Origin of the sequence: Cupriavidus cauae (genome assembly GCF_026210475.1) — a bacterium.
Lineage (GTDB): Bacteria > Pseudomonadota > Gammaproteobacteria > Burkholderiales > Burkholderiaceae > Cupriavidus > Cupriavidus cauae.
Genome location: NZ_CP080294.1, coordinates 1,145,376 through 2,056,800, shown reverse-complemented (window position 1 = coordinate 2,056,800; position 911,425 = coordinate 1,145,376). Strand labels below are relative to the sequence as shown.

Genomic DNA, 911,425 nt, shown 5'->3' with positions numbered 1-911,425 from the left:
CGACTGGCAGCTGCGCTACGAGCGGACGCTGCAGGCCAATGGCGTGGCAAGCGTCGAGTTCGATGCCGTCACCGGCGTCGCGTGGTGGGGAGAATCGGCCGAAGCCGTACTCGGCGCCGAGGCGGCGCAGCTGCGCAATATCCGCGACTGGCTCGACCGCGTCGACGATGCCGACCGGCCACTGGCGCAGGCGGGCTGGGAAGCCGTGTCAGCCGGCCATCGCGACATGAGCACCGATGCGTATGACATCCGGCTCGGCGGACGCGATCTGCATGTGCAGGCGCGCCTTGCACCGGTGAGGGGGCCGGATGGCGCCGTCGAGCGCGTGGCATGCCTGCTGCGCCTGGTCACGCCCGTGGGCGCGGAACGCCATGCGTGAGCCCGGCGTCTTCCTGATCCACGGTCTGGGCGGTACTCAGTACGACCTGGGCTCGATGCACAAGCGGCTCAAGAACGCGGGATTCGTCACGCATTCGCTGACCTTGCCGGGTCACGGCACGAAGCCGGAGGACCTCGTCGACGTGCGCGCGGAGGACTGGCTCGAAGCGGTGCGGGCGAAGTACCACGAAATCATCGGCCAGCATGACGTGCTGCATCTGATGGGCATGTGCATGGGATCGCTGCTGGCGGTGGAAACCGCCAAGCGGGAACGCCATGCCACGGGGAAGCTCGTGGTGCTGGCGCCGCCCGTCTACATCGACGGCTGGGCCACGCCTTGGTATCGCGGTGCGCGCAGCCTGCTCTATCGCGTACCGGGCGTGCCGGCGCGGATGAAGGTCATGGAAGAAGACCCGTACGGCATCAAGAACGAGCAACTGCGCGCCATCGTCAAGGCCAAGTTCGAACGCGGCGAGAATTTCCACTATGGATGGGTGCCGCTCGCCTGCATCCGCGAAGTCGACCGGCTGCGAGGCTTCGTCATGACGGGCCTGGACCGGATCGCCTGCCCGACGCTGGTTGTCCATGCGCGCGAGGACGAGCTGACCAGCCTGCGCTCGGCCACTTACCTCGTCGAACACATCGGCGGCAGGAAGCGCGCCGGCCTGGCCCGCATGGTGGTGCTCGAGGACAGCTACCACATGGTCTGCGTCGACAATGACCGCGAAATCGTCGCCCGCAACGTGCTGGAATTCTTCGATGTCACGGCCGCGGCCTCGCTCGGCATGGGACCGGTGGACGCGGCCATGACGCCCGCCGAGGTGCTGGCGCTGCTCGAAACCGCCCGGCGCCTGCTCGAATCCGGAGACTTCGCGGGCCTCTACGCCGCCGGCATTCCGGACTTTGCGTGGCTGCAACCGGGTGCGAACCGCGCGACGGGCGTCTATCGTGGCGGCAAAGGCCTCGCCCGGCTCAAGGGCTGGGCGATGGGCGAGCCGCCGTTGCACTTCGGCGCCTCCGGCATGCCGAGCCTGAACGCCGGCGTGGCGGTGTTGCCGGCCACGCTGATGGCCGGCGAGGCGCTTGCATCGCCCGGCGTGCTGGCGCTTGCAATGCGCGCCGGCAAGCTGCTGGAGGCGCGCTGGTTTCCCGACGATGTCACGCTGGAAGACCGCTTCTTCGGCGGCGAGCCGGTTCCCGAGGGCCCGAGCCCGCAGGAAAAGGCGTTCTCGGAAGCGGCGGCACTGTCAAAGACGCTGCGCCAGGCGCCGGACAACGACACGCTGCTGGCCCTCTACGCGCTCTACAAGCAAGGCAGCATCGGTGACGTGGTGGGCGAGCGCCCCGGCGTCATGGATGTCGTGGGCCGCGCCAAATACGATGCCTGGGCCGCGCGCAAGGGCATGACGACGCAGGCGGCCATGCAGGCCTACGTCAGCCTCGTGCAGGAGCTGCGGGCCAGGGAGGAGGCGGCGGTGTCGTAGCGGATATCCGTGCATCGAGTTGAACCCGCCTCTCGACAGATTCAATCCTTCAGCTCCTCTCTCAACTTCGGCGCGCCGGTGCGAGGATCCGTCACGGTGACATTCTCCAGCGCCTTGATTCGCCAATCGCCCTCCTGTCGCGTCAGCACCGCAAGGATCACTGTATCCACAGCATGCGGGCCCGCTGGATGAGCCGTTCCAGCCGTCAGTCGACTCCAAAAATGCATCACCACCGCTTCGGGGCCGATGGTCACCACGTGTATCAGTTCGTTTTCGAGCGTGGAATCACTGTAGATCGTTGCGTGAATCGGAGCGTGCATCTCGACAATCGCCTCGACGCCGCGCACGTAGCGCCCAAACCGGTTCACGAATGTCGCATCCTCATGGAACAATGCTGCGAAGGATTCCATATCGTGCCGATTCCACGCGTTCTGAAACGCTCGCAACGCTTCTTCTGGGTGTTTCATATCGCTGGTATCGCGGAACGTTGTAGCGGTTTTTTCTGGCCATTTCATGATAGCAGTCAGCGAAAATCCACGTCGTGATTACGCAACCTGCCTCCGCACCCCGCGCAACCGCCGAACAAGGAACGGAGCAATCAACATCGTCCCCGACGCCAGCAGCAGCCCCGCCGAAATCGGGCTCGACCACAACACCGCCACGTCGCCATTCGAGATGGACAAGGCGCGGCGCAGATTCTGTTCCAGCATTTCGCCCAGCACGAAACCGAGGATCAGCGCGGACATCGGGAAATCCATCTTGCGCAGGATATAGCCGAACACGCCTAGCACCGTCATCAGCACCAGGTCGAAGGTGGTCGCATGCACGGCATAGACGCCGATGGCACTGATCGCCGCGATGGCTGGCACCAGCATCCACATCGGTGTGGACAATGCACGCGCGAACAGATTGACCAGCGGGATATTCAGCACCAGCAGCATCACGTTGCCGATGAACAGCGAGGCGATCAGGCCCCAGACGATATCCGGCTGCTGGGTAAACAGCATTGGACCGGGCGTGATGTTGTAGAGGGTCAGCGCGCCCATCATCACCGCTGTCGTACCCGAGCCGGGCACGCCGAGGGTCAGCATCGGCACGAAGGAGCCGGTCGCCGAGGCGTTGTTGGCCGCCTCGGGCGCCGCCACGCCGCGAATATCGCCGTGGCCGAAGGTTCCGTTGCTGCCGTAGATGCGCTTCTCGGTCATATAGGTGATCGCGCTGGCAATGGTGGCCCCCGCTCCCGGCAGCACGCCGACAAAGAAACCGATCACCGACGAACGAACCGTGCACCACCACGTCTGCGCGGCCTCCCGCGCATTGAACATCATGCGGCCGGTGTTCTTGACCAGTTGCTGCCCTGTCTCGGTATGCTGCTCCAACATCAGCATCAGCTCGCTGACCGAGAAAAAGCCGATCACCACCACGATGAACTGGATGCCCTCGGACAGGTGCACGTTGTCGAAGGTGAAGCGGTACACGCCGCTATTGGCGTCGACACCGACGGTGGCCAGCGTCAGGCCGATCAATGCCGCCAGCAATGTGCGGACCGGCTTGTCGCCAACCATGCCAGCCAGGCACGCGATGGCAAAGATCATCAGCGCGCAGTATTCGGCGGGACCGAAGGCCACCGCCCAGTCGGCAAGCACCGGTGCGAAGATCACCAGGCCGAGGGTGGCAATCACCGATCCGACAAACGAACTCCACGCGGAGATGGACAGCGCCACGCCGGCCAGTCCCTTGCGCGCCATCGGGTAGCCGTCGATCGCCGTCATGATGGCACCGGCGTCGCCCGGCACATTGAGCAGAATCGACGAGATGCGGCCGCCGTACTCGCATCCCATATAGACGGCGGCCAGCAGAATCAGAGCGGTCTCCGGCGGCAGCTTCATCGCATAAGCCAGCGGCAGCAGAATGGCGACGCCGTTGATCGGACCCAGCCCCGGCAGCATGCCGACCAGCGTTCCGATAAAGGCCCCGATCGCGGCCACCAGCAGGTTCGACCATTGCGACGCAATGCCGAAACCATGCAGCAGATGTTCGAACGCGCTCATAGCAGGCCCTCGATCAGGGTGCCGATCGGCAGCGTGACTTCCAGCCAGCGATCGAACAGGAAAAACAGGCTGATGCCCATCAGCGCGCCGGTCGCCACGCAGGCCATCCACCCGCCGCCGAACAGCCGGCCCAGCACGATCGTCAGCAAGGCGGTGGCAATGGCAAAGCCGAGCCACTGGAACACCAGTGCATACGCCAGCAGTGCAGCCACCATGATGGCCAGCCGGAAGGCGCCGCCGCGCTGGGGCCAGGCGACCTTGGGCCCCGGAAAGACAAGCAACCAGATACTGCACAGTGCCATCAGCACGCACAGCAGCAGCGGGAAGGCCCGCGGCCCCACCGGCTCGTAGCTGAACTCGGCGGTAAATCCCGTGGCCACCCACGCGGCGGCGGCGCTCAGCAGCAGCCACGCGATGGCGAAAACGCGATCACTATTCATCGATGTCTCAGGGTGTTTGGGGTGGCCGCGAGCGCGGCCCAAGGGAGATGCCGGGCGTCCCGGCGGCCCGCCTTACTTCATCAGGCCAAACTCGCGCGCCAGCGTCTGGTAGCGGGCGACTTCGGCCTTCACATAGCTGTCCAGTTCCGGGCCGGTCTTGGCAAACGGAAAGAGGCCCCTGGCGTCGAGCGCTTCGCCAAACTGGCGCGAGGCCAGCAAGTTCCGGAACGCAGTGCTCCACCATTGGAACTCGGCATCGGGCACCTTCGGCCCCATATAGAAGCCGCGCACGATGGGCCATTGGACATCGAAGCCCTGCTCCTTCGCGGTCGGAATCGCCGCCAGCTTGCCGGGCAGGCGCTTGTCGGCCAGCACCGCGAGCACGCGGATCTTGCCGGCCTCGAGCATGCCCGCGACCTCGCCGATGTCCCCGGGCACGACCTGCACATGGTTGCCGAGCAAGGCCGTGATGGCCTCTCCGCCGCCCTCGAATGCGACGTAGCGCATCGTGCGATGCTCGACGCCGGCCTGCTTGGCAACGAGCGCCGCCTTCATCCAGTCCTGGCTGCCGACCGAACCGCCCGCGCCAAACACCACCTTCTGCGGATCGGCCTTCATCGCGGCCATCAGGTCCTTCAGCGTCTTGTACGGCGAGTTGGCGGCGACCGCGACCATGCCGTAGTCGGTACCGATGGCGGCCAGCCACTTGACGTCGTCCGGCCCGTATTTGCCGAACTTGCCGTGGGCCAGGTTCAGCAACGAGCCGCTGGAGAACGCGACGATGGCCTGGCCATCGGCCGGCCGCTGTGCCACGACGGCGTTATAGGCGACCGCGCCGATGCCGCCCGGCATATAGGTCACGCGCATCGGGCTCTTCAACTGGCCCCCGTCCTGCAGCGCGGTTTGTGCCAGCTTGCAGGTCAGGTCAAAACCGCCCCCCGGCTTGGCCGGCGCAATGCATTCGGGGCGCGATGGCTGGGCCTGGGCGTTCGTGGACAGCATCGCCCCGGCGGCGAGCATGGCGACGACGAGCTTGGGAATGGCGGTCATGGGGTCTCCTGGTCCGGTCGTTGTTATGGCGCGCGAACACGAATTGACTTCGGCGCGATTGGCCGTATCGTAGAGCCCGATGCTGTCGCGAGCCTGTCATCGCGACTGTCACGGCCTAGCGTTTACCCTATTCCAGCGTTTATTGCTGATCGAGGATCATCAGGAGCTTGCTGCCTGGATGGTCAAATCCTTGCGGGCGGACGGATTCGACATGGATCATGTCCCCGATGGAGAAACTGCCCTGACGATGCTGCAGGAGCAGCCTTACGGTGTGATCCTGCTCGACCTGTCATTGCCCGGCATCGATGGCCTGGAAGTCCTGCGCATTGCCAGGGCCCGCGGCGTCGGCGCGCCTATCCTGATCCTGACCGCGCGCACCGAAGTTGCCGACCGCATCAAGGGCCTGGACCTGGGCGCCGACGACTATATCGCCAAGCCCTTCGACCTTGGAGAATTGAGCGCGCGCATCAAGGCCCAGTTGCGGCGCACCCATGGTGGCCAGCCGGTGACGCGCTTCGGCGATCTCGCCTTCGACTCGGTCGAGCGCATCTTCCTGCTGCGCGATGCACCGCTGATGCTGTCGCGGCGCGAGCATGCGGTTCTGGAAGCGCTGTTTATCCGCGCCGGCCGCGTGGTAACCCGCGAAAGCCTGCTCGGTCGGGTGTTCTCGCTGGATGACGAAGTCAATCCCGAGGCCATCGAGCTCTACGTATCCCGCGTACGCAAGAAGCTGCGCGACAGCAAAACGACCATCACCGCCGTCCGGGGCATTGGCTACCTGCTCGAATCGAATCATGACAGCGACTGAGCGTCGGCACAGCCTGCGCCGGCGTCTGCTTTGGCGCTTGACCATCCCGCTGGTCGCGGTCGGCATCTTTACCGCTTTCACCTCGTATCGCACCGCGTTGTCCGAAGCCAATCAGGCCCATGACCGCACGCTGCTGGCTTCCGCGCGCGCCATCGCGGAGCGGCTCGACTATCGCAATCACCAGTTGGTGGTGGACGTTCCCTATGTCGCACTGGACACCTTCCAGGTCGATATCCGGGGCCGCATTTTTTATCGGGTCCGCGATCCGGCGGGGCGTTTTGTTTCCGGTGACCGGGATTTGCCGCCGATGCCCAAGGACGTGCCGCGCAGCGACCACTACCCTGCCCTCGTGCATTTCTACAATACCGATTACCTCGGCACGCCGCTGCGCGTCGCGGCATTATGGCAACCGGTCGCGGGCGCCGGCGATGGCGGCATCGCCCTGGTCGAAGTCGGCGAAACGCTGGAAATACGCGACGACATGGCGATGCGGCTGCTGGCCACCACGCTGTGGCAGCAGGCGCTGTTGATCGCTGCCTCGCTTGCGCTGATCGCACTGGCCGTGCATGTCGCACTGCGGCCGCTGAAGAATATCGAGGCCACGCTACGGGCCCGCGACACCGCCAGCCTGGATCCCATCGACGTTCCCGAACTGCCGCGGGAAATCCATCCCCTTCTCGCCTCGTTGAACAGCTATCTGGACAGTCTGCGCGGCATGGTCTCGCGGCAATCGCAGTTCCTCGACGATGCCTCGCATCAGTTGCGCACCGCGCTCGCGCTGGTCAGAACGCAGGCAGACCATGCCGTGCGGACCTATCAGGCCAAGCCGGAATGGCGCGAGATCCGGGACGCCATTGACCGCACCATCCGGCTGACCAACCAGCTGCTGGCGTTGGCGCGTACCGATGCCCAACCGCCGCATGCCGCGCAAGGCGCCGCGCTGCAGCGGCTGGACCTGACGGCGCTGTGCCGGGCGGTGTCGGCCGAGTGGTATCTCGCGGCGCGCGACCGGCAGCTGGACTTCGGCCTGAGCGCCTGCGACCAGGTGCACGCCTACGTCAACGGCGACGAAGGCATGCTGCGCGAAATGCTGGCCAATGTTCTCGACAATGCCGTGCAATACACGCCCGCGGGCGGACGGGTGGAAGTAACCGTGATGGCGGGGGCCACCACGCATCGGGTGCTGGTGGACGACAGTGGCCCCGGCATTGCGCCGGCGATGCGGACCAAGGCATTCGAACGATTCGCGCGCCTCGGCGGCTCGCGTTCTCCGGGCAGTGGACTGGGTCTGGCAATCGTGCGGCAGATCTGCGAAGCGCACGGCGGACGCGTGCTGCTGGAAGACGGGCCGGATGGACGAGGACTTCGGGTCCGTATCGAATTGCCTGCCGCCAGCGCGCCCGGCCGTGTCAGCGGATCGCTACCGGATTCACGTTGACCTGCGTCGAGCCGACATAGCGTGGCTGGCCCAGCACGAACAGGAATTCCCACGCCTTGTCACGCACCAGTGCGCGGCTGTCGATCAGTTCGAGGTTATAGATGCCACGCTTGGCCAGCATGAACTGATTGACCGGAAACTCTTCGCCGCTCGGATTCGGGTACACCTCGGACGCCCAGGTGTCGCCGCCGAACGCCACGATGCCCTGGTCGGCGAGCCATCGCGCCGCTTCCATGCCGATGCCCGGCTCCACGTCGAGGAACTGCTTGTTGTCCTTGCCGATCAGATCGAGCCATCCGGTGTGGAACAGCACGACATCGCCCTTGCGCAACGCGACGCCCTGGCGCTTGAGCACGGTCTGGATATCGGCAACCTTGAATTCCGTTCCGCCCGGCACGATGGCCTTGCCATAGTGAGCGGTCATGTCCAGCACCACGCCCCGCGTGACGATCGGCGGTACCTTTTCCACGCCCAGCTTCTTCACGCCCTCCACCGTGACGATGTCCGCGGCGCGATTGCCGTTGTAGTAGACGTTGTCGATACCGATATGCCCGATGCCATTGAGCTGGGTGCCGACGCCGGTCCACGCCACGGCGAGCTCATCGTTGAACGTAAAGCGGTTCGGCCCCAGAGTCTGGCCGGCCTGCTCCCCGGGCTGGATGTTGTACAGCTTGAAGCTGCGATGCCGGAATGCCGGCAGATCCTTGCTGACCGGAACGCCGAGCGCATAGGTCTTGCCGGTCTTGACCAGCCCGGCGGCCTGCCGGACGACGTCGGGCGTCAACAGGTTGGCCGCGCCGATTTCATCGTCCGGCCCAAACTGCGAGGGATACCAGTCGGCCGCCGATGCGCCGTGAGCCGTTGCCGCCAATATCACCGCCATCGCAATTCCGTGCTTCGCTTTCATCGTGTTCTCCGCTCTCTGACGATCGAATCACGATTCTGCTGTGGCGCTCGACTGCGAAAAACCGGCCCGGCTGCGAAAGACCTTTGAATCGTACGCAAGGGTCGATGGATCGGTCAGCTCGGCAACCGGCTAGTTCGACCGCGGCAGGATCTCCATCGATTCACACTCGCTCCCGCGGCACCAGGCAATGATCTGGACCTGGCCGATGTCCCATTCCAGAGTGAATGCGCCAAAATCAAAGGAGCTATAGCGGCATCGGTCCCCAAGGACTTCCTTGAGGCGGTCCACCGGCTGCCCAGCGTAGCGACTCACGTCGACGAGCGCGGTGAGGATGCGCGCCTCCTCCTCAGCCTTGGCGCGCGCATGCCGGGCTCCCGCTCGCCGGGACCAGGAGACGAGCCAGAGTCCGAGCATTGTCAAGGCAAACAGCAACAGTGCGGAGGCGGTGGAGAGCATGCGCAGCCGGGGAGTTCTGGACGGCAATACGGTCCGAATGGGTCTTGACTCGAAAAGTCGATCTCGAATTGTACCGACCATCCGGCCAGAGCGACGCGCCGGCAACCAGCGTTGGAATCGGAATTGGCACGCGCAAGGCGCCCCGCATGGGCCCAGATCGCATTCAATGCGCCGCGACACCCCTCCCCCGCTGTATTCGCCTCTGCAGACTGTGCGCAATGAACGCCGCCATCGTCCCCAGCGTGGCCGCCGAGGCCAGCATCGTGAACGCGGCCACCGATGGCGGCTGGTGCGACGCAAAGTAGGCGACCAGACCGAGGAAGAAGCCCAGCAGGTTGTTCAACGCGGGTGCCTTTGCCAGCGACAACGCGATGCCGGTGATTGCAAACACGACCGCAGTGAGCGTGTATTGCCCCAGCAGCGGCGTCAGTGCCGCCATGGCAAGCGCCGTGCCGATACCGAGCGCCACGCCGATCAGCACGCAGCCCAGATTGATCGCGCCCTGCTTCAGGTTCATACCGCGTGTGAAGAATGAAATCCAGCCAACGAACATGGCCCATACCGGCACGTCCAGCGCGGTCACGCTCAGCGTGGCGGCCGACGAGGCAACGATCGACTCGGCGATGACCACCTTCAAATGCGTGGGAAAGGAGCGATCAGCCATGGCTCATCTCCGCTGACTGAGCGGCGAGGAGAGGCGACAACAGGTCCGCCAGCCCGATGCGCCGCAGGAAATCGGCACGGATCCGGTCGGCGACTGCATTGACCACCTCGCAGCCATCGTCCGAGGGATCGACATGGACGCGGAAGGGCCGCTTGCTGCAGGGACGCCCGACGATGTCGACAATGGCCTGGGCCACCGCCGAAACGTCGGCATCGGGCGGTTCGCACGCGGCCAGACTCTGGAGAACCTCCTGCTCGAAGCCGGCATAGGCGCCGGTGGCATATTCCTGCTCGCGGGCGGTATCGGCCGGGCGGCCGCTGTGCGCGAAGTGATTGGTGCCCTTGGTGAACGCCCCGGGTACGATGATCGACGTCTCGATGCCCCAGCGGGCAAGCTCTCCGGCATAGCTGACCGCGACGGCATCCATTGCCGCCTTGGCGGCGAAGTACGGCGCCAGGTAAGGCGGCGTGCCGCCACGGTGGCTGCTGCTCCCGACCCACAGGACCAAGCCCTGCCCCTGCTTGCGCATTTGCGGCAAGACTGCGCGGTTCACGCGCTGGGTCCCCAGTACGTTCACGTCGTACAGATGCGCAAATTGCTCCGGCGTGAAGGCTTCGGCGGGACCGAATGCCATGTGGCCGGCGTTGTGAATCAGTACATCGATCCGCCCCTGTTCCGCGACGACGCGATCCACTGCGGATTGCGCGGAACTCTCGGACTGCACGTCCAGTTCGACGGCATGCAGGTTCACCTTGTTGTCGGCGGCATATGCCAGCAGCGCGTCGACCTGGGGCGCATTGCGTCCCTGCGTGTCGCGCATTCCCGCATAGACGGTGTGGCCCGCCGACGCGAGCGCTCTGGCGCTCAGGGCACCGAAGCCGCTGGAGGCGCCGGTAATCAGGATGGTCAGACTCATGGTTTGCTCCTCGCTCGTAGATGGCACTTCGCTGAGGCATTGCGTTGCGTTGCGTTGGGGAGAGCATCGTCTGCCCCGGTACTGGCGTCGTGCGCCGTGATGAACGCGATCGCTTTGCCGAAGGGACGCTCGGATTGGATTGCGCGTCCCATGGCGACCATCTTGGCGGTTGGCGAGGATGGGATAAAGGTGGCCGGCTTGGCGGGTCAATTCAACGCGGCATAACAATGCGGTGGAATCGAATCTGCCGCAGCAGCGAAAACGGCGACGGGTGCACCCGCCGCCGCGTCCTCCTTGTCCCCGGTCCGCAGTCTTCCAAGCCCAGAGCAACAGGAGGAGTTATCCGGCTTTGTCCGGATCTCCACACGCCGGCAGGCCGCCGGCGCAGCGTGCTCACTTCCTTGCTGCCGACGGAACGGCCTCTCCTCGTTCCGCGCCATAGGTCTTCACCAGGTAATCGACGATAACGGGTATGTCCTCGTCCTTCAGCGGTGCGCCGAAAGGTGTCTTCATCTTCTTGACGGTTGCCTCCCAGTACTTGCGGGGCGAGGAAGCCGGCTGCGTCGAGACGTACTGCGCGGAATGGCAGGTCATGCAATTCTGCAAGGCAAGCGCGTATCCCGGCAGGCTGCTCGGCTTGTACATTGCCGTCTCTTGAGGGAGCTTGATTTCAAGCGCCATCGCACTGGATGTCGCCGCGAAAGCAACGACGGCAGCAAGGGCGGATCGCATCTGGTTTTTTCTTTTCATGGCGCCCTCACCTGACGATCACGCGCGTGGATTCCACCACGTTGCGCATGTATCCAGCCGGATTCCAGTTCGCGGTCAGCGGCTGCGTCTCGCCCGAGCGGCTTTTCGCCCGAACGCGCAGGTCGTAATTGCCCTTCCTGGCCGGACGGAACGCAATGCTCCATTCCCGGAACGAGTACCGGCCCAGGTCCTTGCCGAGAGATGCCGTACGCCAGCTGGTGCCGCCATCGTCGGAAAATGCCACCTCCTGGATACCGTGTCCGCCGTCGAAGGCAATGCCCTTGACGACGACCTGCTGCCCCATCGGCACGATACTGTCCTGCATGTGGCTCGTGATAAAGGACCGCACATTGAATCGGCCAATGGGAACGGTGCTGGTGGGCGCGGTACCTGGAGAGACGCAGGCGCAGTCATTGGCCGGAATCCGATAGGCTGAGTTCATCCAGAATCCGTCGAACGGTTTGTCCAGCACCTGAATGTGGGACAGATGCTTGACCCAATACGTCCCGTAGTGCCCGGGCACGACCAAACGCAAGGGATAGCCGTTCAGGAATGGCAAGTCCTTGCCGTTCATCGCCCAGGCCAGCATGACCTCGCCGTCCATGGCGTGATCCAGTGTCAGCGCCTTGACGAAATCGGGTCCTGTTTCGAGCGGCGAACGATCCAGTCCATCGAAACTGACCTGGACCGCCCCGGCCCTGACACCGACCCTTTCCAGCAATGCGCGCAACGGAATACCGGTCCAGCGGGCATTGCCCATGGCGCCATTGCCGAGCTGCCCGCCATTGACGCGCGGGTCGAAAAACCCTCGGCTATTGCCGGAGCATTGATTGACGGCAACGAGATCGACGGGCTCGGCAATCTTGCGCAGTTCCCGCAATGACAGCTCCATGGCGTTGGCGACATGGCCATCGATCTTGAGCCGATACTTGGCAGCATCAATGTCCGTGGGAATGCCGCTCCAGTGATAACGCACGAAAAAGGCGTCATTGGGGGTGATTGCGCCCTCGCGAAACACTTCAAAAGGCGTCTCGAGCTGCGGCGGGCGGCTGGTCAGCAGAATCAGCGGCCGCTTCTGCGGAAATGCCACCAGTTCGCGCTGGCCGTTCTCGAATGGCATTTCGATGGTCCGGCTTGCGGCCAGCACCGCCGGTGCCGCCAGTCCGAGTGTTCCCTGAAGGGCGATGGCCGCGCCGCCCTTCAAGATGCTGCGACGGCCGTAATCGGCGCCGTCGGACTTATGCCGTCCCGCCATTCCTGTCTCCTGGTCTTTTGATTAATTGATGGCGAGCAGCGTAAAAGAACGACGCTTATAAGTAAAACCGGTAATTTTGGTATCCCTTACCGGGAAATTGAATTCCCCCCGACGCGCCGCCCTGGCACGCCAAAATCCGGCATCGCTACATCAGCAAGCCCCTGCAAAGTACCGACAAGCCGCTGAGACAGAGGAAGAGCAATAAATATCGACGCACGGCATTGGGCGATATCCGCCGACGCAGTCGCGAACCGATCGCCAGCCCAATGAGTCCGAACGGCAATGCAAATGCCGCGCTGCGCAGCAATTCGGTCTGCTGCAGCAATCCGCTGCCGGCAAACGCGGCCAGCCGTGCCAACGCGCTGACGAGTATCACGGCGGCAATCGTCGAACGAAATTCGTCGATCTGCGGAAGCCGCCTGGACAGGTACATCGTATAGATTGGCCCGCCCGTTCCAAACAGCGCACTGAATACGCCGCCCACCACGCCGGCCGGCACCGACCACCCCTTGGCCGCGTTCTCTGCCGGTCCCGACGACGCCATCAGCGCCCGGCCCGTCATCACGAGCACGAACAGGCCGAGCGCGACCAGCAGCCAGCGGGACTCGACCTTGGCCAGCACGGTCGTGCCGAGCGCCACGCCGACCATCATGAACGGGATCAGGCGCAGCAACTCCGGGCGGGAAACCGAGCTGCGGTTGCGCAGGCCGACCAGCGCTGTTGTCACGAGGTCGAGCAGAAGCAGCATCGGAACAACGAACTGCAGCGGGACGAACTGCACGAGGATCGGTACCGCGACCATCGCGGCGCCGAAGCCCGTCAGTCCGAATACCGTATAGGCCGCCGCGATCGTCGCGCCCAGCACGGCGTAGTGTTCAGTTCCCATCAGGCGCTCGCCGAAGAAAGGCCTTCTCCACCGCTAGTTCGCCGATATCTTGCGCTTCGCCACAAGCGGCTTCCAGCGGCCGAATTCCTGGGCGATTTCCTCGCGCAGCGGCCCCTTTGGCGTCAGCGTCCGGGTCATGCCTTGCGTGGCGAGATAGCGTTGCATGCCTGGTTCCGCCGTTGCATTCTCGAGGTCCGCGTACATTTTCGCCGTCAATTCCTTCGGCGTACCGGCCGGCGCCATCAGCGCAAACCAGCCATGGAAGGAGAAGCCCTGGAGACCCGCTTCAGAGGCCGTCGGCACGTCGGGAAGCAGCGGGGATCGCTCCTTTCCGGTCACCGCAAGGGCACGCAGGCGGCCGCCTTTCAGCAGGGGAGAGATCGCATTGATATTGCCCACTGTCATGTCGACCGTGCCGGCCATCAGGTCCGAGTATGCCGGCCCTTCCCCCTTGTACGGTATGTGCACGACGTCGATGCCAGCCGCTTCGGCAAAGGCTTCGCTGGCGATATGGACCTGGCTGCCATTGCCCGCGGAGGCGAAGGTCAGCTTTCCCGGATTGCCCTTGGCGTAGGCAATCAGTTCCGTCATCGTCTTGGCCGGAACCTTCGTGTTGATGGTGACCACCATGGGACCGCTGGCGACCTTGCCGATCATCTCGAAACTCTGTTCCGAGTAGGGCAGCTTCTGATAGATCAGCGGGTTGACGGTGAACATGCTGCCGGAGGCGAGCAACAGCGTATAGCCGTCCGGCGCCGACTTGGCCACGACTTCGGCGCCCACCGCCCCGCCGGCGCCGGGCCGATTGTCCACCACGACGGGCTGATTCCACTGCTTGCCGAGCTCGAGCGCCACGGCGCGTGCCAGCAAATCGGTCGCGCCGCCCGAGGCGAATGGGACCACCAGCCGGATCGGCTTGCGGGGCCACTCCTCGGCATGCGCCGGCGCCACGGACAGCGGTGCGACAGCAAGCGCGAGCATCGCCACGGCGGTCGAAGCGCGGGCGCGCGGTGCTGGCACATTGCCGCGCGGCTGGATCGCAATCGGATGGGATTGCGGCGCGCGCAACCGTTGGAGTCCTTGGAACCGTTGGAACCGATGCAGCCATTGCTGTCCTGCGGCGATCCAGCCGTGAATGCGCCGTTGCGTGCCATGTGAGTTCATCGTTGTCTCCTGCCTGGATTTCGTTTATCGGAACGATCTTGCAGTTGCTTGTCATCGATTCGGATGGTGAGCATTGCTTTCCCGGCAACAAAATATGGAGCGCTCACATCGATCGATTTAGTGAGTTATGTTTTTTAAGAACGAACGCCCTCCTCCCGGTCATCAACGGGTGAATCCATTTCCCGGCGATAGAAAAAGCCGCGCTGCTATCCGGATCGATATGGGCGGAAGAATTCCGGCATCGATGCGAAAATCGGTCAGCCTTTGCGCGCCAGCTTCGGACGGCCTTCGCTCGGCGTGCTGGCCGGTGTCGTCACGGCGGTCAACGCATCGAGCAGCAAGCGCGAAAGATGCGCGCGCGGATTGTCACGGGGGACCAGAATCCCGAGGCGACGCATCAGCGGGGGCGAGCCGAACGGAATAGTCCGGATCGTCGGCGGAAACTCGTTTTCGACGCCGCGTCCCGGCACCACCGACGACCCCAGGCCATTGGCCACCATCGCGATCACGCCTTCGAGCGTGTCGATCTCCATCGTCGAGCGCACCGCAATCTGGCGCCGGATCATTTCTTCCTGGACCAGCAGGCCAACCCGGGCCGTGCGGTTGAATCGCACATAGGGCGTGGTTTCCAGCACGCCCTTGTCCGAGTCCCCTCGCGTCGTGACGTGCGTGATGACGACGAACTCTTCGTTGAAGAACGGCAGGAACTCGAGATCGATCCGCGGCACCTCGGGCTCCGTGACCACGGCGACATCGAGTTGCCGGCGATACACCGCCCGCTCGAGGTCGTGCGTCAGGCCCGTGGTCAGGTGGATGTCGATGCGGTGCCCCTGCTGCTGGAGCCGCTTCAGGGCCAGCGGCAATACGCCCGAGACGCAGGTGTGGACCGATCCCAGCTTGAGCACGCCACCGGCGGCTTCCCGCCTGAGGGCCGCGCTCATGCTTTCCCAATGGGTCAGCAGGTCGCGCGCGCGATTGGTAAAGGCGAGTCCCGCGTCGGTCAGCACGGGCGGCCTGCGGCTGCGATCGAAGATCGTCATGCCGAGTTCTTCCTCCAGCGCGCGCATTTGCATGCTGACTGCCGATAGCGACAGTCCGATCGCATTGCCCGCTTCGGCAAAGCTTCCGCGATCGGCGATGGCTACCAGTGTGTAGAGCGTCTTGACGTCCATGTCTGACAGTTCGGTTTGCGGTTTGCGGTTTGTGGTTCCACCCGCCAGCGTGCGTGCCATCGTTCCGCCGAATGGACGCGCGCGTCGCGCTAGAGGCCGAGCAGGCGACGGGCATTGCCGCCCATCACCCTTTCCATGTTCTCCGGACGAATCGGCAGCGTCTCGAACCACCGCTTGTAGTCCTTCACCGGGCAGAACGGGAACGAACTCGCGTACAGCATCCGATCGGCCAGGAAGGAATCGGCCGCCTTCACATACTCCTCGGATCCCGGCATTCTAGAGAAATACATGTCCGGCGACAGATACAGGTTGGGGCGGCGGAAGGCGATATGCAGGATCTCGGTGACCCATGGCCAGCCGCCGTGGACGACGACCACCTTCAGCCTTGGAAAGTCGGTCAGCACGCGATCGGTTCGCACGGGATCGGAGTAGCTCAGGTCCGGGCCCGCGGTGCCGCCCACCATCAGGATCACGGGCACGTCCAGGTCTTCGCAGTGCGCGTAGATTGGATACAAGCAGCGGTCGTCCGCGTACATGGGAATCGGGTAGGAGCCCGGCTCGATATTGATCGCCTTGAAGCCGTTGGCCACCGCCTCCGAAATGGTCTTGCACGCAGCCACGCGGTTGGTCGGATCGATCGACGCGGCCCCGATGAAGCGGCCCGGGTAGTCCTGCACGATGCGGGCGACGTCCGCGTTGGACACGCTGCCGAGCGTTCCTGCCAGCCGTCCCACTACCACGCCCTGGTCGACGCCAGCCTCGTCCATCTCCTGCAGCAGCAAATCCATCGATTGCCGCTGCGCGGCCGCCGAGGGTTCGAAACCGACGGTCCGGGTAAATCCGTCGCGGCGCTCCCCCGCCGAATACATCAGCGTATCGAGAAATCCGCCGAGCGGCGGGCGCAGTCTGAAATCGATGATCATGTCGCGTTCCTGGCTGTGGTTCCTGGCTGGTTGCTGCGGTATTGCCGATTGCCCTACATCACCTCGTTCTTGCGGTCGTCGGTCTCGCCGTACCGGTGCAGTGCCGGCGGCTTGAGGCCGGCATAGAGTTTCTCGATGCCGGCATTGATGACCTCGGCATGCTGCGCAAACAGCGAATTACCCTCCAGGTCGCTCTCGACGATGAACGGGCCGAACTTCTCGACCTCGAACATCCACATCGCCTGCGCGATCCCCAGTTCGTCGAGCCAGAACACGTCCTTGACGCGCTTGATGCCTCGGCCGAGCAGCGCACCGGTGCCATAGCCGACAGTCGTCAGGTAGATCGCCCCAGCGGGCGCCAGCACGCGCTTGTAGTCGTCCGCCGGCATGCCGCCCTTGCCGATGAAGATCCGGCATCCCGTCTTCTCCAGCCACTTCGGGATCCATTTGGAGAACCGGAAGCTTGCGGTCGCGGTCACCGCGCCCACGTTGTAGCTGCCGTCCTCATTCGGCGCCGCGGCCGGCGAGCAGTGGAAGTTGACGTTGCTGAGGCCGTGCAGCGCGATCGGCAGCTCGACACCGTCATCGAGCACCTTCTTGTAGACGCCCTCCCGCGCGGTATAGACCACGCCCGTCAGATAGACGGCCGCGCCCAGTTCGAGCCTGGCGATGTCTTCCGTCGAGGCCGGCAGGTTGAGATGGCAGACCTTCAGCTCATCGTCTTGCGGATTTACCATTCGACCGTCTCCCTGCGCAGATAAGGGGTGAACCACTGAGGGTCCGTTCGATATTCGATGTTGCCGTCCGCGTGAAGGCGCGCGGTGGCGCGCCGCGACGACAGGCAGAAGGTATGCAGGCTGATCGGCATCCCACCGGTGTGGGTGTGGCCGACCTCGATATGGCAGTCGACCACCATCGAGGACCCGACAAAGCCCATGGCACCCATGCCGATGGAATTGCCCAGCTTCATCAGTTCGAGCTCGAGCTCGGCAATCTTCGGGTCGGGATTGCGATCGCCGACGACACGCAGACACGCCGCCTGCTTGCCAAGCTGCATGCAGGTGTCCTTCGACCCGCCCAGGCCGATTCCGACGATCGCCGGCTGGCATGCCAGCCCGCGCTTGCCGAATGCGATCAGCGTATCGAGGACGAATCGCTTGATCCCGTCGATGCCATCGCCGGGAAACAGCATCCGGTAGTCGGTGCCGAACAGCCCACCCTTGTGCACCGTGGTGATGTCGACCCAATCGGCGTCCGGCTCGAACGACCATTCGATCTCTGGCGCATTGATGCCGACGTTGTTGTTGTTGTCGGTCCGCCAGAGCGGATGCACGCGATTCGGACGCAGCGGAATCGCCTGCGTCGCGTCCGCGGTCGCCTTGCGCAGCGCACGCTCGACCGCGACGAATCCGCGCTGCACCGAGGCGTCGTTGCCGACCTTGACGTAGTACCGCGGCAGACCGGTATCGGCGCACATTGGCCGGCGGTCCTGGTCGGCGGCTTCCCAGTTTTCCTGCATCGCGTGGATGACGAAACGCGGCAGTTTGCCGGTCTCGGTCTTCTGCAATGCCTGGATGCCTTGCCTGTAGTCGTGGGGGATCTCGATCGCGGCGCGCTTCATGATTTCGAATGCGGCTTCCTCGACCCGATCGATGGAGATGGTCATCGTAGCGTCCTTTATGCGGCGACTTTCGGGGGTTGGCCGGCCTCGCCGGTAATCAGCGACTGGCCGGGCTCGACGATGTCGAACTTCACCGGGACCATGTCGAGGCGGATAGCGTCGCCGTCGGCACTCACGCGGGTGTATCGGCTGCCGTGCAGATCGCCGGGCTCCGGGAAGTCTTCGCGGAAATGCGCACCGCGGCTGTTTTCCCGCGCCAGCGCGGAAACGGTGATTACGCGGGAGATATCGACCAGGCTCTGCAGATTGAGCCAGTCGTGCCAGGTCACGTTGTAGCGGCGGTCGCCATCGGACACGCCCATCGCCATCAATGCGTGCCGGTGCGAACCGATGGCATCGAGCCCGCGGCGCATCGCCTGTTCGTTGCGCAGCACGCCCACGTCATCCCACATCGTCTGCGACAGCGCATCCCGCAGCGCATGAATGGCGCCCGGCGGCTTCGAGAAGGGATATTCGGCCCGCTCGATGCCGGCGTGGATGACCCGTTTGTCGGGCTCCTTCCATTGCCGCACGCCCGAGACATAGGCGGCCATCGAATCGCCGGCGATACCGCCAAACACCGTGGAGTTGGCCACACCGTTGCCCCCGAGGCGGTTGGCACCGTGGACGCCGCCGCAGTCTTCGCCCGCCGCAAACAAGCCCGGCGAAGCGGTGCTGCAGTCGACATCGAATTCCACGCCGCCCATCAGGTAGTGGGCGGTCGGTACCACCTCCACACGGCCGCCGGCGAGGTCGAAGCCGCAGTCCTTGCAACGGTTGACCATGCCGGGGAAGGTCTTTGCGACCTTTTCGGGCCCGAGGTGGCTCATCTGGATATAGATGCCGCCCATCGGGCCGGTACGGCCGGCACGCATCTCGGCATAGATGCCGCGACTGACCACGTCGCGCGTCGCACGCTCGCCGCGCGCGTCGTAGTTGGTCATGAAGCGCTCGCCGTCGCCGTTGATGAGCCAGCCGCCGGCGCCCCGCAGGCCCTCTTCCAGCACGGTACCGGTCATGCGGGTATCCGGGCCGCCGAGCAGCCCCGTCGGGTGAAACTGCACCATCTCCATGTCGCGCAGGCTCAGGCCATAGCGCATGGCCATCGCCAGGCCGTCGCAGGTCTTGTCGCCCGAGGGCGTGTGGTAGCGGTACATGGTCGGGCCGGCGCCGGTGGCCAGCAGCACGGCTTTCGCCTGCACGAAGCGATAGGTGCCGCGGCGCATGTCGATGAACAGAACGCCGGCGATACCCGATCCGTCCACGGCCGGGATCAGCTCGATGGCGCGATGCTCCTCCATTTCCTCGACGTCGAGCGCCCGCACCTGTTCCATCAGCCGGTTGATGATCTCGATGCCGGTCAAGTCGGCCTTGTGAACGGTACGATCGAAGCTCTGCCCTGCAAAGGCCTTCTGGTGCAGCGTGCCGTCCGGATTGCGGTCGAAGAAGCAGCCGATCTCGTTCTCGAGCTCGCGCACGCGTTCGACCGCCCCCTGCACCAGCCGCCACGCCAGGTCCTGCCGCGGCAGCCATTTGCCGCCCTCGATCGTGTCCATGAAATGGCGCTCGACGGAATCGCCCGCGGACAGTGCCACGTTATAGCCGCCCTGGACCATGCGGGTGCAGCCGCATTTTCCGAGCAGGCCCTTGACGGCCACCGATACCTTGAGCGCCGGATTCGCCTTCTTCGCATGCAGCGCGGCGAACAGCCCGGCGCCGCCGGTGCCAAGAATCAGGATGTCCGTTTTATGGTTCTCGACTTGCATTTCAGATGACCCCCAGGGCAAAGATCACGCCGACGAACAGGGACAGCGCACCACCCCAGCTGATCCACGACAGGCGCGCGTCGCGGGCGGAGCTCCATGGCAGCAGTTCAAGCGCCAGCAATCGCAGGCCGAAGCACATGTGAATGGACAGCAGCAGCACCAGGCCCCATTCGCCGAACTTGACGGCGCCCATGTCGGCGAATTTCAGGAAGGCGTCCATGCGCGCGCGTTGATCGAGCGCGAGGCCGAGCACATAGAAATGCGCCGGCAAGAAGATGCCCAGTGCGAGCCCGGACAGGCGATGGCCGAGAAAGGCCCAGTACGCGCGATGGTTGCGGGGAGACTTCATGACATGAAACCTCCGACCGCCGCGACGGCGCGCAATCCCATCCACATCAGCAACAGCCCGAACAGCAGGCACAACACCGAAGACGCGCCACGGCTCAGGCGGGCCCATTCGATCAGGATGTTGCGCAGGCCGATGGGCACGTGGACCGCGACGCTGACCACGAACAGCGAATAGAACGGAATCCACAGCCAGCTTCCCTGCGTGCGGGACAGGATTTCGGCGGCGGTCAGGCCGCCGCGTACCGCATACAGAATGACCGCGAGATGGACCAGCACGAATGGCGCCATGACCATCGCGCTCAAGCGCTGGAGCGCGAACAGACGCTGCTCCATGGTCAGCCCCCTCCCTTCAGGAACTGCAGCAGCGCGTTCTTCTTCAGCCCCGCAATGCTGCCGGTCGGGCTCAAGCTCACCGGGCAGTGCGTCATGCAGTTGCCCTGCGTATGGCAGGCGTTGCAGCCGCTGCCGGACGTCGCCTTCTTCAGCACGTCCTTCGGGTCCGCATGGCGTTCGTCGTTGAAGAGCGTCCAGGCGCGATTGAGCGCAGCGGGGCCGAGATAGTCCTTGTCCCACGACACCACGTCGCAGGCGGCATAGCAGACGCCGCAATTGATGCATTCGATCGCGGCATCGGCCATCTTTCGCTTCTTGCTCGTCGGCGAGACCGCCGCGGGCGGATCGTGACGCGTCGCCGTGCCGACAAACGTATTGCCGGCCTTCTTCCATTTATCGAAGAACTCGGACATGTCCACCACCAGGTCCTTGATGAGCGGCATATTGCGCAGCGGCTCGATGACGATCACGCCATCCTCCTGCACGCGGCTGACGTGGGTGCGGCATGTCCAGCGGGGCTTGCCATTGACGGTCATCGCGCAGGACCCGCATACGCCGACCCGGCATGCGAAGCGATAGGACAACGTGGAATCGATGCGGCGCTGCACTTCGGTCACCACGTCGAGCACCGTCTGGTTCTCGCGCCATGGCACTTCATAGGTCGCGAAGTTGCCTTCCTCGGTGCCGCGAGAAATGCGTACCGTCAAGGTGCGCTGCGCGGTCTCTGTCGCCTCCATCGCTGTCTCCGGTGTCTTTTGCGCTTGGGATGGAAACGAGTTTAAGTAATCGGTATTTCTGAATCAATAATATATAACTTGATATTTTTTGAATTTAAGGCGGAAATATAGCGGATAAGACGCTTGTTAAATACGGATGCCGGTTAGGCGAACCCCAGCGGCAGAGCACGGCCACCCAAGTTTTTGGTTGACATGCAAACAATCTCCGCGTCAGAATAGTTTGCATGCCACCCATCCCGCCCTCCCGGGCATCGCATTCCATCCCTGTCGAACCCTCCCCTGCGCGTCTCGGCCGCCTGATCGGCGCGGTCTATCGCCGATGGCGAAGAGCCGTCGACCAGAGTTTTCGCGAGCTGGGCCTGACCGATGCGTCCCGCGCGCCGTTGGTGGCGCTCTATGAATCCCCGGCGCCGAGCATGCGCCAGGGCGAGCTCGCCGACCTGCTGGCGCTCGACAAGTCGTCGTTGGTCAGGGTGCTGTCGCAGTTGCGCGAGATGGGCCTGGTCGAATGGGAAGCCGACGAGGCCGATCGGCGCGCCAAGAGCATTCGGCTGACGGCGTCAGGCCGCGCCATGGCCAGGCGCATGCTGAGAAAAAGCTTGGAAATCGAGGCGCAGATCCTCGAAGCGCTCTCCCCCGAAGAATTGCAGACCACCCGCTCCGCCCTAGAGAAAATCGCACGCCGCCTGACCGAAGTCTGAGGCGGGCCCCCATCATGCAGTCCTCCCAACAAGCGATTTACCCTTCCGTCCGCGCTCCGATGTGGTTGCTGGTGCTGGTGACGCTCAGCGGCACCATGGCGATGCACATCTTCGTGCCGGCGCTGCCGTTGGCCGGCACGGACCTGCAGGCCAGTGCCGCCGGCATGCAGCAGACCATCACCTACTACGTATTGGGACTGGCCTTCGGCCAACTGATCTACGGGCCGGTATCGGACACGATCGGGCGACGCCCCACGCTGCTGATCGGGCTGGGCCTGTACCTGGTCGCCAGCATCCTCGCCCTGTTTGCGACGTCGCTGACCTGGCTGCTGTTTGCGCGGCTGGCGCAGGCGCTCGGTGGCGCGGCGGGCATCACGCTGGGCCGGTCGATCGTGCGCGATACCGCCGCACCCGGGCGCGTCACCAGCGATCTGGCGCTGCTGAACCTGCTGACGCTGGTGGGCCCCGGCCTGTCGCCGGTCGTGGGATCGTTTCTGGCCGATCAGTTCGGCTGGCGCGCGATCTATGTCTTTCTGGTGGGTATCGCCGGCGTGATGGTGTATTGCGCCTGGCGCCTGCTGCCGGAAACGAATCCCGAGCGCCGATCGCTGGAGGTGTTCACGATCGCGCGGGACTATGGCCGCCTGCTGCGCCACCGGCGCTATCTCGGCTTCATGCTGGGCGGATCCTGTTCGACCACCGCGCTCTACCCGTATCTGGCGACCTCGCCGTACATCGTCCATGAGCAACTGGGCCTGCCGGTCTGGCAGATCGGCTGGTTTGCCACGGTGACGATCGTCGGTGCCAGTGTTGGAACGATGATCACGAAGCGATTGGCGGGCCAGGTTCGGCCGGAGGTCTTCCTGAATGCCGGCGCGGGCCTGAGCCTGTCGATGGCGTCGGCACTGTTGCTGGTGCAGATCGGCGGCTGGCTGACCGCGCCGCTGCTGATCGCAATCACCTTCATGCTCACGGTCGGCGCGGGCCTGGCCAGCCCGGCGGCATTGTCGCGTTCGATCTCGGCCGTTCCCGGCCTGACCGGCGCGGCGGCCGGCCTGTACGGCTGCGGACAAATGGCAATCGGCGCGCTGGGCACCAAGCTGGTCGGATACGGTTCAACGCCCGCGACGGCGTGCGCCGTGGTGCAGATCCTGATCACCGGCACGGCGTTGGGCGCGTATCGGGTCGCGGCGCGAGCAAAGAGCGTCTGATCGCGCATCGCACTGGCTGCGGCCGGCAGTCCGGCGCCATTCGGCCGAACTCCAAAGCCGGTCAGACGTTGCCCGATACCACAAGTCTCGCATTCCGCGTACAAGGAATGGCGCGCGCCAAATCGCGCAACCAACCTTGTGGAGGGCCTCTTGCAATGGATTGCAGACCACAGCCAGTTGATCTCCGCGCTCACGGGTGTCGGCACCCTGCTGGTATGGGTCATCTACCTGCAGGTATTCGTCAGTAGTTACCGGCGGCAGCTTCGTGCCACGCTGCTGATCACGCGCGGCCCCGGAGACGGGCTCGCCGCGCGCTGTTTCGTGACGAACATGAGCTCCGGCCCGGTTTATGTGCAGAGCGTGATCGTCGCACTGGAAACGCCCGGCGGAATGGTGGTGATGCCTGCGACCGAGACGCAGGACGCCGAACAGCAGGCCTACTCGCGGCCATTGGAGAGAACGCGGCAAGGACCGCTGCAGCCGGCGGCGATTCGGGACATCGGCTCGTTCGAGCATCTGATGTCGCCCGCATTGCAGGAGGCCCGGCCCGAGACGGTCCAGGCCGTGACAATCGTCGTCCTTGGGGTCTATGGCACCGAGGACTTGCCGATCGGCGCGCGGCGCCGCTTCGTCGTGACGCCATCGGGCGCCCGGCTTCGCCTGCACGGCGCGACGCTCGACACGGAACAGATCAGGAAGAAGAGCGAACGCCGAAAGTTGCTGGCCGATCTGCAGCGCGATCAGTAGATGACTACTCCGCCGCGATCTTCATCGTCTTGATATCCCGTTCCCAGCGCATCAGCTCGTCGTTGATGCGCGCGCGGAATGCCGCGGGCGTGCTGCTCTCCGGTTCGACGCCCTGCTGCGCCAGCGCCGCCACCACGTCGGGCCTGGCCAGCGCCTTGGCCGTTTCGCGCGCCAATTGCTCGATGATGGCCGGGTCGGTGCCGCCGGTGGTGAACAGCCCGTACCAGCTGGAGAAGTCGTAGCCCGGCACACCGGCTTCGGCCATGGTCGGCACATTCGGCAGCGAGGGAATGCGCTTCTTCGTGGTGACCGCCAGGATCTTCGCCTTGCCGGTCTTCAGTGCGGCCATGGCGACCGGGACCGAGCCGAACACCATGTCGACGTTGCCCGCGTACAGGTCGTTCATCGCCGGGCCGTTGCCCTTGTACGGGATGTGCAGCAGGTCGATGCCGCCGAGCTTTTCCATCAGCGCGCCGGATACATGCAGCGTGGTGCCATTGCCCGACGAGCCGTAGGTATAGGCGCCCGGTTTCTGCTTCGCGCCGGCGAGCAGCTCCTTGACGTTGTTGAACGGCAGGCCGGTCCTGACCATCAGCACGTTGGCCGCCTCGGCGACCAGCGACACCGGCGCCAGGCCGGTGCGCGGGTCGTAGGGCATCTTGCGGGTCAGGGCCGGCATGATGGTCTGCGCGCCGGCGCTGCCGAGCAGCAGCGTGTAGCCGTCCGGTGTCGCCTTGGCGACCATGTCGGAGCCGATCAGGCCGCCGGCGCCGCCGCGGTTCTCGACCACGACGGACTGGCCCATGCTCTGCTGCAGTTCCTTGGCCAGGATGCGGGCGATGGTGTCGTTCGCCCCGCCCGCCGCAAAGGCCACCACCATGCGAATCGGCTTGGACGGGTATTTGTCCGCGGCGACAGTCAGCGAAGGCATGGCGCACAACGCGGCGAGGGCGAACAAGGTACGACGGCGAACGGTATGGCGGACGGCGGGCATGACGGGTTTCTCCTCCTGATGGTCGCCCGATGTTAATGGGCCGCTCAAATAAAGAAAATTAAGACTTTATTTGCCGGATCAAAAGAAAAACTTAAGGCCGCCGTCCGCGGCGATACCCGCATCCCTCGACGCACTATGTTGGTGAACGTTGTCCCTTTGGCGGTGCCTCGGCGGCGTTCGTCCTCTGTTCCGTGCCCTCGCTAGACCATCCTCCGCCCAGCGCGCGAAACAGCGACGCCAGCGCGCTCTGCCGCTGTGCGGCCACCTCGATCAACGCGGTCTGCGCGGCATAGTGGCTGCGCTGCGCCTCCAGGTAACGCAGATGGTCGTCCACGCCGGCGCGGTAGCGCGCCTCCGACAGCCGCAGCGTCTGTTCGCTGGTCTGCGCGACGGCACGGCGGGCGATCTCCTCGCGGCGGAGCGTATCGGTGGCCGCGAGCGCGTCCGAGACTTCGCGGAACGCGGTCTGGATCGTCTTCTCGTAGTTCGCCACGGCGATGTCCTTGCGCACGTGGGCGAGATCCAGGTTGGCGAGGTTGCGCCCGCCGGAGAAGATCGGCAGCGTCAGCTGCGGGGCGAACGACCATACCGTCTGGCCCGCGCCGAACAGGTTGGACAGCTCGCCGCTGGCGCTGCCGAACATGCCGGTCAAGGTGATGCGCGGGAAGAACGCCGCGCGCGCCGCGCCGATGTCGGCATGGCGCCCGCGCAGCCGCTGCTCCGCGGCCAGGATGTCGGGTCGGTGGATCAGCAGTTCGGACGGCGTGCCGGGCGCCAGCGTCTGCACCAGCAGCACGTCGTCGCGCGGCGCCTGCGGCAACTGCGCGGCAATGTCCGGCACGCCGACCAGCAGCGCGAGGGCATTGGTAGCTTGGCGGAACTCCCGGTCGGTGCGTTCGAGGTCGGCGCGCGCCTGGTCGGTCAGCCCGCTCGCCTCATAGAAGTCCAGCGCGGTAGCCGTGCCGGCCTGGCGGCGCTGCGCGATCAGCCGCAGCGACGATTCGCGCGTCTGCAGCGTCTGCATGGTCAGCAGATGGCGCCGCTGCGCGCTGTCCCGCGCCAGATACGCCTGGATGACCTCGGCGACCAGGCTGATGCGTGCGCTGCGCGCGGCCGCCTCGGTCGCGAAGTACTCCTGCAGCGCCGCTTCGGAGAGATTGCGCACGCGCCCGAACAGGTCCAGCTCGAATGCCGGCACGGCAACACCAGCCTGCACGGTTTGCTGGACCGAGCCCATGCCCGGCTGACGCAGGTCTTCCGCGACCCGCTGCCTGCTGCCGCCCGCCTCTGCCTGCAGCCCCGGCACTCGGTCGGCGCGTTGCACGCGATACATCGCCCGCGCCGCGTCGATATTGAGCACCGCCTGCCGCAGATCGCGGTTGTTCTCGAGCGCGAGCGCCACCAGCTCGCGCAGCTTGTCGTCCACGATGAAGCTGTCCCACTGCAGCACGGCCGCCGATGACGGCGCGGCCTGCGTATCGTCGGCCGCCATCCCGCTCGCCTGTCCGGACGTCCATTGCGTGGGAACCGGCGCCGCCGGCCGCTCATAGACCGGCGCCAGCGAGCAGCCGGCGAGGACGGCGCCCACGCCCAGCAGCAGGCACGGCAGCGTCATCCGGGATCGAATCGATTTCATTGCGCGCCCTCCGTCGGCGTCGTTGCAGTCGTCGTGGTCGCAGTCGGCGTGTTGGTACGTGCGCTGTCCCGGTAGCGCTTGAAGCGCGACAGCACCCAGACGAAGAAGACCGGGGCGAACACCACGCCCAGCGTGGTCGCCGTCAGCATGCCGCCGATCACGCCGGTGCCGATGGCACGCTGGCTGGCCGCGCCCGCGCCGGTGGCGATGGCCAGCGGCACGACGCCGAGGATGAAGGCCATCGAAGTCATCACGATCGGGCGGAAACGCAGCCGCGACGCCTCGAGGGCCGCGTCGATCAGCGGCATCCCCTGCTCGCGCAGCGACTTGGCAAATTCGACGATCAGGATCGCGTTCTTGGCCGCCAGACCGATGATCGTGATCAGCCCCACCTTGAAATAGACGTCGTTCGGCATGCCGACGGCATTGACGGCCAGTACCGAGCCCAGCGCACCGATCGGCACGATCAGCATCACGGCCCCGGCGATCGCCCAGCTCTCGTACAGCGCCACCAGCAGCAGGAAGACCACCAGGAAGGACAGCCCCAGCAACAGCGGTGCCTGCGCGCCGGCCTGCCGCTCCTGATACGACAGCCCGGTCCATTCGTAGCCGATGCCCGCCGGCAGCGTGGCGGCGATCCGTTCGATCTCGGCCATGGCCTCGCCGGTACTGAAACCGGGCGCGGCGTCGCCGATGATCTTGATCGTCGGATAGCCGTTGTAGCGCGACACCTGCACCGGGCCGATCTCCCACTCCGGCGTGGCGAACGCGCTCAGCGGCACCTGCTCGCCGCGCACGTTGGGCACGTTCAGCGACAGCAGCGCTTCGGGCGTCATGCGGTCGCGCACGTCGGCCTGCACCACCACCCGCTGCAGGCGGCCGACGTTGGCGAAGTCGGCCACGGTCGCGGAACCATAGGCGCTGGAGAGCGCGGTGTTGATCGCCTCGAAGCCGACGCCCAGCGCCTCGGCCTTGTCGCGGTCGATATCGAGCCGCAGCTGCGGCGCGTCCTCCAGGCCTTCCATCATCGCGTACGCCAGCACCGGCGACGTGTTGGCCTGCTTCAGCAGCGCATCGCGCGCCGCCACCAGCGCGGCGCGCCCGAGGCCGCCGCGATCCTGCAGACGCAGCGCAAAGCCGCTGGCATTGCCCAGCCCTTCGATCGGCGGCGGATCGACCGCCATCACGCGCGCCTCCTTCAGTCCCGCGAACTGCGCGTTGAAGGCCGCGACCTCGTCGCTGGCATGCTGGCCGCTGCCGCGCTCGGACCAGTCGGTCAGCGTCGGAAAGCCCAGCGCCGCGTTCTGGCCGCTTCCCGAGAAGCTGAAGCCCAGCACCATCGTGGTCGATTCCATCGCCTTGCGGCCGAGCAGCCAGCTCTCCAGCTCCTTGACGACGGCCTCGGTGCGCTGGTTGGTCGCGCCCGGCGGCAGCTGCACGTCGACGACGAAGTAGCCCTGGTCCTCGATCGGCACGAACGATTCCGGCAGCCTCGTGTACAGCAGCGCCAGCAGCGCGACCACCATGCCGTAGACGATCATGCAGCGGCCGGCCCGGCGCAGCAGCTTCGCGTTCAGCGCGGTGAACCGCTCGGTCAGCCGGCCAAACCTGCGGTTGAACCAGCCGAAGAAGCCGCGCTTCTCTTCATGGTGACCTTGCGGGATCGGCTTGAGCAGCGTCGCGCAGAGCGCGGGCGTCAGCGTCAGTGCGAGGAAGCCGGAGAACAGGATCGACACGGCGAGCGACAGCGAGAACTGCCGGTAGATCACGCCGACCGATCCGGACATGAAGGCCAGCGGGAAGAACACCGCGGCCAGCACCAGCGTGATGCCGACGATGGCGCCCGACACTTGGCTCATCGCCTTGGCGGTCGCCTCCACGGGCCCCAACCCTTCCTCGGCCATGATCCGCTCGACGTTCTCCACCACCACGATGGCGTCGTCGACCAGGATGCCGATCGCCAGCACCATGCCGAACATCGTCATCATGTTGACCGAGAAGCCGATCGCGTACATCACGGCAAGCGTGCCGGCCAGGCACACCGGCACGACGATGGTTGGAATCAGCGTGTAGCGCAGGTTCTGCAGGAACAGCAGCATCACCAGGAACACCAGCACCACCGCTTCCACCAGCGTATGGATGACCTTCTCGATCGCGACTTCGACGAAGCGCGAGGTGTCGTACGGCACCGAGTATTCGATGTCGTCGGGGAAGGACTTGGACAGCTCTTCCAGCTTGGCGCGCACCGCGCGGGCGGTTTCGAGCGCGTTCGCGCCCGGGCGCAGCTGCACCGCGGCACCGACCGCGCGCTTGCCGCTGGTCAGCATGTCGAAGTTGTAGTCCTGCTGGCCGACCTCGAGCCGCGCGACGTCGGCGAGCGTCACCTTGGAACCGTCGGGATTGGCGCGCAGCACGATGGCGCCGAACTCGTCGGTGGTCGTCAGCATGCCCTTGACCGCGATGGTCGCGCTCAACTCCTGGTCCGCGCTGCCGGGCGGGCTGCCGAAGCTGCCTGCCGGCACCTGCACGTTCTGCGCGGCGATGGCCTCGTTGACGTCGGCCACCGACAGCCCGTAGCCGAGCAGCTTCTGCGGATCGATCCACACGCGCATCGCCGCTTCGGCGCCGAAGAACTGGACCTTGCCCACGCCCGGCACACGCCGGATCTCGTTGTTGATCCGGCGCGCCGCATAGTCGGCAAGCGTGACCATGTCCTTGCCCGCGTCGTCTCCCTTGAAGTTGATCGAATAGACCATCAGGAAGCCGGCGCTGACCTGCTCGGTACGCAGGCCCTGGCGCGTGACGGCAGCCGGCAGGCGCGCTTCGGCCTGCTTGATGCGGTTCTGCACGTCGACCTGCGCCAGGTCGGGATCGACGCCGGGCGCGAACGTTACGGTGATTTCCGCGATGCCGGCGGAGCTGCTGGACGAGTCGTAGTACAGCATCCCCTTGGCGCCGTTGAGCTCCTCCTCGATGACGCTGGTCACCGAATCGACCAGCGTGGTGGCGGACGCGCCCGGGTACATCGCCGAAATTGCGATCTGCGGCGGCGCGACGGTCGGATATTGCGAGACCGGCAGGGACGGCATGGCGAGCAGTCCCGCCAGCACGATGAAGATCGCCAGTACCCAGGCGAAGTTGGGCCGATGAATGAAGAATCTTGGCAGCATGATTTGTTATTCAGTGGCGCGGCGCCTGCGCGCCTAGCCTCGTTCCGCCGGAGGACTGTTCGAGGGCGCGGCCTCGCGCTCATGCCCGGCCTGGCCGCCCTGGCCGGCTTGCCCGGCCGCCTGCCTGGCCGGCGCCGCCGGGGCGATGGTGACCTTCTGCCCGGGGCTTGCGTCGCCGCCGACCACAATGCGCTCGCCCGGCTTCACGCCCTCGAGGATTTGCCACTCGGCGCCCTGCATGGGGCCGGTACGAACCTGCCGGGTCTCGGCCACGTCGCCCTTGCCCACCACCAGCAGCTGCGCCTTGCCATCGGGATTGCGCCGCACCGCCCGCTGCGGCACCAGCATCGCCGCGGGATCGATCGCGTGCGTGACATGCACGCGCACATACATGCCGGGCAGCAGCAGGCTGTCGGCGTTGGGCAATTGGCCGCGCAGCGACACCTGCCCGGTGCCGCGGTCGACGGAAATGTCCGAGAACAGCAGCCGCCCTTCGCGCTTCTTGTCGGTGCCTTCGATGGTCGCCACGATCGGAACGCCGCCTTCCGGCGCCTGCTGCAAGCGGCCCTGCTCCAGCGCCTCGCGCATGCGAAGGACGTCGGCGGCCGGCTGCTTGAAGTCGACATAGACCGGGTCGAGCTGCTGGATGGTCGCCATCGGCGTCGCCTCGCCCTGCCCGACCAGCGCCCCTTCCGTGACCAGCGCGCGGCCGATCCGGCCGGAAATCGGCGCCCGCACCGTCGCGTATTCCAGGTTCAGGCGCGCGGTCTTCACTTCCGCGGCTGCGCTGCGGCGCGCGGCCTGCGCGCTCTTCAGCGTGGCCTGCGCCGCATCGAAATCCTGCCGGCTGACCGCCTCGATCTCGACCAGCGGGGCATAGCGGCGCACCACCGCATCGGCGTCGGCCAGCACGGCTTCCGCGCGCGCAAGCTCGCCCTCGGCGCGCGACAGCGCCGCCTGCAACGGCGCGGGATCGATCTGGAACAGCGCATCGCCCGCCTTGACGTCGCTGCCTTCCTTGAAGTTGCGCTTGAGCACGATGCCGGCGACCCGCGCCCGCACCTCGGCGACACGAACCGGTTCGATGCGGCCGGGCAGCTCGCTGCTGACCGCCATCGGCCTGGGCTGCAACGTCAGCACCTCGACCGAGGGAGCCGCCGGCGCGGCCGGCTGTTCCGCATTGCCGCATGCCGCCGTGACGATGACCGCCGCCGCCATGGTCAGCGCGCGCCACCCCCGCTTTGGAAAGTGCTTCATGTCTACCTTCTCGAATGTTCGGCAAAGGAGCGCATGGTACGCGCATTAATCATATGAATCAATAAAGATTCATATGGTGTGATGGAAGTCGTTTTTGCCGGATAATCCGGGTCGCAGGCGCAACGCGTTACCCCGCAAAAGCCACATAAAGTGCTTCTTGAGATACAAAACATGGATTTCACCCCGTCATGACGGCTGTCACTGCATCGAATGAAGACCACAGCCGCCTTCTCGCCGCCCTGGCACTGGCGCTCGTCGACCAGCCTCGCGGCACCCTGCAGGACCTGGCCAAGGCCGTCGGCATCAGCAAGGCGACGCTGTACCGGTTCTGCCGGACACGGGACGAACTGATTTCCCGCCTGATCGACCACTGTGTCCGCGTGCTGGCCAACGTCATCCAGTCCGCCGGATTGGACGATCCCTCTCCCCTTGACGCACTGCGGCGCCTGAATGCGAACATGGTCGAACAACGAGAGGTGGCGGCGTTCCTGATCTATTACTGGCGCGAGGTCGTTTCCGGCGTCTCGTCGGATTGGCAGACCGACTGGGAGGGCAAGCTGGACGCCTTCTTTCTGCGCGGCCAGCAGCAGGGCGTCTTTCGCATCGACATCACTGCGCAGGCGCTGACGGAAATCTGGGCGTCGGTGCTGATCGGCCTGCTCGACGGAGAACGGCGCGGACGCATCGCGCGAGCCGGCCTGGCGGGGCTGGCGGAGCGCGCCTTCCTGCAGGGAGCGGGGGCGAGGCCCGCCTGATGGCGCAAGGCCGTTGGGGCAAGCGGGTTGCTCCAACGGCCGGTTTCAGCGCCCGGCATGGCGTCGATCGAGCTACGTAGCTCCAGCGGCTACGCGCCGCAGAATCCCGGCAGTCCGATCTGCGATCCTGCCAGCGCGCCGTTCAGCACCAGCATCAGCCTGGCCGACGCGTAGAGGCCAAGGCCAAATACGCCGTGCGTGACGACGCTGCGCAAGCGCGCGACGCCGGGCTTTGGCGTACGGCGGGCCGCAATGCCGGCGCCCATGCCGGGCTGCATCAGCAGGAAGGGAAACACCACACTGGCGAGACCCACGATCAGCGCGGGGCCGATGGTCGGACGGCAGGCCCACTGCGGCCCCCATACCGCCAGCAGCACGGCGGCGAACACGATGCCGGTCACGTAGTGCGCGGTCCAGCCGATCAGGCGTTCGGCCGGAATCGCCGGCGCCTGTTCGATGGCCTCGTGGCGGAAGCGGCCGCGTGGCATGTGGCCGAGCCAGCGGCCGACCATGCCGTAATCCAGCGGCTTCATGCCGAGCCAGTGCTTTTGCGCGAGGCCCCAGAGATCCATCGCCAGCGTTGCGCCGGCGCCGATGGCCACGGCCAGCAGCAGCAAACGGGCAGCGTCATGCATGGGCACCCTCCTCATTCATCGTCGGCTCCTCGCAGTTGCATTCCAGGTCCATGGAAGCCATCATGGCACTTCAAGTCAACTTGAAGTCAAGGGCCGCGGAGATGGACATTGCCGAAGTGGCGCAACGATCTGGCGTTCCCGCCTCCACGCTGCGCTTCTATGAGGAAAAGGGACTGATCGTGTCGGTCGGCAGGCGCGGATTGCGGCGCGTGTTCGAGCCGGCCGTGCTGGACCGGCTGGCGCTGATCGCGCTCGGGCAGGCGGCGGGCTTTTCGCTGGACGAGATCGGGTTGATGTTTGCCAGCGACGGCCGGCCGCGCATCGACCGCGCGCGGCTTTCCGCCAAGGCCGACGAACTGGACCGGACGATCCGCCGGCTGACGGCGATGCGGGACGGGCTCCGGCATGCCGCGGTCTGCCCGGCGCGGAGCCATCTGGAGTGCCCGACGTTCCGGCGCATGCTGCGCGCCGCGGCGGCGGGCGCGCTGGGAAGCGGCACGGCGACAGGCCCGGCGCGCGCGAGGCCCGTCGCTATCCGTTCAGGGTCCGGCAAATCGCGGACAGATAATGCGCGTACTGCTGGCGCGCGTACTGCTGGCCCGCGTACTGATCAGCCGCGCACAGCCAAGGCACGTCCAGATAAGGCTCGCACAGACACGGGCCGCACAAGCGGGCGCCGGAACGATCGCTGAGCCGATTCAATGCGCCCGCCTGGCGAGCACCTCGTCGCGCGGCCCGGCATCGACGACCTTGCCACTCTCCATCACCACGATCGAATCGAACCGCGCAAGCAGGCTGGGCCGATGGACCGACGCGACGATGCAGGCGGATGGAAAGGCGGCATCCATGCGATCGAATACCCTGGCCTCGGCCTGCGGGTCGAGCGCGCTGGTCGGCTCGTCGAGCAGCAGCAGCGAGCTTCCCTGCGCCGCGAGCGCGCCGCGGGCCAGTGCCAGCCGCTGCCGTTGACCGCCCGACAGGTTCCCGCCGCGCTCGTTGATGGCGCTGGCGAGGCCGTCGGGAAGGCGGTGCAATACCTCGTCAAATCCGCCCGTATGCACGGCGCCGGTCAGCGCCGCCGGGTCCACCGGCAAGCCGAAGGTCAGGTTCTCTTCGACGCTGGCCTCGAAGACCTCGGCCTCCTGCGGAATCAGCGTGGCCAGCGTACGCAGCTCGGTCCAGCCCACCGCCGCGCCATCGCGCCGCAGTTCGCCGTGCTGCGGGTGATAGAGCCCGGCGAGCGTCCGCAGCAGCGTGCTCTTGCCACCGCCGCTCGGGCCGATCAACGCCACGCGCGCGCCACGGCGCAGCACCAGGTCGATGCCATGCAGGCCGCCGCGCGCCCCATCGGCGTAGTGCACCGTGGCGCCGCGCAGCTCCAGCGTCTGCCACGGGGCATCGGGCACCACGGCCGGCACGGCGGCGTCCGGATCGCCGGGCGCCTCCCAGATCGGCTCGGCACTGCCGTAGTCGGTATGCATCCGCGCGAAGCTCTGGAAGTTCGCCGCCATCGAGCCCACCACGGACGCGGCCTGCTGTGCGTACTGGTAGATCATGAAGACGGTACCCAGCGGCACCGCCTGCCCCGGCGAGCGCTCCTGCAGCACGTACATCACCACCAGGATCCAGGTCAGCCCCATGCCGAGCAGGTCCACCGCGAACCATTTGCCCTCGTTGACCATCACCGCGCGGCGCAACGGCGCCATCACCGCCGCCATCCGGCGGCCGAGCAGCGTGCGCGACGCGGCCTGCAGGCGCAGCCCGATCACGGTGCCGGCGTTGCCGACAAAGTCGAGCAGCGCGGCGGCATAACGGCGCTCGGCGTCGTTTTCCGCGCGGGCCAGCTGCATCAGCGTGCGGTCGAAGCGCAGGATGATCAGGGCGATCACCACGTAGCCGGTGACCGCGATCAGGCCGCTGGTGCGCGAAAGCATCGTCAGCGCGACCAGCGGGCCGACGAAATTGAAGGCGTTCTGCAGGTAGACGAACTGGTTCTGCGCGAAGTCCGACAGCGCGCGGCTGGACTGCACCACGCGGTGCTGCAGCTCGCCCGAATGCCGGCCATCGCGCCAGGCCAGCGGTGCCGCGGCGATGCGCGCATAGAGCTGGTCGCCCAGCCGCTCGCGCACGCGCACACCCACGTTGCGCTCGAGCACGCGGCCCGGACCGTGCAGCAGCCACGACAGCAGGTAGATGCCGACCAGATAGACGATCCAGCGGCCCGCCTCGGCGATGTTGTCACGCTGCAGCGCGTTGATCGCCTGCGCGGCGAGCCATGGCATGGTCAGCCGCAGCAGCTGCGCGGCAGCCAGCAGGCCCGAAGCCCCGACCAGCTGAACCCGCACGCCGCGGGCGTGATGCCATAGCGCCCGATAGAGATCGCGCGCCGCGCCGGCAAGGCCGATCGCTGGTTTACGGGGGGTGGAATTCGACTCCGTCATCAAGCCCTCATCGTTTTTTGTTCGGTGCCCTCAGGCGTGAACCGTCCTGGATCGACGGCCCGGACGAAGGATACCGCCCCTGTATCGCCAGGCCAGGCATGACCCTTGACCCTCGCGCAAGAATCATTTGCCCGTGACCGGGTGTTTCCACACGCATGCGTTCCCCACAATGGCTGCATCGCACATCGGCATGGCCCGCCGCCACGCCGGTCCGCAACCGAAACCGAGAGGAACCCATGCTGTTTACGCCCTATCGCCTTGGCAACCTGACCACCGAGAACCGCATCGTGATGCCGCCGATGACCCGCTCGCGCGCGGGCGATGGCGGCGTGGCGACCGACCTGATGGCCGAGTACTACCGGCAGCGCGCTTCGGCCGGCCTGATCATTTCCGAAGGCACGCAGATCAGCCAGCAGGGCCAGGGCTACGCATGGACGCCGGGGATCTACACGCGGGAGCAGGTTGCCGGCTGGCGCAAGGTCACCGACGCGGTGCACGGCGCCGGCGGCATCATGTTTGCCGAGCTCTGGCACGTCGGCCGTGTATCCCACACCTCGCTGCAGCCGGGCAATGCGGCCCCGGTGTCGTCGTCCGCGCTGGTGGCCGAAGGGGTCAAGGTCTTTATCGATGTGGAAGGCAAGGGTCCGGCCGGCGGCGCCGGCGAGATGGTCCAGCACTCGGCGCCGCGCGCGCTGACGATTCCGGAGATCCACGGCATCGTCGCCGACTACGCGCAGGCCGCACGCAACGCGCTCGACGCGGGCTTCGACGGCGTCGAGCTGCATGGCGCCAACGGCTACCTGATCAACCAGTTCATCGATTCGCAGGCCAACGCGCGCACTGACAAATACGGCGGCTCGCTGCACAATCGCCTGCGCTTTCTGAAGGAGGTGGCGCAGGCCGTGACCGACGTGGTCGGCAAGGATCGCATCGGCGTGCGCCTGGCCCCGCTGACCACGCTGCAGGGCGCGGTCGACGACACGCCGGAAGCCACCTACCTCGCCGCCGCGCACGCGCTGGGCAAGATCGGCGTCGCCTATATCCACATCGCCGAGGCCGACTGGGAAGACGCGCCGGTGATGCCGCCCGCCTTCAAGGAGGCGCTGCGCGAGGTCTATCCCGGCACGCTGATCTATTCGGGCAACTACAACAAGGCGCGCGCCGAGGAAGCGCTGGCGAAGGGCTGGGCCGACCTGATCGGGTTTGGCCGCAGCTTTATCGGCAATCCTGACCTGCCCTACCGGCTGCGTCACGACCTGCCGCTGAATCCGGGCAATCGTGCCAACTATTTCGGCGGCGGCGCCGCGGGCTATACCGACTACCCCGAGTACGCGGCAACCGCGGCTAGTGCTGCCGCCTGACGCGGCCCGTCATCGGCTCAGCATCAGAGGCAGGCCCGCGCGCCTGCCTGGAGAATCTGTCATGTCATCGGCATTGGAAACATTGACTTCGGGCGGCTTCAGCATCGGCGTGGAGCTGCCGCTCGACAACGACTGGTCGCCCGCGGGCCAGGCCGCGCGCCAGCGCGACGGGCGCCTGCCGGGCGAGCCCGATCTGTCGGCGCATCGCGCGCTGGCGCAACTGGCGGACCGCGCGGGCTTTCGCGCGCTGTGGGTACGCGACGTGCCTTTGTACGATCCGCACTTCGGCGACGCTGCACAGGTCTTCGAGGCCTTTTCCTACCTCGGCTATCTGGCCGGCATCACCGAGCGCATCCTGCTCGGCACGGCGGCCATCGTGCTGCCGCTGCGCGATCCCTATCTGACGCTGAAGTCCGCCACGACCATCGACCAGCTCAGCAACGGCCGGCTGCTGCTCGGCGTGGCCAGCGGCGACCGGCCGGTGGAATACCCGATCTTCGGCCGTGACTTCGACAACCGCGGACAGAATTTCCGCGAGCAGGTGGCGCTGCTGCGCAACGGCGGCGCCGACCTGCCGAGCGGGATCGCGCTGTTGCCGCGCCCCACGGGTCCGCTGCCCCTGCTGGTGGCCGGGCTGGCGCAGCAGACGCCGAGCTGGGTCGGGCAGCATATGGACGGCTGGCTGGCCTATCCCGGAACCCCGCAGGACCATGTCCGCCGCAGCGCGCTATGGCGCGAGGTCGCCGGCGACAAGCCCTACATCAGCTTCATCCATCTGGACCTGCTGGCGGACCCGGATGCGCCCATGCAACGGCACCGCTTCGGCGGCGCGGTCGGGCGCCACGGCCTGATCGAGGAACTGCACGCGATGCGCGAGGCCGGCGTGCGCCATGTCGGCCTGCATTTCCGCCGCAGCCAACGGCCGGTGAGCGACGCGATGGAGGAAATCGCGGCCTACGTGCTGCCGCATTTCCATGCGGAGGCCGATCGGCAACGGCCCGGCGCCATGGCGGCATGACGGCATGGCGCCATGACCAGCATCGGGCTATGGATGCACCGGCCCCAATCGAACCAGTTCCGGCGCAGGCAGCGGATTGCTGACCCGCGTATTGGTGACCGATCGGAACAGATTCAACAGCTGCCCGCGCAGGCGGATGTCCTGCGACGATGCACCGACCAGGATGTCGAACGCACCGGGCTCCGTCACCCACGCATTGCGCGCGGCATCGTAGTACGCCAGCGAGCGCTGGTCCAGGTAGACCGTCACGCGCTGCGTCTCGCCCGGCTGCAGGAAGACCTTGGCAAAGCCCTTCAGCTCCTTGACGGGGCGCGGCACGGCAGAGCCGGATTGCGCGACGTAGACCTGCGCCGCCTCCGCGCCAGCGACCTCGCCGGAATTGGTGATATCGAACGACACCGCGACGCGCCCGCTGCCGGCGGCAATGCCGGGCGACACGCTCAACGCGCCGTAGTTGAAGCGGGTATAGGACAGCCCGAAGCCGAACGGGAACAACGGCCTTCTACCGCTGCGCTCGAAGCCGCGATAGCCGACGAAGATGTCCTCGGTGTAGGTCATCGCGCTGAAGTTCAGGTCGTTCGATGCCTGCGGATAATTCGCGTAGGTTGGGTTGTCCGTGATCGACCGCTCGATCGTGATCGGCAGCTTGCCGGAGGGATTGACATCGCCGAACAGGATCTCGGCCAGGGCCTGGCCGCCGTTCTGTCCCGGATACCAGGCGTGCAGCGCCGCGCCGACCCCATCGATCCAGCCTTGCATGTCGAAGCCGGTGCCACCGTGCAGCACCGCGATCGTGCGGGGATTGGCGCGTGACAGATTGGCGATCAGCTCGTCCTGGAACTCCGGCAATGTGAACGGATGATCGAAGCCCTCGCCCTCGTATTCGGCGCTGTGGCCGGCCGCGACCACGACGGCATCGAAGCCGGACAGGTTCGGCGGCGCCTGCAGCGACGCCCAGCTGAGCTGCGCGCCCAGGAAACCACCGAACACGGCGATATATCCGGGCCTTGCCGAGTAGTCGAATTGCACGTTGTAGGTCTGGCCCGCCTGCAGCATCACCCGCGCATTGACGGGAATGGTCGGCGGGATGACATTGCCGGGCAGCGGATTGCCGTCGCCGTTGTCCATCACCAATTGCCCATTGATGTAGAGGCGGACGGCCCCGTTCGCACGCGCCTTGAATACGTGCGCACCGCTGACGGTGGGCCGGATGGTGGCGGTCCAGCGCACCGACGCCGGCTGCGCCGTGCCGCCACCGCCATAGACGTCCAGCGCCGCCCGTTCGGCAAACGGCGGATGCGATTCGCCGGTTGCCGCCGGCACGCCGCCAATGAAGCCATAGGCGACCAGACGGCCGAGAATGCGGCGCACCTTGTCGTCCAGCGTCGCCTGGCTCAGCTGTTCGTTCGCCAGCAGCGCACCCAGCGCGCCCGGCGAGAAGATGTTGGCGGACGGCCGCTCGATATCGACGCCGGCCACTGCCGCGGGCAGCGTGTGCTTGAGCGCGGCATAGTCCGATTCCACGAAGCCCTTGAAGCCCCACTCGTTCTTCAGCGTCTGTTGAATCGCCGCATGGCTTTCGCAAACCGGATTTGCACCATTGAGGCCCTGGAATCCACACATCACGACGGCAACGTTGGCGTTCTTTACCGCCGACTCGAACGGCACCATGTAAATCTCGCGCAGTGCCCGCTCGCTGACCGTTTCCATCAGGTTGAAGCGATTGACCTCCTGCTCGTTCGCGATGTAATGCTTGGCGTCGGCCCAGACGTTCTGCGACTGGATGCCGTTGATCTGCGCGGCACCGAGCACGGCGCCAAGGAAGGGATCCTCACCCGCCAGATACTCGAAGGCGCGCCCCGAGAACGGCGTGCGATACATGTTCAGCCCGGGGCCGGCGATTTGCTGGAAGCCGCTCAGACGCGTTTCGAGGCCGAGGCCCACGCCCATCTGCTTGGCGCGATCGGCATTGAAGGTCGATGCCAATGCCGGGCCCGCGGGATAGGCAACGCCCACAGGATTGCTGAGCCGCACGCCCAATCCTGCATCGCTTGCCTTGATTTGCGGCAGCCCGAGACGCGGCAACGGTTTGATGTCCCACGCGCCCGTGCCGCTGACGTATTCGAGCTTCTCGGCCAGCGTCATCTGCGCAAGGATCGATTGCACGATCGCATTGATCTGCGCGTCGGTGGAAGGCGCTTGCGCAGGCACCGAATGCGCAGCGAGGACGCCCGCGCCGATCAGCGCGGTCATGAGGAAACGAGCACGCATGATGCCTCCCTTGCGCAGCGATGCCGCGGCATTGAAGGGCGCCGAGAAACGGCGCTTAGGGAGACGGTAGTGCGCGCTGCGCGAAAGAGAAGATGCGTAACGTTCCGTTACAGAATTGAACTTTTACCGCGCGGGCTTTGTTGCAAGACTGGATTGGCGCGCGTCGATGCCGTCCTTCTTCGCGTCGATCTATCAGGCAACGAAGCGTGCAGTCCGCAAACACGTACGCCAATTCGTACGCCAACACGTACGCAGGCACGTACGCAGGGACGTACGCAAGTTTGATTCGCCTTATCGAGCCGCAAGCCGACACCGCGGCGCACGCAGTGCGAACATGATGCGAGCAGCGTGCGAACGCTGCTCGGAAGCATCCTCGATGCCATATCGCAGGAGGTAGAGATGGCTCTGCATCGCAGGCGCAGAATCCGCACGGTATGTCGTGCCCTGGTGCGGAAAGGCAGTATCGCGGCGCTCGCCTTCGGTCTGTCGTTCGGTCTTGCCGCATGCGGCGGCAGCGATTCCGGCGATTCGTCGGTGGGCCTGAACCAGGCCCCGGCCGCGACCGGCAGCAGCGACGGCGGGACCGCAGGCATTGGCGCCAACCCCGCCGTCGATCCCTCGCAACTGGTATCGCCCGTCAGCCAGGCTCCGGTGGGCCAGCAGACGGTGCGGCCGACGGAAACGCCGCCGGGACAGGATCGCAATCCGCCAAGGCATTGAGGCATTGAGGCATTGAGGCATTGAGGCATTGAGGCATCGATGCATCGAGGGCATTGAGGCACCGCCTTCAGTCTTCGGCTCCCGCCATCGCAGCGCCGATGCGTTTCACTCGATGCGTGCCAGCGGTGCGCCCGCGGCCAGGAACGTACCGGCCGGAGCCTGCCAAGTCAGCCGGCCCGTGCGATGCGCGTGGACCTGCATCTCCATTTTCATCGCCTCCATCACGGCGATCAGATCGCCTTCCTTGACCTCGTCGCCGATCGCGACTTTCCACGCCTGCACAGTGCCGGCGATGGGCGACGGCAGTTCGGCTGCGTCGGTGGCGTCGGTGGCGTCGGCCGCATTGGCGGCATTGATGAGGCCCGCCTGCGCGGCATCCATAGCGCCGTCGCCGGCCGGCGCATTGGCCAATCCGCGAAGCAGCTGAGCCGGCAAGCCCAGCACCATGCGGCGCCCGTCGATCTCGATGGCCGTGCGCAGCAGGCTGCCGTCGGGCTGGGGCTCGGCACGCGCGGCCGCGGCCAGCGGCTCGGCGAAGTCCGATTCGATCCAGCGCGTATGGACCTTGAAACCGTCCGTGCCGACGAAATCCGCGTGATCGATCACGGCACGATGGAACGGCAGCACCGACGCCACGCCCTCGATCCGGAATTCGCGCAGCGCACGACGCGCGCGCGCCAAGGCCTGTTCTCGCGTCGCGCCGGTGACGATCAGCTTGGCCATCAGCGAGTCGAAGGTACCGGGCACGACCGAACCGGACTGCACGCCGGAATCGACCCGCACGCCCGGGCCTGAGGGCGCATCGAAGCGCTGCACCGGTCCGGGCGTGGGCAGGAAACCGCGGCCAACGTCCTCGGCATTGATGCGAAACTCGATCGCATGTCCCAGCGGCGCCGGGGTGTCGGTGATCGACAGCGGCAGGCCATCGGCCACGCGCAATTGCTCGACGACCAGATCGACGCCGGTGGTCTGCTCGGTCACGGGGTGCTCGACCTGCAGCCGCGTGTTGACCTCGAGGAACGAGATCGCGCCGCTGGCGCTGAGCAGGAATTCGACCGTGCCGGCGCTGGTGTATTCGGCCGCCGCGCAGATGTCGCGGGCCGCGGCGTGGATGCGCGCGCGCTGCTCCTCGCTGAGGAACGGCGCGGGGGCCTCTTCGACCAGTTTCTGGTTCCGGCGTTGCAGCGAGCAGTCGCGCGTGCCGACCACGACCACGTTGCCGTGCCGGTCTGCCAGGACCTGCGCCTCGATATGGCGCGGCCTGTCGAGGAACTGCTCGACGAAACATTCGCCGCGGCCAAACGCGGTGACCGCCTCGCGCACCGCCGAGGCATAGAGCTCCTCGACCTCGTCCATGCGCCAAGCGATCTTCATGCCGCGGCCACCGCCGCCGAATGCGGCCTTGATGATGATCGGCAGGCCGTGCCGTTCGGCGAAGGCCAGCACCTCGCTGGCGTCGACGACCGGCTCGGGCGTGCCGGCCACGAGCGGAGCCCCGACCCGCAGCGCGATCTTGCGCGCTTCCACCTTGTCGCCGAGCCGCGCGATCGTCGCCGGCGACGGGCCGATCCACGTCAGCCCCGCGTCGATCACCGCCCGCGCAAAGGCCTCGCTTTCCGACAGGAAGCCGTAGCCCGGATGCACGGCATCGGCGCCGCTGCGGCGAGCGATGTCGAGCAGCTTGGGGATGTTCAGATAGGTGTCGGCTGGACGGTCGCCGTCCAGGCCGTAGGCCTCGTCGGCCAGGCGCGCATGCATCGCGTCGATATCGGCGTTGGCATAGACGGCCACGGAGCCGACGCCATAGTCCGCGCAGGCGCGAACGATGCGAACGGCGATCTCGCCGCGGTTGGCAATCAGGACTTTCTTCATCGCGAATCTCGGTGCGGGTCTCGGTGCGGGTCTCGGTGCGGGTCTCGGTAAAAGAGCGCCCGCTCAGCCGGCGGACGGTTGCAGTTCTTCGAAGGGGCCGATCGGATTGAATCGCAGCCACGCCCCGACCGGAATCTGGCCGGCGCGATCCAGATGGTGAGGCGCCACGGCGCCGATCACCGGATAGCCGCCGGTCAGCGGATGGTCGGCGAGGAACAGGATCGGCTGGCCGCTGGGCGGCACCTGCAGCGCCCCCAGCGCGGTGCCTTCGCTGGGCAGCTCGCCGGTGATGGCGCGTTCCAGCGGCGCCTCGCCCGCCAGCCGCAGGCCCACGCGGTTGGACTGCGGCGTGACCTGCCAGCGCTGCGCGGCCAGCCGCGCAACCGACTCGGGAGTGAACCAGTCGGTGCGCGGGCCCAGCACCACGTCGAGCACGACGTCTTGCTCGATCGTGGGCAGACCGGTGGCGGGCTGCTCGGGCATGCCCACCACTGCGCCGGCCGGCGCAGGCAAGACGCCAAGCACGTCGCCCACCGACAACGGCGCGGGCCCGATGCCGGCCAGCGTGTCGGTCGCGCAGCTGCCCAGTACCGGCGCCACGGCAAAGCCGCCGCGTGCCGCCACATAGCAGCGGGCGCCGGCGACCGGTTGGCCGATGCTCAGCGTGTCGCCATCGGCCAAGGCCACCGCCTGATGCGTCGGCACGCGCCATTGGCGGCCATCGGCGGTGCGCACGGCCAGCGGTGCGTCGGCCCCGGTGACGGCGAGCACGGTATTGCCCTGGCTCTGCAGTTGCAGGCCGCCGCCGACGGTTTCGAGCGCGGCGCTGTCGCTGCGATTGCCAACGAGGCGGTTCGCCAACCGCAGCGCCGCCTGGTCCAGCGCGCCAGAGGCCGATACGCCCTGCCCGGCCTGGCCGTGCCGGCCGAGGTCCTGCAATACGGTCTGCAATCCGGTGCCCTTGACCTTCAGTGCCGCGGCGCAGGCCGCACTGCCCGGCTCCTTGCGCAGCGCAGCCGCAGTCCCGGCGTCGGGCACAGGCGCGTCCACGCGCGCCGTCGCCATGTACGCCGCCATGTACGCCGCTGTGTCCGCCGCTGTGTCCGCCGCTCTGTCCGCCGCATCTTCCAGCGTCGCCATATCGACGAAGCGCACGCGAAATCCGGGCTGCAGCAGCGCCGGAGGCTCGCGGCCGAGATCCCACATCGCCACCGGCGTCGTGCCGATGATCTGCCAGCCGCCGGGGCTTGCCTTCGGATACACGCCGCTGAAGGTGCCGGCCAGACCCACCGCGCCGGCGGGAATGCGCGTGCGCGGCGTACGGCGGCGCGGCACGTCCAGCGACGGATGGCCGCCGCTGAGGTAGGCAAAGCCGGGCGCGAAGCCGGTGAAGGCCACCGTGTATTCGCTGCCGGTGTGGCGGCGCACGACTTCGTCGGGCGTGATGCCGAGCAGCTCGGCGACCTCGGCCAGGTCCTCGCCGTCATAGCGAACCGGAATCTCGATCAGCGTATGGCTGCGTTCGACCCGCTGCGACAGGTCGCGCGCGGCGATGGCGCGGACAAGCGCGCCTGCGCTGGTCGCCCACGGGCGGTAGTGCACGAGAATCGTGCGCGCGGCGGGCACCAGCTCCGCCACGCCGTGAAGCGGGTCGCGCTGCAGCGAGGCCAGCAGGGCCAGCGTCTGGCCCAGGTCGGCCAGCTCGACCAGCAGCGCATTCGAGGAAACGGGCAGGAAACGCAAAACAAGCTCCAGATCGGGCCTTCTGACTCAGGCGAACGCAGACACCTTGACGCCGTCGCGCTCGAGCGCGTCGCGCACGGCGCGCGCCATCTCCAGCGCGCCCGCGCTGTCCCCATGCACGCAGATCGATTGCGCTTCGACGCGCGCCACGCTGCCATCGATGGCGACCACCGTGCCTTCCCGCACGAGCCGCAACATCCGTTGTGCGATCTCGTCGGCGTCGTGCAGCACCGCGCCCGGTTCGCGGCGCGATACCAGCGTGCCCTGCGGCGTGTAGGCGCGATCGGCGAAGGCCTCGGCAATGACACGCAGGCCCGCATCCCGCGCCCAGCCCACCAGCGGCGAGCCGGCCAGCGCAACCAGCGCCAGTTCGGGATTGAACTTGCAGATCGCGGTGATCACGTCGCGCGCCTGGCGCTCGTCGCTGGCGATGGTGTTGTACAGCGCGCCATGCGGCTTGACGTAGCGCACCGCGGTGCCGACCGTCGCCGCCATCCCCGCCAGCGCGCTGATCTGGTAAAGGACGTCGGCGATCAGGTCCTCGCTGGCGACATCCATGTTGCGGCGGCCGAAGCCCTGCAGGTCCGGATACGAAACGTGGGCCCCCACCGCGACGCCGCGCGCCTTCGCGGCCTTCAGCGTCCGCAGGATGCCAGCCGGATCGCCGGCGTGGAAGCCGCAGGCCACGTTGGCGCTGCTGACGATGTCCAGCATGGCGGCATCGTTGCCCATGCGCCAGGCGCCAAAGCTCTCGCCCAGATCGCTGTTCAGATCGATTTGCATGGCGTCGGACCTCAATGCGCGGGCTCGGCTTCGCCCAGCAGTTCGCGTCCGCGCGTTTCCGGCAGCAGCAGGCACGCGACGACGACCAGCCCATAGGCGCCGGCGGCGAGATAACCGATGGCGACGCCCAGCGACATCGTCGCGCCCATATGCCCGATCATCGCCGGGAATACCGAACCGACGGCGCGCCCGAAGTTGTAGCAGAAGCCTTGTCCCGAGCCGCGGATATGGCTCGGATACAGCTCGGTCAGGTAAGCGCCCATGCCGGAGAAGATGCCCGACAGGAAGAAGCCCAGCGGGAAACCGAGCACCAGCATCGCGGCGTCGGTGATGGGCAGCTGCGTGTAGCAGATCACCAGGATCGCCGCGCTGACCGCGAACAGCATGAAGCAGCGCCGGCGACCCAGGTGGTCGGACAGCCAGGCGCTGGTCAGGTAACCGGCGAACGAGCCGGCGATCAGCACCATCAGGTACCCGCTGGTGTTCAGCACCGACAGGTTGCGCTCCATCTTCAGGTAGGTCGGCAGCCAGGTCGTCACCGAGTAGTAGGCGCCTTGCATGCCGGTTGCCAGCAGGCTCGCCAGCACGGTCACGCGCAGCACCCCCGGCTTGAAGATCAGCATGAAGTTGTTGCTCTGCCCGGTGACGGCGAGCTTGGCCTGGGTCTCCCGATACACCTTGGGCTCGCTGATGTTGCGGCGGATATAGAGGATGAAGACCGCCGGCAGCACGCCGATCCAGAACAGCACGCGCCACGCGTATTGCTGCTCGAACACCGCGTAGACCGCCCAGAAGGCAATGGCCGACAGGCCCCAGCCCACCGCCCAGCTGCTCTGTACCAGTCCGACGGCCTTGCCGCGATGGCGGGCGCGGATCATTTCGGCGATCAGCACGGAGCCGACCGACCATTCGCCGCCAAAGCCGAGCCCCTGCAGCATGCGCGTCACGAACAGCTGCTCGGGCGACTGCGTGAAGCCGCTGAGGAACGTGAAGAAGCTGAACCACAGCACGGTCAGCTGCAGCACGCGCACGCGGCCGTACTTGTCGGCCAGGATGCCGGCCAGCCAGCCGCCGATCGCGGAGCTGATCAGCGCGCCCGTCGCGATATAGCCGGCCTCGGCCTTGGTCATGCCCCATACCAGGATGAACGTGGGGATCATGAAGGTGTAGATCATGTAGTCGAAGGCATCGACCCCATAGCCGACGAAGGCGGCAAAGAGCGTCTTGCGCTCTTCCTGCGATGTTTCTTTAAGCCACATGGTTGCGCTCACTCGGGATAACGGCAAAACGTGGGGATGCTCGTCGCGCGGTTTGATGACGCCGCGGCGACGACGTCGAGGCAGTGAGCGAGACCGCCAGACAGCCGCCCCTCCACCGCAGCGCTGTTTGGCAAGGCACGTGCCATGTTGATGTATATGCACGCATTGACTCAACCACCGTGGATGGATTGTTCAACAATCATTCGTTCGGATCGATTCTGGTATACACCTAGGCCTGCATGGCCGAGCCAAGTCGCACCAATCTGGCGCAGGTTGTTGAACAAAGCTGGGGTAACATCCCGCGATACGGGACACGGCTGATACCGGGCCGACCGATGCCGGGCCGAAGTCCCGTTCCCCTTGCAGCCGACATGACAACCAGTTCCGACGTAAGAAACCTGGCCGAACGGGTCACCGAACAGATCCGCCAGCGCATCCTGCATGGCGACTTCGCGCCCGGGCAGCGCCTGTCCGAAGCCGCGCTCAGCGAAAGCCTGCAGATCTCGCGCAATACGCTGCGCGAGACCTTCCGCGTGCTGACCAAGGAGGGTCTGCTCAAGCACGAGCCCAACCGCGGCGTGGCGGTGGCCATTCCGAGCATCGCGGCGATCATCGACATCTACCGGGTCCGCCGCCTGATCGAATGCCAGGCGATCGCGCAGGCCTACCCCAGCCATCCGGCGAGAAAGCACATGCGGCAGGCGGTGGAAGCGGGATTGCGTTGCCGCGACAGCGGCAATTGGCAGGGCGCGGGCACCGCCAACATGGAGTTCCACATGGCGATCGTGGAACTGGCCGACAGCGAGCGGCTGAACGTGATGTTCTCCCACCTGCTGGCGGAACTGCGGCTGGCGTTTGGCATGCTGCAGGACCCCGAATTCCTGCACGGGCCCTATGTCGAGATGAACCAGCACATCCTCCAGCTGTTCGAGTCGGGCAAGCTGGCCGAGTGTGCCGCGGCGCTGAACGACTATCTGGTGCAGTCCGAGCGCATCGTGCTGTCGGCCTGCGCCAGGCACCCGGTCTTCAAGGGGCGCTGAGCGCGGGCCCGCGAAGGTGCCACCGCGGCGGCAACCTCAGAAATCGATCGTCGTCGAGACCAGGAAGGTGCGCGGAGTGGCGAGCGTCAGGCCATTGGCCGAGGCGGAGGCCCAATAGGACTTGTCGAACAGGTTTTCCACCGCGGCGCGCACGGTCACGCGCTTGCCGGCTGCCTTCAGCGTATAGCGGGCGCCGATGTCGGTCCGCGTCCAGGCCGGTATCCGCTGCCGGTTCGCGGCGTCGAGATACTGCGACGTCGAGCGCAGTACGCGCGCCGACAGCGTCAGCCCCGCCAGGAAGGGCGTGTCCCACTCCACGCCCGCGTTCAGGTTGTAGCGCGGCGTGCCCGGGGCGACGTTGCCGTTGTTGGCCGGTTCCGCCGTTTCCCTGAGCCGGCCGTTCAGATACATCGCGCCGGCCAGCACCCGCACGCCCTGCACCGGTTCGCCGAACACATTCCACTCCAGGCCGGTATTGCGTTGCTTCCCGGCGACCGAAAAGACATTGGTGGCCGGGTCCGTCAAGCCGGTGGGCTGCTCGATGCGGAACGCACTGAGCGTGGTCGCGATGCTGCCGAAATCCACCTTGACGCCCGCCTCCAGTTGCCTGGACTTGATCGGCGCAAACATCTGTTCGGCGTTGGCCGCGGTACTGGGCGCCGTGGGCCCCTGGCTCAGGCCCTCGATGTAGTTGCCGTAGAACGAGACCTGCTTCCAGGGCCGGACCACCAGCGCCACCGCCGGCGTGACGGCACGTTCGTCATAGTGGCTGGTGACCTGCCCGGTGGCGCCGAACGAATCGGACTGGACGCGCTGCAGGCGCGCGCCCAGCGTCAGCTGGACCCGCTCGTCCAGCGCGGAAATCGTGTCGGCCAGCGCCAGGCTGGAAAGCTCGGTCTCTTCCGCCTTGGGTACATCCGAACTCAGGCCCGCGAAGGACGGCCGCGGCGCCACGACCGGGTTGTACAGGTTCGAGCGGATCGTGCCGAAGTTCTGCCGCAGATTGCCGGCCTCGAGATGAAACACCGAGGCGCTCACGTTCAGCTGGTGGCGCAGCGGTCCGGTGGCGAAGCGCGCGCGGGCACCGATCTCGCTGGTGTACGCGTCTTCCTCGCGCAGGAAACGGAACGGCGCGCTGGCAAAGTTGCCGGCGGCGTCGCGCGCGGCGACCGCCATGCGCAGGAACTCGTAGCGCCCGCGGCGGGCACCGAAGGCGCCATACACCTCGAGGTCGTCGCTCACGTCGTACTCGCCGCGCAGCGCCACGTAGCTGTCGCGCGTGTCGGCGAAGGTCCAGGGCTGGGCATAGTTGCGGTGAATGCGCGAGGCATCGGGAAGCGGCACGCCCGCCGCCGCGGTCACCCGCTCCTGCGGCGCGTCGCCATTCTGCTGCTGATAGGCGAAATCGGCCGACAGGCGCAGCCGCGTGCCACGGTAGTCCAGCCCGAGCGTTGCCAGGCTGCGCTCCAGCGACTGCGGATCGACCGAGGTGTCGCCGTTCTTGTACGCGGCGTTGAAGCGCACGCCGAACTCCTGCCGCTCGCCAAAGCGGCGCGCCACGTCGGCATGTCCGCCGAAGGTCGAGTCCGATGCGTACCCCAGCGTGAACTGATTCACCGCCTCTGCCGGCGCGCGCTTGGACACCACGTTGATGGCGCCGCCCACCGCGCCGCTGGGGGCCATGCCGTTGAGCAAGGCGCTCGGTCCCTTCAGGATCTCGATGCGCTCGGCCGCTTCCACCGCCACCGCATAGGTGGGCAGCACGCCATAGAGGCCGTTGAGCGCGATGTCGCTGTTCAGCACCGGGAAGCCGCGGATCGAGAACTGGTCGAAGCGCCCGGCGCGCGGGTTCACGTTGCGCACCGAGGCATCGTTGTTGACGACATCGGCGATGCTGCTGGCCTGCTGCGCCTGGATCAGCTCCTGCGTGTACGCCGTCAGGCTGAACGGCGTGTCCATGATGTCGCGATTGCCCAGCAGGCCCAGGCCGCCGCCCGTCGCGACCTGGCCGCCCGGGTAAGCGGGCGCAACGCGCTCCGCCGTGGCGGAGGCGGTGACCGTGACGGGCTGGAGCTCGACCTCCGCCGCCGGCGCTGCCTGGCGCCGGCGCAGCGTGTACGCCCCGCTGCCGGTCGCGGCCAGCTCGAGGCCCGTTCCCTGCAGCAGGCGCGCGAAACCCGCCTGGACGTCATAGGTGCCGTTCAGGCCTTCGCTGCGCAGCCCTGCCACCAGCCCCGACGGGAACGACAGCGGGACGCCGGCCTCGATGGAGAAGCGCGCCAGCGTATCGCCAAGCGGTCCGGGCGGAATCGCGTAGCTGCGCGCGGAAGACGCGCCGCCCGGGGCAGCGGCCTGGGCCAGCGCGGCGTCCGGCACGGCCAGCGTGGCGCACAGGCTCAATGCGGTGCCGGACAGGGCACGCGACAGCGCCCGCGTCAGCACGCCTTGCTTGGGAGAAAACCGGGAATTGCAGGGGATTGCCACGAACATGTTCCTTTCCGACACCAGTGACCAGTCGACGATCGGACCGGTGCCCGCTGGGGCGGGACCGGCCTACAACAGGTACACCGTGCGAGAGGAAAAAAGGGGCCACGTGCGGCGAGCGCAATTGGGGGCCGGGAACGCATGAAGCGGGCTGGCGGCGCATGAGCCGTGCCCGCGGCGCATGAGCCGTGCCCGCGGCGCATGAGCCGTGCCTGCGGCGCATGAGCCGGGCTGGCGGCGCATGAAGGCGGGCCGGCTGGCTCGCCCCGGGCCTGTGTACTATCGCGAGGCGCCGGCGTCGCCGGGCTCGAGCATGACCCAGTAGCGGGTCCGCCGGCGCACCCGGATGCCCAGCGTCTCGGCCAGCAGGTCCAGGCTGCGGTCCGTGTCCCGCAAGGGGAAGGCCCCGGTCACGCGCAGGTCGGCGATGGTCGGATCGCAGCGCACGATGCCGGGACGATAGCGCGCCAGTTCCTCGGCCAGCGCCTCCAGCCGCAGATTGCGCGCGGCCAGCATGCCGTGCGCCCACGCCGCACCCATGCCGTCGAGCGCGGCGCCGGATGCCGTCTCCCCGGCGCCGAAGCGCAGCCATTGCCCGCTGCCCACCCGCAGCGGCGCGCCGTCGCGGCGCAGCCGAACCTCCACCGCTCCCTGGTAGACCTCCACGTGGCTGGCGTCGGACTGCCGGCGAACGACGAAGCGCGTCCCGAGCGCGCGCAGCACGCCGTCCGGCGTCTCGACGACGAAGGGCCGGGGCACGGCGGCCGGGTCCGGCTCGGTGTCGATCAGGATGCGGCCCGCCCGCAGCTTGATCAGGCGCGTGCTGTCGGAATAGGACACGTCGATCGCGCTGTCCGTGTCCAGCGTGACCCGCGTGCCATCGGCCAGCCGTACCTCGCGGGTTTCGCCGACTGCCGTACGGATGCCGGCGGTCATCGCCTCCCACGGGGCGAAGCGCCAGGCCAGGCAGGCGGCCGGGGCGCCCACCAGCATCAGGGCGAGCTTGCGGGTGGCCCGGCGCCGCTGTTCGCGCGCGAGTCCCGCCAACGCCGTGCGCCGCAACGCGGCCGGCACGCTGTCGAACGTGCCGAGCACCTGCTGCGCCTGGTGCCAGGCCCGGGCATGCGCGGGACTGCGCGCGCACCAGGCGTGCAGTTCGGCCAGTTGCGCGGCGTCGTGCGGATCCGACTGAATGCGTACCATCCAGTCGGCCGCCTCGGCCAGGATGCTGGCGGGCACCGTCCCCGCCCCACGGTCGCGGCTCATATCGCCGACAGGCAGGCGAGAAAGGCGTCGCGCATCTGCCGCTTCACGGTTCGCAGCGAGATGCCTTGCCGCGCCGCGATCTCCGCGTAGGTCAGGCCGTCCAGCTGCGACAACAGGAAGATCTCGCGCGCTCGCACGGGCATGGCGCACAGCATCGCGTCGATCCGGTGCAGGGCCTCGAGCACCAGTGCCCGCGTCTCGGGCGAAGGCGCCAGCGCTTCAGGCAGCTGGGCGAGGCTGTCCAGGTAGGCCTTCTCCACCGCGCGTCGACGGTAGAGATCGACCACCAGCCCCTTGGCCACGTGGGTCAGAAAGGCACGCGGCTCGGACAGATGGTCGAGTGCGCGTGGGCCGGCATAGACTCGGAGGAAGGTGTCGTGCGCCACATCGGCCGCCTCGCAGTCGTTGCCGAGGCGCTTGCGCAGCCAGCCATGGAGCCAGCCGTGATGATCGCAATAGAGTGCGTGCAGTGTCGTGCTTCGGCTCGGAGCGGGCATGGGCGGAACAGGATGGGAACGGCCAGAAAACCGCGCAGATGATAATACATCTCATTTCCCAGCAGACGATTTCTTGCGCCCTGCCCTACATCACCCGTCCGAACCACCACAGCGACAGCAGCGCCGCACCCGCCGCCAGCACCGCGCCAAGCGCGGCGAACAGTGCGGTGATTTCCGCCTGCTCGGTCTTGCCTAGCGTCAGCTTGGCGTTGATCGCGCGATACACCTGCTTGAGCCTGGCGGCGTCCTCCAGCCGGAAGTATTCGGCGCCGGTGGTATTGGCCACTTCCTTCAGCACGGCCTCGTCGAGCTTGACGCGCGCCGACCAGCCGTCCGCCGACAGCACGACGCCCTGGGGCGTGCCCACGCCGACGGTATAGACGCGCACCCCATAGGAGGCCGCCAGTTCGGCCGCCTGCACCGCGGTCGGACCGGCGTTGCTTTCGCCGTCGGAGAACACGACGATCGCGCCGGCGGCATAGGAGCCCGGGGCGGCGGCGCCCTCTTGGTCGGCAGAGTTTTGTCCTCCTCCCTGGCCCGCGCCCGGGCTCGCTCCCTGCCCCAATCCCGCGGCGCCGAACAGGTTGCCGAGCGCGCCGCGTTTCTTCAGCGGCGAGGCATCGCCATCCATCAGGCGTCCGGCGTCCTCGGTCGCTTCCGGCCGCAACGCCGTCAGCGCGATCAGCAGGCCGTTGCCCAGCGCGGTGCCGCCCTGTGGCTGCAGGCGGTCGATGGCCGTGGCCACGTCCTGCTTCGTGCGGCTCGGCGCCTGCGCGACGGCCGATGTTCCCGCCATCGCGACCAGGCCGACGCTGACGCCCGCGGGCTTCGCCTCGAGCAGCCCCTTGGCGGCCTGTTGCGCGGCGCGCAGCCGGTTCGGTTGCACGTCCTTCGCGCGCATGCTGCCGGACAGGTCGATGACCAGCATCACGGTCTCGATGCGCGAGGGCAGCACCAGCAGCGCATGCGGCCGCGAGATCGCGACGATCAATGCGGTCAACGCGAGCAGGATCAGCACCGGGGACACATGCCGGCGCCAGCCTGCGACGCCGCGGTTGGCGAAGCCGACGGTCTTCAGGGCGGGATAGTGAACCGCCGCGCGCCGGCGCCGTGCGTCCAGCCACAGGTAGGCGAGAGCCAGCACGGGGACCAGCGCCAGCAGCCACAGCATCCTGGGCCACAGGAAGCTGATGGCGGGCAGCCGGGTGATCGCCTCGCTCACGCCGTCCATGCGGCCCCCTTCTTCGCTTCCTTGCTTGCCCCTGCATTCGCGCCCGCAATTGCGCCCGCATTGCCCCCCGCGCTGGGGCCCGCGTTGCCGGCTTTCGGCGCCGTGCCCTTTGCCGTGCCCTTCGCCGTGCCTTGCCGATGACGACGCTGCCGCGAGAACTCCAGCAGGGCCAGGTCCAGCCGGGCATCGGTCGACAGCGTCAGGCAATCCACGCCGGCCCGGGCAAAGCCCAGCCGCAGTTCTTCCTCGCGCACCTGCGCGGCCGCCACGAAGCGCTTGCGAAAGGCCGGATCGTGCGTGTCGACGAACATCTGCTCGCCGGTCTCGGCGTCCTGCAGCACCAGCAAACCCAGATCGGGTAGCGCCTGCTCCAGGGGATCGACCAGCCGCACGGCGACCACCTCATGACGCCTGGCCAGCATCGCGAGCGAGGCCTGCCAGCCTGGGTCGCTGATAAAGTCCGACACCACGAACACCACCGATCGCCGCCTGGCGACCGCCCGTGCATGGTCGAGCAGGCCGCGCAACCGAGTGTGGCCCGGCGAGGCGGCCGGCGTGGCGTGCATGCGGTCGAGCAGGTGCAGCAATTGCCGGCGCCCGGCACGCGCGGGCACCACCGACGCGGTCATGTCGGCCGCCCCGTTGTAGAGCACGGCGCCGACGCGGTTGCCATAGCGCGTCAGCAGCAGCGCCATCACGGTGGTGAAATCGCTCAGCAGGTCGCGCTTGCGGACCTCGCCCGAGCCGAACTCGACGGAGCCGCTCAGGTCGAGCAGGAACCAGGCCGCGATCTCCCGATCCTCCTGGAACATCCGCACATACGGCGTCTGCAGCCGGGCGGTCACGTTCCAGTCGATGTGCCGGACGTCGTCGCCGGCCTGGTATTCGCGCAGGTCGGCCAGGTCCAGCCCGAAGCCGCGAAACAGCGTGCGGTAGTCGCCCTGCAGCATGCCGTCGAGGCGGCGCACCACGGTCCATTCCATGCGGCGCAGCAAGGCATCGGTGCGGCCGGCGCCGACACCGCGCGGCGCGCCGGGCGCGGCCTTGTCCGAAGCGGCGTCCGGGCCGGACCGGCGCCTACCGCGCAGCCGCCCGAACATGGGATTCCAGCGGACGTTCGGGAACCGGCATGGCCTGCACGATGCGGCCGATCAAGGCATCTGGGGTGATGCCGTCGGACATCGCCTCGTAGGACAGCGACAGCCGATGGCGCAACACGTCGGGCACCAGATCGATCACGTCTTCCGGCACCGCATAGTGGCGGCCGCGCAGCAGCGCCAGCGCGCGCGCGCCTTCGATCAGGCCGATGGTGGCGCGCGGACTGGCGCCGAAGGTCACGTAACGGTCCAGATCGTCGAGCCCGTAGCTGGCCGGCCGGCGCGTGGCCGAGACCACGCGCACCGCGTACTGGATCAGGCCGGGATCGACGTACACCGCGCGGCATTCCTCCTGCAGCGCGGTCAGCTGCTCGGGCGTGGCGATCGGGCTCACGTCGATCCGCGGACCGGTGACGCGGTTGACGATCACGACCTCTTCGTCCTCGCTCGGATAACCCACCAGCACCTTCATCATGAAGCGGTCGACCTGCGCCTCCGGCAGCGGATAGGTGCCTTCGGTCTCGATCGGGTTCTGCGTGGCCATGACCAGGAAGGGCATCGGCACCCGATGGGTTTCGCCAGCGATGGTGACCTGCTTTTCCTGCATCACCTCGAGCAACGCGCTCTGCACCTTGGCCGGCGCGCGGTTGATCTCGTCGGCCAGCAGCAGATTGGCGAAGACCGGCCCGCGCACCGTGGAAAACTCGCCGGTCCCCTGGTGGTACATGCGCGTGCCGACCAGGTCGGCCGGCAGCAGGTCCGGCGTGAACTGGATGCGCTTGAAGGTCCCGCGCATCGTTCTGGCCAGCGTATTGACGGTCAGCGTCTTGGCCAGCCCCGGCACGCCTTCCACCAGCAGATGCCCGCCGGCAAGGATCGCCACCAGCACCCGCTCGAGAAAATGGTCCTGGCCTACGACCACGCGTTTGACCTCGTACAGCAGGCGCTCCATCAGGTTGGCGGTTTCGATGGCGTCCCGGGCTTGGTCGTTCATGGGCCTCTCGCTGTGGTGTGGAATTCTGTAGGGAAGGCTAGAAGGGCGAAGCGCCGACGGAGCCGCCCGCGCTTTCGATGGTGATGGCAAACCCGATGCCAAGGAAATTGCCGCTCTGGTTGGGATTGAGGATGGCGGTGACGATTCCCACCACCTCGCCCTTCATGTTGACCAGCGGCCCGCCCGAGTTGCCCGGATTGGCGGCGGCATCGAACTGGATCAGCTTGTCCAGCTGCTGCTTCTCGTCGGGGGACACGAACTGCCGGTCGAGCCCGGACACCACGCCGGCCGTCACCGACGGGCCGATGCCGAACGGAAAGCCGACCGCGACCACCTCGCTGCCCGGCGCCAGTTCGCGGCTGGAACCGAGCGTCGCGGGCGGCAGGTCGTCGGGAATCGATCTGGGCTGCAGGATGGCGAGGTCCTTCTCCGGCACGGCCTGCAGCACGGTGGCCTCGGCGGTATGCCCGTCGTGGAAGCGGACCTCGACGCGGCGGGCGCCGGCGACGACGTGGTAGTTGGTCAGGATCACGCCGCTCTCGGTGACGACCACGCCGGTGCCAATGTGCCGGCCGTCGGGCAAGGCGTCGGGCGCGACCTTGTCGCTGGGGGCCTTGTCGCCGGGGGCCTTGCCCTTTGCGGTCTCGTCGCGCGGCGTGCGTTTGGAAGGGGCGGAGGATTCGGGCGGCCTGGCGGGGCGATCGCGTCCGGCCTTGTCGGCGCGCGGCTTCTCCGCGGCGGTATCGGCGGCCGGATAGCTGCGGACCTCGACCACCGACTGGCGGATCGCCTCGGCAGCGCGGGCGGCGCGCGAAGGCAGGTCCTTGTTGTTCAGCGTGTGGAGCACGGCCGAATCGATGTCCGACTGCGTCAAGACGCGCTGTTTCGGCTGCAACAGCCAGGCGGAGCCGATGCCGGCGGCGAAGACGAGTGCGATCGCCGCCAAGGCTGTTCCGTAGATCGTCACCCGTTTCATCGCCGCCCCGAGTTCACGCGTCGGAAACTACAGTACCATCGATCTTAACCACGCGCCAAGGAGCAGGGCATGCAGTTTCTCTGGCCTCAAATGCTCTGGCTGCTGCTCGTGCTTCCCGTGCTGGCAGCGGCTTACTTCTACGTGCTCGCCCGGCGCAGGAAGGCGGCTCTGCTCTACGCCAACCTCACCCTGCCGCGCGCGGCGCTCGGTCCCCGGCAATGGCTCCGGCGCCACCTCCCTCCCCTGCTCTTCTGGCTGTCGCTCGGCACCGCGCTGCTCGCCTGCGCGCGGCCCAGTGCGACGATCACGCTGCCGGCCGACACCATCACGCTGGTGCTTGCGATGGACGTCTCGCGCAGCATGGAAGCGACCGATGTCGCCCCGACCCGCCTCGCCGCCGCACAGCAGGCCGCCATGAATCTCGTCATCGGGCTGCCGGCCAAGGTGCGGCTGGGCATCGTGTCGTTCGCCGGGACCGCGTCGGTGGTGCTCAGTCCAACCGACAACCGGCAGGACATGCTCGAGGCGATCGAGCGCTTCCAGCTTCAGCGAGGCACCGCGACGGGCAGTGGCCTGATCGAAGCGCTGGCGGTCCTGTTCCCGAACGATGGCATCGACCTGGAGGCGGTGCTGTTCGGCGACGCTTCGGAGCCGCCGGAGAATCAGGGCAGGCCGCTGGACGAATCGGCCGCGGCCGACGCTCTCCGCCAGAAACGCGCCAGACGCGAGGAACGGCCTGCGGCCGAACCCGGCTCCTATCGGCACGGCGCCGTGATCCTGCTCAGCGACGGCCGCCGCACCACCGGCCCCGACCCCGTCATCGCCGCCCGCATGGCCGCCGAACGGGGCGTGCGCGTCTATACCGTCGGCTTTGGCTCCCGCGACAGCACGACGGCCGGCGGTTCGGGTTCCGTCATGTCTTACTACATGCAGCTCGATGAACCCGCGTTGCGCGCGGTCGCCAAGATCACCGGCGGCGAATATTTCCACGCGGGCTCGGAAGCCGATCTCAGCCAGGTCTATCGCCAGTTGAACACGCGCTTCGCGCTGGAGCGCCGGGAAACCGAGGTCGGGGCGTTGTTCGCGGCGGTGGCGGTGCTGCTGCTGATGGCGGCGAGCGGGCTGTCGATCCTCTGGTTCCGGCGCTGAGGTTTGGCGATGTAGAGGAAACGGTAAGTCGCGGCGCTCCCAGTAGATGAATTGGCAAGAACCGGCGCGCTCAGTAGATGAATTGGTAAAGCGCGACCTCCCGAGTGGATGAATTGGCAAGTTCAGTAGAAGGATTGGTAAGCCGTCATTGGTAAGCCATCGCCGCCTCCCGCTGCGCCCCCGCTAAGCCGCCAACCGATATTCGAAGAACGGCCGCTCCCGGTCGTCCAGGATCGCGTGCAGGGCGGCCAGATTGCCGGGGTCTGGATTGAGCCAGGCGTCCACGTGCTCTGGCTTGATCGGAATGACGCAACGGTCATGGCCGGCCGCGGCGACTTCCGGGGGCGGCTCGTCGGTGATCGCGGCAAACGAATACAGATCCGGCTCGCCGGCCTCGCCTTTGTGATGCGACCAGAGGCAGGCGATCAATAGATCCTGCGGCGGCTCGGGACGGAACTCCAGCACGACGCTCTGCTCCTTTTCGTCCGGGCCGAGCTCGCGGCGCTCCAGCCGGTGCCGGGCCACGTGTTCATGAAAGGCGCGGATCGGCAGGATGCCGTGGCGATAGCCAAACAGCTGGCGCCACGCCGTCTCGAGATTGTCGCGGCGCGCGTTGTAGGTGCCGGGCTTCTTTCTTTCCATGGCGACGTCCCAGCCGGGCAGCCGGCAGCGGTAGCGCATCGGTACGATCACGCGCTGGCCGTCCATCATGATCATCACGGGCGCGTAATAACCCGGGAAGATCATCGCGTCCTCCGGCACCGGCACCGCACGCTGCAGGTCGGCCAGGTTCTGCTGCAGGCGGGCGATCTTGTCGGCGGCGATGCGCTGCTCGTTCTCGGCCTTGCGGGTAAGCCGGCCGGCAAGCGCGCGCTCCGCTTGCGCAAGGCGGGTCTTCTGGCGAAACAGCTCGGCCTCCAGCGCATTGGCCTGTTCGCGGTCGCCCGCGGCGATCAGCGCCGCGAGCTCGCGCTCCTCGTCGGAGCTGGAACCGGCCTGCGCGAAGGCCATGCGCATCGCCTTGGGCACCTTTTGCCATTCCTGGTCCTTGCGCTTCTGCCAGAACAATTCGAAGAACTGGCGAAGGCTCATCACCGCGCCGTATTCGCGCGTGAATTTCCTGAAATCGGCCTTGATCTGCGCGGCGTAGCACATCGGCCTCTCCCCTTGACGGCCACGATGGCGCCATCCTCGCAGGCTTCGGTGGCGGCGGACATCGGTATTGAGCCGGGGCTCCCGCCGCACGAGGTCAAGGCTTGAGGCCGGGCGGCATGGCGCCGGCCAACCTTGCCGCCTTGTCCCGCGGGAAATCGGCCTCGCAAACGCGATAGCGCCTATAATACTGTATATCCATACAGTATCACCACCCGATGGAACTGCTCACCAAGCTGGAAATCCTGGCCGACGCCGCCAAGTACGACGCCTCGTGCGCCAGCAGCGGCGCGCCGAAACGGGATTCGCTCGGCAAAAGGGGACTGGGCGCCAGTACCGGCGCGGGCATCTGCCACAGCTTCACGCCCGACGGGCGCTGCGTCTCGCTGCTGAAGATCCTGCTGACCAACTTCTGCCAGTACGACTGCCAGTACTGCGTCAACCGCCGCTCCAGCAACGTGCCGCGGGCGCGCTTCTCGCCGCGCGAGGTGGTCGACCTGACGCTGGACTTCTACCGGCGCAACTATATCGACGGGCTCTTTCTCAGTTCCGGCATCATCCGCAGCGCCGACTACACCATGGAGCAGCTGGTCCAGGTCGCGCGTTCGCTGCGCGACGAACACCAGTTCCGCGGCTATATCCATCTGAAGACGATTCCGGACGCCGATCCCTGGCTGATCTCGCAGGCCGGGCAGTATGCCGACCGGCTCAGCGTCAATATCGAGCTGCCCACCGACGACGGGCTGCAACGGCTGGCGCCGGAGAAGAACGCGCATACGATCAAGCGTGCCATGGGCTCGATCCGCCTCGCGCAGGAAGAGGCGGAGAGCGACAGGCAGGCGCCGGGCCGCGCGCCGGCCGGGCAAAGCACGCAGATGATCGTGGGCGCGGACGACGCCGACGACCGCACCATCCTGCAGACCGCGCAGACGCTGTACGGCGCGTACAAGCTCAAGCGGGTCTATTACTCGGCGTTCAGCCCGATTCCCGACAGCCCGTCCGGCCTGCCCGCGCAGGCGCCGCCGTTGCTGCGCGAGCATCGGCTGTATCAGGCCGACTTCCTGATGCGCGGCTACGGCTTCCAGGCCGAGGAGCTGTTCCAGGCCGGCGGCGACCTGCCGCTGGACATCGATCCGAAGCTGGCCTGGGCGTTGGCGCATCGCGAGTCGTTTCCGGTCGACCTGAACCGCGCGCCGCAGGCCCTGATCGCCCGGGTGCCCGGCATCGGCATGCGCAACGCGAAGCGGCTGGTGGAGCTGCGCCGTTCGCGCGCGATCCGCTATCAGGACCTGGCGCGGCTGCGCTGCCCGATGGACAAGGTCAAACCCTTCGTCGTGGTGCAGGACTACCGGCCGGCGCTGGCGGATTCACCGTCCGAACAGTTGCGGCGGGCGCTGTCGCCGGCGCCCGTGCAGCTGGCCTTGCTATGAGCGGCGCAGGACCGCGCACGCTGGTGGTCGAGTGCGGCGTTGAGTGCAGCGTCGATGGCGGCGTCGATGGCGGCTACGCAAGCTGGCGCGCGCAGGCCTTGCGGGCGCTGGCGGCGGGCTGGCCGCCGGAGACGGTCACATGGACGGAGCGCGGCTCGGCGGCAAGCGGGGGAACCGAACAGCTGATGCTGCTCGGTCCCGGCGCCGCACCGGTCTCGGGAGACGACGCACCGGTCCCAGGCGACAACGCGCCGGTCTCGGGCGACAACGCACGGGTCGCGGGAGACAACGCGCCGGTCTCGGGAGACGACGCGGTGCCGGCAGCCCGCCCGGACACCACGGGCGCCGCCCCGGACGTGCGCGTGTCCAAGGCATTGGCCGCCCTGCTGCAGGACGCCGCGCGTTACCGTTCGCCGCAACGCTGGGCGTTTCTTTACCGGGTGCTGTGGCGATGGTGCCAAGGCGATCGCGCCGTAGCTTCCGCCGCCGATGAAGACGGCGCGCGGCTGCATGCGATGGCCAAGGCCGTGCGGCGTGCCCACCACGACATGATTGCCTACGTGCGCTTTCATCGGCGCGGCGGCGACGGCATGCCGGAGTACCTGGCCTGGTATGAGCCCGAGCACGACGTGCTGGCCGACGCCGCCGACCACTTCGCGCGCCGCATGGGCGGCGCGTCGTGGTGGATCGGCACGCCGCAAGGCGCGGCGCTGTGGGACGGGCATGCGTTGCAGTTCTCCGGGACACCGGCCGATGCGTTGGCCACCGCCGATATCGCCGCGCTCCGGGCGGGCGCGGCCGCCGACGACATCGAGCCGTTGTGGCTCGCCTATTACCGCAGCATCTTCAATCCGGCCCGCCTGAACGAAGCCGCACTGGAGCAGCACATGCCGGTGCGCTTCTGGAAGGGGCTGCCCGAGGGACGGCTGATTCCGGCGATGATCGCCGACGCCCGCAACGGCGCCCGCCGCGTCGCGCAGGCGGGCGCCGTCGGCACCATGAAGGGCAAGCCGGTTGCGGTCGATGCGCAGGACGCGCAGCCGCTGCGTCCGGCGCCCTCGTCGCTGGATCAATGCCGCCGCTGCGAACTCTGGCGCCATGCTACCCAGGCCGTGCCGGGCCACGGTCCCGAAACGGCCCGCATCATGCTGGTCGGCGAACAGCCCGGCGATCAGGAAGACCTTGCCGGCCGCGCCTTCGTGGGGCCGGCGGGCAAGGTGCTGGACGAGGCGATGCGCCGCGCCGGCGTGCCACCCGACTCGGTATACGTCACCAACGCGGTCAAGCACTTCAAGTGGATCCCGCGCGGCAAGCGGCGCCTGCACAAGACGCCGGGCCAGCGCGAGGTCGAGGCCTGCGCCCATTGGCTCGACGAGGAACGGGCGCGGGTGCGGCCGGCGGTCATCGTCACGTTGGGCGCGACGGCGCTGGCGGCGATCCTGGGCCAGAAAGCCAGCCTGCGGGACTACCTGAACCGGCCGGTGCGGCTCGGCCACGCCTGGGTCGTTGCCACCTGGCACCCGTCCTATGCGTTGCGCGTCGATGACGCCGGCAAGCGCGAGGACATCGTCGCGGCCATCGGCCAGGCCATCGCGCAGGGCCGGGAACTGGCCGCGGCGCCTGCCCCACCTGCCCGGCCTCCCTCGCCTCCCTCGCCTCCCTCGCCTCCCTCGCCTATCCCGCCATCGCCGCCGCCTTCTGCTGCAGAAAGGCAATGAGCGTCGTCACGGCGCGCGTCTGGTAGCGCGCCGGCATATACAGCAGATACATCGTGGTGCGCAGGAAGGCCAGGTCACGCGGCGGCAGCGGCAGGCGAACCAGGGTCCCGGCCGCCAGATCGGACGCCACCATGTACTGCGGCACCAGGCCCACGCCGATGCCTTGAAGGATGGCGTCGCGCAGGAAGAAGAAGTTGGCCGACATCAGCCGCGGGCGGATCTGCGCCCGGCCGGCGGCCGTTCCCGCCAGCCCGGCCAGCTGCAGCCGCTCGCCGGTCAGCTCCGAGGTGATCAGCGGCAGGTCGCGGAACTGCTCCAGCGAACTCGGCATGCCGACCTCGCGGGCCAGTTCCGGCGTGGCGCAGGCAACGTATTCGATGTCCCCGAGGCTGCGCGCCACGGCATTGGTCGGCGTCTCGCCCATCACGCGGATGGAAAAGTCCACCGCGCCCTTGATCAGGTCCTCGATGTCGTTGTCGAAGATCACGTTGAGCGTGATGGCCGGATACATCCGCATGAACTCGATGAACCAGGCCGACATCGTGTGCTGGCCGAAGCCGCTCGGGACGCTCAGGCGCACCGTGCCGCTCAGGCGCTTGCCCAGGTTCTGCACGGACTCGCGCGCCGCCATCAGTTCCTGCCGGATGGCGCGGCCGTGTTCGTAGAGTTGCCGGCCCAGTTCGGTCGGCTCGAGCTGGCGGGTGCTGCGCCGGAGCAGTTCCGCGCCCAATTGCCGCTCGAAATGGTTCAGGCGCTTGCTGACGTTGGCGCGGCTCATGCCCAGCTGCCGGGCCGCCCGGCTCAGGTTGCCGGCGTCGATGATGTCCACCAGCAACGACAGCGCGCTCAAATCCATTGTCAACTCCGAGTTGTCATCTATGTTGATTCCCGGTTGCAATTGTCAAACTTTATCAACATATAGACAATCTGCGCTGACCAAATTAACCGGACCGTTCCCGGCAGGGGACGTTGCTCAATGCATCAGGAAAACAAAGGCGCATCGCTGCCGCTGGCCGGCGTGCGGGTACTGGACCTGTCGCGCGTGCTGGCCGGGCCGATGTGCGCGATGGCACTGGCCGACCTCGGCGCGGACGTCATCAAGGTGGAACACCCGGCCCGCGGCGACGACACCCGCGACTGGGGCCTGCGGATCGGCACGCGCAACACCTCGTACTTCAACAGCGCCAACCGCAACAAGCGCTCGATCACGCTGGACCTGCAAAGCGAGGCGGGTTTGAAATTGGCGCGCGAACTCGCAGCGCGCAGCGACGTGGTGATCCAGAACTTCAAGGTCGGCGGCGCGGAAAAGCTCGGCCTGGGCTACGAGCAGCTGTCCGAGCTCAATCCCGGCCTGGTGTACTGCTCGATATCCGGCTATGCGCGCTTCACGCCCGAGGCCGAGCGGCCCGGTTACGACCTCGTCGTGCAGGGCGAGGCCGGCGTGATGGCCACCAATGGCGAGGCAGGCCAGGGCCCGCTCAAATTCGGCGTGGCGGCGGTCGACATGTTTACCGGCATGTATTCGGCGCAGGCGATCCTCGCCGCGCTGTACGCGCGCCAGTCGACCGGCCGCGGGCGCCACGTGCAGATGGCCCTGTACGACTGCGGCCTGATGATTACCTCCTACTACGGCATGGAAGCACTGCTGCAGGGCGGCGACCCGGCCAAGTTCGGCAATGCGCATCCGTCCATCGTGCCCTACGGCGTGTTCGAGGCCGCCGATGGTCCGCTGGTGATCACCGTCGGCAACAACGGGCAATTCCAGCGATTCTGTCGCGACGTGATCGATCGGCCAGAGTGGGCCGAGGATGCGCGCTTCGCCACCAACACCGCGCGCTCGCAGCATCGCGACACGCTGCTGCCGCAGCTGCGCGAGGCCCTGCGCCGATTCACGCGCGCCGAGCTGCTGCAGCGCCTGACCGCCGCGCAGATTCCCTGCGGCGAGGTGCTCGGCATGTTCGAGGCGCTGCAGTCCGAGCGCACCGCGCAGGCCGGCCTGCTGCATCGCTACGAGGACAGCGAGGCGGGCGCCCAGTCGGTGCTGGCGCCGCCGTACGCCATCGACGGCCAGCGGATGCCGGTGCGCATGCCGCCGCCGCATATGGGCGAGCACACGCAGCAGGTGTTCAAGGAACTGCTGCAGCTGGGCGACGACGAGATCGCCGATCTGCGATCCCGCGGCGTCATCTGAGCATCGAATTTCCCAATTCCCGATTCCCAATTCCCGATTCCCAATTCCCGATTCCCAATTCCCGATTCCCGATTCCCGATTCCCGATTCCCAATCCCAATAGCCGCTCTCAATGGACGGAGACAAGACAATGACCAAGCTGATCCTCAGCCGCCGCCAGATACTGAAGGCCGGTGCCGCCGCATCGATGGCCGCGATGATGCCCGCCGCGCTCGCACGCAGCGGCTGGCCCGACAAGATCATCAAGATGGTGGTGGCCTTCCCCGCCGGCGGCCCGACGGACACCGCCGCGCGCATCGTCGCGCAGAAGCTCTCCGAACGCCTGGGGCAGCAGGTCATCATCGAGAACAAGCCCGGCGCGTCGGGCTCGATCGGCACCGCCAGCTTCATCAAGAGCGCGCCCGACGGCTACAACCTGTCGATGTTCGGCATGCCGGCGCTGCTGGCCCCGCTGATGTACAACAACAGCGCGTATGACGTGAAGAAGGACTTCCAGTCCGTCGCCACCGTCTACGTGCTGCCGATGGCCATCGTCATCAACCCGAACGTGGTGCCGGGCGTGGAAACGCTGGCGGACCTGATCCGCTTCGCCAAGGCCAGCAAGACGCCGCTGAACTACACCAGCTCGGGCACCGGCAGCTTCGGCCATCTGGCGATGGAGCAGCTCAAGGACCTGGGCGGCTTCGACATGATGCACGTGCCCTACCGCGGCAGCGCGCCCGCGGTCGCCGATCTGCTCGGCGGCCAGGTCGGCACCATGTTCGCCGATGTGGTGGCGGCATTGCCGCATATCCGCGCCGGCAAGCTCAAGGCGATCGCGCTGAGCTCGCCCAATGCCAAGGTGCTGCTGCCGGGCGTGAAGACGGTCTCGGAGCAAGGCTTCCGCGGCTTCGACTTCGATTCGTGGGGCGGCCTGATCGCGCCGCTCAATACCCCGCAGCCGATCGTCGACCGCATCGCCAGGGAAACGCGCGACATCCTGTCCAACGACAAGGAACTGCAGCAGAAGCTGGTGACGGCCGGCGCGATCGCCTCGTTCCAGGACGGCAAGCAGATGCAGGCGCGCCTGAACAAGGACTACGACCGCTGGAGCGCCATCGTCAAGGCGAAGGGCATCAGCGCGACGTAATCGCGGTCGCACCGCGGTCTCTCATACCGCGGGCTCATGGCGCAGGCCAATGACGCGGCCTGATGGCGCGGCCTGATGGCGCGCCGTCACCCCGCTGCCCTCTCCTTCACGGCGTCGGCAGCGGAAACGCCAGCTCCAGCACCGTCAGCCCCTGCCGGCTTGACACGGTCGCGCGGCCGTCGTGCAGCCGCATGATGGAATCGACGATGGCCAGGCCCAGGCCCGTCGAGTGCGCCGAGTTGCTGCGCGCGGGATCGCCGCGGTAGAAGCGTCCGAAGATATGCGCCAGCCGCTCGGGCGGGATGCCGGCGCCGCCATTGGCGACGCGAATACGGGTCGCTTCGCGCTCCGCGCTGACGATCACCGAGACCCGGCTGCCCTGCGGCGCATGGCGCAGCGCGTTGTCGAGCAGATTGGTCAGCGCGCGGCGCAGCAGGGTCTGGTCCGCGCGCACCGGCGCATGTCCCTGCAGCGACAGCGAGATCGCGCGCTCCGCCGCCACCGCCTCGAAGTACTCCGCCACCGCTTCCACCTCGGCGCGCGCGTCCAGCGTGCGCGGCGCCAGCGCGACCTGCGCGTGGTCGGCGCGGGCGAGAAACAGCATGTTCTCGATCATGCGGGACAGGCGGTCGTATTCTTCCAGGTTCGATTCCAGCAGGGCCTCGTATTCCGCGACATTGCGCGCCTGGGCCAGCGTGACCTCGGTCTGTCCGATCAGATTGCTCAGCGGCGTGCGGAAGTCGTGCGCCAGGTCGGCGGAGAACTCCGACAGCCGAGAAAAGCTGTCCTGCAGGCGCGCCAGCATGCCGTTGAAGGCGTCGGCCAGCTCCCGCAATTCGCTGGGCGCGGTGCCGGCATCGAGCCTGGTCGCCAGACGGCTGGTCGTGACGGCCGACGCCTCCTCCGCCATCCTGCGCAGGCCGCGCAGCCCACGGCGCGCCAGCAGATAGCCGAGCGCCGCGGCGGCGACGGTCGCGCACAGCGTCGCCCAGAAGACATGGAACTGGTAATCGCGCATCAGCACCGCGCGGTAACCGGCGTCGCGCAGCACGACGATCTCCACGGCCTCGTCGGTGTCGCCGAGCCGGCCCAGCGCGGCGATCGCGCGCGAGGGCACGCCATTGCGCGGATACCAGGTCTGCAGCATCGACGGTTCGGGATGGACGTCGGCGGGCAGCGCTTTCAGCGGCGGCACCGCCTCGTGGCGCGGGTTCAGCGTCACCAGCGGCTCGCCGTGCCGGCTGCGCACCAGCAGGATCAGCCCTTCGTGACCGAGCGCGATATCGGCAAACCGGTGCATGCCCTCGCGCACGGCGGTTTCCGAATCCACCTCGGACAACAGATGCCGGACCAGGACCACCTCGCCGACCAGCTCGGCCTCGTCGCGCTCCTGCAGCTGGGTCGACAGCGCGCACGCGAGATAGGTGCCCATCGCGGCCATGATGGCCGCTGCCACCGCGCCGAAGGCCAGCGCCATGCGGGCCGTCAGCGATTGAGGAAGCAGGCGCGCGGCCAGCGCCTTCGAGATGGCGAGCATGGCCGCTACCGCGCGATATCGTCCAGCACGTAACCCATGCCGCGGCGCGTGTGGATCAGCTTGGCCGGGAACGGGTCGTCGACCTTGGCGCGCAGGCGCCGGATCGATACGTCGACGACGTTCGTGTTGCTGTCGAAGTTCATGTCCCAGACCTGCGACGCGATCAGCGAGCGCGACAGCACCTCGCCGCGCCGGCGCGCCAGCAGATGCAGCAGCGCAAACTCCTTGGACGTCAGCTCGATCTTCTGTCCCGAACGCGTGACCCGCCGGCGCACCGCGTCGATGCGCAGGTCCGCCACCTCGATCCACTCGTTCTCGCGCACCGGTCCGCGGCGCAGGATGGTGCGGATCCGCGCGACCAGCTCGGCAAAGGCGAATGGCTTGATGATGTAGTCGTCGGCCCCGAGCTCGAGGCCCTTGAGGCGATCGGCCAGATCGTCGCGAGCGGTCAGGAACAGCACCGGCGTGTCCTGGTCGCGCCGCAGTTCTCGCAGCATCTGCCAGCCATCCATGCCGGGCAGCATCACATCGAGCACGATCAGGTCGTAGGGCTGCGCGCGGGCGTGCGACAGGCCATCGACGCCGTCGCGGGCCAGATCCACGATAAAGCCGGATTCGGTCAGGCCCTTGTGCAGGTAGGCGCCGGCCTTGGGTTCATCCTCGACAATCAGTACACGCATCGACATTCAACGAATCGCCGGACCGCCGGCAAGACGGTAACGGTACCGCAATCCCGGCGCCGGCGGCCGATCATGACAAATTTGTCATGTCGTCGTCAGATTGCGGCGGCGTGGCGCAACGTCGCGCGACGCATGTCGCGCTGGCGCCGCGACGGCGCGGGGATGGTCGTGGCGATGGCGGCGTTCGGCCAAATGACAGCATTGTCATGGGGTCGTCATGCTCCTGTGGCGGGCGTCTTCGTAGACTGCCTTCACCGGTCGCTACCGATCATTACCGGCCATCCTTTCGGAGAACACTGACGATGAAGCTGCTCAAGCACGCCCTGCTCACCACCACCCTGGCCTTGGCCGCCCTGCCCGCCCTGGCGGGCGCGAGTGCCATCGACGCCGGCAGTCTCGGTGCACGCAATGTCTACGCGGATGGCGCCCATCAGGGCCACGTCGATCCCTTCACCGACGGCGCACGCGGGGGAACGCGCGATGTGTTCAGCGACGGCGCTGCCACGGGCGGCCGCGACGTCCATGCCGACGGCGCCTGAGACAGGCGTTCAGCGCGGGGCATTGACGCCGCGCGCGCCTGGACCGCCGCGCCAGGCCATGAAGCGTGCGCGGATGCGGCAGGCCTCGCAGGTCCTCATCGGTCGCCGCAAGCCCTAATAACTTCTTAAACCCACCTCGGCACGATTCGAACCGTGGACGACGGCCATCGCCGGCCGCCACAGCAAACAGCAAGGTTCCTCGTGCCAATCCCCATGCTCCCTCCGCGCGCTACCCTGCGTGCGCCCGCGACGTCGGATGGCGGCCCTGCGGCCGCCATGGACGGTCGATGCCTTTGTCTGCGTTGCCGGACCCTTGCCGCGGCACGCCGGAACCAGGCGCCGCCCATCGGCGGCCGCCCTGCTGACTTTCCGATCGACTCTTGCCCGACGAAACCCGAATGAACGCAACAAGACCCGGTCGCCATGCGGCCTCCTTTCGAACCCCGGCCGCCGCGGCGGCCATCGCGTTGCTGGCCAGCCTGTGGACGCCACAGGGATGGGCCCAGGGCGGCGACGCCGCGCTCGATCCCGCCGAACCGCAATGGGGACTCGGCGTCGGCGCGGCTGCCCGCCGCAAGCCCTATCGCGACGTCGGCACGGATTACCGGGCGATTCCCGTGCTGTCGTACCAAAACCGCTGGCTGCACGTGTCCGGCCTGACCGCGGACCTGAAGCTGCCTTCGCTCGGCCCGGTTTCGTTCCGGCTGCGCACCCGCTACGGCCTGAGCGACGGCTATGAGGCCTCCGACTCCGCCGCGCTCGAAGGCATGGCCGATCGCAACGCCCGCCTCTGGTTCGGTGGGGCGGCGATCTGGCACAACCCCATTGCCGATGTCTCGGCCGAATGGCTCGGATCGGCCGACGGGAACAAGGCCACCCTCCAGGTCAGCCGCGGCTTCCAGTACGGCAATTTCCGGCTGACGCCCCACGTAGCGGCGCAATGGCTCAGCACCGACAACGTGGACTACTACTACGGCGTCAGGGCATCCGAGGCGCGCATCGGCAGGCCGCAATACCAGGGCGATTCGACGGTGAACCTGACCGCGGGCTTGCGGGTGGATTACCGGCTTGCGCGGCATCACCAGCTGTTTCTCGATGTCAGCGCGACGCGACTGGGCTCGGCGATCAAGGACAGCCCGATCGTCGATCGCTCGAACATGACCAGCGTGGCGGTGGGCTACCTGTACCGGTTCTGATCGCCAGTTCTGATCGCCGGTTCTGACCGGCCGCCCCGTCAGGCCACCGGCGCGGCCTGCGCGAAGACGACGCGTACGCGAAAGCCGCGCCCATCCAGGCCGCGGCCCGTCTCGATGGTGGCCCCATGCGATTGCGCAATGGTGGCCACCAGCGAGAGTCCGATGCCGCTGCCGCGCACCCGATTGCCGCTGGCACGGTGGAATCGCCGGAAGATCGCCTGATGCTCGGCTTGCGGCACGCCCGGCCCGTCGTCCGCGACTTCCAGATAGACCGCATCGCCGGCACCCGCGGTGCCGCAGGCAATCCTGATCCGCCCACCCGGCGCCGTATACCGCAGCGCGTTGTCGACCAGGTTGCGCAGCAGGATGCCGATCTCGTCGATATTGCAGGCGATGCGGCCGCCGCCCGTTTCCACCGACAGCCGGCGCGCCTGCAGTTCGGCCTGCACCTCGAACTCGCTGGCGACATGCTGCACCAGGTTGCCGAGGTCCGCCGGTTCGTGCGGCGCCTGGCCGCAGGCATTCAGCCGGGCAAGGTCGAGCAGTTGTTCGGCGAGCCGCGTCGTCCGTTTGGCGGTGGCCAGCAGCTTTTCCAGCGCCGTGTCCTTGTCCTTGCCGCTCGGCGCGCGCAGCGCGATCTCGACCTGCGCCTGCAGCGCGGACAATGGCGTGCGCAATTCGTGGGCCGCATCGCCGATGAAACGCCGTTCGCTCTCCACCGCCTGATCGAGCTGCGCCAGCACGCGGTTGAACGACTGCACCAGCGGCTGCAGTTCGGTCGGCAGCGACGTCGATGGCAGCGGTGTCAGGTCGAAGGTCTTGCGATCGCGCACCAGCCGTTCGAGGGCGGCCACGGGCTTCAGCGACCGGCGCATGGTGTGCCACAACAGCACGCCGACCAGCGCGAGCAGCACGCTGGTGGCCAGCAGCGCCTGCATCGCGGCCTCGCGCACCTCGGCGTTGATGACCTCGTGCGGGATGCCAACCTGCGCCTGCATGGTTCCGGTGCTGTCGGAGACGGCATAGACGCGCCAGCGCTCGCCATCGATGACACGCGTGGCAAATCCATCCACGAAGTCCGGCTTCAGCGCGGCCACCGGCGTATTGGCCTGCACGCGGGGACGCGGGCTCTGCACGGTCAGCAGCCTGCGCTGCGACCAGATCTGGATCACCAGGTCGAATTCGCTGGCGCGGTCGTCGTCGCGCACCTCCCGGCCGGGCCCGACCAGATTGAACGACTGCTTGTTCGCCGGCAGCGCGCGCACGATGCGGGTGGCGAAGGCCTGCAGCTTGTCGTCCCAGATACTGGAGCGGCTGTGCTGCAGATAGACCATCAGCGCGGCCAGCGACACCACCCAGCACAGCACGATGACACCGACCATCACCGCGAGCAGCCGTCCCTGCAGCGACTTCATGCGCCGGACTCCCCGATCATGTAGCCGTGGCCATGGACCGTGGTGATCAGGCCCTCGCCCAGCTTGCGGCGCAGCTGATGGATGAACACCGCGATGGTATTGCTCTCGATCGTGCTGGCGTTGCCGTATACCACGCGCTCCAGGTGTTCCCGCGTAACGACGCGGCCCGGGCGTTCGAGCAAGGCCAGCAGCGTGCGGTACTCCTGGGCGCTCAGCGGCACCCGGGCACCGGCGCGCGTGACCACGCGGCGGCTGCGGTCGAGCTCGATTTCGCCCCAGCTGAACACGGGCACCACCCTGCCCTGGCTGCGACGGATCACGGCGCGCACCCGGGCCCACAGTTCGTCGACCTGGAACGGCTTGACCAGATAGTCGTCGGCGCCGGCGTCCAGCCCTTCGATCCGCTCGCTCAGCTGGCCGCGTGCGGTCAGCATCAGCACGGGCGTGACGTCGTAGCCGGCGCGCATGGCGCGCAGCACGGTCAGGCCGGACTCGCCCGGCAGGCCGATATCCAGCAGCACCGCCGAATACGCATGGTCGACCAGCGCGGCGCGGGCCGCGGCGGCGCAATCGGCATGATCGATATGCCAGCCGTTCTGCCGGGCGCCATCGCAGATGACCTCGGCCAGCATGGGATCGTCTTCGACCAGCAGCAGGTCCATGGCGCTTGTCATGGGAAACGGTAGGGAAAGTCGCTGGGCGCGCGATGATGACAGGGCGACATTAAGCGTTGATTAAGAACGGGAAGATCATTGCATCCGGCGCAACGTTCATTGCGGCGGCAGCGCCGAGCCTCAGATCAGCGGGAAGGCCTTGACCACATGCCGCAGCAGGCTGTCGGCCACCGGTGACAGCGGCCTGCCGGCCCGGGTAATGACGTGGATCCGGCTGTTGTTGAGGATCGGGCTGGCCAGCGGCAGCGACACCAGCTGCTTGAACTGCGGCCCCTTCAGCGGCACCGGACGCGGCGTCAGGATGTAGCCGAGCCCCATCGCCGCGAATTCCCACAGCACCTTGAACGAGTTGGTCACCAGCATCGGCTTGAGCGTGATGTGTTCCTCCAGCTCGGCCGCCTGCACGTGCTTGCGCACGCCGAACGATTCGGCAAGCGCGGCGCCCTGGTGCGGCGCGAGGTCGGCCAGCGTCAGCGCGCGGCGCCGGCGCGCGAGCGGATGGTCCTTGCGGACATGCGCGCGGATCGGCGACACCCGTGAATAGTGCGAGCGCAGCCGGACATCGTTGGGCGGCTGGAAGGCAAAGCCGATATGCGCCAGGTCTTCGAGGATATGCCGCACCGTTTCGTCGGTGCCGGCCACCTGGATGCTGTAGGTCACGTCGGGGTGCGTGCGCAGGAAGCCCTGCAGCACCGGCTCGAGCACCAGGTCGACGAAGCCCTCGCCGAAGACCAGCTCCACGTGCCCGCGCTGCGCGTTCTTCAGATTGTTGATCTCGGCCAGAAAGGTATCGCTCAGGTCCTGCTGGCGCCGGGCGAACAGCGCCAGCAGCCGCCCGGCATCGGTCGCCACGACGCCGCGCCCTCGCCGCTCCAGCAGCGTCACGCCGAGATCCTGCTCCAGCTTGGCCACGGCCCGGCTCACCACCGAGGGATCGAGCTCCAGCACCTCGGCGGCGCCGCGCACCGTGCCGGTTTCGATGATCTGCAGCAAACACAGCGCCCGCTTGCGGTCCAGCACATGCTCCATGACGCCTCTCCCCTTGTCGACGCGGCGGGCCGTCCGAAGCACCGGCGCGAGTTTTTTAATGTTGCTATTTATACAACGATTTAGGTTCATCATTGTCATGGATGCGGGACGGTCCATGGAAGCAGAATGGTGCGCACCATTCGCTCGCTGACCGCCATGCATACTTCCCACCTTGCCGACCTCCGGCAATCCATCGCCACGCTGTCGGCCGAATTCGTCGAGATCCGCCGGCGCATCCACGCCCATCCCGAGCTGGCGTTCGAGGAACGCCAGACCAGCGAGCTGGTCGCGCAGCGGCTCGCGGCCTGGGGCTACGAGGTGCATCGGGGGCTGGGCACCACCGGCGTGGTCGGGCAACTGACCAAGGGGCGCGGGCAGAAGACGCTCGGCATCCGCGCGGACATGGACGCGCTGCCGATCCAGGAAAAGACCGGCCTGCCCTATGCCAGCACGGTCGCAGGCAAGATGCACGCCTGCGGCCATGACGGCCACACCGCCATCCTGCTGTGCGCGGCCCGGTATCTGGCCGAGTCGGTGGATTTCAACGGCACGCTGAACCTGATCTTCCAGCCCGCCGAGGAGAACGAAGGCGGCGCGCTGCGCATGGTCGAGGAAGGACTGTTCGACCGGTTTCCCTGCGACGAAATCTATGCACTGCACAACTCGCCCGGCCTGCCGGTCGGGCAGATCGGGTTCATTACCGGACCGGCCATGGCCTCATTCGACCGCGCCACCGTCACGCTGCGCGGCCGCGGTGCGCACGGGGCCATGCCGCATCACGGCATCGACCCGATGCAATGCGCCGCCAGCATCGTGCTCGGGCTGCAATCGATCGTCGGCCGGGAAATCGATGCGCTGAAGTCGGCCGTCATCACCGTCGGCTCCATCCAGGCCGGCAGCACGTACAACGTCGTGCCGGAAACCGCGACGATCAAGATCGGCGTACGCACGCTCGACCCGAAGGTGCGCGACCTCGTCGAGGAACGCATCCGCGGCTTCGTGGCGGCGCAGGCCGAGAGCTTCCGTCTGCAAAGCGAAGTGGTCTACGAGCGCAAGTATCCGGTGCTGGTCAACCATGCCGCGCAGACCGAATTTGCGCGGCAGGCCGCGATCCGGCTGCTGGGCGCCGACAACGTGGTCGAGCGACCGCCGGTGATGGGCAGCGAGGATTTCGCCTACATGCTGGAGCACCGGCCCGGCGCCTATGTCCGGCTCGGCAACGGCCTGGGCGAGGACGGCGGCTGCATGGTCCACAACCCGCTGTACGACTTCAACGACAAGGCTCTGCCGGTCGGCGCCGCGTTCTGGGCGCACCTGGCACAAAGCTATCTGGTTTGACAACCGATCCCCGGGGACATCGATGCCATCTCTGAATCGCCGCCGTTTCCTGCAATATGCCGGCTCTGTCGCCGGGACCTCGCTGCTCGGCGCGCTGCCCGCGCGCGCGGACGGCTTTCCCGTCAAGCCGCTGGCCCTGGTGGTGCCCTACCCGGCCGGCGGTGCCAGCGACACGTCCGCCCGCATCTTCGGGGAATCGATCAGCAAGACGGTCAAGCAGCAGGTCGTCGTCGAAAACTACGGCGGCGGTACCGGCCTGATCGGCGCCAACAAGGTGCTGAGCGCGCCCGCCGACGGCTACACCTTCTTCCACGGCTCGATCAACGAGGTCTTTCTGGCGCCGATGCTCAATCCGGCCGCGCGCTACAAGCCGCAGGACTTCATGCTGGCCGCGCCGATCAGCGACGCCACCATCGTGCTGATGGTGCGCAGCGGGCTGTCGGCGGAGACCTTCGACCGGTTTCTCGAACAGGCCAGACAGGGCAAGGACAAGCCGCTGACCTATGCCACGGTCGGCATCGATTCGATCTACCACCTGATGGGCGACGCGCTGGCAGCCAGGCTGGGCACCACCTTCCTGCATGTGCCATATAAGGGCGGCGCGCCGGCGCTGCAGGGCCTCGCGGGCGGCGAGGTGGACTTCGCCATCCTGCCCTACCAGTCCAGCTTCGACGCCATGCAGCAGCAGGGGCGGCTGCGCATCCTGACCAGCTTCTCGAAGGCCCTGCCCCCGGCGCTCAAGCACATTCCCTTGATCTCGCAGAGCCGCCTGGTGCCCGACTTCGAGTACACGATCAGCGGCGGGTATTTCGTCAAGGCCGGCACGCCCGAGAACCGGGTGGCGGTACTGCGCAAGGCGATCGGCGAAGCGCTGGCCAAGCCCGACATCCGCGCCCGGCTCGAGGCCGAGGGCCGCACCGTCGCGCAGCCGATCGACACCCAGGCCCAGGCCAATCAGGTCTTCGACCGCTACATGACGCGGGTCACGCAGCTGGTTCGCAGCGTGGGGCGCAAGACCAACGGCGGCTAAGGCACGGCGAGCGCTGCCCCCAAAGGTATTCGTGCAGTGCCGCAGCCGTGCCGGCGCCGATGCGGTGATTGCCTTTGCCGCGTCTTGCTGCGTCTCGCTGCGTCTCGCTGCGTCTTGCCGCGCTTGGACCCGCATGTCTGCATTGTTCTTCGTGGCGACCCGCATTGACATTTCGGATCCATGCGCGCCGCTTTTCGGGGCGCGCATCGCTTGCGTTGCACGGTCTGCCACCTGTTGGCCCGTTCCTTGCATTTTGCTAAAAAACGTCATAGCTTTCGTCATGCTTGTCGACCGAACAGTCCTTGTTCGCCGATGGCACGAGGGGTCGAGAATCAGCCTGACAAAGCGCGGACAACGAACTCGCGCAGCGGGCTGATTCGATAAATCGAACTGGGAGGAATCGATTTGTTCGGCGGCGTCGGCATGTTGCGCGGCGCCGCCTCGGTGTTTCGTCGGCGGCCATCCGATCGGCTTGCCGAACCCGAATACGACCGGCTCTTGGGCGCCCCCTCGATGATCCATTTGCCCCCACGTGTGCAAAGCCTGACGATCCGCATGAGAACGGTCGCGCTGTCCGCGGCCTTCATGCTGGTGGTCTTCGTATTGGTGACCTGGGCGGTCTCGTACCAGATGGTCAGCCATTCGCGGCAGGATCGTCAGCAGGTGCAGGCCGTCTACGTGGCCAGCAAGGAAAAGGAGCTGCGCCACTACGTCGAGCTCGGGCATGCCACGCTGGTGCGCATCGCCCACGGCAGCGGCGAGGAGGCGGACCTGCAGCAGCAGGCGCTCGCCGCCCTGTCGCGCATGCACTTCGGCAATGACGGCTACTTCTTCGTCTACGACCGCCTCGGCAATGTGCTGCTGAACCCGGGCAGCATGGGAATCGAGGGCGTCGATTTCTGCGATCCGGCCGATGCCGGCAGCGACCAGGCCATGTTGCTGATCAACAAGGCCCGTTCCGGCGGCGGTATTGTTCGATACAACTGGATCAAGCCCTCTTCCCGTACCGAAGCGCCCAAGATGTCCTATGTGCGGGCCGCCGACCAATGGGGCTGGATTCTGGGCGCCGGTCTCTACATGGACGACATCGAGCGGGAGCTGGCCGCCTTCGATGCCAATGCCGCCCGCACGCTGCGCGAGACGCAGATCCGGATCAGCGCCTTCGCGCTCGGATCGATCATGCTGATCAGCCTGGGCGGCCTCGCCTTGAACCTGCACAACTCCCGCATATCGGGCGAGAAGCTGCGCCGGCTGGCTCGGCGCGTGGTCAGCTCGCAGGAAGAGGAACGTGCCCGCGTCGCGCGCGAGCTGCATGACGGCGTGGTGCAGGTGCTGGTGTCGTCCAAGTACCTGCTGGAAACGGCGCAGGTCCATCTGGAACAGGAACAGGAAAAAGGACCCGTACAGGACCGAAACGACGCCCCGCCGCCGGCGCGGCGCCACGCCCCGCAGGAACTGCTGGCGCAGGGGCTGGGCCGCCTGCAGGAGGCGCTGATCGAGATCCGCCGCGTCTCGCATGGGCTGCATCCGGCCCTGCTGAGCGACCTGGGCCTGGCCGCCGCGCTGCGCATGCTGGTCGAACAGTTGCGGCCGCAGTGCCCCGTCGATCTGCGCTTCACCGAGCAGGGCGCGATACCGGCGCTGTCCGAGGCGCAGGCCACGGCGCTGTTTCGCGTCGCGCAGGAAGCGCTGAACAACGCCCTCTCCCACGCCCACGCCGGCTGGGTCCAGATCGCGCTGACCGGCACCGACCGCCATCTCGTGCTGACGATCGAGGACAACGGCCGCGGCTTCGATCTGAAGAAGGTGCGGGCCGACCGCAAGGGCGGCATCGGCCTGCGCAATATGCGCGAACGCATCGAAAGCCTGGAGGGCAGCGACTTCGCCATCCATACCGGAGCGGACGGCACGCGCGTCGAGGTACGGCTGGCGCTGCGCGCGCCCGAGCCCGAGTCCGACAGCCGCGCTGACTTCCGCGCCGACTTCCGCGCGGAGATCCGCGCCGACGGCCGCCCCGGCATCCAGCCCGACATTCCGGCCACCGTTCCCCTGCAAGGAGCCCTGCTGCATGACCTCGAACCTGCGAGTGCTGCTCGTCGATGACCATCCCTTCGTGCTGGACGGTGTCCGCCTGCGCCTGGAGGCCACCGGCGAAATGACGGTGGTCGGCGAGGCGTCCAATGTGGAGGACGCCGTCGTACTGGCCGAGCAGCGCCGTCCCGACCTGGTTGTCTCGGACATTCACATGCCCGATGCCAACGGCCTGCAGCTGGCGACACGGTTCGCCGAGCGGTTTCCGTCGATACGGGTGGTCGCTTTGTCGATGCACAAGGACCCGGAGTACGTGCGCCGCGCCTTCGCGCTCGGCGTCGCGGCCTATGTCCTCAAGGAAGCGCCCGCGCATGAGCTGGTGACAGCGATCCGTACGGTCGCCGCGGGCGGCACCTATCTGAATACCGAATTGCAGGCCTTCCTGCAGACCGACGAACCGCCTCCCTCCTCGCGCCGGACGCTGACGCCCAAGGAGGCCACCGTGCTGAAGCTGGTGGCCGAGGGCTACTCCAACAAGGAGATCGCCGAGCGGCTCGGCACCTCGGTACGCACCGTCGAGACGCATCGTCTGCACGTCCGCCGCAAGCTGCAGGTCGGCGGGCGCGCCGAGCTCGTCAAATACGCGGTGCATTTCTCCGATCTGCATGCGATCGGATTGGCCGACGAGGCATTAGCGGCAGACTGCTGACGATCTTTCCTGTTGCGGTGCCATCCCCTTGATGGTGCCTGATGGTGCCGTTTGCACTGCGCAAGACCGCTTGCGCATCGCCCTTGTGCATGCCCGGAAAACCCGCTCTCGGTATTACTGCGTAGGGGAAAGTCGTCCTGATGCAGGAACCGTAGTTTGCGTAGACTTTTTTTGGACAGGCGCCATGCGTTCGAACACGCGGACGCGCCGATGCGCCGATCGCTGGACGAAAACGGGAGAGCACCATGGACGAGTTGAAGCAAACGCTGAGACGGGCTGTCGCGACGCAACCGCAGGTGGACGACTTGTCGACGTGGACGCCCAAGCGGCGCGAATTCCTGCGCATGCTGGCCTACGGCGCCGGCTCGCTAGCCCTGGGGCCGCTGATCGGCGCCTGCTCCGACGACGCGTCGGCGCAGGCCTCGGACCTGCGCTCGCGGCTGACGCAGGACGAAGCCTTCTGGGCGCAGGTGCAGGGCATGTTCGTGCTCAAGCCCGAGAAGGTCTACATGAACATCGGCACCGGCGGCTCGATGCCGCAGGTCGTGCTCGATACCTTCCAGCAGGAGAACTTCGCCAAGGCAGCCGACTCGGCCAGCGGCTATGGCAACCTCGCCGACCTGCGCGAGGCCGTGGCCAAGGGCTTCGGCGTCGATCGCGACGAACTGGCCTTCTCGGCCAACACCTCGTCGGGCATGTGCCATGCGATCCTGGGCATCAAGTGGGAGCCGGGCGATGTCGTGGTGACCACCAACCATGAGCACGGCGGCGGGCTGACGCCGCTCAATATCGCGGTGGACCGCTACGGCATCGAGGTGTCGATGATCCCGCTGCCGACCGGCAACCGCCAGAGCGCCAGCACCTATGTCCAGTTGTTCGACGAGCGCATCCGTGCGTTGAAGGGCCAGGGCAAGCGGGTGCGCGCGATGATGTGGTCCTCGCCCACCTACAAGACCGGCACCATGCTGCCGATCGCCGATCTGATGGAGGTGGTCAAGGCCCACGGCCTGATCAGCATCGTCGACGGGGCACACCTGCCCGGCATGATGGCGTACGACTACGGCGCTCTCGGCATGGACTTCATGTCCGGCGCCGGACACAAGTGGCAGTGCGGCCCGGGCTCGACCGGCATCCTGGTCATCCGCAACAAGATGCGCGCATCGAACCCGCTGCCGCTGCCCGACTGGTTCCCGATCCATACCAGTTCCTACGCGAGGCAGCAGCCGCGCGGCTCCTATGACATCGCGGCCACGGTGACGTCCTGCGGCAGCCTGCACGTGCCGATGTTCAAGTCGCTCGCCCGCGCCTGCGAGATGTGGGACTCGATCGGCCGGAAGAAGATCGAGACCTACGACCTGACGCTGTCGGCCTATCTGAAGGAAAAGATCGTCGAGCGCTGGGGCATCGATTCGCTGTACTCGCCGAAGGACGATCCGAAGCTGGTCTCGGCGCTGACCTGCTTCAACCCGTTCCGCAACCGCGACGATGCGATGAACCAGCAGAAGGCAACGACGTTCGTCAACCGCATGCTGAGCGACTTCTCGCCGGGCTTCGTGATCCGCTCGGTCAATTTCGAAGTCATCGGCGCGCCCGCCCAGCACTACGGCATCCGCATCTCGACGCACCTGTGGCACGACGCCAACGACATCGACCGGCTGGTGGACTCGATGTGGAATCTGTCCGGCGCCATGGCGTAACCGACCCCAATCCAATTCCAACAAGAGTCAGCCCATGAAACGATCGATCGCATTGATTGCCGCCGCGGCTTGCGGGGTGGCATCGCTGTCCGCCTGTGCCCAGCATGGCGGCGCCATGCAAGGTGGTGCACTGCGTGCCGTCTCGTCGCCCGATGCGCCCAAGGCCATCGGACCCTATTCGCAGGCGGTCCGTGCCGGCAATGTGCTGTACCTGGCGGGGCAGATCCCGATTCACCCGAAGACCGGGGAGTTGCTGAAGGACGCGCCGATCGAGGCGCAGACCCGGCTGGTGCTCGACAACCTGAAGGCGGTGCTGGCCGCCGACGGGATGACGATGGCCAACGTGGTTTCCACCACGGTCTACATGAAGGACCTGAACGACTTCGCCAAGATGAACGAGGTCTACGGGACCTACTTCACCGGCGTCACGCCGGCGCGCGCGACGGTGCAGGTAGCCAGGCTGCCGCGCGATGTGGCCGTGGAGATCGGGGCGATTGCAGTGAAGCCCTGAGCGGGCTGCATTGCGGTAGGGATGCCCTTTCGGCGGGGCGGGCGGGGCGCGGCGCGAGTCGCGCCCCGCCGCGTCGTTGTTCGCCTCATTCCGGGCAGCGGATCGCGTCGATCACCAGCCTCAGCGCCCGGGAGGCATGGCGCCGGTTCGGATAGTAGGCAAACAGTCCCGGAAACTTCGGGCAGAAATTGTCCATGACCCTGCGCAGACGCCCGTCGCGCAGATAGGGTTCGGCCAGGTCCTCCGTCACGAAGGCCAGGCCGCCGCCGCTGGCCGCGGCACGCACCATCTGATAGGCGGTGTTGAAGGTCAGCTGCCCGCTGACGCGAACCTGGACCGCGCGCCGCTTGTGGCGGAGCTCCCAGGCATACAGGCCGCCGCCGCTGAGCCGCAGCGTGATGCAGTTGTGCCTGAGCAGGTCTTCGAGAGAGCGTGGTTCGCCGTGCGCCGCGAAATAGTCCGGCGCGCCGACGATCATCATCTGTACATCCGGCGTCAGCCGCACCGCGATCATGTCCTTGGCGATCTGGTCGCCCCAGCGCACGCCGATATCGTATTGCTCGGCCGCGATATCGACCATCCGGTAGTCCGAATTCATTTCGACGCGCAATTCGGGATAGGCCGCCAGCAGGCTCGACAGCCGCGGCATCAGGATATTGTCGATGACATGATCGATCGCCGTGATGCGCACGGTGCCGATCGGCTTGTCGCCCATTTCCCTGACCGCGGAAATTTCGGCCTCGACGTCTTCCAGCCTGGGCGCCACGGTCTGGATCAACCGTTCACCGGCCTCGGTCGGCGATACGCTGCGCGTGGTGCGGGTCAGCAGCCGCACGCCCAGCCGCGTCTCCAGCGCGCGGATGGTATGGCTGAGCGCGGATTGCGAGACGCCGAGCCTGGCGGCCGCGCGCGTGAAGCTGCGTTCCCGGGCGACGGCCAGAAAGGCGAGAATGTCGTTGATGTTATCGCGTGCCATGCGAGCTGCGGTTGGGGTTTGCGGTTGCAATTGCCGTTGCGGTGACTGCCCGCATTCCATACGGATAGCGGGATGGCGGGATAGCGGAATATCGTCTTCGTCGTCCCCTGCAGGGGAAAACATTGATGAATACAATACATGAGTGCTTGCCGATTGGCGTAATGATCCATTCCGAATAACCGAATATCATTGCGCTGACGCGCAGCCCGGCTGCAGGCTCGCCGCCGAATAAAAAACCGACCCCCCATTCCATTACTCCCCTATTGCACCATGGCACGCCTCCAATTGAACGGTCAGATCAAGGAAGTCGACGTCCCGGGCGACACCCCACTGCTGTGGGTGTTGCGCGATAAGCTGGGCATGACCGGCACCAAGTTCGGCTGCGGCATGGCACTGTGCGGCGCCTGCACGGTGCATATGGACGGCTCGCCGATTCGCGCCTGCATCACCGCGGTCTCCGCGGCGGACGGGCACGCCATCACGACGATCGAGGGCGTGGAAGCCGATCGCGTCGGCCGCGCGGTGCAGAAGGCCTGGGTAGAGAACAACGTCGCGCAGTGCGGTTACTGCCAGGCCGGGCAGATCATGTCCGCGGTCAGCCTGCTGAAGGCCACGCCGGCCCCCAGCGAGCGCCAGATCGACGAGGCGATGAGCGGCAATATCTGCCGCTGCGGCACCTATCCGCGAATCCGCGCCGCCATCAAGCAGGCGGCCGGCGCCCTGGCCAAGGGAGGCAAGTGATGCGCGACAACGACTCGATCCAGGCACCGGACCTGTCCCGCCGGGGCTTCCTGCAGGGAACGCTGCTCGGCACGCTGTCGCTGGCGGTCGGCGCCAATGGCGTCATTGGCGTCATTGGCCTGGCGCACGCGGACGACGACGCGCCGAAGAAATACGGCGCCGACTCGATGCCCGGCGGCACGGTGTCCGACCCGCTGGTGTTCGTCTCGATCGGCGCGGACGGCACGGTGACCATCGTCGCGCACCGCGCCGAGATGGGCACCGGCGTGCGAACCAGCCTGCCGATGGTCGTCGCCGACGAGATGGAGGCGAACTGGGACCGCGTCAAGGTGGTGCAGGCCGAGGCCAACGAGACCCGCTACGGCAACCAGAACGTCGACGGGTCCCGCAGCGTGCGGCACTTCCTGATGCCGATGCGGCGCGTCGGTGCGGCGGCACGGCAGATGCTGGAAGCAGCGGCCGCCGCGCGTTGGGCCGTGCCGGTCGGCGAGGTCCGCGCGCAACGGCATGAAGTGGTGCACCTGCCGACGGGCCGGCGCCTGCCTTATGGCGAGCTCGCCGCCGACGCCGCGAAGCAGCCGGTCCCTGCCGAGGGCACGCTCAAGCTGAAGACGCCAGACCAGTTCCGCTACATCGGCAAGGACCGCGTGCGGATGGTCGATCTGGAAGCGATCGGCAAGGGCCAGGCCACCTACGGCATGGACGTGCGCCTGCCGAATATGGTCTATGCCGTGGTGGCGCGGCCGCCGGTGGTTGGCGGCAAGGCGCGGGCCGTCCGCGCCGAGAAGGCGCTGGCCGTACCGGGCGTGCTGAAGGTCGTCGAAATCCCGCCGTTCAGCGGCGCGCCGGCCTTCCAGCCGCTGGGCGGCGTCGCCGTGGTGGCGCGCAATACCTGGGCCGCGATGCAGGGCCGTGCCGCGCTCGAGATCGACTGGGACGATGGGCCCAACGCCGGCTACGATTCCGCCGCGTATCGCCGCACGCTCGAGGCCGCCGCGCGGCAACCGGGCAAGGTGGTGCGCAACGAAGGCGATGCGCCGGCCGCCTGGAACAACAGCGCCGAAGCCGAGCGCTACGCCGCCGAATACTACGTCCCCCATCTGGCCCACGCCTCGATGGAGCCTCCGGTTGCCACCGTGCGCGTCAGCGGCAAGTCCGCCGAGGTATGGACGTCGATCCAGAATCCGGTTGCCGCGCAGACCGCCGTGGCCAAGCGGCTCAAGCTCGAGCCCAAGGACGTGCGCGTCAACGTGCTGCTGCTGGGCGGCGGCTTCGGCCGCAAGTCCAAGCCGGATTTCGTCGACGAGGCCGCGATCGTCGCGCAGGCCATGCCGGGTACGCCGGTCAAGCTGGTATGGACGCGCGAGGACGACATCCATCACGACTACCTGCACACGGTGTCGGTGGAGCGGATCGAAGCCGTGGTCGGCAAGGACGGCAGGCCGCAGACGTGGCTGCACCGCAGCGCGGCGCCGACCATCGGCTCGCTGTTTACGCAGGGCGCCAAGGGCCAGCAGCTGTTCGAGTCGGGCATGTCGGCCATCAACATGCCGTACCGGATTCCGAACGTCCGGGTCGAGACCGCCGAGGTCGAAGCCCACGCCCGCATCGGCTGGTTCCGCTCGGTCGCCAATATCCCGCATGCCTTTGCCGCGCAGTGCTTCATTGCCGAACTGGCGCATCGCGCCGGCAAGGACCACAAGCAGTTCGCGCTGGACCTGATCGGCCCGGCACGCAAGATCGATCCGCGCACCATGGCGGACACCTGGAACTACACCGAGTCGCCGGAGCGCTATCCCTACGACACCGGCCGGCTGCGCGACGTGATCGAGGCCGCCGCCCGCGGCGCGCGCTGGGGCCGCAAGCTGCCGCGCGGGCATGGCCTGGGCCTGGCCTTCTGCTACAGCTTCATGAGCTACACGGCCACGGTGGTCGAGGTCGCCGTGAACGACAAGGGCGAGGTGCAGGTCGTCGCCGTCGACATGGCGATGGACTGCGGGCCGCAGATCAACCCGGAGCGCATCCGCGCGCAGATGGAAGGCGGCGCCATCATGGGCCTGAGCCTGGCGCTGACCAGCGAGATCAGCTTCGAGAAAGGACGCGTGAAGCAGAGCAATTTCCACGACTACGAGGTGCTGCGCCACCACGCCTCGCCGCGCGTGATCCGCACCCACCTGGTCAACGGCAGCCACGACACGCCGCCCGGCGGCGTCGGCGAGCCCCCGGTGCCGCCCGTGGCGCCCGCGCTGTGCAACGCGATCTTCGCAGCCACCGGTAAACGCATCCGCAGCCTGCCCGTCCGCACGGTCGCGTAAGCGCCGCGCTTTCCGCCCCGATCGCCCCTCGCGCAGGTCACGCTGACCTGCGCGGGGCCCCCTTTTACTCCGACGTGCCCTCCGACGTGCCCGCCATTGCGCCGAACGGCCGCAAGGGCTCGTCACGCCTTCGTGGATTGATATTCAGACGTCGATGCGCTTCGATACCGTGACAAATTCCGCAGCCCTGCCCCTTGCCTCATCGCGCCGCGAGCGCTGGAGCGCCATCGGCACGATGACCATGTGCGTGGCCATGCTGATCGCCTCCGAGTTCATGCCGATCAGCCTGCTGACGCCGATCGCCGCCGACCTGCATGCCACCGAAGGGATGGCGGGACAAGCCATCTCGATTTCCGGCCTGTTCGCCGTCATCGCCAGCCTGTTCATCGCCACGGTCGCCGGCCGCTTCGACCGCCGCCGCGTGCTGATGGCGCTGACCGGCGTCATGCTGGCCTCGCTGGTGCTGATCGCAATCGCGCCGAACTTCGCGGTGCTGATGGTGGCGCGCGGGCTGCTGGGCATCACCATCGGCGGCTTCTGGGCCCTGGCGACCGCGACCATCATGCGGCTGGTGCCACCCGCCGATGTACCCAAGGCGCTCGGCATCATGTACACCGGCAATGGGCTGGCCACGGCGTTTGCCGCACCGATCGGCAGCTACCTGGGCGGCATCATCGGCTGGCGCGGCGTGTTCTGGGTACTGGTGCCGTTCGTGCTCGCCAATCTGCTCTGGCAATGGTTCAGCCTGCCGTCGATGCCGCCGCGGGCCACCAATCCGGTCGGCAAGGTCTTCCGGCTGCTGGGGCGCCCGCATGTTGCCATCGCGATGGTCGCCGTGATGCTGACGTTCGGCGGGGCCTTTGCGGCCTTCACCTACTTCCGGCCGTTCCTGGAGCGCTACACGCAGGTCACCGTGCCAGAGCTGTCGCTGCTGTTGCTGGGGCTCGGCGTCGCGGGCTTTATCGGGACGTACTTCGCCTCGGCGTGGGTGGGCCGCTCGCTGTATCGGCTGCTGATGGGGCTGCCCTTGGCGCTGGCGGCCGCGACCGTCGCCATGCTGGCGTTCGGGCACAGCTTCTGGGCGGTTGCTGTCGCGATGGTGGCATGGGGCGCGCTGAATGCCGCGATCCCGGTCTGCTGGTCGACCTGGCTGTCCCGCGGCATCGAGGACGAGCCCGAGAGCGGCGGCGGCCTGATGGTGGCGGCGATCCAGCTGGCGATCATGCTGGGCGCCGCGTTCGGTGGCATGCTGCTGGACCGCATCTCCATCGCTGCGACCTTGATCGGCGGCGCGGTGCTGCTGGTGTTGGCGGCGCTGACGGTGGGCAGCGGCCGACGGCTGATGGGGCGCAGTTGAGCGGCCTGCTTCGCCGCTGTCTGGCCGGCTACATCGTCACCACGTCCCACTAACTCGCCGCCGCCTTCGCCAGTATCCGCTCTTGCCCCTTGGACAGCGAGTGCGGCGGGGTGTACCCGGTCGCGCCGCCCGGCATCAGGCCTGGGCCCGGGCGCCGTCGAGGTAGGGATTGAAGCCGCGCGCGCCTTCGCTGAAGGCATCGAAGCCGCGGGCGCCGTCCGTGTACGCATCGGCGGCCCGACCGGGCGTGGCCGAGACGCCCACGCGATCCAGGCCGGCAACCTTGCGCGCGCCGCCGACATAGGGGTCGGCCTTGCGGGCGCCCTGCGTGTACGGGTCAAAGCCGCGGGCGCCATCGCTATGCACGTCGAAGGTGCGGGCACCATCGGTGAACGTCTGCGGCGTGCGGAACTCGTAGCCGTACTTGTCGGCGGGGACCGTCGCGGCCTGCGCGATGCCGGCACCGGCGAGCGACAGCAGCAGAGCGGAGGCGATCTTCAGGGTGGCGTTCTTGGGCATGGCTTTCTCCTTTATTAGTCAGCAGATTTGAATCGATCCGGACGCTGCCGCGCTTGGGTTTGTTGCGCCGTCGCGTTGTGCATGTGCTGAACTATAGAGGTCCGCCGAGCCTGAAGAAGTACGGCGGTTTGGCCTTGTTATTCAAATATTTTGATAATTTCCTTGGTGGCGCTATTCGGGACCTTGGAGGATACGGAGATCATCGATGTACCGAGCGCGCGCTGGCCGGGCGGAGAAGACGAGCGAGTCCCCGTCAGGTTGACACCGCCATGGCGGGTACCAATACTGCCGCTTGGCAGTCGCTTTGGTTCGCATCACGCCTGCGCCCACGTCGTCCTCGCCCACAACGCCCGGAGGAAGCCATGCCACAAGCGCGCCCCCTTCTGCTCGCCGCCCTGCTGACGTTGCTCGGTGCATGCGCCACCGCGCCTACAGGCCCGACCGCCCCCACCGCGACGTCCGCCTCCACACCGGCCCTCCTGCCGTCCACCGCGGGCCAGACGGCCGCCGGCAAAACCGAGGTCCTGTGGCTCGGCCAGGCCGCCACGCGCATCACGACGCCCGGCGGCAAGGTCATCGTGATCGATCCCTGGCTGACGGGGAACCCCAAGACACCCGCCCCATTCAAGCAGCTGCAGACGCTCGGCAAGGTCGATCTGATCCTGGTCACGCATGCCCATGGGGACCACCTGGGCGATGCGCCGGCGCTGGCGAAGATGCATAACGCGCCGATCTACAACGGTGGCGGCATGGGGCAGACGCTCGTCAGTCTCGGCATGGTGCCGGCGAACCTGTCGCAGCGCTTCGGCAAGAGCGGTACGGTCGCGCCCTTCGGTGCCAACGGTCCGAAGATCACCGCCGTGCATGCCGAGCACTCTTCCGAGCTGGTCTGGAAGAACCCGAGCTCGGGCAAGGACGAGGTCCACTACGGCGGCGAGCCGGTGGGCTACATCATCGAGATGGAGAACGGCTTTCGCATCTGGCACATGGGCGATACCGGCCTGTTCGCCGACATGCGGCTGGTGGCGGAGCTCTACAAACCGGACCTGGTGCTGATCCCCATTGGCGGGCATTTCACCATGGGGCCGCGCGAGGCGGCGATCGCCGTGCGCGAGATGATCCGCCCCCGGTATGCGATCCCGATCCACTATCTGACCAGCCCCATGCTGCGCGGCACGCCGGCGGAGTTCACCGCGGCGCTGGGCGCCACGGATGCGACCCGCGTCATCGTGCCGGAGCCGGGGCAGAAGGTGGATTTCTGAATCTTTGCCGACGCGGCCGAGGCTGAAGGAAGGGCATCGCCCTGCGGCCAGTCTCGGCCCTACGCGTTCTCGCGGCTCATTTGCGCGGTTCAGGCGCGAAATACGTCATCCAGGCACGCCGCCTCCAAGGCCCGGTCCTGCCAGGCGTCCAGCTGATCCGTTTAGGACGCGCGGCGAAGCCCTGCATGCGCCGGGCGCTTCGGGCGATTGCGGCTGCCCGTTCCCTACCCCCTTCAGCGCCCGCGATAGGCCTCCCTTAGACCCCTCCATCTCCCTCCCACCGCCGTTAGTGGTAACCTCCGCTATTTTTAAAACGCATATCTGGTCTCTGAAAATATGACTTCGCCCGCTCCACTCCCGCCCTCTAGACTTGCTCCAGCCCAGCGGGACCGGCGCCATCCGGCCGCGACAAGCCAGCAACACGACTGGTTCGGGACATTCCAAACAAGGAGACAGACGATGAAGAAGGCGTTGCTCGCCCTTCTGGCGGCCTGCGGCATGGCCGCCATCGCCCCGGTGCAGGCCGACACGGCCTGGCCTGCCAAGCCGATCCGACTGGTGATTCCGTTTCCTCCGGGCGGCGGCACCGATATCCTCTCCCGCCTCGTCGCCAATCAGCTGACCCAGAGCGCCAAATGGACCGTGGTGCCGGACAATCGCCCGGGCGCCGGCGGCACCATCGGCATTGCCGAGGTCGTGCGCGCGGCGCCGACGGGCTACGAGCTGGTGATGGGCCAGAAGGACAACCTCGTCGTGGCCCCGTGGCTGTACAAGACGGTCAAGTACGACCCGAGCAAGGACCTGGTCGCGGTGACGCATGTCGCCTACACACCGATCATGATCGTCGCGCCGGCCAATTCGCCGTTCAAGAACATTGCCGACGTAGTGGCCGCCGCCAAGCGCGCGCCCGGCTCGATCAAGTACGGCTCGCCCGGCAATGGCACGACCATTCATCTGGCAGCGGAGATCTTCAGCCAGGCCGCGGGCATCAAGCTGCTGCACGTGCCGTACAAGGGCTCGAACGCCGCGATGATGGACGCCATCGCCGGCAACGTGGACCTGATGGTGGCCTCGGTGCCGTCGGCCATGGCGCAGATCAAGGCGGGCAAGCTGCGCGCGCTGGCCGTGACCTCGGCCACGCGCAGCACCTCGCTGCCGGATGTGCCCACGCTGGCCGAAAGCGGCTACAAGCAGGTCGACGTCAGCACGTGGTACGGCATCTTCGCGCCGGCGAAAACACCGCGCGAGGTGGTCGACAAGCTGGCTGCCGAAGTGAACAAGCAGCTCGCCACGCCGGCGATGATCCAGGCGATTCACGAGCAGGGCGCCGAGCCGAAGCTGATGTCGCAGAAGCAGTTCGCCGATCTGGTCCAGTCCGACTACAAGAAGTGGAAGACCATCGTGCAGGAGTCCGGCGCAACGGTGGAATAAGCCGCAGCGCAGCTTCGCCGGGCGTCTCGCCGACGCCTGCATGATCCCGGTGCCGCCGCCCCGCCGGCGGCACCGGCGCCCCATCTCTCCGCCTCCCCATTCCCCGCCTCCCCGTTCCCCGCCTCCCCGTTCCCCGCCTCCCCGTTCCCCGTTCCCCGTTCCCCGTTCCCCGTTCCCCGTTCCCCGTTCCTGCGGTGGTTCAATTTCCTCAGACAGGTCGATAAGTGGAAAATCACGATCGACGAGGAAAAAGACCGAACCATGAAGCAACGCCGCAAATTTGACCCTGCCTTCAAGCTGGAGGTGGTCCGGATGATCCGGGATCAAGGCCTGTCGGTGGCCGAGGTGTGCCACTCGATGGCCATTGGCGAGACGGCCGTACGGCGCTGGCTGGCCCAGTACGACGCCGAGCTCAAGGGCGAGAAGGGGATTGGTAGGCCGCTGACGCCGGAGCAGCAACGCATCCGTCAGCTGGAGGAAGAGAACCGGCGCCTGAAGGAGGACAACCTGATCCTAAAAAAGGCATCGGCCTTCTTCGCCCGCGAACTGAAGTGATGTATCACGCAGTCAGTGGTTTGCAGAAGGAGGCCATTCCCCTGAGCCGCGCCTGCCTGGCGCTGGGTGTCAGCCGCGCTGGCTATTATGCGTTCTTGCGCCGCCCCGGTGGCGACGCCAAGCGGACCAGACAGATGGTGTACGTGCGCGCCGCATTCGAGGCCAGCGGGCGCACCTATGGCAGCCGGCGGGTGGCGCGGGATGTGAGCCGGCAAGGGGTCAAGATCGGCCGGTATCGCGCTCGCACGCTGATGCGTCAGGCCCATCTGCGTCCGGTGTGGAAACGCAAATTTGTGGCAACGACCAACAGCCGGCACGACCGGCCGGTCGCGCGCAACGTGCTGGATCGACAGTTCAGACCCGCGGCGCCCAACCAGGCGTGGGTGTCGGATATCACGTATATCCGCACGCTAGAGGGCTGGCTGTACCTGGCGGTGGTGCTGGACCTGTACTCCCGCAAGGTCGTGGGCTGGTCCATGGCCGCGGCCATGCCGTCCACCCTGGTGGTAAGCGCGTTGCAGATGGCCATTGCGCACCGCAAGCCGGGGCCGGGTCTGATCGTGCATTCGGATCGTGGCAGCCAGTACGCCAGCGACGAGTACCAGAGCTTGCTGGCGCGTCACGGGATGGTCTGCAGCATGAGCCGCCTGGGCGACTGCTGGGACAACGCGGTGGCCGAACGCTTCTTCCTGAACTTGAAAATGGAGCGCGTGTGGCAGCGCCGCTACGCCGACCGGGCCGAAGCCCGGCGCGACATCATGCAGTACATCGTTGGCTTCTATAACCCCATGCGTCTGCATTCGACACTGGGGTATGAGTCGCCGCAGGATTACGAGGACAAGTTCAACCAGACCACCTTAACGACTGTCTGATAAAACTTGACCACCGCATCCCCGTTCCCCGTTCCCCGTTCCCCGTTCTCCGTTCTCCGTTCTCCGTTCCCCGTTCTCCGTTGCCCGCCTCCCCTCCCCGCTCCGCGCCTCCCCGCACCCGCGCCTTCCCTGCACTGCCGCCGTTCCCCGCACTGCCACCTTCCCCGCACCGCCGCTCTCGCCCGCCATCCCGAGGCAAAAATCACTGACTTTGCCGGCCCCGCCGGCATCCCCCGCCCGCTCACCTATATTCCAGTGAATCGGTACACGCGAAACCGAGACGCCGCGTACCGCCCGCTCCACCGCGGTACGCGAGTGCGGTCCGGGACGCAAGGCAAGGAGGGAAACCATGGCCACGCCCAACTGGAACATCGAGGGTCAGTATTACGAGACCTGCAACTGCGACTTCATCTGCCCGTGCCTGCCCGGACAGCTGGCGGCGCCCCCCACCAAGGGGCACTGCATCTTCGCCATGGGCTTCCAGATCGAGCAGGGCCGATATGGCGAGGTGTCGCTCGATGGGCTCGGCTTTATCGTGCTGGGCTCGACGCCGGAGGAAATGGGCAAGGGCAACTGGTCCGTCGGCGTGATCGTCGACGAACGCGCCGATGCCTCACAGCGTGATGCGATCACCGCGATTGCCAGCGGAGCCGCGGGCGGGCCGATGGCGGCGCTCTCCCCGCTGGTCGGCTCGTTCGCCGGGGTGGAATCGGCGCAGATCCGCTTCGACCGCAACAGCCGCAGTTGGTCGGTCACCGCGCCGAACCTGGTCGACATGGCGGCCGAAGGCGTGATGGGCATCAATCCGAATGCGACCGAGCCGATCCATCTGGATAACACCGGTCACCCGGCCGCAGACCGCGTCGCGCTGGCGCGCCCCGCACGCAGCCACGTCCATGCGCTGGGCATGGTCTGGGACGACGACAGCGGCCGCAACAATGGCCAATATGCGCCATTCTCCTGGCAGGGAGCCTGAGCCCGCCGGCGCGGTGCCGCTACCGGCCGGCGTTCGGGACAACGATCGGGACAACGATCGGGACGGCGGTAGAGACGGCGGTCGGGACGCCGCCCGGTACGGCGCATTGCAGCGGCGCGACCGGCTGTTCGGCTGGGCCTGCATGCTCGCCATAGCGGCGCTTGCGTGGGGCTATCTGATCCATCTGGACCGGTCGGTGCCCCCCACTGCGGATCACGACGCCATGATGGCCGGCATGGGCATGGGCAAGGACATGCCGATGCCCTGGACGGCCGCGGACCTGCTCTACACCTTCGCAATGTGGGTCGTCATGATGATCGGCATGATGGCGCCGGCCGCCGCGCCGGTGGTGCTGATCTACGCCGGACTGCAACGCCGGCGGGAGAACCGCAGGCTGCCGGCGACGGTGGTCTGCTTCGGGCTTGGCTATCTGGCCGTCTGGACCGCTTTCAGCGCGGCCATGACGCTCGTGCAATGGGCCCTGCACGAGGCCCTGCTGCTGTCGCCCGCGATGGCGATGTCGAGCCGCGTGGCCGCGGGCGCGATCCTTTGCGTGGCGGGCCTCTATCAGCTGACGCCGTGGAAGCGGGTCTGCCTGACCCACTGCCGCAGCCCGCTCGGCTTCCTGATGACGAACTGGCGCGACGGCAAGCGTGGTGCGCTGACGATGGGCATGCGGCATGGCGCGTTCTGCCTGGGCTGCTGCTGGGCGCTGATGGGCGTACTGTTCGTGACCGGCGTGATGGCGCTGGCCTGGGTCGCCGCGCTGGCCCTCCTCGTGCTGCTGGAGAAAGTGGGGCCCGAGGGCTTGCAGGTGGCGCGCCTGTCCGGAATCGTGCTGATCGCAGCAGGGGCGCTGCTGATCTGGCTTGGCGCGGCGCCGATGGCGGCCTGATCCTGGGGCCTGCCGCGGCTGTGTCAGCTGTCGCCATGGGGGGCCGCTGGGGCCGCTGGGGCCGCTGTTGCGGCTGTGGCGGCCGTCGAGGCTGTGGGGGGCGTTCGCCACCGGTACACTGCGGTATTCCCCCTCGGAGACCGCATCCATGCCCTCGCTGCGCACGCTCTATCCCGAAATCGAACCCTACGAGACCGGCACGCTCGATGTCGGCGATGGCCACGTCATCTACTACGAGCGTGCCGGCACGCCGGGCGCCAAGCCGGCGGTGTTCCTGCACGGCGGGCCGGGCGGCGGCATCTCGCCCGACCATCGGCGCCTGTTCGATCCGTCACGCTATGACGTATTGCTGTTCGACCAGCGCGGCTGCGGCCGCTCGACACCGCATGCCGGGCTAGAAGCCAATACGACCTGGCATCTGGTCGACGACATCGAACGGCTGCGCGCGCTGGCCGGTGTCGAACGCTGGCTGGTGTTCGGCGGCTCGTGGGGTTCGACGCTGGCGCTGGCCTATGCGCAGAAGCATCCCGAGCGCGTCAGCGAGCTGGTGCTGCGCGGCATCTACACGGTCTCGCAGGCGGAGCTCGACTGGTACTACCAATATGGCGTGTCGGAGATGTTCCCCGACAAGTGGGCACGTTTCCAGGCGCCAGTGCCCGAGGCCGAGCGCGGCAACATGATGGCGGCCTACCGCAAGCTGCTGACCGGCGAGGACAAGGCCAAACAGATCGAAGCCGCGCGCGCATGGAGCGTGTGGGAAGCCGAGACGATTACGCTGCTGCCCGATCCCGCGATCGCCGCCAGGCACGACGACGGCCATTTCGCGCTGGCGTTTGCGCGGCTGGAAAACCACTACTTCACGCACCGCTGCTGGCTGGAAGAAGGTCAGCTGCTGCGCGACGCGCACAAGCTGGCCGGCATTCCCGGCGTCATCGTGCATGGCCGCTATGACATGCCATGCCCCGCGCGCTATGCCTATGCGTTGCACCAGGCCTGGCCGCAGGCCGATTTCCATCTGATCGAGGGCGCCGGCCATGCGTGGACGGAGCCGGGCATCCTCGATCAGCTGATCGCCGCGACCGATCGCTTCGCCGACGCGCAAGCCCTCACTGCACGCGAATCTTCGCGGTCTTGACGATCTCGCTGTACTTCTTCAGGTCGTTCTGGATCTCGCTGGCGAAGGCCTCCGAAGTATTGCCCGACGGCACGATCCCCAGCGTCGCCAGCCGCTCGCGGGTATCGGGCATATTGACGACCGCATTGAGCTCGCGCGCCAGCTTGTCGACGATCTCCTTCGGCGTATTGGCAGGCGCCAGCAGCCCTACCCATGAGTCGCTGACGAAGCCGGGCACGCCCGACTCCGCCAGCGTCGGCACGTCCGGCAGCGACGGCACGCGCTTCGCAGCGGACACGGCGATCGCGGTGGCCTTGCCGTTCTTCACGTATTGCTGCGCGCCGGCCACCGCGGTAAACAGCACCGGCAGCGTGCCCCCGACCAGATCGCCCATGGCCTGTCCGCCGCCCTTGTAGGGCACGTGGACCATGTTCAGCCCGGTGCGCGCCTTCAGCAGTTCGCCGGCCAGATGCGGCGTGCTGCCGGTGCCGGCGCTGCCATAGGACAGGCCCGCCGAGGTGGTCCGCGAGTACGCCACCAGCTCGCTCAGGTTCTTCGCCGGCACCGACGGATGGGTGATCAGGATCAGCGCGGCGTCGCCGATCTTGCTGATCGGCACGAAATCCTTGACCGTATCGAACGGGACCTTGGCGAACACATGCGGGTTGATCACCATGGTGCCGTCGAAGCCGAGCAACAGCGTATAGCCATCGGGCGCCGCCTGCGCGGCCATCGCGGTGCCGATATTGCCCGACGCCCCTGGACGGTTGTCGACCACGACCTGCTGGCCGAGCCGCTGGCCCAGTTTGTCGGCGATCACGCGCGCGCTGGTGTCCGAGACCCCGCCGGGAGCGAACGGCACGATCAGCCGGATCGGCCGCGCCGGATAGTCCTGGGCCAGGGCGTTGGAGCCCGGCCCCGCGGCGAGCGCCAGCACGGCGGCCCCCAGCGCCTGAATCAGTTTGCGGCGTTGCATCTTGTCTCCTCCTGCTCGTTATATCGCGGGTCGTTGCGTCCGCGCTGCGCTACTCGGGGCGAATGCCGCCGCGGCGTGCCACTTCGGCCCACTTCTGCGTCTCGCTGCCGATCAACGCGCGGAACGCGTCCGGCGGGGTCAGCACGATGGCGGCGCCCTGGTCCCGCATCTGCTTGGCGACCGCGGGGTCGGCCGTGACCTCGCGCAGGTCGCGGTGGATCTGTTCGACCGTGGCCGCGGGCATGCCGGCGGGCCCGAACAGGCCATACCAGTTCAGCGACTGCACGCCATCCAGGCCGGCTTCCTTGAACGTCATCGCGTCGGGGAAGATCGGCATGCGCTCGTCCGCGGCAACGCCGATCACGCGCAGGTCGCCGCCGTTGACGTGCGGCAAGGCGGTCAGCACGCTGGTAAAGCCCGAGGCGAGATGGCCGCCGATGATGTCGACCATGATCTGCGCCCCGCCCTTGTACGACACCGGGATCGTCTGCAGCTTGCCGACCTGGCGCAGCAGCTCGCCGGTCAGGCGGGTCTGCCCCTCCGAATAACCCACGCCGAGCGGTTGCTTGCGCGCGGCCTCGACCAGATCGTTCAGCGTCTTGTACGGGCTCGACTTGGCGACCACCAGCACCATCGGCGACACCGCCAGCCGCGTGATCGGCGTGAAGCCCTTGGCGGTGTCATACGGCAGGCTCTTCATCAGCACCGGATTGATCGCGTGCGAGCCGACCACCATCAGCAAGGTGTGGCCATCCGGCGCCGACTTGGCGACGTGGCCGGTGCCGATCACGCCGTTGGCGCCGGGGCGGTTCTCGACCACCACCGACTGGCCCCAGCGCTCCGACAGCTTCTGCGCCACCAGCCGGCTGACGATATCGGTGCCACCGCCGGGGGCATAGGGCACGATCAGCGTGACGGGTTTGTCGGGCCATTTCGCGGCGGCGTGGCTCCAAGGCGCGGCGGTGGCCAGGCAGGCCACGATCATCATGGCCGCGCGCATCCAGCGATGGTTCAGCATCGGTTGTCTCCTGTTGTGTTCGTTGTGTGTTGTGCTTGTTGTGCTTGTTTTGCTTGTCGGGGCTTGCTGGGGCTGTGGCGTGAATCCGGACGGCCGACTCACGTCACCGGTTCAGCCCCGTACCGGCGCCGCAGCCATGCGCTGGATCGCCCGCCCAACGGACGTCCCAGCAGCGACTCCGCATAACCGACGGCATCGAGCAGGCCCTCCAGCGCGATACCCGTGGCAAAGCCGCTCTGCTCCGCCATCAACACCAGGTCCTCGGTCGCCAGATTGCCGGCCGCGCCTGGGGCGAAGGGGCAGCCGCCGATGCCGCCGACGCTGGCGTCGAAGCGCCGCACGCCTGCTTCCAGCGCGGCCCACGCATTGGCGGCACCGAGGCCGCGCGTATCGTGCAGATGAACCGCGAGCCGGTCGATCTCGATGGTGTCGGCCAGTGCGGCAATGCGCGCCTTGACTCCGGCCGGTGCGGCGGCGCCGATGGTGTCCGCAATCACGATCTCCTGCGCACCGGCCTCGCGCATGCGCTGCGCCAGCCGGACCACGGTGGAGAGCGGCACCTCGCCCTCGAACGGACAGACAAAGGCGACTGCGACATAGGCGCGCGTGCGCAGGCCGAGCTCGCGTGCGTGGGCAAGCGTCTCCTCGCTGACCGCGGTGGCCTGCGCCAGATCCATATTGATGTTGCGCAAGTTCATGGTCTCGGTCGCGGACAGCACCACGGCGATCTCCGGCGCGCCAGCGGCATGCGCGCGCTCCAGTCCCTTGCGGTTCGGCACCAGCGTCGACAGGCGCAGATCGGGCAGCTCCCCGCGCAAGCGGGCCACCACGTCGGCCGCATCGGCCATCTGCGGTACCGCGCGGGGCGAGACGAAGCTGGTCGCCTCGACGCTGCGCACACCGGCCGCGGCAAGGCGGCGGACCAGCTCCAGTTTTCCCTCGGTCGAAATCGCCACGGCCTGGTTCTGCAGGCCATCGCGTGGCGCGACATCGGTGATGACGATCGTTTCCTGTTCCATCGTCGTTGCCTCCGTCATGCGACCGCGCCGGCGGCGCGCAACCGGTCCAGCCGATCGGCGTCGTAGCCGAGCAGATCGCGCAGCACGGCCTCCGTGTGCTCGCCGACCGCGGGCGGACAGCTGTACGCCGGCGCGGCCGCGCGCGACAGCTTGACGGGATTGCCGGGCATGCGCACCGTCTCGCCAGTCTTGAGCTCGACCTCGACCACCATGTCGCGGCCGAGCACCTGCGGTTCGCGCAGCGCGTGGGCGAAGTCATTGACCGGGCCGCACGGAATGCGGGCCTGGCGCAGCCGGTCGAGCCAATATGCCGACGATTCGCCGCGCAGCACATCGCCGATGATCGCGTCGATGCGGTCCTTGTCGGCGTAGCGGCCCGGCTGGCGCAGATATTCCGGGCGGCGCAACTCCGGATGGTCGATCACGCTCAGGAAGCGCTCGAAGAACGCATCGCCGATGCAGGCGATGATGATGTGGCCGTCGCGGGTGGGATACGTGTTGTACGGCACGTGCACGAAATGGCTGTTGCCGATCCGCTCCGGCACGATGCCCGACATCAGATGCATCGTCGCCATGTAGTTCAGCAGCGAGATCTGCGCATCCAGCATCGAGATATCGACGTGCTGTCCCACGCCGCTGCGCTCGCGCTCGGCCAGCGCCGCCAGCACGCCAATCGCGCCGAACACGCCGCCGCCCAGATCGCCGATCGGAATGCCGCTGCGCACTGGCGGTCCATCGGCCATGCCGGTGATCGACATGCCGCCGCCCATCGCCTGCACGACCTGGTCGAAGGCTGGCTGCTGCCGGTCCGGGCCGGTCTGGCCGAAGCCCGTCACCGAGCAGGTGACGATGCGCGGATTGACCTGCGACAGCGCGGCATGATCGATACCCAGCCGCTCGGTGACGCCGGCGCTGAAGTTGTCGAACACCACATCGGCATGGCGCACCAGATCGAGAAACACCGCGCGGCCGGCGTCGGACTTCAGGTCGATGCAGACGCTTTCCTTGTTGCGGTTCAGCGTCAGGAAGTAGGCGCCCATGCCGTCGCGCGCATAGTCCTCGCTCTCGGCCAGCAGCCGCCGCGTCCCCTCTCCGGCGCCGGGCGGCTCGACCTTGATGGTGCGCGCGCCGAGATCGGCCAGCAGCATCGTGCCGTACGGGCCCGACAGCATGTGGGTCAAATCCAGCACGGTGATATGGCTGAGCGCCTGCATTCTTTCCTCCGTCGGTAGCATGCGGCTTGTTCCGCAAGCCCCATGCCACCTTTGCGGCGCGAGACAAGCCATTGATTATTTTGGACAATTCATTCTGCTACTCGCGTTTCACCGTTTCATGAAACACTGGCGAGACATCGATGAAACACGGCGAACGCGCGCGGCCTGAGCTTCGAGGCGGGACGAAGCGCGCAGACCGCCGGCGAGGAGACCATGCGCAACACCCCGAACGACCGCGGCACCCGGCCGCGGCTCTGCTTCATCAGCTACAAGCACCTGAGCCGGTTCGCGATGACCGTGCTGGACGAATACGCGGACCGGGCCGAGATCGAGGTGGTCAACGCCTCGTTCGAGGCGGCCCTCGACGCCGCGCGCGAGCGCATCCGCGACGGATCGACCGACGCGCTGATCAGCGCCGGCGCCAACGCCACCATCCTGCGCAACGCGGTGGTGGCGCCGGTCGCCACCATCAAGCTGTCCGGCTTCGACATCCTGCTGGCGCTGCTCAACGCGCGGCGCATCTCGTCCAAGGTCGGCGTGGTGATGTACGGCGCGTGCATCCCGGAGCTCGATGCGGTGCGCGACCTGCTGAAGATCAAGGTGGCGCAGTACGCCTACCGCACGCCCGACGAGGCCCGGCAGTGTTTCGAACTGCTGGCCCGCGACGGCTACGAAGTGGTGGTCGGCTCGAGCATCGTGGTGGAGCTGGCCGAGCAGTATGGCTTGCAGGGCCGCCTCGCCTACTCGCTCGGCGCGGTGCGCCAGGGCATCGAGGACGCGATCGAGCTGGCGCGTGTCGCCCGGCTCGAGGCGGGCCGCTACGAGCAGCTGAACGGCGTGCTGCACAACCTGCAGGAAGCCGTGCTGGCGGTCGATCGCGACGATCGCCTGATCGCGGTCAATCCGCCGATGGAGAAGCTGCTGGGACGCGTGCGCGCCCGCTTGCTCGGCCAGCATCTGGACGACATCGAGCCGGCGCTGTCGCTGCGGACCACGCTGGACAGCGGGCTGCAGGAGCGCGGCAGCGTGCTGCGCTACGCCCAGCGCGACTGGATCGCCAATCGCACGCCGATTCGCGAGCACGGCGATACGGTCGGTGCCGCCCTGACGCTGTACGACGCGCGCAATATCCAGGACGCCGACGCCAGCCTGCGCAGCCAGCAGCGCCGCCATCAGCCGACCGCGCGCCATCGTTTCGACAATCTGATCGGAAGCAGTCCGTCCTTTCTACGGGCCTGCGCAACCGCCAGGCGCTTCGCGCGGACCGACCTGACCGTGCTGATCTCCGGCGAAAGCGGCGTCGGCAAGGAGCTGTTCGCGCAGGCCATCCATAACGACAGCAAGCGCGCCGGCAAGCCGTTCGTCGCCGTCAATTGCGCGGCCTTTCCGGAGGCGCTGCTCGAGAGCGAACTGTTCGGCTACGAAGAAGGCGCGTTCACCGGCTCGCGCCGCGGCGGCAAGCGCGGCCTGTTCGAAGCGGCTCACACCGGCACGCTGTTCCTCGACGAGATCGGCGACATGCCGGTCTCGTTGCAGACGCGGCTGCTGCGCGTGCTGCAGGAGCGCGAGATCGTGCGGCTGGGCGGCGGCGTACCGATTCCCGTCGACGTGCGCATCATCGCGGCGACCCACCAGCCCTTGCCGCAGCGGATCGCGGCGAAGCAATTCCGGCAGGACCTCTACTATCGGATCAACACGCTGCAATTGCGCATCCCGCCGCTGCGGGAGCGGACGGAGGACATCGAGGCGCTGGCCACCGTGCTGCTGCGGCGAAGCCTGGACAGGCTCGACAGCGACCTGGACGCGACGGCCTTGCTCGCGCCCTTGCGCGAGCGGCTGCGAGCCTACCGCTGGCCGGGCAATGTGCGGGAGCTCGAGAACCTGTGCGAACGGATGGCGGTGTTCTTCTCGCAGTGGCAGCACGTCGACGCGATCGCGTTCGACGAATTGCGCCACGACTGTCCCGAGCTTTATGGGTTGGATAGCGGGGGCTCGGATATTCGCTCGGACATTCGCTCGGACATTCGCTCGGACATTCGCTCGGACGTTGGCTCAGGCCCCGGCGCCAACGCCGCGTCTCGCGCGCGGGTGCTGGAGGTGCTGGCGGCCTGCGGCGGCAACCGCCAGCAGGCCGCGCAGCGGCTGGGCATCAGCCGCGCGACGTTATGGCGATGGGTGAAGGAAGCGAACGGGCAAGCCGCGCCGCCCATCGCACCCGACGACTAACTTGACGCCTCGCCCGACGACTCCCCCGACGACTCGCCCGACGACTCGCCTGACGACTCGCGTGGCGACTCGCCTCATGACTGACCCGCCTCCGTCAGACCTCGCCCATCGCGGGGTCACTGACCGTATGCCGCCCGGTTTCCACCCGGCCGGCAAAGCGGCGATAGAAGGCCGGATCGCTGCTGCACGTCACCGCGAAGTCGTACCACTGGCCGCTGTCGGCCAGCGACCAGTGCCGCGAGGCCGTGCCGCCCGCGGCGACGTCGACCTGCCAGGGGCCGTCGGTGCGATAGGCCAGCGGCGCGATGGCGAACTGGCACGCGGCGGCGCCCGGATTGAGCAGATCCACGTAGACGTCTCCGTTGGCAATGTCGTAGCAGACACGGATCTCCGGCGCGGCCTGCGCAGCGCCGAGCCGGTTCAGGTCGCCCTTGAAATGCCGGTGGTAGCCGTTGGGGCCGAGCACCCACAGATCGTAGCGGCCGAAATTGTCGGACCCGGCGTTCCAGGTATCGGACAGCGTCTTGCCGGCCTCGACCATATAGCGGCGCGGGATGCGGTCCAGCTTGTGGCCGTCGTAGACGTGGAACACGGCGGCCTGCGTACCGGTATTCGAGAACAGCAGCTCGACCTGGCCCGACCCCTGGCCCGATGCATGGCAGCGCGCGCTGGTATGCAGTTCGTAGGGCAGCGCGCGCGAAGGACGCGTGCCCGGTGCCTGCAGCGGCAGCGCCATGTCGCGCGGCACCGGCACGGCCGGCAGCCGCTGCTGCGCGGCGCGCAGCGCGTCGGCCGCATCCCGCGTGGTGCGGCCCGCCAGTGTCGGCAACGCCTCGGTATTCGGCGTCTTGAAATTGAAGGCGCTGGTCAGGTCGCCGCAGACGGCGCGCCGGAACGGGCTGATGTTCGGCTCCTGCACGCCAAAGCGGGCCTCGAGGAAGCGCAGCACCGACGTGTGGTCGAACACCTGCGAATTGACCCAGCCGCCGCGGCTCCACGGCGAGATCACGTAAAGCGGAACGCGCGGTCCCGGCCCGTAGACGCGGCCGTCCGGCGCCGGCTGGCTGGTGCTGCCCTGCGGCGGCGGCTGCGTGAAATACTCCGGTGCCAACTCTGCCTCGCTGAGCGTGGTCTTGCCGGCGTACGTGTTGTCGGGATTGCGCGACGGCGCCGACGGCGACGGCACGTGATCGAAATAGCCGTCGTTCTCGTCGAAATTGACGATCAGGACCGTCCTGCTCCAGACCTCCGGATTGGCGGTCAGCGCATCGAGGACCTCCTGCAGGAACCACGAGCCCTGTACCGGACTCGAGGGCCCGGGATGCTCGCAGTAGATCGACGGCGCATTGATCCACGATACCTGCGGCAGCTTGCCTTCTCGCACGTCGCGCCTGAAGGCGTCGAGATACTGGTCCGGCTGGCTGCCCGGCAGCGTGTTGGCGACGCCCTTGTAGAGCGGATTGCCGGCGTTGTCGGTCGCCGCATCGTAGGCGTGATACGGCAGCGGCTGGCCCGTATCGTTGTACGGCGCGCCGGGCGCACCGCCGCTCGACACCGGAAAGCCGGACGCCAGATTGGCGCGGCGGAAGGTCTGGAAGGCGCCGAGCATGTTGTCGCCCCACTCGTCCGGCATGTTCTGGTAGCTGATCCAGCTGATGCCGGCCTCTTCCAGCCGCTCGGCATAGGTCTTCCACGTGTAGCCGACGTTCGCGTCCGACGGGATGCCGTTGATCGCATCCCACTCGTTGTTGACGAAGGCCACGTTCTGCGGCACCGGCCCGTTGGTGCCGGTCAGATGGAAGGCCCGGTTCGCGTCCGTGCCGGTGTGCATCGAGCAGTGGTAGGCGTCGCAGATCGTGAACGCATTGGCGAGCGCGAACTGGAACGGGATCTCCTGCTCCTTGTAATAGCCCATCGACGTGTCGGTCTTGGCGACGGGCCAACGCGACATGCGGCCGTGATCCCAGGCCTCCTGGCTGTCCTTCCACGAGTGCGGCGTGCCGGCGACGCGCTGCGCGTTGTTGGCGGTGCCGTCCAGATGGTAGGGCGTGATGACCGTGCCGTTCGCGCGCTCCTGCTGCCAGACCTTGCGGCCGTTCGGCATCGGGATCGTGAGGCGGTCACCGAATCCGCGCACGCCGCTCAGCGTGCCGAAGTAGTGGTCGAACGAGCGGTTCTCCTGCATCAGGATCACCACGTGCTGCACGTCCATGATGGTGCCGGTGGCATTGTGGGCCGGAATGGCCAGCGCGCGGCGAATGCTGGGAGGAAAGGCGGCGAGCGCCGCGGCCGAAAAGCCCGCGGCCGCGCTCGCCTGCAGGAATCTGCGGCGGGAGGTCATTTCTGTTTGTTGTTGTGGGCGGAGTCGGAGGGCCGGGTGCGGATCGCGCTCAGGGAGCGCAGCGCAGTTCCGGCTTGGGCGTCTCGGGGGGCTTCGGCGTTTCGCCCGGCTTGTCGTCGTCGCCGCCGCAGGCGGTCAGCACGGCGGTGGTCAGAAGAACGGCCAACAGCGCTCTCGTCATTCTCAGGGCTTGCATTGGAACCCTCGCTGGCGTGGAAAGAAGGGGGAGAGATTTTTCCGGCTTCGGAAAATCCCGCCAGCCTAGTGCGCCTGCATGACGGCACTGTGACCCGACGCCGAACTCCCGCACTGTTGCGGAGTGGTCCTTGTCATCGCCGCGTCATGCCGCTGACATCGCCGTTCGGTACGGTGCCGGCTTCGGCTGTCCGGCGCCCCGCTGCCTCGGGCGCCGGCGCCAATGGTTTCCCGATCGCCGCCCTGCCGGTACCATCCCGCCATCCCAGCCGCCTTTCGCCATGCCATCGAACAGCCGTCGTCAATTCCTGAAGATCGCCAGCACCGGCGCCGCCGCTGCCGCCACGCTCGCCGCGTTCCCGCCTGCGATCCGCCGCGCCCTTGCCATCCCCGCCAATAACGCCACCGGCACCATCCGCGATGTCGAGCACGTCGTGATCCTGATGCAGGAGAACCGCTCGTTCGACAACTATTTCGGAACGATGAAGGGCGTGCGCGGCTTCGGCGACCGCTTTCCGATTCCGCTTGCCGGCGGGCGCAACGTCTTCGAGCAGACCTATACCGAGAATGGCGTCAGCCGCATCGTGCTGCCCTACCACCTGGACAGCAGCGCCGGCAACGCGCAGCGCGTCAGCGGCACGCCGCACAGCTATCCCGATGCGCAGGACGCCTGGGACCTGGGTCGCATGAACCAGTGGCCGACGTACAAGGAGCCGCATTCGATGGGCTTCTATACCGAAGCCGAACTCGATTTCCAGTACGCGCTGGCCAACGCCTTCACGATCTGCGACGCGTACTTCTGCTCGTTCCATGGCGGCACGAACCCGAACCGCCTGTTCCACTGGACCGGCACCAACGATCCGACCGGCGCGATGGGTGGCCCGGTGATCGACAACCGCGGCGATTCGCTCGATGCGACCAGCATCAGCTACCGCTGGACCACGTATCCGGAGCGGTTGCAGGCCGCCGGTGTCAGCTGGAAGGTCTACCAGAACCTGCCGGACAACTTCACCGACAATCCGCTGGCGGGCTTCAAGCAATATCGCGAAGCCAACGCGGCGCGCGGCAACCTGCCCAACGGCAGCCCGTATCCGCCCTACACGCCGGCAGACGAATCGATCAGCCCGCTGATCAAGGGCATCGGCAACACGATGCCGGATGGCGGCTTTCTGCAGGCACTGAAGGACGATATCGCGGCGGGAACGCTGCCGCAGGTGTCGTGGATCGTGGCACCGGCCACCTACTCCGAGCATCCCGGGCCGTCGAGCCCGGTGCAGGGTGCCTGGTATACGCAAGAGGTGCTCAACGCGCTGACGGCCAATCCGGAGGTCTGGAGCCGCACCGTGCTGCTGATCAACTTCGACGAGAACGACGGCTTCTTCGACCACGTACCGCCGCCCTGCGCGCCCGCGTTCGACAACGGCACGCTGGCCGGCGCCTCGACGGTGGCGACCGACGGCGAGTATCACACCGACGGCAAGCCCTATGGTCCCGGCCCCCGCGTGCCGATGTATGTGGTATCGCCCTGGAGCCGCGGCGGCTGGGTCAATTCGCAGGTGTTCGACCACACGTCGGTGCTGCGCTTCCTCGAAGCCCGTTTCGGCGTGAGGGAGCCGAATATCAGCGCGTACCGCCGCGCGATCGCCGGCGATCTGCTCTCGGCGTTCAACTTCGTCAATCCGAATACCGAGACGCTGCCGACGCTGCCAACGCGGGACAAGACCAGCGCCGATGCGATCCGCACCGCGCAGGGCCAGTTGCCCCAGGTACCGCTGCCGCCGACGACCGCGCAGCAGATGCCGGCGCAGGCGGCCGGCACGCGCCCCTCGCGCGCGCTGCCGTATGAACTGCACGTCAGCGGCCGGGAAGACCCCAGCGGCCGCGCGATGTGGCTGCTGTTCAGCAATACCGGAACGGCCGCGGCCGTGTTCCATGTTTACGACCGGCTGCACCTGGACCGCGTGCCGCGCCGCTACACCGTCGAACCGGGCAAGCAGCTCGACGGCCGCTATGAGGTCTTTGCTGGCGACGAAGGCCGCTACGACCTGTTCGTGCTGGGACCCAATGGCTTTCATCGCAGCTTCCGCGGCGACGTCAGCACGCTGGGCACCGCGGGTGCCAGCGCGCCGGAGATCCGCGTCTGCTACGACATCGCCAACGCGGCGGTCTACCTGACGATGATCAATGCCGGCGCCAGCGCCTGCACCTTCACCGTGGTGCCGAACGCCTACCGCAACGACGGCCCCTGGACCTTCGAAGTCCCCGCCGGCAAGCAGCTGGACCAGCACTGGCCGGTGGGCTCGCAGGGCAACTGGTACGACTTCACGGTGACTACCCAGCAAGGCAGCTTCCGCCGCCGTTTTGCCGGGCGCATCGAGACGGGCAAGGACCTCGTGTCGGACCCGGCGATGGGCGAACGCGACTGACGGGTCCGTCGGCGGGGCTTGGCTTGGCGGCCGGGCTTAGCGGCCGGGTTAGCGGCGGGCTTGTTGGTGAGGTTGGGGCTGAGTTTGGTGCGACCTTGGTAACGTGACTCAGTTGCTGCGGCGCTCCCGCTCTGCCCGCAGCTTTTCGTAGTACGCCCGCTTGGCCGCATACATGCGCGCGTCGGCCTGCTTGACCGCATCGGTCAGGCGCTCGCCGACCGCACAGGTGGCCGCGCCGATCGCGAAGTTCAGCGCCGCGCCCGGATAGAACTGGTTGTTCAGTTCGACGACCTGCTCGATCTGCGCGACGATCGAGGCCGTGGCATGTTCGTCGCGGTCCGGCAGCAGCACCATGAACTCGTCGCCGCCGACACGGGCGATGCAGAAGCCGTCGCCGACCGCCTTCTTCAGGGCCTCTCCCGCACGGCGCAGCAGCGCATCGCCATCGCCGTGGCCAAGGTTGTCGTTGATCTGCTTGAGTCCGTTCAGATCCACGGCGATCACGCTGACCGGCCACGGCCCCTTGCGGCCGAGACGCGCCAGCTCGTCCTCGTAATAGGCGCGGTTGTACAGCTTGGTCAGCACGTCGTGCTTGCCGAGGAATTCGACGTAGGCCTCGGCCTTCTTGCGCGCGGTGATGTCGGTCAGCGACACCAGCACCTGATCCCATTCGGCCTCGTGCCCGGGGAATACCGACCATTGCATGTACACATGGACCTGGCGGCCGTCCAGCGCATAGTTGACGACCTCGCGCTGCTGCCACAGCTTCTCGTTCCACAGATCGACCAGCTGCTCGGCAAAGTGCCCCTGCATGTCATCGCGGAACACGTCCCCAAGGCGCGACAGCAGCACCGGCTTGGATGGCGCGCTGAACATCAGCAAGGTCTGCTGGTTGACGTCGATCACGCGGATTTCCTGCATGCAGCGCGCGATGAAATCGGGATGGACGTTCAGGAAGGTCCGGAAATCGGTAATGCCGGCGGCGCGCACCTCGTCGAGCAACACCTTGACCGCGCTGAAGTCCTCGACCCACAGCGACACCGGCGAATGCTCGAACAGCCCGAGCGCGTATTGCTGGCTATTGCGCAGCTCCCGCTCGGCGCGCTGGCGCTGCGTGATGTCGTCGATCGACAGCAGCACGCGGTCCCAATGCTGCTCGTGGCCCGGCAGCACGCGGCCTGACAGCTGGATATCGAGACGCTGGCCATCGAGCGTGTAATTGACCGATTGGCCGCCGAAGACGCCGCGGCCGTCCCACAGGTCCACCAGTTCCTCGACGTGCTGCTCGAACATGTCGTCGCGGAACACCTTGTCCAGATTTCCGACCAGATCGGCGAGATCCCGGGCGCCGTAGAGCTCCAGCGTGCGGCGGTTGACATTGACGATGCGCATCAGCGACGAACAACGGGCAACCTCGTCGGGATGGCCATGCAGGTAGGCGCGCAGATCGGTGATGCCCGCGGCCCGCAGGCCATCGAGATGCCGTTTCAGGTCACTATAGTCTTCCAGCCACAACGAGACTGGCGCGAGATCGAACAGGTTCTGGTAGTCGTCGACGGTGGACGCGCTGCTTTCGGCCTTCAAGGCGGATTCCTCTGATTCCAGGCTGGCGTGGCGATCGCAACCGGGCCGGATGGCCGGGTTGCGCTGTGCTTGCTCTGCCTTGGCAAGCCACGCAAAGCCCGTAGCATAGGGCACCACGCCCCGGATGGGAAACCCGCCATCGTGGAGGGGCTCAGGTTCCGTCGATCTTGAAGCCGATGTCCTTGATGAACTTGCCCCACCGGGCATGATCGGTCTTGATCTGCGTGGCAAAGGCCTCCGGCGTGACGGCCTGCGGCGGCAATACGCCGACGCCCGCCAGCCGCTTGTGATAGGCCGGGTCGGCCAGCACCTTGCGCACGGCTGCCGATACCGCCTCGACGGTGTCCTTCGGCATGGCCTTGGGACCGAACAGCGCGAAATAGCCGCTCAACTGCTCCATCTCGGCAAATCCCAGTTCCCGGAACGTCGGCGCACCGGGCGCGAGATCGGAACGTTCCGGAATCGTGGTCGCCAGCACCTTGGTCTTGCCCGCCTGATAGAGCGGCACCCCCGTGGTCAGCCCGTCGATCATCAACGGCACCACGCCGCCGACCAGGTCCTGCGTGGCCGGCGCCGAGCCCTTGTACAGCACGGGCTCGATATGGGTGCCGGACAGCCGGTTGAACAGCAGCGGCCCGAAGTGCGACGAGGTTCCTGGCCCGTACGACGCGGAATGCAGCGGCTTGCCGGGATTGGCCTTGGACCAGGCAATCAGTTCCTTCAGCGAGGAGAACGGCGCGTCCTTGTTCGCCACCATCACGACCGGCGCCTTGCCCAGTTCCGCCAATGCGGTCAGATCGGTCAGCGGGTCGTAGGGCACGCGGTTGATATGGGCGCCGGAGGTCGCCGACGAGCCGAGCGTGACCAGCAAGGTGTGGCCGTCGTTCTTCGCGCGGATCACGTCCTGCGTGGCGGGGATCGTCGCCCCGCCCGGCTTGTTTTCCACGACGACCGACTGGCCGATGACCTTCGTGAAGTAATCGGCGAACAGCCGCGCCACCACGTCGGTGCCGCCCCCCGGCGGATAGGCGACCACCAGCCGAATCGGCCGGCTCGGCCAATCCGCCGCCCATGCGCTTGGCGCCAGGCCGGTTGCCGCGAGCGTCGCGGTGGCGCAGGCCGCCGCGCCGAGGAACTGTCGTCGATCCATGCTGATGTCTCCGGCTGTTGTTTTGGGTCAGCTGATTTTGGGGTCCGCTGCTGCCGGTTCATCTTAGTGGCTGTTCCAGCCCGCGACACGTTGGGGTTTTCCGCCATTTTCCGCATGGCAGAACGGGCGCGATGCAGGCCCGGTCGCGCCGGCTCAGGTTCCGCTTTCCTGATCGGGGACCAGCTTGATGGTCAGCGGCGCGAGCGCGGGGCCCGACAACACGCTGCCGTCCGGCGCGAAACGGCTGCCGTGGCAGGGACAGTCCCAGCTCATCTCGACAGCATTCCAATGCACGATGCATTTCATGTGCGTGCAGACGGGCGATACCGCGAACAGGCGCCCCGCGGCATCGCGATAGGCCGCGACGCGTTCGCCTTCCAGTTCCGCGATCGCGGCGCTTCCCGGTGCGAGGCTCTGCAGTTGCTCGTGCTGGCGACGCGTCAGATAGTCCTGGATCAGGGCCTTCCCCATGCTGACCACTTCCTCGGCGGTCCCCTTCGCCGATTTCACCGCGGTCAGCCGCGTCGCCTTGTAGAGCTCGCTCCAGCGGTTGTCGACGCCGAGAATCTGGTCCGCGAGGATGGCCGCGGCCAGCGTGCCGTAGGTCAGGCCATCGGTGGCGAACCCGGTCGCAATGTAGCTGCCGAAGGCGTCCTTGCCGATATAGGGCAAGCCGTCCGGCGACGGGAAGTTCTGCGCCGACCAGCGATAGGCAATCTGCCGAATGCCGAGGCGCTGCCTTGCCGATTCCTCCAGCTTTGCCATGGCCGCTGCCGCGTCATGCTGACCGGTCTTTGCTGTCTGGCCGACGCAGACCAGGTAGTTGCCCTGCGTGGTATCGAGCCCGCGCACCGACAGGCGCTCGCTGCCCTCGGCGTAGAAGATCCCCACCGGAAACGAATCGCCGTCCAATGGCGCCGCCAATCCGTACTCGCGATGCGGCACCATGCCGGCTTGCATCAGATGGAAGCCGCTCGGCGAATGCGTGGCGAGCACGATGTGCTGCGCCTGGACGCTGCCCCGCTCCGTTCGCAGCAGTTGCTGCGCGCGGTCGATTTCGACCACCGGCGAGCGCTCGAAGATGCGGCAGCCATTGTCGGCCGCATGCCGGGCCAGCGCCAGCACGTAGGCAAGCGGATGAAATTGCGCCTGCTGCTCGAGCACCAGCGCATCGCCGTGCGCATGCGGCAACCCTGGCGGCAAGGCCCCTTCCCTGCGGATCGCAAGACCGGCGGCCAGCGAGGCCTCGAATTCCGCCTCGATCCCGTCGCGCGCATTCGCCGACGCCGGATAGCGCACCAGGGGGCAGCGCCGGAAGGCGCAATCGATGCCGAGGCGATGGACATGCTCCTCGATCCAATCGACCGCTTCCGCGCGAGACTGCGTGACCTGCCGCACGACCTCGTCGCCCCACTTCTGCCGAAGCGCATGCAGGCCACTGCTGACCGTTGCGTAGAGATTGCCGGTGGAATTGCCGGTATCCCCGACGCCCAACCCATTCGCCTCCAGCAGCACCACGCTGCGGCCAGCTTGCACGAGGCGCCAGGCGAGACTGACCCCGGTAATGCCGCCACCGACGATCGCGATATCGGTCTGGATGTCCTCGACCAGCAAGGGCCAGCCGGTCGGATTTGTGGTGCCACGCCAGAGTGAAATTGTCATGTGGGGTCTCCTTGCGGCGATGTCGATTCCGCCCCTCCGCTCAAGCCTTGCCTGCGTTCTCGCGGTCCAGGCGCGCCATCACGCCTTGCACGATCCGGTCGCAGCGCACGCCGCCGAATTCGTACAGATCGCGACCGGCGAGATCGATCTCGCGAGCGAGCGCTTCCCGCAGCAGGCTGCGTGCACGGAAATGCCGGCTGCGGACCGTTGCCTCCGGAATATCGAGACACTGCGCGGTCTCCTCCACGCTCATTTCCTCGACTTCGCGCATCACGAAAACGAGACGGAACGTCTTGGGCAACCGGTCCAGCTGGCGCTCGATCAGTCCGCGCAATTCGGTACGCGCGAATGCCCTGTCCGGTGCATCGTCGTCGGGTGCGGGATAGTCGTGCTCCATAGCGTCATCCCCGGATGAAGCCACCATCGGAATCACCTTCTCGCGGCGTGCGTGGCGTCGCAATCGACCGAGGCATTGATTCAGTACCAGCCGCGACAGCCAGGTCGCCAGCGCCGCGTCGCCGCGGAACTCGCCGATCGCGCGATAGGCCGACAGATAGGCCTCCTGCAGCGCGTCTTCCGCCTCCGCATCGTCACGCAGCGCCGCGCGCGCCAGACGGTACAGACGCCGGTTGTTCCGCCGGATCAGCAATTCGAACGCGGAACGATCGCCCGCCGCGATACGCCGGGCCAGCTCCTGGTCTTCGCCATGAGGCTGGCCGGTAGCGGGCGTCGTTGCACTGGAAGGGATCATCGCTTGCGAATATCCAGAACCGCCTGCATGGTCGGATGGAGCGTGCAGACGTAGGGCACCGATCCATCGCCCTGCACCACGTGCTCCCATGACGCACCGGGTGCGATATGGCCGGAATCGAAGGTCCTGCCGTCCGCCGACGTCGCGGTATGCGGCACGATATCCTGATTGACCCAGACGACGCGATCGCCGCGGTGCACCATCAATGTCGAAGGACGAAATTCCATTCCCTCGATGGTGACAATATAGGTCGCCGCACCGACCTCCGTGCCGCCAAGGACCGCCGCCATCACCAGCGGTCCCAGAATGGTCCCCCGGCTCCAATTCATGGCTTCTTGTTCGTCTTCGCGTTCTTGGTCTTCGGCAGCGAGGCTTGCAGGTGCTTCGCATGCTCCAGATGCGCGACGAACGCCGGCCGCACCTTGACCAGCAGAGCCTTCAACTCGGCATTGCTGGCGCTCGGCACCAGGGTCTTGTCCAGGGCGTTCAGTACGGCCTGGTGGTAGTCGACCTCCTGATCGACATAGGCCTTATCGAAGGCCTCCCCCTTGAGCCCCTTCAGTCTGGCGATGTTTGCTTCCCCGCCGCGCTTCAGGGTCTGCGCCGTGGGGTTGTCTTCGGGCTTGAGATCGAGCTTCTTCGCCAGGTCCATTGCGGACTTGTTGACGCTGGAGTGGTCGGTGACCATCAGGTCCGCGAACTCCTTCACCTCCTTGGACTTCGCCTTCGTCCGCGCCAGCTCGCCGGCGTCGATGTCGACTTGATTCGCTGTGACCACGATGGCCGCAATCTGGGCGTCGTTCGGGGATTGGGCCCACGCGATTGCCGCGGCGCAGCATAGGGATAGGGCCGTCAGGATGTGTTTCATTTCATCGCTCCTCCATGAAGTGGACTCGGTTGCCGCGGCGCCGGGGGGCGTGGGCGAGCGGGTTCTTTCATGGGGATGGATGTCATGAGGGGCGGCGGCGTTCCCACGGAGTTGAAGTATCGCGCAGCGGAAATGCCCGCTCACCCCGCCGCCCCCGCCTCCGCCCCCAACCTCTCCCTCACAAACCCCAGAAACGCCCTCACCCCCTCCGGCAGCGTCCGCCCCGCCAGCGTCTGTAGTTCGATCGCCCTGCCCTTCATCCCCCGCTCCCGGATCACCGCGGCGTGCAGTTCTCCGCGGCGCAAGCGGTCGCCTACGGTCACCGCACCGGAAATCGACAACCCTCCCCCGTGCAGCACGAAACTGGTCAGCGTCTCGAAATGATTGGTGACCAACACCGGCTCGAACACGATGCCGCGTTCGCCGGCGGCGATATCGAACAGCTGGCGCACCGTGTTGTCGGCCTCCGGCAATGCCAGCGGATACGGCTGCATCTGCGCCAGCGTCACGCTGCGAAAGCGCGCCAGCGGATGGTCGGGGCGCATGATGGCGATCACGGGCGCGGGCTGCCGGTGTTCGACGCGGATCCCCTGCTCGCCAGCGCGGCTATAGGTGATGCCGATATCGGCGTCGCCGTGCAGCACGATGCCGGTCACGTCCGCGGGCGACGCCACGCGGACATGGAAATGCAGTCCGGGATAGCGCTCGCGGAATTCGGCGATGCAGCGCGGCAGGAATTCGATGGCGAAGCCCGCGGAGCTGGCGATGCGAACACGGCCGCGCCGCAAGCCCTGCAGGGCGGCGATTTCCGAGACGACGCGGTCCGCTTCCAGCGCGCCTCGCAAGGCATAGGCCGCCAGCACTTCCCCGGCGGCGCTGGCGACCATGCCGCGCGGGCGGCGGTCGAACAGTGGCACGCCCAGCAGCGTTTCCAGCGCGGCCACCTGGCGGCTGACCGCCGATACGGTGACGTTGAGCCGCTGCGCCGCCTCGGTCAGCGAGCCGCTGCGTACCACTTCGAGGAAATAGCGCAGGGCTGTGTCCTGCAGGCGGTGCGACAGCATCGATCCGGCTCCCTGGCGCAAAGGCCCGTTCTGGTTTGCGTTTTACGCAAGGATATTTGAAATAATCGTCGATTGTGCGAAACCCGGCCCGACCCGTATGCTTTTCCGGAACAACGAAGGAGACACCACCACCATGGCGCCCGACCAGACCGCTTCCAGCCAGTCCACGAATCAGCCCGCCAATTGGCCGACCGCCCAGCCCACCGACCCGATCGTCGAACTCGATGCCGTCGCGCTGTCCCGCGCCATCCATGCGCGGGAGGTCTCGTGCGTCGAGGTGCTCGACGCCTTTTTCGACCAGATCGACCGCCACAATCCGCGCGTCAACGCCATCGTCGCCCCGCTCGACCGCGATCCGCTCCGTGCCCAGGCGGCCGAGCGCGATGCCGAACTCGCCAAGGGGCAAAGCCGTGGTCCCCTGCATGGCTTCCCGCAGGCCCCGAAGGACATCAGCCCGGCCGCGGGCATGGTCACGACCAAGGGCTCGCCAATCTTCGCCGGACAGGTCACGCAGACCGATGCCGCGATCTTCGCGCGCATGCGCAAGGCTGGCGCGCTGTTCGTCGGGCGCACCAATTCCCCCGAGTTCGGCCTCGGCGGCCATACCTACAACCCCGTCTATGGCACCACGCGCAACGCCTTCGACCCCTCGCGCTCCGCGGGCGGCAGCAGCGGCGGAGCGGCGGTCGCCGTCGCACTGCGCATGCTGCCGGTGGCGGATGGCTCGGACATGATGGGATCGCTGCGCACGCCGGCGGCGTTCAACCACGTGTACGGGCTGCGCACGTCGTTCGGGCTGGTGCCGCACGGCCCGACCGACGAGGTTTTCTTCCAGCAGTTCAGCGTGGCCGGCCCGATGGCGCGCAACGTGCCGGACCTGGCGATGCTGCTGTCGGTGCAGGCTGGTTTCGATGCGCGCCTGCCGCTGACGCGCCGCAGCGAGCCGCCGGGCAGTTTCGCGCTGCCGCCGGAGCGCGACTGGACCGGCGTACGGATCGGCTGGCTGGGCGACCTGGGCGGCCAATTGCCGACCGAGCCGGGCCTGCTCGATACCTGCGCCCGCGCGCTGGACCACTTCCGCACGCTGGGCTGCACCGTCGAGCCCGCGCTGCCCGCATTCGATCTGGAAAAGCTGTGGCACGCATGGATCGATCTGCGCAGCTTCTCGGTGGCCGGCGCCAATGCCGCGCTATGGCACGACCCCGCCAAGCGCGCGATGCTCAAGCCCGAGGCCGCATGGGAGATCGAGCGCGGCATGGCGCTGCCCAGCACGCGCGTGTACGAAGCGATGTGCGTGCGCAGCGCCTGGTATCAGGCGCTGGTCCAGCTGTTCGCACACTACGACTATCTGGTGCTGCCCGCCGCGCAGGTGTTTCCGTTCGACGCCGAATGGGACTGGCCGCACGCCATCGACGGCCGCGACATGGACACCTATCACCGCTGGATGCAGACCGTGGTGCCGGCGACGATGGCCGGTCTCCCGGCACTCGCCGCGCCGGCCGGCTTCGGGCCGCAGGGCCTGCCCGCCGGCATTCAGATCATCGGGCCAGCGCAGACCGATGCCGCCGTGCTGCAGCTGGGCCATGCCTACGACCAGGCGGGCGGATTCTCGCGGGTCCGCAGTCCCTGGCTTGGCTGAGCCACACCACATACGGCAATAACGCAGCCTCTCGATCGATATCGAAATCCACCACTGCTGGCAGGAGTGCCCTTGATGACCGTAATGCCCCCGAAGCGATTCTTCCTTGCATGCACCGGCCTGGCCGCCGCATTTGCCATGGCGACGGCGCCAGCCGCGGCGCAGACGTATCCCGATCGCCCGATCCGTCTGGTGGTGCCCTTTGCCGCGGGCGGCGCGACCGACGTGCTCGGGCGTCTGCTGGCCGTGGGCCTCGGCGAGAAGCTCGGCCAGACCGTGGTCGTGGAAAACAAGCCCGGCGCCAGCACGGTGATCGGCGCCACGCAGGTCGCCAAGGCCGCGCCCGATGGCTATACGCTGCTGCTGGCGGCCAGCACCACGCTGACGCTGAACCCGGCAATTCGCCCCAACCTCGCCTATGACCCGATCAAGAGCTTCACGCCGCTGGGCCTGGTCGCCGATATGAGCCTGGTGCTGGTCGCCAATCCCGACACGTCGCTGCATTCGCTCAAGGACCTCGTCACGCAGGCAAAGGCCGATCCGGACAAGTTCTCCTACGGCTCGTTCGGCACCGGTTCGTCGGTGCATTTCGGGGGGGAGATGCTGAAGTCGGCCGCCGGCATCCGCATGGTGCATGTGCCCTTCAACGGCAGCGCGCCCAATCTGACGGCGCTCGCCGGCGGCCAGGTCCAGGTCGCGGTCGACACCGTGGTGGCGGGTCTGCCGCTGATCAAGGCCGGCAGGATTCGTCCGCTGGCCGTGCTGTCGCCGCAGCGCCTGCCGGCCTTGCCGCAGGTGCCGACGGTCGCCGAGAGCGGCTATCCGGGCTTCCAGATGGGAACGTGGTTCGCGCTGATCGCACCGGCCGGGCTGCCGGCGCCGGTCCAGCAGAAGCTGGAGAAGGCCTTGGCGGACGTCGTCAACGCCCCGGCCACGCGCGCCCGACTGGTGGAACTGGCGCTGACGCCCGCCTATGGCAATGGCGCCGCGGTCAAGGCCAGGGTCGAGAAGGAGTTGCCGGAGATGCGAGCCGTCGCGGCGCGGGCGAATATCCGGGCGGAATAAGGGCGGAATAAGGGCGGAATAAGGGCGAAGTGCGGGCGGAGTGCGGGCGGAGTGAGGCAGCGCCGCTGCGTACCCTGCGCGTTCAGCCGCGGCAATCCACAACGGCGCACCGGCATTATTTGACTGATCGGTACAAAACAAATTATGCTCGTCGGCACGCGCTCAGCCGCCTGAGCGCAGCTCCTCTTCGAGCAACGATGCAACGGGTCTGACGCACCCGTTGTTTTTTGCCCATTTCTGTACCGATCGATAAATTTTTTAGCCGCCAAGAATACCGATGAGCCATCCCGTCAGCACCGACATTCGTCAGATTCCAACCGCCACCGGCATGGTGGCCATCCCGGCCGAGCTTGAGGACGATGTCGCGCAGTTCCACTATGCCCCTGCCCGCCGCGTCGGCGACTTCGTCTATCTCTCCGGCGTGGTCGCCTGCAACAGGCGCACCGAGCCGATGGACGAGCCGGCGTTCTGCGACGAATTGCGTGGGGTCTTCCGCCAGATCGAACGCTTGCTGCTCGCCTGCGATGCGCGGCTGGACGATGTCGTCGAACTGCAGATGTTCCATGTCTTCGGCAGCCAACGGCTCGCCCTGGACAAGGCCGGCCAGCTGGCGGCCATCGGCCGGGTTCGGGACGAGTTCTTTGCCGCGCCGTATCCGGTCGCGGTGGAATTGGGCGTGGCGGACCTGAACCCCGACGGCGGCCTGGTCGAAATCAAGGCCACGGCGTTTGCACCACGGGACCGTGCCGGCAAACAGCCGCGCCAGGAGGCCAGGCGGCTGTCGAGGCCCTGAGACGCGCTCAAGCGTGCGGATACGCCTCGAAGGCCGGCAGGCGCTCCGCCGCCGCCGTCAGCGAGGCGATGGCCGGATGCTTTGCCGGATCCACCGCGCCCGGCAGCATGGCCTGCGTAAAAGTCCACACCACCGCGGTGGTCAGTTGCGCCTGCGACAGCGCGCTCTCCTGTACCGGCACCGCCAGGCGCGCGACCTCTTCCTCCAGCAAGGCAAAGGCGCTGGTGCGCTGGCCGTCGACGCGCTCCACCCACGGCTGGTGCTGCTTCTCGGCCGGCCGCAGCTGGTGCTCGTAGACGTTCTGCACGGCCTTCTCGCACGCGGCCAGCGCCAGCCCGATGACGCGCAGATCGCGCTGGCGCACCGCCAGGTCCGCCGGCATCAGGCTGCGTCCGGCCAGCGCCTCGACGTAGTCGATGATCAGCGTCGAGTCCATCAGCACCACGCCGTTGTCGCAGACCAGCGACGGCGCCTTGACGACCGGATTGATGGCGCGGAACTGCTCGAAGGTGCGGAACACCGAAACCGGTTCATGGTGGAAGGACAGCCCCAGCAGGCGCATCGTGATCGCGGCGCGGCGCACATAGGGGGAATCGAGCATGCCGATCAGTCTCATCGTTTTACTCCAGGGGTCGGTTGACGGGGATGGCGCCTATCTTCCTTTGTCCACCGCCCGCTTGCCAAGCCCCATCGCGTCGAATCCCCGCGCCGCCCCGGCTCAGTCGCGCTTGTCCCGGGACGGTTTCCGCGATTGCAACGGCAGGCGCCACAGGTCATAACGCTCCTCGCCGGCCTTGACCACCCCCGCGAAATGCCCGTTCAGATGGCTGGCGGTGAACACCAGGTCGCCGTTGGGCAGCAGCGCGGGCGTATCGGGCCAGAGCACGCCCTCGTCGGCCGCGAGCAGCGACATCGCGCCGGTGGCCGGGTCGTACTTGACGATGCCGTTGCGCGTCACGTCCGTGATGTACAGCTTGCCCTTCGCGTCGGTGACGATGCCATCGGTATTGCCGCCGACGTCGCCGAGATCGCGCACCGCCGCGGACAACGTCTGCGCACTGGCGCCCTTGTCGCGCAGCAGCCGCGTCGGCACGGCATAGGCGTGCGTGCCCGTGGTAACGGCCCAGTACAGCGTGCCGGCATCAGGCGACAGCGCGATGCCGTTGATGCCGAGTTTCAACGGGTTGCCCGGCCACACCTCGGCGCCATGCGAGACCACCTTCGCGCCGGGCTCCGGCAACAGGCTCGCATGCCGGTCCAGCACGCGCCGCGCCTTGCCTGCGGCAAAGTCCACCACGATCAGCCCCGCCTGATTGTCCGGCGCGCTGCGCAGGCCGCTGTCGGAGACATAGGCGATCCGGCGCCGCTCGTCGACGACGATATCGTTCAGGAAGCTGCCCTTGCGGTCCGCCACGCCATCGAGCGCGATACGCCGCACCGTGCGGCCGGTACGCAGGTCGTAGACCATCACCTTCTGCGCGCCCACCGGGGCCTCGGCCTGGCCCGCGACGAAGCCCATGTCGAGCGCCCACAGCCAGCCGTTGCGGCGGTCGATATGAAAGCCGAGCACGTTGCGCAGATGCGTGTCCGGGGCGGCATCGACCGCATTGCCGTCCACCGACGGAAAGGCCGACAGCCGGGCCGGCCCGCTCCGCGCGCTGGTATCGAGCAGGCTCAGCGTCGCCGGCGCGTCGGCGGAGACCAGCCGGGGCGTGCTGACGAAGGCGCGGCCCCGCGCATCGAAATGAATGCCGGCGATCGGCGCGTTGACCGAGCCGGCGAAGGGCGCCGGGTCCGCGCCCTGCCGGGACGGCTCCCAGCTGACGCCCTTATAGCTGCGCCAGCGTTCGAGGGGGATCTGGGCGGCGGTATCGGCGAATGCCGGGACGGCGGTGAATGCGGTGAATGCGGTGAACGTCAGCGCGGCGAGACGGGACGGGTTAAGCAGCATGGTGATGTCCGGAAGTTTGGGCCGACAGGCGCTGACGGCGCGTGGCCGTGCCTGTCGGCGATGAATGGTCGGCAAAGTCGCGGTCGGTGATGGGAGGTCCGTGGTGGGCGACCGGTCAGCGATGAACGATGAGCGGTCAGCGATGAACGATGAGCGGTCAGCGATGAGCGATGAGCGATGAACGATGAGCGGTCAGCGATGAACGATGAGCGGTCAGCGATGAGCGATGAGCGATGAGCGATGAACGATGAGCGGTCGGCGATGAGCGGTCGGCGATCGCCGATCAAAGAATCGAACGGAACGACCCGCCCTCGACACGAACGGCGGCCCCATTGGACGCCGCGCCGAGCGGACTGGCGAGCAGCGCCACCATCGCCGCGATCTCGTCGGCCTCGATCATGCGGGCGATCAGCGAGCTGGGCCGGTACGTCTCGAAGAAGTGCGCCTCGATCTCGGCATCGCTCATGCCCGGGCGCGGCGCGGTCTGGCGCAGGTATTCGACGATGCCGTCCGAGCGCGTCGCCGCCGGCAGCACGCTGTTGACCGTGACGCCGGTCCCCTTGGTCAGCTCCGCCATGCCGCGCGACACCGCCAGCTGCGCCGACTTGCTGACGCCGTAATGCACCATGTCCGGCGGCGTGAAGGCGCCGACCTCGCTGGAGATGAAGATCACCCGGCCCCAGTTCCTTTCCAGCATGCGCGGAAAGTAATGGCGCGACAGCCGCACGCCGGACATCACGTTGATGTCGAGCATGCGCAGCCAGTCCTCGTCCGTGATTTCCGCGAAGGGCCGGGCTTCGTAGTAGCCCAGGTTGTTGATCAGGATGTCGGTGTCCGGCACGGCCTCGGCCAGCGCGGCCGCACCGCGCGCGCTGCCGAGGTCGGCGACGAAACACGACACGCTGGCGGAGGGCGCGGCCGCGGCGATCTCCGCGACGGCGGCATCGAGCTTGTCGCGATGACGGCCCGTGATGGTCACCGCGGCGCCCTCGCGCGCCAGGGTGCGGGCGATGGCCAGGCCAATGCCGGCCGTGGCGCCGGTGACGATGGCAGTCTTGCCTTGCAGTTGAAGGTCCATGGGGTTCCTCGTTGTCGGGTGGTGATGTCGGGTGGTGATGCCGGACTTTATTACCCGCACGAACGGAGATAAACTCGCCCGTCAGGAATTCATCTGTTCTTCGGAGGACATAATGGCGCGCCGCTTCGACCATCTTGGGGACGTGGAAGCCTTTCTGGCGGTGGTCGAGCACGGGTCGTTCACGGCGGGCGCGGTGGCGTTGTCGACCACGCCCTCGGTGCTGAGCCGGGCCATCGCCCGGCTCGAGGCCCGGCTCGGCAGCCAATTGCTGCGCCGGACCACGCGCCGCATCGGGTTGACCGACGCGGGACGGCAGTACGTCGAGCAGGCGCGCGCCGCCTTCACGCTGCTCGACGACGCCGAGCGCGAAATACAAGGACAGGAAGGGGAACTGTCGGGAAGGGTCCGGCTCAGCGTGCCGACGACCTATGGCCACTACCGGCTGCCGCCGCTGCTGGCGCGCTTTACGCGGCAATATCCGCGCGTGCAGGTGGAGCTGAACATCACCAACCGCAATGTCGACCTGGTGGCGGAAGGCTTTGATCTGGCCATCCGCCTCGGCGACCTGCCCGACAGCGGGCTGGTGGCGCGCAAGCTCGAGGACGCGGCGCTATGCCTGGTCGCGGCGCCCGACTATCTGCGCCGCGCGGGCACGCCGCGGACGCTGGACGATCTGCATCGCCACGTCTGCCTGCCCTTCGTGCTGCCAAGGACGGGCCGCATCGCGCCGTGGGTATTCCGCGACGGCGATCGGGACATCGACTGGCAGACCGCCTCGCCCATCGCGATTTCGGACGATGTGCTCGGCGTGGTCTCGCTGGCCGAGCACGGCGCCGGCATCTGCCAGAGCTACGACTTTATCGTGCGCGATCGCATCGAAAGGGGAAGACTGGTCGAATTGCTGCCGCATCTGCGCGGCCGCTCGCGGCCGTTCTCGCTGATCTATGCGCCGCACCGCCGCCAGTCGGCGGCGGCACGGGCGATGATCGATCTGCTGACCGCGGGTTGAGCGGCAGCGGCTGCCCAGCTGCCTCAATCGAGATAGTCCGGCTCCAGCCGCGCCAGCTGCCGGTGGATGCTGGCCAGATGCAGGCGCGCGCTGTCGGGATCGCCCTCGCGCATCTGCCGCGCGCACAGCGCGGCGACGTCCGGCGGCACCGGCAGCAGCGGGCGGCCAGTACCGTGCGCGCGCACCTGGACTTCGGCGGCGCGCTCGAGGTAGTACAGATCGTCCCAGGCCTGGGCGATATTGGGCGCGGTCACCATCACGCCGTGATTGCGCAGGAAGGCGATGTCCGCCTCCCCCATCGCATCCGCAATGCGATCGCCCTCCAGTTCATCCAGCGCCAAGCCGTTGAAGGGTACCGTGGCGACCCGGCCGTAGAACTTCAGCGCGGTCTGCCCGGCCCAGACCAACGGTTCGCCGTCGACCATCGCCAGCGCGGTCGCGTTCGGCATATGCGTATGGAAGGCCGCCACCGCCGCCGGTTTGCGCATATGCAGCCGTGCGTGGATGAAGAAGGCCGTGGCCTCGGGTTCGCCTTCGCCATCGATCACGCGCCCGTCGACATGGCAGACCAGCAGGCGCGAGGCCGTGACCTCGCAGAAGGCAAGCCCCAGCGGATTGACAAGGAACAGCCCGGGGTGTCCCGGCAGGGTCGCCGAGAAATGGTTGCAGATCCCCTCCGCCATCCCGAGCCGTGCCGCCATGCGCAGGCACGCCGCCAGATCGGTGCGAGCCTGCAGGACAGCGGGATCGCTGCGCAATGCCGCCGCCATGCCGGCATCTCCCGCCGCCTTGCTGGAAAGTTGATGCGCCATGGATCGCTCCTTCAGGGTTGCACCCACCCGAGCGTAGCAAATAACTGGCGCAGGCCGGCCAGATCGGGCAACACGGCGTCCGGCCGATAGTCGGGCAAGGGCTTGCGGGCCGTGCCGCGATCGATCCAGACGCAGCGGAACCCCATGTCCCGCGCGGCGGCGAGATCCAGGTGCGGACTGGCGCAGATATGCAGCAGCCGGTCCTGCGACACGCCGATCGCCTCATGGGCATGCTGGAACAGCCGCGGCGACGGCTTGTAGGCCCGGGCCTGCTGCGCCGTCACAATACGGTCGATCTGGCCCCCGAGCTGCGCGACATTGCCCGCGATGATGGCGTCGTCGGTATTCGACACGATGCACAGCTTGAAGCCCTGTGCCTTCAGCCATGCCAGCGTCGGCACGACCTCGGGAAACGGCGGCATTGCGGCGATATGGCGGGTCAGCGCGTCGGCGTCGCTGGCCTCGAACGGCAGCCCGAACGCCTCCAGTGCGGCGCGCAGCGAGTGGGCCGAGACTTCGGCGAAGGAGCGATGCGGCGGCGTCTGCTCCAGCCGGTGCTCGTGCTCGTCATAGACCCGGATGAACTCGTGCGGATCGACGCCGCGCCATCCCTTGCGGGACAGCAGGCGATCGACGTAGGCCAACAAGCCTTCGTCCCACTGGATCAGCGTGCCGTAGCAGTCGAAGGTCAGCCATTCGGGCCGATGGGAAGGTTGCATGGTCGGTCTCCAGCTCTCACGTTGCGAATGGCCGCATGCTAAGCTGGGACCGCTGAATTCGAAAATTCGATTTTCAGCGCAACTTCATCGAATTATCAAATCATGCTCGATCTCGAACTGCTCAAGACCTTTGTCAGCGTCGTCGACGCGGGCGGCTTCACGCGCGCCGGCGAGCGGGTCCACCGCACGCAGTCGACCGTCAGCCAGCAGATCCGCAAGCTTGAGGACCAACTGGCGCAGCCGCTGCTGCTGCGCCAGCGCGCCGGCAAGTCCGTTGCGCTGACGGAGGCCGGCGAACGGCTGCTGGGCTACGCGCGCCGGCTGGTCGATCTGGCGAAAGAGGCCGAGACGATGATGCAGACGCGGGGCAATGCCGGAGTGATCCGGCTCGGCGTGCCCGACGATTTCGATGTCAAGCGGCTGATTCCGCTGCTGTCCGGCTTCGCCAAACGCCATCCGGCGATCCGGCTCGATACCGTCAACGGGCTCAGCGTCGAACTTGGCAACCGGATCGCGCGGCAGGAGCTGGACCTGGCGCTGCTCAAGCGCGACGCCGATGGCGCGCCCGTACTGCTGCGCCGCCCGGAAACGCTGAAATGGGTCGTGGGCCGGGACTTCGCGATGGACGCCGCCCCGCTGCCGCTGGTGGTGTTCGGCCATGGCTGCCTGTACCGGGATCGGGCGATCCACGCGCTCGAATCGTCAGGCCGCAGCTGGCGCATCGCCTTCACCAGCCAGAGCCTGGTCAGCATCCAGGCTGCGGTCGCGGCGAATCTCGGCCTGAGCCTGCTGCCGGCCACCGCGGTGCAGGACGATCATGTGGTGCTCGGCGCCAGGGCCGGATTGCCGGCCCCGCCGCCGACCGAGCTGGCGCTGGTCTGCAGCGCGCGGCTGCTGACGCCCGCGCAGCAGGCGCTGGTGGACTATCTCGATGAGAAGCTGCCCGGACGCCGCCTACGCCCGCGACGCTGAGTTTTCGTTCGACCCGCGCCCCTTGCGCCGTACCGCCCTGACCTTCCCGCTGGGGCCGCCGCCGCAGAAGAACCGATCCGCGCCATCGGATTCGAGCCCGGACACGCCCATGCCCGCCGGCATCTCGATGCGCTCGATCACTTCGCCGGTAGCGGGATCGACATGGCGCAGATCGCTGGCCTCGCCCTCCCAGGTGCCGTGCCACAGTTCGCCGTCGACCCAGGTGACGCCGGTGACGAAGCGGTCGGACGTCAGCGTGCGCAGGATCGCGCCAGTCTCGGGATCGACCTGGTGGATCTTGCGCTCGCGATGCTGGCCGACCCACAGCGAGCCTTCAGCCCAGGCCAGGCCCGAATTGCCGTCCTTGGTGGGCGCGGGAATCGACGACACCACCTCGCCGGTCTGCGGGTCGATCTTGTCGATGCGGCCGTCCGCGATCTGGTACAGGTAGCGGCCGTCGAACGCGGTGCCGGCGTTGGCCGTGACATCGAGGGTGCGAAGCATCTGGCCGCTGGACGGGTCCATGGCCTTGAGCTTGTCGCCGGTGGCGACCCAGACATGCTGGCCGTCGTACGAAACGCCATGCACGGCGTCGACGCCCGGGAACGGGCCGTATTCGTGAAGGACTTCTGCGGGGGCGGTTTTCATGGGGGCATCCTGGTGGGAAGTTGACGACAGGCGCGTCACCGCGTTCGCACAATCTGCGCGGTCACGCTTCGATGCTGCCATGCTAGTCCAGGGTCGATATTGCCGGGAGTAACAAGGTCGTCGTGATTTCCGGCACGGGCGTCGTCATCCAGCGGCGCGCGCGGCCGTGGCCGATCGCCAGTACCTTCCCCGCCTCCGCCAGCGCATCGAGCGCGCGCTGCACGGTGCGCTGGCTGGCGCCGAGCGCCAGCGCCAGCCCCGAGCTGGACCACGACTCGCCGTCGGCCAGCAGCGCCAGTACCGAGCCGTGCCGCTCCTCGACCGGGCGCGCCAGCACCACGACCTGCTGCGTCGCGCGCGGCACCAGGGCATACCCGCGTGGGGTCGCGGCAATCTCCGCCAGCGACGCAATCGCGCCGCGCAGCCGGCCCATTTCGACGCGCAGCCGAGCGCGGTGCGTCGCATCGGCGTGTTTCATGCGGAAGGCCAGCGCGATCAGGCTGTCGCGCGGCAGATCGTGCGGCCACGCCTCGCCCAGGGCCCGCGCCAGCGCGAACAGCACCGGCCGCGTGGCCAGCGAAATCACCGTCCCGCCGTGACGGACGGCATGCCGGCAGGCGTCCACCACCAGCGTGTCCGATCCCAGCAGCGCTTCCACCTCGTCGAGCCGCAACGGCCGCGATCGGCCGCGATCGATCAGGCGGGCGGCGGGGATGTCGAGCATCGCGGTGGCGCGCTCGACCTCCGCGGCAAGCGCCGGAATGCCGGCCATACGCGCGGCGTGGCGAGCGCGTTGCAGCGCAGCGCGCGCGGCCACGGCATGCACGCGCCGCATGGCGATGCCCGCGATGATCAGTTCGTGCGCCGTCCTCATCGCGGGCGGCAGCTGCGCCGGATCGGCGCCGGCCAGCATGTGCTCGGCCTCGTCCAGCCGCCCGATCAACAGCAGCCGCCGGCTCGCCAGATAGCGCGCATGCGCGGCGTTGGCGCGGTCGCCGTGCGCTTCCAGCGTCAAGCGGGCGGCATCGAGGGCCTTGGCCGGCCAGCCGAGGTCGCGCACGGCCAGGGCGATCTCGGCCTCGGCGACGACGCATCTTGCCCGCGCGATCGGCGCGCGGCTGCCGAAGGCACGGGCGGCGCTGCGCACCAGCGCCTTGGCTCGGGCGAGGTCGCCGAGCTGCGCCATCGCGATGCCGCGCAGCGCGAGCGCCGGGGCGTCCTCACGCAGGGCGACGCAATTGAGCGCCCCGAGCGGGTCACCGACCGCCAGCGCGCGGGCCGCTGCCGAGATCGTCGGGTCCATTCGAATCACGCCACACTTGTCACTCCCTCCCTGTCGAAGCCGGCGCCTAATCTAGCACGAGGATCAACCGACCCGGCGTGCCGCCGCCGCGCTGCACGACAGCTTGGCGGACCACGCCACGTCCACATGGAGGAAGCACGATGACAACCCACCCCACCGCCACCCGGGAACAATGGCTGGCCGCCCGCCTGGAACTGCTCGAGGCCGAGAAGGCCCTGACGCGACGCAGCGACGAGATCGCGCGCCAGCGCCAGGCGCTGCCCTGGCTGCGGATCGACAAGACCTACCGCTTCGACACCGACGACGGTCCCGCGACGCTGGCCGACCTGTTTCGCGGCCGCTCGCAGCTGTTGGTCTACCACTTCATGTTCGGGCCCGATTACAAGGCCGGCTGCCCGTCGTGCTCCGCGATCGCCGACGGCTTCAACGGCTTTGCGGTCCACCTCGCCAACCACGACGTCGCGCTGACCGCCGTGTCCCGCGCGCCCCTTGTCAAGCTGCAGGCCTACAAGCACCGCATGGGATGGACCTTCCCGTGGGTGTCGTCGGACGACAGCGACTTCAACGCCGACTTCCACGTCTCCTTCACGACCGCGCAGCAGCGCGATGGCGACATCGAATACAACTACCGCCGCGAGCCCGCGGTGCGGGGATGGCGCCGCAACATGGAAGGCGGCGGCCAGGCGGCGGAAGACCAGGTGGCCGCGATGTGCGGCACCGACACGGCGACCTTCCACCGCGACCGGCCGGGCCTGAGCGCCTTCGTGATGGAGGACGGCGTGGTCTATCACACCTACTCGGCGTATGCGCGCGGGCTGGACGGGCTGTGGGGCATGTACCAGTGGCTGGACCGCGCGCCGAAGGGTCGCAACGAGACGGGTGTCTGGTGGCGCCGCCATGACGAGTACGGCGAGCGCTGAGCGGGGGCGTTGCTGCGCGGGCCCCGGGCCGGCGCGCAGGGACGGGAGCCGGCGGGTTTTCTTCGGCGTCTGCGCGGCGCTGTTCGGGCTCGGCACGGCGGCCACGGTGTCACTGCATGGCGCGCTGCATGGCGCGATGCCGTCGATGGCGGCCACGCCGATGCCTGGCGGCTGGACGCTGTCGATGGCGTGGACGCCGATGTGCGGGCAGACCTGGGCCGGCGCCGCGGCGGCCTTCGTCGGCATGTGGGCCGTGATGATGGTCGCGATGATGCTGCCATCGGTGGCGCCTGCGCTGTGGCGCTATCGGGTGGCCGCCGAAGCAACCGGGCGTGCGACGTGGCTGACGCTGGTGGCAGCGGCGGCCTACTTCGTCGTGTGGACCGCGCTGGGATTGGCGGTCTTCATCCTCGGTGCCACGCTGGTCGCGCTCGCGCTGCAGTGGCCGACGCTGGCGCGGGCCATGCCGGCCCTCGCCGGCCTGGTGGTGCTCACGGCCGGCGCCCTGCAATTCACCCCGTGGAAGGCTCGCTTGCTGGATGGCTGCCGGCACGCGTCCGTGCGAGCGCCTGCGCAGAACGCGGGGGCCGCATGGCGGCATGGCCTCGGCCTCGGCCTGCACTGCATTCAGTGCTGCGCCGGCGCGACGGCGAGCCTGGCCGCCGTGGGCGTGATGGACCTGGGCGTCATGGCGCTGGCCACCGCGGCAATCAGCGCCGAACGCCTGGCGCCGGCCGGTGCGGGGATTGCCAGGGCAATCGGAACCGCCGGCATCGGCACGGGCGCATGGCTGGCAATGCGAGGGGCCGGCCTGCTCTAGCGCGGGAGCGGCCGCCAGCGCGCCGGCGCGCCTCTAGCGCGCGGGAAAGGCCGCCATCACGGCACCCACCAATACCGCGTGATATGGAAGAACACCGGCGCGGCAAACACCACCGAGTCGAGCCGGTCCAGCATGCCGCCGTGGCCCTGGATCATATGGCCCCAGTCCTTGATGCCGCGGTCGCGCTTGATCGCCGACATCACCAGCCCGCCGAGAAATCCCATCAGCGCGATGACCAGCGCGATCGCGCCAGCCTGCCATGGCGCAAACGGCGTGATCCACCACAGCGCGGCACCGAGCGCCGTCGCGCTGGCCACGCCGCCGACGAAGCCCTCCACCGTCTTGGACGGCGACAGCAGCGGCGCGATCTTGCGCTTGCCGCACAGCTTGCCCCAGACGTACTGCAGCACATCGCTGCCCTGCACCACGATCACCAGGAAGGCGATCAGCAGCAGATTGCGGCCTTCAAAACCGGGGATCGGCAGCGTCAGCAGCGCCGGCACATGCGAGATGCAGAACACGCAGATCATCACCGCCCATTGCACGCCCGCGCAGCGTTCGAGAAAACGCGTGGTCTCGGCCGACAGCGCGGCCAGGATCGGCAGCAGCAGGAAAGCGTAGACCGGAATCAGGATCGAGAACATGCCGTACCAGTCCACATAGACCAGCACGTACTGCAGCGGCAGGAACAGGAAGAAGGCCGCCACGATCGCACGATGGTCGCCGCGCCGGGTGGTCGTGATGGTGACGAACTCGCGCAACGCGAAGAACGACAGCAGGTAGAACAGCACGATCACCGCGGTGCGGCCGAGCGCGAAGGCCACGCCCATCACGCCGATCATCCACCACCATGCCCAGACGCGCTGCGCGAGGTTGTCGATCACCGGGTGGGAGCCACCGCCGGCGAGGCGCCAGCGCAGCAGCAGCGTCACGGTCGAGGCGAGCAGCAGCACGGCAAACAGGCCGCCGAACAGCAGCCAGGTCTCGTGGTTCCAATGCAGGGTGGGCATGGCGGGTCAGTCCAGGGTCAATCCAGCGTCAATCCAGTACGGGAGCGAGCGCGAGCAGGCCGTCGCGGCATCGGGCGAGGAAGCGTTCCTTGTCGTCGTCCGGCGCCAGTAACACCGGCTGGCCGAACGTGACCGTGCACAGCAGCGGCACCGGCACGAATTCGCCCTTGGGCATCACGCGGTTCAGGTTGTCGATCCAGACCGGCACGAACTCCACCGACGGGCAGGCGCGCGCCAGATGGAAGATCCCGCTCTTGAACGGCAGCAGCCGCGCGTCGGTAGTGTTGCGCGTGCCCTCGGGAAACAGGATCAGCGAATCGCCGCCTTCGAGCGCGCCGCGCATCAGCGCGACCGGATCGCTGCCCGGATCGCTGCGGGTGCGGTCGATCAGCAGCGCGCGAAAGACATCGCGCCCGATGAAGCGTCGCAGCGGCGAGCGGTCCCAGTAGTCGGCGCCGGCCACCGGACGCGTGCGCGGCCGCAGCTCCGGCGGCAGGCAGCCCCAGATCAGCACGAAATCGCCGTGGCTGCTGTGGTTGGCGAAGTAGACGCGCTGCACCGCCGCCGGCACGCAGCCCTGCCAGTTGGCCCGCATGCCGGTCAGCAGGCGGGCGAAGACGATGATGGCGCGCGCGGTCACGCGGGCAATCCACATGGTGTTATCCCAGGATCGAAATGAGAAAGGTCAGTACAAGCTGGATCGCGGCCAGCGCGCCGCAGATTCGCACCAGGCGCAGCGCACCGCGGGCGCGGTCGGCCATCGTCCGGCCCTGCCGGCTCGGAGCAATCCAGCCCAGCTGCAACAGCGCGGTGTCCAGGCCCGCCAGATCGGCAGCCCCGTGGCGATTTGCGCTCGTTGCCAGCGCCACGAACAGACGGCGGTCGATGGCGACGCGCAGCAGCAGCCAGAACTGGGCCAGCGCCAGCAGCAGCGGCACGGCCGTCAGCCAGCGCGGCAGCGTGACGGTCGCCAGCAGCCAGACGGTGGCGAGACCGAAGGCCAGGCCGGTCCCTGCCATCCAGATGGCGCCCGACAATGCGCCGGCGACGGCATGGGCGGTCCAGGCATCGGTGTTGCGGGCAGAGTCTTCCCGCATCGCATCAGGATGCATGGGAGCGCTCCGGTATGCGGCCCTGCGCGACCCATCGCCGCAACGCGTCGGCATGGGCGTCGCCGAGCACGACCGCGGGACGGTGCGTGCGCAAATGCGCCAGCGCGGCTTCGACAGCCGCCGCGGCATCGGCCCCGCCTTGACGCCTCGCGAGCCACGCGGCGACCACCATCGCGCTGCGCGAATAGCCGAGCGCGCAGCTGACCAGCACGCGCCTTCCGGCCGCCTGCCAGGCGTCGAGCTGGGCCACCGCCTGATCGAGCTGCGCCGCGGTGGGCACCGTCAGATCCAGCATCGGCACGCAACGATAGGCGAGCGAATCGCCGCGAACCGCGCGCGGCAGTTCGGCGCTCAGGTCGAGCACGGCATCGGCACCGGATGCGCGAAGATCGGCTTGCGTGGGAAAGCGTCCGACCCAGACACCGTCCGCGATGGCGCTCGCCTGCGGCGCCCGCCGCGTCCACCAGCGCGAATTGAGGAAGGCGCCCAGCAGATAGGGCGCCAGCACCCAGCGCGCGGCCATCGCCATGGTGCCGCCGCTGTCCTTCTGGAACCAGGCGGGCGCCGCCAGCGCATAGATCCGCGCGACGCAGGCCAGCGCCAACGCGCCCCACAGCAGCAACAGCGCGAGCGTGACCGAGGCGCCCAGCGCCAGCAGCGCGCACAGCAGCGTCGCCACGGCGCCCAGCGCGTAGCGGCGCGCGAGCCGGCGCGTGGCCGCGTCGGGCGCGCTGGCCGCGATCGCGGGCAGCCGCAGCGGAAATAGATAGACGCACAGCCAGCCGACCAGCGCGCCGGTCGGCACGTCGATCAGATGGTGCTGCCAGGTCGTCAGCACCGATACGCCGATCAGCGCGAACCAGCCATGCAGCAGCCAATGCCAGCGCCTGGGCAGATGCGCCGCGAACGCGATCCACAGGACGATCAGCAGGCTGATATGCAGCGACGGAGCCTGGTTGAACGGCAGGTCGAAGCCCCCGAGCAACGTGAACAGCTGCCCCGGCAGGCCGTCCGCCGCGGGGCGCGTGAAGGCGAAGCGCAGCGGGAACGCGATGAAGCAGGCGACCGAGATCAATTGCGCCGCAACGAGGCGCTTGACGTGCGTCAGCAGCGCGGCGCGCGTGCGCCACAGGAAGAACGAGATGCCGTACAGCAGGTCGATCGACCAGTACGGCACGATGGTCCACGGCACGAAAGGGATGCCGCGTTCCCAACCGAAGTAGAACGACGGCACGTCCGCGCGCTGGCTGGCCAGCCAGTTGGCAAAGCCGTAGCTCGAGAAGAACAGCGCGCCGGCCAGCGCGAGCAGCACGCAGGCCAGGCCCCAGGGGCGGGGCTCGTCCGCGGCGGGCTGCGGCGCGTCGGGGTGCATGCCGTGTTGCGTCGTGGGCTGCGTGCCCGGTCGCGTACCGGGTTGCGTATCGGGTTGCGAGCCGGGTTGCATGCCGGGCTGCGTGGGAGCAGGCAAGGCGCTCATGCCTCGCGCCTGCGCGCCAGGCTGACGGTGAAGATGCCCCAGCGGTCGATCCGCTGCGTCACCTTGTCGAAGCCGGCGCTGCGCACCAGTTCGTCCATCTCGGCCTGCGAGCGGCGCCGCATCACCCAGGCCGCACCGGCGCGGTGGCTGGTCAGCGCGCGGGCGATGAACTCCAGCTGCGGGTGCCACGGCTGGCCCGTGTAGACCAGATAGCCGCCCGGCGGCACCGCGCGCGCCAGGCCGTCGAGCGAGCGGCGGATCATCGCGTTGTCGGGGAACAGCTCGTACAGGCCGGAGACGACCGCCAAGGTCGGCGCCGGCGACAGCGCGGCCAGATCGTCGCCATCGAAGGCGTCGCCCTGCTCGAAGCGGGCCATGCCGCCCAGGCCCTTGGCCGCGATCAGCGCCCTGCCCTGCTCGACGTTCAGCGCGCTGTAGTCGCGCAGCAGGATCGATTCGACCGCGGCACGGTCCAGCTTCTCCAGCGCCTCGAGCACGTAGCGGCCGTGGCCGGCCGCGATATCGACGATCCGTACCGGCATGCCGGCCGCCTGCAGCCGGCGCACGGCCTCGGCAATCAGTTCCTCGGCGTGGACCTTGCGCTGGCGGATGCCGCGCCAGCCGATCGCATCGAGGTATTGGCGGTCGGCCATCCGGCCCAGGGCGCCGCGGCCCGATGGCGTGTTGCGATAGACGTAGTCGAGCGTCGAGCCCGAATCGAAGCCGGTTTCATGGCCGAGGCGCACGCCGTCGGACAGCAGGCCGCCGAGCCTCAGGTTGGCGCGTGCCGCGCGCCAGTACCACGCCGCAAGACCGGTCGGTGCCGAGGCGAGCCGGTCCGATTCCTCGCGGAACGGCCCGATCTGGTCGGCATCGAGCAGCGAGCGCGGCGCCGACGGCGTGTCGAACTCGCGCAGGATGAAGCGTCGCGCCGCATCGACCGCGCGCTGGCGATCGCGCTCGCCCAGCGTGTCGTGATAGAAGCCATCGAGCACGATGCGCTCCTTGACCCGGCTGCCCAGCCGCTCGTAGAAGCGGTCCTGCGGCCCGCGATGGACCACCCAGTCGGCGCCGGAAATCAGCAGTTGCGTCGGCACGGTAATCGCGGCCGCGTCGGCGACGATCCGCTCGGCGGTGTCGTACAGATCGAGCAGGATATTGACCGCGATCGGCCGCGTGATCAGCGGATCCGTGTCATAGCTGGCGATGCGCTCGGGATCGTGCGTCAGGAACTTCGCCTTGACATAGCTGTTGACGAAGAACTTGCCCCGCAGCCGGTGCATCAGCTTCAGGCCCGGGCGCGCGAATGGCACGTACAGCTTGACCTTGAACGCCGGCGAGGCCAGCACCAGCGCGCGGATCGGCGGCGCGTAGTCGTGGACCCAGGTCGCGGCCAGCACTGCGCCGACGCTCTGCGCCACCACCGCCATCCGCTCCAGCGCGATGCCGTGGTTGGCGGCGATGTGGCCGGTGAAGGTCTGGATATCGCGCACGGAATCGGCCAGGCTCGGGCTGTAGCCGCGCTCGCCCGGCGAGCGGCCATGGCCGCGGGCGTCCCACGCAAAGATGTCGTAGGCCGGCAGGTTCAGTTCGTCGGCAAGGTGGGCGACACGGCCGGAATGCTCGTGCCCGCGATGGAACAGCACCACCGCGCCGCGCGGCTGTCCCTCGAGCGCCGGCCAATGCCGATAGAACAGCGTCTGCCCGTCGTGGGTCTCGAACTGCCGCTCCAGCGGCTGGCGCATCGACAGTCGGTCCATGCCTTACTCCGCGGTCTGGCTCGGCGCTTGAGCCCGCGCCTGGGCCTGCGCTTCGGCGACGCCGCGACGGACCCGGTTGACGATGGTCAATACGGACAGCAGTGACAGCAGCAGCCACAGCCACGGCCCGAGCGTGCCGAACCCCAGCCCGACGCCGGCCCACAGCGCAATCGCGCCGACCACCAGAGCGCGATCGCTCTTGCCGAAGGGCCCGTCGTAGCGGCGGCTTGCGCCGGCCAGCGGACCGATCAGCCCTGCGGCCTCGACGATCACCGCCAGCAGCGCAAAGGGTCCGACCTGGGCCAGGTTGAAGTCGGGCAGCGCGGCCAGCGGCAGGATCAGCGCGACATCGGAGACGATGTCGCCCAGCTCGTTCAGATAGGCGCCCAGCGCGCTCTTCTGGCCGTGCTCGCGCGCCAGCATGCCGTCGATCGCATTGAGCGCCATCCGCGCAAACAGCCACAGCGGGAACAGCAGGAACAGCACGGAGGTTTCAGCCACCAGCGCGCCGATCGCCGCCAGCGCCCCGACGGCCAGCGAGCCGGCCGCGGCCACCAGCGTCACCTGATTGGCGGTGGCACCGCGCTCGGCCAGATCCTGGACCAGCGGGCGCAGCCACGCCTGGAATCTGGGCTTGAGTTCGTAGAGCGTCATTGGCCGGCCTCCCGCAGAGCTTGCGCCGGAAGCGGCATGGCGATGCGCCAGGCTGAACCGATCCCCGGCGCGCTGTGCGGCCGATGGACCGGGACCCCCCTTCCGGATTTATTGGTATTGGTATTGGTATCTGGTCTTGGCTCGACGCCGCGCCAGCCTTGGGTTGACGGGGCGTCAAGGCCGAGACATTACCAGAACTGCAGTCGGCGGTGAATTCGACGATGTTTAATTCACCCGCCTCGCCGACATCGCCGCCGGCCTCCCGACCGGATCCTGCCACGGACAATGCTGCCGCCGGCGATATCTACCGATGGGAGATCGGGGCTGGGCGCGATGCTGCGAATCATTGCGAGGCCGCGGCAGGTTCATTGCGGGCGGGATTCCGCAATGTCTTGCAGACAAAGCCATCGGTGCTTGCGCTTCGCCCAATGCAGCAATTGCGGCGCCGGAAAATCCCTGTCCTCGAGGCAACCGGCCGATACGGAAATAGCTGCATTCAATGCTTCGGCTCGCATCAGCACCACGGATCCGCACCTCGCGCAAAATTCCTGCTCCAGCCATTGTCCCGATGTCCCGGTGCGCCGCCACGTCCTGGTTTCGCCTTTTCGGCTGACGATGGCCGATTCGGCATAGATCGCGCGGTAAGAGAACGCGGAACCGGTGCAGCGCTGGCATTCGAGGCAGCTGCAGGCGTAGACGCGGTGCGGCTCGCCGGCCAGAACGAGTTCGACGCCGCGGCAGGAACATGCCGCGGTGCGCGTGCGGACGTCAGCTTGCATGGGCCAGCTCCGCCGTGCCATGCCGGTAAAGGGAATGGCGCCGGTTCATTAAAATGCGGAAGACGGGCGAGCCCAGCCACCCCGCGCTGCGGAGGGGAAAATACGATGTCATGGAAAGTTCTCCGGCGATCGAATCCTGTCGTATCGACCGCGCCAGTTTTTCGAGATGGGCCCGATTCGATGATATCGATTCGTCCCGACACCGGGAAGAACGCACTTCGAAGTAAGTATCCGGTCTGGTGATATCCGGTCCATTGATGACTGGCATGCGGCGATCGCGCACGCCCGAACGCTTCCGGGCGCCGATCCGCAGCTGGAGGCGGTGCGACGGATCGTCGTGGCGGATCAGGTCAGCTTCCTGCGTACGCAGCTGGATAGGCACGGCACGTCAGGCACGGCCTGAGGAGCAAAGGCAAGCACGGTTCGCCCAAACGTGGGCAGCGGCATACTGCCCGGCACATCCCTCGACGCGCAGCGCAATTACCCTCGACTTTCATTGCCGCAGCTTCTACTGTCCAGCAAGACAGGAACGCTGCGTAGCGGCGCATCGGCCTGCCCGAATAACACGAGGGGAATTCGCCATGACGACCTTGCATTCGCGCCGCACGTTTCTCGTCGCCACGCTGGGATCGGCGCTCGCCGCCTGCGGTGGCGACGACGACGATCCCCCGCCCTCCCCGCCATCTCCTCCCGTGCCGGAAGCCCGGATCGCGCAGGCCATCGCCAGCGTCGACAAGCTCGTCACCGACCAGATGTCCCGCACCGGTGTGCCGGGGGTAGCGACGGCGGTGGTCCGCGGCAATCAAGTCGTCTATGCCAAGGGATTCGGCAAGCGCGCCGTCGACGAGGGCGCGGCGGTCGACGCCGATACCGTGTTCCAGCTCGCCTCGATGTCGAAATCGCTCGGCGCCATGGTGGTCGCGCATCAGGTCGGCATCGGACGCGTCCGGTGGGACACCCCCGTGCAATCGCAATTGCCCTGGTTCGCCCTGTCCGATCCCGAGGTCAATCCGGTGCTGACGGTGGCGGACCTGTATTCGCACCGCTCGGGCCTGCCGGACCATGCGGGCGATCGGCTCGAGGACATGGGCTATGACCGTCGCCAGGTACTGGAGCGATTGCGCTTCCTGCCGCTGCATCCGTTTCGCGCCTCGTACCAGTACACCAATTTCGGCCTGACCGCCGCCGCCGAAGCGGTCGCCACCGCGGCGGCGATGGACTGGGCCACGCTGTCGGAGCAGACCCTCTATCGTCCGCTCGGCATGGCGCGCACCAGTTCGCGCCACGCCGACTATCTGGCCCGCGACAATCGCGCGGTCGGCCATGTGCGCGAGAACGGCGCGTGGATACGCGGTCCGGTACGCGATCCCGATGCGCAATCGCCGGCCGGCGGGGTCAGCGCTTCGGTCAACGACGTGGCGCGCTGGCTCGTCATGATGCTCGGCGAAGGCATGTTCGAAGGCAGGCGCATCGTCGACGCCAGTGCGCTGAAGGAAGCGATCGCGCCGCACAACCAGTCCACGCCGCCGGCCGACGGGCGTCCGGCGGGCTTCTACGGCTATGGCTTCAACGTCGGCACGAATCCTGCCGGCCGCGCGATGTACAACCACTCCGGCGCGTTCGCGCTCGGTGCCGCGACGGCTTTCCTCGCGGTGCCCTCGCTGAATCTGGCGATCGTCACGCTGACCAACGGCTTTCCGATCGGCGTGCCGGAGACGATCAACAACCAGTTCTTCGATCTGGTGGATTACGGCGCGATCCAGCGCGACTGGGCGACCATCATCGAGGAGGCGCTGGCGCCCGTGCTGGCGCCGGAAGGCGGGCTGGTGGGCGCCACGCCGCCGGCCTCGCCGCTGCCGCCGCGCGCGCTGTCGGTCTATGCCGGCGACTATGCCAACAATTACTACGGGCCGATCACGGTACGCGAATCCGCGGGTGCACTGGTGCTGACGATCGGCCCCGCGCCGCTGGTGCTGCCGCTGTCGCACTGGGACGGCGACGTCTACACGTTCCGGCTGCGCAACGAGAACGCGACGCCGGGCACGATCTCGCGCGTCTGGTTCGGCAGCGACCGGCTGACGCTGGAGTACTACGACCAGGAGGGGCTGGGGACCTTCATGCGGACGAGCTGAAGCGCGGTCCTGCCCCGGGGCGGGACCGCGCTTCGTTCAGCGGACGACTTCAGGGAACGACTTCACGAGCCGGCTTGGGGACCGACTCGGGAGCCGACTCAGGAGACGGCTTCCGGCACGCCTCAAACCTGTCCGACCTGCCCCATCGCCGGATCGCTGAACAGGTCCTTGCCCGTTTCCATCCGCCCGGCAAAGCGGCGGCGGAACGCCGGACTCGCGTCGCAGGTCACGACGAAGTCGTACCAGCAGCCGGCGTCCGCGATCGCCCATTCGAACTCGACGACCTTGCCAGGCGGGACCATGCGCGTCCACGGGCCGTCGCTGCGATACGCCAGTGCTTCGGCCGTGAAGCGGATCGGCCGGCGGCCGTTGTTATGCAGCTTGACCTGCACCGTGGGGCGATCGCACGGGTTGTAGCAGACCTGGATCTCCGGCATGGCCTCGCCCTGCTCCGCCGCATCGCCGACGAAGCTGCGGTGAAAGCCGTTCGGGCCCAGCACCCACAGGTCGTACTTGCCGCCGTCCGCGCCGATATCCCAGACGTCGTCGAGCGTCTTGCCGGCCTCGACGACGATGCGGCGCGGAATGCGGTCCAGATGCAGGCGGTCGTAGACGTGGAAGACAGCGCCGACGCTGCGCGCGCTGGCGTTGGCAAACAGCAGTTGCAGCCGGTTGTTGCGGGCATCAACGCGCGCGCTGGTGTGCAGTTCGTACGGCAGCGCCCGCGAGGGACGCGTGCCCGGGTCCTGCACCGGCAGCGCCGGCGTGGCCGGCACCGGGATCTTCGGCATGGCCTGTTGCGCGGCCGTCAGGCTGGTGGCCTCGGCGCGCGTGGTGCGGCCCGCCAGCTCCGGCAGCGGGTTGGCGTTCGGCGTGGCGAAATTGAACGCGCTGGTCAGGTCCCCGCAGACCGCGCGGCGGTACGGGCTGATCTGCGGCTCCATCACGCCGAAGCGCGCCTCGAGGAAGCGGATCACCGAGGTATGGTCGAACACCTCGGAATTGACCCAGCCGCCGCGGCTCCACGGCGAGACGATCCACATCGGCACGCGCGGACCCGGTCCGTAAGGCCGGCCGTCGCGGGCCGGCTGCTTGGGCGTCGCCGGCTGATAGTCGTGGTATTCGAAGGCCATCTGCGCATCCGACAGCGTCGATTTGCCGGCGACGGTGCCATCCGGATTGCGCGACGGCGCGGTCGGCGGCGGCAGGTGGTCGAAGAAACCGTCGTTCTCGTCGTAGTTGATGATCAGCGCGGTCTTGCTCCATACCTCGGGATCGGAGGTCAGCGCATCGAGAATCGCCTGCACATACCAGCCGCCCTTGGCCGGGCTCGACGGCCCGGGGTGCTCGCTGAATTCGGCCGGCGGGATGATCCACGACACTTCTGGCAGGCGTCCGTTCTGCACGTCGTCGCGCAGCGCCTGCAGGAAGCCGCCGTCGGCCATCGTGTTGCAGAAGCCCTTGGCAAAGGGGCTGTAGCGATCGTCGATCGCCGGATCGTACGGCGGATTGAAGCCCGGCGCGTTGGTGTTCGACACCTGCCGTCCGGCCGGCATCTTCTCCATCTCGGCGCGCCAATGACGGAAGCTCATCATCTGGTTGCAGCCGAAGTTGTCGGGGATGTTCTGGTAGACCTTCCAGCTGACGCCGGCGGCCTGCAGACGGTCCGCATAGGTGTCCCAGGTCCAGCCTTCCGTCGAAGGACCCACGTCGGCGCCGCCGTTGAACTCGTTGACCGTCACCGCGACGTTGTCGCCGGTAGGGCCGTTGGAGCCGGTCCAGTAAAACAGGCGGTTGGCGATGGTGCCGGTATGGATGCCGCAATGGTAGGCATCGCACAGCGTGAAGGCATCGGCCAGCGCGCGCTGGAACGTCACCTCGGCCTCGTCGTAGTAGCCCATCGACAGCGGCTGCTTGGCCACCGGCCAGCGGTCCATGCGGCCATGGTCCCACGCCGCCTGCGAGTCGGCCCAGTTGTGCGGCGTGCCGCCGGCGCGCTGCGCGTTGCCGATCGATTCGTCGAGGTGATAAGGCGTCAGGATGTTGCCGTTGGCATCGGTCTGGTACAGCGCGGTACGGCCGTTGCGCAATGGAATCGGGAAGCGATCACCGTAGCCGCGCACGCCCTTGAACGTGCCGAAATAGCTGTCGAACGAACGGTTCTCGAGCATCACCATCACGACGTGCTTGACGTCCTTGATGGTGCCCGTCGCATTGTGGGCCTCGATCGCCAGCGCGCGCCGGATGCTCGGCGGGAAGCTCGCCAGCACGGCGGCCGCGGCGCCGGTGCCCAGCGATGCCTTCAGGAATTGTCGCTTCGACGGATTGAATGTCATGGCGGATTCTTTTTCGTTGGGGGCGGAGGAGAGTCAGGGCGCGCAGCGGCTCGAGCAGCTGCCGGGCTTGCCGGGCAGCTTGCCGTTCGGGTTGGTGGTGTCGGGTGCGGCCGATGGCGACAGGGTCGCGCCATCGCCGCCGCCGCCGCAGCCGGCCAGCAGCAGCGCGGCCAGGATGGCAGAGGCCGCGAGCGGCAGCGTGGGGCCGCGCCGCCAAAGGGAAGCGAAGGAAGGGAGCATGGCTGGAGTTCCGTGGTGGGGAAAAGGGACAGCGTGATCGTTGGCCTGCATTGTTGGTAGCCCAAATGTCAGTTCCTTGACACATGAGCACAACTACGAATCCTCGTTGCCGATTCCGCTGCCGGCCTCGCGCGACCCTCCGCCTGGCCCGCCGCTTCGCTCCGCGCTTGCCGCGGCGCCACCCTTGCCCTGCCGTCATCGCTCTGTCATCACCTCCCCCCAGAATGCGCTCGTCATTCCAGCAAGGGAGTCGACATGACCCATGCAATTGAAGTGCGCGGCCTGAGCAAGTCGTTCCGAGCCGACCGCAAGGCCCTGGACGACGTCACGCTGCAGGTGGCGCCCGGTGAAATGGTGGCCCTGCTGGGCGCATCTGGCTCAGGCAAGTCCACGCTGCTGCGTCACGTGGCAGGCTTCGTCGCCGCCGACAGCGGCGAGATCGTGGTGCATGGCCGCACCGTGCAGCGCGATGGCCGGCTGGCAGCGGAGGTCCGCAAGGCGCGCGCCGAGATCGGCTTCGTTTTTCAGCAGTTCAATCTGGTCGGGCGGCTGCCGGTGATCACCAACGTGATGATCGGCATGCTGAGCCGCATCCCGAAATGGCGCGGCCTGCTTCGCTATTTCAAGGCCGATGAACTGCGCGCCGGGCTCGATGCGCTTGCGCAAGTTGGTATAGACGACTATGCCTTTCAACGTGCTTCGACGCTGTCGGGCGGCCAGCAGCAGCGCGCGGCCATCGCACGGACGCTGGTGCAGAACGCCCGCGTGATCCTCGCCGACGAGCCGATCGCCTCGCTCGATCCGGAATCGTCGCGCCGCGTGATGTCGCTGCTCACGCAGATCAATCGCACGCACAAGGTCGCCGTGGTGGTGTCGCTGCATCAGGTCGACATCGCCATGCGCTACTGCCCGCGCGTGGTGGCGTTGCGCCATGGCAAGGTCGTCTACGACGGTCCGTCGCATGCGCTGACGCAGCGCATGCTGCGCGATCTCTACGGTACCGAGGCAGACGAGCTGCTGCATGACCTGCTGCCCGACCGGATCGCGATGCCGATCGACGGCTCGCCCGTGCCTGCCACCGTCACGATGGATCTTGCGGCCGCCTGATTGCGGGCTGCCATTCGCGGCCATTGGTAGTCATTCCGGCCCCTTCCGGCTCCTTCCGTCCCTTTCCGCTCCTACTTTCGCATCGGAGTCACTCATGCTTCGCAGAACCTTCCTTGCCCTGATTACCTCCGCGATTGCCGCCGCCCCTGCCCTGGCGCAGGACGCCAGGCCGCTGAGCATCGGCTTCATCTCGACCGAGTCGTCGACCAACCTGAAGACCGCATGGCAGCCGCTGATCGACGACCTGAGCAAGGCGCTCGGCGTACCGGTCAAGCCCTTCTTCGCGTCGGACTATGCCGGCATCATCGAAGGCATGCGCTTCAACAAGGTGCAGATCGCCTGGTTCGGCAACAAGTCGGCGATGGAGGCGGTCGATCGCGCCCACGGCGAGGTGTTTGCCTCGGTGATCGACAAGGACGGCAATCCCGGCTACTGGTCGCTGCTGATCGTCAGCAAGGACAGCGACCTGAAGTCGGTCGAGGACGTGATCAAGCGCGGCAAGGAGCTGTCCTACGGCGCCGGCGATCCGAATTCGACCTCCGGCACGCTGGTCCCCGGCTACTACCTGTGGGCCGCCAACAAGGTGGAACCGAAGACGCTGTTCAAGGCCGTGCGCATCGGCAACCACGAGGCGAACCTGCTGTCGGTGCTGAACAAGCAGGTCGATGTCGCGGTGAACAATACCGAAAACCTCGGGCGCTATCGCGTCAACACCGGCAAGAATCCCTATGACCAGCTGCGCGTGCTGTGGAAATCGCCGCTGATCCCAGCCGACCCGATGGTGTATCGCAAGGACCTGCCGGCCGACATGAAGCAGAAGATCCAGACCTTCTTCGTCAACTACGGCAAGGGCGCCGACGCCGCGCGCGAGAAGCAGGTGCTCGCCACGCTGACCTACCAGGGCTTCCGCCCCTCCAGCGATGCGCAGCTGGTGCCGATCCGCCAGATCGAGCTGGCCAAGGAGAAGGCTCGCATCGAGTCGGACGGCACGCTGGCCGCGGCCGACAAGGAGAAGCGCCTGGCCGATGTGTCGCGCCGCCTGGCCGAGCTCGACAAGGCCGTCGGCACGCAGTGATTGTGCAGTGACCGTGCAGTGATGGTTCGGTGATTGCGCGGTGACCGTGCAGCAAGCGCGCAATCATCGGGCAATCGTCGCGCAGTCATTGCCGATCGTCGGATATACCGCAGGGCTTGCGACGTGCACGGCCCTGCCCCTTGCCTTCTACGGATTCCCCTCATGACCGCCACCGCCAAGCCCGGCCTGCCGTCACCGCAAGCGAGCGGCCGGCCGCCGCGCACCTCCCTTTACGCGATGCTCGTCTGGGCCATCGTGCTCGCCATGCTGGCCCTGTCCTGGCAAGGCGCCGACATGCGCCCGCTGGATCTGCTGCGCGATTCCGGCAATATGGCCCAGTTCGCCGCCGACTTCTTCCCGCCCGACTTCCGCGACTGGCGCCACTATCTCGACGAGATGCTCGTCACCGTGCAGATCGCCGTCTGGGGCACCGCGCTGGCGGTCGCGGTGGCGGTGCCGCTGGGCCTGCTGTGTTCGGCCAATATCGTGCCGGCCTGGGTCTACCAGCCGGCGCGGCGCCTGATGGACGCCTCGCGCGCCATCAACGAGATGGTGTTCGCGATGCTGTTTATCGTGGCTGTCGGCCTCGGTCCGTTCGCCGGCGTGCTGGCCATCTGGATCCACACCACGGGCGTGCTGGCCAAGCTGTTCGCCGAGGCGGTCGAGGCCATCGATCCGCGTCCGGTCGAGGGCGTGCGCGCCACCGGTGCGGGCCGGCTGGAAGAGATCGTCTATGGCGTGATCCCGCAGGTGCTGCCGCTGTGGCTGTCGTTTGCGCTCTACCGCTTCGAGTCCAATGTCCGCTCGGCCTCGGTGGTCGGCATCGTCGGCGCCGGCGGCATCGGCACCGTGCTGTGGGAGATCATCCGCAGCTTCCAGTACGCACAGACCTGCGCGGTGATGCTGCTGATCATCGCCTTCGTGACGGTGATCGACGTGCTGTCCGCGCAGATCCGCAAGGTGCTGGTCTGAGGACGAGTCGCCAAGCCGGCGATCAGGCGCGTCGCAAGGCGGGTACTCAAGCGAGTCGCCCGGCGGGGCGTCAGGTGAGTTCGCCAGCCCGACTGGTGGCCGGCGTCATGCCGATCGACCTTGCCAACGCCTCGACGGCGGCTTGCAGCGCCCCGCTGTTGTCGATCTCGACAAGCCGGCAACCGGCCGGCACATCGAACGCAGCGGTGGCACGCGCCAGACGCCGTGCGATCGCCTCCTCCGACTCCCGGCCGCGCTGACGCAAGCGTGCGGCCAGCGCGGCCGGCGACACGCGCACATGGAGCGCGCACAGCTTCGGATAGCGCGCCACCGCCTGCGGCAGGTACTCGCGCGAGCCGTTGACCACGACCTTGATGCCGCGCTGGAGCCATTGCTCGATCTCGATGCCGATGCCGTAGTGCAGGCCATGGCTGTGCCAGTGCATCGCCATGCAACCCAGCGCGACGCGGCGCTGGAACTCCTCCGTCGTCAGCGCGACGGAGGCCTCGTTGGCATCCGCGGGACGCGTGATATAGCGGTGCGCCACGACGAGCCGGTCGTCGCCGCCCAGGCACCCGCGCAGCGCGCGCAGCAGCGAATCCTTGCCGCTGCCAGAAGGCCCCATCAGATAGAACAGGCCAGTGCCGTCCAGGCGATGCGGCGCGCTCATGCCGGCAGGTACGCCGCGCCGGCGCCATCGCGGGTTCGTCCATCGAAGCCATAGTGGCGCGCCGCCACGAAATCGGCCCCGGGCTCGGGCTGCACGAACACGCTGACGCTGTCCACCCGCAGCGGCGTGTCGAGCAGCGTGCCGGCCGCCGACGACAGTTGGGCCAACGCCGCGGCCTGCCGCTCGGCGTCCAGCATGCCGGTCAGCGTGATATGGAAGGTGAAGGCGTCGAACAGATAGGGATAGCCCCAGTCGCGCAGCATCTGCCGCTCCAGCGGGGACAACCGCTCCGGCTTGCGCCGCGCGATCTCGTCCGGCGTGGGCGGCGCGCGGAATCGGTCCATGTCCCGCACGCTGGCGTCGGCCAGCTGATGCACGGCGCGTATGGCTTCCGGCTCGTCGGCAAGGCACCACGCCAGGAAGCCGCGCAGCGCGCGCAGCGTCAGCGGAACGTCGAACGGAGTACGAGTGCCGGCAAACTCGCGCATGGCGTCGTCCAGCATCGCGGGCCCGGTCCCTTCGGCGAGGCGGAACGGCGGCTTCAGCGTGGCGTGCAGGCCGTAATGGGCCGGCGCCTCGACCCACTCGGCGGGACGCGCGGCCATCTCGCGCGGCGGCGGCGACGGCTCGCCGGTGTCGGCGTCGCGGCCCAGCCAGTGCTGGCCGAAGGTCCGGAACGGCTCGTTGGGAGCCAGGTAAATGGCGTATCGATGCGCCGGCATGTTGGTGTCAGTCGGTCGGTAGGTCGAAGCGGCAGGCTAGCGCGGCAAGGTGACAGGCGGATGTCTAGACCAATCGACAAGCCAGGCCGTCCCCCGCGCCGCGGATCAGTCGTTATCCGATACGGTCAGCTGAACCCAGTCGCCGGCGAACCGCGTGATGCTGTACTGCACCGGCGCGCCGTCGATATCGACGTTCAGCGCCTCGACCTGCAGCACGGGCCTGGTTTTCGGCTGGTTCAGCAGCCGCGCGACCGGCGCGCTGGGCAGCGCCGCCGTGATGCGCGACCACTTGCGAGTGTAGTCGGCGATGCCGCATTGCGCGAGGGCGCGCGAGATCGAGCGCTGGTCGCGCAGTTGATCCTCCAGCTCCGGGAAGCGCTGGTAATCGAAGTAGTGTTCGGCCACGTCGATGGGGCGGCCTTCGGCCTTGCCGACCATCTGCACATGCAGCACCGGCGCCGTGCGCGCGATCCCCAGATGCCGGGCGACCTCGGGCAGGCGGCTGACATGGCTGCCGACGAATTCGACATGGCCGCGTATGCCTTGCGCGGCGAGATTCTGCGAGAAACGGGTACGCCGCGCGATCGCGTAGTCGATCGCATGCTCCTGCACGAAGGTGCCGCGGCCCTGCTCGATCCGCACCAGGCCGCTTTGCTCGAGTTCGCTCATGGCCCGCCGCACGGTATGGCGATTGACGGCGAAGCGCATCGCCAGCTCGGACTCCGGCGGCAGCTGCTCGCCGGGCCCGTACAGCTTCTTGCGGATGTCATCGGCCAGCGCCTCCCCGATCTGGCGCCATACCGCGACGCCCGAGCCCCGTTCGACTTCTCGTTCCGACATCGTCGTGATTCCTCTTGTTTTTGCGCGCTGTCATTGCGCGCTGTCATTCAGCGGCCATCGCATCGTGCGATTGTGCCCGAGCCGCATGCCATCGTGCGAGGTGCCCGCTCACGATTCGGGCTCGTCATCAAACAGTCATGCCGCCGTGGTCTAGTAGCGCCGTGTTGTTGCAGCTGACATCTACACGTATAGACGTATAGGGATGACGATGAAAGGCAAGATCGGCGAACACGGCGAGCGCGGCGAACACGGCCAGAGAGGCGGCCAAATCGGTGAAGTCGGCCAAACCGGCGACATCGGCGACATCGGCGACAGCGCCGACGCGTCACGGGCCGCATGGCTGCGGATCCTGGCGCTGGCAGATACCGAAACCCTCGATGGCGCCTACCGGCGGCTGGGCCAGCAGGGACCGCTGCCCGCCTACCGCCTGCTGCGCAAGCCCGAGTCCGGCATGGCGATGGTGCGCGGGCGTACCGGCGGCACCGGGGCGCAGTTCAACCTCGGCGAGATGACCGTGACGCGCTGCGCAGTGGTGCTGGACCCGGGCCCGGCGCCCACCGAAGAGGCGGCGATCGCGGGCGTGGCCTACGTCATGGGCCGCTGTCCCCGCCATGTCGAACAGGCGGCCGTGCTGGACGCGCTGCTGCAGCGGCCGGAATGGCACGCTCGCGTCCAGCAGATCGTGCTGGAACCGCTGGCGCGCACGCTGGCCGAACGCGACGCGGCACAGGCGGCCGCCGCCGCGCAGACCCGCGTCGAATTCTTCACGATGGCCCGCGGAGAGGACTGAGATGCCGACCCTGCATTCCCTGCCGAGCCAATCCACCGCGTCGCTGCTGCCCGGCTTCGATCATCCAGTCGACGACGCGCAGGTGGTGTTTCGCGCGACGCTGCAGGCGTTCGCCCATCCGGGCCGCATCGAAGCGCTGACGGCCGATTGCGGTGTGCCAGACGGTCTGACTCCCGCGATGACCGCCCTGCTGCTGACGCTCGCCGATCCCGATACGCCGGTCTGGTTGCCGGCCGACATGGCCGCGTCGGCCGGCGCGTTCCTGCGCTTTCACTGCGGCTGCCCGCTGGTCGACGATGTCGCCACCGCGCAGTTCGTCTGCGTGCCGGCCGGCCATGCCATGCCGGCGCTGCGGGGCTGCGCGCAGGGCGATCCTGCCTTTCCCGACCGCTCGGCCACGCTGATCGTCGAGGTCGCTTCGCTCGACGAAGGCAGCATGCTGACGCTGCGCGGCCCCGGCATCGAGACCACGCGCACGCTGCGTGTAGCGGGCCTACCCGAAGACTTCCGCCGGCAATGGCAGGCCAACCATGCCGGCTTTCCGTTGGGCGTGGACCTGCTGCTGACCGCCGGCGAACGGATCTGCGCGTTGCCGCGCACCACACTGGTGGAGGACTGACATGTACGTCGCAGTCAAGGGCGGAGAACGCGCCATCCTGAATTCGTACCGCATGGTCGACGCGTATCGCCGCGGCGATCCTGCGGTGCCGGAGCTGACGCTGGCCCAGATCCGCGAGCAGATGCCGCTCGCCATCTCCCGCGTGATGGCCGAGGGCTCGCTGTACGATCCGCATCTCGCCGCGCTGGCATTGAAGCAGGCCGCCGGCGACCAGACCGAGGCGGTGTTCCTGCTGCGCGCGTATCGCACCACGCTGGCGCGCTTCGGCTACACGCTGCCGCTCGATACCGGCGCGATGCGGCTGCGCCGGAGAATCTCGTCGACCTTCAAGGACGTGCCGGGCGGACAGGTCCTCGGGCCGACCTACGACTATACGCAGCGCCTGCTGGACTTCTCGCTCGAAGCCGATAGCGCTCCGCAGGCGTGCATCGCCCCGCCGATCACGGACACGGCAGAGGAAGTTCAAACGATGCCGCGCGTAACCGACCTGCTGCAAGCAGACGGCCTGGTCGAGGCCGAGCCCATTCCGCCGGGCGATCCCGCTCCGGCCGACCTGACCCGCGAGCCGCTGACCTTCCCGGCCAGCCGCGCGGCGCGTCTGCAGAACCTGGCGCGGGCCGACGAAGGCTTCCTGCTGTCGATGGGCTATTCGACGCAACGCGGATACGGCAATTCGCATCCGTTTGCCGCCGAGATTCGCTATGGCACCGCGGAGGTCGAGCTGTTCGTCGAGGAACTGGGCCTTGCCGTGACCATCGGCGAGATCGAACTGACCGAATGCCAGATGATCAACGACTTCGCCGGCAACGCCAAGGAAGCGCCCTGCTTTACCCGCGGCTATGGCCTGGTATTCGGCTACAACGAGCGCAAGGCGATGTCGATGGCGCTGGTCGATCGGGCGATGCGCGCCGCGGACCTCGGCGAGGCCGCCGACAACCCCGCCAACGACATCGAATTCATGCTGTACCACAGCGACAACGTCGAGGCCTCGGGCTTCGTCCAGCATCTGAAGCTGCCGCACTACGTGGACTTCCAGACCAATCTCGAACTGCTGCGCCGGCTGCGCGCGCAGCGGCAAGCGGCCGAACCGGCCGCCGATACACGAACGGCAGCCCCTTCCGCCCGCGCCACCGGCCGCGACGACACCGCACCGCAGTGCCAGCCCCAGGAGGAGAGCGTCGCATGACCGCCGCCATCGCCCCGCTCTCCGCGGAAGTCACCACGCGCGACGCGCACTACAACTTCGGCTACCTCGACGAATCGACCAAGCGCATGCTGCGCCGCGCCCTGCTGAAGGCGGTGGCGATTCCCGGCTACCAGGTCCCGTTCGGCAGCCGCGAGATGCCGCTGCCCTATGGCTGGGGCACCGGCGGCATCCAGGTCACCGCCGCCATCATCGGCCGGCAGGATGTGCTCAAGGTCATCGACCAGGGCTCGGACGACACCACCAATGCCATCAACATCCGCCGCTTCTTCGGCCGGGTGACCGGCGTACGCACCACGGAGCGCACCGCTGAGGCCAGCATCATCCAGACCCGCCATCGCGTTCCGGAAACGCCGCTGCGCGAAGGGCAGACCATGGTGTTCCAGGTGCCGATCCCCGAGCCGCTGCGCTGGCTGGAGCCGAGCGAGACCGAGACGCGCACGATGCATGCGCTGGCGGAATACGGTGCCATGCACGTCAAGCTCTACGAAGACATCGCCCGTCACGGCCATATCGCCACGACCTACGACTATCCGGTCATCGTCAACCAGCGCTACATGATGCGGCCCTCGCCGATCCCCAAGTTCGACAACCCCAAGCTGGACCGCAACCCGGCGCTGATGTTGTTCGGTGCCGGCCGCGAGAAGCGCGTGTACGCGGTGCCGCCCTACACCTCGGTCAAGAGCCTGGACTTTGCCGACCATCCCTTCACGGTCGAGAAGTGGTCGAGCTGCTGCGCGCAGTGCGGCGCCACCGACAGCTACCTGGACGAGATCATCACCGACGACGCCGGTACGCGCATGTTCGTCTGCTCGGACACCGAGTACTGCGCCGATCGCCAGGCACAACAGACCATCAAGGCAGCCGAAGCCACCGAGGCCGCCGAGGCCGCCGATCCGGCCGCGGGAGGTGTGCGATGAGCGCGACGCCATTGCTGTCGGTGCGCGGGCTGACGCGCACCTGGGACGGCGTCCATGGCTGTCATGACGTCAGCTTCGATCTGTATCCCGGCGAAGTGCTGTGCATCGTCGGGGAATCCGGCTCGGGCAAGAGCACGCTGCTGCAGGCCCTCTCGATGCAGGCGCCGGCGCAGCGCGGCACCGTCAGCTACGACATGCGCGAGTCCGGCCTGACGGATCTCGCCACGCTGTCGAGCGCACGCCTGCGCCTGCTGGCGCGTACCGACTGGGGCTTCGTGCACCAGCATGCCCGCGACGGCCTGCGCATGCAGGTCAGCGCCGGCGCCAATATCGCCGAGCGGCTGATGGCGGTCGGACAACGCCACTACGGCGAGCTGCGCGAGATCGCGGGCGCCTGGCTTGAAAAGATGGAGATCGATCTGGCGCGGCTGGACGACACGCCCCATGCCTTCTCCGGCGGCATGCAGCAGCGCCTGCAGATCGCGCGCAATCTGGTCACGCATCCGCGCCTGGTCTTCATGGACGAGCCCACGGCCTCGCTCGACGTCTCGGTACAGGCGCGCTTGCTCGACCTGCTGCGCCGGCTGGTATCGGACCTGGACCTCGCCGCCATCCTGGTGACACACGACCTCGCCGTCGCGCGGCTGCTGGCCCACCGCACGCTGGTGATGCAGGGCGGGCGCGTGGTCGAGCAAGGGCTGACCGACCAGATCCTCGACGACCCGCAGCATCCGTATACGCAGCTGCTGGTCTCTTCCATTCTGCAGGGTTGAACCATGAGTCAAGCACAGCAGGCAGAGCATGCACAGACGCTGATCGAGGTCCGCGGCCTCGGCAAGATGTTCACCTTGCACAACCAGGGCGGCATCCGGCTGCCGGTGCTGCAGTCGGTCGATTTCGAGGCGGCGCGCGGCGAATGCCTGGTGCTGTCCGGACGGTCCGGCACCGGCAAGAGCACCTTGCTGCGATGCCTGTACGGCAACTACCTGGCCACCGAAGGCAGTATCCGGTTGCGTGATACCAGCGCGGAAGGCGCACCCTGGGTCGAGCTGACCAACGCGCCGGAGCAACGCGTGCTGAGGCTGCGCCGCGACGTGATCGGCTACGTCAGCCAGTTCCTGCGCGCGATTCCGCGTGTCGGCGCGCTCGACGTCGTGGCCGAGCCGCTGCAGCAGCGCGGCGTCGACCGCAACGTGGCCCGCGCGCGCGCCGCGGCGCTGCTGGAACGCCTGAACCTGCCGCGCCGGTTGTGGGAGCTTCCGCCGGCGACCTTCTCCGGCGGCGAACAGCAGCGCGTCAATATCGCGCGCGGCCTGATCGGCGGCCACCCGATCCTGCTGCTCGACGAGCCCACCGCCTCCCTTGATGCCGACAACCGCGCCGTCGTCATCGCGCTGATCCGCGAGGCGCTTGCCGAGGGCCGCTGCCTGATCGGCATCTTCCACGACGAAGCGGTCCGCGATGCGGTCGCCACGCGCCTGCTGACGTTGCAGCCGGCCGCCGCGATCGCGTGATTCGCGGCCACCACCCTATCCGCACCCTAGCCGAACCAACACGGAGCCGGACATGTCCGCCACTTACCTGACGCACGTCACCCTGGTGCTGCCCGACCGCGTGCTGCAAGACAGCGCGCTGCTGATCGAGGATGGGCGTATCGCCGCCATCGAACCCGACCCGGCCACGGTGCCGGCGCTGGCCAACGTGATGGCGCTGCCCGGACACACGGTGATGCCCGGCCTGATCGACGTCCATTGCGACGCGATCGAGAAGGAAGTGGAACCGCGCGCCAACGTGCTGTTCCCGATGGACTTCGCGGTGGCGCAGGTCGACCGGCGCAATGCGGCGGCCGGCATCACCACGCCCTACCATGCGCTGTCCTTCGCCAACAACCAGTTCGGCGTGCGCAACAACGACACGGCCGCCGCGCTGGTGCGCACGGTGGCGGCGTATCGAGACCACAGCCTGGTCGACAACCGCATCCACTGCCGCTACGAAGTCACCGATTCGGCCGCGGTGCCGGTGCTCGAGATGCTGATGCTGGAGGGCGTCGTCGACCTGCTGTCGGTGATGGACCATTCGCCGGGACAGGGCCAGTTCAAGACCCTCGACGCGTACCTGGCCTACATGGTCGGCAACCATGGCATGAGCCGCGAGGAAGCGGCGGACGCCGCCGCGAAGAAGGCCGAGCAGCGCGACGGCGCACATGAACGGGTGCGCCGGCTGCTGTCCCGCGCGCATGAACTCGGCGTGCCGACGGCCAGCCACGACGACGATTCGCCACAGCGGATCGCGGCGATGCAGGCCCTCGGCGTGCGGATGAGCGAGTTTCCGATCAACCTCGACACCGCACAGGCGGCCGCTGCGCAAGCCTTGCCGACGATCTTCGGCGCGCCTAACGTGCTGCGCGGCCGCAGCCAGAGCGGCTCGATGCGCGCCATCGATGCGATCCAGGCCGGCGTCGGCCATATCCTGTGTTCCGACTACCAGCCGTCGACGCTGATCGCCGCCGCGTTTGCCGCGGCTCGCCTGGCCGAGTTGCCGCTGAACGAGGCGGCTGCGCTGGTCACCGCCAATCCCGCGGACGCGTGCCTGTTGCACGATCGGGGCCGCCTGGCGCCGGGCTTGCGTGCGGACGTGACTGCAGTGGCCCATGTAGCCGGGCAGCCGATGATCACGCATACGTGGTCGGCAGGCCGGCTGGTGTTCGCGGCGGGGTATCGGGCATTGCCCGGCAGCGCCGGGCGGCCAGCGATGCGGGAGAAGGTGTTCGAGGCGGTGTGATTGGAGGCCGCGCCCGCACGCTGGCTCGCGGCTGACGGTGGCTGGCTGCCGGCTGCTGGCTGCTGGCGGTCGGCGGTCGGCGGTCGGCAGTCGGCAGTCGGCGGTCGGCGGTCGGCGGTCGGCGGTCGGCAGTCGGCAGTCGGCAGTCGGCGGCGACGTCAGTGTGCGGGGCAGTCCGTCACCGCACGAATGAAGTCCACCACCGTGGCGTGTCCGGACGCCAGGCAGGCCGCGCCAACCACCGGCTCCCAGAACGCCTCGGAGCCGTGGGCCATCCGCCATTGATGCAGTCGCCGGCTCAGCAGCTGCAGATCGTATTCCTCGGTGATGCCGATCGCGCCGTGCAAGGCGTGCGCGGTGGCGGCGATGCTCGCGGCGGCCTCGCTGGTGCGAGCCTTCGCCACGGCCGCGGCAACGCGGTCGGGCTGGTCGCCATTGCCGGCAAAGGCGATCTGCGCGGCGATATGGCTGGCAGCCACCAGTTCGGCCATCACGCTGAGCTGGTGCTGCACCGCCTGGAACTTGCCGATCGCGCGGCCGAACTGCGTGCGGTCATTGCAGTATTGCAGCGTGAGGTCGAACACCCGACGCGCGGCGCCGGCGATCAGCGCGGCATGCAGCGCGGCGCCCCATGCCCCGACGTCGGCACCGGAGGCCGGCACGGGCTCGGGCACCGACTGCGGCGGCCAGCGCAGCGTCGCGGCCTGGTCGCGGTGCACGCCGGTAACAATACGGCTTGCCGCGCCGGCATCGAGCAGCAACAGCCCGTCGTCGAGGCCCAGCACCACGTGGTCGGCGATCGCACCGTACGGCGTGATCGGGCACACCACCCCGCCATCGGCTTCGCGTGCGCCGGCCTGTGCCAGCGTGATCATTCCCGGCGGAACGGCGAGCCCGGCGCGGCGCAGCAACGCCCGCGCGACCACCGACTGCGCCAGCGGCACCGGCAGCGGATGGCGCCCGATGGCAATCAGCACGGCCGCGAGCTCGGACAGTGCCAGGCCGGCGCCGCCGTCCTGCTCGGGCACGAGCAGCTCCACGAATCCGGCATCCGCGATGGCGTCCCACAGCCCCCGCGGGCTGCCACCGTCCTCGATGGCCCGCACCGCGGCGCTCGTGCAGGCATCCTGCAGAATCGATTCGATCGCTTCGACGAACATGGTGGTCTCTCCTCGCGCCTGACGTCCTCGCGCCCTGACGCTTCAATGCCCTAGCGCTCTAACGCCCTAACGCCCTAACGCCCTAGCGTAGTCCCAGGCTGCGGGCAATCATCCCGCGCAGGATTTCCCGCGTGCCGCCGCGCAGCGAGAACGTCGGCGAGATCTGGCTCAGATAGCTCACGGTGCGATACAACTCCGCGTCGGCAAGGGTGCGCGGATCGCCGGCGATGACGGCCTCGAACGCGGCCGGAATCTGCTGCTCCAGCGTCGTGCCCAGGTCCTTGACCAACGCGGCCTCCGCCACCGGGCTTTCGCCGGCCGCCAGCCGCGCGGTCACCGCGATCGACATCTGCCGCAGCGTGGCCAGCTGCGCGCAGAAGCGGCCCAGCAGCGCCTGCTGTTCCGGCGTGGCGCCATCGCGGCGAAGGCGCGCCGCCCACAGGTCCAGCAGCACCACGCTCGAGTAGATCCGTTCCGGACCGCTGCGCTCGAAGGCGAGTTCGGCATTGACCTGTTCCCAGCCGCTGCCCTCGTTGCCGATCAGCGCATAGTCGTCTAGCGGCACGTTGTCGAATACGACCTCGGCGAAATGCGCGTCGCCGGTCAGGTCCTCGATCGGCCGCACGGTGACGCCGGGCAACGACAGGTCGACGATGAACTGCGACAGCCCTTTCTGCTTGTCCTCCGGCACGCCGGAGGTGCGCACCAGCGCGATCATGTACTGGCAGTGCGGGGCATTGGTGGTCCAGATCTTCTGGCCGTTCAGCGTCCAGCCCCCGGCCGTGCGGGTCGCGCGGCTGCGCACGCTGGCCAGATCGGAGCCCGAGTTGGGCTCGCTCATGCCGATGCAGAAGAAGCTCTCCCCGCGACAGATCGCCGGCAGATGGCGGCGCTTCTGCGCCTCGGTGCCGTAGCGAAGAATCAGCGGACCGCTCTGGCGATCGGCGATCCAGTGGGCCGCGACCGGGGCGCCGGCGGCCAGCAACTCCTCCACCAGCACGAAACGGCGAAACGGATCGAGTCCCGCGCCGCCGTACTCCGGCGGCAGCGTGATGCCGACCCAGCCGCGTGCCGCCAGCCGGCGACTGAAGGCTGCGTCGAACCCCATCCACGACCGCGCGCGACGATCGGCGGGCGCATCGGGCAGCTGTTCGGCGAGAAAGCGTTTGACTTCGGTGCGGAAGGCCTCCGCCTCGGGCGGCAGGCTCGCACGAACGAAGTTATCGAGAAGGCTGGACACTGCGTCTGGCTCCGATGCGTTCCATGTTTGGCAGCTTCATGGTGGTTTCCAGGCCTCACACGTCCGATGCCGTGAGGGGCGTGATGGGCGTGAGGGGCGTGAGGGGCGTGAGGGGCGTGAGGGGCGTGATTGGCGTGATTGGCGTGATCGGCTTCACTGGCCTCGATGGCGTCAATATCGCATCTGGATCAGCCAGGTCGCCACCATCGCCGGCCGCTCCGCGCCCTCGACCTGCAGCTCGACCTGCCAGAAACACCGCACCTCCCCCGGCCGCACGTCCTCGATCCGCTGCAGCGCGAAGGTGCCACGCAGCCGCGAGCCGGCCGGCACCGCGCCGGTGAAGCGGACGCGGTCGAAGCCGTAGTTCAGCGACAGCTTGCGATTGGGGAAGCGGTAGCACTGCCCGAATGCGGCGGTGACCATCGACAGCGTCAGCAGCCCGTGGGCGATCGTGCAGCCATACGGCGATTCGGCCGCCGCGCGCACAGGGTCGACGTGGATCCACTGCCGGTCGTGCGTCAGTTCGGCGAACGTATCGATGGTGCGCTGATCGAGCGTGAAATAGCCGCTGACCGCGGCCGGCGCGCCGACCGCCGCGCGCAGTTCGTCCAGCGATCCGATGGTCTGCATGACGTCAGTCCGCCTTCAGGTCCATGGGTCAGATCACGCCCTTGGCGCGCAGCGAGTCGAGTCGCGCGTCGTCGAAGCCGAGCTTGTCGCGCAGCACCGCCTCGGTATGCTCGCCCAGCGTCGGCGCGGCGCGTTCGTACTGGATCGGCGTGGCCGACAGCCGGATCGGATTGGCCAGCCCCGGGGCCTGCACGCCTGCGCCATGGGGCAGCGACAGCTGCATGCCGCGATGCCGCACCTGCTCGTCTTCGAACACCTGCTGCATGTTGTAGATCGGCCCGCACGGCACGTTGGCCGCCTCCATGCGTTCCACCCACTCGGTCATCGTGCGCGTCAGCATCGCTTCGGCGATCTGCGGAATCAGCGCGTCGCGGTTGCGGTTGCGTTGGCCGGCGGAGGTGAAGCGCGGGTCCGTGGCCAGTTCCGGCCGGCCGATCACCTCGCACAGCGCGCGGTATTGCGCATCGTTGCCGACCGCGACGATGACGTCGCCCTCGCGGCAGCGGAACACCTGGTACGGCACCATGTTCGAATGCGCGTTGCCCATCCGCTGCGGGATCTTGCCGGACAGGAAGTAGTTGATCGCCTGGTAGGAGTTGATGGTCACCACGCAGTCGAGCAGCGCCATGTCGATGTACTGCCCTTCGCCGCTGACATTGCGATGCTCCAGCGCCGCGAGGATCGCGGTGCTCGCATACATGCCCGTCAGCAGGTCCGTGATGGCGATGCCCGATTTGATGGGGCCGCCGCCGGGCTCGCCGTCCGGCAGGCCGGTGATGCTCATCAGCCCGCCCATGCCCTGGAACACGAAGTCGTAGCCGGGCAGCGCGGCATAGGGGCCGGACTGGCCGAAGCCGGTGATCGAGCAGTAGACCAGGCGCGGATTGAGCGCGCGCAGGTCGTCGTAGCCCAGGCCGTAGCGCGCCAGCGTGCCGACCTTGTAGTTCTCCACCACCACATCGGCCTCGCGCGCCAGCTCGCGGATGATCTGCTGGCCCTCGGGCGCGGCCAGATCGACGGTAATGGACTTCTTGCCGCGATTGGCGCTGAGGAAGTACGACGAATCGGCGGTTTCCCGACCCTCCGCGTCCTTCAGGAACGGCGGGCCCCAGGCACGCGTATCGTCGCCGACGCGCGGACGCTCGACCTTGATGACTTCGGCGCCCATGTCGGCGAGGTTCTGCGTCGCCCAGGGGCCGGCCAGAATGCGGGTCAGGTCCAGAACCTTGATATGTGCCAGTGCGCCTTTCACCGGTGGTCTCCTGTGGCTGCGATTGCGCTGCGATCGGGCGGCGATCGGGCTGCGATCGGGGATGCGATCGGGGATGCGAATGCGGCAAGCGTAGTGAAGGCGTACGCGCGGCGTCCAATATCGAATCGCCATCGATTGATAGCGATCGTTTATCGCAGTGGGCCCGGTAGGAGCGCCGGGATGGGCGACGCAGCGATAAGTTTTGTATATCGCCTCGCGCCGAATTCATATTGGACACGCCGCGGAAGTGTCTCTTAGCCTTGCGCTCGAGCCTCGCAGCCATGACGGGGCGCCGACTGGAGAGAGACATGCTGATGACCCGCCCGGGCCGGCTGCTGGCCGCCGCCCTCTGCCTCGCGGCGCTTTCGCTGAGCGTTGCCGCGCCGGCGCGAGCCGACTACCCGAACCGGCCGATCCGTCTCGTCGTGTCGTTTCCGCCGGGCAGCGGCACCGATTCCACCGCCCGCTACGTGGCCCGCAAGCTCGAGGAAAAGACCGGCCAGTCGGTGGTGGTCGAGAACCGGCCCGGCGGCAACAGCTTCATCGCGGTGCAGACGGTGACCCGCGCCGAGCCTGACGGCTACACGCTGCTGCTGGCCAGCAATTCGCCGGTGGCGACCAATGTCGCGATGTTCCGCCAGCTGCCCTACGATCCGGTCGCGGAACTGGCGCCGATCGCACGGCTCGGCGTGGGCGCGATGGCGCTGGTGGTCAATCCGGCCTCACGGTTCCATACGGTGGCCGAACTGGTCGCGCATGCCCGCCAGCAGCCGGGCAAGCTCAATTACGGCGCCGGCAGCGCGTCCTATCAGATCGCGACGGAACTGTTCCTGACGCAGGGGCAAATCAAGGCCAACCACGTCCCCTACAAGGGCGCGGCGCCGGCGCTGACCGACGTCGCCGCGGGCCAGGTCGATTTCGCCTTCGCCGACTACGGCGCGGTGCTGCCGCTGCTGCAGGCGGGCAAGCTGCGGCTGCTGGCGGTGACCAGCGAAAAACGGCTGGCCACGCAGCCGAATACGCCTACGCTGCAGGAGAGCGGTTTCCCCGGCTATTTCATGGTCAACTGGACCGCGGCCTTCGCGCCGGCGAAGACGCCGCGCCCGGTGGTCGAGAAGCTGGAGAAGCTGCTGCTGGAAATCAACGCCGCGCCGGAGACCGCCGAGTTCTTCGCCCGCACCAACTGGGATGTCTTCACCGGCAACGCCGCCGAGCTGCGGCGCTTCCAGCTGGCGGAGATCCGCAAATGGTCGGACGCGGCGACGCGGGCCGGCATTCCGAAGCAATAGCGCGGACCGACAACGACACCGACACCGACGACGACAACCACGGCGACGGCGACCGCCGTCGGCAACCCACCCAACGAGGACCACCATGAGCCAGTTCCTGGACTATGCGCAGCAGGGTCATATCGTGACCCTTACCCTGAACGAGCCCGCGCGCCGCAATCCGCTGACCGGCAACACCGCGGTGGCCGAACTGGTGGCAGCGGTGGACCGCATCGATGGCGACGACTCGGTGCGCGCGGTGATCCTGACCGGCGCCGGCACCGTGTTCTCGACCGGCGGCGACATCCGCGACATGGAGCGCCAGGCGTCGGGCACGGTGCCCGGCATGGAGATCCGGCGCGACTATCGCCGCGGCATCCAGCGGCTGCCGCTGGCGCTGTTCAATCTGGAGGTGCCGGTGATCGCCGCGGTCAACGGCCCGGCCATGGGCGCCGGACTGGACCTGGCCTGCATGTGCGATCTGCGCATTGCATCCGAGACCGCGCAATTCGCCGAGAGCTTCGTGCGGCTGGGCATCATTCCCGGCGATGGCGGCGCCTGGCTGCTGCCGCGCATCGTCGGCCTGTCGCGCGCCGCCGAAATGATCTTCACCGGCCTGCCGATCGATGCCGCGCGGGCGCTGGATTGGAACCTGGTATCCCAGGTGGTGCCGGCCGACCAGTTGCTGCCGACCGCGATGCGGCTGGCCGAGGCGATTGCCGCCAATCCGCCGCAAGCGGTGCGCCTGGCCAAACGGCTGCTGCGCGAGGGGATGCACACGCGGCTCGACACGCTGCTGGAAATGTCCGCGACCTTCCAGGCGATGTGCCACCAGACCGAGGAGCACCGGCAGGCGGTGACGGCCTTCCTCGAGAAACGGAAACCGGCGTCCCGAAGCTGAGCGGCGGGCGCGGCAGCGGCGATCGGTAAGATGTGGGCTTCGCCACTGCCCGCGCGCCGCCCTGCCCCATGGATTTCCGACGCATCCGGCATTTCGTCGTTCTCGCGGAAACGCTGAACTTTCGCCGCGCCGCCGAACGGCTGCATATCGCGCAGCCCGCGCTGACCGTTTCGATCCAGAAACTGGAACAGGAGCTGGAAACGCAATTGTTCGTGCGCGAGACGCGCGGTGTCACGCTGACGCCGAGCGGCCACGCAGCGCTTGGCGAGGCGCGGCGCATCCTGTTCCATGCCGGCCATTTCCGCGAGGCGGCGCACGCCGCGGCCAGCGGCATGGGCGGAACACTGCGTATCGGTTTCGTCGGCTCCACCACCTATCACCTGCTGCCGCAACTGGTGTCGCACTTTCGTGCCGAGTATCCCGCGGTGGAACTGACGCTGAAGGAGGCCACCTCGGCATCGATCGTCAAGCAGCTCGAGGACGAGGCGCTGGACGTCGGCCTGGTGCGCATCCCGCTGCTGCAGGCCGGCAGGATCACGCTGGCTCCGCTGGAGCACGACCGCTTCGTCGCCGCGCTGCCGCGCCATCATCCGCTGGCCGGGCACCGATCGCTGACGTTGTCCGAGCTGGCCGGCGAGCGCTTCGTGATGTACGCCCGCGAGGAAGCCTCGGGGCTGCACGCCGCCGCGATGACCGCCTGCCAGCTGGGCGGCTTCCAGCCCCGCATCGCGCAGATCGCGACGCAGATCCAGACCGTGATGGCGCTGGTGGAGAGCGGGCTTGGCATCGCACTGGTGCCGTCGATCATGCATCGCTTCGCCAACGAGCGGCTGGTGTGTATTCCGGTGGACGACATGCCCGGTGCCGCAGCCATCGGGCTGGCACTGGCCTATTGCGACGAAACCGAGACCCCGGCGGGACGGCACTTCCGCCAGGTCGCGCAGTCCGCCTTTCCCGTCGGAGGGGCGGCCGAGGCGCCATCGTCGCGCTGACGTCCGCGCGGCACGGCACGCCGGAGACGGCGTGCTACATTGCCCTCGTATCGAGGGCCGGAACCCATACCGGCATAAATTCCCGCACAGATACCCGCACAGATACCCGCACAGATACCCGCACAGATGCCCGCATACATACCCGTACACAAGCACCGATGAAGACGCTGCTGATCGTCTACCACACGATGACCGGAGGCACGCAGCAGATGGCCGAAGCCGCGGCCAACGCCGCGCGGACGCAGCCGGACGTCGAGGTCAGGCTGCTGCGCGCCACCGAGGCGCAACCCGACGATGTGCTCAAGGCCGACGGCTATCTGTTCGCGACGCCGGAGAACCTGGCCGCGATGTCAGGGTTGATGAAGGACTTCTTCGACCGCTGCTATTACCCGGTGCTCGACCGCGTCAATGGCCGCCCCTATGCCGCGATGATCTGCGCCGGCAGCGACGGCCAGAACGCGCTGCGCCAGCTCGACCGCATCGCCACCGGCTGGCGCCTGCGCTCCGTGGCGCCCGGGCTGATCGTCTGCACGCATGCGCAGACGCCGGAGCGCATCCTCGCACCGAAGCAGATCGGGGCCGACGACCTCGCGCGCTGCGCGGAACTCGGCGAAGGCCTCGCCGGCGGGCTGGCGCTGGGGGTGTTCTGAAGAACGACTCCGGCTCGGGTTTCAGAGGAGATCGGCTTTCACGCGGCGTACTTGCGTTGCGATCTGAGCCATGCGCCGCGCCTGCGCTTGCACAAATTCCGCAATGCGCCGCACGAGTTCACGCTCCTGCCCAACATAGGTATCCGATTCCGCGAGCCTCGGCGCAAGATTGGTCGCCGCCTGGGCCATCCGGGTCATTTCCCGCTGCAACAGGGACGCCTTGACGCCGATGCGGCTGCCGAAGTCCGCCATCGCGAACGGCGTCAGCGCTTCCAGCTGGAATTCGTCGCCATACGCCATGGCCAGCTCCTGCTCCACCGCATCGCCATAGACACCCACAGACACCAGGTCGTACAGCGGTGCCGGGCTGATGCCCTTCGCGCTGACAAAAAACGAGATGTTCTTGCCGTGCGCGTCGCAGTTGCCAAGCAGGACATTGAGCAGTGCCCAGCGCAACATGAACGCGCGCGCCATGGCCGGCACGGCGAAAAAACGGTTCAGGGCAAACAGCTTCTCGAAACTGGCTCCATCCCGGACATGCATAACGTCCTTCGTGCTGCCGAAGTTGCGCTCGTATTTGTAGCCCACGGGCAGGTCCATCGCCTGGCACCCGTCGATGACGTGCAACCGTCGCACATCCCGTACCGTCTCTCCGTCGGCGGCATCCCATGTCACGACGCGATCGAAACGCTGTATCAGCAGTATCGGCGCAGGAATCCGCCATATCTGCACGGGTGCAACGGGCAGGCCCATCTCGGCGGCGAGCCTCATGCAATAGTGTTCGTTCGCGACCAGGCTCTCCCACTTCGCATTGATGGACTCCGGCTTCAGGATATGGGTAGAACTGAGTCGGCCGTCCGCCAGCGCAATGCGGTCCCCTTCCACCAGCACCTGCAATTTGTCCTGGAATCCGGCGACCGAGAGCCTGACCCTGCCATCCCAGACAGGAAAGGGCACATCGCGATTGCGATCGGCGATGCGCTGATTCAGTTCTTCCCGCGAGATCTGGCGTTTTTCCGGCATGAACGCGGTGTGCTGCTCTGCCGGGTCCGGGGAGGGCTCGTCCTCCGGCACGAAGCTCAACGCGCCAACCGGCTCCTTGCCGAGCAAGCGGATCAGGGCGAAGGTATTCGACTTCGCGATGTGATGATGCGCAGCGGCGACCTCCAGCGCCCTGCCCTCGGGCAGCAGATTGGCGAGAAAACGCGCGACCGTATCGGGATCGCTGGGCTCCCCACGCAGGGGCAGGTGCGGGGAAAGCGGAAATCGATCGTTGCGGCGAAGCCAGCCTGGGTCGTACGCGAACGCGTAACGGCCAGCCAGGCCTTGGCGGGGCTCGTAAGTCAGGCGGCCCACGGTCGCCTGCTGCGAAACCACGCGGAGTGAGTAAGTCATGCGCTGCCTTTGTCAGTGGAATTTGCGGCGCGCTCGGCCAGCTGCTCCTCGACCAGCAAGGCGTCGCCCTTGGGAACGACAAGCATCTTCAGGCCCAAACCGTCCAGCACCTTCATCAGGCTGTCCAGGCTGACGGACCTGCCGTTCTCCAGACGGGACAGCAGGTCCTTCGACACCCCCAGCAAATCGGCCGCATCGTCGATTCGCAACTGGCCCCGTGCGCGCTGGCTACGCACCAGCGAACCGAGCGAGTCAAGAGTTTCCACGACCGGGCTTAGGGACTCGTCGGGCAGAGGTAGTTTTCTCACCATGATTAACGTTCCGTTGCCGTGCAGACCACACATAGGCGCGCCGTCACCATTTCATAGTTCCGACATTCACGGAACAATATGGTCCGATGTGTAAAATGTAGCACATTGTTCCACAATCACAAGGAATAATGAGCCAGATGATCTCGGATATTTCTTAGTTCCTGATTTTACGGAAGTAAGGCGACAGGACCGGAACTCGCACCCATTGTTCCTGATCCATCGGAACAATAAAGCGACATTGGGGAGCCATCAGACCGATCGGTACCAACCGCGCACTTCTGCGGTCACGGCAATACGCGCTGCTTTTCAACCCGGCGATGACTTGCGCTCCAGCACCCCCCGCACGGCCGCCGCCACCCGATGCGGATTGCCCTTTCGCCAAACGAGATGCAGTTCGACATCGAGCCCGACCTGGTCGTCGATCGGGCGGAAGCGCACGCCGGCATAACCAAGCCGCCATGCCGACTGGGGCACCAGCGCGACCCCCATGCCGGCGTCGACCAGCGACAGGATCGAATGCGTATGGCTGAGCGTCTGCACCGTGTCGGGCGCCACGCCCTCGGCGCGCAGCCGGCCGGCGACGATCTCGTACAGATAGCGCGATTCGGAGCGGCAGAACTCGATGAAGGGCTGGCCTTCGAGCGCGGACAGGGGCAGGCGTTCGGCCTGCAGCAGCGGATGCCCGACCGGCGCGGCCAGCACGAAGGGCTCGCGCAGCAGCGGCGCCGATTCGACGAAGCTGCGCGGCGCAAACGGGCGCACCAGGCCCAGTTCGATGCGGTCGGCGGCGATTGCCTCGAGCTGCGCGTCGGTCTGCATTTCGCGCAGCGACACGTGGACCTCCGGCAGGCTCGCGCGGATCGCGCCCAGCAATTGCGGCAGCAGCGCGAAGCTTGCTGCCGGGATGAACCCCATCGATACGCTGCCGGCATCTGCGCGCATCGCCCGGCGCGCGGCCAGCTTGGCCGCCTGGCTGCGCCGCAGGATGTCCTCGGCCTCGCGCAGGAAGATCGCACCCGCCGGCGTCAGGCGAACCCCGCCGCCCGAGCGGTCCAGCAATTGCACCCCGACCTCATGTTCGAGCAGCTGGATATGCCGCGTCAGCGGCGGCTGCGTCATGTTCAGCAAGGCCGCGGCCCGGCCGAAATGCAATTCGGTCGCGACGGCCACGAAGCTGCGCAGATGGGATAGCTGGAACACGATTCAAATCTTGAATTGGGTAATCGCCAGTTTGGATTGGACGGCAGCAGCGGGGGCTTTCTACAGTAGCGCCTCTCATGTCCATTCCATCAGGAGTTCAAGTGGCGACTTTCGAAGGTTCCGCGCTGCGCGAGGCGCTCAATGGCATTTCCGGAATCCTGGTCACGCCGTTCGACGCGAATGATACCGTCTCGCCCGGTCCGCTTTCGGCCGTGGTCGACCGGGCCGTCGGCGCCGGCGTGCATGTGCTGGTCGCCAATGGCAATACCAGCGAGTTCTACGGCCTGCGGGAGCAGGAGGCGGTGCGCATGGTCCATGTCGCCGCCGAATACGTGGCCGGCCGGGTGCCGCTGCTGGCCGGCGTCGGACGCAGCGTCCACGAAGCCTGCGCGCTGGCCCGCGCCTCCCGCGAAGCCGGCGCCGACGCGCTGATGGTCCATCAGCCGCCCGATCCCTTTGTCGCGCCGCGCGGCGTGGTCGCCTATGTGCAGAAGATCGCCGAGGCCGGCCAGGGCCTGCCGCTGGTGCTCTATCTGCGCAACGACAACATCGGCCTGGCCGCCATCGAAGCGCTGTGCCGCATTCCCGAAGTCATCGGCGTCAAGTGGGCCTCGCCAACGCCGATGATGCTGGCCGAAGCGATCCGCCGCACCGCCGACCGCGGGCTGGCCTGGGTCGGCGGACTGGCCGAGGTCTGGGCGCCGCCCTTCTATGCGGTCGGCGCACGCGGCTTTACCTCCGGCCTGATCAACGTGATGCCCGAGCGTTCGGTGGCGATCCACCGCGCGCTGGAAGACGGCAACCATGCGCTGGCGATGCGCCTGATCGGCGAGATGCTGCCCTTCGAGGATCTGCGCGCCCAGGAAAACAACGGCACCAACGTCACGGTCGTCAAGGCCGCGCTGCAACTGATGGGCAACGACTGCGGCGCCGCACGGCCGCCCTCGGCGTGGCCGCTGACCGAGGCCCAGCAGCGCCGCCTGCACGAGCTGATGTCCGGCTGGGGGCTCGCACGCTGATTTCATCGCGGGCGACTGCCCGCTGCGCAGTGAGGGGACGTGCCGCGTCCCACTACAAGAAACTTCATTGGAGACTATCGATGCCATTTCGTCGCACCCTGCTTGCCTTCTGCGCCTTTGCCTCGCTGACCGGCGGCGCGCTCGCGGAAACCTATCCCGCCCGTCCCATCACGATCGTCATCGGCTCCAGCCCCGGCAGCGCCACCGACGGCCTGGCCCGCGCCCTGGGCAACGAGGTGACCCGGCTGACCGGACAGGCCGTGGTGATCGAGAACCGCGCCGGCGCGATGGGCGGCATCGCGGCCCAGACCGTGGCGCGTGCCAAGCCCGACGGCTATACGCTGTTCATCACGACCAACACCACGCAGGCCGCCAATCCGCATCTGCTGAAGAAGCTGCCCTACGACCCGATCAAGGATTTCACGCCCGTCTCGATGCTGACCAAGGGCTACCAGCTGCTGGTCGTCAATCAGAACGTCAAGGCCAACAGCGTCGCCGAGCTGATCGCCCTGGCGAAGAAGGAGCCGGGCAAGCTGACCTACGGTTCGGGCAGTTCGTCGGCACGCGTCGCCGCCGAACTGTTCCAGCAGATGAGCGGCACCGAGATGACCCACGTCCCGTACAAGGCCAATCCGCCTGCGGTGGTGGACCTGGTCGCGGGCCAGACCGACCTGATGATCGTCGACCTGCCGGCCAGCCTGCCGCAGGTGCGCTCCGGCAAGCTGCGGGTGCTGGGCTTCAGCGGTCCCAAGCGCTCGGCACTGGTGCCCAATGTGCCGACCATCGCCGACACGCTGCCCGGCTATGAGGCCGGCTACTGGAACGCGCTCTATGCGCCCGCCAATACCCCGCAGCCGGTGGTGCAACGCCTGAGCGAACTGGTCCATCGCGCGCTGGCCACGCCGAGCGTGCGGCAGGTCGTCGAGCAGAGCGGCCAGGAAATCGCGCTGTCGAGCGCCGAGGAGCTGGGCCGCTTCCAGCTCGCCGAACTCGACCGCTGGGGCCGCATCATCCGCACCGCCGGCATCGAGAAGGAGTGATCGCCGGCGTTCCCGCGCCGGCGGGAATCCAGCGTCTGCGCAAGCCGCTGGGTTCCCGTCTTCGCCGGGGCGACGTCGATGCCGCAGCGCCGATCCGTTGAACAAGGAAGCTACCGTGAAATCGCACTACATCGCCGGCGAATGGGTCGCCGGCAACGACAGCAGCGCCAACGTCAATCCGTCCGATGTGTCGGACATCATCGACCACTACGCGCAGGGCGATGCCGCCCTAGTCGACCAGGCGGTCCGCGCCGCGCGGCAGGCCTTCGGCAAGTGGTCGCTGTCGACGCCGCAGCAGCGCTTCGATGTGCTCGATTTCGTCGGTAACGAGCTGCTGCAGCGCCGCGCCGAGCTGGGCGACCTGCTGGCGCGCGAGGAAGGCAAGACGCTGCCCGAGGCGACCGGCGAGGTGGTGCGCGCCGCGCAGATCTTCAAGTTCTTCGCTGGCGAGGCGCTGCGTACCGCGGGCGAGGTGCTGCCGTCCGTGCGCCCCGGCATCGGTGTCGAGATCACGCGCGAGCCGATCGGCGTGGTCGCGCTGATCGCGCCGTGGAACTTCCCGATCGCGATTCCCGCGTGGAAGATCGCCCCGGCGCTGGCCTACGGCAATTGCGTGGTGTTCAAGCCCGCGGAGCTGGTGCCGGGTTCGAGCTGGGCGCTGGCGGAGATCCTGAGCCGCTCGGGCCTGCCGGCCGGGGCGTTCAATCTGGTGCTCGGCCGCGGACGCGATGTCGGCCAGCGGATGGTCGAACATCCGCAGGTCGACGCGGTCAGCTTCACGGGCTCGGTGACCACCGGGCGCAGCATCGCTGCGCAGGCCTGCCACCGCATGGCGAAGTTCCAGCTGGAGATGGGCGGCAAGAATCCGCTGGTGGTCACCGACGATGCCGACCTCGAGCTTGCGGTCGAAGTCGCGCTGCAGGGCTCGTTCTATTCGACCGGCCAGCGTTGCACCGCGTCGAGCCGCATCATCGTCACACAGGGCATCCACGACCGCTTCGTTGCCCGGCTCGCCGAGCGGACCGCGGCACTGGTGGTCGGCGACGCCCGCGATGCGCGCACGCAGATCGGCCCGGTGGTCGACGCGCGCCAGCTCGAACAGGACGAGCGCTACATCGCCATCGGCAAGGCCGAAGGCGCGCGGCTGCTGTGCGGCGGCGAACGGCTGTCGCTCGGCAAGGACGGCTTCTACCTGAGCCCGGCGCTGTTCGTCGAGTGCAGCAACGACATGCGGATCGCGCGCGAGGAGATCTTCGGGCCGGTGGCCGCGGTGATCGCGGCCCGCGACTACGAGGAAGCGCTGGCGCTCGCCAACGATACCGAATTCGGGTTGTCCGCCGGCATCTGCACCACCTCGCTGAAGCTGGCGACGCATTTCAAGCGCCACGCGCAGGCCGGCATGGTGATGGTCAACGCGCCGACCGCCGGCGTGGATTTCCACGTGCCGTTCGGCGGACGCAAGGGATCGAGTTATGGTCCGCGCGAACAGGGGCGGTATGCGCAGGAGTTCTACACGACGGTGAAGACGGCGTATACGGCGGCTTGATGGCTACCCCATGGCGGCTTGACGCACCGGCCGCCCCGCTTGGAATGCGGCCATTCCACCATCAAGCGGGGCATGGCCAATGGAGTCGGTCATCGGGTTCGTGGCGCGGTTCGCGATGTACGTGCTGTTCCAGTTCGTCCTCTACTGGCCGGGCTGGCTCGTACTGAAGATCGTCACGCTGGGGCGATATCCTGCCTCGCCACTGCGGCGCGAAGCGTGGTACGAGTTCGAGTTCGTTGCGGTCGTGGGCATGCTTGCCGTCGCGGGGATCGTGATGGCCATCGCGGCGCTGGCGTAGCGGGCAATCGGCAGCCTAGAGAAAAGGATTCCGTATCGTCAGGCCGTCCTCGACGATCAGCCCGTCGTGCATGTCCTCTGTGTACAGGATCTGACATCCGCTCATGGAAGCGGTAGCGACGATGCAGGCATCGTAGAACGCGAAGCCATGCCGTTCAGCCAGTCGCCGTGCAGAGTCGTGGATATCGACTGTGAGTGGGACCACAGTGCAAAAACTTTTCACCGCGTCCACCAGGTCCGCGATCTCGTGCCAAGCCATATCCAGCTTTCGGACGCATACGCTGGTCACCTCGTTCAGCACTTGAACGCTGATCGTCGGCCGCGTCCTCAGCAAGGCTTCAGAACGGTTTGCTTTCCTGGCGTCCTCCGACAGCAAATAAAGAACGACGTTGCTATCAATGAACGCGCTGCCTTTAGGTTCTCTCATTCGCCTCATCCCGACTGAACTTGAAGTCAGCTGGCAGCCTTCCACGCAGCTGTCTTACCCGCTCCAGCAACACATCGGCACCGGGCTTTTTTCGGACAGCGAAGGTCCGCGGGTCGTCGACCACAATCTCGATGTCGTCACCTTCACGCAATTCGAGCGCCTCCACGACGCTGGACGGCAGACGCACAGCCAAGCTGTTACCCCACTTCGCTACCTGCATGGCTTTCTCCTTGGATATACATTGGAAATTGTATATCCAGAGCAAACCGAATGCTAATGCCTTCTTAGGCACACCAGCATGCGCATTGCCGCTCCCGAATTACGCATCGACCCGCCACCATCTCGGCAACAACTCCCGCACCGACCGCTGCGCAAACCGGTCGTCGATCAGATACACCACGCCGCGGTCCTCGCTGGTGCGGATCACCCTGCCCGCCGCCTGCACGACCTTGCGCAGGCCTGGATACAGGTACGCGTAGGCATAGCCGTCGCCGAACGTGTCCTCCAGCCGGCTGCGCAGCTGCTCGTTGACCGGATTGAACTGGGGTAGGCCAAGCGTGGCGACGAAGGCGCCGATCAGGCGGTCGCCGGGGAGATCGACGCCCTCGGCAAAAGGCCCGCCCAATACGGCAAAACCCACGCCGCGGCCGCCCGGCTGGAAGGCGGCGAGGAATTCGGCCTGCTCGCCCTCGTCCATGCCGCGCGCCTGCGACCAGATCGGGATATCGGCATGCCGCTGCGCGAACAGGGCCAGCGCATCGCCCAGGTAGTCGTGGCTGCTGAAGAACGCGAGATAGTTGCCCGGACTGTCGCGATACTGCGCGGCGATCAGTTCGACGATATCGGGCAGCGAGCGCTGCCGATGCGCGAAGCGGGTCGAAATATGCGACGCGACGCGAACGCGCAGCTGCTCCGGCTGGAATGGCGACGGCACCTCGTGCCAGACCCATCGCTCCGGCAGGCCCAGCATATCCGCATAGTAGGACGCCGGCGCCAGCGTGGCGGAGAACAGCGAGACGGAATGCGCCGCCGCCAGCCGCGGCCGCAGGAAATGCGCCGGCACCAGGTTGCGTACCCCCAGACGGACATTGCCGTGCGCGCCGCGCGCCGGCATGCGCGTCATGTCGAACACGGAATGCGGACCGATCTGTTCGGCGAGCCGGCAGAATTGCAGCACATCGAAATAGAAGCGCTGCAGCGCCGGGTCCTGCTCGGTGGGCCGCTCCGTGAACCGCTCCAGCAACGCAGCGCACAGCCCTTCGAAGGCATCGAGCAACGGCGCCGGGACTTTCGCCTCGGCCCGATAGTCGCCGGCCAACATCTTCGCCGCGGCATTCCATTGGCGGCCGACGCGATCGAACGCGCGGCGCAGCTCCACCGGCGCCTGCCGCCGCAGCGCGCGGAATTCGGCCTGATCGAGCGTGGCGCTGTACATGTCGCGCGCCCGCTCCGGCAATTGATGGGCCTCGTCCACCAGCACGCTGACGCGCCAGCCGTCGTGCAGCGCAAAGGCATGCAGCAGCGCGGTGCGGTCGAAGTAGTAGTTGTAGTCGGCCACCACCACATCGCTCCAGCGCGCCATTTCCTGGCTCAGGTAGTACGGGCAGATGTCGTGGGCCAGCGCGATCTCGCGGATGTGGCCGCGGTCCAGCATCGTCCGCCGCGCCGCCTGCGCACGCGCCGCCGGCAGGCGGTCATGGAAGCCGCGCGCCAGCGGACACGCTTCGCCGTGGCAGGCACGCCCCGGATATTCGCAGGCCTTGTCGCGGGCCACCATCTCCAGCACGCGCAGCGGCATCGCTTCCCGCTGCGCGGCCAGCCCGCGTGCGGCTTCCAGCGCCAGCGCCCGGCCGGTCGAGCGCGCAGACAACACGAACAGCTTGTCGATCTTCTGCTTCGGCATCGCCTTCAGCGCGGGGAAGATTGTGCCGACCGTCTTGCCGATGCCGGTGGGCGCCTGCGCGAGCAGGCAGCGGCCGGAGAGGTTCGCGCGATAGACCGATTCGGCGAGTTCGCGCTGGCCGGCCCGGAATCCGGCATGCGGAAAGGCAAGCGCCTCCAGCGACAGATCGCGCTCGGCGCGATGCGCCAGCTCCTGCTCGGCCCAGCCGATGAAGGCACGGCATTGCGCCTCGAAGCAGTCGCGCAGCGCCACCGCGGTAAAGCGCTGCGCCTCGGTTCGCTCGCGCCCGCTGACGATATCGAAATAGACCACCGCGATCTCGATGTCTTCGAGATCTTCGCGCTGGCACATCAGCCAGCCGTAGGCCTTGGCCTGCGCCCAATGCAGATGCCGATGATGGGCCGGCACCTCGGCCGCATCGCCCCGCACGGTCTTGATTTCCTCGAGCCGCCGCAGCGCGGGATCGTAGCCGTCGGCACGGCCGCGCACGCGCAGCGGACCGAAGTCACCGCTCAGCGCGATTTCGGTCCGATAGCCGGCAGGCCGGCGGGACGTCACGGTGGCATGGCCCGCCATGCCCTCCTGCGCGGTCGGCGAAGGGGTGAACCGCAGGTCCAGATCGCCGGCGCGGGCGGTGAATTCGCAAAGCGTGCGGACCGCGACGATGTAGCGTGGTTCGCCGTCGGCCGCCACCACTGGCCCGGCTTGCCCGCACGGCGAAGCGGCGGGCCGGTCCTTGGCGGTGGCGGGAGAATCGGGCGGAATAGCGGCGGCGGACATCGGTAACGGCTGGGGATCGCGCCATTTCGTTGGGGCCGTTCGTTAGCGTCGTTGGCCGAAATGGACTGTATAAATATACAGGTACGCGACCGGCGTGTCGATGTCCCGGCGTCATCACCGCATTGGCGCGATCAATCCACCGTGATATTCGCGCTGCGCGCCACCTTGCCGAACTTCTCGTATTCCGCCTGCGTCAGTGCTTGCAGCTCGGCGGCGCTCGACGACTTCGGGTTGAAGCCGGCCTGCACCAGCTTGTCGCGCACCGGCGCACTGCCCAGCGCCTCGACAAACGCCGCATTGAGCTTCTGCACGATGTCGGCCGGCATGCCGGCGGGCCCGTACACGCCGAACCACGGCTCGACCGAATAGCCGGCCAGTCCCGCCTCGGCCAGCGTCGGCACATTGGGCAATGCCGGCGAGCGCGTGCTGCCCGCCACCGCCAGCGCGCGCAGCTTGCCGGTCTGGATATGCGGCAGCGAGGCCGGCAGGTTGTCGAACATCACGGGGATATGTCCGCCCAGCATGTCGTTGATTGCCGGGCTGCTGCCCTTGTACGGCACGTGCGTCAGGCTGGTGCCCGTCATCTGCGCAAACATCGCGCCGGCCAGATGCATCGAGGTGCCGGTGCCCGCGGTCGCATAGGTCAGGCCGGGATTGCGCTTGGCCCACGCCACCAGCTCGGCGACGGTCTTGACCGGCAGCTGATTGCCGACCTCGAGCACGATGGTAGATGTACCGAGCAAGCTCACCGCGGTGAAATCGCGGCGCGGATCGAAGGGCATCGCCTTGTAGATATGCGGGTTCAGCGCATTGGTGGAGATCGCGCCGAAGCCGATCGTATAGCCGTCCGGCGCCGCCTTTGCCACGGCCTCCATGCCGATATTGCCGCCGGCGCCCGGCCGGTTCTCGATCACCACGGGCTGGCCCAGCTTTTCGCCGACACGCTGGCCGACGGTGCGTGCGACCAGATCGGTGGTGCCGCCCGCGGCGTAGGGCACGATGAAGCGGATCGGCTTGGTCGGATAGTCGGCGGCGCTGGCGGGTTTCGGCAGTCCGAGCATGGCGGTGGCGAGGCCGGCGAGCGCGATGCCGCGAACGGTGCGGCGGGGAAGATGGCGGATGCGAGGCGTCATGGGCGTTATTGGCGTCATGAGGCGGTCTCCTTTCGTGTGGTGATGATTTGCGTTCGTTGTTGTCGTTGTTGCGGCTCGCAGGCCGATGCCGATGCCGAAGCCGATGCCGAAGCCGATGCCGAAGCCGAAGCCGATGCCGATGCCGAAGCCGATGCCGAAGCCGAAGCCGAAGCCGAAGCCGAAGCCGAAGCCGAAGCCGAAGCCGAAGCCGATGCAAGCCGGCGGGCGCCATCATATCCAATCCGCACCGTGCGCGTGGGACCGTTCGAGACGGCAGACCACCGTCACACGCTGCCACCCCCGCCCGCTTCGCGCAAGGCATCGAGCGCGGCCACCACCGCGCCGCGGCGGAAGCTGTCCTCGCGCCAATACATCGACACCGAGCCGAAGCCCGACAGCCGCAACGGCACGATGCGCAGCGCGCCCAGATCCTCAAGACGGCGCGCGGTGCGGTGCGAGGCGACGCCGATCATGTTCGTATGGTTCAGCAGCGTCAGGTTCAGGATGGTCGAATTGGACTCGACGCAGCGCGCGGGCAACGGGCGCCCGGCCGCCGCCAACGCGGATTCGAGCGCATTGCGGATCGGCGTGCCGCGCGGCCAGATCACCCATTGGAACGATTCGAGCGCGTTCCAGTCGAGCGCCGCCATCGCCAGCAGTGGATGCTTGGGGCGCGCGACGAAGTGGATCGGCTCCATGTACAGCGCTTCGGTACGCAGGCGCGCGTCCTGCAACTCGGGCGCGGAGCGCCCGACCACGATATCGAGCTCGCCGCGCGCGAGCCGGCTCATCAGCTCGTCCATCGTGCTCTCGACCAGGCGGATCTGCGCGCCGGGCATCGCCTTGAGCAGCCGCACCACCGCCAGCGGCACGGTATCGGCCGCCGATGCGCCGGAGGTGCCGATCACCACGAGGCCGCTGCCGCCATCGCGCAGCGCCTGCAGATCGTCGCGCGCGCTATCGAGCTGCGCTTCGATGCGGCGCGCATGTTCGATCAGCGATTCGCCGTAAGGCGTCGGCCGCAGGCCGCGCGCGTGCCGCTCGAACAGCGGCAGGCCGATGTCCTCCTCCAGTTCGCGCAGCCACTTCGACAGGCCGGGCTGCGTGGTATTGAGCGCCGCCGCGGTCTGGCTCATGTTGCCGGTCTCGGCCAGGCTCAACAGCATTTGCAGATTGCGAAGCCGCAGCCTGTGTGTCCAATCCATCAGGGAAAACCCTCCCAGTCATATCCATATTCGTATGGATCAGATCAACAATTCATTTTTCGAAATATACCTGCACGGCTACAGTCCCAACCAACGAATAACGACGAATGACGCGGACAAGCCCCCCTGCCTCTCATCCGCAGACGGGAGATGGGGGCCTCCGCCGGTGCCTTCTCGATTGGAGACCTCGATGTCGAACAGCAAGCGGGATATCGCCCGCGCGGCCTATTACGAGCAGATCGGACGCAGCCATATGGCGCCGCTGTGGGAATCGCTGCACGCGCTGGTGCCGCCGCAACCGCAGCCGAAAGCGCAGCCGGCGATCTGGAAATACGAGCAGATCCGTCCGCTGGTGATGCAGGCGGGTTCGGTAATCAGCGCCGAGGAAGCGGTACGCCGCGTGCTGGTGCTCGAAAACCCCGGCCTGCGCGGCAAATCGAGCATTACGTCGACGCTGTACGCGGGCCTGCAACTGATCCTGCCCGGCGAAATCGCGCCCAGCCATCGCCATACGCAGTCCGCGCTGCGCTTCATCGTCGAGGGCCAGGGCGCGTGGACCGCGGTCGACGGCGAACGCACGACGATGCATCCCGGCGATTTCATCATCACGCCGTCGTGGACCTGGCATGACCACGGCAATCCAATCGAGTCCGACGGTGGCGAACCGGTGGTCTGGCTCGACGGACTCGATATCCCGCTGCTGCTGCAGCTCGATGCCGGCTTTGCCGAGAGCTATCCCGAAGCCGTGCAGCCGGTCACGCGGCCCGAGGGCAACAGCTTCGCGCGCTTCGGCAACAACATGGTGCCGGTGCGCCACCAGCCAACCGGCGGCAGTTCGCCGATCTTCAGCTATCCGTACGCGAGGACGCGCGAGGCGCTGGACCAGCTCTATCGCCATGGCGAGCTCGACCCGTGGGACGGCGTCAAGCTGCGCTACGTCAATCCCGCCACCGGCGGCTGGCCGATGCCGACCATGGCCACCTTCATGCAACTGCTGCCGGCGGGCTTCCAGGGCCGCACCTATCGCAGCACCGACGCAACGGTCTACAGCGTCGTCGAGGGCCGCGGCACCGCGCGCATCGGCGAGATGCAGTTCCAGTTCGAGCCGCGCGACATCTTCGTCGCGCCGTCGTGGCAGCCGGTGCAGCTGGCGTGCGTCGAGGACGCGGTGCTGTTCAGCTATTCGGACCGCCCGGTGCTCAGCGCCTTGAATCTGCTGCGCGAAGAACGGCTCTGACCGCCCGCACATCGGAACAGTGGCGCGCCCCGGCGCACGGGCCGCGCGCGCCATCCCCGCATTCATTCCCGAACGATACGATCCTGCAAGGACTTTCCATGCCTTTTGTTTTCGATCCGGCTCCCACCGTCGCCATTCCGGTCGCCGGCAGCGGCGATGACCGCTTCCCCGTCCGTCGCGTCTACTGCGTCGGCCGCAACTACGCCGCGCATGCCCGTGAAATGGGCTTCGATCCGGACCGCGAGCCGCCGTTCTTCTTCTGCAAGCCGGCCGACGCGGTGATTCCGGTGGCCTACGGCGACACGCTGTCGCTGCCCTACCCCTCGCAGACGCAGAACTATCACTACGAAGCGGAACTGGTGGCCGCGATCGGCCGTGGCGGCAGCGATATTCCGGTCGAGCAGGCGCTCGACCACGTCTGGGGCTATGCGGTGGGTCTCGACATGACCCGGCGCGACCTGCAGATGAAGATGCGCGAGATGGGCCGCCCCTGGGAAATCGGCAAGGCCTTCGATGCATCGGCACCGATCGGCCCGCTGCATCGCGCCGGCAACGTCGGCCACCCCGAGCAGGCCGAGCTGTGGCTGACCGTCGATGGCGAGACGCGCCAGCGCAGCAATGTCTCGCATTTGATCTGGTCGGTCGCGGAAACGGTGGCCTGCCTGTCGCAGTACTTCCGCCTGCAAGCGGGCGACCTGATCTTTACCGGCACGCCGGAAGGCGTCGGCGCGGTGAAGCCGGGACAGCAAATGGTGGCCGGCGTGCAGGGACTCGGCGAACTGTCGGTGCGCATCGTCTGAGCGGAAGCCGATCATGCAGCTGCACAGCTTCTTCAACAGCTCGACGTCCTACCGCGTGCGCATCGCGCTCGCGCTGAAGGGCCTGCCCTACGACTACGTGCCGGTCAATATCCGCAACGGCGCGCATCGCGACGCCAGCTATGTCGAGCGGATCAACCCCTCGGCCAGCGTGCCGGCGCTGGCCGACGGCGACCTGCACCTGGGGCAATCGCTGGCGATCATCGACTACCTCGATGCGCGCCATCCGGAACCGCGGCTGATCCCCGCCGACCCCGAAGCGCGGGCGCGCGTGCTGGAGCTGTCGTATGCGATCGCCTGCGACATCCATCCGGTCAACAACCTGCGCGTGCTGCGCTATCTGCAGGACACGCTGGGCGTATCGCCGGAGCAGAGGGATGCGTGGTACCGGCACTGGGTCGACGAGGGCCTGGCCATGGTCGAACGGCTGCTGGCCAAGCGCGCGGCCGGCCCGTGGTGCTTCGGCGACCAGCCAACGCTGGCGGACTGCTGCCTGGTGCCCCAGATCGCCAACGCGCAGCGCATGGGCTGCGACACCGAGCGCTTTCCGCTGACGATGGCGGTCTACCGCCATGCGGCCGAGCATCCGGCCTTCCGCGCCGCCGAGCCGCGCCGGCAGCCGGACTATCAAGGCTGAGCGCCATGCTGCCCGAGGAGCGGGACAGGAGACATCGATGAACACAACACAACAGGACCGCAAGGTCATCGTGGTCGGCGGCGGCATCGGCGGCCTGGCCGCGGCGCTGGCCCTCGCGCGGCAGGGCATCCGCATCGAATTGCTGGAACAGGCCGAACAGATCGGCGAGATCGGCGCGGGCATCCAGCTCGCGGCCAATGCCTTCGCCGCGCTGGACGCGCTCGGGGTCGGCGAGGCAGCGCGCAACCGCTCGGTATTCACCGACCATTTGATGCTGATGGACGCGGTCGATGCCAGCGAGGTCGCGGTGGTCGACGTCGGCGCGCGCTATCGCCAGCGATTCGGCAACCCCTATGCCGTGATCCATCGCGCCGACATCCATCTGTCGATCCTCGAAGCGGTGCAGGACCATCCGCTGATCCGCTTCCGCACGGCCACGCGGGTCGAGGGCCTCGAGCAGGACGACAACGGCGTCACCGTGATCGACCAGCGCGGCGAGCGGCACCGCGCGGACGCCGTGATCGGCTGCGACGGCGTCAAATCGGCCGTGCGCCAGGTGCTGCTGGGCGACGAGCCACGCGTCACCGGCCACGTGGTCTATCGCGCGGTCGTCGAACTGGAGGACATGCCGCAGGACCTGCGCATCAATGCGCCGGTGGTCTGGGCGGGTCCCCATTGCCATCTGGTCCACTACCCGCTGCGCGGCGGCCAGCAGTACAACCTGGTGGTGACGTTCCATAGCCGCGAGCAGGAGGTGTGGGGCGTGCGCGAGGGCAGCAAGGAGGAAGTGCTGTCCTACTTCGAAGGCATCCATCCGCGCCCGCATCAGATGCTGCATCGTCCGACCTCGTGGAAACGCTGGGCGACGGCCGACCGCGATCCGGTCGAGCGCTGGAGCTTCGGCCGCGCCACGCTGCTGGGCGACGCCGCCCATCCGATGACGCAATACCTCGCGCAGGGCGCCTGCCAGGCGCTGGAGGACGCGGTGACGCTCGGCGCCGCTGTCGAGCACTGCGACGGCGACTTCGAGGCCGCATTCGCGCTGTACGACAAGGTCCGGATTCCGCGCACGGCGCGCGTGCTGTATTCCGCCCGCGAAATGGGCCGGATCTACCACGCCAAGGGCGTCGAACGGCTGGTGCGCAATTCGTTGTGGGTCGACCGCACGCAGGAGCAGTTCTACGACGCGCTGGCCTGGCTGCATGGATGGCGCGCGCAGGATTGCCTGAAGGCTCCGGGCCAGCGCCCGGGCTAGCCCGGCTCGATATTTCGTCGCTCGACGTTTCGTTGAAGCTCTTGCTGGACCACGTAGTCCCGCCGCCTCCCCACGGAGACGGCGGCGCCCCAGCTCATCCATTCAAAACCAGAATCCGGAGACAACCATGCCGCGCCCCGCCGCCATCGACGTAACGCGCTTCATCGACGAAGCGCCGTTATCGCCGTTCCAGATCCTGATCGTCGTACTGTGCTTCCTCGTCGTCGCCATCGACGGCTTCGATACCGCCGCGATCGGCTTCATCGCGCCCGCCATCCGCAGCGAATGGCAGTTGAGCCCGGCACAACTTGGGCCGCTGTTCGGCGCAGGCCTGGCCGGCCTGATGGGTGGCGCCTTCCTGTTCGGCCCGCTGTCGGACCGCTACGGCCGCAAGACGGTGCTGGTCTTCAGCGTGCTGTTCTTCGGCGTGGCCAGCCTGGTATCGGCCTGGTCGAACTCGCTGTGGGAGCTGATCGCGCTGCGCTTCATCACCGGCCTTGGGCTGGGCGGCGCGATGCCCAACGCGATCACGCTGACCTCGGAATACTGTCCCGACAAACGCCGCTCGTTCCTGGTGACGACGATGTTCTGCGGCTTCACGATCGGCTCGGCGCTCGGCGGGCTGGCCTCCGCGGGCCTGATCGAATCGTATGGCTGGCGCTCCGTGCTGGTGGTCGGCGGCGTGCTGCCGCTGCTGCTGGTGCCGGTACTGCTGGTGCTGCTGCCCGAGTCGGTCCGTTATCTGGTGACCGTGGGCAAGAAGCTCGATCGCGTCGCCGCGACGCTGCAGCGGATCGACCGCAACGCGGACCTGCGCGACGCCGGCTTCATGGTGCCGCCGCGCGCGCAGGCCGGCTCGCCGGTCTGGCATCTGTTCCGTCCCGATCTGCTGCGCGGCACCTTGCTGCTGTGGTTCGCCTTCTTCATGAGCCTGCTGGTGATCTACCTGCTGTCGAGCTGGCTGCCGACCGTGCTGCGCGGCACCGGCATCTCGCTGAAGCACGCGGCGCTGGTGACCGCGATGTTCCAGGTCGGCGGCACCGTGGGCGCCATCGTGCTGGGCTGGCTGATGGACCGGCTGAACGCGCACTACGTGCTGGCAGCAAGCTACACGCTGGCCGGCGTTTTCACCGCCCTGATCGGCAACGTGACCGCGAGCCCGGTGCTGGCCGCCGTCGCCGTGTTCTGGGCCGGCTTCTGCGTGTCCGGCTCCCAGGTCGGCGCCAACGCGCTGTCGGCGGCCTACTATCCGACCGATTGCCGCGCGACCGGTGTCAGTTGGGCCAACGGCGTGGGGCGCATCGGCTCGGTGGTCGGCTCCGTCGGCGGCGGCGCGATGCTGTCGCTGGGTCTGGGCATGCCGGCGCTGTTCGTGCTGGTCGGCATTCCGGCTGTACTGGCCGGCCTGACGATGCTGGTGCTCGGCCGCGGGCATCCGGGCGGCCGAGCGGCGATACCCGCGGTGCAGGGCTAGGCGCGCTTCAAGCGCTCATATTTCGCTTCGCCGAGAAAGGCGCCCTGCTTGACCAGCAAGGCCTGCAGTTCCGCCACGTCGATGTCGTGCGGCGAACGGCCGTCGCGCACCGCCAGCGCGGCCGCGGTGCCGGCCGCCTGGCCCATCACGAAGCAGGCGCCGGACACGCGCGCGGCCGATTGCCCGTCATGCGTCATCGACGCGCAGCGGCCCGCCACCAGCAGGTTGTCGACGCCACCCGCGCTGGCGCGGCGAGGCAGCAGCATCCGGTATGGCAGCTGGTTGTAGCCGCGCGAATCCGGAATCGGCGGCCAGACCCATTGCACGTCGCCGGCCACATGCTTTTCCAGCGGCCAGCCGTTGACGCCGATCGCATCGGGGAAATCCGCGCAGTTAAGCACATCGTCGGCGCTCAGCATGGTTTCGCCGATCAGGCGGCGCGTTTCGCGGATGCCGAGCTGCGGCGCGATGTCGAGCGCGTAGGCGTTCTCGAAGCCCGGCACCCTGGTGCGCAGGAAGCGCAGGTACTCGACGATCTGGCGGCGGCCCTCGATCTCTCCTTCGCTCAGCGACTGCGCATCGGTGCCGTCGGTTGCCGAGCCGTCGAGCTTGCGCAGCTGGGTCACGTTGACGCGCCACTCGTAAGGATGCTTCTGCGGGCGGACCACCGCGCCGCGCCGCGGGAAGCGGAATTCCCCGGCGGCCTCGGCCTCGTCCATCAACGCCGGGATCGTCTTCCAGGCCTCACCCGCGCGCTGCGCATCGACATTGCCGACGCGGAACATCAGCGTGGGGTACAGCATATGTCCGTGGCCGTCGCCCTTCTCGGTCGGCACGCCGGCCCAGTGCGCGATGTCGGCGTCGCCGGAGCAATCGATGAAACAGCGCGCGCGCACCGCGACGCGGCCGGACTTGGTCTCGAGCAGCAGCGCATCGAGCGTGCCGTCGGCATGCCGCGCGACGCCGGCGGCCAGTGCATGGAACAGCAGATGAACGCCGTGGTCGGCCAGCAGCGCATCCGCGGCGCACTTGAACGCCGACATGTCGTAGGCCTGCGCGTGGATCTTGCCGAGCACGAGATGCGGTTCGTTCAGACCGTCGAGCCGGCGCATCCGCATCAGCAGATCGTCGGCGACGCCGTGCACCACCTGGCGGATCTCGCCGAAGACGTTGGCATGCAGCCCGCAGAAGTTGGTCACGCCGGCCGCGGTGCCCATGCCGCCGAGGAAACCGTAGCGCTCGGCCAGCAGCACGCGCGCCCCGTTGCAGGCCGCCGCCGCGGCCGCGCTGATGCCGGCGGGGCCGCCGCCCAGCACGACCACATCGAAGGGGCCGAGCACGGGGACATCGCGCGCCGCCTCGGTCAGCGTGTCCCCGCGAGAGAGCCCAGAGCGAGCAGAGAGACCTTCCATTGTCGTTGCCATGCTAGTCCAGCCGAATCCTGTGTTTTTCGATGACCGGCTTCCAGCGTGCGACGTCCTCCGCCATCACGCGGCGGAACGCATCGGGCGTGTTGCCGACCGGGTCCATGAATTGGAGGCGCAGCTTCTCGCGCAGCGCCGGTTCCGCCAGCACCGCGACGATCTCGTCGTGCAGCCGCTTGACGATTGGCGCCGGCGTGCCGGCCGGCACCACATAGCCGATCCAGGCGTCCGCCTGCACGTCGGCGATGCCGGCCTCCGCGAGCGTCGGCAGGTCCGGCAGCGAGGGCGAACGCTTCGCGCTGGCCACCGCCAGCGCCTTGATGCGCCCATTCCTGACATGCGGCATCACTGTGGCCGCCGGCAGGATTGCCATGTCGACGTCGCCGGCGATCACGGCGGTGACCGCCGCGCCGGAGCCGGGGTACGGCACATGGACCGGATCGGCCTCGCTGCGCGCGGCCAGCGCCGCCACTGCCAGATGCGAGATCGTGCCGGCGCCCATCGATGAATAGCTCAATGCCTTCGGTTGCTTCTTCAGCAGCGCCAGCAGTTCGGCGGCGTTGCGCGCCGGGACGCGATTGGCTACGACCAGCACCGCCGGCTGGCTGGTCGCGATGGTCACCGGCTGCAGGTCGCGCGCCGGGTCATAGGGCATCTTGCCGTACAGCAGCGAATTGACCGCCAGCGGACCGGCGATGCTGAGCCCGATCGTTTGTCCATCGGGTTTTGCCTTGGCGATGGCATCGGTGCCGATATTGCCGGCGGCGCCCGTCTTGTTCTCCACCACCATCGGCTGCCCCAGCCGTGCCGTCAGCCGTTCGCCGATCAGCCGCGCGGTGATATCGGGCGTCGAGCCGGCCGCGAACGGCACGATCACGCGCACCGGTCCGCTTGGCCAGTCCTGCCCATGGGAAAGCGTCGATACCGCGGCCGTCGCGGCCAGCGCGGTACAAGCGAGCCATCTCCCCAGCTTGCCTGTTTGCATTCAATGTCTCCAAGGATGTCTTGTTTGTATGCCGGCGCGCTATCCGGTGGCGCCTTGCGGCAAGATTAGGGCAATGGCACTATGGCGTCCATGCAATGGCTGACATAGGCGCAAGCGGGATTCTTAATAATGGATACGAAGCTGCTGGCGATCTTCGACGAGGTGTACAAGACGCGAAGCGTGTCGCGTGCGGGCGAACATCTTGGCCTGCCGCAGACCTCGGTCAGCCTGGCGCTTGGCCGCCTGCGCAAGCAGTTCGGCGATCCGCTGTTCGTCAGGACCGCCGAAGGCATGCTGCCGACCCCGCATGCGGAGACGCTGATCCAGCCGTTCCGCCAGGCGCTGGCGATCCTGCGCACCGCCACGCAGCAGCAGGTGGTGTTCGACCCGCCGCGATCGGAACGCACCTTCCGCATCAGCATGACCGACATCAGCCATCTGCAGTTTCTGCCGGGCCTGATGAACCGACTGCATGCGCTGGCGCCGGGCATTCGCGTGGAAGTGATGCGCATCTCCACGGACACGCCGAAGCAGCTCGAAAGCGGCGAGGCCGATCTGGCGGTCGGCTTCATGCCGGAGCTGGAGGCGGGCTTCTACCAGCAACGGCTGTTTCACCAGGGCTTCGCCTGCGTGGTGCGACAGGACCATCCCCGCGTGGATCGGCGCATGACGGTGTCGCTGTTCAAGCGCGAGAAGCACGTTGCCATCACCGCGGCCGGCACCGGGCACGATCTGCTCGAGCGCGAGCTGGAGCGGCGGCGCGTCACGCGCAACGTCGCGCTGTCGCTGCCGACACTGCCGGGCCTCGGGAATCTGCTGGCCAATACGGACCTGGTTGCCACGGTGCCGGAGCGAGTGGCGCAGATGCTGATGGGCATCGCCAACGTCAAGGCGCTGGCCCCGCCCTTCCCGCTGCCGACGTTTTCGATCAAGCAGCATTGGCACGAGCGCTACCACCAGGACCCGGCCAATCGCTGGCTGCGTTCGGTGATCGCGGACCTGTTTCTCGATTAGGCCGTCGTGCCGCCGCGGATCGCCCGTATCATGCCGGCGATCCACACCACTCCTTACCCACACCGGCAGCGCCGGACGCTGACCCGCGATGGACTAGCTGTCAGCCTGTTCTGGGCATCGCGCGTGCGGCGGTGACCGGCGCGCGGCGACGATGCCGCAAGTGAAATCCGCGGCGGCTGTTGCCTGTCAGGCGGAAACCGCAGGCAGATCGCCGCGATGGACCACCTGGACCTTGTTGCCGTCCGGATCGCGCAGATTGCAGGCGGGCTTGGGAGTTGGGCGAAAATACTGGCGGTTAATTGCACTTATTCAGTGGAAGGCCGCCGCCGCAGTAGTCCTCATTCGGCGCGATGCAGCGCCTTTGTCCGGTACAGCATGTAGAGCGCCACCGGCGCGCCGACCAGGCCGATCACTGCGTTGAGGTGAAACACATGCCGGCTCCAAGGCAGATGCACCACCAGGTCGGCGGCAAGGCCGAGGACCGCGCCGACCAGCGCCGCACCGGGCAGCAGCACGCGATGGTCGGCGCAGCGCCACAGCGCGCGGGCCACCTGCGCGGAAACCAGTCCCAGGAAGGCCACCGGTCCGCAGAAGGCCGTCACCAGTCCCGTCAGCCATGCGGTGGCCAGCAACGCGGCCCGCTTGACCCGCGCCACCGGAATCCCCATCGATTCGGCATAGCGCTCCCCGAGCAGCAGGCCGTTGAGCGGCTTGACCAGCAACAGGCTGCCGAGCAGGCCGATCGTTACCCCGGGCACCAGCAGTTCGAGCTGCCGGCGCGTGGCACCGGCAAAGCTGGCGTCGTCCCAGGCCTTGAACGCGCGCGCCTGCGTTTCGTCGATGAAGTGCATCGAGGCGCTGATCAGCCCGACCGCCAGATAGCCGAGCATCAGTCCGGTGATCAGCAGCGTCACCGTGCCGACCCGGCGCGACAGCACCGCAAGCAAGGCCAGCACGGCGGTGGAGCCGGCGATCGATGCCAGTGCCATGCCGAGGTCGCCGACCAGTCCGTAGCGCAGCAGAAAGGCATTGCCCGCGACGCCGGCGATGGTGACCAGCAGTGCCGTGCCCAGCCGCGCGCCGTGCACGATGCCGAGAACGAAGGGATCGGCCAGCGGATTGCGGAACAGCGTCTGCAGCAGCAGGCCCGACACGCCCAGGGCGGCCCCGCTGACCATCGCGTTGATCGCCCGCGGCAGGCGAAAGCCCAGCACGATCTCGCGCCAGACCTCGGCCTCGACCGGCTGCGCGGTCAATGCCTGCAGCACGGCCGGCAGCGGCACGGCCACCGCGCCCAGCGTGAGTTCGGTCAGCAGCAACACCACGATGGCCAGCACCAGGCCGGCGAAGATCAGCGGAGCACGCCGCATGGAGGTCCGCGGCATCGGCGCCGTGGCAGAAGTCAGGGTCGTCACGGTAGTTTCCGCAGGAATCGAGAGGGGGGATCGGAGGTCGGCGTGGCGGCTTGCGCGGCTGAGACGACCTCGGCCGCTTCGGATGCCAGTTCGGGATGCAGCGCCGCGATGGCCTCGGCAAGCTGGATATGCGGCCGCGTCATGCTCTGGTCCTGGTAGGGATACGCCCAGGCCCCGGCATAGCCGCGGTCCCATGCATGAACATTGCGGCCGGCCGCCGCGGCAAAGCGCCCGTGCAGCGGACTGGCGGCAAGCCATGCTTCGAGATCGGCCCGCCCTCCCACCGTGCCGAGCCAGGCCGGCGCATCGACGCCGCGCGCATAGACGCGCTCGAACGGCAGATAGAGCAGGCTGCCGGTGCCGCCGCCGTCCAGCACATAGTGTCCGCCCGCGTCCGCAATCAGCCGCGCGCGCTGGTTGTCCGCGCCGAAGGTCTCGAAGCTCTGTCGTCCCGCGGCAAAGCCGGACATCACCGCGGGGCGGGTCGGCGCACGCGCCGCCAGCGCGGCCAGCCGGCGATATGCCGCCTCGATCGACGCGAACTGCGCGTTGGCACGCTCTTCGCGGTTCGACAGCAGCGCCAGCAGCTTGAGCCATTCCGCGCGCCCGAGCGGATGCGGCTCGTGATGGTCCGCCTGCGCGATCGCACGCACGCCCAGCTCCCACAGGCGCGGATGCATATTGCCCTGCGGATAGGCCGAATAGAAGCTGAGATAGACATCGGCCTGCACCGACATCGCCTGCTCGATCGAGGCATGGCCGTAGCCCCACATATCATGGACCTTGCCCTGCTCGATCCGCGCCCGCACCGATGGCACGGTCACGCTGCGCACGTTTTCCGTGCCGAACAGGCGTTCCACCAGGCCCAGTTCGTCAAGCGCGCCGAGCATGGCCGCGTTGCCGGTGACCAGGCGCTGGATCGGCACCATGATCACCGGTACGTCGTCGCGATGCGGCGGCACCGGCGTACCGCACTGGACCAGCAGGTATTCGAGCCGTTCGCCGGTGCCCACGCTCGGCGTGAAGCGCACGCGCTTGTAGTGCGGGCCGTATTCGACCTCGAGCTGGGACGCATGCGAGAACGTCGTCTTGTGCGGGAAATAATCGACTCCGGGCCGATAGTCGGCGACGCAAGCGGCATCGAGATTCGCGGTGGGCCCGGCAGCGCCGACGGCCTGCTTCGGCCACGTGGCGCGCGGCGGCGCTTCGATCCGCGTGCAGCCGCACAGCAGCACGGCCAGCGCGATGGCGGACGCGCTGGCCCACGCGATCGCCGATGCGGTCGCCGACGCGGTGGCCGTCGCGGTCGCCGACGCGATGGCGGACCCGGTTGCGGCCGCGGTCCCGCGCCGGTTCACCGCGGCTCCCGTGCGAACGCTGCCGCGCTCGACGGCGTTCGCAGCGCCTCGACCAGCGCGCCGAGCGTCGGATAGCACGTCGCCGCGCCGCCTTCGCCGGCGACGGTATATCCCGCGGCATCGGCGCGCAGCGTCAGCGCAGCATCGGGATCGCGCACATACCCTGCCCGCTCGAGCGCCCGTGCGGCCCAGCTGGCGCGCAGCCCTCCGCCTTCCAGCCGGATCGCGCGGGTTCCCGCCGGTCCCACGCGCAGCTCCGCGCGTTCGAGATCGAAGGTCAGTCCGTCGGCGGCGAAGCTCGCCCCCAGCACGCCGTCGATGGCCAGGTCCTCCGGTGCGCCGACATGCAAGCGCCGCTGGCCGTCGATCAACCACAGCTCGTCGGCGTAGCGCAGCGCCAGTTCCAGGTCGTGCGTGGACAGCAGTACCGCCAGGCCATGCCGGTGTGCGAGGTCCAGCAGCAGCTGCATCGTGCCGACGCGACGCGGCAGGTCGAGGAAGGCGGTCGCTTCGTCGAGCACCAGCAGGCGCGGCTGCTGAGCCAGGGCGCGCGCGATCATGATCTTCTGCCGCTCGCCGTCGGACATCTCGGCAACCAACCGCTCCGCCAGCGACAGCGCGCCGGCGCTCGCCAGCGCCTCGTGCACGATGCGATGGTCTTCCGGGCTCAACCGGCCGGCCCAGCCCAGATAGGGATAGCGGCCCATGCTGGCCAGCTCGTAGCCGCGCATCAGCGTACCGTCGACCCGCTCGGTCAACACCACGGCAAGACGCCGCGCGCGTTGCGCGGCGGGCATCGCGTGGATCGGCTCGCTGTCGAGATGCACCTGCCCCGCCACCGGCGCCTGCATCGCGCACAGCGTGCGAATCAGCGTCGATTTCCCCGCGCCGTTCGCGCCCAGCAGGCAGACGAACCGCCCGCTCGGGATGGACACGTCGAGCGGCCCGAGCAGCGGACGCCCGCCATGGCCGGCGAACAGTCCCGTGGTTCCCAACACCGTCACAGCGTCGCTCCGAAGCTGGCGAACACGGTGCGCGGCGCGCCCGGATAGGTCGGCACGAAGGCGCCGCCGGAATCGTAATAGCGGCGATCGCCCAGGTTCTGTACCGTCAGCTGCAGCTTGTAGCGCCGCGCCTTGCCGAAGCGGTAGGCGATATTGGCGTCCCAGCGCGTGTACGAAGGCAGGGCGAAGGCGTTCTCGGTATTGGCCTGCCGTTCACCGACATAGGTCGCGCCGATGCCGACGCTCAGTCCCGACGCGGCTCCGGCGAAATCGTAGGTGGTCCAGATACTGGCGGTGCGACGCGGCGCATTGGCCAGCAGCTTGCCGACCAGCGCGGGATTGCTGTCGGCGGCGATCTCGGCCCTGTATTGCGTGTAGCTCGCCAGCACGCGCCAGCGCGGCGTAATGCTGAACGGCACGTCGATCTCCCAGCCGCGGCTGCGCTGCTCGCCGACCTGGATCACATAGTTGAAATCCTCCGGATCGGAGACCACGCCGTTGCTGCGGCGGATGTCGAACAGTGCGACGGTCGGCTCCAGCCGGCCGTCCAGCAGGCTGAACTTGGCGCCAATCTCGGTCTGCTTGCCGCGCGACGGCGCGGGCAGCGTGCCGGCGCGCAGCATGCCGCCGGACGGCTCGGTCAGGAAGGATCGCGCCCAGCTGGCGTAGAGCGACACGGGCTCGACCGGCGTCCACGTCAGCCCCACGCGCGGCGACAGCGCATCGTCATGCCGCACCAGCGTGTCCGCCGCCTGCAGGTACTGGGCGCGCGCGCTGGTCCGCGAGCGGTCGTAGCGCAGGCCGAGCAGCAATCGCCAATGCGGTCCGAACTGCAGCTCGTCCTGCGCGTACAGGCCGAGGTTGCGGCTGGCGTAGCGCGAGCCGTCGTACGGCAGCAGCGCGCCGGCGTTGGCGCCATGCACCGGGTGGTAGAGATCGATCGGCAGGTTCACCGGGAAGCCGCCCGGCCCCAGATTCGCCTGCGCGCTGAAGTCCCACTCGTCCCAGTTGTAATCGGCACCGATCAATACGCGGTGGCCGATGCCGCCGGTATCGAAGCGGCGCGAGACCTCGGCCATCAGCGTGGTATCGGTCTGCCGGTCGATGTTGCGCTGCTTGCGGCGATTGACCTGCGGGTCGGGCCCATCGGCGCCGCTGAGCGCGGGAAACCCATACGGGTACCAGACCGCATCGGTGCGCGCATGGGAGCGCAGCGCGCCGGCGCGCAATGCCCAGCCATTGTCGAAGCGATGATCGAGCACCAGCGAGCCCAGCGCGCTGTCGTTGTCCAGCCGCGCGTCCCGCTCGCCATAGTTGTAGTGGATCGGCACGTTGAGGAACAGCGGGCTGTTGCCGAAGCCGCGGTCGAAGGCGCCGCGCCGGCGGCCGAACTCGAACTCCGCGGTCAGGCGGGTCTGCGGTGCCAGCTTCCACTGCAGCACCGGCGAGACGAACAGCGTCTGCGCGTCGACGAAGTCGCGGAAGCTGCGATTGTCCTGCCACGAGCCGGTGATCCGGTAGCTCAGCGTGTCGCTGATCGGCCCGGTGCTGTCCACCGTCGCGCGCCGGAAATCATGGCTGCCGCCGGTCAATTCCACGCTGTGCCGCGGCTTGTCCAACGGCTTGCGGGTCACGATATTGACCACGCCGCCTGGCTCGAAGCGGCCATAGAGCGCGGACGCCGGGCCCTTGAGCACCTCGATCTGCTCGATGTTGGCCATCTCGTCGACCGGGGCGAAGACGCTGCGGCGAAAGCCGTTCTTCAGGTTCGCCGAGGTCGCGAAGCCGCGCAGGCGGAAGCGGTCGTTGCTGCCGCCCCAGCCGACTTGCGCCGTCACACCGGGGACCGTGCGGATGGCCTCCCCCAGCGTGAACACGCCACGGTCCTCGATCAGCTCGCGCGTCACGGTCTGGATCGAGAACGGCGTTTCCTTCAGCGCGGTATCGCTCTTGTTGGCGGTGGGTGCGACCACCGCGCGATAGGCCCGCTCGCGCGTGCCGGTAACGGTCACCGCCTCCAGCTCGGCGGCCGGCCCGCCCTCCCCCTCCTGCGCCGCGCAGATGCCCGGCGCCGTCGCCAGCAATGCCACGGCGGCGCGCCGGTGCCATCGGATCGTGTTGGGTCGTGGATGCGGAGCGGCGGGCAAGATATCGTCCTGGTGTCGATCGGACGATAATGATATTGCATTATCATTAAAAATCAAATGGGCCTGCGTCCCCTGCCCTGTGGCACAGGCGGACCCGGAAGAGGCCGCTTCGGTCGGCATCCTGCCCACGCACTGCCCGGACCTCGTCCCGGGTAATGCCCGGTCAGGCCACCTTCTTCAGTTGCTTCCTATAGTCGGCGCCGCGCTTCACGTAATCGGCGGCGTTGGCGCGCAGATTGCGCACTTCCTCGTCGCTCAACTCGCGCACGGCCTTGGCCGGCGAGCCGAGGATCAGCGAGCGCGGCGGGAAGGACTTGCCTTCGGTGACCAGCGCCCCCGCCGCGACCAGGGATTCGCTTCCGATGGTCGCGTTGTTCAGGATCACGGCCTGGATGCCGATCAGCGCGCCATCGCCGATGGTGCAGCCGTGCAGCATGGCCTGATGCCCGATGGTGACGTCGGTACCGATGCGCAGCGGGCAGCCCGGATCGGTATGGAGCACCGCGCCTTCCTGCACGTTGCTGCGGGCGCCGATCGCGATCGGTTCGTTGTCGGCGCGGATCACCGCGCCGGGCCAGACGGTGACCTGCTCGCCGAGCTGTGCGTTGCCGATGAGGGTGGCCTGATCCGCGATGAAGGCGGTGTCGGAGATGGACGGCGTCAGGTCGCCGAGCTGGTAAAGAGCCATGTTTCGATGATGCGTTGGTGGGGAGAAGGAAGGCCCGCGAGCCGCGTGTCGCGTACCGAGTGCCGCGTGCCGCGTGCGACTATTCGACCGACACGTTGGCCTTCTTGACCAGCGTGGCATAGCGCGCCGCCTCGCTGGCGAAGAACTTTGCCGCCTGCGCCGGCGTGGTCGGCCGCGTGGCGGTCGCCTGCTTCTTCAGGGCCTCGACCACCTCGGGGCTGGTGAAGGCCTTGGTGAAGGCGTCGTGCAGGCGCTGGACTTCGGCGGGCGGCAGGTTGGCCGGACCGACCAGGGCGAACCAGCCCTCGATGTCGTAGGCCGGCAAGCCTTGTTCGGCGATGGTGGGGATATCGGGCGCCGCCTGCGAACGGCTCGCGCCGCACAGGCCGATCGCGCGCAGCGTGCCGGCCTTCAGATGCGGCAGCACGGCGTTCAGCGCGACCACGCCCATCTGCACCTGCCCCGACAGCAAATCGGTGACCATCGGCCCGGTGCCCTTGTATGGGATATGGCGCGCCTTGACGCCGGCCTCCTCCAGGAACATCTGGCCGGCCAGATGAATCACGGTGCCGTTGCCCGACGAGGCGTAGTTGTATTCGTCCGGTTTGGCCTTCAGCAGGGCGACCAGCTCCTTGACGTTGCGCGCCGGCACCTTCGGGTTGACCACCAGCACCAGCGAGGTCGCGCCCAGCACGCTGATCGGCGTGATGTCCTTGATCGCATCGAACGGCATCGACTTGAACACGCTCGGATTGATCGCGTGGTTGTTCGACACCATGCCGAGCGTGGTGCCGTCCGGCGCCGCCTTGACGACCGCGGCCGTGCCCGTGATGCCGCCCGCGCCGGGCATGTTCTCGATCACGACCGGCTGGCCGAGCGCCTTGCCCAGCGCCGGCGCGGCCGCCCGCACAATGGCATCGACGCCGGAACCGGCGCTGATCGGCAAGATCAATCGGATCGGCTTGCCGGAGCCCGGCTGCGCCTGCGCGGACCGAGAGGGATACAGCGCCGGCACGCCCAGCATGCCGAGCGTGACGGCCGCCGCGGCCAGTTTGATCACATTGCGACGGATCGGAAGCGAGGGCGCGATGGCGCGCGAGCGGGGTGAATGCATGATGTTGTCTCCGGATGGGTATGTCCGGCCGCTGTGCCGCGGCCTGTTCGGGCCTGGCCGGCGCAGATCGCGCGCCGGCCGCCCCGGTGCTGTCAGCGCGCGCCCTTGCCCAGGCGCGCCAGAATTTCGTCGTTGTGCTCGCCGGCCTTCGGCAAGGGATGGCGCACGCCGGGGCGGCGGCCGCCCATCAGCAGCGGCAGCAGCACGGCCGGCGCCGTCGAGCCGTCGTCGGCCTGCATCGGCACCAGTCCCCCGCTTGCCTTCAGATGCACGTCGTCGAGCAGCTGATCGGGGCGCACGATCGGCGCGTACGGAATGCCGGCCGCCTCGAGCTTGGGCGCCAGCTCGGCGACGCGGTGATGCCGCAGGATGCCGCCGAGCTGCTCCAGCAGTTGCGGACGCACCGCGACGCGCGAGGCATTGCTGGCGTACTCGGGCACGCCGAGCAGGTCCGGCCGCTCCAGCACCCTGCACAGCGTGACGAACTGCTTGTCGCTGACCGCGCCGATGAACAGCTGCTCGTCGTCGGCCAGCGTGAAGACGTCGTAGACGCTCCAGGCCGATACGCGCGAGGGCATCGGCGGCGGCGCCTCGCCCGTCATCGCGTACTGCTGCATATGCTGCGAGGCCAGGAACACGCAGTTCTCGAACAGCGCGCTCTGGATCTCCTGGCCGCGGCCGGTGCGATCGCGCTCGCGCAGCGCGGCCAGCACGCCGATCGCGCCGAACATGCCGCCCATGATGTCGTTGACCGAGGTGCCGGCGCGCAAGGGCCGCCCCTTTGGCCCGGTCATGTACGACAGGCCGCCCATCATCTGCACCACCTCGTCGAGCGCCAGCCGGTTCTCGTACGGCCCCGGCAGGAAGCCCTTGTGCGAGACATAGATCAGCCGCGGACAGGACTTCGACAGCGTGTCGTAGTCCAGGCCGAGCTTGCGCATCAGGCCGGGACGGAAGTTCTCCAGCAGCACGTCGCACTGCCCGGCCAGTTCCGCCGCGGTGGCACGGCCCTCGTCGGTGGTGATGTCGAGCACCACGCTCTTCTTGTTGCGGTTGAAGGCGCGGAAAAAGCCGATGCCCAGGCCGGGCAGGTTGCGCGTCTTGTCGCCGCCGGGCGGTTCGACCTTGATGACCTCGGCACCGAGATCGGCCAGGATCATGCCGCAGGTCGGGCCCATGACCATATGGGTGAACTCGACCACGCGGATGCCCGCGAGCGGGAGGGATTCGTTGCTTTGCATCATGATATGACCCACTCGGTGGCGATCAGGCTGGGAAAGTCTGGATGGGCGCCGGGGACGGTGCCGTGCCACAGCGGCTCGGCGCGGCAAGGCCGGCATCGTCGTCAGCGCCGACACCGGGGAATGTCTTCGGCAAGCCGGCGCGCCACAGCATGCCGTGCAGGGTCTCGCCGGCGAGCCAGCCCGCCACCCGCTCGCGCAGGCGCAGCAGCGCGCCGATATCGAGGCCGGTGTCGATGCCCATGCTGCCCAGCATATAGGCCAGGTCTTCGGTGGCGACATTGCCGCTCGCGCCCGGCGCATGCGGGCAGCCGCCGATGCCGCCGAGGCAGGCGTCGAAGCGGTTCACGCCGGTCTGCATCGCGGCGTAGACGTTGGCCAGCCCCAGTCCGCGGGTATCGTGGAAATGGCCGCACCAGAACCTGTCGCCGGCGAGCGCGACGGCGCGCTCGAACAGCGCGGCCACCTGCGCGGGATCGGCATAGCCCACCGTATCGGCAAGGCTGACGCGGTCCGCCCCGGCATCGAGCAGCGCCTGCATCAGGCGCAATACTTCGTCGGCATCGACATGGCCCTGGATCGTGCAGCCGAACGCCGTGCCCACGCCGCCCTCGATCAGCGTGCTCGCCCCGGCGGCGTCGCGGGCCGCGCGCATGCGGGCCACCTCGGCCACCACTTCGTCGGGGGTCTTGCGCAGGTTCGCCAGGCTGTGCGCATGGCTGGCCGACAGCGGCACCAGCATCAGGTCGGCACCGTGGGCAAGCGCCAGCTCGGCGCCGCGCAGATTCGGCACCAGCACCGAGCAGAACAAGCCCGGCAGCGTCCTGGCGAAGGCCAGCAGCTCGGCCGTATCGGCCAATTGCGGCAGCAGCCGCGCCGGCACGAAGGAGCCGATCTCGATTTCGCGCTGGCCGGCGTCGTAGGCGGCGCGGATCCATTCGCGCTTGTGTTCGGTCGGCACGATGGTCTGCACGCTCTGCAGGCCGTCGCGCAGGCCGACCTCGCGGACCACGGCACGGCTGGGCAGGGAAGGAAGTGGGCTGGCTTTCATGGCTCTGGCTGGCTCTCGCGGGGATGCGGACCGGGAGATCGGCGATCTCGTGCGGCAGGGTGGGAGCAATGTATGCCATTCCCGAATCGAGCTACAGCGATGATTCGTGCACGTTTCGATTCCATATCGGAAAGCCTTGGCGAGCGACCCATCGCGGGGCCGTCCCCGCCGGAACGTCATGCGCGGCGGGTGCTACGGCCGGCGTACCATACGGCAGTTCGGCAATTCGACCGGCGGCGCGACCGCCCGGCAAGGGGAGACAGGCTGTGGATGCAGGCATGGTGAAATCGGCGAACCGGGTCTTCGATCTGCTCGAGCTGTTCGAGCGCGAGCGGCGGCCGCTGCGGGTCGGCGAAATCGTCGAGAAGCTGGGGATACCGCAATCGAGCGCGTCGATGCTGGTGCGCACGCTGGTAGGCCGGGGCTATATGGAATTCGATGCGCAGGCGCGCACCTTCTGCCCTTCCGTGCGGGTGTCCTTCCTTTGCGACTGGACCACGCGCAAGCATGGCACCAGCGCGACCGTCCACGATGCCATGCGGCGGCTGTCGGCGGACACCGGCGAGACCGTGCTGCTGGGACGCCAGAACGGCATCATGCTGCAGTACCTGTCGGTCATCGAATCGCCCCACGCGCTGCGCCTGACCGCCGTATCCGGCGCGATGCGCCCGATGCATCTGACCGCGATCGGCATCATGCTGATGAGCCGGATGAACGACGACGAGGTGGGCCGCCTGCTGCGCCGCTATAACGCCGAGCACAAGAGCGCATGGCCGCCGGCGCGGCTGGCCGATACCATGCGCGCCGTCCGGCAGGCGCGCGAGCAGGGTTACTACGAATCGGCCAATCTCGCCACGCCCGGCGCCGGCGTCCTGGCCACGCTGCTGGCAACACCGATCCGTGGACAATGGCTGGGCATCGGTACCGGCGGGCCCGTGGCCCGGCTGCATGCGCGCCGCAAGCAGTTGCTGCCCGCGGTGCTGGCCGTCGCGCGAAACTGCTAGACCTTCGCCGCATTCGCAGCGTTCGGAGAGTTCGGAGCGTTCGCAGCAGTCGCAGTCGCAGCCGCCCCGCCCCGCCGCTGCTCCGCCTGCACGATTGCGCGGTGGCGAGCCAGCAGCCGCAGCGCCTGTTCCAGATGCAGCCGCTCGACCATCCTGCCATCGAGATTGATCACCCCTGCGTCTGCGTTCTCGTTCGCCGCGAAGGCGGCGGCAATCCGCTCGGCTTCCGCGACCTGCTGTGCCGACGGCGCGAATGCCGCGTTGGCGGCGTCGATCTGCGACGGGTGGATCAGCGTCTTGCCATCGAATGCCATCCGCACCGATTGGGTCAGTTCCGCGGCATAGCCGGCCTGGTCGCCGAAGTCGTTCCAGACGCCATCGAGAATGTCGACCCCGTAGCGTTTCGCCGCCAGCACGGCCTGCATCAGCCAGGGCATCAGATAGCGGCGCTCCTCGCCGGCAAATACACCGGTGTCCTTGGCCAGATCGTTGGTGCCGATCACCAGGCAATCGAGGCGCGGTGTCGCCGCACGCCCGGCCGCGACGATCGCATCGAGCCGATGGATCGCCTGCGGCGTCTCCACCATCGCCCATAGCGCCGGCGGCTTGTCCCATGCCAGCGCCGCGCAGGCGCGGGCGAATGCCACGACATCGCTGTCGTCGCCGACCTTCGGCAGCAACACCGCGTCGACGCGCGCGCTGGCGGCGAGCATCAGGTCCTGCGCGAACTCGGCGGTGCCCAATGCATTGACGCGCAGCACGATCTCCTGGCCGGCAGACCGCCGCCCCGACAGCGCTTGCCCAAGCTGCGCGCGCGCGGCGCTCTTCATCGCGGGCGACACCGCATCTTCCAAGTCGAACACGATCGCATCGCATGGCAGCGCGGCCGACTTGTCGATGGCGCGGGCGTTGGCCGCGGGAACATAGAGCACCGAGCGGCGCAGGCGGAGGGAATCGTCGGTCATGGTCTCGATCTCGAAGTGGTTGGCGGACAGGCGGTGCGGGACCGCGCGACATGCAGTCTGCCTCTCCGCCCGGCGCCCCGCCATCACATCCATGATGATTTGCTGCCGTCGTCATCCATCACATATGTGATGCCCGCCGATGCCGCGCGGGCCGATACTGCCTCCACCCGCAACAACCGTCGCCCGCCAAACCGGGCGCATCGAACAGGTGGACATGGAACGATCCGAGCAGGCGGCACCCGGCTATACCGGCGCGATGGCGCAGTGGATCAGCACGGTCGACGACACGGCGATCGGGCCGGCGGCCCTGATGTGGGCGCGCCACGCGCTGCTGGACTGGCTGGCGGTGGCGATCGCCGCCAACGGCGAGCCGCTGGTCACGATGCTGACTGCCGAACATGGCGGCGACTCGACCGCGCCCTGCACCCTGCTGGGCGGCACCCGCGCGCACGTGGCCGACGCTGCGCTGATCAATGGCGCGGCCGGCCACGCGCTCGACTTCGACGACGTCGCTTCCGCGATGCGCGGCCACCCCACCGTACCGGTCGCTCCGGCCGCGCTGGCGGTGGCCGAGCTGCAGCGCGCCGGCGGCATCGATCTGCTGCGCGCGCTGGTGATCGGCCATGAGGTGGAATCGCGCATCGGCGAGCGGATTGGCGACGCGCAATACCGCTTCGGCCTGCATCCGACCGGCACCACCGGCGCGATCGGCGCGGCGGCGGCGTGCGCCCGGCTGATGCGGCTGGACCCGGATCGCAGCGCGCACGCGCTCGGCCTGGCGGCCACGCAGGCGGCCGGCCTCAAATGCATGTTCGGCACGATGGCCAAGCCGCTGCATGCCGGCAAGGCCGCGATGCATGGCGTGATGGCGGCCCGGTTGGCGGCGCGCGGCTTCACCGCCAACACCGCGGCGCTCGAATGCGCACAGGGATTTGCAGCCACGCAGGCGCCGGACGGCGATCCGCTGCCCGCGCGGTTCGAGCCGCGAAACACCATGGCGATCGAGAAGACGCTGTTCAAGTACCACGCCTCCTGCTACCTGACCCACTCCACGCTCGAGGCCGTGGCACAGGCGCGCCGCAAGCACGGCATCGGCCTGGACGACATGGAGACGATGGCCATTCTCGTGTCCGGTCCCCATCGCGGCGTGTGCGACATCGCGCAGCCGCGCACCGGCCTGGAGATCAAGTTCTCGATCCAGCATCTTGCGGTGATGGCCCTCGATGGTGTGTCCACCGCCTCGCTCGACAACTACACCGACCGGCAGGCCACCGATCCGCGCCTCGCGCGCGCCCGCCAACGCGTCGCGCTGCACACCGACCAGGGGGGCGACCGCAACGCCGCCGTGGTCGAGATTCGCACCCGCGATGGCCGCACGCTGCGCGAAAGCGCCAATGTCGCGGTGCCGGCCGCCGATCTCGATCGGCAATGGCAGCAATTGCTGGCCAAGGCCGAGGCCATCGTCACGCCGGTGCTGGGCGGTGCGCGCTTTGGCCGCCTGGTCGATGCGGTGCAAGCGCTAGACCGGCTCCCTTCCCTTGACCCCCTGTTCGAGGCAATCCGATGACATCCCAGGACACCGCTTCCGTGGACCCCACCGTAGCCCGGCTCAAGGCCGAGGCGACGCTGCGCGTACGCGGCAATCGCTACGAGGACTTCGAGCCCGGCCGCGCCTTCACCCATCACTGGGGCCGCACCGTCAGCGAGGCCGACAACACGCTGTTCTCGGTGCTGACGCTGCACTACAACCCGCAATACACCAATGCGGCAATGGCGGAGGCCGCCGGCCATCCGCGCATTCCGGTCAATCCGCTGCTGGTGTTCAACACCGTCTTCGGCCTGTCGGTCGAGGACCTGTCGGAAGGCGGCGGTCCGTTTCTCGGCGTCGACGAGCTCAGCTTCGTGGAGCACGTCTATCCCGGCGACACGCTGTACGCCAGCTCCGAGGTGGTGTCGCGCCGGCTCGCCAGCAATCGCCCCGGCTACGGCATCGTGACCTGGCACACGCGCGGCACCAACCAGCGCGGCGAAGCGGTGATCGCGTTCAAACGTTCGAATCTTGTGAGGACCAGGGCATGACCATATCGGCAGACGGCAAGGGCTACATGACGGAAGAGCGCCAGATGATCCGCGAGGCGGCGCGCGAGTTCACCATGAAGGAGGTGCTGCCCGTCGCCAATGCCCTCGACGGCCCCGACGCCGAGATCCCGATGGATCTGCGCGACAAGATGGCCGAGATGGGGTATTTCGGCATCACGATTCCCGAGCAGTACGGCGGCCTGGGCCTCGGCATCTTCGAGTACTGCCTGATTTGCGAACAGCTGTCGCGCGGCTGGATGTCGGTCGCCTCGATCGTCGCGCGCGCGCAGGGCGGCTGGATCATGAAGGCGATGCCCGAGGACATGCGGCAGGCCTATCTGCCGCGCGTGGTGCGCGGCGAATTCCTGAACGCCAGCGCGCTGTCGGAGCCCGACACCGGCTCGGACCTGGCCTCGATCTCGTGCCGCGCCGAGCGCGACGGCGACGAATGGGTGCTGACCGGCAACAAGTACTGGTGCACGTTCGCCGATGGAGCCGACTACCTGATCCTGTTCGCGCGCACCTCGCCGCCGCCGAGTCCCGACAAGCGCTGGGAAGGGATTTCCTGCTTCATGATCGAGAAGGAACGCGGCAGCTTTCCGCCGGGCATGACCGGCTCGCCGATTCCCAAGATCGGCTATTTCGGCTGGAAGACCTTCGAGCTGGCACTCGATGGCGTGCGCGTCCCCGCCCGCAACCTGATGGGCGGCGAAGGCAAGGCCTTCCTGCTGATGGCCAAGGGCCTGGAAGGCGCCCGCGCGCATACCGCGGCCCGTGCGATCGGACTGGCCCAGGGCGCGCTCGAGGACGCGATCGCCTACTCGCTGGAGCGCCGCCAGTTCGGCATGCCGATCGCCGAATATCAGGCGATCCGCTTCAAGATCGCCACGATGGCCACTGAAATCGAGGCCGCGCGCCAGCTGCTGTACTACGTCTGCAACGAGATCGACAGCGGCCGCCGTTGCGACAAGGAGGCGTCGATGGTCAAGTACTTCGCCTCGGAGATGGCCGAACGCGTGACCTCGACCGCGCTGCAGATCTTCGGCGGCGCAGGCTATACCAAGCTGTTCCCGGTCGAGCGCTACTGGCGCGACGCGCGGCTGACCAAGATCTTCGAGGGCACCTCGGAAATCCAGCAGCGCATCATCGCCAACAGCCTGCTGGGACGTTCGGAGGTCGAAGCGATGATCGCCAGCCGCGCCTTCGATCAGCGCCAGGGCGCCGGGAGGGCAACGGCATGAAGACGCATGCGCTGACCAGCCACGACGGCTACTTCGAGGATTTCTCGCCCGGCATGCTGATCCGCCATGCGCGCGGCAAGACGGTGACCGAGATGGACAACGTGCTGCTGACCAATATGGTGATGAACACCGCCGAGGGCCATTTCAACGAGGACGCCATGCGGCGCGCGGCAAACGGCATCTTTTCGCAGCGGGTGGTGTTCGGCGGCATCAATCTGTCGATGGTGCTGGGCCTTGCCGCGCAGGACACCGCGGAGCAATGCCTGCGCGAAATCGGCCTGGACAAGATCCGGCTGTCGCATCCGGTCTTCCATGGCGACACGCTGTACGCCTACTCCGAGGTGCTGGCGGTAGAAGACGCGCCCGACCGGGCGGACGCCGGCCTCGTCCGCTTCCGCCACTACGGCATCAACCAGGACGACAGGCTGTGCGTGCAGGCCGAACGCACGGTGCTGCTCAAGCGCAAGAGCCATTGGGGTGACCGATGACCAGGGGCGAGCGATGAGCGGCGACGAGCGCCCCGTCGGCGCGCTCGACGGCCTGGTCGTGCTCGACCTGACGCAGATGCTGGCCGGGCCGTATGCGTCGATGATGCTGGCCGACCAGGGCGCGCGGGTCATCAAGATCGAGCCGCCGGGCGGCGACCTGACGCGGCGCAACGGTCCGCATCTGGATGGCGCGCTGCGCCTGGAGCAGCGCGGATACGGCGCCTACTTCGGCTCGATCAACCGCAACAAGGAATCGGTGGAGCTGGACCTGAAGCGGCCCGCCGGGCGCGAGGCGCTGCTGCGGCTGGCACGCCAGGCCGACGTGCTGGTCGAGAACTACCGCGTCGGCGTGATGGACCGCCTCGGGCTGGGCTACGAGACGCTGGCCGCCGCGAACCCGCGGCTCGTCTACGCCACGCTGCGGGGCTTCGGCGATCCGCGCAGCGGCGCCAGCCCCTACGCCGACTGGCCGGCCTATGACCCGGTCGCGCAGGCCATGGGCGGCATCATGGGCATCACCGGCGCCCGCCGCGGCGGCCCGCCCACCAAGATCGGCCCGGGCGTCGGCGATATCGTGCCGGCGATGTTCCTGGCGTACGGCATCGCGGCGGCCTGCTGGCGCGCACAGCGTACCGGCCAGGGGCAGTTCGTCGACGTGGCGATGGTCGACGCGGTGCTCGCGGTCTGCGAGCGGCTGGTGTTCCAGTACGGCGTGACGGGCAACGCGCCGGGGCCGGAAGGCAACGGCCACCCGCTGCTGTGCCCGTTCGGACTGTTTCCCGCCGCCGACGGCTACGTCAGCCTGGGCGTGCCGAACGACCGCTTCTGGGCCCTGCTGGTCGCGCGCATGCAGCGGCCCGAGCTGCAGCACGATCCCCGCTTTGCCAGCAACGACGCCCGTGTCGCGCATCGCGAAGAGGTGGACGAGCTCGTCTCCGCCTGGACCCGGCGCTTCACGAAGCAGGAACTGGCGCGCGAACTCGGCGGCGAGATCCCGTTCGGTCCGGTGTTCGATGCCCGCGACATCTTCGCCGACCCGCATTTCCGCGTGCGCGACATGCTGGTCGAGGTCGAGCAGCCGGGCGCGGCCCGGCCGTTGACGGTCGCCGGCACGCCGGTGCGAATGAGCGCGACGCCGGGCGCGGTGCGCCGCCGCGCCCCGATGGTCGGCGAGCACACCGAACGGACGCTGGCCGACTTCGGCTTCACCGCGACCGAGATTGCCGCGCTGCGGCCGTGACAAACCGGATCGCCATGGTTCGCCTGGCGACAGCGCATACCACCAAGGAGCAAACACAGCGATGCAAAGGGATGCACAACAACGACCGCGGCGGCTGCGCCGCTGCCAGCTTTCGGTGCCGGGCTCGAGCGAGAAGATGATGAGCAAGGCCGCCGCGATGGACGTCGACTTCGTCTTTCTCGATCTCGAGGATGCCGTCGCGCCGGCCGAGAAGCGCCCCGCGCGGGCAAGGATCGTCGATGCGCTGAACGGGCTCGACTGGGGCAGGACCACCCGCTGCGTGCGCGTCAACGACCTGACCACCGAATACGCCTACGAGGACATCATCGAAGTGGTCGAGGGCGCGGGTGCCAACCTCGACGTGATCATGCTGCCCAAGGCGATGAGCGCCGCCGACGTGCAGTTCGTCGACAAGCTGCTGACGATGATGGAGATCAAGCTCAAGCTGCCGCACCGGATCGGCATCGACGTGCTGATCGAAGAGGTCGAGGCCATGATGAACGTGGAAGCGATCGCCGCCTCCACGCCCCGGCTCGAATGCCTGATCTTCGGCATGGGCGACTACTCGGCCAGCCAGGGCGTCTCCGTGCGGGACATCGGCGGCAGCGGCGGCTATCCGGGCGATATCTGGCACTACCAGCGGCACCGGCTGACGATCGCCGCGCGCGCCAACCGGCTCGACGCGGTCGACGGCCCCTTCGCCGATTTCCGCGACCCGGACGTCTATCTGCAGGAAGCGCGGCGCGCGATGATCCTCGGCATGGTCGGCAAGTGGGCGATCCACCCGTCGCAGGTCGAACTTGCGCAGCAGGTGTTCTCGCCCTCGCCCGACGATGTCGCCCGCGCGCGCGACATGATGCGCGCCTACGACGCCGCGCTCGCACAGGGCTTGGGCGCCGTCCAGTACGACGGCAAGATGATCGACATCGCGTCGATCCGCATCGTGCGCAATCTGGTGGAGCGGGCCGCGTTGATCGGCATGTAGGCAACCACGCAGCGATCCATGTAGCGACCCATGCAGCGCTCGCAGGCAACGCGCACATGCGCCGCTGCGCGGCGCGTACGGCGGCGGCAAGCCGCCGGGCAGTGATAACAACGACACGGAGACGAAATGAAGGCTGACATTCCATCCACATGGCTGGTAGACGGCCGGCGCCGTCGCTTGTTGCGCGCCGGCGCGGCGCTCGCGGTGCTGCCGTGGCCGTTCGCGTCCGCGCGCGCCGCCAACTGGCCGGCCCGGCCGATCCGCATCATCGCGGCGCAGGCCCCCGGTTCCTCGAACGACAGTACCGCCCGTGCCTTCGCCGAGTATTTCACCAGCGTGCTGAAGGTGCCCGTGGTCGTCGAGAACAAGCCCGGCGGCGTCGGCATGATCGCCGCCGAAACGGTCGCACGCAGCGAGCCCGACGGCTACACGCTGCTGTTCACGCTGCACAGCCAGCTCGCGCAGGCGCCGGTGCTGCTGCGCAAGCCGCCGATCGATCCGTCGCGCGACCTGGTGCCGATCGCCGCGGTCAGCACCGGCGTGGGCGTGATGGTGGCCAACAAGAACCTGCCCGCCAACAACTTCAAGGAAGTGCTGGCGCTGTCGCGCAAGCGGCCGGTCTCGGTCGGCAACTACGGCGTAGGCTCGGGCTGGCAGCTGATGGTGGCCCAGTTGAAGAAGGAGACCGGCGCCCAGCTCGACATCATCAACTACAAGGGCACCGGCGCGATGATGGGCGACCTGCTGGCCGGCCATATCGACGTCGGCGCGGGCTCGCTGCTCGGCATGTCGGGCGGCCTGCAGTCCGGTGGCCTGAAGCCGATCCTGATCATCTCCGGCCCGCGCAGCGACCGGCTGCCCGGCATTCCGACCTGGGCCGACGAGGGCTTCAACAGCCCGGTGTTCCGCAACCTGACCGAATGCAACATGCTGCTGGGACCGGCCGGGCTGCCACCGGAGATCGGCGCGCGGCTGGCCGAGCTGGTGACGAAATCGATCACCGAGTCCGAGCAGGTCAAGATCGTCCGGCAACAACTCGGCAGCCAGGACACGCCGTTGACCGGCGATGCCCTGCGCCAGTTCATCGGCCGTGTGTGGCCGACCTACCAGGCCGCGACCAAGGCGATCGGGCTGACGCTGCAATGACGCAGGGAGCGGCGTGCCTGTTGGGGTAAGGCACGCCCGTATGCCGTATCGCAGACCGTCCGGCACCATGGCACGGCCTTGGCTCAGGTCGGCCAGGCCGATCCCAGGATGATGCTGCAGAAGTTCAGGCGCTGGTAGTTCGGATCCTTGAGCGCCAGCACGTCGGCCTTGACGTTGCCGAAGGTCGTCAGCGGCTTGCGGCGCGTGCCCTCGGCGAAATGGTCGATGATGCTTTCCTTGAAGTTGTGCTCGCGCGGGTGATGCCGGCAGACGTGGTCGCGCTGCTCGCCGGTGAAGTCGTGATAGCACAGTCCCAGCACGTCCATCTCGACGCCCGCCGTGACCAGCGCCACCGTCGGGCGCATATGTTCGGGAACGCCCGGCGTCGTATGCAGCGCGATCGCGGCCCAGACATCGTCGATATCCCGCTCGGCAATGCCATAGCCCTTCAGGAAGTCGCGCGCCGCGTTGGCGCCGTCCACCTCGAAGCGCAGATTGTCGCTGGCATAGCGCTGCGTCAACCCCATATCGTGGAACATCGCGCCGATATAGAGCAGCTCGGGGTCGTAGGGCAGCGCCTTGCGCTCGCCGGTCAGCGCGCCCCAGAAGAACACGCGGCGGCTGTGGTGGTACAGCAGGTCGTCCTCGGTGTCGCGCACCAGCTGGGTCGCGGCGCGTGCCATCGCGCTGTCGGGTACGCGAATGCCGGCAATGATTTCGGCCATCTTGATTGCTCCTGAAGGATCGGCATGGCGGTCATCGGCAAGGCGCACGATGCGGTCGCCATCGCAAGAGTGAGAAGGGAACTGCCAGCCGGGGCCGCCGCCGTCCTGGGTCGCCCTTGGTCGCCTTCGGTCGCCACAGCGGTCCCGGTCTCGCGCTTTCATTCTGGCCTGCGCCATGTTTGACTACAATGACGCCATTCCGTCAGATCCGGACATCGTGACGGCGCTTGAGGACAGCCGCAGGAAACCCATCCCATGAGCGTGACCACCGTAGCCATCTTGATGCTCGACGGCGTGCAGGCGCTGGACGTCGCCGGGCCGGTCGACGTCTTCGCCGAGGCCAATGCCTTTATCGGCCGCAAGGACCGCTATGAAACGGTGCTGGTGGGCAGGACGCGCAAGCCGCTGCGCGCGTCGAACAGCATGCAGCTGATACCGGACCTGTCGCTGGGCGACGAAGCACCCCGCTTCGATATCGTGCTGGTGGCCGGGGGACCCGGGCTGCCGACCGCGCCGGCGGATGCCGCGGTGTCGAAGTGGCTGCGTACCGCGGCGTCGCGCGCGCGGCTGCATGGGTCGGTCTGTACCGGCGCCTTTGTGCTGGGTCATGCCGGCCTGCTGAACGGCCGCACGGTGACGACCCATTGGCAGAATGCCGCCCACCTCGCGGAGCGCTTTCCCGCCGCCACGGTCGAGTACGACCGCATCTATCTGCGCGACGGCAAGCTGGTCACCTCGGCGGGCGTCACCGCCGGAATCGACCTGGCGTTGGCCATGGTGCGGGAAGACCATGGCGCCGCGGTGGCGCTGGCGGTGGCCAAGCGGCTGGTGGTGGTGGCGCAGCGCCAGGGCGGCCAGTCGCAGTTCAGCCCGTATCTGGCCGCGACGCCAAGCCGGGCCGATTCGCCGGTGGCGCGGGTGCAGGCCTATGTGATGGCCAATATCGGCGCCAGGCTGACGCTCGACGCACTGGCTGCCGAAGTCGGCATGAGCGGACGCAATCTGGTCCGCCTGTTCGTCGCGGATACCGGCATGACGCCGCATGCGTTCATCGAGCGGGCGCGCATCGATATCGCGCGTAATCTGCTGGAAGGCAGCACCCTGCCGCTGAAATCGATCGCCTACAAGTGCGGCTTCGTGACGGTCGACCGCATGCGCGTACTGTTCCAGCAGCGGCTGGGGATCTCGCCGGCGCAGTATCGTGCGAGCTTCCGCTAGCGCCGGCGAGATCGCCGCGCATCAGATCACGCCGCCGTTCGCGCGCAGCGTCTGCCCGTTGATCCAGGCGCCATCGGGACCGGCGAGGAAGGCCACCGCATTGGCGATGTCCTCGGGCTGGCCAAGCCGCTCCAGCGGCGCCAGCCTGGCGAGCCGCTCGATGACCTCCTCCGGCTTGCCGTCGAGGAACAGCGCGGTCGCGGTCGGACCGGGCGCCACCGTGTTGACGGTGATATTGCGGCCGCGCAATTCCTTGGTCAGCACGTGCGTCATCGCCTCGACGCCGGCCTTGGTGGCCGCATAGATGCCGTAGGTGGGCTGATACAGGCCGACCACGCTCGACGACAGATTGATGATCCGCCCGCCGTTGCGCAGCCGCCGCGACGCCTCGCGCAGCGTGTTGAAGATGCCCTTCAGGTTGATGGCGACCTGGCTGTCGAACAGGGCGTCGTCGCTGTCGGCCAGCGTGGCCAGCCGCATGATGCCGGCGTTATTGACCAGCACATCGACGCCGCCGAAGGCGGTCTCCGCCGCGTCGAACATGCGCCGGACCGCGGCGCTGTCGCTGACGTCGGCCTGCGCGGTGATGGCGCGCCCGCCGGCCTGCTCGATCTGCCCCGCCAGCGCCTCCGCCTCGCGCGCGCTGCCGGCATAGTTGATGACGACGGTGAAGCCGTCGCGGGCCAGGCGCTGCGCGATCGCGGCGCCGATGCCGCGCGAGGCGCCGGTCACGATGGCGACCCGGCTTGCGGCGCGGTCGTTGGCGCTGTCGTTGGTACTGTCGTTGGTGCTGTCGTTGGTACCTTCGTTGGTGCGGTCGTTGGTGCTCATGTCAGTTCTCCGTTGGAAGGTCGCGGAAAGAAGGGAATGCTTGCGACATGGGAGAACTATGCGCGGCGGCGCCGAAAAGATCATCGCCCCGGCATTGGCAGGACTGTTGGCCGGTCTTGAACAATGGTGCCGCCTTCGCAATGGGGCTGGCGCGTCGATTCGGCTGACCCGCTATGCAGCGCCAAGCAGCACCGCGACCAGATTGTCCGCCGCCGCGCGCAAGCGCTTCTCGTCCTGATAGACCCGTTCGACCACCACCAGCCCCCGCGTGAAGGTGACGATCAGCCGGGCCGCCTGCCGCGGCGGCAGCGCGAGCTGCGACGGTTCGCCTTCTCGTGACAAGCGCTCGAACAGCACCTGCTCGATATCGTCCAGCAAGGCCTTCAGGGCCGTGCGCAGCGGCCCGTCCAGATCTTCGGTGCCCACCGCGGTCTTGGTGCTGAGGCAGCCGCGGGTCGGCATCCCGCTGCCCATCGAAGTGGTCATCGAAACAATCACACAGCCGAAGAAGCTGCGCAGCGCGTCGCGCAGCCTGGGCTTGTCCAGCGCCTCGCGCATCTGGCTAACGAAGCGCTCGCGATAGACGTCGAACACGCGCAGGAACAGCGTCTCCTTGTCGCCGTAGGCGTTGTACAGGGAGCCGCGCTGCACCCCGGTGGCCTCAGCCAGCTCCTGCATCGAGGTCGCCGCATAGCCCTTCTGCCAGAACAGCGCCAGCGCCTTGTCCAGCGCGAGGCTTTCATCGAATTGGCGAACGCCAGCCATCTGTTTCTCCGAATGCCGGGGCGTCAAATGCCCCTGGAAGACATGCAGCCATTTAAGCGCATGATTGACACATCCGTCAATCTTGACTATGTTGTCAAACATGACATTGGTGTCAAACATGACACGTCCACCGCGTTGTCGGTGGACGTTGGCCTCCCTCCGCCCTTCCTCAACAACCGAACGAATGACCAAGCCATCCCCCACCTTCACGCCGGCACAGCTGGACCGCGCGCTGGTCTGGCGCTATATCTTTGCCGGCCTGTGCGCCAGCCTCGACAGCATCGGACTGGCGCGTTTCGCCTTCACCCCGCTGATTCCCGAACTGATCCAGGCGCACTGGTTCCCGGCCTCCAGCGTGATCTATCTGGGCGCGGCCAACCTGGCCGGCTATGTCTGCGGCGCGTTGATCGGCCGCGCCGTCGGCGCACGCCTGGGCAACGAACGCACGCTGCGGCTGATGATGGTGTGGATCACCGCCGCCTTCCTCGCCTGCGCCGTGCCGCTGTCGTTCGGCTGGTATTTCTCGTGGCGCTTCATGTCCGGCATGGCGGGCGGTGTGGTCATGGTGCTGGTAGCCGGCACCATCCTGCCGCACGTACCGCCGGCGCGCAAAGGCGCCGCGGGCGGGGCGATCTTTCTCGGGCTGGGGCTTGGCATTGCGGGATCGGGCACGCTGATTCCGCTGCTGCTGGAACTGGGCCTGGCCCAGACCTGGATCGGCCTGGGCATTCTGTCGGCGCTGCTGACCGCCGCCAGCTGGTTTGCCTGGCCGCCGCGGCAACTGGATCATCCCCACCCGGCGGCGGCCAAAGCCCCGCCATCCGCGAAGGCGCATTTCGGCGGCGCCGTCTGGATGCTGTACCTGCAGTACGCGCTGATGGCCACGGCGGCCGTGGCGCCGATGGTGTTTCTGGTGGACTTCATCGCCCGCGGCCTGGGCGCGGGAACGCATCTGGGCTCGGTGTTCTGGGCGATCTACGGACTGGGCGCCATCGCCGGGCCGCCGCTGTACGGCTTTCTCGCCGATCGCCTCGGCGCCAGCCCGAGCATCCGGCTGGTCTCGCTGGTGCTGGCGATCGTGCTGGCAGCGGTCTACATCACCGACAATCTGCTGGTGCTGGGCGCCCTGACCGTTGTCATCGGCACCTTCGCGCCCGGCATGGTGCCGTTGGCGCTGGCACGCGTGCACGAGCTCGTGCCCGAGCATGCGCCACGGCAGAACATCGCGTGGAGCCGCGCCAGCATCCTGTCGGCGGCGGCGATGGCGGTCGCGGGTTATGCCTATTCCGCGCTGTTCAACGCGAGCGGCGGCTCGCACCGGCTGCTGTTCCTGACCGCGGCGGCGCTGCTCGTGGTGGCGTTGCTGGCGGACCTCTGCTTTCCGGCCAGGGCGAGGGATGCGCGGATGGCCCGCTCCTGAGCGCCGCTTACGCGGTCGCCTCGATCATCGCCAGCACGGCCGCCGTCAGCTCGCTCTGGGCATCGCCCAGCGGCTCCAGCGCGTCGAAATGGTGGCCGTGCGGCTGCACGACGATGCTGACGGGCACGCCGCGTTCCCGGAGCAGCGCGGCGTATTCGGCCTGCTGGCGGTGATACTCCGCCGATTCGTCGCCACCGACGGTCAGGATCATCGGCAGCGTGGTGGTGGGCGGATGGTGCATCGGGCTGTAGGCGGCGACGTCCCCCTCCGTCAGCCCCACCACCTTGTTGAGATAGCACAGCCGGATCGGCTCCAGGTCGTAGAGCCCGCTGATCGAGCATCCGCCCTTCAGCACGTCCGCCGGCAGGCCGAAGTCCTCCCATCGCGTGCCAGCCAGCATGCCGACCAGCTGGCCTCCCGCCGAATGGCCGGAGACGAAGATGCGATTGGCATCGCAGCCCAGCACGCGCGCGTTCCGGTGCAACCACACCACGGCACTGCGGTTGTCGCGCACGATCTCGGCCATCGTCGCGTCCGGTGCGAGCCGGTAGTTCAGCATCGCCACGTCGATGCCGCGCGCGAGATACGGGGCGGCCAGATGGCTCGAATCGGACTTGTCCAGGGCCTGCCAATAGCCGCCGTGAATGAAGATCAGCAGCGGCCGGCCCGGTCCCCCGGCGGGGAAATAGTCCAGCGTCTGCTTCGGATCGCTGCCATAGGCGAGGTTTTCCTCGACCGCATGCGCCTGCCGGAAGGCCGCGGCATCCGCCGCCCACCGCGCCAGGATGGCCGGGTGCTCCGGCACTGCGGCCCGGTTGTTGTACTGCTTGTCCAGCGATTCCTGATCCAGGTTGCGAAACACGGGCATGGAGCGAAACCTCCGTATTGTTGTTCCAGTCACGGTTTCGCTTTCCGAACCGCGGACAAGGCATCAGCGACAAGCGCGACGACGCCGGACCAGTCGGTGTCGCCCACCTCCTGCCGAAAGAGCCTGACGGCGCCCGGATACCAGATCGATGTCGGTCCTTCGCACGTCCAGCGCCAATCGGTTGCAACGTTGGCAAGCAATATCCAGGTGGGCTTGCCAAGCGCTGCGGCCAGATGCACCACGGCCGTATCGACTCCCACGACCAGATCCAGCCGGGAAATGATACCGGCCATGTCGGCAAAGTCGGCCGCCCGATTTCCCAGGTTCAGGATGAAGCGGTCACCGATCTCCGACCGCAGCTGGTCTCCGTCAGCCTCCTTCTGCAGGCTGACGAAGGTGACACCGCCGATTCCCCATAGTGGCTCGAGCGTCCTCAGGCTCGGCAGAGACCTGACATGATCGTTCTCGTTCCTGGGATTCCCTCTCCATACCAGTCCCACACGAAGGCGCCTCTTTGGAAAGAAGCGCTCCCATTTCGATGCGGCCGTCGCGGGCGCGAACAGATATGGCAACTTCGATGGAATCGACCCGGGCCCGCTTTTCAGATTGAGCGGGATGCTCCAGATATAGGTCCAGAAATCATGTCGGGGGCAGGCGGACGGATTGAATCGTTCGCGCGGAACCAGTGCGTCGACTTCGGGCATCGAAGAGAACAATGCCAGGGTCGCGGCATCGCACACCAGCGTAACGTGCCTGGCACCGGATTCCTTGATCTTCCTGACATAGCGCACCAGCTGAATCTGATCGCCGTAGCCTTGCTCGGGCCAGATCAGCAGCGATGCCCCCGCCAGCGACTCGCCTCGCCACTGCGGAAACGGTAGCCCGGGCGAGCTGGAGAATGCTCCCTGCAAACCTGCCTCGCAACGAGCCTCGAATAGCGGAAGCCCTTCTGGCCAATTGTTCCGGTAAAGCAGCAGGTTGCCAAGGTTGAGCCGGTACGAGGCATTGTGCGGATCCAGTGCCAGTGCCCGCCGATGCGCGACGTCTGCTTCGTCGAAGCGGCGTAGATCCTTCAGCACCAGTCCAAGGACATTCCAGGCCTGATGGTTGTCGGGCGCCATCTCGATCGCTTGCGATATCGCGTGCCGGGCCTCGTCGAGGCGCCTGGCCGATCGCAGCTGCAGGCCAAGATTGAGCAGTGCCTGCCCATGACCCGGTGCCGTGGCGACAGCGCGCCGGAACCACCGCTCTGCCTCGCCTTGCAGTCCCATCTTGCGATACAGCACGCCGAGATTGTTGCTGATATCAGCGGACTCGGGCGCCGCCTGGCTACCACGGCGCAGCGCCGCCTCGGCGGCCTTGTCATCGCCAAGCGCCATGTAGCAAACGCCCGCCAGGTTCAGCAGTTCGGCGTGATCGGGATGCCGGTCCAGAAGCGATTGCGCGGCTTGAAGCGCGTCGGCAAATCGTCCCGACAGGTAGCAGTCCCTGACAGCCGCAATGTCGCCACTTCCGCCGCCATTCACGGTATCCGTATTCGAGTCGATTCGCTCCATGGGCGATGCGTGCATCAAACAGGCTCCCCGACGATCCGGCGCACCAGATCACAGACCGTCGGCACCAAGGCCTCCAGCCGCGCCGGCCCTGCTCCCTCGATGCGCTCGAGCACCAGTTCGTGCACCGCGCCGACCAGGGCCAGTGCGCTCTCGTAGGGCAGGCGCTGCCGGCGCCGCTGGTCCGTGCCGACGGTGCGCTGGATGAATTCGGCCAGTTCGCGGTGGATCTGCCGGCGTACCGCCAGGCCGGGGCCGCCGAGGCTCAGGATCTCGATGAACAGCGTGCGCAGCAGCGCGGGGTTGCCCGCCATATAGCCGAGGTAGGCGCGCATCGCGCCTTCGACCTGTGCGGTCCACGGCTGGCGCGGGTCGATCGCGTCGCGCAGCACCTGCAGCGCATGCCGGCTGGCGCTGACGTACAACGCCATCAGGCAATCGGCCTTGGAATCGAAATGCTCGTAGAAGGTCCGGCGCGAGACGTTGGCCTCGGCGACGATATCGGCGATGGTGACCTCCCCATAGCCTTTGCGCGCGACGGCGCCGGCCATGCCTTCGAGCAGGCGGCGTCGGTGTTCGCTGCGGTCCGGCGCGGTGCCGGCGGTCAGGATCGCGGGTGCGTGCATGGGCGGCTCGTGGTGGGTCGCTCGTGGTGGATCGCTCGTCGTGGATCCCTCATCGTGGATCGCCCGTGGTAGATCGCCCGTGGTAGATCGCCCGTGGTAGGTCGCTCGTGTTGGGTCGCTCGTGGCGGGTCGCGCATTATCCGCCGCCATGGTACTTGACAGTACCGATCCACGCCATCATGATCGGTACTCCGCCGTACCACCCACCCGCACCCGGGAGACCACCGTGACGCACCTCGTCGTTCGCCGCCTGCTCGTCGATATGGAAGCGCCGATCCCGCGGCATTGGTGCGCGGGCGATCCGTTCCGCACGGCGTTCCTCAATGCGCTGTCGATGAGCTTTCCGGTCGGCGAGCAATTCTTTATCGATGCGGTGCGCAATGGCCTGAAGGCCCTGCCGCCCGAGCGGCAGGACCGGTTCCGCGCCGAGGTGCAGGGTTTCGTCGGCCAGGAGGCCACGCATCGCCGCCTGCACGGCCTCTACAACGAGCATCTGCGCAGGCAGGGGCTGGTCAATGCCTGGGAGGTTCGTTCGAAGGAACGGCTGAAGCAGCTGGAAGGGGTGGACCCGCGCCACCCGCTGGCGATCACGGCGGCGTTCGAACACTTCACCGCGATCTTCGCCGACTGGATGCTGCGCAACGCAGACATGCTCGGCGAGCAGGATCCGCGCCTGGCGACGCTATGGCTGTGGCACAGCGCCGAGGAAACCGAGCATCGCAACACCGCCTTCGACCTGTACCAGGTGCTGGGCGGCTCCCACGCATGGCGCATTACCTGGTTCCGCCGCATCAGCATCACCTTCCTCGGCGATGCGCTGCGCCAGACCATCGACAATCTGCGCCGCGACGGCACGCTGTGGCAATGGCGGACCTGGGCCGGTGCGGCGCGATTCCTGTTCGGCAAGCGCGGCCTGATCCGCCAGACGTTCGGCGCGTGGCGCGACTACTTCCGCCGCGATTTCCATCCGACCGACCACGACGCCAGCGCTTCGGCGCAATGGCTGGAGGCCCACCGGGACAAGTACGTGCCGGTCGGCGCCTGAAGGCGGCACGAGCAGACCGCGCGCCGACGGCCGCCCTTCCCGATTCTTACCCGATTACCAGTACGACAACACCAGCAGCCCGATCAGCACGATCGCGATAAACACCCACAGCATCGGGCGTGCGATCAGGTGGCGGCCACGCGTCGATGCGCGGGCGGCCTCGGCGTTGGTACCGTACTCATCTTTTCTGGGCATGGCGGTGACTCGAAGGGCTTGATGTAACCGGGGTGACGCACGGATCGTGCCGAGTGCGACAGCCTCGCCCGGTGCAGCGCGCCATGCCCCGGGCGCGTGCAATTTTGACAACGGCATGGCCGCCTTGACCTGCGTGCCCGCCGCCCGCCCGCGGCACGCCCCGTCGCACGCCCCGCGGCACGCCCCGTCGCACGCCCCGCCGCAAGCGCCGTCGCCCGCCCCCTTCGCACCCGCGATCCGTGCGATCACCGTGCACGCCTTCCCCATCCCGCCGCCCGCTCGGCTATGCTTCGGTGGCCGGATTCCGCTGAGCCAGCCTCCGGCACGCGCTCCACCAAGACCAACAAAGCAAGGAGACCCGATGCGCATCGTCCGCCGGCGGCCCGCCGCCACCCTGCTCCGCCACATCGCCCTCGTCGCCGCTGCCCTGCCCGTGCTGGCCAGCACCGCGTCCGCAGCGCCGCCCACCGACCGTTATGCCGCTCCCGGCCTGGAGAAACCGGCCAGCATCCTGATCGACCGCTGGGGCGTGCCGCATATCTACGCCGGCACGCTGTACGACGCCTTCTACGCGCAAGGCTTCATCGCCGCGCGCGATCGGCTCTGGCAGATCGACCTGTGGCGCAAGCGCGGGCTCGGCGAGATGGCCAGGGACTTCGGTCCGGCCTATGTCGACGGCGACCGCATGGCGCGGGCGGTGCTGTACCGCGGCGACATGTATCGCGAATGGCTGGCCTACGGCTCGGACGCCAAGCGCGTAGCCGAGGCCTTCGTCGCCGGCGTCAACGCCTACGTGGCACTGACCGAAGCGCAGCCCGAACTGCTGCCGCGCGAGTTCAAGCAGCTTGGCTACAAGCCCTCGCGCTGGCGCGCCGAGGACATCGTCCGCATCCGCCACCACGGCCTGACCCTGAATTTCACCGGCGAGGTCGACCGCGCCACGCTGTACTGCCAGGCCAAGGAGCAGGCGGTGCGCGCGGACTGGCTGCGGCGCGAGCTCGATCCGCCGATCACGCCGACGCTGCCCGAGGGACTGGATCCCTGCGCCGTGCCCGCCGCCGCGTTGAAGAAGGCCTATACGCTGGCCACCGCCGCGGCGAATTTCCCCAAGGAAGCCTGGCAGAAGGCGAGCGCCGATGCGGTGCCGGTGGACCAGCTCTACGCCGCCGTCGACGCGAACAGCGACACCGGCCGCAGCCTGGGATCGAACAACTGGGTGATCGCCGGCAGCCGCACGTCCACGGGCCGCCCCATCCTCGCCAACGACCCGCACCGGGCGCACGGCGCGCCCAGCCTGCGTTATGTCTCGCATCTGAACGCGCCCGGCCTGTCGGTGATCGGCGCCGGCGAGCCCTTCCTGCCCGGCATCTCGATCGGCCACAACGGCACCATCGCCTTCGGCCTGACGCGCTTCTACATGGACCAGGAAGACCTGTACGTCTACGAGACCGATCCCGCGCAGCCCAAGTCCTACCGCTATCGCGGACGCTGGGAGCCGATGGAGACCATCACCGAGAAGATCACGGTCCGCGGCGAGGCCGAGCCGCGCACGGTGACCATCGACTTCACGCGCCACGGTCCGGTGCTGCATGCCGACGGCGCGAGCCATCGCGCCTGGGCGCTGCGCGCGGCCTGGCTCGATACCGGCATGGCGCCCTACTTCGGCTCGATGGACTACATGCGGGCAACCAACTGGGACCAGTTCCGCGCGGCGATGAACCGCTGGGGCGCGCCCGGTGAAAACCAGGTCTATGCCGACCGCAACGGCAATATCGGCTGGATTCCGGGCGGCCTGACGGTGATCCGCCCGAATTGGGACGGCCTGTTCCCGGTACCGGGCGACGGCCGCTACGAGTGGGCCGGCTACCGCAACATGGACGAGCTGCCGTGGGCCTACAACCCATCCACCGGCCATATCGTCACGGCCAACGAGAACAATATTCCGCCGGATCATCCGGCCGCGAAGCTCGGCGTCGGCTACGAATGGAGCGACAGCTCGCGCGCGCGCCGGCTCAAGAGCCTGGTCGCCGCCGCGCCGGTCAGCTCGCTGCGCGATTCGATCGCCTGGCAGAACGACACCGTGTCGCTGCCCGCGCAGCGGACGCTGGCCGTGATGCGCACCGTCGGCAATGCCGGTGCCGCGGCATCGCTGCTGCAGGACCCGCAGGTGCAGCGCGCGGTCGCGCTGCTGCGCGGCTGGGACGGCAATGTGCGCGCCGACAGCGTGCCGGCCGCGCTGTTCGAGATCTGGTTCAGCAACCATCTGCGGCAGGCGGTGGTGCGCGCCGCGCTGCCCGAGGACGCGGCCAAGCTGGTCGGCGCCGGCGATGCGGCGCGCGTGCTGGCGGTGCTGGAACAGCCGGACACGTGGATGCCGACGGCGCGGCGCGACGAAGTCATGCTGACCTCGCTGAAGGCCGCGATGGCCGAGCTCGAGCGGCGTTCACCCTCGCCGGAAAAACTGGCGACCTGGGGCACGCTGCATCGCGCGATCTTCCGCCATCCGCTCACCAACATCGTCGACGACGCGACGCGCGCCCAGTACAACGTCGATGCGGGCGGCATCGGCGGGTCCGCCTTCACGCCGATGAACACCAGCTACCGCAACAGCGACTATCACCTGACCGCGGGCGCGTCGTTCCGCATGGTGCTGGACGTCGGCAACTGGGATCAGGGGCGCGTCGTCAATACCCCGGGCCAATCGGGCGACCCGGCCAATCCGCACTATCGCGATCTCGCACCGATCTGGGCAAAGGGGCAGACGTTCCCGCTGGTGTATTCGCGCAAGGCGGTCGAACGTGCCGCGGAGAAGCGGATCGAGCTGACGCCGCGGTAAGGCGTCGTCACCGCATCGGTTGGCGTCGAAGATGCGGCAAGCGGGCGTGCCTTGTGCACGCCCGCTTTTTTAGCCCACCGCCTGCAGCGACCGTGGCGCGATGGCCTCCTGCGAGGGCGACAGCGACAGCGACGGCGACTCCGCAGGCGCAGGCGCGGGCGCTGGCGAGACATGTACCCCAAACCCCGTGCGCCCCGGCGCGAGGTCATCCCGCAAGGTCAGCTGCGGAATCGCATAGTCCCCGCCGTTCTGCCGGCGAAATGGAATCGGCGGCGTCGTGTCCAGCCGATCCAGCCGCTGGCCGAGTTCCTCCCGGATGGTGGCAAAGCGCGCCGCATCGACGCGGCCGGTCCGGTAGACCACGTAGGGCGGCAACACGTCGAAGCCGGGGTAATGCAGGATGCCGTGCTGGATCGGGAACAGGATGTCGTCGATCGGCCCGTTGATGCCGCGCGGGCTGTAATGCGATTCCCATCCGCCGGCGGTGACGACCAGCATCGCCCGCTTGCCGGCCAGCGTGCCCTCGCCATAGCGATCGCCCCAGCGCGCATCCGAGTGTTCGCCCACGCCATAGGCAAACCCGTAGGCATAGACGCGTTCCACCCAGCCCTTCAAGATCGCCGGCATCGAGAACCACCACAGCGGAAACTGCAGGATTACCGCATCGGCCCACAGCAGCTTGCGCTGCTCGGTGGCGATGTCCTCGCTTTGCCTGCCATGCTCGAACGCGTGTTTGGAGTCCAGCGACGCATCGAAGCGCTCGCCGGCCCGATGGTCGAGGTTGTCCGCGGCGTCGAGCGTGGCCTTCCACTGCATCGCGTAGAGATTGGATACCTGCACCGTATGGCCGGCCGCGTTCAGCCGCTCGACGGCAAAGTCGCGGATCGCCCCGTTCAGCGAGCGCGGTTCGGGATGCGCATAGACCAGAAGAACGTTCATCGTGAGCCTCCATTGCCCGTTGCAAGAGGAGGCCAGCTTAGGGTCGCGTCCGGTATATTGGAAATGAATTTCTGAAATTCCAGGTATTGCCATGAACAATTTCGGACGGCTGGATCTGAACCTGCTGATCACGCTCGACGCCCTGCTCGCGGAGCGCAATGTCACGCGTGCGGCCGAGCGGCTGCATCTGTCGCAGCCCTCGGTCAGCGTGCAGCTGGCCAAGCTGCGCGAGACGCTGGGCGACCCGCTGCTGCTGCCGGGCCCGCGCGGCATGCGGCCAACCGCCCGTGCCGAGGCGCTGCGCGAACCCTTGCGCGAAGCCCTCGAGGCGCTGCAGCGGGCGGTATCTCCGCAGGGTCCGTTCGATCCGGCGCTGGCGACCGACACCTGGCGCATCGCCGCTTTCGACTACGCGGAGTCGACGATCGTGCTGCCGCTGCTGCACGGCCTGCGCGCGATGGCCCCCGGCACCCGCCTCGCGGTCGTGCAGGCGGTGCCGTCGCTGCTGGCGCGGCAGGCGGAACAGGGCGAGATCGATCTGGCCTTCCATACGACCGAGGGCGCGCCGCCGGGCCTGCATCGCCGGCCGCTGTTTACCGAGCGCTATGTGCTGGTCGGCCGCGCCGGCCACCCGGGCCTGAAGCGCAAGCCGACGCCGGCGCAGTTCTGCAGGCTCGAACACGTGATCGTGTCGCCCGATGGCGGCGGCTTTCACGGGCCGACCGACCAGGCATTGGCCGCGCGCAGTCTGTCGCGCCGGGTCGTGCTGTCGGTGCCGCATTTCCTGTTCGTGCTGTCCGTGCTGGCCAGCACCGATCTGGTCGCGATGCTGCCGTCGCGGCTGGTGCGCGACGCCGCCGGCCTGAAGGTGGTCGAAGCCCCGATCGAGATACCGGGCTACGAGATGTCGATGCTGTGGCACGAGCGCGCCCATCGCGACCCGGCGCATCGCTGGCTGCGCGACACCATCGTGGCATCGGTGTAGTCCCGGGCCCGGGCAGCGCTGCACGGGCAGCCCTGCACAAAACAGCTTGCGCGGGCAGCCTTACACCGGCTGCATACCGGGCAGCAAGGGGATGCGCTCGGCAAGGAAGTCCATCAACACGCGCACGCGGGCCGGCTGATAGCGGCGGCTCGGATAGACGAGGAAGGCTTCCTGCGCGCTGCCATGCCAGCGTGGCAGCACGCGCACCAGCGTGCCGTCGTCCAGCAGATCCTGCACCAGCCAGGCCGGCGTCAGTCCGAAGCCGGCGCCGTCGACAAAGCCCTCGCGCATCGCCAGCGAGTTGTTGACGCGATAACGGCAGAGCGCCTCGATCGTGGCCGGGCCGTTCGGCCCTTCCATCACGATCGCGTCGCCACCGGCCAGCCACGTGAAACGCAGCATGGGCACCGACGCCAGGTCCGCGGGATGGCGGACGCGCTTGTGCCGCGCCATCAGCGTGGGGCTCGCGACCAGCATGCGTGGCGACACGGCGATGCGCCGCGCGACCACATTGGGCGGCAGTTGCGCCCCGAGCCGCAGCGCCAGATCGACGCCCTCGGCCACCAGGTCGACATAGCGGTCGTCGAACAGCAGTTCGACCTCCACCTCGGCATAGCGCTGCTGGAACGCCAGCACCAGCGCGTTCAGGCGCAGCACGCCGAAGCTGACCGGCGCGCTCAGGCGGACCAGTCCGGACGGACGCTCGGCCTGCCCCTGCGCATCGCCGACGGCCTCGCCGAATTCCTCCAGCACGCGCCGCGCACGCTCGTAGAAACGGCGCCCGGCCTCGGTCGGGGACAGGCTGGTGGTGCTGCGCTCGAGCAGCCGTACGCCGAGCTGCTTCTCCAGAGCTGCCACCACCTTGCTGATGGTGGGCTGCGACGCCTGCTGTTCGCGCGCGACGGCCGACAGGCTGCCCAGTTCGACGGTCCGGACGAAGGTCTGCATTGCGCGAATGGTGTCCATGAAGGAGTTCCTGACAGGGTTGAGCCGCAACGCGCGTAGCGGGTAGCGGGTAGCGGATCGTGGGTCTCATTCCAATATCGAATGACCGACATGCCATTCTGCCATCTTCTGCAAGATGTCGGCATACCGTAGCTTGGCGCCTGTACCGGCCTGCGGCCGGGCTTCCACAGGACGATTCGAACCATGCCGACCTCTTTTGCTCATGCCCTTCCCCGTGCCTTTCCCCGTGCCCTCCGCCAACGCTGGCTGCGCACCTGCGCCGCCATCGCGCTGGGCACCGCGGCGCTTGCCGCGTTCGCCACCGAAACGCCCACGGCCCACTGGCTGCCGACCTGGACCGCCAGCGAGCAGCCGGTCTGGCAGGCCGGCGAACTGCCGCTGCCGACCGGCGTGCCGGCACGGCTCGACAACCAGACGCTGCGCCAGATTGCAAGGATCAGCGTCGGCGGCGCGCGTGCACGCTTGGTGCTGTCGAACCGATACGGACGCGAGCCGGTGACGATCGGCGCGGCGCGGATTGCGCTCGCCGCCGGGCGCGGCGGCATCGATGCCAGAACCGATCGCGCGGCGACCTTCGGCGGCAGTCCGTCGATCACGATCCCGGCCGGTGCCACCGTGACGAGCGACGCCATCGAGCTTGCACTGCCGCCGCTGAGCGAACTCGCGGTCAGCCTGCATCTGCCGAAGCCCATCCGGCCCGGCGGTTTTCATTGGGATGGCCGGCAGACCGCCTGGCTGGCACCGGGCGACGCCACGCGCGATGCCACGCTGCAGGATGCAACGTCCTTCAGCGGCAGGCTGCTCCTCGCCGCCATCGAGGTAGAGGCGAGTCACGGCGCGGGGGCCGTGGTCGCGATCGGCGATTCGATCACCGAAGGCAATGGCTCGACGGTCGACGCCAATCGCCGCTGGCCCGACGGCCTCGCCGCACGGCTCGCGCCGCAGGGCCTGGCGGTGCTCAATGCCGGCATCTCGGGCGGCCAGCTGTTGCGTGACGGCATGGGCGAGTCCGCGCTGGCGCGCTTCGAGCGCGACGTTCTCGGCCAGACGGGCGTGCGCGCGGTCATCGTCGCCATCGGCATCAACGACATCGGCTGGCCAGGCTCGACCTTCGCCGCGCGGACGCCGCTACCGGACCCCGCCGCGATGATCGAGGGCTATCGCGCGCTGATCCGGCGATCGCACGAACGGGGCATTCGCGCGATCGGCGCCACCATCACGCCGTTCGCCGGCGCGCTGGCCGGCACGCCGATCCGCGGCTACGACGCGCCGCCGCGGAAAGAAGCGCTGCGGCAAGCCATCAATGCGTGGATACGCGACAGCGGCGAATTCGATGCCGTCGCGGATTTCGATGCGGCGCTGCGCGACCCGGCACGCCCGGAGGCAATGCTGCCGCGCTACGACAGCGGCGACCATCTGCATCCGGGCGATGCGGGCTATCGACGAATGGCGGAAGTCGCCGCAGCTGCGGTCGCCGGGGTCGCCGGGGTCGCCGGGGTCGCCGGGGTCGCCGGGGTCGCCGAGGTTGCCGAGGTTGCCGAGGTTGCCGAGGTCGCCGGGGTCGCCGGGGTCGCCGGGGTCGCCGTGGGCGCAGCGGTCGCACCAAGCGCCGCGACCGACTGAACGGCGTTGCCGGCGCCGCGCAATCTATCGGCGATCGTCGGTCAACCTCGCCACCGCCGCCTGCAGGATCTCGTCGGACAGCGCCGGCTCGTCGACCGCGCGCGACAGCATCAGCGCGCCGACGATCTGCGACAGCACGGCCAGCGCCTCGGGCCGCGACATCTCCACGCCCGCCTGCCGCTTCATCTCGGTCAGCAGGCCGGCATAGTCCTCGACCGCCTTCGAGAACACGGCCCGCACCGGTTGCGCGCGATGGCGCGTATGGCCGCTGCACGCGGCGAGCAGGCAGCCGCGGTCCGCCGCATCACGGTGCGTCGCCGACAGATAGCGCTCGACGAAGGCGGCGAAGGCCTGCTCGCCGCCCTGCTCGCGCATCCGCTGCCAGAACGCCAGGTTTTCCTCCAGCGCCTGCTCGCTGGCCTCGCGCGCGAGCTCCTCCTTCGAGGTGAACTGCTTGTAGAAGCCGCCCTGCGTCAGGCCCGCCGCCTTCATCAGGTCGGCAATGCCGATGCCGTCGAAACCATGCTCGCGAAACAGCCGGCTCGATGTCTCGACGACCCGCCGGCGGTTCTCCTCGGCCTGTGCGCGACTGACCCGCATCTTGCTCTCCTGTCATATGGCGCGGTCGCCGCTTCGGCGCTCCGCCCAAAAATAGATGTTGATCTAAATCTAAAACGCATTTAGATTGCGATCACCATCATAACCACTTGCCGACGCCGCTGACCAGCGTGCCGGGAGAAACAGGATGCAGAACATGCCAGCCGACGCGGGCGCCAACGCCATCACCGCTGCCAACGCCGCCGCGACCGCCGCCAGCCCCGCCACTCCTACCGCTCCCACCACCCGCACGCTGACCGGCAGCACGCTGGCGATGCTCGGCGGCCTCGCCGCGCTGGGCGCGCTGGCCACCAACATCATCCTGCCGGCCTTCCCCGCGATGGGCGCCAGCCTCGGCGTGCCGGTGGCCGAACTGGGGGCCGCGCTCAGCAGCTTCTTCCTGGCCTTCGCGATCGGCCAGCTGGTCGCCGGTCCGCTGTCCGACCGCTGGGGACGCCAGCCCCTGGTGCTCGGCGGCCTGGCCGTCTTTATCGCCGGCAGCCTGATCTGTGCCGCCGCCGATACGCTGGGCATGCTGATCGCCGGCCGCGTGGTGCAGGCCTTCGGCGTCTGCGCGGCCTCGGTCCTGTCCCGGGCGATCGCGCGCGACCTGTTCGATGGCGCCGCGCTGGCGCGCGCGCTCGCCTTGACGATGGTGGCGATGGCCGCCGCGCCGGGCTTCTCGCCCTTGATCGGCAGCGCGCTCGACAGCTGGCTCGGCTGGCGCTCGGCCTTTGTCGCGCTGGCAGTGGCGGGCGCGGCATTGGCGCTCCACTACCGGCTTTCGACCGGCGAGACCCACGCACCCGATCGCCGCCAGGCGGTGTCGATGGGCAAGGTCCTGCGTGGCTATCTCGCGCTGCTGGCCGACCGCCGCTTCATCCTGTCGGCGGGCGCGGTGGGCCTGATGACCGGCAACACCTTCACCTTCTTCGCCGCCGCGCCGCGCGTGCTGATGGGCAAGCTCGGCTTGTCTTCGCTGGCGCTGGGGCTGTTCTTCGCCATCACGGTGTTCGTCGTGTTTGCGGCCGGCTTTCTGGCGCCGCGGCTCGCCAAGGCCCGTGGCCTGCGGGCGGTCGCCTTGTCCGGCATCGTGATCGCGGCCGCCGGCGGCGCCGCGCTGATGGCCGTGCCGGGGACATCGCTGGCGGGCTTCGTCGGCGGGATCGCGGTATTCCTGTTCGGCATGGGGCTGGTCAATCCGCTGGCCACCGCGATGACGCTGCAGCCCTTCGGCCGCGAAGCCGGTGCCGCCTCGGCGTTGCTGGGTTTCCTGCAGATGTTCTGCGCCGCGCTGGGTACCGCGCTGGCGTCCTTGCCCTCCGACGCCCCGGCACGCCTGCTCGGCATGGTCATTGCAACGGCCTCGGTCCTCGGTCTGCTGCTGTTCCTGCAAACCCGCAGCCCGGTGAAAGCCGGGCAATAGCACCGCCTGAGGCCTTTCTCAGCCATTTTCCGCCAGGCTCAGCCGGTCTCAGCCAGTCCCATCCTTGCCCGAGCGGGCCGGAACTTCACGCCGGCGCACCGACTCACACCGGCATACCTGTCCCGCAGGATCGGCCGCTTCCGTTTCGGCGGCCTCACCGTCAAGAGGTGCGCAGATGAGACTGCAAGGCAAGACTGTGCTGGTGACCGGCGCCGCCTCCGGCATCGGCCGCGGCATCGCGCTGCGGCTGGCAAGCGAAGGCGCCAACGTGGTGGTCGCGGTGCATCGGCTCGACGAACGCTCCGAACAGGTGTGCAAGCAGATCCGCGAGGCCGGCGTGCAGGCATGGCCGGTGCAAGGCGATGTCGCCGGCGTGGACGAGGTCGAGCGCCTGTTCCGCGAGGCCACCGCTGCCGCCGGTTCGATCGACGCGCTGATCAACAACGCCGGCATCGAGATCCGTGCCACGTTCGGCGAGGTCACCGAGGAAGACTACGACCGCGTGCTGAACGTCAACCTGAAGGGCCCGTTCTTCCTGTCGCAGCAATTCGTGCAGCATTGCCGCCAGCAGGGCCGCGGCGGCAAGATCGTCAATATCAGCTCGGTGCACGAGGACCTGCCCTTCCCCAACTTCACCAGCTACTGCGTCAGCAAGGGCGGACTGCGCATGCTGATGCGCAACCTCGCGATCGAGCTGGCGCCGCTCGGCATCACCGTCAACAACATCGCGCCGGGGGCGATCCAGACCCCGATCAACAAGGGCTTGCAGCAACGCCCCGACCAGCTGCGCGCGCTGCTGGCCAATATTCCGCTGGGCCGGCTGGGCGAGCCGGGCGACGTGGCGGGGCTGGCCGCCTTCCTCTGCAGCGCCGACGCGGACTACATCACGGGGGCCACGCTGGTGATCGACGGCGGGCTGCTGTGGAACTATGCGGAGCAATAGAGACGCGATCCGCGCGGCGCAGGACAGTCCCTCCGGCACGGCGCATGCCGTCCCGCCCGTCACGCCGGCCGCGCCGGACGGGCCCAATGCGCAGGCTGTCGCCGAGGGCGTCCATCCCGCCGCGGAAGCCGCCACCCGCGAGCCGGCGGTCACCCGGCTGCCCTGCCCGCCGCCGCACCGGCTCGAGGGATGCGCGCATGCCGATGCGCTGTCCCCGGCCGAGCGCTATGGCGAGTTGTTCGTCCGCGTGCAGGCCAGCGGCATCTTCGCCGACAGCAAGACCTTTCCCGATTGCCTGCCCCTCGCCCCGCCCGAAGAGATCCTGTCCCGGTACCAACGGCAGCGCGATCTTCCCGGCTTTTCGCTGGAGGCCTTCGTCGCCGAGCATTTCGCGCGCAGCACCGTGCCGGACAGCCACTACGTCTCCAACCCCGACCAATCCCTGCGCGAACATATCGACAGCCTGTGGCCAGTGCTGACGCGCGATCCGATCGACCATCCGCCGTGGTGCTCGCTGCTGCCGCTGCCTCACCCCTATGTCGTACCCGGCGGCCGCTTCGGCGAGCTGTATTACTGGGATTCGTATTTCACGATGCTGGGCCTCGAGGCCAGCGGCCGCCACGATCTGGTGCGGGCGATGGCGGACAACTTCGCCTATCTGCTCGACAGCTACGGGCTGGTGCCCAACGGCACGCGCAGCTACTACCTGAGCCGCTCGCAGCCGCCGGTGTTTACGCTGATGACGGAACTGTTCGAGGCGCAGGGCGTGGAACCACCGCATGCGTACCTGCCGCATCTGCGCACCGAACACGCGTTCTGGATGGACGGCGCCGAACGATTGTGCCCCGGCACCGCGCATCGGCGCGCGGTGCGGCTGCCGGACGGCAGCCTGCTGAACCGCTACTGGGACGACCATGCCCGCCCGCGCGAGGAATCGTTTCTCGAGGACGTCGTCACCGCGCACCGCGGCGACCGGCCGGCCCACCTTGTCTTTCGCGATCTGCGCGCCGCCGCGGAATCGGGCTGGGACTTCAGCTCGCGCTGGCTCGACGAGTCGGCCCCCGGCACGCCGGCATCGCTGTCGACGATCCGCACCACCGCGATCCTGCCGATCGACCTCAACGCGCTGCTGTGGCATGCCGAGACGCGCCTGGCGACGCTGTGCGAACGCGCCGGCGATGCCGCTGGCGCGACCCGCTATGCCGCGATGGCGCACGCACGGCGCGAAGCCATCGAGCGGCATCTGTGGCATCCGGAACTGGGCGCCTTCGTCGACTACGACTGGCATCGCGGCGCCCGCAGGCAGTGCCTGACCGCGGCCACCGTGATGCCGCTGTTCGTCGGGCTGGCATCGGATGAACAGGCGGCCGCCATCGGCGCCACGCTGCGGGCGCGACTGCTCGCCGAAGGGGGACTGGCCACGACCTGCGTGCGATCGGGGGAGCAGTGGGACCAGCCGAACGGCTGGGCACCGCTGCAGTGGCTGGCGATCCAGGGCCTGCGCCGCCATGGCGACGAGGCGCTGGCGCACGAGATCGCCGACCGTTGGCTGTCCACCGTCGCCGGCCTCTATCGGCGCGAATACAAGCTGGTCGAGAAATACCGGCTGCGCCGCAAGGGCCGCCATGCGCTTGGCGGCGGCGGCGGCGAATATCCGCTGCAGGACGGCTTCGGCTGGACCAACGGCGTGGTGGCAATGCTGCTGCAGCACTATCCGGAGCATCCGGCGGCGGGGACGCGGGCCGGGGTTGGCGCGAACGGCAACTAAGAAGCGGCAAGCAAGGAACGGCGGCCAGGGGCAGCGTTCACTGGCATCCGCGCTGCATCGACCGGTGCTCGGGGTGTCATGCGCAACTCGTCACACCGAATCATTGCATAGGCAATTCCATACAGGAGCCAGGGTGAAGTTTGGCCAATCCCCGCCGTTAGCCATCGCGTCTGCTACCGCAGGCCTCGTCAACCGGCCGGCGCCATCGATGGCGGCCCCCTTCCTGGAATTTGCTTCGTATGTTCTCCTCCATCCGCGCGCGCATCGTCGCGCTGTGCGTGGGCATTGTCGTGGCCGCGCTCGCGGTCAATGCCGCCGTCAATTACGTGGTCGCCGACTCCTACAACGACACCGCGATCGACAGTTCGCTGAGCGCGCTGCAGGCCGGCCATGCCGGCGCGATCGCGGACTGGGTCGACGGTCATGGCCGGATGATTGCCTCGCTGCGCGACGCGGTGCTGCAGGCCGATCCGTCGGCCGCGTTGAAGCAGGTCGCGGACGCCGGCGGCTTCGTCAACGTCTATGTCGGCTATGACGACAAGCGCGCGATGTTCTCCAATCCGACCGGGATTCCGCCGGACTACGATCCGACCGGCCGTCCGTGGTATCGGCAGGCCGCCGCGGCCGGCAAGCCGGTGGTGACGCCGCCCTATGTCGATGCCGGCAGCGGCAAGCTGGTGGTGGCCTTCGCCGCGCCCGTCCTCGCCGATGGCGGCGTCAAGGCGGTGGTGTCGGGCGACGTGGCGATGGACCGCGTGATCGCCAACGTCAAGGCGATCCACCCGACGCCGTCCAGCTTCGGCATGCTGGTCACGCAAGGTGGGCTGATCGTCGCGCATCCCGACGACAAGCTGACGCTCAAGCCCGTCGCCGATCTGGTGCCGGGTCTCGACGCCGCGCAGCTCGCCGCGCTGCTGACGGCCGCCGCGCCGACCGAAGTGCAGGTCGGCGGTGCCGCCAAGCTGCTGCGCGCCCGGGCGATTCCGAATACCGACTGGATCGCGGTGATCGCGCTGGACAAGACCGAAGCGACCGCGGGCATGCATTCGGTGCTGATGGCCTCCGCACTGACGCTGATCGTGATCGCGCTGGTCGCCGCCGCGCTGGCCGGCATGGCGACGGCGGCCTCGTTCCGCCGCCTGTCGCAGGTGCGCGACGTGATGGACGCGATCGGCTCGGCCGATGGCGACCTGACGCGCCGCCTGCCGGCCGACGGCAAGGACGAGGTCGCGCAGATCGCGCGGGCGTTCAATACCTTCGTCGACAAGCTGTGCACGGTGATGCGCCAGATCCGCGATGCCAGCGAATCGGTGCGCCACGCGGCCGACGAGATCGCCGCCGGCAACCTGGATCTGTCGCAGCGCACCGAGTCGGCCGCGGCCAGCCTGCAGCAGACCGCTGCGTCGATGGAGCAGATCACCGCCACCGTCGCGCAGTCGGCGACGTCCGCCAGGCAGGCCGACGATTCCGCGGTCGCCGCTTCGCAGATCGCCTCCGAAGGCGGCGTGGTGATCGGCGAGGTCATCGGCACGATGGACAAGATCGAGCACGCGTCGGCCAAGGTGTCCGACATCATCGGCGTGATCGAGGGCATCGCCTTCCAGACCAATATCCTGGCGCTGAACGCGGCCGTGGAAGCGGCCCGCGCGGGCGATCAGGGCCGCGGTTTCGCGGTGGTCGCCGGCGAGGTGCGCGGGCTGGCCCAGCGCAGCGCGCAGGCCGCCAAGGAGATCAAGACGCTGATCGAATCGACCGTCGGCGAGGTGGCCTCGGGCTCGAGCCAGGTACGCAAGGCCGGCGAGACGATGACGGCGATCGTCGGCAATGTCTCGCAGGTCAGCACCGTGATCTCCGAGATTTCCAATGCAGCGATCGAGCAGACGCGCGGCATTCAGGAGGTCAACCAGGCGGTCGGCCAGCTCGACGAGATGGTGCAGCAGAACGCCGCGCTGGTGGAGCAGTCGTCGGCGGCCGCGTCGGCGCTGCAGGCGCAGGCCAACAAGCTGGCGGGGGCGGTGGGATTGTTCCGGCTGGCTTGAAGCGGATCACGACGTCCCCCGCGCAGGCAGGAACCCCGCGTCTTGCGACGCCCCGGGGTTTCCCGCTTTGGCGGGGGACGGATCGGTTGGCCGGCGTTGCCGGCGCGCCTTATTCCAGCCCGGCCTTGTCCAGGCCGAACGCCTTGTCCGCCGACCCCGGCACCGTGCGGAACGCGACGTTGGCGCGATTCCAGCCGTTGATGCCCATCACCGCGAAGGTCAGGTCGGACAGCTCCTTCTCCGACAGCTGGGCCCGCACGCGCTCGTAGACGTCGTCCGGCACGCCGTGCGGCGGCAGCTGCGTCAGCGTTTCGGTCCATTCCAGCACCGCACGCTCGCGCGGCGAGAACAGCGTCGACTCGCGCCAGATGGCGACATGGTAGACCCGCAGCTCGCGCTCGCCGTGCAGCTTGGCCTCCTTGACATGCATGTCGAGACAGAACGCGCAGCCGTTCAGTTGCGAGGCGCGGATCGATACCAGATCGAGCAGCGATCGCTCGATCGCGCCGCCATCGATCGCGTTGCTGAAATTCAGATAGGCCTTGAACAGCTCGGGCGATTGCTGGATGTAGTTCAGGCGTTGGGTCATGGCTTTCTCTTGGTCGAAATGGCTGCGCACCGTTCGGGGCGCAAGGGTTATCACGGCGGCGGCCAGCGGCCGCCCGCCTCAAAAAACGTGGGCTCGCTCAGCAGGCGCCGCGGGCCAGCGCGATGCGCAGCAGCTTGTCCGGATTGCGCTGCGCGTGGATGCGGACGATGCGCTCGCCGTCGGTCTCGTAGCACTGCGCCGATTCCAGCTGTCCGTCGATGAAGCGCAGCACGGCCCAGTCGCCATTGAGCAGCGCCAGTTCGGCGCGTACTGTCTGCCCGTGGCGCTGCGGCCCGACCGCGAACACCTTGGCGATGCGCCAGCCGCCGACCAGCGGCTTGGGGAAGCTCGGCACCTTGCCGCCGCCGTCGCCGATCAGCTCGGCGTCCTCCGCCAGCATCGACTGCAACGCTGCCATGTCGCCGCGCTCCATCGCCTGGGCAAAGCCCTGCAGCAGGCGCAGATGCGTCTCGCGGGGGACGGCAAAGCGCGGCCGCTCGTCGCGCAGCTGCACCCTGGCGCGGCTGACCAGCTGACGGCACGCGGCTTCGCTCTTGCCGATCGCGCGGGCGACGTCGGCGTAGTCGGCGTCGAACACCTCGCGCAGCAGGAAGGCAGCGCGCGCCTCCGGGGTCAGCCGTTCGAGCAGCAGCAGGAATGCCACCGACAGGTCGTCCGCCCGCTCGGTCAGTTGCTCGGGGGTGGCGGGCGATTCGGTCAGTTCGGGTTCGGGCAGCCAGATGCCGGCGTAGTGCTCCCGCTGGGTCTTGGCCATGCGCAGCCGGTCGATCGCCAGCCGCGTGGTCACGGTGACCAGCCAGGCCTCGGCGTTGTCGATGCTGCCGCGGTCGGCCTCATGCCAACGCAGCCAGGCGTCCTGCACCACATCCTCGGCTTCCGCGACCGTGCCCAGCATCCGGTAGGCGATGCCGTGCAGGCGAGGCCGCAGCCGGGCGAAGGTCAGCGTGGCGGGGTCGGCGGGGTCGGCGGGGGCGGCCGTTGCAGCCGTGGCAGCCGTGGCAGCCGTAGCCGCCGTAGCTGCGGTGGTGCCCGTAGCTGCCGTGGTGGCCGTGGTGGCCGTGGTGGCCGGGTCCGGCCGATCGCGGGTATCGGGTGGGCGGGTCATCGCGTTCGATATCGTCAAGGGTCAATGCCATGGCACAACCGTGGCGCCGCCACGGTGCCGGCGTGGCACTGTAGCAGTCAGTTCAAACCCAAGACGTCTGGCGCGGGCCGTTTGTGACAGCGCTGCCGAGCCGCGTCGGAGAAAGCCCGTACCGCCTGCCGCCCCGCGGTCAGGCGCCGCTCTCCGCCAGCGCCCGTGCCGCCGGCATCCGGTCCCAATATGGGGGATAGCTGATCACCAGACCGGCGGCGTCGACCACCAGCTCGGCCGTGAATGCGGAGTCCTGGCCGTGATAGCCGCTCAGGCCGGTGCCGGACGCCTGCCGTTCTGCCGCCGGCCCGAGCGTCTCGTAGCGGAAGCGGCGGCGGCCGTCCGCTTCCGTGGCCAGCAAGGTGTAGCGCTGCCGGACCGGCTCGACCGTCAGCTCGGGCAGGCGGACATAGGCCATCGTGAAGACCTGGCTGGCGCCCGGCTGCCAGCTGGCGTGGCACACCGGCAGCGTGTTGGTGATCGGCGTGGCCATGATGTCGATGTAGGCGGCGTCGGCGAGGTCATCGCGCGGACCGTGCCCATCGGTCCACTGCCCGCCGTCCCACGCGAGCTGCAGGGTCCGCGTGTCGCGCTGGTACACGGTGCGGGCATCGAGCCGGACAAAGCGCCAGTCCGCTTCGCATTCGAGCCGATAGGCCAGCTCCAGCGGACCGTCGTCCCACTGCGCCTGCATCCGCCCTTCGACCCGTACGCGATCCGGGGCGTGGATCACCGCGGCGACATCCAGGCCGGTCCGCGTCTGCCAGGACCACGCCACCAGTTGAAGGTCGGCGGATGGCACATTGCCGGCCTGGGATGTCGATGGATTCATGATCGTCCTCCTTTTGCGCAGACAGGCTTGGGCGCGATGGCGCCTCGTGCAAGGCGCCGGCCCTCGCCATAGAGACCGTCAATCTACCGCGATACCGGCAGGCCGGCGATGCGCAATCGGCATCGATCGCCGGTATTCATTGGATCCGGGCGGTGGCAATACATAATGATCAGGAATAACCGGACAAAATAATCCGAAGCCAAGCCGTCCCGCCATTTATTAATCCGCCAATATTCCGTATAGCGGCGTCACGTATTGCACAAGATTGTCATGCAATACGCGTCGTCCGCCATTTTATTGGTGCGCCTTTTTTGTTTTTCATAATCATTCGATAACCACCTGAAGCGGCGCAGCATAGTGATTTCGGGAATGAATCCCTGCTGGTGAAAACCCTGCCATCCCTTTCACTTGACTTAATTGATATATCACATACCTTGTAACCCATCGCCACACCCAATGCGAGCGGGGCGATGACCGTGATGGCAACCGGCACCCCAACAGAGAGACACCAACGGCAAGGAGGAACGCATGGAAAACGATTCGACCGGGTCGTCCATCGCCGCCAGATCAGTTTAAGCAAGCCCGCTTCGCCCCATCCTTCAGTTCCGATCGCGCCTGCCGCCCCCGGCAGCGCAATAGCGTAGGGTTTTTTGTTTCAGGAGCGGATGTGTAACGGACATAGAAGCCAACGATACAGGAGACATTGAAATGCTAGCGACGATATCCGAGCCGAGGTGCGGCACCGCACATTCGGACAGGAAGAATCAAACGATTGAAGGAGTGCGCCATGAATAATTCGTCGACGGCGGCATTCCGCCCCAATCCCGAGGTCTCCGAAAAGACGCGCTGGATACAGCTTCTCGTTGGCGTCATCTGCATGATCGCCACCGCCAACGTCCAATACGCCTGGACGCTGTTCGTTCCGGAAATCCAGGAAACCTTCGGCTGGTCGCGCGCCAATATCCAGATCGCCTTCACCGTGTTCGTGCTGGTGCAGACCTGGCTGGCGCCCATCGAAGGCTATTTCATCGACAAGTTCGGTCCGCGCATGATGGTGGCATTCGGCGCGGTGCTGATGGGTGGGGCGTGGATCATCAATTCGCAGGCCACCACGCTGATGGGCTTCTATATCGGCGCCGCGGTCGGCGGCCTGGGTGTCGGTTCGATCTACGCGACCTGCATCAACAACGCGATCAAGTGGTTCCCCGATCGCCGCGGCCTCGCGGTGGGCCTGACGGCCGGCGGCTACGGCGCCGGTTCGGCCGCCACGATCCTGCCGATCGCCGCGATGATCGAGTCGTCCGGCTTCCAGCACACCTTCCTGTTCTTCGGCGTGCTGCAAGGCTCGCTGGCGTTCGCCGCCGCATGGTTCCTGCGCTCGCCGAGGGCCCACGAGGTCAAGGCGTCCCAGAAGCTGGTGCAGGCCACGCGCGACTACACGCTGAAGGAAGCGATGTGCACCAAGCTGTTCTGGCTGATGCTGGTGATGTTCGTGCTGGTGGTCACCGGCGGCATGATGGCCGTGGCGCAGCTCGGCGTCATCGCCAAGGACCTCGGCGTCAAGGACTTCCAGGTCGACCTGCACTTCTTCGTGATGGCCGCGCTGCCGCTGGCGCTGATGCTCGACCGGATCATGAACGGTGTCTCCCGGCCGCTGTTCGGCTGGATCTCCGACCATATCGGCCGCGAGAAGACCATGGTGATCGCGTTCTCGCTGGAAGGGATGGGCATCATCGCGCTGGGGTATTTCGGCCACAACCCGTACGCCTTCCTGATCCTGTCGGGCGTGGTGTTCCTGGCCTGGGGCGAGGTCTACTCGCTGTTCTCGGCCCTGGCCGGCGATGCCTTCGGCACCAAGCACATCGGCAAGATCTACGGCGTGCTCTACACCGCCAAGGGCATCGGCGCGCTGTTCGTGCCGATCGGCAACCTGATCATGGAGGCGACCGGCACCTGGTCCACCGTGCTCTACACCGTGGCGACGATGGACCTGATCGCGGCGTTCCTGGCCTTCATGGTGCTGCGGCCGGTGCTGGCCGGACACGTGGCGGCGTCCAGGAGCCTGTTCTCGAAGGAGGCAGCGGCAGCCGGCACACAGGTCCCGGCCTGACCGGACCCTCACCCGCCGGGAAGCGCCAGGCACACGCCAGGCACGCCGGCACCCTGCACGGGCTTCTTCGGAAGCCCGTTTTTCCTTGCAGCAGTCTTGTTCAATACAGCGCCAGGAGATGGGTTGCCGCCTGCGCCATCATTCAATCCGGAGCGCAACGATGGCGACTTTTGCACTGAGCTTGCTGCAGTCTTACTTGTCGCCGTAGTGAAGACGGCAGGCAATGATGGCCAGCTCGTCATCGTTGGCGTAGTACACAAGCCGGTTCGTATCGTCGATACGCCGTGACCGATAACCGGATAGTGTGCCCTTGAGCTGCTCTGGCTTGCCCAGGCCTTCGAAGGGATTCCGCTGCGCGTCCTGGATCAGGGCATTGATCCGTTTCAGCGTTTTTTTATCCTGCCCCTGCCAGTAGATGTAGTCCTCCCAGGCGGCGGGCATGAAGGTGAGGTGGCGCGTCATTCAGCATCCGGATCGATCAGATCATGCTTCACGCCTTTGCCGCTCCGGTGCTGATCAATTGACTGCATCAGCCGCTTTGCGTTGGCCGGATTGCTCAGCAGGTACATGGTTTCCATCCAGCTGTCGTATTGCTCTTGCGACATGATCACTGCGTTGGGTGCGTCGCGTCGCGTGATGAGGATCGCGTCGTGATCGGCAATGGCTTGATCGATGACCGCCTTCAGATTGTTGCGGGCATCGGAGAAGTGGATTGTTCGCATGGCCTTCTCCATAGAGTTGTCCAACTAATTGAACAAGTATAGCAGAGAGGCATGCGACCTTGCTCGGCGGTACATCCGAGTGTACTGGCCAGAAGTGCAGCAACCTATGCCCCGCATTCTCATTCCTTGCACCTGCCCGGCGAACTGCCAGTAGAGCCCCGCGGCCTGAGCGCAACGCGGCCCGGTCGCGTTCCCTATCGCGCAGCGGCCTCGCCGAACTCCGCCCGCACCCACTCCCGCACCAGCCGCGTCGCCGGCCGCTCGGCGGCGCGCGGGCTGTAGACCAGGTCGTAGCGAAAGCTCTCGAGCGACAGCTCGAACGGTTGCACCAGCACGCCCGAGGCGAGTTCTTCGGCCACCAGCGTCAGGCTCAGCAGGCCGACGCCCTGCCCCGCGACCGTGGCCTGGATCGCGTGGATCTCGTCGGTGAAGGACAGCCCGGCGGACACCTCGATGTCGCCGGCGCCGGCGCCTTCCAGCCAATGCCCCCACACCGCGGCGCGCGGGTCCTGCCGTACGCCGGCGCCCCACTCGAAATGGATCAGCGGTGCGTGCCGCAAGTCCTTCAGCGACGACAGCCGCAGATGCGGGCTGCAGACCGGCGCAAAACGGTCCTGGAACAGCGGCTCGACCGTCAGCCCCGGATAGTGGCCGCCGCCATAGCGGATCGCCACGTCGGCATCGCTGTCGAGATCCACCACGGCATTGGAGGCGTCGAGCCGCAGCGTCCATTCCGGATGCGCGGCGCGAAACGACCCCGCGCGCGGCGCCAGCCGCTTGGCGACGAACGCGACGGTGGACGACAGCGTGGCGATATTGGCCGCGCGCTGGCGCTGCACCAGTTGCACCGCGCGTTCGAAGCCGTCGAGCCCGTCCCGGATCGCCGGAAACAGCAGCCGCCCGCTCGCGGTCAGATCGACCTTGCGCGTCTCGCGCTCGAACAGCCGAACACCGAGCCATTCCTCCAGCAGCCGGATCTGGTGGCTGATCGCGGTCGCGGTCACGTTCAACTCGTCGGCCGCGCGCTTGAAGCTCAGGCGCCTTGCCGCCGCTTCGAAGGCGCGCAGCGCGCTCAGTGGGGGAAGGCGCCTCATGACGACTCCATGAATGAGTTGAACTCATCCATAACGTGAGATTTGACCATTTGTCCGGCCTGCCTGGGATCACGATACTGCGAACATTCTCCGCTGCGGTCATGAAGGCGGCCGCCTGACGGATGAAATTCCCTCAACTTTACCCCGGAGTTTCCCATGCTGCTCGAACAAGTCCGCACCAACCCCGATCCGTACGCGCCGTTCCTGCTGTCGCAGGGCATCCGCGTCGGCAATCTGGTCTTCATCTCGGGACAGGCCGCCATCGGCGACGACGGCAACATCGTCGGCCGCGGCGACTTCGACAAGCAGGCCGAGCAGGCCTTCCGCAATCTGCGGCGCGCGCTCGAGGCCGCGGGCTCGAGCCTGGACCGCGTGGCCAAGGTCACGATCTTCCTGAAGTCGATGGACAACTTCGGCAAGATCGTCGAACTGCGCCGCAAGTGGTTCTCGGCGCCGTACCCCGCCGACACCATCGTCGAAATCTCCAGCCTGTATTCGCCCGAGGCGCTGATCGAGATCGAGGCCATCGCCGTGGCCGAAGGAGCGCCGGCATGAACGCCCCTGCACGGCCGGCGCTGTTCGATCCGCTGGACCTCAACGGCCTCGCCTTGCCGAACCGGCTCGTCGTCGCGCCGATGACGCGCATCAGCGCGACGCCCGAGGGCGTGCCCACGCCGACCATGGTGGACTACTACGCGGGCTTTGCGCGCGGCGGCTTCGGGCTGATCGTCACCGAGGGCAGCTACACCGACCGCGCGTATGCGCAGGGCTATGCCGGGCAGCCGGGCCTGACCGACATGGAGCAGGCGCGCGCCTGGCGCGCGGTCACCGACGCGGTGCACGCGGCGGGGGGCCGCATCTTCGTGCAGCTGATGCATGCGGGCGCGCTGTCGCAGGCCAACCGCTTCCGCGACGAGACGGTCGGCCCATCGGCCATCGCGCCGAAGGGCATGCAGATGGGCGTCTATCGCGGCAAGGGGCCCTATCGCACGCCGCGCGCCATCGCGCCGCACGAGATCGACGCGGCGATCGCCGGATTTGCCGAAGCGGCGCGGCTCGCCCGCGATGTCGCCGGTTTCGATGGCATCGAGGTTCACGGCGCCAACGGCTATCTGCTCGATGAGTTCCTGACCGACTACACCAACCGGCGCGACGATGCCTGGGGCGGGCCGATCGGCAACCGCATCCGGCTCGCCGAGCAAACCGCACGCGCCGTGCGGTGCGCGGTCGGCGACGGCTTTCCGGTCGGCGTGCGCATTTCGCAGGGCAAGGTCAACGACTTCACGCATAAATGGGCCGAAGGGGCCGAGGGCGCGGCGATCGTGTTCGGCCGACTGGCCGAGACGGGCATCGACTTCCTGCACGTGACGGAGTTCGAGGCGTGGCAGCCGGCCTTCCCCGGCGACGCGCGCTCGCTGGTCCGGCATGCGCGGCTTGCCGCGCCGCATCTGACCGTGATCGCCAACGGCGGCCTGCACGAGCCGGCGCGCGCGCAGGACGCGCTGGCCGATGGCGCGGACCTGGTCGCGCTGGGCCGCGGCGCGCTGGCCAATCCCGACTGGCCAAGGCGCGTGGCACAAGGCATCGCACCGCGTCCCTTCGATCCCGCGCTGCTGTCGCCGTTCGGCGAGATCAAGCCCGCCGAGCTGCGCATGCGGGAAGCGTTGCAGCGAGTGGCCTGAACGGCGAGCGCTGCCGCCCTAGCTGGCGAACGTGCGCTCGCGCCGTTCCTGGCACGGCGCGCAGCGCGTCGCGGTCGGATTGGCCAGCAGGCGCGCGTACGGAATCTCCTGCTCGCAGTCCTGGCAGACGCCGTACTCGCCGGCATCGATGCGCTCGCGCGCCTGCGCGATATCGTTCAGTTCGCCGCGGTAGTGCTGCTGCAGCGCCGCGCGGTCCAGCTCCTCGTTGACGCCCTCGGCGGTGTCGACGAGGTCCTGCGGCTCCCTGGCCGGGTTGCTGGACGGACGATCGCGTCCCTGCTGATAGAGCGGCTGCAGTTCGCGCTCGCGCGCATCCAGCCGCCCGCGCAGCGCGGCAAGTTGTTCCTGGTTCAGAAGCGACATGTCGCCCTCCATCTGGTGTCATCTCGGCTGCCGCCGAGCCGTGCCATACGTGATCGACATCCCGGCTCTCCCGCCGTTCCCGACATGGCGCCGGCAGGGTTTTCCCGCTTGACTGATCAAGCTCGACGGCCTACATTGGCCGGGCAGATTCAGATAAGAGACCATCTGTAGGATGGTCTCTTAGCGCGTGCAGTTTGCTGCGGCCTCTTATAGAACAATTCAAGGAGACCGCCGTGCAAGCGCCTGCCATCCGCCTTCGTGGCATCGACGATGTCATCGCCTATATCGATTCCTGTCCGGGTATACGGGGCAGAGCCGGCCTGATCTGGTGGCTCGCACTCGGCGGACTGTTTCTCGACGCCTTTTCCAATTCCGCATTGAGCGCCGGCCTCGGGCCGATGACGCGCGATCTCGCGCTCGCGCCGGCACAGGTCGCGCTGTTGACCTCGTTCGCCTCGTGGGTCGCGATCGCCTTCAATCCGATCGGCGGCTGGATGGCCGATCGCTGGGGCCGCGTGCGTCCGCTGATCCTGGCCAAGGTGCTGGCCGTGGTCGGCGCCGTGCTGGTCGTCTTCGCGCCCACGTTTGAAGTGATCCTGGTCGGCCGTTTCTTCGTCGGCGCGGCCTACGGCATCGACTTCGCCATCGCGATGGCCGTGCTGGCCGAGTTCACCCCGGTCAAGCTCAAGAGCCGCCTCAATACCTGGCAGGGCATGTGGTACACGGCGGTCTGCACCAACCTGCTGCTGGCGCTGCTGTTCCACTCCTGGCAGGTCGGCGATGCGATCTGGCGCTATTCGGTCGCGGCCACTGCGATCTTCGGCGTGGCGATCCTGGTGCTGCAACTGCTGTTCCTGGTCGAGAGCCCGACGTGGCTGGCCCGCAAGGAACGGCTCGAGGCCGCCGCGCTCGCCATGACGCGCATCTACGGCCGCCCCTTCACCGCGGCACCGCCGGCCGAACGCATTCCGGTGTTGAACCAGGCGCGGCGGGGGCTGGCCAATGTGCTGCTGATCTTCCGCGGCATCTATCTGCCGCGCACCATCCTGGCGGCGACCGTGCAGATCGGCCAGTCGATCCAGTACTTCGCCATCGGCTGGTACCTGCCGCTGATCAGTGCGGCGCTGTTCGGCAAGGACTTCGTCTACGCCACCATCGGCGCGCTGGTCTTCAACGTCTGCGGCATCGTCGGCGGCTTCCTGTCGCCGGTCATCGGCCGCAGGCTGGGCCTGCGCCGCGCCTCCGCCTTCGGCTTTGCCGCGGTGTTCGCGATGCTGCTGGTGCTGGGCCTGTTCAACGGCAAGATGCCGCTGTGGGTCGCGGTGGTGGTGCCTTCGCTGTTCATCCTGTTCCATTCCGGCGGCCCGGGCGCCAACGGCAAGAGCCTGTCGTCGCTGTCCTTCCGCAGCGAGTTGCGCGCCGGCGCCAACGGCGTGATCGGCGCGCTGGGCGCGATCGGTGCCGCGCTCGGCCTGCTGGTGTTTCCGCTGTTCCGCGCGGAATACGGGCTGGAGAAGACCTTCCTGATCCTGTCGGTGGTGCCGCTGGTCGCCAGCCTGATCTGCTTCGCGATCCGCTGGGATCCGACCCGCACGGCCGTCCATCCGGACAACGAGGCCGATGCCCCGCAGTTCCGCGGCGACACCGAGGCGCCCTCGCCTTTCCTCAATCCCGCCATCGAGAAGTCCCGGCCATGACCCGCCCCACCGACGTCATTCTCGCCATCGACGAAGGCACGTCCGGCACCCGCGCCGCGCTGGTCGGCGCCGACGGCCATGTCTCGTGCCTGGAATACACGACGCTGACCGTCGATTCGCCGCGCCCCGGCGTGGTCGAACAGGACGCCAATGTCCTGCTCGACAAGACCCTGGCCGTCTGCCGCGCGACGCTGGCCAATGCGGACCGTGAAGGACGGCGCGTGGTGGCGCTGGCCATCGCCACGCAGCGCGCCACCGCGGTGCTGTGGGATACCGCCACCGGCCGCGCGCTGGTGCCGGCAATGGTGTGGCAGGACACGCGCTACGCCGCCGAGCTGGAACGCCTCGCCGCGGCGTGGGATGCGAAGCTGCGGCCGAGCGTCGGCCGCCCGGCCGGCGTGCGCTCGCCCTACCTGTGGGCCGCGCGGCATCTGCGCGAGACGCCGGCCGTCGCCGACGCGTGGCGCGCGCGGCGGCTCGCCTTCGGCACCATCGACAGCTGGCTGCTGTGGCACCTGTCGAGCGAACGCGCCGTCGTGACCACGCCGACCAACGCCACCTCGTGCAGCGCCTACGTGCTGGCCGAGCACCGCTATCGGCTCGACTGGCTCGATGCGCTGGGCTTTCCCGCCGAGCTGCTGCCCACGCTGCGGCAGGACGCCGACGACTTCGGCCGCACGCGGCCCGACGTGCTGGGGATCGACGTGCCGATCCTCGCCTGCGCCGGCGACCAGCTGGCCGGTGCGGTGGGCCTGGGTTGCCTGGACGCCGGCCAGTCGATGTGCCTGCACGGTACCGGCAGCTTCGTCGACCTGATCGTCGGCCCGACGCTGCCGCCGGCGATGGGCCGCTCCGACAGCACGCTGACGATGACCGCGCGCCGCCACGGCGGCCAGTCGCACTTCTCGGTCGAAACCTTCGTCGCCACCACCGGCTCGGCGCTGAACTGGATCTGCGACAAGCTGCACTGGTTCGACGACGCCCGGCAGATCAGCGCGCTGGCCGCCGGCGTGTCGTCCTCCGGCGGCGTGACCTTCATCCCCGCGCTGACCGGCCTGCGCGTGCCGCGCATGGAGCCGGCCGCGCGCGCGGCGCTGAACGGCATCTCGATGGCGACCACGCAGGCCGAGATCGCCTACGCCATCCTCGACGGCATCGCGCATTCGGTCAGCTCCTGCATCGAAGCCAACCGCGACATGGCTGGCGTCGCGGTATCGAGCCTGCTGGTCGGCGGCGGACTGTCCGGCAGCGACGCGCTGCTGCAGATGCAGGCCGACCTGACCGGCCTGCCGATCCTGCGCATGAAGGAGACCGACCGCGCCAGCCTGCGCGGCATCGCGTTCCTCGCCGGCTCGTCGGGGCTGCTGTGGGACGACCTGCGGCAGGCCCGCGCCACCACGGCCGCCGACGCGGTGTTCGAGCCGGCGATCGGCGCGGACCAGCGGGAGGCGCGCCGCGCGCTGTGGCATGCGCGCATCGCATCGGAACTCGGGAACGTCGATGCCATTGCCAATGCCCACTCGCGGGCCCTTTCACAAGCCCACTCGCAAGCCCCCTCGCAGGCCGGCGTGCATGCCGATGCCCCGGCGGCCCAATAACAAGGAGAAGCAATCAACATGATGGTTCTGCCATCCCGAAGCGCCAGCCGCGCGCGCGCCGCCATGGCCAGCACCGAGCCCTTGCGGCTGGATCGCACGGAGCAGCTGGACCGGCTGCAAGGCGAGCGGTTCGACGTGCTGGTGGTCGGCGGCGGCGTCACGGGCGCGTACACCGCGCTCGATGCCGCGCTGCGCGGCTATCGCGTCGCGCTGGTCGAGAAGAGCGACTTCGCCTCGGGCACCTCGTCCAAGTCCTCGAAGATGGTGCACGGCGGCCTGCGCTATATCGAGCACGGCAATCTCCGCCTGGTCCGCCATTCGCTGATCGAGCGCCAGCGCCTGCGCCGCAATGCGCGGCATCTGGTGCAGCGGCTGCCCTTCCTGTTTCCGGTGATGGAACGCGACGGCGTGTTCGACAAGCGCCTGGCCAAGGCCTTCGACAGCCTGCTGTGGACCTACGACCTCGCCGGCGGCTGGCGCGAAGGCATCCTGCACCAGAAGCTGACCAAGGCCGAGGTGCTGTCGCACTGCCCGACCTTCAACGAGCAATACCTGACCGGCGGCTTCATGTACTTCGACGCCCGCGTCGACGACGCCCGCCTGACGCTCAATATCGCGCGCACCGCGGCCTTCCATGGCGCCGCCGTGGTCAACCATGCCCGCGTGGCCGAGATCACGCGCGACGGCCACGGCAAGGTCGATGGCGCCATCGTCCAGGCCGGCGAGCGCGAGATCCGCGTGCGCGCCGGCGTGGTGGTGATGGCGACCGGCGTCTGGCTGCGCGACTGGACCGGCCGCAAGGCCGGCGAAGCGAAGACCCTGCATATCCGCCCGGCCAAGGGCGTGCATGTCGCAATCCCCTGGCTGAAGATCCGCAACGACTGCACGGTGACGATCCCGGTGCCCGGCCGCAACCGCCGCGCCACCATCACGCGCTGGGGCAATGTCTCCTACCTCGGCACCACCGACGAGGATTACGAGGGCGATCTCGACAACGTGCTGTGCACGCGCCGAGAGCTGGATTTCCTGCTCGAGGGCGCGCGCTCGGCGTTGAAGACCGACCTGCAGCCCGAGGACGTGGTCGGCAGCATCGCCGGCTGCCGGCCGCTGGTGGCGCCGCCCGGCGGCAAGACACTGGAAATCCCCCGCGATCACGACATCCGCATCGCCGACGACGGCCTGGTGACCGTGGTCGGCGGCAAGCTGACGACCTCGCGCCATATGGCCGAGCAGACCATCGACGCGGCGCAGAAGGTCATCGGCAAGCGCGCGGCGTGCCGCACGAAATCGGCCTGGCTGCTGGGCGCGGCCGGCTACGACGCGCAGGCCATCGTCGCCTCGGGTGGCCTGTCCGCCCACCTGGGCGAGCGCTACGGCACCGAGGCCCGCTTCGTCAGCGACATCCTGCAGGCCGATCCGCACCTCGCGCGGCCGATCGTCGAGGGCCTGCCCTACACCGAGGCCGAGGTCGTCTACGCGGCCCGCCACGAACTCGCGGCCAATGTCGACGACGTGCTGTCGCGCCGCATGCGCGCCCGCCTGATGGCGCGCGACGCCTCCGCCCGCGCCGCCGCGCGCGTGGGTCAACTTCTTCAGGCCGAGCTCGGATTGTCCGAGGCGGCCGTGGCACGGCAGGTCGGCGACTACCTGGACGCCGTTGCCCTCGAAAAATCCGTACTCATGGGAGATGCAGCATGATCAGCAAGGAAGCCATCAAGCGCGGCTACAACCGCGGCAACTACGTGGTCGGCGCGCACACGCCGCCGGGCTACGCCGCCACCATCGCGCGGACGCCCGACGTGCCGGGGCTGCAGCGCGATGCCGTGACGGTCGACGCCGCCACGCTCGCGGCGCTGCGGCAAGCCGCCGACGAGGTGCTGACCGATACCGGCAGCGTGGTCGCGTGGACGCGCGACTGGTGGGCCGGATCGATGATGACCGAGACCGCCGGCAAGCCGGCCACGCCCCGCGGGGCCATCGTGCGCGTTTCCACCGTGGAGCAGGTGCAGGCGGTGATGCGCATCGCCAGCGAGCGCGCCGTCCCGGTCACCGTGTCCGCCGGCCGCAGCAATGTCACCGGCGCCGCGCTGCCGGTGCGCGGCGGCATCGTGCTGGACGTGTGCGCCATGAACCGGCTGATCGGCTTCGATCGCGATAGCCAGATCGTCGAGGTCGAGGCCGGCATGTTCGGCGACATCTTCGAGCAGACCATCCAGCGCGAGTACGGCATGACGATGGGCCACTGGCCGTCGTCGTATGCCATCAGCACCGTCGGCGGCTGGGTCGCGTGCCGCGGCGCCGGCCAGCTGTCGACGCGCTACGGCAAGATCGAGGACATGGTGTTCGGCATGGACGTGGTGCTGGCCGACGGGCGGCTCGTCACCGTCGGCGGCTATTCGCGCGCGGCGCTCGGGCCGGACCTGCAGCAGCTGTTCATCGGCTCGGAAGGCACGCTCGGCGTGATCGTGCGCGTACGACTGAAGCTGCATCGGCTGCCGGACCATGGCCGCGCCATCGCCTATGGCTTCAAGACTTTCGCGATCGGCCTGGAGGCCTGCCGGCAGATCCTGCAGCAAGGCGGCAATCCGGCTGCGCTGCGGCTCTACGACGAACTCGAGAGCGGCGTGCAGTTCGGCCTGCCCGACACCAATGTGCTGCTGGTCGCCGACGAAGGCGCGCCGGAGATCGTCGAGGCGGTGATGACGATCAGCGAACGCGTGTGCCGCGAGCTGGGCGAGCCGCTGGACGGCGATGCGATCTTCGAGCGCTGGCTCGATACGCGCTACCTGACCGGCAAGAGCGCCGAGGGCTTCAAGCGCAGCCCTGGCTTCGTCGCCGATACGCTGGAGATGTGCGGGCCGTGGAGCGCGCTGGCCGATATCTATCGAGACGTGGTCGCCGCGATCAACGCGGTGCCCGGCACGCTGGCCGGCTCCGCGCACCAGTCGCACGCCTATGTCGACGGCGCCTGCCTGTATTTCTCGCTGCGCGGCGAGGTCGCGGTCGAGGACCGGCAACGGTGGTATCGCGCCGCCTGGGATGCGGCCAACGCGGTGCTGATTCAATACAATGCCGCGCTGAGCCACCATCACGGCATCGGCCTGCTGCGCGCGCCCTATATGGCGCCGTCGCTGGGCAGCGCCTTCCCGCTGCTGGCCACCGTGAAGCGCGCGCTCGATCCGCACAACATCCTGAACCCCGGGAAGCTCGGCCTGACCGACGTTCTCTCCCACGAAGCCCGATAAACGCCATGGACAAGTCCCTCGGTGCACGCCTGATGCGGCATCCCGTCATTGCGACGCTGTACGGGGTCGAACAGGTCGACGCCTTCGTCGACAGCGCCGCCGAGGTGTCGATCGTCGCCAACGTCGAGCTGCGCAAGCTGCAGCCGGTGGTCGCCACGCTGACCCAGGCCGGCAAGTACGTCATCGTCAATATCGACAGCTGCGAAGGCCTGTCGCAGGACAAGGGCGGCGTCGACTACCTGGCCGACATCGGCGTGGCGAGCCTGGTCTCGACTCGCGTGGCGACCATCCAGCGCGCCAACCGCGCCGGCATGGTGACGATGCAGAAGGTCTTCGTGACCGACCGCTCGACCTGGCCGCGCAGCGTCAAGGCGCTGGAGCAGAGCGATCCGAACCTCGTGCAGATCATGCCGGCGCCGATGCTGGCGCATCTTCCCGAGGCGGACCGCAAGGGGCTGCCGCCGATCGTCACCTCGGGCTTCGTCTGCAACCAGGACGACATCCGCAGCGCGCTGGCCCACGGCGCGGTCGCGGTGTCGACCAGCGACCGCAAGCTGTGGCACCTCGAGCCGAAGGCGCTGAAGGGATAAGTGGATGAAGGGCTGAAGAGTTCAAGGGCGCGCGCACAGTCGATGCCAACGCATCGGCCGTGCCGCGCCGCCCTCCACGCTACTGCATGCCCGACGGCAGTTGCGGCGCGTGCACCGATACCCAGCTCCCGTTCTCGTACTTCTTCCAGTTGTCGCCGGCGTCGCGGGCGTAGAGTCCGTCTTCCAGCATCACCAGCCGCGTCGGATGCGGGGCGACCGGCGGCGTGCCGGCCGATTCGGGCGCCTCGCCCTCGATCACGCCTTCGGCGGCCGCGGTCGCCAACGGGTCCGCGGCGGCGGCCGATGCCGTGTCCGGCGGTGCGGCAGCAGGCGCCTCGCTCAGCGCGCGCTGCGCCGCGTCGCTGAGCCGCGCGCCATCGTCCGGCGAGCCGCCGCCGCACGCAGCCAGCAGCAGTAGCGACGGCAGTAATGGCAGTAATGGCAGCAATGGCAGTAGCCCCTTCCGCGGCGCCGCGGCCGGCCGCCTGCCTTGCAATACAGCGATCCTTTGCATCGCAACCTCCCTCAGTCGAACAGCCGGCGCAGCAGGTCGCCGATCAGCACGCCGCGCAGGCTGAACAGGGCCTCGCGATTGGCGGGAATGTCGCCATAGCCGCCGAGCCCATTGACGCCATAGCTGCGATCGACCGCCGTGTTCGCGCCCTGGATGTCGATGCGCACCGTCGGCGCGAGCGAACCGCCGCGCCGCGCGCCGATGGCATCGATAAAGGACTCGACCAGCCCGCCCGGCATCACGTAGTGCGAATACGACTGGAAGGTGCGCGGATTCTGCGTCGGATCGAGCGCGAAAGGCTCGCCGCGCGGCCGGTTCATGTCGGTCGGATTCCCCAGCACCAGCCCGCTGCCATTGTTCAACGGCTGGTAGTCGCTGCGCACGCCGTTGCCGACGAATCCGTAGACGCCGTCCGGACCATCGACGCCTGCGGCATAGGTCGAACGATGGCTGATGGTGAACAGGTAGTACTTGCCGTCCTTGATATAGATCTGCGGCCGCTCGGTCTGGTCGTTGACGCAATTGGCCGACAGGATCGGCGGCAGGAACACCCAGCGGCTCAGCTGCCTGTTGATCGCCACCGCCAGCCCCACGTTGGCCTTCTGGAAGACCGCGCCGGAGTCCATCACCGCGTTCAGGTCCTCGCGCTGCGGATCGTTCGGCGCGTAGCCCAGGTCCTGCTCGGTGCAGGTGCGCGCGCCGCGCGGACCGGCGGTGTTGCCCTCGAACACCATGAAGGTGACGCCGGGATTCGCCGGGTCCTCGAAGGTGAAGGGATCGCGGAACGAGAAGAACTCGTTCTGCTGCCCGGTCTGGTACCACGTGCCGTCCGGCTCCAGCAGCTTCATATGCTCGTTGAAGCCGGTCAGCCGCACGCCGTTGTGGTCGGCCTCCACGCGTCCTTCCGCCTTCGCAATGATGGCGATCGGCGGCGTGATATTGCCGCCCGACGGGCTCGATCGGTTGAACGACGTCGCGGTATAGAACACCACGATGCGGCCATCCGGCATGATGCGCGTCGAGCCGGACCACTCGGCGTTGTGGGTCATCGGCGCGCCGCCGAAGATCTGCACGCTGGCACCGTCCGGGAACAGATGCCCGCCATAGATCCAGCCGCCGTTCGCGGGCCGCCGGGAGGCCGGAATGCCGGCGCGGCGATAGAAGTAGCCGATGCGCGCATGGATATGCCGGTCGTCGAACGTATAGCCCGCATTGCGATCGGCGGTCAGCGAGAAGATGATCTCCCAGCCCTTGTAGCTGTACTGGTTGGCCCTGGCATCGGTCAGCGGCCACGTGTCCCAGACCCACACCCGATCGTTGGTCTGCGGGAAATTGGCCGGTATATCGGGCATCGTCAGATGCTGCGGCAGCGAGTTCTGCCCGGGGGTCACGTTGGGCGAGGACATCGCCATGATCTGGCGCGCATCGGCGCGCGTCCATCGCGCGGTGAAGTTGCTGGTCGGGTCCTTGGCTTCCTGCGTATGGGGCGTGGGCGCGGGCGCAGGGGGCGCGGTCTGGCCACGGGCCGGCGCGACCGCCAGCAGCAATGGCACCGATGCGGTGCCGACGGCCAGCAGGCACCTGCCGATGCCTTCCGGGATGCGAAGAGAAACATTATTCATGATTACCTCGGCGTCGAAGAGACGAGCGTCTCCGATGCCGTCGCGACGACGGACATGGGAGCGCCAACAGGATCACGACGCTGGGCGAATTCGGACGGATGCGGGAAGGGGCGGCCTGTCGGGCGCACACGTGACAGCGTGACAGCGCGTGCCACCGCGTGAAGCCACGTCGATCCGCGTGGAGCGCGTCAATCCGCGCGGGCCGCGCGGGCCCACGAAGCCGCGCAATGCGGACACGGGCGCGCCTCTCGGTTGCAGGTCATCCGAAGCCAGCGTCTTGCCGGGGAAGTCCCCACGCGACCACAAGGACAGGTCGCGGACAAAGGCGGCATCGGCATGCTGCGCCATGCGCGCTCGTGAAGGATGACGCGGAACCAGGACGGCCCCGCTCATCGTTCGAGTCTGTGTTGGCCAGCGCGGATCATTCCTGCCGGGCATGGCCACATGAGGATTGCGAAGTGGACTGAGTCGAGCCAGGGCAAGCGCCCTGCGCGTGCGCCTGCGACCGCGCCGTTACGGCCGGGGTAAACCCGGTTCACCGCAACGTAGAACGAGGTTAGTACACCGGTTGGCCGAATGCCAAGCCTTCGATCGGGGCCGGCATGCAAGCGGTCCACAAGCGGTCCACATGCGGTGTGCACACGATGTGCGCACGGTGTGCACGCGATGTGCACACGGTGTGCCCGCGTTGCTCAGGCCTGCCGCCGCCAGACCGGCGAAGCACTCACCACCACCTTGCGCGGAATGATCTGCTGCGCGTGGAAGGCATCGGCAATGCGCTGCTGCTCGTCCAGCGCCGGCGCGTCGACCGCCTGCAGCCGGTAGCTGCGGCGGCGGTTGGCGATCTCGACGGTGGCCGCGTCCAGGCCGATCAGCGGCGCGTGCCATTCCGCCGCGGCGGCGGGATTGGCCTTGACCCACTCCCCCGCCTGGGCGAGCGCATCGAACACGGTGGCGAGCACGTCGGCGCGGCGGCGCGCGAAGTCGCTTGCCGCCAGATAGAAGCGGCGATAACTGGCCAGGCCGGTGCCGTCGGCCAGCACGCGCGCCTGCGCCTGCCGCTGCGCGGCCGCGAGGAACGGGTCCCAGATGACCCACGCCGCCACGTTGCCGCGCTCGAATGCGGCGCGCGCATCGGCCGGCGTCAGATACGCCGGCTCGATATCGCGCATCGACAGGCCGTTGCGCGCCAGCGCCTCCAGCAGCAGGTAATGCGCGCCGGCGCCCTTGGCGAAGGCGACCCGGTGGCCCTTCAATTGCGCGATCGAGGTCAAGGGCGAATCGCGCGGGACGACGATCGCCTGCGCGGTCGGCGACGGCGTCTCGATCGCGTAGTAGGTCAGCTTCGCTCCGGCGGCGAGCGCGAACGGAGGCACCGCGTCGGCGACATCGGCGCTGAGGTCCAGCCCGCCGACATTGAGCGCCTCGAGCAGCGGCAGGCCCGAAGTGAACTCGTGCCACGACACCGAGACGCCCTGCGGTGCGAGGGCCTTCTCCAGCGTGCCGCGCGACTTCAGCAGGATCATCAGCGTCGACGACTTCTGATATCCGATCCGCACGGTTTCCGGTTTGCCGCCCGCTTGCGCGCGCGCCGCGCCGCCCAGCGTCCATGCCGCGATGCCGGCTCCCGCCAGCAGCAGCTGCCGTCGCTTCCCCTGCATGTTGCGCCCCCCTTCTTTCATAGCGTGGCGATCGACACTTCGGTCGACTTGACCAGCGCGATCACCTCCTTGCCGACCGCAAGTTCCAGCTCCTTGACCGAGCGGGTCGTGATGACCGAGGTCACCACCAGTCCGCCGGCGGTCTCGACGTCGATCTCGGACACGACCGGTCCCTCGATGATTTCGCGGATCTTGCCGCGGAACTGGTTGCGTACGTTGATGGCATGAATCGTCATGACAGGTTCCTGGTTGAAATTGCTCGGTAATGGCGCGCTCAGACGGACCAGCGGACGCGCTCGGCCGGCCATGTCTCGCTGTTTGCCCGCGCGGACGCCGCCCGTGCCAGCTCGGCCTCGCGCTCCCGCAGTTCGCGCGCGCGGGCCGCGACGCGCTGCACCGAGCGGTCGAGCCGTTCGACGATGTCGGCCGCCGCGCTGTAGCCGCCCTCCGGCCGCGACGGCAGCTGCTGGTCGGTCGCGTAGATGCCATCGAGGATGTCGCGAGCCCCGAGCGCCGACAGCACCGGCTTGAGCGCATAGTCCAGCGCCAGCAGATGCGCGGGACTGCCGCCGGTGGCCAGCGGCAGCACGGTCTTGTCGCGCAGCCCGTCCTGCGGCAGCAGATCGAGGAAGGCCTTCAGCACGCCGCTGTACGAGGCCTTGTAGATCGGTGTGGCGACGATCACCAGCTGCGATTCGCCGACCGCGCGCACCGCGTCCTGCAGGCGGGCGTCGCCGAAATCGGCCTGCGTCAGCGCTTGCGCGGGCAGGTCGCGCGGCCGGATCGATCGGTAGGAGGACGTGATGGCGTCCAGCCGCGAGAGCGCGAGCTCCAGCAGATAGGCCGAACGCGAAGGCGTGGAGGGACTGCCGAGAATGCCGACGATATTCATCAGAGAGGTGCCAATGCGCGGGTCTGCGCGTCGTTGTCAGGGGATGCGATGGCGGGCTGGCGCAGCACGCGCCGCAGCACGCGTTCCTCGATCGCGGCGAATGCCGGCGCGCCGTGGCTGCGCGGGCGCAGCAGCGGCACGCGCTCGTCGAGGGCGATGCGGTGGTCTTCGATCAGCACCACGCGGTCGGCCAGCGCGACGGCCTCGGCGACATCGTGCGTGACCAGCAGCGCGGTGAAGCCATGCGCCAGCCAAAGGCCCTCGATCAATTGCTGCATCTCGATGCGGGTCAGCGCATCGAGCGCGCCCAGCGGCTCGTCGAGCAGCAGCAGGCGCGGCCGATGCACCAGCGCGCGGGCCAGCGCGACGCGCTGGCGCTGCCCGCCGGACAGCACCGCCGGCCAGTCGTTGGCGCGCTCGGCCAGCCCGACCTGCGCCAGCGCCTCGCGCGCGCGTTCGCGCCCTTCCCGGCCCGGCAGGCCCAGCGCGATGTTGTCGAGCACGCGCTTCCACGGCAGCAGCCGCGCGTCCTGGAACATGATGCGGGTGCCGTCGTCATGGCCGTCCCGCGGCCGGCCGTCGAGCGCGATCCGCCCCGCGCCGGGGCTTTCGAGCCCGGCGACCAGCCGCAACAGCGTGCTCTTGCCGCAGCCGCTGCGGCCGACGATGGCGACGAATTCGCCCGGCGCGATGCGCAGGTCGATGTGCTGCAGCACGGTGCGGCCGCCATAGGCCTTGTGCAGGCCGCTGACCGCGACCTCGGTGCCGCGGGGGCGGCCGGTGGCGTGGGTGGCATGGGGGCCGTCGGTATTGCGCTCGGCGCTGCGCGCCCCGGCCCGCGCGGTCAGATCGGTGGGCTCGCCGGGCTCGACGGGTTCCCTGCCCGCGCGCCGCAGCGGCAGATGTTGTTGCATGGCATGCATTGGATGAACTCCGGTAGGGGTCGATCGCGATCAGGTCGATTTGACGGGCCGATGGGGTCTGGCCGATGGGGTCAGGCCGATGGGGTCAGGCCGAGGGATCAGCCTTTCGCCGCGCTCTGATAGCCCGGATGCCACCGCAGCCACCACCGCTCCAGCCCCTTGGCCAGCAGGTCGGCCAGCTTGCCCAGCAGCGCATAGAGCAGGATGCCGACCAGCACCACGTCGGTCTGCAGGAACTCTCGCGCGTTCATCGTCAGGTAGCCGATGCCGGCCTGCGCGGAGATCGTTTCCGCGACGATCAGCAGCACCCACATCAGCCCGAGCGAGAAGCGCAGCCCCACCAGGATCGACGGCAGCGCGCCGGGCAGGATCACCTGCCAGTACAGCGCCCAGCCCGACAGCCCGTAGCTGCGCGCCATCTCGATCAGTCCCTTGTCGACCGAGCGGATGCCGTGGAAGGTGTTCAGGTAGATCGGAAAGAACACGCCGACCGCGACCAGGAACAGCTTGGCCGCCTCGTCGATGCCGAACCACAGGATCACCAGCGGAATCAGCGCCAGCGCGGGGATATTGCGCACCATCTGCAGGCTCGAATCGAGCAGCGTCTCGGCCGCGCGGAACGTGCCGTTCAGCAGCCCCAGCAACAGCCCGAGTCCGCCGCCGATCGCCAGGCCCGCCAGTGCGCGCCACGCGCTGACCGCGGTGTGCTGCCACAGCTCGCCGGACAGCGCCAGCGTGCGGAACGCGGCGACCACGGCCAGCGGCTCGGGCAGCACGCGGCTCGACAGCCAGCCGCTGCGCGAGGCCAGCTCCCACAGCAGCAGGATCAGGGCCGGCACCAGCCACGGCAGGCCGCGCCGCAGCACGGAAGTCGCCCAGCCCTGGGGCAGCAGCGCGCGCGCCGGCGCGGCCGCGGGAAAATCGGCCGCCAGCGCGGCACCGCTTTTCGAGGGATTCGACATGGCGTTCAACTCGCGGACAGATTGGCGCCTGGCGTGGCCGCCGAAGGCACGAAGGTATTGGCGACGATCTCGCCGAACGGTCCGGTCAGCACGCGCTGGGCGGCCTCGCGCCGCGCCAGCGGCAGCAGCGGAAACACCAGTTCGGCGAAGCGGTGCGCCTCTTCCAGATGCGGGTAGCCGGACAGGATGAAATATTCGAGCCCCAGGTCCGCGTATTCCCGGATGCGCGCCGCCACCTGCTCGGGGTTGCCGACCAGCGCGGTACCGGCGCCGCCTCGCACCAGCCCCACGCCGGCCCACAGGTTCGGCGCGATCTCCAGGCTCTGGCGGACATCGTCCCGGTTGAAGCGGCCGCCGTGCAATTCCGCCATCCGGCGCTGCCCCACCGAATCCATCGCGGCAAACTTGCGCTGGGCCGCGGCGACGATGTCCTCGTCCAGATGCGACACCAGTTCGCTGGCCGCGCGCCACGCTTCCTCCTCGGTCTCTCGCACGATCACGTGCAGGCGGATGCCGAAACGCAGCGTGCGGCCGACCGCGGCGGCGCGTGCGCGCACGTCGGCGATCTTCTGCGCCACCGCCGCCGGCGGCTCGCCCCAGGTCAGATAGGTATCGACCTGCTCGGCGGCAAGGTCGTGGGCCTCGGGCGACGAGCCGCCGAAGAACAGCGGTGGATAGGGCCGGCTGATCGGTGGATACAGCGCCTTCGCGCCCTCCACGCGCAGATGTTCGCCGGCGAAGTCGAACGCCCCGCCATCGTGGCTGCGCGCCAGGATCTCGCGCCAGATCGTCAGGAATTCGCGCGACAGCGCATAGCGGTCGCGATGCGACAGGAACAGGCCATCGCCCTGCAGCTCTTCCGGATCACCGCCGGTGACGAGGTTGACCAGCAGGCGCCCGCCCGACAGCCGGTCCAGCGTCGCCGCCATGCGCGCGGTCTGCGACGGCTGCATCAGCCCGGGGCGCAACGCCACCAGGAACTTGAGCCGCCGCGTGGCATCGATCAGGCTCGAGGCAAGGATCCACGAGTCCTCGCAGGAGCGGCCCGTCGGCAGCAGCACGCCCTCGTAGCCCAGGCTGTCGGCCGCGATCGCGACCTGCTTGAAGTAGTCGAAGGTCGCGGCGCGCGCGCCCCTGGCGGTGCCCAGGTAGCGCGAATCGCCATGCGTGGGCAGGAACCACAGGACTTTCATCGGGCATCTCCGGCCTGGAGCGCGCCGCGCTGTGCGACGGCGTCCCGTTTTTCCGATTTGTCCCGCTCGGCAGGCAACGCATCGGCAATGCGGATCGGCTTCGGAATCAGCTTCAGTGCGTGGAAGGTATCGGCGATCTGCTGCTGTTGCGCGGCGACGGCCGGCGTCAGCGGCGCGACGCCGAACTCGCTGCGATTGAGCGTGCGTTCGACGACGTCGGCATCCAGCCCCTGCTGCGGGGCGATCGACGCCGCGGCGGCACGCGTATCGGCCTTCAGGCGCCGGCCCTGCTGCAACAGTTCATCGAACAGCGCCTCGACGATCTGTGGCTTCTGCGTGGCAAAGCGCCGCGCGGCAAGGTAGTAGGCGTAGTTGTTGACGAGCCCGCGGCCATCGGCCAGCACGCGCGCGCCGACCTGCTTTTCCGCGGCGGCGAGGAAGGGATCCCAGATGACCCACGCATCGACGGCACCGCGTTCGAAGGCCGCGCGCGCATCGGCCGGCGCGAGATAGACCGGCTGGATATCGGTGATCTTCAGCCCGGCCTTCTCCAGTGCCTTGACCAGCAGGTAATGGACGTTCGAGCCCTTGTTCAGCGCGACCTTGCGGCCCTTCAGATCGGCCACCGTGCGCACCGGCGAGTCCCGGCGCACCACGATGGCTTCGGCTTGCGGCGCGGCGGGATCGAAACCGATGTAGACGAAGTCGGCCCCGGCGGCCTGCGCGAAGATCGGCGGCGCCTCGCCGACGAAGCCGACATCGACGGCGCCGACGTTCAGGCCCTCCAGCAATTGCGGACCGGCAGGAAATTCCACCCACTTGACCGCGGTGCCCAGCGGCGCGAGCCGGCGCTCGAGCGACTGCTGCGATTTGATCAGCACCAGCAGGCTGGCGGACTTCTGGTAGCCGATGCGCAAGGTATCGGCGGCGGTTTGGGCCAGCGCGGCGCCGGATGCGGCCACGGCGGCGCAGGCGATGGCGAGCGCGGCCAGCCCGCGCAGGCCGCGGAGGCCGCGAAGCGCGTGATTCGGGATCGAAAGCGTCATGGCTTGATGGATCGGGGATCGGAGTAGCCCCGACGATAGCCCGGCGGGCCGCCATGACAAACGAAGCGTTTCGGATTTCGATACGCGGTCAGCGCATGTGGGATGCGCGCGCATCAAGGGCAACGACGCGACGGTCTGCCCCGGCGCCAGCACCACGACGTTGGCCATCATGCCGCCATCCCCGTGCCCCACGATATGGCAGTGGAAGGCGACATGACGGCGACGCGCCACGTCGGCGACGCGCTACCCCGCGCGGGACTTCCGTCGCGGCGCGGGGCGCTCCGGGCCGCCCCTGCCCTCCTTCAGCGCGGCGACGAAGGCCTGCACCGCCGGCGGCGACGCATCGGCCCGCGTCACCGCCACCACGGTCGCGCGGGTGCCGAGGTCCGCGATCGGCACGAAGGCGACATCGGGCCGGTTCGCCTCGGCGACCGAGGCGCCCACCAGCGTGAAGCCGAGTCCGGCGGCCACCAGCCCCAGCGCGGTATGGATCTCGATCGCCTCGTGGCCCGGCAGCGGGTCCGCGCCCGCCTCGCGCAGCGCCGCCAGCATCAGGTCGGCAAAGCCGCTCTGCGGGTCCTTCGGATACCGGATCAGCGCCATCGCGCCGAGATCGGCCGCGCGCAGCGACTTGCGCCGCGCGAGTGCCGACGTCGCCGGCAGCGCCGCGACGAAGGGCTCCTCGAACAGCACCGTATGCACGAGATCGGCAGGGCGCTCGAACTCGCCGATATAGCGCGAGATGCCCACATCGATGCGCCCGCGCCGCAGCAGCGCGGGCTGATGCTCGGACAGTTGCTCGACCAGATCGAGATGGACATCGGGAAAGCGCTTGCGGAAGCGGCGCACCGCCGTGGGCAGGATCGAGAAGATCGCCGAGCGCGTGAAGCCGATGCCGAGCCAGCCGAGATTGCCGGCGGCGACCGCGCGCGCCTCCTCGTCGAGCCGCCGCATCTGCGACAGCAGGTCCTTGGCGCGCGGATACAGGAAGCGCCCCGTGGCGGTCAGCGACATGGGCCGGGTCGAACGATCGAAGACGGGCGCGCCGAGCTGGCCCTCGAGCTGCGCGATCTGCATGCTGATCGCCGTCGGCGCGACGAACAGCCGGCTGGCGGCCTCGACGGCGCTGCCCGCGTCGACCACGGCGCAGAAATAGCTGAGCTGTCGCAAGTTCATTTTTTCTGAATCCGAGTCCAATAATCGATGTTTGATCCGGCTCGCACTTTACTTGAAACTGCGCCTCAAGCTTACGAGGACATCGACATGCAAGCCATGCAACACGGAGACGGGCACGCGGAGGGACATGCAGAGGGGCACGAAGACGGGCACGGAGACAAGCGGGAAGACGGCTGGCTGCAGGCCGTGCGCGAGCTCTCCACCGCCGAGGTGTCCGACGCCCTGGACTATTTCCGCCTGCCCGGCAGCGCGCTGGGCATCCAGCCGATTGCCGGCGCGCCGGCGCTGTTCGGCCCGGCCTTCACCATCAGCTTCGTGCCGGTGGACGTGGCATCCCCCGGCACCGTCGGCGATTTTCTCGACGACATCCCGGCCGGCGCGGTGGCCGTGCTCGACAACGGCGGCCGGCTGGACTGCACCGTCTGGGGCGGCATCATGAGCCGGCTGGCGGCGCATCGCGGCATCGCCGGCACCGTGATCCACGGCGTGTGCCGGGACACCGCGGAAGCCGATGCCGCCGGCTATCCGCTCTTTGCGCGCGGACGGTTCATGCGTACCGGCAAGGATCGCGTGCAGGTCTCGGCCGTCGGGCAGCCGGTCAGCCTCGGCGACGTGCGCGTGGTCGCGGGCGACTACATGCTGGCCGATGCCGACGGCGTGGTCGTCATTCCGCGATTGCAGGCGCCGCGCGTGATCGAGCGCGCGCTGCGGACGCGCGATGTCGAGCAGCGGATCCTCGACGCGGCGCTGGCCGGCATGGCGCTGCGCGAGGCCCGCCGCCAGTTCGGGTACCACGTGCTGCAGCGCGCCGGCCATTAGCGGACACCGAAGGTCATTGACGAGCATCGACGGTCCTCGACGGCCTCTGGCGGTCCAACGCCGCCGGCATTGAACCCTTGCCCACAGACGACGAAACACGTCGCACCGAATTGCATCAGGAGACAGCATGAACATCGAACCTGGCCACGCTCGCCGCCTTTCTTCGCGCCGCCCTTCGCGCCGGCACGCCGTGCTGCTCGCCGCCGCCGCGATGGCGGGCCTCGGCCTTGCCGCCCCGAACGCCCGCGCCGCCACGCCCGAGCCCTATCCGTGCGCGACCCTGCGGATCGTGTCGCCCTACCCGCCCGGCGGCACCACCGACATCCTCGCGCGCATCGTCTCACCCGGGCTGTCGAAGCAGCTCGGCGTGCCCGTGATCGTCGACAACCGCGGCGGCGCCAGCAGCAATATCGGCACGGAGTTCGTCGCGCGCGCCAAGGGTGACGGCTGCACCGCGCTGCTGGGCAACAACACCGGCATCGTGATCAACCGCAACCTCTACCAGCTCAAGCTCGATCCCACCCGCGCGCTGGCGCCGGTCGGCGAGGTCGCGTCGGTGCCGCTGGTGCTGTACGTCAACAGCGCGCTGCCGGTGAATTCGGTGGCGCAGCTGGTCGCGCTGGCCAAGGCCGCGCCCGGCAAATACAGCTACGCTTCGGGCGGCAGCGGCAGCCCGCAGCATCTGGCCGGCGAGATGCTCAAGCTCGAACGCCAGCTCGACATCGTCCATATCCCCTATCGCGGACAGGGGCCGGCGCTCGGCGACGTGATTGCCGGCCAGGTGCCGATCGCCTTCGAGACCACCACCGCGATCGCCCCGCAACTGAAATCCGGACGGCTGCGTCCGCTCGCTACCACCGGTGCCAGACGCGCCCGCACGCTGCCCGATCTGCCGACGATGCAGGAGGCCGGCTTCCCCGGCTTCGTGATCGAGAACTGGTATGGCCTGTTCGTGCCGGCCGATACGCCGGCGCCGCTGGTGCAGCGGCTGAACGCCGCGCTGAACGCGGTGCTGGGCCAGTCGGACATCGCCGGCAAGCTGTCGGACATGGGTTCGGCGGACGTGCGCGGCACCACCGCGCAGTTCCGCGCCTTCATTGCCAGGGAAATGCCGTACAGGGAATCGCTGGTCAAGCGCTCCGGCGCCACGGTGGACTGAATCGCATCTTGGCCCCATCGCCGCCCGGCATCCCCGCTCGCATCCCAGCCTTCACCCCTTTCCTGATCCGGACTTCCCGCTAGCCATGACGCAAGCCGACATCACTACCGCGCAGCTCGACCGCCTGAAGCGGCTCGGCACGGCCACCATCCACGAGGCACAGGGCCAGCAGGGCGCGGTCGATCCGCGCATCGCCGCGCTCCATCCCGGCATGCGGCTGGCCGGACCCGCGCTGACCGTGGATGTCCGTCCCGGCGACAATCTGATGATCCACTACGCGCTGACCAAGGCGCGGCCCGGCGACGTGCTGGTGGTGGACGCCAAGGGCTTCGCCGAGGCCGGCCCGTGGGGCGACGTGCTGACCTTCGCGGCGCAGACGATCGGTCTGGCCGGGCTCGTCATCGACGGCGCGGTGCGCGACGCGGCCAGCATCGTCGAGATGGGATTCCCGGTGTTCTGCCGCGGCGTCTGCATCCGCGGCACCAACAAGCAGCAGCCGGGCAAGCTGGGCGTGCCGCTGATCGTCGGCGGCGCCGCGATCCGCCCCGGCGACATCGTGGTTGGCGATCGCGACGGCCTGGTCGTGGTGGCGCGCGAGCAGGTGGCGCAGGTCATCGAGGCCAGCGAGGCGCGCGAACGCAAGGAGCAGCAGATGCGCGAGCGGCTGGCCGGCGGCGCCACCATGGTCGAACTGCTGGAACTGCAGGACACCCTGGCGCGCTACGGCCTGCATTGAGCCAGGCCAGCGGAAGCCGCCGCCGGCGCGCGCTGCATGCGCAGGCTAGTGACCAGCGCCGCCAGCGTCAGCGCACCGGCGATCAGCAGCGTCGCATGCAGCCCCGCCGCGTCGACCGCGATGCCGCCGAAGAACGAGCCCAGCGCGATCCCGAGGTTGAAGACCGACACCAGCAGCGCGGTCGCGGCCTCGATGCCGTCGAGGCCGTCGGCGGCGCGCAGCATCCAGCTCTGCACCGAGACCGACACCGCGCCGTACGACAGTCCCCAGCACAGCAGCAGCACCGCGCCACCGGCCATGGTGCCGCCCAGCGCCGCGAACAGCAGCAGCGTCGCACTCAACGCCAGCGCGACGGCCAGCAGCGCGCGTCCCGGATGCCGTCCGGCCAGCGGCCCCGCGGCGAAGTTGGCGATCATGCCGGCCACGCCGTAGCCGAACAGCAGCACGCCGATCCACCCCGCGCCGAAGCCCGAGACCTGCTGCAGCAAGGGCCGCACGAAGGTGTAGGCCATGAAGTGGCCGGCCACCAGCAAAAACGTCACCGTCAGGCCGAGCCGCACCCCGCGGTTGCCGAATTGCGCGCGCAGTCCTTGCCGCGAGCCGCGGGCGGCGGCCGGCAGCGGCGGCAGCGTGGCCACGTTCAGCACGAAGATCAGGCCGCTGCAGATCGCCATCGCGCCGAAGGCCGCGCGCCAGCCGACCAGTTCGCCCAACCACGCCCCCAGCGGCACGCCGACCACCGAGGCCACCGATACCCCGCCGAAGATGATGGCCGTGGCCCAGCCGACCGACGGCGCCGCCACCAGCCGCGGTGCCAGCCCGCCCGCCACCGCCCAGATGCCGCCGATGCAGAAGCCCACCACCACGCGCGCGGCCAGCAGCCAGGGCAGCGTCGGCGCCAGCGCGCACAGCACGTTGGCGCCGGCCAGTGCCAGCAGCAAGGCGGCCAGCAGGTGCCGGCGATCGATCGAGCCCGCGCCGACCACGATCAGCGGGGCGAACAATGCCGCCAGCAGCGCGGGCGCGGACAGCATCAGGCCCGCGCTGCCGGCCGATACCTGCAGGCCCTGCGCGATCGGCGTCAGCAGGCCGACCGGCAGCATCTCGGTGGTGACGACGCCGAAGGTCGCCAGGCCGACCGCGGCCACCGCGGGCCAGCGGTTGTCCCTCGGCGCATGGGAAGCTGTTTGCGCCTGCGCGGCGCGGGAATCATCGTGTCGTGATGTGTCGGCTTGGGTCATCGGCAATCGCTCCGTTATTGGCCCGTTCGTTGGCCTCGGCCATTGGCCCGGTCATTGTCCCGGTCATCGGCCCGGCCATCGGCTTCGTCATTGGCTTGTTCAATCGCGGCGGGGGGCCCGATTCGCCGGGCTGCCCGCGTGTCCGGCAAGCGTAATCGGTGCCAAGGCGGTGATAAAGTAGCCAACTTTCGCAACACTGGGGACGAATCGTGCCTAATGGGGAAGGCATCGCGCTCGATCACCTGGGCGATGTGCGCGCCTTCGTGCAGGTCGCGCAGGCGCACAGCTTCACGCTGGCGGCGCAGCGGCTGGGGATCTCGCGCTCGGCGGTCGGCAAATGCATCGGCCGGCTGGAAACGGGGCTCGCCGCCCGCCTGCTGCAGCGGACCACGCGCAGCGTCAGCCTGACCGACGAGGGCCGCCTGTTCTACGAGCATGCGGTGCGCATCCTCGCCGAGGTCGACGAAGCGCAGGCCGCGCTGGCCTGGCGCAACGAGGTGCCGCGCGGCCGCTTGCGCATCGACCTCCCGGTCACGCTCGGGCGCCTGCATATCGTGCCGATCCTGCGCCGCTATCTGGCGCAGTGGCCCGAACTGCGGGCCGAGGTGTCCTTCTCCGACGAATACAGCGATCTGGTGCGCGACGGCATCGACCTCGCGATCCGCGTCGGCGGCGAGCACGACAGCGGGCTGATCCGCCGCGTGCTGGCGCCGCACCGGCTGGTGACCTGCGCCACGCCGAGCTATCTGGCGGCGCACGGCACGCCCAGGACGCTGGACGATATCGCGCGCCACGACACCATCGTCTATACCCACGCCGGCATGGCCCCGCCGTGGCGCTTCACGGTCGACGGCCGCCCTTGCACGCTGGCGATCGAGGGACGCTGGCGCATGAACAATACGGAGGCGATGCGCGACCTGGCGCTGGCGGATGCCGGGCTGGTGCAGATCGCGGCCTTCCTGGTCGGCGGCGATCTGCGCGCGGGCACGCTGGTGCCGGTGCTGGAGGCGTTCACCGGTCCGGGGGCGCCGGTCTGCGCGGTCTATCCGAACCGGCGCCATCTGTCGCCGAAGGTGCGGCGGCTGATCGACGAGATCGATCGGGCATGGGCCGACGGGGCGCCCTGGAATTGAACAGGGGCGTCGGCCCCGTCCTGGCGCGGAGACTTCAGCCCTCGCCCAGCAGCCCCTGCGCATCCAGAATCGCGTAGGCGATCTCGGGATGGCGTTCGAGACAGCGGCGGATCGCCGCGGGAATGGTCTGCCGGGTCTTCTTGCACAAACCGAGCTGGTCGGCCAGTTCGATGTTGAAGCCGCGCACGGTGCGCACGCCGTGAATGCTCGGCTCGATCGTCACCGTGATGCCAAGCAGCGCATGCATTTTCTCCTGCATGCGGCGCAGGTCGTCGAGCGTCTGCACGTCTTCCAGCCGCGCGATCAGCCGCTTCTCTTCCTCCTTGGTCAGCCGCAGCACGCGGATGTCCGCCTGCGGATCGTCGAGCAGCTGCTCGCGGCCGCAGACGCAGGCCCCGGGCGGGCACTCCTTGCGGATCGGAAAGGGGGCGTTCATGTCGACGCGGATCGAGGCGGGTGTGGCGCGATGGTGCTGGCTGGTGCTGGCTGGTGCTGGCGTTGCGGGATGGCGGCGCGGAACGGCTCAAGGCACGGCTCAAGGCAAGGGCCAAACCACGGGCCTGGGCACAGCCCAGGCACAGGCGATGCAAAGGCCGCATGGCGGCGGCGCGCCCGTAGCCGGGGCATTATAGCGGCCTCGGCGATCGCCCGCGCCGGCGGCCGGGGCAGTACAATGCCGTCCGTTTCCACCGCTTACCGCCGTTCGGCGCCGCCCGCCGGCGCGGCACGGACGCTCTCCCTCATGTCAAATCTGATCGTGCATGGCGGCACGCCGCTGCGTGGCCGCATCGTACCCTCCGCCAACAAGAACGCCGTGCTGCCGGTGCTGTGCGCCACCTTGCTGACCGACCAGCCGGTCCGGCTGCACGGCGTGCCCGACATCACCGACGTGCGCAAGATCCTCGATATCTTCCGCACGCTCGGCAGCGATGTCCGCATGGACCATGACAGCGGCACGCTGGACCTGCATCACCGCGATACCGTCTTCGATCCCGCCCGCCACCATCTGCCCGAGGAAATGCGTTCCTCGATCATGCTGGTGCCGCCGCTGCTGAGCCGCTTCGGCGTCGCGCGGCTCGAGGACAACGTCAAGGGCTGCACGCTGGGCGTGCGCGAGATCGATCCGCACGTCGAGATCTTCCGCCGCTTCGGCGGCGAGGTCGAACGCGCCGAGGGCTCGCTGCTGCTGCACAGCGAGGGCCCGCTGCGGCCGATCGACCATTGGCTCGACTACGCGTCGGTCACCACCACCGAGAACTTCGTGATGTGCGCGGCCGCGGCCGGCGGCACTTCGACGCTGACCAACGCCGCGTCCGAGCCGCACGTGCAGGAGTTCTGCCGCTTCATGACGATGATGGGCGCGCGCATCGAGGGCATCGGCACCTCGCGCGTGACCGTGCATGGCGGCGAGAAGCTCGGCGGAGGCGAGTTCACCTTCGACGAGGACTTCCACGAGATCACGACCTTTCTCGCGCTCGGTGCGATCACCAATGGCGACGTGGTGGTGCGCAACGGCGCGCCGGCGAATTTCCCGCTGATCGATCGGACCTTCGAGAAGTTCGGCGTGCGCATCGTGCACGAGGACGGCTGGTCGCGCGCCGAGCGCTCCGGCCCGCTGCAGGTGCAGACGCCCTTCACCAGCAATGTGCTGACCAAGGTCGAGGCCGCGCCGTGGCCCTACTTCCCGGTCGACCTGCTGCCGATCTTCATCGCGCTGGGCGTGCGGGCGCAGGGCAATGCGATGTTCTGGAACAAGGTCTACGACAGCGCGCTCGGCTGGACCAGCGAGCTGTCGAAGTTCGGCGCGCATGTGTTCTCGTCGGACCCGCACCGCTTGATCACCTTCGGCGGCAACACGCTGGCGCCGGCCGTGGTGGAAAGCCCCTACATCATCCGCGTCGCCATCGCGCTGTTCATGGTGGCCGCCAGCATCGACGGCCGCTCGGAGATCCGCAACGCGGCGCCAATCCGGCGCGCGCATCCGCGCTTCGTCGAGAACCTGCGCAGCCTCGGCGTGCAGGTGGAGTGGACCGACGGCGAGTAGGACCGCCGACGAACCGGCCGACGAGACGGTCACCAAAACGACAAGCGAGAGGGCAAATCAGCCGTCCGCCTTCGCAATGCAATGTGGCGGCCCGCAAGGCCGCCACATTGCCATCTCCTGCCGCTATTTGCCGCTGTTTGCGGCCCTGTGCTGCGCTGTTCCGCTATTTCGCCCAGCGCAGCACCAGCGGATCGAGCCGCCGCGCGATCGCGATCAGTTCCCTGCGCGTTGCCGGATGCATCGGTGGCAGCGGGTGGCGCGGCGCCTCGCAGGCGATCACGCCGCCCTCCTTCATCAGCGCCTTGGCCGCGAGGATGCCCGCCTGCCGGTTCTCGTGGTTGATCAGCGGCAGCCAGCGCTGGTACAGCGCGAAGGCCAGGTCGGCATCGCCCTGGCGGTGCGCCTCGATGATCGGCCGGATGCCGTCCGGAAAGCCGCCACCGGTCATCGCGCCGGTGGCACCGGCCTCCAGGTCGGCCAGCAGCGTGATCGCTTCCTCGCCGTCCCACGGCCCTTCCACCGCGTCGCCGCCCAGCCGGATCAGCTCGCGCAGCTTGTTGGCCGCACCCGGCGTCTCGATCTTGAAGTAGGCCACCTGCTCGATCTCGCGGGCCATGCGTGCGAGCAACGGCGCCGACAGCACGGTGCCGCTGGCCGGCGCGTCCTGGATCATGATCGGGATACGGATCGCGTCCGACAGCCGCGCGTAGAACTCGTGGATCTGCGCCTCCGGCACGCGGAACGTCGCGCCATGGTAGGGCGGCATCACCATCACCATTGCGGCGCCCATCTGCTGCGCGCGCCGGCTGCGCGCGATGCAGACCTCCGTACTGTAGTGCGTGGTGGTGACGATCACCGGCACCCTGCCCCGCACATGCTCGAGCACGGTGCGCGTCAGCAACTCGCGCTCGTCGTCCGACAGCGCGAACTGCTCGGAGAAATTGGCCAGGATGCACAGGCCGTCCGCGCCGGCGTCGATCATGAAGTCGACCGCGCGCTTCTGGCTGGGCAGATCGAGCTCGCCGGTTTCGGTGAAGGTGGTCGGCACCACCGGGAAAATGCCGCGGTAGCGCGGCGAGGTGCGGGTGTAAGACATATGCAGGGCTTGCCGTATCAGCGCGGCGTGCGCGGCTCGAGCGCGGCGCGTACCACGAAGGTCATGAGCACCGCGAACACCAGCATCGCGGCGAGGAAATAGAGGCCGGCGGCGAGGCTTCCGGTCGCGTCCTTGATCAGGCCGATGCCGTAGGGGCCGAGATAGCCGCCCAGATTGGCCAGCGAATTGATGGTGGCGATGCCGACCGCGGCGCTGGCGCCGGTCAGGAACTGCCCCGGCAGCGCCCACACCACTGCCTGGATCGAATAGATCGAGAACGCCGTCAGGCAGATGAACAGGAACTGCAGCGCGGGGGTCTGGACCCAGGCGCTCGCCGCCATCGTCAGCGCGGCTGCGCTCGACACGACCACGATGTGCCAGTAGCGCTCGCCCTTGCGGTCCGAATGGCGCGGCACCAGATACAGGCCGACCACCGCGAACAGATACGGCACCGCCGACAGCAGGCCGGTACTCGCATCGGTGACGCCGAACTGCTTGATGATCGTCGGCAGCCACAGCGACAGGCCGTAGATGCTCAGCGGAAACGGCAGGAACAGCAGCGACAGCAGCAGCACGCGCTTGTCCTTCAGCGCCTTCAGCGGGTTGCCGTGCGACTTGAGCGCGAAGGTCTTCTGGTCCGCGGCGAGTTCGCGCTCGATCCAGGCACGGTCGCGCGCCGACAGCCATTTGGCGTCAGCCGGGGACTCCGGCACCAGCCGCAGCGTCGGCAGGCACAGCAGCACCGCGGGCAGGCCGCTGACGACGAACAGCGTCTGCCAGTTCGACATGCCCAACAGCCCCGGCGTCGACAGCACCCAGCCGGCGATCGGGCCGGTGACGATCAGCGCGATCGGCTGCGCCAGCACCAGCAGGCCGATGATGCGGGCGCGATGCCGCATCGGGAACCACTTGGTCAGGAAATACAGGATGCCGGGATAGAGCCCCGCTTCGGCCGCGCCCAGCAGAAAGCGCAGCGCGTAGAAGGTGGTGGCGTTGTGGATCAGCGCCATCGCCATCGTGATCAGGCCCCAGGTCAGCAGGATGCGCGCGAACCAGCGGCGCGCGCCGAAGCGCTCCAGCGCCAGATTGCTCGGCACCTCGCACAGGAAATAGCCGATGAAGAACAGCCCGGCGCCGAGACCGTACGCGGCATCGCTGATGCCGACCGCGGCGTTCATATGCAACTTGGCGAAGCCGACCACCGAGCGGTCGATGTAGGCGACCACGTAGATCAGCGCGAGGAACGGGATCAGCTTGCGGGTCAGCATGCCGATGATGCGGGACTCTTCGGCTGGGGCGGTGTCGGCGCTGTCGTGGGGCAGCGGCACGGGCTGCGGCATGGACTGCGGCACGGGCTGATCCAGCCCGGCCGTGGAATGGCTGTTCATATCGGTCTCCTCACATTGTTCTGCATGTTGTGAATATCGGGATGGGCCTCGATGCGCAGGGGTCAGGCCGGCGTGGCCACCGCCTCCACCTTGCCGCCGACGCGGCGCCGCAGCCCGAGCGGATTGCCGTCGCGCAAGGCGTCGGGCAGCAGCGCATCGGGCAGGTTCTGATAGCAGACAGGACGCAGGAAGCGTTCGATCGCGGCGGTGCCGACCGAGGTGCTGCGCCCGTCCGATGTCGCCGGAAACGGCCCGCCATGGACCATCGCATCGCAAACTTCGACGCCGGTCGGAAAGCCGTTCGCCAGGATGCGGCCGGCCTTGCGCTCCAGCACCGGCAACAACGCGCGGGCGGCGTCGTGGTCCGCGTCGTCCAGATGCAGCGTCGCGGTCAGCTGCCCTTCGCCCTGCTCCAGCACCCGGCGCAGCTGGTCGGCGTCCTCGCATTCGACCAGCACGCTGCACGGGCCGAAGCATTCCTCGGCGAGCCGCGCGTCCGCCAGCAGATCAGCGGCGTGCACGCGGAACAGGCTCGCGGTGGCGCGGCCCGAGGCCTTGGCACCTTGCGCCACCGTGGTGACCGCCGGATGCGAGGCCAGGCGTTCGACGCCTTCGGCATAGGCGCGCGCAATACCGGCGGTCAGCATCACGCCGGCGGGCACGGCGGCGATCGCGCTGGCCGCCGCGGCGACGAAGCGCTCGAACGCTTCGCCGCCGCCCGCCAGCACGAGGCCCGGATTGGTGCAGAACTGACCGCAGCCCAGCGTCACCGAGGCGACGAAGTCGCGCGCCAGCGCTTGGCCGCGCCGTGCCAGTGCGGCGGGCAGCAGGATATTCGGATTGACGCTGCTCATCTCGGCATACACGGGAATGGGTGCGGGCCGTGCGGCGGCGATCGCCATCAGCGCGAGGCCGCCGCTGCGCGAGCCGGTGAAGCCGACCGCCTGGATGGCCGGATGCGCGACCAGTGCCGCGCCGACCGCGTGGCCGGCATCGAACAGCAGCGAGAACACGCCTTCGGGCAGACCCGCCGCGGCCACCGCCTGCTGCACCGCAAGGCCGACCAGTTCGGAGGTGCCTGGGTGAGCGGGATGGGCCTTGACCACCACGGGACAGCCCGCCGCCAGCGCCGACGCGGTATCGCCGCCGGCGACCGAGAATGCCAGCGGGAAATTGCTGGCGCCGAACACGGCCACGGGACCGATGCCGATGCGCCGCAGCCGCAGATCGGTGCGCGGCGGCTGGCGCTGCGGCAGGGCCGGTTCGATGCGGGCATCCCAAGCGTCGCCGCTGCGCACGAGCGCCGCGAACATGCGCAATTGGCCGGTGGTGCGGGCGCGCTCGCCCTCGAGCCGGGCGCGCGGCAGGCCGGTTTCGTCCATCGCGCGCAGGATCAGCGCATCGCCGATCGCTTCGATGCGCGCGGCAATATCGTCGAGGAACGCGGCGCGGGCTTCGTCGGGCAGCGCACGGTAGGTATCGAACGCCCGCGCGGCCAGCGTGCAGGCCTCGTCTACGTCGGCAAGCGAGGCGCCGTGAAAAGCGGGATCGGCGATGATCTCGCCGCTGGCCGCATGCACCGCGTGGAAGGCCTCGCCGCTGCCGCGCCGCGCGCTGGCGCCGATCAGTTGATGGCCGGTCAATGGCATGGCGTGTGCTCCTGGTTGCCGTTCATGGGTTGCCGTTCATGGGTTGCCGTGCATGGGTTGCCGTGCATGGGTTGCCGTGCATGCGTTGCCGTGCCATGCGCGCTCAATGCGAGTGGCGTGGCACATCGGCACCACGGCAGCCCACCAGGAAATCGAGATCGCAACCCTGGTCCGCCTGCAGCACGTGGTCGACATAGAGCCGTTGATAGCCCCCCTCGCCCGCGCGGCCCTCGGGCTTCGGCGGCCGGAACATCTCCATGCGGTCCGCCAGTTCCTCGGTCGGGATGTCCAGATGCAGCGTGCCCGCCTCGCAGTCGAGTTCGATCCAGTCGCCGTCCCGCACCGCCGCCAGCGGACCGCCCGCCGCGGCCTCCGGCGCGACATGCAGCACCACGGTGCCGTAGGCCGTGCCGCTCATGCGCGCATCGGAGATCCGCACCATGTCCTTGACGCCCTGCCGCAGCAGCTTCGGCGGCAGGCCCATGTTGCCGACCTCGGCCATGCCGGGATAACCCTTGGGCCCGCAGTTCTTCATCACCAGCACCGAGCTGGCGTCGACCTCGAGCGATTCGTCGACGATGCGGGCCTTGTAGTGCTCCAGGTTCTCGAACACCACCGCGCGGCCGCGGTGCTTCAGCAGCGAAGGCGTGGCCGCCGAGGGCTTGAGGACCGCGCCGCGCGGGGCCAGGTTGCCGCGCAGCACGCGGATGCTGCCGTCGGCGATCAGCGGCCGATCGAGCGGGCGGATCACCTCGTCGTTGAAGTTCGGCGCGTCCTTGACGTTGTCCCACAGCGTCCTGCCGTTGACGGTCAGCGCGCCCGGATGCGGCAGCAGGCCGCCCTCGCCGAGCCGGCGCAGCACCGCGGGCAGGCCGCCGGCGTAGTAGAACTCCTCCATCAGGAAGCGCCCCGACGGCATCAGGTCGACGATGGTCGGGGTATCGCGGCCGATGCGGGTCCAGTCCTCCAGTTCCAGCGGCACGCCGATGCGGCCGGCGATCGCCTTCAGGTGGATCACGGCGTTGGTGGAACCGCCGATCGCGGCATTGGTGCGGATCGCGTTCTCGAAGGCCTCGCGCGTCAGGATCTTCGACAGGCACAGCCCTTCCCGGGCCATCTCGACGATGCGGATGCCGGACATGTGGGCCAGCACGTAGCGGCGCGCATCGACTGCGGGAATCGCCGCGTTGTGCGGCAGCGTGGTGCCGAGCGCCTCGGCCATGCAGGCCATCGTCGAGGCGGTGCCCATCGTGTTGCAGGTGCCGGCCGAGCGCGACATGCCGGCCTCGGCCGACAGGAAATGGTGCAGGTCGATCTCGCCCGCCTTCAGCGATTCGTGCAGCTGCCACACCGCGGTGCCGGAGCCGATGTCCTTGCCGTCGAGCTTGCCGTTGAGCATCGGCCCGCCGCTGACGACGATCGCGGGCACATCGCAGCTGGCCGCGCCCATCAGCAGCGCCGGCGTGGTCTTGTCGCAGCCGGCCAGCAGCACGACGGCATCGACAGGATTGCCGCGAATCGCTTCCTCGACGTCCATCGCGGCCAGATTGCGCGTCAGCATCGCGGTCGGCCGCAGATTCGATTCGCCATTCGAGAACACCGGGAATTCGACCGGAAAGCCGCCGGCTTCAAAGACGCCGCGCTTGACGTGCTCGGCCAGCTTGCGGAAATGCGCATTGCACGGCGTCAATTCCGACCAGGTATTGCAAATGCCGATGATGGGCCGGCCATCGAATTCATGATTGGGAATGCCCTGGTTTTTCATCCAGCTGCGGTACATGAAGCCGTTCTTGTCGGCGGTGCCGAACCATTGGGCGGAGCGGAGCTTGGGTTTTGAATCCGGCATGGAAATTCCTGAATGCGGCGGGACGAACGCCGGCCCGCGGCAATGGCCGCGCGGCGGGGGACGTCATCGGGATTTGGGGGCAGCTGAGGGTGTCTCCTGGCTGCGTCGCGCCTTGGGCGATCGGTTTTGTTTTCGACAGGCGGCAGTGTACAAACCGATCGGATATCCTTCTAATGAAAATTCACGCCATTGCGATATCGAATCAGATATCCGTGTTAACCCGATGCCGACTTCCCCGCCCTGGTATATCCGCGCCCGCCTGAAAACCCGCCAATTGCTGCTGCTGGTGGCATTGGCCGAGGAAGGCAATATTCATCGCGCCGCGGCGGTCCTGAACATGACGCAGCCCGCCGCATCGAAGCTGCTGCGCGAACTCGAGGAAATGCTCGGCGTGCCGCTGTTCGAACGGCTGCCGCGCGGCATGCGGCCAACGTTGTATGGCGACGCGATGATCCGCCACGCACGGGCCGTGGTCGGCAGCCTCGATCAGGCGCAGCAGGAAGTGATGGGCCTGCGCGCGGGCCGCCTCGGCCATGTCGCGGTCGGCGCGATCACCTCGCCCGCGGTCAAGCTGCTGCCGCCCGCGGTGGCCGAGCTCAAGCGCGACAACCCCGGGCTGCGCGTCTCGCTGGAGATCGAGAACAGCAACGTGCTGCTGGAGCGCCTGGCGCAGGACAAGCTCGATCTGGTGGTGGCCCGGCTGTTCGCCGAGCACGACAAGCTGCAACTGCGCTACGAACCGCTGGCCGGCGAGCCGGTCTGCGTGGTGGCGCGCTGCGGCCATCCGCTGCTGGACGCGCCGGCACTGTCGCTGGCCGATCTGGAACCGGCGACGTGGATCGTTCCGCCGGCCGGCAGCGTGCTGCGCCATCGCTTCGACCTGATGTTCCAGCGCGCCAGCCTGGTGCCGCCGACCAATGTGGTCGAGACCGCCGCGCTGCTGTTCGTCACGCAGATGATCGAGCAGAGCGACATGCTGGCGGTACTGGCCGCCGATGTCGCCGAGTACTATGCGCGCCACGGCATGGTGGCCATCCTGCCGCTGGACGTTCCCTGCCATATGGACGACTTCGGCATCATCACGCGCACCGACCGGCTGCTGTCGCCGGCCGCCACGCTGATGGTGGAGGCGCTGCGGGCCGCTGGCCGCGTGGTCTATGCCGATGCGAATGCCAATGTCAATCCCAATGTCAATGCCAATGCCAATGGCCACGCCGCCCGCGACCGGCATTGAGCCCTGATCCATTTCGACGCGCGAACACATGGCACGACACCGTCACGCAATGGAGCTGCCCTCCATCGGCAAGCTGGACCGGTCCGCCGGACAGCTCGGCAGACAGCTGTCGCGGCTGCTGCGCGAGGCGATCCGGCGAGGGGAACTGAAACCGGGCGAGCTGCTGCCATCGACGCGCCATCTGGCAAGCTCGCTGGGCGTGTCGCGCGGGACCGTGCTGGAGGCGTTCGAGCAGCTGATTGCCGAGGGCTATCTCGAGGCCCAGGCCGGCGCCGGCACCAGGGTTGCGACGGCGTTATCCGATGCGCCGCAGCGCCGTACGCCGGCCCGCCATGTCGATGCGCCGGCGGCTCCGGTGCGATTGAGCACGCGGGCCGCGGCCTTCGCCGACGTCGCGCGGCAATTCGCGCCGCTGCCGCCCGTGCCCTTTGCGGTTTCGGTGCCGGTGGGCCCCACCGCGCCCGACGACGCATGGCGCCGGCTGGGCAATCGCACGCGGGCGCTGCGTGCGGCCGCACCCTCCGGCTACGACGACCCCCAAGGCGTGCCGGCGCTGCGCTCCGCGATCGCCGACTACGTGCGCCGCTCCCGCTCGGTCCATTGCACGCCGGAGCAGGTGATCGTCACCTCCGGCACGCAGCAGGGCCTCTACCTGTCGTGCCAGGTACTGCTCGACGCCGACGACCTCGCGTGGGTCGAAGACCCCGCCTATCGCGGCATCACCGGCATCCTGGAGAGCACGGGACACCGGCGCGGCATGGTCCGCGTGCCGGTCGACGAGGCCGGCATGGACATCGAAGCGGGCCGCGCGATGGCCGAGCGCGCGCGCGTGGCCTTCGTCACACCCTCGCATCAATATCCGCTGGGCATGCCGCTGACGATGGCGAGAAGAAACGCGCTGCTGGCCTGGGCGCGCGCCAATGGGTCCTGGATCGTCGAGGACGACTACGACAGCGAATTGCGCTACGTCGGCCATCCCTTTCCCTCGCTGCAGGGACTCGCGCCCGACCGCGTGGTCTATCTGGGCACCTTCAGCAAGATCCTCTTCCCTTCGCTGCGGCTCGGCTATGCCATCGTTCCGCAGGCGCTGGTGCCGGCGTTTTGCGGCGCCCGTGTCCTGATCGACCGGCATTCGCCCAGCGCCGACCAGCATGTGCTGGCGGCATTCATCGACGAAGGACACCTCGACCGGCATATCCGCCGAGTCCGGCTGGTCTATGCGGACCGGCGCCAGCATCTGATCGCGGCAATCGCGCGCTGGATACCGTCCGAGCTGGCCTGGCTCCAGCCCGGGGACCAGGGCATGCACCTGGTGCTGTGGCTCGGCGAGGGGTGGGACGACCAGTGGATTGCCTCGCTCGCGATGGAAGCGGGCGTGGCGGTCAGGCCGGTGTCGCCGATGTACTCGAGCGGAAACGCACGCCCGGGCCTGGTGCTCGGACTCGGCGGCTACACCGACGAGCAGATCGACGCGGCGGTCAAGAATCTGGCGAAGGTGCTCGGGTCCGCTGCCCGGACCAGGGGCGTATTCCCGGCCGGGTGAAAAAACACGGAACGCCCGGCGCGGCCCCGGCGGACTGCCTCAAATCGGCGATTACCCCGAATACTGGTCCATTCGAATACATCGAAAATGGCTCTTCCTTCCGGCCGGACACGGACCGATCATCGAGCACGGTGGAGGTCCGCCGGTGAGATCTGCCGCGAGGTCCACCCGTGAGTTCCGCCCACGAGTTCCGCCCGCGAGTTCCGCCCGTCACCACGCCAATCCCTTTCGCCATTCGAGACCCGTTCGAGACCATGTACATCCCCTCCCATTTCGAAGTGCAGGACGTCGACGCGCTGCATCGCCTGATGCGTCAGCATCCATTCGCGATGCTGGTCACGCATGGCCCGAATGGCCTGGACGCCAACCATCTCCCGTTCGAGCTGGACCTGTCCGCCGGCCGGAACGGCACGCTGCGCGCCCATGTCGCCAGGGCGAATCCGGTGTGGCAGGACGTGCGGAACGGCGACGAGGTGATGGTCGTGTTCCGCGCCGAGGATGGCTACATCACGCCGACGTGGTTCCCGAGCAAGCACGAGACCCACAAGCAGGAGCCGACGTGGAACTACCGGGTGGTCCATGCCCATGGCAGGATCACGATCCGCGATGAGGAACGGTACGTCCGGGGCGTGGTGGCGCGCCTGACCCGCGCGCACGAGGCCTCGCGGCCGCAGCCGTGGAAGATGACGGACGCGCCGGCGGACTACATCGATACGATGCTGAAGGCGATCGTCGGCATCGAGATCGACATCACGCGGCTGGTCGGCAAGTTCAAGCTGAGCCAGAATCGCGAACTGCGCGACAAGCTCGGCGCGGCCGAGGCGCTGAAGCAGCAAGGCGACGTCGCGCTCGGCCAGGCGATGCTCGATGCCATCGCGGAGCCACGGGACCGCGACACCCCATAACCGCCATGGAGCCAGGCGGATCCCGGCTGGCGCGGCGAACTCGACGGAGAAACGGCATGGATCCGGTCACCGGGCCGCGCAACGACGCGGCGCACACATCGGCCCACATATCCACGCACACATCGAACAACATCGGCCCCCTCGACTACCGCAAATTCCGCGCGCTGGACCTGAACCTGCTGGTCGCCTTCGATGCGCTGGCGAGCCAGCGCTCGGTCAGCGGCGCGGCCCGGCAACTGTTCCTCGGGCAGCCCGCGGTCAGTCATATGCTGGCCCGGCTGCGGCGGCTGTTCGACGATCCGCTGTTCGTGCGCGGCGCCAGGGGCATGGAGCCGACCGCCAAGGCCATGGCGCTGGTCGAACCGGTACGCGCGCTGCTGAACGAGGCCTATGGCCTGGTACGCCCGGCCGGCGAGTTCGATCCCTCGTCGGCGCAGGCGTGCCTGCGCATCGCGCTGCCGGAACCGCTGGAGGCGATGCTGCTGCCGGTGCTGTGTGCCGCGCTGGCGCGCGAAGCGCCGTCGATCCGGCTGGTGTCGCGCGCGATGCCGGCCGCCCGCATGCCGGACGCCCTCGACGCCCGCGAGATCGATTTGGCGGTCACCGGCGTGCCGCTCCCGACGAAGGACTGGCATCGCAGCGCGGACCTGCATCGTTGCGATCTGGTCTGCGCTCACGCGCCCGCGCAACTGCCGTTGCCGGCCAGCGTCGGCGCGGACGAACTGCGCACGCTGCAGGCCATCGGCCTGTCGCATGCGATCGCGCTCGGCTCGGCCGGCAACGCCTTTCTCGGCCAGTTGCAGCACACCGGCGCGATGCCCACCGAAGTCGAGAGCCTGCTGACGCTGAGCCGGCTGCTGCAGGCCGCCCCGGTGGTCGCGGTGTTGCCCGCCGTGGTCGCGCCGCTGATCGTGCGGCAAGGCGCGCTGGCCTGCGTGCCGGTGCGCGGCACCGAGGACACCGTCGCGATCCGGCTGCACTGGCACGGCGGTGCCGAGTGCGATCCGGTGCATCGCTACGTGCGCCAGCACCTCGTCGACGCCTTCACCGCGATGCTCGCGCCGCCGGAAGACTGACGGTGCCGGACGCCCGCCGCGGCGGGCACGTCCCCATCGAAACGCCGCATGGGGGCCATCGAATCGTTCGATTTCCCCTGCGTGACGGCCCTGCCTATAGTCGTGCCACTTCCACCACGAGGCGGCATGCAACAATGCCGGGCCCACGATGACGTTTCGGTTCTACCCCAGTTCGATCGCGCTGGCGATCGCGGCGGCCGCACTGTCCGGCTGCGCCACCAGGCAAGGCGACGGCGGCGGCGACGCTGCCACCGCCACCACGTCCACACCGGCGCCCGCGCCGATCGGCATGAGCCTGAGCGATATCAATCACCGGCATCCGATGCTCGAAGAGGATTCGCCACCCCGACGCGGCGTCCGCCTGAACGACGCCTTCGTCGATCGCTAGCGGCGCGGAGCAAATCGCATGGCGACCCAGGCAAAGGTCCCGGGCCCTTCCCGACGGCCATCGTGGCGCTTGGCGCAACGCCCATCGCGGCGAACGATGCTGGTCTCGCTGTCGATCGCCGGCGCGCTGCTGGCCGGCTACGGCGGCTATCGCTGGTGGCAGCACCGCCAGCACACGGTGACCAGCGACAACGCCTATGTCCGCGCCGACGTCACGGCGGTGGCGCCGCGCGTGGCCGGCTATGTGCGCGCTGTCGCGGTCGACGACAATCAGCCAGTGCGCGCGGGCGACGTGCTGTTCCGCATCGACGACGCCGATTATCTGGCGCGCGTCGGCCAGGCGGAAGCCGATGTGCGCGCGCGCCGCGCGGCGCTGGCCACGCTGGAGCGCCAGCATCGGCTGCAGCAGGCGCAGATCCGGCAGGCGCAGGCAGCGCTGCGCATCCGCCAGTCGGCCACGCACCGCGCGGCGCTCGATCATCGGCGCCACGCGCAGCTGCTGGAGGTGCACGCCAGCAGCCGCCAAGCCTATGAGCTGGCGCGCGCCGAGGCTGAACAGGCGGCGGCCGCCGAGCAAGGCGCGCTGGCCCACCTCGATGCCGAGCGCCGCCGTCTGGACGTGATCGCCGCGCAGGTCGACGAGGCCAGGGCCGCCGAAGCGTCCGCACTGGCACGGCTGCAGCTGGCGCGCATCGATCTGGGCAATACCGTGGTGCGTGCGCCGGTCGACGGCGTCGTCGGCAATCGGCAGATTCGCGTCGGGCGCTACGTGCAGCCCGGCACCACGGCCCTCGCGCTGGTGCCGGTCGAGGCGTCCTGGGTCGTCGCCAACCTGAAGGAGACCGAGCTCCATCGCGTCCGCGTCGGCAGCCCGGTACGGATCGAGCTCGACAGCTATCCCGGCGTGCCGATCGACGGCACGGTCGTCAGCGTGTCGCCGGGCAGCGGCGCGCAGTTCGCGCTGCTGCCGCCGGACAACGCCACCGGCAACTTCACGAAGATCGTGCAGCACGTGCCGGTCAAGATCGTGCCGGCGCGCGGCGGTCCGCTGCACGGGAAGCTGGTGCCGGGGCTGTCGGCGGTGGTGTCGATCGATACGCGATCCGACGCGGCGGCCCGGGCGGCCCCTGCTGCCCCGGCGGCGCCGGTCGCACGGCAAGCCGCGCAGCGCCTCCCGCAGCAACTCGCGCAGGCCCGATGATGGACCGCCGCTTTGCCGCGCTGCTGGCGGCGGTGACGCTGCTCGCCCTGACCGACGCCATCAACGGCACGCTGATGATGGTCAATCGGGCGCATTTCGCCGGCGGGCTGCATGCGACGCTGGACGAGGCGGCGTGGCTCAACATCCTGTACTTCGCGGCGAAGCTGGCGGCGTTCGTGATCGCGGCCGCGGTGGCGCGCCGCTTCGGCGAGGCAGCGGTGCTGCGGTGGTCCGGCGTCCTGCTGGTGGCGTCGACCGCGGCCGCATCGCTGCCGCTCGATCTGGCGATGCTGGGCGCCTGCCGCTTCGTGCAGGGCGCTACCGCCGCGCTGATGCTCGCCACCGCGCAGGCGCTGCTGTTTCGCGATGCGCCGCCGCGCTGGGTGCCGCTGAGCCAGGCGGTGTTCGCGCTGGCGACCGTGATGGCGCCGACCACGCTGGCACCGCTGGCGCAGGGATGGGTCACCGATCATGGGTCCTGGCGCCTGGTGTTCCTGGCGGGTGTGCCATTCGGGCTGGCGGGGATCGGGCTGGCGCTGTTGGTCCTCCCTCGCGAGGCCACCGACCAGCGTATCGACGTGGGAAGCACGGCGCTGCCGCACGCGCTCGATCCGATCGGTATCGCGCTGCTGACCGTCGCGTCGATCGCCACGGTATTCGTGCTGCAGGAAGGCAATCGTCACGACTGGCTGCACTCGCCACGGATCGTGCAGGCCGGACTGCTGGCCGGGGCGGCCTTGGTGCTGGCGGCATGGCGCCAGCGCCGGCGCGATGGCGCGCGCCAGCGCCGGTGCGATAGCCCACGCTGGCTGCAGGCGCGGCTGTTCCGCGATCCGCATTTCGCCTTCGGCTTCTGCGTCAGCTTCGTGGCCGGCTTCGCGCTGTTCGGCAGCGCCTTCCTGCTGCCCGCCTTCGCGCTCAACGTGCTGCGGCTGAGCCCAACCCATGCGGGCGATCTGCTGGTATCGAGCGCCGCCACCGCGTCGCTGGGCCTGCTGCTGGGCGGCGCGCTGGCGCAATACACGCGCGTGGCGCCGTTCAAGCTGATCCCGCTCGGCATCGTGCTGTTCATGCTGGCGATGGGCATGCTGTCGTATGCCACCGCGTACAGCGGCCTGCCCGACATGACCCCGCCGCTGCTGGTCCGCGGCTTCGGCCTCGGGCTGATGTTCGTCTCGCTGACGCTGGTCACGCTGGGCGGACTGCCTGCGGCGCTGGCCTGCCAGGGCGCCGCGCTGTTCAACTTCGGGCGGCAATTCGGCGGACTGATCGGCATCGCCTTCCTGCAGACGTATCTTCACCATTGCCATGGCGCCGCGCGGACTGCGCTGGTGCAGACGCTGCCGGTCGGCATGGACGCGCCGCTGGCCACGGGATCGATGGAAACGCCGCTGCGCCAGGCACTGTCGCACGCCGATCCCGCCGTGGCGATCGCCGCGACGCTGGAACCGCTGCTGGAGCGGCAGGCGGGCGCCCTCGCCTTCAACGCCGGCTTCCTGTCGCTGGCGCTGCTGTTTGTCGTGGCGATCCCCGTGCTGCTGGCGATCAAGGTGGCGCTGGGCCGCTACGCCAGCCACGACGCCGGGCTCACCGCCGCGCATTGAACGCGCCGGGGCTCGGGTTTCAGGGCGGCGGGCGCTGCCGCTACGTCCGCTCCGCGACGCCCGGCACATCGTGCGCCGGCGCGATTGCACGCTGCCATCGCACGGTCGCCAGCAGCGAGGCCAGCACGATCAGGCCGCCGCCGATCCAGCCGGACAGCGCGATCCGCTCGCCCAGCCACAGCCATGCGAACAGCGCGCCGAACGCGGGTTCGCTGCCCATCAGCAAGGCCACGCGCGTGGGGCTGCTGCGCTTGATCGCATAGTTCTGCGCAAAGAACGCGAACAGCGTGCAGGCGCCGACCAGGTACAGCAGGCACAGCCAGAAGGCGCCCTGCGCGCCGAAGCCGGGCAACGGCGGCAGCGGCCAGGTGGCGGCCCCACCGGCCCATGCCATTGCCATAGCCACCGCCACGCTGCCGGCCGACACCACGCCGGCCTGCAGCGCGGTGACCGCCAGCGCGGGCGGGGGCTGCCGGCCCATGCTGTGCTTCATCGCGCAAACATAGATGGCCCGCAGCAGCGCGGCCAGCAGGATCAGCGCATCGCCGGGATGGAACGACAGCGACCCGGCACCGTCCGCGGCCAATATCCACGCGCCGCACAGCGACAGCAGCACCGCCGCCCATTCCAGACGGGTCGGCCGGCGCGACAGCAGCAGCCACTCGATGAGCGGGGTCAGCACCACGCACAGGCTGATCAGGAACGCCGCATTGGCCGCGCGCGTCAGCAACAGGCCGAATGTCTCGCACAGGAAGATGCCGAGCAGCAGCACACCCGCGCCCGCTACGCGCGCCAGCGACGCCGCCGGTATGCCGCGCAGCCCGGCCAGCGTCGGCGACAGCAGCACGAAGGTCAGCCCGAAGCGCAGCGCGAGCAGGCCGAGCACCGGGTAGTGCTGCAGCGCCTGCTTGGCGACGCCGTAGCTGGTGCCCCATACCACGGCGACCCCGAGCAGCATCAGGTCGGACAACATCAGCAGGCGGGCTTGTTGGGCGGTCATGGCTTCGGGGATTCGGGAATTCGGGAATTCGGGGATTCGGGAATTCGGGGATTCGGGGATTCGGGGATTCGCGAAATCGGGAAATCGGGGAATCGGCGGATGCGCGGACAAGGAGATGGCGTTTCACGCATTGTCCGGTATTGCATCCACGGTGATAATCTGCTCCATCCGCAAATCTTTGATGTCGCCGATTCATCAATCGCTGCGCCCGCCACGATGCATCAGAACACCTTGATCGCCCTGCTCCCCGACCTGGCCGTCTTCGCCCGCGTCGTCGACACCGGCAACTTCTCGCTGGCGGCCCGCCAGCTCGGCAGCACGCCATCGACCGTCAGCCGGCAGATCAAGCGGCTCGAGGAAGCGCTGGCCACGCGGCTGCTGGAACGCTCGACGCGCAAGGTCCGGGTAACAGAGGCCGGCGAACAGGTGGCGCGGTTCTGCCGCGACATGGTGGGCGCCGCGGCGGGCGCCGTCGATGCGGCCGGCCAGCTTGGCGGGCTGCCGCAGGGCCGCGTCACGCTGAGCGCGCCGGTGGCCTACGCCAAGACCGTGATCCACCCGCTGATCCCCGCGTTCCTGCGCCAGTACGAGCAGATCGACGTGCATCTGCGTTTTTCCGACCAGAGCGTCGACCCGCTGGCCGACGAGGTCGATCTGGTGATCCGGCTGACCGACGATCCGCCGCCGGGGCTGGCGGGACGCCGGCTAGGCGCGGTGCGCTGGGTGTTATGCGCGTCGCCGCGCTACCTGCGCAAGCGCGGCGTACCGGCGCAGCCGCGCGAGCTGGCCGAGCACGACTGCCTGTTCCTCGGCGAGGTCGCCGACGACAATCGCTGGCGCTTTCGCCGCGGCACGGAAACGCAGACGGTCACGGTGCGCGGGCGCTATATCGCCAACCATGTCGGCGCGCGGCTCGAAGGTGCGCTGGGCAGCCTGGGGATTGCGGCCTTGCCGGACTTCGCCGCGCAGGCCGCGCTGCAATCTGGCAAGTTGGTGCAGGTGCTGCCGGACTGGGACTTCCGTGCCCGGGCCTACCAGGGCGCGGTGTGGTTGCTGTATCCCCCCAAGCGCGTGATGCCGCCGAAGGTGCGCGTGCTGATCGATTTTCTGGCGATGCGGCTGGGCGGGCAGGATATCGGACCGCACGCGCCGGCTGCGACACGTCCGCGCCCGGCGAGGACTGAGCCCTCCGCTCGTTGACCGCTGCCAGGGGTGATTTCCCCGAGCCAGGGACTGCCGGCTGCCTCGCGCTTGCCGAGTCAATCGCTGGTACCATTCGGCCAACATGGGCCCACACGCGCGCACGTCCCTCCGGCGGCTTTGGCTGGCCGCATTCCTGCTGACCGCATTCCTGACAGTCCAGCTGGCAGCGGCGGCGTACGCTTGCGCGGGCAGCCGGTACGCCGTCAGTACCGACCGGGACATGACGGGCATGACGGGCATAATTGGCATGACCGAGTCGTGTCCCGACATGGCGCAGAAGGCCGTCGAGCCGGATTCGCACGATGGGCTGTGCCTCGAACACTGCCAGCTGGGATCCAAGTCCCTCGACCATGCCAGCCCGCAGCTTCCGGTGTTTCATGCAAGCCTGGTCCATCCCGTGATGCTGGTGCCGGAGCCGCTGCTCGCGCGCCCGAACGCGGCGGCTGCGGGAGCCACGCCACGCGGCCCTCCTCGCCCGCTCTCCATCCTGCACTGCTGTTTCCGAACGTAGCCTCCGCCGCAACGCCACCTATCGCGCCCCGACACGTCGTCTGAGGGCGGTCGTTGCTTTGCGGAGGCTTTATGCATTTGCGTTTCCCCCCATTGTGCGGACGCCGGCTGGCGTTCGCCATCACGCTGCTCGGCGCCAGTCATACGCCATGGGCGCAGCCGGCGAGCCGGCTCTCGTTGCAGGAAGCGGTCGCGCTCGCATCATCCCGGTCGAGCGACGCAGAAACATCCTCGTCCGCGGTGCAGTCGGCCATCGAAATGGCGGTTGCAGGCGGCCAACTGCCGGACCCGGTGCTCAAAGTCGGTGTCAACAACGTCCCGGTCGACGGCCGCGACCGGTTTTCGCTCGGCACCGAAGCCATGACGATGCGGTCGATCAGCGTGATGCAGGAGTTCACCCGAGCGGCGAAGCGCCAGGCTCGCGCGCAACGTTTCGAGGCCGAAGCCACCTCCGCGGAGGCGCAGCGCACGGTGGCGCTGGCCGCCGTGCAGCGCGGCACGGCCAGCGCCTGGCTCGAGCGGCAGTACGCCGAGCGAATGCTCGATGTATTTGCTGAACAGGCGCAGTCCATCCGATTGATGGTGGACGCCGCCGAAGCCACCTACCGCGCCAACCGCGGCACCCGGGCCGAGATTCTGGCCGCTCAGCTCGAACTTCAGCAGCTCCGGAACCGGGAAGACGAGGCGCGCACGGCTGTGGCTGCGTCCCGGGCGATGTTGCGCCGATGGGTTGGCGATGCCGCGGACCTGCCGCTTGCCGAGCCCCCCGCCCTTGAGTTGCCCACCTGGCTGGGCAATTTGGACGCCGATACCGTGATGCGACTGCCGGACGTGGCCGCCGCCCAGGCGCAGGTCGGCGTCGCCGAAGCCGACAGCCGGATCGCAAGCGAGAACAAGGTGCCGGACGTCAGCGTGGAGTTGATGTACAGCCAGCGGGGTCCCGCGTATTCCAATATGGTGTCCGTCAATGTCTCCCTCCCCTTGCCGTGGGACCGGAAGCATCGTCAAGACCGCGAACTGGCGGCGAAGCTGGCGCAAGCCGAGGCGGTGCGGGCACAGGCCGAGTCGATACGCAGAGGCGTGCTCGGCCAGGTCCGCGGCAAGCAGGCGCAATGGCAGCTCAATCAATCCCGCCTGGCGCGCTATGTCGACACGACCCTGCCGCTGGCCAAGGCTCGCATCGATGCAGCACTGACCGCCTATCGTACCGGCGCCGGAACGTTGACCGCGGTGGCGGACGCGAACCGCAAGGCGCTGGACATCTCGTTGGAGCACCTTCAACTGGAGGCCGCCACCGCGCGCCTGTGGACGGAGCTCGCCTTTCTGCTGCCGCTGCCGACCGCCGCGCAGGGGCCGGCGCGTGCAACGGGCCTTCATGGGGGATGGCAATGAACAGGACCGCGATCGGTCGCGCAGCGGCTGGCCTGATCGTCGCCGCCAGCGTAGGCACGGCTTATTACCTGGGCCAACAGCATGGGCGCAACATCACGCCGGCCGCCCCACCGTCCATTGGCGCGTCGGCCGGATCCGAACTGAAGGCCGGGGATATCGACCCGAAGACAGGCAAGCGCATCCTCTATTGGCACGATCCGATGGTGCCGGGCCAGCGCTTCGACAAGCCGGGCAAGTCTCCCTTCATGGACATGCCGTTGTCGCCCGTCCATGAGGATGCGGGCGGCAACGCCGCCGTCACCATCGACAGCCGCGTCTTGCAGAACCTTGGCATTCGCACCACGCAGGTCAAGACGGGACGACTCGAACCCACGCTCGAGGTGCCGGGCAATGTCGCGATCAACGAGCGCGGCATCGAGGTACTGCAAGCGCGTACCACCGGCTTCGTTGAGCGAACCTATGCCAGGACCACGCTCGACCCGGTCAGCAAGGGTCAGGCGCTGGCGTTGATCTACGCGCCTGAATGGGTGGCCGCACAGGAGGATTACCTCGCTATCAGCCGCATGAGCGCCGGCCTGCAGCACGATCTGCGGGAGGCCGCCATCGCGCGCATGCGGCAGGTCGGCATGAGCGAGAGCCACATACGGCTGGTGCAGAAGAGCGGCAAGCTGCAGCCGCGCCTGGCCATCACAAGCTCGATCGATGGCGTTCTGACCGAAATCGGCGCGCGCGATGGCATGACCCTGTCGCCCGGCATGACCCTGTTTCGGATCGCCAGTCTCGCGACCGTTTGGGTGATCGCCGAAGTACCGGAAAGCCAGGCTGCCCCGTTGCGGCCCGGACAATCGGTCACGGCCGTCGCGGCAGCGCTGCCCGGGCAGACACTGGACGGCAAGGTCGATGCCATCCTGCCCGATGTCAGCACGGCAACGCGTACGGCCAGGGTTCGCATCGAGTTGAACAACAAGGGCCGGCAATTGCTGCCCGGCATGTTCGTGTCCGTTCGCTTTGCGCCAGCCCCGGGCCCGGATCGGCTACTGGTACCGAGCGAGGCGTTGATTCGTACGGGCACGCGCACCGTCGTCATGGTACAGACCGAGCAAGGCGGATTCAGCCCCGTCGAGGTGAGGATTGGCGCGACGGCGGGCGGACAGACCGAGGTCATCGAAGGGCTGAAGGCCGGCCAGAACGTCGTCGTGTCCGGGCAGTTCCTGATCGACTCCGAAGCCAGCCTGCGCGGCACCGCACAGCGCATGGCGGCCGCGCCCGGAGCCTCGGCGCCTGCAGCGCCAGCCGCGCCGCGCCCCGAGCATGAAGGCGTCGGACGCATCGAGGCGGTGACCGCCGAAGGTTTGACGATCTCCCACGGTCCGATTCCGTCGGCGCAGTGGGGCGCCATGACGATGGACTTTGCGGCTCCGCCGGCCGGGCTGACGCGAGCGCTCAAGCCCGGCGACCGCATCCGCTTCCGCTTCCACCTCAACAGCGACGGGGTGGCAGTCCTGTCTTCGGTCGAACCGGCGGCAACGGCGCCCGGGGGCAAGCCATGATCGCCCGGCTCATCCTTGCCTCCATCCGGAATCGCTTCCTGGTGTTGCTGGCGACCGTGATGCTGACCGCGTGGGGACTGTGGGCGGTCAAAGGTACGCCGCTCGATGCCTTGCCGGACCTTTCCGATGTGCAAGTGATCATCCGCACGCCGTTCCCCGGCCAGGCGCCGCAGATCGTCGAGAATCAGGTCACCTATCCACTGACCACCACCATGCTGTCGGTGCCGGGCGCAAGGACGGTGCGGGGCTATTCCTTCTTCGGCGATTCCTATGTCTACGTGCTGTTCGAGGATGGCACCGACCTCTACTGGGCGCGCTCGCGGGTGCTCGAATACCTGAACCAGGCGCAATCGCGTCTGCCCGCCGCGGCCAAGCCTGCGCTCGGCCCCGATGCGACCGGCGTGGGCTGGATCTACGAGTATGCGCTGGTCGACAGGACGGGGCAGCACGACCTGAGCCAGCTGCGCGCCTTGCAGGACTGGTTCCTGCGCTTCGAACTCAAGTCGTTGCCCAACGTCGCGGAGGTCGCCTCGCTAGGCGGCATGGTCAAGCAATACCAGGTGGTCCTGATGCCGGATCGGCTGCGCGCTTACGGGCTATCGCAATCGAAGGTGCTGGCGGCGCTCAAGGGGGCCAACCAGGAAACCGGCGGCTCGGTGCTGGAACTGGGCGAGGCCGAATACATGGTGCGCGCGTCGGGCTATCTGAAGACGCTGGAGGACTTCCGGCAGATTCCGCTGGTCACCAGCGACACCGGCATTCCGGTGCGGTTGGGCGACGTCGCCACCATCCAGCTGGGCCCGGAGATGCGGCGCGGCATCGCCGAACTCGACGGCCAGGGCGAAGTCGCGGGCGGCATCATCGTGCTTCGCTCGGGCAAGAACGCGCTCGAGACCATCGACTCGGTCAAGACCAAACTCGCCACGCTGCAACAGAGTCTGCCCGCCGGCGTGGAGGTCGTGACGACTTATGACCGCTCCAGCCTGATCAAGCGCGCGGTCGACAACCTGACCACGAAACTGATCGAGGAGTTTGTCGTGGTCGCGCTGGTGTGCCTGGCATTCCTGTTCCATCTGCGCTCGGCGCTGGTGGCGATCGTATCGCTGCCGCTTGGCGTGCTGGCCGCCTTCCTGGTGATGCGCTACCAGGGCGTGAACGCCAACATCATGTCGCTCGGCGGCATCGCCATCGCGATCGGCGCCATGGTCGATGCGGCGGTCGTCATGATCGAGAACGCGCACAAGCACCTGGAACGCTGGCATGCGGACAATGGCGGGCGGGAACCGTCAGCTGGTGAGCGCTGGCAGATCATTGGGCAATCGGCCGCCGAGGTGGGGCCGGCGCTGTTCTTCTCGCTGCTGATCATCACGCTGTCGTTCGTTCCGGTATTCGCACTGGAGGCGCAGGAAGGACGCCTGTTCTCGCCATTGGCGTTCACCAAGACCTACTCCATGGCGGCGGCGGCGGGACTGTCGGTGACGCTGGTGCCGGTCCTGATGGGCTACATGATCCGCGGCCGGATTCCATCGGAACAGGCCAACCCGCTCAATCGGTGGCTGATCCGCGCCTACCGGCCAGCCTTGACCAGGGTGTTGACCTACCCCAAGACCACGCTGGCCATCGCCGCGACCCTGCTGGTGGCCACCGCCTGGCCGATCATGCGGATCGGCGGCGAATTCATGCCGCCGCTCGACGAAGGGGACCTGCTGTACATGCCGTCCGCCCTGCCGGGGCTGTCCGCCGGCAAGGCGGCCCAACTGTTGCAGCAGACGGACAGGCTGATCAAGACCGTGCCGGAGGTGGCGACCGTGTTCGGCAAGGCGGGCCGGGCCGATACGGCGACGGACCCCGCGCCGATCGAGATGTTCGAGACAACGATCCAGTTCAAGCCGCGGGACCAATGGCGCCCCGGCATGACCACCGAGAAGCTGGTCGAGGAGCTGGATCGGGTCGTCAAGGTGCCCGGCTTGTCGAATATCTGGGTCCCGCCGATTCGCAACCGGATCGACATGCTGGCCACAGGGATCAAGAGCCCGGTCGGCATCAAGGTCGCCGGCACCGACCTGCAGGAGATCGACCGGCTTGCCATGCGCATCGAGGCGGCGGTCAAGACGGTGCCGGGTGTTACGTCCGCGTTGGCCGAGCGGCTGACCGGCGGCCGCTATATCGACGTCGATATCGACCGCGTGGCCGCTGGCCGTTATGGCCTCAATATCGCCGACGTGCAGAGCATCGTGTCCTCGGCCATCGGCGGCGAGAACGTCGGCGAGGTGGTCGATGGCTTGGCGCGCTTCCCCATCAACGTACGGTATCCCCGCGACTATCGCGACTCGATCGAGCAATTGCGCAGCCTGCCGATCGTGACAGACAAGGGTCTGCAGATCACGCTGTCCGACGTTGCACGCATTCAACTGGTGCAGGGCCCGCCCATGCTCCGCAGCGAAAATGCGCGCCTGTCGGGCTGGATTTACGTCGATATCCGGGGACGGGACCTGCGCTCCGCCGTGCAGGCCATGCAATCCGCGGTGGCCGAGGCGGTACCGATGCCTGCGGGCTATTCGGTCAGTTGGTCCGGGCAGTTCGAATACCTCGAGCGCGCCAGCGCCAAGCTGAAGGTGGTGGTGCCGTTCACGCTGCTGATCATCTTCGTGCTGCTGTACGTGGTATTCGGGCGCCTCGACGAAGCGATGCTGATCATGGGAACGCTGCCGCTGGCGCTGATCGGGGGGTTCTGGCTGCTCTACCTGCTGGGCTACAACCTGTCCGTGGCAGGGATTGTCGGCTTCATCGCGCTGGCCGGCGTCGCGGCGGAGTTCGGCGTCATCATGCTGCTCTATCTCAAGCATGCGTGGAACGAGCGGTTGGAAGCGGGCCAGTCCGATGTCCACTCCCTGCTCGACGCCATCCAGCAAGGCGCCGTGCTGCGCGTGCGCCCGAAAGCCATGACGGTCGCGGTCATTCTGGCCGGCCTGATTCCCATCATGTGGTCGCATGGCACCGGCTCCGAGGTGATGCAGCGCATTGCCGCGCCGATGGTCGGCGGCATGGTGACCGCCCCATTGCTGTCGATGTTCGTCGTGCCGGCGGTGTACCTGCTGCTGCGCCGACGCCAGGCCGCACACGCTACCCCTTCCGCCACCCCCTCACTTCTGAAGGAATCGCAATGACATCATCCATCAAGACCCTCGCTGCCGTCCTCGCTCTTGCCGCCGCGCCCATCGCCTTCGCGGCCGGCGCAATGGAGGGCAAGGACATGAAGGCGCCCTCGGCTTCCAGCCAGGCTGCCCGTCCCGTTCCGGCGGAAATCAGGAAGATCGATGCCCAGGCCGGCAAGGTCACGCTCAAGCATGGTCCGATCGAGAACCTCGGCATGCCCGCCATGACGATGGCATTTCCGGTCAAGGACCGCGCGTCCCTGAGCCGCTTCAAGGAGGGCGATGCCGTTTCGGTAACCTTCGGCAAGATCGATGGTTCGCCAGCCGTTCTCGATATGCAGCGCAAGTAGGCGTCGTGGTTCACGGGATCCCTTGTGGCAATCGGTCTCGGTCACGACCTGCCCTGCCGTATGCGATCCTGCTCCGCTTCCCGCCGGCTGGCGCCCAGCCCATCGGCGGCCCACGCGTCGATCATGAAGTCGTCTTCCCGATAACTGGCCGTGCGCGGAAAGCCGGTCTCCTGCCCGAGAATGCGATGCACCTCGGGCGCGGGGCACGCCTGCTCGTCGAAGGGATGGCGCCAGTGGCAGGCCAGCAGCAGCCCGTCGGGCGCCATCGACTCGCGCACCCGTCGCGCGAGCAAGGCGACCTGATCCGGCGCGAGGTAGTAGCAGAACTCGCTGAGCACCACCAGATCGAAGCGCTGCGGCGGCCATTCCGCTGGCACCCTGATCGTTTCCACGCGCACGTGCGGGGCGTGGCCGGCGCGCGCGGCCGCGGCCCGGACCGCGCGCGCGTGCCGGTCGGCCGCCAGCAGCGCTTCGCAGCGCGGCGCCAGCGCGGCCGTCATCTCGCCATTGGCGCAGCCGGGCTCGAAGGCCGAGCGATAGCGCGGCCGATCGAGCATCGCCAGCAGCAGCGCGCGCTTGCGCGCCTCGAACCAGCGCGTACGGTAGTGCCAGGGATCGTCGCCGTTGGCGTAGACGGCGTCGAAGTAGGCGTCGGGGGTCGGCTCGCCGGCGCTCATGCCTGCGCCTCGTACCGGCGGCGCAGTTCGCGCTTGAGCAGCTTGCCGCTGGGGTTCTTCGGCAGCGCATCGGCGAAGATCACGCGCTTGGGCACCTTGAAATGCGCCATGCCGGCCTTGCAGAAGTCGATCACCTGCTGCTCGGACAGCGACTGCCCTTCCTTGAGCACGATCACCGCGGTCACCGCCTCGACCCAGTAGGCATCAGGCAGGCCGATCACCGCGACCTCGGATACCTCGGGGATGCGGAAGATCATTTCCTCGACCTCGCGGCTGGCCACGTTTTCGCCGCCGCTCTTGATCATGTCCTTCTTGCGGTCGACGATCGTGATGTAGCCCTCCTCGTCGCGCACGGCCAGGTCGCCGCTATGGAACCAGCCGCCGCGGAAGGCCTCCGCGGTGCGTTCGGGATCGTTGTAGTAGCCGTCCAGCAGTTGCGGCGAGCGATGGACGATCTCGCCGATCTCGCCGGTCGCGACATCACGCATCTCGTCGTCGACGATGCGCGTCTCGACATTGAGGGCCGGCTTGCCGGCCGAACCGGCCTTGCGCAGCTGGTCGTCGGGATGCAGCACGGTCGCCAGCGGCGCGATCTCGGTCTGGCCGTAGAAGTTCCACAGCCGCACGCCCGGCATGCGGCGCTGCATTTCCTTCAGCACCTCGACCGGCATGATCGACGCCCCGTAGTAGCCCGTGGCCAGCGTTCCGAGGTCGGCGCCCTCGAACAGCGGCGAGCGCAGCAGCGCGATCCAGATCGACGGCGGTGCAAAGAACGCATTGACGCGATGGCGCGCGATCAGCGGCAGGATCACGTCGGGCCGCGGCTGGCCCGTGATGATGTTGGTCGCTCCCAGATACACCGCGGGGCCGAGGAATACATCGAGCTGCGCGCAGTGATACAGCGGCAGCGCGTGCAGCACCACGTCGTCGGCCTGCATATTGCCCTCGACGATGCAGGTGACGTACTCCCACAGCACTGCCTCGTGGCTCAGCATCGCGCCCTTGGGCAGCGACTCGGTGCCGCTGGTGTAGATGATCTGCAGCAGCGCGCGCGGATCGACCGGCGCGATGTCCCGTATTGGTGCGCTGGCCATCAGCAGATCGTCGAAGCGCAGCATGCCTTCGGGCGCGCCGTCGGCCTGGTCCTCCGAGGGCAGCCAGATCTGCAGGCCGATCTGCACGCCATCGGCCGCGCCCTGCTCGACCGCGGCCACGGCCAACGCCTCGAAACCCGCGCCTACCAGCAGCGTGCGCGCGCCCGAGCTGCGCAGGATGTAGGCGACCTCGCCGGCATTGAGCATGAAATTGATCGGCACCAGCACCGCGCCCATGCGGGCCAGCGCGAAGCGCATCGCCGCGAAGGCGTGCGAATTGCGCGACAGGATGGCGACGCGGTCGCCGGCGGCAATGCCCTGCTGCGACAGGGCCGCGACCAGGCGGTCGCAGATCTGGTCGAAATCGCGGTAGCTCCACTGCACGTCGCCGCAGACGATCGCGGTCTTGTCGGGCGTGCGCTGGGCCGAGCGCCGCAGGATGTCTCCCACGCCATGCTGATGCGCGCGGCGGATCGCCGCCTGCTGGTCTAGCGTCATGCTGCTGTCTCCTGTGCCTGTTCTGTGCGCATCCTGTGCGCATCCTGTGCGCATCCTGTGCGCATTCTGTGCTCGTTCCGAGCTCGTTCCATGCATCCTGCTCGCGGCGGACCGCTGCGCGGAACATCGGCCGCCGGCCGCGTCAGGCTAGCAGCATTCGCGCGGCGGCGCATCCCCCCTGGGCACGGTGCGGGCGGTGCTAACATCGCCGGATCGCATGCCACCCCGCCAGTCCCCCATGTCCACGTCAGCCCGTCGTCCGGATCCCTTCGTCGACCATCTGCTCGAACTGATGGCGCCGCTGGCCGCCCGCATCGGCCCGATCACGGCGAAGCGGATGTTCGGCGGGCATGGCCTGTACTACGACGGGCTGATGTTCGGCCTGGTGACCGATGGCCGCTGCTATCTAAAGGCCGACGCGGTCACGCTGCCGCGATTCGAGGCGCAAGGCTGCGAGCCGTTCAGCTATCGCAGCGGCGGCAAGGAGGTGGTGCTGCGCCACTATCTGAGCCTGCCGGCGCAATGCCTGGAGTCGCCGGGCGAGATGGAACCCTGGGCGCGCGAGGCCGTGGAGGCCACGCTGCGGGTCGCGAACGCCGCGCCGCCCAGGCGCAAGGCACGGGGATAGCCGCGTCAGATCTCGTCGATCGCGGTGGACGCCGCAGGCTTGCCCGCCTCCTGCTCCAGCGAGAAACGGTCGCGCGTGGTCACGTAGAAGCTCGCGCCGAAGCGGCCGACCGGAAAATACTCCTGCAGCCTGACGCGCCAGCGTTCGGTGTCGATCAAGCCGTCTCGCGCATGCAGCCGCAGCACGCGGCCGATGAAGATCTGGCGGCTCTCGGTCTCCAGCGTCTCCCACAGCCGGCATTCGAACGCGACCGGCGCCTCGGCGATGCGCGGCGGCGCGATGCGCGTGCTGGGCGCCGCCGTCAGGCCCACGTGCGCCAGCTCGCTGATATCCGGCGGCAGCCGCTCGCCGCAGCGGTGCATCCGCTCTGCCATGGCCTCGTCGCACAGATGCACGACGAATTCGCCGGAGCGCACGATATTGGCCGCGGTGTCTTTCAGCGCGCCGCCGGCCAGCCGGTTGACGCTGATCATCACGATCGGCGGCTCCTCGCCCAGCATATTGAACATCGAGAACGGCGCGGCATTGGCGGTGCCATCCGCCCCCAGCGTCGTCACCAGGGCGATCGGCCGCGGCACGATCAGGCTGGCCATCAGCTTGTAGCGCTGATATTCGGTAATGGCGTCGAAATCGATTTCCATGTTGGCGCGATCGCCTCGTTCAAGTCGTGTCACAGGCCGAGCAGCTGGGCCAGGCTCTTCTCGCCCTGCATGCGCGAGGTCTCGATGCGCTGCTCCAGCTCGCGCAGATGCGCGTCCATCCTGCCGATGGCGCCGGCCGCATCGCGTTTCTCGATGCAATCGACGATCGCCGCATGCTCGTCGTGCTCGCATGGCGCATGGCCGGGCGGCTCGTACAGGCCGACGATCAGCGAGCAGCGCGACACCAGCTCCGTCAGGTAGCGCTGCAGCACCGGATTGCGCGCCAGCGCGGCGATGCGCAGATGGAAGCCGCTCGCCAGCCGTGCCCATGATGGCTGGTCGAAGCGATGCATGGCCTCGTGCTCCTCGGCCAGCTGCCGCCGCAGGTCGCGCAGGTCCGCCGCGGTGGCGCGCGCCACCGCCATCTCGACCAGCACGCGTTCGAGCGCCCGCCTTGCCTCGAAGATCTGGCCGGTTTCTTCCGGCGTCGGCTCGGCGATGACCGCGCCCTTGTTGGGCCGCAGCGCCACGATGCCGTCGTGCGCCAGCTTCTCCAGCACGCGCCGCACCACCGCGCGGCCCACGCCGAACAGCTGGCACAGCTCCGGCTCGGGCAGCTTGGTGCCGGGCGTCAGCCGATGATTGAGCACGCCGTCGAAGATCGCCTGGTAGATGCGCGCGTCGGCGTCGGCCGCCCGGCCTGCGGGCGGCGCGGCTGCGGTCGCCGGCGATGCCGGGGATGCCTTGCCCTTGCTGGCGGCGGACTTGGGGGCCGCCTTGCCGGCGGTTTTTGCGGCGGTTTTTGCGACAGTCCTGGCGGAAGCCTTGGTACCGGATCTCGCCGTCGTCCTGGCGGCGGCTTTGTCGACGTTGGCGGACATGAATTCGGTCAACGAATGAAGGGTCATGATGTTAGCGCGTGCCGTCCATGGTAGCGGTCATGCCACGCGGCGCAATGGGAGCCCCGCCCACCGCATCCTCCACCGCGTCCTCTACCGCGTCCTCCACCGCATCCTCTACCGCGTCCTCCACCGCGTCCTCCATCGCCTCGCAGATCGCCCCGGGTGTCGTCATCCAGATCTCGCCGGTATCGCGGCGCCGGGCGATATGCTCCAGTGCCCTGCGCAGATGGCGCAGCCGGTGCGGCTGCCCGACCAGATAGGAATGCAGCGCGATGCCCATCACCAGTGGCTGCGGGCGCGTGGCGTGGTTGGCCTGCGCCAGCATCTCGTCGAAATGGTCGACGATCATGTCGGCGAACGCGGCGCCATCCATCTGGCGCCCGACGATCATCGGAATGTCGTTCAGTTCCTGCGGATACGGAATCGACCATAGCGGCCCGCCGCGCGTCGCCATTCGCACCGGACGATCGTCGTGGCACCAGTTCAGCGTATAGCGATAGCCGGTCTCGCTCAGCAAGTCCGGCGTCAGCGCGCTCTCCGAGATCCAGGGCGACAGCCAGCCGGCGGGCGGCTTGCCGGCATGCGTGGCAATGCGCTCGCGGCAATGACGCAGCAGCGCGCGCTCGCCGGCCTCGTCCAGATCGCTCTGGCGCACCGCGTTCGTATGCCCATGCCCGATCAGTTCGTCGCCGCGCGCGAGAAAGGCGTCCGGCACCTCGGGACAATGGTCGTACAGCGCGGTATTGAGCAGCACGCCGGTGGGCATGCGCAGCCGGTCGAACAGCTCCAGGCAACGCCAGACGCCGACCCGGTTGCCGTATTCGCGCCAGCTGTAGTTCAGCACGTCGGGCTGCGGCGACGCGGGCCCGATATTCGCGCCCAGTCCCTCGCCGAAGGCGAAGTGCTCGATATTGAAGCCGAGATAGACGGCGAGCCGCGCGCCACCCGGCCAATGGAAATCGTCGACATCGGTGATGGGCCGATAGGGGAAGCGCCCGTGCGTGCGCAGCGGGCCGAATGCGGCAGTGGCAGCGTGGCGGTCGCGTGCGCCCTCCCCTGCCGCCCGTGGTGGAAGCGGAATCGGATTCGGATTCGGATTCGGATTGTGGGTCATTGCCCTGTGCCCTTCGTCGTTTGGCGATCGCGGCATCGGAGCGGCATCGGGCAGATCGGAGCGTGACCGCCGCGTGCCCTGCACCGCCATGGCCCCGTTCCCGCACATCCCGCACCGCGTCCGTGCGGCATGCACCGCCTTCGATCGCATTCATATCGATACCCCAATCGTTCGCAAGATGCAGGCCAGATCGTATGCGATCCGCTGAGCCTTCGTCCGCAAGGCATGGCGGTCCGGTGTCGACGTGTGGCATGGCTCTTGCGAACGGATCGGCGGTCCGTCGATTCCACGACATCTTTCCCTTCCCGTTGCACCGATCCGGAGAACTGCCATGTCCCGCCACCGTCCCCAACCGCGCCGCCGCGCGCTGATGCTTGCCGTCGCCGCTGCCTGCGCGCTGCCCGCCGTGCCGGCACTGGCGGCCGAACCCGTCAAGATCGGCCTGATCACCGCCATGACGGGACAGTCCGCGCGCGCCGGCGAAGCGCTGACGCGCGGCATGACCATCGCGATCGAGGAGATCAATGCCAGGGGCGGCGTGCTGAACGGCCGCAAGCTCGAGCTGGTCCGCCGCGACGACGAAAGCAATCCCGCCAAGGGCGTGCTCGCCGCGCGCGAGCTGATCTACAAGGAGAAGGTCGCGGTGCTGTTCGGCGGCCTCGACACGCCGGTGTCGATGGCGATCGTGCCCATCGCCAACCAGGAAAAGGTCCCGTTCATGGGGCCGTTGGCGGCCGGCACGCCGATCACCCGCAATGGCGCCAATCCGAATTTCGTGTTCCGCGTGTCCGCGGTCGACGAGCTGGTCGACAAGGCGATGCTGCAGTACGCGCAGAAGACCTTTGGCGCGACCAGACCGGGACTGATCCTGGTCAACAACCCGTGGGGCGAATCCAACGAGAAGGGCATCGTCGCCGCGCTGACGGCCAAGGGCATGAAGGCCGCCGGCATCGAGAAGTTCGAGGCGAACGATGTCGACGTGGTGCCGCAGCTTGGCCGCCTGAAGGCCGCGGGCGCCGATGTGCTGCTGATGGTCGGCAACGTCGGCCCTTCGGCCCAGGTCGTCAAATCGCTGGACCGCATGGGCTGGAAGGTACCGGTGGTGTCGCACTGGGGCCCGGCCGGCGGGCGTTTCACGGAGCTGGCCGGCCCGAACGCGCGCAACGTCCATTTCGTGCAGACCTACAGCTTCTTCGGCGCGCCGTCGCCGGTCGGCACGCGCGTCGTCAACGCGCTGAAGGCCAGGTACAGCGACATCAAGGGACCGGACGACATCACGCCGGCGGTCGGCGTGGCCAACGCCTATGACGCCACGCATCTGGCCGCGCTGGCGATCCAGCGCGCCGGCTCGACCAGGGGCGATGCGGTACGCCAGGGCTTCTACGCCATCGACCGCCATGAAGGGCTGATCAAGACCTACGTGAAGCCCTTCTCGCCGCAGGTGCACGACGCACTCACCGAGAACGACTACGTCTGGGCGCAGTTCATCGACAACCGCATCGTGCCGGTCGCCGACAAGCAGGTCGCGTCGAAGTAAGGAACGCCTCATGTTATGGATCTCCGCCCTGATCAGCGGTCTTGGCCTCGGAAGCATGTACGGGCTGATGGCGCTGGGTTTTCATCTGACCTATGTGGTCAGCGCCACCGTCAACTTCGCGCAGGGCAGCTCGATGATGCTCGGCGCCGTGCTGACCTACACCTTCGCGCAGAAGCTCGGTTGGCCGATGGCCCCGTCCGTGCTGCTCGCGCTGGCGCTGTGCGCGCTGTACGGGCTGGCCGTCGAGTTCGTCGCGGTACGCCCGTTCGCCAGCCGCGGCTCCGATGCCTGGCTGATGGCGACGGTGGCACTCGGCATCGTGCTCGATAACGTCGTCACACTGACCTTCGGCACCGAGCCGCGCAGCCTGCCGTCGCCGCTGGCGGCGTCGTCGCTGCAGCTCGCCGACGGGCTGGGCGTCTATCCGCTGCAGTTGCTGATCCCGCTGGTCGGCCTCGCGCTGGCGGGCGTGCTGCACTACGTGCTGCGCCATTCGCGCTGGGGCCTGGCGATGCTGGCGGTGGTGCAGAACCGCGATGCCGCGCGGCTGATGGCCATTCCGATCCGCCGCACCGTCGCCGCCGCGTTTGCGGTATCGACGCTGCTGGCCGGCGTCGCCGGCGTGCTGATCGCCCCGCTGTTCAACGTGCAGTCGGACATGGGCACGGTGTTCGGGCTGAAGGCGTTCGCGGTGGCGATCCTCGGCGGCCTGTCCAGCGCCTGGGGCGTGATGATCGCGGGCCTGATCTTCGGCGTGGTGGAGGCCGCGATCACGGCCGCGCTGGGCTCGAGCTATACGCAGATCATCACGTTCGCGCTGGTGATCGCGCTGCTGGCGCTGCGCCCGGCGGGACTGTTCGGCCGCGCGGAGGTACGCAAGGTATGAGCGCGCGTCCTCCCCTCGTCGCCGGCATCGGCACGCCGCTGCAGATTTCGGCGTTCGCCCTGGCGCTGCTGGGCGCCGCGGCCGCGGCCCTGCTGCTGAACGGCTACTTCGTCTTCGTGATCGCAGGCGTCGCCATGCTCGCGATCTGCGGCGTCGGCCTGAACCTGCTGATCGGCCTGACCGGGCAGATCTCGTTCGGCCATGTCGGCTTCTACGCGATCGGCGCCTACAGTGTCGCGATCCTGACCGGCCAGGCCGGCTGGAGCTTCTGGCCGGCCTGGCTCGCGGGCACCGCCATTGCGGCGTTGGCCGGCGCCCTGCTCGCGCTGCCGGCCCTGCGCGTCAAGGGGCCCGGCCTGGCGATGATCACCATCGCCTTCGGCTTCATCGTCGAGCACGGCGCGGTCGAATGGCGGGCGCTGACCGGCGGCCAGAACGGGCTGATGGGCATCGCCCAGCCGACCCTGCCCGGCGTCGACGGCGGCGAGCGCGCGCTGACGCTGATCGCGCTGGCGGTGCTGGCGGTCTCGCTGGCGGCCTATGCGCGCATTGCGCGCGGCAGCTGGGGCGCGGCGATGCGCGCGGTGCGCGACAGCGAGACCGCGGCCGCGTCGATCGGCATCGAGCCGCTGCTGGTGCGCACGATGGCCTTCGCGGTCTCGGCCGCGCTGGCGGGGCTGGCCGGCGGCCTGTTCGCGCCGATGCAGGGCATGGTCACGCCCGGCATGTTCTCGTTCCTGCAATCGATCCTGTTCGTGCTGGTGGTCATGATCGGCGGTGCGGGCACGGTCGCCGGTCCGGTGATCGGCGCGGTGGTGGTCGGCATGTTGCCGGAGTTGCTGTCGAGCCTGGAGAACCTGCGCCTGCTGTGCTTCGGCATGCTGCTGCTGGTGGTGCTGTGGGTCGCGCCGCAGGGCATCGTCGGCGTGGCGGCGGGACTGCTGCGCGGGCTGCGGCGCCAGCGCGGCGCAGCCGCGCCGGGGGATGAGCCAGCCGAGATCGCGCTGCCGATGCGCGAAGCGGCCACGCGTCGCGCGCTGGTGGCCGACGGCCTGTCGATGGTGTTCGGCGGCGTGCGCGCGGTCGACGGGCTGTCGTTCACGGTGGCCGCCGGCACCGTGACCAGCCTGATCGGCCCGAACGGCGCAGGCAAGTCGACGGTACTCAATATGCTGTCCGGCTATTACCGGCCGCACGCGGGCGGCCGGCGGCTCGGCGACGCGGCGCTGCCCGCGCGCGGCGCCTGCCACAGCGCGCGCCACGGCATCGCGCGGACCTATCAGACCTCGCAGCTGTTCGGCGGCATGAGCGCCGCCGACAATGTCGCGCTCGCGCTGGGCGGTGGGCGCCTCGGCCCGCTGCTCGGCACCGCCGGCTTCACGGCCGCCGCAGTCCGCGAACGGGCTCGTGCGCTGCTGCGGGCCTGCGGCTATCGCGGCGACCCGGATGCCAGTGCCGCCGATCTGGCCCACGTCGACCGCAGGCTGGTCGAGATCGCGCGTGCGCTGGCCACGCAGCCGGCCGTGCTGCTGCTGGACGAGCCGGCTGCCGGCTTGTCGCGCGAGGACAAGGCCAGCCTCGGCCGGCTGCTGCGCCGCATCGCCGACAGCGGCATCGCCGTCGGCCTGGTGGAACACGACATGTCGCTGGTGATGGAGGTATCGGACCGCATCGTGGTGATCGATGCCGGCCAGCGGCTGGCGGTCGGCACGCCGGCCGAGGTGCGGGCCGATCCGGCGGTCCGCCGTGCGTATCTGGGCGATGCGAGCGTCGGCGATGCGGTCGCCGGTGAAGCAGCCGCCGGCGCACCGCCGCGCCAATATCGCGACGTCGCCGGCGCGGAACTGCTGGGCGTCAACGCGCTGCGCGCCGGCTACGGCGCCGCGCCGGTGCTGCACGACGTCGCGCTGCAGGTGCGCGAAGGCGAGATGGTGGCACTGCTCGGCGCCAATGGCGCGGGCAAGTCCACGCTGATGCGGGCTCTGTCCGGCCTGCACCGCCCGGTGCAAGGCGGCATCGCGTTCGACGGCGTGGATCTGGGCGGCATCGATGCGGCCCGCATCGCGGCGATGGGCCTCGTGCTTGTCCCCGAGGGACGGCAGGTGTTTGCCGAACTCTCCGTGCTCGACAACCTGAAGCTCGGTGCCTTTCCGTCCGGGCGCCTGCGCCGCGGCGAGATGCAGCGCCGCATCGAGACGATGTTTGCCCGATTCCCGCGCCTGCGCGAACGCCAGCACCAGCGCGCCGGCCTGCTGTCCGGCGGCGAGCAGCAGATGCTGGCCATTGCCCGCGGCCTGATGTCGCAGCCGCGCATGCTGCTGCTCGACGAACCGTCGCTTGGGCTGGCGCCCAAGGTCATCGACGAGCTGTTCGCCTCGCTGGACCGGCTGCGCGAGGCGTCGATCACGATCCTGCTGGTGGATCAGATGGCGGCACTCGCGCTGGCACTGGCCGACCGCGCCTATGTGCTGGAGGAAGGCCGCGTCGTCGCCAGCGGCCGCGCCGACGTGCTGGCGCGCGATGCGGCGCTGGTGCAGGCCTATCTCGGCGGCGATGGCGGCGATGGCGGAAATGACGGCGATTGCGGCAATGTGGCGAACGGCGGCGACGACGCCAGCCGCGCCACCGGGATGGCCCACGCCGCCCCGCAAGCGGTGCAGGCCTGATGGCAGCCGCCCCGCTTCCTCCCGCAGGCCCCGCACGTTCCCGCACGGGCATGGTCACCAGCCCGCATGCGCTGGCCAGCGAGGCCGGACTCGAAGTGCTGCGCGCCGGCGGCAATGCGATCGAAGCGGCGATCGCAATCGGCGCAGCGCTGTCGGTCACCTGCCCGCACTTCACGGGCCTGGGCGGCGATGCGTTCTGGGTCATTGCCGACGGCGCCGGCGACGTGCGCACGTTGTCCGGCATCGGCCAAGCCGCGGCAGCACCGCCCGCCTTCGATGGGGGCATTCCCACGCGCGGACCCGCCGCCGCGCTGACCACCGCCGCCACGGTCGACACCTGGGATCGCGCCTATCGGATCAGCCGCGACAAGTGGGGCGGCACCACGCCGTGGGAAGCGCTCTTCCAGCGCGCGATCGGGCATGCCGCCGATGGATTCCCCGTCACGCCATCGCAGCGCTTCTGGCAGGAATTCCGTGCCGGACAGTGGAGCGACTGGCCCGGCTTCGCACGCGTGTTTCTGCCCGAGGGCCGCATGCCCGACGTCGGCGAGCGCTTCCGCCAGCCGCAGCTGGCGGGCAGCCTGCGCCGGATCGCCGAGCACGGCGCCCGGGACTTCTACGAGGGAGAACTGGCGTCGCGCATTGCCAACGGGCTGCGCGAGGCCGGATCGCCACTGACGGCGGCCGATCTCGCCGCCACGCGGGCCCGCGAGGAAGCGCCGCTGACGGTGCCCTATCGCGGCGGCGAACTGGTCAGCCTGCGCCCGCCGACGCAGGGCGTCACCACGCTGCAGATCATGGGAATACTCGATCGCTTCGATGTCGCGGCGGTCGCCGAAGGCAGCGCCGACTACTACCATCTGCTGGTCGAAGCGGTGAAGCAGGCCTTCATCGAGCGCGACCGCCACGTCGCCGACCCGGAGTTCGTCGACGTGCCGGCGGAGGCGATGCTGTCCCCCGCGCATCTCGACAGGCTGGCCGCGGCGATCCGGCCCGACCGTGCGCTGCCGTGGCCGCACCGCTTCCGTACCGGCGACACCGTCTACCTCGGCGCGGTCGACAGCCAGGGGCGCTGTGCCAGCGTGCTGCAGACCGTCTACTTCGACTGGGGCAGTGGCGTGATCGCCGGCGACACCGGCATCCTGTGGCACAACCGCGGCGCGGCGTTCAGCATCGAGCCCGGCCACCACAACGCGTTGCGGCCGGGCAAACGCCCCTTCCATACGCTCAATCCCGGCCTCTATCTGCGGGACGGCCGCCCGGCCCTGCTCTACGGTACCCAGGGCGCGGACGGTCAACCCCAGACGCTGGCGGCGGTGCTGACACGGATGATCGACTACGACATGGATCCGCTGGCGGCGCTGTCCCGCCCGCGCTTCCTGCTGGGCCGCACGTTCTCCGACACGCGCGACACGCTCAAGCTCGAGGCCGATGCCGGCGATGCGGTGATGGCGGAGCTGGCCGCGCGCGGCCACGAGATCAGCCCGATCCCGGCGCAGAGCCCGCTCGCCGGCCATCCCGGCGCAATCCGCATCGAGGCCGACGGCACCATCGTCGGCGCGCACGATCCGCGCAGCGACGGCATGGCGATCGGCTGCTGACGCGTACCTGTCGCGTTCAGCGCAGGACCAGCGGCGGCGACAGCCTCTGCTGTACCGCCGCGGGATGCACGGCGACCGCCTCCACCTCGGCCAGCACGCCGTAGTGCAGCGCCGGCACCGGCACCACCGCGCGCGCCGGGCGCGCGTCGCCCAGCACCTCGCGGTAGACCGCGTCGAACGCCGGCCAATGTTCGACGCCGGCCAGGTAGACGGTGACCTTGAGCACGTCCTTCCAGCCGCAGCCGCCCGCAGCCAGCGCGGCCCCGGCATTGCGCAGCGCCAGCGCGGCCTGTTCCGCCAGCGGCAGATCGGCGCGCGGCTCGCCCTGCGCGTTCAGCGGCAACTGGCCCGACACGAAGACGAGGCCCAGGCCCGTGGCGACGTGCGAATAGTGGCCGCGTGGCGTCGCCAGTGCGGGAACGTCGGGATAGGCGACAGGCTGCCCGGCGATCGCGGCGGCGTTCGGCGTCGCGCTCGGGGCCGCATTCGGAGTCGCGCTCGAAGTCGCGCTGGGAGCCGCACTCCGGGTCGCACTCGGGGTAGCGCTCGGCGTAGCGCTCGGCTTCCCCTTCGGATTCGTGCCCGCCATCGCGCTCACCATCCACTGAAGCGCGGCCACTGCGCCTCGACAACGCCGCTGCCCGCCACCACCGTGTAGGCGCCGTGCTGCGCGGCCGTCGCGCAAGCGTGGTTCGGCAGGATGCGCAGCAGCGTGCCGACCGGCAGCATCGGCGTCGCGGCCGGATCGGTGCGATGGCTGACGATGCCGTGCTCCTGATTGGCGTCGACCATCACCAGATCGGCCAGCGGCTTGCCGTCAAGATCGCAGACCAGGCCATAGCCCTGGTCGACTGGCTGCTTCGCGGTTCCGCGATCGCGCGACATCGCCATCCAACCCGCATCGGTAATCAGCCAGCCCTTCTCGCGCTGATGGCCGATGACGGTGCACAACACCGACAGCGCGATGTCCGAGGTATCGCAAACGCCGATGCCGTTCATCACCAGATCGAAGAACACGAACACCCCGGCCCGCACCTCGGTCACGCCATCGAGCGAACGCGCGTAGTGCGCGGTCGGCGTGCTGCCCACACTGACCACCGGCGCCGCATGACCGGCAGGATGCTGGGCCCCTGCTGCAGCGGCGCCGGCGCGCCTTCCGGCAGCGCCAGTCCCACGCGGTTATGCCAGTAGGTGTCGAGCCCCACCGCCGAGGTGCCGAACAGGTCGAAGCCCGAGCCCGCGACGAACAGCGTGTTGGCCGGCTCGGCACCGAGTTCCTGAAGCGCACGCCGATACGGCCGCGGATCGGGCTTGTAGAAGCCGGCGCGTTCCGAGGTCACCACCACGTCCATCGGCACGTTCAGGCGTTCGGCAGCCAGCCGGCCCAGGCGCTCCGAGCAGTTGGTCACCACGCCGAGCCGGTGCGTCGCGCGCAGGTGCTCCAGCACGTGCGCGGCGCCGCTCCACAGCGACAGCTCGGTCCAGCGTTCGTCAAGCGCGTCGGCCATCGTTGCCGGCAGCCCGGTCTCGACCGCGGCCTCGCGCACCAGCGTTTCGTACGGACGATAGGCGCCGCAGGCATAGGTGCGTTTCAGATAGGCGGCGCGCCACGCGCGGCCCGGTGCTTCGCCGCCCGCCACGCTGTTCCACAGCGTCCAGGAATCGAGCAGCGCGGTCAGCAGGTCGAACAGCACGACATCGTATTGGCGCGCGGGGTTGGCCTGGCGTGGTTGGCGTGGTTGGCTTGGTTCGCTTGTCATGGTGCGGCCCCGGTTGGAATCGATGCCACAGTGTAGGTTCGGCCCGCCGGCGGGTGGTTAATGGCATAGAATTTCTTAATTCACCTCCGGGTTAATAATGATGACGCTGAACATCGACGACCTGCGCTTCATCCTGGCGCTGGACCGGCTCGGCAGCCTCGCCGCGCTGGCGCGCGAGGAGAACGTGACGCCGCCGGCCGTGACCAAGCGGCTCAGCCAGCTCGAGGCGCGCCTGGGCATCCGGCTCGCGCTGCGCACCACGCGCCGGCTGCAGCTGACCCACGAGGGCCATCTGCTGGCGCAGCACGCGACCGGCGTGCTCCAGCAGATGCAGGCCATCGAGGAAGCGCTGCGGCAGCGCAGCCAGGCGGTGGCCGGCAAGCTGAAGGTGCATGGACCGTTCGGCTTCGGGCGCCGCTATCTCGGGCCGCTGCTGGCGCAGTTCCAGACCACGCATCCCAATCTCGAGGTGCAGCTGTACCTGTCGGACAACCTGATGCTGCCGCGCCAGCCGGTGCATGGGCGCGATGCCTTCGACGTGCTGGTCAGCATCGGCGCGATACCGGATTCGCGCTGGGTCGCGCACCGCATCGCACCGAACCGCCGCGTGCTGTGCGCCGCGCCCGAGTACCTCGCCAAGGCGCCGCCGCTGCAGCGTCCCGCCGATTTGACGCGGCACGCCTGCCTGGTGCTCAGGGAGAACGACGAGGACGTGACGCTATGGCGCTTTGCCGGGCGCGACGGCGGCAAGGAGGCTGGAAAGGAGCTGCGCAAAGGCAGCGGCAAGAGCGCCGGCGGCACCGATGCACGCGAACACACCGTGCGCGTGCGTCCGATCATGGAGAGCAACGACGGCGACGTCGTCCATCAATGGTGCCTGGCCGGCAAGGGCATCATGGCGCGGTCGGAGTGGGATGTGGCGGACAGCCTCGCCTCGGGGCGGCTGGTCGCGCTGCTGCCCGGCTACCGGCTGCCGGACGCCGACGTGATGGCGCTGGTGCCGCAATCGCGGGTGGCGTCGACGCGCACGCGGCTGTTCGTCGAGATGTTGCGCAAGGCGCTGGGGCCGCGGCCGCCATGGCGCAGCGAGCGGCGCGGCTGAACCACCGCGGCGCCTGCCGTCTCCACAAGGCGTATCACTGCTCCATCGCCGGGCAGTCGCTGCTCGGTCGCCGCTTGGTCGCCGCTCAGTAGCCGCTCAGTAGCCGCTCAGTAGCCGCTCAGTCGGCTCTCAGTCGCCGCTCTGGTGCGCGACCAGATGCAGGCGCATCACGCCGCCTTCGAAGTATTGCCCGTCGAACTGGCGCAACAGGCCCAGCGCCGCCACAAGGTCCATGTCGAAGTCCACCCATGCCCAGGGCTGCTCCGGGTCGCCGTCGCGCATGATTTCCACCGAGCGCACGGGCGCATAGGGTGCGAACTTCTCGCGCAAACGCTGTTCGGTGATCTCGCGGCGCAGGCCGCGAATCAGCACCTGCATGTCGGTCTCCTGGGGGCATGGCGCGGCGGTCCGCATGCCGCCGAGGCGGTGCACGATATTTGCCGGGCCACGAGACCACTATAGATGTTCGCGGCCGTTCCGGCTGGCAACGCCGGCGATCGCCGCCCGCCATCGCGCATCGCCCTTGATCTGGCGCAAGAACCGTAGCCGCTGCGCTCGACAACCGCGACGAGCGGGGCCGATAATCGACGCACTTCGTGCCGGCGGCCCTGCACGGCCGCTGCCGTCATCCAAGGAAATGGCAATGACTGATCCGCGCAGCAACGCGTCGTCCCCGCCTTCCACGCCGGGCGCACCGGCCGCTCCGGCCGGCGCCGCCAGTCCCGCAGCTGCCAGCAAGCGCCCGCCCTGGGGCCTGTTCGTGGCGGTGGTGGTGCTGATCGGCGTGCTGTCGCTGCCGACCCCGGCCGATCTGCCGCTCGCCGGGCACCGGATGCTCGCCATCCTTGCATTCGCGGTAGTCGTCTGGATTAGCGAGGCGGTGTCGTACGAAACCAGCGCGATCATGATCACCTCGCTGATGGCCGCGCTGATCGGCTTCGCGCCCACGGTCGAGGACGCCGGCACGCTGTATGGCACCTCGCGCGCGCTCGGCATGGCGCTGGCGGGCTTCGCCAATACCGCGCTGGCCCTGGTGGCCGCGGCGCTGTTCATCTCCGCGGCGATGACGGTCACCGGACTGGACCGCCGCATCGCCCTGGTCACGCTGTCCGCGATCGGCACCAGCACGCGCCGCATCCTGATCGGCACCATCGCGGTCACCATCGCGCTGTCGCTGGTGGTGCCGAGCGCGACCGCGCGCAGCGCCTGCGTGGTGCCGATCATGATGGGGATCATTGCGGCCTTCGGCGTCGACAAACGTTCCAATATCGCGGCCGGCATCATGATCACGGTGGCACAGGCCACCAGCATCTGGAACGTCGGCATCCAGACCGCCGCCGCACAGAACCTGCTGGCGGTGGGCTTCATGGACAAGCTGCTGGGCGAGCGCGTGACGTGGCTGCAATGGCTGATCGCCGGCGCGCCGTGGGCGCTGATCATGTCGGTGGTGCTGTATCTGCTGGTGCGCCGGCTGCTGCCGCCCGAGACCGAGGCGATTCCCGGCGGCAAGCAGGCCGTGCAGCGCGAACTGGCGGCGCTGGGGCCGATGAGCGGCCCGCAGAAGCGGCTCGCCGCGGTGTCGATCGGCCTGCTGCTGGCGTGGGCCACCGAGGGCAAGCTGCACGGCTTCGATACCGCCACCGTGACTTTCGTCGGCCTCGTGATCCTGATGCTGCCGCGCGTCGGCGTGATGGACTGGAAGACCATGCAGCAACGCACGCCCTGGGGCACGCTGATCGTCTTCGGCGTCGGCATCAGCCTCGGCACCGCGCTGCTGACCACGCAGGCCGGCCAATGGCTCGGCAAGTTCGTGGTGGCGAATTCGGGCCTGGCGACGCAAGGCCCGATCGCGGTGTTCGCCATCCTCGCCGCCTTCCTGATCGTGATCCACCTGGGCTTTGCCAGCGCCACGGCGCTGACGGCCGCGATGCTGCCGATCCTGATCTCGGTGCTGCAGACGCTGCCGGGCGATATCGACAAGGTCGGCATCACGATGCTGCTGGGCTTCACCATGAGCTTCGGTTTCATCCTGCCGATCAACGCGCCGCAGAACATGGTGTGCCTGGGCACCGATACCTTCAACGGTCGCCAGTTTGCGCGCATCGGCATTCCCGTCACGCTGGCGGGCTACGCGATGATGCTGCTGTTCGCCGCGACGTATTGGCGCTGGCTTGGCTGGATCTAGAGCCGCCCCGCCAGGGCCGGAGGTCCGGCACTCCTGCGATCTCAAGATCGCAAGATCGCAACGTCGCAACGCAAGACAACGCAAGGCAACACAAGGAGTCGAGATGAAGATCACCCTGCAGGATGCCCATCGCCTCGCCCGGCAGATCCTGGTGGCGCTCGGCGTGCCGGACGATATCGCCGACGACGTGGCCGAACACCTGGTCGAGTCCGACCGCTGCGGCTATGTCAGCCACGGCCTGTCGATGCTGCCACAGTATCGCGCCTCGGTGGAGGCCGGCAGCGTCAATCCCGAAGGCCGCGCCAGCTGCGCGATGGACCGCGGCACGCTGATGGTGTTCGACGGCAACAGCGGCTTCGGCCAGCACGTCGGCAAGCGCGTGATGCAGGCCGCCATCGAGCGTACGCGCGAGCACGGCCATTGCATCTTCACGCTGCGCCGCTCGCACCATCTCGGCCGCATGGGGTACTACGGCGAGATGGCGGCGCAGGCTCGCATGGTGCTGCTCAGCTTCACCAACGTCATCAACCGGCCGCCCGCGGTGGCGCCCTATGGCGGCAGGGTCGCGCGGCTGACCACCAATCCGCTGTGTTTCGCCGGGCCGATGCCGAATGGCCGCCCGCCGCTGGTGATGGACATCGCCACCAGTGCGATCGCCATCAACAAGGCGCGCGTGCTGGCGGAGAAAGGGGAATCCGCGCCGGAGCGCAGCGTCATCGACGCGAACGGCGAGCCCACCACCGACGCCGGCGCGATCTTCGCCGATCCGCCCGGTGCCCTGCTGCCGTTCGGCGGCCACAAGGGCTATGCGCTCGGCGTGGTCGCCGAACTGCTGGCCGGCGTGCTGTCCGGCGGCGGCACCATTCAGCCCGACAATCCGCGCGGCGGCGTGGCAACCAACAACATGTTCGCGGTGCTGCTCGATCCGCAGCTCGACCTGGGGCTGCAGTGGCAAAGCGCGGAGGTCGAATCGTTCATTCGCTACCTGCAGGAGACGCCGCCCGCGCCGGGATTCGATCGCGTGCAGTATCCCGGCGAGTACGAGGCCGAGCATCGCGCCCGCACCGGCGACACGCTCGACGTCGCTCCCGCGATCTGGCGCCATCTCGCCGCGCTGGCCGGCGATCTGGGCGTGGCGCTGCCGGGCGAGTGAAGCCCGCCACGCGGCAGGCTTCCCTGGCGTACCGGATCAGATCACGCCATCGCCCTTCAGCGCGGCAATCTCGTCGGCGGCAAAACCCCAGTCGCGCAGCACGGCCTCGGTGTCGGCACCGGGCGGCGAGGCGGGCGCCGGTTTGTCCGGCGCCGTGCGCGAGAAGCGCGGCGCCGGCGCGGGATGGGTCACGCCGGCGACGTCGATGAAGGTCTCGCGCGAGCGGTTGTGCGCGTGCGCGGGCGCCTCGTCCCAGTCCAGCACCGGCGCGAAGCAGGCATCGCTGCCTTCCATCAGCGCGCACCACTGGTCGCGCGTGCGCGTGCGGAACACCTCGGCGAGCCGGTACTTCAGTTGCGGCCAGTCGCGCGGATCGCCCTGCGTGGCAAAGGCCGGATCCTCGATGCCGCACAGCTCGATCAGCTTGCGATAGAACTGCGGCTCGAGCGCCCCGATCGCGACGTACTTGCCGTCGGCGCAGGCATAGGTGCCGTAGTACGGCGCGCCGCCGTCGAGCAGGTTCTTGCCGCGCCGGTTGCTCCAGCGGCCGGCCGCCTTGAAGCCGTACATCATGGCCGACAGCAACGCGGCGCCGTCGGTCATCGCGGCATCGACCACCTGCCCCTTGCCGCTGCGCTGGCTCTCCAGCACCGCACAGACCACGCCGAAGGCCAGCATCATCGCGCCGCCGCCGAAGTCGCCGATGTAGTTCAGCGGCACGACCGGCGGTTCGTCCGGCAGGCCGATCGCATGCAGCGCGCCGGTGATCGCGATGTAATTGATATCGTGGCCAGCCGCCTGCGCCAGCGGCCCGTGCTGGCCCCAGCCGGTCATGCGGCCATAGACGAGGCGCGCATTGCGCGCCAGGCAGACGTCCGGTCCCAGGCCCAGCCGCTCCATCACGCCGGGCCGGAAACCCTCGATCAGCACGTCGGCCTGTTCGATCAGGCGCAGCACCGTCTGCGCCGCGCCCGGCTGCTTCAGGTCGATCGCCAGCGAACGCCTCCCGCGCGCGGTCACGTCGAAGCGGACGTCCTCGGGCAACACCCCGGCGCCGCGATTGGGCCGGTCGATGCGAATCACCTCGGCGCCCATATCGGCCAGCATCATCGCGCAGAACGGCCCCGGCCCGAGGCCGACCATCTCCACCACCTTCAGTCCATGCAGCGGACCCGCCATGCCTGTCTCCCGTTGTCGTGGTATCGTCGGACGCCAACTTACCATGCAATGCCGGGCGCCGCGAACGCGCACCCCGAGGGCCCCGGGCGCCGATGGGATCGCCGGCCCCGCGCCAGCCACGCACGAGAGGAGACCATGAACGTCAGCGAAGCCATTGCCACGCGCCGCTCGATCCGCGGCTTTCTCGACAAGCCCGTGCCGCCGCAGCTGATCCGCGAGATCGTCGAGAAGGCCGCGCGCGCCCCGTCCGGTGGCAATCTGCAACCCTGGCATATCCAGGTGGTCGGGGGCGCGCCGCTGGACGAGCTCAAGGCCATCATGCGGCAGCGCGTGGTGGACGAACCGAAGGGCGAGCCCGCCGAATACCACATCTATCCGCCCGAGCTGGTATCGCCCTATCGCGAGCGCCGCTTCCAGGTCGGCGAGGACCTGTACGGCCATCTCGGCATCCCGCGCGAGGACAAGGCCGCGCGGCGCCAGCAGTTCGCCCGCAACTTCCAGTTCTTCGGCGCGCCGCTGGCGCTGTTCTGCACGGTGGACCGCCGCATGGGCCCGCCGCAATGGTCGGACCTGGGCATGTATCTGCAGAACGTGATGCTGCTGCTGTGCGAGGCGGGCCTGGACAGCTGCCCGCAGGAATGCTGGGCGATGTATCCGGAAACGATGCGCCGCTTCCTCGGCACGCCGCCCGAGCGGATGCTGTTTACCGGCATGGCGATCGGCTACGCCGATCCGGACGCTGCGGCCAATCGGCTGGTGGCGCAGCGGGCGCCGGTCGAGGAGTTTGCGCAGTTCATCGGCATCTGAGCCGGGGTCCGAGCGCTCGTCGTTACGCGAACTGCGCCGCCTGCCGCGCCGGCGCGTCGGCATGCTCGCCCGCCTGCTCGCCCGCCAGCATGCGCCATAGCGCGTGCAAGGTCGGATTGGCGCTTTGTGCCGAGCGGTAGGCGCAGATCTGCAGCGGCGAGCACCAGCTGTCGTCACCGGCCGGCACCAGCGTGCCCGCCGCCAGCGCCTGCGCGACGGTGCTGTGCGGCAACCAGGCCACGCCGTGCCCTTCGCTGGCCATCTTCAGCAACAGCATCGCCATATCGGCTTCGTAACAGCGAACCAGCCGGCGATGCGCCTGTTTCTGTTCGAGAATCGACTCGACCACGCGGCCGAGCGTGGTGTTGGCGGTATAGGCGAGGAACGGCGTCGGGCTCGATGCCTTGCCGCTGGCATCGGCCAGCGAAAAGACCGGCGCGCCGCGCGAGGTAGGCACCGATACCGGCATCAGCAGGTCGCTGCCCACCGTCAGACTGCGGAAGCGCTCGCTGTCCAGCGACACCGGCACGCGCGGATGGTTGTAGCCCAGCATCAGATCGCAATGGCCCTCGGACAACGCCACCACGGCGTCCAGCACGTTGGCGGCGACCACGCGCGCATGGAAGGTGCCCGCACGCTGCCGGCACTGCCTTAGCCAGTCCGGCAGGAACGTCAGCGACAAGGTGTGGCCAGCCGCGATCTCGATGCCCTTGTCCGGCATCGTGGCCTCGCGCCGCAGCGCCGCGCGCGCTTCGAGCAGCCGCTCGCACGCGTCGCGCGCCGTCGCGCAGAAGGCCGCGCCCGCCCGCGTCAACGCCAGCGGATAGGTATTGCGGTCGACCAGCTCTGCCCCGGCCCACTGCTCGAGCGAGCGAATGCGGCGCGACAGCGCCGACTGGGTGATATGGCGCAACTCCGCGCCGCGCGAAAAGCTGCGCGTGCGCTCCAGCACGAGCAGGTCCTCGATCCACTTCAACTGCATGGTCGTCTTCCGTCAGATGCGTGCCGGCCTCGTCGCGGGGCACGGCAGTGCGGCCGCTGGCGCCTTATTCCGTTTCCGCATGACGCCATGGCCGATCCGCATCCGCTGACGCACGGACCGTGCCTAGAATCGGCCATTCCCATCAGCGCAGTCCGCGGCCCGGCCGTGGACGCGGCATGACAGGCGCCCGGAGCCGCGCGACAAGCGGACCGCGCCAGATTCGCCATCCCGGCCCCTCCCCGGCAACGCCGCCATGGCGGCACGCCGTTGAGGCAGCCATCACGGAGTCGTCTACATCATGGTCATGCAATTGCTTCACCCCGCGCGCACCGCCACGGCGCATCCGCGCACCATCCTGAACACCGCCCGCCGCCAGGCGCTGCGGCTCGCCGCCGTGGCGGCAGTGGCAATGGCCGCCGCTGCCGGCGCACCCGCAGCGCTTGCCGAGTACCCGGATCGTCCGATCCAGCTGGTGCTGTCATTCCCGCCCGCCGGCGCCACCGATGTGCTGGCGCGCGCGGTCGGCCAACGCCTGTCCCAGCAGTTGCAGCAGCCAGTGGTGGTCGAGAACCGGCCGGGCGCGGGCGGCGCGATCGGCCTGGCCTATGCCGCCAAGGCGGCGCCCGATGGCTACACGCTGTACCTTGCCGCCGTCAGCAATGCGGCGATCGCCGCCGCCACCTATTCGAGCCAGCCCGCCGACCTCGCCAGGGACTTCGTGCCGATCGCCGGCATCGGCAACGTGCCGCACATCCTGGTGGTGCCCGCGACGCTGCCGGTCAGGACCGTGCCGGACCTGGTCAAGTATCTGCAAGGCGCGCCCGGCAAGTACAACTTCGCCTCGCAGGGCAACGGCACGCTGTCGCATCTGGAGTCCGAACTGTTCCGGCTGCGCACGGGCGTCGACGTGGTGCACGTGCCGTACAAGGGAAGTGCATTCGCGCTGCCCGACCTGATGGCGGGCCGCTCGGCCATGATGTTCGACAGCATCCCTTCCGCGCTGCCGCACGTCAGATCCGGCAAGCTGAGGCTGCTGGCGGTGGCCTCCGAGCGCCGCGTCGGCTCGCTGCCGGACGCGCCGACCATGGCGGAGGCAGGCATCCGCGACTTCGGGGTCAACAACCTGTTCGGCCTCGTTGCGCCAAAGGGCACACCGCCCGCCGTGGTGCAGAAGCTGGCCGCCGCCACCAAGGCCGCGCTGACGATGCCCGACCTGGTGCAATCGCTCGAAACGCAGGGCGTGCAGGTGCAATTCACGCCGAGCGACGCCTTCGCTCGGATGATCGGCGAGGAAATGCGGACCTGGAGCAAGGTCGCCCAGGCGGCGAAGGTCAGGATCGACTGACGCCCGAACGCCGCACGCCGCCGCGGGCGCTCGGGCAAATGCCCAGCGCCCGTTCCCCGATCGCTTCCATTGCACATCCGATGACTTCCTTCCTGAACTTCCCCTACCGCTCGCAGCGCGCGCCCGTGCTGGCCGACAACGTGGTGGCCACCTCGCAGCCGCTGGCTGCGGCCGCCGGGCTGCGCATGCTCGCGCGCGGCGGCAACGCCGTCGATGCCGCGCTGGCCACCGCGATCACGCTGACCGTGGTCGAGCCCTGCATGAACGGCATCGGCGGCGACGCCTTTGCGCTGATCTGGGACGGCAACAAGCTGCATGGCCTGAACGCGTCGGGCCGCGCACCGCGGGCGTGGACGCCCGAGTCCTTTTCCCGCTACGACGCGATGCCGTTCAAGGGCTGGGACAGCGTGACGGTGCCCGGCGTGGTGTCCGGCTGGCGCACCGCCTGGGACAAGTTCGGCTCGTTGCCGTTCGAGGATCTGTTCGAGCCGGCGCTCGAATACGCGCGCAACGGCTTCGTGGTCTCGCCTACGGTCCACCGCCAATGGCAGTCCCAGATCCCGGTGCTGGAAAGCCAGCCGGGCTTTGCCGAAGCGTTCGCGCCGCGCGGCCGCGCGCCGCTGCCGGGAGAACGCTTCGTCTGCCCCGGCCAGGCCGACACGCTCGAGCGCATCGCCCGCAGCGGCGGCGAAGACTTCTATCACGGCGAACTGGCCGCGCGCATCGCCGCGCATGCGCGCGCCACCGGCGGCCGCATCGATGAAGCCGATCTCGCCGCGCATCGAACCGACTGGGTCGAGCCGATCCAGATGCGCTACCGCGATCTGACGCTGCACGAGATCGGTCCGAACGGACAGGGCATCGGTGCCTTGATGGCGCTGGGCATGCTCGACCAATGGGACGTGGCGTCTGCCGGCGTCGATTCGGCCCGGACCATGCACCTGCAGATCGAAGCGATGAAACTGGCCTTCGCGGATCTGCACGCCTATGTGGCGGATGCCGACGCGATGCGCACGGTCACCGCGCGCGACCTGCTCGATCCCGGCTATCTGAGCGAGCGCGCCCGCGCCATCGATCCCGCCAGGGCGAGCTATCCGGGCCCCGGCAAGCCGCACAGCGGCGGCACCGTCTATCTGACCGCGGCCGATCAGAGCGGCATGATGGTGTCGTTCATCCAGTCCAACTTCAAGGGCTTCGGCTCCGGCGTGGTGGTACCAGGTACCGGCATCGCGCTGCACAACCGCGGCTGGGGCTTCACGCTGCAGCCCGGACATCCGAACCAGGTCGCACCCGGCAAGCGCCCCTTCCATACGATCATTCCGGGCTTCCTGATGCGCCAGGGCGCGCCGCTGGCTGCGTTCGGCGTAATGGGCGGCTCGATGCAGGCGCAGGGCCACGTGCAGATGACGAGCCGGCTGGCGGACTTCCACCAGAACCCGCAGGTCGCCTGCGACGCGCCGCGCTGGCGGGTGATGGACGACAACGCGGGCGTCGCGGTGGAGGCGCACTGCCCGGCGGAAACGGTGCAGGCCCTGCGTGCGATGGGCCATGCGGTTCAGGTGGCGCCGGCCGACAGCCTCGAATTTGGCGGCGCACAGATGGCGATGCGGCTGCCACAGGGGTATGCCGCGGCGTCGGATCATCGCAAGGACGGTTATCCGCTGGGGTTCTAGCGCGCAGCGCGACGGGCCCGCCCGCCTTGGGTAACGGGTCGGCGTTATGATGGCGGCATTCTCAACCATCGGTTGCCGATCATGGACAAGGCCCGCGTTCTTACCCTGTTTATCGGCGTGGTGCGCGCCGGCAGCTTCCGCCGTGCGGCGGTGGAGGCCGGCGTCACGCCGCAGGCCGTCAGCAAGGCCGTGCGCACGTTGGAGTCCGACCTCGGCGTCCGCCTGCTGCACCGGACCACGCGCAAGCTGAGCCTGACGACCGAAGGCGCGCGGCTGTTCGAGCTGGCGGCGCCGGGCATGCGCCAGCTCGACGAGGCACTCGAGCAGATCCGCAGCAGCAGGAGCGAGAACGACGGCACGATCCGGCTGACCGCGCCGCCATCGCTGGGTAGCCGCGTGCTGGTGCCGCTGATGCACGGCTTTCGGGAACGGTATCCGGGCATCGTGTTCGACGTGGTGCTGACCGACCTCTTCACCGACCTGGTCGAATCCCGCATCGATGTCGGCTTTCGCGTCGGCACCAGCCCGGGCCAGAACCTGGTGGCACGGCGGCTGTGCGATGTGCCGTTGATCATCTGCGCGTCGCCCGAATACCTGGCGCGCCACGGCGAGCCGGCCACGCCCGAGGCGCTGCTGCAACACCGGTGCACCGGCTTTCGTCGCGCCTCGACCGGTCGCATGGTGCCATGGGAGCTGCAGGTGGATGGCAATCTGGTCTACCAGGAAGTGCCGACGGTCGCCAGCTTCAACGACCTGGACACCGAGGTCGAAGCGGTGCGCGCCGGCATCGGCATCGGCCAGCTGCTCGCCTACATGGTCCACGACGATCTGGTCCGTGGCCGTCTCAAGCCGATCCTGACCGACTACACCAGCAGCAACGTCGGCCTGTACATGTATTTTCCCCATCGCACGCAAATGCCGGCGCGCGTCCGCCGATTCATCGATTTCGTGGTCGAGGCGAGCCGCGGCGCTGAGCAGTCGCTATCCAGGCTGGTCGGGCTGGCCTCCTGACGTTTCGCCCCCACTGCCGACTTCTGGTTGCTTCTGAGACGGCATTGGACGCCCTAGTGCCACTGTTGCCGCCCTCCTACATTGGTCTCAACGGCGGCTGCATCGCCCCCCACACCGGGGAACGCGCCGCAGCCACCGCCCAGTGCGAACCGATTCAGACCCGTCATCAGGAGCGACATCATGATTTCCCAGTTCACCCGCATCTTCGTCCCCGCCGCCGTCTCGCTGGTGGTCGGCCTTTCGCTGCAAGGCGCGCACGCCGCGCCGATCGACAGCGCCCCGGTCGGCACCGCGGCGCGCATGCACGACGTGTTCTCGCAAGGGCTGCGCCAGGGCTCGTTCAATCCGTTCACGGAGGGCGCCCGCGGCAACGTTTCCGCCGCCATCGTGAGCGCGCGCACCCATGACGTCTTCAGCGAGGGGCTTCGCAATGGCCGCTTCGACCCCGACTCCGAAGGGGCGCGTGGCGCGGCAGACGGCGCGCTGGTCGCAGGGCTGGACCGCAGCGGCGTCTCCGCCCCGCCCGCACGGCAGTTCGATCCGTACTCGGACGGCGCCCGCACCGTCGACGGCGATCCGCGCGCACGCGGCGCGGCGCTGACGGGCGTGCCGGCCCTGGTGTAACGGCGCCCGCCGGCCCCTCCGGCTCGCCGGCCTCAACGCTACGGCAATCCCTGCCCCTGCCCGGCGCTTTCGCTTGATATTTTCTCAAGCGAAAGCGCCGGAAATATCGTTTGTCGGGTCCGGCGCGGGCGACAACCATTACGCCAAGGCCAACCATCACAGGAGACAACCGTGTCGGACCCGCTCTGGACTACGGAACCCATCCCCCATCTGCTTGCCTCGCGCGAGCGCGCCACCGGCGAATGGATCTTTCCCGCGCTGCCGGACCGCTCGCCGCTCGCCGCCGCCCACGACCCGGTCACCATCGCCGGCACCGGCGTGGTCTACAGCTTCACGATCATCCATCCGGCGCCGAAGACCGGGCTGGCGCCCTATGCGGTCGGCTATGTCGACTTCACCGGTCCGGTGCGGCTGTTCGGAAGGCTGGCCGGCAACGACCGTCCGGCCATCGGCGACCGCTATGTGCCGCGCCGCGATGACGAACTCGGCTACGTCTTCGAGGCCGTCCGGCCCTGACCCGGCCGCGACCGCCACCGCAACCGCAAACGCAAACGCAAACGCAAACGCAACCGAAGAAGGCAAGCAAGATGCAGGACATCTATCTCCATGGCGGCGCGATGACGCCATTCGGCCGCCATGCCGGCGTACTCGCCCCCGAACTGGCGCAACAGGCCATCCTGAAGGCGCTGGCCGACGCCGACGTGCCCGCGGGCCGGATCCAGGCCGTCTACTGCGCCAACGTGCTGGGCGGCATGATCCTCGGCCAATTGATCGTGCGCGATCTCGGCCTCAAGGGCATCCCGGTCTATAACGTCGAGAACGCCTGCGCCAGCGGGGCAACCGGCGTCCATCTGGCGCGGCATGCGCTGCTGGCCGGGCAGTACGACACGGTGCTGGTCGTCGGCATCGAGCAACTGACGGCGCTCGGCGGCGGCACCATTCCGCTGCAGCGCAACGACCACAAGACCGATTTGTACGCACGGGCCGGCATGGTGCTGCCCGCCGTCTATGCGATGCGCGGCACGCGCTTCCTGCACGAGCGCGACGCCTCGCCCGCCGACCTGGCGCAGGTCGCGGTCAAGAACCGCCATCACGGCTCGCTCAATCCGTATGCGCAGCAGCGCAGCACCACGACGGTCGAAGAGGTACTCGGCTCGCGCATGATCGCCGATCCGCTGACGCTGCTGCAGTGCTGCCCCTCGCAGGTCGATGGGGCGGCTGCGCTGGTGCTCGGCACGCGGCGGCCGGCGCAGCCGCGTCCCGTCAAGCTGCTGTCGTCGGTGGTGGTGTCCGGCATGCGCGAGGGCGCCGACGACGACATCCTGGACGCGGAGATCACCGCGCGCGCCGCGCGGCTGGCGTACCAGCAGGCGGGCCTGGGCCCGGAAGACGTCGATGTCGTCGAGCTGCACGACGCCTTTACCATCGCGGAACTGCTCTACTACGAAGCGCTGGGACTGGCCCCCCGTGGCGAGGCCGTGCCGCTGTTGCGCTCCGGCGCCACCCGGCTCGGCGGCCGCGTGCCGGTCAATCCGAGCGGCGGACTGCTGGCCAAGGGCCATCCGCTGGGCGCGACCGGCGTGGCGCAGATGGTCGAGATCCTGTGGCAGCTGCAGGGCCGCGCCGGCGAACGGCAGGTGGCGGACGCCCGCGTCGGCCTGACCCAATGCACCGGCGGCGGCATTGCGGGGGTCGACCACGCCGCCTCCTCCGTGCACTTGCTGGGAGTCTGACATGGCAACCGACACGACCCCTCGCTTCGATCCCGCCCACGTCGCGGTGGTGACCGGCGCCGCGCGCGGCATCGGCCTGGGCATCGCCACGCAACTGGCCCGACAGGGGCTGACCGTGGCGTTGCTCGACCGGGACGCCGCCGCGCTGGATGGCGCGGTCGGCGCGCTGACGGCCGACGGCTTGCGGGTCTTCGGCGCCAGCGCCGACCTGACGGAGTCGGCCGCGGTCAACGACGCCTTTGCACAGGTGCAGGCCCGCGCCGGCCGCGTCGACTATCTGGTCAACAACGCCGGCGCGGTCCGCGACATGCGCTTCCTGAAGATGAGCGATGCCGACTGGGACCTGGTCATCGACACGAACCTGCGCTCGCAGTTCCTGTGCTGCCGCGCGGCGCTGCCCGGCATGGTCGAGCGCGGCCACGGACGTATCGTCAATATCTCGTCGCGCGCCTGGCTCGGCGGCTTCGGGCAAGCGAACTACTCGGCCGCCAAGGGCGGCGTGGTCAGCCTGACGCGCTCGCTGGCCATCGAATTTGCCAGCAAGGGCATCACGGTCAATGCGATCGCCCCGGGCATCGTCGACACGCCGCTGTTTCGCGGCTTCGCGCCCGACGTGCAGGCACGGCTGAAGCAATCGGTGCCGGTGCAGCGGATCGGCACCGCCGAGGACATCGCCAACGCGGTCGGCTTCTTCCTCGATCCGCGCTCGTCCTACGTGACCGGCCAGGTGCTCTATGTCTGCGGCGGACGCAGCCTGTCCTCCCCCAGCGTCTAGGGAGCGCGCGATGACCATACGATTCGATACCCACGGACCCGTGGCGGTGCTGACCATCGACCGGCCCGAAGCGCTGAACGCGCTGGACGTCCCCGCGCTGCGCCAGCTGCGCGCGCACCTGTCAGCGGTGCGCGATCGCGACGACCTGCGCGTGGCGGTGCTGACCGGCGCCGGCACGCGGGCCTTCTGTGCCGGCGCGGACCTGAAGGGCACACGCGCATCGCCGGCCTCCTATCCGGAGGCGCTGTTTCGCGCGCCGGAGCCGGCGGCCGATCTCGGCCTCTACATCCGGCTGATGGACCTGACTGATCTGGGCCTGCACAAGCCGCTGGTCGCGGCCATCAACGGGCACTGCCTCGGTGCCGGGCTCGAGATCGCGCTGCAGTGCGATGTCCGTATCGCGGCGGAGTCGGCGAGCTTCGGCCTGCCGGAGGCCGCGGTCGGCTCGATTCCGGCGGTCTCCGGCCTGCATCGGCTGCTCAAGGCGGTGCCGGCCGCGCATGCCATGCAGATGGTGCTGACCGGCGAGCGCATCGATGCCGCGCAGGCAATGCGCATCGGCCTGGTGACCGAGGCACTGGCACCGGCGGCGCTGCATGACCGCGCGCTGGCCATTGCGGCCCGCATCGCGGCCAATGCGCCGCTGGCGGTGCAGGCCGTCAAGAAGCTGTCGCGGCAGACCAGCCATCTGAGCGAAGCCGATGCGCAGCAGCTGACCGAGCTCTACTGGGGCGCGCTGCGCGATACCGCGGACCGGATCGAGGGCCGCCAGGCCTTTGCCGAGAAGCGCCAACCCCGCTACACCGGCCGCTGACGGGCGCGCCGGGTCCCGATTGCCAACCAATGCGATAACCCACAAACCAATAGATCAACAAATCAACATACCGACAGGAGACGACCATGACAACGAAGACCACCATCGCGCGCCTCGCGCGCACCGCGCTGGCCGGCATGCTGGCGCTCACCGCGCTCGGCGCCGCGGCGCAGGCCCCCTTCCCCACGCAGAAACCCATCACGCTGGTGGTCCCGTTCGCGCCGGGCGGCGGCAACGATATCCTGGCCCGCCTGATCGCACCGAAGATGGGCCAGGCGCTGGGCCAGACCATCGTGATCGAGAACAAGCCCGGCGCGGGCGGCAATCTGGGCGCCGACTACGTCGCCCACGCCGCTCCGGACGGCTATACGCTGGTGATCGCCTCCAGCCAGGTCACGATGAACCCGTTTCTCGGCATCAAGGTGCCGTTCAGGATCGAAGCGGATTTCGAGCCGGTGGGGCGGATCGCCTCGGTGCCGATCATGCTGGTCGCCAACAACCAGCAGCCGTTCCGCACGCTGCAGGATTTCATCGAGTACAGCCGCGCCAATCCGGGCAAGCTCAGCTACAGCAGCCCGGGCAACGGTACCCCGCAGCACCTGGCCGGCGAGGTCTTTGCGAAGCTGAACAAGACCGAACTGCTGCACGTTCCCTATCGCGGCACCGGCCCTTCGATCACCGACCTGATGGGCGGCCAGGTGCAGCTGTCCTTCGCGACCTTCGCCTCGGCCATCGAGTACGTGCGGGCCGGCCGGCTGCGCGCGCTGGGAATCGCGGGAACCAGGCGCACGCCATTGATGCCGGACCTGCCGACCTTCGCCGAGGCGGGCATCAAGGGCTACGACGCCGAGCTGTGGTACAGCCTGCTGGCGCCGGCGAAGACGCCCAGACCGGTGATCGACAGGATCAATGCCGCGATGCTCGCCGCGCTGAAGTCGCCGGAGGTGTCCGCGCAGATGGCAAGGCAGGGCTTCGAGCCGCAGGCCTCTTCGCCGGCGGAACTGAAGGCGCAGCTCGGCAAGGACATGGCGCGCTGGCAGCGGCTGATCCAGGAAAACGGCATCAAGGTGGGGTTGTGAACGACCGCGCCATCACCCCGCCGGCCCCAATGACCCCATTCGCCGCCACGGTGCCGCCGGCGGACAATCCGCTGCTCGACTACCTCGGCATCCGGCTCGCCAGCGTCGGCGACGGCCACTGCGTATTCGAGCTCGATCTGGAGCCGCGCCACCTGAACCGCCAGGGCAGCGTGCAGGGCGGCGTCATCGCGACGATGCTGGACGCCGCCTGTGGCTATGCCGGCCTGCCCGTGGGACCGGACGGCGCGCTCGGGCACGCCGCCACCGCCATGCTGTCGATCAGCTACCTCAGCAAGGCCAGCGCGGGGCGGCTGCGCGCCATGGCCTCGGTGACCCGCGCCGGCAACAGCCTGTACTTCGCCTCGGCGCAATTGACTTCCGATGCCGGCGTGCTGATCGCCACCGCGCAGGGGACGTTCAAACGCGCCCGTCCCCGTCTGGAGAACTGACATGTTGCGCGACGCACTGCACGGCCTGACCGTGATCGACTTCACGCAGATTGGCGCGGGGCCGACCTGCACCATGCTGCTGGCCGACATGGGAGCGCGTGTCATCAAGGTTGAACCGCCGGGCGGCGAACTGGGACGCGGCCTCGGTCCCGGCTGGATCGGCGACGATGCCGCGCTGTTTCACGGCTTCAACCGCAACAAGCTGGGCGTGGCGCTGGACCTGAAGGCGCCGGACGGCATCGCCGTGGCGCGCAGGCTGAGCGCCGGCGCCGACATCGTGGTGGAGAGCATGCGCCCCGGCGTGATGGATCGGCTTGGACTCGGATACGCGGCATTGGCCGAGGCGCATCCGAGCCTGATCTATTGCTCGATCTCGGCCTATGGACAGCACGGACCGTACGCGCACCGGGCCGGGGTCGACGGCATCATGCAGGCCGATTCGGGCTTGATGAGCCTGATCGGCACGCCCGACGGCGAGCCGTGCAAGGTGCAGGCGCCGGTCGTCGACGTGATGACCGGCTACGTCGCCTGCATGGGCATCCTGGCCAAACTGGCCCAACGGTCCCGCGACGGACAGGGCGGCCACCTCGACGTCAGCCTGTTCAACGCGGCGCTGGCGCTGCAACAGTCGTCGCTGACCAGCTTTTGCGCCGACGGCCAGGCGCCCCAACGCGTCGGCAGCGCGGCACCGTATTCGGCGCCGAACCAGGCGTTTCGCACCGCCGACGGCTGGATCATGGTCGCCGCCTACATGCCCGAACGCTGGCGCCGGCTGTGCGAGGTGCTCGGCCTGCAATCGCTGGCCGACGATCCGCGCTTTGCCACCTCGCCACTGCGGGTGGCGAACCGCGCCGCGATGGTCGATGCATTGAACCGGGCGTTCGGCACGCGGCCGACCGACACCTGGCTGGCGCTGCTGCAGCAGGCGGACATCCTGTGCGCGCCCGTCGCGACCTACGACGACGTGATGGCGCACCCTCAGCTGGCGGCCAATGGGATGCTGCAGACCGTGCCCCACCCCACGCTGGGCGGCATCCGCATGCCGGGGTTCCCGATCAACAGCGCACCAGAAAATGCACGTCCGGCCCGGCCGGCGCCCGCATGCGGCGAGCATACCGAGGCGGTGCTGGGCCAGCTCGGCTACAGCGGCGACGACATCGCCAGGCTGCGTGCGAGCGGTGCGATCCACTGCGCCGACGTTGCCGCGCCCGCCGCCACGGCGGCGTGAGTCACGACAATCCTCGCGATATCGCCTCGTCCTACTGCTGCGCCGCGAACTGCGCCAGCAGCCACTGCCGGAACACCGTCATGCTGGGGCTTTCCTTGCGGTCGGCCGGCGTCAGCAGGTAGTAGGTGAAATCGCCCATGTCGACGGCCTGACGGAATGGCGCGACGAGCCGGCCGGCCTCCAGGTCGGCCGCCACCAGAAAGCGCTGCGCGATCGCAAAGCCCTGCCCTTCGATGGCGGCCGCGTAGGCCATCGCCGAACTCTGGTAGGTCATGCCGCCGCGCGCATCGACGTCCCGTTCCGCGCGCACCGAACGCAGCCAGTGCGCCCAGTCGTCGGGCCGCGCGATCGAATGCAGCAAGGTGTGGTGCCGCAGGTCGGCCGGCTTCCTGACCTTCGGCCCGGCGGCGAGCAGCCCGGGACTGCAGACCGGCACCAGGATGTTCGACACCAGCCGGTAGGCGTTCGCCCCGCTCCACTTGCCGTCGCCGAGCCGGATCGCGCCGTCGATGTCCTCCTTGCGGAAGTCGACCGGATCGAGCGACGCGGTCAGCAACACCTCGATGCCGCGGTTTGCCGCATGAAAGCTCGACAACCGCGGGATCAGCCAGCGCATCGCGAAGGTGGTATAGGCACGCACCTTCAGCTGCTTGCGTTTCGCCCGCTTGTTCAGACGAGTGGTGGCCTCGCGCAAGTCGTCCATCGCCCGCGTGACCGCGCGGTAGTAGTCCTCGCCGGCGCTGGTCAGCGAAATCTGCCGATGTCCGCGGTGCAGCAGCTGCACGCCAAGCCCCTCCTCCAGCCCGCGGATCTGGCGGCTGACGGCGCCGGGCGTCACATGCAGCTCCTCCGCGGCCGCCGTGATGCTCAGGTGCCGGCCCGCGGCCTCGAAGGCGCGCAACGCGTTCAGTGGGGGCAGTTTGTCCATGGCGGCGAGTCTGCCATACGGTTGAGCTTTGCTCAATCGAAATGCACCGATCAAACAGACAACCATTGGTTGCTATTGAAGCCCCATTACATCGCATTGTGTCAAGAGAGCGGCGGACCTACATTGGACTGCGTGGCCACGGCCATTTCGAACCTCACCCAACGCAGCATCCTCACAGGAGAATCATCATGTCCGCCACCATCACCACCCGCGCCAGCAACGACAGCAAGGTCTGGTTCATCACCGGCGCGTCTCGCGGCTTCGGCCTGGAGCTGACGCGCGCCGCACTGGCTCGCGGCGACCGCGTCGTCGCCACCGCGCGCCGCCCCGAAACGATCGCTGCCGCGCTGGGCGAGGACGCGAACCTGCTGAGCGTGGCGCTGGACGTCACCAACGAGGCGCAGGCCATCGCCGCCGCCGATGCCGCGGTCGCACGGTTCGGCCGCATCGACGTGCTGGTCAACAACGCGGGCTACGGCCTGCTCGGCGCGGTGGAAGAGGCGTCGGCGAAGGAAGTCGAGCAGCAGTTCGCCACCAATGTGTTCGGCGTGCTCGCCGTGACCCGCGCGGTGCTGCCGCAGATGCGCCGCCAGCGCAGCGGGCACGTGATCAATATCTCGTCGATCGGCGGCTATGCGGCCTATCCTGGCTGGGGTGTGTACGGTGCGACCAAGTTCGCGGTCGAGGGGCTGACCGAGGCGCTCGATGCGGAACTGGCGCCGCTGGGCGTGCGGGCTACCGTGGTCGAGCCCGGCTTCTTCCGTACGGACTTCCTCGACGACAGCTCGCTGGTGCGCGTGCGCTCGGAGATCGCCGCCTATGCCGAGACCGTCGGCGCGATGCGTGGCCACATGGCATCGGCCAATCACCAGCAGCCGGGCGACCCCGTCAAGCTGGCCGCCGCGCTGCTGGCGCTGGCCGACAGCGACTCACCGCCGGTGCGGCTGCCCCTCGGCTCGGACACGGTGGCCCGCATTACGGAGAAGAACCGCAAGGTCGAAGCGGAACTGTCGGCATGGCGGGCGCTGGCGGTGTCGACCGACCATGACGACGTGCGGGTGTGATGGGGCGGCGTGGGCAATGCCACTGGGGTGATGGCACTACCCCTTGCCCTCTCCCCCGGCCCCTCTCCCGCAAGCGGGAGAGGGGAGAAAACCGCCGGCATGCGAAGCGGTCCGGGAAGCAGCGATGGCAACCGTGCTGGCGACACACTGCTCCCTCTCCCGCCTGCGGGAGAGGGCTGGGGAGAGGGCAAGGCGTCCCCCAACCCCCTACCCTTGATCGTCAGGCAACAATCATTTGACGGCACAGGGCTGTTTCTTCCCGTCAATCGGCACCACAATGCGCCGAATCCCCAATCACGCATTCCTGGAGCCCACCATGACGCAAACGATTCCCGCCTTCGGCCTCGGCACGTTCCGCCTGACCGGCCAGACCGTGATCGACTCGGTCAAGAACGCCTTGTCGCTCGGCTATCGGCTGATCGATACCGCGCAGATCTACGGCAACGAGGCCGAGGTCGGCCAGGCCATCGCGCAGAGCGGTGTTGCCCGCAAGGACCTGTTCGTCACGACCAAGATCTGGACCGACAACCTGGCCGGCGACAAGCTGATCCCGAGCCTGAAGGACAGCCTGACCAGGCTGCGCACCGAGCAGGTCGACCTGACGCTGATCCACTGGCCGTCGCCGAACGGCGCGGTACCGCTGCCCGAATACATGGCCGCGCTGGCCGAGGCCAAGGCGCAGGGCCTGACGCGGCTGATCGGGGTGTCGAACTTCACGGTGTCGCTGCTCGACCAGGCCATCGCCGCGGTCGGCGCGCGCGAGATCGCGACCAACCAGGTCGAGATCCATCCCTATCTGCAGAACCGCAAGCTGGTCGAACACGCTCGCGGCCAGGGCATCCACCTGACCTCGTACATGACGCTGGCCTACGGCAAGGTGCTGCAGGACCCGGTCATCCAGGCCATCGCGCAGGCGCACGGCGCCACGCCGGCCCAGATCGCGCTGGCCTGGGCACTGCAGCAGGGCTTTGCGGTGATCCCGTCGTCGACCAAGCGCGAGAACCTCGCCAGCAACCTGCGGGCGCAGCAGCTGCGCCTGACCGACGACGAGATGGCCAAGATCGCCACGCTCGATCGCGGCGACCGGCTGGCCAATCCGGAAGGCATCGCGCCCGCCTGGGATTGACCTGCCCTCCTCGTGGCCCCGTCGTCCCCGCGAAAGCGGGGACCCAGCGGCTTTGAGCCTATGTCGTGCCTAGAGTCACTGGGTCCCCCGTGCGCGGGGACGACGGGGGTCCCTTTTTGCAGGATCACCGGCCTGGCTGCAGGGCCTGATCGCTTCCCTGCGCGTCGCCCTGCGGCAGCGCGTGCGGATCGCTGCGCGGCACGCCGTTGAACAGCAGGTTCAGCAGTACCGACAGCACGCAGGCCAGCAGGATACTGCTGTGCATCAGCGGCTGCAGCCACTTCGGCAGATGGTGGAACAGCGTCGGCGCAAAGGTCGGCAGCAGCGAGATCGCCAGCGTCGCCGCGACGATATAGACGTTGTGCCGCTGCGATTCGAAATCGACCCGCCCCAGCGTGCGCACCCCAGCGGCGGTGACCACGCCGAACATGAACAGCGCCGCGCCGCCGAGCGCGGGCAGCGGCACCGAGGTCACCACGGTCGCCATCTTGGGAAACAGCCCCAGCACGCACAGGATCACGCCGGCCGCCACCACCACCCAGCGGCTCTTGACGCCGGTCACCACCAGCAGCCCGATGTTCTGGCTGTAGATCGTGTACGGAAAGCCGTTCAGCGCGCCGCCGATCACGCTGGCCAGGCCGTTGGCGCGCAGGCCGTCGGTCATCTCGCGCGGCGTCAGGGTCTTGCCGACGACGTCGCCGGTGGCCAGGAACAGGCCCATCGACTCGATCATGATGATCACCATCACCACCACGATGGTGGCGACCGCGAGCGGATCGAACACGGGCCAGCCGAAGTAGAACGGCCGGATCACGTCCACCATCGGCGCCTCGGCGACGCCGGCGAAGTCGACCATGCCGAAAGGGATCGCCACCAGCATGCCGGCCGCCAGCGCCAGCAGCACCGAGACATTGGTCCAGAAGCCCTTGAGCCAGCGGTTGATCGCCAGGATCAGCGCAAAGACGAAGCCGGCCAGCGCCAGGTTGTGCGGCGCGCCGAAGTCCGGCGCGCCCTTGCCGCCGCCGATCCAGTTGACGCCGACCGGGAACAGCGACAGCCCGACCACCATCACGATGGAGCCGCCGACGATCGGCGGGAAGAAGCGCACCAGCCTGCCAAATACCGGCGAAATCAGCATCGTCAGCAGACCGCCCGCCATCACCGCGCCGATCACCGCCGGCAGCCCGAGGCCGGGATTGGTGGCGATCACCAGGATCGGCGGGATCGCGCTGAAGGCCACGCCCTGCATCACCGGCATCCGCACGCCGATGCGCCAGAAGCCAGCCGATTGCAGGATGGTCGCGATGCCGCAGGTGAACAGGTCGGCGTTGATCAGCACGGCCACCGCTTCCTTCGGCAGCTTCAGCGCGGTGGCGATGATCATCGGCACCGCGATCGCGCCGACATACATCACCAGCACATGCTGGAAGCCCAGCATCAGCAGCGGCCCGGTGGCGGGTACCGCATCGACGGGCGCGCGCGCCGGCGGCACGGTGTCACGCACCGCGTTGTGTTGCGCTTTCATGGGGGTGTCTCCTTCCAGTTCTCGCTGTGGTTGTTGTGCTTGTTGTGCTTGTTGTCGTGGTCGTGCCGGCGTGCCGCGGCGGCGCCGGTGCCGGCATAGCGTGGGATGCCGCATGGGGGGGGCGCGCCGGTCCGACGCACGTCAGCGGCGGCCGTCGAAACGACGCCCGCCACCGTGCTCATCGTTCGCGGTTCAGGCGAAGCGGAACGGCGTCGCGCGCAGGCGTTTGCCGGTCGCCGCGAAGATCGCGTTGCCGATCGCCGGGGCCACCGGCGGATTGGACAGTTCGCCGACGCCGCTGGGCGCCCTGCCCGACGGCGGCATCAGCTCGATGTCCAGCCGCGGCGCATCGGTGATGCGCACCACCGGATAGTCGTGGTAATTGCTGATGCGCACGGTGCCGTGGTCGATCGGCACCTCGTTCATCATCGCCGTCGACACGCCCCAGTACAGCCCGCCCGCCAGCTGCTGCCGCACCGAGCTGGGATCGACCGCCAGCCCGCAGTCGACCACGCAACTGAGCCTGTGCACCGTGATCGCGCGCTCCTTGACCTCGACCTCCGCGACCACCGCGATATAGCTCTTGTAGCCCTGATAGGTCGCGATGCCGAGTCCGCGGCCGGGCGCCGAAGCCCGCGGCCAGCCGGCCAGCGCCGCGGCACGGTCGAGCACCGCCAGATGCTCGGGCCGCTCGCGCAGCAGGCGGCGGCGATAGGCGAGCGGATCCTGCCCCGCCGCGTGCGCGGCTTCGTCGATCAGGCTCTCGATCGCGAAGACGTTGGGCACGTAGCTGACCGCGCGCCACCACCAGATCGGCAGCTTCGGCTCGACCCGCACCCACGCCAGGTCGAGCGTGCCGATGTCGTAGTAGAAGTCGTCGCGCATCGCCTCGGTGCAGCTCGGATCGACCGGCACCTTGGCAAGGAACCCGGGGTCGTCGGGTTCCTTGATCGACGGCGTCACCGCGCGCAGGCTGAAGGCGGCGATGCCGCCGTCGCGATCGAGCGCGGCGCGCGCCTTGTGTACGCTGGCGGTCTGGTAGAACAGGCCGCGCATATCGTCCTCGCGGCTGTAGATCAGCTTGACCGGCTTGCCGACGCGGCGCGAGATATAGGTGGCCTCGAGAATCTGGTGCATGCCCTCGCGCGCGCCGAAGCTGCCGCCGGCCTCGGTCAGATGGATCCTGACCTTGTCGGCCGGCACGCCGGCGATGGTCTCGGCTGCCTGCGCGCAGCGCGACGGCACCTGGATGCCGCCCCAATACTCGACGATGCCGTCGTGCACCCAGGCCACCACGCTGAGCGGTTCCATCTGCGCGTGGGCCTTGTAGGGCATCGTGTAGACGCCTTCGACGACCTTGTCGGCGCGCGCGAACGCGGCCGCGGCATCGCCCTTGACCTTGCTCTTGAGGCCGGCATCATCGACATGCCGGGCCAGCTCGCGAAGCGCGCCCTCGGCGCTGAAATCCGCCATGTCGCTGTCGCCCCATCGCACCTTCAACGCCTGGCGCGCGCGCTGCGCGGCCCAGAAGTGGTCGGCGACGATGGCCACGCCGGGCTGGCAGGCGCCGTTGTCCGGCACCGCCGGGCCCATGCCGGGACGGAAATGCGCGATCGCCGCGGGAATCTCGGTCGCGAACACATCGCGCACGCCGGGCATCGCCTTGACCTCGGCCGCATTGAACGACACCACGCTTGCATTGATCACCGGCGGATGGACCACGATCGCGGTCAGCATGCCGGGCAGCTTGATATCGACCGCGTATTGCGCGCGGCCGGTCAGCTTGTCCGCGACGCGATAGCTGCTGCGTTCCTTGCCGATCAGCACGAAATCGGCCGGGCGCTTGAGCGCGACTTCCTTCGGCACGGGCTGCCGTGCCGCGCCTTCGGCGAGATCGCCGTAGCCGAGCCGCCGCGAGCCGGCGGCATCGATCACCATGCCGCTGCTCGTGCGGCAACTGGCCGGATCGACCCGCCAGCGCTGCGCGGCCTCGGCGACCAGCATCGCGCGCGCGGTGGCACCGGCGCGCCGCAGCGTGGTCCATTCGAGCGGCACGCTGGTGCTGCCGCCGGTTGCGTGCATGCCCCACAGCGGATGGATGTAGACCTGCGCCAGCGGATCGTCCGGCTGCACCACGCGCACGCGCGACCAGTCGGCATCGAGCTCCTCGGCCAGCATCAGCCCGAGCGCGTTCTTGACGCCGGTGCCGCTGTCGAACTTGTGCACGACCAGCAGCACCTCGCCCTGCGGCGTGATGCGAACCCAGGCGTTGGGGGCGAAGGCGGCGCCATCGGCGGGGGCGCCCGAGGACGATGCCCCGGCGGCGGCGCCTGCCGCGCGCACGCCGCCGGCGCTCAGCTCCAGCATCAGGCCGCCGGCCAGCGCCGCCCCGCTCTTCAGGAAGTCGCGCCGCTTCATGCCGGCCTCCCGCTGCGCAGTTCGGCCGCGGCGCGATGGATCGCGCGCCGGATCCGGTCATAGGTGCCGCAGCGGCAGATATTGCCCGCCATCGCCGCATCGATATCGCTGTCGCTGGGCTTCGGCTTCCGCGCCAGCAGCGCGGCGGCGGACATCAGCTGCCCCGACTGGCAGTAGCCGCATTGCGGCACGTCCTCGGCCTGCCATGCGCGCTGCAGCACATGCAGCGCATCGGGCTTGCCCAACCCCTCGATGGTCGTCACGCGCTTGCCGGCGACGCTGGACAACGGCGTCTGGCAGGCGCGCACGGCCTGTCCGTCGACATGGACGGTGCACGCGCCGCACAGGCCCATGCCGCAGCCGTACTTGGTGCCGGTCAGGTCCAGCTGGTCGCGCAACACCCACAGCAGCGGCGTATCCGCGGGGGCGTCCACACGCCGGCGGGCGCCATTGACATCGAGCTTGGTGGTCATCGTGGTCTCCTCGGCCGCCCCTCTGGCGTGGACGGATCAGGGAAAGCCTAGGTGTCGCACAACCATATGTGAAATATGATTTCGGAATCCAATCCATACGGATCGCATATGGATCTCCGCCAGCTGCGCTATTTCATCGCGGTCGCCGAGGAAGGCAACTACAGCCGCGCCGCCGAGCGGCTGCATATCTCGCAGCCGCCGCTGAGCCAGCAGATCAAGTCGCTGGAGGGCGCGCTGCGGGTCACGCTGTTCGAACGCGGCCGGCATGGCGCGCGGCTGACGCGCGCCGGCGAGGCGCTGCTGACGCGGGCGCGCCGCATCGTCGACGACTGCGAATCGGTGGAACGGCAGGTGCGGCGCGTGGCGGAAGGACTGGAGGGCTATCTGCGCATCGGCATCATCAACTCGGTGATGTACGGCCCGCTGCCGCTGACGCTGCGCCAGTTCCAGCTGCGCAATCCCGGCGTCGAATGGACGCTGCACGAACTGCTGCCCGACCAGCAGTACGAGGCGCTGGCGCGCGGTCGCATCGACGTGGGGTTTTCGTGCAGCGCGGCGGCGCGCAGCGACCTGCGCTCGATCCTGGTCTATGCGCAGCCGCTGGTGGTGGCGATGGCGGCCGACCATCCGCTGGCGGGCGCGCAGCGCGTCTCGCTGCGGCAGCTGTCCGGCGATGCCTTCGTGCTGCTGAACATGCAAAGCCCGATGATCCGCAATGTGCTGGCTGCCTGCCTGCGCGAGGGCTTCGAGCCGCGCGTGATGCACGAATCGATCGATCCGGAGACGGTGCTGGGGCTGGTGGGCGCGGGCGTCGGCGTCAGCGTGCTGCCGGCCTCGCTGTCGGCCACGCGGCGCGACGACGTCAGCTACGTGCCGCTGGCCGCGCGCGGGCTCGACGCCGACCTGCATGCGACCGTGCGGCGCGAGCATGCGCTGCCCGCGCTGGAGCGGTTTCTCGCGCTGCTGGAGGACGTCACGCGGGGCTGGCACCGCGAGGTGTTCGGCGACGGCGCGGCGCCGGGCGGTAGAGGCTGGCCGGCGGCGGGGGAGCGGGACGCCAGGGGCGGGGTGAAGCGCGACACCGCGCGCGATGTGAAGCGCGATGTGAAGCGCGATGTGAAGCGCGATGTGAAGCGCGACACCGACCGCGACACCAAGCGCAATAGCAAGCGCAAGGTCAGGCCGGCGTCATCACCACCTTGATGCAACCGTCGTGCTTGTCGCGGAAGGTCTCGTACATCGACGGCCCTTCCGCCAGCGTGACGCGATGCGAGATCACGAAGGTCGGATCGATCTGCCCGTCGATGATGCGCTGGAGCAGATCGTCGGTCCAGCGGTTGACGTGGGTCTGGCCGGTACGGATCGTCAGGCCCTTGTTCATCAGCGCGCCCATCGGAATCTTGTCGACCAGTCCGCCGTAGACGCCGGGGATCGACACGATGCCGCCGGGCCGGCAGACATAAATCATCTCGCGCAGCACGTGCGGCCGGTCGGTCTCCAGCATCACGGCCTGCTTGACGCGGTCGTAGATCGAATCGAGCGAGCGCGTCGCATGCGCCTCGAGCCCGACCGCGTCGATGCACTTGTCCGGCCCCTTGCCCTGCGTGATCTCGTTGAGCGCCTCGAGCACGCTCTGGTTCTCGAAATCGATCGGCGTCACGCGGTCGGGGCCGAGCTGCTGCGCCATGCGCAGGCGTTCGGGCACGCGGTCGATCACCACCACCTGCTTGGCCCCCATCAGCAGCGCCGACAGGATGCAGAACTGGCCGACTGGTCCCGCGCCCCATATCGCGACGATGTCGTCGGGCTGGATGTCGCATTGCGCCGCGGCCTGCCAGCCGGTCGGCAGGATGTCGCCAAGAAACAGCACCTGTTCGTCGCTCAGTTCGGCCGGCACCTTGACCGGCGCCACGTCGGCATAGGGCACGCGCACGTATTCGGCCTGCCCGCCCGCATAGCCGCCGGTCAGATGGGTGTAGCCGAACAGCCCGGCGGTGGTGTGGCCGAACATCTTGTCGGCCGCGTCCTTGTTGCGGTTGGTGCGCTCGCACACAGAGAAATTGCCGCGCCGGCATTGATCGCATTCGCCGCAGATAATGGTGAACGGCACCACCACGCGGTCGCCGACACGCAGCCGGCGGTTCTCCGCGCCGACCTCGACCACCTCGCCCATGAACTCGTGGCCCATGATGTCGCCGTGCTCCATGCCGGGCACGAAGCCGTCATACAGGTGCAGGTCCGAGCCGCAGATCGCGCAGCTGCTGACGCGGATGATGGCGTCGCGCGGGTGCTCGATCACGGGATCGGGAACGGTGTCGTAGCGGATATCGTGCTTGCCGTGCCAGCAAAGGGCTTTCATCGCGGGCTCCCCAGGGAAGAGCGGCACGCCAGTCGCGCCGCATGGGGCGGGAATGCAAGCGCTGTTCCACGGGGATGGCAGGCGGTTGGGCGTCGCGAAGTCTCCCTTCGGTGGCACCGGGCGGCGCGAAACTTACATGTGGGGGAAGAAGTTTCACTCAGCCCGGCAGCGCGATCGTAAACGTGGTGCCGCGTCCCGGCGCGCTGTCGACGCCGACATGGCCGCCGTGCCGCTCGACCACCGTCTTGACGAACAGCAGGCCCAGCCCGCTGCCTTCGCGTACCGGGCGGCCCTCTTCCTGCAGCCGGCTGAACGGCTGGAACAGGCGTGCCTGCTCCTCGGGCGCGATGCCGGGCCCCTGGTCGGAGACCGATACCATCAGGCCGCCATCGCTGCCGTCGTCGTGCCGCACGCGGCCGGCGCGCACGGTGACGGTGCCGCCCGGCGGGCTGTACTTGACCGCGTTGTCGATCAGGTTGGAGACGGCGCGCATCAGCAGTGCCGCTTCGCCGTACAGCATCATCTCCTCGTTGCCGGTCTGCACCGCGACGGTCACGCGGCGCGCCTGCGCCAACGCCCACAGCGAATCGGCGGCGTCCATCAGCACCGTGGTCAGGTCGACCTCGGCAAAGCGCAGATGCTGCGACTCGGCCCGCGCGAGCTGGATGAAGTCGTCGGCCAGCGCCAGCGTGCGGCCCGCGTGGTGGCGGATCCGTTCGAGCAGCACCGGCGGTTCGAGCGCGCGCGCCGGGTCGGCCTGCAGCTCGACCAGCGCGAGGATCGACGCCTGCGGCGAGCGCATGTCGTGCGAGATGAAGCGCAGCGTTTCCTCGCGCTGGCGCTCGGCCAGCCGCACCTGCGTGATGTCGATGAAGCTGATGCTGAAGCCGGCGACCTCGCCCGCGTTGCCGCGCAGCGGTGCGCCGCGCAGCAGCATCGCACGCTGGTCGTGGGTCTGCAGCTCGACGCCGGCGCGCTCGCCGCGCGTCGGCGCCGCGCCGTTGTCGGCGGCGCGCCTGAGCCGATCCCAGTAATCGAGCCCGCCTTGAGGCGGCGCGAAGATGTCGGCGACCAGCGTATCGAGCAAGGGCCGCGCCCCGCCCTCGGCATTGAGCGAGGACAGCAGCCGCGGCGACAGCGCCACCGCGCCGGCATTGGCCAGCAGGATGCTGCCGTCGGCATCGCAGATCACGGTGGCATCGGGCAGGTTCTCCAGCCCGTCGGACAGCAGGCGGCGCAGGTCGCGCTGCCGCGTGATCATCCGGTACAGCGCGCTCATGCGCGTGTCCAGCGTACCGCCGGCCAGCGGCGGCGCGCTCTTGCCGCCCGGCAGCGCCGGCTCGCGTTCGAGCCGCGCCACTTCGGCCGACAGGAAGGTCAGCGCCGATTCCTGCCGCCGCCAGCTCCACAGCGGATAGAACACCAGGCAGGCCAGGATCGCCGGCACCGGCGAGAACCACAGCCGCTCGAAATGCATCAGCGCCACGCTGGCGCCGAACAGCCCGACGATCACCGCGGCGCTGACCAGCAGGGCGTCGCGCGGGGACATCAGCAGCGCCGCCAGGCACGCGAGCAGCACCGGCAGCAGCGTCAGCGGCCAGTACCAGGCGCGCGGCAACGGCACGATGCCGTTGTCGTCGAGCAGCGCCTGCGCGGCGTTGGCCAGCAGCTCGACGCCGCTGATGCCGGCGCCGTTCTTCGACAGCGGCGCGGAGAACATGTCGCCAAGACCCGTCGCGCCGGCGCCGACCAGCACCAGCTTGTCGCGGAACAGCTCGGGTGGAATGGCGCCGCTGAGCACGTCGATTGCCGACACCGTGCGGAAGGTGCCGATCGGTCCGGCAAACGGAATGCCCAGGCGATGGCGGCGATGCCATTCGCCGGCAAGCGTCTCGTCGACCGGCACCTGCCGGTAGCTGTCCAGCGGCCGCTGCGGCTGGCCGAACTGCACCAGGCGCACGACGAAATGGTCGAGCATCTGGCCCGGCAGGCCTTCCTGCAGATAGAGATGGCGGGCGAGCCCGTCGACGTCGGTGGCGATATTGATGTGGCCGACATCGGCGCCGAGCGCGGGCAGCGGATAGCTGAGGCGATAGCCGTCGCGCACCGGCTCGGCCAGCGCGGGGATGATCACGTTGCCGGCGCGCGCCATGCTGACCGCCAGCGCCTCGTCGTCCTCGGGATGGCGCCAGTCCGGCTCAACCAGCAGCACGTCGAGCCCGATCACGCGCGCGCCGCCGTCGGCCAGCCGATCGACCAGTCCCGCCAGCAGCGAACGCCGCCACGGCCAGCGGCCCACCGCGGACAGCGACTCATCGTCGATCGAGACGATCAGGATGTCGTCGCGCGGCGCGTGCTGCTGCGCGGCGATGCCGATGTCATAGACGGCCAGGTCCAGCCGCTGGCTCGCGCCGAAATCCGCGCGCACCGCGGCCAGCACCATTACCAGCATCGTCAGCACCAGCCATTCGACCAGCGTGCGCCGATGAAAGCCTGCAATCAGGCCGCTGCCCGCGGCCGAGCGCAACTGGGTGCGCAATTGGGGCAGCCGAAAGCGGCTATCCGCCACGGCGCACACTGCCGCTGGCAGTACCGATCGGAGCCCCCGTGCCGTCGCGCAGATGCTCGTGGACTTCGATGCGTTGCGGGGCCGAGAACGGCGACTCGCTGCCATCGCGCTCGATGCGGGCGATCCGCACGTAATAGACGCCGGCCGGCGGACGCGGCAGCGCCGCGGTGTCCGACTCGATGCGCTCGTCCTGCAGCGGCCGGGCAAAACCCGGCTCGTCGGCCAGCTGCACGCGATAGGCCAGCGGCGCGAAGGCCTCGGGCTGCTGCGCGGCGCCCCAGCGCACGCGCAGCGCGCCGCCGTTGTCCTCGATCACGCTGACGCCCGGCGCCGGCGGCAGCAGCCGGAACGCGACCGGCGCGCTCCACGGGCCCGCCTGCCCCTTGGCATCGACCGAGCGCACGCGCCACCACCAGTCGCCCGGCGCCAGCGTCTGCTGCGTGCCTGCCTCACGGGTGTTGCCCTGCGCGGCCAGCGTGCCGAAACTGGCGTCCGCGGCGATCTCGAAGCGGTACTCGGCGGCGCTGTCCACCGCCGCCCATTGCAGTTCCGCCACGATGCCGTGCACCGTGCTGCGCGGCGCCGGCTCGACCGTATAGGGCGCCGGCGGATTGAGCCGCACCGTCAGCGGCGCGATCGCGGCGTTGCCGGGAATGCGGTTGCGGTCGATGGCGCGCACCTCGAGATAGGCCGGGCCATCGGGCAGTCCGGTCAGCGCCGCGGCCGCCGGCGTGACGGTAGCGGCGTAGACCGCTTCGGTACGCTCGGCGTCGCGCGTCACGCGAACCAGATAGCCGATCGCGCCCTTGACCGGCTGCCAGCCCACTTCGGCATGGCTGGCGTAGATCGGCTCGGCCGGCACCGCGCTCAGCGTCGGCGCCGCCAGCAGCGTGTACACCACCGCGTCGCCCGCGCTGCCGACGGCGACGCCGTGGCCCGCGGTGACCATGCGCTTGGCGCGCCGGGCGCGCACCGCCACGGTGCCCTCGAGCACCGCGCTGCGGTTGGCGCGCCGGCCAGGCTCGTCGGGCTGGCCGGCATCGACCGCGTAGCGGGTGCCGCGCACCCCGGTGACCATCATCGGCGTGCGGATCTCGAAGCGGCCGACCCCGGTCCCGCCCGGCGCGACGCGCGACTCGATGCCGCCACGATCGACCTCCATCACGGTATCGCCCAGGCCCGTGCCGGCAAACACGCGCAGGCGCTTGACCTGCAGCCGCGTGTTCGGCGGCATCGCGACGCGCGTGCCGTCGGGCAGCTCGAAGGTGACGAGGCCATCGGCGCCGGTTTGCAGCCAGGCCGCCTCGTCGACGCGCATGCCGGGCCGCAGCGCCGCGCCGTTGGCGTCGGCCTGGCCGAGCACCGACACCACGCGCGCGCTCGCGACCGTCACCGGAATGCGGGCGAGCGGTATCCGGACCTGAGTGCCGATCGGCAGCCGGTACGGATCGGCGACGCGGTTCAGCGCCTTCAGCTCGCGCCAGACGTCGGCGCGGCCGGTATAGCGCTGGGCGACCCAGAACAGCGTATCGCCGGGCTCGACCTGATGCAGGAAATACTCGCCATCGGCACCGGCCGGGCCTGCTTGCGCCGGCGCGAACGCGACCAGCGCCCATGCGGCAATCGCGGCCCTGACCAACGTGATGGCCGTGGCGGCCACAGTGGCCCCTGTAGCCGCGGTGGCGACGGTGGCCCCTGTGGCCGCGGTGGCGGTCACCACCCCGCCCTTACGCACCATCGGCCGGCCCCGCGCAGCGCTCGAAACGATAGCCGTAGGAATACACCGAGGCCAGCCGCACGCCGTTCTCCGGCCGCAGGCCGAGCTTGATGCGCAGCCGCGACAGATGGGTGTCCAGCGTGCGCGAACTGGCGCCGAGCGAGCGGCCCCATACCGCCTGCTCGACGACGTCGCGCGGCAGCAGCCGATCCATGTTGCGGAACAGGTAGAGCGCGAGATCGAACTCGCGCGGCGCGATATCGACCTCGACGCCGTTCAGGCTGGCGGTGCGCGCCACCGGATCGAGCCGATAGGCGCCCACCACGATGGCCTCGTTGGCCGGGGTGGACGGATAGGTCCGGCGCAGCAGTGCGCCGACGCGGGCCAGCAGCTCGCCGCGCCGCACCGGCTTGATCATGTAGTCGTCGGCGCCGCCGGCCAGGCCCATCACGATGTCCTCTTCCAGCGAGCGGCTGGTCAGGAACAGGATCGGCGGGTACTGCCCCGAATGCAGCCGGACGTGGGTCACCACGTCATAGCCGCTGATGTCGGGCAATTGCCAGTCCATCACCAGCAGATCGTAGGAGCGCTCGCGCATCGCGCGCAGGAAGGCCTTGCCGCCCGAAAAACTGTCGCAGGCATGTCCGGCGCTGGCCAGGATCTGCTGGATCAGTTCGGCCTGGCTGGGATCGTCTTCGACCGATGCGATATTCATGTTCTTCTCAGTGACTGGTCGGTTCGCCGCTTGCCCGGCACGGCGACGCGGGCAGGCGTGATGGGATGAGTTCGGTCAATGCAATGATGTGTCGAATTGTAACTGCGTCGGTCACCATACCGCGCTCCACCGCCTTATCTTCGCCGCCCGATTCGCATTACTGCAACATATAAGTTTCATATTCCAGGCGCTCGAGCCGGCGGTCCAGCAGCACCAGCGCGATCGCCACCACGATCAGCGCGGCGAACGCAAAGCCATAGCCGTACCACGCCGGACCCAGCGCCAGCGTCATCTGCGTCAGCCCGACGTTCAGCGCCACGAAGGCGGCCCCGAGCAGCAGGATTTCGCGGCGCCGGTCCAGATGGAAATAGACGCTGAGCGTGGCGAGCAGCACCACGTAAAGGCCCGCGCCGACCACGTCGACGTGCAGCAGCGGCAGGTACAGGTCGGCCATGCCGAACAGCGCCAGCAGCGGCCGGCCCAGCGCGAACAGCAGCAGCGCGGCGATCGCCAGCAGCTTGACGACTTCGTACAGGCCCAGCCGGACGGCCCGCACCATGGCGTCGCGCGCCGCCTCGATCCGCTGCAGCGAGCCGCCGCCGCGCACCGCGTCGGCGAAGGCATCGTAATGGGCGACGAACTCCCGTTCGATGCGCAGCGCGAACGCCGCCATCGCCGGCACGACGGCCAGCCAGGCCAGAAACACCGGGACGTCGTAGATCGCCGAGGCATGCAGCGGCCCGATGACGCGCTGCCCCGTGCCGGCGTGGTACCAGAACTGCAGCTTGTCGGCCCAGAGGCCCAGCGGGTACAGCAGGCCGATCGCCATCAGGCTCGGATGGCGATGGCGCCGGGCAAACAGCTCGAACGACAGCAGGCATGGGTTGCTGTCGCTGCGGTCGCTGCGGTCGCTGCGGTGATGGCGATGGTAGAGATAGCCGCGATGGATCGGTATCGCCGTGCCGGCGAGCAACACCAGCTCGCCGATCACGAAGGCGCCCAGCAGCCCCTCCAGGCCGAAGCCGCGCAGCGCCAGCGCGGCAAGCGCCGCCACCGCATAGCCGGCCACGAAGGCGCAGGCGATCGCGCGGTACTGCTTCATGCCGGACAGAAAGGTCACCGCGATCCAGACATGGCACATCAGCACGAAGCCCGCCAGCATCAGCGCGCGATACCACGCCGATTGCTGCGGGAACGCCCACAGCGCGCACGCCAGGCCAAGCAGGCCGGCCAGCACGGTGACCACCAGCCCCACCGCATGCACGCCCGGCAGCACCGCCTCTGCGCGATCTTCCCCGAGACGGCCCGCGGCGTAGCGGACCAGATGAAGCTGCAGCGGTCCGGTCAGCATCAGGCTGACCGCGATCAGATGGATCGCCGATACCTGGAACTGCACGGCCTGCGCGTCCGGCAATCCCGTCGGCAGCCGGAGCACGCCGATCAGCAGAACGCCCGCGATCGCCAGCACCCAGGCACCGCAAGCGAGCACGCTGGCGAAGCCGTAGGCCTGCAGCGTGCCGCCAACGCGATTGCGGTCCCGCAAGCCGCGCAGGAAGAAAGTCAGGTCCACCATCATGGCGCTCCCGCGAAGGGGCAACGGCCGGCCGGCAGCCGTTCGCCGGCCGGATTCGACATGGTCGCCGGGGGCAACGCCGGCCGGCCCACGCCGGCACGTCCGCCCGCGTCGGCGTGCGGTTTCGCTGCGAGATGCTGGTACAGCTGCCGGTAGCTGGCCACCATCGCATGCTGGGTGTAATAGCGCTCGGCGCGCACGATCGCCGCGCGCTGTGCGGCACGCCACCGCTCGTCATCGCCGAGCAGCGCGACCGCCTCGCGGGCCAATGCGCCGGGATCGGCAATGCGCACCACTGCGCCCGCCGCGCCCAGTGCCATGTCTTCGTCGCCGACGCCCTCGATCAGCTCGCGGCAGGCGCCGACATCGGTGGCCACGCACGGCACGCCGGCGGCGAACGCCTGCAGCACCGCCGGCGGCAGCGCCTCGCTGATCGAGCTCAGTACCAGCACGCCGACCTGCGGCAGCAGCTCGTCGAGGCGCCGCGGGCCGAGGAAGCGCACGTTGCCGGCCAGTCCCAGGCCTTGCACCAGACCGCGGCATTCGCGCGCGTATTCCGGATCCTCGTCCTCGGCCCCGGCAATCCACCCCTGCGCATCGGGACACTGCCTGACCACGGTCAGCATCGCGCGGATGAAGGTCTTGACGTCCTTGCGCGGCACCACCCGGCCCGCCAGGCACAGTACCTGCGGCACGCGCTCCGGCCGCTGCGCGCGCAGCGGCGCCAGCGCGGGCAGATCGATGCCGTTCGGGATGGTGCGCGTGCGGCTGGCCGGCGCGCCGTCCCGCACCTGCCCGCGGCGGTTGCCTTCATAGAGCGCGACGATCTCGTCCGCCGCCTCGTAGCAGACGCGCCCCAGCGATTCGAAGAAGCGCAGCCACAGCTCGCGGCAATAGTCCGTTTCCGGGACATCGTGCTCGACGGCGTTGCCGCCGCGGCGATGCTGCGGGTCGCGATAGGGGTTGTCGCGCTGCCAGCGCGACTGGAACCAATCGATGCCGTGCTCGCGCGCAGGGATCGCGTGCTGCGACACCAGCAACGGGCGATCATGCCGGTAGCGCAGCATCGCCCCGAGCAAGCCGGCATAGCCGGTCGATGCCGCGTGGTAGACGCGCGCCGGCATCAGCGTCGCCGCGATCCGCGCCAGCCGCCACAGCGGCCGGTGCATCGTGCGTACGCTCCAGAAGTAGTCGGAGAACGAGGTGTCGGTGCAATGGCGGCGGTACTGCTCCACGATCATGTCCCAGGCGGGCCGGCTGTGCAGGAAGGCGTGTTCCGACAGCCGGCCCTCCTTTCCCTCCTTTCCCTCCTTTCCCTCCTCGCCCTCCTCGCCCTGCGCGTCCATCAGCGCGTTGATCAGCTCGCGCATCGCGGCGCTTGCCTGCACGTGTCCGCCGTTCGCGTTGTTGACGCCGCCGGCGCCGTGGCTGCCGCCGACGCCGTTAATACCCTTGCCGCGCTGGCGCAGCAGATCGTGCAGGCGCGCCCCATCGGCGAAGGCCTGTGCCTCCGCCCGCTGTCGCGGCACCGTGGCGGCCGGTTCGTCGTCATGCAGGCAATGCGTCTCCAGATGCAGGACATTGTCCGGCAGCGCGACCGCCATCTCGCCGCAGGCCTCGCGCCGGTCGCCGATCACGACGACCGCGAAGGTGGTCTGCGGGAAGGCCCGGATCATCCGCTCGGCCCATCCCGGCGCGGCTGCCCTCGCGAAGGGATGGCTGCCTTCAAGCAGCAGCGCAATATCGACCTGCGCGGCCCGCGCGCCCCCCGTAACCCCGGCGCGCCCCGCGCGCCTCGCGTCCGGCGCGGCGGCGTGAGCAGTTGGCGCGGGGGCTGCTGCGAAGGGCGCGTTTGGCGTGTTCGGCGCGGTCATGTTCATGATGTCCAGTAGCGCAGCACGGGCTGAAGCTGCGGCAGCGCCGGCAGCGACGCGGCCTGGCGCAGGCCCTGCATCGCGGCCCTGGTCGCCGCGAAATCGCCCTCCAGATAGGCCGCCTCGGCCAGCAGCGGCCAGGCGCGCTCGCGCGGAAAGCCGAGCGCGATGGCACGCTGCAGCGCGGCGCGCGCGGCGGCGGGGTCGCGGCGGGCCAGCGCCAGCCGTCCGCGCAGTTGCCACAGGCCGGCCGCCGGGCTCGCCACGCCGGAACCGTCGGCGGCGCGCACGTACAGCGTCGTCGCGCCCGGCGCCTCCGACAATGCCTGCAGCGCGGCCTCGGCGTGGCGGTCCGCCTGCTCGAGCGTGTGGCCGCGCACGTCGCCCTGCGCGAGGTTCTGGTAGACCAGCTCCCAGTGCAGCTGCGCCAGACGTTCGTGCGCCGCGGCCCGGCCGGCCGGATCGCCGTCCGCCAGGGCGTGCAGGCAGTCCTGCGCCTGGAGGATCTGCCGCGTCAGCCGCTGCTCGGCGGCGTTGAGCATGCCGTAAGCCAGCAGCCTGACGTCCTCGCCGCTGTCCTCGAGCAGCGCGCGCAGCAGCGGACCGGTGCTGCGCGCCGGCATCGCCTCCAGCCCCGCCAGTGCGGCCAGGCGGCGCATATCGGAAGCGGCGGCGTTGGCGGCGCCGGCCCGCAGCAGGCCAGCTGCGCGACCGCGATCGTCGCCGGCGTCCGGCCGATTCGCCGGCCGATCAGGAACGCAGGCCCCCATTGCGCCCGCGAACTCGGGCAGCGCCACGGAAGCCATGCCGCCGATGGCCGGCGTACGATGCCCGAGCCTGGCCAGCGCCATGCCGGGCAGCACGACCAGCAGGCCGCCCAGCGGAACCAGCGCGCCGGCGACGAACAGATACGCCGACGTCGTGCGCGAGGCCACGCGGGAGGCCACGCGGAACGGCATGCGAACGTGCCGGGACAGCAGGCGCTGCAGCGGCATCGCCAGCAGCGCGGCCGCCAGCGCCTGCATGCCCAGATACGCCAGCAGCGCGCCGGTTGCCTCGGTCGCGCCGTTGCCGTGCGGCAGCACCGCCAGCGCGGCCAGTTGCACCGCGCCGCCGGCGACGGCAAGCAGGGCCTCAAGCATCGTCGCTCCCGGACAGCCCCCGCGCGGCGCGGCCCTGGCAGCGCTGCAGCAGGCGGCGCAGCGGTTCGGGATCGCCATCGGCGGGCACCGGCAGAGTATGGATGCCGATCCGTCCCCGTTCGAAATCGATGCCGAACTGCGCCTGCAGCATCCGTTCGATCCGCAGCAGATAGCCGGACGCGGCCTCGCCATCGGCCAGCGGCATCAGCGTCGTCAGCACGCGTTGCGGGCCGCCCTCGCAGGCCCACCCCAGATCGAGCGCGCGGCGGCTGCGCACGGCCTGTTCGAACCAGTCGGCGCTGTGCTCGTCGGCGCCGAAGGCCAGCGCGACGACGGTGCTGGCGATGCCTGCCTCGCGCCGCAGTCGCGCCAGCCGCGCATAGTCCAGCGCGAACTCGTGCGGGCAGTCGGGCAGCACGCGCTCGACCGCGCGCGCCGCCTCGGCATGCTCGACGCCGTCGGCGTAATAGCCAAGCAGCACCAGCAGCAGTTCGAGGTTGTCGTGATGCAGCGCGAGGAACGGCATGCGCTCGATGACCAGCACGCCGAGCAGGCGATCGGGACCGGCCAGTACCGGTGCCACGGCGAGGTAGCGGCTGTGCATGCCATCGCCGCCAGCGCCGCCATCAGCGCTGCGATGCGCCAGCTGACGGGTCTGCAGACAGCGCCGCAGCAGCGGATCGCCGGCATCGAGCCTGCAGCCCGGTCCGACCGTCGCCGCGGCTTTCGGCAACACCCGCTCGCCGTCGCAGGGATACAGCGCCGCGGCCTCGAGCTGACAGGCCTGCGCGGCCAGTTGCATCATCGGTACCGCCGCGGCCAGGGCCCGGGGCGGCAAGCGCTCGCCGCGTACCGCCGCCGCCAATTGCGGCTCGACCCCGGCCTGCTCGGCGGTCGCCGTGCGCAGCCGGGCCAGCGTATCGCGCAGCGTGGTGGGCCGGGCCAGCAGATCGCTTTCGAGCCGAGCATGCGAGATGCGCAGCAGATAGTGCTGCCTGGTCAGCGCCGCCAGGCGTTCGTCGAGATAGCGGTGGATCGAACGCTGGCGCGCCAGCCGGCTGGCGCAAACGTCGCCGAACTGTCCGGCCAACAGCACCAGCAGCGTGCCGCCGATGAAGAACGGTCGCGGAAACGCCCCGGCCTGGGCGCCGATCCGGTGGAACAGGAACCAGCCGCCGAGCAGCATCAGCGCCGCGCCGATGCCGGCCAGCGTGCCGTAGCGCAGCGCCAGTACCAGCGGCAACAGCCAGGCCCAGGGAAAGCCCAGGTCGAGCAGCAAGGGATTGCCGGGCATCGCCGCATAGCACAGCGCCATCGCCGCGGTCATCAGCACGGTCAGTTCCAGCACGGCGCCGCGGGCATTGCCGGCGCCCATGGCGGGCGCCAGCCATGCCGCACGGACATCGTCCGCCCGGTGGATCGGACCGATCGTGCCCGCGGCCGCGCGCCGGTCGCCCATCGCCGTTGCACTCATTCGCTTCTCCGGATCCAACACTTGCATGCTGTCAGCGTGCGCGGCATCAACCGCGCACCCGCCGCGGGTTCTCCCGCGCTTCACGCCATTCGGACCGCACCGGGGCGACCGGGTGACGACGCCCGGCAAGGGCGGCGTGCGCAGGCTTCGGGCACGCGAGGGCGCGATAGAAGGCGACTTCCAGATCGTCGGCGCCGAGCGCGCGCGCCTGCGCCGCGAAGGCAATCAGGTCCGAAGGCGCTGCCGGCATGGCCGCGGCCTGCCGCAGCAGCCTGCGCTGCTCGGACCGATACCGCTGGCGGGCCGGCATGTCGGCCGCGGCGGCATTGGCCCGTTGGCGCGCCACATCGAGCCGTGCACGCAGCATCGGCAGCGCGACCTCATCGGTCACGGAGGAATCGATTCCGGCCAGCAGCGTTTCGGCGTCCTCCAGCCGGCCCTCGCGCGCAAATTGCTCGGCCAGCTCCGCCACCAGCGCGGCATCGGGCGGCGAGACACGCAGCCAGGCCCGCAGATAGTCGAGCGTCGCTCCATCCATCGAGCGGCCCGCATGCAGCCCTTCGCCGAGCAGCCGCTCGCGCAGCGGCTCGCGCGGGAACATCAGCGCGAGACAGATCGTCACCGCGGCCACGATGGCGGTGGCGAACGCCGGAGGCAGCAGGCGTTCGCGCGGCGCATCGGCAGCGGCTGCGGCCGCGCGATCCGCGCGCGCGGCATGCAGGCCGCCCACCGGGGGCGTCCCGGTGGCGCCGGCCCCCGACGTCAACGGCCCCTTGCGTGCCGCGTCTTGCTTCCCCATGGTTTCCCCGTTTTGTTGCCTCGACGACGCGGCGTCGTCGCTCCCCCGGCCCGGATATGAATCTTGTAACTACGAGCCGAATCCTAGCGAACGGTACAAAAAGGGAATGTCAACAATTGTCAAACGTGGCATGCCGCACACGCGCGGTTCGACGCAATCAGTAGAATCACCATCAACAAAAAAGCTACACACAAGCCGTGCCTCGATGCGCGGCCTCGCTGCGGGACCGCGATTGCATCTGGGATCAGGCTGCGCCCATCTGGGCGCCGACAACACAGAGCCATGCCACGGACCGCAGCTTCGGGAATGTCGACGGCGTCATCCGGGTCAAGCTCTCTGACATGAATTCGCGCTGCGCCGGCCATGCCCGCGCGCGCATTGCCTTACACCACTGGCGTCGCGATCCGCTCGCGCGCCGACAGGGAGACGATTGCATGTCGCCGGATTTACCCACTGCCTATCTGACGTTGCTGGTGCTGTTCGCCAGCACGCTGGGCATCTCGATCGGCCTGCGCTATGGCGCCGCGCAAGCGGGCCACCGTGCGCGCTGGACCGACGCCCATGCGCTTGCCTCGCTGGGCGGCATGGCGCTGGCCCTCGGCGCGATCGCGCCGGCGCCGCTGTGGGCCGTACTGGCACAGTCGCTGTGCCTCGGCGCCCAACTGATGCTGGTGCGCGGCCTGGCCGCGAGCGGCATGGCGATGGCCCCGCATCATCTGCGTGCGATGGTGGCCGGCGGCGTCGCCTCGGTGGCGCTGCTCGGGCTGATCGCCACGGTGCAGGATGCCGTGATGGCCGAGCGCGCGATCCGCACGCTGGGCCACGCGATCACCGCGCTGGTGGTCTGGCAGGCGCTGCGCCTGCTCAACCGCGAGCGCCGCTCGCATACGATCGCCCATTCGCTGGTATGGGTCGCCTGCTGCGCGCAACTGGCGGCGCAGGCGCTGTGCCTGGCGCTCGCGCTGGCCGCCGGCGGGGCCGGTGCCTGGAGCGCGCTGCGGCCCGACGAGCCGGGCATGCTGGCCCAGGCGCCGCTGCTGCTGATGCTGATCGCGGTGCTGTCCGGCGTGGTCGGTTTCACGCTGCTGAGCGCGGAGCGTCAGCTGGCCGAGCAGCGTGCGCGCGCCCGCCTCGATTCGCTGACCGGGCTGTTCCATCGCGGCGCGCTTGACGACGCGGCGATGACGCTGGCCGCCGAGGCCGCCCGTACCGGCAAGCCGCTGTCCTGCCTGGTGATCGACGTCGATCGCTTCAAGCAGGTCAACGACCGCGCCGGCCATCAGGCGGGCGACCAGGTGCTGAAGCGGATCGCCGAGACGCTGCGCCGCGCCTGTCGCGCCAGCGACGTGGCGGCGCGCTTCGGCGGCGAGGAGTTCTGCCTGCTGTGCCCGAACACCGGCGAGGAGGAAGCCGTGCTGCTGGCCGAGCGCATCCGGGCACGCATCGCGGCCATCGCACTGCCGGAAGACATCGGCGGGCATGCCAGCGTCAGCATCGGCATCGCGCTGGCGCAGCACGCCGGCGATGCGCGCCGCAGCTGGGAGCGTCTGTTCGCCGAAGCCGACCGCGCGCTCTATCTCGCCAAGCGCGAAGGACGCAACCGGGTGATTCACGCCGCCGCGGGCGCCGGTATTGCGGCCAACGCGGCCAATGTGGCCAACGGCGCGAATGCCGCCAACGCTGCCAACGAGGCCGCCGAACCGGCCGCGTGGAGCGTGGCGTGCGGCGTGTCGGTCAGCGGCTGAGCGCGACCGAGCGCGACCGAGCACGACAGAGCACGACAGAGCACGACAGAGCGCGACTGAGCGCGGCTGAGCGCGGCCGGCGCGCAGCCCGACGCGCGCTACGACGCCCGTTGTCCCTCGCTCCTTCGTCACCGCACCTTCGCTGCGGACCGCTGCCCTGGCAGCGCCGCAGCAACGCGCCGGCGGCGCCCTAGCGCGCCCCGCCCTGCGCGTAGAAATTCGCCAGCGCGCGGGCGTCCGCTTCGCCCAGCCGCTGCGCGATGCCGCGCATCGCGCCATCGTCGTCGTTGTGGCGGCTGCCGGTGCGGAACGCATCGAGCTGCTTGGCCAGATAATCCGCGGGCTGCCCCGTCAGGCGCGGCAACAGGAAGCCCTGTCCCTCGCCTTCCACGCCATGGCAATTGGCGCAGGCCGGCAGCGCGCGCCCGTTGTCGCCGGACGCATGCAGCGTCAGGGCCGCCGATTGGCCATCTTCGGCCAGCGTCAACGACGGTGCAGGCTGGGCCGCGTAGTAGCGGGCCACCGCCGCCACCTCGTCGTCCTTGAGCGCCTTGGCGATCGGCGCCATCACCGGATCGACGCGCCGGCCCTCGCGATAGTCGAACAGCTGCTTGGCCAGATACTCGGCGGGCATGCCGACCAGCGACGGAAACGCGCCGGCCGGCACCGCGGCGCCCGCCGCTCCCGGAGAGCCTCCCGTGGCATGGCACGACACGCAGGCCATCGCCCCGGCGCCATTGCCGCTCGCGGCGATCGTCGCGCCGCGCTTGTCGGCGTTCTTGTCCTCGCTGTTGCCGGCCTCCTTGCCCGCGTCCTTGCTGGCCGCGAGCAACGCCCGCGACCACGCCGGTTCCTTCGGCAGGAAATCGGTCGAGCGCCGCACCGCCGCCTCGCTTGCCGCAGCCGCCGGGCCGGCCGGCGCCGATGCCGCGCCGGGCGCCGAAGCCTGGCCCGTTGCGCCGGGGGACGACGACGCCTGGCGCGGCTGCGGCCTCGGCGCAAACAGATCGGGCCAGACCTGGAACAGCAGCCCATACAGCGGAAAGGCGCCGATGCCGATCACCATGGCGCCCACCCACCACGTCGCGCGGCCGCGCTCCGCTTCCACTTCGTTCGGCGTGTTCATGTGATCAGCTTCCCTGGCGCCTTGACGTAGTCGCGCTTGACCGCGTCAACGATCCAGTACGCGGTGGCGCCGACCGTTCCGGTCGGGTTGTAGTTCGAGTTCTGCGGAAACAGGCAGGCCCCGGTGACGAACACATTGGGCACGTCCCAGCATTGGCCGAAGCGGTTGACCACGCTGTTGGAGGGATCGCTGCCCATCGCCGCGCCGCCGTTCAGGTGCGTCGACTGATAGCTGGTCGCGGTGAATGGCCGCTGGCGCGGCCCGGGCTCGGTGGCGACCACCCCGCGCATCGCCTTGCCGATCTGGTCGCCCTTCGCGGTCAGGAAAGCCGACAGCTTGATGTCATTGTCCGGCAGGTCGTAGGTGATGCGCAGCAGCGGCTGTCCCCAGGCATCGCGATAGGTCGGATCCAGCGACAGATAGCCGCCGCGCGTGGGCATCGCCGAGCCGGTGATGGTGATCGACGCCGAATGGTTGTAGTAGCGGCGCACGGCCTTCTTCCATTCGCTGCCCCAGGCCGGCGTGCCCTTCGGCGTCGGGTGGTAGCCGATCGGCGCGCCGCTGACCACCTGGATCTGGATATAGCCGCCGCCGACGAAACCGAGCGGCCCGTGGTCGAAGTTGTCGGCGCTGAAATCGTCGATCGTCACGGCCGCCGCGCCCGCGCCCATGAAGGGGTTGATATGGGTCCGTTCGTCGAAGAACAGGTTGACGCCCGAGGTGGTCTGGTGCGTGTAGTTGCGGCCCACCACGCCCTGGCCCGTGGCCGGGTCGTAGGGCTTGCCGATGCCCGACAGCAACAACAGCCGCACGTTGTGCACGCTGAACGCGCACAGGAACACCATGTCGGCGGGCTGGAAGAACTCCTGCCCGCTGCCATCGACATAGGTGACGCCGCGCGCGAGCTTGCGGTCCTTGTCGAGCTCGACGCGCAGCACCTGCGCCCCGGTGCGCAGCGCGAAGGTATCGAGCTTCATCGCGGCCGGCAGGATGCAGACCTGCGGGGAGGCCTTGGCGAAATGCTCGCAGCCGAAGTTCGAGCAGAATCCGCAGTAGACGCAGGCGCTCATCGGCAGCCCTTCGGTATTGACATAGGGCCGCGTCGACAGCGCCGATGGCTGGATATAGGGGTGATAGCCCAGCTTTGCGGCCGCCTCGCCGAACAGCGCCGAGGCGTGCGCGACCTTCATCGGCGGATTCGGATACGGCCGCGAGCGCCACGGCTCGAAGGGATTGCCGCCCGGCTGCACCTTGCCCTTCAGGTTGCCGGCATAGCCCGAGGCGCCGATCAGATAGTCGAAGCGGTCGTAGTACGGCTCGAGCTCGTCGTAGCTCAAAGGCCAGTCCTGCGCGGTCAGGTCCGCCGCGAAGATGCCCTTGCCGTAGCGGCGCTCGTAATGGCTGCGCAGCTTGAAGTCGGTCGGATCGAAGCGATAGTAGGCGCCGGACCAGTGATTGCCCGAGCCGCCCAGGTGCGTGCCCGGGTAGGCGAACTGCCAGCGCCGCATCGGCAGGGCGGTCTGGCTGGTGTTGTTGCGGAAGGTGAAGGTTTCGGTGGCGGTGTTCTGATGCAGCGCGTGCCGCCGCGTATAGCGCAGTTCGTCATGCACCGTCGGCGCCTGGAAGTCCGGAGAGGGCCACCGCGGCTCGCCGCGTTCGAGCATCACCACGCGATGTCCGGCGGCGGCCAGTTCCTTGCCGATGACCGAACCCGTCCAGCCGCCGCCGACGATCACGGCATCGACACGATCGAGGGTCTTGCTCATGGCCGCCCTCCCTTCGGTGCCGATGCGCCCTTTGCCGGCGACGATGCGTGCGAGCCGCCATGACCGGCGCCGTGCATGGTCCCATGCCCCGCGGCGCGCGCCATCGCGATCGACATCGGCGGCCGCACATAGGCCACGCCATGGCGCTCGATATCGTTGGAGTAGCTGGCATAGACGCCGGGGAAACCGACCAGCTTCCAGCCCGCCATATTGCGATTGCCGCCATGGATCGGATCGCCGAAGAAGCCCTCCATGGTGCCGTCGAGCAGCATCTGGAAGAAGACCTTGCCGGGCAGCGTGCCCAGTTCGATCTCGCTCTTCTCCAGCGCCGTCAGCAAGGCATCCTGTTCACGCGGCTGCAACTGCGAAAACGGCTTGCCGCCATGCCGCTTCGCGCTGACCTCGTCGATCGCGGCCAAACCCGTACGAAAGGCCTGCGCGGGCGTCAGCGCGAGCTGATAGCCCTGCTCCGGTGTGCCGGCCTGGAAGGGTCCATGACGATAGAAATGGTCCCCGCCGCCCCAGGCCCCAGCCAGCTGCCGATCGAGAAAATCGGTCACGCCCGCCTCTCGTGCGCCCGGCCCCAGTTCGTCGTTCGGAATCAACCGGGAAACGATGGCATCCACGGTAATTCTTTCGCGCGCATTGAAAAAATGGGACACGCCACCCGGATTGGCCGCCGCCGCGCTGGCCGGGCCCGGCGGCGCCGCCAGCGCACTATCGCCGACCAGTCCCGTTGCGGCGGCTCCGGCCGGCAACCCGGCCCCGAGGGCTTTCAAAAGCGTGCGCCGCATGGGCGTGAAGGGTTTCGTCATCGCTGCGCTCCTCGAAAAACCGCAGTCGATGCAAGAAGCGTGGCAAGACCACGCCGGGATCACCTGATATGGCGCATCCGCGCCCCTGGTACGGCCGTTGCCTTCGTCCGATGGGGGATGACTATAGGAGCCATACCATGACGAAGCGAAACTGGATTTCCGTTGCAACCTTGAGCGTCGCCATGCTGGGCGGCCTGGTGGCCGGCTGTAACCGCGGCGGCGACGATGCCGCCACTACCGACAGCAGCGCGGCAAGCGCGCCGATGGGCCCCGTCCCGAGCGACACCACCGGCAGCGCGGGTACCGGCACGGGCACGGGTACCACCGGCACTGGCACTGGCACCACCGGTTCGACCGGCACCAGCGGCACCACGGGCACCACTGGCTCGGCCGACACCACCACCGGCACCACCGGATCGGGCACCACCGGCGCCACCGGCACCACGGGTACCGGCACTGCTGGCTCGACGGGTACGGGCACGGGCACCGGCGCCGCCGCGGGCTCGGGCGGCAGCACCGATACGCGCACCGGCGCAAGCGCACCGCAGTAAGTTCCGCAGCAAGCCCTGAACGCTGGCGGACCCGCCGGCAACCCTTCCCCCTCTCTCCTCGGCCCCTCTCCTGCTCGCGGGAGAGGGGCGTTCGTTCGTGCTCGGGGCGCGTGGGCCGTGCGTTGGTGATCGGTGCGTTGGTGATCGCTGCGTTGGTGATCGCTGCGTTGGTGATCGCTGCGTTGGCGATCGCTGCGTCGTCGACGCGGCCGCACCACGTCACCCCGCATCGCCACGCCGCCTGGGCGTGGGCAGCATGATCGGCCGAGGCCGCAAGCGCCGTCCCTACGCCGCCTGGGCCGCATGATCGGTCGAGGCCGACAGCGCCTTCCATTGCTCGAGCTCGGCGCGCGCGGCATCGAGCTTGCCGCCGATATAGCCGAGCGCATCGGTGCCGGCCGCGAAGCGCAACGGCGCCTGCGGCACGGCGGCCAGCTCGACGATGGCCCGCGCCAGCTTGTCCGGGTCGCCAGGCTGCCGGTGGCTGTAGTCGTCATAGCCGCCGCGCAATGCCGCCGATGCCGACACGTAGTCGGGAATGGCCTCGGCCCCGTAGCGTACCGACGAGCCGTCGAGGAAATCGGTGCGGAAGAAGCCCGGCTGCACGATGGTGACCTGGATGCCGAAGCGCGCCACCTCCAGCGCCAGCGACTCGGAGAAGCCCTCGACCGCGAACTTGGCCGCGCAGTAGATCGACGCGCCTTCGAAGCCGACCATGCCGCCGATCGACGACAGATTGAAGATGCGGCCGGCGCGCTGGCGCCGCATCACGGGCAGCACCGCGCGGGTCACGTGCAGGGTGCCGTGGACGTTGGTGTCGAACTGCTTCAGTACATCGTCGGCGCTGTTCTCCTCGAACATGCCCAGCTGGCCGTAGCCCGCGTTATTGACCAGCACGTCGATGCGGCCGAAGGTCGCCACGGCGCGGTCCACCGCGTCGCGCGCCTGCGCCGGGTCGGTGACGTCGAGGCGCAAGGCCAGCAGACGCTCGCCGTGCCCCGGCAATGCCTGCTCGATGCGCAGCGGATCGCGTCCGGTCGCGACGACGTTGTCGCCGGCATCCAGTGCCGCCCTGGCGATGCACGCGCCGATGCCGCGCGCCGCGCCGGTAATGAACCAGGTCCTGTTCATGCTGAACTCCCGAAGTGTGGATCGATGGACTGTCGGCCTTGCCGGTGTACCGCAATGGCGCACGGCGACGACATGCGGCCATGGTAGGCAGCGTGCGCGGGCGCCCGTTAGACCAAAACTCGGCAGCGCTTGCCTGATTCTCCAGAGCGGTGCGTTGGCGCCGTCCTGCGCTCCCGCGGGCCCTTGTCCGCGCGCTACACTTGCGCGCATACCGGCCTTGCCCCTGTTCCTGGCCTCCAAATGGCGCCTGCGCTAACTGCACAGCACGATGATGCAGCGGGCGTAGAGCGATTCGGCGCCTTCATCCCGCGCCTGCCTGGCCATCGCTTCTGACGACCATGTCCATCCCCTTCGATCCAATGCCAACGTCGCCACGACCACACGAGCCCGAGCATGCCCGCCGCCAGCGTGAAGAACGCATGGCCGCACTGATCGGCCGCCTCGCGCCGGCGGAGGGATATACGATGTCCGCGCTCGACGCGGTCAAGTTCCTGCGTGCCAACGGCCCGCTGCCGCGCACGCCGGTGCTCTACGATCCCTGCATCATCGTGCTGTGCAGCGGGCGCAAGCGGGGGTTCTTCGCGGGGCGCGAGTTCGTCTACGACGCCCAGCATTTCCTGGTGCTGTCGCTGCCGATTCCCTTCGAGTCGCAGACCGAGGCCTCGCCGGAGGACCCGATGCTGGCGATCTCGATCCGCGTGGACCTGGGTGTGCTGGCCGAGCTGGCGTTGTCCGTGCCGGCATCGGCGTTGGCATCATCGGGGTTGGGGACACCCGCAGCGTCAGCGTCGGCGTCGGCATCGGCGTCGGCATCGGTGCCGGCATCGGTGCCGGCATCGGGGTCCGGGTCGGCGTTGGAGTTGGCGTCGCGGTCGGGTGCGGCGCCGGCGCCGGAACCCGAGGACGCGAGACCCGCCGAGGTAGCAGGCATCCAGTCGACGCCGCTCGACGACCGGCTCGGCGACGCCGTGGTACGCCTGCTCGAAGCGCTGACCTCGGACATGGAGGCCGCGGTGCTGGGCCCAGCGATCCTGCGCGAAATCTATTTCCGCGTGCTATGCGGCCCCCAGGGCGCGGCGCTGCGCGCGTCGCTCGCCTACCAGAGCAACTTCGGCCGCATCGGCAAGGCGCTGCGAATGATCCATGCCGGCTACGACCAACCGCTGTCGGTCGACACGCTCGCCAGCGCGGCGGCGATGAGCGTGGCGGCCTTCCACGCGGCCTTCAAGTCGGTCACCGGCACCTCGCCGCTGCAGTACATCAAGGCCACGCGGCTGCACAAGGCCCGCATGCTGATGATCCAGCAGGGCATGAATGCGTCCGTGGCGGCCAGCCGCGTCGGCTATGAAAGCCCGTCGCAGTTCAGCCGGGAATTCAAGCGGTTCTTCGGCCGCAGCCCGATCGACGAGGCCCGCGTGATGAAGGAAGCGATGGCGCTGCGCACGCGCGTGGATTGGGCGCGCGCCGCCTGAGCGCTTGCGCCCGGCGGCTGCGGCGCTCGCAGCGCCGGCAGCGCCTGCGGCGTTCGCGCGCAGCGGAACGGTCGCAATTGAGCGGTCGCAATTGAGCGGTCGCAATTGCACGGTGCCATTGAACGGTGCCATTGAACGGTGCAATTGAACGGTGCAATTGAGCGGTCGCAACTGAAGGCCGCAACTGAACGGCCGCGGCGGAGGGCCCGCACCGCGGATCAAGAGAATCAGGCAAGCCCGCCCGAGTATTCGGCATGGGCTTGCGCGCCCCGCCTTCGTACAGTGATGGCAAGCGATGGCATCGAGCGCCGAGCGGCGTTTTCCCGGGGAAATGCCGCATCGAACGCGCGCCGTCGCGAATCATTCCACCTTCACTGTACGGAGTACCAATCATGACTGCACAGCAAGACCAGCGCGACCTGGAAGGCCGCGTCGCCATCGTGACCGGCGCGGCGGGCGGCGTAGGACGCGCGACCGTCGAACTGCTCCACCGCCGCGGCGCGCGCGTGGTGGCCGAGGACATCAAGGACGCGGTCACCGAACTGGAGATCGACGGCGAGATCGTTGCCCTCACCGGCGACGTGTCGCAGGAAGCCACCGCACGCGCGGCCGTGGACACGGCGATGGCGCGCTTCGGCCGGCTCGACATCCTGGTCAATAACGCGGCCCGCATCATCAACCGCACGGTCGCCGAGATGACCGTCGACGAATGGGACCAGATCCTCGCGATCAACGCGCGCGGCATGTTCGTGCATGCCCGCGAAGCGCTGCGCGCGATGATCCCGGCCCAGCGCGGCGTCATCGTCAACGTCGGCTCCTACGCCAGCGTGGTCGCGCTGCCGACCATCGGGGCCTATGCGGCGTCCAAGGGCGCGGTGGCACAGCTGACACGGGTACTGGCGGCGGAAAACGGCCAGCATGGCATCCGCGTCAATGCGGTGGGTCCGGGCGATATCGTGACCGGCATTCTGGACGACCAGATGCCCAACGGCCGCGAGTTCCTGGCCGAGCACGGCAAGAACAACCTGCTCGGGCGCGCGGCCCAGCCCGAGGAAATCGCCGAGGTGATCGCCTTCCTGGCGTCGGACAAGGCCAGCTTCGTCACCGGGGCGCTGGTGATGGCGGATGGGGGGCATACCGCGGTTTGAGCGAGCCATGCCGGCGGCGCGGCGGTACGGCGCGTCAAACCTGCGAAGGCTCGTGCCGCCGCATCAGGGACTGGACCAGCGGGTGACCCTGGAAATGCTCCAGCAACCTTGTCTTCTGCGGATCCGTCAGCAGCGAATCCTGGATCATGGCTGGCCAGCGAGCCGCCGCTGCCGCAACGGTATGACGGATCGCTGCCGCTGCCGGCTTCTCCGGGATGCCCAGCTCGGCGCAGAATCGCCGGAGAACGGCCGGCCCAATGCCTGGCTTGGCAGCCTTGCCCTGCCGCGCGTCGCTCACCGACATGCGCGGCTTCTCGTTCAGAGCGGGAGGCAGGATGTGCAGCGCATGCCCGGTACGGCGGTTGTACGCGGAATAGCCGACGATGTCGTAGGCCGGCGGCAATTCCGGCGTGCGACCGTCGGGATAGTAGATGCCAATGTTCTTCAAGTGCATGTCGGGATTGCCCAGCATCTCGTTGACGACGATGCGCCGCAGCAGTTCATGCACGGCCGACTCGCCGAGCGACGGGAATTCCATCATCACGCCTGCCACATCGAGATAGCTTGCGCCAAGGTACTTCTGCTCTGGCATGACTTCGAGAATCTGCGCGAAGTCTTCGCAATGAATCCGCCCTTGCGGCGTGCGGTCATAGCGAATCACAGCGAGGAAATTGGTGCGGCTGTCGGCATCGCCAAGATCGTAACCATGCTCCACCGCCAGGGCCTCCAACGGGGCCAGGTGCGCTTCGGTGACATTGACTCCGGCTGCGCCGGCAAGCCGCAGCGACAGTTCCTCCAGCTCGGGCAACAGCGGCTGCCCGACTACCGGCAGCTTGGCGATGATGTGGGTGTCCTGCATCTTGGTCCGGCCCACATATCGCCCGCCCTGCCGGATGACGCCCACCTTCGGCTGCACCCCTGACAGCGAGACGCCGTCGTCCATCGGGTCGGCGGTCACCGACATTTCGACCGAGTCGGCATCCTGCGTGACATAGTGAGCCAGCTCGTCGCGCGTCAGTTCAAGAGGCCGCGCGTGGACGTTGCCCGGCAAATCCTTGCCGCAGGCCGCGAGCATCTCGAAATGGTCCTTCGGGTCGCAACCACGCTGCGCGGCGACATGATCGCGGAAAACGCCTTCGGGCAGCAGGTTCTGGAAGAACGCGGGCAGCAGCCAGCCATTGGAAGGGCTGAAGCGTCCGTTGAATAACGTTGAGCCGACGTCGGCCCACAGCGCCCGCTGCGCTTCGCGTTCGCGGGCCAGCATCGACAGGGAAACCACCGGCGCATCGCGCATGGCGGCAAATGCCTCGTCGGCCACGAAGCGATTGACGACCTGAGCATCGCCGAGCGCGTACTGGAACAGCACGCCTGCCCGAACCTTGCCGATGAAGATACCGACTGCTTTGACGTTCATGAATTGCCTGCCTGGGACTTGTCAGCTTCCGTCTTGCGCGCCGCAAGACGCTCCCGCGCCGCCTGCACGCGAGTCTTGACCGCGGGCGCTGTCGGCGTGAACGCGCCGTCCTGAGCCAGGCCGGCTGCCGCGCCCTTCGGCACGATGGCCAGTTCGTAGCCAAGGCGATCGAGCACAGCGAGCAATGTCGTGACTTTATAGTCACCTTCTCCGCTCAGCATGGAGGTAACCGTGCGGCGCGACAGACCGGTCCGCGCCCCGAGCTCGCTCTGCGTCAGCGAGAGCGCCTTCATGCGGGTTCGGAGCAGCGCGGCGATGTCAGGCAATGATCGCATGGTACTAAAGTAGTATATTTTCGAAAAATCATACTTCATTGCTCACTCGACGTCAAAAAAATGAGCAGTAAAGTAGGATAACTGGGCTTTATCCTACTTTACTGCTCACTCCGGCGAGCGCCTCGGTGTCGCCAGCCAATGGCTGGCCTGGCATCAGAAGCAGGTGCCGCCAGGCACCGCCGTACGAAGCTCGGCCTCACCCGCCGATATGCGGCCGATCCGACTGCATTCGGTCGCCTTGTTCATCCGGCGGCGATACCTGCTCGTTCATCACCTCGTTCGGGGTGGGGGCGGGCTTGTCGGCGGGTTTTGCGCCGGGCTTGCCGCCCTGCTGGCCCTGCTGGCCCTGCTGGCCCTGCTGGCCCTGCTGGCCCTGCTGGCCCTGCTGGCCCTGTTGGCCCTGTTGGCTTTCCTTGCCCTGCCTGCCCTGTTCCGCCTGCTTGGCGCTACCGGCCGGGTTGCTTTCCGACGGCATCGTATCGGCCTCGGCGGCCGGGTTCTGCCCGCGCTCCTGCGACAGCGGGCCCTTCTCCGGCGTCAGCGACTCGACGGACTGCGGGGCCACGGGGTTCGGAATCCCTGAAGATTTGTCCTTCATGCGCATCTCCGTTTGCAATGGGTAGCGGGTCGGGCCTGCAGCACGCCGCGACAGCGTGGCGCTGCGCCCCCTCCCATGGCGGACGCAAGACACATACCCGGACACACGCCCGGACACATACCCGGACACATGCCCGCCCCATGCGTGCGGATTCAGTCCACCGTCACCCCATTGGCCCGGATGATCTCGCCCCATACCTTGATGTCATCGCGGATCGTCGCCGCGAACGCCTCGCTGGTCTTTGCCCGCGGATTGGCCATGTTCATCAGCGCGAAGCGCTCGCGGATCTGCGGGTCGCCCAGCATGCCGTTGATCTCGGCGTTGAGCCGCTTGACGATCGGCGCGGGCGTGCCGGCGGGCGCAAACAGGCCGTACCAGCTGTTGGTATCGAATGGATAGCCCTGCTCGCGCATGGTTGGCACCTCGGGCGATACGGCGCCGCGGCGGCTGCCGCTGATCGCCAGCGCGCGGATCTTGCCGGAGCGGATCAGCGGCAGCGACGACGAGGTATCGACGAAGGCCACCTTGATCATGCCGCCCTGCAGATCGTTCAACACCTGTCCGACCGCCTTGTAAGGGACGTGGCGCATGCGCAGGCCGGCCTGCATCTTCAGCGCCTCCATGGTCAGGTGTCCGCCCGAGCCGATGCCCCAGGAGCCGTAGTCATAGGCATCGGGCCTGGCCTTCACGGCCGCGACGAACTCGCGCAGATTGCGTGCGGGGAAATCCGGCGTGACCACCAGGAAGTTGCCGCCCTCGCCCACCTGGGCCACCGGCGCCAGATCGCGCAGCGCGTCGTAGGGCAGCTTCGGCTGCAGCGTATGGTTGATAACGATCGACGCCGCATAGGTGAACAGCAGCGTATAGCCATCGGGCGCGGCCTTGGCCACGGCATCGACGCCGATGATGCCGGTCGCGCCGGGCTTGTTGTCCACCACCACGGTCTGCCCCAGCCGCTTGCCCAGCCGTTCGGCGATCACGCGCGCGAACAGGTCGGTGCCGCTGCCGGCCGAGGACGCGACCACCAGCCGGATCGGCCGCGACGGCCATGTATCGCTGGCCCATGCGGGCCCGGTGGCGAGCGGCGCGGCCACCAGGGCCATCAGTGCCAGCAGCGTTTGCCGCCGGCGGTCCGGCGACGCGAATGCCCTGGCGCTACCGTTCGCGCTCTTGTCCGCCCTTTTATCCGCCCTTTTATCCGCCCTCTTGTCCGCCCTCTTGTGCGCTCCCTTGTCTCCGCTCTCGTACGCGCTCTCGCAGGCGCTCTTCCTGTCGATCGACATCGTCCATCCTCTCCTTATCGTTGGCTGAACGGGTGGCGCTCACCGCGTTCGATGCTGTCGGCGCACGCCTGATAGAGACTGCGCGATACATAGCTGGCCACCTGGCGCGAGCGCTGGCGCAGCCACCCGGCCTTCAATTCGCGCGCCTGCCGCAGCGTCGGCGCATCGCCCGGCGCGCCGGCAAGCACGTCGATCACGTGCAGGGCCAGCTGGATCTCCCCCTTGTTGGCGAGCCCCTGCGCATGGCGGATCAGCGCGTCGTGATCGCTGACCGCCTCGGCGATCTGCGCGGCGGCCTGCTCCGGCGGCGCCGGATGCAGCGAGGTCGCGTTGCGGTCCCACCAGCCGTTTTCCGCGCGGTAGATATCGCGCGCGATATAGCTGGGATCGCCGTAGCTCGGCCGCATCCAGGGCTTGCCGAACAACTCCTCGGGATAGCGCAGCGCCGCCAGCATCTCGCGCTCGTCCATGCCCTGGTTGATCAGCCGGATCACCTCGTCGTGCAGCCAGTGCAGCGCGCCTGCGGTGTGGCGCAGCACCTCGACCGCCTGCGCGCCGCACAGGTCGGCGCCGAACTCGCGCACCACGCGCTCGGGCTCGAGCGCGGCCAGGTTCTCCAGCGTGCGGGCCCAGCGCGGCGCATCGCGCAGCGTGCGCAGCGGCGTGCCGATGTTCGGGATCGAGTCGATCACGGCCGGGCCGCCGTACAGGATGCGCGATTCGGGCAGCCAGACCGCGACCGCGTCGTCGGTCTCCGACGGCGCCCACAGCAGCTCGGCGCGGCGCGGTCCGGTGCCGATGGTCAGCCCCTGCGCGAAGGTTTCGGTCGGCGCATGCTGGCTCAGCTTGCCGGCCAGGCGTCCACGCGGCTGGCGGAACTGCACCTCGGCCAGCGCCTCCTGCAGCGGCATGGTGGCGCGGTAGCGCGCCTGCCGGGGCAGCACGTTGGCATGGGCGATCACGCGCGGCGCGGGGTCGCCGCGCTCGGCGCAATGCGCCAGCCACAGCGGCAGCCCGCTGTTGTAGCCGAGATGGCCGTGGCTGAAGACGATGGCGGCGATGGGCAACGGGGTCACGCTGCGCAGCGCATCGATCATGCCGCGCGTAATGGCGCCGCCAGGACCGGCATCGACCAGCAGCAGCGCATCGCCATCGGCGGCGCCGGACTGCGTGGCGGTCTGCGTGGTGATCTGCGCGACGAAGGACTGGCCTTGGCCGTGCAGCTTCCAGACACCCGGGGCGACGGCCTCGACCCCGTCGCCGGTGGCCAGCGCGGCGGGGCGCGCTTCGAATTCCTGCATGCGAACGACTCCTGTGACAGAACGAAGGACGAGCGCCGCCCCGCTCCGCCCGGGAGCGTCATCGTGGGCAACGCCAGGGAACAATGACCGGTAGGACGACTAACGCCGGCCGACGCGGGAGCTGACCGGCGCGCTCAGGCTGGCCGCGCAGCAGTCGATCAGTTCGGCCAGCGGGGGCTCGCCGCCGCGGCGGCCCTGGTCGCGATACCAGTGCGCCAGCGAATAGACCACGGTGTCGTTGAACCAGGTCAGCCGCAGGTTCATGACCTCACGGGGTATCCCGGGGCACAGCGCGAACACCAGCTTGCGCACGCGCACCAGCGCGGAGACCGCGTCGCGTTCGACCAGCCCCTTCTTCAGCAGATTGGGACTGAAGGTGGTCTGCGCCAGCACTTGCAGATAGTGGCGGCCCCAGTCGGTATCGCGCACCGTGTCGGCCAGCGGCAGGATGGTGCACTCGACCACCGCGTGCAGATCGTTATCGCGGCCCTCGGCGGCCAGCCGGTCCAGATAACGATGGCGAATTACGTTGATCTGGTGCAGCCGCCGGTTCAGCAGATGGCTGACCAGCGCCTCGCGCGAGCCGTAGTGGTAGTGCAGCGCCGAGCGGTTGCGCTGGCCGCTCTCGATCACGATCTGCCGCAGCGGCACCTGCTCGACGCCATGTTCGGCGAACAGGCGCTCGGCGATCTCCAGCATCCTCGCAGCGGTGCCGGGCACCGCGGCCTCTTCCTCGGCAACCGGCGCCGCCACCTTGCGCCGTCCCGCCGTCTCGGTGTCCTCGCCGATCACCGAGCGAATCTGTTTGAGCTTCATGCGTGCGATCCGCAATGTCCCCGCGACCATCGCGAGGTTCGCTGTCAGCATAGACGCGTCGCGTCGTTCTAATACTAGGGATTAACCCGAGAAATCGGACGTCCTCATGACGCGAACGTGCGCCTCGGGGTAATCCCCAGATTTTCGAATCGCCATGCGGCGCTATGGTGTTCCGGACCCGTGTAATACCACGTATTAAACGCTGCGGGCCACGAAGAACATCGCAAGACACGGAGGAGACAAGGCATGAAGGGATGGTGGATCACGGCGGCGGCCGCCGGCCTGATGGCGCAGGGCGCGCATGGGCAATCGTCGGTGACCTTGTATGGCGTGGTCACCGCCAGCCTGCAGTACGTCAACAACTCGCAGAACGTCAGCGGCGGCGTGCTGGCGCCGGGCAGCGGCTCGCGCACGATGCTCAATTCGTCGGGCATCGCGCAGTCGCGCTTCGGCCTGCGCGGCACCGAGGAACTCGGTGGCGGCGTGCAGGCGCTGTTCGTGCTGGAGAACCAGTTCAACACCGACAACGGGCAGATGGGGCAGAACGCGATCTTCGGCCGGCAGGCCTTCGTCGGCCTGAAGAACGAGCTGGGCCGCATCACCTTCGGCCGGCAGTACACCTCGTCGTTCCTGGCACTGGGCAGCTTCACGCCGGTGGCCTACGCCCCCGAGTTCGAGCCGGTGGTCGGCATGGCCGGGCCGAACTTCCGCGAGAACAACATGGTCCAGTACCACGGCAAGTTCGGACCCTTGTCGCTGCACACGCACTGGTCGTTCGGCGAGCGCACCGGCAGCCTCGCCGCCGGCTCGGCCTACGGCATCGGCGTGTCGTACTACACCAACGGCTTCGGCGTGGCGGCGGCCTACGACGAGGTCAAGACGCTCAATGCCGCGCAGGCGTCCGGCGCCTCCGGCTCCAGCGACTACGGCCGCGACATGCGCGCCTTCATGGCCGGCAGCTACGAGATCGGCGCGTTCAAGTTCGTCGCCGGCTACCGCTGGGGCAACTCGGTGGCGCCCGGCGAGGGCACGCCCACGCTGCTGCCGCACCGCGACGACATGTACTGGGCCGGCGTGCACTGGCAGACCACGCCCGCGCTGCGCCTGAGCCTGGCCTACTACTACGACGACATCAAGCGGGCCGATATCGGCGGCGCCAGCGTCAATCCGGTCAATCCGCAGCAATACCTGGCGCTGGCCGACTATCGGCTGACCAAGCGCACCGATGTGTTTGCCGGCGTGATGTACGCGCGCAATGCCTCGCTGAACTGGGACAACATCGGCTATCTGCCCAACGGCCAGTCGGTCGGCTACGCGCCGGCCACCTCGCAGGTCTATTACAAGCGGCCCGATGCCAAGGGACAACTCGGCATCTCGCTGGGCATCCGCACCATCTTCTAGCAGCCACGATAGCAGCCACGATGCAAGCCATGGAAAACACCACCACCGATCCCGCCCTCGCCGCGCGCCTGCGCGAGGCCTTCATCTATACCTTCCCGGTGCACGATCTCGCGCAGGTGCGCTGGCAGATCACGCAGAACCCGCAGAACCGCAACCGCGTGCCCGTCAACGGCCTGCTGCATTACCGCCGGCTGCTGGACCATCGCGCCCGCACCGTGACGCAGCCCAACAACGACACGCTGTATTCGCTGTCATACCTGGCCTTGCACGGCGGACCGATGCTGCTGCGGCTGCCGGACATGGGCGAGCGCTACTACAGCGTGGCGCTGCTGGACATCTTCACCAACAACTTCGCCTGCATCGGCAATCGCACGACCGGCTCGGAGGCCGCCGAATTCCTGCTGGCGGGGCCCGACTGGTCCGGCGACGCGCCAGCCGGCGCGCGGCTGATCCGCTGTCCCAGCAACGATGTCTGGCTGCTCGCCCGGCTGCTGGTCGATGGCGAGCACGACCTGCCGGCGGTGCATGCGTTGCAGGATGCGATCCGGCTTGAGCCGGTGGGATCGCGAGCTGGATCGCAAGAAGGACCGCAAGACACCGGCGGCAGCGGCCTGCTGGAGACCGTGCCCGACGAGGCCGATCCAGCCTGCTATCTGGACCTGGTCAATGAGGTGCTGGGCCGCAATCCGGTGCCGGACGACGAACGCGAGCTGGTGGCGAGTTTTGCCGAAGTCGGCATCCGCCCCGGGCATCGCCATGCCTACGGCGACCTGCCGACGCCGATCCAGCAGGCCTGGCGCGCGATGCTGCCGGCGCTGCGCAAGGAACTGGCGCGCACGCCGGGCTTCGGCAATGGCAGCGAATCGGGTCCGTGGCAATCGGGCCCGGACCATCTGGGCAATTTCGGCAAGGACTACACCTATCGCGCCCATGTATCGCTGATCGGCCTGGGCGCGCTGGAACGCGCCGAGGCCATCTACGCCACCTGCGTCAACGATGCCGCCGGCGAACGGCTGGACGGCGCGCGGGCCTATCGGCTGCATATCCCGCCGGCGATGCCGGTCGACGCGTTCTGGTCGCTGTCGATGTACGAGTTCGCGTCCGACGGCCGGCGCTTCTTCACCGAGAATCCGATCGGCCGCTATACCATCGGCGACCGCACGCCGGGACTGCTGGTCAATGCCGATGGCAGCATCGACCTGTGGCTGCAACATGCGCGGCCCGAGCCGGCACGCGAGGCCAACTGGCTGCCGGCGCCGGCCGGCCGCTTCTCGCTGACCTTGCGCTATTACCACCCGCGCGAGGCGCTGCTGTCGCGGCGCTTCCAGCAGCCGGCGCCGGAGCCGATCGAGACCTGACCCGCGTCGCGCGCCGGCTGAGCCTGCCGACCGAGACTAGCCTCCGTCCCGCGCGGGCCCTGTCTGACGCGCGTGGCATTGCGCCACGGCTGGCGCCGCCAGATCGGCCAGCCGGCGCAGCGTCTCGACCTCGTCGGCCTGCCACGCCGACCTCGGGCTGAGGTAGTTGAACGTGCCGATGCAGCGACCCCGCTCGCCGATCGGTACATTGACCACTGCCCTCAGCCCGAGCGCGCGGATCGTTGCGATATCGTCGAACACCTCGGCCAGCGCCGCGTCGCCTTCGCCGACGAAGACTTCGGTGCGCTCCAGCAGCTGCCGCGTCCACGGCGTATCGCCCTTGCGCTTGCTGCCGCCGACCGGATAGGCAGCGGGATCGCTGGACCATTGGCGCACCACTTCCCGGGTGTCCGGGCGCCACAGATTGATCGTCAGCAGGCCGGGGCCGAGCAGCGCCAGCGTGGCGTCGCCGACCGCGTCGAAGAGGGCGGCGCCCTGTTCGGCCTGGCCTGGCGCGGCCCGATGCACGGCCTCATGCTCGACTTCAAGCGCGGACTCCAGCGCAGCCGCCTGCTTCGCGGTCAATCGTTGCCGCAGCGCAGCCAGGGCCGCCAGCGCGGCGTCCTGCGGATTGGATGCTTCGCTCACGCTCACTCCGCGCTGATCTTCAGGTCGCGGATCAGCTTGCCGTAGCGGTCGGCATCGCGGCGCAGCACCTGGCCGAACTGCTGCGGCGTCGACGTGGTCGTCTCCACGCCGATCGCGTCCATCTTTGCCTTGACCTCGGGCAGCTGCATCACCTTGTTGATCTCGGCATTCAGGCGCGTCACCAGCGCCGGCGGCATGCCGGCCGGGCCGAAGGCGCCATACCAGACCGCCAGCTCGTAGCCCGGCACGGTCTCGGCGACGGTCGGCACATTGGGCAGCAGCGGCGAGCGCCTGGCCTCGGTGACGGCCAGCAGCTTCAGCTTGTTGGCCTTGACGTGCGGCAGCGTCTGCGTGCCGGCCGAGAACAGCAGCTGGGTCTGGCCCGCGACCGTGTCGACCACCGCAGGCGCCCCGCCCTTGTACGGCACGTGCAGCATCTCCACGCCGGCCATCTTCTCGAACAGCACCGCGCTCAGATGGTTGGTCGAACCTGGACCGGCGCTGGCGTAGGCCAGCTTGCCGGGATTGGCGCGCGCGTAGGCGATCAGTTCCTTGACGTTGCTGGCCGGCACCGACGGGTGGACCACCATCGTGTTGGTGACGTAGGCCAGCAGGCCCAGCGGCGTGAAATCCTCGACGCCGCGGAACGGCATGTTCGGCATCAGCGCCGGGTTCATCGCATGCGTGCTCATCGAGCCGATCAGCAGCGTATAGCCGTCCGGCTTGGCGCGCGCGACCATGGCCGAGCCGATATTGCCCGATGCGCCTGGCTTGTTGTCGACGATGACCGGCTGCCCCAGCGAGCGCGTCAGGCGTTCGGACAGCACCCGCGCCAGGATATCGGTCGAACCGCCCGGCGCCCACGGCACCACCAGCGTGATCGGCTTGGTCGGATAGTCCTGCGCCGCCGCGGCGCCTGCGGCGCAGCACAGCGCCAGCGCGGCCACCCCGCGCAGCCAGCTTCGAATCGTCGTCTTCATGGTCGTTTTCCCCCGTTTGTCATGCCGGACGCACCGCGCGGCCGGTCTGTCGTTCTATCGTTCTGCTGGTCTGCTGGCCTGGCGCTCTGCCGTTCCATCGTGCCGTGACATATCGGCGCCTGCACGGGCCATGCCGCGGCATCCCCGCTCTCAGCGTCCCACCGCATAGCCCTGCATGCCGCGCGGATTCGCACCGGCGCGCAGCACCAGCCGGCCCTTGCCGTCGCGCTCGCGCGAACACGCCGACATCCGTCCCTCCGACCACGGCTCGCCGATGCGCAGCTCGTGGCCGGCATCGCGCAGCGCGTCCAGCGTCGCCTGCGGAAAGCGCGACTCGATGCTGAGCCGGTTCAGCACCGTCTGGCGCGGCCAGAACGAGCCGGGGAAGTGGTCGATGTGCCAGGCCGGCGCGTCGATCGCCTGTTGCAGATTCATGCCGTGCACCGCGTGGCGCATGAAGAAGGCCAGCGACCATTGGTCCTGCTGGTCGCCGCCCGGCGTGCCGAACACCATATAGGGCTCCCCGTCGCGCAAGGCCAGCGACGGCGACAGCGTGGTGCAGGGCCGCTTGCCCGGCGCCAGCGAATTGGGCAGGCCCGGCTCGAGCCAGGTCATCTGCAGGCGCGTATTGAGCGCGAAGCCCAGCGCCGGAATGGTGGGGCTCGACGACAGCCAGCCGCCGGACGGCGTCGCCGCGACCATATTGCCGTCGCGGTCGATCACGTCGAGATGACAGGTGTCGCCGACGAAGATCTCCTTCTCGGCCCATTGCTGCACCGGCGGCAGCGCGGCGAAGGTCGGTTCGCCGACGCCGAAGCGCGTATCGGCGCTGGCCAGCGTGCGCTCGCCCGCGTCGAGATCGGGCAGGCGGGGTGCGCGGCCGTCGATGGTGCCGGCCCGCATCTCGCGCGTTGCCTGCGCGCCGATCAGCTGCGCGCGCGATCGCAGATAGTCGGCATCGAGCAGGCCCTGCGCCGGCACGTCGGCAAAGCGCGGATCGCCGTACCACGCGAGGCGGTCGGCCATCGCCAGCTTGGCCGCCTCGGCGATCCGATGGACGAAGCCCGGCGACGTCGGTTCGTGCGCCTCCAATCCGGTGTGCCGCAGCATGCCGAGCTGCTGCAGGAAGGCGGGGCCCTGGCTCCAGACGCCGCACTTGGCGACCGTATAGCGGCCGAAATCCAGCGTCAGCGGCGCTTCGACCTCGGGCTGCCAGGACGCCATGTCCTCGTAGCGCAGCAGGCCGCGATGGCGCTCGCCGGTGGTGTCTCGCACCTGCTGCGTGCGGCAATAGGTATCGATCTCGCGCGCGACGAAGCCGCGGTACCAGCAGTCGAGCGCGGCATCGATCTGCTTCTCGCGGGTGGCGCCGGCCGCGTGCGCCTCTTCGACGATGCGCTGGTAGGTGCGCGCCAGCGCGGGCGTGGCATGCAGCGAGCCCGGTGACGGCACGCGGCCATCGACCAGCCACACGTCGGCCGAATCGCGCCATTCGCGCTGGAACAGTTCGCGCACCGCCAGGATCGCCTGCGAAATACGCGGCACCAGCGGAAAGCCGTCGCGCGCATAGGCGATCGCGGGCGCCAGCACTTCGGCCAGAGACCACGTGCCGTAGTCGCGCAGCATGGTCAGCCACGCGCCGAATGCGCCGGGCACGGTGGCGGGCAGCAGGCCGATGCCGGGCATCAGTTCCAGTCCCATCGCGCGCATCGCGGCCGGGTCGGCCAGCGCGGGGGCCGGACCCTGGCCGCAGATCGAGCGCACGGCGCGCTCGCGTTCGCTCCACAGCAGGATCGGCGCCTCGCCGCCGGGGCCGTTCAGATGCGGCTCGACCACCTGCAGCACAAACCCGCCGGCCACCGCCGCGTCGAAGGCATTGCCGCCGCGCTCGAGCACGCCCATCGCGGTCTGCGAGGCGAGCCAGTGGGTCGACGAGACGACGCCGAAGGTACCGACGATTTCCGGGCGGGTGGTGAACATGCTGGTTTCCGAAGGCGATCTGGGTGGGTGGGATGGGGCAAGCGATGGGGCAAGTATAGGAAGATCGAATAACCAGAACGCACGATTGCTTTATTCTTCCATTCCGGATTGGTTATACGACTGGCGCGTGACCGGCTGCGTGACCGGCTGCGTGACCGGTTTCTCGACCGGCTGCGCGACTGATCGCGCGACTCCCGGAAACCCGCCCTTCGCCATCCTTCGCCCCCTCCTTCGTCCCTTTGCCATGCCTGCCTTCGCCGACCGCCTGCAGCACAACCTGATATCCCGCCTGCGCCTGAAGCAGCTGTCGTTGCTGCTGGCATTGGAGCGGCATCGCTCGCTGTCGCGCGCGGCCGCCGAGCTGAACCTGAGCCAGCCGGCGGTGACCAAGGCGCTGCGCGAGATCGAGGAGATCTTCCTGACGCCGCTGTTTCATCGGTCACGCGCGGGCCTGGAAGCCACCGAGACCGGTGCCGCCGTGCTCGCGTATGCGCGGCTCGCGCTGGCGGACGCGCGGGCGCTCGGCGACGAACTGGCGGTACTCGATGCGGGACTCGGCGGGCGGCTGCGCATCGGCGTGATTCCGTTCATCGCGCCGGCGGTGCTGGACGCGGCTTGCTCGCATGCCCTGAGCCAGCAGCCGCGCATCGCGGTGCTGGTGCGCGAGGGGACCACCGACGAACTGGTCAGCGCCCTGCGCGCGCACGAGGTCGATTGCGTGATCGCGCGCTCGTTCTATGCCGCGGGGGAAGACATCGTGCAGGTGCCGCTGTATCGCGAGGAGCCGACGCTGGTGGTGCCGACGCGCGCCGCGGCGCGGCTCTCGCGCGGCGCGCTCGACTGGGCGCGGCTGGCCACGCTGGACTGGATCATGCCGCCGCCGCAGACGCCGACCCGCCGCACCATCAATACGATGTTCGCGACCGCGGGCGTGGCGCCGCCGCTGCCGCTGGTGGAAACCTATTCGATCAAGACCATCGCCACGCTGCTGCGCACGCAGCCGCGCGCGATCACGATCGTGCCGCGCGCGGTTGCGGTCGAACTGGCCAATGGCGGGGGCGCGGCCCTGCTGCCCCATGCCTTGCGCTGGGACCTCCCGCCCGTGGAGGCGATGTGGCTGCGCCGCGCGCAGCACAGCGGGCCGCTGATGGCGCTGGTGACGGCGCTGCAGGCGGCGAGCGGTTGAAGCGGTCGCCAACGGTCATCGCCCACTCATCCTTGCCGTCTGTCAGGGCCTGTCGTCCCCGCGAAAGCGGAAGCCCGGCCGCTTTCCGGGACGCTGGAATTCCCGCCCTCGCGGGAACGACATGCTGACGACTACGACTGCTGCGCCGCCTCCGGCTGCATGTAGAACACCTCCCACAGATGGCCATCGAGGTCTTCATAGCCGTGCTGGTACATGAAGCCGTAGTCCTTCGGCTCGTTCGGCGTGCGCGGCGCGCCCGCCGCGACGGCCTTCGACACCATGTCGTCGACCGCGGCGCGGCTGTCCATCGACAGCGCCAGAATGACTTCGGTGCTGCTGCCGGTATCGCAGATCGCCTTGCCGGTGAAGGTCTTGAAGAAGTCCTCGACCAGCAGCATCACGTAGATCTGGTCCGACACGATCATGCAGGTGGCATTGCGGTCGGTGAATTTGGGATCGAAGCGATAGCCGAGCCGCGTAAAAAAATCGACCGAGCGGTCGAGGTCCTTGACGGGCAGGTTGACGAAAATCTGGGTCGCCATCGAGGTGTCTCCTGGTTTTGCAATGGTTCTGAATATGGTGTTGGAAATGGCGCAGAGGGTAATGGCACGGGTTCCGGAACCGGATTCCGGATCCGGAAAACTGGCGGATTCAATCGTCCGCGCCTACGACGTACTGACCCACGGATCATAACTGCCGATCGTCCACAGATGGCCTTCGAGATCGAAGCAGCTGAAATCGCGGCCGCCATAATCCTGGTCCTTCAACTCGAGCACGATCTGCGCGCCCGCCGCCTTGGCGCGCGCGAATACCGCGTCGGGATCGGGCACGACCAGATAAATGCTCTGGGTCTGTCCGCCGCCGACTTCGTCCGGCTGGCGCATCAGCTTGCCATACGGCGAATCGAGCACCGAGCCCAGCATCACCATGCCCTTGCCGTAATTGAGTTGCGCATGCGCGATGGTGCCGTCGTCGTTCTCGACCACCAGATGCCGCGTGAAACCGAAGGTATCGCACAGCCATGCAATTGCGGACGGCGCATCGCGATAACGCAGGCACGGAATGGCGGTACTGCCGGTGCTGCCGGCGGCGCCGGAATGGGTATCGGTCATCTCAATCGCTCCTTGCGCGGCGGCATCGGCGCATCATCGGTTCGAAAATCGTCGGTGCCGAAATCGTCGGTGCCGAAATCGTCGGTGCGAAATCACCGCTTCGACGTCACCGATTTGAAACCGGATCGCCCCGCGCCGCGAACGGCGGGCGCCGCGCGGCAAATCCCCTAGGCAGCATAGACGATCGCATCGCGCGCAAAAGCGCCACACGATGCGACGAGAACGTTTCTTCGTACACGTGTGACCGGTTATACTCCGCGCTCCATAAACCACATTTCGGGTATATAGAACAATGGCCGTTGCCAACAAGAAAAGCGCGCCGCGCGCAGTGAAGTCCGCCAAGCCGGCGGCACCGACCAAGAAGGCCAGCGTGCTGGCACGCGAAGCGCAAGCCGCGAAGAAGCGCCTGCTGAAGCTGCGCGCCGACACGAAGAAGGCGATCGACGCCGCCAAGCGCGAAGTCGCGCAGGCTGTCGCCGCCGCCAAGCTGGCACTGCAGGCCGAGAAGCAGGCCGCGAAGGACAAGCTGGCCGCGCAGAAGGAAAAGGCGAAGGCAGCGAAGGCCGCCAAGTCGGCGAAGAAGCCGGCCGGCGCCAAGACCGCCGCGCCGAAGAAGGCCGCCGCACCGAAGGCCGCCAAGCCCGCCGCCAAGGTCGTCAAGGCACCGAAGAAGGCCGCACCGAAGGCCGCTGCAAAGACGAAGCCGGCTGCCGGCGTCGTCGCCAAGGCTGCCTGAGCGCCGCCGCCCCTGCTGCCATGCCCTCGCTCGAGGGCTGCATCACGGCACCGCGGCGATCGTCCGATCGCGCGGTGCCGACCCTCCCGCCGAGGGGCTACCGATTTGGGGGTAGCCAAGGCCGGCCCGATGTGCCGATAATCTGCTTTCTTCCGGCATCACTTTCTTGCGTTAAATCACTTTGCGTAAATCGCTTGCGCTCATCGCAGTGAGCCTTGGCGGCGCTTTTGCCGCATGCTCGCACGATGTCCCCGTGCAAACGACACCGAATGGGAATGGCAATGAAGGAAGCCCTGCAACGTTGTCCGCTGTGCACAACCATCACGGAAGCATCGGCGCGCCCGCGCTCCTATGGGCAATGGATGCGCTATCAATGCCGCAACGACGATTGCGGCCCGAGTGAAATCAGCACCAAGGCGCGCTCGCATCTGCGCCGCGGCGAACGCCAGGCGGAACTGCGCAGCGTGGCCAAGTCCTGTCGCCATAACGGCGCGCGGCTGCGCATCGGGTACGACGGGCCGACCGGCGAGTTCCAGCTCGAAGTGGTGGAGTAAGCGGAAGGCGAGAACGCGCGAAACGCAGCGCTTACGATTGCGTCACAGTTGCTTCACGGTTTCCCAAGGGTTGGCCCGAGGTTCGCTTAGGGTTCCTTCAAGGTGGCTCAGGGTTCCACCGACGGCTCGCGCTTCATGCAACGCAGCACGAAGGTCGAGCGGCTGTGCCGCAGCCCGGGCAACTTGTACAGCTTGTGGCGCAGGAACTCCTCGTAACCTTCGGTGCCCGCTACTGCCACCTTGATCAGATAGTCATACTCGCCGGTCAGCAGGTACGCCTCCATGACCTCGGGCAGCTGCGCCAACGCGCGGCCGAAGCGATCGAGCATGTCGTCGTCGTGCCGCTCCAGCGTGACCTCGATCAGCACGGTGTCGGGCAGGCCAAGCGCCTTCTGGTTCAGCAAGGCGGTATAGCCCTGGATTACCCCGGCCTCTTCCAGCGCGCGCACGCGGTTCCAGCATGGCGTGGGGGACAGGCCGACCTGCTCGGCCAGCTTCAGATTGGACAGCCGGCCGTCCCGGCGCAGCGCGCGCAGGATGCGGCGGTCGGTTTCGTCGAGCTTCGGGGACAGCCTGGTGGCGGACCGGGAAGCGGGACTCGTCGTGGCAGCCGCCGTAGGAGTGGTCGCGGGGTTCGTCGGATCGGTCATCGGAATCGGTCAAATCGGTCGAAAAAGAAGATTTCTCTACATCATCGACAGATACTAGCCGATTCATTCTGATCTGAGTCAGCACAGCAGAATATTAAGAAGCACATTCTGCGGACCGGCTGGTAAATTCACTACATCTTCACTGCCACCGGTTGCCGTCATGTCCGCCCAAGCCTCGACCCCCGCCCTGCAACTCGCCCTGCTGCTCGACCAGCACGATCTGATCGGCGCCATCGAGTGGACGCTGGCGACGGCGCGCCGCACCGGCCTGGGGCTGGCCGCGATGACGCTGATGCCGAGCGCCCTGCCCGGCGCCGGTCAATGGCTGCGGCTGTCGGTGACGGCGGAGGAGCCGGCGCTGTTCTCGCTGTTGGTCAAGCGCCTGGAAAACGGCGTCGATGTGCGCGAAGTCGCGGTCGTCGAGGAATCCCTGGGACAGCCGGAGCCGACGGCCGCCCGGCGCCGCGATACCGCGAACGCGGCCTCGCCGGCCGCCGCGCCGGTCCACTGACCGGCCTTCAGTCCCCGCTGTCAGGTCCCGCCTCAAGTGCGTCGCCTTGAGTTCGGCGCCTTGAGTTCGGCGCCTTGAGTTGGCCGCCTTCAGGTCCCCGCCTTCAGTCCGCTGCCTTCCGGACCGAGCGCTCAGGCCGGCTCGGCCAGCAAGCCGTGGCCGAGCCGCTGCGACAGATCGGCCGCGGCCGCCTTGATGGCCGCCGCGACCGGCCCGTCGAGCCGGCCGTCAAAGGTGGCCGCATTACCCAGCGCCGTGATCGCCAGCACGATCCGGCCGTCCCGATCGAAGACGGGCGTGCTGACCGAATCGACGCCGGCCAGCAGATCGCCATGGACGCTGCCGATCGTGCTGGCCCGCACCTGCTCGCGCAGCTGCGCCACCTCGGCGGCGTCGCGCGGAAAGCGCGGCGGCTGCAGCGCCGCGCGCGCCTGCAGCTCGGTCTCGAGCAGCGGCGCCGTCACGGCCGGATCGAGGAAGGCGGTGAACACGCGGCCGGTTGCCGACGACAGCAGCGGCATCACCGAACCCGGCCGCACATTGACCGTGACCGGCCGCAGCGAATCGCGCCACTGCACCACGGTGGGCCCGTGGTTGCCCCACACCGCCGCCAGCACCGTTTCGCCGGTCGACGCACACAGATCGTCGAGCACCGGCATCACCAGCCGCAGCGGATCGAGCTGTGCGAGACAGGCCAGTCCCATCCGCAGCGCATTGCGCCCCAGGCTGTAGCGGCCCGCGTCGTCCTGCTCGACATAGCCGCACTTGACGAAGCTGGCCAGGTAGCGGTGCGCCTTGGCCGGATGCATGCCGGCGGCCAGCGCGACGGCTTTCAGCGGCATCGGATGGAGGGAGCCCAGCAGCGCGTCCAGCACCGACAGCCCGGTTTCGAGCGCCTGCACGCCCGCGCCGCCCCGCTCGCCAGTGCCTTCCCCTGTCTCCGCTTCGGTTCGCTGATTGGCCATGTCCGTGGCTCCCGCCTGTGCGCCTGCTGCGTTTGAAATTACGTATGGCGTAATGCTAGCACGCACAGCGTAATTTTCCCTTGACAGCCGTCGGGTCGCCAATTACTTTTGGCATAACCGCATTACGCCTGACGTAATTCCATCGACGCCGTCCGGAGAACGCGGCCACAAGAGGACGGATCACCGTCCCATCACGATTCGGCGGCGCACCGCCCATCCCCGTAGAGGAGACAAACAATGAGAAAGATCTCGTCGATGCTGGCGCTCGCCGGCACGATGCTGACCGCCCTGGCGCTGGCGCCGCAAGCCGCCGCCCAGAGCTTCCCCAGCAAGCCGATCCGCTGGATCGTGCCCTATGCCGCCGGTGGCGGCTCGGACTTCCTGGCCCGCACCATCGGCCAGCAGCTCTCCACCAATATCGGCCAGCCGGTCGTGGTCGAGAACAAACCCGGCGCCAACACCGCGATCGCCGCGGCCGAGACTGCGCGCTCGCCGCATGACGGCTATACCGTGATGTCGGCCGACAACGGCACGCTGGTCTTCAACCCCGCGCTGTACAAGACGCTGAGCTACAACCCGACGCGCGATCTGGCGCCGGTTTCGCTGCTGGGCAAGTTCCCGATGATCCTGGTGGTCGGCGCCAACGCCGAATTCAAGGACGCGCGCGACTTCCTCGCCAAGGTCAAGGCCGCGCCCGGCAAGGTCAGCTACGCCTCGGCCGGCGCCGGCAGCCCGCACCATCTGGCGATGGAGCTGCTGAAGGAACGCGCCGGCCTGCGCATGGTGCATATCGGCTATCGCGGCGCGGCGCCGGCGCTGCTCGACGTGGTCGGCGGCCAGGTGCCCGCGATGATGACCGACCTGGCCGCGGGCGCCGCCTTCCTCAAGGCCGGCAAGCTGCGCCCGCTCGCGGTGGCCAATGCCACGCGTCTGCCGCAGTTGCCCAATGTGCCGACCTTCGCCGAGATCGGCCTGCAGGGCGTCGAGGCCGCCGCGCTGGTCGGCATGGTCGCGCCGGCCGGCACGCCGCCCGACGTGATCGCCAGGCTGCAGACCAGCGTGGCCGCGGCGATCAGGCAGCCCGAGGTCAACCGCAAGCTGGTCGACTTCGGCGTCGAGCCCGTCGGCAGCACGCCCGAGCAGTTCGCCGCGCTGCTGCGCAGCGAGACCGCGCTGTGGCACAAGCTGATCCGCGACCTGAATATCACGCTCGAATGAGCCCGGCGGGCGGGCCGGGTTTGCGGACCCGCCCGCCGCGCCAACCCGTTGCAGAGGATCGATCATGAGCGAACGCACAGAACCGGCTCGCGCGCAGGGATGCCCGTTTCACAGCCAAACGCATGGCCAAACGCATGCCCAGGCGCATGCTGCGGCCCCTGCCGACAGCGGCGCCGCTGCCCAGCCGTTGTTGAGCCCGACCGGCTGCCCCGTCAGCGCGCGCGCCGCGGACTTCGACCCGTTCGAGGACGGCTACCAGCAGGATCCGCCCGACTACGTGCGCTGGGCGCGCGAGCAGGAGCCGGTGTTCTACAGCCCCAGGCTCGGCTATTGGGTCGTCACCCGCTACGACGACATCAAGGCGATCTTTCGCGACAACCTGACCTTCAGCCCGTCGATCGCCCTGGAGAAGATCACGCCGACCGGCGACGAGGCCAACGCGGTGCTGGCCTCCTACGGCTACGCGATGAACCGCACGCTGGTCAACGAGGACGAGCCCGCCCACATGCCGCGCCGCCGCGTGCTGATGGAGCCGTTCACGCCCGAACAGCTGCAGCACCACGAGCCGATGGTGCGCCGGCTGACGCGCGAATACGTCGACCGCTTCATCGACGACGGCAAGGCCGACCTGGTCGACCAGATCCTGTGGGAGGTGCCGCTGACCGTGGCGCTGCATTTCCTCGGCGTGCCCGAGGAGGACATGGACCTGCTGCGCAAGTATTCGATCGCCCATACGGTCAACACCTGGGGTCGCCCAAAACCGGAGGAGCAGGTCGAGGTCGCGCACGCGGTCGGCAACTTCTGGCAGCTCGCCGGGCGCATCCTCGACAAGATGCGGCAGGATCCATCGGGCCCGGGCTGGATGCAGTACGGCATCCGCAAGCAGAAGGAATATCCCGACGTCGTCACCGACTCCTATCTGCATTCGATGATGATGGCCGGCATCGTCGCCGCGCATGAGACCACCGCCAACGCCAGCGCCAATGCGATCAAGCTGCTGCTGCAGCATCCCGACGCCTGGCGCGAGCTGTGCGAGGACCCGAGCCTGATCCCGAACGCGGTCGAGGAATGCCTGCGGCATAACGGCTCGGTCGCGGCATGGCGGCGGCTGGCCACGCGCGACGTGCAGATCGGCGGCGTCGACATCCCGGCCGGCGCCAAGCTGCTGATCGTGACCTCGTCGGCCAACCACGACGAGCGCCACTTCGCCGACGCCGACCTGTTCGATATCCGCCGCGCCAATGCCAGCGACCAGCTGACCTTCGGCTACGGCGCGCACCAGTGCATGGGCAAGAATCTGGCGCGGATGGAGATGCAGATCTTCCTCGAGGAATTCACGCGCCGGCTGCCGCATATGAAGCTGTCGGAGCAGAAGTTCACCTACGTGCCGAACACCTCGTTCCGCGGCCCCGAGCACCTGTGGGTCGAGTGGGACCCGAGCCAGAACCCCGAACGGCGCAACCCCGCGCTGCTGCAGGCGCGCACGCCGGTGCGGATCGGCGAGCCGTCCAGCCATGCGATCAACCGCACCGTGGTGGTCGAACGCGTGACGCGCGTGGCCGACGACATCGTGCGGCTGCGGCTGGTATCACCCGATGGCAAGCCGCTGCCGCGCTGGTCGCCCGGTTCGCATATCGATGTCGAATGCGGCGATACCGGGGTGTCGCGCCAGTATTCGCTGTGCGGCGATCCCGCCGACACGCAGGCCTTCGAGATCGCGGTGCTGCACGAGACCGAGAGCCGCGGCGGCTCGGCGTGGATCCATCGCGAACTGAAGGCCGGCGACCGGCTGCGCATCCGCGGACCGCGCAATCATTTCCGGCTCGACGAAAGCGCGCGCCGGCTGATCCTGATCGCCGGCGGCATCGGCATCACGCCGATCAGCGCGATGGCGCGGCGCGCGAGGGAACTCGGCATCGACTACCAGCTGCACTACTGCGGCCGCGGCCGCGCCTCGATGGCGCTGCTCGACGAGCTGGCGGCGCTGCATGGCGAGCGGCTGCACGTCTACGCCAGGGACGAAGGCGCGCGCGCCGACCTGGGCGCGCTGCTCGGCCAGCCCGATGCCGCGACGCAGATCTACGCCTGCGGCCCGGCGCGCATGCTCGACGCGCTGGCCGCCTGTTGCGCGAGCTGGCCCGAAGACGCGCTGCGCGTCGAGCATTTCACCTCGACGCTGGGCGCGCTCGATCCGAGCAAGGAGCAGGCCTTCGAGGCAGAGCTGAAGGACTCGGGCATCGTCGTCACGGTGCGGGCCGACCAGACCCTGCTCGCCGCGCTGCGTGCCGCCAACATCGACGTGCAGAGCGATTGCGAGGAAGGGCTGTGCGGCTCCTGCGAAGTGCGCGTGCTGGCGGGCGAGATCGACCACCGCGACGTGGTGCTGACGCGCGCCGAGCGGGAAGCGAACGGCAAGATGATGAGCTGCTGTTCGCGGGCAAAGTGCGGGCAGCGGATCGTGCTCGAACTTTGAGGGACCGGGGCGAGGCGGCGGCGTTCAGCAGCCGGTTCAGCAGCCGGTTCAGCAGCCGGTTCAACCGCCGGTTCAACCACCGGTTCAACCACCGGGTCTGCGGCCGGTGCCGCCGCCGGTTCAGCCACCGCGTCAGCCGTCCGTTCGGCTGCGCGTTCAGCCGCTCTCTGCGCCTCGCTTGACGCCTGCCTTGACGCCTCCCTCGACGCCTTCCCTGGCGCCTTCCCTGGCGCCTTCCCTGGCGCCCTCCTTGCCGCCCCGGCCCTGCGCCGCTTCATCGGGCAACAGCTCGATGCCGTCGAGGTCCCGCGCGCAGGTCTCGCGCACGATCGCGACGAAATCCCGCGCGAACGGCCGCTCGGCCAGCGCGGCCGGCATTGCCGCATACAGCTCGCTCCACAGCCCGCCCGTGCCAATGCGCTTGGCCAGCACATAGTCGTGGTCGACGTAGTTCTTGACGCCCCAGTTCGGCAGCGCCGCGACGCCGCGCCGGCTGGCGACCAGCTGCAGGATCGCCACCGTCAGCTCGGCCGTGCGGCGCTGCAGCCGGATGCCGGCCGGCTCCAGCACCTCGCGGATCAGGTCGATGCGCGGCTCCGGCACCGGATAGGTGATCAGCGTCTCGCCCTCCAGATCGGCCGCCTCGATCCGTCGCCGGTTGCGCAGCCGATGCTCGTTGGCGATCACCGCCAGGATCTCGAAGCGGAACAGCGGCACCACGGCCAAGCCCCGGCGCGTCGGCGGCAGCGAGCCGATCACCATGTCGGCCCGCCCCTCGACCAACAGCGCCAGCGGGTCCGCATGAAAGCCCGCCACCAGGTCGACCTCGACCTCGGGCCAGCGCGTGCGGAATTCGTCCATCACCGGCATCAGCCAGTCGAAGCAGGTGTGGCACTCCAGCACGATGCGCAGCTCCCCGCGCGTATCGCCCTTTAGCCGCTCCAGGTCGCGCTCGGCCGCGCTGATCGACGCCAGCACCTCGCGCGACAACGCCAGCAGCCGCTCTCCGGCCGGGGTAAAGCGCAGGCCGCCGCGGGTGCGGTCGAACAGCGACAGGCCGTAATGCGATTCGATCGCCTTGATCTGATGGGACAGCGCGGACTGGCTGACATGGACGCGCTCGGCCGCCGTGGCGAGCTTGCCGGATTCGGCGATGGCGACCAGCGAACGGAAATGGCGGACCTCGATCATGGTGTCGTTCCTGGTTTCGTGCCGGGTTTCGTCCGTACCCGACTGTGGGCGGTCAAGGAAAGGCTCGGGACGCCGGCCCGCCCGCGCCCCGCACGCCAGCCGCTGATATGAAACCAATTCATATTTTGTTTAAAACATATCACTTGATTCATTCTACCCGCCGCCGGACACTGAGCGCCACTTTGTTTTGGAGCGAGAGATGGCACGCACGCATATTCCGGGGTTCCCGCGCATCGGCGCGAAACGCGAACTGAAATTCGCCCAGGAGGCGTTCTGGCGCGGCGAGTCCAGCGAGGCCGCGCTGCGCGAGTGCGCCGCCGGCCTGCGCAAGACGCACTGGCGCCAGCAGGCCGACGCCGGCCTCGACCTGCTCGCCGCGGGCGACTTCGCCTACTACGACCAGATGCTGGGCATGAGCGCCCTGCTCGGTGCGCTGCCGGCACGCTTCGGCTTCGACCCGCGCACGCTGACGCTGGCGCAGTACTTCGAGTTGGCCCGCGGCAATGCGGCGCAGCCGGCGATGGAAATGACCAAGTGGTTCGATACCAACTACCACTACCTGGTGCCGGAACTGGGCCCGGACACGCGCTTCGATGGCGGCGTCGACTGGCTGTTCGACGAGATCGACGAGGCGCTGGCGCTGGGCCATCGCGTCAAGCCGGTGCTGGTGGGACCGGTCACCTGGCTGTGGCTGTCCAAGACCCACGTCGCCGGCTTCGATCGCCTGACGCTGCTGCCGAAACTGGCCGCCGCCTACCGCGACATCCTGCAGCGGCTGCGGGCGCGCGGCATCGAATGGGTCCAGCTCGACGAGCCCGCGCTGTGCCTGGAGCTCGACGACGCCTGGCTGGACGCCTATGACACGGCCTATGCCGCGCTGGCCGACTGCGGCGTCAAGCTGCTGCTGGCGACCTACTTCGATTCGGCGGCCGAGCACGCCGCCCGCGCCGCAGCATTGCCGGTGCACGGCTTCCATCTCGATCTGGTGCGCGCGCCGCAGCAGTGGCAGGCCTGGCGCGAGGTGCTGCCGGCCGGTGCGGTGCTGTCGGCCGGCGTAATCGACGGCCGCAATATCTGGCGCGCCGACCTGCGCGCGATTCTGGCGCAGCTGGCGCCGCTGCACGCCGAACTGGGCGACCGCCTGTGGCTGGCGCCGTCCTGCTCGCTGCTGCATGTGCCGGTGTCGCTCGCGCCGGAGACGCGCCTCGACCCCGAAATCCGCGGCTGGCTGGCGTTCGCCACCGAGAAGCTGGACGAACTGAAGGTGCTGGCGACCGCGTTGAACGACGGCGAGGCCGCGGTGGCCGACGCACTGGCCGCCTCGGATTCCGCCCAGGCCGGCCGCCGGGCGTCTCGCCGCGTGGTCAACGCCCAGGTCCGCCAGCGCGTTGCCGCGGTGACGCCGGAGATGGCCGATCGCCGCAGCCCCTTCGCGCAGCGCATCGCCGATCAGCGCGCCGCGCTGCAGCTGCCGCCGCTGCCGACGACCACCATCGGCTCGTTCCCGCAGACCGCCGAGATCCGCCAGACCCGCGCGGCCTTCAAGCGCGGCGAACTGGGCGCGCTGGCCTACCTGCAACGGATCCGCGCCGAGATCGAGGACGCCGTGCGCCGCCAGGAGGCGCTGGGGCTGGACGTGCTGGTGCATGGCGAGGCCGAGCGCAACGACATGGTCGAGTACTTCGGCGAGCAGCTGTGCGGCTATGCCTTTACCGAATTCGGCTGGGTGCAAAGCTACGGCTCGCGCTGCGTCAAGCCGCCGCTGATCTATGGCGACGTCTACCGTCCCGAGCCGATCACCGTCGATACCGCCCGTTATGCGCAGTCGCTGACTGACCGGCCGATGAAGGGCATGCTGACCGGCCCGATCACGATGCTGCAATGGTCGTTCGTGCGCGACGACCAGCCGCGCGCCGACACCGCGCTGCAGCTGGCGCTGGCGATCCGCGACGAAGTGGCCGATCTCGAACAGGCCGGTATCCGCGTGATCCAGATCGACGAGCCCGCGTTGCGCGAGGGCCTGCCGCTGCGGCGCGCAGACTGGGACGGCTACCTGCAGTGGGCGGTGCGCGCCTTCCGCATTGCCGCCGCGGTGGTCCGCGACGATACGCAGATCCACACCCATATGTGCTACGCCGAGTTCAACGACATCCTGCCAGCGATCGCCGCCCTCGATGCCGACGTGATCACGATCGAGACCTCGCGCTCGGCGATGGAGCTGCTCGACGGCTTTGCCGCGTTCGACTATCCGAACGAGATCGGCCCCGGCGTCTACGACATCCATTCGCCGCGCGTGCCCAGCGTCGAGGCGATCGGCCAGCTGCTGACGCGCGCCTGCCAGGTGATTCCGCCCGAGCGGCTGTGGGTCAATCCCGATTGCGGGCTGAAGACGCGCGGCTGGGCGGAGACCGAGGCGGCGCTGCGGAACATGGTGGCCGCGGCCCGGCAGTTGCGCGAGAGGCTGGCGGCGGAAGGCGCGGCGGGCTTGCGGCGGCAGCCGGTGGCGCTGGAGCGTGCTGCCCATGCGGGCGGGCAGTGCGATTGCGCGGCGCATTGAACGGCGGATTGATCGCGCTTTGATTGCGCTTTGATCGGCGGGGTGTGCGCGATCGAGGCGCGGCATCAGAGGCCGGTTGCCAGGCTGGCAATGAGAAAGGGGGCGGCTCCAGGCCGCCCCCTTTTTTTGCACCGTCAGCGCTCGGTTGGCGCTCGGTTGGCGCTCGGTTGGCGCTCGGTTGGCGCTCGGTTGGCGCTCGGTTGGCGCTCTATCTGCGCTCTATCTGCGCTCGATCTGCGCTCAGTCCGCGCCGACCTTCCGCACCGGCGGCGCACTCCAGTTGCCGTCCAGCGCCGTCGGCTGCGGCCAATACAGCCGTAGCATCAGGTTGAACGGACCGTCGGGAGCCGGCAGCCAGTTGGCGGCCTGTGCCCGCGGCGGCCGCGCATGCTGGACCACGATCTCGACCGAGCCGTCGCGGTTGCGCCGCAGGCGGTCGCGGCTGCCGATGGCATAGCGGTTCAACGGGTTGGCGACGACGTCCTGCGCCTGGTCGTACAGCGACAGCGACCAGAACGCCTTGGCCGGCGGCAGCGCGCCCTTGTCGAAGCGGATCACGTAGCGGTGGGCGCCGTGCAGCGGCTGGCCGGTGGCGTCGGCGTTGGCGCGGAACACCATGGTGTCCTCGCCGAGGCTGGACCCCAGCGCCAGCCACGCCGTGGCGGCGCGGCGGTCGTAGTCGGTGCCATAGCGGCCGGCGTCCTTGCGCGACAGCCAGGCGCCCGACGCCGCCCCTTCGCCGCCGCGCGCCAGCGCGACGATGCGGGCCAGCGCCCGCGTCGCGCCGTCCTGCAGCGCGCGCGCCGTTTCCGGTTCCAGCACGGTGGTCGAATACGGTGCCCCGGGCTCGATGCCCAGCGCCCGTACCTTCTGCATCATGCCCTCGTCCGCCGTGGTCGGCGGGTTGGCCGGCAGCAGCGCGGCAAAGCGGTTGAAGAACGCCTGCGCGTCCATCGCCGCGACCTGCTCGACCGGGGGCGTCTCCAGGTCGACCGCCGCCGGCGGGATCGTCGGCACCGCCGGCAAGGCGCGGCGGCCGTTCGGCCAGGCGGCCAGCGGCGTCAGACGGTAGCCGTTCTGCAGCCGGTGCGCGGCCGGCAGATCGTGCCTGCCGTCAACCTGAATATGGAGCGCCGCCCAGGCCATCGCGGTCGGGGAGCGGATCTCGCGCACGCCGGCCGGCAACGCACCGGTCCAGTCCGGGCCGACGATCGCGTAGTTGCCGCGCTGGGTCCCGGTGGTCCGCTTGCCCAGCGCCGAGAAGACGTTGGACCAGCCGTCGAGCAACTGCATCGTGTAGTAGCGGCCCTGGGTGTCCGGCACGCTCAGCACCACCGGCCCGCGCGACAGATCGAGCCAGGCGATCGAGGTCAGGGTGTCCGCGTCGGGGCTTGCCATGTCCGAGGCGCCGGGACGCGGCGCGCCGCGCTGGTGGACAAAGGTATTGACCGCCGTCTGCCCCGCCGCGCCGGCCGAGGCCCGCGCCGCCATCACCTCGCGCATGACATCGGTCAGCACGAGCGGATAGGCGTAGGTATAGACTTCGACGGCCAGCGCGCGGGCGTCGTCCCGCGTCGGTTGTACTGCCGCCCGTAGCGGCGACTCGTCGGGCGGCACCGCCGCGCACCCGGCCAACAGCGCGGCGACTCCCGCCGCGCCCGCCACTAGGCGTATCCACTGCATCATTTCCCGTTCCTTCTTGTGCGGCTGTCCCCGGGGCGAATGCCGATCCGGGGTGCCTTCTTTTCCGACCAGAATGATGGATAGCCTGGGCCAGGATTGTCAATCGACAGTGTGGCGCCGGGACGCCGCCGCCGGTCGATCTTCGCACCGTGCACCGACGTTCGCCGCCAGCGGCGGGCCAACGGGCCAACGGGGCAACGGGGCAACGTTCAACGGCCAGCGGTCAGCGGTCAGCGGTCAGCAGTCAGCAGTCAGCGGTCAGCGGTCAGCGCTCAGCGCTCAGCGATCAGCGGCCAGCGGTCAGCGGTGATGCAGATGAGGGTGGTAGCGCGGTTCCGTCGCGGCCGGCTTGGCCGGGGCCTTGGCACCGGGCTGACCGGTGCCCGGCGACGCAGGCTTTGCGCCGGCAGGACCGGCGAGACCAGCGGGACCGGCGGGGCCACCGAGGCCGGCCGGCCGGCCGGCCAACGGACCGGCGGGAAGCTCGTGGCCCGCCCTGGTTCCGGCCTGGTCGGCCTGGCCGCCCTCCGCACCCACACCGGCCACGCGCGCCGACCAGTCCTTCTGCATCAGGATGAAGTTGCCCAGCAGCGTCTCCAGCACCGTGCGGTCGATCTTGGCGAGCGGCATGGTCTGATGCAGGATCAGCGTGCCGGACTGCGGCTCCAGCCCCAGCGCGGCACCGTGGTCGCGCAGCGGCTCGACGCCGGTGGCCAGCATCTCCCTGACCATTTCGCGATCGAGCCGCTCCGGCAATTCTTCGGCGATCAATCCGACCAGCACCAGATTATGGTTGTCGTCATCGCGACGGAAGGTGATCGGGTACTCCTCGTCGACGCGGATATGGCAAAGGCCATCCTCGTCGAACGCCATTTCGGGAATCCCGATCGATTCGCCGAACTCCGCCAGCAGGCGGTCAAAGCCATCCAGTCTGTTCATGTCGCGCTCCAGTCGCGTTCGTTCACACCTCGATCCATGGCATCGATCGGCTTCGATGCCGCGCGTCGATGCTGCCGGTCGCCGGCCCTCATTTCCATCTCATCGTTCCATCATTTATTGCTCATTGTCGCTACCTAGACTGGCGCCATCCTGAACCGAGGGCCATCGAGCCAACACCTGGCATCGGACGCAACTCGGATTCCGGCATAGTCTTCGGAGCAACACATGACTATCCAAACGTTGAACGGCCTTGCCGTACTGCCGCGCCTGGTGCAATCCGCACGCCGCCCCATCACCGGTCACCTGTCCGCCACCCGCGTCGTGCTGGTCGACGATCACGCCGTGATGCGAGAGGGCCTGAAATCGCTGCTGACCAAGGCCGACCCGACCGTGGACATCGTCGGCGAAGCGTCGGACGGACACGGTGCCGTCCACGCCTGCCTGCAGTTCCATCCCGATCTGATCCTGATGGACCTGCAATTGCGCTCCCTCGACGGGGTCGACGCCATTGCGACCATTCGCCGCAGATGGCCCAGCATTCGCGTGGTGGTACTGGCCGGCCTGCATTCCGAGAACCGCGCGGCCGCCGCGCTGCGCGCCGGCGCGCACGCCTACGTCCTCAAACGCAGCAACCTGGAAAAACTGATGGCGGCGCTGCACGCCGTCCGCCAGGACATGGCCTATCTCGATCCCGACATCGACCTCGAACAGGTGGACGCGATGCGCCGCACCGAGGGGGACGACGGCGGCCATGTGGCCGCCGCCGGACTGACGCCGCGCGAGCGGCAGATACTGAAGCTGGTCGCCGAAGGACATACCAACCGGCGTGTGGCCGAGCGCCTGTCGATCAGCCTGAAGACCGTCGAGACGCATCGGATGAACCTGATGCGCAAGCTCGACGCCCACAATGTCGCGGACCTGTCCAAATGGGCGCGACGGCTTGGCCTGATCGACGTTTGATCGGGCATCCACGGTCCGGGCCATGCCGACCGGACCCGTCCTTGCCGTAGCGGCCCGCGGCGTCATGGCTGTACCGGCCGCCCTTGCCGTGGGCCGCCCCGCATCCGATACCGAACCTGCACCATGCCCGCGATGTCATGCGGCTCGCATTGCGCGCCCAGCTGGCGATAGACCGACAACAAACGCCGGCCAAGCTGCTGCTCATCGACATCGCTCGCGTGGCCCTCCGTCAACGGCACCAGCCCTTCGACGACCTCGACCTCCGGTACCGATCGCTCGATCGCATGGATCAGCGATACCAGCGTGCGCATCGCCCCGCGGAAGTCGCCTGGGGCGCTCGTGGGATCCGACGAACCCGACGAACCCGACGATCCAGACGATCCAGACGATCCCGAGGAATCCGATACGCCGGACTCGTCGTACGCCGCGATATCGCAGATCAACAGGGTGCCCTGCTCGAAGCGGTAGATCAGCTCGAGCCGGGCAAACCGCACGCGGCGCCCCAGTTCGAATGCCGACTCGCCGAGATAGGCAATGTCGGGCTGCAGGCCGCGAGACAGCAGAAATCCGGTGACCGGATCCGCCGGCACGGCGATCGCGGCCTGCGGCGCTTCGCTGTCGGAATGCTTCGGCGCAGCCACGATCGATTACCGCGGAGCGACCGTGGCCTTGATGGCCGCGATCATTTCCTGTGTCAGCTGACCGGCCTCACGCAGATATTGATCGTGATGCTGATCGGCGTTGTCGCGCGCCTTGCCTGCGTCGCGCGCCGCCGAGTCCGAGACGTTGCGGGCGAGGTCGGCATGAATCTGCGCCTCCTCCGCCTTGCCGCGCGTACCGGCAGTCACGGTCTGGCCAATGGCGTTGCCGATACCGCTGGCCGGCGTGCCAAGATGCGACCCCATTTCCACACCCATGCCGTAGCCCAGGGGAGTCTTCAAGCCGATGATGCCGCCGCCAATGCCGCAGGCCATGCTGAAGCCGCCGGTAACAATCCCGGTCACGCCGGTCGCCACCTCGGCCTTCTTGCGTTGGTCCTTCGCATCGATGGCCCGTTGGTAGGCCAGCTTCTGCAGATCCGCCACGTTCTTCTCGAGCGCCGCGTGGCACTCCACGTAGGTGTTGTACAGCTTCCTCATCAAGGCCTGAAATTCGAGGATCATGGCCTGCGCCGACTTTGTCTCGCTGCTGCGGGCCGACGCTTCCGGCACGGTAATCGGCTGCTGCGTCGCGACGCTGGCCGAATTGCTGATGGTGTTCATCGTTGCTGCTCCTGTGAAATCGCTTCCGCGATGTCGGCGGCGACCTGCCGATGCAGCGCCACCGCCCGCTTCTTGATCGGAACGACTGTTGGCACTCAAACGCCGGCCGTTACGGCCTGCAGTGCCACGTCGCGAATCTCGCCGATTGCGTTGGTGATGTTTTCGGTATTGTCGATATGGTCCTGGGTGACCCGTTCGAGCGCGTTCCTGTTTTCCTTGATCTGTCGGCCGATCAGATCGATCAGAAACTGCAGCATCATCGCGTGGATCATCATCCGTTCGATCTCTTCCTTCTTGTTGGCGCCTTCGACGCGCAGCGCATTGACGGTAATCTGCTGTGCCGCCGGCGCGACGACTCGCGCCGTTGCCGATGCCGCCTCCAGCGCGGCCGTGAAGTTGACCGCCGCGCGCACTGTCGCCAGCGTCAGCTGCTTCTTGACCTGGTCGATGAAGGTCGACTGGATGACCTCGGTCGTCAGGCCGCGCATCTGCTTGGCGGCCTGCCACAGCGACTGCTCGACCAGCTTCTGCACGGCCTCATTGGTGAACGACCTGGCAAATGCCTCCGCCAGCTTCTGGCTGCCGCCCGCAACCCGCAGGGAGTTGCGCAGCTGCACGGCGACGTCGTCGACCATCGTCTGGGCGATGTTCTTGACCAGCTGCGATGCGGCTTCGGCAGCGTCGCCGCCTTTCTCCATCGCATTGACCAGCGTCACGCCAACCGAACTGATTCGCTTGCCGCCCTGCTCCACGCCGGTGGTCAGCAGTTCGCCGGCTGCCGTGCCGAGGATCGCATTGGCCGCCTTGGCGATCCTCGCCACCGAGACCACGCTTGCCAGCCCGGCCACCACGCTCAGGCCCATCTCCCATTTCGCCAGCTCGTCGATATGGTGTCGAAGCTTGCCGGCAAGCTCCGGGTGAGCCATCTCGATGGTCTGCAGCGTGCATTTGGCCAGCCCGACCAGACCAGCCGCAAGGTCGATGGCCCCCTGGGGTTGCCCGGTGGCGATCTTCAGCGCGCCGGTCACGACCTGCGCGGCGGCCATGGCCCAGTTCAGCACCAGCCCCAGTACCTGCCCCTTGCCGGCCTTCTGCTGCATCTGCTTCTGCTTCTCGGCGGCCTCCTGCTCCTTGCGCTGCTTTTCCTCGATGGCCGCCATTTCTTCCTTGCGCAGGGCAAGGGTGTGGTCGAGGTTGGCCTTCATCAATTCGGCCGTGAAGATCCCGCTCTCGACCTGCAGTTCCATCAGGACCGCCTCGGGATTCAGTACGCGCCGATAGAAGGCGTGCATCGATTCGGTCGCGCCGCCCAGGTCGCTCAGCGCCAGCTGAACGGCCTTTTCGTCATGCTTCGAGGCCGCCTTCGCGGCACGAAACGCGCCGGACAACACGTCCATGACGCTGCCCCAGGCGCGCTCGGCGGTGCGCCGGTCGACCTCGCGCAGCGCCGGCGGCGGTGGCTTCAGCAGCGAAGCGGCAAAGGCCGCGGCTCGAGCGACCTGGTCAACCTCCGCGGCCTCCTCGACCTCCAACGCCGAAGCCGGCAACATGGCCGGCATGGCAACGCGCGCTGCCGCGCTGCCACGAACCATGCCGGTCCGGCCGGGTCCGCTTGCCTCCCACTGCGTATCGAGGCGATCCTGCCTCTCCCCGCCGGGAACCAGCCCGACGGGCTGTAGTGCATTGGCACCGATCATTGTTTTCCTCCTTCCATTCGCGCGCTCTCTGCGGCCGGCGGGGTTGCCGGCGGCAGGGCCTGAAACGACTGCAGCGACTGCAGCGATTGTTCGGCGAGACCGCGCAGTCCCTGGTATGTGATCTGCTCCCCGCACCAACCGATCGCGGCCGAATAGGCTTGCGCCGCCTTCTGATACTCGCCGCACAACTGCAGGCTGACCCCGGCCAGGTAGGGTGGCTTCGGTTCCCACATGCGCAATTGCGCGCAGCGCGTGAAGCAATAGATCGCCTCGTCGTGCCGATGCAGCTTCTGCAGGCTCAGCCCCAGCGACAACCAGTAGTCGTAGCCGTGCGGGTCGATCGCCGCCAGCGCAAGGAAGAGCTGCCGCGCACCCTCGTGGTCGTCTGCCTCGTACCGCTGGCAGGCGTACGTGTACAGGACCTCCAGCGCGGCGGCATCGAGCCCGAACAATTCGCGCAGGCTCCCGCCCTCGGCGAAGTAGCGCTCGACGTCCCGCTGCGCCGCGTTATGAGCGATCGGCTCGATCGGCTCCATCGGCTCGATCGGCTCTGCCGGCGCCGGATCGCGATCGCCGTCGGCGCGGCCGGCGCCGGCAAGCGGCGCCGCACCGGATGGACTTGCCTGCTTCAACACGCGTTGCACGGTGCTCTCCCCTGGCTGGCTTGCCCGATCAGACCTTGGACGTGATCTGTTCCTTGATGCGCTTGACCATGTCGATCAGCGACGTCAGCAGTTGCTGGACCACTTGCAGCAGGCTCAGCGCAATATTGGTCTGCTGCATGTACTGGCTGTTCATGTCGGTGTACTCGGTCTTCTTGATGTCCAGGCTCCCAATGGCGGTGCGCAACTGGGCGGCCGAGTACTTCTGACTCGCAAATTCCTCGAAGCTCGCGTATTTGCGGGGGAAAACGCCGTCGATCTGCAGGTTGTTGTCCCACATGTAGCGGGCGACGTCGCTCGGCAGCGTGGTGGTCTTGTTCGGATCGGAACCGATGTCCTTGTCGATGGCGATCTGGGTCGCGTTCTTCAGCCTCTCGATCGCGCGCGCCATTTCGTTGTTCCACTTGTATTCGTCCATGCGCGCGCCGACCTCGAGCCGCTGGTTCTCGATCGCCTGGAACATCAGCGCGAAGCAGGCGGAATCGGTGACCGGCTTGGTATCGTAGTTACGCGGAACGAGCAGCCCGCCGGCCAGCGGCGCGGGCTCGGCGGTCGTCAGAGGCATCTCCTTGACAGGCGCGTCGGTCTGCAGCAGCAGTTCCGGATTGGGTCGCGTTTGTATATGTCCAGCCATTTTTCTACTCCAATTCAATATTCAAGATTCAAAACAGGACGGCCTCGTCATGCAAAACGGCGCACGCGTTTCTTGGGCTTTTCCGCCGTGCTCCCGGCGCGAGGCGGCACCGGAGCGGTTTGTTGTTCCTCCCCGCGCGCACCGAACACCTTTTGCTTGTAGCGCTCGATTTCGCGGCGGTCCTGCGCGGCGCGCAGGTTCATTTCCTTGATCATGGCCTGCAGCTGCTCCATCCGGCCCTGTATGTCGTCGCCGTTGTTTCGGCTCGCATCCAGGAAGGCGGCCAGCGCGGCCAGCTCTTGCGCGGCCTTGGGATCCCTGGTCGCGCGCACCTGCAGATCGTCGATGCGCCGTTCGATCTCGGCCCAGTCGTTCATCTCCTTTTGCAGCGTTGCGCGCAGACGTTCGAGGGTTTCCACGGCCTGCTTCCACAATTGCTCTTCTTCCATCTTGCTTCTCCATTCGAAGCCCGTTGTGATGACTCTACGGATCAAGGCTTCATGAATCTATTGAAAAATCCGGGGTGCTAAAGCATTTGGTTTTCGTTCGGGTATTGCGCCAAGGCGTTTGCGGTCACGGATCATTGCAATGCCATTCGGGCCGCTTCACGCAGCGCTCAAGCGCGCTGCGCCGCCAGCCGGCGCCATACCTTGTCGACCGTGCGCGTGCCCGCCAGACAGAGCTCGCGCATCGCCGTCAATCGGACGAAGGCCTCCGGCGTCTGCGGCGCGCGCAGCTGTGCATCGATGCTTCGGCGCGCGCGCGCCAGTTCGGCGCGCAGCTGCTTGCGCAGCGCGCCGTCGCTGTCCTCGGCCAGGCGGCACTCGATCTCGGTGCCATACAGGGCGGGGGGCGGGGTGTTGGATGAAGTCGGTTCCATCAAAGCTCCAGCGGTAGATGCATCAGCTCGCCCTCGCGCTCGAGGTCGATGCCGTTGCGGTCCAGATGCACGATCACGTGGCCCGCCGGCAGCCGGCTTCCCGTCTTCAGGCGCGTGCCGTTGGCCAGATCGAGAAAGGCCAGCTCGCCGCTGCCGCCGAAGCTGACCACCGGCGCGGGGAAGATGCCGGTCTGGATCGACCGGGTCGGGATGTTCTGGAAGATGACCTTGGGCGCGTCCGGATGCGAGCCCGCGAACGCGTGCGTGACCGCCGACAGGCTGCGCTGTGCGCCTTCATCGAGCACGCCGGTGATCAGGATCAGGTCCTTCTCGCGCGCGACGCTGAGCCGCCCGATCAGGCCCGCGTCGCGCAGCATGCCGATCAGCGTCTTGACACTGGTGCCGACCGGGTCCTCCACCGACCACCGCTGCAATCCCTGCATCGACGACAGCATCGACACCGCGCGGCGCCAGCGCGCGTCGGCATGGAGGGTGCCCTGGATGACCACCGTGCCGACCGCCGGACCGGGCCGCACCCGCGCCTCGCCGAAGCCGTGCAGATTCAGCACGGCCTGCACGTTGCGCACCAGTTCGTCCTGGCACAGGGTGTCGTCGCGATACGGCTTGCCGTGCTCGCGCAGCCTGTCGACCAGTGCGTTGCGCGCATTCGAATCCAGACAGCTGCCGGCCAGCACCATCATCCCGTCCTGACGGGTGGCAACATCGATGCCCTGCTGCCGCGCCCGCTTGCGCCACTCGGCCAGCCACTCGTCGCGATCGACCACCGCGCTGTCCGGCTGCAGCATCCCGTACGCCCAGATCGCCGCGCCCGCGCTGCCGGACATCAGCAGCACCAGGCCGGCGTACGCCAGGACGGTCGCCACCATGCCGCGTCGCCCGTCTCGCCGGGCCGGTACCTTGCGCTCGGGCAGCGGCCGATCGGCATCCCCGACCAGCAGCGCGAGGCCGCCGATGTCGACGACCTTCTCCAGCGGCAACGGGACGTCCGCCGGCTTCGTCGGCACGCCTTCTATCCATACCGGCACCTCAGTGCGCAGCAGCACGCCCTGCCCGGTGCAATCGAGCACGGCGCGCCCGCCGCCCTCCAGCATGGCGTCAAGGTCGGGATCGGCGCCGCCGATGGTGAATTCGCCCTCGGGCAAGCGCAGCCGGCGTCCGGCCAGCGGCCCGCTGAGGATCTTGATCTGGTATCGGTATTTCATGACCACTTCAGTTGAGGGCGTGCGGTTCGGCCTTGATCAGGAACAGCCGCACGACGCTCAGGTTCTCTCGGGTCTCGTTGCGGAACAGGCCGCCGACCAGCGGCAGGTCGCCCAGCAGCGGAATCTTGCGTTGGCCCTGGCGCTGCTTCTCCTCGACGAAGCCGCCCAGCAGCAGGCTCTGACCCGGCCGCAGGATGGCCTGCGTGGCGATGCCGGAGTTGCGCACCTGGGGCAGCTGCTCGATGTTGTTGGCCGGCGGCTCCTGCCGTCCGTCCTGGATGTCGAGCGTCAGCATTACCTCCTGCTCCCCGTGCATGTCGATCAGACGCGGGGTCACGCGCAGCAGCGAGCCGGCCGCGACCGAGGCCAGCTCGGCGACCTTGTTGCCCTGCAGCTTGGTGTAGAAGGTGATGTTGCGGTCGAGCACCGCCTGCACGTTGTTCAGCGTCACCACCGACGGGCGCGACAGCACCTTGGCCCTGGAGTTCTGCTCCAGCGCGTTGATGCGGACGAAGAAGTCGGCGGTGTTGCTCAGCACCGTCGAGAAGGTGCCGTCCGTGGCCGCGGCATTGCCGGCGTTGAAGCTGATGCGCGACTTGCCCAGGCCGACGCTGCCGCCGATATCGAGGCCAAGCTCGCGCATGTCGGCGGCGTCCACGTCGATGATCGCCACCGAGATCTCGATCTGCCGCGGCCGCTGGTCCAGCTGCTTGATCAGCTCCGCGTACAGCGGGATGTTCGCCGCGCGGTCGCGCACGATCACGGCGTTGTTGCGGGCGTCCGCCGAGAACGTCGGCTGCGTGCCGGAGACCGGTACCACCTGCCCGCTTTCCGTCGGCGCCGGAATCGCACGGCTGCGCACCATTTCCCGCAGCTCGGTGACCACGCCGGGAATCACGACCTGCTGGTCGCGGTAGGTGTAGGCGCCATCGACCGCCGAGGCATAGCGCAGCGGGAAGACCTGCACGACCTCCTTGTTCTGGGTCTGGTTCAACGTCTTCTCGTCGAGATCCTTGGCCAGCTTGCCGATCCTCTGCACGCAGACCGGGACGCCGAATACCTCGACCGCATTGAAATTGCTGACCGGCCGCACCGAGCAGGTACCACCCTTGAACACGCCGGCCTCGCGCAGGTACTGCGCCAGCTCGCCGGCATCGAGATAGGACGGCGTCAGGACTTCGGTCCTGACCTCGCCGGCCTTGTAGGCGTACAGCACGCGGCCGTCGAAATACCAGGCGAGGTTGTACAGCTGCGCCAGCTGGTCGAGCAGGCGTTCCGGCTGGCGGCCCTCCAGCGTGCCGACGAAGGTGTCGTTGACGTCCGGGCTGACGATCACCGGCACGCCATAGTTGGCGCCCAGGTCGCGCAGCAGCGCGGCGACCTTCATGCCGCGCGAAGACACGGAGAACTCCGGGCCCGACAGGCCCAGCGGGCCCGATGCCGCCCGCGCCTCGACGGCGAATACCAGCGCCGCGGCGAGAAACGTCAGCTTGCCCAGCTGCAATGCATTCATATCAGTCTTCCAATATCCGAACCCGGTCCGGTCGCGGCAGCGCGCGCGCTTTCCGTCAGCCGCCGGACCAGCGCCAGTTGCAGCGCAAGCCGTTCTTCCAGTTGCTTCGCTTCGATATCGTGGTCGTAGCGGTGCCACAGCAGCCACGCCTTGCCATCGCTGGCCAGCGCGTCATCGGCCGCGGCCGGCGTTGCGGCCAACGACAGCGTCGCGTCGTCGAGCCAGCCTTCGGGCGGCTCGGCGCCGAGCTCGAGCAGCAGGCCGATGCACAGTCCCGCCTCGAGGCACCACGCGCTTGCCGGCACACCGCCGACCTCGATCTGCGCGGTCGGTCCATTGGCGGCGATCACCGCGACGCCTGGACAATCCATCAGCTTGCGCAACCAGGCGCCGGCACCGCGCTGGCCGAAAGTGGACGGTGGGTTCATCGACTCATCATCTGGCAGGGAACGCGACGGCGTGATCCGGTCATGACCTGAAAGCCGTGCGCCGGCGCCGCGCGGCGGCGGCATGCTTGATGGCACCGTCATCAGACCGGTCCCGCGCGTACCGGCTCGGGGGCCGGCAATCGCGTCCAGGTCGACGCCTCGACGGGCGCGTCCGTCGCCATCGCCCGTACCGTGGCAGTGGTCCCGTTTGTTGCCGCGCGCGTCGGCGGCTGCGAGCTGGACGTCAACAGCGCGCCGATCCAGTTCGATACGGTCCGCAGCGTCGCATCGGCCTGCTGGCGTGCCGCGGCGTTGCTGCCGGCCCTCGCCGGACGGCCCGCCTTCGCGCTGCTGCCGTCGTCGGTGCGGCTCGCGATCGTGCCGGCGGCTTGCGCATCGGCCGTGCCGCCGTTGCCGGGGGCATTGGCGCCCGCCGTCGGGGCAGCCGGCAAGGGCATTTGCGCTGTTCCGGGCGTCAGGCCGAGGTGCGCCAGCACCTTGCTGACGTAGCCCTGCGTCTCGGCAAAGGGCGGAATGCGGCGGCCATACCTTTCGACCGCGCCCTCGCCGGCGTTGTAGGCCGCCAGCGCCAGCGTCAGGTCCTCGTCGAAGCGGTTCAGCAGCCAGCGCAGATACTGCGTGCCGGCGCTCAGATTGCTGCGCGGATCGCGCAGATCGGCCGCGCCGAAACGTCGCCCCGTCGCGGGCATTACCTGCATCAGGCCGACCGCGCCTTTCGGCGAGCGCGCCTGCGGCTGGAAATTGGATTCGACCTTGATCACCGCCCTGACAAGATGCGGCGCGACATCGTGCCGGCGCGCGACCTCTTCGATCAGATCGTCGTAGGCCGATGCCAGCCGGGCGTTCGGCGGGGCGAGCGCCAGTTGCGTGTGGCGCGGGCGCGTTGCCCCCCCCGCGGCGGTCACGACTTCGCCCGCCATGCCGCCATCGCGCATCCCCTCGCGCATTCCCTCGCGCATCCCCTCGCGCATTCCCTCGCGCATCGCCTCCCGCATCCCCTCGCGCATTCCCTCGCGCATTCCCTCGCGCATCGCGTCGGGCCGGAAGGCGACGGTGCGCGCGCGCGGTGCCGTGGAAGCCGGCGATCGCGCCTCGGCCGACGCAACCGCGGGGTCGACGGTCGGCGCGATGGCATCGAGACCGAGCACGCGGGCGTTGTCCTGGCCCATGGCGCGTGCCGCATGGCGGGCCAGCGTGCTGAGCGCCAATTGTTCGACACCGGGGCGCCCGTGGCCGGCGCTTCCGTCAGCGGGGCCCCAGTGGCCGGAGCGTCCGTCATCGGCGCGTCCGTCATCAGCGCGCCCGTCAGCGGCGCCACGCGAACCAGCGGAGCCGCGAAGTTGCGCTTGCGGTATTGCGGTCGACGAAGCGGCCCGCTCGCTGTCCACGATGGCCCGGGCCTCCCGCTCTGCGGCGCTCCGCACGCCCCAGATACTGCCGGCCGCGGGGTTCACCGCTTGTGGCACGGGGGGCACCATCGCGGGTGCCGGTGCCGGTGCCGGTGCCGGGGCCGGTGCCGGTGCCGGTGCCGGGGTCGGCGCCGGGGCCAGGGCCGGGGCCGGTGCCATGGCCGGCGCTACGGGCGGTGCCACGGCCTGCGCTGCAGCCTGCGCTGCCGATGGCGCGGCGTCGTCGGCGTGTGCGGCGCCTGCCGCCAGGCCGCCGACCAGGGCGATCACCGGGACCGCCGTTATCGTCCTCATCACGAAACGCTCTCCAATGGGGGACCGTCCCTGGCACCGGCCTAGCCATCGGCCGGGCGGCGGGGATCGGGTCGTGGGTTGCGGCCGGAAGCGCCGCGGGGGTCGACGCCGCCGTCGAGGCCTGGCGTGGAGCTGTCGGTGTCGGTGCAGCTGTCGGTGTCGGTGTCGGTGTCGGTGTCGTTGTCGGTGTCGTTGTCGGTGTCGGGGTCGGTGTCGTTGTCGGGGTCGGGGTCGGGGTCGGCGTCGCCGTGGGTGTCGGTGTCGCTGTGGGTGCCCGCGTCGCTGTCGCCTTCCGTGTCCTCGCCGACGTCCAGGTCGTCGTCCGAATCGTCATTCAGCTCGTCATCCAGGTCGTCATCGCCGATGCCCTCCTCCGCCTGCCTCATCTCGTTGACCAGGCTGAGGATCTCGGCGACCGGCTCGAACAGCTCGGCGGGGATGTAGTCACCAACCTCGGTACGCGCATGGAGCCGGCGCGCGACATAGACCTGCTCGACCATCGGCACGCCCGCCTCCTCGGCGATCGCGATCATTTGCAGCGCACGCGCATCGACGCCCTTCTCGATGACCTGGGGCAGCGGCGTCTCGCCGGCCACGAAGTACAGACAGACCGCGACATGGGTCGGGTTGCGCACAACCGCGGTGGAACGCTTGACGTTGGCCGCCATGCTGCCGCTCTGGATATCGCGATGGATCTCCTTGCGCTTGTGCTTGATATGCGGGTCGCCCTCGGTGTTCTTGAATTCCTTCTGGATCTCGTCGCGGCTCATCATCAGCTGCTTGGTCAGGCTGCGCTTCTGGAACGCCAGATCCGCGATGGCGAACACCACGTAGAACAGCACCAGGATTCCCCACAGCCAGCCGATCAGCACACCGGTGACCCGCAGCCCGCACTCGGCGCCGCACAGCGGCAGGAACTGGAAGGAATAGAGGTAGCGCTTGATCAGCAAATAGAAGGCGATGCTCAGGATCGACACCTTGAGCAGCGACTTGCCGAACTCGAACAGCGAACGCAGCGAGAACAGCTGCTTCGCGTTGGTCAGCGGGTTGATGCGCTCGCCTTTCGGCTTGATGAACTTCGGCGCGAACAGCGGGCCGATCTGCGACATCACCGCGCCCACCGTCGCCAGCACGAGCACGATGGCGACCGGCGCCAGCAGATGCAGCATCAGCGTGCCGGATACCGTCGCCACGCGCCACATCGCCACACGCAACGGCTCGCCGGTGCTGGCGATCGCCACCTCGATGATGTTCTGGAAGGCGTCGACGATGTCCTCGCCGCGCACCCAGAAGTAGCCGAGCAGCACGGCGAGCTGGATGCCGGTGGCGATCTCCACGCTCTTGGCGATCTGGCCTTCCTCGCGCGCATCGCGAATCTTCTTCGGCGTCGGCTGTTCGGTCTTCTCGGTCATCGCATGGTCCCGAGCAGATTGGCCACCACGCCGCCGAACGCATCGAAGCGCTGCTGGAACGCACCCAGCGCGTAGCTCATGCCGATCGCCAGCACGAACAGCGCCAGCGCGCTCTTGATCGGCATCGCGACAAAGAACACGTTCAATTGCTGCGCCGAACGGTTGACCAGGCCCAGCGCGGCATCGATCAGCACCATCACCACCAGCGCGGGCAGCGCGAAGCCGATGCACAGTTCCATCATCAGCTGCCACTGATGCGCGATAAAGCCCGGGAAGCTCGCCGACAGATGCCAGCCGCCGAGCAGCGGCATGCTCTGGTACGAGGCATAGAGCGCGGTCAGCATCGCGTTGAAGCCGCCGCCGACCAGAAACAGCACGGCGAGAACCTGCGTGAACAGCACGCCGAACACCGAGGACTGCTCTTCCAGCATCGGGTTCAGCACCGACGCCATCGAGGTGCCGCGCACGGTGTCGATCACGGTGCTGGCCATGTCGATGGCCCAGAAGGGGATCGTCGCGCAGAAGCCCATCGCCAGCCCGATCACGAACTCCTGCATCACCAGCAGGGCCAGCGCCGGCAGCGACAGCTCGGCAAACTGCGCGGCCTGCGCCAACTGCATCGGCAGCGCGGGCAGCGCCATCACGAGCACCAGCGCATTGCGGATCAGGCCGCCCCCGAGCGCGCGAGCCGAGAACATCGGCATCAGCACCAGCATGCCAAGGGGGCGCAGCATCGTCAGTGCGAGCGTCGGAACGATATGCTGCCAGCCGTCCACCTATTTCCCCATCACGGAAATCTGCTCGAACGCCATGTTCGTATAGCCGATCAGCGTGGCGCCCATCCAGTGATAGGTCATCACCAGCGTGACGCAGACCGCGATCAGCTTCAGCAGGAACTGGATCGTCTGGTCCTGGACCTGCGTGAGCGCCTGCACCAGACTGACCAGCACGCCGACCACCGAGGCCACGACGACGACCGGCAGCGACAGGATCAGCACCAGCCACAGCAGGTTCGACGCCAGCTGCGCAATGATTTCGTTGCTCATAGGTAGGACTGGATCAACTGGCCGAGCAACTTCTCCCAACCGCCGATCAGCACGAACACCAGCAGCTTGATCGGCAGCGAGATTGTCACGGGAGACACCATCATCATCCCCATCGCCAGCAGCACGTTGGAGACGATCAGGTCGATGGCGACGAAGGGCAGGTACAGCAGCAGGCCGATCTTGAAGGCCTCGACCAGCTCGCTGACGGTGAAGGCCGGGATCAGCACCACCAGCGAATCGTCCGGGATGCGATTGCGATAGGGCTCCGGCCACATCTTCTCGCCGATGTCCATGAAGAAGCGGACCTGCTGGGGGCTCGCCTTGCCCTTGATGAACTCGCGGTAAGGCTCGAGCACCCGGGTTTCGACCTGGCCGAACAGATCCGGCGCCTCCATCTTGATCGGATTGGCCTTCAGGTTGTCGCTGATCGCCATGCCCACCGGCGCCATGATGAACAGCGTCAGCACCAGCGACAGCCCGTAGATCGTCATGTTCGGCGGAATCTGCTGGATGCCGAGCGCGTTGCGCAGCGTGGACAGCACGATCGAAATCTTCAGGAAGGCGGTGCCCATCACGATGAAGAGCGGCAGCAACGACAGGGCGAACAGCAGCAGGATCAGCTGCAGAGGATGATCGGCAAGCGACATGGTGTGGTCCGTGGGTGAGCGATCATTCTCGGCATGCCCGGCGAACGCCGGCATCGGGCCCATGCCTGAAATCGCCGGCCTTCACTCGATCCGCATCACCAGCTTGTCGCCCACGCGCAGCAGCGTGCCGTGGGCGATCGCCTGCCCCGACACCGTCAGCGTGACCCGGCCGTGGCTGGCATGGGCCAGCTCCAGCATCTGCCCCGCTTGCAGCTCGCGCAGCGTATCGAGCGACAACGACAGGCGCCCCACTTCGGCCACCGCGGTCAGCACGATGTTGTCGTCGTCGAGCCCGCTGCCGCGCAGCGTGGCCTCGGTCCCTTGTTCCATGCTGGTTTCCTCATTGCATGCGTGTTCGATATGCCAGGTGCCGTGCGCAAGGCACGCCAGCGCCAGCGGGCGTTCCGCGACCAGCCAGGCGTGACCGTGCTCGATGGCGGCCGGCCGCTCGAGCACGACCCCGTCGCCCGGCCGCAGCCCGGCGAGTTGCGCGCGCGTCAGGCGCGCCCATCCGGCCGCGAGCGCGACGGGGATCGGCGGGATCGTCAGCGGCGGCCGGCGGTCCTCCATGGTTCGCGCCAGGGCGGCGATCCACGGCTCGGGCCAGTCCAGCAGACGCAGATCCAGCTCCGCATCGGCGCGGCACAGCGTCAGCGTGGGCGCGATCGCACGCACGCAGCTGCCGGGCTCGGCGGCGCAGAAGTGCGGCAAGCCGAGACCGGCCTGGCGGGCATGGTGCTGCAGCGGTAACAGCGTCCATTGGCCCAGCAGGCCCAGCAGATCCGGCGGGATCTGCTGGAAGCGCTGTACCGCCAGGCGCGGCGCGAGCCATTCGCACCAGGCGTCGGCGTCCGCCCAGGCGCGGGCGCGCTGCCCGTCGATCGACATCGACAGCACCACGCCGTCGCCGCCGCAGGGCTTCAGGTCGAGCACGATCGCGCCGGCTTCGGCTTGCGCTTCGGTATCGCTGGTGTCGCTGGTGTCGCCCATGCCGCCGATGCCGTGGCCCCAGCCGTCGCGGTCTGCTGCGTGAACGTCGGTGTGAGCGCCGGCGTGGGCGTCGGCGTGGACGTCGGCGTGGACGTCGGGAAGCGGATCGCCGCCGAACGCATCGAGCCGCCGGATCGGATCCACCAGCGGATCCACCAGCGGATCCATCAGCGGGTCCATCGGCGGATCGGCAGTGCCGAGACGATCCAGCGCCTGCAACGCGTCCAGTCCCTCGCCGCGGGCGCTGCCGCCCGCGCCAATACGCCGCCCACCGGCTGCGGCACTGGAGCGGCCAGGGCCGATTGCCCGCGCCAGTTCCAGCTCCTGATCGCTCCATTCATCGAGTAGCATCGGCTACCTCCAATCGAATCACTTCACCGGTCTGCCTGGCCACCTCGTCGCTCAACGACGACTTCGCTTCGACCAGGCGCTTGTGCTGCTGCCGGTTCAGCGGCCGCAGCGTGACGACGACCTGCCCCGCATGCAGCGACGCCTGCAGCTCCATGCCGGCCCATGCCCCCTGCGTGAAGCGGACATGCATCGCATTGCCGTTCAGGCGCGTCTGCGTACCCGCCGCAAAGCGGTCGGCTTCGACGTCGCCGGGCGCGGTGGCCTCGGCGCGGCCGGCGTCCTGGCCACCGCAGGCGACCGCTGCAGCCGTAGCCGCCGACTCTGGACGCGCGCCGCCGCGCATCGACCACCATGCCGGCGGCAGGAACGCTGGCGTCCCAGTGGGCTCCGCTTCCTCGGCGCTCCGCTCCCGGGCTCGCCTGCGCTTGCGCATCGCCGCATCGAACTGCGCCGACTGCTCCGGCTCCACCTTGCGGCGCTCGTCGCGATCGCGGCCGCCCTTGGGCGGGACGCCGCCGACGGGAGACACACTCATCGCTGCTCCTCCATCAGCGCAGCCAGCTTCTCCTGGCCGCGCAGGTTCTCCTTCAGTGCCCGCGCGGTCTGCGCCGCCTGGGCCCGGCAATCGGCGATCTGCTCGGCGAGCTTGCGCAGGGCGGCCTGCAGCTGCTGTTCGCGCTGATAGAACTCGGCGAACTGGCGCTTGACCTTGTGGAAGTCCCGCGGGTCGACCGCCTGCTCCGTCTGGTTGGCGGCACGCCACTGGGCGCGCAGATCGGCCTGCTCGGCCTTGTGCGTGTCGGACTGCTGCCGGCACTCGCGCATGTCCGCCTCGATGCGACGGGCGCGATGGCGCAGCACGCCTTCCCGGCAAGTCTTGATGGTGCGCAACTGATCGAGCATCTGCGCGGTGGTGAGCCTGGCCATCACCCCTCCACGACCTGTCGCAGCTGGCGCAGCGTGCCCTGGTAATCGGCGCGTTCGCCGGTGCCCTGGCACAGGAATGCCTCCAGCCCGGCGCGGCGGTCCAACGCATCGTCGGCCTCGGCGTCGTGACCGCGTTCGTATTCGCCGACGCGCACCAGCAGTTCGATTTCCTTGTACTGGGCCAGCAGCCGGCGCGCCTTTCCGGCCCACTGCCGATGTTGCTCGCTGGTGACCTGGTGCATCACGCGACTGATGCTGGCCGGGATATCGATGGCGGGATAGTGGTTCTTTTCCGCCAGCTCGCGGGACAGCACGATATGGCCGTCGAGGATCGAGCGGACCTCGTCGGCGATCGGCTCGGTCATGTCGTCGCCCTCGACCAGCACGGTGTAGATGCCGGTGATGCTGCCGCTGGCGGCGCAGCCCGCCCGCTCCAGCAGGCGCGGCAGGCGCGCGAACACACTGGGCGGGAAGCTGCCGGCGGCCGGCAGTTCGCCGGCGGCCAGCCCGATCTCGCGGCCGGCGCGCGCGAAGCGCGTCAGCGAATCGACCATCAGCAGCACGTTCAAGCCCTGATCGCGGAAGTACTCGGCGATGGTGGTCGCGGTGTAGACCGCCTTCAGGCGTTCGAGCGCCGGCCGGTCCGAGGTGGAGACCACCACCACCGAGCGCTCGCGCGCCTCGGCCGTCAAGGTCTGATCGAGAAACTCGCGGACTTCGCGCCCGCGCTCGCCCACCAGCCCGAGTACCACCACGTCGGCCAGGCTGCCGTCGCAGATCATGCCGAGCAGCGTGCTCTTGCCCCCGCCCGCGGCGGCGAAGATGCCGATCCGCTGGCCGCGGCCGCAGGTCAGCATGCCGTCGATCGCGCGCACGCCAAGCGGCAGCACCTGATCGATCAGCGTGCGCGTCAGCGGATCCGGTACCGCGGCCTCCAGCGCGCGCGTTTCGCACGCCGACGGCACCGGCGGGCCGCTCATCCGGCGGCCCAGGCCGTCGACCACCGAGCCGATCAGATGCGGCCCGACCGGAATGCGATGCTCGGTGCCGAGCGGGCGCACCAGTGCGCCGCAGCTCATGCCGATCGGCTCGGAGAATGGCGACAGCAGCGCGATCTCGCGTTGCAGGCCGACCACCTCGGCCTGCATATCCGCGCCGATCAGGCAGAGTTCGGCCAGCGCGGCGTCGGGCAGGCTGGCCTTGATCAGCGTGGGTCCGATTTCGACCACCCGGCCGAAGCGCTCCACGCCATCGTCCAGCGCGGGCAGCGTCAGGCGGCCCGCCACCTCGGAGACGATCGCGTCGACGTCAGGCATACGCATCGTCGTACTCCCCGATCATGTCGATATTGCCGAGCACGTGCAGTTGCACGTCGTCGCCCAGCTCCTGGTACGACAACACCGGCACGCTGAACAACTCGCGCTCGAGGAACTTGCGCAGGAAGCGGCGCACGTCGATGGCGGTAACGAGCGCACCCTCCATGTCCTCGCGTCCGGCGATGCCGGCCTTGATGCGCGCCACGATGGCCTCGATCTGGTCGCCCTGCAGGGTCGAGTAGGCGCCGGCGGCGGTCTGCCGCACCGAGTCGCGAATCATGTTCTCGATGCCGTCGCCGATCAGCCAGACGTTGATCCGCCCTTCGCCGCGCGTATGCCTTCCGACGATCTGGCGGCGCAGCGCGACGCGGACGTATTCGGTCAGCATCACGGTCTCCTTCTCCTTCGGCGACCACTCGATCAAGGCCTCGAAGATCGTGCGCAGGTCGCGGATCGAGATGCCTTCGGCCACCAGCCGCTGCAATACCTCCGAGACCTTGCTGATCGGCAGCTGGCGCTGCAGCTCCTTGACCAGCTCGCCGTAGCGCGCCTCCATCGCGTCCATCAGGTAGCGGGTTTCCTGCACGCCGATGAATTCGTCGGCGAAGCGGTCCACGGTCAGCGCGGTGGCGTACGACACGACCTGCGATCCGGCGAGCAGCGACAGGCCCGACTGCGCCAGCGAGCCCTGGTGCTCGGGCGCGATCCATTGCAGGGTCAGCCCGCCGAACGGCAGGTTGTCGACGCGCTCGGCGATCGGCATGGCGCCGGTCTGCCGCGCCAGCAGCAACCGCCCTGCCGGCATGGCGACCTTCAGCACCGGCTCGCTGTACAGCAGCACACTGAAGCTGCCGGCCGGCAACCCGGCCTCGGCGACCAGCTCGATCCTGGGCAGCGCGATGCCGAGCCGCTCGAACTTGTGCCAGCGCAGCGCCTCCAGCGCCTCGGCGAGACCCGGCAGCGCCGCCACATCCTTGGCCATCTTCAGCGACAGCGGCTCCGCGCCCGGCGTCATGCGCGTCTCGCCATCGCCGTCGGTGACCGCACCACCCTGATCCGCCGTATTGGCAGCGACCGATCTGGCGCGGCGGCGCGCATAGAACGCGACCAGTCCCAGCAGCACGCCCAGCGGCATGAAGATCAACGCGGGAAAGCCCGGCACCAGCGCGAACAGCAGCAGCACGCCGGCGGCGATCATCAGCGCGTTCGGCTGGCGCGAGAACTGGTTGACCAAGTCCTGCGCCAGGTTCTCGCGCTTCTCGCCGGGCACGCGCGTCACCACGATGCCGGCGGCGATCGAGATGATCAGCGCCGGGATCTGGGCGATCAGGCCGTCGCCAATCGACAACACCGAGTAGACCTCGAGCGCCTTGCCGACGCCCATATCGTGCTGCATCGTGCCGACCGCGATGCCGCCGACGATATTGACCAGGATCACGATGATGCCGGCGATCGCATCGCCCTTGACGAACTTCATCGAGCCGTCCATCGCGCCATACAGCTGGCTCTCCTTCTGCACCAGCTGGCGCTGGCGCTTGGCCTCGTTGGCGTCGATCGTGCCGGCGCGCAGGTCGCCGTCGATGCTCATCTGCTTGCCGGGCATCGCGTCGAGAGAGAAGCGCGCACCGACTTCCGCCACGCGCTCCGCGCCCTTGGTGATCACGATGAACTGCACCACCGTGATGATCGAGAACACGATGATGCCGACCGCCAGATTGCCGCCGACGACGAAATTGCCGAAGGCGGTCACGATTTCACCGGCGTCGTGCTGCAGCAGGATCAGGCGGCTGGTGCTGACCGTCAGCGCGAGGCGGAACAGCGTCGTGATCAGCAGCAGCGACGGCAATGCGGACAGATCGAGCGGGTCACGCACATAGATCGCCGTCATCAGCAGCAGCAGCGCGAGGCCCAGGTTGATGGCGATCAGCAGGTCGACCAGGATGGTCGGCAGCGGCAGGATCATCATGAACACCGCCACCATCAGCATGACGGCCAGCACGACGTCCTGCCGGCCGCCGACGGTGGCGAGCCAGGTACTGAGGCGCTTGATCATGGCCGTGCCCCGCGCTGTGCGCTGCGCCGTGTCCCGCGCCGTGCCCCGCGCCGTGCCCGTACGGCGCGACCGAATAAGTCTCCCAGCGCGGCGGCGGTCCGGCAGCCGACGCCGAAGGCCACCGCGCCGAGCACCAGCGCCAGTGCCAACGCGACGATCGCGGTGCTCCAGAGCAGCGCCAGCGGCAACAACAACGCCGCAAGGACGAACCTCATGCTTCCTCCTTCGTGCAGGCTTCCAGCAACCTGCGTTGTGCCCGGACCGTCCGGTACCACAGTTCCGCGCCGCTGCCGGCGGGCATCGCGCCCGATACGAACAGGCAGTCGTCGACCCGGAACACCCGCAGCGGCACACCGGCCATGCACGCGGGCGACCAGCGCATCAGCAGCGAGCGCAGCGCCGTGTCGGCCACGTAGGGATCGACCGGCCGCATGGTGGACAGCAGCACGCGGCGGTCGCGCACTTCCATGAACACCTGGATCTCGCCGTCGCGTATCTCGACGCGGGGCTCGATCGTGATCGGCTTGACATCCATCAGCCGAAACAGCTTTTCCAGATTGCGCAGCGTTCCAATATCCATCGGTGATCCAGGCACGACCCCGGCGGCGCGAGCCACCGGACGCGCTTGCTGTCCTCATTGCGTGCTATGTCGCCATCGTGCGCGGCAGTCGCGGCACGCGGCATCGGGCGGATACCTGAAGGGGCGTCAGCCCGTGGCGTCGCCCTCGGCAGGGTCCGCGTTCTCGGCACGGTCGTTGAACTCGGCCAGCGCGGCCAGCACCTGCTGCCGGTGGTCGTCGTCGCGAAAACACGGCTCCGGCAACAGCTTGGCCAGCCGGGTCAGGTCGCGGACCAGCTTGAAGCCGCGCTCACGGCCCGGCTGCATGCCGTCGACTTCGCCGCGAATCCAGTCGTGGTAAAGCCAAGGCTGGTCGACCATGCGGATCAGCAGGCGCAAGACCGTATCGGGCTCGATCGGCGGATCGCCCAGTCCTCGCGCGATCCGGCCGCACTGCTCCTCGCATCCGAGGAAGATCAGCAGACGTTTCAGGTCGCGAACCACCGCGGCGAGCTTGATGCCCTCGGCGGCGTCGTCCTCGATGCCGCTCAGTTCGGCCCCGAGCGCACGGATCAGTACCTTGACCTTGCGCCGACGCTCTCCGATGCCGGCCAGCTGGTCCAGGAACGCCGCGATGCCCTGCTGCACGGCGTCCGCGCGCTGATACAGCGACTTCAGTTGCGACATCAGTTCCGGGGTCATCGCACCGAACTCGAGCCAGCCAAGCATGGCGAGCTCCCAGTCCCCGCTGGCGCCGAGCCGCCGCTCCAGCGCCTGCTCCAGACGGGTGCGCTTGCGCCCGGGACGGTGCTGCTCGGCCATCGCGGCGAGCAGCAAGGCCATCGCCGCCGGATGCAATTCGCTGCGTTCGATCGCGGCCAACAGGCTGTCGACGTCGTCGATGTCGCCGAACTGCTGCAGCAACTGTTCGATGCGGGGATCCTTGTTGGCCAGCAGCGACTTGGCCAGCTTGCCGACGAAGGCACGAGCCAGCAGGGCATCGTTGCGGCGATCGCCCCGCAGCAGTGCGTGCAGCTTGGAGGAGTGCACGTTGGTGAGGCCGGCTTCCTGCAGGCGGCGCGACGCGCTCAAGGCGCGCGCCGCGAGGTCCATCGCCGAGCGGGCGGGACTGACCTGCTGAGGCCCGCGGCTCGGTATGCCGCTGCCCTGGCCCGGCAGGATCGCCGGCGCCGGACCGGTCGGAATGACGGTCTTGGGACCTTGTACCTTCGGGCTCATGCTGGCCATCCTGCCGAGTCGGCATCCGGCAGACCAGGATCGCGCCGCGGCGGCGAAAGCCGACCTCTCGCGATGTCGTCCAGATCGGCAATCAGACCGTCCAGATGATTCGCCAGAGCATCCGGGTCCCGGTCGCGGCGGCTGCGGGGGCTGGCTTCGACTGGATCCGGGTCTTGTTCGCGGCGGCTGCGCTGGCTGCCTCCCATCGCATCCGGGTCCTGTTCGTGCTGTTCACGGCGGGTGCCTTCCAGCGCGTCCGGCTTGGCCTCCGACAGGCTCGCCTCGCTTGGCTCGGCGCCAATGGCGGCCAGCAGCACAGCGAGATGACGGTCAAGATCGATGCGAAGGTGCACGTAGGGGCTGTCGATCAGCGCCTGGCCGGAAGCCAGCGCCGGCTCGGCGCTGATGGTGAATCCCGGCTCCGCCGGCAGTCGCGCCGCCACCGCCGCGACGTCGTCAGGGCACAGCCGCAAGGTGAACGCGCCGTGCGAGGACACCTCGCGCCAACGAGCAGCCACGCGCTGCGCGATCAACGCCGCGCGGTCGGCCTCGCCGGCGAAGGAGATGACCGCGTCGGCGATCACGGTCCGGCAACGCCATTCCAGCCGCTCGGCAATGGCCGCCTCGAGCTCGCCCTCCCTCACCAGCCAGTGCAGCACGTCGGCGCAGATCGCGTCGTGGGCCGCCCGCGCCGCTGCCTCGGCGCGCTGCTCGCCTTCGGCACGTGCCTCGTCGAGGACCTGCGCCGCTTCAAGCCGGGCCTGGGCGCGGCAGCGCCGGCTGGCGAGCAGCACGGCCGCCGCCCGCGAGCGATTGCGGCGAAGCACGGCGGCCGCATCGATGTATTCGTCCAGCGTTGCCGCCGGCACGACGCCGCCCACGGGCAGTTCACCGCGGACAGCGGTGATCGTCAGTCCAAAGGGATTCATAGCAGGCGTTCCAGGCGAAACAGCATCGGCAATGCAAGACCCGGCGGCGGTGTCACCAGTAGTCCGCCCGGAGGCGGCAGGCAGATCGACAGCGCCTGCCAGACGGTGCTGCCGGGCAGCGTCTGCTCCAGCCAAAGTCTGCCGAGTTCCCGCAGCCATTCGACGATCTGTTCGGGCGGGCGGCTCAAGGACGGGCGCTTGCCGTCCGGCACCAGCGCGGCGAGCTGGTCGCAACCGTCGTCACCCAGTACCGCCAGCAATTGCCGCCGATAGTCGCCGAGCAGCAGCAGTTCAGGGGCGCGCGCGGCCACCGCTCCCAGCGCGACGAGCAGCACCGGCAGCCTCGGCTCGAGGGACAGCAAGCGGCGTTGCTCGTCCGACAGCGCGGCAGGCAGCGGCATGGCCGGAAATCCGCGGCGCTGCACGATCAGCGCGTCGAGCGCGCGGCGGCTGCCGGGATGGCGGCGATAGTCGTCTCGCCACGCGTCGAGCCCGAGATAGCCCCACCACCCGCGGTGCATCACCTCGCCCGGTCGCCACGCGAGCGCGTGCAAGCGCTGCACCGCCGGGCACAGGCCCTGTTGCGCGCGTGCGCCAGCCTTGGCGGCATCAGACATCGACGCTCCCCTTGCGCCGGGCGATCCAGAGCGACAGTCCCGCCATCGCGCAAAGCGCCAGCACGCCACCGGCCACTGCGGCCGCCGCCTGCGCCGGCTGCGCCTGCAACCACTGCCGCCAACGCGACGGCGGCGCCTCGGCTGCCGGTGCCTGATAGCGATAGTCTGCGGCCTGCATCACCACGCTGATCTGGTCCGACGCGATATCGGGAACGCCATCGCGGATCAGGCTGCGGATCTGCACCTCGTAGTTGGCGAGATTGAACTGCGGCGAATACTTGATGAACACCGCCGCCGACGGCGCGCCCGTCGGCTTGCCGTTCTCATCGACCTTCTGCGCGATCGACACCTTGGCGCCGATGACCCCGTCCATCGCCGAGATCATGCTTTCGAGCTGCTGCTCCTTGAGCAGCTGCATCTTGGCGCGCTCCTGCGTGGGTGATGTCACCAGCTGGTTCGACGGAAACAGGTCTTCCATGCCGAGCCGCTTGTGATGGGGGAAGCCGTTCTGCCGCAGGACCTCCACGGCATTGATGAACTCGCCCTTGTCGACGCGCAGCGTCACCGTGCCGCCCTTCTCCACCACCTTTTCCGCGGGGATATGGCGCAGCATCAGCAGGGCCAGCATCTGGTTCGCCTCGGCCTCGGCGACATTCGAGTACAGCGTCATCTTGCAGCCCGCCATGGTGGCGGCGGCGAGCATGGCCAGGGCGATCGTGCGGAAGCGCTTCATTGCATCGTCGTCAGCTTGTTAATCGATTGCGACAGCGTCCCGGCGATCTTCGCGATCAGGTCGACGCCGTTGCGCATCTCCAGCAGCGCCTGCTGTGTCCGTGTCATGGTGGCCGGATCCAGCGCGGCGTTCGCACCGACGGTCTGCACACGTGCGGAAACCGCGGCCTCCGCCTTGCGCAGAACGTCGGTGGCAATGGCCTCCGGTTTGGGTACGCGGGCGGACATCGCATCCATGAACGCCTGGATGTCGGCTGCCGCAGGCTCCTTGCCCGTGGCGGTGGCCGGCATCTGGCCGGCGACGGTGGTGGGGTCGATAGTCATGATGAAAGTCTTCGATAACTCAGTGGCGCGTCCGGGCCGACGGGGATATCACGCGCGGCGCCGTGGCGGCATCGCGCCTGGCGGCGATCAGCATCGCCAGCAGCAACGCCGGGGAATCGTTGCGCTCGCCCAGGCAGGCACGCGCCTCGACGAGCCGGCCGCTCTGCATGTACAGGTGCGCGCGGCAGATGGCTCGGTCCTGCTCGTCGTCGACCAACAGGTCGAGCGTGTCCAGAAAGACCTCGATCTCCCCGCGCAGGCGCTGATTGGCTGCAGCGAACGCGAGTTCGACCAGCAGGCGCCTGACCTCTCGCGACAAGGGCTGCATGGCTAGATCTTCTGGATGATGCCGGCGATGGTGTCGTGCATCGCCTTGATGATCGAGCTTTGCAGCGCGGTCATGTTGGTAAAGGCGGCCGTCATCTTCTGAGCCTGAATGAAGTCGATGGTCTCGCCCGTGGTCACCGCGCGCTGCAGGGCCTCCGCCATGCTGAAGCTGGCGGAAAAGATCGGCCCGTCCATGCCATCGATCAATGCGTTCAGATTCATGTCGTTCTACTCCTCGTTCGCTGCGTCGTTGATACTCTGGTGGTGCTGCCTGAGCAGCCGGGGACTGGCCTCGTAGCGGCGGCGGAAGCTGACGCTGAAATGCGCGTGGCTGTTGAAGCCGCACTCCTGCGCAATATCGGTGACCTTCATCGAGGTGAGCAGCAGCAGTTCGCGTGCCCGCTGCAGCCGGCGCTCCAGCAGCCAGTTCTTGGCCGACACGCCGAACTTCTCGTAGAACATCACGTTCAGCTTGCGCACCGGGATGCCGAGCGCCTTGGCGTACTGCGTGACCGGCCACGCGCTCATGCTGTTCTCCTCGATGAACTCGAAGAAGTCGCGGCTGCTGTCGATCAGGTGGTGCAGCAGCCTGGAGAAGTACTCCGGCTCGGTTCCCATGCAGTAGACATAGGCGAAGCGGAGCATCGCGCGCGGCTCGGCGGAACCGAGATGCCGAATCACGTTGATCGTTTCCTCCGGCACCGTGATCCGCTTGACGGGTTCGCGCCAGAATTGCGTGCCCCGTCGGTAGCGGCTCGCGAGCTCATGCAGTTCGCGGTAGATATCCTGGAAGTCCCCCGAATGGAAGACATAGGTATCGATGCCGTCGCGCGCCGGAATCGCCGTCGCATTGCCGTTGGTAAAGACCAGGCTGCATGCCGGCACTTCGTGCGTCTCGCCGTTGCACTCGATCCGGCCGGACCGGCTGAAGATCATTAGCTTGACTGCCCCCATCTTTCCCTCGAACACTCGTGCTCAGTGGCTGCATCATTCCATCGCCGGACCCGGCTACCGATCCGGTGATGACCTGAAAGACGTCGCTGTCCGGCGTCGTGAGCGATCGGTTCGATGCGTTCGATTCGATGCGTTGTACGGCGCCGGACAGCGCATCGATATCAAACCATTTATCGAATGAACTTTGAGAATTTGAGGGTCTACTCGAATCGTTTAGAGAAAGTCTTGATCGATTTCTTATAACTTCTTTCTCGCAACCCGAAATGTGAGACGCGTACGGCGGTTTGCGTGCGCGAACGCACGGTCGAAGACCTTGCGATCGCGGGTACGGACAGCGCCAATATGCGATCACGCGCTTTGCGTTTCGACTTGATGTTGGAAAGATGCTGGATACGATGCCGGCAAAAAAAATCCGCCTGTGGCAGGCGGACAAAGCAGAGGCGGGGAGGCCGGGAACGAGTCCGACCGGCGCGAAGTGTCACCCTCCATCGCTGTGGGCACATCAGAAAATCACGCCGTATTTTTGATCTTCGACAGCGCGATCGCACGCCGAGATTCGGCCACGCCACGGCCGACAGCATCGGCGGCACCCCGATGGGGACAAGCGCCACTTCCCTCGCCGATTCCCCGGCGGTATAAGTGAAGCCGCAGCGCGCGACGTTGCGCCGCCGACGTTTCGCCGACGTTGCCCATGCACCGCGGAGCGGCACCGTGTCGATGTCGCTCCTGCTTATCTTTTACATCGCGTATCGAGCGGAAATCATGCGCATTCTCCTGATCGAGGACGACCTGCAGATCGGCACCAGCCTGATGCGCGCGCTGAAGGAAAACATGCAGTGCAGCGTCGACTGGGTGCGCGACGGCGTCGCGGGCCAGCACGCGATCGAGCAAGGCTCCTACGCCATCATCCTGCTCGACCTCGGCCTGCCGCGCATGGGTGGTCTCGATCTGCTGCAGCGGCTGCGGGCGCAGGGCAATCAGACTCCGCTGCTGATCCTGACAGCCCATGACGACCTGGACACGCGCGTGCAGGGGCTCGACGCCGGCGCCGACGATTTCGTTCTGAAGCCCTTCGAGGTTCCCGAGCTGCTGGCGCGCATGCGCGCCGTGCTCCGGCGCAAGGCCGGCTACGCGACCTCCAGCCTCGGCGACGACACCATCCGGCTCAATCTCGATACGCGCAGCCTGACGGTGGACGGCCATACCGAAACGCTGTCGGCACGCGAGTTCGCCTTGATGCTGGCGCTGCTCGAACGGCCGGGCACGATCCTGTCGCGCAGTCAGCTCGAGCAAAAGATTTATGGCTGGGGCCAGGAAGTCGAAAGCAATGCGGTCGACGTGCTGATCTACTCGGTGCGCAAGAAATTCGGCGCATCGGCCATTCGCAACGTGCGTGGACTCGGCTGGACCGTTCTGCTGGGCGGCGACAAGGTCAAGCGGGATGCGGGACCGGCCGCGCCGCAATCCGGCACGCGGGATCACGGCACCGGCAGCGGTCCCGAGATCGATCCCGAGAGTGCTCCCAAGCGCGATCCCGCGAGCGACGCACCGAACGACCTGCCCAACGACCTGCCGAACGGCCCATCGAACGACCCGCCGAACGATCCACCAAGCTGAAACCCGCGGCCGGCAGTCCGGCGCGTACCTGGCCAGATAACCATGCCCGCCCACACCGCCCTGCACCGCAACTCGCCCCCGGCGCCGCACACCGCGCCATCGCGCAACCGTTCGCTGAGCCTGATGCTGAGCCTGGCGCTCAGCGCGGTGATCGCGGTCTTCGCCCTGCTGCATACGACGTGGACCTACGTGCTGGCCACCTCCGAGATCCATGAACTGCTCGACCGCCGCCTGCAGGAAGTCGCGGCACGCGTCAGCGACGACATGACGCGGGCGATCGACCCGCTGTACCTGTATCGCGACGCATCCGATGGCATCGTGATCCAGATCTGGCTCGGCGCGCCGAAGCCGACCCTTCATCCGGACAGCGACCGGATCGCCATCGGCCGCGAGGCCCCGCCGGGACTCTCGACGCAGACGGTCGACCAGGAACGGTGGCGGGTGTACTCGGAGCACGGGCCGAACTGGACCATCAACGTTGCGCAGCGCGAAGCCTCGCGCAAGCGCATTGCGAAAGACGCGGCGATCGCCAGCGCGACGCCGGCGCTGGTGATGATGCCGCTGGCGTGGCTGGCGATCTTCGTGACGGTCAGGCGCGCCCTGCGGCGGGTCGGCGCGCTGGGCGAGCGTGCGGCGCGGCTCGACATCGGCCGCCTGGACGCGCTGCCGACCGACAAGGTGCCGCGCGAGCTGCTGCCGCTGGTCCAGTCGATCAATCTGATGATCACGCGGCTGTCGCAGTCGCTGCGCGTCGAAAAGAAGTTCATCGCCGATGCCGCACACGAGCTGCGCAGTCCGCTGACTTCGCTGCAGATCCAGGCCGACAACCTCGGCCGTACGCTGTCGGACCCGGACAGCCTGCGCGAGTACAACGCGCTGCAGCAGGTGATCGCACGCAGCACGCGCATGGTCTCCCAGCTGCTGCGGCTGGCACGGGCGGACGCCCCGCTCGAGCGCGCCTCGTCGCAGCCGGTGGCCATTCGCGATGTGGTGCCCGACGTCATCGAGATGCACCTGCCCCGCGCGGCCGCGCACGGCATCGACCTCGGCGTCGAGCAACTGGAGGACCTGCAGGTGCGCGCCAACCTCGCCGATGTGCGCACGGCACTGAGCAACCTGGTCGACAACGCCCTCAAGTACACGCCCGACGGCGGCACCGTCGACCTGCGCGCCTATCGCGAGCAAGGGCTGGGCTGCATCGAAGTGCGCGACACCGGCAACGGGGTCGCGCCCGAGGCGTTGCCGCGCGTGTTCGACCGCTTCTTTCGCGCCGACGTCCACGGCACGGAGGGCAGCGGTCTTGGGCTGGCGATCGTCAAGGCGATCGCCGAGCGATACGGCGGCGATGCCAGCATCGACAACCGCGGCGACGCGCCGTCCGGTGTCATCGCGCGCGTGCGGTTTCCGCTGGCGCACCGGTGACGGTGCTGGCGTGCCACCGCGGGGTTAGCGCGGCACGGATATCGCCACAGAGTTATCCCCGCTGAGTTATCGCCGCTTAGTTATCGCCGCTGAGCTTTCGCTGCCGGGTTATCGCTGCACGGATATCGCCGCTGAGCTTTCGCTGCCGGGTTATCGCTGCACGGATATCGCCGCTGGGCTATGGCTTCGTTCGCTCGGCCACACGCGACAGGATCTCGTAACCGATCGTCACCCGCTGATCGACCGGATACGCCTTGTTGGCCAACAGCACAATGCCGATCCGCTTGTCCGGCACGAACGCGACATAGGCCGAGTAGCCGTTGGTCGAGCCGGTCTTGTGCAGATACACCGGCTGCCGCGGTTGCGCCGCGGCGTCGATTGGGTTCGCGGCCTCGGCGCGCAGGATCGCCGCATTGCCGGCCAGCAGCTGCTGCAAGGTCGCGGGATAGCGATACTGTTCCCATATCAGGTCCTGCGTGATGGGCCCCGCGCGAAAGCGCGGCACATGGGTGCGCGCGATCGCCTGGCGCAGCGTATCGTCGATGCGGGCCCCCGGCATATTGGCTTCGACAAAGGCCAGCAGATCGCCGGACGATGAGCGGATGCCATAGGCCGGCTCCCACAGATACCCTTCCTTCATCCGGATCGGCGCATCCGTTGCGGTATAGCCCTGCGCATAGTCAGCCTGCCTGTCGGCGGGCACCCTGAAGTGGCTGTGCTTCATGCCGAGCGGCTCGAACACGATCGTGCGGATCAGCTCGCTGTACGGCCCGCCGAGACGGTTCGCCGCAATCTCGCCGAGCAGGCCGATGCCATTGTTCGAGTAAACGCGATGCGTGCCGACCGGATAAGTCGGGCGCCATGCGGACAGGTATTCGACCATGCCGCGCTCGCTGTCGATCCGCTCCGGCACCGCGAGCGGCAAGCCCGAGGTATGCGTCCCGAGATGGAGCAGCGTGACCTTGTCGAAGATGCCACCTCGCAGTGCGGGCAGATGACGGCTGACCGGATCCTGCAGCGACAGCTTGCCGCTCGCCTCGGCGTAGGCCGCCAGCGTGGCGGCAAAGGTCTTGCTGACCGAGCCGATCTCGAACAGGGTTTCCTTCGTCACCGGCCGGCCGCCCTGCCTTGCGGTCTGCCCATAGTTGAAGAAATAGCGTTTGCCGTCGACGGTCACGCCAACCGCCATGCCCGGAAGCCGATGCTGCTCGATCACCGGCTTGACGGCGGCGTCGACGATCGCTGCCATCCTGGCCGCATCGTCGTCATCGGCGGCGTAGGCGTTGGTCGTGGCGCCAGGCACGGCAAGCAGGCAGACGAGCGGGAAGGCAAGCAGTGAGAACAGAGGCGTCGATGGTTTCATGGCTATGCGGGGCGGGATGCGCGATGCGCGATGCCGGCTGCGCGCTGCGGAATTCGGGTTGCCGGCAGAATGGCATCGCATCAATCGGTATGGCGGCAGTGTAGGGAATGCCGGCAGCACCGTGTCGAGCCGCGCTGTAACGGCTGTCACCTGAGGAGGCCGTCGCAAGGTGAGCGTGCCGGAATCGGCGGTGATGGCGCGGCGATGCATGCGCCATCACCGCAAAGGGCGGGGCAAGGACCGGCTGCAAAGTCGGGCGCAAAGAGGGAGCGCCAAGACCGAGCGCAAAGCGCGGAGGCAAAGAAAAAGGGCTTCCAGTGATGGAAGCCCTTCGTATAGGTGGCGCGGCTGGCAGGATTCGAACCCACGACCCCTTGGTTCGTAGCCAAGTACTCTATCCAACTGAGCTACAGCCGCACGCGAGGGCGCAATTGTATCGCAGTGGCGTGGGAACGCAAGCATTTTTTTGCGGGCCGATGCTTGGGCTCGCCGTCACCACCAGCAATCACCACCAGCAATCACTACCAGCAATCACTACCAGAGTCACCACCAGCGGCCACTGCCGGCAGTCACCACCCGCAGCGACCACCAGCAGCCCCTGCCGGCAGCCACCATCGGCAGTCGCCGCCGGTAGTCACGACCCGCAGTCGTCACCGGGAGGCGGCACCGATCGTCACCACCGATAGCGCGCCCCGATGATGCCGCCCGCATTGCGGCCGGTCTTGACCTTGACCCAGATCTTGACGCCGCCGCGCGTGCTGCCGTGCGCGCCGATATTGAACGAGAACAGGCCGCGCAGCAGATCGGTGTCGATGCGGGTGCCGTTGATGTTGATGGTCTTGCGACTGCTGTCCTGCCACAGGTCGGCCTCGACGAAGGGATAGACGCCGGCCAGGCGGGTCGGCTGCGCGCCGTAGAGCCGCACCGCGAGGCCGGTCGCCCGGTCGTCCGCCGGCATCGCCGCCAGCGCGGGGTTGGGCAGGCCATCGTCACGCGGCTGATAGGCGAGCTGCACGCGGGGCTGGATCGTGACCCCGCTGCGCGGCAACACCGCGTCGAGCGCCAGCGACAGCGTGCGCACGCGCGTATCGACGAAACCGCTGGCGGAGGCGGCATCGTCGGCGTGCAGCAGCCATGCGGGCCGACGCGCGCCATCGCGTGCGTCGGCGGCGAGGGCCGCGCGAATCGCGGCCTCGGATTCCGCTGCCATTTGTGTCAGCGCGGATCGTGGGGTCGAAGACGACGGAGATGCGGCGGCCGACGATGGCGGCAATGCTGAAGGCGACGATGGCGGCGATGCGGAGGCCGAAGATGACGGCGATGCGGAGGCCGACGATGACGGCGATGCGGAGGCCGAAGATGGCGGCGATGCGGAGGCCGAAGATGGCGGCGCTGCGGAGGCCGAAGATGACGGCAGCGAGGCCAACAGTACTGGCGCGGCCGACGGCGTCGATGATTCGGGAAGGGATGGCGGTGGCGCCGATGCGTCCGCGGCCGAGTGCACGGGCTGGAAGGGATCGGACCGTGCCGATGTCGAAGCCGGATCCAGCGCGGCCAACAACGCGGCGGCCTCTTCCTCGCCCAATGGCTGCCATCCGAGTACGGCATCGCTGCCGGGTGGCCCGCTCTCGGCCTGGGCCATTGCGGTCAGGAAGATGGCGACACAGGAGCCGTAGCGCCATCGGTGACAGCGGCAGGTCCTTCGATGGTTGGTGCCCACGCAAGCCCGGCCAGCGGCAACGCCGGTCTTCCTCTCTCTCGACAACAAGACCATGTCCATGGCGACCACCTTCGGGCTGATGTCAGCGTGCCCGATTTGATCTGAGCATAGGTCAAAGGCAACGCAACCGTTAGGGGCGTCAACCCGATGAAGGCCGTCCCGCGCTCGCTCCGGCAGCGGCCGCGCGCGAACACTGAAACGGCGCGCCGCGATATGGAATCAGCGGGAATCAGCGGGAATCAGCAGGGATTGGCGGGACCCGGCAGCGAGACGGCAGGTCATTGCAGAGGGAATGGTGACAGCGCGGCCGGTGGCGTGGCAGGGAAGCGCACGAGGGAACCACACCCTGTAGTCGCGCCGGCAAGACGCGGGACGAATGCGGACAAAACGCGGACGAAAAAAAAGAAGGCCGTTGCAATTTGCAACGGCCTTCTCTTCAGGATTTTGGTGCCCAGGAGAGGACTCGAACCTCCACAGTGTTGCCACCGCTAGGACCTGAACCTAGTGCGTCTACCAATTCCGCCACCTGGGCTTCGTTCGCCGCTTCCGTGTCTTGCGTCACGTTTGCTGCGATGCGAAGACCGCAATTATGCAGATCCGATCGAGGGTCGTCAACACCCTCGCACAAAAAATATTTACCTCGATGCCGCAGACCGCTCCGTGGCCGTGCCGCCCACTCGGAAGTCGACCCGCTCCGGCCTGCCGGGCAGGCGCAGCGCGGCCGTGGCCGGCGGCGTGCTGGCGATGACCTTGCCCGCACGCAGCACCAGCAGCCGGGTCGCGCGCAGGCGCAGCGCCTCGACCGGATCGGCGGCCTGCAGCAGCACCAGGTCGGCGCGGCAACCGGGCGCGATGCCGTAGCCGGTCAAACCCAGGATTCTTGCCGGGGTCTCGGTGACCGCGTCGAAGCAGGCGCGCATCCCCTGCTGCCCGGTCATCTGCGCGACATGCAGGCCCATATGGGCGACCTCGAGCATGTCGCCCGAGCCAAGCCCATACCAGGGGTCCATCACGCAGTCGTGGCCGAACGCCACCGGCACGCCGGCGGCCAGCAGCTCCGGCACGCGCGTCATGCCGCGCCGCTTCGGATAGCTGTCGTGCCGGCCCTGCAGCGTGATGTTGATCAGCGGATTGGCGATCGCGGCCATGCCGGCCTCGCGCATCAGCGGCAGCAGCTTGGACACGTAGTAGTTGTCCATCGAATGCATCGACGTCAGATGCGAGCCGGCCACCCTGCCCTGCAGGCCCAGCCGCACCGTTTCGGCGGCCAGCGTCTCGACGTGGCGCGACATCGGGTCATCGGTCTCGTCGCAATGCATGTCGACCGGCAGTCCGCGCTCGGCGGCCAGCTCGCACAGCAGCCGCACCGACGCCGCGCCGTCTGCCATGGTCCGCTCGAAATGCGGAATGCCGCCGACCACCTGCACGCCCATGTCGAGTGCGCGCTTCAGGTTGTCGAGCGCACCGGGGCTGCGCAGCACGCCGTCCTGCGGAAAGGCCACCAGTTGCAGGTCCAGATAGGGCCTGACTTGCTCGCGCACGTGCAGCAGCGCCTCGACCGCCAGCAACCGCGGGTCGCAGACGTCGACATGCGAGCGGATAGCCAGCAGGCCGCGTGCCACCGCCCAGTCGCAATACGCGAGCGCGCGCTCGACCAGCGCCTGCTGCGTCAGCTGCGGCTTCAGTTCGCCCCACAGTGCGATGCCTTCGAGCAAGGTGCCGGACTGGTTCACGCGCGGCAGCCCGTACGACAGCGTCGAGTCCATATGGAAATGCGCGTCGACGAACGGCGGCGATACCAGCTGGCCTGCCGCATCGATCTGCTCGGCCGCCTGCGCCGGCAGCGCCGGCTCGACGGCAACGATGCGGCCGTCGGCAATACCGATGTCGATGCCGGTGCGGCCATCGGGCAGATTGCAGTCGCGAACGATCAGATCGAGCATGTGGGTCTCCGGGCTGTTGCCGACGTGCTTACGGCTTACGGCTTACGGCAAGGGATCGGCATTGCCCTGGCAGGCGCTGCGCCGCTGCGGGCCTCGTTCGCGGGCAACCGGCGGCGCGCCCGCCGTCGCCGTGCGGCGCGCACGCCGGCCGGCGCGAGCCGGCGCGGGCGGCGTGAGACCGCAGCCGCGCAGCACCAATGCCACCAGATGCTCGGTCGCCCGTTCGTAGTCGCGCCGCTCCAGCCGCTGCACGCCGAGCACGGCGCAGATCTGGGCCTCGAAGTCGGCATAGGTCTGCGTGGCGGCCCAGATCGTGAAGAACAGATGGCTCGGATCGATCTGCGCCATCCGTCCCGCGGCGATCCAGCCGTGGATCACCACCGACTTGCGGCCCACCAGGCTGCGCAGCGCGTCGCGCAGCACGTCGCCGATCTCGGGCGCGCCATGGAGCAACTCGTTGGCGAACACGCGCGAGGCGTCGGGATAGCGCGCCGACAGCCGCATCTTCGCGCGGATGTACTGCTCGAGCGCGGCCTCCGGCGAGCGCCTGGCGCTGATGATGTCGGCCTGCGACAGCCACAGCCGCAGCGTGTTGGCGAGCACCGCGCGATAGAGTGCCTGCTTGGTGCGGAAGTAGTAGTGCAGATTGGACTTCGGCACGCCGGCGCGCGTGGCGATCTCCGCCATGGTGGCGCCCGCGAAGCCGGCCCGCGCGAACACCGCTTCGGCGGCACGCAGGATGCGCGCCTCGTTGCGCTGGCGGATCCGGCCGGCGTTGCCGTCGCGGCCGGCCAGCGCCTGCAGGCGGGTGGCGGGAGCTAGCGCGTCCATGGCGAGGCCGGGCGTGGCGGCGCCAACGCCATCGTCGTCACGGCCGGATTCCTGGCGGGCGCCACGGCGTCAGCGCGTGCCGTAGAGCCGGTCGCCCGCATCGCCAAGTCCGGGCACGATATAGCCGTGCTCGTTCAACTGCTCGTCGATCGCGGCGGTGACGATGGCCACATCGGGATGCGCGGCCTGCAAGGCGCGCAAACCCGGGCGCGAGGCAATCAGGCAGACGTATTTGAGCGCGGTGACGCCCGCCTCCTTGAGCCGGTTCAGCGCGGCGATCGCGGAATTGCCGGTCGCCAGCATCGGGTCCACCACGATCACCTGACGCTCCTGGATATCGTCCGGCATCTTGAAGTAGTACTCGATCGGCTCCAGCGTTTCCGGGTCGCGGTACAGGCCGATATGGCCGACCCGCGCGGCCGGCAGCAGGTCGAGCATGCCATCGAGGAAACCGTTGCCGGCGCGCAGGATAGACACCAGGCACAGCTTCTTGCCAGACAGCATCGGCGACTGCATCGGCGCGATGGGCGTCTTGATCGCCACGGTCTCCATCGCCAGGTCGCGCGTGGCCTCGTAGGTCAGCAGCTGCGCGATCTCGCGCACCAGGCGGCGGAAGTTGTCGGTGGTGGTGTCCTCGCTGCGCACCAGCGTGACCTTGTGCTGGACCAGCGGGTGGTCGACCACCATCACGGAAGCGGCGGCCGGCGCGATGGGCGGCACGCCCGCGGGCAGTCCCGCGGACAGTCCCGTGGGCAGCCCCGTGGACAGCGCCACGGACGGATCGACGGACAGATCGGCAGACAGGGCGGTCATGATGGCACTCCTCGATGCGGCCGTGGCCGGATGCGGCCGGGGCGGAACGACGGCGTGCAGGCGCGCAGCGTTTGCGACAGCCGCGCCCTGCACGGGCTCAGGAACTCAGAACACGGTGCCGTCGCTGTCGATCGCGAACGGCGGCGGACCGCCCGGCCGGCGCTTGGCGGCGATGCGCCGGCCCGCCGCCCAGGTACCGCCCTCCAGCACGCGCGCCAGCGGAAAGGCCTCGGCGGACAGGCCCAGCGCCTGCCGCGTTGCCTCGGCGACCAGATCGAGGCCCGTCACCGTCAGCGCGCGCCATTCGACGATGGCGGGCTCGTCGACCCGGTGCACCGCCTCGGCAAAGCTCGCATCGCGCGGCACCATCAGCTCGAAGTCGTACAGCAGGCCGCCGTTGCGATATTCGGGCAGGCCCGTCAGCGCATCGAGCCCGGTCACCGTCAGGCCGCCGTCCTCCAGCGGCTCGAGCAGCGAGTAGGTCAGCCATTGCGTCAGCTTGTGGAAGGGCACCAGGCCGTCGGGGCTGGCCGGATGGCGCCAGCAATCGCCAAGCGACACGCCTTCGAGCTGCAGCCGCCCCGGCCAGACCGGCCCCAGCGCGACCAGCAGCGTGCGCAGCACGAAGGCCGCGTCGATGCGCCCCTCGCTGGCATGCGCCTTCAGATAGTCGAACAGATTGCCGAGTCTTGCCGGCTCGCCGAACACCGCCGGCGTGGCCTGGGCGACCTTGCCGAGCCGGCGCACCAGACCCGCCCGGCCCTCGAGGCCGACCAGCGGATTGTGCTGCGCGACCTGGAAGGCAGTGGCCAGCGTCGAGGGGTCGATCTGCGCCAGCCGCTCGGCATCGGAGCGCAGCGGCTCGTCCGGCGTCGCGGAGAAACCGCCGCGCGCGAACAGGTCGAAGCTGGCCACGCCCAGCCCTTCGGAGCGGCTCAGGCTCAGGTCGCTGGCCGGGTCGCGGTAGCGCCAGTCGGGCCCGGCGCCCGCGTCGAGCAGCACGCTCGGAATCACCAGGTCGATGCCGATGCGCGCGCGCTCTTCGCGATGATCGTCGCCGGTCAGCGCCGCGCGTTCGCACAGGATGCCCCAGCGGTCGCGCAGCTCGCCCGGTCCGCCGCTCTCGAAATGGCGCCAGCGGCTGTGGTAGGGCACCTGCAGATCGCGGTAGCGCGAGCGGATGGTGGTGGCCACATAGTCGGCGATCGCCGGGACCCGCTCGGGATGCCAGCGGAACCACTGCGAGTCGCCGGCCGCCACCGAGGCCGTCACCGCGGCGCAGCGCGCGCGCACCGCCTGCGCCGTCAACAACGCCGACGCGGGATGATCGGGTTCCACCCAGCTTTGCCAGCCCTCGCGCGAAGCACGGGCCTGCGCGCCGGCTTGTCCCGCCGCGCCCATCGATGCCGCATCGTTTCGTTCTGTCATTCGTCCAGTCCCCTGCCCTTGGCCACCGTCAGTTCGGTGGCGTCCGGAGGCGTGTAACGGGTGAAGTAGCCCGCCGCCACCTTGGCGTCGATCTCCACCCTCGCATCGGCCGGAATCAGCGCATCGGGAATCGGCACCTGCTCGACCACTTCGATTCCCTGCGCGACCAGCGCGCCGTGTTTCATATTGCTCATCGAGGCCCAGCGATCAATGCGACGGATGCCCAGCCAGTGGAAGACATCGGGCATCAGCTCCTGGAAGCGCATGTCCTGCACGCCGGCCACGCATTCGGTCCGCGCGAAATAGGTTTCGGCGCGGTCGCCGCCGACCTGCCGCTTGCGCGCGTTGTAGACCAGGAATTTGGTGACCTCGCCCAGCGCCCGGCCTTCCTTGCGGTTGTAGACCACCAGTCCGACCCCGCCCTGCTGCGCCATCTCGATGCACACCTCGATACCGTGCGCCAGGTACGGGCGGCACGTACAGATGTCGGACCCGAATACGTCCGATCCGTTGCATTCGTCGTGCACGCGGCAGGCGACAGGGGTCTGCGGCTTGCCCAGCTGGCTGACGTCGCCGAAGAAATACAGCGTCATGCCGCCGATCGGCGGCAGGAAGACCTTCAGATCGGGACGGGTCACCAGTTCGGGGAACATGCCGCTGGTCTGCTCGAACAGGCTGCGGCGCAGCGCGCTTTCCTTGATGCCGAAGCGGCGCGCCATGCCGGGCAGATACCAGACGGGATCGACGGCGGCCTTGGTCACCCGCACGTCGCCGTTGGCAAACAGGATCCTGCCGTCGGGAATCAGCCGGCCGGCGGCGATCGCCGCCACCAGTTCCGGCATGTTGATATGGGCGCGGGTGACGGCGATGGTCGGCCGGATGTCGACCCCGGCGGCGATGCGGTCGGCGAAGACGGTGGAGACCAGATGGCCCCACGGGTCCAGCGACACGATCTTGTCGGGATCGCCCCATTGCGGATGCGGTCCGATCGGCTCGGCGGGCGCGGTGTCGGTCAGGTCGGGGCGATGGTCGCGCTGCAGCGTGCCGGAAGCGACGGCCAGCGCGCGATAGACCGCGTAGGCGCCGGCATGCGTCCCGATCACGTTGCGATGCGCCGGATTGGTCAGCGTCGCGATCACGGGTCCGCGCTCGGCCGCGGTCGGCGCCCCCCAGTGGATCGGCTCGGCCGGCTTGTCGCGGCGTGCGTGCGAGGTCAGGACGATGTGATCGGACATGGCAGCCTCGGGGCGTGAATCCTGACCAAACGGTCAGGTTTACCTTGATGGTAGGCAATCGCCATGCCAAGCGCGTATGGGCGTTTTCCCCTTTTGAGTACGCTCCCTCACCAATTGCGGCACAACAACGGTTCATGCGGCGCCCACGTATCGTGCAGCGCCGCCGATGTTGCAGGCAGGCAACGCCTGCTAGCCGGCGAGCCCCGTACGGTTGCGCAACAACAACTTGCCAAGCGACGCGAGGGGGTCGCGCGATTCGACATATCGGTAAAAAAGCGCTCCGGCGGCGTTGCTGACCAGCCACGCCATCGCCATGCCGGCCGCGTTCAGCCACGGCATGCCGGGGGCCAGCTGCGACATCACGCTGTTGACCAGCAGGCAGATCGGGAAGTGCACCAGGAACACCGAGTACGAGATCGCGCCGAACGTGGCGAAGACGCGGCCGCGCGGCCACGCCGACAGCCAGCCGCCGCGCCGTGCGAGCGCCAGCCACAGCGCGACGACGACCGCCAGCGCGATGCGCGAGCGCATATCGACCATCAGCGCAGCGATGCCGACCGCGGCAAGCGCCGCGAGCCACCAGCCGGAACGTCCGGGATTCGAGGCCCAGTAGCCGAGCACGCCGAGCCCGTAGGCGCCGAAGAAATAGATCGCCCACATGTCCCAGTCCACGTCGCGGTTGAACCAGAACAGCGACGCCACGCCGAGCGCCGCCACCAGCGCCACGCCCACGCGGACACGCCAGCCGGTAGGCAGCAGGCGCGCCAGCCATAGCGTCAGCAACAGCAGCCCGAACAGCTGGAAGTCGATCGCGACATACCAGACGCCTGCGGACAACGCGTCGATATCGAGCACGTCGTGCAACAGCAGCAGATGCGCCAGCAGCTGGCCCCATTGCGGGGGCGCCGGAATCGAGGGATGGTCCATGCCCTGCCGCGCGAGCGCTGCCGCGACGATGGCCAGGCCAATCGCCGCGGCGAAGGGCACGGCGAGCTTGCGATAGCGCCGCAGCAGCGCCGCCAGCGGCCGGGACGTGCGCAGCACGCCGTCGGGCGCCAGGCTGCGCGCCGCCAGGAAGCCGCCGATCACCAGGAAGAGCTGGACGGCGATGCGTGCGTAGTCGGCGAGCCAGTCGATCAGGGCGGGGGCGAGGGAATGGGCCGCATCGGACATCGGCCCGTAGAAGGCCAGATGGTGCAGCACGATCAGTTGCGAGCCGATGGCCTTGAGCGCATCGATGCCGGCCAGGCGCGCGGGTTGCGAAGACATGGGTGACAGACGGGAAGCGAACGGGAGCCGAACGGAATTCGCAGCCCAGCCCCGACGCGCCCGTGCGCGACGCGGCACCGGGCGCGTGGCCCGGGATTGTACCCGGGTGCAGGTGCCGGCGCCGCCATGTTGGACCGGTCATTGTGCCCGGGTCATCGCATCGACCTAGGGTATTTACTTATGACGAAGTTGTCCTTCCCCTGACCCATCCCTATCGCTACCCTTTGGTCTTTGCTGTTTTCTATCGCCTCGCCATGCTGTCTTCCCTCCGCGCCTTCCCTCGCTCTTTCGGTCGCTCTCTTCGTTCGTTCCGCCCGGTCCTGCTCGCTGCAACCCTGCTCGGCACCGGCATCGCCCACGCCGCCGGCGCCGAGGCGTTGCACGGTCCGGTCATCGACAAGATCCGCTCCAGCGGCACCATCGTGCTCGGCTACCGCGAGTCCGCGCTGCCGTTCTCGTTCGCCGACGACAAGGGCCAGCCGGCCGGCTACGCGGTCGACCTGTGCCTGCGCGCGGCCGAGGGCGCCCGCCAGGCGCTCGGCCTGAAGGACCTGAAGGTGCGCTGGATGCCGCTGACGCCGCAGAACCGCATCCCCGCCATCGTCAACGGCCTGGTCGACCTCGACTGCGCGCCGAACACCAACACGCTCGAGCGCCAGAAGCAGGTCGCCTTCAGCGTCTCGCACTATGTGTCGACGGTGCGGATGCTGGTGCGTGCCGATGCGGGCATCGACTCGCTCGAGGACCTGCGCGGCAAGACCGTGGTGACCAGCGCCGGCTCGACCGGCGACCGCCACGTGCGCCGGCTCAAGGGCCAGTACGGCTATCGCGACGTCTACGCCAAGGACCACGGCGAATCGTTCCTGCTGCTCGAGTCCGGCCGCGCCCAGGCCTTCGTGATGGACGACGTGCTGCTGGCCGGCCTGCGCGCCCGCGCCAAGGATCCATCGCAATTCGTGATCGTCGGTCCTGCGCTGTCGGTCGAGCAGAACGCGCTGATGCTGTCGAAGTCGGACCCGGCGTGGAAGCGGCTGGTCGACGAGACCCTGGCCGGCGTCTATCGCGGCCCGCAGATCGAGGCGCTGCAGCAGCGCTGGTTCCAGAAGCCGATCGGCGGACGTGGCATCAACCTGGCGCTGGCCCCGTCGGCCGAGGTCCGCGAGGCGTGGAAGCATCCGTCCGACGCGGTCACGGAATAGGCGCATACCGGGGCCGGCGACCCCGGCAATCCTCGCTTTCCATGAGGCCGACGCGCCCGCGACGCCCGGTGTGACTCGCTTGACAGCCGCAAGACAGGTTGGAGACACTGGCGCGGGCGGCGCGTCGGCGCCTGCCCATCGTCAGCCGCCCATCCGATGGACGGCAACTTTCGAGGAGACACCATGAGCAAGTTCGTCGCGACGGCCATCGCGCTGTGCATCGGCACCGCCTCGCTGGCGGTGCACGCCCAGAACACCGGCGGCAAGAAGCAGTTCGACCCGTACTCGCAAGGCGCCAAGGCGGGCGAGAAGTTCGACCCCTACAGCCAGGGGGCGAAAGCCGGCGACAAGTTCGATCCCTACACCCAGGGCACCAACCAGAGCACGCGCGCCGACCTCGCGCCGGGCCAGGACGAAGGCAAGAAGAACGGCCACAAGGCGAAGAAGGCCAAGCCCGCCAAGCCGGCGAACTGACATCGGCCCGACGGGCCAGCCCGGGGGCGGCCCGTCCCGATGGCGAATTCAAGAACCCGCTGCCGGCGGGTTTTTTTGCGTCCGTGCGCCCATCGCGCGCCGCCCGTGCCCGCGCGGGCGGCGGTGCGTCGCCGCTGCCGACCGGGGCGACGAGGCACGAAAAGTGAAATGGACGCCACAGGACATATGTCCCGAGCCGGAAAAGCCCCTCCGGTGCGGTCCCGTGTAGGACATTTTTCGGTATCAGCCGTCATAGCTTTCGCACAAAATGCGAACTTCGCCGTTGCCATAGGCGTCGTATGCACCACACGGAGCGGCAGCGCTCCGTAGCGGGTTGTCAGCAAGCGGCCGAGGCCGCGCAGCACCGTTTCAGGAGTTTCATGCGCCGTTCCCCGACCACGCGCGCCGCCGGCCTGTCCGCGGCGGTGATTGCCCTGGTCGTCCTGTATATCGTCCTGCTCTGGTTCGGGACGCTGGACGCCCGCCATCTGTTGCGCTCCGACGAAGGCCGCTATGCCGAGATCGCCCGCGAGATGTTCGCCAGCGGCGACTGGGTCACGATCCGCTACAACGGCGTCAAGTATTTCGAGAAGCCGCCCTTTCACCTGTGGGTGACGGCGCTGACCTATACCGCCTTCGGGCTCGGCGAGTGGCAGGCGCGGCTGTGCGTGGCGCTGTCCGGCTTCATCGGCCTGCTCGCGTCGATGTGGGCGGCCGGGCGCTGGTTCGGCGCGCGCGCCGGCTGGCTGGCCGGCCTGGCGCTGGCCGCGGCACCGATGTGGAGCGTCGCCGCGCACTTCAATTCGCTGGACATGACGCTGGCCGGCGCGCTCGCCTGCGTGCTGGCCTGCATGCTGCTGGCGCAGCATCCGGACACCACCCCGGCCGCACGCCGCGGCTGGATGCTGGGCTGCTGGGCCGCGATGGGCGTCGCCATCCTGACCAAGGGGCTGATCGGCATCGCGTTGCCCGGGCTGGTGCTGGTGGTCTACACCGCCATCACGCGCGACTTCGGGCTGTGGCGCCGCCTGCATCTGCTGTGGGGCGCCGCGCTGCTGCTGGCGATCACGGTGCCGTGGTTCTGGCTGATCGCCGAGCGCAATCCGGAATTCCTGCGCTTCTTCTTCATCCACGAGCATTGGCAGCGCTATACGACCAGCGTCCATCATCGCCAGGGACCGGTGTGGTACTTCGTGCCCCTGTTGCTGGCCGGCTTCCTGCCGTGGCTGGCGCTGGCGCCGGGCATCTGGCGCGCGGTGCGCCGCGAGCGGACCGAAGCGGCGCAGGCGGCGCAGGCGGGGGAGCCGGCAAATGCCGTCCCGCTGCGCCCAGCCCTGCTGATGCTGGTCTGGGCCGGCGCCATCTTCGTCTTCTTCAGCCTGTCGAACTCCAAGCTGCCCGGCTATATCGTGCCGATCTTCCCGGCGCTGGGGATGCTGGCCGGCGTCGCGCTGGACCGCATCGGCGACACCGGCTGGCGCCGCCTGGTGCTGCTGATGCTGGGCGTTTCGGTGCTCGGGCTGGCCGCCACGCCGGTGGTCGCAACGCTCGATTCCGACAACACGCCCAACGCCTATTACCGGATCTTCGCGCTGTGGATCGGCGCCGCCTTCGTCGTCATGTTCGCCGGCGTGCTGCTCGCCCACTGGCTGGCGCGGCGCAACGGCCGGCTGGCCAGCATCGTGGTCTACGGCCTGGCGATGTACACCAGCTTCACGGTCGCGCTGCTCGGCCATGAGGTGATGGGCCGGCGCACCTCCGGCATCGACCTGGTACCCGCCATTCAGCAGGTGCTGAAGGACGACATGCCGTTCTACGGCGTCGGCATGCTCGACCACACGCTGCCGTTCTACCTGCGCCATCCGCTGACGCTGGTCTGGCATCCCGACGAACTGCAGTTCGGCCTGCAGCAGGAACCGGACAAGTGGATTCCGACGCTGGAGGCGTTCGAACAGACGTGGCGCAACGGCCGGCCCGCGGTCGCCATCATGTCGCCGGAGATGTACACCAGATTGCAGGCTCAGGCGTTGCCCATGTATCGGGTCGCCGAAGACGTGCGCCGCGTCGTGGTCACCAATTTCGCTGCGCCGCCCGCGCCTGCTGCCCCGGCCGCGTCCGCAGCGCCCGCTTCCGCTTCCAATCGATGACGATCACCACCTTCGCTTTCATCCTGACCGGCGTGTTGCTCAACGCCTGCGCGCAACTGCTGCTCAAGGCCGGCGTCAACGCGGTGGGCGCGATCGCGCTGGACCGCGCCACGCTGTTCGATACCGCGCTGCGCGTGCTGGCCCAATGGCCGGTGCTGGCTGGGCTGAGCCTCTACGTCGCCAGCGTCGCGGTGTGGATCGTCGGTCTGTCACGCGTCGATGTATCGATGGCCTACCCGATGCTGTCGCTCGGCTATGTGGTCAACGCGGTGGCCGCATGGTGGCTGTTCGGTGAGATGATCGGACCATTGCGGATGGCCGGCATCCTGCTGATCCTGGCCGGCGTGTTCCTGATCGCGCGTTCGTGACCGGTGTTTCCGACCGCTTTGTTGTCGACCGCGCTTTCTCGACCACGCTTTCTCGATCACGCCTACCCGACCACGCTGCCGACCTTCCGTTGCCGCTGACGTCCTGACGACTTCGCCCGATGCCCGCTACCGCCCAATCCACCCAAGCCGCCGCCCCATCCGCTGCGCCCTTCCTGCCCTTCGTCAGGCCCGACATCGACGCCGACGCGATCGCCGCGGTCGGCGAGGTGCTGGCCTCGGGCTGGATCACCTCCGGCCCGAAGATGCAGGCCTTCGAGGCCGCGCTGTCGGCGCTGTTCGACGGACGGCCGGTGCGCACCTTCGCCAACGGCTCGGCGACGATGGAGATCGCCCTGCGGATCGCCGGCATCGGTCCCGGCGACGAGGTGATCACGACCGCGATCACCTGGGTGGCCACCGCCAACGTGATCGTCGCGGTCGGCGCGCGACCGGTGTTCGTCGACATCGATCCGCGCACGCGCAATCTCGACCTCGACGCGGTCGAGGCCGCGATCACGCCGCGCACCCGCGCGATCCTGCCGGTCTATCTGGCCGGCTTGCCGGTCGACATGGATCGCCTCTACGCCATCGCCAGGAAACACGGCCTGCGCGTGATCGAGGACGCCGCGCAGGCGATCGACTCCCGCTGGCGCGGCCGCCGCATCGGGAGCTTCGGCGACCTGGTCAGCTTCAGCTTCCAGGCCAACAAGAACATCACCACGGTCGAAGGCGGCTGCCTGGTGATGAACGACGAGGACGAGGCGCAGCGCGCCGAGCGCCTGCGCCTGCAGGGCGTGATCCGCAGCGGCCTGGACGGCATGGACGTCGAGGTGCCGGGCGGCAAGTTCAACCTGACCGATGTCAACGCCGCGATCGGGCTGGCACAGCTGCCGCGGCTCGACGCGATCACCGCGCGCCGCGCGGCGCTGGCCGGCGCCTACATGGACGCCGCCGCGCGGCATGGCCTCGCCGAACTGGGCATCGAGCTGCCGGTCGCCGGCGACCCCGCGACAGCGCTGCCGAACTGGCATATGTTTCAAGTGGTACTGCCCGCCGAGCGCCTGCAAGGCGGACGGGCCGCGGTGATGCAGGCCCTGCGCGAGGCCGGCATCGGCACCGGCGTGCACTACCCCGCGCTGCATCTGTTTACGTACTACCGCTCGCTGGGCTGGCGCGAAGGCATGCTGCCGCACGCCGAGCGCATCGGGCGGGGCATTCTCACGCTGCCGCTCTTCCCGGCCATGCAAGAGGCCGATGTCGAGCGCGTCTGCGCCACGCTGAACGAAACATGCAAACGTCTGCTTCCGTAACTTCCGAACTGCTGTCCTGCGCGATGCCGCATCCGCTGCCGGGCCAGCCCACGCGCATTCGTGACGACGCGACCGCGCGCGACGACGAGACCGCGCCGCTGCCGGGCCAGTCGTCGCCGTCGCGCGCCAGGCCGATCGAGGTCTCGGTGGTGATCCCCGTCTACAACGAGGAGGCCGGCCTGCAGGCGCTGTTCGACCGGCTCTATCCCGCGCTCGATGGCCTGGCCACCAGCTACGAGATCGTCTTCGTCAACGACGGCAGCACCGACCGCTCGGCGCAGATCCTGGCGCGGCAGTTCCGCCAGCGGCCCGAGGTCACGCGCGTGGTGATGTTCAACGGCAATTTCGGCCAGCACATGGCGATCCTGGCCGGCTTCGAGCATGCGCGCGGCCGCATGGTGATCACGCTCGACGCGGACCTGCAGAACCCGCCCGAGGAAATCCCGCGGCTGGTCGAGGCGATCCGCGCCGGCCACGACTATGTCGGCACGATTCGCCGCCAGCGCCATGACAGCGCGTTTCGCCGCGTCGCCTCGTTCGCGATGAACCGGCTGCGCGAACGGATCACGCATATCCGGATGACCGACCAGGGCTGCATGCTGCGCGCCTACGACCGCAGCGTGGTCGATACCATCAACGCCTGCCGCGAGGTCAATACCTTCATCCCGGCGCTGGCCTACACCTTCTCGTCGAATCCGGTCGAGATCGTGGTCGGGCACGAAGAGCGGCATGCGGGCGAATCGAAGTACTCGCTGTATCAGCTGGTGCGCCTGAACTTCGACCTGGTCACCGGCTTCTCGATCGTGCCGCTGCAATGGTTCTCGATGATCGGCACGATCCTGTCGCTGCTGTCAGGCGGCCTGTTCGTGGTGCTGCTGGTACGGCGTTTCCTGCTGGGCTCCGAGGTACAGGGCCTGTTCACGCTGTTCGCGTTCAACTTCTTCCTGGTCGGCATCATGCTGTTCGGCATCGGCCTGCTGGGCGAATACGTGGGCCGGATCTATCAGCAGGTACGCGACCGGCCGCGCTATCGGATCAAGGCGATCCTGGACGCGTCTCAGGGCGATGCGCGACGCGGCGACGGCGGACGACGGTCAGGGCTGGAGGAGTTCAGCGAATTCAGCGAGTTCGATGAATCCGGCGACGGCGGCCGGTCCGGTCCCAGCGATCCCCACGACCCCCGCGATCCCCGTCACGACCGGAAGCCCCCATGCGCGCCGTAGTCTTCGCCTACCACAACGTCGGCGACCGCTGCCTGCGCGTGCTGCACGCGCGCGGCGTCGAGGTGGCGCTGGTGGTCACGCATCGCGATCGCCCCGATGAAACGATCTGGTTCCGCCGCGTGGCCGACACCGCCGCGGAACTGGGCTTGCCGCTCGTCCATGGCGACGATCCGAACGACCCGGCGCTGGCCGCCGCGGTCAAGGCCGCGCGGCCCGACATGCTGTTCTCGTTCTACTACCGCGCAATGATTCCGCCGGCCGTGCTCGCACTGGCGCCGCGCGGCGCCTTCAATATGCACGGCTCGCTGCTGCCGAAGTACCGCGGCCGCGTGCCGGTCAACTGGGCCGTGCTGCATGGCGAGACCGAGACCGGCGCAACCCTGCACGCGATGGAGGCCAAACCGGACGCCGGCGATATCGTCGCGCAGACCGCGGTGCCGATCCTGCCCGACGATACCGCGCAGCAGGTGTTCGACAAGGTCACCGTGGCGGCCGAGCAGACGTTGTGGCGGGTCTTGCCGGCGATGCTGGCCGGCAACACGCCGCGCCGTCCTAACGTACTCGCCGAAGGCAGCTATTTCTCCGGCCGCCGTCCCGAGGACGGCCGCATCGACTGGCGGCAGCCGGCCGCCGCGGTCTACAACCTGATCCGCGCGGTCGCGCCGCCCTATCCCGGCGCCTTCACCGAACTGAAGGGCCGCCGCCTGGTGGTCGAACGCGCGCGCCGTCCGTTGCCGGCCGAGATGCCGCCGACGCAGGTGCTGGCCGGCCTCACGCCCGGCCTGCACGTGCTCGACGGCCGCATCGTCGGCCTGTGCGGCGACGGCGGCCTGGTGCTGATCCTCGCGCTCTCCGAAGGCAACGCGCCGCTGTCGCCCGCCGCCCTCGCCGCGCTGCTGCAGTCTTCTCCTCAAGCCTGAAGTCTGGAAGTCCATGAAGAAAGTCCTGATCCTCGGCGTCAACGGTTTCATCGGCCACCACCTGACGCGACGCATCCTCGAAACCACGTCGTGGGAAGTCTATGGCATGGACATGTCGACGGCCCGCCTCGGCGAGCTGGTCAACCATCCGCGCATGCATTTCTTCGAGGGCGACATCACCATCAACAAGGAATGGATCGAGTACAACATCCGCAAGTGCGATGTCGTGCTGCCGCTGGTCGCGATCGCCACGCCGGCGACCTACGTGCGGCAGCCGCTGCGGGTCTTCGAACTGGACTTCGAGGCCAACCTGCCGATCGTCCGCGCGGCGGTCAAGTACCGCAAGCACCTGGTGTTTCCGTCGACCTCGGAGGTCTACGGCATGTGCGGCGACGAGGCCTTCGACCCCGAATCGTCGCCGCTGGTCTACGGGCCGATCAACAAGCCGCGCTGGATCTACGCCTGCTCCAAGCAGCTGATGGACCGCGTGATCCACGCCTACGGCATCGAGCAGGGCCTGAACTACACGCTGTTCCGGCCGTTCAACTGGATCGGGCCGGGGCTGGACTCGATCTTCGAATCGAAGGAAGGCAGCTCGCGCGTGGTCACGCAGTTCCTCGGCCATATCGTGCGCGGCGAACCGATCCGGCTGGTCGACGGGGGCGCGCAGCAACGCGCCTTCGCCGATATCTCGGACGGCATCAGCGCGCTGATGCGGATCATCGAGAATCCCGGCGGCATCGCCAGCGGCAAGATCTTCAATATCGGCAACCCGGGCAACGTCCACTCGGTGCGCGAACTCGCCGAGATGATGCTGCGGATGGCCGCCGACTACCCCGAGTACGCGGAAAGCGCGCGCCATAGCCGCATCCTGGAGACCTCGTCCGGCGAGTTCTACGGCAAGGGCTACCAGGACGTGCAGCACCGCGTGCCGAAGATCGACAACACGATGCAGGAGCTCGGCTGGCAGCCGACGGTGACGATGGCCGAATCGCTGCGGCGGATCTTCGAGGCCTATCGCGAGAAGGTGATCGAGGCCCGCACGCTGGTGGATTCCGGCAACTAGGCCGCGTGTGCCCGACTGCAAGCTCTTCAACAAGCGCTACAGCGAGCGCTACAACAAGCTCCATCACAAGCTCGACGACAACCCATGGCCATGATCGCCCTGAAGGTCGACGTCGACACGCTGCGCGGCACGCGCGAAGGCGTGCCGAAGCTGATCGCCCTGCTGCGCGGCCACGACGCCCGCGCCACCTTCCTGTTCAGCCTCGGTCCGGACCATACCGGCTGGGCGCTGCGGCGCGTGTTCCGGCCGGGCTTTCTGCAAAAGGTGTCGCGCACTTCGGTGGTCTCGCACTACGGCCTGCGCACGCTGATGTATGGCGTGCTGCTGCCGGGCCCGGATATCGGCCTGCGCGCCGCCGACGCGATGCGCGCGGCGCGCGATGCCGGCCATGAATGCGGCATCCATACCTGGGACCACGTCTACTGGCAGGACCATGTGCGCACGCGCGATGCTGCCTGGACGCGCGCGCAGATGCGGCGTGCGTGGCAGCGCTTCGAGGCGGTGTTCGGCACGCCGCCATCGACGCATGGCGCGGCCGGCTGGCAGATGAATGCGGAAGCGTTCCGGCAGCTCGACGATTGGGGCCTGCGCTATGCCTCCGATGGCCGTGGCGCCGAGCCCTATGTACCGTTGCTCGACGGCACGCCCTGCCGCCACGTGCAACTGCCGACCACGCTGCCGACGCTGGACGAACTGATTGGGGCGGATGGCATCGACGAGAACAACGTCCACGAGGCGCTGCTCTCCCGCACCGAAGACGGCCGCGACCATGTCTTCACGCTGCATGCGGAGCTGGAGGGCGGCAAGCTGGCGCCGGTGTTCGAGCGCCTGCTGCAGGGATGGCGCCGGCAGGGGCATCGGCTGGCGCCGCTGGCGGCGCTGTATGAACAGCTCGATCGCACGCGGCTGCCGCATTTGCCGCTGGCCTGGGGCACGGTGCCCGGGCGCAGCGGCGAGCTGATCGTGCAGCGCTGAAGCGCGGGGGCCTCGCCGCCCGCGCCGGCAGCCTGCTTTCCTGTGGGGCCGCGCCGGAAGCGCGGCTTTCCCCGGGGCCCACGCGAGGCGGCGGTTTTCCTGGGCCCCACGCCGAGGCGGCGGTTTTCCCGCGGCCGGAAGCGCCGGCCGGGTGCCGACGCTCAGCGCAGGCGTCCCGCCAGCCGCAGCCCGTTGAATACCACCAGCAGGCTCGCTCCCATATCGGCGAACACGGCCATCCACATCGTGCCCAGCCCTGCCACGGTCAGCGCCAGGAATACCGCCTTGATACCGAGCGCCAACGCGATGTTCTGCGTCAGCACCGTGCCGGTACGGCGCGACAGCCGGATAAAGGCCGGGATCTTGCGCAGGTCGTCGTCCATCAGCGCGACGTCGGCGGTCTCGATCGCGGTGTCGGTGCCGGCCACGCCCATCGCGAAGCCGATGTCGGCGCGCGCCAGCGCGGGCGCATCGTTGATGCCGTCGCCGACCATGCCGACGCGGCCATGCCGGGGGCCCCGCTGTGCTGCCGTCTGCGCGGTCAGCGCCGCGACGGCTTCGGCCTTGTCCTGCGGCAGCTGATTGCCGCGCGCCTCGTCGATGCCGACCTCGGCCGCGATGGCCTGCGCCGTATGCGGGTTGTCGCCGGACAGCATCATGGTGCCGACGCCGAGCGCGTGCAGCTCGGCGATGGCGTCGCGGCTCGTCTGCTTGACGGTGTCGGCGACGGAAAACAGCGCCTGCACGCCGGCATTGCCCACGCGTTCGTTGGCCGCGCCCGCGTTGGCCGCGCCTGCATTGGTCGCGCCTGCATTGGTCGCGCCAGCGTTGACCGCGCCGTCGTTGGCCCCGCCCGCGTTCGCCTCGCCGCCGGCCAGCAGCACCACGGTGCGGCCCTGGCGTTCGATCGCCTCCAGCCGCGCCTCCAGTTCGTCCGAGCACAGCCCCATCTCGTGGATCAGCCGGTGGTTGCCGAGCCAGTACCGCTGGCCATCGACCGTGCCGGTGACACCGAGCCCCGGCAGCGCCTCGAAGTCCTGCACCGCCAGCATCTCGACGCCATCGCGCCGCGCCGCCGCGGCGACCGCACCCGAGACCGGATGGTCCGAACGCGCGGCGAGGCTGGCCGCGATCGCGCGGGCGCCCGTCGGTGCGCCGGGCAGCAGCGCGTAGTCGATCTGCTGCGGGCGGCCGTGCGTGAGGGTGCCGGTCTTGTCCAGCGCCAGCCAGCGCAGCGATTTGCCCTGCTCCAGATAGACGCCACCCTTGATCAGGATGCCGTGGCGCGCGGCCGCGGCCAGCGCGCTGACGATCGTGACCGGCGTGGAAATCACCAGCGCGCAGGGGCAGGCGATCACCAGCAGCACCAGCGCCTTGTAGATCCAGTCGAGCCAGGCGCCGCCGGCCAGCAGCGGCGGCAGCACGGCGACCAGCAGCGCGATGATAAAGATCGTCGGCGTGTAGATGCGCGCGAAGCGGTCGACGAAACGCTGCGTCGGCGCGCGGCTCGCCTGCGCGGCCTCTACCGCATGGATGATGCGCGCCAGCGTCGAATCCGAGGCCGGCGCGGTGACTTCGTATTCGAGCTCGCCGGTCTGGTTGATCGAGCCGGCGAACAGCAGATCGCCGGCCTGCTTGTCGACCGGCACGCTTTCGCCGGTGATCGGGGCCTGGTCCAGCGCCGACTGCCCGCGCAGCACCCGGCCGTCGAGGGCGACCCGCTCGCCCGGGCGCAGCCGCGCGACCGCACCCGGCGACACGCTGCCTGCGGGCACGGCCAGCCAGACGCCGTCGGCCTGCAGCACGGTGGCCTGTTCAGGCGCCATTGCCATCAGGCCGCGGATGGCGTTGCGGGCGCGGTCCAGCGAGGCCGCCTCGATCCGCTCGGCCAGCGCGAACAGCACCATCACCATCGCCGCCTCGGGCCAATGGCCGATCAGCAGCGCGCCGGTCACCGCGATGCTCATCAGCGCATTGATGTTCAGATTGCGGTTGCGCAGCGCGATCCAGCCCTTGCGGTAGGTGCCCAGCCCGGCCACGGCGATCGCGACCAGCGCAAAGGCGGCGGGCAGCCAGGGCGTGGCCAACGAGAACCACTCGGCCAGCTCGGCGCCCAGTGCGGCGACGCCGCCCAGCGCCAGCGGCCACCACGGCGTGGCCGGCGCCGGCGCGGCCTGTGCCGTGGATGGCGAGGCGCCGCCTTCGACCGCCAAGGTCTCGGCCTGCATGCCGACGCTGGCGATCGCCGCGACCAGCGGCTGCTCCGAATCGAGGGTGTGATGCACGGTGAGGATCCGCTGCATCAGATTGAATTGCAGGCCCGCCACGCCCGGCATGCCGCCGAGCTTGCCGCGCAGCAGCGCCTCCTCGGTCGGGCAGTCCATCGCCTCGATGCGAAAGCGCGCGGTGCGGGCGCCGGCCGGCGCCGCGGCTTCGCTCGGCGGGGGCGGCATTGCGACGGCGCCGCAGGCGCTGCCGCAGCAGGAGGAAGCCGGGGTTGGAGGGGTGGCCTGCGCGGCGTGGCAGCAGTCCGCGTGGCGAGGATCGCTGGCGCCGTCATGACCGTGAGCGTGCCCGTGGTCGTCGTCGTGGGCGTGCCCGGGGTCGTGGTTGTGCTCGTGGTCGTCTATGCGCCCGTGATCGTGGCGGTGGCCGTGGTCGTGATCGTGATTGTGGCCGTGATTGTCGCCCCGGGCGTGGCCACGGGCGCCGGCATCCTGCGGCGCGGGCTGGCTGCAACAGTCTGCTTTCGCGTCGCAGCAGGACGAGGAAGGCGTGGAGGATGGGTCTTCCGGCGAGAGTCTGGCCATCGAAGGTTCCGTGGGCTGTGGCATGGGTGGCATTGAATAGCCTGTAGCGGCTACAGGGTCAAGCCACCCTACCTCCGGCACGGTCAATTCCTCAAGTCCGTGCCTTTATGCCGCCGCCCGATGCCGCCCGATGATGCCGCGCCCTGTGGCCATCCCGATGCCGGCCACATCCCGATGCCGCGCCTTGATGCCGCGCCTTGATGCCGCGCCCTGAAGCGGCGTTCCGATGCCGTGCCTTGATGCCGCGCCCTGATGCCACAGCTCCTCGTCCGCATTCCTCCGACGCAATGCCGTTGGCTCAATGCGTGACGTTGACCATCCAGCTCAGCCCGAAGCGGTCCTGCAGCATGCCGAAGCCCTCCGACCAGAAGGTCTTCTGCATCGGCATCATTACGCGGCCGCCCTCGGACAGCGCGTCGAACCACTGGCGCGCCTGGTCCAGCGAGGGCGCGACGATCGACAGGCTGAAGCCGGCGAAGGGCTCGGGCGGCGCGCCCGGCATGCCGTCGGAGGCCATGATCTCGCTCTGCCCGACCGTCACGCTGGCATGCATGATCTTGTCCTCCCAGCCGACCGGCAGCGGCGGCTGGCCGTCGCCGGCTTCGCCTTCCTCGGCCGGCATCTCCTTGAACCGCATCATCATGCTGACCTTGGCGCCGAGCACCTTGCCGTAGAACGCCAGCGCCTCCTCGCAGCGCCCGCCGAAATAGAGATAAGGCTGTATCTGCATGTCCGTCTCCTGGGTCGATCGTGTCGATGAATGGATGGCGGCGCCGGGCCGTCGCGCCGGCGCCGCGGGCCCGCGGCCGTACCGCAAGGCGCAGTCATTATGCGCCGCGGGGGCGCTCCAACCCGCTGCCTTGCAGCTTTGTCATGTTGCCGTCAGGGTCGTGTCCGTGGAGCTGCGGGTACAATGCGGCCTGACCGTCAGCGTGGCCTGCGAGGTGCCTGCTAAGCGTCTGCCACGCACCACCTTCGACACGGTCCTTCCCGTTTTTTCACCTGTCCGCCACTCGCCGATCCGCTCGTGAACCGTCTGCCGCAACGCCTCCTGCTGACTCTCGCCATGCTCGCCCTGCCCCTGCCGGGAATCGCCGGCACGGCGAAGCCGACGTGCGGCGCGGTGCAGGCCACCGCGGCCACGCCGCTGATGAGCCAGCACGCGGCGCTGAAGCTGCAGGCCGAAGCGGAACTGCTGGGGCGCGACCAGGCTGGCTGCATGGGCGCGGACAAGGAGCGGGACACGGAAGACGATGGCGCCAGCGGCCATGCCGCCGACGGCGAAGACCGCCACGCGCGGCATCCCGGCGGCGCGGCCATGTGCCCCATCGCCGCGGTGCTGCCGGGGCTCGAACTGAGCCAGTATCGCCATATGCCGCCGCGCTCGCCGCTGGGCACGCTGGCGGGCGCCACGCCCGACGCGCTGTTTCCGTCGAGCCCGGCACGCTGCTGAGCGGCGCGCGAACGCCGCGATCCCCCGGCCCTCGCAGCCCCTGGCGGAGCTGTCGAAGCGCTAGGCGCTCTCTGACCTCTCGAACCTCCCGGACCCCGGACCTCTCGGGACTCCTCGGACCTCTCGGGACTCCTCGGACCTCTCGGGACTCCTCGGACCTGTCGGGACCCCTCGGGCCTCTCGGACCCTCTCGAATCTCTCCGACCTCCGGGATCCCTCGACCTTGGGGCCCGGTCGGCGCGACGTCCCCGTCCGGCGCGGTATCGATTCAGCTGACGCGATAGAACTCGGGCGTCTGGCCCGCGTTGACGGCGCGCTGCAGCCAGTCGGGCATCTCGCCGGTGCCATCCCAGCACTGACCCAATGCATTGCGATAGAGGACGCCGGCAGCCTGCGGCGGCGCGGATTCGTTCGCGCTGGAAGCCTTGGCCGTGGAGGCCGTGGAGCCCGTGGCGGCTGTGGAAGCCGTGGAGGCCGTGGCGGCTGTGGAAGCCGGGGCAGCCGTGGTGGCTGTGGTGGCTGTGGAGGCGGTAGGAGCCGCGGCAAATGCTGGCGGGCTCGCCGACGTTGGCGGATCGGCGGACGCTGGGCTCGATGCCGTCGCGTCCGCCGCGGCGGCGCGGCCCCGTTTGGCCCGGCTGGCGCCGGAGAAACATCCGGCCGCGACCAGATCGTCCAGCGACAGGCCGTAGCGATCCATCTGCGCGCGCACCCAGGCGGCCGCGGCTAGTCGGGCTTCATCGAACTCGGACATGGCGTTTTCGTGCACGCTGCCGACCCGAGGCGGCCGACAGGCTAGGAGGACAACAGAAGGACCCGGCGGTGCCGGTCGAACATCGCGATTCTACAGGCTCGGCGCCGATACGCCCCCCCGCCGCCGCAAAACCTTGAATTGCGCCACGCCTTCGCGCTAAGGTCGAGCCTCTCTTTCGCCGCAAGCCAGGACCGCTCCGTGTTTTCGCCGTTCCCCTTCCTCCTTCCGCGCCGCTGCCTTGCCGCGCGCGCCAGGAGCGCCCGCCCGTGAATATCATCGTCGACGTACTGATCCTGCTCGGCGCGCTGCTGGCCATCGTCGCGGTGGTGCAGGTCGCCGCGGCGAGGCTGCGGCTGCCCGAATCGACGCTGCTGTCGGCGATCGGCATCGCGATCGGCGCCGGCTACGTGGCCATCGACGCCACGCTGCCCGAGTTCGCCGAACACTTCCTGCATCCGCTGATCGACCCTTCGCTGCCGCCGGAAGCCTATCTGTGGATCTTCCTGCCGCCGCTGCTGTTCCATGCGGCGCTGACCGCTGATGTCCGCAGCATGCTGCCCGACGCCGCGCCGATCCTGCTGCTGGCGGTGGTGGCGGTGGTGGTCGCCACCGGCGTGATCGGCGTGGTCACCGCGGCGGCCAGCGGCATGAACCTGGTGGTCTGCCTGTTGCTCGGCGCGGTGGTGGCGACCACCGACCCCGCCGCGGTGATCGCGATCTTTCGCGATGTCGGCGCGCCGGCCCGGTTGATCCGGCTGGTCGAGGGCGAGAGCCTGCTGAACGACGCCGCCGCGATCGCGCTGGTCGGCGTGCTGATCGCGATGCTGACCGGCCACGGTGCCGAGGCCACGCTTGCTGCCGGCCTGACCGAGCTGGCCTGGTCCTTCGGCGGCGGCATGGTATGCGGGCTGATCGCCGGCCGCCTGCTCGCCGAACTGCTGCCGGCGCTCGCCGGCCTTGCGGTGGCCGAGGCCGCGCTGACGCTGGCGCTGCCCTATCCGCTCTATCTGCTGGCCGAGCAGCTGCTGCATGTGTCCGGCGTGGTCGCGGTGGTCTGCGCCGGGCTGACGCTCGGCGCGCTCGGTCCGACCCGGCTGAACCCGCCGAACTGGCGGCACCTGCGCATGATCTGGGAGCAGTTCGCCGGCATCGCGGGCGCGGTGGTCTTCCTGCTGGCCGCGGTGCGGGTGCCGGCACTGCTGCAGGGCGTCACGCCGCATCACGGCTGGCTGCTGCTGGCGCTGGTCGCGGCCGCGCTGCTGGCGCGGCTGGCGACTCTGTTCGGGCTGCTGCCGGTATTGACCTGGCTGCGCCTGTCCGCTCCGATCGATTCGGCCTACAAGCTGGCGATCGCCTGGGGCGGGCTGCGCGGCGCGGTCACGCTGGTGCTGGCGCTGGGCATCGCCGAGAACCGCGCGCTGCCGCTCGAGACGCGCCATTTCGTCGCGATCCTGGCGACCGGCTTCGTGCTGGTCAGCCTGCTGGTCAACGGCACCACGCTGCGCTGGCTGATCCGCCGGCTCGAACTGGACGCGCTGTCGCCGCAGGAGCTGGCGCTGCAGCGCCAGGCGATCCGGCTGTCGACCGAGGAGGTCGAGAGCGCGCTGGATCGCCTGGCCGACAGCTTCGGCCTGCCGCCGTCGGCCGCGCGCGAGGTCGCCGCGCATTACCGGCGCGATATCGAACTGGGCTCGGCCGATTTCGACTTCGACAGCGCGCTGTCCGAGCGGGCGCGGCTGTCGATCGGCCTGGTCACGCTCGCCACGCGCGAGAGCGAGCTGATTCCCGAGTACGGCAACGGCGTGGTGTCGGTGGCCAATCTCGACGCGATGATGCGCAACACCGCGCAGATGATCGACGCCGCGCGCGAACAGGGCCGCATCGGCTACAACCGCGCCGCCCGCCACATCCTCGACTACCAGAAGAGCTTTCGCATCGCGCTGTTCCTGCACCGGCGCCTGTCGATCGACCGGCCGCTGGCGCGCGTGCTGGCCGACCGCTTCGAGCTGATGATCGTGCGCCAGACCGTGCTGCAGCGGCTGCGGCAATACAACCCCGCGATGCTGTCGCCGGTGTTCGGCGCGCGCATGGCGACCGTGCTCGACGGCGTGCTCGAGGACCGCTTCCACGCCGCCGAGCAGGCGTTGCAGGAGATGCGCGAGGAATTCGGCAGCTACACCGTCGCGCTGGAAAAACGGATGCTGATGCTGTTCGCGCTGCGCAAGGGCCAGCACGAACTGCAGGCGATGCGCGAGGAGAACGTGATCTCGCGCGAGGCCTACAACCAGATCGCGCGGGCGATCCGGCAGGCATGGGAGGCCAACCTGGCGCGGCCGCCGTTGCGCGGCAGCTTCGGCGACGGCGCGCGCACGCGCCCGCCGCCCGCCAAGGTGCCGGCGCCGCGCGCGCCGGGCGAGGTCGCGCCGGCCGATTTCGATGGAGGCGATGCCGGGGCGTCGAGCATGGACGGCCGGTAGGTGCCCCCCGGGGCGGACGAACGCGCCCCGTATACTCATGACCCTGGCGCGCCGCGCATCCCCGGATCCGGCGCTCCACCCCAACGCGCGGCACAGCGCGTCTCACCGATCTTTCCCTTCCACATTCGATAACAACACGGAGTAGCAGTCATGCGTGTCGCATTCCTCGGCCTCGGCGTCATGGGCTTCCATATGGCGGGCCACCTGGCCGCCAAGGGGCATCAGGTCACGGTCTACAACCGCACCGCCAGCAAGGCCCAGGCCTGGGTCGAGCGCTTCGGCGGCAAGTCGGCGGCCACGCCCGCGCTGGCCGCGCGCGATGCCGAGCTGGTCTGCAGCTGCGTCGGCAACGACGACGACCTGCGCGCGGTGCTGACCGGCGCCGACGGCGCCTTCGACGCCGCGCCGGCCGGCTGCATCTTCGTCGACCACACCACCGCCAGCGCCAACGTCGCGCGGGAACTGTACGAGCAGGCCAACGCGCGCGGCCTGCACTTCATCGATGCGCCGGTGTCCGGCGGCGAGTCCGGCGCGCAGAACGGCGTGCTGACGGTGATGTGCGGCGGCGACGAGGCGGTGTTCGCGCGCGCCGAGCCGGTGATCTCGGCCTTCGCCCGCGCGGTCACGCGCATCGGCGGCCCGGGCGCCGGGCAGCTTGCCAAGATGGTCAACCAGATCGCGATCGCCGGCCTGCTCGAAGGGCTGTCCGAGGCGATCGCCTTCGGCCAGCGCGCGGGGCTCGACATGCCGCTGGTGCTGTCGGTGATCAGCAAGGGCGCCGCCGGCTCGTGGCAGCTGGAGAACCGCGGACCGACCATGGTCGAAGGCAAGTTCGACTTCGGTTTCGCGGTCGACTGGATGCGCAAGGACCTCGGCCTGTGCCTGGACGAGGCCCGCCGCAACGGCGCCACGCTGCCGGTCACCGCGCTGGTCGACCAGTTCTATGCCGAGCTGCAGCGCGACGGAGGCGGTCGCGACGATACCTCGTCGCTGATCCGCCGCCTGCGCCGATAAGCCTCGGCCCGGAATCGGCACGCGCCAACGTGTTTCCGAAAACATCGCGCGTCGTCCGATTCCTACATGGCTTTCAGCGCCGGACCGGGTGGGAGGCCGGTGGCGCGGGTCTATCGTTGAAGCAACCGGGAGCGGACCCCTAGGCGGCCGAACGGCACCAAGGGGTGGCACGGTATTCAAGACCAACGAACAAACCCGCCAGGCTAGCCCTCGGCAAAGGAGCCTCCCATGACTCTAGGCACCATTCTCCTGATCGTGCTGATCATCCTGCTGATTGGCGCGCTGCCTTCGTGGCCCTACAGCAGCGGCTGGGGCTACTGGCCCAGCGGCGGGCTTGGCCTGATCCTGCTGATCGTGATCGCGCTGGTCGTCATGGGCAGGTTGTAGCGCGTTGCGGCACAAACCGCAGCGGTACCGGTAGGCCTGCCCGCCGCCTTGTTTGGGGACAGGGGGCGACGGGCAGGTGAAAAGGCGGTCGAGAGACCGCCTTTTCTTTGTTTGCGCCGTCGATGTGGGCCGTATCGAGGGGCATGGGTCGGTCGGCGTGGGTCGGTCGGCGTGGGTCGGCATGGGAGACGCCGTTGCTGCCTCTACTCTGCCCATGCCCTCGCCCGCTCGGGAGAGGAAACACCCGGCGAGAATCGGCCCGCTCAGGCCGCGGGCTTCGTCCCCGCGCTGCCGCGCTCGCCCAGGCGGCGCAGCGCCAGCATCGGCAGCCGCAGCAGGAAGCCGACCACCAGCCGGATATGCATCGAGGTCAGCAGGATGTTGTCGCGCACATAGTGGAAGTGCGACACGCCGCCCTCGTCCTCGCGGAAGTAACGCACGGGGGTATCGATGTTGATCGGCCGCACGCCGCGCCAGCACAGCCGGATCGCGACCTCGGGATCGAAGTCCATGCGCCGCATCCAGCGATTGCCCCGCATCACCGCGCACAGCGGCGCGATCGGATAGACGCGAAAGCCATACAGCGAATCGCCGATGCCGGCCCACAGCGTCTCGAGGTCGGCAAACACATTGCTGAGCCGCCGTCCATAGACCCGTGCGCGCGGGGCGCTCTCGTCGAACACCGGCTTGCCCAGCACCATCGCGTCCGGGTTGCGGCGCGACAGCTCCAGCATCTTGCCGATCATCGCGGCGGGATGCTGGCCATCGGAATCCATCGTCAGCGCGTGCGTGTAGCCCTCGGCGGCGGCCTGTTCCAGCCCGTGCAGCACGGCGGCGCCCTTGCCGCGGTTCTTCGGCAACACCAGCACGCGCAGGCCGGGATCGGCCTCGGCCTGCTGCTGCAGCCATTCGGTGCTGCCGTCGGTACTGCCGTCGACGACGACCCAGACCGGGTTCCATTGGGCTCGCGCCTCGCGCACGACCTCGCGCACCTTGGGGCCGGGGTTGTAGCTCGGGATGATCACCAGATGCGTGGTCGAACGTTCGGTCATGCGGCCGTGCTCCATCAATGTGTTGTCCCTGGCCGGCGCGCCGCGCTTGGCGTCCGCCGGCCCTTGCCTGCGCACTGCTCCCTTCTCCTCGACGTTTGTGCCGTACGGTTGGTTCCTTTGCTTCGTTCCGCTTCGTCGCTTTTCGTCCTCAGCGTCCCTCCGCGTCCCTCCGCGTCCCTTTCGCCTAGCCGGTCGCCATGCCGCCGTTGATCGACAGCACCTGCCCGGTGACATAGCCGGCGGCCTCGGAGACCAGATAGGCCACCATCGCCGCCACCTCGTCCGGCTGGCCGGCCCGGCCCATCGGCACCAGCTCGCGGATCCGCTCGGGCGGGAAGGCCGGCTGTGCCATCGGCGAATCGACGATGCCCGGCGCCACCGCATTGACCGTGACGCCGCGCGAAGCCATCTCGATCGCCAGCGAGCGCGTGGCCGCAATCACGCCCGCCTTGGCTGCAGCATAGTTCACCTGACCGCGATTGCCGATCAGGCCTGCCACCGATGCGATATTGACGATGCGCCCCCAGCGGGTCCGCATCATCGGCATCAGCAGGGGCTGGGTCACGTTGAAGAAGCCGTGCAGCGAGACGTCGATGACACGGCGCCATTGCTCGCGCGTCATGCCCACCATCGGCGCGTCGTCGTGGATGCCGGCGTTGTTGACCAGCACCTGCACGGGGCCCTCGGTGAGGATGCGTTGCAAGGCCTGCTCGGTGGCATCGGCATCGGTCACGTCGAAGGCGATCGCCTCGGCGTCGCCGCCGGCGGCGCGGATGCGCTCGGCCACCTGTTGCGCCTCGTCCAGGCGCCGGTTGGCATGGACCCAGACACGGCAGCCGCCCGCGGCAAGGGTCTGGCAGATGGCCTGTCCGAGCGCGCCGCTGCCGCCGGTGACCAGAGCCTGCTTGTGGGCGGGTGCGGGCGCCGCCCGGGGCGTCCGGCGCGTGGGGGGCATCAGCGGGTACGGTTGGCGGCGGTGTAGGCCGCCAGGCTGCCCAGCGTGGCAAAGATGGTCTTGTTGTCCGGATTGTCCGAGCGCAGCTCGAATCCGTACTTCTTGGAGATCAGGAGTGCAATTTCTAGCACGTCGATCGAATCGAGGCCGAAGCCTTCGCCGTACAGCGGCGTATCGGCCGTGACCTGGTCCAGCGTCAGCTCGGTAATGTCCAGTTCGCCGAGAATCATCCGGGCCAGTTCGATTTCGAGATCGGTCATTGTCGCTAAATGTAAGTTATATCGTCGCGGCGGCCCGCCGGGCGGCGCCCGGGGGTGCGCAAAGCCGTGGGGTATACTGCGGCACCGCCTTCGGGCGCAATGCTACCAAGCCCATCGGGTTCGCTCCATACGGGTGAAATTTGGTAACAACCTCGCCGCCACGGCGAGAAACGGAACCCCCACACTTCGGGTCTTCCAGCCATAGTCCCCAAAGATCGATGACCGGACCGCTTCGCCGCCGGCCCGGGAGTGCAGTCTCCGCCCTCCCCGGAAGCCAAGCCGAAGTCCCGACCGCGCCGCCATGCCAGTGTCCCGCATTCCGCGCCGATCGCGCCCACAGAATTCCAGCGCCCGCCCTGCCGGCGGCGCCGAGGCGAACCCGTCCGCCGGGACTCTGCCGCTGATCGCGCATACCCGCGGCGACCAGATCGTCGCCTACCGGGATGGCGCCCCGGTCACCGTGGCGCGCTTCCTCGCCGACGTCCGCGACCTGGCCTCCCGGCTGCCGGCCGGCCGCCACGTCTTCAATATGTGCGCGGATCGCTACCTCTTCACCGTCGGCCTGTGCGCCAGCCTGCTGGCCGACAAGATCAGCCTGCTGCCGCCGGCGCACACCCCGGAAATGGTCCGGGAGCTGGCGACCTTCGCCCCGGATACCTTCTGCCTGCACGACGGCACCGGCTGCCATTGCAGCGCGGGCGACGCCAGCGGCGCCGGGCTGCCCGGCATGCGGGTGACGCTGCGGGGCACGTACGAAGACACGCACGAAGGCACGCGCGATGACGCACACGCGGATCGGGCCGGCGACGCGGCCGATTTGCCGATCACGATCCCCCGGATCCCGGCGGACCGCACGCTCGCCTACCTGTTCACCTCCGGCTCGACCGGCCTGCCGATGCCGCATCGCAAGAGCTGGGGCGCGATGGTGCGCAATGCGCGTGCCGCCGCGGCCCGGCTGGGCATCGATGCGCTGGCCGGCGCGACGCTGGTCGGCACCGTGCCGGCGCAGCACATGTACGGGCTGGAATGCACCGTGATGCTGGCCCTGCACGGCGGCGTGGCGCTCAGCGCGGCCCATCCCTTCTACCCCTACGACGTCGCCGCCGCGCTGGCCGCGGTGCCGGCGCCGCGCGTGCTGGTGGCCTCGCCGGTGCATCTGCGCACGCTGCAGCTGTCGCCGGTCGAGCTGCCGGCGCTGGCGCGGCTGCTGTCCGCGACCGCGCCGCTGGCGCCGCGGCTGGCGCGCGACATCGAGGCGCGGACCGGTGCGCCGCTGCTGGAGATCTACGGCAGCACCGAGACCGGCCACATCGCCACGCGCCGCACCGCGCACGATGCCGCGTGGCAACTGCTGCCCGGCGTGGCGCTGCGGCTCAAGCGGACGCACGATGCCGAAACCGCGACCGTTCCGACGGGCGACGAAGGCAACGAGGGCCAAGACAGCGACGACGGCCCCGTCTGGCTCGCCAGCGCCGCCCATCTGCCCCAGCCGGTGGCGCTGAACGACGCGATCGAATTGCTCGACGCCCATCGCTTCCTGCTGCATGGCCGCAAGGCGGACCTGATCAAGATCGCCGGCAAGCGCACCTCGCTGGCCTATCTGAACCATCACCTGAACGCGATCCCGGGCGTGATCGACGGCGTCTTCCACATGCCGCGCGGCGAGCCCGCGGGCGGGCTGGGCAAGGAGGCGCGCCTGACCGCGCTGGTGGTCGCGCCGGGCGTGAGCGCCGCCGACATCGTGCATGCGCTGCGCGCGCGCATCGATCCGGTCTTCCTGCCGCGGCGCGTGTTCTTCGTCGACAGCCTGCCGCGCAACGCCACCGGCAAGCTGCCGCGCGACCTGCTCGAGCCGCTGGTGGCGCGGCTGCAGAGCGGCCAGGCCGCTCGCCACGACGATCGTGCGCCCACCACCGTGCTGGGACCGGCATGAACAGCGCGGGGGTCTTCACCATCGAGGCCGGCCATCCGGCGCTGCCGGGACACTTTCCCGGCCGCCCGATCGTGCCGGGCGTCGTGTTGCTCGACCATGCGGTGCTGCGCATCGCCGCGGCGCTCGGCCGCCCGCCACACCCTGCACGCCTCGCCTCGGTCAAATTCCTGGCGACGGTGGTGCCGAACGAGCCGGTCACGGTGCGCTATGCCAGCGTGAGCCAGGACCCGGGTCAGGACCGGGCCGACCATCAAGCCGGCAACCAAGCCGACGACAAAGCGAACGACAGCGCCGACCACAGTGCCGACCACACGGTCCGCTTCGAGCTCGAAGGCCCCGGCCGCACCGTCGCCAGCGGCGTGCTGACGCTGCCGGGCCACGCCGGCCCGACCGACGCGGCGGTATGACGGCACCGGACAAGAGCCACGCGGCGCCGGCGGACGACTGGAGCAGCCAGCCCGAGCGCAGCCATCTACGGCTGCTGCGCGTGATGCGCTGGCTGTCGCTGCGCCTGGGCCGGCGCGCGAGCCGCACGCTGCTGTGGCCGGTGGTGGCGATCTATCTGCTGATCTCGCCGGGCGCGCGCCGCACCTCGCGCCAGTTCCTGTCGCGCGCGCTCGGCCGTCCGGCGGGTCTTGCCGACGTGATGCGGCAGGGCTTCGCCTTCGCGTCGACGATCCATGACCGCGTCTATCTGCTGAACGGCCGGCTGGAGCTGTTCGATATCCGCGTCCATGGCGAGCCGGTCATCCAGCAGGCGATCGCGCGCGGCGACGGTGCCTTCCTGTTCGGCGCCCATCTGGGCAGCTTCGAGGCGGTGCGCGCGGTCGGCCTGCGCTATCCGGCGCTGCGGCTGGCGGTGATGATGTACCAGGACAATGCCAGCCGCCTCAACGACGTGCTGGCGGCGATCAATCCCGCGGTGCGGCAGGACGTGATCCCGCTGGGCCGGCTCGACGCGATGCTGCAGGCACGCGACTACCTGGAGCGCGGCTACCTGCTCGGCCTGCTGGCCGACCGCACGCTGGCCCGGCTCGCCACCGATCCGCCGCGGCAGTGCGAATTCCTCGGCGCGCCGGCGCCCTTCGCCACCGGGCCGCTGCGGATGGCGGCGATGCTGCGCCGGCCGGTGCTGTTCATGACGGGCCTGTATCGCGGCGGCAACCGCTACGACATCCACTTCGACACGATCGCCGACTTCTCGGCGACGCCGGCCGCCGAGCGCGAGGCCGCCATCGACGCCGCGCTGCGCCGCTACGTCGCGCTGCTCGAGCGGCATTGCCGCGCGGCGCCGTACAACTGGTTCAACTTCTACGATTTCTGGCAGGCGCCCACGCGGGCGCCTGCGGACGCATGATGTCGATGACCTGGATCTTCGAAAGCCTTCGCTTGCCTGCCCACGCTCCTTCCCTCGCTTTTGCCCCCGCTCTTGGCCTTCGTTTCGGCGCGGCGTGCTGCCTGGCGCTGGCCTGCCAGTTGCCGCTCGCCCGCGCCGCGACGGCGGCTCCTACGACGGCTCCTACGACGGCTCCTACGACAGCTCCTACAACGGCTTCTACAACGGCTCCTACAACGGCAACTACGGCGGCATCCAGCGCGGTTTCCACGAAGTCGCCTCCGGCCCGGGCCGACGCGGCCTGGAGCGTGGACCGGCTGATGGCGACGCTGGCGCGGCAGCCGGCCGGCAGCGCGCGCTTCGTCGAGAAGAAGTACATGGCGATGCTGGAACGGCCGCTGGAATCGAGCGGCGAGCTGCGCTTCGTCGCGCCGGACCGCCTCGAGAAGCGCACGCTGGCGCCCAAGCCCGAGACGCTGCTGGTACAGGGCGACATGCTGACGGTCGAGCGGGCGGGCCGCAGGACCACCATTCCGCTCGGCAACCATCCCGAGCTCGCGGGCTTTATCGAGAGCCTGCGCGGCACGCTGGCCGGCAACCGGCAGGCGCTGGAGCAGTACTACCGGCTCGCGCTGGAAGGCACCGCCAAGCGTTGGACGCTGACGCTGACGCCGTCCGACAGCCGCATGGCCGCGGCGATTGCCGCCATCCGCATCGACGGCGCCGGCGAGCGGCTCGAGCGCGTCGAGATCCGCCAGGCCGACGGCGATCGCTCGGTGATGACCATCGTGCCGACCGGCGGCCAATGAGCGCGGCCGGCCAACGCCTGCACCGAAGGACGCTGCCGGCACGGCTGGCGGTCGCGATCTGGCTGGCCTTCGTGCTGGCCTGCGCGGCCATCGCGGCGCGCACCACCTTCACCGCCGACCTGTCGGCCTTCCTGCCGCGCGCGCCCAGCGCCGAACAGCAGCTGCTGGTCGATCAGCTGCGCGATGGGCTGGTGTCGCGGCTGCTGCTGATCGGCATCGAAGGCGGCGGCAGGCATGACGGCACGGGCGAAAATACCCAGGACGCCGCGCAGGACAGCGCCCGGCGCGCGGCGCTGTCCAAGGCATTGGCCGGCAAGCTGCGCGGCGATCCACGCTTTGCCGTGATCGACAACGGCGAGCCGGTCAACCGCGAGCGCGACCAGCGCTATCTGTACGCGCACCGCTATCTGCTGAGCCCCGCCGTCACGCCCGAGCGCTTCACCGAGGCGGGCCTGCGCGCCGCCATCGGCGACACCATCGATCTGCTCGGCTCGTCGGCCGGGCTGATGATCAAGCCGCTGCTGCCGCGCGATCCGACCGGCGAGGTGGCGACGCTGCTGGCCGATCTCGATCCGAGCCACGGCGCGGCAATGCGCGACGGCGCCTGGGCCTCGCGCGACGGCCGCCGCGCGGTGCTGCTCGCGCAGACCGCCGCGCCCGGCTCGGACCTGGACGCGCAGGCGCAGGCGATGGCGGCGATCCGCTCGGCCTTTGCCGCGGCGGTGTCCGAGGCCGGCGCCAAGGAAGGCGAATTCCGTCTGGTGATGTCCGGCCCGGGCGCGATCGGCGTGCAGACGCGCGACACCATCCGCGCCGAGGTCGAGCGGCTGTCGACCATCGGCGTGGCGGTGATCGTCGCGCTGCTGTGGTTCGTCTACCGCTCGCCGACCGCGCTGGCGCTCGGGCTGGTGCCGGTGCTGTCCGGCGTGCTGGCCGGCATTGCCGCGGTCAGCCTGGGCTTCGGCATGGTGCACGGCCTGACGCTCGGGTTCGGCACCACGCTGATCGGCGAGTCGGTCGACTATGCGATCTACCTGTTCGCGCAGACCGCGCAGGATCGGGATGACGATGCGCCGGCTGAAGCCGGCACCGCTGCCGCTACCGCTACCGCTGGCGCAGCTCTGGGCGCGGGTGCCGGTGCTACCACTACCGCTATCACTACCGCTGCCGCTCTCGCTACCGCTGCAGCTGGCGCCAGTGCTACGACTACCGCCGCCAGCGCTTGCGCCACCGCCGCGGCCGCGCGCGAACGCTGGACGCGCGCCTTCTGGCCCACGGTGCGCCTGGGTGTGCTGACCTCGATCTGCGGCTTCGCCTCGCTGCTGCTGTCGGGCTTTCCGGGGCTGGCGCAGCTCGGCCTGTTCTCGATCGCGGGCCTGGCCACCGCCGCGCTGGTCACGCGCTTCGTGCTGCCGCAGCTGATTCCGGCGCGCTGGCGCATGCGCGACCTGCGCCCGCTCGGCAACCGGCTGGCCCGCATCGCGGCGCATGCGCCTCGGCTGCGCTGGCCGGCGCTCGCCGTGGTGCTCGGCGCGGTGCTCGTGCTGGTCTGGCTCGTTGCCGTACAGCGCACGCCGTTGTGGAGCCAGGAACTGACCTCGCTGAGCCCGGTGCCGGCCGACGCGCAGGCCCTCGATACCCAATTGCGCGCCGACCTCGGCGCCCCGGACGTGCGCTACCTGGTCACCGTGTCCGCGGCCAGCGAACAGGCGGCGCTGCAGGGCGCCGAGCGGGTCGGCGCGCAATTGGCGCCGCTGGTCGCCCAGGGCGTGATCGGCGGCTTCGACAGCCCGGCACGCTTCCTGCCGAGCGAGGCCACGCAGCGCGCGCGGCAAGCCGCGCTGCCGCCCCGGGACGAACTGGCCGGACGGCTGCAGGCCGCGGTGGCCGAGCTGCCGGTCAAGCCGGCGCTGTTCGCGCCCTTCCTCGACGAGGTCGCGCGCGTACGCGAGATGCCGCCGCTGACGCGGGCCGATCTGCGCGGCACGTCGATGGCGCTGGCGGTCGATGCGCTGCTGACCGAGCACGGCGGCCGCTGGACCGCGACGCTGCCGCTGCGCGCCGCGGCTCAGGCCAATGCCCCCGCCAGTGCCGGCCCCAATGCCGGCCCCAATGCCGTCCCGAATGCCGACGCACGTGCCGACACCAAAGCCGACGCCGGTGCTGGTGCCGGTGCTGGTGCTGGTGCTGGTGCTGGTGCTGGTGCTGGTGCCGGTGCTGGTGCCGGGGCTCATGCCGATGCCAAGGCCGGCGCATCGTCAGCGGCAAGCCAGAGCCCGGCCGCGCTGCCGGTACCCACGGCGATCCGCGCCGCGATCGCCCGGGCGGGCGTTGCCGATGCGCTGTTCGTCGACCTGAAGGGCGAATCGGACCGGCTCTACGCGGGCTATCTGCGCGAGGCGCTGCGGCTGTCGCTGGGCGGGGCCGCCGCCATCGCGATCCTGCTGCTGGTGGCGCTGCGTTCGCCGCGCCGCGTGCTGGCCACGCTGCTGCCGCTGGCCGCCGCCGCGCTGGTCGTGATCGCCGCGCTGGCGCTGGCCGGCAAGACGCTGTCGCTGCTGCATCTGGTCGGCATGCTGCTGCTGGTCGCGGTGGGCTCGAACTACGCGCTCTTCTTCAACGGCGCGGCCGGGACGGCAGGGGCGGACGAACCCGCAGGTAACATGCTCGGCGCGAGCCGGCCCAAAGCGAATGAGGTCCGAACGAACGAGACCCGAGGGAACCAGACCCCAACGAGCGAGACCCTGGCGAACGAAGCTGGAGGGAACGAAGCAGGGACGAACCAGCCCGGAGCGAGCGAACCCGCTGCGATCGCGCCGCGCACCCTGGTCTCGCTGCTGCTGGCCAACCTGACCACGGTGGCGGCCTTCGGTCTGCTAGGCTTATCACATCTGCCGCTGTTGCAGGCCTTCGGCCAGACGGTCGGTCCGGGCGCGGTGCTGGCGCTGCTGTTCTCTGCGGTGTTCGCGCCGGCGGCCATGCTGGGTGCCTCGCCCCGTCCGACCGCGGCCGGTCACGATCAGGAGGCAAGACCATGACGCGCATGCGCAATTCCTATCCCGGGCCGCAATCGAGCGCCGCGCCGGGCACGGTCCGCAGCTGGCGGCCGTCGGCGCTGATCGGCGGCGCGGCCGCCGTCCATCTGGGCGCGGTGGCCGCGGTGCTGGCCCAGCCGGCGACGCTGCCCTGGGCCGCTGGCTCGGTGGTCGCGGCCAATCTGCTGCTGGCCGGAGCCGGGCTGTGGCCGCGCAGCACGCTGCTGGGACCGAACCTGCTGCGGCTGCCGCCGAGCGCCGGCCACAGCATCGCGCTGACCTTCGACGACGGCCCCAATCCAGAGGTCACGCCGGCCGTGCTCGACCTGCTCGATGCGCACGGCGCCCGCGCCACCTTCTTCTGCATCGGCGAGCGCGCGCTGCGCCATCCCGACCTGGTGGCCGACATCGTGCGCCGCGGGCACGCGATCGAGAACCATACCCAGCACCACTGGCTGCACTTCTCCACGTTCGGCCCGGGCCGCATCACGCGCGAGGTCGGCGAAGCGCAGCGTTTGCTGACCGAACTGACCGGGCAGGTGCCGCGCTTCTTCCGCGCGCCCGCCGGCCTGCGCAATCCGCTGCTGGAGCCGGCGCTGTGCCGGCATGGGCTGCGGCTCGCCAGCTGGACGCGGCGCGGCTTCGATACCTTCCGCGGCGGCGACCCCGACAAGGTCGAGGCGCGGCTGCTGAAGGACCTGGCGGCGCGCGACATCCTGCTGATGCATGACGGCAACCCGGGCACCGACCGCGCCGGCACGCCGATGATCCTGGTGGTGCTGCCGCGTGTGCTGCGCGCCATCGACGAGGCGGGGCTGCGCTACGTGACGCTGCGCGAGGCGGTGCCGGCATGACACGGTGGACCGATGCCGCGGGCCTGGCCGGCGAGGCGCTGATCGCGCGGGCCAGCGCCCGCTACCGCGCGGCCGACCCGTTCGCCGTGCACTTCGCCCGCTTCAAGCTGCGCAACGATCCGGTCTTCGCGATCGCGCTGGCACAGGGCCTGATCCCCGACCGCGCACGCATTCTCGATATCGGCTGCGGCCAGGGCCTGCTGGCCAGCTGGCTGCTGGCGGCGCAGCAATGCCATGCCGACAGCTGGCCGCGGGGCTGGCCGGCGCCGCCGGTGCCGCGCTCCTATCTCGGCATCGAGCTGACGCCGGCCGACGCCGAGCGCGCCCGCGCCGCGCTGGCCGAGCCGGGCCCGTGGCCGGCGGAAATCCGCCAGGCCGATGCCCGCGCCGCCGTGGCCGAGGTCGCCGCGGCCTGCGATCTGGTGGTGCTGCTCGACGTGCTGCATTACATCGACCGCCCCGCGCAGGAGGCGCTGCTCCGCGACGCGCTGCGCTGCCTGGCGCCGGGGGGCCGGTTGCTGATGCGCGTCGGCGACGCCAGCGCGGGCTGGCGGGCCCGCTACAGCCGCGCGGTCGATCGCGTGGTGCAGTGGCTGCGCGCCGGCCGCACCAGCCCGCTGACCTGCCGGCCCGCCGACGAATGGCGCGCGCTGCTGCGCGGCATGGGCATGACGCTGCGCGAGGTGCCACTGCCGCGCGATGCGCATGGCGCCAATGTGCTGATGGTCGGCACGCTCGATTCGGTCGATGCGGTCGATGGGGTCGATGCAGTCGATGCGGTCGGTGCGGCCGATGCGCTCGATGCTTCGGACGCGCCCAAGGGGCAGGCCGTGCGGGCCATGCAGGCGGCGCAGGCCGAGCCCGGCGCCGCGTCCCGGGAGGAGGCGGCACGCTCCTCGGCCACGACCTCCGCCGCGGCCTCCACCACCGCCTCCACCGGCGAGCTGGAGCCGCTTTGATACAATCGCGCCGCCCATCGGTGCCCGCCACCGACCGCAACGCCGGCAACCCCGGCCGCCCCCGCAATATCGGCGACGCGCCGCAACGCGCCGCAACGCATCCCGATCGTCCGCTGTCCCCGTCCGTGTCCGCCCTGCAGTTCTCCCATTTCACCGTCACCAGTTGCCTGGGCCATGGCCTGGCCGCGACCTCCGCGGCCTTGCGCGCCCAGCGCAGCGGACTCGCGCCCTGCCGCTTCGGCGACGTGCGGCTGCGCACCCATGTCGGCGAGGTCGCCGGCGTCGACGACGCCCCGCTGCCGGCCGAATTCGCCAGCTTCGACTGCCGCAACAACCGGCTGGCGCGGCTGGCGCTCGAACAGGACGGCTTCGCCGAGCGCGTGCGCGAGGCCATCGCGCGATATGGCGCCCACCGTATCGGCGTGTTTCTCGGCACCAGCACCGGCGGCATCCTCGAGACCGAGCAGGCCTACCGGCGTCGCGATCCCGCGACCGGCGCGCTGCCGCCCGACTTCGACTACGCGCACCGGCACAGCCCGTTCTCGCTGCCGGCCTTCGTGCGCGCGTACCTGGGCCTGACCGGTCCGGCTGCGGCGATCTCGTCGGCCTGCTCGTCGGGCGCCAAGGTGTTCGCCTCGGCGCGCCGGATGATCGGGGCCGGGCTGATCGACGCGGCGCTGGTGGGCGGCGTCGATTCGCTGTGCCACACCACGCTGTACGGCTTTCACTCGCTGGAGCTGGTGTCGGCCGAGCCTTGCCGGCCCTACGATGCGCGGCGCAACGGCATCTCGATCGGCGAAGGCGGCGCGTTCGGGCTGCTGGAACGGTTGCCCGAATCTTTGCCCGAATCTTTGGCCGAATCCCTGCCCGAATCACTGCCAGGCTCCGGCGCGGCGGCGCTGCCCGACGACGCGGTGCTGCTGTGCGGCGTCGGCGAATCCAGCGATGCGCATCACATGTCGAGCCCGCATCCGGACGGACTGGGCGCACGGCTGGCGATGGAGCAGGCGCTGGCCGACGCCGGACTGACGCCGGCCGACATCGACTACATCAATCTGCATGGCACCGCGACGCCGAGCAACGACGCCGCCGAGGGCAAGGCCGTGCTCGCGCTGTTCGGCACGACGCCCTGCAGCTCCACCAAGGGCGCGACCGGCCATACGCTCGGCGCGGCCGGCGCGATCGAGGCGGTGATCAGCGCGCTGGCGCTGCGCGAGGGCTGGCTGCCGGCCGGCATTGCCGATACCGAGCTCGATCCCGCGCTGCCGGTGGGCTATCTGCTGCGCACCGGGACGGCCGATGCCGGCCATCGCCTCCGCTACGCGCTGAGCAATGCCTTCGGCTTCGGCGGCTCCAATTGCAGCCTGCTGTTTGGCCGCGCCGACGCGCATTTGCAAGGCGCACGGTCATGACGGCGCCGGTGTTCGTCGAAGGGATCGGCCTGCTCGGTCCGGGACTCACGGACTGGCAGCAAGGGGCGGCAGTGCTGCGCGCGGAGACTCCCTATTTGCACGCCGCCACCGCGTTGCCCGCGCCGGAAGGGCTGCCGTCGGCCGAGCGCCGGCGCACCGGCCCCGCTGTCAAGCTCGCGCTCGCAGTGGGCCGGCAGGCGATCGCCGCCAGCGGACGCAATGCCGCCACGCTGGCAACCGTGTTCAGCGCCTCGGGCGCGGACGGCCACAACTATCACGCGATCTGCGAATCGCTGGCCGGCGACGATCCCATGATCTCGCCGACCCGCTTCCACAACTCGGTGCACAACGCACCGGCCGGCTACTGGAGCATCGCGACCGGCGCGATGGCGCCGTCCAACGCGATGTGCGCGCACGACGGCAGCTTTGCCGCGGGCCTGCTCGATGCCTACAGCCAGGTGCTGGCGACCGGCGCGCCCTGCGTGCTGATCGCCTACGACACCGACTATCCCGAGCCGCTGCGCAGTGCGCGGCCGATTCCCGATGCGTTCGGCCTCGCGCTGGTGCTGACGGCCGAGCCGGGTGCGGTGACGCTGGCGAGCCTGCGGCCATCGCTGGTCCTCGAAGGCGACGCGCCGACACCGACGCCGATGGCCGATGCCGCGCTGGAAGCGCTGCGCGCCGCCATCCCGGCCGCGCGCGCCCTGCCCTTGCTGCAGGCGCTGGCACGCGGCGACGACACCACGGCGGTGCTCGATTATCTGGACCCGCTGCGGCTGCGCGTCGAGGTCGCGCCATGGCGGTGAACGACGCCCACGACCCGAACGACGCCAACGACGCCCGCGACGTCGGCGCGTCGCCGGCCGCCATGCCGCCCGGCACGCCGGTCCGGCGCGACTGGATCGCCGCGCATATCCCCCATCGCGGCGCGATGTGCCTGCTCGACGAGGTGATCGACTGGGATGCGCAGCGCATCCGCTGCGAGGCAGGCAACCACGCGTCGCCCGAGCATCCGTTGCGTGCCGAAGGAAGGCTGGCCGCGCTGTGCGGCATCGAATATGCGGCGCAGGCGATGGCCGTGCATGGCGCGCTGCTGCGCACCGGCGCCGCGGCCGCGCCGAGCCTTGGCTATCTGGCCAGCGTGCGCAAGGTCGAGATCCTCGTCGAGCGGCTCGATACCGTAGCGGGGGCGCTGACGATCGAGGCAGAACGCATCGGCGGCGACAATCGACAGGTGCTCTACGAATTCTCGCTCTGTGGCGGCGGCGCCGTACTGCTGACGGGCCGCGCGGCGGTGGTGCTGGACGCCACGCCGGCCGCTTAGGTCCGGCACGGCACGGTACGTCCGCCTGGATCCGGCGCGGTACGGTACGGCCGATTGAGCAGGGGTACGGTGCGGCCCGCGCCGGCCCGGTCCCCCGCGCGGCGGTCCGGCCCCGGCTTGGGTGGCCTTGCTTCGGCGGTCCGGGCCGGCTTGCGCGGCGTTGCTGCGCGGCGGTCCGGGCCGGCTTGCGCGGCGTTGCTGCGCGGCGGTCCGGGCCCGGCTCGCGTGGCGTTGCTGCGCAGCAGTCTGGGCCGCGTGGCGTTGCTGCGCGCGGGCGATCAGCCCTCGATCTTCGGTGCCGGCAGCACCTCGCCGCTGACCTCGCCGAAGCCGATGCGATAGCCATCGCCCTGGCACCAGCCGCGCATCACCACTTCATCGCCGTCCTGCAGGAAGCCGCGCTCCACGCCGCCGGCGAGCTTCAGCGGCTCGTTGCCGTTGCGGGTCAGTTCCAGCAGGCTGCCGTACGAATCCGGCGTGGTGCCGCTGATCGTGCCCGAACCCATCAGATCGCCGACACGCACATTGCAGCCCGACACCGTGTGGTGGGCCAGCTGCTGCGCCATCGTCCAGTACATCGCACGGAAGTTGGTGCGGCTGATCGGCTCGGCGCGCTCGGCGCCCTGCGGCCGCAGCGCGACCTCGAGTTCGATGTCGTAGGCGTTGCGCGCCGACTGGCGCAGATACGGCAGCGGCTCGGGCGATTGCTCGGGGTTGTCGCGGCGGAACGGCTCCAGCGCTTCCATCGTGACGACCCACGGCGAGATCGAGGTGCCGAAGGTCTTGGCATTGAACGGCCCCAGCGGCACGTATTCCCACTGCTGGATGTCGCGCGCGCTCCAGTCGTTGAGCAGCACCATGCCGAACAGATAATCGTCGGCCTGGTCGACGCGCACCGGCACGCCCAGGGCCGAGTCCTTGCCGACGATGAAGCCCATCTCCAGTTCGTAGTCGAGCTTGCGGCAGGCGCCGAAGATCGGCCGCGCCTCGTTCGGCAGCTTGATCTGGCCGTTCGGGCGGCGGATCGGCGTGCCGCTGACCACCACCGAACTGGCGCGGCCGTTGTAGCCGATCGGGATTTCCAGCCAGTTCGGCAGCAGCGCGTTGTCCGGGTCGCGGAACATGCGGCCGACGTTGGTCGCGTGCTCCTTCGACGAATAGAAATCGGTGTAGCCGGGGATCTCGACCGGCAGATGCAGGCGGGCGCCGGCCATCGGCACCAGCGCGCGCTCGCGCAGCGCTGCGTCGTCGCGCAGCGTCGGCGTGTCGGCCGACAGCAGCTCGGCGATGCGCTGGCGCGTCTCGCGCCAGACAGGGCGGCCCAGCGCGATGAAGCGGTTCAGCACCGGCGCGGCGAAGGTGCCGCGGGTCGCGGCCGGCAGCAGGCCGGCTTCGTCCAGCACCGACAGGTCGACGATGCGGTCGCCGATGGCGACGCCGACGCGCGGGGCCTGCGAGCCGTGCGAGAACACGCCGTAGGGCAGGTTCTGCAGCGGGAAATGGGTGGCGGCGTCGTTGGCCGATTCGATCCAGCTGCGGGAGGATTGGGCTTGGGTCATGGATGCAATGCGTTGGACGGGTTCTGTGTTCGGAGGTCGCTGCGTTCGCTGCGTGCGATACGTGCAATACCTGCAATACCTGCAATACCTGCAATACCTGCGATACGTGCGATACGTGCGATACGTGCGATAGGTGGTGCGATGCCGGGCCGCGCGATCGTCAGCGCTGATTCGGGTTGAAATGCTTTTTCAGCCCTTGCCAGCAGTGCTGGTAGTCGGATTGCAGCGCGGCCGATTCGGCGGCGTAGCGCGTGGGCCGGATCACCGTCGGCGTCTCGAACATGAAGGCCATCGTGTCGGAGATGCGGTGCGGCCTGGTGGTGTCGGCCTCGGTGGCGCGCGCGAAGGTCTCCGCATCGGGGCCGTGGCCGCTCATGCAGTTGTGCAGGCTCGCGCCGCCCGGGGCAAACCCTTCGGCCTTGGCGTCGTAGACGCCTTCGATCAGGCCCATGAACTCGCTGGCGATATTGCGGTGGAACCAGGGCGGGCGGAACGAGTGCTCCATCGCCAGCCAACGCGGGCCGAAGATCACGAAGTCGATGTTGTCGACGCCCTCGGTATCGGACGGGCTGTGCAGCACCAGGAAGATCGAAGGGTCCGGATGGTCGAAGCTGATCGAGCCGATCGTGTTGAAGCGGCGCAGATCGTATTTGTACGGTGCGTAGTTGCCATGCCAGGCCACCACGTCCAGCGGCGAATGATCGATCTTCGCGCGCCACAGATTGCCCTGGAACTTGGCCACCAGCTCGAAATCGCCCTCGACGTCCTCGTACCAGGCCACCGGGGTCTGGAAGTCGCGCGGATTGGCCAGGCCGTTCGAGCCGATCACGCCAAGGTCGGGCAGCTTCAGCAGCGCGCCGTAGTTTTCGCAGATATAGCCGCGCGCCTCGCCGTCGAGCAGATCGACGCGGAAGCGCACGCCGCGCGGTACCACCACGATCTCCTGCGGCTCGACCTCGAGCACGCCCAGTTCGGTGGCCAGGCGCAGCCGACCCTGCTGCGGCACGATCAGCATCTCGCCGTCGGCGTTGTAGAAGAAGCGGCCCTGCATCGAGCGGTTGGCCAGGTACAGGTGGATGCCGCAGCCGACCATCGCCTCCGGACCGCCGTTGCCGCCCATCGTGACGATGCCGTCGATGAAGTCAGTGGGCGCATCGGGCATCGGCAGCGGGCTCCAGCGCATCTGGTTCGGCGACGGCGCGACGTCGTCGAAGCGGCTGACGATGCGCGATTGCTCGATCCTGACGAAGGACTCGTGCATCGCCGCCGGGCGGATGCGGTACAGCCACGAGCGGCGGTTGTGCGCGCGCGGCGCGGTGAAGGCGGTGCCCGACAGCTGCTCGGCGTACAGGCCGTACGGCGCGCGCTGCGGCGAATTCTGTCCGACCGGCAGCGCGCCCGGCAGGGCCTCGGTGGCGAACTCGTTGGCGAAGCCGGATTGGTAGCGCAGCGCGCCGGCGTCGGTGTCTTGGCGTAGTGCTTGGGTCATGGTGGTCCTGACAGAGGTTCTGAAAAAGTTCTCGGAAAGGTTCTCGGAGAAGGATGGGCTTGGGTGATCGGCTTACGCCGGCACCGGAATCGGCACGGCGGCATCCCCTTGCGGGTCGGGGACCGCGGGCGGCACGGCGGCGCGCGCGAGCGCCATCGCCTGGCGCAGCACCGCGGTGTCGCCGATATGGTTGGCCAGCAGCAGGATCAGCTGCGCGTTGGCGGCCTGGCTTTGCGCATCGCTCAGATCGCGATGCATCTCCAGCAGCGACTCGTAGACGTCGTCCGGCCGCGCGAGATTGGGTTCGGTGACGAGTTGCGCGGCCGGCGGCTCGGGCTCGGCCGGCGCCGCACGCCATTGCACGTCGAGCATGCCGAGCGCGCGGCGCAGCGCGGTCAGCAGCGCGTCGTGCTCGGCCTGGCGCCAGCGTGCGCAGACGTGCTGGTCGGGGCGCAGCAGATAGCAGGTGCCGGGCTGGCCGTCGTAACGGCGCGCGGCCAGTCCGTCGATGTCTTCGAGGATTACCGCGCCGCGCGGCAAAGTCGGCGTTGGCGTCGGCGTTGACGTTGGCATCGGCGTTGACGTTGGCGTCGGCGTCGGCGTTGACGTTGGCGTCGGCGTTGACGTCGGCGTGGCCATGAGCGTTGGCGAGGACGTTGGAGAGCACGTTGGCGTGGGCTGCGTCGATGGCGTCGGCGGCATCACGCAGACCACCTTGACCGGCACCGGCGCGGCGCTCAGTTGTTCCAGCGCCGCGCACGCCGCCGGCGACAGGCCCCGAGCGTCGGCGAACACCAGCGCGGTGAAGTCGCTGCCGAGATGCGGCAGCAGCCAGCCCTCGCCCCGCGCCTCGTTTCCCTGCCTTGCCGTGCCCTGCCCTTCCTCGCCCATGACGCGCACCGGCGCATCGGCGCAGACCGCACCGGGCACCATCGCGCCGCCGAACGGCGCCGTATCGGGCGTGTTCAGCGGCGACGGCGTCAGCACGGTCGGCGTCGACAGCCGGCCGCTGTTGACCAGCTGGCGCGCGAACGGATGCTGGCGCGCGAGCCGCAGCACCGCATCGCGAAACACGCGGCTGGTGGCGCTCTTGGGCGTGATGAAATCGGTCGAGCGCGTCGAATGCAGGATGTTCTCGTCGGCAGCGTATTCGCGCTCGCTGGCATAGGTGTCGAGCAGCGCGTCCGGCGCCAGCCCGGCCAGCACCAGCCGCAGCTTCCACGCCAGGTTTTCCGCGTCCTGCACGCCGCTGTTGGCGCCGCGCGCGCCGAACGGCGAGACGCGATGCGCCGCGTCGCCGGCGAACAGCACGCGGCCGTGGCGGAAGCGCTCCATGCGCTGGCACGAGAAGGTGTAGACGCTGACCCATTCGAGCTCGAACTGCGCGTCCGGCCCGAGCAGCGCGCGCAGGCGCGGCAGCACGCGTTCGGGCTGGCGTTCCTGTTCGGGATCGGCATCCCAGCCCAGCTGGAAATCGATGCGCCAGATATTGTCGGGCTGCCGGTGCAGCAGCACCGACTGGTTGCGGTTGAACGGCGGATCGAACCAGAACCAGCGTTCGGCCGGGAAGCCGGCGGCCATCCGCACGTCGGCGATCAGGAAACGGTCGCGGAAGGTCCGGCCCTGGCTTTGCAGCCCCATCAGCTGGCGCACGGGACTGCGCGCGCCGTCGGCCACCACCACGTAGCGCGCCGCCATCGTGTAGTCGCCCTCGGGCGTCGATACCGTCAGCACGACCCGATCGGCCTCCTGCCGCAGGCCGCTGACGCGATGGCGCCAGCGCAGTTCGAGACCGGGCAGTTCGCCCGCGCGATCGACCAGGTAGCCCTCGACGTAGTACTGCTGAAGATTGATGAAGGCGGGACGATGGTGGCCGCTCTCGGGCAGCAGATCGAAGCTGTAGACCTGCTCCTGGTCGAAGAACACGCGGCCGACGTGCCAGCGCACGCCCTTGTCGACCAGCCGCTCGCCGCAGCCGAGGCGATCGAAGATCTCCAGCGTGCGCTTGGCGAAGCAGATCGCGCGCGAACCGCTGGCCAGCGTGCAATCGTCATCGAGCAGCACTACCGGCACCTGCTGCTGGGCCAGGCCGATGGCGGTGGCGAGGCCGACGGGACCGGCGCCGATCACGACCACGGGCCGCAGCGGCGCTTGCACATCCGCTTGCACCCCGGGTTGCACGCCGGGTTGCATATCCGCTTGCACGCCCCCTTGCAAGCCCCCTTGCACGTCAGCCTGCACGCCCGCCTGCTGTTCCGCGCAGCGACGGTAAGCAAAGGTGCGGGCCGCGTAGTGGGCCGGATCCGCGCCTCGGTCCTTTGCCGGATCGTTCTCGCTTGCCTGAGCTGGGGTTTCCATGTCGTCTCCATCCCGCCGCCGCGCCCGCTGTCCCGCGAACTGCGGCGGCCAGCATGCCGCCGGGGTTCAGTCCTGCAGCGCGGCCCACATTTCCTTGTCGCGCTCCGCGGTCCAGATGCGCGGATGCTTGATGCCGCTGGCCTCGTCATAGGCGCGCGCCACGTCGAACGGCAGGCAGTGCTCGTAGATGAAGACGTGGCCGAACTTCGGGTCCATCGCCGCGCGCGTATGCGCCATCGCGCCCTTCAGGTCGAGCTTCTGCGCCACCGCCTCGCGGCCGCGCTGCAGCAGCGTGCTGACGAAATCGCGCGTGTAGGCGAGGCCCTTGTCGACCTGCTCCGGCGTGGTCAGCGCGGGACCGCGTCCCGGCACCAGCGCCTGCGGCTGCAGCGCGCGCAGCGCGTCCAGCGTGGCCGGCCACTCCTCGAGCTGCGCGTCGCCGCAATAGCAGGCCGCGTCGTACTCGACCAGGTCGCCGGAGAACAGGATCTTCTGCGACGGAATCCACACCACGGTATCGCCCTTCGTGTGGCCGGGGCCGAGATGCAGGATCTTGACCTCCAGATTGCCGAGGAACAGCGTCAGCTCGCGCTCGAACACCAGGTTCGGCCACGTCAGGCCCGGCACGGTCTCGACGCCGGCGAACAGCCGCGGAAAACGCTCGATCTCGGACTTCATGTCCGCCTCGCCGCGCTCGACGATCATCTCGTAGGTGCCGCGGCTGGCGATCACGTTCTGCGCGCCTTCGCTGAAATAGGCCGACGCGCCCAGCACGCGCACCGCGTGGTAGTGCGACAGCACCACGTGCTTGATCGGCTTGTCGGTGACGGTGCGGATGCGCGCGATCAGGTCCTGCGCCATCGCGGGCGTGGCGGTGGTGTCCACGATCAGCACGCTGTCGTCGCCGATCACCACGCCCGAATTCGGATCGCCCTCGGCGGTATAGGCGTAGGCGTTGTCGGACAGCCTGGTGAAGGTGACCTGCTTCGCTTCGAGGTCGGCTTGCGACGCAAAGGCTTTGGACATGGGGCTTGTCTCCGTTCTGCTTGGTGCTGTCTGGGCTGTGGTTCGGCGCCTGCCGACGCGCATTTCCCAGCATAGGCCGCATGGCGCGGCGTCACCCGCGGTCAGCCGATGAATTACGTATTGTGAAACGAATTTACCGAATCGTAATCAGCGATACGAAAGGTGTCAATCCGGATTCGGCCGAAAAGCCGGCAGCGGTGTAGAGGAAGGCGACGGGAACAGACGTGAAGGGCCCGCGGCGGCACGGCGATGTGCGCACGGCGGCTTTTGCCGGAGAACCGGAAGCGCGGGAGAAACGGCGGAGAAGGGGAACGCGGAAGTGCTACCGGACGAAGACGCCTGGACGAACGCGCCCGGTCACGCCGGATGCGGTCGGAGGCCGCGCGGCGCTAAAACCAGCGGCCGGACGAACGCCGGCCGCAAGGGGAAGATGACAGGATCAGACCGGCTTCTGGCCTTCGCCCTGCGGGGTGCCCATGCCACCCGCGCCGGACGTGCCGCCGCCCGAGGAGGCGGACGAAGCCGAGGACGCCGATGCGCCGCCCGCCGGACCGGCCATCGAGGCCGCGGTCACGCCGCCGTTGCGGCTGGCGATGAAGGCGTTGACGTCCTGCGCCAGATGCTGGGGGGCAAGCACCACCTCCAGACCGAGCGCCTCGCAGGCGGCCAGGAAGGTAGACATACGCGGATCGGCCTGGCCCGACTCCGCGCGCAGATACGCCTCCCGGGAGATCCCGGCCTTGCGGGCGACGTCCTCCTGCTTGAGCTTGCGCGCTCGGCGCAATGCCCGCAGTTGCCGGAACGGTTCGCTAGCGCCTCGTGGCACGGCTGTACTGTTCATATCGGTCTCCAGTCACCAAAAAAGAAAGTGCGCGGACGTGCATTCGAGTATAGAGCACACGTCGCGTTCCGTATGTAATCAGGGAAACACTTTTACAGAATTCACGGTTTGTGCCGGTTGGCTTTCCTCCAGCCCTGCCGTCGCGATATCGGGCCCTTTGAAGTGCCCGTGCTTCCACAATAGCGAATAGGGCTCGTTAGCGCCAAGTTCGGTTTGACAGACCGACCGGTCGTGCTATTCTTCCGAGCATGCAAAAAGGCCATCTGACGCGCAGCGCGATCATCGCTCAGGCATTCGATACCGCGACGCGGATCGGATTCGAGCAGCTGTCGCTCGCGGAACTGGCCGCCAGCACGGACATGTCCAAGAGCGGCCTGTACGCGCACTTCAAGTCGAAGGAGGCCTTGCAGCAGGCAGTGCTGGAACTGGCGATCGAGCGCTTCACGGCGATGGTGGTGCAGCCCGCGCTGCGCCAGCCGCGCGGCATACCGCGCCTGCGCGCGCTGTTCGAAGGGCAGCTCGAATGGATCGGCAGCACCGACTCCGGCGGCCGCTGCCTGTTCATGGCGCTGGGCCAGGAGTATCGCGACCGGCCCGGCGTGATCCGCGACATGCTGGTCCGCGCGCTGAAGGACTGGAACGGCATCGTGGTCCGCGTCGCGTCGGACGCCATTCAGGACGGCAGCCTGGGCGCGGACGAGGAACCGCGCCAGATTGCCTTCGAGATGGCCGGCATCGTGATGGCCTTCCAGCAATCGCTGAAGATGCTCGGACGCGCGGATGCGCAGGCGATGGCGCGCCGCGCCTTCCATTCGCTGGTCACGAGAGGCAAACGCGCGGCGGCATAGGCCGCACAAGGACCGCACAGGGCCGCACAGGACGCCCGCAAGCCGGATAGGCCGCACGCGCCGAACGTTTGCGCTGGTCCCCCGAGGCAACGTTTTTCCTCGGCAATGTTTTCGCCGATAAATAGCACGACCGGTCGGTCTTATCGAGGCCCGAGAGCAGCACGAGGGGGCCGCGCAGCGAGGTCGACGGGTTGGGGATGGAACCGCAAACGGAGTGAATATCGTGACACAGGCCCTGTCTCCCCTTCGCCCCGGCCAGGCCGCACCGGGCCAGATCGCCGCGCGGCTGGCGCAGGCCGGCCTGGCATGGCGGCGCCTGCGCTGGCAGACCGCGTCGGCGCTGTTTCCCGAGCAGACCGCGCGCGCCTTCGAACGGGCGTGGTTCGGCGTGCCGGACGCGAACGTCGATGCCGCCGGGCAGGCCTTCCTCGCCGGGGCGCGCGCCGATTGGGCGCTGGTCACTGGCGGCGGCGCGACGCGCCGCGTGCGCGTCTACCGCTGGCACGGCGAAGGCCCGGCGGTGCTGCTGGCGCACGGCTGGGGCGGCAATGCCGCGCACTGGCAGGCGCTGGTGCCCGCGCTGCTCGCCGCCGGTCATCGCGTGGTCGCTTTCGACGCGCTGTCGCACGGCGCCTCCGATGCGGGTGCGCTGGGCCCCGGTCAAAGCTCGCTGATCGAGATGTCGCGCGCGCTGCTGGCGGCCGCCTGGCACGCCGGGCCGATCCATGCGGTGGTCGCGCATTCCTTGGGCTCGGCCGCGGCGGCGCTGGCGCTGCGCGAAGGGCTGCCCGCCGCGGCCGCGGTGCTGATCGGCGCGCCCGCCGACATGCGCCACGCCTCGGCCACGCTGGCCTGGCAGCTCGGCGTCGCGCCCGCGGTACTGGCGCGCGTGCAGCGCAACAGCGAACAGTGGCTCGGCATGCCATGGGGTGCGTTCAACGTGCCCGATATCGGCCGCTGCCGCCCAGTGCCGCCGACGCTGGTCGTCCACGATCGCCACGACAAGGAGGTGCGCTGGGAAGACGGCGCCGCGATCGCCGGTTCGTGGCCCGGCGCCACGCTGCTGACCACCGAGGGCCTGGGCCATCGGCGCATCCTGCGCGATGCGGGCGTGATCGATCAGGTCGTCGCCTTCCTCGCGCAGCGCCTGTTGTCCCGCGGCGCGCCCGCTGCCGCGATACCGCCGCAGCATGCCGAGCGGACGGTACGCTCGGCGGTGCGAACCGAAGACTTTGGCGTGGCCCGCTGATTCCGACCCTTACGGGCCGCCTCTGCGCCATGCCGTTGCGCGTGCGTCGCAGGACCCGCGCCGCGCCAGCCTCGAACTCGAACTCGAACCTGGGGTCGATGGAGTCCGTCGTGTCGATCCCTCAGCCGGCCCGCGCCAGGATTTGCCCGCCCCCATAGCTCGACTGCTCCGGCGGTGTGCCACCCAGCGTCACCCGGATCGCGCAGTACTTGAACTCCGGGATCTTGCCGAACGGATCGAGCGCCGAATTGGTCAGCTTGTTGATCGCCGCCTCGTAATAGCAGAACGGCACGAACACCGCGCCGCGCGGCGTGCCCTCGTCGGCGCGCGCATACAGCGCAACCTCGCCGCGGCGCGACGCCAGCGTGATGACGTCGCCGGGCTTGCCGCCCCACTGCGCCAGATCGAGCGGATGGACCAGCGCGGTCGGGTCGGGCTCGAGCGCATCGAGCACCCCCGCCCTGCGCGTCATGCTGCCGGTGTGCCAGTGTTCGAGCTGGCGCCCGGTGATCAGCACGAACGGATAGTCCTGATCCGGCCGTTCGGCCGCGGGCACGATATCGGCCGGCACGAAGCGCGCGCGCCCCGTCGGCGTGGGGAAGTCGTCGGTGAAGATCACCGGCTCGCCGGCATCGCCTTCGGCGCGGCACGGGTAGGTGACCGCGTGTTCGCGTTGCAGCCGCTCCCAGGTGATGCCTGCGATGCTCGGCATCGCCAGCCGCATTTCGTCGAAAACCTCGGCCACGTCGCCGTAGCGCCAGTCCAGGCCCAACTGCGCGGCCATCTGCTGGATGATCCACAGGTCCTGGCGCGCCTGTCCCGGCGGGTCGATGGCCTGCCGGCCGAGCTGCACGATGCGGTCGGTATTGGTGAAGGTGCCGGTCTTCTCGGGGAAGGCCGAGGCCGGCAGCACCACGTCGGCGAGATAGGCGGTCTCGGTCAGGAAGATGTCCTGCACCACCAGATGATCGAGCGCGGCCAGCGCCTCGCGCGCATGCTGCGCGTCGGGGTCCGACATCGCCGGGTTCTCGCCCATGATGTACATGCCGCGCACCTCGCCGCGTTCGATGGCCTGCATCACCTCGACCACCGTCAAACCCGGCTGGCGATCGAGCGGCGTGCCCCATAGCGCCTCGAATCGCGACGCGGCGTCGGCATCGTCGACGCGCCGGTAGTCCGGATACATCATCGGAATAAGCCCGGCGTCCGAGGCGCCCTGCACATTGTTCTGGCCGCGCAGCGGATGCAGGCCGGTGCCGGGCCGGCCGATCTGGCCGGTCATCAGCGCCAGCGCGATCAGGCAGCGCGCATTGTCGGTGCCATGCACGTGCTGCGACACGCCCATGCCCCACAGGATCATCGCGCTGCCCGCTGTCGCGTAGAGCCGCGCGACATGGCGGATCGTCTCGGCGTCGATGCCGCAGATCGGCGCCATCGCCTCGGGGCTGTAGGCGGCCACATTGCGCTCGAGTTCCTCGTAGCCGATCGTGCGGCTCTCGATGAAGTCGCGATCGACCAGTCCTTCGGTGACGATCACATGCATCATCGCGTTGAGCAGCGCGACGTCGGTATCCGGCTGGAATTGCAGGAAGCGATAGGCGAAGCGCGCCAGGTCCGAGCGCCGCGGATCGGCGACGATCAGCTTGGTGCCGTTGCGCACCGCGTTCTTGATCCAGGTGGCCGCGACCGGATGATTGACGGTCGGATTGGCGCCGATCAGGATCACGACCTCGGCCTTGCCGACATCGATCACCGGGTTGGACACCGCGCCCGAGCCGATCCCCTCGAGCAATGCCGCCACCGACGAGGCGTGGCACAGCCGCGTGCAATGGTCGACGTTGTTGCTGCCGAAGCCGGTCCGCACCAGCTTCTGGAACAGATAGGCCTCCTCGTTGCTGCCCTTGGCCGAGCCGAAACCGGCCAGCGCGCGCTTGCCGTGGGTATCGCGAATGCGCGCGAGGCCGCCGCCGGCAAGCGCCAGCGCTTCCTCCCACGTCGCCTCGCGGAACACCTCCATCACGCGCTCGGGGTCCATCACCGCATCGCCGCGCTTGGGCACGCCCTCTCGGCGCACCAGCGGCACCGTCAGCCGGTGCGGGTGCGCGGCGTAGTCGAAGCCGTAGCGGCCCTTGACGCAGAGCCGCGCGTGATTGGCCGGGCCATCGCGCCCTTCCACGTACTGGATGCGGTTGTCCTTGACGTGATAGGTCAGCTGGCAGCCGACACCGCAATATGGGCAGACCGATTGCACCTGCTTGTCAGGCACCGCCAGCGCGGCGGCGCGCGCCGGCATCAGCGCGCCGGTCGGGCAGGCCTGCACGCATTCGCCGCAGGCGACGCAGGTCGACGTGCCCATCGGATCGTCCATGTCGAACACGATCTTCGCGTCGGCGCCGCGCAGCGCGATGCCGATCACGTCGTTGGCCTGCTCGTCGCGGCAGGCGCGCAGGCAGCGCGTGCACTGGATGCAGGCATCGAGATTGACCGCGATGGCCGGATGCGACAGATCGGGCGCCACGGGTGCGCGCGGCGCAAAGCGCGGCTTGCCGATCTCGAGGCGCGCAGACCACTGGTCCAGTTCGCTGTCGCGCGTGTACGCGGTCTCGGGCATGTCGGACTGCAGCAGCTCGAGCACCATGCTCTGCGCCTTGCGCGCGCGCGGCGAATCGGTCTGCACCTTCATGCCGTTCGCCGGCTGGCGGCAGCACGACGGCGCCAGCACGCGCTCGCCATCGATCTCCACCATGCAGGCGCGGCAGTTGCCGGCCGGCTCCAGGCCGTCCTTGTAGCACAGGTGCGGAATCTCGACGCCCTCGCGCCTGGCCACCTGCAGCAGCGTTTCGCCGGGCGCGGCCACCACCTCGCGGCCGTTCAGCTGGAAGGCGACCGAAGCGGGATCGGAGGCTTGGACGAGGGCGCGTTCGGCGCGGGTCAATGCATTCATGGCGGTCTCTTGGATCTGTCGGATCTGTCGTACGGCGGCTTCTTCGGGCTGCTTGCGGCTTGTTGCGGCTGCTCGCGCTCAGGCCAGCTCGTGCGGGAAATAGCGGATCACGCAGTCGATCGGATTGGGCGCGGCCTGCCCCAGCCCGCAGATCGACGCATCGCGCATCACCGCGGACAGGTCGGCCAGCGCCTCCCGGTCCCACTGCGGCTGCGCGATCAGCTGCACGGCCTTGGCCGTGCCGACGCGGCAGGGCGTGCATTGGCCGCAGGACTCGTGCGCGAAGAAATGCATCAGGTTGCGCGCCACGTCGACCGCGCGATCGTGGTCCGACAGCACCACCACTGCCGCCGAGCCGATGAAGCAGCCATGCGGCTGCAGCGTGTCGAAGTCCAGCGGGATATCGCCCATCGACGCGGGCAGGATGCCGCCCGACGCGCCGCCCGGCAGGTAGCCGTAGAAACGATGGCCATCGAGCATGCCGCCGCAATACTCGTCGATCAGCTCCGTGATGGTGATGCCGGCCGGTGCCAGATGCACGCCCGGCTTGTTGACGCGGCCCGACACCGAGAACGAGCGCAGTCCCTTGCGTCCATGCCGGCCCTGCCCGGCGAACCACTCAGGTCCTCGTTCCAGGATGTCGCGCACCCAGTACAGCGTCTCGAAGTTGTGCTCCAGCGTCGGCCGGCCGAACAGGCCGACCTGCGCCACATAGGGCGGGCGCAGCCGCGGCCAGCCGCGCTTGCCTTCGATCGATTCGATCATCGCGGACTCTTCGCCGCAGATATAGGCGCCGGCGCCCCGCCGCAACTCGATCGGCGGCAGGTCCGCGCATGGCGGGTCCTCGCGCAGCCGCCGCAGTTCCTCGGTCAGCAGCGCGCGGCAGCCGGCGTACTCGTCGCGCAGGTAGATATAGATCGCATCGACCTGCACGACCCGGGCGGCGATCAGCATGCCTTCGAGGAAGCGATGCGGATCGCGCTCCAGATAGAAGCGGTCCTTGAAGGTGCCGGGCTCGCCTTCGTCGATATTGACGGCCATCAGGCGCGGGCCGTCCTCGGCCCGCACGATGCGCCATTTGCGTCCCGCCGGGAAACCGGCACCACCGAGGCCGCGCAGTCCCGCATGCTCCATCGTGGCGATGGCGTCGTCGGCGGACAGCGCGCCTTCGGCCACCGCGCGCAGGGTCCGGTAGCCGCCCTGCTCGCGATACGCCTGGTAGTCGACGTACGGCTCGGGCTCGTGGCGCACCGCGCCCGCGGCCACGCGTTCGACGATCGCCTCCGCGCTGGCCACGTCGACCGGATTCTGTCCGACCAGCGCCGCGGGCGCACGCTCGCAGCGGCCGATGCAGGGCGCGGCGACCACGCGCACGTCGGTGCCGAGCAGCGCAGGCAGTTTGTCGAGCAGCGATTGCGCGCCGGCCATCTCGCAGGCGATGCCCTCGCAAACGCGCACGGTCAGCGCAGGCGGCGGCGCGATCGCGCCATCGGCATCCTCGCGCACGACGTCGAAGTGGTGATAGAAGGTCGCGACCTCGTAGACCTCCGCCTGCGCCATCTTCATCTCGGCGGCCAATGCCGCCAGATGCGGCGCGGCGAGCTGCCCATAGCGATCGTTGATCGCGTGCAGGTGTTCGATCAGCAGATCGCGCCGGCGCGGCGCCTCGCCGAGCAGCGCGCGCACCTCGGCGAGCGCGGCGGGGTCGACTTGCCGCCCCTTGGGCTGGCGGCGCTTGCGCTGCCGGCCGATGCTGTCGACCGGAATGGGGATCACGACCTGATTCATGGTCATCTCTGTTCGTTGTCCTGGATGCCTGTGGGAAGCGGCGTTGGGGGGCGCCGCCGGGTCGATGATAGCGCCATCGGCCGCGGGCCCTGCCGCCGCTGCTGATTCCCGCGCCCACCGGCATCACGGTGGGCGCGCCCGCCCTTGCTGCAGACCCCGCTACGTCAGATCGTCCGGCACCGGCTGCAAGCCCATCGGGTGAACGGCGCTGGCATGCACATGCTTGCGGATATGGGCCTCGCGCATCGGCTTGAGCACGAACACCGCCAGCAAGGCCGAGAACGCCGCCATGCCGGAGGCCAGCATGAAGACCGCATGCCAGTCGCCGGTGGCCGCCGTGATCACGCTGCTGAACGGCACCAGCAAGGCGGCCGTGCCCTTGGCCGTGTACAGCAGGCCGGCATTGGTGGCGGCGAACTTCGGCCCGAAGGTGTCGCCGCAGGTGGCCGGGAACAGGCTGTAGATCTCGCCCCAGGCGAAGAACACCACGCCGGTCAGCACCACGAAGGCGACCGGATGATGGCCATACTTCGACAGCAGCAGGATGCCGACGGCTTCGACCGCGAAGGCGATGAACATGGTGTTCTCGCGGCCGATATTGTCGGAGACCCAGCCGAAGAACGGACGCGTGAGACCATTCAGCACGCGGTCGATCGTCAGCGCGAAGGTCAGCGCCGGCAGCGTCAGCCCGAGGATCGACACCGGCGTGTTGTCGAGACCAAAGTCCTTGGCGATCGGGCCGAGCTGCGCGGTGGCCATCAGCCCGCCGGCGGCCATCATCACGAACATCGCGTACATGATCCAGAAGATCGGCGAGGCCAGCACCTGGCGCGGCGAGGCGTTGTAGGTGGCCGCGGCCTTCAGCGTGCTCTTGACCTCGTCGAGGATCTTCGCCGACGGCGGATACAGCGCCATGCCGAGGAAGAACACCACCAGGCCCTGCCCCAGGCCGAACCACAGGAACGCCGCCTCGTAGCCGCTGTTCTTGATCACGTAGGCGATCGGCACCACGGTCAGCGCAGAGCCGGCGCCAAACCCCGCCGCGGTAATGCCCGCCGCCAGCCCGCGCCGGTTCGGGAACCACTTCAGCGCGTTGCCCACACAAGTGCCGTAGACCGCGCCGGCGCCGACGCCGCCGACCGCCGCGGCGAAATACAGCATCGGCAGCGACTCGGCCATCGAGTTCAGCACCCAGGCCACGCCGCACAACAGCCCGCCGCCGACCACCACCGGCCGCGGCCCGTACTTGTCGACCAGATAGCCCTCGATCGGCACCAGCCAGGTCTCGGTGACCACGAAGATCGTGAACGCAACCTGGATCGCGGTGCGTCCCCATTGGTGCTTCTCGTCGATCGGATTGACGAACAGCGTCCATCCGTACTGCATGTTGGCGATCATCGCCATGCAGATGACGCCGAAGGCCAGCTGTACCCATGGCGAAGCAAAGGGGGAACGCTGCGCGTCTTGCGGTTGTTCCATGGTGTCTCCTTTTCGGCGGTGGGGAACCGCGTCGATTGGGAATGGGAGCCTGATGGCGCCTCTCATGCGGCGGCGGCAAGGACGTCCGCTGCTGCCGTCTAGTGCTATACAGTATGTGGTATATCAGTCGAGTCAAGGGGTTTTTGCCGTGGCTTACCGGGCCTGGCGACCTCGCGTGCTGCCGGTGCGCGGCGGGCCGCGAGGCGACGCGGGAACGCCGCTCGACACACACGTGCCGATTGATGCGAGACGCGCATCAAGCGCGCCGCGGTCCGACTGAACAGCGTCTGGAAATCAGGGAGTTAGCCAAGGCCCCGGCATCAATGGCGTGCCGGCACGGCGAGCGGCGCGTGGTGGCCGCTGCCGGGCGGCATCGGTCCGGCCCCCGCAGACGGCACGGGAGAACCCCTAGCGCACCGCGGCCCGCGCCACACGCAGCAACCGCTGTACCTGGCGGTCCTGCGCATCGGCACGCGTCGCCAGCGCGATGCCGATACGCGCGGCCGGCTTCGGGCTCGACAGATTGAGAAAGCGCACGCGCCGATTGGTATGGCGTGCGGTCACGCCGGGCACCAGTGCCACGCCCAGCCCGCTTTCGACCAGGCTGACGATGGTCTGCACCTGCACCGCCTCCTGCGCGACGCGCGGCACGAAGCCGGCCTCCTGGCACAGCAGCATCGCGACGGCGCGCAGGCTCGGCACCTCGGCGCCGGAAAACATGATGAAGTCCTCGCCGGCGAGGGCCTGCAAGGCAATGGAACGGCCGCGCGCATGCGGGCTGTCGGCCGACACCGCGGCCACGAAGCCATCGTTCTCCAGCGGCGTCAGCACGAAGTCGCCGGTGCTCAGCACGGGGAAGCGCACCAGACCCGCGTCGAGCTGGCGGTTCTCCAGCCGCTGCAGGATCGCGGCCGTCGTCGATTCGTGCAGCACCAGCTCGATGCCGGGATGCGCGGCGCGAAACGCCGGGATCAGCTTCGGCAGCAACGCATAGGTGGCCGAGCCGATGAAGCCCATGCGCAGCGCGCCGCGTTCGCCATTGGCCGCGGCAGCGGCGGCCGCGCGCGCCTGCGCGGCATGGAACAGCGAGCGGCGCGCATCGTGCAGCGCGGCCTCGCCGGCCTGCGTCAGCCGCACGCCGCGGGAGGTGCGCTCGAACAGCGCCGTGCCCATGTCCTCCTCGAGCTTGCGGATCGATATCGACAAGGGCGGCTGCGCCATATGCAGCTGCTCGGCGGCGCGATGGAAGTTGCCGGTCTCGGCCAGCACCACGAACTGCTGCAGTTGACGCAGATCCATCGTGATATCTCCTCGATATCGCTTCTCAAAAAACTAATATTAGACCCGCCGTGCGCCCTGCCCTACCCTGCGGGCAAAACAACGAGACGGAGACAGGGCATGCTGCCTCTCGCAGGCATCCGCGTGGTGGACCTTTCCACCGTGGTGATGGGCCCATACGCCAGCCAGTGGCTGGCGGACCTGGGCGCGGAAGTGATCAAGATCGAGACGCCCGACGGCGATTCCACCCGGCACACCGGACCGGCCGCCGAGGACGGCATGGCCGCGATCTTTCTCGGGGTCAATCGCGGCAAGCGCAGCGTCGTGCTGGACCTGAAGCAGCCGGCGGCGCAGGCCGCGATGGAAAGGCTGCTCGCCACCGCGGACGTGCTGATGCACAGCATGCGGCCGCAGAAGCTGGCGGCGCTGGGCCTGGCGCCGGCGGACGTGATGGCGCGCCATCCGGCCATGGTCTATACCAGCCTGCTCGGTTTTGGCGAGGACGGCCCCTACGGCGGCAAGCCGGCCTACGACGACATCATCCAGGGCCTGGCCGGCAATGCGGCCCTGATGGCGGAGCAGACCGGCGACGCGCGTTATTTCCCGACCATCGCCGCGGACAAGACCTGCGGCCTGATCGCGGCGTTGTCCATCTGCGCCGCGCTGGCGGGACGCGGGCAACGCCGGCAGCGCGAGCAGCGCGGCACGCTCGTCGAGGTGCCGATGTTCGAATCGATGGCCGCCTTCAACCTGGTCGAGCATCTGTACGGCCTGCATTTCGATCCGCCGCGCGGCCCGGCCGGCTATCCGCGCGTGCTCGCGCCGCTGCGCCGGCCCTATCGCACCGCCGACGGCCACGTCTGCATGATGCCGTACACCGACGGGCACTGGCGCGACTTCTTCACGGCAGCGCAAAGGCCGGACCTGGCCGCCGATCCTCGCTTTGCCGGCATCGCCGCGCGCACGACGCATATCGAGGCGCTGTACGACATCACCGGCGAGATCGTGCGGCAGCAAACCACCGCGCACTGGCTCGGCGTCTGCGAAGCGCTGCAGATTCCGGTGGCGAAGGTCAATACCTTGTCCGAGCTGCCCGACGATCCGCATCTGCGGGCCACCGGGTTTTTCGCCTCGCTGCACGATCCCGCGATGGGCACGCTGCGCTTTCCCGGCGCGCCGGTGCGCTTCGACGGAGCGCGCACGCCGATCGGCATGCCGCCGCGGTTGGGCGAGCACACGGCCGCGGTACTGACCAGCGCCGGTGTCACGGCCGCCGAACTCGATGCGATGTTGACAAGCGGCGCGACCCGCTGCATGGCAATCCAGCCCGCCGGCGATGCCGCGGCCAATCCAGGTAACGAGATCCCCCATCAGGAGACGCGATGAACCACGACAACCTGCCCCGCCTCGGCCAGGGCTTCCATTGGCAAGACCTCGAGGAGGGACAGACTTTCCGCACCTTCCGCCGCACGGTCACCGAAACCGACCTCGTCAATTTCATCGGCGTCACCGGCATGCTGGAAGCGATCTTCATCGAGGATGGCTACGACGCCGGCGCGATTCGCGGGCGGCCGGTGCCCGGCGCGCTGACCTATGCGCTGATCGAAGGCTTCATCCTGCAGACGATGATCCAGGGCACTGGCCTGGCGATGCTGGAGCTGACGCAGAAGATCCACGGTCCGGTGGTGGTCGGCGACACGATCTGGGCGACGGTCAAGGTCACAGGCATCCGGCCGACCTCGAAGAGCGGGCGCGCCGTTGTCGATTCGCTGATCGAGGTCTACAACCAGCGCAACGAGAACGTGATGACCTATACCGCCCGGCGCCTGCTGGCCGGACGCTGATCCACCCCCACGAACAAAATCGACGCGGCCGGACGCCGCGCGGAGGAGACCACCATGCATGCCAAGCCCATCGCCGGCGCGCTCGCCGCCATGGCGACGACGATCGCGGCCATCACGTTCAGCGTCATCCCCGCCGCTGCACACGCGGCGGACAATGCGGCCAACCACGCGGCCGGCTTTCCCTCGCGGCCGATCAAGCTGGTGGTGCCGTTCCCGCCGGGCGGCCCGACCGACCTGGTGGCGCGCGTGATCGCCAAACAGATGTCCGACGAGCTCGGCCAGCAGGTACTGGTCGACAACCGCCCCGGCGCCAACGGCAATATCGGCGCGGAGCTGGTCGCCAAGGCGCCGGCCGATGGCTATACGGTGCTCTACAACACCTCGTCGATCGCCCTCAGCGCAACGCTCTACCGCAAGCTGAGCTACGACGGCCGCCGCGATTTCGCGCCGGTGGCGCTGACGGCCGCGGTGCCGCTGGTGATCGAGGTCAACGCGCAGGTGCCGGTCGGAAACCTGCAGGAATTCATCCAGTATGCGAAGGCCCAGCCCGACAAGCTGACCTACGGCTCGGCCGGCAATGGCAATGTCACGCATCTGGCCGCCTTCCTGTTCCTGCAGGCCAACGGCATCCGCGCGGTACACGCGCCCTACAAGGGCAGCGCGCCCGCGCTGACCGATCTGGCGGGCGGGCAGGTGCAGTTCATGGCCGACACCATCAACTCGTCGCTGCCCTTTATCCGCGACAGGAAATTGCGCGCGCTGGCGGTCACGAGCCTGAAGCGCAATGCCCAGCTGCCCGATGTGCCAACGGTGGCCGAGACCGTGATGCCGGGCTTCGAGGTGGCCGCCTGGCAGGGCATGATGGTCCCGGCGAAGACCCCGTCCGAGATCGTGCGCAAGCTCAACGCCGCCACCGTGAAGGCGCTGGCCGCGCCCGAAGTCCGCGCGAGCCTGGCGGCCCAGGGCGCCGAAGCGCGCGGCTCCACGCCGGAAGCCTATGGCAGCTATCTGGCCGCCGAGGTCGAGCGCTGGCGCAAGGTGATCCACGATTCCGGCGTGACGCTGGATTGAAGGGATCCGGCGATCCGGCGCCACGCCTGCGGCCCGCCTACTCGATCTTCGCCCCCGACGCCTTCACCACGCTCTGCCAGCGCGCATATTCCGACTGGATGAAGGCGCCATAGCGTTCCGGCGAGCCGCCGAGCGCATCCACGCCCTGCTCGGCCAGCACCTTGCGCACCGCCGGGTTGGCCAGCACCGCGTTGACCGCCTGGTTCAGCTTGCCGATCACCGCGGCCGGCGTCCTCGCCGGCGCGACCAGGCCCTGCCACGCGGTGGAAGCGTAGTCCGCCGACATCGCCTCGGCCACGGTCGGCACGTCCGGCAGCGTGGCCGTGCGCTGGCGCGAGGTCACGGCCAGCGCCTTGAGCCGGCCGTCGCGGATATACGGCAGCGCGGTATTGAGCGTGGTCATCATGAATTGCGTCTCGCCGGCCAGGAAGTCCACCAGTGCCGGCGCGGTGCCCTTGTACGGGACATGGGTCGCCTTGAGGTGGAACATCGTGTTGAACTGTGCCGACGACAGATGCTCGATCGCGCCGGTCCCTGACGAGCCGTAGTTCAATTGCCCCGGCCGGCTGCGGATCAGCTGCACCAGATCCTTCGGCGTCCTGGCCGGGACCGACGGATTGACCATCAGCACCAGCGGCATCTCGGCAGTCAGCGCCACCGGGGCGAAGTCCTTGACAGGGTCGTAGTTCACGTGCGCATAGACCCATGGCGCGATCGCGATCGACGAGGTGTTGTAGAGCAAGGTGTAGCCATCGGGCTGCGCCTTGGCCACGGCCTCGGCGGCAATGTTTCCGCCGGCACCGGGCCGGTTTTCGACGACGATCGGCTGGCCCAGCCTGTCGCCCAGCGCCTGGCCGATGACGCGCGCGACGATATCGGTCGGGCCGCCGGGCGGAAAGCCGATGATCATGCGGATCGGCCGGTTGGGATAGCCGTCCGCCTGCGTGGTGGACGCCGCGGCGGGCGCGGCGGTGCAGACGCCGGGCAGCAGCGTCGCCGCCAGGGCGAGCGCCGCCACGCCAGCGCGCAAGGCATGCTGGTTCATCGTTTGTCTCCGTGTCGTTGTTGGAAGTCGCCGCGGTTTCCGCGGTTCTTGCTTGTTTGGCGGTTATTGCGTCTTGCGCGCCCGCTACACCGTCACCGCCTACACCGTCGCCACCGGCGTGACCGGCGAACCGACCGCACCGGGCAGGTAGAGCGGCGGCGCCGTCAGCAGGAAGGCGGAGCGTCCGCGCGCCTGCAGCCAGTCGGCCAGCTCCGCGAGCCACCATAGCTCCGCCAGCGGCACGCCGAGCTTGAACAGGCAGTGCTGGTGCAGCGGCAGCGCCGGACGCTGGCCCAGCGTGGTTTCCAGCGCGGGCAGCCCTTCGACCGCATAGTTGTCCGCGCAGATCGCCGCCACGCCGCTGTCCGTGATCCATTGCAGCAGCGCGTCGTCGCGGCCATCCAGCACGCTGGCGGTGCGGTTCAGCACGTCGATATCGGGCTGGCGATTCATGCCGACCAGCACCTCGGTGAAGCCGGTGCGCAGCACCAGCATGTCGCCCGGCGCGATCGCGATGCCGTCGGCATCGAGCACGCGCATCAGGTCGTCGTAGCCGACATGGTGCCGCTCGAGCCCGAAATGCTTCTTCAGGTCGACCAGCACCGCGCGGCCCTGGATCGCCTTGCGCGCCATATTGGCGACGCTCAGCGCATGCGCGCCGTGCGGACCGGGGACATCGACATCGCCCTCGCCATCGCCATCGCCATCGGGCCCGTAGTCGCGCGGGCCGACCACGTGTTCGTTGGCGCGATAGCCGTTGTAGTAGACCTTCTCCCTGACGCCGTTGCCCATCACGTCGAAATACGCGCCCACATGGGCAAACGAGTCCCACTGCGTCGAGTACTGCAGCGCCAGCGTGACCTGGTCATCGCTGAGCACGTCGGTATTGCGCGCGTCCAGGCGCGCAAGCGGAAAGTTCAGGCACGGGCAACCGTCCTGCAGCGTCGGCGACAGCCGCGGCGGATGGCGGCGCGGATTGAGCACGGCGCCGCCCGGAAAATCCAGCGGCATGCTCAGGCAGAACGACAGGCCCTCGCGCACCTCCGCCATGCCCTGCCTGACCTTGTCCGGCGTCAGCAGGTTCAGCCGGCCCAGTTGATCGTCCTCGCCGAAGTCTCCCCATGTCGAGCCCTCGGGCCGGCGTTTCCATCGCGATGCCATCTGCTTGTCCCCCATGTCGTTGTCGTCGCGCGGCTCGCCGCATCGATCAGGCCGGCGCAAAGCGAAACCGCTTCCGAATTCTAGCCGCCGACCTTACAATGTCAACCGGCTGATTCACTATTCAATATACTGAAAGATTGGAGACCACCGTGATTTCACGTCTGCTGCGCATGGCGAGCGAACGCCCCGACGCCCCGTTCCTGTTGTTCGAAGACCAGCGCTGGACGTTCGGCGCCGTCGCGCAAGCGGCGCTGCGCGGCGCCGCCTGGCTCGAGACACTGGCGGTCCAGCCGGGCGACCGCGTCGTGGTGGCGATCGGCAACCGGCCGCTGTTCCTGTTCGCATGGTTCTCGCTGCTGGCGCGCGGAGCGGTGGCGGTACCGGTCAGCCACGAGATGTTCGGCGAGCCGCTGCGCTATATCGTCGGCCAGAGCGAATCCCGCCTGCTGCTGTGCGAGACAAGCGACCAGGCGCGCTTCGCCACCGAAACCGCCTCCTGCGGCATCGCGGTCCACGGCCTTGCCGGCGAAGACGCGTATCTCGCCGCAGTGGGTTCGCATGCGCCCGCGGCGCCGGCCGCAGCGAACGACGACGCGCCCGCCGCCATCCTGTACACCTCCGGCACGACGGGCCAGCCCAAGGGCGTGGTGATTCCCAATCGCTCGTACCTGGCCGCGGGCGAGAAGGTGGCGGAGGCGATCGGCATCACGCAGGACGACCGCATCATGACGTTCCTGCCGCTGCATCACGCCAATCCGCAGATGTATTCGGTGATGTCGGCGTTGACCACCGGCTGCAGCGTGGCGATCGTCGCGCGCTTCTCCGCGTCGAGATTCCTGGAACAGGCCGCGCATTACCGCGCCACCGGCTTCACCTATGTCGGCACGGTGCTCAGCATCCTGGCTCGGGAATGGACCGCACCGGTGCAGACCAGCCTGCGCTGGTGCGTCGGCGGCGGGGCGCCGCGCGCGGTATGGGAGCGCCTGAACGGCCTGCTGCCGGTACAGGTCCATGAGCTCTATGGCATGACGGAAACGGGCGGCCTCGTCACGATCAATGCGCGCTCGCGCTATCGCTTTGGCTCGGTTGGCGCGGCGCGCGACGATTTCGACGTGGTGGTGCTCGGCAACGATGGCCGCACGCTGGCACCGGGCCAGATCGGCGAGATCGCGGTGCGGCCGCGCGAGCCGCACGTGATGATGAGCGGCTATTTCCGCAAGCCGGCGGAGACGCTCGCCGCAATGGAGAATCTCTGGTTCCATACCGGCGACCTCGGCCGCTTCGACGCCGATGGCTTTCTCTACTTCGAGGGCCGCAAGAAGGAACTGATCCGCCGTGGCGGCGAGATGATCTCGCCCGTTGAGATCGAGCTGACCGCGCTCAAGTTCGCGCAGATTGCCGATTGCGCGGCGGTGGGCGTCGCCGACGAGATACTGGAGGAAGAGATCAAGCTGGTCGTGGTGCCGCGCGCCGCCTTCGATGCCGACGCGCTGCTCGCGCACCTGCGCGCCGCGCTGCCCCGCCATATGGTGCCGCGCTATCTCGAATTGGCGAGCGAAATCCCCAAGACGCCGACACAGAAGATCCAGCGCTTCCGCCTGGCCAGGAACTCCGCCGCGACGATCGACCTGAAGACCGCATCACAGGGCCACGGATCGCCTGGCTGAGCGGAACGATCCGCTATCATTCCGTTCAGCCGACTCGGCTCCCCATCCTCCTCGCCTATTCCGAAGCCCATGACCGTACCCGCCGCCGGCCGAACCCTGGACATCATCGAGACCTTCGCGCGCGAGCGCCGGCCGATGTCCGTGTCGATGCTCGCCAAGGCCACCGGCATGCCGCTGTCCAGCTGCCACGGCCTGGTCAAGACGCTGGAAGCGCGCGGCTACCTGATGGAAAGCAAGACCCAGGGCGGCTATTACATGACCCGGCTGCTCGGCCATCTGGCGCGCTCGATCGAGGAATTCGATCCGCTGCCCGACTGGATCGTGCCGGCGCTCGCCGAGATGCGCGACAAGTGCGAGGAAACGGTGGTGCTGGCCAAGCTGGTCGGCGCCACCGCGCAGTATGTCGAGGTCCTCGAGAGCGAGCAGAGCATCCGCTTCATCGTCCGTGTCGGCGATACGCGCCCCCTCTACGCCAGCGCGGTCGGCAAGGCGCTGCTCGGCACGATGCCCGACGACGAGCGCGACGCGATGATCGCCGGCATGCAGTTCGCCCGGCGCAGCAGGAAATCGATCTCCTCGCGCGCCGCGCTGCTCAAGGACCTGGAGGCGAGCCGCGCGCGCGGCTGGTATATGTCGAGCGGCGAGTATTTCGACGATGTCAGCGCGGTGGCCGACGCCATGCGCATCGGCAAGGAGTACTACGCCGTGGCGATTGCCGGCCCGTCGACACGGATCGAGCCGGCGCTGGACCGGCACGTGAAGCTGATCACCGCGTTCGCGCGCAACTGGCGCGCGTCGTTCGAAACGCGTGCCGCCTGAGGCGCGGGGGCCGCGGGCGTCTTTCCGGCCCGCGCCGCCCTCCGCGCAGCCCTCGCGCCACCCTCCGCGCCTCGCCTATTCCGCCGAAGCCGGTACCGCCTCCGGATTGCCCTCCAGATCCCTGCCCCGCGTTTCCGGCAGCATCAGCGCCGCGATCAGCACCAGCACATAGGCGCCCGCGGCAAAGGCGCCGATGGCGGCCGCGAGCCCGATCTTCTGGCTCAGGTGGCCGACCAGCGTCGGGAACAGCGCGCCGACCGCGCGCCCGAAGCTGTAGGCGAACCCCTGCCCGCTGGCGCGCACCGACGCCGGGAACAACTCCGTCAGGAACGCACCCAATCCGCTATAGATGCCCGAGGCGGCGAAGCCGAGCGGGAAGCCCAGCCACAGCATCAGGCTGTTGCTGATGTCGTACTGGCTGTAGAACCAGATCGACAGCCCGGACAGCACGGTGAAGACATAGAGATTGGCGCGCCGTCCCCACCAGTCGGTCAGATAGGCGCCGGCCAGGTAGCCGCAGAACGAGCCGACGATCACCACCATCAGATAGCCGCCGGTATCGAGTACCGATAGCTGGTACTTGGTCCGCAGCAGCGTCGGCAGCCAGATCGTGATCGCGTAGTAGCCGCCCTGCACGCCGGTGCACAGCAGCGAGGTCAGCAGCGTCGTGCGCAGCAGCCCGCGCGAGAAGATCCGATGGAACGGCACGGTCTCTCCGCGCGCGGCCGCGGCGGCGCGCGCGTTGGCCGAAACCTCGGGCTCGGGCACATGCTTGCGGATGTAGAACACCAGCAACGCCGGCAGGATGCCGATCCAGAACAGGATGCGCCACGCCATTTCCTCCGGCACGAAGGAATAGACGAGCGTGTAGGCGATCGCGGCAATGCCCCATCCGACCGCCCATGCGCTTTGCACCGTGCCGACCGCCTTGCCGCGATGCTTGCCGCGCACGATCTCCCCCATCAGCACCGAGCCGACAGCCCACTCGCCGCCGAAGCCGAGCCCCTGCAGCGCGCGCAGCACGAAGGCCTGCTCGAAGTTCTGGGCGAAGCCGAGCAGCAGCGTGCAGACCGAGAACCACAGGATGGTCCACTGCATCACGCGCACACGGCCATAGCGGTCCGCGAGGATGCCGGCCAGCCATCCGCCGACGGCGGACACCAGCAACGTCACCGTGCCGAGCATGCCGGCCTGCGTGCGGTCGATCTGCCAGATCGACATCAACGTGCCCAGCACGAAGGTGAACATCATGAAGTCCACGCCGTCCAGCGCCCAGCCGCCGAATGCCGCCACGAAGGTGCGGCGCTCGTCCTTCCTCAACTCGCGATACCACTTCATCGTTGTCTCCGCTGTCGATCTTCTTGTGCGCGCGCCGACCGGCCGTGCCGGCCGCCACGCTTGCACGGATTCTAGGGCGGGCTTCTATAATGTCAATATAGAGAATCATGTTTCAGCATACTGAAACACATCGACACCCTCATCGACGACGCGAAAGGAGACACAGATGCAGCAGACGGGCGGCAACGACAACAGGAAGACGCTGTGGCAGGACATGGTCGAACCGGACTTTCTCGACGACCTGCGCGCGCTGGTGGCGCAGCACATCGAGCCGAACGCGGCGTCGATCGACGCGCGCGATGTCTATCCGGTGGAGGAGATCCGCGCGCTGGCACGCGCTGGCTACAACAGCATCTTCCTGCCGCCGGCGTACGGCGGACGCGGCAGTTATCTGCATGCGCTGGCCGTGTTCGAGGAAGCCTCGTATGCCAGCGCGGCGGTCGGGATCAGCCTGATCACGATCCTGCAGGCGCAGACGATCCTCCACCTGTTCGGCAATGCGTCGCTGCAGCAGCGCTACCTGCCCCGCTTTGCCCAGGGATTGATTTCCGCCTACGCACTGACCGAGGCCAACCACGGCAGCGATATCCGCTCGCTGGACACCAAGGCGAAGCGGGTCGGCGACGAATGGGTGCTCGACGGCGAGAAGTCGTTCATCACCTCCGGTTCCGCCGCGGAGTTCTTCATCATCCTGGCCGAGACCGAACAGGGCGTCTCGGCGTTTGCCTTGCCCGGCGATACCAGGGGGCTGTCGACCTACGTCGGCGAGAATTCCGCGACCTTCGGCCTGCGCAACGGGCCGCACGTCAATCTGGTGCTGGACGGCTGCCGCCTGCCGCTGGACCACCTGATCGGCATCGAAGGCAAGGGCGTGCGCGCGGCGGTGACCACGCTGAACTACTCCCGGACGATGGCGGCTGGCATCAGCCTGGGCATCGCGCGCGCGGCCTTCGACCGGTCGCTGGCGCACGCCCGCCAGCGCAAGGTGTTCGACAGCACGGTGTTCGACAAGCAAGGCATCCAGTGGTACTTCGCGGACATGGTCGCGCGCATCGATGCGGCGCGGCTGCTGACCTATCGCGCGGCGCAGGCACTCGACACGGGCGGCGACGTGCCACGTCTCTCCAGCGAGGCCAAGCTGGTGGCGAGCGCGCTGGCGACCGAGGTGGCGAGCACGTCGATCCAGATCTGCGGCGCCTATGGCGTCATGGAGAACTCGCCGTACGGCCGCTATCTGCGCGATGCCAAGGCCTACGAGATCGCGGGCGGCGCATCGGAAATCCTGCGCAACACGATCGGCAAGGCGCTGCTCGAGTATTAGCGGCGTCTGACTGCGGCGGCTGACTGCGGCGGCTGACTCCGGGGAGTACGGCGCGAACACGGCGCGAACACGCCGCGATGCCGGGGTGCCGGGGGAGGAAGGAGGCGCGGAAGGGTAACGGAGAAGAACAATGAATTCACTGGCCACGCCGCCCGCTCCGCGATCGGAGCGGCCCGCGTGGCCAGCGAACCGGCTCAGGCATGGGTCAGCACGAATTGGCCGGCGGCCTTGTGCGAGTCCTCGCTGGCGCCATCATCGCGCGGGGCGCTACCGAGGCCGGCGAAGCGGCCGTGCGCCTGGGCGCGCAGCAGCGTCGGCGCGGGCAGGCAGGTGGCGAGCAGCACGGTGGCGGACACGCCGAGGGAAAACAGGCCAAGCGACAGCAGGGTCAACAGGGTGGTTTGCATCAGGACACTCCGATAAGACATCAATCAAGGAATGTCCAGTATATGGTGCAACGCACCAGAAGTAAATATTCTGTATGTGATATATCAAACAGCGCCCCTAGTCTGTCGCTCCTGTGCCACAGGCCGCGGTCAGCCGGTCTTCAGCGCCACATCGGGGCCCTCCTGCTCGGTGATGACGCGCCAGATGGCGGCGGCGTTCGGCTTCAGCGACCGCCCCTTGCGGCGCACCAGCACAACCTGCATGGCGGCATGCGGCCGCAGCGGCAGCAGCACCACGCCGGGCGGGACGCCGGCGGCGCGGGCGCGCGATGGGACGACGCCAAGCCCTTGCCGCCGCGCCACCATGCCCAGCACCGCGCAGAAATGGCCCAGGGGCCGATAGACCCGCGGCCGCACGTGATAGGCGGCCATGGCGCGTTCGATGGCGGCCAGCATGCCCGACTGGCGGTCGAGCCCGAACAGCTGCGCATCGTTCAGGTCGCCCCAGCCCAGCGCCTCGCGCGAGGCCAGCGGATGGCCGGTCGGCAGCACTGCATGGAAGGTCTCCTCGTACAGCGGCTCGAACTGCAGTTCGGCGCAAGGCTCCGGGTCGCTGACCACCGCGAAATCGACCTCGCCGCCGCGCACCGCATGCAGCGCCGCCTCGGGGGCGACATCGCGCAGCACGATATCGATGTCGGGCCACGCGCTCTGGCAGGCCTGCAGCCACGCCGGCGCCAGCATGGATGACAGCATCGGCCCTACCGCCAGCTGCACGCGCCCATGCGCCGGCCGCGCGCTGGAGTGCGTTTCGTGCAAGGTCTGTTCGACCTCGTCGATCAGATGGCAGATGCGTTCGGACAGCAGCGTGCCGGCCTCGGTCAGCTCGACCTGGCGCGTGGTGCGGTCGAACAGGCGCAGGTCGATTTCCTCTTCCAGCTCGCGCACGCTGCGGCTGACGGCGGATTGCGTCAGTCCGAGTTCGGCGGCGGCACGGGTGAAACTGCGATGCCGCGCGACGGCGGCGAAGGCCTTCAACTGCGGAAGCGAGACATTCATCGTGGTCTCCTCGTGCACCGCATGCCTCGTGGGCTTGCGGCCGCTGCCGGTGCCGCCGGCGAGGGGCCGGCGGGGCAGCGCTGTGCTTTTTATGTGCCACGGTCGTTCGGCGGGACTGCGGTACGGCCGGCTGCGCGAGCGCCGATGGGTCCTTCGATGCTAGTGCAAACGACTATCCACGACGCCTTAACTTTTTTATTAAGATCATTGACGACCATCTATGGATGGACGGCGCCGCCGGCACCATACCGCGCGCCACAGACACACGCCCATCCCGCGGCGTGCACCGGTGCAGCGGTGCCGCGATGCCGCGATGCCGCGATGCACTGCAGCGAAAACAATCCCGATCACGCGCCGCAGCAAGCGCCGCAGCGCGCGCAACGCCGACCGAACGAGGCCGCCATGAAAAACGCCACGCTGCGCCAGCTCAAGGTCTTCGAAACGGTGGCACGCCACCTGAGCTTTTCGCGCGCGGCCGAGGAATTGCACCTGACCCAGCCCGCCGTCTCCACGCAGGTCCGCCAGCTCGAGAACCACGTGGGCCTGCCGCTGTTCGAGCAGCTCGGCAAGAAGATCTACCTGACCCCCGCGGGCACCGAGATGCTGCACTACAGCCGCAGCATCATCCAGCAGTTCCGCGAGGCCGAGGACGCGATGGCGCAACTGAGCGGCATCGCGGGCGGCCGGCTCAATATCGCGGTAATCAGCGCGGGCGATTACTTCTTCCCCCGCGTGATCGCCGAATTCATGCGGCGCCATCCCGGCGTGACGCTGAACCTCGCGGTGCACAACCGCGAGGAGCTGCTGCACCAGCTCGCCGGCAACCTGACCGACCTGGCGGTGATGGTGCGGCCGCCGGCGGGCATGGACACCGTCAACGATTCGTTCGCGCCCCACCCCTATGTCATCGTCGCCGCGCCGGATCATCCGCTGGTCGGCAAACGCAACGTGCCGCTGTCCGCGCTGGCGGACGAGGCCTTCATCTGCCGCGAGAAGGGCTCGGACACCTGGAACTCGATGCAGGAAGGCTTCGCGGCGCGGCTGCAGAACCTGCGCATCACGATGGAGATCGAGAGTACCGAAACCATCAAGCAGGCCGTGATCGCCAATATGGGCATCGCCTTCCTGTCCGCCCACACGGTCGCGCTGGAACTGCGCACCGGCCATCTCGCGGTACTCGACGTGGAAGGCTTTCCGGTGATGCTGAACTGGTACGTGGTCCATCGCAAGAACAAGCGGCTGCCGCCGGTCGCGCTCGCGTTCAAGCATTTCCTGCTGAGCGAAGGCGCGGCGCAGATCGATCGCATCACCGCCGTCGACGGCCTGATTCGGGGCAAGGGCGCCGTCCGCTCCTGATCCTGCCCCGGGCTCCCGCGAGGCCCGGTCCGGCCCTGCCCTTGCGCTTGCATCGCCCGACCCATAAACAATGGCTTATGATTTTGCCGATCAACTTCAATTGTTGTTAATCGTTCGCGGCCCCTATGCTGCCTGCATGTCCCACCGCACCGGCAAAGGAGAGCGACCATGGAACAAGCGCAGATCGAACGGCAGAACGAGATTCCCGCCGCGGCCCCGGTACAACAGCAGCACCAGCAGCAGCCGTCGGTGCAGCAGCAGCTGGCCGCCTACAACTCGGCCTTCGTCGAGCTGGGGCTGCGCTTCCGCTGGGATGAGGCGATGTATGGCTGGCTGTGCGGCGTGGTCGAGTGCGAGCGCACCCGCATCGCGCACTACATCGAGACCTACCACGCGCATCTGCTGACGGCGTACGACGCGCCGTTCCTGAGCCAGCTGATCCTGGAAAAGAAGAACGCGTATCTGGAAGCGATGAGCCGGCGCGCGAGCTGAGCGCCGTCACGTCGTCCCCGCGCAGGCGGGAACCCAGCGTCTTCGAAAGCCACTGGGTCCCCCCGCTGCACGGGGACGACATGCTTGCTTTCTCCCCTTACTTCGCTCCCGACGAGCGCGCGCCTCGCACACCGGTCCGCGCGCCGATCGCGATCCCCGCTGCCGCCGCCGCGGCCAGCGCCAATCCCGCCAGCACCACCCACGGACCATGGCCGCCGGACAGCCAGGCGGCCGACATGGCCACGCCCAGGCCGCCGAGACAGCCGGCGTGCAGCGCGAACACGCCGGCGTGGCGGTAGCCGATCAGGCCGGCCAGCATCGACGCACCGGCGAGCAGATAAGCCAGTTCTTCCGGGTCCGTCATGGCAGGCCTCCATCGCGAGCGAGGCCGGCGGCGCGTTGCCGCGCGGGCTAGCCGCCGACCGGATTGATCAGCGCACCGATGCCTTCGATGCGCACTTCGACGACCGCGCCAGCCTTCATCGAGCCCACGCCGACCGAGGTGCCGCAGGCAATCACGTCGCCCGGCATCAGCGTCATGTCGCGCGACAGCCAGCTGACCACCTGCTCGGGCGTGAAGATCATGTCGTCGAGCGGATAGCGCTGGCGCTCGGCCCCATCGAGCCGCGTGACCACGCCGGCATCGCGCCAGTCGAAACCCGTGACGATGGCCGGGCCCAGGCAGCCGAAGGTGTCGAAGCCCTTGGCACGGCACCACTGCGGGAAATTCGGGTCTTCGGCGATCAGGTCGGCCGCGGTGACGTCGTTGACGACCGTATAGCCGAAGATGTGCGCCGACGCGTCGGCCACCGGCACATCGCGGCAGACACGCCCGATCACGATGCCGAGCTCGCCCTCGAACACGATCTTGCCGCCGTAGCCGGCCGGCCGCGCGATGGTGTCGCCGGGGCCCGCCAGCGAGGTGCCGGGCTTGATCAGGAACAGCGGATGCGCGGGCTCGGGCTTGCCCAGCTTCTGGGCCAGCGCGCGGAAGTTGTTCCACAGCGCGACGATCTTGGACGGCTCGCAGGGCGCAAGCAGCCGCACCTCGTTGCGCGGGAACGAAACGCCGGTCGGGTTCGGCGAGGCGTAGCCCGGGCCGTCGTATTCGAATACCCGCTCGCCGTCGAGCCGGCCCATCCGTGGCCGGCCATCGCCGGCGTCGAAGCGAATCCAGGTTTGCATGGGGTCTCCCGTGGCGCGGGTAAATGTTCAGTGCGGGCAGTGTCGGGGGGACGTGCCCTCTCCGCCGGCCCCTCTCCCGCAAGGCGGGAGAGGGGAGAAAACCGCGGGCCTCGGCAACGCTGTCGTCGCCCGCGTACCGAGCGCCCCTCTCTCTCGCGTGCGGCAGAGGGGTCGAGGGAGAGGGCCAGCGGCGCCTCCCAACGCCGCCGCCCTCTCCCTTCTACGCGCTCAGATCTTGCCCGCGCCGCGCGCCCACTTGTACTTCGCGCCGAGCACCGCGACCGGAATCTCGGTCGAGTACGCGTAGGCCGGCACCCCATGCTGGTACAGGTACTCGGCCGCTTCCTCGACCTGCACGTCGCCGGCCAGAGACGCCACGATCGGCTTCTCGATGCCCTTTGCCGCCATCTCCTCCTTGACCTCGACCACCAGCTTGGCGAACACCATCGGCGGCGTGATGATCGTGTGCCAGTAGCCGAGGATGATCGCGTGGATGCGCGGATCCTCCAGGCCCAGCTTGATCGTGTTCCGATAGGTGGTCGGCGGCTCGCCGCCGGTGATGTCGACCGGATTGCCGGCCGCGCCGAACGGCGGGATGAACTTGCGGAAGGCCGCGTCCAGGTCCTCCGGCATCGTCATCAGCGACAGCCCGTTGTCGACGCAGGCATCGGACAGCAGCACGCCCGAGCCGCCCGCGCCGGTGATGATCACCACGTTCTCGCCCTTCGGCGTCGGCAGCTTCGGAATGCCGCGCGCGAACTCGAGCAGGTCGCGCAGCGAGCGGGCGCGAATCACGCCGCATTGCTTGAAGACGTCCTCGTAGATGCGGTCGTCGCCGGCCAGCGCACCGGTATGCGAGCTGGCGGCACGCGCGCCCAGGCTGGTGCGGCCGGCCTTGAGCACCACCACCGGCTTGACCTTCGACACGCGCCGCGCCGCCTCGGCGAACGCGCGCCCGTCCTTCAGGTCCTCGCAATGCTGCGCGATGATCTCGGTCTCGTCGTCCTGCTCGAAGAAGGTCAGCAGATCGTCTTCGTCGATGTCGGACTTGTTGCCCAGGCCAACGATGGCCGATACGCCCATCCTGGCCGAGCGCGAGAAGCCGATGATGGCCATGCCGATGCCGCCCGACTGCGAGGACAGCGCGGCCTTGCCCTTGACGTCATAAGGCGTGCAAAACGTCGCGCACAGATTCTTCGGCGTGTAGTAGAAGCCGTAGATGTTCGGCCCCATCAGCCGGATGTTGTGCTTGCGCGCGATCGCGACGATCTCCTCCTGCCCTTCGACGTTGCCGGTCTCGGCAAACCCCGACGGAATCAGCACGGCGCCGGGAATGCCCTTCCGGCCGACCTCCTCCAGCGCCTGCGCCACCAGCTTGGCGGGGATCGCGAACACCGCCACGTCGATCTCGCCGGGCACGTCGAGCACGCTCTTGTACGCGGTCATGCCCATGATCTCTTCGGCCTTCGGGTGGATCGGATAGATCTTGCCCTGGTAGCCGCCATTGATCAGGTTCTTCATCACCGAGTTGCCGATCTTGCCGTCCTCGGACGAGGCGCCTATCACCGCGACCGTGTCGGGCCGCATGATGCGGTTCATCTGCGCGACGATCTGCTCCTGCGTCGGGCGATAGCGCTGCGGCTGCGGCGCATGGTCCAGCACGATGCGCACGTCGGCCGCGATCGCGCCGTTGGGGCTGGCGAACACCGGGTTCAGGTCCAGCTCGGCGATTTCGGGGAAGTCGGTCACCAGCTGCGACACGCGCTGGATCATGCTGGCCAGCGCCGCGCGATCGACCGGCTCTGCGCCGCGCACGCCCTTGAGCACCTGCGCGGCGGCAATGCCGTCGAGCATGCCGAACGCATCCTGCTCGCTCGCCGGCGCCATGCGGAAGGTGATGTCCTTGAGCACCTCGACCAGCACGCCGCCGAGACCGAAGGCCACCAGCTTGCCGAACGACGGATCGGTGACCGCGCCGATGATGACCTCCTGGCCGCCGCCGATCATCTTCTGCACCTGCACGCCGACGATGTCCGCCTTGGCGTTGTAGCGCTTCGCGTTGTCCAGGATGGTCTGGTAGCCCTGCTCGACCTTGCGCGCGTCGTCCAGGCCGACCAGCACGCCGCCGGCCTCGGTCTTGTGCAGGATGTCGGGGGAGACGATCTTCATCACCACCGGAAAGCCGATGCGGCCGGCGAGCTCAACCGCTTCGGCCGCGGACTTCGCCAGCCCTTCGCCCGGCACGGCAATGCCATAGGCATCGCAGACCAGCTTGCCTTCGGGCGCGGTCAGCGCGGTGCGTCCCTGTTCCTTGGCGGTGGCGAGAATATTGCGCACCGCGTCCTTGTCATACGCCATGTCAGACCTCCATCGGGTCATGGTTGCAGCGGAGTTTGCGAACGAAGGGCGGCGCCGGGCCGCCCGGGGCAAGGCGGCGTCAGACCGCGCCGGCCGCGCGCAGCGCCTCGATCTGCGCGGGCGTGCGGCCCAGCCATTCGAGTATCTCGGTGGTGTGCTCGCCCAGCAGCGGCGAGCGATCGACCTGGACCGGCGATTCCGACAGGTTGATCGGGCAGCCGAGCTGCACGTAGCGGCCGCGCTGCGGATGATCGACCTCGACCAGATAGCCGCGCTCGTACAGCGAGCGGTCCTCGATCAGGTCCTTCATCGACAGGATCGGGCCGCACGGCACATCGACCTCGTTGAGCGCTTCCATGACCTCGAACTTGGTGCGCGTGCGCGTCCATTTCTCGATGATCGAGAAGCATTCGGGCAGGCATTTGAGGCGCGCCTCGGGCGTGGCGAACTGCGGATGCGAGATCAGGTCCTCGCGCCCGCACAGCCGCATCAGCGGTTCCCATCCCTGCGGTTGCACGATCACGTAGACGTAGTCGTTGGCCCCGCCCGGCGCGCAGCGCAGCGCCGCGCCCGGCTGCCCGCCGCCCGAGGCGTTGCCCGCGCGCGGCACGTAGTCGCCGAATTCCTTGTTTGGGTATTCGCGCAGCGCGCCGGCCGCCAGGCGCTGCTGGTCGCGCAGCTTGACGCGGCACAGGTTCAGCACGGCGTCCTGCATCGCCACCTCGACGCGCTGGCCCTTGCCGGTGTGCTCGCGCTGCAGCAGCGCGGCCAGGATGCCGATCACGCAATGCACGCCGGTGCCCGAGTCGCCGATCTGCGCGCCGGTCACCGTCGGCGGCCCTTCCTCGAAGCCGGTGGTCGAGGCGGAGCCGCCCATGCACTGCGCGACGTTCTCGTAGGCCTTGCAGTCGGCGTACGGGCCGGGGCCGAAGCCCTTGATCGAGGCGTAGATCAGGCGCGGATTGAGCGCGCGCAGCCGGTCCCAGTCGAAGCCCGCGCGATCGAGCACGCCCGGGCCGAAGTTCTCGACCAGCACGTCGCAGCGCTCGACCAGGTCCTCCAGCAACGCCTTGCCTTCCGGCGTCTTCATGTTCAGCGTCAGGCTGCGCTTGTTGGAGTTCAGCATCGTGAAATAGAGGCTGTCCGCGTTGGGCACATCGCGCAGCTGGCTGCGCGTGATGTCGCCCCGGCCGGGCAGTTCGACCTTGATCACGTCCGCTCCCAGCCACGCCATCAGCTGCGTGGCCGACGGCCCCGCCTGCACGTGCGTCATGTCCAGGATGCGTACTCCTTCCAATGCCTTGCTCATGGCGTCGTCTCCTCGCCTCTATGGTGTGATCGTGGGTTGCACGGGAGCCGGCCGGCGCGGTCGGTGCACGGGGGCGTGCCACGGCGTGCTGGCGCGCGCGAGGGCGTGCGCCGCCCGCCGGATGCGCGGGCCTTGCAGGGGCCTGCGCATCCGGTGCCGCGCGCCGCGAGCGCGCCGCCGGTCCGCCGGCAGCCGGCTACTTGTACATGGTCTGGTTCTTGGTGCCCGGGGCGTATTCGCGCGGATCGACCCAGATATTGATCACCGCGGACTTGCCGGTGCGCGCGATCGATTCCCGCCCGCGCTGCAGCGCGCCGGCGATCTGCGCGGGATCGCGCACCTCCTCGCCGTAGCCGCCCAGCATCTGCGCGAACTGGCTGAACGGCACGTCGGACAGCAGGTTGCCGACGTTGCCGCGCGACTCGCCGTACTTGGCCAGCTGCCCGTAGCGGATCTGGTTCATCGCCGAGTTGTTGCCGATCACGGCCAGATACGGCACGCCGAAGCGGTTGGCGCTCTCCATGTCGAAGGCCGTCATGCCGAAGGAGCCGTCGCCGTAGTAGCACAGCACCTCCTTGCCCGGATTGGCCAGGCCCGCCGCGATGGCAAAGCCGGTGCCGACGCCGAGCGAGCCGAGCGCGCCCGGGTCCATCCACTGGCCCGGATTGCGCGGCCGCACCGCCTGCGCGGAGATCGTGACCACGTCGCCGCCGTCGCCGATATAGATGGTGTCCTCGCCGAGGAAGGCGTTCAGCTCATGGGCGACGCGATACGGATGGATCGGCGTGCTGTCCGACAGGAACAGCGGCATCAGCTTCTGCGTGGCCACGCCTTCGGCCTCGGTCAGGTCCGCCATCCATTTGCGGCGCGCCTGGCGCTTGTCCTGCTTGATGCGGCCGCTGGCGGCCTGCAGCACCGCGCCGAGAATCGCGCCGGGATCGCCGACCAGGCCCAGGTCGATCTCGCGGTTCTTGCCGACGGTGCGGTAGTCCATGTCGATCTGCACCAGCGTCAGCTCCTTGCTGATGCGCTTGCCGTAGCCCATGCGGAAGTCGAACGGCGTGCCGACGATCACCAGCACGTCTGCATTGGCGAAGGCCTGCGAGCGGGTACGGTCGAAGTGATGCGGATCGCCCGGCGGCAGCAGCCCGCGGCTCGCGCCGTTGAAATAGCCCGGGATATCGAGCCCGCGCAGCAGCGCGATCGCTTCCTCATGACCGCGCGCGGTCCACACCTGCTGGCCGAACAGGATGGCCGGACGCTCGGCATTGACCAGGATGTCGGCGAGCTTCTCGATGTCGCGCGGATCGCCGATCGACTTCGTCGAGGCGCGATAGTGGCCGGGGCGCGGCACCACCGCGCGGGCGACGTCGACCTCGCGATCCAGCACGTCGCGCGGAATCTCCAGATAGGCGGGTCCGGGCGCGCCGTTGAAGCATTCGCGCGCGGCCATCGAGATCATGTCTGCGACGCGCTCGGTGCTCGGCACGGTGGCGGCGAACTTGGTGATCGGCGCCATCATGTCGACGTGCGGCAGGTCCTGCAGCGAGCCCATCTTGTGCTGGGTCAGCGCGCCCTGCCCGCCGATATGCAGCACCGGGCTTTCGGAGCGGAAGGCGGTGGCGATGCCGGTGACGGCGTTGGTGCAGCCCGGACCGGCGGTGGTCACCACGCAGCCGAGCTTGCCGGTCTGGCGCGCATAGCCGTCCGCCGCATGCGCGGCGACCTGTTCGTGACGCACGTCGATGATGCGGATCCCCTCGTCGACGCAGCCATCGTAGATGTCGATGATATGGCCGCCGCAGAGCGTGAAGATGGTATCGACCCCTTCGTTCTTCAGCGCCCGCGCGACCAGATGGCCGCCCGACACGATGCCGGCATCCCGGCTCTTCTGCTTCAGGGTGTCATCGGCCGTCGTCGATTCCGGCCGCAGCGATACGACTGCAGACATGTGTTGGTCTCCTCGTTGGACTCCGGGCGGGCCGTTTGCATGGGCACGCACCGCTTCACCTTCTTCTTTCGGCAGGGCTGCCGGCTTGCGACGCGAATCGATCGTTTCGGGCGATCTTGATGACATACCGTATGTGATATATCAAAGGTCGACAAGGAGAAAATGTGGGAGAGGCGCAGAATTTCGACGACGCATCGCAGCAAAACAGTCGTTTTCATGCCTATAAATTCGGCCAACTCCTATAAACGCTTGCGCTTAGTGGCGGCGCGCATCAATTCCGACGCGATCGTGATCGTGTACCGCTGCCGGCCAATAATTCGCCTTGTTGCGCATTGATATATTACATACCATATCCACGCAGGCTTCCGGCGCAATGCCGCCCCCTCCTGTCAGCCACCACAACGACGTATCCAAACCAGTGAGGAGACAGTGAACATTCACGAATATCAGGCCAAGGAGCTGCTGCGGCGCTACGACGTCGCCGTGCCGCGGGGCGCGGTTGCGTTCACGCCGGACGAGGCAGCCAACGCGGCGCGCACGCTCGGGGGCCCGCTCTGGGTCGTCAAATCGCAGATCCATGCCGGCGGCCGCGGCGCCGGACGCTTCCAGAACGATCCCGGCGGCAAGGGCGGGGTGCGCGTGGCGCGTTCGCTCGAGGCGGTGCGCGAGGAAGCCGGCAAGATGCTCGGCGCGGTGCTGGTCACGAAGCAGACCGGCGCGGCCGGCCGCGAGGTGCGGCGCCTCTATGTCGAGGAAGGCTGCGACATCGCGCGCGAGCTCTATTTCGGCATGCTGATCGACCGCGCAACCTCGCGCATCACGCTGATGGCATCGACCGAAGGCGGCATGGACATCGAGGAGGTGGCCGCGCACACGCCGGAGAAGATCCTGAAGCTGGCGATCGATCCGGCCACCGGCATCCAGTCCTTCCACGCACGGCGCCTGGCCTTCGGGCTCGGCCTGCGCGGCAAGCAGATCGGCGAGGCCACGCGGCTGTTCCTGGCGGCCTATCGCGCCTTCACCGAGCTGGACGCCTCGATCGTCGAGATCAATCCGCTGGTGGTCACGCACAGCGGCCACGTGATGGCGCTGGACGCCAAGTTCAACTTCGACGACAACGCGCTGTTCCGCCATCCCGATATCGAGGCGATGCGCGACGAGGCCGAGGAAGACCCGGCCGAGACCGAGGCCGCGCGCCATGCGCTGAACTACGTCAAGCTCGACGGCAATATCGGCTGCATGGTCAATGGCGCCGGCCTGGCGATGGCGACGATGGACATCATCCAGCTGCATGGCGGCAAGCCGGCCAACTTCCTCGACGTCGGCGGCGGCGCGACGCGCGAGCGCGTGGCGACGGCGTTCCGTCTGATCCTGGCCGACCGCAATGTCGAAGGGATTCTCGTCAATATCTTCGGCGGCATCATGCGCTGCGACGTGATCGCCGAGGGCGTGGTCGCGGCCGCGCGCGAGGTCGACCTGACCGTGCCGCTGGTGGTGCGGCTCGAAGGCACCAACGTCGAACTGGGCAAGGCCATCCTGCGGGATTCGGGATTGCCGATCGTCTCGGCGGACGACCTCGCCGACGCCGCGACCAAGGTCGTCGCGGCCACGAGGAACACCAAGCGGGGAGGACATTGAGATGGCCGTGCTGATCGACAACAACACCAGGGTGCTGTGTCAGGGCCTGACCGGCGCGCAGGGCAGCTTCCATACCGAACAGGCGCTGGCCTACGGCACCAGGATGGTCGGCGGCGTGACGCCCGGCAAAGGCGGCGAGACCCACCTCGGCCTGCCGGTGTTCGACACCGTCGCCGAGGCGGCCGAGCGCACCGGCGCGCAGGCCTCCGTGATCTACGTGCCGCCGCCCTTCGCGGCCGACGCGATCCTCGAAGCGGCCGACGCCGGCCTCGAGCTGGTGGTCTGCATCACCGAGGGCATCCCGGTGCTGGACATGGTGCGCGTCAAGCGCGCGCTGGCCGGCTCGCGCACGCGCCTGGTCGGTCCGAACTGTCCGGGCGTGATCACGCCGGGGCAATGCAAGATCGGCATCATGCCCGGCCATATCCATCGGCCCGGCAGGATCGGCGTGGTGTCGCGCTCCGGCACGCTGACCTATGAAGCGGTGGCGCAGACCAGCGCGGCCGGTCTGGGGCAGTCGACCTGCATCGGCATCGGCGGCGATCCGGTCAACGGCACCAACTTCATCGATTGCCTGCGGCTGTTCCTCGAGGACGACGACACCGAGGGCATCATCATGATCGGCGAGATCGGCGGTTCGGCGGAGGAGGAAGCCGCGCAGTTCCTGCGCGACAGCGGCAGCGACAAGCCGGTGGTCGGCTTTATCGCCGGCACCACCGCGCCGCCGGGCCGGCGCATGGGCCATGCCGGCGCCATCATCTCGGGCGGCAGCGGTACCGCCGATGCCAAGATCGAGGCGATGCGCGCGGCCGGCATCCACGTATCGCGCTCGCCGGCCGAACTGGGGCAGACGATGGCGAAAGCGCTGGGGGTGTAGCACCGTAGCCTGTCGCGCCGCCGCCGTTGCGCGATGCCGCGGCGGCGGCGGCCGTGCTACAGGCCCACCACACTCGCAGGATCGCCGTCGTCAGCCGATGCGGCCGAGCACCGTCGGCAAACCCGATGCCAGCATCATCACGCCGGACACCGTCAGCAGCGTCAGCACGATCGCGCGGAAACGCGTCTCGTCGATGCGGTGATAGACCTTGGCGCCGATCAGCGTGGGAATCAGCATCGCGGGCGCGACCACCGCGAACCGGGGCAGCATCTCGACGGTGACGTTGCCCGCGATCAGGTAGACCGCCATCGTCACGGCCAGGATGGTCAGGTTGAAGTTCTGGATGATCGCGCGCTGCCGGTCCTTCTGATAGCCGCGCAAGGTGCACCACAGCGTCGGCACGGTGCCGCTGAACCCGCCGATCGCGCTCATCACGCCGCCGATCAGGCCGGCGCCGGCATCGCCGCTGCGGCCGCCCCAACGCAGCGGCGGCAGCCGCCGCGCCATCAGCATGGCCGGGCACCATAGCACCAGGAAGGCGCCGATCGCGGTCTTGAACGAGGCCATGTCGAGATACGGCAGCAGCAGCATGCCCAGCGGAATGCCGGCCAGCCCGCCGGCAATGAAAGGCGCCAGCGCCGCGACATCGAAGCCGCGCCGCACGCGCACCGCGGCGATCAATTGCCCGGTCAGCGAGCCGAACACCGTCAGCACCGCGGCCATGCGCGGTTCCAGCGTCCATGCCCACAGCGACATCGCCACCATGCCGAAGGCAAAGCCCGACAGCCCCTGCACGAATCCCGCCAGGGCGGCGCCAAGGGCGATGATCAGATATTCCATCGGGCGGTCGGGAAGGCTGTCGGGAGGGCGGCGTGCAAGGCGGCGGGCAAGGCGATCAAGGACAGGATGACTGGCAAGCCCGAAGCCCCGCGATATTACCGGGGAATGCCGCCGCCCGGGCCCGTCAGACCCTCGCCAACGCGCGCGCGAGGCGCCGTACGCCCTCTTCGATTTCGGCCACCGACGGCGTCGCGAACGACAGCCGCAGCGCCGGTGACGGCTGCCCGGTTGCCACGTGGAAGGCCTTGCCGGGGACGAACAGCACGTTTTCCTCGATCGCCCCGCGCAGCAGTTCGGCGGAATCGACGCCCTCGGGCAGCGAGGCCCAGACGAACATGCCACCGCCAGGCCGCGCATAGTCGACGCGGCCGCCGAGCTCGCGATCGAGCGCCGCTACCATGGCGTCGCGCTTGTCGCGGTAGACCGCGACGATGCGCGCGATCTGTCCGCGCAGATGGCCGGCGTCCAGATAGGCGGCCATCGCGCGCTGGATCCACGGCGGCGTGCACAGGTCCGAGGCCTGCTTGGCCAGCACCGCGCGCCGCACCACGTCGGGATGCGCGGCCATCCAGCCGATCCGCAGGCCGGGGGCCACGGTCTTCGACAGGCTGCCCAGGTAGATGATGCGGTCGCGCAGTGCGGGCTCGCCGTTTGCCATCGACAGCAGCGTCGCGGGCGGCGCGCCGTCGAAGGCGAGGCAGCCGTACGGATCGTCCTCGATCACCAGCAGCTCGTATTGCGCGGCGAGCCGCAGCACCTCCTGACGCCGCCGAAGCGACAACGTCGCGCCGGTCGGATTGGCGAAGGTCGGCACCAGATAGATCAGGCGCGGGCGCTCGGCCGGCGCGCAGTCGCGCAGGCATTGGTCCAGCGCGACGGTATCGATCCCTTCGGCATCGGCCCGCACCGGCACCAGCCGGGCACCGGCCAGGCGCAGCGCCTGGATCGCGGCCGGATAGGTCGGCGCCTCGACGATCACCGGCACGCCGGGCTCGACGAAGGCGCGCACCAGGAAGTCGAAGCCCTGTTGCGAGCCCGAGGTCACCAGGATCCGTTCGGCGGGCGTCGGCGCGCCGGCCTGCCCCATCTGCCGGCTCAGCGCCTCGCGCAGCGCCGGCACGCCTTCGGTGGCGCCGTATTGCAGGCATTCGGCCGGATGGCTGGCCAGCGCCTCGGCCATGCACTGGCCGATCGCCGCGGTATCGAAGGTCGAGGCGGCCGGGTAGCCGCCGGCGAACGAGATCATGCCCGGGCGGGACAGGTAGGGGAACAGCTCGCGGATCGGCGAGCCGACCGGCTGCTGGAAGGCCGAGGCAAAGGGGAACATGGTGGCGTCCGTGCTTGTCATTGGTCCGGTCTGGTCATTCGTCCGGGCCCGTCATTCGCCCTTGCCGAGCCACAGGCGGCTCAGCGTGCGGCGCGGATCGAGCCGCGACTGCATCGCGCCGACATGGCCGAGCACGGCGTCCGCGGTGAAATCGCGATAGAAGCGTTCGTTGTACGGGCCGATGCCGTGTTCCGCGCTGAAGCTGCCGTCGAAACGCTCGACCGTCAGCCGGTACAGCTCGGCACGGACCTCGCTCGCCACCGCCTCGTCGTAGGCCGGCGCGTCCTGCAGCGGCCAGACCATGTTCAGGTGAACGCCGCCGTCGCCGAGATGGCCGAAGTCGTAGATGCGCAGCCACGGATAGCGCGCGGCGATCAGCGCGCGCGCCTCTGCGCGGAACGCCGGGAAGCGCGAGCGCGGCACCGACAGGTCCAGCGCGATGATCTTGCCTTCGTTGCGGATCGACTCGGTGATTGAATGGCGCAGGCGCCAGAGCGCCTCGGGCTTGCCGACCACCGCGTTGCCGATCAGCGTGCCGTAGTGGCGCTCCAGGAAGTCCATCAGCAGCGCCTCGAGATCGAGCCCGCCGGCGCGGCTCGGCATCGTCGACGACAGCTCGACCAGCATCGCGTAGTCGGCCCCTTCCATCTCGGCGAAGGGGTCCTCGACATCGTCCAGGTGGCGCACCACGGCCTGCGCCGCTTCGCGCGAGATGCCCTCGCACGACGACAGGAAATCGCCCAGCTCCGCGTTCAGCGCCAGCAGCAGCGCCTCGAGCTCGGCCACGCCGGTGGGCACCAGCAGCGCGGTGGCGGTCTGCGCCGGCAGCGGATAGACCCGCAGCGTCGCCGCGGTGACCACGCCGAAGGCACCGCCGGTGCCGACGAACAGCTGCTTGAAATCAAAGCCGACATTGTTCTTGCGCAGCGCCCGGTTCAGGTCCAGCAGTTCGCCGGCCGGCTCGGCCAGCACCGCCTCGACCCCCAGCAGGTTCTGCCGGACGTCGCCGTACTTGAGCAGCCGCGCGCCGCCGGTATTGGCGGCGATCATGCCGCCGATGGTCGGGTCGGCGCCCAGGTCCACCGGGAAGAACAGGCCGTCCTGCGCGAGCCGGGTATTGAGCTCGCTGAGCAGCACGCCGGCACCGACGGTCACCGACTGGTTCAGCGGGTCGACCGCGATGGCGCCCTTCAGGCGCGCGGTGCTCAGCACGATCTGCTCGCCGCCCGCATCGGGCGTCGACGCACCGACCAGGCCGGTGTTCGCGCCCTGCACGACCAGCCGCACGCCGAAGCGCTGCGCGGCGGCCACCACGGCCTGCACCTGCTCGCGCGCGGCCGGCCGCACCACCGCCGCGGCGGTGCCGGCGCCGTAGCGCGCGCCGGTCTCGTAGCCGGCGCGGTCGGTCGCATCGGTCAGCACGTCGAGGTCCGGATGGGCCTGCGACAGAAACCCGATCAGCTCCTTGCTGGACGACATCTGCGCGGCCTCAGACCGTGGCCGCGGTCATCTTGAAGATGCCCTGCGCGTTGGAGGCATCGAAGCCCAGGTCCAGCTTGTTCTGGCTGCCGCCATCGGCATAGCGGTCGCGCGTGATGAACTCGTAGAACGAACCCGGCACCTCGCGCATCACGATCTCGCCGGCGGCGCCGACGAACTCGCGCATCACCGGATCGGCGCGGAACGCGGTCTGCTTGACGCGGCCGCTGCCCGACACCTCGACCTTTTCCTTGATCGGCCGGCCGAGCGCGCGCTGCTGGTCGCTCAGCGCGAACACGTCCTCGACGCGGTCGGTCGCGTGGTTGAAGGCATTGCCCTCGGTGGCGATCCACGCCATCTCGGCCGATTCCTGCAGGATGCGCTGGTAGTCCTCCAGCCGCGGCGTGTCGTGATGGCGCTCGAAGCAGGCGGTGAGGTTGCAGATCACGTGGATGGCCTCGTCCTGCGGCAGCGTGCGGTCGCGGTCGAGCTTCCACAGCAGCGCCACCGTGTCCGGACGCAGCGGATCGACCGAGGTCGACACCACGCGGGTCACCGCGGCCTGCAGCTCGGCGCTGAAGCGCTCGGGGTGGAATTCGCTGACGAAGAACTGCGCGATGCCGTCCGGCGCGTCTTCATGCGCATAGGAGCGGCCGGTCATGCCGATGCGGTCGAGCGGATAGGTGCCGTTCAGGCGATAGCCCAGCGGCCGCAGGAAGCGCGTGAAGGCCGCCTCGCCAGGAGGCAGCTGGCCATTGGCCTGCCACGCCACCGTGCGCAGCGCGCCATGGTCGAAGTTGACCTTGCCGCCGGCGGCGGCGACATCCTCGGTGTACTCGCGGCCGGTCGGCACGCGCGTCAGGATGCCGTCGAACAGCACCACGTTCAGCGCGTGCGCGATTTCGGCACGGCTGGGCTGGCCGGCGGCACCGGCGGGCAGGCCCGCGGGCGTTTCGATCAGCGACAGCAGCTTGGCGGCCTTGGTCGCGCCCACGCAGGCGGACACCAGAGAGAGGATGTGGTTGGACATGGAGACTCTGAAGACAATGAAGACGATGGCTTGGGAAAACGGATCGCGGGCGCGGCGGCACCGGCCTGCGAAAAGAACGGCGGCCCGCCATGCAGGCCGCCGCCGACGGAAATCAATCGATGGTCGCGCCGGACTGCCTGACGACCTCGCCCCACTTCTCGCGGTCGCGCTTGACCAGTTCGGCGAACTGGGTGGGCGTGTTGAAGGCCGGTTCGGCGCCGATATTGCGCATGCGGCCGAGGATCTTCGCGTCATTCAGCGCGACCGCCAGGTCCTTGCTGATCTTCTCGGCCACCGCCGGCGACACCCCCTTCGGCGCGAACAGGCCGAACCACGGCGTCGCGTCGAAGCCCGGCACCGGACCGGCTGCGGCCACCGTCGGCACATCCTGCAGCGCCGGCGAGCGCTGCGCCGAGGTCACCGCCAGCGGCTTGAGCTTGCCGGCGCGAATGAATTCGAGCGAGGCGGGCAGGTTGTCGAACATCACGTCGACATTGCCGGCCATCATGTCCGAGATCGCCGGGCTGCTGCCCTTGTAGGGCACGTGGCTCATCTCGGTGTGGGTCATGCGCTGGAACAGCTCGCCGGCCAGATGGGTCGAGGTACCGTTGCCGGCCGAGGCCATGTTGACCTTCTTCGGATTGGCCTTCACATAGGCGACGAAATCGGGCAGCGACATCACCCTGGAGCGCTCGGCGAACGCGGGCGACATCACCAGCACGTTCGGCACGCGGGCGACCAGCGACACCGGTGCGAAATCGGCGACGTCGTAGGCCAGCTTGCGGTACAGCGTCGGATTGATGGCGAACTCGCCGACCGAGCCCATCAGCAGCGTATAGCCGTCGGACGGCGCCTTCGCCGCCAGGCTGGTGCCGACGATGCCGCCCGCACCGGGACGGTTGTCGACGATGACCGGCTGGCCCCAGACCTTCGACAATTGATCGCCGATCAGCCGGGTTACCATATCGGTCGTCCCGCCCGGCGGGTACGGCACGACGATGCGGACCGCCTTGTTCGGAAAATCCTGCGTCTGCGCTACGGCTGAGGTCATCGGCACGGCCAGCGCGACGGCCGCGATGGCGGCAGCGATGGCAGCAGGAATGCGGGACGGGTTCATCTTTGTCATGCGGTCTCCTCCGGGGGCTCTTGCTGTGTTGGTATTGGTGTTGGTATTGGCTTTGGTATTTGCTACGGCGCCGATTCTTTCTCATCCCCGAACGGTGCTCAAGCGAGAAATTTGCCGGGGTTGATGAGAAAAACGCATCAACTTCGCGGGCCACGTCGCACCTACGCCCCGCCCACGTCCTGCCCACTTCGCAACCACGTTCCACCCCATCGCGCCAATGGCTTTTCGCGTCCCCAGCCTGTCCAGTCTTCGCGCCTTCGAGGCCGCCGCCTCGCATCTGAACCTGCGCCGCGCGGCGGCCGATCTCTACGTCACCGAGAGCGCGGTGTCGCGGCAGATCGCCACGCTGGAAAGCCAGCTCGGCGTGCAGCTGTTCCATCGCGTCAACCAGCGGTTGACGCTGACGCCGGCCGGCACGCTGTACAGCCGGCAGGTCCGCGAAACGCTGCGCAAGCTGCAGCGCGATACGCTGGACATCATGGCGCACGAGGGCAGCGGCGGCATCGTCGAGCTCGCCTGCCTGCCGACGCTGGCGGTCGAATGGCTGATTCCGCGGCTGCCCGACTTCTACGCGCGCCATCCGCAGGTGGTGCTGAACCTGACCGCGCGCTCGGACGTGTTCCTGTTCGACGGAACGGATTTCGACGCCGCCATCCACTTCGGCGAGCCACACTACCCCGGCGCTCGCGCCGATCCGCTGTTTCCCGAGGAGTCGGTGCCGGTCTGCCATCCCGACTACTTCGGCGGCCGCAAGCGCATCCGCCCGGCCGATATCGCCGGGGCGGAGCTTTTGCATCTGTCGACGCGCCAGTTCGAGTGGGAACAATGGATGCGCCTCGCGGGCGTCGAGGACGTCAATGCGATGCGCGGCACGCGCTACGACCACCACAGCATGGTGATCGCCGCCGCGCGCGCGAAGCTGGGCATCGGGCTGGTGCCGCGCTTCCTGGTCGAGCGCTACCTGAACGAAGGGGAACTGGTGATGCCGGTGCCGTTGGCGATGCCGTCATCGGGCGGGTACTACCTGGTCTATCCCGAAATGCAGCCGGTCAGCGATGCGATGTCGCGGGTGCGGGAATGGCTGCTGGAGTCGGCCTCGGAATTCGTGCGGGAGACGCAGGCGCGGGCGTGATGCTGGTGCGGCCATGATGCGGCGGGGCCAGCATGCCGCGGAGACATGATTCGGGCGGCGACATGAAAAAAGGCCGGCGAACCGGCCTTCGATGCTTGCGGCGCGTGCCGCGGGACTGTCGTCAGTCGAGAAAATCGCAGTTCTTCTCGACGTAGTCGGCCAGGTCCAGCGAGTGCTGGCGCACCAGCCGTTCCGCCAGTTCGGTATCGCGTTTTTCCAGCGCCTCGATGATGCGCAGATGGTCGACGATCGATCGCGCGGCGCGGTCGCTCTGCGAGATCGTCATCTTCCGGATCGCACGGACGTGGATGAAGATGTTCTTGATCGTGTCCATGATGATCTGCGACTTCGACAGCTGCACGATCGCCTGATGGAACGCGATATTGGCGTCCGAGTATTCCTCGATATGCTCGGCCGGCGTGGTATCGCGGAAGTTGTCGAACATATGCCGCAGCCGCGAGATCTCCTCGTCGGTCGCATGCAACGTCGCCAGGCGCGCGGCCATGCTCTCCAGCGCGGCCCACATCTGGATCATCTCGACGATCTCGCGCTTGGTCTTGCGCATGATGTAGATGCCGCGGCGCGGCACCGTGCGCAGGAAGCCTTCCTGCTCCAGCAGCGTCATCGCCTCGCGGATCGGCGTGCGGCTGACGCCGAGCGCTTCGCTCAGGACGCGCTCGTCGAGCCGGATCTCCTCGCGCGACTGGTAGATGTCGGCATCGGCGATCGCCTGCCGCAGCATCGCGTAGGCCTGGTCGCGCAGGCTGGCGCCGGCGTTGATCGGCTGCAGGGACAGCGCCAGGCCCGGGGGAGGCGCATCTGAGGCAGTGGCGGAAGACATCTCGGCTTGACGTTGCGCGGGTTGCACGGACATGGGATCGCTCTTTCGATTTTTGTATATGGTATATCAGAACGCGTGCACCGCCACTTCGATCTGGCGGCATCGTCCAGGCGTGGCGGCGGCGCAACCGACCCGCTGCGCCGCCCAGGCCATGGTCACCGTCATGGCGGTCACCACGGCCAGCGCCATGGTGGCCGCCATGGCGGGCCCGGCCGCGCTCACGCCGCCTGCGCCATCCGCTCGCGCTGCTTGATCAGCGACAGCACCGCGTCGATCATCGGCGTCGGCTGGCCGACCAGCCGGCCCATCTCCTGCACCACCGTCAGCAGCGGGTCGATTTCCATCGCCCTGCCCGCCTCCAGATCCTGCAGCATCGAGGTCTTGTGCGCCCCCACGGCCCCCGCGCCGTCGATCCGCCGCTCGACATCGACGCGGAAATGCACGCCGAAGCGTTCGGCGATCGACTTGGCCTCGAGCATCATCTGCCTCGACAGCGCGCGCGTGCCCGGGTCAGACGTGATGACGTCCAGCGTGGCGTGGGTCAGCGCGCTGATCGGGTTGAAGCACAGATTGCCCCACAGCTTGAGCCAGATCTCGTTGCGGATGTCCTCGCGCACCGGCGCCTCCAGGTCGGCGGCGATCATCGCCTCGCTGAGGCGCAGCACCCGTTCCGAGCGCGTGCCGTCAGGTTCGCCGAGCGGGAATTTCTTGCCGTAGACGTGCCGGATGACGCCCGGCGCGGCGATTTCCGCCGCGGGATAGAGCACGCAGCCGATCGCGCGCTCGGGACCGAAGCCGCTCCATTGCCGGCCGCCCGGATCGACGCTCTGCAGCGTGGTGCCGGCCAGCTCGCCGCCGTGCCGATAGAAATACCAGTAGGGGATGCCGTTGACGCCGGTGACGATCGCGGTATCCGGCCCCAGCAGCGGCTGCATCAGGTCGACCACGCCTGGCACCGAATGCGCCTTCAGCGTGATGAACACATAGTCCTGTTCGCCGAGTTCGCGGGGGTCCGAGGTGCAGCGGACCTTTTGCACCCGCTCCTCGCCGTCGATCAGCAGCTTGACGCCGTTCGCCTGCATCGCCGCCAGGTGCGGCCCACGTGCGACGAAGCTGACGTCGACGCCCGCCCCGGCCAGTTGCGCGCCGATGTAGCCGCCGATGGCGCCGGCGCCGTAGATACATACCTTCATGATGGCTGTCTCCCGTGCTTTTTTGGTGAATTGATATATCACATACTATATTTCACAAGCGCGGAATCACAACCTCTATTTGCGTGCGGGGCGAGTCCGAGCAAGGTCCAAGAAGGTGCCAGCAAGGTCCAGGCAGCCCTCCAACCAGCGTCCGGCAAGGTCTCAGCCCGGTCTCACCCCGGCCTCCGCGCGTCTCGTCTGCTCCTTGTCACGTCTCGACCGCGTCCGTAGCGCATGCCTTCAAGTGCCGAGTGCGCCGGGGCCATGCGGTACCATGCTGCGTTCTGTCGTGCCCGCGGCGTCCGGCTCCCCACGGAGCCGTCGAACTTTTTGCGCCAGCGGGCGTCTTTTCTGCAACTTCATTGAAGGCGCCAGACGCCGATTCACCGCATGCCGAAAATGAACCGACGGACCGTGCTGGTCTCCGCCGCCGCCACTGCCGCGCTCGCCGCACTGGGCATTCCCGCTTCCGCTCTGGCCGCCGGCCGCATCAAACTGGCCAAGGGCCAACCCTTCACCCACGAGGGCCTGGTCGAACTGGCCCGCACCATGGCAGGCCGGCCGTATGTCGCGCCCCCCTCCCCGCCGGCCGACATCCTGGCCCGCATCGACTACGAGGAACACGGCAAGATCCGCTATCGCACCGACGATGCGCTCTTTGCTGACGGTCCCGGCCAGTTTCCGGTGACCTTCTTCCACCTGGGCACCTTCTTCCGCGTGCCGGTCCGGATGCATCTTGTCGAGACCGGCGGCGCAAGTTCGGGGGGCACTGCCCGCGAGATCGTCTACGACGAGTCGTATTTCGACATGCCGGCCAACAGCCCGGCGCGCAAGCTGCCGCGCGGCAGCGGTTTCGCCGGCTTTCGCTTCCAGGAGAGCCGGCTCGGCGACCAGAAGAAGCTCGACTGGCGCAAGAACGACTGGGTCGCCTTTCTTGGCGCCTCGTACTTCCGCGCGATCGGCGAGCTCTATCAGTACGGCCTGTCGGCGCGCGGCATCGCGGTCGATGTCGCGCAGCCGGACAAGCCCGAGGAATTCCCCTCCTTCACTCATTTCTATTTCGAGGCGCCGCGCGACGGCAGCGATACCGTCACCGTGCACGCGCTGCTCGACGGGCCCAGCGTCACCGGCGCCTACCGCTTCACGATGCAGCGCGCCAAGGGCGTGGTGATGGACGTCGACTGCGCGCTGTTCCTGCGCAAGGACGTCGGGCGCCTGGGCCTGGCACCGCTGACCTCGATGTTCTGGTATTCCGAGTCGGTCAAGCGCACCGGCGTCGACTGGCGCCCCGAGGTGCACGACTCCGACGGGCTGGCGATGTGGACCGGCGCGGGCGAGCGCATCTGGCGCCCGCTGAACAATCCGCCGCGCACCATCGCGTCCGCCTTCGGCGACGACAACCCGCGCGGCTTCGGCCTGCTGCAGCGCGACCGCAATTTCGACCACTACCAGGACGGCGTCTTCTACGAGCGCCGGCCGAGCCTGTGGGTCGAGCCGCGCGAGGGCTGGGGCGCGGGAAGCGTGCAGCTGATCGAGATCCCGACCGACGACGAGATTCACGACAACATCGTCGCGATGTGGGTGCCGAAGGCGCCGGCCAGGGCCGGCAACGCCTATCGCCTGCGCTACCGCCTGCACTGGCTGGCGGACGAACCCTATCCCACGCCGCTGGCCCGCTGCGTGGCCACGCGCATGGGCAACGGCGGCCAGCCCGGCCAGCCGCGCCCGCCGGGCGTGCGCAAGTTCATGGTCGAGTTCAAGGGCGCACCGCTCGAAGGCCTGCCATTCGGCACCAAGCCCGAGGCCGTGCTGTGGGCCTCGCGCGGCAAGTTCTCGTACATCTTCACCGAGGCCGTGCCCAACGGCGTGCCGGGCCACTGGCGCGCGCAGTTCGACCTGACCGTCGACGGCGACGAGCCGGTCGACATGCGGCTGTTCCTGCGTCTGAACGGCAAGCCGCTGTCGGAGACGTGGCTGTATCAGTACCATCCGTTCCGGACGAACGTCTGAGTGGACGGGCCGGTCGCCCTCACCGCGTCAGTGAAGGCGACCGGCGAAGGCTCGACCAGCATCGGCATGTCCGGCTCCGCGATCAGGGCGGTCCGCTCCGTCGCTTCGCTTGCCTGCACCGTCACCGCGAGCGCTGGCGCGGGCCGTGCGGCGGGGCGACTGCCCAGCCCCAACCTGCTGCGGACACCTGCAGGGAGTTGCCCGGCCAGATACGCAAAGAACCCCGTGCGGCGCTGGTACTCCAGCCGCATCGGCGTCTTGCCTTCGATGAAGTCCTGAAACAGCTGCCGCAACAGCGCAAGCATCGCGTCGTCGCTACGCAGGCTCATGCCTTCGATCACCTTCTTCAGCGCCGCCTCGTCGATGGCAGAGGCGCAGCACCGCGCCCTTTCGATCATGGTACGGCGGTCATCCGCGTAGACGCTGTCGAGCCGCACCGACGATCGCAGCTCCAGTGCGTGAATCAGGGCGCGATCCATTTCGAGCGCGGCCAGGACCTCCCACAGTACGCCTCTGGCGACGGGCTGCTCGTGATCGAACAAGGCTCGCAGCAACACGTCGATGGCCAGGAAGCGGTTGTTCCGCATGTCGTCCACGGTGGCATCGCGTTTTGCCTCGACGAAGTGTCCGACTTGCGCGCGAGCCTGTTCGTCTCGCGCCGATTCCGCACGGCCAGCGCGCCGGTCCTGATAAAGGCGTACACAGGCGATCAGCAGCCACACCGTACCGGCCAGCAGCGCGACGGCGCCCACGATGATGCCGACCGGTGGAATCAGGCCGAATGCCGTCGTGGCCAGGATTGCGCCCACACCGATGCCAACGGAAACCGCACCGTATATCGTGCGCAACCTCGACCACCAGATCTTGCGCCGCTCCGCCGATTCGATGGTCTGAAACGCCTGCTCGCGGTGATGCATCAGGATGTCGACCAGCTCGTTGGCACGTTCGATGTCCGCCCGTCTGGACGGACCCGGCTGAAGCGCTTGTTGCATTCGTTGCGTCTGCTCCGCCGATTGCAGTGCCGCCCCGTCGGCCTGTGAATTCGGGGTACCGAAGGCCATCTCGCTGCGCGTCTCGTGGAACGCATCGGCGATGGCGGCCGCACGCTGCCGTCGGTAGTCCGATGTCAACCAGTTCGAGCCGCGACCACGAGCCGCACGGATATCGTCGAGCCGGCGCGCGGACTGATACCAGCTCAGAAAACCGGCGGCCATATGCAGGGCACCCATCGCCACGCTGAACGCGCCACCGGCGACACCGACCGGCGCGAGCTCCACACCCGGAACGCCGGCCTTTCCGACCGCAGATGCAACGGTGCAGGCGCTGCCGCCCAGCTGAATGACGACGTCCCGCGCGGTGGCCACGCCCAGTGCACGAATATTGTCATTCGCCTGCCCCAGTTCGTTCGCCGCCTGTTCGTACAGGATGTAGTGTTCGAGGTCCTCGACGAGATCCAGCGCCTGCTTCTCGAGCCCAATCCTCACGTCCCGCAGTTCGAGCGCGACATCGGCCAGCATCGCTGCCGAAGCCTTGTCATCGGCCACAAGCCCGGCATGCGGTCGCTGATCGCTGGACTCGGACGCCGGCAAACCCGGCAACGTCCCTTCCAGTGCCCGTTGCCGGGCGAGCAGCCATCCTATCCGGCGCTGGCGCTCGGCATGGCGCTGGACGAAGTGGGCATGACCCTGCGCGTTTTGCCGTTTGCATTCGTCCAGCTCCACCTTCTTTCTGCCCGCTTTCCATGTCAGATGCAGCACCCCGGCCGCTTCCACGATGGCAAAGACAGCCCCCGCGACCCCGGCCTCGCTGGTGGCCGGCGCAAGAGACGTGATGGAGAGCGTATCGAATTTCCCGGTGGCGAACGCGCTGACCTGGAGTCCCGCCCGACCTGTCGTCGCGCCTCCCCAGATCGCGTACGTCACTTCATTGAGCAGGTGCCATTCCCTTGCCTGGGCCAGCCTTGCATGCGTCGCGAAGCCCGGAGGCCACTGCTCGCCGGATGCACCGCCGATCGGTTCGCGATGTCCGGCGACGTGTTCCACCCGCGAACTAGATGCCCGCTCCGGCTGCAACAGTCCATGCGACCGCCGTACCGTGGTGTCGCCCATTGCGGCGCCAGCACTGTGATTTCCGGTAGAGACGTCCGGCTGGAACGCCTCCCGTTGCGTCTCGCGAACGACAGAACCACACGCGTTGATCGGCATGGCCTCCTCCAGTGATCAGCGGTTCTTCATGACAGGCGAATGTCCGGACCGCGCTGGCCGCCGCGTTGGGATCGCCTTGGCCGCGCGTTCCCGACCCCGCACGCGCTACGGGATATGGGCAGGCAATCGATCGGCGTGGGGTATGGCCTTGGGCTTGACGCCGGCATAGGCTCGCAGCCGGTCGGGCGGGGGCCCGGGGCGGCGGCCGGGGTCGGATAGCGGCGGCGGCAGAAGGTCGAGTTCTTCGTCGCTGCAGGCAGCCATACAGGGCTCCGGTCCCGCTGCGCGCGTCTTGGCCAGCCGGGACAGCAAACCGATCAGCAGGTCCGTTGGATCCCCCATCGTGAAGGCGGCCTGAAAGTCGTTGCTGAGATGGCTCAGGGCCTGACGCAGCGCGCGCAGCGCGACATAGTCCTCGTGGCGCGCATCGGGCGGTATTGCCTGGTAGATCGTTTCCCACCGCCGGACCGATCCGGGCAGGTCGGCGGGGTCGATTCTTTGGGCCAGCTGCGCGAGCACGCGCGCTCTGGCGAAGCGGATCTCATCGTTGCCGGGGACCAGCCGAACGGCGGATTCGGTCAACATGTCAAGAGACGGGGTGTCGCCATACGGTATCCATCGAGCGAAGTAGCGCATCAACTCAAGGGCCCACGACTCGGAATGTTGCCGCGCCTGTTCCAGCGCCTCGACCACCAGGCACCGCCTGTCCTCCGGCGGCATGGCGCGCGTCATCGAGACGACCGCTTTCATGGCCCACTCCCGTATCGAGGGCGGCTGTGTCGTCAGCGCCTCCGTCGTCGACAGGATCTGATCGGAGTGCCGCATGCCCGCGATACGCCGTGCGATGGCGTCTTCGTCCCGGTATTGAGGCATCGCCGATATCGTGTTGCACGCCAGATGAAACGACCTGCAAGTCGCGGACAGCGGCGATCCACCGAACGCGAAATATCGGTCGCCCGCCGGAACCCTCGCCAGCACCTCGCACAGCAATTCAAAGGGAAGCTCCAGCAACAGAGACGGCGATGCGCGCTGCCGTGGTGCCGCCTGCGGGGGCGGGTCTGCCGCCGCCGGGCAGATGTCGCCATCGGAACGGCGAGGCTTGTCCGGCGCCGTTGGCCATTCCGAACTGGCGCACCGCTTCATCGTCGCCTGCGCATTGCGACGGTTCAGGAGCGACACAACCGCCTGCCATGCGCCCGAAACCCGGTCCGCCGACGACCGCGATGGAAACTGCCTTGTCGGCAAAGAGTGACATCGAACGCGGACGGCGCTTCCACCGGCCTGCACGGCCATCGTTGCAGGGTTGCCGGGGGCAATGGTGTCCGCCTCGAACGGCAGCCGGTTGTCAGCGACCGCGGGAGAAATGGCAGTGGAAAAGGCGGTAGGCGTGCCGGTCATGATGGCTCCTGACGAAGGGATCGATCGAACCGCCAGGCCCGGCGGTGCCCAGTACCGGATCGCTCGCCGATACTGATCAGGAGTGTTGGCCGAAGTGTTACCGAACCGTTAAGTTCGATCCCTACACTTTAGATTTGAGGGAGTCATCTTGGCCCGTCTTGTGCTTGTCCATGTCGACATCCCCCTGCGAGGAGAGAAATCATGCTGTTCCATCGACATGGTGTCTGCGCCGCGTTGCTGGCGCTCGGCGCGGCGTGGGCGACCACCGCCGCTGCGCAGCCGGCCAATGTGCCGACCGAATCCGAACGCGGCAGCGGCAGCCAGATGTCGCGCCAGCCCAAGGCGGTGACCCAGCCGTCGACCCGCGAAGGTGAAGCGATCCGCTCGAATCCGGGCGGCCTGGGCAAGCTGGGCGATCCGATGCCCAGCGCGCCCGGTGGCAAGGACGAGCCTTCGCCACGCACGCAGGCCTCCGGCGCCGCGCCGTCGCCGCCGCAGGCGCCGCTGAAGGGCCGCGAGCGCAAGGGCAGCGGCGGTGCCGCAATCGATCAGGCGCGCGAGCCCAGCACCGATCCGCGCGAGAGCGGCGCACGCTGAAGCCGGTCCAAGGGGGCGCCGAAACTCGCCGCGGGCGCACGCTGTAGCGGCCACGGGCGCGCTGTGGGTCGCCCCCTTGCCGCGCCGAGGCCGGCCACTGACGCGCGCCGAGGCCAGCCACTGACGCGCGCGGAGGCCGTCACTGACGCGCGCGGACGTCGGTCACTGGCACACGCTGAAGCCGGTCACCCCGTCGGCACGCCCTCAGAACAGCGTGGCCGGCTTGGCGATCATCAGATAGAAGATCGCCAGGAAGCTGAACAGCGCCGGCACACCGAGCGCGAACCACCAGCGGAAGTACCGCCAGTAGGCCGGCGGCAGCGGTGCCTGCGCGCCTGCCGCGGCGGCGGACACGGTGCGCATCCGCATCTGCAGCCAGACCACCGGCAGCCAGCACGCGATGGCGACCACATAGAGCAGGATCGACACGCGCAGCCACGCCAGCTCCCACGAGAAATTGGCAATGCGCATCAGCATGTAGCCGGTCACCGGCTGCAGGATCGCCGTGCTGGCGGTGAACAGCCAGTCGGCGATCACCACATGGCGCGAGGTCACCGCGACCGCGCGGCTGTCGCGCGTCAGCGTGGCGGCCAGCAGATAGAAGGCGCTGCCCACGCCGGTGCCGAACAGCAGCGTGCTGCCGACCACGTGGATCCATTTGACGATCATGTAGTCCATCGCTTGCGCTCCAGCGTACCCAGCAGCCACAACACGGCCAACATGGGCAGGTTCTTGGTCAGCGGACCATAGGGATGCAGCCAGAACTCTGGCAGCCGCACGCTGATGATCGCCGTGTAGCCGAGGATCAGCGCGGCCTGCGCGGCCCAGATCCATGGAAAGCGCCAGCGCGGGGGCGCGAAGCACATCAGCCCGAACAACAGGTCGAGCCCGGCCGCGCCGTACAGCGCCAGCGGCCGCAGCGCCTGCGGTACGCCGGCGCGTGCCAGCAAGGCATAGCTGTCCTCGACCGGATAGAGCCCCAGCGAGACGATGCCGGTGATGATCCAGACCAGCGCGACGGCGGTGCGCAATATCGGCAATTGCCAGCCGAGCACGGCCTGCGTGCGCGCGGCCTCGCGCCAGCGCGCCGGCACGAATTCGGCGACGGCACGCGGCGGCCGGCCAAGCAGCCGATGCATCGGCGCGGGGTCGCCGGTATTGCCACGCGCGAGCATCGCCAATGCGTCCTGGTTCAACGGCAGCCCCGGCGCCAGCCGCGTCATCAGCGGCAGGCCGGCGCGGACCAGCGCGTCGGGCACCGGCAGCACGCGCAGCGCGCCCGGTTGCCCCAGCGCATGACGCAGTTCGGCAAGGTAGTCCCCCAGGCTCAGGGCCGTCGGTCCAACCACGGGGATGCGTCCCTGCGGCCAATCCGGCCGCATTGCCGGATCGCTCCCGGGATCGCCTCCACGACCGACTCCGCGACCGCCGCTGTAATCACCACCGGAATCACAACCGGGACCACCGCCGCGACCACCACCGAGACCACCGCCGGGACCAACACCGCGACCACCACCGAGACCACCACCGAGACCACCGCCAGAACCACCGCCGGGACCGCCGCCGTCGCTGTCTCCGGCCATCATTACCAGCCGCACGATCGCGGCCACCACATCGTCCAGATGGACCGGCTGCACGCGCTGCCTGCCGCCCTCGGGCAACAGCAGCAGCGGCATCGTCGCCAGCGTGCCGAACATCCGCGCGCTGGTCCCGCCCGGCCCGTAGACCAGCGAGGGCTGCAGGATCGCCGCGGGCAGGCCAAGGCCGGCGAGGAAATCGTCGGCGGCCTTCTTGCTCAGGTGGTACGGCGTGGTGGCCTGCTCGTCCGCGCCCAGCGCCGAGATCTGGATCACCGCGCGCACGTTGGCCTGCGCGCAGGCGGCGAACAGCGCGATCGGCGCGCGCCGATGCAGCAGTTCGAAGGTCTGCGTGCCGCGCTCGGCGAAGATGCCGACCGCATTGACGACCACGTCCACGCCGCCCAGCAGCGGCAGCCATGCCTGCGCGTCGGTCAGCGCGCCGAAATCGACGGCACGGAATTCGCATGCGCCGAGGTCGCGCGCGGCCTTCGCCGGATCGCGCACGCCGCAGAGGACCCGGCAGCCGGCCCGCGCCAGCGCCGCGGCAATCGCGGCGCCGATGAAACCGCTGGCGCCGGTCAGCAGCACCGTGGGACGCGCGGTGCCGCCGGTCGCCGCATCCCGTTCCGAGGAACCGACATGAGCGCCAACATGAGCCCCATCAAGGATTTCGTTGGCCGCAGCCTGGTCTCCGGCACCAGCGCCAGCGCGCTGTCCACCATCGCCCTGGCCTGCGCCGGCCATTTCGATTGCCGCGACACGCTCGCGCCGGTCAATGCCGTCAGCCACTGGGTCTGGGGCGATCGGGCGATCCATGCCAATGGTCCGGCGTGGCGCTATACCGCGGTGGGATACGTGATCCATCATGCGATGTCGGTATTCTGGGCCGCGTTCTACGAAGCCTGGGTGGGCCGCTCACCGCAGCGGCAGAGGCCCGCGGCGGCGATCCTGGCCGGCCTCGCGGTCGCGGCGGCGGCCTGCGTGGTCGACCTGCGCCTGACGCCGAAACGGCTGACTCCGGGCTTCGAGCGGCGGCTCTCGCCGTGGTCGCTGGCGCTTGTCTATGTCGCCTTCGGGCTCGCGCTGCCGCTGGTCACGCTATGCCGGCCGCGCCAGGGCCCAGATGCAAGAGCCATTCCGGCCTCGGCGCCGTCGGCGGGTACCGACTGACAAAAAGAAAGCGGGCCCGAAGGCCCGCTGTGCCGTGCGGTATCGCTGGCGCCGGCGGCGCGTTCTTACACGGGCTTGCAGAATTGCCACGCCGCAAGCGCCGCCGCGGCGACACGGGCAAGACGCGAGTAAGAAGCTACATCGCCGGCGCGCCCGACCTGAGCGTCAAGAGCGTCAGATCACGCCCTGCGCCAGCATGGCGTCGGCCACCTTGACGAAGCCGGCGATATTGGCGCCTTCGACATAGTTGATGTAGCCGTCGTCCTTGCGTCCGTGATGGATACAGTTCTGGTGGATGTCCTTCATGATGAAGTGCAGCTTGGAGTCGACCTCGGCGTGATGCCACGACAGCCGCATCGCGTTCTGCGACATCTCCAGGCCCGACGTCGCGACGCCGCCGGCATTGCTGGCCTTGCCCGGCGCGTACAGGATGCGCGCGGCAAGGAAATGGTCCACCGCCTCCAGCGTCGACGGCATGTTGGCGCCCTCGGCCACACAGAACACGCCATTGGCCAGCAGCCGCTTGGCATCCTCGCCATCGAGCTCGTTCTGCGTCGCGCACGGCAGCGCGATATCGGCCGGCACATGCCACGGCGTGCGGCCGGCCTCGAAACGCAGGCCCTGGCGCTCGGCGAAGTCCGACAGGCGGCCGCGCTCCTCGTTCTTGAACGCCATCAGCGCGGCGAGCTGCTCGTCGTTCATGCCTTCCGGATAGTGCAGCACGCCGCCCGAGTCGGACACGGTCAGCACCTTGGCGCCCAGTTCGATCGCCTTCTGCGCGGCGTACTGCGCGACGTTGCCCGAGCCCGAGATCAGCACGCGCTGGCCGTCGAAGTCGCGGCCGGTACGGTGCAGCATCTCCTGCGCGAAATAGACGGTGCCGTAGCCGGTCGCCTCGGGACGCATCAGGCTGCCGCCGAAGGCCAGGCCCTTGCCGGTGAAGACGCAGGCCGACTGGTTCGACAGCTTCTTCATCATGCCCGCCATGAAGCCGACCTCGCGGCCGCCCACGCCGATATCGCCGGCCGGCACATCGGTGTCCGCGCCGAGATGGCGATAGAGCTCGGTCATCAGCGCCTGGCAGAAGCGCATCACCTCGCCGTCCGACTTGCCCTTGGGATCGAAATCCGAACCGCCCTTGCCACCGCCCATCGGCAGCGTCGTCAGTGCGTTCTTGAAGGTCTGCTCGAAGCCAAGGAACTTGAGCACCGACAGGTTGACGGTCGGATGGAAGCGCATGCCGCCCTTGTAGGGGCCGATCGCCGAGCTGTGCTGCACGCGGAAGGCGCGATTGACCTGCACCTTGCCCTGGTCGTCGGTCCATGCCACGCGGAACTGGATCACACGCTCGGGCTCGACCAGCCGTTCCAGCAGGGCCTGGTCGGCGTAGCGCGGGTTGCGCTCGACGAACGGCCACAGGGTCATCATCACTTCCTTGACCGCCTGCTGGAACTCGGGCTGGTCAGGATCGCGCCGGGCCACGCCGGCGAGGAAGGCATCGAGGGTCGGAAGGCTCACAGCTGTCTCTGTCGAATTTTCTTGAGTCGGAGCGCGACTTTAGCACCGAAATGGTGAAATTCGACAGTCAAAAGTGTTGTGACCCGCAGCGCAAAAATGCGGAACTGCCCGTTCCGGCCGCCAATTCAGGCGATCAGCAGCGCCGGTCCGCGGCGCTTCAGCGCCTCGGCCAGCGGGGCCTCGGGGGCCATGTCGCTGATCAGATAGGCCGCCTTGTCGAAGTGCCGGACCTGCACGCCGGTGTGGCGGCCGTACTTGGTATGGTCCGCCACCACGCAGGGCACGCTGGCCGACAGCAGCATCCGGCCGCGCAGTTCGGCCGCCGGGCGCGAATACTCGCTGACCTCGCCATCGTTGCTGATGCCGCCGATGCCGATGAAGGCGAAATCAGCGTGATAGCGCGACAGCTGCTCGACCGTGTCCCAGCCGTTGGTGGCGTCCTCGTTGTCCTGCAGCTCGCCGCCGAGCACGACCACACGGTTGCCGTTGCGGCGGCCGAGCAGCAGCGCGATCGACAGGTCGTTGGTATAGACCAGCAGGTTGTGGTGGCCCAGCAGTGCCTGCGCGACCGCATGCGTGGTGGTGCCGTAGTCGATGATCACCGAGGCGCCGTCGGGCACCAGCTCGGCGGCGCGCACGCCGATCGCGCGCTTGCCCTCGGCATTGACGGCCGCCCGCGTCTGGGTATCGGCCTCGGCCCGGCTCGACGCCAGCGCACCGCCGTGGGTCAGCGTCAGCAGGCCGCGCGCGGCCAGCGCATTGAGATCGCGGCGAATGGTCTCGCGCGAGACGTCGAGCTCGCTGACCAACTGGCTGATCTGCAGCGCGCCGCTGGCGGCCAGCTGGTCGAGGATGTATTTCTGCCGTTGTTCGGCCAGCACGGGAGCTCCGAGGCTTGTGGAAGGTGCGGGGATTTTAGCGGAGCGTTGTGACAGGACGGCAGCGGCGACCGCGCACGCCGCTTGCGCACGCACCTCTGACCCTGCCCCCTCTCACCTGGCCCCTCTCACCGCTCTCACCCCCACGGCATCGTGATCGACTTCAGGTTGGTGAAGCTCTTGATGGCCTCCTGCACGCCCTCCTTGTAGCCCAGCCCCGAGTCCTTGATGCCGCCGAACGGCGTCAGCTCGATGCGGTAGCCGGGCACCTCCCACAGGTTGACGGTCCCGACCTGCAGTTCGTTGGCAAAGCGCGTGAAGTCGTCCATGCGGTTGGTGCAGATGCCGGACGACAGGCCGAAGGCCGTGCCGTTGGAGATGCGGATGGCCTCGTCGATATCGCGGAACGTGATGATCGGCGAGACCGGGCCGAAGGTTTCCTCCCTCACCAGCGTCATTGCCGGATCGACGCGATCGACCACGGTTGGCGCATAGCGCGCGCCGTCGCGCTGGTTGCCGATCAGCAGCCGCGCGCCCTGCGCCACCGCCTCGTTGACGCGGGCCTCGAACAGCGCCGCGGCCTGCGCATCGATCACCGTGCCCATGTCGACGCCGCGGTCCATCGGGTCGCCGTACTTCCACGCCCGCGTCTTCTCGACCACCAACTCGGTAAAGCGCGCGGCGACGGCCTGATGCACCAGCATGCGCTTGACCGCGGTACAGCGCTGGCCGGAATTCTTGTACGAGCCCTGCACCGCGAGGTCCGAGGCGCGGTCGAGGTCGGCGTCGTCCATCACGATCAGCGGATCGTTGCCGCCCAGCTCCAGCACCACGCGCTTGTAGCCCGCCTTGGCCGCGATGTACTTGCCGATCGCCACGCCGCCGGTGAAGGTGATCAGGTCCACCGCCGGATGCGTGATCAGCTCGTCCGCGATCTCGGCCGGATCGCCGGTCAGCACCTGCAGCATCTGCGGCGGCAGCCCCGCTTCGTACAACAGATCGGCCAGGTAGTACGCGGACAGCGGCACCTTCTCCGAGGGCTTGAGCACCATCCGGTTGTTGGTGGCGATCGACGGCGCGACCTTGTGCGCGACCTGGTTCATCGGGTGATTGAACGGCGTGATCGCGGTGATCACGCCCAGCAGCGGCTCGCGCTGCGTCATCACGCGGCGCTTCTTGCCGTGCGGCGTCAGGTCGCACGAGAACATCTGGCCGTCGTCGCGCAGCGCCTCGTTGGCGGCGAAGTTCAGCACGTCGGCGACGCGGCCGATCTCGTACAGCGAATCCTTCTTCGACAGTCCCGATTCGAGCGTGATCAGGTCCGAGGCCGGCTCGGTGCGCTCGCGCAGCAGCGCCGCGGCGCGATTGAGGATCGCGGCGCGCTCGTAGCGCGTCAGCGTCGAGCGATAGGCGCGCGCCACCGTATAAGCGCGCCGCACGTCCTCGACGGTCGCCTTCGGCACCGTGCCAACCAGCGTGCCGTCGTAGGGATTGCGCACTTCGATGACGCGGTCGCGCACGACCTTCTCGCCGTCGATGCGCAGCGCTTCGGCGCGGAAATGCGGGCTGACAGAGGCGGCGGGAAACTGGGGGGCGTTCATGTTCGGGGCTCCGTGAGGTGCAGGCAAGGGGCGATGCGGTCCAGGCCAGGCCTAGCCGAGGCCGGGCCGGGCCGGGCCGGATCAATGCAGATGATTCAGCGCGACGTCGAAGATGTCGAAGTTGCGCATCACCGCCTTGCCCGGAATGCCGGCGGTGGGACGGTTGAACAGCAGCGGCACGGTCTGCTCCGACACGCCGCCGTGCGACCGCAGCGGCGCGTCCAGTCCGCTCAGGTCGTGGCGGCTGCGGCTGGTGCCCAGCACCACATGCTTGCCGCTGATCACCACCAGATCGCCGACGCGATCGGGCGGCAGCTCGAAGCGCGCGCAGGCCTCGGCATTGTCGAGCACCGCTTCGACGCCCTCGATATCGCCGAGCTTCGACTTCAACGCGGCGGCGTCGCTGGCGTCGGCATCGTCGGGCAGATAGACGGTCGCGTACGAACCGAGCGCGCCGTGGTGGACGACATAGGGATCGGTGATCGGCAGGATCACGCGCGCCCCGCCCTGCTCCACGCCGCGGCCGAGCCAGGCATCGAGCCGGTCCTGCAGGAAGATCACGTTCGGCGCCTTGGTGTGCGCGTCATGCTTGGCGTTCATGCCGTGGTCGGCGGTCAGCGCCACCACGCAGCCCAGCGCGTCGAGCCGCGCCAGATAGCGGTCCATCATCGCGTAGAAGGCGTTGGCGCCGTCCGAGCCCGGGGCGAACTTGTGCTGGATATAGTCGGTCGTCGACAGATACATCAGATCGGGACGCCGCGTCTCCATCAGCCGCACGCCGGCGGCGAACACGAATTCGGACAGCTCCGCGCTGTAGACGCTGGGCACCGGCATGCCGACCAGTTCCAGCACGTTGTCGATGCCGTTCTCTTCCACGCTGGCCTGGTCTGCCTTCTCCGACGAGAAGCAGATGCCGCGCAGCCCATGGCCAAGCAGCCGGCGCAGCTTGTCCTTGGCCGTGACCACGGCGACGCTGGCGCCCGCTTCGGCGAACGCCGCGAGGATGGTGCCGGCGCGCAGGTACTTCGGGTCGTTCATCATCACTTCCTCGCCGCGGCCGCCGTTGGCCGTGCGATCGAAGAAGTAGTTGCCGCAGATGCCGTGCACCGACGGCGGCGCGCCGCAGACGATCGACAGGTTGTTCGGGTTGGTGAAGGTCGGCACCACGCAGGCACCACGGAACGCCGCGCCCTCGGCCAGCAACCGCTGCAGATACGGCGCGCTACGGCTGGCGGCGGCGGCTTCCAGGTAGTCGAACTCGCAGCCGTCGACGCAGACCACCACCACGGGCTGCTGCATCCATCGGTAGGTGCGCTGGTTGACGGTCACGGCGGGCTTGCCGGGCGAGGAGTCGGAGCGAGGGGCGGGCATGTCGGGGTCCTGTGCGGAAAAAGTCGTGAGAGTCGTAAGGGACAGGCGCGTAAGGGCTGTAAGGGGTGTAAGGAGCGTAAGGGCCGGCAGGCGCGCGGCCGGGGGCCCGCGCCTGCAGATGGATTGGATCAGGCGGCGCCCGGCGGCGCAGCGGCCTCCGATGTCGCGTCGGAGCCAGTGCCGGTGCCGGCGTCAATGCCGGTGCCGGCGTCAGTGCCGGTGCCGGCCCCGGCGTGGCCCTGCACCGCCGCATGCAGCCGCGCACGGCCGCGCTCGACGTGCTCGCGCATCAGCCGGCCGGCAAGCTCCGGATCGCGCGAGGCGATCGCCGAGACGATGTCGCGATGCTCGCGCGTCGAGGTCGGCATCGCGGTCGGCGCGGCGGACAGTGCTTCCCTCCGGTACAGCGTCAATTCCTTGACCAGGCGGCGATAGGTCTCGAGCAGCTTGCCGTTGCCGGCCAGCTCGACCATGCGATCGTGGAAGGCGAAGTTCAGCCGCGCATATTCGTCGAGGTCGCGCGCCGCGCTGGCGGCGCCCAGCGCCTCGATCATCGCGCGCAGTTCGCGCAGCGCCTCGGGCGTGATGCGCTGGGCGAGCTGCCGGCCGACGTATTCGTCCAGCACGGCGCGCAGCGCATAGATTTCGTCCGCCTCGTGCAGGGAGACCGAGCGGACAAAGACGCCGCGGTTCTTTTCGGTACGCAGCAGCCCGGTCTGTTCCAGCGCGCGAAAGGCCTCGCGCACCGGACCGCGCGACACGTTCAGCTCGCTGGCCAGCTCGATCTCGTTGAGCTTGTCTCCCGGCGCGAGCTCTCCCGCGGTGATGCGCCGCTCCAGCTCACGCTGCACCAGCGACGTCAGCGACTGGCTCTGCAGGATTTGGATTTCGCTCGACAGCGGCGCTTGGCGGGACATGAAGACTCCTGGCACGGGATGGCGGTGCACGCGCCGCGCATTCATTTCCACCGTCTTTTGGGCCCGGCTGGCGTGCGTGCATTTCCTGGTTGCGATTAAAGCAAGCGGTTTGTATATTGTCAACAAACCAAGACGCCGACGAGCGCGAAATCGGGGAGACTGCGCGAGTTCGTTTGGGCATATGTCTTGCAAGCGTTGCTGCACAAGGGTTTCAGGTGATTCACGGTGGTGCACGGGTCTGGCCACGCACTGCAACTAATTCACCAAATTGACACAACTCAGCACATACAATGCCGCAAGGAGCCCCACAATGAGAACCGCCATGACACTCGCCAAGCAAGCCCTCGCCGCCAGCGCCGCCCTTCTTCTGGCCGGCGCCGCATTCGCGCAGAAGACCACGCTGACCGTCTACACCGCCTGGGAAACCGAGACGCTGAAGCCCTACGCCGAGGGGTTCGCCAAGGTCGCGCCCGATATCGAGCTGAAGTACGTCCGCGACTCGACCGGCGTGATCACCGCCAAGGCGCTGGCCGAGAAGGCCAACCCGCAGGCCGACGTGATCGCCGGCCTGGCCGCCTCGAGCCTGGAGCTGCTGAAGCAGGAAGGCATGCTGCAGCCCTATGCGCCCAAGGGCTTCGAACGCCTGACGCGCGACTACAGCGACAAGGCGACGCCGCCCTCGTGGCTCGGCCTGGACGTCTGGGGCGCGACGGTGTGCTTCAACACCATCGAAGCAAAAAAGCGCAACCTGCCGAAGCCGGAAACGTGGCGCGACCTGGCCAAGCCGATCTACAAGGGCATGATCGTGATGCCCAACCCGGCCTCGTCGGGCACCGGCTTTCTCGACGTGACCGCGTGGCTGCAGCTGTTCGGCGAGCAGGAAGGCTGGAAGTACATGGACGCGCTGCACGAGAACATCGCCCAGTACACGCATTCCGGCTCGAAGCCGTGCAAGCAGGCCGGCGCCGGCGAATTCCCGATCGGCATCTCGTTCGAGCTGCGCGCGCACAAGACCAAGGCAGCGGGCGCACCGATCGACATCATCTTCCCGCGCGAAGGACTGGGCTACGACATCGAGGCCGCCGCCATCGTCAAGGGCACCAAAAAGCAGGAGGCCGCGCAGCGCTATCTGGACTGGCTCGCCAGCAAGGAAGCCAACGAGCTGTTCGCGCGCGACTGGGCCATCGTGGCCTACCCCGGCGTGGCCCGCAAGATCGAGACGATTCCGGCCGACTACGAAAAGATGCTGGTCAGGAACGACTTCAGCCATATCGCGAAGAACCGCGAGCGCGTGCTGGCCGAATGGCAGAAGCGCTACAGCGCCAAGGCGGAGAAGCAGTAAGCAGCGGCAGGCAGCAGGGCATCGCGCTGGCCGGCCACTCGCCGCCGCCCGCCGAAGCCAACCGCCGCAGCCAACCGCCGCACCCAGCCGCCGCAACCACCCGCCGCAACCACAAGACGCATTCACCAGACGCGCGCCCCCGTCCGACTCGATGGAGCCCACATCCATGACCACGTCCCCCACCCGGCACGAAAGTTATCTGAGCCTGAAAGGCATCCAGAAGCGGTTCGGCGGCGCCGACGGCTTCACCGCGCTGCGCCATATCGACCTCGACGTGCGCGAGGGCGAGCTGCTGTGCTTCCTCGGCCCGTCCGGCTGCGGCAAGACCACGCTGCTGCGGATCATCGCCGGCCTCGAATCGCAGACCGCCGGCACCATCCTGCAGGCGGGCCGCGATATCTCGACGCTGCCGCCGATGGAACGCGACTACGGCATCGTGTTCCAGTCGTATGCGCTGTTCCCCAACCTGACCGTGGCGGACAACGTTGCCTACGGGCTCGTCAATCGCCGCATGCCGCGCGAGCAGCGGCGTGCGCGCGTGGCCGAACTGCTGACGCTGGTCGGCCTGCCCGAGCGCGGCGCGCAATACCCGAGCCAGTTGTCGGGCGGGCAGCAGCAGCGCGTGGCGATCGCGCGGGCGCTGGCCACTTCGCCGGGCCTGCTGCTGCTCGACGAGCCGCTGTCCGCGCTGGATGCCCGCGTGCGGGTGCGACTGCGCAGCGAGATCCGCGCGCTGCAGCAGCGGCTGAACATCACCACCATCCTGGTCACGCACGACCAGGAGGAAGCGTTGTCGATGGCGGACCGCATCGTCGTGATGAACCAGGGCGCGATCGAGCAGATCGGCACGCCGGCGCAGATCTACCAGCGCCCCGCCACGCCCTTCGCCGCCGATTTCGTCGGCAAGACCAATATGCTGCCGGCGACCGTGGACAGCGACGGCCATCTGAGGCTGGGCGAACGGCGCCTGCAATGCATCGCGCCGCCGGGCTGCTGCACCGACGACACCGTGCAGATCTTCTTCCGGCCCGAGGACGTCTGCGTGCGCGGCTGCGACCAGCAGGGCGAAAACGTGCTCGATGCCACCGTCGACAAGATCGAGTTCCTCGGCGCCTTTTCGCGGCTGACCCTGAAGCTGGCGGACGGTGCCGGCGCGTCGGTGCCGCTCTATGCCGACCTGTCGCTCAACGACATGCACGAACTGCGTCCCAGCGCGGGCGATCCGCTGCGCCTAGCCATTCCCGCCGACCGCCTGCGAGTGTTCCGTCAGCCATGAGCCTGCTCCTGTCCAAGGCGACCGTGCCGCCCGTTCCGCCCCTTCCGCCCGTTCCGTCGGCCCCGCCCGTGCCGCCGCTATCCCCTTCCGCCGCGCCCGGCATCCCCTTCGGTGCGGTCCGTACCCACTGGACCGACCGCATTGCCCACGCGCTGCTGTGGGCCGCCGCGCTGGCGCTGCTGTGCTTCGTGCTGGCGCCGATCGTGATGATCCTGGCCAAGAGCGTGCAGAACCGCGACGGCACGCTGGCCGGCATTGCGCATTTCCGCACGTACCTGGCCACGCCCGCGCTGTGGCACTCGGTCTGGAACAGCGTCTGGGTATCGACGCTGGCCACCGCCATCACGGTGCCGCTCGCGTTCACCTTCGCCTACGCGCTGACGCGCAGCCGCATCGGCGCCAAGGGCCTGCTGCGCAATCTCGCGCTGATTCCGCTGCTGGCGCCGTCGCTGCTGGCCGCGATCTCCTTCATCTTCTGGTTTGGCAACCAGGGGCTGCTGAAGCCCTATATGGGCGAACTGCAGATCTACGGGCCGCTCGGCGTGGTCGGCGCGCTGGTGTTCGCGACCTTCCCGCACGCGCTGATGATCATGATCACGGCGCTGTCGCTGACCGATGCGCGGCTGTACGAGGCGGCCGATGCGCTGGGCACGTCCACCGTGCGCAAGTTCTTCACGATTACCGTGCCCGCCGCGCGCTATGGCCTGGTCAGCGCCGCGATGGTGGTGTTCACCTACGCGATCTCGGACTTCGGCATTCCGAAGGTGATCGGCGGCAACTTCCACATGCTGGCCACCGACATCTACAAGCTGGTGATCGGCATGCAGGACTTCTCGCAGGGCGCGGTGGTCGCGCTGATGCTGCTGGTGCCGGTGCTGGTGACCTACTGCATCGACGCGCGCGTGCAGCGCCGTCAGATGGCGCAGATGTCGGCCCGCTCGGTGCCCTACGTGCCCCGCCGCAGCCGCCGCTTTGACCTCGCCATGGCGGCATTGTGCTGGCTGGTCGCGGCGCTGATGGTGGCCGTGATGGGCATGGCGATCTACGCGTCCTTCGTCAAGCTGTGGCCCTACAACTTCTCGCTGTCGCTGAACCACTACCGGGTCGGCCTGGTGGAAGGCGGCGTCGTTGCTTCCTGGTTCAACAGCCTGAAGCTGGCGCTGGCCTGCGCGCTGATCGGTCCGGTCTTCATCTTCACCACGGCCTATCTGCTGGAGAAGACGCGAGGCCTCCCGTGGCTGCGCGGCTTCGTGCGGCTGATGGCGGTGCTGCCGATGGGCGTGCCGGGGCTGGTGCTGGGCCTGGGCTACATCTTCTTCTTCGTGCCGGCGGCCAATCCGCTCAACGTCCTGTACCAGACGCTGGGCATCCTGGTGCTGGTGACCATCGTCCACTACTACGCGTCCTGCCATTTGACGGCGGTGACCGCGCTCAAGCAGCTCGACGGCGAGTTCGAGGCGGTCTCGGCCTCGCTGAAGGTGCCGTTCTACACCACCTTTTTGCGCGTGACCGTGCCGGCCTGCCTGCCAGCGATCGTCGAGATTTCGCGCTACCTGTTCATCAATGCGATGACCACCGTGTCCGCGGTGGTGTTCCTGTACGGCACCGATACCAAGCTCGCCTCGGTCGAGATCGTCAATCTGGACGAGTCCGGCGATATCGGCCCGGCCGCCGCGATGGCGACGCTGGTCGTGCTGACCTGCGCCAGCGCCTGCCTCGCCTACCACGGCCTGCAGCGCTGGCTCGAGCGCCGCACCCAGGCCTGGCGCGGCGCCGACGAACGCGACTGACCCCAACCACAACCACACGATTCCCGCTCCGCCACCCCCCTGCCAGGAGATTCGACCATGATTCGCGGCAACGACCCCATTCTGCTGACGCCCGGCCCCCTGACCACCTCGCTCGCGACCAAGCAAGCCATGCTGCGCGACTGGGGCTCGTGGGACGCCGCCTTCAACGCCATCACCGGCAGCCTGTGCGAGGATCTGGTCCGCATCGTGCACGGCGAAGGCACGCACGTCTGCGTGCCGATGCAGGGCAGCGGCACGTTCTCGGTCGAGGCGGCGATCGCCAATGTCGTCCCGCGCGACGGCAAGGTGCTGGTGCCGCAGAACGGCGCCTATTGCCAGCGCATCCTGAAGATCTGCAAGGCGATCGGCCGCGCCTCGGTCGAACTGCCGATTCCGGAGGACCAGCCCGCCAGCGCCGCGGTGATCGAGGCCGCGCTGTCCGCGGACCCGTCGATCACCCATGTGGCGCAGGTCCATTGCGAGACCGGCGCCGGCGTGCTCAATCCCCTGCCCGAGATCGCGCAGCTGTGCGCGCGGCTCGGCAAGGGCCTGATCGTCGATGCGATGAGCTCGTTCGGCGCGATCGAGATCGACGCGCGCACGATGCCGTTCGACGCGCTGGTGGCGGCCACCGGCAAATGCATCGAGGGCGTGCCGGGCATGGGGTTCGTGCTGGTCAGGAAGGACGTGCTGGAGGCCAGCCAGGGCAACAGCCATTCGCTGGCATTGGACCTTTATGATCAATACGTCTATATGCGGAAGACCACCCAGTGGCGCTTCACGCCGCCCACGCACGTGGTCGCGGCCTTCCGCGCGGCGCTGGACCAGTATCTGGCCGAGGGAGGGCAAGCGGTGCGCGGCGAGCGCTATCGCCGCAACTGCGCCGCGCTGATCGACGGCATGCGCGAGCTGGGCTTTCGTCCCTTCCTGCGTCCGGAGGTGCAGGCGCCGATCATCGTCACCTTCCACGCGCCCGACGATCCGCGCTATGACTTCAAGACCTTCTATGCGAAGGTGCGCGAGCGCGGCTATATCCTCTATCCCGGCAAGCTGACGCAGGTCGAGACCTTTCGCGTCGGCTGCATCGGCGCGATCGACGACAACGAAATGCGCAACGTGGTGTCCGCGATCGGGCTGACGCTGCGGGAGATGGGGATCGACATGGCGGCGCAGCTGGCCAAGGCGGCCTGAGCCGCGGCGCTCGCCACGGATCCCACCGAACCCACCGATCCCGCCGCTCCGCTCGCCACGCATTGCACCGATCGACTTTCCGGCCGGCCCCGGCAGCCCGCGCGCACGATGCGAGCTGCCGGGCCGGCCGTGCCACTTCCCCAACAGGGCCAGCATGACCCTTCCCGCCGACTTCCACTGGATGGCGTTCGTCGCCGTGATGCTGTCCGCCGTGATGCACGCCTCATGGAATGCGATCGTCAAGATCGGCGGCGACCGCCTGTCGTCGATGGCGCTGATCGACACCTTCTGCCTGCTGGCGGCGCTGCCCTTCCTGCTGGTGGTGCCGCTGCCCGCGCCGGCGGTCTGGCCCTTCCTGCTGGCGACGGTCTGCCTGGAGGTCGTCTACAAGCTGTCGCTCGTCGCGGCCTACAACCGCGGCGACTTCAGCCAGGCCTATCCGCTGATGCGCGGCTGCGCGCCGATGATGGTCGCGTTGCTGCTGCTGGCGATGGGCAGCGAGCGGCTGGGCCCCGGCGGCTATGCCGGCATCGCGCTGATCTGCTGCGGGCTGGTCAGCCTGGTGCGCTGGCGCACGCAGTCGCCGCAGCTGATGGGCTTCGCGCTGCTGGCCGGCGCGTGCCTGGCGGGCGGCACGGTGATCGACGGCACCGCGGTCAAGCGCCACGGCGAAGTGTTCTCGTACATCGTCTGGCTGCAGACGCTGTCGCACCTGTTCATGCCGAGCTATGCGGCGGTCCGGCGCGGCCGCACGCTGCTGACGCTGCTGCGCACGGAGTGGAAGCGCGCGTGGATCGGCGGCATCAACCGGGTCGGGTCGTATGCGCTGATGCTGTGGGCGATGACGCTGGCGCCGGTGGCCAAGCTCGCCGCGCTGCGCGAATCGAGCGTGATCTTCGCCGCGCTGCTGGGCTACTTCCTGCTGCGCGAGCCGTTCGACCGGCGGCGGCTGATGGCGACTGCGCTGGTGCTGGCGGGGATCGTGACGTTGCAGCTGGCGCGGTAAGGTCCCAGCAGAGGCAGGGTCCGAGGAAAGGCAGGGTCCGAGGAAAGGTAGGGTCCGGGGAGAGGTAGGGTCCGAGGAAAGGGTCCGAGGAGCGGCGTCCTGCCGCGCCATACCGCCGTCTCATGGCGGCTGACCCCATCCGGAAGTACAATCGCTTTGTCTCGTTTTCCGGAACGGAGGAATCGCTTTGAAAACCGCCACCACCGCCGCGGCGTCCGCTCCACGCGCGCGCGGGGCCGCCAAGGCCAACTCGGCCGCCGCGGCCAAGGCCGCCGCGCGGCCCGCCCCGGTGCCGCCCCCGCCCTCGCCCAGCGAAGCCGCCAACGACCGTGGCGACACGCCCACGCTGCGCGCCTTCGCGCTGCTCGAATTCCTGGTCGCGGCCGACCGGCCGCTGACGCTGGCGGAGATCATGCAGGGCTTCGAGGCGCCCAAGGCCTCGCTGCACCGGATGCTGGGCGCGCTCGAAGCGGGCGGACTGGTGATCCGCGAACCCGGCGCGCGCAACGCCTATGCGGTCGGGCCGCGGCTGGCCCGCCTCGGCGTGGCCATCGTCACGCACTCCGGCACCCGCCAACTGCGCCACGCGATCCTGTCGCGGCTGGTCGAGGACATCGGCGAGACCGTCAACCTGACCATGCTGCACGAGAGCGCCGTGCTGTATCTGGACCGCATGGAGGCGCCCTGGCCGCTGCGGCTGGACCTGAAGCCGGGCTCCCACGTGCCGCTGCACTGCTCGGCCAGCGGCAAGCTGCTGCTCGGATTGCTGCCGCGCGAGCAGCGCCGCGCGCTGGTGAAGCAACTGCCGCTGGAACGCTTCACGCAGAACACCATCACCGATGTCGAACTGCTCGAGGCGGAGCTGGACCGCTGCGCCCACAAGCAGATCGGCGTCGACAACGAGGAGTTCGTCGCCGGCATCAGCTGCGTCGCGGTGCCGGTGCGCGACGAGCGTGGCCAGGTGGTGGCCGCCCTCGCGGTCCACGCGCCGACGGTGCGCTCGCCGCTGTCGCGTTCGCTGGAATTCGTGCCGCGGCTGCAGCAGGCGGCACGGGACCTGGCATCGACGTTCTGAGGAAGGCGAGCGCGCGGGGCTGCCATCTCGCGCGACGTCTCGACATCCGTTTTGCATTCCCTCGCCCGCTTGCGAGACAGGGCAGGGAGAGGGCAACCACGCGGCGTCGAACGATGGCGCTGCATCGTGCGGCGTTTTCCCTCTCCCCCAGCCCCTCTCCCGCTTGCGGGAGAGGGGAGCAACCCGCGCGAGAGCATGAGGCATCAAGCCCTTCCCTTCCACGGCACCAGCCACTTCTCCACGCCGCGCATCAGCAGATCGAAGCCATAGGCGATCAGGCCGATCAGCACGATGCCCATCACCACCACGTCGGTACGCAGGAAGTTCGAGGCGTTGAGCACCATCTGGCCCAGGCCTGCGGTGGCGGCCACCATCTCGGCGGCGACCAGCGTGGTCCAGCCGAAGCCGATCGCGATGCGCATGCCGGTCAGGATGTCGGGCAGCGCGGCCGGCAACACCACATGGCGAATCACCTGCCACGGCGTGGCGCCCATCGAATAGGCCGCGTTGATCTGCTCGATCGTCACCGAACGCACGCCGGCGCGCGCCGACATCGCCATCGGCGCGAAGCAGGCCAGGAAGATCAGCAGCACCTTCGAGGTCTCGTCGATGCCGAACCAGATCACGATCAGCGGCAGATAGGCCAGCGGCGGCAGCGGCCGGTAGAACTCGATCGGCGGATCGAAGACGCCGCGCGCGATGCGCGACACGCCCATCAGCACGCCGACCGGCACCGCGGTGATGGCCGCCAGCGCAAAGGCGCCGAACACGCGCACCATGCTGGCCCAGAAGTGGTCGAGCAGCGGCAGGCCGCCCTGCACATTGCCGTTCCACGCATCGACAAAGGCCTTGCCGATCGACTCCGGCGTCGGCAGGAACAGCGGCGGCACCCAGCCGAAATGGCTGGCGACCCACCACAGCACCAGCAGCGACACCACGGTGACCGCGGAAATCCGGGAGCTGGAGCCCTCGCCCGGCATCCGGTAACCGGAGACCGTGCGGACCTTGCGTGCCGGCGCGGCCGGCCCCGCCGGCCCCACCGACCCAACGGCGGCGGCGTTCGTGGTGGAAGACATCTCGTCGGCAACGATGGCGCCGGGCGCGCGCGGCGCGCCCGACAGGCTCTGAACGGTGGCAGGCATCGGCTTATCCTTATGGCGTGGCATGGATCAGGTCGACGATTTCCTCGCGATGGCGAATGAAATCCGGATCGGATTTGACGGCGCGCGCATCGCCACATTCGATATAGCGGCGCGCGTACGGCAGCTCGTAGGTGTGGGCGATGCGGCCCGGCGACGGCGTCATCACGATCAGCCGCGTGGCCAGGAACAGCGCCTCCTCGACGCTGTGCGTGATGAAGAAAACGATCTTCTGCTCGCGTGCCCACAGCTTCAGGATCAGCGCCTGGATCGACTCGCGCGTCAGCGCATCGAGCGCGCCGAGCGGTTCGTCCATCAGCATCACCGCCGGATCGTTGGCCAGCGCGCGTGCAATGCCGACGCGCTGCTGCATGCCGCCCGACAGCTGATAGACCGGCTTGTCGGCGACGTGCTCCAGCCCGACCAGCGCCAGCTTGTCGCGCGCGATGCGAAGCCGCTCCGCGCCGCCGACGCCACGCATGCGCAAACCCAGCGCGACGTTGTCGGCGACATTGAGCCACGGCATCAGGGCATGCTTCTGGAACACCACGCCGCGCTCCGCGCCTGGACCGTTGACGGCGTGGCCGTCGAGGCGAATCTCCCCTTCGGACGGCTGCATGAAGCCGGCGATGCAGGACAGCAGCGTGGTCTTGCCGCAGCCGGAGGCGCCCAGCGCGACGACGAAGTCGCCGCGCTCCATGGTCAGGTTGACCTGCGACAGCGCGAGCGTCTGCGTACCGCCCGCGCCCCCATAGTTGACGCTGAGGTTGTCGATTTCGAGTTTGGCCATCTCGGTTCCCTGTTGGGTCGTTGGCAAATGACTGGCGGATAGGGACGGACAGCGGCTCAACGCATTGCCCGCTTGACCCACTCGGCGTTGACGCCGGCGGAGTAGTCGGGCAGCACGGTCTGGATCGTGCCCTGCTCCTTCAGGAACTGCGCCGCCGACTGCAGGGCCTTGGCCGCGCCGCCGCCGAGCCAGCGCGCCGAGGCCTGTTCCTCCAGCGTCGGGAAGGCGTACAGCGACATGCTGCCCGGCACGTCCTCGGGCTTGGCGCCCGAGATCCTGGCCACCGTCTTGACCATCGGCGAATCCGCGGTCCACGCCGCCTTGTTCTTGCGGTAGTTGTCGTCCGCGGCCGCCAGCATCCTGACGAACTTGACCATGAAGTCCGGGTTCTCGCGCGCGAACTTCTTGCTGACGATCATGCCGTCGAAGGTCGCCTTGCCGGTGGACTGCGCGATCTGTCCCGAGGTCAGCAGCACCTTGCCGGTCGGCTTGATGCGCGCGAGCACCGGGTCCCAGATGAAGGTCGCGTCGATGTCGCCGCGCTGCCAGGCGGCGGCGACTTCCGGCGGCCGCATGTTCATGATGCGGACCTGCTTCGGATCGACCTTGGCCTGCTCCAGCGCGACCAGCGTGTGATAGTGCGTGGTCGAGACGAACGGCACGCCGATGCGCTTTCCCTTCAGGTCGGCGACGCTCTCGATGCGCGTGCCGTTGCGCGCGACCATCGCCTCGGCGGCGTTGATGTCGTCGAGAATCCAGAACAGCTCGACGTCCAGCCCCTGCGACAGGGCCGAGGCAATCGGCGAGGTGCCGGCCTCCGCGATCGCGATCTGTCCCGACGCCATCGCGCGGATCACGTCGCCGCCGCCGGAGAACTGGCGGAACGACACCTTGTAGCCCGTCTGCTTCTCGATCTCCTTGGCGTCCTGCACATGGCGCCATGGCACCACCATGTCCTGGTAGGCGATCACCACTTCCCTGGGCTGTGCCAGCGCGCCCGTCTGCACGGCGGCGGCCAGCACCGCGCCCGTTGCCAACTGCTTGATCCAACGCTCGATCCAACGCATCGTCGTATTCCTCAAGAAAAACAGGTTGCGTGCCGCGGCAGGGAGCGGCACGGAGATCCAGGCACCGGCAAGGTGCCTACTCGAGGAGGGGAAGACAGAAAGCAGGTCGCATGCCAATGTCTCCTTGCAGTGGACGGCTGTCGCGTCCTTGTATCGGCCGTCGCCACGTCGTGGTGGCAATCGGCGGCCAACGCCTTGCACGTTGGGTAGCGCTATCGTAGGCAGCCGGGGGCGCGGGCCATAGTGCCACTGGGCGGCAATCGTGGGTCCAAGCGCCCGCCGGCCGCCGAACCGCGCGAATCGCCTCACCCGGGAGCCCGGTTCCGGGGCTTTCTTCGCACCCTCAGCGCACCGTGGCGGGCTGTTTTGTCCCGTTTTAGTGCATATCACGTACCGTTTTCCGAGATTTTTGTTGACCGGAATGGCTCGCCGCCCTATCCTTCCCTCAGATCACCGTTTTCGGTACATTTCATCCCATTTTTCAATCCCGCCATGAAAGCGATCCACCGCATCATCGAGCGCGCGCGCTCGTCCCCCCGGCGCATCGTGCTGTGCGAGGCGGAGGACCCGCGCGTGCTGCAAGGCGCGCGGCGCGCGACGCAAGAGGGCATCGCCCGCATCGTGCTGGTCGGCGATGCCGCCCGCATCGCCGATGCGGCGCAGCGGCACGGCGTCGCGCTGGACGGCATGGAGCTGGTCGATCCCGCCAGCGCCGCGCAGCGGGACCGCTACGCGCAGCAATGGCTGGCGCTGCGCCAGCCCAGGGGCATGACGCCCGAGCAGGCGCAGCGCGACGTGCTGGCGCCGCTGTGCTTCGCCAATCTGATGGTGCGCGCCGGCGACGCCGACGGCTCGGTGGCGGGCGCGGTCCATACCACCGCGGACGTGGTGCGCCACGCGATCCAGATCATCGGCATCGCGCCGTCCTTCCGGCTGGTATCGAGCTTCTTCCTGATGATGTTCTGCGAGCCCTTTCACTCGCTCAAGGGCGGACTGATCTTCTCCGACTGCGGCCTGGTGATCGACCCGGACGCCGAGGCGCTGTCCGAGATCGCGATGGCAGCCGCCGACAGCGCGCAGAGCCTGCTGATGGAGACGCCGCGCGTGGCGATGCTGTCGTTCTCGACCAATGGCAGCGCGCACCACGCCGCCGTCGACAAGGTCGCCGCGGCCACGCAACGCGTGCGCGCGCTGCGACCCGACCTGGCCATCGACGGCGACGTGCAGCTCGACGCGGCCATCGTCGCGGAGATCGCGGAGCGCAAGCTGCCCGCCTCGCAGGTCCATGGGCATGCCAATGTGCTGGTGTTCCCGAGCCTGGAGGCCGGCAATATCGGCTACAAGCTCGCCGAGCGCCTGGGCGGCGCCGTGGCGATCGGGCCGATGCTGCAAGGGTTGCGGCGCCCGGCCAACGATCTGTCGCGCGGCTGCAGCGCGGACGACATCTTTCACGTGATCGCGGTCACCGTGGTGCAGGCGCAGGCCGCCGACCTCGAAGCGGGCGATGCCAGCGCGCAGATGGCGCTGCCGGGCATGGCTGGAGGCCCGGCGACTGGCACCACATCATCGGGAGCCACGCAGTCCTGATGAGTCTCGACACCTTGCTGCCGGTACTGGCCCTGCTCGGCCTCGGCAGCTATTTCCAGACCGTGACCGGGTTCGGCATGGGTCTGATCGTGATGGGCGCGGCCAGCGGCCTGCATCTGGCGCCGGTCGCCACGCTGGCCGCGCTGGTCAGCCTGCTGACGCTCGCCAACGGCGCGCTCGCGCTGCCCGGCAAGCTGCACCATATCGACTGGCGCGCGGTGCGGGCCGCCACGCTCGGCATCCTGCCGTCGGTGGTGGCCGGCGTCGTGCTGCTGCACTACCTGAGCGGCACCGCCGCCGGCGTGCTGCAGCTGATGCTCGGCGCCGTGGTGCTGTACGGCGGCATCGGCGCGGCCCTGCGTCCCGCCGCGTTGTCCAGCCGCTCCGGCGACGGCAGCTTCTTCGTCAGCGGCGTCTGCGGCGGCCTGCTCAGCGGCCTGTTCGGCGTCTCCGGGCCGCCGCTGATCTTCCAGTTCTATCGCCAGCCGCTGAACATGGTGCAGATCCGCTGCGCGCTGATCCTGGTCTTCACCACCACCTCGGCGGTGCGCACCGCCTACAGCGCCTGGCAAGGCGAACTGGCCAGCGACGTCTGGCTGCAGGCCGCGCTGGCCTTCCCGGTGGTCGCGCTGAGCACGATCGCGGCACGGCGCTTCCCGCCGCCGCTGTCGGCCGAGGCGACGCGGCGGGTGGCGTTCGGGGTGCTGGTGGTGCTGGGCGCGTATCTGATGGCCGGGCCCCTGTGGCAGTGGTTCGCGGCGCCTTCGGCATAAGGCGCACCGCATAACGTAGCCGCTCGTATCCTTTATTGCCGTTGCGCGGCCGAAATGCCCTCAACGTAGCCGCTCGGCTACGTTATGCGTGACGCCATCGCGCGCCGGCTACCCCAGCCCTCCCCGTCCCCCGCTCCCCACCCAGCGCGCGATCGCGTCGATCGCCGCCGTGTCGAGCGGCCGCGAAGTATCCAGCGGGAAATGGCGCCGGTAGTAAGGGCTCAGGTCCAGATCGACGCCGAGCCCCATCACTTCGATGCGCCCCTGCGCCTCGTGGCGCGCCACCACGTCCTTCAGATGGTCGTCCAGCAGCCGCTCGCCGTTGGCCTGCGCGGTGGCACGGTCCATCGGGCTGCCGTCGGATACCACCACCAGCAGGCGGCGCGACTGCGGGCGGGACAGCAGGCGGGCGCAGGCCCAGTCGACCGCTTCGCCGTCGATCCCTTCGCGGAACAGGTCGGCCTTGAACAGCGCGGCGATGCCGGTTCGTGCGCGCCGCCAGCTGGTGTCGGCATCCTTGAACACCAGATGGCAGACCTCGTTCAGGCGGCCAGGCGATGGCGGGCGGCCCGCGGCCTGCCAGTCGCGCGCCACGCGGCCGCCGTTCCAGGCGCCGGTGGTGAAGCCGAGCACTTCGGTGACCAGGCCCGCAGCATCGGCCGCGCGGGTCATCACGTCGACCAGCAAGGCGATCTGGTCGATATGGGCCTTCATCGAGCCCGAGCAATCGATCAGGAAACTCAGTACCGCGTCTGTGCGCGGCTGCAGCCGCGGCTGGCGGAAAATGCGCGGCTGGCCGCCGGCGCAGGCCAGTTGCGCGAGCCGGCTGCGATCGAGCCGGCCCTCCTCTTCGCCGGACGACCAGCCGTCGGCGGCCGGTATCGCGAAGGCGGACGACAGCGTGCGCGCGATGCGGACCGGATTGATGCCGCCCTCGACGATGCGCCGGTCCAGGCGTTCGCGCCATGCCTGCAGCGAAGCCTGGCGCGCCAGCGTGGCGGCGCGCAGCTCGCGATCGTAGCGCGTGGTGAAGGCCGCGTAGCCCGGTGCAAGCGCACCGTCGGCGCCGGCGCGCGCGCCGCCGGGGCCGGCACCGGCTCCCTGCTGCAACGGCGCCTCGTCCTCGAAATCGAGCAGCAGCGAGAAGCCGTCGCGCACGGTCTCGGGCGATTCCCGCGCCTCGTCGTCGGCCAGGCCGGCCCGCCGCGCATCGTCGCGCAGCATCCCCGCCACCATCTCCGCCGCGGCACGCGCGTGTTCGGCAAAGGCGCGCTGGTCGGCGCGCGTGCGCCGCATGCCGGCCAGCGCGGTGCCCAGCGCCGGCACGATGGCGGCGCGCGTGGCCTCGATCAGGTCCTCGGTCTCCTCGATCACCGGCCGGCTCGACAGGCGCGACCAGACCACCTGCGCGACCGTGTAGATCAGGATGCCGAAACGCCCTTCGGTCAGCCCGGAGCGATGGAAGGCCAGCGACCATTGCGCGAAGCGCCGGTGCAGGTTGGCGGCCACGCCCGGCATGCCGGCGGGCAGATGGGTTTCGCAGCGCAGCTGCTCGAACAGTTCGAACAGCAGCCGCGCGACGGGATCGGCGGGACGCAGCGCGCGGTGCAAGGCCGCATCGCCATGCCGCAGGCGCAGCGCGACGGCGTCCGCGCTGCCGCGCAGGTCGGCGAAGGTATCGCGGGCGGCATCGGTCAGCAAGTGCGGGGCGTGCAACGGCAGCGGCCGTTGGCCGCGCCAAGGCCTGCCGGCGCGGTAATGCAGCGTGGCGTCTCCCGCCAGCGCACGCAGGGCCGCCGCGCACAAGGCCTCGCGCCGGCGCTGGGTCGAAGCAGGCAACGGTTGCTCCGGCCCCACCGCGGTCCCAGCCTCCGGCGGCGTTGCGGCCCCAACCTCCCGCGTCGCCGCGGCCGCAACCTTCGACGCCGCCGCGTGTTCGGCCTCCGGTATCGCCGGTGCCAACATCGTCAGGCCGCCGCGTCGCCGCAGGGCTCCAGCTCGGTGCCGAAGCCCCGCTGGAAATACTCGGCCACGATCGGCCGCTCGCCCGGCTCGCACTTGTTCAGGAAGCTGAGCCGGAACGCCAGCGCCGGATCGCGGAAGATCTGGCAGTTCTCGGCCCAGGCGATCACCGTGCGCGGCGACATCAGCGTCGACACGTCACCCGCGGCAAACCCCTCGCGCGTCAGCTGGGCGACGGCGACCATCGCGCCGACCAGCTCGCGTCCCGCCGCGTCGGCCAGCTCCGGCACGCGCGCCAGCACGATGTCGATCTCCGCCTCGCGCGGCAGATAGTCGAGCGTCGCCACCACGTTCCAGCGGTCGATCTGCGCGTGGTTCAGCAGATGGGTGCCGTGATACATGCCGGTCAGGTTGCCGAGCCCGACCGTATTGGCGGTCGCGAACAGCCGGAAGAACGGATGCGGCTGGATCACGCGGTTCTGGTCCAGCAGCGTGAAGCGGCCATCGCGCTCGAGCACGCGCTGGATCAAGAACATCACGTCCGGACGACCCGCGTCGTATTCGTCGAACACCAGCGCGATCGGCCGCTGCAGCGCCCACGGCACGATGCCCTCCTGGAATTCGGTGACCTGCTGGCCATCGCGCAGCACCACGGTGTCGCGCCCGACCAGGTCCATGCGCCCGATATGCCCATCCAGATTGACGCGCAGGCACGGCCAGTTCAGCCGCGCGGCCACCTGTTCGATATGGGTCGACTTGCCGGTGCCGTGCAGCCCCTGCACCAGCACGCGGCGATTGCGCACGAAGCCGGACAGGATCGCCAGCGTGACCTCCGGCTCGAAGCGGTAGCCCGGATCGATTTCCGGCACGTGGTCGTCGCGCACGCCGAAGGCCGGCACCCGCATCGCGCTGTCGATGCCGAACACATCACGCACCGACACCATGCGGTCCGGTTCCACGCTGGCAAGGTCGATCGTCACTTCGGTTCTCCTGGATGAGGCTCTATGAGGCTGGATAAGGCTGTATGAGGCCGGACAAGGCTGGAGGGATGTCCTTGAGGTCCCGGCTGTCCCGGGCGGCGCAGGCGCGCCATGGCTCCGGCGGTTCCATGGAGCCATCATAGCTCAGTCTCATTTTTAGACACAACACATTCCGAATAATGGATTTTCCTATTGACGATGCCTGCGGTCCGTCCTACATTTCAGCGAAACAACAGTTTTCGGTACATCACGTACCGTTTTACGATCACAACGATCCCAACCTACCGGAGACCGCAAGCATGTCCGACCACACCCCCACCGCCGGCCCGCAGGCCATGACGCCTTCCGAGGCCTTCGTCGAAACCCTCGCCGCCAACGGCGTCACCGACATGTTCGGCATCATGGGCTCGGCCTTCATGGATGCGATGGACATCTTCGCGCCGGCCGGCATCCGCCTGATCCCGGTGGTGCATGAGCAGGGCGCCGGCCACATGGCCGACGGCTATGCCCGCGTGTCGGGCCGCCACGGCGTCGTGATCGGCCAGAACGGTCCGGGCATCAGCAACTGCGTGACCGCGATTGCCGCGGCCTACTGGGCGCACAGCCCGGTGGTGATCGTCACGCCGGAGGCAGGCACCATGGGCATCGGCCTGGGCGGCTTCCAGGAAGCCAACCAGCTGCCGATGTTCCAGGAGTTCACCAAGTACCAAGGTCATGTCACCAACCCGGCGCGCATGGCCGAATTCACCGGCCGCTGCTTCGATCGCGCGATGGCCGAGATGGGTCCGACCCAGCTGAACATCCCGCGCGACTACTTCTACGGCCAGATCAAGGCCGAGATCCCGCAGCCGCGCCGGCTGGACCGCGGCCCCGGCGGCGAGCAGAGCCTGAACGAAGCGGCCGAGCTGCTGGCGCAGGCAAAGTTCCCGGTGATCATCTCCGGCGGCGGCGTGGTGATGGCCGACGGCGTCGAGGAATGCAAGGCGCTGGCCGAGCGGCTGGGCGCGCCGGTGGTCAACAGCTATCTGCACAACGATTCCTTCCCCGCCAGCCACCCGCTGTGGTGCGGCCCGCTGGGCTATCAGGGCTCGAAGGCGGCGATGAAGCTGATCTCGCGCGCCGACGTGGTGGTGGCGCTCGGTTCGCGCCTCGGACCGTTCGGCACGCTGCCGCAGCACGGCATGGACTACTGGCCGAAGACGGCCAAGATCATCCAGATCGACGCCGACCACAAGATGCTGGGCCTGGTGAAGAAGATCTCGGTCGGCATCTGCGGCGACGCCAAGGCGGCCGCCGTCGCGCTGACCGAACGCCTGGCCAACCGCACGCTGGCGTGCGACGCGACCCGCGCCGCGCGCGCCGACCAGATCGCCACCGAAAAGGCGGCCTGGGAGAAGGAACTGGACGAGTGGACGCACGAGCGCGACCCGTTCAGCCTGGACATGATCGAGGAGCAGAAGAACGAGCGCACGCCGAACGGCGGCTACTACCTGCATCCGCGCCAGGTGCTGCGCGAACTCGAGAAGGCCATGCCGGCCGACGTGATGGTGTCGACCGACATCGGCAACATCAACTCGGTGGCCAACAGCTATCTGCGCTTCGAAAAGCCGCGCAGCTTCTTCGCGGCAATGAGCTGGGGCAACTGCGGCTACGCCTTCCCCACCATCATCGGCGCCAAGGTCGCGGCACCGCACCGTCCGGCGATCTCGTACGCGGGTGACGGCGCCTGGGGCATGAGCCTGATGGAAACCATGACCTGCGTGCGCCACAACATTCCGGTCACCGCGGTCGTCTTCCACAACCGCCAGTGGGGCGCGGAGAAGAAGAACCAGGTGGACTTCTACAACCGCCGCTTCGTCGCCGGCGAGCTGGACAATCCGAGCTTCGCCGAGATCGCCCGCGCGATGGGCGCCGAAGGCATCGTGGTCGACCGGCTGGAAGACGTCGGCCCCGCGCTGAAGAAGGCCATCGACCTGCAGATGAACCACGGCAAGACCACCATCGTGGAAATCATGTGCACCCGCGAACTGGGCGATCCGTTCCGCCGCGATGCCTTGTCCAAGCCGGTCCGCCTGCTCGACAAGTACAAGGATTACGTATAACGGAAGCAAACGAGGCGCGCGGTGCGGCCCTGCCGCGCCGCGCGATCACGGCCTTCGGGGCCGCCGCAGCAATGCGGCCCCGGACAGACAAAACAAAGACAGCGAAGCCGTGACGACACCATCATGAGAAGCACTGGAGACAAAAATTGCTGGATAACCCCGAGGGCTCGCGCGGCCTCAAGCACAGCCTGAAACAGCGCCACATGACGATGATCGCGCTCGGCGGCGTGATCGGTGCCGGACTGTTCGTCGGCAGCGGCGTCGTCATCAAGTCGGCCGGCCCGGCGGCCGTCCTGTCCTTCCTGCTGACCGGCATGCTGGTGGTGCTGGTGATGCGGATGCTCGGCGAGATGGCCTGCGCGCTGCCCACCGTCGGCTCCTTCTACGAATACGCGCGCGAAGCGTGGCACGGCAAACCCGAGGCCGGCGCGCTCGCCAGCTTCCTGACCGGCTGGATGTACTGGTACTTCTGGGTCATCGTGGTCGCGCTCGAGGCCGTGGCCGGTGCCGACCTGATCCGCTACTGGCTGCCCGACGTGCCCTCCTGGGCCATCAGCCTGGTGCTGCTGGTGATGCTGACGCTGACCAACCTGTTCTCCGTCAAGTCCTTCGGCGAGTTCGAGTTCTGGTTCGCCTCGATCAAGGTGGCCGCGATCGTCGTGTTCCTGTTCCTGGCCGGCCTGTTCGTGCTCGGCATGTGGCCGGATACCGCGCCCAGCGTCGCCAACCTGACGGCGCACGGCGGCTTCGCGCCGAACGGCATCATGCCGGTGCTGACCGGCGCCGTCGCGGCGACGGGCTTCTACTTCGGCGCGGAAATCGTGACCATCGCCGCGGCCGAGACCGCGGAGCCGCAGAAGGCGGTCGCCAAGGCCACCCACTCGGTGATCACGCGCGTGCTGGTGTTCTATGTCGGCTCGGTGCTGCTGGTGGTGTGCCTGGTGCCGTGGAACTCGCCCGGCATCGCCACGCCGTATGTCAGCGCGCTCGACGCCATGGGCATCCGCGGCGCGGCGCAGGTGATGAACGCGGTGGTGCTGACCGCGGTGCTGTCAGCGCTGAACTCGGGCCTGTACGCCTCGTCGCGGATGATCTTCGCGCTGACGCGCCGCGGCGATGCCCCGGCCGGACTGGCCAAGCTGAACCGCAACGGCGTGCCGGTCCGTGCGATCCTGTTCTCGACGCTGTTCGGCTATGCCGCGGTCGTGATGTCTTACGTCTCGCCCGACACGGTGTTCGCCTTCCTGGTCAATTCGTACGGCACGGTGGCGATCTTCGTCTACATCCTGATCGCGGTATCGCAGCTGCGGCTGCGCGCGCGGCTCGAACGCGAGGCGCCGCACAAGCTGCGCGTGCGCATGTGGATGTATCCGTATCTGACCTATGTGGCGATCCTGGGCATGACCGGCATCGTGGTGGCGATGGCCTTCATTCCGGACCAGCGCAAGCCGCTGCTGCTCGGCGTGGTCAGCCTCGGCATCCTGCTGCTGGTCTATCTGGTCCGTCGGCAGTACCGCCGCGGCGCGGAGCGGCGCGAGAGCGAGATCGACCCGCACCAGCAGCATCTGGGCGACATGCCCCGCGCCCACGCGGTACGGCGCTGATCCCGTCGTCCCCGCGTCCGCCGGGGACGACAAGCCCACCGGGCCGGCAGCCGCTGGCCCAATCGATTCCATCCAACTGGCCCTACAGCGCGTCCCGGCGCTTCCCTATGCTGGGAACGTGCAAAGGACCGGGTCCGCTGCCGCGCGGACCGCAACAACATCGAGGAGATTCAAGTGGAGTACGCAAGCAAGCAGGCCGGCACCGAAGCGACCGCGGCCGACAGCAACCTGTCCGGACAGCAGGCCGGTGGCGCCAGCGGCGGCGTCACCGCCGCCACGCTGCAGGCCTTCAGCGATGCCTGGAACCGCCACGACATCGACGCGCTGATGTCCTTCATGACCGACGACTGCGTGTTCCACGCGGTGGCGGGCGGCGAACTGTTCGGCCGCACCTTCAGCGGCCGCGAGGCGGTGCGCGAGGGCTTCCAGCTGGCCTGGCAGACCTTCCCGGACGCTGCCTGGCTCGACGGCGAGCATTTCGTCTGCGGCGACCGCGGCGTCAGCGAATCGACCTTCCGCGGCACCAAGGCCGACGGCTCGCGCATCGAGGCGCGCATGGTCGACGTGTTCACCTTCCGCGACGGCAAGATCGCGGTCAAGAACGCCTATCGCAAGGACCGTCCCGCGCTGGCGGCCGGTTCGCGCGGCTGATCGAACGCGTCGCAACAGGAGCGCAGCGATGGAAGCCATTGCCGATATCACCGCCATCGGGCGGGAGAACGGGACGCCCGGCCAGTCGGGCGGGCAGTCTGGTGGACACACCGGGTCCACGGGCCCTTCCCGGCCCTACGATCCCGCCTACGACCCGCTGGTCGCGCCGACGCCCGGCCAGGGCCGCGACTACGCCCCGACCTACTGGATCGGCACCGCCGGCGAGCCCCCGCCCGACGACGGTCCGATCACGCACGACGTCGACGTCGATGTCGCGATCATCGGCTCGGGCTTCACCGGGCTGACCTGCGCGATCTTCCTGGCGCAGGAACACGGCATCAAGGCGACCGTGCTCGAGGCCAACCGCGTCAGCTGGGGCTGCAGCACGCGCAACGGCGGGCAGGCGCAATGCGCCTCGGGCCGGCTCAAGCGCTCGCAATGGATCCAGCGCTACGGCCTGGACGCCGCGCTGCGGCTGCACGAGGAAGTGTGCGCCGGCATGGAGACCTTCAAGACGCTGATCCGCGATATCGACTGCGATCCGCAGCCGGGCGGCCATCTGTACATCGCGCATCGTCCGGAGGCGATGCCGGCGCTGGAGAAGGAAGCCAGGCTGCTGCGCGAGGTGTTCCACTACGACGCCCGCATTCTCGATGCCGATACCGTCAAGCGCGAATACGTCGACGACAAGGAGGCGGCCGGCGCGATGCACGAGCCTGAAGGCATCGGCATCCATGCCGGCAAGCTGGCCTTCGGCTATCTGCGCCGCGCCCGCGCGCTGGGCGCCACCGTGCATCCGTCGAGCCCGGTGCTCGACTGGACCACGCGCGACGGCGTGCACTACCTGCGTACGCCGGGCGGCATCGTGCGGGCGCGCGCGGTCGGCGTCGCCACCGGCGGCTACACCTCGCAGAGCCTGCATCCCCATCTGAAGAACCGGCTGTTCCCGATCCTGTCGAACTCGATCGTGACGCGGCCGCTGACGCCCGACGAAATCGCGGCCTGCAATTTCCGCACGACGCAGGTGATCACCGACACCCGCATCCTGCGCCACTACTACCGGCTGATGCCGGACGGCCGCCTGCAGATCGGCAGCCGCAGCGCGATCACCGGCACCGACGCGCCGCGGCCCCAATACGAGCAGAAGCTGGTCGACGACATGGTGCGCAAGTTCCCGGCGCTCAAGGGCATTCCGATCGACTACTCGTGGTGGGGCTGGGTCGACGTCAGCCACGACATGATGCCGCGCATCTTCCAGCCCGATCCCGCGCAGACCCTCTATTACGCAATGGGCTACGGCGGCAACGGCGTCATGTACTCGGCCCAGGCGGGCCGCCGCATGGCGGCGATGATCGCGGGCAAGAACCCGGGGCCGGAGCTGCCGATCTTCCGTTCGGCGCTGCCCTTCCCCAATGTGCGCGAATGGGTCGAGTCCCCGGCGTTCGCACCGTTCCGGCGGCTGGGGCAGCGGTTCCTGTACCACTGGTATCACCTGAAGGACGACGTGCTGTAATCCGGCCGACGCCCTCTCCCGCCGTAACATGCCGCGTGCGGGAAAGGGCGTCGAAGCACCGGCTTTCCCTCATATCCCCTCCCCGCCCCTTGCCCGATAATGCTCCCCGACCCCAACACAAGATGGAGCGCGAACGGCATGGCCACGGCGGGCAAGGGAAACACGTTCTGGAATCGGCTGCTGCAATTGCCCGCCGATTCGGGCCTGAGCCTGCAGGCCCAGCTGCGCCAGCAGATCGTTTCCGCGATCCTGTCGCGGCAATTGCCCGAAGGCAGCGCGCTGCCCTCGAGCCGGGAACTCGCCGCGACGCTGGGCATCGCGCGCAATACCGTGATCCTGGCCTTCCAGCAGCTGGTCGACGAGCACTTCCTCGAGACACGGCCGCGGCGCGGCTACTTCGTCGTCGAACAACTGCCTAGCGTGGCGCGGCCGCCGTCCGTGAGCAACGCCGGCACCGCCGGCACGCCGGCCAGCACGGACGGCGGTAGCGAATCCCCCGGCCCCGACTGGAGCGAACGGCTGCCCGACATCAGCGGGCTGCGCGCGATCGTCAAGCCCAACGACTGGCAGAACTACCCCTACCCCTTCATCTATGGCCAGTTCGATCCGGCGCTGTTTCCGACCGCGGACTGGCGCGAATGCTCGCGCATGGCGCTGGCCGTGCTGGAGATCCGCGGCTGGGCCTCGGACCTGATCGACCGGGACGATCCGCTGCTGATCGAGCAGTTGCAGCGGCACGTGCTGCCGCGCCGCGGGGTCTGGGCCAATCCCGACGAGATCATGGTCACGCTGGGCGCCCAGCATGCGCTCTATCTGCTGGCCGATCTGCTGATGCGCGACGCGGTGGTCGGGCTGGAGGAGCCGGGCTACAGCGATGCGCGCGCGATCTTCGGCATGCGGGCACGCGAGGTCGTGCCGCTGCCGGTCGATGGCTACGGCCTGCGTCCCGAGGGCGAGCTGGCGCGCTGCGACTATGCCTTCGTTACGCCGAGCTACCAGTGCCCGACCACGGTGACGATGCCGCTGGACCGGCGCGAGGCGTTGCTGGCCGAGGCGCACCGACACGACGTGGTGCTGATCGAGGACGACTACGACACCGAGAATCCGGCGCTGACGCAGCCGATCCCCGCGCTGAAAAGCCTGGACCGCGAGGGCCGCGTGATCTATGTCGGCAGCCTGTCGAAGTCGTTCGTGCCCGGCATCCGGCTCGGCTATATCGTCGCGCCCAGCACGGTGATCCGCCAGGCGCGGGCGCTGCGGCGCTACATGCTGCGGCACCCGCCGGCCAACAACCAGCGTGCCACCGCCCTGTTCATCTCGCTGGGCCACCACGACGCGCTGCTGCGGCGCGTGGCGCCGATCTTCCAGCGCCGCGCGGCCGTGCTGTGCGACATGCTGGCGCGGCATCTGCCGCAATGCCGCGTACAGAATTCGCCGGGGGCGTCGTCCTTCTGGGTCGAAGGGCCGCCGGGACTCGACGCACGCAAGCTCGGCGATGTCGCGCTGCGGCATGGCGTGATCATCGAGCCGGGCGATGTGTTCTTTGCGGCCGACGGGCCATCTCCGCACTTCCGCCTGGGCTACACGGGGATTGCCGAGGAACGGATCGAGGAAGGCGTGCGGCTTCTGGCCCAGCTGATCGAGCACGAGCGGCGGCGCTGAGGCGCGGGGGGTTCCTGCGTTTCCCCTCGCCTTGCCTCCGCGGCGGGCTCCGCGCCCATCACTTCCCGACCCGTACCTAGGGCAAGTCCCGATGCCACGGCTCCCGGATTGTCCTCGCGGGGACAATCTGCGTCGTCACCGGCGTCTATGCTTTCTTCGGACCGCCCCCAAGCAGCAGCAACCGCAGCAACCGCAGCAGCCGCTCGAGTTTGCGCCAGACCGGTGTCGAGGGGCAGGTCGCGCCCGTCCTGGCCGGACTCCACGACATCGAAGGAGACGACATGGCACCGACTTTGGCATTTCATTGGCACCGTATTGCCCTGACTGCTGTCACAGTGGCCGTGCTGGCCGCGTGCGGGGACAGCGACGACGATCACAAACCCCGGCCTTCGGCCAACGCCGCGCAGGCGTGCGCGGAGCTGGCCGGCAAGACCGTCGCCGGCGCGACCGTCACGGCGGCGGCGACCGTCGCGGCAAGCGGGCCGCAACCGCTCTTCTGCAAGGTCAACGCGACCATCGCGCCGCAACTGAACCTGGAGCTGCGGCTTCCGGATCGGTGGAACGGCAAGCTGTATTACGGTGGCGGCGGCGGTTACAACGGATCGATCCCGGGCATCGACGTGCCGACCAACCTGACCGCGCTGAAACAGGGCTACGCCACCGTCAACAGCGACTCCGGCCATACCGGCAACGGGCTGTCGGCCGACTTTGCCCTCGACGATCCGCACGCCGCCGCGCTCTTCGGCCATCAGTCGGTGCCGACGGTGATGTCCTCCGCGCGCGAGATGCTTCGGACCGCCTATGGCAAGGCACCGGAACGCTCCTACTTCGAGGGCTGCTCCAATGGCGGCCGCGAGGCACTGATGGCGGCGCAGCGCAATCCGGACCTGTTCGACGGCATCATCGCCCGCGCGCCGGCCTACAACTGGGTCGGCTTCATGGGCGCATTCAATCGCAATGCCAAGGCACTGGCCGCCCCGGGCGGCATGTTCACCACCGCAAAGACCAATCTGCTGGCGAAGGCGGTGCGCGATGCCTGCGATGCGCAGGATGGCATCACCGACGGCGTGGTATCGAATCCGCTGTCGTGCAGCTTCGATCCGGCGGTACTTCGCTGCTCCGGCGGCACGGACGCGGGTGACGCCTGCCTGTCGGACGCGCAGCTGGCGGTGGTGCAGTCGTGGACCACGCCGGCGGTGTGGGCCAACGGCGCCTATTCCAATGCGGGCTGGGCGCTGACCGGCAACGAGGACGATCCGGGCGCCTGGGGCCTATGGCTGACGGGCAACGGCAACCTGAACATGGCGCTGCAGTTCCTGTTCCAGGACACGACGGTCAAGAACTATCTGGCACGCGACCGCTCGCAGAACTCGCTGACCTATACCTGGGACAGCAATGTCGCCGCGCTGGCCAACCTGGCGAATCTGAACGACGCGACCAACATCGACCTGCGGCCATTGAAGAACAGCGACGCCAAGCTGATCCTCTGGCACGGCACCAACGACTCGGCGCTCAGCTTCAAGGCCACCAACGCCTATTACCAGGGGATGGTCGGCGCGGTCGGCGGTCAGGCATCGGCCGACGAGTTCGTGCGCTACTACCTGGCGCCTGGCGTCAATCATTGCGCCGGCGGACCGGGCGCGGATCAGACCGACCTGTTGGCGGCGCTCGATACCTGGGTCACCAGGGGCACCGCGCCGGGCACGCTGACGGCCACGAAGGAGACCAACGGCGCCACCGCGTTCTCGCGTCCGCTGTGCCGCTATCCGCAATATCCGCGCTATACGGGACCGGCAAACGACGCGGCGGCCGCGGCGCAGGCGTCGAACTACACCTGCACCGCGCCGTAAGTTCCGAGGCAACGCGGGCGCTACTGCACCGTAGCGCCCGCCTGGGTCCCGCCCGTCATCCCGCCCAACGCTGCCGCGGGATTCCAGGTAAAGAACCGCATCCACGCATCGAGCCAGCGCCCCTGCATGTCGGCGCCGATCTCCCAGGCGGTCTGCCCGTATCTGCTCGCCATTGCCAGCGCCGGCGCGGGCGCGGTGATCTGCTGCGCAAGGCGCTCGTCGGGGTCCCACTTCCAGATCCACGAGGTCCACTGGAAGCCGGCCTCCTCCATCAGCGCCCCATAGAAGCTCCAGCCGAGCGCGGCCAGCTTCAGGTAGTCGCGCGCCAGCATGGTGGAAGCGTCGGGCACTTCGGTGACCGCGGGAATCGGCCGCTGCGCGGCCAACGACTCGCTGGTCACATCGGTCACATCGGTCACATCCGTGACATCGGTCATCGGATTCGCGCGTGGTGCTTTGCTCTTCATCGTCATGCTCCCTGGAAGTCGCCGGACGGCGGTGGAAAAGAAGCCGATCGTTACGCAAGATCGTTGCCAGCGGCGGCGTGCCGTTAGCGTCGTGCGGCGGCGTCGCGCACGCGCATGGAGCATTTACACGGCGTGTACGCGGGCCCATGCACGATCTTCCAGCGGCGCAAAGGCAGGCAAAACGACGTGATCGACAGCACGCGGGAATCGCGGCCGCCATCGGTGGCACGGTCGATGCGTGACACAAGCGAAACACGAAACACGACATGCGCCACACGCGCCGCGCCCCGATCCCGCCATGCATCCCCCTCTCTTCAACGGCGCCGAACACCAGCCCGAACGCTACCGGCAGCGCATGGTCGAGCTGCAGATCGCCGCACGCGGCATCCGCGACCCCGCGGTACTGGCGGCCATGCGCGCGGTGCCGCGCGAGCGCTTCGTGCCCGACGCGCTGCGGCAATCGGCCTACGACGACGCGCCGCTGTCGATCGGGTCGGGCCAGACCATCTCGCAGCCCTATATCGTCGCCCGCATGGTCGAGGCCGCGCGGCTGCATCCCGCCTCGCGCGTGCTGGAGATCGGCACCGGCTCGGGCTATGCGGCCGCGGTGATGGCGCGCATCGCGGCCCACGTCATCACGCTGGAACGCTGGCGGCGGCTGGCCGAACGTGCCAGCGACGTGCTGCGCGCGCTCGGCTTCGATAACGTCGAGATCCACCTGGCCGACGGCACCGCCGGCTGGGAAGCGGGCGCGCCTTACGACGCCATCGTTTCCGCCGCGGCCAGCCCCGACATCCCCGCCGCGTGGCTGGCGCAGCTTGCGCCGGGCGGCACGCTGGTGATGCCGCATGGCCATCCCGGCCACGCGCAGCGGCTGCTGCGCATCGGCAAGCGTGCGGACGGCACGTTGGAGCGCGAGGACCTCGCCGGCGTGGCCTTCGTGCCGCTGGTCGCGCGCACGGCCGAGGAAGCGGGCAACGAGAATGCCGGCGATTGAGGACCATCGACTCCAGCATCATCGAATCGAGAACCCCGCATCGATCTACGACCATCGATCTACGACCATCGATCGGGGACCATCGACCGAAAACCATCGACGAACTCCCGGAGGACCGCCATGACCAGCGCACTGCACGATCCCATCACCGGCCAGGTGCTCGCCGATACCGATATCGTCGAATGCATCGCCGAGGCGGCCGAACGGCTGCCGGCGATCGACGATCCGGCGTTTGCCGCGGCGGTGGACCGGTTTGCCGACTGCCGCGTGGTATTGCTCGGCGAATCGACGCACGGCACCGCGCAGTTCTACGATGCGCGCGCGGCCTTCACGCGACGGCTGATCGAGCGGCACGGCTTTCGCATCGTGGCGGTCGAGGCAGACTGGCCCGATGCTGCCGCAATCGACCGCTATGTCCGCCAGCTGCCCGCGGCCGAACATCAGGAACCGCCGTTCCGGCGCTTCCCGACCTGGATGTGGCGCAACACGTCGGTGGAGGCGCTGATCGAATGGATGCGGGGCTACAACGCCGATCGCGCGCCGGACCAGCGCGCGGGCTTCTTCGGCCTCGACATCTACAGCCTGGGCAGCTCGATCTCGACCGTGCTGGGCTATCTGAACCGCGTCGATCCCGACGGCGCGCGCGAGGCGCGTGAACGCTACGGCTGCCTGCTGCCGTGGCGCGAGGACCCGTCGCGCTACGGCCGCGCGGTGCTGAGCGGCCGCGCGCGCGATTGCGAGGACGAAGTCATCGCCCAGTTGCAGGCGCTGCTGGAAAGACAGCTTGACTACGCCCTGCGCGGGCGCGAGCCCTTCTTCGACGCCGCGCAGAACGCGCATCTGGTGGCCTCTGCCGAGCAGTACTACCGGCTGATGTACTACGGCGGGCCTGAAAGCTGGAACCTGCGCGACACCCATATGTTCGACACGCTGACGCGGCTGCTGGACACCTATGCGCCGGGCGCGAAGGCGGTGGTATGGGCGCACAACTCGCATATCGGCGATGCGGATGCGACGGCGATGGGCCGCGACCATGGCGAGATCAATATCGGCCGGCTGTGCCGCGCGCGCTTCGGCAAGGAGGCGGCGCTGATCGGCTTTTCGACGTCGCGCGGCACCGTGGCGGCGGCGTCCGACTGGGACGGGCCGATGCAGGTGATGGACGTCGTGCCCGCGCGCGCCGACAGCTACGAGGCGCTGTTCCAGCGCACCGGCATCGACCGCTGCTTCATTGACCTGCGCGAAGGCGTCCACGAGCAGGCGCGCGCGCTGCTGACAGTGCCGCGGCAGGAACGCTTCATCGGCGTGGTCTACCGGCCCGATACCGAGTTCGCCAGCCACTATGCGTTCGCCTGCCTGCCGCAGCAGTTCGATGCGCTGGCATGGTTCGACCGCAGCGACGCCGTCAAGGCCTTGGCCACCGCGGCGCGCACCGGCATGCCGGACACCTACCCGTTCGGCCTGTAGGCCGGCTCGGACCGACGTCGGCGCCCGGTGCGGGGCGCGGCTTAGAATGCGGCACCGGGCTTGCAATGCAATACATTGCCTCGCATGGCCCGAACCGACCGACCCGCCAGAGAGAACCCGGTGCGCTACGAATTGACGGACCTTCGGCTGTTCCAGGCCATCGCCGAATCGCAAAACCTGTCCGGCGGCGCCGCCGCCATCCATATCACCGCATCGGCGGCCAGCTATCGGCTCAAGAACCTCGAGCTGGCGCTGGGCACGCCGTTGTTCGTGCGCGCGGCACGCGGCATGGAGCTGACCGCAGCCGGCACCGCGCTGCTCGGCCACGTGCGCGAACTGCTGCGCGGCCTGGAGCGGATGCACGGCGAGCTGGGGCGGTTTTCCGCGGGGTTGAAGGGCAATATCCGGCTGATCGCCAACAGCAGTTCGCTGAACGGCTTCATTCTGCCGAGCGTCAGCCGCTTCCTGAATGCCCATCCCGAGGTCAATATCGACCTGGAGGAACGGGCCAGCCGCGAGATCGCGGCCGCCATCGCCGCGGGCGAGGCCGACGTTGGCGTGCTCGCCGGCGAGGTCGAGACGCAAGGCGTGCGCTGGATGCCGTACGCGGTCGACGAGCTGATCCTGGCCGTGCCGGCCGACCACCCGCTGACGCGCGAGGCGCAGGCGCAGCCCGGCGGCGTGCGCTTCGGTGCGGCGCTGGAGCACGACTTCGTCTGCCCGGGCCGCGATACCAGCAATGTCGTGTTCCTGCGCGATACCGCGCACCGGCTGGGACGAACGCCGAATATCCGCCTGCATGCGCCGACCTTCGACGCGGTGCTGGCGCTGGTCGAAGCGGGCGTGGGGCTGGCGCTGGTGCCGCGCAGCGTCGCCGCGGCCTCGCTGCGCGACGGCCGCGTGGTCGGGGTACGTCTCGCCGAGGAGTGGGCGCGCCGCCAGCTGAATCTGGTGCTGCCGGCGGCGGGCAAGCTGCCCGCCTTCGCCGAGGCCTTTGCCGAGTTCCTGCTGGGCGATCCGCATGTGGCCGCGACGCGCGACGCGCTCCCGTGACCGCGCCCCGCCGTACCGTTGAATTGCCGCGAACGGTGACTTGAAGACATTCGACTGGTTGGCCGAGGGGCGCAAAAATATACTGCTCCGCGATCGAATCGACGCGGAGACCCCATGCTGCACAAGGCCCTGTCCGGCATCAAGGTGCTGGACCTGTCCCGAATCCTGGCCGGGCCCTGGTGTACCCAGAATCTGGCCGACCTCGGTGCCGAGGTCACCAAGATCGAGCATCCCGAGCGCGGCGACGATACGCGCGGCTGGGGCCCGCCCTACCTGCAATCGGCCGACGGCGGCGAGCGGATGTCCGCCTACTTCGCCTGCTGCAACCGCGGCAAGCGCTCGCTGGCGATCGACTTCACCACCCCGGAAGGCAAGGCCGCCATCCTGGCGCTGGCCGACGAGGCCGACGTGCTGGTCGAGAACTTCAAGGCCGGCACGCTGCGGCGTTACGGGCTTGACTATGCGAGCCTGCAGGCGCGCAATCCGCGGCTGGTCTACCTGTCGATCACCGGCTTCGGCCAGAGCGGCCCGATGGCCGACAAGCCCGGCTACGACTACGTGTTCCAGGGCATGGGCGGGCTGATGAGCTATACCGGCCAGCCCGATGGCGAGCCCGGTGAGGGACCGCTGCGCACCGGCGTCGCGGTCGTCGACCTGAGCACCGGCATGTATGCGACCTCGGCGGTGCTGGCCGCGCTGTTCCAGCGCCAGGCCAGCGGCGTGGGCCAGCATCTGGACATCGCGCTGCTCGATGTCGCGGTCGCGCTCAATGCGAATCAGGGCGCCAACTATCTGTTCTCCGGGCGCAATCCGCCGCGCAGCGGCAACGCGCATCCGAACTGCGCGCCCTACGAGGTGTTCCGCTGCGCCGACGGACATCTGATCCTGGCAATCGGCAACGATGCGCAGTTCGCGCGCTTCTGCGAGGTGGCCGGCCTCTCCGACCTGCCGGCCGATGCTCGGTATCGCACCAACAGCGCGCGCATCGCCAATCTGCCGGCGTTGCGGGCATTGCTGGCGCAGGTATTCGCGACCCGCTCGCGCCAGCAGTGGACCGATGCCTTCGATGCGGCCGGCGTGCCATGGGGGCCGATCCACTCGATCGAGGAGGTCTTCGCCCATCCGCAGGTCCGGCATCGCGGCCTGCTGCAACACGCCGAGCATCCGACGCTCGGCCGCATTCCGATGGTGCGCAATCCGATGCTGCCCGACTCGCCCGCCGCCGCGCTCGCTCCCCCGCCGCTGTTGGGCGAGCACGGCGCGTGACGCTTTGCCATACGAGCGCCCACGACCGGCCACGAACACCTGCGAACACCGACGAAGAACCACGAACAACCACCAAGACCACGCAGACCACGAAGACCACGAGGAGACACCCTTGAAACATCCGCATCGCGCCACCGTGCGCAAATCCCGCCAGCTGATCGCCGCGGTGGCCGCTACCGCCGCCACGGCCGCCATCGCCACCATCGCAAATCCCGCGCATGCCGACAGCTATCCGAGCAAGCCGATCAAGCTGATCGTCCCCTACGCGGCCGGCGGTACCACCGACATCCTGGCCCGCATCGTCGGCACCAAAATGGGCGCCATCCTGGCGCAACCGGTGGTCGTCGAAAACCGCCCGGGCGCCGGCGGCGCGGTCGGCAGCGCCTATGCGGCCAAGCAGCCGGCCGACGGCTACACGCTGGTGATGGAGGTCGAGAGCTCGCACGCCGTCAATCCCAACGTCTACGTGAAGACGCCGTACGACCCGGTCAAGGACTTCGCGCCGATCAGCAACCTCGCCGACGTGCCCAATGTGCTGGTGGTCAATCCGTCGTTCCCGGCCACCGACCTCGCATCCTTCATCAAGCTGCTGAAGGCGAATCCCGGCAAGTACTCGTTCGGCTCTTCGGGCAATGGCGGCCTGAGCCATATGAACGGCGAGCTGTTCATGAGCGAGACCGACACGCGCATGCTGCATGTTCCGTACAAGGGCCTGGGGCCGGCGCTGAACGATGCGGTGGCGGGGCAGATCCAGGTGGTGTTCGACAATATCCCGTCTTCGTCGGGCCTGATCCAGGGCAAGCGCCTGAAGCCGCTGGCGGTGGCCGCCAGGCAGCGCCTGAAGCTGCTGCCCGATGTGCCGACCTACGCGGAAGCGGGCCTGCCGGCGATGAACAATCCGTCGTGGTTCGGCCTCGGCGCGCCCGCCGGCACGCCCGACGCGATCCTGGACAAGCTCAACGACGCGGTGCGCCAGGCGCTGGCCGATCCCGAGGTCATCGCCGCGATCGAGAAGCAGGGTGCGATTCCGGCGTGGACCTCGCGCAAGGCCTTCGCCGACCTGATCCGCAACCAAAACCAGCACTGGAAGCGCGTCGTCGACAAGATCCAGTTCGCCAAACTGCAGTGAGGACTTCATGAGCGCTCCCGCCAATCCGCCGACGACTACGCCCGCCTATACGCCGACCAATACGCCCGCCTATACGCCGACCAATACGCCCGCCTATACGCCGACCAATACGCCGACAAATACGCCGACGAATACGCCGACAAATACGCCGACCGATGGGCCCACCAATCCGCCGGCCAATCCCTCCGGCGATACGAACGCCCATCCGGGCCGCCACGCCGCCGTCGCCATCGACGAGCGCGGCATTGCCACCCTGACCATCAGCAACGCCGGCTCGCTCAACATCCTCGGCACGCCGGTGATCGCCGCGCTGACCGACGCGGTACGCGGGCTCGCCGCCGATCCGCAGGTGCGCGTGCTGATCCTGCGCGGCACCGGCGACAAGGGCTTCATCGGCGGCGCGGACATCAAGGAGATGGTCGCGCTGACGCGGGACTCCGCCGAACGCTTCATCGGCGGCCTGCGCGAACTGTGCGATGCCGTGCGCCACTGCCCGGTGCCGGTGATCGCGCGCATGCCGGGCTGGTGCCTGGGCGGCGGACTGGAGCTGGCGCTGGCGTGCGACCTGCGGATCGCCGCCGACAACGCCAACCTCGGCATGCCCGAAGTCAAGGTCGGCATTCCGTCGGTGATCCACGCCGCGCTGATGCCGCGCCTGATCGGCAATGCCCGCACGGCATGGATGCTGCTGACCGGCGAGCTGTGCGACGCCGCGCAAGCGCTGTCGTGGGGCCTGGTCCATCGCGTGGTGCCGCTGGCCGAGCTCGACGCCGAAGTCGAGCGGGTCGCGCAACTGCTGGCCGGCTTCGGCCCGACGGTGGTGCGCCAGCAGAAGCGGCTGCTGCGCGAATGGGAAGAGCAACCGGTCGATACGGCGATCGCCAACAGCGTCGCCGAATTCGGCAGCGCCTTCGATACCGGCGAGCCGCAGCGCTATATGGCGGAATTCGTCAATCGCAAGCGATCCTGATACTGCCATCCGCTTGAATTGCCTCGAATTACCTCGAATTGCCTTGAAACGCCGGCCTGTCCGGCGTTTTTTTATTACCGTTGTTTGCAATCCGGGATTCCAAAAAATCGTACAATGCGGCGCCTTTTATTCGTCGGGCATGCTTGAAACGAATCAATAAAAATCCAGGGGCAATTCCACTGATGACCAAGGTTCTCTCGCTCACTCTGCTTTCCACCTGCGCCGCGGCGCTGATCGCCGGCTGCGCCGGCAGCAACGTCAACGGCCTCGTCGATGCCGGCGGCTCGCTGTTCAAGGCGGCCACGCTGTCGGACGCGGACGTCAAGACGCTGTCGGAACAGGCCTGCGCCGAATCGGACAAGGAAAACAAGATCGCGCCGGCCAACAGCCCGTACACCAAGCGCCTGACCGCGATCATGGCCGGCCTGAAGGACAGCGGCGTGCCAGTCCAGGCCAAGGTCTACCTGACCAAGGACGTCAACGCCTGGGCGATGGCCAACGGCTGCGTGCGCGTCTACAGCGGCCTGATGGACATGATGAACAACGACGAGGTGCGCGGCGTGCTGGGCCATGAGATCGGCCACGTGGCGCTGGGCCACAGCAAGAGCCAGATGCAGGTGGCCTATACCGCCGTCGCCGCGCGCGGCGCGCTGGCAGCCAGCGCCAACGGCACCGTGGCCGCGCTGTCGCAGTCCCAGCTGGGCGACCTGTCGGAGAAGCTGATCAACGCGCAGTTCTCGCAGGCGCAGGAAACGGCCGCCGACGATTACTCGTTCGATCTGCTGACGAAGAACAAGGCCAACCGCCAGGGGCTGGTGACGGCCTTCGAGAAGCTCGCCAAGCTCGATGGCGGCAAGTCGGGCATGTTCGATTCGCACCCGGGTTCGGCCGATCGCGCCAAACGCATGCAGAGCCGTCTGGCCAAGGGCAGCTGAGGCGCCGGGGGTCCATCGATCGACCTGAAGGGCCGTTGGGGCGAAGCGCTTTGGCGCTTCGCCCTTGTCATATCTGCGCGATTCAATGTCTTCATGGACACGGGCCGGCCGGTAATAAGGACTTTTTATGGCGTAGGGGCTTTCACAGCGCAGGGGCTTTCACAGCGCAGGGGCTTTCAATGCGGCTTTTTTGCAACGTGATTTTCACCGTACTTATAGGTGTCATAAAAGCAAGCGAAGATCGCCCCCGTTTGCGCCGGCAGGGGTTCACGGGTCGAACCCGCGCCACGCTGCCGGCGACAGACTCTGTCTTCCATCACCAGTCAAAAGAGAACACACCGTGAAGAAAGCCCTCCTCGCGCTGGCCGCGACCGCTGCCACCGCCGCCTCAGGCGCAGCGTTCGCCCAAACCAACGTCACGCTGTACGGTATCGTCGATGCCGGCATCGAAGTCATCAGCAATGCCCCGAGCGACGGCGGCGGCGACACCGCCGTGCGCATGAACTCGGGCAACCTGTCGGGCTCGCGCTGGGGTCTGCGCGGCACCGAGGACCTGGGCGGCGGCCTGAAGGGCCTGTTCGTGCTGGAAAGCGGCTTCGATATCGACACCGGCCGGTCGGCCCAGGGTGGCCGCCTGTTCGGCCGCGCCGCCTACGTCGGCCTGCAAGGCAACTTCGGCACCATCTCGCTGGGTCGCCAGCAGAACGCGCTGTACGACCTGTTCGGCGCCTTCGACCCGATGGGCGTCGGTCCGCGCTACTCGCTGAACAGCGTCGACTCGGCCTTCAACGGCCGCGCCGACAACAACATCAAGTACACCGGCAAGTTCGGCGGCCTGACCGCGACCGGCTTCTACAGCTTCGGCCGCGACAACAACGGCGAAGTCCCGGGCGAAACCAAGGTGGCGCGCCAGTTCGGTGGTGGCCTGTCGTACGCGGCGGGCGGCTTCTCGGTCGGCACGGCCTATGACCAGTACCAGGGCGCCACCGTCGCGCTGCAGGACCGCGCGGCAAAGCGCCTGGCGGTCGGTACCGCCTACGAGTTCGGCGCCGCCAAGGTGTTCGCCGGCTATCGCTGGATGCGCGACGAGGGCGTGGGCAGCGCCACCGCCACCAGCGTCCGCAGCAACCTGTACTGGGCCGGCGCTCGCTACAAGTTCACCCCGGCCTTCAGCCTGACCGGCGCGGCCTACTACGAAGACACCAAGAACACCGGTGCCGATCCGTGGATGTTCGTGCTGTCCGCCGACTACTCGCTGTCCAAGCGCACCGACGTCTATATGAACGTTGGCTACGTGCGCAACAAGGACGGTTCGGACCTGGGCCTGAACGGCGCGGGTACCGCCCAGGCCGGCGAGAACCAGACCGGCGTGACCATCGGCATGCGTCACCGCTTCTAAGCGAAGCCTCCGAAGGCCCGCCACGCGGGCACGCGGCGGCGCCAGGGCACTCGCGCGCCGCCGCGCGAACGATCATATCGACCTTGTCTTCTTCATGGGTGCAAGGACGTTGGGCCGGTAGGACTACCGGCCCCTTTTTATTTCGCCCCTCATTGGCGGCCCTCATTGGCGGCCCTCATTGGCGCCCTCCTTGGCCCCATCGAATGCCGTACCGCGGCATGGCTTGAAGATTTTTGATGGTGTCGCACAAACCGGCGCCGGCACGGCGACCCGATCGCGCGCTAGCATCGGGGCTTTCGTTGTTCCGTGTCCCCGCGCATTGCCCCATGACGTTTGTCGTAACTGATGCCTGCATCCAGTGCCGCTATACCGATTGCGTCGAGGTCTGCCCGATGTCGTGTTTCCACGAAGGGCCGAATTTCCTCGTGATCGATCCCGACGAATGCATCGATTGCTCGATGTGCGTGCCCGAATGCCCGGTCGGCGCCATTTATTCCGAAGAGAATCTTCCCGAAGACCAGCGGCATTTCGTTGGGATCAATGCCGAATTGGCCCGCAAGACCGAATGGAAACGGCTGACGCATGCCAAGGGGCCGTTGCCGGAGCATGAGGCCTGGGCCCGGGTCCAGGGCAAGCTCGACAAGCTGATCCGCGATTGAAGCATCGCGCTCGGCCGTAACGGGAAATCACGGAAAAAAAAGATGGGCCCGCAGGCCCATCTTCACCGTGGCGATTGGCGGACCGTCAATCGGTCGCCAACCGGGACGCCTAATCAGCAGCGGCCCTTCTTCGCCTGTCCCGGCGGGCAGTGGTACGGGCCGGGGCCCGGGTCCACCACGACCGCGCCCGGCGTGACCACCGCACCGTGCGGGGTATAGACAGCGCAGCCGCCGAGCAGCGTGCCGGCGCCGATCAGCAGCGCGCAAATTCCCTTCATTGCCTTCATTGCGTTTTCCTGGTTTTTCGTTGGGGGTTCATTGCATCAGAACTGGAAGTTTGCCGTCGCATCGGTCGCCGACACGTCGCGGTCGGTGCTCAGCGTGGCGCCAGTAATCGATGTCGCCGTGACAGTGTACTTGCCCGCGGCCGCCGTGTCGGCAGCGAGGGCGATCGGCAGCGTCGGCTGATACGTTCCCACCAGCGGCGCGGCGGCCGGCACGTTCAGCTGATAGGCGCCGGTATCGAAGTTCGCATTGGCGACGGCCACTTCGATCGGCGAGCCGGCGACGGTCTGCTTCGCCTGCACGAAGGCCTGCGCGGATGCGGGCAGCACCGAGCCGGTGATCCGGCGCATCGGCGAGGCCGGCAGCGTGATCGGCGCCGCCGAGGTCGAGACCGTGGTGGTGGTCTGCGCGGTGACCGGCACGTTCTGGATCACGCCGGTGGCACGATCGTTCTGCACGACCACCACGCTGTAGTTGCCGGCATCGCTGCTGCGCAATAGCGGCGACAGCGTGAAGGCGCCATTGCTGTCTGCCAGCGTGCCCTTGATGGTCACGCCATTCTGCTGCGCGTAGACAGTCGCGCCTGCCTGTGCCGGCGAGACATAGCCCTGGATCGCGCCGCTGACCACCAGCGGCACCGCGGTCACCACCGGCTTGAGCGCATAGGAACCGTTGCCGCGCTGCACGATCGAGCGGCACGCATCGAAGTCGAGCACCAGGTCGACCAGCGTGTCGGGCTGCACGGTAAACGGACGGATGATCTTGTACCCGCTCTGGGTCGCGCTCGGCGTATCGAGCGGCTGTTCGGCGCCGCCCGTGGGCACCACCGAGTTGGCGAGGGAATTGCCGGTATTGCGATCGAGCACCAGGCGGATCTGCTGGTATTGGCCGGCCGGCAGCACGGTCTGCCCCAGCTTGGTCAGGGTGCCGTTCTGCAGCGACAGCAGGTCGATGCGGCGGGACGGATTGACGTCGATCTCGGCCCAGCCGCCGGTGCCGTCTTCGGCGTTGGCGCTGGTATGGACGCGGATCTTGTCGACGGTGACGAAGACATGATCGAAACCGCAGGCGGGCGCGTCCGTCATCGATACGCTCAGCGTACCCTTGCCGCCGCCATCGTCATCACCGCCGCCACCGCAGGCGGCCAGGATTGCGGCAGACGCGGCCACGCCGAATGGCAGCCCCCGGTACTTGAAATTGGTTCTCATTTCCCTCTCCTTGACTTCCTTATTGGGAATCTTGAGCATAATTTCCGATCGCTCCGGAAAGGCGTGACATATTGTAAGAGCTGAAACACGGCGCGCTTTTTGCGAACTCCATTGCGTTTTCGAACCACCGGAATTAACGGAGCGATTACCGCAATTGGCGCGCGGAGTCCGGAGCTCCGCGTTCAAGAGCTCGGAACCAGAGTTCGAAACCTGAAGCTCAGAACGCATACGACAGCGATATCCCCGCAAATGCATTGCGCCCCGCCGCGGGCTCGAAATATCGCCCATTGCCATCGTTGACGATCACCGAACCCGCATAGCGGCGGTCGAACAGATTGTCGATGCGCGCAAAGGCATTGACCGTCCAGCGGCCGAATGGCATCGCATAGCCCGCGTGAATGCCGGTCACGACATAGCCCGGCGCGCGGTCGCTGTTGCGGTCGTCGACCGGCACCGCGCTCAGATAGCGCAGATCGATGCCGGCGCGCCAGCCGCGCGGCGGCGCCCAGCCCAGCGAGCCATAGAACGCGTGGCGCGCGGTGCCGGGCAGGCGGTTGCCGGCGACGATGCCGGGCGGCACGGTGTCGCGAAAGGTCGCATCCAGAAAGCTGTACGCGAGTTGCGCCTGCCAATGACGGTGCAGCACGCCGCTCCAGCCCAGTTCCACGCCCTGGCGCAGCGTGCGGCCGGCATTGCGATAGCTCGCGCGGCCGCCGCTGCTGGTCGCGGTGACGATCTCCTGGTCGGTACGGGTCTGGAACAGCGCAGCCGTCAGCAGGCCGCCGGCGAGCTTCTGCTTGGCGCCGACTTCCACCGACGTGCTGGTGGCCGGCCGCAACGCGAAATTGAGGCCCGCCGCGCCATCGGGCCGATACGAGATCTCGTTCAGCGTCGGCGTCTCGAAGCCGCGTCCCGCGGTGGCATACAGATTCAGCGATTCGCCGACGCGATAGCGCAGCGCGCCCACGGGCAGCCATTTGTCGTAGCGCACCGAGCCGCTGTCGTCGCCATTCGCGCCGACGATATAGCGGTCGCTCGACGAGAAGCGCACGGTGCTGTGGCGCAGGCCCGCTTCGACGGTCAAGCGCGGCGTGAGGCCCAGCGACGCCTGCAGATACTGATCGAAGTTCCACACCGTATTGCGTTCGTCGCGCCGCAGCCGGCCCTGTTCGCCGAGCACGGGCTGCCCCGAGCCGCCGATGAAATTCTCGTAGCCGCGGCGCGCTTCCTCCATCGTGTCGTAGGCGAGCCCCGCAATCAGCGTCAGCGGCATGTGGCCGATCCGAGCATGGTGCGTCCAGCGCAGGTCGGCGCCGCCGTAGTCGCGCGCCAGATCGATGACACCACCCGCCGACAGCGGGCTGCGCTGCGCCGCCGGCGGGATCGACAGGAACTGGCGCGTCTCGCGCCGGCCGTAGTAGATCATCGCCATCAGCGTGTTGTCGGCGTCGATCCGACGCTCATGGCGCAGCCCGCCCTGCGCCTGCTGCACGGTCTTGCGCGTATGGAACTGTTCGGCCAGCGGCGCCGAGCGCGGCGCGCTCTCGAACTGCGCGCGTGTCAGCCCGAGCGGGTCCTGCGCGCTCAGGTCGACCGCATTGGCGACCAGCGTCCAGCCGCTGTCGGCATCGGGACGCCACGTCAGCCGCGCATTGCCGAGGTTCTTGCGCGCGGCGCTGTGGTCCCGATATCCCTCGGTGGTGAAGCGCGATGCGCTGACCAGATAGTCCAGGCCCGGCTCCCCCTCGGCCGGCGCGCCGCTGGCCTTCAGGCCATGGCGCCAGGTGCCGTAGCTGCCGGCGCCGAAGCTGCCTTCGAGCAGTGGCGGACGCGCGCCGGGTTCGGTCCAGACCTGGATCACGCCGCCCGATGCGTTGCCGTACAGCGCCGATGCGGGGCCGCGCAATACCTCGACGCGGTCGATCGAGGCGATATCGATGTTCGAGGTCTGCCCCTGCCCGTCCGGCATCGTGGCGGGAATGCCGTCGACATAGAGGCGCAGCCCGCGCACGCCGAAGCTCGAACGCGCGCCGAAGCCCCGGATCGACAACTGCAGGTCCTGTGCGTAGTTGTGCCGGTCCTTGACCAGCAGGCCCGGCACGCCGCCAAGCCCTTCGCTCAGATTGATCTGCGGCCGGCTATCGCGCAGCGCGCCGCCAGCCACCACATCGGCCGATGCGGGCGTATCGAACACCGAGGCGTCGATGCGCGTGGCCGTCACGACCACCGGCGCCAGCGCCGGCTGCGCGTCCGGCTCCGGCACGGCGGGCGCTTGCTGTGCGCCGGCCCATCCCGACAGCGGCAGCAGCATGGCCGCCGCCCACCCCGCTCCACCGCCCCTCATCGGCGCTTCGCCGTCATTGCCGTCACGCGCCAGACCACGTTGCCGACATCGTCGGTTACCAGCAGCCCGCCGCGGCGATCGTCCTTGACGTCGACCGGGCGGCCATGGGCGCGCTCCTCGCCGTCGAGAAAGCCGGTCAGCACATCGATCGGCTCGCCGTTCGGCATGCCGCCGCGGAACGGCACGAAGATCACCTTGTAGCCGCTCTTTGGCTTGCGGTTCCAGGAGCCATGCTGGCCGACGAACAGTCCCTCGCGGAACGGCGCGGGCCAGTGCAGTCCGTCCGCAAACGTGATGCCGAGCGAGGCGGTATGCGGACCCAGCGCATAGTCGGGCACCAGCGCGGTGGCCACCAGCTCGGGCCGCTGCGGCTTGACGCGCGTATCGACGTGCTGGCCCCAATAGCTGTAGGGCCAGCCGTAGAAGCCGCCATCCCGCACCGACGTGATGTAGTCCGGCACCAGGTCGCTGCCGATCTCGTCGCGCTCGTTGACCGCGGTCCACAGCTTGCCGGTGACCGGTTCCCACGCCAGGCCGTTCGGATTGCGCAGGCCCGTTGCATACAGCCGCATCTTGCCGCTGGCGCGATCGAGCTCCCAGATCGCGGCCCGGCCCTGCTCGATCTCCATGCCCTTCTCGGCGACGTTGCTGTTGGAGCCGACCGTGATGTACAGTTTGCGGCCGTCGTGGCTGGCGATCACGTTCTTGGTCCAGTGATGGTTGATGCCGGCGGGCAGGTCCACCACCTTGACGCCGGGCTCCTCGATCCGGTCGGCGCCGGGACGATAGCGGAAGCGGACCAGCGCGTCGGCATTGGCGACATAGAAGTCGTTGCCGACCAGCACCATGCCGAACGGCGAGTTCAGGCCCTGCAGGAAGACCGAGCGCTTGTCGGCGACGCCGTCCCGATCGGTGTCGCGCAGCAGCGTGATGCGGTTGGCGCTCGGCGTGCCGGCACCGGCGCGCTTCATCACCATCTTCATGACCCAGTCGCGGATGCCCTTGCCCGATTCCGGCTTGGGCGGCGCGTTCGACTCCGCGACCAGCACGTCGCCGTTGGGCAGCACATAGAGCCAGCGCGGATGATCGAGCCCGTCGGCAAACGCCGTCACCGCGAGCCCGGGCGCGGGCGTCGGCCGCGCCCCTGCCGGCCAGCCGATCGCCGGCGCGATGTCCACGGTCGGCAGCAGGGTCTTGTTCGGCGGCGGCAGGGTCGGCGACGGACCGGTGCCCTGCGCCACCGTCAGCGTGGCGCGGTCCCCCATGCCCAGCAGGAAGCAGCCGCCGACCAGCAGCATGACGGCACCCATCACGATGACAAGGCGAACCTTCCTCATGACGCACTCCTCGATGGTTTGCGACCTGACAGGTCTTGCGACAAGTATCGGCGCGAATGCCGCCGCTGCCAGCGGTGGCAAACCCGGTTCTGTGCATTCTAAGGCACCGCTGTCCGTCGTCCCCGTGGACGCGCCCCCCCAACGCGCGGACCCGGCGTCCTGCCGCCGCCCAAGGGCCGTCGGCCGCGCCTTCGGGGACGCGACCGATGGAGCGGCGGATGTCGATTTGACTCGAAGCCGTTCGACAACAGGACAGGAGCCGCCGCCCTGGCACACCGGCCACGCCGGGTCCACCCCATGCGGCGGGTTCGAAACCGAACCGACAAGGAGCACATCATGAGCATCAGCAAGGACGAGCAGACCATCGCGCAGATGATGGAAGACTGGGCCCGCGCGCTGGAACGGCGCGACGCCGCCGCCATGACGGCGAACTATGCGCCCGACGTGGCGCTGTTCGACGTCAAGCCGCCCTATGCGCTGCAAGGTGTCGACGCATATCGCGCCACCTGGGAGGCGTGCTTTCCGTATCTGCCCCGGCGCTTCCGCTCCGAACGCAAGGACATCGCGCTGACCGTCGGCGCCGATCTCGCGTTCTGCCACTGCCTGAGCCGCATCGCACCGGTGGACGAGCCCGACCATCCGGCCGGCGGCACCTGGATCCGCATCACGGTCTGCTTCCAGAAGCGCGATGGGCGCTGGCTGGTGGCGCACGAGCATGGCTCGCTGCCGTTCGATCCGATGACCGAGAAGGTCGTCTATATCGGGGATACGGAGGCGGAGACGGCCTGAACGACCATCCGAGCGCATTTACCGGACGGCTTGACAAGGGGAGTACGAAGCATAAAATTGCACGACGTTCAACATTAAGCGACGTGCAAATGGAAGCCACGCCTCGGCGAACCGCCCATCGAACTGCCCAGACCCCGTTCGACCCGCCCACCGCCGCCCCGCCTCCCGCGGGGCGGCGTCAGCGCAAGCGCAATCAGACGCTCGACCATCTGGCGGCCACCGCCTTCGACCTGTTCGAGACGCATGGCTACGACGCGGTGACGATGGAGCAGATCGCCGCGCAGGCCGACGTGGCCAAGGGCACGCTGTACAACCACTTCCCGGTCAAGGAGGCGCTGCTGGCCCACCAGTTCCACGGCGAGCTGGCCGCGGGACTGCAGCAGTTGCGAGGGGCGCTCGACGGCCTCGGCAGCTTCCAGGCGCGGCTGTGCTATCTGCTGTCTGCCTCGGCCGACTGGTGCGAAGCGCGCCGCGGTTACCTGCCGCACTATCTGCGTTTCCGCTTTCTCGATCTAGGCCCGGGGCGCTTCGGGCAGAGTGCCGGCGGCAACAGCGACGGCAACGGCAGCGGCGAAGCAGCCCCAAGGCGCAGCGGCATGGACCTCGCCTTCGATGCGCTGATGGCGGCGGCCCAGCAGAGCGGCGAGCTGCGGCGCGACCTGCCGTCGGGGCAGCTCGCCACGCTGTTCCATCATCTGTACCTGGGCGCGCTGATGCGCTGGCTCGCGGCGCCCGCCGGCGACCTGCGCGCCGAGTTCGCGGCCATCGTCGACCTGTTCTTCCACGGCGCGGCACGCGCGGCCGAGCCGGAGCGCGCACCATGAGCGCCCGCTGCTCGACTGGCCGGCCGCCGCGGTGCAAGGGCCGGCCGCCGCCGGCGGCAAGGGCTGGCAGCTGGCGCTGATGGCGCAGCTCGGCGTGCCGGTGCCCGACGGCTTCGTGATCCATGCCGACGCGAGCCGCGGCCGGCGCGCCGGCGATCCGGTGCCCCAGGCCCTGCGCGACGCGCTCGCGCGCGAACTGGCGGTGCGGGATTGGGAAACCACGCCGCTCGCGGTCCGCTCGTCGGCCCCGCAGGAGGATTCGGCGCAGGCCTCGTTCGCCGGCATTCACCTGTCACGGCTGAACGTGACCGGCGTGGATGCCGTGGCCGAGGCGGTGCAGGCGGCCTGGGATTCGGTGTGGGAGCCGGCGGCGGTCGCCTATCGGCAACGCCTCGGTCTCGACCGGCAAGGACACCAACCGGCGATGGCGGTGGTCGTGATGCCGCTGCTGCCGGCGGTGGCGGCCGGCATCGCCTTCACCTGCGACCCGCTGTCCGGCCGCGACGATCAGTTGCTGATCCACGCGCATTGGGGCCTGGGCGAAGCGCTGGTCGGCGGACAGGCCGATGGCGACGAATATCGGCTGCAGAGCAACGAAAGCACCGATGGCGACGATGCGCTGCGCGTGATCGCGCGCCGCCTCGGCGGCAAGCAGCGCATGACGCGGGTCCTGTCCGGCGGCGGCACCACGGTGATCGACACGCCCGCGCAGCAGGCCGCCGAGGCGGTACTGTCCGACGCGCAGGCCATCGCGCTCGGCGGGCTGTCGCGCGATGCCGCCAGCGCGCTGGACTTCGCCAATCCCCGCTATGACATCGAATGGGTCTGGGACGGCGAGCGCTTCTGGATCGTGCAGGCCAGGCCCGTCACCGCGCGTGCGCGGCACACCTATCCGGCGCTGCGCGAGCAGCCGCGCTACTGGTCGCGCGGCAATACCCGCGAGATCATGCCCGACCCGCTGTCCGCGCTCGACTGGCACGGCTGCCGCACGATGGCCAACCGGATGCTGACGCTGGGCTTTTCGCTGTCCGGCTATCCGATCCTGCCCGGCACCGAGCACGCGGCGCTGTTCGACGGCCGCCTGTATCTCGACGTGTCGCTGATGCAGTGGGAGTGCTACGACGCGCTGGGCGTGCGTCCCGACGCCGTCAACGGCCTGCTCGGCGGCACGCAGCCGGAGATCGCGGTGCCGCCTCCCAGCGCGCGCGACCGCCTCGCCCGCGGCCTGCGCATGCTGCGCTATCTGGCGCGCTCGCCGCGGCAACGACGCCTGGGCGAAGCGGCGCTGGCGCGCGCCGCCGAGCAGACGCGCCAGTGGCGCGAGCAGGCGCTGCCCGCCGATCGCGGCGCGCTGGCCCGGCTGCTGCGCGAGCAGTTCCGCACGGTCGCGCAGGCCGATCCGCTGTTCTTCCTGCAGGGCTCGGCCGGCGGCACGCTCGCCGGGCTGGTCGATCTGGTCGAGAAGTACTGCCCCGGCGAGGGCTATGCGGTGACCGCGGCGCTGATGGCCGGGGGCGAGCCGAGCGTCACCGCGCAGCAGGGCTATGCGCTGATCGCGTTGGCCGAGACCGCCGCGGCGGATGCCGAAGCGCTGGCGTGGCTGCGCAGTCCGCAGCGGATCGGCGCGCAGTGGGAGCAACGGCTGCCCGCGCACAGTCCCTTTCGCCGCGCGTTCGCCGAATTCCTGGAGCGCTACGGCCATCGCGCCACCGCGGAAAGCTATGTGCGGCAGCCGCGCTGGCGCGAGGCACCTGACTATCTGCTCGACACCGTGCTTGGCATGATCGGCAGCGACGCGCACGCGGTGCGGCAGCGCCAGCGCGATGCCGCGCGCCAGGCGTGGCAGCGTCTGCGCGCCGCGATACCGCCGTTGGCTCGCCCCGCGATGCTGCCGCTGCTGCGGCGGATGGTGCGGGTCGCGACGCGCGAGTGCAATCAGCGCGAGGCGGCGCGCAGCGCGTTGATGCGGTATCTCGAAGTGGTGCGGCGCACCGCGCTGGCGCTAGGCGCGCAGTTGACCCGTGCGGGCGCGAACGCTGACGAGGGCAGCAACGAGGACGACAAGGAGAACGGCAACGACGCCGGCTTGAAGCGGGCCGACGATGTGTTCCATCTGACCGCGTTCGAATTGCTCGCGGCCGCGGAAGGCCGGATGCCGCTGCAGCACGCCGCCCGGCGCGCGGCGCGGCGCGCCGAAACGCTGGCGCGTCAGGCCGGGCAGACCGAGCCTGCGGTGATCGTCGAGCAGCCGGGCGCATTGCCGGCGGTGTTCCCCTCGTCGGAACCGAGCGCCGCGTCGGTGGCAGATGCCGCCGCCGGGCGCTGGTCCGGCACGCCAGTCGGCGCCGGGCAGGCGCAGGGACCCGCTTGCGTCGCACGCAGCCCGCAACAGGCGACGGCGATGGCCAATGGCGACATCCTGGTGGCGCCCAGCACCGATCCGGCCTGGACGCCGCTGTTCCTGCGCGCCGGCGGCCTCGTGATGGAGACCGGCGGCTACCTGTCGCATGGCGCGATCGTCGCGCGCGAGTTCGGCATTCCGGCCGTGGTCAATCTGCCCGGCATCCTGTCGCAACTGGCCGACGGCGACACGCTGGCGGTGGACGGCAATCGCGGCACCGTACAGCGGATGGCCGCAAAACGGGTGGCCGCCCGCTAGCGGCCCGAACTGTCGAAGCCCGAGCCGTCGACGCCGGAGCCGTCGAAGCGCGCCGTCCAAGCACGAGCTGTCGAAGCCGAAGCCGTCCAGGCTCAGGCCGGTGCGTCCAGCGTCAGGCCGCGGCCAGCTGCGCGCGGGCAACCGCCGCGCCCTTCGACGGCGCAGCGGCACCGTGGCCCGCCGCGAGGCGGAACATCGCGACCGTTTCGAGCAGGCGCGTTGCCTGTTCGTCCAGCGAATGCGCGGCGGCGGCGGCTTCCTCGACCAGCGCGGCGTTCTGCTGCGTGACCTGGTCCATCTGGCCGACCGCCTGGTTGACCTGCTCGATGCCGCGGCTCTGTTCGCCGGTGGCCGCGGCGATCTCGCCGATGATGGCGGAAACCTGCTTGACTGCCTGCTGGATCTCGTTCATGGTCGCGCCCACGCTTTCGGCCTGGGCCGAGCCGGTGCGCACCGTCGACACCGAGGCGTCGATCAGTTCCTTGATCTCCTTGGCGGCGCTCGACGAGCGCTGCGCCAGCGTGCGCACCTCGCCGGCCACCACGGCGAAGCCGCGGCCCTGTTCGCCGGCTCGCGCGGCTTCCACCGCGGCGTTCAGCGCCAGGATGTTGGTCTGGAAGGCAATGCCCTCGATCATGCCCGTGATCTCGGCGATGCGGTTCGAGTTGGTGCTGATCGCGCCCATGGTCTCGACCATCTGGCCGGTGGCGACATGGCCGTGATGCGCCACGGCGGCGGCGTTGTCGGCCAGCGTGCTGGCCTGGCGCGCGCTGTCCGCGTTATGGCGCACCGTGGTGGTCAGCTCTTCCATGCTGGACGCGGTCTCCTCGAGCGAGGCGGCCTGCTGCTCGGTGCGCGACGACAGGTCGGCGTTGCCGGCCGCGATCTGGCGTGCGGCCACGCCGACCGAATCGCTCGACTGGCGCACCTCGCGCATCGCCGCGGCGACGCGGTCGAGCAGCGCATTGAAGCTCTGCGCGGTGCGGCCCACCTCGTCGAGACGGCGCACCGGCGAGCGATGGCTCAGGTCCAGCGTTTCGCTGACATGCTCCATGCTGGCCTGCATCTCGCCCAGGCTGTCGCGGATGCGGCGATACAGCAGCCACGCCAGCACGGCGACGATCAGCACGGTCACGCCGATGACGGTGCCGAACACGCGCACCGCGATCGCGCTGGCGCGCTGGTTCTCCACCACCGAGTCGTCGCCCATCTTGCTGTTGAAGTCCAGATGCGCGTCGATCTGCTTGCGCAGCGCGCCCGAGGCCAGATGCAGCTCGCCCGACGACAGCATCGCGTGCAGGCCGGCGGTGTCGTTGGTGCGGGACAGCGCAAAGAAAGCGGGATGCTGGGCGCGATAGCGTGCCAGCGCGGCGCGGTCCTCCTCCAGCAGCTTGCGGTCGGCATCGTTGGAGATGTCCTCGCGCTCGTACCGGGCGGCCAGATCGTCGAAGCGCTTGATCGCGTTGGCGATCTCCTGCTCGGCGTCGTCCTTGGCCTTCGCGTCGTCGGCGAGCGCATGGCGATACAGCTGGACCCGGATCGCGGTGGTGCTGTCCTTGATCGCATTGAGCCGGCGGACGCTGGTCAGGGTGTTTTCGTTGAAATACTCCAGGCGTTGTTCGGCCTGGTTCAGTTGCCAGATGCCGCCGATGCCGACGACCAGCAAGGCGAGCAGGGAGAAGAACAGCGTGAAAAGCAGACGTTGACTGATGTTCATGATGGGGCCAGGGGACGGCTATCATCAAAAAAGCGGCTCAGTAGCCGCTTAATTCTGATGTTAGTGTGGTTTCATTCAGGGTTTACGTCAGCCCCGCGGCACTCTTGAGCCCTGCCTGGCGTGAATTTCGCTAGATCGGGATATCGAGGACAAATACGGAGACGACAAATGGCCATGTCCGAAACCTATATGGCGATCGAACCGCCACGCGAGGATATCGACGCGTTGCCCGGCGCCGCTGTGCTGGAATTCGGCGCACCCTGGTGCGGCTACTGCATGCGGGCGCAGGCGCCGATTGCCTCGGCCTTCTCGCGCCATCAGCAGGTGCGGCACATCAAGGTCGAGGACGGCAGCGGCCGCCCGCTCGGCCGCTCGTTCCGCATCAAGCTGTGGCCGACCCTGGTGTTCCTGCGCGACGGCAAGGAGGTGGCGCGGCTGGTGAGGCCGACCGATGCGGACGAAATCGAGAAGGCGATGCGGCAAATCGATCGGAATGCCGGGGACGAGGCGGCCGCCGCCTAGCGTTGGTGCGGGTCTGAGCGGTCGGTGTTGCCTGTGGGGGCATGTCCGGGCTGACTCTCTCTGTTCCGGTCCGGCAAGGGAAAACAGCGGCGTGATGATTGCCCGCGTGCCCCGCGGCTGGGTACATTGCGCGATGCGTACCCTCACGTCGCGTACCAACGCCCCCACGACATGATCGACCCCGCCACCCTTGCCGCCCTGCGCGATTTCCCGCGCCAACTGGAAGTCTTCCACGCGGCCGTTCCGGCCACCCATCGCAACTGGTCCCCGGCCAGCTGGGAAGGCGTGCCGAGCGAGCCGTTCACCGCGATCGGCCAGCTGTGCCACGTTCGCGATATCGAGATCGATGGCTATCACGTGCGCTTCGCGCGCGCACTCGCCGAGACGCATCCGCTGCTGCCATCGATCGACGGCGACGCGCTGGCGATCGAGCGAGGCTATGCGACCGCCGATGCCGCGCAGGTGCTCGCGGACTTCCGCGCGGCGCGCGAGAAGACCGTCGCGCTGATCGCCGGCCTGGACGATCGGCAGCTTGCCCGCACGGCGGAGTTCGAGGGCTACGGAGCGCTGACGGTCCGCAGCCTCGTGCATTACCTGTGCAGCCACGACCAGCAGCATCTGGCCGGAATGCAGTGGCTGCTGGGGAAGATCCACGCCGAGCCATTGGCCTGAGCAGCGCGGCGGACGCGCCCGGATAACGCTGGCCCGACGCTGACCTCACGCTGACCTCACGCTGGCCTGACGCTGGCCTGACGCTGGCCTCATGCGGGCTGACGATGGCCTCATGCGGGCTGACGCTGGCCTCATGCGGGCTGGCGCTGGGTTGGCGCTGGCCTAACGCTGCAAAAAGCGCTCGCTTGCCGCGATCGCCGGTGCCGCGAAGCCCTGCGCCGTTGCGCTGCCGATCGCGTCGCTCAGTTGCCGCACGGTCAGCTGCATGCCGCGCAGCCCGCCGCCATCCATCAGGTACCACAGGTTCGGATCGAGCTTGACCACGCGCACCGGCTTGCCGGCGGCATTGCGCCCCAGTGCGCCGCCGTCGAGCGAGGCCAGCGCCGCCGAGGGCGGCTTGCCGACCGCCGCGTCGCGGTCGATCACGAACAGCCAGTCGGGATTGGCGTCGCGGATCTGCTGCACCGTCAGCTTCGTTCCCCTGCCCTCCGGATTCAGATCCGGCAGCGCGGCCTGGAAGCCGAACGCGTCGTGCACGGTGCCGAAGCGCGAGCCCGGCCCTTGCGCGCTGATGTTCTCGCCCGCGGTCAGCACCACCAGCGCGGTGCCCGCGGTGGCCGCCTTTTGCTTCAGCGTCTCCACGCCGGCGCGTAGCGCCTGCACCGCGGTCGCCGCCGGCTGCTGCCGGCCGAACACGCGGCCCAGGCTCTCGGCATGGCGTGCGATGCTGCCGATGCGGTCGGCGCGATCGATGCTCAGGTCCACCGTCGGCGCGAGACGGGACAGCGCCTCGTACTGCTTCGCCGACCGTCCGCCGATGACGATCAGGCCTGGCGCGATCGCCTCGATCACGGCCGGGTTCGGTTCGAACAGCGTGCCGACCTTGACCACGCTGTCGCTGCGATAGCGGGCCAGATGCGGGGGTAGCGTCGTGGCGGGAACGCCCGCGACCGGCACGCCGAGCGCGTCCAGCGTATCGAGCGCGGCCAGGTCCATCGTGACCACCTTGGCCGGCTGCGCCGGCAGCGTCGTGGTGCCCTTTGCATGGGCGATCGACAGCGTGGTTCCGGTGGCGGGGAGCGTTGCCACCGGTGCCGCCGGTGCCGCCGGTGCCGCCGCAATGGCGGCGCAGCAGAACGCAGAAGACGCAACGCACGCCGCGGCGAGCGCGCCGGCAGGGGCGCGGCGCAAGGCCCGCGTCGCAGCGGACATCGTGAACGGAATCGATTGCATGGCCACTCCTCAGAACTTGACCGAGACGCTCATCCAGTAGCGCCGGCCGTCTTCGACATAGCCGTAGTCGGCATAGCGGACCGACTTGTCGAACAGGTTGTAGATGCCGGCGAACACCGACACGTTCTTGTTGACCGCATAGGTAGCGCCGAGGTCGACGAAGGTGTACGACGGCGCCACCACGGTGCTCGACGACGGCCCGGTGATCGGCTGGCTTTCCTTGCCGCGATAGTTGACGCGGGTCCAGGCGCGCAGCGCGCCGGTGGCCTGCCAGTTCAGCGTCGCGGTCAGCAGGTGTTTCGGCAGCTGGTTCAGCGGCTGGCCCTGGTACTGGCCGCTCTCCTGCTCGGACTTGGTGAAGGTATAGCTGCCGACCAGCGACCAGTCGCGCGCCAGCGGCCACTTCAGGTTCGCCTCGATACCGCGCGAGTACGCCTTGTCGACGTTCATGTAGGTGGTCGGATTGGCGCCGAACTGGTTCGGTCCATCGGTGCACTGCGTGAGCGGACAGGCGACGCGGGTGATCTTGTCCTTGAAGTCGTTGTTGAACACCGTGAAGTCGGCCTGGAAGCCGGTGCCGTTGTCGTACAGCAGGCCGATTTCCTGCGTGACCGAGGTCTCGGGCTTCAGGTCCGGGTTGCCGTACATATTGCCGCCCCGGCTGGTCTGGCCCCAGCCCGCCACGGTCTGGCGCAGGTCGGGCGCGCGGAAACCGGTCGAGACGCCGCCCTTGACGGTCCAGCGGTCGGCCACCTGCCAGACGCCGTACAGGCGCGGACTGTAGTGGTCGCCGAACTTCTCGTCCTTGTCCATGCGCAGGCCGCCGGTCAGCGCAAAACGCTCGGTCAGCCGCCATTCGTCCTCGGCGAACAGCGCCCATTGATAGCGCTCGACCTGGTTCGGGCCGCCGGCGATCTGGTTGCCGGTCTTGTCGTTCAGGCGCTGGTTCAGATAGTTCGCGCCGACGGTCAGCATGTGGTTGCCGAGCGGCATCGTCCAGCTGGTGCGCATGTCCAGATTCCGGATCTTCATCCGGCGCGTACGGTTGTCGAACTCCTCCTGCTGGATATAGCTGTCCGAGGTCGCGAAGCCCCAGCGGCCGGTGTGCGACAGCGCGTATTTCTCGCTGCGATAGTCGGTCTCGGACGATGCCGGGCAGCCGGTGCGCGGGCAGCTCGCGCCGGGCGGCAGCGGCGCCACGGTCCTGCCCAGCGTCTCCTCGATGTTCTGCCGCATCGAGGTGGCCTCGAGCACGATGTCGTGATGGCGGTTCGGCGTCAGCGCGAGTTTCGCCGTGATGTTGCGCGTGTCGCGGCCGCGAAATCCGTAGGGGATGTGGTCCTCTTCGCGGTGCGTGTACTGGCCGTACAGCTGCAGGCCCAGCAGGTCGGTCTGCAGCGGGCCGGCCAGATAGAAATTGCCCTGGTAGATGTTGCCGGAGTGGCTGTGCTGCTGCAGCGTGGCGTCGGTGCGCACCTCGCCGGTCCATCGCTTCGGCACCATGCGCGTGATGATGTTGATCACGCCGCCCATTGCGTCGGAACCGTACAGCGAGGACATCGGGCCGCGCACCACCTCGATCCGCTCGATCGCGGCCAGCGGCGGCGTCCAGCCGCCCTCGACCCCGGCGCTGTCGGAATTGGTGCGGGTCTCGCGCGAATTCTGGCGCTTGCCGTCGATCAGGATCTGCGTGTACTTGGCGCCCATGCCGCGCAGGCTGATGTCCTGGCGGTCGGCGCCGCCGGTGACGACCACGCCGGGCACGCCGATCAGCGCGTCGTTGATATCGCGATAGGCGCCCTTCTCGAGTTCGTCGCGCGTGATCACCGAGATCGAGGCGGGCGCCTCCTTGATCTGCTGCTCGTAGCCGGAGGCGGTGACGACCACGGTTTCCAGCGTGGCTGGTGTGGCTGGCGCGGCCAGTGTGGCCGGTGTGGCCGGTGTGGCCGGTGTGGCCGATGTGGCCGATGTGGCGCGTGTTGCCGGCGAGATCGCCTCGCCGGCGGCTTGCTGCGCCAGCGCACCGCCTGCCATCCATCCGCCGCCGCCCGCGCACAGCATCGCCGCGACCCTTGCCACCGCGCGCAGCTTGCGTCGCCGAGTCGTTGCCCGGTGCCGCGTCATTCCCGTCGTCCCGGTCGTTCCAGTCGTCCCCGTCGTTACCGTCATCAAGCTCGCGCCACCGCTGGCCGCGCCGCTGCCCATGTCGTTGCTGCTACTGCTCATGCTCGCGATTTCCCCGTATGCCCGGCACGTCGTACGCGGCCGATTCTGTGAATGACAATCATTCTCATATTAGAATGTGGCCCGCCGGGCTCATCAACGAGCTTTGGACAGCTTTTGACTTCTTTGCACTTCTTGACGTGGCGCGCGATCGCGCCGCCGGGACGGTGCTTCACCCCTTCGACACGCATGCAAGTACGCTCGCCCGACGCGCCCCGCCGCATCCTGCTGATCGACGACGACGTCGAACTGACGCAGATGCTGCGCGAGTATTTCGAGCCGGAGCGCTGGCAATTCTCGATCGCACATCGCGGCGCCGACGGCGAGGCGCTGCTCGCGCGCGGCGACCACGACCTGGCGCTGCTCGATCTGATGCTGCCCGACGGCAACGGGCTCGAACTGCTGCGCCGGCATCGCGCGCGTTCGCAGCGCCCGGTCATCATGTTCACCGCGCATGGCGACAAGACCGATCGCGTGATCGGGCTGGAGCTGGGCGCCGACGATTATCTGGCCAAGCCGTTCAGCCCGCGCGAACTGAAGGCGCGCATCGGCGCGGTGCTGCGCCGCTTCGACTCGACACCGGACAGCGGGGCCGACACGCAGACGGTCGGCGGGCTGACCTTGCACGTGGTCTCCGGCAAGGTCACGCAGGCCCATGGCGAGGCCTCGCTGACGGGCACGGAAACGCGGATTCTCGAAATGCTGATGCGCTCGGCCGGCCAGGTGGTGGCGCGCGAACAGCTCGGCCAGTACGCGCTGGGGCGCGTGCCCGACCGCTACGACCGCAGCATCGACACGCATATCAGCAGCCTGCGCCGCAAGCTCGGCGGGGACGGCTCCGCGGCCACGACCGCGATCCGCAACCAGCGCGGACGCGGCTACGTGCTGGTGGCGTGACGATGGCCTCGCTGCCGCTGTTCTGGCGCAACTTCCTCGCCTTCTGGGCCGGCATGGCCGCGATCGTGGCGATCGGCATGGCGCTGACCGCGTCGGTCGCCTGGTATCGCTTCCAGGCACTGGACGGCCTCAATCCCGCCAGCCTGACCTACGACGCGCTGCAGATCGCGCGCACGCAGGGCCGGCCGGGTCTGGAACGCTGGGTGCGCGCGATGGACTCGCGCTTTTCGGCGCTGCAGATCTACCTGGTCGACGAGCACAACGTCGACATCCTCGGCCGCCGCCTGCCGACACGGGTCCATGACTGGGTCAGTACGCTGGAACGCCCCCGCCATGCGCTCGACGCGAGCGCGCCGCTCGACCACGATCGCGGCACGCTGCCGCTCGCGCCCGGCGCCAGCGTGTCATGGTGGGACCCGCAGGCGATCCCGCTGCCTGATGGCGAGGACCTGCTGATGGTCTTCCTGCCGTTCGATTCCTCGCGCTGGGAGATGCTGCACCTGTCGCCGGTGATGCTGGCGCTGGGCCTGTTCGCGCTGGCGGTCAGCGCGCCGCTGTGCTGGGCGCTGACGCGCCATGTCACGGCGCCGGTGCGGAGCCTGCGCGAGGCGGTCCGTGCCCTGGCCGGCGGCGATCTGCGCGCGCGCATGCCGCCCGCGATGGCCTCGCGTGCCGACGAACTCGGCCATCTGGCGCGCGACTTCGACAGCATGGCGGCGCGGCTGGAGGCGCTGGTCAGATCGCGTGAACGGATGCTGCGCAATATCGCCCATGAACTGCGCTCGCCACTGGCGCGGCTGCAGGTGTCGAGCGAACTGGCCAGGCGCGACGATGGCCGGCTGTCGGTGCAGCTCGATCGGATCGAACGCGAGATCGAGCGGCTCGACGGCCTGGTCGCGCATACGCTGACGCTGGCCCGGCTCGGCGCCAAGGGGCTGCCGTTGCAGCCGCTGGAACTGGTCGGCGTGGTGGACGCCGTGGTCGAGGACGCCCGTTTCGAAGCCGCGGCGCGCGGCGTCTCCGTCGAATGGACCGCGCCGCCGCCCGCCATGGTGATGGGAGACCGCGTGCGCCTGTCCAGCGCGATCGACAACGTGCTGCGCAACGCGATCCGGCATACCGATCCGGGCGCGCCGATCCGCGTGACGCTGCGCACCGCAGGCGATCGCCTCGAACTCGATATCGTCGATGGCGGGCCGGGCGTGCCGCCCGACGCGCTGCCGCACCTGTTCGAGCCCTTCTATCGGGTCCGCGACGGCGCGCGGCCGGACAGTGAGGGCTCCGGGCTTGGCCTGAGCATCGCCATGGCGAGCATCGCGGCGCACGGCGGTGGCATCGCGGCGCGCAATGCCTTGCCGCGCGGGCTGTGGGTCGGCATGTGGCTGCCGCGGGCGGTGGATCAGTCCGGCAGCCGCGGCACGACCTTGCCCGCCACTTCGCGCGCGTTGGCCCGCGCGGCCTCGACGTCGGCGTCGTAGGCGAGCGCCACGCCCATGCGGCGCTTGGCGAAGCTCTCCGGCTTGCCGAACAGGCGCAGATCGGTGCGCGGCACGCGCAGCGCCTGGTCGACGCCATCGAACACCACGCCCTCGCCGTCCACGCCGCCATAGATCACTGCGCTGGCGCCCGGGCTCTTCAGCGTGGTATCGACCGGCAGGCCGAGAATCGCGCGCGCATGCAGTTCGAACTCGCTCTGCCACTGCGTGATCATCGTCACCATGCCGGTATCGTGGGGGCGCGGGCTGACCTCGCTGAACCAGACCTGCTCGCCCTTGACGAACAGCTCGACGCCGAACAGGCCCTGCCCGCCGAGGTCGCCGGTCACCGCGCGGGCGATTTCGCGCGCCTTCTGCAGCGCGGCGGGATGCATCGGATGCGGCTGCCAGCTCTCGACGTAATCGCCGGCCTGCTGCAGATGGCCGATCGGCTCGCAGAAATGCGTCTCGATGCTGCCGTCGGCGCCGCGGGCGCGCACGGTCAGCAGCGTGATCTCGTAATCGAAATCGATGAAGCCTTCCACGATCACGCGGCCGTGGCTGACGCGCCCGCCGGCCATCGCGTATTCCCACGCCCGCTCGACGTCCTGCGGGCCGTCGAGCTTGCTCTGGCCCTTGCCCGAGCTGCTCATCACCGGCTTGACCACGCACGGGTAGCCGATGCCGCCGTCGATGGCGTCGCGCAGTTCCTGCAGCGAATCGCAGAAGCGATACGGGCTGGTCGGCAGGCCCAGCGTCTCGGCCGCCAGGCGGCGAATGCCCTCACGGTCCATCGTCAGGCGCGCGGCGCGGGCGGTCGGAATCACGCGGACCGTGCCGGCCGCTTCCAGCGTTTCGAGCATCGGCGTGGCGATCGCCTCGATCTCGGGCACCACCAGGTCGGGCCGCTCGGCCTCGATCAGCGCCTTCAGCTGGTCGGGGTCGCTCATCGCGATGGTGCGCGCGTGGTGCGCGACCTGCTGGCCCGGCGCGCGGTCGTAGCGGTCGACCGCGATGGTTTCGACGCCGAGCCGCTGCAGGGCGATCAGCACTTCCTTGCCGAGCTCTCCGGAGCCGAGCAGCATCACTTTGGTGGCGCGGGGAGAAAGGGGCGTTCCTAGCGTGGTCATGGGAGCGAGGGGGATAAGAAATCAGGGCGGGCGGAAAGCGGGCATTGTACCGGGCGCAGGGGCCGCGGTGCCGCGGGGCTGCGCCGGCGCTGCACGCGGCCACACCGGGATTCCCCGGGTCCTCAGCGGCAATGCAAGCGCAGCGGGCCGGACCTGCTCGCACAGGATCCGGCCCGCCGCACGACCAGGGCGCTAGCGCGCCGACATCACGGCCGGAACGTATCGCCCAGCACCACGCCCTCGCGCCGCGGATCGGCGCCGCCGACCAGCGCCGGCGCCCCGCCGATCGTCTCCCGCACGATCGCGCTCAGGCCGCTGGACTGGTTACCCACGCTGACGTTGTGGCCCAGATTGCGCAGGCCCTTGACCAGCGGATCGTTGTCGCCCGGCAGTCCGCCCTGCGGCGTGCTGGTATCGACGTTCGGATGCTCGCCGCCGACGATCATCGTCGCGTTGTTCGAGCCGAAGTCGATCATCGACACCGCCTGCTGCGCGTCCATCTTCCAGTCGAGCACGCCGACCAGCGTCTTGGCGACGTACTGGATGATGGTGGCCCCGCCCGGCGAACCGGTGGTCATCTTGAAGTCGCCGCGGCTGCCGTCGCCCTTGCGCTCGAACACCAGCGTCGGCGACATCGAGCTGCGCGGGCGCTTCAGCGGCTGCACGCGATTGGCGATCTGCGCCCCGTTCGCATCGACCGGCTCCGCGCTGAAATCGGTCAGCTCGTTGTTCAGCAGGAAGCCGCCGGTCATGTGGTACGAGCCCAGTCCCGATTCGATCGTCGTCGTCATCGCCACCACGTTGCCGTACTTGTCGACCAGCGACAGATGCGTGGTGCCGCGCTCGGCGATGATCGGCGCCCCCATCGGCGCCCCACCGAAGTTGCCGGCCGGCACGGGCCGCGGCATCGCCGCGGTCAGGCTGATCATGCCGGCGCGCTGGGCCAGATAGCTCTTGTTGAGCATCGTGTCCGGGCTGCCGCCGGGCAACGGCACGAAGTCGGTGTCGGCCACGTACTGGTTGCGATCCGCATAGGCCAGATTGCCGGCCTCGCCGACCAGGTGCACGCCGGTGACGCTGGGCTTTCCGCCGTTCTGGTCCATGCTGGTGGGCGCATGGCTGGCCATGTCGAAGTTCTCGAGGATGCCGAGAATCTGCCCGACCGCGATGCCGCCCGAGGACGGCGGCGGCATGCCGCAGATCTCGTATTGCCGATAGGTGGTGCAGACCGGCTCGCGCTTCCTGGCCTGGTAGTTGGCGAGATCGTCGAGCGTGGTCACGCCCGGCGTGGTGCCGCCATCGTAGGTGGTGCGGATCTTGTCGACGATGGCGCGGGCGATCGGCCCGTCCTTGTAGAAGGCATCGGCCCCGCCCTCGGCCACCGCGGTGAAGGTCTGCGCCAGCGCCGGGTTCTTCAGGATCGTATTGACCGCGCGCGGCGTGCCGTCGGGGTTCAGGAAGTAGGCGGCCATCTCCGGATCGCGCTTGATGTTCTGCACGGTGGTGGCGCTGGAGATCGACGCGGCCATGCGCGGCGGAATCGCGAAGCCGTCGGTGGCCAGCTTGATCGCCGGCGAGAACAGTTCCTTCCAGGTCTTCTTGCCGTAGTCGCGATGGGCGAGTTCGAGCACGCGGAGCGTGCCCGGCGTGCCGATCGAGCGGCCGCTGCGCACCGCGTTGGGCAGCGGCGGGGTCTGGTCGGTCGAGGACTTCCAGCGCAGATAGTTCTCGTCGGCTCCGGAGGGCGCGGTTTCGCGGCCGTCGTAGGCGATGACCTTCTTCGTCTGCGCGTCGTAATGCATGATGAAGGCGCCGCCGCCGATGCCGGACGACTGCGGCTCGACGAGGTTCAGCACCATCTGCGCGGCCACCGCCGCATCGACCGCGGTGCCGCCGTCCTTCAGGATGTCGCAGGCGACCTTGGTCGACACCGGATTGTTGGTCACCGCCATGTACGTCTTCGCATAGACCGTGCGCTTCGGCGCGTAGCCGGTGGCGACCTCGGGAGCGCCGGGCTCGCCGGGCAGCACGATCACCTCGCCGCCGGTCGTGCCGTTCAGCTCGCAGCCCGCCACCGGTTGCGGGGGCGGCGGCTTGTGGCCATGGTGGTCGTCGTCATCGTCGCCGCCGCACGCGGACAGCAACAGCGCGGCGGTGGCCATCATCAGCCAGCCGCGGGGGCGTCTGCGCGGCGGGGATGCGGGAAGGGCGGGATCGAAGGTCGTGCGCTGTCGCATGGCTGTCTCCTTGTTGTCGGGCATCAGCTGGCAGGGCTGGCTCGGTGCCCGGGATGCGAACGTCCGCCGGCGCGGATGGGGCGCCGGAACGGCGGCGGTGGGGAACGACAACTACGACGCTAGTACGCGCAAGGCCGCTATGCAATGGTCCTTAATGACGATTTGGCGCGCGGCGAGCCTTCGCTTCCTCGGGCTCACCGCTCCATGCCGCCGCCGGGCTCGGCCATGCGGCGGTGCTGCTCGGCCAGCAGATCGGCCGGTGTCACGTTCGAGATCGCGGCGCGCAGCTTGTTCTGCCACCCGGTGACGACGTCGCCGTCGCCCCGCAGCATCGCCTCGAAGCCCTCGCGCGCGACCTCGGCAGGGTCGTCCTTCTTCTGCTGGCCCAGCCGCGTGTCGAGCATGTCGGCGCGCTCGAAGAAATCGGTCTCGGTCGCGCCCGGCATCAGGCAGGTCACCGTGACCCCGCAATCGCGCAATTCGTGCCGCAGCGCAAACGAGAAGGAATCGAGGAAGGCCTTGGTCGCGTTGTAGACGGCCTGATAGGTGCCCGGCATGAAGCCGGCGATCGAGCCGGTGATCAGGATCCGGCCGGTGCGGCGGTCGCGCATGTCGCGGCCGATGCGATGCAGCAAGTCCAGCGTGCCGGTGACATTGGTCTCGACCACGCGCTGGATGTCGCGGAAGTCCTGGTCGAGAAAGGCGCGGCCCAGGCCGCGGCCCGCGTTGGCGCACAGCACGTCGACGGGACGCCCCTTCGTGGCGCGATACAGCGCCTCGACGCCGGCCGGATCGGCCAGGTCCACGCACAGCGCATCGACGGCCATGCCGGCATCGCGCAGGGCCACCGCCGCGGTGTCGATGGCGGGCTCGTCGGCCGCGATCAGCAGATCGTAACCTTGCATCGCACAACAGCGGGCAAGCTCGAAGCCGATGCCCGACGAGGCACCGGTGACGACGGCAAAGGGACGGGCGGCTTGGTTCACGGCGGTCTCCTGATGGCGGCTCGATTCGTATCGCCCGGCGCAAGGCTGCGGGGGGCGGTACGGCCAACCCGTCCCTCAAGCAAAGTTCGTTCCGCGCGTTGCGATGCCACCGCGCGCCCGCCGCTTCGTGCTTCCGTTGCCCGGAATTACAAAGACGGCAGGCCGTGCCGGCACGTCAGCGGAAATCGCTGAAGCGGATGTCCGGTGCGCTGGTGTTGTGCCGCGACGGGACGGTGCGTCCGAAGCGGACGTCGCCGGCCTGCCAGGTCGACACCTCCGCGACCGTGGCGTCGCGCGCCTGCCCCGCCGGGTCCTGCCAGCTGACGCGGCTCATGTCGGCGTTGTCCTCGGTCACGTACATCGAGCGCAGCATCGCGAACGGCGCCTGCGCGCGATACGGCGGGTGGAAGGCGACATCGAGCGCGGTGCGCGTGCGGCTGATCTCGCGGATCGCCACCTGCGCCTCGCCCCCGGCGGTGAAGCGCAGGCCGATGGTGCGTTGGCGCGGATCGATATCGATGTGGGCGATATCGACGATCGGCCGCAGGTCCTGCTGTACCGGCCCCATCAGGAACGAGGAGCCATAGGCGTTGTCGGGCAGGTGCGCCGCGGGCAGCGGCTTGGCGCGCCAGTAGCCGTCCGACGGATAGAGCACCAGCACCTCGGTCTCGACGACCTTGCCCTTGGGGCCCTTGCGCTTGTCGAAGAACTGGATCAGATGAAAACCGCCATCCTTGCGCCCGCCCACGGTGACCGGCACGCGCTGGGGCCGCCAGAAGCTGTCGAAGGTGATGCCGACGATCGCGAGGTCCTTGCCATCATACAGACGAACCTTGCGCGGCTTGAAGCTGTGGCGCGGATCGGTGGGATGCGGGGTATCGCCGAAATTGCAGCCCGAGAAGTCCGGCGCCGAGCTGTCCTTGCGGATCTTGCCGATGTAGGCGGGATGCAGCGCCTCGACGCGGAAGCGCTGGATGGACGCGGCGGACAGCGCGAAGGAGACGTTGTCCTCTTCGGCGCAGGTGGTCGGTGTCGTCAGGTTACGGACCTCGACCGCGGCCGGGACGGGATCGGTCGATGCGAGCGGAGTGGGCGACGTGGGCGACGTGGGCGACGTGGGCGACGTGGGCGAAGTGGGCGAAGTGGGCGACGTTGGCGACGTGAGCGACGTTGGCGATTGTGCGACGGCGGTGGCCGTCAGCAGGCTGCACAGCAGGGCCGGGATCAGTCGAAGCGGGCGAATCTGGCGGCTTGGCATGCGTTGGTGGTTTCCTTGTTTGCATACCCGCGCCGTGCCGGCTGGACGCCGTTGGCCTGCCGTGGCCGTGGCCTTGGCCGTGGCGAGACTTGCCTTGGCCTGCTCGCTGGGTCTGCCAAGGCCTGCCTTGGCACACCGAGCTCTGCGTCGGCGCTGCCCTGGTGTTGCGGTGGCCTCGCCTGGGCCTGGTCCGGCAACCCCTAGCGGCGGTCGCCCAGCACGGTCGCGCGGGTAAAGTCCTCGATATTGTCCAGCAGCGCGTCGAGCGCCGCGCCCGCGCCTTCGACATCGCCCTCGGCGATGGCAGCGGCGACACGGGCGTGCAGGCGCGCCATCTCGGGAAGATCGGCGGCCTGCTTGTAGTGAAAATACCAGAAGCGGCGTGACAGCCCATGCATCAGCCGCATCGCGCCCTCGGCAAACTCGTTGCGCGCGGCCTGCAGGCACAGTTCGTTGAAGCCCGCATCGGCGCGCACGAAGGCCACTTCATCCGCCTTCTTGACCGAGCGCTCGAACTCCGCGGCAAGCCGCCGGAAAGCCTGGCGTTCCTCGACGGTGGCGCGGCGCGCCGCACTGCGGCAGATCAGCCGCTCGACCTCCCGACGCGTTTCCAGCAGCCGCAATTGCTTGGCCACGTCGATCGGCGGAATCAGCAGGCCGCGCTGCGGCAGCACCACGATCAGATGCTCGCGCGCCAGCCGCTGTATCGCCTCGCGGATCGGCGTGCGGCCGATACCGGTCATCTCGCTCAACTGGAATTCGGAGACCGACGAACCGGGCGCGAGCTGCAACGTGACGATCGCTTCCTCGATCCACCGATAGGCCTGATCCGTCAGCCGCCCGCGCGGCCCCGCCCCGTTCTCGCTACCTTCGTCCTCGACATGGGTCGCTGCCGCCCGCCTGACTGTCGCCGCTTTCTTGACCATTGACGTCGTTTGCATGTTTGACGAATGCAAATTGTATATGAGTCATTTTCGGGGAGGCGCGGCGCCCCCGGGCTCTGACTGGTTTTCACTGGAATGACCATTTTCAGCAATCGTTGAACATGGGCATTCCAGTGAAAATCGCGCGCCCGGTCCGTCAGACCGCCGACGATTCATGGCGCCGCGCGCCCGGAACGGTCCACGACAGAGACATCCCGCTTGCGTTTACTCACCGGCGTCCACTACTATGATCCATCTAATATATTAGATGTACAGGAGCCCCCATGGCAGCAGACCCCATGGCAGCAGACCCCATGGCAGCAGACCCCATGGCAGCAGACCCCATGGCAGCAGACCCCATGGCAGCAGACCCCATGGACGTGATCGAAGTCGGCAGCGGGCCGTTGTGCGTCGTGGCGCTGCACGGCATCCAGGGCACGCGGGCGGCGTGGTTGCCGGTGGCGCAGCGCCTGAGCGCGCTCTGTACCTTCGTGCTGCCGAATCTGCAGGGGCGGGGGGCGGCGCCGCGGCCCGGCACCGTCGACGGATACACGCTGGAGCGTTATGCGGCCGCGGTACGCGAGGTCGTGCAGCGGCATGCCGAGGCGCGGCCCTTCGTGCTGGCCGGATGGAGCATGGGCGTGTCGGTGGCGCTCGAGTACGCCGACCGCTATCGCGATGAACGCGCACCGCTCGCGCTGCTGTTGCTGTCGGGCTCCCCTGCCCTGTGCGAGACGCGCTGGTTTCACGCCGATGAGGGTACGGCGCTGATGGACGAGATCGCCGCGCGCGAGCGTCGGCTCGGCTTGAGCGAGGCAGCCGACCACGCCGCCGTCGCGCGGACGTGGCAGGCGATCCGGGGAAGCGATCAGCGTTCGCGCTTGCCCTCGCTGCCGATGCCGGCCCTGGTCATCCATGGCCGCGACGACGGCGATTGCCCATGGGCGCACGCGCAGGCGCTGGCCGATGGTTTGCCTGGCAGCCGGCTGGCCACCATCGAACTGGCGGGCCACGGTTTGCTGACCGGCCATGCCGTTGCCGTCGCCGAGCTCGCGCTGCCCTGGTTGCAGCAGCTCGCCGATTCGATGCGCCCTGCCGGATCAACCGCCCTTCCTTCGTCCATCCCGCTGGAGTTGCCATGAGAATCGAAGACCTGGTCTATTTCTGCGCGCCGGCGCGCCTGATCGTCGGCCCCGGTACGCGCGCGCAATTGCCGGCGCTGCTGCAGCGGCTCGGCCATCGCCACGGCGTGCTCGTCACCGATCCCTTCTTCACCGGACGCACGCCGTGGGTCGGCGAGTACATCGAGGCCGCGCGCGCCGCGGGCATCGAGACGGTGGTCTACGACGGCGGCATGCCGGATCCCAGCACGACGCTGTGCGACGAGGCCACGCTCGCGCTGCGCAAGCGGCTGGGCCGCCGTGTCCCGGACCATCTGGTGGCGCTCGGCGGCGGCAGCAATATCGACCTCGCCAAGGCGCTGAGCCTGACGCTGCTGGAAGGCCGGCCGGTGCGCGACTTCGCCGGTACGTTGCCCGCCGGCATGCGGCCGATCCCGCTGGTGGCGCTGCCGACCACCTCCGGCACGGGCTCGGAGGCGACGCCGGGCGCGATCCTCGTCGATCCCGACAACGCGACCAAGATCGCGGTGATGGACAACGCGCTGCGTCCGCAGATTGCGCTGATCGACCCCGAGTTCACCTACACCTGCCCGCCGCGCGTGACCGCGGACGCGGGCATCGATGCGCTGACGCATGCGATCGAGTCGTACCTGACCGTCGACAGCGCGGCTTATCCACGGCAAGGCAACGTCGATCCGGGCTACAGCGGCCGCTCGGCGCTGACCATGCTGTTCTCCCGCGAGGCGATTGCACTATGCAGCCGCTACCTGCTGCGCGCCTACCGCGACAGCGGCAAGGGGGGCGACGGCGACAGCGGTGACGCTGGCGTTCGCGACATCGAGGCACGCGTCGGCATGTCCTATGCCAGCCTCTACGCCGCGCTGTCCTACGGCAGCGCCGGGCTGAACGCGGTACATGGCATCGCCTATGCCGTCGCGGGCCTGACCCATCGCTCGCACGGCAGCACCAACGCCGTGATGCTGCCCTATGTACTGGACGCGCTGCGTACTACGCGCGGTGCCGATCTGCTGGCGCTGGCGCCGCTGTTCGGCCTCGACCAGGGCAGCGACGAGGCGCGCATCGCCGGCGTGCCGCTGGCCGTGCGCAATCTGATCGACGCGCTCGACATCCCCTCGAACCTGCAGGCCATCGGCGTCCCGCGCGAAGCGCTGCCCGCGCTGACGCGCGACGCACTGGCCGTCACGCGGCTGGCGCAGGCGTTCCCCGTCGACGACGTGCCGGGCACCTATGCGCGCGTGATCGAGCATGCGTGGCGCGGCGAACTCGCCGCCCATGGCGGCGCCGCGTCCGCCAGGCAGGCGGCTTAGGGCCGGCGTAGGGCCGGCTTGGGGCGGGCTTAGGGCAAATCCCGAGCTTCGCCCGGCAAGCCGCGCCGCATAACGCTTTCCGGGCGACCACCCGGCACCGCGGACGCCAGCGCGGCCCGCGTTCTGCCACACACGGTTTGCATACCTATCGCATCCATCTAATATATTAGCCAGACCGCCCACAGGCGGCCCCACGACAACGACAGGAGACAACCATGGACATGTCGGCAGGCAGTGTGGCGCTGACCCCCGGAGTCGCGGCGCGGCTCGAGCGCCTTCCCATGACCCGCTATCAGCGCACCTTGTTCGGCATCATCGCCACCGCATGGTTCTTCGATTCGATGGACCTGGGCATGATGACCTTCGTGCTCGGCTCGATCAAGGCCGAGTTCGGCCTGAGCGCGGCGCAGACCGGCCTGCTGGCCAGCGCGAGCTTTCTCGGCATGTTTGCCGGCGCGGCGGTGGCCGGCATGCTGGCCGACCGCTTCGGCCGCAAGCCGGTGTTCCAGGTCAGCATGATCTTCTGGGGCGTGGGCAGCCTGATGTGCGGGCTCGCGGACAGCGTGACGGCGCTGATGCTGTACCGCGTGCTGCTCGGCTTCGGCATGGGCATGGAGTTCCCGATCGGGCTGTCGATGGTCTCCGAGATCGTGCCGGCCAGGAGCCGCGGCAAGTATGTCGCAATCCTCGAGGGCTTTTGGCCGATCGGCTTTATCGCGGCGGGATTGCTGGCGTATCTGACGCTGCCGGTGATCGGCTGGCGCGGCATCTTCATCGCGATGGCGCTGCCGGCCGCGTTCGTCTTCGTGGTGCGCCGGATGGTCCCGGAATCCCCGCGCTGGCTCGAAGGGGCGGGACGGCAACGCGAAGCCGAGGCCGTGATGGCCGGCATCGAGGCACGCGTCGAGCGTGCCAGCGGCAAGCCGCTGCCGGCGGTACAGGAAGGCTTCGCGCCCGCTACCGTGCACGACCGCAAGGCCATGTTCGGCGAACTGTGGAAAGGTCCGTACGCCAAACGCACCGTGATGCTGTGGGGCGTCTGGTTCTTCGCGCTGCTCGGCTACTACGGGCTGACCACGTGGCTTGGCGCACTGCTGCAGCAGGCCGGCTACGCGGTCACCAAGTCGGTGCTGTACACGGTCTATATCTCGCTGGCCGGCATTCCGGGCTTCATCTTCTCGGCGTGGCTGCTGGAGAAATGGGGGCGCAAGCCGACCTGCGCGCTGATGCTGCTGGGCAGCGCCGCGTCCGCCTATCTGTACGGCCAGGCCGCCGTGCTGAAGCTGCCGGTCGAGCAGCTGATCGCCGCTGGCCTGTGCATGCAGTTCTTCCTGTTCGGCATGTGGTCCGTGCTGTATGCCTACACGCCCGAGCTGTATCCGACGCGCTCGCGTGCAACGGGATCGGGCTTCGCCTCGTCGATCGGCCGCATCGGCTCGCTGGTCGGTCCGTATCTGGTCGGCGTGCTGCTGCCAATCACCGGCCAGGGCGGCATCTTCACGCTGGGCGCGCTGTCGTTCGCAATTGCCGCGATCACCGTGCTGTGGCTCGGCATCGAGACCAAGGGCAAGTGCCTGGAGGAAGTGTCGAGCTGAACGAACATGCGATGTCGTCCGCGCCGACGCGTGGACGACCGCTTCCCACGGCCCTCGCTTGCGAGGGCCGTTTTCTTGGAGCGGCAGGCAGCAGCGAGACATCGTTTGGCACGAGCGGATGGCACAAATCGTTTGACATCGAGCCATATACCACTAATATATTAGTACGATGTCAGTACGCCAAAGACAGGAGACAACCATCATGATGAGCGAACGCCAACGCAAATTCCGCGAGCAATACAAGGCCGATATCAGCCCGCTGTACAACGGCCTGCTGCATATCGGCGTGATCTTCGCCGCCGGCATCGCCGCGCTCTACTACTGCGCGACGAAGCTGGAAAACGCGACGTGGGAGTGGCTGCTGGTGCTGCCGGTCTTTCTCGCCGGCAACCTGGTCGAATGGTTCATGCACAAGTACGTGATGCACCGGCGCATCGACGTGTTCGCGTTGCGCGCCATCTACGAGCGGCACACGCGTCAGCATCACCAGTACTTCACCGATATCGAGCCCACCATCGACACCACGCGCGAATTCCGCATCGTGTTCTTCCCCTGGCGCGTGTTGATCACGCTGGGCGTCGGCGGCGGTGTGCTCGGCTACCTGGCCTATCTGCTGATCAATGCCAACGCGGCGTACATCGTCTTCATGACGATGGTCGGGCACTACCTGGTCTACGAAGTATTCCACTACTGCTGCCACGTCCATGACAACTGGTTCGTGCGCAATATGCCGTTCATCAACACGATCCGCCGGCACCATACCGCGCACCACAACCAGGGAATCATGATGCACTACAACATGAACCTGACCTTCCCGATCGCCGACTGGCTGATGGGCACCAGCGATCTGCGCCGCGGCCTGCTCGGCCACCTGTTCAACGGCTACAGCGAGGACCATATCAAGGAGGAACTCAAGCCCATCATCCGCAAGTTCCGCCACGACGATTCGCGCGTGACGCTCGACGGTCCGCAGCTGACCGAGGATGAACGGCGCGCGATGGCGGCCTGACGGCAGACCCACTGCAGCCCACGGATGGCCGGGACTTCGATCCCGGCCATCGCTATTTTGGCCGACCGAGGCCGACCTCCCTTCCCCACGCGCCTTTGCCTGACGGCTACCTCATCGCTTGACACTTCAGCCCCGCAGCGGCAATGATCGAACCCGCTGGACCTTCGCTGAACCCGCTTCCCCGTCATGCCAATGGGCGCTGCCACGGCCGAATACCAGTTCAAACCGCACGAGCGGCCCACCGTTCCGGGCTCCCCTGCGGCGCCCGATCATCCGACGCCAAGGCGCGTCGGCTATTTCTGCGTCGGCGTGCTGATCGGCCTGACCGCCGGCTTCGGCAACGCGCTGGTGATCGCCAACCTGAACAATATCCAGGGGGTCTTCGGCCTCTACAGCGATCAGGCCGCGTGGCTGTCGACGGTCTACGTGATGACCAACGTCTGCGCCAGCATGCTGCTGATCAAGTTCCGGCAGCAATACGGCCTGCAGCAGTTCGCGCGGCTGTTCCTGCTCGGCTATGTGGTCATCACGCTTGCCCACATCTTCGTCCATACCTTCGAGACCGCGCTGCTGGTACGCGCGGCCAACGGCATCGCGGCCAGCGGGCTGAGCACGCTGGCGCTGTATTACATGATCCAGTCGATGCCGGCGGCGCACCGGCTCAAGGCGATCGTGCTCGGCATCGGCGTGCCGCAGCTGGCCACACCGCTCGCGCGCGTGTTCACCTCCGGCATGCTCGAAGCAGGCAACTGGAAGGCGCTCTACCTGTTTGAACTCGGCCTGGCGCTGCTGTCGCTGGTCGCGGTGGCGCTGCTGCGGCTGCCGCCCAGCGAGCGCATCCGGGCTTTCGAGAAGCTGGACTTCGTGACCTTCGCGCTGTTCGCGCCCGGCATGGCGCTGCTGTGCGCGGTGCTGAGCCAGGGCCGCATCCTGTGGTGGACCGAGGCCGCGTGGCTCGGGTACGCGCTGTGCGGCGCGGTCGCGCTGATCACCGCCGCGCTGTGGATCGAGCACAACCGCGCCAATCCGCTGCTCAATACCCGCTGGCTCGGCAGCAGTGCGATGCTGCGCTTCGCGCTGGTCGCTATCGCCGTGCGCGTGCTGCTGTCCGAGCAGGCCTACGGCGCGGTCGGCCTGCTGACCGCGCTCGGCATGGGCAACGACCAGCTGGTTCCGCTGTACGTGGTGGTCTCGCTGGCGACCATCGCCGGCCTCGTCCTCAGCGCGCTGACGGTCAACCCGTTGAACCTGGAACGGCCGATCCGCATCTCACTGCTGCTGATCGCGATCGGCGCCTTCATGGACGCGCATTCGAACAACCTGACGCGCCCGGCCAACATGTACCTGAGCCAGGCGCTGATCGCCTTCGCCGCGGTCTATTTCATGGGGCCGACGCTGCTGATCGGCATGCTGCGCGCGCTGTCGAAGGGCATGAGCCATATCGTCAGCTTCTCGGCGCTGTTCGGCATCACGCAATCGCTCGGCGGGCTTGCCGGCTCCGCGCTGCTTGGCACCTTCCAGATCTATCGCGAGAAATTCCACTCGCATTCGCTGGTGCAGTCGATCACGCTGACCGACCCGCTCGACGCGGCGCGCATCCAGGCGCTCGGCGGCGCCTACGGACGCGTGCTGACCGACCCCACGCTGCGGCAGGCCGAGGGCTCGGCGCTGCTGGCGCAGCAGGTCACGCGCGAGGCCAATGTGCTGGCGTTCAACGACGTCTTCCTGATAATCGGCATCATCGCGTCCGCCACCTTCGTCTGGCTGCTGGCGCTCTACATCCGCGATCGCATCCGCGGCCACAACCCGATGGCCGAGCCGCTGGAAGCGATGGCACGGATGCGGCAACGCCAGCAATAACAACAACATCTGGAGCCACCGGTGACCGACCAAACGCCGAACCGCGAACCCGGCCCCGCTGCTTCCGCGCAAACGAGCGCGCAGAAGTCCGCGCAGCCCGACTCGCCCGAGCGTCTGCAGGATCCCGTCGAGGTACCGCAGCAGGCCTCCGCCCCGCCGACCGGCTGGTCGCCGCCCAAGGGCACGCGTCGGGCCACGATCATCGTCGTCGCGATCGCGCTGGCCAGCATCCTGATCATCCTGTACGCGTGGGGACTCCCGCCCTTCACGCACGTGATCCAGAGCACCGACAACGCCTATGTGCGCGGCCAGACCACGGTGATCAGCCCGCAGGTCAGCGGCTATGTGGTCGACGTGCCGGTGCGCGACTTCCAGCAGGTCAAGGCGGGACAGGTGCTGCTGAAGATCGACGATCGCATCTATCGGCAGCGCGTCGAGCAGGCCCGCGCGAACCTGGACACGCAGATCGCCAACCTGAGCAACACCGACCAGACGCGCCGCTCGCGCGAGGCCACGGTGCTGGCGCAGCAGGCGAGCCTGGCCAACGCGCAGGCGCAACTGCTCAGGGCCCAGGCCGATATGCGGCGGGTCGACGAGCTGGTGGCCGACGGATCGGTCTCGCTGCGCGAGCGCGACCAGACCCGCGCCGCGCTGCGGCAGGCCGAGGCCGCCGTGCGCCAGGCCCGCGCCGCCGCCGAGATCGCCCGCCAGGACGTGCAGGCCGTCGCGGTCAGCCGCGAGGGATTGCAGGCGGCGGTCGAAGCGGCGCGCGCGGCGTTGAAGCTCGCCGAGATCGATCTGGCCAACACGGTGCTGCGCGCCCCGCAGGACGGGCAACTGAGCCAGATCGGCGCGCGCCTGGGCCAGTACGTGACGGCCGGCACGCAGGCGATGTTCCTGGTGCCGCCGACGCTGTGGGTCATCGCCAACTACAAGGAGGCGCAGACCTCGCACATGGCGCCCGGCCAGCCGGCGAGCTTTCGCGTCGACGGGCTCGACGATGCGCGGCTGACCGGCCATGTCGAGCAGCTGGCGCCGGCGGCAGGCTCGGAGTTCGCGGTGATCCAGCCGGACAACGCTACCGGCAACTTCGTCAAGGTCGCGCAACGGATCTCGGTGCGCATCGCCATCGATCCGGACCAACCCCTCGCGGCGCGGCTGCGGCCCGGCATGTCGGTGCGGGTCGAGGTCGATACCCGGCAGGCGGAGTCCCACGCGCGATGACGGCCGGCTCACATATTCGGCGCTTCGGCTCGCGTAGCGGTCCGCTTATCGGTCCGCTTATCGGTCCACGTATCGGCCCGCGCATTGCCCCGCGCATTGGCCCGCGCATTGGCCCGCGCATTGCCCCGCGCATTGCCCCGCGCATTCGCCCGCATATTGCCCCGCGTATTCCCCCGCGTATCCACGCCCGCATTGGCCCCGTGTTGCGCATGGCGCTGTGCGCGGTGGCGCTGCCGCTGCTGTTCGGCTGCATGGGCCCGCGGCCGGAGCCGCCGGCCGCAGCCGCGCTGACGCCGCCCCCCGCATGGCGCGTCGAACCCGGCCCGAGCGCGCCGCTCGAGCGCGACTGGTGGCGCCGCTATGGCGACCCGGTGCTGGCGCAGCTGGTCGAACGCGCACTGGCCAACAACGCCGATCTCGGCGTCGCCGCGGCGCGTGTCGCCGAAGCGCGGGCGCAGCAGCGGCTCGCGCAGGCCCAGCTGCTGCCGACGCTCGACGCCACCGCGACCGGCGGACGCTCCCGCAGCCTGAATGCGCTGGGACGGGAATCGATCTCGAATTCGTTCGAGCCGCAGTTCCAGGCCGCTTACGAGATCGATCTGTTCGGGCGCCTGGCCGACCTGTCGGCTGCCGCGCGCGCCGGCACGCGGGCCAGCGAAGCGGCGCACGACGCGGCGGTGCTGTCGGTCGCCGCGGCCACCGCGCGCGCCTACCTGACGCTGCGCGCCCTCGATGCCCAGCTCGCCGTGGTACGGCAGACGCTGGCGGCGCGCGAGGACGCCTTGCGGCTGGCGCGCCGCCGTGCCGATGCGGGCTACACCTCGCAACTGGAGTTCGCGCAGGCGCGCGCCGAATACGAGTCCACCGCGCAGGCGGTGCCGCAGGCCGAGCTGGCGGTCGCACGGCAGGAGAATGCCTTGCTGCTGCTGATCGGCGAATCGCCGTCTGGCGGGATCGCGCGCGGCGCCGCGCTGTCCGCGCTGCGGCCGCCGCCCGTGCCCGATGGCCTGCCCGCCGACCTGCTGCGGCGTCGCCCGGATATCGCGCAGGCCGAGTTCCAGCTGGCCGCGACCGATGCCAATCTGAGCGCCGCGCGCAAGGCGTTCCTGCCGCAGCTGCACCTGTCGGGGTCGGCGGGTCTGCTGTACGCCAGCGGCGTGGCCAACCCGGTCCGTATCTGGTCGCTCGGCGGCAGCATCCTGGCACCGCTGTTCGAGGGCGGCCGCATCGAGGCCGGCGCACAGGTTGCGACGGCACAGCGCGATCAGGCTGCCTTCGCGTACCGCCGCGCCGCGCTGACCGCCTTCCGCGAGGTCAACGACAATCTCGCCGCGTTGCGTCAACTCGAAGCACAGGTCCTTCATCTGGGCCAACAGCGCGAAGCGCTCGCGGCCGCGCTGCGTCACGCAACCAATCGCTATCGCGCCGGCTATTCGCCGTACCTGGAGCAGCTCGATGCGCAGCGCGGACTGCTGAGCGCGGAGCTGAACCTCATCCAGGCGCATGCGGATTGGCTCAATGCCAGCGTGGCCCTGTACCAGGCGATGGGGGGCGGCTGGACTTGGCCACGGTAAGCGGTGAGCAGTAAGCGGTTAGTGGAAGCGGTAAGCGATGAGCCGTAAGCTCTGAGCTCTGAGCTCTGAGTTCTGAGTTCTGAGTTCTGAGCTGTGAGCTGTGAGCTGTGAGCTGTGAGCGGTACGCGGTGAGCGGTACGCAGCGAGCGGTAAAACGCCTCTGCGCGGCTCCTCGTCACGCGACACTACCGCGCCGGCACCGCCCACACGCGGCCGTCGCCGATCACATAGACGCGCCGCTGCGGCGCGCGCCTGACCGGAGCGTGACCGGTAAAGGCGCCGAACGCCGGCAGGATGCCGGCATGCGCATCGAAGACGAAGCACGGCAGGCGGACCGAATCCGAACCGGCCCGCAGCGTATAGGCCGGATGCAGATGCCCGGCCAGTTCGTAGCCCCCGTTGGCCGCGCCCGGCAGATGGCACAGCGCGAACGGCCCCCGCCGCCACGGTTCCGAGACCACCGCGATGTCGAGCGAGGGCGGCGGATCGCCGGCACGCGCATCGTGATTGCCGCGTACCAGCGTGCATCGCAGCCCCGATTGCACCGCGGACTGCAGGCCGGCGCGCCAGTCGGCCAGCGCGGCCAGCACCGCCGGCGTTCGGCTCGCGCGGGCATGCAGGAAGTCGCCGAGAAAGACCAGCTCACGCGCCGGATAACGAGCCGCAAGGTCCGACAGCCGCGCGAGGTTGTCGCGCGTGGTGCCGGCCGGCACCGGCTGGCCCAGCGCGCGATAGGCCGCGGCCTTGCCGAAATGCACGTCGGCGACCAGCAGCATCGACGCGGCCGGCCACCAGACCGCGCGCTCGGGCAGCAGCCACAGCGTCTCGCCCGCGACTTCCACCCGGCGCGCGGAGGAAGATGCGGGCGAGGGCGCGGACAAGGGGGACGACGAGCGAACGGACGAAGACGACGAAGACGACGAAGAAGCAAGCGACATCGGGGGACTCACAGCGGCGGCAGCGGCTTCGAGATCTTGCGCGGGCGCCGACGGCGCGAAGACGACGAAGAAGACGAAGACGAAGACGAGGACGAGGACGAGGACGAGGACGACCGCGACGACGACCCGGCATGATCGGCCATGCCGAAGCGCGCGATCTCCGCGACGCGATCTGCCGGCGGCTCGTCCACCGGCACCGACATGCCAACGCCCTCGCTGGCGCCCTCGCCCTCCGGCCCCGCGGCCCGTTCGAGCTCGGCCAGCATCCGCGCGATGCGGTCGGCGAGCTTCTCGGTGCTCAACTTCTCGCGCAGGAATTCGACGATCAGCGGAAACGACAGCGGCGTCGGCCGCTTCAGCACGCGCAGATCCAGCCGCAGCCCCGCCAGCCGGTCCAGCGTGCGCGACAGCCGCGCGGCATCCAGTTCCTGGTTCAGGACCTCGCGCTCGGCCTGGCCCAGCAGCAGGTTCCCGGGGTCGTGCTTGCGGAAGACCTCGTAGAACAGGCTCGACGAGGCCTGCAACTGGCGCGCGCTCTTGTGCGCGCCGGGATAGCCCTGGAACACCAGCCCCGACACCCGTGCGATCTCGCGAAAGCGCCGCAGCGACAGCTCGCCGGCGTTGAGGCTGGCCAGCACGTCGGCGACCAGATCGCGCTGCCGCTCCTGCGCCAGCACCAGCGGCAGCCAGTGCGCCCAGTCGAGCGGCGCGGCCGACAGCAGCTCCAGCCCGTAGTCGTTGACCGCGACCGAGATCGTGGTCGGCAATTGCGAGCCGAGCCGCCATGCCAGCAGGCTGCCCAGGCCCAGATGCACCGAGCGGCCGGCAAACGGATACAGGAACAGATGCGAGCCCTCGCGCGAGCGCAACGTCTCGGCCAGCAGCGTGGTGCGCGTCGGCAGCGCCGACCAGCGCTGCTGCAGATCGACCAGCGGCTGGATCAGCGGCAGCTCCGGCGTCTGCGCGGGATCGAGCTTGCCGGCGGCGGCGTCCTCGAGCGTGGCGACCACCGCGTCGGCCAGTTCCGTCGACAGCGGCATGCGCCCGCCATTCCAGCGGGGTACCACGGGGCGTCCTTTGTCGGCGCGGCGGACGTAGGCGGTCATCTCCTGCACGCGCACCAGCTCCAGCAGCCGGCCGCCGAACAGGAAGCAGTCGCCCGGCGACAGCCGCGCGATAAAGCCCTCCTCGACCGTGCCGAGCGACGTGCCGCCACGCCCCGCGCGGCTCCAGTAGCGCACCTGCATGGTCGCATCGCTGACGATGGTGCCGACGCTCATCCGATGACGCCGCGCGAGGCGAACGTCCGGCACGCGCCAGACCCCGTGCTCGTCGGGCTGCACGCGCCGGTAGTCCGGATAGGCCGACAGGCTGCTGCCGCCCTGCCGCACGAAGTCCAGGCACCACTGCCACTCGGCGTCGGTCAGCGTGCGATAGGCATAGGCGCCGCGCACTTCGTCGAGCAGCGAGTCGGGAACGAAGCCCCCGCCCAGCGCGACCGTGACCAGATGCTGGACCAGCACGTCGAGCGGCTTGTCCGGCGACTCGCGCGCTTCGATGCGTCCGGCCATGACCGCATGGCGTGCCGCCACCGCTTCGACCAGTTCGAGGCTGTGGGTCGGCACGATGGTCACCCGCGACGGCCGGCCCGGCGCATGGCCCGAGCGACCCGCACGCTGCAGCAGCCGCGCCACGCCCTTCGGCGAGCCGACCTGCAGCACGCGCTCGACCGGCAGGAAATCGACGCCCAGATCGAGGCTGGAGGTGCAGACCACCGCCTTCAGCGTGCCGGTCTTCAGTCCCGCCTCGACCCAATCGCGCACGTCGCGGTCGAGCGAGCCGTGATGCAGCGCCAGCTGTCCCGCCCAGTCCGGCCGCGCCTCGAGCAGCGCCAGATACCAGCGCTCGGCCTGCGAGCGGGTGTTCAGGAAGACCAGCGTGGTGCTGCTGCCATCGATCTCGCGCACCACATGCGGCAGCATCGACAGGCCCAGATGCCCCGCCCACGGAAAGCGCCCCGCCGCATCGGGCAGCAGCGTATCGACGATCAGCTGCTTGGGGATCTTGCCTCGCACCAGCTCGCGCCGCTCGGCCGGCGTGCCCGACAGCAGCACCTCGCTGGCATGTTCGAGATTGCCGAGCGTGGCCGACAAACCCCAGACCACCAGCTCGGGACACCAGCGGCGCAGCCGTGCCAGCGCCAGCTGCACCTGCACGCCGCGCTTGTTGCCGATCAGCTCGTGCCATTCGTCGACCACCACCATGCGCACGCGGCCCAGCGCTTCCTTGGCATCGGCGCGTGTCAGCAGCAGCGACAGGCTCTCCGGCGTGGTCACCAGCGCGGTCGGCAGCCGTCGTGCTTGCGCGGCGCGCTCGCTGCTGCCGGTGTCGCCGGTGCGCAGGCCGACGGTCCAGTTCAGTCCGAGATCGGCCAGCGGCGCCTGCAGGGCACGCGCGGTATCTGCGGCGAGCGCGCGCATCGGCGTCAGCCACAGCACGGTCAACGGCGGTGCAATGGAAGACTGCGCCGCCGGCTCGCCATGGCGCAGCAGCGCGCCGAGCCAGGCCGCGTAGGTCTTGCCGGTGCCGGTGGTCGCATGCACGAGGCCGCTGCGGCCGGCGGCGATCGCCTGCCACACCTGGCGCTGGAACGGAAACGGCTGCCAGCCGCGTTGCGCGAACCATTGCGGCAGCACCTGCGCCAGCAGCGCCGGGGTCGAGGCCAGCGCATCCGCGGCGCGCGCGCTCATGCGGCCTCCCCGCGCTTGCCGCGTTTGCCGCGGTCGTCGCGCTGATTGCGCTGATCTCGCTGATCGCGTTCATCACGCTCGGCACGTTCGGCACGTTCGGCGCGTTCGGCGCGTTCGCCGCGCTCTGCGGAGGGCAGCATGCCCTGCAGCGTCTGCAGCGTGTCGGCCTCCTCGATGGTCTTGTCGGTACGCCAGCGCAGCATGCGCGGAAAGCGCACCGCGATGCCGCTCTTGTGGCGGCTGCTGCGGGCGATGCCCTCGAAGCCCAGCTCGAACACCTGGGTCGGCTCGACGCTGCGCACCGGCCCGAAGGTCTCGATGGTGGTCCGCCGCACGATCGCATCGACCTGCCGCATCTCCTGGTCGGTCAGGCCCGAGTAGGCCTTGGCGAACGGCACCAGCACCCGGCCCTCGGTGCCCGGGGGCGCGCTCCATACCGCGAAGGTGAAGTCGGTGTACAGGCTGGCGCGACGGCCGTGGCCGCGCTGCGCGTAGATCAGCACCGCATCGACCGCGTACGGATCGATCTTCCATTTCCACCAGACGCCGACATCCTTGGTCCGGCCCGCGCCGTAGGCGGCATCGAGCGCCTTCAGCATGAAGCCCTCGACGCCGAGCTCGCGCGACGATTCGCGCAGCACCGCGTACCCTGGCCAGTCGTCCGCCTGCACCAGGGGACTCGCCCGCAGCGCCGGATGCCGATGCACGGCGAGCACGCTCTCGAGCGCGATACGGCGCTCGCCCTGCGCCCGCCGGCGCCAGTCCTCGCCCTGCCATTCGAGCAGGTCGTAGGCGAGCAGCACCGCCGGTGCGTCGCGCAGCAGCTTCGCGCCCAGGTTCTTGCGGCCGATGCGCTGCTGCAGCAAGGCGAACGGCTGCACCCGCTCGTCGCGCCAGACCACGATCTCGCCGTCGATCACGGTGCCGTCCGGCAACGGCGCGGCGGCCTCGGCCAGTTCGGGGAAGCGCTCGGTGATCAGGTCCTCGCCGCGCGACCAGATCCAGGTCTGGCCATCGCGCCGCACGATCTGTGCGCGGATGCCGTCCCACTTCCATTCGACCTGCCATTGCGAGACCGGACCGAGCACCGCGTCGAACTGTTCCAGCGGCGCCTGCAGCGGATGGGCCAGAAAGAACGGATACGGCTGCCCGCCTCGGCTGCGCGGGACGTTGGTCCCATCGCCGGCGCCCTCGACGTGCTCGCCGTGCTCGCCGCCACCGTCGGGGGCGATCAGCGCCAGATAGTGCTCGGCATCGGGCCGCGCCGAGATATCGGTGTAGCCGACCATCCGTTCGGCCACGCGCTTCGGATCGATGCCGGCCACCTCGCCGAGCGCGCGGGTGACCAGCAGCCGCGAAACGCCGACGCGGAAGGCGCCGGTGATCAGCTTGAACAGCACCAGCCGCGCCTGCGCGTCGAGCGGCCGCCATAGTGCATCGAGCCTGGGCAGCAGGACGTCGGGCGGCAGGCCACGCAATGGCAGCAGCCGCTGTTCGACCCACTCCGCCAGGCCCGCGTCGTCGGCATGCTCGGACTCGGGCAGCAGCAAGGCGATGGTCTCGGCCAGGTCGCCGACGGCCTGGTAGCTCTCCTCGAACAGCCAGGTCGGCAGCCGCGCCGCCTGCTCGGCCAGCGTGCGCAGCATCGCCACCGGCACCATCTGGCGCGGCTTGCCGCCAGCGAGGAAATAGACCGCCCAGGCGGCATCGGCCGGCGGCGCGGCCTGCAGGTAGGCGCGCAGCGCCGCGAGCTTCGCGTTGTTCGAGGTGGTGGCGTCGAGCGCGGCGTACAGCTCGGCGAAGGCCTTCATGATGCGTCCCGCGGGTCGATGGCGGAGGGGATGGCCGGGCCGGCCTTGTCATCGGTCGGCCCAGCCGCGGCCGCGGCGGGGGCCGAGGCAGCGGCGTCGGTCTTGGCGTCGGCCAGCGCATCCACCTCTGCCAAGGCCTCGCTGTCCGGCTCGTCGCGGTCGTGGTCTTCCTCGTCGCCGTACTGCGTCTCGAAGCCCTGCGCCTGCAGCCCGCGCTCGCACAGATAGCGCACCATCGCGTGCACATAGCCATGGGTGACGAACACGCGCTCGGCCCCGGTCGCCTCGATCGCCGCATGCAGGCCGGGCCAGTCGGCATGATCGGAGATCACGAAACCGCGATCGACGCCGCGCCGCCGGCGCGTGCCGCGAATGCGCATCCATCCGCTGGCGAAGGCCTGCGAGGCATCGCCGAAGCGGCGCAGCCACGGCGAGCGCTGCGCCGACGGCGGCGCGATCACCAGCGCCTGGCGCAGCAACGGACTGCGCGGCGGCAACTCGGAGGCATGCACCGTCTCCGGCAACGCCACGCCGGCCGCCGCATAGGCCCGGTTCAGCGCCGTCATCGCGCCATGCTCGACGATCGGCCCCGGCAGCCCCGCTTCGCCGGCCTGCGTCATCAGCCCATGCAGGATGCGCTGCGCCTTGCCGAAGGCGTAGCAGTACAGCACGCTGGCCCGCCCCTGTTCGGCATTGGCGCGCCACCACGACAGGATCTGCGTCATCAGCTCGGCCTGCGACTGCCAGCGATAGATCGGCAGGCCGAAGGTGCTCTCGGTGATGAAGGTATCGCAGCGAACCGGCTCGAACGGTGCGCAGGTGCCGTCGTGCGCGAGCTTGTAGTCGCCCGATGCGACCCACACCTGGCCGCCGTATTCGAGCCGGACCTGGGCCGAGCCCAGCACGTGTCCGGCCGGATGCAGGCTGATGCGAACGCCGTTGTGCACCACGGCCTCGCCATAGTCGAGGCTGTCCAGATGGATATCGGGCAGGCGCGACAGCAGCACGCCGCGCCCCGGCGCCGCGCACAGATAGCGGCCGCTGCCGGCGCGGGCATGGTCGGAATGGGCGTGCGTGATGACGGCCCGCGCGACGGGGCGCCACGGGTCGATATGGAAGTCGCCCGGCGGGCAGTACAGGCCCTCGGGCCGCGCTACGACAAGGTCCATGGAAGGCGGACTCCGGCTGCGATGGCGTGGCCGATGGGTCCATCGGCAGGCACATCGATACAACGATGGTATGCCAGCGGCCGCCGCCGGCCCATCGGGCTTAGGCCGACGCGGCGCGGCGCCAAATTGCGGGGGCACGCTTCTTGCCGCTATGGACCGAAGTGGACACGGACGCCGCCTTCCCGCAAGACCCGCGGCGCGGCGGCGAGCGCTTTTTTTACCGCCTGCCGCAAAAGCTACAAGGTCGTGCCGGTCCGCTTCCGTATCGACGCGTTCGCATCGACGCATCGACGCATCGACGTAGCAACTTCCCTGTGCAACGAGGACCGCAAGATGAACCGCAATACGTCCCCCGACGCCAATCATCCCCTGACGGGCAAGCGCATCGCCTTCCTCGTCACCGACCTGTTCGAGCAGGTCGAACTGACCGGCCCGCGCCAGGCCTTGCAGCAGGCCGGCGCCGAAACCGTGATCGTTGCCCCGCACGATGGCGAGGTACAGGGCGCCCAGCACGACAAGAAGGCCGACCGCTTCGGCGTGCAGGCGACGCTGGCCGACGCCCATCCCGACGACTTCGACGGCGTGGTGCTGCCCGGCGGCACCATGAACGCCGATGCGCTGCGCATGGACCCCGCGGCGCAGCGCTTCGTCAAGAAGATGCAGGACGACGGCAAGCCGATCGCGGTGATCTGCCATGGCCCGTGGCTGCTGGTATCCGCGGGGCTGGTCAAGGGCCGCACGCTGACCAGCTGGCCCTCGCTGGCCGACGATATCCGCAACGCGGGCGGCGAATGGGTCGACCGCGAGGTCGTGCGCGACGGCAACTGGGTCAGCAGCCGCAAGCCGGACGATATCCCCGCGTTCAACCAGGAGATCGTCGCGCTGTTCGCCGAGCTGGGCAAACGCACCGCGCAGGGCAGCGAAGCCCGCGCCGGCCAGGCCTGATCGCCCCGGCACACGGCCATGCAGACTCGTATCGCCATCAACGCGACCGGCGATCTCGCGAACGCGCATGACGCGGCCACCGAACTGGCGGTGCGCTGCGGCTTCGGCGAAATCGCCACCGAGCGGCTCGGCCGCGCGGCGGTCGCGGCGGCCACCGGCATGCTGGATCACGCCGGCGGCGGCGTGCTGCATCTGCGGCCGCTGCAGGAGGAGGTAACGGGGGCCGCCGCGCCGCAGGTCGAGATCCTGGCCGTCGACCGGCCCCGTTCCGCCAAAGCGTCCGATGTGTCCGATGTGTCCGATACCTCCGATGCGTCCGATACGCCCGATGCGTCCGATACGCCCGATGGGTCCGATCGGCCCGATGCCCCGCGCGGCGGGGATGGCAGTCACGGACGCGCCCGCGCGGCCGGCAGGCTGGCCGAGCTGTATGAACTGGTGACCGCGCTGGACCGCTACGACAGCCCCGCCGGCTCGGTGATTCGCATGACGCTGTCCCCGGCCGATCGCCCCGGCCCGGTGTCTCTGCCGGCCGTGGCGGTGGGCGTGGTGTGGGCGCCGGCCGACGGCGATGCCGCGCCGGGCGGACTCAACATCCATTCGGCACGAGGGCTGTCGACCGTGGTGCTGGGCCTGGGACGCGGCGCCGAAGCGGCGCGCCGGGTCGCCGCGCTGCAGGGCTTCGGCGCGCAGATGCAGCAGATCGACCGCGTCCGCGCCACGCTGCCCGGGGGCGGCGACATGGCGCTGGCGGCCGCCCAGATCGAAGCGCATGCGGGCCACGTGCGCGTAGCGGGCGCAGGCCGCTTCTGCGCCTGCGTGGTGGAACCCGGCACCCCTGGAGCCGATGCGGCCGATGGCGCCACCACGGTCTCGGTACAGCCGTTGCTGCGCCACAGGGGGGCCCTCGTCGACGGCGGCGCGATGGTGCGCGGACCGCTGGCGCAGGCCCAGGCCGGCTGGCCGCCGCATGCGCTGCTGGTGCTGCATGACGACGGCCTGTCGTGGCCGTGGGCGCTGGAGACCTATCCGGGCCTGCTGGACTGCCATCCGGCCATCGTGGCCGCCGTGCTGCATCGCGATTACTGCCGTCAGCCCGGCCATGGCTGCGTGCTGGTGTGCCGCCGCAGCGCGGAATGCGCCACGCCCGCGCCTTCCCGCACCGCGCTGCCGGCCGCCGCCGCCACGCGCGCCGCGCCGGCCTTGGCCGCCGCCAATCGAGACGGAGAACAAGACGAAAGCCGGCCCGCCGCGGATGGAGACGGCAGCCGCCCCGTTGCGGCCGCACGGCGCCCGGCCGGCACTACCCGCCGGCGGCGCAGTGCTCGCAATCCCGGCGCGGGACGGCCGGCCGCCTGAGCCGGATCGCGCGGCACCGCTTCGGATACTTTCTGCCAGCGCGGCACTGTAGTTTTTACAGGCCACATTTCGGTGCTTGTCATTTCGGCAAGCGGCGTTCCTGCCGCAATCGCGCGCCATGCCTTGCGGGGCAAGGCAGGCTCCGCGGGCGCGTCGGTGCTTGTCCGACGCGGCGGTATATTGGCACGCGCTTCGCATCAGTGCCCGGACTGTCCTCTTTCGACGAGCCCATCCGTGCGCATCTGCCAGATCGATCCGAACTTTGTCCACCAGGCCAATGACGGCGCCCTCGGGGCCCTGGCCCGGGCCAAGGCGCTCGGCTTCGATCATGTGCTGCTGGCAGGCGCCTCTCCGCTGCATACCCCGCCCGAGACGCTGGCCGCGATGGCCGCCCACTGCCGGGCCCAAGGGCTGGGCTGCCTGCTGGAGCTGGCGCTGGACCGCTATCCCGACGGCGCGGCGCCGATCGATCCGGGCTGGCGGCACGACGGCGCGATGCCCGATCCCCGCGACACCGACAACCATCTGCCCGGGGCCCGCCTGCGCTGGCACGACGAAGGCGCCGCCGCGGCGCTGGTGTCCTGGTGGACCGAACGGCTGCAGGGCCTGGCCGAGCTAGATATCGCCGGCTATGTGTGCCGCGCGCCGGCCCGCGTGGCGGGGCGGCACTGGGGCAAGCTGATCGCGGCTTTGAAGGGTGCGGGCGCAGGCGGCAAGCACGGCGAGGCGCGCCGTCCGCCGATGATGCTGGCCTGGACGCCCGGTACCAGCCCGGCGCAACTGGCCGATCTGGCCGGCGGCGGCTCTGGCGGCGGCTCCGGTGCAAGCTTTGACGGCGCCTTCTGCTCGTTGCCGTGGTGGGACTACCGCAGCCCCTGGCTGGCCGAGGAAATCGCCCGGCTGCGTCCCTTCGGGGCGGTGCTGGCCGCGCCCGCGATGCAGGCGCGCGGCCTCGACGCGCTGGCGGCGCGGCGCGCGCTGTGGACCGCGGCAGCGCTTGGCGACGGCATCCTGGTGCCCGCCGGCTTCGAATGCGGCGGCGGCGACTGCGACGACGACCCGCCTCGCGATCAGGCCCGCGATCAAGGCCGCGGCCAAGCCGCCGACCAATCCCGCGACCGGCACGGCGGCCGCGATGGCGACGCGGATCCTGAACTCAGCTACGACCTGTCGCACGAGCTGATCCATGCCAACGCCTGGATCGCCGCGCGCGGTCCGGCCCCGGCGCTGGCGGTGCGCCAGCTGAGCGGCGCCGATGGCGCGCTGGTCGCGCTGGCGCGGCTGCCGATGCCCGCCGCCGGCGCGCCGCTGCCGCTGGCCATCGTCATCAATCCCGATTTGCAGCAGCCGGCCAGCCTCGGCGCCGACCGCATCCTCAGCGCGCTGCCGCATGGTGCGGGCACCCTGCTGGCGGCCGATGGCGGACCTGGCGGTGGCGTCGAGCCCGGCACGCTGCTCGATGCGCTGGACAACATCACGCTGGCCCCGGCAGGCGTGCAGTTGTTCCATGCCGCCCCGTCGGCGGCGCTGGCCGAGCCGGCCCGGCGCGAGGGCAAGCGCTTCGGCGCCTCGGTGCGCGCCGCGCTCGAACGCAGCGTCGCCGCGGCCGTGCAGGCGCCGCGCATCGCCATCGAGAACGTCGCGCCGGCCTGCGACAACGGCCGCTTCGCGGTGCGCCGCGTAACCGGCGAGCGGGTGGAAGTCAGCGCCGATATCTGGATGGACGGCCACGACAAGCTCGCCGCCGTGGTGCTGTGGCGCGGTCCCGGCGAGGAAAGCTGGCACGAGGCGCCGATGGTGCCGACCGTCAACGACCGCTGGGTCGGCAGCTTCGCGCTGACCGCGCTGGGCCGGCACGAATTCACCGTGGAGGCGTGGCAAGATGCCTTCGCCACCTGGTGCGACGAGGTCACCAAGAAGAAGCAGGCCGGCGTCGACGTGACGCTGGAAATCGAGGAAGGCGCGCGCCTGGTCGCCAATACGCTGCGGCACGGGCGGACCGGCGAGCGCGAGGCATCGCGCGCGCTGCGAGAGGTGGTAGCCGAGCTCGAGGCCGCGGCGAAGGACGACCTGCGCCGGCTCGAGATCCTGCTGTCGCCGCACACCCGCACGCTGATGCAGGCGGCCGATCCGCGCCACTTCTCCACGCGCCACCCCGTCGCGATGCCGGTCGAGGCCGACCGGCTGGCGGCGCGCTTTGCCAGCTGGTACGAACTGTTTCCGCGCTCGCAGAGCGGCGACGCCGAGCGCCACGGCACCTTCGACGACGTGATCGAACGGCTGCCGGCGATCCGCGCGATGGGCTTCGACGTGCTGTATTTCCCGCCGATCCATCCGATCGGCCGTGCCAACCGCAAGGGCCGCAACAACAGCCTGCGCGCCGCGCCCGACGATCCGGGCAGCCCGTATGCGATCGGCTCGGCCGAGGGCGGCCACGACGCGATCCACCCGCAGCTGGGCACCATCGAGGATTTCCGCCGGCTGCGCGCGGCCAGCGCCGCGGCGGGACTGGAGCTGGCGCTCGATTTCGCGATCCAGTGTTCGCCCGACCATCCCTGGCTGCGCGAGCATCCCGAATGGTTCGCGCACCGGCCCGACGGCTCGCTGCGCTATGCGGAAAATCCGCCGAAGAAGTACGAGGACATCGTCAACGTCGACTTCTACGCCAAGGGCGGCGCCGCGCCCGCGCTGTGGATCGCGCTGCGCGACGTCGTGATGTTCTGGGTCAACGAGGGCGTGCGCATCTTCCGCGTCGACAACCCGCACACCAAGCCGCTGCCGTTCTGGGAATGGATGATCGCCAACGTGCGCGAGCGCCATCCCGACACCATCTTCCTGGCCGAGGCCTTCACGCGGCCCAAGATGATGGCGCGGCTGGCCAAGCTGGGCTTCAGCCAGTCGTACACCTACTTCACCTGGCGCAACCACAAGCGCGAGCTGATCGAGTACATGACGGAGCTGACGCGCACGCCGCTGCGCGAATACTTCCGCCCCCACTTCTTCGTCAACACGCCGGACATCAATCCCTACTTCCTGCACGACTCGGGACGGCCGGGCTTCCTGATCCGCGCCGCGCTGGCGACGCTGCTGTCCGGGCTCTGGGGCATGTACAACGGCTTCGAGCTGTGCGAGGGCACGCCGCTGGTGGTCAACGGCGTGACCAAGGAGGAGTATCTCGATTCGGAGAAGTACCAGCTGCGCGCCTGGGACTGGAACCGGCCCGGCAATATCGTTGCCGAGATCACGCGGCTGAACCAGATCCGCGCCAGCCATCCGGCGCTGCAGAACCACCTGGGCCTGCGCTTCCTGCATGCGAGCGACGATGCGGTGCTGTACTTCGCGCGTTACGTCCCCACTTCGCACGATGCGGACGCGGCCTTCGGCGACGACGTGCTGCTGGTGGCGATCAACCTGGACCCGCGCACGGTGCGCGAGGCCGATATCGAACTGCCGCTGTGGGAATGGGGCCTGCCCGATCACGGCGCGCTGGCCGCCGAGGATCTGATGCACGGCCACCGCTTCCAGTGGCAGGGCAAGCATCAGCGCATCCGGCTCGATCCGCACGCGCTGCCGTTCGCCCTGTGGCACGTCAAGCCACGACGCGAGGAGTCTGCATGAAGCGCCTCTCCGAGCGCGGCAGCACCGCGCTGCTCAACGCCGATCCGCTCTGGTACAAGGACGCGGTCATCTACCAGCTGCACCTCAAATCGTTCTACGACGCCAATGGCGACGGCGTCGGCGACTTCGCCGGGCTGCTGGCCAAGCTGGACTATCTGGTCAGCCTCGGCGTCGACACGATCTGGCTGCTGCCCTTCTATCCCTCGCCGCGCCGCGACGATGGCTACGACATCGCGGACTACCGCAACGTCCATCCGGAATACGGCACGCTGGCCGAAGTGCGCCGTTTCATCGCCGCCGCGCATGCGCGGGGGCTGCGCGTGATCACCGAGCTGGTGATCAACCACACCTCCGACCAGCATCCGTGGTTCCAGCGCGCACGCCACGCCAAGCCGGGCTCGGCCGCGCGCAACTACTACGTCTGGTCCGACACCGACCAGGCCTACAGCGGCACGCGCATCATCTTCTGCGATACCGAGAAGTCGAACTGGAGCTGGGACCCGGTGGCCGGGGCGTACTTCTGGCACCGCTTCTATTCGCACCAGCCGGACCTGAACTTCGACAATCCGCTGGTGCTGCGCGACGTGCTGTCGGTGATGCGGTTCTGGCTCGACATGGGCATCGACGGGCTGCGGCTCGACGCCGTGCCGTATCTGGTCGAGCGCGAGGGCACCAGCAACGAGAACCTGCCCGAGACCCATGCGGTGATCCGCCAGATCCGCAAGCATCTGGACGACCACTACCAGGGCAGGCTGCTGCTGGCCGAGGCCAATATGTGGCCCGAGGACGCGCAGCAGTACTTCGGCGGCACGCCCGCCACAGGCGAGCGGCCCGCGCACGGCGACGAATGCCACATGGCGTTCCACTTCCCGCTGATGCCGCGCATGTACATGGCGATCGCACGGGAAGACCGCTTCCCGATCACCGACATCATCCGCCAGACGCCGGAAATTCCGCCGAACTGCCAGTGGGCGATCTTCCTGCGCAACCATGACGAGCTGACGCTGGAGATGGTGACCAGCAGCGAGCGCGACTATCTGTGGGAGGTCTATGCCTCGGACCGCCGCGCCCGCATCAACCTGGGCATCCGCCGCCGGCTGGCGCCGCTGATGGAGCGCGACCGCCGCCGCATCGAGCTGATGAACAGCCTGCTGTTCTCGATGCCCGGCACGCCGGTGATCTACTACGGCGACGAGATCGGCATGGGCGACAACATCCATCTGGGCGACCGCGACGGCGTGCGCACGCCGATGCAGTGGTCGCCCGACCGCAACGGCGGCTTTTCGCATGCCGATCCGGAAAGGCTGGTGCTGCCGCCGCTGCAGGGCCCGCTGTACGGCTACGAGGCGGTCAATGTCGAGGCGCAGTCGCGCGATACCCATTCGCTGCTGAACTGGATGCGCCGCATGCTGGCGCTGCGGCGCCAGCACCGCGCCTTCGGCCGCGGCAGCTTCCGCTTCCTGTTCCCCGGCAACCGGAAAATCCTCGCCTATCTGCGCGAATACGAGGGTGAGCACATTCTTTGCGTGGCCAATCTGTCGCGCGCGCCGCAGGCGGTCGAACTGGACCTGTCCGAGTTCGAGGGCCGGGTGCCGGTCGAGATGCTCGGCGCGACCCCGTTCCCGGCAATCGGCCAGTTGACCTATCTGCTGACGCTGCCGCCCTATGGCTTCTACTGGTTCGTGCTATCCACCGAGGCGCAGCCGCCGTCCTGGCACGTCGACGCTCCGCAGCAGATGCCCGAGCTGATCACGCTGATCATGCAAAACACCGCGCAAGCCGACCTGACCGAAGCGTCGCGTCGCATCCTGTCCAACGAGGTGCTGCCGGACTACATCGCGCGGCGCCGCTGGTTCGGCGCCAAGAGCGAGAAGATCCAGGGCGTCACGATCGCCTACGCGGTGCCGTTCGGCGCCGCCGCGCCCGGCGAGGCGATGTATCTGTCCGAGGTCGAGGTCGCGCTGCAGGGACGCAGCGAGTGCTATCAACTGCCCGTCAGCGTGCTGTGGGACCACGACGCGCCCGGCGCCAGCGTCCCCCAACTGGCGCACGGACTGGCGATGGCGCGCGTGCGCCGCGGCAGCCGCGTCGGGCTGGCCACCGACGGTTTCGTGGTCGAGCGCTTCGCGCGTGAGGTCGTCAAGGCCCTGCGCGCCGGCACCGAGATCGCCACGCCGCGCGGGCAGATCCACTTCCGCGGCGGACCGGGACTGGCCGCGCTGGCGCTGGAGGACGATCCGATCCAGTGGATGTCCGCCGAGCAATCGAACAGCTCGCTGTCGTTCAACAACTCGGCGGTGCTCAAGCTGGTGCGGCGCGTCTCCGGCGGCATCCATCCGGAAGGCGAGATGACGCGCTACCTGACCGAGCAGGGCTACGCCAATGCGGCCGCACTGCTCGGCGAAGTGGTGCGCACCGGCGCGGACGGCACGCCGCACACGCTGATGCTGCTGCAGGGCTACATCCTGAACCAGGGCGACGGCTGGAACTGGACGCTCGACTACATCGGCCGCGCCATCGACGATGCGCTGCCGATGGAGAACGAGAACGGCGACGACGAGTTCACCGAGGCGATGCACGGCTTTGCCGCCATGGCGGCGACGCTGGGCCGGCGCCTGGCCGAGCTGCACGCGGTGCTGGCGCGGCCGAGCGAGGACGAGGCCTTCACGCCCGTGCCGGCCGGCGACGCGCAGGTGCGCGAGTGGACCGACGACGCGATGGCCGCGCTGGACACCGCGCTGCAGCTGATGAGCGCCGGCGCCGGCCAGCCGCCGCAGGGCGCGATCGGCGAGCGCTACCGCGCGGACGTGCAGGCGGTGCTCGACAGCCGCGAGCGGCTGCCCGAGCTGGTCGCCTCGCTCGCCGCGGCGGCGCCGGGCAGCCTGCAGACGCGCATTCACGGCGACCTGCATCTGGGCCAGGTGCTGATCGCGCAGAACGACACCTACATCATCGACTTCGAGGGCGAGCCGGGCCTGCCGCTGGCCTACCGGCGCCGCAAGACCTCGCCGCTGCGCGATGTCGCGGGCATCCTGCGCTCGTTCGACTATGCCGCGGCCACGGTCGGCACCGATCGCAGCGAGCGCACCCATTCGGCGCTGCCACCGGCGCAGGCCGAGCGGCGCGAAGGCCTGCTGGAGCGCTTCCGCCAGACCGCGACCGACGCCTTCCTCGGCGGCTACCGCGAGGTCGCCGACACCGCGCTGCACCCGTGGGCAAGCGCGGCACAGCTGCAGCCGCTGCTCGACCTGTTCCTGCTCGAGCGCGCCGCCTACGAGGTCAAGTACGAGGCCGACAACCGGGTGACCTGGATCGACCTGCCGGTGCACGGCCTCGCTCGGCTGATCCGCACGCTGACGGGCATGCCCGGCGGCACCGCCGCGGCGCCGCCGGCCTCGCCGCCCCCCGCCCCACACGTCTGAGACGCAACCATGGCCACCATGACTTCCTCCGGCCCCGCGTCGACGCGGGGCCCGCACGGACACTCCGGGCACGCCGAACACGCCGCCGTGCAATTCGAGGCGCTGCTCGATGCGCGCCACGCCGACCCGTTCTCGCTGCTCGGGCCGCACCGCGAAGGCGACCGTACGGTGGTGCGCGCCTGCCTGCCCGGCGCGCAGTCCGTCGCGCTGGCCGACACCCTGGGCAATGCCATCGGGCCGATGCAGTGCATCCACGCCGGCGGCATCTTCGCCGGCACGCTGCCCGACAAGCTGGGCCGGCGCGACTACCGGCTCGATATCACCTGGCCCGACGGCACCCGCCAGTTGAGCGCCGACCCGTATTCGTTCGACCTGCTGCTCGGCGAGCTGGACCTGCACCTGATCGGCGAGGGCCGGCATTTCGAACTGGGCCGCTGCCTGGGCGCGCAATGGATGATGGTCGACGGCATCGAGGGCGTGCGCTTCGCGGTGTGGGCGCCCAACGCCAGCCGCGTCTCGGTGATCGGCGACTTCAACGGCTGGCATCCGGCGCGCCATCCGATGCGGCTGCGCTACGGCGTCGGCGTGTGGGAGCTGTTCGTGCCGGCCGGGCTCGGTGTGCAGCCCGGCAGCCGCTACAAGTACGACCTCAGCGACGCGCACGGCCACCCGCTGCCCGACAAGGCCGACCCGCTGGCGCTCGCCACCGAGCTGCCGCCGGGCACCGCTTCGGTGGTGACGCAGGCCGGCGTGTCGGCGCCGCCGTTCGGCTGGACCGACCAGGCCTGGATGAGCCGCCGCTCCAGCCAGGACCCGTATTCCACGCCGATGTCGGTCTACGAGGTGCATGCCGGCTCGTGGCTGCGCGAGGTCAATGATCCCGCGCGCGGCTGGGAGATCCTGGGCGAGCGCCTGATCCCCTATGTACGCGACCTCGGCTTTACCCATATCGAGCTGCTGCCGATCACCGAGCATCCGTTCGGCGGCTCGTGGGGCTACCAGCCGCTGTCGCTGTTCGCGCCGACCGCGCGCTTCGGGCCGCCGCAGGCCTTCGCCGCCTTCGTCGACCGCTGCCACGAGGCCGGCATCGGCGTGATCCTCGACTGGGTGCCGGCGCACTTCCCGACCGATCCGCACGGGCTGGCCGAGTTCGACGGCACCGCGCTGTACGAGCACCAGGACCCGCGCGAGGGCTTCCACCAGGACTGGAACACGCTGATCTACAACCTCGGCCGCAACGAGGTGCGCGGCTTCCTGCTGGCAAGCGCGCTGCACTGGTTGCGCGAGTTCCATATCGACGGGCTGCGCGTCGACGCGGTCGCCTCGATGCTGTACCGCGACTACAGCCGCAAGGCCGGGCAGTGGGTGCCGAACCGCTTCGGCGGCCGGGAGAACCTGGAGGCGGTGTCGTTCCTGCGCGAGCTCAATACGGTGGTGCGTGAACGCTGCCACGGCGCGATGACGATCGCCGAGGAATCGACCGCCTGGCCGGGCGTGACCGCGCCCGTCGACAGCGGCGGACTGGGCTTCACCTTCAAGTGGAACATGGGCTGGATGCACGACACGCTGCGCTATCTGTCGCACGATCCGGTGCACCGCGCCTGGCACCACCAGGACATGACCTTCGGCATGGTCTACGCGTGGTCCGAGGCCTTCGTGCTGCCGCTATCGCACGACGAGGTCGTGCACGGCAAGGGCTCGCTGATCGGCAAGGCGCCGGGCGACCACTGGCAGAAGCTGGCGAACCTGCGCGCGTATTTCGGCTTCATGTGGACCCACCCCGGCAAGAAGCTGCTGTTCATGGGCGGCGAGCTGGCGCAATGGCACGAATGGAATCACGAGAGCGAGCTCGACTGGGCGCTGCTGGATCATCCCGACCATCGCGGCATGCAGATGCTGATCCGCGACCTGAACCGCGCCTATCGCGAGCTGCCCGCACTGCACGCCTGCGACCACCATCCCGGCGGCTTCAGCTGGGTGATCGGCGACGACAGCCATAACAGCGTGTTTGCCTATCTGCGCCGCGCCGCCCCCGACAGCGACGACGTGGTGCTGGCGGTGATCAACATGACGCCGGTGCCGCGGCCGGGCTACCGGCTCGGCGTGCCACGTGCCGGACGCTGGCAGGAGATCATCAATACCGATGCCGCGTGCTATGGCGGCAGCAATGTCGGCAACGGCGGCGAGCTGTTCGCGGAAGCCGTGCCCTCGCACGGGCTGCCCGCGTCGCTGTCGCTGACGCTGCCGCCGCTGGCGATGCTGCTGCTGCGCCATCTGCCCGACTAGGAGGGTCCTGCTTGTCGCGTTCCCCGATCGCCAGCACGCTCCTTCCCGGCAAACCCTACCCGCTCGGCGCCCATTGGGACGGCCTCGGGATCAACTTCGCGGTGTTCTCGGCCAATGCCACCAGGGTCGAGCTGTGCCTGTTCTCGCGCAACGGCCGCAAGGAACTGGCGCGGCTGACGATGCCCGAGTGCACCGACGAGGTCTGGCACGGCTATCTGCCCCACGCCTCGCTCGGCACGGTGTACGGCTATCGCGTGCACGGCCCGTACGAGCCGCACCACGGCCATCGCTTCAATCCGGCCAAGCTGCTGCTGGACCCCTATGCGCGCAAGCTGACCGGCCCGCTGCGCTGGGCCGATGCGCTGTTCGGCTACCGGCTGCAGAGCCCGCGCGCCGACCTGACGCCGGACCGGCGCGACAGCGCGCCGATGATGCCCAAGGCCATCGTCGTCGACGAGAGCTTCCATTGGGGCGACGACCGCCCGCCGGCGGTGCCGTGGGAGCGCACCGTCATCTACGAGGCGCATCTGCGCGGGCTGTCGATGCGGCGCGACGACCTGCTGCCGCATCAGCGCGGCACCTTCGCCGCGCTGTCCGACCCGCGCTTTGTCGACCATCTGCATCACCTCGGCGTGACGACCATCGAGCTGCTGCCGATCCACGCCTTCCTGCAGGACCGTTTCCTGGTCCAGCGCGGACTGCGCAACTACTGGGGCTACAGCACGCTGAGCTACTACGCGCCCGAGCCGGCCTACCTCAGCGGCGGCGAGCTCAACGAGGTCAAGGTCGCGATCCGCCGGCTGCACGCGGCCGGCATCGAGGTGATTCTCGACGTGGTCTACAACCACACCTGCGAAGGCAACGAGCTGGGCCCGACGCTGTCGTGGCGCGGACTCGACAACGCCAGCTACTACCGGCTGGTGCCGGGCGACGAGCGCCACTACATCAACGACACCGGCTGCGGCAATACGCTGAACCTGTCGCATCCGCGCGTGCTGCAGATGGTGCTCGATTCGCTGCGCTACTGGGTCCAGTGCTACCACGTCGACGGCTTCCGCTTCGACCTGGGCAGCACGCTCGGGCGCGAGGGCAACGGCTTCGATCCGGGCGCGGGCTTCTTCGACGCGGTGCTGCAGGACCCGGTGCTGTCGCGCGTCAAGCTGATCTCGGAGCCATGGGACCTGGGCCCGGGCGGCTATCAGGTCGGCAACCATCCACCGGGCTTCGCAGAATGGAACGACAAGTTCCGCGACACGGTGCGGCGCTTCTGGCGCGGCGACCCCGGCCAGCGCGGCGAGCTGGCCGCGCGGCTGACCGGCTCGGCCGACCTGTTCGACCGGCGCCACCGCAAGCCCTGGGCCTCGATCAACTTCGTCACCGCGCATGACGGCTTCACGCTGGCCGACCTGGTCAGCTACGCCGCCAAGCACAACGAGGCCAACGGCGAGGACAACCGCGACGGCACCGACGACAACGCCAGCGCCAACTGGAGCCCCGACGGGTCGGTGGAAGGCCCGACCGACGATCCCGCGATCCTCGCCACCCGCGGCCAGGTCGCGCGCGCGATGATGGCCACGCTGCTGCTGTCGCAGGGCACGCCGATGCTGACCGCCGGCGACGAATGGCTGCGCTCGCAGCAGGGCAACAACAACGCCTACTGCCAGGACAACGAACTGTCGTGGCTGAACTGGGACGACGCGCAGACGCCCACCGGGCGCGGCATGGTCGAATGCGTGCGCCGGCTGCTGGGCCTGCGGGCGCGGCTGCCCGCCTATGCGGAGCGGCAGTTTCTCCACGGTCGTCAGGAATTCGCACCAGGTCTTCACGATATCGGCTGGTTCGGCGTCGATGGCGAACCGCTGACGCCCGAACAGTGGTCCAATCCCGAGGAACGGACGCTGGCGCTCAGGCGCGCCAGACGCGACGCCGATGGGCAGGTCCACGTGACGGTACTGCTGCTGAATGCCGGCACCGAGGCGGTCGAATACCGGCTGCCGCCGCCGGCGCTGATCTGGTCCCGCCTGTTCGACAGCGCCCGGCCGGAATTGCCGGAAGCGCCGCTCGATCATCCGGTCCAGCCGGTCGCGCCGCACGCCGCGGTGCTGCTGGCCGCCACGCTGGCGCCGTCGGGGCCGTCGTAACGGACGGCCTCGTTCGGCAACCCGATTCGGCGCCCGGTGCGGCTACCGATTCAGCGCCCCGATCACCGGCCACCGTCCGCCATCGTCCGCCAACGTCGCCATCCCGACCAGTCAGCCACAAAGGAGCCCCACCATGCCGCGCCAAGCCAATCCCGATGCCGCGCTAGCATCGCTGCACCTGCTCGCCGAGCGTGCCGGCCTGCTGGTGTATTGGCAGGATGCCCAGGGGCGCGATCGCGTGGTCCCGGAGGAATCGCTGCGCATCGTGCTCGAACGGCTGGGCCTGCCGTGCAAGACCATCGGCCAGTGCGAGGCCTCCCGCGCCCGGATGCTGGCCGACGACGCCGCCACGGCGTTGGCACCGCTGCTGACCGCCGACCAGGGCAAGCCGATCCGCGTGCCGCTGGCGCATACCCGGCAGGAGCAGCCGTTCCGGCTCGAACTGGAGGACGGCAGCGTGCAGACCGGCGTCGCCCGCCGCGATGCCCGCGGCGCGCTGATCGTGCCGGCGGTGCAGAGCGCCGGCTACCATCGCCTGCTGATGGGCGATGTCGAGGTGAAGGTCGCGGTCGCGCCGCCGCGCTGTTTCGGCGTGCAGGACGCGCTGCGCGGCATTGGCCTGTCCGAGCAGGAGCGGATGCGGCGCAAGCCCTGGGGCCCGTCGGTGCAGGTCTACGGCCTGCGCCGCGGCGCGCCGGCCGGCATGGGCGACCTGAGCGCGCTGGCGATGTTCGCCGAGGCGGCCGCACGCGAAGGCGCCGACGCGGTCGCCATCAGCCCGCTGCACGCCGGCTTCGCGGCCTTTCCCGAACGCTACAGCCCCTACTCGCCGTCCAGCCGGCTGTTCCTGAACGTGCTGTATGCCGACCCGGCGCCGGTATTCGGCCACGCCGCGGTGGCGCGCGCCATCTCGGCGCTGCAGCTGGGCGGGCTCATGCAGACGCTCGAAGCGAAGGCCGAGATCGACTGGCCGGCGGTGGCCCAGGCGCGGCTGAAGATCACGCGCTGGCTGTGGGACCACCGGGACCAGCTGCTGCCCGCCGACGCCGCCGACGATCTGGCGCTGTTCCGCAGCAAGGGCGGCACGCCGCTGCTGGCGCACGCCGCCTTCGAGGCCCTGCAGGCCCAGCACGTGGCCGAGGCGGGGACGCGCGCCGAGATGCAGGTGGCCGGGGACTGGCGCCGCTGGCCGGTCACGCACCGTTCGCCGCAGGACGCGGCGCTGACGGCCTTCGCCAGCGCCTTCCCCGACGAGATCGGCTATCACGTGTTCCTGCAATGGATGGCCGAGGACGGCCTGCGCGCGGCGCAGCGCAGCGCCCGCGATGCCGGCATGGCGATCGGACTGATCGGCGACCTGGCGGTCGGCACCGACCCCACCGGCAGCCATGCCTGGACCCGGCAGAACGAGATGCTGCAGGGCTTCTCCGCCGGCGCCCCGCCCGATGTGTACAACCCGCTGGGGCAGAGCTGGGGCATCACGGTGTTTTCGCCGCGCGGGCTGCGCCGGCACGGCTACACGGCCTTCATCGAGATGCTGCGCGCGAACCTTGCCCATGTCGGCGGGCTGCGCATCGACCATGCGCTCGGGCTGGCGCGCGTCTGGCTGGTGCCGGAAGGCGTGCCGCCGCAATCGGGCGCCTATCTGCGCTACCCGATGGACGACCTGCTGCGGCTGATCGCGCTCGAATCGTGGCGCCATCGCGCGATCATCATCGGGGAGAACCTGGGCACGGTGCCGGCCACCTTCAACACCACGCTGGCCGAGCGCGGCATGCTGGGCATCGATGTGCTGTGGTTCGAGCGGGCGCAGCCGGACAGCGAAGGCAAGGACGAGACGGCGGGTAGTTCCGGCCGCAAGTCCGCCGCACGCTCTACCAGCGAAGAGACCGGCGCGATGAACAGCAATGCGAGCGGCCGCGCGCCCGACGACACGGGCGGCAAACCCGTACCGCAACCGGCGGAACACACCGCGACGCCCGCGCCGGAGGCCCCGGCGCCCTTCGTGCCGCCCGAGCGCTGGCCGCCCAACGCGATCGCGACGTCGACCACGCACGATCTGCCGACCATCGCCGGCTGGTGGGCGGGGCAGGACATCACCTGGCGCGCCCGTCTGGACCAGCTCGGCCCCGACGTGACCGAGGCCGGCGCCCGCGCCGAGCGCGCCCGCGACCGGCAGGCGCTGTGGCAGGCGCTGTGCGAAGCGGGACTGGCCAGGGGCGAGGCGCCCGACCCCGACCGTGCGCCGGTGGCGACGATCCTGGCCTGGCTGTCGCGCGCGCGCACGCCGTTGCGGCTGGTGCCGGTCGAGGACCTGCTGGCCGATGTCGAGCAGCCCAACCTGCCGGGCACCACCAGCGGCCATCCGAACTGGCAGCGCCGGCTGCGCTTCGATGTGCAGGCGCTGTTCAGCCAGACCGGAGTCCAGCGGCGCATCGAGGCACTGCGCTCGGGCCGTGCGCCCAAGGGTTGAGCGGCCGAACGACACCGCACGTCCGCACGTCCGCACGCCTTCGCGCCCTCCCGCCCTCGCGCTCTCGCGCCCTCGCGACCTCACGCCCGGACGGCTGGGCGCCGGACGCCATACCGTCATAACGTCATACCGCCATACCGTCTTGGCGCGGGGCCACGCCGCCCGCCCCTGGCGCGCCGCTTGCATGGCAAGGTCGGAACGATCGCGATCTGCCAACACAAGGTATTACCGTGCGAACCGTACTTGTCGTCGACGACGATCCCGCCGTGGCCCATGCAGTGGCCAGCGCCCTGAGCCGCGCGGGATTTAGCGTCGAGTTGGCCGAAGATGGACTGGCCGGCTTCGATGCGGCCCAGCGGCTGCACCCCTCGGTGGTGGTCACCGACTGGGTGATGCCGCGCGGCGACGGCGCGCTGCTGTGCCATCTGCTGCTGGGCGATGCGTCGCTAAGTCGTACACCGATTGTCGTTTTCTCCAGCATCCAGACCATGCCCGAGGTGCCGAATCCGAACGTGCGCTACTGCCGCAAGCCGTGCGCGCCGGAAGCGCTGATCCGCACCATCGACGAGCTGCTCGAACACAGCTGAACCGCGGGACACCGCCCTCCCCGCGCTCGCCGCACCAGTTGCACAGGCTGCACCAGCCGGCCCCGCGGGCCAGCTGCCCCAGCAGCCCCAGCCGCCTCACCCATGCCAGCCGCACTGCCTCGCCAGCGGCACTAGCCGCGGCCAGCCGCCGCGCTCTGCCCTTCGAGCAACGCCAGCAGCCGGGTCTCGTCCATGCTCAGCGCCCTCACCGCGCGGCGGCACTGCCCGCAGGCCGCCATCTTGTCGTTCATATAGGCGTCGAGCACGGTCGGGTGGACATAGCACTGCCGGCATACCGCCACGGTATTGCGCAGGCGCCGGGCCACGACCTTGATGGTGGCCGCCACCGCGCGCTTGCGGGCGGCCTCGGTTTCCGCCGCCGGCGCCTTGCGCAGTTCGGCCAGCGCATGCACGCTGCCGGCCCAGGTGCGGAAGTCCTTGGCGGTGAAGTCCTCGCCGGCCATCTCCCGCAGGTACGCGTTGACATCGTCCGAGCCGACCTCGCGAAGCTCGCCGTCCTCGTCGCGGTACTTGAACAGATGCTGGCCCGGCAGGTCCGCGCAGGTGCGCACCAGCCGCGCAAGCTGGCGGTCCTGCAGCGTGACGTCATGCTCGACGCCGCTCTTGCCGGTGAACAGGAAGCGCAGCCGGCTGCCGCGCACCTGCACGTGGCGGCGGCGCAGCGTGGTCAGGCCATAGGTGCGGTTCTGGCGCGCGTAGCGGCGGCTGCCGACCCGCACCAGCGTGGCGTCGAGCAGCAGCAGCACGGCGGCCAGCACCTTCTCGCGCGGAATGCCATTGCGCTGCAGGTCGCGCCGGGCGCGCCGCCGCAGCCGGGGCAGCGCACGGCCGAACGCGAGCAGGCGGTCGTACTTGTTCTCGTCGCGCAGCGCGATCCAGGCGGGGTGGTAGCGGTACTGCTTACGGCCGCGGGCGTCGCGGCCGGTGGCCTGGATATGGCCGCGGGGGTCGGGGCAGATCCAGACGTCCTGGTAAGCGGGGGGAATCGCCAGCGCGTCGATGCGGGCGATGGTGTCGCGATCGCGGATGCGGGTGCCGTCCGGCGCGAAATAGGCGAAGCGGCCGCGCACCAGGCGCCGCGTGATGCCGGGCCCGGTGTCGTTGACATAGCGAACGCCGGGCGGCAATGTCTCGCGCGCCGCCGCTGCCGCGGTCGCTGCCGTGGTCGCTGCGGTGGTTCCTGCTGTCGTCCCTGCTGTCACGCTCTCAGCGGCCGGCGTCGAAGCGCGCATCGTGGCTCCCGTCTCCACCCTTCCCGTCCGGCGCCGTGGCCGCGCCGTTCTGGCGCCGTTGCAGCGCCGCTCTTTGCGCCGTGTCGCGCCGTTCCTCGGGATGGCATTCCGACATTAGTCCGGGGCGGCGCCCGATGCATCCCGCCGCGCACGCAATCGTTTGTAGGAATGGGACGACATGGGGCGCGAGCCCAGCCCCCGATCTTCCTAACCGTTTTCTACAAACTCACCAATAATTGGCAAGAACTGCCCGGCGCCCTACCCGTCCGGGCCAGCAAAACCCGCTTACCCGGGGCAAGGTACGTCTCTTGCAACTCCCTCCGGTTTTCCCAACCGGAGGACCGCCATGTCGCAAGCCGCCCGGGCCCAGCTCGCCGAAACCATGCCCGCCGACAGCCACGAGGACACCCGCACCGCGATGTCGGGCGCGACCATCCGCCGCGCCTTCCTCGACCATGTCTTCTACACGCAGGGCAAGCTGCCCGGCCTTGCCAGTCCCAACGATCTGTATCAGGCACTTGCCCATACGGTGCGCGACCGGCTGGTGCAGCGCTGGATCAGTACCGCGGAAACGTATCTGGGCCAGCCCTCGCGCACGGTCGCCTACCTGTCGGCCGAATTCCTGCTCGGTCCGCACCTGGGCAACAACCTGGTCAACCTGGGCATCTTCGACGAGGTCAAGGAGACCATGGCCGAGCTCGGCCTGGACCTCGACACGGTGCTGGCGCAGGAGCTGGAGCCCGGGCTGGGCAACGGGGGCCTGGGCCGGCTGGCCGCGTGCTTCCTCGATTCGCTGGCGACCATGCAGATCCCGGCGCTCGGCTACGGCATCCGCTACGAGTACGGCATCTTCCACCAGTCGATCATCGACGGCATGCAGGTCGAGAGCACCGATACCTGGCTGCGCCATGGCAATCCGTGGGAAATCCAGCGCTCCGAATGGGCGGTGCAGGTCAAGCTGGGCGGCCAGACCGAGCACTACACCGACGACCGCGGCCACTACCGGGTGCGCTGGGTGCCGGCCAAGACGGTGGTCGGGGTGCCGTTCGATTCGCCGATCCTCGGCTATCAGGTCAACACGGTCAACACATTGCGGCTATGGCGGGCGGAGGCGACCGAGGCCTTCGACTTCGGCGTGTTCAATCGCGGCGACTACCTGGGCGCGGTCAGCAAGAAGGTGACCTCCGAGAACCTGACCAAGGTGCTCTACCCGAATGACGAAACCGAGCAAGGCAAGGAGCTGCGGCTCGAGCAGCAGTATTTCTTCGTGTCGTGTTCGCTGCAGGACATGCTGCGGCTGCTGGACGCGCACGGCATTCCTGTCACGCGCTTCCACGAGAAGTTCGCCGTCCAGCTCAACGACACCCATCCGGCCATCGGCATCGCCGAACTGATGCGGCTGCTGGTCGACGAGCATGGCGTGGCATGGGACGAGGCCTGGCAGATCACCCGGCAGGCCTTCGCCTACACCAACCACACGCTGCTGCCGGAAGCGCTCGAGATGTGGCCGCTGCCGCTCTTCCAGCGCACGCTGCCGCGCCATCTGGAAATCATCTACGAGATCAACGCGCGCTTCCTGCATGAGGTGCGCATCCGCTTCTTCGGCGACGAGTCGCAGCTGTCGCGCCTGTCGCTGATCGACGAGCGCGGCCAGCGCCATGTCCGGATGGCGCATCTTGCCTGCGTCGGCAGCCATACCATCAATGGTGTGGCCGAGCTGCATTCGCGGCTGATGCGCGAGGACGTGCTGAAGGACTTCTACGCCATGTGGCCGGAGAAGTTCACCAGCATCACCAACGGCGTCACGCCGCGGCGCTGGCTGGCGCTGTCCAATCCGCGGCTGTCGCGGCTGGTGTGCGAGTCGATCGGCGACGGCTGGATCGGCGACCTCGACAGGCTGCGCGAACTGGAGCCCTACGCCGAAGACACGGGCTTTCGCGACCGGTGGCAGGCGGCGCGGCGCGAGAACAAGGAAGACCTCGCGCGGCTGGTGCGCGAGACCACCGGCGTGGTGATCGACCCGTCGTCGATGTTCGACGTGATGGTCAAGCGCATCCACGAATACAAGCGCCAGCATCTGGCGGTGCTGCACATCGTGGCGCTGTACCACCGGATCAAGTCCGACCCGAACGCCGACATCGTGCCGCGCACCTTCTTGTTCGCCGGCAAGGCCGCCCCGGGCTACCACTACGCCAAGCTGATGATCCGGCTGATCACGTCGGTGGGCGACGTCATCAATCGCGATCCGCAGGTACGCGACCGGCTCAAGGTGGTGTTCCTGCCCAACTTCAATGTGACCTATGGGCAGAAGATCTATCCGGCCGCCGACCTGTCCGAGCAGATCTCGCTGGCCGGCAAGGAGGCCTCGGGCACCGGCAACATGAAGTTCGCGATGAACGGCGCGATCACCATCGGCACGATGGACGGCGCCAATATCGAGCTGCGCGAAGCGATCGGCCCCGACCACTTCTTCCCGTTCGGCCTGTCGGCCGCCGAGGTCTACGCGCTGAAGGCCGCCGGCTACCGGCCCGCCGCATGCTACGAGAGCCATGCCGAGCTGCGCGCCGTGATCGACCTGATCGGCCAGGGCTTCTTCTCGCGCGGCGATCCGTCGGTGTTCCAGCCGATCTTCGGCGGGCTGCTGCAACACGATCCCTATATGTTGCTGGCCGACTTCGCCTCCTACCTGCATTGCCAGCAGGATGTGTCGGTGGCGTTCACCGACCAGGCGCGCTGGCAGCGGATGTCGGTGCTGTCGTGCGCGCGCTCGGGCCGTTTTTCGTCCGATCGTGCGATTCGCGAGTACTGCGAGCGGATCTGGCGGGTGAAACCGGTGCCGGTGCCGCTGCTGCATCGCGCCGCGATGAGCACGGCGGGTACCCGCCACAAGGGCGGCCCCGGCATGTAGTTCTTACACCGGCCGGCGGAGGCTTTGCGCAGTGCTTGTTTCAACAGTTACGAACCGGTTACGCAAACCGTTGAACGCAAAGCCTTTGCGAAACATCCGCCACGCTGGCATGCCATTCGCATGGCATCAACGCTTCACGCGCCGACGCCATGCAACGACGCTCCGCGAGTGAAGCGCAACAGCGGCGGTGCAGCCCGACCGCCGCCCCACCACCAGCGCATTCAGAATGGCGGAGATCAACTTGAACACGAACGTGCTATTCGTGGCGGCCGAGGCCATGCCCTTGGCCAAGACAGGCGGCTTGGGAGATGTCGTCAGCGGGCTGGCCCGCGCCCTGCAGCAGCGGGGCCTCGATGTCACGATCCTGATGCCGGGCTATCCGCAGGCCCTGGCCGGCGCCGTGGGGCTGCGCAGCCTCGGCGCGCTGAAACTTGCCGAGAGCGCGCCCGGGCTGGCGCTGGCACCCGGGCATAGTGCGATGCGGCTGATGGCCGGTCGGATGCCGGGCAGCAACGTGCAGGTCGCCCTGCTCGATTGCCCCTCGTTCTACGACCGCGCCGGCACGCCGTACACCGACCCGACCGGCCGCGACTTTGCCGACAACCCGCAGCGCTTCGCGGCGCTGGCGCATGCGGCGACCGCCATCGCCGCAGGCCGCACGCCGCTGCCGGTGCCCGCCGCCGTGCACGCGCACGACTGGCATGCCGGGTTGACGCCGCTCCTGATGCGCGCCGCCGGTCTCGACACGCCGAGCATCATCACGATCCACAACCTCGCCTTCCAGGGCATCTTCCCGCTGTGCCTGGCGGGGCAGCTTGGCCTGCCGGAAGACTGCCTGACGTCCGACGGCGTCGAGTTCTGGGGCAAGCTCAATTTCCTCAAGGCGGGCATCCGCTACGCCGACCGCGTCACCACGGTCAGCCACAACTATGCGCAGGAGATGCTGACGCCGCAGTTCGGCCACGGGCTGGAAGGACTGCTGCAGGCGCGGCGCGATGTGCTGGGCGCAATCCCGAACGGCATCGACACCGAGGACTGGGACCCCGCCAGCGACGATCTGCTGCCGCACTGCTATACGCCGAATGCGATGGCCGGCAAGCGGGCCTGCAAGGCGGCGCTGCAGAACCGCTTCGGGCTGCCGGCCGATCCGGCCGCGCCGCTGGTCGCGATGGGCAGCCGCCTGACGCACCAGAAGATGGCCGACGTGGCGCTGGGCGCCATCGAGCGCGCGCTGCAGGCCGACGACAGCGTGCAGTTCGCCGTGCTGGGCTGCGGCGAGGCCGCCATCGAGCGCGGCTTCGAGGCGCTGGCCGCGCGTTATCCGGACCGCGTCGGCGTGTCGATCGGCTACCGCGAGGAAACCGCGCACCTGCTGCACGCGGGCGCCGACGTGCTGCTGCACGGCAGCCGCTTCGAGCCCTTCGGCCTGACCCCGGTCTATGCGATGCGCTACGGCACGGTGCCGGTCGCCTCGCGCGTCGGCGGCCTGGTCGACACGGTGCGTGACGCCGGCCATGGGTCGACACCGCGGCCCGGCGCGACCGGCTTCCTGTTCGACGGCGAGACCGCCGAGGCGATGAGCGCGGCGATCGAGCGGGCGCTGCAATGGCTGCGGCGGCCGCGCGCGTGGAAGGTGCTGCAGCGCGCCGGCATGCAGGCGCTGTTCTGCTGGACGCAACCGGCCGAGCAATACCTGTCGCTGTACAGCGCGCTGTCGCCGGCCCTGGCCTCGGCGCTGGCGATGCAGCGCGCCGCGCAACGGGCAGCCGAGGCCGCACAGGTCGCGCAGGTCGAATCCGCGCCGCAGCTGCAACGCTCGCCGCAGCGCGTGCCGCGCTCGACGCCGGCCAGCGCCCCCGTCATGGCTTCCGAGCCCACGCCCGAACTCGCGATCCAGGCCTCGCCGTCGCGGCGACGCGGCCGTGGCGCGCGGGTCGACCGCGGCGCAGTGCCCGCGCAGGCCAGTGCGGCCGGCAACGGCGGCGGGTTCGGCGATGCACTGCCGACGGCGGCCGCCTGATGCCGCAAGCCGGCGGGACCGCAAGGTGCGCGGGCCGCGCGCCGCTGCGGATCCTGCCGCCTGCCTGGAATCGCTGCGGCCTGGAATCGCTACGGCTTTGAATCGACACGGCTTTGAATCGACACGGAAATCATCATGAGCGTAGAGCCGAACCCCGCCGCCGCGGCCGCGGCCCAGCCGCGCGGCGGCTGGGAAACGCTGGGCACCGCGCCGGCGCCCGCGCCGCTGGGCGGCGCGTCTGAAGCCGCACCGGCGCGCCAGCCCCGCTTCGGCCCCTTGCGGCTGGCCGACGGCCGCACCTGCTTCCGGCTGTGGGCGCCCGATATGGCGGCACAGGGCGAAATCCCCCGGCTCGAGATCCACGACGCCGGCCCGGTGCTGATGACGCCGGCCGGCGACGGCTGGTTCGAGGCCATCGTGGCCTGCTGCGAAGGCGCGCGCTACTGGTTCCGCCTCGGCGACGGCACCATCGTGCCGGACCCGGCCTCGCGCGCGCAGGCCGGCGATGTGCACGGCGCCAGCGTGGTCGTCAATCCGACCACCTACCAGTGGTGCCATCCCTACTGGCAGGGGCGGCCCTGGCACGAAGCCATCATTTACGAGATGCACGTCGGCCTGTGCGGCGGCTACGCGGGCGCGGCGCGCGAACTGCCGCGGCTGGCGGCGCTCGGCTTCACCGCGGTCGAACTGATGCCGCTGGCCGAGTTTCCCGGCAGCCGCAACTGGGGGTATGACGGCGTGCTGCCGTTCGCGCCGGAGTCGAGCTACGGCACGCCCGACCAGCTGCGGGCGCTGGTCGACGCGGCGCACGGCCTGGGCATGATGGTCCTGCTCGACGTGGTCTACAACCATTTCGGCCCCGAGGGCAACTACCTGCCGCGCTACGCCAGCACCTTCTTCCGCGAGGATGTGCGCACGCCATGGGGCCCGGCGATCGACTTCCGCCGGCAGGAAGTCCGCGACTTCTTCACCGAGAACGCCTGCTACTGGCTCGAGGACTTCCGCTTCGACGGACTGCGGCTCGACGCGGTGCACGCCATCGCCGACGAGGGCTGGCTGGCCGAACTGGCGCCGACGCTGCGGCAGCGCTGCGCCGGGCGGCAGATCCATCTGGTGCTGGAGAACGACCACAACGACGCCGAGCTGCTCGCCGGCGGCTACGACGCGCAGTGGAACGACGATGCGCACCACGTGCTGCACGTGCTGCTGACCGGCGAGCACGACGGCTATTACGCCGACTATGGCGCGGTGGTCGCGCCCGAGTTCGGCGCCGGTGCCGACGCCGCGCACCGGGCCGACTCCGGCAGCCATCCCGGCCCCGACTACGGCCGCGCCTACGACCAGGACGCGGCGCCGCGCGGCGATCATCAGCCGCTTGGCCCCACCACCCGGCATCTGGCGCGCGTGCTGGCCGAAGGTTTCGCCTATCAGGGCGAGGCGTCGCCGCATCGCACGCGTGAAGCGGGCGGCGACAAGCCCGTCCATCGCGGGCAGCGCAGCGCGCATCTGCCGCCGACCGCGTTCATCAGCTTCCTGCAGAACCACGACCAGATCGGCAACCGCGCGTTCGGCGAGCGCATCACGGCGCTGGCCCAGCCGCGCCCGCTGCGCGCCGCGATCGCGCTGCAGATGCTGTGTCCGCAGATCCCGATGGTATTCATGGGCGAGGAAGGCGGCACGCGCACGCCCTTTCTCTATTTCACCAGCCATCCGCCCGAACTGGCCGAGGCCGTGCGCGAGGGCCGCCGCCGCGAGTTCGGCTCGATGGCCGGTTTTGCCGACGGCGCGCGCGCCCACAGCATTCCAGACCCCAACGCACCGACCACCTTCGAGGCCTCGCGTCCGGAGTTCGATCCGGACGGCGAGAATGCGCAGTACTACAGGTCGCTCATCACGCTGCGCCGGCGCGAACTGCTGCCCCGGCTGCCCGGCACGCGCTGCGAAGGCGTCGACGTGCTCGGCGACGCGGCGGTGCGCGCGAGCTGGCGCATGGGCGACGGCGCGCTGCTGACGCTGTGGGCCAATCTCGGCGACGCGGTCGTTTCCTGCGGCGATGGACCGCAAGGCGAGCTGCTGGCCGAGAGCGAGCCCGGCGCCGCGCGCCAGCTGGAGGACGGCACGCTGTCCGCCGGCGTCACGGTCGCCTATCTGCAATCCGGGCAGCAGACGCCGTCCGAAGACACCACCGGCTGAACGCCGGGCGCTTGCCACCATGTCGTCAGCCTCCAGCAACGCATCGCATTCCGCCACCGCGCACCCGGCCGCGCATTCAGCCGCGCATTCAGCCACGCATTCGGCCGATCCCGCTGTCGATCGCGCCGCCGAGCACGCGGACGACCGGGGCAACACCATCGTGCCGCGCGCCACGGCAAGGCTCCAGCTGCATGCCGGCTTCACCTTCGCGGACGCCGAACGCCAGGTCGACTATCTCGCCTCGCTCGGCGTCAGCCATCTGTACCTGTCGCCGATCTTCACCGCCAAGCCGGGCTCGACGCACGGCTACGACGTCACCGACTTCCAGCAGATCAATCCCGAGCTGGGCGGCGAGGCCGGCTTCCAAGCGCTGGCCGGCCGCGCGCGCGCCGCGGGGCTCGGCGTGATCATCGACATCGTGCCCAACCATATGGCGGCCAGCTCCACGCACAACCGCTGGTGGGCCGACGTGCTGGCGCGCGGCGCGGAGAGCCCCTACGCCGGGCACTTCGATATCGACTGGCATTCGCCCGATCCCGAACTGCATGGCAAGGTGCTGCTGCCGATCCTGGGCCGCCCGTACTGGGAAACGCTGCAGGCCGGCGAGATCGCGGTGCGCAGCGACGGCCAGCGCCATTGGCTGCAATACGGCGAACACGAGGTGCCGTTGTCCGAGGAATCGATGGCGTCCTTCGATGCCGGCCGCGACGGCGCGCGCTTCGATACGGCGACGCCGGAAGGCCTCGAACGCCTGCACGCCCTGCTGGAGCAGCAGAACTATCGGCTCGCCTGGTGGCGCACCGCGGCGGACGAACTGAACTGGCGGCGCTTCTTCGAGGTCAGCGAGCTGGTCGCGGTGCGCGTCGAGCAGCCGCCGGTGTTCGACGACGTGCATGCGCTGGTGCTGCGGCTGGCGAGGGACGGCCTGATCGACGGCGTGCGCGTCGATCATGTCGATGGCCTGGCCGACCCCGGCGGCTATTGCCAGCAGCTGCGCGCGCAACTGAACGCCGCGATGGCGGCGCGCAACGCGCGCCCGTGGATCGTGATCGAGAAGATCCTGGCCGAGAGCGAAACGCTGCGCACCGAATGGCAGATCGACGGCACCACTGGCTACGACTTCATGGACGAGGTCGGCGCGGTGCTGCACGACGGCGCCGGCGAAACGGCGCTGACGACGCTGTGGCAGCAGGTCAGCGGCGACAGCCAGGCGTATGGCGAACAGGTGCGGCAGGCGCGCCGCCATCTGCTGTCGCGCTTTCTCGTCACCGAATTCGAAGGCGCCTGCCGCCGCCTGCATGCCTGCGCGCGCGCCGAGCCGGCCACGCGCGACCTGACGCTGGCGAGCTGGCGCCGCGCGCTGGCCGCGCTGCTGGAACCGCTCGAGGTCTATCGCACCTACCTGGGCGAACACGCGTGGTCGCGCGAGGACCGCCTGCGGCTGGAAACCGCCGCCGAGCTGGCGCGCCGCGCGGTCCGGCCCGACGACACCGCCACCGTCGATCGGCTGCTGGCCTGGCTCTGCGCGGGTCCGCACGCGAGCGGCGCGCTGCGCGAGGCGCGCGCCCGCGTGCAGCAGCTGATGCCGCCGCTGGCGGCCAAGGCCGCCGAGGACACGATGTTCTACCGCTACGGGCGGCTGCTGTCGCGCAACGAAGTCGGCAGCCACCCCGCGACGCTGGCGATGCCGCCGGATCGCTTCCACGCCCGCATGGCGGTTCGCGCGCAGGTGTGGCCGCACGCGATGCTGGCGACCGCCACGCACGACCACAAGCGCGGCGAGGACATGCGGATGCGGCTCGCGGTGCTGAGCGAACTGGCGCCGGAATGGCAGGCCGCGGTCGGCGAGTGGGAAGGCCGCGCCCTGCGGCTGGCGGGCTCGGGCGAGCGCGCCGTTCCCGATGGCGCCGACCGGCTGATGCTGTATCAAACGCTGGTCGGTGTCTGGCCGCCCGAGCTGCCGGCCGACCGCGATGCCGGCGACCCGGCCGTGCACGCCCTGCTCGAACGCGTGGGTGCCTGGCAGACCAAGGCGGTGCGCGAGGCCAAGCGGCACGGCCACTGGACCCGGCCGGACGAGGCCTACGAACAGGCCTACGCGGGGCTGCTGCAGGCGATGGCGCAGAGCGATCTGCTCGGCAGCGTGGCGCGCTTCGCGCAGCGCATCGCACCGGCCGGCGCGCTCAACAGCCTGGCGCAGACGCTGCTGCAACTGACCGCGCCAGGCGTGCCGGACCGCTATCAGGGCACGGAGGGCTGGGACTTCAGCCTGGTCGATCCCGACAATCGCCGCCCGGTCGATTACGACGCGCTGCGCGCGGCGCTGGCCTGCACGGCGGGCTGGCAGAGCTGGCTCGAGCAATGGCGCGACGGCCGCATCAAGGTGCAACTGGTGCGCGCGCTGCTGGCCGCGCGCCAGGAGCAGCCGGCGCTGTTCCGCGATGGCGGTTACCGGCACTTGCATGGCGAAGGCCCGGCGGCCTCGCATCTGCTGGCGTTCGAGCGCCGCCGCGGCGACGAGCGCGTCATCGCCATCACCACGCGGCTGGCCGCAAGGCTGGTGCAGGATCGGCCCGCCGTCGCGCCCGCGGCATGGGGCGACACGCTGCTGTGCGTCGGCGAGCCGGGCGCCAGCCGCTGGACCGACGCACTGACCGGCCGCACGCTGTCGGCGCCGAACGGCCGCCTGCGCGTGGCCGACGTGCTGGACCCGCTGCCGGTCGCGCTGCTGCGCCGTACCGGCTGAGGGGTCTGCGCCGATGCCACCGTGCGGTGCGTATCTGCCGACCGGTGCCGTCTGAATCGGTGCCGTCTGTATCGGTACCGGCCGAGCGCTACAGCCGCGACGGGCTCGATTGTCCGTCCACGGCGCGCGTCGGCGCCAGGATGCCGGCCTTGACCAGCGTCTGCGCGTTCCAGGGCTTGAGCAGGAACGGCAGCCCCGACACCGATGCGAGCGCGATCATGTCGGCGTCGTCGGTCATCAGGATCACCGGCAGGAAGGGAAAGCTGCGGGTCAGCCGATCGCGCAGCGCCAGTCCGCCGAGCGCGGGACCGAGGCGCGCATCCGCGATCACCAGATCGAAGCCGTAGCGGTCGGTCGCCGCCATTGCCTCGGCCTCGTCGCGCACCAGCGTCACGCGATGGCCAGTTGCCTGCAGCGATTCGACCGCGCTCTGCACGCTGCGCGGCTGATCGGCGACGATCAGCACCGCGCTGGCGCCGCCCCCCCAGCGCGTGCGCGCATGGCTGTCGCCATGCTGCCAGGCCGGCAGATAGAGCCGCACCGTGGTGCCCTTGGCCACCTCGGATTCGATCACCGCCACGCCATCGACTTCGCGGCAGAAGTCGTGTACCTGCGCCAGTCCCAGGCCGCTGCCCAGGCCCGCGGTCTTGGTGGTGAACAGCGGCTCGAAGACGCGCTCCACCACCTCGGGCGGCATGCCCTTGCCGTTGTCGCGCGCCGACAGGCAGACATAGTTGCCGCGCATGCCGCCGGGACGGCTGCCATCGAGCGTCACGTTGGATGCCGTCACCACGAACTGCCCGCCGCTGGGCATCGCATCGCGCGCGTTCGACGCCAGGTTCATCATCGCCAGTTCGAGCTCGTTCTTGTCCGCGCAGACCGGCCAGCAGGCCGGATCGATCTCGTAGCGCAGCTGCACGCGCGGACCCAGGGTCGAGCGGATCAGCGGCGTCCAGCCCTCTGCTTCCTGCGGCAGGAGCAGGACTTCCTTGCGGTGCTGGCGCTTGCGGGCCATGCCGATCAGCTGGTTGCTCAGCGCGACGCCGCTCGCCACGCTGCGCTTGATGCCGGCCAGCGCCTTCTCGCGCGCGACATCGGGGCGCGTGATCATCAGGTCGGTATTGAACGAGATCACCGACAGCACATTGCGGAAGTCGTGCGCGACCGAGGTGATCAGATGCCCCACCGCCTCGAGCTTGCGCGACTGCCGATAGCGCTCCTCCACCTCCTGCCGGCGCGTGACCTCCTCCTGCCAGCGCAGATACGACTGCTCCTCGCGCTTGAGCCGGCGCAGGCTCATCCAGGCCAGCGCCCACAGCGCGAAGGCGGGAATCGCCGCGACGGTCGCGCCGATATACAGCCGGTGCCGCCACTGCGCGTGGATCACCCGCATCGGAATGTCGACCACCGCGTGCAGCAGCCCGCCGCCGATCGCCCAGTGCGCAACGATGCTGTCTTCGCCGCCCAGGCCCGGCATCCGCGCGACGCTGTCGCCGGACCCTTCCGATACGCGCTGCAGCCCCTCGCGCACCGCATCGGGCACCTGCTCGGGCACGCTGTCCGGATACGCGGCCAGCACCACGCCGTCGCTGCGCACCAGCGCGGCCTGGGCGCCGGTCTCCTGGCTCAGCACGTCGCGATAGAAGTCGGCGAAATACGAGGGGCGCAATGCCACCGACACCAGCCCGGCGACATTCGCGTCGGGACCGAGCCGCGGCATGCTGACGTTGATCACCCGCTCGGGTACCACCTTGTCGGTGACCACGCCGGTCACATCGAACGGACGCAGCCCGCCGACGATGGCGCGGAAGTCCTCGCGCTCGCTGATCGAGACGCGCGGCACCGGGTAGAAGCGGCTGCTGGCCAGCAGCACGCCCTGCTCGTCGTAGACCGCCAGCGACGACGCCTGCGGCAGGCCGCCGACGATATCGGCCAGGCGGGTATGGACGTCGTCCTCGTGCTGCCGCAGCTGCGCGTTGCTCCAGCCCGCGGTGGCATCGCGGATGCGGCTGTTGATCTGGTGATTGCCTTCGAAGACCTTGCTGGCGTGCTCCTGAATCACGCGGGCGAGCCGCGCGGAGCGCTGCTCGGCCTCGGCCACGTCCGCGCGCAGCGACAGCCACGCCCAGGTGGCCAGCACCGCCGCGGGGAACAGGATCGCGCCGAACAGCAGCGCGACCAGGGTACGGCGCTGCGTGGCGAAGTAGTGGCGCGTGCCGAGATAGCTGTGGGGCATGGTGGCAAGGGGCTGGACCGGGCAACCGCGATGGCGGCCACTGCACGAATGCGCAGCTTACCCCAGCAAGCATTCAGGTTAGACGCCGAGCCCCGAACGTCAAGCGCGAGCGCCCCCCGATGGGCCGGTGCCGGACGACCCATCGATCCCTTGCCACAACGAAACTTGCCTTTGCCTAGCCGTTGATCACCTCGCCGCCGTTGATATGCAGCACCTGCCCGGTGATATAGCTGGCCGCGCGCGAGGCCAGGAAGACGAAGCCGGCCGCCACCTCGAACGGCTGGCCGGGACGCCCCATCGGCGTCTCCTTGCCGAACTTCTCGACCTGCTCCGGCGGGAAGGTCGACGGGATCAACGGGGTCCAGATCGGGCCCGGCGCCACGCCGTTGACGCGGATGCCGCGCTTGACCACCTGCAGCGCCAGCGAGCGCGTGAACGAGACGATCGCGCCCTTGGTCGACGAATAGTCGAGCAGGTGCGCGCTGCCGCGATAGGCGGTGACCGAGGTGGTATTGACGATCGCCGAACCCGGCTGCAGATGCGGCAGCGCGGCGCGGGTCAGGTGGAACATCGCGAAGACGTTGGTGCGGAAGGTCGCCTCGACCTGGGCCTCGTCGATCTGCTCGGGCTGCTGCTTCGGATGCTGCTCGGCCGCGTTGTTGACGAGGATGTCCAGCTTGCCGAGTTCCTTGACGGTCCGCTCGACGACCTGCGCGGCATGGGCGCTGTCGCCGAGATCGCCGTCCATCAGCAGGCAGCGGCGGCCCGCTTCCTCGACCAGCCGCGCGGTTTCCTTGGCATCCTCATGCTCGTTCAGATAGGCCACCGCGACATCGGCGCCCTCGCGCGCGAAGGCCACCGCGACGGCGCGGCCGATGCCGCTGTCGCCCCCGCTGATCAGCGCGACCTTGCCGGTCAGCTGGCCGCTGCCGACATAGTCGTCGGCGCCGCTGTCGGGCTTCGGATGCATCTCGCTTTCCAGGCCGGGCTGCCGGTCCTGGTGCTGTGGCGGGAGTTGCTCGGGTGTGGCCATGGGCTTTCTCCTGTCTGGCAAACGTTGGCGAACGCCACGCCTGGCGCGTGGCACCTTGCCGTGGGGCCGCAACTTTCATGCCGCCGCCGGCATATGGCGTCCTTCCCCGCCCCAGCCGCTTCCACCCCGCTCATCGGTCCGGATGGCCCCGCCCCGGCGCTCTCCTCCTTACAACCGCGCTGGCAATCCTTACCGGCGACACCGGTCGTCCCGCGTCCTTGCGGGTAAACCATGACCGCGTCCGGCCTAAGGTCCGCCTCCGATCTGCCGATATCGTCGGTGCGGCGGCATGCCGTCGTGCGGCCGCGATAACAACATCACAACGAATGCGAAATTGCAACGACAGGGGGTCGAATGGGTAGCAGCACGCTCGCTTTGCGCGCGGAAGCGGGTCACACCGCCACGCGACCGGATGAACGCGTGCCGGAGGCGCAGGCCGCCGGCACGCTGCTGGAGGCCGTCCACCGGCGCGCCGACCGCCTGCTGGTCGGAACGATCTGGCTGCTGTGGGCGGCATCGCTGCTGGCGGGCTGGCGCTACGGCACGCTCGGCCCGAGCCTGGCGGTCGGCCTGCCGCTGTCGGCGGCGGCCAGCCTGTGGGCCGCGGCGCTACCGGGCCGGCTCGGCACGCGATTGGCGACCGCGGCGATCTCGATGACGATGGTCGGGCTGCTGATCCACCAGGCGCACGGGCAGGCCGAGTACCACTTCGCGGTGTTCGTGCTGCTGTCGGTGCTGCTGGCCTATCGCGACTTCCGGCCGATCCTGCTGGCCGCGGCGCTGATCGCCGTGCACCACCTGAGCTTCAACTATTTCCAGACCTGGGGCTGGGGCGTGATCTGCTTCACCGAGCCGGGCCTGGGCATCGTGCTGCTGCATGCGGCCTTCGTCGTGGTGCAGACCGCGGTGCTGGTGGTGCTGGCCCATCGGATGGAGGCCGACGCCCGCTCCGCCGGCGAACTGGCGGCGCTGGCCGCGCGCATCGGCAGCGATCCCGGCTACCTGACGCTGACGCCGGCGCGCGCCGGCGCGCCGCGGCCGGCCAGCGCGCTGGCGCGCTCGTTCCAGGCCACGCTGGACGCGGTGCGCGGCACGCTGCTGCAGGTGCGAGACAGCGCGGCGGAGGCCGCCGCTGCCTCCGGCGACATCCTGCAGCGCAATACGGTGCTGGCCGAACGCACGCACAGCCAGCAGCGCGCGCTGGAGGAAATCGTCACGGCGATGAGCGAGCTGCGCCGCAGCGCCCACGAGAACGCCGACCACGCGCAGGCGGCCCACACGCTGGCGGGCACGTCGCGCGCGGTGGCCGCGCAGGGCGGCGAGGTGATCGGCTCGGTCATCCGCACGATGGGCGAGATCCATGCGGCCAGCGAACGGATCGCCGACATCATCGGCGTGATCGACGGCATCGCATTCCAGACCAATATCCTGGCGCTGAACGCCTCGGTCGAGGCCGCCCGCGCGGGCGAGCAGGGCCGCGGCTTCGCGGTGGTGGCGGGCGAGGTGCGCACGCTGGCGCAGCGCAGCGCCGCGGCGGCCAAGGAGATCCGCGCGCTGATCGGCGAATCGGTCGACCGCGCGCGCGCCGGCTCGGAACTGGTCGGCACCGCCGGCAGCACGATGGGCGAACTCGAGGCCAGCGTCGCGCGGCTCGCCGCCATCGTCGACCAGATGGCGCTCGCCACCGGTGGACAGCGCGCTGGCATCGATCAGGTGGATGGGAATATCGCCGGCATCGACGCGGCCTCGCGCCAGAACGTCGACCATGTCGACCAGACCGCGCAAGAGGTCGCGCGCCAGCAGCAGCAACTGGCGCGGCTGACCGGCGCGGTGGGGCAGTTCAGGCTGGATTAGGTCGCGGGATGGCCGACCATCCGCACGCGCCGCCGGGCGGTGCGGCGGTGCGGCGGTACGGGGCTGCGGGGCTGCGGGCTGCGGGCTGCGGGGCTGCGGGGCTGCGGGGGTGCGGGGTGCGGGGTGCGGGGTGCGGGCAATGCCGGCGATCAGCCCAGGCCCGGCAGCGTCGTCAGGTATTCGCTGATGCCCGTCATCATGATCTGCACGCCGATGCACAGCAGCAGGAAGGCCGACAGCCGCGTGACGACGTTGGTGCCTTCCGGTCCCAGCACGCGGGCCAGCAGTTCTGCGCGGCTGTAGACCACATAGACGACGATCGCCACGGCGACACTGACCGTCACCGACACCACCGCCGATTCGATCGCATCGCGCCATTCGCGGCTGCGGCTGGCGTTCAGCGCGATCGCGGTGGCGATCGAGCCGGGGCCGGTGGTCAGCGGAATCGTCAGCGGGAAAAACGCCATCTGCGTGACATCGCCGGTCGAGACCGATTCGATGCGCTTCTCGGCGGGCTGCGTCGGCGCGTTCAGCATGGTCCAGCCGCTGAACGCCACCACGAAGCCGCCGGCCAGGCGCAGCGCCTGCAGCGAGATGCCGAAGAAGCCGAGGATGGCGGTGCCGAGGAAGAAGGTCACCAGCAGCACGATCAGCGAATTGATCGCGACCTGGCGGCTCAGCTTGCGACGCTCCTCGACGGTCAGGAAGCGGGTCCGGTCGAACAGCACGAATGCCATGCCGAACGGGTTGATGATACTGAGCAGCGCGGAGAACGCGAGCAGGAACTCCGCCACCAGATTGCTCAAGCTCAGGATGCCCATTGTGCGCGCCTATCCTCACCAAATCGCGCAAGCATAGCGCATGGGGCACTGCGGCGACTACTGCGATCAGCCGGGGGCATTGGGGCTCGCCGCGCCGTTGGTGGCCGGCGGTAGCGGTGCCGGCGTTGGGGTTGGGGCCGGTGGCGGGGCCGGTGCGGATGGCGGTGCCGACGGCACGGCGGGCGGTGCCGCCTGCGGCAGCGGCGCAGCAGACGGTGCAGGCGACGGCGCGGGCGCCGCCGGCGTCGGTGGTGTTGCCGATGGCCGTGCACCGGCCGATCCGTTCGCGGCCCCTTGCGCGGCCCCGCTGCCCTGCCCCGCCGGCGGCGAAACCGCGGGAGGCGGGGCGTTGCCAGTGCCGACGCCCGGTGCCGGATAGCTTCCCGGGTAGCCCCCCGGATTCGGCCCCGCATTCGTGCCGGCGGCGCCAGGCGTACCGGTTCCATTGATCGCCCCAGGCGCCGCCCCGGCCGATGCCGGCTGGCCGGCCCCGGCAACCGGCTCCCCGAACGGCGCCGATGCCTGCGGATCGGTCGGCAACGGCAGCGGCTCGGCCTCGTCCAGCACCTCAGGCTCGGAGGCCATGCCGCTGTCCACCGGCGTCTCCTGCCGCGCGGCCGGCGCCGGCGTGACGTGGACCTCGGCCGCCGCCTCCGGCTCCGACGCCGGACCGAAGGTGCGCGCCCACCAGCCTTCCACCGACTTCAGCCACGGATCGAGCATGCCCGGCTGCTGCTGGTTCTCGAAGCGCACGCGCTGATCGATGGCGCGCGTCTGCAAGGCGCGGCGGAACACGTCGCCGACGATCGGCAGCGCGCTGTGTGCGCCCTGGCCCCAGTAGTCGCTGCGCAGCGTCACGCGCGCGTCGTTGAAGCCGACCCAGGCGCCGGCCACGAGCTGTGGATGCATCAGGATGAACCAGCCGTCGGCGTTGTCCTGCGTGGTGCCGGTCTTGCCGGCGACGTCGGCATGGATGCCGTAGCGGGTGCGAATGCTGGCGCCCGTGCCGCGGGCGACCACATCGCGCATCACGTCGAGCAGCGTGTAGGCGACCGCGGGCGGCAACACGCGCTCCGGCGATGCCGGGCGGAAGGACTCGAGCACATGGCCGTCGCGGTCCTCGATGCGGGTCACCATGGTCGGTTCCTGATAGGCGCCGCCGTTGGCGATGGTGCCGTAGGCCGCGACCATTTCCTTCAGCGTCACGGGACTGGTGCCCAGCGCCAGCGACGGCACCGTGTCGAGCCGGCTCTGCCGCACGCCCATCGCCCGCGCCAGGTTGGCCACGCGCACCGGGCCGACCTGCTGCATCAGCTGCGCGGTGATGGTGTTCTTCGAATAGACGAGGCCGTCGCGCAGCGTCAGTTCGCGTCCGCTCGGCGGGCCGCCGTCGGTCGGGCGCCAGACCTCGCCCCCGGCCAGCCGGATCTCGACGGCCTCGTCGCGCAGCGTCGTGTCCGGGCCGATGCCCTGCGCAAAGGCCGCGCCGTAGACAAAGGGCTTGAACGTCGAGCCGGGCTGGCGGCGCGCCTGCTGCACGTGATCGAAGGCATCGTCGGCGAAGTCGCGGCTGCCGACCCACGCGCGGATCTCGCCGTTGCGCGGATCGATCGCCAGAAAGCCCGCCTGGATGCGCGTCTTCTGTTCGTGCAGTTTCTGCATCGCGTCGGCGTTCTTGCGCACTTGCGCCAGCGCGTCCGCATCGGCGAGGCCTGCCTCGCGCGCGGCACGGTATTGGGCGGTCTCGCGCATGAAGGCCTCGACCAGCGCGCGATTCGCGCTCCAGCCACCGCGCGGGGACCACGCCGCATTGGCGATTCCCTGCAGCCGCGCGCCCTGGCGCGCCACCGCCTGGTTGGCCATCGCCTGCAGGCGCGAGTCGATGGTGGTATGGACCACCAGGCCGTCGGTGTAGATGTTGTAGTCGTTGCGGTCGGCCCAGTCGATCAGCCACTTGCGCAACTGCTGCGCGAAATGCGGGGCCGGCCCCTCTTCCGGCGATTGCCGCTCGAAGTCGATCCGCAGCGGGCGCTTCTTCAACGCCTCGAATTGCGCGGGCTTGAGCTTGCCGCGCTTGACCATCTGCGCCAGCACCGTATTGCGGCGCTCGACCGCGCGCTCGGGATTGAGCACCGGGTTGTAGTAGCTGGTGCCCTTGAGCATGCCGACCAGCGTGGCGCTCTCGAGCACGTCGAGCCGGTCGGCCGGCTTGTCGAAATAGGTGCGCGCCGCCATCTCGATGCCGGTCGCGTTGTACAGGAACGGCACCGTGTTCAGATAGGTCTCGAGAATCTCGTCCTTCGAATACAGCGCCTCGATCTTCAGCGCGGTGATCGCTTCCTTGATCTTGCGCGTCACGCTGGCGGCGCGGCCGATCTCCTCCGGATACAGGTTGCGGGCCAGCTGCTGGGTCAGCGTCGAGCCGCCCTGCCGATCGCCGGACAGCGTGTACCAGGCTGCCGCCGCGGTGCGCCGCCAGTCCAGGCCGAAATGCTCGTAGAAGCGGTGGTCCTCGGTGGAGATCAAGGCCGCGACCACGTTGGGCGAAATCTTGTCCAGTGGCACCCAGTCGCGGTTGGCGCGCTTGAACTCGGCCAGCACCTTGCCGTCGGCCGACAGCACCTGCGCCGGCCGCTCGGACTTGGCCTTGCGGATATCGCTGATGCCGGGCGTGAACGGCACCAGCACCAGCGTATAGGCGAGAAAGAGGACGGGCACCGCGGCCACGCCCCAGGCGATCTGGCGGCCGGTCGGCCGGCGCAGCCGCGCCCGCCAGTCGGCAAAGGTGCTGCGCAGACGGTCGCGCATCATGGCGCGCGCTCGCCGGCGTGGCCGGCGCTGAGTAGGAAAAGACGCTTCACACGGAGTACTGCGAATTCGGGAAGCGTGCATCGTACCAAAACGGGCGGTGGCCGCCGCCGATGCCCGGCGCGGGACCGTCCCTACGCGTTGCCGGCAAAGGGCTTATGATCACCTCTGCCCGCCGCGGCGGTCGCGATGCACGGCGCCACCGTCGATGCCAACCTCGGCGCCATCGCCGGCGCCTCCCGGTGCCCTCCGGTGGCACCGCCCGGCGCCATCGCCATCCGCGGCGGCAACCGTCCCGTCAAGCCAGGACCAAGACCAAGGAACCATGCCCGATCTTTCCGCGTACCCGATCACCCGCAAATGGCCCGCCCAGCATCCCGACCGGCTGCAGCTGTATTCGCTGACGACGCCCAACGGCGTCAAGGCGTCGATCATGCTGGAGGAAATCGGGCTCCCCTATGAGCCGCACCTGGTGCGGTTCGACGCCGACGATCAGCTCTCGCCCGAATTCCTGTCGCTGAATCCGAACAACAAGATCCCCGCGATCCTCGATCCCAACGGCCCGGGCGGCAAGCCGCTGGCGCTGTTCGAGTCCGGCGCGATCCTGCTTTACCTGGCCGAGAAGACCGGCAAGCTGCTCCCCGCCGATCCGGCCGCGCGCTATCAGACCATCCAGTGGGTGATGTTCCAGATGGGCGGCGTCGGCCCGATGTTTGGACAGGTCGGCTTCTTCCACAAGTTCGCCGGCAGGGAGTACGAGGACAAGCGCCCACGGGACCGCTACGTCGCCGAATCGCGGCGCCTGCTCGGCGTACTCGAGAAACACCTGGCCGGGCGTGACTGGATCATGGGCGAGCAGTACACCATCGCCGATGTCGCCACCTTCCCGTGGATCCGCAACCTGATCGGCTTCTACGAGGCCAGGGAGCTGGTCGGCTTCGACGATTTCCCGCAGGTGCAACGCGTGCTCGATGCCTTTGTCGCGCGGCCGGCGGTGATCCGCGGGCTGGAAATTCCCAGGCGCGGCTGACCGGCGGCCACCACCGTCCTTGGAGCGGCCGCCCGCAGGAGCCGCCTGCAGCAGCCGCCCGGCATTTCGCCAGACGAAACGCTGGGCGGCTTTTCTTTTACTTTTCGTCTCCTCGTCTTTAGACTTCGTGCACGGTCGTTCGTTTTCGTGACGAAGCGATGTGGCAGTGCGGCATGAAGGCGAAGGCCTCCCCAGTGTCCAAAACGAGATAACGAGGAGACAACCATGCAGCTCACCAAGCGCGCCGCCCTGGCGCTGGCGCTGGCCGCCGCATTGCCGCTCGCTGCCTGCGGCGGCGACGACGACGATCCGCCGCGCCAGCCGGAAGAGACCCGCGCCCAGGACAGCCGCACCTTCACCGTCAACGAAGCCGCCCTCGCCTTCCCGGCGCTGGCCGACGCGCCGGAGACCGACCGCTGGACCGGCACGCTGAAGGGCTCCGGCTACCGCATCGAGGTTCCCAAGCAGTGGAACGGCAAGCTCGTGATGTACGCGCACGGCTATGCCGGCACCGGCGCGGTGCTGGGCGTCACCACGCCGAGCATCCGCCGCCATCTGATCGAGGCCGGCTACGCGTGGGCGGCGTCGAGCTACAGCAAGAACTACTACGACGTGCGCGCCGGTGTCGAGGACACCAATGCACTGGCGCTGGCCTTCGTGCAGATCGCCGCGCAGAATCGGCGGCCGCTCGCGCCGCCGAGCCGCATCTATATCATCGGCCATTCGATGGGCGGCCATATCGCCGCCGCGGCGGTCGACCAGGAGACGCTGGATACCGCCAACAACAAGGTCCGCTATCACGGCGCGGTGCCGATGTGCGGCGTGCTCGGCGATACCGAACTGTTCGACTACTTCGCGGCCTACCAGCTCGCCGCCCAGCAATACGCGGGCCGTCCGGCCACGGCGTGGCCGGTAAACAACTGGGCCGAGATCGCACCGGCGGTGCGCGACGCGCTGTTCACCACCTTCCCGAGCGCAACCACCGCGCAGGGCGACAAGGTCAAGGCGATCGTGCAGAACCTCACCGGCGGCGCCCGTCCCATGTTCGATCAGGGCTTCGCCGGCCCGGTGCAGAACACGGTGTGGGGCACCTTCGGCGGCGACGGCACCATCAACGGCATCCTGAACCGCAACGGCGTGTCGACCACCAGCATCGTCTACCAGCTCGACGGCGATCCGGCGCTGTCGGCGGAAGAAACCACGCTGAACGACACCATCCTGCGCGCCAGGGCCGATCCCGAGGCCAACCGCCTGCGGCGCGACGGCCTGCGCTGGATCCCGAAGACCAATGCGCGCATCAACGTGCCGGTGGTCACGCTGCATACGCTCGGCGACATGTACGTGCCGTTCAGCATGCAGCAGATCTACAAGCGGCGGGCCGATGCGCAGGGCACCGCGCAATGGCTGGTGCAGCGCGCGATCCGCGGCGTCAGCCATTGCGATTTCACGGTGGCCGAGCAGAAGGCGGCGTTCGAGGCGATGGTGCAGTGGGAACAGGGCGGGCCGAGGCCGGAGGGCGACAACGTGCTCGACGCCGCCACCGTGGCGCGGCCCGACTACGGCTGCAGGTTCACCGACAACACGGTGAGCGCGGACGATTCGCCGGCCATCGCGCAGGGCCGGCCGCAGATCGCGGCGGCCCTGCCGTGTCCGGCGTCGTAAGGCGAGCCGCGTAGTGGAACCGCGGCGGCGCGTCGATCAGGCGCGCCGCCGCACGGCCGGCAGCTCCAGCACAATGCGCTGGAAGTCCTCATGTCCGGCCAGCGTCTGCACCAGAAAATCCGCCAGCAGGCGATTGCGCCGCGGCACGTGCGCGCGTGCCGGCATGTACAGGAACACCCCGTAGCGCTCGGTCGTATGCTGGGGCAGCACCGGCACCAGCCGCCCGGCCCGCAGGTGCTGCGCCACCGCGTACTGGAAGAACTGCCCGATCGCCGCGCCGCTGGCCACCGTCTCGACCTCGGCATCGACATCGTTGGTCGCGACGAACGGCGCAAAGGTGCGCGTCTCGATCGCGCCGTCGACCAGGAATTCCCACGGAAACACCTTGCCCGTGCGCGGATGCAGGAAGCTCGTGCAACGGTGCCGCTCCAGCTCGGCGATGCTCCGCGGCACGCCGTGCCGCTCCAGATAGGCAGGCGCCGCGCAGACGATCAGCTGCAGCGGCGCGATGCGGCGCGCCACCAGCGAGCTGTCGGGCAGGCTGCCGGTACGCAGGCCGATATCGATGCCCTGCTCGATCACGTCGGTCAGCTGGTCGCCGACCAGCAACTCGACCGCGACGTCGGGATACGCCTGCACGAACGCGGCGATGGCCGGCGCGACATAGCGGTGCGCCAGCGAATACGGCGCCGCAACGCGTACCACGCCGGCCACGTGCTCGCGGTCGCCATCGATATGGCGCAGCGCCACCTCGAGCGATTCGACGGGACGCTGGCACTGCGCCAGCAGCTGCTCCCCCTCGCGGGTCAGGCCGACCTTCTGCGTGGTACGGTGCAGCAGCCGCACGCCGAGCATCCGTTCGAGCAGCATCACCTGCTTGCTGGCCGCCTGCGGCGACATGCCGAGCTCGCGCGCGCCCTGGCTGAAGCTGCGGGCCTGGGCCACACGTACGAATACCGTCAGCGCTCGCAAGCGGTCCATCGCGCCATCCTGTCCGTGCGGTTCGAAGGGGGGAATGTGGGGATGATCGGGGCCGTCGCGGCCCGCGTCGATCGCGCCCGGCGGCCCCTGGCTTGCAGTATCGCGGCAGCGCGCTGACAAGCCGCTGACCCGAAACTGTCACCACGCTGACAGCGTCGTGACGATGCGCTGACGGCGTCGCCGCCAAAGCCAATGCCCGCCTCGTTCCTAGCCATCCGGTTGAAGAGGTTTCAACCGCGCCGAGGCTACCACCCGATAAAGCGATTGCGCAAACTGCGCCCGATCGCGCTGCTGCCGGCTCGTTTCATCCACGGCAGCACCGCGCCCCGCCACCTCGACTCGGGAGCTCCCCATGGGCAATCGCCACGACGACACAGGCACGCCACGGCTCAGCCGGCGCGCGTTTCTCGGTACCACGGTGGCCGCCGGCGGCATCACGGTGCTGCCCGTCACGCCGGCCGTCGCGCAAACACCGGGCGCCGCAGGCGGCGCGCCGATGCCGGCCGCAGCCGGCGAACCCGGCAGGCCGGGCGCACCGAACGCACCGGTCACGCTGACCGTCAACGGCAAGCGCCATCAGCTCGCGCTCGATGTCCGCACCTCGCTGCTCGACGCGCTGCGCGAGACGCTGCATCTGACCGGCACCAAGAAGGGCTGCGACCACGGGCAATGCGGCGCATGCACGGTGCTGCTGAACGGCCGCCGCATCAACGCGTGCCTGACGCTGGCGGTGATGCACCAGCAGGACGAGATCGCCACGATCGAGGGACTGGAGCGCGGCGGACAGCTGCATCCGTTGCAGGCCGCCTTCATCGCGCACGACGGCTTCCAGTGCGGCTTCTGCACGCCCGGGCAAATCTGCTCCGCGGTCGGCATGCTGCGCGAGGTCGCCGACGGCGTGCCCAGCCATGCCAGTGCCGACCTGAGCGGCGCCCGCACGGTATCGCTGCAGGACCTGAGCGAGGCCGAGGTGCGCGAACGCATGAGCGGCAACCTGTGCCGCTGCAGCGCCTATCCGAATATCGTCGCCGCGATCCGCAGCGCGGCCGGGAGCCAGCGATGATCCCCTTTACCTACGAGCGCCCGACCGCGCTCAGGGACGCGGTCGCGTCCGCGGCGCAGCCCGACGCGCGCTTCATCGCCGGCGGCACCAATCTGCTCGACCTGATGAAGCTGCAGATCGAGCGGCCCACGCGGCTGGTCGACGTCAACGCGCTGCCGCTGCACGGCATCGAGGCCGGCGCCGACGGCACGCTGCGCATCGGCGCGACCGTGCGCAACAGCGACCTGGCGGCCCACCCGCTGGTGCGCGAACGCTATCCGCTGCTGACGCGCGCGCTGCTGGCCGGCGCCTCCGCGCAGATCCGCAACAAGGCCACCACCGCCGGCAATCTGCTGCAGCGCACGCGCTGCCCCTACTTCTACGACACCGCGATGCCGTGCAACAAGCGCTCGCCCGGATCGGGTTGCGCGGCGCTGCGCGGCGTCAACCGCATGCATGCGGTAGTCGGCCACAGCGAGGCCTGCATCGCGGTGCATCCGTCGGACATGGCGGTTGCGCTGAGCGCCCTCGACGCGCGCATCGAGACCGTGCAGCCCGATGGGCGCATGCGTGTGATCCCGCTCCAGCAGCTCTACCGCGCGCCGGGACAGACGCCGCATCTGGAGACCGATCTGGCGCCCGGCGAGCTGATCGGCGCGGTCGTGCTGCCGCCGCCCCCGCCCGGCGTCCAGTCGTACCGCAAGGTGCGCGACCGGGCCTCGTTCGCTTTCGCGCTGGTGTCGGTGGCGCTGATCGCGCAGGTCGAAGGCGGCCGCCTGCAGAACGTGCGCGCGGCGTTCGGCGGCATCGCGCATCGTCCCTGGCGCGTGCCGGAGGCCGAGGCCATGCTGACCGGCAAGGCGCCGTCCGCGCAGCTGTTCGCCCGTGCCGCCGATACGGCGCTGGCCGGCGCGCGCGGCTTCGGCGGCAACGACTTCAAGATTCCGCTGGCAAGGCGGGTATTGCAGGCCAGCCTGATGCAGGCATCGCAACGCGACGGAGCCCACCATGGATGAACTTCAGCAGCGCCAGCGGAGAGATCAAAACGCCGGCCAGCAATGGATCGGCACGCCGGTCGACCGGGTCGAGGGACGGCTCAAGGTCACGGGCCGCGCCGTCTACGCCTGCGATCACGTGCCCAACGGCCCGCTCGCCTACGGCTACCTCGTCGAAAGCGCGATCGCGCGCGGCCGCATCGCCGCCATCGATACCGAGGCCGCCGCGCAGATGCCCGGCGTGATCCTGATCGCCACCCATCGCAACGCGCCGGCGCAATCGCCCTACGGCCCGCCCAAGGTGGCGCGGCGCTTCGAACGGCCCAAGCCCATGCTCGACAGCGACCGCGTGCGCCACTACGGCCAGCCGGTCGCGCTGGTGATCGCCGAATCGTTCGAGGCCGCGCGCGACGCCGCGGCGCGCGTGCGGGTGCGGTACACGCCCGAATGGGGCGCGAAATTCGACATGACCGCCGAGCTTCGCAACGCCTACGTGCCGGACGGCATCAATGCCGGCATGCCGCACGACACCGCGGTCGGCGACTTCGATGCTGCGTTCGCCGCCGGGCCGGTGCGAATCGACGCCACCTATACGACCCCGTACGAACACGTGAACCCGATGGAGCCGCACGGCACTGTCGCGCAGTGGTCGGGAGACCGGCTGCTGATCCATACCTCGACCCAGATGGTCGACACCTGCCAGATCGCGGTGTCGCGCACGCTGAATCTGCCGGCCGAGAATGTGCGCGTGGTCTGCAAGCATGTCGGCGGTGGCTTCGGCTCCAAGGTGCCGACCCATGCCGACGCGATCCTGGCTGCGATCGGCGCGCGCATGACAGGGCGGCCGGTCAAGGTCACGCTGACGCGGCAGCAGATGTTCGCCAACACCAACCATCGCACCGAAACACGCCAGCGCATCCGCCTGGCCGCCGGCCGCGATGGCCGCATGACCGCGCTGGCGCACGACGTGATCGAGCAGACCGCGATGTACGACGAATTCGCCGAGCAGACCGCAGCCTTCACGCGCTCGCTGTATGCCGCGCCGAACCGGCGCACCAGCCATCGGCTGGTCCGGCTCGACCTGCCGCCCTCGGACATCATGCGCGCGCCGGGCGAGGCGCCGGGCGCGCTGGCGCTGGAGTGCGCGGTCGACGAGCTGGCGCATGCGCTGCGGATGGACCCGATCGAACTGCGCATCCGCAACGAGCCGCGCGTCGATCCCGAGCGCAACGTCCCCTTCTCCACGCGCGGCCTGGTCGCCTGCATGCGCGAGGGCGCCGAGCGCTTCGGCTGGTCGCGCCGGCCCTCGACACCGGGCAATATGCGCGAGGGCCGCTGGCTGATCGGCTATGGCATGTCGGCGGCGATCCGGCCGAACTACCTGCAGGCGTCCAAGGCGGAGGTCACGCTGTATCGCGATGCCACCGCGCGGGTGCGGCTGTCGATGACCGATATCGGCACCGGCACCTATACGATCCTGACGCAGATCGCGGCGCAATCGCTTGGCCTGCCGTTGCAGGCGGTGCAGGTCGAGATGGGCGACAGCGACTTCCCGCCGACGCCGGGCTCGGGCGGCTCCTGGGGCGCGGCCAGCACCGGCTCGGCGGTGTTCAATACCTGCGCGGCGCTGTGCCGCAAGCTGGCGGAAGTTGCCGCGGCCGACCGCGCCTCGCCCCTGTTCGGCAGCGACCCGGCGCAGGCCAGGCTCGCGGACGGCCGTCTGCACGCCGGCGGCAAATCCGAACCATTGGGCGCCCTGCTGGCGCGCACGATGCCCGACGGGCTCAGCGTAACCGGCGAGGTGCAGCGCGGCCCGGAATATCAGGCGTACTCGCAGCACGCCTACGGCGCGCATTTCGCCGAGGTCGGCGTCGACATGGACACCGGCGAAATCCGGCTGCGGCGCATGCTGGGCGTATTCGCCGCGGGCCGCATCCTGAACCCAAAGACGGCGCGCTCGCAGATGATCGGCGGCATGATCTGGGGCGTGGGGGCGGCGCTGATGGAAGAGACCATGGTCGACCCGCGCTACGGCGCCTTCGTCAATCGCGACCTGGCCGGCTACCACGTGCCCGCGCATGCGGACATCCCGGCGATCGAGGCGGTCTTCCTCGACGAATACGACGACAAGGCCAATCCGCTCGGCGCCAAGGGCGTCGGCGAGCTGGGCATCTGCGGCGCAGGGGCGTCGCTGGCCAATGCCGTGTTCAATGCGACCGGCATCCGGCTGCGCAGCTATCCGCTGACGCTGGACAAGGTGCTGGACGGCATGCGGGCTTGATCGGGCGAAGGACAGGCATGGCACGCGCTTCGCATCGGCGACGTTAGAATGCATCGGCTACTGCGGCGGCAAGCCGCACCGCAAGTCGACCTGCGAGCCCAACCGCAAGCCCAACGCAAGCCCAACGCAAGTCGAACCGCAAGCCGACCTGCAAGCCGCACCGCAAGCCAATCGCCAAGCGACCGTCATGCCCGTCCATGCCACCGATACCGGGGATTCATGGGTACCGCCCCCGGATTCTCCCCAGGCCCGTGCCCTGGCCCATGTCGCCGCACGCAGCCTCGGCGAGCCGATCGACCCGACGCTGCGCGTCACGCTCAATTTCCATCCCGACCGCCTGCACCGCGGCGTGCCGTTCCTGCAGGCGCTTGCCAACGACGGGGTCTATCGCTCGCAGTTCGAGACCGGCACCAGCAATGGCGGCCTGACCGCGCATCCCGGCGGCGACCGCTGGCAGTGGGAGAGCCGGCTGTTCGGCGGCGCCTACGATGACGCCTCGCCGGCCGAGCGCCCGAAGTATGGCGCGCTGAATTTCCGCGGCCGTGCCGCGGGCGGTTCGCCGCGCTTCGGCTCGGCGCATCTGCGGCTGACCGGCGCGGTGCTGGCGCGCACGACCTTCTGCTATCCCGACAGCGTCTACGAGCCGGCCGCATTCGGCGTGGCCGAGCGCATGGGGCTGATCGCGCTGGCCGCCACGCCGCAGCCCGACCCGCTCGACGACTATATCGAGGCGCAGGTGCACGGACCGGTCGATCTGGCGCGCGATGTCGAGGCGCTTGTGCTCGATCCCTGCTATCGCGGTACCGAGATCGAGGCGATGGCCCGCGCGCTGCCTTGCGCGCTGGAATGGCATGCGGGCTTCCGGCTGTCGGTCGACGAACTGCGCCGCCACCCCGGCTATCGCGGCCCGCGCTACGTCGAACTGGGCTGCGCGCTGGCACGCGGCGGCTGGCTGACGCCCGCACTGATCGGCGAGGCGGCCCGCGGCGGACAGCATGACTCGCAGGAGTTGAAGAAGGTATGGCACTACCTCGCCCGCTTCGGCGAGCGGCGCCGCGAGCCGGCGGCGGACTAGCGGCGCGACGCGAGCCGGCGCAGATCATCCCAGACCGGTACGGCCGCCAGCGCGCCAAGCAGCGCCGCGAACAGCACCGTCATGCCAAAACCGACCTGCTTGAAACCCAACGCACCGGCGGCGCCGCCGACGAAGAACAGGCCAACCAGCGTGGCCAGCATGACGAGCTTGCGCCGATCGGCGACGACGCGCGCCGCGCCCTCGCCTTCGGTCAGGTTCCAGTAGAACAGCTTGCCGAGTTCGATTCCGATATCGGTGACCATGCCGGTCACGTGCGTGGTACGGATCTCGGCGCGCGACAGCTTGGTGATCAACGCGTTCTGCAGACCCATGATGAAACACAACACCGCGACGGTGGCGGGCACGAACAGCCATTCGCGACGTTCGAGATTGCCGCCCAGCAGACCGAAGCACAGCAGCAGGGCGGCTTCGACCATCAGCGGCAGCGCGTACTGGCTGTGCAGCCGCACCCGCCGCGCCCAATTGACCAGCATCGCCGACAGTGCGGCGCCCGCCACGAAGCAGATCAACGCGCCCAATCCGGCCAGCATCAGCGCGGCATGGCCGACGGCGAGGTCGTCGGCCATCGCGGACACGATGCCGGTCATGTGCGAGGTGTACTGGTGTACCGCGAGAAAGCCGCCGGCATTGATGGCCCCGGCGACGAAGGCCAGGTAGCGGGCCAGTTGCCAGTTGGCCAGGGTACTCCTGTCCTTTCCGGTCAGATTGCGCAGGTACGTGATCGGCATGGTGCGGGCGCTCGGCGGAGGGGCACCGCCGCACAGGGCAGCGGCCGCAGGTACTCTACCATGGCGTCCCGCCGCGGCGGCGGCCGGATCCGCGCCTAGGACTGGCCCGAGCGCTCGCCGGGATGCTCGGCCGGCTGCCGTTCGACAAAGCGCCCGGTCTTGACCTGCACCGTCCGTTCGGCCGGCTGCTGCCCGCGCAGCGAGCCGTAGCGATGCGCGTACAGCCAGGTGAATTCCGCACCGAGCAGGAAGATCTGCGCGGAGTAGTAGACCCACACCAGCAGCACCACCAGCGAACCCGCGGCGCCGTAGCCCGAGGCCACGCCGGTCTTGCCGATATACAGGCCGATCAGGAACTTGCCGAACGTAAACAGCAGCGCGGTCACCAGCGCGCCCAGCCAGACGTCGGGCCAGCGCACGCGGGCGCGCGGCATGATCTTGTAGATCATCGCGAATCCCGTGGTGATCACCGCCAGACTGAAGACGAAGTCGACGGCATGGGCCACCGCCTCCTCTTCCCCGAACAGCGGCGCCCATCCGCGCGACAGCGCGGCCAGCGCGGCGCTGGCCAGCAGCGACACGATCAGCAGGAAGCCGATGCCGAGGATCATGCCGAACGACAGCACGCGCGCGCGCAGCAGTCCCCACAGCCCCGAGGTCTTCTGCCGTTCCGGCACGCGCCAGATGCGGTCCAGCGCGCTCTGCAGTTCCGCGAACACGGTGGTCGCGCCGATCAGCAGCGTGACCAGCCCGGCCAGCGCCGTCAGCGTGCTGGTGGCCGGTTCGCTGACCGCCGCCAGCATGTCCTCGATGGCCTTCGCGCCCTCGGTGCCGAAAAAGCCCTGCAGTTCGGCAACGATGGCCCCGCGTGCGGCGTCGGCGCCGAACACCACGCCCGCCACCGAAATGACGATCAGCAGCAGCGGCGCCACCGAGAACACCGTGTAGTAGGCGATCGCGGCGCCCATGCTGGGCGCGTAATCGTCGATCCAGGCGCTGACCGTGTCCTTCAGCAGTCCGTAGAGATTACGGACCGCGCCCACCACGCGGCGCGGCATGACGGCCTCGCGCTCAGCTGGCGGACTTGCCGCCGGCCCGATCGCCGGCGAACTTCGCGGCGAACAGCCGTTCGGTCAGTTCGCGCTCGGGCAGATGCACCAGGTCCTTGTCGACTTCCTCGGTCACCACGTTGGCGACCTGCGCGGGCAGATGCTTGCGCAGCAGCCCCAGGAAGCGCGGCGCGGCGGCGATGCGCAGTTCGTCGTAGCGCTGCTTCTGCAGCGCCTCGGCCAGATGCTCGGCCACGCGCCGGGCAAAGCCCTCGGCTTCCAGATGGAGTTCGTCCTCGCCGGCCGACGACGTGACGCTCGACGGCGCACGCTGGCGGCCCGTGCCGCCGCCCACGGCCGGCCCCGCGCCGGGACCCGCTCCGGCGCCTGCGCGGCGTCCATAGGCGTCGCGGCGCAGATCGGCGGCATCGGCATGCGCGCCGGCGTCGGTCAGTTCATCGATGCAGGCCAGTTCCTGGCCGGGCTTGTGCCCTTCGAGAATACGGGCGATGGCCTCGTCGGCCACCAGGACCCAGGTGGTTTTCATCGGGTGCTCCTCTGCTTGCTCAGCGGTTGACGCCTGACGCATCGGCGCCGAAAGGGCCCATGGCGCCCATCGCGCCGTGGACCTGCATCGGTGCGCCGCGGCAATCCATTGCTACTGGCTGGTCGCGTCCTCGTCCCCGTGTTCGTCGCCGGCGACGGCGATCTTCACGGGGCCCTGCTGGCCCTTGTCTCCCTTGTTGTCGTTCTGGCCGTCCTGGCCGTCCTCCCCTTGCTGGAGGACCTTGCGCTCCTCGACGTTCTCCGCGCCGCCGGCCGTCATGCCATCGCCCAGCGTGTTGCCGCTGCCGGACACGCCGCCCGCGGCGCCGCCCGACCCGCCGCCCGCAGCGCGCTCCTCGGCCTGCACGGTCTCATCGGTATTGGCGGCCTCGGGATCGGGACGCTGCGCCGGATCGGTGGCGGGATTCTGCCCGGGGTTCTGCTGGCCCCCGCCGCTGCCGCCCTTTCCGCCTTGCGGTTGCTGTGCCATGGTGTCCTCCATTCATCACGATGCCTGCAGCCGAAGCTGCAAGAAGCCTGCCATTGGCGGCGGCGCATGCGCAGCGGGGGCCGCAAACCGCGTCGGGGCGGGCTTGCGGCGGGAGGAAGGCCTGTGCGGGCCGCATCGGCTCGCGCCCGCGCACCGGGCCCGTGAGTAACAAATACCCGGGCGGTAAGGTTCTTCACGCGGTCCTTGTCGAGGCTTCGCCGGCCTGCGGACGGTACTTTCCGCCGAACCAGCGATGCACCGCGACATAGAACAGCGGCACCCAGAAGATCGCCAGCACCGTCGCCGTGATCATGCCGCCGATCACGCCGGTACCGATCGCATGCTGGCTGCCCGAGCCGGCACCGACCGACGTGGCCAGCGGCACCACGCCGAGCACGAAGGCCAGCGACGTCATCACGATGGGCCGCAGCCGCATCCGGCTCGCCTCGATCGCGGCCTCGACGATGCCCTTGCCCTGGTCGTGCAGCGCCTTGGCGAACTCGACGATCAGGATGGCGTTCTTGGCCGACAGCCCCATCGTCGTCAGCAGGCCCACCTGGAAGAACACATCGTTGGGCAGGCCGCGCAGCAGCGTCGCCGCCAGCGCGCCGACGATGCCGAGCGGCACCACCAGCATCACCGAGAACGGAATCGTCCAGCTCTCGTACAGCGCGGCCAGGCACAGGAACACCACCAGCAGCGACAGCGCGTACAGCGCCGGAGCCTGCGCGCCCGAGAGCCGCTCCTCGTACGACAGTCCGCTCCAGGAGTAGCCCACGCCGGCCGGCATCTGCGCCATGATCGCCTCCACCGCGGCCATCGCTTCGCCGGAGCTGTGGCCCGGCGCCGGCTCGCCCAGAATCTGGATCGCCGCCACGCCGTTGTAGCGCTGCAGCTTGGGCGAGCCGTAGCCCCAGCTGCCGCTGGCAAACGCGGTGAACGGCACCATGGCGCCGCGCTCGTTGCGCACGAACCATTTGGCCAGATCGTCGGGATTCATCCGCGCGTCGGGCCTGCCCTGCAGATAGACCCGCTTGACGCGGCCCTGGTCGATGAAGTCGTTGACATAGCTCGAGCCCCAGGCGATCGACACCGTGCCGTTGATCTCGGCCAGCGACACGCCGAGCGCGCGGGCCTTCTCGTCGTCGATCTGCAGCCGGTATTGCGGCTCGTCGTTCAGGCCGTTCATCCGCACCCGCTGCAATTCCGGGCGTTGGGCGGCCAGCTGCAGGAAGCGGTCGCGCGCCTGCATCAATACCTCCCTGCCGACGCCGGCCCGGTCCTGCAGATAGACGTCGAAGCCGGTCGCATTGCCCAGCTCCATCACCGCCGGCGGCACGAAGGCGAAGGCCATCGCATCGCGCATGCCGCTGAACCGCGCCTGCGCGCGCCGCGCCAGGTCGAACACGCTGGTCGCCTCGCCGATGCGCTCGTGCCACGGCTTGAGCAGCACGAACGCAAAGCCCGAGCTCTGGCCGCGGCCGGCGAAGTTGAAGCCGTTGACGGTGAACAGCGACTGCACCACGCCGCCCTCTTCCTGCAGCAGATACTCGCGCAGCCGGTCCAGTACCTGCTGCGTGCGCTGCGCCGACGCGCCGGGCGGCGTCTGCACCTGCGCGAACAGCACGCCCTGGTCCTCGTCGGGCAGGAACGAGGTCGGGATCCGCGTGAACATCCACGCCGCCAGCGCGAGGATCAGCAGGTAGACGGCGAAATAGCGGCCGCGGCGTTTGAGCACCGCCACCACGCCGCGCTCGTAGCCGCGCGTGGCCGCGTCGAAGGCGCGATTGAACCAGCCGAGCGGGCCGCGTTTCGGCGCGCCGTGCCCATGCCCATGCCCATGCCCATGCCCATGCCCTTGCCCTTGCTGCGGCAGCGGACGCAGCATCGTCGCGCACAGCGCCGGCGTCAGCACCAGCGCGACCAGCACCGACAGCACCATCGCCGACACGATGGTGATCGAGAACTGCCGATAGATGACACCGGTGGAGCCGCCGAAGAACGCCATCGGCAGGAACACCGCGGACAGCACCAGCGCGATGCCGATCAGCGCGCCCTGGATCTGCCCCATCGAACGGCGCGCGGCTTCCTTCGGCGACAGCCCTTCCTCGGCCATCAGCCGCTCGACGTTCTCGACCACCACGATGGCGTCGTCGACCAGCAGCCCGATCGCCAGCACCATGCCGAACATCGTCAGCGTATTGATCGAATAGCCGAACGCCGCCAGCACGCCGAAGGTGCCCAGCAGCACCACCGGCACCGCAATGGTGGGAATCAGCGTGGCGCGCACGTTTTGCAGGAACAGATACATCACCAGGAACACCAGCACCACCGCTTCGAGCAGCGTGCGCACCACGCCCTCGATCGAGGCCGAGATCACCGGCGTGGTGTCGTACGGATAGACCACCTGCATGCCGGGCGGGAAGAACGGCTCGAGCTCGCCCAGCGTCGCGCGAATCGCCTTGGCGGTATCGAGCGCATTGGCGCCGCTGGCGAGCCGGATCGCGATGCCGGAGGCCGGGCGGCCGTTGTACTGCGCATTGATGTTGTAGTCCTGGCCACCGAGGCCGACCTCGGCCACGTCCTTGAGCCGGACCTGCGAGCCGTCGCCGTTGACCTTGAGCAGGATCTCGCGGAACTGCTCGGGCGTCTGCAGGCGCGTCTTGCCGACCACCGTCGCGTTCAGCTGCTGGCCGGCGACCGACGGCAGTCCGCCCAGCTGGCCCGACGCGACCTGCACGTTCTGCGCCTGGATCGCGGTCCTGACGTCCGACGGCGTCAGCTGGTAGGCGGTGAGCCTGGCCGGATCGAGCCAGATCCGCATCGCGTACTGCGCGCCGAACACCTGGAAGTCGCCCACGCCCGGCGTGCGCGACAGCGGGTCCTGGATGTTCGAGACGATGTAGTTGGCGAGGTCTTCGCGCGTCATGCTGCCGTCGCTGGACACCACGCCGACGATCATCAGGAAATTGCGCACCGACTTGGTCACGCGGATGCCCTGCTGCTGCACCTCCTGCGGCAGCAGCGGCGTGGCCAGCTGCAGCTTGTTCTGGACCTGCACCTGGGCGATGTCCGGGTTGGTGCCCTGCTCGAAGGTGACGGTGATGGTCATGTTGCCGTCGCCGTTGCTCTCGGACGAGATATAGCGCAGGCGGTCCAGCCCATTGAGCTGCTGCTCGATGACCTGCACCACGGTGTCCTGCACGGTCTGCGCCGACGCGCCCGGGTAGTTGACCTGGATCGCGATGGTCGGCGGCGCGATGGCCGGATACTGGCTCACCGGCAGCGCGCCGATCGACAGCGCGCCCGCCAGCATGATCACCAGCGCGATGACCCAGGCGAAGATGGGGCGTTCGATAAAGAATCGGGACATCGAGGCGCTCCGTTCAACGCTGGGAGACGACGGCGCTGGCCGCGCTGCTTGCGTTGGCCGTGTTGGCCGTGTCGGCCGGCGCCACCGCCGTCAGCGGCAGCGGCCGCACCTTCATGCCCGGCCGCACGAATTGCACTCCGTCCACGATCAGCCGTTCGCCCGGCTGCAGGCCGCCGCTGACCAGCCAGTTGTCGCCGATCACGCGTTCGGCCTCGATCCGGCGCAGCTCGACCTCGTCGTTCTGATTGACGAGCAGCGCGGTGGCCTGCCCCTTCGCGTCGCGCGTGACGCCGCGCTGCGGCGCCAGCATGGCGGCGGGCCGCACGCCCTGCTGCATCCGCGCCCGCACGAACATGCCGGGCAGCAGTTCGTGGCGGGGATTGGGAAACACCGCGCGCAAGGTCACCGAGCCGGTGCCGGTGTCCACCCCCACCTCGGTGAACTCGAGCCGGCCTGGCTCGGCGTACTCGCTGCCGTCTTCGAGGATCAAGCGCACGCGCGCGGCGTTGTCCCCCGCGGCTTCGAGGCGGCCGGCCGCGAGATCGCGCCGCAGCCCGAGCACCGCGGACGACGGCTGCGTGACATCGACATAGATCGGATCGAGCTGCTGCACGGTGGCCAGCGCGTTGGCCTGGCCGTTGGTGGCGAGCGCGCCCTCGCTGGCGAAGGAGCGGCCGATGCGCCCCGAGATCGGCGCGAGCACCCGGGTGTAGCGCAGGTCGATCGCCGCGCGGTCCACCGCCGCCTGCGCCGTCAGCCAGGCCGCTCGCGCCTGCTCGTATTCCTGCTGGCTCACCGCCCGATCGCGCGCCAGCCGCTCGTAGCGCTGCGCGGTCTGCCGCGCGGACTCCAGCGTCGCCGACGCGCTGGCGTGCGCGGCCTGGTAGATGGACGGGTCGATCTGGTAGAGCTGCTGCCCCTGCCGGACCTCGCTGCCCTCCTTGAACAGCCGCTTCAGAATGATGCCGTCGACCTGCGGCCGAACCTCGGCGACGCGGTAGGCCACGGTACGGCCGGGCAGTTCGGTGCTGAGCGCCACCGGCTGGTGCCGCAGCGTGACATAGGCGACCTCGGGAGTCCGCGCGGCGGCGGGGGTCTCCTCCCTGCCGCAGGCGGCAACGGTCAATGCCGACAGCAGCAACGGCAACAGCAGCGGCGCGGTGGCTGGCAGCCTGCAAGAAGAAGAAGCCCGTGAAGAAGTCGAACGGGATGCGGCGAAGGCGGGATCGGCAGGCATGGCGGCAATCGGAGAACATCGGGCGGCACCGATGCTATCCGTCGCTGCCGGTCAAGCCGCTGGCGCCAGGCTGACGGTTTTGTCATGTATCGCCCGGCACGGCTCAGGCGCCTTCCGTGCGCCGCCACAGGACCGCGACCGCCACGCGTACGAGCGGCGGCCTACGCCTCGCGCCTCAGATAGCGCGGCACAAAGCGGCGGATCGTGCCGTCCGGGAAGCGCACATCGACGCGTTCGCGCGTGGTCGCCACCACGGTGCCGACGCCATGACGGCGGGCGCGCACCTTGTCCCCTTCGGCGAAACGCGGCGCGCTGGCGCCGGTTCTCGTTTCGGGCAACGGCTCGACCGGATGGCGCGCGGCCTCGGCGGCCCGCACGCAGCTGTCGCAGGTGCCGCAGCGTTCCGGGCCGCCGTGCTCGCCGTAGTACTCCAGCAGCATCGCCCAGCGGCAGCGGCCGCTGCGAGCGTAGTGCAGCATGGCCTCGAGCGTGGCGCGGTCCTTGTCGCTGCGTTCGGCGTACTGCGCCGCGATGCTGCGCACCGCCTCGGCATCGTTCTTGTCCGGCTGCCGGCTGTAGCTGCCGTCCTGGTGGCGGCGCGCGATATCGGCCTCGCACAGCATCGTCAGCGCGACCTGCAGCTTGCGCCGGGCCACATTGGGCAACGCCTGATGCAGCGCGTCGAGCGACAGCGGCGCGGCGGCATCGCGGCGGCCGCCCATCGCCGCGACGATCTGTTCGAGCGTATCGGCGCCGGGATAGCGGTTGGCCAGGAAGAACTGCTGGACGCGCTTGTCGCGCTCGTCGTGCAGCAGCGTGCAGCGTGCCGGCTCGCCATCGCGACCGGCACGGCCGGTCTCCTGGTAATAGGCATCGAGGCTGCCGGGCAGCTGGGCATGGACGATGAAGCGGACATCGGGCTTGTCGATGCCCATGCCAAAGGCGTTGGTGGCCACTATCACGCGGCAATCGCCGGCCATGAAGGCGGCCTGGCTGTCGCGGCGCTGCGCGGCGGTGCAGCGGCCGTGATAGAGGGCCACGTCCTGCCCGGCCTCCTTGAGCCCGGCATGCAGCCGCTCGGCCTCGCGCACCGTGGCCGTGTAGACGATCCCCGCGCCTGGCTCGCGCGCGACCAGGCTGCGCACTTGCGCCAGCCGCTCGTCGTCGCCGGCGACATGCTGGACCGCATAGATCAGATTGGGCCGGTACAGGCCGGCCTTGACCACGCACAGCGACTGCAGGTCCAGCTGCGCGGCGATATCGTGGATCAGCGCGTCGGTAGCGGTCGCGGTCAGCGCCAGCACGGGCGGGCGTCCGAGCGCGCGCACCGCATCGGGAATGCCGAGATACGCGGGACGGAAATCATGGCCCCACTGCGAGATGCAGTGCGCCTCGTCGACGACCAGCAAGGCGACGCGATTGCGCTGGATCGACGCGATGACTTCGGGGTCCTGCAGCTGCTCCGGCGTGGTCAGCACGATCGCTCGTCGCGGCGGGCCAGGCTGTCCAGCGCGGCATCGGCCGCGGCATCGCCGACCGCGCTGTTGACCACCGCCGGATCCAGCTCGAGTCCTTCCAGCTTCTCGGCCTGGTCCTGCATCAGCGAGATCAGCGGCGAGACCACCACCGTCAGGCCGTCCAGGCACATCGCCGGCACCTGGTAGCACAGCGACTTGCCGCTGCCGGTGGGCATCACCGCCAGCGTGTCGTGGCCCTGGAGCACGCTGTCGATGACTTCGGCCTGCCCGGGGCGCAGCCGCCGGATGTCGAAGCGTTCGCGCAGCAGGCGCCGGATGGAATCGGGCAGCGAGGTTGTCATGTCGGAGCGGCCGCTGCAATTTCCGTGCCGCGCCCTCCCTGCCGCGCGCGTTCCACGATGCGGCCGCAGCGGTCCGTCTTTGAGAAAAATTGACACCCCCAAACGGACGGACTTACGCTCGGTCGTCCCTGGACATGCCCCGCACGCCGCCTCGCGCCGCCGCGCCGCAAGCCCTTCCGGGCACCGCAGTCCCCCATACCCATAACGACAAATCTCTCCGAGACAGCCCCGCCGTGCCTTCCTCCCGCCTGAACCCCTCGCTGCTCAGCGAACTGCGTCCCGCCCTGCCGATCCTGATCGGCGCTTCCGTGATGTTGAGCCTGGCCATGGGCCTGCGCCAGAGCCTGGGCATCTTCATGCCGCCGCTGACGCGCGACATCGGCATCTCGGTATCGGACTTCACCGTGGCGATCGCGGTGCAGAACCTCGCCTGGGGACTGCTGCAGCCGATCGCCGGCGCGTGGGCGGTGCGGGTCGGCTTTCGCCCGCTGATGATGAGCGGCGCCACGCTGTATGTGCTGGGGCTGGCCCTGCTCGCCGGGGCGGAGGGGATGATCGGCGTCACGCTGGGCGCCGGCGTCGCGATCGGCGCCTCGATGGCCTGCACCGGCAGCGCGATCGCGATGGCGGTCGCCGCCCGTCCGATCTCGCCGACGCTGCGCAGCACGGTGCTCGGCATCGTGTCGGCCGCCGGGTCGCTGGGCGCGCTGATCGCCGCGCCGATCGGGCAGGTCGTCGCGCAGGGCTACGGCTGGCGCGTCGGCATGGCGGCCTTCGTCGTGCTGGCGCTGGCGATGCTGCCGGCCGCGTGGTTCGCCGGCCGTGTGGACCGGCTGCCCGCGCCGGTGTCGACCACCGGGATCGAGCAGAACGCACGCCAGGCGCTGGGCACCGCGCTGCGCCATGCGCCCTTCCTGGTGATGGCGCTGGCGTACTTCGTCTGCGGCATGCAGCTGGTCTTCCTGACCACGCATCTGCCGTCCTATCTCGATGTCTGCGGCATGGACGCGATGCTCAGCGCGCAGGCGCTCGGCGTGATCGGCGGCTTCAACGTGCTGGGCAGCCTGTTCTTCGGCTGGGCCGGCGGCCGCGTCAACAAGCTGCTGCTGCTCGGCGGCATCTACACGGTGCGCTCGCTGGCGCTGACCTGGTACTTCTCGTCGGCACCGACGCCCGAGAGCACGCTGGTGTTCGCCGCGGTGATGGGCTTCCTGTGGCTGGGCGTGGCGCCGCTGGTGGCGGGCTGGATCGCGGAGACTTTCGGCCTGCGCTGGCAGGCCATGCTGGGCGGCGTGGCGTTCTTCAGCCACCAGATCGGCAGCTTCGTCGGCGCCTTCGGCGGCGGTCTGCTGTTCGACGCGCTCGGCTCGTACACGCTGGCCTGGCAGGTCGGCGTATCGCTGGGCCTGGCCGCCGGCCTCGCGCAGATCGCGTTCGCCGTGGCGACGCGGCCGCGGCCGCCGCGGGTGGCGACGGCCTAGGCCGCGCCAGCTGCGCGGCGCGGCGAAACGCGCTGGCGTGATTGCCTTATTGCGTGGTTGCGTGGTTGCGTGGTTGCGTGGTTGCGTGGTTGCGTGGTTGCGTGGTTGCGTGGTTGCCTTATTGCGCCGGCCGGATGTTCTGATTGCCGCGGAACAGATTGTCCGGATCGTATTCGCGCTTGATCTGCGCCAGCCGCGCATAGTTGCTGCCATAGGCCGCATCCACCCGCGTGGTCTCGTCCTGCGTGAGGAAGTTCACGTAGACGCTGCCCAATGCGAACGGCGTCAGCGCGTCGAACAGGCCGCGCGTCCACTGGATGCAGCGCTGATCGTCGGCGGGCTGCTGCCAGCGGCCGTGGATGTTCATCACGAAGTTGGCATCGCGATGCGCATAGGCCGTGGCGTCCACCGGCACGCGGCCAACATGCCCACCGAGCGCGCCGATGAAGATCTCGCATTCCGGCGACGGCAGCGTCGCCAGGCCATCGTTCAGCACCGCCAGCATGCCGTCGTCCAGCCGCGCGAAATTGTGCGACTTCCAGTAGTTGCGCGCGCCCGGCGTCAGCAGCGGATCGAAGGCCTTCTGCCACGCGGTATAGGGCATCGCGCCCAGGTGCTCGCCATAGGGCTGGCCGAATTCGCGCAGCGGCGCGACCGCGTCCGCCCCATCGGCCGACGGGCCGATATAGCAGCTGGCCAGCACCATCACCGGTTTGCCGTGCACCTCGGCCGGCAGGAAAGGCAGCGGCGGCGCCAGCCGGAACACCGCCCATACCGTCAGTTCGTCGGGCGCGGCCTCGATGAAGTCACGATAGCGCGGGAACACCTGCGCCGCCTGTTCGAACGGATACACCACCAGGCCGCCGTAGATTTCGGGGCCGACCGGATGCATCTCGAACTCGAACTGCGTGACCACGCCGAAATTGCCGCCGCCGCCGCGGATGGCCCAGAAAAGATCGGGATCGTTGTCGGCATCGACGCGGCGGAACTTGCCGTCCGCCGTGACGATGTGCGCGCCCAGCAAATTGTCCACCGTGGTGCCGTACTTGCGGCTGATCCAGCCGAAGCCGCCGCCGAGCGTCAGCCCCGCGACGCCCGTGGTCGAGTTGATGCCCAGCGGCGTCGCCAGCCCGAAGGCCTGCGCCTCATGATCGAAATCGGCGAGCGTCGCGCCTGGATCGACCCAGGCCACCCGCGCCTGCGGATCGACCACCACGGACCGCATGGTCGACATGTCGAGCACCAGTCCTTCGTCGCAGACCGCCGTGCCGGCGATGTTGTGGCCGCCGCCTCGCACCGCCGCGCGCATGCCGTTCTGCCTGGCAAAGCGGATCGCGCTGATGACGTCGGCGGCGCCGGCGCAACGGGCGATCGCGCCCGGCCGGCAATCCACCGTGGCATTCCACACCTTTCTCGCTTCCTCATAGCCGGGATCGTCTGCCTGCAACACCGCTCCCCGCATACCCGACTTCCATTGGTCGATGGTTTCCCTGGTCACACTGGTCATGGCGCACCTCGTCTTGCTTTTGACGCAGCGCCCTCGACAGGCTGTCCGGCCTGGGGCCGCGCGGTGGCGGGGTGATGGCCATCACGTGGTGTGCGTGCCCGGATCGATCGGGTCTGGGACCTGGGAGGATGAGGGTAGAAGGCGGGATCGGCGGAGGGCGCTGGTGCGGAACATTTAAGGCGGGGGGTTGGCAAATGTAAAGCCGGGCTGTTTGCGTGCCATTCCGCGCGCCATTCAGGCCATTCCATGCGAAGGCAAGCGGAATTTGCGGGTGCCGACCTCGTGCGGGATAATCGCGGCGTCGAAAAAGACAGCGGCGGTATCGGTTAGTCCGCCCGCCCCGAATCAGGGGTTCTGTCGGCGCCTGCCGACCCGCGACCTTCGCCCGCAGATCCGGTGGGCAGGGCCGCGTGCGTCCACGTCGACACGTCGACTTGCTGTCCATCCCCGGTCTCGGCGCGAAGCCTTTTCGTTCGACGCTGTGTCGGCTGCCCCATCGGCATGCCGTGCAGCCTTTTCAGCGAGGCCATCATGAAGCAAAGCATCTCCGTCGTTACCCTCCCCGTCGCCGATCTCGACCGCGCCAAGGCCTTCTATTGCGGTGGGCTGGGCTGGTCGCCGGTATTCGACAACGGCGACATCGCGTTCTTCCAGTTCAACGGCTTCATCGTCGGGCTATGGAACAAGACCTCCTTCGAGGCGGAAATCCATGGGCCGTCGAGCCCCGGCGCACGCGGCTCGGCGCTGGGCCACAACGTCGAATCGCCCGAGGAAGTGGACCGCCTGATGGCGCAGGCCGTGGCCAGCGGCGCCGAACTGGTATCGGCGGCGCGCGCCTTGCCGTGGGGCGGCTATTCGGGCTATTTCGCCGATCCGGACGGACACCTGTGGGAGGTGGCCTACAACCCGGCCTGGCCGATCTCGCCCGAGGGCTACGTCACCTTCGCGAGCTGAGGGCTGCCGGCCGCGGCGCCGATGTCGGAATCGGCTGACAGCCGATGCGGCCCGACGCCGGTGTCCCGCGGTAGCCGCTCCGGCCTATGCTGGCGGCGTTCGGCCTGCATGGGCCGACACGCAACCGGGAGAGGCGATGGACTGGATCGACATGCTGCAATGGCCGGCGATGGCCATCACCGTCGCGGCCACCTGGCTGATCGGTTCGCGCATCGCCACGCGCCGCAAGGTCGGCTTCTGGGTCTTCCTGCTCAGCAATGTGCTGTGGGTCGTCTGGGGCCTGCACACCAGCGCCTATGCGCTGGTGGTGCTGCAGTTCGCGCTGGCCGCGCTGAATCTGCGAGGGATGCGCAAGGCGAAGCAGGTCGAACAGAACGGGGCAACGCAGGCAGGACCGGCAGGGAGTGCGGAGGCGCAGTAAGCGCCGGTTCGGTCCAATCGGCTTTGCTGGCTGTCCCATACCCACGCCTTCCACTACACTTGCGCCTCATCCACCGCCGCGCCGGTATGGTTGCGGCGAGAGCCCGATCGGCCCGCCCGTCGGACCACAAAACAAGAAACCGTGTCCTCTCCCGCTTCCCAAGACCGTTCCACCCTGCTCGCCGTGCTTGCCCTGATGGGTTCGATGGCCTCGCTGTGCATCGGCACGTCGTTTGCCAAGAGCCTGTTCGATGCGGTCGGCGCGCAGGGCACCACCGCGCTTCGCGTCGGGTTTTCCGCGCTGATCCTGCTGATTGCGTGGCGGCCGTGGCGGTGGCCGCTGAAGGGGGCCGATGCGCGTGCCATCGCGCTGTACGGCGCGGCGTTGGGTGCGACCAATCTGATGTTCTACATGTCGCTGCGGACGGTGCCGCTCGGGTTGGCGATTGCGATCGAATTCACGGGCCCGCTGGCCGTGGCGATCGCCTCGTCGCGGCGTGCGATCGATTTCCTCTGGATCGCCTTTGCGGTGATCGGATTGCTGTTGCTGCTGCCGTTGCGCGAACATGCCGGCAATCTGGATCCGGTCGGCATCGGCTATGCGCTCGCGGCCGGGGTCGGCTGGGCGCTCTATATCATCTTCGGCCAACGCGCGGGCAATGCCCACGGCGGCCAGGCGACCTCGCTGGGCTTGCTGATGGCATCGCTGGTGGTGTTTCCGTTCGGTTTCGCCCATGCGGGCACGGCGCTGTTCAGCCCGGCGCTGCTGCTGGCCGGGCTGGCCGTAGGCGTGCTGTCCAGCGCGATTCCCTACTCGCTGGAGATGGTCGCGCTCAAGCGGCTGCCGCGGCGGACCTTCGGCATCCTGCTCAGCATGGAGCCGGCGATGGGGGCGCTGGCGGGGCTCGTCATGCTGCACGAGCAGCTGAGCGCCACGCAGTGGCTGGCGATCGGCTGCATCATCGTCGCGTCGATCGGCTGCACCGCGACGGCCGGTGCGCGCCGCCCGGCCAAGGCGGAGGCGCGGGGCACCGGCTCGGCCGCGTGAAGGCGCTGAAGGCCCCGCCGTCGCGCGGCCGCAGTCACGCTCAGGCGACCTTGTAGCGCTCGAGCCAGTGGGCGTAGGGCGCGGGCAGCGTCCACGCGGCGCGCTCGACGCCGAGCACCTTGGCCGCGTGATACGGCCAATGCGGATCGGCCAGATGGGCACGCCCAACCATCACGAGGTCCAGCTGCTGCTGGGCGACGACGCGTTCGGCGAGCTGCGGCGTATCGATGCCCCAGGCCGATGCCACCGGCAGGCCGGTCTCGCGACGCACCCGCTCGGCCACCGGCGCGAGGAACGCCGGACCCCACGGGATATTCGCCTCCGGCGTCGAAAAGCCGACGCTGACACTCAGCATGTCCAGCCCTTCCTGCTTGAGCCGCTGCGTCAGCGCGATGGCTTCGCTCAGCGTTTCCTCGTCGCGGCCGTCGTATTCGATCACGCCGAAACGCGCGGTCAGCGGCAGGCGCTCGGGCCAGACCTTGCGCACCGCCGCCAGCGTCTCGACCAGGAAGCGGCCGCGATTCTCGGCCGACCCGCCGTAGGCATCGTCGCGCTGGTTGGAGTGCGGCGAGAAGAAGCTCTGCGCCAGATAGCCATGCGCGAAATGCAACTCCAGCCATTCGAAGCCGAGGTCGCGCGCCCGCTCTGCGGCGGCGACGAAATCGGCGCGCACGCGGGCGATATCGTCGAGCGTCATCGCACGGGGCACCTTGGGCAGCCCGGCACCGAACGCGATGGCGGAAGGCGCGATGGTCTGCCAGCCGCGCGGATCGCCTTCGGGAATATGGTCGTCGCCTTCCCACGGCCGGTTCGCGCTGGCCTTGCGCCCCGCGTGGCCGATCTGGATGCCGGGCACCGCGCCGGCGGCCTTGATGGCGCTCACCACGGGAGCGAATGCCTCGGCCTGCCTGTCGTTCCACAGGCCGGCGCATCCCGGCGTAATCCGGCCTTCGGGCGAGACGGCCGTCGCCTCCGCGATCACCAGACCCGCGCCGCCGCGCGCGATGCCGGCCAGATGGACCTTGTGCCAGTCGTTGATGACGCCGTCCTCGGCGACGTACTGGCACATCGGCGGCACCGCGATACGGTTGCGCAGCGTGACATCTTTCAGTTGGAACGGTTGGAACAGCGCGGACATCTATTGTTTTCCTTCAGTGAGATCAAAACAGGAGCGAACTTGAGCAAGAGGCGTCTGGCACGAAGTGCCCTCAGCGGCCTTGTGCCGCCAGCGCGCCGAGCAGCGCGTGCGCGACCGGCTCGGACGAAGCCGGGTTCTGGCCGGTGATCAGCAGCCCGTCGGTGACGGCGTACGGCTGCCAGTCCGCGGCCTTTTCATAGCGGCCGCCATTGGCCTTGAGTACGTCCTCGACCAGGAACGGCACCACGTCGGTCAGGCCGACCGCCGCTTCCTCGGTATTGGAGAAGCCCGTCACCGCCTTGCCCTGGACCAGCGGCTTGCCGTCCGGTCCCTTGACGTGGCGCAGTACTCCGGGCGCGTGGCACACCGCCGCGACCGGCTTGCCGGCGGCGATGGCCCGTTCGATCAGCGCGATCGAATGCCGGTCTTCGGCGAGGTCCCACAGCGGGCCGTGGCCGCCGGGATAGAACACGGCGTCGAAATCGTCGATCGACACCTCGGCCAGCTTGCGCGTCGACGCCAGCGCGGCGCGCGCCTCCGCATCGGCCTCGAAGCGCCGGGTGGCGTCGGTCTGGGAAGCCGGGTCGCTGCTCTTCGGGTCCAGCGGCGGCTGCCCGCCCTGCGGCGAGGCCAGCGTGATATCGACGCCCTGGTCGCGGAACACGTAGTACGGCGCCGCCAGTTCCTCCAGCCAGAAGCCGGTCTTCTGGCCGGTGTCGCCGAGGCGGTCGTGCGAGGTCAATACGATCAGCAGTTTCATGATGCGAATCCTTGTCGGTCGATTCGGTGAAATGGAGGTGACTGAAACGGAGATAACCGAAACGGAAACGCCGGAATTAGACCGGTCGTCTAGTAACGAAGCCAAAAAAAGCGACGCCTCATTGCCGCGTCGCCACCGGCGTGTTGTCCGCCGGCCCTGCTCTTCTACGACAGCTTCAGCAATTGCCGCGTCGCGGCCATCGCCAGCGCGAACGGCTTGCCGTGCTGCCGAAACTTCCCCAACAGCGTGGCGCCGAGCCACAGCTGGTACAGCGTCGTCGCCAGCCCATGCGGGTCGTCGATCTCCCGCAGCGAACCGTCGCGCAACCCTGCCTCGATGCATGCCGCCAGCCGCTGGACGATCTGCCCGGTGCCGCGCTCCAGCGCGCCGCGCATCGCCTGCGACAGGTCGCAAACCTCGGCGCCGAGCTTGACCGCCAGGCACTTGCCCTCGGGATCCTCGGTACCCTGCGCGTTCTGCCACTCGGTCCAGTAACGCATCAGCCGCTGTCCGTGATCGCCCTGCCCGCGCACCAGCATCTGTTCGAGGTGGGCCAGATAGTCGGCGAAATACGATTCGAGCAGCGCCTCGCCGAACGCTTCCTTGGAGCCGAAATAGTGATAGAACGACCCCTTCGGCACCCCCGCCGCCTGCAGGATCTCGTTCAGCCCCACCGCCGAGAAGCCCTTGCGGAGCATGATCGGCTTGGCCGTGTCGAGGATGTGCTGGCGGACGTCAGCGGTAGTGGTGGTTGCCATGGGGTGGGATGATAGCAGAATTAGACCGGTCGTCTAGTAATTTGAACGACGTCGTCCAAGTCGGCTCAACCGGCGTCAGAAGAATCTCATAAGTCGCTCCGGCATACCTAAATCGATCGACGGCTCAGTTAGTCGCAAGTTGCGGATCCGTCATCCGGGCAGCATTCGGAATCACCCATGACGGAGATCGACACTGTGATTCCGGCTTTTACGCCATCGGGCGTGTTACCCCCTTTCGTAGGCGACTCACCAGCACGCCGCGGCTCCATGTCCCCCTATCAGGTCGGCATCGAAGATGTGGCCCGGAGATTCGCGAAATCGCCAGCGCGAAAAACCATCTTCCGTGGCCTGCTGGCATATCGGAAGGCACTGAGGGACATTGGCTTGACACAAGGATTTCAATGGCTCGATGGCAGCTTCGTCGAAGACGTCGAAAGCGCCCGCATGCGTCCGCCCGGCGACATTGACGTCGTCACCTTCGTGGAGCGGCCGAAGGAAGCGCGCGACAACGCAGAGTGGAACCTCTTCCAGCAAGAGCATCTCGATTTGCTGATACCGGCAACGGTAAAGGCGCGATATCACTGTGAGGCATTCCTGATGGACCTTCAGAGCCCAGGGTCCCTGCTGGTCGATGACACGCGTTACTGGTTCGGGCTCTTTTCCCACCAGCGGAATTCATATCATTGGAAGGGCATGCTGCAAGTTGGCCTTGTCGACGACGATGCCGCCGCGCTTGCCGTGCTGGGAACAGGGGGCTCTGATGAGAAAGCTGGAACTTGACAGCCTGCAGGCAGAACTATCGACCCTCGATGCACTGCTCGCCCGACGCACGGAGAAAGAGGACCCGCTAGGCTGGCTGCAACTGACGCATCGCCGGGCAGACGTGGCGGAACGGCTCGCGCGCATGGAGTCCGATTTGCCTTCCAACGCCGAAGTTGCGGTCTTCTTTGGCGGAACACCCGTAGTGGGATCCCGGGGAATCCGAGCCGACTTTGCTGCCGACGCCATCAGCCATTATCAGGAACTGGTCACCAAGCGTATGGCCAGCCAGGCGCTGGGCCCGCTGGCGACGCGTGGACCGGTGCCGCGTCGGGACATCTCCACGATGCTGGTCACCGATGTTGTGCGGGGTTCCTTTGGATTTGTCTTGCAAGAGAATGGCGAGGCCAGCGAACCGATCGTTGCGTCCCTCCAGCAAACCCTGGAAGACGTGAGCAACCTGTTGGCCAACATCGCGGCCGAGAATCCGACAGCATTCGAAGAAGCGGCAGAGACCCTCGACGACAGGACGCTCTTTGCGATCAGGGATTTTCTCCGTGTCCTTGACGACAACGGCGCCACGCTGCGACTCGTTGAAGGAGACCGCGAGCTGTCGTTCGATAGCCATAGCCTGCATCGAGGCAGGGAGCGAGCGGACGCCACCGTGATCGACGAAACGATTATTCAGCGGGAAGGTGTCCTCTTTCTCGTTCCCGATGCACGCCGGTTCGAGTTGCACCCCACGGCCGGGCCCGTGCTGAAGGGGATCGTTGCCGCCGATGTCATCCAGCGAAATGGAGAAGACGAACATCGCGGTGCCGGCGCCCGTGCCGCGGACATCGTGGGAAAACGCTGGTTGGTCGAACTGCAGGAGAAGACGGTCAAGCAAGGAAGCGGCAAGTCGCGGAATTCGTACACGTTGCTTCGGTTTATCCGGGCCCAATCGTAATAGTAAGTGCGACAAGGGTCCGACAAGTCATCCTGGCATTCAGAGCAGAGATCAGTCATTCGGGTTAATCTGTCGCGCATTCATGTGGCCGTACGACCCAGCCGCATTGCAAAACAGATCGTGTCACGGAAAGATCCATGCCCCCAGCCCTCAAAATCGACTTCGTCTCCGACATCGCCTGCCCCTGGTGCGCGATCGGCCTGTCCTCGCTGCAGCTGGCGCTGTCGCACCTCGGGGATGAGGTCGACGCCGAGGTCGTGCTGCACCCGTTCGAGCTGAACCCCGACATGGGGCCCGACGGCGAGGCCATCGTCGATTATCTCGGCAACAAGTACGGCCGCACGCCGGCCCAGATCGCCGAGACGCAGGCGATGATTCGCGAGCGCGGCGCCGATGTCGGCTTTTCGTTCGGTCCGCGCGAGCGCGTGTACAACACCTTCGACGCGCATCGGCTGTTGCATTGGGCGCGGCTCGAAGGCCATCAGTTGCCGCTGAAGCTGGCGCTGCTGCGGGCCTATCACGGCGAGGGCAAGGATCCGAGCGACCATGACGTGCTGGTCGAGGCGGCGCAGTCGGCCGGACTCGATGGCGCCGCGGCGCGGCGCGTGCTGGAAGGCGGCGACTATGCCGGCGAGGTCCGCGCCGAGGAAAGGGAATACCAGTCCATGGGCATTCACTCGGTGCCGTCGATCATCTTCAATGGGCGCTATCTGGTCACCGGCGGACAACCGGCCGAAGCGTTCGAACGGGTGATCCGGCAGATCCTCGCCGAGGGCACGGAAAGCGCCGTAGGTCCTGAAGGAACCAAAGGCGCTGAAGGCGCCAAAGGCTGAACGCCGCGCCGCCGCGGCTCAGCGCATCGCGAACCAGTCCTCCGGCAGCCACTCGTTGGTTTGCCGGGCCGGCGCCAGCGTCAGCATGGCCTCGTGCAGCAACGCGTCGCCGGGATGCAGCCGCACGGAGAAGCCGTGCTCGCGCAGGATCGCCAGCATGCGGCGGTTTTCGCTCAACACCTCGCCACGCAAGGCGCGCAGGCGCTGAGCCCGGGCGCCCTGCACCAGGGTCTGCACGAGCCGGCGTCCGATGCCGCGCCCCTGCCAGCGGTCGGTCACGACCAGGGCCAATTCGGCCACGCCGCCTTCCCCAGCCACGTATTCCCCATTGGCGACGATGCGTTCTTCGGCGCCATCGCCCTCCTCCCGCGTGGTCAGCACCAGCGCGCAGCGGCTGCGGACGAACTGTGCGATGAACTCGTCGGACACCAGCCCGCCCGTCAGGAAGCGGTAGTAGCGGCTCTCGCGCGACAGCCCGTCGACGAAGGCACGCTGACGAGCGAAGTCCTCCGGCCGCACCGCGCGGGCCGTCAAGGTCTGCCCTCCCTTGATGGTCCAGGTCTGCGGGAAGTCGCCGAACGCCAGGGGCTTGGCAAACAGGAAGGGAGCGATTTCGGCGGCACGCAAGACGGCGGGCATGAGCGGCATCCTGGCTTCATTTGTCGTAGCCAGAGTATAGGCGGAAACCTGACTTTTGCAAATGAAGTCAGCCTGCTATGCTTCGTTCATGGAACTGACCCACGAAGACCTCCGCCATTGCTCGATCGCCGGCACGCTCTCGCTGATCGGCGAGAAGTGGTCGATCCTGATCCTGCGCGATGTGCTGAACGGCGTCGGCCGCTTCGACGACCTGCTTGGACGGCTGCAATGTTCGCCGGCGGTGCTGTCCGCCCGGCTGAAGACGCTGACCGAGGCCGGCCTGCTGCGCCGGGTCGGCTATCGCGAGCCCGGTGAGCGGGAGCGCTTCGCCTACCGGCCGACACGCGCCGCGGTCGAACTGCTGCCGGTGCTGATCGGGCTGATGCAGTGGGGCGACCGTCATCTGAAGGATGGCTGCGGGCTGATGGAGGTGCGTTCGGCCAGCAGCGGGCTCAAGGTCCACGCCGCGTTGCTCGATGAGGCCGGCAACGAGGTGCCGCCGAACCAGTTGAAGGTGGTGCGCGCACGTTATCCGGACGCGGATGCGGCGCCGGGCGAGGCCGCCCGCTCCCAGCCATCGCCGTCCGAAGCCAGCTAGCCCGACGGGCCCCGCCCTCTGGCCCTGGCCCTGGCCTTGGCGCTAGGCCCAGCCTTAGGCTTAGCCCTAGCCCCTAGCCCCTAGCCCCTGGCCTTGGCCGGCCGTAGCCCTGCCCTACCCGGCCTTTGGCCCTGCCCCTGGTCCGAGCCGACCCACGCCAGCGACGTCACGAAGGCGACCGACGCCACCCGGCCCTCCAGCATCCCCGGCCCCTCCCACGCCGACCAGGCGGCCGCACCGCCGCCGCGCATTGCGCCGCACCATCGTCGTGCCGCCCCGCCCCAACAGCGCGCATCGCGTGGCGTATGCCGCGCCGCGGCAGCGCCGTTTCTGCATCCCACAGCACAAAACCCCCTGGCATGCCGCTTGCTGAATTGTGACGCGAGCGGACCAACGGCGGCCCGCTCCAGACACACAGCGCGTCGGCGGTTTTTACCGCCGGCGTCAGGACAACGGCGTCCCCTGAACCGATCGCATTCCCGCCTCGGCTCTCGGGACGCCTTTTGTTTTCTTGGAGCCAAGCATGGCAGCGACCCCCAGCCCCGATGCAAGCCTGAATTCCAGCGCGCAAGGCAAAGCGACCCGCATCGCGCTGTTCACCTTCCGCACGCCACAGATGCGCGCCTTCCATATGACTTGGATGGCGTTCTTCATCTGCTTCTTCGCCTGGTTCGCCTGCGCGCCGCTGATGCCGATGCTGCGCGGCGAGTTCGGCCTGACGCCCGACCAGGTCGCCAACATCAATATCGCCGCCGTCGCGGTGACGATCCTCGTGCGGCTGATCATCGGTCCGCTGTGCGACCGCTATGGCCCGCGCAAGGCCTATACCGGCCTGCTGGTGCTCGGCGCGATTCCCGTGCTGGGCGTGGCGATGGCGCAGACCTACGAGGCCTTCCTGTTCTTCCGGCTGCTGATCGGCGCGATCGGCGCGAGCTTCGTGATCACGCAGTACCACACCTCCGTGATGTTCGCGCCCAACGTGGTCGGCACCGCCAACGCCGCCTCGGCCGGCTGGGGCAATGCCGGCGGCGGCGCCGCGCAAGGGCTGATGCCGCTGCTGCTGGCCGGCGTGCTGATGCTCGGCGTCAGCGAGGCGATGGGCTGGCGCGTGGCGCTGCTGGTGCCCGGCGTCGCGATGCTGCTGATGGCCGCGCTGTACTGGCGCTTCACGCAGGACTGCCCGCAGGGCAACTACGCCGAACTGCGCGCGCAGGGCATTGCCATCGACGGCGGCAAGAAAGGCGGCTGGGCCAGCTTCGTCGCCGCCAGCGCCAACTATCGCGTGTGGCTGCTGTTCGTGACCTACGGCGCCTGCTTCGGCGTCGAGATCTTCATCCACAACGTCGCCGCAATGTACTTCGTCGACAAGTTCGAGCTGTCGCTGAAGGCCGCGGGCCTGGCCGCCGCGAGCTTCGGCTTGCTGGCGCTGTTCGCCCGCGCGCTGGGCGGCTGGGCCTCGGACAAGGTCGCGCGCACCCATGGCCTGAGCGCCCGCACCACGCTGCTGTTCGTGCTGATGCTCGGCGAGGGCCTGGGCCTGCTGTGGTTCTCGCAGTCGAATTCGGTCGCGCTGGCGGTGATCGCGATGCTGGCCTTTGGTCTCTTCACCCATATGGCATGCGGCGCCACCTATGCGCTGGTGCCCTTCATCGATCGCAAGGCGCTCGGCGGCGTGTCCGGAATCATCGGCGCGGGCGGCAACGTCGGCGCGGTGGCCGCCGGCCTGCTGATGAAGAGCCTGGGCAGCCTGCAGCAAACGCTGATGGTGCTCGGCGTGCTGGTCGTGCTGTCGGCGCTGTGCGCGGTGGCGGTGCGCTTCTCGGCCGAGCACAAGGCCCGTGAGCAGGCGCTGCTGGAAAGCGCGCTCGCCAGCTAGCCGATCCCGCCCGCCCCACTGCCCACAAGAACGGACCGGAACGCAAGAACAGATGCCCACGCAGGCGCCCACGAACAAGGAACGCATCATGAAGCTCGTCATCATCGGCCACGGCATGGTCGGCCACAAACTGCTCGAATGCCTGGCGCAGGCGCGCGACGAAGGCGGCCCCAACCTGCAGGTCACCGTGCTGTGCGAGGAGCCGCGCCCGGCCTATGACCGTGTGCACCTGTCCGAGTTCTTCGCGGGCAAGAGCGCCGAGGACCTGTCGCTGGTCGCGCCCGGCTTTTTCGACGAGACCGGCTTCGCGCTGCGGCTGAACGCGCGCGCCACGGCGATCGACCGCGCCGCGCGCACGGTCACCGTGTCGACCGGCGAGACGCTGCACTACGACAAGCTGGTGCTGGCGACCGGCTCCTATCCCTTCGTGCCGCCGGTGCCGGGCCGCGATCGCGCGGACTGCTTCGTCTACCGCACCATCGAGGACCTGGAAGCGATGCGCGAGTGCGGCGCCCGCTCGCGCACCGGCGTGGTGGTAGGCGGCGGCCTGCTTGGCCTCGAATGCGCCAAGGCGCTGCGCGACATGGGTCTGGAGGCCCACGTGGTCGAGTTCGCGCCGCGGCTGATGGCGGTGCAGGTCGACGACGGCGGCGGCCAGATGCTGCGGCGGAAGATCGCGGCGCTGGGCGTCACCGCGCATACCGGCAAGAACACCGTCGAGATCGTCGACGGCGAGGACGGTACGCACCGGATGCGCTTTGCCGACGGCACGCATCTGGACACCGACATGATCGTGTTCTCGGCCGGCATCCGTCCGCGCGACGAACTGGCGCGCGCGGCGGGCCTGGCGGTCGGCGAGCGCGGCGGCATCGTGATCGACGACCAGTGCCGCACCTCCGACCCGGACATCTTCGCGATCGGCGAATGCGCGCTGTGGCAGGGCAAGATCTTCGGCCTGGTCGCGCCCGGCTACGACATGGCCCGCGTGACCGCGAGCCAGCTGCTCGGCGACGAGGCCGCCTTCACCGGCGCCGACATGAGCACCAAGCTCAAGCTGATGGGCGTGGACGTGGCGAGCCTCGGCGACCCGCACGGCCACACCCCCGGCGCGCGCGTCTACCAGTTCGCCGACGAGCGCAAGGAGGTCTACAAGAAGCTGGTGGTGTCCGAGTGCGGCACCTATCTGCTCGGCGGCGTGCTGGTCGGCGATGCGGCGGAATACGGCACGCTGCTGCAGATGATGCTGAACCGCATGCCGCTGCCGGAATCGCCCGAATTCCTGATCCTGCCGCCCTCCGACGGCAAGGCCAGACCCGGCCTCGGGGTCGATGCACTGCCCGACGGCGCGCAGATCTGCTCCTGCAACAACGTCTCCAAGGCCCAGATCTGCGCCGCGGTCGGCGACGGCGCCACCAGCATCGGCGCGCTGAAGTCCTGCACCAAGGCCGGCACCGCGTGCGGCGGCTGCGTGCCGCTGGTCACGCAGCTGATGAAGGCCGAGATGAAGAAGCAGGGCCTGGCGGTCAACAACCACCTGTGCGAGCACTTCGCCTACTCGCGCCAGGAGCTGTATCACCTGGTCCGCGTCGGCGGCTTTCGCACCTTCGACGCGCTGCTGGCCGCGCACGGCAAGGGCCAGGGCTGCGACATCTGCAAGCCGACCGTCGCCAGCATCCTGGCCTCGTGCTGGAACGAATTCGTGCTCAAGCCCGAGCACGCCAGCCTGCAGGACTCCAACGACTACTTCCTGGCCAATATCCAGAAGGACGGCACCTATTCGGTGGTGCCGCGCATGCCGGGCGGCGAGGTCACGCCCGACGGACTGATCGCGGTAGGCCGCGTCGCCAAGAAGTACGGCCTCTACACCAAGATCACCGGCGGCCAGCGCGTCGACCTGTTCGGCGCGCGCGTCGAGCAGCTGCCATTGATCTGGGAAGAGCTGATCGAAGCGGGCTTCGAATCGGGCCACGCCTACGGCAAGTCGCTGCGCACCGTGAAGTCCTGCGTCGGCTCGACCTGGTGCCGCTATGGCGTCGGCGATTCGGTGGGTCTGGCCATCGACCTGGAGAACCGCTACAAGGGCCTGCGCGCGCCGCACAAGATCAAGTTCGGCGTGTCCGGCTGCACGCGCGAATGCGCCGAGGCGCAGGGCAAGGACATCGGCGTGATCGCGACCGACAAGGGCTGGAACCTGTACGTCTGCGGCAACGGCGGCATGAAGCCACGCCATGCCGAGCTGCTGGCCAGCGATCTGGATCGCGACACGCTGGTCCGCTACATCGACCGCGTGCTGATGTTCTACGTGCGCACCGCCGACCGACTGCAGCGCACCAGCGTCTGGCGCGACAACCTCGAAGGCGGCCTCGACTACCTGAAGGCCGTCGTCGTCGACGACAGCCTCGGCATCGCGGCCGAGCTCGAGGCGCAGATGCAACTGGTGGTCGATACCTATGAGTGCGAATGGAAGAAGGCCGTCACCGATCCGCAGACGCGCCAGCGCTTCCACCATTTCGTCAACAGCGAGCGAGGGGACGAGCATGTCGTGTTCGTGCAGGAGCGCGGCCAGATCCGTCCGGCCACGCCAGAGGAACGGAAGCTGCAACGCGGCGCTGGCGGCGGCATGCCGGCGCAGCGCCCGGTGGCGGTGCCGCTGGTCCGCATGGATCGGATCGCCGAGGCGGACCCGGTAGCGTAACCGGACCCTTTCGCCAGCCGAACGACACCAGCCACGTCAGCCGCCACATCTGTCGTCACGTCAGTCGCCACATCAGCCGCCATGCCCTACGCAGCCGAGGAAACCATCATGAGCCAGTCTGCCACGCACGCTTCTTCCGAACAGTGGACCGCGGTCTGCGCGCTCCGCGACATCGTGCCGAACACCGGCGTCTGCGCACTGGTCGGGTATCAGCAGATCGCGGTGTTCCGCGTCGGCCCGGACAACCAGGTCTTCGCGATCGGCAACTACGATCCGAACGCCGATGCTTCGGTGCTGTCGCGTGGTCTGGTCGGCAACCTCGGCGACCGGCTGGTGGTGGCCTCGCCGATCTACAAGCAGCATTTCGACCTGCGCACCGGCGAATGCCTGGAGGCGCCGGAGCATTCGGTGCCCGCCTATCCGGCGCGCGTCTACGACGGCAAGGTATGGGTGGCGGCATGACGCGAACCGACAAGCCCCGCCTGGTGGTGGTCGGCAACGGCATGGCCGGCATGCGCACCGTCGAGGAGCTGCTGGCGCTGGCGCCCGACCTGTACGACATCACCGTGTTCGGCGCCGAGCCGCACGGCAACTACAACCGCATCCTGCTGTCGCCGGTGCTGGCCGGGGAAAAGACCGTCGACGACATCATGCTGCATCCGCGCGAGTGGTATGCGCGCCATGGCATCACGCTGCTGGCCGGCGATCCGGTGGTGGCGATCGATCGCGCGCGCCGGCTGGTGCGTTCGCAGTCCGGCAAGGAGGTCCGCTACGACCGGCTGCTGCTGGCGACCGGCTCGCGTCCCTTCATCGTCCCGGTCCACGGACACCAGCTCGACGGCGTGATCGCGTTCCGCGACATCCAGGATGTCGAGACCATGCTGGCGGCGGCACGCGCGCATCGCCATGCCGTGGTGATCGGCGGCGGGCTGCTCGGGCTGGAGGCGGCCAACGGCCTGCTGCGCCAGGGCATGGACGTCACCGTGCTGCATCTGGGCGATGCGCTGATGGATCGCCAGCTGGACGCCAACGCCGCCGCGCTGCTCAAGCGCACGCTGGAACGGCGCGGCCTGCGCATCCTGCTCGGCGCCAATACCAGCGAGATCCTTGGAGACGAGCGTGTCACCGGCGTGCGCCTGGCCGACGGCGCGCGGATTCCCGCCGATCTGGTCGTGATGGCCGCCGGCGTGCGTCCGAACGCGGAGCTGGCCCGCGCCGCCGGCCTGCATTGCGAGCGCGCCATCGTGGTCGACGACACGCTGCAGACCTACGACCCGCGCATCTATGCCGTCGGCGAATGCGTGCAGCACCGCCAGGCCACCTTCGGGCTGGTGGCGCCGATCTGGGATCAGGCGCGCGTGTGCGCCGCGCACCTGGCCGGTGCCGGACACCGCCGCTATGTCCAGCAGGCCACGGCCACGCGGCTGAAGGTCAGCGGCGTCGAGCTGTACTCGGCCGGCGACATCGTCGGCGGCGAGGACAGCGAGGACCTGGTGCTGCGCGACCCGCGCCGCGGCGTCTACAAGCGCCTGGTGCTGCAACAGGGCCGGCTGGCGGGCGCCGTGCTGTACGGCGACGTGCAGGACGGTCCGTGGTATTTCGAGCTGATCCAGAACGGCACGCCGATCGGCGCGATGCGCAACCGGCTGCTGTTCGGCAAGGCACAGTGCGAGGCGGTAGCCGCGTGATCGCGCACAGCAGCAAGCCAGCAAGGGGCAAGGTGTGAAACTCTCCGATATTCCAGTCGCCATCGCCGCGGGCGCCATCACGCAAGATGGCGCCGCGGAAGACGCCGCGGCGCCGTCCACGCCGGTGGCGAGCGTGCAGACCACCTGCCCCTACTGCGGCGTCGGCTGCGGCGTGCGCGCGCAGCGGCACGCCGACGGCACCGTCGAGGTCGCCGGCGATCCCTCGCATCCCGCCAACGCGGGACGCCTGTGCGTCAAGGGCTCGGCGCTCGCCGAAACCGTCGACCTGAACGAGCGCCTGCTGCATCCGCAATTGCGCGCGGCCGACGGCACGCTGCGGCGCGCGTCGTGGGACGAGGCGCTCGATCGCGCGGCCTCGGGCCTGCGCGACATCATCGCGCGCCACGGCCCCGAGTCGGTCGCCCTCTATGTTTCCGGGCAACTGCTGACCGAGGACTACTACGTCGCCAACAAGCTGATGAAGGGCTTCATCGGCACGGCCAATATCGATACCAACTCGCGGCTGTGCATGTCCTCGGCGGTGGCCGGCCACAAGCGCGCGTTCGGCGAGGACATCGTGCCCGGCTGCTACGAGGACCTGGAGATGGCCGATCTGGTGGTGCTGGTCGGCTCGAACACCGCGTGGTGCCATCCGATCCTGTTCCAGCGGCTGGCCAGGGCCAAGGCCGAACGCCCGCAGATGAAGCTGGTGGTGATCGACCCGCGCCGCACCGCCACCTGCGATCTCGCCGACCTGCACCTGCCGATACGGCCGGGCACCGACGTCTGGCTATTCAACGGCCTGCTGCATCATCTGCACCGGGAAGGCGCCATCGATGCGCAGTTCGTGCAGGCGCATACCGATGGCGACGACGCGCTGGCGGCCGCGTTGCAGGCCGCCGCCGGCGAGGCCGATCCGGCTGCCGTCGCCCGCGCCTGCAAGGTCGATCCAACCGATCTGCTGACCTTCTACCAATGGTTCGCCGAGACCCCACGTACGGTTACCGCGTACTCGCAGGGCGTCAATCAATCGTCGGCTGGCACCGACAAGGTCAACAGCATCATCAATTGCCACCTGCTGACCGGCCGCATCGGCAAGCCCGGCATGGGCCCGTTCTCGCTGACCGGCCAGCCGAACGCGATGGGCGGACGCGAGGTCGGTGGCCTGGCCAACATGCTGGCCGCCCATCTGGAGCTGACCGAGCCGCGCCATCGCGAACTGGTGCAGACCTTCTGGGATGCGCCGGCCATCGCGGATCGTCCCGGGCTGAAAGCGGTCGAGCTGTTCGAGGCGATCGAACAGGGCCGCATCAAGGCGGTGTGGGTGATGGCCACCAATCCGGTGGTCAGCCTGCCCGACGCCGACCAGGCCCGGCGCGCGCTGCAGCGCTGCGAACTGGTGATCGCGTCGGACATCGTCACCCGCACCGATACCAACGACAGCGCGCATATCCTGCTGCCGGCGCTGGGGTGGGGCGAAAAGGACGGCACGGTGACCAATTCGGAGCGGCGCATCTCGCGCCAGCGCGCCTTCCTTCCCGCGCCCGGCGAGGCCCGCGCCGACTGGTGGATCGTCTGCCAGGTCGCACGCCGGATGGAATTTGCCGGCTTCGACTATGGATCGCCGCGCGAGATCTTCGACGAGCATGCGCGGCTGTCGGCATACCGCAATGACAGCAACGACAGCCACGAAAGCAACGAGAACGGCCATGCCCGCAGGGAAGACACGGTCCCGCGCGCCTTCGACATCGGCGGCCTGGCCGGCCTGGACGCCCACGGCTACGACACGCTGCAACCGGTGCAATGGCCGGTGCGCGCCAGCGGCAACGGCAATGGCACGACACGGCTGTTCGCCGACGGCGGCTTCTCGCATCCGGACCGGCGCGCGCGCTTCGTCGCCACCGCGCCGCGCAAACCCGTCCACGCTACCGACGAGGACTATCCGCTGATCCTGAACACCGGCCGCGTGCGCGACCAATGGCACACGATGACCCGCACCGGCAAGTCGGCGCGCCTGGCCGAGCATCTGCCCGAACCCTTCGTCGACATGCATCCGCAGGACGCGCTGCTGTGCGGCGTCGGCGAAGGCCGCCTCGCGCGGGTGTCGACGCGCTGGGGCGCGATGGTGGTACGCGTGCGCCATGGCGGCGGCATTCCGCGCGGCAGCGTGTTTGTGCCGATCCACTGGAACGGGCAGTTCAGTTCCGACGCGCGCGTCGGCGCGCTGGTCAATCCGGTGGTCGATCCGGTGTCCGGCGAGCCCGAGTTCAAGCACACGCCGGTCCGCATCGACCCCTTTCCGGTCTCGTGGCACGGCTTCGCGCTGGCGCGCGACACGCTGGACTGCGGCGCGCTGACCTGGTGGACGCGCGTGACCGGCCGGCAGTTCCAGCGCTATGAGTTCGCCGGCCGTGAGTCGGTCGCCGATCGCGCTGCGTGGGCGCGGCAGCTGCTCGGTGCGGCCGACCCGGAGGCCGACTGGATCGAGTACGAGGACCGTTCCGCCGGCGTCTACCACGCCGCCCTGGTCGTCGACGACCGCCTGCAGGCCTGCGTCTACGTCTCGACGCGGCCCGACCTGCCGGCCCGGGCCTGGCTCGGCAGCCTGTTCGCCAAGGACCGGCTCATTGACGACGACCGCATCGGCCTGCTGATCGGCCAGGCCGCCCAGCCGGGCGTCGATGCCGGCCCCACCGTCTGCTCGTGCTTCGGCGTCGGCCGCAATACCATCTGCGACGCGATTCGCGAACACGGCCTGCGCAGCGCGGCCGAGATCACCGCCTGCGTCAAGGCCGGCGGCAACTGCGGATCGTGCGTGCCCGAACTGAACGCCCTGCTGGCCGCGGCAAAGGTGGATCGGGACGAGCCGGTGTTTGCGGGGTAGTTCGCATCGGGAGCGGCCCGCTGATCCGCCGTATCTGCAGGCCCCTGATTCAAATCGATTCCGGGTGCGAGCCGGACAGATGGTTGATGGCTGCCTGCTGATAGACGTGGTCAGGCGCCATTGCAAGACGACCGCCGTCCCATTCCTTGCGCAGGGCCTTCAACAGTTTGGGGTCGATTCCGGGGAAATCGGCCTGCAGCGTGTCGCTCATTGCATCGCCGATGCGCTCCAGGGCCTGCTCTGGATTGGCGACTCCACAAACGTTCCTGCCAAAATCGAGCAGCGTCTTGCGGTCCGGATAGCGCCTCGATTTCGCGAGCTTGAGTGCCAGTTCGCGGTCGGTCAGCTCCACACCGTACCGATTCTGGTACTTGTACACGGTGGTCGTTACCACGTCGTAAAGCGGTGAAAGCTCCGGTGCGCTCGTGTGAGGGTCCCGATAGAGCAACCCGAAGTTCTTCAGGTGTGCATCGCCATTGCGCACCATCACCGTCAAGGCGAGATAGTCAAAGAACCGCCTGCAGCTGTCCGGCGCGTTCGGCCCGCAATAGACATTGATCACCTTCGCGATATGTTCGTACGCGCCGAGGTATTTCTCTTCGGCGGTCTTGTTCATTAGCACGGCCATGTCCTCGAAGCCGAGCTGCCGCTCCTCCGCCATATCGAAGCGCCCCATCACGAACAGCGCGCCGCTCTGGGACAGCCAGAACTGAGGCACCGAGATGCCGGCCCGCCGAGCTGCCTCCATGCACAAGAACTCGTTCTGCGCCAGATACGGATAGCCTTCGCCGCTGGCCTTGACTATCAGGTCGGGGGCAATCAACGTCGCGCGCTCGACCAGCGCCGTACTGTCCTTGTCCGCGTCCGGAATCATGACCTTGGGCTGAATTCCGCTAATGCCGGATTGCAGATAGGTGTCGACGAGATACTCGAACAAGTCGGTCGACGCGTCGGACTCCAGGACTGTGGAGAGGCCCACCGTCGACGCCTTGGAACGCTTGACCCCGCTACCCGGTACCTCGTAGCGCAGGCGTCCAATCTGGTTCTCGCCGGTCAGCGCGAGCAGGCGCATATCGTCGAGCTGCATGAGCTTTCCAAAGCGATGTCGAATGCGTTCGAGCAAATAGCCCTCGGGCCGGTTCATCGCAAAGATCGGATGCAAGACGGCGCTGCCGTAGCTTTCGGCGCGAATGGGCATGCCCAGTGCAACCTCGCATTCGCGCTCCGTCGCCGTGTAATTGAAGACATAACGGGACTCCTTGTCGATCGTGCCCGAAATCCCTTGAGGGGTGGTGACCTGCAGGCGTTTCAGCTTGTCATTCATCGTCGTCCAACATGGCTCGCAACGCCTCGGCCGTGGGACGCGCATCTGCGATGGCGATCCCTTTACCCAAATAGACCAGGGCGTTGAACATCACGTGCATACCTACGTTCCCACCCCTTTCCAATTCAGCGATCGTCTGACGGCGCACCTGCAACGCGGCGGCCATCTCCGCTTGGGTGGTGCCGACCGCCCTACGTGTGCTTCGGATCAGCTGACCAAGCTCTTGTGGGGTGTACGCAGTGTGCATGATGTCAAAAATACCGGACTTTTGTTGTTCGATTATAGGGAAATGTACAAAAAAACGAACCTCGGGGACGGTTTTCTGTCGGCATGGCTTCGTGTTGGAACACTGTCCCCGACAACGCCAGTCGGCAACGAACGAATGACATGCCCACAAGTTTCATCCCGCGAAACTTTGACGCGCCGCAAAATGACGCGGCCCTCTAGCCGCCCTATAACGGCATCTGCGGTTTCATTCCGCAAAATGACCAGAACAGGGAGACGGCCGGATGACGACGCAGGGATCGTCGCTGCGCAAGGCTTGCCAGCTGCTACGGGCGCTGTCGGATCCGCGTAATACGCGGCTGACCGACCTGGCGCAGGCGTCGGGCGTCGACAAGGCGTCGGCGCTGCGGCTGCTCGACACGCTGGCGGCCGAAGGGCTGGTCTCGCGCGATCCTGCCACCAAGGCCTTCAGCCCCGGCCCCGAATGGCTGGTGCTGCGGGCGGCCGCGCTGCGGCGTCTCGACATGCGCCCGCTCGCCCGTCCCGCGCTGATCCGCCTGGCCTGCGCGTTCGAGGACACCGCCATCCTGTCGGTGCCGAGCGGCTGGGAATCGGTCTGCACCGAACTGCGCTTCGGCAATTTCCCGATCCGCGCCAACTATCTCGATATCGGCAGCCGCCGCCCGCTCGGCGTGGGCGCCGGCAGCCTGGCCTTGCTGGCCGCCCTTCCCGACGACGAAATCGATGCGGTGCTGCGCTGCGTGGCGCCGGCGCTCAAGCGCTATCCGCGGCTGAGCACGGCCGCGCTGCTGCGCCATGTCGAAGCGACGCGCGAACGGGGCTATGCGGTGCTGCTCGATGTGGTGGTCGAGCGCATGGGCGGCATCGCGATCGCCCTGCCGGGCCCGGACGGCTATCCGCTCGGCGCGCTGAGCATCGCCGCACTGAACGAGCGCATCACCGAACGTGAGGCCGCGATGGCCAAGGCGCTGCGGCGCGAGGCCGACGGCATCGTTGCCAATCTCGGCGCCATCGAGGCGTCGCTGCCCGACCGCTGGCCGCATCGCGGCACCGCGGCACGCACGGGCGGCGCCACGCTGTCGCCGGCCGATACGCCGTAGCCGAGACGGCGCGGCAGTCCCTCTGCACGACCCTCAACAAGAAAAGGACCACGGATATGGAGACATCAGGCATGCGCTGGAAACAACGTCCGCAGGGCTCCACCTGGGGCGACTTCGGGCCCGACGACCAGATCGGGCGGCTCAATCTGATCGGCGCCGAGCAGGTACGCAAGGCCGCGCAGGAGGTCCAGGCGGGCCTGAGCTTCTGCCTGTCGCTGCCGCTCGACTATCCCGGCGGCAACAAGCTCAATCCGCGCCGCCATCCGCCGGTGCTGCGTCCGACCTTCCGCGACGACCTGCCCTACGTCAATTTCCCGCTGGCCAAGGTCGACCCCGAGGCCACCGACGTGATCAGCGACGACCAGGTCCTGCTGTCGCTGCAGTACTCGACGCAATGGGATTCGCTGGCCCACGTCGGCGCGCTGTTCGATGCCGACGGCGACGGCCGCGCCGAGCGGGTCTACTACAACGGCTATCGCGCCAACGAGCATATCGTCGGTCCGGTCGACTATGCCGACGACGATCATTTCGCCGCGCACGGCTGCAATCACGAACACAGCGAGGCGCGCGCGCTCGGCATCGAAAACTTCGCCGTCAAGGGCATGCAGGGCCGCGGCGTGCTGGTCGATCTGGCGCACTGCTACGGCACCGACTTCCGCGATATCGGCTACGACGAGCTGATGCGCGCGATGGAGGCGGACCGCGTCGAAGTCGAGCGCGGCGACATGCTGCTGCTGCGCACCGGCTTCGCCGAGGTGGTGCTGTCGATGCAGCGCGAGCCCGACGAGAACGTGCTGCACCACAGCTGCAGCGCGCTGAATGGACGCGACGACAAGCTGCTGCAGTGGATCACCGACGCCGGCATCGCCGCGCTGATCGCCGACAACTACGCGGTCGAGCGCTATCCGGCGCAGCCGGCCAGCGGCCCGGGCCCGCATCCGCTGCTGCCGCTGCACCACCACTGCCTGTTCAAGCTTGGCCTGCCGCTGGGCGAGCTCTGGTATCTGCGCGACCTGGCGCAATGGCTGCGCGAGCACGGCCGCACCCGCTTCATGCTGACGGCGCCGCCGCTGCGCCTGCCCGGGGCGGTCGGTTCGCCCACCACGCCGATCGCCACCGTCTGAGTGGCGACACCAACGATCCGGAGGAGACCTACGATATGAAGCCATTTCCCGCACGCCGGCGCATTGCCGGCCTTGTTTCCCGCACGCTCGCCGGCATGCTGGGCGCATGCGCGCTGTCGCTCGGCGGCACCGCCTACGCCCAGGCTCAGGCCCAGCCCAAGGCCACCCTCTCCGACGATCTGGTCAAGATCGGGCTGATCCTCGACATGAGCGGCCTCTATGCCGATGTGACCGGCCGCGGCAGCGCCACCGCCGCGCAGATGGCGATTGACGACTTCGGCGGCAAGGTGCTCGGCCGCAAGATCGAACTGGTGGTCGCCGATCATCAGAACAAGGCCGACATCGCCGCCAACAAGGCGCGCGAATGGTTCGACACCGACCGGGTCGACGCGATCCTCGATGTCGCGGCGTCGGCGCCCGCGCTTGCCGTGCTCGAAGTCGCCAAGCAGAAGAACCGCATCGTGGTGTTCTCCGGCCCCGGTACCGAGCGTCTGACCAACGACCTGTGCACGCCGATCTCGGTGCACTACGCCTACGACACCTATGCGCTCGCCAATACCACGGCGCGTGCGATGGTCCAGCGCGGCGGCAAGACATGGTATTTCCTGACGGCGGACTACGCGTTCGGGCACACGCTGCAGGACTCGGCCACCACCGTGGTCACCGAGGCCGGCGGCAAGGTGCTCGGCGCCGCGCGCCATCCGATCGGCGCCAGCGACTTCGCCTCGTATCTGCTGCAGGCGCAGGCGAGCAAGGCGCAGGTGGTGGGCCTGGCCAATGCGGGCGGCGACTCCGTCAACGCGATCAAGGCCGCGCACGAGTTCGGCCTGACGCGCGACAACAAGCAGAAGCTGGCCGGCCTGCTGCTCTATATCAACGACATCCATGCGATCGGGCTGAAGACCGCCGCGGGGCTGGTACTGACCGAGGCCTTCTATTGGGACATGAACGACGCCACCCGCAAATGGTCGCGCCGCTATTTCGACAAGCTCAAGAAGATGCCCAACATGAGCCAGGCGGGCGTCTATTCGTCGGTGATGCACTACCTGAAGGCGGTGCAGGCGGCCGGCACCGATGAGACCGCCGCCGTGATGAAGCAGATGAAGGCGATGCCGATCCAGGACTTCTTCACCGCCAATGGCCGTATCCGCGAGGACGGACGCATGGTGCACGACATGTACCTGTTCGAGGTGAAGACGCCGGCCGAATCGAAATATCCATGGGACTACTACAAGGTCCTCGCCACGGTGCCCGGCGACCAGGCCTTCATCCCGCCGTCGAAGTCGAAGTGCCCGCTGCTCAAGCGCTGACATGAGCGACTCCCTTCAACGCGGCGCCTGGTTGCGCGGCGCCGGCAATACGCGCTTCGGCAGGCTCGCGGGCAGCACGCCGCTGACGCTGATGGCGCAGGCCGCCGATGCCGCGCTGGCCGAGGCGGAACTGTCGCGCGCCGAGATCGATGGCGTGCTGTGCGGCTACGCGACCACGCTGCCGCATCTGATGCTGGCCGACCGCTTCTGCGAATACGCGTCGCTCCAACCCGCCTATGCGCACGGCATGGCCGCCGGCGGTGCCACCGGCGGGGCGATGGCGATGCTGGCGCGCGAACTGGTGCGTGCCGGCCGCTGCCGCCATGTGCTGGTGGTGGCTGGCGAGAACCGCCTCAGCGGCCAGAGCCGCGACCAATCGGTGCAGACGCTGGCCCAGGTCGGCGAGCCGCAGATCGAAGTGCCCAACGGCGCCTCGGTGCCGGCGTACTACGCGCTGCTGGCCTCGCGCTATCTGATGGAGACCGGCCTGCCACGCGACGCGCTGGCGGATTTCGCGGTGCTGATGCGCAAGCATGCCGGCGCCCACCCCGACGCACATCTGCGCGAGCCGCTGACCGCGGCCGCCGCGTGCGCCGCCAAGCCGGTAGCGACGCCGCTGCTGCTGTCGGACTGCTGCCCGATCTCCGATGGCGCGGTGGCGCTGGTGGTCTCGGCGGAGCCGGGGCCCGGCCGGCCTGTGCGCATCGCCGGCGCGGGACAGGCGCATCGCCATCAGCATCTATGCGCGATCGACAGCGTGATGACGACCGGCGCCGGCGAAGCGGCCACGCGCGCGCTTGGCGAGGCCGGCATCGGGGTCGATGGCCTCGACTATCTGGCGATCTATGACTCGTTCACCATCACGCTGCTGATGCTGCTCGAGGAGATCGGCGTGGCGCCGCGAGGCGGCGCGCCTGCGCGGCTGCTGGCCGGCGACTTCGATGTCGATGGCGCGCTGCCGCTCAATACCCATGGCGGCCTGCTCGCGTTCGGCCATTCCGGCGTCGCGGGCGGCCTGATGCATCTGGCCGAGGCGACGCGGCAGCTTGCCGGACGTGCCGGCGACCGCCAGATCGGTCCGCGTCGCCGCGCGCTGTTCCATGCCGATGGCGGCGTGCTGTCGTCCCATGTCAGCCTGGTGCTGGAGGCCCTGTGATGGCGATCTCAGCCGAATCCGCCCTGCCCGAAGGGCTTCATCCCTATGCCGAAGGCCTGGAAGCGGGCCGCGTTCGCTACCAGTCGTGCGGCGACTGTGGCGCGGCGCAATCGCTGGAGCGCCATGCCTGCCAGCGCTGCGGCAGCGTCCGGCTCGCCTGGCGCGATGCCGCCGGTGTGGCCACCGTCTACGCCGTGACCGCGGTTGCGCGCGCGCCGGACGACAGCTTCCGCACGCTGGTCCCGTACACGCTGGTGCTGGCCACTCTCGACGAAGGGCCGCGCGTGATGGGCCATGCCGAGCCCGGCGTGGCGATCGGCGACCGTGTGCGCGCCGGGTTTTTCCGGCATGGGGCGCAGACGCTGTTGCGATTCCAGCGGGAGTAGTGAGCCGGAAGGGCGGACGAAACAGCCGGCCAGGCACGACAACAACCAGATGGAGACACCTATGCAGCCGAATCAGCAGCATCGGCGGGCCGCGCTCGCCCGTCCGTTTTCTTCAACCAGGCGGCACGCGTTGCGCGCCGTGCTGCCGGTGCTGGCGCTCGGCACGCTGTGCGCGGTATTGCCGCGGCCCGGCCAAGCGGAAACCTGGCCGGCAAAACCGATCCGCATGATCGTGCCCTACCCGCCCGGCGGCCCCACCGATATCGTCGCGCGCGTGGTCGGACAGAAGCTCGGCGAGCGGCTCGGACAACCGGTGGTGGTCGAGAATCGGCCGGGTGCGGGCGGCAATATCGGCGCGGAGGCCGCCGCCAAGGCCGCACCCGACGGCTATACCCTGCTGGTCGCCACCACCGCGCATGCCATCAACATGACGCTGTTCCGCAAGCCGGGGTACGACACGCGTCGCGATTTCGCGCCGGTGAGCCTGCTGACGCGCGGACCGCTGGTTCTGGTCACCGCGCCATCGACGCCGGCGCGCAATGTCGCCGAGCTGATCGCGCTGGCCAAGGCAAAGCCGGATCAGGTGAGCTTCGCCAGTTCGGGCAATGGCCAGTCGACCCATCTGTCCGCCGAACTGTTCAACGCGATGGCGGGCGTGCGCATGACGCACGTGCCGTACAAGGGCAGCGCGCCGGCCCTGACCGATGTGATCGGCGGCCAGGCCACGGTGATGTTCGACACCATGCTGTCGGCGATGCCGTTCGTGCGCGACGGCAAGCTCAAGGCCCTGGCCGTGACCAGCGCCAAGCGTTCCCCAGCCGCGCCGGATGTGCCGACCGTTGCGGAGGCGGGTCTGGCCGGCTACGAGGCGACCGCGTGGAATGCGCTGCTGGCGCCAGCCGGCACGCCCGCTCCGGTGATCGACAAATTGAGCCAGTCGCTGCGCGCCGTGCTCGACGATGCCGAAGTCCGCTCGCGTTTCGCCACGCAGGGCTTCGGCGCGGAATGGACGTCGCCCGACGCGACCGGCCGCTTCCTCGGCGCCGAGATCGACAAATGGGCCGGCGTCGTCAAGACCTCCGGCGCCACCATCGACTGAGCCTGGCTTGCATGGAACCGATGCATTGAACCAGTGCATTGAACCAGTGCATTGAACCCAGGCATTGAACGACTTCATTGAACCGATCGACTACAGGACTACGACATGTCGGCTTCTCTCCCCCGCGGCCTGCAGGCCCTGCTGACGCCGCGCTCGATCGCGGTGATCGGCGCCTCGGACCATATCCACAAGATCGGCGGCCGGCCGATCCACTACATGCAGCAGCACGGCTACGGCGGCACGCTGTATCCGATCAACCCGCAGCGCGACACGATCCAGGGCCTGCGCAGCTACGCCGCGCTGGACGCGCTGCCGGAAGCGCCGGAGCTGGCCATCGTCGTGGTCGCCGGCGAGGCCGCCGTGCAGGCAGTCAGCGATTGCGCGCGGCTCGGCGTGGCGGCGGCCATCGTGATCGCCTCGGGCTTCGGCGAAGCGGGCGAGGAAGGCCGGCGCCAGCAGCAGAAGATGGTCGATATCGCGCGCGCAGGAAATCTGCGCATGGTCGGCCCGAACAGCCAGGGCCTGGCCAATTTCGGCAGCGGCGCGATCGCCAGCTTCTCGACGATGTTCATCGAAGTGCCGCCGCAGGATGGGCCGGTCGCGGTGATCAGCCAGAGCGGCGGCATGGGCGCGATGGTCTACGGCCTGCTGCGCCACCAGGGCATCGGCGTGCGGCACATGCATGCGACCGGCAACCAGGCGGACGTCACGGTCAGCGACCTGGCGCTGGCCGTCGCGCACGATCACGACGTGCAACTGATGCTGCTGTATCTGGAGACGCTGAACGATCCGGCCACGCTGGCGCAGGCAGCCGCGGTGGCGCGCGCACGCGGCGTGCCCATCGTCGCGGTCAAGGCCGGGCGCACCAGCGCGGGCCAGCGCGCGGCGGCCTCGCACACCGGCGCGCTCGCCAACGAGGATCGCGCCGTCGATGCCTTCCTCGCGCATCACGGCATCTGGCGCGTCGACGACGCCCATGCGCTGGCGCGCTGCGCACCGCTGTATCTGCGCGACTGGCAGCCGCAGGGGCGCGGGCTCGTCGTCGTCAGCAATTCCGGCGCGAGCTGCGTGATGGCGGCCGACGCCGCCGAGTCGTGCGGACTGTCGATGGCGCCGCTGGCGGCACAGACCCAGTCCGCGCTGGCCGAACGCCTGCCTGGCTTTGCCGCCACCGCCAATCCGGTCGACGTGACCGCCGCCCTGCTGACCAACAGCGCGCTGTTCGGCGATGTGCTGCCGGTGATCGCGGGCGACGCGGCGGCGGACATGGTGCTGCTCGATATTCCGGTGGCGGGCATGGGCTACGACATCGAACGCTTTGCCACCGATGCGGCCGCCTTCGCCGACACCAGCGGCAAGCCCATCGTGGTGGCGGCCTGGCAGCAGGGCGTGGCCGCTCCGTTCCGGCAGCGCGGCGTACCGGTCTACGCCAACGCCGGCGAGGCGCTGCCGGCGCTGAGCCAGTGGCGCGCGCACCGGTTGCGGCTGGCGGAGCTGTTCGCGCGTCCACCGGCACCGCCCGCAGCGGTGGCGCCCGATGTCTCGTCGCCCTCGGCGACGCTGAGCGAAGCGGCCAGCCTCGCACGCCTGGCCGAGGCCGGCGTTCCGGTCGTCGCGCATCGCCTGTGCCGCAGCGCCGATGAGGCGGTGTCGGCCTGGCGTGCGCTGGATGGCCCCGTCGCGGTCAAGGCCTGCGCGGCCGCGGTGCCGCACAAGAGCGAACACGGTCTGGTGGCGCTCGGCTGCAACGACGCCGATTCGATCGTCGCGGCATTCGAGCGGCAGATGGCCACGCTGGCCGGCATGGGTGTCGAGGCCGAGGGCGTCATCGTCGCGGCGATGGTGCGCGGGCAGCGCGAATGCATGATCGGCGCGCACTGGGACCCGGTGTTCGGCGCGGTGCTGGTGGTCGGCGACGGCGGCAAGTATGTCGAGGCGCTGCGCGACACCGCAGTGCTGCTGGCGACCTGCGAGGAAGAGGATGTCGCCCGCGCGCTGCGCACGCTTCGCATCGCGCCGCTGCTGGCCGGCGTGCGTGGCGAAGCGGCCGTTGACATGGCGGCGCTGTGCTGCACCGCGGTGTCGGTCGGCAAGATGGTGCACGCCGCGGGCGGCGCGATCCGGTCGGTCGACCTGAACCCGGTGATGGCGAGCCCGGATGGCGTGGTGGTGGTCGATGCGTTGATGGAAGTGGCGGCTTGACGATGGCGGGCCGCGTATCCGCGAAAGATGCCCGGCCCTCCATCCTCGCCCTCCATCGGCATTCCCGCAAATAAATTTCTTGCTATTCAATCGCGCACGATCTATATTCTGCTCCATGAACGCCGCATCGAACTCCCGGATCGACCCTGCCACCGCGCTGCTGCTGGACCGGCAGTTCTGTTTCTCGGTCTATTCGGCCTCGCTCGCGCTGAACAAGCTGTACCGCAAGCTGCTGCGCCCGCTGGGCCTGACCTACCCGCAATACCTGGCGATGATGGTGCTGTGGGAACAGGACGGCCTGACGGTGTCGGAGATCGGTGCCCGGCTGAATCTGGATTCGGCCACGCTGACGCCGTTGCTCAAGCGCCTCGAGACGCAGGAGCTGGTGTCGCGGGCCCGCGCGGCGGCGGACGAGCGTCAGGTCATCGTCAGCCTGACCAAGGCCGGCCGCGCGCTGAAGACACAGGCCGGCAAGGTCCCGGAGTCGGTGTTGTGCGCGTCGGCGTGCAGCGTCGAGGAACTGACCAGCCTGAAGCGCAAGCTCGATAGCGTGACGGCGAAGATCGCCCGGAACGCGGTCGACTGAGCCGCACGGGATGGCGGCGCGCCCTGACTTGGCGAATTTATATAGCACGCTATGTAATAGCGCACTATGTTAAAGCAAAAACCCGAAGCAAAACCTTGAAGCAAAACCCTGAAGTCCAACCCTGAAGCAGAACCCGGCCATCAACCCGAAGGAGCCAACCATGTCGATCGAAAAAGTCCTGTACCGTGCCCAAGCCCAAGCCACCGGTGGCCGTGACGGCCGCGCCGTCTCGTCCGATGGCGCGCTCGAGGTCAAGCTGAGCACGCCGCGCGAACTGGGCGGCGCCGGCGGTCCCGGCACCAACCCCGAGCAGCTGTTCGCCGCCGGCTACTCGGCCTGTTTCCTTGGCGCCCTGAAGTTCGTCGCCGGCCGCGAGAAAGTCGCCCTGCCCGCCGAGACCACGATCACCGGCAACGTCGGCATCGGCCAGATCCCGACGGGCTTCGGCATCGAGGTCGAGCTGCAGATCTCGATTCCGGGCGTGGCGCGCGAGACCGCGCAGGCGCTGGTCGACAAGGCCCACGTCGTCTGCCCGTATTCGAACGCGACGCGCGGCAACATCGACGTGCGCCTGACCCTGGTCTGATCCGGACCACGCCGGCACAAGGCCGCGGCGCGCGCTCAGGCGCCGCCGCGACCTTGTGCAATCAGCGCGCGCAGTTGCGGATCGCGCGGCTCGAGCACGTCGAACAGACCCAGCGCGGTCAGGGCCGGAATCAGCGCGATCAGGTCCTCTCTCGCCGCCGCCCGGCTCTCGGCGGACTGCGCGGGATCGGACAGCACGCGCCAGCTGGCGAGGAACGCGCCGACACTGCCCTTGCGTACGGTGATGCCGTCGGCCTGTACGGCATCGACATGGTCGGGGAGCATGGCTTCCGGCTTCATGCGCGGTCTCCGTGGGTCTCGGCGAACGGTCGGGATGGCGTGGCGGATGTCATCGAATGGCTCCGTGAGTGGCCGGTATCGGGCAATGCAGGCACTCTAGGGGGCGCACGCCTTGCCCGCCAACGCTAGAATGTCAACCGATAATGCAATCAGGCCAACCATTCGATCACCGTGTCGCTGAAGCACATCCGCCGGCTCTCGCACGCCGGCATCCGCGAGCGCCGTCCGCATCGTCATGACGACGGACAGCTCTTCACGATCCGGACGGGCGTGGTGGCCATCGAGGCCGACGGCGGCCGATGGGTGATGCCGACGGGCTGCATCGCGTGGATTCCGCCCGGCATCGTGCATGGCGCTAGCGTGCAGGGCGGCATGGTCGGCACCAGCCTGTATTTCGACGGTACGTGGAGCCACGCCGCGATGCCGGACACGGTCAAGGTGGCCAGGCTGTCGCCGCTGCTGGACGCGCTGCTCGGCGTGCTGACGAGCAACGAAGCGCCTACCGGCACCGCCCTCGATCACTACCTCGCCGTGTTTGCCGACGCGTTCGCGCGCGAGCCTGCGCAGACGCTGTTCCTGCCGATGCCGCGCGAGCCGCGGCTGGTGCGGATGGCGACGCGGATGCTGGCCGCGCCGGACGACAACACCGATCTCGATGGCTGGGCCGCACGCATCGGCATGAGCCGCCGCACGCTGACACGGCGCTTCCAGGCCGAGACCGGATGGACCATCGGCCAGTGGCGGCAGCAGATGCGGCTGCTTGCGGCGATGGCGCGGCTCGCCGCCGGCCACAGCGTCACGGCGATCGCGCTCGATCTGGGCTATGCCAGCGTCAGCAGCTTTATCGCGGTGTTCCGCCGCTATCTCGGCACGACGCCGCGCGCGTATCTGTCCGCGAGCGACGCCGCGCGCTCACGATCGCTCCGCTAGCCCGCATGCGTGCTTGCGGCATGCGGTGGTCTTGCGGCATGCGCCCTTGCGCGGACCGGCCGGATTACGCTTGCCGACCAGCACCAGGCTCAGCACGGCCACCACCACACAGCCGATGCCGACGAGCTGGCTCGTGCCGACCGGCTCGCCCAGCAGCAGAAAGGCCATCGCCACCGCCGATATCGGCGCCAGCGCGGTGAACAGCGATGCCTCGGTGCCGGTCGTGCGCGCGGAGCCCGTATACCACAGCACGAAGCCCGCCACGGTGGGCACCAGCGCGTAATACAGCACCGCCGCCAGCGCCCCGCTCGGCAGTCCATGCCGCCATGGCGCCTCGAACAGCGCGGGAACGATGGACGCGGCCAGGCCGATCGCCGTCATCACGGTCGACAGCGCCAGCGGCTGCAGCGGTTGGCGCAGCCGCTTGTTCAGCAGGATGAACAGGCTCTCGCAGACCACCGCGCCCATCACCAGGGCGTTGCCAAGCCACGTGCCCCGGCCGCCGTCGGCGCCCTCTCCCGGTACCGCCACGGCAAGCACGCCCGCCGTCGCCAGCCCAATGGCCAGCAGCAAGGCCACGCCCGGGCGCTCCTTCAGTACGACGATCGAGACCAGCGCCGACACCACGGGCAGCGTGCCGATGATCACGCCGGCGTCCGCGGCCGAGGTCATCCGCAGGCCGGAGATCAGCAAGGTGGTATAGCCGACGCTGCCGGCGACCGCCTGCAGTACGAGCAGCAACCCGTCGCCACGGCCGATGGCCGGCATGCGCGTGCCGGTCAGCTTCATCAGCAACAGGAAGCCGGGCAATGCGATGGCAAAGCGCAGCGCCGTCGCAGTGAACGGCGGCAGCCCCGCCGCGATGACCTTGCTGGCAATGACGGTACTGCCGACCAGGATCATGGCCAGCGCCAGATAGAAATAACCTTCGGTTTTGCCGGACATGGCCGCCTCCGCATCGTTGGATGCCTAAGGCTAGGCCGCGGCATGGCGGGCGTCTTGAACGAAATTGCAGCGGAGCGGAAACCGGTCCTTGGGACGGTACCCGTCAGCGCAGGGACCGCCCGGTGGCGACGGCGGCATAGGCGCTGGGAGACAGGCCGTATTTCTTCACGAAGATGCGCGTCATATGGCTCTGATCGGCAAAACCGCTGCCGATTGCCGCATCGGCCAGCGGCTCGCCGCGCGCGATCAGGCGACGCGCGAGGTCGATCCGCCGCTGCACCAGATAGGCATGCGGCGTCAGTCCGGTGGCCCGGGTAAAGGCGCGCAGCACCTGGAAGCGGCTCAGGCCGCTGGCATGGGCGAGCTCGTCCAGCGTCACCGGCACCGAGGGATCGTCGTCGATGCGCGCCAGCGCATGGGCAATCGCCGCCGGGGTGCCGTCGCCGTCCCGCATGCCTTGCCGGCAATCCATCGTGCGCGCGACCAGCATCAACAGCAGGCTGTCGCGACGCAAGGCCGTATCCGGGGCATTGCCCCCGGTCATCGCGTCGAACAATTGCGTGAAGACCGTGGCCGAGGCGCGATCGCTCAGCACCGGCAGCAGGAATTCCCCGAGCCGCGTGGCCCCTTCGCTCACATCGTGACAGACTGGCGCGACCACCTCGGGATCGAAATACAGGATGCGCCACGACCGCCCGGCGTCGTCGAGCGGCATGCCGTCGTGCACCTCCCCGGGATTGACCGTGATGATGTCGCCGGCGACCGCCTGCACCTCACCACGGCCGCTGGCCGAGCGCTGCGCGCCCCGCTCGACCACGCCGATGCCGAACTGTTCGTGCGTATGACGGGCGAAACGGTGCCGCGAGCTGGCCTGGACGGCGAGCACACCGGGCAACGCGCAAGGGAGGAGCTGGAACTGGCCGGCAGGCATCGGATTGGGGGGAAACGGTATTGGAACCATAGCACGGGCCCCGATGGACAGTGCCGGTTGAATCGATTCCAATGCAGACGCCACGGAGCACGTGCTTCGTCCGATACTGTCCAGCGCCCTCCCTCGATGCAAGACAAAGACCGCCTGCTTCGCACCTTTCTCGCCGTCGCGCGCGCCGGATCGCTGCGCGCCGCCTCCACTTCGCTCGGCATCACGCAGGCCGCCGTCAGCAAGCAGATCGCCGCATTGGAAACGTTCCTTGGGGCGCCACTGTTCGACCGCCACGGGCGCGGCATGCGGCCGACACCGCTGGGAGAACGGCTGGTCGGCGATATCGATCAGGGATTCGGCATGGTCGACAGCGCGCTGGACGTCGCGCGGCAGGCCTCGGCCGGCGGCCATGGGCGCGTGACGATCGCCACCGTCAATACGCTGGCGGCCTATCTGATTCCGGAGGTCGTCGCCTCGCTGCGGGCCGCGCACCCGGGCATCACGCTCGGCGTGTTCAACGCCAGCTCGCCCGATGTGGTGGAACGGGTCGAACGCGGGCTCGCCGATATCGGCCTGGTCTACGACCTCGCCGTCGATACCGACGCGGTGGCGCTGCGGCGGCTGTGCATCGAGCAGATCGCCGCCTATAGCCGCGAGCCGGGCGCGCCGACACCGGGAACGCTGAGCGTCGCCGCGCTGGCGCAGCGGCCGCTGATCGTGCCGCCGCGCCCGTACGCGCTGCGGCGCGTGATCGAACGGGAATTGCCGGCGCCGTTGTCGATCGCCGTCGAGAGCAATTCGGTCAGCATGTCGCTCGACCTGGCGATGCAGGGCGTCGGCACCACGATCCTGCCGCGCGATCTGCCCGACATCGCCATCACGGCGCGCGGGCTGCATCGCCTCGCCATCGAAGGCGCCAACCTGCATCGCCATGTGGTGCTGATCCACCGCGGCGGCACGACCCCGAGCCAGGCGGTCAGCCGGGCCATCCGCGCGATCGAGGCGGCCGCGGCTCGCATCGCGACGCGATAGCGCGCGGCCCATGTATCAACTGCGCAGCGTCGTTTTCGCCTGGCGGGCCCAGTACGCAAAGGTCGCGTTGACGATTGCCGGCTGCAGCAGGAAGTCGTGCGCCTCGCGCGCAGCCGCCGGATCGACCTGCTGCAGCGGCCCGACGGCCAGCGCGTCCAGGCACATGCGGGCATTGCGCTCGGCGAACACGTTCAGGTAGACGGCCTCCTGCAGCGTCGCACCGGTGCAGACGGCGCCATGATTGACCAGGAAGGCGGTACGCCGCCCCGCCAGCGCGCCCGAGATCAGTTCGCCTTCGTCGTCGCCGGTCGGCACGCCTGGCCAGTGGGCCAGGAAGCCGCAGTCGTCGTGGAACATCGCCGCATCCATATGCGCCACCGGCATCGGCATGCCCAGCATCGACAGCGCCGACAACGCCGGCGGATGGGTATGCACGATCGCCCTGACCTCCGGATGGTGGCGATAGATCCAGCTGTGGAAGCGCACGCCGGGATTGGCCCGGCCCTTGCCCTGCAGCGTGTTCAGTTCCGCATCGACCAGCAGCACATTGGCGGCGCTGGCCTCTTCCATGCCCGTACCGAGCGCGAGCGTAACCATGCCGCCGGAGTCGGGATCGCGCATCGTGATCTGCCCGGCCAGCCCCGCGGCATGGCCCTGGGCGGCAAGGATCAGGCAGGCATCGACGAAGGTATCGAGATCGGCGCCGGCATTGGCGCCGGGGACGGCATCGAGCAACAAGGTCTTGGTCATGGGAGCGAGCGATAAGGGTTCGGCGGTGGGCGGGTGCTGCGGCGGTTCAGTTCTCGAGCCGGATATTCCGTTCGCGGATCAGCGTGCGGCGGGCCTCCAGATCCTGCCGGATCAGTGCCGCGAACGCGGTGCTGCCGCTGGCGAAGGGCTCGAAGCCGCTGCCTCGCACGCGCGCCAGCAGGTCGCGGTCGGCCAGCACGGTCTGCAGCGCCTGCGCAATGCGCTCGGCCACCGGCGCCGGCAGCCCCGCCGGTCCCACCACCCCGACCCACGGCGCGAATTCGAAGCCCTTCAGGCCGGCCTCCTCGAAGGTCGGCACGGCCGGCAGCAAGGGGCTGCGCTGGCGCGTCGACACGGCGATCGGCTTGACGCGGCCCGTCTTCGCATACTGGCTGCCAAGATTGGTGTCGATGAAGGTCAGGTGCACATGGCCGGCCACCACATCGGCCAGGGCCGGCGCACCGCCGCGATAGGGCAGATGCGCAACGATTGCGCCCGACTGTTGCTTGTAGGCTTCGAAGGCCAGGTGCGGCGGGCTGCCGACGCCCGCCGACGCGTAGCTCAATGCCGACGGATGGGCCTTGCTGTAGCGCGCCAATTCGTCGGACGTCGCGACGTTCAGCGAGGGATGCGCCACCATCACCAGCGGGATGCGCGCAACGGTGCCGAGGTAACTGAAATCCTTGAGAACGTCGTAGGCAATCTTCTTCTGCAGCACCGGATTGACCGTCAGCGCGCCTTCGTCGAGCAGGGCCAGCGTATAGCCATCCGCAGGGGCGCGTGCCACGGCCTCCGCCGCAATCATCGCGCCGGCGCCGGGCCGGTTCTCCACCACCACCGGCTGCCGCAGCGTCGCGCCGAGGCGCTCGGCCAGCATGCGGGCGATGGTGTCCACCGCGCCGCCGGCGGCTTGCCCCAGCAGCAGGCGGATCGGGCGTTCCGGGTAGCTGGTGCCGGCGGACGATGATGACGATGCGGACTGCGCGATCGCCATTGGCGTGGCAACGGTCAGCGCCAGGCAGGCGCAAAGCCGGCGCAGGGAAGGAAGACGGATCATGGGGCGCAGCCTTTTATGGTGTGGGTCGGACAGGACGAAGCCAGTCTAGGACGGCTTGCCCGCCCCACGCGGCATGGCTGCCTTGAACGCAGGTTAAGGCTCGAAGGCGCGATGCGGCAGCCCCGAGCGTTCAGGCCAAGGTCTCGATCAGGAAATCGACGAAGGCGCGCACCTTCGAATTGAGATACCGCCGCGACGGATAGACGGCATAGACATGCGTCTCGACGGTGGACCATTCGTCCAATACGGTGACGAGCCGCCCCTGCTCGATATCGTTGCGCACATAGACCAGCGGAATCAGGCTGATGCCGAAGCCCGCCAGCAGCGCCTCGCGCACGGCAAGGCTGGAGGTGACCTTGTAGCGGCCGTCGATCGGCACGTCGACCTGGATATCGCCCTGCGCGCCATGCTTTCGAAAGCTCCATAGCCGAGCGTGGCCGGACAAGCTGAATTGCACGCATTCGTGCTGGCGCAAGGCTTCGGGTGAATCGGGCACGCCATGCCGCGAAAAATACGCCGGCGCGCCGCACAGCACGTGCGTCATCGACATCAGCTTGCGTGCGACGAGGCTGGAATCTTCGAGCTTGTCGCTGCCGCGAATCGCGACATCGAAACCCTCCTTGACGAGATCGACGCGGCGATCGTCCAGGCGCAGATCCAGCGACAGCTGCGGATAGCGGCACAGGAACTGCGGGATCGCATCGGCCAGCTGCGTCAGCGTCAGCGACATCGGCGCGCTGACGCGCAGCGTGCCGGTGGGCTCGCTCTGCATCGGGCCCAGCGCGCGATCGGCCTCGTCGAGGTCGTCGAGAATCTGCGCAATCTGCGTGTAGTACTGCTGGCCGGCCTCGGTCAGGCTGAGCCGCCGCGTGGTGCGGTTCAGCAGCCGCGTGGACAGATGCGCCTCCAGCTCGCCAATGTTCTTGCTGACCGCCGCCGGAGACAGGCAAAGCCGCCGCGCCGCCGCGGCAAAGCTGTTGCGCTCGACGACTTCTCGAAATACGCGCAGCGCCGTCAAATGGTCCACGGTTATTTCACCCGACTATTCACTACTGGTAAAGATTGTGGTGAGCATATCGCATATTTCAACGCGCGAGGATGGCGATTAATCTTTGACCGTGAATAAACGGCCGTCCCAATGGCCATTGCGCCGATCCTGACACCAGACATTCGGCGACATCCAACGACATCCAACGACACCATTTCGGAGCTGGAACGACCATGAGCCATCCCGTCATCGACGCCATCGAGCAGCGCATCTCCGCCAACTTCTTCGATGCCGCGCGTCCGCTGTCCGACGCGCAAATCGAGACGCTGACCGCGCTGGCCACTCGCGCGCCCACCGCCTACAACCTGCAGAACTGGCGCTTCATCGCGGTCCGGACCGCCGAAGCCAAGGCACGACTGCGCGCGGTCGCCTGGAACCAGCCAAAAGTCACCGATGCGGCGGTCGTCTTTATCGTCTGCGGCGTGCTGGCCGATCCGGCCACGCTGGCGCAACGGCTTCAGCCGTCCGTCGAAGCCGGATTGATGCCGGCCGGCATGGTGCAGACCTGGGTCGATGCGGCGCGCGGCCAATATCTGGAGCAGCCGCAGAGCCGGCGCGACGAAGCGATCCGCACCGCCTCGCTGGGCGCCGCCACCCTGATGCTGGCCGCGCAGGGCATGGGCCTGGCAACCGGTCCGATGACCGGCTTCGATCCGCAGGGCGTGGCACGCGAATTCGCGCTGCGGGCCGACGAGGTGCCGGCCATCCTGGTGGCGGTGGGCCATGCGGCGCCGGGCAACTGGCCGCAAAAGCCGCGCCGCCCCCTGGCCGAAGTACTCGATTTCGCCTGAGGCAAGCATCATGAACCGCGCCACCGACCTGCTGCTGACCGGCCTGGCCCCGGCGATCTGGGGCAGCACCTATGTCGTCACGACGGGCCTGCTGCCCGACGGGTATCCGCTGACGGTAGCGATGTTGCGCGCGCTGCCGGCCGGGCTGCTGCTGTTGCTGTGGGTCCGCCAGTTGCCGCAGCGCGGCTGGTGGCTGCGGGTATTCGTGCTCGGCGCGCTGAATTTCTCGGTGTTCCAGGCGATGCTGTTTGTCGCCGCCTACCGCCTGCCGGGCGGCGTCGCGGCGACGCTGGGCGCCGTGCAGCCGCTGATCGTGATCCTGTTCTCCCGGCTGCTGCTGGGCAACGCCATCCGGCCGGTGGCCGTGGTGGCCGCGATCGGCGGCATGGCGGGCGTGGCGCTGCTGGTCCTGACGCCCAAGGCGGCGCTCGATACCGCAGGCGTGGCCGCCGGCCTGCTGGGCGCCGCCTCGATGGCGCTCGGCACGGTGCTGACGCGGCGCTGGCGACCGCCGGTATCCGCGCTAACCTTCACCGCATGGCAACTGGTGGCGGGCGGCATCCTGCTGCTGCCTGTCGCGCTCTGGTACGAACCCCCGCTCGGCCCGCTGACACAGGCCAATGTGCTGGGATTCCTCTATCTGGGACTGGTCGGCACCGCGCTGACCTATGTGCTGTGGTTTCGCGGCATCGCGCGGCTTGGGCCGCCGGCGGTGGCGTCGCTGGGCTTTCTGAGCCCGGTGAGCGCAGTGCTGCTGGGATGGGGCTTGCTGGATCAGTGGCTCGGCGCGCCGCAACTGGCCGGCATGGTGCTGGTGCTGGCCAGCATGTGGTTGAGCCAACGCGGGGCGACGGTCCGGACGGGGGCGCCAGCGATGGGGCAGGCGCCCTCTTCGCCTCCTTCGGCTCCTTCGGCTGCTTCGACTCGCTCGCCCTCATCGGCCTCCAGCCCCAGCCCCGACTCGCCGCGCGCCTGATGCCGTTATGACGGGTCCTTGGTCCGCGTGCGCGACACCGCGCCCATGATGCCAAGGCCCAGCACGATCACACAGGCGATGGCGACGTAGGTCTCCGGCACGCCGGCCGTGATCAGGCCCCAGGCGATGCCGCCGACAAGGATCAGCAGTCCAATCAGGAATAGTGCAAACGACATAACCGAGCTCCTGGCAATTGCCGCGATCCGCTGCGGCTTAAGTGCAATGTAGGGGCCATGCCGCGCAGCAGGGATCGGTCGGCAACGGAGACTGGCGTAGGCCGGTTCCTACGCGCGCGGTGGATGTCGCGGCACCTGTAATTTGCCGGCGCTCGCGTATGATCGTCCATATCGATCATTCGTCGCCCAGCGAAGCCCTCGCCACCACGCAAGGCGAATGGGCGCTCGTCGGCGCAATCCGATGACTATTCGAATCGGCATCTCGGGGTGGCGCTACGAGGGCTGGCGTGGCGTCTTCTATCCGAAGGGACTGGCCCAGGCGCGCGAACTCGAATTCGCCGCGCGCGCCGTCGACACGATCGAGATCAACGGCTCGCACTATTCGCTGCAGACCATCGGCAGCTACCGCGCCTGGTACGAGGCGACGCCACCGGGCTTTGTCTTCGCCGTAAAAGGACCGCGCTATCTGACCCACATGCTGCGTTTCCGCGACGAAAAGGCGCGCCCGGCCATGGCAAATTTCTTTGCCTCGGGAGTGCTGGCGCTGCAGGAAAAGCTGGGGCCCTTCCTGTGGCAATTCCCGCCGAATTTCAGCTTCAAGCCGGACCGGCTGGAACGCTTCCTCGCGATGCTGCCGCGCACCACCGACGAAGCAAGGAAATTGGCCAGCCAGCACGATGGCCGCGTCAAGCAGCCATGGTTCGAGCCGACGCGCAAACGGCGCCTGCGCCACGCCATCGAGATCCGCCATGCCAGCTTCTGTACGCCGGAATTTCCCGCGCTGCTGCGCAAGCATCGCGTCGCGCTGGTGGTCTCCGATGCGGTTGCCGACTGGCCCTACGTCGAGGACGTGACCGCGGATTTCGTCTATCTGCGGCTGCACGGCACGGAGACCTTGTACGGCGGCGCCTATTCGGATCCCGCGCTCGATCGCTGGGCCCAGCGCTTGAGCGCATGGGGCGCCGGGGGCGAACCGGACGACGCCAAGCGGATTTCCCCGATCAAGGCACGCAAGGCGGCGCGGCGCGATGTGTACTGCTATTTCGATAACGACCAGAAGGTCAAGGCGCCATTCGATGCGCAACGGCTGATGGAACGGATCTCACCCGATCGGCATCGCGCAGAAAGCTAGCTGGCGGCCTCGTTGTTGGCCGGATTGTTTTCCTAATTTGCTGCCTTGGCCAGCTTGCTGAAATCCCGATCCAGCCGGGCCAGCGATGCATCGATCCGGCCGCGCTTTTCCTTGATCCAGGCATCCTGCTGCGCCAGCGTCTGTTTTGCCGCCTTCAGCATCCGCTCCATCTCCGCAGGCTGCGGACCACCTACGGTGGCACGATGGCGAACGATCGCCACGGGATCGAGCGTGGCGCGGAATTCCGCTTCGCTCATCGGCAATTGCGCCGGCCCCTGGCCCTTGACCGCTTCCGCATAGATGCGCTGCGCCTGCGCATACGGGAATTCGCTGGGCCGGATATTGTTGGCCTTCGCATAGTCGACGATCTCCGATGCGAAGTGATGGCCCACGCGGAATGGCAGCTTGTATTTGCGCATCAGCACATCGGCCAGTTCCTGCGAGGCAGTCCAGTCGCTGTTCAGCTCCTCCAGCGCACGCTCGGGGCTGATCACCAGCGCGTTCAGGATCTTGTCCCAGCCCTGCAGCACGCGGATTGCGCTCTGCACCATTTCGCTGTTGGGCTTGACCTCCTTGGCGTCACCCATTCCCGGCGTGATGTTGTGCGCCTGAATCACCGGCCCCATCGCCAGCGTGACCGCGGTCGAGGCGTGCCGGCGCGTCGTGTTCAGCAGGCCGGGATTGCGCTTCTGCGGCATCGCGCTGGAGACATAGGTATTGCTGCCGCCCTCCTGCAACAGCATCCACGGACGCGATTGCGCATACTGCGTCATCACGTCTTCGATGAAGTTGCCCGCATGCAGCGCAATGCTGGTGACGATGGCGCCAACCTCGACCGGCTGTTCGGTCGAGGAAATCTGCGCGGCATCGTAGGCGTTGTCGACGATCGCCGAGAAGCCCAGATAGTCGGCCATGCGCGCGCGATTCAGCGGCCAGCTGGTGCCGTTCAATACGGTCGTTCCCATCGGCGAACGATCGATGCGCGCGTAGGCCTCGCGAATCCGCTGTGCGTCGCGCTCCAGTCCCGCCGCATGGCCGAGCAGATAATGGCCCAGGCTGTTCGGCTGCGCCGCCACGCCGTTGGTGTAATTGGGCACGATGGTATTGGCGTGCTTCTCGGCCAGCGCTACCAGCGATCGGCTGGTCTTGTTCAGCTGGTCGGCCAGGCTCAGCAGATTGTCCCGCAGGATCGCGGCGCGGTAGGTCGCGTGCATGTCCTGGCTGGACCGCCCCGCATGCAGCAGGGTCACCTCGACGCCCGCGGCCTGGATCAACAGCGGCTCGAACGTGATCACCGTGGAGGGACGCTTGCCGCCCGGCCGATTGCCGTCTTCCAGCACCTTGACGATGCCCGAGGCAATGCGCGGCGCGAGCGACTTGTCCAATAGCCCTTCCTCCGTATTGATCACGGTGGTGGCCTTGTTGATTTCGCCGAGCCAATAGAACTCGTCGCGATTGACTGCGGATTGGGAAAAGGCGGGAATGGCGTGGGCGGAAATCGCCAGGGCAAGAATGCCAATTCGGGTTTTCAACACGGCTGGTTCGCTTGTCTCGTTATTCGGTCATTGTCGGGCGACGCCGGTGCAAAAAAGGCGCCACGGGATTACAGCCGATTGCGGACGCAGGCGCAAGGCTATACATTCAGCAGACAATGACAGCGTCCCTTCCCACAAGAGGGGCCCATGCCGGCCCCTGCCGGCCATGACGAACGTCGTGCCAAGAGCCCCGATTGAGTGCATCGCGCCGAACCGGCGCAGGGCATCGAGCGCATCGAGGCCTTCTTCATCGGCAACGCCTATGCAATGCACCGGCACGATACCTATGCCATCGGCCGTACGCTGGCCGGCGTGCAGTGCTTCCAGTATCGGCGCAGCGCCGTGGCAGCCGGCTTTGCGGACCAGAGCCACATGACGCGGCACTTCACCAAGGCTTACGGCATTCCGCCGGCCAGATGGCTGCGCATGGTCCAGTCGGCCAACGGCCGCTGATTCGGCTCGCACAATCGTTCAAGACGCCGCAGCCGCGTCCGCATTACGCTGCGCTCTCCCGCATTCACGGAGAGAACCCATGCAAGCCACCCAATCATCGGCCCCGGCTTCCCGCGGTCAGGGCGTCGCAATCGACCTGCTCTCCTTTATCTTGACATTCGGCGTTTCATGTAACACCATAAGTTCCATGAAACGCGATAGCAGACTGTCAGGCGTGCTCCACGTCCTGTTGCACATGGCCGAGCACGATGGCCCGGTCACTTCCGAGGTTCTCGCCAAGGCGATGGAAACCAATCCCGTGGTCATCCGCCGCGTGATGGCCGGCCTGCGCGAGCAGGGCTATGTGCGCTCGGAAAAGGGCCATGGCGGCGGCTGGACGCTCGCCTGCGACCTGTCCAGGGTCACGCTGCGCGACGTCTATACCGCGCTTGGCTGTCCCTCGCTTCTGGCGATCGGCAACCGGACCGAATCACCCGGTTGCCTGGTCGAGCAAGCCGTCAATGCCGCGCTCGACCAGGCCTTCAACGACGCGGAAGCGCTGTTGCTGGCGCGGCTGGGCGAGGTCACGCTGGCGATGCTGAGCGCCGATTTCCACAAACGGATGGTCGCCCGCGGCGGCCGCCACGATCTGGAGCACGTCCATGCGGTATGACGCCATCGTCATCGGCGGCAGTTTCGCCGGCCTGTCGGCAGCCACCTATATCGCGCGGGCAAGGCGCTCGGTCTGCATCATCGATGCGGGCGCCCCGCGCAATCGCTTTGCCACGCATTCGCACGGCTTCCTGGCCCAGGACGGCAGCAATCCCGCCGCCATGCTCGCGACCGCGCGACAGCAGGTGGCGGCGTATCCCACGACCACGTTTATCGAAGGTCGAGCCATCCGCGCGTCAGGAGAACTGGGCGCCTTCTCGGTGCGCCTCGAGAACGGCGAGGCGGTGGAAGGCGCCAGGCTGGTGCTCGCGTACGGCATCTCCGACGAACTGCCCGACCTGCCGGGACTGAAGGAGCGCTGGGGCGAGTCCGTGATTCATTGCCCGTACTGCCATGGCTTCGAATTCAGCGATCAACGCCTGGGCGTGCTAAGCATGTCGCCGATGTCGGTCCATCAGGCCATGCTGATCGCCGAATGGGGACCGACCACGCTCTATTTGAATGGGGAGCCGCTACCCGACAACGGTGTACTTTCCGAATTGAAGAAGCGTGGCGTCGCCGTCGAGCCGGCAAGGGTCAGGGCTTTGCATGGCGAAGGGGCACGGCTATCGGCCATCGAATTTGCTGACGGCGGTACCGCGCCGATCGATGCGCTGTTTGTCAGTCCGCGGAATTATCCGAACAGCGACATCGCTCGTCAGCTTGGATGCGAGATCCAGGAAACGCCTTTTGGTTCGATCATTCAGACGGATGATCTGAAGACAACGACAGTGAACGGCGTCCATGCGGCGGGCGATATCACCCGTGGAGCCCATAGCGTGACATGGGCTTGTTCCGATGGCGTGATGGCCGGGGTGGCGGTGCATCGGTCGCTGGTGTTCGGGGCCGAATGAGCGGCGTCGGATTCGCGGTGGCCGTCCGCACGGTCGGTGCGCCGACAATCCGCCACGAACGCATGCAACCCTACCAAAGCATGGCTCAACACAACTAAAGTGAGCCAGCAGGTTGCCGATATATCGATTTCCACGATATCTCCGGAGGAATCGATGTTCCGTATTGCCATACCCCTGCTCTTTGCCGCGCTGCTTGCCGGTTGCAACACTACCCTTCAGATCAAGAAGCCTGACGCCGCGACCGGCATGTACGCAACCACCACCGCACTGAAGGCCGAAGAGGTGCGCGTGGAGGAGAAGTTCGATCCGGCCTACAAGAAGATGCTTTACCTGAAGATCAACGCCGATACGCCCAACCAGCGCTTTGTCGAGTTCTTCGAATCGGCCTTCAAGGACATGCACACCTTCGACAAGGTCGTCACCAAGAGCGACCTCGAAAAGATCATCATCGAGCGGGATCTGGGCGGCAAGGTGCCGAGCGTGTCCGATCTGGTAGGTCTGAACACCCTCAGCAAGGAGATCGGGCCCTTCCTGATCGTCGAGCCAAATGCCATTTTCAAGGGCGGCTACCGCTTCGACGGCACGCTCAAAGCCATTGATGCAAGGACCGGCAAGACAGTGCTGCAGATCGAAAACTCCGCCTTCAATATGGCTGGGCTCGACGATCCGCTGTTCCACCCCATGCTGAACGGATTCATTAACTGGACGCGCAATCAGCCGGTGGCGGCCAAGACAGCTGAAACCACGCAAGGCAGCAATCCCGTGGCAACACGCTGATCATTCGCGCGCTTTGCATCCGCCATGAGCTTGCCGGCGAGGTCGCTCCCCACGTGTGCGGGTTGGGAGCGGTCCAAGCCACACGATGACGCAACGGGGCGTCGGGGCAGGGCCCCTCAGTCCTGCCCCTTCTCCGGCGGCACCGCCTTCCCCAGCAATTTGCCAAGCAGGCCAGTCTTGGCCGCTGCCGAGCCGCGGCGCTCGGTCTTCGGAGCCGGGCCGCCGCGCTTGGCGCCGGCCTGTTTCATGCTGTTGGCGATCTTCAGGCCTTTGTTCTTTTCGAGGTCGGTTTTCTTCACGGGATCATCTCGGTAGTCGAGGCCGGCATTGTACGCAGGTGAACGGACGATGTCCGAGCCGGCACCTTGGCAGGCGGCCGGTCCTCGCGATCTCGCCGCAGAGGCAGCCTCCTTTCATGTCTCGCTCGTGTCGTCGCCGGCGCGCCCACACTCTACCCCGTCACCCAGAACGCCTCGTCATACTGCACCGTCCCCGCCGGCCACTCGCCTTCGAAGCGTACCGCCTGGAAATATTCCGGCGGGACATCGGGCAATACGAGGTCCGCACGGCAAACGAAGCCGAAGCGGCTGTAATAGGCGGGCTCTCCAAGCACCACGCAGCCTCGCGCGCCGCGCCGGCGCAGCGCGTCCAGTGCTGCGTTCATCAGCAGCGTACCAGCACCTTTCGACTGCCAGGCGGGCAGTACAGCGATCGGACCAAGGCCATACCAGCCTTCGCTGCCATCGGAAATCGCGACCGGGGACACCGCCACATGACCGACGATGCGGCCGCCGAGCCGGTCGGCGTCCGTGGCCACCAGTGAAATCGACAGCTGCCCTCGCGCGCGCAATGCATTGACGATCAGCGGTTCGGTACCGCTGGCATGCGTCGCGCTGCGGAAGGCTTCGGCGACGACCGACTCGATCACCGGAATATCGGCGGGGACTTCGTCACGGATCTGGATTGGCATAGTCGGTCCTCTACAAGGAGGTGGGATGGCGATGCTGGCACCGGATCATCGCCCACGAATCACGACGCGCGGTGCAGCGTCTCTTCCGGCCGAAGCCACTGGTACAGCAATGCATGCAACTGCGCAGGCTCCACCGGCTTGCGCAGCACCACATAGCCCTCGCGTTCGGCCTGCAGCAGGGCGGGCGAATCGAATTCGCCGCTGACCATCGCGCCGCTGGCGCCGGGACAGCGCTCCAGCAGCTCCTTCAGCACCTCGAAGCCGCTCTCGCCGGATCGCAGGCGCTGGTCGCACAGGATCACCTGCGGACGCAGGCCGGCATGGAGCAGCGCGATCGCTTCCGTCGCCGAGGCCGCGCAGTGTGCATCGACATGCCATGCCTGCATCAGGCTCCCCCACGCCCTGACGACGACCGGATCGTCCTCGACGATCAGACAGCAACCGCTCAGCGGCGGCAGCGCGCTCGTCGGGCGGGCCTGGGACTCGGCCGCCATCGCGTGCACATGGGCCTGCCCGGGGTCAGCGGCCGGAAAGCGCAGCCAGAATCGCGAGCCGCGACGTTCGACGGAGTCCAGCCCGTAGGCGGCACCCATCATGGTCGCGCAGCGGGCAACCACGGCGAGACCGAGGCCATGACCCGCGCTATCGATGCGCCAGGCGTATTCGTTGCGATAGTACGGTGAATAGATCCGGCTCTTGTCCTCGTTGGCCACGCCGATGCCGGTATCCCAGACTTCCAGCAGCCAGTCCGCTTCGCGGCGCCGCGCCGACAGCAGCACGCCGCCACGCTGCGTGTACCGCAGCGCGTTGTGGACCAGGTTGACCAGCGACTGGCGCAGCAGCGAAGCATCCGCCAGCACCGCCGCGGCCTGCTTCGGCACCCGCACGCGCAGATCGAGATGGCGGCTATGCGCTTCCTCGCGGAACAGCGCGGCGACTTCCTCCATGATGGGTGCGAGCGCCACCGGTGCGCTGCGCGGCATCGCCATGCCCTGCTCGATCTTCGACAGGTCAAGCAGCGAGTTGAACATCAGATGAACGGATCGGACGCTGCGCCGCAGGTCCTCCAGCGGCGGATTCAGCGCCGGATCGCGATTGCGCTGTGCGATCGCTTCGATCAGGAACCCCATCGCATGAACGGGCTGGCGCAGGTCGTGGCTGGCGGTGGTCAGGAACAGGTTCTTGGCGCGCAGCGCATCCTCGGCCGCCTCCTTGGCGAGCCGATAGCTCTCCGCAAGCCGGATGCCGTCGTCCTCGAGCTGCACCTGCTGGCGGAAGAATTGATTGGCGATCAGCGCGTGCCGATAGATCGCCACCGCGTACAGCAGCGTCAGCGGCAGCACCACCTGCCAGTGATGGGGGAAACTCCATGGCACGTTGACCGTCACCACACCCCAGCACGCAAAGAAGAACCGCTGGAAGGCGCCCAGTATCGGCGTCTGGTGCGTGGCATTGGCCGCAAGAATGGCGGCCAGGCTGATATGCAGCAGCAGCGCGAAGTCGAACGTAACCTGGCCCGCGGTCAAGACCGTCGCCATCGACAGGCACAGGCCGTGGACCAGCGCGATGCGCCGAACCACCGGCAGCCAGCGCTCGGCCATCGCCGCGTCGTCGGACTGCGCGCGCTCGCGCCGATAGTGGCGGCGCTCCAGCTGCATCCAGCCGGCGGCGAGGCAGTAGGCGAGCGTCCACACCAGCAGCGAACGGGCATCCCTGCCCGTGACATGAAGCCAGACGACGAACGGCAGGCCGACGAAGGGAATCGCGTTGACGCTGAAGACGAGGCGCTCGAACGTCATGTCGACCAGGCGCGCGCGGGCACGCGGGCTGACGCTCGATTCGGCGGCGGCGGCACGCAGGCCCAGCCGTTGCGAGATCGACCCGCTCACGGTTCGAGCCGGCGTCCGTGCAGCAGCGTGATGGCCTCGACGCGATTGCTGACGCCCAGCTTGCCGAGAATGGCCGTCACGTGTTCCTTGGTGGTCTGCTCGGAAATCGCCAGTTCCTTGGCAATCTGCTTGTTGGGCAGGCCGCGCAGCATCAATGCAAGCACCTGACCCTGCCGATCGGTCAGGCCGAGATCGCGCGGGCTCAGCGGCAGCTCGCGGCGCAGGGCCGGTGTCAGTTCCGCCGCGGGCACGGCCGGGAACCAGGTGCCGCCCTGGCGCAGCGTGGCCACCGCCTGGGCGAACGTCTCCGGCGGCTCGCTCTTGCGCAGAAAGCCGTGCGCGCCCGCCTCCATGGCCTTGATCTGTACGCGCGCGTCTTCATCGCCGCTCATCACGAGCAGGCGGCACGATGGCAGCTTTGCCGCAGCCTCGCGCAGCAGCGCCAGGGCGGTGCCGCCGGGCAGCCAGAAATCGACCACCAGCAGGCTGGGAGGACCGTCGCTATCGATCCGTTGAAAGCACTCCTGCGCATTCGCGGCATAGTGCGCCACCGCGTAGTCGCAATGCGTTGTCAGATATCCCGCAATACCGCGCGCCACCAGCGGATGGTCGTCGACGACGATGGCATACGACTGGCGCGCCGGGGCCATGCCCGACGCAATTCGACTCTTCACCAAGCTTTGGCTCCTGACCCCTGCCGAAATAAAGCTTATTTTTTGCGCCAGTGTAATTGATTTCGCACAACGGAATTCGCGTGGCGCCGCGTTACCCCTACTACGGTAGGTGTTCGAAATATAATTAATCGTCAATGAGCTGACAGAAACGCAGGGAATTACCGAACGGGTCGGCCACCTGCATTTCCTTGCCCCAGTCCATCGTTTCGACGCCGGGGCGCGCATATCGGTACGGCTTCGCCGCCAATTCCCGATGCAGCGCTTCGATGTCATCGACCCGCAGGAATATTGCCGTTCCGGGCGTGCCATCGCCGTGATGCTCGCTCAGATGCAGCAGCAATTCCGAACGCGATATCTGCATGTACAGCGGCAGGCTTTCCTCGAAGCGATGCTCCCAGTCGACGGAAAATCCAAGGAAATCGAGATAGAACTCCCTGGCCTTGTCCACCGAGAAGATACGCAGAATTGGAATGGCGGGAGAGAGCTTCATCGGATTGGTTCATTCAATGCAATGACACAAGGATAACCAATGCGCGTCCAAATCCGTAAGTTCCAACATTAATGCAATTACCCTCGGACCGCTGGTGAATCGCTGGCGAATCGCTGGTAAACCGGCTCACGGAGCGGCGGCGTTGGGCCCTGATTCGAGCAGGAAGGCGAGCGCCTGCCCCCACCACTGTGCATCGACGCGGTCGAACCAGTCGTTGTGGTCGGCACCCGGCACCACGCGCAATTGCCGCCGCATGCCGAGCGCGTCGTGCAGTGCGCGGCCGAAGCGTGCCGGCACGATGCGATCGCGTTCGGCCACCACTACCAATACCGGGCGATCGAATGCGACCAGATTTGCGACGCTGTCATAGCGGTCGCGCAACAGCCAGGAGGTCGGCAGCCATGCGTAGTGATGGGCGGCGATATGGGCCAGCCGATCCCACGGGGTGATCAGCATCAGGCCGGCGATCCGGTCGCGTTGCCGCGCGGCGGCTGCGGCCACCACGCCGGCGCCGAGCGATTCGCCGATCAGCAGCAGCGGCGCGCCGAAGCGCGCATGGGCCAGTTCGATGGTGCGCTGCGCATCGGCGACGAAGCTGGCCTCGCCTACCTCGCCATCGCGCGGCCCATAGCCCGGATATTCGGCCAGGATGACCCGCACGCCGTGCTGCACCAGCGCGTTCGCATAGACCTTGCGGTGGCCGGCATGGCCGGCGTTGCCATGGAACACGATCGCGGTGGCACGCGCCGGCCCGCTGGGCTCGGCGAGCAGGCCCATGAAGTCGTCTTCACCGGGCCAGGGGCGCAATTCGTCGGAAATCAGCGCGGCCAGCGGTGCCTTGCTCGGGAAGTACAGGAAGTGGTCCTGCAATGCCGCCAACGTTGCCGTCGGCGCCATGCCGGCGAGGCAAACCATGCCGAGCGCGATGCTGGCGATGCGGGCAGCAAGGGGAAAACGGTGTCGGACTGCGGTCGGCATGCTTTACTCCCGATGGCCGCTGGCGGAACCGCCACGATCTGAATATTAGGCAACGCGAATTGCCGGGCGGCAGCAGGAATCGCCATGTTGCGTCGCGCCATGGGGGAGACCATGCGCGGGCCGCGGCAACGGGTGCCCTACACGGTGTAACACGTCATTGATGTGGCATTGAGGCGCATGGGCGAAAGGCCGCGCCTTCAGGCCCATTCCCGCGCCAGCCAGGCCAGAAACGCCCGCACCGGCGGATGCCGCTCGCGCCCCGGCACGCACAGCGCGGTATAGGCGGCGCCGGCTACCGTGATATCGGGCCGATACGGCAGCAGCAGCCCATTGCGCACGCTGTCGGACACCATGATGGAGCTGGCGAGCACCAGCCCCTGTCCCGCGACGGCGGCCTGCAGCGCATAGCTCTCCTCGTCGTAGGCGCGCATCGTGGCGCCTTCCTGCAGCCAACGCACGCCGGCCGCATCGCACCACGCCTGCCAGCCATCGTCGTACAGCGTCGAATCGGTCCATCGCACCGTGATCAGTTCGGGCGTCTCCTGGCCGGCAGTTGCGATCCGCGCCGGCGATCCGTAAACGCCGAACGTTTCGCCGAGGCGGCATGCGTTCAGCAGCGAGGGCCAGGCGCTGGTGCCATAGCGGATCGCCACATCGATGCGCGCGTCCTGGTGCAGGTCGACCGGCGCACCATCGCTGTCGATCCGCACGTGCACATCGGGATGCGCCTGATAGAAGCGCCCCAGCCGCGGCACCAGCCACAGCGCGGCGAACGACATGGTGGTGGTCACCGTCAGCGACCCCGCCGCCGGCTGCGGAAGCAGCTCGTCGATGGCTTGGGCCACATCGAGCAGCGCGCCATGCATCCGATGGAACAGCCGCTCGCCTTCGACCGTCAGCGCCACGCCGCGCGGCAGGCGCGTGAACAGTGCCACGCCAAGGCAGGACTCGAGCCCGCGCACCTGATGCGAGACGGCGGCCGGCGTCACCGACAGCTCGGCCGCCGCGGCCTTGAAGCTCAGATGCCGCGCGGCAGATTCAAAGACGCGCAGGGCGGCGATCGGCAAGGAAGCGAACATGCATTGCGCTCCAAAAAAATGCGCAGGAAACCCAGAGATGAACCGAATTTGTCCGACGCAAGAATTGCTCGTTTGTCGCGCCGCAGTCGCCATCCTACAGTCGCCGTGTCCCTACCACGCAATGCAAGGAACATGATGACGGATACGACTTTCTCCCAAACCCTTCCTTCCGGGCCGGTATTGATCCTGGTGGGCAGCCCTCGGCGCGACGGCAATTCGGCGGCGATGGCGCACGCGGTGCAGCGCGGCGTCGAGCGAGCGGGCCACCCGGTCAAATTGCGCTTTCTCGACGACCATATCGGCGGGCTGCTGCGCGACTGCCGCCAATGCCGGCGCGCCGACGGCAGCTGCGGCATCGACGACGGCTATCGCGACCTATTGCTGCAGGACTTTCTGCCCGCGGCCGGCGTGGTGTTCTGCTCGCCGATCTATTGGTATGGCCTGTCGGCGCAGACCAAGGCCTTCTTCGACCGGATGTTCTGCTATTACGCCGCCTCGCATCCGGATTCGGCCACCGTGGTGCCGAAGCTGGCCCGCAAGCGCCTCGGCCTGGTACTGGCGTCCGAGGAAAGCTATGCCGGCGCGGCGCTCGGCATCGTTCATCAATTGCAGGAGTATGCCCGCTATACCGATTCGCAATTGGCAGGCGTGGTGCGGGGTACCGGCAATCGCCGCGGCGAGGTGGTACGCGATCCGACCGATGCGATCGCGCAGGCCGAGCGACTCGGCGCCGAGCTGTTCGTGCGGTCCTACAGCGACTATCGTTTCGATACGCCGCGCGATACGCGGGTCTGGCCGCTGGATCGGGCGGCATGATGGCCGCGGGAATCGCACCAACATCGCACCAACATCGCACCGACATCGCACCGACACCGAAGGACATGGCGAGGCATGGCCGGCGCAATCGCGATCGTGAATGCATGCGCTGCATGGCGGCCATGTCGCCGAGCAGCGATCGGGCAAAAAAATACCCGCAGCCGGGAGGTGCGGGTACTTCAAAGTGGTATGAGCGAGTCGCGGTTCCGCTCAGGACGCATCCTCGCATCACGCGCCAGCCACGCCAATAATCCATCCGGACTAGGCAACCCCGGATCGGCAGGCATGGACAAGCAGTCGGGAATCGATTCCAATCCACCACTGGCAAGGGCCGCCGGCCGCCATCCGCGCGCCTTCACCCTGCCATGCGATCCCCCAACCGCAAGGTTCTAGCGGCCCGCCACGCCGATGACCGGCCCCTTATCGACCGCCATGCCCGATGCCCGCCTGCTGCTGATCGACGACCATACGCTGTTCCGCACCGGCCTGCGGCTGCTGCTGGCCGACAGCGCCAGCGTGTCCGCGATCGTCGAGGCCGGCACGGTGATGGAGGCGGTGCAGGACCATGCCGGAGCCGCGGTCGATATCATCCTGCTCGATATCCAGTTGCCGGGCCTGAACGGCATCGAGGGCGTGCGCGTGCTGCGCCGGCATTTTCCCGCGGCGCGCATCCTGATCGTCTCGGGTACCTCGGGCCCGGACGCGATTCCCCCCGACGTGCGGAAGGACGTGGCCGGCTTCCTGCCCAAATCGGCGGACGCCACGCGCATCGAGAAGGCGATCGCGCGCTGCCTGCAGGGCGGCACCTACTTCTGCCATGCGGATGACGCCATCGCGCCGGACCCGTCCGCCACGGATGCGGCCCGCTACCGTCCCAGCCAGCTGACACCGCGCCAGCTCGAGGTGCTGAGCCAACTGGCGCTGGGCCGTTCCAACAAGATCATCGCGCACCATCTCGGCCTGTCGGAGAACACGGTGCGGGTGCATGTCGCCGCCATCCTCGATCACCTTGGCGTGGTCAGCCGCGTCGAGGCCATCATCGAGGCGCAGCGGCGTGGCCTGATCCAGGCCGCGCGGTGAAGCGCGCCAGCGGCCGCTGGCGGCTGCCCTTGCTGCCGCGCTTCGACGAGGGACGGCTGCTGGCCGCCCAGATGGATCTGCTGGACCAGAGCTTCAGCGTCGCGATGATCGGCTGCGCGCTGGCATCTTGGTTCCTGACGGCCGGGCTGGTGCTGTCCGGCGATCGCCCGCTGGCGTTGCCGTGGGCCATCGCGATGACGCTGGCCTGCGCCTACGGCCTGGTCGGCCGGCAGCGGATGCCGGAACGCACCACCGAGGCCGCAGCGCCTTGCTACGCGCGCTGGATGACGATGCTGCTGACCTGCATCGGCTCGCTGTGGGGAGTGATCGCGCTGCTCTATCTCGATGTCCGCGAGCCGCCGATCGTCATTTCGGTGCTGTCGCTGATCGCGGGCATGAGCGCCGCGGCGCTGGCCGTGTTCTCGGCCTGCCTGCCGGTCGCCGTCGGCTTTTTCGTGCCGGCGATCCTGCCGGTATGGATCAGCTTCCTGGCCACCGGCGACCCCGACTATCTGCCGATGTTCCTGGCGACGCCGCTCTATCTGATCGTGCTGATCGTGTTCGCGCGCAACTACGCCCGCGTGGCGCGGCATTCAATCGCGCTGCGCTTCGAGAATATCGAACTGATCGGGCAGCTGCGCGAGCAGACGGCGCGCGCGGAGTCCGCCCAGCGCGCGGCCGAGCAGGCGAGCCGCGCGAAATCGGTGTTCCTGGCATCGGCCAGCCACGACCTGCGCCAGCCGCTGCATGCGCTCGGCCTGTTTCTGGTCTCGCTGAGCCGCACCTCGCTGGACGACAAGCAGCGCCAGCTGCTGACGCATATCGAGGCGGCCTCGGACGCCGCGCGGGAAATGCTGAACACCTTGCTGGACTTCTCCAAGCTCGAAGCCGGCGTGGTGCAGGCACGGCCGATGGCGTTTCGCCTGCAGCCGCTGCTCTACCGGCTCGAGAACGAGTTCGCGCCGCTGGCGGAAGCACGCGGGCTGGTCTACCGGACGCGCGAGACGACCTGCGCGGTGTTCGCCGATCCGTCGCTGGTCGAGCTGGTGCTGCGCAATCTGATCGCCAATGCAATCCGCTATACCGAGCGCGGCGGCGTGCTGGTGGGCTGCCGCCGGCGCGGCGAACATGCGGTGCTCGAGGTATGGGACACGGGGATCGGCATCCCGGCGTCGCAGCACGCGGCGATCTTCCAGGAGTTCCATCAGCTCGGCAATCCCGAGCGCGATCAGCGCAAGGGCCTGGGACTCGGGTTGTCGATCGCCAGCGGCCTCGCGCGCACGATGTCCACCGATGTCACGCTCGCCTCGACGCCGCAGCGCGGCTCGGTATTTCGCATGGCGCTGCCCTGGGTCTGGCTGCCGCCGGCCGGCATGGAGACGCTGGTACATCGGCTGCCGAGCGATGCGCCGATGCAGCTGGAACCGCTGCCGGGCGTGCGGGCGCTGGTCATCGACGACGATCCGCATATCCGGCTGGCGATGACCGAGCTGCTGTCGGGCTGGCAATGCGATTGCCGGGCGGCGGAGTCCGAGCGCGACGCGCTGGCCTGCCTGCCGGCGTTCCGGCCCAATCTGATCGTGGCGGATTATCGGCTGCGCGGAAACCGGGACGGCCTGCAGGCGATGGCGGCGCTGCGCAAGCAACTGGGAGAGGCGGTACCGGCGATCGTCATCACCGGCGATACCGCGGCGGACCGGCTGCGCAGCGTGCATGCGAGCGGCACCGTGCTGCTGCACAAGCCCGTGGTCGCCGCGGAACTGCATGCGGCGATCGTGGGGCTGGTCCCGCCGCTCGCGGCCCAAGCACGCACGGTGCGCCCCGGCGAGGGAACGGACGGACCTGACGAACCGGGCGAGACCGAGCAGCCGGATCGACCCGGTAAACCGGACGCGTCGGCACCATAACTTTTTCGGATAAATCAATCCGATCTATTAATTGGACTTTGGTCCGCGGCTTGCCAACACTGAATCGACACTGCACCGGGTCGATCCCGTGAGGAGCCATCATGCCGTCGCCTTTGCCGCCAACCAGTTCGCTGCCCTCGCCGAATTCGCCGATCTGGCCCAATTCGTCCTCGCTGCCGCGGCATGACCTGCTGATCGGCGCCGAGCGTGTCGCGCCGATCTCGGGCGCCTATTCGACCGATATCAACCCCGCCACCGAGGGACCGATCGCGCTGGTCGCGCGGGGCGGCGCGGCCGAGGTGGACCTCGCGGTGCAGACCGCGCGCCGCGCGCTGAAGGGCTGGAGCCGCATGCGCGCCGCGGAACGCGGCCGCATCCTGCACCGCTTCGCCGACCTGCTCGAGGCCCATCGGGACGAGCTGATCGCGCTGGAGAGCCTCGACGCCGGCAAGCCGCTGGCCGCGGTACGCCGGCAGGACCTGCCGGCGGTGATCGACACCGTGCGCTACTACGCGGGCTGGGCCGACAAGATCCACGGCGACGTGATACCGGCCCGCCCCGACGCGCTGACCTATACCGTGCGCGAGCCGGTCGGCGTGGTGGCCGCGATCGTGCCGTGGAATTTCCCGCTGATGATCGGCATGTGGAAGATCGCGCCGGCGCTGGCATGCGGCTGCACCGTGATCGTCAAACCCGCGGAAATCACGCCGCTGTCGGCGCTGCGCGTCGGCGAACTCGCGCTCGAAGCGGGCCTGCCGCCGGGGGTGCTCAATATCGTCACCGGCAAGGGCAGCGTGGTCGGCGATGCGCTGGTCGGCCATCCCGGCGTCGACAAGGTGACCTTCACCGGCTCGCCGGGCGTGGGCCGCGGCATCATGCAGGGCGCGGCGGGCAACTTCAAGCGCGTCACGCTCGAGCTCGGCGGCAAATCGGCCAACCTGATCTTTGCGGACGCGGATCTCGACGCGGCGGTGCGGGCCGCGGCATCGGGCATCTTCTTCAATGCCGGCCAGGTCTGCTCCGCGGGATCGCGCATCCTCGCGCAACGCGCCATCTACGACGAGGTGGTCGAGCGGCTCGCGGCACGGGCCAACGCGATCCGCGTCGGCAACCCGGCGTTGCCCGAGACGACGATGGGGCCGCTGGTGTCCAACGCGCAGATGAAGACGGTGCTGGACTATATCGAGATCGGCAAGCAGGAAGGGGCATCAGTGGTGGCCGGCGGCATGCGGGTTGGCGAGCGCGGCTACTTCGTTGCACCCACGGTATTCGCCAACGTCGCGCACGCGATGCGCATCTCGCAGGAGGAGATCTTCGGCCCGGTGGCCGCAGTGATTCCCTTCGACGACGAGGCCGATGCGATCCGCATCGCCAACGGCACCGCGTTCGGCCTGGCGGCCGGGGTCTGGAGCGCGGACATCGGGCGCGTGCATCGCGTCGCCGGCGAATTGAAGGCGGGCACGGTATGGATCAATACCTACGGCTATACCGATGTCCGGCTGCCCTGGGGCGGTGCCGGCGATTCGGGGCTGGGCCGCGAACATGGCGACGCGGCGCTGCAGAACTTCACCGAACCGAAGACGGTGTGGCTGTCGCTGCGATAGCCGATCGCCGAATCCGGTCGTCGCATTCGGTGGCCGCATTCGGTGGCCGCATTCGGTGGCCGCAGACGATCGCCGCGGACGATCACCCCGTCAGAACTTCGGAATCCGCAGCGTCTTGCTGATCATCAGCGAGCCCGACAGCACGAACAGCAGCACGAGCGGATGCAGTACCGCCGGGCCGAGCGTCCAGGCACCGCCGAACAGCGCATCGCCGATGCGGCCCTGCCAGGCGCACAGCGCCAGCACGCCGGTCAGCACCACGCTGGTCGGGATCGGCGTGCCCTCGAAATAGGACACCTTGCCGCTGGCGCCGGACAGCGATTCGGCCGTGACGTTGAAGCGCGCGAGCCGGCTGACGCCGCAGCAGACGAAATAGATCAGCGCGAGCAGATCCCAGCCGCCGCGCATGCCGGCGGCAAAGGCCAGCGTCGCGGGACCGACGCCGAACGAGATGATGTCGGCCAGCGAATCGAGCTCGCGGCCCAGCGCCGAATGCGCGTGGCGCCAGCGCGCGACACGGCCGTCGATCACGTCGAAGAAGAAGGCGGCGGGCGCGAAGGCCGCCGCGATCAGGAAGTGCCGCAGCGACTGGCTGTCGATGTAGAACATCGCGAAGAACACCGATGCCATGCCGCAGGCCGCATTGGCCAGCGTAAAGACGTCGGCCAGCGCCAGTTCGCGGATCATCGAGAAATGCCGCGGCCGTGCGGATGGATCGGCCGATGATCGGGTCGGATCGTTCGATTCAGGCATGTCTGGCTCCTCGCGTGGTCGGTCTTCGAGAGTCCCCCTGGGCCCTCTCGTCCCCTCGTTCCGCTTGTTCCCCTGGCGATCCCCCTGTCCGCCCCGATGCCCGGGCCGTGCCGGCATCAGGCGCCCGTCATCGCGGCGTGCCGCGTCGGCGGGCCAGGCTTGCGGCCAGATAGGCGACGATCGCCACGTTGGCGACGGCCACGCCGATGTGTATCCAGGTCGGATGCCGCGCCGCTTCGTAAAGTTCCACCGGAATATAGATCGCACCGGACCAGACGCCCAGCCATTGGGCCCAGGCGCGTTCGTGCCACAGGCCATAGGCCTCGGCGAATCGCATCGCGGCATAGATCGCGGCCGACGCGCCGATGGCCCACAGGCGCGGATCGTCGGGATGCGCCGCCAGCGACAGGAAGATCGTCGGATAGCGGCTGCCGGGATTCAGGTGCAGGCGCGCGACGATGGCCTCGGCCAGCGCCTGCGCGTCGCGATGCAGCAGCGCCGCCAGGCCGATGCCGGCCAGCACCACCAGCGCGCCCTTGGTCGCCTCCAGCAGCGCGATGCCTTTCAGCCCGAGGGTGCCTTGCCTGCCTGCCATGGTTCAGCGCTCCGCGCGCATGGGACGCGGTCCGCCGCTCAGGAGAAGCTCAGGAGAACACGCGGTTCTTGTCGGACACCTGGTCATTGAGCGTCCAGAAGTCGTACAGCACGCCGATCAGGAAGAAGCCGCCGGTCACCAGATACAGCAGGCCGGTCAGCCATTTGCCCATATACATCCGATGCACGCCGAAGATGCCGAGGAAGGTCAGCAGAATCCAGGCGATATTGAAATCGACGCGGCCCGAGGTAAAGCGGCGGTCGGCATCCCGGTCCATGCCCGGAATCAGGAACAGGTCGATCAGCCAGCCGATGCCCAGCAGGCCGAGCGTCAGGAACCAGATCGTGCCGGTCACCGGTTTGCCATAGTAGAAGCGATGCGAGCCGGTAAAACCGAAGATCCAGAGCAAATAACCGATCAGCTTGCTGTGCGTGTCCTGAAGCATGTCCATCCTCATGTTGTCGTGCCGGAATGATGCCATAGGCATCTGTCGGACCCGCCGATTCACCAATCGCATCGAAGAGGCTTCACAGGCAAAAAAATCGGCGTTATACTTGCGCCCCTCGCGACGCAAAACACAGCGTCAATGCGAAACGGTTCCAGTCCCCTTCGTCTAGAGGCCTAGGACATCACCCTTTCACGGTGAGTACAGGGGTTCGAATCCCCTAGGGGACGCCAGCTTGACCGGATGCCATGCATCCGGACGCCGGCTGGACCGCTCGCTGCAATGCCGGCAACCATGCCAAGCAGTGCGGCGGCGCCAGCAGGCAAGCCGACAAGGAGTGGTAGTTCAGTCGGTTAGAATACCGGCCTGTCACGCCGGGGGTCGCGGGTTCGAGTCCCGTCCACTCCGCCAGCAAAAGCAGAAAACCCGCCAATCGCAAGATCGGCGGGTTTTTTGTTTTGGCGCGGCGTCTTCGCTGCTGACCGATAGGCGCATTGCATTGGTATCGGCCTCGTATCGGCCTCGTATCGGCCTCGTATCGGCCTGGTATTGGTCTGGTACAGGCCTGGTATTGGATTGGTATTCCGCCGGCCAGCTTCCACAATAGGAACCTCGATCCACCACTCCTGGATATGAGGTCGCCATGCATCTGGAAGGCTCCTGTCATTGCGGCGCGGTGCGTTTCAGCGTCGAGTCGTCTTCGTATTACCCCTTCATGCATTGCCATTGCTCGATCTGCCGCAAGACCGCGGGCTCCGGCGGCTATGCGATCAATCTCGGCGCGGACGCCAACACGCTGCGCGTACGCGGCCGCAAGCATCTGGGCATCTATCACGCCGTGATGCGCGAGCCCGGCAAGCGCGCGACCCGCTCGCCGGCGTCGCGGCATTTCTGCCTGCAATGCGGCAGCCCGCTGTGGCTGTGGGACCCGCGCTGGCCGGAACTGGTCCATCCCCATGCGTCGGCGATCGACACCCCGCTGCCGCGCCCGCCGGAGGTCGTCGAGGCGGCGCTGGACTATGCCGCGCCCTGGGTCGACGTGCCGCGCGGCAAGGGGCATGTCCATTGCCGCCAGTGGCCCGACGAATCGCTGGCGCAATGGCATGCCCGGCATGGCCTCGGCGACGGCAATGGCGAGCGCTGACGCCGTCGGACCACCGGCCGGCAAGGGCCGCATGCGGCCCGTCCTTCACACCGCTTCCGCATCGCATATAACTAGCTGAAGAGGGCGGCGCCGCTACGCGCCGCCCAAAAAAATTTTTGCCGGGCGGCTCTTGAAGGTCACACAGCCGCCCTTAATTTGGCGTCGGCCCGTCTTCTCTGGAACGGCACCCACGCCGCATCGGCCATCGCGGCCGTGCGGCTTCCGGACAGTCAACTTCGCTTGAAGAGGAGGTTTGCTGATGAAGATTGCCCAGATCGCCCCGCTTGCCGAGCGTTGCCCGCCCAAGCTCTACGGGGGCACCGAGCGCATCGTGTCCTATCTGACCGAAGAGCTTGTCCGCCAGGGTCATGACGTGACCCTGTTCGCCAGCGGCGACTCCAGGACCGCCGCCCGGCTGGTACGCGGCTCCGACATCGCGCTACGGCTCGATCCCAGGGTGAAAGACCCGATCCCCTATCACATCATGATGCTGGACGAGGTCCGCCGGCGTGCCGACGACTTCGACGTGCTGCACTTCCACATCGACCTGCTGCATTTCCCGCTGATCCGCGACATCGCCGAGCGCACCGTCACCACGCTGCATGGCCGGCTCGATCTGCCCGACCTGGTGCCCTTCTATCGCGCCTTCCCCGAATTTCCGCTGGTGTCGATCTCCGACGACCAGCGCCGCCCGATGCCGCCCGTCAACTGGGTCGGCACGGTGCACCATGGCCTGCCGCGCGACCTGCTGCCTTTCACCGCCGAGGCGAAGGGCGGCTATCTGGCCTTCCTCGGCCGCATCTCGCCCGAAAAACGGCCCGATCGCGCCATCGAAATCGCCGCGCGCACCGGCATGCCGCTGAAGATCGCCGCCAAGATCGACAAGGCCGACCAGGCCTATTGGGACGAAGTCATCGCGCCGATGATCGCCGCGCATCCGAAGGTCAAGTTCATCGGCGAAATCAACGAGCATCAGAAGGCCGAATTCCTCGGCAACGCGCGCGCGCTGCTGTTCCCGATCGACTGGCCGGAGCCCTTCGGCCTGGTGATGATCGAGGCGATGGCCTGCGGCACGCCGGTGATCGCCTACCGCTGCGGCTCGGTGCCCGAAGTCATCGACGAGGGGGTGACCGGCTTTATCGTCGAGGACATCGAGCAGGCCGCGCAGGCGGTCGGACGCATCGACGAACTGGACCGCGGCAGGATCCGCGCGACCTTCGAGCAGCGCTTCACCGTGGAACGAATGGCGCAGCAGTATGTCGAGATCTATCGCAGCCTGGCCGATGTCAGCGCCGGTGCGCTGCTGCGCCGAGCCATGGGTGCAACGGTGGGCGGCGTGACCGGCAGCGACCGTGTCGGCCTGCCCGCCCTCGCCTGAACCGCAAAGGATCGCGACGATGCCAACCGCCAGCACTGTTGCCGCCTCCCACGCGCCGGCGCCCACCGGGCCCGGCGGTACCCAGCTCGCCCAGTTCTTCATCCCGGCCGCCGCGTCGCTGCAGGAGCGCAGGCCGCGCACGCTCAAGCATGGCGACACCTTCGCGGTGTTCGACCACAACGGCGATGCGCTGTCCGGCCCCGGCAGTCCCGAGGGCATATTCCATCGGGACACCCGCCACCTGTCGCACCTGTTCCTCTCGATCGACGGCGCGCGGCCGATGCTGCTGTCGTCGACGCTGCGCGACGACAACGCGACGCTGACCTGCGACCTGACCAATCCCGATCTGTTCGATGGCGATGGCCAGCTGAAGATCGAGCACGATCTGCTGCATCTGCGCCGCTCGCGCTTTCTGTGGAACGCGACCTGCTACGAACGGCTGATCATCCGCAACTTCGACGAGAAGCCGCGCCGCATCCAGCTCGAACTCGCGTTCGCGGCGGACTTCGCCGACCTGTTCGAGGTCCGCGGCTCGAAACGCGAGCGCCGCGGCGAACATCATCCGCCCCGCATCAGCAACAATCGGGTCATCCTCGGCTATACCGGGCTCGATCAGCAGAGCCGGCACACGGCGCTGCTGTTCGATCCGGCGCCGACCCGGCTGACCGGCAACTGCGCGCGCTTCACGCTCGATATCCAGCCGAAGGAGGCGCGCCTGCTGTTCGTCGAGATCCGCTGCGGTATCGGCGAGATTCCGCAGCAGACCCGCTGCGCCTTCTTCAGCGCGCTGCGCGACGCCCGGCGGGCGCTGCGCAACTCGGCCTCGCGCGCGGCCTCGATCGTGACCTCGAACGAGATCTTCAACGAGGCGGTCCGGCGCAGCGTATCGGACCTGTACATGCTGATCACCGATACGCCGGAGGGTCCCTATCCTTATGCCGGGATTCCGTGGTTCAGCACCGTGTTCGGCCGCGATGCGCTGATCACCGCGCTGGAGACGCTGTGGCTGGACCCGAATATCGCGCGCGGCGTGCTCGGCTATCTGGCGGCCAACCAGGCCACCGAGAACGATGCGGCCGCCGACGCCGAGCCGGGCAAGATCCTGCACGAGGTCCGGCACGGCGAGATGGCGGAGCTCGGCGAGGTGCCGTTCCGCCGCTACTACGGCAGCATCGACTCGACGCCGCTGTTCGTGATGCTGGCCGGCGCCTATCTGCATCGCACGGGAGATCTCGGCACGCTGCAGCGGCTGTGGCCGAGCCTCGAGGCCGCGCTGCAATGGATCGAGCGCTATGGCGACCGCGATGGCGACGGCTTCGTCGAGTACAGCAGGCGCACCACCGAAGGGCTGGTCAATCAGGGCTGGAAGGACAGCCAGGACTCGGTCTTCCATGCCGACGGCACGCTGGCCAGGGGCCCGATCGCGCTGGCGGAGGTGCAGGCCTACGTCTACGGCGCCTGGCAGGCCGGCGCCGATATCGCCGCGCAACTGGGCATGACCGAGCGTGCGACCCAATGCGCGGCGCGCGCCGAGGCCCTGCGCGCGGCCTTCGATGCGGAGTTCTTCGACGAGGCGCTCGGCACCTATGTGCTCGCGCTCGATGGCGACAAGCGCCCATGCCGGGTGCGCACGTCGAACGCCGGCCATGCGCTGCTGACCGGCATCGCGCTGCCCGAGCGCGCCCCCGCGGTGGTACGTACGCTGATGTCGGGAACGTCGTTCTGCGGCTGGGGCGTGCGCACCGTGGCGTCGACCGAGGCGCGCTACAACCCGATGAGCTATCACAACGGCTCGGTCTGGCCGCACGACAATGCGCTGATCGCGGGCGGCATGGCGCGCTACGGCTTCCATCGCGAAGCAGCGCGGATTTTCGAGGGCCTGTTCGCGGCCTCCACCTATATCGACCTGCGCCGGTTGCCCGAGCTGTTCTGCGGCTTCCCGCGCCAGGGCACGCAGGGCCCGACCTTCTATCCGGTCGCCTGCACCCCGCAGGCTTGGGCCGCGGCCGCACCGCTATACATGCTGCAGGCCAGCCTCGGGCTCGGCTTCGACACCGAGCGCGTGCATATCACCTTCGACGAGCCGGCGCTGCCAGCCTTCCTCGACGAGGTGGTCTTCCGCAATCTGGCGGTCGGCGGCGGCTCGGCCGACGTCGCGCTGCGGCGCTCGGGCCGGCATGTCGTCGTCGACATGCTGGAACGGCGCGGACCGGTGCGGGTGCTGACGACGAATTGACGAGGAACTGACGAGGGATCGACCGGGATTCCGGGCGCCCTGGCACCGAGGCTGGCTGTACGCGAGAGCGCTTAAGTGATAGTGTGAACCGCTCCGGCACCGGCCTCGGCAGTCAGCATTTTCGGTACCGTCCCATCTTTCCCCTCTTTCCCTCCCCTGCAAGGAGCCGCCCGTCATGACCCCGGTTTCCCACGCCAGTGTCCGCGCCGCCGGACCGAACTACCGGCACGAAATCACCACCGGCAAGCATCAGCTGGTGGCCGACGAGCCTGCCAAGGCGGGCGGGCAGGATGCCGGGCCGGCTCCGTACGACTATGTGCTGACCGGGCTCGGTGCCTGCACGGCGATCACGCTGCGCATGTATGCGGACCGCAAGGGCTGGGACCTCGGCGATCTGCGCGTCGAGCTGACCTTGCTGAAAAACCGCGACGGCGATACGCGCATCGAACGCACGCTGCACGCGTCGGCGGCGCTGAGCGACGAGCAATGGGAACGCCTACTGGAGATCGCCGGCAAGACGCCGGTCACGCTGACGCTGCAGGCCGGCGTGTCGATCGCGACCACCAGGGCAACCGCCTGAGTCCGCGCCGATCGGCGAACACCGCGGCAGCCTGACCCCGTGTCGATCCTGCGCAGGCGTTCGGGGTGGTTATGGGTCGCGGCCTTCGCGGCGGCGGCATGGTGGGCCTGGCCACGCGTCCAGCCGGTGCTGGACCGCGTGTTCTACGGCATGCGCCTCGCGGCGATGCCGGCGCCCAAAGCGCTGCCGGTGCCCGTCGCAGGCGTACCGGCCAACGCCTTGCGCGATACCTGGAACGCCCCGCGCTCCGGCGGCCGGCAGCATCAGGGCATCGACATCTTCGCGCCGCGAGGTCGCGAGGTCGTGTCGGCCACCGAAGGCATCGTGTCCCGCGTCGGCACCAACAATCTCGGTGGCCAAGTGGTCTGGGTCATGGGACCGGGCCGGCAGATGCACTACTACGCCCACCTCGACCGCTATGGCGAGATCGCGCCCGGTGATCGCGTCACTCCCGGCACCGTGCTCGGGTATGTCGGCAATACCGGCAACGCGCGCGGCACGCCGCCGCATCTGCACTACGGCATCTATACGCCGACCGGTGCGATCAATCCCTATCCGTTGTTGACGGCGCGCATCGCGACGTCGAAGTAAGCCGGCACGCGCCCGGCCGTCCATGCTTCACCATTCGCAGCGCCCCGAAATTCCAATCATCCAGAAGAAGCCAATGTCGGCACCAAGCTTCAACCAGACCGAACACCATGCCGCAGCCGGCGTCGCCGGCCATATCGACCGCCTGATCGTCTTCACCGGCGGCCCGGGCTCGGGCAAGAGCACGCTGATCGATGCGCTGGAGCAGCTCGGCCATGCCCGCTCGGAGGAAGCGGGCCGCGGCATCATCCAGGACCAGGTCGCGATCGAGGGCCCGGCGCTGCCATGGCGCGACCGGCAGGTCTTCGCCGAGGCGATGCTCGGCTGGGAACTGCGCTCGTATCGTCTGGCGCAGCGGCATACCGGCCCGGTGCTGTTCGACCGCGGCGTGCCGGACGTGATCGGCTATCTGCGGCTGTGTGAGCTGCCGGTGCCCGACCATCTGCGGCGCGCCGCGGCGACGTTCCGCTATCGCCAGCAGGTCTTCATCGCACCGCCCTGGCCGGAAATCTACCGGCACGACGCCGAGCGCAAGCAGAGCCTGGACGAGGCCGAACGGACCTATCACGCGGTGGCACAGGCCTATCGCGATTGCGGCTATACGCTGATCGAGCTGCCGCGCGTCGACGTGGCGGCGCGCGTGCGTTTCGTGCTCGAGCGGATCGGCACCGCGCGCGCGGTCATTTGAGTCCGCTGTCGCGCTCCCACGGCGGGATATCGCCGAAGCGCTCGGCCAGGAAATCGACCAGCGCTCGCACGCGCGGCGGCACCAGTCGTCGCTGCGGCATCACCGCATAGATGCCCGTGTCCGGGATCTGGTAGTCCGGCAGCACCTGCACCAGACGGCCGGCACGCAGCATCGGGCAGACATGCCAGTACGAATGCAGCGCGATGCCGAGACCGCCCAGCGCCGCGTCCGACAGCAATTCGCCGGTATTGGCCTCGATCCGGCCCCGCACCCGCACAGCAATCTCTCGGCCGTCACGGTCTTCGAGCCGCCACAGGTCCTGCCTGCCCTGGCTGCCCACCAGCACCAGGCATTCGTGTTGGGCCAGCTCTTCCGGCGTGCGCGGGGTGCCATGCCGGCGCAGATAGTCCGGCGACGCGCACAGCAGCCGCCGATTGTTGGCGAGCTTGCGCGCGACCAGCGTCGAATCGTCGAGCGCGCCGATGCGAACCGCCAAGTCGAAGCCCGCACTGACCAGATCCACCACGCGGTCGTCCAGATGAATGTTCAGCCGAAGTTGCGGATGCCGCGCCATGAATTCGGGCAGCAGCGGCGACAGGTACTGGCGGCCGAACGACGATGCCGTGGTCACACGCAGCGTACCGGTGACCTCGCCACCGGCCCGGCGCAACGAGCTGCCGAGGGCCTCCAGTTCCTCGACCAGCCCGCGGCCCTGCTCGGCCAGCGCCGCGCCTTCGGGCGTCGGGTGCAGCCGGCGCGTCGTCCGGTGCAGCAGGCGTACGCTCAGGTCCTGCTCCAGCCGCTTCAGGCGCTGGCTGGCCACGGCCACCGACAGGTCGAGACTGCGCGCGGCAGCGCTGATCGAGCCGAGGTCCAGTACGCGCAGGAACAGCGCGATATCGCCGATTCGGTCCATGACTATCAATCGGATATTGAAACTGATTCATGATACCGCCGGTTTTTCAAAAAGATGCGGGCGGGCAAACTGCGGGCCTTCCAATAGGAGAGTTGTCATGGCCGCCCCGCCTACCGCCACTACCCCGTCCACCACCCCACCCACTGCCAAGCCTCCTGCCAAGCCCGCGCGCGCAGGCATGCCGCTGGCGCTCTACGCGCTGACCGCCGGCTCGTTCGGCATCGGCTGCGCCGAATTCGTGATCATGGGCCTGCTGCTGCAGGTCAGCGCCGACCTGCACGTGTCGATCGCCTCGGCCGGCATGCTGGTGTCCGGCTATGCGTTCGGTGTCGCCGCCGGCGCGCCGATCCTGACGCTGCTGACCCGCCGCATGCCGCGCAAGGCCGTGCTGCTGGCGCTGATGGTGATCTACACCGTCGGCAACGCGGCCTGCGCGCTGGCGCCCGACTACACCACGCTGATGATCGCCCGCGTGATCACCTCGCTGACGCATGGCACCTTCTTCGGCGTCGGCGCCGTGGTGGCGACCGGCCTGGTGCCGGAAGACCGCCGCGCCTCGGCGATCTCGGTGATGTTCTCCGGCCTGACGCTGGCCACGCTGCTCGGCATGCCCGCCGGCGCCTGGCTGGGCCTGCATCTGGGCTGGCGTTCGACGTTCTGGGCGATGACGCTGATCGGGCTGGTATCGCTCGTCGTGATCGGCATGCTGGTCAAGGCCAGCCGCGACCACAGCGCGCCGGCCTCGTTGAAGGACGAGCTGGCGACCATGGTGCGGCCGCAGGTGATGCTGGGCCTGGCCATGACGATCCTGCAGGCCATCGGCATCTTCGCGGTGATCACCTACGTGCAGCCGCTGCTGACCAAGGTGGCCGGCTATGGCGAGGCGGCGGTGTCGCCGATCCTGCTGCTGTTCGGCGCCGGCATGATCGTCGGCAATCTGCTCGGTGGCAGGCTGGCGGACCGCCGTCCGGTCGCCGCGGTGCTCGCCACGCTGCTCTCGCTCGCCTCTGTGCTGGCGCTGATGACCTTCGCCATCCACCACCAGGTCGCGGTGGTGGCCTTCGTCGGCATCCTCGGCATCGCGGCCTTCGCCACGGTGTCGCCGCTCCAACTGCGCGTGCTGCGGCACGCGCGCGGACCGGGCCAGAACCTGGCGTCGAGCTTCAATATCGCCGCCTTCAACCTCGGCAATGCGCTGGGCGCCTGGCTCGGCGGCATGGTGATCGACCACGGTCCAGGCCTGACCGCCCTGCCCTGGGTTGCCGCGCTGGCTCCGCTGTCGGCACTGGCGGTCGCGGCCTGGAGCGTGCGGCTGGAACGGGCACGGCCGTCGTTGCCTGCGTGTGCGGCGGGGGCCGAGGCCGGTTGATGGGGCACAGTTGCTCCCCGGGGACCGACACGTGAGGACGCGGCCATGGATCCGCTACGATATGGGGCAACCGCGACAAGGCGACGAGCCGCCGGCAAGCGCAGTTGCGGCCCCCTTATCTCCATGCACCCCGAAGACCTGCAACTCCTCGTCACCCGCACCATGCCGTTCGGCAAGTACAAGGGCCGGCTGATCGCCGATCTGCCGGGCAATTACCTGAACTGGTTTGCGCGCGAAGGGTTTCCGCCGGGTGAGATCGGGCGGTTGCTGGCGTTGATGCAGGAGCTCGACCACAACGGCCTGTCGCATCTGCTCGCGCCGCTGCGAAAGCGCTAGCCGGCTGCGCGGTCGACGGTGGCGCCGCCACGGCGCACCGGGTCCATGTGGGTCATCACGTCGAGCACGTCGCGGTTTTCCATCGCGCGCCGGCGCGCCTCCATCGCGATCGCGTGGCCCTGCTCGACGGTCAGCATCGCCTCCATCTCCAGATGCACGTCGACCAGGATCAGGTCGCCCATCTTGCGCGTACGCAGGTCGTGTACGCCCAGCACGCCCGGCGTGGACAACAGGCTGTGCCGGATTGCCTCGACGGTGTGCGCGTCCGCGCCGCGGTCCATCAGGTCCTGCATCGCATTCCAGCCAAAGCGCCAGCCCATGCGGATGATCATCAGGCCGACCACCATGGCGGCGACGGGATCGAGCCAGCGATAGCCGAGCAGGCTGCCGCCGATACCGAGCGCGACCACCAGCGACGACGCGGCATCCGAACGCGAATGCCAGGCGTTGGCCGCCAGCATGCTCGAGCGCACGCGGTGCGCGACCGACAGCAGATAGCGGAACAGCGATTCCTTCAGCACCAGCGTGCCGAGCGCGACCCACAATGCGGCCATGCCGACCGGCGGCGTGTCACCCGCGGGATCGACCTTGCCGGCCGCCGACCAGAGCATGCCCGCGCCGACGGCAAGCAGCAGTACGCCGAGCGCCAGCGAAGCCGCGTTCTCGAAGCGTTGGTGGCCGTACTGGTGGTCTTCGTCGGGCCCCTTGCCGCTGTGCATGCCTGCGAACAGCACGATGAAATCGGACAGCATGTCCGACAGCGAATGGACGGCATCGGCCAGCAGCGCCTGCGAGCCGGCGACGATGCCCGTGACGGCCTGCGCGACGGTCAGCACCAGATTGGCCGCCACGCTGACCAGCGTGCTGCGGCGCGCGGCGCGCTGCCGCAGCGCGGCATCGTCATGGTCGTGGGCGGGCTCGGTGGGACGGGGCTTGCTCATGGCCTCGACTGTACCGCAGCAACGTGGGCACTTCACGGGGCGGCCGTCCGTACGCGCTCATGCCTCGGCGATCCGCAAGCACGGCGCGCGCGTCAGGACACCGGTTCGAGGTGGGGTGCCAGGACCTGCGCGATCCAGTCCATGAAGACGCGCACGCGCCGCGGCAGATTGCGTCGCTGCGCATAGAGCAGCGTGACAGGCATCGCCGGCGGCCGGAAATCGGGCAGGACTTCGACCAGCTCGCCTGCGGCCAGCCTGGCCTGCATCGCCGTGGCTGGCGCCTGGATGATGCCCAGTCCGGCGACCGCCGCGGCTTCGTACGCGGCGCCGTTGTTGACGGTGACGGCGCCCGCCATCGGCATCGCCGCATGGCCGGCGCCATCGGGGTATTCGAAGCCGAGCGGGCGCTGCCCCAGTGTGCTGGCGTAGTGCACCAGCCGATGATCGCGAAGATCGTCGATGGTGCGAGGCACGCCATGGCGACGCAGATAGCCGGGACTGGCGCAGTTGATCAACCGCATCGCCCCCAACGGCCGCGCCACCAGGCTGCTGTCCTCCAGCGTGCCGACACGCACCACGCAGTCGAAGCCTTCGCGCACCACATCGACACGACGGTCGGTCCCGCTGATTTCGATGGAAAGCTCGGGATGCCTGTCGAGGAATTCCGGAAGCCGCGGAATCACGAACATCGAGGCCATGCCGGCCGGCATGTCGACGCGCAGCCGGCCCTTCAGCGCCCCGCCGTCGCGCTGGAACATCCCGTGCAGCTCGTCCATGTCATCGAGCAGATCGCGGGCACGCTCGTAGAACGCCTGCCCGTCGGCGGTCAGCTGGACCCGGCGCGTGGTCCGATGGAACAGCTGGGTGCCGAGGCTGGCCTCCAGCCGTTGCACCGCGATCGATACCGCGGCCTTCGACAGGTCGAGGCTGTCCGCGGCCCGGGCGAAGCCGCCGAGTTCGGCGACGCGCAGAACGATGCGCAGCGTGTCGAGGGAGTCCATGGGGTGGGTTGTCCGAGCAATTGTTTAGCGATGGAAAACAGAGCTATCGCGCCACGCCAGTTTATGCGTCACGGACGAATCAATAAAGTGGATTCACGCGGCTCGACCCCGATCCGCAACGCGAAACCCCCAACCCCCTTATCCGGAGTCCACTTCATGACCACAACTTCCACCATCGCCGTCATCACCGGCGGCAGCCGCGGCCTGGGCCGCAATGCCGCGATCCACCTGGCCCGCCAGGGCACCGACGTGATCCTGACCTACCGGGGCCAGCGCGCCGAGGCCGACAGCGCGGTCGCGGAGATCGAGCGGCTGGGCCGGCGCGCCGCCGCGCTGCAGCTGGACGTGGCCGACAGCCGCGCTTTCCCCGGCTTCGCGGCACAGGTCGAGTCGGTGCTGGCCGGCTGGGGCCGCAGCCGTTTCGATTTCCTGCTGAACAACGCCGGCATCGGCGTGCATGCCGCCTTTGCCGATACCACCGAAGAACAGTTCGACGAACTGATGCGCGTCCATCTGAAGGCGCCGTTCTTCCTGACGCAGGCCCTGCTCGGGCTGATCGCCGACGGCGGGCGCATCCTCAATGTGTCGACCGGCCTTGCCCGCTTCGCGCTGCCGGGCTACTCGGCGTACGCGACGATGAAGGGCGGCGTCGAAGTGCTGACGCGCTATCTGGCAAAGGAGCTGGGCCCGCGCGGCATCAGCGTCAACACGCTGGCGCCCGGGGCCATCGAGACCGACTTCAGCGGCGGCGTCGTGCGCGACAACGAGGAAGTCAACGCCTTCGTTTCTTCGGTGACCGCATTGGGCCGCCCCGGCAAGCCGGACGATATCGGCGCCGTGGTGGCGGCGTTGTTTGCCCCGGGCACCGGCTGGATCAACGCGCAACGGGTCGAGGCCTCGGGCGGCATGTTGCTCTGATCCTGGATGAAAAAAGAGGCCGGTCACGCCGGCCTCTCCCCTTGTTGCGGCACGCCCGCTGCCTGCGCACAGCAGACAGCGGGCGTGCTGCTTTATTGCCTCGCCACGATCACGCTGGCCGCGATCACCCTGATCGCGATCACCGTGCCGCCGCGTCGCTCGACGCCTGCACCGGCCCCCAACCGCCGCCGAGGCTGCGCACCAGCGCCACGGTGGCGGCGGCGCGCAGGCCCGCCACCTGATTGGCCGCGCGCTGCGATTGCAGCACGGTGCGATCCGCATCGATCACGGTCAGATAGTCGACCGCGCCGGCATCGTAGCGGCTGCGCGAGATGCGTTGCGCGCGGCGAGCCCCGGCGAGCGCGCTGTCGAGCGCGCTGGCCTGCTGCGACAGCCAGCGGACATCGGCCAGCCCATCCTCGACCTCGCGGAACGCCACCAGCACGGTCTGCCGGTAGGCAGCGACCGCTTCTTCATGCTGGGCGCGCGCCGCGGCCAGGTTGGCGCGGTTGCGGCCACCGTCGATGATCGGCGCCGCGATGGTCGAGCCGATCAGCGGGCCGAGCAGCCAGGCGCGCGAGGACCAGCGGAACAGATTCGACAGCTCGCTGGACTCGAAGCCGAACACGCCGGTCAACGAAATGCGCGGGAAGAACGCCGACTTGGCCACGCCGATGCGCGCGTTGGCCGCCGCCATCAGGCGCTCGGCCTGCGCGATGTCGGGCCGGCGCTCGAGCAGGTCCGACGGCAAGCCGGCCGGAATCGCCACCGGCGCGGTGTCGAAGGGGCGCTCGGCCAGCGCGAACTGCGACGGCGGCACGCCGGTCAGCACGGCGAGCGCATGCTCCTGGTTGGCGCGACGGCGCTCGATATCGGCCAGATCCGCGCGGGCGGTGCCAAGCTCGGCCTCGGCGCGTGCCGGATCGAGGTCGGTAGTCTCGCCGGCATCGAAACGGCGCTTGAGCAGGCGCACCGCGTCCTCGCGCAGCGCGATCGTCGCGCGCAGCAGCTGGCGCTCGGCGTCGAGCGTACGCAGCACGAAATAGGCCTGCGCAACGTCGGCCTGCAAGGTCAACTGCACCGAGCGGAACAGGTCCTCGGCCGCTTCGCCCTCGGCGCGCGCGGCACGGACGCTGTCGGCCACGCGGCCGAACAGGTCCACCTCGTAGCTGGCGATCGCGCGGGCCCGCAGCACGGTGCGCGGCGACACCGGCGTGCCGTCGGGCAAACCGAGCGAGGCCGCGGACGGCTGGCTGCGCGTCGGATCGAGGCCGACGCTCAGTTGCGGATACAGGTCGGCTTCGGCCACGCCGGTGAAGGCGCGCGCCTGCTTGACGCGCGCGGCCGCCGCCGCGAGGTCCTGGTTATTGCTGTTGGCCGCGTCGATCAGCCGATCGAGTTCGGCGTCGCCGAATACCTTCCACCATTGGCCGCGTTCGACGCCCTCGGCCGGCGTCGCCACCTTCCACTGGGCGCCTTCGGCCTGCGCGGCCTCGGCCTCCTTGAAGGCCGGGGCGGTCGCGGTTTCCGGCACCTTGTAGGTCGGCGCCAGCGAGCAGCCTGCCAGCACCAGCGCGGCGGCCAGCGTGGCCAGCCGCGGCATCCACGATTGCAGGTTTGCTGTCATGTCGTTGTTCCTTGATTCTCGTTCTTTGGCTCGTTCGGTGTGCTCCCTCCCCGGGGGAGCGAGCACACCTTCACTGCGACTCAATGTTGCGGTTCAGCCAGTGCCACGCTGTTGTCGGGCTTCGGCTCCGGCGCCGGCTCGGGCTGCGCCTTGCCGCGCGTGGCCAGCTTGCGCAGCGCCACGTAGAACACCGGCGTCAGGAACAGGCCGAAGAACGTCACGCCCAGCATGCCGGCGAACACCGCCACGCCCATCGCCTGGCGCATCTCCGCGCCCGCGCCGGTCGACACCACCAGCGGCACCACGCCCATGATGAAAGCGAACGAGGTCATCAGGATCGGGCGCAGACGCAGGCGGCTCGCCTCGATCGCGGCCTGCACGATGGTGCGGCCCTGATGCTCCAGCTCGCGGGCGAACTCCACGATCAGGATCGCGTTCTTCGCCGACAAGCCCACCAGCACGATGAAGCCGATCTGCGTGAAGATGTTGTTATCCCCACCTGACAGCCACACCCCGGTCAGCGCGGCCAGCAGCGACAGCGGCACGATCAGGATCACCGCCAGCGGCAGCGTCAGGCTCTCGTACTGCGCGGCCAGCACCAGGAATACCAGCAGCACGCACAGCGGGAAGATCCACACGCCCGCATTGCCGGCCAGGATGTCCTGATACGTCAGCTCGGTCCATTCGAACTTGATGCCCTTCGGCAGCGTCTCCGCGGCGATGCGCTCGGCCGCGGCCTGCGCCTGGCCCGAGGAGAAGCCGGGCGCCGGTCCGCCGTTCATGTCCGCGGCGGTAAAGCCGTTGTAGCGCACCACGCTGTCCGGACCGAAGCCCTGCTTGACCTGCACCATCGACGACAGCGGCACCATCTCGCCGGCGGCGTTGCGCGTCTTCAGCTGCAGGATGTCCTCGGCATGCTGGCGGTAGCTGGCATCCGCCTGCACCTTGACCTGGTAGGTACGGCCGAACTTGTTGAAGTCGTTGACGTAGGCCGAACCGAGATAGGTCTGCAGCGTGTCGAACACGTCGGTCACCGGCACGCCGAGCTGCTTGGCCTTGACGCGGTCGAGCTGCACGTCGAGCTGCGGCACGTTGACCTGGTAGTTGCTGAAGATGCCCGCCAGTTCCGGCGTCGCGCGCGCCTTGGTGGCGAACGCATTGGTCGCGGCAAACAGCGCGTCATAGCCGAGCGCGGCACGGTCCTCGATCATCAGCTTGAAGCCGCCGATGGTGCCCAGGCCCTGCACCGGGGGCGGCGGGAACACCGCGATGAACGCGTCCTGGATCGCGCCGTACTGCTGGTTCAGCTGCGCCGCGATCGCATTGCCGCTGAGGTCTTCCGACTTGCGCTCCTCGAACGGCTTGAGCGTGGCGAACACGATGCCCGCGCTCGGGCTGTTGGTGAAGCCGTTGATCGACAGGCCCGGGAAGGCCACCGCCGATTCCACGCCCGGATGCTTCAGCGCGATTTCCGACATGCGGCGGATCACGTCCTCGGTCCGATCGAGCGTCGCGCCATCGGGCAGCTTGGCGAAGCTGACCAGGTACTGCTTGTCCTGCGCCGGCACGAAGCCCTTCGGCACCATCTGGAAGATGCCCCAGGTCAGCGCCAGCATCACGGCGTAGACGCCGAACACCGCGCCCTTGCGGCGCACCACGCCCTTGACACCCTGCCCGTACCGTTCGGAACTGGCGCCGAAGAAGCGGTTGAAGCGCTTGAAGAAGCCGCCCAGCACGCGATCCATCGCGCGCGCCAGCCAGTCCTTCGGCGCGTCATGGCTGCGCAGCAGCAGCGCGGACAGCGCCGGCGACAGCGTCAGCGAGTTGAACGCCGAGATGATCGTCGAGATCGAGATGGTCAGCGCGAACTGCTTGTAGAACTGGCCGGTCAGGCCCGTCATGAAGGCCAGCGGCACGAACACGGCGCACAGCACCAGCGCGATCGCGATGATCGGGCCGCTGACTTCGCGCATGGCCTTGTAGGTGGCCTCCTTCGGCGACAGGCCTTCCTCGATGTTGCGCTCGACGTTCTCGACCACCACGATCGCGTCGTCGACCACGATACCGATCGCCAGTACCAGGCCGAACAGCGACAGCGCGTTGATCGAAAAGCCGAACGCGTACATCAGGCCGAACGTACCGACGATCGACACCGGCACCGCCAGCAGCGGGATGATCGACGCGCGCCAGGTCTGCAGGAACAGGATCACGACCAGCACCACCAGTGCGATCGCCTCGAACAGCGTGTGCGTGACCGCCTCGATACTGTGCCGTACGAACTGCGTCGGGTCGTAGACGATGCTGTAGTCGACGCCGTCCGGGAAGTTCTCCTTGAGCTCTTCCATGGTCTTGCGCACATCGTCCGAGATCTGGATCGCGTTCGATCCCGGCGCCTGGAAGATCGGAATCGCCACCGCCGGCTTGTTGTCGAGCAGCGAGCGCAGCGCGTATTCGGACGCGCCCAGCTCGATGCGCGCGACATCGCGCAGATAGGTCACGCCGCCGTCCGGCGAGGTGCGGACGATGATGCCGCCGAATTCCTCCTCGGTGTTCAGCCGGCCCTGCGCGTTGACGGACAGCTGCAGGTCGGTGCCCGGCAGCGACGGCGAGGCGCCGATCACGCCGGCGGCCACCTGCACGTTCTGCTCGCGGATCGCGCGCACCACGTCGCTGGCGGCGAGCTGGCGCTCGGCCATCTTCTCGGGATCGAGCCACACGCGCATCGCATAGTCGCCCGAGCCGAACAGCTGCACCTGACCCACGCCCTGGATACGCGCCAGGCGATCCTTGACGTTGATCACCGCGTAGTTGCGCAGGTAGGTCATGTCATAGCGATCGTTCGGCGAGACCAGGTGGACCACCATGGTCAGGTCGGGCGAGCTCTTGACGGTCGTGATGCCGAGCCGGCGCACGTCCTCGGGCAGGCGCGGCTCGGCCTGCGAGACGCGGTTCTGCACCAGCTGCTGGGCCTTGTCCGGGTCGGTGCCCAGCTTGAAGGTCACGGTCAGCGTCAGCAGGCCGTCGCTGTTCGACTGCGAGGACATGTACAGCATGTCCTCGACGCCGTTGATCTGCTCTTCCAGCGGCGAGGCGACGGTTTCGGCGATCACCTTCGGGTTGGCGCCCGGATACTGGGCACGCACCACGACCGACGGCGGCACGACTTCCGGATACTCGGAAATCGGCAGCTTGAACATGGCGATCGCGCCGATCAGGAAGATCAGCACCGATAGCACGCCGGCGAAGATCGGCCGGTCGATAAAGAATTTCGAGAGGTTCATGACGGGTCTCGATAAAAAAGGGAGCCCCTGGCGGTCCGTTTTCTGGACGCCATGGAAACGCATTTGGGCGATGCAGCTGGCTGACTGGGTCAGCTCAGGATGCCGTGGCTGGCGGGGCTGGTTCTCCCTCACCAGCCAGCGGGCGAGGCGAGAAAATCAGGCTGGCAAACGTCATCCGACCGACTCCTTCTTGGCCGGCTCCGGCTGGTTGTCCGCGCTCTTTTCGGTCGCATTGCCGCGTTCGAGCTCGCGCTTGAGCGCCATGCGCACCGGCGTCGGCGCGACCGTATCGCCCGGCCGTACGCGCTGCAGGCCGTTGACCACGATCACCTCGCCCGCCTTCAGGCCGGAGCGGATCACGCGCAGGCCGTCGTAGTTGGGCCCCATCTGGACTTCGCGATAGTTCAGCTTGTTGTCCTTGTCGACCACCAGCACGAACTTCTTGCCCTGGTCGGTGCCGATCGCACGGTCGTTGATCAGCACCGCGTCATGCGGCGCGTTGCCGCCGAGCTTGACCTTGGCGTACAGCCCCGGCAGCAGGCGTCCGTCCGGGTTGTCGAACACCGCCCGCACGCGAATCGTGCCGCTGCGCGGGTCGAGCCGATTGTCGACCGACTGGATGCGGCCCTCGTGCGGATGGCCTTCCTCGTTGGCCAGGCCCAGATACACCGCCATGCCCTTGCCGTTGGACCCGCCCGCGGCGCCCGGCGCCGTGTAGCGCAGGTAGCTCTGCTCATCGATCTCGAAGCTGGCGTACACCGGCGACACCGACACCACCGTGGTCAGCGCTGGGGCATTGGCGCCCGGGGCGACCAGATTGCCCACCGTGATCTCGGCGCGCGAGACGCGGCCGGTCACCGGCGAGGTGATGCGGGTGTAGGCCAGGTTCAGCTTGGCGGAGTCGAGCGCGGCCTGCGCGGCGCGCACGTTGGCGTTGGCCTCGCGTGCCGCATGGATGCGTTCGTCGAATTCGCGGCGCGAGATCGCGTTGTCGTCCAGCAGCCGCTGCGCCCGCACCTGCTCGCTCTGCGCGTGGCTGGCGCGCACCTGCGCCGCGGCCAGCGCCGCTTCGGCGCGGGCCACCTCGGCCGCGTACGGCCGCGGGTCGATGGTGAACAGCAGATCGCCCTTCTTGACCATCGCGCCTTCGCGGAAGTGCACCGCGTCGATGGTGCCGCCGACGCGCGGACGCACCTCGACGCGGTCGATCGCCTCCAGGCGGCCCGAGAATTCGTCCCACTCGGTGATGGTCTTGCCGATGGCGGCGGCGACATCGACCGCCGCCGCGCTGGCGGCGGGGCTCGGCACGGCTTGCGCCTCGCCGGCATGCCAGGGGCGCAGGATCGAGGTCGCCAGGCCGGTGCCCAGCACGACGACGATGGCGACGGCGATCAGGCTACGTCGGGATTGCAGCTTCATTTCTTCACTCCGTTTCGGGTTTTCTTCAACCGGAAAAGCAAAAGGACGAACGCCGCCCGCCGGGCCCGTTCGGCGCCTTGCGGGTGAGCACACCCTGGGGCGCCGACGCGGGGTCCGGAGACATTCACACGCGGCTGACTTCTCGAATGGCGGCCGGCGCTAGCGCGATGAACGCTGGCGCGGCCGCAGGCACGTCACGGCGCCCAACCGGAAGGCTTGGCTGCCGGCCGGCGTTCGGCCTGTGGCGAGGCATCGTCGCTGTCCGCGAATCGTTCTCGCAGAAAGCGCGCGCCTTCATCGACCCATACCTGACATCGGTCGTGGGATGCTTCGACACCGGCGCCACAGGCGCCGGGCATGATTCGGGTTTCCGCCGCCACGCCGCGGTCGAGCAGCTTGCGTCCGAAGGCCTCGCCTTCGGGCCGCAGGGCATCGAGCTCGGCCACCTGGATCAGCGTCGGCGGCAGGCCGGCCAGGCGCATCGCATGCGCCGGCGCGGCGTAGGGGTGGACCGACGCAGCGGGGGTCGGCAGGTAATCGCGATAGCAGACGGCCATGCGCTGCAGCGTTTCCAGCGGCACGTGCGCCTGGCCGGCGCAGGAGGCGTGCTGCAGGCAGGGGTCGGTGACCGGGCGGATCAGCCATTGCGCGCGCGGCGCGGGCAGGCCGCGATCGCGCAGCATCTGCGCCACCGCAATCGCCAGATTGCCGCCGGCTTCCTCGCCGACCAGCGAGAAACGCATCTTGTCGACCTTGAGCCGGCGCGCCTGGCGCAATACCCATTCGGCGGTATTGAAGGCGTCCTCCGGCGCGGCCGGGAACGGATGGTCCGGGGCCAGCGAGTATTCGGGCGCCACCACCACGGCCGGCACCGCGCCGGCCAGCTGGCGGGTCAGATGGGCCGCCTTCTCGATGCCGCCGTCGACGAAGCTGCCGGCGTGCAGATACAGCAGCCACGGCAGCGGCGCCGGCGCCCAGGCGGTCGGATACCCGGCCGGATAGCACACGTGCACAGCGATGGTGCGCTCGCCGCTGGCGATCTCATGCCGCACCACGCGCGCCGCGGCGCCGGCCTTGGCGGGCTGGGATGCGGTGGCTTGCGTCGGTTTGGTCATGGTGTCGGTCCCGTTGCGCCGGCCGGGAACACGGCTCGACGCATGGTTTGCATGTTGCGTTGCATCGAATTATGGTGATTGACGTAGACGGGATAAAGGCGCAGTTTGCCAACGCACTATTCTGCGGATGGAATAATCGCGCCGGCCCGTGGTCTGTTCCGATAGATCGTCCCCATTCGGCGAATAACCGCTCCACTGTTGCGGTTATGCCAATGAAAGACCCTACCGTGCATACGACCGACAGAGTGAGTAAGATTCGCCCTCGCCAGCCGCGCGGCGCCGTCCGCTCGCTATGGCTTCTAATTGGACAGCCGCCATGGACCGCTTCGTCTCAATGCAAGCCTTTACCCGCGTCGTGGACGTCGGCAGTTTCGCCCGCGCGGCCGAATCGCTCGATTTGCCCAAGGCCACGCTGACGCGGCTGATCCAGAATCTGGAAACGCATCTGGGCGTCAAGCTGCTGCACCGTACCACGCGCCGGATCAGCGTGACTTCCGAAGGCGCCGCCTATTACGAGCGATGCGTGCGCATTCTGGCCGATGTCGACGAAGCCGAGCAGTCGCTGACCCATCAGAACCAGACCCCGCGCGGCACGCTGCGCGTCGATACCGTGGGCGGGCTGGCGCGCCTGGCGCTGGTGCCCAATCTGCATGAGTTCTTCGCGCGCTATCCAGACCTGAAGGTCGAACTGACCATCAATGGCAAGCCAATCGATCTGCTGAAGGAAGGCGTCGACGTGGTGATCCGCGTCGGCGATACCGTCGACGATACGATGGTGGCGCGCCGCATCGGCCAATTGCGTCTGGCGTTCTACGCGTCGCCGATTTATTTAAAGCAGCACGGCACGCCGACCACGCCCGAAGAATTGATGCAGCATCGCGCGATCAATTACCTGTCGACGCGCACCGGCCGGGAAATGCCATGGATCCTGACGCGCGGCGACGAACGCCATGAATTGCTGCTGCCGTCGGCGATCTCGACCAACGATCCGGAGGTCTATATCGGCTGTGCGCTGGAAGGACACGGCATCGCCGTCATTTCGCGCGTGATGGCGCAACCGTATCTGGAAAGCGGCCGGCTGGTCGAAATCATGGGCGACTGGCAGGAAGAGGTCATGCCGATCTCGGCCATGTATCCGCAAAACCGGAATCTGTCGGCCAAGGTGCGGGTCTTCGTCGACTGGGCCGCCGAGATATTCGCGCGCGATCCGGAAATGGGCTATGGCGATTCGTTCCCAGGCCCGCGCCCGGTCGTGGCGCCGGTGTTGGAGGCGGTGTCGTAGCACGCAGAAATCAAAAGCTGCGCACCGCCTGCCCCGAATCGCATTACGCCTGCGGCAGCTGAATACCCCGCGAAAGGCGGCGCACAGTCAATTCGCTCAATGCAGCTTGCCCAACTCCCGCGAAATCTCTGCCGGCGAATCGTAGTCGCGCTCGGGCAGTTGTTCCAGTTCGGCCATCACTTCCTCGCTGGCGCCGCCGTCGCGGGCGCGCGAGAGGATGTCGTCCTTGGTGGCGGGAAAGTCGATGCCCTTCAGGGACTTCTGCACATCGATCGGGCTCGGCTCCTCGCGTCCGCCTCCGCCATCCTTGCCACCCTGCGCGGCGCCCTTGCCGCTCGATCCGCTCTTGCCCTGGTCGGTCTGCTTCTGGGTCATTGCATGCTCCTGTGATTGCTGTTGCCCGAGCCCGGCGCCCGGGCCGGGTCGGAAGACGCCGCCGGCGTGTCGGCGCCGTCGAGCCGGGTATCGATCAGCCGCCGGCCCTCGAGCAGGCAGGCCTCGATCGCCGTGGCCGCGTTGTCGAACGCCGTGTCGACATCGGAGGCGAAGGACGTCGGCAGGTCCTGCGTCGTGGCCGCACGCGCCCCGGCCGGCAGGATCTCGCCCTGGTAGCCGTAGCGCACGCCCGCGCTGGCGCCGACCGGCACCGCGTGGGCGGCGATCAGATGGTCGCGATAGAACATTTCCTTCATGCGCTCTCCTTCAGGCGGGGGGATGCCGCGGCGCTGGCGCGGCAACCGGCGCTGGTGCTGGTGCTGGTGCTGGTGCTGGTGCTGGTGCTGGTGCTGGTGCTGGTGCTGGTGCTGGTGTTGGTGTTGGTGTTGGTGTTGGTGTTGGTGCCGGTGCGCCTCGTCTTACGTCGCTTCGGTGATGACCGCGCGCTCCAGCCACTGCCGGATCGTGGCCATGTGCTGCTCTTCCTCCGTCAGCGCCTGCTGGAACTTCTGCGCCATCTCGGTATGACCGGTCTCGGTCGCGAGCTTGATCAGCAGCTCCCAGCCGGCGTTGTCGGTCATCTCCGCGGTCAGCAGCGCATTGAGGCATTGCGCGAAGTTCGTGCGGGGATCGGCGATGGTCTGCAGCACGCCCATCGCGGTGACACCCGCCACGTCGGCGCAGGGCGTGACCGCGGTCGGGTCCGCGCCGATCGCGCGCATGGTCTCGTCGACCATCGCGAAGTGCTCGGCCTCTTCATCGTGGAAATGCATCAGCGTGCCGAGCACGTCCGGATCGACCGCGCTGGTATCCATCTCCTTGCACTTGGCGATCATCAGTTCGTAGAGGCGCGTACCGGTACGTTCGAAAGCCAGGCGCTCGCCGAGCTTGTCGATCAGCACCTCGGGACGATTGCCGGTCAGCTTGTCCACGGTCGTGCTCATCGCGCCCTTGAGCGTACCGGGCAGCGGCACCGAACCGACCGGATCGGCCGCATCAATATATTGGGCACGCATGTCGGCGGCGGGCTGCGATTCGGCTGGCACGTTCATATCGTCGATACCGCTGTCCGGCCCCATGTTTTCGGCATAACGCTCCATGGTCTCGGTGTCGATCGGCGACATCTGCGCGCCGGTGCGGTTGACGCCCATCTGGGTGGTCTGTTGCATGCGTTCTCTCCAGTTTCGGTTGTCCTGCTCGATAGTCAGGCTCGATAGTTCAAGCGATCGTTCGGCTCGGTAGTTCAGCGTGCGGGCCTCGGCAGCCGCCTCGGCAACAAACGCCTCAGGCGCTCGTGTGCATCCGCGCCAGTTCCGTGCCGGGCGTCCACACATAGCCGGCGGACACCAGCTGCGACGGCGAGCCTTCGGCATTCATCACGCGGCGGTATTCGATCGAGGCGGGGCTGTCCTTGTCGAGCGGTACGAACTCCATGCCGTTGGCGCGCAGGTCCACCTCGTCCGCGAGCACCTTGCGCACGAAATCGCGCTGGCTGGCGAAGTCGATCGGCTTGGGCAGCGGCCCGGACAAGATCTCGGCCGGATCGCGATTCTCGTGGCGCTTGAGCATTTCGCAGGCGACATGCAGATGCCCCAGCTCGTAATCGAGGAAGCGTTCCCAGATCGCCTTGATGCGCGGGTTGCTCTCCTGCTGCACGCAGCTGTAGTAGTTGTAGGCCTCCATCGCTTCGTGAATCACCCACTTCTCGATCATGCTTTCGTCGGGGTCCATCAGCGAGCCGTACTGGGTCACGTGCTGCTCCTCGATCGAGGCGATCTCGGCGTACAGCTGGCGCGCCAGCGGATCGGTGAACAGCGGCCCGATGTTCATGTAGTAGTCGTGGGTCTGGTACTCGGCCGCGGTGATCATCGCGGCGTGAATCTTGGTGATCAGCGCGGCGTTGGCGCGGTCGTAGCTCTCGCGCACGTCGTCCTGCGGCGCGCGGTGTTCGACCCAGGTCGAGCGCCCCGGCACGATGTCGGTATGGCCCTGCGTGATCGCGTTCGCGTCCTTGCCTTCGAGCCGGTCGAGCAGCGCGCTATAGCGGTACAGGTGATCGAAGTCCTCCAGCAGGCCGAAGCGATAGGCCTGCGCCTGGTAGGGATCGGGCTCGGTCTGCGCGACGGCCGCGGTGACCTCGATGGCTACCTGCTCGTAGGCGATCGTGGTCTCCAGCGGGGAATGGTCGGCGCCGATCAGCCAGTTGATCATCGTCGCCTGGTGATGCTCGACGCGGCGGATCTGCGCGAGCGGAATGCGCAATTCCCGATTGCAGCGGGACATGATGTGCTTGAGCCGCAGCGCATCGGATTCGATGCCATTCATCAGAATGATCCGGACGCGAGTGAATGCGTCGTCGTCCAGCTTGCTGATCGGCGCCTGGACCAGGTCCTTCCAAGTGAAATGTTGCTGGCCCAGCGGGCAGCCCTTGGCATCCAGCAGATCGGTCAAGGTGTCCATGGAAACTCCATTGTGGGGTGAGCGAAAGACGCCGTGCGGCATGCCGCCGGCGACGCGTTTCTTGCTCTAGCAACGGGCGTGCCGATCCCGCTGCGCGCCAGCGCAGGCGCCACGTTGTGAATCCGGAAGACAATCCCTGCACGCCTTGCAAAACTTGCGCTGGCGGCTCGCGCAGCGTTGCGCAAAAAAATGCGCCCGCCGGTTTCTTGCCGGCGGGCGCATTGGACAAGCGGTATGGCGCGGGTTTTAAGCGGAACGACTGCGAAACGGAATTGCCGCGGAATGGAATTGCCGCGGAATGGGGTTGCCGCGGAATGGGGTTGCCGTGAAATACGACTGCCGCGGAATGCGACTCCCGCGCAGTGGACTACCCCGCTATTGCTTGCCGATTTCCTGCAGCATGCGCGTCATCAGATACAGCCGCGGCACGATCGAGTCGATTTCGATGTACTCGTCGCGTGCGTGATAGCCGAACCCGGCGAGGCCAAAACTCTCCACCACGGCCGGCTTGCCCGACAGCGCGGCATAGCCGGCGTCGGTGCCGCCGCCGGTCCCCTCCGCCAGCGCGAGCGGGCGGCCGTCCAGTTCGGCGTAGATCTGCTGGGCCCGCTTCGCGAGCGCGCGGCCCTTTTCGTTGACGACAAAGGGCGGACGGCCCTCCTCCATCGACACCGTGGTATGCGTATCCGGAATCAGCCTGCTCTCGGCGACCTTGCGCTCCAGCGCGGCCTTCAGCTTCTGCGGACCGTCCTTGACCGTGGTGCGCACATCGGCGGTCGCCACCGCGACTTCGGGAATCTGGTTGCGCACGACGCCCGCCTGCGCGCCGGTCCAGTTCAGCTGCGTGCCGGGCACCGACTTGGCGATATCGCGCGTCTGCTGCAGCTGATGGGCGAGTTCGAGCAGCGCGTTGCGGCCATGCTCGGGCGCCGCGCCCGCATGCGCGGCGCGTCCCTTGACCTCCATCGTCGCACTGGCGGTGCCGCTGGCGCCGAGCAGCAGCGCCTCGGCCTTGACCACCGCCTTGGCCGCGGTCGGCTCGCACGACAGCACCACGTCGTGCTGCTCGCCGAGCGCGGCAATCAGCTCGCCCGAGCCCTCCGAGCTGATTTCCTCATCGGCGTTCAGCAGCACCGTGATGCGCGCATAGTCGCGCCAGCCGCTCGCCTGCAGGATCTCCAGCGCGTGCAGGATCACCGCAATGCCGCCCTTGTCGTCGGCGATGCCCGGCCCGTACAGCTTGTTGCCATCCTGCCGGATCGGCTGCGTGGCCAGCGTGTTGGGAGGATAGATGGTGTCCATATGCGCGATCAGCATGATGCGGGCCTTGCCGTTGCCCGTCAGCGTCGCCTTGACGATCGGACTGTCCCCGCTCTTCGGCTTGACGCGCTCGACGGTCGCACCCAGCGCCGCGAGCCGCTTCTCGGCATACGCCGCCATCTGCGCCAGTCCCGCCGCGTTGCGGCTGCCCGATTCGATCGACACCATTTCCTTCAGCGATTCGATCAGTTTCGGCTGCGCGGCGCGCGCTGCCTCGAACAGCGTCGCGTCGGGCGCGGCCCGGACCGCACTGGCGGCGGCGGCGGTGCAGACGAACAGCGCGGCCGCGGCGAGGCGGCGTACGGCGGGGTGCAGACGTGGCTGCATGAAGTCTCCTGGTGAGGGCCCGGGGTAGGAATGTCGTGGCGGCAAGGGCCGCCTTGTGCCGGGAGTCAATCCGGGATGCTAGGGCTTGTCCGTCGCACAGGGGAGGACCAATATCGCCATTTCCGATGCCGATCCCGCCAAGTCCGTGTCCCGCCCGCCCTGCCAAGACGAAGATGCTGCCGCACACGATTTCCCCGAACTCGGCCTGCTGCCGGCGACGGATCGCCCCGCCCCCGAGCTGCATGTGCGGCTGCTGTGGCTGCCCCACGCCATGCCGGGCTCGCTGTTTGCCGCGCTCGACGTGCTGCGCACGGCCAGCGGCATCGCGCAATTGCAGCGCCCCGGCCGCGATTGCGGCCTCAGCTGGCAGGTGATCGGGGAAACGGGACGCGCGCTGCCGATGCCGGTACCGGGGCTGGCCCGGGCGCGCCGGCGCTCGCGCCCGGCGGAGCGCGGGGACAAGCGCGGGGACAAGCGCGGGGACAAGGGCGCGGACAAGCGCGGGGACAAGGGCGCGGACAAGCGCGCCGTCGAACGCGCTGTCGAACCCCCTCCCCAGCCTGCCGAAGCGCATTCACTGCTGGTGATCCCCGGGGTGATGGCCCGCAACGCCCCGCATCTGGGCGAGCTGTTCGAACAGCAGCGCGCGGTGCTCAGGCTGGTGGAGCGGCATGCGCAGGCGGGCGGCTGGATCGCCGCGTCCTTCAACGGCATCGCCTATGCCGCCGAACTCGGCCTGCTCGACGGCGCCCGCGTGAGCGCGCCGTGGCTGTACCAAAGCTGGATGGCGCGCCGCTATCCGCTGTGCGACTTCACGGACGACGAGCCGATGGGCGTGCACGGGCGCGTCTTCCACAGCGTGGCGCCGGCTCTGCAGACCGAATTCATGCTGCGCGTGCTGGGCCATCTGCACGATCCCGATCTGGCCCAGGCCAGCGCGCGCGTGCTGCTGTTGCAGGCCGAACGCCAGCAGCTGACACCGGCGCTGACGGCGCAGCGCTGGCTCACGCCCACGGCGGACAGCCCGGTGTTCCGCGCCAAGCGCTGGCTGCAGGACCATATCGGCGCGCCATACCGGCTGGCCGAAGTGGCCCGCGCCGCCGCGGTCAGCGAGCGGACCTTGCTGCGGCATTTCCGCCAGGTCACCGGCGCGACGCCGCTGGCCTATCTGCATGCGCTGCGGATCGAACGCGCGAAGACGCTGCTGGAGGTATCGCTGCACGGCACGCAGGCGATCGCCGAAGCGTGCGGCTACAGCGATGCGGCGACCTTCCGGCGGCTGTTCCAGCGCGCGACGGGGATGTCGATGTCGCACTATCGCGCCCGCTACGCGCTGCGGGCGCGGCGCCGCTATTGGCGCGTGGAGGACGCGCTGCGCGAAGGCGCCGCGGCCTGAAGGACCGGGGCCCCGGGGGCGGGGGCCAGGGCCCGGGGCGAGAAACAGCACAAACCCTTCGGCAGCGCTTCTCGCGCGTTCGGACGTCAGACGGCGTCGGGCCGGCGCTCGATCCGGTTGACCACGTCCTCGACGCCGTGCAGATACCAGGCATCGCGTTCGGCCTGGCGGCGCGCGCCCTCGCCCGCATAGCCCTCCAGCGTGACCACGCGGTTTTCGGTGCGGATGACGATCTGGTCCGCATTGACCAGCGGGTCCGACTCGAGCACCAGGCGCAGCGCCTCGGTGATCTCCTCGTCGTTGTCGCGCTCGGCCGGCGCGATCTCCAGCTCATTGACCACGCACTGGCAGCCGGGCGACCACCAGGCCAGCACGCCGGCCAGGCGCATATGGGAAAGGCTGATCACCTGTCCGCGCAGGGTCACGATGCCATCGACGGTATTGACCTCGATCCAGCCGCTGCGCTCGCCGACCGCCTCGCGCAGCGTTTCCAGCCGGCCCTTGGCATGCACGCAAATCTTGCAACTGCGGAAATCCACCGCCTGCAGCAGTCGCTGGCAGACGGCATTGCGCAGCTCGCCATCGCCTGCGGGCGCGGCGCCGTTGGCCACGCGTAGATGGTCGATCACGCACGATACGCCGTCGATCTTGCGCATCCGGGCCGCGGCCCGCGTCTTGGCGACGATATCCGGCACGTCGCCCTCGAGGATCAGAGCGCCGTCGGACAGGCGCAGATTGATGGTGGGATGGAGATGCTGGCCGTGGAACGGCAGATTGGCCAGCGCCGCGCGGGCCTGCGTGAGCACCGCTTCGCTGCTCTGCATGATGTTGCCTCCTGAGGTGGCGGGCAGCAGCGCCGGATGGCGGGGCGCTGCGCCCTGTCCATTATAGAAAGCGCGTTTCGCGCCCGGTTCCCGCGAATCTCGCCGCCGGGCCATGTTGGCGCGGCACGGCGGCGGACCCGGCCTCAGGCATTCAGGGTGGCATTCATCGTGATCGGCGCCTTCATCAGCGTGGACACCGGGCAGTTCTCCTTGGCGGTCTGCGCGCACTTGTCGAAGGCGGCCTGGTCCGCGCCGGGGATGCGCACCGCCACGTCGAGATGGATGGCCGTGATACTGAAGCCGCCGCCTTCCTTTTCCAGCGTCACGGTGGCCTTGGTGTCGATGCTGTCCGGCACCATGCCCGCCTCGCCGAGGATCAGCGACAGGGCCATCGAAAAGCAGCCGGCATGCGCGGCGCCGATCAGTTCCTCGGGGTTGGTGCCGGGGCCGCCCTCGAAGCGCGCCTTGAAGCCGTATGGCGCATCCTTGAGCACGCCGCTCTGGGTCGAGATCGTGCCGCCGCCGTCCTTGATGCCGCCTTGCCATCTTGCCGATCCAGTCTTCTGCATAGCCATGCGCTCCGTCGAAGTTGTTACAGATCAAGGGCCGGCCGCGCACCGTCCGGACCGACCCAACCACGTCCCACAATAGGACGCGAACGGACGATCGGCCAGCGCATGGCCGCATTCGCCGTGTTGTCCGTCGGACGCACAGGGTGCGCACGATCCTTGCTAAGCAGTGATCGTTCCGTTTCCTGCTGCCCCGAGCCGATGCTTCACCCTCCCCGCGTCTATCTGTACCTCGACACCGTGGCCCGCTGCGGCTCGATCCGCAAGGCGGCCGAACAGCTGCATGTCGCATCCACCGCGCTGAACCGCAAGATTCTCGAGGTGGAACAGCAGATCGGCACGCCGCTGTTCGAGCGGCTGCCGCGCGGCGTGCGCCTGACGTCGGCCGGCGAGGTCCTGGTGGCCACGATCCGGCGCAGCCTGGCCGACCTGGACGCGGCCGCGGCGCAGATGGCGCAACTGCGCGGGCTGGTGCGCGGCTCGGTGCGGATCGCGTCGGCGGAGTCGGTGGCAACCGATTTCCTGCCCGATGCGATCGGCCGCTATCAGGCGCGCCATCGCGGCGTGCAATTCCATGTGGCGATCGGCGGCACCGATGCCCTGATGGATGCGCTGAAGCAGGACGACGCCGACCTGCTGCTCGCGCACGATCCGCCTGCCAGTCCGCTGCTACAGGAGCTGGCGGCCGCGCCGCAGCCGTTCTGCGCGATGATGCGGCCGGACCATCCGCTCGCGGCCCGGCGCACGCTGCGGCTGGCCGACTGCGCGGCGTTTCCGGTCGCCCTCGGTCCGGCCAACTTTGCCAGCCGCCGGCTGATCGAGGCCATTGCCGCGCGCAATCGGCTGCATCTGTCGGTGATGCTCGAGGCGACCACGGTCGAGACGCTGAAGGGTTTCGTCCGGCAGACCGATGCGATCTGCTTCCAGTTCCATGCCGGCACGCTGCGCGAAACGCGGCAGGGCACGCTGACCGCGGTGCCGCTGAGCGATCCGGAACTGGCGCTGGGCCGGCTGGTGCTGGCCACGCGCAAGGGCCGCGCGTTGCCGCCGGCCGCGGCCGCATTCGCCGAACATCTGAAGACCGCCATCGGGGCGCTGCACCCGCCGTTGACGTTGGTCGCGTAGTGGCCGGCCGGTATCCGCTCGACAGCCCCTCGGTGGCCGCTCATTGGCCGCTCATTGGCCGCTCATTTGGCACTCGGTAACCGCGTAGCCTCGGTAGCCGCGAAGCGCCCGGCGTCGGCGCTGCGCCGATCCGGCTGCACCGTCCTTGCCCCGGCACCGCACACATTTTGCGCTCGCGTCGCGCGAAAAATGATGCTGGTCGGTCCCGCCCGATTTCCGCACACTGATCCGAACGCCCCGTCCTACGGCCGAGCCAGCCGAGCGGGGCCGACGCGCACGATCACGGCGACGTCACGACAAAAACATCACAACGAAGCACGAGAGAAATCAGGGTCAACGATGGAGGTTTGCATGACAACAACGAAATTCGGGCCGGCGCGCGCGCTGGCGGCCGCCATGGCGGCATTGGCAAGCGGGGGCGTGCTGGCGCAGTCCAGCGTGACGCTATACGGGCAGGTCGACACCTACGTCGGCAGCAACAAGGCGGTCGGCGGCGATCGCGCCTATGTGCTGGGCGCCGGCGGCATGCAGACCTCGTATTGGGGCATCAAGGGCACCGAGGACCTGGGCAACGGCCTGAAAGCGATCTTCGACCTGAACGGCTTCTATCGCGCCGACGGCGGCCGCGCGGGCCGCTTCGATGCGGACGGCATGTTCACGCGCAGCGCCTACGTCGGGCTGCAGAGCGACAGGGCCGGCACTCTCCGGCTCGGGCGCAATACCACGCCTTATTTCCTGTCGACGATCCTGTTCAATCCGCTGGTCGATTCGTACCACTTCTCGCCGACCATCTTCCACAGCTATGTCAGCAGCAATGGCGGCACGGTCTACGATCCGGGCATCGTCGGCGATTCGGGCTGGAGCAATTCGCTGGTCTATTCGTCGCCGAAGTTCGGCGGGCTCAGCTTCAACGCGATCTACGCCTTCGGCGAGCAGGCCGGCGACAACGGCAAGAACAAGTGGGGCGGCAACGTGCTGTACTTCAACGGCCCGTTTGCCGCGACCGTCGCCTTCCAGCAGGTCAAGTTCCACAACACGCCGGGCGACGTGACCTCGCCGGCCGCGATGGTGGGCTTTCGCAAGCAGAACGCCGTACAGGCCGGCCTGAGCTACGACTTCAAGGTGGTCAAGCTGTTCGCGCAGGGCCAGCACATCCGATCCGATATCGACAGCGCGACCGGCGACATCAAGCACACGAACGGGCAGATCGGCGCTTCGGTGCCGATCGGCGCGGGCAGCCTGCTGCTGTCGTATGCCTACGGCAAGGTCAAGAACGAGGTCGCCGACGTCGAGCGCAACACCGCGGCGGTGGCCTACGACTACAACCTGTCAAAGCGCACCGACGTCTATGTCGCCTATTACTACGACAAGGTCGGCGGCCTGTCCCACGGCAACAACTACGGGGTCGGCGTGCGCCATCGCTTCTGATCGCCCGGTGTCGCCGGTGTCGCCGGTGTCGCCGGTGTCGTCGGTGTCATCGGTGTCGGCCGGGAGCGCGCGGCGCCTGTCGTCAACCGGTGACGTCGCGCGTCAGTTCGCGCGTCAACCAGGCCTCGAAACGGTGCACCGCGGGCCGTGCCTGTGCATGGTCCGCGGTCACGACCTGGTATTCCATGCCGTCGATTCCGGCATCCGGCAGGACCACCTGCAGCTCGCCGCGGGCGAGCAGCGGCAGGATCAGCGGCGTACGGCCGATCGCGACGCCCGCGCCTTCCGCGGCCGCGGCGACGACGTGCTCGTAGCGCGAGAAATACAGGCACGGCTGGCTGGCCACCGGCGTCAGGGCCAGGCGGCGATACCACTCGCCCCACGACATCCAGCCAAAGCGCGCATTCGGATCGTGATAGACCAGCAGCGTCGCGGCACGGATGTCGTCCGCCCGATGAATGCGCGCGGCGACCTGCGGCGCCGCCACCAGCATCAGCCGTTCGCGCAGCAGCGCGGTGGGGGCCTGCCCCGGCTGGCTCAGCCGGATCGCCAGGTCGAAGCCATCCCTGTCCAGATTGGCGATCGCCTCCGAGGCGTCGATGCGCACGTCGATCTCCGGCGCCTCCGCCTGGAACCGCGCCAGGCGTGGCACCAGCCAAAGCGAGGCAAATGACGGCGTGGTGGTGACGGAGATCGCGCTGCGCTCCGGTGCGATCAGGCGCTCGACGGTGCCGGCCAGCCGTTCGATGGCCTCCCTGGCGGCCTGCTGCAGCAGGCGTCCCTCGGGCGTCAGCGACAAGCCCTTGGCCCCGCGCAGGAACAGCGGCACGCCGAGCGCGTCCTCCAGGCTCTTGATCTGCTTGCTGATGGCCGACTGCGTCAGGCACAACTCGTCGGCTGCGGCGGTAAAGCTCAAATGCCGCGCCGCGCTGTCGAATCCGCGCAGCGCATCGAGCGACATCGCGCGCAGGGCCTGGGAAGCGGCCTGGCTGATTGGCGTCATGGCGGGCTGATGCGGAAAAACGCGCGACCAAATGCGCGGACAGAGGCCGGCACAAATGCCCGGACAGAGGCGTGGACACAGGCGCGGACCGAAGCCGATAGGGATATGGCCCCGATGGCGTTGTCATCGGCGGTGGCCATGATCCGCCGGAATACCGGGGATGACGAAACATCCGGCCAGCGAATCAGGCGGGTGGCCACAATGACAAGGCGCCCTTTCCCGATGCGGGGCACGCCAGGAGACTGCCATGCATGCGTTCGCTGAACTCGACGGAATGGATGGGACCGACCGGATCGGCAGGATGGGTCTAATTGGCCGGATTGGCCGCATTGGCACCGAACCGCTTCGGCTGGTGATCGGCCAAGGATACACCGTCGTTTGCCTGCAAGGCGCGGTATGGCTGACCTGCGAATCGGAGGATCGCGCCGAAGCGGCGCAGGATATCGTATTGGCGTGCGGGGAGCGTTTCGATGCGCGGCGCACCGTTACCGTTATCGTTTCGGCAATTCGGCGGCGGCCGGCCCGTATTGCGTTGACCCGGCGCAATACGGAGGATCGGCTCGATTGTAAGAAAAGACTTAATTGAGTGCCGTCAATGTCTTGCACATTGTCTTGTCGCAATGTCTTCTTGCAAGCAGACTTGGCGGAACCGGTGCAAAACGCGGGAATTCCCGCAAAAGACCAATGGGTATGCTGGCGCCCGTGGATCGGCTATCGCACAGAATCGCAGGCGGGCCGGCGGCAAATCGTATCCCCTGGCAGGACATCGGCCGCGTCGGCTATTGCGATTCGACGCATTACCGTTCGCGAAATGCAATAACGCACGACCTTACACGCCCGGACTTACACGCACGACCTTACTCGGCGATCAGGAAGCGATCGCGATTCTTGCCCAGCCATGCCGGTGCGCGGCCGCGGCCGGACCAGGTCTTGCCGGTCTTGGGATCGCGGTATTTGGCCGGCGCCGGCGTACCCGAGCGTCCCGCCGATTTGCGAGGACGGCCACGGCGGCGCGGTGCCAGATCCTCGGCCGTCAAACCGTAATCCTCCATCAGCTGCTGGATCTGGGCGATCACCGTCGCCACTTCGGTTTGCCTGGCTTCCTCAAGTTGCGCTTCGAGTTTTTCCTTTTCTGCCAGTAATTGTTTGTAAGTCGCCATCGTCATTCCTTGCCAGTTGTAGGGTGCCGTTATGCTAGCTCACGGTTATGTGCGCGTCACTATAAAAAATGTAATCCAATAAGACAGAATCACAATATTCGGCAATTACATAATAATGCGCACCCCCGCAATGTCGAGGCGGGGATGCGCGGCAAGCCGCATAACGGCAATGGCAAGGAACGCCGCCACGGCGGCATTTAACCGGCTCAGGCGCGCAGCCGGGCCTGTGCGTCGCGCAACGCGGTGCGCAATCCTTCTTCGATCACGGGGTGATAGAACGGCATCGCCAGCATCTGATCGACGGTCAATTGCTGCTGATAGGCCCATGCCAGCAGATGGGCGATATGTTCGGCGCGTGGCCCGATCCATTCCGCACCGAGAAAACGCCCGCTCGCCTTGTCGGCATAGACATGCATCAGCCCGCGATTCTTCAGCATCACGCGGCTGCGCCCCTGGTCCTCGAAGCTGACCTCGCCGGTGACGAAGCTGTCGGCCGGCAAGTCGGCATAACGCTGGCCGACCATGGCCAGTTGCGGATCGGCGAACACCACCGCGATCGGCGCACGGCGCGGCACCGGCGAAACCTGCGGCCAGGCGACGGCATTCTCGCCGGCGCTCTTGCCCTCGTCGGCGGCCTCGTGCAGCAGCGGCAGGACATCGTTGGCGTCGCCGGCGATGAAGACCGGCGCCGAGCCGCATTGCAGCGTGGCCGGGTCGAACACGGGCACGCCGCGCTCGTCCAGCTCCAGCCCGGTGTTTTCCAGGCCCAGATTGCGCACGTTGGGCTGGCGGCCGGTGGCGGCCAGCACATAGTCGAAGCGCTCGGTGACCGCATTGCCGTCGCGGTCGATGAACGAGATCACCGCCTCGTCGCCTTCGCGCGCCATGTCCGTGACCTTGGCATCCGGGTCCAGATAGAACTCCTGCTGGAAGGCCTGGGCGGCATAGGCGCGAATCGCCGGGTCGGTCAGCGGACCGACGCCCCCGCGCACGCCGAACACGCGCACATGCACGCCGAGCCGCGACAGCGCCTGGCCCAGTTCGAGGCCGATCACGCCGGGGCCAAACACGGCCACGCGGCGCGGCAGGTCCTGCCAGTCGAAGACGTCGTCGTTGACCACCAGCCGGTCGCCGAACACGCGGAAGGGCTGCGGCACGGCCGGGCTCGAGCCGGTGGCAATGACCACGCGGCCGGCGCGAACCACGGTGCCGTCGGCATCGTCGCCGACCTGCAGCACCGTGTTGTCGATGAAGCGGGCATAGCCGCGCAGACGGTCCTGCTCGGGAATATTGTCGACGCCACGGACCACGAAGCCGACGAAGCGATCGCGCTCGCGCCGCACGCGGTCCATCACCTCGCGGCCATCGATGCGGATCTGTCCATCGACATGGACCCCGAACGGCGCGGTATGGCGCAGCTCGTGCGCGGCCTCGGCCGCCGCGATCAACAGCTTCGACGGCATGCAGCCGACGCGCGCGCAGGTGGTGCCGTATTCCCCGCCTTCGATGATCACGGCCCGCTTGCCGGCGGCCTTGGCGGCGCGATAGGCCGCAAGGCCGGCGGTGCCTGCGCCGATCACGGCGATGTCGGTGACGATGGTTTGCATGGCGAAATTCCTGTTCGGAGAGACGATGGTTGAATTCGAGCTATTCGGGATATTCGAAGTATTCGGGGCGGTTCAATCCACGGACCCGAGGGCGGCACGCCGCCATCGGGTCCGGCGACTGCCGGACCGCGCCACGGAACAATCAGTGGAATCGGGAGATAAAGGCGCTGCGGGCGATCAGGCGGCCAGATACTGCTCGACCTGCTCGGCGCCGCCGATCAGCTTGCCGTTGATGAACACCTGCGGGGCGGTCATCGTGCCGGACACCGCGCCGAGCACCTTGCCGCGGATCTTGTGTTCCAGCGGCACGTCGATGTACTGGTAGCCGTTGTCCGCCAGCAGTTGCTTCGCCTTGGCGCAGAACGGGCAGCCTTCCTTCGAGAACACCACGACCTGGTCCGGCTTTTTGGCGTCCGGGGCGACGTAGGCGAGCATCGTGTCGGCGTCGGAGACCTTGAACGGGTCGCCCGGCTCTTCCGGCTCGATGAACATCTTGTCGACCACACCGTTCTTGACCAGCATCGAATAGCGCCAGCTGCGCTTGCCGAAGCCGAGGTCGGTCTTGTCCACCAGCATGCCCATGCCGTCGGTAAATTCGCCGTTGCCGTCGGGAATCATCACGATGTTCTCGGATTCCTGGTCCTTGGCCCACTCGTTCATCACGAAGGTGTCATTGACCGAGACGCACAGGACCGCGTCGACGCCGTGTTTGGCGAAAACGGGCGCCAGTTCGTTGTAGCGCGGCAGGTGGGTCGACGAACAGGTCGGGGTGAACGCGCCGGGCAGCGAGAAGACCACGACGGTCTTGTTGTCGAACAGCTCCGCGGTGTTCAGGTTCTTCCATTCATTGTTCTCGCGGACGCGGAACGTGACATTGGGGACGCGTTGGCCTTCACGGGATTGCAGCATTGGGATCGCTCCTGGTTGGGTAGTAGGTTCGGGTTTCCGGGGTGAGATTCTTTGTGCTGCGTGGTTATGTGTCGCAGCGAAGGCCCCATTCTGGCGACGCCCCCTCCATTTGTACAATTTATCGTATAAACCGTCGTCATTAGGTATAGCTATTGGCCGCCTTCAGGCGTGGCTGCCGCCTTGCCGGGGTCCCCGGCCCCGCCTGCGTCGGGCCAGGCACCGGCATAGACCTCGACAAAGCGGTCCGGGTCCAGATAGCGCCGGATCGCCGCATTGACCTGCTCGACCGTAGTCTGGTCGATGCGGCGCTCCAGCTCTTCGGTGAACGCCATGGTCTGGCCGACGAACAGCTGATAGGCCAGCATCGAGACCAGCGCCTCGTCGCGGCTGCGGGTGACCACCCCCTGCTGCCGCAGTCCGCTCCTGGCCTCGGCCAGTTCTTCCTCCGTCACGCCCTCGCGCAGGAAGCGCCGCAGCTCCCGCTGCACGCCGGCCTTGAGCCGGGGCAGGTTCTGCGGGGCAAAGGAGGCCTGGATGCCGAAGCGGCCGGCGGTATCCAGCGCGCCGATCCGCAGGTAGCTGGTGGCGCCATAGCTGATGCCCTCCTGCTGGCGCAGCCGGTCGGCCAGCCGGCTCTTCATCGAGCTGCCGCCGAAGATCCGGTTGGCGATCGCCAGCGCCGCATAGTCGGGATGGTCCATCGTCATGCCGATCGGCAGCGCGGCGATGAAACTGGCATTGGCCTTGTGCGGCGTCGGCACGGCCAGGCTGGCCGGATGCAGCGGCAGGAAATCGCGCTCGACGCGGGCGAACGGCATCGGCGCGCTCCAGTCGCCGAACAGCGCCTGCACCTGCTGCCGGGCGGCTTCGGCATCGAAGTCGCCCACCAGCGCGAACTGCGCATGGCTGGCGCCGTAGAAGCGCCGATGGAAGTCGCGCAGTTGCTCAAGCTGGACCGCCCGCAGCTCGGCGATCGATTCCTCCAGCGTGGGCACATAGCGCGGGTCGCCCTTCGGATAGGGATTGCCGTGCCGGCCCAGCACGACCGGAGCAAGCGCCTCGGGCTGCCGTACCTGGCTCTGGATGCCGGCGACCGCAGTGGTGCGCAGCACCTCGAATTCCGCGGCGGGCAGGGTCGGTTCGCGCAGCACATCGCGCAGCAGCGTCAGGACCTGCGGCAGATGTTCGCGCGGCGCCTGGAAGCTGACGGTGACGCGTTCGGCGTCGCCCGAAACCCCGACCGTCGTCCGCAGCGCCTCGAAGGCATCGATCAGCTGCTGCCGATCGCGTCCGCCGGCGCCGCGCATCAGCATGCCGGCGGTCAGCGTGCCCACCGCGTCCAGGCCGCGCAGGCTGTCGACATCGCCCATGCGCAGCACCAGTTGGCCGTGCACGCGCGCACCGCGCGTGGGCTTGGGCAGCATCGCCATGACCATGCCGTTCGGCAGCGTCGCGCGCAGCGTATGCGCCTCGATATTGGCGGGGGTCGGCGCGAACGGTGCGACCGGCGCGTTGCCGGGCTTGCCGCGATAGCCGCGCGTCAGCTCGGCCAGGTCCGGCGCCGGCGGAATCGCGACGTAGCTCGGCACGTCGACCGGAATGAACTGGCCCAGCGTGCGATTGGTGCGCTGCAGATAGTGGCGGGCGACGCGATTGACGTCGTCGACCGTTACCCGCTCGATCTGATCCCGCGTAATCAGCATCAGCCGCCAATCGCCCTTGGCGATGGCTTCCGACAGCGCCACGCCGTAGCTGGCCGGATCGTTCAGCATGCGTTCGTAGCCGTTGCGCGCGCGACGCTGCGCGCGGTCGAGTTCCTCCTGCGTGATCGGCTGGGCCGCGATGCCTTCCACCAGCTCAAGCAGTCCGGTGCGCGCCGGCTCCAGCGATTGCGCCTTGCCGACCTGCGCGAGGAACACCACGCTGCCCGGCTGCTTCAACGCTCGCAGAAAGCCCGTTTGCGACGCGGCCTTCTTCTGCTCGACCAGTCCGCGATACAGCCGGCCTCCCGGTATCGCGGTCAGGATATCGACCAGCAGCGTCATCGCCGCGGTATCCGGATGCGCGCCCGGGCCGATGTGATATTGCGCGGCCACGACCTGGATATCGCCGGGCCGCTGCAGCAGGATTTCGCGTGGCCCTTCCTGCGGGGGCTCGACGGTGTACTGTTCCGCCAGCACGCGGTTGGGCCTGGGGATCGCGCCGAAATAGCGGCTCACGCTGGCCAGCGTGCGGGCTGGATCGAATTGCCCGGTGATCACCAGCACCGCGTTGTCGGGCTGGTAGTAACGACGATAGAAGGCCTGCAGCGCATCGATGCCCACGTGCTCGATATCGCTGCGCGCGCCGATCGGCGCCTTGCCGTAGTTGTGCCAGTGGTAGGCGCTGGCCGCCAATTGGCGAAGCAGCACGCCAGTCGGGCTGTTTTCCCCGCGCTCCAGCTCGTTGCGCACCACCGTCATCTCGCTGTCGAGCGCGCTGCGCGAGATCGTGCTGTTGACCATGCGGTCCGCTTCCATGCGCAGCAGCCAGTCCAGGTTTTCCTCGCTGGCGGCAAAGGTGGCGAAGTAATTGGTGCGATCGTGCGCGGTGGTGCCGTTGAACTGCATCCCCCGGCTCGCCATCTGCCGGCCGATCGCGCCATCGGGAACGCTCGGCGTGCCCTTGAACAGCAGATGCTCGAGCAGGTGGGCCATGCCGCTTTCGCCGTAGCTTTCGTGCCGGCTGCCGACCAGGTAGGTGATGTTGATCGTGGTGGTCGGCTGCGCCGCATCCGGGGCGAGCAGCACGCGCAGTCCGTTGGGCAGGCGGTATTCGGAGATGCCTTCGGCGGTGGCGACCGGCGTGGGCAACGCCGGCGCCGCCTCGCCGGCTGATGCGGGCGGCGGCACGCCCGCCGATTCCACCGACGCAGGCGCGGCATGCGCCACGCCAGGGCCGCAGAACGCGGCGCCAAGTCCCGCGGTAAGCACGGCGCTCAGGACGGCGCCAAGGACCCTGATCGGGATGGCGGACAGGACCGGGCCGGCAGCGCTGCAACGCATGGGATCTCCGTGGTGGATCAGACAGACAGGTGGACGCGCCTTTGGATGCCCACCTTCGGGTGCCCGCCTTCGGGTGCCCCTTCCGCGGCGCGCATCGCATCGGATGCGCGCCGTCACTGATCGTACCAAACCCCATGCCTCAGCGCGGTGGCCAGCGGGGGCCGGCGGCGGCCGGCGGGGCGCCGTCCTGCCGCGCCGCGAACCCCTCAGACCACGTTCACCACCGCCGAACCCGCCGGCACCTCGACCGTGGTGACGCGCGCCGTCGCCGGCTACGGCGGCGCATTGCCGTCGACCAAGCCCTTCATGATATGGAAGGCGCAGTTCAGCTTGTCCGGCGTCAACGTGACGATCGCATAGCCGGTGACATTGGTCTCCGCGTACCGCATCCACGGATTGAAATGCTGCAGCGTGCGATTGAGGGTATTGACGACCGCGCCGCTGACCTCCTCGTAGATCAACGCCTTGATCTCGGCAAAGCGCGGGTCGTTGTCGACCACGCTCTTGTACGTGCTCATCAGCGTATTGCTCGACAGCCCTGCCCCGACCAGGTCGACCATCACCGGCGTCGGCGTGGCCGCATCGAAGTCGTCCATCACCACGCCGGCAAAGAAGGCGTGGATATCTCCGGTCAGCGCCACCACATTGCGGACGTTGTTCGTCTTCAGGAAGGCCATCAGGTTCCGACGTTCCGCGTCGTAGCCATCCCACTGGTCCGCGTTCAAGACATAGGTGGCCAGCAGCGAGGCCGGTGGCAGGCGGCTGTCCAGCGTCGGCTTGATATTGGCGTCGAAGGTCGCGCTGTCGATGCCGGCCTGCGTGGACAGCAGTTGCCGCAGATTGGTGTAGGCGACGTTGTTCGGATAGGTCCCGGACGATAGCGCGGCGCGCAGGTCCGCGGTCAACGCCGTTTCCATCTGGTCGCGCAGCGGCGTCAGCGCCGTATTGCTTGCGATCAGCCGCAACACCATCAGCTCCGCGATGGCTTCGGTCAGATCGATCTGCATGCGCAGCAGCGAAACCTGGTTGCCCCACAGCTTCCACGTCGTCGCCGCACCGCCCACACGGTCCTGCCACCACGCGCGCTGCGCATCGCCCAGCATCGATACCTGCGTCAGCGCACCGCCGGCCGCGGCGATCTTGGCGTCCTCTGCCGCCTTCAGCGCATCGCGCCGGATGAAGAAGCGGCTGCCGACATCGCCGCCGGCATTGGCTTCGGAAATCAGATGGTCGGCGCGATACAGCCGCTCGTCCGTCATCAGCAGCGTCGCCAGATTGCCGAACGTGAACGCGCGATAGATCTGGATGTTCTGGAACGAGGGGTTGTTCAGGTCCAGCGTGACATCGGCGGGCAGGTACTCGAACCAGGCCTGGTTGGCGCTGCGCCGTCGCGCGGTCTGCGGCGACTGGTCGTCGTCGGCATCGTAGCTCTGGCGGTCCTGCCAGCAGTCGTCGGAGAACTCGTGGTCGTCCCAGATCGCGATCATCGGGAAGCGCGCATGCAGCGCCTGCAGGCGCGCGTCGCTGCGATAGGCCTTGTACAGATAGCGGTAGTCCTCCAGCGTGGTCGCGTAGCGGAAGCCGCTCGGCAGCGTCGTGCCGTCGGGCAGCGACAGCGGCGTATGGCGGCTTTCGACCAGATTGACCGGCGCGCCGTCGGCCACGGCCTCGTAGATGTAGTCGCCTGTGTGCACGATGAAATCGAGGTCCTGCTGGGCAAGCTCCTCCATGCCGGCCCAGTGGTTGATGCTCCAGTCCTGACAGCTGACGAAGGCGAACTTCAGCTGCGACAGCGGCGTGCCGGCCGCGGGCGCGGTGCGGGTGCGCCCGACCGGGCTGAAGCGGCTGCCCACGCGGAAACGGTAGTAGTAGGTGGTGGCGGCGCTCAGGCCGGTGACCTTGGTGCGCAGCGTGTAGTCCCACTCGGGCAAGGCGCGCAGAAGGTCATTGACGACCAGCGTGGAAAAGTCCTCCTGGGTCGACACCTGCAGGCGCACATTGACGTGGCGCCTGCCGTTGTCGCCTTCGACGCGTGTCCACAACACGACGCTGTCGGGACGAGGATCGCCGGAGGCGACCCCGTGGCGGAAGTCGAACAGGTCGGGTTCGGGCGGATCGGGATTGTCATCGCCACCGCCGCAGCCGGCCAACCCTGTGGTGGCGACCGAGACGGTGATGAAGCTTCCCCATTTCAAGAACTGGCGGCGATCCATGTTGTTCTCCTTGTCAGGACAGGGACAGGTGAGGGGACACAGGCAGCATAGGAAATCGATCCGCCGATCGCGAGGGGGTGACCCCCGATGCGGATGCGATGCCGCGACGCACAGGTCCGCACCATTGGGGTACTGCCGGCAATTGCCGCTATCCGCCCGTGTTCGGCAGCGATTTGCCGCACAGGGGCGAATTCGTATAAGGTGCGCCTCATGGAAGAACAGAAACGCAACCCGAACCGCAATGCGAATCGCAATGTGAATCACCACGCGAATCACCACGCGAACCGCAGCTTGTTCCGGCAGGTCCTGATGCACCTGCCCTGCAAGACCATCGGCGCCGCCGCCGTGCTGACGGCAGCCGGCTTTCTCAGCTACTGGACCTACCTCGGCATCAATCAGGGCCGCCTGCTGTTCGACGCGAGGCGGCGCCCGCCGCGCGAACTGCCGGAAGGCATCACCGCCTATTCGCACACCATCCCCGGCGGGATGCTGCGCGGCTACGTGTATCGCGGCGATGCGCACTGCGCCGTCACCGATCTGTTGTTCTATTTGCCAGGTCGCGGGGAAGACGTGCTCGAGACCATGCAATTTCTACATTGGCTGCCGCCCGAAGTCGGCTTCGCCACGTTCGACTATCGGGGCCTCGGCCATTCCGACGGGAGCCCGTCGGAGGCGGCGGCCGTCGCCGATGCCAGCCAGTTCCTGCTGCATCTGCGGCGCGTGCTGCCGGGCACGCGGGTCCACGTGGTCGGCCGCAGCCTGGGCACGGGGGTCGCGATCCAGCTGGCCGATCTGCAGGACTTCGAGAGCCTGCAATTGATCACGCCCTACGATTCGCTGCTGGAACTGGTGCGCAAGCGGTTTCCGCTGGTGCCGCTGCGCCAGCTGATGCGTCATCACTTCGATTCGATCTCGCACTGCAAGAAGGTGGTGCAGCGGACCAAGGTGCTGCTCGCCGAGGTCGACGACGTCGTCCCGCATGCATGCTCCGAGCGCCTGATGGCGGCGTGGCCGGGGCCGGTGGCGGTGGAGACCATTCCCGGCAGCAATCATTCGGACATCATCGCGCACCAGCGCACGTGGCAGGCACTGAGCGACTTCGCGCTGCTGTTCGCGCGCCGGCCGGACCTGGACGCGCATGGCAATCGTCTTGACGAGACGCCCACGCGGGCCCCGGCACCGGACGAGCGCGTCGCTGCCAACGATACGGGCGGCGGCCAGGAGCCTCCGGGCTTGCCGGTCGCCGCCGCGCCGCTGCGTACCGACGGCGCGAGCTGAGGCGCGTGCCGCCGGCGCGCACCGGTCCTGCCCCGTGCCTTGTCGCACGGCATGGGCCAGCCGCCTGCCGCTCATTTCGACAGGTAGATCACGATCGCGATCACTCCGATCGCGGCGAGGGTCAGCAACACGAAGGTGAGCACGGCGCCACGCTATCAGTCGTTTTCCCCGGAGTATTCCGCAGGACACCGCTCAGCGGCGTCGGAGGGCCGCTGATTACGGCAAGGATTCGTCCTACAAGCAAGGCCAAGCTTGCCTTCGTCCGGCGTTCGTCGGCTTTCGTCCGGAAGGCCCCCGGCGCAACGTTATGCGCATTCGGCATGACCCCGCGCAAGCCGCTGTGGAACAATGCTTCATCCTGTTCTCCACGCATCCAACACCATGACTTCCAGCTCCGACGCCACCGTTTATCTGAACGGCGAATTGACGCCGCTGTCCGAGGCGCGCATCCCCGTGCTCGACCGCGGCTTTATTTTTGGCGACGGCGTCTACGAGGTGATCCCGGTCTATGCCGGCAAGCCGTTCCGCGCGGCACAGCATCTGGCCCGGCTCGCGCGCAGCCTCGATGCGATCGGTATTCCGAATCCGCATGACGAGGGCCAATGGACGGCGCTGATCGCGCGCGTGATGCAGGCCAATCCGATGCCGGACCAGATGATCTATATCCAGGTCACGCGCGGCGTCGCCAAGCGCATGCACGCCTTCCCGAAGGAAGTCACGCCGACTGTCTTCATCATGACCAATCCGATGTCGCTGCCGCCGGCCGCCGCGACCGAGCGCGGGGTGGCCTGCGTCACGATGGAGGACAAGCGCTGGCTGCACTGCCAGATCAAGTCGACCTCGCTGCTGGGCAATGTGCTGGCCGCGCAGAATGCGGCCGAGCATGGCGTGACCGAGGCCATCCAGTTCCGCGACGGCATGCTGACCGAGGCCTCGGCGTCCAACGTCTGGGTCGTCAAGAATGGCGTCGTCGCGGCGCCGCCCAAGGACAATCTGATCCTCGAAGGGATCCGCTATGGCCTGATCGAAGAGCTGTGCGCCCGCTTCGAGATTCCGCTGGTCTCCCGCCCGGTCACCCGCGACGAGGTGTTCGCCGCCGACGAAGTCCTGCTGTCGTCGGCCAGCAAGGAGATCCTTCCGGTGGTGACGATCGACGGCCAAACAATCGGCAAGGGCGTGCCGGGACCGGTGTTCCAGCGCCTGTACGCGGCCTATCAGGAGGCCAAGACGGCCTGAAGCCGATTCGACGGAGGCAGCTGGCGGCGTGCCGGCTCCCACCCCACCCTGCCAAAGCCGCCGGCGGCGATGCGCCCCGGCGGCTTTTCCATTGCGGCTGCGGTTCTTGCTCCGGTTCTTGCTCCCGGTTCTTGCTCCGGCTGTTACTTCGCCGTGGTAACCAGCACCTCGGCCTGCGCCCGCCCTGCCGTGCGAATGCGGTGCGGCAGATCGGCATCGAAGTACAGCGAATCGCCGATCGACAACGCGATCGTTTCCTCTCCGAGCATCACCTCGACCTGGCCCTTCAGCACGAACAGGAACTCCTCGCCGCTGTGCGCGGAGCGCGCTTCGTCGGGAAACTCCCGCGGCGGATACATGATGAAGGGCTCCATCGCCTTGACCTTGCGCTGCGCGGCAATCGCCTCGTAACGATAGGTCCCCTCGCGTTCCGAGGGTGACAGCGGCTCGCGCTCGCCGGCGCGCGAGATGCACACGACTTCGTGCGCGCTGTCGCGGGCATCGCCCAGCAGTTGCCCCGTTCCCATGCCGTAGGCATCGGCGATCTTCAGGATCGTGGCGATCGATGGCGAACTGAGCCCCCGCTCGAGCTTGGACAGATAGCTGCGCGTCAGGCCGGTCTGCTCGGCCAGCGTTTCCAGCGAAAAGCCGCGTTGGCGGCGGAGGGTGCGGAGGCGATGCGCCAGATTGACCATGACGAGGCGGTAGCGAAAGCGACCGCGGCATTATATCGACGCTCCGGGTACAACATGTCCTACTTGACACAACACATTCCATAGGACACATTGTGTCATGCCGGCAATCACATGACACACAACGGAGAGTTCCAGATGAAAGCGCCCCGATGGATGGTGGCGGTGGCCGGCTGTTGCCTGCTGACCGCCAATGCCTTATCCGCAGAGCCGTTCCCCGCCAAGCCGATCCGGCTGGTGGTGCCCTTTGGCGCCGGCGGCATCACCGACAACATCGCCCGCCTGGTCGGGCAGGAATGGTCCGGCGCGCTGGGCCAGACCGTGCTGATCGAGAACCGGCCTGGGGCCGGCGGCCTGATCGCCGCGCAGGCGGCCGCCAAGGCGGCGCCCGACGGCTATACGGTGTTCATGGGCACGGTGGGCACGCAGATCGTCAATCCGCTGATCTACCCAGCCGGCAAGCTGCCCTATTCGCCGGACAGCCAGTTCACGCCACTGGGCATGGTGTCGAAGTCGCCCTTCATGCTGGCGGTGGCCGCCAGCGTGCCCGCGCGCGACCTCAACGAATTCCTCGCCTATGCGCGCAGCCATCCGGACCGGCTCGACTACGGATCGGCGGGCAGCGCCAGCGCGCCGCACATGAGCATGGAACTGTTCAAGCTGCTGAGCGGGACAAAGATCAATCACGTGCCGTACAAGAGCGGCGCGGAAGCCGTCAATGCCGCCATCGGCGGCCATGTCGCCGCGGTGATCGACGCCGTGCCGGTGGTGATGCCGCAGGTCAAGGCCGGCAAGCTGCGCGCGCTGGCGATCGCCAACGGCACGCGCTCCAGCGCCGCTCCCACGGTGCCCACGAGCCAGGAAGCCGGCTTGCCATCGTTCGAGACCAGCTCATGGAATGCGCTGTACGTCCCGGCCGGCACGCCGCCGGCAGTCGTCGACAGACTGGCCACGACGCTGCGGACCACGCTGGCGCGCCCGGGCTTGCGCAGCCGGCTCGCGGCGCAAGGCAGCGAGGCGCTGGCCGGCACCCAACAGGAATACGCCGCGACGATGGCCGCCGAAAAGAAGAAGTGGGCGGCGGTGGTCGAAGCGGCAAAGATCAAGGCCGACTAAGGGCGACCCCAATCGGACGCCCCCCGGGCGACCGCAACCGGACGACCGCAACCGGCCCCTCGACATCCCAACGGAGCATCCAACATGGCTGATACCTTCGACCTGAAGAAAGACGAGCTGATCGCCCGCGCACAGGGCGAGATGCAAACCCGGCTGACCGTGCCGGAACGATCGCTGCGCGAAAAGGTGGCGCTGACCTGCCGCATCCTGTTCGACGGCGGCCACGATTCCGGCCTTGCCGGCCAGATCACGGCTCGGGCGGACGCACCCGGCCGCTACTACACGCAGCAGCTGGGGCTCGGCTTCGACGAGATCACCGCGGAAAACCTGCTGCTGGTCGACGAAGACCTGCGTGTGCTCGAGGGCGGCGGCATGGCCAATCCCGCCAACCGCTTTCACTCGTGGATCTATCGCGCGCGGCCGGACGTCAACTGCATCATCCACACGCATCCGTTCCACGCGGCCACGCTGTCGATGCTGGAAGTCCCGTTGACGGTGTCGCATATGGATACGTGCGTGCTGTATGGCGATTGCGCGTTCCTGGAGAAATGGCCGGGCGTGCCGGTCGGCAACGAGGAAGGCGAAATCATTTCGGCGGCGCTGGGCGACAAGCGCGCGATCCTGCTGGCCCACCACGGCCTGCTGATCGCGGCGACCTCGGTCGAGGAGGCCTGCGTGATGGCGCTGCTGTTCGAGCGCGCGGCCCGCATGCAACTGGCCGCGATGGCGGCCGGCACCATCAAGCCGCTGCCCGAGGCGCTGGCCACGGAGGCGCACGACTGGATCCTGACGCCGCGCCGCTCGCAGCTGACGTTCGAGTACTACGCCCGCCGGACGCTGGCGGCGGCACGCGGCTGAGTGGTGGCGTCTGGCGTCTGGCGTCCGGCGTCCGGCGTCCGGCGTCCGGCGTCAGCCGTCCGGCGTCAGCCGTCAGCCGTCAGCCGTCAGCCGTCAGTCAGGCGTCAGGCGTCTGCCGTCTCGCGCCTGGCGCCTCCACGACGCCAGGCTATCGCGCTTCTCCCACGCTGGCGCACAGCACCCGCAGGCCGCCGCCGGCGGTCTGCAGGCCGTCCTTGCGGCGAGGGAAATAGCGCGCGTTCAGCGCCGGCGCGTCGAGATCCGTCACCTCGGTAAAGCCCATGGCGGTCAGCCGTTGCACCAGTTGTTCCGGCACAAACTCCGACAGCCAGGGCTCGCCCAGCGCGGCCACCTGCCCGGCCATATGCGCCGCCATCACGCGCTCGAATGGCGGCAGCACGCCGGCATCGACGCGGTAGTCGAACACGATGCGCGTGCCCGCCGGCAGGCTGGCGACATGGCGCAACGTGCTTTCGATCGCGGAGTCCGTCAGATACGGCGTCACGCCGAGCCATACGAAGCAGGCGGGCCGGTCGCGGCGAAAGCCCGCCGCCTCCAGCACGCCCTGCAGCGATGCATGCTGAAGGTCGGCCGGCACGGCGGTCACACCGTCGGGCATGCTCAGCCCGGCCTGCCGCATCAGGTCTCGCTTCCACGCCTGCGTGGCGGGATGGTCGACCTCGAATACGCGCATGCCGTCATCCGCCGCGGGCACGCGCCACGCCAGCGTATCCAGGCCCGCGCCGAGCACCACGCATTGGCGCACGCCGGCGCAAGCGGCCTCGGCCAGTTCGGCATCGGCCACCATCGCGCGCGCCACCACCGCGGCGCGCATCGGGCGCGCCATCGGGTCGTTATGGCGATAGGGATCGTCCCGCACGGCGCGTTCGAGTTCGGGGCCAAGAATCGGCAAGGCAATGGGATCGGGCAGCACGAGCGGATCGTCGAGCAACTGGTGAACGGCGCGCGCAATGGCCATCATCAGCGCTGTCGTGCTGGGCCGGCCCTGGGCCAGCGCGGTGGTGTCGGTGTGGGACATGGCGGTCTCCTGCTGCGAAAGCGGGGCAGCATAGACCCTGACGTGGACGTCAGGGTCAACCCCCCGCGCGTGCCGGTTCCCATCATGTCAAGGCGTGACCCGATCGTCAGCGCCGCCGCGACGGCGCCTTACCGGCGTGCGTGCGCACCGCCTCGACAAACTCGCGCACGCCGGGATCGACCATGTGCCCGACCTGCAGCAGCGGCTCGTCGCGATAGGCCTTCAGCAGCTTGTCGCGCAGCCCTGCATCGTGGCCCACCATACGGTCGACCAAGGCATCCCAATCGCGCACCAGCGTGCGGCTCGCCGCCGCGGAAGGATCGGTGCCAGCCGCGATCAGCGCACGGGCGCGCTGCGCCAGCGCCCGCCATTCGGGTTCGAGCCGTTTGTCGAGCCGCGCCAGTTCGTCCGGCGACAGGTGCCGCAGCCACGCCGCCATGCGCAGTTCGACGGCCGCCTCCATATAGCGGATCATCGTCGCGTCGATGCCGCCAAAGCCCTGTTGCGCGGCCTGCTTGATCATTTCGCCCCAACGGATGGCCCGTGCCATGTCGCCCTGCATCCAGCGCATGGCCAGATGCATCCAGCGAGCCGCCAGCGCCTGCGTGCCGATCGCATCCGCGGGCCATTGCCGGGCCATCGCCTCCCGGACTTCGTCCAGCAGCGGCTGCCATTCCGCCTCGGTGGCGATCCACTCGCGGAAAATCATTTCGAGCTCCGCCTCGCTGAAGTACTCGCGATACGCCCGCATCTGGCGCAGGGCCGCGAGCCAGTGCTCGATGTCGGGCTCGCCGCCCGCGGCCAGCACCGTCTGCAGCAGCACCAGACGGCCACGCAGTTCGGTCGCCCGGGCAATCTCGCGATCGAGCGCCTCGATCTGCTGCGTGACGATGCGATGCCGCGGCGGCCCCTCGCCCGCCAGCAGCGCGCCGATCGCGGCCAGCGACAGGCCGGACTGGCGCAAGACCTGGATCGCATGCAGCCGCGCCACGTCGTCGCGGTTATAGAGGCGATAGCCCGCGGCCGAACGCCCGGAAGGCTTGAGCAGGCCGATGCGGTCGTAGTGATGCAGGGCGCGGACCGTCAGGCCCGTCTGCCTGGCGAGCGCGCCGACTTTCAGGAGCATGGGGAAGCGAGGGGGAGTTCAATCGACAAACGGCATTGGCGCGGCGCCTGTGGCCGCGACGGGCGTCATTGTCGCTCAGTCGCGCTTCACCTGGCGGCGGTGGCCTTCTTGGCGGTGGCTTTCTTTGCTGGGGTGGCTTTCTTTGCCGGGGTGGCTTTCCTGGCCGTAGTGACTTTCTTTGCGGCGGTAGCGTTCTTTGTATCGGTGGATTTCCTGGCCGCAGTGACCTTCTTTGCGGCGGTAGCGTCCTTTGTACCGGTGGCCTTCTTGGCAGCCGTGGCCTTCTCCGCAGCGGCGCCCCGCTTGGCAGCCGCAGGCGCCTTCGCGATAACCGCCTTCGCAGCCGCGGCCCCGGTCGTGGCAGCCTTCTTCGCCGGCGCCTTCGCCGCCGCCTTCGACGACGCCCGACGCCCTCCCGCGCCACCACCGAACTCCAGCGTGATCCACGCCGGCGCATGGTCGCTCGCCTGCGGCGCGCCGCGGACCCAGCGATCGACGCCGGCCTCGCGCAACGCCGGGGCCAGCGTCCCGTTCAGCAGCAGATGGTCGATGCGCAGCCCCGAATTGGTCTGCCAGTGCTGGCGGAAGTAATCCCAGAAGGTATAGATCCGCTCGTCGGGATATTTTTCGCGCAAGGCATCGACCCATCCCTGCTCCAGCAGGCGTCGATAGCAGGCGCGGCTTTCGGGCTGCAGCAAGGCGTCCTTGAGCCAGGAACGCGGGTTGTAGATGTCCTCGTCGGTCGGCACCACGTTGTAGTCGCCAGCCAGCACGACCGGATGGCCGCTGTCGTAGAGCGTGGCCGCATACTTCAGCAGGCGCTCGAACCAGGCCAGCTTGTAGTCGAACTTCGGGCCCGGCTGCGGATTGCCGTTCGGCAGATACAGGCAGCCCACCAGCACGCCATGCACCGCCGCCTCGATGTAGCGGCTCTGCTTGTCGCCATCGTCCCCGGGCAATCCACGCCGGCTTTCGATCGGCTCGGTTCCGCGCGACAGGATCGCCACGCCATTCCAAGACTTCTCGCCATGGCAGATCGCGCCATAGCCGGCGGCACGAATCGCATCGATCGGAAAGCCGGAATCGACGGTCTTCAATTCCTGCAGGCAGACGACGTCGGGCGCCTCGCGCTCCAGCCATTCCAGCAATGCGGGCAGGCGGGCGCGGATGCCGTTGATATTGAAGGTGGCGATCTTCAGCATGGCACGTGTGAATGGGCGAATGGGGGAATGGGCGGATGGGCCAAATGGCTGGCTGGACAGGCTTGTTGGCTTGCCGTTGTTCCCTTTTTAGGAGAGCCACGCGGGCCCGGCAATCGGGCGGTGTCCCACAGCCCGCAAATCCGTGCCGCATTTTTTTCGCGGCAGGCTTGTGCGCACGCAAAGGCTTCTCTATAATCCGCGCCTTCCACAGGCTCGTAGCTCAGCTGGTTAGAGCACCACCTTGACATGGTGGGGGTCGTTGGTTCGAGTCCAATCGAGCCTACCAACGCAAATCGACGACGGCACCGGAGGCATCGCCATCCGGTGCCGGCGACGACCTTGCCCACCGCGATCGCATTCTGCATCCCGGTTTTCCACTCAGTCGTTTCCTTGGCCGTTCCGTATCGGGCGCCATCACGCCGGCCGCATGACGTCATGGCGCCACGCCGCCGCAAGTCCGCATTGGCCCGGCCGCAGCATTGGCGCTCGCGATGTGACCGACGGGCTAACCCCGCCCGCGCCGCCCCAACACCCGCCTGACGGCTGCCTCGAACCGCGGATCCAGCACCGCGCCCACATTGAACCGCGCCCAAGGCGACCGGGCCTCCGGATCGACACGGAACACGCGGCCGGGCGCGATCATCACCTTCTTCGCGAGCAAGGCCTCGGCCAGCGCCAGCGAGTCCGGCGCGTCCGGAAACGCGGCCCACAGGTACAGGCTCTGCGGCGGACGCACCCATACGTCCGCGTCCAGCCGATCGAACAGCGCCAATGCCTGCTCGGTGGCGGCGGCCAGCCGCGCCCGCAGTTTGGCGAGATAGCGCTGGTAATGGCCTTCGCTGAGGATCACGTCGACCGTGCGCTCGCAGTACTCCGAGCTGCTGACATGGATCAGCGCCTTCAGGTCGGCCAGATCGCTGGCCAGCGCGTCGTTGCACGCGATATAGCCGACCCGCAGCGCCGCCGAGAAGGACTTGGAAAAACTGCCGATATAGATCGTGCGCTGCAACTGGTCCAATGCGGACAGCCGCGGCAGCGTGGTCGGCTTGAAGTCCGCCAGCGCGTCGTTCTCGACCACCAGCAGATTGAAGCGCTCGGCCAGCTGCAGCAGGCGATACGCCTTGGCCGCGGAAAGATCCGAGCCGGTGGGGTTGTGGCCGACCGATTGGGTGAAGAACAACCGCGGCCGCTCGCGCGTCAGGATCTGCTCCAGCGCGTCGATGTCCGGGCCATCCGCGAGCCGCGGCACGCCGACGATGCGGGCGCCGGCAAGCTTTAGCTTGCCGAACAGCGGGTAATAGCCGGGATCGTCGACCAGCACCGTGCCGCCGGCCGGCACGAAGTAGCGGATCACCAGGTCCAGCGCCTCGTTGGCGCCGTGCGTCAGCACGATCTGCCTGGCCTGCGCGCCGATGCCGACATCGCCGAGCTTGCGGACCAGATGGTCGCGCAGCGGGCCGAAGCCGAAACGGTTGCCGTAGCGGAACAGCGCGCCCAGGCCGGTGCGCACGACCTTGTGGTGATAGCGGTCCAGCCGCGCCTCCGCCAGCCATGACACCGGCGGGAAGCCGTCCCCGACCGCCAGCACGTCGGGCCGGCTCTTCAACTGCTCGCGCATCAGCCAGACGATGTCCATCGCGCGGCCCAGTGTGCCGGCATCCTCCTCGGGCGCGGGCCGGACTGCCACCTCCCGAACGAAGAAGCCCGAGCCACGCCGCGGCTCGACCAGCCCGCGCGCGACCAGCAGTTCGAAGGCGGCCACGATCGTGTTCTTGCTGTAGCCATGCAGTTGCGCCAGTTCGCGCAACGAGGGCAGGCGATCGCCGGTGCGATAGGCGCCTTCGGCGATCTGGCGGGCGATCGAGTCGGCCAGCGTGGTGGCGAGCGATGGGGATTTGCGGGCGGTGCCCGGAGCGGTGGAGGTCATCGATAGGGCGCAAATAGCGGGCGGCTGGTCACTGTCCCCGAAAACTGTACCCCTATTGACTGGTACAGTCACCCTAGACTGTCTCCATTCCATACCAGAGAACCATAGAACGGAGACCTCGATGCTTGCCTCCCTCCCCTCGTCCGATGCCGCCGCTGCCTCCGATGGCACCGCCACGGCCGACTCCCGCCGCAAACCCGTCGATTCCCGCCTGCCGCGCTTTCGCGAGATGACGCCGGCCCAGCGCCTGGCCGCCATCGCGGACGCGGTCGGCCTGGACGACGACGAGCACGCACTGCTGGCCGAGCCCGGCGCGCTGGGCGCGGCACGTGCCGACGGCATGATCGAAAACGTGATCGGCACCTTCGAGTTGCCCTTCGGCGTGGCCGGCTACTTCCAGATCAATGGCAAGGACGTGCTGGTGCCGATGGCGGTCGAGGAACCGTCCGTCGTTGCCGCGGCCTCCTACATGGCCAAGCTCGCGCGCGGCTGCGGCGGCTTCGAGACCTCGAGCTCCGGCCCGCTGATGCGGGCGCAGGTGCAGGTGGTTGGCGTCGCCGATCCCTATGGCGCGCGGCAGGCGCTGCTGCGCCATCGCGACGAGATCCTCGCCGTTGCCAACGCGCGGGACAAGGTGCTGATCGGACTCGGTGGCGGCTGCCGCGACATCGAGGTCCATGTGTTTCCCGACACGCCGCGCGGCGCGATGGTGGTGATGCACCTGATCGTCGACGTGCGCGACGCGATGGGCGCCAATACCGTCAATACGATGGCCGAGGCGGTATCGCCGGTGGTCGAGCGCATCACCGGCGCGCCGGTCCGGCTGCGCATCCTGTCGAACCTCGCCGACCTGCGCCTTGCGCGCGCACGCGTGCGGCTGACGCCCGAAGCGCTGGCCACCGGCGAGCGCAGCGGCGAGGCCATCATCGAAGGCGTGCTCGACGCCTACACCTTCGCGGCAATCGACCCGTACCGCGCGGCGACACACAACAAGGGCATCATGAACGGCATCGATCCGGTCATCGTCGCGACCGGCAACGACTGGCGCGCGGTCGAGGCCGGCGCGCATGCCTATGCCTGCCGCGCGGGCCGCTACACGTCGCTGACGCATTGGGAGAAGGACGCCACCGGCGCGCTGGTCGGCACCATCGAATTGCCGATGCCGGTGGGGCTGGTGGGCGGCGCCACCAAGACCCATCCGCTGGCGCGGCTCGCGCTGAAGATCCTGGGCGTGCAAAGCGCGCAGGAACTCGGCGAAATCGCCGCCGCAGTCGGACTGGCGCAGAATCTCGGCGCCCTGCGCGCGCTCGCCACCGAAGGCATCCAGCGCGGCCATATGGCGCTGCACGCCCGCAATATCGCGCTGGTCGCCGGCGCCGTCGGCCAGGAGGTCGAACAGGTGGCGCGCCGGATGGCCGAGGAAAAGGACGTGCGCACCGACCGTGCAATCGAACTGCTGGCGCAGCTGCGGCAGGGATAGCGGCGCCCCCCGGCGGCGGGAGACTTCCCTCTCCCCGGCCTCTCTCCCGCGAGCGGGCAAGGGGTTAAGGGAGGGGGCAGCGACCTGCCGACCACCCCCGCTCGCCACACCAAGAAAAAGCGCCCGCCGACAAGCGAGGCGCCACACAGGAGACAACCATGCAACCACAACCCAAGGCCGCCGGCAGCCCGCTGGTCGAAGTCTGGGGCGATACCGCCAATCCGCGCCATCTCGCCTGCGCCATCGTCATCGGCGGCGCGCTGAGCCTCGCGGCCTTTGCGATCGCCAGCCGCATCCTGACCGAACTGGTCCGCACACCGGAGCTCGCGCGCGCCTATGCGATGCTCGCCGGGCTGGCCGGCTGCGTGCTGGCCGGCTTCATCTGCGCCTGCCTCTTCAAACCCAAGCGCGTGGTCACCGAGGACAGCGGAACCGATGCGAGCAGCGCAACCGCGGCCGCCGCACGCGAGCAGGCGCTCGACCGTCTTGCCGAGGAATCCGGTGGACTCGGAACCATGGCCGACCTCCCCGCCGCCACGGTGCAGGAACTGCGCGAACTCCAGCTCTACGAGCTGTTTGCCGCGCGCGAACGCGGTGCGATGGCCGCCGGCCACGCCGACGTCGCGATACCGGATGCGGACGCGGCCGCCGCTCCTGCTCGCCCCAACGCCGCCTGACCCGCCACCGCCTGGAGCGCATCATGATCGAATCCACCCCTCTGCTGACGCAGATCCTTGTCGCGCTGGGCATGGGCCTGGCCGGCGCCATCGTCTTCGCGGCGATCGGCCTGGTGTCGGGCACCGACGAGACCACCACGCTCGCGCCGCTGACGTTGCTGGTCGTGCTGCTCGGCGTGCCGCCCGCCGGCGTGTTCACCTTCTTCCTGGCCGGCGCGGTCGCCAAGCACATGACGCACGCGGTGCCGACCGCGTTGCTCGGCATTCCCGGCGATACCATGGCCACGCCGCTGATGCAGGACGCCAATCATCTGCGCAATCTCGGCGTGCCGCATATCGCGCTGCGCAAGATGATTTCCGGCGCCATCGTCGCCGCGTTCTGCGCGGTGCCGCTGGCCGTGCTGTTCGCCGTGCTGCTGGCCCCGTTCGGCGCCACGATCACCAAGGCGGCCCCGTGGATCTTCGTGGCCGCGGCGCTGGTGATCGCCTACGCGTCGCCGGGGCGCTGGGCCTCGGTGGCGACGCTGGTGCCCTTCGTGGTGGTGATCGTCGCGCTGCAGACCCTGACCGCGAAATTCGGCGTCAAGCTGAGCATCAGCTATTTCCTCGGCATCGCGATCGGCCCGCTGATCGCCGACCTGTTCTCGACGCTGTCGCCGGTCGACCGTCCGCGCATGCAGCGCAAGGAAGCCCGCACGTTTACGCTGGCACCTGACGTGAAGGGATGGAGCGGCTATTTCCCCAATCCGTTGAAGGTAATGGACGGCACGCAGACCCGCTGGACCGTGGCCACCGCGGCGATCTCGAGCGCAACCTTCGTGTTCAGCCCGGTCGCGATGACCGTGGTGCTGGGCGAACTGGTCGGCTCGCGCATCAAGCACGCCTATCACCGGCTGACCACGGTGCTCAGCGCCCGCAACGGCGTCACCGAGGCGACCTATATCGCCGAGGCGCTGATTCCGCTGATCGCCTTCGGCCTGCCGCTGAGCCCGGTGGCCGCCGGTCCGGCCGCGCCGCTGTTCAATGCCCCGCCGGTCTTCACCGTCGATGCCGGCAACGGCCAGACCCACAACCTGCACAACCTGCTGAGCCACTGGGAATTCCTCGGCTACGGCCTGCTGGCGGTGCTGCTGGCGGCGATCGTGTCGTATCCGTTTGCGATGAATTACGCGCGCCGCGCCGCGCTGTTCGTATCGCGCCGCATTTCGCACGAGGCCATCGTCGCCACCTTTGTCGGGCTGATCCTGGTGATCAGCGTGTGGGAAGGTCAGCTGCTGGGCCTGCTGGTGATCGTCACGCTCGGCTCGATCGGCGGCCTGCTGTCGCGCGTGCTGGGCTTCAACACCGGCGTGCAGTTCATGGGGTATTACACGGCGGTGCTGACGGTGCCGGCGCTGATCAAGCTGGCGGGATAAGCGCACCGCCTACCGCTTCCTGCCCCTGCGGTTCGCCAGCGTCGCAGCTGGCGAACCGTGCTTCACTCGCCTTCCCAATAGTCCAGGCTCCCCTCCGCGCGGCCGATATAGGCAAACCCATTGCCGTGATCGAGCACGCCGAACTTGCCCGAGTCGGGATAGTGGCAAAGCTCCGGCGCGGTCGTCGTGCTGACGGCCAGCACTTTCAGTTCCTGCGTACCGGTATTGATGATCTGATGCGCGGTTTCCGGACCGCCCGCCGGACAGGCGATCACGTCGCCGGCGCGAACGGGATGGCGCGACTCGCCGATGCGCACTTCGCCGCTGCCTTCGACGATAAAGAACATCTCCTCGTTGGCGCGGTGGCTGTGGAAAGGAAACACGCGCTTGCCGGGCTCGATCACCGTCAGGTTGTAGCCGAGCTTTTGCGCGCCGAGCATGCGCCCGATCGGCGCCATGCGGCCGCCGTAGCGGTCGGCGGGGAGTTCGGAGCCGTATTGGCGCGACAGGTCGGCGAAGTCGAGGTATTGGGCGTCGGCGATGTTCAGGATGGGGCGTGACATTGGGTCGTCTCCTTGAAGATTGTTGTCCTGACAGTCTAGTGTTGGCCTGACACCATGTTCGAACAATGGAAATCAAGGCTGGGCAGTCATCTCACCCCCGTGCGTCGGATTGCGTCCGCCCAAATCGCCACGACAAGCGTTGCGCTGCGCCGGCCAATTGGCGCGCGACGTTGCCGTCGTGCCCGCTATCGAAACTCCCCGCCGTCCCCATCGCCGCGAGCACCAGCACCACGGTACCGGTGTGGTCGAACACCGGCACCGCCAACGTATGGATGCCGGGCACCGGTTTGTCCAGCGCATCGTCGACGCCTTGCGCGCGAATGCGGGCCAGCCTCGCGGCATAAGAGGTCTTGCCGGTCCCGTTGTCCTTCGTCGACGCGCCCGCCATCCGCACCGCTTCCTGGTGGAGCATTCCGCCGAGCACGTCTTCCGGCAGATGCGCGGCAAACACGCGGCCGATTGCGGTATTCACCAGCGACAGCACCGTGCCGACGCGCAGGCTGACGTGCTGCGGCCGCGTCGATTCCTCGAGCCGCACGACCGTCGGTCCGAGCGGCCCGAGCACGGCCATTGCGACACTGAGGCCGGTATCCACGGCAAGGCCGCGCACTTCCGGCTCGGCCTCGCGCACCGGCGACAGGCGCTGCAACGCGATCAGTCCCAATTGCAGGGCCAGCGGTCCCGGCAGAAAGCGGCCATCGGCATCGCGCTCGAGCACGCCGGCTCGCACCAGGCTGACCAGGTGCGGAAAGGCCTTGGCGGGCACCATGCCCGCGCCGCGCGCCAGTTCGCTCAGCGCGAGCGGACCGCCAGCGCGCAGCAGCGCACCGATCAGCTGCGCGCTGGCGTCGAGCGCCTGAATGCCGCGTTGCGGCTTGCCCGTGGCCTCGTCGGTCGTTCCAGTGGCATTCGTCATGGCTCAGCCCTCTACGCGCAGTGAATCGGCGATCTGCCCTGCGGTTGCCTGCAGGGCGCGCGCAAGATCGCCTCGCCAGGTCGTGTCGATGGTTGCGGTCGGGCCGATTGCGGTAAGCAGCAGCCGGAGGGCGCCGGCGGCGTCGCGTACCGGCACGCACAGGCTGCTGACGCCGGGACTCGGGATATCGATGCTGCGGGCGATGCCGCGGCTGCGCACCTCGTCCAGTTCGGCAAGGAACGCCGCGCTTTTGGGACGCGCCGGCAGGGCGTCGAACAGCGGCACCCATTGCGCCTCGGGCATGCAGGCGCAATACATGCGGCCGGTAGCAGTAGTGGCCAGCGACATCACGGTGCCGACATGCAGGTTGACGTGCAGCGGCGCGTTGCCGCGCTCGTAGCGCACGATGGTGGGACCCTGCGGGCCCGGCACGCTGACCGCCACGCTGCAGCCCGTTTGCGCGGTCAGCGCGGCAACCAGCGGCACCGCGGCGTGCAGGCCGGGATCCAGCTCCAGCCGCATCCGCGCCAGTTGCAGCGCCAGCGGCCCGGGTTCGAAGCGATCATCGAGATGGTCGCGCTTGATCCAGCCCTGCCGCGTCAGCGATACGAGGTAGGGATGGGCCTGAGCCGGGGCGATGCCCACGGCCGTGGCGAGTTCGACCGCAGATAGCGGTGCGCCCGCCTCTGCCAGCGCCTGCAGGAAGCGGCCCGCCACGTCGACGCTCTGCACGCCGCGCTGCGTCTTCTCCTGTCCCGCCTGCCCTGCCTCGCTCATGGTTGCCCTCCGAAAGGCTGGATATTAATCCAACGCCGCATGGGCGCCGCGCTTGCCACCCGCCGGTCTGTTGTTCGTTCTTTATGTTTTAGCCAATAACTTATCCATTGACTAACGCACGGAGACCTCCTACCATCCGTCTACCCCGACAACGCCGCATGCCCTCTCGCGCGCGGCCAATCCAATAACGAAGGGGCGAGACAGTACCTGTGCATTGCCGCTGCGCAATGCCGCCCGCTGCCGCGCCCCGTCACCCACGACGAGGCAAGCATGGCCAAAGCATTCGCATCGCAAGCCGACCTGGAAGCCAAAAAGGTCACCTTCACCCAGCTGTCCGAGAACGCCTACGCCTACACGGCCGAAGGCGACCCGAACTCGGGCGTGATCATCGGCGACGACGGCGTGCTGATCGTGGACACCACCGCGACGCCAGCGATGGCGCAGGACCTGATCGCCAGGATCCGCACGGTCACCGACAAGCCGATCAAGTACGTCGTGCTGTCGCACTACCACGCGGTCCGCGTGCTGGGCGCCTCGGCGTATTTCGCCGAGGGCGCGCAGCAGATCATCGCCAGCCGCGGCACCTACGAAATGATCGTCGAGCGTGGCGAGGCCGACATGAAGTCGGAGATCGAGCGGTTCCCGCGCCTGTTCGCCGGCGTCGAGACCGTGCCGGGCCTGACCTGGCCGACGCTGGTGTTCGACAAGGAAATCACGCTGTTCCTCGGCAAGCTGGAAGTCCGCATCGCGCATCTCGGCTCGGGCCACACCAAGGGAGACACCGTGGTCTGGCTGCCGTCGCAGAAGGTGCTGTTCTCCGGCGATCTGGTCGAGTACGAGGCAGCTTGCTATTGCGGCGACGCGCAGCTGGCCCAATGGCCGGCGACGCTGGACGCGCTGCAGGCGCTGGGCGCCGAGAAGCTCGTCCCGGGGCGCGGTCCGGCCTTGACCACGCCGCAGCAGGTCCGCGAGGGCATCGCCTACACCAAGGACTTCGTCAGCACGCTGTACCGCGCCGGCCAGGAAGCGGTCGCTCGGAAGATGGATCTGAAGGCCGCGATGGCGCATACCCGCAAGAGCATGGACCCGAAGTTCGGCCACGTCTTCATCTACGAGCACTGCCTGCCCTTCGACGTGACGCGCGCCTATGACGAGGCGTCCGGCATCACGCATCCGCGCATCTGGACCGCCGAGCGCGACAAGGAAATGTGGGCCGCGCTGCAGGACTGACGCGGCGGTATCGGCATCGGCATCGGTATCGGTATCGGTATCGGTATCGGCATCCAGGATGGTGGAAGGAGACAACAAGATGGCGGTCGACTATCAACGATTGACCTTTGAATACCGGCCTTGCGCGGAGCAATCGGCTACCAACGCGATGCATCCGGTCGTGGTCGTCGGTGCCGGCCCGGTAGGCCTGGCCACCGCGATCGACCTGGCCCAGCAAGGCATCGAGGTAGTACTGCTGGACGACGATTGCACACTGTCGACTGGCTCGCGCGCGATCTGCTTTGCCAAGCGCACGCTGGAGATCTTCGATCGGCTTGGCTGCGGCGATCGCATGGTGGACAAGGGCGTGCGCTGGAATCTCGGCAAGGTGTTCCTGCGCGACCAGATGGTCTATGCATTCGATCTTCTTCCCGAAAGCGGACATCGCCGGCCGGCCTTCATCAACCTGCAGCAGTATTACGTCGAAGGCTTCCTGCTCGAGCGCGCGCTCGAACTGCCGAATCTGCAGATCCGCTGGAAGAACAAGGTGGTCGGCATCGAGCGCCGCGATGAGGGCGGCGCGGATGCCACCGTCACGCTGACCGTGGAAACGCCCGATGGCACATATCCAGTGCGGGCTCGTTATGTCGTCGCCGCCGACGGCTCGCGCAGCCCGATGCGCAATCTGCTGGGCCTGGACAGCAAGGGCCGCACCTTCAAGGACCGCTTCCTGATCGCGGATATCCGGATGGAAGCCGGCTTTCCTAGCGAGCGCTGGTTCTGGTTCGATCCGCCCTTCCATCCGAATCAATCGGTGCTGCTGCATCGGCAGCCCGACAACGTCTGGCGTATCGATTTCCAGCTGGGCTGGGACGCGGACCCGGTGCTGGAGAAATCGCCGGAGCGCGTCATTCCTCGCGTGCAGGCCCTGCTCGGCCCGGATGCGAAATTCGAGCTCGAATGGGTCAGCGTGTACACGTTCTCGTGCCTGCGCATGGACAGCTTCCGGCATGGCCACGTGCTGTTCGCCGGCGACTCGGCGCATGGCGTGTCGCCCTTCGGCGCGCGCGGCGCCAATAGCGGCGTACAGGATGCGGACAATCTGGCCTGGAAACTGGCCCACGTGCTGCGCGGCGAGGCACCGGACGCGCTGCTCGACACCTATGCCAGCGAGCGCGAATACGCGGCGGACGAGAACATCCGCAATTCGACTCGCTCCACGGACTTCATCACGCCGAAGAGCCAGGTAAGCCGTGTGTTTCGCGATGCGGTACTGACGCTGGCGGCGAAGCATCCGTTTGCGCGGACGCTGGTCAATAGCGGGCGCCTGTCGGTGCCGAGCGTGCTGGCCTCGTCCCCGTTGAATACGGTCGACACCGATGCCTTCGCTGGCGCCATGATTCCTGGGGCGCCGTGTGCCGATGCGCCGGTCGAGGCCGATGGCGCCGAGGATTGGCTGCTGTCGCAGCTGCATGGCGGATTCAGCTTGCTGGTCTACGGCCATCCCGACGATCTCGATGCGGAGGCCGACAGGCAGATCGCCGCGCTCCGCCGTCAAGCCGGTGCACCACGGATGCTGTTCGTCGCGCCGGACGGTCATCGCGCTGCCCGGACATCGGACATTGCTGTGGTCAGGGATCGCGACGGCATCGTGGCGCAACGCTACGACGCGGTGCCGGGTACCGCGTATCTGATTCGTCCGGATCAACATGTCTGCGCACGCTGGCGTGCGGTGGATGCGGGACGGGTGATGGAGGCGATGGCTCGGGCTCAAGGCAAGCGTCTGGCGGAGACTGCGCCGGCGGCGCGAGGAACACCGGCCTGCGCCGAAGCGCTCGCGGCATGATCCCCAGCAAGCGGCAACGACATCCCCCGGAGACACCATGCCCCTTATCACCGCCCCCAACCTCGCCCGTCCCGACGACTTCTACGAAGCCCTGATCGACATGCACCGCGATCTGGACGATGCGCAAAGCCAGGCGGCCAACGCCCGCCTGATCCTGCTGCTGGCCAACCATATCGGCGACCACGAGACGCTGCTGTCGGCGCTGCAACTGGCGCGCGAGGCCGAAACGGCCGCGGCCTGATTCGACGGGATACGCGACGAGATACGCGACAACATATTCGACGAACGACAGGGCGCGCTCGCGCCAACGGTTGATACACGACGGAATCCACTCCGGGCCCACGGTGCGCAAGACATCGGCCCGTTAAGGGCGGCGCGATCCGCCCCTCTTTTTCCTCCTTCCTGCTTTACGGAGACAAAGCATGTCCCAACTCCACGCGGGCACCGCGACGCCCCCGCTCGCCCTCGCACACGAAGAAGACGCCCTGCACCAGAAGATCTGGCTGCGCATCGTCCCCTTCCTGTTCGTCTGCTACGTCATTTCCTTCCTTGACCGCATCAATATCGGCTTCGCGCAATTGCAGATGAAGCAGGACCTCGGCTTCAGCGATGCAATGTACGGACTCGGCGCCGCGGTGTTCTATGTCGGCTATGTACTGTGCGAAGTGCCAAGCAATATGCTGCTCGCCCGCTTCGGCGCTCGGCGGACTTTCACGCGGATCATGCTGCTGTGGGGCGCCGTCTCGGTGGGAATGGCCTTCGTCTCCACGCCGGCGCAGTTCTACACGCTGCGTTTCCTGCTCGGCGTATTCGAGGCCGGCTTTTTCCCCGGCATCGTGCTGTACATGACCTACTGGTTCCCCGCGCACCGGCGCGCGGCCGTGATGGCCATCTTCTTCGCGGGTGTCGCGATTGCCGGCGTATTGGGCGGCTTGGTCTCCGGCTGGATCATGCGCGATATGGCCGGCGTGATGGGGCTGTTCGGCTGGCAATGGATGTTCGCCATCGAAGGCGCGCCCGCCGTGCTGCTCGGCTTGATCGCCGCCTGGTATCTGGTTGACAGCCCCGCCGACGCCAAATGGCTGACCGCTCGCGAGAAGGCGCTGCTGGCACGGCAACTGGAAGGCGAGCAAGGCAGCCACGCGGCCCATACGCTCGGCGCCCTGCGCGAGGCGCTGCGCAACCCCAGGCTGTATGTGTTCGCGTTTATCTATTTCGCGCTGACCTGCGGCTCGCTGACGCTGAATTTCTGGATGCCGCTGATGATTCGCGATTTCGGCATTACCGATGTCGTGTCGATCAGCTTGTATAGCGTCATTCCGAATGCCGTGGGCGCCGTCGGTCTTATCCTGATCGCGCGGCATTCGGACCGCACCGGCGAGCGGCACAAGCATTTCCTGCTGTGCTGCTGCGGCGGTGCCCTGGCGCTCGCGCTGCTGACCCTGCGACTGCCGCATTTCGGCGCGATGCTGGCGATCCTGTCTGTGGCGGCGGTGCTGATCTTTGCGGCGCTGCCGATCTTCTGGTCGCTGCCACGCAGCTATTTGCCCGGGCATACCGCTGCAACCGGACTCGCGTTCATCAGCAGTGTCGGCATTACCAGCGGGATCGTCAGCCCGTGGGTGATCGGGCAGGTCAAGGTTCAGACCGGCAGCATGGATAACGCGCTGTATCTGTTGGCGGGATTGCTGGTGGCGGCCGGGATCGTCATGTGGACAGCGGTGCCGAGGGATGCGGGGCGGTAATCGTCGCCAGTTCGGCCATTTCAAGGGGGAATGGCCAACGCCGCTTCGGTCTTTGATATGGTTTCGACATGAGCAATGACTTATGCGTCCATTCCCGACAACGGCTCAGGGGACGCGGGAGGCAAGCACATGTACGTCATCATGGGCGGTACCGGACATGTTGGATCGGCGACAGCGCAAGCGCTGCTCGCCCGCGGCCAGGCGGTCACCATCGTGACCCGTTCGGCCGCCCGCGCCGCGAAATGGCGCGACAAGGGCGCCGCGGTCGTCGAGGCGGACGTGGAAGACGTGGCGTCACTGCGGGCCGCGCTTCAGCGGGGACGCCGAGCGTTCCTGCTCAATCCGCCCGCCGATACCAGCAAGGACACCGATGCGATCGAGCGGCACACGGTGGCCAACATCCTTGCCGCGCTTCAGGGCTCGGGCCTGGAGAAGGTCGTCGCCGAATCCACAGGCGGCGCCCAGCCCGGCGAGCGCATCGGCGATTTGAGCGTGCTGTGGGAGCTCGAAGAAGGACTGCGCCGCCAACCGATTCCTGCGGCGATCAATCGCGCCGCTTACTACATGAGCAATTGGGATTGGCTGCTCGATACGGTACGCAGCACGGGCAAGCTGCCGACGATGTTTCCTGCCGATCTACCAATCCCCATGGTGGCGCCACGCGATTTGGGGGAGGCGGCAGCAGCCAGGCTGATGTCCCCGCTCGACGATGTTGGCGTCCGCCATGTGGAAGGGCCACGGCGGTATTCATCCGAAGAGGTTGCGATGGCCTTCTCGCAGGCACTTCGGCGGCCCGTCCAGGTCGAAGTCGTGCCGCGGGAGAAGTGGAAGGAGACGTTTGTGGGGCTGGGGTTCTCGGATGCCGCTGCCGATTCCTATGCGCGGATGACCGCCGTCAGTGTGGACAGTCGGTTCGATTTGTCAGAGGAACCGATGAGGGGTGGGACGGGGCTGGAGGAATACATCGAAAGACTGGTGGCCGAGGGCGATGCGTAGGGCCACGTTCTCGCTCGCATCTCGCCGACTCTCAATCCAGCCGGGCACTTCCCGCAAATCGGCCCATCAGCAGCGAGCGTCCGCTGGTTTGATCATTTCTTCCTGCCTTTATCGTAATGCCACTTGATGGCGAAGAACATGCCCGTGCCCAACACGAGGACCTTGAACGCGATAAAGACGATAGGGAACCAATCCATCATTTGAGTACTTCCAGGCCATGGCCTGACGCTATTGATTGTGAGAAGCACGGCCCCGGAACGCTGCTTCTGCAGTTTTATTTCCTGTTCAAGCCGTCGTCGAATCCAGCTTCGATCATAACATCGCACGCCATGCGCCGTGCGCCGGGTCTGAGCGACAGCCCCACCAAGCGCTTCGATTTTTCGTCCCTGTCCTCCAGCAAGACGACGGATCGCGCGTGTTGTCGCCCGTCGGAGATTGTTGCCGTTCGGTCAACATACTGAAGGCCGCCGCGACTCTACTGCCAATCGCCCCTCCTGCCTACACTCGGTGGCAACGATCGTTGCACAACCCGTGCGACGGTCGAGGAAGATGTCCGCGCAGCGAAACGGACCTCGCCTGCCGCATCGTGCGGCTTACCCACTCAATTGACAGGACTCCAGAAAATGAGCGAAACAATCCGCAATGTGCAGCCGGTGACCGTCCACCTTGGCAACGCAGGTTCCGGCGAACTCGTTCCCTCCCGCTACGCCGTGCGCATCGGTGACGTCGACGTCGTGCTGATCAGCGATGGCATTCTGCCGCTTCCGACCAGTACCATGTCGACCAACGTGAGCCAATCGGACCGCAACGAATGGTTCGATAGCCGCTTCCTGCAACGTGACATGTTCGACTGGGCGCTGAATATCGCGCTCGTGCGTAGCGGCGAACGCCTGATCCTGATCGATTCGGGCGTCGGTGACGGATTCGAATACTTCTCGCGCGCCGGTCGGTCGGTGATGCGGCTGGAATCGGCCGGTATTGATCTGGCTGCCATCACCGATATCGTCATCACCCATATGCACATGGATCATGTCGGTGGCCTGAACGTGGATGGCGTCAAGGCCCGCCTGCGGCCGGACGTACGCATTCACGTAGCGGCCGCGGAAGTCGAATTCTGGAAGGATCCGGACTTCAGCCAGACGGTCATGCCGGAAGCGGTTCCTCCCGCCGCCTTGCGCAAGGCGGCCGCCAAGTTCGTCGAGCTCTACAGCAAGAACCTCGTGCTGTTCGATCAGACCGTCGAAGTCGCAGCGGGCGTGTCGGCGCGTGTAACGGGTGGACACACCCCGGGGCACTGCGTCGTGGATGTTGCATCGAAGGGCGAGAAGCTGACCTTCGTGGGCGATGCCATCTTCGAAGTCGGCTTCGACAATCCCGCTTGGCAGAATGGCTTCGAGCACGAACCGGAAGTCGCTGTGGACGTGCGTATCGCGCTGCTTAACGAAGCCGCCGAGACTGGCGCTCTACTGGCCGCGGCGCATGTCGCCTTCCCGTCCATCGGTCACGTCGCAAAGAACGGCGGGAATTTCCGCTTCGTTCCGGTGCAGTGGGATTACTGATCGATACTCGACGACAAACCGTCATCGAGTCGATTGCGACGATGATCGCGAGAAAAGCGCCGAGGGTTCAAAAGACCCGCGGCGCCTTTCTTTCCAATCACGGCAGCGCTGCCAGCCGGCCCCAACAGCGAGGCGGTTTGCCGTCAGCAATATCAGGTCAGCGCGATCCCACCATCGACGCGCAGGTTCACGCCGGTGATGAAGCTGCCTTCCTCACTGGTCAGCATCAGTGCCGCCGATGCAATTTCCTCGGCACGCCCAAGGCGACCAAGCGGAATGGCACCTGCCACGGCTGCCTCGAAAGCTGGCCGGTCACCGTCGGCAACGCCCAGCTTGGACAGAATCGGCGTATCGACGGGACCTGGGCTGATGACGTTCACCCGAATGCCGCGCGCCTTGAACTCGAGCGCCCAGCCCTGCGCAAACGCCTCAATTGCCGCCTTGGAACCTGCATAGACGGCGTGTCCATCGAGCACCTTGGCGCTGGCAATCGAACTGACAAGGAGAACGGAGCCACCGTCGCGCAACACCGGCACGATCTTCTGCACGCCGAAGAACACAGCTCGCGTGTTGGTGGCGAACTGGGCGTCGTATTCGTCGATGTCAACCTGGGCGGACGGCCTGATCTGGTTCATGCCCGCGTTGGCCACGTAGATGTCGGCCCCGCCAAACCGCTTGACGACCTCTGCCGACACGCGATCATGCGTGGACAGATCGGCGATATCGCCTGTCAGGCCACTCGCGCGCGGCCCCAGTTCGGCAACCGTCGCATCAACGGCGTCCGCGCGCCGGCCGACGATGAGCACCTGGGCCCCCTCGTTGACGAACCGCCTTGCCATCGCCAATCCGATACCGCTGTTGCCGCCCGTAATCACCGCGACCTTTCCTTCAAGCTTGCCCATCGTGTACCTCGACATTCCTGTTTGATGAGATTGAAAATCTAGAGGATCCGTCGCAAGGCGAGCAGCCCTGCATTGGGCGCATGACTTGTGCCAAATTGTCTTCCATGTCGATAGAACGCCTCCATGGCCTTTCAGCCTTTGTCCGTGCGGTAGAAACGGGTTCGTTCACCAGGGCCGCCAGGCTCCTCGGCACTACGCCCTCGGCCATTTCGAAGAGCGTGTCGCGACTTGAAGCCCGATTGGGCGTGAAGCTCTTTCACCGATCTACCCGCGCCTTCGCACTGACCGACGAAGGGACCGTCTTCTACCGACGCGTCGCGCCGCTGGTACGAGGACTCGAGGAAGCAAGCGAGGGGTTGATCGCGCCGTCGGAGATGGCGGCGGCAGGTCATCTTCGCATCAGCATGCCGGCCGATCTGGGCGCCACATTGCTGGCCGCGATCGCGTCGAAATTGATGCCGCGCCATCCGCGCCTGTCCCTGGACGTCAGCTTCAGCGACCAGCACGCCGATCTGATCCGCGAGGGGTTCGACCTGGCCTTCCGCGCCGGTCACGCACCTGACAGCGGCCTGCATGCACGGCACCTGACAACCCTTCCTGTGGTGCTCGTGGCCTCGCCGGCGTACCTGGAACGTTGCGGGGAGCCTCGCACGGCGGCGGACCTGCTGCACCATCGCCATGTCCGTTATCGACTGGCCGGACAAGTCATGCCGGTCACGCTTGCCGACGGCACGCGGCTGCAGACGAAGGGATCCTTCGATGCCGACAATGGGGCCGCGATGCGCACGGCAGCGCTCAGCGGCTTGGGTATCGCGCAGCTGCTGCACGTCGCCGTGCAGGCTGACCTCGATGCCGGCCGGCTGCAGCGTGTAGTGCCAGCGTTGGCGCTACGCGCGGTACCGCTGCAGGTGCTGCACGGATTCGGTCGACGGATCCCGGCGCGCGCAAGCGTACTGGTGGACTTTGTCGCGGCGGAGCTTGCCGGCCAGACCGAAGGCGCGCGCGCGATGCGAGCGTGAGCCGATGCGAGTGCTGATGGGGGTGGCAATGTACCGATACCCTCGATCGCGCTCCGGCATCGGCCAGGGGGCAACGACTGCCGGTCCGCTTCGAAGCGGACCCGGCAGTTGTCTGCGGCTTCCGCCGATCAGGCCTTGAGGAACTCCAGGAGATCCGCGTTGATGACCTCCGCGTGCGTCGTCGGCATTCCGTGCGGGAAGCCTTTGTACGTCTTCAGGATGCCTTTCTTCAAGAGCTTGGCCGACAAGGGGCCCGATTCCGAGTAGGGCACAATCTGATCGTCATCGCCGTGCATCACCAGCACGGGTAAATTGATCTTCTTCAGATCCTCGGTAAAGTCGGTCTGCGAGAACGCCACGATGCCGTCGTAATGCGCCTTCGCGCTGCCCATCATGGCTTGTCGCCACCAGTTCTGGATAAGGCCTTCCTGAGGCTTTGCGCCCGGCCGGTTGAAACCATAGAACGGCCCCGCGGGAAGATCCCGGAAAAACTGTGCCCGATTGGTGGCCGTCTGCAATTGCAGGCCGTCAAACACCTCCTTCGGCAGGCCGCCCGGATGGGATGACGTCTTGACCATCAGCGGCGGAACCGCGGCAATCAGGCAAGCCTTCGAGGCCCGCTTCTCGCCGTGCCGCGCCAGGTAGCGCACGACTTCGCCACCGCCAGTGGAGTGACCCACGTGGATGGCGCCCTTGAGATCAAGATGGCTTACCACCGCTGCCAGGTCGTCGGCGTAGTGGTCCATATCGTGTCCTTGCCAAACCTGCGACGAGCGGCCATGGCCGCGCCGATCATGGGCAATGACGCGATAGCCCTTGGCAAGGAAGAACATCATCTGGGCGTCCCAATCGTCGGAGCTCAGCGGCCATCCATGAGAGAAGACGATCGGCGTCGCATCGGCAGGACCCCAGTCCTTGAAGAAGATCTGGACACCGTCCTTGGTAGTGACATAGTTCATGGCGAAATTCCCCTGTGAGGTTGCCGCGGTCTTCTGCGCGGTGGACGTCGTCGAAGCAGCCGTGGCCGTGAAGGGCAAGGACGCAGCTACCGCGGCACTCGTTCCGAGCGAGAGCAGTTGGCGGCGGGTGATTCCCTCAGAGACGGACGGCGATGTAGATGCAGGTTTCATGGCATCAAGACTCTTGTCAGGTCGTGCGAACAAAATGAACGGATAAAGCTCCGAGCGAAGGTCCCCCGTCTTTCACTGGACGAACGATTGGCGAAGTGAGTGAATCAGGAAAACGGATGGGCATCGCACCCACCGCCATCGCAATGGATCGATGTATTGGTACTTGACGGGTCGCGTTGAATCCTAGCCACCATTGTTTGTAGGCACTAGGCGCGCGTGTAGAAACAGCATGTTGTCCGCGGGGCGCCAATTCCCTCACCCGATGGCGAAGCGCGTCGGGTGCCAAGTATTTGGCTCGCCTTTGTGCGCGCGTGGCGATACCCGCGGAATCTCGAGAAGACAGCGAGCGATGGGGCGAGGGCTCGGACAAGGGCCCAAAAATTCAGGGTGCCGCCGTTCCGGTGGTCGCCGGCTGGCTGGCGGGGCTGGCTATTTGCTGTCGGGCGGCATCACGCCCGGCCCCTCTGCCTCAGCCATCAGCAGGGGCCGCCGTGCTTCCTGGCCCAAACGAAAAACGCCCCGACAAGGCCATGAGGCCTGCCGGGGCGCGGCGATGATCGCCTTCTTCGCATACTTCCCGGTGGCCGGGTTGTATCGCGGTCGCGTAAGGTCTTGCGGGCTCTCGCGGGACAAAGGTCCCCTACGCGGTAATGCAGAACCGATCCCCCCGCGCTCCATGCATCCACCGGCTTCTGGCGAGCGGCAGATGACGGCAAACGCGGGCGATCGTCGAAGGAATTTACGAGCCGACCTTCAGCCGCCCGCCTCGTCCCAGTCCGCCCTTGACCTCCTGCGCCTTGTAGTTGCGCAGCGAGATCACCATGTTGTTGTACGCGTCCATGAATGCCGCGACGGTGGCCTTGCCTTCCGGCGTGCGAGAGAAACCACCCAGGCCGCCGGCCGTATTGCCGCCGAACGCGCCCAGGGCGGCGCCAAAGTTCGTCGCCGTCGAATTGCCTTCCGAGATGGAGACCTGCACGCCCGAACGGATGTCGAACATGGTCAGCGTCACGACCGATGCCTTGCTTTGCATGGCACCGCCCACAAGCGCGCCGACGCTGCCGAACAGGCCGCCAACACCGGCAGCCAGCTGGCCGGTGGAGTCGTTGTCGATGATGATGGCCGGCTCCATGTAGTAGTCGGCCGCTACGCGCTGGCCCTTCTGCTGGCGCGAGCCTGCGCGGAATTCACCGGAATTGCGCTGCTTGTCGGTGATGTTCGACAGCTTGCTTTCGGTGCGATTGTTGCCGATCGACGTGATCACGAAGCAGTTCGACTGCTGCACGGCCAGACGGATCAGCGGCTCGATGCTGGTGACCTTGGTGGCCGCGCCAAAGCTCGCGTACCACTCCTTGCCCCGGCCGTCGTCCACCGCCAGCGTGCCCAGCGGCGCGTCGCAACGCTCCAGGGAAGCATTGGCATTCACGCTGGTGGCGCCACCCGCGGCGCCGGTGGCAGCGGTGGGCGCGGTGCCGGTGCTGATCAGACCGCCGCCGGCCGTGGCGCAGCCAGCGAGAACCAGAGACGCGGCCAATGCGGCCGCGCGCAAGGAAATACTCTTGGGCATGATAGGGCGTTCCTGTCGAGGAAATTGACGAAAAAATCCGGGTGGGAAGGCTTAGCGGTGATACCAGCCGGAAGGGCCCCATACCCAGTAATACGGATAGCTGCTGTACCAGGCAATCCAGGAGGTGCGATAAGCCTCGCGGACTCGGTACGCGCTTTGTTCGTCTTTCTTGGCAGCCTGAGCCTGCGGAATCAACTCTTTGGCTTCCTTGCTGCCCTTGGCTGCGGCTCGCATCAGCCAAGCCTCGGCTTCGGCAGGGTCCGAACCCATTTCCTCAAAGCCCATCAGATAAATTCGGCCAAGCGCCAGTTGCGCCTGCGTATGACCGTTGTCGCCGGCCTTGCGCAGCCATTCCAGGGCCTGATAGCTGTCGCGCTTCACGCCGTCGCCGCGCAGAAGGCGCAGGCCCAGGTCGTAGGCCGCGTCCGGATTCTTCTCGGCCACGTTGGCCAATGCCTGCATACGCGGATCGGCTTCGTTCGACGCGAGTTGCGCTGTTGCTACGCGTCGATCCTGTTCGGTGCAGGCATTCCCGTCGCACAGGCGCACCGTGGACGAGCGCGGTGCCAACTGTTCTTCAGGCGTTTGCGCGCAACCGGCAAAGCCCAAAGCCGTGGCCAACAGCAATGGAACAAGAACACGCATGGATGACCCCCCGAGGTCTGCTTTTGTTCGTTTTGTATTTGTTCGCCTTTTGAGAAGGCGTATGGATTGTATTTTCGGCGTGGAATATTTGCACCCAACCGCCGTAGGTGTGCGGCCTTCGTTGCACCGTGCGAAGAGGTCGCGTAACGAGGGGCGTCCGGGGATTGCCGGGGGAAGCGCGGTCGGACAATACGCTCACGGCGCGTGACCGACCGCCAAATCAGACGTCTTACTGGCTGCAGGTGCCCGACTTTGCCAATTCGAGCTTGGCCACGTCGGCCTTGCCTTGCTCTTCGGGAATCAGCTCCAGATCGGCCCCGCCAACAAAAGCGCCGAGCTTGATGAACTGGCGGACAAAGTAGTTCTTGCCGGCTTCCATGGCCACTTCCAGGGCGTTCGGCGAAAACTCCGACTCCGTTTCGATCTTGTGCTTCTTGCCGCCTTCGACCTGCGTGTAGAAGAACACGTCCGATGCGCTTTCGCCCAGGCACTTGCCGTCCACCCAAATGTCCTTCTTCAGCGACTTGCCGACGAAGCTATTGCGGTAGACATAGAGTCCAGAGTTGCCTGCGCTCGGGGCGCTGAACTGCTTGGCCTGGTCGGACTGCTCCTTGCTCGCCATGTCGACGGACGCGCAGCCGGTCAACGCGAGGGTGGAGACGGCAAGGATAGTGATAATGCTGTGATTGATCTTCATTTTATGAATCTGGGAAGCGGTAGTGGCAGAAGGCCAGGACGAGAATAAACGCGGCAAATACGTTCGCGGGTCGCTGTGCGCCGACCGATACCGACGTGATGGCGTCGCACGCGCAACGGGAACGCTCCTGGCTATCGACCACAGTCCGCTATTTCCGTACCCCTCCATCGTTGGGTACCTGTCTCGCTGTCAGGCTGACCAGAGCTGTCATCTCAGCTTTACATCGACCGAACTACGCCGGCGCCCAAGCGCTCAGTCGAATCCTCACGTCACCTTGCGGCAACCGACACCGCGGATGCGCAGCTATCCGAGACAATCCTTCGTGAAGCTGAGAACTCGACAACACCCCTGAAGACGCCATTTGATCGAGCAGCCAAAGCAGCCCATACACCTTTCCCAGCCTGGATATAGCTTCGGCTCGCAACTCCCCGTCTCCCGTGACAAGAACGTGGTTCGGCCGTGTGGCGCAACTGAGCGCAAAGCAATCCGGCAGTGACAACTTTCGCCGTTCGGTTCTCACTCGCTGGGCGAATGCCACTTCATCGGGCGTGAGGGCCACCACTCCAAGCCCCAGCTTCCTCAAGAGCGGCCCGTTTTCCGCTTCGAGCTCCCGCTCGTAGAGCAGATCGGGCACGATCATCGTCAAGCCGCACGAAAACGAGGCTTCGAGCAATCCCCCTCGTTCCAAATCGATCAGAACAGACGTATCCGAAACGAGGATGATCATGGCGAATCAGTGGACGTGCCCCATCAAGCGGCGATCCAGTTCGCGGACGCTGATACTGAGCAGCTCAGCGCCTTTCGCTTCCGAAATGGCCTGCTCTGCGACGGCTCGCAGGCACATGCGTTCCATGCGTTGTGGCACTTCGGCCGGAAGCTTGTGAGGTTCATTGGATCCGGGGCTGTTCCAGCCCATTCCCCGAATTTGTCCCCACAGGCGGCCGTAGGCGGCCTTCGATATCACGCCAAGCTGCGAGCACCGTACTGCCAGCGACGCAACGCTGACCTGGAAAATCTTCTTCAGCTCCACCAGTTCGCCGATCGAAATGGACGTGCGATGGCTGCCCAATAGCCGAGTCATCATTTCCTTCGGCATCAGCAAGGCGCCGGCAAAGCGGTCCGCCGCCTTTTCCTGCTCCGCGTCGCTCAACTCCGCGAAGCAGAGCACCAGATGCCCAAGCTCGTGCGCCAGCGTGAAGCGTTGACGCTCGCCGTTGTGATTCTTGTTGATGACGATCACGGGGACATCGCGCTGCCCGCTTTGCTGGACGAACGCCTTGGAGCCCGAGAAACACTCTGGCAGATCGAGCGCGATCACCTTGATGCCCATGTCTTCGAGCAATTCGGTCATTGCCGGGATCGGGTCGGTCCCCAGCGACCAGAGGCGCCGCAGCGTGTCCGCGGCAGGTTCGGCATCTTCGATATCACCGATGGCGAACGCGGCGCCGCGTGGCGGAGACCAGGCGCCGTCCTCCGCCGCCAGCAGTTCTTCCAGCTCGAGATAGCGCTCGACGTGATCCAGTACCGCCGCCTCGACCGCGCGCTCCTCCCTCGCAGCCGTATGGGGCGCCTTGCGAAAGTCGACGCCGGTCAGCTCGATCTTCCGTTCGCTGAGCAGGAATTCGGGGGAGACGCGCAGCGCCTTCGCCATGGCAAGAAGTACGGTGGAACTCGGCATCATCTCGTCTCGCTCGTATTTGCCGATGGCTTGTGCAGACACCAGGCCCTCGATGGTCGCTTCGAGGTCGCGCAAGGAAAGGCCGAGCGCCTCACGTGCCCTCTTCAGTCGGTTTCCAATCATCGCACCTCCCGGGCAGGCTAGTTTACAACTATGGTGATTTCATTATTGTTTGTAAACCGATGACGGTCAAGCCGACACAAGACCCCGCTCGGGAGGACGCGGCAACAGAATCGCCCTCCAACAAGTCGCGCCAAAACAAAAAGCCCCGGAGACTTTCGCCTCCGAGGCTTTCCAACAGCAACAAATCCAAAAGCAGTTCAGCTCAGTCCCTGGGGCTCGGGACAATCGCCAACCCAAACCCCAAAGACCAGATCAAATCCCTGCCATCAAACCGTCACCGTATCCGCCACCCCCTTGAAGTCCTCGATCTGATCGAAGTTCATGTAGCGGTAGATCTTGTCGCCATTGGCGTTCAGCACGCCCATGTCGGCCATGTACTCTTCCTTGGTCGGGATGCGGCCGAGGCGCGAGCAGATGGCGGCCAGTTCCGCGGAGCCCAGATACACGTTGGTGTTCTTGCCCAGGCGGTTCGGGAAGTTGCGGGTCGAGGTCGACATCACCGTCGCGCCTTCGCGCACCTGTGCCTGGTTGCCCATGCACAGCGAGCAGCCCGGCATCTCGGTACGGGCGCCGGCGGTGCCGAACACGCCGTAGTGGCCTTCCTCGGTCAGCTGCTTCTGGTCCATCTTGGTCGGCGGCGCGACCCACAGCTTGACCGGGATGTCGCGCTTGCCTTCCAGCAGCTTCGACGCGGCGCGGAAGTGGCCGATGTTGGTCATGCAGCTGCCGATGAACACTTCGTCGATCTTGGCGCCGGCGACGTCGGACAGCGTCTTCACGTCGTCCGGGTCGTTCGGGCAGGCGACGATCGGCTCGTGCACGTCGGCCAGGTCGATCTCGATCACGGCGGCGTACTCGGCGTCGGCGTCCGGCTCGAGCAGCTTCGGATCGGCCAGCCACGCTTCCATCGCCTTGATGCGGCGCGACAGGCTGCGGGCGTCCTGGTAGCCCTCGGCGATCATCCACTTCAGCAGCGTGATGTTGCTGTTGATGTATTCGATGATCGGTTCCTTGTTCAGGCGCACCGTGCAGCCGGCGGCCGAGCGCTCGGCCGAGGCGTCGGACAGTTCGAACGCTTGCTCGACCTTCAGGTCGGGCAGGCCTTCGATTTCCAGGATGCGGCCGGAGAAGATGTTCTTCTTGCCCTGCTTGGCAACGGTCAGCAGACCCTGCTTGATCGCATACAGCGGGATCGCATTGACCAGGTCACGCAGCGTGACGCCCGGCTGCATCTTGCCCTTGAAGCGGACCAGCACCGATTCCGGCATGTCCAGCGGCATCACGCCGGTGGCGGCGGCAAAGGCCACCAGGCCCGAGCCTGCCGGAAAGCTGATGCCGATCGGGAAGCGGGTGTGCGAGTCGCCGCCGGTGCCGACGGTGTCGGGCAGCAGCATGCGGTTCAGCCACGAGTGGATGACGCCGTCGCCCGGGCGCAGCGAGATGCCGCCGCGGGTGCTGATGAATTGCGGCAGCGTGTGGTGCGTCTTGACGTCGACCGGCTTCGGATAGGCGGCGGTGTGGCAGAACGACTGCATCACCAGGTCGGCCGAGAAGCCCAGGCAGGCCAGGTCCTTCAGTTCGTCGCGGGTCATCGGGCCGGTGGTGTCCTGCGAGCCCACCGAAGTCATCTTCGGCTCGCAGTAGGTGCCCGGGCGGATGCCCTTGCCTTCCGGCAGGCCGCAGGCGCGGCCGACCATCTTCTGCGCCAGCGTGTAACCCTTGCCGGTGTCGGCCGGGTTCTGCGGCAGGCGGAACAGCGTCGACGGCGCCAGGCCCAGCGCTTCGCGCGCCTTGGCGGTCAGGCCGCGGCCGATGATCAGCGGAATGCGGCCGCCGGCGCGCACTTCGTCGAACAGCACGTCGGACTTGACCTGGAATTCGGCGATGACTTCGCCGTTCTTCAGCGCCTTGCCCTCATAGGGACGCAGCTCGACCACGTCGCCCATTTCCATCTTCGACACGTCGAGCTCGATCGGCAGCGCGCCGGCGTCTTCCATCGTGTTGTAGAAGATCGGGGCGATCTTGCCGCCCAGGCACACGCCGCCGAAGCGCTTGTTCGGCACGAAGGGGATGTCTTCGCCGGTGAACCACAGCACCGAGTTGGTGGCGGACTTGCGGCTCGAGCCGGTACCGACCACGTCGCCCACGTAAGCGACCAGGTGGCCCTTTTCCTTCAGCGCTTCGATGAACTTGACCGGGCCGCGCTTGCCGTCTTCCTCGGGCTGGAACGCGGCGCCCTCGCGCTTGTTCTTCAGCATCGCCAGCGCGTGCAGCGGGATGTCGGGGCGGGTGGTGGCGTCCGGCGCCGGCGACAGGTCGTCGGTATTGGTTTCGCCCGGGACCTTGAAGACGGTCACGGTCAGGCTTTGCGGGACTTCCGGACGGCTGGTGAACCATTCGGCGTCGGCCCAGCTTTGCAGCACGGCGCGCGCATTGGCGTTGCCCTTGTCGGCCTTTTCCTTGACGTCGTGGAAGGCGTCGAACATCAGCAGGGTCTTCTTCAGCGCGTCGGCGGCGACGGTGCCGACTTCGGCGTCGTCCAGCAGCTCGATCAGCGGCGAGATGTTATAGCCGCCGAGCATCGTGCCGAGCAGTTCGGTGGCACGGGCGCGGCTGATCAGCGCGCAGGTTTCCTTGCCGAGGGCGACGGCGGCCAGGTACGAGGCCTTGACCTTGGCGGCGTCATCGACGCCGGCGGGCACGCGGTAGGTGATCAGGTCCAGCAGGGTCTGCTCTTCGCCGGCGGGCGGATTCTTCAGCAGTTCGATCAGTTCGGCGGTCTGCTGCGCGGACAGCGGCAGCGGAGGAATGCCAAGCGCGGCGCGTTCGGCGACATGGGCGCGATAGTTTTCGAGCATGGGAGCCTGCGGGGTGATAGAGGAGTAGGGGTTAAACAACACCGTTGTGATCGCGATTGTACGCTCAACGCCGGTCCTCGGTCAAACGTCTTATATCTTATATAAGACTTAGGACTGACGACCGGGCAACAGCCACGCGACACTGCCCCGCCGTTACCGGGTGTAACCGCCGTAAGTCGTTGGCAACAAAGGGAAACGGCGGCCCCAGGGCGCCTCGCCACGCGGTACAACGGAGGCTGCCGAATCATGGGGAGAACGGTGTGAATGCAGGAATTTTTGCCCTGCGCCGAGGGCTGGCCGCCATGGCCATGTGCGGCGTGACGATGCTGGCCGGCCAGGCACAGGCGCAGCCTGTCGAATCCGGCCCGATGACGGTGGCCGGCACGCTGGTCGTCAACGGGCCGGTGACGGTGCAGGGCCCGGTCGAGGTCGATGGCCGCGTGCGGGTACGCGGGCCGGTCACCGGGCAATGGTTCGAGACGGACGACGGCCCGTCGATGCGGGGGGCGCCGCAGCGCACCTTCAACGGCCCGCTGACCGTGCATGGCCCCCTGCGCGTGCAGGGCGACCTGATCGTCAACGGGCCGCTGGAAGCGGCCGGGCCGATCCGTGCCGCCCGCATCCGGGCCGACGGGCCGGCGCGGCAGCGGCAATACGGCGAGGACCGCCGCGGTTATCCGCCGGCCTACCAGCAGGGCTATCCGGACCAGCCATACGACGGCCGCGGCTACGACGGGTACGGCTACGGGCGCTGACGGTGGCTGACGTGGCTGACGTGGCTGACGGTGGCTGACGGCGGCTGACGGCGGCTGACGGAAGCCGAGGAACGCCGCCAGCGCCGGCCCCCTCTTCTACTCCGGCACCACCTCGAACGCCAGCACCTGCGTGATCTGCGTCGCGTTGAAGTTGTTGTCCGACACCAGCACCAGGCTGTCGCGGCCGTTGGGCAGCTTCGGTCCCCAGGCCATGCCCTCGATGTTGTCGACGGTCTTCAGCCCCAGCGCGTTCAGGTTCTGCACCAGCCGTTTCCGCACCGGCACGTAGCTGGCGCCGGCGAGCCGGTCCAGGCTGCGCACGTCCGTCGCGCCACGGATATCGATCTGGTACAGCCGCACATAGGTAGTGAAGTTGCCATCGGCGCCCTGCACGCCGGCGCGCTCCAGCGTCAGCAGCCGGTTTTCGTCGATCTCCAGGATCTCGGTCACGCCGTTGTCGGCGCTGCGCCCCGGGGCTGGCGCGGCCGGGATTGCGTCGAGTGGATAGACATACTGCGCCAGCACATTGCCGTTGCGGTCGTAGCGCAGCAGCCGGGAAACCGAGCCGGACGACGGCGTCGGCAGCGGCCCGTCCTGGTACAGCGGCCCTTCCATGCTGACCCACAGCGACTTGCCGTCGGCCGACAGCGACAGTCCCTCGAACGTCGCGTTGTTGCGCGAGCCGGTTTCGTGCGTGGGCGTCATCCTGAACGCCGCCGGCAGCGGCAAGGTGCCGCTCAGCGTGCCGTCCGTGCGGGCCCGCGCGACGAAGGGATCGAGGCCAAGCGCGCGATCGCCCTCGCTGGTCCACCACAGGCCCCCGGTGGACGGATCGAAGCGGATCGCCTCGGGATCGGGCACGACGCCGCCCGCCGTGCGGTTGGGGTAAGCGCTGCCGTCGGCTTGGCGCAGCGTCACGACGCTGGCGATCTGCACCGGCTGCAGGCGGGCCGAGTCATAGCTGATCCGCGCCGTATAGAAGCGCGCCGGCTGCTTGTCCGAGCGGTCGTCCGAGACCAGATACCAGAGATTGGCCGCCGGATCGTAGTCGATGCCGGACAGGCCGCCCACCGTGGTGCCGCCGACCTGCAGGTCGTTGGGCAGCGTCTGCTCGCCGATCAGCCGGACCGCGCCTACCGAACGCCGCGGGCCGTCGTCCTGGTCGTCATCGCCCCCGCAGGCGGCAAGCAGCGCGGTCGACATCACCAGCGCGGCGAGGCCCACTACCCGGGTCCCGGCACGGCGGCCGGGCGCGCCGGCCGGCGCAATGGCCGGCGCAATGGCCGGCGCATCGGCGGACGCAACGACGGCCTCGATCGAAGGATCGACCGAAGGGACGACGGAACAGGCGGCGGAACGGACGGCGGGACGGCGCATGCGCAGGCTCTCGTGGATGGAAATCCCGCGAGTCTGGCGCCCGGCAATGACCCGCCGATGACAGCCCGCTCAAGTTCCGCCGGCCACCAACGTTAACCCATGAGATGACCGTCCGCTGCCGCCGACGGTCGCTCCCGCTCGACTCAAACGGCCAAGCTGAGCGGGTTTCCCCCTTTTTTTCGGCCCATTGCCCGCCACCGATTCACCGAGAATGGCGTGGCATTCCGATACAGGCATCTCATGGCGAAAACGCTCACGACTCCCCAGGCACCCAGCTCCAGCAAGCGCGGGGTGCTGATTCTCGCCGGTGTCGCGGTCGCGGCCGTGCTGGGCGCGGGAAGTTTCTTCCTCGGCAGCCTGCTGAACAACCGCGCACCCGCCGCGCCGGCCGCCCCCGTGGTTCCGGCGCCGATCTTTGTCGCGCTCGACGCCTTCACCGTCAACCTGAAGGGCGAGGACGGCGACCGCTTCCTGCACACCGGCCTGTCGGTCAAGGTGGCCGACACGCAGACGCAGGCGCGCATCGCCGAATATCTGCCGGAGGCGCGCAGCCGCATCCTGTTGTTGCTGTCGGCCAAGCAGCCGCCGGAGCTGTCGACCGTCGAGGGCAAGCAGAAGCTCGCCGAAGAAATCAAGCAGGCGCTGGCAAAGCCGTTCGCACCGGCGCTGCCGAGCCAACAGATCGTGGATGTCCTGTTCACTTCCTTCGTGGTGCAGTAAGCCCGTGCCCTGCCCCGCTTGCCAACCCGATATGAAGCCGACCACCCGACTCTCGCCCGCCGATGCGCACCTCGCGCGCGCCCAGGCCGGCGTGCGCGCGGCGCTTCTTTAATCCAGTCGTTCATTGGGGCAGGACATTAAATGGCTTACGACAAATTCCTCTCGCAGGATGAAGTAGACGAGCTGCTCAGGGGCGTATCCGGCGAGGCCGAGACGCCCGAGGCCGTGGCGCCGGTCTCCGAAGACGGCGTGCGGCCCTACAACCTGGCGACCCAGGAGCGCATCGTCCGCGGCCGGCTGCATACGCTGGAAATCATCAACGAGCGTTTCGCGCGCCAGCTGCGCACGGCGCTGTTCAACTTCATCCGCCGCGGCGCGGATATCTCGGTCGGTTCGATCAGGATCGAGAAATACGGCGAGTTCGTGCGCAACCTGCCGGTGCCGACCAACCTGAACCTGGTCCACATGAAGCCGCTGCGGGGCACCGCGCTGTTCGTGTTCGACCCGAACCTGGTGTTCCTGGTCGTCGACAACCTGTTCGGCGGCGACGGGCGCTTCCATACGCGCGTCGAGGGCCGCGACTTCACGCAGACCGAGCAACGCATCATCCGCCGCATGCTGGATCTGGCGCTGGCCAGCTATGGCCACGCCTGGCAGGCGGTCCATCCGATCGAGTTCGAATACGTCCGCTCGGAGATGCACACCAAATTCGCCAACATCGCGATCCCCAACGAGGTCGTGGTGACCACCGCATTCCATATCGAGCTGGGCGCGGTCGGCGGGCAGATGCACGTCTGCTTCCCGTACTCGATGATCGAGCCGGTGCGCGATCTGCTGATGAATCCGCTGCAGGATGAAGTCGAGGTCGACAAGCGCTGGCTGCAGCAGCTGTCGCAACAGCTGCGCGCCGCCGAGGTGGAACTGGTGGCCGAGTTCGCGCATCTGCGCAGCACCGTGGCAGAAGTGCTGGCGCTGCGCGCCGGCGACGTGCTGCCGATCGAGCTGCCCGAGAACGTGATCGGCAAGGTCGACGGCGTGCCGGTCATGCAGTGCAGCTACGGCACGATGAACGGCCAGTACGCGCTGCGTGTGCAGCGCATGTTCAATCATCAAGACAGCGATTCCAACAAGGAAACCGACCATGACTGACGGCAAAGAGGACAAGCCGGCCGATCCGATGGACGACTGGGCGAGCGCCCTGGCCGAGCAAACCAGCGCGACCGCTGCGCCTGAGCCCGCCGCCACGGTGGCGACGGCCACGCCCGCGGCCGCGACGGTCTTCCAGCCGCTGGAGCGCGAAGCGTCGAGCGGCTTCCACAACGATATCGAGATGATCCTCGATATCCCGGTGCAACTGACGGTCGAACTGGGCCGCACCAAGGTACCGATCAAGAGCCTGCTGCAACTGGCGCAAGGTTCGGTGGTCGAGCTCGACGGCCTGGCCGGCGAGCCGATGGACGTGCTGGTCAACGGCTATCTGATCGCGCAGGGCGAGGTGGTGGTGGTCAACGACAAGTTCGGCATCCGCCTGACCGACATCATCACGCCGTCCGAACGCATCCGGAAGCTGAACAAATGAAACCCGCTCGGGGCCGCGCATTGCGGCCCGCGCCTGGCACGCGCTCGTACGCGGCCCGCTCGATCTGCGGTGCGGCGACCGGCCTGCCGGTCCTCGCACACGCGGCCGATGCCGTGACCGGCGCGACCGGTGCCGGCGCGCTCGCGCAGGCCGGTCTCGGCCTGTTCGCGATCATCGCGCTGATCCTCGGCCTTGCCTGGCTGGCGCGCCGCGCCGGCCTGGTGCGGCATGTCCAGGGCGGCGTGATGAAAGTCGTCGGCAGCACCAGCCTGGGCGCACGCCAGCGCCTGCTGCTGGTCGAGGTCGGCGATACCTGGCTGGTGCTCGGTGTCAGCGCCGGCGAAATCCGCACCCTGCATACGCTGCCGGCCGGCTCCGCATCGCCCGGCGAGGCGATCGCCCCGATGGCCGGCACGGGCGGCATGCGCGGCACGGGTTCGACGCCGATGTCGCCGCAAGCCCCGTTCGGCGACAAGGCCACCTTCGCGCAGAAGCTGCTGCGCTCGATGCAACAGAACCTGCAACAGACCCTGAAGTCATGAACACCATGTACGCCGCCAGCCGGCGTCGGTCCGGAGCGCCGCTGACGCTGACGCTCGGCCTGCTGCTGGCCGCCGCTCTCGCGCTCGGCACCGATCCCGCGGCCGCGCAGGCGCTGCCGGGCATCGTCAGCCGCCCCGGCCCCGGTGGCAGCCAGACCTGGTCGCTGTCGGTCCAGACGCTGGTCCTGCTGACCTCGCTGTCCTTCCTGCCGGCCGCCCTGCTGATGATGACGGGCTTCACCCGCGTGGTGATCGTGCTCGGCCTGCTGCGCACCGCGCTCGGCACGGCCACGTCGCCGCCGAACCAGGTGCTGATCGGCCTGTCGCTGTTCCTGACCTTCTTCGTGATGTCGCCGGTGCTGGACCGGGTCTACACCGAGGCCTACAAGCCGCTGTCGGAGAACCGCATCAGCCTGGAGCAGGCGGCCGAACGCGCCGCCGCGCCGATGAAGGCCTTCATGCTGAAGCAGACCCGCGAGAAGGACCTCGCGCTGTTCGCGCAGATGGCGAAAACGCCGGAGATGCAGGGCCCCGAAGACGTGCCGCTGCGCGTGCTGGTGCCGGCCTTCGTCACCAGCGAACTGAAGACCGCGTTCCAGATCGGCTTCACGATCTTCATCCCCTTCCTGATCATCGACCTGGTGGTTGCCAGCGTGCTGATGGCGATGGGCATGATGATGGTGCCGCCGGCGACGATCTCGCTGCCGTTCAAGCTGATGCTGTTCGTGCTGGTCGATGGCTGGCAGCTGCTGCTGGGCTCGCTGGCGCAGAGCTTCCTGACCTGACGTGCCACCTTCGATGTACCACGCCGACGCCGCAAGCGCACCGGAGGCCAAATGACGCCGGAAACCGTAATGACCATCGCCACCCAGGCGATGAAGATGACGCTGCTGCTGGCCGGCCCGCTGCTGCTGGTCGCGCTGATCGCGGGCCTGGCGATCAGCCTGTTCCAGGCCGCCACGCAGATCAACGAAATGACACTTTCGTTCATCCCCAAGCTGCTGGCGCTGTTCATCACGCTGGTGCTGGTGGGGCCGTGGATGATCAACACCTTCGTCGACTACATGCGCGAGGTGTTCGAGGGCATTCCGGGGCTGGTGCGCTGAGCCGGCCGTGAGTCGGCCACGTGCGGCACGGATGACGACGCAGCTAGCGACGCGGATAGCGGCGCAGACAACGACAACCACGGCAAGAGGCGAGACGCGATGGTATCAGTGACCACGGCCCAGCTCTACGAATGGATTGCGGCCTTCCTGTGGCCGCTGTTCCGGCTGCTCGCGCTGATCGCCACCGCGCCGCTGTTCAGCGAGGGCACCATACCACGGCAGGCCAAGATCGGCCTGGCCGCGCTGATCGCGATCGCGATCTCGCCGACCATCGAGAACCTGCCGGTGGTGCCGGTCTACTCCTTCGACGGCTTCCTGCTGATCCTGAACGAGATCGGCGTCGGCATCGCGCTCGGCTTCACGATGCGGCTGGTGTTCGCCGCGGTCGAATACGCCGGCGAAATCATCGGCCTGCAGATGGGCCTGTCGTTCGCCTCGTTCTTCGATCCGAGCGCCGGCGGCCAGACCATGGTGCTGGGGCGCTTCCTCGGCATCGTCGCGATGCTGCTGTTCCTGGCGCTGGACGGCCACCTGCTGATGCTGGCCACGCTGGTCGACAGCTTCTCGGCACTGCCGATCGGCGGCACGCCGTTGTCGGCCGATGGCTGGGCGGCCGTCGCACGTGCGGGCGGCACGGTGTTCTCGTCGGGCCTGCTGCTGGCGCTGCCGCTGGTGGCGGCGCTGCTGACGCTGAACCTGCTGCTGGGCATCCTGAACCGCGCTTCGCCGCAGCTGTCGATCTTCGCGGTCGGCTTCCCGGTCACGCTGGCCGGCGGCATGCTGCTGCTGATGCTGGTGATGCCGCAGATGAACGTCTACATGTCGCACCTGATCGAGAGCGGGCTGTCGTCGCTCGAGAGCGTGCTCGGCCAGCTGGCGCGCTGATCGCGAACACCGGCACGGCGCCGGTTACGGGCGCGCACGGCGATGCCATGTCTGCAATGTCTGTGCGAAAACGCGGCACGTGCGCATGATTCCAGCGCGCGCGATATACCACAACGCGGCGATTTGCGGGCGCGCGGCGCTGCGCCGATAATGTCGCCGCCCGGCGCCGGCCAGCATCGGGCCGGGCCATCGGTCCGCTCGCCGCGGCGTACTTGATGCGCGATCGCACCGGGCCGGCCAGCCGCCATCCTCGCCTTCCCCGCCGTACCGTCGATGCATTCAGATCAAGGTCTTCCCCATCCGCAACGCCAGTGGGCGATCCTCACCGTCTTCTGCGGCCTGATCATGGCCGTGCTCGACGGCTCGATCGCCAATATCGCGCTGCCGTCGATCTCCCGCCAGCTCGGCACCGATCCCGGCCATACGATCTGGGTGGTCAACGCCTATCAGCTGACGGTCACCGTCTGCCTGCTGCCGCTGTCCTCGCTCGGCGACATCCTCGGCTACAAGCGCGTCTATCGGATCGGCCTGGCGACCTTCCTGGTCGGCTCGCTGCTGTGCGCGCTGTCGGTCAACCTGCCGATGCTGGTGGCGGCGCGCGTGCTGCAGGGGATCGGCGGCGCCGGCATCATGAGCGTCAACACGGCGCTGGTGCGCTACATCTATCCGCCCACCAAGCTCGGACGCGGCATCGGCCTGAACGCGCTGGTGGTCGGCATCACGACCGGCATCGGCCCGTCGGTCGGCGCGCTGATCCTGTCGTTCGCCAGCTGGCAATGGCTGTTCGCCATCAACGTGCCGGTGGCGGTGATCGCGCTGAGCCTGAGCCGCTGGGCGCTGCCGGACACGCCGCCGCAGCCGCGCGCGTTCGATTACCCGAGCGCGCTGCTGTCGGCGGTGGTGATCGGCCTGTTCGTGCTCGGCGTCGATGGCCTGGGCCATGGCGGGCTGCGCCGGGCGGCAGTCGGCGGACTGATCGCGGCGCTGCTGCTCGGCTGGTGGCTCGCACGGATGGAACGCGGCAAGGCGGCGCCGCTGGTGCCGGTGGACCTGTTCGCCAACCGCGCGTTCACGCTGGCGGTGGGCACGTCGTTCTGCTCGTTCATGACGCAGATGCTGGCCTTCGTCGCGCTGCCCTTCTATTTCGAATACCAGCTCGGGCGATCGCTGCAGGAGACCGGGCTGTTGATCACGCCGTGGCCGCTGATGGTGGCCGTGATGGCGCCGCTGTCAGGGCGGCTTTCGGATCGTTTCCCCGCCAGCGTGCTGGCCGGGCTAGGGCTCGCGCTGTTGTGCACGGGGCTGGTCCTGCTGGCGATGCTCGATCGCGGCAGCAGCAGCATCGACGTGCTGTGGCGCATGGCGATGTGCGGGCTCGGCTTCGGCCTGTTCCAGTCGCCGAACAACCGCGCGATGATCGGCGCGACGCCGCCGCATCGCAGCGGCGGCGCCAGCGGCGCGCAGGCGACCACGCGGCTGCTGGGGCAGACCACGGGCACCGCGGTGGTGGCCCTGCTGTTTGCGCTGGTGGGAACGTCGGCCTCGCGCACCGCGCTGGGCGTGGCGGCCTGCGTGGCGGCGGTTGGCGCGGCGGTCAGCCTGGCGCGCTTGCGCGGCGTGCCGGACCGGCTGGCGGAACGGGGTACTACTGCGCTCGAGGAATAACCGGGGCGGGGCTCCCCTCTCTCGCACGCGGGAGAGGAAAAGGCGGTGGTTTTGCGGGCGCTATTGGCAATAGCGGGCGCTGTTGCCCCCTCCCCCGACCCCTCTCCCGCCAGCGGAAGAGGGGAGAACCGCGTCGCATGACGTAACGCTCGGTGTTGCCGATACCGCCGATTACTGCGGCGTCGTCCCCGAGTCCTTCACCACCTTCGCCCACTTCGCGATCTCGGCCTTCTGGAACGAGGCCAGCGCGTCGGGCGTGCCGAGCACCGGATCGAGGCCGAGGGTCTTCAGCTTGGCCTGCACGTCCGGCAGCGTGAAGATCCGGTTCAGCTCGGTATTGAGCTTGGCCACCACGTCCTTCGGCGTGGTCGCCGGCGCGAAGATCGCGAACCACGAGTCGGCCTGGAAGCCGCTCAACCCCTGCTCGGCCAGCGTCGGAATATCCGGGGCGGAGGCCGAGCGCTTCAGACTGGTCACGCCCAGCGCGCGCAGCTTGCCTTCCTTGATTACCGGCAGCGCCGACGGCAGGTTGTCGAACATCATCGTGATATGGCCGCCCAGCAGGTCGGGGATCGCCATCGCGCGGCCCTTGTAGGGCACGTGCGTGATCTTGACCCCGGCCACCGTATTGAACAGCTCGCCGGCCACGTGGGGCGAGGTGCCGATGCCGGGCGTGCCGAAGGTCAGCGCGCCGGGCTTGGACTTGGCCAGCGCGATCAACTCGGCGGTGGTCTTGGCCGGCACGCCCGGATGGACCACCAGCACATTGGGCGTCGTCGCCAGCAGGATCACCGGCGTGAAGTCCTTGACCATGTCGTACGGCAGCTTGCTGTAGACCGCGCCATTGATCGAATGGGTGCCGACCGTGCCAAGCGCCAGCGTGTAGCCGTCGCCCGGCGCGCGTGCCACCGCTTCCGCGCCGATATTGCCGCCCGCGCCGGGCTTGTTGTCGACCACCACGGGCTGGCCCCACGACGGCGAGATCTTCTCCGACACGATGCGCGCCAGCGTGTCCGGCGCGCCGCCGGTCGGGAAGCCGACCACGATACGAATCGGCCGGCCCGGATAGGTTTCGGCCTGCACCGCCGGCGCGGCGAACGCGGTGGCAAGCACCGTGGCAAGCGCGGACAGCGCGCCGGTGAATGGGGAAATCCGCATGATCTTTGTCTCCTTTGTGTTGGACGCTTGTTCGGTCTCTGTCGTCTCGATTGCGGCCAATCGGGGCCAATCGTTTCAATCGGCCCGTCGCCGCCATGGGTCAATCCATCTCGAACATCGGCGTGCCGGCGGTCATTGCTTGCCGATGCCGCCGAACTCGCTCATCACCTTCTCCTGCAGCCGCCGCATGCCCTTGAGCCAGCGGTCGTAGTCCTGCCCCTTGCGGCGGTAGTACTCGAGCACCTCGGGATGCGGCAGGATCAGGAAGCGTTCGTCGCGGATGCCTTCCAGCGTCACCGCGGCCACGTGCTCGGCCGTGACCGAGCCCTCCTGCAGGAAACCCTTGCGCTCGCCGTTCTCGCCGAACAGCATCTTCGTCTGCACGCCCTGCGGGCAGATGCAGCTGACCTTGATGCCGCGATCGCCGTAGGTGATCTCCAGCCATTCGGCGAAGCCGATCGCCGCGTGCTTGGTCACCGCATACGGCGCCGAGCCGATCTGCGACAGCAGGCCCGCCGCCGACACCGTATTGACGAAATAGCCCTCGCCGCGCTCGAGCATCTGCGGCAGCACGGCATTGGCGGCGTGGATGTGGGCCATCACGTTGATTTCCCAGATGCGCTGCCATTCGTCGGCGGTGGCATCGAGGCCCTTGCGCAGGATGATGCCGGCGTTCGAGCAGAACACGTCGACCTGGCCGAAGCGGCGCGTGGCCTCGTCGGCCAGCGCCTGCACCGCGGCCGCATCGGCGACATCGGTGCGGCAGCCGAAGGTCTGGCACGACGGCGCCAGCTCGGCCGCCTCCGCGGCGACCTGCTGCGCGCCGCGCTCGTCCAGATCGGCGACCGCGATGCCACGCGCGCCCGCCTTGGCGAACGCCAGTACCAGTGCCCGCCCGATGCCGGTGGCGCCGCCCGTGACGACGACGGTCTTGTTGCTGATCTCCATGCCTGTCTCCTTGTGCTGATGATTGTGGTGGTCGAGATGTCGTGGGTATTGGTGATGGTCCCGATGGCCAGGTCCGCTCAGCCGTGGACGCGCCACAGCCTGCCCTGCAGCGCCTCGGCAAGCTGACGCACGCGCGGGCCGAGATTCGCCTCGAGGATTTCCGGCGTCAGCCGCGAGGCCGCGCCGCCGATATTGATCGACAGCACTTCGGTGCCGCCTTCGAGCACCACCGGCGCGGCGGCCCCGCTGACGGTGCGGTCCCATTCGGCATGCGCGACACAGAAGCCGCGCCGCCCGTAGTCGCGCAAGGACCGTTCGAGCTTGCTCCGAATCGTCGGCCAGCGCGTCTGATAGTGGCGCTCCAGATCGCCCAGCACGCTGGCGCGCCGCGCCGCGGGCAAACCCGCGAGCCAGGCGCGGCCGATCGCCGAGGTCGCGATCGGCAGGCGCGAGCCCGGCGTCAGCCGCATCACCAGCGCGCCGCGCGGTTGGCAGACTTCGAGATAGACCATCTCGTGGCGGTCGGGCGTGGCAAGGGCAACGGTGCAGCCGGTGGCGAAGGCCAGCGACTGCATCAGCGGCTGCGCGACCTCGCGAATGCCGGAGGTCGCGAGATACCGGTGACCCAGCACCATCGCGCCCTGGCCCAGGCGGTATTTCTCCAGCGACTCGACATAGACCAGGTAGCCGAGCCGCGTCAGCGTATAGGTCAGCCGCGACACCGTCGGCCGCGGAATGCCGGTACGGCGCGACAGCTCCGCATTGCCGAGATAGTCGTCCTGCGGCCCGAACGCGCGCAGCAGATCGAGACCGCGCGCGAGCGCCGTGACGAAGCTGCGATCCTCGGCCTCCGCGGGATTTCCGGGACCCGCCTCGTCGGCATCGCGCAATGCGCTCGCCGGCACCGTCGAGGGCGGCTCGGCGACAACGGGAATCACGGTGGCGGTGCGCTTCATGATCGGCGGTCCAGGCGGAAATCGGGGCGGAATCGAGGCGGAAATCGAGCGGAAAGCCGGGCGCGACAGCGGCGGCAGCGGCCGAAAAGCAGGGAAAACCCGCCCGCATTTGACCGCGCTGCGACAGCGAAAAACCCCTGCGCGGCCGGGCCGGAAACCGCTATTTCGCTGTGCGAAAGACTATTCCGTATTCCTTGACTGTGCCTCAAGCCCTATGCAACAGTCAACGAAAACGAACGATCGTGCGGAGACGCTGCGACACACCTCGCAGCGGTCAGTCACGACACGAATAACCGGTATGAAAGCTGGGCATCTTGCGGCCCGGATCGACCGTTTCAGGAGACCGCCATGCAACCCTTTCCGATGCGCGCCAAGCCGCGCAGTTGACCCCCACATTGGTTGACCGGCAGGCCGCGTCTTTTTTCGCGGCGCTGTCCTGCCACGCGCATCGGTTCGCCGAAGCGCGCCCCCGTTTGCGATTTCGATCTGCATGAGGTGAGTCGGTGTCAATGTTCTTCCAACAGTTTCTGAACGGGCTGACGCTCGGCGGGGTCTACAGCCTCGTCGCGCTCGGCCTGACGCTGGTCTACGGCATCCTGCACGTACCCAACTTCGCGCACGGCGCCTTCTACATGGCCGGCGCCTACGTCTCGTATTACATGATGACGTCGCTGGGCGTGAACTACTGGCTGGCGATGGTCGCCGCGGCGCTGGCCGTGGCGCTGCTGTCGATGCTGGCCGAGCGGCTGGTCTTCCATCCGCTGCGCAACGCGCCCGAGCTGCACGACATGATCGCGGCGATCGGCATCCTGCTGTTCCTGGAAGCGGGCGCACAGGCGCTGTGGGGCGCCGACTTCCATCGCATGCCGACGCCCTACGGCCAGCTGGTCGAGGTGTTCGGCCTGACCGCGCCGCTGCAGCGGCTGCTGATCATCGCCGCCGCCTTCACGCTGATGGTGGTGCTGCATCTGTTCCTGACGCGCACCGTGACCGGCTCGACCATCGTCGCGATGGCGCAGAACCGCGAAGGCGCGGCGCTGGTCGGCATCGACGCGACGCGCGTCACGCTGCTGGTGTTCGCGATCTCCGGCGCGCTGGCCGCGATCGCCGCCACGCTGTATGCGCCGATCAACCTGGTCTATCCGGCGATGGGGCACCTGGTCATCACCAAGGCCTTCGTGATCATCATCCTCGGCGGCATGGGCAGCATCCCCGGCGCGATCCTGGGCGGCCTGATCATCGGCATGGCGGAGAGCTTCGGCGGCTTCTACGTGTCGACCGACTACAAGGACATCATCGCCTTCGTGCTGCTGGTGATCATCCTGTCGATCCGGCCGCAGGGCCTGTTCGCCGGCAAGGCCGCGTGACGGCCGCCGCATCGAAGCGCACAAGGTAGGAGAACTCTCGACATGAACGCATTGCAAGGCAAGACCGGCTGGGCGTTGCTGCTGGCGCTGGCCATCGCGTTTCCGCTGCTGACGACCAACAGCTATTACCTGACGGTGATGACGCTGGCCTTCATTTACGCGATCGCGACGCTGGGCCTGAACCTGATCACCGGCTACACCGGCCAGCTCAATCTCGCGCACGGCGGCTTCATGGCCATCGGCGCCTATACGCTGGGCATCCTGACCGTCGATCACCAGATGCCGTTCTGGGCCGCCTTCGTGCTGTCCGGCGTGGTCTGCATGATCGTCGGCTATGTGGTCGGCGTGGTATCGCTGCGGCTCAAGGGCCATTACTTCTCGATCTTCACGCTGTGCATCGGCTACATCATCTACCTGCTGATCGAGAAGTGGGAAAGCCTGACGCACGGCACGGTCGGCCTGATCGGCATTCCGGTACCGGCCGCGATCGGCCCGGTAACCTTCGACAGCGTGCAGGCGCAGTACTACCTGGTGCTGTTCTTCCTGGTGATCGGCGCCTTCCTGATGCACCGGATCGTCAGCTCGCTGCTGGGCCGCAGCTTCATGGCGGTGCGCAACAGCGACGCGCTGGCCGAGGCGCTGGGCATCGACCTGATGCGCACCAAGGTGCTGTCCTTCGTGCTGTCGGTGGCCTATGCGGGCTTCGCCGGCGCGCTGTATGCGGGCCACGTGCGCTTCCTCGGTCCGGACATCGCGCGAACCGACCTGACCTTCGACATGGTGATGGCGATGCTGGTCGGCGGCATCGGCACGCTGCTCGGGCCGCTGCTGGGCGCGCTGCTGGTGCCCTGGGTCACGCAGACGCTGCAGTTCCTGCAGGACTACCGCATGCTGGTGTTCGGCCCGGTGCTGATCCTGCTGATCATCTTCCTGCCCGACGGCATCGTCGGGACCTACCTGAAGCGCCAGGCGCGCCGTGCCGCCGCCGCGCGCCGCGGCCAGCGCCAGCCGGCACGCCGCGCCGCCGGAGATGACGCAGCCGACGGCAAGGCCGCTGCGCCCGCCCCCGCTTCCGCCGGAGCCGACCATGCTTGAGATCCGCAACCTGACCAAGAAATTCGGCGGGCTGACCGCGGTCAACGATGTCTCGGTGACCTTCGAGGCCGGCCATATCAACGCCATCATCGGCCCCAACGGCGCCGGCAAGACGACCTTCTTCAACCTGGTGGCCGGCACCCATGCGCCAAGCTCCGGCGAGGTGCTGTTCAAGGGCACCAACGTGGCCGGCATGCGGGCCGACCGCATCGCCCGCCTGGGCATCGCCCGCACCTTCCAGGCCACCGCGCTGTTCGATCGCGCCACCGTGCTCGACAACCTGATCGTCGGCCATCGGCTGCGCACCCATGCGGGCCTGCGCGACGTGCTGTTCAACACCAGGCGGCTGCGCGAGGAAGAGCGGCTGTGCCGCGACAAGGCCGAGGAGGCGCTGGACTTCGTCGGGCTGTCGCATCTCGCGCATGAAGTGGCATCCGACATCACACAGGAGGAGCGCAAGCGCGTCGCCTTTGCGCTGGCGCTGGCCACCGGGCCCGAGCTGCTGCTGCTCGACGAGCCGGCCGGCGGCGTCAACCCCGAGGAGACCGTGGGCCTGGCCGAACTGATCCGCAAGATGGTCCGGCACGGCAAGACGGTCTGCCTGATCGAACACAAGATGGACATGATCATGCGGCTCGCCGACAAGATCATGGTGCTGAACTATGGCGAGAAGATCGCCGAGGGCACGCCGGCGGAAATCCAGCGCAATCCGCAGGTCATCGAAGCCTATCTGGGAGCCGACCATGTTGCAGCTTGAACGCGTATCGCTTTCCTACGGCAGCTTCCGCGCACTCGACAACATCACGCTGCACGCCAAGGCGGGTGAACTGGTCGTGCTGCTCGGCGCGAACGGCGCCGGCAAGAGCTCGATCTTCCTGGCGATGAGCGGCATCCACCGGACCAGCGGCGGCAGCATGCGCTTCGACGGCCGCGAGCTGTCCGGCATGAAGCCGTCGCAGATCGTGCAGGCGGGGCTGGTGCACTGCCCCGAGGGCCGCAAGCTGTTCCCGGCGATGAGCGTGCAGAAGAACCTGACGCTGGGCGCCTACGTGCATCGCCGCGACAGCGCCGGCATCAGGCGCTCGCTGGAAGAGGTCTACGAGCTCTTTCCGATCCTGCAGCAGAAGAAGGACGACCCGGCGGGCTCGCTGTCGGGCGGCCAGCAGCAGATGGTCGCACTCGGCCGCGCCCTGATGGGCCGGCCGCGCGCGCTGCTGCTCGACGAACCGTCGCTGGGGCTGGCGCCGCTGGTGGTCAAGCAGATGTTCGAGGTGATCCAGCGCATCAACCGCGCCGGCACCACCGTGCTGCTGGCCGAACAGAACGCCTATGCGGCGCTGGGCATTGCCCATCGCGGCTACGTGATCGAGGGCGGGCGCATCGTGATGGAGGGCGATCGCGATTCGCTGCTCAATGACGAAGGCGTGCGGCGGGCCTATATCGGCGGGTGACGCCGTCAGGACGAAGGACAGAAGCCGCCGGCCCCCCGCGAAAGCGGGTACCCAGACACTGAATCGAAGCGGATCGAGATTCAACCAAGACCATCCGGGCCACGACCCGATGGCACTTTCATCGTTTAAGGAGACGGAAGATGCAGAACGCCACCAAACCCCGCCGCAAGCTGTTGCCGCTGGCCGCCACCGCGCTGGCCGCCCTGCTGGCCTCCGGCGCGGCCTTCGCGCAGGAAGTGGTCAAGCTGGGCTATACCGGCCCGCTGTCCGGCGGCGCCGCGCTGTACGGCAAGAACGTGCTGTCGGGCATCCAGATGGCGGTCGACGAACTGAACGCCAGCGGCGTCGAGGTCGGCGGCAAGAAGGTCAAGTTCGAAGTGGTCGCGCTCGACGACAAGTACGCGCCGGCCGAATCGGCGATCAACGCGCGCCGCCTGGTGCAGCAGCACAAGACGCCGGCCGTGTTCGTGCCGCACTCGGGCGGCATCTTCGCGCTGCAGGCCTTCAACGAGCAAGAGAAGTTCATGGTGATGGCGTACTCGAGCGTGCCGCGCATCACCGACGCCGGCAACAAGCTGACCATCCGGATCCCGCCGGCGTACACCGGCTATATCGAGCCCTTCGTCAAGGCGCAGATGAAGCGCTTCGGCAAGAACGTCGCGCTGGTGCCGGCCGACCACGACTACGCCAAGGCGTGGGTGCAGGCCTTCGTGCCGGCCTGGGAGAAGGCGGGCGGCAAGGTGGTCGGCAACAACCCGATGTCCTATACCAAGGCGACCGACTTCTACAGCGGCGTGTCGCGCGTGATCGCCGACAAGCCGGACGTGCTGTTCGTCGGCGGCCCGTCGGAGCCGACCGCGCTGGTCGTCAAGCAGGCGCGCGAACTCGGCTTCAAGGGCGGCTTCATCGTGATGGACCAGGCCAAGCTCGACGAGATGGCGCGCGTGACCAACGGCCTGGGCATGCTGGAGGGCTCGATCGGCGTGCTGCCGCTCAACAGCGACAGCCGCCCGGCGGCGCAGGCCTTCAACGCCAAGTACAAGAAGCTGCATGACGGCAAGGACGCCACCACCGAGATGTCGCTGAACTACACGATGGTGCATGCGCTGGCCCATGCGATGAAGCTGGCCGGTACCACCAGCGACGCCACGGCGATCCGCGCCAAGATGCCCGACGCGATGAAGACGCTGCCGAAGGAACTCAACCCGAACGAGGTCGACGGCATCGACGCCAAGGGCGGTTCGATGGCCGATACCGTGGTCGGCTGGGTGCAGGGCGGCAAGATCAGCCAGGTGCGGCTGTCGGAGCTGGCGAAGTAAGGAAGCGATCCGCGCAGGCGGAAAAAGGAAAGGGCCCGCGATGGGGCCCTTCCCTGCGATCCCCGCTGCGGCGGGGATCGTCGTTTTTTACGGTCCGGAATCGGGATGACTCGGCACGTTCATGCCGCCGGCCATTCGGTCGGCCAGCCATTCGGTCCGCCGGCCGTTCGGTCCTCGCGCTTTCAGTCCTTGGCCAGCCGCTGCTGCTCGTACAGCCGGTCGGTCAGCTGGTCGGCCGGCATCGGCTTGCCATACAGATAGCCCTGGACCTCGTGGCAGCCGTTGGCCAGCAGGAAATCGCGCTGCTCCACCGTCTCGACGCCTTCGGCAATCACGCCGATGCGCAGGCTCGAGCCGACATTGATCACCGAGCGGACGATGGCCGCATCGACCGGGTCCTGGGTCACGTTGCGGATAAAGGACTGGTCGATCTTGATGCGGTCGACCGGGAAGGTCTTCAGGAAGCTCAGCGACGCATAGCCGGTGCCAAAGTCGTCGCAGGTCAGCGTCACGCCGTCGCGGCGCAGCGTCTGCAGCTGGCCGGACACCTCGTCGCCCTGCTGCAGGGCGATGGTCTCGGTAATTTCCAGTTCGAGCCGGTTCGGCTCCAGCGCGAGTTCGCGCAGCACGTGGCGGACTTCGGTCAGCAGGCGGCTTTCCGCCAGTTGCGCGGCGAACAGGTTGATCGCCACGCGCGGCGCCTGCTCGAACTGCAGCGACCAGGCACGCGCCTGCGCGCAGGCGGTCTGCAGCAGCCACATGCCCACGTCGACGGCGACGCTGCTGGCGGCCAGCGCATCGATAAACGCGGCCGGGGCCAGCAGGCCCTGGGTCGGATGCCGCCAGCGCATCAGCGCCTCGGCCCCGACGATGCGGCCGTCGCGCAGGTCGACCTGCGGCTGGTACAGCAGCTCGAATTGCCGCTGCGCATAGGCTTCGCGCAGTGCCTGCACCAGCGACAGCCGGCTGGTGACATCGGCGCGCATCTGCGCCTTGAAGAAACGGATGGTGCGGCCGCCGTCGCGCTTGGCCCGTGCCAGCGCCAGGCTGGCCGAGGCCAGCGCATCGGACGCGTTGTCGCCGCCGGCCGGCATCACGCAGGCGCCCAGGCTCGCCAGCACATAGTGGCGGTGGCCATTGCAGTCGTACGGCTCGGACAGCAGCGACAGGATCGCCGCGCTGACGTGGCGCACCAGGGTGGGATCGTAGATCGAGGGCAGCAGCACCGCGAACTCGTCGCCGCCGGTGCGGCCGATCACGGCATCGCGCGGCGAGGCGTCGCGCAGCCGGCGGGCCATCTGCTGGAGGATGCGGTCGCCTTCGCCATGACCGTGCATGTCATTGAAGGCGCGGAAGTCGTCGATGCCGAGAAGGATCAATGCGCAGCGCGGCACGGCCTCGTTCTGCAGGCGTGCTTCGAGCTTGCTCAAGAAGAATGGGCGGCTTGCTACCCCGGTCAACGGATCGGTGTCCGCCGCCGGAACCGCGCCAGCCGCCATCGCCTCCGACCTGGCCACTTTCCCCGCCCCGTTTGTGATTGTTGACATCGTGCTCGGTCAGCTATCCCGGCAAGTGTGACGAAAAATTGGAAAAAATCAAGCGGGGTGAAGGATGAGGGGCCTCACGAGTGAAAACAATGGCAAACGGCGATAGACAAACCCGCTTTTTACGCGCACTCCCATTCCGCTGTGCAGAACGGCGCCGCCAGGCCTTGCAGGGCTTGGGCTCGCCGGAGTGATTCAATCGGCTGTCGGATTCCTCCGACAGCCATATCGGAGCGCGCAGCGTTTCGGCCCATCGTGACCACCACTATCGTTCCATCACGGCACGCGGCCGGACCCCGACCACACCAAGGCCTGTTGCGATGCGTTGGCCATGCCATGCCAACGCAGTCGGCAACCCTTGCCATCCCGTGGCATTACGCGGTCGGCCCCGTAACTTCTTCGCTTTCATTTCACCTGCAAGGGGAAATCCATGAAGCTGTTCTCGAAATCCGGGATTGCACTGGGACTGATGGTGGCGGCCAGCGCCATGCTCGCGGCATGCGGCGGCGGCGATGATGGCATCGACGACCGTCTCGGCCTGAACGAACCGCAGACACGCGTGATCCACGCCGTGCCTCCGATCCCGACCACGCTCAATCTCGACGTCTACCAGAACGGCGCCAAGACGTCCCTGCAGAACATTCCGTACAAGTTCGTCGCCCGCTATTCGGACGTCGACGACGGCAACCACCTGTTCACCTTCAACGCCGCGGGCACGCAGACCGAAGTGGGCCGCGCCCAGGTCGATGCGGCCACCGGCCACAAGTACACCATCGTGGCGCTGCCCGGCGACGACCGCGCCGACACGCTGGTGATCGACGATCCGTACGAGAAGGGACTGCTGTCGACCAAGGCGCGGGTGCGCGCGGTCAACGCCGCGTTCAACGCGCAGAACGTCGATATCTACGTGACGGCCCCGTCGGTGGACATCAATACGGTCAGCCCGACCTTCGCCAACGTGGGCTACAAGTCGGCAGTGCCGGCCTCGGGCCAGGACTCCAACGAGTTCGACGGCGGCAACAACTACCAGATCCGCGTCACCACGGCCGGCACCAAGCAGGTGATCTTCAGCTCGGGCGCGATCACCATCGACAACAACGCGGACTGGCTGATCATGCCGATCCCGGTCGATGGCATCGCGTCGGCCGTGCCGAACAATATCAAGGTGCTGGTGGCCAAGGCCAACGACGACTCGCAGACGGCGATCGAGCTGGTCAGCCAGTAAAGCGGTTCGGCAAGAAAGTCCGATCGCTCAAACGACAATCGGCGGCGGCCTCAACGGTCGCCGCCGATTTCGTTTTGCAGCACATCGAGATGGGACAGGTAGGCATCCAGCTCTTCGCGCCCACTGTCGGTGATCGAGTAGACCCGGCCGTTGCCTTCGACCAGTTCCGCGGTGATCGCCCGTGCGATCAGCAGGCTGCGCAGGATTGGGCGCAGCGAGCGGATGTTCTTCTCGATGCCATGTTCGCGCAGCCGCTCGACGAGAGCGAGCACCGTGGCCGGGCTGGACTGCACGAACTTCAGGATATAGAGCCGGGAAACGAGACTATCGATGGTTGGTCTTTTCATGCAACGATAGACATGCGCAAAACGACCGGGCCGGTCGGCGCGCCCGGAATGGCTCCGGGGCGCCGGCCGGCCCGGTTTTTCTCTACTCCTCCTGGAAGGCGATTTCGCGCTTGGCCTTGATCGAGGGCAGCGCCACCACCGCCACCAGCGCCGCGGCGGCAATCAGCAGGCCCATCGACAGCGGACGCGTGACGAACACCGAGAACTCACCACGCGAGAGCAGCAGCGTGCGGCGGAAGTTCTCTTCCATCATCGGCCCGAGCACGAAGCCGAGCAGCAGCGGCGCCGGTTCGCACTTGAGCTTCAGGAACAGATAGCCCACCACGCCGAAGCCCGCGGCCATGAAGACGTCGAAGGTCTGGTTGTTGACCGAGTAGACGCCGATGCCGCAGAACACCAGGATCGCCGGGTACAGGAAGCGATACGGCACGGTCAGCAGCTTGACCCAGATGCCGATCAGCGGCAGGTTCAGGATGATCAGCATCAGGTTGCCGATCCACATCGAGGCGATCAGGCCCCAGAACAGCTGCGGGTTGCTGGTCATGACCTGCGGACCCGGCTGGATGTTGTGGATCGTCATCGCGCCGACCATCAGCGCCATCACCGCGTTGGGCGGAATGCCCAGCGTCAGCAGCGGAATGAACGAGGTCTGCGCCGCCGCGTTGTTCGCGGATTCGGGACCGGCCACGCCTTCGATCGCGCCCTTGCCGAACTCGTGCGAGTACTTCGACGACTTCTTCTCCAGCGTGTAGGCCGCGAACGAAGCCAGCGACGCGCCGCCGCCCGGCAGGATACCGAGCGCCGAGCCCAGCGCGGTACCGCGCAGCACCGCCGGGATCATGCGCCTGAAGTCTTCCTTCGTCGGGAACAGGTTGGTCACGCGATCGGTGAAGGTCTCGCGGTTTTCCTTCTGCTCCAGGTTCGCGATGATCTCGGCGAAGCCGAACATGCCCATGGCCAGCGCGACGAAGTCGATGCCGTCCGTCAGTTCCGGGATGTCGAACGAGAAGCGCGCGGCGCCCGAGTTCACGTCGGTACCGACCAGGCCCAGCAGCAGGCCCAGCACAATCATCGAGATCGCCTTGACCAGCGAGCCAGAGGCCAGCACCACGGCACCGATCAGGCCCAGCACCATCAGCGAGAAGTACTCGGCGGGGCCGAACTTGAAGGCCAGTTCCGACAGCGGACCGGCGAAGGCCGCCAGGATCAGCGTGGCCACACAGCCGGCGAAGAACGATCCGATACCGGCGGTGGCCAGCGCCACGCCGGCACGGCCGCGCCGCGCCATCTGGTAGCCGTCGATGGTGGTCACCACCGACGACGATTCGCCGGGCAGGTTGACCAGGATTGCCGTGGTCGAGCCACCGTACTGCGCACCGTAGTAGATGCCGGCCAGCATGATCAGCGCGGCCACCGGCGGCAGCGTGTAGGTGATCGGCAGCAGCATCGCGATGGTCGCGAGGGGGCCGAGGCCCGGCAGCACGCCGATCAGCGTGCCGAGCAGGCAGCCGAGGAAGGCGTAGGCCAGGTTCTGGAACGACAGCGCGGTCGAAAACCCGAGCGTCAAATGTTCAAGCAATTCCATCTGCGCGCTCCTTAGCCCGTGATGAACGCCGGCCACACCGGCATCTGCAGGTTGATGCCGTAGACGAAGGCACCGAGGCTGATCAGGACCAGCACCACGCTGTTGAGCAGCGCGCCCTTCCAGCTGAATTCATGACTGGCCATCGACGACACGACCACCAGCACGAATACCGACAGCACCATGCCGAGCGGCTTGAGCAACAGGCCGAACAGCACCACCGAACCCAGGATCCACAGCAGGATCTTGATGTCCCAGCGTTCCATCCGGTCTTCCTCGCCCTTGCTCGACAGCGAGCCGAGCAACACCAGCGCGCCGAGCGCGGCCAGTACCAGGCCGAGCAGGAAGGGGAAATATCCGGGACCCATCTTCGCGGCCGTCCCCATCGAATAGCCGCGAGCGACAAAGGAAAAGCCTAGGCCGACCAGCACGAACATCAGGCCGGAGGCGAAGTCCTTTTGGCTGCGTATGCGCAACATGATTCTCCTCGTTAAATGCAAAGCCGCACGGCACGAGCGCTGTGCCGAAAGCGGATGCAACGTTAGAGAAGCGTGCTTTCAGCGCCCTTTCAGTTGTCTGGTTTCAGGGTTAACCACAGCAAGGAATCTGCGTTTGCATCATGACGTGATGCATTTTGAAAGGGACGTGAAAGCGAGATGTAGGCTCGTTGAAAGGAATCGCGATCGAAGACGCGCAGCGGTCGTGTCGGCCGCGGCATGAATCGTCGCGAGAGTCGCTGCGTGGGTCGCCGCACGCCGCGATGGCCGACGCGGTAAGCTAACGGGTTCGGAACCCCGGGCGCCCGCGTGGCACACGCCCCGGTTCCCGACAGCGGACCCAGGACTCACGACACAGGACACAGGAGAAGCCATGTACCAGGACCTCGCCCTTTATATCGATGGGGAGTTCGTCAAAGGCGGCGGGCGCCGCGAGCAGGACGTGATCAATCCCGCCACGCAGGAGGTGCTCGGCAAACTGCCGCACGCCAGCACCGCGGATCTGGACCGCGCCCTGGCCGCCGCGCAGCGCGCCTTCGACAGCTGGAAGAAGACCTCGCCGCTGGAGCGCGCGAAGATCCTGCGCCGCGTCGGCGAGCTGACCCGCGAGCGCGCCAGGGACATCGGCCGCAATATCACGCTGGACCAGGGCAAGCCGCTGGCCGAGGCAGTCGCCGAAGTGATGATCTGCGCCGAGCACGCCGACTGGCACGCCGAGGAATGCCGCCGCATCTATGGCCGCGTGATTCCGCCGCGCAATCCGAACGTGCGGCAGATCGTCGTGCGCGAGCCGATCGGCGTCTGCGCGGCCTTCACGCCGTGGAACTTCCCCTTCAACCAGGCGATCCGCAAGATCGTGTCGGCGCTCGGCGCGGGCTGCACGCTGATCCTGAAGGGCCCGGAGGATTCGCCGAGCGCGGTGGTCGCGCTGGCCCAGCTGTTCCACGATGCCGGCCTGCCGCCGGGCGTGCTGAACATCGTCTGGGGCGTGCCGAGCGAGGTCTCGACCTATCTGATCGAATCGCCGATCGTGCGCAAGATCTCGTTCACCGGCTCGGTGCCGGTCGGCAAGCAGCTGGCCGCGCTGGCCGGCGCACACATGAAGCGCGTGACGATGGAACTTGGCGGGCATTCGCCGGTGCTGGTGTTCGACGACGCCGATATCGAGCCGGCCGCCGAGATGCTGGCCCGCTTCAAGATCCGCAACGCCGGCCAGGTCTGCGTGTCGCCGACCCGCTTCTACGTCCAGGAGAAAGCCTACGATCGCTTCCTGGCCCGCTTCACCGAGGTGATGGGCTCGATCAAGGTCGGGGACGGTCTGGAGGACGGCACGCAGATGGGGCCGCTCGCGCATGAGCGCCGCATCGCGTCGATGGAGCAGTTTCTCGACGACGCCAGCCATCGCGGCGGCAAGGTCGTCGCCGGCGGCGCGCGCATCGGCAGCAAGGGCTATTTCTTCGCGCCCACGGTGGTCACCGACCTGCCGGACGACGCGAAGCTGATGGTCGACGAACCGTTCGGCCCGGTGGCGCCGGTGACGCGCTTCAAGGACGCCGAGGAAGCGCTGCGGCGCGCGAACAGCCTGCCCTACGGCCTGGCCTCGTATGTCTTCACCAACTCGCTGAAGACCGCGACGCTGGTCTCGAACGGTCTCGAGGCCGGGATGGTCAACATCAACCATTTCGGCATGGCGCTGGCCGAAACGCCCTTCGGCGGCATCAAGGACTCCGGCATCGGCAGCGAAGGCGGCATGGAGACCTTCGACGGCTATCTGGTGACCAAATTCATCACGCAGGTGTGATGCGCCGGCCGACGTGATGGTTGATTGACGCTCTGCGGCAAATCCGGGCCTTCCCACACGGGAAGGCCTTTTTACATCGCCCTAGGACGTCGATCGGGCGTCCAGGCGCGTTTTATTTACAAGCCATCCCGGCAAAGATTGCACCGCGCGTGCCCGCACCATGCCGCGCGACCGCGCCCGCACCGCGCGGCGGCGGTACGGATTTTGCGGCCATTGCCCATTACGTCCCTGATCGAAGGAGACCGAAATGAACGGCAACAGAGACACCGGCAACAGGAACACCGGGAATCGAGACACCAGCGGTACGCGCCAGATGTGGCCCCGGGAAACCGGCGAGGACCGCCGCGGACGCGGCACCGTGACAGGCGGCATGGAGTGGTTCCCCGAGGACCCACGCACCGGCGAGGTCGCGGAGACCTGGCGCCATCGCGGCTATGGCGGCTCGCGCGGCATGCGTGACGCCTACCACTATCGGCGCGGCGACACCGGGGCGATGGGCTCCGGCGGCGGCAGCGTCGGCTTCAACGAATTCGGCGAACGCGGCGCGAGCGGCGGCGCGGGAATGCGCGGCAGTACGGCCCCACGGCGCGCCCGCACCCTGCCCAAGGGCTATCGCCGCACCGACGAGCGCATCTGCGACGAGGTCTGCGAGCGCTTGGCCGAGGCGCGCGACCTCGACGTGTCCGAGGTCACCGTGGAGGTCGGCTCGGGCATCGTCACGCTGAGCGGTACCGTATCGGACCGCCGCGCCAAGTACCGCGTCGAGGATATCGCCGAGGAAGTGATGGGCGTGGACGAGGTCAGGAACAATATCCGCGTGCCGCGCTGACGGCGTAAGCCTTGCCGCCGTGCCGCGAGGGAGCGAGGGGCGGTGCGTTACCGCGCGGCCGCCCCCGGCTCGGCGGCACGGATCCGGCCCGCCTCGTCCCGCAACGCCTGCATGAAGGCGTGCAACACCTCGTCGTCGCCGCCCTTGCGCCATACCGCCCCGACCGGACCGAACGATTCCCGGTCGCCCAGCGGCAGGATATGCAGCAGCCCCAGCGCGGCCAGGTGCTCGGCCATCGCGGCCGAACAGACGCCGATATAGTCGGTTTCCCGCAGCACCGCCTGCATCGTGACGATGGAACCTGTCTCGACCGCCGGCCGCAGGCCGGCGGCGCCGTGCTCGAGCAGCACGGTATCGAGCCGCGTGCGCATCAGCGTCTCGCGCTGCGGCATCGCCCACGGATACGAGAACAGCTGCCCCCAGCGCAGCCGTTTTGCCTGTGCCAGCGGATGGTGCGGGCCCACCACCACCGCCATCGCATCTTCGAACAGCACCTCGTGCGCCAGATGCGGACCATAGGCGCGCGCATCGATCGAGCCGACCACCAGATCGAATTCGCGTCTCTCCAGGCGCTCGAGCAGCGTATTGAACGCGCCTTCCGTGACCTGGATCGAGACATTGGGCTGGACCCGCTGGAATGCGACGATGGCCCAGGGAATCAGGTGCGCGACGCCGGCCAGCACGCTGCCCACATGCAGGCGCGCGACCGCGCCCTTGGCAATGGCGCCGAGTTCGTCGTGGGCGCGCGATACCTCGCCGAGCACGCGCACGGCCAGCCGGCGCACCGCCTCGCCGGCCGGCGTCAGCTGCAGGCGCCGGCCGCGGATCGCCAGCCTGACGCCGGCCAGTTCCTCCATTTCGCTGAGCCAGTGCGACACCGCGGACTGCGTCATATGCAGCCGCGTCGCGGCGGCCGACAGCGTGCCCGCATCGTGAAGAATCAGGAAGGACTCGAGGTGCCGCACCCGCAGTCGGCGCGCCCAGGCGATGCTGTGGTCGGATGGATCCATGAGCGAATACTAATAGATGGTTCGAAACAATTCACTAGGTGAGTTTGCGGTTGGGGCCAATAATTTCCCGGCATCCAGGCACCAGACCTGGAATTCGACGGACCTGGACACTGCCACCACCTATGAGAAAAACTTCCCTTTTCCACTTCGCTGTTCCCCTTGCGCTCGCCTTCGGCGTGGCCGCACCGAGCTACGGCTGCGGTGAGCCTGGCGCGTCGTCGCGCCCGATCCGGATGGTCGTCTCTCAGCAGGCCGGTGGCAGCACGGACACCCTGGCCCGTATGTGGGCCGAGCGCGTCGGCAAGACGCTGCAAACGCCGATCGTGGTCGAGAACCGGGCCGGCGCGGGCGGCATCATCGCGGCCAAGTACGTGCTGAGCCAGCCGGCCGACGGCTGCACGCTGTTCCTGGCGGGCGTCTCGCAGATGGTGCTGAACAAGTTCGTCTACGCGCCGCTGGCCTACAAGCCCGAATCCGATTTCGCGCCGGTGTCGATGCTGGCCACCGTGCCCTTCGTGCTGGTCGCCAATCCGCAATCCGGCCTGCGCAACTATCGCGAGCTGGTCGACGCCGCCAGGGCCAAGCCCGGCAGCATCAGCTTCGCCTCGTCCGGCAACGGCAATTCGACCCATCTGGTGGTCGAGCTGATGCAGAAGCAGCAGGGCATCCGCCTGCTGCACGTGCCGTATCGCGGCGAGCCGGATGGCTTGGTGTCGACTGTCTCCGGCGCGACGCAGGTCATGGCGCCGGTGCTGAGCACCGCGCTGCCGCAGATCAAGGCCGGCAAGCTGGTGCCGCTGATGCTGTTCGCCTCGAAGCGCGTGCCCGAGCTGCCCGACGTGCCGACCGCCGCCGAACTGGGCCTGAAGGGCTTCGAGAACATCGGCTGGAGCGGCATCGCGGCGAAGGTCGGCACGCCGGCCAACGTCATCGCGCGCCTGCATGCCGCCACGCAGACCTTCCTGGCCGAGCCGGCCGTGGTCGACAAGCTCAAGTCGATGCAGGTGCTGCCGATGCCGGGCCCGTCCGACCAGCTGATGGAACTGACCGTGCGCGATACCGCCAAGTGGCAGGGCGCGATCGGCGATCTGGACCTGAGCGCGAAGTAAGTCCAGGGTCCCGCCCATCCAGTCATCACCACGATCCCGCGCCGGGATGCGCCATCGGCATCGCCGCTGGCGCACCCCGGCGCCAACCTATCGAGACAAGCAATGACCCGTAGTGGAATGGTGTCCTGCCCGCAGCCGGAAGCGGCCGAGTCCGGCATCGAGATCCTGCGCGCCGGCGGCAATGCGGCCGATGCCGCGGTCGCCTGCGCCCTTGCGCAAACCGTGGTCGATCCGCTGATGTGTGGCATCGCGGGCTTCGGCACCGCCGCGGTCTATATGTCCGGCAGCGTGCCCGGCAGCGGCGCGCACGAATACATCGACTTCCATGCCACCGCGCCGGCCGCCGCGCGCCCCGACATGTGGGCCGACCTGCTGGAAGGCGAAGCCCGCGACGGCTTCGGTTTCTTCATCAAGGACCGCCTCAACGACATCGGCTATCAGTCGATCGCCACGCCGGGCACGTTGCGCGGTCTGGAGGCGCTGCATCGCAGCCACGGCCGGCTGCCGTGGAAAGAGGTGGTGCAGCCGGCGATCCAGTGGGCGCGCGACGGCTACTTCGTGCGCCCCGGCATGTATGCATTCTGGATCGACGAGGCGACGCTGGGCCGCGCCAGCAACCGCGAGCGCCTGGCCTTCAGCGAGAGCGGGCGGCAACTGTATTGCCGCCCCGACGGTTCGCCGCATACGATCGGCACCCCGCTGAAGAACCGCGACTATGCCGACACGCTGGAGCGGATCGCGTCCGGCGGCGTCGACGCGTTCTATCTGGGCGAGATCGCCGATCAGATCGTTGCCGACATGCGCGAACACGGCGCGCTGCTGTCGCGCGAGGACCTCGCCGGCTACCAGGCCGTGCGCACCGCGCCGCTGGTCGGCGGCTACCGCGACCGCCGCGTCACCACCAACCGGCCGCCCGGCGGCGGCGCGATGCTGCTGCAGATGCTGGCGATCCTCGAGCAGTTCGATCTGCGCGCGCTGCGACACAACAGCCCCGACTATATCCGCGTGGTCTGCGAGGCGATGAAGCAGGCCACCTGCGACAAGGACCGCTTCATCGGCGATCCCGCCTTCGTCGACGTGCCGCTGGACCGGCTGCTGTCGCCCGATTACGCCCGCGAGGTCGCGCAGCGCATCCGCGATGGGCAGCGCGCCGAAGTGCCGCGCGTCAATCCGGGCCACGCGGTGCCGCGCGACACCACGCATCTGTCGGTGGTGGATGGCGAAGGAAATTGCGTCGCGTTGACGCACTCGCTCGCGATGCCGTCTGGCGTGATCACGCCGGGCCTGGGCTTCATGTACAACGGCTGCATGGGCGTGTTCGATCCGCGGCCGGGACGCGCTGGCAGCATCGCGCCGGGCAAGCGCCGTTTCACCTCGTCGTGCCCGACCATCGTCTTCAAGGACGACCGGCCCGAGATCGTGCTCGGCGCGCCGGGCGGCACGCAGATCGCGATGGGGGTGCTGCAGAGCATCGTCAATGTGGTCGACTTCGACATGCCGATGCAGGCCGCCGTGTCCGCGCCGCGCTTCTCGTCGACCAGCAACGCGATCGACGTCTGCAATCGCATCCCGCGCTATGTCACCCGCGAGTTGGAGCAGGACGGCTATCAGGTGATCCGCAACCCGTACAACTACACGATCGGCTGGGTGCACGCGGTGCGGATCGTGGACGGACGGCTGGAAGGCGGCGCCGATCCGGGGCGCGACGGCGTCGCGCTCGAAATCGAATTGCCGGCCGTTTAGCGAGCCCTCTTCCATCGGCGGCAGGGGCGCGCCATCCTCAGAGCCTGGCCTGCTCCTGTTCCGGCCGCTGTCGAGCGCGAACGCTGGCCTGCTTGTCGGGATAACGGGCGACCAGCGCGCAGCTCGCCCAACAGAGCAGGCTCATCGACAGGGCCACGGCACCGAGTTGGCCGCCGGGCAGGAACGGTGCCGTGGCCTGTGTCGCCAGCGCGCCCACCGCCAGCAACGCCAGCACCATCAACGCCGACGCGCGCCCGAGCTGCGCGGTCGGCTCCGACAGCGCCTCGCTGAACGCGGTCGGGCCGCGTATGCCCAGCACCGCGCAGAACGCCGTCCAGAACGCCAGCAGCCAGGGATAGGAAAGCCGGTCTGCCCACCATGCCGCCAGCAGCGCGGTGCACAGCAGCCCGTGCAGCAGCGCGCCAAGCTGGATGGCATGGCGCGGGCCCAGCCGGTTGCTGATCCGGCCGGCCTGGCTCGCCGCCACGATGAAGCCCGCCACGCCGCAGCCCTGCGCCAGCGCGAAGCCGCTCTGGCCGGTGTTGGCCAATGCCGGAAGCACCTGCGGCGCGCTCGCGACGAAGGTGATCAGCGCGCCGAACGACAGCGCATGCGCCAGCGCCAGTCCGACGAAATGCCAGTTGCGCAGCAGCGCGCGATAGCCGACCCTTCCGCCCTCGCCCCCGCCCTCATCCCCGTCCGCGTCCCCCTGCGACGGCAGCGCGACGGGCGTGGCCCGCAGCGCGAAGGGCGCGGACGCCAGGGCGATGACGCCGATGATCGCAAAGGTCGTGCGCCAGTCCGCGATCAGCAGCAGCGCGGTACCCAGCACGGGCCCCGCTGCGGGAACGATCGCTTCGATCATCGCGATCGCCGCGATGCCGCGCACGCCGTCCTGCTCCGGCAGTGTCGCGCGCACGACGGTCGGCACCACCACGGTCGCCGCGCCCGCCGCGATGCCCTGCACCAGGCGCAGGCCCAGCAGCATCGTCAGATCGGGCGCGAGCGCGCATCCGAAGCTGGTCAGGATCAGGGCCAGCAGGCCCGTCTGCACGCAGCGCCTTGGGCCGATCCTGTGCAGCAGCTCGCCCCAGACCAATTGCGAAGCGGCCAGGCCGAGCAGGAAGATCGCGATGGTCAGCTGTCCTTGCGCCACCGTGATGCCGAGATCGAGCTGCATCGTCGGCACGGCTGGCAGGTATAGATCCATCGTCAGCATGCTGGCCGCGGTGATGGTGGCCAGCGGCAGGACCGTACGCATCGATGGTTTCGACAAAGGACGACTCCTTGCAGTGGGCACGGGGCGCTAGGTCGGCCGCCGCATCACCAGATACAGTCCGGCAGCGGCAATCGCCATGCCAGGCCACGCCGCCAGCGGCACGGTTTCGCCCAGCACGGCCCAGGCGATCAGCGCGGTAGTGGGCGGCACCAGGAAGAACAGCGCCGACACGCGCGATGCCTCGCCGTGGCGGACCATCGCCAGCAGCAGCGTCATCGCGACGATCGAATTGGCGACGACCAGATAGGTCAGCGAGCCGACCAGTCCCGGGGTCCATTGCACGTGCATCGCCTCCAGCCACCACGCCAGCGGCGCGGTCACCGCAAGCCCGACCCCGTATTGCACCAGATTGGCCGTCAGCGGATGGGTGTCCCGGCCGAAGCGCTTCTCCCACAGCGTGCCGGCGGTCATCACCAGAAGGGCCAGCACCGCGAACAGCAGCGCCAGCCGCGAGGACAGGTCGATCGACGAGGTCGCGACAATCACCATCGCGGCGCCGCTCGCGCCAAGCAGCAGTCCGATCCAGCGCACCCGACCGACCCGTTCGCCGGCAATGGCGGGCGCGAGCAGGCCGACGAGGATCGGCTGCTGCGAGGTGATCAGCGCCACCGCGCCCGACGACAGTCCGTATTTCAGGCTCAGATAGGTGAACGAGAAATACCCCGCCTGCATCAGCAGGCCCACCATCGCCAGATGGCCCCATGCCGCCGGCGTGGCGGGCAGGGCTGGCCGCAGCCACAGCCACGGCAGGATCAGCAGCGCAATCACGCAGGCGTAACGCAGCGCGAGGAAGGTCAGCGGATCGGCGTAGGCGAGACCGAGCTTGAGGAAGACGAAGCCGCTCGACCACAGCAGCAGGAACAGCGCCGGCCCGACCTTCAACCATACGGGCGCGGCGCTTGCGGAGGGGGTGGGCTGGATCATGGAGGGCGGGGTGTCGGTCGCCTGGAATACTATACGAACTCGCTCCCCGGCTCCCGCCCCTGCGGCTCACCGACCAATAACAATGAAGCCCGACGCCAGACTCGTTACCGGCCCGATCGGCCGCACCCTGCTGCTGTTCTCGCTGCCGGTGCTCGGCAGCAACATCCTGCAATCGCTCAATGCGTCGATCAATTCGATCTGGGTCGGCCACTATCTCGGCGAGGCGGCGCTGACGGCGACGTCGAACGCCAATATCGTGCTGTTCTTCCTGCTCGGCGTGGTGTTCGGCATCAGCATGGCCAACACCATCATGATCGGGCAGGCCGTCGGCGCGCGCGATCTCGACGAGGCGCGGCGCGTGGTGGGCACCAGCACCACGTTCTTCGTGCTGCTGTCGGTCATCGCCGCGGCGTTGGGCTACCTGTTCACGCCGGACATCCTGAGCGCAATGGGCACGCCCGAGGATGCGCGGCCGCTGGCGATCCGCTATCTGCGGATCATCTTCCTCGCGCTGCCCTTCATGTACTTCTACAACTTCGTGATGATGACCCTGCGCGGGGCCGGGGACTCGCGCACGCCGTTCTACTTCATGCTGCTGTCGGTGGTGCTGGACGTCGCGCTGAACCCGCTGCTGATCTTCGGCCTCGGGCCAATCCCGCGCATGGACATCGCCGGCTCCGCGCTGGCCACGCTGATCGCGCAGCTGGTCAGCCTGGCCGCGATGATGTGGCTGCTCTATCGCCGCAAGCATTTCCTGACGCTGCATCGCGATCAGTTGCGCTACCTGCGGCCGGACCTCGGCATCCTGCGCTCGCTGGTAGCCAAGGGGCTGCCGATGGGCCTGCAGATGGTGGTGATCTCGTCGTCCGCGATCGTGATGATGGCGCTGGTCAACCAGTACGGCTCGCAGACCGCGGCGGCGTATGGCGTCGCCTCGCAGCTGTGGACCTACGTCCAGATGCCGGCGCTGGCGGTGGGCGCCAGCGTCTCGTCGATGGTCGCGCAGAACGTTGGCGCAGGCCGCTGGGACCGCGTCGGCCGCATTACCGGCATGGGCCTGGCCTTCAATCTGGCGATGACAGGGGCGCTGGTCGGCCTGGTCTACCTGTTCAACCGGCATTCGCTGGGCCTGTTCCTGCCGGACGATGGTGGCGCGATCGAGATCGCCCAGCACATCAACGCGATCGTGCTGTGGTCGTTCATCCTGTTCGGCTTCACCATCGTGCTGTTCGGCACCGTCCGCGCGACCGGCGCGGTGATGGCGCCGCTGGCCGTGCTGTTCGTCTCGATGTGGGTGGTGCGCCTGCCGTTCGCCTGGTGGCTCGGCCGCACGATGGGCGCGGACGCGGTCTGGTGGAGCTTCCCGCTCGGCTCGGTGGTGTCGATCACGCTGGCGGCGGCCTATTACCGCTTCGGCAACTGGCGCGCCATCCAGATGCTGCCGGTCGCGCCGACAGCCTGCGAAGTCGTCGGGCAGGCGCCGGACACCAGCATGGGGACGCCGGCCGAGGACGCGTTGAAGCCGGCGGGGGAGACGGAAACGGTCTGACCGCTTCCCTGAATTCGTTACGACGCGGCTAGCGAGGGCTAGCGGGACTAGCGGGGACTAGCGGGGCGAACGGACGGCCAGCGACGGCTAACGGGCGGCTAACGGAAGAACTCGCCCCGCATCAGGAACGTATAGTCCGCCTCGACCGCCATCAGCCAGACCAGTACCAGCAGGCACAGCGGCGGCAGCAGGATCGCGTAGACCAGCGCCAGCCGCTCCCATGCCATGTGCATGAACACGGCGACGATCAGGCCGGCCTTGGCGATCATGAAGATCAGGATCAGCGTCCAGCGCAGCGCGCCCTGCAGGTGGAAGTAGTCGACCGCGTACGACATCGCCGACAGCACGAACAGCAGCCCCCAGATCTTCAGATAGAGGCCGATCGGATGGGCCTGGCCGGTGGCGCCGTGTCCCGGGTCGGCGGCCGGTGCGCCGCCGTGCGACGGCATCGGGGAATCGTGCAGGATGGGTTCGGACATGGCGGACCTCACCACAGGTAGAAGAACGCGAAGATGAACACCCATACCAGGTCGACGAAGTGCCAGTACAGGCCCGCGATCTCGACGATCTGGTAGTTTCCGGTGCGCTCGTAACGGCCGCGCAGCACGCGCGTGGCGACCACCAGCAGATAGATGACGCCGCACGACACGTGCAGGCCGTGGAAGCCGGTGATCATGAAGAACGACGAGCCGAACTGCGCCGCGCCCATCGGATTGCCCCAGGGGCGCACGCCTTCCTCGATCAGCTTGGTCCATTCGAACGCCTGCATGCCGACGAAGGTGGCGCCCAGCGCGGCGGTGGCAAGCATCAGCATCGCGCAGCGAGCGCGATCGCGCCGATAGGCGAAGTTGACCGCCATCGCCATGGTGCCGCTGCTGGTGATCAGCACGAACGTCATGATCGCGATCAGGATCAGCGGAATCGATTCGCCGCCGATCGTCAGCGCGAACACCTCGCTCGGATTGGGCCACGGCACCGTGGTCGTCATCCGCACCGTCATGTAGCTGATCAGGAAGCAGCTGAAGACGAAGGTATCGGACAACAGGAAGATCCACATCATGGCCTTGCCCCACGACACCTGGAAGGCATGCCGGTCCGAACCCCAGTCGGCCAGCATGCCGCGCCAGCCGCCGTGCATGGTCGGGGTGTGGGCCGCGGTGTGTGCCGCGGCGTCGGCCACGCCATCGCCGGGGTGCAGTTGGGTCGCCATATCGCCTCCTTCGCTTGCCTGCCCGCGCCGATCTCGCGCTCAGGCGGTACCGCAGATGTAGCGCACGATTTCCGGGGTCAGCCAGCCGAGCGCGGCCAGCAGCACCAGCCAGACCGCCAGCATGAAGTGCCAGTAGCGTGCCAGCAGCCGTACGCGCAAGGCGGCGCCCGCGCGCACGCCCTGCCACGCGGCGAGCCACGCCACGAGGCCGCCGACCATATGCAGGCCATGCATCCCGGTCAGCATGTAGAAGAAGCTGCCGGCCGGATTGTTGGCGGGCAGGATGTCCGCTGCGCCGAGCGCCTGCCACGCCCACAGCTGGCTGGCGACGAAGGCGAGCGCGCCGGCCCCGCCCAGCATCAGCATGCGCCGCGCGTTCGACGGATCGCCGGCCTGCGCGGCACGAGCCGCCCGCCACATCGCCACGCTGCCGGCGACCAGCAGCGCCGTGGACAGCCACACCTGCCACGGCAGCGCGATCGGATGCCAGTCTGCCGAGTCCATGCGCAGGCCGAACGCGACCACGAACAGCGAGAACAGCGAGGTGATCACGCCCATGAAGACCCACAGCGCGACGCTGCCGGGCGTCGAGCCCGAGGCGTGCTGACGCATCGCGTCGCCGCCGCGCGGGGCCGGGCCATCGTCGCCGCGCGCGACTCGGTACAGTGCTCCGGTATTCATGCGACGGCTCCCTGGCTGGCATGCGGTTCGGGTTCGGCGCCGCCGGCTTCGGGCGGCGCGTTCTGCGCGATGAAGTCCTCGCGCGCGCCGGGCACGCTATAGGCATAGGCCCAGCGATACACCACCGGCAGATGCGGGCCCCAGTTGCCGTGTTCCGGCGGCGTATGGGGCGTCTGCCATTCGAGCGACGCGGCGCGCCAAGGATTGGCGCCGGCCGGCTCGCCGCGGCGCGCGCTCCAGATCAGATTGGCGACGAACAGCAATTGCGCCGCCGCGACGACGAAGGCGGCCACCGAGATATAGGCGTTCAGCACATGCGCCGATTCGGGGATGAAGGCGTAGTTCTCGAAGGCGTAGTAGCGGCGCGGCATGCCGAGGATGCCGAGGTAATGCATCGGGAAGAAGATCGCGTAGGTGCCGACGAAGGTCACCCAAAAATGCACGCGGCCCAGCGTGTCGTTCAGCATCCGGCCGGTGACCTTCGGATACCAGTGATAGAGGCCGCCGAACACCACGAGGATCGGCGACACGCCCATCACCATATGGAAGTGGGCGACCACGAAGTAGGTGTTGGACAGCGGGATGTCGACGCTGACGTTGCCGAGGAAGAGCCCGGTCAGCCCGCCGATCAGGAAGGTGCTGATGAAGCCGATCGCGAACAGCATCGGCACCGAGAAATGGATGTCGCCGCGCCACAGCGTCAGCACCCAGTTGTAGACCTTGATCGCGGTCGGAATCGCGATGATCAGCGTGGTGGTGGCGAAGAAGAAGCCGAAGTACGGGTTCATGCCGCTGACGAACATGTGGTGGGCCCACACCACCACCGACAGCACGCCGATCGCCAGGATGGCCCACACCATCGTGCGATAGCCGAAGATGCTCTTGCGCGCGTGCACGCTGATCAGGTCCGACACGATGCCGAAGGCCGGCAGCGCGACGATATAGACCTCGGGATGGCCGAAGAACCAGAACAGGTGCTGGAACAGCAGCGGACTGCCGCCCTTGTAGTCGAGCTGCTGCCCCATCGACACCATCGACGGCATGAAGAAGCTGGTGCCGATGGTCTTGTCGAGCAGCATCATCACGCCGGAGACGAACAGCGCGGGAAACGCCAGCAGCGCGAGGATCGTGGCCATGAAGATGCCCCAGACCGCGAGCGGCATCCGCATCAGCGTCATGCCCTCGGTGCGCGCCTGCAGCACCGTGGTCACGTAGTTCAGGCCGCCCATGGTGGCCGCGACGATGAAGATCAGCAGCGAAACCAGCATCAGGATGATGCCCCACTCGTGGCCGGGCGTGCCGGCCAGGATCGCTTGCGGCGGGTACAGCGTCCAGCCCGCGCCGGTCGGTCCGCCCGGCACGAAGAAGCTGGCCAGCAGCACGATCACCGACAGCAGGTAGACCCAGAAGCTCAGCATGTTGAGGAAGGGGAATACCATGTCGCGCGCGCCGACCATCAGCGGGATCAGGTAATTGCCGAAGCCGCCGAGAAACAGCGCGGTCAGCAGGTAGATCACCATGATCATGCCGTGCATGGTCACGTACTGGTAATAGGCGTTGGCGTCGATGAAGTCGAAGCGGCCCGGAAAGCCGAGCTGCATCCGCATCAGGTTCGACAGCACGACGCCGACCAGGCCCACCACGATGGCGACGATCGTGTACTGCACCGCAATCACCTTGTGGTCCTGGCTCCAGACATAACGCGTCCAGAAGCTGGTGGGCCCGTGGTGGACGGCATCGTCGGCGTAGGCCATGGTGATCTCTCCTGCGGTCGGTGACCTGTCGTGGCGGGCCGCGTCCGGCTCGGACGCGGCGCTGCCTCTGTACTCTCTAGCGCTTCGGCGCGCCGGCGTTGTGCTGCGGTTCCGCTGCGGCTTCGCTGGTGGTTCGGCTGCGGGTTCCGCGGCGCAACGCCCGGGCTTTTCGCTACTTCCCGGCCGCCTCGCGCGGCGGCCCCGCGGTGGACCGGATGAAGGCAATCAGCGCGTTGACCTCGTCGTCGCTGAGCGGCATCTTCGGCATGATCGGCGCGAAGCCCTTGACCACGCGCTGCTGCGGCTCGCGAATCTCGGTGCGCAGATAGTCGTCGTCGACCTTGGCGCTGCCGCCGTCGGTGAACGTCGACGTATGTCCGTACAGGCCCTTCCAGGTCGGCCCGACGCTGGGCGAACCGTCCACGCTGTGGCACGCGACGCAGCCCTTGCTCTGCGCCAGCGCCCTGCCCTGTTCGGCGAGATCGGTCGCCGCCGGGCCGGGGCCGCGTGTGCCGCTCGGCTGGGTGGAAACCGTGGCCGCCGCGGCAGGCTGCCCCGCGCGCATCGCGACGAAGGTCTGCTGCTTCTGCAGCCAGGCGGTGAAGGCGGCGGGCTCGTCGACCACGACCTTGCCGCGCATGTTGTGATGGCCGACGCCGCATAGCTGCGCGCACAGCACGTCGAAGGTGCCGGCGCGCGTCGGCGTGAACCAGAACGAGGTCACCATGCCGGGCACCATGTTCATGCGGGCGCGGAATTCCGGCACATAGAAGTCGTGCAGCACGTCCTTGGAGCGCGCCAGGATCTTGACGGGCCGCCCCAGCGGCAAATGCAGCTCGGGGCCGGCAACGATGATGTCGTCCTGCCCGTTGGGGTCGTCGGGGTTGAGCCCGAGCGGATTGCCCGGGCCGACGAAGCGCGGATCGGTGGTGCCGAACTGCCCGCCCGCGCCGGGGAAGCGAAAGCCCCACGACCATTGCTGGCCGACCACCTCGACCAGCATCGCGTCGCGCGGTGGGCGCACGTAGTCGGCATAGACGAACAGGCCCGGCGCCAGCAGCGCCATGATGCCCAGCGTGGTGCCGCCGATCAGCCAGAGTTCGAGCTTGTGATTGACCGGCTGGTAGGCCGCCTGGCTGCCTTCGCGATGGCGATAGCGCCAGACCATGTAGCCGACGAACAGGTTGATGCCGATGAAGAAGGCGCCGGTGATGACGATCGTGATGGTGAGCGTGTCGTCCATCTGCTTCCAGTTGGACGCGAGCGGCGTCGCCCACCACGGGCTCAGGAAGTGGAAGAGCACCGAAGCGACAACCATGACCACGAGTGCGATGGCGAGCGCCATGTCGACCCCTCCTTCTGTGCCGCCGGCACGAGGGCTGCCCAAGTCACGCAGCTAGGATAAGACTAGTGCATCCGATCCGGTCGATTCAAGGCGATGCGGCGCGCGAGCCGTGCCGCATCGCACAAGCCACGCACAAGCACGTACAAGCACGCACGAGCGACGCAAGGCCAACGCACAGGCCACGCACCGGCGACGCACGAGCAGGGCCCGACCCGGCCACAGCTGCCCATAAAAAAAACGGCGGCCGGAGCCAAACCCCGACCGCCGCGCATTCGCCGTCGCGCCTCAGTGCGTGACGTCCTTGCTTTCCAGCTTCCAGTACGCCGCTGCCGCGCACATGCCGAACACGATGTTGCCGAACAGCGTGTGCCAGCCGCGCGCATCGGCAAACCACGGGAAGAAGCGAGTCATGCCGTAGAAGTTGATCACGTAGATCACCAGGCCGAACACCGCGCCGACCAGCAGCGCCATGCCGAGGCTGGAATCGAGCTGGAACGGCGCCATGATTGCCGCCAGGATCATGCCCAGCACGGCGCCCAGCACGAAGTGGATCACCAGGGCCGCGGTGACCGTGGCCACGCTGAACATGCCGCTCTGCAGCACGTCGGGGCCCATCACGATGGCCGCGATCATCCGCGTGGTGGGCCACGGATTGGTGCCCGCGATCATGGTCGACCAGAACAGCTCGAGCACCAGCAGCAGCGCGCCGGCGGCCAGGCCGGACACCGCGGCCGCGCTCCAGTCCGGCACGCGGCGCACGTAGTGGTGCGAATGCATGTGAAGTTCCATTGCCACCTCCGTATGCTGTGACGAGACCGGGTCCCGTTCATTTGCACAGCATAGGACACGCGGCGGCCATCGGCGGGAAGGCGCGCAGCCTTCGGGTCAACCCCGAGCGGCAAAGAGCTTGGATAGTGCGCCCCGCTGCCTATACTGCAGGCATAACAGCATTCCCCACAGAGAGAGAGGAAAGGAGACCGCCATGCCGACCCTGGACATGCACGACCTCGTGTTCCTGATTCCGATGGCGCTGGTTGGGATTATCGTGATGGGCATGGTGCCCGTTGCAGCGCGGCCACTGCAGATCAGTTGCCGCACGCTCGGCGCAATCGCCGGCGCGCTGCTGGGCCTGGCCGTACTCGAAGCGATCCCGCTGCTGATCTGAGCGGACCAGCTGGCCACGGGTCCGAGCCGGTCCACCGCCGACTCGGCACTTGCCGGTGCGATGCATCGCGACCGGCAGGGAGGCTGACATGTCCCTGTTCTGGATCGCCATCCTGCTCGTTGCCGCGCTGACCTTGACGGTCGGACGCGCGCTGTGGCGCAGCATGCGGCCCGCGCGGATGCGCTGGCGCCGCTGCCGGCAGATGCGGCGGCGCGCCATGCCGACGCCGCGCAATCGGCCACATAGCCGGCCGCACGCGAACGCGCATGGGCGGCTGCACCGCGGCCTGCACCACGGCTGACCAAGCGCCTTGCGGCGCATCATTGGAGCGCGAGCCGAACGCGCGAGTCCCGCACGCGTCGATGAACGACGCGCTGCGTCAGATCTCGATCATCGCGAAATCGGCCTTCGCCACATCGCATTCCGGGCAGCGCCAATCCTCGGGAATCTCTTCCCAGCGCGTGCCGGGCGCGATGCCATCATCCGGCCAGCCCTGCTCCTCGTCGTAGACCCAACCGCAAATCAGACACACCCAGGTCTTGTAGGCGACGGTTTCCTGCTGCAAAACAAGCTCCTTTATTCAATCCGGAGCGAATCATACGCGTTTTTGCTGCGGCGCCACGATCCCGGGCCCGGTCGGATGCGCCGCGAACGGCGCTGCGCCCGACCTGGTGCCGCGAGCGCGCCGCGCTGGCATGCAGGTTGCAGCGGATCGGCGATCAAGCCTCCGATCCGAGCATTGCCGATGCCCGCCATTCCACGCGACACGCCCGGGGACCATAGCCTGGCCTTGCTGGCCGACCCCTATCGCTTCATCGCCAAACGCTGCCGCGCCCTGCAATCCGATGTCTTCGAAACCCGCGTGCTGCTGCGCCGCACGCTGTGCATGACCGGGCCCGAGGCGGCGGCGCTGTTCTACGATCCGCAGCGGTTCCAGCGTGGCGGTGCCGCGCCCGAGCCGTTGCGCGCGACGCTGTTCGGCAAGGGCGGCGTGCAGACGCTCGACGGCGACGCGCACCGGATGCGCAAGGCCCTGTTCATGCATGCGACCGCGCCCGAGCGCATCGCCTCGTTGTGCGACGCGGTCGCGCAGCAATGGCTGCTGTCTGCCCGGTCGTGGTCGGATGGCCAGCCGGTGGCGCTGTACGACGCGCTGCATCCGCTGCTGACCCGGGCCGTATGCAGCTGGGCCAGCGTGCCGCTGCGCGAGCATGAGGTCGAGCCGAGTTGCCGGCAGCTGACTGCGCTGTTCGATCAGGCGGCCGCGCCGGGGCTGGGGCATTTCCGCTCGCGGCGCGCGCGCGACCGGGTCGAGGCCTGGCTGTCGCGGCTGATCGATCAGGCGCGCGCGGGGCAGTTCGAGCTTCTCGAGCACACGCCGATGCATACGGTGGCGTGGCACCACGATGCGGATGGCCAGCTGTTGCCGCCGCGCATCGCCGCCGTGGAACTGGCGAACCTGCTGCGGCCGACCGTGGCGGTCTCGGTCTTCATCGTGTTCGTCGCGCACGCGCTGCACCTGCATCCGGCATGCCGGGAACGTTTGCAGCAAGGCGACCCGGCTTATCTCGATGCCTTCGTGCAGGAGGTGCGCCGCTGGTATCCGTTCTTTCCGGCGGTGGTGGCGCGCGTGCGCGAGGACTTCGAATGGAAGGGTTACCGCTTTCCGCGCGGGCGGCGCGTGATGCTGGACCTGTACGGCACCAACCGCGATCCGCGCAGCTGGGACGAGCCCGAGGCCTTCGCGCCCGAACGGTTCCTGGCCCGCGCGCCCCCGCCGTTCGGCTTCATCCCGCAGGGCGGCGCGCAGGCCGCCGATCATCATCGCTGTCCCGGCGAAGGGATCACCGTGGCGCTGATGAAGCAGGCGGTCCTGTTCCTGCTGCGCGGGCTGCGCTACAGCGTGCCGGAGCAGGACCTGACGCTCGACTTCGCCCGCCTGCCGGCGCTGCCGCGCGACCGCATGGTGATTCGCGACGTGCGGCTGGTACACCGGCGCGCCGGCGCCACTACTGCCGGATCGTGAAGTCGACGCGGTTCGGCGAGCCCTTGTCCTTGATGCCCTCGGTATCGAGCTTCGGCGCGGTCAGAAACAGGCGCGCTTCGGGCACCTTGCCCTCGCGCTCCAGCGCCTGCTTGACTGCCAGCGCGCGGCGCTCGGCCAACTGGCGCAGGCCTCCATCGGTCACCGGCGCGTTCTGCAGCAGCAGCGCCTCCATCTCGGCGGTCGGCAGCGACTTGGCCATGCCGATCAGGTTGCGCGGCTTCTTGATCGACGAGCGCCGGTAGACCGCCTCCAGATACTTCGGATACTCCTGCGGGCTGACCGTGACCTTGGCGCCCTGCTCGTCGTCCTCGTCGTCGGTCGCGCGCTGCTCGCGCGCGGACTGCCGCAGTTCGCGCACCTTCTGCTCGGCGACCTGTTCGTCGAGCCAGGCGCGGCGCGCGCCGGCGGCGTCGGTGGCCGGGTCGATGCGGCCGGTGATCTCCAGCCGCAGGCCCGGCCGATCGTTCAGCGCCTTGCCCAGCGTCTCGACCTTCTTGCGCCCCGCGTCGGTCAGGTTCGCCGAACCGGGGGCAAACTCGACGTAGCCCAGCTCGTCGCCGCCACCGAAGGCCGAGGCGATCAGCGAAAACGGCGAGGTGATGGCCTTGGTCAGCAGATTGACGATCACGCGCACGATCACGCCGCCGATGCTGAACTCGGGGTCCGACAGCGAGCCCGATACCGGCAGGTTGACGTCGATCACGCCATTGCGGTCCTTCAGCAGCGACACCGCCAGCAGCACCGGCAGCTTGGTCGCGGTGGGGCTGTCGACCTTGTCGCCGAACGTCAGCTGGTCCAGGAACAGGTGGTTGCTGGCGTTCAGATGGCCGTTCTCGATCTTGTAGGCAACATCGACCGTCATCTTGCCCTTGGTGATCGGATAGCCGGCGTACTTGGTCGCATACGGCGTCAGGCGCGTCAGCTCGACGCCTGCCGCCTTGGCCGCGATATCGAGATAGAGCTGCTCGCCGAGCGGGTTCAGCTTGCCGCTGATCGTCACCGGGGCATCGTCGTCGAGCCGGCCCTCGAGCACCAGGTCGGCGGGCGCCGGATCGCCGGTCGACACCTTCGAGATCGAGCCGTGCATGCCGGTCAGGTTGGCCGTGTAGTTCGGCTTGACGAAGAAGTCGGAGAAGTTGATGTTGCCCTTGTCGATCTTGATGCCGCCGATACGGATCTGCGGACCGGCCGCGGTGCCCTTGGTGGAGCCCGCCGCCGGCGCGGAGGGGCTGGCGGCCACCGTCGCCGACGCGGACGCAGCCTCGGGCGCGCTCGCCGGTGCCGGCGCGGTATTGGCCTGCGTCAGGCTGGTGGTCGGCGCCGGCTGGCCCTGCTGCGCGCCGCCCGATACCACGTCCTGCAGATTCAGCCGGCCGTTCGCGTTCAGGATCACGCGCGCATAGAAGTCGTTCAGCGCGATCTGGCCCAGCGCCAGCCGCAACGGCCCCTTGCTGTCGTCCATCTGGAAGTCGATGCCGCTCAGGCCCAGCGAGCGCCAGCGGATGAAGTCCTCGCCGTTCAGGCGATCGACCGTGCGCACATTGCTCAGCTGCGCGGTGCCGGCGAAGGTTGCGGCGAGCGGCTTGCCGGTGGGCACCGCGACGGAGAGCCGGCCATTGACGGTGGCATTGCCGGCCCGCAGCGCCGCGTTGAAGCGGTCGGCCAGATAGGGCTGGAACGGCGTCAGGTCCCACTGCCGCGCATCGACGCGCATCTGCAGCGCCGGCTGCGTCGGCTGCACGGTACCGTCGAGCGAGAGCACGCCGCGGCGGCCCGATTCGGCCTTGGCCTTCAGCGCGATCGGCGTGGCGGCCAGCGGCCAGCGGACGGCGCCGGTCTTGACGTCGATCCCGCGCAGCTGGTGGACCACCGGGCGGTTGCCGTTGGCGGCGGCCGGCTGGTAGTCGGTCAGGCGCAGCTTGCCGCCCTCGATCGCCACGCTGCCCACCTCGACCTGCCACGGTTTGGCGGGCGCCGTGGCGGCGTTCGACCGCGGCGCGGGGGCCGCGGATCGGGACGTGGATTGGGACGTGGATTGGGTCGCGGGTTGGGCCCCCTTCGCACTGGCGGCACGCGACTGCGCCACCCAGATGCGGGACGCCTCGACGAACTCGCCGCGATGATCGCGCACCGCCGCGAATTGCGGGTTGCTCAGGCCGATCTGCGCCACCTGCAGGGACTGCGCGGCCAGATCGAAACGCAGGCCGTCCAGCGTCAGCTTGTCGGCGCTGAGCAGCGGCAGCTTGTCGCCAACCAGATCGCCGCGCTGGCGCGCGCGTTGCTCGCGCCGCTTCGCCACGGCATCGTCGGACGGCGCGGCGGCCCGCGGCGCGGCGGCCGGATCGCGCAGCGCGACATGGACGCCACTCATGGCCACGCGCGAATTGTCCAGCGACAGCGCGAAGGCCGGCGCGGCCCACGACATCTTGTAGTTCAGCTCGGCATCGAGCGCGGACTGGCCCAGCTGGATGCGCAATTCACCGGGGAACCAGGCGGCGAAGGTCTGCGGCCGCAGTCCGCTGGTGCGCAGCGTGCCGGCCAGCGTGGCGTCCCTGAGCGAGAGCGCGCCCTGGTGCGCGATGGTCTGGCCGTCGGCGACCACCAGCGTGGCGTCGAGCCTGGCCGGCTTGTCGCTGTCGCCGGACAGGCCGTCGACCTGCACGTCGATCGGACCGAGCGCCAGCGTGCCGGGGCCGGAGAACGCCGCCTCGTCGCGCAGCGCCACGCGGGCCTGCTTCAGCGCGACGCGGTCGATGGTGTAGCGCCAGGGCTTGGCATCGCTGGCCGGCTGTCGTGCCACGGGCGCGGAAGCGGCCGGTGCCGACGCGGAGGCGAGCGGGGCCGAAGCGGCCGGTGTGGAGGCGGAAGCGAGCGGAGCCGGGACCGAGGTCGAGGTCGAGGCCGATGTCGAAGCAGAGCTTGAAGCGGAGGCGGCCGCCGGCGCAGAAGCGGAGGCCGACGACGAGGCCGCGGGCGCGGCCGCCTTCGCGGGCGTCGCCGCGCGCGGCAGGAAGGCGGTGGCGAGATCGAGCGTGCCATCGGCGCGCCGCAGCGCGCGCAGGTCGAGCCCGTCCAGCGTCACGCCGCGCAGATGGATCAGGTTGTCGGCCGGCGCCAGCCGCGCGATATCGACCGTCAGCTTGCCGGCCTGCAGCAGCGGCGCGCCGTCGCGCTTGCGGATATCGGCCTCGCGCAGCGTGGCGGTGCCCGAGACGTCGATCTGCTGCTGGTCCTGCTGCTGGCGAAAACCCACCACCAGCCGCGTGTCGAGCTTGCCGGCCTTGACTTCGGCGTCGGTCAGCCGCGGCGCGAACGGCATGAAGCGGACCAGATCGAGGCCATCCAGATCGAGGTTCAGCTTCGCCTCGCGCGCATCGGCGAACGGCAGCATGGTGCCGCTGACCGCCAGCGGCGAGCCGTTGATATGGGCGCTGATGGTCGGCTGCGTGACGATATTGACGTCGTGCGGCAGATTCGACAGGAAGGGCAGCGTGACCGTCAGATGGTCGACGCGCTGCGTTTCGCCGAGCATCCTGTCGTCGAAGCGCAGCGAGCTTTCCGTCAGCGCGATGTTGTTGATCGAGAAGCGGGCCGGCTTGCCGTCGTCCGGACTCTTCGGCCTGGCCTCCAGCCGGTCGCGGATGTCGTCGAAGCTCAGCCGCCCATCGGCTTCGCGCACGACATGCACCGCGAGCCGGTCGATATGGACCGCGTCCACCACCGGGGCGAGGCGCCACAGCGAGGCGATCGACGCGTCGATATCGGCCGAGCCCAGCGTCAGCATCGGCGTGGTGCCATCCGGCTCGAAGATCGTGACATCGCCGACCGTCGCGGCCAGCGAGAATGGCCGCACCTGCGCCGCGCCGATCGTCACCTTGCGCCCCAGCGCCTCGCTGGCCTGGCTCGCGGCCAGCGAGCGGATCAGCGGCGGTCCGCCGAAGTAGCCGGCCAGACCGAAGATCGCCACTGCTGCCGCAATGCCGCCCGCCACGCGCAGGCCCGTACGCCGCCGCGGCGTCGCGGTGGCGGCCTGCATGGAAATCTTGAATGCCATGTCGTCCCGAAGAAATTGACCCCCACAGCCGCACGTGCCCGGCGGTTTTCGCCTGCCGTCATCGCGGCCTGGCGCCCTCCCGATGCACGTCCTTGGCTCCAGTTGTGCTCTGGATCCCACTTTTTTGGGCATTATGGTAATGCTTCATGACGGGGCGCGGGGGATTATTGCGAACGGCGCATCGGCGGCCCGGCCTTCGATCTGGTATCGTTTCGCCTTTGCGAAGCGTTCCGTCGCATGCCGAGGCCCACCCGTCCTCTGGCCCTGCCTCTCTCCCGCGCTGTACCCGCCGGCCGTACCCTCACACTTACCCGTGTTAGCGCGCTTCGCATGCGATCTCCTCCATGCGAGTTTTCTGCGAGTTTCCTCAATGTCCACCACCAGCAGTACGGTTGGCGCCAGCGGCGCGTCGCTCGAACGCGCCGCGCGCCCGCTGACCGGCCAGGATTACAAGACCCTGTCCCTCGCCGCCCTCGGCGGCGCCCTCGAGTTCTACGACTTCATCATCTTCGTCTTCTTCGCCACCGTGATCGGGCAGCTGTTCTTCCCGCCCTCGATCCCGGACTGGCTGCGGCAGCTGCAGACCTTCGGCATCTTCGCCGCCGGCTATCTGGCGCGTCCGCTGGGCGGCATCATCATGGCCCACTTCGGCGACCTGCTCGGGCGCAAGAAGATGTTCACGCTGTCGATCCTGTTGATGTCGGTGCCTACGCTGCTGATGGGCATGCTGCCGACCTACCACGCGATCGGCCTGCTGGCGCCGGTCGCGCTGCTGCTGCTGCGCGTGCTGCAGGGCGCGGCGGTCGGCGGCGAGGTGCCGGGCGCCTGGGTCTTCGTCTCGGAACACGTGCCCAGCCGCCACGTCGGCTATGCCTGCGGCACGCTGACCGCGGGGCTGACCGCCGGCATCCTGCTGGGCTCGCTGGTGGCGACCGGCATCAACACGATCTTCACGCCGGAGCAGCTGACCGACTGGGGCTGGCGCGTGCCGTTCCTGCTCGGCGGCGTGTTCGGCATCGCGTCGATGTACCTGCGCCGCTGGCTGCATGAAACGCCGGTATTTGCCGAGCTGCAGCGCAAGAAGGCGCTGGCCGCCGAAATGCCGCTGAAGGCCGTGGTGCGCGATCACCGCGGCGCGGTGGCGGTGTCGATGCTGCTGACGTGGATGCTGTCGGCCGGCATCGTGGTCGTGATCCTGATGACGCCGACCTTCCTGCAGAAGCTCTACGGATTCGACGCACGCACGGCGCTGGTCGCCAACAGCGTGGCGACGCTGTGCCTGTCGATCGGCTGCGTGGTGGCCGGCGCGCTGGCCGACCGCATCGGCGCCCGCCGCACGCTGTTCTTCGGCGGCCTGTTCCTGGCCGTCAGCAGCTATCTGTTCTACACGGTGATCCACCAGCGCCCCGACCTGCTGCTGCCGCTCTATGCGCTGGCCGGCTTCGCGGTGGGCACCATCGGCGCGGTGCCGTTCGTGCTGGTCAACGCGTTCCCGGCGCATGTCCGCTTCTCCGGCCTGTCGTTCTCGTACAACCTGTCGTACGCGATCTTCGGCGGGCTGACGCCGATGGCGGTGACGCTGATGCTGAAGAGCGATCCGCTGGCGCCCGCGCACTATGTCGTCGCGCTGTGCGCGCTGGGCATGGTGACCGCGCTGTTCGCGCGCAAGTCGACCAGGCTGTAAGCGGACCGATGCCGAACCGGGTCGATCCCGGGGCCGATTCCGGGGCCGGTCCGGGGCGCGATTGCGGAGGCCAGTCCGGAGGCCGATCCGGGAGCTGGTCCAACACCGGGCCCCCGGGCGCCCTGCCCCGGCGCCCCGGCACCCCGGCCGCCCGGCCGGTGCCGTGGTTCAGCGCCGATGCTCGCGGAAGAACTCCCACATCAGCATGCTCGCCGCCGGCCCGGTGTCGCTGTGATAGCGATAGGCCGGATCGCCGCCGCTCCACGCATGGCCGAGCCCGGCCACTTCGCATAGCTGCACGAGATCGCGGCGGGAGTAGCCGAAGCGGGATTCGAGGTAGTGGCCGGCGGGCATGCCGGCCGAATCGGCGTTGCCATTGGTGTGGCCATCCGCGTGGCCCTGCTGCTGGCGCGTCGACGCGCCGGCCGCCCGCACCGGCTCACCGCTACGGCGCTCGCCATCGACGCGATCCGGCAGGCGGTTGTAGGCCAGGAACTGCCGCGCCAGCAGCCGCGCATTGACCGGGTGCACCACCTCGTCGTCCATGCCATGCAGGATCAGCGCCGGCATCGGCTTGCCGGCCAGCGCGACGCCGGCCGCATCGAGCAGGGCCGCCGGCTCGGCCCGCGAGCCCTGCTGCATCGCCCGCAAACCCGCCCGCGCCGAATCGGCGGCGCCCACCACCACGCCGGAATGCAGGCCGACCGCGGCGATCCTGTCGGGATAGCGCAAGGCCACCACGGCCGCCATCGCGGCACCGGCGGACAGGCCGGCAAGGTACACCCGATCGGGACACACATCGCGCCGCAAGGCCAGCGCATCGATCAGCGCGGCGATCGCCTGCGCTTCGCGCGCGCCCTCGCTGGCGGCGAGATCGAACCATTGCCAGCAGCGCTGCAACTGCCGCCGCAGCGGCTGTTCGGCATAGGCAACCAGAAAGCCCTCGCGCTCGGCGAGCGCATTCATGCGCGTGCCGGCGGCGAAGTCCTCGGCGGTCTGCCGGCAGCCATGCAGCATCACCACCAGCGGCAGCGGCCCGCGGTGCCGGCGCGACGGCTCGTAAAGCCAGTAGCTCAGCTGCGATACCAGTTCGCCGGGCATTGCCGGCAGCTTCAGGCGCCGCTGCGACCACTGCCCCGGCAGCGGACCGGCAGGCAGCGCGAGCGGCGGCGGCACACGCGTGCGGGCGGTGGGAGCCGTGGCGCCGCGTCCGTGCAAGCGACCGAGCCAGTCGCCAAGGTGACGGGCCGACTGACGCGGCAGCGTGCCGATCTGCCGCCACGGACGCTGCCAATTTCCCATCAAGCTTCTTGCCATGCGCGGTTTGCGGAAGCGCGCGAACGCTCCGGGTTGATTTTTGCTGCGTTGCAGCATAGCACATGGATTTGAACGCATTTCGCTTGCCAATGTAGGACAGTGACTGACAGCACACCGGCAATCGGCTCGCTATGGTTTCGCCATGGCGAACGGGCAGCCCGCCCGCAGCCGCCATTCGAGGCCAACTCGATACCGGTATCTTCATGCGGAACTCGCTTTTGATTTCGTTGCCCCACCCTTGGCGCGCAGCCGCCCTGATCGCCTGCGCATCGTGGCCGGCGGTGGCCCAGCATGGCAACGCCGCCGCCTCGACCACCGCGCCGTCGAGCATGTCGGCACTGGCCCGGTTGCTGGTCGGGGTGGCCGACGGCCGGCCCACCGGCATGAACGGCGTCACGCGGCTGACCGGTTCCGGCAGCAGCACCGATGTGGCGCTGGGCAGCGCCTGCCGCGAGCTGACGCGCTCCGGCCCCATCCTGCTCGATACCGCCACGCGTCTGGACGGCTGCCGCGGCGAAAGCGGCAAGCGCGTGGTCTTCCATCTGAATCTCGTTCGTTTCGATGCCTCGCGCGAGGGCACCGCCGCCTTCATGGCCAGCGCCACGCCGGCTCTGGTGCGCGGCATCTGTCGCAATCCCGATGTACCGGTGCTGGGCCGCCTGGGCATCGCACTGGTGTTTCGCTACACCGGCATCGGCGACCGGCCGGTCGGCGAAATCGCGATCGCGCCCGGCCGCTGCGAACAGGATTGATCGCGGCATCGGATTCGGAGCAACGCGTCCGATAGAACACCGTCCGCGTCGAACTGCGATAGTCGCGGCATGGCGCATTGGCTAGATTCCTCCGCTTCACTGTGTCTGCCCGGAGGTCGCCGCGATGCCAACCCCTCTTGCCAACCGCACGCCGTGCATGGCGGCGACGATGCGCCGGCCGGCCGATGCAGCGCTCTGAGCGTCGGCTGTACGGGTTGATGTCGTGCGGCTGCCTGCTGTGGGCGGCGCTGGTGGCCGCGCAGCTCGGCCGCATCCAGACGCAGCGCGACGATACCGGAGCAGTGCGCGAACGGCTCGCCGACACGCTGACCAGTGCCGAACGGCGCTGGCTGGCCGCCCATCCGGTGGTGCGCTACAGCGCATCGCCGATCGGTGGGCCGATGGCCTTCGTCGGCGCCGGTGGACATGCCGCCGGCATCGCCGTACAGACGCTCGAGCAGGTCGGCCGCATCACCGGCCTGCGTTTCGAACCGGTCTGGCAGCAAGACCCCGGGGCGCGCGAAGCGGCCCTGCGCGACGGCACGGTGCTGCTGGTGCCCGCGGTGACGGCGGACTCGCCGCCGCCCGATGCCGCCGCGATGCGCGAATCGGGACGCCGGGCGCGCCGGTTGCAGCCATCGCTGCCCTATCTGATTACGCCATGGGTCATCACCACCCACGCCGCCAACGGCGCCATCCGGGATGCCGCGGGCCTGGCCGGCATGCGCATCGCCGTGCGCCGCAGCAGCCGCGGCCTGGCGGAGCGCCTCGCACAGGTTCCCAACGCCACCGTCATCCGCACCAGTTCCACGACCGAGGCTTACCGCATGGTCGCGCACGGCCAGGCCGACGCCGCGGTCGACACGCTGACCTGCGCGCACTACATGGTCCGCTACGCCTTCGCGCCATGGCTGCGCGTGGCCGCTCCGCTCGGCCCGCAGCCGGCCGCGATCGGCTTCGGCGTTTCGCCGGCGGCGCCGCAGCTGCGCATGATCCTGAACAAGGCATTGGCCGCGATCCCGCCAGCGCACTGGGACGCGCTGAAGGCCGGCTGGGTGTCGACGGCGCCGATGCCCGCTGCGGTTCCCGCTGCGCTGCCGGCGCACGCGCACGCGCACCACGGACGTCGACCATGGCTGCTGACCTGCTCGCTCGGCACCTTGCTGTGGATGACGGCAATGGGTGCGTGCGCGGTCGCCCTGCATCGCCACGGCCGGCGCATCGCCCGCGCCGCCACCACGCTGCACCGGCGCCTGGCCAACGCACGCCCGGCCACCCGCCGCAGCGCGGCCGGCATGCGGCCGTCCGCGGACGGCGGCCACCGTGGTCCCTCGCCTTGTGTGGGCTCTGCCGTCGGCGCTGCCGTCGGTGCTTCCCCCGGCGCATCGCCCGATGCGGATCGCCTGAGCCTGCTGGCGACGATCTGCCATGAAATCCGGACACCGATGCACGCGGTGATCGGCATCCTCGATCTGCTCAAGCACAAGACCGCGATCCATGGCGAGGCCCGCCACTACATCGACACCGCGCACGACTGCGCCAAGTCGCTGGTCGCGCTGGTCGGCGATCTGCTCGACATGGCGCGGCTGGAGGCGGGCCGAATGGAAATCCGGCCGGAGCCGGTGCAGCTCGATACGCTGCTGCAGCAGTGGGTCCAGGCGTTTCGGCCGCTGGCGGCATCGCGCGGTCTGCGCATCCGCCTGCAGTTGGGCACGCTGCGGGCCCGTCGCCATCGGGCCGACCCGCAGCGGCTGCGGCAGGTGGTCGGCAATCTGCTCAGCAATGCGATCAAGTTCAGCGGCCATGGCGACATCACGGTGAAGCTCGAGAGCGCGGGCGAGGATGTCGATCGGGAAACGGTGCGCATCGTGGTGCGCGACCGCGGCCCCGGCATCGCCGCGGACCAGATGCCCCGGCTGTTCGAGCCGTTCTTCCGGGCCGCGGAAGCGCGCTCGACCAGCGGTACCGGCCTCGGTCTGTCGATCTCGCGCCAGCTCGCCCGCCAGATGGGCGGGGACCTCGAACTGCTCAGCCGGCCGGGCCAGGGCACCACCGCGCTGCTGACCCTGACGCTGGCCGCGGAGGCCTGTGCAGGACGCGCGCTGCGCGGCGACAGCCGTCAGGCCGCTCGCGGCCGGCCGGCGATCGCGCCATTGCGCAAGGGCTATTGCGCGCTGATCGTCGACGACCATCCGGCGGGCCGGATGCTGCTGGCCAGGCAGCTGCGTCATCTGGGGGTGGAGGCAATCGGTACCGGCGATGCCCACGAGGCGCTGGTGCGGTGCGCGGCGCCGGACCCCACCTTCGATCTCGTGATCCTCGACTGCAACATGCCCGGCATGGACGGCTTCACGCTGGCGCGCAAGCTGCGCGCGCAGGAGCGGGCCCTGGCCCGGCCGCGCGTGCCCGTGCTTGGCTACAGCGCCGACGCGCGGCCGCACAACCGCCAGCAAGCCCTGGCAGCCGGCATGGACGATTGCCTGTTCAAGCCGATCGATCTCGACACGCTCGGGCGCGCATTGCAACACTGGCTGGGGGACCCGCCGGGCGGGCGATGCCTTTCGACGCCATTTGCCGCAGCGCCCCACGCGCCGGCCCCCGATGCGGCGGTACGGGCAGCCTTGCTGGCCGGCAACACGGCGGATCTGGCCGCGCTGCGCGTCGCGGTGGCGCGCGCCGACTGGCGGGCGGCCCACGCCATCGCGCACCGTATCAAGGGCGCCGCGCGGATGGTATCGGCCGATGCCGTCGCGGCGGGCTGCGAGGCGCTGGAGGCGGCGTGCCGCGACGGCGATGCCGCCGGCGTGGCGGCCGCGATGGCGCAACTGGTGCCGGCGCTCGCGCGGTGGGCCAGGACGCTGTCGAGCTGAGCGCAGCGGAGCTGACCCCGCCCTGCCGGCGGGATTCAGCCGCACACCCTCGCACCCGATCCCGTTTTGAGACTCGTCTTATCGCTTCGCGCTCCCTTGCCCACTAATCTGGCGGGGCATTGCAGCGCTTTCCGACTATTTCCCGTTTTTGGTCTGAGGGTGGGCATGTGCGCTGTCGCTGTGCCGGGCGGTAGTGTCGTCCTGTCCGTACCTCCATCGTGTCATGGGGCCGCCCGATACAGATGTCACGCGCTTTGCGCCGCACGGCATTTGCCGCGCGGCGCTTCTTTTCCGATGGACCGCACGCCCCTGGCACCAGCCGCGCTCTGCGATGGGGCTCGGCACGCGGGCGCAGGAGCAATGGCATGGCACTGAACATCGTCGTCGCGGACGACCACCCCGCGATCTCCCTGGCGATCCGCAGCGTCCTCCAAGGGCACGCCGGCTGGCAGGTCTGCGCTGACGTGACGACGCCCGAGGCACTGTTTCGCGCCATCGCTACGTGTACGCCCGACGTCGTGGTCACCGACTACCATATGCCGGGCGGCCAGGCCAAGGATGGATTGCGGATGCTCGGGCAGATGCGACGGCAGCATCCGCAGATGCGCGTGGTGGTGCTGACGATGATGACCAACCCGCTGATCCTGCGCGCCATCGCCGAGGTGCCGGTGCAGGGCATCCTGCTGAAGGATTCACCGCTCGACGAGCTCGTCCACACCCTGGTCCAGGTCGAGCGCGGCCAGACCTATATCGGCAAATCGGCGGCGCGCATCCTGGCGGAATCGAGTTCGCGCTACCCCTGTCCGGAGGAACGGGCCGGCATCGGCAGCCTGTCGGTGCGGGAAACGGAGGTGCTGCGGCTCTATCTGAGCGGCAAGTCGGTGACACAGATCGCCACGGCCTTGAGCCGCAGCGTCAAGACCATCAGCCGGCAGAAGAACTGCGCGATGCAGAAGCTGGGGGCCAGCAACGACAGGGAACTGTTCGACTTTGCCGCCCGCCAGGATTTGATGCTGCCGCAGCCGTCGGCGGGCTAGCCGACGGCGTACGGTCCGGCACGCACGACTTGTTCGTGCGCCCTTGGTCGTTCCCTTATTCGGCGGAGCGCGGTGCCGCGATGACCGGCGAGACGGCGGGCTCGCCGCCGTCCTGATCGTCGCCCGGGCGGCGCTGCTTGACGCCGGCCGCACGCTGCTCCCAGAAGACCGCGTTATCGATCCCCAGCGGACCCGGCACGAAATTCGGGTCGAGGCCCTGCCGCTTCTGCGCCTCGTAGTCGCGCAGCGCCTTCAGCGCGGGCTTCTGCAGGATCACGATCGCCACGATGTTGAGCCACGCCATCAGGCCCACGCCGATATCGCCCAGCGCCCAGGCCAGCGTCGCGGTGCGCACGCAGCCGTACAGCGTGGCGGCCAGGATCGCGATCTTCAGCAGGAACACCATCCACGGGCGGTGGATCTTGCGGTTGATATACGCGACGTTGGTCTCGGCGATGTAGTAGTAGGCGACGATGGTCGTGAACGCGAAGAAGAACAGCGCGATCGCGACGAAGGCGGCGCCAAAGCCCGGCAGCACGCTTTCGACCGCATGCTGCGTGAAGCCCGGTCCCGCTTCCACGCCGGCCAGGCCGGTGTGCAGCGCTTCCTTGGCGGGACCGACCACGTTGTAGGCGCCGGTGATCAGGATCATGAAGGCCGTCGCCGAGCAGACGAACAGCGTGTCGACATAGATCGAGAACGCCTGCACCAGGCCCTGCTTGGCCGGATGCGAGACTTCGGCGGCCGCCGAGGGATGGGGGCCGGTACCCTGGCCGGCTTCGTTCGAGTAGACGCCGCGCTTGACGCCCCACTGGATCGCCAGGCCGAGCACCGCGCCGAAGGCCGACTCCAGGCCGAAGGCGCTACGCAGGATCAGGCTCATGACCTCGGGCAGCTTGCCGACGTTGAGCGCGACGATCACGCAGGCCACCAGGATGTAGCCCAGCGCCATGAACGGCACCACGATCTCGGCGAACCTGGCGATGCGCTTGACGCCGCCGAAGATGATCAGGCCGAGCAGAATGACCAGCACCGCGCCGGTCACCGCCGGATCGATGCCGAATGAATTGGTCATGCCGGCCGCGATGCTGTTCGACTGCACGCCGGGCATCAGCACGCCGCAGGCAAGGATCGTCGCCAGCGCGAAGATCCAGGCGTACCACTTGGTGCCCAGCCCTTTCTCGATGTAGTACGCCGGGCCGCCGCGATACTGGCCGTCGACCTCTTCCTTGTAGATCTGCGCCAGCGTCGATTCCACGAACGCCGTGCTGGCGCCGAGGAAGGCCATCACCCACATCCAGAACACCGCGCCGGGACCGCCGAAGGTAATGGCGGTTGCCACGCCAGCGATATTGCCGGTGCCGACCCGTCCCGACAGCGACATCGCGAGGGCCTGGAAGGAGCTGACACCCTGTGCCGAGGACTTGCCGTCCAGCATCAGGCGGATCATGCCGAAGAAGTGCCGCACCTGGGCAAATCGAGTGCGAATGGAGAAATACAGGCCGACGCCCAGGCACAGGTAGATCAGTGCCGAGCTCCAGATGATGCCGTTGACGGCATCGACGATTTCGTTCATGGCGAATCTCCGAGTCGGGTTCGGGCGAGATGGTGCCCGTCAGTCGGCGGTCGAGGCGCCCCGGGGTCGAGGCAAAACCGCCCCCCTGGAAAAAGGCGTAACCATACCGCAACCGCTCGTTGTCACCCCACCTAGGGAGAACCCGAATTCGTCGTCCGAAACGGCCTCTGGCGCGTTGTGGGATGCAGGATCGTGCACCACGAGCGGGCATGATCGGCGGGGTCGCAAGCGCCTCAAATGTGTCGCCGGGAAACAAAAGTCGGCACTGACAGGCGGTTTTTACGTCACCGAACCACAAGTTACAGAACTGTTTCATGTTGTCGCCGCCGAGGCCGGCCGCAGGCCCGATCGTGCGTCGTAACCTGAACGCTCCCCTACCGCTCCGATGGATGCAGAGGAATCTCATGTCTGAACGATTGATCATGCTCGACGTGCCCGGAGTGCTGTTCTCCGAGCGCTCCGCCGCGCGGCTGGGCGGCAAACCGGAAACCGGCGCGGTGCGCGAACTGCGACTGTTCGATCCGGTCGCGCTGGGCTTCGTACGGCGGCTGTTCGGGCTGGCCGGCGCCCGTGTGGTGCTGCCGCATGCCTGGAGCACCGGCGCCCGCTCGGCCCTGGTGCAACAGCTTGACCTGCAGGTACATGCCTTCGCGCCGGCGGCCAACGGCGGCTTCGGCGCCGAGGTGGCCGCCTATCTGGCCGCAACCCGGCCCGTTCCGCAGAACTACGTGGTGCTGACCGCCGATGCAGCCTCCGTCGATGCGTCGCTGCAGTCCCGCCTGATCGCACTCGATCCGGCCAAGGGACTGACGCTGGACGACTTCAAGCAGGCGCTGGACCTGCTGGGCGTGGCCTGCCCCAATGGCATGTATCCGCCGACGCAGCCCGACCCGCGCCTGCAGGCACGGCTGCAGCAACTGCGGCGCGCCGCCCGCCATGGCGCCCTGCCCGGATTGGTGCCGTCGCCGCTGGCCGAGCCGGCGCACGCCTGAGTTCGGCCCACGCCTGCCGCGGCGCACGCTTGAGCTGGGCGCAAGCCTGAGCTTGGTGCACGCCGAGACTTCGGGCACGCCGGACCTTCTCCGTCGGGATCAGCCCGCATAGGCAGTCCCGCCCCCCGTCTGCATAATGTGGCGGCATGAACCGAGGGGGCGGAGATGACAGCAGCCGCGCTGGCTGACCGACGCGGCATCCACTGGCGACGCGGCTGGACGCGGCCTCTGCCGACCGTCCTTGCCGCGACGGTTGCCCCGGCCCTCGCCCGGGCCCTTGCCGCGGTCCTCGCGGCCGTCGTTGCCGCCCTCTGGGCGCCAGGCTCGCACGCGCAGCCGGCCGGACCGCCGGCGGCCTCCGCGGCGCCTGCCACTCTCGCCAATCCGGCCCTTACCGCCGCTGCTGCCGCTCCGGCCACCCCATCCGTCCAACCCGCCGAGGCCACCGCTCCGCCGGTCTGCCAGGCACCGTGGTTCCGCAGCGGCGCCCGCGCGCAGCTCGAGGCCGATGGCCAGATGCCGATGTCGATCACGATGACGGTGCGCCATCCCGGCCCCGTGCCGGGCGGCTGCGCGGCCTGGCTCGACATCCATTCGAAGTCCGCGCTGGCGGCGATGATGGGCCCGCCGGTGGTCATGGACCAGATGCACCGGCTGACGCTGGTGCGCGATACGGGCTCGGCCAATGGCCGGATCAGCAGCCAGCACGCCACCATTAACGCCCAGGCCCGCTATGCCCGGCTGTTCGGCGAGGCCTCGTTCGAGGGCACGGGCCTGTTGTCCTATGCCGGCCACGATATCCGCGAGGACGCCACGCTGCCCGACGAGTCGCTGCATTCCACCGCCAGCCTGCAGATCAACAGCCTGCATTCGGGCGAAGCGGTGACCACCATCCGCGTGCCGCGCGCAACCATCTACATCGGCGAGCGCCGGGTCGGCCGGCGGCAACATATCGACACGCCGCTTGGCCGCCGCGAATGCCTGCCGATCCGGTACGACAAGCAGGCCTCGCTGGGCGAGGTCCATATCGGCGACGACGTCGAACGGCCGGACCCGTACAGCATGACCGTGACCGACTGGTACTGCCCCAGCGAAGCCTTCGTGCTGCGCACGGAGATCCGCCAGGGCGACCAGCAGCAGGTCATCGAGACCACGGCGATCGGCATGCCGGAGGGCGGGCGGTAGGGCCTGCGGCAAGGCGGGCGACAGGGTTGGCGAAAGGGTTGGCGACAGGGCCGCCGGCAGGGTTGGCGGCAGGACAGGCGATCGCGGGGGCGACCGCCTCCGCTACCGCGCCGCTCACGCCGCCTGCAAGTCCTCCAGCGGTCCGAAGAACTCGAAGCGCAGGCGCTCGGGCGCGATGCCCAGGGCGCGACCGTCGGCATAGACCGAGCGCATGAAGGCCTTCGGCCCCAGCAGGTAGAAGTCGACGTCGCGGTCGGCAGGCAGCCGGCTCGCCAGCAGCTCACGCGTGACGAAGCCCACGGCGTGCGGGTCATCGCCTTCCCGCGGCGTGTCGTAGACGTAGCAAACGCTCACATTGCCGTGGTTGGCGGCGATCGCATCGACGCGCTCACGGAAGGCATGCACGCCGCCGTGCCGCGCGGCATGGATGAAGTGGACCGGCCGGCCCGCGGGCGCGGCCGCTTCCAGCATGCTGATGGCGGGCGTGATGCCGACCCCGCCGGTCACCAGCACCAGCGGCCGGTCGTTGGCCGCCTGCTCGAGCACGAAGTCGCCGCAAGGCTGCAGCGCCTGCAGGACGTCGCCCACCGCGGCATGGTCGTGCAGCCAGTTCGACGCGCGGCCGCCCGGCTCACGCTTGACGCTGATCCGGTACCACGGCTTGCCCGGCGCATCGGACAGCGAGTAGTGGCGACGGGTCGGCGCCCCGTCGATGGTCAGCAGCAGCGTCAGGTACTGGCCCGGCCGGAAGGCGGGCAGCACGCCGCCGTCCGCGGGCTCCAGGTAGAACGAGGTAATGATCTCGCTCTCCTGCACCTTGCGCGCGATGCGCAGGCCGCGCGTCCCGCGCCAGCCGCCGGGCTGGGCCGCGTTGTCGCGGTAGACCGCCTCCTCGGCATCGATCAGGATCTTCGCCAGTACGCCATAGGCCTCGCCCCAGGCGCCGACGATGTCGTCGGTCGCCGCTTCGCCAAGCACGTCGCGGATCGCCTGCAGCAGGCAGCCGCCGACGATCGGGTAGTGCTCGGGCTGGACGCCCAGTGCGGCGTGCTTCTGCACGATCCGCGGCAGCGCGCCGGCCAGCGCGTCGAGCTGGTCGATATGGCTGGCGAAGGCGAGCACCGCGCCGGCCAGGGCGCGTGCCTGCGTGCCGTGCACCTGGTGGGCCTCGTTGAAGAAGGCCTTCAGTTCCGGATGCCGGGTCAGCAACAGACGATAGAAGTGTTGCGTGATCGCTTCGCCGTGCTGCTTCAGCACGGGCACCGTGGCCTTGACCAGCGCGATGGTATTCGGGGACAGCATGAAAACGCTCCTGTGGTTGGACGTCGAGAGGTACCTTGTCATATCAAGCGGCATGCCAGGAGGGGACACCGGGCGCAAACCCTTGATTCTTATGGCATCATGCAATGCAGTTGTCCAAATGACTACGCGTCATCCGTTGTCCGAATGACAACGTTGTTGTCCACATGACCACGAATTCCGATTTCCCCACGCCCGCCGACGAAGGGCGCTTCCGCCAACTGCTGGCCGCCGCCCGTGGCATCGTCCGGTGCGATGCCGCGGCGCTGCTGCGTTTGCAAGGAGAAGTGCTGGTGCCGGTCGCCGTCCACGGCCTGAGCGACGACGCGCTCGGGCGGCGCTTCCCCGTCTCGGCTCATCCACGCCTGGCGCAGCTGCTCGACAGCGAGGACGGCGTGCGATTCGCCGCCGATTGCGGCCTGCCGGACCCGTACGACGGGCTGATCGAGGGACAGCCGGACATCCTGCCGATCCACGACTGCATGGGCGCGCCGCTGCATTGCGGCGGCCGGCTGTGGGGCCTGGTGACACTGGACGCGCTGCAGCCCGGCGCCTTCGCCGACATCTCGGCGGCGCAGATGCAGGCGGTGGTGACGATGCTCGAATCCGGCATCGAGGCCGACGAGACGATCCGCGCGCTGGCCGAACGCGCGGCGCGCGAGCGCGAAATGAGCCGCGCGCTGCAGGCCCGTGGCCAGCCGCGCGAGCTCCTTGGCAAGAGCGCGGCGATGAAGCGGCTCAAGCAGGAAATCGACACGGTGGCGGCGTCGGATCTGAGCGTGCTGATCCTGGGGGAAACCGGCGTGGGCAAGGAACTGGTCGCACAACGTCTGCATGACCGTTCGGCCCGCCGCGACCGGCCGCTGGTGCAGATCAACTGCGCGGCGCTGCCGGAGACGCTGGCCGACAGCGAGTTGTTCGGGCACAAGCGCGGGGCCTTCACCGGCGCGGTACAGGACCGCGTCGGCAAGTTCGAGTTGGCCGACGGCGGCACGCTGTTTCTCGACGAGGTGGGCGAGCTGCCGTTGCCGGTCCAGGCCAAGCTGCTGCGCGTGCTGCAGAGCGGGGAAGTGCAGCGGCCCGGCAGCGACCGGCTGCTGCGGGTCGATGTCCGCGTGCTGGCGGCGACCAACCGCGACCTCGGCAAGGCGGTGGCCGAGGGCCGCTTTCGTGCGGACCTGTATCACCGGCTGTCGGTCTATCCGTTGCGCGTGCCGCCGCTGCGCGAGCGCGGGCGCGACGTGCTGGCGCTGGCCGGCGGCTTTCTCGAGGAAAACCAGCACCGGCTCGGTGCGCGCAACCTTCGGCTGTCGCCGGACGCGGCGCTGGCGCTGATGGCGTATGCCTGGCCGGGCAATGTCCGCGAACTCGAACATCTGATCAGCCGGGCGGCGCTGCGCGCGCTGGCCGAATCGCGCCGCGGCGCGCGCTGGATCGCGATCGAGCCGCGCCACCTTGGGCTGGACAGCGGCACCAGCCGGCTCGCGCATGGCAACGAAGCCAACGAAGACGTCCGCCACCCCAGCCGCCCCACCGCAGCGCAGCGCGACGACACACCGGCCGCTCGTGCCGCGCAGTCCCTGCCGGCAAGCGCGCCGGAGGCAGATCGGCTGATAGGGAGCGGCACGCTGCGCGAAGCCACCGACGAATTCCAGCGCCGCTGGATCGAAGCCGTGCTGGCGCGGCACGGCGGCGCCTATGCCGCCGCAGCGCGCGCGGCCGGCATGGATCGCAGCAATTTCCACCGGCTGGCGCGGCGATTGGGGGTTGCGCCGGAGGCAAGGCGCCAGACGGGCCGCGACGCCGATCCGCACTAGTCGCGCGCCAGCGGCCAAACCCTGCCTGCGGCCCACCCTTCACCACGAGCGACGTCCAAGGCATACTTGGCCCTGCGAGCTGATCGCCTGCCTGCATTCGCCGACCTCGACGGCCCGGCCGGAAAATTTTCTGTCGGCGGCCCCTGTGCAAACGCCGGCTAGCGCCAATACTAGAGGTCGGAGGCGCGCGGCCCGTAGTGCGCAATGACGCTTCGATCGACCACCCATAGCACCGGAAGCGAACCGTGTCGCGTCGTGTCTGGCCTATCGTTGTCCTGCTGGTCCTGGTTGGCGGCGCCTGCTATTTCGCCGCCCATCTGATCGCTGACGAGGTTCGCACCTCGCGGTGGCAGGCGCGCTATTTTCACGATTGGGGCCAGCGCCTGACCTACACCATCGCGCCGGGCGCCAGCGACCGCATCCGCTTCCCCGATGCCGGGCCCTACGATATGCGGCTCGGCTACGCCCGCATTCCGCACTACACCGAGTTGCTGGAAGCGCGCGGCTTCGTGCGCGAGCATCAGGCGCGGATGTCCCAGGCGATGCTCGAATACCTCGATCTCGGCCTGTACGCGCCCTATCGCGAAAAGACCCGCGCCGGGCTCGCCCTGCTCGATTGCAACGACCGCAACGTGTCGGTGCAGCGCTTCCCCGAACGGCAGTACCAGGACTACCGCGAAGTGCCGCAGGTCCTGGCCAACTCGCTGCTGTTCGTCGAGAACCAGGGGCTGCTCAATCCCGAATATCCGACCCGCAATCCGGCGCTCGACTGGCGCCGGCTGTCGCGCGCCGGCGTCGACCAGCTGTTCGCCATCGTCGATCGCGAGCGCGACACGCCGGGCGGCAGCACGCTGGCCACGCAGATCGAGAAATACCGCCATTCGCCGCAGGGCCGCACGTCGTCGATCTCGGAGAAGCTGCGCCAGATGGGCTCGGCCTCGGTGCGCGCCTATCTCGATGGGCGCGATACCGTGCGGGCGCGCGAACGCATCGTGGTCGACTACCTGAACACCGTACCGCTGTCGGCGCGCAATGGCCGCGGCGAAATCCACGGCATCGGGGATGGCATGTACTACTGGTACGGCGAGGACTTCGACGAAGCGAATCGGATGCTGCACGAGATCGAGTCGAAACCACCCACGCCGCGCGAGGCGCAGGTCTTCAAGCAGGCGCTGTCGCTGATCATCGCGCAGCGCCGTCCCTCGTACCATCTGCGCCGCTACGACACCAACCTGGAACCGCTGACCGACAGCTATCTGCGCCTGCTAGCCGGCGCGGGCGTGATTTCGCCGCGTTTGCGCGACGCCGCGCTGGCCGCGCGGCTCGACAAGGCGCCGATTCCCTCGCTGCCGCCCGCCGATCCCTTCGTCACGCGCAAGGCCATCAACCAGGTGCGCACCGACCTGTCGCGCCTGCTCGGCGTGTCGAGCCGCTACGATCTGGACCGGCTCGACCTGACGGTCGCCAGCACGATCAATACCGAAGCGCAGCGCCAGATCACCGCGACGCTGATGAAGCTGCGCGACAAGGAAGGCGCGCGCGAGCTCGGCCTCTACGGCCACAACATGCTGCGCGATCATGACGATCCGTCGAAGCTGGCGGCCAGCTTCACGCTGTTCGAGCGGGTCGGCAATGCCAGCTATCTGCGCGTGCAGGCCGACAATATCGACCAGCCGTTCGACCTGAACAGCGGCGCGCGGCTCAATCTCGGCTCGACCGCCAAGCTGCGCACGCTGGTCACCTACCTCGAGATCCTTGCCGAACTGCACGAGCGCTACGCGGGCATGACGCGCGCCGAGCTGCAGCGCGTCCCGGTCTCGCCGCAGGATGGGCTGACGCGCTGGACGATCGACTGGCTGCTGAAGAACCCCAACGGCAATCGCCGCGCGATGCTCGAGGCCGCGCTCGAACGCAAGTACGCCGGCGGCGCCGGCGAGGCCTTCTTCACCGGCGGCGGGCTGCAGACCTTCACCAACTTCGAGCGCTCGGCCAGCGTGGAAAGCCTGACGGTGCGCCGGGCCTTCCAGCACTCGGTCAACCTGGTGTTCATCCGCATGATGCGTGACATCGTCCGCTACGAAGTCCACCGCGCGCACCCCGATGCCAGCGAGCTGCTGGCCGACCGCGATGCGCCCGGCCGGCGCAAATGGCTGGAGCGCTTCGCCGACGAGGAAGGCAGCCAGTACCTGACCGGCTTCTATCGCAAATACAACGCGCTCGACAAGAACGGCCGCATCGCGCTGCTGCTGCAGCGTGTGAAGCCCATCGCGGTGCGCGTGGCGGTGGCCTTGCGCAGCGCCGATCCGACCATGGACGAGGCCACTTTCGCACGGCATCTGCGCGCCAAGCTCGGCACCAAGCTCGACGACGAGGATGTGTTCAAGCTCTATGACAAGTACGGCAAGGACAAATTCTCGCTGAACGACCGCGGCTACCTGTCGCGCATCCATCCGCTCGAACTGTGGTTGATCGACTATCTGGACGACCATTCCGAGGCGGACCTGAAACAGGTGCTGGAGGCCAGCGCCGACGTTCGCCAGGAGGTCTACACCTGGCTGTTCCGCACGCGCAGCAAGGCGGGGCAGGACAACCGCATCCGCATCCTGCTCGAGCGCGATGCCTTCGAGCGGATCGGCGAGCGCTGGCGCCGGCTGGGCTATCCCTTCGATACGCTGACGCCTTCCTATGGCAGCGCGGTCGGCGCCTCCGGCGATCGTCCCGCCGCGCTGTCGGAGCTGGCGGGCATCCTGCTCAGCGGCGGCCTGCAGCCGTACACCGAGACCGTGCGCTGGCTCGACTTCGCCGCCGGCACGCCGTACGAAACCCGCTTCGTGCTGCGGCCCGGGCAGCGCAAGCGCCTGCTGCCCGAGGATGTCGCGGAACTCGCGCGGCGCTCGCTGCTGGACGTGGTCGAGGGCGGCACCGCGCGCTCGGCACAGGGCGCCTTTCCGGCCGATCGCGGCATGGCGCTCGGCGGCAAGACCGGCACCGGCGATCATCGGCACATGGTGTTCGGCCGCGGGGGCTACGTGATCGCATCGCGCGCCGTCAGCCGCTCGGCCACCTTCGTCTTCACCATCGGCGAGCGCTACTTCGGCACCGTCACGCTGCATGTGCGCGGCCCGCATGCGGCGCGCTACAGCTTCACCAGCGCCTTGTCGGTCAGGCTGCTGCGCGGGCTGGCACCGACCATCGTGGCGATGGACCCGCAGGCCGGACCGGCGACGCTCGCCTGCACCGGCGGTTGAACGAGCCCGAGCCCGCTGTCGCCATGGCGCGGACCTTCCGCGCGCGCGGTTGACGCCATCTGTTCGCTGCCCCACCAATCCCCCGCCGCGCCGCGCCCGAAACGTCGCGCCGCGACTTTGCCCCCACCGTCCCTGCGCTTACCATGCAAGCAAACGACGAGCATCGGCAACCGCCGATACGCAGGCAGAAAATACGTCGCCGAGGAACGGGGGGCACCTTTGAGCAGCTACATCGAAGACTACTGCGCGCGCATCCGGCAAGGCGGCGCCAACGCCGTGATGGCGCATCCGGTCGTGGTGGACAGCGACGGCACCTACGTGATGAGCTACGTGCCGTTCGAACACGTCAACGCCACCGCCCGGCTGGTGCTGGTCAGCACGACGCCGGGACACATGCATGTGCGGCTCGCCGCCGAACTGACCGAGGCCCTGCTGCGCGCGCATGCGCCGGGCCGCATCGTCCAGCTGGAAAACAAGCGCCAGATCGAGTTGGGCGGGCCGCTGGTGCGGCCAAACCTGATCCGCATGCTCGATCATTTCGGCATCCCGGCACTGGTCGGCGCCGAACGGGCGACCGCCCTGTGGGAGGACAGCTTTCACCTGCTGCAGCCGCTGGCCTTGCTGCCGCAGGCGACCATGCGCCGTGGGCTGGCCTTCGATGGCACGCTGGAAGCGCTGCTGGCCGTACCGATGCTGCGCCGCGCGTTCGAGACTCAGTTTGTCGAACGGCTGACAAGGGTCCGCGACGATGCCCTCTATCTGGCGCTGGGCCGCACCGCGTGGGCGGGCCTGTGCCACGCGGCCGAGAAGGGCGTGATCGGTGCCGGCCAGCTGCTGGGCATGATGCCGGTGCCCGCGCGCGCGGGCAGCATGGTGCGCTACTTCCTTGGCGAGATCAGTGCGGCGAAGCTGTCGCCCAGAGACCCGGTCAGGCACCGCATCGCTTGGCTGGACGCGGCGCGGCGCGAATTGATCGAGAACGTGCGCCGCCGCCGGCAGGCGCAGAGCGGCGCGGCGACGGGGGTCACCACTGCGGCCGCGTAGGTCGTCGCACAGGTCCGCGCACCGGTCGGCGCACAGGTGGGCGCACAGGTGGGCGCACAGGTGTGAGCGTACGCCGGCGCCCCGCCGACGGCCGATGACGATTGCCTGCGCTACAGCGTCTGCGCGCCGCTGACCGGCCGCAATTGCTGCGCGGCCTGCGCGGCCAGCTCGAAGGAATGCAGCCGCGCCTGATGATCGTAGATTTGCGCGGTCAGCATCAGCTCGTCCGGACGCAGATCGTCGACGAAGCGCTGCATGCCCTCGCGCACCGTATCGAGGTTGCCGACCACCGAACAGGACAGCGAGCGGCGGATATGGGCGGCCTCGGTCTCGTTCCACATCGATTCGATATCGTCGACCGGCGGACGGATGCGCCCGGGCGTGCCGCGCACCAGCGCCAGGAACTGCTGCTGCAGCGAGCTGAACAGCCGGGTCGCCTCGGCATCGGTATCGGCGGCGAACACGTTCAGGCCCAGCATCACGTAGGGCCGGGACAGCGCCTCCGAAGGCCGGAAGGTCTGCCGATACAGATCCACCGCCTGGCGCATGAAGCCGGGCGCGAAATGCGAGGCGAAGGCGAACGGCAGCCCCATCGATGCGGCCAGCTGCGCGCTGAACAGGCTGGAGCCCAGCAGCCACAGCGGCACCTTCAGGCCCGCGCCCGGTACCGCGCGCAGCCGCTGGCCGGGCCGCGGCTCGTCGAAATAGGCCTGCAGCTCCTCGACGTCCTGCGGGAAGGTGTCGGCCGTGTCGTGGGTCGCGCTGCGGCGCAGCGCGCGCGCCGTCAGCTGGTCGGTGCCGGGCGCGCGGCCCAGTCCCAGGTCGATACGGCCCGGAAACAGCGAGGCCAGCGTGCCGAACTGCTCGGCGACCACCAGCGGCGAATGGTTGGGCAGCATGATGCCGCCCGAGCCGACGCGGATGGTCGAGGTTCCGTTGGCGACGTAGCCGATCAGCACCGCCGTGGCGGCGCTCGCAATGCCGGGCATGTTGTGGTGCTCGGCCAGCCAGAAGCGGCGATAGCCCCAGCGCTCGGCATGCTGCGCGAGGTCCAGCGAATTGCGCATCGATTGGGCGGCGTCGCTTCCCTCTGGAATCGGCGAAAGATCGAGCAGGGAGTAGGCAGTGGTGGGAGCGGTCATGCGGGAAGGATGCGGGAAGGCGAAGCGGGAACGGTTTTTTGGCCGGGCGTGGCGCGATCGATGGCCGACCGGCACATCGACGCATCGGCACGCCGCGGCGCCGCCAGGCGTTTGCCGTGGACGGCGATCGAGTTGGAACGGCAACTATAGCCGTTCTCTTCCCGCGTTGTCGGAAGGGTCTCCCGGCGCCAGACAGGCCGCATCGGGCTCGCTAGACCGCCAGCACACGTTCCCCTTGCAGCTGTTTCCAGGCATCGATGCCGCCCAGCAGCGCCCACGTATTGGCATAGCCGGCCGCGCGCAGCCGCTCGGCCAGCATGGCGGCGGACAGTTCGTTGGGGCAGGCGCAATAGATCACGATCTCGACGGCCGGGGGATGTTCGGCGAGTACGTCCAGCGGCGCCTCCGGGTCCACGGCCAGCGCGCCGGGGATGCGCTCGAGCGCCGCGCTGCCCGGCGCGCGCACGTCCAGCACCAGCGGCAGGCGGCCGTCCTGGCGCCGCGCCTCCAGTTCGACGACGCTCATGCGCGGAATCAGCCGGGTGCGGCGCAGCAGCCGGACCCGCTTCCACCAGCGCCAGACGATGAACAGCGCGAGCGCAAGCAGCGCCAGCATCAGCGCCAGGTGGCCATAGGTGCCGAAGGCGTCCAGCACGGCATCGATCGCATCGCTGAACGCCGCGCCGATCATCAGCGCCCCGCCGGCCCAGACCACGGCACCGATCGCGTCGTAGAACAGGAAGACCGTGAACGGCGTGGCCGTCATGCCCGCCATCGCCGTCGACAGCGCGCCCGCGCCCGGCAACAGCTTGGAGAAGATCAGCGAACGGGGCCCCAGACGCAGATACAGCGACTGCGTTTGCCGGATACAGCTGTCCTGCGACAGCGATACCTTGCAGATGGTGCGCAGCATCGGCTGGCCCAGGCGCCGGCCCGCGAGGTACCACAGCGAATCGGCGATCAGGCAGGCCACCACGACGGCGCCCAGCACCGCGCCGATCGACGGTCCGGTCTCGCGCATGCCCAGCGCCCCGGCAACCAGCAACAAAGGATAGGCGGGCACCGGCAGCCCGGCCTGCTCGATGAGCACGTTCAGAAATACCAGCGTCAGTCCGTGCTGTTCCAGCAGGACCTGCAATTCGCCCACGGCGGTCTCCCGGTGAATGATCGATGGCGCGATGATTCGCGATATGGGCGAAGTTTGCCAGCACTGCGGCCACCGCGGCCGGTCCCGGGCTGGACGATCGTTTCAAAAACTCTGAATGTCCGGTGCGCCGGACTGCTCGCCCTGCGCCCAAAGGCGTGGCAAGATGGCGCCGAAGCGGCTCGGACCCGCCGGCCGCTCGAAACTGGGAGATGCGTATGCTGTCATTCCTCGGTACGGTGATCGTCGGCCTGATCGTCGGGCTGATCGCCAGGGCCATCAAGCCTGGCGACGACAAGATGGGTTGGATCTTGACCATATTGCTTGGCATAGGCGGTTCGCTGATCGCCGGATATGTCGGCCAGGCGCTCGGCTGGTATCGCCCCGGGGAGCCGGCCGGCTGGATCGCCTCGGTGATCGGCGCGATCGTGCTGCTGGTGATCTACGGGCTGGTACGGCGCAGAGCCTGACGCCTGCCCAGGGGGCGGGGCCATTGGCGGCCTCGCCCATCGTTTTTTGGCGCCCGGTCCCGCTTCCGCCCCGCGCCCATCCACTCGGCACCCGGCGGCTTGCACGCCGGCACGCCAACCGCAGTTCGCTGCGTTCGCACAACAGTGCCGGCGCCCTTTGTTGCGAAAGATTGAACTGCCGACACATTTCCGTAAGAAATCGCGCTGAACCGTGCGTAGGCTGGCGTTCCCCCAAGCCCGCCACCGTTCCCGCCCACTCCCCTTGCGGCGGACGGCGAGCCAGTCCCGACGGAGGACGCCGCCATGCAGCGCAACCCATTCGAGCCCTTCCCCGACGACGCCAATGCCTGCGGGAATCCGGCGCGGCCCGCCACCGCTTCTCCGTCCGCATCGCCGTATTCTCGAACCCCTCCGTCAAGCTCCGCAAACAGTGCACTCCCCGCCGTCCATGCCGCCATCCGAAGCGGCAAGGTGGCGCTCGTCCGACAGGCCCTCGCGGCCGCGCCGGACGCGCTGCAGACCTGCGATGGGCAGGGCGATCCGCCCCTGCACTACGCGGTCCGTTCGGCAGCGCCGGTCGCTCTGCTGGCATGCCTGCTGGAACATGGCGCTCGTCTCGATGCGCGCAATATGCGCGGGGAAACGGCCATGCATATCGCCTTCAGCCAGCAACACACCGATCCGGCCTGGTTGGCGTGGTTGCTCGGCCATGCCGGTCGCAAGGGCGACACCGGCGCCTGGCTCGCCGCCTTCGTACCCGATGCCGATGGTCGCTATGCCTATGAATATGGGCCGGGGGCACAGCGTCAGCCGAGGCCCGGCATGGAACCGATCATGGCGGGGCTGCAACGGCAGGATGGTTGGTACCGAGCCTATCTCGCCAACATGGCCAGGGCAGTGTCCTCGGCGGACCTCGCCGAGCTGGCGACGCTGCTGTCATGCGAGATGCCGCTGGATCTTGCCGTTCAGCGCGGCAAGACAGCGCTGATGATCGCCGCCGAACTGGGCCACGAGGCCGTCGTCGACATCCTGCTGGCCCACGCCGACGAGCACGGCATGCGCCAGCTGAATCTGGGTGCGGCAGACAGCGGCGATACCGCGTTGATGCTGGCTGCCTTTCACGGACATGTTGCCGTCGTGGAGCGCCTGCTCGCCGCCTCGGCGGCTACCGAGGTGCCAAGCCAGTGCGGCGACACTGCCCTGATGGCGGCCGGCATCGCCGGCCACGACGGCATTGTCGAGCGGCTGCTGGATGCCGGTGCCATTGTCGATACCCGCAATGCGCTGGGCCGGACGGCGTTGATGTTCGCCGCCGTGGCCGGACACCGGGGCACCGTGGAGGTCTTGTTACGCCACGGCGCCGCGGTCGATGCCAAGGATGGCGAAGGGCGAACCGCACTGGCTTTCGCCGCCCTCCACTCGGCAACGCTGTATGCCGGGGCGTCGTTACAGGACCGCGTCACGGCAATCCATGTCGATACCATGGGTTCGTTTGCCGCCTTGACTCGTTCCGGCACACCGCAGGGCGCAAACGAGCGGCGTGACGTCGCTGCCGGCCTCGGCCCCGCCAGACACCGCGACACCGCCCAGATGTTGCTTCACCACGGCGCCGCAGTCGATTCGAGGGATATTCGCGGCGCCACTGCCTTGATGCATGCCGCCGCCAACGGCCATATCGAAATTCTGGCTGTGCTGCTCGGTGCCGGAGCCGATTGGGACCTGCGGGACAATTCCGGACGAACCGCTCTGACTTACGCTACCGCAGCCGGACACGTCCATGCCGCCCGCATGCTGAAATCCTGTCAGGGCTGAATACCGTGGGCGCGGTGTGCGGATCGGCGCGTCAGCCTGCTCCTACAGTCGCTCCACCGGCCGGTACGCGACCTCGCCAACGCCGATCTTCTTCCAGAAGGGTTCGGGCAACCTCTCCCGCAGAAACGCCAACGCCCCTGACCGGCGTTCATACTCCTGGCGCATCGCCGTCTTTCCTTCGATGAATTCCTGAAACAGTTGCCGCAACGGTTTCAGCATGGCCTCGTCGCTACGCAGCGCCATCCCTTCCATGGCTGCCTTCAGCGCGTCGGTCTGCGCCTGCGATGCGAAACAGCGCAGCTTCTGCGAGATCTCCTCGCGGTCCTTCGCGTAGGTAGAGTCCAGCCGGACCGATGAACGCAGCCTGATTGCTTCGAGCAGGTTCGCATCCATCCCAAGCGACACGAGTGCTTCCGTCAGCGCACATCTGGTCACCGGGCGATCACCGTCAAGGAGCGCGTTCAGCATCGCCTCAATGGCCACAAATCGGTTGCTCCGCATTTCTTCGATCGTAGGTTGCCGCCGCTCTTGCAGAATGCGCTGCGCCATGGCCATCAATTCGACATCGCGATTCGCTGCGCGGCCTGCATCCTTGCGATCATTGACAAAGCGCAGGACACCCGAGGTGAGCCAAAAGACCCCAGCAGCGAGAGCGATGGCGAGCATTGCGATGGCGAATATGCCTCCGGTGCCGGTCGCCGCCAGGACAACGAAACCAATCCCTATTGCGATCGATGTCGCGCCGTAGCCGATACGAAATTTCGCGCGAGAGATCTTTTTGAGTTCATCCGTCTCGATCGCCTGAAACGCCTTCTCCTGATGATGCAGCACGATGCCGATCAGCTCCTTCGCGCTCGCGGCGTCTTCAGCTTGCTCGGATGCTGATACGGCAGCGCCTGCAATATGAGATTGCCGGACAGCGGCAGATTTCGTCCGGGCGGCCTGGTCAGTCAACCATTGCCGATGATGATCCGCCGCCTCCGAGACCAGCCGCTCTGCGCCATTGACGGTCCGCAGCTCGGGCCTGCGGCTACGAGCCGCTTCAAGATCCAGCAGCCGTCGCTCCGACTGATACAAGCCGACCACGGCGGCACCGATGTGGAATGCGCCCATCGCAATGCTGAAGGCACCACTGGCGACACTGTTTGCCGCAACATCGACGCCTTGCACACCGAGCTTTACCGCGGCATCCGCCGCATTGCACGCGGCTCCGCCCAGTTGTACGACGCTGTCCCGCGCAGCGGCGACGCCCATGGCATGGAGATTGTCGGTCGCTTCGGCGAGCTGATTGGCGGCCTGCTCATAGCGGACGTAGTGCTCGAAATCCGCGGCCAGGTCGAGCGCCAGTTTCTCGAGTTTTTCTTCCACCCCCTTCAGGTCGGCCCGGGTTCTCTGAAGGTTCAACGGCGATGCGGACAGATCCCGTTGCCAATCCGGCAGCAACTTCGCTTCCGCGTCGCACGGCCAGGTATTGAGCAACGTGGAGAGCGCCTGTCTCTCACCAAGCAAGCTGGCAATTTCCGGGTTGCCATTCACGAAACGGTCCCGCCCGGCGGCATGCTTGCGCAGCGCCTGGTCCAGTTCCGACTTCTTCCGCCCTGCCTTCCATACGAGGTGAGCAGTACCGATGGCCTCCATCACTGCAAACGTGCTGCCGACCAGGGCACCTTCATTCGCTGCAGGCAGATACGAAGTGGCCGAGAACGTCCTCAGTTCGTCCGTGGACGACACGGCGATGTGCATCCCCTCGCGTCCTACCGTTACCGCGCTCCATAGGCCGTAGGTAACTTCATTGAGCAGATGCCATCCCTTTGTCTCCGAGAGCTTCGCGTGAGAGAGGTACGGGGGAGGCCAATTGGCGACTTGAGAGGACGGGACGGGCTCGCGAGGAGGGACGGGCCTCACGTTTCGGTTGTTAGTCGACTTATCAGCGATTCCGCTACCCAGCTCGTCAATGACGATTAGCGGATTCAGAGACTCATCTTTGAGCAGGTTCAATGCATTGGGACCCCGATCGATATCCAAGTCTGGTTGGAACGATGGTGCGATGCCATGGCCGGATGAACCTATATCGTCGAGGAGCGGGTCGCCTCGGGGGCTTGTATTTGACCGCCCGGTTTCCGAGTCGGGCAACTTATTGTCATTCGATTGAGTACTCGGGCGAAACCCATCAATTCGCATCGTCTCCTCCGGGCTATTGCTATTCTTTGCGATCCACGCAACGGGGCGTTGCTACATGATGTGGGATGGCAAGCGATCGATTTTTGGTATGGGGCGATCCATGATGCTGCTGTATGCGCGCCATGGATCCGGCGGCTTCACTGTGCCGGGTAAAGGCTTCGGCGGCTCCCTGGGGACCAACTCCTCTGCGGTGCAGGCCGCCTCGTACTGCCTGGATTGCAGGCTGTCTACTGCGCGGTAGAGCCAAATCAGTCTGCAAAGCAGCATTCCCTCGGATTCGACATTGAACTTGCAGTTGAATGTGTCGCTGCTCAAATGATCGAATCCAGCTCTCAGGCCGCGCACGGTAAGGACATCCTCGTTGCGGGGATGCGCCGAGACCGCTTTGTATATCGACTCCCAGCGGCGCACGGTTCCGGGCAGATCATCAGGGCTGATTCGTTGTGCGAGTTGTGCGAGGACTCTCGCCTTGGCCAGATGTTCGTCATCACTTTGCACATCGATCTGTATGGCGCGGTCGGTCAATATGGACAAGAGCTCACCATCCGAATCGGGCAGCCTCATGGCCAAGTGGCGCATCAATTCAAGTGCCCACAGTGTCGAACGATCCTTCGCACGTTGAAGGATCGCCAACACGATTGCTCGCCTGCCTGCTGCCGACATCCCGCCGGCCATCCGAACCACCGCTGCAAGTGCCCACTCGCGAGTGGATGCCTTCGCATTGGCAATGGTGTCGATCATTGGAACGAGCTGACTCGCCCATCTCATTCCGGCCATACGTCGGGCAAGAGCGTCGTCATCGCGATACCGTGGCATCTTGGCCACGGCGGCGATGGCATCGTGAAATTTCCTGCAAGTTGTTCCCAACGATGCATCGCGACGGAAGAAGTGCCGCTCGTCATGGGGCACCCGCGCCATCACCTCGCAAAGCAGCTCGAACGGAAGCTTCAGAATCGGAAACGGTGTCGCGGATTCCGCTTTGGCCGGGGGTGGGGCCGATTGGATGACCGTCGTTTCGACTCGGTTCTCTACCGGCGGCCGATCCGCTGGCCGCGAGTCGGCGATGTGCGGCCGATCATGATGGGGAGCGGGCTTTCGGATACCGAAGAACGACAGGACCTTGTCCCAGGGACCGGCCTTCCCATCGCCCCCCTGGTGGGCCGGAGGCCCGTCCGCAGCACGGACATACTGGATGCGAGCCGAGTTCCCGCCTGCTTGCACGGCCATCGTGCCATGATCGCGTGGCGTATCGACGCCCGGATGGGGCGGTGGCCTCGAGTCGACGATGGCAGACGAAGCGACAGTGTGAGTGCCAGCCATGATTGCTCCTGACGAAGTGGGGATGGATTCCGCCAGACCGTGGCGGAGGGTGGTGCAGCGGCGGCGTACCGCCGATGCTGGCCAGATGGTGCCGGGCAGCAAGCCAGTGGCGCTATTGGAAATCGTTGGCAGGTTTTCGATTCAGTCGTGGTACAGCGGGTAGATGGCCGAACGGGGACGCCCGCACGGCTGCGCGCTAGTGAGCGGTGTGAACGCGCCTGAGCATCTCATCGATACCCGCGAGGGCCGCCAGCATGCCTGCGCCGAGGGCCTCCTTGCGCAGCGCCATCAGCTCGGCCCGCAGCCCGGTCTGGCTGGCACCGCGCTGGCTGCGGCCCAGCGCCGCCAGGACCCGGGCGCGGCGGATCAGGAACTGTGCCCACGGAAACGGCTCCGGTCGCGTGTAGGCCTGCAGCGCGTCGGCATAGCGGTCCGCATCGTCCCAACGGCCGTTGCGCAACGAAACTTCGATCGCAGCCTCGTAGAGATCGAGGTGGCAATGGCTGACGCAGCTTTGCGCCAGGATCGCCTCGCCCTGCGCCAACGCACGGCGCTGCTTGTCCGGATCGCGCGAGGTGCGGGCGAGAAACCCCAGGATCATCGGGCCGGAGTACCGCATGCCGGTGTCGCGGCTCAACGCCAGCGCTTCGTCCAGCAACTGTTCCGCGGCCTCCGGATGCCCTTGGTTGCCGATGGCCAGTGCCCGCCGTCCGGCCAGTTCCGCTTCGAAGCGACGCGCCCCCAAACGCCGCGCCAGCACCAACGCCCGTTCGGCATGCGCCTGCGATTTCGCCCAATCGCCGGTCTGCTGCTCGGTGGACGCCATCACGTCATAGGCCAGCAGTTCGATGCGCGCATCGCCGATCCTGCGGGCGATGCGCAGCGCCTCCTCGCAGCGCGCCAGCGCGGACGGCAAGGCATTGCACAGCAGGTCGACCGCGCCAACCATGGGCAGGTTTGCCCCTTCGATCCGCACGAAGCCGCGCGCGCGGGCCAGTTCGACGCAGCGCACGAAATGCGCGCGGGCGGTGACCATGCGGCCTTGCTGATAGTAGGCATCGCCGAGGCCGCCGAGCGCGCGAGCCTCTCCCAGCGCCGAGCCCGCCGCGCCGGCGTGCTGCAGCGCGCGCTGATGCGCGGTCAGGCAGGCATCGAGGTCACCCATCGGGAAATGAACGTTGCCGCGCAGCGATTCGATCTGCGCCAGCATGTCGGCGTCGCCGATTGCCGCGGCGCCGCGCTGCGCATGCTGCAGGGCGATCAACGCGCGCTCGTAGCGGTCCAGCAGCCGCAGGGCAGAGGCCACGCCGAACCACGCGTGGGCGCGTTGGCTGTGGTCGTCGGCCAGCGCCACCGCGTGCTCGAACGCCTTCAATGCTTCGGCCGGCTGGCCGAGATTGAGCGTCAGCTCCCCGCGCAGGCAGGCCAGCGACTGCCTGGTCGTGCCATCGCCGACGATCTCCAGCGCGCGTTCGACCAGCCGCAGCGCCCGCTCGTTGCGGAAGTGCCCCGCCTCGTGCCGCGCCGCCGCTTCGTAGGCCGGCGCCGCCCCGGCATCGCTGGCGGCGTCGAGATGCTCGGCATGCAGCGTCAGATCGCGGCTCCGATACCAGTCCGCGGCGCGCCGATGCAGCGCCAGCCGGCGCGATTTGAGCAGCGACGCATAAACGGCTTGATGAATCAGCGCGTGCATGAACAGGTAGTCTTCGCCCTCGGGCCGCAGCATCGCCTGCCGCGCCAGCGCATCGCAGGGATCGTCGGCCGTGCCAAGCAGATGGCGCAGCGCCACCGGCGAGAAGCGCTGACCCAGCACGGCGGCCGCCTGCAGGGCCTGGCGATGCGACTCGGGCAAGCGGTCCATGCGCGCCAGCACGATGCTCTGCAGCGTGCCGGGCAGCGCCTCGGCGTCCGTGCCGGGGGCCGCATTGCGCAGCAACTGATCGAGAAAGAGCGGATTACCTTCGGCGCGGCGGATGCAGGAATCGGCCAGCTGCTCGTCGACATGGCGATAGCGCGTCGCCAGTTCGCGCGCCTCCGCATCGTTCAGCGGCCCGAGGTCGATCGTGGTCAGCGACGCGCCGCCCGCGGCCGCGCGCCATGCGCTGTCGAGCGGATCCTGCTCCGGCCGCACCGTCATCGCCAGCACCAGCCGGCAGCTTCGCGTGGCGGCAGCGAGCCGCGCCAGACAATCGAGCAGCGCGCGCTCGGCCCAATGCACGTCCTCGACGACGATCAGCAGCGGCTTGAACGTGCTGCGGCGCGCGACCTGCGCCAGCAGGAAGCGCTGCACGCCGCGCTGCCGCGCGCCAGCATCCATCGCCGCCAGCGCCGCGGCCTGCGCCTCGGGTTGGGGTACGTCGAGCAGATCGAAGGCGAACGGCACGTCGTCATCGTCGATGCGGCCGCTGGCGATCGAGCCCGCAATGACCGCCGCGCGCGCCTCGGTACTGGCGCCGGCATCGATGCCGAACAGAGCGCGCACCAGCACGCGCAGCGGATCGCCCGACGTACTGACGCCGAAATCGAGCACCAGCGCGCGCAGCGCTTCCATGCCGTGTTCGCGCGCCAGCGCGACGAAGCGCTCGGCGAGCCGGCTCTTGCCGATGCCGGCCTCGCCGCGGATCACCACCACGCGGCCCTGTCCGGAGCGCAGGCAATCGCCGGCCACGCCGGCCAGTTGCACCAGCTCGGCCTGCCGTCCGACGAAGGCATGCTGGGGCGCCGTCTCGGCGGCATCGAGAAACCGGCGTACGCGCCATAGCGGAATCGGCTCGGGGATGCCCGGCATCGACACATCGGTCAGATGCTCGACCTCCAGGCGCCCCGGCAAGGCGAGAAAGACGCGATTCGAGACCACGGTCTCGCCGGCCTGCGCGTGCTCCATCACGCGCGCGGCGACGTTGACCGGCGGGCCGGTCAGCGTCATCGCGCCGCCAGCGGTCGGTGGCGCGGCCGCGAACAGGACCTGTCCGCTGGCGACGCCCACCCGCACCGCCGGCGGCGTCGCGCACTCGGGGCACAGGCGCCGCACGCCGTCGTGCAGGCCGACGGCGACGTGCATCGCGCGTTCGGCATCGTTGCCGTGGGCCACCGGCACGCCGAACACGACGGTCAGCCGCGCGCCGATCTCGTCGGTCACGGTGCCCCCGCAGGCAGCGGCCAACGCCCGGGCCCGTTCGCGCCAGCGCATCAGCAGGCCATGGATCTGCTCGGCGTCGAGCCCGGCGGCATGGGCGCCGATATCGTCGACGCTGGCAACCACGACGACGGCATGGCGCGGCTGCGGCGTACCGGGTGCGACCGCCGCGGCTGCCCTGGCGGCGCCGGCGATCGGTGCGGCAGTGGGGCCGGCGCCGGCCGAGGCCTCCGGCACCACCGCAGCAGCAGACACCGGCGCCCCGGACACCGCCACCGGCGGCGCGGCCGACATCCCCGCCGGGGCGGCCGGCACCGGCGACGCCTGCCGTCGCGCACGCAGAATCTGCTGGTGCAGCGCCTCCGTTTCCGCCTCGGGCGACACGCCCAGCTCCCGCTGCAGCGCGATCCGGCACAGGCGGTACTGCTTGAGCGCCAGCGCCTGCCGCCCCTGCCGGTCGTACAGCCGCATCAGCGCCCGGTGCACCGACTCCTGCAGGGCATCGAGCGTCAGCAGGCGCGTGGCGCAGGCGATCGCGCGATCGAGCTCGCCCGCCTGCTCGTGCCGATCCATCAGCCGCGCCAGCGCCTGCAGCGCCAGCCCGCGCAGCCGTTCGCGCTCGACCGCGAGCCAATGGTCGAAGGTCGGCGCGGCGGCATCGAATCCCTCGAGCAGATCGCCGCGATACAGCGCGACGGCGGCCTCGAGCGCCTCCGGGGTAGCAGCGCGCAGATGGTCTTCGAAGGCCACCACGTCGACCGCGACGCCGCACAGCGCCACCCGGTCGGCATCGGCCAGCACCACGGGATATCCCTCCACCGCGCGGCGCACCGCGCTGAGTGCCTGGCGCAGGCTGGTGCGTGCCTGCTCGGCATGGCTGTCGGGCCAGAGCAGCGCGGCCAGCTTGTCGCGCGGCTGCGGCCGGCCGTCGGCCAGCGCAAGATAGGCCAGCACCGCGCGCGCCTTGCGCGCGGACAGGGGGATGGGAGTGCCGTCCGGCGAACTCAGGGTAAAGCCGCCGAACAGATCGAGACGGACCGCCGCCATCGCTTGGGAGTCCTTGCCGTGGCCGATGTCAGAGGCAGGCGCGGCGGCATCGGCTTGCGAAGCTGGCCTGGAAAGCTCTTTTATAGGCCACGGATTGACGCAGCGCGGTACTGCTGCCCCACAACTTTCACGCTTCTTTCACGCCGGCGCGCACGGCCATATCACGGCGCCCCCCTAACCTCGCTACTGCCCCGCCTCCAAGACTCTCCAATGGCGAGGCCAGCCGCGACGCCCGCCGGCCGCATGATGCGGCGCAGACAGCGACAAGACCACCGGGCTGCTGGATTGCGCATTAGAAACAAGGATGACTTCCATGGCACACACCGATTCCCGGCACCTGCAGGTTTCGTCGGGCAATAGCCGTTCGATGGAGCGTTTCGAATCCGCCCTCGAACTGTTGCAGGGCTACTACGGCGATCCGCTGACGATGATCGACGAGACCCTGGCCGAAGACCCCGAATTCGTGATGGGGCACGCACTACGCGCGGGGATGCTGATCACCGCCGGCGATGGCGCGGTCGCGCCGCTGCTGCGCCAGACGGTCGAGGCCGCCGAGGCGCTGCACGGCATCGCCAACGAGCGCGAGCGCCGGCATATCGCCGCTGCCCGTGCCTGGCTCGACGGCGAGTTCGCCCGCGCGAACCAGATGTATGGCGACATCGTGATCGATTACCCGCGCGATGCGCTCGCGCTGCAGGTCGCGCATATCACCGACTTCCTGCTGGGCCAGTCGAGCATGCTGCGCGATCGCATCGCGCAGGTGCTGCCGAACTGGAATGCGCGTGTGCCGGGCTTCAGCCATGTGCTGGGCATGCACGCCTTCGGCCTGGAGGAGACCCATCTGTACGAACAGGCCGAGGAACGCGGGCGCTTCGCGCTGGAGCTCGATCCGCGCGATCCGTGGGCCATTCATGCGGTCGCGCACGTGATGGAGATGCAGGGCCGCCCGGACCAGGGCATCGGCTGGCTGCAGTCGCGCACCGAGGACTGGGCCACCGACAACATGATGGCCGTCCATAACTGGTGGCATCTGGCGCTGTTCCACCTCGAGCTCGGCCATGCCGACCAGGTGCTGGCGCTGTACGACGAACGCATCCGTGCCGCGCGCTCCGCGGTGGCGCTCGACGTGATCGACGCCAGCGCGATGCTGTGGCGGCTGCAGCTGCGCGGCATCGACGTGGGCTCGCGCTGGGCGGAACTGGCCGATACCTGCGAGGCGCGCGGCGCGGAGGGGACCTACGCCTTCAACGACGTGCACGCCGGCCTTGCCTATCTCGGCGACGACCGCCCGGCGTCCTTCGCCAGGCTGATGGCGAACATGCGGCGGGCGGCGGCGGGCACGGGTACCAACGCCGCGATGACGCGCGAGGTCGGCCTGCCGGTGATCGAGGCGCTGTACGCGTTCGAGGCCTGCGACTACGACCATGCGATCGAACTGCTGATGCCGGTGCGCCTGATCGCGCATCGCTTCGGCGGCAGCCACGCCCAGCGCGACATCCTGAACCTGACGCTGATCGAGGCGGCATTGCGCGGCGACAGGGCCAACCTGGCCTGCGCGCTCGCGGCCGAGCGGATGGAGCTCAAGCCGATGACGCCAAGCCTGAGCACGCTGGTGCAGCGCGCCTCGACGCTGTACCGCGAGAGCGCCGAGGCGGCAGGCCGCACACCGGCAGCGCGGGCGGCCTGAGCCGCGCGCGCGGGCGCCGGGGACGCTCCACGCCAACCGGCCTGCGTATCGAATGTATCGAACGTATCGGCACGTGTGGCGCATCGCCGATGCGTCGCAAGCCACCGCAGGCGGCCTCGTGCCGTCTGCGGTTTTTTTGGCCCGCCGCCAGGGCTGGCGTATCCTTTGCGTCATCCCCGCCCGGAGCTTCAACATGACACACCCCACCGAACCGGCGCACGGTACGGAGGCTTCAGCCAACGCGGAAGGCACGCCGAAGCAGCTGGAAGCCAAATATCGGGCCCTGGTCGAGGCCATTCAGGACTACGCGATCTTCACGCTCGACGTGTCCGGCAATATCACCAGCTGGAATCGCGGCGTCGCCAAGATCAAGGGCTACGCCGCGCACGAGATCATCGGCAAGCATTTCTCGGTCTTCTATCCACCTGATGCGGTGGCGCGCGGCTGGCCGGACTACGAGCTGCGCCGGGCCGCCGCCGATGGCCGCTTCGAGGACGAAGGCTGGCGCGTGCGCCGGGATGGCACGCTGTTCTGGGCCAACGTCACCATCACGGCGATGTTCGACGAGCAGGGTGTGCTGCAGGGCTTCGCCAAGGTCACGCGCGACATGACCGAGCGCAAGCGGCTGGAAGAGCTGGAACAATCGAGCCGGCGCATGAGCGAGTTCCTGGCCACGCTGTCGCACGAACTGCGCAATCCGCTGGCACCGATGCGCAACGCCGTCAATCTGATGCGGCTCGAGACGCTGGGCTCGGGCGACCAGCGGGCGCCGCGCGACAGCGCGACGCTGCGCCAGTGCCAGAGCGTGCTGGACCGGCAACTGTCCCATATGACGCGGCTGGTCGACGACCTGCTCGACATGGGCCGCATCACCTCCGGCAAGGTCGAGCTGCAATACAGCCGCGTGGACCTGGCCGACATCGTCGCGCGAGCGGCCGAAGCCGCCAAGCCAACGCTGGAGCGGCGCAGGCAGTGGCTGGATTTGCGGGTGCCCGGCCAGATCGCGATGCGCGCCGATCCGACCCGTCTGATTCAGGTGCTGCAGAACCTGCTGTTGAACGCGTCGAAGTTCTCGCCACCGGGCAGCCGGATCGCGATCGAGTCCGAGCTGCAGCCGCAGGCGGTGGAACTGCGCGTCAGCGACGAAGGCATCGGCATTCCCGCCAGCGAGATCGACACCATCTTCGACCTGTTCGTGCAGCACAAGCACGGCAAGGTGTCCGACGAGGGCGGCCTGGGCATCGGCCTGTCGCTGTGCCGCTCGCTGGTGGAGCTGCACGGCGGCTCGATCCGTGCGAGCAGCCCTGGCGAAGGCATGGGCAGCACCTTCACGATCCGCTTGCCGCTGGGCATCGAGAGCGCCGACGAAAAGCAGGATACGGCGGTGCCGCTGCCGGCCGGCGCGCTGCGGGTGATGGTGGTCGACGACAACCGCGATTCCGCCGACAGCCTGGGCATGCTGCTGCAGGCGATGGGGCACGAGGTCCATATCGCCTACGACGCCGAAGGCGCTATCGAGATCGCCGGCAGCTTCGTGCCGCAGCTGGCGCTGATCGATATCGCGATGCCCGTGGTCGACGGCTTTGCGCTGCTGCGCGGACTGAAGAACATGCGGGGCTGGTCCGGCACCGTGTTCGCCGCGATGACCGGCTTCGGCCAGCCGAGCGACCGGGCCGAAACCAAGGCGGCGGGCTTTCACTTCCATATCGTCAAGCCGGTCGAACTGCCGAAGCTGCAGATGCTGCTGGCGATGGTCGAGCAGGGCACGGTCGCCGGCGCCGGCCCCGCCGGCAATTCGCCGCCGGCGGCATAGTCGGCGTCCGGACCAAGGCGCAGCGGCCTGCCGATGAGGTGGGACCGCTACGCCAGACCCGCCTCCCTGCCCTCCCCGCCCTCCCTGCCCTCCTTTCTCCCTCCTCCCTCCTCCTTCCTCCTTCCCCGTTCTTCCTCTCCCCACGTACGCCGCCGGCCTTCCGAGCGCCGGTGCGGCTTCGCGTCGCCGTTTGCCGTGGCCCCGCTCCGGTAGGCGTAAACCCGGAGCCGTCCACAAATCGCTTGACCGGTTAATTCACAGATATAAACTGCGATTCACCATTTAGAATTTGAAGATCGCTTTCGCGACTCCATACCGAGGCTTGCCCGTGCCAGACCGCCCCACCTACTTCGTATCGCTCGACGACGTTCCCGGCTATCACCCGGCCAACCACGTCGGCACCCTGAACCGCCGCCTGATCGGCCCCGAAACCGTCGGCGCGCGCCATCTCGAGGTGGTGCACGGCACCATCGAAAAGGGCAAGGGCGCGCTGCCGCATGCGCATCCGGGCATCGAGCAGGTCTGCTACCTGCTCGAGGGCCGCGCGCTGGCGGAGGTAGGCGGGCAGCGCCGCGAGCTCGGCCCGGGCGACTGCTGCTTCTTTCCCGCCGACGAGATGCACGTGTTCACGGTGGTCAGCGACGAGCCGGTCAAGGTACTGGTCATCTATTCGCCGCCGTACGAGGAATCGCCGGAACGCGTGGTGCGGCCCGACTGAGCCGCGCCCAACCCTGAGCCCGCGCCAGTCGGGCCATCCCACCATAACGAGGAGACAGACGATGAACATGCTGACCAGGCAGGGCTTGGGCCGACTATTGGGACGCACCGCGGCCGCCGTGGCGATGGCGCTGACCGTGGCCGCGCCCGCGGCGCTGGCCGACACCTTTCCTTCGAAGCCGATCAAGCTGGTGGTGCCGTTCGCCGCCGGCAGCGGCACCGATGCGGTGGCCAGGCTGACGGCCAAGTATCTCGGCGAGTCGCTCGGCCAGTCGGTCGTGGTCGAGAACAAGCCGGGTGCCAACGGCACCATTGCCGCCGAATACGTGGCCAAGGCCGCGCCGGACGGCTACACGCTGTTCATGACGACCAACACCACGCACTCGGCCAACCCGTCGCTGATGAAGCAGCTGCGCTACGACCCGGTCAAGGACTTCACGCCGGTCGCGCGCATGGGCAACCTGCCCTTCATGCTGGTCGTCAGCCCCTCGCTGCCGGTCAAGACGCTGCCCGAGTTCATCGCCTACGCCAAGTCGCATCCGGGTCTGTCCTATGGCAGCGGCAACAGCACCGGCATCGTCGCCGGCGCGACGCTGGCGCGGATGGCGGGCCTGAACATGCTGCACGTCCCCTACAAGAGCACCCCGCCGGCGATGACCGACGTGATCGGCGGCCAGATCCAGCTGATGTTCGTCGACTTCGCCGCCGGCATCGCCAACGTCAAGGCGGGCAAGCTGCGCGCGCTCGGCGTGACCACCGCGCAGCGCAGCGAACTGCTGCCCGAGGTGCCGCCGCTGGCCAGCGTGCCCGAGCTCAAGGGCTTCGATATCACGTCGTGGAACGGCGTGTTCGCGCCGGCGGGCACGCCCGCGCCGGTGGTCGAACGGCTCAATCGCGAACTGGTGGCGATCGTCTCCAACAAGCAGCACGCCGCGCAGTACTACGCCTTCGGCTTCGAACCCTTCGGCAGCACGCCGGCCGAGCTGGGCAACTTCGTCACGGCGGAGCTGCGCAAATGGTCAAGGCTGGTCAAGGACGCGGGCATCCAGCCCGAATGACCGGCCATCGTGCCGCGCCGTGACGCCGCGCCGATGCACGCACCCACGCGGCACCCACGCGGCACCCACGCGGCACCAACGCCCACACTGACGCCGCATCAGCGGCATTAGCGCGGCACCAAGCCGCCACGCCCCCACCGAACAACAGCCGCAACACGAGGACAGCGACGTGAATTTCGAACTCTCGGACCAGCAGACCGCCATTGTCGAAGCGGTGCGCACGGTCTGCTCCCGCTTCGACATGGAATATTGGGACCGGCTCGACCGCGACCACACCTTCCCGCACGATTTCCACGCGGCGATGTGCGAGGGCGGGTGGCTCGGCGTGGCGATGCCGGAAGCGCTCGGCGGCGCCGGTCTCGGCATCCTCGAGGCGGCGCTGGTGATGCAGGCGATCTCGGAATCGGGTGCCGGCATGAGCGGCGCCTCGGCGGTGCACATGAACGTGTTCGGCCTGAATCCGGTGGTGGTATTCGGCTCGCCCGAGCAGCAGTCCCGCTTCCTGCCGCCGCTGATCGCAGGCCGCGAGAAGGCATGCTTCGCGGTAACCGAGCCCGACGCGGGGCTCGACACCACGCGGCTGAAGACCTTCGCGCGCAAGGTCGACGGCGGCTATCAGGTCAGCGGCCGCAAGATCTGGATCTCCACCGCGCAGGTCGCGGACCGCATGCTGCTGCTGGCGCGCACGCGGACGCTGGAATCGGTCGGCAAGCCCACGGAAGGCCTGTCGCTGTTCTACACCGCGCTGGACCGCAGCCGCATCGAGGTGCGCGAGATCGACAAGATGGGCCGCGGCGCCGTCGATTCGAACATGCTGTTCATCGACGAGCTGTTCGTGCCGGACGAAGACCTGATCGGCGAGGAGGGACGCGGCTTCGAATACATCCTGCACGGGCTCAATCCCGAGCGCATCCTGATCGCCGCCGAGGCGGTGGGCCTGGGCCGTGCGGCACTGGCGATTGCCACGCAATACGCCAAGGACCGGGTGGTGTTCGGCCGGCCCATCGGCGCCAACCAGGGCGTGCAGCATCCGCTGGCGCAGGCTTGGATGCAGCTCGAAGCGGCCAACCTGATGGTGATGAAGGCGGCGGCGCGCTACGACGCCGGCCTGCCCTGCGGCGCCGAGGCCAACACCGCCAAATACCTGGCCGCCGAAGCCGGCCACAACGCCTGCCAGACCGCGATCCTGACCCTCGGCGGCATGGGCTACTCGCGCGAGTACCGCGTCGAGCGGCTGCTGCGCGAATCGTATATCCCGCGCATCGCGCCGGTCAGCCCGCAGCTGATCCAGTGCTTCATCGCCGAGCGCGTGCTCGGCCTGCCGAAGTCGTACTGAACCGCATTGAACCGCATTGAACCGAACTGAACCCCGGAGCACAACGCGTGATGGATCACGGCATGACAAATTCGCCCTGGGACACGCCTGACACCAACGCCACCGCCGCCACCGGTCCGCTGGCCGGCGTGCGTGTGGTCGACATGACCTCGGTCGGCATGGGCCCCTATGCAACGCAGATCCTCGGCGACATGGGCGCACAGGTGATCAAGGTCGAATCCCCGGAAGGGGACGTCTTCCGCCATGCGGAGCCGGCGCGGCATCCGAACATGGGCGCGGCCTTCCTGAACCTGAACCGCAACAAGCGCTTCGTCGTGCTGGACCTGAAGCGGCCGGACGACCTGGCCGCCCTCAAGCGTCTGCTTGCCGAGGCGGACGTGTTCGTCTCCAACGTTCGCCCCGCCTCGCTGCGCAAGCTCGGCCTGGACTACGCATCGCTGCGCGAAGACCATCCGCGCCTGATCTATTGCGGCGCCTACGGCTATGCCGAGGACGGCCCGTACGCGGGGCAGCCGGCGTTCGACGACATCATCCAGGCGCGCAGCGGCCTGGCGCAGTTCCAGGGCGCCAACGGCGACCAGGGCCCGCGCTACGTCAACACGATCCTGGCGGACAAGGTCGCCGGACTGACCGTCGCCTATGCGATTCCGATGGCGCTCTATGAACGCGAGCGCTCGGGACAGGGCCAGGCGATCGAGGTGCCGATGTTCGAGACGCTGGTGTCCTTCCTCGCGGTCGAGCAGCTGGCGGGCCGCACCTTCGTGCCGCCGCTGGGCGACGCGGGCTACGGGCGCGTGATGTCGCCCCATCGCAAGCCCTACCAGACCGCCGACGGCTATCTGGCGCTGCTGCCGTACACCAGCGCGCAATGGGCCCGCTTCTTCGCCGTGGCCGGGCGCCCCGAGCTCGCCGCCGATCCGCGCTACGCCAGTCCCGCCGGCCGCAGCGCGCATATCGATTCGTTGTACGCGACGCTGGCGGACATCGTGCGCACCAAAACCACCGCGCAATGGCTGGACCTGCTGCGCGACGCCGACATTCCGCACAGCGAGGTACCGCGCTTCGACAACGTGCTGGACGACCCGCACCTGCGCGCGACCGGCATGGTGTTCGAATACGCGCATCCAAGCGAGGGCCAGCTGCGTGCGGTCGGCATTCCGACCCGCTTCTCGCGCACGCCGGGCAATATCCGGCATTGGCCCGAGCCGCTGCCCAGGCGCAGGATGGATGCCGCCACGGACGCGGCCAACGATCCCGCCTAGCGTCGGCGCAAGCCGCGGCGGCGCCCGCCAAGGCCTTACACTGTCGGCCTTGCGCAGCATGCCCCCGATCAACAGGCCGACAGGAACAAGCAGATGACCGCCGTGGAGCCCGCCGACAAAGCCGCGAGTTCGAACGTCAAGACCGCGCTGCGCGTGGTCGAGATCATGGAGATCTACGCGCGCGAAGGACGCTCGCTGACGCTGACCGAACTGGCCAGGCTGCTTGGCGCGCCGATGTCGAGCTGCCTCGGCCTGATCCGCACGCTGGCGGCGCTGGGCTATCTGTACGAGACCGGACGGCGCCAGGGCTATTACCCGACCGGCCGCCTGCTGGCGATCGCGCAACGCATCGCCGCCAACGACCCGCTGCTCGAGCGGGTGCAGCCGGTGCTCGAATCGCTGCGCGACGAGACCGGCGAGACGGTGATCTTCGGCAAGCTGCAGGACGACGGGCGCGTGGTCTATCTCGACGTGGTCGAGTCCAGCAATCCGGTGCGCTACATCGCCACCGCCGGCGAACTGCGGCAGGCCCATACCAATTCGATCGGACGCGCGATCCTGTCCGCGCTGCCCGCCGCGGACCGCGACGCACTGCTCGCGCGGGCCTCGTTCGCACCGCTGACCGCCCGCACGCTCGCGTCGCGCGAAGCGCTGGAGGCCGAGCTCGAAATCTCGCGCGAACGCGGCTGGGCGCAGAACTTCGGCGAGTCGCTGGCCGACCTCGGCGCCGTCGCGGTGCCGCTGACGCTGGCCGGGGTGGTCTACGGCGTGTCGGTGGCCGGCCCGATCCACCGGGTCGAGTCGCGCGCCGCCGACATCGCAATGCCGCTGCGCACGGCGATACGCGCGCTGCAGGGCTAGCCCCCCCCCCGCTACCTCCGCTACCTCCGCTACCTCCACTACCCCCGCTACCTCCGCTACCTCCGCTACCCCCGCCTCCCGGCGCCTCCCGGCGCCTCGCCGCTGCCTCTCCCCGTGCGACACCTGTCGCATTCCGGACGCGACACCTGTCGCATGCCGCGACGGCGTCGCGACGCACCGGCCGCCATCCCATCGCCTCCGAGCGTCCCGCACCGCCCCTGACCCACCCTCCCCGATCCGCCGCGAAGCCGCGCCACACAAGGCGTTGCGGCCACCGGCCCAGCTCGGTCTGTCCCCCGCCGTCCCCCCACTTTCCCGCACTGGCATCGCGCTTGCAATGACATGGCAGCCGCGGCGCCCGCCGCACCCGCGCTTCCCCACGCGGACACGGGCGCCTCGCCAAGCGAAAGAAACAGGAGACACGACGATGGAACCGACCACGGACCAGTTGCTGTGGATGTACGAAAAGATGGTCGAGATTCGCCATTACGAGGAGACGATGGCGAAGGTGTATCTCGAAGGAAAGCTGCCGCCCAAGATCCAGAAGGGTCTGGCCTTCGATATCGGTGCCGGCCCGGTGCCCGGCGAAATGCATCTGGCCGCGGGCCAGGAACCGGTGGCGGTCGGCGTCTGCGCGCATCTGCGCACCGAGGACACCGTGGTCGGCGCCCACCGCCCGCACCACTTCGCGATCGCCAAGGGCGTGCCGCTGAATGAAATGACCGCCGAGATGTTTGGCAAGGTCACCGGCCTGGGCCGCGGCAAGGGCGGCCACATGCATTTGTTCCACCCCGAAACCAAGTTCTCGTGCAGCGGCATCGTCGGCGCCGGCGCGCCGCAGGCCTGCGGCGCCGCGCTGGCCGCGCGCAAGCTCGGCAAGGACTGGGTTGCCATCGCCTTCTTCGGCGAAGGGGCGGCCAACCAGGGCGCCTTCCATGAGGCGCTGAATCTGGCGGCGCTGTGGAAGCTGCCGGTGCTGTTCGTCTGCGAGGACAACAAATATGGCATCTCGGTCGAGAAGTCGGCTTCGACGTCGGTCGACAGCAATGCGGTTCGCGCCGCCGGCTACGGCATACCCGGCGTACTGGTGGATACCAACGATGCGGTTGCGGTGTTCCGCGCGGCCGGTGTCGCGGTCGCGCGCGCGCGGCGCGGCGAAGGGCCCACGCTGATCGAGGTCAAGACCGACCGCTACCTGGGCCACTTCCAGGGCGATCCGGAAACCTACCGGCCGAAGAACGAAGCGCAGACGCTGCGCCGCAACGATCCGATCGACCGGCTCGGCAAGCAGCTGCGCGAACAGGGCCTGCTCGACGACGAGGCCGATGCCGCGCTGCGCCGGCAGATCGTCGAACGCGTCGACGCCGCCTATGCGTTCGGCCGCGAAAGCCCCTACCCCGCCCCCGAGGAAGCGCTGCAGCACGTGTTCGCGTGATGGCGGCCCCGCTGGCCAACACGAAACGCCACCCGCTGCCCGCAATGACAGGAACAGGAGACAACCAGATGCAACCCAACGACACCCACGCCTCGGTCGAGCCCGCACAGGCCGCCCGCAAGCTGACCATGGCGCAGGCCATCGCCGAGGCCATCGGCCAGGAGATGGAGCGCGACCCGAGCGTCTTCGTGATGGGCGAGGACATCGGCAAGTACGGCGGCATTTTCAGCGCCACCACCGGACTGCTCGACCGCTTCGGTCCCGAGCGCATCATGGACACGCCGATCTCGGAGACCGCCTTCATGGGCGCCGCGATCGGCGCCGCGGCCGAGGGGCTGCGCCCGATCGCCGAGCTGATGTTCGTAGACTTCTTCGGCGTCTGCTTCGACCAGATCTACAACCACCTGGCCAAGAACACCTACATGTCCGGCGGCCGCGTCAAGCTGCCGGCCGTGGTGATGACCGGCATCGGCGGCGGCTACAACGACGCGGCCCAGCACTCGCAATGCCTGTACAGCACCTTCGCGCATATGCCCGGCATGAAGGTGGTGGTGCCGTCGAACGCCTACGACGCCAAGGGCCTGATGATCGAGGCGATCCGCGACGACAACCCGGTGGTGTTCTGCTACCACAAGGGCATCATGGGCCTGTCGTGGATGTCGTACTTCGAAGGCAGCACCACGGCCGTCCCCACCGAGGCCTACACGATTCCGTTCGGCAAGGCGCGCGTGGTGCGCGAGGGCCGCGACGTGACCATCGTCACGCTGAGCCAGATGGTGCAGAAGTCCGTGCTCGCGGCCCAGCAGCTGGCGCAGGAAGGCATCGATGTCGAGATCATCGACCTGCGCACGCTGGTGCCGCTCGACAAGGAAACCGTGCTCGAGTCGGTGGCGAGGACCGGCCGCCTGCTGATCGCCGACGAGGACTATCTGAGCTACGGCCTGTCCGGCGAGATCGCCGCGATCGTGGCCGAGCATCTCGACACCCTGTCGATGAAGGCGCCGGTGCGCCGCCTGGCCGTGCCCGACGTGCCGATCCCGTTCAGCCGTCCCCTCGAGAACTTCGTGATCCCGCAAGTCGACACGATCGCCGCCAGCGTCCGCGCGCTGATGCAACCCACCCAGGAACTGAAGCGAGAAGCAGCATGACCGACGTAACGATGGCAGACGACGTGTGGGCCGATGTCGAGGAAGGCACCGAGGCCCTGTTGCAGGACTGGCAGGTCAATGTCGGCGACAGCGTCGCCGAGGGGCAGACGCTGGTGGTAGCCGAGCTGGTGAAGACCACGCACGAGATCGTCGCGCCGGTGGCCGGCCGCATCGCCGAGATCCTGGTGCAGTCGCAGGACACCTTCGCGCGCGGCGCCGTGCTGGCGCGCATCGAGGAGTAGACCATGGCCGAAGCCTCACTGACGCTGGCGGCGGAGGACGGAACCGCCGCGCCCGCGTCCCCGCCCGGGCCCACCCGGCAGACCATTCCGCTGACCGGCATGCGCGGCGCGATCGCGCGCGGCATGACGGCCGGCTGGCAGATCCCCCGGGTCGCGCATTCGCTCGAGGCCGATGTCAGCGCAGTCGATGCGAAGCGCGCCAGGCTGCAGGCGGAACTGGGCGACAGCGTCAAGCTCACGCTGACCGCCTACGTGCTGCGTGCCGCCGCGCTGACGCTGCGTGCGCATCCCCGCCTGAACGCGCGCGTCTCCGACAAGGAGATCGAGCTGATGCCGGACGTCAATATCGGGCTCGCGGTGAGTCTCGACGACGGCCTGGTGGTGCCGGTGCTGCGCGAGGTCGATCGCAAGCCGGTCGAGGAGATCGCCCGCGAGGCGCGCACGCTGGCCGAGGGCGCGCGCAACGGCACGCTGAGCGCCGGCGCCTACCAGCGCGGCACCTTCACCATCAGCAACCTGGGCATGACCGAGGTCGAGCGCTTCACGCCGATCCTGCACGCGCCGCAGGCGGCGATTCTCGGCGTCACGCGCGTGATCCGGCGCGCCGTGGTCAAGGACGACTGGATCAGCATCGCGCCGATGATGGGCCTGCACCTGGTGTTCGACCATCGCGCCGTCGACGGCTACCCGGCCGCGGCCTTCCTCGGCGACCTGAAGCGGCGCCTCGAATCCGCGGAAGACCTGTGATGGCCGCGCTCGCCCCGACCCTCGTCACCGCGACGCCGCACGCCGAGCAGGCGTGGAACGCGCGGCAGCTGGCCGAGCCGGTCACCGAGCCGCGCCTGCGGCTGTGGACCTATCGCGCGCCCGGCGTGGTGTTCGGCTGCTCGCAGCGGGCGCTGCACGAGCGCACCGCACTCGCGGACCGCGCGGTCGTGCGCGGCTCCGGCGGCGGCGCGGTGCTGACCGGCCCGTGGATGCTGTCGGCCTCGATCGTGCTGCCGCCCGATCACGCACTGCTGTCGAGCGGGCCGATCGGCAGCTACCGGTGGCTAGGCGTGCTGCATGCGGGCCTGCTGCGCGACATGGGCATCGCGGCGTTCGCGCTGCCGCCCGAGCAGGCGCGCAGCCACCAGGCGGATGCGGCACTGACGTGGGCCTGCTATGGCGGCCTGTCGCCCTGGGAGGTCGTGGTCGACTCGCGCAAGATCGTCGGCCTCGCGCAACTGCGCCGGCGCACTGGCGTGCTGCTGACCTCGGGCACGCTGATCGCGCCGCCGGACTGGCGCCTGCTGTGCGAAGCGCTCGGGCAGCCGGCGGGCCTGGGGGATGCGCTCGCCGACCGCACCACGTCGTGCGAGACCGAGCTGGGCGCGCCGGTGATCGCCGAGGTGCTGGCCGACCGCCTGCACCACATGCTGACCGACGTGCTCGGCAGCGTGGCGGCGAACGACCACGAGCCCATGCCGTGCGCTTCCATCCGTCACGCAACGCGGCCGCGCGGTGCCGCGGCGCCGCCAGGCTAGCGCGGCGCGGCCAACGCTGCCGACGCTGCGCGATACGGTCCGAAGCTGCCTGATGCGGCCCCAAGCTGCCAAACGCAGCCAAACACCGCCGAATGCCGCCGAATGCCGCCGAACCGCCGCCCGACGCCCGACGCCCGACGCCCGACGCCCGACGTCCGACGCCCGACGCCGCGAACACAACGATACCGATATCCCACCGAAGGAGACGACAAATGCAAGACGACATCCAGCACGAGGATGCCGCCGCGCCCGCGGCCGGCATGCGCATCGTGGCCAAGACCCAGCCGGTGACCCGGCGCGGCTTTCTGCGCGGCACGGGCCTGGCCGCCATCGGCGTCGCCGTGGTCTCGCCCGGCGCGCTGGCCAAGCCGGCGCGCGAGGCGCTGGTCACCGACCTGAAGGCGCTGGGCACGCCGACCGCGCGCACCCTGCTGGTGATGGCGCGCGACATCTTCCCGCACGACCGCTTCGCCGACCGCTACTACGTGCAGGCCATCGCGCCGCTGGACCAGGCGGCCGCCAAGGACAAGGCGGTCCGCACGCTGCTGCAGCGGGGCGTACGCGAGCTCGACGCGGCCGCGCAGCGCAAGCACGGCAAACCCTATGCACAGCTGCAGGACGAGGCCGACCGGGTCGCGCTGCTCAAGGCCATCGAGACCACGCCCTTCTTCGAGAAGGTGCGCGGCGAGATGGTGACCAGCCTCTACGACAACAAGGCGGTCTGGCCGCTGCTCGGCTACGAGGGCTCTTCCTGGGAGAAGGGCGGCTACGCGAACCGCGGCTTCAACGACATCGACTGGATCTGATCGGCCCATTCGATCCGCAATGGGGTCCGCAATCTGGTCCGCGAGTTGATCCGCAAGCGCATCGCAGGGCCGCACAGACGGCACCGCTGACCGTACCGCGGTACCGCATCGAGACAACACTGGAGACAAAACATGGCAACACGGATCGACCTGAACGACCGCGACGCGGTCGTCATCATCGGCTCCGGCGCGGGCGGCGCCACGCTGGCCAACGAGCTGGCGCAGCGGGGCATCGGCAAGATCGTGATCCTCGAGGCCGGCAAGCACTACACGCAGGCGGACTTCGAGAACGACGAATGGGCGATGTTCCGCAAGATCTCGTGGCTCGACAAGCGGATCTCGGCCGGCGGCTGGCACCACACCAAGACCTATCCGAACCTGCCGGCGTGGATCGTCAAGGCGGTGGGCGGCTCGACCATCCACTGGTCCGGCGTCGCGCTGCGCTTCCAGCCGCACGACTTCCGCACGCGGCAAATCTATGGGCAGGTCGAAGGCGCCAACGTGCTGGATTGGCCGATCACGTACGAGGAACTGGCTCCGTACTACGACAAGGCCGAGAAGAAGATGGGCGTGACCGGCAGCGCCGCCAGCGGCCAGCCGCCGATGCCCGAAAGCAACCAGTACAAGGTGGTGGCAGCCGGCGCGCGCAAGATCGGCTATCGCAAGATCGTGCGGCCGGTGGCCTCGAATTCCACGCCCTACGACGGGCGTCCCGCATGCCAGCAGGCCGGCTTCTGCATGCAGGGCTGCAAGATCGGCGCCAAATGGTCGGCGCTCTACACCGAGATCCCGAAGGCGCTGGCGACGGGTCGCGTCGAGCTGCGGCCAGAGAGCATGGTGCTGCAGGTCCAGCACGACAAGTCCGGCAAGGTCAACGGCGTGCTGTATGCCGACAGCAAGGGGCGCAAGCATCTGCAGAAGGCGCGCGTGGTCTGCGTGGCGGGCAATTCGATCGAATCGGCGCGGCTGCTGCTGAACTCGGCTTCGACGTTGTTCCCCAACGGGCTGGCCAATTCCTCGGGCCAGGTCGGCCGCAACTACATGAACCACGCCACCGCGGCCGCGGTGGCGATCCATCGCAAGCCGGTCTACATGTACCGCGGCTTCGATATCGGCGCGGTGGTGGCCGACGAGGTCGCGCTCAATACCAGGCGCGGCTTCAACGGCGGCTACTACCTGGAGGGACTGGCGCTGGGGCTGCCCTATACGGCGGCCTTCATGAAGCCCGGTGGCTGGGGACGCGACGTGACCTCGGCGCTGGAGCAGTACGACCACATGACCGCGATCTGGGTCTGCGGCGAGGACATGGCGCGCGAGCAGAACACCATCACGCTGCATCCGACCGAGAAGGACCAGTACGGCCTGCCGATCCCGATCGTGACCAAGACCTACCACCGCAACGACGAGGCCATCGCGGCGCACGGGCTGCAGCAGTTCCGCAAGCTGTCGGAGGCCGTCGGCGCGACGCGGGTCATCGATATGCCGGCGTATCCCGCCAGTCACAATATGGGCACCAACCGGATGAGCGCCAACGCCCGCGACGGCGTGGTCAACCGCTGGGGGCAGGCGCACGACGTCAAGAACCTGTTCGTCTCGGACGGCAGCCAGTTCACCTCCAGTTCGGCCGCCAATCCGACACTGACGATCGTCGCGCTGGCGATCCGCCAGGCCGAATACCTGGCCGGCGCGCTGCGCAGGGGCGAGGTCTGAGCCCGGGCTTGTCGGGATTGAAGTCCGCCCCGGGGCTGGTGTAAGGTCGTCGCGCCTGGGAAGGGGCAGCGCTCTCGGCCACCGGGGGGCTCCCCTCTCCCGCCCGCGGGAGAGGGCCCGGGGGAGAGGGAAAAGGCGGCCCGCGGTACCGACACCGTCCGCCTCCGGGTCTATATTGGATAACACCACGAAGACAACAGCAGATAAGCGTCGCCCGTCCCCCCGGCAAGGCGCAGCGAAGGAGACCCTGTGATCAGTGCCAAGCAAGCCGCCCAACGGCACGCGCATGTCGAGCAGGTGCTGACGCTCGCCAGCCAGGCCGATCCGGCCCGGCCGCCGCTCAGCGAGATCGAGCGCTCGTGGATCCGCTGCGTGAACGAGTACGGTATGGACCCCGGCCGCCGCATGCCGGCCCATATCGTCGAGGCGGGACGGCTGCGCGAGCACAAGGACCAGATCGAGGACTTCCTCGGCGTGGCCCGCACCGGCATGGAGCAGCTGTACAAGCGCATGTCCTCGCTCGGCTACGTGCTGCTGCTGACCGACTCGCACGGCATCGCGGTAGACTTCATCGGCAACGACCAGTGGGATCGCGAGCTCAAGAGCTCCGGCCTCTATCTCGGCGCCGACTGGAGCGAGCGCCAGGCCGGCACCTGCGCGGTGGGCACCTGCATCGTCGAGCAGCATGCGGTCACCTGCCACCAGACCGACCACTTCGATGTCTCGCATATCAGCCTGACGTGCAACAGCGCGCCGCTGTTCGACCCCACCGGCGGCTTTCTCGGCGTGCTCGACGTATCGGCGCTGACCTCGCCCGGTCCGCGCGAGAGCCAGCATCTGGCGCTGCAGATGACGGCGATGTACGCGCAGATGATCGAGGACGCCAATTTCCTGCGCTACTTCCGCGACCGCTGGATCCTGCGGCTGGGCGCGACCTGGTCGCTGGTCGACGTCAGCGGCGAGATCATGGTGGCCTTCGACGCCGACGGCATCGTCTGCGGCATCAACAGCGGTGCGCGCCGCGCGCTGCGTGCGGCGGACCATGGCCCGGTGATCGGGCGCCCGCTGACGATGCTGTTCCGCGAGAGCATGAGCGACCTGTGGCGCATCGCACGCGCCGGCATGTCGTCCGATCGCGCCACGCTGCGCACGCATGGCGACGAAGTCTACTACGCCAGCGCGATCGCGCCGCGCGTGATGCCGCACCGCATTCCCGCACCGGCCGCGCCCGAGCCCGGCGACACCGCCGCGCTCGATGCGCTGGGCGCCGACGACGCGCAGATGCAGCGGCTGATCACGCAGGCGAAACGCCTCGCCAACAAGCCGCTCAATGTGCTGATCCACGGCGAGACTGGTACCGGCAAGGAGGTCCTCGCCAAGGCGCTGCATCAGAGCAGCAACCGGCGCGAGCATGCCTTCATCGCGGTCAATTGCGCCGCCATTCCGGAGACGCTGATCGAGAGCGAGCTGTTCGGCTATACCGCCGGCACCTTCACCGGCGCGCGCGGCAAGGGCATGCGCGGCCTGATCGCGCAGAGCGATGGCGGCACGCTGTTCCTCGACGAGATCGGCGACATGCCGCTGCACCTGCAGAGCCGGCTGCTGCGCGTGCTGTCCGAGCGCGAGGTCACCCCGCTCGGCGCGCAGCGTCCGGTCGCGGTCGACCTGCGCGTGGTCGCGGCCTCGCACCGGGACCTGCGCCAGCTGATCGCCGAGGGGCGCTTTCGCGAGGACCTGTATTACCGGCTGTGCGGCGCCACGCTGTATCTGCCGACCTTGCGCGAGCGCCAGGACAAGGCCTATCTGATCGAACGCATCTGCCAGGAGGAAGCGGCCCAGCTGCACATCGACGCCACGCTGTCGAACGACGCCTGGCGCGCGATGCTGGCCTACGACTGGCCCGGCAACGTGCGCCAGCTGCGCAATGTGCTGCGCTTCGCGCTGGCGATGAGCGACGGCGGCCATATCGATCTTGGCGACCTGCCGCCGGAGGTGACCGACGCGGGCACGGCGAATCCGCCGCGCGCGCTGGCCGCGTCGGTGCCCGCACCCGTGCCCGCATCCATGCCCACATCCCATCCCGCCGGTTCGCCGGTCCCCGACGATCCGAAGGCGCGCCAGTTGCTGGCCGCGCTGCAGGCGCACCACTGGAACGTGACCGAGGTCGCCGCGGCCTGCGGCATTTCGCGCGCGACGGTCTACCGGCAGATGGAGCGATTCGGCATCGTCGCGCCGAACCGGCGCTAGGCGTCAGTCGGAGCCAAGGCCCCCAAAGCGCGGCTGGCATGCCCGCTGGGACCGACGTACCATCGCTGCATCGGCCGGTCCTTGCCGGCCCTTCCTGCGCCCTTGCCCAGGTCCCGTTTCACGTCCCTTCCTGCAACCACCCGCTGCCGACGCCATGCCGCTGCCCGCCGAACGCCTGAACGAATATCTGGACTTCGCCCACCGCCTGGCCGACGCGGCCGCGGCGCAAAGCCTGCCGCTGTTCCGCACCCATGCCGAGGTGCAGGACAAGGGCGGCCGCCGCTTCGATCCCGTCACTGCCGCCGACCAGGCTGCCGAGACCGCGATGCGCGAGCTGATCGCCGCGACCTATCCCGACCATGGCATCCATGGCGAGGAGCATGAGCGCATCGAGGGCACGTCGCCGCTGACCTGGGTGCTCGACCCCATCGACGGCACGCGCGCCTTCATCACCGGCCTGCCGCTGTGGGGCACGCTGATCGCGCTGAACGACGGCGACCGGCCCGTGCTGGGCGTGATGGACCAGCCGTTCACCGGCGAGCGCTTCGTCGGCACCTGCGACGCCGCCTGGCTCGGCAGGACGCCGCTGCGCACGCGTCCCTGCGCCAGCCTCGCCGACGCCAAGCTGATGTGCACCACGCCGGAGATGTTCGGCGACGAGCCGGAACGGAAGGCGTTCCGCTGCGTGGCCGACCGCGCCCGGCTGCTGCGCTATGGCGGCGACTGCTACGCCTACTGCATGGTCGCCGCGGGCCATGTCGATGCGGTGGTCGAAGCCGGGCTGCAGCCCTACGACGTGCAGGCGCTGATCCCGATCGTCGAGGGCGCGGGCGGCATCATCACCAGCTGGACCGGTGACGATCCGCAGCATGGCGGACGCGTGGTGGCCTGCGGCGATCGCCGGCTGCATGCGGAAATCCTGGCGGCGCTGGCGGAATAGCGCGGCGGAGAACGAGGGGTCGCGCGGCGGGGAATGCTCGGATCGCACGCCGGCGAATGCGCGGAGCGCGCGGGCATCGCGCAGCGACGCTGGCCGCAGATTTCCCGCAGCACCCCGGGGCCGGTTATGATGCGCGATTATCGAACAATCGCTGTCGCCCTCTTCCTGCCCTTTCCCATATGGACGCCACCCGCTCCACCGCCGCTCCGGCGCCCGCTGCTCCCGCTGCCTCCGACGCCGCGCGCGCCGATGCGGCCCCACCGCGCACGGCTCCGCCGCGTCCGGACCAACTGGACCAGTACGCGGGCGATCCGAACTTCATGCTGTCGCTGGCCCGAGGCCTGCACGTGCTCGAGGCCTTCTCCGAACGCAGGCGGCCGCTGACTATTTCGCAGATCGCGCAGCGCACGCAGCTGTCGCGCGCCTCGGTGCGGCGCTGCCTCTATACCTTGCAGCGGCTCGGCTATGTCAGCCAGGAAGACGGCCGCTTCGCGCTGCGCCCGCGCGTGCTCCATCTCGGCCACGCCTACTTCTCGTCGACCGCGCTGGTCGCGCAGGCACAGCCGATCCTGGACCGGCTCAGCGCCGCGGTGGGCGAGACCTCGGCGCTGGCGATCCTCGAAGACACCGACATCCTGTATCTGGCCCGCTGCGAGGTGCGCCGCATGCTGTCGCACGCGCTCGGCATGGGCAGCCGCCTGCCGGCCTTCTGCACGTCGATCGGCCGCATGCTGCTGGCCCACCTGGACGAGCCGGCGCGCGATGCCTACTTCGAGCGCGCGGAGCTGCGACCGCGCACGCTGCAGACCAAGGTGTCGCGCACCGAGCTGGAGGCGTGCTTCGAGCAGGCCCGCACGCTCGGCTACGTGGTGGTGGACGAGGAACTGGAGCTCGATCTGCGCGCGCTCGCGGTGCCGGTGCATGCGGAATCGGGCGAGGTCGTGGCCGGCATCAGCGTCAGCGTGCGGCCCACGCAGGTCGGCGAGGCGGAGATGCTTGCCCGCATGCTGCCCCGCATGCGCGAGGCCGCGATGGAAATGAGCAGGCTGATTGCGGCGTGAGTGCGACGTGATTGCGGCGTGATTGCGGCGCGAGGTTGCGGCACGACGGTGTGACATGAGGACGCGGCATGACCGTGCGGCACCAGGCAAGCCCTGTGTCGCTGCCCTGCGTTGCTGTCTCCTCGCCACAACGACAATCGACAATTAACGCCAATATTGCGCCGCTTGTTTGAAGCGAATCATGTCGCAATGCTCACAATCGCCACGCTTTAAAGCGTGAGGCGCGTCGCCGCCATCACTCCTCGGAATAGACCGGAGAAAAGTCGCGGTATTCCATGCATCGCGTTGCGATATACATTGCTAAAATCACCGTCCAACAAGTCCGAACCTGAAAGACTCTTGCCAAAAAAGAGACTACCGCAACACCAATATGACTTTCGATGACATCTCGCTTGGCGCAATCGTCGCGGATATGCGCATGGCAGAGAGACCCCTGATGCCCGCCGAACAGGCCTATCTCGCCGAACTGCGTCAACGGATTGCAGCCGGCTCCGAGAATTTGTGGGCCATTCTGGAAGATGCCGGCATGCCATCGAACGGTGGCCGCCTGTCCGGCGATGTGATGCTCGCCCTCACGATGGTGGCGCAGAGCAAGCCGCAATAAGGAAGAAACAGCGCGAGGGCGCCGACCCGCGCGTCATCCTCGCGAAAGCGTGGACCAGCGGCTTTCAATGGCGCTGGATTTCCCGCTTTCGCGCGAACGATGTGATTGCGGACGGCGATTTTCGGCCGATTTCGCTGCGAACCGCCGGCGCCTTTTATCAGCCGCGATGGGCCAATTCCAGCGCGAATACCAGCCGCTGCAGCGTATTTTCCAGCCGCCCGTCCGGAGTGACGAAGGCACAGCCGAAATGATGAATCGCGCTGTCGTCGCGGCCCACCAGCCAATGTCCCACCACCTGCAGATCGAGGTCGAGCTTGCCGAGCTCGCGGAAATCGAGCCGGGCGCGCGCGATGCGCGTACCGACCGTCAGCTGCGTATCGCCGACCGTGCGCGAGCGCAGGCCCACCCCCGATAGCGACAGATCCGAGATATCGAGCTTGACCACGGTACCGTCGTCGAGCCGCCCTTCGCAGCCATAGCCCCGCGTCACCAGCGTGCGCGCGCGGAAATGCCGGCGGCGCTGGAAGTGATAGAGCTTGTCCGGGAACGGGGCCTTGAACGCCGGACCGCCCTGATATTGCACCGGCTCCGGCTGGCCGATGGTGAAGTTGACCGGCACGCCGCGCAGCGAGGCCGAAATCGCGTTTTCCTCGGCTTCCAGCACCGCGCGCGCTTCCTCGTCGGTCCGGCACCAGTCGAAGATGAAGGTGCGGCTGCCCGGATCGACGTGCAGCACCGAGGAAACGGTTTCCCGGCCGCGGCCGGAGCGCACGTTCAGCGTGCATTTCTGCCACGCCAGATCGCGCAGCACCGTGCCGATCTGCGAGGCATGCGTCAGGCGGTACTGCTCGTCGGACGGGACGGCGGCCTCGGGCTGGTCGATGGACTCGTGGGAACTCATGAAATCACGCGGGCGGGTGCGGGGATCCAGATTGCGGGCGTTGGGACTCTAGTACAGAAACGGCATCCCTGGCGCAAAACTTGAGCCCGACTTACGGGGGGTTGTCCCGCTCCGGCTCGCGCAAGGCAAAGGCACGGCGGCAGCGATGCTCGGCGCCCTGCCGCTGCAGGCGGCTCTCGAACAACACGAAGCGCCGCGCCAGATAGGACGGGCAGGCCAGTTCCCGGTGCGCGGCGACCCACTCGCGCAGCAGTGGCTCGGGCGCATGCGGCGCGCAGCGCGCCAGCGTCAGGTGCGGGTGGAAGGGGCGCGTCTCGGGCTCGATCCCGGCATCGCGCAGCGCCAGATCGAGCGCGCCATGCAGTGCCAGCAGCGGTTCCGCGGGCACGACGCCGGCCCACAGGATGCCGCCGCGCCGGCCGAAGCGGCCAACGCCGGCGACCTGCACCGGGACCGCCACGGCGGCGATCGTGGCCAGCGTGGCGTCGATCGCGGCGGCCTTTTCCTCGTCGACCTCGCCGACGAAGCGCAGCGTCAGGTGGACCTGCGCGGCCGGCGTCGCACGTATGCCGCGCTCGCGCGGCAGCGTCGCCAGTAGCGAGGCCGCCAGCGCGGGCGGGGTTTCCAGTGCGACAAAGAGCCGTGGCATGTCGGCGCGCGGTTACGGGTGCGTTGCGGGTGCGTTGCGGGTGCGGCGCGGGTGCGTTGCGGGTGCGGCGCGGGTAGCGCGATGTGGCTGCCGTTACGAGGCTGCCGTTACGGGCCATCGTTATGCGGCTGCCGTCATGCGGCGGCCGCCAGCGCGTCGCGCAACAGCGGCAGATGCGGCGCCGCCGCCGTGCCTTCCAGCCGCAGCAGTGCCTGCTTGCGGTCGGTGCCGCCGGCATAGCCCGTCAGCGCGCCCTTGGCGCCCAGCACGCGATGGCAGGGCACGATCACCGAGATCGGGTTGCGGCCCACCGCGCTGCCAACCGCGCGCGCATGGCCGGGCGGCAGGCCGAGGCCCAGGGCCAATTGGCCATAGCTGATGGTTTCGCCGAAGGGGATCTCGCACAGCGCCCGCCAGACCTGCTGCTGGAAGGCGCTGCCGGCCAGGCGCAGCGGCACGGTGAAACGCTGCCTCCCACCGGCGAAGTACTCGGTCAGCTCTTGCGCCGCCTGCGCTAGTACGCGCGCATTACGTGCGTCAACGGCAGCGGAGTCGAACGGTCCGGCCGGATGGTATTTCTGGCCGGCAAAGAACATCCCGGTCAGATGGCCGTCTTCTGCGCGCAACAGCACGTCGCCGAGCGGGCTCGACATCGAACGATAGTGAATCATGTTGGCTGCTCCTGTAATTGAGGGCGGCGTGTTCTGCGGGCGCGTCGCGTCACGGCTGGATCGCCAGTGGTAGCGCCAAGGCCCGCGGGCACCGCGCGCGCCTCGGCACGTTCGCGCTCGCGGCGGTCCTGCATGTCCTGGTACTGCCGCCACAGATGCATGGCAGCGTAAGCGCGCCACGGCGCCCATTGCGCGGCGTGCCGCAGCATCTCGCCGTTGCGCTCGATGCCGAGCACCATGCGCAGCGCATAGTCGGTGGCCGGGAACGCATCGGGCCAGCCCAGCGCGCGCATCGCAATGTATTGCGCGGTCCAGTCGCCCACGCCGTCGATGGCACACAGCGCCGCGACGGTCTGCGCGGGTTCCACACCGGGCTCGAGCGACACCCTGCCTTCGACCACGGCCGTGGCGATCGCATGGATCGCGCGCGCCTTGGCCATCGGCACGCCCAGTGCATTGAGCTCCGTCACTGGCACCGCAGCCAGCGTGGCCGCGCCCGGAAAGCAGGCGCGCAGTTCGTCCATCGGCGCGGCCAGCGGTACGCCATGGGCCTGCACCAGCCGATGCAGCATGGCACGGGCCTGGCCCAGCGAGACGACCTGGCCCAGTACCGCCCGCACCGCGATCTCGAAACCGTCCACGGTCCCCGGCAACCGCATGCCGGGCATGTCGGCCGCCAGCGCGCCCAGATGGCGATCGACCACGTCGGGCCGGCAACCGAGATCGCACAAGCGCCGGACCTTGCCCAGCACCTGCGGAATGGCATGCGCCAGCGAACCGGACAGCGTCACGCGCAATACGTGGCGTTGCGGGACCAGCGCGAGCCGTATCCAGCCGCTGTGCAGTCGTCCACCCACTTCGATGGCAACGGTGCGTCCGTATTCGCCGCCATGCGCATCGGGCCAGATCTGCTCGACGCCCTGCACCGCGCGCGCACCGAGAAACTGCATCAGCGCGGCCCACGCCATTGGCGGCCGGTAGCCGAGCTCGAACACCAGGCGGTCGGCCGGCATGCCCGCGGCGCGCTTGCGCATCGCGGTGGGCGCCAGGCCGTAGCGCGTCTTCAGCACGTCGTTGAAGCGGCGGACGCTGCCGAAGCCGGCCGCCAGTGCCACCTCGGTGACGGGCAGCGCGGTATCGGTCAGCAGCCGCTTGGCGAGCAGCAGGCGCTGCGTCTGCGCATAGTCGACCAGCGAGACGCCGAACTGCGCGGTGAACAGCCGCCGCAGGTGCCGCTCGGTGACGCCGATGCGCGCGGCGAGCTCGGGCACGCCGGCATCGGCCAGGAAGCCCTCGTCGATCAGCGTCGCCGCCGCCTGCGCCAGCCGGCCCGACAGGTCGGCAATCCCATGGCCTGGCGCCAGCTCGGGCCGGCAGCGCAGGCAGGGCCGATAGCCGTGCTTCTCGGCCGCCGCCGCGGTGGCGAAGAAACTGCAGTTTTCCCGCTTGGGGGTGCGCACCGCGCAGACCGGCCGGCAGTAGATGCCGGTCGACGACACGGCGACGAAAAAGCGCCCGTCGAAGCGGCGGTCGTGCGAAACCACGGCGCGGTAGCAGGTGTCGGGATCGAGTTCCATGGCTGCATGCTACCGCTTTCCGGCGAAGCGACCAGCCGGATTCGGACATGCGAGTCCGAGCCGTCCGGCCACGTCCGGTTCAGCGGGATTTGCTCCGCCGCCCGCGCCACTGGCGCGCCGCGATGACGAAGGCCTCGATCAGCGCAGCGGTCGGCGCGCGCGACAGTGCCGAGGGCCGCGCCAGCACGCCGACCTCGCGATGGATCGGCCGCCCCGGCAACGGTTCGGCCTGCACGTTCGGACATTGCGCCAGCGGCAGCAGATCGGCCGGCACGATCGCGCAGCCCAGGCCCTGGTCGACCATCTGCAGGATCACCGCCGGCTCGTCGAGCTCCATGCCTTCGTCGACGCGCAGCCGATGGCGCTTCAGATAGCGGTCAACCAGATGCCCGCCGGCCGAATGCCGGTTGTAGCGGATGAAGGGCAGCGCGCCCAGCATCGCCCTCAGCTCGCGCGGCGCGCCACGCGGCGCGATGGCAACGAAGGGCTCGCTCAGCAAGGGCAGCCATTTCAGCTCGGCCGGAATGCCGAGCCGGGGCTTGATCATCACCGCGACCTCGAGTTCGCGCGCGTCGACCTGGGTCAACAACTGCGTCGACATGCCGGGCACGATATTGACGTGGGTCTTCGGATAATCGGCGCGGAAACGCTGCATCGCCTTGGGCAGCAGCGTCGATTGCACCGTCGATACCGCGCCCAGGTCGATCGGCGTCAGCGCGGGAGCCGCGTGCGCCTGTCCCTTCATCGACTCGTACAGCTCGACGAAGCGCACCGCCTCGGGCAGCAGCTTGCGCCCCTGCTCGCTGAGCGCCACCGATTTGCCGGTGCGATCGAACAGCGCGCAGCCCAGATCCTCTTCCAGCCGCCGTATCTGCGTGCTGACCGCGGACTGGGTCAGCGACAGCCGCGCCGCGGCGGCGGAAAACGAAGCGGTCTCGGCAGCGACCAGGAAGGTGCGGAAGTAGCGGATCATGGCGAAGGGCTCGGCGGTATCCGATCGAAATCTTTGATACTCAGCGCCAAAATGATTCGCTTCATATCGCGACTTGTGCTGAGTAGAATTTCCGGGACCATACCACGCCGCAGCCGGGCGCTTTCTCTCCACAAAGGCCGACACACACATATGCAAACCATTCCCCTGTTCCACCTGGCGTTCCCTGTGCACGATCTGGCCGAGGCCCGGCGCTTCTACGGCGAGCTGCTCGGCTGCCCCGAGGGCCGCAGCTCCGACAGCTGGGTCGATTTCAACTTCTACGGCCATCAGGTGGTCGCGCACCTGTCGCCCGAAGAGACCGGACATCGCTCGACCAGCGCGGTCGATGGCGACGACGTGCCGGTGCGCCATTTCGGCGCGATCCTGTCGATGGAGCAATGGGAGGCGCTGGCCGACAAGCTGCGCGCGGCCAACGTCAAGTTCGTGATCGAACCGCATGTGCGATTCAAGGGCCAGGTCGGCGAACAGGCCACGATGTTCTTTCTCGACCCGTCGGGCAATGCGCTCGAATTCAAGGCGTTCGGCGATATCAGCCAGGTGTTCGCGAAGTAAGGACTTCCGCGCGGCGCTGCCGGTCGCAAGCGTTGCCACGCTGCAGCGCCGGTGGCCGGTCAGCGCTATAACGACAGGCCGCCCAGATGGTCCGCCAGCAGGTCGATGAAGGCCCGCGTCTTGGCCGGAATCGCGCGGGCCGCGGGCCATACCGCCTGCACCGGGATCGGCGGCGCCTCGAACGCGTCCAGCACCGTCACCAGGCGCCGCTGGTCGAGCAGAGGCCGCACCTGCCATAGCGGGCCGAACCCGATGCCAAGGCCCAGCGCCACGGCCTCGTTGACGGCGGCCGTGCTGCCCGCGCGCAATCTGCCGTCGACGGCGAAGCGCCGCAGCTTGCCGTCGATCAGGAACGGCCAGCGCGCGTCGTTGCCCTCGCCGCTGCGCACGACGCAGCGATGCGCGGCCAGGTCGCGTGGGTGCGCCGGCACGCCGTGGCGCGCCACATAGCTGCGCGAGCAGAAGGCCACGCGCCGCAGCATCGCCAGCCGGCGCGCCTTCAGGTTGTCGTCGGTCACCTCGCCGATCCGCACCGCCAAGTCCAGCCCTTCCGCGCGCAGACCGGTGAAGGCGTCGCTGACCGTCAGCTCCACTTCCACCTTCGGATGCCGCTCCATGTAACGGGCGACCACCGGCACGATATATGCCGGTGCGAACAGCACCGGTGCGCTGACCCGCAGCGTGCCCGACGCGGACGTACTCAGGCTCGACGCGGCATCCCACGCCTCGTTCAACTCCGCCATGGCCGGCGCGACGCGATGCCGGAACGCCTCGCCGGCCTCGGTCAGCTGGCAGCTGCGGGTGGTTCGCTGCACCAGCTGCACGCCGAGGCTGCGCTCGAGCAGCGCCAGCGAACGGCTGACCGATTGCAGCGAGCGGCCCAGATGCCGGGCGGCCTTGCTGAGGCTGCCGTGCTCGGCGATGGCGAGGAAGGTCAGGATGTCGGATACGCGGTCCATCAGCGCTCCACGGCTGGATTCCCGTTTGGATTCCGGTTGGATTCCGGTTGGATTCGAAGATCGTTGCCCGCCATTCTCTCAGTTTGTGGAAGAGAGAATCATCGAGCGCCCGTATTCTCCTCCGATACGTGACTCTCTATCGTGTCCGGATCATCCACCACGAACGAGGACACGCATCGTGACATCCATCGCCACAGCAACATCTCCCTCCGAGTCCGCGGCGGCGCGCCGCGTACTGGTCGTCGGCGCCGCCGGACGGTTTGCCGGCCTGGTTCCGCAGGCGCTGCGGGACAAGGGCGTGACCGTGCGCGGACTGGTCCGCGACGCGCAACGCGCTCCCCACGCCCTGGCCAATGGCGTCGACGAGGTCGCGGTCGCGGACCTGCGCTCGCCCGAGACGCTGGTGGCCGCGCTGGATGGCGTCGATGGCGTCTTCTACATCGGCCCGGCCTTCGCGCCGGACGAATCGCAGCTCGGCATCAACATGGTCGCCGCGGCGCGGCGCGCCGGCGTGCGGCGCTTCGTGTTTTCCTCGGTGATCCAGCCGACCGACGTGACGCTCGCCAACCACGCCAGCAAGATTCCGGTCGAGCAGGCGCTGTTCGATTCGGGCCTGCAGTTCACCGTGCTGCAGCCCGCGAACTTCCATCAGAACCTGCTGGGCGGATGGGCGCGCGTGGTGGCCGAGGGCAGCTTCGCCGAGCCCTATCCGGTCGACGTGCCGGTGGCCCGCGTCGACTATCGCGACGTGGCGGAGGTCGCCGCGATGGCACTGACCACCGATCGGCTGGCGCACGGCTGTTTCGAGCTGGCCGGCGAGGCGGGACTGACGCGCACGCAGATTGCCGCGATGATGAGCGAGGCGCTCGGCCGCAACATTGTCCCCGGCGAGATCGATTTCGAGCGATGGAGGGCGCGCCTGCCGCTGGACTACACCGCGGCCCAATGGGAGCTGCTGCGCAAGATCCACGAACACTATGCAGCCCATGGATTGCGCGCCAATACGCTGGTGCTGCAGGCGATCCTGGGTCGTCCGCCAAGGTCGATGCAGGCGTTTGTGCGGGAACTCGCGACGAGCACCCGCGCGGCGGCGTGAGCGGTCATCGGCCACGCCGCACGGGCGTGGTCTCGGCCCCGGATCGGTGAGCCATTCGGGGCACCTTCCGCTTGCCGGGTGACCTCAAGGACTGTATATTTGTACAGTCCTTGATCGCCACGGAGGTAAGCATGTCAATCGCACGAGCCGGCAGCAAAAACGAGGCCCTGCGTCTGCTGGCCGCCCGTGAGGTTCTGGCGCTGGAGCTGGACTATGAAACGGGTTGGCAGGACGCCGTCGAACTGGGCCGGCTGGGGGAAAAACGCGGCATACGCGTCCAGTACCGCGGCCAGGAAAGCATCGCGGTGCGCTCGCACGAGGCCCTGATCGAAGGGCTCGCCAAACCCAAGACCACCTTCCGTCAGCGCAATCTCTATTGCCTGTTCGATCTCGGCGCCATTGCCGACCAGGAACTGCATGAGCTCGAAGCGCGCGCCAGCCGCCTCGGCGACTACATCCTGGCCGGCCATCTGCTGCGCGAGGTGGATGCCTTCTGGCATTGAGGCGCGATGAAAGCGCGCGATTGCAGCACGCGATTGCAGCGCCCGACCAGGGCGCGGATCGAGGCGTGATGGTGGCTGAGCCGAGCACGACGCTGCGACGCCGTGTCGCAGCACCAGGAACAGCGGCAAAACCATCGCTTCACCCGACGATCCACCAAATACTTTCGTGAGCTTTTCGAAAGAATGCGGTATCCGGGCAACGCACGATGGTGCCCCCGATCGCAGGCAGGGTTGGCTCCCGCGCCAGCGCCAGGCAATCCAGCGAACGGAACACATCAGGCAAAACACAACAGGAGACCCGCGACACCATGTCAGCCAACCTGTACGACGCCAAGGAGCCGCTGCTGCGCTGTCTGCAAGAGAATCTGGCCGGTTGGCATTCGGCCCTCGACCACGTTCTGTCGCAGTCCGGCATCTCCCCGACGGAATGGCTCCTGCTGCAACACCTCGCACACCGGCAGCGCACCGAACCGGATCGCATCACGGCGGCTTGCACCTTGCCCTGGCTCGAGGCCGAGGAATTCGAGGCGATGGTCCGCAGCCTGTCGGACCAGGGATGGCTCGAGCAGCAGTCCGGCCCGTATGCGGCGCAGCCGATTCCGTTGATCCGCTCCAGCGCCAGCCATCGCATGGACAAGCTCGGTCAGGCCATCAAGGCGCTGCAATCGGTCTGGGTCTCGCCGCTGAGCCTGGAAGAGCGCGGCATGATGCTCACCTGTCTGACCAGGATGCGGCGCCAGCTCGAGCGGCTGGCGCCACGCGGCTCGACGAACTGCGCGACAAACTCCGCAGCAAACTGCGCGGCCAGCGGCGGCAGCGTGACGCGCGGCACCTCGGATCGCCGGCTGCTGATTCGCTGAGTCGCCGGCTGCTGATTCGCTGAGTCGCCGGCTGCTGATCCGCTGAGTCGCCGGCTGCTGATCCGCTGAGGCGCGGGCCGCCGCGCGCTACGCGCTGACGTTGGCGCTGACACTGGCGCCGTATTGCGGCCATATCGCGCGCGGCTGGGGGCAGACCGCATCGCGCGGCAGCTGCAGCAAGGTAAGCCTCAGCCGTCCCCGTCCGCTTTCGACCGTTCCCAACGAGGCTTCCATCAGCTGGCCGCCGGCCGGCGCCTGCGCAAACCAGTCCGACATCGCGACGCGGCGTTCGTGCACGACGGCAGCCAGCATGGCATCGCCCGACGGTTCGATCGTGCCCTTCCCGTCCCGTACCGGCAGCGCGGCCGGATCGATGCGCCAGCCCGCCGCGCACGCGGTCTCGCTGAGCCAGCTGGCGCGCACCGTCCCGGCTTCATCGAGCACCAGCACGGCCTTCTGCGCGGTACGTGCAAGCCAGCGCCGCGCGGCATGCAGCAGCGGCACCTGCAGTTGCGAGGCGAAGGCCATCAGCACGTCGCCATCGACATGGCCCGTCAGGCCGAGATGGCAGGCAGTTGCCGGCATCGTCAGCCGCGCCGCGAAGCTGTAGGCGCGCGCCGCGGGGCTGTCGTCATCGGCCAGCGAATACAGGCTCGCTTGCCGGCATTCGAAGGCGTCGGTATCTGCATGCTCGCCGCGCATCGCATAGCAGGCGAGCAGCCAGGCCTGGACGAAGCGGGTGTCGGACGGACGCAGCGCGGTCCGGTGCAGCAGCGTCCAGCCGCCGTTGCCGGTCCGGTACAGCACGCCGTCGACGTCGCCGAGCTCGGCCGCCTGGACCGACACGATCGGATCGCGGCGGCCCAGAATGGCTGCCGCGCCTAGCGCCAGCGCGCCCACGTCGAGCGGTGCGGTCGGCGGCGTCGCGCAGGCGGCGCGCAGCGCGGCGATGATCGGAAAGCATGGCGGACGAACCGGCTCGTCCGCGGTCCATCCCAGATGCGGGGCCCAGCCGTGCGCGCCGGCACCGGAGTGTGCCACCCCGGATGCCGTGCCGGCGAGGCGGACGCGTTGAAGCTGTTTCATGCTCGAACCCTCCGCGTCCGGACCGGCTTCAATCGCGCAGCAGCTGCTTGGCGATGATCATCTGCTGGATCTGCGTGGTGCCTTCGTACAGGCGCAGCAGACGGACGTCGCGGTAGAAGCGTTCGGCCTTGTATTCGGCGATATAGCCTGCGCCGCCGTGAATCTGCACCGCGCGATCGGCCACGCGGCCGACCATCTCGGTACAGAACATCTTGACGCAGGAGGCCAGCATGCTGACTTCGGGATCGCTCTTGCCCGGCTCCTTGGCGTCGTAGCGCTGGGCGCAATCACGCACCATCGACAGGCCGGCGTAAAGCTCGGCCTGGCTGTCGGCCAGCATGCCCTGGATCAGCTGGAATTCGCCGATCGGGCGGCCGAACTGCTTGCGGTCCTTGGCGTAGGCCACCGCATCGGTCAGCAGGCGATGGGCCATGCCGCACGCCAGCGCCGAGATATGCAGGCGGCCGCGGTCGAGCACCTTCATCGCGGTCTTGAAGCCCACGCCCGGCACGCCGCCGATGATGTTGGCGGCCGGCACGCGCACGTTTTCCAGCACCACGTCGCAGGTCTTGGTGCCGCGCTGGCCCATCTTCTTGTCCGGCTTGCCCAGCGAGATCCCAGGCGTGTCGGCCGGCACGATGAAGGCCGAGATGCCCGACGCGCCCGGGCCGCCGGTGCGCGCCATCAGCGTGAAGGCGCCGGCGCGCGGCGCATTGGTGATGAAGCGCTTGGTGCCGTTGATCACATAGTGATCGCCGTCCAGTTCCGCCTTGGTCTGCAGCGAGGCCGCGTCGGAGCCCGCGTTCGGCTCGGTCAGCGCGAAGGAGATGATCAGCTCGCCGCTGGCGATGCGCGGCAGATAGTTCTGCTTCTGCTCCTCGGTGCCATCCATCAGGATGCCCTGGGAGCCAATGCCCACGTTGGTGCCGAACACCGAGCGGAAGGCCAGCGCGGTATGGCCGAGGTCATAGACGACATCGCACTCCTGCGACATCGACAGGCCGATGCCGCCGTAGTTTTCCGGGATCGAGATGCCGAACAGGCCCATCTCCTTCATGTCGGCCACGATATCGGCCGGCACGTCGTCCGTTTCCTCGAGGATGTCCTCGGCGGGCTTCAGGCGCTCTTCGATGAAGCGCTGCACCGAGGCGCGCAGCAAGGAAAACGATTCGGTGTCCAGGGTCATGGCGATCTCCGTGGGAATTCGGTGGAGGAAGGGTGGCGCCGCGGGGCCGGCAGCGGTCCGGGGCCGGACCGGTCAATCCGGCAATGCGGGCGGATGGCCGTCATGGTACGCCGACCCCGGATTTTGACAATCCACGACAGCTTGGACAGAATGGACAGCCATATTTGACAATCCGCGGCCGGCGCCGCTTTCCGGCCCGCCGTCCCGCTCCTGCCGCACCCCACCACCATTTCGCCATGATGGATCTGAACGCCCTGCGCCTGTTCGTCGATATCGTCGACGCCGGCAACCTTTCCGCCGCCGCACGCAAGCTCAAGATGACGCGCGCCAACGTCAGCTACCGGCTCAAGGCGCTGGAGGAAGAGCTCGGCGTGCAGCTGCTGCGCCGGACCACGCGCCATGTCGAGCCGACGCCGGTGGGCGCCGGCCTCTACGAGCACGGCCGTAACATCCTCGCCGAGGTGGCCGCGGCCGACGCGCTGATCAGCAATATGGGCAAGACGCTGCAGGGCCATGTGCGGCTGTCGGTGCCGACCGGCCTGGGCCACGCGCTGCTGTCGCCGCTGCTGGTGCAGTTCAAGCACCGCTACCCGGACATCACGCTCGATGTGGTGTTCGACAACCGCATCCACAACCTGGTGTCGGAGGACGTCGAGGTCGCGTTGCGGATCATTTCGACCCCGCCCGATTCGGTGGTCGCGACCGAGATCGGCGAGGTCGATTGGGTGGTGTGCGCCTCGCCGGCCTATCTGGCCGCGCAGCCGGCGCCGCGGACGCTTGCCGATCTGCAGCGCCATGCGATCGTCTGCGCCTCGCCGGTCGGGCAGAAGCTGAAGGCCTTCGGCGCGCGCGCCGGCGAGGACGAACGCGAGCAGGTCGCGCTGGAGCCTACGCTGAGCTCCGAGAATTTCGCCTTCCTGAAGGAGGCCGTGCTGGGCGACGTCGGCATCGGCATCTTTCCGCTCTACGCGATCGGGCGCGAACTCGCCGCCGGCCTGGTGACGCCGGTATTGCGCGACTACCGCATCAGCGTGTTCGGCAGCCGGCTCTACATGCTGACCCTGCCGAACCGCTACCAGACCATGGCGACGCGCTGCCTGCTGACGTTCCTGAAGGGGGAATTGCAGGCGATCTGGCCGCGGCTGGCCGCGATGCCGCAGTGACGCAGTGACGCAGTGACCCCGTGACGCAGTGATCCAGTGACCGGCAGACTTTCGGCGCGCGCCGAGCTTTAATCCGGCCCGCCCGTCGACGCCCGCTCGATCACGCGAAAGCCCACGTCGACGATGCGCGGCTCCACCGGCAAGCCCTTGCACTTGTCCAGGATCAGCCGCGCGGCGGTCGCGCCGATGCGCGCGGCATCGACCTGGACCGTGGTCAGCGACGGCGCCATGTGCGCGGACGCCTCGGCATCGCCGAAGCCGCAGACCGCCAGATCCTCCGGCACGCGCAGGCCGCGCGCCTGCGCTTCGACCAGCACGCCCTGCGCCAGTTGGTCCGAGCTGCAGCAGATCGCCTGCAGCCGTGGCTCCTTCTCCAGCAGCTCCGCCAGAGCGCGCCGCCCCAACGGCAGATTGCTGGGCGCCGGCACGACCGCGGTCGGCACCGGCCGGCCGAAGGTCGACACGAAGGCCTCCGAGCGCAGGCGTGCCCGGCGATCGTCGCCGGTGGCGATGCCCACGCGCTGCCAGCCCTTCGACAGGAAATAGCCGGCCACCGCGCTGCCGACCTTGACGTGCGAAAAGCCGACCGCCATGTCCACCGGCCGGTCGCTGAGCTCCCACGTCTCGACCACCGGAATGCCGGACTGCCGCAGCCGCTCGCGCGCCGCCTCCGACTGGATCAGCCCGGTGACGACGATGCCGTCCGGGCGCCGGCCGATCATCGCGTTGAGCAACGCCTCCTCGCGCGAATCGTCGTAGCTACTCTGGCCGAGGATCAGGTGGTAGCCGGCCGCCTCCAGCGTCTCGGTCAGCGCCTTGATGGTCGGCAGGAACTGCGTCACCGCGATATCGGGCACGACCGCCGCCACCATCAGGCTGCGCCGCGACTTCAGTCCGCCTGCGATCAGGTTCGGGATATAGCCCACCGCCTCCGCCGCCTGCTGCACGCGTTCGATGGTCTTGGCCGACACCATGCCGGGATTGCTGAGCGCGCGGGACGCGGTGATCAGCGACACGCCGGCCTCGCGGGCGACGTCATGCAGGGTCACGGACTTGTTCTGGGCTTTGGTGGGGGCCACGTCGGGGTCTCGGATCAAGGCAAAAGGTAGGGCAACGACAGGGCAACGGACAGGGCAACGGACGGGCGGCTTCGGGAAAGCCATGAGCCGGCATCGTGGCGAAGCGCGTTGACAGCGATGATATGACAACGTTAGCATTTCGCCGAAACGTGCCCGTTCCTGTCGCGCCGCCGTACAAAATCGCTGTGCACGGCGCCCGACATTGTAACGGGCTTGTTTTGGCGGCGAAATGACAACGTTGTCATTTCGCACCGCAAGACGAAGACGATTACCCCCCGCCCAACGGAGACACCCCATGACCCTCGCCGCCGACCGCATCGCCTGGATCCGCCTGTCCAGCTGCTTTCTGCCGCTGGCCACCCCGATCAGCGACGCCAAGGTGCTGACCGGCCGCCAGAAGCCGATGATCGAGGTCGCGATCCTGTTCGCCGAGATCACGACCGCGGACGGGCGCGAGGGCATGGGCTTCAGCTATTCCAAGCGCGCCGGCGGTCCCGGCCAGTACGCCCATGCCTGCGAGCTGGCGCCGACGCTGCTGGGCGAAGACCCCAGCGACATCGCGCGGCTGTGGGACAGGCTGTGCTGGGCCGGCGCCTCGGTCGGGCGCAGCGGCATGGCGACGCAGGCGATCGGCGCCTTCGACGTCGCGCTGTGGGACCTGAAGGCGCGCCGGGCGGGCCTGTCGCTGGCCAAGCTGCTCGGCGCGCAGCGCGATGCGGTGCGCTGCTACAACACCTCGGGCGGCTTCCTGCATACGCCGCTCGATCAGCTGTTGATCAACGCCGCCGCCTCGGTCGAGCGCGGCATCGGCGGCATCAAGCTCAAGGTCGGCCAGCCGGACGGCGCGCGCGACCTCGAACGGGTCGGCGCCGTACGCAAGCAGCTGGGCGACGCCGTGCCGCTGATGGTCGACGCCAACCAGCAGTGGGACCGCCCCACCGCGCAGCGGATGTGCCGCACGCTGGAGCCGTTCAACCTGGTCTGGATCGAGGAGCCGCTGGACGCCTACGACCACGAGGGTCATGCCGCGCTGGCCGCGCAGTTCGATACACCGATCGCCACCGGCGAGATGCTGACCAGCGCCGCCGAACACTGGGACCTGATCCGCCACCGCGCCGCCGACTACCTGATGCCCGACGCCCCGCGCGTGGGCGGCATCACGCCGTTCCTGAAGGTCGCGGCGCTGGCCGAGCACGCCGGCCTGATGCTGGCACCCCATTTCGCGATGGAGCTGCACATCCACCTGGCGGCGGCGTATCCGCGCGAGCCCTGGGTCGAGCATTTCGACTGGCTCGAGCCGCTGTTCAACGAGCGGCTGGAGATCCGCGATGGCCGCATCGCCGTGCCGACGCGGCCGGGCCTGGGCGTATCGATCAGCGAGCAGGCGCGTGCGTGGACCCGCGCGCAGGCCGAATTCGGCGAGCGCCCGTAACGGCGACCAGCCGACGAGAACCCGGCAGACGGGGCAGTAAACAGGCAGGAATAGACAGAAACAGGCCGGCGCCCAAGACCGGCCGATGCACGACAAGCGCAGACCCCATCCTCAAGGAGACACTGATGAAACGCCTGATCGCCACGCTGGCCCTCGGCCTTGCCACCACGCTGTCCGCCCACGCCGCCTGGCCCGACAAGCCGGTCGCGATGGTGGTGCCCTTCCCCGCCGGCGGCTCGACCGACGTGATTGCGCGCATCCTCGGCGCCAAGCTGCAGGAGCAGACCGGCGCCAGCTTCGTGGTCGAGAACAAGCCCGGCGCGGCGGGCGCGATCGGCGCCAGCTTCGTCAAGCGCGCGCCACCGGACGGCTATACGCTGCTGGTGTCCTCGCTGGGGCCGCTGGTCATCGCGCCGCATCTGATCAAGAGCACGCCCTACGACCCGGCCCGCGATTTCGACTACATCTCGGTGGCGGTGCAGGCGCCCAACATACTGGCCGTGCCGGCCAACTCGCGCTTCCAGACGCTGCAGGAAGTCGTGGCGTACCTGAAGGCCAATCCCGGCAAGCTGACCTTCGCCTCGGCCGGCAACGGCACCAGCGACCATCTGACCGCCGAGCTGTTCTGGCAGCAGACCGGCACCAGCGGCACGCATGTCCCCTACAAGGGCGGCGCGCCGGCGATGAACGACCTGATCGGCGGCCAGGTCGATGCGACCTTCATGAACATCAATACCGCGATGCCGCACGTCAAGGCCGGCAAGATCCGCGCGCTGGCGATCACCAGCACGCAGCGCTCGCCGGTGCTGCCCTCGGTGCCGACCATGGAAGAAGCGGGCATCAAGAACCTGGTCGTCTATTCGTGGCAGGCCGTGGCGGCGCCCAGGGGACTGCCCGCCGATATCCGGGACAAGCTGCACAAGGGCATCGTCGCCGGGCTGAACGACCCCGCGGTCAAGAACAAGCTGCTCGAGGTCGGCTTCGAGATCGTCGGCAACACGCCCGAACAGTTCACCCGCTTCCAGGCCGCCGAGTCGGCTCGCTGGAAGCGCGTCATCGAAACCGGAAAGATCGCCGCCGACTGACGGCGGCACAGGAGAACCATTCATGATGCAAACGGCGAGCCGCGGCCCCGGCCAACCGCTCTATATCCGCATGCACGAGGCCGACAACGTCGCCATCGTCGCCAACGACGGCGGTCTGCCGGCCGGCGCTACCTTCCCGTGCGGGCTGCAACTGGTCGAAAACGTGCCGCAGGGCCACAAGGTCGCGCTGGTCGATCTCGACGAGGGCGCGCCGGTGCTGCGCTACAACGTCGTCATCGGCTACACGGTCAAGCCGCTGCCGCGCGGCAGCTGGGTGAACGAGCGCGTGCTGCGGATGCCGTCCGCGCCCGAGCTTGACGCGCTGCCGATCGCCAATCGCGTGCCGCCCGCGCTGCCGCCGCTGGAGGGCTACACCTTCCAGGGCTACCGCAACGCCGACGGCTCGGTCGGCACGCGCAACATCCTCGCCATCACGACCACGGTGCAGTGCGTGGCCGGCGTGGTCGACTTCGCCGTGCGCCGGATCAAGGCCGAGCTGCTGCCGCGCTATCCGAACGTCGACGACGTGGTCGCGCTGGAACACAGCTATGGCTGCGGCGTGGCCATCGACGCGCCCGATGCGGTCATCCCGATCCGCACGATCCGCAACCTCGCGCTCAATCCGAACTTCGGCGGCGAAGTGATGATCGTCAGCCTGGGCTGCGAGAAGCTGCAGCCGACGCGCCTGATCGAGGCCGGCACGATCCCGCTGCAGGTCGAGGGCGGCGCGCCCGATGTCGTGTGCCTGCAGGACGAGCGCCATGTCGGTTTCGGCTCGATGATCGATTCGATCCTGGAGACGGCCGAGCGCCATCTGCAACGGCTGAACGCGCGCCGGCGCGAGACCTGCCCGGCGTCGGACCTGGTCGTTGGCGTGCAGTGCGGCGGCAGCGATGCGTTCTCCGGCGTCACGGCCAATCCCGCGGTCGGCTTCGCCACCGACCTGCTGGTGCGCGCCGGCGCCACCGTGATGTTCTCCGAGGTCACCGAGGTGCGCGACGGCATCGACCAGCTGACCGCGCGCGCCGCCACGCCCGAGGTCGCGCAGGCGATGATCGAGCAGATGGCGTGGTACGACCATTACCTCAGCAAGGGCCGCGTCGACCGCAGCGCCAACACCACGCCGGGCAACAAGAAGGGCGGGCTGTCGAACATCGTCGAGAAGGCGATGGGCTCGATCGTCAAGTCGGGCACCGGGCCGATCCACGGCGTGGTGGCTCCGGGCGAGAAGGCCACGCAGAAAGGCCTGCTCTATGCGGCGACGCCGGCCAGCGACTTCATCTGCGGCACGCTGCAGCTGGCCGCCGGCATGAACCTGCATGTGTTCACCACCGGACGCGGCACGCCGTACGGACTGGCCGAAGTCCCGGTGATCAAGGTCGCCACGCGCAGCGACCTGGCGCGCCGCTGGCATGACCTGATGGACATCGATGCCGGCCGCATCGCCACCGGCGAGGCCACCATCGAAGAGGTGGGCTGGCAGCTGTTCCACGCGATGCTGGACATCGCCAGCGGCCGCAAATCGTATGCCGAGCAGTGGAAGCTGCAGAACGCGCTGGTGCTGTTCAATCCGGCACCGGTGACCTGAGGGCGGCGGCCTCGTTCTGGCCCAGGTCGCCGCTGTCCTCCTTGAGCCGCACGCCGCTGCAGCCGAGCGCGACCGCGCCGCGCAGCAGCCACGCCAGGCGATCCGCGGCCTGCTGGTACGACAGCCCTTCCGGCCGCACGTTGGAGATGCAGTTGCGCTGCGCGTCCGTGCGCCCGGGGTGCGGATCGTAGGTCAGGTAGATGCCGAGGCTGTCCGGCGAACTGAGCCCGGGGCGTTCGCCGATCAGCATCACGACCTGGCGCGCGCGCAGCAGCTCGCCGATCTCGTCGCCGAGGGCGACGCGCGACTGCTCGGCGATCGCGACCGGACCGATCCGCCAGTCGGGCAGCCGCTCCCGTACCAAGCTCAGCACCGGCACCGCATGACGCTGCGCCGCCTGTGACGACAGGCCGTCGGCGATCACGAAGGCGACGTCGCACGGCTCGCCCGCTGCCTGGCGCAGCCGCTCGCGGCTGTCCTCGTCCAGCCGGCGGCCCAGATCCGGGCGGCGTAGATACTGCGCGCGATCCGCCGCGGCACTGTGGACCCGCAGGTTGGCAAACCCGGCCTCGTCCAGCGCCGCCTCGACGGCCTCGCACGACAGCGGCTGGTGCACCGCGTCGCGCGCCTGCGCATGGGCGAGGCCGAACGCGAGCACCGCATCGGTGGGCTGGCTGTGCCCCGCCCGCCCGAGCGCGATGCGCGCCGAGGTGAACTGGCGCAGCCGTTGCCAGGGATGCGGCGGAGCAAGGTTCGAAGGCATCGTTGGCTCCCGGAGCGGTTACAGGTCGTGCGCCAGTTGCAGCAGCGGCTGGCGCTCGGCCGGCTCGACCAGCCTGCCGTCGTCGCCGAGGATGCCCGTGCGCTGCAGCCATGCCTCGAACTCCGGCGCCGGCGCCAGGCCCAGCGTCTCGCGCAGATACAGCGCGTCGTGGAAGGCGGTGCTCTGGTAGTTCAGCATGATGTCGTCCGCGCCCGGCACGCCCATGATGAAGTTGACGCCGGCCACGCCGAACAGCGTCAGCAGCGTGTCCATGTCGTCCTGATCGGCCTCGGCGTGGTTGGTGTAGCAGATGTCGCAGCCCATCGGCACACCGAGCAGCTTGCCGCAGAAATGGTCCTCCAACCCCGCGCGCACGATCTGCTTGCCGTCGTACAGGTACTCCGGCCCGATGAAGCCGACCACGGTATTGACCAGCAGCGGCGAGAACGCGCGCGCCACCGCGTACGCCCGCGCCTCCATGGTCTGCTGGTCGACGCCGTGGTGGGCGTTGGCCGACAGCGCGCTGCCCTGCCCGGTCTCGAAGTACATCAGGTTGTCGCCAACCGTGCCACGCCCGAGCGACAGCGCGGCGGCGCGGGCTTCGGCCAGCAGCGCCAGGTCGATGCCGAAGCTGGCGTTGGCCTGTTCGCTGCCGGCGATCGACTGGAACACCAGGTCCACCGGCGCGCCCTGCTCGATCGCGCGCAGCGTGTTGGTGACATGGGTCAGCACGCACGATTGCGTCGGCACGCCGTGCCGCTCGCGCAGCTCGTCGATCAGCCGCAGCAGGGCCACGATCGACGCGAGGTTGTCGCCGGCGGGATTGATGCCGATGGTGGCGTCGCCGCAACCGTAGAACAGGCCATCGATGATCGATGCGGCGATCCCCTTGGGGTCGTCGGTCGGATGGTTCGGCTGCAAGCGCACCGACAGCCGGCCCGGCAGCCCGATCGTGTCGCGAAAGCGCGTGACCACGCGGCATTTGCGAGCCACCGCGATCAGGTCCTGGTTGCGCATCAGCTTGCTCACCGCCGCCGCCATCTCCGGCGTGATCCCCGGCGCCACCCGCGCCAGCACCGTGCCGTCGGTCTCATGCAGCAGCAGCCAGTTGCGGAATTCGCCGACCGTCAGCGCGGCGATCTCGGCGAAGGCATCGGCGTCGTGGCGATCGACGATCAGGCGCGTGACCTCGTCGCTTTCATAGGGAATCAGCGCCTCGTTCAGGAAGCGCGACAGCGGCAGGTCGGCCAGCACCATGCGCGCGGCCATCCGTTCTTCCTCGGTGTCGGCCGCGAGGCCGGCCAGCTGGTCGCCCGAGCGGGCCGGGCTGGCCTTGGCCAGCAGGGTCTTCAGGTCCGCGAACGCATAGCGCCGCGCGCCGATCGTTTCAGTGAACGCCATCTGTTCCCCCGGCAAGGAGTGGTGGCCCGCTCATGACGCGGCTTGACGCGGCTTGACGCGGCTTGGCGCGGCTTGGCGCGATGGCGGGCCCCTGGTCCGCAATATAGCGCGCAAACGTTACGGGAGCGGGGCGAGGGGCATATCGCGGGGTGGCTGGGCGCAAGGCGTACCCGTTTCTGCGTGCCGCTATCGCGGGCTCGGCGGCCCGCCGAACGGGTTCGATTTCCGCCCTTTCCGGTGTTGGGACGGCTCCCGTGGCTCGCTCGAGCGCCCCGCCGTAGGGCTGCCCTTCCGCTCGGCCGGTGAGACCGTACCCGTTTCTGCGTACGTTCGCGTACGTGTTACCCGGAGGCACGGGGCTGCGAAATAGCGGGGGAATGCGCGTCGCCTTCCGTGCCCTGCACCGTTACTCCGCCCGGCTTCGCACGTAATCGATATGCGCCTGCATCGCCGTGCGCGCCTCTTCCGGACGCCGCGCCAGGATCGCCGCGCACAACGTCCGATGCTGCAGCAGCAGTTGTTCGGAGGCCTCCGCGTCCTGCTCGCGCAGGCCGGTGCCATTGGTCGTGATGTGCTCGCGCAGCATGCCGATCACGCTGGTATGCAGGTGCAGGAACATCGTGTTGTGCGAGGCCAGCGCGATCGCCTCGTGCAGCTTGGCGTCGGCATCCGCCTCCGCCTGCTTGTCGTCGCGGCCTCGGGCTCGCTCCAACTGGTCCAACAGCGCGCGGATCCGCCGCAGATCCTGCGTGTCGGCGCGCAGCGCGGCGAAATAGGCGGTGGCGCCTTCCAGCACGCGGCGAAATTCGAGGATGTCCTCGCGCAGCGCCGGATGATCGGCCACCAGCTGGCGCCACGGCGAGGCGATGCCGCTGCGCAGCTGCTCGGTGACGAACACGCCGGCGCCGCGCCGGCTCTGCAGCAGGCCGCGCGCGGCCAGCCGCTGGGTGGCCTCGCGCACCGTATTGCGAGCCACGCCGTAGGTCTCGGCCAGGACGCGCTCGGCCGGCAGGCGCGTACCGGCCCGCCACGTGCCGTCCAGCAGCGCGGTCTCGACCTTGCGCATCACCTCTTCCACCCGGCCGCGCTCGCGCATGCCTGCCGCCATCGTTTTCTCCCTTCGCATCGCCATGCCACGTGCTGGTCCGCCGACCGGCCCGCCACCGGGGCTGGCCACCTGGTCCGCCACCCTGCTTGCCGCCCGGTTCGCCAACTGGTCCAACCAATTTGAACCTTGTCGCCGCAGCGGGAATTATGCCGCCGAAGCGGACGCGCCTTGCGGTGCCCGATCGCGCCCCGGTCGCACCCATTGCGCCCCATCGCGCCCGCCATCAGACGCATGACGACGTCCCCAGCACCACGCATCGAGCCCGCCATTGCAGGCAGGCCATCTCCGGAGCGAGACATGATTCCGAGGCAATACCCCGAGGCCCCCGCCGAGGTGTACCTGTTCGCGACCTGCCTGGTCGACCTGTTCGTGCCGCAAGCCGGCCTGGATGCGGTCCGCCTGCTCGAGCGCGAAGGGCTGACCGTGCATTTCCCGCGCGGGCAGAGCTGCTGCGGCCAGCCGGCCTACAGCAGCGGCAACCCCGAGCAGGCGCGCGCCGTCGCACGCGCGCAGCTGGACCTGTTTTCGCAGCCTTGGCCGATCGTGGTGCCCTCCGGCTCCTGCGCCGGCATGATGCGCCATCACTGGCCCAGGCTGTTCGAGGACGACGCCGTCGCCGGGCCGAAGGCGCGCGCGCTGGCCGAGCGCGTGTACGAACTGAGCGAGTTCCTGCTGCGCGTACTGAAGGTCCGCTTTCCCGCCGCGGCGGCCTCGGGGTCGAAGTCCATATCGGGGTCGGGGTCGGGGTCGGACTCGGGCTCCGGATCCGCCCGACCCGAAACCGTGGTGCTGCATACCTCCTGCGCGGCCCGCCGGGAGATGGGAACGCGCGTGCACGGCGTCGAGCTGATCGACGCGTTGCCTGGCGTCACACGGCTGGAACACGAGCGCGAGTCCGAATGCTGCGGTTTCGGCGGCACCTTCTCGCTGAAGCATCCGGACATCTCGGGGGCGATGGTGCAGGACAAAGTCCGCTCGGCCTGCGCGACCGGCTGCGACACGCTGGTATCGGCCGACTGCGGCTGCCTGCTCAATATCGGCCACGCCGCGGGCCGGCAGGCGCTCGGGCTCAAGGTCGAGCACATGGCCACGTTCCTGTGGCGCCGCCTTGGCAGCGGCGATGGCAGCGGTGACAGCGGTGACGATGGCAGCCGTGACAGCATCGGCGGCGGAAGCGGCGGCAGAGGAAGCGGCGGTAGCGGCGGCAGCGGCGGCGGTCGGGATGTGGCCATCGCCGGAACGGAGCCACAGCGATGAACGCCGACGACGCCCGCACCCGCATTCTCGAACGGCTGCGCGCCGCCGCGCCGGATGCAGCGAACGCAGCCGACGGCCACGCCGCCGCGCCAACGCTGAGCCGGCGCATCGATGCGCATTTCGACGTCCGGCGCGCGATGCACGCGCCCGCGGACGCCGCCACGCTGACGGACGCGATGCAGGTCAACTTGCAGGCCGCCCACGCCGAGGTGTGGCGCACCGACGAGGCCGGCTGGCCCGCACTGCTCGCCGGGCGCCTGGCCGCCGATGGCGTGCGCCGGCTGCTGTTCGATTCGCAGGGTCCCGAGGGCGCCGCGCTGTCGCGCGCCCTCCCGTCTACCGTGGAAGCCGTCGCCTATCAACGCCCCGTCGAAGACTGGAAACGCGAGCTGTTCGACACCATCGACGCCGGCTTCACGGTGGCGCGCTCCGGCATCGCCGGCACCGGCACGCTCGTGCTCGTGCCCGACGCGCGCGCACCGCGCACGGTCTCGCTGGTGCCGCCGCTGCATGTGGCGCTGGTCTACGCCGACACGCTGCATGCCGACCTGCACGCGGCCATGCGCGCCGAACGCTGGCAGGACGGCATGCCGACCAACCTGGTGCTGGTGTCCGGCCCGTCGAAGACCTCCGACATCCAGCAGACGCTGGCCTATGGCGCGCATGGACCGCGCCGGCTGTGGGTGCTGATCGTCGAGCGCGGCGGCAAGGCGCCATCGGCCGCTGTATCGGGCGCTGTATCGAGCGCGTTATCGGCCGCGGTATCCGCCACGCCATCGAGCGCGGTACCGGGCGCGGTACCGGCACAGGGAGAATCCGCATGAGCGCGACCCCGATGCATTTCGTCCCCTCCGCCGATTTCAAGGCGCGCTCGCGCGCGGCGCTCGACGACCCCAAGCTGCGCAGCAGCTTCCGCGGCGCGATGGACTTCCTGCAGAACAAGCGCGCGCTCCAGTTTCCCGACGGCGACGAGCTGCAGGCCCTGCGCGATCTCGGCGAGGCGGTACGCCAGCACGCGCTGGCGCATTTGCCAGCGCTGCTGGAACAACTGGAAGCGAAGCTGACCGAAGCAGGCGTGCAGGTCCATTGGGCGCAGACGCCCGACGAGGCCAACGCCATCATCGCCGGCATTGCCGAGCGCCACGGCGCGCGCAGCGTGATCAAGGGCAAGTCGATGGCCAGCGAGGAAATCGCGCTGAACCATTACCTGGCCGAGCGCGGCATCCGCAGCCTCGAGTCGGACATGGGCGAATACATTGTCCAGCTGGCCGGCGAAGGCCCCTCGCATATCGTGATGCCGGCGATCCACAAGACGCGCGGCGATATCGCCGCGCTGTTCGAGCAGCATATCCCCGACACGCCCTACACCGAGGACGTCGACACGCTGATCCAGACGGGCCGCCGCGCGCTGCGGCACGCCTTCGTCGAGGCCGATATCGGCCTGTCCGGCGTCAACTTCGCCGCCGCCGATACCGGCACGCTGTGGCTGGTGGAGAACGAGGGCAACGGCCGGCTGTCGACAACCGTGCCGCCGGTGCATATCGCGATCATGGGCATCGAGAAGGTGGTGGCGAGCCTGGACCATATCGTGCCGCTTGCCACACTGCTGACGCGCTCGGCCACCGGCCAGGCGATCACCACCTACTTCAACCTGATCACCGGTCCGCGACGCGCCGGCGAGCTCGACGGCCCGCGCGAGATGCACGTGGTGCTGCTCGACAACGGCCGCACCCAGGCCTATGCCGACGCGCAACTGCGCGCGACGCTGCAGTGCATCCGATGCGGTGCCTGCATGAACCACTGCCCGGTCTATACCCGCATCGGCGGGCACGCCTACGGCACGACCTATCCGGGCCCGATCGGCAAGATCATCTCGCCGCATCTGCTGGGACTGGACGCCACCGCCGACCTGCCGACCGCGTCGAGCCTGTGCGGCGCCTGCGGCGAGGTCTGCCCGGTGCGGATTCCGATTCCCCAATTGCTGATCCGGCTGCGCACCGAGGCCAACCGCAATCCCGACGAGGCGGTGCAGCACCCCTTGCGCGGCCAGGGCGCGCGCTACAGCCGTGGCGAACAGCTGATCTGGCGCTTCTGGCGCGGCGCGTTCGCCCATCCGCGCCTGTATCGGCTGTTCCGCTGGGCGGCGACGCGGCTGCGGGCCTTCACGCCATCGCGGCAGATGGGGTGGACCGACCACCGCGAGCCCCTGCGGCCGGCCGCGCGCAGCCTGGCCGATCTGCTGCGCGAGCGCGGACAACCCGAATAAGCCCGGCACCCTCGCCGACAAGAGCCCCTCGTCCCCGCCAAAGCGCGGACCCAGCGGCTTCCGAAGACGCTGGATTCGCGCATTCGCGGCAACGACGCGGTGGCAACCGCAACCTCGTCGGTGGCTTCGCCGGCCACGATTTTTTCCTTTCTAGACTCGCATCCCTCGGAGGAGACCGATATGCAAACCTGGCAACAGGTCTATATGCCGCTCGGCAGCCTGTGGCTGTCCTCGCTGGCGGCCGCCATTCCCATCCTGTTCTTCTTCGTCGCGCTGGCGCTGCTGCGCATGAAGGGCCATGTGGCCGCGGCGATCACGCTGGCGCTCGCGCTGGCCGTGGCCATCGCCGGCTACGGCATGCCGGTGCCGCAGGCGCTCGCCGCCGCGGGCTACGGCTTCCTGTACGGCCTGTGGCCGATCGCCTGGATCATCGTCACCGCGGTGTTCCTGTACAAAATTGTCGTCAAGACGGGCCAGTTCGACGTGATCCGCGCCTCGGTGCTGGCGATCACCGACGACCAGCGCCTGCAGGTGCTGCTGATCGGCTTCGCCTTCGGCGCCTTCCTCGAGGGCGCGGCGGGCTTCGGTGCGCCGGTGGCGATCACCGCCGCGCTGCTGGTCGGCCTCGGCTTCAATCCGCTCTACGCGGCGGGACTGTGCCTGATCGCCAATACCGCACCGGTGGCCTTCGGCGCGATGGGCATCCCCATCATCGTGGCCGGCCAGGTCACCGGCATCGATCCCTTCCATATCGGCGCGATGGCCGGCCGGCAATTGCCGCTGCTGTCGCTGGCCGTGCCGTTCTGGCTGGTGTTCATGATGGACGGCGTCAAGGGCGTGCGCGAGACCTGGCCCGCCGCGCTGGTCACCGGCGCAAGCTTCGCGGTGACGCAGTACTTCACCGCCAACCATATCGGGCCGGAGCTGCCGGACATCACCTCGGCGCTCGTCAGCCTGGTGTCGCTGTCGGCCTTCCTGAAGGTGTGGCAGCCGCGCAGCGCGACGCGCACCGCCAGCGCATCGCTGCGTGCCGGCCACGGCGGCGCCGCGGCGCTCGGCGGCTTCGGCGACATGGGCGGCTTGCCGACGATCGGCGCCACGAACCAGCGCAAGGCCTCGCCCTACACGCTCGCGCAAACGGTGCGCGCCTGGACGCCGTTCGGTATCCTGACCGCGATCGTCACGGTCTGGAGCCTGCAGCCGTTCAAGGCGCTGTTCGCCTCCGGCGGGGCGCTGGCCGGCACGGTGCTGAAGTTCCCGGTGCCGTGGCTGGACCAGCTGGTCGTCAAGACCGCGCCGATCGTCGCCGCGCCCAAGGCCTACGATGCCGTGCTGAAGATCGACCTGCTGTCCGCCGTCGGCACCGCGATCCTGCTGACCGCGCTGATCTCCGCCGTGCTGCTGCGCATGTCGCCGCGCGCGCTGGTGGCGACCTTCGGCGAGACGCTGCTGGAGCTGCGCCGCCCCATCCTGTCGATCGGACTGGTGCTCGCCTTCGCCTTCGTTGCCAACTACTCGGGCATGTCGTCGACGCTGGCGCTGCTGCTCGCCGGCACCGGCGCGGCCTTCCCGTTCTTCTCGCCGTTCCTCGGCTGGCTCGGCGTATTCCTGACCGGCTCCGATACCTCGTCGAACGCGCTGTTCTGCTCGCTGCAGAGCACGACCGCGCATCAGATCGGCGTCTCCGACACGCTGCTGGTCGCCGCCAACACCACGGGCGGCGTGACCGGCAAGATGATCTCGCCGCAGTCCATCGCGGTGGCGTGCGCCGCGACGGGACTGGTCGGCCGCGAGTCGGAGCTGTTCCGCTTCACGGTCAAGCACAGCCTGCTGTTCGCGGTGATCGTCGGCATCATCACGATGGTGCAGGCGTATTGGTTGACGGGGATGATTCCGGGCTAGGACGCCGATCGCCACGTGCACGCTCTTCGATGGACGGCGGCGAAAAGCGAAAGCAGGGGATTGGGTGGGATGGGATAGTGCCGCATCGATCGAGTCGGTGCGCTGTTGGGCCACTACGATGACTGCCTGTGCCGACGATCGATGCCGACCGTTTTCACCTCTGCCCAAACATGTCCATGAGCACCGCCCACGATCCTTACGCCACCGGCGACGATGCAATGCCTATCGATCCTCATCGCTCGAGGCCTTTTCGACGCCGCGACGAGTCGATGTCCCGGGAAGACCTGGTCCATCTGGTCCGCAAGCAAGCCGCAGCAACCGTCGCACCGTGGGGAGTGTTCGCCGCCGTGGGCACCGGGATAGGCCTGATCCTCTCGGTAATGGGGTACATGAACTCCACCACTCAGGACAAGGTGGACAAGGGAACCGGCCCGCTCAGTGTTCAGATTGTCGAGTTGGACAAGCGGCTGAGCGGCCGGCTCGATGCGCTGGAGGGCCGGCTCGGAGCGCTGGAGGGCCGGCTCGGAGCGCTGGAGGTTCGAGTCGGGGCGGTTGAGACCCGGCTGGAGCGGATGGACGCCAAGCTCGACCGCCTGCTTGGCAAGTAGATCGCTGCGGGGCCCATCCGCATGCCGCCGCGAATGGCCCGCCCCTGCCTCCCCGCCTACTCCACCGTCGCGTAAGCCAGCGTCTTCGGCGTCTTGACGATGACCTCGGGCCGCTCACCGACGATCACCGTGTCGTCGAGCCGGAAGCCGCCGAGTCCATAGACATACAGCCCCGGCTCGGCGGAATACACCTCCCCTGCCAGCAGGGGCCGCGTATTGAACGCCATGTCTTCCGGATACTCATGCAGCATCAGGCCGACGGCATGGCCCGTCCGGTGGAAGACGTACTGCGCGCAGTCGGCCCGCTCGATCACCTGCAACGCCGCGGCATCCATGTCGCACACGCGTTTGCCCAGCACCGCCGCTGCCACCGCGGCGTCGGTAGCTTCCGCGGCCACCGAGTACAGGCGGGCCTGCTGGTCCGTCGGCTTGCCGCAGAACCACGTGCGCTCGTTCTCGACGTAGAGTCCATTCAGGCGCGGCAGCACCAGATTGACGATCGTGTCGCCCGCCGAGATGCGCGCGCCGCAAGCCGCGCCGTCGCCGTGGGGCGAAGCGGATGCGGGCCCGGACAGCGTCCAGCATTTGAGAATGTCGAAGTCCTCGCCGGGGAAACGGCGAGCGGCTTCCTCGACCATCAGGGCCGCCATGGCATGGTCCAGTTCCTGGACCAGCCGGCCCGCGCGGATGTTCTCGCGGTAGCGATCCTGTACCCAATCGGTCAGCGCCCCGAGCTCGCGCATCACCTGCAGTTCCTCGGGATGCTTGACCCAACGCAGGCCACGCATGTCGCCCATGGACGGCCGCAGTGTCAGCTCGGGCAGATGGCGCTGTGCCGCCGTCAGGATCGGATGTGCGACATCGACGGCGATGCGCGACATGCCCAGACCCTTCTCAGCCAGAAGCCCGGCGACGACCTCGGGCAGCTGCGGCACCAGCGGCAGGCGATTGGCAACGCGTGGGTGCTCGGCGTAATAGGTGATATCCGACAACCACACCTTCCCCTTCTCGGTGGCGAAGCGCATATGGTTGGTCGACAGTTCGTTCATCACCGCGAAGGTGTCGCCATTGCGCGGAACGACCACGAAGACCGGCCGTTCCCATGGCCATACGTCCAGCTGGAAGTTGGTCGCGAACTGGAAGAAGTCGGGCGTGCCGAAGACCAGCGCATCGACGCGCAGTCGATCCATCAGCTTGCGCATCGACGCCAGGCGGTATTCGTGGACGGCTTTTGTCAGATGAGGCATGGCTTGATCAGAGAGAAATGCCGAGTTTGCGGATGATCGGACCCCAGGCTTCGGAGTCGCGCTTCATGTAGCGCTCCACTTCCGTCGAGGGCCCCTTGATCGGTTCGAGGAACTGGAAGGCCAGCTTTTCCTTCAACAGCGGGTCGTCCAGCGCCTGGTTGATGTCGGCGTTGATCTTCTGCACCAGCGCGGCCGGCGTTCCGGCCTTCGCGACGATCGCATACCAGCCCGGCACCGCGATGTCATGGCCCAGTTCCTTGAAGGTGGGCACGTTGGGCAGCGCCGCAAGACGCTTGTCGCCGGTGACGGCGAGCGGCACGAGCTTCTGTCCGACGATGTTCGCGTGCACGCCCGCCACCACGTTCATCATCACCGGGGTCTGTCCGTTCATCAGGCTGGTGGCGCCGCCCGGGCCATTGAAGGGGACGTGCTGCAGCTTGATCCCGGCCTTTTCGGCCACCAGCTCCATCGCGAGATGGGTGGAGTTGCCGACGCCGCCCGATGCGAAGCTGATTTCGCCCGGACGCGTCCTGGCCATCTGCACGAACTCCTGCAGGGTCTTGACGCCCAGCGACGGCGCGGCGACGAACACAAACGGCGAGTTCGCCAGCATCGCGACGCCGACCAGATCCTTCGACGGGCGATAGGGCAACTTCGGATACAGATGGGGATTGAAGCTCAGATTCGACACGCCGGCAAAGAACAGCGTATAGCCGTCGGCCGGCTGGGACAGCACGTAGCTGATGGCCAGCGCGCCGTTGGCGCCCGGCTTGTTTTCGACCACGACGGCCTGCTTCCACGCGTGTCCCAACCGCTCGGCCAGCGCCCGCGCCAGTACGTCGTTGCCCGTTCCGCCCGCCTGCGGCACCACCAGCCGTACCGGCCGGGCGGGGTAGGTTTCAGCCTGCCCGATACCCGGCAGCGCCGCCGCCAGCACTGCGCCCGCAGTCCAGCTCATCCATGTTCGCCGTTTCATGCTGCACTCACCTTGTCTTCGATCCATCCCGGCCGATCCGTCCGGTCGATTCATCTCGGTCGAGAATCACTTCGACCGCCACCCGCGGCTGTCGAATCGAGACGCAATGTACCATGTGGTACATTGCCGGGTGTAGCGAGGGTATACGCGAATCACCGGGGGAAATCAGGGGCTGATGCGTAGCGGCAGCGAGGGGATCAGGGCCGACGGTGGCGTGCCATCATTTCGGCGAAGTACTCGATGGCAGCGGTCGTGCCCTTGCGGTCGCCGGTGGTCACCAGATCGAGCAGCAGCCCGCGAATCGTGGCGACTTCGACGCGGGCGAGCAGCCTGGCCTCGGTGCGGCTCATCCCCAGATTGCGCTCGAAGCGTTCGGCCAGCATGCCGGTCCAGCTGCCGATCACGTCCTCGAGAAAGCCGCTGAAGCGTTCGCGGTCGCGGATGGCGCGACCATATATTTCGAACACCAGTTGCATGATGGGCAGGTAGTTCGACGCCGAGTATCGCTGCCAGGCGGAGACCAGCGCCGTCTTCGGATCCGTGCCTTCGGCCAGCGTCTGCTGCCGCGCCTGCTGTTCGGCATGCCGGATACGATGCAGCAGCGCCTGCCAGAATCCGTCCGCGGAACCGAAGTAGTAGATCAGCATGCGATGGCTGGTACCCAGGGCCTCCGCGACGCTGCGCAGCGACAGATCGCCCAGGCCGTGGTTGAGCACATGCTCGGTGGCCGCATCCAGCAGTTGAAGGGCTTGCTCGCTGGTCGCGCGCGTGCTGGTGTCGGATTTCTTCGTAGGCATCGGGTAGCGGTCGGTAGGCGGGACAGCGACAGGGGGCGTCGCGAACCGCGATTCTAGCCGCGGTCCGTCCCATCGCAAGCCATTCCGACGCTACGCCCGGGCCGGCAAGGCGGCCCGGCGCTCAGGCCTGGACGATCGTCTCGAAGCCGCCGTAGATCATCCGCTGCGCATCGAAGGGCATGTTCTTCATGTCGTTCGCCAGCCGCGGATCGGCCATCGACGCCTTCATGCCCTCGTCCCGCTTCTCGCGCGACGGCCATTCGATCCACGAGAACACCACGGACTCGTCGTCCTTGCGCTGGACCGCCATGGTGAACGACGTGACCTTGCCCTCGGGCACATCGTCGCCCCAGCATTCGAACACCCTGAGGGCGCCGTACTCCTTGAACACCTGCGCCGCCTTCTGCGCCATTTCGCGGTAGGCTTCGCGGTTGGCGGTGGGCACGGCAATGACAAATCCGTCGACATAGGACATGGTGGTCTCCTTGGGAATCGATTGGCACCGGCGGTCGGGTCCGCGCCGGATGGCGCAGCCTTTTGCTCGGAATGCGTCTCGTTACCATAGTGCAAGAACCGCAATGTCCAAAGTGGACAGCAGGCCAGCCCTCCAGCAAACCCTCCCGCTAGCCCTCCTCCTCCCGAGGCAGGAAGCGGTCGCCCTCGGCCAGCGGCGCGAAGCGATAGGTCGCCGGCGTGCGCGACAGCTTCACCGGCGCGCCCAGTCCGCGATAGCCGCCCTCCATCTCCACCACCATCTCGCGATGCGCCGTATGGGGATGCTGCAGGGCATCCGGCACCGACAGCACCGGGGCGCACGGCACGCCGGCCTGCACCAGCGCGTCGGCCAGGGTCTTGCCGTCAAGCGCGCCGAGTAGGGTCTCCAGTTCGGCCTTCAGCGCGGACCGATTGACCGAGCGCGCCCCGGCGGTCGCATAGCGTTCATCGTCGGCCAGCGCGGCCACGCCGAGGTGCTCGCACAGGATGCGGAACTGCCGGTCGTTGCCGACCGCGAGAAAGATGGGATCGGTGGCGGTGGCCACCGTGTCGTACGGATAGATGTTCGGATGGGCGTTGCCCGTGCGCTGCGGCGCCTTGCCGCTCATGAACCAGTTGGCCGCATGCGGATGCAGCAGCGACAGGCCGGAGTCATACAGCGCGGCCTCGACGAACTGGCCGCGGCCGCTGCGCTCGCGCTCCTGCAGGGCAAGCAGCACGCCGAGCGCGGCGTTCAGGCCGGTCACCATGTCGACCACCGGCAGGCCGACGCGCAGCGCCTCGCCGTCCGCCTCGCCGTTGATGCTCATGATGCCCGCCATCGCCTGGATCGCGGCATCGTAGCCCGGCAGGCCGCCGAGCGGTCCGTCGGCGCCGAAGCCCGACACGCGGCAGTGCACCAGGCGCGGGAAGCGTTGCGACAGGGCCTCGTAGCCCAGGCCCCATTTCTCCATGGTGCCGGTCTTGAAGTTCTCGATCAGCACGTCGGCGTCGGCCAGCAGCGCAAGCAATACCTCGCGCTCGGCCGGCGCCGCCAGATCGAGCCGCATCACGCGCTTGTTCCGGTTCAGGCCGAAGTAGTAGGACGCCACGCCGTCCTTGAACGGCGGCCCCCACGTCCGCGTGTCATCGCCCTGTGGCGGCTCGATCTTCAGCACATCGGCGCCGTGGTCGCCCAGGATCTGCCCGCAGTACGGGCCGCCCAGGATGCGCGACAGGTCGACCACCCGGATACCGGCGAGCGCGCCGGTGCTTGCTTGCGTCATCGGATTCCCTTGCTCGTTGCCATCGTCGGCGCCATCGTGGGCGCTGTCATCAATCCAGGTCGATCCGGCTCAGTCCAGCTGCGCGCCGGACTTCTGCACCACCGCGCGCCACTTGCCGACCTCGGCCTTGATGAAGCCGCCCAGTTGCTCGGGCTTGGTCGAGGGCGCGAACTCGAGCCCTTGCCCCTGCAGCGTCTTGCGGACCTCCGGCTGCTTCAGCGCGTCGGCAAAGGCCGCGTTGAGCTTGCCGATGACTTCCTTGGGCGTACCGGCCGGCGCCACCACGCCGAAGAACACCGACACGTCGAAGCCGGCGACGCCCTGCTCGGCGACCGTCGGCACATCGGGCAGCGCCTGCGAGCGCTCGCGGGTGGTCACGCCGAGCGCGCGCAGCTTGCCGCTCTTGATGAAGGGGAGCGCGGTCAGCACGTCGGTAAAGGTCATGCTGACCTGGCCGCCCAGCAGATCGTTCAGCGCCGGGCCGGTGCCCTTGTACGGAATGTGCTGGAAGTCGGTGCCCGCCAGGTTGTTGAACAGCACGCCGGCCAGGTGCGACGACGCGCCATTGCCGGACGAGGCATAGGTCAGCTTGCCGGGATTGGCCTTGGCATAGGCGATCAGCTCGGTGACGTTCTTCGCCGGCACCGACGGATTGACCACCAGCACATTGGGCAGATGGCCGATCTGGATCACCGGCGTGAAGCTCTTGACCGGGTCGTAGTTGATCTTGCGATAGAGACTGACGTTGATCGCCAGCGGCGCCGAGGTGCCGAACATCAGCGTGTAGCCATCGGGCTCGGCGCGCGCGACGGCCTCCGCGCCGATATTGCCACCGGCGCCGGCGCGGTTCTCGACTACCACCGGCTGGCCCAGCGTGTTCTTCAGCGAGGCGGCGAGCGTGCGCGCCATCGCGTCGGTCGGGCCGCCCGGCGGGTAGGTCACCACCATCATGATCGGCTTGGACGGATAGTCCTTCTGCGCGAAGGCCGGCGCGATGCCGGCGCACAGCGTCAGCGTGGAAGCGGCGGCGAGCGCCGCGATGCGTTGCCATGGGGTCATGTCATGTCTCCTTGTCGGGCCATGCGCCGTCGGGATTCATCGTCCCGGGCGCTTGTTCGGATCGTTGTTGGTTGGGGATTCGCTGCGAGGCATTACGCCTCGCGACGGGTGAGCCTGTGAGCCTGTGGGTCTATGGATCTGCGGGGTCGCGGGTCTGCCGGTGTGCGCGTCCGCGCGTCTGCGCGTCTGCGGGCCGCAGGGCCCCCGGGCCGGCGGACCGGCTGGTCGGGTCGCCAGTAGATCTTCAGAACAGATCGACCTGATCGACCGCCCCGGCCGGCTGCACCGCGCCTTCGGCCGCCGGCGCCACGGTGTCGGCCAGCCAGTCCGGCTCGGCGCCGCCCGCCAGCGGATCGCGCGGCAGCACGCGGTGGATCAGCACCAGCTGCGCCAGACGCATGCGGCGGACCGAGCCGATACGGCCCGCTTCCCACGCCATCGCTACCGCGCTGGTCACGTGATACAGCGCGGACGCGGCCTGCCGGGCCAGCACATCGCCGGCCGCATCGGCCTGCGCGGCGTCGGCCGCCAGCGTACAGGCGCGTTCCAGTGCGCGGTCGAACGCCGCGCGCGCGTTGGCGTGCATCGGCGTCTGCACCAGCAGAGATTGCAGATGGGCCCGCAGCACCGGCAGGGCGCCCTCGCGCCGGATCGCGCGCAGTACGTCGAGCGCGACGATATTGCTGGTGCCTTCCCAGATCGAGCCGAGGTGGGCGTCGCGCACCAGCCGCGGATCGCTCCATTCCTCGATGTAGCCGCAGCCGCCGCGAATCTCCATGGCGTCGCCGGTGACCTTGCGCGCATCGCGGCACGCGCGGAACTTGATCAGCGGCGTCAGGATGCGCATCAGCGGATAGGCGTCGGCCTCGCCGGCGTCGGCCCGGCGCAGCGCCTCGGCGGTCTGGAACACCATCGTGCGGGCCTGCTCGGTCGGCAGCGCCAGCTTCAGCAACTGGCGGCGCATCAGCGGCATGTCGATCAGCCGCTTGCCGAACGCACGGCGCTCCCGCGCGATGAACAGTCCTTCCGACAACGCCCGCCGCATCAGTCCGGCGGCGCGCACGCCGTTGGAGAGGCGCGAGTTGTTGATCATGTCCGCCATCTGCACGAAGCCGCGGCCAGGCTCGCCGACCAGCCAGGCGTGCGCGCCTTCGAGGCGGATCTCGCCGCTCGCCATCGAGCGCGTGCCCAGCTTGTCCTTCAGGCGGATGATGCGATAGTGGTTCGGGCTGCCATCGGCCAGCCGGCGCGGCAGCAGGAACAGCGACACGCCCTTGATGCCGTCGGGCGCACCATCCGGACGCGCCAGCACCATCGCCAGCTCGGCGTCGGGATTCGAGCAGAACCACTTGTCGCCGGTCAGGCGCCAGCCGCCCTGCGCCTGGGGATCGGGGATCGCGCGCGTGGCCGTGGCCGCCACATCGGAGCCCGCGCCCTGCTCGGTCATGAACATCGCGCCCTGGTACAGGTCCTCGAACACCTGCGTGGTCAGGTTCGGCAGGAAGCGCTCGACCAGCGCCGGATCGCCGAACTTGCGCAGCGTGCGCGTCAGCGAATCGGTCATCGACAGCGGGCAGCACAGGCCGAACTCCGCCTGCACGAACAGATAGGTCAGCGCGTACTTGGCGGCCGCCGGCATCGGCTGCGGCCAGCCCAGCACGCCGCCGCGATGCGATACCGCCGCCAGGCCGAACTCGGCAAAGGCCACGCGTTCGAGCTCGACATAGGCCGGATGCTTGTCGATGCGCTGCGCATCGATGCCGGTGCGCGTGCGATACGTCAGCGTCGGCGGATGGTGATCGGCGGTATTGGCCAGCGCATCCAGCACGCCCCCCGCCAGCGCGCCCATCCGGTCCAGATGCGGCAACAGGTGCTGGTACAAGTCGGCCGGCAGATACAGCGGCAGCAGCGCGCGCAGGTCGGGATCGCTGGCAAACAGATTGGCGCCATGCTGGTCCGGCACCGGATGTACGGACGGCGTCGCCGCGGCGGCGGGTTGCGATGAAACGTCCTGACGGACGGCGCTGGTCGGCATGCTTGTCTCCTCTTCCCACTTCTCGATATGCGGCCGGGACCGAGCCCGCCGGATGCTGGAATGTTCGAGGAAGCAGCGATTTGCGTCCAATACTAATAATGGCTTGGACGATATGTTTTTTGTATAGGCGCCCACACAGGCGATTCACCTCGCTACGCTCTCATGCGTCGCTTGCAGCGCTAGGGACAAACCCGCCCTGTCACACCACCAGACCGCAACGCGTTGCATACTGTCCCGCCACGGCCGAGCCGTGCGAGCCGGGCGGGACAGCCTGGCCGTCGTATCGACACCGTCGCATCGACACCATACAAAGGAGACAACATGCAACGACGCCAAATCCTGCGCCTCGCCGGCGCGGCATGGGCGGCGGGCGTGGCCGGGATGCCGGTCGGACGCCTGCACGCCGAGGACTTTCCCAGTCGTCCCATCAAGCTGATCGTGCCCTACGGCGCGGGCGGCATCACCGACCAGATCGGCCGCGCGCTGGCCGATGCGGCCGGGCGCGAGCTGGGCCAGTCGATCATCGTCGAGAACAAGCCCGGGGTCAGCGGCACGCTGGGCGCGACGCAGATGGCCACCAGCGAGCCCGACGGCTATACGCTGACGATGGCGCCGGTGGTGATCTTCCGCTTGCCGCACGTGCAGAAGATGCGCTACGACCCGCTGAAGGACCTGACCTATATCTCGATGATCGCGGACTACAACTTCGCGGTCGCGGTGCGCACCGATGCCAAGTGGAAGACCATGCAGGAGCTGGTGGCCGAGGCCAAGGCGTCGAGCCGCGGCATCAGCTACGGCACCACCGGCATCTACGGCAGCCAGCATCTGACGATCTCGGAACTGGCGCGCATCACGCAATCGAACTGGACGCATGTCCCGTACAAGGGCGACGCCGAGGCCATCACCTCGCTGCTGGGCGGCCAGTGCGACGTGGCGATGCTGACCAACACGCTGCTGCCCTATGTGAAGAACGGCCAGTTGCGGGTGCTGGCGGTGCTGTCGGAAAAGCGCGCGCCGGACTTCCCCGATGCGCCGACGCTCAAGGAGATCGGCTATCCGGTCTGGTCCAATTCGCCGTTCGGCATCGTCGGCCCCGCCGGCATGAAGCCCGAGGTCGTGAAGAAGCTCGATACCGCGTTCCGCAATGCGCTGAAGGATCCGAAGCTGCTGGCGGTGACGCAGCAGTACGGCATGTCGACCAACTACATGGGTCCCGAGCAGTACACCGCCTATGCGCAGAAGGCCTTCAAGAGCGAGGGGGCGATCATCCAGCGGCTGGCGGAGGCGATGAAGAACCAATAAGGTTCATTCGCCCGCGCCGCGGCCGAGTTCGCGCAGCAGCGTCTGCTGCGACTCGGTCAGCGTGCGCAGCCGCGACGGCAGGTCGATGGCGACCGTCAGCAGCAGATCGCCGGTCTTTTGCCTGGCGCGGTCGTGCAGGCCCATGCCCCGCACGCGGATCACGGTGCCGCTGCGCGTCATCGCCGGAATCTCGGCCATCACGGTCTTGCGAAAGCGCACCACCGGCACGCGGCCGCCGAGGCAGGCCAGCACGAAGTCGATCTTCAGTTCGCGCGTCAGGTCCAGCCCATCGACGCCGAACACGCGGTCCTTGCGCACCCGGACCTTGCACATCAGATTGCCGTTGGGGCCGCCGTCGATGCCGGCGCCGCCCATGCCACGGGCACGCAGCACGGTGCCGTCGATCACGCCCGGCTTGATCTGCACGCGCAGCGCCTTGTCGACGCGCACCTTGCCGGTCCCGCCGCAGGCATCGCAGGCAGCCGGCTCGACGCCGCGCCCTGCGCAGCGCTCGCAGGCGCCATACGCGTTGAACAGGCCGCGCCGCACCTGGCCCGTGCCGGCGCACGGCTTGCAGGCCATCATGCGGATGCCGCGCGCATCGCAGTGCAGGCAATCGACCGTCATCCTGACCCGGGTCGATGCCATGCCGCCCAGCACCGCCGTTTCCAGCGCGATGCTGGTCTCGCATAGATAGTCGACGCCGGCCTTGCCCTGGGCGTTGCGCCGCGGGCCGCCGTGCGGCCAGGCCTCGCGCGCCGGACGCGCTCCGTGGCCGCCGCGGCCGTTGCCGGTGCCATTGCCCGCGCCATTGCCGGCGCCGTGGCCCGAACCGCCACGCGGCGCGGCGCGCTCGGCGTCGTAGGCCATCCGGCGGCCGGCATCCTTGAGCACCGCGAAGGCATGCTGCAATCGCTTGAACCGCTCTTCCGCGGCCTGCGGATCGTCCGGATTGCGGTCCGGATGCCAGCGCATGGCCAGCCGCCGGTACGCCTGCCGGATCTCTTCCGCCGTGGCCGTCGGGGCAACGCCTAGGGTCTGGTAGTGGTCATGGTGCGTCACGGGGGCCTTGTATTCGCCGTTGGCGCAGCCCGCACTGCTGCTGCGCGCTACCTGTTCAGGCGGCACATCGAAGGGATAACGGCATGCCGCGCGCAAACTGTAGGCATAGAATGAGGCCCGCTTCACCGTTACCGGCGCCCGACACCGCCTCCGTTCCGGCCCCCATCACCGAACCCTCATCGAAGCGCCATCGAACGCCGCCCCTGTCATGGAGTTCCGCCATCTGCGCTATTTCCTCGTGCTGGCCGACGAGCTGCATTTCGGCCGCGCCGCGCGCCGGCTGTCGATCTCGCAGCCGCCGCTGTCGCTGAACATCCAGCAGCTGGAGGCGTCGGTCGGCGCCCGGCTGTTCGAGCGCGACAGCAAGGGCGTACGGCTGACCGCCGCGGGCCGGGCCTTCCGCGAATCGGCGACCGCGCTGCTGGCGCAGGCCGAGGAGGCGCGGCTGCTGGCGCGGCAGATCGAGGCCGGCGCCGTGGGCCGGCTACGCGTGGGCTTCGTCGGGTCGATGCTGTATCGGGGCCTGCCGCAGAAGCTGCAGCAGTTCGAGGCCGATCAGCCCGGCATCCAGATCGCGCTGACCGAACTCAATTCGCAGGAACAGATCGAGGCGCTGCTGCACGGGCAGCTCGACGTCGGCTTCATCCACACCAGCCGGGTGCCGGACGAGCTGGCGGCGCGGCTGATCCACAGCGAGCCCTTCGTCTGCTGCATGCCGGCCGCCCATCGGCTGGCAACCCGGCGCACCATCGCGCTGACCGAGCTGCGCGGCGAGCCGTTCGTGCTGTTCTCCCGCAATGCGTCGCCCGACTACTACGCGCGCATCGTCGACATGTGCGCGGCCGAGGGCTTCTACCCGCAGATCCGCCACGAGGTCCGGCACTGGCTGTCGGTGGTGTCGCTCGTCTCGCAGGGAATGGGCGTGGCGGTGGTGCCGGCGGCCCTGCGGCATTCGGCGCTGGCCGGCGCGGCATTTCGGCCGCTGAAGCACAGCACCGTGCCGTCGGAGGTCTATTGCGTCTGGAAGGCGGCGCCCGATCATCCGGCGCGCGATCGCTTCGTCGGCATCTTCCCCACGCCGGCCGCGCGGCAACGGACCGCCTAGCGGGCCGACGCCGCGCGATACGCGCGGATGCGCTCGCGCAAACCGGGCCGCGCGGCCGAATGGACCAGCGCGGCGAGCTGCCTGGCGAGTTCGTCGCCGTCTGCGCGGGAGGCGGCATGGATCGCCGCCTGCGTGTCGGTGTCGAGCCGGCGCGCCTGACGCGCCAGCGCCTCCAGCGCGGTATCGGGCTTGCCGTGTTCGTCGGCCTCGAAGTCCCGCGAGGCCAGGCCCGTGGCGAGGGCCGTGTCGGCATCGATGGTGGCGCCGGCGCCGATCCATTGGCGCGCCAGTGTCGGCCCGACGCGGGCGGCAAGCCGCGCGGTCCCCAGCACCAGCCCGAAGGCCGCGCCGGGGAAGGCGAAGCGGCTGTCGGCCGCCACCCAGCATTGTTCGCAGGCCGCCGCCAGATCGGCGCCGGCGCCCATGGCCCGGCCGTGGACCCGCGCGACGGTGGTGAATGGCGCCGTATAGACGGCCTGCAGCATCAGTTCGACGCGGACGAAGCGGGCCAGCAGCGTGTCATCCGTTTCGCCGTCGAGGTCGGCGAGGTCGAAGCCGGTGCAGAAGTGTTTGCCCGCGCCTTCGATCAGCAGCAGCCGCGTGCCGTCGCGCTGGCAGGCGAGGACCGCGTCGTGCAGCGCCTGCACCAGTTCGGCCGACAAGGCATTGCCCCGTTGCGGACGATTCAGCGTCAGTCGCGTGATATCGCCTTGCCGGTCGACCAGCAGCGCCGGCTGCGCGGTGGCGGCGACGGTCGATGCGTCGTCAGACATCGGCAGCGGCCCACAGATTCGGCGCGAAGCGGTTGGCATAGCCGGAGACGAACTCCTTCGGCGCGCCGGTCGCGGGATCGAAGACATGGCGGCGAATGCGGCCGATATTGCCGCCGTACAGGTGGACGCTGACCGAGACGCGGTCGTCGAAGGCATTGCGCACGCGGTGGATGTCGCCCAGCGAGGGCGAAACCGCCGCCACCTGCCCGGCCTCGAGCCGGGTTTCCTCGCCGTCCTGATGGATGCCTCGATCGTCGCGGCGATAGCGGATGTCGATCTCGGCCCCGCGCAGCACGCCGATCCAGCCCCACACCGTGTGGTCGTGCACAGGCGTCTGCTGGCCCGGCCCCCAGACGAAGCTGACCACCGAGAAGCGATCGAGCGGATCGCCGTACAGCAGGTATTGCTGGTAGTAGGTCGGATGCGGCTGCGCCAGTTCGTCGGGCAGCCAGTCGTCGCGGGCGACCAGCGCCTGCAGCAGGGGCCGGGTGCCTTCCAGCAAGGCGGCCTCGTCGCGGTCGGGTCCTTCCATCAGCGACGTGACGCCGGCAACGAAGGTCCGCAGCGGTTCGATGGTGCGGCTCATGGCGTTTTCTCCTGCGTTTGGTCCTGAGTTTGCTTCTGCGTTTGGTCCTGCGTTCGTTCCTGCGTTTGCCCCGGCTCCTGCCCCTGCCCGGCGCCGCCGGCATGGGCGGCGCGAATCGCCTCGGTATGCTCGCCGAGTGCGGGCGGCGGCCGGCGCACCGGCAACCCCATGCCGTCCAGCCGCAGCGGCGAAACGAAGGTCCGCGTCGCCACGCCGCTCGGCAGCGTCAACGGGCGCACCCACTCCATGTGTTCGACCTGCGGATCCTGCAGCGCGGCGGCGTAGTCGTTGATGCGCGCGTGCGGCACGCCGGCGGCCTGGAAGGCCGCGATCCAGTGATCGACGCCGGCGCGGGCAAAGCGCTGCTCCAGCAAGTCCTTCAACGCGACCTGGTTGGCCGCGCGATCACGGGTGGTGGCAAAGCGGGGGTCCTCGGACAGTTCGGGCATCTCGACCACGCGCACGACCTCGAGCCACAGCTTCTGGTTGCCGGCCGCGATCGCGAAATAGCCGTCGGCCGCCTGGAACGCCTGGTACGGCGCGTTGCGCGGATGCGCCGAGCCCAGCTTGGCCGGGCTGCGGCCGGTGCCGAAATACTCGCTGGTCTGCAGCGCCGCGATGCCCAGCGTGCAGCCATACATCGGCACATCGATATGCATGCCGGCGCCGCCGGCGCGCACGCGGGCCAGCGCGCTGGCGATGGCGAAGGCCCCGTACAGCCCGGACGCAAAATCGGCCAGCGGCACGCCGCACTTGACCGGCGCGCCGTCCGGCTCGCCAGTCACGCTCATCACGCCGGCGGCGGCCTGGATGGTCAGGTCGAAGCCGCCCTCGGTCGCACGCGGCCCGCTTTGGCCATAGGCCGACACCGAGCAGTAGACGAGCCCCGGATGGTCTTCGCGCAGGCTCGCATAGCCCAGCCCCAGGCGGTCCATCACGCCGGGCCGGTTGTTCTCGACCACCACGTCGGCCTCGAGCATCAGTTGGCGCGCCAGCGCCACGTCTTCCGGCTGCTTCAGGTTCAGCACCACCGAGCGCTTGTTGCGGTTCAGCGAAGCAAAGTTCTCCGAGAAGCCGGCCGAAATCGGCGGCCATTGCCGCAGCGTATCGCCGTCGGGGGGTTCGATCTTGACGACGTCGGCGCCCATGTCGGCCAGCAGCATGCCGCAGAACGGCCCGGCGGCAACGGTGCAGAACTCCAATACCTTGACGCCGGCGAGCGGCAGATCCTTCTCGTTCAGATCGGACATGACAGTGGCAGCGGTGGGAGGGCGCCGGTTGGCGGAAAGGCACGCCGGCGCCCGTCTTGCGGGCGGCGGGGCATGCGAGGCATTATATGGACGTGCCGGAATACGGGACAACGGTTCCGTATTTGAGAACAGGGCGGACGACCCGTCCGCTGCCCGCGTAAGCGCCCAGGCAATACAGCAAACCATGAACAACACCCTGATCAAAGGCCTCGGCATCGTCGAACTGCTGGCCCATAGCGACCGGCCGCTGGGGCTGACCGAGATCGCCAACCGGCTCGGCATGGCCAAGAGCAATGTCCATCGGCTGCTGCAGGCGCTGACCGAGCTGCGCTATGTGATCCGCGACGAGGACACCGCGGCCTACAGCGCGTCGATCAAGCTGTGGGAGCTGGGCTCGGCGGTGCTGGGCCGGCTCGATCTGCGCCGCCACGCCGAGGGCTGGATGGAACGGCTGATGCACGACAGCGGCGAAAGCGTCCACCTGTCGGTGCTCGATCGCGGCGAGGTCGTCTACGTGCACAAGATCGACAGCCCCAATCCAGTCCGCGCCTATACCCAGATCGGCGGCCGCGCGCTGGCGCACTGCGTGGCGACAGGCAAGGCAATGCTGGCTTTCCAGCCGCCGACCGTGCTGCAGCGGATGTCGACCGCGCTGGAGAGCGCCACCACCAATTCGATCGTCGAGCCGGCGCGCTTCCTGCAGGAAATGGACAAGGTGCGGCGGCAGGGCTATGCGGTCAATCGCGGCGAATGGCGCGAGTCGGTCCATGGCGTGGCCGCGCCGATCGTCGACGGGCATGGCCAGGTCTTCGCCGCGGTCGGCCTGTCCGGGCCGGCGGAGCGCTTCAAGCCGCAGAAGCTGCGCACGTTCGCGGAAATGGTCCAGCACGCCGCGGCGGAGATTTCGTCGAGCCTGCGTGGCGGCACCCGGCACGGCGCGCTCGCGCTGGCCACGCGCGGCATGGTGACCACCGGCCGCTGAACCCCGCGCCAAACCGCATTACCCCCCATCGGAAGGGCCTCGGCGCGTTCGAGTGTTCCGCGAAAGCCACAACAGCCTCGGATTGGTGCAGCGCGCATAGGCCGCTCCAAGATTCACCTTATAATGCCGCCACCTGGCCGACGCCGAACGGACTTACCCGGTCCTCATCGGTGCGGTGGGCAGGCGGGCGATTGGCCTGCGCAATAACAAGAACGTGGTCAAGTAGTGCCCTTTCAGGCCTGAGCCGCGGTCGTGCATGCGCGCCCCCGACCAGCCTGTCAAGTCGCCGGGGAGTTCTTCGATTTTGCGCACGTCCGAGGCCCGCGCCTGGATGATTCGAACAAACACGATCGAGGAGCTCCCAATGAAGCATTCCCGTCTTACCTCCCTTTCTCTGGCCGCCGCGCTGCTCACCCTGGGTGCCGCCGCGCATGCGGAAACCGTCAAGATCGCCATCGCCGGCCCGATGAGCGGCTCGGTCGCGCAGTACGGCGACATGGTCAAGGCGGGCGCGCTGACCGCCATCGAGCAGATCAACGCTGCCGGCGGCGCCGGCGGCAACAAGCTCGAAGTCGTGCTGATGGACGACGCCTGCGAACCGAAGCAGGCCGTGGCCGTCGCCAACAAGATCGTCAGCCAGAACATCCGCTATGTGATCGGCCACGTCTGCTCGGGCTCGACCATTCCGGCCGCGGACATCTACGAGAACGAAGGCGTCGTGATGGTGACGCCGTCGGCCACCGCGCCGCAGCTGACCGAAGGCAAGAAGCGCAAGATGATCTTCCGCACGATCGGCCGCGACGACCAGCAGGGTCCGGCCGCCGCGCAGTACATCATCGGCAAGGTCAAGCCCAAGAAGGTCGCCGTGCTGCACGACAAGCAGTCGTACGGCCAGGGCATCGCCGCCTCGGTGCGCAAGGACCTGGAAGCGGCCAAGATCCCCGTGGTGCTGTTCGAAGGCATCAACGCCGGCGATTCGGACTACTCGGCCGTGATCACCAAGCTGAAGTCGCAGGGCGTGGACTTCGTCTACTTCGGCGGCTATCACCCCGAGATGGGCCTGCTGCTGCGCCAGGCGCGCGAGCAGGGCGTCAAGGCGACGTTCATGGGACCGGAAGGCGTCGGCAACAAGGACGTCACCGCGATCGCCGGCCCGGCTTCGGAAGGCATGCTGGTCACGCTGCCGGCCGACTTCTCGGCCGACCCGGCCAACGCGGCGCTGGTCAAGGCCTTCGCCGACAAGAAGCGCGATCCGAACGGTCCGTTCCAGATGCCGGCCTACGCGGGCGTCAAGATCATCGCCGACGCGATCGCGGGCGCCAAGAGCACCGATCCGGTCAAGGTCGCGGCGTACATGCACAAGAACGCCTTCCAGACCCCGATCGGCAAGGTCGAATACGACGCGCAGGGCGACCTCAAGTCGTTCAAGTTCGTCGTCTTCACCTGGCACAAGGACGCCACCAAGACGGCCGCCAACTGATCGCCGGCGCGGTCCGTGCCAACGCCCCGTTCGTCACCGAACGGGGCGTTTTGATATGCCGGGCCGCTTCGATCGCGCCCTTCCCCGCGCGGGAAGGGCCCGCCGCGACAGGCACGCCGGCCTCACCGAAGCGGCCCGAACGGGCTGAACCCGGCCGACGTGCTGTACAGACGGGACGTACCTCATGAACGAATTCCTACCCCAATTCACCCAGCAGCTGGTCAACGGCCTGACGCTGGGTGCGATCTATGCGCTGATCGCCATCGGCTACACGATGGTCTACGGCATCATCGGCATGATCAATTTCGCCCACGGCGAGATCTACATGATCGGCGCCTATGTGGGCCTGGTGACGCTGACCGCGATCGGCGTGGCCGCCGGTTATCCGCTGCCGCTGGTGCTGGGCGCCGCGCTGCTGGTGTCGGTGATCGTCACCGGCCTGTACGGCTTCGCGGTCGAGCGGGTCGCCTACCGGCCGCTGCGCGGCGGACCGCGGCTGGTGCCCCTGATCTCCGCGATCGGCATGTCGATCTTCCTGCAGAACTACGTGCAGATCGGCCAGGGCGCGCGCGACGTGTCGGTGCCGGTGCTGATCAGCGGCGCGCTCGAGCTCGAGATGGGCGGCGATTTCACGGTGACCGTGCCGTATTCGCGCCTGCTGATCGTCGGCGTGACGCTGGTGCTGATGATCGCGCTGACGCTGTTCATCGGCCACTCGCGCATGGGCCGCGCCTGCCGCGCCTGCGCCGAGGACATGCGCATGGCCAATCTGCTCGGCATCGACACCAACCGCGTGATCTCGTTCACCTTCGTGCTGGGCGCGATGCTGGCCGCCGCGGGCGGCGTGCTGATCGGGCTGACGATCGGCAAGCTGAACCCCTTCATCGGCTTCGTCGCCGGCATCAAGGCCTTCACCGCCGCGGTACTCGGCGGCATCGGCAGCATTCCGGGCGCGATGCTCGGCGGCGTGCTGCTGGGCCTGGCCGAGACTTTCGCCTCGGGCTACATGCCGGCCGAATACAAGGACGTGGTCGCGTTCGGCCTGCTGGTGCTGATCCTGCTGTTCCGTCCCACCGGCCTGCTGGGCAAGCCGGACGTGGAAAAAGTCTGAGGACCGCGCCATGAACTCCTCCATTTCGATGACGCAATCGCTGAAGAACGCCGTCTCGGCGGCGGTGCTGACCGCCATCCTGACGATCCCCATCCTCGGCCTGCAGCTCAAGCTCGAGGGCTATCGCGTGGTGCTCGAACCGCACTGGCGCCCGGTGTGGATCGCGGTGGCCGCGGTGTTCCTGTTCCAGCTGTTCAAGCCGGTGATCCACCGCACCACCTCGGCGGTCAGGCTGCCGGCGCTGCCCACGCTCGCGCCGGGGCAGCAGCGCGCCGCGGTCTGGGTGCTGCTGGCGGTCGGGCTGATCTGGCCGTTCTTCGGCTCGCGCGGCGCGGTCGACGTCGCCACGCTGGCGCTGATCTACGTAATGCTCGGCCTGGGCCTGAACATCGTGGTCGGCTTCGCCGGCCTGCTCGACCTCGGCTATGTCGGCTTCTACGCGGTGGGCGGCTACACCTATGCGCTGCTGAACCAGGCCTTCGGGCTGTCGTTCTGGGAATGCCTGCCGATCTCGGCCGGCATGGCCGCGCTGTTCGGCTTCCTGCTGGGCTTTCCGGTGCTGCGCCTGCGCGGCGACTACCTGGCCATCGTGACGCTGGGCTTTGGCGAGATCATCCGCCAGTTGCTGAACAACCTGACCAGCCTGACCGGCGGACCGGACGGCATCTATGGCATCCCGAAGCCGACCGTGTTCGGCATCCCGATGACCCGCAGCGCGGGCGAGGATGGTGCCCGCACCTTCCACGACCTGATCGGCCTGGACTACAGCGGCGAGCACATGGTGATCTTCCTGTACCTGCTCGCGCTGTTGCTGGTGGGACTGACGCTGTTCGTCACCAGCCGGCTGATCCGCATGCCGATGGGCCGCGCCTGGGAGGCGCTGCGCGAGGACGAGATCGCCTGCCGCTCGCTGGGCCTGAATCCGACCCGCATCAAGCTGTCGGCCTTCACGCTGGGCGCGACCTTCGCGGGCCTGGCCGGCGCGTTCTTCGCCGCGCGCCAGGGCCTGGTCAATCCCGAATCGTTCACCTTCATCGAGTCGGCGCTGATCCTGGCCGTGGTGGTGCTGGGCGGCATGGGCTCGCAACTCGGCGTGATCATCGCCGCGATCCTGCTGACGGTGCTGCCCGAGGTCGCGCGCGGCTTCGCCGAATACCGGATGCTGCTGTTCGGCCTGGTGATGGTGCTGATGATGATGTGGCGCCCGCAGGGCCTGTTGCCCGCCAGCCGCCCGCACGTGGAGTTGCCGCAATGAGTGCACAAAGCGCAGAACTGTTGAAAGTGTCCGGCCTGCAGATGCGCTTCGGCGGCCTGCTGGCGGTGGACGGCATCGATTTCAGCGTCCGCAACGACGAGGTGTTCGCCATCATCGGGCCGAACGGCGCGGGCAAGACCACGGTGTTCAATTGCGTCGGCGGCTTCTACAAGCCCACCGCGGGCGAGGTGATGCTGGACGACCGGCCCATCGCCGGCCTGCCGAGCCATATGGTGGCGCGCCAGGGACTGGTCCGCACCTTCCAGAACATCCGGCTGTTCAAGAACCTGACGGTGGTCGAGAACCTGATGGTGGCGCAGCATCGCCGCGTCAAATCGGGGCTGCTGCACGGGCTGTTCGCCACGCCGGCCTATCGCCGCGCCGAGCGCGAGGCGCTGGAGCGCGCCGCCGAATGGCTCGACCGCATGGGCCTGCGCGCCGTGGCCAACCGCGAGGCGGGCACGCTGTCGTACGGCCACCAGCGGCGGCTGGAGATCGCGCGCTGCATGATCACGCAGCCGCGCCTGCTGATGCTGGACGAACCGGCCGCGGGCCTGAACCCGCAGGAGAAGGTCGAGCTCAAGACGCTGATCGACCAGCTGCGGCGCGAGTTCGGCATCGCGGTGCTGCTGATCGAGCATGACATGAGCCTGGTGATGGGCGTGTCCGACCGCATCCTGGTGATGGAGCACGGCCGCCCGATCACCATCGGCAAACCCGAGGACGTGCGCAACGACCCGCGCGTGATCAAGGCATACCTGGGAGAGGACTGATGCTGAAGCTGGAACAGGTCCATACCCATTACGGCGCCGTCGAGGCGTTGTGTGGCGTATCGATCGAGGTCAACCAGGGTGAGATCGTCACGCTGATCGGCAGCAACGGCGCGGGCAAGACCACGCTGATGATGACCATCTGCGGCAGCCCGCGCGCGTCCAGCGGGCGCGTGCTGTTCGAGGGCCGCGACATCACCGGCTGCTCGACGCACGAGATCATGCGCATGGGCATGGCGATCTCGCCCGAGGGCCGGCGCGTGTTCCCCAGCCTGACCGTGCTGGAGAACCTGAAGATGGGCGCGTTCTTCGCCAAGCGCGACGAAATCGAGGCGGGCATCGAGCATGTGTTCAAGCTGTTCCCGCGGCTGGAGCAGCGCGCCTCGCAGCGCGCCGGCACCATGTCCGGCGGCGAGCAGCAGATGCTGGCGATCGGCCGCGCGCTGATGAGCCGGCCGCGGCTGCTGCTGCTCGACGAGCCGACCCTGGGTCTCGCGCCGATGATCATCGCGCAGATCTTCGACATCATCC

General features: G+C 68.4%; 784 protein-coding genes, 5 tRNA genes and 9 pseudogenes (2 of these 798 only partly in view). 389 read left to right on the top strand and 409 right to left on the bottom strand.

The genetic code is table 11. The annotated features are described in order from the left end of the window. Together KZ686_RS24440 and KZ686_RS24435 are read left to right on the top strand one after the other, a co-directional pair. Window positions 1-379, top strand: the 3' portion of a protein-coding gene (locus KZ686_RS24440) for an MASE1 domain-containing protein (protein ID WP_265633949.1). The gene continues 851 nt to the left of window position 1, outside the view; only the last 379 of its 1,230 coding nucleotides appear in the window; its start codon lies beyond the left edge, outside the window; it ends in the stop codon at window positions 377-379. Then, window positions 372-1,862 (top strand): acyl-CoA-binding protein, encoded by a 1,491-nt coding sequence (locus tag KZ686_RS24435; protein WP_265633948.1) that lies wholly within the window; start codon window positions 372-374, stop codon window positions 1,860-1,862. The genes KZ686_RS24440 and KZ686_RS24435 overlap by 8 nt, the downstream gene beginning before the upstream one ends. Before the next feature lie 41 nt (window positions 1,863-1,903). Here KZ686_RS24435 and KZ686_RS24430 read toward each other — a convergent pair whose 3' ends face one another. The 4 genes from KZ686_RS24430 to KZ686_RS24415 all read right to left on the bottom strand — a co-directional run bounded on the left by KZ686_RS24430 (window position 1,904) and on the right by KZ686_RS24415 (window position 5,403). Next, window positions 1,904-2,377: an SgcJ/EcaC family oxidoreductase gene (locus tag KZ686_RS24430; protein WP_265633947.1), complete on the bottom strand. Its 474-nt coding sequence runs from the start codon at window positions 2,375-2,377 to the stop codon at window positions 1,904-1,906. 30 nt (window positions 2,378-2,407) lie between these two features. Then, complete coding sequence (locus KZ686_RS24425; protein ID WP_265635417.1) at window positions 2,408-3,913, bottom strand: tripartite tricarboxylate transporter permease; 1,506 nt, start codon at window positions 3,911-3,913, stop codon at window positions 2,408-2,410. Then, window positions 3,910-4,353 (bottom strand): tripartite tricarboxylate transporter TctB family protein, encoded by a 444-nt coding sequence (locus KZ686_RS24420; protein ID WP_226105656.1) that lies wholly within the window; start codon window positions 4,351-4,353, stop codon window positions 3,910-3,912. Before KZ686_RS24420 ends, KZ686_RS24425 begins: the two co-directional genes overlap by 4 nt. A gap of 72 nt (window positions 4,354-4,425) precedes the next feature. Further along, the gene (locus KZ686_RS24415) at window positions 4,426-5,403 is read right to left on the bottom strand and encodes a Bug family tripartite tricarboxylate transporter substrate binding protein (RefSeq protein WP_265633946.1); all 978 of its coding nucleotides are present in this window, start codon (window positions 5,401-5,403) and stop codon (window positions 4,426-4,428) included. A gap of 79 nt (window positions 5,404-5,482) precedes the next feature. On the opposite strand from KZ686_RS24415, the gene KZ686_RS24410 reads away from it, so the two are divergent. Then, window positions 5,483-6,211 (top strand): response regulator, encoded by a 729-nt coding sequence (locus tag KZ686_RS24410; protein WP_265633945.1) that lies wholly within the window; start codon window positions 5,483-5,485, stop codon window positions 6,209-6,211. Continuing rightward, entirely contained in the window at window positions 6,198-7,649 is a 1,452-nt protein-coding gene (locus tag KZ686_RS24405; RefSeq protein ID WP_265635415.1) for a sensor histidine kinase, read from the top strand. Before KZ686_RS24410 ends, KZ686_RS24405 begins: the two co-directional genes overlap by 14 nt. On the opposite strand, the gene KZ686_RS24400 is transcribed toward KZ686_RS24405, so the two are convergent. The 16 genes from KZ686_RS24400 to KZ686_RS24325 form a co-directional block, all read right to left on the bottom strand. Beyond that, complete coding sequence (locus KZ686_RS24400) at window positions 7,621-8,556, bottom strand: cyclase family protein (RefSeq protein ID WP_226105658.1); 936 nt, start codon at window positions 8,554-8,556, stop codon at window positions 7,621-7,623. The genes KZ686_RS24405 and KZ686_RS24400 overlap by 29 nt on opposite strands. A 129-nt stretch (window positions 8,557-8,685) precedes the next feature. Further along, window positions 8,686-9,012 (bottom strand): hypothetical protein, encoded by a 327-nt coding sequence (locus KZ686_RS24395; protein WP_150083958.1) that lies wholly within the window; start codon window positions 9,010-9,012, stop codon window positions 8,686-8,688. 163 nt (window positions 9,013-9,175) lie between these two features. Beyond that, window positions 9,176-9,676: a DUF1097 domain-containing protein gene (locus KZ686_RS24390; protein WP_150083957.1), complete on the bottom strand. Its 501-nt coding sequence runs from the start codon at window positions 9,674-9,676 to the stop codon at window positions 9,176-9,178. Further along, window positions 9,669-10,592 carry an SDR family oxidoreductase gene (locus KZ686_RS24385; RefSeq protein ID WP_265633944.1) on the bottom strand — a complete coding sequence of 308 codons (924 nt, stop codon included), beginning with the start codon at window positions 10,590-10,592 and terminating at the stop codon, window positions 9,669-9,671. Before KZ686_RS24385 ends, KZ686_RS24390 begins: the two co-directional genes overlap by 8 nt. Window positions 10,593-10,985: 393 nt before the next feature. Beyond that, window positions 10,986-11,342 carry a SorB family sulfite dehydrogenase c-type cytochrome subunit gene (gene sorB, locus KZ686_RS24380; RefSeq protein WP_265633943.1) on the bottom strand — a complete coding sequence of 119 codons (357 nt, stop codon included), beginning with the start codon at window positions 11,340-11,342 and terminating at the stop codon, window positions 10,986-10,988. Window positions 11,343-11,349: 7 nt separating this feature from the next. Further along, on the bottom strand, window positions 11,350-12,597 hold the full coding sequence (gene sorA, locus KZ686_RS24375; protein WP_265633942.1) for a SorA family sulfite dehydrogenase catalytic subunit: 1,248 nt from the start codon (window positions 12,595-12,597) through the stop codon (window positions 11,350-11,352). A gap of 145 nt (window positions 12,598-12,742) precedes the next feature. Then, window positions 12,743-13,483: a sulfite exporter TauE/SafE family protein gene (locus KZ686_RS24370; protein WP_226105665.1), complete on the bottom strand. Its 741-nt coding sequence runs from the start codon at window positions 13,481-13,483 to the stop codon at window positions 12,743-12,745. Window positions 13,484-13,516: 33 nt separating this feature from the next. After that, entirely contained in the window at window positions 13,517-14,464 is a 948-nt protein-coding gene (locus KZ686_RS24365) for a Bug family tripartite tricarboxylate transporter substrate binding protein (RefSeq protein ID WP_370639494.1), read from the bottom strand. Between the two features lie 440 nt (window positions 14,465-14,904). Next, window positions 14,905-15,819, bottom strand: coding sequence for a LysR family transcriptional regulator (locus tag KZ686_RS24360; RefSeq protein WP_322784970.1), 915 nt, complete (start codon window positions 15,817-15,819; stop codon window positions 14,905-14,907). Window positions 15,820-15,908: 89 nt separating this feature from the next. Further along, window positions 15,909-16,742 carry an amidohydrolase family protein gene (locus KZ686_RS24355; RefSeq protein ID WP_226105668.1) on the bottom strand — a complete coding sequence of 278 codons (834 nt, stop codon included), beginning with the start codon at window positions 16,740-16,742 and terminating at the stop codon, window positions 15,909-15,911. A 53-nt stretch (window positions 16,743-16,795) separates the two neighbouring features. Further along, window positions 16,796-17,479: a fumarate hydratase C-terminal domain-containing protein gene (locus KZ686_RS24350; RefSeq protein ID WP_226105669.1), complete on the bottom strand. Its 684-nt coding sequence runs from the start codon at window positions 17,477-17,479 to the stop codon at window positions 16,796-16,798. Next, window positions 17,473-18,408 (bottom strand): fumarate hydratase, encoded by a 936-nt coding sequence (locus KZ686_RS24345; protein ID WP_226105671.1) that lies wholly within the window; start codon window positions 18,406-18,408, stop codon window positions 17,473-17,475. The genes KZ686_RS24350 and KZ686_RS24345 overlap by 7 nt, the downstream gene beginning before the upstream one ends. 11 nt (window positions 18,409-18,419) lie before the next feature. After that, window positions 18,420-20,168: an L-aspartate oxidase gene (locus KZ686_RS24340; protein WP_226105673.1), complete on the bottom strand. Its 1,749-nt coding sequence runs from the start codon at window positions 20,166-20,168 to the stop codon at window positions 18,420-18,422. Window position 20,169: 1 nt separating this feature from the next. Beyond that, window positions 20,170-20,517, bottom strand: coding sequence for a succinate dehydrogenase (locus tag KZ686_RS24335; RefSeq protein WP_226105675.1), 348 nt, complete (start codon window positions 20,515-20,517; stop codon window positions 20,170-20,172). Then, window positions 20,514-20,849, bottom strand: coding sequence for a succinate dehydrogenase (locus tag KZ686_RS24330; protein WP_226105677.1), 336 nt, complete (start codon window positions 20,847-20,849; stop codon window positions 20,514-20,516). The genes KZ686_RS24335 and KZ686_RS24330 overlap by 4 nt, the downstream gene beginning before the upstream one ends. 2 nt (window positions 20,850-20,851) lie before the next feature. Beyond that, on the bottom strand, window positions 20,852-21,586 hold the full coding sequence (locus tag KZ686_RS24325; RefSeq protein ID WP_226105679.1) for a succinate dehydrogenase/fumarate reductase iron-sulfur subunit: 735 nt from the start codon (window positions 21,584-21,586) through the stop codon (window positions 20,852-20,854). Window positions 21,587-21,810: 224 nt separating this feature from the next. Here KZ686_RS24325 and KZ686_RS24320 point away from each other — a divergent pair, with 224 nt between their 5' ends. The 3 genes from KZ686_RS24320 (at window position 21,811) to KZ686_RS24310 (ending at window position 24,245) form a co-directional block, all read left to right on the top strand. After that, window positions 21,811-22,287 (top strand): MarR family winged helix-turn-helix transcriptional regulator, encoded by a 477-nt coding sequence (locus KZ686_RS24320; protein WP_226105681.1) that lies wholly within the window; start codon window positions 21,811-21,813, stop codon window positions 22,285-22,287. Window positions 22,288-22,346: 59 nt separating this feature from the next. Continuing rightward, complete coding sequence (locus KZ686_RS24315; protein ID WP_226105683.1) at window positions 22,347-23,498, top strand: multidrug effflux MFS transporter; 1,152 nt, start codon at window positions 22,347-22,349, stop codon at window positions 23,496-23,498. Between the two features lie 150 nt (window positions 23,499-23,648). Further along, on the top strand, window positions 23,649-24,245 hold the full coding sequence (locus tag KZ686_RS24310) for a hypothetical protein (protein WP_150083953.1): 597 nt from the start codon (window positions 23,649-23,651) through the stop codon (window positions 24,243-24,245). A 4-nt stretch (window positions 24,246-24,249) separates the two neighbouring features. Here the strand turns inward: KZ686_RS24310 and KZ686_RS24305 are convergent, their stop codons facing one another. The 4 genes from KZ686_RS24305 to KZ686_RS24290 form a co-directional block, all read right to left on the bottom strand. Further along, entirely contained in the window at window positions 24,250-25,239 is a 990-nt protein-coding gene (locus KZ686_RS24305) for a Bug family tripartite tricarboxylate transporter substrate binding protein (protein WP_149315906.1), read from the bottom strand. Between the two features lie 133 nt (window positions 25,240-25,372). Continuing rightward, window positions 25,373-26,875, bottom strand: a complete 1,503-nt coding sequence (locus KZ686_RS24300) for an efflux transporter outer membrane subunit (protein ID WP_322784948.1) — start codon at window positions 26,873-26,875, stop codon at window positions 25,373-25,375. After that, window positions 26,872-30,042 (bottom strand): efflux RND transporter permease subunit, encoded by a 3,171-nt coding sequence (locus KZ686_RS24295; protein WP_265635411.1) that lies wholly within the window; start codon window positions 30,040-30,042, stop codon window positions 26,872-26,874. The genes KZ686_RS24300 and KZ686_RS24295 overlap by 4 nt, the downstream gene beginning before the upstream one ends. Before the next feature lie 36 nt (window positions 30,043-30,078). Beyond that, window positions 30,079-31,302, bottom strand: coding sequence for an efflux RND transporter periplasmic adaptor subunit (locus KZ686_RS24290; protein WP_265633941.1), 1,224 nt, complete (start codon window positions 31,300-31,302; stop codon window positions 30,079-30,081). 188 nt (window positions 31,303-31,490) lie between these two features. On the opposite strand from KZ686_RS24290, the gene KZ686_RS24285 reads away from it, so the two are divergent. Next, complete coding sequence (locus tag KZ686_RS24285) at window positions 31,491-32,057, top strand: TetR/AcrR family transcriptional regulator (protein WP_149315907.1); 567 nt, start codon at window positions 31,491-31,493, stop codon at window positions 32,055-32,057. 89 nt (window positions 32,058-32,146) lie between these two features. On the opposite strand, the gene KZ686_RS24280 is transcribed toward KZ686_RS24285, so the two are convergent. Next, window positions 32,147-32,692, bottom strand: a complete 546-nt coding sequence (locus KZ686_RS24280; RefSeq protein ID WP_226105687.1) for a DUF2938 domain-containing protein — start codon at window positions 32,690-32,692, stop codon at window positions 32,147-32,149. A 101-nt stretch (window positions 32,693-32,793) separates the two neighbouring features. On the opposite strand from KZ686_RS24280, the pseudogene KZ686_RS24275 reads away from it, so the two are divergent. Then, a pseudogene (locus KZ686_RS24275) lies at window positions 32,794-33,186 on the top strand (helix-turn-helix domain-containing protein); the annotation flags it as partial. 204 nt (window positions 33,187-33,390) lie between these two features. Here the strand turns inward: KZ686_RS24275 and KZ686_RS24270 are convergent. Beyond that, window positions 33,391-35,133 carry an ATP-binding cassette domain-containing protein gene (locus KZ686_RS24270; protein WP_265633940.1) on the bottom strand — a complete coding sequence of 581 codons (1,743 nt, stop codon included), beginning with the start codon at window positions 35,131-35,133 and terminating at the stop codon, window positions 33,391-33,393. Window positions 35,134-35,369: 236 nt separating this feature from the next. Between KZ686_RS24270 and KZ686_RS24265 the strand changes: the two genes are divergently transcribed. Together KZ686_RS24265 and KZ686_RS24260 are read left to right on the top strand one after the other, a co-directional pair. Continuing rightward, on the top strand, window positions 35,370-36,494 hold the full coding sequence (locus KZ686_RS24265; protein ID WP_265633939.1) for an alkene reductase: 1,125 nt from the start codon (window positions 35,370-35,372) through the stop codon (window positions 36,492-36,494). Between the two features lie 61 nt (window positions 36,495-36,555). After that, window positions 36,556-37,512 (top strand): TIGR03571 family LLM class oxidoreductase, encoded by a 957-nt coding sequence (locus tag KZ686_RS24260; RefSeq protein WP_265633938.1) that lies wholly within the window; start codon window positions 36,556-36,558, stop codon window positions 37,510-37,512. Between the two features lie 27 nt (window positions 37,513-37,539). Here KZ686_RS24260 and KZ686_RS24255 read toward each other — a convergent pair whose 3' ends face one another. Next, the gene (locus tag KZ686_RS24255; protein ID WP_265633937.1) at window positions 37,540-39,783 is read right to left on the bottom strand and encodes a glycoside hydrolase family 3 C-terminal domain-containing protein; all 2,244 of its coding nucleotides are present in this window, start codon (window positions 39,781-39,783) and stop codon (window positions 37,540-37,542) included. A 399-nt stretch (window positions 39,784-40,182) separates the two neighbouring features. Between KZ686_RS24255 and KZ686_RS24250 the strand changes: the two genes are divergently transcribed. Beyond that, the gene (locus tag KZ686_RS24250) at window positions 40,183-40,503 is read left to right on the top strand and encodes a hypothetical protein (RefSeq protein WP_226105697.1); all 321 of its coding nucleotides are present in this window, start codon (window positions 40,183-40,185) and stop codon (window positions 40,501-40,503) included. A 105-nt stretch (window positions 40,504-40,608) separates the two neighbouring features. Here the strand turns inward: KZ686_RS24250 and KZ686_RS24245 are convergent, their stop codons facing one another. From KZ686_RS24245 to KZ686_RS24230, 4 genes are all read right to left on the bottom strand, one after another. Then, window positions 40,609-42,375, bottom strand: coding sequence for an acetyl/propionyl/methylcrotonyl-CoA carboxylase subunit alpha (locus KZ686_RS24245; protein WP_265633936.1), 1,767 nt, complete (start codon window positions 42,373-42,375; stop codon window positions 40,609-40,611). Window positions 42,376-42,438: 63 nt separating this feature from the next. Continuing rightward, window positions 42,439-44,118, bottom strand: a complete 1,680-nt coding sequence (pxpB, locus tag KZ686_RS24240; protein ID WP_265633934.1) for a 5-oxoprolinase subunit PxpB — start codon at window positions 44,116-44,118, stop codon at window positions 42,439-42,441. Between the two features lie 27 nt (window positions 44,119-44,145). Next, window positions 44,146-44,901 carry a LamB/YcsF family protein gene (locus tag KZ686_RS24235; RefSeq protein WP_265633933.1) on the bottom strand — a complete coding sequence of 252 codons (756 nt, stop codon included), beginning with the start codon at window positions 44,899-44,901 and terminating at the stop codon, window positions 44,146-44,148. 11 nt (window positions 44,902-44,912) lie between these two features. Further along, a complete protein-coding gene (locus KZ686_RS24230; protein ID WP_150083944.1) occupies window positions 44,913-46,160 on the bottom strand; it encodes an MFS transporter in 1,248 nt (415 codons plus the stop codon). Between the two features lie 371 nt (window positions 46,161-46,531). Between KZ686_RS24230 and KZ686_RS24225 the strand changes: the two genes are divergently transcribed. Continuing rightward, window positions 46,532-47,200 carry a GntR family transcriptional regulator gene (locus KZ686_RS24225; RefSeq protein WP_226105703.1) on the top strand — a complete coding sequence of 223 codons (669 nt, stop codon included), beginning with the start codon at window positions 46,532-46,534 and terminating at the stop codon, window positions 47,198-47,200. Window positions 47,201-47,236: 36 nt separating this feature from the next. Here KZ686_RS24225 and KZ686_RS24220 read toward each other — a convergent pair whose 3' ends face one another. From KZ686_RS24220 to KZ686_RS24190, 7 genes are all read right to left on the bottom strand, one after another. Then, a complete protein-coding gene (locus KZ686_RS24220) occupies window positions 47,237-49,690 on the bottom strand; it encodes a TonB-dependent receptor (RefSeq protein WP_265633932.1) in 2,454 nt (817 codons plus the stop codon). 273 nt (window positions 49,691-49,963) lie between these two features. After that, the gene (locus KZ686_RS24215; RefSeq protein ID WP_265633931.1) at window positions 49,964-50,950 is read right to left on the bottom strand and encodes a FecR domain-containing protein; all 987 of its coding nucleotides are present in this window, start codon (window positions 50,948-50,950) and stop codon (window positions 49,964-49,966) included. Beyond that, window positions 50,947-51,447 carry a sigma-70 family RNA polymerase sigma factor gene (locus KZ686_RS24210; RefSeq protein WP_149315922.1) on the bottom strand — a complete coding sequence of 167 codons (501 nt, stop codon included), beginning with the start codon at window positions 51,445-51,447 and terminating at the stop codon, window positions 50,947-50,949. The genes KZ686_RS24215 and KZ686_RS24210 overlap by 4 nt, the downstream gene beginning before the upstream one ends. Window positions 51,448-51,532: 85 nt before the next feature. Next, window positions 51,533-52,669, bottom strand: a complete 1,137-nt coding sequence (locus KZ686_RS24205; protein ID WP_226106294.1) for a vWA domain-containing protein — start codon at window positions 52,667-52,669, stop codon at window positions 51,533-51,535. Further along, complete coding sequence (locus KZ686_RS24200; RefSeq protein WP_226105708.1) at window positions 52,666-53,778, bottom strand: DUF58 domain-containing protein; 1,113 nt, start codon at window positions 53,776-53,778, stop codon at window positions 52,666-52,668. Before KZ686_RS24200 ends, KZ686_RS24205 begins: the two co-directional genes overlap by 4 nt. Beyond that, entirely contained in the window at window positions 53,756-54,769 is a 1,014-nt protein-coding gene (locus tag KZ686_RS24195; protein WP_149315924.1) for an AAA family ATPase, read from the bottom strand. The genes KZ686_RS24200 and KZ686_RS24195 overlap by 23 nt, the downstream gene beginning before the upstream one ends. Before the next feature lie 37 nt (window positions 54,770-54,806). After that, the gene (locus KZ686_RS24190; protein WP_370639470.1) at window positions 54,807-55,745 is read right to left on the bottom strand and encodes a S1C family serine protease; all 939 of its coding nucleotides are present in this window, start codon (window positions 55,743-55,745) and stop codon (window positions 54,807-54,809) included. A 69-nt stretch (window positions 55,746-55,814) separates the two neighbouring features. On the opposite strand from KZ686_RS24190, the gene KZ686_RS24185 reads away from it, so the two are divergent. Beyond that, window positions 55,815-56,894: a VWA domain-containing protein gene (locus KZ686_RS24185; RefSeq protein WP_265633930.1), complete on the top strand. Its 1,080-nt coding sequence runs from the start codon at window positions 55,815-55,817 to the stop codon at window positions 56,892-56,894. A gap of 183 nt (window positions 56,895-57,077) precedes the next feature. Here KZ686_RS24185 and KZ686_RS24180 read toward each other — a convergent pair whose 3' ends face one another. Then, entirely contained in the window at window positions 57,078-58,049 is a 972-nt protein-coding gene (locus tag KZ686_RS24180) for an SOS response-associated peptidase family protein (RefSeq protein WP_265633929.1), read from the bottom strand. A gap of 215 nt (window positions 58,050-58,264) precedes the next feature. Here KZ686_RS24180 and KZ686_RS24175 point away from each other — a divergent pair, with 215 nt between their 5' ends. After that, window positions 58,265-59,476, top strand: coding sequence for a putative DNA modification/repair radical SAM protein (locus KZ686_RS24175; protein ID WP_265633928.1), 1,212 nt, complete (start codon window positions 58,265-58,267; stop codon window positions 59,474-59,476). After that, window positions 59,473-61,194 (top strand): UdgX family uracil-DNA binding protein, encoded by a 1,722-nt coding sequence (locus KZ686_RS24170; RefSeq protein ID WP_265633927.1) that lies wholly within the window; start codon window positions 59,473-59,475, stop codon window positions 61,192-61,194. The genes KZ686_RS24175 and KZ686_RS24170 overlap by 4 nt, the downstream gene beginning before the upstream one ends. Here KZ686_RS24170 and KZ686_RS24165 read toward each other — a convergent pair. Next, on the bottom strand, window positions 61,151-62,050 hold the full coding sequence (locus KZ686_RS24165; RefSeq protein WP_226105720.1) for a LysR family transcriptional regulator: 900 nt from the start codon (window positions 62,048-62,050) through the stop codon (window positions 61,151-61,153). The two genes, KZ686_RS24170 and KZ686_RS24165, sit on opposite strands and share 44 nt — an antisense overlap. 120 nt (window positions 62,051-62,170) lie before the next feature. Here KZ686_RS24165 and KZ686_RS24160 point away from each other — a divergent pair, with 120 nt between their 5' ends. Next, on the top strand, window positions 62,171-63,385 hold the full coding sequence (locus KZ686_RS24160) for a CaiB/BaiF CoA transferase family protein (protein ID WP_265633926.1): 1,215 nt from the start codon (window positions 62,171-62,173) through the stop codon (window positions 63,383-63,385). 129 nt (window positions 63,386-63,514) lie between these two features. Next, entirely contained in the window at window positions 63,515-64,513 is a 999-nt protein-coding gene (locus KZ686_RS24155) for a tripartite tricarboxylate transporter substrate binding protein (protein WP_265633925.1), read from the top strand. A gap of 106 nt (window positions 64,514-64,619) precedes the next feature. On the opposite strand, the gene KZ686_RS24150 is transcribed toward KZ686_RS24155, so the two are convergent. Beyond that, window positions 64,620-66,050: a heavy metal sensor histidine kinase gene (locus KZ686_RS24150; protein WP_226105724.1), complete on the bottom strand. Its 1,431-nt coding sequence runs from the start codon at window positions 66,048-66,050 to the stop codon at window positions 64,620-64,622. A 5-nt stretch (window positions 66,051-66,055) separates the two neighbouring features. Further along, window positions 66,056-66,730, bottom strand: a complete 675-nt coding sequence (locus KZ686_RS24145; protein WP_149315934.1) for a heavy metal response regulator transcription factor — start codon at window positions 66,728-66,730, stop codon at window positions 66,056-66,058. Between the two features lie 302 nt (window positions 66,731-67,032). On the opposite strand from KZ686_RS24145, the gene KZ686_RS24140 reads away from it, so the two are divergent. Together KZ686_RS24140 and KZ686_RS24135 are read left to right on the top strand one after the other, a co-directional pair. Next, entirely contained in the window at window positions 67,033-67,269 is a 237-nt protein-coding gene (locus KZ686_RS24140) for a hypothetical protein (RefSeq protein WP_150083932.1), read from the top strand. A gap of 398 nt (window positions 67,270-67,667) precedes the next feature. Beyond that, window positions 67,668-68,465, top strand: coding sequence for a MipA/OmpV family protein (locus KZ686_RS24135; RefSeq protein WP_265633923.1), 798 nt, complete (start codon window positions 67,668-67,670; stop codon window positions 68,463-68,465). Between the two features lie 38 nt (window positions 68,466-68,503). Here the strand turns inward: KZ686_RS24135 and KZ686_RS24130 are convergent, their stop codons facing one another. From KZ686_RS24130 to KZ686_RS24120, 3 genes are all read right to left on the bottom strand, one after another. Next, window positions 68,504-69,880 (bottom strand): sensor histidine kinase, encoded by a 1,377-nt coding sequence (locus tag KZ686_RS24130; RefSeq protein WP_265633922.1) that lies wholly within the window; start codon window positions 69,878-69,880, stop codon window positions 68,504-68,506. Next, the gene (locus KZ686_RS24125; protein WP_149315937.1) at window positions 69,877-70,542 is read right to left on the bottom strand and encodes a response regulator transcription factor; all 666 of its coding nucleotides are present in this window, start codon (window positions 70,540-70,542) and stop codon (window positions 69,877-69,879) included. The genes KZ686_RS24130 and KZ686_RS24125 overlap by 4 nt, the downstream gene beginning before the upstream one ends. Window positions 70,543-70,674: 132 nt before the next feature. Next, entirely contained in the window at window positions 70,675-71,583 is a 909-nt protein-coding gene (locus KZ686_RS24120; protein ID WP_265633921.1) for a LysR family transcriptional regulator, read from the bottom strand. Between the two features lie 156 nt (window positions 71,584-71,739). Between KZ686_RS24120 and KZ686_RS24115 the strand changes: the two genes are divergently transcribed. The 6 genes from KZ686_RS24115 to KZ686_RS24090 all read left to right on the top strand — a co-directional run bounded on the left by KZ686_RS24115 (window position 71,740) and on the right by KZ686_RS24090 (window position 78,899). After that, window positions 71,740-72,921, top strand: a complete 1,182-nt coding sequence (locus KZ686_RS24115; protein WP_265633920.1) for a M20 aminoacylase family protein — start codon at window positions 71,740-71,742, stop codon at window positions 72,919-72,921. Window positions 72,922-72,943: 22 nt separating this feature from the next. Next, window positions 72,944-73,951 (top strand): tripartite tricarboxylate transporter substrate binding protein, encoded by a 1,008-nt coding sequence (locus KZ686_RS24110; RefSeq protein WP_149315939.1) that lies wholly within the window; start codon window positions 72,944-72,946, stop codon window positions 73,949-73,951. Window positions 73,952-74,506: 555 nt separating this feature from the next. Beyond that, window positions 74,507-76,054 carry a cache domain-containing protein gene (locus tag KZ686_RS24105; RefSeq protein WP_226105728.1) on the top strand — a complete coding sequence of 516 codons (1,548 nt, stop codon included), beginning with the start codon at window positions 74,507-74,509 and terminating at the stop codon, window positions 76,052-76,054. Beyond that, window positions 76,020-76,691: a response regulator gene (locus KZ686_RS24100; protein WP_149315940.1), complete on the top strand. Its 672-nt coding sequence runs from the start codon at window positions 76,020-76,022 to the stop codon at window positions 76,689-76,691. The genes KZ686_RS24105 and KZ686_RS24100 overlap by 35 nt, the downstream gene beginning before the upstream one ends. A 245-nt stretch (window positions 76,692-76,936) precedes the next feature. Beyond that, a complete protein-coding gene (locus KZ686_RS24095; protein ID WP_265633919.1) occupies window positions 76,937-78,388 on the top strand; it encodes an aminotransferase class V-fold PLP-dependent enzyme in 1,452 nt (483 codons plus the stop codon). Between the two features lie 34 nt (window positions 78,389-78,422). Continuing rightward, window positions 78,423-78,899 (top strand): RidA family protein, encoded by a 477-nt coding sequence (locus tag KZ686_RS24090; RefSeq protein WP_322784946.1) that lies wholly within the window; start codon window positions 78,423-78,425, stop codon window positions 78,897-78,899. An 85-nt stretch (window positions 78,900-78,984) separates the two neighbouring features. Here KZ686_RS24090 and KZ686_RS24085 read toward each other — a convergent pair whose 3' ends face one another. Then, the gene (locus tag KZ686_RS24085) at window positions 78,985-79,875 is read right to left on the bottom strand and encodes a LysR family transcriptional regulator (protein ID WP_265633918.1); all 891 of its coding nucleotides are present in this window, start codon (window positions 79,873-79,875) and stop codon (window positions 78,985-78,987) included. 270 nt (window positions 79,876-80,145) lie between these two features. On the opposite strand from KZ686_RS24085, the gene KZ686_RS24080 reads away from it, so the two are divergent. The 3 genes from KZ686_RS24080 (at window position 80,146) to KZ686_RS24070 (ending at window position 84,288) form a co-directional block, all read left to right on the top strand. Then, window positions 80,146-80,616: a (2Fe-2S)-binding protein gene (locus KZ686_RS24080; RefSeq protein ID WP_265633917.1), complete on the top strand. Its 471-nt coding sequence runs from the start codon at window positions 80,146-80,148 to the stop codon at window positions 80,614-80,616. After that, window positions 80,616-82,931, top strand: a complete 2,316-nt coding sequence (locus tag KZ686_RS24075; protein ID WP_226105734.1) for a xanthine dehydrogenase family protein molybdopterin-binding subunit — start codon at window positions 80,616-80,618, stop codon at window positions 82,929-82,931. Before KZ686_RS24080 ends, KZ686_RS24075 begins: the two co-directional genes overlap by 1 nt. A 169-nt stretch (window positions 82,932-83,100) precedes the next feature. Then, window positions 83,101-84,288 carry an MFS transporter gene (locus KZ686_RS24070; RefSeq protein ID WP_265633915.1) on the top strand — a complete coding sequence of 396 codons (1,188 nt, stop codon included), beginning with the start codon at window positions 83,101-83,103 and terminating at the stop codon, window positions 84,286-84,288. 135 nt (window positions 84,289-84,423) lie between these two features. Here the strand turns inward: KZ686_RS24070 and KZ686_RS24065 are convergent, their stop codons facing one another. Beyond that, window positions 84,424-84,807: a hypothetical protein gene (locus KZ686_RS24065; RefSeq protein WP_265633914.1), complete on the bottom strand. Its 384-nt coding sequence runs from the start codon at window positions 84,805-84,807 to the stop codon at window positions 84,424-84,426. A gap of 362 nt (window positions 84,808-85,169) precedes the next feature. Here KZ686_RS24065 and KZ686_RS24060 point away from each other — a divergent pair, with 362 nt between their 5' ends. The 6 genes from KZ686_RS24060 (at window position 85,170) to pip (ending at window position 91,933) form a co-directional block, all read left to right on the top strand. Continuing rightward, on the top strand, window positions 85,170-86,069 hold the full coding sequence (locus KZ686_RS24060; protein WP_265633913.1) for a metal-dependent hydrolase: 900 nt from the start codon (window positions 85,170-85,172) through the stop codon (window positions 86,067-86,069). A 459-nt stretch (window positions 86,070-86,528) separates the two neighbouring features. After that, the gene (locus tag KZ686_RS24055; protein WP_407648577.1) at window positions 86,529-87,500 is read left to right on the top strand and encodes a Bug family tripartite tricarboxylate transporter substrate binding protein; all 972 of its coding nucleotides are present in this window, start codon (window positions 86,529-86,531) and stop codon (window positions 87,498-87,500) included. A 237-nt stretch (window positions 87,501-87,737) separates the two neighbouring features. Next, window positions 87,738-88,927, top strand: a protein-coding gene (locus KZ686_RS24050; protein WP_390885778.1) for an IS3 family transposase whose coding sequence is annotated in 2 segments (ribosomal slippage) — window positions 87,738-88,026 and window positions 88,026-88,927 — 1,191 coding nt in all. Because the reading frame shifts where the segments join, the coding sequence is not laid out codon by codon here. Window positions 88,928-89,276: 349 nt separating this feature from the next. Then, entirely contained in the window at window positions 89,277-89,903 is a 627-nt protein-coding gene (locus tag KZ686_RS24045) for a DUF1326 domain-containing protein (RefSeq protein WP_149315960.1), read from the top strand. Beyond that, window positions 89,824-90,798: a DUF2182 domain-containing protein gene (locus tag KZ686_RS24040; protein WP_265633912.1), complete on the top strand. Its 975-nt coding sequence runs from the start codon at window positions 89,824-89,826 to the stop codon at window positions 90,796-90,798. The genes KZ686_RS24045 and KZ686_RS24040 overlap by 80 nt, the downstream gene beginning before the upstream one ends. A gap of 148 nt (window positions 90,799-90,946) precedes the next feature. After that, window positions 90,947-91,933: a prolyl aminopeptidase gene (gene pip / locus KZ686_RS24035; protein ID WP_150083919.1), complete on the top strand. Its 987-nt coding sequence runs from the start codon at window positions 90,947-90,949 to the stop codon at window positions 91,931-91,933. Here the strand turns inward: pip and KZ686_RS24030 are convergent. The 4 genes from KZ686_RS24030 to KZ686_RS24015 all read right to left on the bottom strand — a co-directional run bounded on the left by KZ686_RS24030 (window position 91,905) and on the right by KZ686_RS24015 (window position 96,139). Further along, window positions 91,905-92,888 carry a Bug family tripartite tricarboxylate transporter substrate binding protein gene (locus tag KZ686_RS24030; protein ID WP_265633911.1) on the bottom strand — a complete coding sequence of 328 codons (984 nt, stop codon included), beginning with the start codon at window positions 92,886-92,888 and terminating at the stop codon, window positions 91,905-91,907. The two genes, pip and KZ686_RS24030, sit on opposite strands and share 29 nt — an antisense overlap. A 49-nt stretch (window positions 92,889-92,937) precedes the next feature. Continuing rightward, window positions 92,938-93,906, bottom strand: a complete 969-nt coding sequence (locus KZ686_RS24025) for a Bug family tripartite tricarboxylate transporter substrate binding protein (RefSeq protein WP_265633910.1) — start codon at window positions 93,904-93,906, stop codon at window positions 92,938-92,940. 98 nt (window positions 93,907-94,004) lie between these two features. Next, window positions 94,005-94,943 carry a hydroxymethylglutaryl-CoA lyase gene (locus tag KZ686_RS24020; RefSeq protein WP_265633909.1) on the bottom strand — a complete coding sequence of 313 codons (939 nt, stop codon included), beginning with the start codon at window positions 94,941-94,943 and terminating at the stop codon, window positions 94,005-94,007. After that, a complete protein-coding gene (locus KZ686_RS24015) occupies window positions 94,940-96,139 on the bottom strand; it encodes a CaiB/BaiF CoA transferase family protein (protein WP_149315964.1) in 1,200 nt (399 codons plus the stop codon). Before KZ686_RS24015 ends, KZ686_RS24020 begins: the two co-directional genes overlap by 4 nt. 213 nt (window positions 96,140-96,352) lie before the next feature. Between KZ686_RS24015 and prpR the strand changes: the two genes are divergently transcribed. After that, a complete protein-coding gene (prpR, locus tag KZ686_RS24010) occupies window positions 96,353-98,365 on the top strand; it encodes a propionate catabolism operon regulatory protein PrpR (protein WP_265633908.1) in 2,013 nt (670 codons plus the stop codon). A 94-nt stretch (window positions 98,366-98,459) separates the two neighbouring features. Here prpR and KZ686_RS24005 read toward each other — a convergent pair whose 3' ends face one another. Next, window positions 98,460-100,706 carry a phosphocholine-specific phospholipase C gene (locus KZ686_RS24005; protein ID WP_265633907.1) on the bottom strand — a complete coding sequence of 749 codons (2,247 nt, stop codon included), beginning with the start codon at window positions 100,704-100,706 and terminating at the stop codon, window positions 98,460-98,462. Window positions 100,707-101,182: 476 nt separating this feature from the next. On the opposite strand from KZ686_RS24005, the gene KZ686_RS24000 reads away from it, so the two are divergent. Then, a complete protein-coding gene (locus KZ686_RS24000; protein WP_265633905.1) occupies window positions 101,183-103,327 on the top strand; it encodes a phosphocholine-specific phospholipase C in 2,145 nt (714 codons plus the stop codon). 108 nt (window positions 103,328-103,435) lie between these two features. Here KZ686_RS24000 and KZ686_RS23995 read toward each other — a convergent pair whose 3' ends face one another. From KZ686_RS23995 to KZ686_RS23965, 7 genes are all read right to left on the bottom strand, one after another. Further along, complete coding sequence (locus KZ686_RS23995) at window positions 103,436-104,911, bottom strand: sensor domain-containing diguanylate cyclase (RefSeq protein ID WP_265633904.1); 1,476 nt, start codon at window positions 104,909-104,911, stop codon at window positions 103,436-103,438. A gap of 151 nt (window positions 104,912-105,062) precedes the next feature. Next, window positions 105,063-106,061 carry a Bug family tripartite tricarboxylate transporter substrate binding protein gene (locus KZ686_RS23990; RefSeq protein ID WP_149315969.1) on the bottom strand — a complete coding sequence of 333 codons (999 nt, stop codon included), beginning with the start codon at window positions 106,059-106,061 and terminating at the stop codon, window positions 105,063-105,065. Window positions 106,062-106,214: 153 nt separating this feature from the next. Continuing rightward, window positions 106,215-107,723, bottom strand: coding sequence for an FAD-dependent oxidoreductase (locus KZ686_RS23985; RefSeq protein WP_265633903.1), 1,509 nt, complete (start codon window positions 107,721-107,723; stop codon window positions 106,215-106,217). A 40-nt stretch (window positions 107,724-107,763) separates the two neighbouring features. Continuing rightward, entirely contained in the window at window positions 107,764-108,474 is a 711-nt protein-coding gene (locus KZ686_RS23980; protein ID WP_226106298.1) for an RNA polymerase sigma factor, read from the bottom strand. Next, window positions 108,471-108,764 carry a plastocyanin/azurin family copper-binding protein gene (locus KZ686_RS23975; protein ID WP_150083991.1) on the bottom strand — a complete coding sequence of 98 codons (294 nt, stop codon included), beginning with the start codon at window positions 108,762-108,764 and terminating at the stop codon, window positions 108,471-108,473. The genes KZ686_RS23980 and KZ686_RS23975 overlap by 4 nt, the downstream gene beginning before the upstream one ends. Window positions 108,765-108,799: 35 nt before the next feature. Continuing rightward, window positions 108,800-109,342: a DUF4142 domain-containing protein gene (locus tag KZ686_RS23970; RefSeq protein ID WP_265633902.1), complete on the bottom strand. Its 543-nt coding sequence runs from the start codon at window positions 109,340-109,342 to the stop codon at window positions 108,800-108,802. Window positions 109,343-109,482: 140 nt separating this feature from the next. Continuing rightward, window positions 109,483-110,406 (bottom strand): LysR substrate-binding domain-containing protein, encoded by a 924-nt coding sequence (locus KZ686_RS23965; RefSeq protein WP_150083909.1) that lies wholly within the window; start codon window positions 110,404-110,406, stop codon window positions 109,483-109,485. Between the two features lie 133 nt (window positions 110,407-110,539). On the opposite strand from KZ686_RS23965, the gene KZ686_RS23960 reads away from it, so the two are divergent. The 3 genes from KZ686_RS23960 to KZ686_RS23950 all read left to right on the top strand — a co-directional run bounded on the left by KZ686_RS23960 (window position 110,540) and on the right by KZ686_RS23950 (window position 113,903). After that, window positions 110,540-112,045 (top strand): amidase, encoded by a 1,506-nt coding sequence (locus tag KZ686_RS23960; RefSeq protein WP_265633901.1) that lies wholly within the window; start codon window positions 110,540-110,542, stop codon window positions 112,043-112,045. Between the two features lie 75 nt (window positions 112,046-112,120). Continuing rightward, a complete protein-coding gene (locus KZ686_RS23955) occupies window positions 112,121-113,110 on the top strand; it encodes a Bug family tripartite tricarboxylate transporter substrate binding protein (RefSeq protein WP_150083907.1) in 990 nt (329 codons plus the stop codon). A gap of 277 nt (window positions 113,111-113,387) precedes the next feature. Next, entirely contained in the window at window positions 113,388-113,903 is a 516-nt protein-coding gene (locus KZ686_RS23950; RefSeq protein WP_265633900.1) for a Rid family hydrolase, read from the top strand. 7 nt (window positions 113,904-113,910) lie between these two features. Here KZ686_RS23950 and KZ686_RS23945 read toward each other — a convergent pair whose 3' ends face one another. The 3 genes from KZ686_RS23945 to KZ686_RS23935 form a co-directional block, all read right to left on the bottom strand. Then, window positions 113,911-114,519, bottom strand: coding sequence for a glutathione S-transferase (locus KZ686_RS23945; protein WP_265633899.1), 609 nt, complete (start codon window positions 114,517-114,519; stop codon window positions 113,911-113,913). A gap of 102 nt (window positions 114,520-114,621) precedes the next feature. Beyond that, window positions 114,622-115,854 (bottom strand): L-dopachrome tautomerase-related protein, encoded by a 1,233-nt coding sequence (locus KZ686_RS23940; protein ID WP_265633898.1) that lies wholly within the window; start codon window positions 115,852-115,854, stop codon window positions 114,622-114,624. 283 nt (window positions 115,855-116,137) lie between these two features. Continuing rightward, window positions 116,138-116,932: an SDR family NAD(P)-dependent oxidoreductase gene (locus KZ686_RS23935; RefSeq protein WP_265633896.1), complete on the bottom strand. Its 795-nt coding sequence runs from the start codon at window positions 116,930-116,932 to the stop codon at window positions 116,138-116,140. Between the two features lie 112 nt (window positions 116,933-117,044). Here KZ686_RS23935 and KZ686_RS23930 point away from each other — a divergent pair, with 112 nt between their 5' ends. Beyond that, window positions 117,045-117,941: a LysR family transcriptional regulator gene (locus KZ686_RS23930; protein ID WP_149315978.1), complete on the top strand. Its 897-nt coding sequence runs from the start codon at window positions 117,045-117,047 to the stop codon at window positions 117,939-117,941. Between the two features lie 23 nt (window positions 117,942-117,964). Here the strand turns inward: KZ686_RS23930 and KZ686_RS23925 are convergent, their stop codons facing one another. Continuing rightward, complete coding sequence (locus tag KZ686_RS23925; RefSeq protein ID WP_265633895.1) at window positions 117,965-118,753, bottom strand: aldolase; 789 nt, start codon at window positions 118,751-118,753, stop codon at window positions 117,965-117,967. 11 nt (window positions 118,754-118,764) lie between these two features. Next, complete coding sequence (locus KZ686_RS23920) at window positions 118,765-119,472, bottom strand: haloacid dehalogenase type II (protein ID WP_265633894.1); 708 nt, start codon at window positions 119,470-119,472, stop codon at window positions 118,765-118,767. Window positions 119,473-119,574: 102 nt separating this feature from the next. On the opposite strand from KZ686_RS23920, the gene KZ686_RS23915 reads away from it, so the two are divergent. After that, window positions 119,575-120,444, top strand: coding sequence for a LysR substrate-binding domain-containing protein (locus tag KZ686_RS23915; RefSeq protein WP_265633893.1), 870 nt, complete (start codon window positions 119,575-119,577; stop codon window positions 120,442-120,444). Here KZ686_RS23915 and KZ686_RS23910 read toward each other — a convergent pair. Together KZ686_RS23910 and KZ686_RS23905 are read right to left on the bottom strand one after the other, a co-directional pair. Further along, window positions 120,427-121,092, bottom strand: a complete 666-nt coding sequence (locus tag KZ686_RS23910) for a Vgb family protein (RefSeq protein WP_149315982.1) — start codon at window positions 121,090-121,092, stop codon at window positions 120,427-120,429. The two genes, KZ686_RS23915 and KZ686_RS23910, sit on opposite strands and share 18 nt — an antisense overlap. A gap of 82 nt (window positions 121,093-121,174) precedes the next feature. Beyond that, window positions 121,175-122,395: a helix-turn-helix domain-containing protein gene (locus KZ686_RS23905; protein WP_265633892.1), complete on the bottom strand. Its 1,221-nt coding sequence runs from the start codon at window positions 122,393-122,395 to the stop codon at window positions 121,175-121,177. Between the two features lie 140 nt (window positions 122,396-122,535). Here KZ686_RS23905 and KZ686_RS23900 point away from each other — a divergent pair, with 140 nt between their 5' ends. Together KZ686_RS23900 and KZ686_RS23895 are read left to right on the top strand one after the other, a co-directional pair. Beyond that, window positions 122,536-123,315, top strand: coding sequence for a DUF899 domain-containing protein (locus tag KZ686_RS23900; RefSeq protein ID WP_149315984.1), 780 nt, complete (start codon window positions 122,536-122,538; stop codon window positions 123,313-123,315). Window positions 123,316-123,421: 106 nt separating this feature from the next. Then, window positions 123,422-124,135: a DUF2182 domain-containing protein gene (locus KZ686_RS23895; protein WP_262484769.1), complete on the top strand. Its 714-nt coding sequence runs from the start codon at window positions 123,422-123,424 to the stop codon at window positions 124,133-124,135. Between the two features lie 56 nt (window positions 124,136-124,191). On the opposite strand, the gene KZ686_RS23890 is transcribed toward KZ686_RS23895, so the two are convergent. From KZ686_RS23890 to KZ686_RS23855, 8 genes are all read right to left on the bottom strand, one after another. Next, complete coding sequence (locus KZ686_RS23890; protein ID WP_150083897.1) at window positions 124,192-125,145, bottom strand: phosphatidate cytidylyltransferase; 954 nt, start codon at window positions 125,143-125,145, stop codon at window positions 124,192-124,194. A gap of 28 nt (window positions 125,146-125,173) precedes the next feature. After that, window positions 125,174-125,800, bottom strand: a complete 627-nt coding sequence (locus KZ686_RS23885) for a lysophospholipid acyltransferase family protein (RefSeq protein WP_149315986.1) — start codon at window positions 125,798-125,800, stop codon at window positions 125,174-125,176. Window positions 125,801-125,804: 4 nt separating this feature from the next. Next, entirely contained in the window at window positions 125,805-126,257 is a 453-nt protein-coding gene (locus tag KZ686_RS23880) for a hypothetical protein (protein WP_226105780.1), read from the bottom strand. Continuing rightward, complete coding sequence (locus tag KZ686_RS23875; RefSeq protein ID WP_149316469.1) at window positions 126,247-127,629, bottom strand: phosphatase PAP2/dual specificity phosphatase family protein; 1,383 nt, start codon at window positions 127,627-127,629, stop codon at window positions 126,247-126,249. The genes KZ686_RS23880 and KZ686_RS23875 overlap by 11 nt, the downstream gene beginning before the upstream one ends. Before the next feature lie 101 nt (window positions 127,630-127,730). Beyond that, on the bottom strand, window positions 127,731-129,494 hold the full coding sequence (locus KZ686_RS23870; RefSeq protein WP_265633891.1) for a bifunctional alpha/beta hydrolase/class I SAM-dependent methyltransferase: 1,764 nt from the start codon (window positions 129,492-129,494) through the stop codon (window positions 127,731-127,733). Between the two features lie 3 nt (window positions 129,495-129,497). Continuing rightward, entirely contained in the window at window positions 129,498-130,148 is a 651-nt protein-coding gene (locus tag KZ686_RS23865; RefSeq protein ID WP_149315988.1) for a CDP-alcohol phosphatidyltransferase family protein, read from the bottom strand. Between the two features lie 365 nt (window positions 130,149-130,513). Next, on the bottom strand, window positions 130,514-130,927 hold the full coding sequence (locus KZ686_RS23860) for a GFA family protein (RefSeq protein WP_265633890.1): 414 nt from the start codon (window positions 130,925-130,927) through the stop codon (window positions 130,514-130,516). After that, window positions 130,917-131,309 (bottom strand): hypothetical protein, encoded by a 393-nt coding sequence (locus KZ686_RS23855; protein ID WP_226105785.1) that lies wholly within the window; start codon window positions 131,307-131,309, stop codon window positions 130,917-130,919. Before KZ686_RS23855 ends, KZ686_RS23860 begins: the two co-directional genes overlap by 11 nt. A gap of 199 nt (window positions 131,310-131,508) precedes the next feature. Between KZ686_RS23855 and KZ686_RS23850 the strand changes: the two genes are divergently transcribed. Further along, window positions 131,509-133,059: a serine hydrolase gene (locus tag KZ686_RS23850; RefSeq protein WP_265633889.1), complete on the top strand. Its 1,551-nt coding sequence runs from the start codon at window positions 131,509-131,511 to the stop codon at window positions 133,057-133,059. 122 nt (window positions 133,060-133,181) lie between these two features. Here KZ686_RS23850 and KZ686_RS23845 read toward each other — a convergent pair whose 3' ends face one another. Together KZ686_RS23845 and KZ686_RS23840 are read right to left on the bottom strand one after the other, a co-directional pair. After that, complete coding sequence (locus tag KZ686_RS23845) at window positions 133,182-135,395, bottom strand: phosphocholine-specific phospholipase C (protein ID WP_265633888.1); 2,214 nt, start codon at window positions 135,393-135,395, stop codon at window positions 133,182-133,184. Window positions 135,396-135,428: 33 nt separating this feature from the next. Beyond that, window positions 135,429-135,635 (bottom strand): hypothetical protein, encoded by a 207-nt coding sequence (locus KZ686_RS23840; protein WP_265633887.1) that lies wholly within the window; start codon window positions 135,633-135,635, stop codon window positions 135,429-135,431. 255 nt (window positions 135,636-135,890) lie between these two features. Between KZ686_RS23840 and phnC the strand changes: the two genes are divergently transcribed. The 3 genes from phnC (at window position 135,891) to phnE (ending at window position 138,789) form a co-directional block, all read left to right on the top strand. Further along, window positions 135,891-136,742 (top strand): phosphonate ABC transporter ATP-binding protein, encoded by an 852-nt coding sequence (gene phnC, locus KZ686_RS23835; protein ID WP_149315994.1) that lies wholly within the window; start codon window positions 135,891-135,893, stop codon window positions 136,740-136,742. A 94-nt stretch (window positions 136,743-136,836) separates the two neighbouring features. Then, window positions 136,837-137,817, top strand: coding sequence for a phosphonate ABC transporter substrate-binding protein (phnD, locus tag KZ686_RS23830; RefSeq protein ID WP_265633886.1), 981 nt, complete (start codon window positions 136,837-136,839; stop codon window positions 137,815-137,817). 162 nt (window positions 137,818-137,979) lie between these two features. Beyond that, complete coding sequence (phnE, locus tag KZ686_RS23825) at window positions 137,980-138,789, top strand: phosphonate ABC transporter, permease protein PhnE (RefSeq protein ID WP_149315996.1); 810 nt, start codon at window positions 137,980-137,982, stop codon at window positions 138,787-138,789. Window positions 138,790-138,859: 70 nt separating this feature from the next. Here the strand turns inward: phnE and phnN are convergent, their stop codons facing one another. The 3 genes from phnN to phnF all read right to left on the bottom strand — a co-directional run bounded on the left by phnN (window position 138,860) and on the right by phnF (window position 141,021). Then, a complete protein-coding gene (phnN, locus tag KZ686_RS23820) occupies window positions 138,860-139,459 on the bottom strand; it encodes a phosphonate metabolism protein/1,5-bisphosphokinase (PRPP-forming) PhnN (protein WP_265633885.1) in 600 nt (199 codons plus the stop codon). Next, a complete protein-coding gene (locus tag KZ686_RS23815; protein WP_149315998.1) occupies window positions 139,456-140,181 on the bottom strand; it encodes a DUF1045 domain-containing protein in 726 nt (241 codons plus the stop codon). The genes phnN and KZ686_RS23815 overlap by 4 nt, the downstream gene beginning before the upstream one ends. 105 nt (window positions 140,182-140,286) lie before the next feature. Beyond that, window positions 140,287-141,021 (bottom strand): phosphonate metabolism transcriptional regulator PhnF, encoded by a 735-nt coding sequence (phnF, locus tag KZ686_RS23810; RefSeq protein ID WP_150083888.1) that lies wholly within the window; start codon window positions 141,019-141,021, stop codon window positions 140,287-140,289. A 208-nt stretch (window positions 141,022-141,229) separates the two neighbouring features. Here phnF and phnG point away from each other — a divergent pair, with 208 nt between their 5' ends. From phnG to KZ686_RS23775, 7 genes are read left to right on the top strand one after another with little or no spacing between them, the layout of a single operon-like run. After that, entirely contained in the window at window positions 141,230-141,811 is a 582-nt protein-coding gene (gene phnG / locus KZ686_RS23805) for a phosphonate C-P lyase system protein PhnG (RefSeq protein ID WP_265633884.1), read from the top strand. 1 nt (window position 141,812) lies between these two features. Next, window positions 141,813-142,430 (top strand): phosphonate C-P lyase system protein PhnH, encoded by a 618-nt coding sequence (gene phnH / locus KZ686_RS23800; protein WP_265633883.1) that lies wholly within the window; start codon window positions 141,813-141,815, stop codon window positions 142,428-142,430. A 1-nt stretch (window position 142,431) separates the two neighbouring features. Further along, window positions 142,432-143,616 carry a carbon-phosphorus lyase complex subunit PhnI gene (locus KZ686_RS23795; RefSeq protein ID WP_265633882.1) on the top strand — a complete coding sequence of 395 codons (1,185 nt, stop codon included), beginning with the start codon at window positions 142,432-142,434 and terminating at the stop codon, window positions 143,614-143,616. After that, entirely contained in the window at window positions 143,613-144,554 is a 942-nt protein-coding gene (locus KZ686_RS23790; RefSeq protein ID WP_150083884.1) for an alpha-D-ribose 1-methylphosphonate 5-phosphate C-P-lyase PhnJ, read from the top strand. The genes KZ686_RS23795 and KZ686_RS23790 overlap by 4 nt, the downstream gene beginning before the upstream one ends. Beyond that, complete coding sequence (gene phnK, locus KZ686_RS23785) at window positions 144,551-145,327, top strand: phosphonate C-P lyase system protein PhnK (RefSeq protein ID WP_150083883.1); 777 nt, start codon at window positions 144,551-144,553, stop codon at window positions 145,325-145,327. Before KZ686_RS23790 ends, phnK begins: the two co-directional genes overlap by 4 nt. Window positions 145,328-145,330: 3 nt before the next feature. Then, complete coding sequence (gene phnL / locus KZ686_RS23780; RefSeq protein ID WP_149316005.1) at window positions 145,331-146,068, top strand: phosphonate C-P lyase system protein PhnL; 738 nt, start codon at window positions 145,331-145,333, stop codon at window positions 146,066-146,068. Window positions 146,069-146,120: 52 nt separating this feature from the next. Further along, window positions 146,121-147,335, top strand: a complete 1,215-nt coding sequence (locus KZ686_RS23775) for an alpha-D-ribose 1-methylphosphonate 5-triphosphate diphosphatase (RefSeq protein ID WP_226105798.1) — start codon at window positions 146,121-146,123, stop codon at window positions 147,333-147,335. 158 nt (window positions 147,336-147,493) lie between these two features. Here KZ686_RS23775 and KZ686_RS23770 read toward each other — a convergent pair whose 3' ends face one another. From KZ686_RS23770 to KZ686_RS23755, 4 genes are all read right to left on the bottom strand, one after another. Further along, the gene (locus KZ686_RS23770) at window positions 147,494-148,495 is read right to left on the bottom strand and encodes an acyl-CoA dehydrogenase (RefSeq protein WP_265633881.1); all 1,002 of its coding nucleotides are present in this window, start codon (window positions 148,493-148,495) and stop codon (window positions 147,494-147,496) included. Between the two features lie 82 nt (window positions 148,496-148,577). Continuing rightward, window positions 148,578-149,735: an acyl-CoA dehydrogenase family protein gene (locus KZ686_RS23765; RefSeq protein ID WP_265633880.1), complete on the bottom strand. Its 1,158-nt coding sequence runs from the start codon at window positions 149,733-149,735 to the stop codon at window positions 148,578-148,580. A gap of 171 nt (window positions 149,736-149,906) precedes the next feature. Continuing rightward, complete coding sequence (locus KZ686_RS23760) at window positions 149,907-150,365, bottom strand: MaoC family dehydratase (protein ID WP_149316009.1); 459 nt, start codon at window positions 150,363-150,365, stop codon at window positions 149,907-149,909. A gap of 28 nt (window positions 150,366-150,393) precedes the next feature. Beyond that, complete coding sequence (locus KZ686_RS23755) at window positions 150,394-151,617, bottom strand: CaiB/BaiF CoA transferase family protein (protein WP_150083878.1); 1,224 nt, start codon at window positions 151,615-151,617, stop codon at window positions 150,394-150,396. A 314-nt stretch (window positions 151,618-151,931) separates the two neighbouring features. On the opposite strand from KZ686_RS23755, the gene KZ686_RS23750 reads away from it, so the two are divergent. From KZ686_RS23750 to KZ686_RS23735, 4 genes are all read left to right on the top strand, one after another. Further along, window positions 151,932-152,906 (top strand): Bug family tripartite tricarboxylate transporter substrate binding protein, encoded by a 975-nt coding sequence (locus tag KZ686_RS23750; protein ID WP_407648634.1) that lies wholly within the window; start codon window positions 151,932-151,934, stop codon window positions 152,904-152,906. 85 nt (window positions 152,907-152,991) lie between these two features. Further along, window positions 152,992-153,786 (top strand): crotonase/enoyl-CoA hydratase family protein, encoded by a 795-nt coding sequence (locus KZ686_RS23745; RefSeq protein ID WP_265633878.1) that lies wholly within the window; start codon window positions 152,992-152,994, stop codon window positions 153,784-153,786. 68 nt (window positions 153,787-153,854) lie between these two features. Beyond that, window positions 153,855-154,778: a LysR family transcriptional regulator gene (locus tag KZ686_RS23740; protein WP_265633877.1), complete on the top strand. Its 924-nt coding sequence runs from the start codon at window positions 153,855-153,857 to the stop codon at window positions 154,776-154,778. A gap of 158 nt (window positions 154,779-154,936) precedes the next feature. Next, entirely contained in the window at window positions 154,937-155,428 is a 492-nt protein-coding gene (locus tag KZ686_RS23735) for a flavodoxin family protein (RefSeq protein WP_149316014.1), read from the top strand. Window positions 155,429-155,449: 21 nt separating this feature from the next. On the opposite strand, the gene KZ686_RS23730 is transcribed toward KZ686_RS23735, so the two are convergent. From KZ686_RS23730 to KZ686_RS23720, 3 genes are all read right to left on the bottom strand, one after another. Further along, window positions 155,450-156,823, bottom strand: coding sequence for a HipA domain-containing protein (locus KZ686_RS23730; RefSeq protein WP_226105806.1), 1,374 nt, complete (start codon window positions 156,821-156,823; stop codon window positions 155,450-155,452). After that, on the bottom strand, window positions 156,820-157,134 hold the full coding sequence (locus KZ686_RS23725; RefSeq protein WP_150083875.1) for a helix-turn-helix domain-containing protein: 315 nt from the start codon (window positions 157,132-157,134) through the stop codon (window positions 156,820-156,822). Before KZ686_RS23725 ends, KZ686_RS23730 begins: the two co-directional genes overlap by 4 nt. A 306-nt stretch (window positions 157,135-157,440) precedes the next feature. Further along, the gene (locus KZ686_RS23720) at window positions 157,441-158,334 is read right to left on the bottom strand and encodes a LysR family transcriptional regulator (protein ID WP_265633876.1); all 894 of its coding nucleotides are present in this window, start codon (window positions 158,332-158,334) and stop codon (window positions 157,441-157,443) included. A gap of 101 nt (window positions 158,335-158,435) precedes the next feature. Here KZ686_RS23720 and KZ686_RS23715 point away from each other — a divergent pair, with 101 nt between their 5' ends. From KZ686_RS23715 to KZ686_RS23700, 4 genes are all read left to right on the top strand, one after another. Beyond that, complete coding sequence (locus tag KZ686_RS23715; protein ID WP_149316016.1) at window positions 158,436-159,353, top strand: dihydrodipicolinate synthase family protein; 918 nt, start codon at window positions 158,436-158,438, stop codon at window positions 159,351-159,353. A gap of 80 nt (window positions 159,354-159,433) precedes the next feature. After that, window positions 159,434-160,393: a Bug family tripartite tricarboxylate transporter substrate binding protein gene (locus KZ686_RS23710; protein ID WP_149316017.1), complete on the top strand. Its 960-nt coding sequence runs from the start codon at window positions 159,434-159,436 to the stop codon at window positions 160,391-160,393. Between the two features lie 115 nt (window positions 160,394-160,508). Then, window positions 160,509-161,939 carry an aldehyde dehydrogenase family protein gene (locus tag KZ686_RS23705; protein WP_265633875.1) on the top strand — a complete coding sequence of 477 codons (1,431 nt, stop codon included), beginning with the start codon at window positions 160,509-160,511 and terminating at the stop codon, window positions 161,937-161,939. 79 nt (window positions 161,940-162,018) lie between these two features. Beyond that, window positions 162,019-162,237, top strand: coding sequence for a hypothetical protein (locus KZ686_RS23700; protein ID WP_265633874.1), 219 nt, complete (start codon window positions 162,019-162,021; stop codon window positions 162,235-162,237). Window positions 162,238-162,252: 15 nt separating this feature from the next. Here KZ686_RS23700 and KZ686_RS23695 read toward each other — a convergent pair whose 3' ends face one another. The 5 genes from KZ686_RS23695 to KZ686_RS23675 form a co-directional block, all read right to left on the bottom strand. Continuing rightward, entirely contained in the window at window positions 162,253-162,663 is a 411-nt protein-coding gene (locus tag KZ686_RS23695) for a PIN domain-containing protein (RefSeq protein ID WP_265633873.1), read from the bottom strand. Next, window positions 162,650-162,883, bottom strand: a complete 234-nt coding sequence (locus tag KZ686_RS23690) for an AbrB/MazE/SpoVT family DNA-binding domain-containing protein (RefSeq protein ID WP_149316020.1) — start codon at window positions 162,881-162,883, stop codon at window positions 162,650-162,652. Before KZ686_RS23690 ends, KZ686_RS23695 begins: the two co-directional genes overlap by 14 nt. A gap of 99 nt (window positions 162,884-162,982) precedes the next feature. Then, the gene (locus KZ686_RS23685) at window positions 162,983-165,346 is read right to left on the bottom strand and encodes an ATP-dependent DNA helicase (RefSeq protein ID WP_265633872.1); all 2,364 of its coding nucleotides are present in this window, start codon (window positions 165,344-165,346) and stop codon (window positions 162,983-162,985) included. 131 nt (window positions 165,347-165,477) lie between these two features. Continuing rightward, on the bottom strand, window positions 165,478-166,479 hold the full coding sequence (locus KZ686_RS23680; RefSeq protein ID WP_407648576.1) for a Bug family tripartite tricarboxylate transporter substrate binding protein: 1,002 nt from the start codon (window positions 166,477-166,479) through the stop codon (window positions 165,478-165,480). A 284-nt stretch (window positions 166,480-166,763) separates the two neighbouring features. After that, complete coding sequence (locus tag KZ686_RS23675) at window positions 166,764-167,684, bottom strand: LysR substrate-binding domain-containing protein (RefSeq protein ID WP_149316022.1); 921 nt, start codon at window positions 167,682-167,684, stop codon at window positions 166,764-166,766. Between the two features lie 190 nt (window positions 167,685-167,874). Between KZ686_RS23675 and gtdA the strand changes: the two genes are divergently transcribed. The 5 genes from gtdA (at window position 167,875) to KZ686_RS23650 (ending at window position 173,105) form a co-directional block, all read left to right on the top strand. Then, window positions 167,875-168,921: a gentisate 1,2-dioxygenase gene (gene gtdA, locus KZ686_RS23670; protein ID WP_265633871.1), complete on the top strand. Its 1,047-nt coding sequence runs from the start codon at window positions 167,875-167,877 to the stop codon at window positions 168,919-168,921. A gap of 98 nt (window positions 168,922-169,019) precedes the next feature. After that, on the top strand, window positions 169,020-169,721 hold the full coding sequence (locus KZ686_RS23665; RefSeq protein ID WP_265633870.1) for a fumarylacetoacetate hydrolase family protein: 702 nt from the start codon (window positions 169,020-169,022) through the stop codon (window positions 169,719-169,721). Window positions 169,722-169,734: 13 nt separating this feature from the next. Then, the gene (maiA, locus tag KZ686_RS23660; protein WP_265633869.1) at window positions 169,735-170,376 is read left to right on the top strand and encodes a maleylacetoacetate isomerase; all 642 of its coding nucleotides are present in this window, start codon (window positions 169,735-169,737) and stop codon (window positions 170,374-170,376) included. A 37-nt stretch (window positions 170,377-170,413) separates the two neighbouring features. Further along, on the top strand, window positions 170,414-171,631 hold the full coding sequence (locus KZ686_RS23655) for a 3-hydroxybenzoate 6-monooxygenase (RefSeq protein ID WP_265633868.1): 1,218 nt from the start codon (window positions 170,414-170,416) through the stop codon (window positions 171,629-171,631). 127 nt (window positions 171,632-171,758) lie between these two features. After that, on the top strand, window positions 171,759-173,105 hold the full coding sequence (locus KZ686_RS23650; RefSeq protein WP_149316027.1) for an MFS transporter: 1,347 nt from the start codon (window positions 171,759-171,761) through the stop codon (window positions 173,103-173,105). Here the strand turns inward: KZ686_RS23650 and KZ686_RS23645 are convergent. Next, a complete protein-coding gene (locus KZ686_RS23645; RefSeq protein ID WP_226105821.1) occupies window positions 173,102-174,517 on the bottom strand; it encodes an FAD-dependent oxidoreductase in 1,416 nt (471 codons plus the stop codon). The genes KZ686_RS23650 and KZ686_RS23645 overlap by 4 nt on opposite strands. A 13-nt stretch (window positions 174,518-174,530) precedes the next feature. Continuing rightward, window positions 174,531-175,514, bottom strand: a complete 984-nt coding sequence (locus tag KZ686_RS23640; RefSeq protein WP_223819706.1) for a Bug family tripartite tricarboxylate transporter substrate binding protein — start codon at window positions 175,512-175,514, stop codon at window positions 174,531-174,533. Between the two features lie 129 nt (window positions 175,515-175,643). On the opposite strand from KZ686_RS23640, the gene KZ686_RS23635 reads away from it, so the two are divergent. Then, complete coding sequence (locus KZ686_RS23635; RefSeq protein ID WP_149316474.1) at window positions 175,644-176,528, top strand: LysR family transcriptional regulator; 885 nt, start codon at window positions 175,644-175,646, stop codon at window positions 176,526-176,528. A gap of 338 nt (window positions 176,529-176,866) precedes the next feature. On the opposite strand, the gene KZ686_RS23630 is transcribed toward KZ686_RS23635, so the two are convergent. From KZ686_RS23630 to KZ686_RS23595, 8 genes are all read right to left on the bottom strand, one after another. Further along, complete coding sequence (locus KZ686_RS23630; protein ID WP_265633867.1) at window positions 176,867-177,943, bottom strand: FecCD family ABC transporter permease; 1,077 nt, start codon at window positions 177,941-177,943, stop codon at window positions 176,867-176,869. Then, the gene (locus KZ686_RS23625) at window positions 177,940-179,301 is read right to left on the bottom strand and encodes an ABC transporter substrate-binding protein (protein ID WP_265633865.1); all 1,362 of its coding nucleotides are present in this window, start codon (window positions 179,299-179,301) and stop codon (window positions 177,940-177,942) included. Before KZ686_RS23625 ends, KZ686_RS23630 begins: the two co-directional genes overlap by 4 nt. Beyond that, window positions 179,298-180,305, bottom strand: coding sequence for an ABC transporter ATP-binding protein (locus tag KZ686_RS23620; RefSeq protein ID WP_265633864.1), 1,008 nt, complete (start codon window positions 180,303-180,305; stop codon window positions 179,298-179,300). Before KZ686_RS23620 ends, KZ686_RS23625 begins: the two co-directional genes overlap by 4 nt. Then, entirely contained in the window at window positions 180,302-182,395 is a 2,094-nt protein-coding gene (locus KZ686_RS23615) for a TonB-dependent siderophore receptor (RefSeq protein WP_265633863.1), read from the bottom strand. Before KZ686_RS23615 ends, KZ686_RS23620 begins: the two co-directional genes overlap by 4 nt. Before the next feature lie 220 nt (window positions 182,396-182,615). Next, entirely contained in the window at window positions 182,616-183,140 is a 525-nt protein-coding gene (locus KZ686_RS23610) for a gamma carbonic anhydrase family protein (protein ID WP_265633862.1), read from the bottom strand. Window positions 183,141-183,219: 79 nt separating this feature from the next. Further along, window positions 183,220-184,164: a tripartite tricarboxylate transporter substrate binding protein gene (locus tag KZ686_RS23605; RefSeq protein WP_265635401.1), complete on the bottom strand. Its 945-nt coding sequence runs from the start codon at window positions 184,162-184,164 to the stop codon at window positions 183,220-183,222. Between the two features lie 182 nt (window positions 184,165-184,346). Then, the gene (locus KZ686_RS23600) at window positions 184,347-185,498 is read right to left on the bottom strand and encodes a CaiB/BaiF CoA transferase family protein (protein WP_265633861.1); all 1,152 of its coding nucleotides are present in this window, start codon (window positions 185,496-185,498) and stop codon (window positions 184,347-184,349) included. A gap of 22 nt (window positions 185,499-185,520) precedes the next feature. Then, window positions 185,521-186,546: a hydroxymethylglutaryl-CoA lyase gene (locus KZ686_RS23595; protein ID WP_265633860.1), complete on the bottom strand. Its 1,026-nt coding sequence runs from the start codon at window positions 186,544-186,546 to the stop codon at window positions 185,521-185,523. A gap of 278 nt (window positions 186,547-186,824) precedes the next feature. Here KZ686_RS23595 and KZ686_RS23590 point away from each other — a divergent pair, with 278 nt between their 5' ends. Next, window positions 186,825-187,550 carry an IclR family transcriptional regulator gene (locus tag KZ686_RS23590; RefSeq protein ID WP_149316036.1) on the top strand — a complete coding sequence of 242 codons (726 nt, stop codon included), beginning with the start codon at window positions 186,825-186,827 and terminating at the stop codon, window positions 187,548-187,550. Here KZ686_RS23590 and KZ686_RS23585 read toward each other — a convergent pair. Beyond that, a complete protein-coding gene (locus KZ686_RS23585; protein WP_265633859.1) occupies window positions 187,547-188,515 on the bottom strand; it encodes an HpcH/HpaI aldolase/citrate lyase family protein in 969 nt (322 codons plus the stop codon). The genes KZ686_RS23590 and KZ686_RS23585 overlap by 4 nt on opposite strands. A gap of 214 nt (window positions 188,516-188,729) precedes the next feature. On the opposite strand from KZ686_RS23585, the gene KZ686_RS23580 reads away from it, so the two are divergent. From KZ686_RS23580 to KZ686_RS23550, 7 genes and pseudogenes are all read left to right on the top strand, one after another. Continuing rightward, on the top strand, window positions 188,730-190,082 hold the full coding sequence (locus KZ686_RS23580) for an MmgE/PrpD family protein (protein ID WP_265633858.1): 1,353 nt from the start codon (window positions 188,730-188,732) through the stop codon (window positions 190,080-190,082). 20 nt (window positions 190,083-190,102) lie between these two features. After that, window positions 190,103-190,594, top strand: a complete 492-nt coding sequence (locus tag KZ686_RS23575; protein ID WP_265633857.1) for a MaoC family dehydratase — start codon at window positions 190,103-190,105, stop codon at window positions 190,592-190,594. Next, complete coding sequence (locus KZ686_RS23570; RefSeq protein WP_261661535.1) at window positions 190,591-191,835, top strand: acyl-CoA dehydrogenase family protein; 1,245 nt, start codon at window positions 190,591-190,593, stop codon at window positions 191,833-191,835. Before KZ686_RS23575 ends, KZ686_RS23570 begins: the two co-directional genes overlap by 4 nt. After that, window positions 191,802-192,323, top strand: a pseudogene (locus tag KZ686_RS23565) (MaoC family dehydratase); the annotation flags it as partial. The gene KZ686_RS23570 and the pseudogene KZ686_RS23565, both read left to right, overlap by 34 nt. 13 nt (window positions 192,324-192,336) lie before the next feature. Beyond that, window positions 192,337-193,563, top strand: coding sequence for a CaiB/BaiF CoA transferase family protein (locus tag KZ686_RS23560; protein ID WP_265635398.1), 1,227 nt, complete (start codon window positions 192,337-192,339; stop codon window positions 193,561-193,563). 61 nt (window positions 193,564-193,624) lie between these two features. Then, window positions 193,625-194,548 (top strand): HpcH/HpaI aldolase/citrate lyase family protein, encoded by a 924-nt coding sequence (locus KZ686_RS23555; RefSeq protein ID WP_149316043.1) that lies wholly within the window; start codon window positions 193,625-193,627, stop codon window positions 194,546-194,548. Window positions 194,549-194,674: 126 nt separating this feature from the next. Continuing rightward, window positions 194,675-195,694: a Bug family tripartite tricarboxylate transporter substrate binding protein gene (locus KZ686_RS23550; protein WP_149316044.1), complete on the top strand. Its 1,020-nt coding sequence runs from the start codon at window positions 194,675-194,677 to the stop codon at window positions 195,692-195,694. 83 nt (window positions 195,695-195,777) lie between these two features. Here the strand turns inward: KZ686_RS23550 and KZ686_RS23545 are convergent, their stop codons facing one another. Next, the gene (locus KZ686_RS23545) at window positions 195,778-196,419 is read right to left on the bottom strand and encodes an HD domain-containing protein (RefSeq protein ID WP_265633856.1); all 642 of its coding nucleotides are present in this window, start codon (window positions 196,417-196,419) and stop codon (window positions 195,778-195,780) included. A 261-nt stretch (window positions 196,420-196,680) separates the two neighbouring features. Here KZ686_RS23545 and KZ686_RS23540 point away from each other — a divergent pair, with 261 nt between their 5' ends. Beyond that, entirely contained in the window at window positions 196,681-197,637 is a 957-nt protein-coding gene (locus KZ686_RS23540; RefSeq protein ID WP_265635396.1) for a GlxA family transcriptional regulator, read from the top strand. Window positions 197,638-197,658: 21 nt separating this feature from the next. On the opposite strand, the gene KZ686_RS23535 is transcribed toward KZ686_RS23540, so the two are convergent. Beyond that, the gene (locus KZ686_RS23535) at window positions 197,659-198,468 is read right to left on the bottom strand and encodes an SDR family oxidoreductase (protein WP_265633855.1); all 810 of its coding nucleotides are present in this window, start codon (window positions 198,466-198,468) and stop codon (window positions 197,659-197,661) included. Window positions 198,469-198,639: 171 nt separating this feature from the next. Further along, window positions 198,640-199,233 carry a TetR/AcrR family transcriptional regulator gene (locus KZ686_RS23530; protein WP_265635394.1) on the bottom strand — a complete coding sequence of 198 codons (594 nt, stop codon included), beginning with the start codon at window positions 199,231-199,233 and terminating at the stop codon, window positions 198,640-198,642. A gap of 184 nt (window positions 199,234-199,417) precedes the next feature. Between KZ686_RS23530 and KZ686_RS23525 the strand changes: the two genes are divergently transcribed. Beyond that, window positions 199,418-200,653: a YbfB/YjiJ family MFS transporter gene (locus KZ686_RS23525; protein WP_150083844.1), complete on the top strand. Its 1,236-nt coding sequence runs from the start codon at window positions 199,418-199,420 to the stop codon at window positions 200,651-200,653. 7 nt (window positions 200,654-200,660) lie between these two features. On the opposite strand, the gene KZ686_RS23520 is transcribed toward KZ686_RS23525, so the two are convergent. The 3 genes from KZ686_RS23520 to KZ686_RS23510 are packed head-to-tail and all read right to left on the bottom strand — an operon-like array spanning window position 200,661 to window position 203,700. Continuing rightward, window positions 200,661-201,521, bottom strand: coding sequence for an alpha/beta hydrolase (locus KZ686_RS23520; protein ID WP_265633854.1), 861 nt, complete (start codon window positions 201,519-201,521; stop codon window positions 200,661-200,663). A gap of 29 nt (window positions 201,522-201,550) precedes the next feature. Then, on the bottom strand, window positions 201,551-203,077 hold the full coding sequence (locus tag KZ686_RS23515) for a tetratricopeptide repeat protein (RefSeq protein ID WP_265633853.1): 1,527 nt from the start codon (window positions 203,075-203,077) through the stop codon (window positions 201,551-201,553). A gap of 14 nt (window positions 203,078-203,091) precedes the next feature. Next, a complete protein-coding gene (locus tag KZ686_RS23510) occupies window positions 203,092-203,700 on the bottom strand; it encodes a TetR/AcrR family transcriptional regulator (RefSeq protein ID WP_265633852.1) in 609 nt (202 codons plus the stop codon). Between the two features lie 226 nt (window positions 203,701-203,926). Here KZ686_RS23510 and KZ686_RS23505 point away from each other — a divergent pair, with 226 nt between their 5' ends. Continuing rightward, entirely contained in the window at window positions 203,927-204,745 is an 819-nt protein-coding gene (locus KZ686_RS23505) for a metal-dependent hydrolase (protein WP_265633851.1), read from the top strand. Between the two features lie 54 nt (window positions 204,746-204,799). Here the strand turns inward: KZ686_RS23505 and KZ686_RS23500 are convergent, their stop codons facing one another. Continuing rightward, window positions 204,800-204,940 (bottom strand): hypothetical protein, encoded by a 141-nt coding sequence (locus KZ686_RS23500; protein WP_226105854.1) that lies wholly within the window; start codon window positions 204,938-204,940, stop codon window positions 204,800-204,802. Window positions 204,941-205,301: 361 nt separating this feature from the next. On the opposite strand from KZ686_RS23500, the gene KZ686_RS23495 reads away from it, so the two are divergent. After that, the gene (locus KZ686_RS23495) at window positions 205,302-207,776 is read left to right on the top strand and encodes a penicillin acylase family protein (RefSeq protein ID WP_265633850.1); all 2,475 of its coding nucleotides are present in this window, start codon (window positions 205,302-205,304) and stop codon (window positions 207,774-207,776) included. Between the two features lie 69 nt (window positions 207,777-207,845). Here KZ686_RS23495 and KZ686_RS23490 read toward each other — a convergent pair whose 3' ends face one another. After that, window positions 207,846-208,715, bottom strand: a complete 870-nt coding sequence (locus KZ686_RS23490; protein ID WP_265633849.1) for an NAD(P)H-dependent oxidoreductase — start codon at window positions 208,713-208,715, stop codon at window positions 207,846-207,848. Between the two features lie 91 nt (window positions 208,716-208,806). Between KZ686_RS23490 and KZ686_RS23485 the strand changes: the two genes are divergently transcribed. Further along, entirely contained in the window at window positions 208,807-209,700 is an 894-nt protein-coding gene (locus KZ686_RS23485) for a LysR family transcriptional regulator (RefSeq protein WP_265633848.1), read from the top strand. 60 nt (window positions 209,701-209,760) lie between these two features. Here KZ686_RS23485 and KZ686_RS23480 read toward each other — a convergent pair whose 3' ends face one another. Then, window positions 209,761-210,666: a LysR family transcriptional regulator gene (locus KZ686_RS23480; RefSeq protein WP_265633847.1), complete on the bottom strand. Its 906-nt coding sequence runs from the start codon at window positions 210,664-210,666 to the stop codon at window positions 209,761-209,763. A 183-nt stretch (window positions 210,667-210,849) separates the two neighbouring features. Here KZ686_RS23480 and KZ686_RS23475 point away from each other — a divergent pair, with 183 nt between their 5' ends. Continuing rightward, on the top strand, window positions 210,850-212,289 hold the full coding sequence (locus KZ686_RS23475; RefSeq protein ID WP_265633846.1) for an SGNH/GDSL hydrolase family protein: 1,440 nt from the start codon (window positions 210,850-210,852) through the stop codon (window positions 212,287-212,289). Window positions 212,290-212,313: 24 nt separating this feature from the next. Here KZ686_RS23475 and KZ686_RS23470 read toward each other — a convergent pair whose 3' ends face one another. Then, window positions 212,314-212,889: a TetR/AcrR family transcriptional regulator gene (locus tag KZ686_RS23470; protein ID WP_265633845.1), complete on the bottom strand. Its 576-nt coding sequence runs from the start codon at window positions 212,887-212,889 to the stop codon at window positions 212,314-212,316. 154 nt (window positions 212,890-213,043) lie between these two features. Here KZ686_RS23470 and KZ686_RS23465 point away from each other — a divergent pair, with 154 nt between their 5' ends. The 4 genes from KZ686_RS23465 to KZ686_RS23450 all read left to right on the top strand — a co-directional run bounded on the left by KZ686_RS23465 (window position 213,044) and on the right by KZ686_RS23450 (window position 219,062). Continuing rightward, window positions 213,044-214,312, top strand: a complete 1,269-nt coding sequence (locus KZ686_RS23465) for a Bcr/CflA family efflux MFS transporter (RefSeq protein ID WP_265633844.1) — start codon at window positions 213,044-213,046, stop codon at window positions 214,310-214,312. A gap of 175 nt (window positions 214,313-214,487) precedes the next feature. After that, window positions 214,488-215,255: an SDR family NAD(P)-dependent oxidoreductase gene (locus KZ686_RS23460; protein ID WP_149316058.1), complete on the top strand. Its 768-nt coding sequence runs from the start codon at window positions 214,488-214,490 to the stop codon at window positions 215,253-215,255. Beyond that, window positions 215,242-217,023, top strand: a complete 1,782-nt coding sequence (gene treF / locus KZ686_RS23455) for an alpha,alpha-trehalase TreF (RefSeq protein ID WP_265633842.1) — start codon at window positions 215,242-215,244, stop codon at window positions 217,021-217,023. The genes KZ686_RS23460 and treF overlap by 14 nt, the downstream gene beginning before the upstream one ends. Window positions 217,024-217,262: 239 nt before the next feature. Continuing rightward, complete coding sequence (locus KZ686_RS23450) at window positions 217,263-219,062, top strand: methyl-accepting chemotaxis protein (RefSeq protein ID WP_265633841.1); 1,800 nt, start codon at window positions 217,263-217,265, stop codon at window positions 219,060-219,062. Between the two features lie 109 nt (window positions 219,063-219,171). Here KZ686_RS23450 and KZ686_RS23445 read toward each other — a convergent pair whose 3' ends face one another. The 3 genes from KZ686_RS23445 to KZ686_RS23435 all read right to left on the bottom strand — a co-directional run bounded on the left by KZ686_RS23445 (window position 219,172) and on the right by KZ686_RS23435 (window position 221,639). Next, entirely contained in the window at window positions 219,172-219,651 is a 480-nt protein-coding gene (locus KZ686_RS23445) for a carboxymuconolactone decarboxylase family protein (RefSeq protein WP_149316061.1), read from the bottom strand. Between the two features lie 97 nt (window positions 219,652-219,748). Continuing rightward, window positions 219,749-220,567 (bottom strand): RNA polymerase sigma-70 factor, encoded by an 819-nt coding sequence (locus tag KZ686_RS23440; RefSeq protein WP_265635392.1) that lies wholly within the window; start codon window positions 220,565-220,567, stop codon window positions 219,749-219,751. A 379-nt stretch (window positions 220,568-220,946) separates the two neighbouring features. Continuing rightward, window positions 220,947-221,639, bottom strand: a complete 693-nt coding sequence (locus KZ686_RS23435) for a putative glycolipid-binding domain-containing protein (protein WP_265633840.1) — start codon at window positions 221,637-221,639, stop codon at window positions 220,947-220,949. A gap of 787 nt (window positions 221,640-222,426) precedes the next feature. On the opposite strand from KZ686_RS23435, the gene oxlT (KZ686_RS23430) reads away from it, so the two are divergent. Next, a complete protein-coding gene (gene oxlT, locus KZ686_RS23430; protein ID WP_149316063.1) occupies window positions 222,427-223,749 on the top strand; it encodes an oxalate/formate MFS antiporter in 1,323 nt (440 codons plus the stop codon). A gap of 192 nt (window positions 223,750-223,941) precedes the next feature. On the opposite strand, the gene KZ686_RS23425 is transcribed toward oxlT (KZ686_RS23430), so the two are convergent. From KZ686_RS23425 to KZ686_RS23415, 3 genes are all read right to left on the bottom strand, one after another. Beyond that, the gene (locus tag KZ686_RS23425) at window positions 223,942-224,211 is read right to left on the bottom strand and encodes a Txe/YoeB family addiction module toxin (RefSeq protein ID WP_265633839.1); all 270 of its coding nucleotides are present in this window, start codon (window positions 224,209-224,211) and stop codon (window positions 223,942-223,944) included. Continuing rightward, on the bottom strand, window positions 224,208-224,471 hold the full coding sequence (locus KZ686_RS23420) for a type II toxin-antitoxin system Phd/YefM family antitoxin (protein WP_149316065.1): 264 nt from the start codon (window positions 224,469-224,471) through the stop codon (window positions 224,208-224,210). The genes KZ686_RS23425 and KZ686_RS23420 overlap by 4 nt, the downstream gene beginning before the upstream one ends. 194 nt (window positions 224,472-224,665) lie before the next feature. Continuing rightward, complete coding sequence (locus KZ686_RS23415) at window positions 224,666-225,565, bottom strand: LysR substrate-binding domain-containing protein (protein ID WP_265633838.1); 900 nt, start codon at window positions 225,563-225,565, stop codon at window positions 224,666-224,668. A 156-nt stretch (window positions 225,566-225,721) separates the two neighbouring features. Between KZ686_RS23415 and KZ686_RS23410 the strand changes: the two genes are divergently transcribed. Both KZ686_RS23410 and KZ686_RS23405 read left to right on the top strand, forming a co-directional pair. After that, entirely contained in the window at window positions 225,722-226,120 is a 399-nt protein-coding gene (locus KZ686_RS23410; protein ID WP_150083826.1) for a RidA family protein, read from the top strand. Continuing rightward, entirely contained in the window at window positions 226,117-227,247 is a 1,131-nt protein-coding gene (locus KZ686_RS23405) for an NADH:flavin oxidoreductase (protein WP_265633837.1), read from the top strand. The genes KZ686_RS23410 and KZ686_RS23405 overlap by 4 nt, the downstream gene beginning before the upstream one ends. An 18-nt stretch (window positions 227,248-227,265) precedes the next feature. On the opposite strand, the gene KZ686_RS23400 is transcribed toward KZ686_RS23405, so the two are convergent. Next, window positions 227,266-227,631 (bottom strand): TraR/DksA family transcriptional regulator, encoded by a 366-nt coding sequence (locus KZ686_RS23400; protein ID WP_149316069.1) that lies wholly within the window; start codon window positions 227,629-227,631, stop codon window positions 227,266-227,268. Window positions 227,632-227,864: 233 nt separating this feature from the next. Here KZ686_RS23400 and KZ686_RS23395 point away from each other — a divergent pair, with 233 nt between their 5' ends. From KZ686_RS23395 to KZ686_RS23375, 5 genes are read left to right on the top strand one after another with little or no spacing between them, the layout of a single operon-like run. Next, a complete protein-coding gene (locus KZ686_RS23395; protein ID WP_149316070.1) occupies window positions 227,865-229,328 on the top strand; it encodes an MFS transporter in 1,464 nt (487 codons plus the stop codon). Continuing rightward, window positions 229,325-230,926 (top strand): FGGY family carbohydrate kinase, encoded by a 1,602-nt coding sequence (locus KZ686_RS23390; protein ID WP_265633836.1) that lies wholly within the window; start codon window positions 229,325-229,327, stop codon window positions 230,924-230,926. The genes KZ686_RS23395 and KZ686_RS23390 overlap by 4 nt, the downstream gene beginning before the upstream one ends. Window positions 230,927-230,944: 18 nt before the next feature. After that, entirely contained in the window at window positions 230,945-232,624 is a 1,680-nt protein-coding gene (locus KZ686_RS23385; protein WP_265633835.1) for a glycerol-3-phosphate dehydrogenase/oxidase, read from the top strand. Further along, window positions 232,621-234,171 carry an FAD-binding oxidoreductase gene (locus KZ686_RS23380; protein WP_265633834.1) on the top strand — a complete coding sequence of 517 codons (1,551 nt, stop codon included), beginning with the start codon at window positions 232,621-232,623 and terminating at the stop codon, window positions 234,169-234,171. Before KZ686_RS23385 ends, KZ686_RS23380 begins: the two co-directional genes overlap by 4 nt. Before the next feature lie 5 nt (window positions 234,172-234,176). Next, window positions 234,177-234,761 (top strand): glycerol-3-phosphate responsive antiterminator, encoded by a 585-nt coding sequence (locus KZ686_RS23375; protein ID WP_149316074.1) that lies wholly within the window; start codon window positions 234,177-234,179, stop codon window positions 234,759-234,761. Window positions 234,762-234,840: 79 nt separating this feature from the next. On the opposite strand, the gene KZ686_RS23370 is transcribed toward KZ686_RS23375, so the two are convergent. The 10 genes from KZ686_RS23370 to KZ686_RS23325 all read right to left on the bottom strand — a co-directional run bounded on the left by KZ686_RS23370 (window position 234,841) and on the right by KZ686_RS23325 (window position 244,750). Next, window positions 234,841-235,209 carry a hypothetical protein gene (locus KZ686_RS23370; protein ID WP_265633832.1) on the bottom strand — a complete coding sequence of 123 codons (369 nt, stop codon included), beginning with the start codon at window positions 235,207-235,209 and terminating at the stop codon, window positions 234,841-234,843. A 77-nt stretch (window positions 235,210-235,286) separates the two neighbouring features. Beyond that, window positions 235,287-236,897 carry a glycoside hydrolase family 68 protein gene (locus tag KZ686_RS23365; RefSeq protein ID WP_265633830.1) on the bottom strand — a complete coding sequence of 537 codons (1,611 nt, stop codon included), beginning with the start codon at window positions 236,895-236,897 and terminating at the stop codon, window positions 235,287-235,289. A 692-nt stretch (window positions 236,898-237,589) separates the two neighbouring features. Beyond that, window positions 237,590-238,558: an aliphatic sulfonate ABC transporter substrate-binding protein gene (locus KZ686_RS23360; protein WP_265633829.1), complete on the bottom strand. Its 969-nt coding sequence runs from the start codon at window positions 238,556-238,558 to the stop codon at window positions 237,590-237,592. Between the two features lie 17 nt (window positions 238,559-238,575). Continuing rightward, window positions 238,576-238,794 carry a TOBE domain-containing protein gene (locus KZ686_RS23355; RefSeq protein ID WP_174106645.1) on the bottom strand — a complete coding sequence of 73 codons (219 nt, stop codon included), beginning with the start codon at window positions 238,792-238,794 and terminating at the stop codon, window positions 238,576-238,578. Window positions 238,795-238,832: 38 nt separating this feature from the next. Further along, on the bottom strand, window positions 238,833-239,450 hold the full coding sequence (ssuE, locus tag KZ686_RS23350; protein WP_265633828.1) for an NADPH-dependent FMN reductase: 618 nt from the start codon (window positions 239,448-239,450) through the stop codon (window positions 238,833-238,835). Next, entirely contained in the window at window positions 239,450-240,364 is a 915-nt protein-coding gene (locus tag KZ686_RS23345; RefSeq protein WP_407648632.1) for an ATP-binding cassette domain-containing protein, read from the bottom strand. The genes ssuE and KZ686_RS23345 overlap by 1 nt, the downstream gene beginning before the upstream one ends. A 107-nt stretch (window positions 240,365-240,471) precedes the next feature. Beyond that, on the bottom strand, window positions 240,472-241,335 hold the full coding sequence (gene ssuC / locus KZ686_RS23340; RefSeq protein WP_265633826.1) for an aliphatic sulfonate ABC transporter permease SsuC: 864 nt from the start codon (window positions 241,333-241,335) through the stop codon (window positions 240,472-240,474). A 5-nt stretch (window positions 241,336-241,340) separates the two neighbouring features. Continuing rightward, a complete protein-coding gene (gene ssuD, locus KZ686_RS23335) occupies window positions 241,341-242,528 on the bottom strand; it encodes an FMNH2-dependent alkanesulfonate monooxygenase (protein WP_265633825.1) in 1,188 nt (395 codons plus the stop codon). Next, window positions 242,525-243,574, bottom strand: a complete 1,050-nt coding sequence (locus KZ686_RS23330) for a sulfonate ABC transporter substrate-binding protein (RefSeq protein WP_149316082.1) — start codon at window positions 243,572-243,574, stop codon at window positions 242,525-242,527. Before KZ686_RS23330 ends, ssuD begins: the two co-directional genes overlap by 4 nt. A 243-nt stretch (window positions 243,575-243,817) precedes the next feature. After that, entirely contained in the window at window positions 243,818-244,750 is a 933-nt protein-coding gene (locus tag KZ686_RS23325; RefSeq protein WP_150083816.1) for a LysR family transcriptional regulator, read from the bottom strand. An 87-nt stretch (window positions 244,751-244,837) separates the two neighbouring features. Between KZ686_RS23325 and KZ686_RS23320 the strand changes: the two genes are divergently transcribed. The 3 genes from KZ686_RS23320 (at window position 244,838) to KZ686_RS23310 (ending at window position 247,464) form a co-directional block, all read left to right on the top strand. Next, window positions 244,838-245,569, top strand: coding sequence for an RraA family protein (locus KZ686_RS23320; RefSeq protein WP_265633823.1), 732 nt, complete (start codon window positions 244,838-244,840; stop codon window positions 245,567-245,569). A 127-nt stretch (window positions 245,570-245,696) separates the two neighbouring features. Beyond that, a complete protein-coding gene (locus KZ686_RS23315) occupies window positions 245,697-246,728 on the top strand; it encodes a Bug family tripartite tricarboxylate transporter substrate binding protein (RefSeq protein ID WP_265633822.1) in 1,032 nt (343 codons plus the stop codon). 85 nt (window positions 246,729-246,813) lie between these two features. Continuing rightward, window positions 246,814-247,464 (top strand): 4-carboxy-4-hydroxy-2-oxoadipate aldolase/oxaloacetate decarboxylase, encoded by a 651-nt coding sequence (locus KZ686_RS23310; RefSeq protein ID WP_265633821.1) that lies wholly within the window; start codon window positions 246,814-246,816, stop codon window positions 247,462-247,464. Here KZ686_RS23310 and KZ686_RS23305 read toward each other — a convergent pair. Further along, complete coding sequence (locus KZ686_RS23305; protein WP_265633820.1) at window positions 247,449-248,705, bottom strand: MFS transporter; 1,257 nt, start codon at window positions 248,703-248,705, stop codon at window positions 247,449-247,451. The genes KZ686_RS23310 and KZ686_RS23305 overlap by 16 nt on opposite strands. Before the next feature lie 209 nt (window positions 248,706-248,914). Here KZ686_RS23305 and KZ686_RS23300 point away from each other — a divergent pair, with 209 nt between their 5' ends. Continuing rightward, window positions 248,915-249,838 carry a LysR family transcriptional regulator gene (locus tag KZ686_RS23300; RefSeq protein WP_265633819.1) on the top strand — a complete coding sequence of 308 codons (924 nt, stop codon included), beginning with the start codon at window positions 248,915-248,917 and terminating at the stop codon, window positions 249,836-249,838. A gap of 34 nt (window positions 249,839-249,872) precedes the next feature. Here KZ686_RS23300 and KZ686_RS23295 read toward each other — a convergent pair whose 3' ends face one another. Next, window positions 249,873-250,274 (bottom strand): hypothetical protein, encoded by a 402-nt coding sequence (locus KZ686_RS23295; RefSeq protein ID WP_149316480.1) that lies wholly within the window; start codon window positions 250,272-250,274, stop codon window positions 249,873-249,875. Window positions 250,275-250,580: 306 nt separating this feature from the next. On the opposite strand from KZ686_RS23295, the gene KZ686_RS23290 reads away from it, so the two are divergent. Continuing rightward, window positions 250,581-251,882 carry a UDP-N-acetylglucosamine 1-carboxyvinyltransferase gene (locus KZ686_RS23290; protein ID WP_149316087.1) on the top strand — a complete coding sequence of 434 codons (1,302 nt, stop codon included), beginning with the start codon at window positions 250,581-250,583 and terminating at the stop codon, window positions 251,880-251,882. 163 nt (window positions 251,883-252,045) lie between these two features. On the opposite strand, the gene KZ686_RS23285 is transcribed toward KZ686_RS23290, so the two are convergent. From KZ686_RS23285 to KZ686_RS23270, 4 genes are all read right to left on the bottom strand, one after another. Next, a complete protein-coding gene (locus KZ686_RS23285) occupies window positions 252,046-252,978 on the bottom strand; it encodes a dihydrodipicolinate synthase family protein (RefSeq protein WP_150083814.1) in 933 nt (310 codons plus the stop codon). Window positions 252,979-252,995: 17 nt separating this feature from the next. Continuing rightward, window positions 252,996-254,318, bottom strand: coding sequence for an MFS transporter (locus tag KZ686_RS23280; RefSeq protein ID WP_322784969.1), 1,323 nt, complete (start codon window positions 254,316-254,318; stop codon window positions 252,996-252,998). Between the two features lie 110 nt (window positions 254,319-254,428). Further along, entirely contained in the window at window positions 254,429-256,015 is a 1,587-nt protein-coding gene (locus tag KZ686_RS23275; protein WP_265633818.1) for an aldehyde dehydrogenase (NADP(+)), read from the bottom strand. Window positions 256,016-256,118: 103 nt separating this feature from the next. After that, a complete protein-coding gene (locus KZ686_RS23270) occupies window positions 256,119-257,861 on the bottom strand; it encodes an IlvD/Edd family dehydratase (RefSeq protein ID WP_149316090.1) in 1,743 nt (580 codons plus the stop codon). A 223-nt stretch (window positions 257,862-258,084) separates the two neighbouring features. Here KZ686_RS23270 and KZ686_RS23265 point away from each other — a divergent pair, with 223 nt between their 5' ends. The 7 genes from KZ686_RS23265 (at window position 258,085) to KZ686_RS23235 (ending at window position 265,811) form a co-directional block, all read left to right on the top strand. Further along, complete coding sequence (locus KZ686_RS23265; protein ID WP_265633817.1) at window positions 258,085-259,095, top strand: LysR family transcriptional regulator; 1,011 nt, start codon at window positions 258,085-258,087, stop codon at window positions 259,093-259,095. Between the two features lie 28 nt (window positions 259,096-259,123). Further along, the gene (gene pdxR / locus KZ686_RS23260; RefSeq protein WP_265633816.1) at window positions 259,124-260,638 is read left to right on the top strand and encodes a MocR-like pyridoxine biosynthesis transcription factor PdxR; all 1,515 of its coding nucleotides are present in this window, start codon (window positions 259,124-259,126) and stop codon (window positions 260,636-260,638) included. A gap of 254 nt (window positions 260,639-260,892) precedes the next feature. Next, complete coding sequence (locus KZ686_RS23255) at window positions 260,893-261,543, top strand: FMN-binding negative transcriptional regulator (RefSeq protein WP_265633815.1); 651 nt, start codon at window positions 260,893-260,895, stop codon at window positions 261,541-261,543. A 56-nt stretch (window positions 261,544-261,599) separates the two neighbouring features. Continuing rightward, window positions 261,600-262,619, top strand: coding sequence for a LysR family transcriptional regulator (locus tag KZ686_RS23250; RefSeq protein WP_265633813.1), 1,020 nt, complete (start codon window positions 261,600-261,602; stop codon window positions 262,617-262,619). Window positions 262,620-262,767: 148 nt separating this feature from the next. Next, window positions 262,768-263,007 carry a hypothetical protein gene (locus tag KZ686_RS23245; protein WP_150083809.1) on the top strand — a complete coding sequence of 80 codons (240 nt, stop codon included), beginning with the start codon at window positions 262,768-262,770 and terminating at the stop codon, window positions 263,005-263,007. A gap of 96 nt (window positions 263,008-263,103) precedes the next feature. Beyond that, window positions 263,104-264,207: an HlyD family secretion protein gene (locus KZ686_RS23240; RefSeq protein ID WP_265633812.1), complete on the top strand. Its 1,104-nt coding sequence runs from the start codon at window positions 263,104-263,106 to the stop codon at window positions 264,205-264,207. Further along, window positions 264,204-265,811, top strand: a complete 1,608-nt coding sequence (locus tag KZ686_RS23235; RefSeq protein ID WP_265633811.1) for an MFS transporter — start codon at window positions 264,204-264,206, stop codon at window positions 265,809-265,811. The genes KZ686_RS23240 and KZ686_RS23235 overlap by 4 nt, the downstream gene beginning before the upstream one ends. A 40-nt stretch (window positions 265,812-265,851) precedes the next feature. Here the strand turns inward: KZ686_RS23235 and KZ686_RS23230 are convergent, their stop codons facing one another. Beyond that, complete coding sequence (locus tag KZ686_RS23230) at window positions 265,852-266,811, bottom strand: DMT family transporter (protein ID WP_265633810.1); 960 nt, start codon at window positions 266,809-266,811, stop codon at window positions 265,852-265,854. Between the two features lie 216 nt (window positions 266,812-267,027). On the opposite strand from KZ686_RS23230, the gene KZ686_RS23225 reads away from it, so the two are divergent. From KZ686_RS23225 to KZ686_RS23200, 6 genes are all read left to right on the top strand, one after another. Continuing rightward, window positions 267,028-268,011 (top strand): LysR family transcriptional regulator, encoded by a 984-nt coding sequence (locus KZ686_RS23225; RefSeq protein WP_265633809.1) that lies wholly within the window; start codon window positions 267,028-267,030, stop codon window positions 268,009-268,011. A 223-nt stretch (window positions 268,012-268,234) separates the two neighbouring features. Further along, entirely contained in the window at window positions 268,235-268,525 is a 291-nt protein-coding gene (locus KZ686_RS23220; protein WP_322784944.1) for a hypothetical protein, read from the top strand. 71 nt (window positions 268,526-268,596) lie between these two features. Continuing rightward, a complete protein-coding gene (locus tag KZ686_RS23215) occupies window positions 268,597-269,916 on the top strand; it encodes a TolC family protein (RefSeq protein ID WP_265633807.1) in 1,320 nt (439 codons plus the stop codon). Then, complete coding sequence (locus tag KZ686_RS23210) at window positions 269,913-271,466, top strand: efflux RND transporter periplasmic adaptor subunit (RefSeq protein ID WP_265633806.1); 1,554 nt, start codon at window positions 269,913-269,915, stop codon at window positions 271,464-271,466. Before KZ686_RS23215 ends, KZ686_RS23210 begins: the two co-directional genes overlap by 4 nt. Beyond that, a complete protein-coding gene (locus KZ686_RS23205; RefSeq protein WP_265633805.1) occupies window positions 271,463-274,633 on the top strand; it encodes an efflux RND transporter permease subunit in 3,171 nt (1,056 codons plus the stop codon). Before KZ686_RS23210 ends, KZ686_RS23205 begins: the two co-directional genes overlap by 4 nt. After that, complete coding sequence (locus tag KZ686_RS23200) at window positions 274,630-274,971, top strand: copper-binding protein (protein ID WP_149316103.1); 342 nt, start codon at window positions 274,630-274,632, stop codon at window positions 274,969-274,971. The genes KZ686_RS23205 and KZ686_RS23200 overlap by 4 nt, the downstream gene beginning before the upstream one ends. A 41-nt stretch (window positions 274,972-275,012) precedes the next feature. On the opposite strand, the gene KZ686_RS23195 is transcribed toward KZ686_RS23200, so the two are convergent. Continuing rightward, window positions 275,013-275,648, bottom strand: coding sequence for an SAM-dependent methyltransferase (locus KZ686_RS23195; RefSeq protein WP_149316104.1), 636 nt, complete (start codon window positions 275,646-275,648; stop codon window positions 275,013-275,015). After that, entirely contained in the window at window positions 275,645-277,240 is a 1,596-nt protein-coding gene (locus KZ686_RS23190) for an acyl-CoA synthetase (protein ID WP_265633804.1), read from the bottom strand. Before KZ686_RS23190 ends, KZ686_RS23195 begins: the two co-directional genes overlap by 4 nt. 238 nt (window positions 277,241-277,478) lie before the next feature. On the opposite strand from KZ686_RS23190, the gene KZ686_RS23185 reads away from it, so the two are divergent. Beyond that, entirely contained in the window at window positions 277,479-277,868 is a 390-nt protein-coding gene (locus KZ686_RS23185; RefSeq protein WP_149316106.1) for a TfoX/Sxy family protein, read from the top strand. A gap of 5 nt (window positions 277,869-277,873) precedes the next feature. On the opposite strand, the gene KZ686_RS23180 is transcribed toward KZ686_RS23185, so the two are convergent. The 3 genes from KZ686_RS23180 to KZ686_RS23170 are packed head-to-tail and all read right to left on the bottom strand — an operon-like array spanning window position 277,874 to window position 280,525. Next, window positions 277,874-278,509: a flavin reductase family protein gene (locus KZ686_RS23180; protein ID WP_265633803.1), complete on the bottom strand. Its 636-nt coding sequence runs from the start codon at window positions 278,507-278,509 to the stop codon at window positions 277,874-277,876. 29 nt (window positions 278,510-278,538) lie between these two features. After that, the gene (locus KZ686_RS23175) at window positions 278,539-279,390 is read right to left on the bottom strand and encodes a GntR family transcriptional regulator (RefSeq protein ID WP_407648631.1); all 852 of its coding nucleotides are present in this window, start codon (window positions 279,388-279,390) and stop codon (window positions 278,539-278,541) included. Window positions 279,391-279,421: 31 nt separating this feature from the next. Further along, window positions 279,422-280,525: a polysaccharide deacetylase family protein gene (locus tag KZ686_RS23170; protein ID WP_265633802.1), complete on the bottom strand. Its 1,104-nt coding sequence runs from the start codon at window positions 280,523-280,525 to the stop codon at window positions 279,422-279,424. Between the two features lie 370 nt (window positions 280,526-280,895). Between KZ686_RS23170 and KZ686_RS23165 the strand changes: the two genes are divergently transcribed. From KZ686_RS23165 to KZ686_RS23150, 4 genes are read left to right on the top strand one after another with little or no spacing between them, the layout of a single operon-like run. Next, the gene (locus tag KZ686_RS23165; RefSeq protein WP_265635387.1) at window positions 280,896-282,062 is read left to right on the top strand and encodes an ABC transporter substrate-binding protein; all 1,167 of its coding nucleotides are present in this window, start codon (window positions 280,896-280,898) and stop codon (window positions 282,060-282,062) included. Window positions 282,063-282,072: 10 nt separating this feature from the next. Continuing rightward, window positions 282,073-282,948 carry a branched-chain amino acid ABC transporter permease gene (locus tag KZ686_RS23160; RefSeq protein WP_265633801.1) on the top strand — a complete coding sequence of 292 codons (876 nt, stop codon included), beginning with the start codon at window positions 282,073-282,075 and terminating at the stop codon, window positions 282,946-282,948. Beyond that, window positions 282,945-285,614 carry a branched-chain amino acid ABC transporter ATP-binding protein/permease gene (locus KZ686_RS23155; protein ID WP_265633800.1) on the top strand — a complete coding sequence of 890 codons (2,670 nt, stop codon included), beginning with the start codon at window positions 282,945-282,947 and terminating at the stop codon, window positions 285,612-285,614. The genes KZ686_RS23160 and KZ686_RS23155 overlap by 4 nt, the downstream gene beginning before the upstream one ends. A gap of 50 nt (window positions 285,615-285,664) precedes the next feature. Continuing rightward, window positions 285,665-287,215: a gamma-glutamyltransferase family protein gene (locus tag KZ686_RS23150; protein WP_265633799.1), complete on the top strand. Its 1,551-nt coding sequence runs from the start codon at window positions 285,665-285,667 to the stop codon at window positions 287,213-287,215. A 16-nt stretch (window positions 287,216-287,231) separates the two neighbouring features. Here KZ686_RS23150 and KZ686_RS23145 read toward each other — a convergent pair whose 3' ends face one another. The 3 genes and pseudogenes from KZ686_RS23145 to KZ686_RS23135 form a co-directional block, all read right to left on the bottom strand. Further along, the gene (locus KZ686_RS23145; RefSeq protein ID WP_223819723.1) at window positions 287,232-287,666 is read right to left on the bottom strand and encodes a RidA family protein; all 435 of its coding nucleotides are present in this window, start codon (window positions 287,664-287,666) and stop codon (window positions 287,232-287,234) included. A 143-nt stretch (window positions 287,667-287,809) separates the two neighbouring features. After that, window positions 287,810-288,370: pseudogene (locus tag KZ686_RS23140) on the bottom strand (DSD1 family PLP-dependent enzyme); the annotation flags it as partial. Then, window positions 288,256-288,975 carry an HAD family hydrolase gene (locus tag KZ686_RS23135; RefSeq protein ID WP_407648575.1) on the bottom strand — a complete coding sequence of 240 codons (720 nt, stop codon included), beginning with the start codon at window positions 288,973-288,975 and terminating at the stop codon, window positions 288,256-288,258. The pseudogene KZ686_RS23140 and the gene KZ686_RS23135, both read right to left, overlap by 115 nt. Before the next feature lie 97 nt (window positions 288,976-289,072). On the opposite strand from KZ686_RS23135, the gene KZ686_RS23130 reads away from it, so the two are divergent. Next, window positions 289,073-290,077, top strand: a complete 1,005-nt coding sequence (locus KZ686_RS23130; RefSeq protein ID WP_265633798.1) for a LysR family transcriptional regulator — start codon at window positions 289,073-289,075, stop codon at window positions 290,075-290,077. A 129-nt stretch (window positions 290,078-290,206) separates the two neighbouring features. Here the strand turns inward: KZ686_RS23130 and KZ686_RS23125 are convergent, their stop codons facing one another. After that, a complete protein-coding gene (locus KZ686_RS23125; protein ID WP_265633797.1) occupies window positions 290,207-290,455 on the bottom strand; it encodes an RNA recognition motif domain-containing protein in 249 nt (82 codons plus the stop codon). 265 nt (window positions 290,456-290,720) lie between these two features. On the opposite strand from KZ686_RS23125, the gene KZ686_RS23120 reads away from it, so the two are divergent. Together KZ686_RS23120 and KZ686_RS23115 are read left to right on the top strand one after the other, a co-directional pair. Then, complete coding sequence (locus tag KZ686_RS23120) at window positions 290,721-292,262, top strand: DASS family sodium-coupled anion symporter (protein ID WP_265633796.1); 1,542 nt, start codon at window positions 290,721-290,723, stop codon at window positions 292,260-292,262. Window positions 292,263-292,365: 103 nt separating this feature from the next. Next, entirely contained in the window at window positions 292,366-293,415 is a 1,050-nt protein-coding gene (locus KZ686_RS23115; protein ID WP_265633795.1) for an Ldh family oxidoreductase, read from the top strand. Window positions 293,416-293,451: 36 nt separating this feature from the next. Here KZ686_RS23115 and KZ686_RS23110 read toward each other — a convergent pair whose 3' ends face one another. Next, the gene (locus KZ686_RS23110; RefSeq protein WP_265633794.1) at window positions 293,452-294,594 is read right to left on the bottom strand and encodes a CaiB/BaiF CoA transferase family protein; all 1,143 of its coding nucleotides are present in this window, start codon (window positions 294,592-294,594) and stop codon (window positions 293,452-293,454) included. A gap of 135 nt (window positions 294,595-294,729) precedes the next feature. Here KZ686_RS23110 and KZ686_RS23105 point away from each other — a divergent pair, with 135 nt between their 5' ends. After that, window positions 294,730-295,401, top strand: a complete 672-nt coding sequence (locus KZ686_RS23105; protein ID WP_265633793.1) for a nitroreductase — start codon at window positions 294,730-294,732, stop codon at window positions 295,399-295,401. A gap of 22 nt (window positions 295,402-295,423) precedes the next feature. Here KZ686_RS23105 and KZ686_RS23100 read toward each other — a convergent pair whose 3' ends face one another. Continuing rightward, on the bottom strand, window positions 295,424-296,383 hold the full coding sequence (locus tag KZ686_RS23100) for a LysR substrate-binding domain-containing protein (RefSeq protein WP_226105936.1): 960 nt from the start codon (window positions 296,381-296,383) through the stop codon (window positions 295,424-295,426). 304 nt (window positions 296,384-296,687) lie between these two features. On the opposite strand from KZ686_RS23100, the gene KZ686_RS23095 reads away from it, so the two are divergent. The 11 genes from KZ686_RS23095 (at window position 296,688) to KZ686_RS23045 (ending at window position 307,114) form a co-directional block, all read left to right on the top strand. Next, the gene (locus KZ686_RS23095) at window positions 296,688-297,728 is read left to right on the top strand and encodes a Bug family tripartite tricarboxylate transporter substrate binding protein (RefSeq protein ID WP_157071895.1); all 1,041 of its coding nucleotides are present in this window, start codon (window positions 296,688-296,690) and stop codon (window positions 297,726-297,728) included. A gap of 80 nt (window positions 297,729-297,808) precedes the next feature. Then, on the top strand, window positions 297,809-299,401 hold the full coding sequence (locus tag KZ686_RS23090) for a gamma-glutamyltransferase family protein (RefSeq protein ID WP_265633792.1): 1,593 nt from the start codon (window positions 297,809-297,811) through the stop codon (window positions 299,399-299,401). A gap of 81 nt (window positions 299,402-299,482) precedes the next feature. Continuing rightward, entirely contained in the window at window positions 299,483-300,412 is a 930-nt protein-coding gene (locus KZ686_RS23085; protein WP_226105940.1) for a LysR family transcriptional regulator, read from the top strand. Between the two features lie 180 nt (window positions 300,413-300,592). Next, on the top strand, window positions 300,593-301,036 hold the full coding sequence (locus tag KZ686_RS23080) for a LysR family transcriptional regulator (RefSeq protein WP_226105942.1): 444 nt from the start codon (window positions 300,593-300,595) through the stop codon (window positions 301,034-301,036). Between the two features lie 171 nt (window positions 301,037-301,207). Then, window positions 301,208-301,552: a Zn-ribbon domain-containing OB-fold protein gene (locus KZ686_RS23075; RefSeq protein ID WP_226105944.1), complete on the top strand. Its 345-nt coding sequence runs from the start codon at window positions 301,208-301,210 to the stop codon at window positions 301,550-301,552. A 71-nt stretch (window positions 301,553-301,623) separates the two neighbouring features. After that, window positions 301,624-302,769 (top strand): thiolase family protein, encoded by a 1,146-nt coding sequence (locus KZ686_RS23070; RefSeq protein WP_226105946.1) that lies wholly within the window; start codon window positions 301,624-301,626, stop codon window positions 302,767-302,769. A 1-nt stretch (window position 302,770) separates the two neighbouring features. Next, window positions 302,771-303,544 (top strand): SDR family oxidoreductase, encoded by a 774-nt coding sequence (locus KZ686_RS23065; protein ID WP_023263636.1) that lies wholly within the window; start codon window positions 302,771-302,773, stop codon window positions 303,542-303,544. Between the two features lie 10 nt (window positions 303,545-303,554). Continuing rightward, window positions 303,555-304,358: an enoyl-CoA hydratase/isomerase family protein gene (locus tag KZ686_RS23060; RefSeq protein ID WP_226105948.1), complete on the top strand. Its 804-nt coding sequence runs from the start codon at window positions 303,555-303,557 to the stop codon at window positions 304,356-304,358. A gap of 86 nt (window positions 304,359-304,444) precedes the next feature. Further along, window positions 304,445-305,437, top strand: a complete 993-nt coding sequence (locus KZ686_RS23055; RefSeq protein WP_226105950.1) for a tripartite tricarboxylate transporter substrate binding protein — start codon at window positions 304,445-304,447, stop codon at window positions 305,435-305,437. A gap of 29 nt (window positions 305,438-305,466) precedes the next feature. After that, the gene (locus KZ686_RS23050) at window positions 305,467-305,886 is read left to right on the top strand and encodes a PaaI family thioesterase (RefSeq protein WP_023263634.1); all 420 of its coding nucleotides are present in this window, start codon (window positions 305,467-305,469) and stop codon (window positions 305,884-305,886) included. Window position 305,887: 1 nt separating this feature from the next. Then, window positions 305,888-307,114, top strand: a complete 1,227-nt coding sequence (locus KZ686_RS23045; protein ID WP_226105952.1) for a CaiB/BaiF CoA transferase family protein — start codon at window positions 305,888-305,890, stop codon at window positions 307,112-307,114. Between the two features lie 31 nt (window positions 307,115-307,145). Here the strand turns inward: KZ686_RS23045 and gcvA are convergent, their stop codons facing one another. Next, a complete protein-coding gene (gene gcvA, locus KZ686_RS23040; protein WP_006578600.1) occupies window positions 307,146-308,042 on the bottom strand; it encodes a transcriptional regulator GcvA in 897 nt (298 codons plus the stop codon). 188 nt (window positions 308,043-308,230) lie between these two features. Between gcvA and KZ686_RS23035 the strand changes: the two genes are divergently transcribed. Together KZ686_RS23035 and dkgB are read left to right on the top strand one after the other, a co-directional pair. After that, window positions 308,231-309,106 carry an oxidoreductase gene (locus tag KZ686_RS23035; protein WP_265633791.1) on the top strand — a complete coding sequence of 292 codons (876 nt, stop codon included), beginning with the start codon at window positions 308,231-308,233 and terminating at the stop codon, window positions 309,104-309,106. Window positions 309,107-309,422: 316 nt separating this feature from the next. Continuing rightward, window positions 309,423-310,232, top strand: a complete 810-nt coding sequence (dkgB, locus tag KZ686_RS23030; RefSeq protein ID WP_226105956.1) for a 2,5-didehydrogluconate reductase DkgB — start codon at window positions 309,423-309,425, stop codon at window positions 310,230-310,232. 124 nt (window positions 310,233-310,356) lie between these two features. Here the strand turns inward: dkgB and KZ686_RS23025 are convergent, their stop codons facing one another. The 3 genes from KZ686_RS23025 to KZ686_RS23015 form a co-directional block, all read right to left on the bottom strand. Then, the gene (locus KZ686_RS23025) at window positions 310,357-311,757 is read right to left on the bottom strand and encodes a nucleobase:cation symporter-2 family protein (protein WP_226105958.1); all 1,401 of its coding nucleotides are present in this window, start codon (window positions 311,755-311,757) and stop codon (window positions 310,357-310,359) included. A gap of 192 nt (window positions 311,758-311,949) precedes the next feature. Next, a complete protein-coding gene (locus KZ686_RS23020; protein WP_265633790.1) occupies window positions 311,950-314,175 on the bottom strand; it encodes a xanthine dehydrogenase family protein molybdopterin-binding subunit in 2,226 nt (741 codons plus the stop codon). Continuing rightward, window positions 314,172-314,648 carry a (2Fe-2S)-binding protein gene (locus KZ686_RS23015; RefSeq protein WP_149316128.1) on the bottom strand — a complete coding sequence of 159 codons (477 nt, stop codon included), beginning with the start codon at window positions 314,646-314,648 and terminating at the stop codon, window positions 314,172-314,174. Before KZ686_RS23015 ends, KZ686_RS23020 begins: the two co-directional genes overlap by 4 nt. 108 nt (window positions 314,649-314,756) lie before the next feature. Between KZ686_RS23015 and KZ686_RS23010 the strand changes: the two genes are divergently transcribed. After that, complete coding sequence (locus KZ686_RS23010; RefSeq protein WP_265633788.1) at window positions 314,757-315,851, top strand: LysR substrate-binding domain-containing protein; 1,095 nt, start codon at window positions 314,757-314,759, stop codon at window positions 315,849-315,851. Here KZ686_RS23010 and KZ686_RS23005 read toward each other — a convergent pair. The 9 genes from KZ686_RS23005 to KZ686_RS22965 all read right to left on the bottom strand — a co-directional run bounded on the left by KZ686_RS23005 (window position 315,826) and on the right by KZ686_RS22965 (window position 328,870). Next, the gene (locus KZ686_RS23005) at window positions 315,826-317,007 is read right to left on the bottom strand and encodes a zinc-dependent alcohol dehydrogenase (RefSeq protein ID WP_265633787.1); all 1,182 of its coding nucleotides are present in this window, start codon (window positions 317,005-317,007) and stop codon (window positions 315,826-315,828) included. The two genes, KZ686_RS23010 and KZ686_RS23005, sit on opposite strands and share 26 nt — an antisense overlap. Before the next feature lie 157 nt (window positions 317,008-317,164). Further along, a complete protein-coding gene (locus tag KZ686_RS23000) occupies window positions 317,165-319,546 on the bottom strand; it encodes a CHASE2 domain-containing protein (RefSeq protein WP_265633785.1) in 2,382 nt (793 codons plus the stop codon). A 19-nt stretch (window positions 319,547-319,565) separates the two neighbouring features. After that, a complete protein-coding gene (locus KZ686_RS22995; protein ID WP_265633784.1) occupies window positions 319,566-321,314 on the bottom strand; it encodes a FecR domain-containing protein in 1,749 nt (582 codons plus the stop codon). Further along, entirely contained in the window at window positions 321,304-322,008 is a 705-nt protein-coding gene (locus KZ686_RS22990; RefSeq protein ID WP_265633783.1) for a response regulator transcription factor, read from the bottom strand. Before KZ686_RS22990 ends, KZ686_RS22995 begins: the two co-directional genes overlap by 11 nt. 157 nt (window positions 322,009-322,165) lie before the next feature. Continuing rightward, window positions 322,166-323,581, bottom strand: coding sequence for an exopolysaccharide Pel transporter PelG (pelG, locus tag KZ686_RS22985; protein ID WP_265633782.1), 1,416 nt, complete (start codon window positions 323,579-323,581; stop codon window positions 322,166-322,168). After that, the gene (gene pelF, locus KZ686_RS22980; protein WP_265633781.1) at window positions 323,581-325,455 is read right to left on the bottom strand and encodes a GT4 family glycosyltransferase PelF; all 1,875 of its coding nucleotides are present in this window, start codon (window positions 325,453-325,455) and stop codon (window positions 323,581-323,583) included. The genes pelG and pelF overlap by 1 nt, the downstream gene beginning before the upstream one ends. 2 nt (window positions 325,456-325,457) lie before the next feature. Then, a complete protein-coding gene (locus tag KZ686_RS22975; protein WP_265633780.1) occupies window positions 325,458-326,597 on the bottom strand; it encodes a lipopolysaccharide N-acetylglucosaminyl transferase in 1,140 nt (379 codons plus the stop codon). Next, the gene (locus tag KZ686_RS22970; protein ID WP_265633779.1) at window positions 326,590-328,071 is read right to left on the bottom strand and encodes a PelD GGDEF domain-containing protein; all 1,482 of its coding nucleotides are present in this window, start codon (window positions 328,069-328,071) and stop codon (window positions 326,590-326,592) included. Before KZ686_RS22970 ends, KZ686_RS22975 begins: the two co-directional genes overlap by 8 nt. Before the next feature lie 46 nt (window positions 328,072-328,117). Continuing rightward, window positions 328,118-328,870, bottom strand: coding sequence for a hypothetical protein (locus KZ686_RS22965; protein WP_265633778.1), 753 nt, complete (start codon window positions 328,868-328,870; stop codon window positions 328,118-328,120). 434 nt (window positions 328,871-329,304) lie between these two features. Between KZ686_RS22965 and KZ686_RS22960 the strand changes: the two genes are divergently transcribed. Continuing rightward, complete coding sequence (locus KZ686_RS22960; RefSeq protein ID WP_265633776.1) at window positions 329,305-330,615, top strand: GGDEF domain-containing protein; 1,311 nt, start codon at window positions 329,305-329,307, stop codon at window positions 330,613-330,615. Between the two features lie 190 nt (window positions 330,616-330,805). Here the strand turns inward: KZ686_RS22960 and KZ686_RS22955 are convergent, their stop codons facing one another. The 3 genes from KZ686_RS22955 to KZ686_RS22945 are packed head-to-tail and all read right to left on the bottom strand — an operon-like array spanning window position 330,806 to window position 334,133. Beyond that, complete coding sequence (locus tag KZ686_RS22955; protein WP_226105974.1) at window positions 330,806-331,741, bottom strand: c-type cytochrome; 936 nt, start codon at window positions 331,739-331,741, stop codon at window positions 330,806-330,808. Beyond that, window positions 331,738-333,507: a GMC family oxidoreductase gene (locus tag KZ686_RS22950; RefSeq protein ID WP_226105975.1), complete on the bottom strand. Its 1,770-nt coding sequence runs from the start codon at window positions 333,505-333,507 to the stop codon at window positions 331,738-331,740. Before KZ686_RS22950 ends, KZ686_RS22955 begins: the two co-directional genes overlap by 4 nt. Further along, window positions 333,504-334,133, bottom strand: a complete 630-nt coding sequence (locus tag KZ686_RS22945; protein ID WP_265633775.1) for a gluconate 2-dehydrogenase subunit 3 family protein — start codon at window positions 334,131-334,133, stop codon at window positions 333,504-333,506. Before KZ686_RS22945 ends, KZ686_RS22950 begins: the two co-directional genes overlap by 4 nt. Between KZ686_RS22945 and KZ686_RS22940 the strand changes: the two genes are divergently transcribed. Both KZ686_RS22940 and KZ686_RS22935 read left to right on the top strand, forming a co-directional pair. Then, window positions 334,123-334,389, top strand: coding sequence for a hypothetical protein (locus KZ686_RS22940; protein ID WP_223819729.1), 267 nt, complete (start codon window positions 334,123-334,125; stop codon window positions 334,387-334,389). The two genes, KZ686_RS22945 and KZ686_RS22940, sit on opposite strands and share 11 nt — an antisense overlap. 70 nt (window positions 334,390-334,459) lie before the next feature. After that, window positions 334,460-334,873, top strand: a complete 414-nt coding sequence (locus KZ686_RS22935; protein WP_265633774.1) for a hypothetical protein — start codon at window positions 334,460-334,462, stop codon at window positions 334,871-334,873. A 285-nt stretch (window positions 334,874-335,158) separates the two neighbouring features. Here KZ686_RS22935 and KZ686_RS22930 read toward each other — a convergent pair whose 3' ends face one another. Continuing rightward, window positions 335,159-336,004, bottom strand: coding sequence for an oxidoreductase (locus KZ686_RS22930; RefSeq protein ID WP_226105977.1), 846 nt, complete (start codon window positions 336,002-336,004; stop codon window positions 335,159-335,161). Between the two features lie 419 nt (window positions 336,005-336,423). Between KZ686_RS22930 and KZ686_RS22925 the strand changes: the two genes are divergently transcribed. Together KZ686_RS22925 and KZ686_RS22920 are read left to right on the top strand one after the other, a co-directional pair. Further along, entirely contained in the window at window positions 336,424-337,476 is a 1,053-nt protein-coding gene (locus KZ686_RS22925; protein WP_265633773.1) for an AraC family transcriptional regulator, read from the top strand. A gap of 392 nt (window positions 337,477-337,868) precedes the next feature. Then, window positions 337,869-338,624 carry an SDR family NAD(P)-dependent oxidoreductase gene (locus tag KZ686_RS22920; RefSeq protein ID WP_265633772.1) on the top strand — a complete coding sequence of 252 codons (756 nt, stop codon included), beginning with the start codon at window positions 337,869-337,871 and terminating at the stop codon, window positions 338,622-338,624. Between the two features lie 34 nt (window positions 338,625-338,658). Here the strand turns inward: KZ686_RS22920 and KZ686_RS22915 are convergent, their stop codons facing one another. The 6 genes from KZ686_RS22915 to KZ686_RS22890 all read right to left on the bottom strand — a co-directional run bounded on the left by KZ686_RS22915 (window position 338,659) and on the right by KZ686_RS22890 (window position 344,371). Continuing rightward, window positions 338,659-340,038: a type II toxin-antitoxin system HipA family toxin gene (locus KZ686_RS22915; RefSeq protein ID WP_149316143.1), complete on the bottom strand. Its 1,380-nt coding sequence runs from the start codon at window positions 340,036-340,038 to the stop codon at window positions 338,659-338,661. Then, on the bottom strand, window positions 340,035-340,412 hold the full coding sequence (locus KZ686_RS22910) for a helix-turn-helix domain-containing protein (protein ID WP_265633771.1): 378 nt from the start codon (window positions 340,410-340,412) through the stop codon (window positions 340,035-340,037). The genes KZ686_RS22915 and KZ686_RS22910 overlap by 4 nt, the downstream gene beginning before the upstream one ends. 157 nt (window positions 340,413-340,569) lie before the next feature. Further along, on the bottom strand, window positions 340,570-340,971 hold the full coding sequence (locus tag KZ686_RS22905; protein ID WP_265633770.1) for a hypothetical protein: 402 nt from the start codon (window positions 340,969-340,971) through the stop codon (window positions 340,570-340,572). 152 nt (window positions 340,972-341,123) lie between these two features. Further along, window positions 341,124-342,074, bottom strand: a complete 951-nt coding sequence (locus KZ686_RS22900) for a Bug family tripartite tricarboxylate transporter substrate binding protein (RefSeq protein ID WP_226106322.1) — start codon at window positions 342,072-342,074, stop codon at window positions 341,124-341,126. A gap of 194 nt (window positions 342,075-342,268) precedes the next feature. Next, on the bottom strand, window positions 342,269-343,555 hold the full coding sequence (locus KZ686_RS22895) for an alkyl sulfatase dimerization domain-containing protein (protein ID WP_265633769.1): 1,287 nt from the start codon (window positions 343,553-343,555) through the stop codon (window positions 342,269-342,271). A 99-nt stretch (window positions 343,556-343,654) separates the two neighbouring features. Further along, window positions 343,655-344,371 carry a TetR family transcriptional regulator gene (locus KZ686_RS22890; RefSeq protein ID WP_265633768.1) on the bottom strand — a complete coding sequence of 239 codons (717 nt, stop codon included), beginning with the start codon at window positions 344,369-344,371 and terminating at the stop codon, window positions 343,655-343,657. 246 nt (window positions 344,372-344,617) lie between these two features. Between KZ686_RS22890 and KZ686_RS22885 the strand changes: the two genes are divergently transcribed. Then, a complete protein-coding gene (locus tag KZ686_RS22885; protein WP_265633767.1) occupies window positions 344,618-345,772 on the top strand; it encodes a porin in 1,155 nt (384 codons plus the stop codon). A 20-nt stretch (window positions 345,773-345,792) separates the two neighbouring features. Beyond that, window positions 345,793-347,130, top strand: a complete 1,338-nt coding sequence (locus tag KZ686_RS22880) for a DUF1254 domain-containing protein (protein ID WP_265633766.1) — start codon at window positions 345,793-345,795, stop codon at window positions 347,128-347,130. Between the two features lie 36 nt (window positions 347,131-347,166). On the opposite strand, the gene KZ686_RS22875 is transcribed toward KZ686_RS22880, so the two are convergent. The 3 genes from KZ686_RS22875 to KZ686_RS22865 all read right to left on the bottom strand — a co-directional run bounded on the left by KZ686_RS22875 (window position 347,167) and on the right by KZ686_RS22865 (window position 350,738). Further along, window positions 347,167-347,658 (bottom strand): GAF domain-containing protein, encoded by a 492-nt coding sequence (locus KZ686_RS22875; RefSeq protein WP_265635382.1) that lies wholly within the window; start codon window positions 347,656-347,658, stop codon window positions 347,167-347,169. Window positions 347,659-347,780: 122 nt separating this feature from the next. Beyond that, on the bottom strand, window positions 347,781-348,758 hold the full coding sequence (locus KZ686_RS22870; protein WP_265633765.1) for a Bug family tripartite tricarboxylate transporter substrate binding protein: 978 nt from the start codon (window positions 348,756-348,758) through the stop codon (window positions 347,781-347,783). Window positions 348,759-348,908: 150 nt separating this feature from the next. Then, window positions 348,909-350,738, bottom strand: coding sequence for a gamma-glutamyltransferase family protein (locus tag KZ686_RS22865; RefSeq protein WP_265633764.1), 1,830 nt, complete (start codon window positions 350,736-350,738; stop codon window positions 348,909-348,911). A 244-nt stretch (window positions 350,739-350,982) separates the two neighbouring features. Between KZ686_RS22865 and KZ686_RS22860 the strand changes: the two genes are divergently transcribed. Next, window positions 350,983-351,924: a LysR family transcriptional regulator gene (locus tag KZ686_RS22860; RefSeq protein WP_150083770.1), complete on the top strand. Its 942-nt coding sequence runs from the start codon at window positions 350,983-350,985 to the stop codon at window positions 351,922-351,924. 131 nt (window positions 351,925-352,055) lie between these two features. On the opposite strand, the gene KZ686_RS22855 is transcribed toward KZ686_RS22860, so the two are convergent. Together KZ686_RS22855 and KZ686_RS22850 are read right to left on the bottom strand one after the other, a co-directional pair. After that, window positions 352,056-352,466 carry a VOC family protein gene (locus KZ686_RS22855; protein ID WP_265633763.1) on the bottom strand — a complete coding sequence of 137 codons (411 nt, stop codon included), beginning with the start codon at window positions 352,464-352,466 and terminating at the stop codon, window positions 352,056-352,058. 123 nt (window positions 352,467-352,589) lie between these two features. Next, window positions 352,590-353,036: a VOC family protein gene (locus KZ686_RS22850; protein WP_149316153.1), complete on the bottom strand. Its 447-nt coding sequence runs from the start codon at window positions 353,034-353,036 to the stop codon at window positions 352,590-352,592. Between KZ686_RS22850 and KZ686_RS22845 the strand changes: the two genes are divergently transcribed. From KZ686_RS22845 to KZ686_RS22835, 3 genes are all read left to right on the top strand, one after another. After that, window positions 353,022-353,207 (top strand): hypothetical protein, encoded by a 186-nt coding sequence (locus KZ686_RS22845; protein WP_226105991.1) that lies wholly within the window; start codon window positions 353,022-353,024, stop codon window positions 353,205-353,207. The genes KZ686_RS22850 and KZ686_RS22845 overlap by 15 nt on opposite strands. Window positions 353,208-353,328: 121 nt before the next feature. After that, the gene (locus tag KZ686_RS22840; protein WP_226105994.1) at window positions 353,329-353,772 is read left to right on the top strand and encodes a fumarate hydratase; all 444 of its coding nucleotides are present in this window, start codon (window positions 353,329-353,331) and stop codon (window positions 353,770-353,772) included. Between the two features lie 281 nt (window positions 353,773-354,053). Continuing rightward, window positions 354,054-354,326: a hypothetical protein gene (locus tag KZ686_RS22835; protein WP_149316156.1), complete on the top strand. Its 273-nt coding sequence runs from the start codon at window positions 354,054-354,056 to the stop codon at window positions 354,324-354,326. 107 nt (window positions 354,327-354,433) lie between these two features. On the opposite strand, the gene KZ686_RS22830 is transcribed toward KZ686_RS22835, so the two are convergent. Then, window positions 354,434-354,976, bottom strand: coding sequence for an Lrp/AsnC family transcriptional regulator (locus KZ686_RS22830; RefSeq protein ID WP_262484786.1), 543 nt, complete (start codon window positions 354,974-354,976; stop codon window positions 354,434-354,436). 160 nt (window positions 354,977-355,136) lie between these two features. Between KZ686_RS22830 and KZ686_RS22825 the strand changes: the two genes are divergently transcribed. Next, entirely contained in the window at window positions 355,137-355,487 is a 351-nt protein-coding gene (locus KZ686_RS22825; protein ID WP_149316157.1) for a hypothetical protein, read from the top strand. Between the two features lie 131 nt (window positions 355,488-355,618). On the opposite strand, the gene KZ686_RS22820 is transcribed toward KZ686_RS22825, so the two are convergent. Further along, a complete protein-coding gene (locus KZ686_RS22820; protein ID WP_149316158.1) occupies window positions 355,619-356,452 on the bottom strand; it encodes an IclR family transcriptional regulator in 834 nt (277 codons plus the stop codon). Between the two features lie 237 nt (window positions 356,453-356,689). Here KZ686_RS22820 and KZ686_RS22815 point away from each other — a divergent pair, with 237 nt between their 5' ends. Both KZ686_RS22815 and KZ686_RS22810 read left to right on the top strand, forming a co-directional pair. Next, a complete protein-coding gene (locus KZ686_RS22815; protein WP_265633762.1) occupies window positions 356,690-357,670 on the top strand; it encodes a Bug family tripartite tricarboxylate transporter substrate binding protein in 981 nt (326 codons plus the stop codon). 64 nt (window positions 357,671-357,734) lie between these two features. Further along, window positions 357,735-360,143, top strand: coding sequence for a cytochrome P450/oxidoreductase (locus tag KZ686_RS22810; protein WP_265633761.1), 2,409 nt, complete (start codon window positions 357,735-357,737; stop codon window positions 360,141-360,143). Between the two features lie 156 nt (window positions 360,144-360,299). Here KZ686_RS22810 and KZ686_RS22805 read toward each other — a convergent pair whose 3' ends face one another. After that, a complete protein-coding gene (locus KZ686_RS22805; RefSeq protein ID WP_265633760.1) occupies window positions 360,300-361,334 on the bottom strand; it encodes a LysR family transcriptional regulator in 1,035 nt (344 codons plus the stop codon). A gap of 199 nt (window positions 361,335-361,533) precedes the next feature. Between KZ686_RS22805 and metE the strand changes: the two genes are divergently transcribed. After that, window positions 361,534-363,891 carry a 5-methyltetrahydropteroyltriglutamate--homocysteine S-methyltransferase gene (metE, locus tag KZ686_RS22800; RefSeq protein WP_265633759.1) on the top strand — a complete coding sequence of 786 codons (2,358 nt, stop codon included), beginning with the start codon at window positions 361,534-361,536 and terminating at the stop codon, window positions 363,889-363,891. Window positions 363,892-364,131: 240 nt separating this feature from the next. Here metE and KZ686_RS22795 read toward each other — a convergent pair whose 3' ends face one another. Both KZ686_RS22795 and KZ686_RS22790 read right to left on the bottom strand, forming a co-directional pair. Then, a complete protein-coding gene (locus KZ686_RS22795) occupies window positions 364,132-365,577 on the bottom strand; it encodes a DUF1254 domain-containing protein (RefSeq protein WP_265633758.1) in 1,446 nt (481 codons plus the stop codon). A gap of 297 nt (window positions 365,578-365,874) precedes the next feature. Then, on the bottom strand, window positions 365,875-366,513 hold the full coding sequence (locus tag KZ686_RS22790) for a type III secretion system chaperone (RefSeq protein ID WP_265633757.1): 639 nt from the start codon (window positions 366,511-366,513) through the stop codon (window positions 365,875-365,877). 225 nt (window positions 366,514-366,738) lie between these two features. Between KZ686_RS22790 and KZ686_RS22785 the strand changes: the two genes are divergently transcribed. After that, window positions 366,739-367,473, top strand: a complete 735-nt coding sequence (locus tag KZ686_RS22785) for a response regulator (protein WP_223819685.1) — start codon at window positions 366,739-366,741, stop codon at window positions 367,471-367,473. Window positions 367,474-367,535: 62 nt separating this feature from the next. Here the strand turns inward: KZ686_RS22785 and KZ686_RS22780 are convergent, their stop codons facing one another. The 30 genes from KZ686_RS22780 to KZ686_RS22635 all read right to left on the bottom strand — a co-directional run bounded on the left by KZ686_RS22780 (window position 367,536) and on the right by KZ686_RS22635 (window position 391,901). Next, window positions 367,536-368,114: a hypothetical protein gene (locus KZ686_RS22780; protein WP_265633755.1), complete on the bottom strand. Its 579-nt coding sequence runs from the start codon at window positions 368,112-368,114 to the stop codon at window positions 367,536-367,538. 6 nt (window positions 368,115-368,120) lie between these two features. Then, a complete protein-coding gene (locus KZ686_RS22775) occupies window positions 368,121-368,735 on the bottom strand; it encodes a hypothetical protein (RefSeq protein WP_226106007.1) in 615 nt (204 codons plus the stop codon). Between the two features lie 95 nt (window positions 368,736-368,830). After that, window positions 368,831-370,294, bottom strand: a complete 1,464-nt coding sequence (gene sctE / locus KZ686_RS22770; RefSeq protein ID WP_265633754.1) for a type III secretion system translocon subunit SctE — start codon at window positions 370,292-370,294, stop codon at window positions 368,831-368,833. A 134-nt stretch (window positions 370,295-370,428) separates the two neighbouring features. Continuing rightward, complete coding sequence (locus KZ686_RS22765) at window positions 370,429-371,076, bottom strand: SycD/LcrH family type III secretion system chaperone (protein ID WP_265633753.1); 648 nt, start codon at window positions 371,074-371,076, stop codon at window positions 370,429-370,431. 28 nt (window positions 371,077-371,104) lie between these two features. Continuing rightward, a complete protein-coding gene (locus KZ686_RS22760; RefSeq protein WP_265633752.1) occupies window positions 371,105-371,728 on the bottom strand; it encodes a hypothetical protein in 624 nt (207 codons plus the stop codon). Between the two features lie 47 nt (window positions 371,729-371,775). Continuing rightward, complete coding sequence (locus tag KZ686_RS22755; RefSeq protein ID WP_149316170.1) at window positions 371,776-372,177, bottom strand: hypothetical protein; 402 nt, start codon at window positions 372,175-372,177, stop codon at window positions 371,776-371,778. Window positions 372,178-372,344: 167 nt separating this feature from the next. After that, the gene (locus KZ686_RS22750) at window positions 372,345-372,608 is read right to left on the bottom strand and encodes an EscE/YscE/SsaE family type III secretion system needle protein co-chaperone (protein ID WP_149316171.1); all 264 of its coding nucleotides are present in this window, start codon (window positions 372,606-372,608) and stop codon (window positions 372,345-372,347) included. Beyond that, the gene (gene sctD / locus KZ686_RS22745) at window positions 372,608-373,831 is read right to left on the bottom strand and encodes a type III secretion system inner membrane ring subunit SctD (RefSeq protein ID WP_265633751.1); all 1,224 of its coding nucleotides are present in this window, start codon (window positions 373,829-373,831) and stop codon (window positions 372,608-372,610) included. The genes KZ686_RS22750 and sctD overlap by 1 nt, the downstream gene beginning before the upstream one ends. A 7-nt stretch (window positions 373,832-373,838) precedes the next feature. Beyond that, window positions 373,839-375,344 carry an EscC/YscC/HrcC family type III secretion system outer membrane ring protein gene (locus KZ686_RS22740; protein ID WP_150083758.1) on the bottom strand — a complete coding sequence of 502 codons (1,506 nt, stop codon included), beginning with the start codon at window positions 375,342-375,344 and terminating at the stop codon, window positions 373,839-373,841. After that, on the bottom strand, window positions 375,341-375,772 hold the full coding sequence (locus KZ686_RS22735; RefSeq protein WP_149316174.1) for a hypothetical protein: 432 nt from the start codon (window positions 375,770-375,772) through the stop codon (window positions 375,341-375,343). Before KZ686_RS22735 ends, KZ686_RS22740 begins: the two co-directional genes overlap by 4 nt. A gap of 101 nt (window positions 375,773-375,873) precedes the next feature. Then, window positions 375,874-377,001 carry a transglycosylase SLT domain-containing protein gene (locus tag KZ686_RS25530; RefSeq protein ID WP_370639477.1) on the bottom strand — a complete coding sequence of 376 codons (1,128 nt, stop codon included), beginning with the start codon at window positions 376,999-377,001 and terminating at the stop codon, window positions 375,874-375,876. Between the two features lie 536 nt (window positions 377,002-377,537). After that, on the bottom strand, window positions 377,538-378,908 hold the full coding sequence (locus tag KZ686_RS22725) for an EscU/YscU/HrcU family type III secretion system export apparatus switch protein (protein WP_226106017.1): 1,371 nt from the start codon (window positions 378,906-378,908) through the stop codon (window positions 377,538-377,540). Next, entirely contained in the window at window positions 378,905-379,684 is a 780-nt protein-coding gene (gene sctT, locus KZ686_RS22720) for a type III secretion system export apparatus subunit SctT (protein ID WP_265633750.1), read from the bottom strand. Before sctT ends, KZ686_RS22725 begins: the two co-directional genes overlap by 4 nt. Continuing rightward, the gene (sctS, locus tag KZ686_RS22715; RefSeq protein WP_149316177.1) at window positions 379,685-379,954 is read right to left on the bottom strand and encodes a type III secretion system export apparatus subunit SctS; all 270 of its coding nucleotides are present in this window, start codon (window positions 379,952-379,954) and stop codon (window positions 379,685-379,687) included. Beyond that, window positions 379,951-380,601, bottom strand: a complete 651-nt coding sequence (gene sctR / locus KZ686_RS22710; RefSeq protein WP_265633749.1) for a type III secretion system export apparatus subunit SctR — start codon at window positions 380,599-380,601, stop codon at window positions 379,951-379,953. The genes sctS and sctR overlap by 4 nt, the downstream gene beginning before the upstream one ends. A gap of 81 nt (window positions 380,602-380,682) precedes the next feature. Further along, window positions 380,683-381,942 (bottom strand): type III secretion system cytoplasmic ring protein SctQ, encoded by a 1,260-nt coding sequence (sctQ, locus tag KZ686_RS22705; protein ID WP_265633748.1) that lies wholly within the window; start codon window positions 381,940-381,942, stop codon window positions 380,683-380,685. Beyond that, window positions 381,929-382,477 carry a hypothetical protein gene (locus KZ686_RS22700; RefSeq protein WP_226106020.1) on the bottom strand — a complete coding sequence of 183 codons (549 nt, stop codon included), beginning with the start codon at window positions 382,475-382,477 and terminating at the stop codon, window positions 381,929-381,931. Before KZ686_RS22700 ends, sctQ begins: the two co-directional genes overlap by 14 nt. After that, window positions 382,474-382,869, bottom strand: coding sequence for a hypothetical protein (locus tag KZ686_RS22695; protein ID WP_226106021.1), 396 nt, complete (start codon window positions 382,867-382,869; stop codon window positions 382,474-382,476). The genes KZ686_RS22700 and KZ686_RS22695 overlap by 4 nt, the downstream gene beginning before the upstream one ends. After that, complete coding sequence (locus KZ686_RS22690) at window positions 382,869-384,191, bottom strand: EscN/YscN/HrcN family type III secretion system ATPase (RefSeq protein ID WP_223819684.1); 1,323 nt, start codon at window positions 384,189-384,191, stop codon at window positions 382,869-382,871. The genes KZ686_RS22695 and KZ686_RS22690 overlap by 1 nt, the downstream gene beginning before the upstream one ends. Further along, complete coding sequence (locus tag KZ686_RS22685; protein WP_265633747.1) at window positions 384,178-386,238, bottom strand: EscV/YscV/HrcV family type III secretion system export apparatus protein; 2,061 nt, start codon at window positions 386,236-386,238, stop codon at window positions 384,178-384,180. Before KZ686_RS22685 ends, KZ686_RS22690 begins: the two co-directional genes overlap by 14 nt. Continuing rightward, window positions 386,235-386,453 carry a hypothetical protein gene (locus KZ686_RS22680; RefSeq protein ID WP_265633746.1) on the bottom strand — a complete coding sequence of 73 codons (219 nt, stop codon included), beginning with the start codon at window positions 386,451-386,453 and terminating at the stop codon, window positions 386,235-386,237. Before KZ686_RS22680 ends, KZ686_RS22685 begins: the two co-directional genes overlap by 4 nt. Next, complete coding sequence (locus KZ686_RS22675; RefSeq protein ID WP_265633745.1) at window positions 386,450-386,818, bottom strand: hypothetical protein; 369 nt, start codon at window positions 386,816-386,818, stop codon at window positions 386,450-386,452. The genes KZ686_RS22680 and KZ686_RS22675 overlap by 4 nt, the downstream gene beginning before the upstream one ends. A gap of 126 nt (window positions 386,819-386,944) precedes the next feature. Next, window positions 386,945-388,036, bottom strand: a complete 1,092-nt coding sequence (locus KZ686_RS22670; RefSeq protein WP_190286377.1) for a TyeA family type III secretion system gatekeeper subunit — start codon at window positions 388,034-388,036, stop codon at window positions 386,945-386,947. Beyond that, entirely contained in the window at window positions 388,033-388,965 is a 933-nt protein-coding gene (locus KZ686_RS22665) for a hypothetical protein (protein WP_265633744.1), read from the bottom strand. The genes KZ686_RS22670 and KZ686_RS22665 overlap by 4 nt, the downstream gene beginning before the upstream one ends. Continuing rightward, window positions 388,962-389,582 (bottom strand): type III secretion system domain-containing protein, encoded by a 621-nt coding sequence (locus tag KZ686_RS22660; RefSeq protein ID WP_149316186.1) that lies wholly within the window; start codon window positions 389,580-389,582, stop codon window positions 388,962-388,964. Before KZ686_RS22660 ends, KZ686_RS22665 begins: the two co-directional genes overlap by 4 nt. Next, on the bottom strand, window positions 389,575-390,315 hold the full coding sequence (gene sctJ / locus KZ686_RS22655) for a type III secretion system inner membrane ring lipoprotein SctJ (RefSeq protein WP_149316187.1): 741 nt from the start codon (window positions 390,313-390,315) through the stop codon (window positions 389,575-389,577). Before sctJ ends, KZ686_RS22660 begins: the two co-directional genes overlap by 8 nt. Then, window positions 390,312-390,638, bottom strand: a complete 327-nt coding sequence (sctI, locus tag KZ686_RS22650; protein ID WP_149316188.1) for a type III secretion system inner rod subunit SctI — start codon at window positions 390,636-390,638, stop codon at window positions 390,312-390,314. The genes sctJ and sctI overlap by 4 nt, the downstream gene beginning before the upstream one ends. A 19-nt stretch (window positions 390,639-390,657) precedes the next feature. Next, window positions 390,658-390,966 carry a DUF1039 domain-containing protein gene (locus tag KZ686_RS22645; protein ID WP_150083747.1) on the bottom strand — a complete coding sequence of 103 codons (309 nt, stop codon included), beginning with the start codon at window positions 390,964-390,966 and terminating at the stop codon, window positions 390,658-390,660. Window positions 390,967-390,968: 2 nt separating this feature from the next. Further along, window positions 390,969-391,187, bottom strand: coding sequence for an EscF/YscF/HrpA family type III secretion system needle major subunit (locus tag KZ686_RS22640; protein WP_150083746.1), 219 nt, complete (start codon window positions 391,185-391,187; stop codon window positions 390,969-390,971). A gap of 6 nt (window positions 391,188-391,193) precedes the next feature. Beyond that, on the bottom strand, window positions 391,194-391,901 hold the full coding sequence (locus KZ686_RS22635; RefSeq protein WP_190286376.1) for a helix-turn-helix transcriptional regulator: 708 nt from the start codon (window positions 391,899-391,901) through the stop codon (window positions 391,194-391,196). 780 nt (window positions 391,902-392,681) lie between these two features. Between KZ686_RS22635 and KZ686_RS22630 the strand changes: the two are divergent. Further along, a pseudogene (locus KZ686_RS22630) lies at window positions 392,682-393,341 on the top strand (response regulator transcription factor); the annotation flags it as partial. A gap of 237 nt (window positions 393,342-393,578) precedes the next feature. Continuing rightward, window positions 393,579-394,958 (top strand): sensor histidine kinase, encoded by a 1,380-nt coding sequence (locus KZ686_RS22625; RefSeq protein WP_265633743.1) that lies wholly within the window; start codon window positions 393,579-393,581, stop codon window positions 394,956-394,958. Window positions 394,959-395,136: 178 nt separating this feature from the next. On the opposite strand, the gene ampC is transcribed toward KZ686_RS22625, so the two are convergent. The 3 genes from ampC to KZ686_RS22610 all read right to left on the bottom strand — a co-directional run bounded on the left by ampC (window position 395,137) and on the right by KZ686_RS22610 (window position 397,402). Further along, window positions 395,137-396,321 carry a class C beta-lactamase gene (gene ampC / locus KZ686_RS22620; protein ID WP_407648629.1) on the bottom strand — a complete coding sequence of 395 codons (1,185 nt, stop codon included), beginning with the start codon at window positions 396,319-396,321 and terminating at the stop codon, window positions 395,137-395,139. A gap of 340 nt (window positions 396,322-396,661) precedes the next feature. Continuing rightward, window positions 396,662-396,738, bottom strand: a tRNA-Arg gene (locus KZ686_RS22615). Between the two features lie 256 nt (window positions 396,739-396,994). Further along, window positions 396,995-397,402 (bottom strand): hypothetical protein, encoded by a 408-nt coding sequence (locus KZ686_RS22610; protein WP_187829065.1) that lies wholly within the window; start codon window positions 397,400-397,402, stop codon window positions 396,995-396,997. Here KZ686_RS22610 and KZ686_RS22605 point away from each other — a divergent pair. After that, entirely contained in the window at window positions 397,395-397,997 is a 603-nt protein-coding gene (locus tag KZ686_RS22605; protein WP_265633740.1) for a hypothetical protein, read from the top strand. The two genes, KZ686_RS22610 and KZ686_RS22605, sit on opposite strands and share 8 nt — an antisense overlap. A 489-nt stretch (window positions 397,998-398,486) precedes the next feature. On the opposite strand, the gene KZ686_RS22600 is transcribed toward KZ686_RS22605, so the two are convergent. The 7 genes from KZ686_RS22600 to KZ686_RS22570 all read right to left on the bottom strand — a co-directional run bounded on the left by KZ686_RS22600 (window position 398,487) and on the right by KZ686_RS22570 (window position 405,560). After that, a tRNA-Leu gene (locus KZ686_RS22600) sits at window positions 398,487-398,573 on the bottom strand. Window positions 398,574-398,676: 103 nt separating this feature from the next. Next, window positions 398,677-399,984, bottom strand: a complete 1,308-nt coding sequence (locus tag KZ686_RS22595; protein WP_265633739.1) for an amidohydrolase family protein — start codon at window positions 399,982-399,984, stop codon at window positions 398,677-398,679. 42 nt (window positions 399,985-400,026) lie between these two features. Continuing rightward, entirely contained in the window at window positions 400,027-400,815 is a 789-nt protein-coding gene (locus KZ686_RS22590) for a TetR/AcrR family transcriptional regulator (protein ID WP_265633738.1), read from the bottom strand. Window positions 400,816-400,884: 69 nt separating this feature from the next. After that, window positions 400,885-401,502: a uracil phosphoribosyltransferase gene (upp, locus tag KZ686_RS22585; RefSeq protein WP_223819671.1), complete on the bottom strand. Its 618-nt coding sequence runs from the start codon at window positions 401,500-401,502 to the stop codon at window positions 400,885-400,887. Window positions 401,503-401,733: 231 nt separating this feature from the next. Continuing rightward, a complete protein-coding gene (locus tag KZ686_RS22580) occupies window positions 401,734-403,029 on the bottom strand; it encodes a URC4/urg3 family protein (protein ID WP_265635380.1) in 1,296 nt (431 codons plus the stop codon). Window positions 403,030-403,052: 23 nt separating this feature from the next. Then, window positions 403,053-404,291, bottom strand: coding sequence for a GTP cyclohydrolase II (locus tag KZ686_RS22575; RefSeq protein WP_149316200.1), 1,239 nt, complete (start codon window positions 404,289-404,291; stop codon window positions 403,053-403,055). 189 nt (window positions 404,292-404,480) lie between these two features. After that, window positions 404,481-405,560, bottom strand: a complete 1,080-nt coding sequence (locus tag KZ686_RS22570) for an acyltransferase family protein (protein ID WP_265633735.1) — start codon at window positions 405,558-405,560, stop codon at window positions 404,481-404,483. Window positions 405,561-405,814: 254 nt separating this feature from the next. Between KZ686_RS22570 and KZ686_RS22565 the strand changes: the two genes are divergently transcribed. The 9 genes from KZ686_RS22565 (at window position 405,815) to KZ686_RS22525 (ending at window position 415,242) form a co-directional block, all read left to right on the top strand. Beyond that, a complete protein-coding gene (locus KZ686_RS22565; RefSeq protein ID WP_265633734.1) occupies window positions 405,815-406,759 on the top strand; it encodes an amino acid ABC transporter substrate-binding protein in 945 nt (314 codons plus the stop codon). 183 nt (window positions 406,760-406,942) lie between these two features. Then, complete coding sequence (locus KZ686_RS22560) at window positions 406,943-407,233, top strand: amino acid ABC transporter permease (RefSeq protein WP_149316203.1); 291 nt, start codon at window positions 406,943-406,945, stop codon at window positions 407,231-407,233. A gap of 380 nt (window positions 407,234-407,613) precedes the next feature. Further along, window positions 407,614-409,380, top strand: a complete 1,767-nt coding sequence (locus KZ686_RS22555; RefSeq protein ID WP_226106038.1) for a glycosyltransferase family 39 protein — start codon at window positions 407,614-407,616, stop codon at window positions 409,378-409,380. Beyond that, window positions 409,377-409,748, top strand: coding sequence for a DMT family transporter (locus KZ686_RS22550; RefSeq protein WP_150083676.1), 372 nt, complete (start codon window positions 409,377-409,379; stop codon window positions 409,746-409,748). Before KZ686_RS22555 ends, KZ686_RS22550 begins: the two co-directional genes overlap by 4 nt. 119 nt (window positions 409,749-409,867) lie before the next feature. Then, window positions 409,868-411,058 carry a DegT/DnrJ/EryC1/StrS family aminotransferase gene (locus KZ686_RS22545; RefSeq protein WP_265633733.1) on the top strand — a complete coding sequence of 397 codons (1,191 nt, stop codon included), beginning with the start codon at window positions 409,868-409,870 and terminating at the stop codon, window positions 411,056-411,058. Beyond that, window positions 411,037-412,281, top strand: a complete 1,245-nt coding sequence (locus tag KZ686_RS22540; protein WP_226106043.1) for a glycosyltransferase — start codon at window positions 411,037-411,039, stop codon at window positions 412,279-412,281. Before KZ686_RS22545 ends, KZ686_RS22540 begins: the two co-directional genes overlap by 22 nt. After that, window positions 412,269-413,201: a formyltransferase gene (locus KZ686_RS22535; protein ID WP_265633732.1), complete on the top strand. Its 933-nt coding sequence runs from the start codon at window positions 412,269-412,271 to the stop codon at window positions 413,199-413,201. The genes KZ686_RS22540 and KZ686_RS22535 overlap by 13 nt, the downstream gene beginning before the upstream one ends. A gap of 13 nt (window positions 413,202-413,214) precedes the next feature. Beyond that, complete coding sequence (locus KZ686_RS22530; protein WP_149316207.1) at window positions 413,215-414,267, top strand: bifunctional UDP-4-keto-pentose/UDP-xylose synthase; 1,053 nt, start codon at window positions 413,215-413,217, stop codon at window positions 414,265-414,267. Window positions 414,268-414,351: 84 nt separating this feature from the next. After that, window positions 414,352-415,242, top strand: a complete 891-nt coding sequence (locus tag KZ686_RS22525; protein WP_265633731.1) for a polysaccharide deacetylase family protein — start codon at window positions 414,352-414,354, stop codon at window positions 415,240-415,242. A gap of 161 nt (window positions 415,243-415,403) precedes the next feature. Here KZ686_RS22525 and KZ686_RS22520 read toward each other — a convergent pair whose 3' ends face one another. Together KZ686_RS22520 and yjdN are read right to left on the bottom strand one after the other, a co-directional pair. Next, window positions 415,404-418,052, bottom strand: coding sequence for a heavy metal translocating P-type ATPase (locus KZ686_RS22520; RefSeq protein WP_456064382.1), 2,649 nt, complete (start codon window positions 418,050-418,052; stop codon window positions 415,404-415,406). A 298-nt stretch (window positions 418,053-418,350) separates the two neighbouring features. After that, entirely contained in the window at window positions 418,351-418,782 is a 432-nt protein-coding gene (gene yjdN / locus KZ686_RS22510; RefSeq protein WP_265633730.1) for a VOC family metalloprotein YjdN, read from the bottom strand. Between the two features lie 336 nt (window positions 418,783-419,118). On the opposite strand from yjdN, the gene KZ686_RS22505 reads away from it, so the two are divergent. Beyond that, entirely contained in the window at window positions 419,119-419,505 is a 387-nt protein-coding gene (locus KZ686_RS22505) for a hypothetical protein (protein ID WP_265633729.1), read from the top strand. A 268-nt stretch (window positions 419,506-419,773) separates the two neighbouring features. Here the strand turns inward: KZ686_RS22505 and KZ686_RS25525 are convergent, their stop codons facing one another. Next, window positions 419,774-420,259, bottom strand: coding sequence for a hypothetical protein (locus KZ686_RS25525; protein ID WP_407648641.1), 486 nt, complete (start codon window positions 420,257-420,259; stop codon window positions 419,774-419,776). Window positions 420,260-420,525: 266 nt separating this feature from the next. Between KZ686_RS25525 and KZ686_RS22495 the strand changes: the two genes are divergently transcribed. From KZ686_RS22495 to KZ686_RS22485, 3 genes are all read left to right on the top strand, one after another. Beyond that, window positions 420,526-422,736 carry a cation:proton antiporter gene (locus KZ686_RS22495; RefSeq protein ID WP_265633728.1) on the top strand — a complete coding sequence of 737 codons (2,211 nt, stop codon included), beginning with the start codon at window positions 420,526-420,528 and terminating at the stop codon, window positions 422,734-422,736. Window positions 422,737-422,886: 150 nt separating this feature from the next. Then, window positions 422,887-423,750, top strand: a complete 864-nt coding sequence (locus KZ686_RS22490) for an NAD(P)-dependent oxidoreductase (protein WP_226106051.1) — start codon at window positions 422,887-422,889, stop codon at window positions 423,748-423,750. 228 nt (window positions 423,751-423,978) lie between these two features. Continuing rightward, window positions 423,979-424,137, top strand: coding sequence for a DUF3309 domain-containing protein (locus KZ686_RS22485; RefSeq protein ID WP_006577307.1), 159 nt, complete (start codon window positions 423,979-423,981; stop codon window positions 424,135-424,137). 263 nt (window positions 424,138-424,400) lie between these two features. On the opposite strand, the gene KZ686_RS22480 is transcribed toward KZ686_RS22485, so the two are convergent. The 3 genes from KZ686_RS22480 to KZ686_RS22470 form a co-directional block, all read right to left on the bottom strand. Further along, the gene (locus tag KZ686_RS22480; protein WP_149316214.1) at window positions 424,401-425,189 is read right to left on the bottom strand and encodes a glycosyltransferase family 2 protein; all 789 of its coding nucleotides are present in this window, start codon (window positions 425,187-425,189) and stop codon (window positions 424,401-424,403) included. A gap of 184 nt (window positions 425,190-425,373) precedes the next feature. Beyond that, window positions 425,374-426,144: a 3-oxoacyl-ACP reductase FabG gene (gene fabG, locus KZ686_RS22475; protein ID WP_265633726.1), complete on the bottom strand. Its 771-nt coding sequence runs from the start codon at window positions 426,142-426,144 to the stop codon at window positions 425,374-425,376. Further along, window positions 426,144-426,404, bottom strand: a complete 261-nt coding sequence (locus KZ686_RS22470) for a phosphopantetheine-binding protein (RefSeq protein WP_006577304.1) — start codon at window positions 426,402-426,404, stop codon at window positions 426,144-426,146. The genes fabG and KZ686_RS22470 overlap by 1 nt, the downstream gene beginning before the upstream one ends. 301 nt (window positions 426,405-426,705) lie before the next feature. Here KZ686_RS22470 and KZ686_RS22465 point away from each other — a divergent pair, with 301 nt between their 5' ends. The 10 genes from KZ686_RS22465 to KZ686_RS22425 all read left to right on the top strand — a co-directional run bounded on the left by KZ686_RS22465 (window position 426,706) and on the right by KZ686_RS22425 (window position 438,066). Then, on the top strand, window positions 426,706-428,337 hold the full coding sequence (locus KZ686_RS22465) for an AMP-binding protein (protein WP_407648573.1): 1,632 nt from the start codon (window positions 426,706-426,708) through the stop codon (window positions 428,335-428,337). Next, window positions 428,334-428,744, top strand: coding sequence for a hypothetical protein (locus KZ686_RS25520; protein ID WP_407648572.1), 411 nt, complete (start codon window positions 428,334-428,336; stop codon window positions 428,742-428,744). The genes KZ686_RS22465 and KZ686_RS25520 overlap by 4 nt, the downstream gene beginning before the upstream one ends. After that, entirely contained in the window at window positions 428,741-429,694 is a 954-nt protein-coding gene (locus KZ686_RS22460) for an LpxL/LpxP family acyltransferase (protein WP_265633725.1), read from the top strand. Before KZ686_RS25520 ends, KZ686_RS22460 begins: the two co-directional genes overlap by 4 nt. A 119-nt stretch (window positions 429,695-429,813) precedes the next feature. Beyond that, the gene (locus KZ686_RS22455) at window positions 429,814-430,482 is read left to right on the top strand and encodes a LolA-related protein (RefSeq protein ID WP_407648627.1); all 669 of its coding nucleotides are present in this window, start codon (window positions 429,814-429,816) and stop codon (window positions 430,480-430,482) included. Further along, the gene (locus KZ686_RS22450) at window positions 430,479-433,520 is read left to right on the top strand and encodes an MMPL family transporter (RefSeq protein ID WP_407648571.1); all 3,042 of its coding nucleotides are present in this window, start codon (window positions 430,479-430,481) and stop codon (window positions 433,518-433,520) included. The genes KZ686_RS22455 and KZ686_RS22450 overlap by 4 nt, the downstream gene beginning before the upstream one ends. Further along, a complete protein-coding gene (locus KZ686_RS22445; RefSeq protein WP_265633724.1) occupies window positions 433,517-434,371 on the top strand; it encodes a polysaccharide deacetylase family protein in 855 nt (284 codons plus the stop codon). The genes KZ686_RS22450 and KZ686_RS22445 overlap by 4 nt, the downstream gene beginning before the upstream one ends. Then, window positions 434,368-435,330 (top strand): class I SAM-dependent methyltransferase, encoded by a 963-nt coding sequence (locus KZ686_RS22440; protein ID WP_265633723.1) that lies wholly within the window; start codon window positions 434,368-434,370, stop codon window positions 435,328-435,330. Before KZ686_RS22445 ends, KZ686_RS22440 begins: the two co-directional genes overlap by 4 nt. A 125-nt stretch (window positions 435,331-435,455) precedes the next feature. Beyond that, entirely contained in the window at window positions 435,456-436,742 is a 1,287-nt protein-coding gene (locus KZ686_RS22435; protein WP_265635375.1) for a beta-ketoacyl-[acyl-carrier-protein] synthase family protein, read from the top strand. Then, window positions 436,739-437,548 carry a beta-ketoacyl synthase chain length factor gene (locus KZ686_RS22430; protein ID WP_265633722.1) on the top strand — a complete coding sequence of 270 codons (810 nt, stop codon included), beginning with the start codon at window positions 436,739-436,741 and terminating at the stop codon, window positions 437,546-437,548. The genes KZ686_RS22435 and KZ686_RS22430 overlap by 4 nt, the downstream gene beginning before the upstream one ends. Window positions 437,549-437,610: 62 nt before the next feature. Next, a complete protein-coding gene (locus tag KZ686_RS22425; RefSeq protein ID WP_265635373.1) occupies window positions 437,611-438,066 on the top strand; it encodes a hotdog family protein in 456 nt (151 codons plus the stop codon). 278 nt (window positions 438,067-438,344) lie between these two features. Here the strand turns inward: KZ686_RS22425 and fahA are convergent, their stop codons facing one another. The 5 genes from fahA to KZ686_RS22400 all read right to left on the bottom strand — a co-directional run bounded on the left by fahA (window position 438,345) and on the right by KZ686_RS22400 (window position 445,339). Further along, complete coding sequence (fahA, locus tag KZ686_RS22420) at window positions 438,345-439,625, bottom strand: fumarylacetoacetase (RefSeq protein WP_265633721.1); 1,281 nt, start codon at window positions 439,623-439,625, stop codon at window positions 438,345-438,347. Window positions 439,626-439,785: 160 nt separating this feature from the next. Beyond that, on the bottom strand, window positions 439,786-441,114 hold the full coding sequence (gene hmgA, locus KZ686_RS22415; RefSeq protein WP_226106062.1) for a homogentisate 1,2-dioxygenase: 1,329 nt from the start codon (window positions 441,112-441,114) through the stop codon (window positions 439,786-439,788). A 72-nt stretch (window positions 441,115-441,186) separates the two neighbouring features. Then, window positions 441,187-443,472, bottom strand: coding sequence for an FAD-dependent monooxygenase (locus KZ686_RS22410; protein WP_265633720.1), 2,286 nt, complete (start codon window positions 443,470-443,472; stop codon window positions 441,187-441,189). Window positions 443,473-443,538: 66 nt separating this feature from the next. Continuing rightward, complete coding sequence (locus KZ686_RS22405; protein WP_149316223.1) at window positions 443,539-444,498, bottom strand: MBL fold metallo-hydrolase; 960 nt, start codon at window positions 444,496-444,498, stop codon at window positions 443,539-443,541. A gap of 439 nt (window positions 444,499-444,937) precedes the next feature. Further along, on the bottom strand, window positions 444,938-445,339 hold the full coding sequence (locus KZ686_RS22400; protein ID WP_149316224.1) for a helix-turn-helix domain-containing protein: 402 nt from the start codon (window positions 445,337-445,339) through the stop codon (window positions 444,938-444,940). A 248-nt stretch (window positions 445,340-445,587) separates the two neighbouring features. On the opposite strand from KZ686_RS22400, the gene KZ686_RS22395 reads away from it, so the two are divergent. Beyond that, a complete protein-coding gene (locus KZ686_RS22395; protein WP_150082528.1) occupies window positions 445,588-446,187 on the top strand; it encodes a TetR/AcrR family transcriptional regulator in 600 nt (199 codons plus the stop codon). Between the two features lie 223 nt (window positions 446,188-446,410). Further along, entirely contained in the window at window positions 446,411-447,436 is a 1,026-nt protein-coding gene (locus KZ686_RS22390) for an alpha/beta fold hydrolase (RefSeq protein WP_265633719.1), read from the top strand. A 121-nt stretch (window positions 447,437-447,557) separates the two neighbouring features. Here KZ686_RS22390 and fdhF read toward each other — a convergent pair whose 3' ends face one another. The 4 genes from fdhF to KZ686_RS22370 form a co-directional block, all read right to left on the bottom strand. Beyond that, window positions 447,558-450,380 carry a formate dehydrogenase subunit alpha gene (gene fdhF / locus KZ686_RS22385; protein WP_265633718.1) on the bottom strand — a complete coding sequence of 941 codons (2,823 nt, stop codon included), beginning with the start codon at window positions 450,378-450,380 and terminating at the stop codon, window positions 447,558-447,560. A 78-nt stretch (window positions 450,381-450,458) separates the two neighbouring features. After that, on the bottom strand, window positions 450,459-452,168 hold the full coding sequence (locus KZ686_RS22380; protein WP_265635371.1) for an NADH-ubiquinone oxidoreductase-F iron-sulfur binding region domain-containing protein: 1,710 nt from the start codon (window positions 452,166-452,168) through the stop codon (window positions 450,459-450,461). Between the two features lie 159 nt (window positions 452,169-452,327). After that, entirely contained in the window at window positions 452,328-453,647 is a 1,320-nt protein-coding gene (gene oxlT / locus KZ686_RS22375; RefSeq protein WP_226106070.1) for an oxalate/formate MFS antiporter, read from the bottom strand. Window positions 453,648-454,055: 408 nt separating this feature from the next. Further along, complete coding sequence (locus tag KZ686_RS22370) at window positions 454,056-454,946, bottom strand: LysR family transcriptional regulator (protein WP_265633717.1); 891 nt, start codon at window positions 454,944-454,946, stop codon at window positions 454,056-454,058. Between the two features lie 99 nt (window positions 454,947-455,045). On the opposite strand from KZ686_RS22370, the gene KZ686_RS22365 reads away from it, so the two are divergent. The 3 genes from KZ686_RS22365 to KZ686_RS22355 are packed head-to-tail and all read left to right on the top strand — an operon-like array spanning window position 455,046 to window position 457,840. Continuing rightward, on the top strand, window positions 455,046-456,311 hold the full coding sequence (locus KZ686_RS22365) for a CaiB/BaiF CoA transferase family protein (protein ID WP_265633716.1): 1,266 nt from the start codon (window positions 455,046-455,048) through the stop codon (window positions 456,309-456,311). Beyond that, window positions 456,308-456,769: a MaoC family dehydratase gene (locus tag KZ686_RS22360; RefSeq protein WP_226106075.1), complete on the top strand. Its 462-nt coding sequence runs from the start codon at window positions 456,308-456,310 to the stop codon at window positions 456,767-456,769. Before KZ686_RS22365 ends, KZ686_RS22360 begins: the two co-directional genes overlap by 4 nt. Window positions 456,770-456,823: 54 nt before the next feature. Continuing rightward, the gene (locus KZ686_RS22355) at window positions 456,824-457,840 is read left to right on the top strand and encodes a tripartite tricarboxylate transporter substrate binding protein (RefSeq protein WP_265633715.1); all 1,017 of its coding nucleotides are present in this window, start codon (window positions 456,824-456,826) and stop codon (window positions 457,838-457,840) included. 37 nt (window positions 457,841-457,877) lie between these two features. On the opposite strand, the gene KZ686_RS22350 is transcribed toward KZ686_RS22355, so the two are convergent. Beyond that, on the bottom strand, window positions 457,878-458,885 hold the full coding sequence (locus KZ686_RS22350; RefSeq protein ID WP_226106077.1) for a tripartite tricarboxylate transporter substrate binding protein: 1,008 nt from the start codon (window positions 458,883-458,885) through the stop codon (window positions 457,878-457,880). 99 nt (window positions 458,886-458,984) lie between these two features. Then, entirely contained in the window at window positions 458,985-460,046 is a 1,062-nt protein-coding gene (locus KZ686_RS22345; protein ID WP_265633714.1) for a cyclase family protein, read from the bottom strand. 149 nt (window positions 460,047-460,195) lie between these two features. Here KZ686_RS22345 and KZ686_RS22340 point away from each other — a divergent pair, with 149 nt between their 5' ends. Beyond that, window positions 460,196-461,713, top strand: coding sequence for a class I adenylate-forming enzyme family protein (locus tag KZ686_RS22340; protein ID WP_265633713.1), 1,518 nt, complete (start codon window positions 460,196-460,198; stop codon window positions 461,711-461,713). A gap of 69 nt (window positions 461,714-461,782) precedes the next feature. After that, a complete protein-coding gene (locus KZ686_RS22335) occupies window positions 461,783-462,532 on the top strand; it encodes an IclR family transcriptional regulator (RefSeq protein WP_226106080.1) in 750 nt (249 codons plus the stop codon). A gap of 75 nt (window positions 462,533-462,607) precedes the next feature. On the opposite strand, the gene KZ686_RS22330 is transcribed toward KZ686_RS22335, so the two are convergent. Further along, window positions 462,608-463,870: an MFS transporter gene (locus KZ686_RS22330; protein WP_226106081.1), complete on the bottom strand. Its 1,263-nt coding sequence runs from the start codon at window positions 463,868-463,870 to the stop codon at window positions 462,608-462,610. Window positions 463,871-464,036: 166 nt separating this feature from the next. Between KZ686_RS22330 and KZ686_RS22325 the strand changes: the two genes are divergently transcribed. Next, window positions 464,037-465,191 carry an acyl-CoA dehydrogenase family protein gene (locus KZ686_RS22325; protein ID WP_226106083.1) on the top strand — a complete coding sequence of 385 codons (1,155 nt, stop codon included), beginning with the start codon at window positions 464,037-464,039 and terminating at the stop codon, window positions 465,189-465,191. Window positions 465,192-465,385: 194 nt separating this feature from the next. Here the strand turns inward: KZ686_RS22325 and KZ686_RS22320 are convergent, their stop codons facing one another. Both KZ686_RS22320 and KZ686_RS22315 read right to left on the bottom strand, forming a co-directional pair. Next, window positions 465,386-465,598, bottom strand: a complete 213-nt coding sequence (locus KZ686_RS22320) for a hypothetical protein (RefSeq protein ID WP_149316229.1) — start codon at window positions 465,596-465,598, stop codon at window positions 465,386-465,388. Between the two features lie 129 nt (window positions 465,599-465,727). Continuing rightward, window positions 465,728-466,636 (bottom strand): LysR family transcriptional regulator, encoded by a 909-nt coding sequence (locus tag KZ686_RS22315; RefSeq protein WP_150082525.1) that lies wholly within the window; start codon window positions 466,634-466,636, stop codon window positions 465,728-465,730. Between the two features lie 402 nt (window positions 466,637-467,038). On the opposite strand from KZ686_RS22315, the gene KZ686_RS22310 reads away from it, so the two are divergent. Next, complete coding sequence (locus KZ686_RS22310) at window positions 467,039-467,992, top strand: LysR family transcriptional regulator (protein WP_265633712.1); 954 nt, start codon at window positions 467,039-467,041, stop codon at window positions 467,990-467,992. Window positions 467,993-468,160: 168 nt separating this feature from the next. Further along, window positions 468,161-468,484, top strand: a complete 324-nt coding sequence (locus tag KZ686_RS22305) for a LysR family transcriptional regulator (protein ID WP_187829068.1) — start codon at window positions 468,161-468,163, stop codon at window positions 468,482-468,484. A gap of 97 nt (window positions 468,485-468,581) precedes the next feature. On the opposite strand, the gene KZ686_RS22300 is transcribed toward KZ686_RS22305, so the two are convergent. The 5 genes from KZ686_RS22300 to KZ686_RS22280 all read right to left on the bottom strand — a co-directional run bounded on the left by KZ686_RS22300 (window position 468,582) and on the right by KZ686_RS22280 (window position 475,287). Beyond that, complete coding sequence (locus KZ686_RS22300; protein WP_265633711.1) at window positions 468,582-468,848, bottom strand: hypothetical protein; 267 nt, start codon at window positions 468,846-468,848, stop codon at window positions 468,582-468,584. Window positions 468,849-468,895: 47 nt separating this feature from the next. After that, window positions 468,896-469,669, bottom strand: coding sequence for a fumarylacetoacetate hydrolase family protein (locus KZ686_RS22295; RefSeq protein WP_265633710.1), 774 nt, complete (start codon window positions 469,667-469,669; stop codon window positions 468,896-468,898). Between the two features lie 228 nt (window positions 469,670-469,897). Continuing rightward, the gene (locus KZ686_RS22290; protein WP_265633709.1) at window positions 469,898-472,027 is read right to left on the bottom strand and encodes an acetate--CoA ligase family protein; all 2,130 of its coding nucleotides are present in this window, start codon (window positions 472,025-472,027) and stop codon (window positions 469,898-469,900) included. 79 nt (window positions 472,028-472,106) lie between these two features. Further along, a complete protein-coding gene (frc, locus tag KZ686_RS22285) occupies window positions 472,107-473,336 on the bottom strand; it encodes a formyl-CoA transferase (RefSeq protein ID WP_149316235.1) in 1,230 nt (409 codons plus the stop codon). Window positions 473,337-473,532: 196 nt separating this feature from the next. Then, complete coding sequence (locus KZ686_RS22280; RefSeq protein WP_226106087.1) at window positions 473,533-475,287, bottom strand: thiamine pyrophosphate-binding protein; 1,755 nt, start codon at window positions 475,285-475,287, stop codon at window positions 473,533-473,535. A 429-nt stretch (window positions 475,288-475,716) separates the two neighbouring features. On the opposite strand from KZ686_RS22280, the gene sucC reads away from it, so the two are divergent. Both sucC and sucD read left to right on the top strand, forming a co-directional pair. Further along, complete coding sequence (gene sucC, locus KZ686_RS22275; protein ID WP_265633708.1) at window positions 475,717-476,925, top strand: ADP-forming succinate--CoA ligase subunit beta; 1,209 nt, start codon at window positions 475,717-475,719, stop codon at window positions 476,923-476,925. 1 nt (window position 476,926) lies between these two features. After that, window positions 476,927-477,802 (top strand): succinate--CoA ligase subunit alpha, encoded by an 876-nt coding sequence (gene sucD / locus KZ686_RS22270; protein WP_265633707.1) that lies wholly within the window; start codon window positions 476,927-476,929, stop codon window positions 477,800-477,802. A gap of 90 nt (window positions 477,803-477,892) precedes the next feature. Here sucD and KZ686_RS22265 read toward each other — a convergent pair whose 3' ends face one another. From KZ686_RS22265 to KZ686_RS22245, 5 genes are all read right to left on the bottom strand, one after another. Then, window positions 477,893-478,642 carry a sulfite exporter TauE/SafE family protein gene (locus KZ686_RS22265; RefSeq protein WP_265633706.1) on the bottom strand — a complete coding sequence of 250 codons (750 nt, stop codon included), beginning with the start codon at window positions 478,640-478,642 and terminating at the stop codon, window positions 477,893-477,895. A gap of 124 nt (window positions 478,643-478,766) precedes the next feature. Continuing rightward, on the bottom strand, window positions 478,767-479,990 hold the full coding sequence (locus KZ686_RS22260) for an aminotransferase-like domain-containing protein (RefSeq protein WP_265633705.1): 1,224 nt from the start codon (window positions 479,988-479,990) through the stop codon (window positions 478,767-478,769). 30 nt (window positions 479,991-480,020) lie between these two features. Continuing rightward, window positions 480,021-481,448 carry an FAD-binding oxidoreductase gene (locus tag KZ686_RS22255; RefSeq protein ID WP_265633704.1) on the bottom strand — a complete coding sequence of 476 codons (1,428 nt, stop codon included), beginning with the start codon at window positions 481,446-481,448 and terminating at the stop codon, window positions 480,021-480,023. 10 nt (window positions 481,449-481,458) lie between these two features. Next, a complete protein-coding gene (locus tag KZ686_RS22250) occupies window positions 481,459-482,478 on the bottom strand; it encodes a DUF1338 domain-containing protein (protein ID WP_226106092.1) in 1,020 nt (339 codons plus the stop codon). 112 nt (window positions 482,479-482,590) lie between these two features. Further along, complete coding sequence (locus KZ686_RS22245) at window positions 482,591-483,604, bottom strand: Bug family tripartite tricarboxylate transporter substrate binding protein (protein ID WP_150082510.1); 1,014 nt, start codon at window positions 483,602-483,604, stop codon at window positions 482,591-482,593. Between the two features lie 217 nt (window positions 483,605-483,821). Between KZ686_RS22245 and KZ686_RS22240 the strand changes: the two genes are divergently transcribed. Further along, on the top strand, window positions 483,822-484,736 hold the full coding sequence (locus tag KZ686_RS22240) for a LysR substrate-binding domain-containing protein (RefSeq protein WP_149316244.1): 915 nt from the start codon (window positions 483,822-483,824) through the stop codon (window positions 484,734-484,736). 121 nt (window positions 484,737-484,857) lie between these two features. On the opposite strand, the gene KZ686_RS22235 is transcribed toward KZ686_RS22240, so the two are convergent. The 3 genes from KZ686_RS22235 to KZ686_RS22225 all read right to left on the bottom strand — a co-directional run bounded on the left by KZ686_RS22235 (window position 484,858) and on the right by KZ686_RS22225 (window position 486,770). Further along, entirely contained in the window at window positions 484,858-485,577 is a 720-nt protein-coding gene (locus tag KZ686_RS22235; protein ID WP_023263628.1) for a GntR family transcriptional regulator, read from the bottom strand. A gap of 66 nt (window positions 485,578-485,643) precedes the next feature. Beyond that, window positions 485,644-485,778: a hypothetical protein gene (locus tag KZ686_RS22230; RefSeq protein WP_262484791.1), complete on the bottom strand. Its 135-nt coding sequence runs from the start codon at window positions 485,776-485,778 to the stop codon at window positions 485,644-485,646. A gap of 17 nt (window positions 485,779-485,795) precedes the next feature. After that, window positions 485,796-486,770, bottom strand: a complete 975-nt coding sequence (locus tag KZ686_RS22225; RefSeq protein ID WP_150082508.1) for a 2-dehydropantoate 2-reductase — start codon at window positions 486,768-486,770, stop codon at window positions 485,796-485,798. A 390-nt stretch (window positions 486,771-487,160) separates the two neighbouring features. Here KZ686_RS22225 and KZ686_RS22220 point away from each other — a divergent pair, with 390 nt between their 5' ends. Then, window positions 487,161-488,780 (top strand): glucan biosynthesis protein, encoded by a 1,620-nt coding sequence (locus KZ686_RS22220; RefSeq protein WP_265633703.1) that lies wholly within the window; start codon window positions 487,161-487,163, stop codon window positions 488,778-488,780. Here the strand turns inward: KZ686_RS22220 and KZ686_RS22215 are convergent. Together KZ686_RS22215 and KZ686_RS22210 are read right to left on the bottom strand one after the other, a co-directional pair. Further along, entirely contained in the window at window positions 488,750-490,984 is a 2,235-nt protein-coding gene (locus KZ686_RS22215; RefSeq protein WP_265633701.1) for a hypothetical protein, read from the bottom strand. The genes KZ686_RS22220 and KZ686_RS22215 overlap by 31 nt on opposite strands. Window positions 490,985-491,089: 105 nt before the next feature. Beyond that, window positions 491,090-492,382, bottom strand: coding sequence for a hypothetical protein (locus KZ686_RS22210; protein WP_265633700.1), 1,293 nt, complete (start codon window positions 492,380-492,382; stop codon window positions 491,090-491,092). A gap of 201 nt (window positions 492,383-492,583) precedes the next feature. On the opposite strand from KZ686_RS22210, the gene KZ686_RS22205 reads away from it, so the two are divergent. Then, window positions 492,584-492,979 carry a hypothetical protein gene (locus tag KZ686_RS22205; RefSeq protein ID WP_149316249.1) on the top strand — a complete coding sequence of 132 codons (396 nt, stop codon included), beginning with the start codon at window positions 492,584-492,586 and terminating at the stop codon, window positions 492,977-492,979. Between the two features lie 204 nt (window positions 492,980-493,183). Here the strand turns inward: KZ686_RS22205 and KZ686_RS22200 are convergent, their stop codons facing one another. Together KZ686_RS22200 and KZ686_RS22195 are read right to left on the bottom strand one after the other, a co-directional pair. Further along, window positions 493,184-493,657: a DUF2269 family protein gene (locus KZ686_RS22200; RefSeq protein ID WP_149316250.1), complete on the bottom strand. Its 474-nt coding sequence runs from the start codon at window positions 493,655-493,657 to the stop codon at window positions 493,184-493,186. Then, window positions 493,645-495,147: an SDR family oxidoreductase gene (locus KZ686_RS22195; protein ID WP_265633698.1), complete on the bottom strand. Its 1,503-nt coding sequence runs from the start codon at window positions 495,145-495,147 to the stop codon at window positions 493,645-493,647. Before KZ686_RS22195 ends, KZ686_RS22200 begins: the two co-directional genes overlap by 13 nt. 51 nt (window positions 495,148-495,198) lie before the next feature. Between KZ686_RS22195 and KZ686_RS22190 the strand changes: the two genes are divergently transcribed. Further along, a complete protein-coding gene (locus tag KZ686_RS22190; protein ID WP_223129670.1) occupies window positions 495,199-495,729 on the top strand; it encodes a hypothetical protein in 531 nt (176 codons plus the stop codon). A 174-nt stretch (window positions 495,730-495,903) separates the two neighbouring features. Here the strand turns inward: KZ686_RS22190 and gdhA are convergent, their stop codons facing one another. The 5 genes from gdhA to KZ686_RS22165 form a co-directional block, all read right to left on the bottom strand. Further along, the gene (gdhA, locus tag KZ686_RS22185; protein WP_149316251.1) at window positions 495,904-497,247 is read right to left on the bottom strand and encodes an NADP-specific glutamate dehydrogenase; all 1,344 of its coding nucleotides are present in this window, start codon (window positions 497,245-497,247) and stop codon (window positions 495,904-495,906) included. Between the two features lie 125 nt (window positions 497,248-497,372). Continuing rightward, entirely contained in the window at window positions 497,373-498,128 is a 756-nt protein-coding gene (locus tag KZ686_RS22180) for a DeoR/GlpR family DNA-binding transcription regulator (RefSeq protein WP_265633696.1), read from the bottom strand. A gap of 134 nt (window positions 498,129-498,262) precedes the next feature. Further along, window positions 498,263-499,726 carry a phosphonoacetaldehyde dehydrogenase gene (gene phnY, locus KZ686_RS22175; protein WP_265633695.1) on the bottom strand — a complete coding sequence of 488 codons (1,464 nt, stop codon included), beginning with the start codon at window positions 499,724-499,726 and terminating at the stop codon, window positions 498,263-498,265. 81 nt (window positions 499,727-499,807) lie between these two features. Further along, the gene (gene phnA / locus KZ686_RS22170) at window positions 499,808-501,097 is read right to left on the bottom strand and encodes a phosphonoacetate hydrolase (RefSeq protein WP_265633694.1); all 1,290 of its coding nucleotides are present in this window, start codon (window positions 501,095-501,097) and stop codon (window positions 499,808-499,810) included. A gap of 128 nt (window positions 501,098-501,225) precedes the next feature. After that, entirely contained in the window at window positions 501,226-502,014 is a 789-nt protein-coding gene (locus tag KZ686_RS22165) for a phosphonate utilization associated transcriptional regulator (RefSeq protein ID WP_265633693.1), read from the bottom strand. Between the two features lie 310 nt (window positions 502,015-502,324). Between KZ686_RS22165 and KZ686_RS22160 the strand changes: the two genes are divergently transcribed. The 6 genes from KZ686_RS22160 (at window position 502,325) to KZ686_RS22135 (ending at window position 509,694) form a co-directional block, all read left to right on the top strand. Next, complete coding sequence (locus KZ686_RS22160) at window positions 502,325-503,356, top strand: putative 2-aminoethylphosphonate ABC transporter substrate-binding protein (RefSeq protein WP_407648570.1); 1,032 nt, start codon at window positions 502,325-502,327, stop codon at window positions 503,354-503,356. 166 nt (window positions 503,357-503,522) lie between these two features. After that, window positions 503,523-504,632, top strand: coding sequence for a putative 2-aminoethylphosphonate ABC transporter ATP-binding protein (locus KZ686_RS22155; RefSeq protein ID WP_265633691.1), 1,110 nt, complete (start codon window positions 503,523-503,525; stop codon window positions 504,630-504,632). Next, window positions 504,629-506,422, top strand: a complete 1,794-nt coding sequence (locus KZ686_RS22150) for a putative 2-aminoethylphosphonate ABC transporter permease subunit (RefSeq protein ID WP_265633690.1) — start codon at window positions 504,629-504,631, stop codon at window positions 506,420-506,422. The genes KZ686_RS22155 and KZ686_RS22150 overlap by 4 nt, the downstream gene beginning before the upstream one ends. 57 nt (window positions 506,423-506,479) lie before the next feature. Continuing rightward, on the top strand, window positions 506,480-507,613 hold the full coding sequence (locus KZ686_RS22145; protein ID WP_265633689.1) for a 2-aminoethylphosphonate--pyruvate transaminase: 1,134 nt from the start codon (window positions 506,480-506,482) through the stop codon (window positions 507,611-507,613). A gap of 154 nt (window positions 507,614-507,767) precedes the next feature. Further along, entirely contained in the window at window positions 507,768-508,619 is an 852-nt protein-coding gene (locus KZ686_RS22140; RefSeq protein ID WP_226106118.1) for an EamA family transporter, read from the top strand. Between the two features lie 289 nt (window positions 508,620-508,908). Beyond that, on the top strand, window positions 508,909-509,694 hold the full coding sequence (locus tag KZ686_RS22135; RefSeq protein WP_149316507.1) for an IclR family transcriptional regulator: 786 nt from the start codon (window positions 508,909-508,911) through the stop codon (window positions 509,692-509,694). 203 nt (window positions 509,695-509,897) lie between these two features. Here the strand turns inward: KZ686_RS22135 and KZ686_RS22130 are convergent, their stop codons facing one another. Genes KZ686_RS22130 through tauA form a run of 3 tightly spaced genes read right to left on the bottom strand, consistent with a single transcriptional unit; the run spans window position 509,898 to window position 512,690 of the window. Further along, window positions 509,898-510,836: an ABC transporter permease gene (locus KZ686_RS22130; RefSeq protein WP_407648569.1), complete on the bottom strand. Its 939-nt coding sequence runs from the start codon at window positions 510,834-510,836 to the stop codon at window positions 509,898-509,900. A gap of 10 nt (window positions 510,837-510,846) precedes the next feature. After that, complete coding sequence (locus KZ686_RS22125) at window positions 510,847-511,623, bottom strand: taurine ABC transporter ATP-binding protein (RefSeq protein ID WP_265633688.1); 777 nt, start codon at window positions 511,621-511,623, stop codon at window positions 510,847-510,849. 56 nt (window positions 511,624-511,679) lie between these two features. Further along, window positions 511,680-512,690 carry a taurine ABC transporter substrate-binding protein gene (gene tauA, locus KZ686_RS22120; RefSeq protein ID WP_226106120.1) on the bottom strand — a complete coding sequence of 337 codons (1,011 nt, stop codon included), beginning with the start codon at window positions 512,688-512,690 and terminating at the stop codon, window positions 511,680-511,682. Window positions 512,691-513,182: 492 nt separating this feature from the next. On the opposite strand from tauA, the gene pta reads away from it, so the two are divergent. Both pta and KZ686_RS22110 read left to right on the top strand, forming a co-directional pair. After that, window positions 513,183-514,277: a phosphate acetyltransferase gene (gene pta, locus KZ686_RS22115; RefSeq protein ID WP_265633687.1), complete on the top strand. Its 1,095-nt coding sequence runs from the start codon at window positions 513,183-513,185 to the stop codon at window positions 514,275-514,277. Next, a complete protein-coding gene (locus KZ686_RS22110) occupies window positions 514,277-515,050 on the top strand; it encodes a sulfite exporter TauE/SafE family protein (protein WP_149316264.1) in 774 nt (257 codons plus the stop codon). The genes pta and KZ686_RS22110 overlap by 1 nt, the downstream gene beginning before the upstream one ends. 108 nt (window positions 515,051-515,158) lie before the next feature. On the opposite strand, the gene KZ686_RS22105 is transcribed toward KZ686_RS22110, so the two are convergent. Further along, window positions 515,159-516,889: a cobaltochelatase CobT-related protein gene (locus KZ686_RS22105; protein ID WP_265633686.1), complete on the bottom strand. Its 1,731-nt coding sequence runs from the start codon at window positions 516,887-516,889 to the stop codon at window positions 515,159-515,161. Between the two features lie 128 nt (window positions 516,890-517,017). Next, complete coding sequence (locus KZ686_RS22100) at window positions 517,018-517,956, bottom strand: AAA family ATPase (protein WP_265635366.1); 939 nt, start codon at window positions 517,954-517,956, stop codon at window positions 517,018-517,020. Window positions 517,957-518,291: 335 nt separating this feature from the next. Here KZ686_RS22100 and xsc point away from each other — a divergent pair, with 335 nt between their 5' ends. The 6 genes from xsc to KZ686_RS22070 all read left to right on the top strand — a co-directional run bounded on the left by xsc (window position 518,292) and on the right by KZ686_RS22070 (window position 527,374). After that, entirely contained in the window at window positions 518,292-520,094 is a 1,803-nt protein-coding gene (gene xsc / locus KZ686_RS22095; RefSeq protein ID WP_187829069.1) for a sulfoacetaldehyde acetyltransferase, read from the top strand. Window positions 520,095-520,297: 203 nt separating this feature from the next. Beyond that, a complete protein-coding gene (locus tag KZ686_RS22090; RefSeq protein ID WP_265635364.1) occupies window positions 520,298-521,698 on the top strand; it encodes an amino acid permease in 1,401 nt (466 codons plus the stop codon). 228 nt (window positions 521,699-521,926) lie between these two features. Next, window positions 521,927-522,349 carry a nuclear transport factor 2 family protein gene (locus tag KZ686_RS22085; protein ID WP_149316512.1) on the top strand — a complete coding sequence of 141 codons (423 nt, stop codon included), beginning with the start codon at window positions 521,927-521,929 and terminating at the stop codon, window positions 522,347-522,349. A gap of 28 nt (window positions 522,350-522,377) precedes the next feature. Then, window positions 522,378-523,862, top strand: coding sequence for an NAD(P)/FAD-dependent oxidoreductase (locus tag KZ686_RS22080; RefSeq protein ID WP_223819502.1), 1,485 nt, complete (start codon window positions 522,378-522,380; stop codon window positions 523,860-523,862). Window positions 523,863-524,000: 138 nt separating this feature from the next. Next, on the top strand, window positions 524,001-525,524 hold the full coding sequence (gene pdxR, locus KZ686_RS22075) for a MocR-like pyridoxine biosynthesis transcription factor PdxR (RefSeq protein WP_265633685.1): 1,524 nt from the start codon (window positions 524,001-524,003) through the stop codon (window positions 525,522-525,524). Window positions 525,525-525,805: 281 nt separating this feature from the next. After that, complete coding sequence (locus KZ686_RS22070; RefSeq protein WP_265633683.1) at window positions 525,806-527,374, top strand: tannase/feruloyl esterase family alpha/beta hydrolase; 1,569 nt, start codon at window positions 525,806-525,808, stop codon at window positions 527,372-527,374. 20 nt (window positions 527,375-527,394) lie between these two features. Here the strand turns inward: KZ686_RS22070 and KZ686_RS22065 are convergent, their stop codons facing one another. Beyond that, on the bottom strand, window positions 527,395-527,841 hold the full coding sequence (locus KZ686_RS22065; protein ID WP_265633681.1) for a hypothetical protein: 447 nt from the start codon (window positions 527,839-527,841) through the stop codon (window positions 527,395-527,397). 298 nt (window positions 527,842-528,139) lie between these two features. On the opposite strand from KZ686_RS22065, the gene KZ686_RS22060 reads away from it, so the two are divergent. From KZ686_RS22060 to fdxA, 9 genes are all read left to right on the top strand, one after another. Beyond that, a complete protein-coding gene (locus tag KZ686_RS22060) occupies window positions 528,140-528,838 on the top strand; it encodes a protein-L-isoaspartate(D-aspartate) O-methyltransferase (RefSeq protein ID WP_265633680.1) in 699 nt (232 codons plus the stop codon). A 120-nt stretch (window positions 528,839-528,958) separates the two neighbouring features. Then, window positions 528,959-530,305 carry an erythromycin esterase family protein gene (locus tag KZ686_RS22055; RefSeq protein ID WP_265633679.1) on the top strand — a complete coding sequence of 449 codons (1,347 nt, stop codon included), beginning with the start codon at window positions 528,959-528,961 and terminating at the stop codon, window positions 530,303-530,305. 120 nt (window positions 530,306-530,425) lie between these two features. Further along, window positions 530,426-531,358: a LysR family transcriptional regulator gene (locus KZ686_RS22050; protein ID WP_265635362.1), complete on the top strand. Its 933-nt coding sequence runs from the start codon at window positions 530,426-530,428 to the stop codon at window positions 531,356-531,358. Window positions 531,359-531,472: 114 nt separating this feature from the next. Beyond that, entirely contained in the window at window positions 531,473-532,624 is a 1,152-nt protein-coding gene (locus KZ686_RS22045) for a CaiB/BaiF CoA transferase family protein (protein ID WP_149316270.1), read from the top strand. Window positions 532,625-532,817: 193 nt separating this feature from the next. After that, the gene (locus KZ686_RS22040) at window positions 532,818-533,753 is read left to right on the top strand and encodes a Bug family tripartite tricarboxylate transporter substrate binding protein (RefSeq protein WP_407648626.1); all 936 of its coding nucleotides are present in this window, start codon (window positions 532,818-532,820) and stop codon (window positions 533,751-533,753) included. Window positions 533,754-533,760: 7 nt separating this feature from the next. Further along, window positions 533,761-534,723: an enoyl-CoA hydratase gene (locus tag KZ686_RS22035; protein WP_265633678.1), complete on the top strand. Its 963-nt coding sequence runs from the start codon at window positions 533,761-533,763 to the stop codon at window positions 534,721-534,723. A gap of 182 nt (window positions 534,724-534,905) precedes the next feature. Beyond that, a complete protein-coding gene (loiP, locus tag KZ686_RS22030) occupies window positions 534,906-535,658 on the top strand; it encodes a metalloprotease LoiP (RefSeq protein WP_149316271.1) in 753 nt (250 codons plus the stop codon). 340 nt (window positions 535,659-535,998) lie between these two features. After that, complete coding sequence (locus KZ686_RS22025) at window positions 535,999-537,057, top strand: porin (RefSeq protein WP_150082486.1); 1,059 nt, start codon at window positions 535,999-536,001, stop codon at window positions 537,055-537,057. A gap of 326 nt (window positions 537,058-537,383) precedes the next feature. Next, the gene (gene fdxA / locus KZ686_RS22020; RefSeq protein WP_226106345.1) at window positions 537,384-537,716 is read left to right on the top strand and encodes a ferredoxin FdxA; all 333 of its coding nucleotides are present in this window, start codon (window positions 537,384-537,386) and stop codon (window positions 537,714-537,716) included. A 113-nt stretch (window positions 537,717-537,829) separates the two neighbouring features. Here fdxA and KZ686_RS22015 read toward each other — a convergent pair whose 3' ends face one another. The 4 genes from KZ686_RS22015 to KZ686_RS22000 form a co-directional block, all read right to left on the bottom strand. Further along, window positions 537,830-538,003, bottom strand: coding sequence for a hypothetical protein (locus KZ686_RS22015; protein WP_174105085.1), 174 nt, complete (start codon window positions 538,001-538,003; stop codon window positions 537,830-537,832). A 36-nt stretch (window positions 538,004-538,039) separates the two neighbouring features. Further along, on the bottom strand, window positions 538,040-539,209 hold the full coding sequence (locus KZ686_RS22010; RefSeq protein WP_265633676.1) for a DUF4382 domain-containing protein: 1,170 nt from the start codon (window positions 539,207-539,209) through the stop codon (window positions 538,040-538,042). Window positions 539,210-539,426: 217 nt separating this feature from the next. Continuing rightward, window positions 539,427-541,520, bottom strand: coding sequence for a TonB-dependent receptor family protein (locus KZ686_RS22005; RefSeq protein ID WP_265633674.1), 2,094 nt, complete (start codon window positions 541,518-541,520; stop codon window positions 539,427-539,429). A gap of 29 nt (window positions 541,521-541,549) precedes the next feature. Next, a complete protein-coding gene (locus KZ686_RS22000; protein ID WP_407648568.1) occupies window positions 541,550-542,890 on the bottom strand; it encodes a PQQ-dependent sugar dehydrogenase in 1,341 nt (446 codons plus the stop codon). Window positions 542,891-543,226: 336 nt separating this feature from the next. On the opposite strand from KZ686_RS22000, the gene KZ686_RS21995 reads away from it, so the two are divergent. The 3 genes from KZ686_RS21995 (at window position 543,227) to KZ686_RS21985 (ending at window position 547,162) form a co-directional block, all read left to right on the top strand. Further along, window positions 543,227-543,679, top strand: coding sequence for a YybH family protein (locus KZ686_RS21995; protein WP_265633672.1), 453 nt, complete (start codon window positions 543,227-543,229; stop codon window positions 543,677-543,679). A gap of 89 nt (window positions 543,680-543,768) precedes the next feature. Further along, window positions 543,769-544,503, top strand: a complete 735-nt coding sequence (locus KZ686_RS21990; protein ID WP_265633671.1) for a TetR/AcrR family transcriptional regulator — start codon at window positions 543,769-543,771, stop codon at window positions 544,501-544,503. A gap of 31 nt (window positions 544,504-544,534) precedes the next feature. Further along, on the top strand, window positions 544,535-547,162 hold the full coding sequence (locus KZ686_RS21985) for a PEP/pyruvate-binding domain-containing protein (protein WP_265633670.1): 2,628 nt from the start codon (window positions 544,535-544,537) through the stop codon (window positions 547,160-547,162). Window positions 547,163-547,274: 112 nt separating this feature from the next. Here the strand turns inward: KZ686_RS21985 and KZ686_RS21980 are convergent, their stop codons facing one another. Further along, window positions 547,275-548,879 (bottom strand): methyl-accepting chemotaxis protein, encoded by a 1,605-nt coding sequence (locus tag KZ686_RS21980; RefSeq protein WP_265633668.1) that lies wholly within the window; start codon window positions 548,877-548,879, stop codon window positions 547,275-547,277. A gap of 168 nt (window positions 548,880-549,047) precedes the next feature. On the opposite strand from KZ686_RS21980, the gene KZ686_RS21975 reads away from it, so the two are divergent. Together KZ686_RS21975 and KZ686_RS21970 are read left to right on the top strand one after the other, a co-directional pair. Then, window positions 549,048-549,401 (top strand): thioredoxin family protein, encoded by a 354-nt coding sequence (locus KZ686_RS21975; RefSeq protein WP_226106145.1) that lies wholly within the window; start codon window positions 549,048-549,050, stop codon window positions 549,399-549,401. 174 nt (window positions 549,402-549,575) lie between these two features. Next, complete coding sequence (locus KZ686_RS21970) at window positions 549,576-550,073, top strand: DinB family protein (RefSeq protein ID WP_149316519.1); 498 nt, start codon at window positions 549,576-549,578, stop codon at window positions 550,071-550,073. Window positions 550,074-550,235: 162 nt separating this feature from the next. Here the strand turns inward: KZ686_RS21970 and KZ686_RS21965 are convergent, their stop codons facing one another. Further along, window positions 550,236-551,306, bottom strand: coding sequence for a siderophore ABC transporter substrate-binding protein (locus KZ686_RS21965; protein ID WP_265633666.1), 1,071 nt, complete (start codon window positions 551,304-551,306; stop codon window positions 550,236-550,238). A gap of 9 nt (window positions 551,307-551,315) precedes the next feature. Beyond that, the gene (locus tag KZ686_RS21960; RefSeq protein ID WP_407648624.1) at window positions 551,316-553,340 is read right to left on the bottom strand and encodes a ligand-gated channel protein; all 2,025 of its coding nucleotides are present in this window, start codon (window positions 553,338-553,340) and stop codon (window positions 551,316-551,318) included. Window positions 553,341-553,718: 378 nt separating this feature from the next. On the opposite strand from KZ686_RS21960, the gene KZ686_RS21955 reads away from it, so the two are divergent. Both KZ686_RS21955 and KZ686_RS21950 read left to right on the top strand, forming a co-directional pair. Continuing rightward, entirely contained in the window at window positions 553,719-554,426 is a 708-nt protein-coding gene (locus KZ686_RS21955; RefSeq protein ID WP_265633663.1) for a response regulator transcription factor, read from the top strand. Window positions 554,427-554,428: 2 nt separating this feature from the next. Then, on the top strand, window positions 554,429-555,904 hold the full coding sequence (locus tag KZ686_RS21950; protein WP_265633662.1) for a sensor histidine kinase: 1,476 nt from the start codon (window positions 554,429-554,431) through the stop codon (window positions 555,902-555,904). Here KZ686_RS21950 and purT read toward each other — a convergent pair. The 5 genes from purT to KZ686_RS21925 form a co-directional block, all read right to left on the bottom strand. After that, window positions 555,826-557,031, bottom strand: a complete 1,206-nt coding sequence (gene purT, locus KZ686_RS21945; RefSeq protein ID WP_265633661.1) for a formate-dependent phosphoribosylglycinamide formyltransferase — start codon at window positions 557,029-557,031, stop codon at window positions 555,826-555,828. The two genes, KZ686_RS21950 and purT, sit on opposite strands and share 79 nt — an antisense overlap. A 206-nt stretch (window positions 557,032-557,237) precedes the next feature. After that, window positions 557,238-559,268 carry a gamma-glutamyltransferase family protein gene (locus KZ686_RS21940; protein WP_265633660.1) on the bottom strand — a complete coding sequence of 677 codons (2,031 nt, stop codon included), beginning with the start codon at window positions 559,266-559,268 and terminating at the stop codon, window positions 557,238-557,240. Between the two features lie 194 nt (window positions 559,269-559,462). Beyond that, complete coding sequence (locus tag KZ686_RS21935) at window positions 559,463-560,254, bottom strand: SDR family NAD(P)-dependent oxidoreductase (RefSeq protein WP_150082475.1); 792 nt, start codon at window positions 560,252-560,254, stop codon at window positions 559,463-559,465. Window positions 560,255-560,429: 175 nt separating this feature from the next. Continuing rightward, window positions 560,430-561,512, bottom strand: coding sequence for a hypothetical protein (locus tag KZ686_RS21930; protein WP_265633658.1), 1,083 nt, complete (start codon window positions 561,510-561,512; stop codon window positions 560,430-560,432). A 200-nt stretch (window positions 561,513-561,712) separates the two neighbouring features. Further along, window positions 561,713-562,438 carry a GntR family transcriptional regulator gene (locus KZ686_RS21925; RefSeq protein WP_149316521.1) on the bottom strand — a complete coding sequence of 242 codons (726 nt, stop codon included), beginning with the start codon at window positions 562,436-562,438 and terminating at the stop codon, window positions 561,713-561,715. Window positions 562,439-562,734: 296 nt separating this feature from the next. Between KZ686_RS21925 and KZ686_RS21920 the strand changes: the two genes are divergently transcribed. The 7 genes from KZ686_RS21920 to KZ686_RS21890 all read left to right on the top strand — a co-directional run bounded on the left by KZ686_RS21920 (window position 562,735) and on the right by KZ686_RS21890 (window position 572,146). Then, window positions 562,735-563,577 carry an alpha/beta fold hydrolase gene (locus tag KZ686_RS21920; RefSeq protein WP_322784939.1) on the top strand — a complete coding sequence of 281 codons (843 nt, stop codon included), beginning with the start codon at window positions 562,735-562,737 and terminating at the stop codon, window positions 563,575-563,577. Next, the gene (locus KZ686_RS21915; RefSeq protein ID WP_265633657.1) at window positions 563,574-564,884 is read left to right on the top strand and encodes an iron-containing alcohol dehydrogenase; all 1,311 of its coding nucleotides are present in this window, start codon (window positions 563,574-563,576) and stop codon (window positions 564,882-564,884) included. Before KZ686_RS21920 ends, KZ686_RS21915 begins: the two co-directional genes overlap by 4 nt. A 215-nt stretch (window positions 564,885-565,099) precedes the next feature. Beyond that, window positions 565,100-566,479 carry an MFS transporter gene (locus KZ686_RS21910; protein WP_265633656.1) on the top strand — a complete coding sequence of 460 codons (1,380 nt, stop codon included), beginning with the start codon at window positions 565,100-565,102 and terminating at the stop codon, window positions 566,477-566,479. Between the two features lie 202 nt (window positions 566,480-566,681). Then, on the top strand, window positions 566,682-567,488 hold the full coding sequence (locus KZ686_RS21905; protein WP_149316288.1) for a sterol desaturase family protein: 807 nt from the start codon (window positions 566,682-566,684) through the stop codon (window positions 567,486-567,488). A gap of 192 nt (window positions 567,489-567,680) precedes the next feature. After that, window positions 567,681-569,348 carry an MFS transporter gene (locus tag KZ686_RS21900; RefSeq protein ID WP_265633655.1) on the top strand — a complete coding sequence of 556 codons (1,668 nt, stop codon included), beginning with the start codon at window positions 567,681-567,683 and terminating at the stop codon, window positions 569,346-569,348. 21 nt (window positions 569,349-569,369) lie between these two features. Then, window positions 569,370-570,572, top strand: coding sequence for an HlyD family secretion protein (locus KZ686_RS21895; RefSeq protein ID WP_265633654.1), 1,203 nt, complete (start codon window positions 569,370-569,372; stop codon window positions 570,570-570,572). A gap of 209 nt (window positions 570,573-570,781) precedes the next feature. Then, window positions 570,782-572,146, top strand: coding sequence for an efflux transporter outer membrane subunit (locus KZ686_RS21890; protein WP_265635352.1), 1,365 nt, complete (start codon window positions 570,782-570,784; stop codon window positions 572,144-572,146). Between the two features lie 185 nt (window positions 572,147-572,331). Here KZ686_RS21890 and pdeM read toward each other — a convergent pair whose 3' ends face one another. The 4 genes and pseudogenes from pdeM to KZ686_RS21870 all read right to left on the bottom strand — a co-directional run bounded on the left by pdeM (window position 572,332) and on the right by KZ686_RS21870 (window position 578,814). Continuing rightward, window positions 572,332-572,988, bottom strand: a complete 657-nt coding sequence (gene pdeM, locus KZ686_RS21885; RefSeq protein WP_265633653.1) for a ligase-associated DNA damage response endonuclease PdeM — start codon at window positions 572,986-572,988, stop codon at window positions 572,332-572,334. Window positions 572,989-573,092: 104 nt separating this feature from the next. Beyond that, window positions 573,093-575,834, bottom strand: a complete 2,742-nt coding sequence (locus KZ686_RS21880; RefSeq protein WP_265633652.1) for a ligase-associated DNA damage response DEXH box helicase — start codon at window positions 575,832-575,834, stop codon at window positions 573,093-573,095. Between the two features lie 128 nt (window positions 575,835-575,962). After that, window positions 575,963-577,645 (bottom strand): annotated as a pseudogene (locus KZ686_RS21875) (ATP-dependent DNA ligase); the annotation flags it as partial. Next, the gene (locus KZ686_RS21870; protein ID WP_265633649.1) at window positions 577,642-578,814 is read right to left on the bottom strand and encodes a ligase-associated DNA damage response exonuclease; all 1,173 of its coding nucleotides are present in this window, start codon (window positions 578,812-578,814) and stop codon (window positions 577,642-577,644) included. The pseudogene KZ686_RS21875 and the gene KZ686_RS21870, both read right to left, overlap by 4 nt. Window positions 578,815-579,147: 333 nt before the next feature. On the opposite strand from KZ686_RS21870, the gene KZ686_RS21865 reads away from it, so the two are divergent. The 8 genes from KZ686_RS21865 (at window position 579,148) to KZ686_RS21830 (ending at window position 595,645) form a co-directional block, all read left to right on the top strand. After that, window positions 579,148-579,759: a type 1 glutamine amidotransferase domain-containing protein gene (locus tag KZ686_RS21865; RefSeq protein WP_149316293.1), complete on the top strand. Its 612-nt coding sequence runs from the start codon at window positions 579,148-579,150 to the stop codon at window positions 579,757-579,759. A gap of 18 nt (window positions 579,760-579,777) precedes the next feature. Further along, the gene (locus tag KZ686_RS21860; RefSeq protein WP_265633648.1) at window positions 579,778-581,118 is read left to right on the top strand and encodes an ATP-binding protein; all 1,341 of its coding nucleotides are present in this window, start codon (window positions 579,778-579,780) and stop codon (window positions 581,116-581,118) included. A 234-nt stretch (window positions 581,119-581,352) separates the two neighbouring features. Further along, window positions 581,353-584,736: an alpha-1,4-glucan--maltose-1-phosphate maltosyltransferase gene (locus KZ686_RS21855; RefSeq protein WP_265633647.1), complete on the top strand. Its 3,384-nt coding sequence runs from the start codon at window positions 581,353-581,355 to the stop codon at window positions 584,734-584,736. After that, a complete protein-coding gene (treS, locus tag KZ686_RS21850; protein ID WP_226106176.1) occupies window positions 584,733-588,158 on the top strand; it encodes a maltose alpha-D-glucosyltransferase in 3,426 nt (1,141 codons plus the stop codon). Before KZ686_RS21855 ends, treS begins: the two co-directional genes overlap by 4 nt. Window positions 588,159-588,167: 9 nt before the next feature. Then, entirely contained in the window at window positions 588,168-590,444 is a 2,277-nt protein-coding gene (glgB, locus tag KZ686_RS21845) for a 1,4-alpha-glucan branching protein GlgB (protein WP_265633646.1), read from the top strand. Between the two features lie 11 nt (window positions 590,445-590,455). Beyond that, window positions 590,456-592,585 carry a glycogen debranching protein GlgX gene (glgX, locus tag KZ686_RS21840; protein WP_149316297.1) on the top strand — a complete coding sequence of 710 codons (2,130 nt, stop codon included), beginning with the start codon at window positions 590,456-590,458 and terminating at the stop codon, window positions 592,583-592,585. A gap of 133 nt (window positions 592,586-592,718) precedes the next feature. Beyond that, on the top strand, window positions 592,719-595,058 hold the full coding sequence (gene malQ / locus KZ686_RS21835; RefSeq protein ID WP_226106179.1) for a 4-alpha-glucanotransferase: 2,340 nt from the start codon (window positions 592,719-592,721) through the stop codon (window positions 595,056-595,058). A gap of 230 nt (window positions 595,059-595,288) precedes the next feature. Beyond that, window positions 595,289-595,645: a response regulator gene (locus KZ686_RS21830; RefSeq protein ID WP_187829073.1), complete on the top strand. Its 357-nt coding sequence runs from the start codon at window positions 595,289-595,291 to the stop codon at window positions 595,643-595,645. A 131-nt stretch (window positions 595,646-595,776) separates the two neighbouring features. Here KZ686_RS21830 and KZ686_RS21825 read toward each other — a convergent pair whose 3' ends face one another. Next, on the bottom strand, window positions 595,777-596,898 hold the full coding sequence (locus tag KZ686_RS21825) for a DNA topoisomerase IB (protein WP_407648567.1): 1,122 nt from the start codon (window positions 596,896-596,898) through the stop codon (window positions 595,777-595,779). Window positions 596,899-597,280: 382 nt separating this feature from the next. Here KZ686_RS21825 and KZ686_RS21820 point away from each other — a divergent pair, with 382 nt between their 5' ends. From KZ686_RS21820 to treY, 4 genes are all read left to right on the top strand, one after another. Next, window positions 597,281-599,806: a glycogen/starch/alpha-glucan phosphorylase gene (locus KZ686_RS21820; protein WP_407648622.1), complete on the top strand. Its 2,526-nt coding sequence runs from the start codon at window positions 597,281-597,283 to the stop codon at window positions 599,804-599,806. 241 nt (window positions 599,807-600,047) lie between these two features. Continuing rightward, on the top strand, window positions 600,048-601,826 hold the full coding sequence (glgA, locus tag KZ686_RS21815; RefSeq protein WP_226106180.1) for a glycogen synthase GlgA: 1,779 nt from the start codon (window positions 600,048-600,050) through the stop codon (window positions 601,824-601,826). A gap of 135 nt (window positions 601,827-601,961) precedes the next feature. After that, complete coding sequence (locus tag KZ686_RS21810) at window positions 601,962-604,019, top strand: DUF3459 domain-containing protein (RefSeq protein ID WP_226106181.1); 2,058 nt, start codon at window positions 601,962-601,964, stop codon at window positions 604,017-604,019. A 157-nt stretch (window positions 604,020-604,176) separates the two neighbouring features. Beyond that, on the top strand, window positions 604,177-606,765 hold the full coding sequence (gene treY, locus KZ686_RS21805) for a malto-oligosyltrehalose synthase (RefSeq protein WP_226106348.1): 2,589 nt from the start codon (window positions 604,177-604,179) through the stop codon (window positions 606,763-606,765). A gap of 88 nt (window positions 606,766-606,853) precedes the next feature. Here the strand turns inward: treY and KZ686_RS21800 are convergent, their stop codons facing one another. Both KZ686_RS21800 and KZ686_RS21795 read right to left on the bottom strand, forming a co-directional pair. Continuing rightward, window positions 606,854-609,001, bottom strand: coding sequence for an ATP-binding protein (locus KZ686_RS21800; protein ID WP_226106182.1), 2,148 nt, complete (start codon window positions 608,999-609,001; stop codon window positions 606,854-606,856). Between the two features lie 175 nt (window positions 609,002-609,176). Next, window positions 609,177-610,034 (bottom strand): SDR family oxidoreductase, encoded by an 858-nt coding sequence (locus KZ686_RS21795; RefSeq protein WP_265633644.1) that lies wholly within the window; start codon window positions 610,032-610,034, stop codon window positions 609,177-609,179. 354 nt (window positions 610,035-610,388) lie between these two features. Here KZ686_RS21795 and KZ686_RS21790 point away from each other — a divergent pair, with 354 nt between their 5' ends. After that, a complete protein-coding gene (locus KZ686_RS21790) occupies window positions 610,389-611,888 on the top strand; it encodes a methyl-accepting chemotaxis protein (RefSeq protein WP_265633643.1) in 1,500 nt (499 codons plus the stop codon). A 149-nt stretch (window positions 611,889-612,037) separates the two neighbouring features. On the opposite strand, the gene KZ686_RS21785 is transcribed toward KZ686_RS21790, so the two are convergent. Beyond that, window positions 612,038-612,709: a MarC family protein gene (locus KZ686_RS21785; RefSeq protein ID WP_149316305.1), complete on the bottom strand. Its 672-nt coding sequence runs from the start codon at window positions 612,707-612,709 to the stop codon at window positions 612,038-612,040. Between the two features lie 66 nt (window positions 612,710-612,775). Next, the gene (locus tag KZ686_RS21780; protein ID WP_265633642.1) at window positions 612,776-615,520 is read right to left on the bottom strand and encodes a penicillin-binding protein 1A; all 2,745 of its coding nucleotides are present in this window, start codon (window positions 615,518-615,520) and stop codon (window positions 612,776-612,778) included. Window positions 615,521-615,842: 322 nt separating this feature from the next. Between KZ686_RS21780 and KZ686_RS21775 the strand changes: the two genes are divergently transcribed. Together KZ686_RS21775 and KZ686_RS21770 are read left to right on the top strand one after the other, a co-directional pair. Beyond that, entirely contained in the window at window positions 615,843-616,547 is a 705-nt protein-coding gene (locus KZ686_RS21775; protein ID WP_150082815.1) for a glutathione binding-like protein, read from the top strand. Between the two features lie 225 nt (window positions 616,548-616,772). After that, complete coding sequence (locus KZ686_RS21770) at window positions 616,773-618,209, top strand: alpha/beta hydrolase family protein (protein ID WP_226106192.1); 1,437 nt, start codon at window positions 616,773-616,775, stop codon at window positions 618,207-618,209. Between the two features lie 36 nt (window positions 618,210-618,245). Here the strand turns inward: KZ686_RS21770 and KZ686_RS21765 are convergent, their stop codons facing one another. Continuing rightward, window positions 618,246-619,190 (bottom strand): LysR family transcriptional regulator, encoded by a 945-nt coding sequence (locus KZ686_RS21765; protein ID WP_226106194.1) that lies wholly within the window; start codon window positions 619,188-619,190, stop codon window positions 618,246-618,248. 352 nt (window positions 619,191-619,542) lie between these two features. On the opposite strand from KZ686_RS21765, the gene KZ686_RS21760 reads away from it, so the two are divergent. The 4 genes from KZ686_RS21760 (at window position 619,543) to KZ686_RS21745 (ending at window position 624,583) form a co-directional block, all read left to right on the top strand. Further along, complete coding sequence (locus KZ686_RS21760) at window positions 619,543-620,253, top strand: 2Fe-2S iron-sulfur cluster-binding protein (protein WP_226106196.1); 711 nt, start codon at window positions 619,543-619,545, stop codon at window positions 620,251-620,253. Then, window positions 620,250-621,248 carry an FAD binding domain-containing protein gene (locus KZ686_RS21755; protein ID WP_265633641.1) on the top strand — a complete coding sequence of 333 codons (999 nt, stop codon included), beginning with the start codon at window positions 620,250-620,252 and terminating at the stop codon, window positions 621,246-621,248. Before KZ686_RS21760 ends, KZ686_RS21755 begins: the two co-directional genes overlap by 4 nt. Then, the gene (locus KZ686_RS21750) at window positions 621,241-623,508 is read left to right on the top strand and encodes a xanthine dehydrogenase family protein molybdopterin-binding subunit (RefSeq protein WP_265633640.1); all 2,268 of its coding nucleotides are present in this window, start codon (window positions 621,241-621,243) and stop codon (window positions 623,506-623,508) included. Before KZ686_RS21755 ends, KZ686_RS21750 begins: the two co-directional genes overlap by 8 nt. Before the next feature lie 187 nt (window positions 623,509-623,695). Then, window positions 623,696-624,583: a DUF3626 domain-containing protein gene (locus KZ686_RS21745; RefSeq protein ID WP_265633639.1), complete on the top strand. Its 888-nt coding sequence runs from the start codon at window positions 623,696-623,698 to the stop codon at window positions 624,581-624,583. 17 nt (window positions 624,584-624,600) lie between these two features. Here KZ686_RS21745 and KZ686_RS21740 read toward each other — a convergent pair. The 8 genes and pseudogenes from KZ686_RS21740 to KZ686_RS21705 form a co-directional block, all read right to left on the bottom strand. Beyond that, window positions 624,601-625,332 (bottom strand): annotated as a pseudogene (locus KZ686_RS21740) (YoaK family protein); the annotation flags it as partial. A 95-nt stretch (window positions 625,333-625,427) separates the two neighbouring features. Continuing rightward, on the bottom strand, window positions 625,428-626,390 hold the full coding sequence (locus KZ686_RS21735; protein WP_265633638.1) for a YihY/virulence factor BrkB family protein: 963 nt from the start codon (window positions 626,388-626,390) through the stop codon (window positions 625,428-625,430). A gap of 13 nt (window positions 626,391-626,403) precedes the next feature. Further along, window positions 626,404-626,928, bottom strand: coding sequence for a host attachment protein (locus KZ686_RS21730; RefSeq protein WP_265633637.1), 525 nt, complete (start codon window positions 626,926-626,928; stop codon window positions 626,404-626,406). Between the two features lie 111 nt (window positions 626,929-627,039). Further along, the gene (locus KZ686_RS21725; protein ID WP_265633636.1) at window positions 627,040-627,417 is read right to left on the bottom strand and encodes a hypothetical protein; all 378 of its coding nucleotides are present in this window, start codon (window positions 627,415-627,417) and stop codon (window positions 627,040-627,042) included. 193 nt (window positions 627,418-627,610) lie between these two features. After that, window positions 627,611-630,790 carry an efflux RND transporter permease subunit gene (locus KZ686_RS21720; RefSeq protein ID WP_265633635.1) on the bottom strand — a complete coding sequence of 1,060 codons (3,180 nt, stop codon included), beginning with the start codon at window positions 630,788-630,790 and terminating at the stop codon, window positions 627,611-627,613. A gap of 13 nt (window positions 630,791-630,803) precedes the next feature. Further along, the gene (locus KZ686_RS21715; protein WP_265633634.1) at window positions 630,804-632,027 is read right to left on the bottom strand and encodes an efflux RND transporter periplasmic adaptor subunit; all 1,224 of its coding nucleotides are present in this window, start codon (window positions 632,025-632,027) and stop codon (window positions 630,804-630,806) included. A 161-nt stretch (window positions 632,028-632,188) separates the two neighbouring features. Continuing rightward, complete coding sequence (locus KZ686_RS21710) at window positions 632,189-633,505, bottom strand: RecQ family ATP-dependent DNA helicase (protein ID WP_265633633.1); 1,317 nt, start codon at window positions 633,503-633,505, stop codon at window positions 632,189-632,191. After that, window positions 633,499-633,846, bottom strand: coding sequence for a DEAD/DEAH box helicase (locus KZ686_RS21705; protein WP_265633632.1), 348 nt, complete (start codon window positions 633,844-633,846; stop codon window positions 633,499-633,501). The genes KZ686_RS21710 and KZ686_RS21705 overlap by 7 nt, the downstream gene beginning before the upstream one ends. Before the next feature lie 311 nt (window positions 633,847-634,157). Here KZ686_RS21705 and KZ686_RS21700 point away from each other — a divergent pair, with 311 nt between their 5' ends. Then, window positions 634,158-635,327: an MFS transporter gene (locus KZ686_RS21700; protein WP_226106349.1), complete on the top strand. Its 1,170-nt coding sequence runs from the start codon at window positions 634,158-634,160 to the stop codon at window positions 635,325-635,327. Between the two features lie 118 nt (window positions 635,328-635,445). On the opposite strand, the gene KZ686_RS21695 is transcribed toward KZ686_RS21700, so the two are convergent. After that, window positions 635,446-636,834: an FAD-binding oxidoreductase gene (locus tag KZ686_RS21695; protein ID WP_226106214.1), complete on the bottom strand. Its 1,389-nt coding sequence runs from the start codon at window positions 636,832-636,834 to the stop codon at window positions 635,446-635,448. A gap of 531 nt (window positions 636,835-637,365) precedes the next feature. Between KZ686_RS21695 and KZ686_RS21690 the strand changes: the two genes are divergently transcribed. From KZ686_RS21690 to KZ686_RS21680, 3 genes are all read left to right on the top strand, one after another. Further along, complete coding sequence (locus KZ686_RS21690; protein WP_223819542.1) at window positions 637,366-637,788, top strand: VOC family protein; 423 nt, start codon at window positions 637,366-637,368, stop codon at window positions 637,786-637,788. Window positions 637,789-637,924: 136 nt separating this feature from the next. Then, window positions 637,925-638,209 (top strand): hypothetical protein, encoded by a 285-nt coding sequence (locus KZ686_RS21685; protein WP_149316322.1) that lies wholly within the window; start codon window positions 637,925-637,927, stop codon window positions 638,207-638,209. A 195-nt stretch (window positions 638,210-638,404) separates the two neighbouring features. Then, entirely contained in the window at window positions 638,405-639,256 is an 852-nt protein-coding gene (locus KZ686_RS21680; protein ID WP_226106350.1) for an EamA family transporter, read from the top strand. A gap of 40 nt (window positions 639,257-639,296) precedes the next feature. Here KZ686_RS21680 and KZ686_RS21675 read toward each other — a convergent pair whose 3' ends face one another. From KZ686_RS21675 to KZ686_RS21665, 3 genes are all read right to left on the bottom strand, one after another. After that, on the bottom strand, window positions 639,297-640,394 hold the full coding sequence (locus tag KZ686_RS21675) for an NADH:flavin oxidoreductase/NADH oxidase (protein ID WP_265633631.1): 1,098 nt from the start codon (window positions 640,392-640,394) through the stop codon (window positions 639,297-639,299). Window positions 640,395-640,464: 70 nt separating this feature from the next. Then, window positions 640,465-641,154 (bottom strand): type 1 glutamine amidotransferase domain-containing protein, encoded by a 690-nt coding sequence (locus KZ686_RS21670; RefSeq protein ID WP_149316324.1) that lies wholly within the window; start codon window positions 641,152-641,154, stop codon window positions 640,465-640,467. A gap of 164 nt (window positions 641,155-641,318) precedes the next feature. After that, on the bottom strand, window positions 641,319-641,912 hold the full coding sequence (locus KZ686_RS21665; RefSeq protein WP_265633630.1) for a TetR/AcrR family transcriptional regulator: 594 nt from the start codon (window positions 641,910-641,912) through the stop codon (window positions 641,319-641,321). A gap of 177 nt (window positions 641,913-642,089) precedes the next feature. On the opposite strand from KZ686_RS21665, the gene KZ686_RS21660 reads away from it, so the two are divergent. The 3 genes from KZ686_RS21660 to KZ686_RS21650 all read left to right on the top strand — a co-directional run bounded on the left by KZ686_RS21660 (window position 642,090) and on the right by KZ686_RS21650 (window position 644,453). Then, window positions 642,090-642,692 (top strand): DUF6932 family protein, encoded by a 603-nt coding sequence (locus KZ686_RS21660; RefSeq protein WP_265633629.1) that lies wholly within the window; start codon window positions 642,090-642,092, stop codon window positions 642,690-642,692. Beyond that, window positions 642,673-643,620: a hypothetical protein gene (locus KZ686_RS21655; RefSeq protein ID WP_265633628.1), complete on the top strand. Its 948-nt coding sequence runs from the start codon at window positions 642,673-642,675 to the stop codon at window positions 643,618-643,620. The genes KZ686_RS21660 and KZ686_RS21655 overlap by 20 nt, the downstream gene beginning before the upstream one ends. A 137-nt stretch (window positions 643,621-643,757) precedes the next feature. After that, window positions 643,758-644,453, top strand: a complete 696-nt coding sequence (locus KZ686_RS21650; RefSeq protein ID WP_265633627.1) for a DsbA family oxidoreductase — start codon at window positions 643,758-643,760, stop codon at window positions 644,451-644,453. A gap of 18 nt (window positions 644,454-644,471) precedes the next feature. Here KZ686_RS21650 and KZ686_RS21645 read toward each other — a convergent pair whose 3' ends face one another. After that, window positions 644,472-645,092 carry a GNAT family N-acetyltransferase gene (locus KZ686_RS21645; RefSeq protein ID WP_265633626.1) on the bottom strand — a complete coding sequence of 207 codons (621 nt, stop codon included), beginning with the start codon at window positions 645,090-645,092 and terminating at the stop codon, window positions 644,472-644,474. 88 nt (window positions 645,093-645,180) lie between these two features. Between KZ686_RS21645 and KZ686_RS21640 the strand changes: the two genes are divergently transcribed. The 6 genes from KZ686_RS21640 to KZ686_RS21615 all read left to right on the top strand — a co-directional run bounded on the left by KZ686_RS21640 (window position 645,181) and on the right by KZ686_RS21615 (window position 654,833). Next, a complete protein-coding gene (locus KZ686_RS21640) occupies window positions 645,181-645,690 on the top strand; it encodes a winged helix-turn-helix transcriptional regulator (protein WP_265633625.1) in 510 nt (169 codons plus the stop codon). Window positions 645,691-646,213: 523 nt separating this feature from the next. Then, complete coding sequence (locus tag KZ686_RS21635) at window positions 646,214-647,566, top strand: MFS transporter (protein ID WP_265633624.1); 1,353 nt, start codon at window positions 646,214-646,216, stop codon at window positions 647,564-647,566. Window positions 647,567-647,654: 88 nt separating this feature from the next. Next, window positions 647,655-650,261, top strand: coding sequence for a nitrite reductase large subunit NirB (gene nirB, locus KZ686_RS21630; RefSeq protein WP_265633623.1), 2,607 nt, complete (start codon window positions 647,655-647,657; stop codon window positions 650,259-650,261). A 108-nt stretch (window positions 650,262-650,369) separates the two neighbouring features. Continuing rightward, a complete protein-coding gene (gene nirD, locus KZ686_RS21625) occupies window positions 650,370-650,723 on the top strand; it encodes a nitrite reductase small subunit NirD (protein WP_187829076.1) in 354 nt (117 codons plus the stop codon). After that, window positions 650,720-651,949 carry an NAD(P)/FAD-dependent oxidoreductase gene (locus KZ686_RS21620; protein ID WP_265633622.1) on the top strand — a complete coding sequence of 410 codons (1,230 nt, stop codon included), beginning with the start codon at window positions 650,720-650,722 and terminating at the stop codon, window positions 651,947-651,949. The genes nirD and KZ686_RS21620 overlap by 4 nt, the downstream gene beginning before the upstream one ends. A 76-nt stretch (window positions 651,950-652,025) precedes the next feature. Further along, entirely contained in the window at window positions 652,026-654,833 is a 2,808-nt protein-coding gene (locus tag KZ686_RS21615; protein ID WP_370639500.1) for a molybdopterin-dependent oxidoreductase, read from the top strand. A gap of 49 nt (window positions 654,834-654,882) precedes the next feature. On the opposite strand, the gene KZ686_RS21610 is transcribed toward KZ686_RS21615, so the two are convergent. Next, window positions 654,883-656,157, bottom strand: coding sequence for a type II toxin-antitoxin system HipA family toxin (locus KZ686_RS21610; RefSeq protein ID WP_265633621.1), 1,275 nt, complete (start codon window positions 656,155-656,157; stop codon window positions 654,883-654,885). Then, complete coding sequence (locus KZ686_RS21605) at window positions 656,150-656,404, bottom strand: helix-turn-helix domain-containing protein (RefSeq protein WP_265633620.1); 255 nt, start codon at window positions 656,402-656,404, stop codon at window positions 656,150-656,152. Before KZ686_RS21605 ends, KZ686_RS21610 begins: the two co-directional genes overlap by 8 nt. A 262-nt stretch (window positions 656,405-656,666) precedes the next feature. Here KZ686_RS21605 and KZ686_RS21600 point away from each other — a divergent pair, with 262 nt between their 5' ends. The 9 genes from KZ686_RS21600 (at window position 656,667) to KZ686_RS21560 (ending at window position 665,952) form a co-directional block, all read left to right on the top strand. Then, on the top strand, window positions 656,667-657,503 hold the full coding sequence (locus KZ686_RS21600; RefSeq protein WP_150082832.1) for an IclR family transcriptional regulator: 837 nt from the start codon (window positions 656,667-656,669) through the stop codon (window positions 657,501-657,503). Window positions 657,504-657,574: 71 nt separating this feature from the next. Continuing rightward, complete coding sequence (locus tag KZ686_RS21595) at window positions 657,575-658,627, top strand: cyclase family protein (RefSeq protein ID WP_226106232.1); 1,053 nt, start codon at window positions 657,575-657,577, stop codon at window positions 658,625-658,627. A gap of 95 nt (window positions 658,628-658,722) precedes the next feature. Continuing rightward, on the top strand, window positions 658,723-659,937 hold the full coding sequence (locus KZ686_RS21590; RefSeq protein ID WP_226106354.1) for an ABC transporter substrate-binding protein: 1,215 nt from the start codon (window positions 658,723-658,725) through the stop codon (window positions 659,935-659,937). A 1-nt stretch (window position 659,938) separates the two neighbouring features. Continuing rightward, on the top strand, window positions 659,939-661,093 hold the full coding sequence (locus KZ686_RS21585) for a thiolase family protein (RefSeq protein WP_150082835.1): 1,155 nt from the start codon (window positions 659,939-659,941) through the stop codon (window positions 661,091-661,093). Continuing rightward, complete coding sequence (locus KZ686_RS21580; RefSeq protein ID WP_226106233.1) at window positions 661,093-661,479, top strand: Zn-ribbon domain-containing OB-fold protein; 387 nt, start codon at window positions 661,093-661,095, stop codon at window positions 661,477-661,479. The genes KZ686_RS21585 and KZ686_RS21580 overlap by 1 nt, the downstream gene beginning before the upstream one ends. A 61-nt stretch (window positions 661,480-661,540) precedes the next feature. Continuing rightward, a complete protein-coding gene (locus KZ686_RS21575) occupies window positions 661,541-662,578 on the top strand; it encodes a tripartite tricarboxylate transporter substrate binding protein (protein WP_370639487.1) in 1,038 nt (345 codons plus the stop codon). 105 nt (window positions 662,579-662,683) lie between these two features. Next, a complete protein-coding gene (locus KZ686_RS21570; protein ID WP_265633619.1) occupies window positions 662,684-664,780 on the top strand; it encodes an acetate--CoA ligase family protein in 2,097 nt (698 codons plus the stop codon). A 115-nt stretch (window positions 664,781-664,895) separates the two neighbouring features. After that, on the top strand, window positions 664,896-665,366 hold the full coding sequence (locus KZ686_RS21565; protein WP_149316339.1) for a MarR family winged helix-turn-helix transcriptional regulator: 471 nt from the start codon (window positions 664,896-664,898) through the stop codon (window positions 665,364-665,366). 160 nt (window positions 665,367-665,526) lie between these two features. Then, on the top strand, window positions 665,527-665,952 hold the full coding sequence (locus tag KZ686_RS21560; protein ID WP_149316340.1) for an organic hydroperoxide resistance protein: 426 nt from the start codon (window positions 665,527-665,529) through the stop codon (window positions 665,950-665,952). Window positions 665,953-665,987: 35 nt separating this feature from the next. Here the strand turns inward: KZ686_RS21560 and KZ686_RS21555 are convergent, their stop codons facing one another. Next, the gene (locus tag KZ686_RS21555; protein ID WP_265633618.1) at window positions 665,988-666,251 is read right to left on the bottom strand and encodes a hypothetical protein; all 264 of its coding nucleotides are present in this window, start codon (window positions 666,249-666,251) and stop codon (window positions 665,988-665,990) included. 171 nt (window positions 666,252-666,422) lie between these two features. Between KZ686_RS21555 and KZ686_RS21550 the strand changes: the two genes are divergently transcribed. Next, the gene (locus KZ686_RS21550) at window positions 666,423-667,181 is read left to right on the top strand and encodes an AraC family transcriptional regulator (protein ID WP_265633616.1); all 759 of its coding nucleotides are present in this window, start codon (window positions 666,423-666,425) and stop codon (window positions 667,179-667,181) included. Here KZ686_RS21550 and KZ686_RS21545 read toward each other — a convergent pair. Continuing rightward, the gene (locus tag KZ686_RS21545) at window positions 667,164-668,126 is read right to left on the bottom strand and encodes a DMT family transporter (RefSeq protein WP_265633615.1); all 963 of its coding nucleotides are present in this window, start codon (window positions 668,124-668,126) and stop codon (window positions 667,164-667,166) included. The genes KZ686_RS21550 and KZ686_RS21545 overlap by 18 nt on opposite strands. A 103-nt stretch (window positions 668,127-668,229) precedes the next feature. Further along, complete coding sequence (locus KZ686_RS21540; protein ID WP_149316343.1) at window positions 668,230-669,057, bottom strand: AraC family transcriptional regulator; 828 nt, start codon at window positions 669,055-669,057, stop codon at window positions 668,230-668,232. 126 nt (window positions 669,058-669,183) lie between these two features. Here KZ686_RS21540 and KZ686_RS21535 point away from each other — a divergent pair, with 126 nt between their 5' ends. After that, window positions 669,184-670,080: a LysR family transcriptional regulator gene (locus tag KZ686_RS21535; RefSeq protein ID WP_265633612.1), complete on the top strand. Its 897-nt coding sequence runs from the start codon at window positions 669,184-669,186 to the stop codon at window positions 670,078-670,080. A 15-nt stretch (window positions 670,081-670,095) separates the two neighbouring features. Here the strand turns inward: KZ686_RS21535 and KZ686_RS21530 are convergent, their stop codons facing one another. The 3 genes from KZ686_RS21530 to KZ686_RS21520 form a co-directional block, all read right to left on the bottom strand. Next, the gene (locus KZ686_RS21530; RefSeq protein ID WP_265633611.1) at window positions 670,096-670,830 is read right to left on the bottom strand and encodes an aldolase; all 735 of its coding nucleotides are present in this window, start codon (window positions 670,828-670,830) and stop codon (window positions 670,096-670,098) included. Between the two features lie 46 nt (window positions 670,831-670,876). Beyond that, window positions 670,877-671,887 (bottom strand): tripartite tricarboxylate transporter substrate-binding protein, encoded by a 1,011-nt coding sequence (locus tag KZ686_RS21525; protein ID WP_265633610.1) that lies wholly within the window; start codon window positions 671,885-671,887, stop codon window positions 670,877-670,879. 130 nt (window positions 671,888-672,017) lie between these two features. Further along, window positions 672,018-672,914: a LysR family transcriptional regulator gene (locus KZ686_RS21520; RefSeq protein WP_149316347.1), complete on the bottom strand. Its 897-nt coding sequence runs from the start codon at window positions 672,912-672,914 to the stop codon at window positions 672,018-672,020. Between the two features lie 194 nt (window positions 672,915-673,108). Here KZ686_RS21520 and KZ686_RS21515 point away from each other — a divergent pair, with 194 nt between their 5' ends. Together KZ686_RS21515 and KZ686_RS21510 are read left to right on the top strand one after the other, a co-directional pair. Beyond that, window positions 673,109-673,726, top strand: coding sequence for a nitroreductase family protein (locus KZ686_RS21515; protein WP_265633609.1), 618 nt, complete (start codon window positions 673,109-673,111; stop codon window positions 673,724-673,726). Between the two features lie 10 nt (window positions 673,727-673,736). Next, window positions 673,737-674,702 carry an EamA family transporter gene (locus KZ686_RS21510; protein WP_265633608.1) on the top strand — a complete coding sequence of 322 codons (966 nt, stop codon included), beginning with the start codon at window positions 673,737-673,739 and terminating at the stop codon, window positions 674,700-674,702. 5 nt (window positions 674,703-674,707) lie between these two features. Here the strand turns inward: KZ686_RS21510 and KZ686_RS21505 are convergent, their stop codons facing one another. Next, entirely contained in the window at window positions 674,708-674,878 is a 171-nt protein-coding gene (locus KZ686_RS21505; protein ID WP_006576660.1) for a hypothetical protein, read from the bottom strand. A gap of 241 nt (window positions 674,879-675,119) precedes the next feature. Here KZ686_RS21505 and KZ686_RS21500 point away from each other — a divergent pair, with 241 nt between their 5' ends. Then, window positions 675,120-676,010: a DUF72 domain-containing protein gene (locus KZ686_RS21500; protein WP_265633607.1), complete on the top strand. Its 891-nt coding sequence runs from the start codon at window positions 675,120-675,122 to the stop codon at window positions 676,008-676,010. 32 nt (window positions 676,011-676,042) lie between these two features. Here KZ686_RS21500 and KZ686_RS21495 read toward each other — a convergent pair whose 3' ends face one another. Continuing rightward, entirely contained in the window at window positions 676,043-677,545 is a 1,503-nt protein-coding gene (locus KZ686_RS21495) for an argininosuccinate lyase (RefSeq protein WP_265633606.1), read from the bottom strand. Window positions 677,546-677,743: 198 nt separating this feature from the next. On the opposite strand from KZ686_RS21495, the pseudogene KZ686_RS21490 reads away from it, so the two are divergent. The 4 genes and pseudogenes from KZ686_RS21490 to KZ686_RS21475 all read left to right on the top strand — a co-directional run. Beyond that, window positions 677,744-677,884, top strand: a pseudogene (locus KZ686_RS21490) (AraC family ligand binding domain-containing protein); the annotation flags it as partial. A gap of 301 nt (window positions 677,885-678,185) precedes the next feature. Then, window positions 678,186-678,650: an Rrf2 family transcriptional regulator gene (locus KZ686_RS21485; RefSeq protein ID WP_149316532.1), complete on the top strand. Its 465-nt coding sequence runs from the start codon at window positions 678,186-678,188 to the stop codon at window positions 678,648-678,650. Beyond that, entirely contained in the window at window positions 678,640-679,542 is a 903-nt protein-coding gene (locus KZ686_RS21480; protein ID WP_265633605.1) for an NAD(P)/FAD-dependent oxidoreductase, read from the top strand. The genes KZ686_RS21485 and KZ686_RS21480 overlap by 11 nt, the downstream gene beginning before the upstream one ends. Window positions 679,543-679,695: 153 nt before the next feature. Continuing rightward, complete coding sequence (locus KZ686_RS21475) at window positions 679,696-680,319, top strand: hypothetical protein (protein ID WP_265633604.1); 624 nt, start codon at window positions 679,696-679,698, stop codon at window positions 680,317-680,319. Between the two features lie 116 nt (window positions 680,320-680,435). On the opposite strand, the gene KZ686_RS21470 is transcribed toward KZ686_RS21475, so the two are convergent. The 7 genes from KZ686_RS21470 to KZ686_RS21440 form a co-directional block, all read right to left on the bottom strand. Next, a complete protein-coding gene (locus tag KZ686_RS21470) occupies window positions 680,436-680,618 on the bottom strand; it encodes a hypothetical protein (RefSeq protein ID WP_265633603.1) in 183 nt (60 codons plus the stop codon). Window positions 680,619-680,770: 152 nt separating this feature from the next. After that, window positions 680,771-681,289 carry a GNAT family N-acetyltransferase gene (locus KZ686_RS21465; protein ID WP_265633602.1) on the bottom strand — a complete coding sequence of 173 codons (519 nt, stop codon included), beginning with the start codon at window positions 681,287-681,289 and terminating at the stop codon, window positions 680,771-680,773. 59 nt (window positions 681,290-681,348) lie between these two features. Beyond that, the gene (locus tag KZ686_RS21460; protein ID WP_150082850.1) at window positions 681,349-683,178 is read right to left on the bottom strand and encodes a hybrid sensor histidine kinase/response regulator; all 1,830 of its coding nucleotides are present in this window, start codon (window positions 683,176-683,178) and stop codon (window positions 681,349-681,351) included. Further along, window positions 683,175-683,852: a LuxR C-terminal-related transcriptional regulator gene (locus KZ686_RS21455; RefSeq protein WP_223819544.1), complete on the bottom strand. Its 678-nt coding sequence runs from the start codon at window positions 683,850-683,852 to the stop codon at window positions 683,175-683,177. The genes KZ686_RS21460 and KZ686_RS21455 overlap by 4 nt, the downstream gene beginning before the upstream one ends. A gap of 124 nt (window positions 683,853-683,976) precedes the next feature. Beyond that, entirely contained in the window at window positions 683,977-684,342 is a 366-nt protein-coding gene (locus KZ686_RS21450) for a glyoxalase superfamily protein (protein WP_149316359.1), read from the bottom strand. Window positions 684,343-684,468: 126 nt separating this feature from the next. Next, window positions 684,469-685,257, bottom strand: a complete 789-nt coding sequence (locus KZ686_RS21445; protein ID WP_265635345.1) for an alpha/beta hydrolase — start codon at window positions 685,255-685,257, stop codon at window positions 684,469-684,471. Between the two features lie 260 nt (window positions 685,258-685,517). Further along, on the bottom strand, window positions 685,518-686,399 hold the full coding sequence (locus KZ686_RS21440; protein ID WP_150082851.1) for a LysR substrate-binding domain-containing protein: 882 nt from the start codon (window positions 686,397-686,399) through the stop codon (window positions 685,518-685,520). A 135-nt stretch (window positions 686,400-686,534) separates the two neighbouring features. Between KZ686_RS21440 and KZ686_RS21435 the strand changes: the two genes are divergently transcribed. From KZ686_RS21435 to KZ686_RS21420, 4 genes are all read left to right on the top strand, one after another. Further along, window positions 686,535-687,215, top strand: a complete 681-nt coding sequence (locus KZ686_RS21435; RefSeq protein ID WP_265633601.1) for a flavodoxin family protein — start codon at window positions 686,535-686,537, stop codon at window positions 687,213-687,215. Window positions 687,216-687,647: 432 nt separating this feature from the next. Beyond that, on the top strand, window positions 687,648-688,295 hold the full coding sequence (locus tag KZ686_RS21430) for a response regulator transcription factor (protein WP_265633600.1): 648 nt from the start codon (window positions 687,648-687,650) through the stop codon (window positions 688,293-688,295). Window positions 688,296-688,366: 71 nt separating this feature from the next. Then, window positions 688,367-690,202, top strand: a complete 1,836-nt coding sequence (locus tag KZ686_RS21425) for an ATP-binding response regulator (RefSeq protein ID WP_265635343.1) — start codon at window positions 688,367-688,369, stop codon at window positions 690,200-690,202. 101 nt (window positions 690,203-690,303) lie between these two features. After that, window positions 690,304-691,806, top strand: a complete 1,503-nt coding sequence (locus KZ686_RS21420) for an aldehyde dehydrogenase family protein (protein WP_265633599.1) — start codon at window positions 690,304-690,306, stop codon at window positions 691,804-691,806. A gap of 90 nt (window positions 691,807-691,896) precedes the next feature. On the opposite strand, the gene KZ686_RS21415 is transcribed toward KZ686_RS21420, so the two are convergent. The 3 genes from KZ686_RS21415 to KZ686_RS21405 all read right to left on the bottom strand — a co-directional run bounded on the left by KZ686_RS21415 (window position 691,897) and on the right by KZ686_RS21405 (window position 693,599). Continuing rightward, complete coding sequence (locus KZ686_RS21415) at window positions 691,897-692,493, bottom strand: CDP-alcohol phosphatidyltransferase family protein (RefSeq protein ID WP_226107055.1); 597 nt, start codon at window positions 692,491-692,493, stop codon at window positions 691,897-691,899. 193 nt (window positions 692,494-692,686) lie between these two features. Beyond that, window positions 692,687-693,154 carry a DUF2127 domain-containing protein gene (locus tag KZ686_RS21410; RefSeq protein ID WP_149316363.1) on the bottom strand — a complete coding sequence of 156 codons (468 nt, stop codon included), beginning with the start codon at window positions 693,152-693,154 and terminating at the stop codon, window positions 692,687-692,689. Between the two features lie 49 nt (window positions 693,155-693,203). Continuing rightward, on the bottom strand, window positions 693,204-693,599 hold the full coding sequence (locus KZ686_RS21405) for an NINE protein (RefSeq protein WP_223129660.1): 396 nt from the start codon (window positions 693,597-693,599) through the stop codon (window positions 693,204-693,206). A 157-nt stretch (window positions 693,600-693,756) separates the two neighbouring features. Here KZ686_RS21405 and KZ686_RS21400 point away from each other — a divergent pair. The 8 genes from KZ686_RS21400 (at window position 693,757) to KZ686_RS21365 (ending at window position 700,213) form a co-directional block, all read left to right on the top strand. After that, window positions 693,757-693,832: transfer RNA gene (locus KZ686_RS21400), tRNA-Glu, on the top strand. A 101-nt stretch (window positions 693,833-693,933) separates the two neighbouring features. Further along, window positions 693,934-694,010 (top strand) — tRNA-Asp (locus KZ686_RS21395). 232 nt (window positions 694,011-694,242) lie between these two features. After that, window positions 694,243-694,743, top strand: coding sequence for a GFA family protein (locus tag KZ686_RS21390; RefSeq protein WP_149316365.1), 501 nt, complete (start codon window positions 694,243-694,245; stop codon window positions 694,741-694,743). Between the two features lie 259 nt (window positions 694,744-695,002). Next, window positions 695,003-696,121, top strand: coding sequence for a glycosyltransferase family 4 protein (locus tag KZ686_RS21385; protein ID WP_150082855.1), 1,119 nt, complete (start codon window positions 695,003-695,005; stop codon window positions 696,119-696,121). A 19-nt stretch (window positions 696,122-696,140) separates the two neighbouring features. Next, window positions 696,141-698,357, top strand: coding sequence for an amylo-alpha-1,6-glucosidase (locus tag KZ686_RS21380; RefSeq protein ID WP_265633598.1), 2,217 nt, complete (start codon window positions 696,141-696,143; stop codon window positions 698,355-698,357). A gap of 175 nt (window positions 698,358-698,532) precedes the next feature. Next, window positions 698,533-698,937: an OsmC family protein gene (locus KZ686_RS21375; RefSeq protein WP_149316368.1), complete on the top strand. Its 405-nt coding sequence runs from the start codon at window positions 698,533-698,535 to the stop codon at window positions 698,935-698,937. 39 nt (window positions 698,938-698,976) lie between these two features. Further along, entirely contained in the window at window positions 698,977-699,528 is a 552-nt protein-coding gene (locus KZ686_RS21370) for a M23 family metallopeptidase (protein WP_370639509.1), read from the top strand. Between the two features lie 73 nt (window positions 699,529-699,601). After that, window positions 699,602-700,213 carry an AAA family ATPase gene (locus tag KZ686_RS21365; protein ID WP_265633597.1) on the top strand — a complete coding sequence of 204 codons (612 nt, stop codon included), beginning with the start codon at window positions 699,602-699,604 and terminating at the stop codon, window positions 700,211-700,213. Here KZ686_RS21365 and KZ686_RS21360 read toward each other — a convergent pair. Then, on the bottom strand, window positions 700,206-701,129 hold the full coding sequence (locus tag KZ686_RS21360) for a LysR family transcriptional regulator (RefSeq protein ID WP_226106691.1): 924 nt from the start codon (window positions 701,127-701,129) through the stop codon (window positions 700,206-700,208). The two genes, KZ686_RS21365 and KZ686_RS21360, sit on opposite strands and share 8 nt — an antisense overlap. A gap of 178 nt (window positions 701,130-701,307) precedes the next feature. Between KZ686_RS21360 and KZ686_RS21355 the strand changes: the two genes are divergently transcribed. Beyond that, a complete protein-coding gene (locus tag KZ686_RS21355; RefSeq protein WP_150082915.1) occupies window positions 701,308-702,498 on the top strand; it encodes an MFS transporter in 1,191 nt (396 codons plus the stop codon). A 123-nt stretch (window positions 702,499-702,621) separates the two neighbouring features. Further along, the gene (locus tag KZ686_RS21350) at window positions 702,622-702,834 is read left to right on the top strand and encodes a DUF3820 family protein (RefSeq protein WP_149316540.1); all 213 of its coding nucleotides are present in this window, start codon (window positions 702,622-702,624) and stop codon (window positions 702,832-702,834) included. On the opposite strand, the gene KZ686_RS21345 is transcribed toward KZ686_RS21350, so the two are convergent. After that, window positions 702,831-703,775, bottom strand: coding sequence for a cation diffusion facilitator family transporter (locus tag KZ686_RS21345; protein WP_265633596.1), 945 nt, complete (start codon window positions 703,773-703,775; stop codon window positions 702,831-702,833). The genes KZ686_RS21350 and KZ686_RS21345 overlap by 4 nt on opposite strands. 92 nt (window positions 703,776-703,867) lie before the next feature. Further along, window positions 703,868-704,776 carry a LysR family transcriptional regulator gene (locus tag KZ686_RS21340; RefSeq protein WP_265633595.1) on the bottom strand — a complete coding sequence of 303 codons (909 nt, stop codon included), beginning with the start codon at window positions 704,774-704,776 and terminating at the stop codon, window positions 703,868-703,870. Between the two features lie 156 nt (window positions 704,777-704,932). Here KZ686_RS21340 and KZ686_RS21335 point away from each other — a divergent pair, with 156 nt between their 5' ends. Next, complete coding sequence (locus tag KZ686_RS21335) at window positions 704,933-705,694, top strand: SDR family NAD(P)-dependent oxidoreductase (protein WP_149316372.1); 762 nt, start codon at window positions 704,933-704,935, stop codon at window positions 705,692-705,694. A 139-nt stretch (window positions 705,695-705,833) separates the two neighbouring features. Here the strand turns inward: KZ686_RS21335 and KZ686_RS21330 are convergent, their stop codons facing one another. The 4 genes from KZ686_RS21330 to KZ686_RS21315 all read right to left on the bottom strand — a co-directional run bounded on the left by KZ686_RS21330 (window position 705,834) and on the right by KZ686_RS21315 (window position 713,136). After that, the gene (locus tag KZ686_RS21330; protein WP_265633594.1) at window positions 705,834-707,321 is read right to left on the bottom strand and encodes an efflux transporter outer membrane subunit; all 1,488 of its coding nucleotides are present in this window, start codon (window positions 707,319-707,321) and stop codon (window positions 705,834-705,836) included. An 80-nt stretch (window positions 707,322-707,401) separates the two neighbouring features. Continuing rightward, the gene (locus tag KZ686_RS21325; protein ID WP_149316374.1) at window positions 707,402-710,602 is read right to left on the bottom strand and encodes an efflux RND transporter permease subunit; all 3,201 of its coding nucleotides are present in this window, start codon (window positions 710,600-710,602) and stop codon (window positions 707,402-707,404) included. A 171-nt stretch (window positions 710,603-710,773) separates the two neighbouring features. Then, window positions 710,774-712,021, bottom strand: coding sequence for an efflux RND transporter periplasmic adaptor subunit (locus KZ686_RS21320; protein WP_149316375.1), 1,248 nt, complete (start codon window positions 712,019-712,021; stop codon window positions 710,774-710,776). A gap of 194 nt (window positions 712,022-712,215) precedes the next feature. Beyond that, window positions 712,216-713,136, bottom strand: coding sequence for an alpha/beta hydrolase (locus tag KZ686_RS21315; protein ID WP_149316376.1), 921 nt, complete (start codon window positions 713,134-713,136; stop codon window positions 712,216-712,218). Between the two features lie 316 nt (window positions 713,137-713,452). Between KZ686_RS21315 and KZ686_RS21310 the strand changes: the two genes are divergently transcribed. Beyond that, complete coding sequence (locus KZ686_RS21310) at window positions 713,453-714,418, top strand: LysR family transcriptional regulator (RefSeq protein ID WP_265633593.1); 966 nt, start codon at window positions 713,453-713,455, stop codon at window positions 714,416-714,418. Window positions 714,419-714,514: 96 nt separating this feature from the next. On the opposite strand, the gene KZ686_RS21305 is transcribed toward KZ686_RS21310, so the two are convergent. From KZ686_RS21305 to KZ686_RS21285, 5 genes are all read right to left on the bottom strand, one after another. Next, a complete protein-coding gene (locus KZ686_RS21305) occupies window positions 714,515-714,793 on the bottom strand; it encodes a DUF2795 domain-containing protein (RefSeq protein ID WP_149316379.1) in 279 nt (92 codons plus the stop codon). Next, complete coding sequence (locus KZ686_RS21300) at window positions 714,790-715,110, bottom strand: hypothetical protein (protein ID WP_149316380.1); 321 nt, start codon at window positions 715,108-715,110, stop codon at window positions 714,790-714,792. The genes KZ686_RS21305 and KZ686_RS21300 overlap by 4 nt, the downstream gene beginning before the upstream one ends. A 162-nt stretch (window positions 715,111-715,272) precedes the next feature. Next, window positions 715,273-716,022, bottom strand: a complete 750-nt coding sequence (locus KZ686_RS21295; protein ID WP_149316381.1) for a DUF892 family protein — start codon at window positions 716,020-716,022, stop codon at window positions 715,273-715,275. A 115-nt stretch (window positions 716,023-716,137) separates the two neighbouring features. Further along, window positions 716,138-717,313, bottom strand: coding sequence for a hypothetical protein (locus tag KZ686_RS21290; protein ID WP_226106695.1), 1,176 nt, complete (start codon window positions 717,311-717,313; stop codon window positions 716,138-716,140). A 375-nt stretch (window positions 717,314-717,688) separates the two neighbouring features. Beyond that, window positions 717,689-718,960 carry a M20/M25/M40 family metallo-hydrolase gene (locus KZ686_RS21285; protein WP_265633592.1) on the bottom strand — a complete coding sequence of 424 codons (1,272 nt, stop codon included), beginning with the start codon at window positions 718,958-718,960 and terminating at the stop codon, window positions 717,689-717,691. A gap of 238 nt (window positions 718,961-719,198) precedes the next feature. Here KZ686_RS21285 and KZ686_RS21280 point away from each other — a divergent pair, with 238 nt between their 5' ends. Next, window positions 719,199-720,356, top strand: coding sequence for a GlxA family transcriptional regulator (locus tag KZ686_RS21280; RefSeq protein ID WP_407648619.1), 1,158 nt, complete (start codon window positions 719,199-719,201; stop codon window positions 720,354-720,356). Between the two features lie 86 nt (window positions 720,357-720,442). Here the strand turns inward: KZ686_RS21280 and KZ686_RS21275 are convergent, their stop codons facing one another. Both KZ686_RS21275 and KZ686_RS21270 read right to left on the bottom strand, forming a co-directional pair. Next, a complete protein-coding gene (locus KZ686_RS21275) occupies window positions 720,443-721,180 on the bottom strand; it encodes a BON domain-containing protein (protein ID WP_149316383.1) in 738 nt (245 codons plus the stop codon). 143 nt (window positions 721,181-721,323) lie between these two features. Then, complete coding sequence (locus tag KZ686_RS21270; protein WP_322784935.1) at window positions 721,324-721,749, bottom strand: OsmC family protein; 426 nt, start codon at window positions 721,747-721,749, stop codon at window positions 721,324-721,326. Between the two features lie 201 nt (window positions 721,750-721,950). Here KZ686_RS21270 and KZ686_RS21265 point away from each other — a divergent pair, with 201 nt between their 5' ends. After that, on the top strand, window positions 721,951-722,874 hold the full coding sequence (locus KZ686_RS21265; protein WP_150082862.1) for a LysR family transcriptional regulator: 924 nt from the start codon (window positions 721,951-721,953) through the stop codon (window positions 722,872-722,874). 351 nt (window positions 722,875-723,225) lie between these two features. After that, window positions 723,226-724,302, top strand: coding sequence for a porin (locus tag KZ686_RS21260; RefSeq protein WP_265633590.1), 1,077 nt, complete (start codon window positions 723,226-723,228; stop codon window positions 724,300-724,302). Window positions 724,303-724,384: 82 nt separating this feature from the next. Here KZ686_RS21260 and KZ686_RS21255 read toward each other — a convergent pair whose 3' ends face one another. Beyond that, on the bottom strand, window positions 724,385-725,305 hold the full coding sequence (locus KZ686_RS21255; RefSeq protein ID WP_265633588.1) for a LysR substrate-binding domain-containing protein: 921 nt from the start codon (window positions 725,303-725,305) through the stop codon (window positions 724,385-724,387). 247 nt (window positions 725,306-725,552) lie between these two features. Between KZ686_RS21255 and KZ686_RS21250 the strand changes: the two genes are divergently transcribed. Then, window positions 725,553-725,891 carry a DUF2917 domain-containing protein gene (locus tag KZ686_RS21250; protein WP_150082865.1) on the top strand — a complete coding sequence of 113 codons (339 nt, stop codon included), beginning with the start codon at window positions 725,553-725,555 and terminating at the stop codon, window positions 725,889-725,891. 271 nt (window positions 725,892-726,162) lie between these two features. Here KZ686_RS21250 and KZ686_RS21245 read toward each other — a convergent pair whose 3' ends face one another. From KZ686_RS21245 to KZ686_RS21225, 5 genes and pseudogenes are all read right to left on the bottom strand, one after another. Next, window positions 726,163-726,465 carry an H-NS histone family protein gene (locus tag KZ686_RS21245; protein WP_149316543.1) on the bottom strand — a complete coding sequence of 101 codons (303 nt, stop codon included), beginning with the start codon at window positions 726,463-726,465 and terminating at the stop codon, window positions 726,163-726,165. A 206-nt stretch (window positions 726,466-726,671) separates the two neighbouring features. After that, a complete protein-coding gene (locus KZ686_RS21240) occupies window positions 726,672-728,072 on the bottom strand; it encodes a dihydrolipoyl dehydrogenase (protein WP_265633586.1) in 1,401 nt (466 codons plus the stop codon). A 177-nt stretch (window positions 728,073-728,249) separates the two neighbouring features. Then, on the bottom strand, window positions 728,250-728,981 hold the full coding sequence (locus KZ686_RS21235; protein ID WP_149316391.1) for a glutathione peroxidase: 732 nt from the start codon (window positions 728,979-728,981) through the stop codon (window positions 728,250-728,252). Between the two features lie 149 nt (window positions 728,982-729,130). Next, entirely contained in the window at window positions 729,131-732,025 is a 2,895-nt protein-coding gene (locus tag KZ686_RS21230; RefSeq protein ID WP_265633585.1) for a M16 family metallopeptidase, read from the bottom strand. Window positions 732,026-732,231: 206 nt separating this feature from the next. After that, window positions 732,232-734,238, bottom strand: a pseudogene (locus KZ686_RS21225) (alkaline phosphatase D family protein). Between the two features lie 309 nt (window positions 734,239-734,547). Here KZ686_RS21225 and KZ686_RS21220 point away from each other — a divergent pair. Both KZ686_RS21220 and KZ686_RS21215 read left to right on the top strand, forming a co-directional pair. Continuing rightward, the gene (locus tag KZ686_RS21220) at window positions 734,548-735,516 is read left to right on the top strand and encodes an alpha/beta hydrolase (RefSeq protein WP_265635337.1); all 969 of its coding nucleotides are present in this window, start codon (window positions 734,548-734,550) and stop codon (window positions 735,514-735,516) included. A 381-nt stretch (window positions 735,517-735,897) separates the two neighbouring features. After that, a complete protein-coding gene (locus KZ686_RS21215) occupies window positions 735,898-736,752 on the top strand; it encodes a D-amino acid aminotransferase (protein WP_265633584.1) in 855 nt (284 codons plus the stop codon). Between the two features lie 143 nt (window positions 736,753-736,895). Here KZ686_RS21215 and KZ686_RS21210 read toward each other — a convergent pair whose 3' ends face one another. Next, window positions 736,896-737,447: a helix-turn-helix domain-containing protein gene (locus KZ686_RS21210; RefSeq protein ID WP_149316544.1), complete on the bottom strand. Its 552-nt coding sequence runs from the start codon at window positions 737,445-737,447 to the stop codon at window positions 736,896-736,898. A 135-nt stretch (window positions 737,448-737,582) separates the two neighbouring features. Between KZ686_RS21210 and KZ686_RS21205 the strand changes: the two genes are divergently transcribed. After that, window positions 737,583-738,560 (top strand): Bug family tripartite tricarboxylate transporter substrate binding protein, encoded by a 978-nt coding sequence (locus tag KZ686_RS21205; RefSeq protein WP_265633583.1) that lies wholly within the window; start codon window positions 737,583-737,585, stop codon window positions 738,558-738,560. 84 nt (window positions 738,561-738,644) lie between these two features. Then, window positions 738,645-739,418 (top strand): aldolase, encoded by a 774-nt coding sequence (locus tag KZ686_RS21200; RefSeq protein WP_149316396.1) that lies wholly within the window; start codon window positions 738,645-738,647, stop codon window positions 739,416-739,418. Window positions 739,419-739,566: 148 nt separating this feature from the next. On the opposite strand, the gene KZ686_RS21195 is transcribed toward KZ686_RS21200, so the two are convergent. The 3 genes and pseudogenes from KZ686_RS21195 to xth form a co-directional block, all read right to left on the bottom strand. Beyond that, entirely contained in the window at window positions 739,567-740,457 is an 891-nt protein-coding gene (locus KZ686_RS21195) for a class I SAM-dependent methyltransferase (RefSeq protein ID WP_226106706.1), read from the bottom strand. 106 nt (window positions 740,458-740,563) lie between these two features. Further along, window positions 740,564-741,583, bottom strand: a complete 1,020-nt coding sequence (locus tag KZ686_RS21190; protein ID WP_265633582.1) for a MerR family transcriptional regulator — start codon at window positions 741,581-741,583, stop codon at window positions 740,564-740,566. 401 nt (window positions 741,584-741,984) lie between these two features. Continuing rightward, a pseudogene (gene xth / locus KZ686_RS21185) lies at window positions 741,985-742,785 on the bottom strand (exodeoxyribonuclease III); the annotation flags it as partial. Between the two features lie 209 nt (window positions 742,786-742,994). Here xth and KZ686_RS21180 point away from each other — a divergent pair. Then, window positions 742,995-743,071: transfer RNA gene (locus tag KZ686_RS21180), tRNA-Val, on the top strand. Window positions 743,072-743,290: 219 nt separating this feature from the next. On the opposite strand, the gene KZ686_RS21175 is transcribed toward KZ686_RS21180, so the two are convergent. After that, window positions 743,291-744,712 carry an aminotransferase-like domain-containing protein gene (locus KZ686_RS21175; protein ID WP_149316400.1) on the bottom strand — a complete coding sequence of 474 codons (1,422 nt, stop codon included), beginning with the start codon at window positions 744,710-744,712 and terminating at the stop codon, window positions 743,291-743,293. A gap of 229 nt (window positions 744,713-744,941) precedes the next feature. Here KZ686_RS21175 and KZ686_RS21170 point away from each other — a divergent pair, with 229 nt between their 5' ends. From KZ686_RS21170 to KZ686_RS21160, 3 genes are all read left to right on the top strand, one after another. Then, window positions 744,942-746,192, top strand: a complete 1,251-nt coding sequence (locus KZ686_RS21170) for a hydroxymethylglutaryl-CoA reductase, degradative (RefSeq protein ID WP_265635335.1) — start codon at window positions 744,942-744,944, stop codon at window positions 746,190-746,192. A gap of 158 nt (window positions 746,193-746,350) precedes the next feature. Then, window positions 746,351-746,869 (top strand): hypothetical protein, encoded by a 519-nt coding sequence (locus tag KZ686_RS21165; RefSeq protein ID WP_150082877.1) that lies wholly within the window; start codon window positions 746,351-746,353, stop codon window positions 746,867-746,869. 23 nt (window positions 746,870-746,892) lie between these two features. Then, complete coding sequence (locus tag KZ686_RS21160; RefSeq protein ID WP_149316403.1) at window positions 746,893-748,284, top strand: tripartite tricarboxylate transporter permease; 1,392 nt, start codon at window positions 746,893-746,895, stop codon at window positions 748,282-748,284. 62 nt (window positions 748,285-748,346) lie between these two features. On the opposite strand, the gene KZ686_RS21155 is transcribed toward KZ686_RS21160, so the two are convergent. The 3 genes from KZ686_RS21155 to KZ686_RS21145 all read right to left on the bottom strand — a co-directional run bounded on the left by KZ686_RS21155 (window position 748,347) and on the right by KZ686_RS21145 (window position 750,540). After that, window positions 748,347-748,847: a cupin domain-containing protein gene (locus tag KZ686_RS21155; protein ID WP_265633581.1), complete on the bottom strand. Its 501-nt coding sequence runs from the start codon at window positions 748,845-748,847 to the stop codon at window positions 748,347-748,349. 91 nt (window positions 748,848-748,938) lie between these two features. Further along, window positions 748,939-749,763 carry an IclR family transcriptional regulator gene (locus KZ686_RS21150; protein ID WP_265633580.1) on the bottom strand — a complete coding sequence of 275 codons (825 nt, stop codon included), beginning with the start codon at window positions 749,761-749,763 and terminating at the stop codon, window positions 748,939-748,941. Window positions 749,764-749,766: 3 nt separating this feature from the next. Next, complete coding sequence (locus KZ686_RS21145; protein WP_265633578.1) at window positions 749,767-750,540, bottom strand: IclR family transcriptional regulator; 774 nt, start codon at window positions 750,538-750,540, stop codon at window positions 749,767-749,769. A 270-nt stretch (window positions 750,541-750,810) separates the two neighbouring features. Here KZ686_RS21145 and KZ686_RS21140 point away from each other — a divergent pair, with 270 nt between their 5' ends. From KZ686_RS21140 to KZ686_RS21115, 6 genes are all read left to right on the top strand, one after another. Beyond that, the gene (locus tag KZ686_RS21140; protein ID WP_149316407.1) at window positions 750,811-751,770 is read left to right on the top strand and encodes an MBL fold metallo-hydrolase; all 960 of its coding nucleotides are present in this window, start codon (window positions 750,811-750,813) and stop codon (window positions 751,768-751,770) included. 79 nt (window positions 751,771-751,849) lie between these two features. After that, the gene (locus tag KZ686_RS21135; protein ID WP_265633576.1) at window positions 751,850-753,595 is read left to right on the top strand and encodes an FAD-dependent oxidoreductase; all 1,746 of its coding nucleotides are present in this window, start codon (window positions 751,850-751,852) and stop codon (window positions 753,593-753,595) included. A gap of 37 nt (window positions 753,596-753,632) precedes the next feature. Next, window positions 753,633-753,836, top strand: coding sequence for a DUF2783 domain-containing protein (locus KZ686_RS21130; RefSeq protein WP_150082883.1), 204 nt, complete (start codon window positions 753,633-753,635; stop codon window positions 753,834-753,836). Between the two features lie 181 nt (window positions 753,837-754,017). Then, on the top strand, window positions 754,018-755,340 hold the full coding sequence (locus KZ686_RS21125; protein ID WP_265633574.1) for an MFS transporter: 1,323 nt from the start codon (window positions 754,018-754,020) through the stop codon (window positions 755,338-755,340). A 129-nt stretch (window positions 755,341-755,469) separates the two neighbouring features. Beyond that, complete coding sequence (locus KZ686_RS21120) at window positions 755,470-756,336, top strand: NmrA family NAD(P)-binding protein (RefSeq protein ID WP_265633573.1); 867 nt, start codon at window positions 755,470-755,472, stop codon at window positions 756,334-756,336. Window positions 756,337-756,959: 623 nt separating this feature from the next. Then, window positions 756,960-757,895: an MBL fold metallo-hydrolase gene (locus tag KZ686_RS21115; RefSeq protein ID WP_265633571.1), complete on the top strand. Its 936-nt coding sequence runs from the start codon at window positions 756,960-756,962 to the stop codon at window positions 757,893-757,895. 152 nt (window positions 757,896-758,047) lie between these two features. On the opposite strand, the gene KZ686_RS21110 is transcribed toward KZ686_RS21115, so the two are convergent. Further along, the gene (locus KZ686_RS21110) at window positions 758,048-758,797 is read right to left on the bottom strand and encodes an SDR family NAD(P)-dependent oxidoreductase (RefSeq protein ID WP_149316546.1); all 750 of its coding nucleotides are present in this window, start codon (window positions 758,795-758,797) and stop codon (window positions 758,048-758,050) included. Window positions 758,798-758,877: 80 nt separating this feature from the next. On the opposite strand from KZ686_RS21110, the gene KZ686_RS21105 reads away from it, so the two are divergent. Next, a complete protein-coding gene (locus tag KZ686_RS21105; RefSeq protein ID WP_322784933.1) occupies window positions 758,878-759,816 on the top strand; it encodes a LysR family transcriptional regulator in 939 nt (312 codons plus the stop codon). Window positions 759,817-759,944: 128 nt separating this feature from the next. Here KZ686_RS21105 and KZ686_RS21100 read toward each other — a convergent pair whose 3' ends face one another. The 7 genes from KZ686_RS21100 to acnB all read right to left on the bottom strand — a co-directional run bounded on the left by KZ686_RS21100 (window position 759,945) and on the right by acnB (window position 768,514). Continuing rightward, window positions 759,945-760,775: an alpha/beta fold hydrolase gene (locus KZ686_RS21100; protein WP_265633569.1), complete on the bottom strand. Its 831-nt coding sequence runs from the start codon at window positions 760,773-760,775 to the stop codon at window positions 759,945-759,947. A gap of 910 nt (window positions 760,776-761,685) precedes the next feature. After that, window positions 761,686-762,513, bottom strand: a complete 828-nt coding sequence (locus tag KZ686_RS21095) for a hypothetical protein (RefSeq protein WP_150082889.1) — start codon at window positions 762,511-762,513, stop codon at window positions 761,686-761,688. A gap of 51 nt (window positions 762,514-762,564) precedes the next feature. Further along, window positions 762,565-763,158: a tetratricopeptide repeat protein gene (locus KZ686_RS21090; protein WP_149316416.1), complete on the bottom strand. Its 594-nt coding sequence runs from the start codon at window positions 763,156-763,158 to the stop codon at window positions 762,565-762,567. Window positions 763,159-763,387: 229 nt separating this feature from the next. Continuing rightward, window positions 763,388-763,855, bottom strand: a complete 468-nt coding sequence (locus KZ686_RS21085) for a DUF2846 domain-containing protein (RefSeq protein ID WP_149316417.1) — start codon at window positions 763,853-763,855, stop codon at window positions 763,388-763,390. Between the two features lie 232 nt (window positions 763,856-764,087). Next, window positions 764,088-764,582, bottom strand: a complete 495-nt coding sequence (locus KZ686_RS21080) for a PIN domain-containing protein (protein WP_149316418.1) — start codon at window positions 764,580-764,582, stop codon at window positions 764,088-764,090. Window positions 764,583-764,588: 6 nt separating this feature from the next. Beyond that, entirely contained in the window at window positions 764,589-765,656 is a 1,068-nt protein-coding gene (locus tag KZ686_RS21075) for an XRE family transcriptional regulator (RefSeq protein WP_149316419.1), read from the bottom strand. A 266-nt stretch (window positions 765,657-765,922) separates the two neighbouring features. Further along, window positions 765,923-768,514 (bottom strand): bifunctional aconitate hydratase 2/2-methylisocitrate dehydratase, encoded by a 2,592-nt coding sequence (gene acnB / locus KZ686_RS21070; protein WP_149316420.1) that lies wholly within the window; start codon window positions 768,512-768,514, stop codon window positions 765,923-765,925. Window positions 768,515-768,774: 260 nt separating this feature from the next. Between acnB and KZ686_RS21065 the strand changes: the two genes are divergently transcribed. Further along, window positions 768,775-769,269, top strand: coding sequence for a hypothetical protein (locus KZ686_RS21065; protein WP_150082892.1), 495 nt, complete (start codon window positions 768,775-768,777; stop codon window positions 769,267-769,269). Between the two features lie 96 nt (window positions 769,270-769,365). Here the strand turns inward: KZ686_RS21065 and KZ686_RS21060 are convergent, their stop codons facing one another. Next, the gene (locus KZ686_RS21060) at window positions 769,366-770,646 is read right to left on the bottom strand and encodes an esterase-like activity of phytase family protein (RefSeq protein ID WP_265633568.1); all 1,281 of its coding nucleotides are present in this window, start codon (window positions 770,644-770,646) and stop codon (window positions 769,366-769,368) included. A 240-nt stretch (window positions 770,647-770,886) separates the two neighbouring features. Here KZ686_RS21060 and fliL point away from each other — a divergent pair, with 240 nt between their 5' ends. The 8 genes from fliL to KZ686_RS21020 all read left to right on the top strand — a co-directional run bounded on the left by fliL (window position 770,887) and on the right by KZ686_RS21020 (window position 777,143). Next, entirely contained in the window at window positions 770,887-771,366 is a 480-nt protein-coding gene (gene fliL / locus KZ686_RS21055; RefSeq protein ID WP_023265181.1) for a flagellar basal body-associated protein FliL, read from the top strand. 141 nt (window positions 771,367-771,507) lie between these two features. Further along, entirely contained in the window at window positions 771,508-772,515 is a 1,008-nt protein-coding gene (fliM, locus tag KZ686_RS21050; protein ID WP_265633567.1) for a flagellar motor switch protein FliM, read from the top strand. After that, window positions 772,508-772,945: a flagellar motor switch protein FliN gene (gene fliN / locus KZ686_RS21045; protein WP_006576009.1), complete on the top strand. Its 438-nt coding sequence runs from the start codon at window positions 772,508-772,510 to the stop codon at window positions 772,943-772,945. The genes fliM and fliN overlap by 8 nt, the downstream gene beginning before the upstream one ends. Further along, complete coding sequence (gene fliO, locus KZ686_RS21040) at window positions 772,942-773,487, top strand: flagellar biosynthetic protein FliO (protein ID WP_265633566.1); 546 nt, start codon at window positions 772,942-772,944, stop codon at window positions 773,485-773,487. The genes fliN and fliO overlap by 4 nt, the downstream gene beginning before the upstream one ends. Then, a complete protein-coding gene (fliP, locus tag KZ686_RS21035) occupies window positions 773,484-774,272 on the top strand; it encodes a flagellar type III secretion system pore protein FliP (protein ID WP_150082895.1) in 789 nt (262 codons plus the stop codon). The genes fliO and fliP overlap by 4 nt, the downstream gene beginning before the upstream one ends. A gap of 51 nt (window positions 774,273-774,323) precedes the next feature. Then, window positions 774,324-774,593, top strand: a complete 270-nt coding sequence (gene fliQ / locus KZ686_RS21030) for a flagellar biosynthesis protein FliQ (protein WP_149316426.1) — start codon at window positions 774,324-774,326, stop codon at window positions 774,591-774,593. Window positions 774,594-774,692: 99 nt separating this feature from the next. Beyond that, window positions 774,693-775,478, top strand: a complete 786-nt coding sequence (fliR, locus tag KZ686_RS21025) for a flagellar biosynthetic protein FliR (RefSeq protein ID WP_265633564.1) — start codon at window positions 774,693-774,695, stop codon at window positions 775,476-775,478. A gap of 273 nt (window positions 775,479-775,751) precedes the next feature. After that, complete coding sequence (locus tag KZ686_RS21020) at window positions 775,752-777,143, top strand: MFS transporter (protein ID WP_265633563.1); 1,392 nt, start codon at window positions 775,752-775,754, stop codon at window positions 777,141-777,143. 171 nt (window positions 777,144-777,314) lie between these two features. Here the strand turns inward: KZ686_RS21020 and KZ686_RS21015 are convergent, their stop codons facing one another. The 3 genes from KZ686_RS21015 to KZ686_RS21005 all read right to left on the bottom strand — a co-directional run bounded on the left by KZ686_RS21015 (window position 777,315) and on the right by KZ686_RS21005 (window position 780,205). Next, window positions 777,315-778,301, bottom strand: a complete 987-nt coding sequence (locus KZ686_RS21015; RefSeq protein ID WP_149316429.1) for a Bug family tripartite tricarboxylate transporter substrate binding protein — start codon at window positions 778,299-778,301, stop codon at window positions 777,315-777,317. A gap of 132 nt (window positions 778,302-778,433) precedes the next feature. After that, entirely contained in the window at window positions 778,434-779,249 is an 816-nt protein-coding gene (locus KZ686_RS21010; protein ID WP_149316430.1) for an SDR family oxidoreductase, read from the bottom strand. Window positions 779,250-779,326: 77 nt separating this feature from the next. After that, window positions 779,327-780,205 (bottom strand): IclR family transcriptional regulator, encoded by an 879-nt coding sequence (locus tag KZ686_RS21005; protein ID WP_149316431.1) that lies wholly within the window; start codon window positions 780,203-780,205, stop codon window positions 779,327-779,329. A gap of 503 nt (window positions 780,206-780,708) precedes the next feature. Between KZ686_RS21005 and KZ686_RS21000 the strand changes: the two genes are divergently transcribed. From KZ686_RS21000 to KZ686_RS20980, 5 genes are all read left to right on the top strand, one after another. Continuing rightward, window positions 780,709-781,572, top strand: a complete 864-nt coding sequence (locus tag KZ686_RS21000) for a branched-chain amino acid ABC transporter permease (RefSeq protein ID WP_149316432.1) — start codon at window positions 780,709-780,711, stop codon at window positions 781,570-781,572. 42 nt (window positions 781,573-781,614) lie between these two features. Continuing rightward, a complete protein-coding gene (locus tag KZ686_RS20995; protein WP_149316433.1) occupies window positions 781,615-782,667 on the top strand; it encodes a branched-chain amino acid ABC transporter permease in 1,053 nt (350 codons plus the stop codon). Then, window positions 782,660-783,424 (top strand): ABC transporter ATP-binding protein, encoded by a 765-nt coding sequence (locus KZ686_RS20990; protein ID WP_149316434.1) that lies wholly within the window; start codon window positions 782,660-782,662, stop codon window positions 783,422-783,424. The genes KZ686_RS20995 and KZ686_RS20990 overlap by 8 nt, the downstream gene beginning before the upstream one ends. Further along, on the top strand, window positions 783,411-784,118 hold the full coding sequence (locus KZ686_RS20985; RefSeq protein WP_149316435.1) for an ABC transporter ATP-binding protein: 708 nt from the start codon (window positions 783,411-783,413) through the stop codon (window positions 784,116-784,118). Before KZ686_RS20990 ends, KZ686_RS20985 begins: the two co-directional genes overlap by 14 nt. A 140-nt stretch (window positions 784,119-784,258) precedes the next feature. Further along, window positions 784,259-785,437, top strand: a complete 1,179-nt coding sequence (locus tag KZ686_RS20980) for an ABC transporter substrate-binding protein (protein ID WP_149316436.1) — start codon at window positions 784,259-784,261, stop codon at window positions 785,435-785,437. A 182-nt stretch (window positions 785,438-785,619) separates the two neighbouring features. Here KZ686_RS20980 and KZ686_RS20975 read toward each other — a convergent pair whose 3' ends face one another. Beyond that, a complete protein-coding gene (locus KZ686_RS20975) occupies window positions 785,620-786,984 on the bottom strand; it encodes a putative bifunctional diguanylate cyclase/phosphodiesterase (RefSeq protein WP_149316437.1) in 1,365 nt (454 codons plus the stop codon). Window positions 786,985-787,411: 427 nt separating this feature from the next. Here KZ686_RS20975 and KZ686_RS20970 point away from each other — a divergent pair, with 427 nt between their 5' ends. Then, the gene (locus tag KZ686_RS20970; protein ID WP_149316438.1) at window positions 787,412-788,206 is read left to right on the top strand and encodes a DUF4397 domain-containing protein; all 795 of its coding nucleotides are present in this window, start codon (window positions 787,412-787,414) and stop codon (window positions 788,204-788,206) included. A 50-nt stretch (window positions 788,207-788,256) separates the two neighbouring features. On the opposite strand, the gene KZ686_RS20965 is transcribed toward KZ686_RS20970, so the two are convergent. The 3 genes from KZ686_RS20965 to KZ686_RS20955 form a co-directional block, all read right to left on the bottom strand. After that, window positions 788,257-788,553 (bottom strand): helix-turn-helix transcriptional regulator, encoded by a 297-nt coding sequence (locus tag KZ686_RS20965; protein WP_023264200.1) that lies wholly within the window; start codon window positions 788,551-788,553, stop codon window positions 788,257-788,259. Window positions 788,554-788,635: 82 nt separating this feature from the next. Next, entirely contained in the window at window positions 788,636-790,138 is a 1,503-nt protein-coding gene (locus KZ686_RS20960; protein WP_149316439.1) for a tripartite tricarboxylate transporter permease, read from the bottom strand. A gap of 11 nt (window positions 790,139-790,149) precedes the next feature. Beyond that, a complete protein-coding gene (locus KZ686_RS20955; protein ID WP_149316548.1) occupies window positions 790,150-790,611 on the bottom strand; it encodes a tripartite tricarboxylate transporter TctB family protein in 462 nt (153 codons plus the stop codon). 394 nt (window positions 790,612-791,005) lie between these two features. On the opposite strand from KZ686_RS20955, the gene KZ686_RS20950 reads away from it, so the two are divergent. Continuing rightward, the gene (locus tag KZ686_RS20950; protein WP_226106745.1) at window positions 791,006-792,433 is read left to right on the top strand and encodes an NAD-dependent succinate-semialdehyde dehydrogenase; all 1,428 of its coding nucleotides are present in this window, start codon (window positions 791,006-791,008) and stop codon (window positions 792,431-792,433) included. A gap of 247 nt (window positions 792,434-792,680) precedes the next feature. Further along, window positions 792,681-793,262 (top strand): BON domain-containing protein, encoded by a 582-nt coding sequence (locus KZ686_RS20945; protein WP_265633562.1) that lies wholly within the window; start codon window positions 792,681-792,683, stop codon window positions 793,260-793,262. A gap of 47 nt (window positions 793,263-793,309) precedes the next feature. On the opposite strand, the gene KZ686_RS20940 is transcribed toward KZ686_RS20945, so the two are convergent. Further along, on the bottom strand, window positions 793,310-794,272 hold the full coding sequence (locus KZ686_RS20940) for a LysR family transcriptional regulator (RefSeq protein WP_226106749.1): 963 nt from the start codon (window positions 794,270-794,272) through the stop codon (window positions 793,310-793,312). 122 nt (window positions 794,273-794,394) lie between these two features. On the opposite strand from KZ686_RS20940, the gene KZ686_RS20935 reads away from it, so the two are divergent. Next, a complete protein-coding gene (locus tag KZ686_RS20935) occupies window positions 794,395-795,381 on the top strand; it encodes a Bug family tripartite tricarboxylate transporter substrate binding protein (protein WP_407648563.1) in 987 nt (328 codons plus the stop codon). A 102-nt stretch (window positions 795,382-795,483) separates the two neighbouring features. Then, complete coding sequence (ggt, locus tag KZ686_RS20930; protein ID WP_265633560.1) at window positions 795,484-797,124, top strand: gamma-glutamyltransferase; 1,641 nt, start codon at window positions 795,484-795,486, stop codon at window positions 797,122-797,124. Between the two features lie 37 nt (window positions 797,125-797,161). On the opposite strand, the gene KZ686_RS20925 is transcribed toward ggt, so the two are convergent. Continuing rightward, entirely contained in the window at window positions 797,162-798,385 is a 1,224-nt protein-coding gene (locus tag KZ686_RS20925) for an MFS transporter (protein ID WP_265633559.1), read from the bottom strand. A 45-nt stretch (window positions 798,386-798,430) separates the two neighbouring features. Further along, window positions 798,431-799,327, bottom strand: a complete 897-nt coding sequence (locus KZ686_RS20920) for a DMT family transporter (RefSeq protein ID WP_265633558.1) — start codon at window positions 799,325-799,327, stop codon at window positions 798,431-798,433. A gap of 82 nt (window positions 799,328-799,409) precedes the next feature. On the opposite strand from KZ686_RS20920, the gene KZ686_RS20915 reads away from it, so the two are divergent. Next, a complete protein-coding gene (locus KZ686_RS20915; protein WP_265633557.1) occupies window positions 799,410-800,876 on the top strand; it encodes an MATE family efflux transporter in 1,467 nt (488 codons plus the stop codon). Between the two features lie 98 nt (window positions 800,877-800,974). On the opposite strand, the gene KZ686_RS20910 is transcribed toward KZ686_RS20915, so the two are convergent. The 6 genes from KZ686_RS20910 to KZ686_RS20885 all read right to left on the bottom strand — a co-directional run bounded on the left by KZ686_RS20910 (window position 800,975) and on the right by KZ686_RS20885 (window position 806,655). Then, entirely contained in the window at window positions 800,975-801,325 is a 351-nt protein-coding gene (locus KZ686_RS20910; protein WP_226107059.1) for a cytochrome C oxidase subunit IV family protein, read from the bottom strand. 38 nt (window positions 801,326-801,363) lie between these two features. After that, entirely contained in the window at window positions 801,364-802,086 is a 723-nt protein-coding gene (locus KZ686_RS20905; protein WP_370639510.1) for a heme-copper oxidase subunit III family protein, read from the bottom strand. A 39-nt stretch (window positions 802,087-802,125) separates the two neighbouring features. Next, window positions 802,126-802,767, bottom strand: coding sequence for a cytochrome c oxidase subunit 3 (locus KZ686_RS20900; protein ID WP_265633556.1), 642 nt, complete (start codon window positions 802,765-802,767; stop codon window positions 802,126-802,128). Beyond that, the gene (ctaD, locus tag KZ686_RS20895; RefSeq protein ID WP_149318426.1) at window positions 802,764-804,521 is read right to left on the bottom strand and encodes a cytochrome c oxidase subunit I; all 1,758 of its coding nucleotides are present in this window, start codon (window positions 804,519-804,521) and stop codon (window positions 802,764-802,766) included. Before ctaD ends, KZ686_RS20900 begins: the two co-directional genes overlap by 4 nt. 172 nt (window positions 804,522-804,693) lie before the next feature. Continuing rightward, window positions 804,694-805,866 carry a cytochrome c oxidase subunit II gene (locus KZ686_RS20890; protein WP_265633555.1) on the bottom strand — a complete coding sequence of 391 codons (1,173 nt, stop codon included), beginning with the start codon at window positions 805,864-805,866 and terminating at the stop codon, window positions 804,694-804,696. A gap of 285 nt (window positions 805,867-806,151) precedes the next feature. Next, on the bottom strand, window positions 806,152-806,655 hold the full coding sequence (locus tag KZ686_RS20885) for a sodium/proton-translocating pyrophosphatase (protein WP_149318428.1): 504 nt from the start codon (window positions 806,653-806,655) through the stop codon (window positions 806,152-806,154). A gap of 193 nt (window positions 806,656-806,848) precedes the next feature. Here KZ686_RS20885 and KZ686_RS20880 point away from each other — a divergent pair, with 193 nt between their 5' ends. Both KZ686_RS20880 and KZ686_RS20875 read left to right on the top strand, forming a co-directional pair. Continuing rightward, window positions 806,849-807,031, top strand: coding sequence for a hypothetical protein (locus KZ686_RS20880; protein WP_006578697.1), 183 nt, complete (start codon window positions 806,849-806,851; stop codon window positions 807,029-807,031). An 88-nt stretch (window positions 807,032-807,119) separates the two neighbouring features. Continuing rightward, the gene (locus KZ686_RS20875) at window positions 807,120-807,332 is read left to right on the top strand and encodes a hypothetical protein (protein WP_149318429.1); all 213 of its coding nucleotides are present in this window, start codon (window positions 807,120-807,122) and stop codon (window positions 807,330-807,332) included. A gap of 78 nt (window positions 807,333-807,410) precedes the next feature. Here the strand turns inward: KZ686_RS20875 and KZ686_RS20870 are convergent, their stop codons facing one another. Continuing rightward, window positions 807,411-807,596 carry a rubredoxin gene (locus tag KZ686_RS20870; protein WP_149318430.1) on the bottom strand — a complete coding sequence of 62 codons (186 nt, stop codon included), beginning with the start codon at window positions 807,594-807,596 and terminating at the stop codon, window positions 807,411-807,413. Window positions 807,597-807,776: 180 nt separating this feature from the next. Here KZ686_RS20870 and KZ686_RS20865 point away from each other — a divergent pair, with 180 nt between their 5' ends. Continuing rightward, the gene (locus KZ686_RS20865; RefSeq protein WP_265633554.1) at window positions 807,777-809,057 is read left to right on the top strand and encodes a cytochrome P450; all 1,281 of its coding nucleotides are present in this window, start codon (window positions 807,777-807,779) and stop codon (window positions 809,055-809,057) included. Here the strand turns inward: KZ686_RS20865 and KZ686_RS20860 are convergent. Then, the gene (locus KZ686_RS20860) at window positions 809,041-813,132 is read right to left on the bottom strand and encodes a DUF748 domain-containing protein (protein ID WP_265633553.1); all 4,092 of its coding nucleotides are present in this window, start codon (window positions 813,130-813,132) and stop codon (window positions 809,041-809,043) included. The genes KZ686_RS20865 and KZ686_RS20860 overlap by 17 nt on opposite strands. Before the next feature lie 370 nt (window positions 813,133-813,502). On the opposite strand from KZ686_RS20860, the gene KZ686_RS20855 reads away from it, so the two are divergent. After that, entirely contained in the window at window positions 813,503-814,816 is a 1,314-nt protein-coding gene (locus KZ686_RS20855; protein WP_265633552.1) for an MFS transporter, read from the top strand. A gap of 168 nt (window positions 814,817-814,984) precedes the next feature. Here KZ686_RS20855 and KZ686_RS20850 read toward each other — a convergent pair whose 3' ends face one another. Further along, complete coding sequence (locus KZ686_RS20850) at window positions 814,985-816,133, bottom strand: extracellular catalytic domain type 1 short-chain-length polyhydroxyalkanoate depolymerase (RefSeq protein ID WP_226106760.1); 1,149 nt, start codon at window positions 816,131-816,133, stop codon at window positions 814,985-814,987. Between the two features lie 227 nt (window positions 816,134-816,360). Here KZ686_RS20850 and KZ686_RS20845 point away from each other — a divergent pair, with 227 nt between their 5' ends. The 3 genes from KZ686_RS20845 to KZ686_RS20835 all read left to right on the top strand — a co-directional run bounded on the left by KZ686_RS20845 (window position 816,361) and on the right by KZ686_RS20835 (window position 820,792). After that, window positions 816,361-816,885, top strand: coding sequence for a hypothetical protein (locus KZ686_RS20845; RefSeq protein ID WP_265633550.1), 525 nt, complete (start codon window positions 816,361-816,363; stop codon window positions 816,883-816,885). 185 nt (window positions 816,886-817,070) lie between these two features. Then, a complete protein-coding gene (locus KZ686_RS20840) occupies window positions 817,071-819,755 on the top strand; it encodes an ATP-binding protein (protein ID WP_265633549.1) in 2,685 nt (894 codons plus the stop codon). Between the two features lie 365 nt (window positions 819,756-820,120). Continuing rightward, on the top strand, window positions 820,121-820,792 hold the full coding sequence (locus tag KZ686_RS20835; RefSeq protein WP_149318436.1) for a response regulator transcription factor: 672 nt from the start codon (window positions 820,121-820,123) through the stop codon (window positions 820,790-820,792). Window positions 820,793-820,847: 55 nt separating this feature from the next. Here KZ686_RS20835 and KZ686_RS20830 read toward each other — a convergent pair whose 3' ends face one another. Continuing rightward, on the bottom strand, window positions 820,848-822,368 hold the full coding sequence (locus KZ686_RS20830) for an alanine/glycine:cation symporter family protein (RefSeq protein WP_149318437.1): 1,521 nt from the start codon (window positions 822,366-822,368) through the stop codon (window positions 820,848-820,850). A 404-nt stretch (window positions 822,369-822,772) separates the two neighbouring features. Here KZ686_RS20830 and KZ686_RS20825 point away from each other — a divergent pair, with 404 nt between their 5' ends. After that, a complete protein-coding gene (locus KZ686_RS20825; protein WP_149318438.1) occupies window positions 822,773-823,360 on the top strand; it encodes an HAD domain-containing protein in 588 nt (195 codons plus the stop codon). Window positions 823,361-823,876: 516 nt separating this feature from the next. After that, window positions 823,877-824,545 carry a hypothetical protein gene (locus KZ686_RS20820; RefSeq protein WP_265633547.1) on the top strand — a complete coding sequence of 223 codons (669 nt, stop codon included), beginning with the start codon at window positions 823,877-823,879 and terminating at the stop codon, window positions 824,543-824,545. 114 nt (window positions 824,546-824,659) lie between these two features. Here the strand turns inward: KZ686_RS20820 and hmpA are convergent, their stop codons facing one another. Next, window positions 824,660-825,847, bottom strand: coding sequence for an NO-inducible flavohemoprotein (gene hmpA, locus KZ686_RS20815; protein WP_265633546.1), 1,188 nt, complete (start codon window positions 825,845-825,847; stop codon window positions 824,660-824,662). Between the two features lie 164 nt (window positions 825,848-826,011). Here hmpA and norR point away from each other — a divergent pair, with 164 nt between their 5' ends. The 3 genes from norR to KZ686_RS20800 all read left to right on the top strand — a co-directional run bounded on the left by norR (window position 826,012) and on the right by KZ686_RS20800 (window position 831,953). Beyond that, a complete protein-coding gene (norR, locus tag KZ686_RS20810; RefSeq protein WP_150082904.1) occupies window positions 826,012-827,661 on the top strand; it encodes a nitric oxide reductase transcriptional regulator NorR in 1,650 nt (549 codons plus the stop codon). A gap of 245 nt (window positions 827,662-827,906) precedes the next feature. Next, window positions 827,907-830,909, top strand: a complete 3,003-nt coding sequence (locus KZ686_RS20805; protein ID WP_265633545.1) for a transglycosylase domain-containing protein — start codon at window positions 827,907-827,909, stop codon at window positions 830,907-830,909. A gap of 219 nt (window positions 830,910-831,128) precedes the next feature. Further along, on the top strand, window positions 831,129-831,953 hold the full coding sequence (locus KZ686_RS20800; RefSeq protein WP_265633544.1) for a hypothetical protein: 825 nt from the start codon (window positions 831,129-831,131) through the stop codon (window positions 831,951-831,953). Window positions 831,954-832,063: 110 nt separating this feature from the next. Here KZ686_RS20800 and KZ686_RS20795 read toward each other — a convergent pair whose 3' ends face one another. Continuing rightward, window positions 832,064-833,095 (bottom strand): LLM class flavin-dependent oxidoreductase, encoded by a 1,032-nt coding sequence (locus KZ686_RS20795; protein WP_149318443.1) that lies wholly within the window; start codon window positions 833,093-833,095, stop codon window positions 832,064-832,066. 211 nt (window positions 833,096-833,306) lie between these two features. Continuing rightward, window positions 833,307-834,242: a DedA family protein/thiosulfate sulfurtransferase GlpE gene (locus KZ686_RS20790; protein WP_149318444.1), complete on the bottom strand. Its 936-nt coding sequence runs from the start codon at window positions 834,240-834,242 to the stop codon at window positions 833,307-833,309. 215 nt (window positions 834,243-834,457) lie between these two features. On the opposite strand from KZ686_RS20790, the gene KZ686_RS20785 reads away from it, so the two are divergent. Both KZ686_RS20785 and KZ686_RS20780 read left to right on the top strand, forming a co-directional pair. Next, window positions 834,458-834,709 carry a GlsB/YeaQ/YmgE family stress response membrane protein gene (locus KZ686_RS20785; protein ID WP_006577258.1) on the top strand — a complete coding sequence of 84 codons (252 nt, stop codon included), beginning with the start codon at window positions 834,458-834,460 and terminating at the stop codon, window positions 834,707-834,709. A gap of 303 nt (window positions 834,710-835,012) precedes the next feature. Next, window positions 835,013-836,521, top strand: coding sequence for an ankyrin repeat domain-containing protein (locus KZ686_RS20780; protein WP_265633542.1), 1,509 nt, complete (start codon window positions 835,013-835,015; stop codon window positions 836,519-836,521). A gap of 42 nt (window positions 836,522-836,563) precedes the next feature. On the opposite strand, the gene KZ686_RS20775 is transcribed toward KZ686_RS20780, so the two are convergent. From KZ686_RS20775 to KZ686_RS20765, 3 genes are all read right to left on the bottom strand, one after another. Further along, complete coding sequence (locus KZ686_RS20775) at window positions 836,564-838,264, bottom strand: hypothetical protein (protein ID WP_226106772.1); 1,701 nt, start codon at window positions 838,262-838,264, stop codon at window positions 836,564-836,566. Between the two features lie 489 nt (window positions 838,265-838,753). Beyond that, window positions 838,754-839,929, bottom strand: a complete 1,176-nt coding sequence (locus KZ686_RS20770; protein ID WP_265633541.1) for an F-box protein — start codon at window positions 839,927-839,929, stop codon at window positions 838,754-838,756. A gap of 289 nt (window positions 839,930-840,218) precedes the next feature. Next, window positions 840,219-844,205, bottom strand: a complete 3,987-nt coding sequence (locus KZ686_RS20765) for a BTAD domain-containing putative transcriptional regulator (protein WP_265633540.1) — start codon at window positions 844,203-844,205, stop codon at window positions 840,219-840,221. A 313-nt stretch (window positions 844,206-844,518) separates the two neighbouring features. Here KZ686_RS20765 and KZ686_RS20760 point away from each other — a divergent pair, with 313 nt between their 5' ends. The 18 genes from KZ686_RS20760 (at window position 844,519) to KZ686_RS20675 (ending at window position 864,658) form a co-directional block, all read left to right on the top strand. Then, window positions 844,519-845,892 (top strand): tetratricopeptide repeat protein, encoded by a 1,374-nt coding sequence (locus KZ686_RS20760; protein ID WP_149318449.1) that lies wholly within the window; start codon window positions 844,519-844,521, stop codon window positions 845,890-845,892. Window positions 845,893-846,085: 193 nt separating this feature from the next. Beyond that, on the top strand, window positions 846,086-847,705 hold the full coding sequence (locus tag KZ686_RS20755; protein ID WP_265633539.1) for a PAS domain-containing hybrid sensor histidine kinase/response regulator: 1,620 nt from the start codon (window positions 846,086-846,088) through the stop codon (window positions 847,703-847,705). A 328-nt stretch (window positions 847,706-848,033) separates the two neighbouring features. Then, entirely contained in the window at window positions 848,034-848,423 is a 390-nt protein-coding gene (locus tag KZ686_RS20750) for a cupin domain-containing protein (protein ID WP_149318451.1), read from the top strand. A gap of 61 nt (window positions 848,424-848,484) precedes the next feature. Beyond that, window positions 848,485-849,480: a Bug family tripartite tricarboxylate transporter substrate binding protein gene (locus KZ686_RS20745; RefSeq protein ID WP_370639511.1), complete on the top strand. Its 996-nt coding sequence runs from the start codon at window positions 848,485-848,487 to the stop codon at window positions 849,478-849,480. A gap of 169 nt (window positions 849,481-849,649) precedes the next feature. Further along, entirely contained in the window at window positions 849,650-850,816 is a 1,167-nt protein-coding gene (locus tag KZ686_RS20740; protein ID WP_149318452.1) for an acyl-CoA dehydrogenase family protein, read from the top strand. 62 nt (window positions 850,817-850,878) lie between these two features. Then, entirely contained in the window at window positions 850,879-852,078 is a 1,200-nt protein-coding gene (locus KZ686_RS20735; RefSeq protein ID WP_226106779.1) for a CaiB/BaiF CoA transferase family protein, read from the top strand. A 93-nt stretch (window positions 852,079-852,171) separates the two neighbouring features. Then, window positions 852,172-852,939 carry an IclR family transcriptional regulator gene (locus tag KZ686_RS20730; protein ID WP_149318454.1) on the top strand — a complete coding sequence of 256 codons (768 nt, stop codon included), beginning with the start codon at window positions 852,172-852,174 and terminating at the stop codon, window positions 852,937-852,939. A 427-nt stretch (window positions 852,940-853,366) separates the two neighbouring features. Further along, complete coding sequence (locus KZ686_RS20725; RefSeq protein ID WP_149318455.1) at window positions 853,367-854,374, top strand: thiamine pyrophosphate-dependent dehydrogenase E1 component subunit alpha; 1,008 nt, start codon at window positions 853,367-853,369, stop codon at window positions 854,372-854,374. A 68-nt stretch (window positions 854,375-854,442) separates the two neighbouring features. Then, window positions 854,443-855,522: an alpha-ketoacid dehydrogenase subunit beta gene (locus tag KZ686_RS20720; RefSeq protein ID WP_150084833.1), complete on the top strand. Its 1,080-nt coding sequence runs from the start codon at window positions 854,443-854,445 to the stop codon at window positions 855,520-855,522. Next, complete coding sequence (locus KZ686_RS20715; RefSeq protein ID WP_006578478.1) at window positions 855,519-855,764, top strand: lipoyl domain-containing protein; 246 nt, start codon at window positions 855,519-855,521, stop codon at window positions 855,762-855,764. The genes KZ686_RS20720 and KZ686_RS20715 overlap by 4 nt, the downstream gene beginning before the upstream one ends. Before the next feature lie 3 nt (window positions 855,765-855,767). Then, window positions 855,768-856,511: a dihydrolipoamide acetyltransferase family protein gene (locus tag KZ686_RS20710; RefSeq protein WP_265633538.1), complete on the top strand. Its 744-nt coding sequence runs from the start codon at window positions 855,768-855,770 to the stop codon at window positions 856,509-856,511. Continuing rightward, on the top strand, window positions 856,511-857,290 hold the full coding sequence (locus tag KZ686_RS20705; RefSeq protein ID WP_187829205.1) for a lipoate--protein ligase family protein: 780 nt from the start codon (window positions 856,511-856,513) through the stop codon (window positions 857,288-857,290). Before KZ686_RS20710 ends, KZ686_RS20705 begins: the two co-directional genes overlap by 1 nt. A gap of 212 nt (window positions 857,291-857,502) precedes the next feature. Continuing rightward, entirely contained in the window at window positions 857,503-858,096 is a 594-nt protein-coding gene (locus KZ686_RS20700; protein WP_223129692.1) for a gluconate 2-dehydrogenase subunit 3 family protein, read from the top strand. A 132-nt stretch (window positions 858,097-858,228) separates the two neighbouring features. Then, the gene (locus tag KZ686_RS20695; protein ID WP_149318458.1) at window positions 858,229-859,806 is read left to right on the top strand and encodes a GMC family oxidoreductase; all 1,578 of its coding nucleotides are present in this window, start codon (window positions 858,229-858,231) and stop codon (window positions 859,804-859,806) included. Window positions 859,807-860,055: 249 nt separating this feature from the next. Continuing rightward, window positions 860,056-862,053, top strand: a complete 1,998-nt coding sequence (locus KZ686_RS20690; protein WP_265633537.1) for a sigma-54-dependent Fis family transcriptional regulator — start codon at window positions 860,056-860,058, stop codon at window positions 862,051-862,053. A 154-nt stretch (window positions 862,054-862,207) separates the two neighbouring features. After that, entirely contained in the window at window positions 862,208-862,993 is a 786-nt protein-coding gene (gene hisN / locus KZ686_RS20685) for a histidinol-phosphatase (protein WP_149318460.1), read from the top strand. A 179-nt stretch (window positions 862,994-863,172) separates the two neighbouring features. Next, a complete protein-coding gene (locus tag KZ686_RS20680) occupies window positions 863,173-864,054 on the top strand; it encodes an IclR family transcriptional regulator domain-containing protein (RefSeq protein WP_265633536.1) in 882 nt (293 codons plus the stop codon). A gap of 370 nt (window positions 864,055-864,424) precedes the next feature. After that, complete coding sequence (locus KZ686_RS20675; RefSeq protein ID WP_006576881.1) at window positions 864,425-864,658, top strand: hypothetical protein; 234 nt, start codon at window positions 864,425-864,427, stop codon at window positions 864,656-864,658. Between the two features lie 157 nt (window positions 864,659-864,815). On the opposite strand, the gene KZ686_RS20670 is transcribed toward KZ686_RS20675, so the two are convergent. The 5 genes from KZ686_RS20670 to KZ686_RS20650 all read right to left on the bottom strand — a co-directional run bounded on the left by KZ686_RS20670 (window position 864,816) and on the right by KZ686_RS20650 (window position 869,429). Then, on the bottom strand, window positions 864,816-865,559 hold the full coding sequence (locus tag KZ686_RS20670; protein ID WP_265633535.1) for a flagellar brake protein: 744 nt from the start codon (window positions 865,557-865,559) through the stop codon (window positions 864,816-864,818). A 91-nt stretch (window positions 865,560-865,650) separates the two neighbouring features. Then, on the bottom strand, window positions 865,651-866,208 hold the full coding sequence (gene thpR, locus KZ686_RS20665) for an RNA 2',3'-cyclic phosphodiesterase (protein ID WP_265633533.1): 558 nt from the start codon (window positions 866,206-866,208) through the stop codon (window positions 865,651-865,653). A 134-nt stretch (window positions 866,209-866,342) separates the two neighbouring features. Next, the gene (locus KZ686_RS20660) at window positions 866,343-866,879 is read right to left on the bottom strand and encodes a methylated-DNA--[protein]-cysteine S-methyltransferase (protein ID WP_226106788.1); all 537 of its coding nucleotides are present in this window, start codon (window positions 866,877-866,879) and stop codon (window positions 866,343-866,345) included. Beyond that, window positions 866,876-868,456 carry a DNA-3-methyladenine glycosylase 2 family protein gene (locus KZ686_RS20655; protein WP_226106790.1) on the bottom strand — a complete coding sequence of 527 codons (1,581 nt, stop codon included), beginning with the start codon at window positions 868,454-868,456 and terminating at the stop codon, window positions 866,876-866,878. Before KZ686_RS20655 ends, KZ686_RS20660 begins: the two co-directional genes overlap by 4 nt. 79 nt (window positions 868,457-868,535) lie before the next feature. Next, entirely contained in the window at window positions 868,536-869,429 is an 894-nt protein-coding gene (locus tag KZ686_RS20650; protein ID WP_149318466.1) for a LysR family transcriptional regulator, read from the bottom strand. Between the two features lie 150 nt (window positions 869,430-869,579). Between KZ686_RS20650 and KZ686_RS20645 the strand changes: the two genes are divergently transcribed. Further along, on the top strand, window positions 869,580-870,002 hold the full coding sequence (locus KZ686_RS20645; protein ID WP_149318467.1) for a VOC family protein: 423 nt from the start codon (window positions 869,580-869,582) through the stop codon (window positions 870,000-870,002). A gap of 65 nt (window positions 870,003-870,067) precedes the next feature. Here the strand turns inward: KZ686_RS20645 and KZ686_RS20640 are convergent, their stop codons facing one another. Then, entirely contained in the window at window positions 870,068-870,961 is an 894-nt protein-coding gene (locus tag KZ686_RS20640) for a LysR family transcriptional regulator (protein WP_226106792.1), read from the bottom strand. Window positions 870,962-871,139: 178 nt separating this feature from the next. Between KZ686_RS20640 and KZ686_RS20635 the strand changes: the two genes are divergently transcribed. The 3 genes from KZ686_RS20635 (at window position 871,140) to KZ686_RS20625 (ending at window position 873,420) form a co-directional block, all read left to right on the top strand. Next, window positions 871,140-872,057: an NmrA family NAD(P)-binding protein gene (locus tag KZ686_RS20635; RefSeq protein ID WP_226106794.1), complete on the top strand. Its 918-nt coding sequence runs from the start codon at window positions 871,140-871,142 to the stop codon at window positions 872,055-872,057. Between the two features lie 131 nt (window positions 872,058-872,188). Further along, complete coding sequence (locus tag KZ686_RS20630) at window positions 872,189-872,560, top strand: PHA-granule associated protein 4 (protein WP_150084824.1); 372 nt, start codon at window positions 872,189-872,191, stop codon at window positions 872,558-872,560. A gap of 206 nt (window positions 872,561-872,766) precedes the next feature. Continuing rightward, the gene (locus KZ686_RS20625) at window positions 872,767-873,420 is read left to right on the top strand and encodes a hypothetical protein (protein WP_150084823.1); all 654 of its coding nucleotides are present in this window, start codon (window positions 872,767-872,769) and stop codon (window positions 873,418-873,420) included. Between the two features lie 87 nt (window positions 873,421-873,507). Here KZ686_RS20625 and KZ686_RS20620 read toward each other — a convergent pair whose 3' ends face one another. Together KZ686_RS20620 and KZ686_RS20615 are read right to left on the bottom strand one after the other, a co-directional pair. Next, window positions 873,508-874,506 carry a hypothetical protein gene (locus KZ686_RS20620; protein WP_265633532.1) on the bottom strand — a complete coding sequence of 333 codons (999 nt, stop codon included), beginning with the start codon at window positions 874,504-874,506 and terminating at the stop codon, window positions 873,508-873,510. Between the two features lie 28 nt (window positions 874,507-874,534). Continuing rightward, window positions 874,535-875,692 carry an acyl-CoA dehydrogenase family protein gene (locus tag KZ686_RS20615; RefSeq protein ID WP_149318473.1) on the bottom strand — a complete coding sequence of 386 codons (1,158 nt, stop codon included), beginning with the start codon at window positions 875,690-875,692 and terminating at the stop codon, window positions 874,535-874,537. 239 nt (window positions 875,693-875,931) lie between these two features. On the opposite strand from KZ686_RS20615, the gene KZ686_RS20610 reads away from it, so the two are divergent. Further along, complete coding sequence (locus KZ686_RS20610) at window positions 875,932-876,855, top strand: LysR family transcriptional regulator (RefSeq protein ID WP_149318681.1); 924 nt, start codon at window positions 875,932-875,934, stop codon at window positions 876,853-876,855. A gap of 68 nt (window positions 876,856-876,923) precedes the next feature. Here KZ686_RS20610 and KZ686_RS20605 read toward each other — a convergent pair whose 3' ends face one another. Further along, the gene (locus KZ686_RS20605; protein ID WP_265633531.1) at window positions 876,924-877,934 is read right to left on the bottom strand and encodes a LacI family DNA-binding transcriptional regulator; all 1,011 of its coding nucleotides are present in this window, start codon (window positions 877,932-877,934) and stop codon (window positions 876,924-876,926) included. Between the two features lie 295 nt (window positions 877,935-878,229). Between KZ686_RS20605 and KZ686_RS20600 the strand changes: the two genes are divergently transcribed. The 3 genes from KZ686_RS20600 to garD all read left to right on the top strand — a co-directional run bounded on the left by KZ686_RS20600 (window position 878,230) and on the right by garD (window position 882,039). After that, window positions 878,230-879,366 (top strand): L-talarate/galactarate dehydratase, encoded by a 1,137-nt coding sequence (locus KZ686_RS20600; protein ID WP_265633530.1) that lies wholly within the window; start codon window positions 878,230-878,232, stop codon window positions 879,364-879,366. Between the two features lie 125 nt (window positions 879,367-879,491). Further along, window positions 879,492-880,451, top strand: coding sequence for a Bug family tripartite tricarboxylate transporter substrate binding protein (locus tag KZ686_RS20595; RefSeq protein WP_265633529.1), 960 nt, complete (start codon window positions 879,492-879,494; stop codon window positions 880,449-880,451). A 25-nt stretch (window positions 880,452-880,476) separates the two neighbouring features. After that, entirely contained in the window at window positions 880,477-882,039 is a 1,563-nt protein-coding gene (garD, locus tag KZ686_RS20590) for a galactarate dehydratase (protein WP_226107061.1), read from the top strand. Here the strand turns inward: garD and eutC are convergent. The 3 genes from eutC to KZ686_RS20575 all read right to left on the bottom strand — a co-directional run bounded on the left by eutC (window position 882,017) and on the right by KZ686_RS20575 (window position 885,311). Further along, window positions 882,017-882,802, bottom strand: a complete 786-nt coding sequence (eutC, locus tag KZ686_RS20585) for an ethanolamine ammonia-lyase subunit EutC (protein ID WP_265633528.1) — start codon at window positions 882,800-882,802, stop codon at window positions 882,017-882,019. The two genes, garD and eutC, sit on opposite strands and share 23 nt — an antisense overlap. Window positions 882,803-882,820: 18 nt before the next feature. Next, complete coding sequence (locus KZ686_RS20580) at window positions 882,821-884,203, bottom strand: ethanolamine ammonia-lyase subunit EutB (RefSeq protein WP_149318479.1); 1,383 nt, start codon at window positions 884,201-884,203, stop codon at window positions 882,821-882,823. Between the two features lie 406 nt (window positions 884,204-884,609). After that, a complete protein-coding gene (locus tag KZ686_RS20575) occupies window positions 884,610-885,311 on the bottom strand; it encodes a FadR/GntR family transcriptional regulator (RefSeq protein WP_226106802.1) in 702 nt (233 codons plus the stop codon). A 297-nt stretch (window positions 885,312-885,608) separates the two neighbouring features. On the opposite strand from KZ686_RS20575, the gene KZ686_RS20570 reads away from it, so the two are divergent. From KZ686_RS20570 to KZ686_RS20550, 5 genes are all read left to right on the top strand, one after another. Beyond that, window positions 885,609-886,568, top strand: a complete 960-nt coding sequence (locus tag KZ686_RS20570) for a (Fe-S)-binding protein (RefSeq protein ID WP_265633527.1) — start codon at window positions 885,609-885,611, stop codon at window positions 886,566-886,568. Next, the gene (locus tag KZ686_RS20565; protein ID WP_265633526.1) at window positions 886,565-887,392 is read left to right on the top strand and encodes a LutC/YkgG family protein; all 828 of its coding nucleotides are present in this window, start codon (window positions 886,565-886,567) and stop codon (window positions 887,390-887,392) included. Before KZ686_RS20570 ends, KZ686_RS20565 begins: the two co-directional genes overlap by 4 nt. Further along, a complete protein-coding gene (locus KZ686_RS20560; protein WP_265633525.1) occupies window positions 887,389-888,834 on the top strand; it encodes a LutB/LldF family L-lactate oxidation iron-sulfur protein in 1,446 nt (481 codons plus the stop codon). Before KZ686_RS20565 ends, KZ686_RS20560 begins: the two co-directional genes overlap by 4 nt. Before the next feature lie 180 nt (window positions 888,835-889,014). Continuing rightward, window positions 889,015-890,736, top strand: coding sequence for a lactate permease LctP family transporter (locus tag KZ686_RS20555; RefSeq protein WP_265633524.1), 1,722 nt, complete (start codon window positions 889,015-889,017; stop codon window positions 890,734-890,736). A gap of 128 nt (window positions 890,737-890,864) precedes the next feature. Then, window positions 890,865-891,344 carry a hypothetical protein gene (locus KZ686_RS20550; protein ID WP_150084814.1) on the top strand — a complete coding sequence of 160 codons (480 nt, stop codon included), beginning with the start codon at window positions 890,865-890,867 and terminating at the stop codon, window positions 891,342-891,344. A gap of 56 nt (window positions 891,345-891,400) precedes the next feature. Here the strand turns inward: KZ686_RS20550 and KZ686_RS20545 are convergent, their stop codons facing one another. From KZ686_RS20545 to KZ686_RS20515, 7 genes are all read right to left on the bottom strand, one after another. Further along, on the bottom strand, window positions 891,401-892,591 hold the full coding sequence (locus KZ686_RS20545; RefSeq protein ID WP_150084813.1) for a M24 family metallopeptidase: 1,191 nt from the start codon (window positions 892,589-892,591) through the stop codon (window positions 891,401-891,403). A gap of 7 nt (window positions 892,592-892,598) precedes the next feature. After that, the gene (locus KZ686_RS20540) at window positions 892,599-893,567 is read right to left on the bottom strand and encodes a Bug family tripartite tricarboxylate transporter substrate binding protein (RefSeq protein WP_265633523.1); all 969 of its coding nucleotides are present in this window, start codon (window positions 893,565-893,567) and stop codon (window positions 892,599-892,601) included. 197 nt (window positions 893,568-893,764) lie between these two features. Continuing rightward, a complete protein-coding gene (locus KZ686_RS20535) occupies window positions 893,765-894,364 on the bottom strand; it encodes a TetR/AcrR family transcriptional regulator (RefSeq protein WP_265633522.1) in 600 nt (199 codons plus the stop codon). Window positions 894,365-894,485: 121 nt separating this feature from the next. Then, the gene (locus tag KZ686_RS20530; protein WP_265633521.1) at window positions 894,486-894,839 is read right to left on the bottom strand and encodes a DUF1428 domain-containing protein; all 354 of its coding nucleotides are present in this window, start codon (window positions 894,837-894,839) and stop codon (window positions 894,486-894,488) included. Window positions 894,840-894,987: 148 nt separating this feature from the next. Continuing rightward, window positions 894,988-896,124, bottom strand: a complete 1,137-nt coding sequence (locus KZ686_RS20525) for a CaiB/BaiF CoA transferase family protein (protein ID WP_265633520.1) — start codon at window positions 896,122-896,124, stop codon at window positions 894,988-894,990. Window positions 896,125-896,193: 69 nt separating this feature from the next. Then, entirely contained in the window at window positions 896,194-897,183 is a 990-nt protein-coding gene (locus KZ686_RS20520; RefSeq protein WP_150084812.1) for a Bug family tripartite tricarboxylate transporter substrate binding protein, read from the bottom strand. A 244-nt stretch (window positions 897,184-897,427) separates the two neighbouring features. After that, window positions 897,428-899,218, bottom strand: coding sequence for an acyl-CoA dehydrogenase family protein (locus KZ686_RS20515; protein ID WP_265633519.1), 1,791 nt, complete (start codon window positions 899,216-899,218; stop codon window positions 897,428-897,430). A gap of 321 nt (window positions 899,219-899,539) precedes the next feature. On the opposite strand from KZ686_RS20515, the gene KZ686_RS20510 reads away from it, so the two are divergent. After that, window positions 899,540-900,520 carry a tripartite tricarboxylate transporter substrate binding protein gene (locus tag KZ686_RS20510; RefSeq protein ID WP_265633518.1) on the top strand — a complete coding sequence of 327 codons (981 nt, stop codon included), beginning with the start codon at window positions 899,540-899,542 and terminating at the stop codon, window positions 900,518-900,520. A gap of 3 nt (window positions 900,521-900,523) precedes the next feature. Here the strand turns inward: KZ686_RS20510 and KZ686_RS20505 are convergent, their stop codons facing one another. Continuing rightward, window positions 900,524-901,582: a J domain-containing protein gene (locus KZ686_RS20505; protein ID WP_265633517.1), complete on the bottom strand. Its 1,059-nt coding sequence runs from the start codon at window positions 901,580-901,582 to the stop codon at window positions 900,524-900,526. 208 nt (window positions 901,583-901,790) lie between these two features. Between KZ686_RS20505 and KZ686_RS20500 the strand changes: the two genes are divergently transcribed. After that, window positions 901,791-902,687: a LysR substrate-binding domain-containing protein gene (locus KZ686_RS20500; RefSeq protein WP_149318493.1), complete on the top strand. Its 897-nt coding sequence runs from the start codon at window positions 901,791-901,793 to the stop codon at window positions 902,685-902,687. Here the strand turns inward: KZ686_RS20500 and KZ686_RS20495 are convergent. The 3 genes from KZ686_RS20495 to KZ686_RS20485 are packed head-to-tail and all read right to left on the bottom strand — an operon-like array spanning window position 902,684 to window position 905,296. Continuing rightward, window positions 902,684-903,460, bottom strand: coding sequence for an enoyl-CoA hydratase/isomerase family protein (locus KZ686_RS20495; protein WP_149318494.1), 777 nt, complete (start codon window positions 903,458-903,460; stop codon window positions 902,684-902,686). The two genes, KZ686_RS20500 and KZ686_RS20495, sit on opposite strands and share 4 nt — an antisense overlap. Continuing rightward, entirely contained in the window at window positions 903,453-904,046 is a 594-nt protein-coding gene (locus KZ686_RS20490; RefSeq protein WP_265633516.1) for a cysteine dioxygenase family protein, read from the bottom strand. Before KZ686_RS20490 ends, KZ686_RS20495 begins: the two co-directional genes overlap by 8 nt. Continuing rightward, the gene (locus KZ686_RS20485) at window positions 904,043-905,296 is read right to left on the bottom strand and encodes a CaiB/BaiF CoA transferase family protein (RefSeq protein ID WP_265633515.1); all 1,254 of its coding nucleotides are present in this window, start codon (window positions 905,294-905,296) and stop codon (window positions 904,043-904,045) included. The genes KZ686_RS20490 and KZ686_RS20485 overlap by 4 nt, the downstream gene beginning before the upstream one ends. A gap of 184 nt (window positions 905,297-905,480) precedes the next feature. On the opposite strand from KZ686_RS20485, the gene KZ686_RS20480 reads away from it, so the two are divergent. The 6 genes from KZ686_RS20480 to KZ686_RS20455 form a co-directional block, all read left to right on the top strand. Continuing rightward, window positions 905,481-906,278 carry an IclR family transcriptional regulator gene (locus KZ686_RS20480; RefSeq protein ID WP_265633514.1) on the top strand — a complete coding sequence of 266 codons (798 nt, stop codon included), beginning with the start codon at window positions 905,481-905,483 and terminating at the stop codon, window positions 906,276-906,278. Between the two features lie 364 nt (window positions 906,279-906,642). Then, window positions 906,643-907,758 (top strand): branched-chain amino acid ABC transporter substrate-binding protein, encoded by a 1,116-nt coding sequence (locus KZ686_RS20475; RefSeq protein WP_149318498.1) that lies wholly within the window; start codon window positions 906,643-906,645, stop codon window positions 907,756-907,758. A 184-nt stretch (window positions 907,759-907,942) separates the two neighbouring features. Continuing rightward, window positions 907,943-908,869: a high-affinity branched-chain amino acid ABC transporter permease LivH gene (gene livH / locus KZ686_RS20470; RefSeq protein ID WP_006576581.1), complete on the top strand. Its 927-nt coding sequence runs from the start codon at window positions 907,943-907,945 to the stop codon at window positions 908,867-908,869. 10 nt (window positions 908,870-908,879) lie between these two features. Continuing rightward, window positions 908,880-910,124: a high-affinity branched-chain amino acid ABC transporter permease LivM gene (locus KZ686_RS20465; RefSeq protein ID WP_150084807.1), complete on the top strand. Its 1,245-nt coding sequence runs from the start codon at window positions 908,880-908,882 to the stop codon at window positions 910,122-910,124. Further along, window positions 910,121-910,897 carry a high-affinity branched-chain amino acid ABC transporter ATP-binding protein LivG gene (gene livG, locus KZ686_RS20460; protein ID WP_149318500.1) on the top strand — a complete coding sequence of 259 codons (777 nt, stop codon included), beginning with the start codon at window positions 910,121-910,123 and terminating at the stop codon, window positions 910,895-910,897. The genes KZ686_RS20465 and livG overlap by 4 nt, the downstream gene beginning before the upstream one ends. Next, on the top strand, window positions 910,897-911,425 hold the 5' portion of the coding sequence (locus KZ686_RS20455) for an ABC transporter ATP-binding protein (RefSeq protein WP_149318501.1). 173 nt of this gene lie beyond the right edge of the window; the window shows 529 of its 702 coding nt (coding positions 1-529); it begins with the start codon at window positions 910,897-910,899; the stop codon falls past the right edge of the window. Before livG ends, KZ686_RS20455 begins: the two co-directional genes overlap by 1 nt.

Excerpts from the sequence above, each read along its gene's own strand:
- KZ686_RS24435 (WP_265633948.1), top strand. The coding sequence starts at position 372 with ATGCGTGAGCCCGGCGTCTTCCTGATCCACGGTCTGGGCGGTACTCAG.
- KZ686_RS24430 (WP_265633947.1), bottom strand. The coding sequence starts at position 2,377 with ATGAAATGGCCAGAAAAAACCGCTACAACGTTCCGCGATACCAGCGAT.
- KZ686_RS24425 (WP_265635417.1), bottom strand. The coding sequence starts at position 3,913 with ATGAGCGCGTTCGAACATCTGCTGCATGGTTTCGGCATTGCGTCGCAA.
- KZ686_RS24420 (WP_226105656.1), bottom strand. The coding sequence starts at position 4,353 with ATGAATAGTGATCGCGTTTTCGCCATCGCGTGGCTGCTGCTGAGCGCC.
- KZ686_RS24415 (WP_265633946.1), bottom strand. The coding sequence starts at position 5,403 with ATGACCGCCATTCCCAAGCTCGTCGTCGCCATGCTCGCCGCCGGGGCG.
- KZ686_RS24410 (WP_265633945.1), top strand. The coding sequence starts at position 5,483 with ATGCTGTCGCGAGCCTGTCATCGCGACTGTCACGGCCTAGCGTTTACC.
- KZ686_RS24405 (WP_265635415.1), top strand. The coding sequence starts at position 6,198 with ATGACAGCGACTGAGCGTCGGCACAGCCTGCGCCGGCGTCTGCTTTGG.
- KZ686_RS24400 (WP_226105658.1), bottom strand. The coding sequence starts at position 8,556 with ATGAAAGCGAAGCACGGAATTGCGATGGCGGTGATATTGGCGGCAACG.
- KZ686_RS24395 (WP_150083958.1), bottom strand. The coding sequence starts at position 9,012 with ATGCTCTCCACCGCCTCCGCACTGTTGCTGTTTGCCTTGACAATGCTC.
- KZ686_RS24390 (WP_150083957.1), bottom strand. The coding sequence starts at position 9,676 with ATGGCTGATCGCTCCTTTCCCACGCATTTGAAGGTGGTCATCGCCGAG.
- KZ686_RS24385 (WP_265633944.1), bottom strand. The coding sequence starts at position 10,592 with ATGAGTCTGACCATCCTGATTACCGGCGCCTCCAGCGGCTTCGGTGCC.
- sorB (WP_265633943.1), bottom strand. The coding sequence starts at position 11,342 with ATGAAAAGAAAAAACCAGATGCGATCCGCCCTTGCTGCCGTCGTTGCT.
- sorA (WP_265633942.1), bottom strand. The coding sequence starts at position 12,597 with ATGGCGGGACGGCATAAGTCCGACGGCGCCGATTACGGCCGTCGCAGC.
- KZ686_RS24370 (WP_226105665.1), bottom strand. The coding sequence starts at position 13,483 with ATGGGAACTGAACACTACGCCGTGCTGGGCGCGACGATCGCGGCGGCC.
- KZ686_RS24365 (WP_370639494.1), bottom strand. The coding sequence starts at position 14,464 with ATGCTCGCGCTTGCTGTCGCACCGCTGTCCGTGGCGCCGGCGCATGCC.
- KZ686_RS24360 (WP_322784970.1), bottom strand. The coding sequence starts at position 15,819 with ATGGACGTCAAGACGCTCTACACACTGGTAGCCATCGCCGATCGCGGA.
- KZ686_RS24355 (WP_226105668.1), bottom strand. The coding sequence starts at position 16,742 with ATGATCATCGATTTCAGACTGCGCCCGCCGCTCGGCGGATTTCTCGAT.
- KZ686_RS24350 (WP_226105669.1), bottom strand. The coding sequence starts at position 17,479 with ATGGTAAATCCGCAAGACGATGAGCTGAAGGTCTGCCATCTCAACCTG.
- KZ686_RS24345 (WP_226105671.1), bottom strand. The coding sequence starts at position 18,408 with ATGACCATCTCCATCGATCGGGTCGAGGAAGCCGCATTCGAAATCATG.
- KZ686_RS24340 (WP_226105673.1), bottom strand. The coding sequence starts at position 20,168 with ATGCAAGTCGAGAACCATAAAACGGACATCCTGATTCTTGGCACCGGC.
- KZ686_RS24335 (WP_226105675.1), bottom strand. The coding sequence starts at position 20,517 with ATGAAGTCTCCCCGCAACCATCGCGCGTACTGGGCCTTTCTCGGCCAT.
- KZ686_RS24330 (WP_226105677.1), bottom strand. The coding sequence starts at position 20,849 with ATGGAGCAGCGTCTGTTCGCGCTCCAGCGCTTGAGCGCGATGGTCATG.
- KZ686_RS24325 (WP_226105679.1), bottom strand. The coding sequence starts at position 21,586 with ATGGAGGCGACAGAGACCGCGCAGCGCACCTTGACGGTACGCATTTCT.
- KZ686_RS24320 (WP_226105681.1), top strand. The coding sequence starts at position 21,811 with ATGCCACCCATCCCGCCCTCCCGGGCATCGCATTCCATCCCTGTCGAA.
- KZ686_RS24315 (WP_226105683.1), top strand. The coding sequence starts at position 22,347 with ATGTGGTTGCTGGTGCTGGTGACGCTCAGCGGCACCATGGCGATGCAC.
- KZ686_RS24305 (WP_149315906.1), bottom strand. The coding sequence starts at position 25,239 with ATGCCCGCCGTCCGCCATACCGTTCGCCGTCGTACCTTGTTCGCCCTC.
- KZ686_RS24300 (WP_322784948.1), bottom strand. The coding sequence starts at position 26,875 with ATGAAATCGATTCGATCCCGGATGACGCTGCCGTGCCTGCTGCTGGGC.
- KZ686_RS24290 (WP_265633941.1), bottom strand. The coding sequence starts at position 31,302 with ATGAAGCACTTTCCAAAGCGGGGGTGGCGCGCGCTGACCATGGCGGCG.
- KZ686_RS24285 (WP_149315907.1), top strand. The coding sequence starts at position 31,491 with ATGACGGCTGTCACTGCATCGAATGAAGACCACAGCCGCCTTCTCGCC.
- KZ686_RS24280 (WP_226105687.1), bottom strand. The coding sequence starts at position 32,692 with ATGCATGACGCTGCCCGTTTGCTGCTGCTGGCCGTGGCCATCGGCGCC.
- KZ686_RS24270 (WP_265633940.1), bottom strand. The coding sequence starts at position 35,133 with ATGACGGAGTCGAATTCCACCCCCCGTAAACCAGCGATCGGCCTTGCC.
- KZ686_RS24265 (WP_265633939.1), top strand. The coding sequence starts at position 35,370 with ATGCTGTTTACGCCCTATCGCCTTGGCAACCTGACCACCGAGAACCGC.
- KZ686_RS24260 (WP_265633938.1), top strand. The coding sequence starts at position 36,556 with ATGTCATCGGCATTGGAAACATTGACTTCGGGCGGCTTCAGCATCGGC.
- KZ686_RS24255 (WP_265633937.1), bottom strand. The coding sequence starts at position 39,783 with ATGCGTGCTCGTTTCCTCATGACCGCGCTGATCGGCGCGGGCGTCCTC.
- KZ686_RS24250 (WP_226105697.1), top strand. The coding sequence starts at position 40,183 with ATGGCTCTGCATCGCAGGCGCAGAATCCGCACGGTATGTCGTGCCCTG.
- KZ686_RS24245 (WP_265633936.1), bottom strand. The coding sequence starts at position 42,375 with ATGAAGAAAGTCCTGATTGCCAACCGCGGCGAGATCGCCGTTCGCATC.
- KZ686_RS24235 (WP_265633933.1), bottom strand. The coding sequence starts at position 44,901 with ATGCAAATCGATCTGAACAGCGATCTGGGCGAGAGCTTTGGCGCCTGG.
- KZ686_RS24230 (WP_150083944.1), bottom strand. The coding sequence starts at position 46,160 with ATGTGGCTTAAAGAAACATCGCAGGAAGAGCGCAAGACGCTCTTTGCC.
- KZ686_RS24225 (WP_226105703.1), top strand. The coding sequence starts at position 46,532 with ATGACAACCAGTTCCGACGTAAGAAACCTGGCCGAACGGGTCACCGAA.
- KZ686_RS24220 (WP_265633932.1), bottom strand. The coding sequence starts at position 49,690 with ATGTTCGTGGCAATCCCCTGCAATTCCCGGTTTTCTCCCAAGCAAGGC.
- KZ686_RS24215 (WP_265633931.1), bottom strand. The coding sequence starts at position 50,950 with ATGAGCCGCGACCGTGGGGCGGGGACGGTGCCCGCCAGCATCCTGGCC.
- KZ686_RS24210 (WP_149315922.1), bottom strand. The coding sequence starts at position 51,447 with ATGCCCGCTCCGAGCCGAAGCACGACACTGCACGCACTCTATTGCGAT.
- KZ686_RS24200 (WP_226105708.1), bottom strand. The coding sequence starts at position 53,778 with ATGTTCGGGCGGCTGCGCGGTAGGCGCCGGTCCGGCCCGGACGCCGCT.
- KZ686_RS24195 (WP_149315924.1), bottom strand. The coding sequence starts at position 54,769 with ATGAACGACCAAGCCCGGGACGCCATCGAAACCGCCAACCTGATGGAG.
- KZ686_RS24190 (WP_370639470.1), bottom strand. The coding sequence starts at position 55,745 with ATGAAACGGGTGACGATCTACGGAACAGCCTTGGCGGCGATCGCACTC.
- KZ686_RS24185 (WP_265633930.1), top strand. The coding sequence starts at position 55,815 with ATGCAGTTTCTCTGGCCTCAAATGCTCTGGCTGCTGCTCGTGCTTCCC.
- KZ686_RS24180 (WP_265633929.1), bottom strand. The coding sequence starts at position 58,049 with ATGTGCTACGCCGCGCAGATCAAGGCCGATTTCAGGAAATTCACGCGC.
- KZ686_RS24175 (WP_265633928.1), top strand. The coding sequence starts at position 58,265 with ATGGAACTGCTCACCAAGCTGGAAATCCTGGCCGACGCCGCCAAGTAC.
- KZ686_RS24170 (WP_265633927.1), top strand. The coding sequence starts at position 59,473 with ATGAGCGGCGCAGGACCGCGCACGCTGGTGGTCGAGTGCGGCGTTGAG.
- KZ686_RS24165 (WP_226105720.1), bottom strand. The coding sequence starts at position 62,050 with ATGGATTTGAGCGCGCTGTCGTTGCTGGTGGACATCATCGACGCCGGC.
- KZ686_RS24160 (WP_265633926.1), top strand. The coding sequence starts at position 62,171 with ATGCATCAGGAAAACAAAGGCGCATCGCTGCCGCTGGCCGGCGTGCGG.
- KZ686_RS24155 (WP_265633925.1), top strand. The coding sequence starts at position 63,515 with ATGACCAAGCTGATCCTCAGCCGCCGCCAGATACTGAAGGCCGGTGCC.
- KZ686_RS24150 (WP_226105724.1), bottom strand. The coding sequence starts at position 66,050 with ATGCTCGCCATCTCGAAGGCGCTGGCCGCGCGCCTGCTTCCTCAATCG.
- KZ686_RS24145 (WP_149315934.1), bottom strand. The coding sequence starts at position 66,730 with ATGCGTGTACTGATTGTCGAGGATGAACCCAAGGCCGGCGCCTACCTG.
- KZ686_RS24140 (WP_150083932.1), top strand. The coding sequence starts at position 67,033 with ATGAAGCTGCTCAAGCACGCCCTGCTCACCACCACCCTGGCCTTGGCC.
- KZ686_RS24135 (WP_265633923.1), top strand. The coding sequence starts at position 67,668 with ATGAACGCAACAAGACCCGGTCGCCATGCGGCCTCCTTTCGAACCCCG.
- KZ686_RS24130 (WP_265633922.1), bottom strand. The coding sequence starts at position 69,880 with ATGAAGTCGCTGCAGGGACGGCTGCTCGCGGTGATGGTCGGTGTCATC.
- KZ686_RS24125 (WP_149315937.1), bottom strand. The coding sequence starts at position 70,542 with ATGGACCTGCTGCTGGTCGAAGACGATCCCATGCTGGCCGAGGTCATC.
- KZ686_RS24120 (WP_265633921.1), bottom strand. The coding sequence starts at position 71,583 with ATGGAGCATGTGCTGGACCGCAAGCGGGCGCTGTGTTTGCTGCAGATC.
- KZ686_RS24115 (WP_265633920.1), top strand. The coding sequence starts at position 71,740 with ATGCATACTTCCCACCTTGCCGACCTCCGGCAATCCATCGCCACGCTG.
- KZ686_RS24110 (WP_149315939.1), top strand. The coding sequence starts at position 72,944 with ATGCCATCTCTGAATCGCCGCCGTTTCCTGCAATATGCCGGCTCTGTC.
- KZ686_RS24105 (WP_226105728.1), top strand. The coding sequence starts at position 74,507 with ATGAGAACGGTCGCGCTGTCCGCGGCCTTCATGCTGGTGGTCTTCGTA.
- KZ686_RS24100 (WP_149315940.1), top strand. The coding sequence starts at position 76,020 with ATGACCTCGAACCTGCGAGTGCTGCTCGTCGATGACCATCCCTTCGTG.
- KZ686_RS24095 (WP_265633919.1), top strand. The coding sequence starts at position 76,937 with ATGGACGAGTTGAAGCAAACGCTGAGACGGGCTGTCGCGACGCAACCG.
- KZ686_RS24090 (WP_322784946.1), top strand. The coding sequence starts at position 78,423 with ATGAAACGATCGATCGCATTGATTGCCGCCGCGGCTTGCGGGGTGGCA.
- KZ686_RS24085 (WP_265633918.1), bottom strand. The coding sequence starts at position 79,875 with ATGGCACGCGATAACATCAACGACATTCTCGCCTTTCTGGCCGTCGCC.
- KZ686_RS24080 (WP_265633917.1), top strand. The coding sequence starts at position 80,146 with ATGGCACGCCTCCAATTGAACGGTCAGATCAAGGAAGTCGACGTCCCG.
- KZ686_RS24075 (WP_226105734.1), top strand. The coding sequence starts at position 80,616 with ATGCGCGACAACGACTCGATCCAGGCACCGGACCTGTCCCGCCGGGGC.
- KZ686_RS24065 (WP_265633914.1), bottom strand. The coding sequence starts at position 84,807 with ATGCCCAAGAACGCCACCCTGAAGATCGCCTCCGCTCTGCTGCTGTCG.
- KZ686_RS24060 (WP_265633913.1), top strand. The coding sequence starts at position 85,170 with ATGCCACAAGCGCGCCCCCTTCTGCTCGCCGCCCTGCTGACGTTGCTC.
- KZ686_RS24055 (WP_407648577.1), top strand. The coding sequence starts at position 86,529 with ATGAAGAAGGCGTTGCTCGCCCTTCTGGCGGCCTGCGGCATGGCCGCC.
- KZ686_RS24045 (WP_149315960.1), top strand. The coding sequence starts at position 89,277 with ATGGCCACGCCCAACTGGAACATCGAGGGTCAGTATTACGAGACCTGC.
- KZ686_RS24040 (WP_265633912.1), top strand. The coding sequence starts at position 89,824 with ATGCGCTGGGCATGGTCTGGGACGACGACAGCGGCCGCAACAATGGCC.
- pip (WP_150083919.1), top strand. The coding sequence starts at position 90,947 with ATGCCCTCGCTGCGCACGCTCTATCCCGAAATCGAACCCTACGAGACC.
- KZ686_RS24030 (WP_265633911.1), bottom strand. The coding sequence starts at position 92,888 with ATGCAACGCCGCAAACTGATTCAGGCGCTGGGGGCCGCCGTGCTGGCG.
- KZ686_RS24025 (WP_265633910.1), bottom strand. The coding sequence starts at position 93,906 with ATGCTGAACCATCGCTGGATGCGCGCGGCCATGATGATCGTGGCCTGC.
- KZ686_RS24020 (WP_265633909.1), bottom strand. The coding sequence starts at position 94,943 with ATGACGGAGGCAACGACGATGGAACAGGAAACGATCGTCATCACCGAT.
- KZ686_RS24015 (WP_149315964.1), bottom strand. The coding sequence starts at position 96,139 with ATGCAGGCGCTCAGCCATATCACCGTGCTGGATTTGACCCACATGCTG.
- prpR (WP_265633908.1), top strand. The coding sequence starts at position 96,353 with ATGCGCAACACCCCGAACGACCGCGGCACCCGGCCGCGGCTCTGCTTC.
- KZ686_RS24005 (WP_265633907.1), bottom strand. The coding sequence starts at position 100,706 with ATGACCTCCCGCCGCAGATTCCTGCAGGCGAGCGCGGCCGCGGGCTTT.
- KZ686_RS24000 (WP_265633905.1), top strand. The coding sequence starts at position 101,183 with ATGCCATCGAACAGCCGTCGTCAATTCCTGAAGATCGCCAGCACCGGC.
- KZ686_RS23990 (WP_149315969.1), bottom strand. The coding sequence starts at position 106,061 with ATGGATCGACGACAGTTCCTCGGCGCGGCGGCCTGCGCCACCGCGACG.
- KZ686_RS23985 (WP_265633903.1), bottom strand. The coding sequence starts at position 107,723 with ATGACAATTTCACTCTGGCGTGGCACCACAAATCCGACCGGCTGGCCC.
- KZ686_RS23980 (WP_226106298.1), bottom strand. The coding sequence starts at position 108,474 with ATGATCCCTTCCAGTGCAACGACGCCCGCTACCGGCCAGCCTCATGGC.
- KZ686_RS23975 (WP_150083991.1), bottom strand. The coding sequence starts at position 108,764 with ATGGCGGCGGTCCTTGGCGGCACGGAGGTCGGTGCGGCGACCTATATT.
- KZ686_RS23970 (WP_265633902.1), bottom strand. The coding sequence starts at position 109,342 with ATGAAACACATCCTGACGGCCCTATCCCTATGCTGCGCCGCGGCAATC.
- KZ686_RS23965 (WP_150083909.1), bottom strand. The coding sequence starts at position 110,406 with ATGCTGTCGCACCGCCTGCAGGACACAGCCCTGCGCTATTTCCTCGAA.
- KZ686_RS23960 (WP_265633901.1), top strand. The coding sequence starts at position 110,540 with ATGGCGCCCGACCAGACCGCTTCCAGCCAGTCCACGAATCAGCCCGCC.
- KZ686_RS23955 (WP_150083907.1), top strand. The coding sequence starts at position 112,121 with ATGACCGTAATGCCCCCGAAGCGATTCTTCCTTGCATGCACCGGCCTG.
- KZ686_RS23950 (WP_265633900.1), top strand. The coding sequence starts at position 113,388 with ATGAGCCATCCCGTCAGCACCGACATTCGTCAGATTCCAACCGCCACC.
- KZ686_RS23945 (WP_265633899.1), bottom strand. The coding sequence starts at position 114,519 with ATGAGACTGATCGGCATGCTCGATTCCCCCTATGTGCGCCGCGCCGCG.
- KZ686_RS23940 (WP_265633898.1), bottom strand. The coding sequence starts at position 115,854 with ATGCTGCTTAACCCGTCCCGTCTCGCCGCGCTGACGTTCACCGCATTC.
- KZ686_RS23935 (WP_265633896.1), bottom strand. The coding sequence starts at position 116,932 with ATGGACCTTCAACTGCAAGGCAAGACTGCCATCGTCACCGGCGCCACG.
- KZ686_RS23930 (WP_149315978.1), top strand. The coding sequence starts at position 117,045 with ATGGCGCGCCGCTTCGACCATCTTGGGGACGTGGAAGCCTTTCTGGCG.
- KZ686_RS23925 (WP_265633895.1), bottom strand. The coding sequence starts at position 118,753 with ATGGCGCATCAACTTTCCAGCAAGGCGGCGGGAGATGCCGGCATGGCG.
- KZ686_RS23920 (WP_265633894.1), bottom strand. The coding sequence starts at position 119,472 with ATGCAACCTTCCCATCGGCCCGAATGGCTGACCTTCGACTGCTACGGC.
- KZ686_RS23915 (WP_265633893.1), top strand. The coding sequence starts at position 119,575 with ATGCTCGATCTCGAACTGCTCAAGACCTTTGTCAGCGTCGTCGACGCG.
- KZ686_RS23910 (WP_149315982.1), bottom strand. The coding sequence starts at position 121,092 with ATGAAAACCGCCCCCGCAGAAGTCCTTCACGAATACGGCCCGTTCCCG.
- KZ686_RS23905 (WP_265633892.1), bottom strand. The coding sequence starts at position 122,395 with ATGGACCCGACGATCTCGGCAGCGGCCCGCGCGCTGGCGGTCGGTGAC.
- KZ686_RS23900 (WP_149315984.1), top strand. The coding sequence starts at position 122,536 with ATGACAACCCACCCCACCGCCACCCGGGAACAATGGCTGGCCGCCCGC.
- KZ686_RS23890 (WP_150083897.1), bottom strand. The coding sequence starts at position 125,145 with ATGCCCACCCTGCATTGGAACCACGAGACCTGGCTGCTGTTCGGCGGC.
- KZ686_RS23885 (WP_149315986.1), bottom strand. The coding sequence starts at position 125,800 with ATGTGGATTGCCCGCGTGACCGCGCGCGCCATCATCGTCTTCGCCCGC.
- KZ686_RS23880 (WP_226105780.1), bottom strand. The coding sequence starts at position 126,257 with ATGCATCCTGATGCGATGCGGGAAGACTCTGCCCGCAACACCGATGCC.
- KZ686_RS23875 (WP_149316469.1), bottom strand. The coding sequence starts at position 127,629 with ATGCACCCCGACGCGCCGCAGCCCGCCGCGGACGAGCCCCGCCCCTGG.
- KZ686_RS23870 (WP_265633891.1), bottom strand. The coding sequence starts at position 129,494 with ATGGACCGACTGTCGATGCGCCAGCCGCTGGAGCGGCAGTTCGAGACC.
- KZ686_RS23865 (WP_149315988.1), bottom strand. The coding sequence starts at position 130,148 with ATGACGCTCTACGAACTCAAGCCCAGATTCCAGGCGTGGCTGCGCCCG.
- KZ686_RS23860 (WP_265633890.1), bottom strand. The coding sequence starts at position 130,927 with ATGCAAGCTGACGTCCGCACGCGCACCGCGGCATGTTCCTGCCGCGGC.
- KZ686_RS23850 (WP_265633889.1), top strand. The coding sequence starts at position 131,509 with ATGACGACCTTGCATTCGCGCCGCACGTTTCTCGTCGCCACGCTGGGA.
- KZ686_RS23845 (WP_265633888.1), bottom strand. The coding sequence starts at position 135,395 with ATGACATTCAATCCGTCGAAGCGACAATTCCTGAAGGCATCGCTGGGC.
- KZ686_RS23840 (WP_265633887.1), bottom strand. The coding sequence starts at position 135,635 with ATGCTCCCTTCCTTCGCTTCCCTTTGGCGGCGCGGCCCCACGCTGCCG.
- phnC (WP_149315994.1), top strand. The coding sequence starts at position 135,891 with ATGACCCATGCAATTGAAGTGCGCGGCCTGAGCAAGTCGTTCCGAGCC.
- phnD (WP_265633886.1), top strand. The coding sequence starts at position 136,837 with ATGCTTCGCAGAACCTTCCTTGCCCTGATTACCTCCGCGATTGCCGCC.
- phnE (WP_149315996.1), top strand. The coding sequence starts at position 137,980 with ATGACCGCCACCGCCAAGCCCGGCCTGCCGTCACCGCAAGCGAGCGGC.
- phnN (WP_265633885.1), bottom strand. The coding sequence starts at position 139,459 with ATGAGCGCGCCGCATCGCCTGGACGGCACTGGCCTGTTCTATCTGATG.
- KZ686_RS23815 (WP_149315998.1), bottom strand. The coding sequence starts at position 140,181 with ATGCCGGCGCATCGATACGCCATTTACCTGGCTCCCAACGAGCCGTTC.
- phnF (WP_150083888.1), bottom strand. The coding sequence starts at position 141,021 with ATGTCGGAACGAGAAGTCGAACGGGGCTCGGGCGTCGCGGTATGGCGC.
- phnG (WP_265633884.1), top strand. The coding sequence starts at position 141,230 with ATGAAAGGCAAGATCGGCGAACACGGCGAGCGCGGCGAACACGGCCAG.
- phnH (WP_265633883.1), top strand. The coding sequence starts at position 141,813 with ATGCCGACCCTGCATTCCCTGCCGAGCCAATCCACCGCGTCGCTGCTG.
- KZ686_RS23795 (WP_265633882.1), top strand. The coding sequence starts at position 142,432 with ATGTACGTCGCAGTCAAGGGCGGAGAACGCGCCATCCTGAATTCGTAC.
- KZ686_RS23790 (WP_150083884.1), top strand. The coding sequence starts at position 143,613 with ATGACCGCCGCCATCGCCCCGCTCTCCGCGGAAGTCACCACGCGCGAC.
- phnK (WP_150083883.1), top strand. The coding sequence starts at position 144,551 with ATGAGCGCGACGCCATTGCTGTCGGTGCGCGGGCTGACGCGCACCTGG.
- phnL (WP_149316005.1), top strand. The coding sequence starts at position 145,331 with ATGAGTCAAGCACAGCAGGCAGAGCATGCACAGACGCTGATCGAGGTC.
- KZ686_RS23775 (WP_226105798.1), top strand. The coding sequence starts at position 146,121 with ATGTCCGCCACTTACCTGACGCACGTCACCCTGGTGCTGCCCGACCGC.
- KZ686_RS23770 (WP_265633881.1), bottom strand. The coding sequence starts at position 148,495 with ATGTTCGTCGAAGCGATCGAATCGATTCTGCAGGATGCCTGCACGAGC.
- KZ686_RS23760 (WP_149316009.1), bottom strand. The coding sequence starts at position 150,365 with ATGCAGACCATCGGATCGCTGGACGAACTGCGCGCGGCGGTCGGCGCG.
- KZ686_RS23750 (WP_407648634.1), top strand. The coding sequence starts at position 151,932 with ATGACCCGCCCGGGCCGGCTGCTGGCCGCCGCCCTCTGCCTCGCGGCG.
- KZ686_RS23745 (WP_265633878.1), top strand. The coding sequence starts at position 152,992 with ATGAGCCAGTTCCTGGACTATGCGCAGCAGGGTCATATCGTGACCCTT.
- KZ686_RS23740 (WP_265633877.1), top strand. The coding sequence starts at position 153,855 with ATGGATTTCCGACGCATCCGGCATTTCGTCGTTCTCGCGGAAACGCTG.
- KZ686_RS23735 (WP_149316014.1), top strand. The coding sequence starts at position 154,937 with ATGAAGACGCTGCTGATCGTCTACCACACGATGACCGGAGGCACGCAG.
- KZ686_RS23730 (WP_226105806.1), bottom strand. The coding sequence starts at position 156,823 with ATGACTTACTCACTCCGCGTGGTTTCGCAGCAGGCGACCGTGGGCCGC.
- KZ686_RS23725 (WP_150083875.1), bottom strand. The coding sequence starts at position 157,134 with ATGGTGAGAAAACTACCTCTGCCCGACGAGTCCCTAAGCCCGGTCGTG.
- KZ686_RS23710 (WP_149316017.1), top strand. The coding sequence starts at position 159,434 with ATGCCATTTCGTCGCACCCTGCTTGCCTTCTGCGCCTTTGCCTCGCTG.
- KZ686_RS23700 (WP_265633874.1), top strand. The coding sequence starts at position 162,019 with ATGGAGTCGGTCATCGGGTTCGTGGCGCGGTTCGCGATGTACGTGCTG.
- KZ686_RS23695 (WP_265633873.1), bottom strand. The coding sequence starts at position 162,663 with ATGAGAGAACCTAAAGGCAGCGCGTTCATTGATAGCAACGTCGTTCTT.
- KZ686_RS23690 (WP_149316020.1), bottom strand. The coding sequence starts at position 162,883 with ATGCAGGTAGCGAAGTGGGGTAACAGCTTGGCTGTGCGTCTGCCGTCC.
- KZ686_RS23685 (WP_265633872.1), bottom strand. The coding sequence starts at position 165,346 with ATGTCCGCCGCCGCTATTCCGCCCGATTCTCCCGCCACCGCCAAGGAC.
- KZ686_RS23680 (WP_407648576.1), bottom strand. The coding sequence starts at position 166,479 with ATGACGCCTCGCATCCGCCATCTTCCCCGCCGCACCGTTCGCGGCATC.
- KZ686_RS23675 (WP_149316022.1), bottom strand. The coding sequence starts at position 167,684 with ATGGATTGGACACACAGGCTGCGGCTTCGCAATCTGCAAATGCTGTTG.
- gtdA (WP_265633871.1), top strand. The coding sequence starts at position 167,875 with ATGTCGAACAGCAAGCGGGATATCGCCCGCGCGGCCTATTACGAGCAG.
- KZ686_RS23665 (WP_265633870.1), top strand. The coding sequence starts at position 169,020 with ATGCCTTTTGTTTTCGATCCGGCTCCCACCGTCGCCATTCCGGTCGCC.
- maiA (WP_265633869.1), top strand. The coding sequence starts at position 169,735 with ATGCAGCTGCACAGCTTCTTCAACAGCTCGACGTCCTACCGCGTGCGC.
- KZ686_RS23655 (WP_265633868.1), top strand. The coding sequence starts at position 170,414 with ATGAACACAACACAACAGGACCGCAAGGTCATCGTGGTCGGCGGCGGC.
- KZ686_RS23650 (WP_149316027.1), top strand. The coding sequence starts at position 171,759 with ATGCCGCGCCCCGCCGCCATCGACGTAACGCGCTTCATCGACGAAGCG.
- KZ686_RS23645 (WP_226105821.1), bottom strand. The coding sequence starts at position 174,517 with ATGGAAGGTCTCTCTGCTCGCTCTGGGCTCTCTCGCGGGGACACGCTG.
- KZ686_RS23640 (WP_223819706.1), bottom strand. The coding sequence starts at position 175,514 with ATGCAAACAGGCAAGCTGGGGAGATGGCTCGCTTGTACCGCGCTGGCC.
- KZ686_RS23635 (WP_149316474.1), top strand. The coding sequence starts at position 175,644 with ATGGATACGAAGCTGCTGGCGATCTTCGACGAGGTGTACAAGACGCGA.
- KZ686_RS23610 (WP_265633862.1), bottom strand. The coding sequence starts at position 183,140 with ATGGCTCTTTACCAGCTCGGCGACCTGACGCCGTCCATCTCCGACACC.
- KZ686_RS23605 (WP_265635401.1), bottom strand. The coding sequence starts at position 184,164 with ATGCTGGGCGTGCCGGCGCTGTATCCCTCTCGGTCCGCGCAGGCGCAG.
- KZ686_RS23600 (WP_265633861.1), bottom strand. The coding sequence starts at position 185,498 with ATGATGCAAAGCAACGAATCCCTCCCGCTCGCGGGCATCCGCGTGGTC.
- KZ686_RS23595 (WP_265633860.1), bottom strand. The coding sequence starts at position 186,546 with ATGAAAGCCAGCCCACTTCCTTCCCTGCCCAGCCGTGCCGTGGTCCGC.
- KZ686_RS23590 (WP_149316036.1), top strand. The coding sequence starts at position 186,825 with ATGGTGAAATCGGCGAACCGGGTCTTCGATCTGCTCGAGCTGTTCGAG.
- KZ686_RS23585 (WP_265633859.1), bottom strand. The coding sequence starts at position 188,515 with ATGACCGACGATTCCCTCCGCCTGCGCCGCTCGGTGCTCTATGTTCCC.
- KZ686_RS23580 (WP_265633858.1), top strand. The coding sequence starts at position 188,730 with ATGGAACGATCCGAGCAGGCGGCACCCGGCTATACCGGCGCGATGGCG.
- KZ686_RS23570 (WP_261661535.1), top strand. The coding sequence starts at position 190,591 with ATGACCATATCGGCAGACGGCAAGGGCTACATGACGGAAGAGCGCCAG.
- KZ686_RS23560 (WP_265635398.1), top strand. The coding sequence starts at position 192,337 with ATGAGCGGCGACGAGCGCCCCGTCGGCGCGCTCGACGGCCTGGTCGTG.
- KZ686_RS23555 (WP_149316043.1), top strand. The coding sequence starts at position 193,625 with ATGCAAAGGGATGCACAACAACGACCGCGGCGGCTGCGCCGCTGCCAG.
- KZ686_RS23550 (WP_149316044.1), top strand. The coding sequence starts at position 194,675 with ATGAAGGCTGACATTCCATCCACATGGCTGGTAGACGGCCGGCGCCGT.
- KZ686_RS23545 (WP_265633856.1), bottom strand. The coding sequence starts at position 196,419 with ATGGCCGAAATCATTGCCGGCATTCGCGTACCCGACAGCGCGATGGCA.
- KZ686_RS23535 (WP_265633855.1), bottom strand. The coding sequence starts at position 198,468 with ATGAGCACCAACGACCGCACCAACGAAGGTACCAACGACAGCACCAAC.
- KZ686_RS23530 (WP_265635394.1), bottom strand. The coding sequence starts at position 199,233 with ATGGCTGGCGTTCGCCAATTCGATGAAAGCCTCGCGCTGGACAAGGCG.
- KZ686_RS23525 (WP_150083844.1), top strand. The coding sequence starts at position 199,418 with ATGACCAAGCCATCCCCCACCTTCACGCCGGCACAGCTGGACCGCGCG.
- KZ686_RS23520 (WP_265633854.1), bottom strand. The coding sequence starts at position 201,521 with ATGCCCGTGTTTCGCAACCTGGATCAGGAATCGCTGGACAAGCAGTAC.
- KZ686_RS23515 (WP_265633853.1), bottom strand. The coding sequence starts at position 203,077 with ATGGAGCGAATCGACTCGAATACGGATACCGTGAATGGCGGCGGAAGT.
- KZ686_RS23510 (WP_265633852.1), bottom strand. The coding sequence starts at position 203,700 with ATGCACGCACCCGCGATCCTGACCGCCGGCACCGCGCCGGACCGCAGC.
- KZ686_RS23500 (WP_226105854.1), bottom strand. The coding sequence starts at position 204,940 with ATGCCCAGAAAAGATGAGTACGGTACCAACGCCGAGGCCGCCCGCGCA.
- KZ686_RS23495 (WP_265633850.1), top strand. The coding sequence starts at position 205,302 with ATGCGCATCGTCCGCCGGCGGCCCGCCGCCACCCTGCTCCGCCACATC.
- KZ686_RS23490 (WP_265633849.1), bottom strand. The coding sequence starts at position 208,715 with ATGAACGTTCTTCTGGTCTATGCGCATCCCGAACCGCGCTCGCTGAAC.
- KZ686_RS23485 (WP_265633848.1), top strand. The coding sequence starts at position 208,807 with ATGAACAATTTCGGACGGCTGGATCTGAACCTGCTGATCACGCTCGAC.
- KZ686_RS23480 (WP_265633847.1), bottom strand. The coding sequence starts at position 210,666 with ATGGACACCATTCGCGCAATGCAGACCTTCGTCCGGACCGTCGAACTG.
- KZ686_RS23475 (WP_265633846.1), top strand. The coding sequence starts at position 210,850 with ATGCCGACCTCTTTTGCTCATGCCCTTCCCCGTGCCTTTCCCCGTGCC.
- KZ686_RS23470 (WP_265633845.1), bottom strand. The coding sequence starts at position 212,889 with ATGCGGGTCAGTCGCGCACAGGCCGAGGAGAACCGCCGGCGGGTCGTC.
- KZ686_RS23465 (WP_265633844.1), top strand. The coding sequence starts at position 213,044 with ATGCCAGCCGACGCGGGCGCCAACGCCATCACCGCTGCCAACGCCGCC.
- KZ686_RS23460 (WP_149316058.1), top strand. The coding sequence starts at position 214,488 with ATGAGACTGCAAGGCAAGACTGTGCTGGTGACCGGCGCCGCCTCCGGC.
- treF (WP_265633842.1), top strand. The coding sequence starts at position 215,242 with ATGCGGAGCAATAGAGACGCGATCCGCGCGGCGCAGGACAGTCCCTCC.
- KZ686_RS23450 (WP_265633841.1), top strand. The coding sequence starts at position 217,263 with ATGTTCTCCTCCATCCGCGCGCGCATCGTCGCGCTGTGCGTGGGCATT.
- KZ686_RS23445 (WP_149316061.1), bottom strand. The coding sequence starts at position 219,651 with ATGACCCAACGCCTGAACTACATCCAGCAATCGCCCGAGCTGTTCAAG.
- KZ686_RS23440 (WP_265635392.1), bottom strand. The coding sequence starts at position 220,567 with ATGCTGGGCACGGTCGCGGAAGCCGAGGATGTGGTGCAGGACGCCTGG.
- KZ686_RS23435 (WP_265633840.1), bottom strand. The coding sequence starts at position 221,639 with ATGAATCCATCGACATCCCAGGCCGGCAATGTGCCATCCGCCGACCTT.
- oxlT (WP_149316063.1), top strand. The coding sequence starts at position 222,427 with ATGAATAATTCGTCGACGGCGGCATTCCGCCCCAATCCCGAGGTCTCC.
- KZ686_RS23425 (WP_265633839.1), bottom strand. The coding sequence starts at position 224,211 with ATGACGCGCCACCTCACCTTCATGCCCGCCGCCTGGGAGGACTACATC.
- KZ686_RS23420 (WP_149316065.1), bottom strand. The coding sequence starts at position 224,471 with ATGCGAACAATCCACTTCTCCGATGCCCGCAACAATCTGAAGGCGGTC.
- KZ686_RS23415 (WP_265633838.1), bottom strand. The coding sequence starts at position 225,565 with ATGAGGCGCCTTCCCCCACTGAGCGCGCTGCGCGCCTTCGAAGCGGCG.
- KZ686_RS23410 (WP_150083826.1), top strand. The coding sequence starts at position 225,722 with ATGCTGCTCGAACAAGTCCGCACCAACCCCGATCCGTACGCGCCGTTC.
- KZ686_RS23405 (WP_265633837.1), top strand. The coding sequence starts at position 226,117 with ATGAACGCCCCTGCACGGCCGGCGCTGTTCGATCCGCTGGACCTCAAC.
- KZ686_RS23400 (WP_149316069.1), bottom strand. The coding sequence starts at position 227,631 with ATGTCGCTTCTGAACCAGGAACAACTTGCCGCGCTGCGCGGGCGGCTG.
- KZ686_RS23390 (WP_265633836.1), top strand. The coding sequence starts at position 229,325 with ATGACCCGCCCCACCGACGTCATTCTCGCCATCGACGAAGGCACGTCC.
- KZ686_RS23385 (WP_265633835.1), top strand. The coding sequence starts at position 230,945 with ATGATGGTTCTGCCATCCCGAAGCGCCAGCCGCGCGCGCGCCGCCATG.
- KZ686_RS23380 (WP_265633834.1), top strand. The coding sequence starts at position 232,621 with ATGATCAGCAAGGAAGCCATCAAGCGCGGCTACAACCGCGGCAACTAC.
- KZ686_RS23375 (WP_149316074.1), top strand. The coding sequence starts at position 234,177 with ATGGACAAGTCCCTCGGTGCACGCCTGATGCGGCATCCCGTCATTGCG.
- KZ686_RS23365 (WP_265633830.1), bottom strand. The coding sequence starts at position 236,897 with ATGAATAATGTTTCTCTTCGCATCCCGGAAGGCATCGGCAGGTGCCTG.
- KZ686_RS23360 (WP_265633829.1), bottom strand. The coding sequence starts at position 238,558 with ATGCAGGGGAAGCGACGGCAGCTGCTGCTGGCGGGAGCCGGCATCGCG.
- KZ686_RS23355 (WP_174106645.1), bottom strand. The coding sequence starts at position 238,794 with ATGACGATTCATGCCATCAACGTACGCAACCAGTTCCGCGGCAAGATC.
- ssuE (WP_265633828.1), bottom strand. The coding sequence starts at position 239,450 with ATGAATATCGTCGGCATTCTCGGCAGTCCCTCCACGCCTTCGCGTTCG.
- KZ686_RS23345 (WP_407648632.1), bottom strand. The coding sequence starts at position 240,364 with ATGCAACAACATCTGCCGCTGCGGCGCGCGGGCAGGGAACCCGTCGAG.
- ssuC (WP_265633826.1), bottom strand. The coding sequence starts at position 241,335 with ATGTCGAATCCCTCGAAAAGCGGTGCCGCGCTGGCGGCCGATTTTCCC.
- ssuD (WP_265633825.1), bottom strand. The coding sequence starts at position 242,528 with ATGAAAGTCCTGTGGTTCCTGCCCACGCATGGCGATTCGCGCTACCTG.
- KZ686_RS23330 (WP_149316082.1), bottom strand. The coding sequence starts at position 243,574 with ATGACGCTTTCGATCCCGAATCACGCGCTTCGCGGCCTCCGCGGCCTG.
- KZ686_RS23325 (WP_150083816.1), bottom strand. The coding sequence starts at position 244,750 with ATGAACTTGCGACAGCTCAGCTATTTCTGCGCCGTGGTCGACGCGGGC.
- KZ686_RS23320 (WP_265633823.1), top strand. The coding sequence starts at position 244,838 with ATGCAAGCCATGCAACACGGAGACGGGCACGCGGAGGGACATGCAGAG.
- KZ686_RS23315 (WP_265633822.1), top strand. The coding sequence starts at position 245,697 with ATGAACATCGAACCTGGCCACGCTCGCCGCCTTTCTTCGCGCCGCCCT.
- KZ686_RS23310 (WP_265633821.1), top strand. The coding sequence starts at position 246,814 with ATGACGCAAGCCGACATCACTACCGCGCAGCTCGACCGCCTGAAGCGG.
- KZ686_RS23305 (WP_265633820.1), bottom strand. The coding sequence starts at position 248,705 with ATGACCCAAGCCGACACATCACGACACGATGATTCCCGCGCCGCGCAG.
- KZ686_RS23295 (WP_149316480.1), bottom strand. The coding sequence starts at position 250,274 with ATGAACGCCCCCTTTCCGATCCGCAAGGAGTGCCCGCCCGGGGCCTGC.
- KZ686_RS23290 (WP_149316087.1), top strand. The coding sequence starts at position 250,581 with ATGTCAAATCTGATCGTGCATGGCGGCACGCCGCTGCGTGGCCGCATC.
- KZ686_RS23285 (WP_150083814.1), bottom strand. The coding sequence starts at position 252,978 with ATGTCTTACACCCGCACCTCGCCGCGCTACCGCGGCATTTTCCCGGTG.
- KZ686_RS23280 (WP_322784969.1), bottom strand. The coding sequence starts at position 254,318 with ATGCCGCAGCCCGTGCCGCTGCCCCACGACAGCGCCGACACCGCCCCA.
- KZ686_RS23275 (WP_265633818.1), bottom strand. The coding sequence starts at position 256,015 with ATGCCATTGACCGGCCATCAACTGATCGGCGCCAGCGCGCGGCGCGGC.
- KZ686_RS23270 (WP_149316090.1), bottom strand. The coding sequence starts at position 257,861 with ATGCCGGATTCAAAACCCAAGCTCCGCTCCGCCCAATGGTTCGGCACC.
- KZ686_RS23265 (WP_265633817.1), top strand. The coding sequence starts at position 258,085 with ATGCCGACTTCCCCGCCCTGGTATATCCGCGCCCGCCTGAAAACCCGC.
- pdxR (WP_265633816.1), top strand. The coding sequence starts at position 259,124 with ATGGCACGACACCGTCACGCAATGGAGCTGCCCTCCATCGGCAAGCTG.
- KZ686_RS23255 (WP_265633815.1), top strand. The coding sequence starts at position 260,893 with ATGTACATCCCCTCCCATTTCGAAGTGCAGGACGTCGACGCGCTGCAT.
- KZ686_RS23250 (WP_265633813.1), top strand. The coding sequence starts at position 261,600 with ATGGATCCGGTCACCGGGCCGCGCAACGACGCGGCGCACACATCGGCC.
- KZ686_RS23245 (WP_150083809.1), top strand. The coding sequence starts at position 262,768 with ATGACGTTTCGGTTCTACCCCAGTTCGATCGCGCTGGCGATCGCGGCG.
- KZ686_RS23240 (WP_265633812.1), top strand. The coding sequence starts at position 263,104 with ATGCTGGTCTCGCTGTCGATCGCCGGCGCGCTGCTGGCCGGCTACGGC.
- KZ686_RS23235 (WP_265633811.1), top strand. The coding sequence starts at position 264,204 with ATGATGGACCGCCGCTTTGCCGCGCTGCTGGCGGCGGTGACGCTGCTC.
- KZ686_RS23230 (WP_265633810.1), bottom strand. The coding sequence starts at position 266,811 with ATGACCGCCCAACAAGCCCGCCTGCTGATGTTGTCCGACCTGATGCTG.
- KZ686_RS23225 (WP_265633809.1), top strand. The coding sequence starts at position 267,028 with ATGCATCAGAACACCTTGATCGCCCTGCTCCCCGACCTGGCCGTCTTC.
- KZ686_RS23220 (WP_322784944.1), top strand. The coding sequence starts at position 268,235 with ATGACGGGCATGACGGGCATAATTGGCATGACCGAGTCGTGTCCCGAC.
- KZ686_RS23215 (WP_265633807.1), top strand. The coding sequence starts at position 268,597 with ATGCATTTGCGTTTCCCCCCATTGTGCGGACGCCGGCTGGCGTTCGCC.
- KZ686_RS23210 (WP_265633806.1), top strand. The coding sequence starts at position 269,913 with ATGAACAGGACCGCGATCGGTCGCGCAGCGGCTGGCCTGATCGTCGCC.
- KZ686_RS23205 (WP_265633805.1), top strand. The coding sequence starts at position 271,463 with ATGATCGCCCGGCTCATCCTTGCCTCCATCCGGAATCGCTTCCTGGTG.
- KZ686_RS23200 (WP_149316103.1), top strand. The coding sequence starts at position 274,630 with ATGACATCATCCATCAAGACCCTCGCTGCCGTCCTCGCTCTTGCCGCC.
- KZ686_RS23195 (WP_149316104.1), bottom strand. The coding sequence starts at position 275,648 with ATGAGCGCCGGCGAGCCGACCCCCGACGCCTACTTCGACGCCGTCTAC.
- KZ686_RS23190 (WP_265633804.1), bottom strand. The coding sequence starts at position 277,240 with ATGACGCTAGACCAGCAGGCGGCGATCCGCCGCGCGCATCAGCATGGC.
- KZ686_RS23185 (WP_149316106.1), top strand. The coding sequence starts at position 277,479 with ATGTCCACGTCAGCCCGTCGTCCGGATCCCTTCGTCGACCATCTGCTC.
- KZ686_RS23180 (WP_265633803.1), bottom strand. The coding sequence starts at position 278,509 with ATGGAAATCGATTTCGACGCCATTACCGAATATCAGCGCTACAAGCTG.
- KZ686_RS23175 (WP_407648631.1), bottom strand. The coding sequence starts at position 279,390 with ATGTCCGCCAACGTCGACAAAGCCGCCGCCAGGACGACGGCGAGATCC.
- KZ686_RS23170 (WP_265633802.1), bottom strand. The coding sequence starts at position 280,525 with ATGACCCACAATCCGAATCCGAATCCGAATCCGATTCCGCTTCCACCA.
- KZ686_RS23165 (WP_265635387.1), top strand. The coding sequence starts at position 280,896 with ATGCTTGCCGTCGCCGCTGCCTGCGCGCTGCCCGCCGTGCCGGCACTG.
- KZ686_RS23160 (WP_265633801.1), top strand. The coding sequence starts at position 282,073 with ATGTTATGGATCTCCGCCCTGATCAGCGGTCTTGGCCTCGGAAGCATG.
- KZ686_RS23155 (WP_265633800.1), top strand. The coding sequence starts at position 282,945 with ATGAGCGCGCGTCCTCCCCTCGTCGCCGGCATCGGCACGCCGCTGCAG.
- KZ686_RS23150 (WP_265633799.1), top strand. The coding sequence starts at position 285,665 with ATGGTCACCAGCCCGCATGCGCTGGCCAGCGAGGCCGGACTCGAAGTG.
- KZ686_RS23135 (WP_407648575.1), bottom strand. The coding sequence starts at position 288,975 with ATGACAAGCGAACCAAGCCAACCACGCCAACCACGCCAGGCCAACCCC.
- KZ686_RS23130 (WP_265633798.1), top strand. The coding sequence starts at position 289,073 with ATGATGACGCTGAACATCGACGACCTGCGCTTCATCCTGGCGCTGGAC.
- KZ686_RS23125 (WP_265633797.1), bottom strand. The coding sequence starts at position 290,455 with ATGCAGGTGCTGATTCGCGGCCTGCGCCGCGAGATCACCGAACAGCGT.
- KZ686_RS23120 (WP_265633796.1), top strand. The coding sequence starts at position 290,721 with ATGACTGATCCGCGCAGCAACGCGTCGTCCCCGCCTTCCACGCCGGGC.
- KZ686_RS23115 (WP_265633795.1), top strand. The coding sequence starts at position 292,366 with ATGAAGATCACCCTGCAGGATGCCCATCGCCTCGCCCGGCAGATCCTG.
- KZ686_RS23110 (WP_265633794.1), bottom strand. The coding sequence starts at position 294,594 with ATGGCGGGTCCGCTGCATGGACTGAAGGTGGTGGAGATGGTCGGCCTC.
- KZ686_RS23105 (WP_265633793.1), top strand. The coding sequence starts at position 294,730 with ATGAACGTCAGCGAAGCCATTGCCACGCGCCGCTCGATCCGCGGCTTT.
- KZ686_RS23100 (WP_226105936.1), bottom strand. The coding sequence starts at position 296,383 with ATGCAGTTGAAGTGGATCGAGGACCTGCTCGTGCTGGAGCGCACGCGC.
- KZ686_RS23095 (WP_157071895.1), top strand. The coding sequence starts at position 296,688 with ATGCAATTGCTTCACCCCGCGCGCACCGCCACGGCGCATCCGCGCACC.
- KZ686_RS23090 (WP_265633792.1), top strand. The coding sequence starts at position 297,809 with ATGACTTCCTTCCTGAACTTCCCCTACCGCTCGCAGCGCGCGCCCGTG.
- KZ686_RS23085 (WP_226105940.1), top strand. The coding sequence starts at position 299,483 with ATGGACAAGGCCCGCGTTCTTACCCTGTTTATCGGCGTGGTGCGCGCC.
- KZ686_RS23080 (WP_226105942.1), top strand. The coding sequence starts at position 300,593 with ATGATTTCCCAGTTCACCCGCATCTTCGTCCCCGCCGCCGTCTCGCTG.
- KZ686_RS23070 (WP_226105946.1), top strand. The coding sequence starts at position 301,624 with ATGCAGGACATCTATCTCCATGGCGGCGCGATGACGCCATTCGGCCGC.
- KZ686_RS23065 (WP_023263636.1), top strand. The coding sequence starts at position 302,771 with ATGGCAACCGACACGACCCCTCGCTTCGATCCCGCCCACGTCGCGGTG.
- KZ686_RS23060 (WP_226105948.1), top strand. The coding sequence starts at position 303,555 with ATGACCATACGATTCGATACCCACGGACCCGTGGCGGTGCTGACCATC.
- KZ686_RS23055 (WP_226105950.1), top strand. The coding sequence starts at position 304,445 with ATGACAACGAAGACCACCATCGCGCGCCTCGCGCGCACCGCGCTGGCC.
- KZ686_RS23050 (WP_023263634.1), top strand. The coding sequence starts at position 305,467 with ATGACCCCATTCGCCGCCACGGTGCCGCCGGCGGACAATCCGCTGCTC.
- KZ686_RS23045 (WP_226105952.1), top strand. The coding sequence starts at position 305,888 with ATGTTGCGCGACGCACTGCACGGCCTGACCGTGATCGACTTCACGCAG.
- gcvA (WP_006578600.1), bottom strand. The coding sequence starts at position 308,042 with ATGGACAAACTGCCCCCACTGAACGCGTTGCGCGCCTTCGAGGCCGCG.
- KZ686_RS23035 (WP_265633791.1), top strand. The coding sequence starts at position 308,231 with ATGTCCGCCACCATCACCACCCGCGCCAGCAACGACAGCAAGGTCTGG.
- dkgB (WP_226105956.1), top strand. The coding sequence starts at position 309,423 with ATGACGCAAACGATTCCCGCCTTCGGCCTCGGCACGTTCCGCCTGACC.
- KZ686_RS23025 (WP_226105958.1), bottom strand. The coding sequence starts at position 311,757 with ATGAAAGCGCAACACAACGCGGTGCGTGACACCGTGCCGCCGGCGCGC.
- KZ686_RS23020 (WP_265633790.1), bottom strand. The coding sequence starts at position 314,175 with ATGAAGCGGCGCGACTTCCTGAAGAGCGGGGCGGCGCTGGCCGGCGGC.
- KZ686_RS23015 (WP_149316128.1), bottom strand. The coding sequence starts at position 314,648 with ATGACCACCAAGCTCGATGTCAATGGCGCCCGCCGGCGTGTGGACGCC.
- KZ686_RS23010 (WP_265633788.1), top strand. The coding sequence starts at position 314,757 with ATGGATCTCCGCCAGCTGCGCTATTTCATCGCGGTCGCCGAGGAAGGC.
- KZ686_RS23005 (WP_265633787.1), bottom strand. The coding sequence starts at position 317,007 with ATGAAAGCCCTTTGCTGGCACGGCAAGCACGATATCCGCTACGACACC.
- KZ686_RS22995 (WP_265633784.1), bottom strand. The coding sequence starts at position 321,314 with ATGGTGCGTAAGGGCGGGGTGGTGACCGCCACCGCGGCCACAGGGGCC.
- KZ686_RS22990 (WP_265633783.1), bottom strand. The coding sequence starts at position 322,008 with ATGAATATCGCATCGGTCGAAGACGATCCCAGCCAGGCCGAACTGATC.
- pelG (WP_265633782.1), bottom strand. The coding sequence starts at position 323,581 with ATGGTGGACCTGACTTTCTTCCTGCGCGGCTTGCGGGACCGCAATCGC.
- pelF (WP_265633781.1), bottom strand. The coding sequence starts at position 325,455 with ATGACCGCGCCGAACACGCCAAACGCGCCCTTCGCAGCAGCCCCCGCG.
- KZ686_RS22975 (WP_265633780.1), bottom strand. The coding sequence starts at position 326,597 with ATGCTTGAGGCCCTGCTTGCCGTCGCCGGCGGCGCGGTGCAACTGGCC.
- KZ686_RS22970 (WP_265633779.1), bottom strand. The coding sequence starts at position 328,071 with ATGAGTGCAACGGCGATGGGCGACCGGCGCGCGGCCGCGGGCACGATC.
- KZ686_RS22965 (WP_265633778.1), bottom strand. The coding sequence starts at position 328,870 with ATGGGGAAGCAAGACGCGGCACGCAAGGGGCCGTTGACGTCGGGGGCC.
- KZ686_RS22960 (WP_265633776.1), top strand. The coding sequence starts at position 329,305 with ATGTCGCCGGATTTACCCACTGCCTATCTGACGTTGCTGGTGCTGTTC.
- KZ686_RS22955 (WP_226105974.1), bottom strand. The coding sequence starts at position 331,741 with ATGAACACGCCGAACGAAGTGGAAGCGGAGCGCGGCCGCGCGACGTGG.
- KZ686_RS22950 (WP_226105975.1), bottom strand. The coding sequence starts at position 333,507 with ATGAGCAAGACCCTCGATCGTGTCGATGCCGTGATCGTCGGCGGCGGC.
- KZ686_RS22940 (WP_223819729.1), top strand. The coding sequence starts at position 334,123 with ATGGCATCCACGGTAATTCTTTCGCGCGCATTGAAAAAATGGGACACG.
- KZ686_RS22935 (WP_265633774.1), top strand. The coding sequence starts at position 334,460 with ATGACGAAGCGAAACTGGATTTCCGTTGCAACCTTGAGCGTCGCCATG.
- KZ686_RS22930 (WP_226105977.1), bottom strand. The coding sequence starts at position 336,004 with ATGAACAGGACCTGGTTCATTACCGGCGCGGCGCGCGGCATCGGCGCG.
- KZ686_RS22925 (WP_265633773.1), top strand. The coding sequence starts at position 336,424 with ATGGCCGCACTGATCGGCCGCCTCGCGCCGGCGGAGGGATATACGATG.
- KZ686_RS22920 (WP_265633772.1), top strand. The coding sequence starts at position 337,869 with ATGACTGCACAGCAAGACCAGCGCGACCTGGAAGGCCGCGTCGCCATC.
- KZ686_RS22915 (WP_149316143.1), bottom strand. The coding sequence starts at position 340,038 with ATGAACGTCAAAGCAGTCGGTATCTTCATCGGCAAGGTTCGGGCAGGC.
- KZ686_RS22910 (WP_265633771.1), bottom strand. The coding sequence starts at position 340,412 with ATGAAGTATGATTTTTCGAAAATATACTACTTTAGTACCATGCGATCA.
- KZ686_RS22905 (WP_265633770.1), bottom strand. The coding sequence starts at position 340,971 with ATGAAGGACAAATCTTCAGGGATTCCGAACCCCGTGGCCCCGCAGTCC.
- KZ686_RS22900 (WP_226106322.1), bottom strand. The coding sequence starts at position 342,074 with ATGGCCCTGGTGGCCGCGCCGCTCGCCACCGGGCCCGCATGGGCCAGC.
- KZ686_RS22895 (WP_265633769.1), bottom strand. The coding sequence starts at position 343,555 with ATGCAGGAATTCGAAGCGCGCCCCGCCGCGCTGGCCACCGGCGACGGG.
- KZ686_RS22890 (WP_265633768.1), bottom strand. The coding sequence starts at position 344,371 with ATGAAGCTCAAACAGATTCGCTCGGTGATCGGCGAGGACACCGAGACG.
- KZ686_RS22885 (WP_265633767.1), top strand. The coding sequence starts at position 344,618 with ATGAAGGGATGGTGGATCACGGCGGCGGCCGCCGGCCTGATGGCGCAG.
- KZ686_RS22880 (WP_265633766.1), top strand. The coding sequence starts at position 345,793 with ATGCAAGCCATGGAAAACACCACCACCGATCCCGCCCTCGCCGCGCGC.
- KZ686_RS22870 (WP_265633765.1), bottom strand. The coding sequence starts at position 348,758 with ATGAAGACGACGATTCGAAGCTGGCTGCGCGGGGTGGCCGCGCTGGCG.
- KZ686_RS22865 (WP_265633764.1), bottom strand. The coding sequence starts at position 350,738 with ATGTTCACCACCCGCCCGGAAATCGTCGGTACCTTCGGCGTCGTCTCG.
- KZ686_RS22860 (WP_150083770.1), top strand. The coding sequence starts at position 350,983 with ATGCCTGCCTTCGCCGACCGCCTGCAGCACAACCTGATATCCCGCCTG.
- KZ686_RS22855 (WP_265633763.1), bottom strand. The coding sequence starts at position 352,466 with ATGGCGACCCAGATTTTCGTCAACCTGCCCGTCAAGGACCTCGACCGC.
- KZ686_RS22845 (WP_226105991.1), top strand. The coding sequence starts at position 353,022 with ATGGGTATCGGTCATCTCAATCGCTCCTTGCGCGGCGGCATCGGCGCA.
- KZ686_RS22850 (WP_149316153.1), bottom strand. The coding sequence starts at position 353,036 with ATGACCGATACCCATTCCGGCGCCGCCGGCAGCACCGGCAGTACCGCC.
- KZ686_RS22840 (WP_226105994.1), top strand. The coding sequence starts at position 353,329 with ATGGCCGTTGCCAACAAGAAAAGCGCGCCGCGCGCAGTGAAGTCCGCC.
- KZ686_RS22835 (WP_149316156.1), top strand. The coding sequence starts at position 354,054 with ATGAAGGAAGCCCTGCAACGTTGTCCGCTGTGCACAACCATCACGGAA.
- KZ686_RS22830 (WP_262484786.1), bottom strand. The coding sequence starts at position 354,976 with ATGACCGATCCGACGAACCCCGCGACCACTCCTACGGCGGCTGCCACG.
- KZ686_RS22825 (WP_149316157.1), top strand. The coding sequence starts at position 355,137 with ATGTCCGCCCAAGCCTCGACCCCCGCCCTGCAACTCGCCCTGCTGCTC.
- KZ686_RS22820 (WP_149316158.1), bottom strand. The coding sequence starts at position 356,452 with ATGGCCAATCAGCGAACCGAAGCGGAGACAGGGGAAGGCACTGGCGAG.
- KZ686_RS22815 (WP_265633762.1), top strand. The coding sequence starts at position 356,690 with ATGAGAAAGATCTCGTCGATGCTGGCGCTCGCCGGCACGATGCTGACC.
- KZ686_RS22810 (WP_265633761.1), top strand. The coding sequence starts at position 357,735 with ATGAGCGAACGCACAGAACCGGCTCGCGCGCAGGGATGCCCGTTTCAC.
- KZ686_RS22805 (WP_265633760.1), bottom strand. The coding sequence starts at position 361,334 with ATGATCGAGGTCCGCCATTTCCGTTCGCTGGTCGCCATCGCCGAATCC.
- metE (WP_265633759.1), top strand. The coding sequence starts at position 361,534 with ATGGCACGCACGCATATTCCGGGGTTCCCGCGCATCGGCGCGAAACGC.
- KZ686_RS22795 (WP_265633758.1), bottom strand. The coding sequence starts at position 365,577 with ATGATGCAGTGGATACGCCTAGTGGCGGGCGCGGCGGGAGTCGCCGCG.
- KZ686_RS22790 (WP_265633757.1), bottom strand. The coding sequence starts at position 366,513 with ATGAACAGACTGGATGGCTTTGACCGCCTGCTGGCGGAGTTCGGCGAA.
- KZ686_RS22785 (WP_223819685.1), top strand. The coding sequence starts at position 366,739 with ATGACTATCCAAACGTTGAACGGCCTTGCCGTACTGCCGCGCCTGGTG.
- KZ686_RS22775 (WP_226106007.1), bottom strand. The coding sequence starts at position 368,735 with ATGAACACCATCAGCAATTCGGCCAGCGTCGCGACGCAGCAGCCGATT.
- sctE (WP_265633754.1), bottom strand. The coding sequence starts at position 370,294 with ATGCCGGCCATGTTGCCGGCTTCGGCGTTGGAGGTCGAGGAGGCCGCG.
- KZ686_RS22760 (WP_265633752.1), bottom strand. The coding sequence starts at position 371,728 with ATGGCTGGACATATACAAACGCGACCCAATCCGGAACTGCTGCTGCAG.
- KZ686_RS22755 (WP_149316170.1), bottom strand. The coding sequence starts at position 372,177 with ATGGAAGAAGAGCAATTGTGGAAGCAGGCCGTGGAAACCCTCGAACGT.
- KZ686_RS22750 (WP_149316171.1), bottom strand. The coding sequence starts at position 372,608 with ATGGAACCGACTTCATCCAACACCCCGCCCCCCGCCCTGTATGGCACC.
- sctD (WP_265633751.1), bottom strand. The coding sequence starts at position 373,831 with ATGAAATACCGATACCAGATCAAGATCCTCAGCGGGCCGCTGGCCGGA.
- KZ686_RS22740 (WP_150083758.1), bottom strand. The coding sequence starts at position 375,344 with ATGAATGCATTGCAGCTGGGCAAGCTGACGTTTCTCGCCGCGGCGCTG.
- KZ686_RS22735 (WP_149316174.1), bottom strand. The coding sequence starts at position 375,772 with ATGAACCCACCGTCCACTTTCGGCCAGCGCGGTGCCGGCGCCTGGTTG.
- KZ686_RS22725 (WP_226106017.1), bottom strand. The coding sequence starts at position 378,908 with ATGACCGAGAAGACCGAACAGCCGACGCCGAAGAAGATTCGCGATGCG.
- sctS (WP_149316177.1), bottom strand. The coding sequence starts at position 379,954 with ATGAGCAACGAAATCATTGCGCAGCTGGCGTCGAACCTGCTGTGGCTG.
- sctR (WP_265633749.1), bottom strand. The coding sequence starts at position 380,601 with ATGTCGCTTGCCGATCATCCTCTGCAGCTGATCCTGCTGCTGTTCGCC.
- sctQ (WP_265633748.1), bottom strand. The coding sequence starts at position 381,942 with ATGCTACTCGATGAATGGAGCGATCAGGAGCTGGAACTGGCGCGGGCA.
- KZ686_RS22700 (WP_226106020.1), bottom strand. The coding sequence starts at position 382,477 with ATGAGTGTGTCTCCCGTCGGCGGCGTCCCGCCCAAGGGCGGCCGCGAT.
- KZ686_RS22695 (WP_226106021.1), bottom strand. The coding sequence starts at position 382,869 with ATGGCCAGGCTCACCACCGCGCAGATGCTCGATCAGTTGCGCACCATC.
- KZ686_RS22690 (WP_223819684.1), bottom strand. The coding sequence starts at position 384,191 with ATGCGTATGCCTGACGTCGACGCGATCGTCTCCGAGGTGGCGGGCCGC.
- KZ686_RS22685 (WP_265633747.1), bottom strand. The coding sequence starts at position 386,238 with ATGATCAAGCGCCTCAGTACCTGGCTCGCCACCGTCGGCGGCCGGCAG.
- KZ686_RS22680 (WP_265633746.1), bottom strand. The coding sequence starts at position 386,453 with ATGAGGTTCGTCCTTGCGGCGTTGTTGTTGCCGCTGGCGCTGCTCTGG.
- KZ686_RS22675 (WP_265633745.1), bottom strand. The coding sequence starts at position 386,818 with ATGGATATTGGAACGCTGCGCAATCTGGAAAAGCTGTTTCGGCTGATG.
- KZ686_RS22670 (WP_190286377.1), bottom strand. The coding sequence starts at position 388,036 with ATGAGCCCGAAGGTACAAGGTCCCAAGACCGTCATTCCGACCGGTCCG.
- KZ686_RS22665 (WP_265633744.1), bottom strand. The coding sequence starts at position 388,965 with ATGAATCCCTTTGGACTGACGATCACCGCTGTCCGCGGTGAACTGCCC.
- KZ686_RS22660 (WP_149316186.1), bottom strand. The coding sequence starts at position 389,582 with ATGTCTGATGCCGCCAAGGCTGGCGCACGCGCGCAACAGGGCCTGTGC.
- sctJ (WP_149316187.1), bottom strand. The coding sequence starts at position 390,315 with ATGAAGCGCTTCCGCACGATCGCCCTGGCCATGCTCGCCGCCGCCACC.
- sctI (WP_149316188.1), bottom strand. The coding sequence starts at position 390,638 with ATGACTATCGACCCCACCACCGTCGCCGGCCAGATGCCGGCCACCGCC.
- KZ686_RS22645 (WP_150083747.1), bottom strand. The coding sequence starts at position 390,966 with ATGCAGCCCTTGTCGCGAGAGGTCAGGCGCCTGCTGGTCGAACTCGCG.
- KZ686_RS22640 (WP_150083746.1), bottom strand. The coding sequence starts at position 391,187 with ATGAATCTGAACGCATTGATCGATGGCATGGACGGGCCGATCTTTTCC.
- KZ686_RS22635 (WP_190286376.1), bottom strand. The coding sequence starts at position 391,901 with ATGATCTTCAGCCGGTCCGGCCGGATCGAGTGCAACGGCGAGACGCAC.
- KZ686_RS22625 (WP_265633743.1), top strand. The coding sequence starts at position 393,579 with ATGCCCGCCCACACCGCCCTGCACCGCAACTCGCCCCCGGCGCCGCAC.
- ampC (WP_407648629.1), bottom strand. The coding sequence starts at position 396,321 with ATGAAACCATCGACGCCTCTGTTCTCACTGCTTGCCTTCCCGCTCGTC.
- KZ686_RS22595 (WP_265633739.1), bottom strand. The coding sequence starts at position 399,984 with ATGCTCGATCTGATCGTTCGCGACTGCAATCTGCCCGATGGCCGCACC.
- KZ686_RS22590 (WP_265633738.1), bottom strand. The coding sequence starts at position 400,815 with ATGGACGCGCTAGCTCCCGCCACCCGCCTGCAGGCGCTGGCCGGCCGC.
- upp (WP_223819671.1), bottom strand. The coding sequence starts at position 401,502 with ATGGTGGTCGACCACCCGCTGGTCCAGCACAAGGTCACGCTGGTGCGC.
- KZ686_RS22580 (WP_265635380.1), bottom strand. The coding sequence starts at position 403,029 with ATGGGCGCGGCGGGACAAGCCGGCGCGCAGGCCCGTGCTTCGCGCGAG.
- KZ686_RS22575 (WP_149316200.1), bottom strand. The coding sequence starts at position 404,291 with ATGTCCGATCACATCGTCCTGACCTCGCACGCACGCCGCGACAAGCCG.
- KZ686_RS22570 (WP_265633735.1), bottom strand. The coding sequence starts at position 405,560 with ATGTCTTCGCAACCCGCGCGCCTGGCCGGCATCGATGCGCTCAAGGCC.
- KZ686_RS22565 (WP_265633734.1), top strand. The coding sequence starts at position 405,815 with ATGCTGTCTTCCCTCCGCGCCTTCCCTCGCTCTTTCGGTCGCTCTCTT.
- KZ686_RS22560 (WP_149316203.1), top strand. The coding sequence starts at position 406,943 with ATGAGCAAGTTCGTCGCGACGGCCATCGCGCTGTGCATCGGCACCGCC.
- KZ686_RS22555 (WP_226106038.1), top strand. The coding sequence starts at position 407,614 with ATGCGCCGTTCCCCGACCACGCGCGCCGCCGGCCTGTCCGCGGCGGTG.
- KZ686_RS22550 (WP_150083676.1), top strand. The coding sequence starts at position 409,377 with ATGACGATCACCACCTTCGCTTTCATCCTGACCGGCGTGTTGCTCAAC.
- KZ686_RS22545 (WP_265633733.1), top strand. The coding sequence starts at position 409,868 with ATGCCCGCTACCGCCCAATCCACCCAAGCCGCCGCCCCATCCGCTGCG.
- KZ686_RS22540 (WP_226106043.1), top strand. The coding sequence starts at position 411,037 with ATGCAAACGTCTGCTTCCGTAACTTCCGAACTGCTGTCCTGCGCGATG.
- KZ686_RS22535 (WP_265633732.1), top strand. The coding sequence starts at position 412,269 with ATGCGCGCCGTAGTCTTCGCCTACCACAACGTCGGCGACCGCTGCCTG.
- KZ686_RS22530 (WP_149316207.1), top strand. The coding sequence starts at position 413,215 with ATGAAGAAAGTCCTGATCCTCGGCGTCAACGGTTTCATCGGCCACCAC.
- KZ686_RS22525 (WP_265633731.1), top strand. The coding sequence starts at position 414,352 with ATGGCCATGATCGCCCTGAAGGTCGACGTCGACACGCTGCGCGGCACG.
- KZ686_RS22520 (WP_456064382.1), bottom strand. The coding sequence starts at position 418,052 with ATGGCCAGACTCTCGCCGGAAGACCCATCCTCCACGCCTTCCTCGTCC.
- yjdN (WP_265633730.1), bottom strand. The coding sequence starts at position 418,782 with ATGCAGATACAGCCTTATCTCTATTTCGGCGGGCGCTGCGAGGAGGCG.
- KZ686_RS22505 (WP_265633729.1), top strand. The coding sequence starts at position 419,119 with ATGCTCGCCCTGCCCCTGCCGGGAATCGCCGGCACGGCGAAGCCGACG.
- KZ686_RS25525 (WP_407648641.1), bottom strand. The coding sequence starts at position 420,259 with ATGTCCGAGTTCGATGAAGCCCGACTAGCCGCGGCCGCCTGGGTGCGC.
- KZ686_RS22490 (WP_226106051.1), top strand. The coding sequence starts at position 422,887 with ATGCGTGTCGCATTCCTCGGCCTCGGCGTCATGGGCTTCCATATGGCG.
- KZ686_RS22485 (WP_006577307.1), top strand. The coding sequence starts at position 423,979 with ATGACTCTAGGCACCATTCTCCTGATCGTGCTGATCATCCTGCTGATT.
- KZ686_RS22480 (WP_149316214.1), bottom strand. The coding sequence starts at position 425,189 with ATGACCGAACGTTCGACCACGCATCTGGTGATCATCCCGAGCTACAAC.
- fabG (WP_265633726.1), bottom strand. The coding sequence starts at position 426,144 with ATGCCCCCCACGCGCCGGACGCCCCGGGCGGCGCCCGCACCCGCCCAC.
- KZ686_RS22470 (WP_006577304.1), bottom strand. The coding sequence starts at position 426,404 with ATGACCGATCTCGAAATCGAACTGGCCCGGATGATTCTCGGCGAACTG.
- KZ686_RS22465 (WP_407648573.1), top strand. The coding sequence starts at position 426,706 with ATGCCAGTGTCCCGCATTCCGCGCCGATCGCGCCCACAGAATTCCAGC.
- KZ686_RS25520 (WP_407648572.1), top strand. The coding sequence starts at position 428,334 with ATGAACAGCGCGGGGGTCTTCACCATCGAGGCCGGCCATCCGGCGCTG.
- KZ686_RS22460 (WP_265633725.1), top strand. The coding sequence starts at position 428,741 with ATGACGGCACCGGACAAGAGCCACGCGGCGCCGGCGGACGACTGGAGC.
- KZ686_RS22450 (WP_407648571.1), top strand. The coding sequence starts at position 430,479 with ATGAGCGCGGCCGGCCAACGCCTGCACCGAAGGACGCTGCCGGCACGG.
- KZ686_RS22445 (WP_265633724.1), top strand. The coding sequence starts at position 433,517 with ATGACGCGCATGCGCAATTCCTATCCCGGGCCGCAATCGAGCGCCGCG.
- KZ686_RS22440 (WP_265633723.1), top strand. The coding sequence starts at position 434,368 with ATGACACGGTGGACCGATGCCGCGGGCCTGGCCGGCGAGGCGCTGATC.
- KZ686_RS22430 (WP_265633722.1), top strand. The coding sequence starts at position 436,739 with ATGACGGCGCCGGTGTTCGTCGAAGGGATCGGCCTGCTCGGTCCGGGA.
- KZ686_RS22425 (WP_265635373.1), top strand. The coding sequence starts at position 437,611 with ATGCCGCCCGGCACGCCGGTCCGGCGCGACTGGATCGCCGCGCATATC.
- fahA (WP_265633721.1), bottom strand. The coding sequence starts at position 439,625 with ATGACCCAAGCCCAATCCTCCCGCAGCTGGATCGAATCGGCCAACGAC.
- hmgA (WP_226106062.1), bottom strand. The coding sequence starts at position 441,114 with ATGACCCAAGCACTACGCCAAGACACCGACGCCGGCGCGCTGCGCTAC.
- KZ686_RS22410 (WP_265633720.1), bottom strand. The coding sequence starts at position 443,472 with ATGGAAACCCCAGCTCAGGCAAGCGAGAACGATCCGGCAAAGGACCGA.
- KZ686_RS22405 (WP_149316223.1), bottom strand. The coding sequence starts at position 444,498 with ATGTCCAAAGCCTTTGCGTCGCAAGCCGACCTCGAAGCGAAGCAGGTC.
- KZ686_RS22400 (WP_149316224.1), bottom strand. The coding sequence starts at position 445,339 with ATGAACAGTACAGCCGTGCCACGAGGCGCTAGCGAACCGTTCCGGCAA.
- KZ686_RS22395 (WP_150082528.1), top strand. The coding sequence starts at position 445,588 with ATGCAAAAAGGCCATCTGACGCGCAGCGCGATCATCGCTCAGGCATTC.
- fdhF (WP_265633718.1), bottom strand. The coding sequence starts at position 450,380 with ATGAATGCATTGACCCGCGCCGAACGCGCCCTCGTCCAAGCCTCCGAT.
- KZ686_RS22380 (WP_265635371.1), bottom strand. The coding sequence starts at position 452,168 with ATGAATCAGGTCGTGATCCCCATTCCGGTCGACAGCATCGGCCGGCAG.
- oxlT (WP_226106070.1), bottom strand. The coding sequence starts at position 453,647 with ATGGAACAACCGCAAGACGCGCAGCGTTCCCCCTTTGCTTCGCCATGG.
- KZ686_RS22370 (WP_265633717.1), bottom strand. The coding sequence starts at position 454,946 with ATGGATCTGCGTCAACTGCAGCAGTTCGTGGTGCTGGCCGAGACCGGC.
- KZ686_RS22365 (WP_265633716.1), top strand. The coding sequence starts at position 455,046 with ATGCTGCCTCTCGCAGGCATCCGCGTGGTGGACCTTTCCACCGTGGTG.
- KZ686_RS22360 (WP_226106075.1), top strand. The coding sequence starts at position 456,308 with ATGAACCACGACAACCTGCCCCGCCTCGGCCAGGGCTTCCATTGGCAA.
- KZ686_RS22355 (WP_265633715.1), top strand. The coding sequence starts at position 456,824 with ATGCATGCCAAGCCCATCGCCGGCGCGCTCGCCGCCATGGCGACGACG.
- KZ686_RS22350 (WP_226106077.1), bottom strand. The coding sequence starts at position 458,885 with ATGAACCAGCATGCCTTGCGCGCTGGCGTGGCGGCGCTCGCCCTGGCG.
- KZ686_RS22345 (WP_265633714.1), bottom strand. The coding sequence starts at position 460,046 with ATGGCATCGCGATGGAAACGCCGGCCCGAGGGCTCGACATGGGGAGAC.
- KZ686_RS22335 (WP_226106080.1), top strand. The coding sequence starts at position 461,783 with ATGACCGTACCCGCCGCCGGCCGAACCCTGGACATCATCGAGACCTTC.
- KZ686_RS22330 (WP_226106081.1), bottom strand. The coding sequence starts at position 463,870 with ATGAAGTGGTATCGCGAGTTGAGGAAGGACGAGCGCCGCACCTTCGTG.
- KZ686_RS22325 (WP_226106083.1), top strand. The coding sequence starts at position 464,037 with ATGCAGCAGACGGGCGGCAACGACAACAGGAAGACGCTGTGGCAGGAC.
- KZ686_RS22320 (WP_149316229.1), bottom strand. The coding sequence starts at position 465,598 with ATGCAAACCACCCTGTTGACCCTGCTGTCGCTTGGCCTGTTTTCCCTC.
- KZ686_RS22315 (WP_150082525.1), bottom strand. The coding sequence starts at position 466,636 with ATGAATGTCTCGCTTCCGCAGTTGAAGGCCTTCGCCGCCGTCGCGCGG.
- KZ686_RS22310 (WP_265633712.1), top strand. The coding sequence starts at position 467,039 with ATGAAAAACGCCACGCTGCGCCAGCTCAAGGTCTTCGAAACGGTGGCA.
- KZ686_RS22305 (WP_187829068.1), top strand. The coding sequence starts at position 468,161 with ATGGAACAAGCGCAGATCGAACGGCAGAACGAGATTCCCGCCGCGGCC.
- KZ686_RS22300 (WP_265633711.1), bottom strand. The coding sequence starts at position 468,848 with ATGACGGACCCGGAAGAACTGGCTTATCTGCTCGCCGGTGCGTCGATG.
- KZ686_RS22295 (WP_265633710.1), bottom strand. The coding sequence starts at position 469,669 with ATGCAAACCTGGATTCGCTTCGACGCCGGCGATGGCCGGCCACGGATG.
- KZ686_RS22290 (WP_265633709.1), bottom strand. The coding sequence starts at position 472,027 with ATGGCGTATGACAAGGACGCGGTGCGCAATATTCTCGCCACCGCCAAG.
- frc (WP_149316235.1), bottom strand. The coding sequence starts at position 473,336 with ATGAGCAAGGCATTGGAAGGAGTACGCATCCTGGACATGACGCACGTG.
- KZ686_RS22280 (WP_226106087.1), bottom strand. The coding sequence starts at position 475,287 with ATGTCTGCAGTCGTATCGCTGCGGCCGGAATCGACGACGGCCGATGAC.
- sucD (WP_265633707.1), top strand. The coding sequence starts at position 476,927 with ATGGCCGTGCTGATCGACAACAACACCAGGGTGCTGTGTCAGGGCCTG.
- KZ686_RS22265 (WP_265633706.1), bottom strand. The coding sequence starts at position 478,642 with ATGGAATATCTGATCATCGCCCTTGGCGCCGCCCTGGCGGGATTCGTG.
- KZ686_RS22260 (WP_265633705.1), bottom strand. The coding sequence starts at position 479,990 with ATGACAAGCACGGACGCCACCATGTTCCCCTTTGCCTCGGCCTTCCAG.
- KZ686_RS22255 (WP_265633704.1), bottom strand. The coding sequence starts at position 481,448 with ATGTCGTCCAGCAAGGAGCTGATCGGGTTTCTGTCGCAGGCCCATCCG.
- KZ686_RS22250 (WP_226106092.1), bottom strand. The coding sequence starts at position 482,478 with ATGTCCAACCACATCCTCTCTCTGGTGTCCGCCTGCGTGGGCGCGACC.
- KZ686_RS22245 (WP_150082510.1), bottom strand. The coding sequence starts at position 483,604 with ATGACAAAGATGAACCCGTCCCGCATTCCTGCTGCCATCGCTGCCGCC.
- KZ686_RS22240 (WP_149316244.1), top strand. The coding sequence starts at position 483,822 with ATGGCTTTTCGCGTCCCCAGCCTGTCCAGTCTTCGCGCCTTCGAGGCC.
- KZ686_RS22235 (WP_023263628.1), bottom strand. The coding sequence starts at position 485,577 with ATGTCTTCCGCCACTGCCTCAGATGCGCCTCCCCCGGGCCTGGCGCTG.
- KZ686_RS22230 (WP_262484791.1), bottom strand. The coding sequence starts at position 485,778 with ATGGCGGCCACCATGGCGCTGGCCGTGGTGACCGCCATGACGGTGACC.
- KZ686_RS22225 (WP_150082508.1), bottom strand. The coding sequence starts at position 486,770 with ATGAAGGTATGTATCTACGGCGCCGGCGCCATCGGCGGCTACATCGGC.
- KZ686_RS22220 (WP_265633703.1), top strand. The coding sequence starts at position 487,161 with ATGCCGAAAATGAACCGACGGACCGTGCTGGTCTCCGCCGCCGCCACT.
- KZ686_RS22215 (WP_265633701.1), bottom strand. The coding sequence starts at position 490,984 with ATGCCGATCAACGCGTGTGGTTCTGTCGTTCGCGAGACGCAACGGGAG.
- KZ686_RS22210 (WP_265633700.1), bottom strand. The coding sequence starts at position 492,382 with ATGACCGGCACGCCTACCGCCTTTTCCACTGCCATTTCTCCCGCGGTC.
- KZ686_RS22205 (WP_149316249.1), top strand. The coding sequence starts at position 492,584 with ATGCTGTTCCATCGACATGGTGTCTGCGCCGCGTTGCTGGCGCTCGGC.
- KZ686_RS22200 (WP_149316250.1), bottom strand. The coding sequence starts at position 493,657 with ATGGACTACATGATCGTCAAATGGATCCACGTGGTCGGCAGCACGCTG.
- KZ686_RS22190 (WP_223129670.1), top strand. The coding sequence starts at position 495,199 with ATGAGCGCCAACATGAGCCCCATCAAGGATTTCGTTGGCCGCAGCCTG.
- phnY (WP_265633695.1), bottom strand. The coding sequence starts at position 499,726 with ATGAACGCCCCCCAGTTTCCCGCCGCCTCTGTCAGCCCGCATTTCCGC.
- phnA (WP_265633694.1), bottom strand. The coding sequence starts at position 501,097 with ATGCCCGCCCCTCGCTCCGACTCCTCGCCCGGCAAGCCCGCCGTGACC.
- KZ686_RS22165 (WP_265633693.1), bottom strand. The coding sequence starts at position 502,014 with ATGTCCCGCCAAGCGCCGCTGTCGAGCGAAATCCAAATCCTGCAGAGC.
- KZ686_RS22160 (WP_407648570.1), top strand. The coding sequence starts at position 502,325 with ATGAGAACCGCCATGACACTCGCCAAGCAAGCCCTCGCCGCCAGCGCC.
- KZ686_RS22155 (WP_265633691.1), top strand. The coding sequence starts at position 503,523 with ATGACCACGTCCCCCACCCGGCACGAAAGTTATCTGAGCCTGAAAGGC.
- KZ686_RS22150 (WP_265633690.1), top strand. The coding sequence starts at position 504,629 with ATGAGCCTGCTCCTGTCCAAGGCGACCGTGCCGCCCGTTCCGCCCCTT.
- KZ686_RS22145 (WP_265633689.1), top strand. The coding sequence starts at position 506,480 with ATGATTCGCGGCAACGACCCCATTCTGCTGACGCCCGGCCCCCTGACC.
- KZ686_RS22140 (WP_226106118.1), top strand. The coding sequence starts at position 507,768 with ATGACCCTTCCCGCCGACTTCCACTGGATGGCGTTCGTCGCCGTGATG.
- KZ686_RS22130 (WP_407648569.1), bottom strand. The coding sequence starts at position 510,836 with ATGCCTGCCACCGTTCAGAGCCTGTCGGGCGCGCCGCGCGCGCCCGGC.
- KZ686_RS22125 (WP_265633688.1), bottom strand. The coding sequence starts at position 511,623 with ATGGCCAAACTCGAAATCGACAACCTCAGCGTCAACTATGGGGGCGCG.
- tauA (WP_226106120.1), bottom strand. The coding sequence starts at position 512,690 with ATGCGTTGGATCGAGCGTTGGATCAAGCAGTTGGCAACGGGCGCGGTG.
- pta (WP_265633687.1), top strand. The coding sequence starts at position 513,183 with ATGAAAGCGATCCACCGCATCATCGAGCGCGCGCGCTCGTCCCCCCGG.
- KZ686_RS22110 (WP_149316264.1), top strand. The coding sequence starts at position 514,277 with ATGAGTCTCGACACCTTGCTGCCGGTACTGGCCCTGCTCGGCCTCGGC.
- KZ686_RS22100 (WP_265635366.1), bottom strand. The coding sequence starts at position 517,956 with ATGGTGTCGGTGCGTGATGTGTTCGGCATCGACAGCGCGATGCGGGTG.
- xsc (WP_187829069.1), top strand. The coding sequence starts at position 518,292 with ATGTCCGACCACACCCCCACCGCCGGCCCGCAGGCCATGACGCCTTCC.
- KZ686_RS22090 (WP_265635364.1), top strand. The coding sequence starts at position 520,298 with ATGACGATGATCGCGCTCGGCGGCGTGATCGGTGCCGGACTGTTCGTC.
- KZ686_RS22080 (WP_223819502.1), top strand. The coding sequence starts at position 522,378 with ATGGAAGCCATTGCCGATATCACCGCCATCGGGCGGGAGAACGGGACG.
- pdxR (WP_265633685.1), top strand. The coding sequence starts at position 524,001 with ATGGCCACGGCGGGCAAGGGAAACACGTTCTGGAATCGGCTGCTGCAA.
- KZ686_RS22070 (WP_265633683.1), top strand. The coding sequence starts at position 525,806 with ATGGCACCGACTTTGGCATTTCATTGGCACCGTATTGCCCTGACTGCT.
- KZ686_RS22065 (WP_265633681.1), bottom strand. The coding sequence starts at position 527,841 with ATGAAGAGCAAAGCACCACGCGCGAATCCGATGACCGATGTCACGGAT.
- KZ686_RS22060 (WP_265633680.1), top strand. The coding sequence starts at position 528,140 with ATGCATCCCCCTCTCTTCAACGGCGCCGAACACCAGCCCGAACGCTAC.
- KZ686_RS22055 (WP_265633679.1), top strand. The coding sequence starts at position 528,959 with ATGACCAGCGCACTGCACGATCCCATCACCGGCCAGGTGCTCGCCGAT.
- KZ686_RS22045 (WP_149316270.1), top strand. The coding sequence starts at position 531,473 with ATGCTGCACAAGGCCCTGTCCGGCATCAAGGTGCTGGACCTGTCCCGA.
- KZ686_RS22035 (WP_265633678.1), top strand. The coding sequence starts at position 533,761 with ATGAGCGCTCCCGCCAATCCGCCGACGACTACGCCCGCCTATACGCCG.
- loiP (WP_149316271.1), top strand. The coding sequence starts at position 534,906 with ATGACCAAGGTTCTCTCGCTCACTCTGCTTTCCACCTGCGCCGCGGCG.
- fdxA (WP_226106345.1), top strand. The coding sequence starts at position 537,384 with ATGACGTTTGTCGTAACTGATGCCTGCATCCAGTGCCGCTATACCGAT.
- KZ686_RS22015 (WP_174105085.1), bottom strand. The coding sequence starts at position 538,003 with ATGAAGGCAATGAAGGGAATTTGCGCGCTGCTGATCGGCGCCGGCACG.
- KZ686_RS22010 (WP_265633676.1), bottom strand. The coding sequence starts at position 539,209 with ATGAGAACCAATTTCAAGTACCGGGGGCTGCCATTCGGCGTGGCCGCG.
- KZ686_RS22005 (WP_265633674.1), bottom strand. The coding sequence starts at position 541,520 with ATGCTGCTGCCGCTGTCGGGATGGGCCGGCGCACAGCAAGCGCCCGCC.
- KZ686_RS22000 (WP_407648568.1), bottom strand. The coding sequence starts at position 542,890 with ATGAGGAAGGTTCGCCTTGTCATCGTGATGGGTGCCGTCATGCTGCTG.
- KZ686_RS21995 (WP_265633672.1), top strand. The coding sequence starts at position 543,227 with ATGAGCATCAGCAAGGACGAGCAGACCATCGCGCAGATGATGGAAGAC.
- KZ686_RS21990 (WP_265633671.1), top strand. The coding sequence starts at position 543,769 with ATGGAAGCCACGCCTCGGCGAACCGCCCATCGAACTGCCCAGACCCCG.
- KZ686_RS21980 (WP_265633668.1), bottom strand. The coding sequence starts at position 548,879 with ATGAACATCAGTCAACGTCTGCTTTTCACGCTGTTCTTCTCCCTGCTC.
- KZ686_RS21975 (WP_226106145.1), top strand. The coding sequence starts at position 549,048 with ATGGCCATGTCCGAAACCTATATGGCGATCGAACCGCCACGCGAGGAT.
- KZ686_RS21965 (WP_265633666.1), bottom strand. The coding sequence starts at position 551,306 with ATGCAATCGATTCCGTTCACGATGTCCGCTGCGACGCGGGCCTTGCGC.
- KZ686_RS21960 (WP_407648624.1), bottom strand. The coding sequence starts at position 553,340 with ATGGCAGGCGGTGCGCTGGCGCAGCAAGCCGCCGGCGAGGCGATCTCG.
- KZ686_RS21955 (WP_265633663.1), top strand. The coding sequence starts at position 553,719 with ATGCAAGTACGCTCGCCCGACGCGCCCCGCCGCATCCTGCTGATCGAC.
- KZ686_RS21950 (WP_265633662.1), top strand. The coding sequence starts at position 554,429 with ATGGCCTCGCTGCCGCTGTTCTGGCGCAACTTCCTCGCCTTCTGGGCC.
- purT (WP_265633661.1), bottom strand. The coding sequence starts at position 557,031 with ATGACCACGCTAGGAACGCCCCTTTCTCCCCGCGCCACCAAAGTGATG.
- KZ686_RS21940 (WP_265633660.1), bottom strand. The coding sequence starts at position 559,268 with ATGCGACAGCGCACGACCTTCGATCCCGCCCTTCCCGCATCCCCGCCG.
- KZ686_RS21930 (WP_265633658.1), bottom strand. The coding sequence starts at position 561,512 with ATGCCAAGCCGCCAGATTCGCCCGCTTCGACTGATCCCGGCCCTGCTG.
- KZ686_RS21925 (WP_149316521.1), bottom strand. The coding sequence starts at position 562,438 with ATGGTCAAGAAAGCGGCGACAGTCAGGCGGGCGGCAGCGACCCATGTC.
- KZ686_RS21920 (WP_322784939.1), top strand. The coding sequence starts at position 562,735 with ATGGCAGCAGACCCCATGGCAGCAGACCCCATGGCAGCAGACCCCATG.
- KZ686_RS21915 (WP_265633657.1), top strand. The coding sequence starts at position 563,574 with ATGAGAATCGAAGACCTGGTCTATTTCTGCGCGCCGGCGCGCCTGATC.
- KZ686_RS21910 (WP_265633656.1), top strand. The coding sequence starts at position 565,100 with ATGGACATGTCGGCAGGCAGTGTGGCGCTGACCCCCGGAGTCGCGGCG.
- KZ686_RS21905 (WP_149316288.1), top strand. The coding sequence starts at position 566,682 with ATGATGAGCGAACGCCAACGCAAATTCCGCGAGCAATACAAGGCCGAT.
- KZ686_RS21900 (WP_265633655.1), top strand. The coding sequence starts at position 567,681 with ATGGGCGCTGCCACGGCCGAATACCAGTTCAAACCGCACGAGCGGCCC.
- KZ686_RS21890 (WP_265635352.1), top strand. The coding sequence starts at position 570,782 with ATGGCGCTGTGCGCGGTGGCGCTGCCGCTGCTGTTCGGCTGCATGGGC.
- KZ686_RS21880 (WP_265633652.1), bottom strand. The coding sequence starts at position 575,834 with ATGAGCGCGCGCGCCGCGGATGCGCTGGCCTCGACCCCGGCGCTGCTG.
- KZ686_RS21870 (WP_265633649.1), bottom strand. The coding sequence starts at position 578,814 with ATGGACCTTGTCGTAGCGCGGCCCGAGGGCCTGTACTGCCCGCCGGGC.
- KZ686_RS21865 (WP_149316293.1), top strand. The coding sequence starts at position 579,148 with ATGAACCGCAATACGTCCCCCGACGCCAATCATCCCCTGACGGGCAAG.
- KZ686_RS21860 (WP_265633648.1), top strand. The coding sequence starts at position 579,778 with ATGCAGACTCGTATCGCCATCAACGCGACCGGCGATCTCGCGAACGCG.
- treS (WP_226106176.1), top strand. The coding sequence starts at position 584,733 with ATGAAGCGCCTCTCCGAGCGCGGCAGCACCGCGCTGCTCAACGCCGAT.
- glgB (WP_265633646.1), top strand. The coding sequence starts at position 588,168 with ATGGCCACCATGACTTCCTCCGGCCCCGCGTCGACGCGGGGCCCGCAC.
- malQ (WP_226106179.1), top strand. The coding sequence starts at position 592,719 with ATGCCGCGCCAAGCCAATCCCGATGCCGCGCTAGCATCGCTGCACCTG.
- KZ686_RS21825 (WP_407648567.1), bottom strand. The coding sequence starts at position 596,898 with ATGCGCGCTTCGACGCCGGCCGCTGAGAGCGTGACAGCAGGGACGACA.
- KZ686_RS21820 (WP_407648622.1), top strand. The coding sequence starts at position 597,281 with ATGCCCGCCGACAGCCACGAGGACACCCGCACCGCGATGTCGGGCGCG.
- KZ686_RS21810 (WP_226106181.1), top strand. The coding sequence starts at position 601,962 with ATGAGCGTAGAGCCGAACCCCGCCGCCGCGGCCGCGGCCCAGCCGCGC.
- KZ686_RS21800 (WP_226106182.1), bottom strand. The coding sequence starts at position 609,001 with ATGCCCCACAGCTATCTCGGCACGCGCCACTACTTCGCCACGCAGCGC.
- KZ686_RS21795 (WP_265633644.1), bottom strand. The coding sequence starts at position 610,034 with ATGGCCACACCCGAGCAACTCCCGCCACAGCACCAGGACCGGCAGCCC.
- KZ686_RS21790 (WP_265633643.1), top strand. The coding sequence starts at position 610,389 with ATGGGTAGCAGCACGCTCGCTTTGCGCGCGGAAGCGGGTCACACCGCC.
- KZ686_RS21785 (WP_149316305.1), bottom strand. The coding sequence starts at position 612,709 with ATGGGCATCCTGAGCTTGAGCAATCTGGTGGCGGAGTTCCTGCTCGCG.
- KZ686_RS21780 (WP_265633642.1), bottom strand. The coding sequence starts at position 615,520 with ATGATGCGCGACCGTCTGCGCAGCACCTTTGCCGACTGGCGGGCGCGG.
- KZ686_RS21775 (WP_150082815.1), top strand. The coding sequence starts at position 615,843 with ATGCCCGATCTTTCCGCGTACCCGATCACCCGCAAATGGCCCGCCCAG.
- KZ686_RS21770 (WP_226106192.1), top strand. The coding sequence starts at position 616,773 with ATGCAGCTCACCAAGCGCGCCGCCCTGGCGCTGGCGCTGGCCGCCGCA.
- KZ686_RS21765 (WP_226106194.1), bottom strand. The coding sequence starts at position 619,190 with ATGGACCGCTTGCGAGCGCTGACGGTATTCGTACGTGTGGCCCAGGCC.
- KZ686_RS21760 (WP_226106196.1), top strand. The coding sequence starts at position 619,543 with ATGGGCAATCGCCACGACGACACAGGCACGCCACGGCTCAGCCGGCGC.
- KZ686_RS21755 (WP_265633641.1), top strand. The coding sequence starts at position 620,250 with ATGATCCCCTTTACCTACGAGCGCCCGACCGCGCTCAGGGACGCGGTC.
- KZ686_RS21750 (WP_265633640.1), top strand. The coding sequence starts at position 621,241 with ATGGATGAACTTCAGCAGCGCCAGCGGAGAGATCAAAACGCCGGCCAG.
- KZ686_RS21745 (WP_265633639.1), top strand. The coding sequence starts at position 623,696 with ATGCCCGTCCATGCCACCGATACCGGGGATTCATGGGTACCGCCCCCG.
- KZ686_RS21735 (WP_265633638.1), bottom strand. The coding sequence starts at position 626,390 with ATGCCGCGCCGCGTGGTGGGCGCGGTCCGTAATCTCTACGGACTGCTG.
- KZ686_RS21730 (WP_265633637.1), bottom strand. The coding sequence starts at position 626,928 with ATGAAAACCACCTGGGTCCTGGTGGCCGACGAGGCCATCGCCCGTATT.
- KZ686_RS21725 (WP_265633636.1), bottom strand. The coding sequence starts at position 627,417 with ATGGCACAGCAACCGCAAGGCGGAAAGGGCGGCAGCGGCGGGGGCCAG.
- KZ686_RS21720 (WP_265633635.1), bottom strand. The coding sequence starts at position 630,790 with ATGTCCCGATTCTTTATCGAACGCCCCATCTTCGCCTGGGTCATCGCG.
- KZ686_RS21715 (WP_265633634.1), bottom strand. The coding sequence starts at position 632,027 with ATGCCTGCCGATCCCGCCTTCGCCGCATCCCGTTCGACTTCTTCACGG.
- KZ686_RS21705 (WP_265633632.1), bottom strand. The coding sequence starts at position 633,846 with ATGACAACCTCGCTGCCCGATTCCATCCGGCGCCTGCTGCGCGAACGC.
- KZ686_RS21700 (WP_226106349.1), top strand. The coding sequence starts at position 634,158 with ATGTTGAGCCTGGCCATGGGCCTGCGCCAGAGCCTGGGCATCTTCATG.
- KZ686_RS21695 (WP_226106214.1), bottom strand. The coding sequence starts at position 636,834 with ATGACCAGTGTGACCAGGGAAACCATCGACCAATGGAAGTCGGGTATG.
- KZ686_RS21690 (WP_223819542.1), top strand. The coding sequence starts at position 637,366 with ATGAAGCAAAGCATCTCCGTCGTTACCCTCCCCGTCGCCGATCTCGAC.
- KZ686_RS21685 (WP_149316322.1), top strand. The coding sequence starts at position 637,925 with ATGGACTGGATCGACATGCTGCAATGGCCGGCGATGGCCATCACCGTC.
- KZ686_RS21680 (WP_226106350.1), top strand. The coding sequence starts at position 638,405 with ATGGGTTCGATGGCCTCGCTGTGCATCGGCACGTCGTTTGCCAAGAGC.
- KZ686_RS21675 (WP_265633631.1), bottom strand. The coding sequence starts at position 640,394 with ATGTCCGCGCTGTTCCAACCGTTCCAACTGAAAGATGTCACGCTGCGC.
- KZ686_RS21670 (WP_149316324.1), bottom strand. The coding sequence starts at position 641,154 with ATGAAACTGCTGATCGTATTGACCTCGCACGACCGCCTCGGCGACACC.
- KZ686_RS21665 (WP_265633630.1), bottom strand. The coding sequence starts at position 641,912 with ATGGCAACCACCACTACCGCTGACGTCCGCCAGCACATCCTCGACACG.
- KZ686_RS21660 (WP_265633629.1), top strand. The coding sequence starts at position 642,090 with ATGACGGAGATCGACACTGTGATTCCGGCTTTTACGCCATCGGGCGTG.
- KZ686_RS21655 (WP_265633628.1), top strand. The coding sequence starts at position 642,673 with ATGAGAAAGCTGGAACTTGACAGCCTGCAGGCAGAACTATCGACCCTC.
- KZ686_RS21650 (WP_265633627.1), top strand. The coding sequence starts at position 643,758 with ATGCCCCCAGCCCTCAAAATCGACTTCGTCTCCGACATCGCCTGCCCC.
- KZ686_RS21645 (WP_265633626.1), bottom strand. The coding sequence starts at position 645,092 with ATGCCCGCCGTCTTGCGTGCCGCCGAAATCGCTCCCTTCCTGTTTGCC.
- KZ686_RS21640 (WP_265633625.1), top strand. The coding sequence starts at position 645,181 with ATGGAACTGACCCACGAAGACCTCCGCCATTGCTCGATCGCCGGCACG.
- KZ686_RS21635 (WP_265633624.1), top strand. The coding sequence starts at position 646,214 with ATGGCAGCGACCCCCAGCCCCGATGCAAGCCTGAATTCCAGCGCGCAA.
- nirB (WP_265633623.1), top strand. The coding sequence starts at position 647,655 with ATGAAGCTCGTCATCATCGGCCACGGCATGGTCGGCCACAAACTGCTC.
- nirD (WP_187829076.1), top strand. The coding sequence starts at position 650,370 with ATGAGCCAGTCTGCCACGCACGCTTCTTCCGAACAGTGGACCGCGGTC.
- KZ686_RS21620 (WP_265633622.1), top strand. The coding sequence starts at position 650,720 with ATGACGCGAACCGACAAGCCCCGCCTGGTGGTGGTCGGCAACGGCATG.
- KZ686_RS21610 (WP_265633621.1), bottom strand. The coding sequence starts at position 656,157 with ATGAATGACAAGCTGAAACGCCTGCAGGTCACCACCCCTCAAGGGATT.
- KZ686_RS21605 (WP_265633620.1), bottom strand. The coding sequence starts at position 656,404 with ATGCACACTGCGTACACCCCACAAGAGCTTGGTCAGCTGATCCGAAGC.
- KZ686_RS21600 (WP_150082832.1), top strand. The coding sequence starts at position 656,667 with ATGACGACGCAGGGATCGTCGCTGCGCAAGGCTTGCCAGCTGCTACGG.
- KZ686_RS21595 (WP_226106232.1), top strand. The coding sequence starts at position 657,575 with ATGCGCTGGAAACAACGTCCGCAGGGCTCCACCTGGGGCGACTTCGGG.
- KZ686_RS21590 (WP_226106354.1), top strand. The coding sequence starts at position 658,723 with ATGCTGGGCGCATGCGCGCTGTCGCTCGGCGGCACCGCCTACGCCCAG.
- KZ686_RS21585 (WP_150082835.1), top strand. The coding sequence starts at position 659,939 with ATGAGCGACTCCCTTCAACGCGGCGCCTGGTTGCGCGGCGCCGGCAAT.
- KZ686_RS21580 (WP_226106233.1), top strand. The coding sequence starts at position 661,093 with ATGGCGATCTCAGCCGAATCCGCCCTGCCCGAAGGGCTTCATCCCTAT.
- KZ686_RS21575 (WP_370639487.1), top strand. The coding sequence starts at position 661,541 with ATGCAGCCGAATCAGCAGCATCGGCGGGCCGCGCTCGCCCGTCCGTTT.
- KZ686_RS21570 (WP_265633619.1), top strand. The coding sequence starts at position 662,684 with ATGTCGGCTTCTCTCCCCCGCGGCCTGCAGGCCCTGCTGACGCCGCGC.
- KZ686_RS21565 (WP_149316339.1), top strand. The coding sequence starts at position 664,896 with ATGAACGCCGCATCGAACTCCCGGATCGACCCTGCCACCGCGCTGCTG.
- KZ686_RS21560 (WP_149316340.1), top strand. The coding sequence starts at position 665,527 with ATGTCGATCGAAAAAGTCCTGTACCGTGCCCAAGCCCAAGCCACCGGT.
- KZ686_RS21555 (WP_265633618.1), bottom strand. The coding sequence starts at position 666,251 with ATGAAGCCGGAAGCCATGCTCCCCGACCATGTCGATGCCGTACAGGCC.
- KZ686_RS21545 (WP_265633615.1), bottom strand. The coding sequence starts at position 668,126 with ATGTCCGGCAAAACCGAAGGTTATTTCTATCTGGCGCTGGCCATGATC.
- KZ686_RS21540 (WP_149316343.1), bottom strand. The coding sequence starts at position 669,057 with ATGCCTGCCGGCCAGTTCCAGCTCCTCCCTTGCGCGTTGCCCGGTGTG.
- KZ686_RS21535 (WP_265633612.1), top strand. The coding sequence starts at position 669,184 with ATGCAAGACAAAGACCGCCTGCTTCGCACCTTTCTCGCCGTCGCGCGC.
- KZ686_RS21530 (WP_265633611.1), bottom strand. The coding sequence starts at position 670,830 with ATGACCAAGACCTTGTTGCTCGATGCCGTCCCCGGCGCCAATGCCGGC.
- KZ686_RS21525 (WP_265633610.1), bottom strand. The coding sequence starts at position 671,887 with ATGATCCGTCTTCCTTCCCTGCGCCGGCTTTGCGCCTGCCTGGCGCTG.
- KZ686_RS21515 (WP_265633609.1), top strand. The coding sequence starts at position 673,109 with ATGAGCCATCCCGTCATCGACGCCATCGAGCAGCGCATCTCCGCCAAC.
- KZ686_RS21510 (WP_265633608.1), top strand. The coding sequence starts at position 673,737 with ATGAACCGCGCCACCGACCTGCTGCTGACCGGCCTGGCCCCGGCGATC.
- KZ686_RS21505 (WP_006576660.1), bottom strand. The coding sequence starts at position 674,878 with ATGTCGTTTGCACTATTCCTGATTGGACTGCTGATCCTTGTCGGCGGC.
- KZ686_RS21500 (WP_265633607.1), top strand. The coding sequence starts at position 675,120 with ATGACTATTCGAATCGGCATCTCGGGGTGGCGCTACGAGGGCTGGCGT.
- KZ686_RS21485 (WP_149316532.1), top strand. The coding sequence starts at position 678,186 with ATGAAACGCGATAGCAGACTGTCAGGCGTGCTCCACGTCCTGTTGCAC.
- KZ686_RS21480 (WP_265633605.1), top strand. The coding sequence starts at position 678,640 with ATGCGGTATGACGCCATCGTCATCGGCGGCAGTTTCGCCGGCCTGTCG.
- KZ686_RS21475 (WP_265633604.1), top strand. The coding sequence starts at position 679,696 with ATGTTCCGTATTGCCATACCCCTGCTCTTTGCCGCGCTGCTTGCCGGT.
- KZ686_RS21465 (WP_265633602.1), bottom strand. The coding sequence starts at position 681,289 with ATGCCAATCCAGATCCGTGACGAAGTCCCCGCCGATATTCCGGTGATC.
- KZ686_RS21450 (WP_149316359.1), bottom strand. The coding sequence starts at position 684,342 with ATGAAGCTCTCTCCCGCCATTCCAATTCTGCGTATCTTCTCGGTGGAC.
- KZ686_RS21445 (WP_265635345.1), bottom strand. The coding sequence starts at position 685,257 with ATGGTTTGCCTCGCCGGCATGGCGCCGACGGCAACGTTGGCGGCATTG.
- KZ686_RS21440 (WP_150082851.1), bottom strand. The coding sequence starts at position 686,399 with ATGTTCGCTTCCTTGCCGATCGCCGCCCTGCGCGTCTTTGAATCTGCC.
- KZ686_RS21435 (WP_265633601.1), top strand. The coding sequence starts at position 686,535 with ATGACGGATACGACTTTCTCCCAAACCCTTCCTTCCGGGCCGGTATTG.
- KZ686_RS21430 (WP_265633600.1), top strand. The coding sequence starts at position 687,648 with ATGCCCGATGCCCGCCTGCTGCTGATCGACGACCATACGCTGTTCCGC.
- KZ686_RS21425 (WP_265635343.1), top strand. The coding sequence starts at position 688,367 with ATGGATCTGCTGGACCAGAGCTTCAGCGTCGCGATGATCGGCTGCGCG.
- KZ686_RS21420 (WP_265633599.1), top strand. The coding sequence starts at position 690,304 with ATGCCGTCGCCTTTGCCGCCAACCAGTTCGCTGCCCTCGCCGAATTCG.
- KZ686_RS21415 (WP_226107055.1), bottom strand. The coding sequence starts at position 692,493 with ATGATCCGCGAACTGGCGCTGGCCGACGTCTTTACGCTGGCCAATGCG.
- KZ686_RS21410 (WP_149316363.1), bottom strand. The coding sequence starts at position 693,154 with ATGGCAGGCAGGCAAGGCACCCTCGGGCTGAAAGGCATCGCGCTGCTG.
- KZ686_RS21405 (WP_223129660.1), bottom strand. The coding sequence starts at position 693,599 with ATGCTTCAGGACACGCACAGCAAGCTGATCGGTTATTTGCTCTGGATC.
- KZ686_RS21390 (WP_149316365.1), top strand. The coding sequence starts at position 694,243 with ATGCATCTGGAAGGCTCCTGTCATTGCGGCGCGGTGCGTTTCAGCGTC.
- KZ686_RS21385 (WP_150082855.1), top strand. The coding sequence starts at position 695,003 with ATGAAGATTGCCCAGATCGCCCCGCTTGCCGAGCGTTGCCCGCCCAAG.
- KZ686_RS21380 (WP_265633598.1), top strand. The coding sequence starts at position 696,141 with ATGCCAACCGCCAGCACTGTTGCCGCCTCCCACGCGCCGGCGCCCACC.
- KZ686_RS21375 (WP_149316368.1), top strand. The coding sequence starts at position 698,533 with ATGACCCCGGTTTCCCACGCCAGTGTCCGCGCCGCCGGACCGAACTAC.
- KZ686_RS21365 (WP_265633597.1), top strand. The coding sequence starts at position 699,602 with ATGTCGGCACCAAGCTTCAACCAGACCGAACACCATGCCGCAGCCGGC.
- KZ686_RS21360 (WP_226106691.1), bottom strand. The coding sequence starts at position 701,129 with ATGGACCGAATCGGCGATATCGCGCTGTTCCTGCGCGTACTGGACCTC.
- KZ686_RS21355 (WP_150082915.1), top strand. The coding sequence starts at position 701,308 with ATGCCGCTGGCGCTCTACGCGCTGACCGCCGGCTCGTTCGGCATCGGC.
- KZ686_RS21350 (WP_149316540.1), top strand. The coding sequence starts at position 702,622 with ATGCACCCCGAAGACCTGCAACTCCTCGTCACCCGCACCATGCCGTTC.
- KZ686_RS21345 (WP_265633596.1), bottom strand. The coding sequence starts at position 703,775 with ATGAGCAAGCCCCGTCCCACCGAGCCCGCCCACGACCATGACGATGCC.
- KZ686_RS21340 (WP_265633595.1), bottom strand. The coding sequence starts at position 704,776 with ATGGACTCCCTCGACACGCTGCGCATCGTTCTGCGCGTCGCCGAACTC.
- KZ686_RS21335 (WP_149316372.1), top strand. The coding sequence starts at position 704,933 with ATGACCACAACTTCCACCATCGCCGTCATCACCGGCGGCAGCCGCGGC.
- KZ686_RS21330 (WP_265633594.1), bottom strand. The coding sequence starts at position 707,321 with ATGACAGCAAACCTGCAATCGTGGATGCCGCGGCTGGCCACGCTGGCC.
- KZ686_RS21325 (WP_149316374.1), bottom strand. The coding sequence starts at position 710,602 with ATGAACCTCTCGAAATTCTTTATCGACCGGCCGATCTTCGCCGGCGTG.
- KZ686_RS21320 (WP_149316375.1), bottom strand. The coding sequence starts at position 712,021 with ATGAAGCTGCAATCCCGACGTAGCCTGATCGCCGTCGCCATCGTCGTC.
- KZ686_RS21315 (WP_149316376.1), bottom strand. The coding sequence starts at position 713,136 with ATGACCAAACCGACGCAAGCCACCGCATCCCAGCCCGCCAAGGCCGGC.
- KZ686_RS21310 (WP_265633593.1), top strand. The coding sequence starts at position 713,453 with ATGGACCGCTTCGTCTCAATGCAAGCCTTTACCCGCGTCGTGGACGTC.
- KZ686_RS21305 (WP_149316379.1), bottom strand. The coding sequence starts at position 714,793 with ATGACCCAGAAGCAGACCGACCAGGGCAAGAGCGGATCGAGCGGCAAG.
- KZ686_RS21300 (WP_149316380.1), bottom strand. The coding sequence starts at position 715,110 with ATGAAGGAAATGTTCTATCGCGACCATCTGATCGCCGCCCACGCGGTG.
- KZ686_RS21295 (WP_149316381.1), bottom strand. The coding sequence starts at position 716,022 with ATGCAACAGACCACCCAGATGGGCGTCAACCGCACCGGCGCGCAGATG.
- KZ686_RS21290 (WP_226106695.1), bottom strand. The coding sequence starts at position 717,313 with ATGGACACCTTGACCGATCTGCTGGATGCCAAGGGCTGCCCGCTGGGC.
- KZ686_RS21285 (WP_265633592.1), bottom strand. The coding sequence starts at position 718,960 with ATGCAGCCACGTCTGCACCCCGCCGTACGCCGCCTCGCCGCGGCCGCG.
- KZ686_RS21275 (WP_149316383.1), bottom strand. The coding sequence starts at position 721,180 with ATGCAGAGCAGCGAAGCGGTGCTCACGCAGGCCCGCGCGGCGCTGGCC.
- KZ686_RS21270 (WP_322784935.1), bottom strand. The coding sequence starts at position 721,749 with ATGCAGAAGACTGGATCGGCAAGATGGCAAGGCGGCATCAAGGACGGC.
- KZ686_RS21265 (WP_150082862.1), top strand. The coding sequence starts at position 721,951 with ATGCTTCACCCTCCCCGCGTCTATCTGTACCTCGACACCGTGGCCCGC.
- KZ686_RS21260 (WP_265633590.1), top strand. The coding sequence starts at position 723,226 with ATGACAACAACGAAATTCGGGCCGGCGCGCGCGCTGGCGGCCGCCATG.
- KZ686_RS21255 (WP_265633588.1), bottom strand. The coding sequence starts at position 725,305 with ATGACGCCAATCAGCCAGGCCGCTTCCCAGGCCCTGCGCGCGATGTCG.
- KZ686_RS21250 (WP_150082865.1), top strand. The coding sequence starts at position 725,553 with ATGCATGCGTTCGCTGAACTCGACGGAATGGATGGGACCGACCGGATC.
- KZ686_RS21245 (WP_149316543.1), bottom strand. The coding sequence starts at position 726,465 with ATGGCGACTTACAAACAATTACTGGCAGAAAAGGAAAAACTCGAAGCG.
- KZ686_RS21240 (WP_265633586.1), bottom strand. The coding sequence starts at position 728,072 with ATGCAAACCATCGTCACCGACATCGCCGTGATCGGCGCAGGCACCGCC.
- KZ686_RS21235 (WP_149316391.1), bottom strand. The coding sequence starts at position 728,981 with ATGCTGCAATCCCGTGAAGGCCAACGCGTCCCCAATGTCACGTTCCGC.
- KZ686_RS21230 (WP_265633585.1), bottom strand. The coding sequence starts at position 732,025 with ATGCGTTGCAGCGCTGCCGGCCCGGTCCTGTCCGCCATCCCGATCAGG.
- KZ686_RS21220 (WP_265635337.1), top strand. The coding sequence starts at position 734,548 with ATGCACCTGCCCTGCAAGACCATCGGCGCCGCCGCCGTGCTGACGGCA.
- KZ686_RS21215 (WP_265633584.1), top strand. The coding sequence starts at position 735,898 with ATGACTTCCAGCTCCGACGCCACCGTTTATCTGAACGGCGAATTGACG.
- KZ686_RS21210 (WP_149316544.1), bottom strand. The coding sequence starts at position 737,447 with ATGGTCAATCTGGCGCATCGCCTCCGCACCCTCCGCCGCCAACGCGGC.
- KZ686_RS21205 (WP_265633583.1), top strand. The coding sequence starts at position 737,583 with ATGAAAGCGCCCCGATGGATGGTGGCGGTGGCCGGCTGTTGCCTGCTG.
- KZ686_RS21200 (WP_149316396.1), top strand. The coding sequence starts at position 738,645 with ATGGCTGATACCTTCGACCTGAAGAAAGACGAGCTGATCGCCCGCGCA.
- KZ686_RS21195 (WP_226106706.1), bottom strand. The coding sequence starts at position 740,457 with ATGTCCCACACCGACACCACCGCGCTGGCCCAGGGCCGGCCCAGCACG.
- KZ686_RS21190 (WP_265633582.1), bottom strand. The coding sequence starts at position 741,583 with ATGCTCCTGAAAGTCGGCGCGCTCGCCAGGCAGACGGGCCTGACGGTC.
- KZ686_RS21175 (WP_149316400.1), bottom strand. The coding sequence starts at position 744,712 with ATGACCTCCACCGCTCCGGGCACCGCCCGCAAATCCCCATCGCTCGCC.
- KZ686_RS21170 (WP_265635335.1), top strand. The coding sequence starts at position 744,942 with ATGACGCCGGCCCAGCGCCTGGCCGCCATCGCGGACGCGGTCGGCCTG.
- KZ686_RS21165 (WP_150082877.1), top strand. The coding sequence starts at position 746,351 with ATGCAACCACAACCCAAGGCCGCCGGCAGCCCGCTGGTCGAAGTCTGG.
- KZ686_RS21160 (WP_149316403.1), top strand. The coding sequence starts at position 746,893 with ATGATCGAATCCACCCCTCTGCTGACGCAGATCCTTGTCGCGCTGGGC.
- KZ686_RS21155 (WP_265633581.1), bottom strand. The coding sequence starts at position 748,847 with ATGTCACGCCCCATCCTGAACATCGCCGACGCCCAATACCTCGACTTC.
- KZ686_RS21150 (WP_265633580.1), bottom strand. The coding sequence starts at position 749,763 with ATGACGAATGCCACTGGAACGACCGACGAGGCCACGGGCAAGCCGCAA.
- KZ686_RS21145 (WP_265633578.1), bottom strand. The coding sequence starts at position 750,540 with ATGAGCGAGGCAGGGCAGGCGGGACAGGAGAAGACGCAGCGCGGCGTG.
- KZ686_RS21140 (WP_149316407.1), top strand. The coding sequence starts at position 750,811 with ATGGCCAAAGCATTCGCATCGCAAGCCGACCTGGAAGCCAAAAAGGTC.
- KZ686_RS21135 (WP_265633576.1), top strand. The coding sequence starts at position 751,850 with ATGGCGGTCGACTATCAACGATTGACCTTTGAATACCGGCCTTGCGCG.
- KZ686_RS21130 (WP_150082883.1), top strand. The coding sequence starts at position 753,633 with ATGCCCCTTATCACCGCCCCCAACCTCGCCCGTCCCGACGACTTCTAC.
- KZ686_RS21125 (WP_265633574.1), top strand. The coding sequence starts at position 754,018 with ATGTCCCAACTCCACGCGGGCACCGCGACGCCCCCGCTCGCCCTCGCA.
- KZ686_RS21120 (WP_265633573.1), top strand. The coding sequence starts at position 755,470 with ATGTACGTCATCATGGGCGGTACCGGACATGTTGGATCGGCGACAGCG.
- KZ686_RS21115 (WP_265633571.1), top strand. The coding sequence starts at position 756,960 with ATGAGCGAAACAATCCGCAATGTGCAGCCGGTGACCGTCCACCTTGGC.
- KZ686_RS21110 (WP_149316546.1), bottom strand. The coding sequence starts at position 758,797 with ATGGGCAAGCTTGAAGGAAAGGTCGCGGTGATTACGGGCGGCAACAGC.
- KZ686_RS21105 (WP_322784933.1), top strand. The coding sequence starts at position 758,878 with ATGACTTGTGCCAAATTGTCTTCCATGTCGATAGAACGCCTCCATGGC.
- KZ686_RS21100 (WP_265633569.1), bottom strand. The coding sequence starts at position 760,775 with ATGAACTATGTCACTACCAAGGACGGTGTCCAGATCTTCTTCAAGGAC.
- KZ686_RS21095 (WP_150082889.1), bottom strand. The coding sequence starts at position 762,513 with ATGCCCAAGAGTATTTCCTTGCGCGCGGCCGCATTGGCCGCGTCTCTG.
- KZ686_RS21090 (WP_149316416.1), bottom strand. The coding sequence starts at position 763,158 with ATGCGTGTTCTTGTTCCATTGCTGTTGGCCACGGCTTTGGGCTTTGCC.
- KZ686_RS21085 (WP_149316417.1), bottom strand. The coding sequence starts at position 763,855 with ATGAAGATCAATCACAGCATTATCACTATCCTTGCCGTCTCCACCCTC.
- KZ686_RS21080 (WP_149316418.1), bottom strand. The coding sequence starts at position 764,582 with ATGATCATCCTCGTTTCGGATACGTCTGTTCTGATCGATTTGGAACGA.
- KZ686_RS21075 (WP_149316419.1), bottom strand. The coding sequence starts at position 765,656 with ATGATTGGAAACCGACTGAAGAGGGCACGTGAGGCGCTCGGCCTTTCC.
- acnB (WP_149316420.1), bottom strand. The coding sequence starts at position 768,514 with ATGCTCGAAAACTATCGCGCCCATGTCGCCGAACGCGCCGCGCTTGGC.
- KZ686_RS21060 (WP_265633568.1), bottom strand. The coding sequence starts at position 770,646 with ATGCGCCGTCCCGCCGTCCGTTCCGCCGCCTGTTCCGTCGTCCCTTCG.
- fliL (WP_023265181.1), top strand. The coding sequence starts at position 770,887 with ATGGCGAAAACGCTCACGACTCCCCAGGCACCCAGCTCCAGCAAGCGC.
- fliM (WP_265633567.1), top strand. The coding sequence starts at position 771,508 with ATGGCTTACGACAAATTCCTCTCGCAGGATGAAGTAGACGAGCTGCTC.
- fliN (WP_006576009.1), top strand. The coding sequence starts at position 772,508 with ATGACTGACGGCAAAGAGGACAAGCCGGCCGATCCGATGGACGACTGG.
- fliO (WP_265633566.1), top strand. The coding sequence starts at position 772,942 with ATGAAACCCGCTCGGGGCCGCGCATTGCGGCCCGCGCCTGGCACGCGC.
- fliP (WP_150082895.1), top strand. The coding sequence starts at position 773,484 with ATGAACACCATGTACGCCGCCAGCCGGCGTCGGTCCGGAGCGCCGCTG.
- fliQ (WP_149316426.1), top strand. The coding sequence starts at position 774,324 with ATGACGCCGGAAACCGTAATGACCATCGCCACCCAGGCGATGAAGATG.
- fliR (WP_265633564.1), top strand. The coding sequence starts at position 774,693 with ATGGTATCAGTGACCACGGCCCAGCTCTACGAATGGATTGCGGCCTTC.
- KZ686_RS21020 (WP_265633563.1), top strand. The coding sequence starts at position 775,752 with ATGCATTCAGATCAAGGTCTTCCCCATCCGCAACGCCAGTGGGCGATC.
- KZ686_RS21015 (WP_149316429.1), bottom strand. The coding sequence starts at position 778,301 with ATGCGGATTTCCCCATTCACCGGCGCGCTGTCCGCGCTTGCCACGGTG.
- KZ686_RS21010 (WP_149316430.1), bottom strand. The coding sequence starts at position 779,249 with ATGGAGATCAGCAACAAGACCGTCGTCGTCACGGGCGGCGCCACCGGC.
- KZ686_RS21005 (WP_149316431.1), bottom strand. The coding sequence starts at position 780,205 with ATGAAGCGCACCGCCACCGTGATTCCCGTTGTCGCCGAGCCGCCCTCG.
- KZ686_RS20995 (WP_149316433.1), top strand. The coding sequence starts at position 781,615 with ATGAACGCATTGCAAGGCAAGACCGGCTGGGCGTTGCTGCTGGCGCTG.
- KZ686_RS20990 (WP_149316434.1), top strand. The coding sequence starts at position 782,660 with ATGCTTGAGATCCGCAACCTGACCAAGAAATTCGGCGGGCTGACCGCG.
- KZ686_RS20985 (WP_149316435.1), top strand. The coding sequence starts at position 783,411 with ATGTTGCAGCTTGAACGCGTATCGCTTTCCTACGGCAGCTTCCGCGCA.
- KZ686_RS20980 (WP_149316436.1), top strand. The coding sequence starts at position 784,259 with ATGCAGAACGCCACCAAACCCCGCCGCAAGCTGTTGCCGCTGGCCGCC.
- KZ686_RS20975 (WP_149316437.1), bottom strand. The coding sequence starts at position 786,984 with ATGTCAACAATCACAAACGGGGCGGGGAAAGTGGCCAGGTCGGAGGCG.
- KZ686_RS20970 (WP_149316438.1), top strand. The coding sequence starts at position 787,412 with ATGAAGCTGTTCTCGAAATCCGGGATTGCACTGGGACTGATGGTGGCG.
- KZ686_RS20965 (WP_023264200.1), bottom strand. The coding sequence starts at position 788,553 with ATGAAAAGACCAACCATCGATAGTCTCGTTTCCCGGCTCTATATCCTG.
- KZ686_RS20960 (WP_149316439.1), bottom strand. The coding sequence starts at position 790,138 with ATGGAATTGCTTGAACATTTGACGCTCGGGTTTTCGACCGCGCTGTCG.
- KZ686_RS20950 (WP_226106745.1), top strand. The coding sequence starts at position 791,006 with ATGTACCAGGACCTCGCCCTTTATATCGATGGGGAGTTCGTCAAAGGC.
- KZ686_RS20945 (WP_265633562.1), top strand. The coding sequence starts at position 792,681 with ATGAACGGCAACAGAGACACCGGCAACAGGAACACCGGGAATCGAGAC.
- KZ686_RS20940 (WP_226106749.1), bottom strand. The coding sequence starts at position 794,272 with ATGGATCCATCCGACCACAGCATCGCCTGGGCGCGCCGACTGCGGGTG.
- KZ686_RS20935 (WP_407648563.1), top strand. The coding sequence starts at position 794,395 with ATGAGAAAAACTTCCCTTTTCCACTTCGCTGTTCCCCTTGCGCTCGCC.
- ggt (WP_265633560.1), top strand. The coding sequence starts at position 795,484 with ATGACCCGTAGTGGAATGGTGTCCTGCCCGCAGCCGGAAGCGGCCGAG.
- KZ686_RS20925 (WP_265633559.1), bottom strand. The coding sequence starts at position 798,385 with ATGCGTACGGTCCTGCCGCTGGCCACCATCACCGCGGCCAGCATGCTG.
- KZ686_RS20920 (WP_265633558.1), bottom strand. The coding sequence starts at position 799,327 with ATGATCCAGCCCACCCCCTCCGCAAGCGCCGCGCCCGTATGGTTGAAG.
- KZ686_RS20915 (WP_265633557.1), top strand. The coding sequence starts at position 799,410 with ATGAAGCCCGACGCCAGACTCGTTACCGGCCCGATCGGCCGCACCCTG.
- KZ686_RS20910 (WP_226107059.1), bottom strand. The coding sequence starts at position 801,325 with ATGCCGTCGCACGGCGGCGCACCGGCCGCCGACCCGGGACACGGCGCC.
- KZ686_RS20905 (WP_370639510.1), bottom strand. The coding sequence starts at position 802,086 with ATGGCGACCCAACTGCACCCCGGCGATGGCGTGGCCGACGCCGCGGCA.
- KZ686_RS20900 (WP_265633556.1), bottom strand. The coding sequence starts at position 802,767 with ATGAATACCGGAGCACTGTACCGAGTCGCGCGCGGCGACGATGGCCCG.
- ctaD (WP_149318426.1), bottom strand. The coding sequence starts at position 804,521 with ATGGCCTACGCCGACGATGCCGTCCACCACGGGCCCACCAGCTTCTGG.
- KZ686_RS20890 (WP_265633555.1), bottom strand. The coding sequence starts at position 805,866 with ATGGCGCTCGCCATCGCACTCGTGGTCATGGTTGTCGCTTCGGTGCTC.
- KZ686_RS20885 (WP_149318428.1), bottom strand. The coding sequence starts at position 806,655 with ATGGAACTTCACATGCATTCGCACCACTACGTGCGCCGCGTGCCGGAC.
- KZ686_RS20880 (WP_006578697.1), top strand. The coding sequence starts at position 806,849 with ATGCCGACCCTGGACATGCACGACCTCGTGTTCCTGATTCCGATGGCG.
- KZ686_RS20875 (WP_149318429.1), top strand. The coding sequence starts at position 807,120 with ATGTCCCTGTTCTGGATCGCCATCCTGCTCGTTGCCGCGCTGACCTTG.
- KZ686_RS20865 (WP_265633554.1), top strand. The coding sequence starts at position 807,777 with ATGCCCGCCATTCCACGCGACACGCCCGGGGACCATAGCCTGGCCTTG.
- KZ686_RS20860 (WP_265633553.1), bottom strand. The coding sequence starts at position 813,132 with ATGGCATTCAAGATTTCCATGCAGGCCGCCACCGCGACGCCGCGGCGG.
- KZ686_RS20855 (WP_265633552.1), top strand. The coding sequence starts at position 813,503 with ATGTCCACCACCAGCAGTACGGTTGGCGCCAGCGGCGCGTCGCTCGAA.
- KZ686_RS20850 (WP_226106760.1), bottom strand. The coding sequence starts at position 816,133 with ATGGCAAGAAGCTTGATGGGAAATTGGCAGCGTCCGTGGCGGCAGATC.
- KZ686_RS20840 (WP_265633549.1), top strand. The coding sequence starts at position 817,071 with ATGCAGCGCTCTGAGCGTCGGCTGTACGGGTTGATGTCGTGCGGCTGC.
- KZ686_RS20835 (WP_149318436.1), top strand. The coding sequence starts at position 820,121 with ATGGCACTGAACATCGTCGTCGCGGACGACCACCCCGCGATCTCCCTG.
- KZ686_RS20830 (WP_149318437.1), bottom strand. The coding sequence starts at position 822,368 with ATGAACGAAATCGTCGATGCCGTCAACGGCATCATCTGGAGCTCGGCA.
- KZ686_RS20825 (WP_149318438.1), top strand. The coding sequence starts at position 822,773 with ATGTCTGAACGATTGATCATGCTCGACGTGCCCGGAGTGCTGTTCTCC.
- KZ686_RS20820 (WP_265633547.1), top strand. The coding sequence starts at position 823,877 with ATGCCGATGTCGATCACGATGACGGTGCGCCATCCCGGCCCCGTGCCG.
- hmpA (WP_265633546.1), bottom strand. The coding sequence starts at position 825,847 with ATGCTGTCCCCGAATACCATCGCGCTGGTCAAGGCCACGGTGCCCGTG.
- norR (WP_150082904.1), top strand. The coding sequence starts at position 826,012 with ATGACCACGAATTCCGATTTCCCCACGCCCGCCGACGAAGGGCGCTTC.
- KZ686_RS20795 (WP_149318443.1), bottom strand. The coding sequence starts at position 833,095 with ATGACCGCTCCCACCACTGCCTACTCCCTGCTCGATCTTTCGCCGATT.
- KZ686_RS20785 (WP_006577258.1), top strand. The coding sequence starts at position 834,458 with ATGCTGTCATTCCTCGGTACGGTGATCGTCGGCCTGATCGTCGGGCTG.
- KZ686_RS20780 (WP_265633542.1), top strand. The coding sequence starts at position 835,013 with ATGCAGCGCAACCCATTCGAGCCCTTCCCCGACGACGCCAATGCCTGC.
- KZ686_RS20775 (WP_226106772.1), bottom strand. The coding sequence starts at position 838,264 with ATGCACATCGCCGTGTCGTCCACGGACGAACTGAGGACGTTCTCGGCC.
- KZ686_RS20770 (WP_265633541.1), bottom strand. The coding sequence starts at position 839,929 with ATGGCCGTGCAAGCAGGCGGGAACTCGGCTCGCATCCAGTATGTCCGT.
- KZ686_RS20765 (WP_265633540.1), bottom strand. The coding sequence starts at position 844,205 with ATGGCGGCGGTCCGTCTCGATCTGTTCGGCGGCTTTACCCTGAGTTCG.
- KZ686_RS20760 (WP_149318449.1), top strand. The coding sequence starts at position 844,519 with ATGGCACACACCGATTCCCGGCACCTGCAGGTTTCGTCGGGCAATAGC.
- KZ686_RS20755 (WP_265633539.1), top strand. The coding sequence starts at position 846,086 with ATGACACACCCCACCGAACCGGCGCACGGTACGGAGGCTTCAGCCAAC.
- KZ686_RS20745 (WP_370639511.1), top strand. The coding sequence starts at position 848,485 with ATGAACATGCTGACCAGGCAGGGCTTGGGCCGACTATTGGGACGCACC.
- KZ686_RS20735 (WP_226106779.1), top strand. The coding sequence starts at position 850,879 with ATGACAAATTCGCCCTGGGACACGCCTGACACCAACGCCACCGCCGCC.
- KZ686_RS20730 (WP_149318454.1), top strand. The coding sequence starts at position 852,172 with ATGACCGCCGTGGAGCCCGCCGACAAAGCCGCGAGTTCGAACGTCAAG.
- KZ686_RS20725 (WP_149318455.1), top strand. The coding sequence starts at position 853,367 with ATGGAACCGACCACGGACCAGTTGCTGTGGATGTACGAAAAGATGGTC.
- KZ686_RS20720 (WP_150084833.1), top strand. The coding sequence starts at position 854,443 with ATGCAACCCAACGACACCCACGCCTCGGTCGAGCCCGCACAGGCCGCC.
- KZ686_RS20715 (WP_006578478.1), top strand. The coding sequence starts at position 855,519 with ATGACCGACGTAACGATGGCAGACGACGTGTGGGCCGATGTCGAGGAA.
- KZ686_RS20710 (WP_265633538.1), top strand. The coding sequence starts at position 855,768 with ATGGCCGAAGCCTCACTGACGCTGGCGGCGGAGGACGGAACCGCCGCG.
- KZ686_RS20705 (WP_187829205.1), top strand. The coding sequence starts at position 856,511 with ATGGCCGCGCTCGCCCCGACCCTCGTCACCGCGACGCCGCACGCCGAG.
- KZ686_RS20700 (WP_223129692.1), top strand. The coding sequence starts at position 857,503 with ATGCAAGACGACATCCAGCACGAGGATGCCGCCGCGCCCGCGGCCGGC.
- KZ686_RS20695 (WP_149318458.1), top strand. The coding sequence starts at position 858,229 with ATGGCAACACGGATCGACCTGAACGACCGCGACGCGGTCGTCATCATC.
- hisN (WP_149318460.1), top strand. The coding sequence starts at position 862,208 with ATGCCGCTGCCCGCCGAACGCCTGAACGAATATCTGGACTTCGCCCAC.
- KZ686_RS20680 (WP_265633536.1), top strand. The coding sequence starts at position 863,173 with ATGGACGCCACCCGCTCCACCGCCGCTCCGGCGCCCGCTGCTCCCGCT.
- KZ686_RS20675 (WP_006576881.1), top strand. The coding sequence starts at position 864,425 with ATGACTTTCGATGACATCTCGCTTGGCGCAATCGTCGCGGATATGCGC.
- KZ686_RS20670 (WP_265633535.1), bottom strand. The coding sequence starts at position 865,559 with ATGAGTTCCCACGAGTCCATCGACCAGCCCGAGGCCGCCGTCCCGTCC.
- thpR (WP_265633533.1), bottom strand. The coding sequence starts at position 866,208 with ATGCCACGGCTCTTTGTCGCACTGGAAACCCCGCCCGCGCTGGCGGCC.
- KZ686_RS20660 (WP_226106788.1), bottom strand. The coding sequence starts at position 866,879 with ATGATTCACTATCGTTCGATGTCGAGCCCGCTCGGCGACGTGCTGTTG.
- KZ686_RS20655 (WP_226106790.1), bottom strand. The coding sequence starts at position 868,456 with ATGGAACTCGATCCCGACACCTGCTACCGCGCCGTGGTTTCGCACGAC.
- KZ686_RS20650 (WP_149318466.1), bottom strand. The coding sequence starts at position 869,429 with ATGATCCGCTACTTCCGCACCTTCCTGGTCGCTGCCGAGACCGCTTCG.
- KZ686_RS20645 (WP_149318467.1), top strand. The coding sequence starts at position 869,580 with ATGCAAACCATTCCCCTGTTCCACCTGGCGTTCCCTGTGCACGATCTG.
- KZ686_RS20640 (WP_226106792.1), bottom strand. The coding sequence starts at position 870,961 with ATGGACCGCGTATCCGACATCCTGACCTTCCTCGCCATCGCCGAGCAC.
- KZ686_RS20630 (WP_150084824.1), top strand. The coding sequence starts at position 872,189 with ATGTCAATCGCACGAGCCGGCAGCAAAAACGAGGCCCTGCGTCTGCTG.
- KZ686_RS20625 (WP_150084823.1), top strand. The coding sequence starts at position 872,767 with ATGGTGCCCCCGATCGCAGGCAGGGTTGGCTCCCGCGCCAGCGCCAGG.
- KZ686_RS20620 (WP_265633532.1), bottom strand. The coding sequence starts at position 874,506 with ATGAAACAGCTTCAACGCGTCCGCCTCGCCGGCACGGCATCCGGGGTG.
- KZ686_RS20615 (WP_149318473.1), bottom strand. The coding sequence starts at position 875,692 with ATGACCCTGGACACCGAATCGTTTTCCTTGCTGCGCGCCTCGGTGCAG.
- KZ686_RS20610 (WP_149318681.1), top strand. The coding sequence starts at position 875,932 with ATGGATCTGAACGCCCTGCGCCTGTTCGTCGATATCGTCGACGCCGGC.
- KZ686_RS20600 (WP_265633530.1), top strand. The coding sequence starts at position 878,230 with ATGACCCTCGCCGCCGACCGCATCGCCTGGATCCGCCTGTCCAGCTGC.
- KZ686_RS20595 (WP_265633529.1), top strand. The coding sequence starts at position 879,492 with ATGAAACGCCTGATCGCCACGCTGGCCCTCGGCCTTGCCACCACGCTG.
- garD (WP_226107061.1), top strand. The coding sequence starts at position 880,477 with ATGCAAACGGCGAGCCGCGGCCCCGGCCAACCGCTCTATATCCGCATG.
- eutC (WP_265633528.1), bottom strand. The coding sequence starts at position 882,802 with ATGCCTTCGAACCTTGCTCCGCCGCATCCCTGGCAACGGCTGCGCCAG.
- KZ686_RS20580 (WP_149318479.1), bottom strand. The coding sequence starts at position 884,203 with ATGGCGTTCACTGAAACGATCGGCGCGCGGCGCTATGCGTTCGCGGAC.
- KZ686_RS20575 (WP_226106802.1), bottom strand. The coding sequence starts at position 885,311 with ATGGCGGCAGGCATGCGCGAGCGCGGCCGGGTGGAAGAGGTGATGCGC.
- KZ686_RS20570 (WP_265633527.1), top strand. The coding sequence starts at position 885,609 with ATGATTCCGAGGCAATACCCCGAGGCCCCCGCCGAGGTGTACCTGTTC.
- KZ686_RS20565 (WP_265633526.1), top strand. The coding sequence starts at position 886,565 with ATGAACGCCGACGACGCCCGCACCCGCATTCTCGAACGGCTGCGCGCC.
- KZ686_RS20560 (WP_265633525.1), top strand. The coding sequence starts at position 887,389 with ATGAGCGCGACCCCGATGCATTTCGTCCCCTCCGCCGATTTCAAGGCG.
- KZ686_RS20555 (WP_265633524.1), top strand. The coding sequence starts at position 889,015 with ATGCAAACCTGGCAACAGGTCTATATGCCGCTCGGCAGCCTGTGGCTG.
- KZ686_RS20545 (WP_150084813.1), bottom strand. The coding sequence starts at position 892,591 with ATGCCTCATCTGACAAAAGCCGTCCACGAATACCGCCTGGCGTCGATG.
- KZ686_RS20540 (WP_265633523.1), bottom strand. The coding sequence starts at position 893,567 with ATGAAACGGCGAACATGGATGAGCTGGACTGCGGGCGCAGTGCTGGCG.
- KZ686_RS20535 (WP_265633522.1), bottom strand. The coding sequence starts at position 894,364 with ATGCCTACGAAGAAATCCGACACCAGCACGCGCGCGACCAGCGAGCAA.
- KZ686_RS20530 (WP_265633521.1), bottom strand. The coding sequence starts at position 894,839 with ATGTCCTATGTCGACGGATTTGTCATTGCCGTGCCCACCGCCAACCGC.
- KZ686_RS20525 (WP_265633520.1), bottom strand. The coding sequence starts at position 896,124 with ATGACGCAAGCAAGCACCGGCGCGCTCGCCGGTATCCGGGTGGTCGAC.
- KZ686_RS20520 (WP_150084812.1), bottom strand. The coding sequence starts at position 897,183 with ATGACCCCATGGCAACGCATCGCGGCGCTCGCCGCCGCTTCCACGCTG.
- KZ686_RS20515 (WP_265633519.1), bottom strand. The coding sequence starts at position 899,218 with ATGCCGACCAGCGCCGTCCGTCAGGACGTTTCATCGCAACCCGCCGCC.
- KZ686_RS20510 (WP_265633518.1), top strand. The coding sequence starts at position 899,540 with ATGCAACGACGCCAAATCCTGCGCCTCGCCGGCGCGGCATGGGCGGCG.
- KZ686_RS20500 (WP_149318493.1), top strand. The coding sequence starts at position 901,791 with ATGGAGTTCCGCCATCTGCGCTATTTCCTCGTGCTGGCCGACGAGCTG.
- KZ686_RS20495 (WP_149318494.1), bottom strand. The coding sequence starts at position 903,460 with ATGTCTGACGACGCATCGACCGTCGCCGCCACCGCGCAGCCGGCGCTG.
- KZ686_RS20490 (WP_265633516.1), bottom strand. The coding sequence starts at position 904,046 with ATGAGCCGCACCATCGAACCGCTGCGGACCTTCGTTGCCGGCGTCACG.
- KZ686_RS20485 (WP_265633515.1), bottom strand. The coding sequence starts at position 905,296 with ATGTCCGATCTGAACGAGAAGGATCTGCCGCTCGCCGGCGTCAAGGTA.
- KZ686_RS20480 (WP_265633514.1), top strand. The coding sequence starts at position 905,481 with ATGAACAACACCCTGATCAAAGGCCTCGGCATCGTCGAACTGCTGGCC.
- KZ686_RS20475 (WP_149318498.1), top strand. The coding sequence starts at position 906,643 with ATGAAGCATTCCCGTCTTACCTCCCTTTCTCTGGCCGCCGCGCTGCTC.
- livH (WP_006576581.1), top strand. The coding sequence starts at position 907,943 with ATGAACGAATTCCTACCCCAATTCACCCAGCAGCTGGTCAACGGCCTG.
- KZ686_RS20465 (WP_150084807.1), top strand. The coding sequence starts at position 908,880 with ATGAACTCCTCCATTTCGATGACGCAATCGCTGAAGAACGCCGTCTCG.
- livG (WP_149318500.1), top strand. The coding sequence starts at position 910,121 with ATGAGTGCACAAAGCGCAGAACTGTTGAAAGTGTCCGGCCTGCAGATG.